The organism is Halosubterraneus shenae, from assembly GCF_050510935.1.
Classification (GTDB): Archaea; Halobacteriota; Halobacteria; order Halobacteriales; family Haloferacaceae; genus JBDGPU01.
The window spans coordinates 1-674,815 of record NZ_JBNLVO010000002.1 but is presented as its reverse complement, the minus strand read 5'-3'; the positions used below and the strand labels follow the sequence as shown (position 1 = coordinate 674,815).

General features: G+C 67.9%; 635 protein-coding genes, 14 tRNA genes and 2 pseudogenes. 291 read left to right on the top strand and 360 right to left on the bottom strand.

The genetic code is table 11. The features are described from left to right. From ACQE3M_RS06470 to ACQE3M_RS06445, 6 genes and pseudogenes are all read right to left on the bottom strand, one after another. A pseudogene (locus ACQE3M_RS06470) lies at positions 1-272 on the bottom strand (IS6 family transposase); the annotation flags it as partial. A gap of 804 nt (positions 273-1,076) precedes the next feature. Further along, on the bottom strand, positions 1,077-1,529 hold the full coding sequence (locus ACQE3M_RS06465; RefSeq protein WP_430504679.1) for a transcription elongation factor Spt5: 453 nt from the start codon (positions 1,527-1,529) through the stop codon (positions 1,077-1,079). Continuing rightward, positions 1,529-1,705, bottom strand: a complete 177-nt coding sequence (locus ACQE3M_RS06460; RefSeq protein WP_430504677.1) for a protein translocase SEC61 complex subunit gamma — start codon at positions 1,703-1,705, stop codon at positions 1,529-1,531. Before ACQE3M_RS06460 ends, ACQE3M_RS06465 begins: the two co-directional genes overlap by 1 nt. Before the next feature lie 135 nt (positions 1,706-1,840). Further along, complete coding sequence (gene ftsZ, locus ACQE3M_RS06455) at positions 1,841-2,998, bottom strand: cell division protein FtsZ (RefSeq protein WP_430504675.1); 1,158 nt, start codon at positions 2,996-2,998, stop codon at positions 1,841-1,843. A gap of 75 nt (positions 2,999-3,073) precedes the next feature. Continuing rightward, positions 3,074-4,504 carry a D-aminoacyl-tRNA deacylase gene (locus ACQE3M_RS06450; RefSeq protein ID WP_430504673.1) on the bottom strand — a complete coding sequence of 477 codons (1,431 nt, stop codon included), beginning with the start codon at positions 4,502-4,504 and terminating at the stop codon, positions 3,074-3,076. 85 nt (positions 4,505-4,589) lie between these two features. Next, entirely contained in the window at positions 4,590-5,477 is an 888-nt protein-coding gene (locus ACQE3M_RS06445) for an SDR family oxidoreductase (RefSeq protein ID WP_430504671.1), read from the bottom strand. Between the two features lie 99 nt (positions 5,478-5,576). On the opposite strand from ACQE3M_RS06445, the gene ACQE3M_RS06440 reads away from it, so the two are divergent. The 7 genes from ACQE3M_RS06440 to ACQE3M_RS06410 all read left to right on the top strand — a co-directional run bounded on the left by ACQE3M_RS06440 (position 5,577) and on the right by ACQE3M_RS06410 (position 12,022). Further along, positions 5,577-6,407 (top strand): hypothetical protein, encoded by an 831-nt coding sequence (locus ACQE3M_RS06440; RefSeq protein ID WP_430504669.1) that lies wholly within the window; start codon positions 5,577-5,579, stop codon positions 6,405-6,407. A gap of 137 nt (positions 6,408-6,544) precedes the next feature. Further along, a complete protein-coding gene (locus ACQE3M_RS06435) occupies positions 6,545-6,697 on the top strand; it encodes a hypothetical protein (protein ID WP_430504667.1) in 153 nt (50 codons plus the stop codon). Between the two features lie 422 nt (positions 6,698-7,119). Beyond that, on the top strand, positions 7,120-7,863 hold the full coding sequence (locus ACQE3M_RS06430) for a cob(I)yrinic acid a,c-diamide adenosyltransferase (protein WP_430504665.1): 744 nt from the start codon (positions 7,120-7,122) through the stop codon (positions 7,861-7,863). Positions 7,864-7,865: 2 nt separating this feature from the next. Beyond that, entirely contained in the window at positions 7,866-9,584 is a 1,719-nt protein-coding gene (locus tag ACQE3M_RS06425) for a cobyric acid synthase (RefSeq protein ID WP_430504663.1), read from the top strand. A gap of 67 nt (positions 9,585-9,651) precedes the next feature. After that, positions 9,652-10,524, top strand: a complete 873-nt coding sequence (locus ACQE3M_RS06420) for a DUF2270 domain-containing protein (protein WP_430504661.1) — start codon at positions 9,652-9,654, stop codon at positions 10,522-10,524. A gap of 71 nt (positions 10,525-10,595) precedes the next feature. Further along, the gene (locus ACQE3M_RS06415) at positions 10,596-11,363 is read left to right on the top strand and encodes a nucleotide-binding protein (protein WP_430504659.1); all 768 of its coding nucleotides are present in this window, start codon (positions 10,596-10,598) and stop codon (positions 11,361-11,363) included. Beyond that, positions 11,360-12,022 (top strand): DUF8054 family protein, encoded by a 663-nt coding sequence (locus tag ACQE3M_RS06410; RefSeq protein ID WP_430504657.1) that lies wholly within the window; start codon positions 11,360-11,362, stop codon positions 12,020-12,022. The genes ACQE3M_RS06415 and ACQE3M_RS06410 overlap by 4 nt, the downstream gene beginning before the upstream one ends. 18 nt (positions 12,023-12,040) lie before the next feature. Here the strand turns inward: ACQE3M_RS06410 and ACQE3M_RS06405 are convergent, their stop codons facing one another. The 5 genes from ACQE3M_RS06405 to ACQE3M_RS06385 form a co-directional block, all read right to left on the bottom strand. Next, positions 12,041-13,696: a hydantoinase B/oxoprolinase family protein gene (locus tag ACQE3M_RS06405; RefSeq protein ID WP_430504655.1), complete on the bottom strand. Its 1,656-nt coding sequence runs from the start codon at positions 13,694-13,696 to the stop codon at positions 12,041-12,043. Next, positions 13,693-15,750 (bottom strand): hydantoinase/oxoprolinase family protein, encoded by a 2,058-nt coding sequence (locus tag ACQE3M_RS06400; RefSeq protein ID WP_430504653.1) that lies wholly within the window; start codon positions 15,748-15,750, stop codon positions 13,693-13,695. Before ACQE3M_RS06400 ends, ACQE3M_RS06405 begins: the two co-directional genes overlap by 4 nt. Then, entirely contained in the window at positions 15,751-16,965 is a 1,215-nt protein-coding gene (locus ACQE3M_RS06395) for an Nramp family divalent metal transporter (RefSeq protein ID WP_430504651.1), read from the bottom strand. A 115-nt stretch (positions 16,966-17,080) separates the two neighbouring features. Further along, positions 17,081-17,623, bottom strand: coding sequence for a ribbon-helix-helix protein, CopG family (locus ACQE3M_RS06390; RefSeq protein WP_430504649.1), 543 nt, complete (start codon positions 17,621-17,623; stop codon positions 17,081-17,083). Between the two features lie 114 nt (positions 17,624-17,737). Further along, on the bottom strand, positions 17,738-18,499 hold the full coding sequence (locus ACQE3M_RS06385; protein ID WP_430504648.1) for a maleate cis-trans isomerase family protein: 762 nt from the start codon (positions 18,497-18,499) through the stop codon (positions 17,738-17,740). A gap of 197 nt (positions 18,500-18,696) precedes the next feature. On the opposite strand from ACQE3M_RS06385, the gene ACQE3M_RS06380 reads away from it, so the two are divergent. The 4 genes from ACQE3M_RS06380 to ACQE3M_RS06365 all read left to right on the top strand — a co-directional run bounded on the left by ACQE3M_RS06380 (position 18,697) and on the right by ACQE3M_RS06365 (position 25,050). Further along, positions 18,697-20,121, top strand: a complete 1,425-nt coding sequence (locus ACQE3M_RS06380) for a sulfatase (protein ID WP_430504647.1) — start codon at positions 18,697-18,699, stop codon at positions 20,119-20,121. Continuing rightward, complete coding sequence (locus ACQE3M_RS06375) at positions 20,122-20,544, top strand: GtrA family protein (RefSeq protein ID WP_430504645.1); 423 nt, start codon at positions 20,122-20,124, stop codon at positions 20,542-20,544. A gap of 1,133 nt (positions 20,545-21,677) precedes the next feature. Continuing rightward, positions 21,678-23,801: a hypothetical protein gene (locus ACQE3M_RS06370; protein ID WP_430504644.1), complete on the top strand. Its 2,124-nt coding sequence runs from the start codon at positions 21,678-21,680 to the stop codon at positions 23,799-23,801. Positions 23,802-23,913: 112 nt separating this feature from the next. Beyond that, positions 23,914-25,050 carry an aldo/keto reductase gene (locus tag ACQE3M_RS06365; RefSeq protein WP_430504643.1) on the top strand — a complete coding sequence of 379 codons (1,137 nt, stop codon included), beginning with the start codon at positions 23,914-23,916 and terminating at the stop codon, positions 25,048-25,050. 66 nt (positions 25,051-25,116) lie between these two features. Here ACQE3M_RS06365 and ACQE3M_RS06360 read toward each other — a convergent pair whose 3' ends face one another. Continuing rightward, positions 25,117-25,287, bottom strand: coding sequence for an HVO_0758 family zinc finger protein (locus ACQE3M_RS06360; protein WP_430504642.1), 171 nt, complete (start codon positions 25,285-25,287; stop codon positions 25,117-25,119). Positions 25,288-25,548: 261 nt separating this feature from the next. Between ACQE3M_RS06360 and ACQE3M_RS06355 the strand changes: the two genes are divergently transcribed. Then, on the top strand, positions 25,549-26,706 hold the full coding sequence (locus tag ACQE3M_RS06355) for an MFS transporter (protein WP_430504641.1): 1,158 nt from the start codon (positions 25,549-25,551) through the stop codon (positions 26,704-26,706). A 1,088-nt stretch (positions 26,707-27,794) separates the two neighbouring features. Here ACQE3M_RS06355 and ACQE3M_RS06350 read toward each other — a convergent pair. Beyond that, positions 27,795-28,937, bottom strand: a complete 1,143-nt coding sequence (locus tag ACQE3M_RS06350) for an ArsA family ATPase (RefSeq protein ID WP_430504640.1) — start codon at positions 28,935-28,937, stop codon at positions 27,795-27,797. 57 nt (positions 28,938-28,994) lie between these two features. Next, complete coding sequence (locus ACQE3M_RS06345) at positions 28,995-30,098, bottom strand: pyridoxal phosphate-dependent aminotransferase (protein WP_430504639.1); 1,104 nt, start codon at positions 30,096-30,098, stop codon at positions 28,995-28,997. A gap of 164 nt (positions 30,099-30,262) precedes the next feature. Between ACQE3M_RS06345 and ACQE3M_RS06340 the strand changes: the two genes are divergently transcribed. Then, positions 30,263-30,754, top strand: a complete 492-nt coding sequence (locus ACQE3M_RS06340; RefSeq protein ID WP_430504638.1) for a metal-dependent hydrolase — start codon at positions 30,263-30,265, stop codon at positions 30,752-30,754. Positions 30,755-31,132: 378 nt separating this feature from the next. On the opposite strand, the gene ACQE3M_RS06335 is transcribed toward ACQE3M_RS06340, so the two are convergent. Further along, positions 31,133-31,618 carry a hypothetical protein gene (locus tag ACQE3M_RS06335; RefSeq protein WP_430504637.1) on the bottom strand — a complete coding sequence of 162 codons (486 nt, stop codon included), beginning with the start codon at positions 31,616-31,618 and terminating at the stop codon, positions 31,133-31,135. Between the two features lie 249 nt (positions 31,619-31,867). Here ACQE3M_RS06335 and ACQE3M_RS06330 point away from each other — a divergent pair, with 249 nt between their 5' ends. Beyond that, positions 31,868-33,793, top strand: a complete 1,926-nt coding sequence (locus tag ACQE3M_RS06330) for a beta-CASP ribonuclease aCPSF1 (RefSeq protein ID WP_430504636.1) — start codon at positions 31,868-31,870, stop codon at positions 33,791-33,793. Positions 33,794-34,952: 1,159 nt separating this feature from the next. Here ACQE3M_RS06330 and ACQE3M_RS06325 read toward each other — a convergent pair. From ACQE3M_RS06325 to ACQE3M_RS06310, 4 genes are all read right to left on the bottom strand, one after another. Then, positions 34,953-35,780 (bottom strand): endonuclease III domain-containing protein, encoded by an 828-nt coding sequence (locus ACQE3M_RS06325; protein WP_430504634.1) that lies wholly within the window; start codon positions 35,778-35,780, stop codon positions 34,953-34,955. A 122-nt stretch (positions 35,781-35,902) separates the two neighbouring features. Then, a complete protein-coding gene (gene thiC, locus ACQE3M_RS06320) occupies positions 35,903-37,363 on the bottom strand; it encodes a phosphomethylpyrimidine synthase ThiC (RefSeq protein WP_430504632.1) in 1,461 nt (486 codons plus the stop codon). A 90-nt stretch (positions 37,364-37,453) separates the two neighbouring features. Then, entirely contained in the window at positions 37,454-37,915 is a 462-nt protein-coding gene (locus ACQE3M_RS06315; protein ID WP_430504631.1) for a DUF371 domain-containing protein, read from the bottom strand. Positions 37,916-38,023: 108 nt separating this feature from the next. Then, on the bottom strand, positions 38,024-39,079 hold the full coding sequence (locus ACQE3M_RS06310; protein ID WP_430504629.1) for a M42 family metallopeptidase: 1,056 nt from the start codon (positions 39,077-39,079) through the stop codon (positions 38,024-38,026). A gap of 470 nt (positions 39,080-39,549) precedes the next feature. Between ACQE3M_RS06310 and ACQE3M_RS06305 the strand changes: the two genes are divergently transcribed. Then, entirely contained in the window at positions 39,550-40,473 is a 924-nt protein-coding gene (locus ACQE3M_RS06305) for a coiled-coil protein (RefSeq protein ID WP_430504627.1), read from the top strand. A 982-nt stretch (positions 40,474-41,455) separates the two neighbouring features. Next, positions 41,456-42,466, top strand: a complete 1,011-nt coding sequence (gene sppA / locus ACQE3M_RS06300; RefSeq protein ID WP_430504626.1) for a signal peptide peptidase SppA — start codon at positions 41,456-41,458, stop codon at positions 42,464-42,466. A 33-nt stretch (positions 42,467-42,499) separates the two neighbouring features. Here the strand turns inward: sppA and rtcA are convergent, their stop codons facing one another. Continuing rightward, positions 42,500-43,567, bottom strand: coding sequence for an RNA 3'-terminal phosphate cyclase (rtcA, locus tag ACQE3M_RS06295; protein ID WP_430504624.1), 1,068 nt, complete (start codon positions 43,565-43,567; stop codon positions 42,500-42,502). Positions 43,568-43,682: 115 nt separating this feature from the next. On the opposite strand from rtcA, the gene ACQE3M_RS06290 reads away from it, so the two are divergent. Continuing rightward, the gene (locus tag ACQE3M_RS06290; protein ID WP_430504623.1) at positions 43,683-44,813 is read left to right on the top strand and encodes a DUF373 family protein; all 1,131 of its coding nucleotides are present in this window, start codon (positions 43,683-43,685) and stop codon (positions 44,811-44,813) included. Positions 44,814-44,828: 15 nt separating this feature from the next. Here ACQE3M_RS06290 and ACQE3M_RS06285 read toward each other — a convergent pair whose 3' ends face one another. Both ACQE3M_RS06285 and ACQE3M_RS06280 read right to left on the bottom strand, forming a co-directional pair. Then, complete coding sequence (locus ACQE3M_RS06285) at positions 44,829-45,020, bottom strand: DUF7333 family protein (RefSeq protein ID WP_430504621.1); 192 nt, start codon at positions 45,018-45,020, stop codon at positions 44,829-44,831. Between the two features lie 110 nt (positions 45,021-45,130). Beyond that, the gene (locus tag ACQE3M_RS06280) at positions 45,131-46,036 is read right to left on the bottom strand and encodes a PhzF family phenazine biosynthesis protein (protein ID WP_430504620.1); all 906 of its coding nucleotides are present in this window, start codon (positions 46,034-46,036) and stop codon (positions 45,131-45,133) included. 110 nt (positions 46,037-46,146) lie between these two features. Between ACQE3M_RS06280 and ACQE3M_RS06275 the strand changes: the two genes are divergently transcribed. Both ACQE3M_RS06275 and ACQE3M_RS06270 read left to right on the top strand, forming a co-directional pair. Continuing rightward, complete coding sequence (locus ACQE3M_RS06275; RefSeq protein WP_430504618.1) at positions 46,147-47,493, top strand: alkaline phosphatase family protein; 1,347 nt, start codon at positions 46,147-46,149, stop codon at positions 47,491-47,493. A 69-nt stretch (positions 47,494-47,562) separates the two neighbouring features. Next, positions 47,563-47,712 carry a hypothetical protein gene (locus ACQE3M_RS06270; protein ID WP_430504617.1) on the top strand — a complete coding sequence of 50 codons (150 nt, stop codon included), beginning with the start codon at positions 47,563-47,565 and terminating at the stop codon, positions 47,710-47,712. A gap of 145 nt (positions 47,713-47,857) precedes the next feature. On the opposite strand, the gene pan1 is transcribed toward ACQE3M_RS06270, so the two are convergent. Further along, positions 47,858-49,072, bottom strand: coding sequence for a proteasome-activating nucleotidase Pan1 (pan1, locus tag ACQE3M_RS06265; protein WP_430504616.1), 1,215 nt, complete (start codon positions 49,070-49,072; stop codon positions 47,858-47,860). 243 nt (positions 49,073-49,315) lie between these two features. Here pan1 and ACQE3M_RS06260 point away from each other — a divergent pair, with 243 nt between their 5' ends. The 4 genes from ACQE3M_RS06260 (at position 49,316) to rad50 (ending at position 54,271) form a co-directional block, all read left to right on the top strand. Then, positions 49,316-49,594 carry a MarR family transcriptional regulator gene (locus tag ACQE3M_RS06260; RefSeq protein WP_430504614.1) on the top strand — a complete coding sequence of 93 codons (279 nt, stop codon included), beginning with the start codon at positions 49,316-49,318 and terminating at the stop codon, positions 49,592-49,594. A 192-nt stretch (positions 49,595-49,786) separates the two neighbouring features. After that, complete coding sequence (locus tag ACQE3M_RS06255; RefSeq protein ID WP_430504612.1) at positions 49,787-50,119, top strand: hypothetical protein; 333 nt, start codon at positions 49,787-49,789, stop codon at positions 50,117-50,119. A 61-nt stretch (positions 50,120-50,180) separates the two neighbouring features. After that, positions 50,181-51,539, top strand: coding sequence for a DNA double-strand break repair protein Mre11 (gene mre11 / locus ACQE3M_RS06250; RefSeq protein WP_430504611.1), 1,359 nt, complete (start codon positions 50,181-50,183; stop codon positions 51,537-51,539). Continuing rightward, a complete protein-coding gene (gene rad50 / locus ACQE3M_RS06245) occupies positions 51,536-54,271 on the top strand; it encodes a DNA double-strand break repair ATPase Rad50 (protein WP_430504609.1) in 2,736 nt (911 codons plus the stop codon). Before mre11 ends, rad50 begins: the two co-directional genes overlap by 4 nt. 36 nt (positions 54,272-54,307) lie before the next feature. On the opposite strand, the gene ACQE3M_RS06240 is transcribed toward rad50, so the two are convergent. The 3 genes from ACQE3M_RS06240 to ACQE3M_RS06230 form a co-directional block, all read right to left on the bottom strand. Then, positions 54,308-54,748 (bottom strand): DUF7346 family protein, encoded by a 441-nt coding sequence (locus ACQE3M_RS06240; RefSeq protein WP_430504607.1) that lies wholly within the window; start codon positions 54,746-54,748, stop codon positions 54,308-54,310. A gap of 89 nt (positions 54,749-54,837) precedes the next feature. After that, positions 54,838-55,245 (bottom strand): DUF7322 domain-containing protein, encoded by a 408-nt coding sequence (locus ACQE3M_RS06235; protein WP_430504605.1) that lies wholly within the window; start codon positions 55,243-55,245, stop codon positions 54,838-54,840. Between the two features lie 89 nt (positions 55,246-55,334). Further along, the gene (locus ACQE3M_RS06230) at positions 55,335-55,505 is read right to left on the bottom strand and encodes a DUF7331 family protein (RefSeq protein WP_430504604.1); all 171 of its coding nucleotides are present in this window, start codon (positions 55,503-55,505) and stop codon (positions 55,335-55,337) included. Between the two features lie 842 nt (positions 55,506-56,347). Here ACQE3M_RS06230 and ACQE3M_RS06225 point away from each other — a divergent pair. From ACQE3M_RS06225 to ACQE3M_RS06155, 15 genes are all read left to right on the top strand, one after another. Beyond that, positions 56,348-59,104, top strand: a complete 2,757-nt coding sequence (locus ACQE3M_RS06225; protein WP_430504603.1) for a DNA-directed DNA polymerase — start codon at positions 56,348-56,350, stop codon at positions 59,102-59,104. Between the two features lie 146 nt (positions 59,105-59,250). Beyond that, complete coding sequence (locus ACQE3M_RS06220) at positions 59,251-60,174, top strand: ABC transporter ATP-binding protein (RefSeq protein ID WP_430504601.1); 924 nt, start codon at positions 59,251-59,253, stop codon at positions 60,172-60,174. Positions 60,175-60,227: 53 nt separating this feature from the next. Next, positions 60,228-61,652, top strand: coding sequence for a Fe-S cluster assembly protein SufB (gene sufB / locus ACQE3M_RS06215; RefSeq protein ID WP_430504600.1), 1,425 nt, complete (start codon positions 60,228-60,230; stop codon positions 61,650-61,652). Between the two features lies 1 nt (position 61,653). Beyond that, on the top strand, positions 61,654-62,862 hold the full coding sequence (sufD, locus tag ACQE3M_RS06210) for a Fe-S cluster assembly protein SufD (protein ID WP_430504599.1): 1,209 nt from the start codon (positions 61,654-61,656) through the stop codon (positions 62,860-62,862). A 1,036-nt stretch (positions 62,863-63,898) separates the two neighbouring features. Next, positions 63,899-64,384: a ferritin family protein gene (locus tag ACQE3M_RS06205; RefSeq protein WP_430504598.1), complete on the top strand. Its 486-nt coding sequence runs from the start codon at positions 63,899-63,901 to the stop codon at positions 64,382-64,384. Positions 64,385-64,436: 52 nt separating this feature from the next. Next, on the top strand, positions 64,437-64,868 hold the full coding sequence (locus tag ACQE3M_RS06200) for a metal-dependent transcriptional regulator (protein WP_430504597.1): 432 nt from the start codon (positions 64,437-64,439) through the stop codon (positions 64,866-64,868). 127 nt (positions 64,869-64,995) lie between these two features. After that, the gene (locus ACQE3M_RS06195) at positions 64,996-65,400 is read left to right on the top strand and encodes a group I intron-associated PD-(D/E)XK endonuclease (RefSeq protein WP_430504596.1); all 405 of its coding nucleotides are present in this window, start codon (positions 64,996-64,998) and stop codon (positions 65,398-65,400) included. Beyond that, positions 65,399-65,501: transfer RNA gene (locus tag ACQE3M_RS06190), tRNA-Gln, on the top strand. The genes ACQE3M_RS06195 and ACQE3M_RS06190 overlap by 2 nt, the downstream gene beginning before the upstream one ends. A gap of 385 nt (positions 65,502-65,886) precedes the next feature. After that, the gene (locus tag ACQE3M_RS06185; protein ID WP_430504595.1) at positions 65,887-67,269 is read left to right on the top strand and encodes a diaminobutyrate--2-oxoglutarate transaminase; all 1,383 of its coding nucleotides are present in this window, start codon (positions 65,887-65,889) and stop codon (positions 67,267-67,269) included. Further along, positions 67,266-68,753: a pyridoxal phosphate-dependent decarboxylase family protein gene (locus ACQE3M_RS06180; protein ID WP_430504594.1), complete on the top strand. Its 1,488-nt coding sequence runs from the start codon at positions 67,266-67,268 to the stop codon at positions 68,751-68,753. The genes ACQE3M_RS06185 and ACQE3M_RS06180 overlap by 4 nt, the downstream gene beginning before the upstream one ends. Continuing rightward, on the top strand, positions 68,750-70,612 hold the full coding sequence (locus ACQE3M_RS06175) for an IucA/IucC family protein (RefSeq protein WP_430504593.1): 1,863 nt from the start codon (positions 68,750-68,752) through the stop codon (positions 70,610-70,612). Before ACQE3M_RS06180 ends, ACQE3M_RS06175 begins: the two co-directional genes overlap by 4 nt. Further along, entirely contained in the window at positions 70,609-71,247 is a 639-nt protein-coding gene (locus ACQE3M_RS06170) for a GNAT family N-acetyltransferase (protein WP_430504592.1), read from the top strand. Before ACQE3M_RS06175 ends, ACQE3M_RS06170 begins: the two co-directional genes overlap by 4 nt. Then, positions 71,240-72,643: a lysine N(6)-hydroxylase/L-ornithine N(5)-oxygenase family protein gene (locus ACQE3M_RS06165; protein ID WP_430504591.1), complete on the top strand. Its 1,404-nt coding sequence runs from the start codon at positions 71,240-71,242 to the stop codon at positions 72,641-72,643. Before ACQE3M_RS06170 ends, ACQE3M_RS06165 begins: the two co-directional genes overlap by 8 nt. Further along, a complete protein-coding gene (locus ACQE3M_RS06160) occupies positions 72,640-74,466 on the top strand; it encodes an IucA/IucC family protein (RefSeq protein ID WP_430504590.1) in 1,827 nt (608 codons plus the stop codon). Before ACQE3M_RS06165 ends, ACQE3M_RS06160 begins: the two co-directional genes overlap by 4 nt. A gap of 3 nt (positions 74,467-74,469) precedes the next feature. After that, positions 74,470-75,792 (top strand): MFS transporter, encoded by a 1,323-nt coding sequence (locus ACQE3M_RS06155; protein WP_430504589.1) that lies wholly within the window; start codon positions 74,470-74,472, stop codon positions 75,790-75,792. Here the strand turns inward: ACQE3M_RS06155 and ACQE3M_RS06150 are convergent. The 3 genes from ACQE3M_RS06150 to ACQE3M_RS06140 form a co-directional block, all read right to left on the bottom strand. Next, positions 75,783-76,469: an RraA family protein gene (locus ACQE3M_RS06150; protein ID WP_430504588.1), complete on the bottom strand. Its 687-nt coding sequence runs from the start codon at positions 76,467-76,469 to the stop codon at positions 75,783-75,785. The two genes, ACQE3M_RS06155 and ACQE3M_RS06150, sit on opposite strands and share 10 nt — an antisense overlap. 3 nt (positions 76,470-76,472) lie before the next feature. Next, positions 76,473-77,813, bottom strand: a complete 1,341-nt coding sequence (gene glnA2, locus ACQE3M_RS06145) for a gamma-glutamylputrescine synthetase (RefSeq protein ID WP_430504587.1) — start codon at positions 77,811-77,813, stop codon at positions 76,473-76,475. Between the two features lie 405 nt (positions 77,814-78,218). After that, the gene (locus tag ACQE3M_RS06140; protein ID WP_430504586.1) at positions 78,219-78,998 is read right to left on the bottom strand and encodes an SDR family NAD(P)-dependent oxidoreductase; all 780 of its coding nucleotides are present in this window, start codon (positions 78,996-78,998) and stop codon (positions 78,219-78,221) included. A 141-nt stretch (positions 78,999-79,139) separates the two neighbouring features. On the opposite strand from ACQE3M_RS06140, the gene ACQE3M_RS06135 reads away from it, so the two are divergent. Both ACQE3M_RS06135 and ACQE3M_RS06130 read left to right on the top strand, forming a co-directional pair. Then, a complete protein-coding gene (locus ACQE3M_RS06135; protein WP_430504585.1) occupies positions 79,140-80,738 on the top strand; it encodes a class I adenylate-forming enzyme family protein in 1,599 nt (532 codons plus the stop codon). Next, complete coding sequence (locus tag ACQE3M_RS06130; RefSeq protein ID WP_430504713.1) at positions 80,738-81,517, top strand: HAD family hydrolase; 780 nt, start codon at positions 80,738-80,740, stop codon at positions 81,515-81,517. The genes ACQE3M_RS06135 and ACQE3M_RS06130 overlap by 1 nt, the downstream gene beginning before the upstream one ends. Positions 81,518-81,566: 49 nt before the next feature. Here ACQE3M_RS06130 and ACQE3M_RS06125 read toward each other — a convergent pair whose 3' ends face one another. After that, positions 81,567-82,784, bottom strand: a complete 1,218-nt coding sequence (locus ACQE3M_RS06125; protein ID WP_430504584.1) for an acyl-CoA dehydrogenase family protein — start codon at positions 82,782-82,784, stop codon at positions 81,567-81,569. Between the two features lie 171 nt (positions 82,785-82,955). Here ACQE3M_RS06125 and ACQE3M_RS06120 point away from each other — a divergent pair, with 171 nt between their 5' ends. The 4 genes from ACQE3M_RS06120 to ACQE3M_RS06105 all read left to right on the top strand — a co-directional run bounded on the left by ACQE3M_RS06120 (position 82,956) and on the right by ACQE3M_RS06105 (position 87,054). Beyond that, a complete protein-coding gene (locus ACQE3M_RS06120) occupies positions 82,956-84,023 on the top strand; it encodes a phosphotransferase family protein (protein WP_430504583.1) in 1,068 nt (355 codons plus the stop codon). Between the two features lie 148 nt (positions 84,024-84,171). Beyond that, positions 84,172-86,133, top strand: a complete 1,962-nt coding sequence (locus tag ACQE3M_RS06115) for a 3-hydroxyacyl-CoA dehydrogenase/enoyl-CoA hydratase family protein (RefSeq protein WP_430504582.1) — start codon at positions 84,172-84,174, stop codon at positions 86,131-86,133. Positions 86,134-86,137: 4 nt separating this feature from the next. Further along, on the top strand, positions 86,138-86,620 hold the full coding sequence (locus tag ACQE3M_RS06110; RefSeq protein ID WP_430504581.1) for a PaaI family thioesterase: 483 nt from the start codon (positions 86,138-86,140) through the stop codon (positions 86,618-86,620). Then, complete coding sequence (locus tag ACQE3M_RS06105; RefSeq protein ID WP_430504580.1) at positions 86,617-87,054, top strand: MaoC/PaaZ C-terminal domain-containing protein; 438 nt, start codon at positions 86,617-86,619, stop codon at positions 87,052-87,054. The genes ACQE3M_RS06110 and ACQE3M_RS06105 overlap by 4 nt, the downstream gene beginning before the upstream one ends. Before the next feature lie 12 nt (positions 87,055-87,066). Here the strand turns inward: ACQE3M_RS06105 and ACQE3M_RS06100 are convergent, their stop codons facing one another. From ACQE3M_RS06100 to ACQE3M_RS06055, 10 genes are all read right to left on the bottom strand, one after another. Then, positions 87,067-87,594, bottom strand: coding sequence for an Lrp/AsnC family transcriptional regulator (locus ACQE3M_RS06100; RefSeq protein ID WP_430504579.1), 528 nt, complete (start codon positions 87,592-87,594; stop codon positions 87,067-87,069). A 25-nt stretch (positions 87,595-87,619) separates the two neighbouring features. Further along, complete coding sequence (locus ACQE3M_RS06095) at positions 87,620-88,510, bottom strand: alpha/beta fold hydrolase (protein ID WP_430504578.1); 891 nt, start codon at positions 88,508-88,510, stop codon at positions 87,620-87,622. Next, a complete protein-coding gene (locus ACQE3M_RS06090; RefSeq protein ID WP_430504577.1) occupies positions 88,510-89,652 on the bottom strand; it encodes an acyl-CoA dehydrogenase family protein in 1,143 nt (380 codons plus the stop codon). The genes ACQE3M_RS06095 and ACQE3M_RS06090 overlap by 1 nt, the downstream gene beginning before the upstream one ends. Before the next feature lie 155 nt (positions 89,653-89,807). Next, positions 89,808-90,251 carry a thioesterase family protein gene (locus ACQE3M_RS06085; RefSeq protein WP_430504576.1) on the bottom strand — a complete coding sequence of 148 codons (444 nt, stop codon included), beginning with the start codon at positions 90,249-90,251 and terminating at the stop codon, positions 89,808-89,810. 3 nt (positions 90,252-90,254) lie between these two features. After that, positions 90,255-91,820: a long-chain-fatty-acid--CoA ligase gene (locus ACQE3M_RS06080; protein WP_430504575.1), complete on the bottom strand. Its 1,566-nt coding sequence runs from the start codon at positions 91,818-91,820 to the stop codon at positions 90,255-90,257. Between the two features lie 169 nt (positions 91,821-91,989). Continuing rightward, positions 91,990-92,769, bottom strand: a complete 780-nt coding sequence (locus ACQE3M_RS06075; protein WP_430504574.1) for an ABC transporter ATP-binding protein — start codon at positions 92,767-92,769, stop codon at positions 91,990-91,992. Continuing rightward, entirely contained in the window at positions 92,766-93,563 is a 798-nt protein-coding gene (locus ACQE3M_RS06070) for an ABC transporter ATP-binding protein (protein WP_430504573.1), read from the bottom strand. The genes ACQE3M_RS06075 and ACQE3M_RS06070 overlap by 4 nt, the downstream gene beginning before the upstream one ends. Continuing rightward, entirely contained in the window at positions 93,560-94,801 is a 1,242-nt protein-coding gene (locus ACQE3M_RS06065; protein WP_430504572.1) for a branched-chain amino acid ABC transporter permease, read from the bottom strand. Before ACQE3M_RS06065 ends, ACQE3M_RS06070 begins: the two co-directional genes overlap by 4 nt. 2 nt (positions 94,802-94,803) lie before the next feature. After that, complete coding sequence (locus ACQE3M_RS06060; protein WP_430504571.1) at positions 94,804-95,670, bottom strand: branched-chain amino acid ABC transporter permease; 867 nt, start codon at positions 95,668-95,670, stop codon at positions 94,804-94,806. A gap of 24 nt (positions 95,671-95,694) precedes the next feature. Beyond that, positions 95,695-97,002, bottom strand: coding sequence for an ABC transporter substrate-binding protein (locus ACQE3M_RS06055; protein WP_430504570.1), 1,308 nt, complete (start codon positions 97,000-97,002; stop codon positions 95,695-95,697). Positions 97,003-97,231: 229 nt separating this feature from the next. Here ACQE3M_RS06055 and ACQE3M_RS06050 point away from each other — a divergent pair, with 229 nt between their 5' ends. After that, positions 97,232-98,965, top strand: a complete 1,734-nt coding sequence (locus ACQE3M_RS06050; RefSeq protein WP_430504569.1) for a thiamine pyrophosphate-binding protein — start codon at positions 97,232-97,234, stop codon at positions 98,963-98,965. A 45-nt stretch (positions 98,966-99,010) separates the two neighbouring features. Here ACQE3M_RS06050 and ACQE3M_RS06045 read toward each other — a convergent pair whose 3' ends face one another. The 10 genes from ACQE3M_RS06045 to acs (ACQE3M_RS06000) form a co-directional block, all read right to left on the bottom strand. Beyond that, positions 99,011-100,054, bottom strand: a complete 1,044-nt coding sequence (locus ACQE3M_RS06045; protein WP_430504568.1) for a hypothetical protein — start codon at positions 100,052-100,054, stop codon at positions 99,011-99,013. Next, entirely contained in the window at positions 100,051-100,626 is a 576-nt protein-coding gene (locus tag ACQE3M_RS06040; protein WP_430504567.1) for a FlaD/FlaE family flagellar protein, read from the bottom strand. The genes ACQE3M_RS06045 and ACQE3M_RS06040 overlap by 4 nt, the downstream gene beginning before the upstream one ends. Before the next feature lie 414 nt (positions 100,627-101,040). Then, on the bottom strand, positions 101,041-102,654 hold the full coding sequence (locus tag ACQE3M_RS06035; protein ID WP_430504566.1) for a long-chain-fatty-acid--CoA ligase: 1,614 nt from the start codon (positions 102,652-102,654) through the stop codon (positions 101,041-101,043). A gap of 87 nt (positions 102,655-102,741) precedes the next feature. Then, positions 102,742-102,963 (bottom strand): hypothetical protein, encoded by a 222-nt coding sequence (locus ACQE3M_RS06030; RefSeq protein ID WP_430504565.1) that lies wholly within the window; start codon positions 102,961-102,963, stop codon positions 102,742-102,744. 51 nt (positions 102,964-103,014) lie between these two features. Further along, entirely contained in the window at positions 103,015-103,473 is a 459-nt protein-coding gene (locus tag ACQE3M_RS06025) for a universal stress protein (RefSeq protein WP_430504564.1), read from the bottom strand. Between the two features lie 3 nt (positions 103,474-103,476). Further along, positions 103,477-105,153 (bottom strand): sodium:solute symporter family transporter, encoded by a 1,677-nt coding sequence (locus ACQE3M_RS06020; protein ID WP_430504563.1) that lies wholly within the window; start codon positions 105,151-105,153, stop codon positions 103,477-103,479. After that, on the bottom strand, positions 105,150-105,596 hold the full coding sequence (locus ACQE3M_RS06015) for a DUF4212 domain-containing protein (RefSeq protein ID WP_430504562.1): 447 nt from the start codon (positions 105,594-105,596) through the stop codon (positions 105,150-105,152). Before ACQE3M_RS06015 ends, ACQE3M_RS06020 begins: the two co-directional genes overlap by 4 nt. Positions 105,597-105,669: 73 nt before the next feature. After that, positions 105,670-107,661 carry an acetate--CoA ligase gene (gene acs, locus ACQE3M_RS06010; RefSeq protein ID WP_430504561.1) on the bottom strand — a complete coding sequence of 664 codons (1,992 nt, stop codon included), beginning with the start codon at positions 107,659-107,661 and terminating at the stop codon, positions 105,670-105,672. An 86-nt stretch (positions 107,662-107,747) separates the two neighbouring features. Continuing rightward, positions 107,748-109,619 carry a bacterio-opsin activator domain-containing protein gene (locus tag ACQE3M_RS06005; RefSeq protein ID WP_430504560.1) on the bottom strand — a complete coding sequence of 624 codons (1,872 nt, stop codon included), beginning with the start codon at positions 109,617-109,619 and terminating at the stop codon, positions 107,748-107,750. A 122-nt stretch (positions 109,620-109,741) separates the two neighbouring features. Next, a complete protein-coding gene (acs, locus tag ACQE3M_RS06000) occupies positions 109,742-111,682 on the bottom strand; it encodes an acetate--CoA ligase (RefSeq protein WP_430504559.1) in 1,941 nt (646 codons plus the stop codon). A gap of 1,066 nt (positions 111,683-112,748) precedes the next feature. Here acs (ACQE3M_RS06000) and ACQE3M_RS05995 point away from each other — a divergent pair. After that, a complete protein-coding gene (locus tag ACQE3M_RS05995) occupies positions 112,749-113,156 on the top strand; it encodes a TRAM domain-containing protein (RefSeq protein WP_430504558.1) in 408 nt (135 codons plus the stop codon). Between the two features lie 87 nt (positions 113,157-113,243). Here ACQE3M_RS05995 and ACQE3M_RS05990 read toward each other — a convergent pair whose 3' ends face one another. Together ACQE3M_RS05990 and ACQE3M_RS05985 are read right to left on the bottom strand one after the other, a co-directional pair. Next, a complete protein-coding gene (locus ACQE3M_RS05990; protein ID WP_430504557.1) occupies positions 113,244-113,954 on the bottom strand; it encodes a class I SAM-dependent methyltransferase in 711 nt (236 codons plus the stop codon). Positions 113,955-114,054: 100 nt separating this feature from the next. Then, a complete protein-coding gene (locus ACQE3M_RS05985; protein ID WP_430504556.1) occupies positions 114,055-114,447 on the bottom strand; it encodes a PPOX class F420-dependent oxidoreductase in 393 nt (130 codons plus the stop codon). Positions 114,448-114,677: 230 nt separating this feature from the next. Here ACQE3M_RS05985 and ACQE3M_RS05980 point away from each other — a divergent pair, with 230 nt between their 5' ends. Both ACQE3M_RS05980 and ACQE3M_RS05975 read left to right on the top strand, forming a co-directional pair. Then, on the top strand, positions 114,678-114,950 hold the full coding sequence (locus tag ACQE3M_RS05980) for a helix-turn-helix domain-containing protein (RefSeq protein WP_430504555.1): 273 nt from the start codon (positions 114,678-114,680) through the stop codon (positions 114,948-114,950). Positions 114,951-115,096: 146 nt separating this feature from the next. After that, a complete protein-coding gene (locus ACQE3M_RS05975) occupies positions 115,097-116,044 on the top strand; it encodes a glycosyltransferase family 2 protein (protein WP_430504554.1) in 948 nt (315 codons plus the stop codon). Between the two features lie 17 nt (positions 116,045-116,061). Here the strand turns inward: ACQE3M_RS05975 and ACQE3M_RS05970 are convergent, their stop codons facing one another. The 3 genes from ACQE3M_RS05970 to ACQE3M_RS05960 form a co-directional block, all read right to left on the bottom strand. Further along, the gene (locus tag ACQE3M_RS05970) at positions 116,062-116,892 is read right to left on the bottom strand and encodes an amidohydrolase family protein (protein WP_430504553.1); all 831 of its coding nucleotides are present in this window, start codon (positions 116,890-116,892) and stop codon (positions 116,062-116,064) included. An 83-nt stretch (positions 116,893-116,975) separates the two neighbouring features. Continuing rightward, positions 116,976-117,779 (bottom strand): SAM hydrolase/SAM-dependent halogenase family protein, encoded by an 804-nt coding sequence (locus tag ACQE3M_RS05965; protein WP_430504552.1) that lies wholly within the window; start codon positions 117,777-117,779, stop codon positions 116,976-116,978. Between the two features lie 97 nt (positions 117,780-117,876). After that, complete coding sequence (locus ACQE3M_RS05960; protein WP_430504551.1) at positions 117,877-118,389, bottom strand: nicotinamide-nucleotide adenylyltransferase; 513 nt, start codon at positions 118,387-118,389, stop codon at positions 117,877-117,879. 171 nt (positions 118,390-118,560) lie between these two features. On the opposite strand from ACQE3M_RS05960, the gene lonB reads away from it, so the two are divergent. The 3 genes from lonB to ACQE3M_RS05945 all read left to right on the top strand — a co-directional run bounded on the left by lonB (position 118,561) and on the right by ACQE3M_RS05945 (position 122,464). Beyond that, a complete protein-coding gene (gene lonB / locus ACQE3M_RS05955; RefSeq protein ID WP_430504550.1) occupies positions 118,561-120,762 on the top strand; it encodes an ATP-dependent protease LonB in 2,202 nt (733 codons plus the stop codon). Between the two features lie 3 nt (positions 120,763-120,765). After that, on the top strand, positions 120,766-121,671 hold the full coding sequence (locus tag ACQE3M_RS05950) for a CPBP family intramembrane glutamic endopeptidase (RefSeq protein ID WP_430504549.1): 906 nt from the start codon (positions 120,766-120,768) through the stop codon (positions 121,669-121,671). A 64-nt stretch (positions 121,672-121,735) separates the two neighbouring features. Further along, positions 121,736-122,464: a YIP1 family protein gene (locus ACQE3M_RS05945; RefSeq protein ID WP_430504548.1), complete on the top strand. Its 729-nt coding sequence runs from the start codon at positions 121,736-121,738 to the stop codon at positions 122,462-122,464. 37 nt (positions 122,465-122,501) lie between these two features. Here the strand turns inward: ACQE3M_RS05945 and ACQE3M_RS05940 are convergent, their stop codons facing one another. Next, complete coding sequence (locus tag ACQE3M_RS05940) at positions 122,502-122,852, bottom strand: hypothetical protein (RefSeq protein WP_430504547.1); 351 nt, start codon at positions 122,850-122,852, stop codon at positions 122,502-122,504. 855 nt (positions 122,853-123,707) lie between these two features. On the opposite strand from ACQE3M_RS05940, the gene ACQE3M_RS05935 reads away from it, so the two are divergent. The 3 genes from ACQE3M_RS05935 to ACQE3M_RS05925 are packed head-to-tail and all read left to right on the top strand — an operon-like array spanning position 123,708 to position 128,724. Next, a complete protein-coding gene (locus tag ACQE3M_RS05935; protein WP_430504546.1) occupies positions 123,708-124,091 on the top strand; it encodes a DUF7518 family protein in 384 nt (127 codons plus the stop codon). A gap of 27 nt (positions 124,092-124,118) precedes the next feature. Beyond that, positions 124,119-127,700 (top strand): chromosome segregation protein SMC, encoded by a 3,582-nt coding sequence (gene smc / locus ACQE3M_RS05930; protein WP_430504545.1) that lies wholly within the window; start codon positions 124,119-124,121, stop codon positions 127,698-127,700. Continuing rightward, a complete protein-coding gene (locus ACQE3M_RS05925; protein ID WP_430504544.1) occupies positions 127,693-128,724 on the top strand; it encodes a segregation/condensation protein A in 1,032 nt (343 codons plus the stop codon). Before smc ends, ACQE3M_RS05925 begins: the two co-directional genes overlap by 8 nt. A gap of 489 nt (positions 128,725-129,213) precedes the next feature. Here the strand turns inward: ACQE3M_RS05925 and ACQE3M_RS05920 are convergent, their stop codons facing one another. The 6 genes from ACQE3M_RS05920 to ACQE3M_RS05895 all read right to left on the bottom strand — a co-directional run bounded on the left by ACQE3M_RS05920 (position 129,214) and on the right by ACQE3M_RS05895 (position 133,910). Next, a complete protein-coding gene (locus ACQE3M_RS05920) occupies positions 129,214-129,900 on the bottom strand; it encodes a vWA domain-containing protein (protein WP_430504543.1) in 687 nt (228 codons plus the stop codon). A 45-nt stretch (positions 129,901-129,945) separates the two neighbouring features. Beyond that, on the bottom strand, positions 129,946-130,368 hold the full coding sequence (locus tag ACQE3M_RS05915) for a hypothetical protein (protein ID WP_430504542.1): 423 nt from the start codon (positions 130,366-130,368) through the stop codon (positions 129,946-129,948). Positions 130,369-130,527: 159 nt separating this feature from the next. Continuing rightward, a complete protein-coding gene (gene mtnP / locus ACQE3M_RS05910; protein ID WP_430504541.1) occupies positions 130,528-131,388 on the bottom strand; it encodes an S-methyl-5'-thioadenosine phosphorylase in 861 nt (286 codons plus the stop codon). Between the two features lie 79 nt (positions 131,389-131,467). Further along, the gene (locus ACQE3M_RS05905; RefSeq protein ID WP_430504540.1) at positions 131,468-132,427 is read right to left on the bottom strand and encodes an AEC family transporter; all 960 of its coding nucleotides are present in this window, start codon (positions 132,425-132,427) and stop codon (positions 131,468-131,470) included. After that, complete coding sequence (locus ACQE3M_RS05900) at positions 132,428-133,117, bottom strand: HD domain-containing protein (RefSeq protein ID WP_430504712.1); 690 nt, start codon at positions 133,115-133,117, stop codon at positions 132,428-132,430. 97 nt (positions 133,118-133,214) lie between these two features. Next, positions 133,215-133,910 carry a phosphoribosyltransferase gene (locus tag ACQE3M_RS05895; protein WP_430504539.1) on the bottom strand — a complete coding sequence of 232 codons (696 nt, stop codon included), beginning with the start codon at positions 133,908-133,910 and terminating at the stop codon, positions 133,215-133,217. Positions 133,911-134,050: 140 nt separating this feature from the next. Between ACQE3M_RS05895 and ACQE3M_RS05890 the strand changes: the two genes are divergently transcribed. Beyond that, on the top strand, positions 134,051-134,557 hold the full coding sequence (locus ACQE3M_RS05890; RefSeq protein ID WP_430504538.1) for a nucleoside deaminase: 507 nt from the start codon (positions 134,051-134,053) through the stop codon (positions 134,555-134,557). A gap of 1,036 nt (positions 134,558-135,593) precedes the next feature. Here ACQE3M_RS05890 and eif1A read toward each other — a convergent pair. From eif1A to ACQE3M_RS05870, 4 genes are all read right to left on the bottom strand, one after another. Further along, positions 135,594-135,878, bottom strand: coding sequence for a translation initiation factor eIF-1A (gene eif1A, locus ACQE3M_RS05885; RefSeq protein WP_430504537.1), 285 nt, complete (start codon positions 135,876-135,878; stop codon positions 135,594-135,596). A 196-nt stretch (positions 135,879-136,074) separates the two neighbouring features. After that, positions 136,075-136,149 (bottom strand) — tRNA-Met (locus ACQE3M_RS05880). Positions 136,150-136,336: 187 nt separating this feature from the next. Continuing rightward, on the bottom strand, positions 136,337-136,786 hold the full coding sequence (locus tag ACQE3M_RS05875; RefSeq protein ID WP_430504536.1) for a GtrA family protein: 450 nt from the start codon (positions 136,784-136,786) through the stop codon (positions 136,337-136,339). Next, entirely contained in the window at positions 136,786-137,634 is an 849-nt protein-coding gene (locus ACQE3M_RS05870; protein ID WP_430504535.1) for a glycosyltransferase, read from the bottom strand. The genes ACQE3M_RS05875 and ACQE3M_RS05870 overlap by 1 nt, the downstream gene beginning before the upstream one ends. Positions 137,635-138,575: 941 nt before the next feature. Between ACQE3M_RS05870 and ACQE3M_RS05865 the strand changes: the two genes are divergently transcribed. Both ACQE3M_RS05865 and ACQE3M_RS05860 read left to right on the top strand, forming a co-directional pair. Then, positions 138,576-141,119, top strand: a complete 2,544-nt coding sequence (locus ACQE3M_RS05865) for a DUF2298 domain-containing protein (protein ID WP_430504534.1) — start codon at positions 138,576-138,578, stop codon at positions 141,117-141,119. A 98-nt stretch (positions 141,120-141,217) separates the two neighbouring features. Further along, a complete protein-coding gene (locus tag ACQE3M_RS05860; RefSeq protein ID WP_430504533.1) occupies positions 141,218-141,697 on the top strand; it encodes a DUF7321 family protein in 480 nt (159 codons plus the stop codon). A 32-nt stretch (positions 141,698-141,729) separates the two neighbouring features. Here ACQE3M_RS05860 and nth read toward each other — a convergent pair whose 3' ends face one another. Further along, positions 141,730-142,419: an endonuclease III gene (gene nth, locus ACQE3M_RS05855; RefSeq protein ID WP_430504532.1), complete on the bottom strand. Its 690-nt coding sequence runs from the start codon at positions 142,417-142,419 to the stop codon at positions 141,730-141,732. Positions 142,420-143,635: 1,216 nt separating this feature from the next. Between nth and ACQE3M_RS05850 the strand changes: the two genes are divergently transcribed. The 7 genes from ACQE3M_RS05850 (at position 143,636) to ACQE3M_RS05820 (ending at position 148,160) form a co-directional block, all read left to right on the top strand. Next, positions 143,636-144,535, top strand: coding sequence for a DUF7319 domain-containing protein (locus tag ACQE3M_RS05850; protein ID WP_430504531.1), 900 nt, complete (start codon positions 143,636-143,638; stop codon positions 144,533-144,535). 206 nt (positions 144,536-144,741) lie between these two features. Next, positions 144,742-145,395: a plastocyanin/azurin family copper-binding protein gene (locus ACQE3M_RS05845; protein WP_430504530.1), complete on the top strand. Its 654-nt coding sequence runs from the start codon at positions 144,742-144,744 to the stop codon at positions 145,393-145,395. Further along, positions 145,392-145,784, top strand: a complete 393-nt coding sequence (locus ACQE3M_RS05840) for a DUF7318 family protein (RefSeq protein WP_430504529.1) — start codon at positions 145,392-145,394, stop codon at positions 145,782-145,784. Before ACQE3M_RS05845 ends, ACQE3M_RS05840 begins: the two co-directional genes overlap by 4 nt. A 2-nt stretch (positions 145,785-145,786) precedes the next feature. Further along, positions 145,787-146,596, top strand: coding sequence for a cytochrome b (locus ACQE3M_RS05835; protein WP_430504528.1), 810 nt, complete (start codon positions 145,787-145,789; stop codon positions 146,594-146,596). 4 nt (positions 146,597-146,600) lie between these two features. Next, on the top strand, positions 146,601-147,389 hold the full coding sequence (locus tag ACQE3M_RS05830; RefSeq protein WP_430504527.1) for a cytochrome b family protein: 789 nt from the start codon (positions 146,601-146,603) through the stop codon (positions 147,387-147,389). A 26-nt stretch (positions 147,390-147,415) separates the two neighbouring features. Beyond that, the gene (locus tag ACQE3M_RS05825) at positions 147,416-147,895 is read left to right on the top strand and encodes a DUF7315 family membrane protein (RefSeq protein WP_430504526.1); all 480 of its coding nucleotides are present in this window, start codon (positions 147,416-147,418) and stop codon (positions 147,893-147,895) included. Further along, positions 147,888-148,160, top strand: coding sequence for a DUF7314 family protein (locus ACQE3M_RS05820; protein ID WP_430504525.1), 273 nt, complete (start codon positions 147,888-147,890; stop codon positions 148,158-148,160). The genes ACQE3M_RS05825 and ACQE3M_RS05820 overlap by 8 nt, the downstream gene beginning before the upstream one ends. 638 nt (positions 148,161-148,798) lie before the next feature. Here ACQE3M_RS05820 and ACQE3M_RS05815 read toward each other — a convergent pair. From ACQE3M_RS05815 to ACQE3M_RS05805, 3 genes are all read right to left on the bottom strand, one after another. Then, on the bottom strand, positions 148,799-149,239 hold the full coding sequence (locus tag ACQE3M_RS05815) for a DUF7313 family protein (protein WP_430504524.1): 441 nt from the start codon (positions 149,237-149,239) through the stop codon (positions 148,799-148,801). 61 nt (positions 149,240-149,300) lie between these two features. After that, a complete protein-coding gene (locus tag ACQE3M_RS05810) occupies positions 149,301-150,065 on the bottom strand; it encodes an NAD(+)/NADH kinase (RefSeq protein ID WP_430504523.1) in 765 nt (254 codons plus the stop codon). Positions 150,066-150,155: 90 nt separating this feature from the next. Then, positions 150,156-151,472: a M28 family peptidase gene (locus ACQE3M_RS05805; RefSeq protein ID WP_430504522.1), complete on the bottom strand. Its 1,317-nt coding sequence runs from the start codon at positions 151,470-151,472 to the stop codon at positions 150,156-150,158. 180 nt (positions 151,473-151,652) lie between these two features. Here ACQE3M_RS05805 and ACQE3M_RS05800 point away from each other — a divergent pair, with 180 nt between their 5' ends. Next, positions 151,653-152,846: a DUF4382 domain-containing protein gene (locus tag ACQE3M_RS05800; RefSeq protein WP_430504521.1), complete on the top strand. Its 1,194-nt coding sequence runs from the start codon at positions 151,653-151,655 to the stop codon at positions 152,844-152,846. A 108-nt stretch (positions 152,847-152,954) separates the two neighbouring features. Here ACQE3M_RS05800 and ACQE3M_RS05795 read toward each other — a convergent pair whose 3' ends face one another. From ACQE3M_RS05795 to ACQE3M_RS05770, 6 genes are all read right to left on the bottom strand, one after another. After that, entirely contained in the window at positions 152,955-153,542 is a 588-nt protein-coding gene (locus ACQE3M_RS05795) for a DUF420 domain-containing protein (protein ID WP_430504520.1), read from the bottom strand. Positions 153,543-153,625: 83 nt separating this feature from the next. Further along, positions 153,626-154,672, bottom strand: a complete 1,047-nt coding sequence (locus tag ACQE3M_RS05790) for an NAD(P)-dependent glycerol-1-phosphate dehydrogenase (RefSeq protein ID WP_430504519.1) — start codon at positions 154,670-154,672, stop codon at positions 153,626-153,628. A gap of 216 nt (positions 154,673-154,888) precedes the next feature. Continuing rightward, positions 154,889-155,521, bottom strand: a complete 633-nt coding sequence (locus ACQE3M_RS05785) for a hypothetical protein (protein WP_430504518.1) — start codon at positions 155,519-155,521, stop codon at positions 154,889-154,891. 325 nt (positions 155,522-155,846) lie between these two features. After that, positions 155,847-156,233, bottom strand: coding sequence for a RidA family protein (locus ACQE3M_RS05780; protein ID WP_430504517.1), 387 nt, complete (start codon positions 156,231-156,233; stop codon positions 155,847-155,849). 66 nt (positions 156,234-156,299) lie between these two features. Next, entirely contained in the window at positions 156,300-156,989 is a 690-nt protein-coding gene (locus ACQE3M_RS05775; protein ID WP_430504516.1) for a LysE family translocator, read from the bottom strand. Positions 156,990-157,055: 66 nt separating this feature from the next. Continuing rightward, entirely contained in the window at positions 157,056-157,748 is a 693-nt protein-coding gene (locus ACQE3M_RS05770; protein WP_430504515.1) for a metal-dependent transcriptional regulator, read from the bottom strand. A 126-nt stretch (positions 157,749-157,874) separates the two neighbouring features. Here ACQE3M_RS05770 and ACQE3M_RS05765 point away from each other — a divergent pair, with 126 nt between their 5' ends. Both ACQE3M_RS05765 and ACQE3M_RS05760 read left to right on the top strand, forming a co-directional pair. Then, entirely contained in the window at positions 157,875-159,863 is a 1,989-nt protein-coding gene (locus ACQE3M_RS05765) for a S9 family peptidase (protein ID WP_430504514.1), read from the top strand. Positions 159,864-160,018: 155 nt separating this feature from the next. Next, complete coding sequence (locus tag ACQE3M_RS05760; protein ID WP_430504513.1) at positions 160,019-160,561, top strand: universal stress protein; 543 nt, start codon at positions 160,019-160,021, stop codon at positions 160,559-160,561. 1,033 nt (positions 160,562-161,594) lie between these two features. On the opposite strand, the gene ACQE3M_RS05755 is transcribed toward ACQE3M_RS05760, so the two are convergent. The 5 genes from ACQE3M_RS05755 to ACQE3M_RS05735 all read right to left on the bottom strand — a co-directional run bounded on the left by ACQE3M_RS05755 (position 161,595) and on the right by ACQE3M_RS05735 (position 167,394). Further along, positions 161,595-162,752, bottom strand: a complete 1,158-nt coding sequence (locus ACQE3M_RS05755; protein WP_430504512.1) for a dipeptidase — start codon at positions 162,750-162,752, stop codon at positions 161,595-161,597. Next, positions 162,752-163,927 carry a M24 family metallopeptidase gene (locus ACQE3M_RS05750; protein ID WP_430504511.1) on the bottom strand — a complete coding sequence of 392 codons (1,176 nt, stop codon included), beginning with the start codon at positions 163,925-163,927 and terminating at the stop codon, positions 162,752-162,754. Before ACQE3M_RS05750 ends, ACQE3M_RS05755 begins: the two co-directional genes overlap by 1 nt. Positions 163,928-164,042: 115 nt before the next feature. Continuing rightward, positions 164,043-165,707 carry a hypothetical protein gene (locus tag ACQE3M_RS05745; protein ID WP_430504510.1) on the bottom strand — a complete coding sequence of 555 codons (1,665 nt, stop codon included), beginning with the start codon at positions 165,705-165,707 and terminating at the stop codon, positions 164,043-164,045. A gap of 202 nt (positions 165,708-165,909) precedes the next feature. Beyond that, positions 165,910-166,518 carry a translation initiation factor IF-2 subunit beta gene (locus ACQE3M_RS05740; protein ID WP_430504509.1) on the bottom strand — a complete coding sequence of 203 codons (609 nt, stop codon included), beginning with the start codon at positions 166,516-166,518 and terminating at the stop codon, positions 165,910-165,912. A gap of 78 nt (positions 166,519-166,596) precedes the next feature. Then, complete coding sequence (locus tag ACQE3M_RS05735) at positions 166,597-167,394, bottom strand: PAS domain S-box protein (RefSeq protein WP_430504508.1); 798 nt, start codon at positions 167,392-167,394, stop codon at positions 166,597-166,599. Between the two features lie 141 nt (positions 167,395-167,535). On the opposite strand from ACQE3M_RS05735, the gene ACQE3M_RS05730 reads away from it, so the two are divergent. The 3 genes from ACQE3M_RS05730 (at position 167,536) to ftsZ (ACQE3M_RS05720) (ending at position 169,720) form a co-directional block, all read left to right on the top strand. Continuing rightward, complete coding sequence (locus tag ACQE3M_RS05730) at positions 167,536-168,141, top strand: double zinc ribbon domain-containing protein (RefSeq protein ID WP_430504507.1); 606 nt, start codon at positions 167,536-167,538, stop codon at positions 168,139-168,141. A 215-nt stretch (positions 168,142-168,356) separates the two neighbouring features. Next, positions 168,357-168,539, top strand: a complete 183-nt coding sequence (locus tag ACQE3M_RS05725; RefSeq protein ID WP_430504506.1) for a ribbon-helix-helix domain-containing protein — start codon at positions 168,357-168,359, stop codon at positions 168,537-168,539. Positions 168,540-168,541: 2 nt separating this feature from the next. Then, positions 168,542-169,720, top strand: a complete 1,179-nt coding sequence (gene ftsZ, locus ACQE3M_RS05720; RefSeq protein ID WP_430504505.1) for a cell division protein FtsZ — start codon at positions 168,542-168,544, stop codon at positions 169,718-169,720. A 246-nt stretch (positions 169,721-169,966) separates the two neighbouring features. Here the strand turns inward: ftsZ (ACQE3M_RS05720) and ncsA are convergent, their stop codons facing one another. After that, complete coding sequence (gene ncsA / locus ACQE3M_RS05715) at positions 169,967-170,935, bottom strand: tRNA 2-thiolation protein NcsA (protein ID WP_430504504.1); 969 nt, start codon at positions 170,933-170,935, stop codon at positions 169,967-169,969. A gap of 162 nt (positions 170,936-171,097) precedes the next feature. Here ncsA and ACQE3M_RS05710 point away from each other — a divergent pair, with 162 nt between their 5' ends. Continuing rightward, positions 171,098-171,775, top strand: coding sequence for a DUF7095 family protein (locus tag ACQE3M_RS05710; RefSeq protein WP_430504503.1), 678 nt, complete (start codon positions 171,098-171,100; stop codon positions 171,773-171,775). A gap of 21 nt (positions 171,776-171,796) precedes the next feature. Here ACQE3M_RS05710 and ACQE3M_RS05705 read toward each other — a convergent pair whose 3' ends face one another. From ACQE3M_RS05705 to ACQE3M_RS05695, 3 genes are all read right to left on the bottom strand, one after another. Beyond that, positions 171,797-172,462: an MBL fold metallo-hydrolase gene (locus ACQE3M_RS05705; RefSeq protein ID WP_430504502.1), complete on the bottom strand. Its 666-nt coding sequence runs from the start codon at positions 172,460-172,462 to the stop codon at positions 171,797-171,799. A gap of 890 nt (positions 172,463-173,352) precedes the next feature. Continuing rightward, entirely contained in the window at positions 173,353-174,231 is an 879-nt protein-coding gene (locus tag ACQE3M_RS05700) for a class I SAM-dependent methyltransferase (protein ID WP_430504501.1), read from the bottom strand. 98 nt (positions 174,232-174,329) lie between these two features. Then, positions 174,330-175,175, bottom strand: a complete 846-nt coding sequence (locus ACQE3M_RS05695) for a deoxyribonuclease IV (protein WP_430504500.1) — start codon at positions 175,173-175,175, stop codon at positions 174,330-174,332. 135 nt (positions 175,176-175,310) lie between these two features. On the opposite strand from ACQE3M_RS05695, the gene ACQE3M_RS05690 reads away from it, so the two are divergent. Continuing rightward, entirely contained in the window at positions 175,311-175,844 is a 534-nt protein-coding gene (locus ACQE3M_RS05690) for a redoxin domain-containing protein (protein ID WP_430504499.1), read from the top strand. Positions 175,845-175,897: 53 nt separating this feature from the next. Here the strand turns inward: ACQE3M_RS05690 and ACQE3M_RS05685 are convergent, their stop codons facing one another. The 4 genes from ACQE3M_RS05685 to ACQE3M_RS05670 all read right to left on the bottom strand — a co-directional run bounded on the left by ACQE3M_RS05685 (position 175,898) and on the right by ACQE3M_RS05670 (position 180,193). After that, the gene (locus tag ACQE3M_RS05685; protein ID WP_430504498.1) at positions 175,898-176,704 is read right to left on the bottom strand and encodes a lipoate--protein ligase family protein; all 807 of its coding nucleotides are present in this window, start codon (positions 176,702-176,704) and stop codon (positions 175,898-175,900) included. 886 nt (positions 176,705-177,590) lie between these two features. Continuing rightward, complete coding sequence (locus tag ACQE3M_RS05680; RefSeq protein ID WP_430504497.1) at positions 177,591-178,523, bottom strand: alpha/beta fold hydrolase; 933 nt, start codon at positions 178,521-178,523, stop codon at positions 177,591-177,593. An 88-nt stretch (positions 178,524-178,611) separates the two neighbouring features. Beyond that, complete coding sequence (gene meaB / locus ACQE3M_RS05675; RefSeq protein WP_430504710.1) at positions 178,612-179,673, bottom strand: methylmalonyl Co-A mutase-associated GTPase MeaB; 1,062 nt, start codon at positions 179,671-179,673, stop codon at positions 178,612-178,614. A gap of 100 nt (positions 179,674-179,773) precedes the next feature. Then, positions 179,774-180,193, bottom strand: coding sequence for a cobalamin B12-binding domain-containing protein (locus ACQE3M_RS05670; RefSeq protein WP_430504496.1), 420 nt, complete (start codon positions 180,191-180,193; stop codon positions 179,774-179,776). A gap of 204 nt (positions 180,194-180,397) precedes the next feature. Here ACQE3M_RS05670 and ACQE3M_RS05665 point away from each other — a divergent pair, with 204 nt between their 5' ends. After that, positions 180,398-181,120, top strand: a complete 723-nt coding sequence (locus ACQE3M_RS05665) for a DUF4013 domain-containing protein (protein WP_430504495.1) — start codon at positions 180,398-180,400, stop codon at positions 181,118-181,120. Positions 181,121-181,179: 59 nt separating this feature from the next. On the opposite strand, the gene ACQE3M_RS05660 is transcribed toward ACQE3M_RS05665, so the two are convergent. Further along, on the bottom strand, positions 181,180-183,030 hold the full coding sequence (locus ACQE3M_RS05660; RefSeq protein ID WP_430504494.1) for a S9 family peptidase: 1,851 nt from the start codon (positions 183,028-183,030) through the stop codon (positions 181,180-181,182). A 171-nt stretch (positions 183,031-183,201) separates the two neighbouring features. Here ACQE3M_RS05660 and ACQE3M_RS05655 point away from each other — a divergent pair, with 171 nt between their 5' ends. Next, a complete protein-coding gene (locus tag ACQE3M_RS05655; protein WP_430504493.1) occupies positions 183,202-184,260 on the top strand; it encodes a glycosyltransferase in 1,059 nt (352 codons plus the stop codon). Positions 184,261-184,419: 159 nt separating this feature from the next. Here ACQE3M_RS05655 and ACQE3M_RS05650 read toward each other — a convergent pair whose 3' ends face one another. After that, positions 184,420-185,043: a halocyanin domain-containing protein gene (locus tag ACQE3M_RS05650; RefSeq protein WP_430504492.1), complete on the bottom strand. Its 624-nt coding sequence runs from the start codon at positions 185,041-185,043 to the stop codon at positions 184,420-184,422. A gap of 902 nt (positions 185,044-185,945) precedes the next feature. Then, positions 185,946-188,114 (bottom strand): methionine--tRNA ligase, encoded by a 2,169-nt coding sequence (gene metG / locus ACQE3M_RS05645; protein ID WP_430504491.1) that lies wholly within the window; start codon positions 188,112-188,114, stop codon positions 185,946-185,948. A 234-nt stretch (positions 188,115-188,348) separates the two neighbouring features. On the opposite strand from metG, the gene ACQE3M_RS05640 reads away from it, so the two are divergent. Then, positions 188,349-188,903, top strand: a complete 555-nt coding sequence (locus ACQE3M_RS05640; protein WP_430504490.1) for a GMP synthase subunit A — start codon at positions 188,349-188,351, stop codon at positions 188,901-188,903. A gap of 9 nt (positions 188,904-188,912) precedes the next feature. Here the strand turns inward: ACQE3M_RS05640 and ACQE3M_RS05635 are convergent, their stop codons facing one another. The 7 genes from ACQE3M_RS05635 to ACQE3M_RS05605 form a co-directional block, all read right to left on the bottom strand. Then, on the bottom strand, positions 188,913-189,356 hold the full coding sequence (locus ACQE3M_RS05635; RefSeq protein WP_430504489.1) for a universal stress protein: 444 nt from the start codon (positions 189,354-189,356) through the stop codon (positions 188,913-188,915). A gap of 147 nt (positions 189,357-189,503) precedes the next feature. After that, entirely contained in the window at positions 189,504-189,704 is a 201-nt protein-coding gene (locus ACQE3M_RS05630; protein ID WP_430504488.1) for an HVO_0649 family zinc finger protein, read from the bottom strand. Between the two features lie 171 nt (positions 189,705-189,875). Next, complete coding sequence (locus ACQE3M_RS05625) at positions 189,876-190,124, bottom strand: DUF3194 domain-containing protein (protein ID WP_430504487.1); 249 nt, start codon at positions 190,122-190,124, stop codon at positions 189,876-189,878. Next, on the bottom strand, positions 190,125-190,505 hold the full coding sequence (locus tag ACQE3M_RS05620) for a prefoldin subunit beta (protein ID WP_430504708.1): 381 nt from the start codon (positions 190,503-190,505) through the stop codon (positions 190,125-190,127). A 115-nt stretch (positions 190,506-190,620) separates the two neighbouring features. Beyond that, the gene (locus tag ACQE3M_RS05615) at positions 190,621-190,872 is read right to left on the bottom strand and encodes a KEOPS complex subunit Pcc1 (protein WP_430504486.1); all 252 of its coding nucleotides are present in this window, start codon (positions 190,870-190,872) and stop codon (positions 190,621-190,623) included. A gap of 9 nt (positions 190,873-190,881) precedes the next feature. Next, entirely contained in the window at positions 190,882-191,016 is a 135-nt protein-coding gene (locus ACQE3M_RS05610; protein WP_430504485.1) for a DNA-directed RNA polymerase subunit P, read from the bottom strand. Beyond that, on the bottom strand, positions 191,013-191,300 hold the full coding sequence (locus ACQE3M_RS05605) for an eL43 family ribosomal protein (protein ID WP_430504484.1): 288 nt from the start codon (positions 191,298-191,300) through the stop codon (positions 191,013-191,015). Before ACQE3M_RS05605 ends, ACQE3M_RS05610 begins: the two co-directional genes overlap by 4 nt. A gap of 200 nt (positions 191,301-191,500) precedes the next feature. Here ACQE3M_RS05605 and ACQE3M_RS05600 point away from each other — a divergent pair, with 200 nt between their 5' ends. From ACQE3M_RS05600 to ACQE3M_RS05585, 4 genes are all read left to right on the top strand, one after another. Next, entirely contained in the window at positions 191,501-192,226 is a 726-nt protein-coding gene (locus tag ACQE3M_RS05600) for a DUF2103 domain-containing protein (protein WP_430504483.1), read from the top strand. 766 nt (positions 192,227-192,992) lie between these two features. Beyond that, positions 192,993-194,555, top strand: coding sequence for a serine hydrolase (locus tag ACQE3M_RS05595; RefSeq protein WP_430504482.1), 1,563 nt, complete (start codon positions 192,993-192,995; stop codon positions 194,553-194,555). A 198-nt stretch (positions 194,556-194,753) separates the two neighbouring features. Next, a complete protein-coding gene (locus ACQE3M_RS05590; protein ID WP_430504481.1) occupies positions 194,754-197,402 on the top strand; it encodes a DNA topoisomerase I in 2,649 nt (882 codons plus the stop codon). A 96-nt stretch (positions 197,403-197,498) separates the two neighbouring features. Beyond that, positions 197,499-198,209, top strand: coding sequence for a phosphoglycerol geranylgeranyltransferase (locus ACQE3M_RS05585; RefSeq protein ID WP_430504480.1), 711 nt, complete (start codon positions 197,499-197,501; stop codon positions 198,207-198,209). A gap of 953 nt (positions 198,210-199,162) precedes the next feature. Here ACQE3M_RS05585 and ACQE3M_RS05580 read toward each other — a convergent pair. After that, entirely contained in the window at positions 199,163-200,125 is a 963-nt protein-coding gene (locus tag ACQE3M_RS05580) for an AAA family ATPase (RefSeq protein WP_430504479.1), read from the bottom strand. Positions 200,126-200,295: 170 nt separating this feature from the next. On the opposite strand from ACQE3M_RS05580, the gene ACQE3M_RS05575 reads away from it, so the two are divergent. Continuing rightward, a tRNA-Ser gene (locus ACQE3M_RS05575) sits at positions 200,296-200,381 on the top strand. An 80-nt stretch (positions 200,382-200,461) separates the two neighbouring features. Here the strand turns inward: ACQE3M_RS05575 and ACQE3M_RS05570 are convergent. From ACQE3M_RS05570 to ACQE3M_RS05525, 10 genes are all read right to left on the bottom strand, one after another. Further along, on the bottom strand, positions 200,462-200,773 hold the full coding sequence (locus ACQE3M_RS05570; RefSeq protein ID WP_430504478.1) for a DUF8081 domain-containing protein: 312 nt from the start codon (positions 200,771-200,773) through the stop codon (positions 200,462-200,464). Positions 200,774-200,818: 45 nt separating this feature from the next. Further along, on the bottom strand, positions 200,819-201,157 hold the full coding sequence (locus ACQE3M_RS05565; protein WP_430504477.1) for a hypothetical protein: 339 nt from the start codon (positions 201,155-201,157) through the stop codon (positions 200,819-200,821). 86 nt (positions 201,158-201,243) lie between these two features. Further along, entirely contained in the window at positions 201,244-201,606 is a 363-nt protein-coding gene (locus ACQE3M_RS05560; protein WP_430504476.1) for a DUF192 domain-containing protein, read from the bottom strand. 68 nt (positions 201,607-201,674) lie between these two features. After that, the gene (locus tag ACQE3M_RS05555; RefSeq protein ID WP_430504475.1) at positions 201,675-202,367 is read right to left on the bottom strand and encodes a type I 3-dehydroquinate dehydratase; all 693 of its coding nucleotides are present in this window, start codon (positions 202,365-202,367) and stop codon (positions 201,675-201,677) included. An 88-nt stretch (positions 202,368-202,455) separates the two neighbouring features. After that, positions 202,456-202,827 carry a hypothetical protein gene (locus tag ACQE3M_RS05550; RefSeq protein WP_430504474.1) on the bottom strand — a complete coding sequence of 124 codons (372 nt, stop codon included), beginning with the start codon at positions 202,825-202,827 and terminating at the stop codon, positions 202,456-202,458. 124 nt (positions 202,828-202,951) lie between these two features. Further along, a complete protein-coding gene (locus tag ACQE3M_RS05545; RefSeq protein WP_430504473.1) occupies positions 202,952-204,427 on the bottom strand; it encodes a DUF5305 family protein in 1,476 nt (491 codons plus the stop codon). Between the two features lie 19 nt (positions 204,428-204,446). Further along, the gene (locus tag ACQE3M_RS05540) at positions 204,447-204,956 is read right to left on the bottom strand and encodes a hypothetical protein (protein WP_430504472.1); all 510 of its coding nucleotides are present in this window, start codon (positions 204,954-204,956) and stop codon (positions 204,447-204,449) included. Further along, positions 204,953-205,936 (bottom strand): signal peptidase I, encoded by a 984-nt coding sequence (locus ACQE3M_RS05535; RefSeq protein WP_430504471.1) that lies wholly within the window; start codon positions 205,934-205,936, stop codon positions 204,953-204,955. Before ACQE3M_RS05535 ends, ACQE3M_RS05540 begins: the two co-directional genes overlap by 4 nt. A 24-nt stretch (positions 205,937-205,960) precedes the next feature. Then, positions 205,961-206,488, bottom strand: coding sequence for a hypothetical protein (locus ACQE3M_RS05530; RefSeq protein WP_430504470.1), 528 nt, complete (start codon positions 206,486-206,488; stop codon positions 205,961-205,963). A gap of 273 nt (positions 206,489-206,761) precedes the next feature. After that, positions 206,762-207,733 (bottom strand): transcription initiation factor IIB, encoded by a 972-nt coding sequence (locus ACQE3M_RS05525; protein WP_430504469.1) that lies wholly within the window; start codon positions 207,731-207,733, stop codon positions 206,762-206,764. 190 nt (positions 207,734-207,923) lie between these two features. On the opposite strand from ACQE3M_RS05525, the gene ACQE3M_RS05520 reads away from it, so the two are divergent. Together ACQE3M_RS05520 and yjjX are read left to right on the top strand one after the other, a co-directional pair. Continuing rightward, the gene (locus ACQE3M_RS05520) at positions 207,924-208,718 is read left to right on the top strand and encodes a helical backbone metal receptor (RefSeq protein WP_430504468.1); all 795 of its coding nucleotides are present in this window, start codon (positions 207,924-207,926) and stop codon (positions 208,716-208,718) included. A 90-nt stretch (positions 208,719-208,808) separates the two neighbouring features. After that, positions 208,809-209,339: an inosine/xanthosine triphosphatase gene (yjjX, locus tag ACQE3M_RS05515; protein ID WP_430504467.1), complete on the top strand. Its 531-nt coding sequence runs from the start codon at positions 208,809-208,811 to the stop codon at positions 209,337-209,339. A 139-nt stretch (positions 209,340-209,478) separates the two neighbouring features. Here yjjX and ACQE3M_RS05510 read toward each other — a convergent pair whose 3' ends face one another. Then, complete coding sequence (locus ACQE3M_RS05510) at positions 209,479-211,290, bottom strand: flippase-like domain-containing protein (protein WP_430504466.1); 1,812 nt, start codon at positions 211,288-211,290, stop codon at positions 209,479-209,481. 242 nt (positions 211,291-211,532) lie between these two features. Between ACQE3M_RS05510 and ACQE3M_RS05505 the strand changes: the two genes are divergently transcribed. Then, entirely contained in the window at positions 211,533-211,787 is a 255-nt protein-coding gene (locus tag ACQE3M_RS05505; RefSeq protein ID WP_430504465.1) for a DUF7123 family protein, read from the top strand. A gap of 72 nt (positions 211,788-211,859) precedes the next feature. Here ACQE3M_RS05505 and ACQE3M_RS05500 read toward each other — a convergent pair whose 3' ends face one another. Next, complete coding sequence (locus tag ACQE3M_RS05500; RefSeq protein ID WP_430504464.1) at positions 211,860-212,483, bottom strand: winged helix-turn-helix transcriptional regulator; 624 nt, start codon at positions 212,481-212,483, stop codon at positions 211,860-211,862. 106 nt (positions 212,484-212,589) lie between these two features. Beyond that, positions 212,590-213,594, bottom strand: coding sequence for a transcription initiation factor IIB (locus ACQE3M_RS05495; protein WP_430504463.1), 1,005 nt, complete (start codon positions 213,592-213,594; stop codon positions 212,590-212,592). Between the two features lie 118 nt (positions 213,595-213,712). Between ACQE3M_RS05495 and rnhA the strand changes: the two genes are divergently transcribed. After that, positions 213,713-214,303 (top strand): ribonuclease HI, encoded by a 591-nt coding sequence (rnhA, locus tag ACQE3M_RS05490; RefSeq protein WP_430504462.1) that lies wholly within the window; start codon positions 213,713-213,715, stop codon positions 214,301-214,303. Then, complete coding sequence (locus ACQE3M_RS05485) at positions 214,296-215,069, top strand: DUF7108 domain-containing protein (protein WP_430504461.1); 774 nt, start codon at positions 214,296-214,298, stop codon at positions 215,067-215,069. Before rnhA ends, ACQE3M_RS05485 begins: the two co-directional genes overlap by 8 nt. Positions 215,070-215,265: 196 nt before the next feature. Here ACQE3M_RS05485 and ACQE3M_RS05480 read toward each other — a convergent pair whose 3' ends face one another. Continuing rightward, positions 215,266-215,625, bottom strand: coding sequence for a PadR family transcriptional regulator (locus ACQE3M_RS05480; RefSeq protein WP_430504460.1), 360 nt, complete (start codon positions 215,623-215,625; stop codon positions 215,266-215,268). A gap of 454 nt (positions 215,626-216,079) precedes the next feature. On the opposite strand from ACQE3M_RS05480, the gene ACQE3M_RS05475 reads away from it, so the two are divergent. Then, positions 216,080-216,613, top strand: coding sequence for an inorganic diphosphatase (locus tag ACQE3M_RS05475; RefSeq protein ID WP_430504459.1), 534 nt, complete (start codon positions 216,080-216,082; stop codon positions 216,611-216,613). A 1,199-nt stretch (positions 216,614-217,812) separates the two neighbouring features. On the opposite strand, the gene ACQE3M_RS05470 is transcribed toward ACQE3M_RS05475, so the two are convergent. Then, positions 217,813-218,097: a hypothetical protein gene (locus ACQE3M_RS05470; protein ID WP_430504458.1), complete on the bottom strand. Its 285-nt coding sequence runs from the start codon at positions 218,095-218,097 to the stop codon at positions 217,813-217,815. Between the two features lie 191 nt (positions 218,098-218,288). Between ACQE3M_RS05470 and ppsA the strand changes: the two genes are divergently transcribed. The 15 genes from ppsA (at position 218,289) to ACQE3M_RS05395 (ending at position 234,130) form a co-directional block, all read left to right on the top strand. After that, complete coding sequence (ppsA, locus tag ACQE3M_RS05465; RefSeq protein ID WP_430504457.1) at positions 218,289-220,577, top strand: phosphoenolpyruvate synthase; 2,289 nt, start codon at positions 218,289-218,291, stop codon at positions 220,575-220,577. A gap of 47 nt (positions 220,578-220,624) precedes the next feature. Continuing rightward, positions 220,625-221,707 (top strand): tyrosine decarboxylase MfnA, encoded by a 1,083-nt coding sequence (gene mfnA, locus ACQE3M_RS05460; protein ID WP_430504456.1) that lies wholly within the window; start codon positions 220,625-220,627, stop codon positions 221,705-221,707. Positions 221,708-221,959: 252 nt separating this feature from the next. Beyond that, the gene (locus tag ACQE3M_RS05455) at positions 221,960-222,241 is read left to right on the top strand and encodes a 50S ribosomal protein L44e (protein ID WP_430504455.1); all 282 of its coding nucleotides are present in this window, start codon (positions 221,960-221,962) and stop codon (positions 222,239-222,241) included. Between the two features lie 2 nt (positions 222,242-222,243). After that, on the top strand, positions 222,244-222,417 hold the full coding sequence (locus ACQE3M_RS05450; protein WP_430504454.1) for a 30S ribosomal protein S27e: 174 nt from the start codon (positions 222,244-222,246) through the stop codon (positions 222,415-222,417). 17 nt (positions 222,418-222,434) lie between these two features. Further along, entirely contained in the window at positions 222,435-223,235 is an 801-nt protein-coding gene (locus tag ACQE3M_RS05445; protein WP_430504453.1) for a translation initiation factor IF-2 subunit alpha, read from the top strand. Between the two features lie 9 nt (positions 223,236-223,244). After that, complete coding sequence (locus tag ACQE3M_RS05440) at positions 223,245-223,427, top strand: RNA-protein complex protein Nop10 (protein ID WP_430504452.1); 183 nt, start codon at positions 223,245-223,247, stop codon at positions 223,425-223,427. Between the two features lie 133 nt (positions 223,428-223,560). After that, on the top strand, positions 223,561-224,313 hold the full coding sequence (locus ACQE3M_RS05435; RefSeq protein WP_430504451.1) for a proteasome assembly chaperone family protein: 753 nt from the start codon (positions 223,561-223,563) through the stop codon (positions 224,311-224,313). Between the two features lie 126 nt (positions 224,314-224,439). Beyond that, positions 224,440-225,606 (top strand): thiolase domain-containing protein, encoded by a 1,167-nt coding sequence (locus tag ACQE3M_RS05430; protein ID WP_430504450.1) that lies wholly within the window; start codon positions 224,440-224,442, stop codon positions 225,604-225,606. Further along, positions 225,603-226,034: a Zn-ribbon domain-containing OB-fold protein gene (locus tag ACQE3M_RS05425; protein ID WP_430504449.1), complete on the top strand. Its 432-nt coding sequence runs from the start codon at positions 225,603-225,605 to the stop codon at positions 226,032-226,034. The genes ACQE3M_RS05430 and ACQE3M_RS05425 overlap by 4 nt, the downstream gene beginning before the upstream one ends. Before the next feature lie 76 nt (positions 226,035-226,110). Continuing rightward, positions 226,111-226,437 (top strand): hypothetical protein, encoded by a 327-nt coding sequence (locus tag ACQE3M_RS05420; RefSeq protein ID WP_430504448.1) that lies wholly within the window; start codon positions 226,111-226,113, stop codon positions 226,435-226,437. Between the two features lie 813 nt (positions 226,438-227,250). Further along, positions 227,251-227,808 (top strand): DUF6149 family protein, encoded by a 558-nt coding sequence (locus ACQE3M_RS05415; RefSeq protein WP_430504447.1) that lies wholly within the window; start codon positions 227,251-227,253, stop codon positions 227,806-227,808. A 213-nt stretch (positions 227,809-228,021) separates the two neighbouring features. After that, complete coding sequence (locus tag ACQE3M_RS05410; protein WP_430504446.1) at positions 228,022-231,261, top strand: PGF-pre-PGF domain-containing protein; 3,240 nt, start codon at positions 228,022-228,024, stop codon at positions 231,259-231,261. Between the two features lie 22 nt (positions 231,262-231,283). Then, positions 231,284-232,996 (top strand): sensor histidine kinase, encoded by a 1,713-nt coding sequence (locus ACQE3M_RS05405; protein ID WP_430504445.1) that lies wholly within the window; start codon positions 231,284-231,286, stop codon positions 232,994-232,996. Further along, positions 232,989-233,588 (top strand): response regulator, encoded by a 600-nt coding sequence (locus tag ACQE3M_RS05400; RefSeq protein WP_430504444.1) that lies wholly within the window; start codon positions 232,989-232,991, stop codon positions 233,586-233,588. The genes ACQE3M_RS05405 and ACQE3M_RS05400 overlap by 8 nt, the downstream gene beginning before the upstream one ends. A gap of 2 nt (positions 233,589-233,590) precedes the next feature. Next, positions 233,591-234,130 (top strand): hypothetical protein, encoded by a 540-nt coding sequence (locus ACQE3M_RS05395; protein ID WP_430504443.1) that lies wholly within the window; start codon positions 233,591-233,593, stop codon positions 234,128-234,130. Here ACQE3M_RS05395 and ACQE3M_RS05390 read toward each other — a convergent pair. Further along, positions 234,074-235,936 carry a sensor histidine kinase gene (locus ACQE3M_RS05390; RefSeq protein ID WP_430504442.1) on the bottom strand — a complete coding sequence of 621 codons (1,863 nt, stop codon included), beginning with the start codon at positions 235,934-235,936 and terminating at the stop codon, positions 234,074-234,076. The genes ACQE3M_RS05395 and ACQE3M_RS05390 overlap by 57 nt on opposite strands. Positions 235,937-236,281: 345 nt before the next feature. On the opposite strand from ACQE3M_RS05390, the gene ACQE3M_RS05385 reads away from it, so the two are divergent. Beyond that, positions 236,282-237,196, top strand: a complete 915-nt coding sequence (locus ACQE3M_RS05385; RefSeq protein ID WP_430504441.1) for an RIO1 family regulatory kinase/ATPase domain-containing protein — start codon at positions 236,282-236,284, stop codon at positions 237,194-237,196. Between the two features lie 170 nt (positions 237,197-237,366). Here ACQE3M_RS05385 and ubaA read toward each other — a convergent pair whose 3' ends face one another. Next, complete coding sequence (ubaA, locus tag ACQE3M_RS05380; protein ID WP_430504440.1) at positions 237,367-238,179, bottom strand: SAMP-activating enzyme E1; 813 nt, start codon at positions 238,177-238,179, stop codon at positions 237,367-237,369. Between the two features lie 1,008 nt (positions 238,180-239,187). Then, positions 239,188-239,778 (bottom strand): 50S ribosomal protein L15e, encoded by a 591-nt coding sequence (locus tag ACQE3M_RS05375; protein ID WP_430504439.1) that lies wholly within the window; start codon positions 239,776-239,778, stop codon positions 239,188-239,190. 265 nt (positions 239,779-240,043) lie between these two features. On the opposite strand from ACQE3M_RS05375, the gene ACQE3M_RS05370 reads away from it, so the two are divergent. Beyond that, positions 240,044-240,220 carry a ribbon-helix-helix domain-containing protein gene (locus ACQE3M_RS05370; protein WP_430504438.1) on the top strand — a complete coding sequence of 59 codons (177 nt, stop codon included), beginning with the start codon at positions 240,044-240,046 and terminating at the stop codon, positions 240,218-240,220. Beyond that, the gene (locus tag ACQE3M_RS05365; protein ID WP_430504437.1) at positions 240,213-240,914 is read left to right on the top strand and encodes a queuosine precursor transporter; all 702 of its coding nucleotides are present in this window, start codon (positions 240,213-240,215) and stop codon (positions 240,912-240,914) included. The genes ACQE3M_RS05370 and ACQE3M_RS05365 overlap by 8 nt, the downstream gene beginning before the upstream one ends. 64 nt (positions 240,915-240,978) lie before the next feature. Here the strand turns inward: ACQE3M_RS05365 and ACQE3M_RS05360 are convergent, their stop codons facing one another. After that, a complete protein-coding gene (locus ACQE3M_RS05360; RefSeq protein ID WP_430504436.1) occupies positions 240,979-241,656 on the bottom strand; it encodes a bacterio-opsin activator domain-containing protein in 678 nt (225 codons plus the stop codon). Between the two features lie 110 nt (positions 241,657-241,766). Here ACQE3M_RS05360 and ACQE3M_RS05355 point away from each other — a divergent pair, with 110 nt between their 5' ends. Together ACQE3M_RS05355 and ACQE3M_RS05350 are read left to right on the top strand one after the other, a co-directional pair. Then, positions 241,767-242,192 (top strand): hypothetical protein, encoded by a 426-nt coding sequence (locus ACQE3M_RS05355; protein ID WP_430504435.1) that lies wholly within the window; start codon positions 241,767-241,769, stop codon positions 242,190-242,192. 53 nt (positions 242,193-242,245) lie between these two features. Then, positions 242,246-242,659, top strand: a complete 414-nt coding sequence (locus tag ACQE3M_RS05350; protein WP_430504434.1) for a hypothetical protein — start codon at positions 242,246-242,248, stop codon at positions 242,657-242,659. A 48-nt stretch (positions 242,660-242,707) separates the two neighbouring features. On the opposite strand, the gene ACQE3M_RS05345 is transcribed toward ACQE3M_RS05350, so the two are convergent. The 7 genes and pseudogenes from ACQE3M_RS05345 to ACQE3M_RS05315 form a co-directional block, all read right to left on the bottom strand. Further along, the gene (locus tag ACQE3M_RS05345) at positions 242,708-243,478 is read right to left on the bottom strand and encodes a 23S rRNA (uridine(2552)-2'-O)-methyltransferase (RefSeq protein WP_430504433.1); all 771 of its coding nucleotides are present in this window, start codon (positions 243,476-243,478) and stop codon (positions 242,708-242,710) included. 89 nt (positions 243,479-243,567) lie between these two features. Beyond that, on the bottom strand, positions 243,568-244,095 hold the full coding sequence (locus ACQE3M_RS05340) for a GNAT family N-acetyltransferase (RefSeq protein ID WP_430504432.1): 528 nt from the start codon (positions 244,093-244,095) through the stop codon (positions 243,568-243,570). Next, positions 244,095-244,625: a peroxiredoxin family protein gene (locus tag ACQE3M_RS05335; protein ID WP_430504707.1), complete on the bottom strand. Its 531-nt coding sequence runs from the start codon at positions 244,623-244,625 to the stop codon at positions 244,095-244,097. Before ACQE3M_RS05335 ends, ACQE3M_RS05340 begins: the two co-directional genes overlap by 1 nt. Further along, positions 244,611-244,811 (bottom strand): annotated as a pseudogene (gene samp2, locus ACQE3M_RS05330) (ubiquitin-like small modifier protein SAMP2); the annotation flags it as partial. The pseudogene samp2 and the gene ACQE3M_RS05335, both read right to left, overlap by 15 nt. Before the next feature lie 952 nt (positions 244,812-245,763). Next, positions 245,764-246,954: an inorganic phosphate transporter gene (locus tag ACQE3M_RS05325; RefSeq protein WP_430504431.1), complete on the bottom strand. Its 1,191-nt coding sequence runs from the start codon at positions 246,952-246,954 to the stop codon at positions 245,764-245,766. 1 nt (position 246,955) lies between these two features. After that, positions 246,956-247,084 carry a DUF7859 family protein gene (locus tag ACQE3M_RS05320; protein ID WP_430504430.1) on the bottom strand — a complete coding sequence of 43 codons (129 nt, stop codon included), beginning with the start codon at positions 247,082-247,084 and terminating at the stop codon, positions 246,956-246,958. Positions 247,085-247,495: 411 nt separating this feature from the next. Beyond that, positions 247,496-248,026 carry a metallophosphoesterase gene (locus ACQE3M_RS05315; protein ID WP_430504429.1) on the bottom strand — a complete coding sequence of 177 codons (531 nt, stop codon included), beginning with the start codon at positions 248,024-248,026 and terminating at the stop codon, positions 247,496-247,498. A 115-nt stretch (positions 248,027-248,141) separates the two neighbouring features. On the opposite strand from ACQE3M_RS05315, the gene ACQE3M_RS05310 reads away from it, so the two are divergent. Then, entirely contained in the window at positions 248,142-249,104 is a 963-nt protein-coding gene (locus ACQE3M_RS05310) for a cation diffusion facilitator family transporter (protein WP_430504428.1), read from the top strand. A 47-nt stretch (positions 249,105-249,151) separates the two neighbouring features. Here the strand turns inward: ACQE3M_RS05310 and ACQE3M_RS05305 are convergent, their stop codons facing one another. After that, entirely contained in the window at positions 249,152-250,150 is a 999-nt protein-coding gene (locus ACQE3M_RS05305; protein WP_430504427.1) for a replication factor C small subunit, read from the bottom strand. Between the two features lie 1,063 nt (positions 250,151-251,213). On the opposite strand from ACQE3M_RS05305, the gene ACQE3M_RS05300 reads away from it, so the two are divergent. Together ACQE3M_RS05300 and ACQE3M_RS05295 are read left to right on the top strand one after the other, a co-directional pair. Further along, entirely contained in the window at positions 251,214-251,822 is a 609-nt protein-coding gene (locus ACQE3M_RS05300) for a conditioned medium-induced protein 4 (protein ID WP_430504426.1), read from the top strand. 88 nt (positions 251,823-251,910) lie between these two features. After that, the gene (locus tag ACQE3M_RS05295) at positions 251,911-252,624 is read left to right on the top strand and encodes a CRISPR-associated protein Cas4 (protein ID WP_430504425.1); all 714 of its coding nucleotides are present in this window, start codon (positions 251,911-251,913) and stop codon (positions 252,622-252,624) included. A 25-nt stretch (positions 252,625-252,649) separates the two neighbouring features. Here ACQE3M_RS05295 and ACQE3M_RS05290 read toward each other — a convergent pair whose 3' ends face one another. The 3 genes from ACQE3M_RS05290 to ACQE3M_RS05280 all read right to left on the bottom strand — a co-directional run bounded on the left by ACQE3M_RS05290 (position 252,650) and on the right by ACQE3M_RS05280 (position 254,154). Next, positions 252,650-253,258 carry an L-threonylcarbamoyladenylate synthase gene (locus ACQE3M_RS05290; RefSeq protein WP_430504424.1) on the bottom strand — a complete coding sequence of 203 codons (609 nt, stop codon included), beginning with the start codon at positions 253,256-253,258 and terminating at the stop codon, positions 252,650-252,652. Positions 253,259-253,347: 89 nt separating this feature from the next. Beyond that, a complete protein-coding gene (locus ACQE3M_RS05285) occupies positions 253,348-253,860 on the bottom strand; it encodes a redoxin domain-containing protein (RefSeq protein ID WP_430504423.1) in 513 nt (170 codons plus the stop codon). Then, complete coding sequence (locus tag ACQE3M_RS05280; RefSeq protein ID WP_430504422.1) at positions 253,861-254,154, bottom strand: glutaredoxin family protein; 294 nt, start codon at positions 254,152-254,154, stop codon at positions 253,861-253,863. A gap of 202 nt (positions 254,155-254,356) precedes the next feature. On the opposite strand from ACQE3M_RS05280, the gene ACQE3M_RS05275 reads away from it, so the two are divergent. From ACQE3M_RS05275 to ACQE3M_RS05255, 5 genes are all read left to right on the top strand, one after another. Continuing rightward, a complete protein-coding gene (locus ACQE3M_RS05275; protein WP_430504705.1) occupies positions 254,357-255,739 on the top strand; it encodes a hemolysin family protein in 1,383 nt (460 codons plus the stop codon). 1,036 nt (positions 255,740-256,775) lie between these two features. Next, positions 256,776-257,357 (top strand): biotin transporter BioY, encoded by a 582-nt coding sequence (locus ACQE3M_RS05270; RefSeq protein WP_430504421.1) that lies wholly within the window; start codon positions 256,776-256,778, stop codon positions 257,355-257,357. Positions 257,358-257,384: 27 nt separating this feature from the next. Continuing rightward, entirely contained in the window at positions 257,385-258,095 is a 711-nt protein-coding gene (locus tag ACQE3M_RS05265; RefSeq protein WP_430504420.1) for an energy-coupling factor ABC transporter ATP-binding protein, read from the top strand. 22 nt (positions 258,096-258,117) lie between these two features. Continuing rightward, the gene (locus tag ACQE3M_RS05260) at positions 258,118-258,834 is read left to right on the top strand and encodes an energy-coupling factor transporter transmembrane component T family protein (RefSeq protein ID WP_430504419.1); all 717 of its coding nucleotides are present in this window, start codon (positions 258,118-258,120) and stop codon (positions 258,832-258,834) included. 110 nt (positions 258,835-258,944) lie between these two features. Beyond that, on the top strand, positions 258,945-261,125 hold the full coding sequence (locus tag ACQE3M_RS05255) for a heterodisulfide reductase-related iron-sulfur binding cluster (protein ID WP_430504418.1): 2,181 nt from the start codon (positions 258,945-258,947) through the stop codon (positions 261,123-261,125). A gap of 54 nt (positions 261,126-261,179) precedes the next feature. Here the strand turns inward: ACQE3M_RS05255 and ACQE3M_RS05250 are convergent, their stop codons facing one another. The 4 genes from ACQE3M_RS05250 to ACQE3M_RS05235 all read right to left on the bottom strand — a co-directional run bounded on the left by ACQE3M_RS05250 (position 261,180) and on the right by ACQE3M_RS05235 (position 263,740). Then, a complete protein-coding gene (locus ACQE3M_RS05250; RefSeq protein ID WP_430504417.1) occupies positions 261,180-261,728 on the bottom strand; it encodes a GNAT family N-acetyltransferase in 549 nt (182 codons plus the stop codon). A 764-nt stretch (positions 261,729-262,492) separates the two neighbouring features. Continuing rightward, the gene (gene hisE / locus ACQE3M_RS05245; protein WP_430504416.1) at positions 262,493-262,813 is read right to left on the bottom strand and encodes a phosphoribosyl-ATP diphosphatase; all 321 of its coding nucleotides are present in this window, start codon (positions 262,811-262,813) and stop codon (positions 262,493-262,495) included. Further along, positions 262,810-263,403 carry a pyridoxal 5'-phosphate synthase glutaminase subunit PdxT gene (gene pdxT / locus ACQE3M_RS05240; protein WP_430504415.1) on the bottom strand — a complete coding sequence of 198 codons (594 nt, stop codon included), beginning with the start codon at positions 263,401-263,403 and terminating at the stop codon, positions 262,810-262,812. The genes hisE and pdxT overlap by 4 nt, the downstream gene beginning before the upstream one ends. Positions 263,404-263,575: 172 nt before the next feature. Beyond that, the gene (locus ACQE3M_RS05235) at positions 263,576-263,740 is read right to left on the bottom strand and encodes a preprotein translocase subunit Sec61beta (RefSeq protein ID WP_430504414.1); all 165 of its coding nucleotides are present in this window, start codon (positions 263,738-263,740) and stop codon (positions 263,576-263,578) included. 204 nt (positions 263,741-263,944) lie between these two features. Between ACQE3M_RS05235 and trxA the strand changes: the two genes are divergently transcribed. Next, positions 263,945-264,214: a thioredoxin gene (trxA, locus tag ACQE3M_RS05230; protein WP_430504413.1), complete on the top strand. Its 270-nt coding sequence runs from the start codon at positions 263,945-263,947 to the stop codon at positions 264,212-264,214. 48 nt (positions 264,215-264,262) lie between these two features. Continuing rightward, complete coding sequence (locus ACQE3M_RS05225; RefSeq protein WP_430504412.1) at positions 264,263-264,412, top strand: 50S ribosomal protein L40e; 150 nt, start codon at positions 264,263-264,265, stop codon at positions 264,410-264,412. Between the two features lie 162 nt (positions 264,413-264,574). Here ACQE3M_RS05225 and ACQE3M_RS05220 read toward each other — a convergent pair whose 3' ends face one another. Next, the gene (locus ACQE3M_RS05220; protein WP_430504411.1) at positions 264,575-265,201 is read right to left on the bottom strand and encodes an MBL fold metallo-hydrolase; all 627 of its coding nucleotides are present in this window, start codon (positions 265,199-265,201) and stop codon (positions 264,575-264,577) included. Between the two features lie 221 nt (positions 265,202-265,422). On the opposite strand from ACQE3M_RS05220, the gene ACQE3M_RS05215 reads away from it, so the two are divergent. The 3 genes from ACQE3M_RS05215 (at position 265,423) to ACQE3M_RS05205 (ending at position 266,888) form a co-directional block, all read left to right on the top strand. Continuing rightward, positions 265,423-265,602, top strand: coding sequence for a DUF5786 family protein (locus tag ACQE3M_RS05215; RefSeq protein ID WP_430504410.1), 180 nt, complete (start codon positions 265,423-265,425; stop codon positions 265,600-265,602). Positions 265,603-265,605: 3 nt separating this feature from the next. Next, positions 265,606-266,166 carry an endonuclease dU gene (locus ACQE3M_RS05210; protein WP_430504409.1) on the top strand — a complete coding sequence of 187 codons (561 nt, stop codon included), beginning with the start codon at positions 265,606-265,608 and terminating at the stop codon, positions 266,164-266,166. An 89-nt stretch (positions 266,167-266,255) separates the two neighbouring features. After that, positions 266,256-266,888: a uracil-DNA glycosylase gene (locus ACQE3M_RS05205; RefSeq protein WP_430504408.1), complete on the top strand. Its 633-nt coding sequence runs from the start codon at positions 266,256-266,258 to the stop codon at positions 266,886-266,888. A gap of 140 nt (positions 266,889-267,028) precedes the next feature. On the opposite strand, the gene phnE is transcribed toward ACQE3M_RS05205, so the two are convergent. Genes phnE through ACQE3M_RS05190 form a run of 3 tightly spaced genes read right to left on the bottom strand, consistent with a single transcriptional unit; the run spans position 267,029 to position 269,820 of the window. Next, positions 267,029-268,045, bottom strand: a complete 1,017-nt coding sequence (gene phnE / locus ACQE3M_RS05200) for a phosphonate ABC transporter, permease protein PhnE (protein ID WP_430504704.1) — start codon at positions 268,043-268,045, stop codon at positions 267,029-267,031. Between the two features lie 35 nt (positions 268,046-268,080). After that, the gene (phnC, locus tag ACQE3M_RS05195; protein ID WP_430504407.1) at positions 268,081-268,833 is read right to left on the bottom strand and encodes a phosphonate ABC transporter ATP-binding protein; all 753 of its coding nucleotides are present in this window, start codon (positions 268,831-268,833) and stop codon (positions 268,081-268,083) included. A 51-nt stretch (positions 268,834-268,884) separates the two neighbouring features. Next, positions 268,885-269,820 carry a substrate-binding domain-containing protein gene (locus tag ACQE3M_RS05190; RefSeq protein ID WP_430504406.1) on the bottom strand — a complete coding sequence of 312 codons (936 nt, stop codon included), beginning with the start codon at positions 269,818-269,820 and terminating at the stop codon, positions 268,885-268,887. Between the two features lie 137 nt (positions 269,821-269,957). Between ACQE3M_RS05190 and hisH the strand changes: the two genes are divergently transcribed. Next, on the top strand, positions 269,958-270,617 hold the full coding sequence (gene hisH, locus ACQE3M_RS05185) for an imidazole glycerol phosphate synthase subunit HisH (RefSeq protein WP_430504405.1): 660 nt from the start codon (positions 269,958-269,960) through the stop codon (positions 270,615-270,617). A 38-nt stretch (positions 270,618-270,655) separates the two neighbouring features. On the opposite strand, the gene ACQE3M_RS05180 is transcribed toward hisH, so the two are convergent. After that, positions 270,656-270,961, bottom strand: a complete 306-nt coding sequence (locus ACQE3M_RS05180) for a MazG-like family protein (RefSeq protein WP_430504404.1) — start codon at positions 270,959-270,961, stop codon at positions 270,656-270,658. A 142-nt stretch (positions 270,962-271,103) separates the two neighbouring features. On the opposite strand from ACQE3M_RS05180, the gene ACQE3M_RS05175 reads away from it, so the two are divergent. Beyond that, positions 271,104-271,763, top strand: a complete 660-nt coding sequence (locus ACQE3M_RS05175; RefSeq protein WP_430504403.1) for an HAD family hydrolase — start codon at positions 271,104-271,106, stop codon at positions 271,761-271,763. 935 nt (positions 271,764-272,698) lie between these two features. Here ACQE3M_RS05175 and npdG read toward each other — a convergent pair. From npdG to ACQE3M_RS05160, 3 genes are all read right to left on the bottom strand, one after another. Then, positions 272,699-273,367, bottom strand: coding sequence for an NADPH-dependent F420 reductase (gene npdG, locus ACQE3M_RS05170; protein ID WP_430504402.1), 669 nt, complete (start codon positions 273,365-273,367; stop codon positions 272,699-272,701). A 98-nt stretch (positions 273,368-273,465) separates the two neighbouring features. Beyond that, positions 273,466-274,329, bottom strand: a complete 864-nt coding sequence (locus ACQE3M_RS05165) for a TIGR01548 family HAD-type hydrolase (protein WP_430504401.1) — start codon at positions 274,327-274,329, stop codon at positions 273,466-273,468. Positions 274,330-274,377: 48 nt separating this feature from the next. Then, a complete protein-coding gene (locus ACQE3M_RS05160; protein WP_430504400.1) occupies positions 274,378-274,908 on the bottom strand; it encodes a UPF0146 family protein in 531 nt (176 codons plus the stop codon). A gap of 30 nt (positions 274,909-274,938) precedes the next feature. Between ACQE3M_RS05160 and ACQE3M_RS05155 the strand changes: the two genes are divergently transcribed. The 3 genes from ACQE3M_RS05155 to ACQE3M_RS05145 all read left to right on the top strand — a co-directional run bounded on the left by ACQE3M_RS05155 (position 274,939) and on the right by ACQE3M_RS05145 (position 277,021). Next, a complete protein-coding gene (locus ACQE3M_RS05155) occupies positions 274,939-275,460 on the top strand; it encodes an archaemetzincin family Zn-dependent metalloprotease (RefSeq protein ID WP_430504399.1) in 522 nt (173 codons plus the stop codon). Between the two features lie 78 nt (positions 275,461-275,538). Continuing rightward, positions 275,539-276,444, top strand: coding sequence for a rhodanese-like domain-containing protein (locus ACQE3M_RS05150; RefSeq protein WP_430504398.1), 906 nt, complete (start codon positions 275,539-275,541; stop codon positions 276,442-276,444). Positions 276,445-276,571: 127 nt separating this feature from the next. Next, the gene (locus ACQE3M_RS05145; protein ID WP_430504397.1) at positions 276,572-277,021 is read left to right on the top strand and encodes a DUF7979 domain-containing protein; all 450 of its coding nucleotides are present in this window, start codon (positions 276,572-276,574) and stop codon (positions 277,019-277,021) included. Positions 277,022-277,087: 66 nt separating this feature from the next. Here the strand turns inward: ACQE3M_RS05145 and ACQE3M_RS05140 are convergent, their stop codons facing one another. Then, positions 277,088-278,908 (bottom strand): ribosome biogenesis/translation initiation ATPase RLI, encoded by a 1,821-nt coding sequence (locus ACQE3M_RS05140; protein ID WP_430504396.1) that lies wholly within the window; start codon positions 278,906-278,908, stop codon positions 277,088-277,090. A gap of 2 nt (positions 278,909-278,910) precedes the next feature. Then, positions 278,911-279,219 (bottom strand): EMC6-like membrane protein, encoded by a 309-nt coding sequence (locus ACQE3M_RS05135; RefSeq protein ID WP_430504395.1) that lies wholly within the window; start codon positions 279,217-279,219, stop codon positions 278,911-278,913. A gap of 623 nt (positions 279,220-279,842) precedes the next feature. Between ACQE3M_RS05135 and ACQE3M_RS05130 the strand changes: the two genes are divergently transcribed. Beyond that, positions 279,843-280,127 carry a winged helix-turn-helix transcriptional regulator gene (locus tag ACQE3M_RS05130; protein WP_430504394.1) on the top strand — a complete coding sequence of 95 codons (285 nt, stop codon included), beginning with the start codon at positions 279,843-279,845 and terminating at the stop codon, positions 280,125-280,127. Here the strand turns inward: ACQE3M_RS05130 and ACQE3M_RS05125 are convergent. Then, on the bottom strand, positions 280,124-280,420 hold the full coding sequence (locus ACQE3M_RS05125; RefSeq protein WP_430504393.1) for a DUF7536 family protein: 297 nt from the start codon (positions 280,418-280,420) through the stop codon (positions 280,124-280,126). The genes ACQE3M_RS05130 and ACQE3M_RS05125 overlap by 4 nt on opposite strands. 171 nt (positions 280,421-280,591) lie before the next feature. Between ACQE3M_RS05125 and ACQE3M_RS05120 the strand changes: the two genes are divergently transcribed. Further along, a complete protein-coding gene (locus ACQE3M_RS05120) occupies positions 280,592-281,722 on the top strand; it encodes a hypothetical protein (protein WP_430504392.1) in 1,131 nt (376 codons plus the stop codon). Positions 281,723-281,756: 34 nt separating this feature from the next. Here the strand turns inward: ACQE3M_RS05120 and ACQE3M_RS05115 are convergent, their stop codons facing one another. Further along, positions 281,757-282,551, bottom strand: a complete 795-nt coding sequence (locus tag ACQE3M_RS05115) for a DUF6663 family protein (protein WP_430504391.1) — start codon at positions 282,549-282,551, stop codon at positions 281,757-281,759. 137 nt (positions 282,552-282,688) lie between these two features. On the opposite strand from ACQE3M_RS05115, the gene ACQE3M_RS05110 reads away from it, so the two are divergent. Further along, a complete protein-coding gene (locus ACQE3M_RS05110; protein WP_430504390.1) occupies positions 282,689-283,312 on the top strand; it encodes a methyltransferase domain-containing protein in 624 nt (207 codons plus the stop codon). 26 nt (positions 283,313-283,338) lie between these two features. Here ACQE3M_RS05110 and ACQE3M_RS05105 read toward each other — a convergent pair whose 3' ends face one another. Beyond that, positions 283,339-284,028 (bottom strand): type IV pilin domain-containing protein, encoded by a 690-nt coding sequence (locus ACQE3M_RS05105; RefSeq protein WP_430504389.1) that lies wholly within the window; start codon positions 284,026-284,028, stop codon positions 283,339-283,341. A gap of 66 nt (positions 284,029-284,094) precedes the next feature. Next, entirely contained in the window at positions 284,095-285,453 is a 1,359-nt protein-coding gene (locus ACQE3M_RS05100; RefSeq protein WP_430504388.1) for a carboxypeptidase-like regulatory domain-containing protein, read from the bottom strand. 158 nt (positions 285,454-285,611) lie between these two features. Here ACQE3M_RS05100 and ACQE3M_RS05095 point away from each other — a divergent pair, with 158 nt between their 5' ends. The 3 genes from ACQE3M_RS05095 (at position 285,612) to ACQE3M_RS05085 (ending at position 288,919) form a co-directional block, all read left to right on the top strand. Continuing rightward, a complete protein-coding gene (locus ACQE3M_RS05095) occupies positions 285,612-286,982 on the top strand; it encodes a helix-turn-helix transcriptional regulator (RefSeq protein ID WP_430504387.1) in 1,371 nt (456 codons plus the stop codon). 195 nt (positions 286,983-287,177) lie between these two features. Continuing rightward, positions 287,178-287,960: an electron transfer flavoprotein subunit beta/FixA family protein gene (locus tag ACQE3M_RS05090; protein WP_430504386.1), complete on the top strand. Its 783-nt coding sequence runs from the start codon at positions 287,178-287,180 to the stop codon at positions 287,958-287,960. After that, positions 287,957-288,919 carry an electron transfer flavoprotein subunit alpha/FixB family protein gene (locus tag ACQE3M_RS05085; RefSeq protein ID WP_430504385.1) on the top strand — a complete coding sequence of 321 codons (963 nt, stop codon included), beginning with the start codon at positions 287,957-287,959 and terminating at the stop codon, positions 288,917-288,919. Before ACQE3M_RS05090 ends, ACQE3M_RS05085 begins: the two co-directional genes overlap by 4 nt. A gap of 89 nt (positions 288,920-289,008) precedes the next feature. Here the strand turns inward: ACQE3M_RS05085 and ACQE3M_RS05080 are convergent, their stop codons facing one another. Then, the gene (locus ACQE3M_RS05080) at positions 289,009-289,440 is read right to left on the bottom strand and encodes a hypothetical protein (RefSeq protein WP_430504384.1); all 432 of its coding nucleotides are present in this window, start codon (positions 289,438-289,440) and stop codon (positions 289,009-289,011) included. 1,124 nt (positions 289,441-290,564) lie between these two features. On the opposite strand from ACQE3M_RS05080, the gene ACQE3M_RS05075 reads away from it, so the two are divergent. The 4 genes from ACQE3M_RS05075 to ACQE3M_RS05060 all read left to right on the top strand — a co-directional run bounded on the left by ACQE3M_RS05075 (position 290,565) and on the right by ACQE3M_RS05060 (position 294,150). Beyond that, positions 290,565-291,407, top strand: coding sequence for a polyprenyl synthetase family protein (locus ACQE3M_RS05075; protein ID WP_430504383.1), 843 nt, complete (start codon positions 290,565-290,567; stop codon positions 291,405-291,407). A gap of 122 nt (positions 291,408-291,529) precedes the next feature. Beyond that, a complete protein-coding gene (locus ACQE3M_RS05070; protein ID WP_430504382.1) occupies positions 291,530-292,243 on the top strand; it encodes a phosphoribosyltransferase family protein in 714 nt (237 codons plus the stop codon). Positions 292,244-292,371: 128 nt separating this feature from the next. Then, positions 292,372-293,751, top strand: coding sequence for an NCS2 family permease (locus ACQE3M_RS05065; RefSeq protein WP_430504381.1), 1,380 nt, complete (start codon positions 292,372-292,374; stop codon positions 293,749-293,751). Positions 293,752-293,895: 144 nt separating this feature from the next. Next, on the top strand, positions 293,896-294,150 hold the full coding sequence (locus ACQE3M_RS05060; protein WP_430504380.1) for a glutaredoxin family protein: 255 nt from the start codon (positions 293,896-293,898) through the stop codon (positions 294,148-294,150). Positions 294,151-294,317: 167 nt separating this feature from the next. Here the strand turns inward: ACQE3M_RS05060 and ACQE3M_RS05055 are convergent, their stop codons facing one another. Continuing rightward, positions 294,318-295,295 carry a transcriptional regulator gene (locus tag ACQE3M_RS05055; RefSeq protein ID WP_430504379.1) on the bottom strand — a complete coding sequence of 326 codons (978 nt, stop codon included), beginning with the start codon at positions 295,293-295,295 and terminating at the stop codon, positions 294,318-294,320. A 921-nt stretch (positions 295,296-296,216) separates the two neighbouring features. Between ACQE3M_RS05055 and ACQE3M_RS05050 the strand changes: the two genes are divergently transcribed. Continuing rightward, a complete protein-coding gene (locus ACQE3M_RS05050; protein WP_430504378.1) occupies positions 296,217-297,581 on the top strand; it encodes a TiaS agmantine-binding domain-containing protein in 1,365 nt (454 codons plus the stop codon). A gap of 25 nt (positions 297,582-297,606) precedes the next feature. Here the strand turns inward: ACQE3M_RS05050 and ACQE3M_RS05045 are convergent, their stop codons facing one another. Both ACQE3M_RS05045 and ACQE3M_RS05040 read right to left on the bottom strand, forming a co-directional pair. Further along, entirely contained in the window at positions 297,607-298,788 is a 1,182-nt protein-coding gene (locus ACQE3M_RS05045) for a pyridoxal-phosphate dependent enzyme (RefSeq protein ID WP_430504377.1), read from the bottom strand. A gap of 1 nt (position 298,789) precedes the next feature. After that, positions 298,790-299,746, bottom strand: coding sequence for a succinylglutamate desuccinylase/aspartoacylase family protein (locus ACQE3M_RS05040; RefSeq protein WP_430504376.1), 957 nt, complete (start codon positions 299,744-299,746; stop codon positions 298,790-298,792). A gap of 239 nt (positions 299,747-299,985) precedes the next feature. Between ACQE3M_RS05040 and ACQE3M_RS05035 the strand changes: the two genes are divergently transcribed. Continuing rightward, positions 299,986-302,070, top strand: a complete 2,085-nt coding sequence (locus ACQE3M_RS05035) for a CHAT domain-containing protein (protein ID WP_430504375.1) — start codon at positions 299,986-299,988, stop codon at positions 302,068-302,070. Here ACQE3M_RS05035 and ACQE3M_RS05030 read toward each other — a convergent pair. The 3 genes from ACQE3M_RS05030 to mutL all read right to left on the bottom strand — a co-directional run bounded on the left by ACQE3M_RS05030 (position 302,067) and on the right by mutL (position 306,295). Then, entirely contained in the window at positions 302,067-302,198 is a 132-nt protein-coding gene (locus ACQE3M_RS05030; protein WP_430504374.1) for a DUF7503 family protein, read from the bottom strand. The genes ACQE3M_RS05035 and ACQE3M_RS05030 overlap by 4 nt on opposite strands. Positions 302,199-302,622: 424 nt before the next feature. Then, complete coding sequence (locus ACQE3M_RS05025) at positions 302,623-303,729, bottom strand: PGF-CTERM sorting domain-containing protein (protein WP_430504373.1); 1,107 nt, start codon at positions 303,727-303,729, stop codon at positions 302,623-302,625. 103 nt (positions 303,730-303,832) lie between these two features. Beyond that, positions 303,833-306,295: a DNA mismatch repair endonuclease MutL gene (gene mutL, locus ACQE3M_RS05020; RefSeq protein ID WP_430504372.1), complete on the bottom strand. Its 2,463-nt coding sequence runs from the start codon at positions 306,293-306,295 to the stop codon at positions 303,833-303,835. A 1,120-nt stretch (positions 306,296-307,415) separates the two neighbouring features. Here mutL and ACQE3M_RS05015 point away from each other — a divergent pair. The 4 genes from ACQE3M_RS05015 to ACQE3M_RS05000 all read left to right on the top strand — a co-directional run bounded on the left by ACQE3M_RS05015 (position 307,416) and on the right by ACQE3M_RS05000 (position 310,890). After that, positions 307,416-308,201 (top strand): alpha/beta fold hydrolase, encoded by a 786-nt coding sequence (locus ACQE3M_RS05015; protein ID WP_430504371.1) that lies wholly within the window; start codon positions 307,416-307,418, stop codon positions 308,199-308,201. A 129-nt stretch (positions 308,202-308,330) separates the two neighbouring features. Beyond that, positions 308,331-309,044 (top strand): type 1 glutamine amidotransferase, encoded by a 714-nt coding sequence (locus tag ACQE3M_RS05010; protein WP_430504370.1) that lies wholly within the window; start codon positions 308,331-308,333, stop codon positions 309,042-309,044. Positions 309,045-309,138: 94 nt separating this feature from the next. Further along, on the top strand, positions 309,139-310,299 hold the full coding sequence (locus tag ACQE3M_RS05005) for an acyl-CoA dehydrogenase family protein (protein ID WP_430504369.1): 1,161 nt from the start codon (positions 309,139-309,141) through the stop codon (positions 310,297-310,299). 285 nt (positions 310,300-310,584) lie between these two features. Next, positions 310,585-310,890, top strand: coding sequence for a DUF7853 family protein (locus ACQE3M_RS05000; protein ID WP_430504368.1), 306 nt, complete (start codon positions 310,585-310,587; stop codon positions 310,888-310,890). A gap of 72 nt (positions 310,891-310,962) precedes the next feature. Here the strand turns inward: ACQE3M_RS05000 and ACQE3M_RS04995 are convergent, their stop codons facing one another. Then, the gene (locus ACQE3M_RS04995; RefSeq protein WP_430504367.1) at positions 310,963-311,328 is read right to left on the bottom strand and encodes a thiol-disulfide oxidoreductase DCC family protein; all 366 of its coding nucleotides are present in this window, start codon (positions 311,326-311,328) and stop codon (positions 310,963-310,965) included. Positions 311,329-311,467: 139 nt separating this feature from the next. Here ACQE3M_RS04995 and ACQE3M_RS04990 point away from each other — a divergent pair, with 139 nt between their 5' ends. Beyond that, entirely contained in the window at positions 311,468-311,674 is a 207-nt protein-coding gene (locus tag ACQE3M_RS04990) for a hypothetical protein (RefSeq protein WP_430504366.1), read from the top strand. 57 nt (positions 311,675-311,731) lie between these two features. On the opposite strand, the gene alaS is transcribed toward ACQE3M_RS04990, so the two are convergent. Beyond that, the gene (alaS, locus tag ACQE3M_RS04985) at positions 311,732-314,506 is read right to left on the bottom strand and encodes an alanine--tRNA ligase (protein WP_430504365.1); all 2,775 of its coding nucleotides are present in this window, start codon (positions 314,504-314,506) and stop codon (positions 311,732-311,734) included. A gap of 104 nt (positions 314,507-314,610) precedes the next feature. Then, the gene (locus ACQE3M_RS04980) at positions 314,611-315,636 is read right to left on the bottom strand and encodes a threonine aldolase family protein (protein ID WP_430504364.1); all 1,026 of its coding nucleotides are present in this window, start codon (positions 315,634-315,636) and stop codon (positions 314,611-314,613) included. A gap of 1,258 nt (positions 315,637-316,894) precedes the next feature. Between ACQE3M_RS04980 and ACQE3M_RS04975 the strand changes: the two genes are divergently transcribed. From ACQE3M_RS04975 to ACQE3M_RS04940, 8 genes are all read left to right on the top strand, one after another. After that, complete coding sequence (locus ACQE3M_RS04975) at positions 316,895-317,047, top strand: 50S ribosomal protein L39e (RefSeq protein WP_430504363.1); 153 nt, start codon at positions 316,895-316,897, stop codon at positions 317,045-317,047. Continuing rightward, positions 317,048-317,326 (top strand): 50S ribosomal protein L31e, encoded by a 279-nt coding sequence (locus ACQE3M_RS04970; protein WP_430504362.1) that lies wholly within the window; start codon positions 317,048-317,050, stop codon positions 317,324-317,326. It abuts the gene before it with no gap. 1 nt (position 317,327) lies between these two features. After that, positions 317,328-317,993, top strand: coding sequence for a translation initiation factor IF-6 (locus ACQE3M_RS04965; protein ID WP_430504361.1), 666 nt, complete (start codon positions 317,328-317,330; stop codon positions 317,991-317,993). A gap of 158 nt (positions 317,994-318,151) precedes the next feature. Then, positions 318,152-318,337, top strand: coding sequence for a 50S ribosomal protein L18Ae (gene rpl18a / locus ACQE3M_RS04960; RefSeq protein ID WP_430504360.1), 186 nt, complete (start codon positions 318,152-318,154; stop codon positions 318,335-318,337). After that, on the top strand, positions 318,337-318,795 hold the full coding sequence (gene pfdA / locus ACQE3M_RS04955) for a prefoldin subunit alpha (protein WP_430504703.1): 459 nt from the start codon (positions 318,337-318,339) through the stop codon (positions 318,793-318,795). Before rpl18a ends, pfdA begins: the two co-directional genes overlap by 1 nt. Before the next feature lie 6 nt (positions 318,796-318,801). Next, positions 318,802-319,899: a signal recognition particle-docking protein FtsY gene (gene ftsY, locus ACQE3M_RS04950; RefSeq protein ID WP_430504359.1), complete on the top strand. Its 1,098-nt coding sequence runs from the start codon at positions 318,802-318,804 to the stop codon at positions 319,897-319,899. Positions 319,900-319,993: 94 nt separating this feature from the next. After that, positions 319,994-320,542: an Ntn hydrolase family protein gene (locus ACQE3M_RS04945; protein WP_430504358.1), complete on the top strand. Its 549-nt coding sequence runs from the start codon at positions 319,994-319,996 to the stop codon at positions 320,540-320,542. Between the two features lie 238 nt (positions 320,543-320,780). Beyond that, positions 320,781-321,761 carry a hypothetical protein gene (locus ACQE3M_RS04940; RefSeq protein WP_430504357.1) on the top strand — a complete coding sequence of 327 codons (981 nt, stop codon included), beginning with the start codon at positions 320,781-320,783 and terminating at the stop codon, positions 321,759-321,761. A gap of 99 nt (positions 321,762-321,860) precedes the next feature. On the opposite strand, the gene ACQE3M_RS04935 is transcribed toward ACQE3M_RS04940, so the two are convergent. Both ACQE3M_RS04935 and ACQE3M_RS04930 read right to left on the bottom strand, forming a co-directional pair. Next, positions 321,861-323,870, bottom strand: a complete 2,010-nt coding sequence (locus ACQE3M_RS04935; protein WP_430504356.1) for a S9 family peptidase — start codon at positions 323,868-323,870, stop codon at positions 321,861-321,863. A gap of 88 nt (positions 323,871-323,958) precedes the next feature. Then, entirely contained in the window at positions 323,959-324,615 is a 657-nt protein-coding gene (locus tag ACQE3M_RS04930) for a LysE family translocator (RefSeq protein WP_430504355.1), read from the bottom strand. A gap of 144 nt (positions 324,616-324,759) precedes the next feature. Between ACQE3M_RS04930 and ACQE3M_RS04925 the strand changes: the two genes are divergently transcribed. Together ACQE3M_RS04925 and ACQE3M_RS04920 are read left to right on the top strand one after the other, a co-directional pair. After that, positions 324,760-326,181: a signal recognition particle protein Srp54 gene (locus tag ACQE3M_RS04925; protein WP_430504354.1), complete on the top strand. Its 1,422-nt coding sequence runs from the start codon at positions 324,760-324,762 to the stop codon at positions 326,179-326,181. A 103-nt stretch (positions 326,182-326,284) separates the two neighbouring features. Next, positions 326,285-327,496: an MFS transporter gene (locus ACQE3M_RS04920; protein WP_430504353.1), complete on the top strand. Its 1,212-nt coding sequence runs from the start codon at positions 326,285-326,287 to the stop codon at positions 327,494-327,496. Positions 327,497-327,518: 22 nt separating this feature from the next. Here the strand turns inward: ACQE3M_RS04920 and ACQE3M_RS04915 are convergent, their stop codons facing one another. From ACQE3M_RS04915 to ACQE3M_RS04905, 3 genes are all read right to left on the bottom strand, one after another. Next, complete coding sequence (locus ACQE3M_RS04915; RefSeq protein ID WP_430504352.1) at positions 327,519-327,899, bottom strand: secondary thiamine-phosphate synthase enzyme YjbQ; 381 nt, start codon at positions 327,897-327,899, stop codon at positions 327,519-327,521. A 53-nt stretch (positions 327,900-327,952) separates the two neighbouring features. Beyond that, positions 327,953-328,396, bottom strand: coding sequence for a DUF2237 family protein (locus tag ACQE3M_RS04910; RefSeq protein ID WP_430504351.1), 444 nt, complete (start codon positions 328,394-328,396; stop codon positions 327,953-327,955). Between the two features lie 93 nt (positions 328,397-328,489). Next, the gene (locus ACQE3M_RS04905) at positions 328,490-329,488 is read right to left on the bottom strand and encodes a radical SAM protein (protein WP_430504350.1); all 999 of its coding nucleotides are present in this window, start codon (positions 329,486-329,488) and stop codon (positions 328,490-328,492) included. 210 nt (positions 329,489-329,698) lie between these two features. Between ACQE3M_RS04905 and ACQE3M_RS04900 the strand changes: the two genes are divergently transcribed. Beyond that, on the top strand, positions 329,699-330,814 hold the full coding sequence (locus ACQE3M_RS04900; RefSeq protein ID WP_430504349.1) for a DUF373 family protein: 1,116 nt from the start codon (positions 329,699-329,701) through the stop codon (positions 330,812-330,814). 19 nt (positions 330,815-330,833) lie between these two features. Here the strand turns inward: ACQE3M_RS04900 and ACQE3M_RS04895 are convergent, their stop codons facing one another. The 4 genes from ACQE3M_RS04895 to pyrE form a co-directional block, all read right to left on the bottom strand. Continuing rightward, positions 330,834-331,085 carry a hypothetical protein gene (locus tag ACQE3M_RS04895; RefSeq protein WP_430504348.1) on the bottom strand — a complete coding sequence of 84 codons (252 nt, stop codon included), beginning with the start codon at positions 331,083-331,085 and terminating at the stop codon, positions 330,834-330,836. A 136-nt stretch (positions 331,086-331,221) separates the two neighbouring features. Further along, on the bottom strand, positions 331,222-331,656 hold the full coding sequence (locus ACQE3M_RS04890) for a universal stress protein (RefSeq protein ID WP_430504347.1): 435 nt from the start codon (positions 331,654-331,656) through the stop codon (positions 331,222-331,224). 77 nt (positions 331,657-331,733) lie between these two features. Next, complete coding sequence (locus tag ACQE3M_RS04885; protein WP_430504346.1) at positions 331,734-333,113, bottom strand: MFS transporter; 1,380 nt, start codon at positions 333,111-333,113, stop codon at positions 331,734-331,736. Positions 333,114-333,210: 97 nt separating this feature from the next. Next, positions 333,211-333,750 carry an orotate phosphoribosyltransferase gene (pyrE, locus tag ACQE3M_RS04880; RefSeq protein ID WP_430504345.1) on the bottom strand — a complete coding sequence of 180 codons (540 nt, stop codon included), beginning with the start codon at positions 333,748-333,750 and terminating at the stop codon, positions 333,211-333,213. Between the two features lie 159 nt (positions 333,751-333,909). Here pyrE and ACQE3M_RS04875 point away from each other — a divergent pair, with 159 nt between their 5' ends. The 4 genes from ACQE3M_RS04875 to ACQE3M_RS04860 all read left to right on the top strand — a co-directional run bounded on the left by ACQE3M_RS04875 (position 333,910) and on the right by ACQE3M_RS04860 (position 337,660). Then, the gene (locus ACQE3M_RS04875; RefSeq protein WP_430504344.1) at positions 333,910-334,089 is read left to right on the top strand and encodes an HVO_0416 family zinc finger protein; all 180 of its coding nucleotides are present in this window, start codon (positions 333,910-333,912) and stop codon (positions 334,087-334,089) included. Between the two features lie 71 nt (positions 334,090-334,160). Further along, on the top strand, positions 334,161-334,319 hold the full coding sequence (locus ACQE3M_RS04870) for a DUF7563 family protein (RefSeq protein ID WP_430504343.1): 159 nt from the start codon (positions 334,161-334,163) through the stop codon (positions 334,317-334,319). A gap of 213 nt (positions 334,320-334,532) precedes the next feature. Next, the gene (locus ACQE3M_RS04865; protein ID WP_430504342.1) at positions 334,533-336,386 is read left to right on the top strand and encodes a UvrD-helicase domain-containing protein; all 1,854 of its coding nucleotides are present in this window, start codon (positions 334,533-334,535) and stop codon (positions 336,384-336,386) included. Beyond that, positions 336,383-337,660, top strand: a complete 1,278-nt coding sequence (locus tag ACQE3M_RS04860) for a M24 family metallopeptidase (protein WP_430504341.1) — start codon at positions 336,383-336,385, stop codon at positions 337,658-337,660. Before ACQE3M_RS04865 ends, ACQE3M_RS04860 begins: the two co-directional genes overlap by 4 nt. A 39-nt stretch (positions 337,661-337,699) precedes the next feature. On the opposite strand, the gene ACQE3M_RS04855 is transcribed toward ACQE3M_RS04860, so the two are convergent. Continuing rightward, positions 337,700-337,951 (bottom strand): DUF7533 family protein, encoded by a 252-nt coding sequence (locus tag ACQE3M_RS04855; protein ID WP_430504340.1) that lies wholly within the window; start codon positions 337,949-337,951, stop codon positions 337,700-337,702. 139 nt (positions 337,952-338,090) lie between these two features. Here ACQE3M_RS04855 and ACQE3M_RS04850 point away from each other — a divergent pair, with 139 nt between their 5' ends. Next, positions 338,091-338,699 carry a riboflavin synthase gene (locus ACQE3M_RS04850; RefSeq protein WP_430504339.1) on the top strand — a complete coding sequence of 203 codons (609 nt, stop codon included), beginning with the start codon at positions 338,091-338,093 and terminating at the stop codon, positions 338,697-338,699. A 743-nt stretch (positions 338,700-339,442) separates the two neighbouring features. Further along, a complete protein-coding gene (locus ACQE3M_RS04845; RefSeq protein WP_430504338.1) occupies positions 339,443-340,141 on the top strand; it encodes a hypothetical protein in 699 nt (232 codons plus the stop codon). A gap of 44 nt (positions 340,142-340,185) precedes the next feature. Here ACQE3M_RS04845 and ACQE3M_RS04840 read toward each other — a convergent pair whose 3' ends face one another. Together ACQE3M_RS04840 and ACQE3M_RS04835 are read right to left on the bottom strand one after the other, a co-directional pair. Further along, positions 340,186-341,706 carry a carboxypeptidase M32 gene (locus tag ACQE3M_RS04840; protein ID WP_430504337.1) on the bottom strand — a complete coding sequence of 507 codons (1,521 nt, stop codon included), beginning with the start codon at positions 341,704-341,706 and terminating at the stop codon, positions 340,186-340,188. A gap of 88 nt (positions 341,707-341,794) precedes the next feature. Beyond that, positions 341,795-342,922 (bottom strand): M20 family metallopeptidase, encoded by a 1,128-nt coding sequence (locus ACQE3M_RS04835; RefSeq protein ID WP_430504336.1) that lies wholly within the window; start codon positions 342,920-342,922, stop codon positions 341,795-341,797. A 206-nt stretch (positions 342,923-343,128) separates the two neighbouring features. On the opposite strand from ACQE3M_RS04835, the gene ACQE3M_RS04830 reads away from it, so the two are divergent. Together ACQE3M_RS04830 and citZ are read left to right on the top strand one after the other, a co-directional pair. Beyond that, positions 343,129-345,012 carry a PINc/VapC family ATPase gene (locus tag ACQE3M_RS04830; RefSeq protein WP_430504335.1) on the top strand — a complete coding sequence of 628 codons (1,884 nt, stop codon included), beginning with the start codon at positions 343,129-343,131 and terminating at the stop codon, positions 345,010-345,012. Positions 345,013-345,154: 142 nt separating this feature from the next. Next, positions 345,155-346,303, top strand: coding sequence for a citrate synthase (gene citZ, locus ACQE3M_RS04825; protein ID WP_430504334.1), 1,149 nt, complete (start codon positions 345,155-345,157; stop codon positions 346,301-346,303). Positions 346,304-347,304: 1,001 nt separating this feature from the next. Here citZ and ACQE3M_RS04820 read toward each other — a convergent pair. Next, entirely contained in the window at positions 347,305-348,846 is a 1,542-nt protein-coding gene (locus ACQE3M_RS04820; protein ID WP_430504333.1) for a stage II sporulation protein M, read from the bottom strand. Between the two features lie 63 nt (positions 348,847-348,909). Beyond that, entirely contained in the window at positions 348,910-350,301 is a 1,392-nt protein-coding gene (locus tag ACQE3M_RS04815; RefSeq protein ID WP_430504332.1) for an MATE family efflux transporter, read from the bottom strand. 163 nt (positions 350,302-350,464) lie between these two features. Between ACQE3M_RS04815 and ACQE3M_RS04810 the strand changes: the two genes are divergently transcribed. Next, positions 350,465-350,926 (top strand): gamma-glutamylcyclotransferase family protein, encoded by a 462-nt coding sequence (locus ACQE3M_RS04810; protein ID WP_430504331.1) that lies wholly within the window; start codon positions 350,465-350,467, stop codon positions 350,924-350,926. A gap of 255 nt (positions 350,927-351,181) precedes the next feature. Beyond that, complete coding sequence (gene ilvA, locus ACQE3M_RS04805; RefSeq protein WP_430504330.1) at positions 351,182-352,396, top strand: threonine ammonia-lyase; 1,215 nt, start codon at positions 351,182-351,184, stop codon at positions 352,394-352,396. Here the strand turns inward: ilvA and ACQE3M_RS04800 are convergent, their stop codons facing one another. Beyond that, positions 352,397-352,681, bottom strand: a complete 285-nt coding sequence (locus ACQE3M_RS04800) for a hypothetical protein (RefSeq protein ID WP_430504329.1) — start codon at positions 352,679-352,681, stop codon at positions 352,397-352,399. Between the two features lie 80 nt (positions 352,682-352,761). Beyond that, entirely contained in the window at positions 352,762-353,634 is an 873-nt protein-coding gene (locus ACQE3M_RS04795) for a hypothetical protein (protein WP_430504328.1), read from the bottom strand. A gap of 83 nt (positions 353,635-353,717) precedes the next feature. Here ACQE3M_RS04795 and ACQE3M_RS04790 point away from each other — a divergent pair, with 83 nt between their 5' ends. The 7 genes from ACQE3M_RS04790 to leuS all read left to right on the top strand — a co-directional run bounded on the left by ACQE3M_RS04790 (position 353,718) and on the right by leuS (position 361,846). Beyond that, positions 353,718-354,098 (top strand): Rid family detoxifying hydrolase, encoded by a 381-nt coding sequence (locus ACQE3M_RS04790; RefSeq protein ID WP_430504327.1) that lies wholly within the window; start codon positions 353,718-353,720, stop codon positions 354,096-354,098. A gap of 7 nt (positions 354,099-354,105) precedes the next feature. Then, a complete protein-coding gene (locus ACQE3M_RS04785; protein WP_430504326.1) occupies positions 354,106-354,381 on the top strand; it encodes a hypothetical protein in 276 nt (91 codons plus the stop codon). 27 nt (positions 354,382-354,408) lie between these two features. After that, a tRNA-Ser gene (locus ACQE3M_RS04780) sits at positions 354,409-354,490 on the top strand. A 259-nt stretch (positions 354,491-354,749) separates the two neighbouring features. Next, a complete protein-coding gene (locus tag ACQE3M_RS04775; protein WP_430504325.1) occupies positions 354,750-354,908 on the top strand; it encodes a hypothetical protein in 159 nt (52 codons plus the stop codon). A 419-nt stretch (positions 354,909-355,327) separates the two neighbouring features. Further along, a complete protein-coding gene (gene thsB, locus ACQE3M_RS04770) occupies positions 355,328-356,962 on the top strand; it encodes a thermosome subunit beta (RefSeq protein WP_430504701.1) in 1,635 nt (544 codons plus the stop codon). Positions 356,963-357,238: 276 nt separating this feature from the next. Further along, positions 357,239-358,234, top strand: a complete 996-nt coding sequence (locus tag ACQE3M_RS04765; RefSeq protein WP_430504324.1) for an ornithine cyclodeaminase family protein — start codon at positions 357,239-357,241, stop codon at positions 358,232-358,234. A 921-nt stretch (positions 358,235-359,155) separates the two neighbouring features. Beyond that, positions 359,156-361,846, top strand: coding sequence for a leucine--tRNA ligase (leuS, locus tag ACQE3M_RS04760; RefSeq protein WP_430504323.1), 2,691 nt, complete (start codon positions 359,156-359,158; stop codon positions 361,844-361,846). Between the two features lie 196 nt (positions 361,847-362,042). Here the strand turns inward: leuS and ACQE3M_RS04755 are convergent, their stop codons facing one another. After that, positions 362,043-362,501 carry an Hsp20/alpha crystallin family protein gene (locus tag ACQE3M_RS04755; protein WP_430504322.1) on the bottom strand — a complete coding sequence of 153 codons (459 nt, stop codon included), beginning with the start codon at positions 362,499-362,501 and terminating at the stop codon, positions 362,043-362,045. A 96-nt stretch (positions 362,502-362,597) separates the two neighbouring features. Continuing rightward, the gene (gene pheA / locus ACQE3M_RS04750; protein ID WP_430504321.1) at positions 362,598-363,419 is read right to left on the bottom strand and encodes a prephenate dehydratase; all 822 of its coding nucleotides are present in this window, start codon (positions 363,417-363,419) and stop codon (positions 362,598-362,600) included. 1,191 nt (positions 363,420-364,610) lie between these two features. Here pheA and ACQE3M_RS04745 point away from each other — a divergent pair. Further along, entirely contained in the window at positions 364,611-366,032 is a 1,422-nt protein-coding gene (locus tag ACQE3M_RS04745; RefSeq protein WP_430504320.1) for a dihydrolipoyl dehydrogenase family protein, read from the top strand. Between the two features lie 195 nt (positions 366,033-366,227). Here ACQE3M_RS04745 and ACQE3M_RS04740 read toward each other — a convergent pair whose 3' ends face one another. The 3 genes from ACQE3M_RS04740 to ACQE3M_RS04730 form a co-directional block, all read right to left on the bottom strand. Then, the gene (locus tag ACQE3M_RS04740) at positions 366,228-366,797 is read right to left on the bottom strand and encodes a hypothetical protein (RefSeq protein ID WP_430504319.1); all 570 of its coding nucleotides are present in this window, start codon (positions 366,795-366,797) and stop codon (positions 366,228-366,230) included. A gap of 88 nt (positions 366,798-366,885) precedes the next feature. Beyond that, positions 366,886-367,377 (bottom strand): hypothetical protein, encoded by a 492-nt coding sequence (locus ACQE3M_RS04735; protein ID WP_430504318.1) that lies wholly within the window; start codon positions 367,375-367,377, stop codon positions 366,886-366,888. A gap of 70 nt (positions 367,378-367,447) precedes the next feature. Further along, positions 367,448-368,533, bottom strand: a complete 1,086-nt coding sequence (locus ACQE3M_RS04730; RefSeq protein WP_430504317.1) for a hypothetical protein — start codon at positions 368,531-368,533, stop codon at positions 367,448-367,450. A 153-nt stretch (positions 368,534-368,686) separates the two neighbouring features. Between ACQE3M_RS04730 and prf1 the strand changes: the two genes are divergently transcribed. Next, a complete protein-coding gene (prf1, locus tag ACQE3M_RS04725) occupies positions 368,687-369,940 on the top strand; it encodes a peptide chain release factor aRF-1 (RefSeq protein ID WP_430504316.1) in 1,254 nt (417 codons plus the stop codon). 62 nt (positions 369,941-370,002) lie between these two features. Here the strand turns inward: prf1 and ACQE3M_RS04720 are convergent, their stop codons facing one another. Next, positions 370,003-370,410: a DUF6276 family protein gene (locus ACQE3M_RS04720; RefSeq protein WP_430504315.1), complete on the bottom strand. Its 408-nt coding sequence runs from the start codon at positions 370,408-370,410 to the stop codon at positions 370,003-370,005. Positions 370,411-370,538: 128 nt separating this feature from the next. Here ACQE3M_RS04720 and ACQE3M_RS04715 point away from each other — a divergent pair, with 128 nt between their 5' ends. Beyond that, entirely contained in the window at positions 370,539-371,567 is a 1,029-nt protein-coding gene (locus tag ACQE3M_RS04715; RefSeq protein ID WP_430504314.1) for an LLM class flavin-dependent oxidoreductase, read from the top strand. A 144-nt stretch (positions 371,568-371,711) separates the two neighbouring features. Here the strand turns inward: ACQE3M_RS04715 and ACQE3M_RS04710 are convergent, their stop codons facing one another. From ACQE3M_RS04710 to ahaH, 15 genes are all read right to left on the bottom strand, one after another. Further along, on the bottom strand, positions 371,712-372,401 hold the full coding sequence (locus ACQE3M_RS04710) for a V-type ATP synthase subunit D (RefSeq protein ID WP_430504313.1): 690 nt from the start codon (positions 372,399-372,401) through the stop codon (positions 371,712-371,714). A 139-nt stretch (positions 372,402-372,540) separates the two neighbouring features. Further along, entirely contained in the window at positions 372,541-373,038 is a 498-nt protein-coding gene (locus ACQE3M_RS04705) for a metal-dependent hydrolase (protein WP_430504312.1), read from the bottom strand. Positions 373,039-373,178: 140 nt separating this feature from the next. Further along, on the bottom strand, positions 373,179-374,246 hold the full coding sequence (locus ACQE3M_RS04700) for an outer membrane protein assembly factor BamB family protein (RefSeq protein WP_430504311.1): 1,068 nt from the start codon (positions 374,244-374,246) through the stop codon (positions 373,179-373,181). 8 nt (positions 374,247-374,254) lie between these two features. Then, positions 374,255-375,316, bottom strand: a complete 1,062-nt coding sequence (locus tag ACQE3M_RS04695; RefSeq protein WP_430504310.1) for a beta-alanine-activating enzyme beta-propeller domain-containing protein — start codon at positions 375,314-375,316, stop codon at positions 374,255-374,257. A 5-nt stretch (positions 375,317-375,321) separates the two neighbouring features. Next, complete coding sequence (locus ACQE3M_RS04690) at positions 375,322-376,401, bottom strand: outer membrane protein assembly factor BamB family protein (RefSeq protein ID WP_430504309.1); 1,080 nt, start codon at positions 376,399-376,401, stop codon at positions 375,322-375,324. Beyond that, the gene (locus tag ACQE3M_RS04685; protein ID WP_430504308.1) at positions 376,394-378,139 is read right to left on the bottom strand and encodes a hypothetical protein; all 1,746 of its coding nucleotides are present in this window, start codon (positions 378,137-378,139) and stop codon (positions 376,394-376,396) included. The genes ACQE3M_RS04690 and ACQE3M_RS04685 overlap by 8 nt, the downstream gene beginning before the upstream one ends. Next, positions 378,136-379,077, bottom strand: a complete 942-nt coding sequence (locus ACQE3M_RS04680) for a hypothetical protein (RefSeq protein ID WP_430504307.1) — start codon at positions 379,075-379,077, stop codon at positions 378,136-378,138. Before ACQE3M_RS04680 ends, ACQE3M_RS04685 begins: the two co-directional genes overlap by 4 nt. 170 nt (positions 379,078-379,247) lie before the next feature. After that, positions 379,248-380,672 (bottom strand): ATP synthase subunit B, encoded by a 1,425-nt coding sequence (locus tag ACQE3M_RS04675; protein WP_430504306.1) that lies wholly within the window; start codon positions 380,670-380,672, stop codon positions 379,248-379,250. 2 nt (positions 380,673-380,674) lie between these two features. Then, positions 380,675-382,435: an ATP synthase subunit A gene (locus tag ACQE3M_RS04670; protein ID WP_430504305.1), complete on the bottom strand. Its 1,761-nt coding sequence runs from the start codon at positions 382,433-382,435 to the stop codon at positions 380,675-380,677. A gap of 4 nt (positions 382,436-382,439) precedes the next feature. Beyond that, the gene (locus tag ACQE3M_RS04665; protein WP_430504304.1) at positions 382,440-382,766 is read right to left on the bottom strand and encodes a V-type ATP synthase subunit F; all 327 of its coding nucleotides are present in this window, start codon (positions 382,764-382,766) and stop codon (positions 382,440-382,442) included. Beyond that, entirely contained in the window at positions 382,763-383,809 is a 1,047-nt protein-coding gene (locus tag ACQE3M_RS04660; RefSeq protein WP_430504303.1) for a V-type ATP synthase subunit C, read from the bottom strand. Before ACQE3M_RS04660 ends, ACQE3M_RS04665 begins: the two co-directional genes overlap by 4 nt. Next, positions 383,806-384,393, bottom strand: coding sequence for a V-type ATP synthase subunit E (locus tag ACQE3M_RS04655; RefSeq protein ID WP_430504302.1), 588 nt, complete (start codon positions 384,391-384,393; stop codon positions 383,806-383,808). The genes ACQE3M_RS04660 and ACQE3M_RS04655 overlap by 4 nt, the downstream gene beginning before the upstream one ends. A 23-nt stretch (positions 384,394-384,416) precedes the next feature. Next, positions 384,417-384,668, bottom strand: a complete 252-nt coding sequence (locus ACQE3M_RS04650; RefSeq protein ID WP_430504301.1) for a hypothetical protein — start codon at positions 384,666-384,668, stop codon at positions 384,417-384,419. A gap of 424 nt (positions 384,669-385,092) precedes the next feature. Beyond that, positions 385,093-387,210 (bottom strand): V-type ATP synthase subunit I, encoded by a 2,118-nt coding sequence (locus ACQE3M_RS04645; RefSeq protein ID WP_430504300.1) that lies wholly within the window; start codon positions 387,208-387,210, stop codon positions 385,093-385,095. Next, the gene (ahaH, locus tag ACQE3M_RS04640; protein ID WP_430504299.1) at positions 387,197-387,529 is read right to left on the bottom strand and encodes an ATP synthase archaeal subunit H; all 333 of its coding nucleotides are present in this window, start codon (positions 387,527-387,529) and stop codon (positions 387,197-387,199) included. The genes ACQE3M_RS04645 and ahaH overlap by 14 nt, the downstream gene beginning before the upstream one ends. Before the next feature lie 181 nt (positions 387,530-387,710). Here ahaH and ACQE3M_RS04635 point away from each other — a divergent pair, with 181 nt between their 5' ends. From ACQE3M_RS04635 to ACQE3M_RS04615, 5 genes are all read left to right on the top strand, one after another. Further along, positions 387,711-389,072 (top strand): nucleotide-binding protein, encoded by a 1,362-nt coding sequence (locus tag ACQE3M_RS04635; RefSeq protein ID WP_430504298.1) that lies wholly within the window; start codon positions 387,711-387,713, stop codon positions 389,070-389,072. A 1,088-nt stretch (positions 389,073-390,160) separates the two neighbouring features. Further along, on the top strand, positions 390,161-390,844 hold the full coding sequence (locus ACQE3M_RS04630; RefSeq protein ID WP_430504297.1) for an energy-coupling factor ABC transporter permease: 684 nt from the start codon (positions 390,161-390,163) through the stop codon (positions 390,842-390,844). Continuing rightward, the gene (locus ACQE3M_RS04625) at positions 390,844-391,200 is read left to right on the top strand and encodes a cobalamin transport operon protein (RefSeq protein WP_430504296.1); all 357 of its coding nucleotides are present in this window, start codon (positions 390,844-390,846) and stop codon (positions 391,198-391,200) included. Before ACQE3M_RS04630 ends, ACQE3M_RS04625 begins: the two co-directional genes overlap by 1 nt. A gap of 3 nt (positions 391,201-391,203) precedes the next feature. After that, the gene (cbiQ, locus tag ACQE3M_RS04620; RefSeq protein WP_430504295.1) at positions 391,204-392,016 is read left to right on the top strand and encodes a cobalt ECF transporter T component CbiQ; all 813 of its coding nucleotides are present in this window, start codon (positions 391,204-391,206) and stop codon (positions 392,014-392,016) included. A 68-nt stretch (positions 392,017-392,084) separates the two neighbouring features. Further along, on the top strand, positions 392,085-392,891 hold the full coding sequence (locus ACQE3M_RS04615; RefSeq protein ID WP_430504699.1) for an energy-coupling factor ABC transporter ATP-binding protein: 807 nt from the start codon (positions 392,085-392,087) through the stop codon (positions 392,889-392,891). 47 nt (positions 392,892-392,938) lie between these two features. Here the strand turns inward: ACQE3M_RS04615 and argS are convergent, their stop codons facing one another. Further along, positions 392,939-394,702, bottom strand: a complete 1,764-nt coding sequence (argS, locus tag ACQE3M_RS04610; protein ID WP_430504294.1) for an arginine--tRNA ligase — start codon at positions 394,700-394,702, stop codon at positions 392,939-392,941. Positions 394,703-394,932: 230 nt separating this feature from the next. On the opposite strand from argS, the gene ACQE3M_RS04605 reads away from it, so the two are divergent. From ACQE3M_RS04605 to ACQE3M_RS04590, 4 genes are all read left to right on the top strand, one after another. Next, the gene (locus tag ACQE3M_RS04605; protein ID WP_430504293.1) at positions 394,933-395,976 is read left to right on the top strand and encodes a WD40/YVTN/BNR-like repeat-containing protein; all 1,044 of its coding nucleotides are present in this window, start codon (positions 394,933-394,935) and stop codon (positions 395,974-395,976) included. A gap of 234 nt (positions 395,977-396,210) precedes the next feature. Continuing rightward, complete coding sequence (locus ACQE3M_RS04600) at positions 396,211-396,945, top strand: DUF120 domain-containing protein (protein WP_430504292.1); 735 nt, start codon at positions 396,211-396,213, stop codon at positions 396,943-396,945. Beyond that, positions 396,945-397,721 (top strand): 3,4-dihydroxy-2-butanone-4-phosphate synthase, encoded by a 777-nt coding sequence (gene ribB / locus ACQE3M_RS04595; RefSeq protein WP_430504291.1) that lies wholly within the window; start codon positions 396,945-396,947, stop codon positions 397,719-397,721. Before ACQE3M_RS04600 ends, ribB begins: the two co-directional genes overlap by 1 nt. 980 nt (positions 397,722-398,701) lie before the next feature. After that, positions 398,702-399,631 (top strand): branched-chain amino acid transaminase, encoded by a 930-nt coding sequence (locus tag ACQE3M_RS04590; RefSeq protein WP_430504290.1) that lies wholly within the window; start codon positions 398,702-398,704, stop codon positions 399,629-399,631. Positions 399,632-399,724: 93 nt separating this feature from the next. Here ACQE3M_RS04590 and ACQE3M_RS04585 read toward each other — a convergent pair whose 3' ends face one another. Beyond that, the gene (locus tag ACQE3M_RS04585; RefSeq protein WP_430504289.1) at positions 399,725-400,369 is read right to left on the bottom strand and encodes a DUF502 domain-containing protein; all 645 of its coding nucleotides are present in this window, start codon (positions 400,367-400,369) and stop codon (positions 399,725-399,727) included. A gap of 110 nt (positions 400,370-400,479) precedes the next feature. Continuing rightward, positions 400,480-401,316 (bottom strand): proline dehydrogenase family protein, encoded by an 837-nt coding sequence (locus ACQE3M_RS04580; RefSeq protein ID WP_430504288.1) that lies wholly within the window; start codon positions 401,314-401,316, stop codon positions 400,480-400,482. 145 nt (positions 401,317-401,461) lie between these two features. Between ACQE3M_RS04580 and ACQE3M_RS04575 the strand changes: the two genes are divergently transcribed. Next, on the top strand, positions 401,462-402,007 hold the full coding sequence (locus tag ACQE3M_RS04575; protein ID WP_430504287.1) for a CDP-2,3-bis-(O-geranylgeranyl)-sn-glycerol synthase: 546 nt from the start codon (positions 401,462-401,464) through the stop codon (positions 402,005-402,007). Positions 402,008-402,655: 648 nt separating this feature from the next. Here the strand turns inward: ACQE3M_RS04575 and ACQE3M_RS04570 are convergent. The 7 genes from ACQE3M_RS04570 to ACQE3M_RS04540 form a co-directional block, all read right to left on the bottom strand. Further along, positions 402,656-403,960, bottom strand: coding sequence for a hypothetical protein (locus ACQE3M_RS04570; RefSeq protein WP_430504697.1), 1,305 nt, complete (start codon positions 403,958-403,960; stop codon positions 402,656-402,658). Between the two features lie 40 nt (positions 403,961-404,000). Beyond that, complete coding sequence (locus tag ACQE3M_RS04565) at positions 404,001-405,668, bottom strand: potassium channel family protein (protein WP_430504286.1); 1,668 nt, start codon at positions 405,666-405,668, stop codon at positions 404,001-404,003. Positions 405,669-405,802: 134 nt separating this feature from the next. Next, positions 405,803-406,600, bottom strand: a complete 798-nt coding sequence (locus tag ACQE3M_RS04560) for a ZIP family metal transporter (protein WP_430504285.1) — start codon at positions 406,598-406,600, stop codon at positions 405,803-405,805. A gap of 274 nt (positions 406,601-406,874) precedes the next feature. Beyond that, positions 406,875-407,774 carry a hypothetical protein gene (locus ACQE3M_RS04555; RefSeq protein ID WP_430504284.1) on the bottom strand — a complete coding sequence of 300 codons (900 nt, stop codon included), beginning with the start codon at positions 407,772-407,774 and terminating at the stop codon, positions 406,875-406,877. Then, the gene (locus tag ACQE3M_RS04550; RefSeq protein WP_430504283.1) at positions 407,771-408,919 is read right to left on the bottom strand and encodes a hypothetical protein; all 1,149 of its coding nucleotides are present in this window, start codon (positions 408,917-408,919) and stop codon (positions 407,771-407,773) included. The genes ACQE3M_RS04555 and ACQE3M_RS04550 overlap by 4 nt, the downstream gene beginning before the upstream one ends. A gap of 339 nt (positions 408,920-409,258) precedes the next feature. Then, positions 409,259-409,334, bottom strand: a tRNA-Ile gene (locus ACQE3M_RS04545). Between the two features lie 289 nt (positions 409,335-409,623). Then, positions 409,624-409,727 (bottom strand) — tRNA-Asn (locus tag ACQE3M_RS04540). Between the two features lie 132 nt (positions 409,728-409,859). Between ACQE3M_RS04540 and cca the strand changes: the two genes are divergently transcribed. After that, on the top strand, positions 409,860-411,251 hold the full coding sequence (cca, locus tag ACQE3M_RS04535; protein ID WP_430504282.1) for a CCA tRNA nucleotidyltransferase: 1,392 nt from the start codon (positions 409,860-409,862) through the stop codon (positions 411,249-411,251). Positions 411,252-411,290: 39 nt separating this feature from the next. On the opposite strand, the gene ACQE3M_RS04530 is transcribed toward cca, so the two are convergent. The 4 genes from ACQE3M_RS04530 to ACQE3M_RS04515 form a co-directional block, all read right to left on the bottom strand. Next, positions 411,291-412,292: a histone deacetylase family protein gene (locus tag ACQE3M_RS04530; RefSeq protein WP_430504281.1), complete on the bottom strand. Its 1,002-nt coding sequence runs from the start codon at positions 412,290-412,292 to the stop codon at positions 411,291-411,293. Continuing rightward, positions 412,293-412,724 carry a histone family protein gene (locus ACQE3M_RS04525; protein WP_430504280.1) on the bottom strand — a complete coding sequence of 144 codons (432 nt, stop codon included), beginning with the start codon at positions 412,722-412,724 and terminating at the stop codon, positions 412,293-412,295. 250 nt (positions 412,725-412,974) lie between these two features. After that, a complete protein-coding gene (locus ACQE3M_RS04520) occupies positions 412,975-414,525 on the bottom strand; it encodes a single-stranded DNA binding protein (RefSeq protein WP_430504279.1) in 1,551 nt (516 codons plus the stop codon). A gap of 206 nt (positions 414,526-414,731) precedes the next feature. Further along, positions 414,732-415,229, bottom strand: a complete 498-nt coding sequence (locus ACQE3M_RS04515; protein WP_430504278.1) for a hypothetical protein — start codon at positions 415,227-415,229, stop codon at positions 414,732-414,734. A 236-nt stretch (positions 415,230-415,465) separates the two neighbouring features. On the opposite strand from ACQE3M_RS04515, the gene ACQE3M_RS04510 reads away from it, so the two are divergent. Beyond that, positions 415,466-415,538: transfer RNA gene (locus ACQE3M_RS04510), tRNA-Arg, on the top strand. A 120-nt stretch (positions 415,539-415,658) separates the two neighbouring features. Here ACQE3M_RS04510 and ACQE3M_RS04505 read toward each other — a convergent pair. Then, positions 415,659-416,042, bottom strand: a complete 384-nt coding sequence (locus ACQE3M_RS04505; RefSeq protein WP_430504277.1) for a hypothetical protein — start codon at positions 416,040-416,042, stop codon at positions 415,659-415,661. Further along, positions 416,039-416,341, bottom strand: a complete 303-nt coding sequence (locus ACQE3M_RS04500) for a hypothetical protein (RefSeq protein ID WP_430504276.1) — start codon at positions 416,339-416,341, stop codon at positions 416,039-416,041. The genes ACQE3M_RS04505 and ACQE3M_RS04500 overlap by 4 nt, the downstream gene beginning before the upstream one ends. 64 nt (positions 416,342-416,405) lie before the next feature. On the opposite strand from ACQE3M_RS04500, the gene ACQE3M_RS04495 reads away from it, so the two are divergent. Continuing rightward, complete coding sequence (locus tag ACQE3M_RS04495; RefSeq protein ID WP_430504275.1) at positions 416,406-417,122, top strand: DUF309 domain-containing protein; 717 nt, start codon at positions 416,406-416,408, stop codon at positions 417,120-417,122. 54 nt (positions 417,123-417,176) lie between these two features. Here the strand turns inward: ACQE3M_RS04495 and ACQE3M_RS04490 are convergent, their stop codons facing one another. The 3 genes from ACQE3M_RS04490 to ACQE3M_RS04480 form a co-directional block, all read right to left on the bottom strand. Beyond that, positions 417,177-417,920 (bottom strand): hypothetical protein, encoded by a 744-nt coding sequence (locus tag ACQE3M_RS04490; protein ID WP_430504274.1) that lies wholly within the window; start codon positions 417,918-417,920, stop codon positions 417,177-417,179. A 46-nt stretch (positions 417,921-417,966) separates the two neighbouring features. Beyond that, the gene (gene azf, locus ACQE3M_RS04485; RefSeq protein ID WP_430504273.1) at positions 417,967-418,752 is read right to left on the bottom strand and encodes an NAD-dependent glucose-6-phosphate dehydrogenase Azf; all 786 of its coding nucleotides are present in this window, start codon (positions 418,750-418,752) and stop codon (positions 417,967-417,969) included. A 989-nt stretch (positions 418,753-419,741) separates the two neighbouring features. After that, complete coding sequence (locus tag ACQE3M_RS04480; RefSeq protein ID WP_430504272.1) at positions 419,742-420,095, bottom strand: cell division protein SepF; 354 nt, start codon at positions 420,093-420,095, stop codon at positions 419,742-419,744. A 141-nt stretch (positions 420,096-420,236) separates the two neighbouring features. Between ACQE3M_RS04480 and ACQE3M_RS04475 the strand changes: the two genes are divergently transcribed. Then, the gene (locus ACQE3M_RS04475) at positions 420,237-420,962 is read left to right on the top strand and encodes a DUF1028 domain-containing protein (protein WP_430504271.1); all 726 of its coding nucleotides are present in this window, start codon (positions 420,237-420,239) and stop codon (positions 420,960-420,962) included. A gap of 41 nt (positions 420,963-421,003) precedes the next feature. Here ACQE3M_RS04475 and ACQE3M_RS04470 read toward each other — a convergent pair whose 3' ends face one another. Then, on the bottom strand, positions 421,004-421,483 hold the full coding sequence (locus tag ACQE3M_RS04470) for an RNA-binding protein (RefSeq protein ID WP_430504270.1): 480 nt from the start codon (positions 421,481-421,483) through the stop codon (positions 421,004-421,006). Positions 421,484-421,620: 137 nt separating this feature from the next. On the opposite strand from ACQE3M_RS04470, the gene ACQE3M_RS04465 reads away from it, so the two are divergent. The 4 genes from ACQE3M_RS04465 (at position 421,621) to ACQE3M_RS04450 (ending at position 425,031) form a co-directional block, all read left to right on the top strand. Continuing rightward, entirely contained in the window at positions 421,621-422,211 is a 591-nt protein-coding gene (locus ACQE3M_RS04465; RefSeq protein WP_430504269.1) for an adenylyltransferase/cytidyltransferase family protein, read from the top strand. Between the two features lie 59 nt (positions 422,212-422,270). Next, on the top strand, positions 422,271-423,197 hold the full coding sequence (locus tag ACQE3M_RS04460; protein WP_430504268.1) for an NAD+ synthase: 927 nt from the start codon (positions 422,271-422,273) through the stop codon (positions 423,195-423,197). Positions 423,198-423,311: 114 nt separating this feature from the next. Further along, the gene (locus ACQE3M_RS04455) at positions 423,312-423,611 is read left to right on the top strand and encodes a DUF7562 family protein (RefSeq protein WP_430504267.1); all 300 of its coding nucleotides are present in this window, start codon (positions 423,312-423,314) and stop codon (positions 423,609-423,611) included. Between the two features lie 124 nt (positions 423,612-423,735). Continuing rightward, positions 423,736-425,031, top strand: coding sequence for a ribonuclease catalytic domain-containing protein (locus tag ACQE3M_RS04450; RefSeq protein WP_430504266.1), 1,296 nt, complete (start codon positions 423,736-423,738; stop codon positions 425,029-425,031). An 847-nt stretch (positions 425,032-425,878) separates the two neighbouring features. Here the strand turns inward: ACQE3M_RS04450 and ACQE3M_RS04445 are convergent. The 9 genes from ACQE3M_RS04445 to ACQE3M_RS04405 form a co-directional block, all read right to left on the bottom strand. Next, on the bottom strand, positions 425,879-426,253 hold the full coding sequence (locus tag ACQE3M_RS04445; protein WP_430504265.1) for a DUF2267 domain-containing protein: 375 nt from the start codon (positions 426,251-426,253) through the stop codon (positions 425,879-425,881). A gap of 90 nt (positions 426,254-426,343) precedes the next feature. Further along, positions 426,344-426,991: a TIR domain-containing protein gene (locus ACQE3M_RS04440; protein ID WP_430504264.1), complete on the bottom strand. Its 648-nt coding sequence runs from the start codon at positions 426,989-426,991 to the stop codon at positions 426,344-426,346. A gap of 180 nt (positions 426,992-427,171) precedes the next feature. Next, positions 427,172-427,918, bottom strand: coding sequence for a toll/interleukin-1 receptor domain-containing protein (locus tag ACQE3M_RS04435; RefSeq protein WP_430504263.1), 747 nt, complete (start codon positions 427,916-427,918; stop codon positions 427,172-427,174). Between the two features lie 234 nt (positions 427,919-428,152). Continuing rightward, positions 428,153-428,224 (bottom strand) — tRNA-Ala (locus ACQE3M_RS04430). A gap of 184 nt (positions 428,225-428,408) precedes the next feature. Then, positions 428,409-428,717, bottom strand: a complete 309-nt coding sequence (gene rpsJ / locus ACQE3M_RS04425) for a 30S ribosomal protein S10 (protein WP_058367404.1) — start codon at positions 428,715-428,717, stop codon at positions 428,409-428,411. Between the two features lie 3 nt (positions 428,718-428,720). Then, on the bottom strand, positions 428,721-429,986 hold the full coding sequence (gene tuf / locus ACQE3M_RS04420; protein ID WP_430504262.1) for a translation elongation factor EF-1 subunit alpha: 1,266 nt from the start codon (positions 429,984-429,986) through the stop codon (positions 428,721-428,723). 359 nt (positions 429,987-430,345) lie between these two features. Then, positions 430,346-431,314: a homoserine dehydrogenase gene (locus ACQE3M_RS04415; RefSeq protein ID WP_430504261.1), complete on the bottom strand. Its 969-nt coding sequence runs from the start codon at positions 431,312-431,314 to the stop codon at positions 430,346-430,348. After that, entirely contained in the window at positions 431,311-431,952 is a 642-nt protein-coding gene (locus ACQE3M_RS04410) for an amino acid-binding protein (protein WP_430504695.1), read from the bottom strand. Before ACQE3M_RS04410 ends, ACQE3M_RS04415 begins: the two co-directional genes overlap by 4 nt. A 395-nt stretch (positions 431,953-432,347) precedes the next feature. Beyond that, positions 432,348-434,537 carry an elongation factor EF-2 gene (locus ACQE3M_RS04405; RefSeq protein WP_430504260.1) on the bottom strand — a complete coding sequence of 730 codons (2,190 nt, stop codon included), beginning with the start codon at positions 434,535-434,537 and terminating at the stop codon, positions 432,348-432,350. A 625-nt stretch (positions 434,538-435,162) separates the two neighbouring features. Between ACQE3M_RS04405 and ACQE3M_RS04400 the strand changes: the two genes are divergently transcribed. After that, entirely contained in the window at positions 435,163-435,900 is a 738-nt protein-coding gene (locus ACQE3M_RS04400) for a DUF5781 family protein (protein ID WP_430504259.1), read from the top strand. Positions 435,901-436,017: 117 nt separating this feature from the next. Here ACQE3M_RS04400 and ACQE3M_RS04395 read toward each other — a convergent pair whose 3' ends face one another. From ACQE3M_RS04395 to ACQE3M_RS04350, 10 genes are all read right to left on the bottom strand, one after another. Beyond that, on the bottom strand, positions 436,018-437,373 hold the full coding sequence (locus tag ACQE3M_RS04395; protein ID WP_430504258.1) for a PQQ-dependent sugar dehydrogenase: 1,356 nt from the start codon (positions 437,371-437,373) through the stop codon (positions 436,018-436,020). A 1,007-nt stretch (positions 437,374-438,380) separates the two neighbouring features. Continuing rightward, on the bottom strand, positions 438,381-439,025 hold the full coding sequence (locus ACQE3M_RS04390; protein WP_430504257.1) for a 30S ribosomal protein S7: 645 nt from the start codon (positions 439,023-439,025) through the stop codon (positions 438,381-438,383). Beyond that, positions 439,022-439,450, bottom strand: coding sequence for a 30S ribosomal protein S12 (locus ACQE3M_RS04385; RefSeq protein WP_430504256.1), 429 nt, complete (start codon positions 439,448-439,450; stop codon positions 439,022-439,024). The genes ACQE3M_RS04390 and ACQE3M_RS04385 overlap by 4 nt, the downstream gene beginning before the upstream one ends. A gap of 207 nt (positions 439,451-439,657) precedes the next feature. Further along, positions 439,658-440,527, bottom strand: a complete 870-nt coding sequence (locus tag ACQE3M_RS04380) for a DUF7537 family lipoprotein (RefSeq protein WP_430504255.1) — start codon at positions 440,525-440,527, stop codon at positions 439,658-439,660. Between the two features lie 98 nt (positions 440,528-440,625). After that, positions 440,626-441,045, bottom strand: coding sequence for a NusA-like transcription termination signal-binding factor (locus ACQE3M_RS04375; RefSeq protein ID WP_430504254.1), 420 nt, complete (start codon positions 441,043-441,045; stop codon positions 440,626-440,628). After that, positions 441,045-442,274: a DNA-directed RNA polymerase subunit A'' gene (gene rpoA2 / locus ACQE3M_RS04370; protein WP_430504253.1), complete on the bottom strand. Its 1,230-nt coding sequence runs from the start codon at positions 442,272-442,274 to the stop codon at positions 441,045-441,047. The genes ACQE3M_RS04375 and rpoA2 overlap by 1 nt, the downstream gene beginning before the upstream one ends. Continuing rightward, positions 442,267-445,194: a DNA-directed RNA polymerase subunit A' gene (locus tag ACQE3M_RS04365; protein WP_430504693.1), complete on the bottom strand. Its 2,928-nt coding sequence runs from the start codon at positions 445,192-445,194 to the stop codon at positions 442,267-442,269. Before ACQE3M_RS04365 ends, rpoA2 begins: the two co-directional genes overlap by 8 nt. 5 nt (positions 445,195-445,199) lie before the next feature. Further along, a complete protein-coding gene (gene rpoB / locus ACQE3M_RS04360; protein WP_430504252.1) occupies positions 445,200-447,026 on the bottom strand; it encodes a DNA-directed RNA polymerase subunit B in 1,827 nt (608 codons plus the stop codon). Position 447,027: 1 nt separating this feature from the next. After that, positions 447,028-448,593 carry a DNA-directed RNA polymerase subunit B'' gene (locus ACQE3M_RS04355; RefSeq protein WP_430504251.1) on the bottom strand — a complete coding sequence of 522 codons (1,566 nt, stop codon included), beginning with the start codon at positions 448,591-448,593 and terminating at the stop codon, positions 447,028-447,030. Further along, positions 448,590-448,820 carry a DNA-directed RNA polymerase subunit H gene (locus ACQE3M_RS04350; RefSeq protein WP_430504250.1) on the bottom strand — a complete coding sequence of 77 codons (231 nt, stop codon included), beginning with the start codon at positions 448,818-448,820 and terminating at the stop codon, positions 448,590-448,592. The genes ACQE3M_RS04355 and ACQE3M_RS04350 overlap by 4 nt, the downstream gene beginning before the upstream one ends. A gap of 237 nt (positions 448,821-449,057) precedes the next feature. On the opposite strand from ACQE3M_RS04350, the gene ACQE3M_RS04345 reads away from it, so the two are divergent. Continuing rightward, positions 449,058-449,130 (top strand) — tRNA-Asp (locus tag ACQE3M_RS04345). Between the two features lie 29 nt (positions 449,131-449,159). Next, positions 449,160-449,232: transfer RNA gene (locus ACQE3M_RS04340), tRNA-Asp, on the top strand. A 1,047-nt stretch (positions 449,233-450,279) separates the two neighbouring features. On the opposite strand, the gene ACQE3M_RS04335 is transcribed toward ACQE3M_RS04340, so the two are convergent. From ACQE3M_RS04335 to ACQE3M_RS04315, 5 genes are read right to left on the bottom strand one after another with little or no spacing between them, the layout of a single operon-like run. After that, positions 450,280-451,077: a M48 family metallopeptidase gene (locus ACQE3M_RS04335; RefSeq protein WP_430504249.1), complete on the bottom strand. Its 798-nt coding sequence runs from the start codon at positions 451,075-451,077 to the stop codon at positions 450,280-450,282. A gap of 37 nt (positions 451,078-451,114) precedes the next feature. Next, complete coding sequence (locus tag ACQE3M_RS04330) at positions 451,115-451,519, bottom strand: hypothetical protein (RefSeq protein WP_430504248.1); 405 nt, start codon at positions 451,517-451,519, stop codon at positions 451,115-451,117. 53 nt (positions 451,520-451,572) lie between these two features. Then, the gene (locus ACQE3M_RS04325; protein ID WP_430504247.1) at positions 451,573-451,938 is read right to left on the bottom strand and encodes a fluoride efflux transporter FluC; all 366 of its coding nucleotides are present in this window, start codon (positions 451,936-451,938) and stop codon (positions 451,573-451,575) included. Then, positions 451,935-452,279, bottom strand: a complete 345-nt coding sequence (locus tag ACQE3M_RS04320; RefSeq protein WP_430504246.1) for a fluoride efflux transporter FluC — start codon at positions 452,277-452,279, stop codon at positions 451,935-451,937. The genes ACQE3M_RS04325 and ACQE3M_RS04320 overlap by 4 nt, the downstream gene beginning before the upstream one ends. A 51-nt stretch (positions 452,280-452,330) precedes the next feature. Beyond that, positions 452,331-453,479, bottom strand: coding sequence for an ATP-binding protein (locus ACQE3M_RS04315; RefSeq protein WP_430504245.1), 1,149 nt, complete (start codon positions 453,477-453,479; stop codon positions 452,331-452,333). Positions 453,480-453,554: 75 nt separating this feature from the next. On the opposite strand from ACQE3M_RS04315, the gene ACQE3M_RS04310 reads away from it, so the two are divergent. Further along, complete coding sequence (locus tag ACQE3M_RS04310; RefSeq protein WP_430504244.1) at positions 453,555-454,022, top strand: carboxypeptidase-like regulatory domain-containing protein; 468 nt, start codon at positions 453,555-453,557, stop codon at positions 454,020-454,022. Positions 454,023-454,085: 63 nt separating this feature from the next. Here ACQE3M_RS04310 and ACQE3M_RS04305 read toward each other — a convergent pair whose 3' ends face one another. The 4 genes from ACQE3M_RS04305 to ACQE3M_RS04290 all read right to left on the bottom strand — a co-directional run bounded on the left by ACQE3M_RS04305 (position 454,086) and on the right by ACQE3M_RS04290 (position 457,399). Then, the gene (locus tag ACQE3M_RS04305) at positions 454,086-454,850 is read right to left on the bottom strand and encodes a protein-L-isoaspartate O-methyltransferase family protein (RefSeq protein WP_430504243.1); all 765 of its coding nucleotides are present in this window, start codon (positions 454,848-454,850) and stop codon (positions 454,086-454,088) included. A 69-nt stretch (positions 454,851-454,919) separates the two neighbouring features. Then, positions 454,920-455,561 carry a protein-L-isoaspartate(D-aspartate) O-methyltransferase gene (locus ACQE3M_RS04300; RefSeq protein ID WP_430504242.1) on the bottom strand — a complete coding sequence of 214 codons (642 nt, stop codon included), beginning with the start codon at positions 455,559-455,561 and terminating at the stop codon, positions 454,920-454,922. A 101-nt stretch (positions 455,562-455,662) separates the two neighbouring features. Further along, positions 455,663-456,313, bottom strand: coding sequence for an HVO_0476 family zinc finger protein (locus tag ACQE3M_RS04295; protein WP_430504241.1), 651 nt, complete (start codon positions 456,311-456,313; stop codon positions 455,663-455,665). Positions 456,314-456,415: 102 nt separating this feature from the next. After that, positions 456,416-457,399: an aminopeptidase gene (locus ACQE3M_RS04290; RefSeq protein ID WP_430504240.1), complete on the bottom strand. Its 984-nt coding sequence runs from the start codon at positions 457,397-457,399 to the stop codon at positions 456,416-456,418. A gap of 189 nt (positions 457,400-457,588) precedes the next feature. On the opposite strand from ACQE3M_RS04290, the gene ACQE3M_RS04285 reads away from it, so the two are divergent. Next, positions 457,589-458,647, top strand: coding sequence for a type II glyceraldehyde-3-phosphate dehydrogenase (locus ACQE3M_RS04285; RefSeq protein ID WP_430504239.1), 1,059 nt, complete (start codon positions 457,589-457,591; stop codon positions 458,645-458,647). A gap of 98 nt (positions 458,648-458,745) precedes the next feature. Here the strand turns inward: ACQE3M_RS04285 and ACQE3M_RS04280 are convergent, their stop codons facing one another. Both ACQE3M_RS04280 and ACQE3M_RS04275 read right to left on the bottom strand, forming a co-directional pair. Next, positions 458,746-459,240 (bottom strand): metallophosphoesterase, encoded by a 495-nt coding sequence (locus tag ACQE3M_RS04280; RefSeq protein ID WP_430504238.1) that lies wholly within the window; start codon positions 459,238-459,240, stop codon positions 458,746-458,748. Between the two features lie 951 nt (positions 459,241-460,191). Then, positions 460,192-461,406 carry a phosphoglycerate kinase gene (locus ACQE3M_RS04275; RefSeq protein WP_430504237.1) on the bottom strand — a complete coding sequence of 405 codons (1,215 nt, stop codon included), beginning with the start codon at positions 461,404-461,406 and terminating at the stop codon, positions 460,192-460,194. Positions 461,407-461,559: 153 nt separating this feature from the next. On the opposite strand from ACQE3M_RS04275, the gene ACQE3M_RS04270 reads away from it, so the two are divergent. Continuing rightward, entirely contained in the window at positions 461,560-461,946 is a 387-nt protein-coding gene (locus ACQE3M_RS04270; RefSeq protein ID WP_430504236.1) for an Hsp20/alpha crystallin family protein, read from the top strand. A gap of 12 nt (positions 461,947-461,958) precedes the next feature. On the opposite strand, the gene ACQE3M_RS04265 is transcribed toward ACQE3M_RS04270, so the two are convergent. The 4 genes from ACQE3M_RS04265 to nucS form a co-directional block, all read right to left on the bottom strand. Then, positions 461,959-462,924: a DNA polymerase beta superfamily protein gene (locus tag ACQE3M_RS04265; RefSeq protein ID WP_430504235.1), complete on the bottom strand. Its 966-nt coding sequence runs from the start codon at positions 462,922-462,924 to the stop codon at positions 461,959-461,961. A gap of 3 nt (positions 462,925-462,927) precedes the next feature. Continuing rightward, positions 462,928-463,851 (bottom strand): ATP-grasp domain-containing protein, encoded by a 924-nt coding sequence (locus tag ACQE3M_RS04260; protein ID WP_430504234.1) that lies wholly within the window; start codon positions 463,849-463,851, stop codon positions 462,928-462,930. 885 nt (positions 463,852-464,736) lie between these two features. Then, the gene (locus tag ACQE3M_RS04255) at positions 464,737-465,267 is read right to left on the bottom strand and encodes a 50S ribosomal protein L16 (RefSeq protein ID WP_430504233.1); all 531 of its coding nucleotides are present in this window, start codon (positions 465,265-465,267) and stop codon (positions 464,737-464,739) included. Positions 465,268-465,356: 89 nt separating this feature from the next. Beyond that, positions 465,357-466,271: an endonuclease NucS gene (gene nucS / locus ACQE3M_RS04250; protein ID WP_430504232.1), complete on the bottom strand. Its 915-nt coding sequence runs from the start codon at positions 466,269-466,271 to the stop codon at positions 465,357-465,359. Between the two features lie 139 nt (positions 466,272-466,410). On the opposite strand from nucS, the gene ACQE3M_RS04245 reads away from it, so the two are divergent. Then, complete coding sequence (locus ACQE3M_RS04245; protein WP_430504231.1) at positions 466,411-466,929, top strand: phosphoribosyltransferase family protein; 519 nt, start codon at positions 466,411-466,413, stop codon at positions 466,927-466,929. A gap of 72 nt (positions 466,930-467,001) precedes the next feature. On the opposite strand, the gene ACQE3M_RS04240 is transcribed toward ACQE3M_RS04245, so the two are convergent. The 4 genes from ACQE3M_RS04240 to ACQE3M_RS04225 form a co-directional block, all read right to left on the bottom strand. Further along, complete coding sequence (locus ACQE3M_RS04240; protein ID WP_430504230.1) at positions 467,002-467,196, bottom strand: cold-shock protein; 195 nt, start codon at positions 467,194-467,196, stop codon at positions 467,002-467,004. 129 nt (positions 467,197-467,325) lie between these two features. Continuing rightward, positions 467,326-467,922, bottom strand: coding sequence for a zinc ribbon domain-containing protein (locus ACQE3M_RS04235; protein WP_430504229.1), 597 nt, complete (start codon positions 467,920-467,922; stop codon positions 467,326-467,328). Then, positions 467,922-468,467: an NINE protein gene (locus ACQE3M_RS04230; protein WP_430504228.1), complete on the bottom strand. Its 546-nt coding sequence runs from the start codon at positions 468,465-468,467 to the stop codon at positions 467,922-467,924. The genes ACQE3M_RS04235 and ACQE3M_RS04230 overlap by 1 nt, the downstream gene beginning before the upstream one ends. 73 nt (positions 468,468-468,540) lie before the next feature. Then, positions 468,541-469,008, bottom strand: coding sequence for a DUF2085 domain-containing protein (locus ACQE3M_RS04225; protein WP_430504227.1), 468 nt, complete (start codon positions 469,006-469,008; stop codon positions 468,541-468,543). A 101-nt stretch (positions 469,009-469,109) separates the two neighbouring features. Here ACQE3M_RS04225 and ACQE3M_RS04220 point away from each other — a divergent pair, with 101 nt between their 5' ends. Together ACQE3M_RS04220 and ACQE3M_RS04215 are read left to right on the top strand one after the other, a co-directional pair. Then, positions 469,110-469,388: a hypothetical protein gene (locus ACQE3M_RS04220; RefSeq protein WP_430504226.1), complete on the top strand. Its 279-nt coding sequence runs from the start codon at positions 469,110-469,112 to the stop codon at positions 469,386-469,388. Further along, positions 469,385-469,774, top strand: coding sequence for a hypothetical protein (locus ACQE3M_RS04215; RefSeq protein ID WP_430504225.1), 390 nt, complete (start codon positions 469,385-469,387; stop codon positions 469,772-469,774). Before ACQE3M_RS04220 ends, ACQE3M_RS04215 begins: the two co-directional genes overlap by 4 nt. A 1,084-nt stretch (positions 469,775-470,858) precedes the next feature. On the opposite strand, the gene ACQE3M_RS04210 is transcribed toward ACQE3M_RS04215, so the two are convergent. Then, on the bottom strand, positions 470,859-471,059 hold the full coding sequence (locus ACQE3M_RS04210) for a hypothetical protein (protein WP_430504224.1): 201 nt from the start codon (positions 471,057-471,059) through the stop codon (positions 470,859-470,861). Between the two features lie 105 nt (positions 471,060-471,164). Here ACQE3M_RS04210 and ACQE3M_RS04205 point away from each other — a divergent pair, with 105 nt between their 5' ends. From ACQE3M_RS04205 to katG, 3 genes are all read left to right on the top strand, one after another. Continuing rightward, on the top strand, positions 471,165-471,683 hold the full coding sequence (locus ACQE3M_RS04205; protein ID WP_430504223.1) for a hypothetical protein: 519 nt from the start codon (positions 471,165-471,167) through the stop codon (positions 471,681-471,683). Between the two features lie 106 nt (positions 471,684-471,789). After that, complete coding sequence (locus ACQE3M_RS04200; RefSeq protein WP_430504222.1) at positions 471,790-472,245, top strand: RDD family protein; 456 nt, start codon at positions 471,790-471,792, stop codon at positions 472,243-472,245. Positions 472,246-472,436: 191 nt separating this feature from the next. Further along, a complete protein-coding gene (katG, locus tag ACQE3M_RS04195; RefSeq protein ID WP_430504221.1) occupies positions 472,437-474,605 on the top strand; it encodes a catalase/peroxidase HPI in 2,169 nt (722 codons plus the stop codon). 959 nt (positions 474,606-475,564) lie between these two features. Here katG and ACQE3M_RS04190 read toward each other — a convergent pair. Then, positions 475,565-476,566 carry a restriction endonuclease gene (locus ACQE3M_RS04190; RefSeq protein ID WP_430504220.1) on the bottom strand — a complete coding sequence of 334 codons (1,002 nt, stop codon included), beginning with the start codon at positions 476,564-476,566 and terminating at the stop codon, positions 475,565-475,567. A 191-nt stretch (positions 476,567-476,757) separates the two neighbouring features. Here ACQE3M_RS04190 and ACQE3M_RS04185 point away from each other — a divergent pair, with 191 nt between their 5' ends. Then, a complete protein-coding gene (locus tag ACQE3M_RS04185; protein WP_430504219.1) occupies positions 476,758-477,789 on the top strand; it encodes an NADP-dependent oxidoreductase in 1,032 nt (343 codons plus the stop codon). Between the two features lie 43 nt (positions 477,790-477,832). On the opposite strand, the gene ACQE3M_RS04180 is transcribed toward ACQE3M_RS04185, so the two are convergent. The 8 genes from ACQE3M_RS04180 to ACQE3M_RS04145 form a co-directional block, all read right to left on the bottom strand. Continuing rightward, positions 477,833-480,154 carry a PKD domain-containing protein gene (locus ACQE3M_RS04180; protein WP_430504218.1) on the bottom strand — a complete coding sequence of 774 codons (2,322 nt, stop codon included), beginning with the start codon at positions 480,152-480,154 and terminating at the stop codon, positions 477,833-477,835. A 78-nt stretch (positions 480,155-480,232) separates the two neighbouring features. Continuing rightward, the gene (locus ACQE3M_RS04175; RefSeq protein ID WP_430504217.1) at positions 480,233-480,874 is read right to left on the bottom strand and encodes a hypothetical protein; all 642 of its coding nucleotides are present in this window, start codon (positions 480,872-480,874) and stop codon (positions 480,233-480,235) included. 151 nt (positions 480,875-481,025) lie between these two features. Further along, the gene (locus tag ACQE3M_RS04170; RefSeq protein ID WP_430504216.1) at positions 481,026-481,418 is read right to left on the bottom strand and encodes a cupin domain-containing protein; all 393 of its coding nucleotides are present in this window, start codon (positions 481,416-481,418) and stop codon (positions 481,026-481,028) included. 100 nt (positions 481,419-481,518) lie between these two features. Further along, entirely contained in the window at positions 481,519-481,947 is a 429-nt protein-coding gene (locus ACQE3M_RS04165; protein WP_430504215.1) for a DoxX family protein, read from the bottom strand. Between the two features lie 54 nt (positions 481,948-482,001). Then, positions 482,002-483,555: a carotenoid oxygenase family protein gene (locus ACQE3M_RS04160; RefSeq protein ID WP_430504214.1), complete on the bottom strand. Its 1,554-nt coding sequence runs from the start codon at positions 483,553-483,555 to the stop codon at positions 482,002-482,004. An 87-nt stretch (positions 483,556-483,642) separates the two neighbouring features. Then, positions 483,643-483,963, bottom strand: coding sequence for a hypothetical protein (locus ACQE3M_RS04155; protein ID WP_430504213.1), 321 nt, complete (start codon positions 483,961-483,963; stop codon positions 483,643-483,645). Positions 483,964-484,224: 261 nt separating this feature from the next. Continuing rightward, positions 484,225-484,298 (bottom strand) — tRNA-Phe (locus ACQE3M_RS04150). 60 nt (positions 484,299-484,358) lie between these two features. Then, positions 484,359-484,898, bottom strand: coding sequence for a COG1361 family protein (locus ACQE3M_RS04145; protein WP_430504212.1), 540 nt, complete (start codon positions 484,896-484,898; stop codon positions 484,359-484,361). 104 nt (positions 484,899-485,002) lie between these two features. On the opposite strand from ACQE3M_RS04145, the gene ACQE3M_RS04140 reads away from it, so the two are divergent. Further along, on the top strand, positions 485,003-485,137 hold the full coding sequence (locus ACQE3M_RS04140; RefSeq protein ID WP_430504211.1) for a hypothetical protein: 135 nt from the start codon (positions 485,003-485,005) through the stop codon (positions 485,135-485,137). A 112-nt stretch (positions 485,138-485,249) separates the two neighbouring features. Here the strand turns inward: ACQE3M_RS04140 and ACQE3M_RS04135 are convergent. Continuing rightward, positions 485,250-485,322: transfer RNA gene (locus tag ACQE3M_RS04135), tRNA-Pro, on the bottom strand. A gap of 195 nt (positions 485,323-485,517) precedes the next feature. Here ACQE3M_RS04135 and ACQE3M_RS04130 point away from each other — a divergent pair. Then, a complete protein-coding gene (locus ACQE3M_RS04130) occupies positions 485,518-487,341 on the top strand; it encodes an SLC13 family permease (RefSeq protein WP_430504691.1) in 1,824 nt (607 codons plus the stop codon). Between the two features lie 69 nt (positions 487,342-487,410). Here the strand turns inward: ACQE3M_RS04130 and ACQE3M_RS04125 are convergent, their stop codons facing one another. Continuing rightward, a complete protein-coding gene (locus tag ACQE3M_RS04125) occupies positions 487,411-489,468 on the bottom strand; it encodes a DEAD/DEAH box helicase (protein ID WP_430504210.1) in 2,058 nt (685 codons plus the stop codon). A 103-nt stretch (positions 489,469-489,571) separates the two neighbouring features. On the opposite strand from ACQE3M_RS04125, the gene ACQE3M_RS04120 reads away from it, so the two are divergent. After that, positions 489,572-489,979, top strand: coding sequence for a DUF5518 domain-containing protein (locus tag ACQE3M_RS04120; protein WP_430504209.1), 408 nt, complete (start codon positions 489,572-489,574; stop codon positions 489,977-489,979). Between the two features lie 34 nt (positions 489,980-490,013). Here ACQE3M_RS04120 and ACQE3M_RS04115 read toward each other — a convergent pair whose 3' ends face one another. Continuing rightward, the gene (locus ACQE3M_RS04115; protein WP_430504208.1) at positions 490,014-490,706 is read right to left on the bottom strand and encodes a M48 family metalloprotease; all 693 of its coding nucleotides are present in this window, start codon (positions 490,704-490,706) and stop codon (positions 490,014-490,016) included. Positions 490,707-490,739: 33 nt separating this feature from the next. Next, entirely contained in the window at positions 490,740-492,731 is a 1,992-nt protein-coding gene (locus ACQE3M_RS04110; protein WP_430504207.1) for a MutS-related protein, read from the bottom strand. Between the two features lie 112 nt (positions 492,732-492,843). On the opposite strand from ACQE3M_RS04110, the gene larE reads away from it, so the two are divergent. The 3 genes from larE (at position 492,844) to ACQE3M_RS04095 (ending at position 496,021) form a co-directional block, all read left to right on the top strand. Then, the gene (gene larE, locus ACQE3M_RS04105) at positions 492,844-493,725 is read left to right on the top strand and encodes an ATP-dependent sacrificial sulfur transferase LarE (RefSeq protein WP_430504206.1); all 882 of its coding nucleotides are present in this window, start codon (positions 492,844-492,846) and stop codon (positions 493,723-493,725) included. 203 nt (positions 493,726-493,928) lie between these two features. Next, positions 493,929-495,365 (top strand): aldehyde dehydrogenase family protein, encoded by a 1,437-nt coding sequence (locus tag ACQE3M_RS04100; protein ID WP_430504205.1) that lies wholly within the window; start codon positions 493,929-493,931, stop codon positions 495,363-495,365. A 176-nt stretch (positions 495,366-495,541) separates the two neighbouring features. Beyond that, complete coding sequence (locus ACQE3M_RS04095) at positions 495,542-496,021, top strand: hypothetical protein (RefSeq protein ID WP_430504689.1); 480 nt, start codon at positions 495,542-495,544, stop codon at positions 496,019-496,021. On the opposite strand, the gene ppc is transcribed toward ACQE3M_RS04095, so the two are convergent. Further along, entirely contained in the window at positions 495,978-498,707 is a 2,730-nt protein-coding gene (ppc, locus tag ACQE3M_RS04090; protein WP_430504204.1) for a phosphoenolpyruvate carboxylase, read from the bottom strand. The genes ACQE3M_RS04095 and ppc overlap by 44 nt on opposite strands. A 178-nt stretch (positions 498,708-498,885) precedes the next feature. Here ppc and ACQE3M_RS04085 point away from each other — a divergent pair, with 178 nt between their 5' ends. After that, positions 498,886-499,149, top strand: coding sequence for a DUF7973 family transport facilitator (locus tag ACQE3M_RS04085; RefSeq protein WP_430504203.1), 264 nt, complete (start codon positions 498,886-498,888; stop codon positions 499,147-499,149). On the opposite strand, the gene tatC (ACQE3M_RS04080) is transcribed toward ACQE3M_RS04085, so the two are convergent. Next, positions 499,146-500,648, bottom strand: coding sequence for a twin-arginine translocase subunit TatC (gene tatC, locus ACQE3M_RS04080; protein ID WP_430504202.1), 1,503 nt, complete (start codon positions 500,646-500,648; stop codon positions 499,146-499,148). The genes ACQE3M_RS04085 and tatC (ACQE3M_RS04080) overlap by 4 nt on opposite strands. 159 nt (positions 500,649-500,807) lie before the next feature. Here tatC (ACQE3M_RS04080) and tatC (ACQE3M_RS04075) point away from each other — a divergent pair, with 159 nt between their 5' ends. Beyond that, on the top strand, positions 500,808-503,114 hold the full coding sequence (gene tatC, locus ACQE3M_RS04075) for a twin-arginine translocase subunit TatC (protein ID WP_430504201.1): 2,307 nt from the start codon (positions 500,808-500,810) through the stop codon (positions 503,112-503,114). A gap of 10 nt (positions 503,115-503,124) precedes the next feature. On the opposite strand, the gene ACQE3M_RS04070 is transcribed toward tatC (ACQE3M_RS04075), so the two are convergent. From ACQE3M_RS04070 to uvrA, 3 genes are all read right to left on the bottom strand, one after another. Next, positions 503,125-503,631, bottom strand: a complete 507-nt coding sequence (locus tag ACQE3M_RS04070; RefSeq protein WP_430504200.1) for a PIN domain-containing protein — start codon at positions 503,629-503,631, stop codon at positions 503,125-503,127. Further along, positions 503,628-503,915 carry a UPF0175 family protein gene (locus ACQE3M_RS04065; protein WP_430504199.1) on the bottom strand — a complete coding sequence of 96 codons (288 nt, stop codon included), beginning with the start codon at positions 503,913-503,915 and terminating at the stop codon, positions 503,628-503,630. The genes ACQE3M_RS04070 and ACQE3M_RS04065 overlap by 4 nt, the downstream gene beginning before the upstream one ends. Positions 503,916-504,009: 94 nt before the next feature. Then, on the bottom strand, positions 504,010-506,955 hold the full coding sequence (gene uvrA, locus ACQE3M_RS04060) for an excinuclease ABC subunit UvrA (RefSeq protein ID WP_430504198.1): 2,946 nt from the start codon (positions 506,953-506,955) through the stop codon (positions 504,010-504,012). Positions 506,956-508,066: 1,111 nt separating this feature from the next. Between uvrA and ACQE3M_RS04055 the strand changes: the two genes are divergently transcribed. Together ACQE3M_RS04055 and ygfZ are read left to right on the top strand one after the other, a co-directional pair. Further along, the gene (locus ACQE3M_RS04055) at positions 508,067-508,366 is read left to right on the top strand and encodes a DUF6432 family protein (RefSeq protein ID WP_430504197.1); all 300 of its coding nucleotides are present in this window, start codon (positions 508,067-508,069) and stop codon (positions 508,364-508,366) included. A gap of 78 nt (positions 508,367-508,444) precedes the next feature. Continuing rightward, positions 508,445-509,563 (top strand): CAF17-like 4Fe-4S cluster assembly/insertion protein YgfZ, encoded by a 1,119-nt coding sequence (gene ygfZ, locus ACQE3M_RS04050; RefSeq protein WP_430504196.1) that lies wholly within the window; start codon positions 508,445-508,447, stop codon positions 509,561-509,563. Positions 509,564-509,737: 174 nt separating this feature from the next. On the opposite strand, the gene ACQE3M_RS04045 is transcribed toward ygfZ, so the two are convergent. Together ACQE3M_RS04045 and ACQE3M_RS04040 are read right to left on the bottom strand one after the other, a co-directional pair. Beyond that, positions 509,738-510,823, bottom strand: a complete 1,086-nt coding sequence (locus tag ACQE3M_RS04045) for a hypothetical protein (RefSeq protein ID WP_430504195.1) — start codon at positions 510,821-510,823, stop codon at positions 509,738-509,740. Positions 510,824-511,006: 183 nt separating this feature from the next. Then, positions 511,007-512,098, bottom strand: a complete 1,092-nt coding sequence (locus ACQE3M_RS04040) for a geranylgeranyl reductase family protein (protein WP_430504194.1) — start codon at positions 512,096-512,098, stop codon at positions 511,007-511,009. A gap of 594 nt (positions 512,099-512,692) precedes the next feature. Here ACQE3M_RS04040 and ACQE3M_RS04035 point away from each other — a divergent pair. Beyond that, complete coding sequence (locus ACQE3M_RS04035) at positions 512,693-513,115, top strand: HIT family protein (protein WP_430504193.1); 423 nt, start codon at positions 512,693-512,695, stop codon at positions 513,113-513,115. Positions 513,116-513,171: 56 nt separating this feature from the next. Next, positions 513,172-513,939: an AAA family ATPase gene (locus tag ACQE3M_RS04030; RefSeq protein ID WP_430504192.1), complete on the top strand. Its 768-nt coding sequence runs from the start codon at positions 513,172-513,174 to the stop codon at positions 513,937-513,939. A gap of 36 nt (positions 513,940-513,975) precedes the next feature. Here the strand turns inward: ACQE3M_RS04030 and ACQE3M_RS04025 are convergent, their stop codons facing one another. Beyond that, positions 513,976-514,482 carry a DUF7858 family protein gene (locus ACQE3M_RS04025; protein ID WP_430504191.1) on the bottom strand — a complete coding sequence of 169 codons (507 nt, stop codon included), beginning with the start codon at positions 514,480-514,482 and terminating at the stop codon, positions 513,976-513,978. Positions 514,483-514,652: 170 nt separating this feature from the next. On the opposite strand from ACQE3M_RS04025, the gene ACQE3M_RS04020 reads away from it, so the two are divergent. After that, positions 514,653-515,540: a transcription initiation factor IIB gene (locus tag ACQE3M_RS04020; protein WP_430504190.1), complete on the top strand. Its 888-nt coding sequence runs from the start codon at positions 514,653-514,655 to the stop codon at positions 515,538-515,540. Positions 515,541-515,631: 91 nt separating this feature from the next. On the opposite strand, the gene ACQE3M_RS04015 is transcribed toward ACQE3M_RS04020, so the two are convergent. The 6 genes from ACQE3M_RS04015 to ACQE3M_RS03990 all read right to left on the bottom strand — a co-directional run bounded on the left by ACQE3M_RS04015 (position 515,632) and on the right by ACQE3M_RS03990 (position 521,087). After that, on the bottom strand, positions 515,632-516,282 hold the full coding sequence (locus ACQE3M_RS04015) for a nucleotide-binding protein (RefSeq protein ID WP_430504189.1): 651 nt from the start codon (positions 516,280-516,282) through the stop codon (positions 515,632-515,634). Beyond that, positions 516,279-517,175, bottom strand: a complete 897-nt coding sequence (locus ACQE3M_RS04010; RefSeq protein ID WP_430504188.1) for a DUF7857 domain-containing protein — start codon at positions 517,173-517,175, stop codon at positions 516,279-516,281. The genes ACQE3M_RS04015 and ACQE3M_RS04010 overlap by 4 nt, the downstream gene beginning before the upstream one ends. 59 nt (positions 517,176-517,234) lie before the next feature. Further along, on the bottom strand, positions 517,235-518,260 hold the full coding sequence (locus ACQE3M_RS04005) for a DUF7856 family protein (RefSeq protein ID WP_430504187.1): 1,026 nt from the start codon (positions 518,258-518,260) through the stop codon (positions 517,235-517,237). After that, complete coding sequence (locus ACQE3M_RS04000; RefSeq protein ID WP_430504186.1) at positions 518,257-518,595, bottom strand: DUF7855 family protein; 339 nt, start codon at positions 518,593-518,595, stop codon at positions 518,257-518,259. The genes ACQE3M_RS04005 and ACQE3M_RS04000 overlap by 4 nt, the downstream gene beginning before the upstream one ends. Positions 518,596-518,697: 102 nt before the next feature. Then, positions 518,698-518,985 carry a DUF7854 family protein gene (locus ACQE3M_RS03995; RefSeq protein WP_430504185.1) on the bottom strand — a complete coding sequence of 96 codons (288 nt, stop codon included), beginning with the start codon at positions 518,983-518,985 and terminating at the stop codon, positions 518,698-518,700. Further along, entirely contained in the window at positions 518,985-521,087 is a 2,103-nt protein-coding gene (locus tag ACQE3M_RS03990) for a minichromosome maintenance protein MCM (RefSeq protein WP_430504184.1), read from the bottom strand. The genes ACQE3M_RS03995 and ACQE3M_RS03990 overlap by 1 nt, the downstream gene beginning before the upstream one ends. Before the next feature lie 282 nt (positions 521,088-521,369). Between ACQE3M_RS03990 and ACQE3M_RS03985 the strand changes: the two genes are divergently transcribed. After that, the gene (locus ACQE3M_RS03985; protein WP_430504183.1) at positions 521,370-522,506 is read left to right on the top strand and encodes a restriction endonuclease; all 1,137 of its coding nucleotides are present in this window, start codon (positions 521,370-521,372) and stop codon (positions 522,504-522,506) included. 360 nt (positions 522,507-522,866) lie between these two features. On the opposite strand, the gene ACQE3M_RS03980 is transcribed toward ACQE3M_RS03985, so the two are convergent. Then, a tRNA-Val gene (locus tag ACQE3M_RS03980) sits at positions 522,867-522,940 on the bottom strand. A gap of 82 nt (positions 522,941-523,022) precedes the next feature. Here ACQE3M_RS03980 and ACQE3M_RS03975 point away from each other — a divergent pair. From ACQE3M_RS03975 to ACQE3M_RS03960, 4 genes are all read left to right on the top strand, one after another. Next, positions 523,023-523,490: a DUF192 domain-containing protein gene (locus ACQE3M_RS03975; RefSeq protein ID WP_430504182.1), complete on the top strand. Its 468-nt coding sequence runs from the start codon at positions 523,023-523,025 to the stop codon at positions 523,488-523,490. A 1,067-nt stretch (positions 523,491-524,557) separates the two neighbouring features. Continuing rightward, the gene (locus tag ACQE3M_RS03970; RefSeq protein ID WP_430504181.1) at positions 524,558-524,827 is read left to right on the top strand and encodes a DUF7538 family protein; all 270 of its coding nucleotides are present in this window, start codon (positions 524,558-524,560) and stop codon (positions 524,825-524,827) included. Positions 524,828-524,905: 78 nt separating this feature from the next. Further along, the gene (locus ACQE3M_RS03965) at positions 524,906-526,873 is read left to right on the top strand and encodes an ABC transporter ATP-binding protein (RefSeq protein ID WP_430504180.1); all 1,968 of its coding nucleotides are present in this window, start codon (positions 524,906-524,908) and stop codon (positions 526,871-526,873) included. 88 nt (positions 526,874-526,961) lie between these two features. After that, entirely contained in the window at positions 526,962-527,786 is an 825-nt protein-coding gene (locus tag ACQE3M_RS03960; protein WP_430504179.1) for a creatininase family protein, read from the top strand. Between the two features lie 7 nt (positions 527,787-527,793). On the opposite strand, the gene ACQE3M_RS03955 is transcribed toward ACQE3M_RS03960, so the two are convergent. Together ACQE3M_RS03955 and ACQE3M_RS03950 are read right to left on the bottom strand one after the other, a co-directional pair. After that, positions 527,794-528,255: a DUF5790 family protein gene (locus tag ACQE3M_RS03955; RefSeq protein WP_430504178.1), complete on the bottom strand. Its 462-nt coding sequence runs from the start codon at positions 528,253-528,255 to the stop codon at positions 527,794-527,796. A 1,077-nt stretch (positions 528,256-529,332) separates the two neighbouring features. Beyond that, positions 529,333-529,674, bottom strand: a complete 342-nt coding sequence (locus ACQE3M_RS03950) for a dihydroneopterin aldolase family protein (protein WP_430504177.1) — start codon at positions 529,672-529,674, stop codon at positions 529,333-529,335. A 141-nt stretch (positions 529,675-529,815) separates the two neighbouring features. Between ACQE3M_RS03950 and ACQE3M_RS03945 the strand changes: the two genes are divergently transcribed. The 3 genes from ACQE3M_RS03945 to ACQE3M_RS03935 all read left to right on the top strand — a co-directional run bounded on the left by ACQE3M_RS03945 (position 529,816) and on the right by ACQE3M_RS03935 (position 532,012). After that, positions 529,816-531,042, top strand: coding sequence for a DUF7093 family protein (locus ACQE3M_RS03945; protein WP_430504176.1), 1,227 nt, complete (start codon positions 529,816-529,818; stop codon positions 531,040-531,042). Positions 531,043-531,189: 147 nt separating this feature from the next. Continuing rightward, positions 531,190-531,573: a DUF5611 family protein gene (locus ACQE3M_RS03940; RefSeq protein WP_430504175.1), complete on the top strand. Its 384-nt coding sequence runs from the start codon at positions 531,190-531,192 to the stop codon at positions 531,571-531,573. Positions 531,574-531,691: 118 nt separating this feature from the next. Continuing rightward, positions 531,692-532,012, top strand: coding sequence for a hypothetical protein (locus tag ACQE3M_RS03935; protein ID WP_430504174.1), 321 nt, complete (start codon positions 531,692-531,694; stop codon positions 532,010-532,012). Positions 532,013-532,063: 51 nt separating this feature from the next. Here the strand turns inward: ACQE3M_RS03935 and ACQE3M_RS03930 are convergent, their stop codons facing one another. From ACQE3M_RS03930 to ACQE3M_RS03910, 5 genes are all read right to left on the bottom strand, one after another. Continuing rightward, positions 532,064-533,296 (bottom strand): cation:proton antiporter, encoded by a 1,233-nt coding sequence (locus ACQE3M_RS03930; protein WP_430504173.1) that lies wholly within the window; start codon positions 533,294-533,296, stop codon positions 532,064-532,066. Between the two features lie 34 nt (positions 533,297-533,330). Continuing rightward, positions 533,331-533,819: a cation:proton antiporter regulatory subunit gene (locus ACQE3M_RS03925; protein ID WP_430504172.1), complete on the bottom strand. Its 489-nt coding sequence runs from the start codon at positions 533,817-533,819 to the stop codon at positions 533,331-533,333. A 130-nt stretch (positions 533,820-533,949) separates the two neighbouring features. Further along, positions 533,950-534,600, bottom strand: coding sequence for a dolichol kinase (locus ACQE3M_RS03920; RefSeq protein WP_430504171.1), 651 nt, complete (start codon positions 534,598-534,600; stop codon positions 533,950-533,952). Positions 534,601-534,603: 3 nt separating this feature from the next. Continuing rightward, entirely contained in the window at positions 534,604-536,421 is a 1,818-nt protein-coding gene (gene glyS / locus ACQE3M_RS03915) for a glycine--tRNA ligase (RefSeq protein ID WP_430504170.1), read from the bottom strand. Between the two features lie 3 nt (positions 536,422-536,424). Further along, a complete protein-coding gene (locus tag ACQE3M_RS03910) occupies positions 536,425-537,273 on the bottom strand; it encodes a CBS domain-containing protein (RefSeq protein WP_430504169.1) in 849 nt (282 codons plus the stop codon). A 1,178-nt stretch (positions 537,274-538,451) separates the two neighbouring features. Here ACQE3M_RS03910 and serA point away from each other — a divergent pair. Next, entirely contained in the window at positions 538,452-540,053 is a 1,602-nt protein-coding gene (gene serA, locus ACQE3M_RS03905) for a phosphoglycerate dehydrogenase (protein ID WP_430504168.1), read from the top strand. A 181-nt stretch (positions 540,054-540,234) separates the two neighbouring features. On the opposite strand, the gene ACQE3M_RS03900 is transcribed toward serA, so the two are convergent. From ACQE3M_RS03900 to ACQE3M_RS03860, 9 genes are all read right to left on the bottom strand, one after another. After that, positions 540,235-540,678: a hypothetical protein gene (locus tag ACQE3M_RS03900; protein ID WP_430504167.1), complete on the bottom strand. Its 444-nt coding sequence runs from the start codon at positions 540,676-540,678 to the stop codon at positions 540,235-540,237. 153 nt (positions 540,679-540,831) lie between these two features. Continuing rightward, the gene (locus ACQE3M_RS03895) at positions 540,832-541,764 is read right to left on the bottom strand and encodes an NAD(P)-binding protein (protein WP_430504166.1); all 933 of its coding nucleotides are present in this window, start codon (positions 541,762-541,764) and stop codon (positions 540,832-540,834) included. A 1-nt stretch (position 541,765) separates the two neighbouring features. Then, positions 541,766-542,974, bottom strand: coding sequence for an ABC transporter substrate-binding protein (locus ACQE3M_RS03890; protein WP_430504165.1), 1,209 nt, complete (start codon positions 542,972-542,974; stop codon positions 541,766-541,768). Between the two features lie 207 nt (positions 542,975-543,181). After that, positions 543,182-544,462, bottom strand: a complete 1,281-nt coding sequence (thrC, locus tag ACQE3M_RS03885; RefSeq protein WP_430504164.1) for a threonine synthase — start codon at positions 544,460-544,462, stop codon at positions 543,182-543,184. A 100-nt stretch (positions 544,463-544,562) separates the two neighbouring features. Further along, positions 544,563-544,952: a helix-turn-helix domain-containing protein gene (locus tag ACQE3M_RS03880; protein WP_430504163.1), complete on the bottom strand. Its 390-nt coding sequence runs from the start codon at positions 544,950-544,952 to the stop codon at positions 544,563-544,565. A gap of 32 nt (positions 544,953-544,984) precedes the next feature. Next, positions 544,985-545,230, bottom strand: a complete 246-nt coding sequence (locus ACQE3M_RS03875; protein WP_430504162.1) for a hypothetical protein — start codon at positions 545,228-545,230, stop codon at positions 544,985-544,987. Between the two features lie 100 nt (positions 545,231-545,330). Further along, positions 545,331-545,534 (bottom strand): heavy-metal-associated domain-containing protein, encoded by a 204-nt coding sequence (locus ACQE3M_RS03870; protein WP_430504161.1) that lies wholly within the window; start codon positions 545,532-545,534, stop codon positions 545,331-545,333. 113 nt (positions 545,535-545,647) lie between these two features. Further along, the gene (locus ACQE3M_RS03865; protein ID WP_430504160.1) at positions 545,648-546,355 is read right to left on the bottom strand and encodes a DUF5828 family protein; all 708 of its coding nucleotides are present in this window, start codon (positions 546,353-546,355) and stop codon (positions 545,648-545,650) included. 73 nt (positions 546,356-546,428) lie between these two features. Beyond that, positions 546,429-546,647: a hypothetical protein gene (locus ACQE3M_RS03860; RefSeq protein WP_430504159.1), complete on the bottom strand. Its 219-nt coding sequence runs from the start codon at positions 546,645-546,647 to the stop codon at positions 546,429-546,431. 230 nt (positions 546,648-546,877) lie between these two features. Between ACQE3M_RS03860 and ACQE3M_RS03855 the strand changes: the two genes are divergently transcribed. The 3 genes from ACQE3M_RS03855 to ACQE3M_RS03845 are packed head-to-tail and all read left to right on the top strand — an operon-like array spanning position 546,878 to position 548,631. Beyond that, positions 546,878-547,258 carry a cupin domain-containing protein gene (locus ACQE3M_RS03855; protein WP_430504158.1) on the top strand — a complete coding sequence of 127 codons (381 nt, stop codon included), beginning with the start codon at positions 546,878-546,880 and terminating at the stop codon, positions 547,256-547,258. Further along, on the top strand, positions 547,251-547,991 hold the full coding sequence (locus ACQE3M_RS03850) for a DUF8052 family protein (RefSeq protein WP_430504157.1): 741 nt from the start codon (positions 547,251-547,253) through the stop codon (positions 547,989-547,991). The genes ACQE3M_RS03855 and ACQE3M_RS03850 overlap by 8 nt, the downstream gene beginning before the upstream one ends. A 16-nt stretch (positions 547,992-548,007) precedes the next feature. Continuing rightward, entirely contained in the window at positions 548,008-548,631 is a 624-nt protein-coding gene (locus ACQE3M_RS03845; protein ID WP_430504156.1) for a DUF6517 family protein, read from the top strand. Between the two features lie 787 nt (positions 548,632-549,418). On the opposite strand, the gene ACQE3M_RS03840 is transcribed toward ACQE3M_RS03845, so the two are convergent. From ACQE3M_RS03840 to ACQE3M_RS03825, 4 genes are all read right to left on the bottom strand, one after another. Continuing rightward, positions 549,419-551,311, bottom strand: a complete 1,893-nt coding sequence (locus ACQE3M_RS03840; protein ID WP_430504155.1) for a carbon starvation CstA family protein — start codon at positions 551,309-551,311, stop codon at positions 549,419-549,421. Between the two features lie 146 nt (positions 551,312-551,457). Further along, entirely contained in the window at positions 551,458-552,435 is a 978-nt protein-coding gene (locus ACQE3M_RS03835) for an ArsA family ATPase (protein WP_430504154.1), read from the bottom strand. Beyond that, positions 552,435-552,731 carry a DUF7990 family protein gene (locus ACQE3M_RS03830; RefSeq protein ID WP_430504153.1) on the bottom strand — a complete coding sequence of 99 codons (297 nt, stop codon included), beginning with the start codon at positions 552,729-552,731 and terminating at the stop codon, positions 552,435-552,437. Before ACQE3M_RS03830 ends, ACQE3M_RS03835 begins: the two co-directional genes overlap by 1 nt. Before the next feature lie 116 nt (positions 552,732-552,847). After that, entirely contained in the window at positions 552,848-552,994 is a 147-nt protein-coding gene (locus ACQE3M_RS03825) for a hypothetical protein (protein WP_430504152.1), read from the bottom strand. Positions 552,995-553,121: 127 nt separating this feature from the next. Here ACQE3M_RS03825 and ACQE3M_RS03820 point away from each other — a divergent pair, with 127 nt between their 5' ends. Continuing rightward, complete coding sequence (locus ACQE3M_RS03820; protein ID WP_430504151.1) at positions 553,122-554,375, top strand: CobW family GTP-binding protein; 1,254 nt, start codon at positions 553,122-553,124, stop codon at positions 554,373-554,375. Positions 554,376-555,265: 890 nt separating this feature from the next. Here ACQE3M_RS03820 and ACQE3M_RS03815 read toward each other — a convergent pair. The 3 genes from ACQE3M_RS03815 to ACQE3M_RS03805 all read right to left on the bottom strand — a co-directional run bounded on the left by ACQE3M_RS03815 (position 555,266) and on the right by ACQE3M_RS03805 (position 556,429). Continuing rightward, positions 555,266-555,505 carry a hypothetical protein gene (locus tag ACQE3M_RS03815; protein ID WP_430504150.1) on the bottom strand — a complete coding sequence of 80 codons (240 nt, stop codon included), beginning with the start codon at positions 555,503-555,505 and terminating at the stop codon, positions 555,266-555,268. A gap of 98 nt (positions 555,506-555,603) precedes the next feature. Then, entirely contained in the window at positions 555,604-556,077 is a 474-nt protein-coding gene (locus tag ACQE3M_RS03810) for an SRPBCC family protein (protein ID WP_430504149.1), read from the bottom strand. 22 nt (positions 556,078-556,099) lie between these two features. Then, positions 556,100-556,429, bottom strand: a complete 330-nt coding sequence (locus ACQE3M_RS03805) for a hypothetical protein (RefSeq protein WP_430504148.1) — start codon at positions 556,427-556,429, stop codon at positions 556,100-556,102. 138 nt (positions 556,430-556,567) lie between these two features. On the opposite strand from ACQE3M_RS03805, the gene ACQE3M_RS03800 reads away from it, so the two are divergent. The 4 genes from ACQE3M_RS03800 to ACQE3M_RS03785 all read left to right on the top strand — a co-directional run bounded on the left by ACQE3M_RS03800 (position 556,568) and on the right by ACQE3M_RS03785 (position 558,290). Further along, on the top strand, positions 556,568-556,795 hold the full coding sequence (locus ACQE3M_RS03800; RefSeq protein ID WP_430504147.1) for a hypothetical protein: 228 nt from the start codon (positions 556,568-556,570) through the stop codon (positions 556,793-556,795). A gap of 85 nt (positions 556,796-556,880) precedes the next feature. Further along, complete coding sequence (gene upp, locus ACQE3M_RS03795; protein WP_430504146.1) at positions 556,881-557,558, top strand: uracil phosphoribosyltransferase; 678 nt, start codon at positions 556,881-556,883, stop codon at positions 557,556-557,558. Positions 557,559-557,677: 119 nt separating this feature from the next. After that, positions 557,678-558,037 carry a hypothetical protein gene (locus tag ACQE3M_RS03790; protein ID WP_430504145.1) on the top strand — a complete coding sequence of 120 codons (360 nt, stop codon included), beginning with the start codon at positions 557,678-557,680 and terminating at the stop codon, positions 558,035-558,037. 31 nt (positions 558,038-558,068) lie between these two features. Beyond that, positions 558,069-558,290 (top strand): DUF7569 family protein, encoded by a 222-nt coding sequence (locus ACQE3M_RS03785; protein WP_430504144.1) that lies wholly within the window; start codon positions 558,069-558,071, stop codon positions 558,288-558,290. Between the two features lie 73 nt (positions 558,291-558,363). Here the strand turns inward: ACQE3M_RS03785 and ACQE3M_RS03780 are convergent, their stop codons facing one another. Continuing rightward, positions 558,364-560,538, bottom strand: coding sequence for a prolyl oligopeptidase family serine peptidase (locus ACQE3M_RS03780; RefSeq protein ID WP_430504143.1), 2,175 nt, complete (start codon positions 560,536-560,538; stop codon positions 558,364-558,366). A 154-nt stretch (positions 560,539-560,692) separates the two neighbouring features. Between ACQE3M_RS03780 and pspAB the strand changes: the two genes are divergently transcribed. From pspAB to ACQE3M_RS03745, 7 genes are all read left to right on the top strand, one after another. Continuing rightward, positions 560,693-561,298 carry a PspA-associated protein PspAB gene (pspAB, locus tag ACQE3M_RS03775; protein ID WP_430504142.1) on the top strand — a complete coding sequence of 202 codons (606 nt, stop codon included), beginning with the start codon at positions 560,693-560,695 and terminating at the stop codon, positions 561,296-561,298. 28 nt (positions 561,299-561,326) lie between these two features. Then, complete coding sequence (locus tag ACQE3M_RS03770) at positions 561,327-561,782, top strand: hypothetical protein (RefSeq protein ID WP_430504141.1); 456 nt, start codon at positions 561,327-561,329, stop codon at positions 561,780-561,782. 46 nt (positions 561,783-561,828) lie between these two features. Beyond that, complete coding sequence (locus ACQE3M_RS03765) at positions 561,829-562,458, top strand: IMPACT family protein (protein ID WP_430504140.1); 630 nt, start codon at positions 561,829-561,831, stop codon at positions 562,456-562,458. 45 nt (positions 562,459-562,503) lie between these two features. Further along, positions 562,504-563,643 carry an NAD(P)/FAD-dependent oxidoreductase gene (locus ACQE3M_RS03760; RefSeq protein WP_430504139.1) on the top strand — a complete coding sequence of 380 codons (1,140 nt, stop codon included), beginning with the start codon at positions 562,504-562,506 and terminating at the stop codon, positions 563,641-563,643. 1,058 nt (positions 563,644-564,701) lie between these two features. Continuing rightward, entirely contained in the window at positions 564,702-565,349 is a 648-nt protein-coding gene (gene serB, locus ACQE3M_RS03755; RefSeq protein WP_430504138.1) for a phosphoserine phosphatase SerB, read from the top strand. Positions 565,350-565,474: 125 nt separating this feature from the next. After that, complete coding sequence (locus ACQE3M_RS03750; RefSeq protein ID WP_430504137.1) at positions 565,475-565,603, top strand: hypothetical protein; 129 nt, start codon at positions 565,475-565,477, stop codon at positions 565,601-565,603. A gap of 52 nt (positions 565,604-565,655) precedes the next feature. Next, positions 565,656-568,202: a DEAD/DEAH box helicase gene (locus tag ACQE3M_RS03745; RefSeq protein ID WP_430504136.1), complete on the top strand. Its 2,547-nt coding sequence runs from the start codon at positions 565,656-565,658 to the stop codon at positions 568,200-568,202. 32 nt (positions 568,203-568,234) lie between these two features. Here the strand turns inward: ACQE3M_RS03745 and ACQE3M_RS03740 are convergent, their stop codons facing one another. Beyond that, positions 568,235-568,645 (bottom strand): GNAT family N-acetyltransferase, encoded by a 411-nt coding sequence (locus ACQE3M_RS03740; protein ID WP_430504135.1) that lies wholly within the window; start codon positions 568,643-568,645, stop codon positions 568,235-568,237. A gap of 152 nt (positions 568,646-568,797) precedes the next feature. Here ACQE3M_RS03740 and ACQE3M_RS03735 point away from each other — a divergent pair, with 152 nt between their 5' ends. From ACQE3M_RS03735 to ACQE3M_RS03725, 3 genes are all read left to right on the top strand, one after another. Further along, the gene (locus ACQE3M_RS03735; protein WP_430504134.1) at positions 568,798-570,171 is read left to right on the top strand and encodes a phosphoglucomutase/phosphomannomutase family protein; all 1,374 of its coding nucleotides are present in this window, start codon (positions 568,798-568,800) and stop codon (positions 570,169-570,171) included. A 118-nt stretch (positions 570,172-570,289) separates the two neighbouring features. Next, on the top strand, positions 570,290-570,595 hold the full coding sequence (locus tag ACQE3M_RS03730) for a hypothetical protein (protein ID WP_430504133.1): 306 nt from the start codon (positions 570,290-570,292) through the stop codon (positions 570,593-570,595). Between the two features lie 264 nt (positions 570,596-570,859). Then, a complete protein-coding gene (locus ACQE3M_RS03725; protein WP_430504132.1) occupies positions 570,860-571,603 on the top strand; it encodes a DNA polymerase sliding clamp in 744 nt (247 codons plus the stop codon). A gap of 942 nt (positions 571,604-572,545) precedes the next feature. On the opposite strand, the gene ACQE3M_RS03720 is transcribed toward ACQE3M_RS03725, so the two are convergent. After that, the gene (locus ACQE3M_RS03720; RefSeq protein WP_430504131.1) at positions 572,546-573,727 is read right to left on the bottom strand and encodes a pyridoxal-phosphate-dependent aminotransferase family protein; all 1,182 of its coding nucleotides are present in this window, start codon (positions 573,725-573,727) and stop codon (positions 572,546-572,548) included. A 157-nt stretch (positions 573,728-573,884) separates the two neighbouring features. On the opposite strand from ACQE3M_RS03720, the gene ACQE3M_RS03715 reads away from it, so the two are divergent. The 5 genes from ACQE3M_RS03715 (at position 573,885) to ACQE3M_RS03695 (ending at position 580,498) form a co-directional block, all read left to right on the top strand. Continuing rightward, complete coding sequence (locus tag ACQE3M_RS03715; RefSeq protein WP_430504130.1) at positions 573,885-574,994, top strand: pyridoxal-phosphate-dependent aminotransferase family protein; 1,110 nt, start codon at positions 573,885-573,887, stop codon at positions 574,992-574,994. Between the two features lie 69 nt (positions 574,995-575,063). Next, the gene (locus tag ACQE3M_RS03710; RefSeq protein WP_430504129.1) at positions 575,064-576,299 is read left to right on the top strand and encodes a DUF2157 domain-containing protein; all 1,236 of its coding nucleotides are present in this window, start codon (positions 575,064-575,066) and stop codon (positions 576,297-576,299) included. Positions 576,300-576,379: 80 nt separating this feature from the next. Next, positions 576,380-578,521 carry an NAD-dependent DNA ligase LigA gene (gene ligA, locus ACQE3M_RS03705; RefSeq protein WP_430504128.1) on the top strand — a complete coding sequence of 714 codons (2,142 nt, stop codon included), beginning with the start codon at positions 576,380-576,382 and terminating at the stop codon, positions 578,519-578,521. Between the two features lie 109 nt (positions 578,522-578,630). After that, the gene (locus ACQE3M_RS03700; protein WP_430504127.1) at positions 578,631-579,605 is read left to right on the top strand and encodes an ABC transporter ATP-binding protein; all 975 of its coding nucleotides are present in this window, start codon (positions 578,631-578,633) and stop codon (positions 579,603-579,605) included. Beyond that, on the top strand, positions 579,602-580,498 hold the full coding sequence (locus tag ACQE3M_RS03695) for an ABC transporter permease subunit (protein ID WP_430504126.1): 897 nt from the start codon (positions 579,602-579,604) through the stop codon (positions 580,496-580,498). Before ACQE3M_RS03700 ends, ACQE3M_RS03695 begins: the two co-directional genes overlap by 4 nt. A 705-nt stretch (positions 580,499-581,203) precedes the next feature. Here the strand turns inward: ACQE3M_RS03695 and ACQE3M_RS03690 are convergent. Further along, on the bottom strand, positions 581,204-581,944 hold the full coding sequence (locus ACQE3M_RS03690; RefSeq protein WP_430504125.1) for an SDR family NAD(P)-dependent oxidoreductase: 741 nt from the start codon (positions 581,942-581,944) through the stop codon (positions 581,204-581,206). A 135-nt stretch (positions 581,945-582,079) separates the two neighbouring features. Between ACQE3M_RS03690 and ACQE3M_RS03685 the strand changes: the two genes are divergently transcribed. The 3 genes from ACQE3M_RS03685 (at position 582,080) to ACQE3M_RS03675 (ending at position 584,999) form a co-directional block, all read left to right on the top strand. Then, entirely contained in the window at positions 582,080-583,060 is a 981-nt protein-coding gene (locus tag ACQE3M_RS03685; protein ID WP_430504124.1) for an ROK family protein, read from the top strand. A gap of 60 nt (positions 583,061-583,120) precedes the next feature. Then, positions 583,121-584,605, top strand: coding sequence for an LVIVD repeat-containing protein (locus tag ACQE3M_RS03680; RefSeq protein ID WP_430504123.1), 1,485 nt, complete (start codon positions 583,121-583,123; stop codon positions 584,603-584,605). A gap of 67 nt (positions 584,606-584,672) precedes the next feature. Then, the gene (locus tag ACQE3M_RS03675) at positions 584,673-584,999 is read left to right on the top strand and encodes a NifU family protein (RefSeq protein WP_430504122.1); all 327 of its coding nucleotides are present in this window, start codon (positions 584,673-584,675) and stop codon (positions 584,997-584,999) included. Positions 585,000-585,050: 51 nt separating this feature from the next. Here ACQE3M_RS03675 and ACQE3M_RS03670 read toward each other — a convergent pair whose 3' ends face one another. Continuing rightward, entirely contained in the window at positions 585,051-585,494 is a 444-nt protein-coding gene (locus tag ACQE3M_RS03670; protein WP_430504121.1) for a response regulator, read from the bottom strand. A 66-nt stretch (positions 585,495-585,560) separates the two neighbouring features. Beyond that, positions 585,561-586,982, bottom strand: a complete 1,422-nt coding sequence (locus tag ACQE3M_RS03665; protein WP_430504120.1) for a ribonuclease FAU-1 family protein — start codon at positions 586,980-586,982, stop codon at positions 585,561-585,563. Between the two features lie 149 nt (positions 586,983-587,131). On the opposite strand from ACQE3M_RS03665, the gene ACQE3M_RS03660 reads away from it, so the two are divergent. From ACQE3M_RS03660 to argF, 10 genes are all read left to right on the top strand, one after another. After that, a complete protein-coding gene (locus ACQE3M_RS03660; protein WP_430504119.1) occupies positions 587,132-588,130 on the top strand; it encodes a PrsW family intramembrane metalloprotease in 999 nt (332 codons plus the stop codon). A 1,153-nt stretch (positions 588,131-589,283) separates the two neighbouring features. After that, the gene (locus tag ACQE3M_RS03655) at positions 589,284-590,528 is read left to right on the top strand and encodes an argininosuccinate synthase (protein WP_430504118.1); all 1,245 of its coding nucleotides are present in this window, start codon (positions 589,284-589,286) and stop codon (positions 590,526-590,528) included. Between the two features lie 3 nt (positions 590,529-590,531). Further along, positions 590,532-592,007, top strand: a complete 1,476-nt coding sequence (gene argH / locus ACQE3M_RS03650; RefSeq protein WP_430504117.1) for an argininosuccinate lyase — start codon at positions 590,532-590,534, stop codon at positions 592,005-592,007. A gap of 318 nt (positions 592,008-592,325) precedes the next feature. Beyond that, positions 592,326-592,496 (top strand): lysine biosynthesis protein LysW, encoded by a 171-nt coding sequence (gene lysW / locus ACQE3M_RS03645; protein ID WP_430504116.1) that lies wholly within the window; start codon positions 592,326-592,328, stop codon positions 592,494-592,496. Position 592,497: 1 nt separating this feature from the next. Beyond that, positions 592,498-593,472, top strand: coding sequence for a lysine biosynthesis protein LysX (gene lysX / locus ACQE3M_RS03640; protein WP_430504115.1), 975 nt, complete (start codon positions 592,498-592,500; stop codon positions 593,470-593,472). Further along, the gene (argC, locus tag ACQE3M_RS03635) at positions 593,469-594,563 is read left to right on the top strand and encodes an N-acetyl-gamma-glutamyl-phosphate reductase (RefSeq protein ID WP_430504114.1); all 1,095 of its coding nucleotides are present in this window, start codon (positions 593,469-593,471) and stop codon (positions 594,561-594,563) included. Before lysX ends, argC begins: the two co-directional genes overlap by 4 nt. Then, positions 594,560-595,534, top strand: a complete 975-nt coding sequence (locus tag ACQE3M_RS03630) for an acetylglutamate/acetylaminoadipate kinase (protein ID WP_430504113.1) — start codon at positions 594,560-594,562, stop codon at positions 595,532-595,534. Before argC ends, ACQE3M_RS03630 begins: the two co-directional genes overlap by 4 nt. Beyond that, positions 595,535-596,671, top strand: a complete 1,137-nt coding sequence (locus tag ACQE3M_RS03625) for an aspartate aminotransferase family protein (protein WP_430504112.1) — start codon at positions 595,535-595,537, stop codon at positions 596,669-596,671. Beyond that, on the top strand, positions 596,671-597,912 hold the full coding sequence (locus ACQE3M_RS03620) for a [LysW]-lysine hydrolase (protein ID WP_430504111.1): 1,242 nt from the start codon (positions 596,671-596,673) through the stop codon (positions 597,910-597,912). The genes ACQE3M_RS03625 and ACQE3M_RS03620 overlap by 1 nt, the downstream gene beginning before the upstream one ends. Positions 597,913-597,935: 23 nt before the next feature. Beyond that, positions 597,936-598,829: an ornithine carbamoyltransferase gene (gene argF, locus ACQE3M_RS03615; RefSeq protein ID WP_430504687.1), complete on the top strand. Its 894-nt coding sequence runs from the start codon at positions 597,936-597,938 to the stop codon at positions 598,827-598,829. Between the two features lie 30 nt (positions 598,830-598,859). Here the strand turns inward: argF and ACQE3M_RS03610 are convergent, their stop codons facing one another. Beyond that, a complete protein-coding gene (locus ACQE3M_RS03610; RefSeq protein WP_430504110.1) occupies positions 598,860-599,333 on the bottom strand; it encodes a DUF6789 family protein in 474 nt (157 codons plus the stop codon). Positions 599,334-599,503: 170 nt separating this feature from the next. On the opposite strand from ACQE3M_RS03610, the gene ACQE3M_RS03605 reads away from it, so the two are divergent. Next, a complete protein-coding gene (locus ACQE3M_RS03605) occupies positions 599,504-601,690 on the top strand; it encodes an ATP-dependent DNA helicase (RefSeq protein WP_430504109.1) in 2,187 nt (728 codons plus the stop codon). Between the two features lie 887 nt (positions 601,691-602,577). On the opposite strand, the gene ACQE3M_RS03600 is transcribed toward ACQE3M_RS03605, so the two are convergent. Next, positions 602,578-602,889 (bottom strand): hypothetical protein, encoded by a 312-nt coding sequence (locus tag ACQE3M_RS03600; RefSeq protein ID WP_430504108.1) that lies wholly within the window; start codon positions 602,887-602,889, stop codon positions 602,578-602,580. Positions 602,890-603,036: 147 nt separating this feature from the next. On the opposite strand from ACQE3M_RS03600, the gene rio1 reads away from it, so the two are divergent. Beyond that, the gene (gene rio1, locus ACQE3M_RS03595; RefSeq protein WP_430504107.1) at positions 603,037-603,912 is read left to right on the top strand and encodes a serine/threonine-protein kinase Rio1; all 876 of its coding nucleotides are present in this window, start codon (positions 603,037-603,039) and stop codon (positions 603,910-603,912) included. A 41-nt stretch (positions 603,913-603,953) separates the two neighbouring features. Here the strand turns inward: rio1 and ACQE3M_RS03590 are convergent, their stop codons facing one another. Continuing rightward, on the bottom strand, positions 603,954-606,272 hold the full coding sequence (locus ACQE3M_RS03590) for a histidine kinase N-terminal 7TM domain-containing protein (RefSeq protein WP_430504106.1): 2,319 nt from the start codon (positions 606,270-606,272) through the stop codon (positions 603,954-603,956). Between the two features lie 305 nt (positions 606,273-606,577). Between ACQE3M_RS03590 and ACQE3M_RS03585 the strand changes: the two genes are divergently transcribed. After that, positions 606,578-607,120: a KH domain-containing protein gene (locus ACQE3M_RS03585; protein ID WP_430504105.1), complete on the top strand. Its 543-nt coding sequence runs from the start codon at positions 606,578-606,580 to the stop codon at positions 607,118-607,120. A gap of 370 nt (positions 607,121-607,490) precedes the next feature. After that, positions 607,491-609,143 carry a thermosome subunit alpha gene (gene thsA / locus ACQE3M_RS03580; RefSeq protein ID WP_430504685.1) on the top strand — a complete coding sequence of 551 codons (1,653 nt, stop codon included), beginning with the start codon at positions 607,491-607,493 and terminating at the stop codon, positions 609,141-609,143. A gap of 1,016 nt (positions 609,144-610,159) precedes the next feature. On the opposite strand, the gene ACQE3M_RS03575 is transcribed toward thsA, so the two are convergent. The 3 genes from ACQE3M_RS03575 to thpR form a co-directional block, all read right to left on the bottom strand. Further along, positions 610,160-610,816 carry a protein sorting system archaetidylserine decarboxylase gene (locus tag ACQE3M_RS03575; protein WP_430504104.1) on the bottom strand — a complete coding sequence of 219 codons (657 nt, stop codon included), beginning with the start codon at positions 610,814-610,816 and terminating at the stop codon, positions 610,160-610,162. Next, a complete protein-coding gene (locus ACQE3M_RS03570) occupies positions 610,816-611,865 on the bottom strand; it encodes an AAA family ATPase (RefSeq protein ID WP_430504103.1) in 1,050 nt (349 codons plus the stop codon). The genes ACQE3M_RS03575 and ACQE3M_RS03570 overlap by 1 nt, the downstream gene beginning before the upstream one ends. 790 nt (positions 611,866-612,655) lie before the next feature. Then, positions 612,656-613,210 (bottom strand): RNA 2',3'-cyclic phosphodiesterase, encoded by a 555-nt coding sequence (gene thpR / locus ACQE3M_RS03565; protein ID WP_430504102.1) that lies wholly within the window; start codon positions 613,208-613,210, stop codon positions 612,656-612,658. 232 nt (positions 613,211-613,442) lie between these two features. Between thpR and ACQE3M_RS03560 the strand changes: the two genes are divergently transcribed. From ACQE3M_RS03560 to ACQE3M_RS03550, 3 genes are all read left to right on the top strand, one after another. Beyond that, positions 613,443-614,300: a tetratricopeptide repeat protein gene (locus ACQE3M_RS03560; protein ID WP_430504101.1), complete on the top strand. Its 858-nt coding sequence runs from the start codon at positions 613,443-613,445 to the stop codon at positions 614,298-614,300. Continuing rightward, entirely contained in the window at positions 614,301-614,600 is a 300-nt protein-coding gene (locus ACQE3M_RS03555) for a DUF424 domain-containing protein (RefSeq protein WP_430504100.1), read from the top strand. A gap of 133 nt (positions 614,601-614,733) precedes the next feature. Continuing rightward, positions 614,734-616,005, top strand: coding sequence for an aminotransferase class V-fold PLP-dependent enzyme (locus tag ACQE3M_RS03550; RefSeq protein ID WP_430504683.1), 1,272 nt, complete (start codon positions 614,734-614,736; stop codon positions 616,003-616,005). Between the two features lie 162 nt (positions 616,006-616,167). Here ACQE3M_RS03550 and ACQE3M_RS03545 read toward each other — a convergent pair whose 3' ends face one another. Next, on the bottom strand, positions 616,168-617,043 hold the full coding sequence (locus tag ACQE3M_RS03545) for a polymer-forming cytoskeletal protein (protein ID WP_430504099.1): 876 nt from the start codon (positions 617,041-617,043) through the stop codon (positions 616,168-616,170). 372 nt (positions 617,044-617,415) lie between these two features. Here ACQE3M_RS03545 and sufU point away from each other — a divergent pair, with 372 nt between their 5' ends. From sufU to ACQE3M_RS03530, 3 genes are all read left to right on the top strand, one after another. Beyond that, positions 617,416-617,835 (top strand): Fe-S cluster assembly sulfur transfer protein SufU, encoded by a 420-nt coding sequence (gene sufU, locus ACQE3M_RS03540; protein ID WP_430504098.1) that lies wholly within the window; start codon positions 617,416-617,418, stop codon positions 617,833-617,835. A 91-nt stretch (positions 617,836-617,926) separates the two neighbouring features. Beyond that, complete coding sequence (locus tag ACQE3M_RS03535; RefSeq protein ID WP_430504097.1) at positions 617,927-618,553, top strand: Sjogren's syndrome/scleroderma autoantigen 1 family protein; 627 nt, start codon at positions 617,927-617,929, stop codon at positions 618,551-618,553. A 1,018-nt stretch (positions 618,554-619,571) separates the two neighbouring features. Further along, positions 619,572-620,105, top strand: a complete 534-nt coding sequence (locus ACQE3M_RS03530) for an NADPH-dependent FMN reductase (RefSeq protein ID WP_430504096.1) — start codon at positions 619,572-619,574, stop codon at positions 620,103-620,105. Here ACQE3M_RS03530 and ACQE3M_RS03525 read toward each other — a convergent pair. The 3 genes from ACQE3M_RS03525 to larB form a co-directional block, all read right to left on the bottom strand. Continuing rightward, complete coding sequence (locus tag ACQE3M_RS03525; protein ID WP_430504095.1) at positions 620,102-620,365, bottom strand: GIY-YIG nuclease family protein; 264 nt, start codon at positions 620,363-620,365, stop codon at positions 620,102-620,104. The genes ACQE3M_RS03530 and ACQE3M_RS03525 overlap by 4 nt on opposite strands. A 101-nt stretch (positions 620,366-620,466) precedes the next feature. Continuing rightward, on the bottom strand, positions 620,467-620,619 hold the full coding sequence (locus ACQE3M_RS03520; protein WP_430504094.1) for a DUF7563 family protein: 153 nt from the start codon (positions 620,617-620,619) through the stop codon (positions 620,467-620,469). 207 nt (positions 620,620-620,826) lie between these two features. Next, on the bottom strand, positions 620,827-621,594 hold the full coding sequence (gene larB / locus ACQE3M_RS03515; RefSeq protein WP_430504093.1) for a nickel pincer cofactor biosynthesis protein LarB: 768 nt from the start codon (positions 621,592-621,594) through the stop codon (positions 620,827-620,829). A 319-nt stretch (positions 621,595-621,913) separates the two neighbouring features. On the opposite strand from larB, the gene ACQE3M_RS03510 reads away from it, so the two are divergent. Continuing rightward, complete coding sequence (locus ACQE3M_RS03510; protein WP_004267503.1) at positions 621,914-622,081, top strand: DUF1931 family protein; 168 nt, start codon at positions 621,914-621,916, stop codon at positions 622,079-622,081. A 66-nt stretch (positions 622,082-622,147) separates the two neighbouring features. Here the strand turns inward: ACQE3M_RS03510 and rpiA are convergent, their stop codons facing one another. Then, positions 622,148-622,849: a ribose-5-phosphate isomerase RpiA gene (gene rpiA, locus ACQE3M_RS03505; protein ID WP_430504092.1), complete on the bottom strand. Its 702-nt coding sequence runs from the start codon at positions 622,847-622,849 to the stop codon at positions 622,148-622,150. Positions 622,850-622,971: 122 nt separating this feature from the next. On the opposite strand from rpiA, the gene ACQE3M_RS03500 reads away from it, so the two are divergent. Further along, positions 622,972-623,682, top strand: a complete 711-nt coding sequence (locus tag ACQE3M_RS03500) for an SDR family NAD(P)-dependent oxidoreductase (protein ID WP_430504091.1) — start codon at positions 622,972-622,974, stop codon at positions 623,680-623,682. Between the two features lie 58 nt (positions 623,683-623,740). Here ACQE3M_RS03500 and ACQE3M_RS03495 read toward each other — a convergent pair whose 3' ends face one another. Continuing rightward, complete coding sequence (locus ACQE3M_RS03495; protein ID WP_430504090.1) at positions 623,741-624,868, bottom strand: ORC1-type DNA replication protein; 1,128 nt, start codon at positions 624,866-624,868, stop codon at positions 623,741-623,743. Positions 624,869-625,078: 210 nt separating this feature from the next. Further along, positions 625,079-626,122 (bottom strand): methyltransferase domain-containing protein, encoded by a 1,044-nt coding sequence (locus tag ACQE3M_RS03490; protein ID WP_430504089.1) that lies wholly within the window; start codon positions 626,120-626,122, stop codon positions 625,079-625,081. 205 nt (positions 626,123-626,327) lie between these two features. Here ACQE3M_RS03490 and ACQE3M_RS03485 point away from each other — a divergent pair, with 205 nt between their 5' ends. The 3 genes from ACQE3M_RS03485 to ACQE3M_RS03475 all read left to right on the top strand — a co-directional run bounded on the left by ACQE3M_RS03485 (position 626,328) and on the right by ACQE3M_RS03475 (position 628,420). Then, positions 626,328-626,888, top strand: coding sequence for a TATA-box-binding protein (locus ACQE3M_RS03485; protein WP_430504088.1), 561 nt, complete (start codon positions 626,328-626,330; stop codon positions 626,886-626,888). An 81-nt stretch (positions 626,889-626,969) separates the two neighbouring features. After that, a complete protein-coding gene (locus ACQE3M_RS03480; protein ID WP_430504087.1) occupies positions 626,970-627,332 on the top strand; it encodes a DUF7473 family protein in 363 nt (120 codons plus the stop codon). 71 nt (positions 627,333-627,403) lie between these two features. After that, a complete protein-coding gene (locus ACQE3M_RS03475; protein WP_430504086.1) occupies positions 627,404-628,420 on the top strand; it encodes a CPBP family intramembrane glutamic endopeptidase in 1,017 nt (338 codons plus the stop codon). On the opposite strand, the gene hisG is transcribed toward ACQE3M_RS03475, so the two are convergent. After that, complete coding sequence (gene hisG, locus ACQE3M_RS03470) at positions 628,421-629,311, bottom strand: ATP phosphoribosyltransferase (protein ID WP_430504085.1); 891 nt, start codon at positions 629,309-629,311, stop codon at positions 628,421-628,423. 885 nt (positions 629,312-630,196) lie between these two features. Next, positions 630,197-630,511 (bottom strand): nucleoside triphosphate pyrophosphohydrolase, encoded by a 315-nt coding sequence (locus ACQE3M_RS03465; RefSeq protein WP_430504084.1) that lies wholly within the window; start codon positions 630,509-630,511, stop codon positions 630,197-630,199. 105 nt (positions 630,512-630,616) lie between these two features. Between ACQE3M_RS03465 and ACQE3M_RS03460 the strand changes: the two genes are divergently transcribed. Together ACQE3M_RS03460 and ACQE3M_RS03455 are read left to right on the top strand one after the other, a co-directional pair. Next, a complete protein-coding gene (locus ACQE3M_RS03460) occupies positions 630,617-631,216 on the top strand; it encodes a DUF7474 family protein (protein ID WP_430504083.1) in 600 nt (199 codons plus the stop codon). Between the two features lie 99 nt (positions 631,217-631,315). Next, a complete protein-coding gene (locus ACQE3M_RS03455) occupies positions 631,316-633,127 on the top strand; it encodes a histidine kinase N-terminal 7TM domain-containing protein (RefSeq protein ID WP_430504082.1) in 1,812 nt (603 codons plus the stop codon). A gap of 16 nt (positions 633,128-633,143) precedes the next feature. Here the strand turns inward: ACQE3M_RS03455 and flaJ are convergent, their stop codons facing one another. The 14 genes from flaJ to ACQE3M_RS03385 all read right to left on the bottom strand — a co-directional run bounded on the left by flaJ (position 633,144) and on the right by ACQE3M_RS03385 (position 645,501). Next, positions 633,144-634,880, bottom strand: a complete 1,737-nt coding sequence (gene flaJ, locus ACQE3M_RS03450) for an archaellar assembly protein FlaJ (protein WP_430504081.1) — start codon at positions 634,878-634,880, stop codon at positions 633,144-633,146. A gap of 1 nt (position 634,881) precedes the next feature. Then, on the bottom strand, positions 634,882-636,552 hold the full coding sequence (locus ACQE3M_RS03445) for a type II/IV secretion system ATPase subunit (protein WP_430504080.1): 1,671 nt from the start codon (positions 636,550-636,552) through the stop codon (positions 634,882-634,884). Positions 636,553-636,678: 126 nt separating this feature from the next. Next, positions 636,679-637,428 (bottom strand): archaellum protein ArlH, encoded by a 750-nt coding sequence (gene arlH / locus ACQE3M_RS03440; RefSeq protein ID WP_430504079.1) that lies wholly within the window; start codon positions 637,426-637,428, stop codon positions 636,679-636,681. Then, positions 637,428-637,889 (bottom strand): archaellum stator protein ArlG, encoded by a 462-nt coding sequence (gene arlG, locus ACQE3M_RS03435; RefSeq protein WP_430504078.1) that lies wholly within the window; start codon positions 637,887-637,889, stop codon positions 637,428-637,430. Before arlG ends, arlH begins: the two co-directional genes overlap by 1 nt. After that, on the bottom strand, positions 637,890-638,324 hold the full coding sequence (gene arlF, locus ACQE3M_RS03430) for an archaellum stator protein ArlF (protein WP_430504077.1): 435 nt from the start codon (positions 638,322-638,324) through the stop codon (positions 637,890-637,892). It lies immediately after the preceding gene. Continuing rightward, positions 638,314-640,239 (bottom strand): FlaD/FlaE family flagellar protein, encoded by a 1,926-nt coding sequence (locus ACQE3M_RS03425; RefSeq protein ID WP_430504075.1) that lies wholly within the window; start codon positions 640,237-640,239, stop codon positions 638,314-638,316. The genes arlF and ACQE3M_RS03425 overlap by 11 nt, the downstream gene beginning before the upstream one ends. Positions 640,240-640,329: 90 nt before the next feature. After that, on the bottom strand, positions 640,330-640,848 hold the full coding sequence (locus tag ACQE3M_RS03420) for a chemotaxis protein CheD (RefSeq protein WP_430504074.1): 519 nt from the start codon (positions 640,846-640,848) through the stop codon (positions 640,330-640,332). Continuing rightward, entirely contained in the window at positions 640,845-642,101 is a 1,257-nt protein-coding gene (locus tag ACQE3M_RS03415; RefSeq protein ID WP_430504073.1) for a chemotaxis protein CheC, read from the bottom strand. The genes ACQE3M_RS03420 and ACQE3M_RS03415 overlap by 4 nt, the downstream gene beginning before the upstream one ends. Continuing rightward, positions 642,101-642,457, bottom strand: a complete 357-nt coding sequence (gene cheY, locus ACQE3M_RS03410) for a chemotaxis protein CheY (RefSeq protein ID WP_430504072.1) — start codon at positions 642,455-642,457, stop codon at positions 642,101-642,103. The genes ACQE3M_RS03415 and cheY overlap by 1 nt, the downstream gene beginning before the upstream one ends. A 47-nt stretch (positions 642,458-642,504) precedes the next feature. After that, the gene (locus ACQE3M_RS03405; protein ID WP_430504071.1) at positions 642,505-643,104 is read right to left on the bottom strand and encodes a DUF7500 family protein; all 600 of its coding nucleotides are present in this window, start codon (positions 643,102-643,104) and stop codon (positions 642,505-642,507) included. Positions 643,105-643,144: 40 nt separating this feature from the next. Beyond that, positions 643,145-643,738 carry an archaellin/type IV pilin N-terminal domain-containing protein gene (locus ACQE3M_RS03400; RefSeq protein ID WP_430504070.1) on the bottom strand — a complete coding sequence of 198 codons (594 nt, stop codon included), beginning with the start codon at positions 643,736-643,738 and terminating at the stop codon, positions 643,145-643,147. 2 nt (positions 643,739-643,740) lie between these two features. Next, a complete protein-coding gene (locus tag ACQE3M_RS03395) occupies positions 643,741-644,319 on the bottom strand; it encodes an archaellin/type IV pilin N-terminal domain-containing protein (RefSeq protein WP_430504069.1) in 579 nt (192 codons plus the stop codon). 2 nt (positions 644,320-644,321) lie between these two features. Beyond that, positions 644,322-644,894: an archaellin/type IV pilin N-terminal domain-containing protein gene (locus ACQE3M_RS03390; protein WP_430504068.1), complete on the bottom strand. Its 573-nt coding sequence runs from the start codon at positions 644,892-644,894 to the stop codon at positions 644,322-644,324. A 325-nt stretch (positions 644,895-645,219) separates the two neighbouring features. Beyond that, positions 645,220-645,501, bottom strand: coding sequence for a DUF7521 family protein (locus ACQE3M_RS03385; RefSeq protein WP_430504067.1), 282 nt, complete (start codon positions 645,499-645,501; stop codon positions 645,220-645,222). Between the two features lie 194 nt (positions 645,502-645,695). Between ACQE3M_RS03385 and ACQE3M_RS03380 the strand changes: the two genes are divergently transcribed. After that, complete coding sequence (locus ACQE3M_RS03380; protein ID WP_430504066.1) at positions 645,696-646,037, top strand: helix-turn-helix domain-containing protein; 342 nt, start codon at positions 645,696-645,698, stop codon at positions 646,035-646,037. Here ACQE3M_RS03380 and ACQE3M_RS03375 read toward each other — a convergent pair. Beyond that, positions 646,034-646,759, bottom strand: coding sequence for an RAD55 family ATPase (locus ACQE3M_RS03375; protein WP_430504065.1), 726 nt, complete (start codon positions 646,757-646,759; stop codon positions 646,034-646,036). The genes ACQE3M_RS03380 and ACQE3M_RS03375 overlap by 4 nt on opposite strands. Before the next feature lie 214 nt (positions 646,760-646,973). Between ACQE3M_RS03375 and ACQE3M_RS03370 the strand changes: the two genes are divergently transcribed. Next, positions 646,974-647,537: a HalX domain-containing protein gene (locus tag ACQE3M_RS03370; RefSeq protein ID WP_430504063.1), complete on the top strand. Its 564-nt coding sequence runs from the start codon at positions 646,974-646,976 to the stop codon at positions 647,535-647,537. A gap of 48 nt (positions 647,538-647,585) precedes the next feature. On the opposite strand, the gene ACQE3M_RS03365 is transcribed toward ACQE3M_RS03370, so the two are convergent. Then, positions 647,586-649,007, bottom strand: coding sequence for a DHH family phosphoesterase (locus tag ACQE3M_RS03365; RefSeq protein WP_430504061.1), 1,422 nt, complete (start codon positions 649,005-649,007; stop codon positions 647,586-647,588). 153 nt (positions 649,008-649,160) lie between these two features. On the opposite strand from ACQE3M_RS03365, the gene ACQE3M_RS03360 reads away from it, so the two are divergent. Both ACQE3M_RS03360 and metX read left to right on the top strand, forming a co-directional pair. Next, entirely contained in the window at positions 649,161-650,477 is a 1,317-nt protein-coding gene (locus ACQE3M_RS03360) for an O-acetylhomoserine aminocarboxypropyltransferase/cysteine synthase family protein (RefSeq protein ID WP_430504060.1), read from the top strand. A 5-nt stretch (positions 650,478-650,482) separates the two neighbouring features. Continuing rightward, positions 650,483-651,793, top strand: coding sequence for a homoserine O-acetyltransferase MetX (gene metX, locus ACQE3M_RS03355; RefSeq protein WP_430504059.1), 1,311 nt, complete (start codon positions 650,483-650,485; stop codon positions 651,791-651,793). Positions 651,794-651,829: 36 nt separating this feature from the next. On the opposite strand, the gene ACQE3M_RS03350 is transcribed toward metX, so the two are convergent. From ACQE3M_RS03350 to ACQE3M_RS03340, 3 genes are all read right to left on the bottom strand, one after another. After that, positions 651,830-652,315: a response regulator transcription factor gene (locus ACQE3M_RS03350; protein ID WP_430504058.1), complete on the bottom strand. Its 486-nt coding sequence runs from the start codon at positions 652,313-652,315 to the stop codon at positions 651,830-651,832. A gap of 440 nt (positions 652,316-652,755) precedes the next feature. Further along, positions 652,756-653,670 (bottom strand): malate dehydrogenase, encoded by a 915-nt coding sequence (gene mdh / locus ACQE3M_RS03345; protein ID WP_430504056.1) that lies wholly within the window; start codon positions 653,668-653,670, stop codon positions 652,756-652,758. 135 nt (positions 653,671-653,805) lie between these two features. Further along, a complete protein-coding gene (locus tag ACQE3M_RS03340; RefSeq protein ID WP_430504055.1) occupies positions 653,806-655,098 on the bottom strand; it encodes an O-acetylhomoserine aminocarboxypropyltransferase/cysteine synthase family protein in 1,293 nt (430 codons plus the stop codon). 180 nt (positions 655,099-655,278) lie between these two features. Between ACQE3M_RS03340 and ACQE3M_RS03335 the strand changes: the two genes are divergently transcribed. Then, positions 655,279-656,385 (top strand): 60S ribosomal export protein NMD3, encoded by a 1,107-nt coding sequence (locus ACQE3M_RS03335; RefSeq protein WP_430504054.1) that lies wholly within the window; start codon positions 655,279-655,281, stop codon positions 656,383-656,385. An 855-nt stretch (positions 656,386-657,240) separates the two neighbouring features. Further along, entirely contained in the window at positions 657,241-657,681 is a 441-nt protein-coding gene (locus ACQE3M_RS03330) for a DUF5807 family protein (RefSeq protein ID WP_430504053.1), read from the top strand. A 111-nt stretch (positions 657,682-657,792) separates the two neighbouring features. Here the strand turns inward: ACQE3M_RS03330 and ACQE3M_RS03325 are convergent, their stop codons facing one another. From ACQE3M_RS03325 to ACQE3M_RS03315, 3 genes are all read right to left on the bottom strand, one after another. After that, positions 657,793-657,978: a DUF7835 family putative zinc beta-ribbon protein gene (locus ACQE3M_RS03325; RefSeq protein ID WP_430504681.1), complete on the bottom strand. Its 186-nt coding sequence runs from the start codon at positions 657,976-657,978 to the stop codon at positions 657,793-657,795. A 224-nt stretch (positions 657,979-658,202) separates the two neighbouring features. Then, positions 658,203-659,561 carry a DHH family phosphoesterase gene (locus ACQE3M_RS03320; protein ID WP_430504052.1) on the bottom strand — a complete coding sequence of 453 codons (1,359 nt, stop codon included), beginning with the start codon at positions 659,559-659,561 and terminating at the stop codon, positions 658,203-658,205. Positions 659,562-659,637: 76 nt separating this feature from the next. After that, positions 659,638-660,087 carry a universal stress protein gene (locus ACQE3M_RS03315; protein ID WP_430504051.1) on the bottom strand — a complete coding sequence of 150 codons (450 nt, stop codon included), beginning with the start codon at positions 660,085-660,087 and terminating at the stop codon, positions 659,638-659,640. 209 nt (positions 660,088-660,296) lie between these two features. Here ACQE3M_RS03315 and ACQE3M_RS03310 point away from each other — a divergent pair, with 209 nt between their 5' ends. The 6 genes from ACQE3M_RS03310 (at position 660,297) to ACQE3M_RS03285 (ending at position 663,461) form a co-directional block, all read left to right on the top strand. Beyond that, on the top strand, positions 660,297-660,449 hold the full coding sequence (locus tag ACQE3M_RS03310) for a hypothetical protein (protein WP_430504050.1): 153 nt from the start codon (positions 660,297-660,299) through the stop codon (positions 660,447-660,449). Positions 660,450-660,534: 85 nt separating this feature from the next. Continuing rightward, a complete protein-coding gene (locus ACQE3M_RS03305) occupies positions 660,535-660,984 on the top strand; it encodes a universal stress protein (protein ID WP_430504049.1) in 450 nt (149 codons plus the stop codon). A 956-nt stretch (positions 660,985-661,940) separates the two neighbouring features. Then, positions 661,941-662,300 carry a hypothetical protein gene (locus ACQE3M_RS03300; protein ID WP_430504048.1) on the top strand — a complete coding sequence of 120 codons (360 nt, stop codon included), beginning with the start codon at positions 661,941-661,943 and terminating at the stop codon, positions 662,298-662,300. A 139-nt stretch (positions 662,301-662,439) separates the two neighbouring features. Then, a complete protein-coding gene (locus ACQE3M_RS03295) occupies positions 662,440-662,685 on the top strand; it encodes a hypothetical protein (protein WP_430504047.1) in 246 nt (81 codons plus the stop codon). After that, the gene (locus tag ACQE3M_RS03290) at positions 662,685-663,212 is read left to right on the top strand and encodes a hypothetical protein (RefSeq protein ID WP_430504046.1); all 528 of its coding nucleotides are present in this window, start codon (positions 662,685-662,687) and stop codon (positions 663,210-663,212) included. Before ACQE3M_RS03295 ends, ACQE3M_RS03290 begins: the two co-directional genes overlap by 1 nt. A 3-nt stretch (positions 663,213-663,215) precedes the next feature. Continuing rightward, positions 663,216-663,461: a hypothetical protein gene (locus tag ACQE3M_RS03285; protein ID WP_430504045.1), complete on the top strand. Its 246-nt coding sequence runs from the start codon at positions 663,216-663,218 to the stop codon at positions 663,459-663,461. Between the two features lie 141 nt (positions 663,462-663,602). Here the strand turns inward: ACQE3M_RS03285 and ACQE3M_RS03280 are convergent, their stop codons facing one another. The 11 genes from ACQE3M_RS03280 to ACQE3M_RS03230 form a co-directional block, all read right to left on the bottom strand. Beyond that, entirely contained in the window at positions 663,603-663,863 is a 261-nt protein-coding gene (locus ACQE3M_RS03280; protein WP_430504044.1) for a hypothetical protein, read from the bottom strand. A gap of 47 nt (positions 663,864-663,910) precedes the next feature. Continuing rightward, positions 663,911-664,369 (bottom strand): hypothetical protein, encoded by a 459-nt coding sequence (locus ACQE3M_RS03275; protein WP_430504043.1) that lies wholly within the window; start codon positions 664,367-664,369, stop codon positions 663,911-663,913. Further along, positions 664,362-664,841 carry an LEA type 2 family protein gene (locus ACQE3M_RS03270; RefSeq protein WP_430504042.1) on the bottom strand — a complete coding sequence of 160 codons (480 nt, stop codon included), beginning with the start codon at positions 664,839-664,841 and terminating at the stop codon, positions 664,362-664,364. Before ACQE3M_RS03270 ends, ACQE3M_RS03275 begins: the two co-directional genes overlap by 8 nt. Before the next feature lie 2 nt (positions 664,842-664,843). Next, complete coding sequence (locus ACQE3M_RS03265) at positions 664,844-666,238, bottom strand: ABC transporter ATP-binding protein (RefSeq protein WP_430504041.1); 1,395 nt, start codon at positions 666,236-666,238, stop codon at positions 664,844-664,846. Further along, entirely contained in the window at positions 666,214-667,353 is a 1,140-nt protein-coding gene (locus tag ACQE3M_RS03260; RefSeq protein WP_430504040.1) for an ABC transporter ATP-binding protein, read from the bottom strand. The genes ACQE3M_RS03265 and ACQE3M_RS03260 overlap by 25 nt, the downstream gene beginning before the upstream one ends. Positions 667,354-667,356: 3 nt before the next feature. After that, on the bottom strand, positions 667,357-668,307 hold the full coding sequence (locus ACQE3M_RS03255; RefSeq protein WP_430504039.1) for an ABC transporter permease: 951 nt from the start codon (positions 668,305-668,307) through the stop codon (positions 667,357-667,359). A gap of 3 nt (positions 668,308-668,310) precedes the next feature. After that, the gene (locus tag ACQE3M_RS03250; RefSeq protein WP_430504038.1) at positions 668,311-669,330 is read right to left on the bottom strand and encodes an ABC transporter permease; all 1,020 of its coding nucleotides are present in this window, start codon (positions 669,328-669,330) and stop codon (positions 668,311-668,313) included. 102 nt (positions 669,331-669,432) lie between these two features. Continuing rightward, complete coding sequence (locus ACQE3M_RS03245; protein WP_430504037.1) at positions 669,433-671,487, bottom strand: ABC transporter substrate-binding protein; 2,055 nt, start codon at positions 671,485-671,487, stop codon at positions 669,433-669,435. Positions 671,488-671,610: 123 nt separating this feature from the next. Then, the gene (locus ACQE3M_RS03240) at positions 671,611-671,898 is read right to left on the bottom strand and encodes a hypothetical protein (RefSeq protein WP_430504036.1); all 288 of its coding nucleotides are present in this window, start codon (positions 671,896-671,898) and stop codon (positions 671,611-671,613) included. 424 nt (positions 671,899-672,322) lie between these two features. Next, positions 672,323-672,532, bottom strand: a complete 210-nt coding sequence (locus ACQE3M_RS03235) for a hypothetical protein (protein ID WP_430504035.1) — start codon at positions 672,530-672,532, stop codon at positions 672,323-672,325. Between the two features lie 126 nt (positions 672,533-672,658). After that, positions 672,659-673,513 carry a hypothetical protein gene (locus tag ACQE3M_RS03230; protein ID WP_430504034.1) on the bottom strand — a complete coding sequence of 285 codons (855 nt, stop codon included), beginning with the start codon at positions 673,511-673,513 and terminating at the stop codon, positions 672,659-672,661. Between the two features lie 238 nt (positions 673,514-673,751). On the opposite strand from ACQE3M_RS03230, the gene ACQE3M_RS03225 reads away from it, so the two are divergent. After that, positions 673,752-674,000: a DUF8015 family protein gene (locus ACQE3M_RS03225; protein ID WP_430504033.1), complete on the top strand. Its 249-nt coding sequence runs from the start codon at positions 673,752-673,754 to the stop codon at positions 673,998-674,000. Between the two features lie 171 nt (positions 674,001-674,171). Here ACQE3M_RS03225 and ACQE3M_RS03220 read toward each other — a convergent pair. Further along, positions 674,172-674,245: transfer RNA gene (locus ACQE3M_RS03220), tRNA-Cys, on the bottom strand. Positions 674,246-674,815: the final 570 nt, after the last annotated feature.

Genomic DNA, 674,815 nt, shown 5'->3' with positions numbered 1-674,815 from the left:
TTGAGCTGGATCACAGTTTCATCGACGGCGACGTGATCCGGGTTTGCACCGTCAAGCGGCTGTAAATCGGCCTTCTGCACCCAGTTGTGAACGGTGGTGCGACAGCGGTCGACACCCAATTCACCGAGGATCGTGACGGTATCCGACAGCGAAAGCCCAGCCAGATGGAGTTGGATACCGAGCTTCATCGCCGACTCGGGTGTCGCCTCTCGCTCCATAAAATCTAACTCGAAGCCGTCGCTACCACCGGTGAGGCGGGCGGTTTCGAGCATAGACCACTCAAAGATCGTCCCGCCTCACCCTTCATCCTTATCTGAACACCGCCACCACCACAGCCAGAAATCCCTCGGCCGCTCTCGCTTATAAACAGGATGTATAGGTGCAGACGCTGCTGTGATTGACCGCACCGCAAACACCCAGAAAGCCCTCGGCCGCTCGCGGTCGCTGAGCGACATATCCGCGCCTCTCCGCACGGCCCGGCGCGGATAGGGGTCGACTCAGCGACTCCCCCTTCGGCGCGACCGGCCGTCGCCCTTTCAGTCCGCCAGGACCGCAACACCACCGCAACTGCGACCGCACAGCTGCCGCAAGCCTCAGGCCACCCCAGCCTCGACCGGGGCGCGCCGGTCCCGCACCGCCTCGGCGCGCCACCGGCCTCCCTCGCACGCGTTGCTCGCGCGCGCCGGCCGCCCCGCACCGCACGCCGGAAAGCCGCCGCGCGTCGGCAGCGATCCAGCCGCCGCGAACGACGCCCGGCCACCACTCCCGGGCGGGACTGAAAGGGGCAGCCGCTGAGCGGGACGCCCTGCGAAGCAAGCACCGCAATCAACGAGCGACCGAAGGGAGCGAGTTGGTGAGGAGCGCAGCGAGCAGCGCGACCGGTCAGCGGCTGGGGCTTTCAAGATGTGCTGAGTGGTGTCTCTGGACACGGTTCCTACCCTTATTTATAAGCACGAGCGCTCGTCACCCGTGTTTCCCGAGCGACGACGAGCACCGTCGCCGCCGTCGCGGGAGTATACAAAGCCCAACCTAATGACCACGAGAAAAACCGAAAAAGAACCGCTAGTAACCGAAAATCAGCGCTCTTCGGAGTCGAGCACGCGGATCTGGTCGCCGCGGACCGTCACCGGAATCGGGACCGTCGCCTCGTACAGCTCGACGGTCACCTGGTCTTTGCCCTCGTCGATGCGCTGGACGCGGGCCTTCTCGCCCTTGAACGGGCCGGCGATGAGCTCGACGATGTCGCCCTCCGCGATGCCCTCGACGTCGGGCGTCGGCGAGAGGAAGTGCTCGACTTCGGAGAACCCGCTCTCAGCGGGGCCATCGGAGCCCGAGATGACGCCGTTCGCGTGCGGGATCTCGTCGAGGATGCGGGCGAACACGTTGCCGTCCTCGGCCTCGACCATCACGTAGCTCGTGAGCTGGTCGGGCGCGAGGACGGCGTGGATCTCCGGCATCTCCTTCTCGGCGATCATGTCGGCGACCGTGCGCTCCTGGCTCGCGGTGGTCTTGACGGAGTAGATACCCATCAGACACCAACCCCGGGCAGGAAGCTCATGACGGTGAAGATCAGGAAGCCGAGGAAGCCGATCAGGAGGATCCCGGCACCGGCGATCTTCGACACCTGGAGGAACTCCTCGGTGCTGGGGGTGCTCGCCAGCTTCAGCACCCGAATGTAACTGTTGAGATCGTACGGAACGTCCATGTTAGCCGTAGCTAATCGGCGAGGCGTTTTTTATGTTATCATCTGGGCGTGACGTATGCCAACAGTCAGGATACACTCGGCACTGGTGCGTGAACCAACTCCGACCGGGAGGAAACGAAACGGAGGCGACGCCGATTACTCGACGTAGTCGATGTCCTCGAGCTTCTTCTCCGCTTTCGCCTGGGCCGCCTCGTTGCGGCCGTAGATCTGCGGCGACTCGACGCCGGTGACGACGATCATCGTGCGCATCTGGCCCTCGATCTCCTCGTCGACGGACGTACCCCAGATGATGCGCGCGTCGGGGTCGATCCGGTCGTAGATCTCCTCGACGACGCCCTCGGCCTCCTCGATGGACATGTCCGTCCCGCCGGTGACGTTCACCAGCGCGGAGTTCGCGCCGGAGATGTCGACGTCGAGCAGCGGCGAGCGGAGGGCGCTCTTGACGGAGTCTTGCGCCTTCGACTCGGAGTCGGACTCCCCGAGGCCGATCATCGCGACGCCGCCCTTCTCCATCACGGTGCGAACGTCCGCGAAGTCGAGGTTGACCAGCCCGGGCTTCGTGATCAGCTCGGTGATGCCCTTCACCGAGCGCATCAGCACCTCGTCGGAGACCTTGAACGCCTGGCGGACAGGGAGCTTCCCGACCGAGTCCAGCAGGCGGTCGTTCGGCACGACGATGACGGTGTCGGAGACGTCGCGGAGGCGCTCGAGGCCGGCTTCCGCGTTCGTCCGGCGGACCTCGCCCTCGGCCGTGAACGGCGTCGTGACGATGGCGATGGTGAGCGCGCCCGACTCGCGGGCGGCCTTGGCGACGACCGGCGCGGAGCCGGTGCCCGTGCCGCCGCCGAGGCCGGCGGTGACGAACACCATGTCCGAGCCCTCGATCGAGTCGTAGATCTCCTCCTGGCTCTCGAGGGCGGCCTCCTCGCCGACCTGCGGGAGCGACCCGGCACCGCGTCCCTGGGTCTTCTGCTGGCCCATCAGGATCTTGGTGTCGGCATCGATGTTCACGAGGTGCTGGACGTCGGTGTTGGCGGCGACGAGCTTCGCGCCGTGGATCCCCTCCTCCTTCATCCGGTTGACCGTGTTGCCGCCGGCGCCACCGCAGCCGACGACCGTGATATTGGTCTGGAGATCCTGCAGAACGTCCTGTAGTTCCTCGTCGGTCATCTTCCCGGTCTGCGGCGCGGCGTCGGCGGCCCCAGCGCCGGGTTCCCCACCGAGCTCCCCGGACCCCTCGTCGGACCCGGACTCCTCGGCCTCGTCGATAGCATCCTCCACGATAGAGTCCATTATGGCGTCGTTTTCCTGCCCGTGCCTATTTATCTTTCCCCCTGCGTCAGACGGGGGTATGACGCTTCTTGCGGCCTATTCTTGCGCTTCCGGCGACCGGGGCAGCGGGAATCGCTCCTCCTGTTCCCGTCGGACGTCCTCCGGATCGACCGTCTTGCGGTCCAGCTCGACGGATTCGCCGGACGCGAGCCGCCCGAACTTCGGCCCCTCCGGGACGCCCCATTTCGCCGCAAGCGCGGGGTCGAACGCCTCCTCGCGAGCGACGACGACCTCGTCCTGCACTGTCACCGCGTCGTACTTCCGGCGGAGGATCGACGCGAGTGCCTCGACGAGGGCCACCCACGCCGCGTCGTCCGGGAACGCCGCACGTCCCGTCGCACGCGACCCAGCTTGCTCGGTTTCGAAGGCCACGGTCGTAGCTTCGACGACCTCGCGGACCGCGTCCGGGTCGATCCCCTGCGCGTTCGCGAGGAGCTCGTCGGGTAGCTCGCGGAGGACGAACGTCTCGCTCGCGGTCGCGTCGTTCCCGACGTCCGGTACCACGGCCCCGAACCGAAGTCCGTCGGCGACGGTCGCGATCGCGTCCTCGACAGCTTCGACGAGCGCGAGCGGGCGCTCGCCGACCTCGTTCACCCACGTCTCGCCGACGACGCGGTAGCCGAGGTCCTCGACGGTCTCCGTCAGCTCCGGTTTCTCGCCCTCGACGACGGCGTACTCGGCCGCGCTGGCGTCGAACGCGCGTTCGAGGACGTCTCGGTTTGCCTCGGGCGCGCCCATCTCCGCGAGCTGCCAGTCCGCGCCGATGTGGCCGACGCCCCACGCCGTCTCCTCGACGATGCGCGTGAAGCGCGGGACGTAGTGGCCGCCGCCGAAGCCGACGACGTGCCGCCGCCGCCCGTCGTCACCGACGACGTCCGGCCCCTTGCCCTCCAGGTCGAGCACGGCCTCGGCGACGGCGCGAGCCCCCTCGACGTCGTCCCACTGCTGGTCGCCGGAGCCGAGCTCCGCGAACAGCGAGGGGACGGCCGTGTCGCTGGGCCCGTGGTGGGTACACTCGATGCCGACGTCGTACCGCTCCGGGGCGTGTGCCGCGAAGCGCTCGACGAGCTGCTTCTGGGCGTTCGGCGCCGCCCGGGCCATCTCGCCGTCGCTGCCGCCGTACTCCGCCGGGCCGAAGTTGCCCGTGAAGTGGGCGGTGAGCAGCGCGCCCGTTTCGCCCGAATGGCGGGAGACGAACACGAGCACGTCGATGGCGGGGTCCGCCTCGTCGCCGCCGTCGCTGCCGGCACCGCCGCTTCCGCCGAACGCGGGCGTCGGGTCACCGAGGTAAATGTGGAGGTCCTCGAACGTGCGCAGCTCGAACCCCTCGCGCCGGTAGAAGGTCCCGCCACCCTCGGCGTCCGGCCGCTCGGCGTCCTCGTGTTCCGCCCAGTCCGCGACCTGTAGCAGTTGCTGGCCGATGTGTTCCGAGGCTCGATCCGCACGACTGACGACGATCCCGATCACTGCCCGTCACTCCGCGCCCGCGAACCGAATAGGCGTCGGTTTCGACGGAAACCGGTTGAGGTCGAGTTCGCCGAGACGAACGCGGTTACGACGTGAACTTCCGGATCGTCGCGAATCCTTTGTCGCGCAGCCAGTCCGGGACGAACCGCCCGAGGACGCCGATGCGGGCGGCCAGGCCGGGCTGGTAGCGGGCGTTCGGCTTCGTCGAACTCGCCGCGTTCAGCACCTCCTCGGCGACGCGCTCCGGTTCGACCGCGCCGACGCCGCCGCCACCGATCGCCTCGGTGTCCTCGAAGATGTCGTAGAAGGCCTCGTAGGCGCCCGAGCGGTCGAGGCCGCCATCGTCGGTCGTCTCGCCGTCCTCGTCATCCGTGACGACCTCGTCGCGAGCCCGGGCCGAGAAGTCCGTCTTCACCGGGCCGGGTTCGACGAGCACGACGTCGATGCCGTACTCGTCGACCTCCGCGCGCAGCGCGTCCGACATCGCCTCCAGGGCGAACTTCGACCCGCAGTAGACGCCGCCGGTGGGGAAGGAGACGCGCCCGGCGACCGAGGACAGGTTGATTATCGTCCCGTCGCGCTCGCGGCGCATGTGCGGGAGCACGGCGCGCGTGAGCCGATGGGGGCCGTAGACGTTCACGTCGAACTGGTCGTGCACCTTCTCGACCGGCACGTCCTCGATGGGGCCGAACTGGCCGTAGCCAGCGTTGTTGACGAGGCAGTCGATCGCGCCCTCCTCGTCGAGGATGCGGTCGACGACGCGGTCGACGTCGTCCTGTTCGGTCACGTCGAGCGTCGCGAGTTCGCAGCCTTCCTCCCCGAGCGTCTGGATGTCCGCGGGGTTTCGCGCCGTCGCGTAGACGGTCCAGCCTTCGTCGTTGAAGGCTCGGGCCGTCGCGCGGCCAATTCCCGAGGAGCAGCCGGTGATGAGTACCGTCTTCTGCACGTCTCCCCCCACGACCGCGCCCGACATAACTCCCCGGCTTGTTCGTCCGCGACGGGGCCGGTAGGTGAACTCGGCCGGTCCGCTGGCCAAAATGATTTAACCAGGGAGTATGTACATACTGCCCATATGAAGGAGATAAATGTGAGAGTTTCGGACGAAGTATATTTTGACTTAGTAAAACAGGCAGCTGAGGACCGGAAAGAAGTAAACCAGTATGTAGCCTCTCTTGCGCGAGAGGCGGTTGGCTCCGACCACGATAATCAGCCATACGAAACCTTCACTGAGTTGGTTAGAGATGAATTTGATCTCTCCCCAGGTGGAAAAACCTCTGCGAACGTTCTGGGTGTGGCTAAACGAATGCGAAACGGTCTATCTTGGCAAGATGCTGTCCAAGACCGGGCAAAAGAGTATGCGAAAGGGAATCAAAATATCGAGAGTGCTGAGGTTTACGAGGATACTGTCCGCGACAGCTGCACTCGCAGAGTAGGTTTAAATACGGGCGAGTTTAAGCAGAATGTTCAAAAACTTATTTCAGAGTTTGAAGGGGAAGAACCCGATGAGGGAGATACTTCTACAATCGTTCAGGGCTGGCCCAAGTTATCTAATGGATACGTGAATGGATACGTCGTTCATATAAACAATCACGAAGGCAGAATCAAGACATTTGGCGAGGATGAGAATAAAGATCAGGCTGAGGTAATGGCCGATGTCGTGAACTTCCTAATCAGGGAATACAACTTGATCAATCGGATTTCAATTCCATACGTAGTTAAAAAGAAGGCACTCATCAATAACCAACCAACGTATCCGGACGGTAATGAGAGAATGCGTCACTACAAAGAGCTCTCACGCGGGTTCTATTTGGACACTCATTATAAAAAAGAGGATAAAGTCCGCCGATTAGAAGAACTTGCTTCGGAATGCAACCTCCAAGTGGAATTTGAAGGCGACTGGTAGCCCGGCCTCACGAGATAGAGGTCGGAGAGAATGCCGGAGTGCGAGCAGCACATTGACGTAATCAACCGCATCCTCCGTCACCACGTTCGCAACGATCACAACGTCGCGCTCGGTCGCCCGTAACACCTCGAGAAACCATGTCGGGGGAGGCCACTGGCCACGTAAAAATGGCCCAGGCCTCCCCCGACTATGTCCTTGGTCTCGCCGAGCAAGCCGGCGACATGGAGCGGACGCTCCAAGAAGCCGAGTCGGCGGTGGCGATGTCCATGACGGCCGCGTTGACCGCATAGCCGGCGCCGCCGAGGTAAGTATCCCAGTACGGATGTCACGGCCAAATACGCCGGAACGGAACGCTCCGCGAGGACGGCACCGGCGACCGCGACGTTCTCGTCGCAGTCATCGGGGAGGAACTCTTCGAGGTGGCTCTACGGTAACTCGTCGAGAACATCGTCGATCACAACGAACGGAAGCGGCTTCGGCCTCCGGCTCGTCCGCTGGAGGGTGATGCTCTCCTCTGGCAACCTATCCACTCGGATAGACGGATCACGGGGGAACGTCTTCACGCTCACGCCGCCGGACACGGAGTGAGACATCGTCGCCAGCGGACGCACGGCGGTGGATGGACGCGCTGCCGGCGACTCGCTCGTACCGTCGGCCACTGCGACTGCCGCCCGTCCGACCCATTCAAGGCCGTCGCCGTGAACCATGCCCCATGAGCGATAACGCGGAGCAGGACGTGGAGTCGGGGTCGGCCCCGGAAGGGCAGTCGACCGACGACCGCCGCGAGGCCGCGAAGCGACAGGGAACCCCCGGCAGCGGCGTCACGCCCGACGCAAAGCGCGTCGATCCCGGCGCCCCGGAGGAGTTCGGCCTGGTGCAGGTCTGGTGGGGTGACGGCAAGGGGAAGACGACCGCCGCCCTCGGGATGGGCGCTCGCGCCGCCGGCCACGGCTACCGCGTCCACATGGTCCAGTTCATGAAGGGCGGCGCCGACTCCGTCGAGGACGTGCGCGGCGAGTACAACGCCATCGCCGCGCTCCCCGGGTTCACCTACGAGAACACGGGCCACTACGGCTGGCATGGCATGCGCGACGGCTCCGCGGAGGACGACCACGCGGCGAAGGCGCAGGGCGGCCTCCAGCGGACTCGCGACCTCCTCGACACGGCCCACGAGGCCGACCTCACGAGCCCCTTCCCGCTCGAGGCCGACGCCGACGCCGGGATGCACCTCCTGATCCTCGACGAGATCCTCTACGCCGTCGACAAGGGGCTCGTCGACGAGGAGGCCGTCCTCGACCTGATCGCTGACAAGCCTGACGACCTCGAGCTCGTGCTCACCGGGAGTCACACGAAGCCCGAGTTCCTCTACGACCACGCGGACCTGGTCACCGAGGTTGGCAAGGAGAAGCACCCGATCGGCGAGGGCCAGCGCGCCCGGAAGGGCACCGAGTTCTGACGATGTCGAACGCGATCGGGGACGAGTCGGCCGCGGCGGAGGGCGAACGCGACGGCGATCCCGACGCCCGAACGATCCTCGTCGCGGGGACCGCGAGCCACGTCGGCAAATCCACCGTCGCGACCGGGCTCTGTCGCCTGCTCGCCGACCGCGGCGTCGACGTCGCGCCCTTTAAAGGACAGAACATGTCGAACAACGCTCGCGCGGTACCGAAGGTGACGGCGTCGAGGTCGACCGACCGAAGCCGCGACGAGGTCGCGTTCGGCGAGATCGGCGTCTCGCAGTACGTCCACGCGCAGGCGGCCCGCGTCCGCCCCTCGACCGACCACAACCCCGTCCTCCTCAAACCGCGCGGCGAGGGGGAGTCACAGCTCGTCCTCGATGGCGAAGCAGTCGCGCACTACGCGGCGGGTGACTACTACGAGGAGCACTGGGATCGGGCACGAGCGACGGCCGAGGCGGCCCACGCTCGACTTGCAACGGCTCACGACGTCGTCGTCGCCGAGGGGGCCGGCTCCATCGCCGAGATCAACCTCCAGCACCGCGACATCGCCAACGTCGAGACCGCGCGGTTCGCGGACGCGGACGTCGTCCTCGTCGCCGACATCGAGCGCGGCGGCGTGTTCGCGTCGCTGGTCGGGACCCTCGAACTCCTGCCCGACGACCTCCGCGAGCGCGTCGCCGGCACGGTCATCACGAAGTTCCGGGGCGACGTCGACCTCCTGCAGCCCGGAATCGAGGAGTTCGAGAACCGGACGGGCGTCCCCGTCCTCGGCGTCGTCCCCTACGACGACCCGGGGCTCCCGGCGGAGGACAGCGTTGACCTCCCGGCCGAAGACGAGCGCGCGGTCCGCGGCGCCGACGACGGCGTCGACGCAGAGCAGTCGGTCACCGTCGCCGTCCCACGGCTCCCGCGCGTCTCCAACTTCACCGACCTGGAGCCACTGGCCGCCGAACCGGGCGTGCGCGTCGCGTACGTGCCGCTCGACGCCGACCTCACCGGGGGGAAGGCCGACGCCGACGCTGACGCTGACGCCGTCGTCCTCCCGGGAACGAAGAACACCGTCGACGACCTGCACGCCGCCCGCGAGGCCGGCTTCGGCGAGGAACTCCGCGCGTTCGACGGGCCAGTCGTCGGCCTCTGTGGCGGCTACCAGCTCCTCGGCGAGCGCATCCGGCGGGCCGACGTCGAGAGCGCCAGCGACGACGTTGGCGAGGGGAGCGGAGACAGCACCGTCGCCGGCTTCGGCCTGCTCCCGGTCGAAACCACGTTCAGAGAGCGGAAGCGCGTCGTCGCGACCGAGCTGCGGTTGAACGGCGCCGGCCCGCTGGCGGGCGCTAATGGGGACGTAGCCGGCTACGAGATCCACATGGGCGAGACGCGGGTCGACGGCGACGCCCACGACCTGACGTTCCCCTTCGCGACGGCCGCGGAAAGCCGTGGGCTGGCCGGAGACGACGGCGGCGACGGCGCGGCCCTCGGCGCTGCAACGGACCGCGTCCTCGGAACGTACCTCCACGGACTGTTCGAGAACGAGGTCGCCCGCGACGCGTTCCTCGACCGCGTCTTCGCCCACGCCGGTCGCGATCGACCGACGGGCGAGGAGCGGACCGGAACCGGCTACGACCGCGCCGCCGACCTGCTGCGCGACCACGTCGACCTCGACCCACTCGACTTGCGCTCGTTCGACGCCGGCGACGACGGCGTCGACCGCGGCTGATCGTGTCGGAGCGGAGCGGCCCAAACGGTTTTCGCCGCACCAGTCGTTTCATCGACAGTTCGAAGCTATGAGCAGCGACGACGGGGGCGTCGACCGGGACACCGCTGGCAACGGCGCGAGCGACGCCGCCAGCGCGGGGAGCGGAAGCAGCGCGAGCGAGGCCGACGCCAGCGCCAGCGACGCCAGCGCCAGCGACGCCCGCGCGAGTGCCACGACCGGAAACGGCGAAGCCGGTATCTCACCCGACGCGTCCGGGTACGTCCCCACGGACCTCCCCCCATCCGAAGTCGGCAAGGGGCTGTTCGCCGACGACATGGCCCCGAGCTCGGCGTTCGCGCATCTCTACCGGGGGGAGGTCCACCGAATGAACCGCTGGCGAGTGCGACTCGACCGCACGACGAAGTGGGGCGTCATGATGAGCGCCGCGGTGGTCACCTACGCGTTCTCGAGCAGCACCCAGCCGCACTTCATCGTGCTCATCGGTATCGGGACGCTATTGACGTTTCTCGGGATGGAGGCGCACCGCTACCGCGCCTACGACGTCTGGCGCTCGCGCGTCCGGCTGCTCCAGGAGAACGCCATCGCGCCGGGACTGGACCCGAGCTACGACGTCGACGACGAGAACTGGCGTCGCCAGCTCGCCAGGGACTATCGGAAGCCGGAGGTGAAGATCACGTTCGAGGAGGCGCTCGCCCACCGGCTCCGGCGCGTCTATCTCCCGCTGCTGTTCCTCCTCGTGGCGACGTGGGCCGCACACGTCTCCACATTCGGGAACGGGGGCCTCCCGGAGAGCGCGGCGATCGGGGCCGTTCCGGGCGTCCTGGTGCTCGGAGCCATCGGGACGGTCGTCGGCGGCGCCGTCGTCGTCGCGTTCCGCCCGCGCGAGTGGCAGGCGAAAGGCGAACTGCGGGATCGCAACATCGCCGCCTGGGACGACTGACTCGGGACGAGCCACCCTGATTTCTCTGATCCTCGCGTAATTTTTAACCCGAAGGGGAAGACAACCCGCGTATGGTCGAAGCGTTCGCCGTCGCCAGCGGCAAGGGCGGCACGGGGAAGACGACGAGCACGCTCGCGCTCGGGATGGCGCTGTCCGAGACCCACGACGTGACCGTCGTCGACGCCGATACCGGGATGGCGAACCTCCTGTTCCACGCGGGCCTCGACGACGTCGACGTGACGCTCCACGACCTGCTGGTCGAGGAGACCGGGACGACCGTCGCGGAGGCCACGTACGACCGCTTCGGGCTCTCCGTCGTCCCCTGCGGGACATCGCTGGCGGCGTTCTCGGAGGCCGATCCCGCCCGCCTCCGCGACGTCGTCGCCGACCTCGCGGCGGACACGGACGTCATCCTGCTCGACTCCCCGGCCGCGCTCGGCTCGAAGTCGGCGATCCTCCCCATCGTCCTCGCCGACCGCGTCGTGGTCGTCGTCCAGCCGACGATCCCCGCGCTCTCGGACGGGCTGAAGGTCCAGGAGTACGCCCGGTCGTACGGCACGGACGTCGCTGGCGTGCTGTTCAACAAGGTCCGGGAGCGGGCCGACCGCGTCGCGGAGCAGGCCGAGCGCCGGTTCGGCGGGCAGACCCTCGCGCAGGTCCCCGCCGCGGAGGTCGCTCGCGAGGCACGCCGGGCGGGCAAGCCACTGCTCGCGCACGCGCCCGAGAGCGACGCCGCCGCGGCCTATCGCCGGGCGGCCGCCCGGATCGACGTCCACGACGGCGACGAGCACGGGGTCGCCGACCGGTTCCGGAGCGCCGTCGCCCCCGACACGCCATGAGCGGCGAGACGCCCGACGCGCTTCACATTCCCCGCGGAGAGCTCCTCCGGGCGCGGGTCGTCGAGAGCCCGCAAACCGTCCTCGCGAGCGCGCTCGACCGCGATCTGACGGGCTACGCGACGCTCGTCCCGCAGGACGCGCTGATGCTCGACGGGGACGCCCGCGGCGTCGTGACCTTCGAGGACGGCGTTCCGGTCCTCGCGTACAACACCGCCACCGACAACGGCGGCGCCGACGCGCTCGCGGACCTTGCTGTCCCCGGGCCGTACCGGATCGAGCTCTTCGCGGTCGACGCCGCAGCTCTGGCCGAAGCCCACGACACCCCCGAACTGACCGTCCCGCCGGGGATGCCCGCGGAGGAGCTCGCCGACGCGCCCGACCTCGCCGACGACACCAGGGCCGCGGCGCCGACGGAGCGGCTGGAGACCGACGAGGACGCGAGTGCCGTCGAGTCGTTCCTCGCGGATGGCGACCGCATCGACGCGATCCGCGAGCAGGCCCGCGAGGAGGCCGCCGAGCGGGCCGCGGAGTGGGGACTGGACGACCAGCTCGAGGAGACCGAAGATCCTCTCGAAGAAACAGCAACCGAACTCGCAAGCGCCGACAACTCCGACCAGAACGAGGTCGCGAGCGACGCGCTCGGGACGAGTTCCGAGTGATCGCTCCCTCGGGGCCTGCTACGCGTCCGCCGACTCGTCGTCGAGTTTGCCGTCGCGACGGTCGGCCTCGCGGGCCTCCTCGTCGCGCTCGGCGGGGTCGCCGTGCCCGCCGCCGCCCGGCGTCCGGACGGTGACGGTCGAACCGGCTTCGACGTCCTGGGTCGTCTTCGCCGGAACCGGCTCGCCGTCGACGAGGTTCTCGCCCGTCGCGCCGTCCTCGCCGCCGGCGACACCCCGGGGACGGGTGCGGCGTCGCTCCGTCAGCAGGGAGACGGTGGCGTCGCGCTCGACGGTCAGCGCCCGTTCGAGCCCGAGCCCGCCGCGGTGCTCGCCGTCGCCGCCGGTACCGGACCGGAGCGCGTACCGCTCGACGCGGAGCGGGTACTCGGCCTCCAGCACCTCGACGGGCGTGTTCAACGTGTTGGTCATCCCGACCTGCACGCCGTCCATGCCGTCGGCGTCGCTAGTCGCCCCGGCGCCGCCGCCGATGGTCTCGTAGTAGGCGAAGTCGCCCTCGCGCGAGCCGACGATGAGGTTGTTCATCGTCCCCTGGCCCTGCGCCGGGGCGCGCTCCGGGACGGCGCCCGCCAGCGCCGCGAAGACGACGTCGGTGACGCGCTGGCTCGTCTCCACGTTGCCGCCGACGACGGCCGCCGGCGAGGTCGGGTTGAGCAGCGATCCCTCGGGCGCCGAAACGGAGACGGGGTCGTAACAGCCCTGATTCGGCGGAATTTCGGGGTCGGTCAGACAGCGCACGACGAAGTAGACCGCGCTCTTCGCCACGGCCAGCGGCGCGTTGAGGTTGCCGGCGACCTGGTCGGCGGTGCCGGCGAAGTCGACGTCGAGCGTCGAGCCGTCGACCGTCACGGTCACCTCGATGGGGACGTCCTCGTCGGTCACGCCGTCGCCCTCGAGCACGTCGCTTGCGGCATAGGTCCCGTCGGGCAGCTCCGCGAGCTCGGCCGCGACGCGGTCGCGCGAGTAGTCGATGACCGCGTCGAAGGCGTCGAGGACCGTTTCCCCGTGTTCGGCCAGCAGGTCGCCCAGGCGCTCCTCGGCCCGATCGTGGGCGGCGAGCTGGGCGCGGATGTCGGCTCGGCGCTCGTCCGGGGTCCGAACGTTCGCGAGGAACAGCGACATGACGTCGTCGACGATCTCGCCGTCGCGAGCGAGGCGGACGCCCGGCAGGCGGATGCCCTCCTCGTAGATCTCGCGGGCGCCGGCCGGCATGCTGCCCGGCGTCGACCCGCCGACGTCGGCGTGGTGTGCGCGGGAGACGGCGTAGCCGACGACATCCGGATCCTCCGCGTTTTCGGCGCCCTCGGGCGAGAGCGGCGAGACGAGTGTCACGTCCGGCAGGTGCGTCCCGCCCTCGAAGGGGTCGTTGAGGATCCAGACGTCGCCAGGCTCGGGATCCTGCTCGCGGACGGCCGCGACGGCCTCCGGCATCGCACCGAGGTGGACCGGGATGTGCTCCGCCTGCGCGACCATGCGACCCTCGGCGTCGAACAGGGCGGTCGAGCAGTCCTGCCGCTCCTTGATGTTCGGCGAGTAGGCGCCGCGGATGAGCACCTGACCCATCTCCTCGGCGACGCCCTCGAGCTGGTTGCGCAGGATCTCGAGGGTCACTGGGTCGACGTCGCTGTCCGTCTCTCCGCTGGTGGTATCGGTCATTGGTCTTCCTCCGTAAGCACGAGCGTCGCGTCCGGTCTGACCTCGGCGTCCCACGCCGGCGGGACGACGACGGTGCTCTGTCCGCCCTCGACGACGGCCGGCCCGCCGATGGTGTGACCGACCGGCAGGGCCGATCGCTGGTAGATCGCCGTCTCGTAGACGTCGCCGTCGGCGCCGAATCGGGCCTCCCGGACGTCGGGCTCAGCCCCCTGCCCGGCCGTGTGTGCGGTCGCGGGCTCCGCCCGTTCGGTCGTCGCCGTCACGCGCAGGTTGACGAGGTCGACCTGGTCGTCCATCCGGTAGCCGTACGTCGCCTCGTGCGCGTCGTGGAAGCGCTCGGCGACGGCCTCGGGGTCGAATACGTCGTCGACCGCGACGGTCAGCTCGAAGCTCTGGCCGCCGTAACGGAGGTCCGCCTGGCGCTCGACCACGGCCGCGTCGGGGTCGCGGGCCTCGGCGAGCGCCTCGCGCTCGAGCTCGTCGTAGCGCTCGTCGACTGCCTCGGGGTCGGCCTCGGCGAGGGGCGTGCGGTAGGTCCGGACGGCGTCGTGCTTCTCGTCGGCCGCGAGCAGCCCGTACGCGGAGAGGACGCCGCAGGCCGGCGGGACGACGACCGTGCCGACGTCGAGGTCGCTCGCGAGCGCGGCGGCGTGCATCGGGCCGGCGCCGCCGAACGCGACGAGGCCGAACTGGCGCGGGTCGTGGCCACGCTCGACCGTTGCCAGCCGGATGGCGCGGGCCATGTTCGCGTTGGCGACGCGGTAGACGCCCCGCGCGGCCTCGACCGGCCCGGCCATCCCCGCCTCGTCGGCGAGGTCGGCGAGCGCGTCGTAGGCGGCGTCCGCGTCGAGGGAAAGCTCGCCGCCGAGGTCGGCGTCCTCGCCGACGTAGCCGAGCACGAGGTTCGCGTCGGTGACGGTCGGCTCGGTGCCGCCCTTACCGTAGCAGGCCGGGCCGGGCTCCGCGCCGGCCGAGCGCGGCCCGACGCGCAGCGCGCCGCCCTCGTCGACCCACGCGATGGAGCCGCCGCCGGCGCCGACGGTCGTCACGTCGACCATCGGCGTCCGGACGGGCCGGCCGTTGATCTCGGCGTCCGTGGTGCGCTCGGCTTCGCCGTCGCGCACGAGGCTCACGTCGCTCGAGGTGCCGCCCATGTCGAAGGTGACGAGCCCGCGGAGGTCGCGCTCGTCGGCGACGGCGCCGGCCGCGGCGTTCGCGCCGACGACGCCCGCGGCGGGGCCGGACATCGACGTCGTCACGGCGTGCTCGCGGACCGTGTCGGCGTCCGCAATGCCGCCGTTGGCCTGCATGACGAGCGGTTCGGGGAGGCCAAGGTCGACCGCCTCGGTCGTGAGCCGACCGAGGTAGCTGTCGATCTTCGGCGTCACGTACGCGTCGACGACGGTCGTGGAGGTGCGCTCGTACTCGCGGAACTCGGCGAGCACCTCGTGGGACGTCGAGACCGGAACGTCCAGCTCCTCTTCAAGGATGTCGGCGACGCGCTGCTCGTTCGTCGGGTCGGCGTAGGCGTGGAGCAGCGAGACGGCGACGCTCTCGGCGTCGCAGTCGCGGACGTCGGCCGCGACCTCGCGGACGGCGGCCTCGTCGACGGGGGAGCCACCAGCGGCGTCCGCAGTGCCGTCGTCGCTCTCGACGCCCTCCGGCGTCGTTCGCTCGGGGACCTCGAACCGTCGCCGGCGCGGGACCAGCGGGTCGGGCCGCTGGGCGGAGAGGTCGTACAGGTCGGGGCGGTCCTGCCGCCCGATCTCGAGCACGTCGCGGAAGCCCTCGGTCGTGACGAGCGCCGTCTTTGCGCCCGTCTCCTCGAGGAGCGCGTTGACGGAGACAGTCATCGCGTGCGTGAACTCGTCGACGTCGCCGGGGTCGATACCGGCTTCGGCGCAGGCCTTGCGGACGCCGTCGACCACGCCGACGCTCTGGTCGGCCGTCGTCGGGACTTTCGTCGTGACGAGGTCGTCGTCGGTAGCGAGCACGACGTCGGTGAAGGTGCCGCCGACGTCGGCGCCGAGCCGGATTCGATCGTCCTGACTCATTTATACCACTCCGGCGATAGAGAGGAGCGTTCGGATGCCGAGCCAGACGACGATGAGCGTGACGAGCGCCCCGAGGACGTTCGACCAGGTCCCGTTCGTGTACTCGCCGAGCGTCTCGTCGTCGTTCATCACGTAGATGAGGAAGATGGCGACGATGGGCAAGAGGATACCGTTGGCCACCTGCGCGAAGACGATGACCTGAACGGGGCTGTAGCCGAGTCCGGAGGAGACGATACCGACGCCGAGGATCGTTCCCCACACTGCGCGGAAGCGCGTCGACGAGAGGTCGTACTCCCAGCCGAGTGCGCCGGCAGTCGCATAGGCTCCGGCCAACGGCGCGGTCGTCGCGGAGGTGAAGCCGGCGGCGAAGATACCGATGCTGAACAGCCACTTCGCGTGTGCGCCGGCGAGGGGCTCGAGCTGCTCCGCCATCTGGCCGACGTTCTGGATCTCGGTGCCGCGCGGGAAGGCTGCAGCCGCGGTCACGAGAACGGCGATGGTGATGAGGCCACCGAGCGCGATGGAGAGGACGGTGTCAGTCCGGGACTCCTGGATGTCCTCGGGTCCGCTCCACCGGTCCGTGACGCTCGAGGCGTGCAGGAAGAGGTTGTATCCGACGACCGTCGTCCCGATGAGCCCCGTGACGAGGTACAGCGATCCGTCCGGGATTCCGGGCACGAAGCCCGCCGCAAGCGCGCCCCAGTTCGGCCCGACGATGATGGCGTCGAGGACGAACGCGACGACCATCACCCCGACGAGGCCGACGAGCGACTTCTCGATGAGTTCGTACTTCCCGCTCCAGAGAAGGACACCGGCGAACAGCCCCATTATCGGCCCCCAGACGTTGGCGCTGATGCCAGTTATCACCTCGAGTCCGGCGGCACCACCGAGGATGTTCCCGGCTTCGTAGGCCGCGGTCCCGACGCCGATCGCCGAGACGACGAGCGCGATACTGACCCACTGTGCGACGCTACTGTCGAACTGGTCGCGCAGCCCTTCCCCGAGCCCCTTTCCGGTGACGAGTCCGAGGCGGGCACTCATTTCCTGCAACACGATCGTCGCGCCGATGGAGAAGGCGATCGTCCAGATCAGCGAGTATCCGAACGCCGCACCGGTGACGCTCGCGGTCGTCACAGTCCCTGGACCGATGAACGCCGCGGCGACCATCGCGCCCGGACCGATCGACTTCAGCCGCTCGATGATAGCGTTTGGCATGGTTCCATCTATTGGAGTCCGCTTACGGTGGAAAAGGGTTCTTAAGAACCGTGTAGATTAGATCATACTCCTTCACACGTCGTATGAATGCGGCGTCGGTCCACTGAACGCAGCCTCAGTCCTGCTGAATGACGAGGGCTTTCGAGACGCTCTCCTCGATCCGCACCTCGAAGTCGACTTCCGTCGTACTCTTCCGGATGAACCGGGTCATGAACCAGCGGGCCGGCTCGGAGGGGAAGACGACGTGGTAGGTGTCCCCCTCCGCGTCGCGAACAGTGAGGAACCCGCAGAGAGCGAGCCAGTCGAGCAGCTCGCCAACGTCGTCGAAGCGTTCGGCGTACTCGTAGGCGTGGTACTGCGAGACGCGGTCGATCGCCTCGATGAACGCCTCGTCGGGGTCCTCGCGGTCGACGTTGTCGAGGAAGGCGTGCATGAAGTCCACGTCCATCAGGACGTGTTCGCCGCCCGACAGCATCCGGTGGTAGTCAGCGAGGTTCTCGTCGCTTCCACTCGGCGTCTCCGCCTCGAAGTTGGCCGCGTAGAAGGTCAAGGCTCGCCTGACGACCTCGCTCTGGGCCGCCCCCGTCCGATCGACGACGTCGTCGAGGGCCACCTTCGCATCGGCGTCGAGCGAGACGGTGACGCGCTCTTGTGGCATGTCCTTTCGAATGAGGTCCGTCTGCGTATATCTCACGGTTCTGAACGCCGATACCCGCGCATCTCGTGAGAACTGCTGTCGCTGAGAAGACACCTCCGGGGGTTCGGTATCTCCCTACGCTGACGGATGTGGCTGCTCGAAGAGCCGACCGAGGTCCCGCGTCGGTTCGTCGACGTCGCGCTCGCTCCCGCTGGCTGTTCGCCCGTCCCCGTCGAGTCGGTGCAGCGCGTCCCAGAGCGTCGCCTGGTTGCTCGTCACGACGGGCTTGTCGAGTTCCGCCTCGAGCTCGGGGATCGCCTCGAAGGTCCGGTAGTTCGTGCAGGAGATGAACACGGCGTCCGCGGCGGGGGCGTCCGCCTCCCGGGCCGCCTCGGCCGCCGTTTCGGGGAACTGCTCGCCGATCTCGACGTTCGAGTCCAGGCCGAGCCCCGTCATTGCGACCACGTCGTAACCGGCGTCGTCCAGGAACGTTTCCTCGCGGTCGTTCAGATCGTCGGTATACGGCGTCGTGACCGCGACGGACTCCACGCCGAGCGCCTCGAAGGCCCGCTTGACCGAGGCAGCGGTCGCGACCGCCGGGACGTCGACGCGGTCTGCGATGCGCTGCTCGATCTCCCGATCGTACCCCGGGCCGTGGACGAGACTCCCGGTCGTACAGCCGTAGGCGACGACGTCGACGTCGGCGGTCGCCAGGAGGTCCGCACACCGCTCCGTGTCGTCGGCCATCGCCGAGAGGTCGTCGGCAGCGACGTCGACGAGGCGCATTCTGGCGGTATGAAGCGACACGTCCGCGGGGAGTGCAGCCGCGAACTCCGGTTCGTTCGTCGTATTCGAGGAGGGAACGATGAGGCCGAGCCGTCCCCGTTTACCGTGCATGTCTCGTCATACCCTCGTCCACTGGGTTAATGCTTTTCCGCCACCGGTCTGTGAACCCGTTTCGTGCAAACCCTCGGGTGACCAAGGCGGTGATCACAACATTCACAGGGGGATCCACCCTAACCGGGCGTAACGAATTTCGATCCGAGCGCGGCCGGGGTCCGGCGTGCTACCCGGACGAAACGCCAACACCATCCATGTCTGACACCTCTCCGTCCAACGTTCTCCTCGTGACCGTTGATTCGCTCCGTGCGGACGCGATCGAGCCGTACGACAGCAGCCGGGTCACGCCGACGCTGTCGTCGCTCGCGGACGACGGCACCGTCTTCGAGAACGCGTTCGCGCACGGGAACTGGACGCCGATGTCGTTCCCGTCGATCCTCGCCTCGCGGCCGGTGTTCACCGATTCCGGGCGGATCGGCGTCACGGAGTCGACGACGGTTGCCGAACAGCTGTCCGCGGCCAGCGTCGCGACCGGCGGCTTCAACGCTGCAAACGGCTTCCTCACGGATATCTGGGGCTACGACGACGGCTTCGACGACTTCGAGGCGTTCGTCGGCAACACCGACGGCAGCCGGACCGGGGAGTTCGTCGCCGCGCACCCGACGTTCGGCGCGTGGATGCAGCTGGTCAGCTCGCCGTTCCGCCGCGCCGGGTCGTACCTCCGTGGCGGCTCCGACGACCGCCCGTTCACGGACGCCTCGCGCATGCTCGACGTCGAAGCGAAGGCGACGGAGTTCATCGAGAACGCCGAGGAGCCGTTCTTCCTGTGGGTCCACTACATGGACGCCCACACGCCGTACGTCCCGGCGCCGCGGTATCTCCGGGAGGTCTCCGACGACCGGATGGGGAAGCTCCGGATGCTGTCCGCGCACGTCCGGACGGGGCTCGGCTGGAAGGTCGGCGACAAGACGCTCGCGGACCTCCGGACGCTCTACCAGGGCGGCGTGCGACAGGTGGACGCGAGCGTCGACCGCCTTCTCGACACGCTGTCGGCGGAGGGCGTCGACGACGAGACGGCGGTGGTCGTCGCCGGCGACCACGGCGAGGAGTTCATGGAGCACGGCCACCTGGCCCACTACCCGAAGCTGTACGACGAACTCATTCACGTCCCACTGATCGTGAACGTGCCGGGCACCGAGGGGCGCCGCGTCACCGACCCGGTCGGGCTCGACGCGATCCCGCCGACGGTAACCGACCTGCTCGACGTCGACCCCGCAACAGACTGGGCCGGCGAGAGTCTCCTCGGAACGGTCGAACACGGCGACCGGCCCGAGGCGGACCCCGTCGTCTCGGTAACCGTCCGCGGCGACGACGTAACGGACCAGCCCATTCCCCGGTCCCTCGAGGACGGCGACCTCTGGGTGAGCGCGCGCGACGGCCGGTGGGTGTACATCGAGAACACGGACGGCGACGAGCGGGAGCTGTACGACCGGGCGGCGGACCCGACCCAGCAGCTGAACCTGCTACCGGACCCGGATACGGAGGCCGCGTCAGCCCGGGACCGCCTCGAACCGGCCGTCCGCGAGTACGAGCGCCAGCTGGCCGAGGCCGACGAGGCGGCGGAACCGGACGTCGAGGGGGACGTCGAGACACGGCTCGAGGCACTCGGTTATCGGTAGATGGTCCGACGCTATCTCCGCGCGCTCCTGTACGGGCCCGAGGCCGAACGGCTCCGTCGGTTCGCCCTCGTGGGTGCCGCCGCCGCCGGGATCCAGATGGTCCTCCTGGCCGCGTTCGTCGAGGTCGCCGGGTTGCAGTACCTGATCGCCGCGGCGGTCGCGATCGAGATCACGATCCTGTTGCAGTTCGTCGCGAACAACGCCTGGACGTTCAGCGAGAGCGGCCACGTCACGGTCCGCACGTACCTGACCGGCCTCGCAAAGACGAACCTGGTCCGCGGGACGGCGATCCCCATTCAGCTGGGCGTCCTCTACGGCCTCGTCAGCCAGACCGCCATCCCGTACCTGATCGCGAACGGCGTCGGGATCGTGATCAGCGGCTTCTACCGCTACTGGTTCGACTCGCGCTGGACCTGGGGCTAAGTGGGCGGGTTTTCTCCTGGACTTCTTCGAACATCGACGTCCGCGACGCCGTTTATAAATGCGTGCTATTCGGTGGAGTGTGTGGACGTCGCTGGCGAGATGTCTCAGTATGTCTTGAAAGCGGTTGTTGCTGAGTGCTCACACTTATAAATGAATTCGGCTGTCGATGCTTGCGACACCACTCAGCATGCCCAGAAAGCCCCAGCCGCTGGGCGGTCGCGCTGCTTGCTGCGCGCCTCGCCAGTTCACTCGCTCCCTTCGGTCTCTCGTTCGCTGGCTTAGTGCTAGCTTCGCAGGGCGTCCCGCGCAGCGGCTGCCCCTTTCAGTCCCGCCCACCGAGTGGTGGCCGGGCGTCGCGAGCGGCGGCTGGTTGGCGGTCGTCGCTCGCCGGCTGACCGGCGTGCGGTGCGGGTGCGGTGGCGCGCGCGAGCAACGCGTGCGAGGGAGGGCGGGGCGCGCCGAGCGGTGCCGTGCCGGCGCGCCCCGGCCGAGGCTGGGGAGGACTGAGGCTTGCGGTCGCTGTCCGGTGCTGTCGCTGTCGCGGTCGCGGTTGCTGTCGCTGTTGCGGTCCTGGCGGACTGAAAGGGCGACGGCCGGTCGCGCCGCAGGGGAGTCGCTCCGTCAGCCCCTATCCGCGGCGGGCGGTGCGGAGAGCCGCGGATATGTCGCGGAGCGACCGCGAGCGGCCGAGGGCTTTCTGGGTGTTTGCGGTGCTGTCGAGAGCAAGTCCGTATAACCTGTTTAGACCAACACATACGACCGGCCGAGGGCTTTCGAGGTGTCTGCGGGGCCGTAGAGCACAGCAGCATCTACGTTTTTAAGTATGCCTTATCAGCAAGACCGACTTGGGGCTTTCTGAGAGTTTGCGTTGCCGTAAAGAGCAAGCCCGTGTCATCTGTCCAAACCGACGCAGTGAGAGAGGCCAAGGCCATACTACACGCTTAGGTCCCTATCGAATGCCCCATCTCAAACACATCGTCGATTCAAAAAGATCAATCCCGTTCTCTCGTAGACCCCAGAAAGCCTATCCGTGGAGGCCGACTGCAACGTCCATGAGCAGTAGTCGCGACACGAGCCGGGCACGGTGGCGGCTCACGAGCCACGCCAGCCGTCTCGGAGGAGCGCTGTAGACGATGCCGTCGGAAGAGCGAGGTCTAAGCAGGCGTGCGGTTCTCGGCGCGATGGCGGGGACCGGCGCCGCGGGGCTCGCTGGCTGTTCCGCCCTCGAATCGGAGCCTGATAACTCGGCGACGACGCTGAGCGACGAGCGCGCGCGGGAGCTGGCGACCCGCTTCGCACCGACGCTGTACTTCGACGAAGCCGAGCAGTGGTTCCCGACCGACCCCCGGCCCTACGAGTCGGAGCAGGACGGGAGCACGGTCGTCGACGGCTTCGACGCGTTCGACGGGTACACGAAGCGGTACGAGGAATCGGAGTCGCCGCCGGACCCGACGGTGTTCTTCCAGGCGGTCGAGTACGAGGAGTCGCCGCTGGCCGTCGTCCAGTTCTGGCTGTACTCCGCGTTCGACCAGTTCACGACGAACTTCCACTGGCACGACTGGGAGGTGCTCCACGTCTTCGTCGACACCGACACGGGCGACCCGAAGCTGTACGTCGCCAGCTCGCACTCCCGAAAGATCCCGAACAACGAGTTCCTCGACCCGGACCCCGAGATGGTCCCGCGCATCCTCACGGAGCTGGGCTCGCACTCGAGCGCGCTCTCCGTCAACGACGAGGAAGACGCCTTCCAGCGCCTCCCGACCGGCGGGACGTTCGCGGACATCACGAACGACGCCATCGAGGGGATCGAGGACCTGGCGTCCATTCCGGCCGCGTACGGCCTCCCGCGCGACGAGGGGTCCCGGCTCCCGTACGTCGTCCCGGAGCTCGACGGCGGGCCGCTCGTCGACCACGAACGACTCCCGAACGTCGACCCGGAGAACCTGATCCCGAGCGAGCTGACGGTCCGCTCGTTCGACGCGCTCACCTCGCCGCCGGCGGACCTCCCGGAGCGGGCGACGGGGCTCGTCTTCGATCACGGCGAGCGCGAGGCCGAGCGGACGGACGTCGAGTACGAGCTCGTCCCGACGACCGAAATCGAGCACATCGACGACTTCGTCGGCCCGCAGCTGAGCTTCGAGTTCGAGGTCCCGCAGTTCGCGGAGGACGCCATCGCGGGTCACATCACCACGACGGGGACGCCCTGGAGCCAGCCGCGCTACGAGAACCCCGCGGCCGACATCTCCGACGGCACCCACCGGAGCGCGCTGGCGGAGCAGTACGCGGCCATCGGCGCGGCCGGCTCGGTCGAGAACGTCGTCGCCAGCGTGACGGAGGCGGTTACGACCGCGGACGCGCCGACGGACGAGGGCCTGAAGACCGTCGCATCCACGGTCGAGTCCGTGGCGCTCCTCGAAAGCGAGCCGACCGCGGCGCCGACGTTCCGGGGCGTCGTCATGCTGCAGGACGTCGCCGAGGGCGACCATCGGCTCACGGTCAACGGCGCGGGCGTGGCCCCGCACAGCGAGCCGATCACGGTCGATTCGGCCGCCGAGGGGCCGACCGTCGCCGGCGCGGACGGGGAGATCCCGACCGTTGCGCGCGAGCGGGCGACGAAGCTCGAGGTCGACGCCGCCGCCAGCGACCGGGAGCTCTCCGGCCTCGCGGTCGAGGACGACTTCGCCGGGCGGCTGTACGACGCGCCGCTCTCGGGCCCGGATGCGGTCTACGTCCACGACGGCGGCGCGTACACGAGCGAGGTCCGCGACGTCGACGACGAGGTCGGTGCCTACCGGGTTAACCCGTCCGACGAGGACGCGGTTCGCATCGAGAAGCCCTCGACGGGAAAGGCCCCGCTCGCGGGCTACCTCGCCGACGTCGCCGAGGAGACGCGGGCCGAGGTCGCTGCGGTCGCCGACAGCGATGACGACGGCGACGATGACGACGACACCTCAGGGAACGGCTCGGGGGGCGGCGGGACCGACTCCGGTGGATCGAGTAACGCAATCAAGGGACTTGCAACGGCGCTCGCAGCCGTCGCCGACGCCGCCGAACGCGCCCGGGAGGCGGCCGAGGCCGGCAACGCGAACAGCGCGGACAAGCGCCTCGAGGCCGTCGCGACCCGACTCGAGACCGTGAGCGACCGGCTGCAGGCGGCCACCGACGACCTCCCGGAGGGGCTGGCGAACGCCGCGGAGAAACGCCTGGGCCAGTCCCGCAAGCGGACCGAACAGGCGAAAGCGGCCGAGAAGCTGTAGCGACCGGGCTCCGAAACCGGTCCCCCTACCTGGTACCCCACCCGCGAGTTGCTGCCGTGTAACCACCCGCGAGTTGCTGCGATTTAAAAGTGAGAGCGTCCAAGTTCCGGTAATGGCGACACGCGAAGGCACCTGGCGGTACCGCGACCGCTTCGGCGACCGCTACGGGCGCACCTACTTCCGCCGGTTCGGGCCGGGCGTCGTCTCCAGCATCGGGCTGGGGACGTACCTCGGCGAGCCGACCGACGCCGTCGACGCCGACTACCGGGAGGCGATCGAGGTCGGCCTCGAGTCCGGCATCAACGTCGTCGACACCGCGGTCAACTACCGCTGCGGGCGGTCCGAGCGCGTCGTCGGCGACGCGCTCCGCGCGGCCGACGTCGACCGCGAGGAGGTCGTGGTCGCGACCAAGGGCGGCTTCGTCCCCTTCGACGGCGAGCGCCCCGACGACCCCGGCCGGTACGTCCGCGAGGAGTTCCTCGAGACCGGGCTCGTCGACCCCGACGACCTCGCCCACGGGAGCCACGCGATCGCGCCCGGCTTCCTCGACGCGATGCTCGACCGCTCGCTGAACCGCCTGCGGCTGGACGCGATCGACTGCTACTACGTACACAACCCGGAGACGCAGCTGGCGGTTCGGTCCGAGGAGGCGGTGTACGACGCGCTGGAGGACGCCTTCGAGCTCCTCGAGCGGCGACGGCTCGGCGGGGATATCGGGCGCTACGGCGTCGCGACCTGGGACGCGTTCCGGGTACCGGCCGACGACGAGGCGGCGCTCTCGCTGCCCGAGATCCTCTCGCGGGCGGCGGCCGCGGCCGAGACCGTCGGCGCCGACGACCACGGGCTGGAGGCGATCCAGCTCCCGTTCAACGTGACGATGGCGGACGCGTTCACGCGGGCGACGCAGCCGGCCGGCGACGCTGGCGATGGCGGCGACGGCGGCGACGCGGACGGAGCGGGGGAAGAGGAACGGCGCTCGGTCCTCGAAGTCGCCCACGACGAGGGACTCAGCGTGTTCACGGGCGCGAGCATCGGGCAGGGGGAGCTCGCGGCGGGCCTGCCGGAGCACGTCGCGCCGGAGCTCGCCGGCGACACCGCTGCGCAGCGAGCGATCAACTTCGCACGGAGCGCGCCCGGGGTCACGAGCGCGCTCGTCGGCGCGAGCGACGTGGACCACGTGCGCGAAAACGCGGCGGCGGGGACCTTCGATCCGCTCGGTGCGGGCGCCTTCGACGCCGTATTCGAGTAGGCGGATCAGGTTGTCGGCGTTCGGGCGGTCGAGGTTCGAGCGGTCGGCGTTCTGGCAGTCAGCGACCTAGCGAAGCTCCTTGTACTCGGCGCCGCAGTCCGGACACTTCCGTACCGAGAACACTTCGTCCGGATCGTTCTCCTTGTCCAACACCTGTTCGCATTCCGAACAGTTGAGCCGCTCGTAGGTGTCTTTAAACAGGTCCCCGTCGCGGAGTCCCTTTCGGGTCGACTTCATACCCCGACCTACAGCGCGGGCGTTGTTAAATACCCCGCCGTCCGGTCGGTCGAGCGACCCGACCTGGAATGGGCAAGCGGATTTCGAGTCGATCGCCGACGCCGCGGGGCAGCGACGCGCTCGGTGTGGCGCGTTCGGTGTGGCGCGTTCGGTGTGGACGTCCCCGCCGGCGTATCCCGAATGTGTTCGTCGCCCACGGCAGTCGGAGCCACACGCGTTCGCTTCCGGAATCTTTGAAGCGGCGCCGCTGCAACAGCCGATGTGTCACGCGAAAAGCTGTTCGGGTCGCTGTGCGGGCTCGTCTTCCTCGTCAACTTCGCGCGAGTGGTGTTCGCGCCGCTCGTCAGCGAGTTCATCGCGGAGTTCGCGATCCAGGAGGGGACGGCCGGGCTCATCGTCACGCTCGTCTGGATCGGGTCGGCCTCGCCGCGACTCCCGACGGGCTGGCTGCTGACGAAGGCGCCGCGCCACCACGTCGTCTTCGGCTCGGGCGCCATCCTGACGCTCGCGTCCGCCTCGATCGCGCTCGCGAACAGCGTCCCGACCGTGATGATCGGAGCGTTCAGCATGGGGCTCGCCTCCGGCATCTACTTCGTCGCCGCCAACCCCTTCATCTCCGAGCTCTTCCCCGACCGCGTCGGCCGCGTGATGGGGATCCACGGGACAGCGAGCCAGCTCGCGGCCGTCGTCGCGGCGCCGGTCGTCACGCTCGCCGTCGTCTACGACTGGCGCGTCGTGTTCATCGGACTCGGCACGGCCGCGGCACTGACGACCGCCATCATCTTCCTGCTCGCGCTGCGGACCGACCTCCCCGAGGCCGGCCGCGAGGACACCGCCTTCATCGCCGGCGCGCGCCGCGAGTGGAAGATCATCCTCACCGGCGTCCTCATCCTCGGACTGACCGGCTTCGCCTGGCAGGGGCTGTTCAACTTCTACGAGCTGTACATGCGCTCGAAGGGGATCGCGCCGAGCACGGCCCGGAACCTGCTGACGGTCATCTTCGGCGCCGGCGTCCCCGCCTTCTGGGTCTCCGGCCAGCTCGCTGACCGGTTCCCGCACGTCCCGTACATCATCACGCTGATGGGGACGTTCGCCGCGCTCGTCTTAGTCCTGACCGTCACGAACGGGCTCGCCGCCGTGGTGCTCGTCTCGACGCTCATCGGGTTCGTCATCCACGCGATGTTCCCCGCGCTCGACACCTTCCTGCTCGACTCGATCCCGGACGAGAGCCGCGGGAGCGCGTACGCGGTCTACTCCGGGATCATGATGCTGACCCAGTCGAGCGGCTCGTTCGCGGTCGGGAAGTTCGTCGAGCTCGGCGTCGCCTACGACACCGTGTTCACGTCGTTCGCGATCGGCGTGGCTGTGCTCACGGTCGGGTTCGCGGTTCTGGAGCGAGCGAACCGATTACCGGCCTGATTGGGAGAATTACCTGCAAGCGTCGCGTGGTGATTTGGTGCTTAAGTCGTAATCGTTGGCATGGTCGTTACTCTGGGTGATTCGGTCGGCTGAGATGTTTCGGACTGCGCTTTCTTTTAAACGGGCTTGATCAGGTGATACGGACTTGCAGTCGACAGCACCGCAAACGTCCAGAAAGCCCTCGACCGCTCTTTATAAGCAGGTTTGGACAGGTGGCACGGTCTTGTGCTCGACAGCACCGCAAACACCCGGAAAGCCCTCGACCGCTCTTTATAAGCAGGTTTGGACAGGTGGCACGGTCTTGTGCTCGACAGCACCGCAAACACCCGGAAAGCCCTCGGCCGCTCGCGGTCGCTGAGCGACATATCCGCGCCTCTCAGCACCGCCCGGCGCGGATAGGGGTCGACTCAGCGACTCCGTTACACCGCGACCGGCCGTCGCCCTTTCAGTCCGCCAGGACCGCTACCGCAACCGCGACAGCGACCGCAACCGCGACCGCGACCGCGACAGCACCGCCCAGCTACCGCAAGCCTCGGCCCTCTCCAGCCTCGGCCGGGGCGTGACGGCACCGCAACGCACCGCGCGGCGCGCCCCGGCCTCCCTCGCACGCGTTGCTCGCGCGCGCCACCGCCGCCGCGCCGCGACCGTCCGCCAGCCGCCGCGCCGCGACGGCCCGTCAGCCGCCGCGAGCGACGCCCGGCCACCACTCTCGGGTGGGACTGAAAGGGGCAGCCGCTGAGCGGGATGCCCTGCGAAGTAAGCACCGCAATCAGCGAGCGACCGGAGGGAGCGAGCTGTGAGGAGCGCAGCGAGCAGCGCGAGCGCTCAGCGGCTGGGGCTTTCTGGGCATGCTGAGTGGTGTCGCCAGCACCGATAGCCGATCTCGTTTTTAAGTGCGACCGGTCAGCGGCTGGGGCTTTAGAGACACGTCGAGTGATGGTGCTCGCGACGATAACTGAACAAACTACGCAGAGATCAACCACGCCCACGGCTCCGACTCATAAAACGCATCCAGCGAAGCCACCTGTGACGGCAACCGATCGAACGAACTGGAATCGCAAACTCCCCGATCGTGAAAACGAAGCTGTTCAGTCCAGACAGGCCGCCACGACGCGCAGCGCGGCGTCGCCGCGGACTTCGTCCGCCAGCAGCGGCACGCGCTTCACGTCGCGCTGCATGAACAGGTCCGTCGCCTTCGAGAGCGCGTTCTGCTGGACGTTCCAGCGGCGCTGGCAGAACTCGCAGTCCTCGAGGTTCGGCTCGACGACCCAGTCCGGGTCGACGTCGGCGACGTCCGCGAGGTTCTCCATCACGCGGTTGACCACGATGGTGTTCACCGGGATGTCGAACTCACCGAGACGGGTAACGAGTCGCTCCGACTCGACGACGCTCATCTCCTCCGGGATCATCACGACCCGGAAGTCCGTCTGGTTCGGGTCCTGGAGGACCGTTCGGAGGCGCTCGATGCGCTCTTGCAGCTCGTCGAGGTCCGCGCTCACGTCCGGCTCCTCCTCGCCGCCGCCGAACATGCCCTTGATGCCGTCCATCATGCCGGAGAACTGCTGGCGGAGCTTCATCACGCGCCCGACCATCGAGTCCATGATCTCGGGCAGCTCGAGGAGCCGGAGCGTGTGCCCGGTCGGCGCCGTGTCGACGATGACGCGGTCGAAGCGCGGGTCGTCGAGGTACTCGAGCAGCTGGCGCATCGCGGCCGCCTCGTCCGCGCCGGGCATGGTGCCGCCGAGGAGCCCGCCGGGCCCCTCGCCGTCCTCGCCGAACTCGTCGCCGGGGCCACCGTCCTCGCCTACGCCGCCCGCGCCGCCCATGCCACCCGCACCGCCCATCCCGCCGAGCATCTCACCCATGTCGCCGAGGCCGCCGAGGGGGTCGGCGTCCGCGCCGAACATCCCCTCCTCCATCGCGGCGTCGGGGTCGATCTCCGCGGCGAACAGCGGCACGTCCTCGCGGATGCGCGCGGGCTCCGCGGGGATGTCCGTCCCGTAGGTGTCCGACAGCGAGTGGGCCGGGTCGGTGGAGACGACGAGGGTCGCGACGCCGCCCGCGGCCGAGGAGAGCCCCGTCGCGGCCGCCATCGTCGTCTTGCCGACGCCGCCTTTCCCGCCGTACAGCACGTACTCCGGCGCGTCGACCCCTGCCGGGAGGTCGGCGTCGACATCGACCGCCATCTCCTCGTCGACCTCGTCGACCGGCTCGACGTCGATTTCGTCCATACCGGACGGACTCGCGGGCGACTTGTGAGGGCGTCGGTCTTGACGCGTGACCGAGGCCTACTCGGAGAAGTAGTCGACCAGTCGCTCGGCGGCCTCCGTCGCGCGCGGCGTCACGAGCGCGAACCGAAGCCAGTCGCTACGTGCGGTGCCGAACGTGTCGCCGGGCATCCCCGCCACGCCGGCCTCGTCGATGAGCTTCTTCACGTTCGTCATCGTGCCCGGGAACCCCTCGAAGCGGGCGAGGACGTAGAAGGAGCCGTCTGGGCGGGTGTACTCCGCACCCGCCTCGTCGAGCGCGGCGGTGAACTCGTCGATGCGGGTCCGGAGCAGTTCGCGCGACTCGGCGTAGTAGTCCGGGTCCGTCTCCTGGAGCGCGTGGTAAACGGCGTACTGGGACGGCCGCGCGCCGGCGACGTTGACGAGCATGTGCCGGGTTCGAGCGCTGTCCGCGTGCTGTGGCGGCATGATGGCGTAGCCGACGCGGAGGCCCGTGATCGCCATCGACTTCGAGAAGCCGCTGGTGACGATCCGGTGAGCGGAGTCGATGGTGACGGCGCTCTCGAACTCGCCGGTGTGGTCGAAGTGGTCGTACACCTCGTCGACGAGCACGAGCGCGTCGTGGTCCTCCGCGAGGGCGACGACCTCGGCGACGGCGTCGTGGTCGTACACCGCACCGGTGGGGTTGTTCGGCGTGTTTAAGGCGATCAGCGCGGTTTCGTCGGAGATGGCCTCGCGGATCGCCGCGAGGTCGATGCTCCCGTCGCGCTCGGTGCGGACGAGGGTCGGGGTACCGCCGAGCATCTGGACCTTGCCGGGGTAGTAGGGATAGACGGGATCCAGCAGGATCGCCTCGTCGCCCGCGTCGCGGTCGAGCGCGCGCGCCATCGCGAGGTAGTTCGCCTCGCCGGTGCCGTTGGTGACGATCACCTCGCCGACGCCGACGTTGCGCCGCTCGGCGATCGCCTCGCGCAGCTCGCGCAGGCCGTCGCTGGGCGGGTACTGGAACGCGTCCGGGTCGAGGTCGGCGTACTCGTGTAACGCGTCGCGCAGCGCCGCCGGCGGCTCCCAGTCGGGGTTCCCGCTCACCATGTCGATAACGTCGCCGTCGGCCGCACCGGCGTACTGCATGACGTGGAAGAACTGCGGCTCCTCGTACTCCATACGGGGCGGTTGGCCGGGGGCGTGGTGGGTCTTTCGTCGGCGGCACGGCGTACCGCCATCGGGTCACCGGCCGGACGGCCACGGTCGCCGAGGAGACGCAGCGGGTCGGATCGCGGCGCCGTCCATGGAAACCCTTGAGTTGTTCCCCCGTGGATCGCCAGTAGATGAACAAGCAAGGCCACGTGCTGAACGCGATCCTCCTCGCGATCGGGGTCGGGTTCGTGCTCGAACCGTCCGTCACGCTCGCAACTGCCGAGAAGATCGCGCAAGTGAGCGTGCCCCTCGTGCTCGGGGCGCTGTTCCCCGACGTCGACACCGCGTTCGGCCGCCATCGGAAGACGCTCCACAGTCTCCCGGTTCTCGGCGTCTTTCTGGCGTTCCCCATCCTCTTCGGGAACCTCTACTTCGTCTGGGCGGGCGTCCTCTCCCACTACGTCCTGGACATGGTCGGGAGCCGCCGGGGCATCGCCCTGTTCCACCCGCTCTCCGACCGCGAGTTCGGGGCCCCGTCCGGCGTGACGACGAGTAGCAAGTACGCGACCCTCGTCACGGTGATCGTCACCGCGCTCGAGATCGCGGCGTTCTGGGCGGTTCACGTCTACCTCCTGGACCTCGACGTCGACCCGAACGCCGTGACGCAGGCCATCGGCCTCTGACCCCGCGGGTCGACTTTCACTCGACGGCGCAACCGCACGCGCCGCCAGATACCCGGGCCTGGAAATTACCGGAAGGTGGCTGGGAAACGAAAACGCGAATCCGCCGCTACAGCGCCAGTAGCTGCAAAATGTCGTATGCTTGTCTGACGCAGGGGGAGGTTATTTGTGTGCGGCGTCCGTCCGCTCAGGTGGCCGCTGGGTAGCATCCGGCATCCCACAGGTACCTACGTGGCCACCGGCATTCCACCGGTCGGCGCCTTCACTGCGCCGACCTCGGTGAGCGCTTCCGCTCACCGTTTTCGACGACCACGACCCGCCCAGCGACGGCCGAGCCTAGCGCCCAGTGTCCGGCCGAGTCCGGCGACGCCAACGACGCTATTACCGGTCGACCGCGAAGGGGCTCTCCTCGGCCCGCCAGTCCCAGCCGGGGAGCCGCGTCTGGAACCCCGCGGCGAGCGCCGCGTCGAGGTCGTCGGCGCCGGCGACGTCGCCGTCCTCGCCGTGGATCCGCGCGTCCGCAAGGTGGAACGTCGCCTGCGCGAGCAGCGCGAGCGGTTGCCCGCCGGCGATCGTCGCCGCGAGCTCACGGCCCAGTACCTCGTCGACGACGAAGCCCGGGTAGTCGCCGTCGACGTCGAGGTCGCGCAGCAGGCCTGCGTAGCCCGCGACGTTGACCGCGACCTCGCCGTCCGCGAAGACGGCGTCGACCTCCCGGCGATACTCGGCCGGCGTCACGTGGTCGACGTCGGCGTCGAACAGCTCCCCCAGCGCGTCTCGCGTGTCGTTGACCAGCGGGACGACGACGGGCGCGCGGTCGCGGATGCGGTCGCGCTCCGTGACGACCGCCTCGGGTGTGACGTGCATACGCTGATGGAGCGCCCGCGGGACCTTGCAGTTTGCGAAGGCTTTTATAACGCGACGGGCATAGCATCGATTAAGCGGGTTTTCGTTCGCTGTTCCCGCACCCGAACTACGGACAGTAATCGTCATTATGCCTACGCCGTCCACGTCCGGATCCGCAGCCATCGGGTTGCAAGCGACAGCGCGAGCGTCCCCCCACCCGATCGCCGCCGGATCCGTGCGTTCGCCCGCAATGCGGGCACCAACTACATTATGAGTCACGTCGACAAGCAACTCGAAGATCTGAAAGCCGAAATCGAACAGGAGATTCCGAGCGACATCTCGGTTACTGACGTCAAATACGAGGGCCCCGAGCTGGTCGTCTACACCCGCGACCCGAAGCGGTTCGCCGGCGACGGCGACCTCATCCGCCGGCTCGCCTCCCAGCTCCGCAAGCGGATCACGGTCCGCCCGGACCCGAGCACCCTCTCGCCGCCCGCACAGGCCGAGGAAGAGGTCATGGCCGTCATCCCGGACGACGCCGGCGTCACCGACCTCGACTTCCACGAGGACACCGGCGAGGTCGTCATCGAGGCCGAAAAGCCCGGGATGGTCATCGGCCGCCGCGGCTCGACCCTCCGCGAGATCACGAAGGAGGTCGGCTGGACCCCCGAGGTCGTTCGCACCCCGCCGATCGAGTCCTCGACCGTCTCGAACGTGCGCAACTTCCTCAAGCAGGAGCGCCAGGAGCGCCGCGACATCCTCGAGCGCGTCGGCCGGCAGATCCACCGCGAGGAGCTCTCCGACGAGGAGTGGGTCCGGATCACGACGCTCGGCTGCTGCCGCGAGGTCGGCCGCGCCGCCTTCATCCTCAACACGCCGGAGACGCGCATCCTCATCGACTGCGGCGACAAGCCCGGCGCCGAGGGCGAAGTGCCGTATCTCCAGGTTCCCGAGGCGCTCGGGGCCGGCGCGTCCAACATCGACGCCGTCGTGCTCACGCACGCGCACCTCGACCACTCCGCGCTCATCCCCCTCCTCTTCAAGTACGGCTACGACGGCCCCATCTACACGACGGAGCCGACCCGCGACCTGATGGGCCTGCTCCAGCTCGACTACCTCGACGTGGCCGCCAAGGAGGGGCGGACGCCCCCGTACGAGTCCGAGCAGGTGCGCGAGGCGATCAAACACACCATCCCGCTGGAGTACGGCGACGTGACGGACGTCGCGCCCGACGTCAAGCTCACGTTCCACAACGCAGGCCACATCCTCGGCTCCGCGGTGACCCACTTCCACATCGGCGACGGGATGTACAACGTCGCCTTCTCCGGCGACATCCACTACGACGACACGCGCCTGTTCAACGGCGCCGTCAACGACTTCCCGCGCGTGGAGACGCTCGTGCTGGAGTCGACCTACGGCGGCCGCAACGACTACCAGACCGACCAGGCCGACTCCGAGGAGCGCCTGAAGGAGGTCATCAACGAGACGTACGAGCAGAACGGGAAGGTCCTCATCCCGGCGTTCGCCGTCGGGCGCTCCCAGGAGATCATGCTCGTCCTGGAGGAGGCGATGCGCGAGGGCGACATCCCGACGATGCCCGTCCACCTCGACGGGATGATCTGGGAGGCGACGGCGATCCACTCGACGTACCCCGAGTACCTCCGCGACGACCTGCGCGACCGCATCTTCCACGAGGACGAGAACCCGTTCCTCGCCGACCAGTTCAACCACATCGACGGCGGCGAGGACGAGCGGCAGGAGGTCGCCGACGGCGAGGAGTGCATCATCCTCTCGACCTCGGGGATGGTCGAGGGCGGCCCGATCATGTCCTGGCTGCGCCACCTCGGCTCGGACCCGGACTCGACGATGACCTTCGTCGGCTACCAGGCCCAGGGGACGCTCGGGCGCCGCATCCAGAACGGCTGGGACGAGATCCCGGTCTCCGACTGGGGCGAGGGGAGCCGCAGCGAGACGCTGACCCTCGAGATGGACACCGAGACGGTCGACGGCTTCTCCGGCCACGCCGACCGCCAGGGGCTCGAGAACTTCGTGAAGACGATGAACCCGCGCCCGGAGAAGGTGCTCTGCGTCCACGGCGACGAGGACTCCGTCCAGGACCTGTCGTCGGCGCTGTACCACGACTACAACATGCGCACGTTCGCGCCGAAGAACCTGGAGACGTTCCGGTTCAAGTAAGCCGCCCCGACTGGGCGCGAGCGGGCGTGGTCGTCGAAGGCCCGGTATTCACCGGCCGTCGCGCACGGTCTGAAGCGGCTCGAGGTCGACGCTGGTGCGCTCGATCAGGAAAGCCGGAACGACCTCTCTCGGGTTTGCTTATAAACGGGGTTGGACAGCTGAGACGGACTCGTCTCCGACACCACCGCCCCCACCCGGAACGCGCTCTGCCGCTCTTCCTTATAAACTGGATGATCAGGTGCGGACGCTGCTTTATTCAATAACGGCGCCGAGACGGACTTCGGTCGCTCATGCTCATAAACCGGATAGTCAGGTGCAGACGCTGCCTCACTTGACCACACCAGCCAGAAAGCCCTCGCCGCTCTTTATAAGCAGATTTGGACAGGTGATACGGGCCTGCACTCGACAGCACCGCAAACACCCAGAAAGCCCTCGGCCGCTCGCGGTCGCTCCGCGACATATCCGCGGCTCTCCGCACCGCCCGCCGCGGATAGGGGTCGTTGAAGCGACTCCCCTTCTGCGCGACCGGCCGCGCCCTTTCAGTCCGCCAGGGCCGCGACCGCACAGCCCCGCAACTGCGACCGCGCAGCAACCGCACTACCTCAGCCCTCCCCAGCCTCGGCCGGCGCCGGAACAGCACCGCCTCGGCGCCGGCCTCCCTCGCAAGCGTTGCTCGCGCGCGCCGACCGCTCCGCACCGCACGCCAGCCAGCCGGCGCGCGTCGTCGGCGACCCAGCCGCCGCGCGCGACGCCCCAGCCACCACTCCGGGGTGGGACTGAAAGGGGCAGCCGCTGCGCGGGACGCCCTGCGACGCAAGCGACGCGAGAGCGAAGCTCTCGCTAGTCTGAGTCTTCGACTCAGGCACCGCAACCCCGGCGAGCGAACGCAGTGAGCGAGCCGGGTGAGGAGCGCAGCGAGCAGCGCGACCGCTCAGCGGCTGGGGCTTTCGAGGTATGCTGAGTGGTGTCGCCAACGATGATAGCCTAGGCAGTTTATAAGCACAACCGGTCAGCGACTGGGGCTTTCGGGGTGTGCCGAGTGGTTTCGCTGACTACATTCGCCGGACTCATTTAAAAGCGCGAGCGCTCAGCGCCTGGAGCGTTGACGAAGTCCTGAGTGGGATCGCCGGCGACTGGAGACGCTGATGACCGCGATTGCCTACGAGTTGGCGGCTTCCGCAGGGTCGACGACCTCGCCGTCGAGCTCGTCGATGCCGACGCGGTCGCAGTGGTCGTACAGGGGACAGGCTTCGGGGCCTTCCAGGCAGGCCGGTTTGCGGGCCGAGCAGTACTCGCGACCGAACTGGATCATCGCGGTGTGGCCGAAGCCGCACTTCTCGGGCGGGAGCTCGGCCTCGATCGCCTCCCGGACGTCCTCGTGGTCGGCGTCCGGCGGCGCGATGCCCATGCGGCGGGCGATCCGGTGGACGTGCGTGTCGACGGGGAAGATCCCGTCGCGGCCGCCGGAGAAGAGGAGGACGCAATCGGCCGTCTTCGGGCCGACGCCGGAGACCGACAGGAGGGTGTCCCGGACCTCGTCCGGGTCGTCCGTCCGGACGAACTCGTCGAACGCCGCTTCCGACCCGAACTCGTCGAGGACCCACTCGGCGGCGGTCTGGATGACCTCCGACTTTTGATTGTACAGGCCGGCCGAGGCGATGGTCTCGGCCAGCTCGTCGCGGTCGGCGTCCGCGAGCGAGCGTGCGAGGTCGCCGTCGGGCGCCGCTTCCGGACCACCCGGGCCGTAGCGCTCCATCAGGGAGTCGTGGGCCGGCTGGCTCGCCACGTCCGAGGTGTTCTGCGAGAGGATCGTCCGGACGAGACACTCGAAGGCGTCCTGGCCGCCGTACGCCTTCTGCCAGTACATCTCCCCGAGCTCGTCGACGACGGCCTCGACCCGCGAGTCCGCCTCGCCGTGGGCGAACTCGTCCGGGACACCGCCGCCGGCCTCGCCGCCACTGATGTTCTGGGAGGGTTCGTCTGCCATTATCGTCGATTGGGCTGGACGGCTAAAAGGGGTAGCGACGTGGCGACAGGAGGCTTTCGCCCCTTCAACCACCCGCGGTCGCTCCGGCCATCGTCAGTCGTCCGCGGTCGCTCCAGCTATCGTCAGTCGTCCCCGGTCGCTTCCGCGTCCGACTCGTGAAGCGGGGGTAGCTCCGGGACGTTCGAGGTGTCGTGGTCGCCCGTCGGCGGGAGGTTCACCTCGGCCGCCGGCGACTCGGCGAGGTCGATGCCGGGCTCGGCGTCGCCGCCGGTCTCCTCGGCGATCGCTTCCATGTCGCCGTCGGCCTCGCGCGCGTCCTGGTCGATGCGCATCGAGCAGAACTCGACGCCGCACATCGAGCAGAAGCGCGCCTCCTTGTAGTTGTCCCCGGGCAGCGTCTGGTCGTGGGAGGAGCGCGCACGGTCGGGGTCCAGGGCGAGGTCGAACTGGCGCCGCCAGTCGAACTCGTAGCGCGCCTCGGAGAGCGCGTCGTCCCAGTCGCGCGCGCCGGGGAGCCCGTTGGCGACGTCGCCCGCGTGCGCGGCGATGCGGTAGGCAGCCAGTCCCTCGCGGACGTCCTCGGCGTCGGGGAGCCCGAGGTGCTCCTTCGGCGTGACGTAACAGAGCATCGCGGCGCCGGCGCGGGCGGCCTCCGTCGCACCGATCGAGCTGGTGATGTGGTCGTACCCCGGCGCGACGTCGGTGACGAGTGGGCCGAGGACGTAGAACGGCGCGCCGTCACAGACCGCTTGCTGCCGCTCGACGTTCTCGGCGATCTGGTCCATCGGGACGTGGCCCGGCCCCTCGACCATCACCTGGACGCCGTGGTCCCACGCCGTGCGGGTGAGCTCGCCGAGGGTGTCGAGCTCCGCGAACTGGGCCTCGTCGCCGGCGTCCGCGAGGGACCCCGGCCGGAGCCCGTCGCCGAGGCTGAAGGTGACGTCGTGCTCGGCGAAGATCTCGCAGATCTCCTCGAACTTGGCGTACAGGGGGTTCTCCATCCCGTTCTCCTCGATCCACTTCGCCAGGATCGAGCCGCCGCGCGAGACGATGCCCGTCGTGCGCCCGTCGGTCAGCGGGAGGTGCTCCATCAGCACGCCGGCGTGGATCGTCATGTAGTCGACGCCCTGCTCGGCCTGCTTCTCGATGACGTCGAGCAGGAGCTCGTGCGTGAGGGCCTCCGGGCCGTCGACGTGCTTGATCGCCTCGTAGATGGGGACCGTGCCGAGCGGGACCGGCGAGTGGCCGACGTTGGACTCGCGGATCTCGTCGATGTCCTGGCCGGTCGAGAGGTCCATCACCGTGTCGGCACCGTAGTGGACTGCGGCGTGGAGCTTCCGGAGCTCCTCGCGCTTGCCGCTCGTCGTCTCGCTGTTGCCGATGTTGGCGTTCACCTTCGTCGAGAACTCGCGCCCGATGATCATCGGGTCCAGCGCGTCGTGCGCGTGATTGTTCGGGATGACGGCCTGCCCGGTCGCCACCTGCTCCCGGACGAACTCGGGGTCGCGATTCTCCCGGTCGGCGACGCGCTCCATCGCCGCGGTAACCTCGCCGTCGCGGGCTCGCTGTAGCTGAGTCGGCATGTATTAGCCAGTGTTACCATCAGCTAATAAACTTGGCGAGCCTCGTCGGTCGTCCGTGTGGGGATCGAGAAACGGGAACCTCGGGTTCGATCAGTCGACCCGGAGCGTCAGTTCGAGGTCGGCGCCGGCCGCGAGGGCGTCGACGAGGTCGCGGTCCAGGTCGGCGGCAGCCGCGTCGGCCTTGACCATGATCGTCCGGTCGTCGACGTACTCGCTCGTGCGCCCGACGGCCGACCGGTCGTTGTTGAACGCGAGGTCGGGGTGGCCCGACCCGACGATCGTCGCCTCGTGGCGTTCGTCCTCGTCGGCGGCGTCACCGTCGTCGTCACCGTCGCCGACGACGAGTTCGGCGGTAATCGTCGCATCCGAGTCCCGACAGGCCTGCACGAACGCCGGGGCGAAATCGGCGGGCGTGCGGTCGGCCTCGACCGCGAGGATACAGTCGCCCGCGGGCGTGAGCCAGTCGTCGGTCGTCACCTCGAACGTGCTCCCGTGCTCCGCGCGGACGTTCTCGTGGCCCGTTGCGTGGATCGTTTCGGAGAGGTCGCTCATGGCCACCCCTCCGGCGTCGCCGGCGAAAGGGGTTATTATCCGACGCCCTTGGAACGGCGACTCCGACCGACAGCGTGGCGACGCGGACGCCCGGGCCGGGTCGCGCAGTCAGTTCGGCGAGTAGTCCGCGCCGTCCTCGGTGTCGAGGAAGGCGGTAAGGAGGTCGACGGCGGCCTCGACGTCACGCGCGTTGGCGGTCTCGACCGCGGAGTGATGGTAGCGGACGGGAATCGAGAGCGCACCGACGGGCCGTGCGCCCCCGGTGGTCTGGAGGCCGCCGGTGTCCGTCCCGATGTTCCAGGAGACCTCCCGCTGGAAGTCGATGTCGCGCGCTTCGGCGACGGACTCGAAGCGCTCCACGACGCCCGGCGTGGGAATGACGGTCGCGTCCTTCCGCTTCACGCCGACACCGTCACCGAGTTTCGAGATCGCGTTCGACGGGGCGATGCCGGGGTGGGACTGTTCGAGCGTCCCGTCGAGCGCGATGGCGAGATCAGGATCGACGTCCACGCCCAGGGCAGTCGCGCCCCGCAGGCCGACTTCCTCCTGGACTGTTGCGGCGTAGTGAACGGTCACGTCGGGGTCCGCGAGCCGTGCGGCCTCCAGCAGCACGTACACGCCCGCGCGGTCGTCCAGCGCGGAGCCGGAGACGCACTCGCCGAGCTCGCGGAGGTCGCTGTCGTACGTCACGACGTCGCCGACGGCGAACGTCTCGTTCGCTTCCTCGGGCTCGAGTCCAGTGAAGACGTGGGCGTCGTCGAGCGTCCACTCCTCCGGCGCTTCGTCCGCGGCCGTGTGCGCGGCGTTGATGCCGACGACCGCCTCGTAGTCGCCGTCCGCGGTGTGGACCGTGACCGGATGCCCGCGGAGCGCGTCCGGGTTCCAGCCGCCGAGCGACTCCACGGAGAGGAACCCGTCGTCGTCGACGTCGGTCACGATGAGCCCGATCTCGTCCATGTGTGCGGCGACGAGGACCTCGTAGTCGGGGTTCGCAGTCCCCTCGACGGTCGCCACGACGTTCCCCATCGCGTCCGTTCGCACGCGGTCGACGTCCGGGAGCTCGTCGCGGACGACCTCGCGCACGCGGTCCTCGTGGCCGACGGGGCCGGGGGCGTCGGTCAGTCGTGCCAGCAGATCGAAGTCGAACGTCGCATTCGCGGTCATGGTCGAGCTTTGCGGGTCGCACGGTAAAAATTGAGGAAAACGGAAAGCCGCACCGTCGCGCCGTCCGTCTTTCGGGCGCCGACCGTGCTTACACAGGCCCGGTTTCACCGGTGCCCTGGTGCGTCGATCCGACCGACGCTCAGCTAGCTCGCCGTGCAGTACCCGGAGGCATCCGACCACCGCCGTCGTCGCCACCGTCAGGACCCCGGTATCGGCGTTTTCACGGATTATTTATAAGTCCGTGTGAATAGGTCGCAAAGGTCGAATTCGGGACGTTTGAGGGTCATGCTATCTCTTTTCACACTCCATCTCACCGAAGTATTTATATGGTGCAATCGTCAATGTACAGTTACCAGAACGCCTCCGGCGCTGGTGGAATCGCACGAGGAATGATCGGGAAATCTTACTCACGGTCAGCTACTCTACGACGAGCCACTGCGTTCCCCGGAGCGGTGATGGAGTGATAAAAAATGGTAACGAAGCAGGAAGTCATCGAACAGTACGACATCGAACCGCTGCGAGAAGAAGACAACGTGGACCTTTCTGAGGACGAGCTCGAGAACGGCTCGAAGGGTCAGCTCATCAAGCGCGCAGGCCAGCTGCGCGACCGCCGTAACGAGCTGAACCAGATGGCCTCGGAGCGCGCCTCCAAGCGCGACGACCTGAACGCGAAGACGCGCGAGAAGGTCGACGAGGCCCAGGAGCACCGCGAGAAGCGCGACGAGCTCAACGAGCAGGTCCAGGAGCACAAGGAGAGCCGTAACGAGCTCAACGCGGAAGCCAACGAGCTCTTCGACAAGGTCGAGGAGATGAAGGAGGACCTCGAGCTTGGCGAGGGCAAGTCCATCGAGGAACTCGAAGAGGAAATCGAGGAACTCGAATTCCGCCAGCAGACGGAGGTTCTCTCCGCCGAGGACGAGCGCGAACTCATCGAGAAGATCGAGAACAAGCGCGAGGAGCTCGCGGAGAAGCGCGAGAAGATCGACGACACCGAGGAGCTCGACGAGCTCGTCGAGAAGGCCGAGGAGGTCCGCTCCGAAGCGTCCACCCATCACCAGAAGGTGACGGAGCTGGCCGACAAGGCCCAGGAGCACCACAACGAGATGATCGAGGCCTACCGCGAGGCCGACGACATCCGTGACGAGGCCGACGAGATGCACGAGCTCTTCGTGGAGGCCCAGGAGGCCGCCGACCAGCACCACGAGGACTTCGTCCGCGTCCAGAAGCGCCTGCGCGAGCTCGACAAGCAGGAGGAGGAAGAGCGCAAGGACGAGCGCGAGGCCGAGCGCGAAGAGGAGAAGGAAGAGGCCGAGGAGATCTACCAGAAGTTCAAGGAAGGCGAAACCCTCGACACCGAGGACCTGATGAAGCTGCAGAAGACCGGCCTTCTGTAAACCGGGGTTCCTTCGCTTTCCGTCTTTCATTTTCTGCTAACGCAGTGGTGACGCTATTTTTGGTTATTTAAAGGGATTTGACCGAGGTCCGTGGAACTACCCTGAAAAGGATCGCGTAGTGTGTGGTCCGTTTCGGCGTCTTCGCGAGCGACACCACTCGACATACCTCGAGAGGCCCAGCCGTTGAGCGGTCTCACTTATAAACAAGATCGGCTATCGTCGCCAGCGACACCACTCGGTACACCCAGAAAGCCCCAGCCGCTGAGCGGTCGCGCTGCTCCCTGCGCTCCTCACCCGGCTCGCTCCCTACGGTCGCTCGCCGGGATTGCGGTGCTTGCGTCGCAGGGCGTCCCGCTCAGCGGCTGCCCCTTTCAGTCCCGCCCCGGAGTGGTGGCCGGGCGTCGTTCGCGGCGGCTGGCGGGCGGTCGCGGCGCGGCCGCGGTTGGCGCGCGCGAGCAACGCGTGCGAGGGAGGCCGGTGGCGCGCCGCGCGGTGCGTTGCGGGGCCGGCGCGCCCCGGCCGAGGCTGGGGAGGGCCGAGGCTTGCGGTTGCTGTGCGGCCGCGGTGCCGTTGCTGTCGCGGTGCCGTTGCTGTCGCGGTGCCGTTGCTGTCGCGGTTGCCGTCCTGGCGGACTGAAAGGGCGACGGCCGGTCGCGCCGGAGGGGAGTCGCTCCGACGACCCCTATCTGGGCCGGGCTGTGCGGAGAGGCCCAGATATGTCGCGGAGCGACCGCGAGCGGCCGAGGGCTTTCTGGGTGTCTGCGGTGCTGTCGAGCACAGCAGCGTCTGCACCTGTAAATACAGCTTATAAACAAGAGCAGCCGAAAGTTTTCACGCAGTCTGTGCCGCTGTTAACTACAGCAGCCTCCACGCCTGATCAATCGACCTTAAAGCAAGATCGACCATGGACTTCCGAGAAACGCCCAACTCCATCAACGAATCGCGCGCTCACTTTTAACCCGTTTCCGGCCGAGTCGACGGTATGGGAATTCGTAGCGATCGACTCCGCAACGTCGTCACACTCGTCGGCGTGCTCGTCGCGCTCGTCGTTGCGACGGCGTTCGGCTGGGTGGCGTTCGTCCGGACGCCGGACTCGAGTATCGAACTCGCCGGGGTGCTGGTGACCGCGGTGTTCGCGCTCGTCGTCGGCAAGGTCGCGAGCAACGTCCTCCGGAGCGTCCTCGCCGACTACAACGTCGCCGAGGTCGGCGTCGAGGGACCGATCTCGCGGAACGGCGGTCGCCCCTCCCCGCTGACGGCGCCGATCGGGCCGAGCGCCGGCGAGCTGGTGGACGCGATGGAGCGCGCGGACGACGACCCGAACGTGGACGCGCTCGTCGTCCGGCTGAACACGCCCGGCGGGGAAGTGCTCCCGAGCGACGACATCCGGCGGGCCGCCGAGGAGTTCGACGGGCCGACCGTCGCGTACGCGACCGACGTCTGCGCCTCGGGCGGCTACTGGATCGCCACCGGCTGCGACGAGGTCTGGGCCCACGACGTGAGCCTCGTCGGCTCCATCGGCGTCATCGGCTCCCGACCGAACGCGGCCGACCTGGCTGACAAGCTCGGCATCAGCTACGAGCGGTTCGCCGCCGGCGACTACAAGGACGCCGGAGTCCCGCTGCGGGACATCGAGCCCGACGAGCGCGAGTATCTCCAGGGCATCGTCGACGACATCTACGAGCAGTTCGTCGACACCGTGAGCGAGGGCCGCGAGATGGACCCCGACGACGTCCGCGACACGGAGGCTCGCATGTACGTCGGCCCCGAGGCCGCGGAGGCCGGGCTCGTCGACGAGATCGGCACGTTCGACGACGTCGAAGCGCGCGTCGAGGACCGAATCGGCGAACCCGTGGAAGTGCGCGAATTCGGCCCCCAGCGCGGCATCACCGAGAAGATCGGTCTCGGCGCGCGCCGAGTCGCTTTCGCCGCCGGCGCCGGCATCGCGAGCGCGGTGACCGGCGACGACGACCTCTCCATCGAAGTGCGCTGACGCGGACGGCGACACGAGGCACCCGGTTCCCACCTACTTCTGGGCAGCCCAGTCCGTCCCCGCTGCGTGCAGGATCGCCCGCCCGTCTGCCTGCTCGCAGTCGACCGGGAGACCAAACTCCGCGACCAGGTCCAGACTCGACGCGACGTGGGCCGTCACTTCCGGGATCGCGACGCGCCCGCCGAGGACCGCGAGCGGCACGACGAGCTGGTCGGCGAGGTGGCGGTCGACGACCGCGCCGGTTCCCATCCAGTCGGCGAAGTCGTCGACGGCGTCGCCGGCGACGGCCTCCGCCGAGCGGTCCGGCCCCCCGAGCGCCGAGAAGCCGGCGATAGGGGCGTGACCGGCCGGCGACTCCCTACCAGCCTCGGCGTCCGCGCGCAGGACGATTCCCGCGCCGGTGCAGTCGGCGTCGGCGTACTCGACGACGCGCTCGGACAGCTCCACCTCGTGGTCGAGGGCTTCGACCATCTCCGTCACGGTCCGTGCCAGCCGCTCGGCGATGTCGGCGTCGGCGAGGTCGTCGGACGCGACGGCGTACGCGCGAGCGCCGGCGACCGTCGGAGGCTCGGTTGCCTCGATTCGCTCGGGCGCCGAGGGACCGAGCGTGAGCGTCGCCGCGCCGCCGCCGACCGGGTAAAAACCTCGCCGCTCGCTCGTTATCGCGGCGACGACCCCGTGCCGGCGCAGGAACGGGAGCTTGACGCGGCGGAGGTACTCCAGCGGCGGCGACCAGGCCACGTCGGTGCCACCCGTCGCGTGGAGCCGGATCGGTTCGTCGGTGACGAGCGCGAGCGGGAGGACCGCCTCGAAGACGAGCGTGAGGCTCCCGGCGGTCTCGATCGAGACCTCGTAGTCGCCGCCGCTCACGTCGCCTGGGTCGAACTCGACCGCGTCGCTCCCGAGTTCGACGCCGTCGGTCTCGGCGCCCGCGATCCGGGCGATGGCCCGCGCGGCCGCGACGTGCTGGGCCTTCAGGCCCGGGTTCGACCGGTCGCCGCGGACGTCGACGACGCGGACCGGCGTGTCCGTAAGCGTGGACAGCGCCAGTGACGAGCGGAGGAGCTGCCCGCCGCCGGCGCTCCCGTCGATCTCCAGCATGGTCGCACCTCGTCGGCCGCGGGTTTGGGTGTGTCGGGTGGAGACCGGCGAACAGTTCGGCGCGTTCGGCGAACGACCGGGAGGGTTTTTATCCACCGATGGCCTGTGCCCCTGTGTGACGACGCTGGTACTCTGTGTCGACCGCTCGGGAGACATCGGGCGGAAGACGAACGTCCCGATGCCCGTCGCCGGCTGGGAGGCCGTCCGCTCGCTCGTGACGGACGTCGGCCTCGCGGACCCGGAGGACGCCAGCGTCAACTGCATTCTCGAGGCCCTGAGCGTCGCGCGGAACCTGCGCGACGAGCGGGAGGAGGCGGTCGTCGCGGTCGTCTCCGGGAGCTCGGAGAACCGCGTCGGCGGCGACCAGTCGATCGCAAGCCAGCTCGACGACCTCGTGGAGCGCTACGACCCCTCCTCGGCCATCCTCGTCGTCGACTCGGCGGAGGACGAGCGCGTGGTCCCCATCGTCGAGTCGCGGCTCGCCATCGACTCCGTCGACCGCGTGGTCGTCCGGCAGGCCCGCGACATCGAGTCGACCTACTACCTGCTGAAGCAGTTCCTCGCCGACGAGGAGCTGCGCTCGACCGTGCTCGTCCCCCTCGGCATCGCGCTGCTCCTCCTCCCCGCGCTGCTGCTCCGGTTCTCCCCGGGCGTCGCGCTCGCGGGCCTCGCCGCGCTGCTCGGCGGCGCGCTGCTTTATAAGGGGCTCGCGATCGACGAGTGGCTCGCGGACGTCCCGGACCGGGTCAGAGAGGCGCTGTACGCCGGGAAGGTGTCCATCGTCACGTACGTCGTCGCGGCGGGGCTCTCGCTCGTCGGCGCGTTCTTCGGCGCCCTCTCGCTCTCGGGGCTCCCGGGGTCGACCCCGGTCCTCGTCGAGGCGATGCGATTCACCTACGCCGCGGTACCGTGGCTCGGCGGCGCCGCGTTGACCGCGTCGATGGGCCGGCTGCTCGACGAAGTGATCCGTGACGAGGGCGTGCGCAGTCACTTCCTCAACCTCCCGTTCGTCGCGGTCGCCGTCGGGCTCGTCGTCCGCGGCTTCGCGGGCTACTTCCTCGAGCAGGAGGGCATCCTGGGACCGCTCGTCGTCGCCGAGATCGCCTTCGCGCCGAACCAGCGACTCGCGGTGTTCATCGCGCTGGGGATCGCGGTCTCGCTCGTCGGCGTGAAGGTCGCGAGCGACGTCGGCGGTGACGCCCTCGAGGACGTCATCGAGGGCGCCGACGAGAGAGGCGAGTCCTGAGAAGAAGCCGCAGCGCTACTGTGACGCTCGATACTCGCCGTGTTTCACGCCGATCGCGAACGCGATCGCCGCGAACACGAGCATCGACGGGAGCACCATCATCAGGATCGTGCTCGTCCCCATCATCTGCGCACCGATGAGCGCGGCGACGCTTACTCCGACGAACGCGAGCAACAGGCCGGCGGCGCGAGGCAGGTCGAATTCCATGCGACCGACTCTTGTGCCGCTGGGATAGTAACTCTTGATACCGGCCGGCGTCGGTCGATACCGACGACGACCGCCCGGGAACGCCGGGCGGGGTACCGACCGCTCCGCAGTCAGGCTTCGATGAGGTCGTCCTCCTCGCGCTCCGGCACGACGACCTCGCCGTCGAGCGCGGTGACGGCCTCGCCACCGACCTGCACGTCGTCGCCGTCGATCCGGACCTCTACGTAGCCGGGCCGGTCGACGAAGTGGCCCTGTTCGAAGCGCATCTGCTCGGGGAACTCCCCGTCGAAGGCGGCCACGGCGTCGAGGTACGCCCCGCAGGCCCCGCTGGCGGTGCCCGTGACGGGGTCCTCCGGCACGCCGGCCGCGGGCGCCCACATCCGCCCGTGCAGCGTCGAGTCGCCCTCGATCGCATCGAAGGTGAACGCGTAGATGCCGGTCACGTCGTGCTCCTCCGAGAGCGCCTCGATGGCGGTCATGTCGGGGTCCGCGTTGCTCAGGTGCTCGAGGAAGTTGACAGGGACCACGAGGAACGGGAGGCCGGTCGTCGCGTACGCGACCGGCAGGTCCGCGCCGATGTCGGTCAGGGCGGCGGGGTCAATCCCGAGCGCGTCGCCGAGGCGGCCGTAGTCGACGTCGACGGGGTCGACCTCCGGCGGTTCCTGCGTCATCCAGACGGTGCCGTCGGCCTCGACGTCGACGTCGAGGACGCCGACGTTCGTCTCCAGCGAGTGCGTGCCGGCGTCGATAACGCCGTCCGCGTACAGGTGGGCGTGTGTCGCGATGGTCGCGTGCCCGCAGAGGTCAACCTCCTGGGACGGCGTGAAGTAGCGGATCCGGCGGTCCGCCTCCGCCGACTCGGTGAGGAAGGCCGTCTCGCTGGCCCCCAGCTCGTTGGCGATGGCCTGGCACTGGTCGTCCGTCAGCCCGCTCGCGTTCGGGACGACCCCAGCGGCGTTGCCGGCCAGCGGTTCGGTCGTGAACGCGTCGACGAGAAGCGCGCGTCGCGTCTGCATACCTGTCGCTTGCGGGCCGGGGGCAAAAGAGCAGCGGGCCGACGGGCGGAGTGGCCGGTCCCTGGGCCGTCGCCCTATAGCCTTTTACTGGCAACCGGAGTAGAGCACCCATGGGCTTGCTGGACCGAATTCGCGACCACGAAGCACCCCGGGTGGCGTTCCTCGGTATCGACGGGGTTCCGTTCAGCCTGATCGCCGACAACGCGGACCTCCTCCCGAACCTCGCGGCCATCGCCGAGGAGGGCTCCGCCGGCGCGATCGACAGCATCGTCCCGCCGGAGTCGAGCGCAGCCTGGCCGGCGCTCACGGCGGGTGTCAACCCCGGGAAAACGGGGGTGTACGGCTTCCAGGACCGCGAAACCGGGTCGTACGAGACGTACGTGCCGATGGGTCGCGACGTGCGTCACGAGCGCATCTGGGACCGGGTCAGCGCCGCCGGCCGCGACGCAACCGTGCTGAACGTCCCGATCACGTTCCCGCCGCAGCGCAACGTCCAGCGCATGGTCTCGGGCTTTCTCTCGCCCGAAGTCGAGGCCGCCGCCCACCCGGCCTCGTTCCGTCGCACACTCGAGGAGCTCGACTACCGGATCGACGTCGACGCGAAGCTCGGTCACCGCGAGGACAAGTCGGCGTTCCTCGAGGACGCCCAGGAGACGCTCGAGCGGCGACAGGCGGCGTTCGAGCACTGCATCGACGCGGACGACTGGGACCTCTTCTTCGGCGTCTACATGACGCCCGACCGGGTCAACCACTTCTGCTACGAGGCCTATGCGGAGAACGAGCTGGGGCGCCAGTCCTTCCTGGAGTTCTACGAACAGCTCGACGAGTACGTCGGCGCGATCCGCGAACGGCTCCCCGACGACGTCACGCTCGTCGTCGCCTCGGACCACGGCTTCACGACCCTCTCGTACGACGTCTACTGCAACGAGTGGCTCGCGGAGACGGGCTGGCTCGAGTACGACGCCGACGATCCGGACGAGCTGGCGGACATCGCCGACGAGACGCGCGCGTACTCGCTCGCTCCCGGGCGCTTCTACCTCAACCTCGAGGGCCGCGAACCGCGCGGCTCCGTCCCGGAAGCCGACTACGAGCGGGTCCGTGCGGAACTCCGCCGCGACCTCGAAGCGCTGGAGGGGCCCGACGGGACTGCTGTTCTGGACCGCGTCGTCGACGGCGAGGAGGCCTTTTCCGGCGACACCGACGAGCGCTCCCCCGACCTCGTCGCGATCCCGAACGACGGCTTCGACCTGAAGGCCGGCTTCGAGCGCAAGGAGCGCGTCTTCGACGACGACACCCCCCGAACCGGGATGCACACCTTCGGGGACGCGACGCTACTGATCGACGAACCCGGCGTCGACGTCGAGGGCGCCGACATCCTGGACGTCACCCCGACGATACTGGAGCTGCTGGGGATGGAGGTCGATCCCGAGGAGTTCGACGGCGAAAGCCTACTTTGAGGGGTCGATGGCAACAGAGTGGCCCCAGCGGCACGATATTTTTAAGCAATGCCGCGACAAGCGGGGCGTATGGCAAACGACGGGCTCGACGCACGCGAAGTACTCGACGTGGACTCCTACCGCGCGCTGGCCGGCGTCGGGGTCGGCTACGGGCTGATCCTCGCCGGCATCTTCCTGCTCCTGTTCGTGCTCCCGTATCTGCTGGTCGCCTCGCTGTAGCGGTCCTCAGCCGGAGGCGCTCGACACGGCGCCGTCGCTGGTGACGATGAAAATACGGAACCGCAGACGGAGAAGACCGGCCTGAACCGCGAACGGAGAAGACCGACCCGAGACCGGGTCGGAGACGGCTCGCCTGACGACCTCGTTACGCGAACGCGAGGGAGTCGCCGGCGGCCTCGTCGTCGCCCTTCTGGAGCTTCTCGTAGGCCTCCTCGAAGTCGGCCATGAAGATCTCCGTCCGGTCGTCGCGGATGGCGAACATGCCGGCTTCCGTGCAGATCGCCTTGATGTCCGCGCCGGACGCGTCCTCGGCCATCTCGGCCAGCTGGACGAAGTCGACGTCGTCGGCGACGTTCATCTTGCGCGTGTGGATCTGGAAGATGATCTCGCGACCGTCCGTGTTCGGCTTGGGCACCTCGATGAGGCGGTCGAACCGGCCCGGGCGCAGGATGGCGGGGTCGAGCATGTCGAAGCGGTTCGTCGCCGCGATGATGCGGACGTCGCCGCGCTCGTCGAAGCCGTCCATCTCCGAGAGCAGCTGCATCATCGTCCGCTGGACCTCGGCGTCGCCGGAGGTCTTCGAGTCCGTGCGCTTCGACGCGATGGCGTCGATCTCGTCGATGAACAGGACGGCGGGCTCGTTCTCGCGGGCGACCTCGAAGAGGTCACGGACGAGCTTCGCGCCCTCGCCGATGAACTTGTGGACGAGCTCGGAGCCGGCCATCTTGATGAAGGTCGCGTCGGTCTGGTTGGCGACGGCCTTCGCGAGCATCGTCTTCCCGGTGCCCGGCGGGCCGTACAGCAGGACGCCGCTCGGGGGCTGGATGCCGACCTCCTCGAACATGTCGGGGTTCTTGAGCGGCATCTCGACCGTCTCCCGGACCTCCTGCATCTGCTGCTCGAGGCCCCCGATGTCCTCGTAGGTGACGTCCGGCGAGTGCTCGACCTGCATGACGCGGGCGCGCACGTCCGTCTCCTTCTCCAGCTTCTGGACCACGGAGAGGGAGTTGTTGACGGCAACCCGGTCGTCCGGCTCGAGGTCGTCCTTCATCTCCTCGGTGACCTCGGTGAGGGCCTCCTGGTTGTTGCCGTGCTGTTTGATCACGACGCCATCGTCCGTGATCTCCTGGACGGTGGCGACGAACAGCGGCGACTGCTTGAGCTTCTTGTTCTCGTGGGTGAGCCGCTCGAGCTTCTGCTGGTACTTGTTGTTCTCGGCGTTCGCGTCGAGGAGCTTGTCCCGCATCTCCTCGTTCTGGGACTCGATCTCGTCGAGCCGCTCCTGGAGGGCGTCGATCTTCTCCTGTTGCGACGTCGATTCGTCGTAAGGATACTCGACGTCGTCCACACTATCACTCATCGTCGCGGATTAAGGCGGTCACTAATAAGAGGCTTCGGGTCAGGGGGCTTCCGGCCGATTCGCGACCATCTCGACGTGACCGGCCCCAGCCGCGACCCACTCCGACCGCTCGCGGACGGCTCGCGCACCCCCGAAATACAGAATCCCGACGCCGTCTGGTGAATACACCGGTAAGATAATGTCTCATAGTAATCAAAAGCGATAGTAAATATTATTAGATGGCATGACATTGGTGGTAATACAATGAGTGCACCAGAGGCCGTCCGAGCTGACGACGCAGACGAGACCGAAGACGTCGCCGACCGCTGGGAACCCGTTCGCGACCTGCCCCCGAGCGCGAAGCTCGTCGCGAAAGTGCTCGACTACAACGACACGCTGACCCAGAGCGAGCTGGCGGAGGAGACGCTCCTGCCACCCCGCACCGTCCGCTACGCGCTGTCGCGGCTTGAGGACGAGGAGGTCGTCGACTCCCGGTTCTCCTTCGCCGACGCGCGCAAGCGTCTCTACTCGCTTTCCCTGTAATCCGACTCGCTTCCGCCGCCTCTCGCTATCTCGTCCGTCCGTCGGTCCAGACACGCAATCGCACGCAATCACGCGCAGTCGCCCGCGGTCGACGATCGGTCCTCCCATCTCTCGTTCCTCGGCCCTCCCATCCCTCTCGTTCGGAGTTCTCTCAGACGGAGGTTTATCACCCAGGACGCGGCCACTGCCCCCGTGGCAACGACTACGACCGTCAAGCGCGCGCTCGCCGCGCTCGCCGCCCGCACGGACGTCGAGCGCGGCCCCCACGTCGCGGTGATCGACGAGGCGGACGCCGCGCTGGACGACCTCGACCGCGCGGCCGGCTTCGTCGACAGCGTCGGCCTCGCCCGCCTGGAAACCGCGATCGAGACCGCCGAGACCGCCGGCGACGCCGCGGCGGCCGAACGCGGGGCGGACGCGCTGGACGCGTATCGGGCGTTCCGGCGGGCTGCAGCGGGACAACTGGATCCCGAGTCGGTCGATGCTGAAGCGACCCCGGAAACCGATCGGAGGGCCGCCGAATGACGCTTCAGTTCCGCCCCGGCCCCGGAACCCATAAGAGGCGAACCGGCCAATCCACGGTACAATGACACGGGTGATCCACACCGGCGACACCCACGTTGGGTACCAGCAGTACCACTCGCCGGAGCGCCGGGCCGATTTCCTCGACGCCTTCCAGCAGGTCGTCACCGACGCCGCCGACGACGACGTCGATGCCGTCGTCCACGCCGGCGACCTGTTCCACGACCGCCGGCCCGAGCTCCAGGACCTGCTGGGCACCCTCTCCGTCCTCCGCGACCTCGACGACGCCGGGATCCCCTTCCTCGCGATCGTCGGCAACCACGAGTCGACCCGCGGCGGCCAGTGGCTCGACCTCTTCGAGTCCCTCGACCTCGCGACGCGGCTGGACGACACCCCCACCGTCGTCGGCGACACGGCCTTCTACGGGCTCGACCACGTGCCCGTCTCCCAGCGCGACGACCTCGCGTACGAGTTCGCCGACCACGACGCCGACCACGCCGCGCTCGTCGCGCACGGCCTGTTCGAACCCTTCGCGCACGCGAACTGGGACACCGAGGAAGTCCTGACCGAGAGCACCGTCGACTTCGACGCGATGCTGCTCGGCGACAACCACAAACCGGACCGCGCCGAGGTGGCCGGGGCCTGGGTCACCTACCCCGGCTCCACCGAGCGCGCGAGCGCGAGCGAGGAGCAGGGCCGCGGCTACAACCTCGTCACCTTCGACGCGGACGCCCCGGGCGACGACCCCGTCGAGATCCGGCGCCGCTCGCTCGAGACGCGCCCGTTCGAGTTCATCAGCGTCGACCTGCGCGAGGGCGAAGGCGTCGACCGCGTCACCGAGCAGGTCCGCCAGCACGACCTGGAGGACGCCGTCGCCATCGTCGAGATCACGGGCGACGGCGAGCCCATCGCGCCCGCGACGGTCGAGGACGTCGCCACGGAGCGCGGCGCCCTCATCGCGCGCGTCACGGACCGCCGCGAGATCGAGACGGAGGAGGACCTCGACGTGAGCTTCGCGGACCCGGAGGACGCCGTCCGCGAGCGCATCGACGAGATGGGCCTCTCGCCGGCAGCCTTCGACGTCGACGAGACGGTCCGCGCGAGCAAGGTCGCCGACAGCAACGTCCGCGACGCGGTGAAGAACTCCCTCGAGGAGCGACTCGACGAGGGCGACCTCGACGCATTCGAGGGCGCCGTCGACCTTGACGTCGAGGAGGACGGCGATGACAACGTGGACGACGACATAAAAGAATCCGAGGACGACGAGGCCGACGGCGGGGACGACGAGGAAGGCGAATCCGTCGCTGACGAGGAAGACACTGCGGACTCCCCGGAACCCGAACCGGAACCGGACGAACCGGCACCGGACGAACCGAGCGCGCCGACTGACGATGGGCAGGTCTCGATGGAGGACTACCTATGAAGTTCGACCACATCACCCTGCAGAACTTCAAGCCCTACGGCGACGCCGACCTCTCGCTGTCCGACGGCGTCACCGTCATCCACGGGCTCAACGGCAGCGGGAAGTCCTCGCTGCTGGAGGCCTGTTTCTTCGCGCTCTACGGTGCGGAGGCGCTCGAGGGCACGCTGGAGGACGTCATCACGAACGGCGAGGAGGAGACGGAGGTCGAGCTAACCTTCACCCACGACGGCGCCACGTACCGCATCGAGCGGCGGCTCCGGGATTACGACGGGCGCGTCGACCACGACTGCACGCTCGAGGGGGTCGACGCCGACCTCACGCGTGACGGCGCCCGCGCGGTCAAGTCGTTCGTCACGGAGCTCCTGCGGATGGACGCCGAGGCGTTCGTCAACTGCGCGTACGTCCGGCAGGGCGAGGTGAACAAGCTCATCAACGCCACGCCGAGCCAGCGACAGGACACCATCGACGACCTGCTCCAGCTCGGCAAGCTCGAAGAGTACCGCGAGCGCGCCGGCGACGCGCGGCTCGGGGTCGAGGACGTCCGCAACTCGAAGCAGGCCGTCCTCGAGGACCTCGAGGAGCGCATCGAACGCAAGGAGGCGAAGGAGCTCCACGAGACGCTCAACGAGCTCCAGAGCGACCTCGTCGAACTCGACGAGGAGGTCGAGAACTACGAGCAACAGCGCGAGAAGGCCGAGGAGACGAAGGCGGACGCCGAGGAGATCCTCGAGGCCTACGAGGAGAAGCGCGAACAGCTCGAATCGGTCGAAAGCGACATCGACGAGATCGAGGCCGCGGTCCGCGAGGCGGAAACCGAACGCGACGAGCTGCAGGACCGCCTCCGCGAGGCGCGCGAGCGGCGGTCGGAGCTCGAGGGCGAGATCGACGACCACCTCGCGGACGCCGAGATAGCGACCGCGACCGAGGAGGCCATCGAGCGGCGCCGCGACGAGCTCGACGAGCGCGAGGCCGAGCTGCAGGAGGCCCGCAACGAAGCGAACGCGAACGCCAAAGCCCTGCGCAATCAGGCGGACAACCTCGACGAGAAGGCCGAGGATCTCTCCGAGCGTGCGGCCGACGCCGAGGCGGAAGCCGAGGACCTCGCCGAGGAAGCCGAGGCGGCCGAATCGACGGCGACCGACCGCGAGGAATCGCTCGCGGAGCTCGAAACGGAGGCCGCGGAGCTCCGGGAGCGGTTCGCGGGGGACGAAGACGTCGATACGGACGACGCGGAAGTCGCCGCCGACGTCGAGGTCGCCGTCGAGCGCGGCGAGGCGGAGTCCAGACTCGCGGAGCTCCGCGAGCGACGGAGCGAGCAGCGCGAGCGGGCCGCCGAGATCGAGGCCGACCTCTCAAACGCTCGCGAGCGCGTCGCGGAGGCGGAGGAGCTACTCGAGGCGGGGAAATGCCCTGAATGCGGCCAGCCCGTCGAGGACTCGCCGCACACGAACCGTCTCGAGGAGGACCGCGAGCGGGTCGCTGAGCTCGAAGCGGACCTCGAGGAGACGAAGGAAGCGGTCGCAACCCTCGACGACCGGATCGAGACGGTGAAGTCGCTCGTCGACGCGGAGCAGCGACTCGCCGAGATCGAGAACACGCGCGAGATGCTCGAGGAGCGGATCGAGGAGAAACGCGAGGCAGCGGCGGACAAACGCGAGGCGGCCGAGGGAAAGCGCGAGGAGGCCAGCGACCTGCGCGAGCAGGCGGAGGAGACGGCCGAGGTCGCAGCCGAGAAGCGCGAGGAAGCCGATGAGGCCGCGGAGCGCGTCGAGGCGCTCGAGGCCGACCTCGACGACGTCGAGGCCGCGCTCGACCGGATCGACGCCATCGAGACGCGCGCGGACCGGGTCGCGGAGCTCGACGACGAGATCGAGCGACTCCGGGAGAAACGCGAGAGCCTCGCCGAGGTGAACGACGAGCGCCGCGAACGCCTTGCCGAGAAGCGGGACCGGCGTGACGAACTTGCCGAGGCCGTCGACGAGGACGCCGTCGAGGAGGCCCGCGAGAGCAAGCGGAAGGCCGCCGACTACATCGACCAGGTCGACGCCAGGCTCGAGGCGCTCGCCGACCGTCGCGACGCGCTCCAGAGCCGCATCGGCGGGGTAAAAGGCGAGATCGAGGAGCTCGAGGAGCTCCGCGAGGAGCGCGAGGCGCTCGCCGAGACCGTCGCGGCCCTCGACTCGCTGCACGAGGAAACCGAGGACCTGGAGGCGATGTACGGGAACCTGCGCGGCGAGCTTCGCCAGCGCAACGTCAACACGCTCGAGCGGATGCTCAACGAGACGTTCGAGCTCGTCTACGGCAACGACGCGTACTCGCACATCGAGCTCGGGGACGACTACGAGCTCACGGTGTACCAGAAGGACGGCCAGCCGCTCGACCCGGACCAGCTCTCCGGGGGCGAGCGCGCCCTGTTCAACCTCTCGCTCCGCTGTGCCATCTACCGGCTACTTGCGGAGGGGATCGAGGGCGCCGCACCGACGCCGCCGCTCATCCTCGACGAGCCGACGGTGTTCCTCGACTCCGGGCACGTCTCCCGGCTCGCGGACCTCGTCGCGGAGATGCGCAGCTTCGGCGTCCGACAGATCGTCATCGTGAGCCACGACGACGAGCTCGTCGGCGCCGCCGACGACCTCGTCACCGTCGAGAAGGATCCGCGGTCCAACCGGTCGACCGTCAGCCGGTCGGACGCCGAGCTCGCCAGCGCGGTGCTCTCGGAATCGGACGACTAGCGCTCGGGCCGCTCGGGCGGTCGCTTAAAAGGTCGCTCAGGCGTCGTCGGCCGTCTCGTCCCGCAGCAGCTCGACTGCCTGCTTCGTCGTGTCCGTCGCCTCGTATCCCCGGCGGCCGGCCACGTCGGCCTCGGCGATCAGTCCGGCCGCGCGGAACTCCGCGAGCAGGCCGTGGAGATCGGACTCACACAGCTCGTAGGCGTCGAGCAGCTCCACGACCGACAGCGGGCCGTCGTCGGCCAGTTCGACGAGCAGCCCCAGGCTTCGCTCGTCGTGGGCCGCGCTGACGACGTCGCGGACGGCCTCCGGAACGCCGAGCGCCGCCGTCGAGAGCGGCGCTTCCTCGTCGAGTTGGGTGAGCTGGTCGTTCTCGACGTATCGCTCCGCGCCCGTCTCCGGGTCGCGCACGCGACTCGATTCGTCGGACTGTTTGACGAGGAGGAGGCGGTTGCCGTCCTCGTCACGGACCGTTCGCATCAGTAGAACGAGGGGGTCGCGGCGGGATTAGCGTTGCGGGCCGGCGTCTCCGGTCGCGTCGTCGACGGCAGTTGCGTCGTCCGCGTCGGTCAGTCGCGCTGGTCGAGGTCGTCTCCCCCACCGTCGGCGTCGCCTTCGTCCGCTTCCGTCTCGTCACGGGAGCGCTTCCACTCGTAGTAGTACTGGTACGTGCGGATCAGGGCCAGGATCCCGACGACGACGAGGCCGACGCCGACCTGTTGCCTGCCGCGGAAGTACCAGAGCATGAGCCCGAGGCTGATCGCGAAGACGCCGGCGTTCGTGAAGACGACGCTGGCGACGAACGCGGAGAGGGTATCGTCGTCGACCTCGTCGATGTCGCCCGCGAGGTCGCCCTCGTCGGGTTCGTCGTACGTCTCCACGAGGTCCTCCTCGGGCGAATCCGGTGCGAGGTCCCGCTCGGCCTGAGTGGGTTCCTCAAAGTCGAAGTCGCCGTCGTCGTCGTCGAACGGGAGCACGTTCGTCCATACGGTCGGTCCATTCAAAAGGGATCAGGAATAGGAGTGTCACAGCCTATCGGGTGGGCGGTTCGACGCGGGGTTCCGAGTCAGGCCACGTCCCGGAGCTGCACCGCCATCGTGGCCTCCACCCACGCGAGGGGGTTACCCGCGTCGAACAGCACCACGTTCCCGTCGTCCTCGTACACCTCCACGTCCATCGGTTCCGACCGGACGCTCGCACTGTCCGCCTCGTCGTCGGCGCGGGGTTTCGAGGTCACGTCGCTTGGTATGTCGTACCAAGATATATGTCTTTCCACCAGCCCTCCTTCCCGTGATGACGGCTGATTCTGGACACTGACGACGGTGCGCAGCCTCGAAAGGCCGGTCGTCGAGGCTGTCGCTTTCCGTGTGGTTAGTTCGATCTTCGTTGCCGGAGACGTCACCCGACACACCCGGAAAGCTCCAGCCGTTTTAGCGCTTACATTTATAAACAAAATCCGGTTGCGTTGCTGCCGACACCACTCAGCACCCCCAGAAAGCCCCAGCCGCTGAGCGGTCGCGCTACTCGCTGCGCTCCTCACCCGGCTCGTTCACTGCGTTCGCTCGCCGGGATTGCGGTGCTAGCGTCGCAGGGCGTCCCGCTCAGCGGCTGCCCCTTTCAGTCCCACCCACCGAGTGGTGGCCGGAGCGTCGCTCGCGGCGGCTGGGTCGCGGACGACGCATGCTGGCTGTCCGGCATGCGGTGCTGAGCGTTCGGCGCGCGCGAGTAACGCGTGCGAGGGAGGCCGGTGGCGCGCCGCGCGGTGCGTTGCGGAGCCAGCGCGCCCCGGCCGAGGCTGGGGAGGGCCGGGGCTTGCGGTGGGGGTTGCGGTGCTATCGAGAGCAAGCCCATGTCATCTGTCTAAGTCTGCTTATAAAGAGCGGCCAAGGACTTTCAAGCAGTCTTCGTTGCTGTCGGGGTCAAGAACGGATCCGCCAGCCAGACCCGTCACACGACACTACTTATAAACAACCCTCCGAACAAAGACCCCTCGCGAACCCACCCAAACACCACAACGAACACCCGCCCGCACATACCCGAAAAGCCGACCTTTTTACCGGGATACGCACAAGACCGGTTATGAATCAGACGGGGCTGGGGGAGTTCGCTCCCGACGAAGCGGACGAGGACGCGTCCGCGCGGCCCGACGACGTCGTCGAGGAAGCGCGCGTCGTCGCGGGCAACGGCAACCACGCGAGCGACGTCGTCGACGTCGACGAGGCGAAGTTCCCCGAGTCGACGGGGACGGTCGAGCTGATGGTGACGCAGGTCGACTACGAGGTCGAGGGGTACGGCAGCGACGAGTACCCGGTCGTCCACGTGTTCGGCCGGCGGCCGACGCCCGAGGGCGAGGACGACGAGGTCGAACACGTCCGCGTGCTCGGCGTCGAACCGTACTTCTACGTCCCGACCGCGGACCTCGAGGAGGACCCGGTCGAGGCCTACGACGTCGTCATCGGGACGCGGGAGGAGGACCCGGACGGCGAGCCGTACGAGAGTATTCGGGGCGAACCGCTGACGCGGATCGTCACCCGGACGCCGCGCGACGTCGGGAACATCCGCGACGACTTCGCGGAGACGTACGAGGCCGACATCCTGTTCCCGAACCGGCTGCTCATCGACAACGGCATCGAGGGCGGCATTCGGGTACAGGAGCGCCGGCTCGACGACGGCCGCATTCAGGTCCACGAGGGGCACCTCGAACCCGCCGACGTCGACGCCGAGATGCGCGTCAACACCTTCGACATCGAGGTCGACGACCGTCGCGGCTTCCCCGAGGACGGCGAGGAGCCGATCATCTGTCTCACCAGCCACGACTCCTACGACGACGAGTACGTCATCTGGCTCTACGAGGCACCGGACGCCGAGGTCGACTCGCCGGAGACCCTGCCGGGCTACGACGGCATCGTCGACGACGTGGACTTCCGCGTCGAGACGTTCGCGGCGGAGGAGGCGATGCTCGACGCGTTCCTCGCGTATATCGAGGAGACCGACCCCGACCTGCTGACCGGGTGGAACTTCGAGGACTTCGACGCGCCGTACATGCTCGACCGGCTGGAGGCGCTGGACGACGACACCGACTACGACCTCTCGGTCGACCGCCTCTCCCGCATCGACGAGGTCTGGCGCTCCAGCTGGGGCGGCCCGGACGTGAAAGGGCGGGTCGTCTTCGACCTGCTGTACGCGTACAAGCGCACGATGTTCACGGAGCTGGAGTCGTACCGCCTCGACGCCGTCGGCGAGCGCGAGCTCGACGCCGGCAAGGAGCGCTACGCGGGCGACATCGGCGACCTCTGGGAGCAGGACCCCGAGCGTCTGCTGGAGTACAGCATCCGCGACGTGGAGCTGTGCGTCGAGATCGATCGCAAGCAGAAGGTGATCGAGTTCTGGGACGAGGTGCGGAAGTTCGTCGGCTGCAAGATCGAGGACGCGCCGACGCCGGGCGACACGGTCGACATGTACGTCCTCCACAAGGCGTACGGCAAGTTCGCGCTGCCGACGAAGGGGCAACAGGAGTCCGAGGACTTCGAGGGCGGCGCCGTCTTCGAGCCGATCACGGGCGTGAAGGAGATGGTGACGGTGCTGGACCTGAAGTCACTCTATCCGATGTGCATGGTGACGATCAACGCCGGCCCGGAGACGAAGGTCGACCCCGCCGAGTACGACGACGAGACGTACGTCGCGCCCAACGGGACCCACTTCCGGAAGGAGCCGGACGGCATCATGCGCGAAATGGTCGACGAGCTGCTCTCCGAGCGCGAGGACAAGAAGGCGCTCCGGAACGAACACGAGCCCGACAGCGAGGCGTACGAGCAGTACGACCGCCAGCAGGCGGCCGTCAAGGTCATCATGAACTCGCTGTACGGCGTAACGGGCTGGGACCGTTTCCGCCTGTACGACAAGGAGGGCGCCGCGGCCGTCACCGCGACTGGCCGCGAAGTCATCGACTTCACCGAGACCGCGGCCGCCGAACTTGACAAGGAGGTGACGTATGGCGACACGGATTCAGTCATGCTCGAACTCGGCGACGACGTCTCCAAGGAGGCCGCCATCGAGCAGTCCTTCGACATCGAGGATCACATCAACGGGCGTTACGACGACTTCGCCGCCGACGAGCTGAACGCCGACGACCACCGCTTCCAGATCGAGTTCGAGAAGCTCTACCGGCGCTTCTTCCAGGCCGGCAAGAAGAAGCGCTACGCCGGCAACATCGTCTGGAAGGAAGGGAACCACGTCGACGACGTCGACATCACGGGCTTCGAGTACAAGCGTTCGGACATCGCCCCGATCACGAAAACGGTCCAGAAGGACGTTATCGAGACGATCGTCAAAGGCGAGGACATCGACGACGACATGGCCGAAGTGAAGTCGTACCTCAGCGACGTCATCGACGACGTGCTCGCCGGCGAGGCGAGCCTCGACGACGTCGGCATCCCCGGCGGCATCGGGAAGCGCCTCGACGCCTACGAGACGGACACCGCGCAGGTCCGCGGGGCGAAGTACGCCAACCTCATGCTCGGGACGAACTTCGGCCGCGGCTCGAAGCCGAAGCGGCTGTACATCGAGAAGGTCCACCCCGACTTCTGGCAGCGGATGGAGTCCGAACACGGCCTCGATCCCCAGAGCGACCCGCTGTACGGCGAGTTCAAACGGGATCCGGACGTTATCTGCTTCGAGTACGCCGACCAGGTGCCCGACGAGTTCGAGGTCGACTGGGAGAAAATGCTCGATAAGACGCTGAAAGGGCCGATATCGCGGGTCATCGAGGCGCTCGACATGTCCTGGGACGAGGTCAAAACGGGCCAGGAGCAGGCCGGACTCGGCAGCTTCGTCTAACGAAATCGCCGGTGTGTTTTTGGGAACGAAAAGAATTTTTTTGATCGGTGGCTCTCTACTTCCGATTGCCCGCACTCTCAGGTGGAAATGCGTAACCATTAACCCCACCAGTCACCACCCTACAGACACGAGGCACGAATCTACACATGGCAACTCTCGAAATTTCAAACCTCCACGCCCAGGTGGCTGAAGAGGATGGCGAGACGATCCTCCGCGGCGTCGACCTCGAGGTCGATTCCGGGGAGATCCACGCACTGATGGGACCGAACGGGTCGGGGAAGTCGACGACGGCGAAGGTCATCGCCGGCCACCCCGCCTACGAGGTCACGGAAGGTGAGATCAACCTTCACCTCGACGAGGAGGACGTCGACGACGTCGACGTCGACCTCGACGACGAGGACTATCACTGGGACCTGCTCGACCTGGAGCCGAACGAGCGCGCCGCCCTCGGCGTGTTCCTCGGCTTCCAGTATCCCGCGGAGATCGAGGGCGTCACGATGACGAACTTCCTCCGCCAGGCGCTCAACGCCAAGCGCGACGAGCGCGAGGAGCTCTTCGAGGACGAAGACGAGGAGGAGGCCGAGGCCGAGGAGGAAGACGAGTCCGGCTACGAGAGCTCCCCGATGGAGGGCCCGACCGACGAGGGCGAGATCGGCGTCGCGGAGTTCCAGGAGATCCTCAAGGAGAAGATGGAGCTGCTCGACATGGACGAGCGCTTCATGCAGCGCTACCTCAACGCCGGCTTCTCCGGCGGCGAGAAGAAGCAGAACGAGGTGCTCCAGGCTGCCATGCTCGAGCCGGCCGTCGCCGTGCTCGACGAGATCGACTCGGGGCTGGACATCGACCGCCTGCAGGACGTCTCCGAGGGGATCAACGCCCTCCGCGACGAGCAGGGCACCGGGATCCTCCAGATCACCCACTACCAGCGCATCCTCGACTACGTCGAGCCGGACCACGTCCACGTCATGCTCGACGGCGAGATCGCCAAGAGCGGCGACGCGGAGCTCGCCCACGAGCTCGAAGAGAAGGGGTACGACTGGGTCCGCGAGGAAGTCTACGAGGCCGCGTAACGTCTCGTGATTACGCACCAGCACTATAACCCAAGCGACGTAAACACTACACAATGAGTTCAGAAGACCTGCAAGACACAGACACTGAGGCCCGCTTCGAGTTCAAGAAGGAGCAGAAGTCGGCCTTCGAGTCGGAGAAGGGGCTCGACGAGGAGACGATCCGCCTCATCTCCGAGGACAAGGACGAGCCGGAGTGGATGCTCGAGCGGCGCCTGCGCGCACTCGAACAGTTCCAGAACATGCCGATGCCGACCGACTGGCCCGGGCAGCCGGACCTGAGCGAGGTCGACATCGACGAGATCGTCCCGTACATCCGCCCGGACGTCGAGGCCCGCGGCGGCGCCGACGAGTGGGACGACCTCCCCGAGGAGATCCAGGACACCTTCGACAAGCTCGGCATCCCGGAAGCCGAGAAGAAGGCGCTGTCGGGCGTTGGCGCCCAGTACGAGTCGGAGGTCGTCTACCAGAACATGCAGGAGCAGTGGGAGGAGAAGGGCGTCATCTTCTGCGACATGGACAAGGCCGTCCAGGAGCACGAGGAGCTCGTCCGCGAGCACTTCATGACGAAGTGCGTTCCCCCGAGCGACAACAAGTTCGCGGCGCTCCACGGCGCCATCTGGTCCGGCGGCTCGTTCGTGTACGTCCCCGAGGACGTCACGGTCGAGATGCCGGTTCAGGCCTACTTCCGGATGAACTCGGAAGGGATGGGCCAGTTCGAACACACACTCATCATCGCCGAGGAGGGCGCGGAGATGCACTACATCGAGGGCTGCAGTGCGCCCAAGTACTCCGCGTTTAACCTCCACTCCGGTGGCGTCGAGGTCTTCGTCGACGAGGATGCCCACGTTCAGTACTCGACCGTGCAGAACTGGTCGAAGAACACGTACAACCTCAACACGAAGCGCGCCATCGTCGAGGAGAACGGTCGGATGGAGTGGATCTCGGGCTCGATGGGCTCGAAGGCCACCATGCTGTACCCGTCGACGATCCTCAAGGGTCGCGGCGCCTCCGACAACCACATCACCATCGCCTTCGCGGGCGAGGGGCAGGACATCGACACGGGCGCGAAGGTCTACCACAACGCGCCGGAGACGAAGTCCACCATCGAGTCGAAGTCCATCGCGAAGGACGGCGGCCGCACGAACTACCGTGGCCTCGTCCACATCGCCGACGGCGCCGAGAACTCCTCGACCGCCGTCGAGTGCGACGCGCTGATGTTCGACAACGAGTCGACGTCGGACACCATGCCGTACATGGAGATCAACGAGTCGAAGGTCGACGTCGCTCACGAGGCGACGGTCGGCAAGATCGGCGACGAGGACATCTTCTACCTCCAGTCGCGCGGTCTCGACGACGACGACGCCAAGCAGATGATCGTCTCCGGCTTCATCGAGCCGATCACGGAGGAGCTGCCCATCGAGTACGCCGTCGAGCTGAACCGGCTCGTCGAGCTCGAAATGGAGGGCTCGCTCGGATAATATGAGCACGCAACTACCACCCTCCCTCTCGGAGGAAACGGTCCGCCGTATTGCCGACGACCGCGACGAGCCCGAGTGGCTCCTCGAGACGCGTCTCGACGCGCTCGCGGCCCTCGACGGCCTCGACCTGCCGGACGTCATCAAGACGCCCGGCCGTCGCTGGACGGATCTGGAAGCCCTCGACTTCGAGGAGCTGGTCGACCCGCTCGACCAGGCCGACGTCACCGAGCGCGAGGGCGACGAAGGCGCCGTCGTGCTCCCGTTCACCGAGGCGTTCGAGGAGTACGGCGACGTCATCGAGGCCAACTTCGGCTCCGTGCTCGACCCGCAGGAGAACTACTTCACGGCCCTCTCCGTCGCGCTGTTCACCACGGGCACGTTCGTCTACGTGCCCGAGGGCGTCGACGCGGAGGACGTGACGATCCGCGCGGAGATGAACTCGCAGTCGCTGTTCAGCCAGACGCTCGTCGTCACCGAGGAGTCCTCGACGGTCACGATCCTCGAAGGGATCGAGTCAGGCGAGGAGGCTGACGGTGACCGCTACTTCAGCAACCTGGTCGAGATCGCGGCCGGCGAGAACTCGTACGTCCAGTACGGCTCGCTGCAGAATCTCGACGAGGACACCTACACGTACACGCTGAAGCGCGGCGACACCAGCGACTACTCCACGATCAACTGGATCGAGGGGAACCTCGGCTCCAAGCTCACGCGCTCGGACGTCGAGACCACGCTCAACGGCGAGGGCTCGGAGTCGCAGATCGTCGGGGCCTTCTTCGGCCACGACGACCAGCACTTCGACCTCAACGCTCGCGTCTGGCACCAGGCCGAGCACACGACGGCCGACCTCGTCACGCGCGGCGTCCTCGACGACGTCGCCCGCTCCGTCTACGAGGGCGTCCAGGACGTCGGCGAAGACGCCTGGAACACCTCCAGCTACCAGCGCGAGAACACGCTGATGCTGTCGGACGAGGCCGAGGCCGACGCGTCGCCGAAGCTGATCATCAAGAACCACGACACGGAGGCGTCTCACTCCGCCACCGTCGGGCAGGTCGACGCCGAGGACCTCTTCTACATGAAGAGCCGCTCCATCGACCCGACCACCGCCCGCAACATGCTCGTCGAGGGCTTCTTCGTGCCCGTCCTCGAGGAGATCGCCGTCGACGAGTTCCGCGACGACCTCGAGGACCTCGTCCGCGAACGGCTCGAATAACGGCGTTCACTCCGCTCGCGGGTTTTTTCTTTTCGACGTTGCGTTCAGTTGTCGTGTTGAGTCGGAATCGGTCGTTAGCTATGTCTCTAGGCGGACTGGTGTAGACGCTGATCCACTGGTGTACGACGGTGGGGAAGCCCTCGGCCGCTCTTGTTTATAAACAGGAAGTCCAGGTGCAGACGCTGCTACACTCACCCACAACAGCCGGAAAGCCCTCGGCCGCTCGCGGTCGCTGAGCGACATATCTGGACCTCTCCGCACCGCCCGGTCCAGATAGGGGTCGACTCAGCGACTCCCCTGCGGCGCGACCGGCCGCGCCCTTTCAGTCCGCCAGGACAGCTCCGCAACCGCGCCGCGACCGCACCGCGACCGCACCGCGACCGCACAGCAACCGCGCTGCTCGTGCATACCTCAGCCCTCCCCAGCCTCGGCCGGCGCCGGAACCGCACCGCCTCGGCGCCGGCCTCCCTCGCACGCGTTGCTCGCGCGCGCCGACCGCTCCGCAACGCACGCCGGACAACCGGCGTACGTCGCCAACGTCAAAACCGGCGCGCGCGACGCCTCGGCCACCACTCCCGGGCGGGACTGAAAGGGGCAGCCGCTGAGCGGGATGTCCTGCGACGGAAGCACCGCAATCAGCGAGCGACCGCAGGGAGCGAGCTGTGAGGAGCGCAGCGAGCAGCGCGACCGGTCAGCGGCTGGGGCTTTCAAGGTGTGCTGAGTGGTGTCTGTGGTGACGACGGCCGACTTTGTTTATAAGCGCGACCGATCAGCCGCTGGGGCTTTCTGGGCATGCCGAGTGGTGTTACAGGCATCGACACGCGACCTCATTTATAAGCGCGAGCGCGCAACTGCCTGAGACAGTCCGGGTGTGTTGAGGAGTGTCGCGAGCGCCGACCACAAAAACAGCACAGCGGAACAGGAGGATCGAGATCCCACAAACCCAGGAGTTCGACCCTTCGCGGAGGGATCCGCTTAAGTCGGCGTCGTGCCGAACAACGTGTATGCAATCGGTATCGCCGACCGGGGGTGTTCGATGAGCGTCGGTCATCGGATCACGTCCGACGACCAGCTCGCCCGCCTGCTCCAGATCGGGATCGTGCTGGAGGAGGTCGTCGAGGCCCGCGCGTATCACCATTATCAGAGCCTCGACGACGAGCTCGACGACGAGATCGAGGAACTGCTCGACCACGCCGCCGAGGAATCCGCCGAGCATCGCGAACGTCTCGAAGGGCTCATCGAGGACCTGAGCGTGGAGAGCGTCCCGTTCGAGGAGGTCGAGACGCTCGTCGAGGCCCGCTACGGTCGGACGCAGCCGACGGACTTCGACGGCGTCCTCTACGACGCGCTCTGTAACGAGGAGACCGCGTACAAGTTCTACGACGACCTCATCGAGGCCGTCGAGGACTCGGACGCCGAGTTCTCCATCGACCGCGCGGAGCTGCTCGACACCTTGAAGGAGATTCGCTCGGAGGAAGCGGATGGCGTCGAGGAAGTCGCACAGATTATGGAGGACATGTGACCATGCGGCGAACGGTTCGACCGACCACGGCGCATATCAAGGGAGGGCATTCGTGAACACCGCAGACCAGTATCTCAAGGCGATCTACCTCATTCAGGAGCAGGCGGACGGCCCGGCCTCGACCGGCGACATCGCGGACTCGCTGGACGTGAGCCCAGCGAGCGCGAACGAGATGATCGGCAAGCTCGAGGAACGCAACCTCGCGGAACACGAGAAGTACAAGGGCGTCGAGCTGACCGACGACGGGATCATCCGCGCCCGCGACGCACTGAGCACTTACTGTATCATCCAGCGCTTCCTCGTCAACGTCCTCGGCGTCGAGGACTTCCGCGAAGAGGCCGGCGACCTCGAGGCCGTCATCGACGACACGGTCGCCGACCGACTCGACACGATCATCGACCGCAAGGCGGAATGTCCGGACTGCTTCGACCCAGAAACGGACGCCTGCTCGTGTCTGGAAGCCGCCTTCGACGGCGCTGACTGAGAGCACCCGGATATACTGGCTCTTCTTTCGGATTCTGAGGCTATTCCGTCTCCTCGGGTATCGCTTACTCGGAGACGGACAGAGGGTTCGGACTGAAGATTAAACCGGATTGGGCGTCAATTGCAGTATGACCACCCCGGACACGGTTTCCGCGAACAGAGCAGGTCAAATCGCCGAACACATCGTTTCGATAACTCTTATTCGACAGGGATACAACGTCGCAGTTCCCGAAATACCCTGTCACTACGACCAGATCGTTGATATCGACGGCGAGTTGACGAGGGTTCAAGTCAAGAAGGGGTTCGACGACAGCAGGGAGAACACAATACGGGCTAATTTGATGGGCTCGATTCACAAGGGTGGAACCGAGTACGAATCGGTCAAATACAGCAAAGAGGACATTGACGCCTTCGCCATTTATGATCCGGCTATCGACGACGTCTATTGGTTCTGGTTCGACGAAGCGCCGTCGACCGAGTTGAGACGAAAGCGAAATACTCTCAAGAGCCACATTCTTACGAACAAACTGTAGTCCCGTGGTGTAGCTGGCCAATCATATGGGCCTTTGGACGCTTACTGTACAACAGGGGCGGAAGACAGCCCATGACGGCGGTTCGAATCCGCCCGGGACTACTCAACTTTCTCACATAAACTCGGTCGACTACCCACTCCTCCGTTACGATAGAATACGGGCAGCCTCGTCGCCGCGACCGCCGACCTTCGCTAGCGACGAGTTCTCCCCCACGGATCCGAATGACGGACTCGTGGTCAATCGTCAAAGCCGACCATGGGCGATGCCGACCATCGTCGAGTTACTCCACTGATATTTTCAATAGACGAATCCCGTAACTTAAGTTCGGTCAGTCAGTACCGAGAGAACCCCACCCGTTTTAGGACTCCCTAAAATCCGATGGCTTTACAATGGTTTAGGCCAGCCTAAAACCTGTATGCACACCAGTTGGACGCGATCCGATCGGTGCCGTACGGGCGAACTGGCGGAGTCCGGAGGTGAGGCCCGGTGAGCTATCTGAACCAGGGCAACGACGCGATCCTCGACCAGCAGGCGGCGCGCGAGTCGAACGCGCGGACGTACCCGCGGCATCTCCCGCTCGCGATCCGGGAAGCACAGGGCGTGACCGTCACCGACATGGACGGGAACGAGTACTACGACTGCCTGGCCGGGGCGGGCACCCTCGCGCTCGGGCACAACCACCCACGCGTCGTCGAGGCGATGGAGGACGCGCTGGCGGCGGACCGGCCGATCCACACCCTCGACATCAGTACCCCCGCCAAGGAGCGCTTCGTCGACTCGCTGTTCGAGAGCCTCCCCGACTCCTTCGCCGACTCCGCGAAGGTCCAGTTCTGTAGCCCCGCGGGGACCGACGCCGTCGAGGCGGCCCTGAAGCTCGTGAAAACCGCGACGGGCAACCGTAGCGTGCTAGGGTTCCAGGGCGCCTACCACGGGATGACGAACGGCGCGCTCTCGCTGATGGGGGACACCGACGCCAAGGAGCCGATCCCCGGGCTGATGAACGACGTCCACCACCTCCCGTACCCGGCCGGCTACCGGTCGCCGTTCGGCGGCGACGACGGCGAGGGCACCGATGGCCACGAGCTCGCCAGCGACTACGTCGAGAACGTCCTCGCGGACCCGGAGAGCGGAATCACCGAGCCCGCGGGGATGATCCTCGAACCGGTCCAGGGCGAGGCCGGCGCGGTACCGGCTCCCGACCAGTGGCTCCAGGAGATGCGGCGCATCACCGCGGAGCGCGACATTCCCCTGATCCTCGACGAGATCCAGGCGGGGCTCGGGCGGACGGGCGAGCTCTTCGCCTTCGAGCACGCCGACATCACGCCGGACGTCGTCACCCTCTCGAAGGCCGTCGGCGGCGGCCTCCCGCTCGCGGTCGTCGTCTACGACGAGTCGCTCGACGTCTGGGAGCCGGGCGCCCACGCGGGCACCTTCCGCGGGAACCAGCTCGCGATGGCCGCCGGCGAGGCGACCATCGACTACGTGCTCGAGAACGACCTCGACGACCACGCCGCAGAGGTCGGCGCGCGCCTGCGCGACCGACTCGACTCCCTCGCCGGGCGGTTCGACGCTGTCGGCGACGTGCGCGGCCGCGGGCTGATGCTCGGCGCCGAGTTCGTCGACCCCGATGCCGAATGGGCGGGGGCCGGTCAGCATCCGCCGGCGGGCGACCTCGCCGAGGCCGTGCAGGCCGAGTGCTTCGACCGCGGGCTCATTATCGAGCTCGGCGGCCGGGAGAGCGCGACCGCGCGGTTCCTCCCGCCGCTCGTCATCTCGAAGTCGCAGGTCGACGAGGTGGCGACCATCTTCGAGGAGGCGGTCGAAGCCGTCGTCGACGACCGGCGCCAGCCGACGGAGGTGACCGCATGAGCGCCGAGGAGCTGTTCTTAGGCTCCGAGCAGGGCAACCAGCTCTATCGCGAGGCGATGAATCACGCGGTCGACGCCGTCCTCGGCAGCGTCGCCGACCGCGAGTCGCCCTACTCCGGGGCGTCGCCGGACGCGCTGGCTGCCGAGTTCGACGACGCGGTCGTGCCCGAGCACGGGCAGAGCCTCCACGCGACGGTCGACGAGGCCGCTTCTCGGGTGCTCGACCACTCCGTCCACACGTCGAATCCGCGCTGTGCGGCGCATCTCCAGTGTCCGCCGATGATTCCGGGCCTCGTCGCCGAGACGCTGCTCACGGCGGCGAACCAGTCGCTCGATTCCTTCGACCAGGCGCCGGCCGCGACGGTCCTGGAGGAGCGGGTTGTCGACGCCCTTCGGGACCTCTTCGATCTGCCGAACGGCGCGGACGGCGTCTTCACGAGCGGCGGCACCCAGTCGAACTTCCAGGCCCTGCTACTGGCGCGGGACCGGTACTGCTCGCGCCGGTTCGATCGGGACGTACAGGCCGAGGGGCTCCCCGCGGAAGCCGAGTCGCTGCGGATCCTCTGTTCCGAGGCGGCGCACTTCACCGCGAAGCAGGCCGCCCACTACCTCGGACTCGGGGAGGAAGCAGTCGTCACCGTCCCGACCGACGACGAGCGGCGGCTGGACCCCGACGCACTCGACGCGACCCTCGCCGACCTGGACCGGCAGGGCGCCCACCCGTTCGCGCTCGTCGGCACCGCCGGAACGACCGACTTCGGGAGCGTCGACCCGCTCCCGGCCCTCGCCGAGCGCGCGAACGAGCACGACCTCTGGTTCCACGTCGACGCGGCCTACGGCGGCGCGCTCGCGACGAGCGAGCGACACGGCCACCTGCTCGAGGGGATCGAGCGGGCGGACTCCGTCGCCGTCGACTTCCACAAGCTGTTCTACCAGCCGATCAGCTGCGGCACGCTACTGCTCCGTGACGGCGACGACTTCGAGTGGATAGCCCGCAACGCGGCCTATCTCAATCCCGAGGACCACGACGACGCCGGCGTCCCGAACCTCGTCGCGAAGTCCGTCCAGACGACCCGCCGGTTCGACGCGCTGAAGCCGTACGTGGCCTTCCGGACGCTCGGCCGGACAGGGATGGCCTCGCTCGTCGACCGGACGCTCGACCTGGCCGACGACGCGGCGGCGCTGCTTGCCGACGCCGACGACTTCGAGCTGCTCCACGAGCCGACGCTGAACGCCGTCGTCTTCCGCTACCGACCCCGCGCCGGCATGACCGACGCGGCCGTCGACAAACTGAACGCCGCGGTCCGGCGCGAACTCCTGCAGGACGGGCGCGCGATCGTCGCCCGGACCGAGGTCGAGGGCGTCACCAGCCTGAAGTTCACTCTCCTGAACCCCACGGCGACCCTCGACGACGTCGCCGCGATGCTCGACGCGGTCAGGGAGTGCGGCACCGTTGTCGCCGACGAGCCGGAGGTGGCCGCATGAGCCTCGAAGGACAGCAGCAGGAGGCCGAGGCAACGGACCGCGGCGTCGACCCCGCAACGCGGGCCGACGAGGCCACTGTCCACGCGTTCCTCAACTGCTACCTGCGCGAGACGGGCGACTACGAGGTCCGCGAGGACGCCGTCGCCGGCGTCGATCCGGGGCCCGACGGCCTCCTGCGGGCGGTGCTGCCCGCACAGGACGTGGAGCTCCTGGCGCCGCTCGCGAACCGGTCGCCGACGGAGCGCCACCTCTTCGAGACGCCCGTCTACTACCGGCTCGCTGACGGCGACACACACCCGGCCGACGCGGTACACCCGGTCGACGCGGTACACCCGGCCGACACGGCTACGCTCGCCTCGCTCGTCGTGAAGGACCTGACGCTCACGAGCGACGGCGACGCCGTCCCGGACGCGCTCTTAGAGCGCGTGCTCCGGAGCAAGCGGAACGTCGAGTCGTTCGTCGAGGCCCGCACCGGCGACGCGGAACAGCTCTACGCCGAGGACGTCTCCTTCCGCGACGCCGAGCAGGCGCTCGTCTTCGGCCACCATCGGCACCCGACGCCGAAGAGCCGGCAGGGGATCGCGTCTCACCAGCAGTCCACGTACGCGCCGGAGCTGCGGGGATCGTTCCCGCTCCACTACTTCCGGGCGGCACCTGAGCTCGTCGCGAGCGAGTCCGCACTCGACGTGGACGCCGCGACGTGGGTGAAAGAGGAACTGCGGGACAACCCCGCAGTCTCAGCGGAGTTCGTCGCCGAGCACGTCGAGAGCGACGACGTCCTCCTGCCGGTCCACCCCTGGCAGGCGGACTACCTCCTCGACCAGGACCACGTCCAGCGGCACCTCGGCGACGGGCTCGAACACCTCGGCGCCGTCGGGCGCGAGTTCTACCCCACGACCTCGGTCCGCACGCTCTACAGCGAGGACGCCCCGTTTATGGTGAAGTCGTCGCTGAACGTCCAGATCACCAACTCGGTCCGGACGAACAAGCGGCCGGAGCTCGAGCGCGGCGTCGCCGTCGCCGAGCTGCTCGACACCGAGTTCGGTGACGAGCTCGCCGCGGAGTTCCCGAACTTCGACGTCGTGCGCGACCCCGCCTACCTCGCGCTCGACGTCGGCGAGGAGCGCGAGTCCGGGCTGGAGACGGTGCTGCGGGCTAACCCGTTCCGCGGCGACGCCGCGGAGCGCGCGACGCCGCTCGTGGCGCTCTGTCAGGACGCCATCGCGGGCCAGTCCCGGCTCGGCCGGATCGTCGAGTCGATCGCCGAGCGGGAGGGGCGGTCGACCGCGGCCGTGAGCGCGGACTGGTTCCGCCAGTACCTCGAAATCTCGGTGCGGCCCGTGCTCTGGCTCTACCTCGTGCAGGGCGTCGGCCTAGAGGCCCACCAGCAGAACTCCGTGCTGACGCTGGACGCGGAGGGCTACCCCGACGAGTTCCGCTACCGCGACAACCAGGGCTTCTACTTCCCCGAATCGGTGTACGGGGACGTCGAGGCGTACCTCCCCGGCGTCGGCGAGCGCGCGGACACGATCTGTGCGGACGCCATCGCCGACGAGCGGCTCCGGTACTACGTGATCCTCAACAACGCGCTCGACGTGATCAACGCCTTCGGAAGCGCCGACCTCGTCGGCGAGCGGCGGCTCCTGGGGCTGCTCCGGGAGGAGCTCGAACGCGCCCGCGAGCGCTACGACCGGCCCTCCTCGGAGTTCCTCGACCCCCTGCTCGAGTCGCCGACCATCCCCTGCAAGGCGAACCTGCTCACGCGCTTCCGGGGGCTGGACGAGCTGGAGAACGACCTCGAAAACCAGTCCGTCTACGCGGACGTGAAGAACCCCATCGTCACGGAGGTCGAGGAATGACCGGCCCGGACGCGACCGTCGCCGCCGACTACGACTACCAGACCTACGACCGGACCATCGAGCGAACCGTCTCGTTCCGCCAGGCGTCGCTGGAGCGCGACCTCGGTCGCCTCCACGCGTGGCTGGGGAACGAACACGTGAAACCGTACTGGCAGCTCGACCTGCCGCTCCCGGCCTTCCGCGACCGGCTTGCGGAGAAGCTCGCGGACGACCACCTCACGCCGTACGTCGGCTGTCTCGACCACGTCCCGATGAGCTACTGGGAGTGCTACTGGGCGGCCGAGGACGACCTCGCGAACCACTACGACGCCGACCCGGCCGACCAGGGCGTCCACCTGCTCATCGGGCCGGAGGAGTACCTCGGCCACGGCTACGCGGTCCCGCTGCTGCGGGCTGTCGTCGCCATGCAGTTCCGGCACCCCGAAACCGACCGGGTCGTCGCCGAGCCCGACGCCCGCAACGAGCGGGTCATCCACGTCTTCGAGGAGTGCGGGTTCGAGCGACGGAAGGAGTTCCACTTCGAGGAGGCCGAGAAGGACGCGACCCTGCTGGTCTGCGAGCGCGACCGGTTCGAGTCGGACGTGCTGGCTGACCGGACAGCGGCGCCGACGCAGGGGGTGACCGCGGATGACTGAGCCGCGGTACGACGTCGTCGGCATCGGGCTCGGTCCCTTCAACCTCGGGCTGGCCGCCCTCCTCGACGGGCTGGACGGCGAGGACGTCGACGCGTGCTTCTTCGAACAGGACGCCGAGATGTCCTGGCACGAGGGGATGCTCATCGAGGGCACGTCCCTCGAGGTCCCCTTCCTCGCCGACCTCGTCACGCTCGCGGACCCGACCAACCCCCATAGCTTCCTCAACTACCTGCGGGAGACGGGCCGCATCTACGAGTTCTACTTCTACGAGACGTTCCAGATCCCCCGCCGGGAGTACAACGACTACCTCCGGTGGGTGGCCGAGCGGCTCGACTCGACCCGGTTCAGCCGCCGGGTGACCGACGTCCACTGGGACGCAACGGAGGACGCGTTCCGGGTCGAGGCGATAGATCCCGAGACGGACGAGGAGATCGTCTGTCTCGCGGACGACGTTGCGCTGGGCGTCGGGAGTCGCCCGCACGTCCCGGAGCACCTCCAGGGTCATCCCGACCGCGACGTCTTCCACACGTCCCGGTATCTCCACCGGCGGGAGCGCTGCCTCGACGCCGACTCGATCACCGTCGTCGGCTCCGGGCAGAGCGCCGCCGAGGTGTTCCTCGACCTCCTGCAGCGCCAGCCGGACGGCGACTACCGCCTCGACTGGCTCACGCGCTCGGAGGGGTTCTTCCCGATGGAGTACTCGAAGCTGGGCCTCCAGCACTTCACGCCGGAGTACACCCAGTACTTCTACGACCTCCCACAGGAGCGGAAGGACGAGGTCCGCGAGGGGCAGGACCTCCTTTATAAGGGGATCGACCCGGACACGAGCGCGAACATCTACGACACGCTCTACCGGCGGTCGATCGGCGACCGGGACCCCGACGTCGGGCTGTTCGCGATGAGCGAGGTCGAGGACATCGAGGCCCGCGACGGGGCGTACCGCCTCGACTGTCGACAGTGGCAGACCGACGAGGCGTTCGTCCACGACTCCGAGGTGGTCGTTCTCGGCACCGGCTATCACCGCCCGATACCGTCGTTCCTCTCGCCGCTCGGCGACCGCATCGCGTTCGACGACCAGAGCCGCTTCCGCGTCACGGCGGACTACCGGCTCGAGACCGACCTGCCCGGGCGGCTGTTCGTCCAGAACGCCGACCTCCACACCCACGGCGTGGGCGCGCCGGACCTGGGGATGGGCTGTTACCGGAACGCCTGCATCGTGAACCAGCTCGTCGGCCGCGAGGTCTACCCCGAAGACACGGACACCGTCTTCCAGGACTTCGCCGTCGAGGAGTTCGTCGAGCGCACTCCCGGCACCGACCGTGAGACGACGGATCGGCAGGAACCGGACGCTCGGCACGGAACGCACGCCAGCACGCCCCCGGAGGACCGGTCGTGACGCTGGAACCCCCCTCGGACGTCGACGTCGGCCTCGCGGACGCCCTCGATCCGGACGTCTGGACCGCGGTCAACCGGCGACTGCTCGCGAAGATGCTCGCGGAGTTCGCCTACGAGGAGATCGTCGACCCGGACCCGGTCGACGGCGCCCCGGACCGCGGCGACCGCGGGACGTTCCGCGTCGAGGTCGGCGACTCGGCCTACCGGTTCGAGGCGATCCCCCGCATGATGGAGAGCTACCACGTCGACGCGGACACCCTCGAACACCGAAGCGACGACGGCTGGGCGCCCGCGACGGACGCGATACGGTTCCTCCGGGACCTCCACGCGGGCACGGAGATGGACGGGGTAACCACGGGCCACCTCGTCGAGGAACTCGACAACACGCTGCTCGCGGACGCTCACATCGAAGCCCGCAAGCGACAGCGAGCCGAGGGGCTCCCCGCCGACGCGGACTACACCCGCCTCGAGGGCGAGATGGAGGGGCACCCCTGGATCGCGTACAACAAGGGGCGCGTCGGGTTCGACTACGACGACTACCGGCAGTACGCGCCCGAGAGCCAGGAGTCGGTCTCGCTGCGCTGGGCCGCCGTCTCGCGCGAACGGGCGACGTTCGCGACCGTCGACGGACTCGACCACGAGTCGCTGTTGCGCGAGGAGCTCGGCGAGTATTACGGTCGCTTCCGCGACGAGCTGCGGGACCGCGGACTCGACCCGGACGAGTACTACCTCGCGCCCGTCCACGAGTGGCAGTGGACGGACAGCATCGTGCAGCTGTTCCCGCGGGACATCGCCGAAAACGACGTCGTCCCGCTCGGCACCGGCCCCGACGACTACCGGCCACAGCAGTCCATCCGGACGCTGACGAACGCCGACGACCCCGCGAAGCACCACGTGAAGGTGCCGCTGCACGTCCTCAACACGCTCGTCTATCGCGGGCTGCCGGGCAAGAAGATCAAGCGCACGCCCCGGATCACGGAGGCGCTCCGGGCCGTCCGCGACGGCGACCCGTTCCTCGCCGACGAGTGCGACGTCACGCTACTCGGCGAGGTCGCCGGGCTCCACTATCCCCACCGGGACTTCGACGCCATCGAGGGGGCTCCCTACCAGTACCGGGAGCTCTTCGGCAGCGTCTGGCGCGAGAGCGTCTACGACGAGACGACGGGCGACGAGCGCCCCGTGACGCTCGCAGCGTTGCTCCACGTCGACGGCGAGGGCGTCCCGTTCGTCTCCCGGCTCATCGAGGAGTCCGGCCTGGACGACGACGCGTGGGTCCGGGCGTTCTTCGACACGCTCTGGCCACCGATCCTCCACTTCCTCTACCAGTACGGGGCGGCCTTCTCCCCGCACGGGCAGGACGTCATCCTGCTGGTCGAGGACGGCGTGCCGACGCGGCTCGCCCTCAAGGATCTCATCGACGTGAACCTGAGCGAGGAGCGCGTGCCGGAACTCGCGGACGTGATCGACGCCGACGTCCACGAGGCGATGGACACGAAGGACGACGCGGGGCTCGCGCAGGTCATCTTCGCCAGCCTCGTCGTCTGCGTGCTCCGGTACCTCGCGGACGTGCTCGCGACGCACCGGGATTACCCCGAGGAGCAGTTCTGGGCGCAGGCACGGACGGCTATCGAGGGCTACCAGGACCAGTTCCCGGAGCTCGCGGAGCGCTTCGACCGGTTCGACCTCCTCGCCGGCGAGTTCCCGAAGCTGTGTCTGAACCGGAACCGCCTGTTCGCCTACGGCTACGCCGACGACGGCGAGCGGCCGGACATCGCCGCACACGGAACCGTCCGGAACCCGCTCGACGCCGTGGGTGGTCGCTGACGCATGGCGGCGCTCGGCCGCGTTCGCGCCGCCCTCCGACTGCCGAGAGGGGATCTGACCCCCGAACTCCTCGCGCTCACCCTCGCGCAGGGGATCGCCGCCCTCGGCGCCAGCGTCGCGCTCCCGGTGCTCGCGCCCCTCCTCCGCGCTGCCGGCAGCACGGGGACGTTCACGACGACGCTCGGCGTCGGCATCCTCTTTGCCGTCCTCGGGGTCGTCCGCACGGTCCTGCAGATCCCGTTCGGGCGCCTCTCCGACCGGCTCGGCAGGCGGAAACCGTTCATGGTGGGCGGGTTGCTCGTCAGCGCCGCGGCGCTTTCCGCCCACGCCGTCGTCGGGACCGTCCCGGGGCTACTCGCGGCCCGGGCGCTCCAGGGGGTCGCGCTCGCTTGCTCGACCCCAGCAGTGATGGCATCGCTCGGCGGGATCACCGACCGGGAGTCCCGCGGCGGGAGCGTCGGCATCTTCTCGACGATCCGGACGCTCGGGCTCGGGCTCGGCCCCATCGTCGGCGGCGTCCTCGACACCGCGTTCGGCGTCGACGCCGCCCTCGCGGGCGGCGCCGTCCTGCTCTGTGGCGCGACGCTGCTCGTGCACGTCGGCGTCCCCGAGACCGGAACCGGCGGGACGGACGACGCCGAGGCGGAGCGTGCCGATTCGCCGGAGGAAGAGACGGCCGGCGTCGCGGAGTCCCGCTGGCGACTCTTCTCCAGCCGGCGGCAGGGCGTCACGCTCGGCGGCCTCGCGGCCGGCGTCGTCGCCCTGATGGTCGGCGTCACGGCGATGATCCCGCTCGAAGCGGCGATGCTCGACCGGATGCAGGGGACGACCGCGGGATTCGGCCTCGTGTTCTCCAGTACGACGCTGACGCGGCTCGTCGCCCAGTATCCGGTCAGCACCGCGACCGACCGGTACGGACGGCGGGCATTCGTCGTCGGCGGGTTGCTCTGTGCCGCCCCGCTGGTCGCGCTGATGGGCGTCGCTCACTCGCTCGTGGAGTTCCTCCTGCTGCGGTCGGGACTCGGCGTCGCCCTCGCCGGCGTCGTCGCCCCGACCTACGCCCTCGCGGCGGACGTGGTCGACGACGGCGACGCCGGCGCGCAACTCGGCATCGTCACGACGGCGTTCAGCGGCGGCTACGCGATCGGGCCGATCGTGGCGGGTGCGCTCGCGCCGTTCGGCTTCGCGCTCCCGTTCGTCGTCGGCGGCGTCGCCCTCGTCTGTGGGGGCATCGGGGTCTACTGGGCCGTCGAGGAGCCCAAAAGGAAAGCTGCAAGCGAAGACAGCGTCGTCCGGACGACCGTCGACCGGTCGAATCAGTCGTGACGGCGCACTGTCGGCCCGAGGTCCTCGACCAGCGCGTTCGCGTCGGTGACGTCGGCGAGCGACGCGCCGTCCTGGAACCGCTCCAGCTCACTCGCCTCCGCGTCGACCTCCGCTTCGAGCTGGTCGACCGCCGTCTCCAGCTCCTCGCGCGGGACGAACACCAGCCCATCCTCGTTGCCGAAGACGACGTCGCCGGGCTCGACCGTCGCCCCGCCGACCTGCACGGGGACGTTGACGTCCCCGCCACGGCCGTGGAGCCGGGTCGTGCGAACGGCCGTCTCGCGGGCATAGACGGGGAAGTCCTGGTCTCGCATCTCCCGCGTGTCGGTGACGCTCCCGTCGACGACGGCGGCAACGGCGCCGTTCCGCTTGGCGGCACGCGTCGTCATCTCGCCCCACGGCGCGTGCCCGGTGTGTCCCTGCACGTCGACGACCACGACGTCGCCGGGGTCGACGAGCTCGGTCGCCTTGTGGACCATCGTCGAGTCCTCCGGCGGGATCCGGACCGTCAGGGCGCTGCCGACGACCGTCGTGCGGCCGCCCGTTTCCTGGTAGCGCACCGCGGGGTCGGGGAAACCGAAGTGGCGGCGATGGCCGAGGTCGCTCGGGGAGTGGTCCGCCAGCCGATCCAGCAGATCGGCGTCCGGGCGGGGGACGTCGGTGACGATCTCCGACACGGGTCAGAACACCTCCCGGAACCGGTCGAGCTGCCACTCGTCGGCGCTCTCGGTGAACGAGCGCCACTGCGTCCGCTTCACCTCGACGTACGACTCGTGGAGGTCGCCGCCGAGCGCGTCCGCGAGCACGTCGTCGCCCTCGAGGGCCCGAACGGCCTCGCCCAGCGTCTCGGGGAGCCGGCGGACGTCCCGCTCCTCGCGCTCCGCCGGCGGGAGGTTGCCCGGGTCGTACGCGACCGGTTCGCCCGGGTCGAGCTCGCGGTCGACGCCGTCCATGCCCGCCGCGAGGAGGCCCAGCAGCGCGAGGTAGGGGTTCGCGGCGTTGTCCGCCGGGCGGAACTCGAGCCGCGTCGTCTTCTCCGCGTCGCCCTTCGGCGAGGGGATGCGGACGGCCGCTTCACGGTTGTCGAGCCCCCAGCAGGCGAAGGCCGACGCCTCGGTCTGCGGGCGCAGTCGCGCGTAGGAGTTGACCGTCGGGGCGGTGAGCGCGACGAGGGCGTCGGCGTGCGCGAGGACGCCGCCGATGAAGTGGCGCGCGCGCTCGCTGAGCCCGTCGGCGTCGCTCCCGTCGTAGAACTCGTTGTCGTCGCCGTCCCACAGCGAGAGGTGGATGTGACAGCCGTTCGTGCTGTCCGGGAAGGGTCGCGGGAGGAACGTCGCCTGGAGGTCGTGGGTCGCGGCGACGCCCTTCACCGTCTCCTTCAGGAAGACGTGTTCGTCGGCCGCCGTGACGCCCGACGCGGGCGCGATAACTATCTCGTGCTTGCCGGGAGCGTGTTCGGGATAGTATTTCTCGAAGCCGATGTCCTGTGCTTTCAGGGCGTCGACGACGTCCGTCGTGACGGGGTGGGCCGCCCGCATGCTCTCGGTGGAGTAGACGCCGCGCTGGTCCAGCGGCGCGAGGCCGTCATCGGTCTCGCGGCAGAGGTGGTACTCGCTCTCGAAGGCCGTGCGGACGTCGGCGTCCATCCCGTCAAGGAAGCCCGTGAGCGACGAACGGGGGTCCGCGGCCCAGGGGCCGCCGTCGAGGTCGTGGATGTCACAGAGCATCGCTCCGCAATTGTCGGTGTGCGGCTGCTCGCGGAACGTGTCGGGGTCGGGCATGAGGCGGACCTCGCCGACCGCGTCGAAGCGGCCGTCGAGGATGCGCTGGTCGAAGGCGGTGAGCGACTGCACGGACTGTGGGAGCGTCGCACCGTCCGACACGGCGTTCTCGACGTCGGCAGCGTCGACCGTGTGCCCACGAACGACCCCGTCGTTCCCGACGTAGAGGAGACGAACGAGGTCGACCTCGGCGTCCTCCAGCCCGGCGGATCGGTCGGCAGAGTCAGTAGCTGATTGCATCTATTCCCACGATGTGTGCGGGGGCCTATGAATTTTAGGTTAGCCTAAAATTAGAGTTCCCTCGACGACATTATCACATCGAGTCGCAGACACCCAATTCGCCGAGAGGCAACCCGGGCGATCGATGCCTCCAGCAGCGGACTCCACGTCCGCTGCGCGTGGCAAACCCGAGCGACGGCGAGACGGTCACACAACGCGGCCGTTTAAAAGAAAGACGACGCAAACGCGGACACTCCCCCGAAATTCGGTCCGGGCTACCGGGGACGACGCCGGTCTCCGCTCTCGTCCGGGCGTCGAGCACGGACCGGCGAGGTCGAACGATTCTACTCAAAAAGGAAGCGTGAATCGACCGATCCTTCCTTAAAAAGGCACGTCGACGTTACTGCAACCGAACACCGTCACTCGCTACACCTCCGGCGATTCGTCGATCCGCGGGACGCCCGCCGCCGTCACCGTCTCGCCGACCACGTACGACGAGGCGGGGCTCGCGAGGAACTGCGCGAGGTCGGCGATCTCCTCGGTTTTGCCGATGCGGCGCTCGACGTCGTCGCGGTCGAGGTCGTCGGCGCTGACGCCCATCTGGCTCTCGACGCCGGGCGTGGCGACGAAGCCGGGCGCGATGCAGTTGACCCGGACGCCCTCGCTGGCCCACTCGTTCGCGAGCGTCGTCGAGAGGTTGATGACGCCGGCCTTCGCGGCGCCGTAGTGGCTCATCTGCGGCGAGCCGCGCTGGCCGGCGACGCTGGCGACGTTGATGACGGCGCCGCCGTCGCCCTCGCGCATGCGCTCGCCGGCGACCTGGGTGCAGTGGAAGGTGCCGTGGAGGTTGATGTCGACGATGGTCTCCCAGCCGTTCGCGCTGATCTCCTCGAACGGCGCCATGAAGCTCGCGCCGGCGTTGTTGACGAGGACGTCGACGCCGCCGAACTCCTCGACGGTGGCGTCGACGAGCGCCTCGACGGCCTCGCGGTCCGTCACGTCGCACTCGACGGCGAGCGCGCGGCCGTCGCGGTCGCTCGCCTCGATCCCCTCGGCGACGGTGTCGACGTTCCCCTGCTCGCGCGAGCAGACGACGACGGCGGCGCCGTCGGCCGCGAACTGCTCCGCGATGGTCCGCCCGATCCCGCTCGACGCACCGGTGACGATCGCCGTCTTGCCGTCGACGCTGAATCGGTCGCCGCTCATGGCCGCTCCTCCGCCGTGGCCGCGTAGCCGCCTGTGATTATCATTGTTAACCTCTTTCGCGGAATTTTGCTCCCACATTAATAAATGTGGGCGTACCCTCACGATCGTTATCTTCATTTGTGGTGACAGCTATCACGGATCATGAAGAAGTCAGGCTTCAGCGAGGCCGCGCGCACCGGGAACGTCGCGCGCCTCCACGACGAGACCGCGGCGGCGCACGCGGACGACGTGGCCCTCGAGATGCACGGCCGGGAGATGACCCACGGGGAGCTCAGCGACCGCTCGGCCCGGTTCGCCGGCGGGCTCCGCGAGCTCGGCGTCGGGGAGGACGACCGAGTCCTGATCTACCTCCCCAACTGCCCGGAGTACGTCGTCGCGTCGCTGGGAATCCTGAAGGCCGGCGCCGTCGGCTCGCCGATGAATCCCCAGTACAAGGCCCGGGAGATCGACCACCAGCTCGCCGACACCGACGCCGCGGCGGTCGTCACCCACGCCGCGCTCCGCCCGGCGCTCGTCGAGGCGATCCGGGAAGGCGACCACGAACCGGCGGTGATCACGGTCGGGTCGGCGGAAGGAGGCGACGGGGCCGACGAAGCCGACTCCAGCTCCACCCTCCCCGGCCCCGATGTCGACTTCGCCGCCGTTGACGGCGAACCGACATTCGTCGAGCGTGACGCCGACGACATCGCGCTCCAGCCGTACACGAGCGGGACCACCGGCGACCCGAAGGGCGTCCTCCTCTCCCACGAGAACCTCCGAGCGCACGCTTACTCGGGCTTCGAGCTCGTCGACCTCGACCCCGCCGAAGACCGGAGCCTCGCCATGCTGCCGCTGTACCACATCACCGGCTTCGTCCACTCGACCTGGCAAACGCTGATCCGGGGCGGCACGGTCTACGTCCGCGACCCGGGCCAGTGGGACGCCGAGGACGCGATGGCGACGATCGAGGCCGAGTCGATCTCGGGGTTCATCGGCGTCGCGACGATGTACGTCGACATGGTGAACCACGAGGCGTTCGGCGAGTACGACCTCTCGACCCTCAGCGAGGCCGGGCAGGGCGGGACGAAGATGCCCGTCGCCGTGCAGGAGGAGTTCGAGGCCGTCGCCGGCGTCGACACCTGGGAGGGCTACGGGCTCACCGAGACCGCGGCGGCGACCCACACCGGCGCGGCGACGACGTACGGCCACAAGCTCGGCACCATCGGCCAGCCGCTCCGAATGACCGACTGCAAGATCGTCGACGAGGAAGGCGAGGAGGTCCCGCCCGGCGAGGAGGGCGAGCTCCTCGTCCGCGGGCCGCAAGTGATGCAGGGGTACCACGACCTTCCGAAGGCGAACGAGCAGGCGTTCACCGACGACGGCTACTTCCGGACCGGCGACGTCGCGCGCCGCGATTCGGGCAACTACTACGAGATCGTCGACCGGAAGAAGCACATGATCAACACGGCCGGGTACAACGTCTACCCGAGCGAGGTGGAGGAGCTGCTCCACGAGCACCCGGCCGTCGCGGACGTCGCGGTCGTCGGCGTGCCGGACGAGCGCCGCGGCGAGACGGTGAAGGCCGTCGTCGTTCCCGCCGCGGACGCCGACCCGTCGGCCGACGAGCTCCGGCAGTTCTGCCTCGACAGCCTCGCCGAGTACAAACACCCGCGGCAGGTCGAGTTCGTCGCGGAACTCCCCCGCACGGCCAGCGGGAAGGTCCAGAAGTTCAAGCTCACGCCGGACGACTCGGGGGCGTAATCGTGTCAGAGGACGCACCGGGACAGCCGGAAACCGGCGACTACGACGCCGTCTTCTGGGACATCGGCGGCGTCATCCTCGACCTCAAGTCGGTCCAGCGAGCCCACGAGCGCTTCGTCGACGAGCTCGTCGCGCGATACGGGACTGCCGGCGTCGACGACCAGGTCGCCGACGGCGACGACCCGGTCGCCGAACCCATCGAGACCTGGCGTGGCGTCGTCGGTGACCACTTCCGCGAACGCGACGGCAACGAGTTCCGCGCCGCGCGGGCCGCCTACGACCGGGCGAACGCCGCGGTCGTCGGTCGGGAAGTCCCCCGCGAGGAGTGGCGGGAGCTGTTCGATCCGATCCTGACCGAGACCATCCGCCCCAATCCGACTGCGGTCGCGACCATCGAGCGCCTCGCGGACTCGGACCTCCACGTCGGCGTCGTCAGCGACGTCGACACCGACGAGGGCCACCGGATTCTGGAGACGTTCGGCGTGCGGGACCACTTCGACGCCATCACGACCTCCGAGGCGGTGGGGCGCACGAAACCGGACCCCGCGATGTTCGAGACCGCGCTCTCGGCGGCCGACGTCGACCCCGACCGCGCGCTGATGATCGGTGACCGCTACGACCACGACGTGGCCGGGGCGAAGGAACTGGGGCTGGACACCGTCGCCTACGGCGCCGACGACGGACCCGCCGTCGACTACACGGTCGAGGAGCTGCGGGCAGTGCTGGAGATCGTTGGGGTCGGTGACGGCAGCGCCGGCGGCGCCGGCGGGGTAAAATAGAGCGGCGGACGTCGCTGGCGACGCTCTTTTTAAATGTCGATCCCGAGGCCTACCGTCCTTCGTACGTCGTGAGGTGCTCGACCTCGCTCGGGTCGAGGTCGCGGAAGGCGTCGCGGGCGATGACGCGCTTGTGGACCTCGTCGGCGCCGTCGATGATGCGGAACGCGCGGACGTCCTCGTAGAAGTCCGCCAGCGGGAGGTCCTTCCCGATGCCGTTGCCGCCGCAGATCTGGACCGCCGAGTCGATGGCGTCCTGCACGACGTTGGCGGTGAACACCTTGCTCATCGCGACGCCGATGCGCGCCTCGTTGCCGGCGGCGATCTGCCGGGCGGCGTGCCGGACCATCGTGCGTGCGGCGTGCAGCTCCATCTCCGTCTCGGCGACGTCGAACCGGATCGCCTGCTTCTCCGAGAGCTTGCTGTCGAACGCCTGGCGCTCGTCGGCGTACGCCTTCGCAATGTCGAGCGCGCGCTCGGCCATCCCGGAGTAGCGCATGCAGTGGGTGAGCCGGGCCGGCCCGAGCCGCTCCTGCGCGATGGCGAACCCGTCGTTCTCCGCGCCGACGAGGTTCTCCGCGGGCACGCGCACGTCGTTGTACCGGATCTCGGCGTGACCCATCCCGGTCACCTCGCCGCCGACGTGGGGGATGTCGCGCACGATCTCGACGCCCTCCGTGTCGGCCGGGACGAGGATGATCGAGCAGCCCTCGTAGGGGTGTGCGTCCTCGTCGGTCCGGGCCATCACGAGCAGCACGTCGGCCTCGGACCCCTGCGTCGTCCACCACTTGTGGCCATTGATCACCCACTCGTCGCCGTCCTTCTCGGCGGTCGTCCGGATCATCTTCGGGTCCGAGCCGGCACCCGGGTTCGGCTCCGTCATCGAGAACGCCGAGCGCGCCTCGCCGTTCGCCAGCGGGCGGAGCCACTCCTCCTGCTGGGCCTCGGTGCCGGCCAGCTCGAGGGTGTGCATGTTCCCCTCGTCGGGCGCGGCGACGTTGATGGCAACCGGCCCGAGGAGGCTCCGGCCCGCGGCCTCGAACACCGGGAGCATCTCCCGGAAGTCCATCCCCAGTCCGCCGTACTCCTCGGGGATCTGGGGCGCGAAGACGTCGCGTTCCCGCGCCTGTTCTTGCAGGTCTGAGACCACGGCTTCGGGGACGGATTCGTTGCCCAGGTACTCGCGCTCGGCCGGGATCACTTCCTCGTCGACGAACGTTCGGACGCGCTCGGCGACCGCTCGGCCCCGCTCTGGGTCGTCGTACTCCATGCCTCAAAATGCCTATAACAGTGTAAAAGTATTGCGCCGGATTTGTTACCCTCGTAAGTTCTAAACCATAGTTGCTCGTACAGTCGAACCAAGATCGATGTCGAGTCAGTATACGGGATCCCAACCGGGCCCGCGAGGGCCCGCGGGGACGACGCCGGGGGGCGAGCGACCATGAGCGACGGCGTGGACTACTTCGAGCGCCTCGTCGACGAGGACGCGCTCCGCCGCTACCTCGCGGCCGAACTCGGCGAGGCCGACGCGTACGAGGTCAGCCACCACGCGGAGGGTCACTCCAACGAGACGCTGTTCGTCACCTGGGGCGACCGGGAGCTCGTCGTCCGTCGACCGCCGCCGGGCGAGACCGCTGACACCGCCCACGACGTGCTCCGCGAGTACCGCGTGCTGGACGCGCTGCAGGGGACCGACGTCCCCATCCCGGAGCCGGTGCTCGCCTGCGAGGACCACGCCGTCCTCGGCAGCGACTTCTACGTGATGGAGAAGGTCGCCGGCGACGTCCTCCGCGACGCGGAGCCCGAGCGGTTCGGGACTCCCGAGGCTCGCCGGCGGGTCGGGGAGGAGCTCGTCGACACGCTCGCGGAGATCCACACGCTCGAGTACGCGGCCGTCGGCCTCGACGAGTTCGGCCATCCACCGGGCTACACCGAGCGCCAGGTCGACCGCTGGCAGCAGCAGATCGCGTGGGCCACCGAGCGAACCGCCGCGGAGCGCACCGTCCCGGCGCTGGCCGAGGTCGGCGAGTGGCTCGCCGAGCACTGCCCCGAGGCGCACGAGCACACCCTCGTCCACGGCGACTACAAGCTCGACAACGTGCTGTTCGCCCCGGGGACGCCGCCGGAACTCGCCGCGGTGATGGACTGGGAGATGGCGACGCTCGGCGACCCACTCGCGGACCTCGGCTGGATGCTCTCCTACTGGCGCGACCCCGGCGACCCCGAGCCCGCGACGCCGGAGCTGACGGCGACGTTCATGGAGGCCGACGGCTACCCGACCCGCCGCGAGCTCGTCGAGCGGTACGAGGCTGCCACCGGGATCGAGTACGAGCAGGACCGCTTCTATCGCGCGCTCGCCGTTTATAAGCTCGCGGCCCTCGGCGAGATGTTCTACCGGCGCTACCTCGAGGGCAACAGCGACGACCCCATGTACCCCAAGATGGAACAGCGCGTGCCCGCGCTCGCCGAGCGCGCGCAACGGATCATCGACGGCGACGAACCGCTCTGAGCCGGGCGGGTCTTCCTCCCTCATCCCCTAACAACAGTTACTCCAAGTCGGTTTATATCCACTACTGTTCTGTTTATCCCGGTTTTATTTTACAGCGATAAGGATCCTCCGGTGGAGTTAAGTTCCGAGCTACCGATCAGCGGTCCGTATGACAATTTCTGACGTGCAACGCGTGACGGTGCTCGGTGCCGGCAACATGGGCCACGGCATCACGGAAGTGGCCGCGATGGCCGGCTACGACGTGACCATGCGCGACGTCGAGGAAGAGCTCGTCGCGGACGGCTACGAGGACGTCCAGTGGAGCCTGGAGAAGCTCGAGGAGAAAGGCCGCCTCGACGAGCCGGCCGCGGAGATCCTCTCGCGGATCGACACGGAGGTCGACCTCGAGACCGCCGTCGCCGACGCCGACCTCGTCGTCGAGGCGGCGCCGGAGCGGATGGACTTAAAAAAGGAGATATTCAGCGACCTCGACGCGTACGCGCCCGACGACGCCCTCCTCGCGTCGAACACCTCCAGCCTGAGCATCACGGAGATGGCGTCGGCGACCGACCGCCCCGAACAGGTGCTCGGCCTCCACTTCTTCAACCCGCCCGTGAAGATGGACCTCGTCGAGGTCATCTACGGCGACGAGACCAGCGACGAGACGGCGGAAACGGGCTACGCGTTCGTCGAGTCGCTCGGCAAGACGCCCATCTACGTCCGGAAGGACGTTCGCGGCTTCGTCGTCAACACCGTCCTCGGTCCCTTCTCGGCCGAACCCGCGTGGATGGTCTCGAACGACGAGGCGACGATCCGGCAGGCCGACGCGGCGATGGTCCACCGGCGCGGCTATCCGATGGGCCCCTTCGAGCTCGCGGACCTCACCGGCATCGACGTCGGCTACCACGTCCGGAAGGAGGCGGGCACACCCATCCCGCCGATCATGGAGGCGAAGGTCGAGGCCGAGGAGCTCGGTCGCAAGACCGGCAAGGGCTACTACGACTACGAGGACGGCGACGGCGCGGACTACGAGCCCGGCGACGGCGAGGGCTTCGACACCCTCCGCGTCGAGGCGCGGATGATCAACGAGGCCGCCTACCTCGTCGGCGACGACGTCGCGACGCCGGAGGAGATCGACACGGGCGTCAAGCTTGGCCTCGGCTTCCCGGAGGGGATCTGCCGGCGCGCGGACAAGATCGGCCTCGACGCAGTCCTCGAGAAGCTCGAGACCCTTTACGAGGAGACCGGCGACGACCGCTTCGCACCCGACGACTACCTCGTCGAACTCGTCGAAGCGGGCCGCACCGGCGAGGACGCCGGTGCCGGGTTCCACGAGTACGACACCGGCGGCGACGGCCCCGGCGACTACCGCCTGCTGAACTACGAGCTCGACGACGACGGCCTGCTGGAGATCGAGCTCGACCGCCCGGAGCGCATGAACGCGCTCTCCGGCGACCTGCTCGGCGAGATCGACGACCTGCTCTCCGCGGTCGACGTCGACGACGTGCGCTGTGTGACCTTCGAGGGCGCGGGCGACCGCGCGTTCAGCGCCGGCGCGGACATCGGCGGCTTCGCGGAGCTCGACGCAACCGACGCGATGGACGTGACGCCCGCCTTCGAGACGGTCAACGACTTCGACCGCCCGACGATCGCGAAGGTCGACGGCTACTGTCTCGGCGCGGGCCTGGAGCTCGCCTTGGCCTGCGACCTCCGGATCGCGACCGAGGGGTCCGAGTTCGGCGCGCCGGAGATCGGCCTCGGGCTCATTCCGGGCGGCGGCGGCACGCAGCGGCTCCTCCGCCTGCTCGGGGAGACCCGCGCGAAGGAGCTGGTGTTCCGCGGCAACCGCATCGACGCCGAGCGCGCCGCGGAGTGGGGCCTCGCCAACCGCGCCGTCCCGGCCGAGGAGTTCGACGAGGTCGTCGGCGAGTTCGTCGACGACGTCGTGGAGGGCCCGCCGATCGGCCTCAAGGTGGCGAAGACGGTGATGAACGAGGGCGCGGACGCCAGCCTCGACGCCGCCCTCGCCATGGAGAGCCAGGGCTTCGGCCTCCTGATGAGCACGGAGGACGTCCGCGAGGGCACCGCCGCGTTCCGCGAGGACCGCGAGCCCGAGTTCCGGGGCGAGTGAGCCGATGAGCGAGAACGGCTCCGCGGCGCGCGCCGGCGACCTGTCGGCCTCGAAGGTCGCCGACCTCCAGGCGTTCGTCGATTCCCACGAGTTCCTCTCGTGGCTCGGCGTCACCGTCGAGGCGGTCGAGCACGGCCGGATCGTCATGGCGATCCCGCACGACGAGAAGCTGCTGAACCCCGCGCCGGGCAGCGAGAGCGTCGTCCACGGCGGCGTGACGGCGTCGCTCGTCGACACGGCGAGCGGCTTCGTCCTCCGGACCACCTTCGAGGACCCCGGCGCCGCGCGGCTGACGACGACGGACCTCGACGTCTCGTACCTCCGACCCGCGACCGGCGACCTCCGGGTCGAGGCCGAGGTCGTCCGCGCGGGCGGGTCGATGGGCGTCACGCGGGCGACGGTGACGAGCGAGGGGTCAGACGGCGAGCGCCGTGAGGTCGCCGTCGGCTCCACGAGCTACCGGCTGTTCCGGGAGGAGTCGCCGTGAGCCGCGACTTCGCGGACCTGGAGGTCGGCCACACGGTGACGACGCCGACGCGGACGATCACCGAGGCCGACGTGACGAACTTCGCGGGCGTGAGCGGCGACTTCAACCCGTTGCACACGAGCAAGGCGGCGGGCCGGGACTCCGCGTTCGGCGAGCGGGTCGCCCATGGCGCGCTGATCTTCTCCCTGATGACCGGCCTCCTGCGTCGTGTGCGGGACGAGCGCGCGGCCGTGGTGGCCTTCTACGGCGTCGACGAGCTGCGATTCACGGGGCCGACGACGATCGGCGAGACGGTCCACGTCGAGTCCGAGCTGGTCGAGAAGGAGCCACGCGACCACCCGACAGCGAACGGTATGGTCCGGTACGAGACGGAGGTACTGAAGGAGAACGGCGAGGTCGTGCTCACCTGCGAGCTGCTCTCGCTGGTGAAGTAGCCGGGTTTCGGGCTACTCGTTCGTCTTCCCGTTCAGCCCCTCGAAGATCTCGGGGTCTGTCCGGAACTTCAGGACGTTGTGGATGACGGAGTTGCGGATGTTGGCGATGACGTCGCCGTGTTCGCGGTAGAACTCGTGGATCCAGCGGGACTCGTCCTCGCGGCTCGGGAACATCATCACCGTCTTCCACTGGTACTCCCCGTCCGAGAGGAAGTAGAACAGCGTGTGCGGGTCGTCGCGGATGTACTCCATCGCGTCCCGCCAGCCCTCCTCGAAGTTCGAGGGGTTGAACTTGAACTCGAAGAGGCCGAAGATGTAGTACTCCTCGTTGGGGATGATCGCCTCCCGGAACACGCCCTCGTTGCGCATCTCGCGGATCGACTCGCTGACGGTGACGTGGGAGACCTCGATGTCGTACTCCTCGGCGAGGATCGTCGTGAGCTCCCGCGAGGAGAGCTGCGGGTTCCGGGTGAGCTCCCGGAGGATCGCGATGTCTCGATCCTTGAAGTCCCAGTCGGGGGAATCGCTCTGGTCGCTCATAGTGGTGGTTCTCGGGACCGTTTAATCAGGGTTCCCCTTCCGCGAGGAACGACGTGAGTCGGTCGCGATACGCCTCGGTCCGGTCCTCGACGACCCAGTGGAACGCCTCGCTGAGCCGCGAGAGCTGTGCGTCCTGCAGGTCTTCGGCCAGCCGCTCCGCGTACGAGACCGGCTGGAGCACGTCGTCGTCGCCCCAGAGCAGCAGCGTCTCCGCCGTGATGGCCCCGTAGTCGATCTCCGTCGTGTGGCTGGTGTTCGTCGCGGCCGCGTTCCGCGAGAGCGACACGCGGCCCTCCTCGGAGTCCCAGGGCGCCTTCATGCCCTCGACGAACTCGGGGTTCGGATCGTCGCCGTAGAGGCCGTCACCGAACGCGTAGTCGAGCTTCGCCTCGACGCCCTCGGCGCCGAGTTCCTCGATAGTCGCGGGGAGCCCGAGGTCGTTGATGAACTCGACCGGCCAGGAGTCGTAACAGACCGCGTTCGACACGACAAGCTGGTCGACGGCATCGGGATTGTGTGCGGCGTACCGGAGCGCCACGCCGCCGCCGATGTCGTGAGCGACGAGCGTCACGGGGCCGTCGACGAGCTGGCCGAGCAGGTCGTCGAGCATCGCCTCCTGGGCGCGGATCGACCGGTCGAAGCCGTCGTGCATGGCCGAGTTGCCGTAGCCGACCAGGTCCGGCGCGATGACGCGGCGGTCCTCGGCGACGACCGGCGCGACGTCCCGCCAGAGGAACGACCACGTCGGGATGCCGTGGAGGAACACGACCGTGGGTTCGTCGCCGTCGCTGGCGCCGTCACCCGCGCTCGCCCCATCTTCGGGCCCCGACTCGTAGTACGCCACCTCGAGGTCGTGGCCGTCGACGGTGACCGCGGTGCGGTCCTGTCGGTCGCTCCAGGTGTCGTGGTCGACCATTACTGTAGGATGTTGTCGGCGATGATGTTCTTCTGGATCTCGCTGGTCCCCTCGTAGATCTTCGTGATGCGCGCATCGCGGTAGTAGCGCTCGACCGGGTGGTCGGTGACGAAGCCGGCGCCGCCGTGGACCTGGATCGCCTCGTCGGCGACGTCGACGGCGTGCTCGCTGGCGAACAGCTTCGCCATGCTCGCGAACTTCGTCGCGAGCTGGTCGTCGCCGCCCTGCACGTACGAGCCCGCCCGGTAGGTGAGCGAGCGCGCGGCCTCGATGTTCGTCGCCATCTCCGCGAGCTTGTGCTGGATAGCCTGGAAGTCGCTGATCTGCTGGTCGAACTGCTCGCGCTCGCCGGCGTAGTCGAGCGCGGCGTCGAGCGCGGCCTGTGCTGCACCCACGGCCTGGCTCGCGACGCTCACGCGGCCGCTCGCGAAGAAGTCCATCAGCTGGTAGAAGCCCTTGTTCTCCTCGCCGATGAGGTTCGCCTCGGGGATGCGGACGTCGTCGAACAGCAGCTCGGCGAGGTCGGAGGCGCGAATGCCGAGCTTGTTGTTGATCTTCTCGGCGGTGAGTCCCTCGGCGTCGGTCGGCACGAGGAACGCGCTGATCCCCTTGCGACCGGCGCCCGGGTCGGTCTTGGCCATCACGACGGCGACGTCGGCGACGGTGCCGTTCGTGATCCACATCTTGTTGCCGTTGATCACCCACTCGTCGCCATCCTTCTCGGCGCGCGTCTCCATCCCGGCAACGTTGGAGCCGTGGGCCGGTTCGCTGATCGCGCTCGCACACGCGGACTCGCCCGAGGCGATCCTCGTGAGCCACTCCTCTTTCATCCACTCGTCACCGTACTTGTTGATCATGTTGGAGCCGAACCCGCGGCTCCCGATGGCGCTCCCGATGCCGGGGTCCGCGCGCCAGAGTTCCTCCGTGATGATCGTCGAGGAGAGCGTGTCCATGCCCGCGCCGCCGTACTCGCGGGGGATGTTCGGGGCGATGAAGTCGAGGTCGGCCGCCTTCTGGACGAGGTCGGCGGGGTACTTGCGCTCCTCGTCGTGCTCGCGGGCGATCGGCCGGATCTCCTCCTCGCCGAACTCGCGAACGGCCTCCCGAATCGCCTGCTGCTCGTCTGACAGTCGAAATGCCATACGCCACAATAGGCTTCCAATAAAAAGTATTTTCGGAGAAGTGCGAACAGTGTTAAGATCGAAGAGATGGCGACGGCGTGGAAACGTCGCGAGCGACCGCCGCCGACGGCCAGCTACTCGGCGCCGCCGAGCCGCTACTCGGGGGCGCCGGCCCGCTACTCTGGGCCGGCGGCCGACAGTTCGGCGAAGCGGCGCTCGACGGACCCCCCGAAGGTCTCGCGGTCGACGGCCGCGTGTTGCATTCGGCCCGTCGCCACGATGCCGGCATCGTCCGTGACCGTCGCCGTGGCGACGACCTGGTCATTCTCCTCGTCGACCGCCTCGATCTCGACCGTCACCTCGACCTCGCCGCCGGCGGGCGTCGGTGCGCGATGGTCACACTCGACCTCGGAGCCGACGACGCGATAGCCGTCCGGGAGGTGTGGCGTCACCGCGTCCCGGACGGTGCCCTCCATACACCCAATGATCTCGGGCGTGGCGACGACGTCGACGCCGTCGACGATGGTCTGGGGCTCGAAGCGACCGACCGGCCAGGTTTCCGAGAACTCGAGCCCGGGGGAGATGTTCGACAGCGGCGACGGCGACTGCTCGTCCGCCATCGATCACGCGGACTGCTCGCGCTCGCGCAGCTCGAACTTCTGGACCTTGCCGGTCGTCGTCCGCGGGAGCTCCTCGACGAACTCCACCTCGCGCGGATGCTTGTACTCCGCCAGGTTGTCGAGACAGAACTGCTTGAGCTCCTCCCCGGTCACGTCGCTGTCTGGCGTCCGGACGACGAAGGCCTTCACCGTCTCGCCGCGGCGCTCGTCCGGGATCCCGACCACGGCGACGTCGGCGACGGCGTCGTGCTCGAAGAGCAGCTCCTCCACCTCGCGCGGGTAGACGTTGTAGCCCGCGGTGTTGATCATGTGTTTCTTCCGGTCGACGACGTAGAAGAAGTCGTCCTCGTCCCAGTAGCCGATGTCGCCGGTGTGGAACCAGCGCGTGTCCCCCTCCTGGGTGAACGCCCCCTCGTTGGCCTCCGGGAGCTTGTAGTACCCCTTCATCACGTTCGGGCCGGCGACGACGAGTTCGCCGGTGAGCTCGTCGAGGTCGTCTTCGTCCTCGACGGGCCCCCGCTCCACGCGCTCGACCTCGTTGAAGTCCTCGTCGACGATCTTCGACTGCACGCCGGGGAGCGGCTTCCCGATGCTGCCGACGCGCCGCCCCTGGCTCGGCGAGTTGAAGTGGGTGACGGGGCTCGTCTCCGTGAGCCCGTAGCCCTCGTACACCTTCACGTCGTAGAGGTCCTCGAACTGCCGGAGGACCTCGACGGGGATACCGGACCCGCCGACGCCCGCCATGCGGAGCGAGGAGAGGTCGAATTCCGCGGCGCCGGGCTGGTTGATGACGTCGTTGTACATTGCCGGGACGCCGTGCATCATCGTCAGCTCCTCGTTCTCGATGAGGGAGACGGCCTGCTGGGCCTCCCAGGAGGGAAGCGGGTAGTAGGCGCCGCCGTTGAACAGCGTCGCGTTCATCACGACGGTCATGCCGTAGATGTGGAACAGCGGGAGCACGCCGAGCTGCTTGTCGCTCGGCTGGATGCCGTTCGGCACCAGGTCCGCGGCGGTCTTCGCGTTCGACGTGAGGTTGTGGTGGGTGAGCTGGACCCCCTTCGGCTGGCCCGTCGTCCCGCTCGTGTACGGCTGGACGGCGACGTCGTCGTCGTCGCGCTCGACGACGTCGACCGTCTCGTCCGCGAGGAACGCCTCGAAGTCGACGCCGGCGTCGGCCTCCTCGCCGACCGTGACGACGTGTTCGACGTCAGTGTCGTCGCGAACCTCCTGGACGAACGGGACGAGGTCCGACAGCGTCACCACGACCTTCGCCTCGCTGTCGTCGAGCAGGTGGCCGATCTCGCGGGCCTTGTACTGCGGGTTCATCGGGACGACCGTCCCGCCGGCGCGCAGCGTGCCGTGGAAGGCCGTCACGAACTGGGGCACGTTCGGGAGGTAGATCGCGACGCGGTCGCCCTCGCCGACCCCGCAGTCGCGGAGCGCGGCCGCGAACTGGCCGGTCCGGTGCCAGAACTCCTCGTAGGTCGTCTCCCGCCCGTCCGCCGCGAGCGCGACCTGGTCCGGGTGGTCACTGGCGGCCGATCGTACGTTCGTGGCAAGGTTTACCATCGTGATTATTAATGTGAGTCACCCCCCTAAAACGTTCCCCACGTGAAAACCGATTTTACCGATTCTGTCCCGAACTGCTAACAACTGAAGCGAAGTTTCTGAGTAAATTAACGCTGAAAGAGGTCGTCGCCGCGGATGCCAACCCGACTGCGTGGCTGGCGTCCTGCGATCAGCCGCCGAGGTACGCTTCCCGGATGTAGTCGTCGCCGCGGAGCTCGTCCGGGTCGCCCTCGCGCTCGAAGCGACCGTTCTCGAGCAGGTAGACCCGTTCGGCGTGGTCCATCGCGAAGGTGACGTTCTGCTCACAGAGCACCACCGTGACGCCCGACTCGCGGATCTCCTCGATCCCCTCGCTGATGTCGTCCAGGATGACCGGCGCAAGCCCGAGCGTCGGCTCGTCGAGCAGCAGCAGGTCGGGGTCGCTCATCAGCGCGCGGCCGATGGCGAGCATCTGCTGTTCGCCCCCGCTCATGGTGCGAGCATCCTGTTGCTTCCGCTCCTCCAGCGTCGGGAACAGGTCGTAGACGAACTCGAGGCGCTCCTCGATGCCCTCGCGCTGGCGGTAGGCGCCCAGCGAGAGGTTGTCGGCGACGCTCATGTGGCCGAACAGGTCCCGCGTCTCCGTGCAGTGGATCAGTCCCGCCGAGACGAGGTCGCTCGCCGACGACTCGCTGACGTCCGCGCCCTGGTAGGTGATCGACCCCTCGAAGTCGACGTGGCCGGAGACGGCGTCCGCGAGCGTCGACTTCCCGGCCCCGTTCGGGCCGATGATAGCGACGATCTCGCCGTCGTCGACGTGGAAGTCGACGCCGCGGAGGGCGGCGACCTCACCGTAGGAGACGCTGAGGTCGTCGGCGCGCAGGACCGTCTCCGCGTCCCCCGTCGAGTCCCCGTCCGCTGCCCCCGACGCAGCCGCGTCGTCGTCGGCGACGTTGCGTCCGGTGCTCATAGCGAATCACCTCCCAGGTACGCCTCCTGCACGCGCTCGTTCGCCTTGATCGCCTCCGGTGGCCCCTCGGCGATCTTCGACCCGAACTGGATGACGACGCCACGGTCGATGAGCGAGAGCAGCCCGCGCATGTTGTGGTCGACGACGACGAGGGTGATCCCGTCGTCGCGGAGCGCCTCCAGCAGCTCTGAAACCTCCGCGACCTCCTGATTCGAGAGGCCCGCGAAGGGCTCGTCGACCAGCAGGAGGTCCGGGTCGGTCGCGAGGGCCCGAGCGATCTCCAGCCGGAGCAGCCCGGCGTGAGGGAGCTCGCCCGGATGCTGCTCCAGGCGATCGCCCAGCCCGACGCGCTCGCAGATCTGCCGGGCGCGCTCTCGGGTCTCCCCGCGGAGTCCCGATAGCGACGCGACACGATCCGGAATGAGCGCGAGCGCGACGTTGTCGACGATCGACCGGTCCTCCAGCGGGCGGAACGACTGGAACGTCCGCGCAAGCCCGCGCTTGACCATCTCGTAGGCGGGCTCGTCGGTGACGTCCTCCCCGCGGTACCACACCGTCCCGTCGGTCGGGGGGTAGGTGCCGGTGCCGCAGTTGAACGTCGTCGACTTCCCCGCCCCGTTCGGGCCGATGAAGCCGAGGATCTCCCCCTCCTTCACCGCGAAGGAGAGGTCGTCGACGGCGGTCAGCCCGCCGAACTCCTTGGTCAGCCCGTCGAGGACGAAGATCCCGTCGTCCGGGCCCAGGTCCTCGTCCGTCGGCATCGCCTCGTCCGTGGTGGAACTGTCAGTGCTCATTGTCGACCTCCGTCGTCGTTCGTCTCGTCGAGGCGCTCGTCGACGCCTTCGCGCTCGGTCGTCCGCCGGTTCCGGGTCGCGTCGTTCGTCCCGCCGCCGTCCCGGGACGCGAGCCGGTCCCGGTAGTCCGCGAGCGTCGCGACGACCGGGCCGCGGCCGCCGTCAGTGACGGCGGGCCCGCCCTCGTCGTCGCCGCCCTCGCGCTTTCGGCTGTCCAGTGCGCGCCGGCCGTTCCGGATCGCCCAGCGGAGCGCCCCGCCGGGGAGGACGAACAGCAGCGCGAGGGTGAAAAGCGAGAACAGCAACAGGTCCAGGTCCGAGACCGGGGCGCCGACCACCGGCACCGTCCAGCTCAGGCCGCTGAGGAAGTCCCGGAACAGGTAGAAGAACAGGCCGCCGACCGCCGGGCCGACGATGGTCCCCATCCCGCCGAGGATGCTGGCGATGATCACCTCGATGCTGACGGTGAGCACCAGCAGCTGGCTGGGCTGGGGGTTGCCGACCGGCGTGTGGACGAACATCGCGCCCGCGAGGCCGCCGACGGCGGCGCTGAGCACGAACGCGAAGATCTTGAACTTCGCCGGGTTGAGCCCGGCGGCAGCGACCGCCTGCTCGTCCTCGCGGATCGCCGTCAACACGTCGCCGGCGTCCGACCGGGTCACCGCGAGCAGGGCGGCCAGCACGCCGACGAACAGCCCGAAGGCGATGTAGTAGTGCGCCAGGATGGTCGTCGGGAAGCTCTCGAAGGCGACGAGGCTCTCCGGGCTGGAGAGGCCGAGCTCGCCACCGAACGTGTCGCTGAACACGATGAACACCTGGAGCAGGATGAGCGGCGCCACCAGCGTGATCAGCGAGAGGTACGGCCCCTCGAGTCGGAGCGCGGGCACGCCGATGACGACGCCGGCGACGGCTGCCAGCACCATGCCGACGAGCACGGCGAGCCACGGCGAGAGCCCGAGCTCCAGGTTCAGCAGCGCGGAGGTGTACCCCCCGACGCCGAAGAACAGGCCGTGCCCGAAGCTGATCTGGCCCGTGTAGCCGGAGACGACGTCCCAGCTCATCGCGAACACGGCAAAGTAGAGCGCGCCGATCAGCTTCAGCGTGAACAGCGGGTCGGCGCCGAACGGCAGCAGGGCGATACCGACCAGGCCGACGAGCCCGAGCTGCTGGCGCAGCGGGAGCGCCCGCGGGTCGAGCACGTCGCGGTACGACAGTCCGTGGGGTTGTGTGTCCGACATTGTCAGGCCTCCGTGAGTTCGCGGCCGAACAGGCCCTCGGGGCGCACGAGCAGGACGACGACCAGGACGACCAGCGACGCCAGCCCGCTCATGCTCGAATCGACGTACGATACGGTGAACACCTCGAGGAAGCCGATGAGGTACGCGCCGACGACGCTGCCCCGGATCGAGCCGATGCCGCCGAGCACGACGATGGAGAAGGACAGCACGAGCGGCTGGCGCCCCATCGCCCAGCTCGCGGTGGTGAAGGAGCCGAGGAACACGCCGGCGACGCCGGCCAGCGCGCCCGCGAGCACCCACGTGTACAGGTACATGCGGTTGCTCTCGATGCCGACGAGCGCGGCCCCCTTCGTGCTCATGCTCGTCGCGAGGATCGCCTTCCCCGTCTGGGTGTAGTTCGTCGCGACGATGAGCCCGCCGATGAGCACCCACGAGAGGAGGAACGCGAGGAACTGGTTCGCCTGGACGCTGATCCCGGCGAACGCGAGCTGGCCCGGGATCAGCGAGGGGATCGCCTTCGGCTGGGTCCCCTCGACGACGATGAAGAACTGCTCTATCGAGATCGCCGTGACGAGCGAGAGGATCATCACCATGATCGGCTCGTCTTGCACCCAGCGGATCAGTCCCAGGTAGAGGACGGCGCTGAACAGGCCGGCGACGACGAGTGCCGCCACCGTTCCGATCCAGATGTTCAGCCCGAGGGCAGTCGTCGTGTAGTACGCCGCGAAGGCGCCGACGGTGAGCGTCGCCCCGTGGGCGAGGTTCAGGACGCCGCCGACGCCGAAGATGAGCGTGAACCCCGTCGCGACCAGCGCGTACAGGGCGCTGATCATGACGGCGTTGATTATCGTGGTAAGTAGATCAACCATAGTTGGAGAGCGTGGGCCGGGTGGCTACACCCAGGGCGGCTTCTCGTACTCCGTCGTCGCGACGTCGTCCGGCCAGATGGCCTCCTGGACGCCCTCGTCGTCGGACGCCTGCCACTGGAGCCAGACGGGCCAGGCCTTCTCGGGGCCGTACTTCACGTCGTGGGGGTACTCGTGGTCCTTCCCGTAGTACTCCAGCGAGTCGGTCGTCGTCCCCGTGAACGAGCTGTCCTCCAGCCCCGAGACGACCTCGTCCGCGTTCGTCGTCCCCACGTCCTCGACCACGGCGGCGTACTGCTTGACGGCGTCGTACGTGGCGTAGCCCGTGTAGATCGGGTACTGGCCGTTCGCCTCCTTGTACGCCTCGGCGTACGGCTTCGTCTTCTCGGTGAGCTCGCTGGTCGGCGTCGCCGTGGTCTGGGTGACCGTGTAGCCCGCGGCGCCCTTGGTGGCCTCGTAGTAGGTCGGGAACTGCAGCGGGACGTGGATCCCGCCGAACTCGAATGGGCGCTGTTCCTTCGCCCACTGGACGACCGCGGCCGTCCCGGTGTGGGCCATCACGACGTAGACGGCGTCGACGTCGGCGTTCTCGACCTCGTCGTAGATGGGCGAGAAGTTCTCCGTGCCACTGGCGTACCGCTTGTTGATCGGCACGTCGACGCCGACCTCCGAGAGCGCGCCGTCGAGGGCCTCCGAGATGGGTTCCGTCCACTTGTAATCCTCCGCGAGGACCGCGACGGAGTCCCAGCCCATGTCGCCGAACTGCGCCTCCGCGAAGTCGACCATGTTCTCCCCGAGGTAGTGGGAGTTGACCGGGCCGGTCCGGAAGTAGTACTTGAACTGCTCGTAGTCCTCCGCGACTTGCTTCGTCGTCTCCGGCGTCGCCGAGCCGGCGTTGAGGTGCACCGTCTGCTGCTGGGCGATGCTGCCCATCAGGTTGAGCATGACCTCGCTCGTGAACACGCCCGTCGTCAGGTCGACCTCCTCGCCGACGGTGAGCTCCTGGTACTTCGTCTTCCCTGTCGACGGGTCCTCCTTCGTGTCCTTGACGATCACTTCGACGTCCGCGCCGGCGATGCCGTCGTCGGCGTTGAGCTCCTCCGCAGCCAGCTCCGCCGAGTTCGCGATGGAGGCACCGATCGGGTTGTTCTCCGGCTCCGGCGCGAGCACGCCGATCTTCACCGTGTCGCCGACGCCGCCGTCCCCGCCGCCGTCCCCGCCGTCCCCGCTGCCGCCGTCTCCGCCGTCCCCGCCCGTGCAGCCGGCCAGTGACGTGGCCGCGACGCCGGCACCGGTTGCCTGGAGAAACCGCCGCCGGTCGACACCGTCAGCCACCGACGTTATCTTATCAATGTTTTCTACTTGGGAAGTTTTCTTACCATCTCCCCCTACATTCTCCGAACTCTTATCATCGTTAACCATGGATGTGGGTACCCGTTTCCACAACGACCCACATAAATGTGTGGGACAATAGCACACAACGAGGTCGGTTGCCGTCGCGAACCTCCCGCTCCGGATTGTGAGGAGCGGAATTGTTAACGGGTTTCATGCCCGTGCCCGTTCCATGGCTGGCGACTCGTCCACTGGCGCGGACCTGTTCCTCGAAACGCTCGAGCAGTACGGCGTGACCCACGTCTTCGGCAACCCGGGGACGACGGAGCTGCCCGTGATGGCCGCGATGGACGACGCGGACCTCGAGTACGTCCTGGGGCTCCACGAAGACGTGGCCGTGGGGATGGCCGCCGGCTACGCGAGTACGCGACGGTACCACGCCCATCACGACGAGTCGGTCCTCCCCGTCGGCGTCGTGAACCTCCACATCGCGCCCGGGCTCGCGCACGGGCTCGGTAACCTCTACGGCGCGAGCGTCGCCGGCGCGCCGCTGGTCGTGACGGCGGGCAACCACAGCACGGACTTCCGGCACGAGGAGCCGATCCTCCACGGCGAGCTCGTCGAGATGGCCGACCAGTTCACCAAGTGGAGCGCGGAGGTGCAGGACGTGGAGACGCTCCCGACGATGCTCCGCCGGGCGTTCCGCGTCGCGCTCACGCCGCCAACCGGCCCCGTCTTCCTCTCGCTGCCGCTCGACGTGATGACCGCGGAGACGGACGCCGAGCCCGAACGCCTCGGCGAGATCCCGGACGGCGGCCGCGGGGATCCGGCGCAGGTGCAGCGCGCGGCGGAGCTCCTCACTGCGAGCGACAGCGGGGGAGGGTCCGAACCCGATGGCGACTCCGGGCCCGAGGACGTCGCCCTTGTCGTCGGCGACGGCGTCGCGCGCTCGGGCGTCGACGCCGTCGAGGCCGCCGTCGACTTCGCCGAGGCCGCCGGCGCGCGCGTGCACGGGGAGATCCTCGCCTGCGAGGTCGACTTCCCGACGGCCCACGACCAGTGGGTGTCGTACCTCCCGCCGGACGAGACGCTCGCGGCGCGGCTCATGGACGCGGACACCATCGTCTTCGCGGGCTGCTCGACGAACACGACGCTGACGCGCCACGAGGACGAACTCGTCTCGGCCGACACCACCTGCATCCACGTCAGCGACGACGCCTGGGAGGTGGGGAAGAACCAGCCGGCCGACGCGGCGGTCGTCGGCGACCCCGGCCACGTGCTCGGGGAACTCGCCGAGGAGCTCCGCGCGGCGCTACCAAACGCGGCGCGCGACGCCCGGCTCCAGCAGGTCGGCGCTGTCAAGGACCAAGTGCAGGCACAGCTGAGCAGTGACGACGACAGTGAGAGCGACGATCCGCGAGCCTCGAAGCCGGAGCTCGTCGACGCGATGTACGAGGCCGCGCCGGACGCGTACGTCGTCGACGAGAGCATCACGGCGAAGTACGCGATGTTGACCCGGTGGCCGTTCGAGCCCGAGCAGTACGTCTCGAACAAGGGCGGGGGGCTCGGCTACGGGCTCCCGGCCTCGGTCGGCGCCGCCATCGCCGAAGGCCAGCGGGCGGAGCCGCGCGACGTCATCGGGTTCGTCGGCGACGGCTCCTACCTCTACTACCCGCAGACGCTCTACTCGGCGGCGCGCCGGGACGTCGACCTCACGGTCGTCGTCCCGGACAACCGCAACTACCGGATCTTAAAGGACAACACGCTCGACCTGTTCGGAGGCGAGGAGGACGACTACGGGTTCGTCGGCATGGACTTCGAGCCGCCGGTCGACGTCCCGAAGAACGCCGAGAGCCACGGCGCTCGCGGGCAGCAGGTCGAGGACCCGGCCGCGATCGCCGACGCCATCGCGGCCGCCGTCGACCGCGACGGCCCCGACGTGCTGGACGTGCTGGTCCACGACTGACTCCGCGGGCAGAAACGGTTCGGGAGCGGAGAGTGGCCCGGCGGGTTACTCGGCGAGCCGCTCGGCGATGCGGCCGGCACCCTCCGCCGCGGCCGTGGCCGGGTTCTCGGGGGCGACGACGTCGACGTCGCGGTCGAGCTCCTCGCGGAGCCGTGCCTCGAACTCGTCGACGAGGCCGGGGACGCAGGCCATCCCGCCAGTGACCGCGATCGGCTTCCCGAGCGCGAGCTGGTAGGGCTTCATGTGGTCGCCGGCGAGCTCGGGGAGGAACTCGTTGGCGACGGCGTCGACGGCGTCGTCGACGTAGCGGTCGAGCGGCTCCGTCACGCCGCGCTCGACGGTGAACTCGTGGCTGCCGCCGCCGGGCTGCTGGACGACGTCCGTGAACGGCTCGAACTCAGCGAGGTCTCCGTGGACCTCCTTGTACTCGCGGGCGGTCGTCCGGTCGACGTGGACGCGGCCCTGCGTCTCCTCCTCGATGGCGGAGACGATCCAGCGGTCGACCTCGTTGCCGGTGACGGCGCCGGTCGAGTACGGCGAGAGCTGCTCGCCGCGCCGGTACGCGCAGGCCTCCAGCGTCGTCGAGCCCATGTTGACCGAGATGAACACCTCCTCGATCGCCTCGAGGCCGTCGCCGTACGCCGGAATGGCGCCACAGAGCGATTCCGGGAAGCTCCGGCTCTCGACGCGGCCGATGTCGCTGTCCTCGATGACGCTCGTGAGGTTCCGGACGCCCTGCTCGTTGTCGATGGTCGGCACGGCGTAGACGACGGCGCTGTGTTCGGGGATACTCTCGGTCTCGACGAGGGTCTCGAAGAAGCGGCTCGTCGCCCGCGCGCCCGCCTCGTCCTCCGGGAGCCCGGAGCGGAGCATGTAGTTCACGCGGTCGGGGTACTCGACCGCGGCCTCGTCGCCGTAGAGGACCTTCTCCTCGCCGGTGATCGGGTCCTCGTACGTCGCGAGGCAGGTGAGCGTGGAGACGAGGTCGCTCCCCTCGCCGTTCGGGTAGTCGAGAACGGTGCGCGTGCTGCCGAGTTTGACGCCGACCGGGGTCGGGGCGCCGTCGTCGTGGGATTCACTTGCTGTCATTGGTGTCTGGGTGGGGATCGCGTGCGCTCGCGTCGGGGGTCGCTGCGAGTGGCGTCGCCGCGAGCGCCGTCGGAGTGGTTCGTACACGAGACGAGTCGCTGGATGGCCACGAGCGCGACGCGGTGGTCCGCGACGGTGAGCGCCCGGGCGTGCTGTGGGTCGTGAAACCCGGCCAGCCGGTCACGGAGCGCGGACTCGACCGGCGGGGCGATCCAGCCGATCTGCCGGTAGTATGCGAGGGCGTCGGCCGCCCGACGTCGCCCGCCGCCGTCGACGAGGTAACCGAGCCAGTCCGTCACGGTCGTCTCCGCGACCGGCCCGTCCGGGAGCGTTTCGAGAAAGGGTCGTCCGCGGGTTTCGGGCGACGCTGGCATCCCTCGCTGCCGGGTCAACGCTTTCTTGAACTGAGCGCCGCGCGCGACGGCGTCGCTTCGGTGGCGGGCCGGGGGGCGTCGCGTCCGGGTGTCGCCCGGTTCGGCGGGGTCCGACCGCGGGGTCGGCGGTCGCGACCGCGAGCGCCCCGCCAGCGCCCGCAGCTCCTCTACGTCGTACGTTCGTGGGTCGAGGCTCATCTGGTGTGATCGTCCGTACCGTTGGTTCGAGCATCGACGTTTGAAGCTTCGGCCGTAGTTATCACCGACGAAAATGGGGATTCCGTCGCCGGAACACGTCGACGGCGACCCGGGCGTCCCTCGAAGCCGGGCGTCCCTCGAAGCACCAGTCGCCTACCGGTTTCAGTTATAAATGGAATCGAATATCGCCGCCGGAAGGCTGCCGTACCACACCCTCGAAATCCCGCTGCTGACCGCGCACACTTATAAATGAAGTCGGCCGTCGACCTCGTCGACGCTCGCCGGCGTTCAACTGTACAGCGCCGTGGCGAACGGGCTATGAACGACGGCGGCGACCGTCGCCACACCGACGGCCGTTATTTAAAAGTAAACTCGTTCGAACGCTGTCCAGCTGCGGTCGGAAACCGGGGCGGCTTACCCCTCTCCAACCATCCGGTCTTCATCCGCCCACTCGCGCTCTCGAAGCTCGAACTTCTGGACCTTCCCGGTCGCCGTCGTCGGCAGCTCTGCGACGAACTCGATCTCGCCGGGCGTCTTGTAGGAGGCGACGCGCTCGCTGACAAACGAGCGGAGCTCCTCGGTCGACACCGGTGGGTCGTCGACGTCGCCGTCGGGGACGACGAACGCCTTCGGCGTCTCGCCCCACTGCTCGCTCGGGGCGGGAATGACGGCGACGTCGGCGACGGCCTCGTGCTCGAACAGCGTGTCCTCCAGCTCGATGGAGGAGATGTTCTCGCCGCCCGAGACGATGATGTCCTTCTTCCGGTCCTGGATCGCGATCATACCGTTCTCGCCGACGACGGCGAGGTCGCCGGTGTGGTAATACCCCTCGACGCGGTCGTTGAACGCCTCCTCCGTCGCCTCCGGCTTGTTCCAGTAGCGGTCCATCACCTGGTTGCCGCGGACGACGATCTCGCCGATCGACTCGCCGTCCTCGGGAACGTCGGTACCGTCCTCGTCGACGACGCGGATCTCCGTGCCGAGGTACCCGAATCCCTGCCGCTTTTTGACGGCAAAACGGTCCTCGGAGTCGTCAGCGAAGTAGCGGCGGGCGTCGGAGGTCGTGATAAGCGGGCCGGTCTCCGTCGCGCCGTAGACGTGCTGGAGGTACCAGCCGAACTCCTCCTCGACGGCCCGGATCGTCGCCTCCGGCGGCGCGGCCCCGGCGGTGGCGACCCGGACGTCGTTCTCGCCGGTCGTCGCACCGCCGTGTTCGTCGTGGTGCTCGGAGAGCATGTTGAGCACCGTCGGCGCCGCACAGAAGTACGAGACGTCCTCCGTGCGGATCTGCTCGAACACCTCGCCGGCGTCGACGCCGCGGGTGCAGACGTGACGGGCCCCCATGCCGGTGATCGCGTAGATATGCCCCCAGCCGTTGACGTGGAACATCGGTAGCGTCCACAGGTAGACGTCGTCGTCGCTGATCTCCTGGTGCTTGCTGATCAGGTACGCGTGGATCGTCTCCCCGCGGTGGGTCCGGCAGACGCCCTTCGGGTCGCCGGTGGTCCCCGAGGTGTAGTTGATCGTGATCGTCTCGTCCTCCTGCATCGCCGGGCGCTCGTACGCGTCCGGGTCGGCGTCGGCGACGAGCTCGTCGAACGACTCCCAGTCGCCCGCGACGGCGTCGGCGTCGTTCGTGATGAACGTCTCCGTCGGCACGTCGTCGCGGACGGCCTCGATCTTCTCCGCGTACTCGTAGTCGGCGTAGACGACGTCGACGCCGGCGTCCGAGAGGATGTACTCGAAGTCGTCCGGGACGAGCCGGTAGTTCAGCGGCGTGTGGACCGCGCCGACCTGGATCGAGCCGTAGGCCGCCTCCAGGTGGTAGTGCGTGTTCGGGTCGAGGATGGCGACGCGGTCGCCCTTCTCGACGCCCTTCGCTTGCAGGACCGCGGAGAACCGGTCGGCCCGGTCCCCCAGTTCGTCGTAGGTGTACCTGGTCCCGTCGGTGGCGAGGACGGCTTCCTGGTCCCCGTAATTCCGTCGGGCGCGGTCGAGGAACTCCGTTGCGAGCAGTGGTTTGTGCATGATCGGTAGTCGTAGTTGTGGTGTGTTATCGTTTCGATGCGGGTACTCCGCCGTGGCTGACCGCCGTCGAACCTCCGACCGGCCCCCCTACTGCTGCTCGCGGGCGACCGCGAGCGAGAGGAGGAACCCGAAGTACGCCGGGATGGCGGCGAGCATGCACAGGTAGTACGCCCACCGGGGTGCGCTCGTGAACACGTGGTCGAACAGCGCCGACACCAGCGTCACCCAGACGAGCGCGAACAGGAGGTCGTACAGCATACCGGTTCTGTGCTCGCGAACGTGCTCGCCGAGTCGGGTCTTGAGGCTCATGCTGTCGGGGGTTTGCGGTGAGTGGTCCATGGGGTGGCCGGTTGGTGTTCATTAGTCGCTCCTGCGGCCGACGACCTGCACGGGCACGTCGGTCGACCGCAGCACGCGCTCGGTGACGCTTCCGAGGATCGCCCGGGAGACGCCGCTGCGCCCGTGACTTCCCATCACGATCAGGTCGACGTCGTTGTCGTCCGCGTAGTCGGCGATGACCGCGTGCGGCCGGCCGCCGGCAACGTGCTCGACGACCTCGATACCGCGTTCGGCCGCCCGGTCCGCGACGGCGCCGGTCGCCGCCTCGGCGCGGGCCTTCACCTCCTCCATCTCGTCGAACCGCCCCTGGCGGAGCCGGTCGACCTGCTCGGTGCCGAGACCGAGGTTCACCGAGTCGATGTCGACGACGTACAGGGCGTGAACCTCGGCGTCGAAGGCTTCCGCGAGCCCCAGCGCCTGGTCCACGGCAGTTTCGGCAACGTCGCTTCCGTCGGTCGGGATGAGGATTCGCTCGTACATGGTTCAGTCGTCCCCCGGCGTTTCGCCGCCGTCGGCGATGACGTCCTCCGCGGATTCCTGCTGTCCCATGGGTTCGGGACTGTGACACTGCCGGACCATCTGCTTCGTCTCGAGGGGTGGCTCGGGCGTCGCCAGCGACACCGCAATGGTGACGAGGAACACGACCGGCGTTCCCACCAGCGCCGCCCCGATCGGGGGCACGTACTGCGCGTAGAGGGGGACGATCGCCGTCGTCGAGCCGGAGGCTTCCGCCAGGAAGTCGACGTACTTCGGCAGGACGCTGTTGATGATCGACGTGATCCAGATGAGGAGCCCGACCGACATCCCGGCCAGGGCCCCCTTCTGGTTCGTGTTCTCCCACCAGAGCCCGAGGAAGAACATCGGGAACAGTACGATGCCGGCCAGCGAGAACGCGTACGCGACCAGCTCGCCGATGAGCGCCGGCGGGTTGAACGCGGTCACGGTGACGAGCGCGCCCATGGCGACGATCGTCAGCCGCCCGATGAGCACCTGCTGCCGCTGGGTCGCGTCGGGGTTGATCAGCTCGGTGTAGATGTCGTGTGCAACCGCCGAGGAGGCGGTGATGAACAGCCCCGCGGTCGTCGCGATCGCGGCGGCCATCGCGCCGGCGGCGACGAGCCCGACGAACCACTCCGGCAGGTTCGCGAACTGCGCCGCCAGCACGACGATGACGTCGGCTTCCGAACCGGACATCGCCTGTTCGCCGGTGAACACCGCGCTGGGCGCGATCTCGTTCACCTTCGCGAAGAGGTCGACGCCGAAGGCCGCCATCGCGGGCGCGGCCCAGTACAGCAGGAGGATGAAGAACAGTCCCCAGACCGTCGACCAGCGGGCGGTCCGCTCGTTCTCGACCGTGTAGAACCGGACCAGCACGTGCGGGAGTCCGCAGGTGCCGAAGATGAGCGAGAACGCCGTCGCCACCCAGAGGTAGTAGGTGCTCCCACCCTGGAAGGGGGCCGAGAAGTGGTGGCTCAGGTCGTCGATCAGCAGGCCGTACTCGATCTGCGGCAGGACCGTGGAGTACCCCTGCGTGAAGCCGACGACGTAGACGCCGGCCAGGAACGCGATGATGAGGATGACGTACTGGACGGCCATGTTCTTCGTCGCGCCGAGCATCCCGGAGAGCGCGAGGTAGCCGACCGTGATCGTCATCATCACCACGATCATCGGGATGATGTCGAGCCCGAACACGTACTGGCCGACCAGCCCCATACCGCGAGCCTGACCGACGGAGTAGACGTACGCGATGAGCAGCGTCGTGACCGCGGCGAGCGCACGGGCCAGCGGCGAGTTGAACCGGTCCCCGACGAAGTCCGGGGCCGTGTACTTCCCGAACCGGCGCATCTGCGCCGCCAGGAAGATGAGCAGCACGAAGTAGCCGGTCGTCCAGCCGACGATGAACGCCAGGCCGTAGAAGCCGGCGAGCGCGACGAGGCCGGCCAGGCCGAGGTACGACGCCGCGGACATCCAGTTGGCGCCGATCGCCATGCCGTTCTCGATGTTCCCGATACCGCGGCCCGCGACCCACATGCCCTCGGCGTCGGCCACCTTGAACACGTAGCCGATGACGAGGAACGAGGCCATCATCAGGAAGACCATGATGGCGGGCACGAGCTTGAACGAGATGTTGAGCGCGTCGGCCTGGAGCGGAACCGTCATTGCTCGGCACCTCCGTCGGCCGCGGCGGCGTCGGCGTCAGCCCCCGCCTCCGCTACCTGCTCGTTCGGTTCGTGGTCGATACCGTACTTCTCGTCGAGCTGGTCCCGCCGGCGGGCGTACCACGCCGCGAGCAGCAGCGACCCGGTCGGCGCGCCGAAGGCGACGAGGAAGTAGTGGAGCGGGAACCCGATCACGGGCAGCTGCGTCGTCATCGCGCCCGGCGCGAGGAGCGTCAGCGTGACTGGGCCGAAGACGATCAGCGCCCAGACGACGAAGCCCGTCCAGACGACCCGGAGATGGTCACGCATGAACGGCGTGCTCGGGCTCAGGAGGTTCACCTCCGCGTCGAGGTAGTCCGTCTGTCGATGTTGCTGTGCCGCGCTGCTCGCGACGCCGCCGTCCGTTTCGGCGGCCGAATCGTGTGCTGTGTTGGAATTTGGCATAGTGGATGTGGTCTCCTGGGTTGTCGCGTTCGTTGGCGAAAGAAGGCCTCTCGTCGAGGCTGGCTGGTAGTCGTTAGTCCTGTGCTTTCTGCTGGATCTCCTCGACGATCTCGGGGTTCCGGAGCGTGCTGGTGTTACCCAGCTCCTTCCCGTCCGCGATGTTCTCGAGGAGGCGGCGCATGATCTTCCCGGACCGCGTCTTCGGCAGGTCCGGCGTGAAGACGATCTCCTCGGGGCGGGCGATCGGGCCGATAGCGTCCTCGACGCCCTCCGTAATACGGGCCCGGAGGTCGTCGGACGGCTCGTAGCCGTCCTCCGTGGTCACGTAGGTGTAGACGGCCTCGCCCTTGATGTCGTGGTCGCCGCCGACGACGGCGGCCTCGGCGACGCCCTCGACGCCGACGATGGCGGACTCGATCTCCATCGTCCCGAGCCGGTGGCCGGAGACGTTGATCACGTCGTCGACGCGGCCGAGAACGGTGATGTAGCCGTCCTCGTCGATCTTCGCCCCGTCCTCGGGGAAGTACACCCAGTCGTCGGGGTCGTCGCTGTCGACGTCGGAGTACTCCGCCCAGTACTCCTCGATGTAGCGCTCGTCGTTGTTGTACAGCGTCCGGAGCATCCCGGGCCAGGGCTTCTGGACCGTCAGGTAGCCGGCCTCGCCGGGGCTCACCTCCTCGCCCTCGGTGTCGACGATGTCGACGTCGAGCCCCGGGAGCGGCGGGCCGGCGGAGCCCGGCTTCATGTCCTTGACGCCGGGCAGCGTCGTGATCATCATGCCGCCCGTCTCCGTCTGCCACCAGGTGTCGACGACCGGGCAGGACTCGTCGCCGATGTGCTTGTAGTACCACTTCCACGCGCGCGGGTTGATCGGTTCGCCGACCGTCCCGAGGAGCCGCAGGCTCGAGAGGTCGTGCTGCTCGGGGTACTCCGATCCCCACTTCATGAACGCGCGGATCGCAGTGGGAGCGGTGTACAGCTGCGTCGCGTCGTAGTCGTCGATGATCTGCCAGAGCCGGTCCCGGTCCGGGTGATCCGGGGTGCCCTCGTACATCATCGTCGTCGTCCCGAGCGCGAGCGGGCCGTAGACGATGTAGGAGTGACCGGTGATCCAGCCGATGTCGGCCGAGCAGAAGTAGGTGTCCTCGGGCTTGATGTCGAGGACCGCCTGCGAGGTCCAGGCCGCCCACGAGAGGTAGCCGCCCGTCGTGTGCTTGACGCCCTTCGGCTTGCCCGTGGTGCCCGAGGTGTACATCAGGAACAGCATGTCCTCGGCGTCGCGGGTGACGGGCTCGACCGTCGCGCCCTCGTGTGCCGCGACGAGGTCGTCGTAGTCGATCTGGTCGGGGCCGAGCTCGTGGCCGAAGTCGTCGCCGTTCGGGCCGAGGCGGTCGACGACGACGGTCGTCGTCTCCTGCTCGACGTCGTCGAGGCCCTCGTTCGCCTTCTCGAGGTGGTCGAGCGGGGAGCCGCGGCGGTAGTAGCCGTTCGTCGTGACGAGGTACTCGGAGTCCGCGGAGTTCATCCGGGTCGCCAGCGCGTCCGCGGAGAAGCCCGCGAAGACGACGCTGTGGGGCGCGCCGATGCGCGCGCACGCCAGCATGGCGACGGGGAGCTCCGGGATCATCGGCATGTACAGCGTGACCACGTCGTCCTCCTCGACGCCCTGGTCGCGTAGCGCGGCCGCGAACTCGTTGACCTCGCGATGCAGCTCCGCGTAGGTGTACGTCCGGTTCTCCTCGTCGACGGGCTCGCCGACCCACTCGATGGCGGCCTCGTCGCCGCGCTCCGCGAGGTGGCGGTCGAGACAGTTCGCGGACGCGTTCAGGTCGCCGTTCGTGAACCACTCGTAGAACGGCGGGTTGCTGTCGTCGAGCACCTGGTCGTAATCCGATTCCCAGTCGAGCAGGTCGGCCGCGTTCTCCCAGCACTCCGGCCAGTTCTCCTCGAACTCCTCGTAGATCTCCGGATCCGAGACGTTCGCCTGTTCGACGAACTCCGCCGGAGGTTCGAATACCTCCTGCTCGGCGAGTCGCGCCTCGAGCTCGGCATCACCATCTGTCATAGTCTATGGGTAGATTTCGATACAGGGTTATAAACGGGGTCTCTAATTATGGAAAACGGCCCGTCACGGCGGCGGAGCGTCCCGCCTCAGACGCGGTCGTCGTCGCCGTCGAACAGCCCGTCGAGGAGCGCCCGCTGCCCCTTCCGGAGGTGGTTGTGCAGCGTCGGCGAGGAGACGCCCATCGCGTCGGCCACCTCTTCGGCCGTGATCCCGCGCGGCCAGTCGAAGTAGCCGCCGTGATACGCCGCCTTGAGGGTGGCTCGCTGCCGGTCCGTGAGCCGGTCCTCGACGTCGTCGCGGAACGCCGTCTCGGAGCCCGGGTCACGGTCGATCTCGCGCTTCGCGACGAGGCTGGCGTCCGGGAACGAGCGACGGAGCCCCTCAGCGATCGGGCGCACGTCCGTGCCCGTCGGCACGTCGGCGACGATCCGGAGCTCGCCGTCACTCGCCGAGGCCGCCCGGACCGTCGCGCCGTGGTCGGTCAAGGTCGCCGCCGGCGAGCTCCCGGTCACGACGAACCCCAGCGTGCAGCCGTCCTCGCGGGTTTCAACGACGCGCGTGTCCTCGATCCCCGCGACGTCGCCGGTGACGTCGGCGACGTCGTGGGGCGTGGCGCCGTCGACGTCGACGTAGATCAGCAGCGCGTCGTCGGTGGCGACCGTCGAGTCCAGCTCGACGCGGCAGTCGAGCGCGTCGGTGAGCCGAACGGGAAACGCCGCCGCGGCCGACGTTTCGAACGTTAGCTCCAGCACGGTGTCCGAGTGAAGCAGCTCGTGCCACCGGAACGACGCCAGCGACCGCCCGACGACGCCGCCGAGCCGGACGAGCGCCCGGCGATAGTGGTCCGTCCGGACCGGCGAGTGTTCCGCCCCGCCGGCGTCCTCGCCCGCGTCGCTCAGCAGACACAGCACGCCGTAGGACGTGCCCCGGTAGGCGAGCGGCACGGCGACGACGGCCTCATCTGACGGGATGGCGAGGTCCTCCGTCAACCCGGTGACCACATCGAGCGTACCGTCCCGGTCGTCGTTCTCGTCGGCAGTGGTGTCGACGCCGTCGCTTCCGTCCCCGCCGGGCTCCGGTTCGGCGACCGCGACCGCGCGCATCCAGGGGGCGTCCTCGTCGGTCGTTCGGAGCCCGCGGTCGGAGAGCTCGGTGGCGTCGATACCGGCCGCGGCGGCCACGCCGACCTCGTCCTCCGTGCGCTCGCGGGTCGCGATCCAGGCGGCCGCCCAGTCGGGAGCCGCGGCCAGCCGCTCGGGGATCCCCGCCAGGAGTTCGGCCCGGGTTCCGGCCGTCGCCACCACGTCGAACGCGTCGATGACGGCCTCCGTTGCCGGCGGCGTCGCCCGCGCCGGGTCCTCAGGTGGCCGGTCGTCGAAGGCGGCCACGATCTCGGGGTCGTCCGGCTGGTCGAGGTACGGGTCGAGGGCGCCGAGGGTTTCCCAGCCGCCGATCGCCCGGACGACGCGCGGGTCGATCTCCCGCTCGGTGAGGAGTCGGCGGGCGAAGAACTGGCGGAGCGCCCGAGGAGCGATCCGATCCGGGTCCACCGCGTCGGTCCGGTCGGCCGCGCGTTCGGCGGTCTCGTCGACGATCATCTGGACGCGGCGCTCCGAGACGTCGACGAACCGCTCGGCCGCCGCGAGCCCCATGCTGTCGGCGTACCGGCGGAGCTCGGCCGCGAGCGACGGCGGCACGTAGGCCGTCCGGGTCGCGTCGCCCTCCTCGTCGTAGACGGTCAGTAGTCCGTGGTCGTCGGTGCCGACCTCACGCAGGTCCGACGGGCGAACGCGGGTGATCTCCCCCGTGCGAAGCCCCGCCTCGCCCGCGAGTCGCACGACCAGCGCGGCACGATACGTTTCCGCGGCGTCGACGAGCGCGTCGTAAGCAGCCTGCGAGAGCCCCGGTGTCTCGTCGCCCGCTGGCTCGGTCGTGTTCGCCATCGTTTCGTATTTCACGAGCAACCAGAAGGAAATAACTACCGAATAGGCTTCTCCTCGCGCTTCTGCCAGGACATATTATAAATAGTGGCGGCGCCAGCCGGATGCAGGGGTTCGTATCTCGTTCGAAAGGCGAAACACTACTCGACGGCCGAACTGATCTCGCCGACGACCTCGGGGTTCCGGAGCGCGCTGACGTCGCCGAACTCGTTGCCGCGCGTGATGTCCTCCAGCAGGCGGCGCATGATCTTCCCGGAGCGGGTCTTCGGGAGCTCGGTGGTGAAGACGATCTCGTCGGGGCGGGCGATGGGGCCGACCTCGTACTCGAGCCGGTCGGCGACGGTCTCCCGGAGCGTGTCGTCCGTCTCGACGCCGCTTTTCGTCGTGACGTAGGCGTAGATGTCCCCCTGCTCGTCGCCGACGACGGCGGCCTCGGTCACACCCTCGGCCTCGACGATGGCCGATTCCAGCTTCGCCGTGCTGAGACGCTGGCTCCTGACCGTGATGACGTCGTCAAGGCGACCGAGGACCGTGACGTAGCCGTCTTCGTCGACGGTGGCGCCGTCGCCGGTGTGGTAGACCCAGCCGTCGTCGGTCTCCTCCCAGTACTCGCGGCGGTAGCGCTCGTCGCCGCCGCGGAGCCCGCGGAGCATGCCGGGCCACGGGCGGTCGATCGCGAGGTAGCCCGTCTCGCCCGGGTCGACGGGGTCGCCGCGCTCGTCGACCACCTGCGCGCTGATCCCCGGGAGCGGCGGGCCGACCTTGCCCGGCTTCATCGCGTCGACGCCGGGCAGCGTCGCGAGCAGGATGGCACCGGTCTCCGTCTGCCACCAGGTGTCGACGACGGGGCAGTCGCCGCCGCCGACGTGCTCGTGGTACCACTCCCAGGCCCGCGGCGAGATGGCCTCGCCGACGGTCCCGAGCAGGCGCAGGCTCGAGAGGTCGTGGTTCGCGGGGTACTCCTCGCCCCACTTCATGAACGACCGGATGGCCGTGGGAGCAGTGTAGAAGACGGTGACGGCGTTGCGGTCGATCAGCTCCCAGACGCGGTCGCGGTCGGGGTAGTCCGGCGTCCCCTCGAACAGGAGCGTGCTGGTCCCGACCGAGAGCGGCCCGTAGACGCCGTAGGAGTGACCCGTGATCCAGCCGATGTCCGCGGCACACCAGTAGGTGTCGTCGGGTTTCACGTCGAGGACCGCTTCGGTGGTCCAGGTGACGTGCGAGAGGTAGCCGCCGGTCGCGTGCTCGACGCCCTTCGGCTCGCCCGTCGTGCCCGAGGTGTACATGACGAACAGCAGGTCGCCGGCGTCGCGGGCGACCGGATCGACCGTCTCGCCGTCGTGGGCGTCGATCAGCGTGCCGTAGTCGTACTCGTCGTCGCCCAGTGGCGTCCGGAGCTCGTCGCCGAGCCGGTCCACCACGACCGTCGCTTCGAGATCGCCGTCGAGCCGGAGGCGGGCGTTGTCGGCCTTGCTCTTCTGGTTGAAGGCGTCCTCGCGTCGGTAGTAACCGTCACAGGTGACGAGGTACTCGGACTCCGCGGCGTCGATGCGGGTGCTGAGCGCCTCCGCCGAGAGGCCCGCGAAGACGACGTTGTGGGGCGCGCCGATGCGCGCGCACGCCAGCATCGTGATCGGTAGCTCGGGCGTCATCGGGAGGTACAGCGTCACGACGTCGTCCTCCTCGACGCCGAGATCCCGCAGCGCCGCGGCCGCGGCGTTCACCTCCCGGTGCAGGTCGAGATAGGTGTAGGTGCGGCGCTCGCCGCGCTTCCCGATCCACTTGATCGCGACCTGGTTCTTCCGCTCCGCCAGGTGGCGGTCGACGCAGTTGACCGAGGCGTTCAGCTCGCCGCCGGGGAACCACTCGTAAAAGGGCGGGTCGGCGTCGTCGAGCACGTCGTCGTAGTCGCGTTCCCAGTCGAGGAGGTCGGCAGCCCGTCGCCAGCAGTCCGGCCACGTCGCGTCGAACGCGGCGTCGACGTCGGCGTCGGTCACGTTCGCGTTCGCGACGAAGTCGCTCGGCGGCTGCCGGGTCCGCTCGTCGCCCCCGGCGTCCGTCCCCTGCGCGCCGTCGTCCATATCGCATGACTCGCGGGGCCGGCTACCTATATTTTGCCCGGACGGCGAAGGCTGTCGCTTCCTGGAAGTTCTCGACCGCTCTCGTTTATCGACTGGGCTTAAAAATGGAGGCGCTGCTGCGCTTGCCGGCAACGCAGACTCCTCGAAAGCCCTCGACCGCTCTTACTTATAAACCGGATGGACAGGTGCAGACGCTGCTGTGCTTGACAGTACCGCAGACAACTTGAAAGCCCTCGGCCGCTATTGCTTATAAATGGGGAGCTCAGGTGCAGACGCTGCTATGCTTGACAGCACCGCAAACACCCAGAAAGCCCTCGGCCGCTCGCGGTCGCTGAACGACATATCCACGCCTCTCAGCACCGCCCGGCGTGGATAAGGGTCGGTTCAGCGACTCCCCTCCGGCGCGACCGGCCATCGCCCTTTCAGTCCGCCAGGACCGCGACAGCACCGCAGCCGCCGCAGCACCGCGACCGCCCAGCACCCGCAATTCCTCAGTCCTCCCCAGCCTCGGCCGGGGCGCGCCGGCACTGCACCGCACCGCGCGGCGCGCCCCGCCCTCCCTCGCACGCGTTGCTCGCGCGCGCCACCGCACGCCACGCCGCGACCACCCGGCAGCCGCCGCGATCGACGCGCCGGCCAGCACTCCGGGGCGGGATTGAAAGGGGCAGCCGCTGAGCGGGACGCCCTGCGACGTAGCGACGCGAGAGCATAGCTCTCGCTAGTCTGAGTCTTCGACTCAGGCACCGCAACGGCGAACGAGCGACCGAGGGGAGCGAGTGAGCCGTGAGGAGCGCAGCGAGCAGCGCGACCGCCTCAGCGGCTGGGGCTTTCTGGGCATGCTGAGTGGTATCTCTGGCGGTGATAGCCACTTCCACTCATAAATGCGACCGCCTCGACGGCCGACTATCCACGGGTATACCGAGTGGTGTCTCTCCCGACGATAACCAGTCCTATTTATAAGCGAATTCACTCGCCAGTCGTACAGCGCACGTGAGCGGTTGCCAACGAGGACTGGTCGGCGGTACAACTATTACAGTCGATGGCGACGGACCCAATGAGGTCTACTATGGAAATCTCCGATAAGCTCCTCTGTCTGTTCAGTGCGGACGTGCGTGAAGAGGACGACAGCTACGTGGTCGAGGTCCCGCGCCGCGAGGTCGAAACCGGCTCCATCGAGCCCGGCGACACCTATCGCGTGGCGCTCATCTCCCAGTCCGACGGCGAGCCCGCCGCGGTCGAGGAGACGGAAACGACGTCGGAGTCGACCGAGGGGCCGCAGCCGCCCGTCGAGCCCGGCGAGATGCGGTACGTCGAGATCGAGGACATCGGCAAGCAGGGCGACGGTATCGCGCGCGTCGAGCGCGGCTACGTGATCATCGTGCCCGGCGGCGAGGTCGGCGAACGCGTCAAGATCGAGGTGACGGAAGTGAAGTCGAACTTCGCGGTCGGCGAGATCGTCGAAGAGGACTTCTAGGCGCCGGCGACGGTCGCCCCCGCGGCTTTTTGCTCCCCCGAGAGCGACTGCCAACCGAAGGTCCGCAGGCTGCTCGGTGCCGACCCGTCAGTCTTCGACCTGCGCGTCCCAGTAGGACACGGAGGCGATCGCCTGGCCGACCGGCGTCTTGTTGATCGTCGTATCGACCGCGCGGAACGCGTCCGCGACGCTGCCGGGGAGGTTCCGGTAGAAGCCGTACGGTAGCGTGAACGCGTGCTCCTCGTTCGCGAGGCTGAGGTTCGCGGCGTCGAGTAACGACTCGACCTCGTCGCGGGAGTAGAGCCGGGAGCCCATCGGGAGCGCCCAGGTGTACAGCACGCGGAAGCTCCGGCGGTTGAACGTGTCGAAGAACACCTGGTCCTTGCTGACGCGCTGGAGCTCCTGCATGAACAGCTCGGGCTCGTCCATCAGGTGGAAAAACCGCATCGCGACGACGCTATCGAAGTGGTCGTCGGGGAACGGAAGCCGTGAGGCGTCGCCACGCATGAACTGCACGCGGTCCGAGAGGCCGGCGTCCTTCGCCTTCTGCCGGCCCTGCTCCATCATCTCGCGAGAGATGTCGAGACCGACGATGTCCGCCCCCTGGTCCGCCAGCATCGTCGTAAACCGGCCGGTCCCGCACGCGACTTCCAGCACGCGCTTGCCGTCGACGGGCCCGACTGCGGACAGCACGGCCTCCTTCTCCCGGCGGTCGATGACGCGGCCGCCGTCCGAGAAGCGGAGGCTATCGTACTCCTGGGCCACCTCGTCGGCCTGATACCAATCCTGTCCTTTCACACTATCCGCTCATCCTCACCGGATGATTAAAACCGTACTGGATGCGATCCGGTCTGCACCCGACGGCGCCGTCACCCACGATCCGGTGCGCTCGCGTCACCTACCCGCTCGTGACGACCGTGTCCGTCGGAATTTCGACGATCACGCGCGAACCCGACTCCTCGCCGTGGTGCGGGTACTCGTCGACGTCCATGTACCGCTGCGCCAGCGAGTCGATGTGGTCGACGGCGCCCTCCTCGACGAGCGTCGCCTCGCCGCGAACGGAGACGTAGCGATACGGGTCGTCGGGGGCGGTCACCGAGAGCCCGACCTTCGGGTTTCGGCGGATGTTCCGCTCCTTCTGCCGGCCGCGAGCGGTGTTGACGAGCACGACCTCGCGGTCGCGATGGTCGACCCACACCGGCGTCGTGTGGGGCGTCCCGTCCGGCATCACGGTCGAGAGGTGGGCGAACGCTTCCGACTCGAAGATGTCGACGTGGGATTCGGGGATCATACCTGACCCTTCACCCGAGGTCCCAAAACTCTCGGGGTGCCCGACCCGGCAACAAGGATGGCCGACCCGGCAACGGGGATGGCCGACCCGGCAACGGCAGCGCGAGCCGGTCACGGATCCCGCCGTTGTTGCCAGCCCAATAATATCTGATATTATGACCTTATATTGTCCCTATGGGTTACCCCTGTATGTAGATAACCTTTACCACGAACGATCGGTTTTGCCTGGGTATGAGCACCAGTCACGCAGAGGCTGCTGACAACGAAACGCTCACGGACGACGAATTCCGCGACCGCCTGCGCGAGCTCCCCCCGAGCGCGAAGCTCGTCGCGAAGGTCCTCGAGAGCGACGCCCCCCTCTCGCAGGGCCAGCTGGCCGAGGAATCGCTGCTCCCCGACCGGACCGTCCGCTATGCGCTGAACCGCCTGGAGGAGTCCGATCTCGTCGACTCGCGGTACAGCTTCAAGGACGCCCGCAAACAGGTGTACTTCCTGACGAACTAACGCGGCACTGGGCATCGCGGGCGGCCATCCCTGGCTCTTTTTGGGCGGATCTGAATGAGCGGTGACAGGACGTAACGCGCTCGATTCCGCCGACTGGCGGGGCAGTTTACGTTGCCTTTTAAGTTCTGGACTCCCCAGGGTCCTGTATGAACCTCTCCGTCGTCGTCCCGACCCTGAACGGGCGGGATCGGTTGGCCGCCGGCCTCGACGCGCTGGCCGCCCACGCACCCGACGCGGAGATCATCGTCGTCAACGGCCCCTCGGCCGACGGCACCACCGGCATGGTCCGGGAGCGCGACGACGTGAACGCGCTCGTCGAGATCGCGGACCGGACGGTGACCGTCGCCCGCAACGCCGGCATCCAGGTGGCCTCCGGCGACGTCGTCGCCCTCGTCGACTTCCACAATCGGATCGAAGCGACCTGGCTCGACGGGCTTCGAGCCGGACTCGACCGCGCCGACGTCGTCACCGGCCCCGTCCAGCACGACCTCCCCGGCGGGCACACGACCGACGGGATCGAGGAGAGCCGCGTTGCCGGCCGCGACGTCACCTTCTTCTCCAGCGGCAACGTCGCCTTCCGGCGCGAGGTACTCGAGGACCTGGACGGCTTCGACGAGTACCTCCGGACCGGCGGCGCACGCGACGCCGCGCATCGCCTGGCCGCGATGGAGTACGAGGTCGCCTGGGAACCCGACTTCGCCGTCGGCACGGAGCTCCCGTCCGGCGACGAGGACGAACGAGGAGCGGACCGTGACTGGGGCTGGAAGTATCGGGCACTGGCCTACCGCCTGACCAAGAACTACGGCATCAGGCCCACTGCGCTGCTCCGGACCGTCACCCACGCCGGCAGCGACGCCTACTCCGTCGCGCGCGACGTGCTCAGCGGCGAGGCGACGCCCTCAGGCTGGGTTGGCAACGGTCGCGACGTCCTCAAGGGGATCGCCACGGGCACCTCGGACGGGCTCGTGGCCCGCGCCAGGGACCGGACCCCGGCACGGAACCCCCACGGCATGTCGAAGCGCGCGGACCGCGCCGTCGCGAAGTACGACTGGCGCGAGGACCGGGTGAGCGGCGAGCCGGCGACGGTCGACTGATTCGCTCCTTTCCGCGCTTATAACTCCGCGCCGGCAGCGAGTCCCGGGATCACGCGCGAGGGGTTCTTCGTGAAGACACGCCGCATGAGGTCCTCCGAGACGTCCAGCGTCAGCACCTCCATCACGGCGACGTTCGGGTGGACGTCGGGAACGCCGCTCCCGAAGAGAATGCGGTCGGGATGCTCCAGCACGCCGCGTTCGAGGACGTCACGGTACCGGACCGCGCTCGTGTCGAGGTGGAGCCGGTCGTACTCCCCCAGGAGGTCGAGCGCGTCCTCCATCAGCGACTCCGCCAGCGGGTACCCGCCGAAGCTCGCCAGCACGATCGGCACGTCGTACTCGAGCAGCTGCTCCTCGACGGCGCCCGGCGGGAACCGCTCGCCGGCGTTGACGAGAACCGGCAGGTCGGCCTCCTCCAGCTCGTCGAGGACGTCCGCCTCCGGGAGCCCGTCGTACGCGGGCTCCATCGTGAACCCGTGGAAGCGGTCGTCGTGGGCGTACTGCTCGACGTCGTCCGGGCGCGTGTGGTGGTCCGCGCGCTCCGTATAGAGATTCCGGAGCCGGGAGATCGGATCGGTGCCCGGCTCGCGGGGGCCGTTCAGGCGTGCGAAGGCGGCGAAGGGGCGTTCGTGGCTCAGCCGGGCGACGGCGTTGTTCACCCGGAGATAGCTCTCGCCCGGCGGGCGGCGGCCCGGCGAGACGATGGCTCGCACTACGCCCGCCTGGCCCATCTCGCGTTCGAGGCTGTCGGGCCGGATCTCGCGTCCGTGGGTCGCAACCGCCTCCTCGTCAGGGTCGAGCTGCGCGTGGACGTCGACGATCCGGAACCCGTGTTCGAGCCCCAGCATGGTTCCCACCTTTCGGCCATCCTACATGGGCCTATCGGTCCGGCCAGATCTGCTCGGCCCGGAACGGCGTCGCCTCGCTGCGGCTACTCGAACGCCAGCTGCACGCGCTGACGCGGGGAGAGCCGGAAGCGCTCGTCGCCGCGACCGTCGTTGACGTCGCACTCGACGTAGCCGTGGCTGCCGACGGTGACGAGCTTCTCGCCGCGGTCGACCTCGCCGAACGTGTCCCGGACCTTCACGCGCTCGCCGTTCACCTCGACCGTGTCCCGGTCGCGAAGCACCTCGCCGGGGATGTTCGTGACGACGTTGCCGAAGGTGTCGACGACGAGCACCTCGCCCTCGACGGCGATGGGCTCCTCGGCGGCGTTGCGGTCGATGGAGGGCTGGGGGAACGCGATGTCGACGAACTCCTGCGTGTGCGAGAGCCGGTCCATCGTGTGCAGCTCGTCGACCCCCGCCTCGTGGACCTCGGCGGCCATCGGCGCGAACACGTCGCGCCCGTGGAACGTCGCCGACGCCGGACTTTCGACCTCGATCTCGAACACCTCGATGGGGTTGTGCTCGACCTCGGCCTCGGGGGCGGTCCCCGCGGCGAGCTCGCGCGCGGCAGGGATCGCGAGGCCGTTGTCGGGGGCGACGATGGCGTGCTCGCCCGCGCGGACGACCAGCGCCGCGCGGTCGGTGCCGACGCCGGGGTCGACGACGGCGCAGTGAACGGCCGGCGGGAACTCCGGGAGCACGAACCGGAGCCAGAAGGCGCCCGCACGCGGATCCCCGCGCGGCAGGTCGTGGGCGACGTCGAGCATCCTGGCGTCCGTGCGGCGCGAGATGACCCCCTTCATCGCGGCGGGGTACGGGGATCCGAAGTCGGAAGCGAGCGTGATCATGGCGGAGAGTTGGGCCGGGCGTACAAAAGTCGGTTGGCGTCCGCAGAACTGGTCGGCGCAACTGAACGGGTGTCACTGAAAACGGGCGACGCCGTCCTCAGCTGTTCGCGTCCGTTTCCGCGACGCGCTGGATCCGGTCGACGCCGTTGACCTCCTCGACGACGTCGACGACGGCGTCGGGGACGAGGCTCTCCCAGTCGCGGTCGCGGATCATGCGCTCGCGGAGCTCGGTGCCCTCGAGGACGTCGCGGCGGAACATGGGGGACTGCCGCACCTCGACGCCGGCCTCCGTGAACAGCCGGATGACGAGCGGGTTGTTCGAGTAGGCGACGTCGAAGCCGGGCGACATGCTCTGGACGTGGCTGACCCAGACGGAGTTGCGGTCGAGGTCCTCGATGGGGACGACGTACGTCGTCAGGTCGACGTCCTCGACGGATTTGGTCACCATCAACACCCGCTCGCCCGCCGTGAACGGGTTGCGCGTGGAGTGGGAATCGCCGGCCGACCCGATGCCGAGGACGAGCTCGTCGACCTCGTCGGCGATCTCCTCCACCATGTGCAGGTGACCGTTGTGGAACGGCTGGAACCGGCCGATGTAGAACCCCCGCATACGTCTCGGTAGCCGACGCCCGAGTTTATAAACCCGACGGGTCGCCCGCGAGTTCGAGATCCGGCGACTGGGCGCTTCTTTGCGGTGTTTCGGTCGTGCGCGGTGGACGGCCCGCGGGGAGAAAGTATATCAATCGCGGAACCTTCCCTTCAAACAGCGACAACCGATTCTATGAGTAACGAGAAGGACACGAGCGAGAGTCCCCGGGAGCAGGACGCTTCGTCTCCCGACGGGGACGCCAACTCCGACCGGGAACCGGCAGCCGACGTCGACGGCGACGAGTCCGTCGATAGCGACGGCGCGTCGGAGCCGGCCGGCCGCGACGGCACGACGCCGTCGCCGGAAGACGCCCCACTGGAGCCCGAGGACCTCGTCGACGACGAACAGGAACCGTCCGACGAACCCGCCGAGGGGCCCGACATCGACGAACTCGGTAGCGACGTCGAGATCCACGGCGCCGAGGTCGAGGAGGACCCCGACGAGGACGACCTCCTCGGCGGCCTCAAGATCGACTCCACGGCGGACATCGAGGTCCCCGACCGCCTGGTCGATCAGGTCATCGGGCAGGAGCACGCCCGCGACGTGATCATCAAGGCGGCCAAGCAGCGCCGCCACGTGATGATGATCGGCTCGCCCGGAACCGGCAAGTCGATGCTGGCGAAGGCGATGGCCGAACTCCTCCCCAAGGAGGAGCTGCAGGACGTACTCGTCTACCACAACCCGGACGACGGCAACAACCCGAAGGTCCGGACGGTCCCCGCGGGCAAGGGCGAACAGATCGTCGACGCCCACAAGGAGGAGGCGCGCAAGCGCAATCAGATGCGCTCGTTCCTGATGTGGATCATCATCGCGGTGGTCTTAGGCTACGCGCTCATCATCGCCGGGCAGATCCTGCTGGGCATTCTCGCCGCCGGGATCGTCTACCTCGCGTTCCGCTACATGAACCGCGGCTCGGACGCGATGGTGCCGAACCTGCTGGTGAACCACGCGGACACGAAGACGGCGCCGTTCAAGGACGCCACGGGCGCGCACGCCGGTGCGCTGCTGGGCGACGTCCGGCACGACCCGTTCCAGTCCGGCGGCATGGAGACCCCGAGCCACGACCGCGTGGAGTCCGGGGCCATCCACGAGGCCAACAAGGGCGTGCTGTTCATCGACGAGATCAACACGCTCGACATCCGCAGCCAGCAGAACCTCATGACGGCGATCCAGGAGGGCGAGTTCTCCATCACGGGCCAGTCCGAGCGCTCCTCGGGCGCGATGGTCCAGACGGAGCCCGTCCCGACCGACTTCGTCATGATCGCGGCCGGCAACCTCGACGCGATGGAGAACATGCACCCCGCGCTCCGCTCCCGCATCAAGGGGTACGGGTACGAGGTGTACATGGAGGACACCATCGAGGACACGCCGGAGATGCGCCGGAAGTACGCGCGCTTCGTCGCCCAGGAGGTCGCCAACGACGGGCGCCTCCCCGAGTTCACGGACGACGCCATCGAGGAGATCATCCTCGAGGCCAAGCGCCGGTCCGGCCGCAAGGACCACCTGACGCTGCTGTTCCGTGACCTGGGTGGGCTCGTCCGCGTCGCCGGCGACATCGCCCGCGGCGAGGACGCCGAGTTCACGACCCGCGACCACGTGCTGCAGGCGAAGGGCCGCTCCCGGTCCATCGAGCAGCAGCTCGCGGACGACTTCATCGAGCGCCGGAAGGACTACGAGCTCCAGGTCTCCGAGGGCTACGTGGCCGGCCGCGTCAACGGGCTCGCCGTGATGGGCGAGGACTCCGGGATCATGCTCCCGGTGATGGCCGAGGTCACGCCCTCGCAGGGCCCCGGCGAAGTGATCGCCACGGGCCAGCTGAAGGAGATGGCCGAGGAGTCGGTGATGAACGTCTCCGCCATCATCAAGAAGTTCTCCGACCAGGACATCACGGAGAAGGACATCCACATCCAGTTCATCCAGACTGGCCAGCAGGGCGTCGACGGCGACTCCGCGTCCATCACGGTCGCGACCGCCGTCATCTCCGCGCTGGAGGACGTCGGCGTCGACCAGTCGCTCGCGATGACCGGCTCGCTGTCGGTCCGCGGCGACGTGCTCCCCGTCGGCGGGGTGACCCACAAGATCGAGGCGGCCGCGAAGGCCGGCTGCGACCGGGTCATCATCCCGAAGGCGAACGAGCAGGACGTGATGATCGAGGACGAGTACGAGGACATGATCGAGATCATCCCCGTCTCCCACATCAGCGAGGTGCTGGACGTCGCGCTCGAGGGCGAGCCCGAGAAGGACTCGCTCGTCGCGCGGCTCAAGTCGATCACCGGCTCGGCGATCCCGGAGCAGCCGGACGTCGCCGGCCCGTCGAACCCCAGCCCGCAGTAATCGATGGCTGACTGGACGGCGTTCGCGGTCGCGACCGTCGTCCTGACGCTGCTCCTTCTCTTTTTAACATACCGCTCCCAGCAGCTGCTGGAAGAGGTGACCGTCGTCGACGACCGCGAGACGCTGACCCAACGGACCGAGGTCGGCGGCGCGGAGCCGACGCACTTCGACGAACCCGGGGCTGTCGAACGGGAGTTCGAAGCTGAAGAGTCCGGATGCGTCGCTGACGAGCACGAAGCCGTCGCTGACGAGCACGAAGCCGTCGCTGACGAGCACGAAGCCATCGCCGGCGAACCCGAGGACCAGCCCGCTGGCGCCCCGCCGGGCGAGTTCCTGACGACGCGGCTCCTGCTGGTGAACGTGCTGTTCTCGCAGGGGGCCTTCCTCGCCGCGCTCGCGGGGCTCGCCTGGTGGACCGACGTCCCGGCGTCGGCGTTCGGGCTCACGCTGGCGACGCTCGACGCGGGCACCGTCGCCGTCGGCCTCGCCGCCGGCGTCGTTCTCTACGCCGGTAACGAGACCGCAGCGCGGCTCGGCGAGCAGTTCGGCTTCTCCGCACCGGAGGCGTTGCGCTCGGCGATGGCCCCGACGGACCGCGCGGAGTGGGCGCTGCTCCTGCTGGCCGTGCTGCCGACCATCGCCATCTTCGAGGAGCTCCTCTTCCGGGGCGCGCTGGTCGGCGTCCTCGCCGTCGGCTTCGGGATCGACCCCTGGCTACTCGTCGTCGCGTCCTCGGCCGTGTTCGGGCTCGGACACGGCGCGCAGGGGCGGCTCGGCATCCTGGTGACGGCCGGGATCGGCGTCGTGCTCGGGGCGGTGTTCGTGCTGACGGGCAACCTGTTCGTCGTAATCCTCGCCCACTACGTCATCAACGCGCTGGAGTTCGTGATCCAGGAAGGGATCCGGTAGTCGGTGCCCGCCGGCCAGCAGTTGGGGAAAGGTTTTGTCGGTGGTCGAACAGCTACCGGTCGTGATGCCCTCCACCCGCGAAACCCTTCGGCAGTTGCTGTTGCACCCGACCGACTTCTTCGAGCGCCGCCGCCCGGCCGACACGCTCCCGTACGCGGTCGCGCTCGTCGTAGTGCTGGCGATCGCGACGGTCGTCGGGACGTTCGTGGTCGGCTCGATGCTCGCCGGCGCGATCGACGCGACGGTCACGATGGACAACCCCGAGCGCCCGCCGGACTGGATGTGCGAGGACGCGGACAGCCAGGGGTCGACCCCGACGGGCTGTGACGAGCCGGAGACGGTCGAGCGCGACGCCGGCGCGCTGGTGTACGACGCGGTAACGGGCTACGCGCCGCTGCTGTTGTTCGCCCCGTTCGTGATGTGGGTACTCGGCGCGATAGTGCTCAACGTTGCCGGACGATTGGTGGAGGGATCGCCGACCTGGAGCGGCACGTTCGCGCTCTCCGGCTGGGCCGCGCTCCCGGAGCTGGGCCGGCTCGTCGTCGGGGTGGCCGCTCTCCGGTACGCGCTGTGGGACACGACGATCACGAGCGTGCAGCAGGCCCCGGCCGCGCTCGAGGCAGCGATGGCCCCTGTGGCTCCGATCGTGACGGTCGCGACGATCCTGACGGTCGGCTGGCAGTGGCACCTCCTGTCGGGCGGGCTGGCCGTCGACGCTGACGTCCATCCCCGCGCGGCCCACGTCGCCGTTGGCGTGCCGCTCGGGGTCTGGCTGCTGCTGGCGCTCGCGTAGGCTCGACCCGCTTCGTTGTTCTCGTTCGTGAGGACTGCTAGAAAGCGCTCGGCAGCTCTTTATAAGCAGGTTTGAACATATGAGACGGTCCTGCGCTCGACAGCACCGCAAACACCGGGAAAGCCCTCGGCCGCTCTTTATAAGCAGGTTTGAACAGGTGAGACGGGCTTGCTCTTGACAGCACCGCAAACACCGGGAAAGCCCTCGGCCGCTCTTTATAAGCAGGTTTGAACAGGTGAGACGGGCTTGCTCTTGACAGCACCGCAAACACCGGGAAAGCCCTCGGCCGCTCTTTATAAGCAGGTTTGAACAGGTGAGACGGGCTTGCTCTTGACAGCACCGCAAACACCGGGAAAGCCCTCGGCCGCTCGCGGTCGCTGAGCGACATATCCGCGCTCTCCGCACCGTCCGCGCGGATAGGGGTCGACGCAGCGACTCCCCTCCGGCGCGACCGGCCGTCGCCCTTTCAGTCCGCCAGGACAGCGACCGCAACCGCTCAGCACCGCGACCGCACAGCGACCGCAACCGCCCAGCAACCCCGACAGCACCGCCCAGCAACCGCAAGCCTCGGCCCTCCCCAGCCTCGGTTGGGGCGCGCCGGGACCGCACAACCTCGGCGCGCCCCGCCCTCCCTCGCACGCGTTGCTCGCGCGCGCCGACCGCCCCGCTCCGCACGCCGGCCAGCTGGCGCGAGGTCGCTGGCGACAAAACCGCCGCGAGCGACGCCAGACCACCACTCCCGGGCGGGACTGAAAGGGGCAGCCGCTGCGCGGGACGTCCTGCGACGTAAGCGACGCGAGAGCGAAGCTCTCGCTAGTCTGAGTCTTCGACTCAGGCACCGCAACGGCGAACGAGCGAATCGAGTGAACCGTGAGGAGCGCAGCGAGCAGCGCGAGCGCTCAGCGGCTGGGGCTTTCTGGGGGTCCCGAGTGGTGTCGCTCGCGACGACGACCGATCATCCATATAAACGCGACCGCACAGCGGCTGGAGCTTTCCAGGTATGCTGAGTGGGGTCGCCGACGACGATGCCCGATTATCCACATAAGCGCGACCGCTCAGCGGCTGGGGCTTTCTGTGTGTACCGAGTGGTGTCGCAAGCGGCGATAGCCGAACTTGTTTATAAACAGACCGCCTCAGCGGCTGGGGCTTTCAAAGCTTCAGCGCGTCCCGACACCGGATCGTGCTATCTGGTCACACGGATGTCTGACACAGATTTATACCCCTTCGCCGACGGGTTTCTGGCATGAGTAATCGGGTGGAGGAGCTCGAACGGCAGGTCGCCGAGCTGCAGGCTGCCGTCAACGGGCTCACTGAGGAACTCGTCGAGATGAAGGAACGCGTCCGGCAGGTCGAGGACGCGAACGACACCGACGTCCGCACGGAGGGCTCCCGCCCCGTCGGTGGGGCCGCGGACGAACCGGATACCGAATCCGCGTCGGCAACGCCGGGCACGGAGGCCGACGAGGACGCCGCGGCCGACACGACCGACTCGCGCACCGACGACATCCGCGTGCCGGAACAGGAGGCCACGACGCCGGATGCCGAAGCGACTAAAGCCGAGGAGGGCAAGGAGTCAGCAGACGCAGACGACGGGGAGTCGGACGAGAGCGACATCATCGTCGCCTAGGCTCGCGACCCCCACCGCGAGCGCACCATGCACATCAAAGAAGTAGTCCTCGACCAGTTCAAGAGCTTCGGGCGGAAGACACGGATACCCTTCTACGAGGACTTCACGGTCGTCACCGGGCCGAACGGCTCCGGGAAGTCCAACATCATCGACGGGATCCTCTTCGCGCTCGGCCTCGCGCGCACCCGCGGGATCCGGGCCGAGAAGCTGACGGACCTGATCTACAACCCCGGCCACGAGGACGGCCAGGAGAGCTCCGGGCCGAAGGAGGCCTCGGTGACGGTGATCCTCAACAACGAGGACGGCGCACTCGACCGATCGCAGGTCGTCTCCGCGGCCGGCTCCGAAAACGTCGGCGACGTCGACGAGATCACCATCAAGCGCCGCGTGAAGGAGACCGAGGACAACTACTACTCCTACTACTACCTCAACGGGCGCTCGGTGAACCTCTCGGACATCCAGGACCTGCTCGCGCAGGCTGGCGTGACCCCGGAGGGGTACAACGTCGTCATGCAGGGCGACGTCACCGAGATCATCAACATGACCCCGTACCAGCGGCGCGGGATCATCGACGAGATCGCTGGCGTCGCCGAGTTCGACGCGAAGAAGGAGGACGCTTTCGAGGAGCTGGAGACGGTCCAGGAGCGCATCGACGAGGCCGACCTCCGCATCGGCGAGAAGGAGGACCGCCTCGACCAGCTCGCCGACGAGCGCGAGACGGCCCTCCAGTACCAGGAGTACCGCGACGAGAAGGAGGAGTACGAGGGCTACCTGAAGGCCGCCGAGCTCGAGGAGAAGCGCGAGACGCTCGCCGACCTCGAGGCACAGATCGACGACCAGGAGGACGAGCTCGCCGAGCTACAGACCGAGCTCGACAGCCGGCAGGGGAAGGTCACGCGCCTCCAGGAGGACCTCGAGGACCTCAATCACGAGATCGAGCGGAAGGGCGAGGACGAGCAGCTCGAGATCAAATCGGAGATCGAGGAGGTCAAGGGCGACATCTCCCGGCTCGAGGGGAAGATCGAGAACACGGAGGAACGCGTCGAGGAGGCCGAGACCGAGCGGCGCAACGCGTTCGTCCAGATCGACCGCAAGCAGGAGGAGATCGACGAGCTCGAGGCCGACTGCAAGGAGATCAAAGTCGAGAAGGCCTCTGTCAAAGGCGACATCGCCGACAAGAAGGCCGAGCTCGCGGAGATCGAAGCGGAGATCGAGGGGATCGACACCCAGTACGACGAGCTGAAGGCCGACCTCTCAGAGAAGAAATCCGAGCTCGAGGAGGTCAAGTCGGCGATGAGCGAGAAGCAGCGCGAGAAGGACCGCCTGCTCGACGAGGCTCGCCGCCGCTCGAACGCGGTGAGCGAGGCGGAAACGGAGCTGCAGGAGGCCCGCGAGGAGATCCCGGACCTGAAGGCCCGCATCTCCGAGCTCAAGAGCGAGCTCGACAAGGCCGAGAAGAACCAGGAGACCATCGAGGACACCGTCGCGGACCTCTTCGCGGAGAAGAGCGAGCTCCAGGAAAAGCTCGACGAGGTCGACGACGACCTCCGGGCGAAGCAGAACGAGTACGCCCAGCTGGAGGCCGAGGCGAAGGACCGCGGCGACACCTCCTGGCCGCGCGCCGTCACGACCGTCAAGAACGGCGGCATCGACGGCGTCCACGGCGCCGTCGGCGAGCTCGGCTCTGTGGAGACGGAGTACGCCGAGGCGTGTGAGACGGCCGCGGGCGGCCGGCTGGCGAACGTCGTCGTCGACGACGACGGCGTCGGCGACACCTGTATCGACTACCTCAAGAGCCGGAACGCGGGCCGCGCGACGTTCCTCCCGATGACGGAGATGGACAACCGCGGGCTCCCGAACAAGCCGCGGGATCCCGGCGTCGTCGACTTCGCGCGCAACCTCGTCGACTACGACGCCGAGTACGAGGGGATCTTCTCGTACGTCCTCGGGTCGACGCTCGTCGTGAAGGACATGGAGACCGCGCGCCACTACATGGGCGACTACCGGATGGTCACCCTCGACGGCGACCTCGTCGAGAAGTCCGGCGCGATGACCGGCGGCTCCGGCGGCGGCTCCCGCTACTCCTTTACGAAGTCCGGCGGCGGGAAGCTCGAACGCCTCGCGAAGGAGATCGAGGAACTCGAGGACGAGCGACAGTCGCTCGAAGCCGAAGTTCGCGAGCTGGAGTCCGACATCGACGACGCCCGCGAGCGGAAGTCGGACGCGGCCGACCGCGTCCGCTCCGTCGAGGCCGACGTCGAGCGCGCCGAGGAGGACCTCGCGGAGCGCAAAGAGCGCATCGAGGAGCTGGAGGCCGAACTCGAGGAGCTCCGCGAGGAGCGCGAGACGGTCGACGAGCAGATGGCCGACATCGACGCCGACATCGAGGAGCTCGGCGCCGAGCGCGACGAGCTCGAGGCCGAGATCGACGAGATCGAGGCCGAGCTCGAGGACTCCCGCATCCCCGAACTCACCAGCGAGGCCGACGATGTCCGCGAGGAGATCGACGAGCTCGAGGACCGCATGGACGAGCTCGACGGCCGGCTCAACGAGCTCCAGCTCGAGAAGGAGTACGCCGAGGACGCGGTCGACGAGCTCCACGAGACGGTCGAGGAGGCCCAGAACCGCAAGGCGGAGGCCGAAGAGCAGATCACGGAGTACGAGGAAGCGATCGAGGAGAAGGAGGCGGTCCTCGAGGAGAAACGCGAGCAGATCGCGGAGCTCGAGGCGGAGCTCGCGGACCTCAAGGAGGACCGGACCGAACTGCGCGAGGAGCTCCGCGAGGCGAAGGACGCCCGCGACGAGCAGCAGGGCAAGGTGAGCGAAGTCGAGTCCGTGCTCGAGGACCTCCGCGACCGCGTCGACCGCCTGGAGTGGGAGGTCGACGAGCTCGCCTCCCAGGTTGGCGAGTACGACCCCGATGAGGTGCCGGACCACGACGAGGTCGAGGAGCGCATCGCCGAGCTCGAGGCCGAGATGGAGGCCCTCGAACCGGTCAACATGCTCGCCATCGAGGAGTACGACGAGGTGCAGGCGGACCTCGAGGAGCTCCAGGAGCGCCGCGACGTGCTCGTCGAGGAGCGCGACGCCATCGAGGAGCGCATCGAGAGCTACGAGGCCCAGAAGAAGGAGACGTTCATGACGGCGTTCGACGCCATCAACGAGCACTTCCAGAACATCTTCGAGCGCCTCTCGGCCGGAACCGGGGAGCTCGTTCTCGAAAACCCCGAGGACCCCTTCGAGGACGGCCTGACGATGAAGGCCCAGCCCGCGGACAAGCCCGTCCAGCGGCTCGACGCGATGAGCGGCGGCGAGAAGTCGCTGACCGCGCTGGCGTTCATCTTCGCCATCCAGCGGCACAACCCCGCGCCGTTCTACGCGCTCGACGAGATCGACGCCTTCCTCGACGCGGTCAACGCCGAGCGCGTCGGCGAGATGGTCGACGACCTCGCGGGCGACGCGCAGTTCGTCGTCGTCTCGCACCGCTCGGCCCTGCTCGAGCGCTCCGAGCGCGCCATCGGCGTGACGATGCAGGAGGACAACGTCAGCGCCGTCACCGGGATCCAGTTCGACGGCGACGGCGAGGAGGAGGTGCCGGCGGATGACTGAGGACGACTTCGTTCCCGACGTCGACCTGACCAGCGACCGCGACGGGGCCGCCCCCTTCGGCGACGACGGAGACGAGACGGAGTCGCCAGCGACGGCGGCGGACGAGAACGCGACCACCGACGCTGGCGACGCTAGCGACGAGAGCAACGACGTTAGCGACGACGACGTCGACGACGCCAGCGACGACAGCGTCGTCGAGGAGCTCGACATCACGCATCCCGACGAGACGGACGAGGACGAGGTCGAGCCCGTGGAGCTCCTCGTCCAGCTCGCGGAGGAGGGCGAGATCGAGCCGTGGGACATCGACATCGTCCAGGTGACGGACGCCTTCCTCGAGAAGCTCGACGAGACGGACCTCCGGACCTCCGGGCGGGCGCTGTTTTACGCCTCCGTGCTGCTCCGGATGAAGAGCGACGGGATGCTCGCGGACGACGACGAGGACGACGAGCCCGAACAGGAGCCCTGGGAGGTCGCGATGGAGGGCGGCGAGCCCGACGTCGAGGCCGGCTTCGACCCGGTCGACCAGCTCGAGGCGGAGATGGACCGCCGGCTCGAGCGGAAGAGCACGCGCGGCTCCCCCGAGACGCTCGACGAGCTCGTCCGCGAACTGCGGGAGGCCGAGCGGAGCTCCTGGTGGAAGGAGTCCCGCGAGTACGACACCTCCGAGTCGCCGTCGGCGTACGACCGCGGGACGCAAACGGTCGACTACCGCTCCGGCGACGAGTTCCGGCAGGACGCCGAGCCGACCGCGGGCGACGTGACGGGCGGCACCCACGACGAGGACATCGAGGCCGTCATCGAGGACGTCGAGGCCGCGCTCCGGACCCAGTACGACAAGGGACGCAACGAGGTGCTGTTCTCGGAGGTCGAGTCCGCCGGCGGCCGCGAGTTCATGACGTTCCTCGCGCTGCTGTTCCTGGCTCACCGCGGCGCCGTCCGGCTCCAGCAGGACGAGCTGTTCGGCGACCTCTGGATCAAGGACCCGTCGGCGCCGAGCGTCGACGCGGAAGCGATCGCGGACTGATTTTTAAATAGTGGTTGGAACCACGGTTTTTCCATTTGAAATAGCCTGAAACAGTCGTTACAGCAAGCCAGCTTACCTATTGACCGGGATTCGTTTCCTGTATCCGAATTGTCGAGGAAAACAAGCCACGGACGATAACTAATATATAGTGTAGTTTAGAATATTGAACTAATGCCCGTCACCAACACCGCCTATCCACACTGTGGCATGAGACCTTGGTGAATGTCCCTGATAGGGGCACGACTATTCAAAAAGTCGTACGGTATTCTAGATTCAATATCGGTTGGGACACGGAGGCAGCCTGTAGAGAGTGTGACGAAAACTTCCAGGTCTATTACGAGTGACGCCTGTCTCCCAGATGTATTCTTTTGTATAGACCAGTAATCAATCTGGACAGGTACAGGTGATACTCTCGCCTCTTCGGATAACTAATCTGAAATACTGAGCAACTCAGTAATGACTGACTTTTTGCCAGACAGAGACACTCTCTTAGGAGGTTTTCGACATTGACTGTGACGTATCTATATTAAACATGTACTCCATTGGGAGTATATCGATCTTTTCAAATTTTCTGACTAACACTTTGAGCGACTTCGATTCTGCTTTCTTCTTCACTTCCGCGTATGATTCGCGCCCTTTCACCACTGCGAGGGTCGCGGCGATAAAGAGCTTGAACGCTTCCTCAATATCGTCGTCAGTGTGAGTATAGACTCCTAAACCGCCCTTACAAATATCTCGCAACTCCTGCTGAGAGGCGTCTCCCACGCCTGCAATTGCGAAATAACAACGATTCCGGGGAAGGAACCCTGCTTTGCGGATTGCCTCGCGGACATCTTCTAATTGTGCATCGCTTTCATTCTCAATGCCGTCTGTGAACGTCAGAAGTAGGGCTGGCATTCCCGTCCGACCACCCTCCACCTGTGCCTTCTGTAAAGTGAGAACCGACTTGATAATCGAGTCATAGAGTGCTGTCCGGCCCCCGGTTGAAAGTGAGCCAATATCGCTCTTCACTTCTCTCGGAGTTTTCCGGGGCTTGCCGACTGAGTAGGAGTTATCGAAGTGAGATACCGCACCGAAATGCCGCCCCTCCTTGTGGAGATCGTCGACGAAATCCTTCGAGTTGTCCTTCACTCGTTTCATCTTGCTCGGGCCGGAGGAACTAAACAAGCCACACATTGTTTCAGCGAGTTTCGAGTTGATGAATTGGCGATGCTGGTGCCGCTAAAGCCGTTTCAGAGCTTTTCTTTTGCGAATGTCATTTTTAACACTCTTCATGACTGCCCGGTGATCCCGACGCTGTCGCGAGAGTGCGTTCTTAAACACGAGTCGCAGATGCGAAGGTGAATACATCTTGAGAGCCGCTCGAATAGTGTCTACCGCATATCGGACAGAGTACCGCTTGGACGCTCGCGGATGATCGTAATAATGGGTATCCGCGAGGTGCATCACCGAGTAGTCGAGAACTTTCTTCTCTTTCTTCGAGAGTCCGGAAGACTTGCTCTCCACCGCGGACTTTTCACTTTCTGAGGGACTGTCCGTTAGCTTCCCCAGGAACGTAGTGGCTGCCGTGACTGTTCCGGGCGGCAGTCCGGTGATCGTTCCAAGCACCTCCTCGGACACACCCTCTATGGCACTCTCCCGCATGCAGTTAGAAATGCTATATGAAAGATTAAAATACTATTCTAAGATAATCGACAATCCCACCCCCTGTACTGACCAATTCTTGCGCTCTAGTTCCGACGCCCGAACTGAATAACGAAATTGAGTTCCAACTCCGTAAAAGCGTAAAGCCTGGGTCGGCCGCTACAGGTACTCGCCCAGCAGCGGCTCGACGCGGTCGCGGGTTTCCTCGGGGATCGCTTCCGTCGGCGTGTTGATCGTGCCTTCGAGCGACGAGTGCGCCTCGCACTCGTGGTCCTCGGGGAGCGTGCGGACCGCCTCCTCGACGGCGGCCTTGATCGCAGCCTGGTTCTGCTCGGCGTTCTCCAGCACCTCCTCGAGCGTGACCTCGCTGTCCTCCTTCCAGACGTCGTAGTCGGTGACGCCGGCGATGGTGGCGTAGGCCATCTCCGCCTCGCGGGCGAGCTTCGCCTCGGGGATCGCGGTCATCCCGACGACGTCCCAGCCCTGCGACTTGTAGAACTCCGACTCGGCGCGCGTGGAGTACTGCGGCCCCTCGATGCAGACGTACGTGCCGCCCTTCACGACCTTTGTGTCGTCGTCAGTCGTCGCTTCCGCGGCCTCGGTGAGGTGGTCGACGAGCTCCGGGCTGTACGGGTCCGCGAACGGCTGGTGGACGACCACGCCGTCGCCGTAGAAGGAGAGGTCGCGGTGTTTCGTCCGGTCGTAGATCTGGTCCGGAACGACGAGCGTGCCGGGCTCGAGCTCCTCCTTCAGACTCCCGACCGCGTTCGACGCGAAGATGTGCGTCACGCCGGCCTGCTTCAGCGCGTACATGTTGGCGCGGTAGGGGAGGTCCGTCGGCGACACGCCGTGCTGGCTCCCGTGCCGGGGCAGGAACGCGACTTCGCGGCCGGTGTCGCCGAACGTGCCGATGGTGACGGCGTCGGACGGTTTGCCGTACGGCGTAGTGTACTCCTCCTCGCGGACGTCGTTCAGGGGGAGGGCCTCGTAGATGCCGCTCCCGCCGATGAAGCCGATCATGCCCGACAGTCCGGTCGGGCGATATTTATAAGGAGTGAGTCGGCGTGGCCGGCGACCGGTTCGGGGCCACGACGGGCGCTCAGATCACCAGCCCCGACTGCAGGACCGCGATCACGGCCGTGAGGACCGGGATCGACAGCAGCGTCGTGACGAGGACGCAGGTCGAGACGTACTCTGGCACCGAGATGCCGCCCGCCTCGCGGTCCGCGGCGAACTCGACGACGAGAATGACCGGCGTCACCGCCGCCGGCATCGCTGTCTCGAGGACGAACACGCGGGCGACGGTCGGGTTCTCGAAGCCGAGCAGGAGCGCGACGCCGAGCCCGACCACGGGGGCGACGCCGAACTTCAACGCCGTCCCCTTCCAGGCCTGTGAGACCGCGGCTCCCGTATCCGTTCGCGCGAGCTGGATCCCGAGGATGAGCAGCATCACCGGGATCGAGGAGTCGCCGACGAGCTGGAGCACCTGCATCCCGGCGGTGTCGCTCGCGGGGACGACGTTCAGCGCGCGCGCCAGTAACGCCCCGAGGACCGCGTACAGCAGCGGGAGCCGGAACACGCGCTTCACGCCGGCGAGGCCGGACGACCCGCCGCTCCGCGACGCGATGTAGACGCCGACGGTGTACATCAGCATGGCCTGCACGGAGAGGAAGAGGACGGCCGTCTGCCGGCCCACGTCGCCGAAGGCGAAGTCGGAGACGGGAATGCCGAGGTTCCCCGAGTTACAGAAGACCGCGACGAGCAACAGCGCGCTGAGTACCGGCTCCTCCTCGCCGGTCGCGCGGCCGACGAACTCGGAGATACCGAGCATGACGCCGGTGAAGACGAGGATACCGACGGCGACGCGGGCGAGCGTCCCCGCCGCCAGCTCCGTCACCGCGAGACTGTGGAACACCAGGGCCGGCGCGAAGACGTAGACGACGGCGGTGTTGAGCGGCTCGGGGTCGACGTCCTTCAGCGTCGCGAGCGCGTAGCCGACGCCCGCGATGGCGACGATAGGACCGACCGCAGAGGCAAAGATACCGAAGAGATCGACCATTTACCCGTCCGTATCCCTCGCAGCCTCGTAACGGTCGCGGATCCGGGCGACGAGCGCCTTCCCGGTCGGAGTCCGGAGGCGCGGCTCCGCCGTCGCGAAGAACTCGTCGAGCGCCTCGTACTCCTGAAACGCCGCCGGCTCGCCCTCGCTCGGCTCGTAGCGGTCGCGACGCTCGTAGAACAGCGCCTGCAGGCACATCTCCACGAGGTCGAGCTCCTTGACGAGGATCGCTTCCGGCGTCTCGCGGGCCTCGTACTCCTCCCACGCGTCCCGCAGGTGGTCCGGCAGCGGACCGGCGAGATCCGCCATCGCCTCGCGCTCGAGGGCTTCCTTCTCCTCGGCGTCCGGCACGTCGGCCGTGTCGACCGTCGAATCGGCCCGCGTCGCCACGTCACCGGTTTCGGCTTCGGCGACGTCGTGAACGACGGCGAGCCGGAGCGCGCGGTCGAGATCGAGGTCGGGGAGGTCCGCCCGGAATCGGTCGGCGAGAGCGAGGCAGAGATAGGCGACGCCCCACGAGTGGCCCGCGACGGACTCCGGGTCGTCGACGCCGCGGAGCTGCCAGCCGGTGCGGCGCTCGTCCTTGAGCTGGAGGGCGTCGAGAAGCGCGTCGAGTTCGGCGTCAGCGTCGAGGTCGGCGTCGGTGTCAGGGTCGGCGTCGGTGTCAGGGTCGGGTTCGGACTCCTCCATGGCAGTCGAGTCGGTGACGCCGCCGCCGTCGATCGGGTCGCCGTCGATCGGGTCGCCGTCGTCGCCGTCGCCACCGTCGGACGAGTCCCCGGGCACGTCAGTCGGCGAGTCGCCAGCTATCCGGCCCGGCCGGGGCGATCACGTCGCGGCGCTCCATCTCCGTGAGCACCTCGGTCAGCCGGTCGGGCTGGGCGATCTCCATCTCGATGCGGTCGACGCTGTGGAACTCCGAGAGGTAGTGGCGGATGTCCTCCTCGTCGAACTCGGTCCGGTCGGCCTGCTCCATGACCCCGGAGACGAGGTCGATCATGTCCTCGATGAAGTTCCACGGGTAGACGATCCAGGCCCACTCCTCGAGCTGCTCGCCGACGTAGTCCGGCTCGAACTCGGAGGTCTGGAGCAGCTGGAGCGTCGCCGTCCGGACCTCGTTCGGGTTCCGGTCCTCGACGTACTCCTCGGCGCGCCGGATCGACCCGCCGGTGTCGGCGATGTCGTCGATGATGAGCACGTCCTTGTCCTCGACGCTACCCTCCGGCATCGGGTACCGGACCTGCGGCTCGTCGGCCTTCTCGGCGGTCCCGACGTAATGCTCCATCTTCAGGCTCGTCAGGTCGTTGAGCCCGAGGAAGTCGCAGAGACAGCGGCCCGCGAACCAGCCGCCGCGGGCGAGCGCGACGACGACGTCCGGCTCGAACTCGGCCCGCTTGACCTGGTTGGAGACGTTCCGGCAGAGCCCGTAGATGTACTCCCAGTTGGTGATAGTACATGTGAAGTCGTCCGGGAGGTCACTCATGACGGGTCGAACTGGCGCCCGAGCCGGCATAAGGGTTTATAGGCTGGCCGGCTGCGGCGGACCGCCGGCCCACGGCCTGCGGACGGCCTCGGACCGACGGGTCCCCAACGGCCATAACCCTTCCCTGCGTCGGCTCGCATATGGTCGACGAGGACCCCGACGCAGTCGATGCCGGAGACAGCCCGCTCGACGACTTCGACCACGAGGCGCACCTCCGACGCGCCTGCGACCTCGCTCGCGAGGCGGCCGCCCGCGGCGACGAACCGTTCGGCTCCGTGCTCGTCCGCGACGACGAGGTGGTCGCCGAGGCGTCGAACCGCGTCAACACCGAGGACGACCTGCGACGCCACCCCGAGCTCGACCTGGCGGAGCGGGCCGCCCGGGAGTTCTCGCCGGCCGAACGCGCGCGCACGGTCATGTACACGAGCACGGAGCCGTGCCCGATGTGTGCCGGCGGACTCCGGTACGCCGCGCTCGGGCGTGTCGTCTACAGCGTCGGCAGCGACGAGGTCGCCGCGTTCACGGGCCGACCAGAGCCGGAGGTTCGGTCGAGCGACGTGCTCGCCGGCGTTACCGAAGTGGTCGGGCCCGTGCTGAACGAGGAGGGGCGTCGCGTGCACGAGGCCTACGACTGGTCGTCAGTGTAGACTGTCGCTTGATCTGGATTTCGTGAGTTGGTGTTAGGATAACCGACTGTCGCGAGCGACGTCTCAGGAGTAAGCCAGAGTTGGGCGAACACGGGGACGCCTTTCTCCTGCGGTTGTTTGATCGTCGTCGCGGGCGACACCAATTAGCATGCACAGATAACCCCAGCCATTGAGCTGTCGCACTTATAAATAAGATCAGGCTTCGTCGTGATCGACACCACTCAGCATGCCCGGAAAGCCCCAGCCGCTGAGGCGGTCGCACTGCTCGCTGCGCTCCTCACCCGGCTCGCTCCCTCACTCCGTTCGGTCGCTCGCCGGGATTGCGGTGCCTGAGTCGAAGACTCAGACTAGCGAGAGCTTCGCTCTCGCGTCGCTTGCGTCGCAGGGTGTCCCGCTCAGCGGCTGCCCCTTTCAGTCCCGCCCAGGAGTGGTGGCCTGGGCGTCGCTCGCGGCGGTTGGTTGGCCGTCGCGGCGCTGGTGCGGTGGCGCGCGCGAGAAACGCGTGCGAGGGAGGCCGGGGCGCGCCGACGCGGTGCTGGGCCGGCGCGCCCCGGCCGAGGCTGGGGAGGACTGAGGATTGCGGTTGCTGGGCGGTCGCGTCGCCGTCGCGGTGCTGTCGCGGTTGCTGTGCGGTCGCGGTCCTGGCGGACTGAAAGGGCGACGGCCGGTCGCGCCGCAGGGGAGTCGCTGAGTCAGGCCCTATCTGCGCGGGTGGTGCGGAGAGCGCAGATATCCTGCTCAGCGACCGCGAGCGGCCGAGGGCTTTCGAGAAGTTTGCGGTGCTGTCTAAAGCAAGACCGAATCACCAGTTCAAACCTGCTTATAAAGAGCGGCCGAGGGCTTTCCCGGTGTTTGCGGTGCTGTCAAGAGCAAGACCGTATCACCCCTCTAAACCGGCTTATAAAGTGCGACCCAGGAAACTCCCCGAATGTTCGCGTTGCTATCGGGTCACAAGCGATATCTGCGGAAATCCAATCCACCGACAAACCGATACAGCGCGTCCGCTACGCGTCGAAAACGCTGAAAAGATACTGCGTTACTGAATGTGGCCTTCGCGGCGCAGCTGGTCCGCGGCCGAGTCGTCGTAGCGGTACTCGACGTTCGCCTTCTCGTCCTGGAACGACCACGGCTCGGCCAGCACGACGTCGCCCTGATTGATCCAGTTGCGGTACTTCATGCGGCCGGGGATCCGACCCATTCGCTCCTCACCGTCGGCACAGCGCAGCGTTACGCGGCTATGACCCAGCATCTCGGTGACAACTGCAAAAACCTGCTCGTCATTGGGCATCCGAAGATCTCGGCGCCCCGAATTCTCACTCACAACATAAATAGACGGCCCAGCGGTTTAAGGGGTTGGATCGTGTGAGGGCGGGGCGTACCACGCGGCGAGCGCCTGCCGAATATCGAAGCGCTCGACCGCGCGAGACCAGCTGCTACCGGCTCGAATCCGGCATCGAAGAAACGGGAATTGCGGTCGCCCACGCCGAGCTATCGAGCGTGAAACGAGTGCAGGAGAGTAGCGGGAAGTGGATTTGAACCACCGATCTCCGGGTTATGAGCCCGGCGGAATCTCCTGGCTATCCCATCCCGCTATGTCATCAAATGCGGGTGGAACGGTTAAGGGTTCTGATTCGGATGCCGTATCCCGATTCCGCCGTCGATCATTTATAAGTAGAAACGCCGCTCTGAGCGGCCGACGACGGGAGGAACACGACGTTCGAGTCCGGCAGCGGTGGTGGACGGCGCGCCACTCCGAGAGCGACGGTCGGAAACGCCCGCTCAGCTGGCGGTCACGCGCCACGTGATCAGGCTCTCGGCGACGTAGTTGATGACGAAGGAGAACGCGATGGCGATGGGGAGCGTCACGACGTCCCAGATATCCGTGTCGAGGACGACGACCTGCACGTCGAGGCCCGTCAGGAACGCCACGACCGCGAACTGGACCGCGAGGCCGGCCGTGCGCACGAGGTTCGACTTGAGCAGGCGGCGGAGCTTCGGCACCAGCCCGAGCGCGCCCTCCTCGGGGAACGTCCAGTGGTCGTTGACGAGGAACATCAGCACGATGGCGATCTCCGCGCCGACGAGCTTCGCCCACTGCGGCGGGAGGATCGCGGCCAGCGTCAGCACCGAGCTCACGGAGACGTCGACGACGGCCCCGGCGGCGCCGACGGAGAGGAACTTCCCGAACCGGGTGCCGGCCGCGAGCTCCTCGACGGAGTCGTGAGCCATCAGTCGGACCCCCCGGATCCGGGCTCCGTGTCCGACGTGACGCTGTCCGACGAGACGCTGTTCGACGCCGCACTATCCGACGCGACGCGGTCGGACACCGACGCGACGTCCTCTTCGACCGCCTCCCGGAGCGCGCGGTGGATCGTGCTCCCCTGGACGGCGCGCGCTCGGTGCCGGGCGACCGCGAGCCCACGGAACATTCGGAGCGTGTCCGCGACGGGGTCGACCGTGGATCCGGGCTGGTCCTCCCACGAGATCGGCACCTCGCGCACGCGCCCGCCGTGGGCGGCGACCAGCGCGACGAGCTCGATGTCCCAGGCGAAGCCGGGCTCGTAGATCTCCCCGCGGACTGCCTCCCAGAACTCCGCGGAGAGCGCTTTGGCGCCGCACTGGTAGTCGTACAGCTGCGCGTCGAGCATCCGCCGAGCGAGCCAGGCGAAGCCGTCCCCGAGGAACCGCCGGACGACGCCCTGGTGGCCGCCGACGTCGGACTCGGGATGGCGCCGCGATCCGACCGACAGATCCGCATCGTCGTCCAGGACCGGCGTCACGACCGCCGAAAGCGACTCGGCCGGGGTGGCGCCGTCCGCGTCGGCGAACGCGAGGACGTCCGTCGAGAGCGCGTCGAAGCCCGCGGTGATGGCCGCCCCCTTGCCGCGCCGGCGGGCGACGGCGTTGACCGTCGCCGGGAGGTCCGCCAGCGCGTCGACGACCGCCTGGTCGGGGTCGTCGAGCTCGATCCGGAGCGTCTCCGGGGCGAGCCGATCGTCGATAGCCCGGACGTACCGGCCCAGTCGCTCGACGTCGGGCCGGAACGCGGGGACGACGATCCCGAGGCTCCGTGTCATAGCTACCGCTATTCTGTTGGTCGTGAAAAGGGGTTTGACTTGCGGGGCATTCTGTGGCTCCCGTCTTTATAACTGGGCAATGGTCGCGAAAGCTGTACTTTCAGTTGCGGTCGGCTGGAACGTCCTCAACCGCGATTTTGTTTAAAAGGGAGGTACAGACGCTGCTACACTTGACAGCACCGCAGACACCCAGAAAGCCCTCGGCCGCTCGCGGTCGCTCCGCGACATATCCGCGCTCTCCGCACAGCTCGCGCGGATAGGGGTCGGCGGAGCGACTCCCCTGCGGCGCGACCGGCCCTCGCCCTTTCAGTCCGCCAGGACCGCGACGGCAACCGCACCGCAACCGCCACCGCACCGCAACCGCCATCCTCAGTCCTCCCCAGCCTCGGCCGGGGCGCGCCGGCCCAGCACCGCGCGGCGCGCCACCGGCCTCCCTCGCACGCGTTGCTCGCGCGCGCCGACCGCCCCGCACCGCACGCCGGACAGCCGGCGCATGTCGTCGGCAACCCAACCGCCGCGAGCGACGCCCGGCCACCACTCAGTGGGCGGGACTGAAAGGGGCAGCCGCTGAGCGGGACGCACTGCGAAGCTAGCACCGCAATCCCGGCGAACGAGCGACCGAAGGGAGCGAGAGAGCCGGGTGAGGAGCGCAGCGAGCAGCGCGAGCGCTCAGCGGCTGGGGCTTTCTGGGCATGCTGAGTGGTGTCGTAAGCGAGGTGAACCGACTTTGTTTATAAGTGCGACCGCTCAAAGGCTGGGGCTTTCTACGTGTACCGAGTGGTGTCGCAAGTGAGATGAACCGGCCCCATCTATAAGCGCGATCGGTCAGAGAACCGTTCATTCTGGATGTGTCCAGTAGCGTCGCCAGCAACGGCAGCAGAACGACCCACGGATCGCCAAAAATCCGAAAACGTATGGGGGATGGCGCATCTCTCCCCGGCATGGAATACCTTCTCGTCGGCTGGTGGCTCCTCGCGTTGGCCGCCCTCTCCGCGCTGGCGTTCCCGCTCTGTGCGCGGGTCTTCGAGCGCGTCCCCGGTCACGGCGTCGGGTTCGCGCCCATCGTGGCCGTGTTCACGCTCACGGTCGTCGGCTACTGGACCGGCCAGGTGAGCTTCGGCCGACACACGCTATGGCTCGGGCTGCTCGCGCTCGCCGGGCTCTCCGCGGCGGCCGGCCTGGACCGGGAGGCGCTACGCAGCGGGCGGGTACAGCTCGCTCCCGACCTGGACCGCGTCGACCCGCGGGCCGCCGCGCCGGCCGCGCTCGTCTTCCTCGCGGCCTACCTCCTGCTCGTCCTCGTGCGCGGCGCGGACCCGGCGGTGAGCGCGCTCGGCGGCGAGAAGTTCCTCGACTACGGCCTGCTGCGGACGCTGCTCCGCGCGGAGACGCTCCCGCCGTACGACATGTGGTTCGCCGGCGAGCCGGTGAACTACTACTACGGCGGCCACCTCGCCGCGTCGCTGCTGACGCGACTAACGTCGACCCCGCCCGCGTACGCGTACAACCTTGCCCTTGCCGGGTTCTACGCCACCCTCGTGACCGCCGCCTTCGAGCTTGCTCGCGGTATCGCGGCGGGCCGGGCCGTCGACCGCGGGGACTCGGGTGAAGGAACGGACCCTTCCGCTCACGGCATCCGCGCTGGGCTCGCGGCGGCGTTCTTCGTCGGCCTCGCGAGCAACCTCGTCACTGCCGGCCGACTGGCCCTGAGCCTGCTCCCCGACGGGCTGGCGACGGCGCTGGCCGGATTCGTCGCCGCGCGCAGCCGCGTCAGCGCCGAGGAGCTGCTGGCCGGGACCGGCGACTTCTACTACTGGACCGCGAGCCGGGTCATCCCCGGCACGATCAACGAGTTCCCGTTCTTCGGCTTCCTGAACGGCGACCTCCACGCGCACATGATGGTCGCCCCCTTCCTCCTGCTCGGCGCCGGGATCGCCCACGCGTACTGGCGCACGCCCGCCGCGGACCTGCGTCGTCGCCGCGCGCTCGTGTTCGGCGCGGTCCCGCTGCTCGGCGGGACGATCATCGTCGTCCACACCTGGGACTTCCCGACGCTCGTCGGCGTCGTCTGGCTGGCCCTCGCCTTCGCGCCCGCGACGCCCCTCACGCTGCTGCCCCGCGGCGACGAGACCGTTGCTGCCCTCCGGGAACGACTCGGGACGGGCGTCCTCGCCACGGAACTCGAGCGAACGGGCGGCGCGCTCGTCGTCGCCGGCGTCGCCGGCGTGGTCGGGTTCCTCCTCGGCGCCCCCTTCTTCTTCGGGGCCGCGACCGGCCAGGAGCCGACCCTGCTCGACCCGGCCGACCGCGCGAACGTCGGCTCGCTGCTGATCGTCCACGGTGCGTTCGTGGCCGCGTTCCTCGCGTACCTGTTCGGGCGCCTGCTCCAGGGCGGCGACGTTGCGGCGTCGGGTGCTGAGACGGCGACGGCACCGGCAACGGGTACGGCGACGGCAACCGCGACGCCCCCGGCCCGCTCGAACGGCTGGCTTCCCCTGCTCGTCGGCGCCCTCGCGCTCGTCGTCGCCGGGCTGCTCGCCGGCTTCCCCGCGCTCGCGGTCGTCGGCCCGGTGCTCGTGTTCGGCTGGGCGGCGCTCCGGCTGGACCGCGACGTCGGCTTCGAGACGGCCCTGTTGGTCGGCGGCGCCGGCCTCGTCGGCCTCGTGGAGATCGTCTACGTCGCGGAGCAGGCCGGACCGGGACGGATGAACACGGTGTTCAAGGTGTACTTCCAGGTCTGGGTGCTCTGGGCGGCCGCCATCGGCGTGACCCTCGCGGAGCTGTGGGCGAACGGGTTCGCCGGCGTTCGCGACGCGGTCGCCGACGCGGCGGCCCGCGCCGGCAACGCTACCGACCGGACCTCCGAAACCGGCCTGCTCGGTCGGGTGCGACGGCGACTCCCCGCCAGCGGGACGCTGGCGAAAGTGTTCGTCGGGCTGCTCGTGCTCTCGACCGTCCCGTACGCGGCGCTCGCGCTCGACAACCACTTCGCGGCGCACGACGTCGAGACGCTGGACGCGACGGCCTTTGCCGACCGCGAGCATCCGGCTGAGATGCGGGCGATCCGCTGGCTGGACTCGCGAGCGACCCACGAGGACACGCTGCTGGAGGCACCCGGGACGAGTCGGTCGCCGGGGGGGCTCGCGAAGGACCCGGGCACGCCGGGCATCTACACCTGGCGGGCGAACCCCGCGTCGAGCCTGACCGGCATCCCGACCGTCGCCGGCTGGGTCCACGAGGTCGGCTACCGGGGCGCCGAGCCGTACTTCGACCGCGTCGCGGACGTCGACCGCGCGTACGCCGGCACCAACGCGGAGCAGGCGGCGGTCCTCGACGAGTACGACGTGACGTACGTGTGGGTCGGGCCGACGGAGCGCCAGCGCTACGGCACCGTCGAGTTCGCGGACCTCCAGGGTGTCGAGGTCGCGTACGAGACGGACGCCGTCACGATCTATCGCGTCGACCAGGACGAGTTGGACAGCTGACCGAATTCGGGGCACTCCGCCGGCCTGAGCCTGTCGCCGGCTCTCACGTAACAAAATCCGATCGGGGGACTTTACGCGGTTCCGCTCCTAGCGCTCGTATGGTCGATGCCTCGGTCGTGGCCACCCTCGTCGCGCTGTCGGTGACCGCGAGCCTCCCCTTCTTCCTCTACGGGGCGTGGATTATGATCGACGCCGAGACCGTCACCTGGGACACGCTCGTCTACCACCTCAAGTTCATCGTCGTCGGCCTGGTCCTGACGACCGGGCCGCTCGTCGGGTGGATGATCCCCCGGCTGTTCAACCAGCTGTCCGGGCTCGCGATGATCCACGCGTTCCTCGGCCTCCAGGCGTACGCCCTGCTGGGGTTCGCGCTGACGGGGATCGTCCGCATTTTCCAGGCGAAGCGGAACGCGAACCTGTACAGCGACCCCGACCGAGACGTCGACCTCGACGACCTCCACGAGAACATGGGCCACTGGCGGACGCGCCTCCGCGTCGGCGTGTTCGGCTACACGCTCCTCTGGATCGGCGCGTGGCTAACGGGGCTGTATCGGTTCTACGCGCTGCATCTGGCCTGAAGGCAGAAAAGCCGGAAGTAACTCGAGCGGCCTCAGTTCTCCCAATTCTCGCCGTCCGCGAGGTCAACGCCGTTGTCCACCTTCGAGGAGGGGCAGATGTCCTCGAGCACGCAGTCCTCGCAGTCGGGATTGCGTGCGGTGCACGTCGCGCGGCCGTGGTCGATCATCAGGTGGGTCAGCTGCTGCCAGTCCTCCTCGGGGACGATCTCCCTGAGCTCGTCTTCGATCTTCTCAGGACGTTCTTCCTCGACGATCCCCAGGCGCTGTGAGAGGCGCTGGACGTGGGTGTCGACGACGATCCCCTCGACGACGTCGTGGCCGTGCTGAAGCACGACGTTGGCGGTCTTCCGGCCAACGCCGGGGAGGTCGGTGAGCTCGGACATCGTGTCCGGCACCTCGCCGTCGTGCTCGTCGACGATGGTCTCGCAGGCCGACGTGATGTACCCGGCCTTGTTGTTGAAGTAGGTGATCGAGTTGATATCCTCCGCGAGCTCGTCCTGGTCGACCGCGGCGTAGTCCTCGGGGCCGTCGTACTTCTCGAACAGCTCGTCGGTGACCTTGTTGACGCGCTCGTCCGTGCACTGCGCCGAGAGGATGACCGCGATGAGCAGTTCGAGTCGGTTGGAGAACTCCAGCGAGATCGTCGAATCCGGATACTCCTCGTAGAGCCGGTCGAGGACCTCCTCGACCTGCTCCTCGGGCGTATCAAGTGCCGTTCCCATGGGTATTGGTTGGCGGCAATCGTGTTGAACGGTTCGGAGTCTTATTAACCGGTATGGCGGGGTTCGTGCCGATTGGATTCGGCCGCTCTTTATAAGCTAATTTAGAGAGGTGATACGGACTTGCTCTCGACAGCACCGCAAACACCCAGAAAGCCCTCGACCGCTCTTGCTTATAAACTGGATCCACAGGTGCAGACGCTGCTGCGCTTGCCAGCACCGCGAACACCCAGAAAGCCCTCGGCCGCTCGCGGTCGCTGAGCAGGATATCTGCGCTCTCCGCACCGCCCGCGCAGATAGTGCCTGTCTCAGCGACTCCCCTCCGGCGCGAGCGGCCGTCGCCCTTTCAGTCCGCCAGGACCGCAACCGCGACGGCAAAGGCGACCGCAACGCGACCGCAATACCTCAGCCCTCCCCAGCCTCGGCCGGGGCGCGCCGGCCCAGCCTCGGAAGACGTTCCGGGCTGCCTGCGGTAGCGGGCTGCCGGGCTGCGACTTCCGGCCCCTCGTTCGCTTCGTCGCCGGCGCGCCATCGGCGCGCCGGCTGCCCGAGAGACCTCCGGTCTCTCGCTGCTCACGAGGACACCGCTCCGGCGCGCCCCGGCCTCCCTCGCACGCGTTGCTCGCGCGCGCCGACCGCCCCACGTCGCACGCCGAACAGCCGGCGAGCGACGACCGCCAAAGAACCGCCGCGCGCGACGCCCCAGCCACCACTCCCGGGTGGGACTGAAAGGGGCAGCCGCTGAGCGGGACGCCCTGCGAAGCAAGCACCGCAACCCGGCGAGCGAGCGACCGAAGGGAGCGAGTGAGCCGGGTGAGGAGCGCAGCGAGCAGCGCGACCGCTCAGCGGCTGGGGCTTTCTACGTGTGCCGAGTGGTGTTGCAAGCAACGCCGACCGTCTTCATTTAAAAGTGCGACCGCTCAGCGGCTGGGGCTTTCTACGTGTGCCCAGTGGTGTCGCTAGCAACGCTAACCAGGTTTATTTATAAGCACTACCGGTCAACGGCAGGGGCTTTCCGGGCATGCTGAGTGGTCTCGTCAGCGACGTCAGCTATTTTATTTATAAGCGCAACTGGTCCTCGACTGGCGATTTCGAGCCATCCTGAGTGACGTCACCAACAACGCCGGACGCGGGGTCGCCGGATCCAGCTCCCGGTCAGACTTCCTCACGTGAGCGTGGACCGTCACCCTAAGGAGTCCTGACCCCGTAGTGAGCCATAATGAACGATTCCGCGGACGACTCGGTGGGCGACGCCGACGAGGCAGCCAGCGATGGCCCGGGAGTTGCCACCGAGGACTCCGACCAGGCCAGGGGTGCCGAGGCGACCGCGGACGCCGACGCCACCGAGGACGCACCCACGGAGCCCGTCAGCGACGACCCCGCAGAGACGCCCGAGGAGCCGGACGACCTCGAAGCCCTCCGGGAGAAGGTCGAGGAGACGTACGACTTCGACGAGTTCGGGCCGTCGGACATGGCGCAGATGTCCGCCCAGGAGTGGGACGCCGCGTTCGACCCGGACACCTGGATCACCGGCGAGGAGCTGCTCGACCGCGTCGCCGACGAGCTGAAGAGCCGGATCGCGACGCGGGACGTGTTCGGGGTCCTCGAGCGCGTCGAGGAGGACGGCGAGCCGCGGGTCGTCGTCTACTCCGACGAGGGGTACGCCATCGTCCACCCGACCGGACAGGTCCGCGGGCAGGGGACCGTGCTGCGGGACGTCGAGCCCATCGTCGCGCTCTGTTCGATGGACAGCTACGACGTCCCGGAGCCCCCGGACGACTGGTCGCTGCCGGACCCCGAAAGCGTCCCGCAGGGAACGGGCGAGTTCGGGAACCTGATGCTCCAGGTCGTCGCCGGCGCCCAGCTGGTCGGCGGGGTCGCGCTCATCGGTGCCTGGATCCTGCTGGGCGTCGAGACCATCGTCGCTCCGGTGATGGGGCTGCTGTTCCTCGTCGCCGGCCTGTTCCTCTTCTCGACGGTCGCGAACGCGCGCCTGTCGGACCGGTTCCGCTCGGAGGAGTACCGGGAGCGCCTGCGCGCGCTCCGGGCGGCCGAGGAGCGACCGGAGTTCGTCCCGATCGAGGAGGAGGCCGAGTCCGTCGAGCGCGACGGTCGGTAGCGACGATCGGTTGGCACGGGCGAGAGCGACGGGCGATAGCGACGGGCGATAGCGACGACCGATAGCTGTCCAGTTTCGGAGCACGAACGAGCCGGAACCGCCGAACCGAAACTGCCGAGAACGCCGGACAGAGGCGTGAAAGCGACGGTGAACTGGCCGTCGTTAGTCGGTGGGTTTAAGCGCGCTCCGTCCTGACCTCGGACTGTATGAAACGGCGGGACTTTATGCGTACGGCCGGCGGTGCCACCGCCGCTGTCGCGTCCTCCGCTGCGGCGACCGGGACGGTCGCAGCGCAGGAAGGCGGGGGTGGTGGAGCCTCGGTCCGCCCCGAGTGGCCCTCCGGGGTCGAGAACGCGAACCTCGGGAGCTATACGGACGCCCGAGGGCAGGACGAAGTGACCATCGAGGTCGGCGCCGGCGACGGGCTGGCCTTCGGCCCGACGAAGGTCTGGGTCGATCCGGGCACGACGATCACCTGGGAATGGACCGGTAACGGCGGGAAACACAACGTCGAGACCGTCGAGGGGCCTGCGGAGTTCCAGAGTGAGGTCGTCGGCGAGGGGGGACACACGTTCTCCGTCGATCTGACCGAGGAGAACAAAGGCATCATCCACTACCAGTGTCAGCCGCACGCGACGGTCGGCATGCACGGCGGTATCGCCGTCGGCGAGGACGTTCCGACGGTCGAGACCGGCGGTGCCCCGACCGGCTGGCCGGACCTGCACAACATCGGCGTCCCGCTGCACCCGCACTGGGTGGGCAGCGCCGCCGGCGTCGGGATCGGCCTGACGCTCGTGTTCACGTTCTACGTGCTGAAATACGGTGAAACCCCGCACTCGGGTCACGGAGGGAACGAATGAGCTCGAACGAGTCCTCCTACGGAGACATCCACCGGTACGAACCCGCACGGGAGAGCACGGCTGCGGCCATCGCTATCGTCCTCCTGACGGTCATCGAGGTCCTGTTCGTGTTCATGTTCGTCTTCGGACTGATGAGCGGCTGGGCCTCGACCGAGGGCGGCAACATGTTCCTGGCCGGGGTGCTCTCGTTCGTGTTCATCGACCTCGCGTTCATCCTGGTGCTGTACCGGAAGGAGTTCCTCCCGGACGTGATGGTCGTCAAGAAGCGTCGTCGGAAGTGGGAGGACCTCTACATCCGCGAGGAGCAGATGGAGGGTGAAACGCTGGCCGAGCCCGAGGACGCCTGGGACACGCTCAAACGCGCGGTGTACCCCTACTACAAGCGATAACAATGAGTCTCGAAAAGAAAGACGACTTCGACCATCACGCCTGGCTCGAGGAGAAGGACCTCACGCCGGTTGAGACCACCTTCCTCACCGTCCTGATCTGGATGGACAAGCGGCTCCGCATCGTCGACTATCTGGAGCTGCTGGAGACCCTCTACTACCGGGTCAACCTCCAGATGCCGAAGAGCCACACGGAGCAGTACGACCTCGACAACAAGTTCTGGTACTGGTACCCCCTCTACTCGCTCGGCTCCCTGTCGATCATCGCCTATCTGGTGGCCGCAGTGTCGGGCGCGTTGCTCGGCTTCTACTACTCGCCGTCGACGGCGGGCGCCGCCGCGGCCGGCGACCCGACCGCCGCGTACATCTCCGTGAAGGAGATCATGAAGACGGTCCAGTTCGGCTACATGCTGCGGTCGATCCACCGGTGGGCGGCCCAGATCATGGTCGCGGCCGTGTTCCTCCACATGCTGCGCGTCTACTTCACGGGCGCGTACAAGGAGCCCCGCGAGGTCAACTGGGTGCTCGGTATCGTTCTCATCGCACTGACGCTGCTGTTCGGGTACTCCGGCTACCTGCTGCCGTGGTACCAGCTGTCCTTCTGGGCGGCACAGATCGGCGTCCAGATGGCGCTGTCGACGCCCATCGTCGGCGAGTGGGCCGCCCAGCTGATGTTCGGCGGCTTCACGCTCGGCCAGGCGACGCTGGTGCGAATGTACATCATGCACGTGTTCCTGCTCCCGTTCATCGTGACCGGCCTCATCGCCGTCCACGTCGGCATCGTCTGGGTGCAGGGCATCGCGGAACCGCACTAAGACAATGAGCGACGACCCTACCGCCGCAACGGATGGCGGCACGGACGAGGAAGCGCGCGCGGACGGCGGCCCACCGGCGACGGTGCCCCCGGACGACGAGACGCCCACCTGGAGCGAGCGCAAGGAGCGCTCGCAGGGGCTCTCCCGGCTCACCTACGAGTACTTCGAGCGCTCGCGACGTGAGGACCAGAACCTGCGGCAGGAGTCGACGTACGTCGAGCGCGACGTCCTCGGCTTCCCGACGTGGCCCCACGAGATGATCCGCAACCTGGCGATCACGAGCTTCTTCGTCGGGATGATCATCCTCATCTCCGCCGCACTGCCCCCGGAGTTCATGGCCCCCGCGAACCCGTCGAAGACGCCGGCGATCATCCTGCCTGACTGGTACCTCTACTGGTCGTTCGGCCTGCTGAAGCTGAACCCGGCGAATCCCGCGCTCGAGGTGCTGGGCGGCGAGCTGCTCCTCTCCGACCAGCTGTACGGCATCGTCACGCACGGCATCATCTTCGGCGCCATCACGGTCGTCCCGTTCCTCAACAAGGGGAGCGCTCGGCGCCCGGTCGAGCAGCCGTTCTGGGCGGCCGTCGGCGTGATGGGGACCATCCTCTCGATCACCCTGGCGCTGCTGGCCATCCAGAACTTCTTCAGCATCGAGCTGGAGCTGCTGTTCAGTCTGACGTTCATGCTGCCCCTCCTGGGCGGCGTGCTGACGTACGCCGCGCTGAAGACGATGCGGGAAGGGTACATGTACGACCTCAACAAGCGGTACTACCGCCTCCGCCCGCCGAAGTAACCGGGCCACTCCGCGGCGTTTTCCTCATGGACGACGATCCCTCCGAACACGACGATGCACCGTCGGATAGCGACGTCTCGACCACGACGGACGCCGCGTCGCAGGCGGACGCCGCGTCCCCGACGGATACCGCGTCGTCAGCCGGCCCCATCGAGCCGGAGGGGCCCCGCGAGGGCCCCGGTGGCCGCGAGGTCGTCGTCCCGCTGCGCCTGTACAAGACGATCACGGTGTTCTCGACGCTCATCGCCGTCGTCGGGTTCATTCTCGGGTTCATCCTCATCGACGCCGCGACGCTACAGGTGAGCCTTCTCCGATCGGTCGTCGTTGCCATCCTGTCGACGGTCGGGCTCGTGCCGAGTCAGGACGTGCTGACGGCGTTGCTGGCGCTGGGCGGGCTCTCGTTGATCGCCGGCGGCGCCGTGGTGTACGTCGTCGGGACGCGGTTCCGCGCCCAGGGAATGGGAAAGTCTCAAGAGGACTCCCGCGAAGGATCCGATAATGGCTGACGAGTTCATGAAGGGGTTCGCCCTCTGGATGCTCGGTGCGCTCGGGTGGATCATCTTCGGGGGCTGGTACCGCACGCCGTCGTTCGAACGGATCCAACAGCTCACCGTGGCACCGCCCGAACCGGAGACGATGTACGACGCCGTGGGCATCTTCGCCAGCGACCTGTCCTTCTACCTGATGCTGCTGGGCCCGATCACGTTCTGGGTCCTCATCCCGGCGGCTCGGGAGATTCGTCGTGCAAGCGCCGGCGAAGCCGCCGAATAAGCTGCGGGTAGTTCGTTTTCTCCTCGCCGTTCCTTCGTCGCTGCGTTTCAATTAGTCGCGGGCGACCTCCGTGACTGAATGGGCACGTCCGAGCGCCCCGCTCCCTTCGATTAGCTTGGCGTCGCCGCCAGCGCCGACGCTCGATATGCCTCGAAAGCTCAGCCGCCGCGCGGTCGTGCTTATAAATAAAGTCGGCTATCGTCGCGATCGACACCACTGGGCACACGTAGAAAGCCCCAGCCGCTGACCGGTCGCGCTGCTCGCTGCGCGCCTCGCCAGCTCACTCGCTTCGCTCGTTCGCTGGCTGTGGTGCTGGCGTCGCAGGGCGTCCCGCGCAGCGGCTGCCCCTTTCAGTCCCGCCCCGGAGTGGTGGCCGGGCGTCGCGACCGGCGGCCGGCAGACGTTCGCGGCGCGGGTGCAATGGGGCGCGAGCAACGCGTGCGGGCGAAGGGGTTCCCAGTGTTGCGATGCTGTCGAGCGCAGCAGCGGCTGGACTGGTAACAACGACTTATAAACGAGAGCGACGGAGGACGTGCGAGAATCCTTCGAACGACGAACCTCTCACTGGCCGAGTCCTGTCCAAAAGCATCGCTGCGGACGAGTTGAGTATGAATCAAACAAAAAGGAAAGCGGCCTCGTCAGGCGAAGATCGCCTCCCAGAACGGGAGGTTGGCGGCGACGAGGGCGTAGTACGCGGTCCAGACGAGCACGAGGCCGGAGGTGAAGATGGAGCTTTTCGGCTTCTCGACCTCGAGGTCGTTGCGCGCTTCCACGTTGCGGGCCTCGAACTCGAAGAGGTCGGCGATGACCATCGTGAGCACGATGATCGAGAGGATGGCGCCGCCGGTGACGTGATGTATCGTGAAGAGCAGACACACGATCAACAGCCCGAAGTTCGTGAACGCGTGCGGGAAGTACTGGTCGATCTCGTCGCGCTCCTTGGCCTGCTCGACGTGCTGGTTGTGAGCGAGATGCCGCGTGACCACGTTCGCGACCGCCATGACGAGTATCGCGAACGGCAGCATCGGCCCGACCACCTCGATCCAGCCGAGGGGCACGAGGAACTGCAGTGGATCCATACTGGGGTATCGGGGCAGCACTCATTAGAGTTTTTCCAATCCCGCTCCGGAACAGGGGGGCTCAGTCCCGGGAGACCGTCGCCGGCGTCCGGACGAACTCGACGTGCCGGTCGATCGCGACGTCGATCGGCTCCTGCACCGGCACCGTCCCCCACGAATCGCCGTCGAGAACGAGCTCGACGGGCTCCTCCTCGCGCTCGACGGTCACCGTGAGGTCGTCCGCGAGGACCCACGAGTCCGTCTGCGTCGTGAAGGGGGCGACGGGGACGACGACGAGCCCCGTCCCCGGCGTGAGCACGGAGCCACCAGCGGCTCTCGTGTACCCCGTGCTGCCGGCCGGCGTGGCCACGACGGCGGCGTCCGCGCGGAACGCCGACACGTGCTCGTCGTCGTGCGCGACGGCGTACTCCGAGATGCGCGCGGGCTCGGTCGTCACGAGGGAGACGTCGAGGACGGCCTCACCGGCGTTCTCGCCAGCGACCGCGACGGAGACGACCGGATGCTCGACGGTCCAGTGCTCGCCGTCGAGCAGCTCCCGAACGGCCTGCCTGGCGTGCTGTTTCGGCGCGGCGAAGTAGGCCTCGCCGAGGCCCACCGGTAAAATAGCGGCGCCCGAATCAGCGCGCGCGACGTCCACGAGCGCGTCCTCGCCGACCGCGACGACGACGTCCGCGGCGTCCGCGTCGGCGACATCCGCGTCGGCGACGTCCGCGGCGGCGACGTCCGCGGCGTCCGCGTCAACAACGTGGACGCCCGACTCGTGGAGGATCGAGCGTACACCTACTTCCGGTCCGACGACGGCGACGTCCAGCCCCGGCTGCTCCATGCGCGAGCCTCCGTGGGGCACCCGGAAAAAGCCCCCGGGAGCGGTAGCGTCGGGCGGTTACCGAGAGGGGTACGCCCGGGCGGGTCGGGCCTAGAACGGCCAGTCGCCGGTGATCTTCATGCCTTCGGCCTTGTCCTCGGCCTCGAGCTGAGCCGCGATGGCGTCGGGATCGCGAGGCTCGGTCGTCACGTCCCCGCCGGCGAGGTCGACGACGAGCGACGTCAGGAGGATGGCCTGCTCGCGCAGGTTGCGGGGTTCCAGCTTGTCGAGGGTGTCGGCATGGGTGTGGCCCCAGCCGCGCCCCTCCTCGTCCGTCTCGCCGGAGACCATGTACCCCGGCACGCCGTCCTGGACGAAGGGCCAGTGGTCGCTGTGGGGGACGAGCTCGTGGTCGCCCGCGACCGGGTGGTCGAACCGCTCCGACAGGCGGTCGGCGGCGGCTTTCAGCTCGTCGAAGTCGTGGTAGTCGAGCTTGAGGGTCCGGCCGTAAACGTTGCTGTCGACGTTGACGATCGCCTTGATCGCGTCGTGGTCCGCGCGGTCGGCCTCGACCGACGAGCCGATCAGGCCGACCTCCTCGGCGCCGTAGGCGATTAGCTTGACGCGCGTGTCGAGGTCGTCCTCGCGGGCGGCGAGCGCGTTGGCGACCTCGACGATCGTGGCCGTCCCGGCGCCGTTGTCCATCGCGCCCTCGGCGATGTCGTGGGCGTCGACGTGGCTCGAGAGGATCACGTACTCCTCGGTGTCGGGCCCGAGCTCCGCGACGGCGTTCCCGCTCTCCGCGTCCGGGGCCTCGCAGTCGACGGCGACGGTCGCTTCCTCGCCCTCGTACTCGCGGAGGAGGCGCGCGCCGGTCTCGGCGGAGACGCCGACCGCGGGAATCCCGCCGATTGGCGAGGCCTCGCTGCCGACGCTACCGGTCGGGGGCAGCTGCCCCTCGACGTGGTTCTTGAACACGAACGCGGCCGCGCCGTTCTCGACGGCGTAGAAGTACTTCTCGCGGCGGTGGATGAAGCGATCGGCGTGGTCCGGGACCGTCGAGGAGACCATCACGACCTTCCCCTCGACGTCCTGCTCGAAGTCCTCGGGCAGCCCGTAGCCGAGGTCGACGAGCTCGCCGCTCGCGGTTCCGTCCGGGCTGCGCGGCAGCGCGATGCACTCGTGGGCCGCGTCGGCGACGCGGTCGCCGTCGACGGCGACGTGGCTGTCGCCGCGGGTCCAGCCCTGGACGTCGAAGGACTCGATGCGCGCGTCGCGCGCGCCGGCGTCGGCGAGCGCGTCACGCGTCAGCTCCAGGGCCTCCCCTTCGCCCGGGGAGCCGGCCATTCGGTTGTCGATACTGACGAGGTCCTCGAGGAGGTCCCAGCCAGCGGTGCTCGTGAACGTCTCGCCGATCCAGTCTGCCATGGCCGAGGGTGGTCCGGGCTCGTCGCTAAGGGTTTCGGTGGCGGAGAGCTGGCACGGGGAGTCGCGGGAGCGAACCGCCCGACATTCCGGGGATGGAAGCGCAAAAACCGGGTTAAACGGCGAAAATCCGGATCGACGATCGCGGCTTTATAACTGTCCCTGGTTCGTTGCACGGCGTGTATGAACTCGAAACCCATCCAGACGCTGCTCGTGGTCGGCATGCTGCTTATCGCCGGCTGCGCCGGCGGCGTCCCGGGCACGGGCACCGACGGCGGTTCCGCGGACACGACCGCGACCGATGCGGGCACGGGCACGACCGCGACCGACGCGGGCACGGTCAACTTCTACATCAGCGACGAGGAGAACGCGATCGACGACTTCCAGCATCTCAACGTCACCATCACCAAGGTCGGCTTCGAGAAAGCCAGCAGCGACGGCGGTGGCTGGGAGGAGTACGACGTCGACAACCGCACCGCCGACCTGACGGAGCTGAAGGGCGCGAACGCGACACTGATGCAGTCGTTCAACCTCTCGAACGGGAACTACACGAAGGTCTTCGTCCACGTCGGCGAGGTGAACGCCACCCTCCAGAACGGCGAGCAGGTCAACGTGAAGCTCCCGAGCGAGAAGCTCCAGATCACCAAGGGGTTCACGGTCGAGAACGGCTCCGAGACGAACTTCGTCTTCGACATCGCCGTCCACAAGGCCGGCAACAGCGGGAAGTACATCCTCAAGCCGGTGATCAGCCAGTCCGGCACTGACGTGCCGATCCGCGACGTCGACGAGGATGACGAGGAGGACGAACTCACCATCGAGTTCGACGAGGAGCCGGTCCGGGGCGAGAACGCGACGCTCACGGTGACGCGGAACGGGAGCGCCGTCGCCAACGCGACCGTCGAGATGAACGACGAGACCGTCGGGACCACCGACGCCAGCGGCCAGCTGACCGTCACCATCCCCGACGCCGAGGAGGTCGAGTTCGAGGTCGAGCACGAGGGCGCCGAGGGCGAACTCGAACTCGAGTTCGGCGAGGACGAGGCGGACGAAGGAGACGACGAGACGGCCGACGAGGAAGGCGATGACGCTGACGATGCCGAAGAGGACGAGCAGGGAACTGACGAGGAGGATGCGACCGACCTGAACGCCTCCTTCGTCGGCAACGTCACGCAGGGCGAGAACGCCACCGTCCGCGTCACTCGTAACGACTCCGCGGTCGAGAACGCGACCGTCGAAGTGAACGGCGAGGGCGTCGGCACGACCGACGCGAACGGGGAACTGACGTTCGAGGTCCCCGAGACGGAGAAACTCGAGGTCGAGATCGAGGCCGACGGCGCGGAGGCCAAGCTCGAAGTCGAGTTCGACGAGGAGAGCTAGGGCGGCTCGTTCGCGGGTGAAGGGCAGGCCGCACCCGAACCGGGCGGGCGGACCGAGCGGGTCGATTTTTGCGGACGTTTTTAAATAGCCACCGTCGCCAGCGACGCCTCAGTACGTGTACCCGTAGACGTGGTTCAGCAGGACGTACGTGACGACGCCGAGGACGAGCGAGAGGAGCCACGCGCCCGCGGCGATGCGGCCGACGCGAGCGTGGGGGGTCTCGGTCCGGAGCTCGTGGGGCGTGTGTGTGAGCCCGAGGACGATGGCGTAGATAACGACGGGCACCGCGAGGATGGACAGGAGGATGTGGATCGCCAGCATCACCGCGTACGCGTAGTAGACGAGCTGCGGGCCCTCGAAGTACTTCGTGCCGCCGCCGGCGACGCGCGGGACGTAGATGCCGAGGAACAGGATAATGAGCCCGAACGACGTCGCCATCGCGGCGCGGTGCTTGCGGACCTCGCCCTGCCGGATCCAGTACCAGCCGAGACTCAGCGTGACGACCGTCGTGGTGTTGACGACTGCGATGGCGTGCGTCAGGAAATTAATCGTCTCGCGGCTCAGGTCGGGGAACAGCGCCGCGAACTCGGGCACGAGGAACACGCCGAGAACGATGCTGTACCCGACGACTGTCAGGAGCGCCGTCACCGCTTTCGGCCGCGCCTTCGCGAACGCGCGGACGCCGGAGTCTGCCATACCGACAGGAGTGGCTGGCGGGGTAATTCGTCTTCGGTTCGTTGCAGGGACTGGGAATCCGGCTGCCGGATCCTGCGTCCCGCTTATATCACGCCCGTCGTCGTCGCGACCTCGATGGCGGCCTCCTCGTTGACGCCGCCCGAGAGGATCGTGTACCGGTCGCGGATCTCGTGGGCCGAGGTGAGCGCCTCGATGACGTCCTCGTCGCTGACGCCGAGTTCGTCGGCCGTCGTCGGCGCGTCGATGGCGGCGAGCGCGTCGCGGATGGCCGTCCACTGGCCGTCCTCGCCGCTGTGGAGGTACTCGGTCATGATCGAGCCAACGCCCGCCTGGTGGCCGTGCAGCGCCTCGCCGGGCGCGATGCGGTCCAGCTGGTGGGAGAAGAGGTGCTCCGCGCCGGAGGCGGGCCGCGAGGAGCCGGCGATGGACATCGCGACGCCGGAGGAGACGAGCGCTTTCCCGACGATCCACGCCGACTCCTCGAGGCCGGGCTTGATCGAGTCGGCGCTGGCGACGAGCAGCTCCGCGGTCATCTCCGAGAGCGCGCCGGCGTACTCGCTGTACTCCGCGTTCCGGAGTCGCCGCGCGAGCCGCCAGTCCTTCACGGCGGTGTAGTTGGAGATGATGTCCGCACAGCCCGCGGTCGTCAGCTCCCAGGGTGCGTCGACGAGGATGTCCGTATCGGCGATGACCGCGAGCGGTGGGTCGGCGGCGACTGAGTGGCGCGTGTCGCCCTCGGGGATCGAGGAGCGCCCGGAGACGATCCCGTCGTGGGAGGCCGCCGTCGGCACCGAGACGAAGCCGACGTTCAGGTGGTCGGCGGCCATCTTCGCCGTGTCGATGGGTTTTCCGCCGCCGAGCGCGACGAGGTAGCCCGGGTCGACGGCCTCGGCCGTGTCGATGAGCTCCTCGACGGCGTCGAAGGAGGCCTCGTCGACGACGGCGGTCGCCGGGTCGTCGAACTGCGCGCGCACGCGATCGCCGGCGACCTCGTTCGGCGTCGGGCTCGTCACGATCAGCGGCCGCCCGGAGAGATAGAGGTCCTCGACCGCCGCGCCGAGCTCGTCGATCATCCCGTGGCCAAGCAGCACGCTCCGCGGCAGCTTGATCCACGTCGACTTCTCGAACATACCGGAGGGTCGTGACGACCCTTAAAAGGCGTTGTCCATGCGGGTGAGTCGCTGATAATTGTGAGAGCCTTTATCGCGCCTCGAATTAATTTGGCGGCGGAAGACTACGTTACGGTTTGACGAGGTAGGTGGAGTGCCACGATCGGTTTTTTAGGTTCCTGTGCCTGGGTTACAAGCTAGTACCTTTGTTTCTCGGTCTAGGGTTTGTTGTGGATGTCAACTATCAACGTATGTATTGAATAGATAGGTAACATGATGGCTCTGAAGATACTCGTCACGCTGTAAGTCCAATAAGTACTCCTCTGCCTCATCTGAATCGTCTGGTATTTGCTGGCCGACATGCTGAAGATAATCCATCAAGTTGTAGGCGTCTCCTGTTCCCCAGTCGAGCGTAGAGTCAACCTCTCGGAACATATTGTAGTTCTCCAGTGTATGCCGCCGGACGGCTTTGTCGACACCCTCCTCTATAGTCCACTGAACAAAACTCTCTGCCTCGGGAATTCCCGTGATGATCTGAGCGTATACAAAAAGTGCTATCAGATCTCTCCAGCACCGGCCCAAAAGAGGTATCTCAGGATATGGCGGCGCATCTCCTCGCTGTCGTTGCGCCTGTGAACGGTATATCCAGTCGTCTGTTCCATCCCATAGCATGGAGATGTCACGACGTGGCAAAGCACGATACATGATATGGAAGTCAAACATAGCGTTTCGAATCCGCTGTCTGATTTGGTAGCGTTTCTGGTATCGCTGATTATCGTTCAGTTCATCGTCGAGGTCACCTCTAAGAAACTGTCTGTCCCGTTTGGTGAGGATTCCTCGATCACGGTCAACCCAGTCGAAATCGCTCATTGTCTTATCTCTAGAACTAAGTACATTAGTTCTAAGGCTAATAGTCAAATTGTTTATCTATCTTAGACCATTATTTGCTTCTATGTCAGGAATTGCCCTGATTGGCGCGGTTTTGGTCATCATGATACTGAATATACTGCCCAGCACCCTTCCAGTGCAGCTCGCTGGGCAATTACATCTGTTATACGTGCTGACAACACTGTTCTGCGGGGTTGTCACGTACAAATCCCTCAATCAGTAATTTTAAACGACGATAAACTAGGAACCCAACCATTTCTCAAAACAAAATAGACGTTCGGCTCAGCTATCGGTCGACGGGGCCAGCTTATGCTTCAGCAATTACTTCGATCTCGACGGCGAGCGACGCCGCCAGGTCGCCGACCTCGAACGCGCTCCGGGCCGGGTACGGTTCCGGCAGGAACTCCCCGTACACCTGATTGACCGTCTCGAAGTCGTCCACGTCGTTCAGGAACACGGTCGCCTTGACGACGTCGTCCAGCGAGGAGCCCGCGGCGTCGAGGATCGCCTCGGCGTTCTCCAGCGCCTGCCGCGCCTCCGCCTCGACACCCCCGTCGACCATCTCGCCCGTCTCCGGATCGATACCGACCTGACCCGAGACGTAGACCGTGTCGTCGTGGACCGTCGCCTGCGAGAGCGGGACCTCGTCCGCATCGAACGTCGGTGCGTCGTCGGTGTGGATGTACTCCGGCATGAGCGATCCGTCGGCAGACGGTCGCAAAAGCGTGGAAGGGCCGCCAGATCCGTCGGTGGCGAGCGCTCACACGAGCAGCGTCGTCGCCGCGTCATAGAGGAAGCCCACGCCGAACGCTGCCAGCACCAGCGCCGAACCGGCGGCGACGAGCGGCGCGAGCCGCTCCATCCGGCGCTCGGCCGCGACGAGCGCCGCGGGGAAGCCCGTGATCCACAGCCCGATGCCGGCGAAGAACCCGCCGATGAGCGCCGGTGAGCCGGTCGCAACGACGAACGTCCCGGCGAGGTCGCTGCCGACGACCGGTAGCGTCGCGAGCACGTCGAGCTCGCCCGGCTCCAGCAGGCCGACGCCGACCGTGAGCCAGAAGAGGATCTGGTAGGGGTTCGTCAGCGCGAGCGCGAACGCCTTGCGGAACCCCTTACTCTCCTCGAGGATAGGGGCCTCGCCGGACGTCGGCCGGAACGTCGAGCGTGCGCCGCGGGCCGCGCCGTACGCGAAGTAGAGCATGAGGCAGCCGCCGACGCCGACCATGGCGCCGCGGAGCGTCGGCAGCGACTCGACGAACGCGACGACGCCCAGCAGCGCGAGGACGAAGAAGACGGCGTCGGCGGTCGCGGCGCCGAGGCCGGCCCGGAAGCCAGCCGACCAGCTCCGCAGGACCGACTCCTCGGCGATGATGGCGTTCATCGGGCCCGGCGGCGCTGCCAGCGCGAGGCCGAAGGCCACGCCGGCGACGACGGTCGTGAGCAGTGACACGTTGCTGGGGAGGACAGGTGGCGAGAAAAAGTCGACGATGGCGGTATCGAGAAGGGTCGGAAACAGTCAGGCGTCGGCTTCGGCGGGTTCCTCGTCGCTCTCCTCGGTCGGCCGCACCCGGATCGAGCGGGCGACGGTCTCGGGGAGGCTCTGCTCGCCCTCGGGCGTTTCGACGGTAACCATCCCGAAGGGCGCGACGTCGACGACCTCGATCTCCGTGCCCGGCGTGACGCCCGCGTCGGCGAGGTAGTCCAGTTCCTCGTCGTCGCGGTCGGAGACGCGGGCGACGACGACGCGGTCGCCCTCCTCGGCGGCGTGGAGCCGCTCCGCGCCGGCCTCCTCGATGGGCTCGAGGTCCGCACCCGGGATCGGGTCGCCGTGAGGATCGACGTCCGGCTGGCCGAGCGCCTCGGCGACGCGGCGCTCGAACTCCTCGGAGATGTGGTGTTCCAGCCGGTCCGCCTCGTCGTGGACCTCGCTCCAGTCGTAATCGAGGTGCTCCGCGAGGTAGGCTTCGAGGAGTCGGTGATGCCGGACGATCTCGAGCGCGACGGCCTCGCCCTCCGGAGTCAGCTCGACGCCCTTGTACGGCTCGCGATCCAGGAGGCCGCGGTCCTCGAGTTTGCCCAGCATGTCCGTGACGGTCGGCGGCGTCTTCTCGAGGTAGTCCGCGACCGACGACGTGGAGACTGGTGGGCCCTCCTCGCTCTGGAGGACGTACACCGCCTTGAGGTAGTCCTCCATGACGTCACTGAGCATTCGTTCGGGTTAGCGGTTTCCGCGGCAAATAGCTACCGGGTCGATACCTCTCGGTGGGGGGGTCGGAGTGCCGGCAATCACGACGCGCTGGCGAGGGTTTAGGTGGGAGCCCGGTCGCCCTCCTGTATGCCGAGTGATTCCGACTCCAGTCTCGCCAACTACCCCGTTGCACGCTATCTGGGCATCGACGCCGCGGACCACCCCTCCATCACGGTCGACGGCACGCTCTGTTACCTCGCCGATACGACCGGGTCGCCGGACGTCTGGCGACGCGAGGACGCCGACGCCGCCCCCGAGCGCCTGACCGGCCACGACGAGCGCGTCTCCTTCGTCTCGGCCTCGCCAACCCGCCGAGAGGCCATCTTCGGGATGGACCAGGGGAGCAACGAGCGCGACCAGCTGTTCCTGTACGACCTCGAAACCGGCGAGGAGACCGACCTCACCCGCGACCCGGACTCGATCCACTCGTGGGGGTGCTGGGCCCCCGACGGCGACCGCTTCGCCTACGCCGCGAACCGGCGCGCGGACGACACGTTCGACGTCCACGTCCAGCGCCGGGACGAGACGGCCGCCCAGAGCGACGTCGTCCACGAGGGCGAGGGCGGCTTCCTCTCGGTCGCCGCGTGGGGCCCCGACGGTGACCGGCTCGCCCTCGTCGACGCCCGCGCGAGCTTCGCGCAGGACCTCTACGTCCTCGATCTCGATTCCGGCGAGACCACTCAGGTAAACGTCGACGAGGACGCCCGCTACGAGGACCCGACCTTTGGCCCGGACGGCGGGCTCTACGTCCGCACGAACCAGCCCGGCGACCACACCGTCCTCGGGCGGTTCGACCTCGACGCCGTCGCGGACGACGACGACGACCGCGAGCCCGGCGCGGCCGACGACGCCCTCGACGTCGTCGCGGACCGCGACAGCTGGAACGTCGACGGCTACGCGCTCGACCGCGACACGGGCCGCGTGGCGTACACGACGAACGTCGACGGGTACTCCGAGCTCGTCGTCGGCGAGCTGACCGCGCCGACGACGGTGTCGGTTACGGCTCGCCCGCCGGTCGGCGCGACCGCCGCGGACCCCGGCGTCGTCTCCGAGCTGGAGTGGGCCCCGGCGGCCGAGCGCCTCGCAGTTACCCACGCCGCGAGCGACCGCCCGTACCGTATCGTCGCCGTCGACGGCGAGACGGCCGTGGACCACGACGGCTCGGTCGACGGCGAGGCCGACGACGAGGTGTTCGACGAGCAGCGCACCCCGGTTCGGCCCTGGGCCGACCACGGGACGCTCGGCCTCCCGCAGAGCACGTTCGCCGCGCCGGCGGTCGTTCGCTACGAGACGTTCGACGGCCGGGAGATCCCGGCCTACTGGACGCTGCCGCCGGGCGTCGCGGGCGCCAGCGACGCAGCCGGTGCCGACGATCCCGCCGAGGCCGACGTCCCGGTCATCGTCGACATTCATGGCGGGCCCGAACACCAGCGGCGGCCGTGGTTCAACCCCACGAAGCAGTTCTTCCTCCGACAGGGGTACGCCGTCCTGGAGCCGAACGTCCGCGGGTCGTCCGGCTACGGCAAGGCGTACACGCACCTCGACGACCGCGGGAACCGGATGGACTCCGTGCGCGACGTCAAGGCCGCCGTCGACTGGCTCGGCGACCAGCCCGCGGTCGACACGGACCGCGTCGTCGCCTACGGGCGCTCCTACGGCGGGTTCATGGTGCTCGCGGCGATCACGGAGTACCCGGAGCTATGGGCCGCGGCCGTCGACTTCGTCGGCATCGCGAACTTCGAGACGTTCCTCGAGAACACGGGCGAGTGGCGGCGCTCCCACCGCGAGCAGGAGTACGGCGCGCTCGAGAACAAAGAGCTCCTCGAGCGGATCAGCCCGATCCACCGCACGGACCGGATCGAGTGCCCCCTCTTCGTCCAGCACGGCGCGAACGACCCGCGCGTCCCCGTCGGCGAGGCCGAACAGATCGTCGCGGAGCTGGAGGAGCGCGGCATCCCCGTCGAGTCCTGCATCTTCGACGACGAGGGGCACCACACGACCAGCCGCGAGAACCGGATCGAGCAGTTCGAGCGCATCGCCGACTTCCTCGGCGAGCACGTCGGGACGAACCCGTAGCGTTCCGGCGATTCGATAAACGAACGACCACTCTTTGCCCGTCGGCGTGCCGATCCGTCCGACTATCGCTAGAGACAATAATGATAATAGTCGTACGTGTCAAATAGTTTCATAAGGATAGAGGCGTAATTAACGAACAGGAGCGTCGTAGTCCAATGGCAAACGTCGAACGCAAACCGGACGGTCAGCAGGGAGCGAGTAGTCACCAGGGAACCGAGAACCACGGGACAGCGGAGCCGACGATCGACTCGAACGAGGCGGAGCTGGCGGCCGCGGCCGGCCTGTTCGACCGCGTCGCCGTCGTCACGGACGAGACGGCGGCCGGCCGCGCGGCCGCGGAAACCGGTCTCGCGGTCGCACAGGCGCACGGCGCCGACGTCGACGCGCTATACGTCGTCGACACCACTCGCGAGTGGGACATCCTCGTCGAGCGGCAGGAGGATTCGGGCGAGGCCGCGGTCGACGAGGTCGCCGCGCACGGCGCGGAGCTCGGCGTCGACGTCGAGAAGTGGTTCCGCTACGGCCGCGACCACGATGAGGTACTCGACTTCGCGAACGCGCACGACGCGGACCTGATCGTCGTCGGCTCCGCGAAGCCGACCGGGATGGAGCGCGTCCTGAACCCGGACACGCTGCCCGCCCGCGTCCAGCGCCGCGCCGACGTCCCCGTGCTGATCGTCGGGCCCGACGAGGTCTGACTGTCTCGCGGTTTCTCCCCCAGCTGCGTCGTCGCTTTTTGTCGTAGTTTCGTTTTCTGCGTGGGTTGCCGGACGTCTGGTCAGTGGCGCATGAACCGTCGTCCGTGGCCGTGAATCTCCCCAGGAGCGGGTCTCGGTATCGCGCGAAATCTCCGATCGGTGTGCGCTATCCGGTTGTTCGGTACTCGTCGCTGGCAACTCCACTCGATACTTCTCGAAAGCTCCAGCCGCTGAGTAGTCTCGCTTATAAATGGGCTTGGCTGGCTTCGTTGCTGAAACCGCTCAGCAGGCTCGGAAACCCCAGTTGCGGAGCAGTCGCATTTATAAACAAGATTCGCTATCGGCGCTTGCGACACCACTCGGCACACCCAGAAAGCCCCAGCCGCCGAGCGGTCGCATTTATAAACAAGATTCTCGATCGGCGCTTGCGACACCGCTCAGCATGCTTCGAAAGCCCCAGCCGCTGAGCGGTCGCGCTGCTCGCTGCGCTCCTCACCCGGCTCGCTCACTCCGTTCGCTCGCCGAGTTCCGGTGCTTGCATCGCAGGGCGTCCCGCTCAGCGGCTGCCCCTTTCAGTCCCGCCCGGGAGTGGTGGCCGGGCGTCGTGAGCGGCGGTTGCCGAGCGGTCGCGGTGCGGTTGGCGCGCGCGAGCAACGCGTGCGAGGGAGGCCGGTGGCGCGCCGCGGCGGTGTCCTCGTGAGCGGAGCAAACGAGGGGCCGGAAGTCGCAGCCCGGACCCGTCCGTCGTAGACGCAACGGAAGCCCGGACCGTCTTCCGAGGCGGAGAGCGCGGATATGTCGCGGAGCGACCGCGAGCGGCCGAGGGCTTTCTGGGTGTTTGCGGTGCTGTCAAGTGCAGCAGCGTCTGCACCTTTAAATACAGTTTATAAGTAAGAGCGGCCGAGGGCCTTCGAGGAATCGGCGGTACCGTATGGAGCACAGCCTCTGCCTCTGTACACCAGTCCTCAAGACGAGAGCCACCAAATACTCCTTAGCCAAGAAAACGAGGAACAGCCCCTCTAAAATCGGCTATTCAGCTCCAGACGTTCGCGAAGACGCGGCGCCAGTTTCGATAGGCGATCGCCTCGATCTCCTCCTCGGAGTAGCCACGGTCGCGAAGCGCGTCCAGCAAGACGTTTAGGCCGCGAACGTCGCCGATGGCCTCGGGGATGCCCGCGCCGTCGAAGTCCGAGCCCAGCCCAACGCAGTCGATCCCGGCCTGCTCGACGAAGTGGTCGATGTGGTCGACCATGATCTCGACCGGCATGTCGTCGTCCGAGTCGCCCTCGGGATGCAGGAAGCCGGTCCCGAACGTCAGGCCGACGAGGCCGTTCTCATCGCCGATGGCCGCCAGCTGCTCGTCGGTGAGGTTGCGCGTCGCGGGACAGACCGCGTGCGCGCCGGTGTGACTCACGACCGGCGGGTTCGCGGACGCCTCGACGACGTCCCAGAAGCCGGCCTCGTTCAGGTGCGCGCAGTCGACGAGGATGCCGCGCTCGTCGCAGGCGCGGACGAGATCGTGGCCGGCGTCGGTGAGCCCGTCGCCGGTGTCGGGGCTGGCGTCGTGGACGAAGGGGACGCCGTTGCCGAACTGGTTCGGGCGCGACCAGGTGATCCCGACCGAGCGCAGGCCGGCCGCGTACAGCAGGTCGAGGTTCGAGAGGTCCGGAGCGATGGCCGCGGCGCCCTCGACGTGCGCGATGGCGCCGAGCGACTCCCCGTCCAGGCAGTCGTCCAGGTCGTCGATGTCCTCGACGATCCGGAACGCGTCGCTCGCGCGGGCCCAGCGGTTCAGCGCACTCAGCTGGTCGAGGACGACCCGTTCCGCGACCTCGGGGTCGATGGCCGCCGGGAGCTCGCCGTCGTGGACGTCGACCGGCTCGGTGTTCGGGTCCGCGCTCGACGGGACGAACGACGCGAAGATCCCCACCGCGAGCGGCGATTCGAGGGCCCGCGGCAGGTCGAGGTGGCCGCCGTCGCGCTCGAGGAACGCCTCGTCGACGCCGGGGACTTCCTCACTGACCGCTGCCGACTTCTCCGCGCGGCGCTCGTCGTCCGTACACCGCAGCAGGGTGTCGTTGTGGCCGTCGATTACCGGCACGGCGTCGACCACGTCGGCCGCAGCTTCGGCGGCCTCGACGGTCTCGGCGACCTCGGCGTTGGTGGCGGCGGAGTCCTCGGTGTCGACCATCAGACCGTGTTCGAGTCGATGTCGCGCGGGAAGTGCGTGAGCCACTCGACGCCGTCCTCGGTGATGGCGATGGTGTCGGAGTGGCGGTAGCCGAACTCCTCGGTGTAGAGACCGGGCTCGATGGTGTACACCTGGCCGGGCGCCATCGTCGCGTCCTCGCCGTCGTAGCGCTCGTCCCAGCCGCGGTCGATGTACGGCGGCTCGTGGCCGTCCATCCCGATATTGTGGCCGACGTGGTGCTGCGCGAGGTCGGTGATGCCCTGCTCCTCGAAGTAGTCCCAGACGGCCTGGTCGACGTCGCTGACGGGGACGCCCGGGCCGAGCGCGTCGATGGCGATGTCCTGGGCCTCGAGCATGAGCTCGAAGTAGTGCTCCTGCTCGTCGGTGTAGTCGCCGACGAACATCGTCCGCTCCAGCTCGGAGTTGTAGCCGTCGACGTTCGCGGACGCGCCCGTGATGAGCACGTCGCCCTCCGAGAGGCGCTCGTTCGGCGTGTGGCCGTGCGGGAGCGCGGTCTCCTCGCCGGAGATGTAGCCGGCGTGGACCGGGCCGCTGCCGCGCACGCGCACGGAGTAGGTGTCACCGAGCGTGTCGAGCATCGCGCGGGAGGCGTCGGTCGATGCGCGCTGTGAGACCGTCGAGGGATGTGCGCCGACCTCGGTGTAGTCGGCGAGGTAGCGGTGACCCAGGTTGGCCCACTTCGCGGACTCGCGGATGAGGTCGACCTCCGCGTCCGTCTTCTCCCAGCGCAGGCGGTCGACCCACGACTGGTCCTCGACGTCGACGAACTCGGAGAGGCTCGGCCCCTCGTACCCCATCACGCCGGGCGCGCCGTCGGAGTCGGCGGCGACGGCGTCGACGCCGAGCCCGTCGAGCATCTCCGCGACGACCTCGATTGGCTTGCCGCCGGGGTAGTCGAAGTAGTTGTGAACGGCGTCGATGCGGGGGTTCGGCTCGACGCGCTCGACCTCGAGCCGGGGCACCGTGATCTCGAGGCGGTCCTGCGTGACCGCCAGCGCGACGGGCCGCTCCGTCTGGATGTGGTGGAACCCGGAGAGGTACTCGATGCTGGTCGCGCCGAACCAGACGCCGGCGTCGGCGTCGCTGTCGGCGATCTTCGTGCGTATCTCGGCGAGGCGGTCGTCGAACTCGCGGTCGGGAAGCTCCGTTGCCATACCCATGGGTGGGCGAGTCGCCCTGTAAAAACGTCGGGAAGCGGTCGTTCACGGGGGTCATTGACAGCTCCGCGCCCGCCCCGGAGAAACGGCGATGCCGCGAGGCGTCCCGCGACTACGTTCGGACCCACGCGGCGGTTCCCGCGAGCCCGGCCAGCAGCAGCGCGCCGACCAGGAGCATGACCGGCGACGGCAGCGGGGAGCCACCCTGGGCAGCCGGCGTCTCTCCGGAGCCGTCGGGCGTCGCCTCGACGTTCTGCTGCTCTCCCTCGACCTCGCCGGTCTGGACGGACTCGGACGCCTGCACCGTGATGGAGCCGGCGTCCGTTCCCGAGACGGCGTAGCTGTAGTTGCCCGGGGCGGGCGAATCGGTGAACGTCACCGTTCGGCTCTCGTTCGGCGCGAGGGTGACCGTCGTGGCGGCGACGATCGACCCGTTGCGGCGGAGCGTCACCATCGTCTGCTCCGCGAGCAGCCCGTCGTTCCGCACGGTGCCAGCGACGGTGACCGGCTCGTCGGCCTTGACCGCGGAGTCGTCGACCGTCGCGTTGGGGACGTCGTAGACGGCGGTTTTCGCCCCGACGACGTAGGTGGTCGGGTGGTCCGTCGTCACCGCGAACACGTAGCTCTCGTTCGTCTCGTTGACCAGCGTGGCGTTCGCGTCGCCCCAGCCGTCGCCGACGCCCGATTCGTTGCCGGCGGCCGAGTCGTTGCCGGCGACCGAGTCGTTGCCGATGCGCTCGAAGATGGCGACGTGGCTCGCGTTGTCGACGTCGAAGGCCTCACGGTCGACCGCGACGCGGAGGGTCACGGTCCCGAGACCGTACCCGTCGGGTTCCCGGATAGAGAGGTACGCCGGGTCCTCGACGCCCGTGGGCGGTTCCGGTCCGGTCGGCGAGATCGAGACCACGAGCGAGAAGTTCCGGCTGGTGTCCGGCGTGACGGTGGCCTCGAGCGCCGTCAGCCCGGTCTCGTTCTCGACGGCGGTTCGCGGCATGTCGACCGTGAAGTTCGTCCCGTTCTCGGGGTGCGTGACGTTGATCCAATGGTCGCCGTCGCCGCCCGCCTCGACCGTCCACGTCGTGTTGGTCGAGTTGGTCGAGTTCGTGTCGTCCGTCGATCCATCGCTAGTCGAGTCGTCGGTCGATCCGCCGTCGGAGGTATCGTCGGTCGACCCGTCACCGGAGCTGCCGTCGGACGTGCTGTCCGACGTGGCCTCTTCGATGGTCAACGTCGCCTCCGCGGGGCGCTCGACGCTCTGCGGGTTCAGGTCGCCCTCGACGGTGTAGTTACCGGCGCTGTCGGGGTTTTGCACGTCCTCGTACTCGATGAGAACGGAGTCGCCCGACTCCAGGTTGTAACTGCCGCCGAAGCTGAACTTCACCGTCTCCCCGTTGTTGGACGCTTTGACGCCGCTGAGATCGTCGAGCACGCTCGTCGAGGTGCCGTCGTCGTGCAGGATGACGGCACGCACCACGTCCGACTGGTCGACGTTGCTCACGTCGGCCGGGTTCGAGGACACGCTGTAGTCCATTTTGATCCCGTTCAGCGACGAGCCGCTCTCGTCCGAATCCGGGGTGAGCGTCGCGGTGTGGGTCGACGTGTTACCCGGGGTGTTCGGGTCCGCGGAGACGGTGGCGTCCTGGGTCGCCGCGACCGGGAGCACCGCCGGTCCGGCGACCGTGGCGACCAGCAGGACGACGGCGAACGCGAGGGCGAAACTGGTCCGTGGCTCGATGCTCCTTGGCTGACGCTCGATGTCCGATTGTGTACGAGTCATTCGAGGGACTGGGCACGTGCCCGGTGTGTGCTAGCCGACGCCCGACGCCGGAATAAGGTTTGAGGCCCAGGAAACGACAGAATCCGCCATACGCTCCCCTCAGGCCCGCTATCAGATTTCTACTGCCAAAATAGGTGGAGAAAAATGCCGCAGATAAACGGCGAGGTGGTGAGTGGACCGGGTCGGAGTCCCGGAGTCGCCGTTAGACCTGGCGCGCGAACGCGAGGTCGCCGGAGACGTTCTTGATGTACGCCTTCACGGTCTGGCCTTCCTCCGCGCCCGGGACGAAGATGGTGTAGTCGCCGCGCTCCGCGACGCCGTCACCCTTGCGGCCGGTACCGACGATCTCGACCTCGTAGGTGTTGCCCGACTCGACGGTGTCCTCCACCGTCGTCGTCGACGTCGTCGTCTGCTTGGCGACCGGGCGGAACGCACCGCAGGCCTCACAGCGGAGCATCGACGTCCGGTCCTCGGTCACGAGCTTCGTGTCCGGCAGGCCGCACTCCGAGCAGGTGACGTACGTCGCCACGTAGCCGTCGAGGGCCTCCTGGAAGTCGCCCGCGCGGAAGTTGCCGTTGTAGCGGGCCACGCCGTTCTCGAACTGGCCGGCCGTCCCCAGCTCGCGCTGGATGTTCGAGTGGACGTGCTCGGCCGCGCGTCCGAGCGCGTCGGCGATCGCGGAGATGTTCGTCAGTCGGGTGAACGCGCCGTCCTTCTGTGCCGTCGGGTCCGGAACCTGGAGCCGCTCGTCGGAGCCGCCGAGGTCCGGCAGCGCGTCGATCGCGCGGTCGAGACTCGCCTCGTATTCCATACGATCGGGAGGCGACGACTACTGAAAGCGCTTCCGGGTTGCCACGTCGCCCGCTGCTCACCGCGACCACTGGCCGGCTCAGAACGTAACCGCAATCGACGTTGGGTCCCGGTCGAGCGTGGCGTCCATCGCTCGGGCGAGCGCGGGAGCGGCGCCGAGGTCAGTCGCAACTGCGCTCCCGGAAATCCGCACGTCCGTCTCGGCTCGCTCTCCGTCGTCGACGCTAACCGCGCCGTCCAGCGGCGCGGTCGCGGCGAGCAGTGCCGTGAACAGTGCTCGTGCGCGGTCGCCGTCGACCTCGACGGTCCGATCGACGTCGAGCGCGAGGGCTTCCTCGCCCGTTTCGACTCGCTCCCACGCGTCGGTGACGAGGTCCCCGAGCGCGTGTGCGGCGTGGTCCGGCGCCGTTGCGAGCGCGTCGAGCGCCGTCGCGAGTCGGTCGCGCTCGCGCGTCAACTCGGCGTCGCGGTCGATCCGCTCGGTGATCTCGCGACCCACCAGCGTCACCCGTGGCTCCCCGCCCTGCTCGTGCTCCACGAGCGTCACCGAGAGAGGAACCTCGTACCCCTCGGCGTGGCGGGCGAACACCTCGAGGTTCCGCGTCCCGACCGGCGACCGGCCGGTTTCGAGGTACTCGCTCGCGACCTCGGCGGCGGTCTCGAAGAAGCGGTCCGGAAGCAGCTGGGTCACCGGTTCGCCGACGAGCGTACCGGGTGCGTGGCCGAGGACAGTCTCGACTGCCGGGTTCGCCGTTCGCACTGTCCCGTCGCGGGCGACGGTTATCGTCGGGTCCGGACTGGCTCGGAGGAACTCACCGGCAGAAACCACGTCGAGGTCCGCAGATCGGGCGTCGTCAGCTTCGGATTCGACTCGCATTACCATCGATGGACCGTGGGACCATCAAAGACCTTATGGCCGGGGTCACCGCCAGCGTGAGGTCATTCCTACCAGCATACGTAAGTTTGTCAGACGCTGAGCAAGATTCTTATATCCCTCCGTGTAAACGTAACACGATTGATGAGCAAGATCACGTTCCGCGCGGACGACGATCTCGTGGCTCGGCTCGAAGGCCGTCAAGAGTCGAAAAGCGAGATTATGCGCGAGGCACTCAGGTCGTACCTCGACGAGAGTGCCGCGGCGGAGTCGTCCGACGTCGACGACGTGATCGACGACCGGGTCGGTGAGGTGGTCGACGACCGCCTCGATTCGGCGCTCGAATCCCGGATCGACTCGATGATCGACGACCGGCTCGACGCGGCGCTGGGCGATCGATTCGGTCGGTACCCCCAGAAAACGCCGGAGAGTGGGCGTGACGTGAACGTAAACGTCTCACTCGATGGAGTCGGCGGCGAGGTCGAGGGGTCGACCGCGACTGCGTCGGAGGAGTCCGACCGCGTCGAAACCTCGGCTGGAGAAGCCGTCGACGAGTCCGCGGATGGGGTCGCGTCGTGTGACAGCTGTGGTGAATCGATGCCGGACGACCACGTATACTGTCCGAACTGCGGCGAGAAACGGTCCCATCGCGTGTTCTGTGAGTGCGGCGACGAGCTCCGGTCGGACTGGTCGTTCTGCCCGGGCTGCGGCCGTCGGACGCCGGCAGCGGACGTCCTCGACACACGATAACACACAAAAACGGGCGTATACGCACTGTATACGCTATTCCCGCCGGATGTCTTACAACCGGCGGTAATTTTAAGTATCTTCCTTCTGTGCATCCATTCGTGTAAGACGGTCGTCTTACAACCGGACGCCGCGGAGCGGGTCCCCGCTCTTTCCGGCGATTACGGGGCGTGAGACACCAAAGCCACGTGCTTCCGTCTTACCGGGGGAATGACAATATGGAGCGTGTGACACTACGAATCCCGAAACAGCAGATAGAGGAGGTCGAACAGATGGTCGAAACGGGCAAGTTCCCGAACCGGAGCGAAGCGATCCGGTCGGCGGTCCGTGAGATGCTAAGCGAGCACGACGGCGAGACCGAGGGTCGTCGGACGAACGAACGCAGCTGGGCCAAGGTGTAAGTATGCAGGATATCGTTCAGGACGCCCTTGACAACGCCGAGCAGGAGAAACGCGACATGGACGAGGCGCTGGACGGCGCCGACGACGACGAGTTCGGGGACCCCCGGATCGTCATCGTCGGGGCTGGCGGGGCCGGCAACAACACGGTCAACCGCCTGTACAACATCGGTGTCGACGGCGCGGACACGATCGCGATCAACACCGACAAGCAGCACCTCAAGATGATCGAGGCCGATACGAAGATCCTCGTGGGCAAGTCCCTCACCGAGGGGCTTGGCGCCGGCGGCGACCCCAAGATGGGCGAGCGCGCCACCGAGATGGCCCAGGGGACGATCAAGGAGGTCCTCGGCGACGCGGACCTCGTCTTCGTCACCGCCGGGATGGGCGGCGGGACGGGTACCGGTGCGGCCCCGGTCGTCTCGAAGATCGCGAAAGAGCAGGGCGCCATCGTCGTCGGGATGGTCTCGACGCCGTTCAACGTCGAGCGCGCCCGCACGGTGAAAGCGGAGGAAGGGCTCGAAGAGCTCCGGAACGAGGCCGACTCGATCATCGTCCTCGACAACAACCGCCTCCTCGACTACGTGCCGAACCTGCCGATCGGCAAGGCGTTCTCGGTGATGGACCAGATCATCGCCGAGACGGTGAAGGGGATCTCCGAGACCATCACTCAGCCGTCCCTCATCAACCTGGACTACGCGGACATGTCCACGATCATGAACCAGGGCGGCGTCGCAGTGATGCTCGTCGGCGAGACCCAGGACAAGAACAAGACGCAGGAAGTGGTCAACGACGCGATGAACCACCCGCTGCTGGACGTCGACTACCGCGGCGCATCCGGCGGGCTCGTCCACATCACGGGCGGGCCGGACCTCACGCTGAAAGAGGCGGAGGGCATCGCGAACAACATCACCGAACGCCTCGAGGCGAGCGCCAACGTCATCTGGGGCGCCCGCATCCAGGAGGAGTACAAGGGGAAGGTTCGCGTGATGGCGATCATGACCGGCGTCCAGAGCGCGCAGGTGCTCGGCCCGTCCACGCAGAAGCAGGCCGACAAGTCCCGCGAGAAGCTCCAGGATCCCGAACCCGGCACCGTTTCCGAGAGTGCCGACGCCGCAGCCTGGGAGTCCGACGGCGGTCGCGAGGAGGTCGAGCAGAACAACGGCCTCGACGTCATCCGCTAACGGCCCGTCGACGAACTCCCACGGGACGACGACGCGACAACTTCTTTTTGAGCGAACGTCGATGCACGGGGAGGCGTGCCACCATGCCTACCCCCCTCTTTCGCCTGCGACGACTCACACCAGCACTGCTACAGTGGGCCAGCTTCCGAATGCGCTAGCAACGTGGACAGCGAGATCGGGAGAATCGCCGTCGCCGACGGAGACTGATTCGGCTTCAGTGGACTTCGGGGGCAGACCGTTCAGGCGTCACACCGCTTCGATCGCCTCGACCAGCCGGCACTTCCGGCAGACCTCGCGGCTCGTCTTCGACCCGCACTCCGCGCACTCCTGCAGGTCGGCGCCCTCGCCGTCCTCGCGATAGCGGTCGGCCGCCAGCGCTGACAGTTCCTCGTAGCCGGCCATGATCGAGTGGCGCGTGCCGGGGTGGTTCTCCTCCAGCTCGTGGAGCAGCTCCTTGATCTCCCCGCGGTAGGACTCCTCGGCGTGGGGGCACTCGGCCATGTGCGCGGGGATGTCCCGGAGGTGGCAGTAGAGCGCGACCTCCTTCTCGGGCACGTCGCGGAGGGGCTTTGCTCGTGGGACGAACGCCCCCAGGTCCTCGCGGTCGTCGAACGAGCCGATGGAGGCGTCGAAGTGCTTCGCGACCTGCTGGACGTCGCCCTCGAGGAAGTTCATCAGCGCCGTCTGGGCCTCGTCGTCGAGGTTGTGGCCCGTGAGCAGCTTGTCCGCGCCGAACTCGTCGGCATAGGTCTCCAGTAAGTCCCGGCGGAAGACGCCGCAGTACGCGCAGGCGGCCATGTTCTCGGGGTCCTTCTCGACCACGTCGTCCATCTCCACGCCGATCTCGTCCGCGTAGGTGACGACCTCGTGGCGCATGTCGAGGTCGGCCGCGAGCTCCTCGCAGGCGTCGAGGCTCTCGTCGCGGTAGCCCTCGATCCCCTCGTGGATCGTCAGCGCGATCATCTCGACGCGCCGGTCCACCCCGAAGGTGTCGTCGAGGATGGACGCGAGCACGACGCTGTCCTTCCCGCCGGAGAGCCCGATGACCCACGTCTCGGGATCCTCGGGCGTCGCGTCGTCCGGGATGAGGTCGTCCTCGCGGACGCGACGCCGAACCCGCTTCTCCACCGACTCGCAGAAGTGCGTCTCACAGAGGTGGGCGCCGGAGTAGGCGGCGTGGGTCACCGCGTCGGCGCCGCACTTGTCACAGTTCATTACCGGGGCGTAGCGCGCCGCCGCGGAAACCCGTTTCGGGCCCGCGTGACGCCGGGAACTGCCGGGCTCGACAGCCATGGCATACGAGCGTCGCCACCCCGGAGCGAATACCGTCGCGCCGGGACGCAACCGGTTTCAACGCCGACGCCCAATCCGGGCGTAATGGACCGCAGCGCTGCCGTCGACCGGGTCGAGGAGATCGTCGAGACGGTCGAGTCCGAGACGATGCCGGTTCCCGTCCGCGAGGTCTGGGTGTACGGCGACGTCGCGCTCGGGCTCGACCCCGTCGAGCGACTGGACGTCTACGTGACGAAGGACATTCTCCTCGGCGGTGGGGGTGGCGGCGGCGCAGGCGGCGCAGGCACCGGTGACGGCGACGACGTCGACTACGAGAGCAAATACGGCGTCAAGGGTATCGGTGGCACGGTCCGCGCGGACTGGGCCGAACAGCACACTGACCTGATCCGCGCGAACGACGGCGGGTACGCCGCGCCGGAGCAGTGCCTCGCCGCGCACCTGCTCCTGGACGACGAGCCGATCCACCTCGAGGTGTGCAACGCGAGCTTCGACGACAACGTCACCCAGCGGCTGGAGGGCGCGCTCGCCCGCGACACCTACGAGGAGATCCTCGACCCGCGGGGCGTCTGCCTCTGGGTCGACGGCGAGCGCGACCCCGAGGCGTTCGAGAAGCTCCGCGAGGGCTCGTTCGCGATGCCGACCCTCGACGGCGCCCTCGAGATGCTCGGCGCGGACGCGGAGACGGCCGCAACGGCCGCAAAAACCATCGAACAGCAGCGCGCGGAGACGGAGGGCGCCACGGTCCGCGGCGACGTAGTCTGAGCGGTTGGCGGAACCCTCCGCTTAAAAGAGCTCGACGCGCGCGCCGAGGCCCTCGACGACGTCGGCGAACGCCCGGGCGTCCGTCTCGATCGGCTCGAAGGTGTCGTAGTGAACCGGCAGCACCAGGTCCGGGTCCGTCTCCTCGACGAGCTCGGCCGCCTCGTGGCGGTCCATCGTGTAGTGGCCGCCGATGGGCGGGATCAGGACGTCCGGCGAGAGCGCGTCGTGGTGCGGGAGGTGGTCGGAGTCACCGACGACGAAGACGCTGTTGCCCGCGAGCCCGAGCACGATGCCGATGCCGTCGCCCTGCGCGTGGAACGGCTCTCCGTCCTCGTCGACGTGGCCGCCGGTGGGCTCGTTGTACGCGGGCTCCGTAACCACGTCGATGCCGTCGACGACGGTCTCGCCCCGCTCCGCGAGGGCGACCACGTCCCGGTCGAGGTCGCTCGTGTCCACGCCCTCGAAGACGGCTACCGTCGCGTCCGGGCCCGCGACGGCCTCGATGCCGTCAGGGTCGTAGTGGTCGAAGTCGGCGTGGGTGACGAAGACCACGTCGCCGTCGCTCGGGTCGCCCTCGACGACGTCGCTCCACGGGTCGACGTAGACGACCGTCCCGTCGCTCGTTTCGACGCGCACGCTGGCGTGCCCGAGCCGCTCGAACCGGAGATCGTCGTAACTGACGGACATGTCATGTGTGGCTTCGGTGAGATGGGACTTAAAAGACCTCGCCGTATTTGCTGTTGGACTTCGTTCGCCGATCTCGAACGGTCGGGCCTGTGGACTTTCGCAGTTATCCGGCAGATCGGGTTCCGTCCCCGGCGACACCACTCAGCAGGGTTCGAAAGCCCCAGCCGCCGAGCGCTCGCGCTGCTCGCTGCGCTCCTCACGGCTCACTCGCTTCGCTCGTTCGCCGTTGCGGTGCTAGCGTCGCAGGGCTTCGCGCTCGGCGGCTGCCCCTTTCAGTCCCGCCCGGGAGTGGTGGCGAGGCGTCACTCGCGGCGGCTGGATCGCCGCCGACGCGCGCCGGCTGGCCGGCGTGCGGTGCGGGGCGGTCGGCGCGCGCGAGCAACGCGTGCGAGGGAGGGCGGTGGCGCGCCGCGGCGGTGCGGGCCGGCGCGCCCCGGCCGAGGCTGGGGAGGACTGAGGAAGTGCGGTTGTTGGGCGGTGTTGTTGCGGTCGCAGTTGCGGAGCGCTGCTGTCCTGGCGGACTGAAAGGGCGACGGCCGGTCGCGCCGGAGGGGAGTCGCTGAATCGACCCCTATCCACGCCGGGCGGTGTCTTCGCGAGCGCAGCGAGCGAAGGCCAGAAAGTCGCAGCCCGGACCCGTCCGTCGAAGACGCAACGGAAGCCCGGACCGTCTTTCGTGGCTGAGAGGCGTGGATATGTCGTTCAGCGACCGCGAGCGGCCGAGGGCTTTCCGGGCGTTTGTGGTGCTGTCGAGCGCAAGTCCGTATCACCTGTTCAAATTCGCTTATAAAAGCGGCCGAAGGCTTTCTGGCTGCTATCGTCCAATGTAGCAGCCTCTGCACCTGAACTTCCAGTTTACAGACAAAAATCCACCAACGACCTCCCGACTTTCAAACCCGACCAACAGTAACGTCGAAGGGAACGATCTCGATCCGCTCGTACTCGCCCGACTGCATCTGCTCGACCACGGCTCGACCCATCTCGCGCCAGCGACGGCGCAGTTCGTCGTACTCCGTCTCCGAGAGCGCCGACTCCAGTTCGGCGCGATGCGACGCGATGCCGGCGCCGCTCGCCTTTCGGGCTGCGTCCTCCATCGCGGCCTCGGTGTAGGGCGCCTCGACGCGCTTCCGGTGGTGGTACCGGTCCGTCGAGACGTCGCCGAGGCCGACCTCGTCGAACAGCTCCTGCACGCGCCGGCCGAGCGCAACGTCGGTGCCGACGCCGGCGAGGAACGCCTCCCGGGCCTCGCGCTCGAGCCCCTCCTCGGCCTCGACGGTCGAGGAGACAGCGACCTCGGCGTTGTTCGGCTCGATCGCGGCGACGCGGTCCGCGGCGACGCGGGCGAACTCCGCGACCGCGACCCGGGGCTCGGGGAGGTTGATGAGCAGGGCCTGACAGACGACCAGGTCGAACGCGTCGTCGGGGAAGGGCAGTCGCGTCGCGTCGCCGGCGAGGAACGAGCGCTCGGCTGGCCCCTCGTCCGGCGTCCCTTCCTCGCCCGGTGACGCTCCCTCGCCCGGTGCCGCTCCCTCGTCCACCGTCGCTTCCTCGCGGGCGACTGCCAGGAGCTCGGGGTCCGCGTCGACGCCGACGACCGTCGCGTCCGGGTGGGCCTCCTCGGCGAGGACCCGCGTCAGCTCGCCCGTCCCGCAGCCGACGTCGAGGATGCGGTCGTGGGCCGCGAGGTCGAGGTCCGCGAGGGCTGCGCGGCTGTCGGCCCACATCCCGCGGCGCGTGCGTTCGAGGTACTCGGCGGAGAAGCGGCGCACAGCCGGGGTTCTCTCCCCGGAGAAATAAGGCTCATCCCTCGGCGTCGGCAGTCGTCGGGGCGAAGCAAGGACGCCCCGCTATCGACGACTGCGGGAGTTTACTCCTCGTGGTCGTGGCGCAGCTCGCGGACGCGATTGATGTTCCACTCGAAGCTCTTGCCGTCCTCCGTCGGCGTCTCCAGCGCCATCGGGACGTCGGCAAGGTCCGGGTGGTTGATGAAGCGCTCCATCCCCTCCTCGCCGATGAGGCCCTCGCCGATGTGAGCGTGCTCGTCCTTGTTCGTCCCGCACTCGTGTTTGGAGTCGTTGAGGTGGATGTACTCCAGGTGCTCTAAGCCGACGACGTCGTTGAACTCCGCGATGGTCTCGTTGACCGCGGGCGCCGACGAGAGGTCGTAGCCGGCCGCGAACATGTGGGCCGTGTCGAGGCAGACGTCGACGTCCTGCTCCGTGCGGTCGATGACCTCGGCGAGGTGTTCGAACTCGCCGCCGAGCTTCGTCCCCGAGCCCGCGTCGGACTCGACGAGGATGGTGACGCCCTCGGGCACGTCGACCTCGTCGAGGACGGAGGCGGCGTTGTCGAGGCCGCCGTCGACGCCCGCGCCGGTGTGGGCGCCGAGGTGAACGTTCACGTACGGAATGTCGAGCTGGGCGGCGGCGTCGACCTCCTTCTGCATCGAGTCGAGCGACTTCTCGCGCAGGTCGTCTTTCGGCGTACAGAGGTTGACGAGGTAGGAGGTGTGGATCACCCACGGGCCCTTCAGGTTCTTCTTCGTGCCCGTCCGGAACTTCTCGGCCTCCTCGTCGCCGATGTTCGGGTCCTGCCATACCTGCGGCGAGTGGGTGAAGATCTGCCCGCAGTTGCCGCCGACGTCCAGCTGGTTCCCCACGGCGTTGTCCACGCCGCCCGCGATCGACACGTGCGCACCGACTCGGAGAGTCATACGGACACGTGGCGAGCGACCGTCAAAGCCGCTTCGGAAGCGGTCAACGGTGGCGCCGCGTCACGCCGCGGCGGCGGGCCAGCGCCGGCGCACCACGGGTCACGATTTATACGCCTTGGCCGCCACGCATAGACCATGCCTGGAAGCACCGGACTCCCCGTCGGCGCCGAGGCGCCCGCCGTGACGGCGACGCTCGTCACGCCGGACGGAGACGAACGGGACGTGCCGCTCGCGGAGCTGTACGCGGACAGGCCGCTCCTGCTGAGTTTCTATACGGCCGACTTCAGCCCGGACTGCATCAAGGAGTGGTGCTCGTTCCGCGACCTCGACTGGTTCGCCTCCGGCGACCACGTCCGCGTCGTCGGCGCAAGCAAGTCCGGGCCGTCGCTCCACCGGAAATTCATCGACACCCTGGATCTGACCTTCCCGATGTACGCGGATACGAACCTCGAGCTCGCAGCGGCGTTCGAGGTCAAGTACCGGACGCTGGGCCTGTTCCAGCGCTCCAGGCGGTCCTGCTTCCTGATCGACACCGACGGCACCGTGCGCTACCGCTGGGTCGGCGACCACTGGCTGGACCCGACACGGGCGACGCCGCCGGTCGGGGAGATCCACGACGACGTGATGGAGATCCTGGGCGAATCCGAACCCGAGACGTTCGGCTTCTGAAACCGCGACCACCGAGCCGGAGGGGGGATTTGAACCCGCCCCGGTCCGACCCCTCAGCGCGATCCGGGCTGCTGGTGCACCCAGTCGTCGCTCCGGTACTTCTCGTCGACGATCTCGCGCGCACGCTCCAGCTCGGCGTCCGTCCAGTCGCCCTCGCTCGCGTCGGCCCAGTCCGCGAGCGCGTCGCGGACCGCACCAACGGCCGCCTCGCGGTCGACGTCGACCAGCTCGTCCATCCCCACGACGCGCTCGCGGAACTCCGCGGGCGAGGTCGGCGGGTCCGCGAAGACGCCGAGGTGGCGCTCCGCGTCGACGGAGTAGGTCAGCGAGCCATGCTGGATGACGGCGTCGTCGCGGCGGTACTGCGCGTTGCCGGCGATCTTCCGCCCTTCGGCGACGACGTCGTGCGCGGGGTGGAGCTCCCTGAGGTAGCAGGCCGGGTGGTACAGCTCCGGCATCGACTCGTCGACGTAGTCGGCGTCGATCCCGAGCCGGTCGAAGGCGTCGAGGATCGGCTCGCAGAGCAGGTGGTAACAGTCGAGCAGCTCGCCGGGCACCTCGTCAGCGGGCACCGCGATCGAGTAGGCGATGTCGCCGTAGTTGTCGTGATAGATGCCGCCGCCGCCGGTCTGGCGGCGGGTGACGTCGATCCCCTCGCGCTCGCAGAAGTCCCAGTCGACGGTGTCGGGCGCTTGCCGGTAGCCCATCGTCAGGCAGCTCGGGTCCCAGCGGTAGACGCGGACGGTCCACGGACCGCCGTCGGCGGCGGTCTCCGCGGCGACCTCGTCGAGCGCCATCTGCATCGGCCCCGGTCGCACGTCCTCGCGGATCAGCCGCCAGTCGCCCTCGGGCGCATTCATACGCGTGTTCGGGATTCGTGCGTTGATAGTGATTGCGTTCGTATTCGATGAATCACGGTTGGGTCCTGTGGACGTGCGTGTATCCGGTTGTTCGGTCGTTGTCGCCAGCGACACCACTCGGTACATCCAGAAAGTCCAAGCCGATGAACAGTCGCGCTTATAAACAAGATCGATTGTCGTTGCTTGCGACACCACTCAGCACACCCAGAAAGCCCCAGCCGCTGCGCGGTCGCGCTGCTCGCTGCGCTCCTCACGGCTCACTCCCTCCGGTCGTTCGCCGTTGCGGTGCTTACTTCGCAGGGCTTCCCGCGCAGCGGCTGCCCCTTTCAGTCCCGCCCACCGAGTGGTGGCCAGGCGTCGCGCGCGGCGGCTGCGTCGCCGGTATCGCCCGCCAGCTGTCCGGCGTCCGGTGCGGGGCGGCCGGCGCGCGCGAGCAACGCGTGCGAGGGAGGGCGGTGGCGCGCCGCGGCGGTGTCCTCGTGAGCGGAGCGAACGAGGGGCCGGAAGTCGCAGCCCGGCAGCCCGCTACTGCAGGCAGCCCGGACCGTCTTCCGAGGCGGTGCCGGCGCGCCCCGGCCGAGGCTGGGGAGGGCCGAGGCTTGCGGTTGCGGTGCGGTCGCGGTGGCGGTTGCTGTGCGGTGCTGTCCTGGCGGACTGAAAGGGCGACGGCCGGTCGCGCCGGAGGGGAGTCGCTGAGCCGACCCCTATCTGAACCGGACGGTGCTGAGAGGTTCAGATATGTCGCGCAGCGACCGCGAGCGGCCAAGGGCTTTCTGGGTGTTTGCGGTGCTGTCAAGCGTAGCAGTGTCTGCGCCTGAGCTCCTCGTTTATAAACAAGAGCGGCCGAGGACTTTCGATCCTCCCCACCCAACCCAAAAACGCCGGTTCAGTCCGCAGTTTCGGAGTTCCGGAGCGCGTCGAGGAACTTGTTCGGGTGTTCGACGTGGGGCAGCAGCTTCGCGCGGTCGAAGACGACGAGCTCCGCGCCGGCGTCGTCCGCCAGTTCTTTGCCGTCCGCGAGGGGGGAGACCTCCGCCTCGCGGCCCCAGACGATCGTCGTCGGGACGTCCAGGGCCGCGAGCGTCTCGCCGAGGTCGATGTCCGAGTTGAGGAAGCCGGCGACGAAGGAGGCGAACGCGAAGCGAGCGCCCTCGACGTGTGTCGTCTTCCACTCGTAATCCGTCCACTCCGCGGTGATGTTGTTGGCGTCGTAGTAGCCGTGGTCGGCGTTGAAGTACCGGATCGCGGGCTTCGAGGTGAGCAGCCGGAACAGCCCCTCGCCGACGACCGGCGCGCGGAGCAGCTCCCGGGCGGGGCCCTTCGGCGGCTCGGGCCCGGCCTTCGTCGTCGGGCAGATCAGGACGAATCGCGAGACGTCGACGTTGCCGTGCTCCGCGGCGCGGGCGGCGTACGCGGCCGACAGCGACGAGGCCACGACCGTCGGATCGTCGAACGACTGGAGGAAGTCGTGGACGAAGTCCTCGTACAGCGCGGCGGAGTACCGCAGCGGCGGGCGGTCGGAGCGCCCGAATCCGGGGAGATCCGGCGCGACGACGTGGTAGTCGGCGGTGAGGTCGCCAAACACCTCGCGCCACTCGCCGGAGGACCCGGCGGCGTTGACGCCGTGGAGGAGGACGAGGTCCGGGTCGTCGGGGTCGCCACCCTCTGTGTAGGCGACGTCCATCCCGCGCCAGCGGTAGGTGTCCTGCTCGCCGACCAGGGCCGGCTCCAGCTCCTCGTCGTATCGGAGGCCCCGCGCCGCGGCCGCGGCAGTCCCGACGCCGAGGGCGACGCTGCCGAGTGCCTGCTTGAGGTTCATGGGATCCGTTGGTTCGGCGACGACTTATAACCCGCCCCGGATTCCCGAGCGGCGACCGCGAGGAACGCGGTTCCGCCGGTCCTCGTCGCTATCGCTGGTCCGAAACGCACTCCTCGATCGGCTCGACCAGTTCGGCGGCGACGGAGTAGGGGTCGGTCTCGCGGTCGACGACGCGCTGGGCGAGCGCCGAGATGCCGCCATGGGCCTCGATCTCGGACTCGACGAGCGCCCCGACGTCGCTGCGGGCGAGCGTCCGGATCTCCTTGGCGTAGCGCTGGCGCGCCTTCTCCTCGAGTGCCCCCGTGGACTCCAGGAACTCGTAGTGGTCGTCGAAGGCGCCGATCAACTCGTCGACGCCCTCGCCGGTCGTCGCGACGGTCTGGACGATCTCGGGGTCCCACTCGGGCTCGGCTTCGCCGTCGCCCTTCCCATTCTCGTCGTCCGGGTGGTCCGGCACGTCGAAGCTATGATGGCCCGTGTTCAGCCCCTTCGTCGGGCTCTCGCGCATGTGGAGCATCTCTTCGAGCTCGGAGACGGTCCGCGTCGCCCCCTCCATGTCGGCCTTGTTGACGACGAAGACGTCGCCGATCTCCAGGATGCCGGCCTTCAGCATCTGGACGTCGTCGCCGGAGCCGGGCTGGACGAGGACGGCGACCGTGTCCGCGGTCGAGACGACGTCGACCTCGTTCTGGCCGGCGCCAACCGTCTCGATGATGACCTTGTCCTTGCCGAACGCGTCGAGGGCCTTGACCGCGTCCGCCGTCGCCGTCGAGAGCCCGCCGAGCTGGCCGCGGGCGCTCATCGAGCGGAAGAAGACGTCCATGTCGCCGACGTTCGAGGCCATCCGGATGCGGTCGCCGAGCACGGCGCCGCCGGTGTACGGCGAGGAGGGGTCGACCGCGATGACGCCGACGGTCTGGCCGCGCTCGCGGTACTCGGCGGCGAGCTTGTCGACCAGCGTCGACTTGCCCGCGCCGGGCGAGCCGGTGATCCCGATGACGTCGGCGTGGCCCGTGTGGGCGTGCAGCTCCGAGACGAGGTCGCGGTAGCCCGGCGAGCGGTCCTCGATCTTGGAGATGACCCTGGCGAGCGCGCGGTGCTTGCCGTTCAACAGCTCGGTGACGAGGGTGGGTTCGTCGGTGTCGCTCACGGGCGTGCCTCCGTCGGTGGCGACGTTGCGGTCGGCGTCACGGTGCAGGTCGCGACCGTCGCGACGCCGCTCGTCGCTGTCGTCGGTGTCCGCATCCAACTCAGTCACGCTCCGGGACGTTGTTCCGCACGAACTCGATGGTCTCCTCCATCGGCGTGCCGGGCCCGAACACCTCCGCGACGCCGAGCTCCTTCATGTCGTCCTCGTCGTCGTCGGGGATGATCCCGCCGACGAGGATGAGGGTGTCCTCGAAGGCGTCGTACTCCTTCAGCCCCTCGATAACCTTCGGGACGAGCGTGTTGTGCGCGCCCGAGAGGATCGAGATGCCGAGTACGTCGACGTCCTCCTGGACGGCCGCCTGCACGATCTCCTCGGGCGCCCGGTGGAGCCCGGAGTAGACGACCTCGAAGCCGGCGTCGCGAAACGCGCGGGCGATGACGTGTGCTCCGCGGTCGTGGCCGTCGAGCCCGACCTTCGCGACGAGACAGCGGATCGTCCGCCCTTCCTGTTCGGCGCTCATGGCGCGTGCTACGCTGTCATGTGGTTTGACTCTAACGGAAGTTCGTGGGAGAAATGGTAGTGCCGTCGGTTGATTTTAAGTACTGGCCGGGCGTCGTCTGCCCACACTGTCGACGAGGGTCGCCCGTCCCTGGCCGCATCGTCCGCGTTCGCCAGGCACCCGACGACCCGTGGCAAGGGCCTCCCCGTCGATGTCGAGACCTCCATGTTCGAAGACGCACTCACCTACCCGACACGATCCGACGACTGGACCGGTAAACTACTCCTCGGCGGGCTCCTCGGCATGTTCGCCTGGCTGATCGTGCCCCTGTTCGCGCTGACGGGCTACTACGTCCGGACACTCCGCGCGACGATCGCCGGCGACGACGAACTCCCGACGTTCGACGACTGGGGCGACCTCGTCGTCGAGGGGATCAAGGCGGCCGCCATCGTGCTCGCCTTCTTACTCGTCCCGTTCCTCCTCATGGCCATCATCGTCGGCGTCGGCGGCGAACCCGGTCCCGGAGGTGGGTTCGTCCTCCTCCTCGTCACCCTGGCGTTCTACTACGCGGTCCCTGCGGGTCTCGCTGCTTTCGCCGAACGCGGGCGCCTCGCCGACGGCTTCGACCTCGACCGGCTCACGACTCTCCTGACGTCTAGCACCTACGCCTTCGGCTGGCTCATGGCGCTGGCCGTTTCCCTCGTCATCGGCGTGATCACGCTCGTCGGAGCCACGATGGCGACGCTCGCGGCGTCGATCATCGGGATCATTCCAATACTCGGCTGGATCGTCGCCTTCTTCATCGGTGTCGCCGTCGCCCTCGGCGTCCAGTGTGCGAACTTCTACGCGGCGCTCGCAGTCATGCGGATCTACGGGCGCGTGTACGTGAAAGTGCTCGACGTGGCGCCTGCCGAGTCGTCGCCGGCGAGGTCGACGGGGCCGTCATAACGCCGGTTCCGCCAGCATGGTGGCGCGGCCCCGCGCCATCAACCCGATACCCACCCGGCTCAGACGTGCTCCTCGAGGAAGTCGACGACCTCGCTGTACGCCTCGATGCGGTTCTCGAGCTTCGTGAAGCCGTGGCCCTCGTCCTCGAAGATGAGCTTCCGGACCGGGACGCCCTCCTCGCGGGCGCTCGCGACGATCTGCTCGGCCTCCCCGACGGGGACGCGCGGGTCGTTCTCGCCGTGGAGGACGAACAGCGGCGCATTGATCCTGTCGATGTTGTTGATGGGGGAGACCGACTCGAGGAACTCGCGGTCCTCGGCAAGGGAGCCGTACTCCGCCTCCCGGAGGGACTGGCGCCAGTCGCCCGTGTTCTCGAGGAACGTGACGAAGTTCGCGATGCCGACGACGTCGACGCCGGCGGCCCACAGCTCGGGGTACTCCGTCAGCGACGCGAGCACCATGAACCCGCCGTAGGAGCCGCCCATTGCGACGACGCGGTCCGGGTCGACCTCGGGGTGGTCGTCGAGCCACTCGACGCCCGCGCGGACGTCCTTCACGGAGTCCATCCGGTTCTCGACGTCGTCGAGCGCGGCGTACGCCTTCCCGTAGCCCGAGGAGCCCCGGACGTTCGGCTCCAGCACCGCGTAGCCGTGGTTCAGCAGGTACTGCTTCACGCCGCGGAAGGAGGGCCGGCGCTGGGCCTCCGGCCCGCCGTGGATGTCGACGATGACCGGGTAGCCGTCGTCGGGGGTCGGCGTTTCGGGGACGGAGAAGAACGCCGGGATGTCGCGCCCGTCGAACGTCGGGTAGTGAACGAGCTCCGGCTCGACGAAGGTGTCCTCGGGGATCCCCGCCGTCGACGCGTGCGTCCAGCGCGTCGTCTCGCCGGTCGTCGCGTCGACGACGTAGACGTTCCCGTTCGCCGAGCTACCCGCGGCCGACACCGCGTAGCGCTGGCCGTCCGGCCCCCAGTCGATCGCACCGGCGACGCCCTCGGGAAGGTCGGGCTCGGGGAACGCGTCGATGCGGTCCGGTTCGACGAACTCGCCCGCCGTCAGGTCGGTGTAGCCGTCGACGTTGCGCGCGTAAACGACCCGATCGGTGTCCTCGTCGATAGTGACGGCGTTGACGTTCCACTCGCCGTCGCCGGGCCCTGCCCGGCTGCCAGAGGAGCTTCGCTCCTCGCTGCCGTCCTCGACGACGGCGAACTCGCCGGACGGGAGGTCGATGCGCTCCAGGCGGAGCGTGTCGGACTCGCGGTCGGTGACGCAGTAGACCGAGTCGCCCTCGGGCCCCCACTCGGCGCTCCCGTAGCGCACGTCGCCCTCGTGAGGCGTGAGGTGGGTCAGCTCGCCGGACGCCAGGTCGAGCGTGTAGAGGTCCTGGTCGAAGGAGGCGTGGGCCTCGACGACGAGGAGGCGGTCGTCGCTCGGCGACCAGCCGGCCAGCGAGAGCCAGCCGTCGCCCTCGTACACCAGCTCGGCGTCGTCGCCCGTCTCCTCGCGCCCCTGGACGTACACGTCGAAGACGGCCTCGTCGCGGCGGTTCGAGGTGAACGCAAAGCGGTCGCCGTCGTGGCTCCAGCCGCCCCAGCGGTGTTTCGCGTCCGGGCACTGCGTGAGGTTCCGGATGCGGCCCGTCGAGGGGTTCAGCCGGAAGAGCTGGGCGCGCTCGTTGCCGCCCTCGTCCTTGCCGAAGATCAGCTCCGGGCGCTCCGGCGAGTAGTCCGCGAAGGTGACGCGGTCGTCGTAGAAGGTGTGCTGGGTGGGCCAGTTCCCGGGCTCCCCGAGCGACCAGACCTGCGGGGTGCCGGTGGTGTCGATCCGGAAGGCGAGGCGACCGCTCGGACCGAAGGAGGGCCCGCCAGCGCTCCGAACGTTGAGGTACCGCTCGACGTCGTACTGTTGCATGGCAGGCGGTTCCACGGTGCGCGTGAAACCTCTTTGGGTCGCGGTGGTGTGGGTCGGTGCCGGCGACGGCCGTCACTGACGACCTGCGTCGCAGGCGACGTACCCGCGCCCCGAGGACCGCCCGCTCCTGAAGCCGTGTTTTTATATCGGGGCCGTCGAATCCCTTCTCACATGCGCGTCGCGTTCGTCTCGCTGTTCACGACGCACCACGGGGAGACCTCCGCCCGCGTCCGGACGCGACGAACCGCCCGACAGCTCGTCGACCGTGGCCACGACGTCACCTGGCTCTGCGCGGCGTGGTGGGACGGCGACCACGACACCTTCTCCGCGGACGGGATTACCTACCGCGGCGTCGTCGCGGAGCCGTCGCCGACGCGGTTCGCGGCGAAGCTCCCGCTCGCGCTCCGGCAAGCAGACCCCGAGGTCGTCCACGCCGTTAACAGCCCGCCGGGGGCCGCCATCTCGGCGTCGGCAGCGGGGACGCTCCTGCGTCGGCCCGTGGTCGTCGACTGGTGGGCCGACCGCGACGAGGACTCGCCGGCCAGCTACCGGCGCGTCGCCGGCGGCGCCGATACCGTCATCACGCCCTCGCGCACGGTGAAAACCGGGGTCCGCGAGTACGGCGCGGCCGGCGACGCGGTCCGCGTCGTCCCGGAGAGCATCGACTTCGACCTCGTCGAGTCGGCCCCGGTCGACGACCGGTTCGACGTCGTCTACTCGCGCCGGCTCGACCGCCACGCCAACGTCGAGACGTTCCTGCTCGGGCTCGCCGAGCTCCGCGACCGCGACTGGGAAGCGGCGATCATCGGCGACGGCCCGGAGCGGGCGGCCGTCGAGCGGGCCGCGAGCGACCTCCGGATCGACGACCGCGTGACGTTCCTCGGCGAGACGCCCATCGAGGACCGCGTGTCCGTTTTTAAAGGCGCCCACGCCATCGCGCGGACGGCGACCCGGGAAGCGTTCGCGACGGACCTCCTCTGGGCGCTCGCGTGCGGCTGCGTCGGCCTCGTCGAGTACCAGGCCGGCTCCAGCGCCCACGAGCTCGTCGAGGGGCGCGAGCGCGGCCGGCTCGTCACCAGTCCGCAGGAGTTCGCGACGGCGTTCGTCGAGGCCAGCGAGCGCCCACACCGAACGGTCGACGACGCGTTCGCGGAGTACGACCACGACGCCGTGCTCGACTCGTACCTCGACTGTTACCGCGAGGCAACCGCCGAACAGGGCTTGCTCTGAGCAGGTCCGGTTCGGAGACGCTCCCGTCGGGACTCGTGCTGGGCCACCTATGCCGACCAGCCAGTCGTGGCTACCGACGATCCGGTGTCGCTAGCTGGGGCCGAAAAGTGCCGCGGTCGAAAAGTGCCGCGGTCGAAAGAGCCGCAGTCGTCCGGGGCGCTACTCGGACGGCGAGACGGTGCCGTACTTCAGGAAGGCGAACGCGAACGCGAGGGTCGCGACCATGGCGAAGAACGTCGCGACGCCGAGGGCCTTCGCCGCGTCCGGGACGAAGACGACGCCGGCCGCCTCGCCGCCGCCGCCCTCGCCGCCGGACGTCTCCACGTCGCTGCCAACGGCGATGCCGCCGTGCATGCCGATCTGGGCGTGGGGCTGACACTGGTAGTGGGTGATGCCCGCGTGGTCCTCGGTGAACTCGACGGAGAAGGTGTGGCCCTCCTCGCCGACGATCTCGCTTTCGAACTCCGCGGGGCCCTCGACGGTTTCGACGTTGTGGTTGCCGCCCTGGCCGGTCCACTCCCAGGTGACCGTCGTGCCGGGTTCGATCCAGACCTTCGTCGGATCGAAGGCGAGGCCGTCGCCGGCGCCGACATTGATCGTCACTTCGTCCTGGCCGCGAGCGTCCTGGTAACTGCCGACGTTGGCGTCCTCCACGGCGCTGGGCCATGCCGGTTGTTCCTGAGCCGCCGCCGACCCAGTCGCGCTGGCACCGACGCCGGCTGCCGCCACGGTGCCGCCGGCCGTCCGCATGAACGCCCGCCGAGAGACGTCGTCCGTACTCATACCAGCGGCTTGGAGATGCCCGGTAGTGAATACTTTGGTTCGTCCGCGCTATCTCGGGGACTTCCCTGAGTGTTGGGTGGACGGCGATCTGGTCGATACGCGAGGATGGCTGGTCAGTCAGGCTTCATCTAATCGGGGCTGGGCTTTTGAACAGGTGATACGGCCTTGCGCTCAACAGCACCGCAAACACCCAGAAAGCCCTCGGCCGCTCGCGGTCGCTGAGCAGGATATCTGAACCTCTCCGCACCGGTCGGTTCAGATAGTGCCTGTCTCAGCGACTCCGCTACGCCGCGACCGGCCATCGCCCTTTCAGTCCGCCAGGACCACGACAGCAACCGCGACAGCACCGCGACCGCACAGCTTCAGCAATACCTCAGACCTCCCCAGCCTCGTCCGGGGCGCGCCGGCACCGCACCGCGCGGCGCGCCCCGCCCTCCCTCGCACGCGTTGCTCGCGCGCGCCACCGCAGCCGCGCCGCGAACCCCGGCAACCGCCGCGAGCGACGACCGGCAACCACTCGGTGGGTGGGACTGAAAGGGGCAGCCGCTGAGCGGGACGCCCTGCGAAGCTAGTACCGCAATCCCGGCGAGCGACCGGAGGGAGCGAGCCGGGTGAGGAGCGCAGCGAGCAGCGCGACCGCTAAAGCGGCTGGGGCTTTCTGGGCATGCTGAAATGTTTCGCCAGCGACGACGGCCGAACTTGTTTATAAGTACGACCGCCTCAGCGGCTGGGGCTTTCTGGACGTGCTGAGTGGTGTCACTCGCGATGACGGCCGACCCCTTTTATAAGCGCGATCGCCTCAACAACCGGCGTTTTTAAGAAGCTCTGAGGGGCGTCGCAAGCAACGATAATCAGACAATCAACGCAGGAAAAACCGCCCAAACCGCAGGTCTACGAGCTACTTACTGGACTTTGGTCCCGGGTTCGGCGTCGCCGTGCGTCGTCAGCAGGTCGGCCTGGTCGCCCGCGGCGAGCACCATACCGTTCGATTCGACGCCGAACAGCTCGGCTTTCTCCAGGTTCGCCAGGACGACGACCTTCTGCCCCTCGAGGTCGTCGATGTCGTGGAGCTGCTTGAGGCCGGCGACGATCTGGCGGGTTTCGGCGCCGATGTCGACCTCGAGGCGCACGAGCTTGTCGGCGCCCTCGATGCCCTCGGCGCTCTCGATGCGCCCGACGCGGATGTCGAGGTCCTCGAAGTCGTCGAAACTGATGCGCTCGTCGGCCAGGGGTTCGAAGTCCGTCATCGTGGGTTCGGATTCCTCGTCGGCTGCTTCTGCTTCCTCACTTTCCTCTGTTTCCTCGTCCGCTTCGCCTTCGGTCGCCTCCGCGACGCGTGCGTCGAGCTTCTCGTTGAGCTCCTCGACGCGCTCCTCGGGGATCTTCTCGAACAGCTCCGTCGGCTCCGCGAGGCCGCCGTCGGGGGCTTCCAGCGCGTCCGCGACGGTGGTGTTGTGGACGGAGCCCGACTCGCCGAGCTGGGCCCAGATGCGCTCGCACTTCTCGGGCGCGACCGGCTCGAAGAGGACGGCGATGGCCTTCGCGAGCTGGACGCAGTCGTAGATGACCTGCCTGGCTTCCTCGGGGTCGTCGTCGACGAGCTGCCACGGCTCGTTGCGCTGGATGTACTCGTTGCCGAACGCGGCGAGGTGCGTGACGGCGTCGCCGACGTCGCGGATGGAGTAGTCGTTGACGGCCGCGGTGAAGTCGTCGATGGCCCCGTTGATCCGGGACTCGACCTCGTCGCTCGCGCCGTCGACGTCCGCGGGGGCGCCGTCGTAGTTCCGGTACGCAAAGAGGAGTGACCGGTAGAGGAAGTTGCCGACGGTGCCGACCAGCTCGTTGTTCGTGCGCTCGCGGAACTTGTCCCACGAGAAGTCGACGTCGCGCTGGAAGGAGCCGTTGGTAGCGAGGTAGTAGCGCAGCAGGTCGGGGTGGAACCCTTCGTCTATGTACTCGTCGGCCCAGACCGCGCGGTTGCGGCTCGTGGAGAAGCCCTTGCCGCCGAGCGTCACGAAGCCGGAGGCCATGACGGCGCGCGGTTCGACGTGGCCCGACCCGCGCAACATCGCTGGCCAGAAGATGGTGTGGTGCTGGATGATGTCCCGGCCGATGACGTGGACGATCTCGCCGCCGGCGTCGGGACCGGCCGGCTCGGCGTCCTCGCCCGCGTTCCAGGCCTGCTCCCAGTCGAACGTCTCCGCGCCGACCCGCTCGGAGTACTGCTTCGTCGAGGCGATGTACTCGACCGGCGCGTCGACCCAGACGTAGAGGACGAGGTCCTCCTCGTCGGCCCCCGCCTTCTCACCGCTTTCCGCGTCCTCGTCGCTCGGGTAGTCGATCCCCCAGTCCATGTTCCGGGTGATACACCAGTCCTGGAGCCCCTGCTCGATCCACTCGCGGGGCTGGTTCTGGGCGTTCGAGGTCCCCTCGAGGCGGTCGAGGAACTCCGTGAGGTAGTCCGCGAACTCCGAGACCTCGAAGAACTTGTGGGTGCGCTCGTGGTACTCGGCCGGGTTGCCGGAGATGGTCGAGACGGGATCCTCGATCTCGCCGGGCTCGAGGTGGCGCTGGCACCCCTCGTCGCACTCGTCGCCGCGCGCGTGCTCGCCGCAGTACGGGCAGGTGCCCTCGACGTAGCGGTCCGGGAGGTACTGGTCGTCCTCGGGGTCGTACGCGACCATGATCTCCTTCTCGTACACGTAGCCGCGCTCGTCGAGCTCGCGGACGAGCGCCTGGGTCAGCTCCGTGTTCGTCTCGTCGTGGGTGTGGCCGTAGTTGTCGAAGTCGACGTTGAACTTCGGGAACGTCGCCTCGTACTCCTCGTGGTAGCCGAGGGCGAACTCCTCGGGGGAGACGCCCTCCTGCTCCGCATTGACGGCGACGGGCGTGCCGTGCATGTCCGAGCCGGAGACGAAGGCCGTCTGCTGGCCGAGCGTTTCCAGCGAGCGCGCGTACACGTCGCCGCCGACGTACGTCCGGAGGTGACCGACGTGCAGGTCGCCGTTGGCGTACGGCAACCCACAGGTCACCACCGCCTGGTTATCGGTGGGGAAATCCTCGTGGCTCATCTATTGTGTTTCTATCTTGTAGATACGGGCCTAAAGCCCGCTGGTTCCGGATCGGCGCTGACGGGCGCATCCTCGCGGTCGGCGCGCACCACTGACGCAGCAGTCGGCTCCCGGACGGAGAAACGCGCGATCGATCCAAGGTTGTGTCTATATGTCGACTGCACAGCACCGAGACCAGCACGTCCCTGCGTTTCGTTCCGAGGCGCTTTTGTGGCGCCGTGGCCAATCGATCGTATGACTCGCATCGTCGTCATCGACAATCACGGGCAGTTCACGCACCTGGAGCAGCGGGCCCTCCGCGACGTCGGCGTGGACACCGAGATCGTCGACAACGACACCCCGCCCGAGGAGCTCGACGCTGACGGCCTCGTCCTCTCCGGCGGCCCGAGCATGGACCGCATCGGCAACTGCCCCGACTACCTCGACCTCGACGTGCCCGTGCTGGGCATCTGTCTCGGCATGCAGCTCATCGCCGCCGAGCTCGACGGCCGCGTCGGCGGCGGCGACTACGGCGGCTACGCCGACGTCGACGTCGAGATCGTCGACGAGGAAGACCCCCTCATCGGGTCGCTCGCGCCAGAAACGCGCGTCTGGGCGTCCCACGCGGACGAGGTGAAGGAGCTCCCATCGGGGTTCACCCACACCGCGACCTCCGACGTCTGCGACGTCGAGGCGATGTCCAACGTCGAGGACGGGCTGTACGGCGTCCAGTGGCACCCCGAGGTCGCCCACACCGAGGAGGGCCAGGAAGTGTTCGAGAACTTCGTCGACATCTGCGAGCAGGCGTAGGTCGGCTACCTACTCCGTTTTCTCACCAGTAGGTTCACCCAGCCGCGCGGTCATCACCGGCATCGGCGCGTGCCGGACGACGCGTTCGGCCACGCTACCGGCGTTGACGAACCGGTCGATACCGGTCCGGCCGTGGGTCCCCATCACAATGAGGTCGACGTCGTAGGCGTCGGCGGCGTCGAGGATCTCCTCGTGGGGGGTCCCGCGGCGGAGGTGCCGCTCGACCGCAACGTCCCGCTCGTTGCCCGCGGTGGCGACCGCGTCGACGGCCGCCTCGCCGTGCTCTTCCTCGCGCTCGACGACCACGTCCCACTCGCCGGCCGCACCGCGCTCGTCCACGACGAACAGCGCGTGGACCGTCGCGTCCGCGAGGTCGGCGACGTAGAGCGCGTGGTCGATCGCGGCCTGGACGCCCTCGCTCCCGTCGGTCGGCAGCAGTATCTCGTCGTACATACCACGAGCGCGTCGGCAACCGACTTGTAGCTTTCCCGGAACGACGGCGTTGCTGCCGCTGACGCTGGCACTTGCGCTTGCGCTCGGAACGAAGAACGCGCCAGCGTCCGGAAGTAGCGCGACTCTCCCCGCGAGTGAGAGGCGTCGCTAGTCCAGCCGGAACGCGCGAACCGTCCGGTTGCCACAGCTCGGACAGTCGTGCCGGTAGACGACGCGGGCCCCGGAGGTGACGGCATCCCAGCTGCCGTCGTCGTCCTCGTAGCCGCACGCGTCGCAGACGTGGGGCTCGCTCTCGTACCGGTCGCGTAACCGATCGAGCGCCGTCGTACCGCGACCACTGAATGACATGTGCAAACGATTAGCACGGAGCGAACTAATACTTGCCGGTGGTTTCGGTCCCTCACCAGAACCGGCGGAAGCTGGATTACTTCGGTGGTGTCCCTATCGAGGAAGCTGTGGCTAGCCGGAGTGTACGGAGAGGAAAGAGAGATCGCGACGCCGACGGTCGCCGCCGCGGGCTTACTCCTCGAACAGTTCGTCGACGGCCTCGATGGCGGTGTCGACGGCTTCGTCGGCAACCTCGTCCGGGTCGGCATCGTCTTCCGGGGCGTTGAGATAGACGTCGACGTCGAGCGTCCCGTCCTCGAAAGAAACCGTCACGTCGAGGTCGTCGACCTCGGACTGACGGTAGTGTTTGAAGACGATACCCTCAGCTGCTTCCGCAGCCGTGCGGACGATCTCCTCGTCGGAAGGGTCCGCCTCGGACATTTACGCGCCGCCTGCGCCGGGACCGCCGGGGCCCATCGGGCCGCCGCCGCCACCCTGCAGCATCTGCTGAAGCTCTTCCTGCAGCTCGTCGAACTGGTCCTGCACGCGCTCCTCCTGCTTCTTCAGCTGCTCGACGCGGACTTCGAGGTTGTCGACCTCCTCCTCGAGGTCGTCGTAGGCGCTCTCGTAGTCGGCTTCGACGAGCACGTTGCCAACCTCGCGGAACATGTTGGCGTCCTCGTCGACGTCCTCGAGCGCTTCGAGGGCCGTCTTCGACTCGTTGAGCTGGGCCTGCGCCTGCTCCTTCTGCTCCGCAGCGTTCTGTGCGGTCTCCTGTAGTTCCTGCAGCTCCTCGATCTTCTCCTGTGCTTCCGGCGGCATATTGCCCTGCATACTCCGAACGACGGTGCCCGGACTGAAAAACCCCCGACTTTGCGACTCGTCGGCGTTCCGGATCGTATCGGGGTGTAGAAGCGTTCTACTGGCCGTCCATCGGTTACTGGAGTCCGACCGTCTCCGCGACCTCGACGAGGCGCGTCCAGCTGTTGACGCCCGCGCGGAGCGCGACCAGGTCCGCCGCCGTAATCTGCACCTCGAGCGTGTTGCCGTCGCGGTCGACGGTCGCGGCGGAGCGGGGGTCCTCGATCTGGTCGATCTCGGGGGCGAGCGCCTCGGTGACGATCCGAGCGCGTCGCTCGGTGTCGTAGGAAAAGCGGAGAGAAGCGTCGTGCTCGTGCGCCGTCGTCACGGGCGTCGACTACTCGACGTTGACTTCCTTCACGTCGCCGCCACGCTCCTTCAGGAGGACGCGGTGGCCACAGTACGGACAGCGAACGCCCCCGTACTCGTCGAGGGTGACGTCACGCTTGCAGCGGGAGCACCGGTAGCTCATTCTTCGACGTCTTCGACGTCGCCTTCCTCGGCGAGCGCTGCGCGAATGGAGCGCGTGACCGTTCGGCCGCCCGGCGTCTCGGGCTTGTAGGCGCCGCCGGTGAACTTCTCGCCGGTTTCCTCGTTGACCCAGATGCCGGTCCCGACGCGCTTGACGGAGTCGCCGTCGACGGTGGCCTCCTCCATCCCCTTCTCGATCTCGGACACGCGCTTGCGGGCGACGCGGCCGTATCGCGCGCCGAAGCGCCCCGAACTGCCGGTCTGTCGAGCCTGCTGCTCACTCATAGTACACCATTTTACCGCAAGCGCGGGTAAAAAGGCTACGAGTCGGTCGCGGCGCGGGACTCGGGGACACGCGGTCGACGGCGGCGGATCGTGGCGCTCCGGGGGACGCTGACGGCGGGGGCTCGAGGCGCTCGGGACCCCCGAGCCGGACCGACCCCGCGGTACAACGCGCTTTTATTCGCGCCGACGAACGCATACGTATGACCTGTCGGCGGTGTGGAACCCCGCTCTCGAAGCCGGGGGACTACTGTCTCACCTGTAACACCGCCAACTCCGACGCCGTCGTCGTCGAGTTCGAGGCCGACCGTGCCACGCTCACCCTCCTCGACGAGGACGAGGTCGTCGGCGAGACGACCGTCACCACCATCCCGGAATCCGGCGGCGAGCTCGGCGTCGTCCAGCAGCGCAACTTCGCGGGCCGCGTCGCCGACGAGATCCGACGCAAGCGCCCGGACACCGTCTACGCCGCGGGCGAGCGCGAGCCGCTCCGGGAGACCCGCGCACAGCTCCACCACGAGTTCTATCGCGTCCCCAACGACGAGGACGTCGTCGACTGGGTCCTCGACCGGCGCGGCGACCGCGCGCTGGAGGTCGTCGAGACGGCACCGCGGGAGAAGATCGGCGGCTCGCACTCGACCCTCATCGGCGGGCGCACCGGCCGGAACGCGGTGTTAACGGTCGCCCAGCACCCGCACGTGAAGAAGGTGATTCCCGGCCCGATCGATGCCAGTGGGACGGGCTCGCGGACGGGGCTTCGCGCGAAGGCGACCCGTGCCGGGGGCAACGGCAACGTCCGGCTCCTCCTGCGCGACGGCTCGAGCGTGCAGGAGAACCGCGTCGTGACGACCGCGATGGACGCCGAGACCGGCGAGCGCGTGCGCGAAGACCTGAACGAGGCGCTCGCGGACGCCGAACTGCAGGACTGAATCTGCTTATCGGTGGGGCGCGTTTTGAGAGGGTGAGTAACGGTCCGTGCAGGTGCAGACGTTGCAACGCTCGACAGCATCGCAAACGTCCAGAGAGCCCTCGGCCGCTCGCGGTCACTGAGCGACATATCCGCGCCTCTCAGCACCGCCCGGCGCGGATAGGGGTCGGCTCAGCGACTCCCCTGCGGCGCGACCGACCGTCGCCCTTTCAGTCCACCAGGACAGCACCGCAACAGCACCGCGACAGCACAGCAACCGCAATACCTCAGCCCTCCCCAGCCTCGGCCGGGGCGCGCCGGCCCAGCACCGCATCGGCGCGCCACCGACCTCCCTCGCACGCGTTGCTCGCGCGCGCCGGCCGCCCCGCACAGCACGCCGGCAGCCGGCGTTGACGACGGCCGAATAACCGCCGCGAGCGACGTCCAGCTACCACTCCAGGGTGGGACTGAAAGGGGCAGCCGCTGCGCGGGACGCCCTGCGACGCTAGCACCGCAATCCGGCGAGCGACCGAACGAAGTGTGGGAGCGAGCCGGGTGAGGAGCGCAGCGAGCAGCGCGACCGCTCAGCGGCTGGGGCTTTCTGGACATGCCGAGTGGTGTCGCTCGCGACGACAGCTAATACCATTTATAAGAGGGACCGGTCAGCGCCTGGTGCTTCCAGAGTCCGGAGAATGGTGTCGCCATCGACGACCGAGCCGAGAAGCGACACGGAACACATCACTCCGCCTATCCGGACTTATAAGGAGACACCGGCCACACCCAATCGCATGCAGATCGACGCGGACACCGAACGCGCGGTCGCCGACTTCTGTCGCCGGATACTCACGGCGGACCCGATCCCGGGCCTGAGCGTCGCGGTCGTCACGAGCGACGGGGAGGCGTACGCGGACGGGTTCGGCGCCCGTGACCTCACCGGCAACCGGCCGACCTCGCCGGACACGCTCTACGGGATCGGCTCGGTGACGAAGTCGGTCACGGCGACCGCGGTGCTCCAGCTCGCGGACGCCGGGATGTGCCAGCTCTCGGACCGCGTGAGCGAGCACCTCGACGTCGACCTCGGCGACGACCCGAATGACCCCATCACGCTCCATCACCTGCTCTCGCATACCTCCGGGCTGCCGAGCCTGGGCGTCAGCGAGGCGCTCATCGCGCGGCGCGTCCGACGCGGCGAGGCCGGCGTCCCCCTGTCGAGCCACGACGACTTCTACGCGCACGTCGAGGACGCCGCGGCGACCGAGCGCGCTGCGGACCCGGGCGAGCGGTTCGCGTACTGCAACACGGGCTACTGTCTCCTCGGCGACGTCGTCGAGGAGCTCACCGGGAAACCGTTCCCCGCGTACGTCGAGGACCACGTCTTCGCCCCGCTCGGGATGGAGCGGTCGACGTTCGACGACACCGAATTCTCGATGGACGACGACCACATGACCCAGTACCTGATCGAGGACGGCGACCTCGTCGCCGCCAGTCTCCCGACTCGCGAGGTGAGCCAGCCCGCCGGCGGCATCCTGACCTCCGTCCGCGAACTCGGGCGCTACCTGCAGTGTCACTTAAATGATGGCCGGATCCGCGGCTCCGGACCCGGCACCGACGGCGAGAGCGACGCCAGCGGCGACGGCGACGCCACCGGCGCAGGCGACGGCCCCGACGACGCGACCAGCGATCACAGCACCCGACTGCTCCCCGAGTCCCGCATGGAGGCCCTCTACGGCGAGTACGCGGCGACGCCGGCCGGCCCCTACGGCTACGGCTGGCGCACGCGCTCGGTCTGCGGCCGCGACCTGATCGGCCACGCCGGCTCCATCGCGGTCTCGTCGGCGTACGTCGGCTTCAGTCCGGAGGCCGACGTCGGCATCGCCCTGGCGGCCAACTCCTCGCCCGACTACTCGCTGGCGGCGCTCGGCGAGGGCGTCTTCGCGACCCTGCTCGGCGAGGAGCCGGCCGAGACGGTCCCGTTCTTCCGCCGACGCGACCGCTTCGACCGGCTCACGGGGGAGTACGCCTCCCACCGCGGGATCATGCGCGCAGCGGTCGTCGAGGACGGCGGCACGCTGCGGCTCGAACTCGCGAGCCCGATGAGCGACTCGTCGTTCCCGCTGCATCCGGAGGACCTCGAACACACAGCTGAAGCGGACGGGTCCGAACCGCCCGCCGGCGAAGTGTTCCGCTTCTCCGCGCCGCCGAAAACCGGCGACCGGCGGCCGGTCGAGTTCCGCTTCACGGACGAGGGCGACGTTCGCCTGCTCGTCGACCGCTGGAACCTCCAGAAGGTCAGCGAGGAACCGCCGGCTATCGGGAACGACGCGAACACCGGGAACAGTCGGCGTCGCTGACGTCCGGGCGACAGTCGGCGTCGCTGACGTCCGGACGACGGACGACACATGGCCGCGTCCGCACGTGCGGGCGGGCGTCCCATGAGCGCCCGCGCCACCCGCCCGCGACGCCCGCGTAACGGGCGCGTTGCCCCCGTCACGTCCCTCGATTTCGGCATCACGAAAGGTTTAGGCGGAGGAGTGATGTAAAAGAGGGTAATGAGTCGCGGCCCCGAACTGATAATTACTGAAAAGGACAACGCCGCCCGTCGGATCGCGGACATTCTGAGCGGGGAGTCCGCCGAATCCGAGCGGGTCAACGGCGTCAACGTGTACAAGTGGGGCGGCAAGCGCTGCATCGGGCTCTCCGGCCACGTCGTCGGCGTCGACTTCCCCGCGGAGTACAACGACTGGCGCGACGTCGAGCCGGTCGAGCTCATCGACGCGCCGACCACGACGAAGCCGACCCAGGACAACATCGTCTCCGCGCTGCGCCGACTCGCCCGGAAGGCCTCCCGCGTCGTCATCGCGACGGACTACGACCGCGAGGGCGAGCTCATCGGGAAGGAGGCCCACGACCTCGTCCGCGAGGTGAACGAGGACGTCGAGATCGACCGCGTCCGCTTCTCCTCCATTACGGAGAACGAGGTGACCGAGGCGTTCGCGGACCCCGACGACCTCGACTTCGACCTGGCTGCCGCTGGGGAGGCCCGGCAGGTGATCGACCTCGTCTGGGGCGCGTCGCTGACGCGGTTCCTCTCGCTGTCGGCCCAGCAGCGCGGCGACGACTTCATCTCCGTCGGCCGCGTGCAGGGGCCGACCCTGAAGGTGCTCGTCGACCGCGAGCGCGAGATCCAGGCGTTCGACCCCGAGAGCTACTGGGAGCTGTTCGGCGAGCTGACGAAGGACGCCGACGCCGACGACGGCGGCGACCCCTTCGAGGCCCAGTACTTCTTCCACAACACCGAGGGCAACGAGGAGGAGCGCGTCTGGGACGAGGCCACTGCGGAGACGATCGCCGAGGCGCTCGAGGCCGCCGACGGCGCCGAGGTCGACGACGTCAACCGCAACACGCGGACGGACGACCCGCCGGCCCCCTTCAACACCACGCAGTTCATCCGCGCCGCGGGCTCGCTCGGCTACTCCGCCCAGCGCGCGATGTCCATCGCCGAGGACCTCTATACCGCCGGCTACATCACGTACCCGCGGACGGACAACACGGTCTACCCGGACGACCTCGACCCCGAGGAGCTGCTCTCGGCGTTCCTGGAGTCAGGCTTCTCGACCGACGCCAAGCAGCTGCTCGAGCAGGACGAGATCGAGCCGACCGAGGGCGACGAGGAGACGACCGACCACCCGCCGATCCACCCGACTGACGAGCTCCCCTCGCGCGGCGAGCTCTCGGACGACGAGTGGGAGGTGTACGAGCTGGTCGTCCGGCGCTTCTTCGCCACCTGCGCCCCGGAGGCGACGTGGGAGCACCTCCGCGTCGTCGCGCTCGCGAACGGCGCGGCCTCGGAGATCGCGGCCGAGGCCGACCCCCGCGCCGCGCTCCGGAACCCCGACGAGGTCGAGGGGACGCCCTCGCTCGTCGCCGACGGCGGCCTCCGGCTGAAGGCGAACGGCAAGCGCCTGCTCGAACCGGGCTACCACGACGTCTACCCGTACTTCTCCTCCAGCGAGACGATCGTCCCCGACGTCGAGGTCGGCGAGACGCTCGCGCTGGGCGGCCGGCACCTCGACGGGAAGGAGACGCAGCCGCCCCGCCGCTACGGGCAGTCCCGGCTCATCGAGAAGATGGAGGAGCTCGGTATCGGGACGAAGAGTACCCGCCACAACACCATCGAGAAACTGTACGACCGCGGCTACGTCGAGAGCGACCCGCCGCGCCCGACCAAGCTCGCGGAGGCGGTCGTCGAGGCCGCCGAGGAGTTCGCCGACCACGTCGTCAGCGAGGGGATGACCGCCCAGCTCGAGCAGGACATGCAGGCCATCGCTGCCGGCGAGAAGTCCTACGAGGAGGTCACCCAGGAGTCCCGCGACCTGCTGGGGACCGTCTTCGACGAGCTGACCGAGTCCCGCGAGGAGGTCGGCAACCACCTCCAGCAGTCCCTGAAGGCGGACAAGCAGCTCGGGCCCTGTCCGGAGTGCGGCTCCCAGCTGCTCGTCCGGCAGTCCCGGCACGGCTCCTACTTCGTCGGCTGTGACGGCTACCCGGACTGCGAGCACACGCTCCCGCTCCCCTCGACCGGCAAGCCGCTCATCCTCGACGAGGAGTGCGAGGAGCACGGCCTCAACCACGTGAAGATGCTCGCCGGCCGGAAGACGTTCGTCCACGGCTGCCCGCAGTGTAAAGCCGACGAGGCCGACGAACAGGCGGACGAGGTCATCGGCGCCTGTCCGGACTGCGGGGAGGAGCACGGCGGCGAGCTCGCCATCAAGCAGCTTCGGTCCGGCTCTCGGCTCGTCGGCTGTACGCGCTACCCCGACTGCGACTACTCGCTCCCGCTGCCGCGCCGCGGCGAGATCGAGGTCACCGACGAGGAGTGCGACGAGCACGGGCTCCCACACCTGCTCGTCCACGACGAAGGCGACGACGGCGGCGACGGCGGCGACGGCGGCAACGGCGACGACGAACCCTGGGAGCTCGGCTGCCCCATCTGCAACTACCGCGAGTACCAGGCCCGCGAGAACGGGTCGGAGCTCCAGAGCGTCGAGGGCATCGGCGAGAAGACCGCGGAGAAGCTCGAGGGCGCCGGCGTCGAGTCCGTGACGGACCTGAAGGACGTCGACCCCGACGAGCTCGCGGCTGAAGTCGACGGTGTCGGCGTCGACACCGTGCGCGACTGGCAGGCGAAGGCGGACTGACCCGCGACCGGCGCCGACGGCGGGCGACTGTGGCGGCTTCACGCGGCGTACGCCCTATCGCACCCTTTTTAGCCTCCCACCGTGGAATTTCGGCCAATGACGAAGCAGTGGGAAGACTGGGATCACATCCTGAAGATCGACCCCGACAAGGATCTCGTCGAGGGGGAGACGTTCGAGGACGTCGCCCGGACCGGCACCGACGCCATCGAGATCGGCGGCACGCTGGACATGACGACCGAGAAGATGGAGCGCGTCGTCGACGCCTGCGCGGAACACGACGTCCCGCTCTACCAGGAGCCGTCGAACCCCGGCGTCGTCATCGACTCGCCCGCGCTGGACGGCTACCTCATCCCGACCGTGCTCAACGCGGGCGACCCCTTCTGGGTCACCGGCGCGCACAAGGAGTGGGTCCGCATCGACGAGGACCTCGACTGGGACCGGACGCACACGGAGGCGTACATCGTGATGAACCCCGAGGCCTCCGTCGCACAGCTCACCGACGCTGACTGCGACCAGCAGCCCGACGACGTCGGCGCGTACGCCCGCGTCGCCGAGCGCATGTTCGGCCAGGAGATCGTCTACGTCGAGTACTCCGGCACCTACGGCGACCCCGAGGTCGTGCAGGCCGCCCACGACGCGCTCGACGACGCGACGCTGTTCTACGGCGGCGGCGTGCGCGACTACGACGCGGCCTACGAGATGGGCCAGCGGAGTGACGTCGTCGTCGTCGGCGACCTGCTGCACGACGAGGGCTGTGACGCCGTTCGGAAGACCGTCGAAGGCGTGAAGGACGCCCACTCGGACTGAGTAGGGTTCGTTACTGGTCGTCGGTTTGGTGGATTTCTGTTTGTCCGTGTTTGCGAGTGGAACTGTGCTGATATCGATGACGTGGTGTTCCTCGTGAAGGCCCTCGGCCGCTCTTTATAAACTGGATGCAGAGGTGCAGACGCTGCTGCACTGGACAGCACCGCAAACACACAGAAAGCCCTCGGCCGCTCTTTATAAGCAGATTCGAACAGGTGATACGGGCTTGCTCTCGACAGCACCGCAAACGTCCAGAAAGCCCTCGGCCGCTCGCGGTCGCTGCGCGACATATCCGCGGCTCTCCGCACCGCCCGCCGCGGATAGGGGTCGGCGCAGCGACTCCCCTTCGGCGCGACCGGCCGTCGCCCTTTCAGTCCGCCAGGACAGCACCGCAACCGCGACCGCGACAGCGACCGCCCAGCAACCGCATTCCTCAGTCCTCCCCAGCCTCGGCCGGGGCGCGCCGGTCCCGCACCGCCGCGGCGCGCCCCGCCCTCCCTCGCACACGTTGCTCGCGCGCGCCACCGCCCCGCACCGCGCGCCGGAAAGCCGGCGAACGTCGACGGCGACCCAGCCGCCGCGAGCGACGCTCCGCTACCACTCCTGGGTGGGACTGAAAGGGGCAGCCGCTGAGCGGGACGCCCTGCGACGCTAGCACCGCAATCCCGGCGAGCGAACGCAGTGAGCGAGCCGGGTGAGGAGCGCAGCGAGCAGCGCGACCGCTCAGCGGCTGGGGCTTTCTGGGTGTGCCGAGTGGTGTCGCGAGCGTCGATAGCCGATCTTATTTATAAAGCGACCGCCGTAGCGTCCGGGAGTTTCCAGACGTGGTCAGTGGTGTCGCCAGCGATAGGGACCACTCAACCGAAGGAGAGCGATTGCTCGGAGTTAGCATTTATAAAGAATCCAGAGGAGGCACCGAAAATGAGCGCCCAACCGAACCGTGATACGCGACAGGATCAACTTTCGACTTCGGCCACGGTCGGGACTGGCACGTCGTCGAGGACGTCCTCGACGATCGCCGCCTGCGAGACGTCGTTGACCGTCGCGTCCGGCGTGAGGATCAGTCGATGCGCGAGGACGGGGTCGGCGACGCGCTTGACGTCGTCGGGCGTGACGAACTCCCGGCCCTCGATGACGGCCTGGGCGCGGGCGGTCTCGAAGAGGCGCTGGGTGCCGCGCGGGGAGACACCGACCTCGACGCGGCGGTCCTCGCGGGTCGCCCGGGCGACCTCCGCCATGTACTCGAGGAGGTCGTCGTCGACGCGGACGGTCTCCGGCACCCGCCGCAGCTCCTGTACGTCCTCCGGATCGAGGACGGTCTCGACGGTCGGGCTCTGGTCGGACCGCCCGGCACGGCGCCGGAGGAGCTCAACCTCGCCCGCGTCGTCGGGGTACCCCAGCGCGGTCTTGACCGTGAAGCGGTCGAGCTGGGCCTCCGGGAGCTGGAACGCGCCCTCCGACTCGACCGGGTTCTGCGTGGCGATGACGTAGAACGGCTGCGGGAGGACGTGCGTCTCGCCGTCGACGGTGACCTGCCCCTCCTCCATCGCCTCGAGAAGCGCGGCCTGCGTCTTTGGCGGTGCTCGGTTGATCTCGTCGGCAAGGACGACGTTCGCGAAGATGGGTCCGGGCGAGAACTCGAAGGAGCCGTCCTTCTCGTTGAAGACGTTCGTGCCGGTGACGTCCGTCGGGAGGAGATCCGGGGTGAACTGGATCCGCGAGAACTCGAGGCCGAGCGCCGTCGCGAACGAGCGCGCCGTCAGCGTCTTGCCGGTGCCGGGCACGTCCTCAAGCAGGACGTGCCCCCGAGCGAGGACGCCGAGCGTGACCCGTTCGAGGAACGCCCGGTCGGCGACGACGGCGCTGCCGACTTCCTCCATCACGCGGTCGCACACCTCAGCGGCGTCGGGGACCTTCATGGCCGCGAATTCGGTGGGCCGTACTAAGGTCTGTCGCCGGGGCAGGGTGGAGCGCCCGTCAGCGACCCTCCCGCAATCCGCCGACGATCCGCCGACGACCCGCCGATCGCAAGCAGGCGACCCCGGAAGATCGAAACCCATAACAGCAGCAGTCGAGTACGATGAAACGAGCCGAGGTAGCCTAGCCTGGCCAAGGCGGCAGATTCGAGATCTGCTGTCCCTTACGGACACAGGAGTTCAAATCTCCTCCTCGGCGCTCATTGCTTCCGAACCCAACGCTTCGAGCGCTTGCTCCGCGCAGCTCGACCGTTCGGACAGGTCCTTATAAATAGCGCCTCACTTCGCGCCGTCGATCGACTGCTGCTCGGTGCCGTCGTCCCCGCGCAGCCGACGGCGGCGCTTGTCGTAGGCCGCCTCCAGCTTGGCGTTCGTCGCTCGCGACAGCAGGTAACAGTCGACGTCGCTGTCGTCCTCGGGATGGGCGGTCGCGACCCAGACGTGGCCGTCGCCGGTCGAGAGCTCCTCGGCCCACCGCTCGGCTGCCGCCCGGCTCTCGAACGCGTGGCGTGGCCCCTCCTCGAACACGAGGGTCCCGACCTTCGCGTTGCGCTTGCGCGCGGACGGTTTGACGGCGACGACGACGCTCACACCGGCTCCTTACGCGCCATCACATAAAAACTCCGTCAGACGCGCTCACAGGACCAGCCAGAAGGCCCGGACCCCGATCACCCCGAACCAGACCGCGCCGCCGAGGTACACCGCGGTCCGGAGCCGGTCGGGATACCACTCCGGGACCTGGTCCGGATACAGCCGGTAGAGAACGCCGCCGGCCTCGGCGACGAGCGCCACCGAGACGACGGCGAGGACCCACAGGATGATCATCCCGAGCTCGATCCCGAACCGACCCATCAGCCAGATCGCGAGCGGCACCGTCTCCCTGACGTTGGTGCCGATCCGCAAGGCGACGATGGTCCCGACCGTATCGAGCCCCTTCCCGACGACGAGCAGCGCCGCGAGCGTCGGGCGGTTCATACGGAAGACGACGCGCGGTTCGCCAATAGGCGTTCCGGCGACCGGGCCGTCGCTGGACGGGCCCGTTCCGACTCACTCCGCGACGGTCACTCCTCGACGAGCACGACCTCGTCGCCGGCCTCGACGTTCTCGGCCGCACCCGCCGGCAGCTCGACGATCCGGTCGGCGACGCCGCGGCCGAGGCTGACGAACGGCCGCAGTCGCTTCGTGTGGGTGACCTCGGTCCCCGACAGCCACACGGCGTCGATGGGGAACGGCACGAACAGCATGTGGAGGGTCCGGGACTCCGCCCGGTCGAACTCGAAGACGAGCGCGTACTCGTCGGGGATCGACCGGCGGAACATCAGCCCCCGCGCCTGTTCGAGCGTCGAGTCCGCGACGTCGACGTCGCTCGCGAGGACGTCCTCGGTTCGATCGCCCGGCGGCCCGCTGCGATGGACGAGTTGCACACCGGTCGGAGAGGGAGCGGCGATATAAACGTCCGTGGTCGGCCGCGGCGCCAGCGACTGAAAAGTCCCTACTCGCCGGAGAGCCGGTCGACGAGCTCACGGAGCGTCTCCAGCGAGTACTGGCCCGGCGCCGTCGCCTTCCCGGGGTCGACCGGGGCGTAGCCGATCCGCGAGCCGTACACCGGTGCGACGGCGCGCGTGTGTCGCCCCGGTTCCCCCATCGCCATCGTCGCCACCCGACGCCCGTCGGTCGTCGCTTCCTCCGTCGCCTGCAACAGCGCCAGCGCGTCGGCCTTCGTCTCCGCGGTCGTCGCGAGCTTCGCCACGTCGCCCTCGCTCGCGGCGTCCGCGAGCAGGTCGACCATCGTCTCGACCGGGGGCGTCGACTCGAAGTCGTGGACCGAGGCGATAACGGCGACGCCTTCCTCCCGGGCCGTCTCGCGGAGGGCGGTCGCGTGCGACTGCTCGCCCTCTGGCGCGGTCCCGCGCAGCGCGGAGAGCTCGACGTCGACGGCGGCAACGTGGTCGTGGCCGACCGCCGTCGTCAGCTCCTCGAAGCGTCCGAACCCCTCCGCCTCGCCGCCCTCCCACGACGCGCGGTTCGTGACGATAATCGGGAGCGACCCGTCGTACGCCGCGAGCTGGTCGACCGGGTCGCTCGCCAGGTCCATCCGGAACTCCACGGCGTCGGCCGCGTCGCGGGCCAGCGGCTCCTCGGAGAGGTCGGCAGTGCTCGCTGCCAGCACGAACTCGTCGAACATACCTGCCAGTGGTCCCGCCGGCGACTTAGGTGTGTTCGCCTCGACACTGGCGGATGAGTCCGGGACGTGGGCCTACGGTGACCGGACGCTACCGGCGTTGCTTCCGGAGCAGTCGCCAGCGGGCGGCGTTCATCCCGAGCACGATCACGCCGACGGCGGTGATCAGTCCCGCCGTGATCGTCCGTGCTTGCAGCAGCGAGTCGAGGCCGATGGTCAGGATGGCGACCCCGAGCAGCGCTCGCGTGAGGACCTGGACGACCGGCACCGACGGCCTGACGCCGGCCGGCTGTCGGTCGAACTGGCGGGCCAGCCCGCCGCCGAGGTACACCAGCCCGGCTACCAGGCAGCAACCGACCGCCAGCAGCAAGGGCGGCTGCTCGCGGACCGGCGGCACGCCAACGAGGAGCCAGCCGGCGCCGGTCGTGAGCAACAGCCCGAGCCCGAGGTCGCGACTTCGCATCCGAGGACGACGGCGTAGTGGGACGAAAAGCTTCCGTGACCAGCAGTTGGCATCCGGTGCGGAGCAGCACGTCAGATGACGTGGGACACGTCGGGGGCGGTAGCCTACCTGGTCCAGAACCGACTCAATCGCCGTTTCCAGGGAACACGAACGAATCGTCGTCGGCACCGCCGGTGGATTTTTCGTCGTCAGCGACGGTCGGGTCGTCGTCGAACTCCGTCTGCAGGAATTGCTCGACCGGGTCGACCGCCTTGCCGGCCGTCGAGTCAGCTGATCCCGAGTCGGTTCGTTCGCCGGTCCCGGCGTCAGTGGGTTCCGCGTCCTCCCGGACGTCCTCGGCGTCGACGGCGGGTTCGGCATCAACGCCATCGACGGCGTCGGCTTCCACACCATCGACGGCGTCGACTTCCACGCCATCGACGGCGTCGGTTTCTACGTCGGCAGTGTCTCCGGTGCTGGAGGTTTCGTCCGTGCCCTCGCTGGCCACGCTACCCTCGCCCCAGCCCCCGTCGATGCCGGTGGTGCTGGAGGCTGCTCCAGTAGGGCTCTCGATTTCGTCGCCGCCACGGGAGAACGTGTAGACGCTGTCGTCGACGGCGACGACGTACCGCCCCGCCTTTCGGTCGTGGACGACCCGACGGTTCGAGTCGATAGCGACGTCGACGAGGTCGCCGAGCGTGTCGACGACAGCATAGGTCTCGGCGTCGCCGACGTCGACGCGACCGGTCGAGATCCACTCCGAGAACTGGATCCGCTCGAGTTCCCGGTCGATCGCCTGCGGGTCCGGATTCCGGCGGCGCTCACGCTCGGCGAGGACGCTGCCGAGGAGGGCCAGAAGGCCGATGCCGAGGAGCCACACTCCCCCGGTCGTGACGACTACTTCATTGCCGGCGACGGTGAGAACGTCGGTCGCCCCGGGGGCGGGTCGCGAGGTCGGGATCGTCTCGGTCACCTGCACCGGACCACCCAGCCCGCCGGACAGGGAGTAGGAATCCTGCGTGATCTTCAGCGCCGCCGTGCTGGTCCGTTCACCGTTGTGGGCGTCAGTCTCGTAGGTCAGGTCGTGTCGGAGGTAGACGCGGACGACCGCCGCACCACCGACTTCGCTCGTGATGGCCTGCAGGCGTCGTTCCACGTCCCGGACGTCGATCGTGGTCTGAGCTCTCGTTCCCCCATCGGCATTCGTGCGCTCTACGGCGAGCGGAACCGTCTCCGACCAGACGACGTCGTCGCCGCGCTCGGCCTGATACACCAGCGAGAGCCGCTGGTCGACCGTCGCCGCGCCGGTCGGCGTCGCTGTCGTGCTAACGGTGAGGTTCGGCGACGCGGTCCGGAGGTACGTCGCCCGGTCCTCGAGACGTGTCCCCTCCTCGTAGAGCGTCGTCTCCTCGGTGACGACGGCGCTCGTGTGCGTGTCGACCTCGACGACGGTCGTCGCTCGCTCCTCCGTCGAGTCGATCGTCGGCGGCGTAGCGAGCAGCAGTCCCGCCCCGGCGACCGCGAGGACCGCAACGACGAGCAGGCCGAGGACGAGGTGGCTTCCGTACCGACCCACGAGTCGGCGTCCGCGGAGTCGAGCGACCCGTTCCCACCCGCTCATGGTGTGTCCTCCACGAGCATCAGGCGGAACACTCCGTCCCGGTCCGGCTACTGTTGACGGTGCTGTACCGGTCAGTCCCCGCGAATTCGACGGGGGCGCTCGTCGCGTTCACGTGGAAGAACACCCTGGTCCCGTCGTCCAGGTTGGTCGCGAGCTGGATATCGACCCGCTGCGTGGCGCCCACGCCGACCGAGAAGGTGACCTCGTCCCCCTCGTCGCCGTTGCCGATCGTCAGGTTCCCGTAGCCCGTCGAGTCGCTCCGCAGGGATACAGTTACGCTGAGGTCCGTGCCGAGGGAGTTGGTCACGTCGACGAGCTTGCACTGTTCGCCGCTCTGCATGCCGTGGTACGGGTCGAGGGTGGCGCCGCCGGATCCGTCGCCGACGGTGGTCAGCGAGCCCTGGCGGTCGACCCCGCCGGTCGAGAACGCCTCGACCGCGACTGGCCCGGGGCCCACCAGCAAGCCGGCGGCTAGCACGACCGCGATCAGGGAGAGTGTGCTACCGCCGCCGCGATCCCGTCGGGTCACGGCGACTCACCCCTGCTGGTCGCCCGGCTACGACTCCGCACCGGCGTCCCCGGGAGGGACGCGACCCGGTAGTACAGGACGATGGGTGCGTACATGACGGCCGTCGTGCCGACTCCCGCGACAGCCGGGTGCAGCGCCTGCAGCCAGGCGAGCAGGCCGGCGGGAAGCAGCGGCGGGTACTGGTACACGTGGAGCGTCGCGTCCGACACCCCTGAGCGCGAGTCCGGCCGCGACAGGCTGATCTGAAGCGACCCGTCGACCCACTCGGTCCGGTGTACCGTTGCTCCCTCGGCCGTCACGACGGTCGTGAGCAACCGGTGGGACGGCGTGTCGAGGCCGATAGTCGTCGGCTCGTCGGCTACTGTGATCGTGTTCGAGCCGGTCGGGTCCGCCGCGTCAGTAAGTGTGAGTCCGATAGCGCTCCCGCCGACGAGCATCGGGACGACGGCTGCGATAGTGCCGGCGACGAGCGCGAGTCGGAAGAGCCGCCCCTCCGAGAACGGTGTCCGCCGGGGTCGGGACCCCCGGAACGCGGTAGCGACGAAGCCAACCACGAGCAACGCAATCAGTTCGCCCCGATGGCGCTGGATTCCGATCGCTGCCGTCCCGATCCCCGGGATCGCCACCGGCGCGTCGGCGACTGTCAGCACCTGGCCGACGACGGCGTCCGCCGGGACCGGTGGATGGCCCGCGGCCTGGTCCGTCACGTCGTTGTTGTCGCCCTGAGTAACGTAGCCCGCCTCCGTTTCCCCGACTACGCGATGCGTGACGAACTCGTCACGGTGGTCGGAGCGGAACGTCACTATGTCACCAGGTTCGACGGTACCAGCGGGAACCAGCACGACGCCGTCGCCAACGTTCACTGTCGGCTCCATGCTGTCCGATTCGAGAAAGCTCACCCCAACCGGTGCGGTTGGTGGGGCAAGGAAGGCTCCCACGACGACTGCGAACAACACGATTCCGGCCGTTCGTGGGGTCATTGTGTGTCTATGCGTGTGAAGTCGTTAGTTGATCGTGACTTTCAGCGTGCCGGAGAGGTCCGCGTCAACGGCATCGAGTTCGACCACGACGTAGCCGACTTCGCCGGACGTCAGGGTGATCGACCCGCCACTGTTGGGCGAGGCGGTATCGACCTTGGCGCCCGTATTGTCGTACAGGATGAACGAGACGTTCCCGCCGTTCGTGTTCTGGTCGAACGCGTAGTCGAACGTGTACTTGTACTGCGTGTTGTAGTTGTTCGTTACGTTGAACGCGTACGTCTCGTTAGCTGCCGACTTATCGCCCAGCGTGTACGTGGAGTTGGCGTTGACACCAGACGCGGTAACCTGGCTAAAGTCGATCTGGAGCTCGTTGCTGGCATCGTGGTAGACGAGGTCGGTCGCTCCCGGGGCGAGCCCGGTGAGGGCCGCATCGTCCCCGGCGACCTGAACGGTCGCTTGCCGGTCAACTTGACCGCTCGTGAATGCTGCTGTGCCCGCGACGCTCGAAACGCTGATTACCGCAATCAGCAGGAATGCAATTTTCTTGTTCATGGATTGAACGAGCCGATGTCGATCCGTGCCCGGAGTCCGCCGACGCCACTGCACTTCGAACTTCACCTGTCGGTACAGGAGCAGAGTGTGCGACGTACAACTGCCCAGACCTCTGGCTCTACAAACCGAACAGGTAGACCACCTATAAGGCTTTGGAAAAGATCGCCATTCTGTCAACGATGTCTAGATTAAATAGACGTTTACAATATATTCATAGCGCAAAGTAGAATTAATAATGATGAATGCCACTCCGCCGTTGACAGGTCTCGCCGATCAGGCGACGAGACCGTCCTCGGCTTCCAGCAGCTCGTGGTAGCGGTTCCGGATCGTCACTTCGGAGATGTCGGCGACCTCGGAGACGGCGGCCTGCGTCGTCTTCTCGTTCGTCAGCAGCGCAGCGGCGTAGACGGCGGCCGCGGCGAGGCCGACCGGCGACTTGCCGGAGTGGACCCCCTTCTCCTTGGCGTTCTGGAGGAGCTGCTTCGCGCGGAGCTCCGACTCGTCCGAGAGGTCGAGGTCGGAGGCGAACCGCGGGACGTACTGCTCGGGGTCGGCCGGCTTCACTTCCAGCTTCAGCTCGCGGACGACGTAGCGGTACGTCCGGGCGATCTCCGACTTCTCGACGCGGGAGACGTCGGCGATCTCGTCGAGCGAGCGCGGGACGCCGGCCATCCGGGCGGCGGCGTAGACGCAGGCCGTCGAGACGCCCTCGATGGAGCGGCCCGGCAGGAGGTCCTCGTCGAGCGCGCGGCGGTAAATGACGGAGGCCGTCTCGCGGACGTTGTCCGGGAGCCCCTGGGCGGAGGCCATCCGGTCGATCTCGCCGAGCGCCTGCTTCAGGTTGCGCTCCTTGCTGTCGCGGGTGCGGAACCGCTCGTTCCACTTGCGGAGCCGCTGCATCTTCTGGCGCTGGCGACCCGACAGGGAGCGACCGTAGGCGTCCTGGTCGCGCCAGTCGATGTTCGTCGAGAGCCCCTTGTCGTGCATCGTGTTCGTCGTCGGGGCGCCGACGCGGGACTTCTCGTCCTTCTCGCGCGAGTCGAACGCGCGCCACTCGGGGCCGCGGTCGACGGAGTCGGCATCGACGACGAGGCCGCAGTCCGCACAGACGCTCTCGCCGTGCTCCTCGTCGTTAATGACGTTGCCGTCACATTCGGGGCACGTCAGTCGCTCCTCGCTCGATTCCTCTTCGTCCGTTCGTTCGCGCTGGGAGCGGCTCTCCCGTGTGTGTGCTCGTTCGCTCATGGGTTCTAACCCCCCGGAGACCGCATAAAAACCCGAGGCAGTTCTTACGAAATCACTGGGAGGGTAACACTTAAACAGTGCGAAAATCGTCGGCGCTCCGTCGGCGGAGTGTCACGATTCTACACGCCGAAGCTGCCCGCTGGCGAACGGCACCGAAGCGACCTTGAGCCGGGCCGTCGTTTATCCGGCCATGACTGAGCCACGGGTCGTTTCGCTCGCCCCGAGCGCAACGGCGACGCTGTCGGCCCTCGGCGCCGCCGACTGCCTCGTCGGCGTCACCGAACACTGCGAGGTCGCGACCGACTCGGCCGGCTCGACAGACCCGACCGATCCGGAACCCCCCACCGTGGTCGGCGGCTGGCTCACGCCCGACCCCGACGTCGTCGAGCGGCTCGACCCGGACCTGATCCTCACGAGTGACGGCCTGCAGGCCGAGCTCGCCGACGACTTTCGTGACCGAGGCTACGAGGTCCATCATCGCGAGCCCGCCACACTCGACGACGCCGTCGACGGTTTCGCCGACCTCGGCGCCGCCGTCGGCCGCGCCGAGGAGGGCGAACGACTCGCGGCCGCCGCTCGCGACCGGCTCGATGCCGTCGCCGCTGCCGTCGGCGACGCACTCGTCGACGAGACGCCCCCGGTCGTCTACTGCGAGGAGTGGTCCGACCCGCCGATGGCCGCCGGGAACTGGGTGCCGGACGCGGTCCGGGCGGCCGGTGGCCGCTATCCCTTCGTCGAGCCCGGCGACCGGTCCCGCGAGGTCGACGGCGCGGAACTCGCCGCGGCCGACCCCGACCACGTCGTGCTCCACGTCTGCGGCCATGGCGACCGGGTCGATCCCGACGTCGTCCGCGACCGCGGCTGGGACCTCGACGCCCCGATTCACGTTCTCGACGACGCACTCTTAAACCAGCCGAGCCCGCGGCTCGTCGACGGGATCGAGCGCCTGGCGCGGATCCTCCACCCCGACGCATTCGGGGATTGATCCCGAGCCGGAGACACCGGACCGGCGTCCGCCCGAGAACGCGTCGCCGCCTTCGACAGGTCCTTGCCAGCGGCCGACGGACGAGTGGCCATGCGAGTTGGCGTCGGCAGTGGAAACCCGGTGAAACGCGACGCAGTTGCACAGGTGCTCGGCGAGGGCGACGGCGAGTTCGGCGCGGACGCAGCCATCGAAGCCGTCTCCGTCGCCTCCGGCGTAAGCGAGCAGCCGACCGGTCACGCGGAGACCATCGACGGCGCGGAGAACCGCGCGGCGAACGTCCTCGAGACGGACGACTACGACCTCGGCGTCGGGGTCGAGGGCGGCGTCGCCGAGTTCGAGGGCAGCGAGGGACTCTACCTCGTGATGTGGGCCGCCGTCGACGACGGCGAGACGGTCGGTCGCGGGAGCGGGCCGAGCATGCGCCTCCCCCGAGAGATCGAGCGCCGGGTCCGCGACGGCGAGGAGCTCGGCCCGGTGATGGACGGCGTGCTCGACGAGAACGAAGTCGCACAGAAGCAGGGTGCCGCCGGCGCCTTCACGAACGGGCGCGTCGACCGGACGGACGCGCTCGCGACCGCCGTCGCCGGCGCGCTCGGCCCGTTCGCGACGGATCTCTACTGACGCGGAGGTTTTTCACCGATCGGGCGCCAGACGCCCCGTGCTCGCTTCCCCGGTCCGGGGCGGCACGCGGGTGCGCGACACGGACGTCCCGGATGCGACGAGTCCGTGTCGCCTGTACGCCCGGAAAAACCGCCAGCGACTACTCCTGCACCTGGCCGGCGTCCTGCATCTCCTCGCTCTCTTCGACGGCCGTCGTGAGCGAGACGTTGAGCGCCAGCATCGACGTCACGCCGCCGGCGACGGTGACGAGGTTCTTCAGCCCGTGGTCGAGGACCGCCGCGCCGAGCGCAGCCGCGGGACCGATCGGGGTTAGCCCGACGACGATCGCCGTGAACGCGCCCTCGTAGAGGCCGATCCCGCCGGGCGACAGCGGGAGTACCTTCGCGAGGTTGCCGACGCTGACGGCGAAGAAGCACACCGCCAGCAGGGTGACGGTGTCGAGCCCGACGCCGAACGCGGCCAGCACCAGCGCCGCCACGAGCACGTCGAGCGTCCAGATGACGACGCTGGAGAGCGCGACCCGGGAGAACGCGGCCGGGTCGCCCCCGACGCGCTGGACGTCGCCGACGAACCGTTCCATCACGCTCGCGACGTACTCACCGTAGGAGTCGCTGCTGATCCGCGTGACGAGGGTCCGAACCCGGTTCGTGTCCGACCGCGCCGACAGCACGATCCCGACGACCGCGGCGATCGCGGCGAGGCCAACGCCGGCCGCGACGAGGACCGCGACCCGGCCCGCCTCGGTTCCGCCGCCGATCGCCGTGACGACCTCGCCAAGCCGGCCTGTCGCGGTGTAGCCGACGAGGACGAATCCAGCCAGCCCGGCGAGCGTCAGGAGATCGAAGACGCGCTCCGCGGCTAGCGAGGCAAACCCGGAGGCGTACGGTATCCCGCGGCGCATCTTCACGACGTACGCGCGGACGGCGTCGCCGGCCCGCGCCGGGAACACGAGGTTCCCGGTCTGGGAGATGAACACCGCGCCCGTGAGGAAGCCGACGTGTTCGTGAAAACCGAGCTCACGGAGGATATCCCGGTAGCGGTAGCCGCGCAGCGGCCAGGAGAGCGCGTACAGCACCGCGGCCACGCCGACGAGTCGGGTGTCCGCCCGCCGCATCTCGGCGATCACCTCCGCCGGGTCGAGGTACACCGTCATCAGCGCCAGCGCGGCCAGCACGAGCAGCAAGCCCGCGACGACGCTCGTCGTCCGGGTGATCCGCGGCTGCACCGACAGCTGCCACCAGAGGCGGACGACCTGCGAGCCCATCCCGAAGATGTCGCGGACGAGGTCGACCTTCGTGTCGCCCTTCGGCTCCCACTCGACGGGGAACTCCTTCACCCGAAGCCCCGACCGCTGTGCGCGGACGAGCAGTTCCGTGTCCCAGAACCAGTGGTCGTCCTCCACCTGGTCGTCGAGCTGCTCGAAGGCGTCCCGCGAGAGCGCCTTGAACCCGCACTGGTGGTCGCGCAGGTCCGACCGCAGCACGGTTCGCACGAGGAGGTTGAACCCGCGGGAGGGGATCCCGCGCTTCGGCGGGCGGTCCGCTTCCTTGCCGGGCATCCATCGTGACCCGGTCGCGACGTCGTATTCGCCAGAGCGGATCGACTCGACCAGCTCCTCCAGGTGTTGCATGTCCGTCGCGAGGTCCGTGTCGAAGTAGACGAGCACGTCGCCACCGGCGGCCTCGAACGCCCGCTCCAGCGCGCCGCCGCGACCGAGCCGCTCGTCGCTGTGGAAGTGGCGAACCCGGTCGTCTTCGCTTGCCATCCGGGTGGCGATCTCCGGCGTCCGGTCGTCACAGCCGTCCTCGGCGACGATCACCTCGTACGCGTCGCTGGGGAGGAACGAGTCGAGCGTCGATAGCGTGGTCTCGACGGTCCCCTCGATGGTGGCTTCCTCGTTGTACGCGGGAAGGACCACGCTGACGGTCCGCTCCCCGCCCGATCCGGTCATTGCCAGTAGGTGGCGGAGGCGGAGGTAAGTACCTTCTGAAGGGATAACAGCACGTCCGGCGAAACAGCTGACCGAACGGAGAGTTCGACGCAACACCGGGCCGAACGTGCGTTCGACGTTCGTACCGCGGGGACCAGCTGCGTGGACTCGCCGGCCCTATCTTGGCCGGTAAATCGCCCGACAGCGGTGGATTAACCGATCCTACCAAACGCCCTTTTGGTGGGTATCGTCTATCCCGACGTATGAGCACGACCGCGTCCACGACCGACACGATGCTGCCGGAGTCGCTGACGGAGAAACAGGCCCGGATCCTGTCGTTCCTCCGGGACCGGGCGGACACACAGACGTACTTCAAGTCGCGGCTCGTCGCCGACGAGCTCGACATGTCCGCGAAGGAGGTCGGCGCGAACATGGGTGCCGTGCAGGAGGCGGCGACCGACGTCGACATCGAGAAATGGGGCTACTCCTCGGGAACGACCTGGATGGTCACGGCCTAGTACGCGCAGGCAACGGCTCGAAGACGGAGCAAACCAGCAGGAGCGGCGAGTTCCAGCGTTTCGTACCGCCGGTCAGGGGTCGTAGCGAACGAGGTCGCTCGCGTCGTCCGCGAACGCGACGGTGTCGTCGTCGAACGACTCCGCGTGGCGGACCACGAGCGCGATGAGCCGTTCGGGGTCCTGGAGGCGATATCCGTTCGACCGGTCGAGGAGGCCGGCCTCCGCGAGATCGCTCGCGGCGGCACTGATCGTCGGGCGGGAGACGCCGAGGCGGTCGGCGAGCTGGCCGCCGCTCGCGTCCGGATCGCGCAACAGCGCCAGGATCATGCCGCGGGGCGTGTCACGGCGGAGATAGCCGAGGGCCCGCTTCTCGAAGGCGTCGAACCGGCCAGCCGGGAAGAAACGACGGTAGTCGCCGTCCTTGACGGATTCGACGTCGCCAGCGTCCTCCAGCGTTCGGAGGTGATGCTGGGTTTCACCGGTGCCGAGCCGGAGGTCGTCGCGGAGCTTCGAGAAGTGCGCACCCGGGGTCGTCGCCACGTAGCCGCGGATCGCCTCACGCGTCTCGTTGTCGTCGGTCGACGCGTCGGCGTCGTCGGACTCCCCCGAGGCGTTCCCGACGAACGGGGCCGTTGCTCCGATGGCGGCGAACCGCCGGAGCGTCGCCCGTTTCCGCTCGTCGACGCCGTCAGTCACTAGCTACACCTGACAGGGCTGCGAGTAAAAGCGCTTCGTTGCGACGGGTGGGACTCACGTGGTGGTTACGGGGCGGTGACGGTCGAAACCGCGGCCGAAAGCGACGCTAGCTGTGGATACCCATCGCTTCGATCTGCTCCTGGTAGCGGTTCCGGATGGTAACCTCCGTCACCTGCGCGACCTCGGCGACCTCCCGCTGGGTCTTCTTCTCGTTGCAGAGCAGCGACGCAGCGTAGATGGCGGCGGCCGCGTAGCCGGTCGGGGATTTGCCCGAGAGGAGCCCCTTCTCGGCCGTCGTCTCGATGATCTCGTTGGCCTTCGACTGGACCTCCTCGGAGAGGGTGAGCTCCGAGCAGAACCGGGGCACGTACTTCTTCGGGTCGACCGGCTTCATCTCCAGGCCGAGCTCCTGGGAGATGTAGCGGTAGGTCCGGCCGATCTCCTTCCGCTCGACGCGGGAGACGTCGGAGATCTCCTCGAGGGATCGAGGGATCCCCTCCTTGCGGCAGGCGGCGTACAGGGCGGCCGTGGCGACGCCCTCGATGGAGCGCCCGCGGATGAGGTCCTCCTTCAGCGCGCGGCGGTAGATGACGGAGGCGACCTCGCGAACCGAGCGCGGGACGCCGAGCGCCGAGGCCATGCGGTCGATCTCCGAGAGCGCGAACTGGAGGTTGCGCTCGCCGGCGTCCTTCGTCCGGATGCGCTCCTGCCACTTGCGCAGCCGGTGCATTTGGGAACGCTTCTTCGAGGAGATGGAGCGGCCGTACGCGTCCTTGTCCTTCCAGTCGATCGTCGTCGTGAGCCCCTTGTCGTGCATCGTCTGGGTCGTCGGGGCACCGACGCGGGACTTCTCCTGCCGCTCGGAGTGATTGAACGCCCGCCACTCGGGACCGGGGTCGATCTGCTCCTCCTCGATGATCAGGCCGGTTTCCTCGTGTATCAGCTCCCCGTCGGCCGTCCGGGTGAGGTCTTCGGGGTCGAGGTCGTCGACGTCGACGTCGTCGGCGTCGACGTCGACCTCCTCCCCATCCACCTCGGCGACGTCCCCGGATTCGTCGCCCTGCCGCGTGCGCTGCCGGTCGTGCTCCCGCTGGCGGGTAGGCCGTGTCATCGCATTTATATAGTATTTCATCGGACTGACTTAAATTTTGGTCTGGGGGTGAGCGGAGCGGCGGGATCCGGTCCCCCGATCGAGGAGCCTTAGTTGCGTCGCGACGGATGGTGTGTAAATGCCGACTATCGACTGCGACCCCGCCGTCGCTCGCGACCGGCTCACCGACGCCGGCGTGGAGATCGAGCCGGGAAACACGGAACACGAACGGTGGCGGGCCTCGCGGGACGGCGCCGTCGCCGTCGCGTACGAGGACAAGGTTGTCGTGCAGGGGGAGGACCCGGCCGCGCTCACCCTATTTTTAAAAGAGGGCGGCGGTCGCGCGCACGTCTACTTCGACGGGGCGTCCCGCGGCAACCCGGGGCCGGCCGCCGTCGGCTGGTGTCTCGTCACCAGTGACGGCATCGCCGCGGAGGGCGGCGAGACGATCGGGCGGGCGACGAACAACCAGGCGGAGTACGCCGCGCTGATCCGCGCGCTCGAGGCCGCCCGCGATTACGGCTTCGACGAGGTCGACGTACGCGGCGATTCCGAGCTGATCGTCAAGCAGATCCGGGGCGAATGGGACGCGAACGACCCGGAGCTGCGCGAGAAGCGCGTCGAGGCACTCGGCCTGCTCGAGGCGTTCGACCGCTGGTCCATCGCGCACGTTCCGCGGGAGGTAAACGAGCGCGCCGACAAGATGGCGAACGAGGCGCTCGATGACTGACGCGGATCCCAACCAGACCGACGGACGGATCGACCGACGGAACGACGACGAAATCCCGGAGTGGGCCGAGGAGATGGCCGACCGCATCGCCGACGCGGAGGCGGCGGCCAGCATCGACAGTCCGATTCCGGGCGTAGGGGCGGGCGCGGGCGTGCCGAAGACGGATGCGGACGAGGCGGCCGTCGAGGAGGGCGAGAGCGACGGAGACGAGGACGACGGCGAGCGCGTGCCGGACGTCCCGGTCGAGGTCGTCGACGAGGCCGAGCGACTGACGCGCCACGCCCGCGACGCCGTCGACGAGGCTGCGGCCGAGGCGTACCGGGAGCAGCGGGACGACCTCGTGTCGGAGCACGAGTACACCCCCCGGATCCGCGACGAGGACGACACCCTCGTTCTCTATCCTGACGAATGGGTCGAAGACGGCACGGTCCAGTTCGACCGGATCGAGGAGACGGAGCGCGCCGTCGAGGTGTCGCTCTCCGGTCCGGGCGAGTCCGACCGGTTCGAGGCGGTCGCCGACCACAACGAGGCCGTCGTCGACCGCGTCGCCGAGGAGCACGGCCCGGACCACGCGGCCAACGCTCGCGCGTTCGCGGCCTTCATGAACAACTACTACGTCCGCGAGGTGGAGTCGGCCTCGCCGGACGAGCGCGAGGAGTTCCTCGAGGAGTACTACCCGCGGAACGCCTGGCCCACCGAGACCCAGCAGGGGATCGTCGAGGAGACCCTGGACCTGATCGACGACTGCGCCGCCGACCTGTCGTAGTCGAGGACGCCGTTTCCCGTGGATGGCTGCTTCTCGTGGGTGGACGCCCCGCTTTTCGTGATTGGACGCGCCGCTTTTCCTGGGGGGACGCGCCGTTCCGGGTTGTAGATGAGCGGTGGATGCTTCGTGACGAACCCGGCGTCGTGACTACCGAGTTGTGTTCCGAAAAAGCGAAGTTCGGGTGTCGAGGCCCGGCTTACAGCTGGTCGTCGACGACGTCGCGGACCTCGTCCGCGCGGTCGTCACCGGTGACGAACTTCGAGAGCATCCACTCGAGGCGCCCGAGCACCGCGTCGTGGCCCTCCTCGGTGAGCTCGTACTGGTTCGTCCGCTTGTCGAGTTCGCTCTTCTCGACGAGCCCGAGTTCGACGAGGTCGTCGAGGTTCGGGTAGAGCCGGCCGTGGTTCACTTCGGTCCCGTAGTACGACTCGAGCTCTCGCTTGACCGCGAGCCCGTACATCGGCTCCTCGGAGAGGATGACCAGGATGTTCTGCTGGAATGCTGTAAGATCGCGCGCGACTTCTGCACCTCCGCTGACTGCTTGTGCCTCTGACATACACCAAAAGATGTCATCACGCTATTTAACGCTTCCCAACGAAAAACAAGAACTCATATCATCATTTGTAAGAAGATCCGGTTACAGGGCCTCAAATCCCGGTACGCGGAGAAGACTACCAGACAGTACCACCGGATGGCAGCACTAACGAAACTTGCCGGTTATCGCCGTTATCAGAAAAATTCGTTGCTGAATTCGGGATCTCCCTGTAAACTTTCGTTTCGGCGCCGGGTCCAGTCACGCGGACCTCTCGAGGTCGGCGATCGGGGCTGGTGCGGGGTGTGGGCGTCGCGAACAGCACTGAGGGCGTTGCCAACGTTCACAACCCCCGCTGCGACAGCCACGATAGAGCCGTACATCCATGACGGAGTTGCCGGCGTCCGCGACGCCCGCCTCGTCGTCGGCCGGCTCGTCCCGAAAGGTCTTTGCCGGCGTTGGAGGTACTGGCGGACGCATGACGAACCTCTGGGAAGACCTCGAAACCGGCCCCGACCCGCCGGACGAGATCTACGCAGTCGTCGAGTGTCTGAAAGGCGAGCGCAACAAGTACGAGTACGACAAGGACGTCCCCGGCGTCGTCCTCGACCGCGTGCTCCACTCGAACGTCCACTACCCCTCCGACTACGGGTTCATCCCGCAGTCGTACTACGACGACGAGGACCCCTTCGACGTCCTCGTCCTCGTCGAGGACGCGACGTTCCCCGGCTGCGTCATCGAGGCCCGTCCCATCGCCATGATGAAGATGGACGACGACGGCGAGCAGGACGACAAGGTCATCGCGGTGCCGACGGAGGATCCGCGCTTCGACCACCTCGAGGACCTCGACGACATCCCGCAGCAGACGCTCGACGAGATTGACGAGTTCTTCTCGACGTACAAGAACCTCGAGGAGGGCAAGGAAGTCGAGACCCTCGGCTGGGAGGACAAGGCGGCCGCGAAGGACGCCATCGAACACGCCCAGGACCTCTACGACGAGAAGTTCGCCTAACTCGGCGGTTTCGACCTCGAAGTGCTGCTTTTTGACGGGTGAAGCGTGTTTGTGTCTCGGTGTTCGAGAATGAGGAATACCGTTGCTGGTCTGCTGAAAGCCCTCTACCACTCATGAAGCGATTTTATAAATGCAGACACTGCTCCGCTCGACGGCAAAGCAGACTCCTCGAAAGCCCTCGGCCGCTCTTTATAAACAGGCTTGAACAGGAGATACGGTCTTGCGCTGGACAGCACCGCAAACACCCAGAAAGCCCTCGGCCGCTCGCGGTCGCTCCGCGACATATCCGCGCCTCTCCGCACTACCCGGCGCGGATAGGGGTCGTCGCAGCGACTCCGTTTCACCGCGACCACTGGAAGACGGTCCGGGCTGCCTGCAGTAGCGGGCTGCCGGGCTGCGACTTCCATGGTCTCGTTCGCTTCGCTCACGAGAGCGGCCGTCGCCCTTTCAGTCCGCCAGGACCGCACCGCCCAGCAACCGCGACAGCACCGCACAGCAACCGCAGTCCCTCAGTCCTCCCCAGCCTCGGCCGGGGCGCGCCGGCTCCGCAACGCACCGCCGCGGCGCGCCACCGGCCTCCCTCGCACGCGTTGCTCGCGCGCGCCGACCGCCCAGCACCGCACGCCGGCCAGCCGGTGTACGACGACGGCGACCCAGCCGCCGCGAGCGATGCCCAGCCACCACTCCGGGGCGGGACTGAAAGGGGCAGCCGCTGAGCGGGACGCCCTGCGACGCAAGCACCGAGCCGACGAACGAGCGAAGCGAGTGAGTCGGCGAGGCGCGCAGCGAGCAGCGCGACCGCTCAGCGGCTGGGGCTTTCTGGGCATCCTGAGTGGTGTCGCTAGCGACGATATCCGATTTTATTTATAAGTGAGACCGTCGATCGGCTCCGTCTCGTCGGGCGGACAGAGCGATGTCGCAAGCGACGACGGAGACAGCAGTATATACTTATAAACAATCGCTCGCTGTCGACACCGCGATCTCAAATCCACATAACCAATAGGAATAACTGACCTTCGAGAGGATGCGTTATGCCCATGGGTAATCTTTAGAGGGTCGACCCCATATGCACTATCGAGATGGCTGCACGCTCACCGGACTTCGGGATGGATCATCCGACGGTCGTTCCCGCGAACTTCGACCCCGAGGACGTGGACGCACTCGCGACCGACGACCTCGATTCGGACGCGGACCAGTAGCTACTCGGGCGCGATCCAGGACTCCTCCGGGACCCCCTCACCGACCTCTCGACAGGCGGCGATAGCGTAGTTGGTGACGATCGCGATCGACGGTCGCGACTCGTGGTAGCGGATGTGCTCGTCGACGTGTCTGAGCAACTCCTCGACGCCCTCCCCGTCGGCGATGCGGTCGACCTCCTCGAAGACGCGCTCGTACTCCTCGCGGATCGCTTCGTACGCCTCGCCAGCGCCGACGTGCTTCGCGTTCGCCTCGTCGATCTCCCGTAGCGCGGTCTCGACGTCCATGCCCCGATCCGCGTCGGGCGCCGGTAAAAGCCGGATGGCCGTCCACCGGTAGTGGCCGTTCACGTTCCTGCTGTGGTTCTACGACCCGCGATTCACCCGACGCTAGCCAGATAGAAGGGGGTGAGTTTTGCGAGCCGTCCCTCGGTTCGGAAGCTTCATGAGGTGGCTCGCGGTGTTTCCCCTTACAGGCAATGGCTGTACTCTGGCTGGACGACGTTGACGCCGACGACCTCAACCGGGTCGGGGGGAAGGCGGCCTCGCTGGGTGAACTTACGGGTGCGGGGCTCCCAGTGCCGCCGGGATTCGCCGTCACGGCCGGCACATACCGTACGTTCATCGAGGAGGCAGGCATCGACGACGAGCTATTCTCGGCGGTCGACGTCGACCCCGAGGACTCCGCGGCGCTCCGGGCGGCGGAGCAGCGTGCCGAGGAGCTCATTCTCGGTACCGAGATGCCGGAGTCGGTCCGTGAGGGCATCCTCGAGGCGTACCGCGAGCTCGGCACCGACGGCGAGGAGGCGTTCGTCGCCGTGCGCTCGTCCGCGACGGCCGAAGACCTGCCCGAGGCCTCGTTCGCCGGCCAGCAGGAGACGTTCCTCAACGTCCAGGAGGACGACCTCATCCAGCGCGTGAAGGAGTGCTGGGCCTCACTGTTCACGCAGCGAGCGATCTACTACCGCCAGCAGCAGGGCTTCCCCCACCGGGAGGTCGACATCTCCGTCGTCGTCCAGCGGATGGTCGACGCCGACAAATCCGGCGTGATGTTCACGAGCCATCCGTCGACCGGCGAACCCCGGATGGTCATCGAGGCCGCCTGGGGGCTCGGCGAGGCCGTGGTCTCCGGCTCCGTCTCCCCCGACAACTACGTGTTCGACCGGAATACCGACACCGTCGACGAGGTCACCATCGCCGACAAGAAGGTCATGATGGAGAAGGACCCCGAGACCGGCGAGACCGTCGAGAAGGACGTGCCGGCGGACCGCCGCGAGGAGCGCGTCCTCTCCGACGAGGAGATCGAGTCCCTCGTCGAGCTCGGCGAGCGGGTCGAGGAACACTACGGCGAGCCCCAGGACGTCGAGTGGGCGATCGTCGACGGCGAGGTCTTCATGCTCCAGTCGCGCCCGATCACCACCATCTCGGCGGGTGAAGAAGGCGAGGCCGGCACCACCTCGGGTGGCGGTGCCGGCGGCGAAAGCGAGGCCGACACGATCCTCCAGGGGCTCGGCGCGAGCCCGGGGGTCGTCTCCGGCTCCGTCCGCGTCGTGACGAAGCTCGACCACCTCGACCAGGTACAGGACGGCGACATCCTCGTCACCGAGATGACGATGCCGGACATGGTTCCGGCGATGAAGCGCGCAGCCGGTATCGTCACCGACGAGGGCGGCATGACCAGCCACGCGGCGATCATCTCCCGCGAGCTCGGCGTGCCGGCCGTGGTCGGCTCCGGCTCGGCGACTCGCGAACTCGACGACGGCCAGGAGATCACGATCGACGGCGACAAGGGAACGATCCGAGCTGGTGCGGAAGAAGGGGCCGAATCCGCCGAGGAGTTCGAGCCCGTCGAGGAAGCGCGCCCACAGACCCCCGTCAAACCCATGACCGCAACGGAAGTCAAGGTGAACGTCTCGATCCCGGAAGCCGCCGAACGCGCCGCCGCGACCGGCGCCGACGGCGTCGGACTCCTCCGGATCGAGCACATGGTGCTCTCGCTCGGGAAGACGCCGGCGCGATACATCGAGGAACACGGCGAGCGGGCGTACCAGGACGAGCTCGTCGACGGGATCCGCGGTGTGGCCGAGGAGTTCTACCCCCGGCCCGTCCGCGTCCGCACCATCGACGCGCCGACCGACGAGTTCAGCGACCTCGAGGGCGGCGAGGACGAACCCGACGAGCACAACCCGATGCTCGGCTGGCGCGGCATCCGTCGCAGCCTCGACAAGCCCGACATCTTCCAGCAGGAGCTGGCCGCGTTCAGCCGGCTCTACGACATGGGCTACGACAACGTCGAGCTCATGCTCCCGCTAGTCAACGACGCCGAGGACGTCGAGGCCGCGAAGGCGCAGATGCAGCAGGCCGGCATCGACACGGAGAAGCGCCGCTGGGGCGTCATGGTCGAGACCCCCGCAAGCGCGCTCCGGATCGAGGAGATGGCCGAGGTCGGCATCGACTTCGCCTCCTTCGGCACGAACGATCTGACGCAGTACGTGCTCGCCGTCGACCGAAACAACGAGCACGTGGCGGACCGATTCGACGAGCTGCACCCGGCCGTGCTCGAACTGATGGCCGAGACGATCGAGACCTGCCGCGAGCTCGGTGTCGACACCAGCATCTGCGGCCAGGCGGGCTCGAAGCCCGAGATGGTCGACTTCCTCGTCGAGGAGGGCGTCTCCTCGATCTCCGCGAACATCGACGCCGTGCGCGACGTGCAGCACGAGGTCAAGCGCAAGGAGCAGCGGATCCTGCTCGACTCCGTCCGCTAACGACCGCGAACGGAAACGGCTAACACGGTCGTTGGCAACGTTGGGGTATGCCGCAGCAGGCGACCCCGCAGTCGTTCGACCACGTGCTCTCCTCGATGTGCACCGAGCCGCATCCGGCGGCGCGGGACGCAGCCGAACGCTTTCTCGCCTCCAATCCCGGCGATCCAGCCACGTACGAGACGGTCTCGGAGCTCGAATCGCGAGCGGTCGAGCTGCTCGCGACGGTCGCCGAGCATCCCGACCCGGGCGACGCGGCGGGGTACGTCACCTCCGGCGGGACGGAGGCGAACGTGCAGGCTGTCCGTGCTGCTCGAAACCGGACGGAGTCGTCGGACCCGAACGTCGTGGTCCCCGAGAGCGGCCACTTCTCGTTCACGAAGGCGGCGGAGCTGCTCGACGTCGAACTGCGGACGGTCCCGCTCGACGGCGACTTTCGAGCTAACCTCGACGCGACGGCTGCCGCTATCGACGAGGACACGGCACTCGTCGTCGGCGTCGCCGGGACGACCGAATACGGACGCGTCGACCCGATCCCGGAGCTCTGCGAACTCGCCCACCAGGCCGACGCGTACTGCCACGTCGACGCTGCCTGGGGCGGGTTTCTGCTGCCCTTCACTGACCACGCGTGGTCCTTCGGCGACGCGCCGATCGACTCGTTGACGGTCGACCCACACAAGTTCGGGCAGGCGCCGGCGCCTGCTGGTGGGCTCTTAGCGCGCGAGCAGGCGACGCTCGATGCGCTGGCTATCGAGACGCCCTACCTGGAGACGCGGTCGCAGGCGACGCTCACCGGCACGCGGAGCGGGGCTGGCGTCGCCGGCGCGGTCGCCGCGATGGAGGCGCTGTGGCCGGAGGGCTATCGCAAGGCCGCGGACCGGGCCATGGCGAACGCCGAGTGGCTGGCAGCGGCGCTGTCGGACCGCGGCTACGCGGTGGTCGACCCGGATCTACCGCTGGTCGCGGCACAGCTTCCCGAGGAGACGTTCACCGCACTCCGGGAGACGGGCTGGAAGATCTCCCGAACCGCGAGCGACGAGCTCCGGGTTGTTTGCATGCCCCACGTGACGCGGGAGATGCTCCAGGCGTTCGTTCGCGACCTCGATCGCGTCGGCGGCAGCGAGGACGCGTGAGGCGGCAGCGAACTGGCGAACAGGCGGCGCGAGCTGCAGTCACCTGGTGAGCAGGCGACGGTTCCCCCGACGGTGCGCCGCGCTCCCGTCTTGGCCGGTCGAGGGCAAAGGGTGGCGGTGGTGCGCCGGGTTGGTCCCGGCATCGCTGAAAAGGGTTCGCCCGTGTGACCGGCTCACGTGTCCGGATCCGGTCGGGACAGACCAAACAGGTTTTAAGACATCGTGTCCAAGTCGCCAGCAAGGTAGATATCTATGGAGATGCCACGCCGCTTCAACACGTACTGTCCGCACTGTGACTCCCACCAGGAGCACGAAGTGGAGAAGGTTCGATCGGGTCGTGCGACCGGTCTGAAACGAGACGCTCGCCAGCAGCGCCGTGCACAGGCGACCATCGGCAACGCCGGTGGATACTCGAAGGTGCCGGGTGGCGACAAGCCGACGAAGAAGACCCACCTGAAGTACCGCTGTGCCGACTGCGGCAAGGCCCACATGCGCGAAGGATGGCGCGCAGGCCGCCTCACCTTCCAGGAGTAACGATGGCAGGGAACTTCTTCCGCGTCGCCTGCGGCGACTGCGACAACGAACAGGTCGTCTTCGAGAAAGCCTCCACGCCGGTCTCGTGTGCGGTCTGCGGCACCACGCTCGCGACCCCCACGGGCGGTGAGGCCGAGATCGAGGGCGAAATCGTCGAAACCGTCGAGGCACGGTAATCGCCTCCCCTCTCACTATGAAGTACAGCGGCTGGCCCGAACAGGGTGAACTCGTCGTCGGCGACGTCGACGAGATCACCGACTTCGGCGTGTTCGTGGACCTCGACGAGTACGAGGACAAACGGGGCCTCGCCCACATCAGCGAGGTCGCGTCCGGCTGGATCAAGAACGTTCGCGACCACGTCCGCGAGGGACAGACGGTCGTCGCGAAGGTGCTCGACGTCGACAAGGAGTCCCAGCAGGTGGACCTCTCGATCAAGGACGTCAACGAGCACCAGCGGAAAGAGAAGATCCAGGAGTGGAAGAACTCACAGAAGGCCGACAACTGGATGCAGATCGCGTTCGGCGAGGACGTCGCCGACGAGCGCTACTCGGAGGTCGCGAACGCGCTCCTCGCCGAGTTCGAGTCGCTCTACGACGCCTTCGAATCGGCCGCGATTCACGGCGACGAGGCGCTCGAGGACGTCGACCTCGACGAGGAGGCCATCGACGCCATCGTCGAGACGGCCCGGGACAACGTCTCGGTCCCCTACGTCAACGTCACGGGCTACGTCGACCTCGAATGCCCGACCGGCGACGGCGTCGACGACATCAAGGCGGCCCTCCAGGCCGCCGAGGGCAACGGTGAAGTGCCCGAGGAAGTCGATCTCGAGGTCGGCTACGTCGGCTCCCCGGAGTACCGGATCAAGGTACGCGCCCCGGACTACAAGACGGCCGAGCGACACCTCGAGCAGGCCGCCGAGCGCGCGGCCGACTCCATCGAGGCGGCCGGCGGTGCCGGGCAGTATCACCGCGAGCGCCACGAAGAAGAGGAGTAGCGCTCGCCCGTGAAGTCCGACATTCGCGTTTGTGCCGACTGGGAGCACGCTCACGAGCAGCCGGTGTACACGCTCGCGAACGTGTGTCCGGAGTGCGGCGCCACGACCGCGAACAGCGCCCCGGCGCCGTTCAGTCCGGAGGATCCGAACGGCGAGTTCCGGCGTCGCGCACGCCGGAACGCCTCGGAGTAAGGCGGGCCGTTCTGCTCGGAGTAAGGCGGGCCGTTCTGCTCGGAGTTCCGCTTCTCTCGCCGAGTGCGTCGTCGTTCTGGTCGAACCGGATCGGACCACTGTCTTTTAACGTCGCGCAGGGGAAGTAGGCGGTATGAAGGAGATCGAGATCGACGAAGTCGCAACGCCGGAGCTCGACGACCCGGTGCTCATCGAGGGGTTGCCGGGCGTCGGCCACGTCGGGAAGCTCGCGGCCGAACACCTCGTCGAGGAGGGCGACAGCACGCTCGTTCGTCGCCTGTACACCACGGAGTTCCCGCCGCAGGTGACCGTCGACGACGAGGGCGTCGCCGAGCTCACCTGCGCGGAGTTCCACGCCGTCGAAACCGAGGGCGAGGACCTGCTGGTGCTGACCGGCGACCATCAGGCCGCCAGCAACGACGGCCACTACAAGCTCACCTCGGCGTTCCTCGACGTCGCCGAGGCGTTCGGCGCGGACCGCGCGTTCGCGCTGGGCGGCGTCCCGACGGGCGAGCTCGTCGAGGAGTATACGGTCCTCGGCGCTATCAACGACGCAGACATGAAGGCAGACCTCGAGGACGTCGGCGTCGAGTTCCGCGCTGACGAACCTGCCGGGGGCATCGTCGGCGTCTCCGGGCTCGTGCTCGGGCTCGGCGACCGGCGCGGATTCGACGCCGCCTGTCTGATGGGCGAGACCAGCGGCTACCTCGTCGACCCGAAGAGCGCCCGCGCGGTCCTCGAAGTGCTCGAGGATCTGCTCGACTTCGAGGTCGACTTCGGCACGCTCGAGGAGCGCGCCGAGGAGATGGAGGAGGTCGCCGGCAAGATCCAGGAGATGCAGGAGGGGCCGTCCGTCAGCGAGGACGAGCTGCGCTACATCGGCTGACGGTCGGTTCCACGTTCGTCGAACTTGTCGGTCGTCTTCTGCCGTACGGATTTCCGTGTTCGCCGGACGTGAGCGACTACTGTGGGTTCCGGCAGACATTAAGTGGTCGACAATCAACGATGATGTATGACCGATGCACGCGTCGCCGGAGTCGGCCTCACCCACTTCGGCAGTCACCCGGAGCGGACCGGCCGGGACCTGTTTGGCCAGGCCGCACTCCGCGCGTTCGAGGACGCCGGCGTGCCGCGCGAGGACGTCGACGCGCTCAACGTCGGCAACTTCATGGGCTCGATCACGGAGAACCAGGGCCATCAGGCCCCGCTGCTGGCGGAGGCCGCCGGCCTGACCTGTCCCGCGACGCGGTACGAGGAGGCCTGCGCCTCCGCGGGCGTCGCCGTCCGCGAGGCCGTCAAGACCGTCCGGAGCGGCGAGGCCGACGTCGTCGTCGCCGGCGGGATGGAGCGCATGAGCCACCTGCCGACCGAGGACGTCACGGCCGGGCTCTCGACGGCCGCCGACGAGCTGTTCGAGGTCCGGTCGGGGATGACCTTCCCCGGCGCGTACGCGCTGATGGCCCGCGCGTACTTCGACGAGTTCGGCGGCACCCGCACGGACCTGGCCCACGTCGCCTCGAAGAACCACGAGCACGCGCTCCCGAACGAGTACGCCCAGTACCAGCGCGAGGTCAGCGTCGAGGAGGCGCTCGACGCGCCGCCCGTCGCCTCCCCGCTGCACCTGTTCGACGCCTGCCCCATCACGGACGGCGCGAGCGCGGTCGTCCTCGTTTCCGAGGCGTACGCCGCCGAGCACGACGTCGACGCGCCGGTTGCCATTACGGGCACCGGCCAGGGAACGGACAACATCGCGCTGCAGGACCGCGACCACATGGCCCGCACGCCCGCCGCGGACCAGGCCGCGGAGATGGCCTACGACGACGCCGGCGTCGGCCCGGACGACGTCGACGTCGCCGAGGTCCACGACTGCTTCACCATCGCGGAGGTGCTCGCGACGGAGTCGCTCGGCTTCTTCGAGCCCGGCGAGGGGATCGAGGCCGCCCGCGAGGGTGTGACGACGAAGGACGGCGACCTCCCGATCAACCTCTCCGGCGGGCTCAAGGCCAAGGGGCACCCGGTCGGCGCGACCGGCGGCTCCCAGATCGCCGAGGTGACGCGGCTGCTCCGCGGCGACCATCCGAACAGCGAGCACGTCGCCGACGCGGAAGTCGGCGTCGCGCACAACGCGGGCGGGACGGTTGCCAGCGCCGTCGTGCACGTGCTGGAGGTGGACGCATGAGCGACGAGGGCGACCGCGGTGGCGAGACCGGCGACCGCGAGCACCGCATCGCCAACACGGGCTTCGACGAGTGGCTCGACGCGCTCGCGGCGGGCGAGGGCTTCTACCTCGAAGGACCCGAGGGCGACGGCTCGCTCCCGCCGCGCCGCGTCGACCCGCACACGGGTTCGACCGACCTCGAGGAGCAACCGCTTCCGGACGTGGGCGCCGTCGAGACGTTCACCGTCGTCCACGTCGCGCCGCCGGAGTTCGTCGACGACGCGCCGTACGTCACCGCCGTCGCCGACTTCGGTCCAGTGCAGCTCACGGGCGTCCTCCGCGGCGTCGAGCCCGAGGACGACGCCATCGGGCTCGGGATGGAGGTCGAGCCGACCGTCGAGCGGCGCGAGACGGACGACGCGCGCATCGTCGTCTTCCGGCCGGTTTGAGGGACCACCACTGCACACTACTGAACCACCTTCTGGACGCGATAGAACTTAGAGCGTGGACGCGTTTCTCGCGACTATGAACGCTGGGATCCCCCGGCACACGTGGCTCGCGGTCGGCCTGTTCGTCGTCGGTGGGGCCGCCGACGTGTTGACGACGTACGTCGCCATCTCCTCCGGGAACTTCGTCGAGAGGTCACCCGTCGGCGGCCCGCTCATCTCCCGGTTCGGCCTACTCTGGGGGACCGTCCTGACGAAGACGCTCGCGCTCCCCCTCTTCGGCGCCCTCGTCGTGACCGTCCGCCGGAAACGGGCGCTTCTCGCGACCTATCTCCTCGCCGGCGCGGGCGTACTGTCGTTAGTCGCCGCCTCGTACAACGTGCTGTTATACGTGGGATTGCTGTGAGTGACCTTTTCGGGCGGGGCAGTCGCCGCGAGCGACACCACTGGGCATGCTTGGTAAGGCTCAGCCGCTGACCGGTCGCACTTATAAATCAGTACGGTTATCGTCGCTGCCGATACCACTCGGTACACGTAGAAAGCCCCAGCCGCTGAGCGGTCGCGCTGCTCGCTGCGCTCCTCACGGCTCACTCGCTTCGCTCGTTCGCCGTTGCGGTGCTTACGTCGCGGTGCTTCCCGCTCAGCGGCTGCCCCTTTCAGTCCCGCCCGGGAGTGGTGGCCGGGCGTCGCTCGCGGCGGTTCTTCGGCGGTCGCGGCGGCAGCGTGGGTGGCGCGCGCGCAACGCGTGCGAGGGAGGCCGGTGGCGCGCCGCGCGGTGTGGTGCTGTACCGGCGCGCCCCGGCCGAGGCTGGGGAGGTTCGAGGCTTGCGGTAGCTGCGCGGTCGCGGTGCCGTTGCTGTCGCTGTCGCTGTCGCGGTCCTGGCGGACTGAAAGGGCGACGGCCGGTCGCGCCGGAGGGGAGTCGCTGAGCCGACCCCTATCTGGACCGGGCAGTGCTGAGAGGTCCAGATATGTCGCGCAGCGACCGCGAGCGGCCGAGGGCTTTCTGGGTGTCTGCGGTGCTGTCGAGAGCAAGTCCGCATCATCTGTTCAAATCAGCTTATAAAGAGCGGCCGGGGGCTTCAGGTGTCCGCGTTACCGGCAGGAGCAAGACCGCATCACCTGGACGAATCAACACAGTATGAGCAGCCGGGATCGCAGACTCACTGTAACAAAATCGGCCATCGATCCTTCAAGGCCAGCCGCCGATCCCACGACCATGCGACTTTTTCAGACCTGGAAGAACTACGTCGCGCAGATACTCCTCGAACGGGATATCCCGCTCGTCACGAGACAGGTCCGCGAGTGGATCGTCGACGTCCACACGGACTTCTTCGTCGAGCACTCGGAGACGGACGCGGAGCGGCGCCGCGAGCGATTCGACGCGATCTTCGACGCCAGCATCGACGTCTATCTCCGGGCGCTCGCGGAGGGGTACCCGGAGGCGAAAGCGCGGGAGATCACCCACATCCAGGGCTCCTTCGAGTTCCAGAACCTCGGCTGGGGCGAGCTGATCGAGTTCCCGCCGGACGAGCGCGAGGCCTACCACGAGCGCTACGAGGAGTTCTTCGACCGCTACGGCTGCTCGCCGGACCGACCGTTCGGCGAGTTCACCCCGCCCGGCGGCTTCCCGGACGCGCCCTCGACGCCGGAGCGAATGAACGGCGACTACCCGTTCGCGGACCCGGGCCTCACGGACGACGTGTACGTCCTCACGGAGGAGGTGGACGTCCGGTTCGAACGCGACGACGTCGCCGAGCCGCTGCGCGGGGAGTAACGCGAGAACCCAACAGACCGTGCAGTTACTCCAGGCGGCAATCACTGCCCAGTATCGGCGGAGGGGACCGGGAAAGCCGAGGGAGCCTAAACTACTTGGGGATCATTTTTATCCCCAATTCTACTGTGAGCTAAATCGGGCACGCAGCCGCGGCGCACAACCGGGCAGCCCACTGATCGAACTGCACGCCGACAGGGACGGGTAACAACATCGATGCAAGCCAAGACACCGGGCAGTAAGCGGGAATATCACCGGTTGTTAGCGGCGGCGACGCTCGCGTGCAGCCTCCTTCTCGTCGCGCTTGCAGCCACCTCGGCACCGGTTGCGGCCGCGGAGTCGAACGCGACCATCACCGCGTCGCCAAACGACCCCGGCGCGACGGCGACCCACCGCGCCACGGCGGTCGTCCAGTCCGAGTCGGCCGGGGACTCGCTGAACAAGTTCCGGCTCGACTACACCGCCGGGACGCACCCGGCGGACGTCAGCAACGTCGGGCAGAACGACGTTGTCAAAGTCGGGCTCGACACCGACGGCGACGGCCAGATCGACACGGACGTCTCCGACGATCTCGGCTCGGTCAGCGTCTCGAACAACGGCCACACGCTCTCGTTCGGCTTCGGTGGCAGCTACAACCTCCACGAAGGGGACCGCTTCATCGTCGTCTTCGAGGATGCCGTCAACCCCAACGCGGAGGGGACCTTCGACGTCAACGCGACGCTCAACTACCAGAGCAATCCCGTCCACACGTACACGTCGGGGCTCACCATCGACGGCACCGACGGCTCGGCCGCGATCAGCGCGGATCCGAACACGGACGGGTCGACGGCGAACCACAGCGTCGACCGCACGGTCGGCAGCGCGAACAACGGAACCGACCTCACGACCCTCGAGGTGAACTACTCGACCGCGTCGACCCCGGCGGACGTCTCGAACGTGACCGCCGACGACGTGACGCAGGCCGGGCTCGACACCGACAGTGACGGGATCCTGGAGGTCGACCTGCTACCGAAGCTGACGGGCGTCACGGTCGACGACGGCGGGGAAACGGTCACCATCGAGTTCGACGGCTCGGAGACGCTCGCCACGAACGACACCGTCCACGTCGCGTTCGGCAACGTGACGAACCCGGCGGAGGCCGGCGACTACACCGTCGAAGTCCGGCTCGACAGCAGCCGCACCGCGCCGCCGACCGCGACGCTCTCGATCACCGCCCAGTCGGAGACGGCGAACGCCTCCGTCACGGCGTCGCCGACGGACCCGAACACGACAGCAACCCACACCGCGACCGGCACGGTCGGGTCGAACTCCGACGGCGACTCGCTCAACGGGTTCACCGTCGACTATACGGCCGGGTCACAGCCGACCGACGTGAGCAACGTCGGCCAGGACGACGTGAAGCGGGTCGGCCTCGACACCGACGGCGATGGTGAGATCGAGACGAACGTCTCCGACGACCTGAGCGAGGTGAGCGTGTCGAACGACGGTCACACGGTCACGTTCGGCTTCGGTGGCAGCTACTCGCTCGCGAAGGGTGACCGCATCGTCGTCGAGTACGCGGACGCCGCGAACCCGGACGCGGAGGGGACCTTCGACGTCGACGTCGTCATCAACCCCCAGAGCACGGGCGACGCCTACACGACGGGGCTCACGGTCGAGAATACGTCCGACGACTCCGACGGGACGACCGACGGCTCCGGCGACGGACCGACCACGGTCGACCCCAGTGCCGACGTCGAGCCGGAGCCGGCGACCGCGAACGCGACGGCCACGCACCGGATCGAGGCCGTCGTCGGGAGCGTCGACGCCGGCGCGAGCCTCGACGCGTTCACCGTCGACTACCCGGTCGAGCGAGGCACGACCGAGTTGACCGACGTCGGGCTCGGCGACGTTCGCGTCGGCGTCGACACCGACGGCGACGGCAGGGTCGAGACCTCGCTGACGGACGCACTCACGGCCGTTCGCATCACGACCGACGGACGGATCCACCTCTCGTTCGACGGGAGCTACACGCTTACGGAAGCCGAGACGGTGGTCGTCACCGTCGCCAACGTACACAATCCCGACGCCGGTGACCACGAGGTCGCAGTCGAGATCAATCCGACGGCGACGGACTCCGCGGTGACGACGACGCTCTCGACGGTGCCGCCGGACCCGACCCGAGACGACGCCGTCGAGAACGCGCTTCTCGTCGCCGACCCGCCGGCTGCGGGGGCGAACGCGACGCACACGGCGCGCATCACCGCGGCCGAGGACCTCACGCTCGACCGGGTGACCGTCGGCTATCCGAACGCCGTCGGTCTCGGCGACGTCGACGAGTCGGCGCTGGTTCGGTTCGGCGTCGACGCCGACGGGGACGGGGAGATCGACCGGCGGCTCCGGGCGTACGTCGGTTCGGTGTCGACGCTCGACGGGGCGGTGCGGATCACCCTGCGCGAGGACCGGCAACTCGCAGCGGGCGAGACGCTCGTCGTCGCCCTGAGCGAGGTCCGGAACCCCGACCTGGGCACGCACGAGGCGACGGTCAGGCTGAACGACCGGTCGGCCGCGACGACGCCGCTGCTGATCGGCTCCGAGGACGCCCGGACCTCGCGGTTCCAGACCGACGGCGGGAACCGGACGATCGTCCAGTACCCCGACGACGAGACGGTCGTCGTCGACCTGAGCGAGCTCCAGCGCAACGGCGTCACGCTCCAGCGAGTGCGGATCCAGCCGGCGAACGACGCCAGCCAGATCGTCGTCGGTACCGGCGGGGAGACGTACGAGCGCGTCGACGCGCGCGGTCGCCGGCTCGCGCAGCTCCCCGTGGACCACAACGACGTGGCGGTCGCGAACGCGACCGTGACGTTCACCGTCGCGAAGTCCCGGCTGGCGGGGACGACGTACGGCCCCGAGAACGTCTCGCTGTACCACCGCGAGAACGGGGGGTGGACGCGCGCGGACACCGAACTGGTCGGTGAGACGGGCGAGCGCTATCGGTTCCGGGCCACCGCGGAGTCGCTCTCGACGTACGTCGTTCGGACGGAGCCGCCGAACCCCCGGCAGCGACCCGCCATCGGCGTCGCGGAGCTGTCGCTGTCCGACCCGGACGTGGTTGCGGGCGAGCGCTCGACGGTGCACGCTATCGTACGCAACGCCGGCAACGCGTCCGGCAGCCGGACCGTCTCGCTGACGGCCAACGGCGTCGTCGTCGATACGAGGACCGTCTCGCTCGCGCCGGACGAGTCCGCAGCGGTGACCTTCGAACACGCGTTCAGCCGCCCGGGAACCTACGACGTCACCGTCGGCGACAGGTCGTTCAGCGTCCAGGTCGGAGCGGCCGACGAGTCGACCTCGTCGACGGCCACGCCGACGACGTCCGGGTCGGACACCGTCCCGGGCTTCGGCGCGTCGTCGACGCTGGTCGCGCTTACTGTCGCGCTCGGCGCGCTCCTCGCCAGGAGGCGCCACAACTGACCCAAGTTATTTATTCATACTCATGACACGAAGACAGACGAAATCGACGTCTCGGCAACCGCCCGCGATGATGGTCGTCGACGACGACGCGGTCGTCGCCTCGGCGACGGAGCCAGTCGAACAGGTGTTCGGATACGCCCCGGCAGAGTTAGTCGATTCGCCGGTCGAGACCGTCGTCGCGGACGGGACCACCGTCCCGGTCGCCGGTGAGAGCCCGCCAACCGGGGCGACCCGGGCCCGCTGTCTGCACGCGTCCGGCGCGGAGTTCACCGCCCGGCTCGCCTGGGCCCCGCTGGCGAGCGCGCCCCGCGTCGCCGTCACCGTCGAGGACGCGTTCGTCGCCCGCCGGGAACGGTACGACGCCGCACTGCGGGCCGCGGCCCGCTCACTGGTCCGGGCGACGACGTGGGACGAAGCGGCCGGGGCGCTCGTCCGGACCGCCGGGAGCGTGTCCGGCGTCGACGATGTCGCGGTCTACGAGACCGACGAAACCGCGGAGACCCTTCGACCCGTCGCAGCCCTCGGGAGCGATCCGCACGGTCTGAAGCCGCCGGCAACGGCCTCGGCGCGACGAGCGCTCGAGAGCGACTCGCTGACGCGTCGGGACGGAGACGAGGAGACGGCGCTGTCCGTGCCGCTCGACGACCGCGCGCTACTTCGGCTGGTCGTGCAGCGCGGCCCGGCGGTCGACCAGGCCGCGTCCTTCGCCCGCAAGCTCGCCAGCTACGGGAGCGCCGCGCGCTCGCGGCTGGCAGGACCCGAGACGGGCGCGGGCGCACGCGACGCCCCGGTCGGGAACCCGACGAAGCCCGTCGCTCCCGAGTCCGAAACGTCCCGCCGGGACCGACCGCCTCGCGGTGACACCGACTCGCGGGACGACGGATCCATCCACGACGAGTGCATCCGCAACGACGAGGCCGCCGACGAGTACACCCGCGACAGCGACGCCGCCGACGACGAAGCCGACCAAAACGCCCGACCACTGGCCCAGCGCAACGCCGAGCTCCGGGAGCGCGTCGAGCGACTCGAACAGCGCAACGCCGAGCTCCAGGAGTTCACTGACGTGGTCGCGCACGACCTCCGGAACCCGCTCAACGTCGCGCAGGCCTGCGTCGAGCTGGCCGAAAGCGAGCCCGACGCGTCCGAGCACCTCACCGACCTCAAGGACGCGCACGAGCGAATGCGGAACCTCATCGACGAGCTACTGACGCTGACCCGGAACGGCGACGTCGTCGGCGAGACGCGGTCCGTCCCGCTGGCCGACGTTGCCGACGACGCCTGGGCGACCGTCCGGACCGACCAAACGGGCGGCGACCCGGCGCTCGAGGTCGAGGACGCAGCCCCGCCGATCAGGGCCGACGACGAGCGCCTGCGGACGCTCCTCGAGAACCTCTTCGGCAACGCCGTCGATCACGCCGGTCCGGACGTGACCGTACGCGTGGGTGGGCTCGCGGACGGGTTCTACGTCGCCGACGACGGCCCGGGCATCCCGCCCGAGGAGCGCGATCGCGTGTTCGAGCACGGCTACTCGACGCACAGTAACGGCACCGGCTACGGACTCGCCATCGTCGACCGGATCGCGTCGGGACACGGCTGGGAGACGACCCTCACCGGAAGCGCCGACGGCGGTGCCAGGTTCGAGTTCCACGGCGTCGAGCTGTCACGAACGCCCGGAATGGGGGATACCTCGGGAGATACCTCGGGGGAGACCCCGGGAGGTGAGATCGATGAGTGACGCGACGCCGGCGTCAGTCGACACGCCGACGGTCCAGATCGTCGAGGACGAGTCGAAGATCGCCGAGCTGTACCGGATGCACCTTCCGGACAGCTACGACGTACGCGTCGAGGCGACCGGGAAGGCGGCGCTGGAGCGACTTGACGACGCCGTCGACGTGCTGCTCGTCGACCGCCGCATGCCGGGGCTCTCCGGCGACGAGTTCGTCAGGACGGTCCGGGAACGCGGCCACGACTGCGCCATCGCGATGGTGTCAGCGATCGATCCGGACCTCGACGTGGTCAGCACCGCCTTCGAGGCGTACCTCGTGAAACCGCTCAGCGGCGAGCGACTGCGCCGGATGGTCGAGGAGCTCACGACGATCCGCGAGCACGACGAGGCGGTCCGAAACCAGTACGCGCTGCTCCAGCAGCTCGCGACGCTGAAGCGCAGCGGCTCGCGGCGGGATCTGCGGACGAACGAGGCGTACACGGAGCTGCTGGACGATCTCCGTCGCCGTCGGGCTGCCGCCTCGACGAGGGTCGAGCCGCTAGTGGGATCGACGTTCGAATTGGTGCTGGAGGATCTCCCGAACGAGCAACCGTCTTCGTGACCATGTCCGGATCCACCCGACCGCTCGCATCGAGCACTCGCTCCGCCGGGACAACCGCTCGCTCGCTCGGGGCGCTCGGCGCGCTCGTCCTGTGCTGCCTGCTGGTCAGCCTGGGGGCGTCGCCGGCAGTTGGCGCCGGAGCCGGTACCGCGGACTCGCCGGAGTCCGCCCAGGCGAACGTCAGCGTCACCACCGAGACGGCCGATGGCACAGTGAGCGTCGCCGTACGCATCGTGAATACCGGCGAGGCCACGGGCCGGTACGCGATCGAACTCGTCGCGGAAGACGACGGGCTGGTCGTGGAGCGCGACCTCCGCGTGCCGCCGAACGGAACGCGGCAGGCGGCGTTCGACGCCGAGATCACGGAGAAGACGACTTACGCCGTGTACGTCAACGACGTGGAGGTCGAGCGGTTCACGGTAACCGTGCCGACGGAGTCGACCGCGTCGAGCGAGCGGGAGGTACCCGGACCGGTCCTCGTCAGCTTACTCGGCGGTACCTTGCTGCTCGTCGTCGGCGCCGGCCTCTTCCGACTCGGCTGACTCGGTGGATAACGCCGGGATCAGCAGGTCGATGGTCGTCCCGTCCTTCCCGGTCGACACCTCGACGGACCCGCTGACCTGCTGGACCGTCCAGTAAACGAAGCGCAGCCCGATTCCGCTCCCGTGTTCCAGCGACGTCTCCTCCGCGCCCGTGAGCACGCGACGGTCCTGGGCGGGGATGCCGGGCCCGTTGTCGCTCAGCCGGAAGCGGACGATCTCCTCATCGTCCACGTGACTCGGGTCCACGTCGCCGGCGACGGGACCGTCGGTGGCCGAATCGACAGCCGGTTCGGTCGCCGAGTCGGTTGCCGACTCCCCGGTCGACCGAGCGGGCGGATCCGCGGGTGACTCCCCGGTCGACTCGGCATCCGAACCGGTCGTCGGAGCGGCAACCTGCTCGACTGAGGCGTCGATGACGACCGGATCGCTCTGATTGTGTTCGACGGCGTTCTCCAGCAGCTCCTCCACTGCGTACGGAAGCAGCGGCGATGCGAGCACCTTCGCCTCGTCCGGGAGCTCCGTGGACACCTGCACGTTGTCGTAGCTGTCGGTGACGGCGCTCGTCTTCTCCTCGACGATGTCGACCAGGTCGACGACCTCGGCTTCGGCCGCCTCCGCCATCAGCTGCTCGAGCTTGCGGGCCTTGTCCGCCTGCTCGATGAGACCCCGGCTCGTGTCACGGATGCTCCGGGCGATCCGGCGGACGTCCTCGTCGCCGGAGTGCTCCGGAACGAGTTCGGCCTGCCCGAGAATGACGTTGATGTCGTTTCGGAGGTTGTGCCGGAGCAGGCGATGGAGCATCCCACGCCGTCGCTTCTGCTCCTCGACGGCCGCCTCCCGCTCGGCCAGCGTCGTCGCCAGCCGGTCAAACTGGCGGTCGATCTCGCGCCACTCCTCGGCCGCCGAGAGGTCGAGCGAGTGGTCGTAGTCCCCGCGTCGCAGCGCCGAGAACCCGTCGAGCAGCCGCTCGATCTGCCCGAGGTTCGTCCGGTACTCCCACGCGCCGAACGTCGCTATCGAGAGGAGGACGATCAGGAGACTCAGCACCTGCGCGTAGAACGCCCGCCTGAGCGTTCGGTCGAGCGCGGCCCGGTTCCGCTCGACCCGCACCACCCAGCCGGTCGACGCGACGGGGGCCGACCCCGTGACCGACGAGTCGAACGAGCCCCGCGACTCGCCGAACGTGAACGAGTCGGCGCCGCCGTCCGTCGGAGCAACCACGTAGACGGCCGTCGTCTCCCGCGTCAAGGCGGTCGGGCTGAAGAACGCGCCGGACCCGACAGGGATGGTCGCCGCGAGGACCGACGTGACCTCGCCGGGGTCGTCGCCGGCGGCGAAGACGGGCGCGCTGATGCGGACGCGACAGCTCCCGCCGTCGAGGCACGTGACCGGCGACATGTACGTCCCGCCGGCGAGCGACCGCTGCACGTACGTCCGGTTCGCGTGGTTCGCGCCAACGGCCGGCGTTCCCGGCACGCCCGACTCCGCGTACGCCGTCGTGACCGTCCCGTTCGCGGCGACGACGTGGGCGCTCGTGAACTCGGAGTTTCTGACGAACGATCGCAAGTACGACCGCACCTCGTCGCCGCGGGCCGGCGGCCGCGCGGCGAGGTACGCTACCCGCTCCTTCTGCTCGCGGATCCGTCCGGCGACGACGTCGGCGCTGAGCCCCGCGGTCTCCTCGACGTTCGCCTCCATCTGGGACACCGTCCGGTCCTCGAACAGCTCGAACCCGGCGAACGTCGTCGCGCCCAGGACGAGTCCGACGAGACAGAGCGCAATGACGAGGCGGTGGCGGATCTTCATCGATATGCCCGGACCATCGAGTCAGCGGATAGTATCCGTGCGCTTCAATAAAATTGGGGGCCGGCGTCGAGTTCGCCGGGAGCTTCAGCACCATGCCTGCCGGATCGAACTCATGCTCTCCTGGCTCGTCACCAGCGAGTCCCAGCCTGCTACCAGTGAACCGCCGGAGCGCGAGCGGGTCGACCGACTCCAGCGGATCGGGAGAGTTCTCCAGATAACCGGGCCGGGTGAAGGGAACGTCGAGGATCGGCCGCCACCGCCATATTTGATATAGCGTAATGAGATTTATTCATCCAACACCCCCGATCTCGCGGCCCTTTTAGGAATCGCCGGTCTATGGCAGGTATGGTGGAAAATATCGCGGGGCTCATGCAGGATCTCGAGCCCGAGGACTTCTATCTGCTCTCCGGGGTCGAGCAGGGGATGCGGTTCTCGGAGTGGGTCCGGCAGGACAAGCTGCCGGACTACGCGGACCTCTCCCCCGAGGAGGTCGAGTACCGGATGGACCGGTGTCTCGACCTGGAGCTCGTGGAGCGAAAGACGATCCAGTACGAGGGCTACCAGCTCACGTTCGAGGGGTACGACGCGCTCGCGCTCCGGGCGTTCGCCGAGCGCGAGACCATCCGTGGCGTCGGCGCACCCCTGGGGGTCGGGAAGGAAGGAGACGTCTACGAGGTGGAGTCGTTCACTCCGCTGGCGCTGAAGTTCCATCGCGAGGGGTACACCAACTTCCGCGAGGTGATGAAAGAACGGGAGTACACGGCCGATCGCGACCACGTCTCCTGGCTCTACACGGCTCGAAAGGCCGCGGAACGGGAGTACCAGGCTCTCGAGGAGCTGTATCCGGACGTCGCCGTTCCGCGGCCGGTCGACCACAACCGGCACGCGCTGATCATGGACAAGTTCGACGGCGTCGAGCTGGCGCGCGCGAAACTCGAATCTGAGCAGGTCGTGGCCGTCCTCGACCTGATCCTCCGCGAGATGACGACCGCTTACGACCACGACTGGATCCACGGGGACATGTCCGAACACAACATCGCGGTCGCCGAGAGCGGGCTCACGATCTTCGACTGGCCCCAGGCGATCGGCACGGACCACGACAACGCGCGCGAGTACCTCACGCGCGACGTGGACAACGTCGTCGGCTACTTCGCGCGGAAGTACCCCAACGAGACCCCCGATTCCCCGGATTCGGACGCCATTGCGGACGCGATCGAGGCCGGCGAGTTCGAGTCGGTCCGGGAGTTCGCCGACGCGTAAACCGCATGTCGCGATAGCAAATCCGGAGTCGCGACGATCCGGCCGCTCTTTCTCGATACTTGCCAAAGCAGCGTCGCTATCCGGCGAGAGAGACAGGTACGACAGGAGAGAATCGGGCTGGGAGAACGGTCCGCGGTCGCCTCACGGGGTTGCGCCGCCAGCCGACGCCGTCAGTCGGCGTTGATCCGACAGGTGCCGCCGTAGTCGATCCCTTCGATCGTCTGGATCTCGTTGTCGCCACAGACGGGACAGTCGGGGTTCTTGGCGTACTCAACCGTCTCGAAGGTCATGTCCATCGCGTCGTAGAAGAGGAGCCGGCCCTCCAACGTCTCGCCGACGCCGAGGACGAGCTTGACGGCCTCGGTCGCCTGGATGCAGCCGACGGTGCCGGGGAGGACGCCGAGGACGCCGGTCGCGGCACAGTCCGGGACGGTGCCGGGTTCGGGGGCCTCCGGGAAGAGGCAGCGGTAGCAGGGACCCTCCGGGGTCAGCGTCGTCGCCTGGCCCTCGAACTTGTAGATCGCGCCGTGAACGACCGGGATCTCCTCCAGCTGCGCCACGTCGTTGACGATGTAGCGCGCGCGGAAGTTGTCGGCGCAGTCGACGACGACGTCGTACTGGCTCAGGATGTCGCGCGCGTTGTCGGTGTCGAGGCGCGTCTCGTAGGGCTCCACGTCGACGTCGGGGTTGAGGTCCTCGACGTAGTTGCGCGCGGAGTCGACCTTCGGGACGCCGACGTCGGCGTCGGCGTGGATGATCTGTCGCTGGAGGTTCGACCTCTCGACGACGTCGTCGTCGACGATCCCGAGCGTGCCGACGCCCGCGGCCGCGAGGTACTGGATCACCGGCGCGCCGAGGCCGCCGGCGCCGAGGACGACGACCTCCGCGTCGAGCAGCTTCTTCTGTCCCTCCGGGCCCACCTCGTCCATGATGATGTGTCTCGAATACCGGTCGAGCTGCGTCGCGTCGAGGGAGAGTGCCATACTCGGGCTTCGTGGCGAAACGACATAAACCCAGCCCGCGCCCGCGGGGAGGATTCGAACGAGGAGGCACAGTTGTAGCCGCCAGCGGCGCTACTCGGCCTCCGGAGAACTCGATCTGAACGGTCGCTTTTATAAACAAACTTGGCTACCTTCGCTGGCGAGACCACTCGGCATATCCAGAAAGCCCCAGCCGCTTTAGCGCTCGCGCTGCTCGCTGCGCTCCTCACCCGGCTCGCTCACTGCGTTCGCTCGCCGGGATTGCGGTGCTAGCGTCGCAGGGCGTCCCGCGCAGCGGCTGCCCCTTTCAGTCCCACCCGGGAGTGGTGGCCGGGGCGTCGCCCGCGGCGGCTGGATCGCGATCGTCGTCAACCGGCTGTCCGGCGGGCGGCGTGGGAGCGGCCGGCGCGCGAGCAACGCGTGCGAGGGAGGCCGGGCGCGCCGGAGCGGTGCGGTCCCGGCGCGTCCCGGCCGAGGGCGGGGAGGGCTGAGGAATGCGGTTGCTGAGCGGTGCTGTTGCTGTGGTAGTTGCTGAGCGGTGCTGTTGCCGTCGCGGTGCTGTTGCCGTCGCGGTCGCGTTCCTGGCGGACTGAAAGGGCGCGGCCGGTCGCGCCGGAGGGGAGTCGCTCCGACGACCCCTATCCGGGCCGGGCGGTGCTGAGAGGTCCGGATATGTCGCGGAGCGACCGCGAGCGGCCGAGGGCTTTCTGGGTGTCTGCGTTGCTGTCGAGAGCAAGACCGTGTCACCTATTCAAATCCACCTATAAAGAGCGGCCGAGGGCTTTCTGGGTGGTTGCAGTGCTGTCGAGAGCAGCTGCGTCTGCACCTAAACTTCCGATTTATAAGCAAGAGCGGTCCAAGTCTTTCCGGGTGGTTGCGGTGCCGTCCAGAACAAGACTGCAACACCAGTTCAGACTACTACCAAGTATCAGCGGAGCCCAACTGCCGGAATACAGCCAGAGCTCTCGCTCCTGAATAAAGTAAAAATACGAAGAAACCGCCGAAGAAGCGTTACTTGCCGCGGCGACTGTCGCTACCGATGGACGGTCGCGTGTGCTCCGTGCCCTTGCCGCGCGTGCGCTGGCCACGGCCCTTCGTTCCGGCCGAGGTGAGGCCACGGAAGGCCCGACCGCGGTGCTGGTCTTCACAGATCCAGCTGAGGTCGCCGTCGTTCTCGATCGCCGGGTGGTCCGGGTCCACGAGGATGATCTCGTGCCACTTCTGGCGGCCGTCTTCACCGACCCAGTAGGAGTTCAGCACGCGCAGGTTGCGGTACTTGCGCGAGGCGCGCTCCTCGGCGATGCGCTGGATCGACTTGCGTCGCGAGAGGCGGTTCACACCCTGTCGCTTCGAACGGCGACCGGCGGTGAACCGCTCCTTGCGGGAGCCGCCCTTCCGGACGCTCACGCGGGCGACGATGACGCCCTGCTTCGCCTTGTAGCCCAGCTCGCGGGCCTTGTCGAGGCGGGTCGGGCGCTCGATGCGCTCGATGGCGCCCTGTTCGCGCCACTCCTGCTTTCGCTGCCACTGCAGCTCTGCGAGTTTCCCCTCCTTGGGGGACTTCCATGCGTCCTTGATGTGCGAGTAGAAGCTTCGTGCCATGGGTTTGTCCACGGACGTTTGCGATTCAGTCCGGACGGCAACGCCGACCGGACCACATTTCGTCCCGTCCTTGCGCCGGCAACGGCACCGACGCGAGCGGCGGGTGCCCGCTGGACGTCCTACCAGCGAGTTATCGGGTTTACTCCGCGACTGACTTTAAGGACTTCGGGTTGGGACGAGCGGGACGACACCCCCAGTTATCGGCGGTCGGTCGCGGAAGCGGGCCATCCAGCCCGTTTATATAATATCGGGAGAATATTGGGGTATGGCCAAGATAAGCGTCGAGATCCCCGAGGAGCTGCTCGATGACCTCGACGACCACGTCGGCGAGGATGGCAAGTTCGTCAATCGGAGCGACGCGATCCGGTCGTCGATCCGGAAGAACCTGGACGTGCTCGACGAGATCGACAAGCGGCACGGCCGGCTCGACGAGGATGAGTGAGGCGGCCCATCCGGCCGAGGAACCGGTCAACCGGCACGCGTTCGGCCAGGTGACGCTGCTCGCGCTGTTCGTCACGGCGCTGATCACCGCCCAGCTGATCGCGGCGAAGCTGCTCGCGGTGCCGCTGCCCGCGGACCTGCCGGTGGTCGGCGCGGCGATTCTCCTGCCCGGCGGCGCCGTCGCGTACGCGATCACGTTCTTCGCGTCGGACTGCTACGCCGAGCTGTACGGCCGCCGCGCGGCGCAGGTGATGGTGAATCTCGCGTTCGCGATGAACTTCGTGATGCTCGGGCTGCTCGCGACAGCACTGTGGGCGCCGGGCGCGGACCCCGAGTTTTCGGCGACGTTCGCGGAAGCCCTCTCGCCCGCGGGCAACATCGTCGCCGGGAGCCTCGTCGCGTACCTCGTGAGCCAGAACTGGGACGTGATCGTCTTCCACCGGATCCGCGAGTACACCGACGGCGACCTGCTCTGGCTCCGCAACGTGGCGTCTACGGCGACGAGTCAGGCGCTCGATACGGTGATCTTCGTTACCGTCGCCTTCGCGATCGCGCCGAACCTCCTCGGCATCGGCTTCGCGCTCCCGACCGGCCAGATCGTCGCGCTGATCGTCGGGCAGTACCTGCTGAAGCTGCTCATCGCGCTGGTCGACACGCCGTTCGTCTACCTGGTGGTTGGTGCGGTCCGAGACTGATCGGGAGTCGACCCATCCCCGGCGAGCCTCGTCGCGTCCGCCGCCGCCGCCGCGGTTACGGTCCTTACCGACGTGAGGGGTCCTCGAACAACGAGTCCAGTAGCTTCCGCTCCGCGACCCGGAGGTGCTGGGAGAAGGTCGACGAGGCGATGTCCAGCTCGTCGGCGATCGCGTCCGTCGTCGCTTCGCGGGGCCAGTCGAAGTACCCCGAGGCGTAGGCCGTTCGGAGCGCCTGCAACTGGCGGTCGGTGAGATCCGAGAGGACGTCGTCGCGGAACCGATTCGCCGTCAACGTCGGCGCCTCGCGGTCGGTCTTCCGGCGCGCGACCAGTTCGGCGTCGGGATACTGCTCGAGGAACGATTCGATGACGGTCGAGGCGTCCACGTGCGAGGGCACCTCCGCCACGAGCCGCCCCTCGCCCGCCTTGGCGGTGATGTTCGTGAACCGCGTCTCGTTGTCGGCGAGCGCCGTCGGGACCGCGGACTCCGAGACGACCTCGAACAGCGCGGTGTCGCCGTCGCGGTCGAGGATCCGCCCGTCGCGGAGCTCGTCGGCCTCCTCGACGAGTTCCAGAACGCGGTCCGGGTCGGCACCGCGAACGGTGACGAACTCGAGAACGCTGCCGTCGGAGCGCTGTCGGAGTTCCTCCAGCCGGAGCTCACAGGAAGCTTCCTCGGAGGCACGAACGAGGAGGAAGTCCGTCCCCCGCATCTCGAACTCGAGTTCGACGACACTGTCCATATGCCACGAAGACGGCGAGCCGACAAAACCGTTTGCGATAGAACTGACCGGGCGGATACCTATTATGGGAGGCACAATCGGTATGCGAAGGACCTGAATAGCAGGTAGTAATGTCGCTGATGAACGCTTCCGTGCCTGGGTACCTCGTTCTGGGGGTCGTGCTGCTCTCCGTGGTCGGAACCGCAGCCGCGACGTCGGTCGTGGTGACGAACGATGGCCCCGACCCGATCACCGGCGTCGAGGGCGACCTCCAGGCGTCCGGGAACCTGACCGTGGAGACCCAGACGCTCCAGTACGAGGGGACGAACGTGTCGGCCGTGAACATCACCGTGAACAACACCGCCTCCACCAGCGTGAGCGGGAACATCTACGTCGCGATATACGACGATACGGACAGCCTCCTCGTGAGCAAAACCCGGACCGGCGTGTCCTTCCCCGGGGGCAAGACGTCGACCCACAACGTCACGCTCTCGTCGAACCCATACATCGGGGACGTCGTCAGGGTAGAGGCGACGATCGAGGAGACGAGCAGCTAACGAGGGATCGCTCGTGAGCCATCACAGATGATTCAACTTGGGACCACGGACTGATGACATCCCGCCCCAGGCGGATTCGGCGTCTCGTCGGCACTTTGCTGGTCATCTCGCTCTGTTCGATGGTCGTCGTGGCGGCTCCTGCCGTAGTGACGACCGTGGATCTGGCGATCGACAGGACCAGCTCGGAGTCCGACAGTCCGGGAAAACTCGTCCCGGAGGGGCACACGCTGAACTACGACGGCAACGAGGTGACCTCGGTGACGCTCTACGTGAACAACACGGGGGGCCTCGACACCGGGGACTTCATCGTCGAACTACTGGCGAAAAACGGGACCACCGTCGCAAGTGGATCCAAGAACGCGGTGACGCTCTCGAGTGGCGGCCAGGAAGTGACGGTGACGTTCGACGGGACCCACTCCCCGACGAACTTCGCCCGCATCAAGATCTGGATGGGGTCGTCACTGTAAGCAGCGTGGAACGTCCTCGCCGACGGGACGTTCCGATCGGCTAGCGCCTCAGTCGAGCCGGTTCGCGAAGCCGAACTTCGGCTTCAGGTCGTCGATGACGACCTCGACAGTCTCGCCTTCTTCGGCGCCGGGAACGAATAGCGTGTAGCCGTCGAGGTAGGCGATGCCGTCACCCTCCTCGCCGACCTCCTCGATCTCGACTGCGACCTGGTCGCCCTCCTCGACGGGCGCCGTGAACCGGCTCTTGCCGACGAGGTACACCTCGGAGGAGGAGTCCCGGGAGGCGTCGGGGTTGACGGTGCGGACGTAGTCGAACTCCTCGTCGACGTCCTCCTTGAGGGCGTCGAGGTCCTGGCCCTGGAACACCTTCACGACGAAGTCGCCGCCGGGGGCGAGCAGCTCCATGGCGGTGTCGAGCGCCTGGCGCGCGAGGTGGACCGAGCGCGCGTGGTCGAGCTCGTACTCGCCGGTCATGTTCGGGGCCATGTCCGAGATGACGACGTCCGCGCCGTGCTCGCCGACCTCGTCGCGGAGGCGGTCGCGGGTCTTCTCCTCGGTCATGTCGCCTTTCAGCGTCGTGACCGTGTCGTACTCGAGCTCGTCGATGCGCTGGAAGTCGACGCCGACGACCTTCCCGTGGTCGTTCACGCGCTCGGCGGCGACCTGCAGCCAGCCGCCCGGCGCGGCGCCGAGGTCGACGACGGTCTCGCCGCCGTCGAACAGGTGGGCCGTCTCGTCGAGCTGCTGGAGCTTGTAGGAGGCTCGCGTGCGATAGCCCTCCTGCTTGGATTTGTTGTAGTACTTGTCCTTGCCACTCATTTCCCGGAAATAGCGGCCGAGACCGTTTATGTGCGTCGCTCGCCGGAACGGTGTGAGCCGCGTTCACGCGGAAAGGAAGGAACGGAGAGTTACAGCGGCAGCGTTCCGCGGAGACGCTCCGGGCTGACCCCGCCCTCGACCGAAACCGGCTCGACCGCGAACCCCAGACCGGCGTAGAACTCCCGGAGGTCGGCGTCGAACTCGGCGGTCACCCGGGAGACGCCCACCAGCACCCGCGCATCGCGAACTGCCCGAACGACGAGCGCGGAGCCGATGCCCCGGTCGCGGCGCGCCCGGCGCACGGCGACCGCGTCGAGGTGGCGGTCCTCGCCGCGCGTCTCCAGTACAGCGGCGCCGACGACCGTTTCCGCTCCCCGTTCGGCATCGTCCCCGGTGCCGCGCTCCGCGACCGCGACGAGCACGTCGTCGGCCTCGATGCGCTCTGGGATCTCGTTCGTCTGCAACATCGCACCGTCGAGGACGCGAACGACGTCGAGCCGGTCGTCGGGGCCGGCCGTTCGGATTCGGATGCCTTCCGGAAGGAAAGCCTGCTCGTCGGGCAAATCGTCCGCGTCACCCGAGAGGCCCTCCGGGTCGCCGGCCGCGCCCTCGGTCATTACGAGAACTTCTCCAGCTCGCGGAGGATCGTGTCGAGCGCGGGGCGGTCCACCGGGTTCGAGCCGGTATGCGACCAGAGCAGCTCCGGCTCGCGGCGGACGTCGACGATGGCGACCGCCGGCATCCGGCCGATCAGGTCGACGCGTCGACCGATCGGGCCGAACTTGATCGCCTGGCCGTAGCGGTCGCCCAGCGTCGCGTCGGGGTCCGCGAGCATCGGGTACGGCATGTCGTGGTGGTCGACCCAGTCGGCCGCGCGCTCCTCGGGTTCGGGGAGGACGCCGATGACCTCCGCGTCGTGCTCGACGAACTCGGCGTAGCGCTCACAGAAGTCGTCGACCTGCTTCCGGCAGTTGCCACAGAGGTGGTCGCGGTGGAAGACGAGGACGGCGAGGTCGGCGTCGAGTTTCGACAGCGAGAGGGGGTCCGGGCCGGGGCCGGGGTTCGGGAGCGAGAAGTCCAGGTCGTTCGGGTCCGCGTCGTCGGCGCGGGCGTCCTGCCCGGTCGACTCGCCCGAGCCGCCCTTCACCAGTCGGAGGAGCTTCACGCGATCGGCCTCGACCGGCTGGTCGCCCGGGACCGGCGAGCCGTCGACGAGCACCGAGGCCTCCTGGGGGCTGTAGCCACTCTCCCGGATCACGTCGGCGTAGGTCGCGTCCGCGGGCAGCGACAGGTCGCGCTCGTCGTCGCCGACGACCTCGACGGTGACGTTCATACGTACGCGTAGGGCGCTACGCCGGTTTAAGCGGTCGGTCTGGATGCGGCGCGGTGAATGGTTACGGCGTGGTTGGTCGGCGTGTTCTGAAGTGTATGGGTGGATGACTGATCGTATTTATAAATGAAGTCGGTTGTCGTCGCTTGCAACATCACTCTGTAAACAGTGAAAGACCCAGTCGCGGAGCGCTCCCACTCATAAATGAAATCGGATCACGTTTCCAGTGCGACCACTCAGCAGGCCCAGAAAGCCCCAGCCGCTGAGCGCTCGCGCTGCTCGCTGCGCTCCTCACACGGCTCGCTCCCTTCGGTCGCTCGCCGGGTTCCGGTGCTAGCTTCGCAGGGCGTCCCGCTCAGCGGCTGCCCCTTTCAGTCCCACCCAGGAGTGGTGGCCAGGGCGTCTCTCACAGCGGCTCTTCGGCGGTCGTCGCTCGTCGGCTTTCCGGCGTGCGGAGCTGGGCGGTTGGCGCGCGCGAGCAACGCGTGCGAGGGAGGGCGGGGCGCGCCGAGGCTGTGCGGTCCCGGCGCGCCCCGGCCGAGGCTGGGGAGGACTGAGGGACTGCGGTTGCTGTGCGGTGCCGTCGCGGTGCGGTTGCTAGGCGGTGCTGTCCTGGCGGACTGAAAGGGCGACGGCCGGTCGCGCCGAAGGGGAGTCGCTCCGTCGACCCCTATCCACGGCGGGCGGTGCGGAGAGCCGCGGATATGTCGCGGAGCGACCGCGAGCGGCCGAGGGCTTTCTGGGTGTTTGCGGTGCTGTCGAGCGCAGCAGCGTCTGCACCTGAGCAACCATCTTCGAAGCAAGAGCGGCCGAGGACTTTGGAGGAGTTTGCGGTGCTGTCAAGCACAACAACGTCTGCACCCTTGTATCCGACTTATAAACAAAAGCGGCCGAAGGCGTTCGCGGCGTCCACGTCCCCGTCAGAAGCGAGTCCGTACCAACAGCCCAGACCAGCCTATAAGAGCAGCCAGTCGCCGATCGAGTAGATCCCGTAGCCGAGGACGAACGCCAGCGTCAACGAGGCGACCCAGGCGAGGACCGTGTACAGCATCTTCTTGCGGCTCACGCCGGCCTCGCCGGCCGCGTAGCCGGCGCCGACGATGGCGGAGACGATGATCTCGTTGAACGAGACGGGGATGCCGAACGCGACGGCGGTCTGGGCGATCGCGAACGACGGGATCAGCGCGGCGATGGAGCGCCGCGGGCCCATCGAGGCGTAGTCCTGCGCGAGCGCCTTGATCATCCGCGGGGCGCCCGTCCAGGAGCCGACCAGGAGGCCGAAGCCACCGCCGGCGAGGACCGCCGTGAGGGGGACGTCGTCGCCGAGCAGGGGCACGAGCGGGCCGATAGCGAGCCCGACCTGCGAGCCGCCGGCCGAGAAGGCAACGAGCGCGCCCATCACCAGCAGGAACCGTCGCTGACCGCCCTCCCGGTCGCGACCGAGGTCGAGATAGACGACGAGGCCGACGAGCGCCGCGACGCCGAGGGTGACCAGCGTACTGCCGAGGGCGACGCCGGTGACTTGCTCGAGGCCGAGCTTCGGGCCGAGCACGCCGGCGACCGAACCGCTCTCGCCGTCCGGCCCGAGGAGCGCGAAGCCGATGTTCGCGAGGACGACGCCGACGACGGCCGCCATCCCGGCCGTGAGCGGGCGCTCCGGGAGGCGATCGGTAATGAGTAGTCGAGCCGCACCGAAGGCGATGCCGCCGCCGACGAAGGGGGTGAGGACCCACAGCGTGACGATCTCCGCGTACTTCGCCCAGGCCGGATCGCCGCCCATCGCGAGACCGACGCCGACGACGGAGCCCGTGACGGTGAAGGCGGTTGCGATCGGGTAGCCGGCGAAGACGCCGACCGCGACGAGCGCGGCCGCCGTGAGCAGCGCGACGATGGCCGCGCCGGCGGTGAGCGTCACGCCGCCGACGAGCTGGGTGCCGACCGCCTCCGTGACGTTTGCGCCCTGAAGGACCGCGCCGAGGAAGCCGAGGACGCCGACGATCAGGCCGGCCCGCATGACGGCGATCGCGTTCGCGCCGACCGCGGGCGCGAAGGGGGTCGAGCCCGACGACCCGGCGCCGATGGCCCAGGCCATAAACAGGCTCGCGGCGCCGGCGACGAGGAACGTGGCGACGGTGACGAGTTCCATCTTACTGCTTGCCTTCGCTGAATCCCTCGCGCAGGCTCACCAGCGTGCGCCGAACCAGCAGGAAGAGGAAGAAGAAGAGGCCTAGCAACGCCACGAGCAGGCCGATAAACACCGGATCTTTCGGAATCATGTGCCGCGGTATTCTCGGCTGCCGGTTAGGCGTTTCGGCGTGGCGGTCCGAGCCCGCTGAACGGCGGAAACGACGGACTCGCCCACGACGGGGGTTGCTAAAACGGGCGTTTGTGCTTAGCTTACTTATATACTCTCGCCCGAACTACGTCGAATCGCCTCACCCGCTTCGGCCCTCCGAGGCTCGCCGGCCCCGACGCAGCGGTCCCACTCGGTACCAACCCTATCCAGATTCACCCCAGTTGCCCGCGACCGCGCGTCGGCGGCTCCGGCGGTCGTCTTCTGTCTACCGTCACCTCCGTCCACTGTCGTGTCCCGTCCAGAGCGTCCCTTATCACCGTTCATCCCGCCGATCACGTCGAGATCGGTCGGCAGTGCCTACGGCGACGCCGTCGAGATCGGTCGGCAGTGCCTACGGCGACGCCGTCGGGATCCTGAACCGCTCGAAGACCTCGCCGTCGGGCGTGACCAGTCTGCCAGCCAGCACGGGGCTCTCGGTGTCCTCGACTCGCTCCAGCTCCGCGTGCGCGGGCCGGTTCCCCCGCGGCTGGGCGTGGCTCCCCGGGTTCAGGAGCGGGATCGCCCCGGAGTCGTCGAAGGTCGGCCGGTGGCTGTGGCCGAAGATCACCGCGTCGGCGTCGCGCTCGCGACCGAACAGCGCCAGGGCGGTCGCGCCGCCGCGTCGCCGGTGTGTCACCGCGAAGCGGATCCCGGCGTACTCGACGACGCGCTCCTCGGGCAGTCGCTCGCGCGTCGCGCTATCGTCGTTATTGCCGTAGACCGCGCGGAGCGTGTCCGCCTCCTCGTAGAACGCGTCGAGGACGGTCTCCGTATAAAAGTCGCCCGCGTGGACGACGAGGTTGGCCTCGCGGACGGCCTCGAGCGTTCGTCCCTCGAGCCGATGGTCCTCCGTGGCGTGCGTGTCGGAGACGACGGTGAGCATGTCTCGGGCTTTAACGGCGGACGGCAAAACGTCGGCGCTCCATCGACCGGGCGCGAGGAACGCACTGCGGCCCTCGGGGACAACGGTTTTCCACCGTCGCGTGCAGGGTTTCTGCATGGCAGGAAGCACCGGCGTCGTTATTGCCGCGATGATCGCGAACGGGGGAATTGCGGTGCTGAAGTTCTTCGGCTTCCTGCTGACGGGAAGCCCGTCGATGCTCGCGGAGACGTACCACTCCATCTCCGACACCGGCAACCAGGTGCTGCTCCTCGTCGGGATCAAGTACAGCGAGCAGGAAGCGAGCGAGAAACACCCGTTCGGGTACGGAAAGGCGCAGTTCTTCTACGCGTTCCTCGTCTCCGTGCTCCTGTTCGGGATCGCCGGCTGGGAGAGCCTGAAACACGGCCTCGAGAAGGTCAGCCACGGCGGCCACGCGACCGAGGCCGGTGCCGCGGAGTTCCTCGGCTACACGGTCGACGTCGCGCTGCCGGTCGAGGCGTTCTGGGTGAACGTCGCCGTCCTGCTCGGAGGCATCACGTTCGAGCTGTACGCGTTCGTCAAGGCGCGGAAGGAGCTGATCCGGCAGATGGGCACGTACGGGTGGTCCGGCTACCGCGAGGCCTTCTCGCGCACTAGCGACCTGACGACGCTGACCGCGTTCACGGAGGACAGCGTCGCCCTCGTCGGGCTCGTGGTCGCCCTCGTCGGGATCGTCGCCTCCCGCGTGACGGGGAACCCCATCTACGACGCAGCCGGCGCGGTGGTCATCGGCGTCCTCCTGATGGTGTTCGCGGTCGCGCTCGCGGTCGAGAACAAGCGGCTCATCGTCGGGGAGAGCGTCGCGGAGGAGGTCGAGGACGAGCTCCGGGCCGTCGTGGAGAACCACGAGAGCGTCACGCACGTCGACGACCTCCGGACGATGTTCGTCGGGTCCCAGACGCTCCTCGTGACGGCGAACGTGAGCTTCGACCCCGAGCTGGTCACGGGCGACGTCGACGAGGACCTCGCGGAGATCGAGCGGAAGCTGAAGGCGGCGGACGAGCGCGTGACGATCGTCTACATCCAGCCGGAGCTGTAGGAGAGCGCGGTTCCTTTTAAAAGAGACGCCGTTCGCGTTCCGCGGCCTCAGTCGTCGATCGCCAGCGACGCGAGCAGCGACTCCAGCTGCACCTGCTCGTTGGCGCCTTCCGTGATCCGGTAGTCGGCCTCGCCGACGCGCTCCATCAGGCGGACCGCCTCGCGCTCGGCGAGGTCGAAGTCCCAGACGGAGCGGTGGAGCTGGTCGATGATGTCGCCGCCGGCCATCCCGGTGTCGGTCAGGAGGGTGTCAAGCGTCGCGCGCGCCTTCGAGAAGTCGCCGTCGAGCGCGTCCCGGACCATTCCCTCGATCTCCTCCGGGCGCGCGGTCGCGGTGATCGCGTAGACGGCCTCGGCGTCGACGACGTCGCCGGTCGTCGCCGCGGCCTGCAGCGAGTTGATCGCGCGGCGCATGTCGCCGTTGGCGGCGTACACGAGCGCGTCGAGGCCCTCCTCGGTGATCTCGATGTCCTCAGCCTTCGCGATCTCGCGGACCTGGCCGGCGACGGCCTCGTCCGAGAGCGGCGAGAAGCGGAAGACGGCACACCGCGACTGGATCGGGTCGATGATCTTCGACGAGTAGTTACACGAGAGGATGAAGCGCGTGTTGTCGGAGAACTGCTCCATCGTCCGGCGCAGCGCGGACTGGGCGTCGTCCGTGAGGGAGTCGGCCTCGTCGAGGAAGATGAGCCGGTGGTCGTAGCCGCCGAACGACGAGCGCGCGAAGTTCTTGATCCGGTCGCGCACGACGTCGATCCCGCGCTGGTCGGAGGCGTTGAGCTCGAGGAAGTTCCCGCGCCAGTCGTCGCCGTAGATCTCCCGCGCGATGGCGGTCGCGGCCGTCGTCTTGCCGATCCCGGCCGGGCCCGCGAACAGCAGGTGGGGGATGTCGTCCTCGTCGATGTAGCTCTGCAGGCGTTCGACGATCTCCTCCTGGCCGTGGATGTCGTCGAGCGTCTGCGGTCGGTATTTCTCGATCCAGATCTCCCGACCGGTGTCGGTGGCGGCAGCCGTCTCCTCGGCCGCCGGCTCGTCGGCCTCGCTCATGGAACATCAAAGGGGACGGTGGGGTGATAAACTCCGCGAGTAGGGGGCGATTCCGAGAATCGGATAGTTCTTTCTCTTTATAAGTAGAGTTGACCAGGTGAGACGGTCTTGCGCTCGACAGCACCGCAGACACCCGGGAAGCCCTCGGCTGCTCGCTTTGTGTCGGTTCGGACAGGTGATACGGTCTCGTGCTCGACAGCACCGCAGACACCCAGAAAGCCCTCGGCCGCTCGCGGTCGCTCCGCGACATATCCGCGCTCTCCGCCGCGAAAGACGGTCCGGGCTGCCTGCAGTAGCGGGCTGCCGGGCTGCGACTTTCTGGCCTTCGTTCACTGCGTTCACGAAGACACAGCCCGCCGCGGATAGGGGTCGGCGGAGCGACTCCGTTACACCGCGACCGGCCGCGCCCTTTCAGTCCGCCAGGACCGCGACAGCTACAGCGACTGCGACAGCAACCGCAACCGCGACCGCGACAGCGACAGCACCGCACAGCAACCGCAATACCTCAGTCCTCCCCAGCCTCGGCCGGGGCGCGCCGGCTCATCACCGCATCGGCGCGCCCCGTCCTCCCTCGCACGCGTTGCTCGCGCGCGCCACCGCACCCGCGCCGCGAACGCTTGCCAACCGCCGTGAGCGACGCTCGGCCACCACTCCGGGGTGGGACTGAAAGGGGCAGCCGCTGAGCGGGACGCCCTGCGAAGCTAGCACCGCAATCCCGGCAAGCGACCGAAGGGAGCGAGCCGGGTGAGGAGCGCTGCGAGCAGCGCGAGCGCTCAGCGGCTGGGGCTTTCAAGACATGCTCAGTGGTGTCACGAGCGAAGATACCAGAATTTGTTTATAAATCGACCGCCTCAACGGCTGGGACTTTCTACGTGTGCCGAGTGGTGTCGCCAGCGATGATGGCCATTCCAATTTAAAAGCGCGAACGAACGCCGCCCGAATTCTCGGCCGTCGTCGACCACTCACGACCAGTGCAAAACCGGGCGTATATTCGGTGTAACACTCCTGAGCGTCGGCCGTTGGCAGTAGGGTTTTTCCCTGTTGACGGCCTCACATCTAATCTATGGACGAGAAGACGGAGGAGCTCCGGGACATCTTCATCGACACCACGGGGGCCGATACCGTCACCGAGAGCCAGGAGGAGGAACCCGGCTCCATCACGGAGTCGGACGAGGACGGCACGGCCGACCGCCTCGCGGAGCTGATCGACGCGATGCGCGCGGAGTACGAGTTCACCACCGACCTCGACGACGCCGACTACGAGCGCGTCGTCCGCGGGTTCTTCGACGGCGAGAGCGACGAGACCGTCGCAGCCGACCTCGACGTCCACGCCGACACCGTGTTCGCGGCGCGGATGGACCTGCACCTCGTCGACGAGGCCGACCGCGACGCCCCCTTCGACCTGGACGAGCTCAAGCGCCTCGCAGTCGACGACGTCCCGGTCGACGAGCGGCCCGCGCACCTCGACGCGGACGTCGACCCAGACACTGTGCGCCACTACTCGGCGGTCGTCGACGCCGACGTCGAATCGACGCGCGCGAACCACCGGTTCCGCGACGAGTTCGAGCAGCTCCTCACCGACGCCGACCTCGAAACGTCCCACGCGTCCGACGTCCACGACGACGGCCTGGAGGAGGCCGCCGAGGACATCGAGACGAACGTCTCGTTCTGACGCGCCCGAACCGCCCCGTCCGACGTCTTCTCGTTTCGCCACTTCCGGCCTCGCGGAGGTTTATACCCGATAGCGCGCCATCCGACGTGTGCCGACCTTCAGCGACCTCGCCCGCGCGGCCTACTGCCCGCGACAGCTCTACTACGCGCGCCGGGAGGACGACGGGGGCCTCCCGCCGGACGCCGCAGAGCGGATCGACCTCGCGTTCGCCTACGACGAGCACGTCGACGCCCCCGACCGTCGCCTGCGACGGCTCCCTATCGATCGCTCGCCGGCCGCGTACCGCCGGAACCTCGACCGTCTCCGGAAGCGTGACGACTGGGACCGCCTCGTCGACCCCGCAGCGACCCGGACGCTGCTCGACGGGAAGGACTGCCGCGGGATCGCTCACAAGATCCTCGAACCGGCAGCGGAGGCTGACGGAACCCTACCAGAGTCCATCCGAACCCGGACGGAACCCGACCGAATACCCCCGCCGGTTCCGACCATCGTCTCGCCCGGTTCCCCGCCGGAGAACGGCGTGTACGAACCCCAGACCGTCCGCGCAGTCGCGGCGGCCAAGGCGCTCGCCTGGGAGCGGGAGCGCGAGGTCCCGCGGGCGCTCGTCGAGTATCCCGCCGTCGGCACCGTCCGGTCAGTCGATCTCACCGTCCGGAAGACGGCCGCCTATCGCCGCGCGCTGCGCACGGTTCGCGCGCTCGACGGTCCGCCGCCCCGGCGCAACGATGCCCACTGTGAGAGCTGTGACTACCGGACGCAATGTGGGGTGAAAACGCGGTCGCTCCGCTCGCTACTGGAGTGACGGCCGCCCGGCAGCCCTGGGGCCGTCAGTGCTCCGCCAGCCAGGCCTCGATCTCGTCGGCGCCAGCGCCGCGGCGGTGGATATCGCCGCTCACGGGGTCGACGACGGTGCTCTCGGTACCGGGCGTCTCCCCGCCGTCGACGACGACGGCGACGCCCTCGCGGATGGGTTCGTCGAGCGCGTCGACGCGCCGGACCGAGCCCGCGCCCGAGCGGTTCGCGCTCGTTGCGGTGATCGGACCCGCCTGGTCGGCCAGCGCCAGCGCAATCGGGTGGTCGGGCACGCGGACGCCGACCCTGTCGCTGCCGGCAGTGAGTACGTCCGGAACGACCTCGTCGCGCTCGACGACGACGGTCACCGGCCCGGGGAGGAACTCGCGCATGAACGCTTCCGCACGCTCCGTCGGTTGCGTGTACGCGAGCGCGTCGTCGACGCTCGCCACCCCGAGGGAGAGCGGGTTCTCGCGACTGCGTCCCTTCAGGTCGAAGACCGCCTCGACCGCGTCGGGGTCGAGCGCGTCGGCACCGAGCCCGTACACCGTCTCGGTCGGGTAGACGACGAGCTCGCCGTCGGCAACGGCGTCGGCTGCGCGCTCGACCGCCTCACGTTCGGTTGAACTCAGGTTCCGCGTCACGACCGATGGTTCGCCGGCAGTCTGAAAAAGGATATCGGGTCGACCTGGCCGGACGTCGGAACCGGTGCGGGAGCGGAAGCGGTGCGGGGTTACCGGACGTGGCGGTCGAGGGCGTCCTCGACCTCGTCGTACTCGGGGAAGGACGGATGCTCGTCGCCGACCCAGGCGTACTGAACCGTGCGGTCCTCGTCGATCAGGAAGACGGCCGGTCGCGCGTCGGTGACGCCCGCCATCCCGTCGAGGTCCTGAGCGATGCCGTACTCCTCGAGGACCTCGGCGCTCGGGTCGGTGAACAGCCGCGCGTCGACCCCGCGCTCCTCGAGGAGCGTCTTGTGTTCGTACGGCGTCGAGATGCCGATACCGATGAGTTCGACGTCGTCGGACCAGTTGCGGTCCCGGATCTCGTTCCAGATGTATGTCGACTGGAACGCGCCGTCCATCGGGTGAGCGACGAGCAGCACGGGGCCGTCGTCGGTGAGGTCGGCGAGCGTGCGGTTCCGCCAGAGCTCCGTGTCGACTAGCGGTCGCTCGAAGTCCGGGGCCGTCTCACCCTCCTCGACGTGGTCCGCTTCCGGGAGGTCAACGACGTCGAATTCTACCATCTAGGCACCCCCCGCTTCGGCTTCCGCGGCCGTCTCCTCCGCGGCGTCGCCGTAGGTCCCCTCGAGGTACTCGACGATGTTCGCGCTCTCGGACATCGTCACGCCAGTCGTCTCGTCGACGATGGCCGGGACCGTTCGGGAACCGGAGACGCGCTTGACGACGTTCCGCTCGGAGTGCATCGGTTCAACGAACCGGGAATCGTACTCCAGCCCCAGCTCGTTCAGCTTGTTGACGACGCGCTCACAGTACGGGCACGCCTGCAGCCGATACAGGGTGATATCTGCACCTGTCATACCCGCCTGTAGGAACTCCGCCCGGGTAATCGTATCGGCGTCGGCAGCGCCCACAGGTCGAGGGCGCGCGCTGCCGGGGCCGGACGACTGTCGGAGGGAGGTGGATACCTGTCGGAGCTTCGACCGTATGCCGGAGAATTTGTCCGGTAACCGCGCTTCGAGGATAACCCTTTAACCATCGCCCGACCCAGGACACATGAGAATGGGCTTGTCGCTGTCGCTCCTGATCGGTCCGCTACTGCAGCTCCCGGCGCTGGATAAGTTCACCGTGACCGTCCTCGGAGTCGCGACGATACTCCTCCTCATCGTCCTCTCCGCCTTCTTCTCGTCGTCGGAGATCGCGATGTTCTCGCTGCAGCAACATCGCATCGAGTCGATGGTCGAGGACGGGATCCCGAGCGCCGAGGTGATCTCCTCGCTCAAGAGCGACCCCCACCGGCTGCTCGTGACGATCCTCGTCGGGAACAACGTCGTCAACGTGGCGATGTCTTCAGTCGCGACCGCGCTGTTCGCCCTCTACCTCTCGCAGGGGAAGGCCGTCTTCGCGGCCACCTTCGGGATCACGACCGTGGTGCTCCTCTTCGGCGAGAGCGCGCCGAAGTCGTACGCCGTCGAGAACACGGAGTCGTGGGCCCTGCGCGTCGCGCGGCCGCTGAAGTACGCCGAGCTGACACTGCTCCCACTCGTCCTGCTGTTCGACTACCTCACCAGGCTGGTGAACCGGGTGACCGGCGGCCAGGCGGCGATCGAGTCCACCTACGTCACGCGCGAGGAGATCCAGAACATCATCCAGACCGGCGAGCGCGAGGGCGTCATCGAGGAGGACGAACGGGAGATGCTCGACCGGATCTTCCGGTTCAACAACACCATCGCCAAGGAGGTCATGACGCCGCGCCTCGACGTCACCGCGGTCCCGAAGAGCGCGACCGTCGAGGAGGCGATCCAGACCTGCGTCCAGTCGGACCACGAGCGCGTGCCCGTCTACGAGGGGAACCTCGACAACATCGTCGGCGTCGTCACCGTCCGGGACCTCGTGCGCGAGCTCAACTACACGGAGGGCGAGCCGGAGCTCGACCACGTCGTCAAGCCGACGCTGCACGTCCCCGAGTCGAAGAACGCGGACGAGCTCCTCCAGGAGATGCAAGAGAACCGGCTCCAGATGGCCGTCGCCATCGACGAATTCGGGACGACCGAGGGGATCATCACGCTGGAGGACATGGTCGAGGAGATCGTCGGCGAGATCCTCGAGGGCGACGAGCCCGAGCCGGTCGAGTTCGTCGACGACGACGTCGCGATGGTGAAAGGCGAGGTGAACATCGACGAGGTCAACGAGATGCTCGGCATCGACCTCCCCGAGGGCGAGGAGTTCGAGACGCTCGCCGGCTTCCTGTTCAACCGGTCCGGCCGCCTGGTCGAAGAGGGTGAGGAGGTCGAGTACGACAACGTGAAGATCCGCATCGAGCGCGTCGACAACACCCGGATCATGAAAGCCCGCGTGACGATCCTCGACGAAGACGAGGAGACAGCTGAAGAGGTCGCCGAGGAAGCCGAAACCGAATCCGAAACCGTGCAGAGCGAGGAATAAGCGGTCGAGTCCGGAGGAGTTCGATCTTTTCGTTACGTCGTCGCGGGCGACATACTTCGGTACTCTCGAAGCGTTCCAGCCACTGAGCGCTCGCATTTATAAACAAATTCGGCTATCGTCGCCGGCGACACCACTCGGCACACCGGAAAGCCCCAGCCGCTGACCGGTCGCGCTGCTCGCTGCGCTCCTCGCCCGCCTCGTTCACTTCGTTCACTCGGCGGAACTGCGGTGCTTTCGTCGCAGAGCGTCCCGCTCAGCGGCTGCCCCTTTCAGTCCCACCCGAGAGCGGTAGCCGGGGCGTCGCTCGCGGCGGCTCTTCGGCGGTTGTCGCTCGCCGGCTGGGAGCTCTCGCGGTGCGGGCTTGCGGTGGCGCGCGCGAGCAACGCGTGCGAGGGAGGGCGGGGCGCGCCGCGGCGGTGTCTTCGTGAGCGCAGCGAACGAAGGGCCGGAAGTCGCAGCCCGGACCCGTCCGTCGCAGACGCAACGGAAGCCCGGACCGTCTTCCGAGGCGGGCCGGCGCGCCCCGGCCGAGGCTGGGGAGGGCTGAGGAGTGCGGTTGCTGGGCGGTCGCGTTGCGGTCGCGTTGCGGTCGCGTTGCGGTCGCGGTTCGGTCGCCGTCGGGGTTGCGGTCGCGTTCCTGGCGGACTGAAAGGGCGACGGCCGCTCTCGTGAGCGAAGCGAACGAGACCATGGAAGTCGCAGCCCGGCAGCCCGCTACTGCAGGCAGCCCGGAACGTCTTCCAGTGGTCGCGCCAACGGGGAGTCGCTGCGCCGGGCTCTATCTGCGCGGACTGTGCGGAGAGCGCAGATATCCCGCGCAGCGACCGCGAGCGGCCGAGGGATTTCTGAGCGTTTTCGTCACCGTGAATGGCTGAAACGACTGGCTATTTATATGCGATTTATAAGCAAGCCCGATCGAGTCCCTCCGAGCCGTCTGCGCTCGTCTTGAATATCTCGGCATTAAATCCAGCAAATCCCGCAAATACGAATCGTCGTCAACCGACGCCCTCAAGTAGGTTTACGGGAATCGTCGACTATGTCGACTACGACAGAGTCCGTCGACCTCGTCGGCGACGAGGCGGCGGCCAACTTCGCTCGCGCGGCGCTGTTCGCGGCGCTCGTGGGCGCGTTCGGCTTCGTATCGTTCCCGATTCCCGTCACGTCGGTGCCGGTGACGCTGCAGGTGCTCGGCGTCTTCCTCGCCGGGATCATGCTCGGTCCCGTCTGGGGCGGCGCCTCGCTGGTGCTGTACCTCGCGGCCGGCGCCGTCGGCGCGCCGGTGTTCTCCGGGGGATCGGCCGGCGTCGGCGTCCTGCTCGGCGCGACCGGCGGATACCTCTGGTCGTACCCCATCGCCGCGGCGCTCGTCGGCGGCGTCGTCCACCGCGGGGCGGAACTCCGCGACCTCGGCGACGTCGGCATCCCGACGTTCGTCGGCGCGATGACGCTCGGCACGCTCGTCATCTACGCGCTCGGCATAGTCGGCCTCATGGTCGTCCTCGACTACGGCGTCGCCAAGGCGTTCCTCCAGGGCGCCGCGCCGTTCATCCCGGCCGAGGCGATCAAGATGGCCGCCGCGATCGGGATCGTCCGCTCCGACTCGGTCACGGCGGCCTGAGATGCGCCGCGACGCCTCAGGAACCGCATGACGATCACGGCTCGCTCGCTCACCTGTCGCTACGGCGATGTCGCGGCAGTCGACGGCGTCGACCTCCGGATCGACGACGGCGAGTGCGTCGTGCTCGCGGGGCCGAACGGCTCCGGGAAGACGACCCTCGTCCGGACGTTCAACGGCCTCGTCGAGCCGGACGCGGGCGAAGTGGCGATCGACGGGACGCCCGTCCAGGACGACCTCGTCGCCGCCCGGGCGGCCGTCGGCATGGTGTTCCAGGACCCCCGCGACCAGCTGGTCGCGGCGACGGTCGGCGCCGACGTGGCCTTCGGCCCCGAGAACCTCGGGCTCGACCACGCCGAGATCGACCGCCGCGTGGCGGACGCGCTTGACGCCGTCGACATGGCGGGACGACGCGAGGAGCGCGTCGACGAGCTCTCGGGGGGCGAGCGCGAGCGCGTCGCCATCGCCGGCGCGCTCGCGATGGAACCCGCCCATCTCGTGCTCGACGAGCCGTTCACGGGCCTCGACGAACCCGCACGGCAGTCGGTCCTGCGTCGCCTTCGCGCGCTCAGCGAGGCGGGCACGAGCCTGATCGTCGTTACCCACGACCTCCGCGACGTGCTCGCCCTCGCGGATCGAGTGGTCGCGCTCGACGATGGCACGGTAGCCGTCGACTCGACGCCAGACGCTGCCGTCGACGAACTGGCGCCCCTCGGCGTGCGAGTGCCGGAGGGCTGGTGATGACTCTCCTGTGGAGACAGCGATGACCTTCTCGTACGTCCCCGGCGACTCGCTCGCCCACCGACTTGACCCGCGGACGAAGCTGCTCGTGCAGGTCGCCTTCGCCGCCGCCGCGTACGCGTACACGACGGCGACGGGGCTAGCGCTGTTGACGCCGCTGGCGGCTGGCTGCGTGTGGGCTGCTGGGGGGTCGATCCGCGAGACAGCGTGGGGGTATCGCTGGGCCGCGCCGATCCTCCTGATCGCGCCACTGCTCGCGGGGGTGACCCTCGGCGCGCCCTGGTTCCGGATCGATGCGGCAGCGACGACGGCCCTGGCGAGCTACCGGGTCGGCCTCATCCTCCTCGTCGCGGGCGCGTTCGTCCGCTCGACGCCGGCCAGGGCGTCGCGCGCGGCGATCCAGCGCACGGTCCCCGGCAAGGCCGGCCAGTTCCTCGGTATCGGCGTCGGGCTGGTCTTCCGGTTCCTGCCGCTCCTGCGGCGGGACCTCGTAACTGCGCGCGACGCGATGCGGGCGCGCGGCGGCGAGCAGTTGCCGGTGCGGGAGCGGATGCGGATCGTAGCGACGACCGGGATCAACCGGGCGTTCACCCGCGCGGACCGGCTGGCGCTCGCGCTCAACGCGCGCTGTCTCGCGTGGAACCCGACGCTCCCCCGACTGCGGTTCCGGCGACTCGACGCGGTCGGGTTCGCGGTGGCGGGCGGGTTGCTCGCGGCGACGCTGCTCGCGCTGGGCTGAGCGGTCGGTCACCGACCGGGCGTTGAGGCCGCCACGGGCCCGCGAAAACGTCGCGGGCGTGGGCGTGAGTTGTGCCAACTTTTAACCCCACGCTACGCACGAATTTCCGTATGACAGTGCTGCAAGCAACGCGGGAGACGTTCTGGACGATCGGGCCGACCGGGAAGGCGGTGTTCTACTACCTCGCCGCCGTAACGGTGGCCGTCTTCGCCTACGGCGTCTACGCCCGCTTCCGGCGGTACACGGAGGGCGAGGCCGACCCGCAGGCCCGCCTCGAGGACCTGCCGCGTCGCGTGCTGGCGGCGACGAAGATCGTCGCCACCAACGAGAAGCAGTTCGACAGGGACCTCTACGCGGGCGTGATGCACGCGTTCATCCTCTGGGGCTTCCTCACGCTGCTGGTCGCGACGACCATCCTCGGCATCGACATCGACTTCTACCGGCCGCTGACGGGCGAGTCCTTCTGGGTCGGCGACTTCTACATCGCGTACCAGTTCGTCGTCGACGCGTTCGGCCTGCTGTTCGTCGTCGGCGTCGGGATGGCGATCTGGCGCCGCTACCGCGAGCGCGACGGGCGGCTGTGGGGCAAACACACCTCCCTCGAGGACGACGCCTTCGTCTGGGTGCTGTTCGGCCTCGGCGTCGGCGGCTTCCTCGCGGAGGCCGTCTCCATCGTCGGCCAGCCGGGCCGGGCGGACGAGACGGTCAGCTTCGTCGGGATGGCGATGGCGACCTGGCTGGAGGGGCTCGGGCTCACCGAGGCCGGCGCCGCCGCCGTCTACGGCCCGCTCTGGTGGAGCCACGCGCTGCTCGCCTTCCTCTTCATCGCGTGGATCCCCTACGCGAAGCCGTTCCACATGATCTCCTCGTACGCGAACGTCGTCACCCGCGACGAGAAGGCGGGCGCCCGGCTCCCGAACGTGCCCGCCGACCTCGATCACACCAACGCCGAGAGCCTCGACGACTTCACCTGGAAGGAGATCCTCGACCAGGACGCCTGCACGAAGTGCGGTCGCTGCTCTTCGGTCTGTCCCGCGAACGCGGCCGGGCGCAACCTCGACCCCCGCGACGTGATCCTCGACCTGAAGTCGTACCGCGAGGAGCAGGACGCGAACGAGGGCGAGGAGATCCCCATCGTCGCCGCCGACGGGGGCGTCATCGACGCCGAGTCCATGGAGAGCTGCATGTCCTGTATGGCCTGCATGGACGCCTGCCCCGTCGAGATCGAGCACCTCACCTCCTTCACGAAGCTGAACCGCCAGCTCACGGACGAGGGGAACATCGACGCGAACCTGCAGGACGTCTTCCAGGACGTGATGCAGAAGGGGAACACCTTCGGCGAGTCCCCGGACGCCCGCGCGGACTGGGCCGACGACCTCGCGTTCGAGCTCGAGGACGCCCGCGAGCAGGAGGTCGAGTACCTCTGGTACGTCGGCGACTACCCGAGCTACGACGACCGGAACAAGAAGGTCGCCCGCGCGCTCGCGCAGCTGTTCGAGGAGGCCGGCGTCGAGTTCGGCATCCTCTTCGACGACGAAAAGTACGACGGCAACGACGTCCGGCGGATAGGCGAGGAGTTCCTCTACCTCGAGCTCGCCGGCCACCACGTCGAGACGTTCGAGGACTGTGACTTCGAGAAGATCGTCTGCACGGATCCGCACTCGTACAACACCATCAAGAACGAGTACCCGGAGGTCGACTTCGCGGAGTTCGCCGACGACCCGATGATGCCGTTCGACTACGACGAACAGTGGAACGCCGACGGCGAGGTCGTCGTCCAGCACTGGACGCAGGTCGTCGAGGAGCTCGTCGCGGAGAACCGCCTTGGGCTCACCGGCGAGGAGCTCGACTACACCGTCACCTACCACGACCCCTGTCACCTCGGGCGGTACAACGACGAGTACGAGGCGCCCCGCGAGCTCGTGCGCGCGACCGGCGCCGACCTCTACGAGATGCCGCGCTCCCGCGCCGACTCGTTCTGCTGTGGCGGCGGCGGGGGTGGCCTCTGGACCGAACACGACGAGGAGGTCAAGCCGAGCGAGGAGCGCCTCCGGGAGGCCCTGGAGGACACCAACGCTGGCGCCGAGATCGAGAAGTTCGTCGTCGCCTGCCCGATGTGCACGACGATGTTCGAGGACGGTCGCAAGACCGGGAACTTCGAGGACGACATCGAGATCGTCGACGTCGCGGAGCTGCTCCTCGAAGCGATCGAGACGCACGCCGCCGTCGCGAGCGACGTCGACGCCGCGGAGGACGTGAGCGACACGGGCGAGCCGAGCGCCGCTGACTGACCGCGGTTCGAGCCGACCTTCACCGCGGCAGGCTGTTCACGACGAACCCGAGAGCTACGCCGTCGCCTGTATCTCGTCCCATTCCTCCTTCAGCAGGCCGTAGAACACGCGGTCGACGCGCTCGCCGGCGACGTAGTAGTGGTCGCGCTGGCGACCCTCCTCCACGAACCCCAGCGTCTCGACGAGTGCCCGCGACGCGTCGTTGTCGGCGCGGGCGCCGCCGTAGAGCCGATGGAGCCGCCGCTCGTCGAAGGCGTAGTCGACGACCATGGAGACGGCCTCCGTCCCGTACCCCTCGCCCTGCTCCGCCGGGAGGAACCACGCCGCGAGCTCGCCGCGACCCGCGTCGGGCGCGACGTCGAACAGCGAGACGAATCCGACCGGCTCGCCGTCGGCACAGACGACGAACGCCGCGTCGCGCCCGCCAGTACTTAAAAACCGCGCCAGCGATTCCCGGTCGGTCGCTGGTGACTGGGGCTCCGTCCGGGACATCCAGTGGCGGATCGCGGGGTCGTTGCGCCCGCGGGCGAGGAAGTCGAGGTCGTCCTCAGTGACGGCGTGCAGGTCCACGGTCTCGCCGCGGAGAAAGACTGGCCCGGGCATGACTGGGTGGTCGTGGGGTTCGCGGTTGGCGTTTGTGGCTGTTCAGAGGTGCCGGTGTGAGGGGAAGTGGGTCTCGACCACAGCAGGAAAGCCCTCGGCCGCTTTTTATAAGCAGATTTAGACAGGTGATACGGGATTGCTCTCGACAGCACCGCAAACATCCAGAAAGCCCTCGGCCGCTCGCGGTCGCTCCGCGACATATCCGCGGCTCTCCGCACCGCCCGCCGCGGATAGGGGTCGTCGGAGCGACTCCCCTCCGGCGCGACCGGCCATCGCCCTTTCAGTCCACCAGGACCGCTACCGCAACCGCGACAGCAACAGCGACCGCAACCGCGACAGCGACAGCACCGCAACCGCGACAGCAACAGCACCGCAACCGCAACTGCACCGCGCGCCGGCTCCCCGGCGGACGATGTTGGCCCGGTGACCGCCGCGCGCGACGCCCCGGCTACCACTCCCGGGCGGGACTGAAAGGGGCAGCCGCTGAGCGGGACGCCCTGCGACGCTAGCACCGCAATCCCGGCGAACGACCGAACGGAGTGAGGGAGTGAGCCGGGTGAGGAGCGCAGCGAGCAGCGCGAGCGCTCAGCGGCTGGGGCTTTCTACGTGTACCGAGTGGTGTCTGTCACAGCGATGGCCGATCCGGTTTATAAATGGGTGCGCTCAACGGCCGGGGATTTCCCGGCATGCGGAGTGGTCTCCCGAGCGTCGCTGGCCGGTTTCATTTATAAGCTCGACCACGCCAAATAGGCACCAACTGACCCTCAGAATCGCGCTTCGAGCTCGTCTCGGAGGTCGTCGACGTCCATGTCCTCCATGGCGAGCAGGACGAGCAGGTGGTAGACGAAGTCGGCGCCTTCGGCGGCGACCTCCTCGGTATCGTCGTCCTTCGCGGCGAGGATGAGTTCGGTCGACTCCTCGCCGAGCTTCTCGAGGACGGCGTTTTTGCCCTTCTCGTGGGTGAACAGCGAGGCCGTGTAGGAGTCCTCCGGGAGCTCGCGCTTGCGGTCCTCGATGGTGGCGAACAGCTCGTCGAGGACGTCGTCCGCGTCGTCCGACTCGCCTCCGGCGTCAGCGTCGCTCACGCCTCCACCTCCGGCTCCGCGAAGAAGGCGAGGTCGTGGATCCGCGAGTCGTCAGTCAGCTCGGGGTGGAAGGAGCTCCCCAGGACGGGCCCCTGCTCGACGAGGACGGGCCGGTCCTCGACCGTCGCCAGCACGTCGACGTCGTCGCCGACCTCGTCGATGAGAGGCGCGCGGATGAAGACGGCGTGGAACGGCTCGTCGAGGCCTTCGACGTCGAGGGGCGCCTCGAAGGACTCCTTCTGGCGGCCGAACGCGTTGCGGTCGACGGTCACGTCGATCAGGCCGAGGGTGTCGACGCGGTCGTCCTTGGCGTCCGTCGAGAGGACGATGAGCCCGGCACACGTCGCGAGGACGGGCTTGCCCGCCTCGACGTGGTCGCGGATCTCAGGGGCGATACCCTCCCGATGGATGAGCCGGGAGATCGTCGTCGACTCCCCGCCGGGCATGAGGAGGACGTCACACTCCGGGACGATGCCCGAATCCCGGATCTCGACGACCTCCGCCTCCTCGTCGTGGGCGGCGGCCGCGCGGCGGATCGCGTCGGCGTGCTCGCTGACGTCGCCCTGAACGGCGATGACGCCTGCTTTCATACCCGACACTCGGGAGGGAGTCGCTAAAAAGGGCGCGGGATGGGGGCGGGGCGAGCGCGGGACGGGCGGGGGTCGGGCAGGAAGCGGTGGTGGACCCCGTCGCGGGCGTCGCGGGCCGCGAGCGACAGCCTGACGGCTAGCGAGCGTGGCGGTTCGGAAAACGACTCGGCAGCTATCCGACGATCAGCGAGATGATCTGGACGGAGACGCCGAAGAGGAGACAGAACGCCACGACGGTTTTCGGATTGATCTTGATGGCGTTTCGGTCTTCGTTCTCGAAGTAACGGACGAGGCCCGCGCTGGACATCAGCCCGCCGGAGTTCTGGCCGCTGCTCATACCAAGCGATGCGCGGCGGACGCGTGTAAACATTTCGCTCTCGCGGACGCCGGGTTCGCCCGCTCGCACGCCGGTTTTCGCTGGCCTGCCCCCGGTTGTTCCGTCGGCAACTGACCCGACGCCTCCGGGCGTCTCCGTCCGGTTCTGACGGCTCGCACACAGGTGGGAAACCCTTATGCGCGTACCCTTGCTAGGGTGGCTTGTATGACCGTTCGACTCCTGGACTTCCATGCTGACTGGTGCGGCCCGTGCAAGACGCAGGACCCGATCCTCGAGGAGCTCGAGGAGGAGCAGGGCGACTCCTTCGAGCTGCAGAAGGTCGACGTCGACGAGGAGCAGGACGTCGCCAACCAGTATCAGGTTCGCTCGCTGCCGACGCTGATCGTCGAGAACGACGAGGGCGTCGTCGACCGCTTCGTCGGCGTCACGCAGAAGGACGACCTCGAATCGGCGCTCGCGGAAGCCGGCGCCTGAGCGCGACGTCTCGCAAGCTTTTACAGCCGCGGCCTGTTCTGACACTGTATGGCAAAATTCGAGGAAGCGGAACGACGGAACCTGAACAAGCAGATCTGCATGCGCTGTAACGCCCGGAACTCGGAGCGAGCCGACAGCTGCCGCAAGTGCGGCTACGGCAACCTCCGTCCGAAGGCGAAGGAACCGCGCGCAGCCTAACGCTCCGAGCGCTTTCTTTCAGCAACCCGTCCAGTCGCCAGCGGCAGCGCCGTCGTGAGCAGCGCATAGCCTCCGCCGCCAACGACGAGAGGGCATCCGTCGCCAGCGATAGCTCGAGATTCGTCGCCAGCAACCGCGTCGGTCGAACCCGACGGCGACGCGCTACTCGTCGGGGTACTTCGGCTCGCGACGCTTCGCTCGCTCGAGCGCGCGCTCGATGACCTCGCGGATCGTGTCGTCGCCCTCCTCCTCGCGGTAGACGTCGCCGTGACCGGCGTACATCCGGGAGACCGAGTCCGGCAGGCGGTCGAGGATCGTCTCGATGCTGTCGATGAGCTCCTCGCGGGACTGGCCGGGCTTGTCCGTGCGACCGAACGAGCCGTCGTCGAAGGCGCCGTCGTTGTAGACGACGACGTCGCCGGAGTAGAGTCGCTCGTCGCCGATGAAGGAGACGTGGTCGTCGGCGTGGCCCGGGGTGTAGACGACCTCGCAGTCCTCGTCGCCGATGGTCACGGTGTCGCCGTCCTCGAGCTCGACGTCGCGCCGCGCGTGGTCGCCGTAGGCGAGGAGGTCCGCGTCGAACGTGTCCAGCACCGCGTCGAGCTGCTGGACGTGGTCGAAGTCCTGGTGGGTCACGACGACCTGGTCGAGCTCGTCGACGTGCTCGTCGACGACCTGCTCCACGCCGGGCATCGTGCCGGCGTCGACGAGCGTCGGCGTTTCACCCGGGACGAGGTAGACGTTACAGGTGAACTGCTCCGCACGCTCCGTGACGGTGATCGGTTCCATGCTCGTGGATCCGGCGACCAGCCGTAAAAATCCGCCCGGACCGGGTCGGGGACGAGGCGGAACGGATCGGCACCGACCCGGGACGAATCGGCGCCGAGCCGGTACCGGGAGAGCAGTAAGCCGGGGATGCGGATCTCCGGTTTCGAACCACGTCCTCTCTCAGCCGACGGATTTCAGGGAGGCAGGGGATTTTTCTGTACCGATTGTTAATGTTACAGTGTATGGGCTTCGGAAGCTACGATGAATCCGAGCAGGAGAATCAGGACCTCGACGCTGATTTCGAAGACGACGACGGTGTACAGACGGGGGAGAAAACCCACGAAGGCAGCGTCGAGTACGAGATCGGGGCCTCGAACGACGAACTCCTGAATCGGCTTCAAGACATCAAAAGCGAGGAGTAGGCGGTGAAGCCCGGGAGTCGGACCCTCGGCGTCGCCGTGTCGGCCGGCGACGAGGTCGCTCGACTCGCCGGCGCCATCGTCCGCGCCGACGGGACCCTCGACGGGCTCGGCTACGTTACCTGTCGCGTCGGCGGTACGGACGCAACGACCGCGATCGCTGCGCTTTTCGACCGACTGGACCGCGAGGACGTCCAGCGACTGCTTCTCGCGGGCGTCGCGCCCGCCTGGTTCAACCTCGTCGACGTGAACGGGCTGGCGGAGGCTGTCGACCGGCCGGTCATCGCGGTGTCCTTCGAGTCGAGTCCCGGCCTCGAGCCGGCGCTACGCGAGCACTTCGCGGGCGACGCCCTCGCGGAACGGCTCGCGGTCTACCGCTCGCTCCCACCGCGCCGGCGCGTCGCGGTCGACGGCCACGACCTGTTCGTGCGATCCGTCGGCGTCGACGCCGACCGCGCGGCCGAGATCGTCCGCCAGCACACGGCGATCGGCGGCCGGCCGGAGCCGGTCCGCGTCGCCGGTATCGCCGCCAGCGCGCATCGCGAGGCGGTCGAACGCGACGAGTGAGGCAGTCGAACGCAACGAATGAGGTCGGCGGCCAACCGAAAGCCAGCGGAAACGGGCGAATTTATGGCCGCCGGCGTCGGTGTTTGGGTATGAGCGGAAACGCGGCGAACGACGGCTCGGGCGCCGACGCGCTGGACGAGGAACTCTGCGTCCAGGCGTGCGAGCGCTGCCCGGCGCTGGTCGACTCGCGCAGTCGGATCGTCAACGGCGTCGGCCCCGCCGACGCGGACCTCGTCTTCGTCGGCGAGGGACCGGGCGAGCAGGAGGACCAGCAGGGCGAGCCGTTCGTCGGCCGCTCCGGCGACGTGCTCGACGAGGCGCTCCGGGACGCCGGGCTCGCCCGGGCCGACGTCCGGATCACGAACTGCGTCCGCTGTCGCCCGCCGGAGAACCGCGACCCACACCAGGAGGAGCTGGCGAACTGCCGCGGCTACCTCGAGACGGAGCTGGACCGCATCGACCCGGACGTGATCGTCACGCTGGGGAAGGTGCCGAGTCAGCACCTCCTCGACCGCGACGTCGCCATCACGAAGGAGGCCGGCGACGTCGACGAGGCCCGGATCGCGGGCGAGTCGCGGCGCGTCCTGCTGTCGGTGCATCCGGCGGCGACGCTGTACGACCGGAGCCAGCGCGAGGGCTTCTTCGAGACCATCGCCGAGGCTGCAGACCTGGCGGGTGCCGCCGAAAGCGACGGCGGCCAGTCGCGGCTCGGCGAGTACTGACTGGCGGAGGAAACGACCACACAACCGGCGGGCGAAACGCACACACAACCGGCGGGCGAAACGCACACAGAAATACGGCGAACCGTCGGAAACGACGCTACCTGCGAAAAACCGGTTCCGCTCGGGGTAGGTAACTGCGGTTACTGCTTGTTCGACCCCATGCCGAGCCACTTCTCGCCGTCCGCGAGGTCCTGTGCGGCCTCGACCCAGCTTTTACTCTCGTGTTCGCTGGGGCGCAGGCGGGCGCGCAGCCGGGAGGAGATCATCTCCACCGAGAGCACGATGAAGATGACCATGATGATCGCGGCCATCCCCTTGCCGAACTCGAGGAAGCCGAAGAAGCGGTCGGAGAGGTAGCGCCCGATGCCGCCGGCCCCGACGACGCCGAGGGAGACGGCGATGCGGACGTTGATCTCGAAGATGTACAGTGTCCACGCGATGAAGGAGGTGAACACCTGGCTCAGCATGCCGAAGACGACACGCTGGGGACCGGAGGCGCCGGTCGAGCCGATCGCCTCGATCGGCCCGTCGTCGATCTCCTCCAGCTCGTCGGTGAAGAGGCGACCGAGGTTGCCGACCGTGTCGGTCGCGACCGCCATCAGCGCGCCGACCGGGCCGAGCCCGGCCAGCGGGATGTAGATGAGCACCCAGACCAGCGCCGGGATGGCGCGGATGGTCGACATGGTGCCGCGGAAGAGGAAGTTGAAGGGGAACGGCGTGACGCGCTCGCTCCCGAGGACGCCGAACAGCAGGGCGAGCGGGAAGCCGAGCACCGTCCCACAGAAGCCGATCGCGATCGTGATCACGGAGAGGCCGACGAGCCCGTCCTGGGCCATCAGGCTCTCGTAGAGCGTCCACGGGCGAATGAGGCTCTCGTAGATCGCGCGGGGGCCTTCGATGTTGTTCCGGCTGGAGTACGTCGTGAAGTCGACGAAGTTCGGCGGCAGGAAGTCGACGAGCGAACGGATGAAGCCGGGGAAGGTGCGGACGACGTCCGCGAGCTTGAAGCCGATGAACGTGAGGCCGGCAGCCGTCACGAGTCCGAGCAGGACCACGCCGAGCGCCGTCAGGATGCGGCGGATCCGCTGGTTGCGCTCGATCTGGCCGAGCACCTCGTCGATGCTGGTGTCGGGTTCGGCATCGGCGCCGGCGGCCATGTCGGCGCCGGCGTCGGCGGAGTTCGACTCGCCGCTCATGCTTCGAGCACCTCGGCGGGGTCGTCGCCACCCTCACCGTAGTAGATGTCGTCGACGGCCTCCATCGTCAGGTCGTCGCCGTCGCCGTCGAAGACGACCTCACCGTTGCGGATCCCGATGAAGCGGTCGCCGAACTCGCGGGCAATGTTCACCTGGTGCAGGCTCGCGATCGTGGTGAGGTTGCGGTCCTTCGCGGCCGACCGCATGTACCCCATCACCTCGGTCGCCGCCTTCGGGTCGAGGCTGGCGACCGGCTCGTCGGCGAGCAGGAGCGTCGGGTGCTGGACGAGCGCGCGGGCGATGCCGACGCGCTGCTGCTGGCCGCCGGACATCGAGCCGGCGCGTTGCTCGGCCTCCTCGAGCAGGCCGACGGTTTCGAGGGCGTCCAGCGCGGCTCGCTTGTCCTCCTCGTCGTACCAGGTCATGAGACTCTGGAGCAGTCCCGCACGGGAGAGCGCGCCCGTCAGCGCGTTGCGGTAGGCGCTCATGCTCTCGATGACGTAGTGAAGCTGGAACACCATGGCCACGTCGTCACGGCGACCACGCACTTCCTCGCCGTTGACCTCGACGGTGCCCTCGGTCGGTTCGGTGAGTCCGTTGAGAATTCGGAGCAGTGTCGATTTGCCGGCTCCGGACGGGCCGAGGACGACGACGAACTCCCCCTCCTCGATGTCGAAGGAGACGCCGTCGAGGGCGACCTCGTCTTCGCCGTAGACCTTCCGCAGGTCCTGCACGGAAATAGCAGGCATTGACAGTGAAAAATCAGCTTAAAGGTTTGAGGGTTCCGGAGTTTCTTCGCCTCAGGCCTCGTCGAGGAGCTCCGCCTCGATGCCGAGGTCGTTGGCCACGTCGATGACCGGCTGGTAGGTCTCCAGGTTCGCCTCGCGGACGCCGTCGAACCAGAGGTCGTCGTCCGTGCCTTCCTCGCCGTCGGCGCCGTAGTACATGCTGTCGGGCGCTTCCTCGAAGGCCGAGACGAGCATGTCCTGTTTCTCGTCGTCCAGCTCCGGGCTGGCGACGATCGGTGCCCGCGGGATGCCGCTGACCCTGTCGACCTCGGCGACGCCCTCCTTGTAGTCGCCCTTCTCGTAGTTCCAGGTGATGAAGCGACCGACGCCGGCGGCATCGACCTGCCCCTCCATCAGGGACTCGAACGCCTGCGCGTGGCCGGACCAGGTCGCGTTGAAGTCGGCGCCCTCGTCGGAGAGCGGCCCTTCGCCGATGTCGAGGCCCGCCTGCTGGAGCATGTACAGCGGATACAGGGACCCACTGGCGCTCGTCGTGTCCGCAAAGGCGATGTCCTTGCCTTTCAGGTCGGCCGGCTCGCTGATGTCGGAGTCCTCCTGGGTGACGATGACCGAGTAGTAATCCCAGGAGCCGTAGGCGTGTCGCTGCAGCGCGATCTCACACTGCTCGCCCTTCACGCCGAGCGCGGCCGCGAACGGCCCCGTCTCGGCCAGCTCGGCGTTGCCCTCGCCGAGCGCGCGCAGCACCGCCGAGTAATTCTTCGCGTACTGGAGCTCGACGGTCACGTCGTCGGCGACCTGCTCGCCGAGGTACTCCTTGACCGGCTGGTACTGTGATTCCATGTACTCCTGCGGTTCCGTCGGCGACATCACGAACGTCAGCGTCCCGTCACCGTACGGTTTGGAACCGAACTCGCCGATACACCCACTGGTGAGAGCGACCCCGCCGATCGCCCCCGCCCCCTTGATGAAGCTCCGTCTGTCCGTCATGGGACTACCGGAGTATCCCCGAGTTCCCCTGATAAGTTTTGCTATCACCGGTGGGTTGATATCTATTGACATGCCGGAGCGGCGGCGAGAGCCCCGTGAGACGCAAAACGCTTGTCGGTGGGGGGTCTCGTGTGCGTATGAGCATTCCCGAGCCACCCGAGGAGTCGCTGGCGGACGTCGCGGTGGTCGACTACGGACTCGGTAATCTCCGGTCGGCCACGCGCGGCCTCGAGCGCGCCGGCGCGACGGTCACCATCACCGACGACCCGGCCGACTTTGCGGACGCCGACGGCGTCGTCCTCCCCGGCGTCGGCGCGTTTCGCGAGGGGATGGAGAACGCCGGCCCCTACCGCGACGCGCTCGTCGACGTCGCCGAGTCCGGCCAGCCGCTGTTCGGCATCTGTCTCGGCATGCAGATGCTGCTCACGTCGAGCCAGGAAGCCGAGCACGCGGGCCAGGGCGACGTTCGCGGGCTGGACCTGATTCCGGGGAGAAACGTCCGCTTCGAGGTCGACGAGAAGGTCCCGCACATGGGCTGGAACGAGCTCTCGGTCGAGCGCGACCACCCCATCGTCGACGGCGTCGATGGCGAGTACGCCTACTTCGTCCACTCCTACTACGCGGCACCGGACGACCCGGAGGCGGTCGTCGCGAGCACCGACTACGGCGTCGAGTTCCCCGCCGTCGTCGCCAACGACGCCGGCAACGTCTTCGGGACGCAGTTCCACCCCGAGAAGAGCGGCGAGACGGGGCTGCGGATTCTGCGGAACTTCGTCGAGTACTGCGCCGAGCAGTAGGTCGTCCATCACCGCGCGTCACGGCTCGTTTTCGCTCCTTATTCCCCCGACCCGGCCTCTCCAGTCTCCTCGATCCGGCGCTCGTACTTCGCGAGCGACTGCTGGAGCGCGTCGTCCGCGTCGACGTCGGCCGCCTCCGCGACCGACAGCAGCGCGAAGAGGGCGTCGCCGATCTCGTCGTCGGCGATCTGGATCGCCCCGGGGTCGGCGCCGTAGTCGGTACTCGTGGTCGCCTCCTTCGCCAGCTCGCCGACCTCGCTGGCGAGGTCGAGCAGTCGGTAGGGGAGGGGTGCCTCCATCTCGTGGTCGGCCAGGAAGGCCGCGACCTGATCCTGTTGGTCCATGGCGCTGACTCGGAACGTCAGGCCGACTAAGTGTTACGGAAGCGGGATCGGCCGTATATCGAGTCCTGAGGCGCCCTCAGGGAGGATTGTGCGCGAATACCCTGACTGAAACGTTTATCAGTGCCAGTGCGCTATGTCAGGTATGACGTACGATACCGTCGTCTTCGATAACGACGGTGTCCTGTTCGGTCGGACGAGCTTTGACGTCCTTCGGGATGCGACCCAGGAGACATTCGAGAAGTTCGGTGTGACTGATCCGGACCCAGACCACGTAGAAGACATGACGATCGGCGCGACCCCTGAGCGGGTCAGTGCCGTCTGCAGCACGTACGGCCTCGACGCCGACACGTTCTGGCGCGACCGCGACCGCACGCTCTCCCTCGCACAGCAGGAGGAGGCCCGTGCCGGCCGGAAGACGCCGTACGACGACATTCACACGCTGGACGACCTCGACACGTCGATGGGGGTCGTCAGTTCGAACCAACAGGAGACCGTCGACTTCGTGCTCGAACACTTCGACGTCGCGGACAAGTTCGGCACGGCCTACGGCCGCGCGCCGACCATCGAAAGCCTCGACCTGCGAAAGCCCCACTCCCACTACATCGACCGGGCCCTGGCCGACCTCGACGCCGACAACGCGCTGTTCGTCGGCGACAACGAGTCCGACGTGAAGGCCGCCGAGAACGCCGGGATCGACTCCGCGTTCATCCGCCGGCCCCACCGCGAGGACTGGGACCTCAACGTCTGGCCCACCTGGATCATCGACGATCTGGAAGACCTGCACGACATCTGCGAACCGTAACGCGGGTCGTCGTGTAGGGAGGTGTAGGCTTTTCGCGGTTGCTGGTGGCAACGCTGTCAATCGGGGATTCTTTATAAACGGTTTTTAGATAGTGAAGCTATTTCACGACCGATTGCATCACGGGCGAGTCGAAAGCCCACTGCCGCCCTTTATAAACAGGTTTGAACAGGTGAGACGGTCTTACTTTTGACGGCACCGCAAACACCCAGAAAGCCCTCGGCCGCTCTTGCTTATAAACTGGATCCACAGGTGCAGACGCTGCTGCTCTTGCCAGCACCGCGAACACCCAGAAAGCCCTCGGCCGCTCGCGGTCGCTGAGCAGGATATCTGCGCTCTCCGCACCGCCCGCGCAGATAGTGCCTGTCTCAGCGACTCCCCTCCGGCGCGAGCGGCCGTCGCCCTTTCAGTCCGCCAGGACCGCAACCGCGACGGCAACGGCGACCGCAACGCGACCGCCCAGCTACCGCAAGCCTCGACCCTCCCCAACCTCGGCCGGGGCGCGCCGGCTCCGCACCGCTCGGCGCGCCCCGCCCTCCCTCGCACGCGTTGCTCGCGCGCGCCGACCGCGCCGCCGCCGCGACAGCTCGCCAGCCGCCGCGCACAACGCCCGGCCACCACTCCGGGGCGGGACTGAAAGGGGCAGCCGCTGCGCGGGACGCCCTGCGAAGCTAGCACCGCAACGGCGAACGAGCGCAGCGAGTGAGCCGAGAGGAGCGCAGCGAGCAGCGCGACCGGTCAGCGGCTGGGGCTTTCTGGGCATGCTGAGTGGTATCGACGGTGACGATGGCCGAGTTTGTTTATAAATGCGAGCACTCAGCGTCCGGGGTTCAAAACACGCTGAATAGTGTCGCTGGCAACGATAACCGACTACAATTATAAAGAAAACATCCAGAAACCAGCACAACAGCCCAAACCCGCGGTTCGGGCTCCGTTCCCTATTTAAACTCGACGCCGAGGTCGTTCATGTTCTCGTTGTTCTGCGCGACGTTGATAAGCAGGGGCGTGAGCGCCTCGATCTCGGGCGCGTTGGCGATGCCGCCGGCATCCAGCGCGCGGAGCCCCTCGATCTCCTCGGCGAGCATGGTGACGATCTCCTTGGCGTCCGCGTCGTCGCCGACGACGAGCGTGTCGATCCCGAGGTCGCGGTCCAGGTTCGCGAGGCGGTCGGCCGCGAGGTTGTGGAACGCGCCGACGACGGGGACCTCGTCGGGCGCTGCGTCGGCGGCGATGCGCGTGACGCTGCCGGCGTTCGGGCGGTGGTAGTGGAACCCCTCGTCGTCGCGCTTGATGCCCGTCGCGGGCGTCACGAGGACGTCGTCATCGTCGAGCTTGCCGGCGATCTCCTCGACCGTGTCGCCGACGTGATACGGCGGGATCGACAGGACGATGACGTCCGCACGGTCCGCAGCCATCTCGTTCGCGAAGCCCTTCACCGTCGCCTCGACGCCGCGGCTGTCGAGCTCCGTCTCGTACTCGTCGGCCTTGGTCCGCGCCCGCTCCGGGTCGCGGGAGCCGATGATGACCTCGTGGGTGCCGTCGTACGCCCAGCGGAGCGCGAGCCCCTCGCCGATGTCGCCGGTGCCGCCGAGTAACGCGATTCGCATGTCCCGTACTCCGACCGGGCGGCAGGTAAGCGTTGCGCGACCGGCCGTCCTCGCCACTGTCGCCGCGGCAGCGGCACACGGCAACCGACCGAAAAGAGCTACTCCAGCAGCTCGGGCAGCTCGTTCACGTCCTCGACGACCGCGTCCGCGCCGACCTCGGTGTACTTCCGCCGGCCCTCCTCGCCGGTCAACCCGCCCGTGAGCACGCCGATGCCGTAGTACACGCGCCCGGCGTCGTCCTCGTCCGCGTTGCGCGCGGTCCGGACGTCGTCGAGGGTGTCGCCCGCGAACGCCGTCCGGTCCGCGTCGAACCGCTCCGCAAGGGTCGTGAGCGCGTGCGGGTGCGGCTTCCCCTCCTCCCAGTCGTCCATCGTGAAGCGGTGCTCGTCGGCGACGTCGAGGCCGACGCGATCGAGTGCGATGTCGGCCTCCGCCGCGGGGCGGCCGGTCAGGACGCCGACGGCGTAGCGGTCCTGGAGCGCCTCGAGCGTCTCGGCGTCGACGAGGACCGGCTCGTCGTGGATGTAGCCCTCGGTCTCGACGGGGGGCTCGCCGCCCTCCAGTTCGCGGTAGAGCTCCGACCCGAGGTACAGCGCCTGGAACACGTCGTGGAGTCGGTCGGTGTCCCACTGGTCGCGGATGCGGGCCTGCGAGACGCTCGGGAGGTCGCTGACGACCTGCTTCGCGGCCTCGAGCCCGCCGCCGGCCTCGGCGACCCGGTCGGTGAACTCCTCGACCTCCTGGTGGAGCCCCTCGCGGGTCGCCAGCACGTAGAGCGCGGCCGCGTAGGTGAGCTCCCAGTCGTTGTTGAACCCGCCGGCGTCCTTGAACGGCTGGACGGCCTCACGGTCGATCGTCTCCCCGTAGACGTGGTCGATCGACTCGACGATGGCGCGGCGATACGACTCGCTGACCTCGACGAGCACGCCGTCGATGTCCAGCACGACTGCGTCGACCTGCATGACTGCAGGGGGGAGGGCCGGAGAAAAAACCGTTCCGGGTGCGCGGCGTCAGCGACCCCCCGAATCGAGCGCGTCGAGAGCCCCGGCGCCCGACCCCCGGCCAGCGGCGACGTACAGCGTGTCGCTGCCGACAGTCCGCCGCTCGACGTCGACGACGGGTTCCTCGAACCCGAGCGTCGTGAACGCGCAGCCGGCGCCGAGCCGCTCAGCGAGCGCGACGGTCGGCCGCTGGAGCTCCGCGGGGAGGTTCAGGGCGTACACGAGGTCGAACGCGGGAGGGACCGTAGTCAGGCTCGAGGGGTCCGAATCGCTTCCGCCCTCGACCACCCGCTCGCGGAGCTCGGCGACCGGATCCGGGGCGTCCGCGAGGTCGCGGACGTCGGCCTCGGCGAACGCGACGCCCTCGGGAACGTCGCTGGCGGCGTCGCTGTCGACGTCGATGGCGACGACACTCGTTCCCCGGTCGGCAAGCTGGCTCGCGGCGGTCGTGCGGCGCCCGATTCCGACCTCGAGCGCGGCGTCGAACCCGGAGAGGGCGGCGACGAGTTCGGCGGGAACTGATGGGCTCACGGCGGACATTTTATCACCGCCCGATTCATAACGATGGCTATGCTCGTTGACATCGTGCCTGTCGGGGAGGTTCCCGCGCGGGTGAAGCGGGAAGCCTCGGGCGCGCTCCGGTCTGTCTACGACTGCGACGTGACTCTCCACGACGAGCAGGAGGTCCCCGCAGGCGCGTACGACGACGGTCGGGGCCAGTACCGGGCCGAGGACCTCATCGAGGTCGTCGACCAGGTCGGAACCGGCGAGAAGAACATCGGCATCACTGACCGGGACCTGTTCTACCGGCGCCGCAACTACGTCTTCGGCCTGGCGTACCTCAACGGCAACGGCTCCGTCATCTCCACCTACCGGCTCCAGACCTCCTCCGACGGCGGGATCACGTCGAAGCCCGCCAGCGAGGTGTTCGCCGACCGCGTCCGGAAGGAGGTCGTCCACGAGATCGGTCACACCCTCGGGCTCGAACACTGCGACAACAACAAGTGCGTCATGTCCTTCTCCCCGACGGTCCGCGAGGTCGACGTGAAAGAGGAGAACCTCTGTGGCACCTGCTCGCGGCTGGTTCACTGACGCTTCCGCGCAACCGATCCGAAAGCCGCCGGAGCCCAACGTCAGGGTTTTACTCACACGTCGACTAGCGCGGGCAACGTGAAGCGTCGTCCATTCCTCGCCGCGGCCGCAACCGGCCTCGCCGGCGCCGTCGCCGGCTGTTCCGGCTCCTCCAGCACCGACTCCGGCGATACGACACCGACCGCGACCGACGCGTCCGGGTCGTCGACGAGCACCGAATCGAGCGGCAACGAGGCCCCCTTCGAGCACACGGGTACCCTCGACGCGTCCTTCGTCGCCAACGGCGACTACCCGGCCGACGAGAACCCGGCCGACGGCTTCCCGCCCGAGTTCCCCGACCCGCCGGCCGCACCCGACGTCGACGAGTCGGAGTTCGACACGGTCGGCGCAAACGGCGAGGCGATCACGCTCGTCCCCATCGACGTCGCCGAGAAGTGGTTCTACCGGTCGGAAGCCCGCTTCGTCGACGCCCGCGGGGTACCCCAGTACGAGCACGCCCACGTCTACGGGAGCGTCCTCTCGACGGCCCAGCGCGAGTCCGACGGCGGCGGCATCGACGGCTGGGACAAAAGCGACCGCGTGGTCACCTACTGCGGGTGCCCCCACCACCTCTCCTCGCTCCGTGCGGCGGGGCTCAAGAAGGCCGGCTTCGAGAACGTCTACGCCATCGACGAGGGGTTCGGCGAGTGGTCCGCTCGCGGGAACCCGATGAGCGGCACGTCGTTCGGCGACGGCGACCAGGAGAGCATCTCCGAGTGGGTCCTCGAAGGGTCGGTCGGCGCGAGCTACGCCGGCGAGTACGTCTGGGCCGAGGCCGCCCGGCAGTACGAGGCCGCGCCGATTCGGGCGGACGGCTCCTTCGAGGTCACGCTGAAGTTCTCCGGTGTGACCGAGGAGACCCCGGTGTCGGTGTCGACGCCGGCGTTCGCGACGACGGCGCCGCTCGGTGAGCTGGCGGACGGGGCGATCACCGGGTCGGACTGAAACCCCGCGAATCCGCTACTGGCTTTTTAAACCGGCGTTCGACTACTTCGGTCGCTTTCCAGCGGAGTCGTTGATTCCGCGTCGTCTTTGGAGAAAGCATTTACGATCGCGGGGCAGTTTCCACCCAGTGACACGGACTCCGATCTACGCTCTCGGGCTCGTTTTTCTCGGAATTGGGTTCATCATCGGCGGAGTCGCAGTGTTTCCACACGCCGGAGAGAACGCGTACGAACACAGCGTTGAACGCGTGAACGAGTCAACCGTTCCAGCCGAGAGCGAGGTACTTGCTTACGAAAACCTCTCCACGGCAGGACGGACTGTCTTCCGAAAGGCCGTGAACTCCCCTGCGGGACGGTACACGGCCTACGGCGAGGAGAACGCCGCCCCCGAGTTCCGATACAGTGACGAGGAGACCACCTACTACGTCGAATACGAGTCCGAGTACTACCTGCTTCGCACGCTGAGCGGCAGCTCCCTCGGCGTCGACCGCGTGGTACAGTCGCTGCTCGTGCTGTTCGGGATCCTCGCCGTGGGTGCCGGTTCCTATCGATACTGGACGACCGACTTCGCGGAGTGAATCTCTCCTGTTAAATGCAGCTGATGGGCAAGGTTGCAGGTAAAGGGAGCCGCCGCCGAACGCGGACTAGACCGAGTAGTAGTACTCGCCGGACTTCTTCTGCTCGCGGTCCTTCTGGGACTCCGGCTTGTTGATGCGCGGGCGCCCCGTCCGCTCGTCGCGGCGGAAGGTGATACCGAGGTCCGCGAGGAAGTCGTTCATCCCCTCGCGCATCTCCTGGGGCGGCTTCGCACGCCCGTGCCGGGCCGGCTCGCCGTCGAACACCATCAGGCGGTCGGCCAGCAGGTCGATCATGTAGATGTCGTGGTCGATGACCATCACCGTCGCGTCGTGGTTCTCGGCGTAGCGCCGGATGGCGCTGGTCGCCTGGACGCGCTGCTCGACGTCGAGGTGCGCCGAGGGCTCGTCGATGACGTAGAGGTCGGCGTCCTTCGAGAGACACGCCGCGATGGCGACGCGCTGGCGCTCGCCGCCCGAGAGGTCCGAGAGGTTCTGCTCCATGATCGCGTTGAGCTGGAGCGGGTCGGCGATCTCCGTGTTCCAGAAGGAGGTGCCGAACTTGTCCGTGATCGACCGCAGGAACGCGTCGACGCGCATGTGCTGGTCGATCTCGATGTACTGCGGCTTGTAGGCGATCTCCATGTCGAAGTCGACGGAGCCCTCGTCGGGCTCGATCGAACCCGCGAACATCTTCGCGAGCGTCGACTTCCCGATCCCGTTCGGCCCGACGACGCCGAGCACTTCGGACTCGTAGATGGTGCCGGCCTCGACCTCGAGGTCGAACTGGCCCTCGCCGTAGGACTTGGAGAGGGCGGGGTAGTCGACGAGGGGGTCGCCCTTCGTGGAGACGCGCGGGGCGTGCTCCTCGAAGGTGATCTCCTCGGCACGGATGCGCATGTTCTCGTTGTCGAGGTAGCCCGTGAGGTACTCGTTGATCCCGTTGCGGACGGACTTCGGGTCCGTGATGACGCCGTACGCGCCGGGTTCACCGTATGCGACGTGGAGCGTGTCCGCGAGCAGGTCGAGGATCGCCAGGTCGTGCTCCACGACGAGCATCGAGCGCTCGGTCTCCTCGTCGTCGGCGAGGTCGCGGATGAGGCGCGCGGCGGTCATCCGCTGGCCGATGTCGAGGTACGGCGTGATCTCGTCGAGGAAGTAGAAGTCGGCGTCGCGGGCGAGACACGCCGCGATGGCGACGCGCTGGAGCTCGCCGCCGGAGATGGAGTCGATCGGCTGGTCCATCACCGGGCCGATGTTGAGCCGCTCGATGAGCTCGTCGAGGGCCCCGCGCTCGTCCGTGCGCTCGAGCAGGTCACGGGTGTTGCCCTCGAACTGCTTGGGGATCTGGTCGATGTACTGCGGCTTGCGGGAAACGGTGACCTCGCCTTCCCGCAGCCCCTCGAGGTAGTTCTGGATCTCCGTCCCGCGGAAGCGGTCCAGGACGGCGTCCCAGTCGGGCTCGTCGGCGTGCTGGCCGAGATTCGGCTTCATCTCGCCGGCCAGTGCGTGAACGGCGGTGGACTTCCCGATGCCGTTCGGCCCGAGGATGCCGGTGACGCCGCCGGGCTGGGGCGCCGGCAGGCCGTACAGCGCGAAGGCGTTCTCGCCGTAGCGGTGGACGGGGTCGTCCTCGAGCTCCGAGGGGAGGTTGATGATCTCGATCGCGTCGAAGGGGCACTTCTCGACACAGATACCGCAGGTCTCGCCGAGGCAGATCTCCTCGGAGATGTGGATCTGGTCGGGGTCGCCCTCCTCGGCCTCCTCGCCGCGCATGGTGATACACTCCTTGCCCGTGCGGTTCGGCGGGCAGTAGTTGGCGCACTCGTAGTTACACCGGTCGGGCTGACAGCGGTCGAGGTCGACCACTGCGATGCTGTCGTCGGCCATAGTTACAGTTGGACGCTCGAGGAGAGGAGCACGGCGTAGCTGATGAACCACAGCGTGAACGTCATGAACGCCACGTAGAGGTTGTCCTTTGCCCCGAATTCGGTGATGTCCACGCCGGCCATGTACATCACCGGTATCTCGACGAGGATGAACGCTGTCAGCACGGCCAGCGAGGTCATCGAGGACGCCGCCTCGGGCGTCGTCCCGACGAAGGCAGCCGAGACGATCGCCGCCGCGATCCCGCCGAGGCAGGCGATCGTCGTGACGACCACGCCGCGTGCATGTTCAGAGATCCCCGGTTCGTCGCTCATACGGATCCCTCCGCTGGCGCCCGTAAAAAGGCGTTCGTTCCGTCGACGCGTAGAAATCGGGGAGCGCGTCCGTCCACCGGGAACTGCGGTGCGTTGGCGAGGGATTCCACGAGGTGGTGGAGGGGAGCGGCCGGCGCGGCCGTCGCCGACGCCGCCGTCCCCGGCGACGTCGCTCGACGTTGCCGGCGAGCCCGGTCGCTACCCGCTCGTACTTATAAATAAACCCGGGTAGCGCGGGGTCCGTCGCGGTCGCGGTTGTATCGAAGTCGCGGTTGTACCGCAGTCGCGGTTGTATCGCAGTCGCGGTGGTTCGCGACCGTGCGGCAGTCACCTCCCGGTCGCGACCGCCGAGGTGTGGACCGGAGGGGAACCGGGGCGTCGCTGGCGGGTCGATCGGCTTCGACGTGGGTCATGTTGCTGTCGGAACCTATCCAGGATATGGTAAAAGCGCGCGCGAGCTGAACCACCCCCGATCTCCTGACTGACTGGTCAGTTTGGAGGATGAACTCCCGGCCAATTTCACCGCAACAGGCCGGAAATCGTGTAATAAACCCCGATTTCCGGGGGTCATGGGGACGAATTCCATGAACATTTATGGCCATGTGCGGTTTCGAATCGTAGTGATGGCTGCCACGGAACAGGAAGAGAGTCTGGACGACCTGCCGCCCAGTGCCAAACTCGTCTTTAAAGTACTGGAGTACAACGGCCCGCTGACACAGAAGGGCATCGCGGAGGAGACGATGCTCTCCGCTCGCACCGTGCGCTACGCGCTGGAGCGACTGGAGGGCATCTCGCTGGTGACCGAAGACGTGTACTTCGCGGACGCCCGCCAGAACCTGTACCAGCTGACCGAGCCGGCCGAGGAGTTCACCGCCAGCGACGGTGAGGAAGCCACCTGCGCCGACTAGCGACGCAACTGCTTTGTCTCTTTTACTGCCGTTCGGACGGTTAGCGCAGCGGTAACCAGCATTCCGAACGTCACCGCGAGCACGAACGCCAGCAGCAGGAACCAGGCGTCCGGCCCGACGATCGGGTACTGCCGTGCCCCCGCGAGCGGGCCGAACAGCTCCAGGGCGCGAACGAGGTAGGCCGCGACCGCGACCGCGACACCGACCGCGAGGCCGACCTTCGCGTTCCGCCACAGGCCGCACCGCTCTAACAGCGCGAGCATCGGCGGTTTCTCGGGGGTATCCTCCGTCACGGCCGCGTCTTGCCGCCGATCCGACATAGGTGCGTCGCCTCGCGTGCGCGAACGAAGGAAATCCCCCACAGCGGTCGACGCGCCCAGAAGTCCCCGACCGGCGACAGCCCTCAAGTGGCTCCCCACCGAACGGTCCGTGGACCGCGAGCCGGCGACGACCGACCACCATTGATGACGATGAACGCTGACGCCACCGAGAACGTCGCTGAGCCGGACGTCGTGTACGATACGCTCGTCGAGCAACTGCGCGAGGCACCCCCATCGCCCAGTATCACGGCGCTGCCCGACGGCTCCGTCGATTATCAGTGTCGCGTCGAAACCGGTGCCGCAGGGCCCATCGGCGAGGGCCGCTCGCCACCCTCCCGCAAGCAGCTCGGCGAGTCCATCGCCCGCGGCGAGCACAAGTCGCTCCGGATCGTCCCGGAGGTCGGCGAACCCGGCGGCCAGGCGGTGAACCTCGCGTTCGGCGCCCACGGCTTCGGCGCCGACGTGACGCTGTTCGGCCACCTCGACGCGCCCGCGATGCCCGAGTTCCCGTTCCCGACGCGCTCGATGGGCGCGCCGGCGACGGTCCGCATCCTCGATTTCGTCGACGGCGCGCTCATGCTCGCGGAGGAGTCCGGCGACATCCTCTCGTGGACCTTCGACGACGTGCGGGCGGCCGCGACCGACCTCGGCGCGCGACTCGACGCCGACGTGTGCTGCTGTTGCAACTGGGTCTCGTTCCCGAACATGCCGACCGCGCTCCGCGACCTCGCCGACGCCGCGCTCGACCACGACGCCGACGGGATCTTCGTCCTCGACCCGGGCGACGTGGTCGGGAGCGACCCGGCCGCGCTCCGCGACCTGCTCGACGTGCTCGCCCGGCTCGGCGACGCCTACGACGTCGTCCTCAACGCGAACCGGCGGGAGCTCCGGGAGCTGGCGAGCGTGGTCGCCGACGGCGAGCCAGCCGGGACCGACCAGCGGGGCGTCGTCGACGACGACGGCATGCTCGCGCTCCGGGAGGCCGGCGAACTCCGCGCAGTCGTCATGCACGCGCGCCCGAAGGCCGCGGCGGCGACGGACGACGGCGTCGTCGAGATCCCGAACCTCACCATCGAGGGACCGGAGCGGTGGACCGGCGGCGGCGACCGCTTCGGCGCGGGGCTGGCGACGGCGCTCGGGGCGGGCTGGCCCATCGAGGCGGGGCTGGCGCTGGGCAACGCCGCGGCCTCATACTACGTCACGCAGGCCCGCGATCCCGACCCCGAAGCGCTCGCGGACTTTATCGCCGCCCCCGAGCATCGACCGGGTCGATGAAACAGAGAACGGGACGGAGAAAGAGACGCCGCGCTCAGAGGTTACGCAGACTGTCGTCGAGGTCGAACGCCTCGTTCGCGCCGACCTGTCCGCCGGCGTCGGCGCCGCCTCCGCTGCCTTCGTCGCCTTCGCCGCCTTCGCCCACCGGCCCCGCACTTTCGAGTTCGTCGGCAAGGCCGCCACCGATTCCGTAGGTGTCCATGACCGTTCGCGCGAGGACGCCGTCGCGGTCGAAGACGACGTATACGGCGACGAAGTCGTGCGCGGCGGGGCGGAGCAGGAACACGGCACGCGGTTGGTCGTCGTCGCGGCGGGCGTTCACGCGCCCGACGAGCGGTTCGATGGGGATGGCACCGCGCTCCATACCCGCGAGGGTGTCCTGGTTCGGGCCGTCAGCGAAGAGATAAAGCGCGCCGTTGGGGTCGCCGTCGGAGCTCCGGGTCGTCCGCGACACCAGCGCCTCGCCCGCCGCGCGGGCCTCCTGCCACGCGTCCGTCGCGGCCTCGAACATCCCTTCCACGTCGTCCGCGACGTACAGGCGCGTCTCGCGCACGACGTCGACCGACTCGAACCGGGCCGTGCTGTCGGTCCAGTCGAGGGCTGCCTCGACGACGTAGCCGGGATCCAGCGCGGCCACGTCGTCGGCCAGTTCGCCCTCGTAGCCGTCGCCGGCGACGTAGATCGGCTCGTAGGCGTCGGCCGCGCCGGGGTCGTCCGGGGCTATCGGCTCGTCAGGGACCTCGATCAGGACCAGCTCGTCGCCCGCGGCACCGGGCTCGTCGTCCGGGCGCTCGCCGTGGACGCGGTATCGGTCGGTCGTCGACTGCATGGACGCTCGTAGCGCGCGCGACGGGATAAGCGGCCGGAGTCGCGGCGGCGGGCACGGGCACCGTGGTCGCCCCCGGCGGCGGTCCTGTCGTCCGATCCGCACCGTTATGACCCACGGGGCCCAAGTCGCGTTCACGCATGGGACTCCTCGAGGACAAGGGTCGCGCCCGACTGTTCTACAAGTATCTCTCGAAGGTGTACGACGAGATCAACCCCTTCGTGTGGAACGAGGAAATGCGCGACGAGGCGCTGGAGTGGCTCGGCGTGGAGGCGGGCGACCGCGTCCTCGACGTGGGCTGTGGCACCGGCTTCGGCACCGAGGGCCTGCGCCAGTACACCGACGACGTCCACGGACTCGACCAGAGCGTCCACCAGATGGAGCGCGCGTTCGAGCGCTTCGGCAAGCACGGCGAGGTCAACTTCTACCGCGGCGACGCGGAGCGGCTGCCGTTCGCCGACGACTCCTTCGACGCCGTCTGGTCGTCCGGCTCCATCGAGTACTGGCCCAACCCCGTCGACGGGCTCGCGGAGATCCGGCGCGTCGCGAAACCGGGATCGACCGTCCTCGTGGTGGGCCCCGACTACCCGAACTCGAAGCTGATGCAGAAGGTCGCGGATGCCATCATGCTGTTCTACGACGAGGAGGAGGCCGACCGCATGTTCGAGGAAGCCGGCTTCGCCTCGTACGAGCACCACATTCAGCAGGCGAAACCCGGCAGCCCGAAGGCGATCACGACGGTCGCGACCGTCCCCGAGGAGTAAGCCGCCGCGCCGCTTTTGCCGGGCAGTCATCGCATGCGTGCCGTGAGCTGCGCTAGCCGATAGCCGTCGCTGTACACCGTCACCGCGACGCGATCGCCGGCCGACGGGAGCGGTGAGTTCGTGCCGGCGATCCGGAACGACGCCGTCTCGCCGGGCGACAGCGTCGTGTCGCCGGCGACGTTGAACGCGCCGGTCGGCCCGGGCCGGAATCCCGTCGCGGAGAAGAACGGGACCGGCGGCTGGTGGGCGAGCGGGTCGCCATCGACGGTCACCTCGAGTCGGAGCTCGTCGGCGTCGAGCGCGTCGCCCCCGAGGTGGCGGACCGTGAGCTCGTCGCCGTCGGCCGATAGCGACAGCGACGCGGTCGGCGCGGGCTCCTGGAGCGGCGCGCCGCCGAACGTCGCCGTCCCGACGCCCGCGGCGAGGATCACGGCGATAGCGACGAGGAGGATCGTCCCGATCGGGGCGATCGCGCGGTCGGCGTCGCCCTGTTCGTGGGTCGCAATCGTGCTGTGGGCGTTGCTGTCGCTGGTGCTGTCGCCGGCGCTGTCGCTAGTGCTGTCGCCGACGCTGTCGCTGGTGCTGATGTCGGCGCTGTCGCTTTCCACGTCGCTGCGAGCGTCGCGTGCGACGGCCACGTCCGGCGGCCAGGTCACCGTGATCCCCGCCGCCGTGATACCCGCCGTGATCCCCGCCACCGTCGACTTCAGCGTCACACGCCGTCTGGCGCGGGATAGGATAAAAGGATACGCCCAGCAGCGCGCCGGCCGCGGGCGCCGCCGTTACTCCTCGACTCGCGGCGGCGTCATGGGCTCGATGCCGGTCAGGCGCGCGACGCGCGGGTCGTCGATGACGGTCACGCGGTAGGAGTCGCCGGGCGAGAGGATCCAGAGCTGGCCCTCCTCGTTCGTCGTCCCGACCTCCGTGCTCTCGCCCTGGTCGGCGGCGACGGTGACGGTCGCGCCCTGGATCGGATCGCCGGTCTCCGTGTCGACGACGGTAACGCGAACTGGGCCGCCGGCGTAGGTCCGTTCGATGGTGAGGTTCAGCCCGTCCTGGGTCGTGTTCAGAGTCTCGCCTTCGGTGAACTTCTCCAGATCACGGGTCTGGTGCTCGACGAACACGCCCCCGTCGCCGGCGCTGACGAACGTCCGGAGCTGGCCGGGGTCGTGGTTGAGGGTGACGCGCACCGGCGTCCCGGAGCCCAGCGTGCTAGTATCGGAGTCGGCGATGTTCGGGTACGCCGACGTGGTCACGTTGCGTGCGTCGGAGACGTCCTCGAAGCCGCTCGCGCCGCGGTCCCACTTGTCGTCGCGGAACACCTCCCGGACGTACGTGCCGTCGACGATGGTCGCAAGCACCAGCCCGTCGGTCGTGGATTCGACGAACACGCGGTTCGGGGCGGCCTCGCCGCGCGCGACGTCGACCGCGTGCGACCGGATCGGCCCCTGGTAGACGGCGAGCCGGAGCTGGAGGTTCTCCGTCGCCAGGTTGAAGCCCTCCGTCTCGTCCGCGAGGTTCTTTACAACGTCCAGGCGGTCAGCGAGGATCTCGGCGCGGAGCGCGATCCGGCCGAGCTCGACGAGCAGCTCCTCGTCGCTGATCTCGCCGGCGGCGTGCGCCTCGATGGCGCGTCGCTGGCGCTGGTGGAGGCTGACCTCCGCCTGCCGGATGCTGCTCTCGGCGGCGACGATCCGCCGCTGGCGTTCCTCCAGCGACGACGCGCGCTCGACGTTCGCGCGGATCTCCTCGGTCTGCATCCGACCGGTCGTGCGCATCACCTCGAGCTCGCTGGCGGGCCCCAGGTTCGCGCTATGGCCGGTGATGCTCCAGGCGGTGTCCGCGTCCGGCGGCAGCGACAGCACGTTGTAACCGGGCGGAGTCTCGTTCTGTATGCTCGTCCCGTTGGTGGTCCCCTGTGCGGCGACGTCGCCGACTACTGTCCCGTCGTCGCCGGCGGCCGTCACGTCGTCGCCGGCGGCCGTCACGTCGTTGGTCGTCGCGTCCGCTGACGACGCTGCCGCGGTGTCGGCGGGGGCGACACCGGCGACCTCGCCGGCGTGGCCGTCGATCGGTCCGACCGCGGCGACGACCGGCGCTGCGAGCAACAGCAGCGACAGCAGCACGGGGAGGGGTTTCATCGTCGTATTGTGAACAGGCGGGGCGCAAAAATCCACCTACTCGCTGGATCCGCCGTGCCCCGCCGTCCGTGAGCTCCGGAACCCACGGCCCACCGTCGCTTTCGTTGGATCACAGGCGATGGAAAGCGTTTTGCCGGATGGCTGATACTCCCCGATGTATGCGGCGACACGCCCTCCCTGTCGTTCTCGCCCTGCTCCTCGTCGTCGCCGGTGTAACGGCTGGCGTTGCGGCCGCCGACGACACCGGGGGGACCGGCAGCCCTGTGGCGGAGATCGCGGGGCCCAGCGACGCCGTCGACGCCGTCGGAACCGAAGGCGTCGTACTGCAGGCCGACGGGTTCGACGTGACGCCGTCGACGACGTTCCACGTCCGACTGCAGCCGAACGCGAACGCCGAGTGGACGGTGTCGGTCGAGTATCGGCTCAGCGACGGGAACGAGACGGCAGCGTTCGAGGCCGTCGCCGAGGACTTCGAGAGCGGCATGGCCGGGCCCTCCGCGGACCTCTACCGCAACCTCGCAGCTGGGGCCGCCGACCGCACGGGTCGCGAGATGGCGATACAGGGCGTCGAACGCGAGGCGACGATCGACGAGACGCCGGACGTCGAGGACGAGTCGGTCGTCGCCGTCGGGACGCTCGAACTGCGGTTCGTCTGGACGAACTTCCTCGAGCGGGACGGCGAAAAGCTCCGGCTCGGCGACGTGTTCCGGACGGAGAACAACGGCACCTGGCTCCGGACGCTCGGCGCCAACCAGCGCCTGGTCATCGAGACACCCGACCGCTACCAGGTGTCCTCGACGCCCGGCGTCTCCGTGTCCCTGCAGGAGAACGCCGTCGTCATCGAGGGCCCGCGGACGTTCGGCCCGAACCAGTACGTCCAGGTCGTCTACTCGCAGACGGCGGTCGGCAGCCAGCCCCCCTGGCTGCTCCTCGCGGGCGCCGTCGTGCTCGCGGGGCTCATCGTCGTCGTCGGGCTGTTCGCGTACCGCCGCGTGGCAGGGCCGAACGGATGGACGCCCGGCGGGGAGCCCGGTGACGGAGCCGGCGGCGCTGGAGTCGCAGTCGAACCCGGAAACGGCGCCGGTGAAGCTGTCGAAGCCGATGGGACCGCCGAGGGGGGCGGAGCAGCAGCTGGCAACGGTGCGGCCGCGAGCAACGGCGCCGGCAACGGCGGCGGCGCGAGCAACGGCGGAACGGCCGGATCCGGTGCGGGCCCGCCGGCCGGCGGCGAGGCCGAATCCGCCGAAGGCCCCGCCGGCGGGCAGGCCGGGTCCGAGCCCGGCGAGGACGACGCGGAGGAGGACCTCTCGCTGCTCTCGGACGCCGAGCGCGTCGAGCGGTTGCTCGATCGCAACGGCGGCCGGATGCGCCAGGCCGACATCGTCGAGGAGACGGACTGGTCGGACGCGAAGGTGTCCCAGCTGCTCTCCTCGATGGCCGATGAGGGGCGCGTGGAGAAGCTCCGACTCGGCCGCGAGAACCTTATCTCGCTGCCGGAGTACGGCGAGGACGAGGAGTCGACGACGTAGAGCGTCCACGTAGATCGTCGACGGCGTGGAGTGTCGTCGGCGTGGCGGAGCGTCGGCGGCGTGGCGGAGCGTCGACAGCAGAGCGCGACGTCCGCACAGAGCGTCGCCACGATGTGTCCGAACCCCCGGATCAACTTCCCCTCCGATGTCGCCCGTTCCGAAAGGTCTTACACTGGTTCCCGGGAAGAATCGTCCATGAAGGTTCTCGTGACCGTCAAGGAGGTCGCCGAGGTCGACGACGACTTCGAGATCGAAGGGACCGAAGTCGCCGAGAGCAGCCTCGAGTACGACCTGAACGAGTGGGACGACTACGCCGTCGAGGCCGGCGTCCAGCTGTCCGAAGACGGCCCCGCCGACGAGGTCGTCTCGGTGACCATCGGCCCGGAGCGGTCCGAGGAGACCATCCGGATGGCGCTCGCGAAGGGCGTCGACCGCGCGGTTCGCGTCTGGGACGACGCCATCGAGGAGGAGTTCCTCGACGTCGCCGGCAAGGCGAGCCTGCTCGAGGCGGTCGTCGAGGAGGAGGAGCCCGACCTCGTGCTCTCGGGCGTCCAGGCGGCCGACGACAGCTTCGGCGCGACGGGCGTCGCGCTCGCGGACCGCATCGGCTTCGAGCACGCTGCCGTCGTCAACGATCTCGAACTCGAGGGCGACGTGGCAAGCGTCCGGCGCGAGCTGGAGGGTGGCGTCGAGGAGCTGACCGACGTCGACCTGCCCGCGGTCCTCACGGTCCAGACCGGGATCAACGAGCCGCGGTACGCCAGCCTGCGCGGCATCCGGCAGGCCCAGCGGAAGGAGATCGCCCAGCGCGACCTGGGCGACCTCGGGCTCGACGCGGCCGACGTGGACAGCACGCTGACGCTGACAGAGATGTACGAGCCGGAGAGCGAATCCGACGCGGAGTTCTTCGAGGGCGACGCCAGCGAGACGGCCGGGAAGCTTGCTGCGGTCCTTCGCGAGAAGGGGGTGGCGGAATGAGCGACGCTGCCGTCCTCGCCGTCGCGGAGCACCGCCGCGGCGAGCTTCGCGACGTGTCCCACGAACTGATCACCGCCGGCCGCGAGCTCGCAGACGACTTCGGCGGCGAGCTGCACGTCGCCGTCATCTCGGGCGACGTCGACGGCTTCGCGGAGGAGCTGAACCGCGAGGGCGTCGACGCCATCCACACGGTCGACCACGGCGAGGAGTTCGACCACGGCGTCTACCAGCAGGCGGTCGAGGCCCTCGACGCCGACCTCGCGCCGACGGCCCTGCTGTTCCCGAACTCCGTCAACGGCCTCGACTACGCGCCCGCGGTCGCGGAGGGCCTCGACGTGCCGTACGTGTCGGACGCGATCGCGTTCGACGCGGGCGACGAGCTGACGGTCACCCGCGAGATGTACGGCTCGAAGGTCGAGACGACCGTCGACGTCGACGCCGACCGCTACGCGCTCTCCATCCGCGGCGGCGAGTGGCCCGCGGCGGAGGGCACCGGCGACGCCGAGATCGTCGCCGCGGACGTCGACGTCGACGAGACCCGGCTCGGCGCCGAGGTGAAGGGCTTCGAGGAGGTCGGCGGCGGCGACGTCGACATCTCGGAGGCCGAGTTCCTCGTCTCCATCGGCCGCGGCATCGAGGAGGAGGAGAACCTCGAGCTGATCGAGGAGCTCGCGGACGCGCTCGACGCGACGCTCTCCTCGTCCCGGCCCATCGTCGACAACGGCTGGCTGCCGAAGAACCGGCAGGTCGGCCAGTCCGGCAAGGTCGTCACGCCGGACGTCTACCTCGCGATCGGGATCTCCGGCGCCGTCCAGCACGTCGCCGGCATGAAGGGCTCGGACACGATCATCGCGATCAACACCGACCCGAACGCGCCCATCTTCGACATCGCCGACTACGGCATCGTCGGCGACCTGTTCGAGGTCGTCCCCGAGCTCATCGACGAGTTTAGCGACTGAAGCGGCGACTTTCGCGGAGCCGTTTTATGAGCCCGAGTCGAGTAGAGCTTCACCGATTTGGCCGGGAAAGATGAATTTATACCGTAAATCTACTCGTCTTCCGGACAGGACTGTCCAGCCCAGAGCCGAAGTCCCCGGTAGTCGATAGTCGCAACCACGGGAGAGCACTCCGCACCAGTGGCTTCGCTTAGGTCCAGCGTCTGCCACGAGTCCTTCCCATCAATCCGGGCGTGGACCGTAAACTGGCCCGGCTCGTCCGGCCAGGTGTTTTCCACCGGCCCACCTCCTGCTTCTCCGGAGTCCTCATCCATCGGACCTGCATCCACCGACGTCCAGGTCTGTAACTCGTCTTCGTAAAACACGAGCACGTTCACTCGATACCGCTGGTCCGTTCTGTTTGCTACTTCGACGCTCTGTAAGCGCGTATTCTCCGTCTGAGACTCCGCATCGTCGAAGGCGGCACAGCCCGACAAGCCGAGCATAGCGAGGGAGAAGCTAGTTACGAGGGTCCGCCGTTTCATGGTATTATTCTCTCCCGCCATTGTGTATATTTACTGGTTGTTTTAAAAGGAAACTAACAGGAACATCTGTGTTCCGGAGCCTGTGATATCGTCGTAGTTTCGGCAAGGACTGTGAGAAAGTGATCCGGCCGCTCGCATTGTGACGGATGGAACGAGTGGTACGGACTTGCACCCATCAGCACCGCAAACACCGGGAAAGCCGTCCGACGCTATTTATAAGCAAATGTGAATAGCTGATACGGTCTTGCGCTCGACAGCACCGCAAACACCCAGAAAGCCCTCGGCCGCTCGCGGTCGCTGCGACTCCCCTACGGCGCGACCACTGGAAGACGTTCCGGGCTGCCTGCAGTAGCGGGCTGCCGGGCTGCGACTTCCATGGTCTCGTTCGCTTCGCTCACGAGAGCGGCCGTCGCCCTTTCAGTCCGCCAGGACAGCACCGCCCAGCAACAGCCTCCCCACCGCGACCGCCCAGCGACCGCAATACCTCAGTCCTCCCCAGCCTCGGCCGGGGCGCGCCGGCACAGCAACGCACCGCTCGGCGCGCCACCGGCCTCCCTCGCATGCGTTGCTCGCGCGCGCCGACCGCCCCGCTCCGCACGCCGGCCAGCCGGCGGGCGACGACGGCAAACCAACCGCCGCGAGCGACGCCCGGCAACCACTCCCGGGCGGGACTGAAAGGGGCAGCCGCTGAGCGGGACGCCCTGCGACGAAAGCACCGCAGCTAGCGAACGAGCGCAGCGAGTGAGCTGGCGAGGCGCGCAGCGAGCAGCGCGACCGGTCAGCGGCTGGGGCTTTCTGGGGATGCTGAGTGGTGTTGCCAGCGACGATATCCGACCTTGTTTATAAGCGCGACTGCTCAGCAGCTGAGGTTTTCAAGCTATACCGAGTGGTGTCGCTCGCTGCGTTGACCGAATTTCTTTATAAGTTCGATCGGACTACGTCTCTCCCTTTCGAGCCATGTGGAGTGGTGTCGCGAGCGATTGCAGCCGATCTCATTTTTAAGCACAACCGCCCGGCTGTCGAACCGACCACACCAACCTAAATCACACATCCACCGACCCATTCACCAACTTCGAATCGCCGTTCCGTCACACCTTTGCTCGGGGGCGCCCATTAGTTCAGTAATGGAGTACCTGGAGCGCCGGGTTGGGCTCGTCGACGACCGCCTGCAGGCGGTTATCGACGACGTCGAGCCGGACGAACTCAGCGCCGAGCTGGAGCACGTCGTGCTCGCAGGTGGGAAGCGCGTCCGGCCGGCGGTGACGATCCTCGCGTGCGAGGCGCTCGGCGGCGACCCCGACGCCGCTGCCGACTTCGCGGCCGGCATCGAGTTCGTGCACAACGCCTCGCTGGTCGTCGACGACATCATCGACCGCTCGGAGGTCCGGCGAGGCACGCCCTCGGCCTGGGCCGAGTACGGCTACGGCCCCGCGATCGTCGCCTCCGACGGGCTGCTCGGCGAGGCGTTCGCGCTCTTCTCGGCGAACGAGCAGGCGATGCAGATCGTCGCGGAGGCGATGGTCGAACTCGGTGAGGGCGAAGCGACGGAGCTCGCGGACCGCCCGACCTCGGACGAGGAGTACATGGAACTCGCGCGGCGGAAGACGGGGGCCCTCTTCCGGGCCGCCGCGGAGCTCGGGGCCGTCGCCGGCGGCGCCGACCCCTTCGTCGTCGAATCGTTCGGCGAGTACGCCGAGCGCGTCGGCGTCGCGTTCCAGATCCGCGACGACGTGCTCGACGCGACCGCGGAGGCGGAGGAGCTCGGCAAGCCGACCGGGCAGGACGTCCAGATGGACCGCCCATCGGTCGTCCAGGTGACGGACCTGACGCCCGAGGAGGCGAACGCCCGCGCCCGCGAGCAGTCCGACAAGGCGCTCTCGGCGCTGGATGCAGCCGATCTCCCCGACACCGAGGCCGTGGAGTACCTGCGGGACCTCGCCGAGTTCGTCGTCGTCCGCGAGCGCTAACCCGCGACCCGTCGCCGAGCGCGTTCCTGACAGCCTGCCCACGAGAGAGACCCACATACGTGCGTAGAACGACGTGGGTTCGCATCGAAGTGTTCATATTTGTGCAAACTCGTATTCCGGATATGAATCGCGCAGAGAAGGCCGCGCTGCAGCTGCAGGCGGTCGACGTCCTCCGGATGTTGAAGCAGACGCGGACGTACGACGAGCTGTCCGAGGTGACCGGCCTCCCCGCCGGCGACCTGAACCGATACGTGAACGGCCACGTCCTCCCCGGGACCGAGCGCGCCCGGGAGGTCGTGGAAGGCATCGGGCTCGACGCGCTCGCCGACGAGCTATCGGCGCGCGTCGAGCTCGACGAGGAGGGCTACGTCGACAACTCCGCCGTCGTCTTCGACCAGTCGTTCCTCGACCTCGTCGCGCCGGTCGCGGCCGAGTCGTTCGACTTCGAGTCGCCGGACGTCGTCCTCACCGCCGCCACGGACGGGATCACGCTCGGCGCCGCGATGGCCTCCTTCTTCGACGCCCGCCTCGCGTACGCGAAGAAGTCGAAGGAGACCGCGGTCGAGGAGTTCATCGAGTCACGGCAGCGGCTCGCCTCCGGCATCGAGCTCACATACTACCTGCCGGCCCGCGCCATCGACGAAGGCGACACCGTGCTCGTCGTCGACGACCTCATCCGGTCGGGCGAGACGCAGGAGCTCCTCCTCGACATCGCGCTCCAGGCCGACGCCGACGTCACGGGCGTCTTCACCCTCATCGCCGTGGGCGACGAAGGGCTCGACCGCGCGCGCGAGATCACGGACGCGCCGGTCGGCGCACTCGAAACGTTCGAGTAAGCACATTCACGTACTAATCGCCGGATGACGGCGGCCAGATGTGCTGTTTCTAACCACGTGCGTGCATAACTCGCCGCTCAGGAGGGGAACGCTTTTATACAGTCTACGGAATATTTGCAGCTATCCACATGGGGCTCGCAAACTCCCTGGGCGAATACTTCGACGTCGAATCGCACGGATCTGACGTCCGCACGGAAATCGTCGCGGGCATCACGACCTTCCTCGCGATGAGCTACATCATCGTGGTCAACCCGTTCATCCTCGCGGAGGCGATCACGATCCCGGGCTACGAGTTCATCGAGGTCGTCCAGATGATCGCGATCGCGACGATCCTCGCCTCGGCGCTGGCGACGGCCGTGATGGCGCTGTACGCGAATCGACCATTCGGGCTCGCACCCGGGATGGGGCTCAACGCATTCTTCGCCTTCTCGGTCGTGCTCGGCCTCGGCATCCCGTGGCAGACCGCGCTCGCGGCCGTGTTCGTCGAGGGCGTCCTCTTCATGGCGCTGACCGCCGTCGGCGCGCGCGAGTACGTCATCAACCTCTTCCCGGAACCCGTGAAGTTCGCGGTCGGCGCCGGTATCGGCGTCTTCCTCCTGTTCATCGGCTTCCAGGAGATCGGCATCATCGTTGCCGACGAGGCGACGCTCGTCTCCCTCGGCAACGTGGCCTCCTCGCCCGCGTCCATCCTCGGCACGCTCGGGATCGTCCTCACGCTGCTGCTGTGGGCCCGCGGCGTGACGGGGTCGATCATCATCGGCGTCGTCTCGACGGCGGTGGCCGGCTGGACGCTCACCCTCGGCGGCGTCTTCGACCGCGGCGTCATCACCCCGGAGACGCTCCCGAGCGCGCAGTACGACATCACGCCGCTCGTCGGCGCGTTCGTCGACGGACTCTCCGGCGTCGACCCCCTCACCTTCACCTTCGTCCTGTTCACGTTCTTCTTCGTCGACTTCTTCGACACCGCCGGGACGCTCATCGGCGTCTCGCAGTTCGGTGACTTCCTCGACGAGGAGGGCGAACTCCCCGATATGGACAAGCCGCTGATGGCCGACGCCATCGGGACCACGTTCGGCGCCATCGTCGGCACCTCGACCGTGACGACGTTCATCGAGTCCTCGACCGGCGTCGAGGAGGGCGGGCGCACGGGCCTGACCGCGCTCGTCATCGCGGCCTGCTTCCTCGCCTCGCTCGTCCTGATCCCCGTCGTCGCGGCCGTCCCGAACTACGCGTCGTTCCTGGCGCTCGTCGTCGTCGGGATCATGATGTTCCAGGGCGTCGCCGACGTCGACTGGTCGAACCCGGCCTGGGCCGTCTCCGGCGCGCTCACCATCGTCGTCATGCCGCTCGCGTACTCCATCGCCGACGGCCTGGCGGCGGGCATCGTCTCCTACCCGGTGATGAAGGCCGCGATGGGCGAGTACGACGACGTCCAGCTCGGTCAGTGGGTGCTCGCGGCCGTCATCCTGGGGTACTACGTGCTCCAGACGGGCGGCTACATCCTCTAGCACGGCGCTCCCGCCGCCTGCGGCGCTACGGCTCCCGCGGCGTGATGTCGCGCCTATGCGGCTCTGCGGCGCAATTTCGCGGCTATGCGGAACCACTGCATACGACCAACGGGTTCTTTTAAACGACGCCCCTAATCATGGGTGATGGCAAACATAACCCTCTACGAACTCGAAGGCTGTCCGTACTGCGCGAAGGTCAAGAGCAAGCTCGACGAGCTCGGGCTCGAATACGACCAGGTATTCGTCCCGAGTTCCCACGCGGAGCGCGACGAAGTGAAGGAAGTGAGCGGCCAGACCGGCGTCCCGGTCCTCGTCGACGAGGAGCACGACGTCGACGGCATGCCGGAAAGCGACGACATCGTCGAGTTCCTCGACGAGACGTACGGCGCCGCTGCCTAACTCGGCCACTACCCCCTTCTGTCGAGGTTCTTTTTATAAACGTCCACGTCCGATAGCGACGGCGCCGTCGCTGCCGGCGTTCTGACCCCGGTGCCGTCGCTAGCGACATCTCGGTCACGGCGCCGTCGCTGGCGACGCGTGAGAGTCGAAGGAACAGCGGACGTCGACTACGCCTCGTTCGGCGCGGTCGAGCGGTCGCGGATGAGGTCCCGGATCGCCTCCGGATCGTTCATCTCCGCGAGCTCCTCACAGGAGACGAGCGCGGTGTCGTCGACGGAGGTGCGCTTCTGGGAGTCCTCCGTGAAGTAGACGGAGCGGGTCTCGGCGACGGTCCCGATGGAGGACATGATCCGCGCGCGCTTCTCCGCGGCCTCCGTGAACGTCGAGTGGCCCGTGAGCAGCCGCATCGACGTGCTGCTCGACCCCTCGTCCTCCGAGACGGTCTTGAACGGGGCCCGGACCGTCGGGTGGACGTCGAAGCCGGCGCGCGTGAGCACCGTGACGACGTGCTCGTCGTCGGGGTCGGCGTCCGGCTCCGAGGGCGTCGGGTCCGCGTCGCGGACCTCCTCGGCACCCTCCAGCACGTTCACCGGGCTGGAGAACTGCTCGCCGAAGATCTCCTCGATCTGGATGGCCACCTCGATGGAGGCGTTCATCCCGTCCTCGTACTTCGAGACCGTGCGCCGGGAGACGCCGAGCTCGTTGGCGAGCCGGCCGAGCGACCAGCCACGCTCCTCGCGCTCGTCGGAGAGCAGGTCGCCGTCGATGCTGACGTAGAGGCCGCCCGGAGCGGCGTAGATCAGCGGCGGCACTTCCTCGATGAACAGGTCGTAGGCGGTGTCGGGGTTGATGACGGGGACGCCGTGCCGGAAGTAGACGACTTCCGGCTTGAGGTCCTCGTCGCGGGTCCGCATCCCGACCACGATGGGGGTCGCCTCGAGATACTCCCCGAGCCGGCGCAGTTCGGCGCCGGTTGCCGCGTCCAGCGCGTCGACGTTTCGCAGGATCTTCAGCAGCACCAGGTCGTCACCGCGGCGGGCTACGAGGTCGAAGCTCTTGGGGCGGACCGCACACCGGTCGCTGACGAGGAACTCCGCGTCCTCGAGCATCGCGGTGATGTTGCCAACCAGTGCAGCCCGTGACATACACGTGAATAGCCGTTTCGGATATATAGGCGTTGTGCCGTCGGTGTTTCGGCAGTATGGTCGCTTGCTTGCGATTTCGATAGTTCAGGGGCGATAGGTTTATATATTGAGTGCAGGTGGAAATTCGGCCGTTGAGTAGGTAAAACGGGGCGGATTGGTTCGTGACGAATGTGTCGACAGCATTGTTGCGTGCTCGACAGCCATCGGCCGCTCTTTATAAGCAAATTTAAACAGGTGATACGGTCTTGCTCTCGACAGCACCGCAAACGCCCTGAAAGCACTCGGCCGCTCGCGGTCGCTGAGCGACATATCCACGCCTCTCAGCACCGCCCGGCGTGGATAGAGGTCGACTCAGCGACTCCGTTACACCGCGACCGGCCGTCGCCCTTTCAGTCCGCCAGGGCCGCGACAGCACCGCAAGCCGACAGCAACAGCACCGCCCAGCTACCGCAAGCCTCGGCCCTCCCCAGCCTCGGCCGGGGCGCGCCGGCACCGCAACGCACCGCGCGGCGCGCCACCGGCCTCCCTCGCACGCGTTGCTCGCGCGCGCCAACCGCCCCGCACCGCACGCCGGGTGCCCGGCGCACGACGACCGCCAACCAGCCGCCGCGAGCGACACCCCGGCCACCACTCCGGGGCGGGACTGAAAGGGGCAGCCGCCGAGCGCGAAGCCCCGCGACGCAAGCACTGAGCCAGCGAACGAGCGACCGTAGGGAGCGGCTGAGCTGGCGAGGCGCGCAGCGAGCGGCGCGAGCGATCGGCGGCTGGGGCTTTCTGGGTATGCCGAGTGGTGGCGCAGATAACGACGGTCGTGCTTATTTAAAAGCGCATCCAACCAGCGGCTTCCGACAAATATCGAACGACCACCTCAACGAAGCATAACACGAAAGCGGCTTTTCCACGCATCCCGTCCAGGCAGACGTGACAGTCGTCGCTCTCGACGATACCGACTCCCGGGAACACGGGATGTGCACGACCTATCTCGCCACGCGACTCGCGGAGCGGGTCGAGGCGGCCGGCGGGACCGTCCAGCGACGACTCCTCGTTCGACTCAATCCCGCCGTCGAGCACAAGACGCGCGGGAACGCGGCGCTCGCGCTCCACACGGACCTCCCCGCGACCGAGGCGTTCGCGCTCGCCCGCGAGGAGCTGTCGGACCTCGCGATCGACGCGGACCCGAGGACGTCGCCCGGCGTCGTCGTCGCGGATCTGGACGATCCGTACCCGCGGGCCGACGACGGCCCGGGGAGCGCCGACAGCGACGCGATCCCCGACGGCGTCGCCGACTTCGCGGCCAGAGCGATGCGCGAGCGGCTCGACCTCGAGGAAGCCCTCGGCCTGATCGAGGCCAACGACTGGGCGCACGCGGGCTACGCCGCGGACGGCTGCGAGGTCGCCGGTCGCGGACGCATCGGCGCGCTCGCCGCCGTCGGCGCGCCGGCGGCCTTCGACGACTGGACCTACGAGCACATCTCCTACCGCGAGTTCGACCGGTGCGGCACGCCGCGCGAGGTCGACCGCGACAGCGTCTTCGACGCCGCCGACTGGGTCTACCCCGCCGTCTGGGACACGGTCGACCGCGAGGAGGGCGAAGCGGTCTGCGTGCCCAACGCCCCCGGGCCGATCCTCCACGGGATCCGGGGCGACGACCCCGACGCCTGCCGCGCGGTCGCCGCCCGGATCGAGAGCGAGCGCGTCGCGCGCAGCGCGACCTTCCTGACGAACCAGGGCACGGACGCCCACGTCGAGCCGGGAGCGATCGGCGAGCTCCGCGACGGCGCGGGCTACCGCGTCGACGGCACCGTCGCGAGCGACCCCGAGACGAAACGCGGCGGGCACGTGTTCTTCGCGCTCCAGGGACCGGAGGGCGACGCGGCGACCGGGGAGGAAACGGTCGACTGCGCCGCCTTCGAACCGACGAAGCGCTTCCGCGAGCGTGTGCGCGCGCTCCGCGTCGGCGACGAGGTCACGGTCTGCGGCGAGTTCGACGACGGCACGATCAAGCTGGAGAAGCTCGCGATCCGGGATCTCGTCGAGACGGAGCCCGCCACGCCGACGTGCCCGGACTGCGGGCGCTCGATGAGCTCCGCGGGCCGTAACCAGGGCTACCGCTGTCGCGACTGCGGCACCTCGGCGCCCGGAAAAGTCCAGCGGGAACTCGACCGCGACCTCGAGCGCGGCTGGTACGAGGTGCCGCCCTGCGCACGCCGGCACGTCGCGAAACCGCTGGTGCGGGACGAGGTCAGCGAAGGAAGTCCGGACGCCCCGGTTCACACTGAAAAGTAGCCGCCGCCGACGACGTCGGGTTTCTCTAGCTTTTCAATCCGCTCCCGGTGAGCGGGACGACTACGTCCGCGTCGTCGTCGAGGACCCCCTGCTCGCGGAACTCGCGAAGCGCCGCGGGCGCGACGGCGCAGGTCGGCTCGGTATAAAAGCCCGCACCGTGGAGCCGGTCGAGCTCGCGCTCCGCGGCCGCCTCGGTGACCGCGACGGCGTCGCCGCCGGTCTCGTCGATGGCGGTCAGGATCCGGTCCAGCTGGACCGGCTCGGCGATCTGGATGCCGTCAGCGGCGTCGTTGACGGTCCCGGTCGGGTCGGCTGCCTCGGGGCCGTGCAGTTCGCGCACTATTGGCGCAACCCCGGCGGCCTGCGCCCCGAGCAGGCGGGGGGCCTCGTCGATCCAGCCGGCGGCTTCGAGCGCCCGGAACCCCTGGTAGGCGCCGAGGAAGAGCGTGCCATGGCCGAGCGGCGTCACGACCGCGTCGGGCGCCGTCCAGTCGCGCTGGTAGGCGACCTCGTAGGCGAACGTGGCCGTGCCGGCGAAGAAGGCCGGGTTCCAGGCGTGGCTGGCGTACCAGGCGTCACCGGCCTTGACCTCGGCGACGCAGGCGTCCGTCACGGCCTGGCGACTCCCCTCGATCCGGACCGGCTCGGCGCCCGCGCGACGGATCGCCGCGAGCTTCGACTCCTTCACGTCGGCCGGGACGTAGATCTCGGCGTCGACGCCGGCCCGGGCCGCGTAGGTCGCGATGGCGGCGCCGGCGTTGCCGGAGGAGTCCTCGACGACGCGCTCGACGCCGAGCTCGCGGGCCCGGGTGAGCGTCGTCGTCGCCCCGCGGTCCTTGAACGACCCGGTGGGGAAGACGTACTCGAGCTTGAACTCGGCGTTCCACTCGGGGGCGGCCGCTGCGGCGCCGTCACCGCCCGCGTCGGCGTCGACGAGCGGCGTGAGCCCCTCACCGAGCGTCACGCGGTCGGCGGGGTCGGCGCCGATGGGCAGGAACGCGTCGAAGCTCCAGAGGCCGCCGCGGGGGTCGAACTCGGTCGGCTCCGGCGCTGGGCCATCCGGGAGCGGCGCGTCGGCGAACCGGAGCGGCGACCCACACGTGCAGCGCCAGCGGTCGGCGTGCGTCGCGCCGCAGTCCGGGCATTCGAGCCGGGCGGGGGCCCGGGAGTCCGCGTCGGCACCGGCGTCAGCGCGGTCCCGGGCCATCTCAGTAGGTGTCGACGTTCGTCCCGACCGAGCAGACGTACTCGCCGGCCGCGACCTGCGGGAGCCGGCGCCGGCGCCAGAAGACCCCGTTGCTGTCGGCGGTGACGCTGGCCTTCAGCTCGCCGAAGGCGTCCGTCACCTCGAAGAGGAGGTCGCCCCGCGTCACCTTCTCGCCGAGGTCCGTCTCGAAGCGGACCAGTCCGCCGGCCGGGGAGCCGTACTGGTCGAAGCCGCGAGCACGGGTCTGCTGCTCGACCGTCGCCTCCTCGTCGAGGAAGTCGTAGTAGCGCAGGACGTTGAAGACGCCCTCGACGCCCTTCCGGATGCTCTCCTCGTCCCAGCCGACGCTCCCGCCGAGTTCGGGGTCGACCGTCGGGATGCCGTTCTCGGGGCCGACGCGAGCGAGCTGCCCGTTCGGGCCCTTCTGGTCGAGGACGTGGCCGCAGCCGAACGCCTTCGCGAGCTCGAGACAGTCGTTGTGGAGTCGATGCCGCGGGCCGCAGCGGACGCGGACCTCGTTTATCATCTGGCTCGTCGACCCCTGGTGGAGGTCGAGGATGAGGTCGGCGTCGCTGGCCGCCTGGAACGTCGCGTCGGTGATGCGGTCGGAGGTCGTCCCGTTCGGGTCCCCGGGGTACGCCCGGTTCACCTTCGTGTCGTCGATCGGGTTCCGATGCTCGGCTACCTGAAAGCCGTAGTAGTTGACGATGCCGGTGACGAGGATCGTGCCCGACAGCTCCGCCGGATCGATCTGCGGAACGACTCGTCGAACGACGCCGAGCCCGTTGAGCTCGTCGCCGTCGCTGACGGCCTGGACGTACAGCGTCTTCCCGTCGCTTGCGCCGTTGATGACGGCGACGGGAAGCCGAACGGGGCTCCCGTCGCGCGTCTCCCCAGCCTCGAGGCGCCCCGTATCGGTCTCCCCTGGAGCGGCACTCGCGGTGCCGAACGTTTTCATTACCGAAGAGAGGGCGGGGGCACCCTTTATCCGTTCGGTCCGCGGCGAACCCCGCGCCGTCTGACACAAGGTTTATAAAGATTTGTCGAAAGGTTACGGGACGAACTACCCGCCTTGACTCCGGCCCTGCTCGTCGCCAGTCGCCTGTCGTCCGTCGGTATTGGCTGTCGACCGACCAGCACTATCGGTCCCCGAATTTGGTCCGGACGGAACGTCTTCGCCGAAAGCCTCTCTGATAAATGAGCATCGACACCGACGTCATCGAGAACGAAGAAGGACTTCGCGTGAAGGATCCGGTCGAGAACGCGCAGTTCGAACTCTACACAGCCGATCCCGTCTCGGCACGGATCGTCGACGACGACCGACTCTACTTTCCCGTTGACACAGCTGTCGCAGTCGAAACGTCAGGCGTGACGATTCCGCGCATCGCAACGGTAACGGTGCGCGATACGAACGGCGGGCTCCTCGGACGTGACACCGACCTCTGGTTCCCCTGGGGCGAGTACCACCTCGAGATCGACCCGGCCCCGTCGAAGATGTACCTGCATTTCGAAGGCGAGCTGAGCGTTACCTCGAAGGAGGGGGAGACGCGACTCGAGTTCGGTGATCAGGTCGAGGTCGACCTCGGGTTCCGCTCGTTCAACGAGTCGCCCGCGGGCACGATTACGACCCCGACCGACCCGGAGTCGCTGATGGACGCAGTCTCGCTTTTAGGCTCGTCGCTGTCGACGACGAGCCCCGAGCGGTCGTTCCCGACGCTCCGGGGACACCCGCCACTGCTCGAAGCCGGATCCGAGTTCTCTATCCCGGAGCGCGTCGATCCCATCGACACCGGTGTAACCATCGTCGTCCCCCCGACGTATCGCTACCTCTACCCGGTCGTCTCCCTTGCTTTCTACCTCGGGGCGACGGTCGTCCCGGGCGACACACCTCGGATCGAGGGCGACGGCTGGACCTTCCCGCTGGAACCGGAGTTCGAGCGCACCGTCTCCCAGGTGTTGCGGCAGACGTTCCACTTCGACTGTATCGTTCGGACGGAGGGGTTCTACCCCGTCGACCTCTACGAGCGGGAGCAGCTCTCGGTTGACCTCAACTGCGACCGGCTGTACGACGCCCCCCTCGCCGAACGGCTCGGGGAGTACCTCGAGGTCCCGTTCGAGACCATCGCTGACGACCTGCCGCAGTGGACCCTGACGACGGACATCCGCCCCGATCCGGCGAACCTCGAGACGCTTCCGTTCGTTGCAGCCGAGCTATCGCTCATCCGCTGTCCGGGGGGCGAGTCCTCCGAGGTCGCGTCCGAGACGGGCGGCTTTTCCGGGCTGCTCCGCTCCAGCGACGAGGAGTCGGCCGGGGAACGGCACACCAGTGTCCGAACGCTCTCACGACGGGAGCGGGGGTTCACCGACGAGGACACCGAGTTCATCCGGCCGGAGTCGGTCGACACGATCGAACACGCCTGGATCGGTGATGGCGTCCCGCTCGGCGCGAACAAGGCGACGCTGGAGGCCTACCGCCGTCGCATCGACCGCGAGTCGACCGACGAATCCCACATCTCGGTCGTGGTCGTTTGCAACGACGAGCAGATGCGCGAGGAGGGCGAGGTCGGCGAGCTGTATGGCCTACGAGAGATGCTGCAGTTCGACATCGAGGTGAAATACGAGCTCTCCAAATCGGAGATGCGTGGCGTGCTGGAATCCGACGTCGACTTCCTTCACTACATCGGCCACGTCGACGAGCGGGGGATGCAGTGCCGCGACGGCTTCCTCGACCTCACCGGGCGGGACCTGTCGGTCGAGGTCGACGCGTTTCTGCTCAACGCCTGCCAGTCATACAAACAGGGGCAAGCGCTGGTCGAACGCGGGAGCCGCGGCGGCATCGTGACCGTGTCCACCATCGCGAACTCCTCGGCGACCCGGCTGGGACGGATCGTCGCGCGCCTGATGAACGGCGGGTTCAGCCTCCGGACGGCCCTTCACGTCGCACAGAAGGCGATGCTCACCGGGAGCCAGTACATCACCCTCGGCGACGGCGGGACCACGCTGTGTCAGAGCCGGAGCGGGGTCGTCGTCGCGATGGACATCGAATCGACGGACGAGGACACCTGGAACGTCGAGAAACAGACGTTCCCGAACGGCGGGTACGGGGTTGGGACGCTGGTAAATCCCAATATCCCCCGGTTCGAGCAGAACCATCTGGTCCCCGCGGAGATCACTGTCCGTGGCCTGAAAAAGGCGGAACTCAGCGAGTTCCTGAATCTCGAGACTGCACCAGTATTTACCGACGGAGAACTGTTCTGGAGTGACGAGCTGTTGCCGCTTTAGGGACCGGCGGTCGCTCCTTCCATGTTCGCCGCCGCGGGCGCCGCCTGGCTGAGCAGGAGCATCGCCATGAACAGGACGCCGGTCATCTTCGGGTGGTTCGCCAGGTAATCTGCAACTTTCTGTCGCATATTTCGAACATCGAGGACTGAAAGTAAATTTTGATGTAAGCGAAGCTATCACAAACACCTGTTCTAAACGGTATAGCGACTGAAAGAAACTCCACTTCCCAGTGAGCGCCTTCTAGGCGAACGATTCGCCAGCTACCACATAAGTTCTTCCGGCCGATTTTCAGCGCCGATAACGGCGGCGCGAGCGGTGCGGTTGAAGCACCGATGAGTCGAGGGGCACGGATACCGGATGGCAGGGTCGATCTCCTCGATCGCCAGGCAGTTCCGCCCGCCGGAGGGGGCGGGTCGGTGCCGGCGCTAGCGACGGTCGCGGTCAGTCCGGGACGCCGGATCGTCGCTGGACTCGTTGACCACGTTGGGCGATCGCGGCAGCAACGGTGGCCGGTTCTCCCGAAAAACGCCCATCGAAATAGGGGTCAGCGGATCACTGCGCGTAGCGTCGAGCAGCCAGCATCGCGGTCAGTATCGCCAGCAGCGCGACGGAGACGCCGAAGCCGGGCGCCGACTCCTCGACCTCGGTGGACCCGTGGCGCTCCTCGACGATGACCGTCTGCTCGGAGAAGCTGTCGATGGCGACGAGGATCGCGGCGTTCGCCTGGCTCGTCGTGGCCTGACTCACGGTGTACGTGTGCTCGCCGTTGCCGAGCGACTGCCGGAGCTCCGCGTGGCTGTCGACGCGGGTCGCTTGCTCGCCGCTCACGCGAACGTCAGCGTCGCCGGGGTCCTCGATCAGGTCCTCGGTGATCTCCATGACGACGATGGTCCCGTTCTCGGTGGTCCGCTGGACGCTCAGCTCCAGGAAGCCCTGCTGGTACTGGGCGACCTCGACGTCGATGTCGGTGTCGTACTCGACCGTGTCGGCGACGACCTCGCCGTCGCGTTCGGAGACGTACGCCTCGCCGGCGGCGGTGCCGCGCTCGATCAGGCGCTCGGTGGCCTGGTCCTCGTCGTCCCGGTTCTGCCCGTTCGACCGGAACACGAGCCCGGAGCCCTTCGGCAGGTCGGCGACGATGTTGCCCTCGTCGTTGACGGTTACGCTCCCCTCGCCGACGACGAAGACGGACCCGACCTGCGTGGCGCCGCCGACGACGATGACGGTCCCCTTCGGCGTCGTGCCCACCGGGTCGGACATGTTGATCTCGACGAGCGTCCGCTCCTCCGTCGCGTGGACCGTCAGGTGCCCGCGCTCGGTGTCGTGAGCGGCGACGCGGGCGCCGTTCTCGCTCTCGAAGCGCGCCGCGGCGGTCGTCGTCGACGTCGACCGGAGAGCGGCCCCCTCCAGCCCGGCGAACGCGCTGGTCTCGAGGTCCGCGCCGACGCGCACATCGGCCTCGGACGCCGCCTGAACGTCGACGGAGCTGAACAGCGTTTCGTTGTTGACACTGTACTCGGCGATGCCGTCCGACTCGACGTCGAAGGCAACGTGCTCCCCGTCGTACTCGTGTTCGTCGGCGGCCGCCGGCGCGACCGTCGCCGGCGCGGCTAGCGAGACGACGAGCAGGGTCGCAACGAGGACTGTGAGCCGTCGCATACGGCGGCGCTACTCCGGGTGCCCCAAAGGGGTTTCCGGCCAGGGCGGGGCCGGCGACGGCCTCCGCGACGACCGCGAGGAGAGCAGCAACCGGAGACCGTGCTTACTCCGCACGTCGGCCCGAATGGCCCGGGTAGTCGCGCTCGAAGCGGTCCTCGATGTTCTCGCGGTCGAACTCGATGACGACGGGCCGGCCGTGCGGGCAGGCGTAGGGGTTCTCACAGGCGTCGAGCGCGTCGAGCAGGTCGACGACCGACCCCTCCGTCAGCGAGGTGTTCCCCGTCACGGAGGGGTAACACGCCAGGTCCGCGAGCAGCTCGTCGACGACGTCCGTCACCGGCGCCGCGCCGTCGCCCGCCTCGTCGACGAAGGAGGTGAGCACGTCCTGCAGGAGCTCGGGGTCGAGCGTGGCGTCGAACACCGCCGGCACCCCACTGACGACGACCTCGCGGTCGCCGGCGCGCTCCGCACGGAAGCCGATCTCGGCCAGCTCGTCGGTGTACTCGGCGAACAGGGCTGCTTCCCGGGCCGTGAGCTCGACCCGCACCGGCTCCGCGAGCGCCTGCGTCGCGGCGCCGTCGGCGAACTCCGCCTGGAGCCGCTCGTAGTTCACGCGCTCGTCGGCGGCGTGCTGGTCGATGAGGACCAGCCCGTCCGGCGCCTCCGCCACGACGTAGGTGTCGTGAAGCTGGCCGAGCACGCGAAGTCGCGGGAGGCCCTCGTACTCGCGCTCCGCTGTCGTCTCCGTCCCGTCGAGCGTGCGCTGGCTCGCGGCGTCGACGACGTGGCGCGTCGGGGATTGAGTCGGGTCGTCGCTCTCGGCGTCCGCCGCGGTGGCTCGGCCACCCAGGTCGCCCGCGCGCGTTCGGGACGTGTCGGCCATCGGGTCACCGCTCGGCGCGTCGGTGGCGGTGTCCGTGGCTGCCGGTTCGGGCTCCTCGGTCGCAGCCGAACCGGTGTCCTCCTCGTCGACGTCGGTCTGCCAGTTTCGGGGCGAGGGGGTGTCCGAGTCGGTCCTGGCGGCGTTGTGCCCCGGCGGCGTTCCCGAGGTCGACGCGTCGCCGAGCGAATCGCCGTCGCTCGAGTCGGCGGGCTCGGTCGCGCCCGACGTCGACTCCGTACCCATCCCCTCGACCGTCCAGGCGTCCTCGTCGTCGGGGCCGAGTTCGGTGGCGACGGTTGGGTCGTCGGTGTCGGCGGCGTTGGTGGTGGCGGCGGCGGTGTCGTCCTTGAAACCATCGTCGGCAGCGTCGGCGGCGGTGTCGTCCCTGAAACCATCGTCGGCAGCGTCGGCGGTGGTGCCGTCCCCGAAACCAGCGTCGGCGGCAGCGTCCTCGAAGCCGCCGGCGTCACCGTCGTTCGCCGCGGTACCGCCGTCCGAGCCGCCGTCGCCGAGGTCGGCCGCGCGCTCGTGGGCGGTGCCAGCGCCGCCCTCGACCTCGCCGTCGTCGGCTTCGGGGTCGATCCGGGCCTCGTCCGGCGCGGAGCGCCCGCGCGGCGCGGTCGACCGGATCAGCCCGTGGTCCAGGAGCGCGCTCTCGACGGCGTCCTCGACCTGCTCGGTGACGGTCGCCTCGTCGTCGAACCGGACCTCCATCTTCCGCGGGTGGACGTTGACGTCGACGCTGCCCGAGGGGACCTCCACGAAGAGGACCGCGAAGGGGTACCGGTCCGGCGCGATCTGGCCGCCGTAGGCGTCGACGACGGCGTTGCGCAGGACGTTCGCGGTCACGTACCGGTCGTTGACGAACGTCGCGAGGTAGTCGCGGCCGGCGCGGGTCGTTTCGGGGTGCGAGACCAGGCCGTGGATGCGCTGGACGGGCGAGTCCGAGGCCGCACCGTCCGGCCCCCAGTCGACCTCGACCATCGCCTCGGCGACCTCGCGGCCGTAGACCGCGAGGACGGTCGAGCGCAGGTCGCCGTTGCCCTCCGTGGCGAACACCTCGCGGTCGTTGTGCTCCAGCGACACCGCGACGTCCGGGTTCGCGAGGGCGTACTGGGTGACGACGGTGTTGACGTGGTCGAACTCCGTCGCATCCGTCTTCAGGAACTTCTGGCGCGCCGGGGTGTTGAAGAAGAGGTCCTCGACCTCGACGGTCGTCCCCGCCGGGCACCCCGCGGGCTGGACCTCGCCCACGTCGCCGCCCTCGACGACGAGCTCCGCGCCGGCCCCGTCCTCGTCCCGGGGGCGCGAGCGGACGGTCATCCGCGAGACGGCGCCGATGGTGTACAGCGCCTCGCCGCGGAAGCCGAGCGTGCCGACGCCCGCCTCGAGGTCGTCGATGTCGCCGATCTTCGAGGTCGCGTGTTCGGAGACGGCGTTCCGGAGCTGGGCCGCGGGGATGCCGACCCCGTCGTCGCGGACGCGGACCCCCTCCTTGCCGCCCTGCTCGACGGCGACGGAGATGCGCGTGGCGCCGGCGTCGAGGCTGTTCTCCACGAGCTCCTTCACCACCGAGGCCGGGCGCTCGACGACCTCCCCGGCCGCGATGCGCTGGACCGTCTGCTCGTCCAGCTCCTGAATGTCGGGGGTTGGATCGTCCGATTCGGCGTCCGCGTCAGTCATAGGTCCCTGTGGGGGAGTGGTGTACTTGAAGGCGTTGTACGTCCTATGGGAGTTCACTCTGGACGTCGAGGTGGTTGAGTGGTGAGGTGGGGAATGGCTCTATCGCTTGCGCTTTTAAATCGGAAGTGCAGGTGCAGCCGCTACAACACTTGACCACAACAGCGAGACGGCCCTCGGTTGCTTTTTAGAGGTGGTTTATACAGGTGGCACGGTCTCGCTCTCGACAGCACCGCAAACGCCCAGAAAACCCTCGCCGCTTTGCTTATAAACTGGTTGTGCAGGTGCAGACGCTGCTTCGCTTGACAGCACCGCAAACACCCTGAAAGCCTTCGGCCGCTCTTGCTTATAAACTGGTTGTGCAGGTACAGACGCTGCTTCGCTTGACAGCACCGCAAACACCCAGAAAGCCCTCGGCCGCTCGCGGTCGCTGTCCCGAAAATCGGAGATTTTCGGGCTCCGAGAAATCTTCGATTTCTCGCGAAGCAGGATATCTGGGCCTCTCCGCCTCGGAAGACGGTCCGGGCTTCCGTTGCGTCTCTCCGCACCGCCCGACGGACGGGTCCGGGCTGCGACTTCCGGCCCTTCGCTCGCTACGCTCGCGAAGACACCGCCCGCCGCTGATAGGGGTCGGCGGAGCGACTCCCCTCCGGCTCGACCGGCCGTCGCCCTTTCAGTCCGCCAGGACAGCACCGCAACCGCGACAGCACGCCGGCTGTCCGGCGAACGACGCCTGCCCGGTGACCGCCGTTCGCGACGCCCGGCCACCACTCCCGGGCGGGACTGAAAGGGGCAGCCGCTGCGCGGGACGCTCTACGACGTAAGCACCGAGCCAGCGAACGAGCGACCAAAGGGAGCGAGTGAGCTGGCGAGGCGCGCAGCGAGCAGCGCGACCGCTCAGCGGCTGGGGCTTTCTGGGTGTGCCGAGTGGTGTCGCTCGAGACGACAGCCGATTTTATTTATAAGTTCGACCGCGCAGCGGCTGGGGATTTCTGGGTGTGCCGAATGGTGTCGCTCGCGACGGTAGCCGAATTTGTTTATAAGCACGAGCGCTAAAGCGGCTGAGGCTTTCGCCTCGAATTTTCCGTAACCTCATTACGCGTGCCGGGCGAGGATCCACGTAATGCCGCACGCGAACGCCGATGGCGTCTCGATCCACTACGAAGTCGACGGCGACGGGCCCCCGGTCGTCTTCTGTGGCGACGCGGGCCTCGGGGCCTGGCAGTTCGGCTGGCAACACGGCGCCGTCGCCGGCCCGTTCACGGCGATCACGCCCGAGTGGCGCGGGATCGGGGAGTCCGACCGACCGACTGGCCCCTACTCGCCGAGCGAGTTCGTCGACGACCTCGAGGCCGTCCTCTCGGCCGAGGAGGTGCGGAACCCGCACCTCGTCGGCTACGGGTTCGGCGGGATGGTCGCGCTCCAGTACGCCCTCGGGCGGTCGCGCCCCGAGAGCCTGACCCTGCTCGGGACGCCGCCGTCGGGCGCCGACCTGAACGCCGAGGGGCTCTGGGGCGACCCGAACGACCCCGGGGAACTGCGCTCCGCGCTCGACGCGGGCCTGTCGGCCGAGTTCCGGGAGGAACGGCCGGACGTCCTCGACCAGATCGAGGACTGGCGCACGGTGGAGGACGCCGACCGGCAGGCGTTCGAGTGGCAGCGGGCCGCCATGTCGGAGTTCGACGTCGGCGACGAGCTGTTCGAGATCACGACGCCGACGCTCGTACTCCACGGGAGCGACGACCGGATCTGCCCCGTCGAGTACGGCGAGACGCTCGCCGAGGGGCTCCCCCGGGGCGAGTTCGTCGAGGTCGACGGCGCGGGTCACCTCGTCGGCGTGGAAGCCTCCCGCCACGTCAACGACGAGCTCCGGAGCTGGCTCGACGAGCACGCCGACGTCGAGCGATAGCCCGGCCTCCGGCTCGGAGCACGTGGCCGCCGAACCGCGGCCCGGATCACGCTCTCCGCCGAACCGCGTCAGCGGCAGTCGTTCGTGGCGACACAACCGTTTTGAGGCCGTGGGGCGTTCGGTTTCACAATGGCACGTCTCCGATTCGCCCTCCTCAACGCGGCCCACGAGGGCGAGAACACGCGGCGCAACTTCCGGCGGGAGATCGACGCCGACCTCGTCGAGTTCAACGCCAACGAGCAGCAGCTGCCGGACCACTACGACTTCGACGCCGTCGTCATCACCGGCTCGCGCTCCTCCGTCTACTGGGACGAGGAGTGGATCCCCCCGCTCGTCGACTACGTGCGGGAGGCGACCGACCGCGGCGTCCCCGCGCTCGGCGTCTGTTACGGCCACCAGGTGCTCGCGGAGGCGCTCGGCGGCCGCGTCGCCGGCATGGACGACTTCGAGCTCGGCTACTCCGAGATCACCCACCACGGCGACGAGATCTTCGCGGGTATCGACGAGGAGTTCACCGTCTTCACCTCCCACGGCGACGCCGTCGTCGAGCTCCCGCCCGGCGCGGAGCTCATCGCCGAGAACGAGTACGGGATCCACGCCTTCCGGAAGGGAAACAACTGGGGACTGCAGTTCCACCCGGAGTACGACGTCGAAACAGCCGAGCGCGTGGCCGACGGCAAGCGCGACCAGATCGGCGACGCACGCGTCGACGACGTGCTCCGCTCGATCACCCCCGAGAAGTACGACGCCGCCTGCGAGGCGAAGCAAGTGTTCCAGAACTTCACGGACCACGTGCGCAGTCTCCAGACCGAGGAGACGGCCTCGGCCGCGGCCGACGACTGACTGAGGCCCCGAACTCGCCGCCGACGCCCGGGCAACGATTGCCGAGACGGCAGATGCCGAACCCCTTTTGTGCCGATACTCCTCACGTACGAGTATGCTCGATTACGTCGGCCTCGAAGCCGATCTTGACGAGGAAGAACGGCTCATTCGCGACACGGCCCGGAAGTTCGTCGAGGACGAGATCGCGGACGACATCGGCGACCACTTCGAGGCGGGCACGTTCCCGACCGACCTCATTCCGAAGATGGGCGAGCTCGGCTTCTTCGCGCCGAACCTCGAAGGCTACGGCTCCCCGAACGTCTCCGAGACCGCCTACGGCCTCCTGATGCAGGAGCTCGAAGCCTGCGACTCCGGCCTGCGCTCGATGGCGAGCGTCCAGGGCGCGCTGGTCATGTACCCGATCCACCAGTTCGGCAGCGAGGCGCAGAAGGAGGAGTGGCTCCCGGCGCTGGGCCAGGGCGAGGCGGTCGGCTGCTTCGGGCTGACGGAGCCCGAACACGGCTCGAACCCCTCGGCGATGGAGACCCGCGCCGAGAAGGACGGCGACGAGTACGTCCTCAACGGCTCGAAGACGTGGATCACGAACTCCCCCATCGCGGACGTCGCCGTCGTGTGGGCGAAGGACCGTTCGGACGACGACACGGTGCGCGGCTTCCTCGTCGAGACCGACCGCGACGGCGTCACGACGAACAAGATCGACGACAAGCTCTCGCTGCGCGCGTCGATCACCGGCGAGATCTCCTTGCAGGACGTGCGCGTGCCCGAGGAGAACGTGCTCCCGGGCGTCGAGGGGATGAAGGGTCCGCTCTCCTGTCTCACCCAGGCGCGCTACGGGATCGCCTGGGGGGCGATCGGCGCCGCTCGCGACTGCTTCGAGGAGGCGCGCGCGTACGCAACCGACCGCGAGCAGTTCGGCGGCCCCATCGCGCAGTTCCAGCTCCAGCAGCAGAAGCTCGCCGAGATGGCGACCCAGATCACGACCTCGCAGCTGCTCGCCTACCGCCTCGCCGAGCTGAAGGAGCGCGGCGACCTCCGCCCGCAGCACGTCTCGATGGCGAAGCGGAACAACGTGCGCATGGCCCGCGACCAGTCGCGCGTCGCCCGCGAGATGCTCGGCGGCAACGGGATCACGACGGACTACTCGCCGATGCGGCACATGGCCAACATGGAGACGGTGTACACCTACGAGGGCACCCACGACATCCACACCCTCATCCTCGGCGAGGATCTCACCGGGATCCAGGCGTACCAGTAGGCTGGTCCCGCGGTCGGCGCGGTCGGCGTCGTCGGTGCCGGCGTCGCAGTCGACGTCGTCGCAATCGGCGTCGCTCCCGCCGCCAATTCGTTTCAGCTCTCCTGCAATTCTCCTTGCTACGATCATCGGAAACGGTACGGCAGTTTCACAACGGCCGTTTCACCCCGTAGTTGAGTGCTGCCGCCGTTCGTGGGGCTCCAGCCACAAAGCATTTGTGCGCTGATGATTGCAGTATGCCAACACGGCACACAGCTTTAAACCGTAGCCCCCGTAGGTACAATCGGGATGAGCCCACCAGCGCACGAACGTTCGACCGCTCTCGACCTCTCCCGGGAGGAGGCGTGGATCGCGCACGTCGCCCTGCTGCGAGCGGCCGAGAAAGCGGTCGAAGACGGGGCGGAATCGCCCGCCGAACTCGGACTCGTCCACCGTATCGAGGACGGGACGCCCTTCGACGAGGAGGGGCTCACGCTCCTTCGCGCGGCGCTGGTATCGTATCTCGCCGACGCCCCCCTGCGCGACCGGGCCCCCGGCCGTGATGCGCTACGAAGCGTCGACGCGGCGCTCGACGCACAGCCGCGGAGTGCCTGAAACGCGCTCGGCTGTCCCCCGTTCCGCCTTTTTGCCTCGTCCACAGCCCGGAAGCGACGGCACCACTCGGCGCTACTCCGCTCCCCGGACGACTTCCCGGGAGCGATAGCGACCCCAGATCGACCGCCGGTCCGCGGCCCAGCGGTAGAGCCATTCGCGGAACGCCGGGTAGCCGGGGATCTCCCGCGCCAGCGCGACGAGCCACCAGGTCGGCGTCGAGAGCCGGGCGATGGACTGCTCGACGGCCTCGCCGCAGGAGTAGACGTCCGTGTCCGTCAGCAGGTGCATGCAGTTCTCGTACTCGTCCGGAAGCCGGGCCTTCTGGTCGGCCGAGAGCTCGGAGAAGCCGACCGGCTCGAAGTCGCCGAACCGGAGGAGGTTGCTGACGAACCACTTGCAGAACCCGCAGTCGTCGTCGTAGACGAGCCGTGGCGCCATACCGAGCCATCGACGGGTGGGGCCTTGTGGTTTGTTGCCGCTAAGCGTCCGGTTGGCTCCATCGACGAGCTGCGGGCGACTCGTTTGGACGCGTTCCGCGGAGAGAACGATTAATAGCCCCCGGCTGACATGTGGCTGTATGCCACGGTGCCACCGTTGCGACAAGGAGCTGGAACAGGGGGGTGGGCTCCTCGTCTCGGTCGGTCTCAGTAGCCTCGACGGCTACGAGTGCAAACAGTGTGGCACGCTGCTGTGTTCCGACTGTTACAACGAACGGACTGTCGAACTCGCCGGCTCGGCGCACGATACGTGTCCGACGTGTAACGGAACGCTGCAGAAGCGGTAGCGGGACCGCTCCGGCGGCACTACCGTTGCTGACGGCGGCGGCGACAGCCGACTGCGACTACGCTTCTTTCGCCTGTCGCAGCGTCTCGACCGCCGCGTCGAGGGCGTCGTCGAGGGCCTCGACCTCCGGGCCGCCCCCCTGCGCGAAGTCCGGCGGCCCGCCGCCGCCGCCACCGACCATGCCGGCGAGTTCGCCGACGACCTGGCCGGCGTTGATGGCGACGTCGTCCGGGACGCCGACGACGAACTGCGCGGAGCCGCCGGCGCCTGAGCCGACGACGGCGACGTTGCCCTCGTCGACGAGGGCGTTCGCGGTCGCGCGGAGCTCCTCGGTGTCGGCGTCGATCCGCTGGACGACGGCCGTGACGCCGTCGAGGTCGACCTCCTCGGCCTCGCTCCCGCCGCCGGCCCGCGCCTCGGCGAGCTGTTCTTTCAGGTCCTCGATCTCCTTGCCGCGCGCCTTCCACTCGTCGAAGAAGCGCTCGGCCGTCTCGGGGACGTCCTGCGGGTCGACGTCCAGCGCGGCTGCCGCGTCGTAGAGGGCGTCCTCCGTCTCCTGGGTCGCCTCGATGGCGGCGTCGCCGGCCGCGAAGACGATGCGCTCGACGCCGTCCTGAACGGGCTCGGTCTTCAGCACCTTGACCGTCCCGATGTCGCCGGTGCGGTCGACGTGGGTCCCGGCGCAGGCCTGGACGTCCTCGTCGCCGACGTGGATGAGGCGGATGTTGGTGCCCGGCGGGACGCCGCCCTGGTAGAGGTCGAAGCCGTACTCCTCCTCGGCCTCGTGGCGGTGGGGCCACTCCTGGCGGACGGCGACGTTGTCCGTCACCAGGTCGTTGGCGACGCGCTCGATCTCCTTGACGTCCTCGCGGGTGATCCGCTCGTAGTGCCGGACGTCGAGTCGCGAGGAGTCGAGCCCCTTCTGGGCGCCGGCCTGGCGCACGTGTTCGCCGAGCACCTCGCGGGCCGCGTGGCCGATGAGGTGGGTGGCGGTGTGGTGCTGCATCAGCTGCTCGCGACGGTCGGCGTCGACCTGGCCGCGGACGAAGTCGCCCTTCCCCGGGTCGCCGTCGGTGTGGTGGAGGACGACGCCGTCGACCTCCTGGACGTCGTCGACCTCGACGGTCGTCTCGCCCGCGGTGAGCGTCCCGTGGTCGGCGGGCTGGCCGCCGCCCTCGGGGTAGAACATCGTCTGGTCTAAGACGACGTCGTAGCCGTCGTCGCGCTCGAAGACGTCGAGGACGACCGCCTCGAACTCCATGCGCTCCTGGTTCTCGTAGAAGAGCTTCTCCGTCTCCGGCAGGTCCTCGAGGCGCTCGTCGCGCTCCGTCTCGCCCTCCGCCGTCTCGCCGCCGTGTCGCCCCGCGACCAGCGAGTAGAAGTCGTCGGGGACGTCGACGTCGGCGCCGTGTTCCGCGGCGATGTCCCGGACCATCTCCGGCTGGATGCCGTGGGAGTCGTACAGCTCGACGAGCGTGTCGGTCGGGATGGGCTCGCCCGTCTCGGCGTACTCCTCGGCGATCTGTTCGACCTTCCGGGAGCCGCGCTCGAGCGTCTCGCGGTACTTCGCGACCTCGGTCCGGACGATGTCGCGGATGGTGTCGCGGTTCTCGTAGCCGAGGCGCTCGGCCTGCATGTCGACGAGCTCGTCGAGGGGGGCGTCGACGCCGACGCCGTCGGCCAGGCGCTTCGTGCGGCGGAGTACCATCCGCGCGAGGTAGCCGGTGCCGACGTTCGACGGGACGATGCCGTCGCCGAGCATGTACGCGAGCGTCCGGGAGTGGTCGGCGATGGCGTAGATGTCCTCGAGCGGTTCGACCAGGTCACGGAGTCGGTCGACGTCGACGCCGATCTCCGCCGCGATGTCGCCGCGGGCGGCCTCGACGTCGTCGACGTCGTCGATGTCGAGTCGGCCGGCCTGGGTCGCGGCGCTGTTGACGATCTCCAGCTCCTCGTCCGTGTAGTCGATGCCGGCGTTGTCCTTCAGGAACTCGATGGCGTCGGGGTAGATGGCCTCGTAGACGGTGGGCGTCCCCTGGCTCATCCAGGTCCAGCGCTCAAGCCCGTAGCCGGTGTCGACGACGTACGTGTCCATGAAGGAGTACGTGTTGCCGTCCTTCATCTCGTAGTCGCCCTCGGGGTCCTGCTCCATGCACATGAAGACGAGCGTTGCCAGCTCGGCGCCCTTGTAGATGACCTCGATGGCGGGCCCGGCGTTGCCGCCGCCGACCCACGGGTCCTCGATGTAGGTAATCTCGTTCAGGTCGGCGCCGAGGCTCTCGAACAGCTCGTCGCAGTAGCGGACCGTCTCGTCCTTCCAGTACACCTCGCCCTCGTAGGCGTACTCCTGCTCGGCGTCCTCGCGGACGTTGAACGCGTGGTGGGCCATCATCTCGAAGGCCATCGTGTGCCGGCCCGTCTTCCCGACGTTGTCGATGTCCTGCATCCGGATGCAGGGCTGGGAGATGGTCAGTGGGTTCGCGGGCGGCGGCGTCTCGCCGGAGGTGACCAGCGGCTGGAAGTCGTAGATGGACGCCTGCGTCAGCAGGACGTCGTCCCGCCAGCGATTCGCGGCGACCGGGTAGGGGTCGATCCGCTCGTGGTCGTGGTCCTCGAAGAAGGAGAGGAACTCCTCGCGCATCTCCTCGAGGGTGTACTCCTCGTCGAATCCGGGGTCGCCGATGAAGCTGTAGTCGGCGCAGGGCGGCTCCCCGCACGTCGTCCGCTCGGCGTCCCGCGTCCAGAAGTGGACCCCGCAGGAGGCACACTCCTTTCGGTGGAATCCCTCCTCCTCGAAGTACTCGAGGCGGTATTCCTCTTCGAGCTCACTCATTACCGTTGTGTGGCCCGTGTTCGTCTAAAAGGGTTCCGGGCCGCCGCTCGCGTCGCCCGCGGGCTTCCGAAAGCCGCTGTCAACGGATCTCCGCGCTGGGCGTCTCAGACGATCGCCGCGATGCGCTCGACGGCCTCGTCCACGTCGTCGGCGTCGATCCCGAGGTGCGTCGTGAACCGCGTCGTGTACTCGCCGAACGCGACGGCGCCGACGCCCGCCTCCTTGCACTCCGGCACGAGGTCGTCGGCCGCGATGCCGGCGGCCTCGCTGTCGACGACGACGATGTTCGTGTCCGGCTCCGCCGCGCTCAGCCCGTCGACGTCGTCGAGGCCGGCCGCCAGCCGTTCGGCGTTCTCGTGGTCCTCCGCGAGCCGGCCGACGTTGTCGAGCGCGACGATGCCCGGCGCCGCGATCATCCCGGCCTGGCGCATGCCGCCGCCGAGGAGCTTCCGCACGCGACGCGCGCGCTCGATGAACTCCTCGGGGCCGGCAAGGATGGAGCCGACGGGCGCGCCGAGCCCCTTCGAGAGACAGAAGTTGACGGTGTCGACGTTCTCGACGAGCTCCGGCGTCGGCGTGTCGAGCGCGACGGCGGCGTTGAACACCCGCGCGCCGTCGAGGTGGACCGGCACGTCGTGGGCGTGCGCGACCTCCGCCGCGGCGTCGACGTGCTCCTTCGGCACCGCGGTGCCGCCGCGGTAGTTGTGCGTGTTCTCCAGCGCGAGCAGCCCCGTCCCCGGCCGGTGGAGGTCCTCGTCGACGAGCCCCTCGCGCACCTGCTCGGGCGTCGGGACGCAGCGCTCCCCGGAGTCGACGATCCGCGTCTGGACCTCCGCGATCTGGGCCGCGCCGGCCAGTTCCCACCGATAGATGTGCGCCTCCGAGTCGAGGAGCAGCTCGTTCCCGCGCTCCGTGTGCGTGCGCACGGCGATCTGGTTGCCCATCGTCCCCGTCGGGACGTAGAGGGCCGCTTCCTTGCCGACGGCCTCGGCGGCCCGGCGTTCGAGTTCGTTGACCGAGGGGTCGTCGCGGTAGACGTCGTCGCCGACCTCCGCGGTGGCGGCGGCGTCGCGCATTTCCTGTGACGGCTTCGTGACGGTGTCCGACCGCAGGTCGATGTCGAGCTCCATTCGTTACCTGTTGGGTGGATACGCGCGTGTTTATATGGTCTGATAGCGGTTCCGCTTCGGTGTTTCTGGCGTGACGTGCGTCTAGGATGCCGTTGACCGATTTCGTTTTTAAATTGAATTCCGAGGATCTGACCCTGCTACACCGGACAAAGACCGTGGGAAAGCCCTCGACCGTTCTCATTTATATACTGTATTTAAAGATGCAGACGCTGCTACGCTTGACAGCACCGCAAACACCCAGAAAGCCCTCGGTCGCTCTTACTTATAAACTGGATGAACAGGTGCAGACGCTGCTATGCTTGCCAGCACCGCAAACGTCCAGAAAGCCCTCGGCCGCTCGCGGTCGCTCCGCGACATATCTGAACCTCTCAGCACCGCCCGGTTCAGATAGGGGTCGTCGGAGCGACTCCGTTACACCGCGACCGGCCGTCGCCCTTTCAGTCCCCCAGGACCGCGACAGCGACAGCCACCGCGACCGCGACAGCACCGCACAGCAACTGCAATTCCTCAGTCCTCCCCAGCCTCGGGCGGGCGCGCCGGTACAGCACCGCCGCGGCGCGCCCGCCCTCCCTCGCACGCGTTGCTCTCGCGCGCCGACCGCTCCGCATCGCACGCCGGGAAGCCGGCAAGCGTCGGCAGCGCAACAGCCGCCGCGAGCGACGCTCAGCCACCACTCCGGGACGGGACTGAAAGGGGCAGCCGCTGAGCGGGACGCCCTGCGAAGTAAGCACCGCAACCAACGAGCGACCGGAGGGAGCGAGTTGGTGAGGAGCGCAGCGAGCAGCGCGACCGGTCAGCGGCTGGGGCTTTCTGGGCATGCTGAGTGGTGTCGCCAGTGACGATGGCGGAACTTGTTTATAAGCGCGACCGGTCAGCGGCTGGGGCTTTCTGGGCATGCTGAGTGGTGTCGCCAGTGACGATGGCGGAACTTGTTTATAAGCGCGACCGGTCAGCGGCTGGGGCTTTCTGGGCATGCTGAGTGGTGTCGCCAGTGACGATGGCGGAACTTGTTTATAAGCGCGACCGGTCAGCGGCTGGGGCTTTCTGGGTGTGCCGAGTGGTTTCAAGAGCGCAATCACCTGCATATCCGTACCCAACGCGTCAGCAGCTGGGATTTCAAAGCATGCCGAGTGGTGTCATCAGCAAATACGAGTCAACCTCGGAATCGTGCGAGTACTCCCCGAAGCACCGGCTTCTCACAGGTGTCCAGTCCCGTATGGAAGGGGTTTTATGCGCCCCGAGTGAAAGTCCGGCTACTATGAGTGACAAGACGAAGGCGCAGAAGAAGCGCCTGGCCCGAAAGGAAAATCAGAACCAGCGCGTGCCGGCCTGGGTCATGATGAAGACTGACATGAACGTCACCCGCAACCCGAAGCGGCGTAACTGGCGGCGGAACGACCTCGACGAGTAAATGAGTACGAGTGACTTCGAGGAGCGGGTCGTCACGGTCCCGCTTCGCGAGACGAAGAAGAAGCCGGTTCAGGAGCAGGCGGACCACGCGATGCAGCTCATCCGCGAGCACCTCGCACAGCACTTCTCCGTCGACAAGGACGCCGTCCGCCTCGACCCCGCGGTCAACGAGACTGTCTGGGCCCAGGGCCGACAGAACATCCCGAGCAAGATCCGTATCCGCGCGGCCCGGTTCGTCGAGGACGACGAGCCGATCGTCGAAGCGGAACCCGCGGAGTAGCGTGATACGGGCGTCCTTCGCCGGGTCGGCGTACGTCGGTGTGTTCGCTCGCGTCGCGGACGACACCCTGTTAGTGCGTCCCGACATCGACGAGGACCTCCAGTCGGACCTCGGCGACGAACTGGACGCCGACGTGATTCCCACAAACATCGGCGGCTCGAACACCGTCGGTGCGCTGGCGACCGGCAACGAGAACGGCATCCTCGTCTCCGCACGCGCGACCGAGCGCGAGCAGGAGCGGATCGAGGCGGCCACGGACAAGTCCGTCCACGAGCTGCCGGGCAAGATCAACGCCGCCGGCAACGTCGTCCTCGCGAACGACTACGGCGCGTACGTGCACCCGGACCTCCCCCGCGAGTCGGTGCAGGTGATCCGCGACGCGCTCGAGGTCCCCGTCGAACGCGGCGACCTCGGTGACGTCCGGACGGTCGGCACGGCCGCCGCCGCCAACAACACCGGCGCACTGTGCCACCCGAAGTCCCGCGAGGAGGAGCTCGAGGCCGTCGAGGAGGCGCTCGACGTCTACGCCGACCTCGGCACGATCAACTACGGCGGGCCGCTCGTCGGCTCGGGCATCGTCGTCAACGACGACGGCTTCGTCGTCGGCCAGGACACGACCGGACCGGAGCTCGGGCGTATCGAGGACACGCTCGGCTTCATCGACTAGCGGACCGCCGCCGTCGCGAATCACGAGCTGGTTCCGCCCCGGAATTTCGGGGTCTTGCCTTTTACTGCCGTTCAGTGGGGCTATGCGTTCGATCTGTCGATCGTCCTCGAACGGCTTCTTTAGGAAGACCTTTCCCTGTCCCTGTCCGATTTACGGCTATGAGTGAATTCACAGTAAGCGGGAAGTTCCAGTCTCGCGACGGCTTCCAGCCGTTCGAGAAAGAGGTCGAGGCCCCGAACGAGGACGTCGCTCGCGAGCGCATCTACACGCTCGTCGGCAGCCAGCACAACCGCAAGCGCCCCCAGATCGAGCTCGACGAGGTCAACGAGGTGACCGCCGCATGATGGGAGGCGGTGGGCAGCAGCAACTCCAGCAGCTCTCGCAGGAACTCCAGGCCCTCGACGAGGAGATCGAGGCGCTCGAGGAGGAGGTCAGCAGTTACCAGCAGGAGCAGCACGAGATCGACGAGGCCATCGAGGCCATCGAGACGCTCGACACCGACGACACGATCCAGGTCCCGCTCGGCGGCGGCGCGTACGTCCGCGCAACCGTGCAGGACATCGACGAGATCGTCGTCTCGCTCGGCGGCGGCTACGCCGCGGAGCAGGAGCAGGACTCCGCCATCGACGCCCTCGAGAGCAAGCGCGACGCGCTCGACGACCGCATCGAGGAGACCCAGGAGGAGATCGACGAGCTCGAACAGGAGAGCAGCGAGCTCGAGCAGCAGGCCCAGCAGATGCAACAGCAGATGCAGCAGCAGCAGATGCAGCAGATGCAGGAACAGCAGCCCGACGAAGAGTAAGTAGCCGTGTTCGACGGACTCAAGGACAAGCTGAACGATTTCCGCGAGGATGTCGAGGAGTCCGCAGAAGCGGCGGCCGAGGAGGCCGATTCCGAGTCCGCGGACGTTGATACCGAATCCTCGACACCCGAGAGCGGCGCTGCTGCCGAGGGGCGTGCGGCGGAGGCGGAGGCCGCGGGCGCGTCGGAAGCCGACGAGGCCGACGACTCGGGCGAGGAGCCCAGCACGTTCAAGCGGGCGAAGGCGTTCGCCACCGGGCGGATCATCATCGAGGAGGAGGACCTCGAGGAGCCGCTCTGGGAGCTCGAGATGGCCCTCCTCGAGAGCGACGTGGAGATGTCCGTCGCCGAGGAGATCCTCGACACCGTCGAGGAGAAAATGCTCGGCGAGACGCGCAAGCAGGTCGAGACGACCGGCGAGCTCGTCGAGGAGGCGCTCCACGACGCGCTGCTGGACGTCATCTCGGTCGGCCAGTTCGACTTCGAGCAGCGCATCGCCGAGGCCGACAAGCCCGTCACCCTCGTGTTCACCGGCGTCAACGGCGTCGGGAAGACGACCTCCATCGCCAAGCTCTCCGAGTGGCTCGCCGACCGCGGCTACTCGTCGGTCATGGCGAACGGCGACACCTACCGCGCCGGCGCGAACGAGCAGATCCAGGAGCACGCCGACGTCTTAGACCGCAAGCTCATCACGCACGAGCAGGGCGGCGACCCGGCCGCCGTCATCTACGACGGCGTCGAGTACGCCGAGGCCAACGACCTCGACGTCGTCCTCGGCGACACGGCCGGGCGGCTTCACACGAGCAACGACCTGATGGCCCAGCTCGAGAAGATCGACCGCGTCGTCGACCCCGACATGACGCTGTTTGTCGACGAGGCGGTCGCCGGGCAGGACGCCGTCAACCGTGCCCAGGAGTTCAACGACGCCGCGGAGATCGACGGCACCGTCCTCACGAAGGCGGACGCCGACTCCTCCGGCGGCGCAGCCATCTCCATCGCGTACGTGACCGGCAAGCCGATCCTCTTCCTCGGCACCGGGCAGGGGTACGAGGACATCGAGCGGTTCGACCCCGAGGACCTCGTCGAGCAGCTGCTCGGCGAGTAGGGCGTCGCGTCCGTCGGCGGCAACGGTGCAGTCCGCCGGCGGCCCGCCGTGTTCGGCCATCGATTTCTTCCGGAGTGCCATCGAATCGGGAGATATGCCTACCGCCATCGGGTTTCGCTGTGAGGACGGCGTCGTGATCGCTGCGGACCGGACCCAGGTGCGCAACGGAATGGTCGAGTCCCGCGACCACCAGCGCACCTTCGGCTACGACGACGAGGAGTGGGGCGTCGCCGTCGCGGGCGACGACGCCGACGCGGTCCACGAGGAACTTCGATCGAAGATCCGAAGTTACGAGTCCCACAGCGACTGGGAGCAAGCGCCGTCACTGGAAGCGCTCGGTCGGTTGGCCGGCGAGGCCGCCGACGAGCACGGCGCACCGCTGGTCGTCGCCGGGGTCGAAGAGGACGGCGACGCGGGGATCCGCGTCGCTTACGCCGACGGGAGCACGCTCGACGAGACGCAGGCGGCCGTCGGCAGCGGCACCGAGTCGGCACTCGGCCAGCTGGAGGCACTCGACACGGACAAGCCGCTCCCCGCGGCCGCCGAGGTCGCCCGCGACGTGATCGCGACGGTCGCCGAGCGCGACCCGGCCACCGGCGAGGCGGCCGACGTCTGGACGCTGGAAGACACGACGAATATCTGAACGGCGGACGATCGCCCGGCCTCGACGTGTCCGGGATCGGCGCCGGATCCCGACGTGTCCAGCAGGGGCGCCGTCCTCTTCGGTCCTGTCGGTTGACGGAGGTGCTGTGTCTGCAGAAAGAGCCGTCGCGTGGTGACCGTCGGGGTCGTCGAAACTCCCCTCGAGGCATCGTACCCCGCGCTGACAGGAGACTATAGACGACCGACATTTTTTGTACCGGTACAAGAAGGAAGCTGGTATGGTGATGATCCTCCACGTAGTGGGGAGTATCGTCCTCCTCGCAGCGGGCCTGATCGGTGTCATCAAGGTGAGATCGACCGATCTCATCTCCGGCGGGGTCAAACCGATCGTCGGGGCCCTCAAGCTACCAGTGGCCCTGTATTTCGTCGGGATCGCCGTGACGGTTGCCGATATCGTGGATATGGGGACCGCGAACTCGCCGGCCGAACAGATCCTCCCCGCATTCTTCCTCGTGTTCCTGTTTATCGCGTCTAGCGGCATGTTCTTCTCGGCGTTCTTGGTCACCGTGAAAGGACAACTCCACGACGAAGCGGCCGGCAGCGTTATCGACGCGCTACGAAAGAGTCAGAACGAGACGGCCAACGTGGTCGGCCAAAAGGCGGCTGAAAACCTGAACACGCGGGCGACGGACGCCGACGAGCTCGAGCCGGAGCGCTCCGCCACGGACGAGGAGCCGTCGGAACCGGCGTCCGCGACTGCGGACCAACCAGCGGCAGCCTCGCATGACTCGGCTACTGCCGCGAGTGCGAAACCAGAATCCTCGACACCTGCGACGACCGGTTCCCAAGCGGAGACCTCGACCGACGAACCGGGCGCGGACGTCGACGCAGGCCCGAGTGAGGCTGGGACACCACCCGGGAGGCTCCGCCGGTTCGAGCTATCGATGTACCTGCTAGCGACGCCGCCCGTGCTGCTGCTCGGGTACGGACTCGTCCAGACCGGGCTTCTGGAAACGGCGACAGCCGGAACGACGATCGCCGTGCTTCTCGGGATCTCCCTCCTGACTCTCCTCGTCGGCGTCGGCGTTAGAAAACGCTGGAGTGTCGCGTATTACGTCGGGATCTGGATGTGTGGGATCTACGGTGCCCTCGGCGTGTACGGCCTCGTGAACGCCGAGGCGACGGGGGCCCTCGGTGCCCTGCTCCTCGTCGCTCTCCCCGGGATATTCTGGGGTGCAAACAGCAAACAGTACTTCTGACGGAAGCGCAACGCGGCCGAGTCGAACCGGGCCGGGAGAGCTGTGGACAGCGTCCCGGACCAAGCACGAGCCGCAGCCGTAATCCAGCGGAGCAGCGTCTCAGCCCAGGTGCTCGTCGAACGCGGTTTCGATCTTCTCGAGCGCGCGCTCCCAGGTGATCCGCTTCGAGAACACGTGGTTCTCGTCGGGGTAGTACTCCCACTCGTGGTCCTTCCCGAGCTCCAGCAGCTCCTCGACGACGACATCTAACTGCTCGAAGTTGACGTAGCGGTCGCCGGTACCGTGGAAGCTGTACAGCGGGTTCTCGTAGTGCTCGAAGTGGGTGCGCGGGCTGGCCTGCTCCCAGTGCTCCGTGGCTTCCCAGGGTTCGCCGTCGAACCGCCGGACCTGCGCGGAGGCGACGGTCGGGTACTTGGTCTCCTCGGCCCAGTCGCGGTACAGTTCGAGGTCCGCGAGGCCGGCGAGGTTGACCGCGACGTCGTACGCCTCGGGGTGGGTCCCGAGCAGCTGGAGCGCGGCGTACCCGCCGTAGGAGAGCCCCCACATCCCCACGTCGTCGCCGACGTAGGGGAGCTCGCGGAGGAAGTCGGCGCCGCGCGCGACGTCGTCCATCTCGTGGTCGCCGCGGTTGCCGAACAGGGCCTCGCGGAACGCGCGCCCGTAGCCGATGCCGCCGCGGTAGTTGACGAACAGGCCGACGTAGCCCTGGTGGGCGAGATACTGCTGGACGGCGTACGCGAGCCCGTACGAGCGCGAGGGGTGCCAGCCGTCCCGCATCTGGCGCATCGGCCCGCCGTGGACCCAGACGACGGCGGGCAGGTCCGTCGCGTCGTCGGCGACGTGCGGCGACTCCCGCGGGTCGAGCAGGTATCCGTTGATCGTGAACCCGCCGACGCCCTCCCACGAGACGTGCTCGGGCTCGATGGGGTCGACCGGCCAGTCCTCGACGACGGATTCGGTGAGTCGGGTGGGCTCGGCGGGCCCTGTCTCGTCGAGCGACGCGACCCGAATCTCGGGCGACCGCTCGCCCGACGCATGAACGTACGCGAGCGCGTCGCCGTCGGGCGCGGGTCGCGGGTGGACGTTGGTGCCGCCGGTGACGAGCTCGCGCACGCCCGGCTCGGCGTCCGGACCGACGCCATCGACGGCGTACAGTCCGCGAACGCCGTGGTCCTCCCGGTTCGAGGCGAAGACGAGGGTGTCGGCGTCGAGCCACTGCGGGACGGAGCTGGCCAGCCCCTTGTCTTCGAACGCGCCGTCCGTCAGCTGCCGGCGGTCGCCGGTGGCGACGTCGACGACGTGGACGTGCTCCCAGCCGTCCAGCGGGAGCGCCATCGCGACGCGCTCCCCGTCCGGCGAGACACTGAAGCCGCCGAGGGAGGCGACGCCGTGCTCCTCCTCCTCCTCGCGGTGGAGCACGCGCGACGCGCCGTCCGCGACGTCGACGGCGACGACCTCGCGGACGCGCCCGTGGTCGCTCGCCCGGTCGAACAGCAGGGTCCCCTCGTCGGCCCAGGCGGGCGAGTGGGTGGAGGCGGGCGTGCGACTGCGCCAGACGAGGTCCCCGGAGTCGGTGTCGACGACGCCGACCTGCTTGGCCTCGTGGTCGACGAACCGGAAGGCGAGCAGACGGTCGGCAGGCCCGAACGCCAGCATGCGCTCCTCGCCGAGGTAGGTGCCGCGCTCGGGGACGTCGAAGCGGAGGTCGTCGCCGTTCTCCAGGTCGAAGACGCAGGGCTGGCCGTCGCGGTACGCCGCGATCCAGCGCCCGTCGCTCGTCCACGCGATGTCGTCGGCGTCGACGTCGCCCGAGATGCGCTCGACCGTCCGCAGGCGGGCGTTCAACAGGAATAGCTCGCCCTCGTCCGAGAGCACGGCGAGGCGCGCCGGCATCGGGTCGGGTCCCCAGGCGAAGTCGGCGACGTAGCCCTCCTCGGGCGCGAAGGGCCAGGGCACCTCGCTGACGTCGTCGTCGATCAGCGCGATCCGGAGCGACTGGCCGTCGTCCTCGTACACCGGCGCGGCGACGTAGGCGCCGTCGGCCGACCACGCCGGTGTTCCCGGGTAGTCGACGTCGAGCACGTCAGCGATCGAGAGCGAGTCGGGCATGGTGTGGGGATCGCCCCCACGGGGTTTGGCTGTCGTCCAAGCGGCAAGCCCCGCCGTTTCGGCGCCGTCGCCGGCGACGGGACGGGCTTTATCCGCCGACCGCGACCCACGCGCCGAGCGCGACGAGGATCGCCCCCGCGACGCGGTCGATCCGGCGTCCCGTCGCTGGCGAGCGCACGAGCGCCGCGGCCGCGTCGGCCGCGACGGCGACGGCGACGAGGTAGCCGGCGGTGATCGCCGCGTAGGTCGCGCCGAGCAGCCCCATCTGCGCGGTCGCGGCCGGCCCCGAGGCGAAGCCCGGGAGGAACGCAAGGAAGAACAGCGCCACCTGCGGGTTCAGGGCGTTGACGAGGAAGCCCTCGCGGAAACCGTCGGTGGCGGCGGCTCCGCCGTCGCTTGCGGCGTCGCTCGCACCGTCGCTCGATTCGGCGTCCGCGACGTCGGCCGCGGCGCCGCGAACCGTCCGCACGCCCAGATACACCAGGTACGCGCCGCCGACGTACCGGACGACCTGCGCGGCACCGGGGACCGTCCGGTAGACGACCGCGAGGCCCACCGTCGCGGCGAGGGTGTGAAAGAGCACGCCGACGGCGACCCCGAGGGCCGCGCGGACGCCGACGCCCCGGTCCTCGACGCTCCGGGAGAGGATGAACAGCGTGTCCGGGCCGGGCGTGAGGATCAGGGCGACGGCGGCCCCGAGGAAGAGCGCGTACGTGGCGGGGTCGGGGACGATGGCGCCGAGCACGCCCCGGGCTTTCGCGCCGCGGCTTAAAAAGACGGCCGTCGCGGCGACCCGCTGCCGTCGGGCGGAACCGTCGTGTGGTAGGTCGGCACACGCGACCCCCCGACGAACAAAGGCTTTACCCGCTGGGTCGCCTATTCACGGCAAATGGTACTCGACGACCTCGGAAGCTCCCTGCGTGGCACCCTCGACACGCTACAGGGGAAATCCCGGCTCGACGAGGAAGACGTCGAGAAGATCGTCAAGGAGATCCAGCGCTCCTTGCTCTCGGCCGACGTCGACGTCTCCCTCGTGATGGATCTGTCCGACAGCATCGAAGAACGCGCGCTGGAGGAGGAGCCGCCCGGCGGCACGACCGCGAAGGACCACGTCCTCAAGATCGTCTACGAGGAGATGGTCGACCTCGTCGGCGACTCCACGGAGCTCCCGCTGGAGTCGCAGACGATCATGCTCGCCGGCCTCCAGGGGTCGGGGAAGACGACGTCCGCGGCGAAGATGGCCTGGTGGTTCTCGAAGAAGGGGCTCCGCCCCGCCATCGTCCAGACGGACACGTTCCGGCCCGGCGCCTACGACCAGGCCAAGGAGATGGCCGAGCGCGCCGAGGTCGACTTCTACGGCGACCCGGACAGCGACGACCCGGTCCAGATCGCCCGCGACGGCCTCGAGGCGACCCAGGACGCCGACGTGCAGATCGTCGACACGGCCGGTCGCCACGCGCTGGAGGACGACCTCATCGACGAGATCGAGCAGATCGAGACGGTCGTCGACCCCGACCGCTCGCTGCTCGTGCTCGACGCCGCCATCGGCCAGGGCGCGAAGGAGCAGGCCCAGCAGTTCGAGGAATCCATCGGCATCGAGGGCGTGATGATCACGAAGCTCGATGGTACCGCGAAGGGTGGTGGCGCCCTCACCGCCGTCAACGAGACGGACTCGTCCATCGCCTTCCTCGGGACCGGCGAGACGGTCCAGGACATCGAGCGCTTCGAGCCGTCCGGCTTCATCTCCCGGCTGCTCGGGATGGGCGACCTCAAGCAGCTCTCCGAGCGTGTCGAGCGCGCGATGGAGGAGGCCGGCGACGAGGACGACGACTGGGACCCCGAGGACATGCTGGAGGGGAGCTTCACCCTGAAGGACATGAAAAAGCAGATGGACGCGATGAACAAGATGGGGCCGCTCGACCAGGTGATGGACATGATCCCCGGCATGGGCGGCGGGATGATGGACCAGCTCCCGGACGACGCGATGGACGTCACCCAGGACCGGATGCGCCGGTTCGAGGTCATCATGAGCGCGATGACCGAGGAGGAGCTGGAGAACCCCCGGAAGGTCGGCCAGTCCCGCGTCGAGCGCATCGCGCGCGGCTCGGGCACCGACGAAGAGACCGTCAGCCAGCTGCTGGAGCAGCACAAGATGATGGAACAGACCATCAAGCAGTTCCAGGGAATGGGCGACGGCGACATGCAGCGCATGATGAAGAAGATGCAGGGCGGCGGCGGTGGCGGTGGCGGCGGCCTCGGCGGCATGCTGGGCGGTGGCGGCGGCGGTGGCGGCAAGGGGCCGTTCGGCTAACGTCGACCGCGACCGACCTCACTTTACTCCGCGACGCGCTCGGCTCCCAGCCACGCTGCCGCATTCCCGCCTTTTAAGCGACCCACCCCGCTACCGGTAGCCGATGGACATCCGGCGGCTCGCCGACTACGACGCGCTCCTCCTCACGGCCGCCATCTGGTTCCTGGCGAAGTTCCTCCGCTACGCCTTTCCGCCGCTGTTCGAACCGCTCCAGGCGACCTACGGCATCTCGAACGCGGCCGTCGGGACGGCCTTTACGGGACTCATGCTCACGTACGCGGCGATGCAGTTCCCCTCCGGCGTCCTGGCCGACCGCGTCGGCTCCGTGCGCGTCATCACCGCCGGCGTCCTGCTCGCCTCGCTCGGCGCGTTCGCGGTCGTCCTCGGCGGCCCCTTCGTCCTGCTCGCGGCGACGATGGTCGTCATCGGCGCGGGGACGGGCGCGCACAAGACGGTCGCCGTTCGGCTGCTCTCGGGCGTCTACCCCGCCCGGACCGGTCGTGCGCTCGGGATCCTCGACACCATCGGCGCGTTCGGCGGGATCGCCGCCCCCGCTGTGGTCGCCGCGCTGCTCGCGACGGCGACGCTCGGCTGGCGGGTCCTCTTCGTCGTCGGGGGCGGCGTCGGCGTCGCGCTCGCCGCGCTCTTTTATATACGCCTCCGCCATCGCGTCGGCGACGACGTCTCGCCGGACGCGGAGCGGGAGAGCGCGGGCGCCCGCGCGTACCTCGCCCCGTTCCGCGAACTCCGATTCTCCGTGTTCGTGCTCGTAACGGTCTGCTACTCGTTCGCGTACAACGGGGCCGTCGCCTTCCTCCCGCTGTACCTCACGCGCGAGGCGGGCGTCGAGCCGGCGGTCGCGAGCCTGCTGTACGTCGTCCTGTTCGCCGCGAGCCTCGTTCAGCTCGCGACCGGGACCGCAGCCGACCGCCTCGGTCCGCTCCCGATCATCACCGGCTGCCTCGCGCTCGCAGGTGTTGCGCTCGGCGGCGTGCTTGCGTTGCCCGCAGCCGCCGGCGTCACCTCGACCCTCGGGGTCGGCACTATCGGCGCCGCGGTCCTCGGCGTTGGCCTCGGCTCGCACGGGTTCCGTCCGGTACGGGACACCTATCTCGTGACGATAATCCCCGAGGCCCACACGGGCGGTATCCTCGGCGTCGTCCGGACGATCCTGATGGCCGCCGGCGCGGTGTCACCCGCGATCGTGGGCTACCTCGCTGACACGGTCGGCTTCCGCCCGGCGTTCGTGATGCTCGCGGCGGCGTACGGTCTCGGGTCGGTGGTCGCCGGCGGACTCTGGGCGACGGGGGAGTGACGCTTCCCCCGAGAGCGACGCCTCAGTGTACGACGACGTCCACCTTCCGCGAGCGGGGGCCGTCACACTCGACGAGCAGGACCGACTGCCAGGTGCCGAGGTCGAGCTCGCCGTCCGTGACGGGGACCGTCACGCTCTCGCCGAGCAGCAGCGCGCGCAGGTGCGAGTCCGCATTGTCGTCGATCCCGTCGTGCTCCCACCCCTCGTCGGGCACGTAGTCGTCGACGAACGTCTCGACGTCCGAGAGCAGCCGCTCCTCGGCTTCGTTGACGACGATGCCCGCGGTCGTGTGCCGGACGAAGACGGTCGCGACGCCGTCCGCGTCGGGCGGGAGCACGGCAGTGACGCGGTTGGTGAGGTCCTGCACGGCCGTCCGGCCGTCGGTCTCGACGGTGAAGCGCATGGCGGCGCTTCGGCCGCGGCGGCCTTATAAATAGGCGGCGGCCTGTCCGCGGATTACGCCGGCTCGTACTCGTGCTCGCGGAGCGTGTCGGGCTCGACGGTCGTCAGCACGGACTCGCTGGTCGCTTCGAGGATCACCGGCGGCGCGACGTCGGGGTCCGCCGGGTTGGTGTCGCTCTCGGCGGCCTCGACGGCCGAGAGCCAGCGGTCGACGCAGACGCACCAGCGGTCGCCCGGTTCCAGCCCCGGAAAGTCGAACTCGGGACGGGGGGTGATCAGGTCGTTGCCCTGCTCGCGACTGTACTCGAGGAACGCCTCCGTCATCACCGCGCAGAGCTGGTGCCGGCCGGCGTCGCCGTCGACGTCCCGGCAGTGGCCGTCGCGGAGGTAGCCCGTCTCCGGGTCGTGGCTACACGGCGCGAGTTCGCCGCCGTAGACGTTGCGGTCGTCGAACTCGTCCGCGTCGTCGGCCCCGGGCGCGTCAGGATCGGTTGCCATACCGCGAGGAAGGCGTGGCTATCGGTTAAAAGGCGGGACGACGCCTCGACGTCGGCGTCTGCAAAGACGGGAGCGGGGAGCGGGCCGCGTGGCTTACGCGACCGGCGTGCGCTCGACGACGGTGCCGTCGACGGTCGGGTACTGCTCGACGATCTCGCCGTCTGCGAGGTCGCCGTCCTCGACCATCTCCTCGAGGAGCCACCACGCGACCTCGACGTGGTTCGATTTCACGGTGTAGAACTCCTCGGGGACGCCGAGCGCCTCGAAGCGCTCGGGGTCGGCGGTCGTCTTGCCGTAGACGAGCGTGCCGTCGTCGGTCACCTCGTCGAACTCGCGGCGGATGTTGTTCGCGATGCGCTTCAGGCGGTTGCGGTGCTGGGCGGCGTCCTTGAAGACGCTCGTACAGAAGTACACCTTCTCGTGGGAGGCCATCTCCTCGAGGATGGCGTCGTCCTTCGAGCCCTCGACGGCGGACATGTGGTCCTCCTGGAGCTCGAAGCCCTCCTCCTGCATGCGACGGTAGTTCCCGTCGCTCATCTCGAACTCGTTGATGTTACAGAACTCGGCGGCGCCCTCGTCGAGGAACTCGAGGAACTCCGGCTCCGCGCGGATGCCGGGGATCTCGAAGGCGGGCGTCAGCCCCTCCTCGCGGGCGATGTGGAGGATCTCCTCCCACTCGGTGCCGTGCATGTCGCCCCACAGCTCCAGCGGCGGGTGGAAGCGGATCTCGTCGAGCCCCGCCTCGGAGAGGCGGCGCATGTTCTCGCGGCCGCCGGTGATCCCGGTGTAGAGGTGGGTGTGGTGGTCCTCGCCGAACTCGTCTTTCAGCAGTTCGAGGTAGTGACACGTCTTCTCGAGGGCTTCCTGCGGCTCCCCGCCCGTGATGGAGGTGCCGAGCGCGTCCATGCGCTTCGCCTCGGTGAGCACGTCCTCGTCGGACTCGACCTTCCGCTCGTTGGCGTACACGTCGGTGACGTTCTTCCGGTTCTCGCCGAGGGGGCAGTAGAAGCAGTCCCGCTGGTCACAGTACCCGTAGACGAACAGGACCATCTTCCCGCCCTTCGCGCACTGTTCACAGCCCTTCGATATCATCTACGCCGTACTACCACCTCGTGCCTGAAAAAGCGTCCGGACCCTCCCTCCGGCCGTGAGACGCTCTCACAGCCCGGCTGCCGCGGGGATTCTTGGGACGGAACATCCTGTCACCCGGGACTCCGAGCCGTCGCCCGCGCCGGTCCACGTTCGTTCTGACCTGCCCGAACAGCCGAAAGCATATGCCGGGGGATGGCGTAGCGTGAGTAGATGCTGCTGGTCCTCTGTGTCGACCTCGACGACGACCTCGGCCGCAAAACCGGGCACACAACCCCGGTTATCGGCCGCGACGCGGTCAGCGAGGCGGCCGTCGACCTGGCGACCGCAGATCCGGAGGACTCCGACGTCAACGTCCTGTTCCAGGGCGTCCACGTCCACGACGACCTCGCCCCGAAGGAGGACGAGGCCGTCGAGGTCGCCGCCGTCACCGGCGTCGACGGCTCTGACGTGAAGGCGAACCGCGCGGTCGGCGACGAGATCGACCGCGTCCTCGCGGAGCTCTCCACCGGCGAGGAGATCCGGGCGATCGTCATCACCGACGGCGCGCAGGACGAGTCCGTCCTGCCGGTGATCCGCTCGCGGATGCCCATCGACGGCGTCCGCCGCGTCGTCGTCCGGCAGGCCCAGAACCTCGAGTCGATGTACTACACCATCAAGCAGGTGCTCGCGGACTCGGAGACGCGCGGGACCATCCTCGTTCCGCTGGGGATCCTCCTGCTCATCTACCCCCTGTTCGTCGCCGCCAGCCTGTTCGACGTCGCCGGCGCCTCCGTGCTCGGGCTCATCTCCGCACTCCTGGGCTTCTACTCGCTGTTCCGGGGCCTGGGCCTCGAGACGACTATCGACGAGTCGGCCGACTGGATCCGCAACGTGCTGTACGCCGGTCGGGTGACGCTCATTACCTACGTCGTCGCGCTCGCGCTGCTGGTCATCGGCGGCGTGCAGGGCCTCGAGACCCTCGACGTCGTCCAGGCGACCCGCGAGGGACCGATCCCGGTCGGGACGGCGCTGGCCGCGTTCGCCCACGGCTTCGTCGTCTGGGCCGCGGCCGCCGGGATCACCTCCAGCCTCGGGCAGATCACCGACGAGTACCTCGCCGGCCGGTTCCGCTGGCGCTACCTCAACGCGCCGTTCTACGTCGTCGCCATCGCCGTCGTCCTCTACGGGCTCTCGGGCTTTTTCCTGCCCGAGACCGAGGGCGTGACGGCGCTCGCGCTGACGGACCTCGCGCTCGCGCTCACCGCCGGGACGCTCATCGGCGTGTTGAGCACGCTCACGTTCGCCGTCGTCGAGTCGTGGCTGCCCTCGAACGTCGAACCGACTTAAAAAAGAACTCGACCGCGGCTTATTCGGACTGCTCCGCGTCGGCGGTCTCGTCGTCGGGCGTCCTCGTCGACTCCTCGTCCTCTTCTCGCTCCCTGGTGACCTGCCGGAACTCCCGGAACCCGGCGGCCATCTTGACCGTGAACCAGAACAGGGCGATCGCGCCCGCCGTCGCCAGCAGCAGCGCGGCGGTCGTCTCCGGGCCGATGGCGACGGGCGGGGCCGAGACCTGCACGAGTGGCGACGAAGCCACGGCGGGGGCGACTGCGTTCATACGTGCCCCAACGAGCCCACTGATAAAGGAACTTCCCTCCTGGCCGGCACGAACTTCGGGCAGCCTCCTAACTGCGGGCCGCCGCGAACTGCGGGCAGCCGCCTGGCTGCGGGCCGCCTTGCTGTGGGCGGCCGCCCTAGCGAACGATGGTGACCGGCACCGGCGAGCGCCGGGTCACCGTCTCCGCCACGCTACCGAACAGCACGCGGCCGATGCCCGACCGACCGCGGCTCCCCATCACGACCTGGTCGACGTCGAGCTCCGCCACCGCGTCGAGGATCTCCCGGGCCGGCTGGCCCGTCCGAAGGCTCGTTTCGACGTCGACGTCGCGGTCGGCGGCCCGTTCCCGGAACCGTTCGAGCAGCTGTTCGCCCCGCTCCATCGACTGGTCCGTCTGCTCCCGATACGCCTCGAAGTCGAAGTGCTCGTCGTCGCTGTAGCCGAACGAGCTGACCGGGTTGACGACGTGGATCAGCGTGAGCCGCTCCGCGGCCAGCGTCTCCAGTGCGTGCTCGAGCGCCTGCTCGGACTCCTCGGAGCCGTCGACCGGAACGAGAACGTGTCGCTGCATACCGACTGGTCGTCGCTTGCCCTCAAAAGTGTACGCGTCTCCACGTGCGGTGGCCGCGTGGCGACCGTGCCGGCCGGTCAGGAATCCGCCCGTTCCGCCGGTGGCGACTCCGCAGTGCTGCTCTCCGATTCCGATCCGGTCGTGTCGGCCGGCTCACGGGGCGCTCGCTCCGGCCCGGAGATCGACCGGAGCGCCACCACGAGGCCCGCGCCGGCGACGACGAAGCCGCCGGCGACCGCGAACGCGACGCGGTAGCCGAACGAGGCGAGCCAGCCGCCGAGCACCCCGCCGACGCCGCCCGCGACAGCCGTCAGGGCCGTGTAGGCGCCGAGGACCTCCCCGCGCGCGGCGGGCGACGCGATCCGGGTGACGACGACGGTGCCGACGACGGCGACGACGGCCCACGTCGCGCCGATGACCGCGAGGCCGACGCCGACGGCGACGAACCCCAGCGCGACGGAGCCGAGGCCCGCGAGCAGCGGGACGAGCGGGAAGCAGACCCCGCGCACCGCGAGCGTGCCCGCGAGCAGTCGCCGAACGTCGTACCGCGAGGCCAGCGCGCCGACGGGCTCGTACAGCACCGCGGAGGCGAGGCTGGCCCCCAGGTACAGCGCGAACACCGACCCGGAGGCGAAGCCGATCTCCGTGAGCAGGAGCGGGAGCGGCGCCCAGAACGCCGCGAAGCCGGTGAAAAAGAGCCCGGCCGCGAGCAGGAACGTCGCCAGCGTCGGGTCCAGGCGGTCGCGGAGGCGCGCGAGGTCGAACTGCTGGGTCGTCCAGTAGAGCCGGTTCGGGAAGAAGACGAACGTCGCGCCGGTGACGCCGCGGCTCGTCCGCGACAGCAGTCGGCCGACCCGGGCCACCTGTCGCTCGCTCGTGACGTGGTCGCCGGGCGCGGGTCGCGGCAGCGAGCGGGCTGCACCGAGGACGCTCAGTGCGGCACAGCCCGCGAGCAGCCAGAAGAGGACGCGGACGACCGGCACCGGCCCGAGGAACGCGCTCCCCACGAGCGGCCAGACGGTGCCGAGCACGAGCCCGCCGGCCCAGCCGTAGCCCTGGTACTCGTTGAAGCGGCCGATCCGGTCGGGCCACTCCTCGGGCGCGGCGTCGTCGACGACGAGCATGGTCGTCACGGGCGCGACCGAGGCCACGAACAGCCAGAGCACCGTGTTGGCGACGACGATCGCGAGGATACTGGTGAGAAAGGGGATGGCCGCGAGCGTCGCCGCGACCGTCGCGAGCGTCAGGAGGACGAGCGTGCGACGGTGACCGACCTGGTCGGCGAGCCGGCCGAAGGCGATTGCGCCCGGCGCGCCGATGAGCGCCGAGGCCCCCGCGAGCAGGCCGAGCTGCACGGGCGTCGCGCCGAGGAGGACGATATATAACGGAACCAGCAGGGACGCCCCGCCGAACGCGACGGAGCCGAGCGCCCACGCGGGGAGCCACCGTTCTCGCATGGCCAATGCGACCCACGCCACCGTGTTAAGCGATGCTGGTTCGGGCGGTATCCGCAGGCGAAAGACGCGAAACGCGGTCGACCGCCCGCGACCCCGCTTACTCCTGGTCCGCGAGTAGCTCGGAGGCGGTCACGAGCGATTCGAGCTCGACGTCGTGGGCGGCGAGCAGCTCCTCGGCACCCTCCTCGCGGTCGACGACGACCAGCACGCGGTTGACGGTCGCGCCGGCGTCGCGAAGCGCCTCGACGGCGTCGACGGCGGACTGGCCAGTCGTCGCGATGTCCTCTAACACGACGACCTCCTCGCCGTCCTTGAGGCGGCCCTCGATCCGGTTGCCGGTGCCGTACTCCTTCGCCTGCTTGCGCGCGATGACGTACGGCCGGTCGAGCTCGGCGGCCGTCACCGCGACGAGCGGGACCGCGCCGAGCGCGACGCCGGCGAGCTTCGCGTCGGTGTCGGCCAGCCGCTCGGCGAAGGCGTCGCCGATGAGCTGGAGACAGTGCGGGTCGGTCTCGAAGAGGTACTTGTCGACGTAGTAGTCGCTCGTCCCGCCGTGGGACAGCTCGAACTCGCCGTATTTGACGGCGTCGGCCTCGCGCAGTGCCGCGATAAGCTCCTGGGGCGTACCTTCGGACATGGCTATGTGGGGGAGGCGCGGTCAAATAAACGGGTCGGAACCGGGCGCTGGGTGATCGAAGTCGCCGCGGGCAGGTGGGTACTATCGAGAATCGGCAGCTTGCGTCGGGGTCGCGTTCCCGGAAAGAACTAAGTAGTGGCACGCGTTACCATGCCTTGTATGGCCTCAGCACCCAGCAGTGACGACCTGTTCGACGAGTTCCTCGAGGACAACGGGCACGAGACGGAGATCGAACGCTGGGAGCGATCGTATAACAAAAAGCAGTGTCCGGACTGCGGCGGGCTCCACGACGAGTCGGCGACGGAGTGCGGCGTCTGCGGTTGGCACCCGGCGGCGTAAGGCACCGATTCGGTGAAGTGTCTTTTTGTTTAACCGTTACGACTATTGTACCGTACAATAAAGACGCGTCTATGCCGAGCTGTCAGAACTGCGGGGCCTTCGTCACGGCGGACTACGTTCGCGTCTTCACCCCCGACGACGTGGATGCTCCCCGTGTCTGCCCCGCCTGCGAGGACAAGGTACGCGATGGCGCGGAAGTACGCGACGCGCGCGCAACGCGAGGGAACTGACCGGGGCACCCGAACTGACCGACGGAGGAGCCGTTTGAATCGATGGAAGTGCCGTGCGAGCAACTCGGGCACACCGTGCGAGCAACTCGGGCACACCGTGCGAGCAACTCGGGCACGCTGTTGCATCCGGCCGGGCAGCCGGTTCGTACGGGAGCTCACGAGGCCGACCGCAACCCACGCCGCTTATCACGCGCCGGGCCCACTAAGTGTACAATGACTGACGCCGAACCGACAGTAACCCGCCTGTTCGGGGGCCCCGGCAGCGGGAAGACGACGGCGCTCCTCGACCGCGTCGAGGCGCTGATCGAGGAGGACGGTATCGACGTACGCGACGTGCTCGTCGTCTCGTACACCCGCGCGGCCGCCGCCGAGATCCGCGAGCGACTCGCCGAGCGGCTCGACATCTCCCCGCGCACCCTCCAGGGGAACGTCTGCACGATGCACGCGAAGGCGTACGAGCTGCTCGACCTCTCGCGCGGCGACGTCGTCGACGAGGACGCCAAAGAGGAGTTCTGTGAGGACTTCGGCATCGAGTTCGAGGACGAGTACGGCGGCGCCGGCCGCCGCACCGCGCGGTCGACGACGCTCGGGAACAAGATCATCGCGACGTCACAGTGGCTCCAGCGAACGAACCGCGACGTCGCCGACTGGTACGACGTGCCCTTCCAGTGGGACGTCGAGGAAGTGCGGCTTCCGCCCGAGGAGGACCCCAACGCGCAGGAGGGGAACAAGTACACGCCGACGTGGCCCTCCGACGACGACCGCATCGACATCCCCGAGGCGATCCGCGGCTGGCGCGCGTACAAGGGCGAGGAGGGCGTCGTCGGCTTCGCCGACATGCTCGAACGCGTGAAGCAGCGCTCGCTCATCCCCAACGTCGAGTACCTCGTCATCGACGAGTTCCAGGACATCACGACGCTACAGTACGAGGTGTACGAGGAGTGGCGCCCGCACGTCGAGCGCGCGCTCATCGCGGGCGACGACGACCAGGTCGTCTACGCCTGGCAGGGCGCCGACCCGGACCTCCTGCTCGACACGCCGGTCAGCGAGGACGTCGTGCTGCCGAACTCCTACCGGCTTCCCTCGGAGATCCTCAACGTCGTCAACGCGGAGATCCGCCACATCGACAAGCGCCAGGAGAAGGACCTCCGCCCGCGGAAGGAGGGTGGCGTCGTCGAGGGGATCGAGAGCCCCTCGATGATCGAGCTCGTCCGAAACGTCCGGTACACGGTCGAGGACGACGAGGGTAGTGTGATGATCCTCTTCCGCGCGCGCTACCAGATGTTCGACTTCATCGACGAGTTCATCGACTACGGCATCCCCTTCACGCTGCTCACGGACGGGCGGATGTGGACGGACCGCCTGCAGGACTACGTCCACGCCATCGAGAAGCTCGCCGCGGACGACCCGGTCAACGGGCTCGAGGCCCGACGGCTGGCCGACATGCTCCAGGAGTCCGCCTTCGGCACCAACGAGCGCGACGAGTTCTACGACTTCCTCGACGACAAGGAGGACGCCGCCGACGTCGAGGACGTCGCCGAGATCGAGATCCCGGCCGACCAGATCGGGAACTTCGTCCCCTTCATGCCGGACAAGGCCAGCGCGGGCGACATGGTCCGGAAGGTCACGAGCTTCCAGCGCAACACGGTCAAGGCCTACTTCGACGGCGATTACCAGGACGTCGAGCCGACCCGCGTCCGCGTCGGCACGATCCACTCGGCGAAGGGCCGCGAGGCCGACCACGTCTTCGTCTCGACGGACCTCACGGAGAAGGTCGTCGAGCAGATGGTCGCCACCGTCGACGACCCGACCGACGTCGACGGCGCCGACGAGGAGTTCACCAGCACGACGAGCCCGGTCCCGGTCCTCACCGACAACGAGCGCCGCGTCTTCTACGTCGGCATCTCGCGGGCCCGCGAGCGCCTCGTCATCCTCGAGAACCTCATCAACGGCGCGCCGACGCTGCCGATCAGCGTGCTGCTGCACAACGAGGTCCGCCATGACCCCGTCGACGAGCTGATCGCGGACGTGCAGGAGGAGCTGGCGGCGCCGGAACCCGAGGCGTGACGGGGGACGACGACGAACCCTCGGCGGCGCCAACGGGAAAGCCGCCGGAGCCCAGCGATAGCCGCCCCCGGCCCGACCTGCCGCGGACGGACCTCTCGTTCGTCGCCGACGCGCTCGACGCGAGCAGCGCAGCCGAGGAGGCCGACGCGCTCGTCGCCGTCGGCGACCGCTTCGACGACGACCTCCGGTACCTCACTCGCTTTTCCGGCCCGGATCGGGACTTCACGGTCGTCGTCACCGCGGACCGCGCGGTCCTCTGTGCGCCGGCGCTTTTTAAGGAGCAGGCGACGCGCGAGTTCGTCGCGCACCACACCGGCAGCGACGGCACGCCCGTCGACGGCGTCGCTCGCGAGGTCCGGACCGAGAACCTCGGCGACCCGGCGGGCGAGCGCGCCGCGGCCGTCGTCGCCGACCTCGTCGGGCCGGACGCGACCCTGCTCGCCCCGCAGTCGATCCCCCACGACGCCGCCGTCTACCTCGAATCGGCCGACCACGAGCTTTCGTCGACGAGCGCCGTCGCCGACGCGCGCCTCGTAAAGACCGACGACGAGCTCGACTGCCTCCGTCGCGTGCAGCGCGCGACCGCGCGGGGGATGGCCCGTGCGGAGACGGTGCTCGCCGAGAGCGTCGTCGAGGGCGACGAGCTCGTCTGGAACGGCGGCCCGCTCTCGACGGAGCGGCTTCGCCGCCAGGTGAACGAGACGCTCGCGGCCTACGGCGTGCGCAACGCCGGCAACACGGTCATCGGTGCGGGGCCGACCGCGGCGGACCTCCACTACACCGGCGTCGACGCCATCAGGCCCGGCGAGACGGTGTTGCTGGACGTCTCGCCGCGCGGCCCGCACGGCTACTACGGCGACATGACCAGGACGTTCGTCGTCGAGTCCGAGGGCGGCTGGGAGCGCCGCGCGTACGTCGCCTGCGAGGCCGCCCGCGAGGCCGCGCTCGCGGAGGTCGAAGCCGGCGCGGCCGCCGGGGTCGTCCACACCGAGGCCGCCGCCGAGCTGACGGCGTACGGCTTCGACCCGAACGCGGGCGAGGGTGAGGCCGGCTTCACGCACGGTACGGGTCACGGCGTCGGCGTCTCGCTGCACGAAGGGCCGTCGCTTTCGAGCGACACCGAGCTCGAAGCCGGCCACGTCGTCACGGTCGAGCCGGGCGTCTACGACCCCGAGCAGGGCGGCGTGCGGCTCGAGGACCTCGTGGCCGTGACCGAGGACGGGTACGAGATCCTCCACGAGTACCCGTTCGGGATCACGCCGGAGCGGCGCTGAGGCTAGCGGGCTGCAGAGCAGGTGAGAAGAACGATCGCGCTACTTATCGGGCGACGAAGTGTCACTCGACCGGAGCCGACTCGGTAGCAGCCCGCTGAGCAATTTCCGGAGCAGGCGCTTCGGGTCGAGGAAGTACTCCTGGATGACGACCATCGCGATGGCGATGCCGACGAGGGTGACCCCGAACAGGGTCTCGCCGTCGAGGATCCGGAGGACGCCGTAGTTCGCGACGGGGAACGCGAACGCGAAGGTGATCGCGAGCCCGACCATGTCGAGGATCCCGAATCGCATTATCGATGGTAGCCCGTGAGCGTTGATAAGCCTCGCGGAGCGGGTGACGCGGCGCCGCGGCGACCGAGGGCCAGCACAGCCGCACCGTCTCAGATCTGCACACGACAACCGATTTGTGTCGCCCACGGGTAGCCAGGGTATGTTCACGGGGATCGTGGAGACGGCCGGCGAGGTCATCGAGCGGACGGCGACGGAGGACGGCCTGCGGCTCCGCATCGCGGCCGCCGACCTGGACGACCTGTATCACGGCCAGTCGATCAACGTCAGCGGCGTCTGTCTGACGGTCGAGGCGTTCGGCGAGGTGGAGACGTCCGACCGCCACTGGTTCGAGGTGTTCCTCGCGGCCGAGACCGTCGCGAAGACGTACCTCGACGAGGTCCGCGAGGGCGACCGCGTCAACGTCGAGCGCGCGATGCCCGCCGACGGCCGCTTCGACGGCCACGTCGTCCAGGGCCACGTCGACACCGTCGCCGAGGTCGAGGCCATCGAGCAAGTGGGCGAGGACTGGCGCTTCACCTTCTCCGTGCCCGAGGGCGTCGAGCAGTACGTTGTCCAGAAGGGCTCCGTCTCGCTGGACGGCATCTCGCTGACCGTCGCCGAGAAGCGTGAGGGCGCCATCGAGGTCGCGATCATCCCGACGACCTACGAGCTGACGACGCTCTCGGAGAAAGCGGTCGGTGACCCCGTCCACATCGAGGTCGACGTCATCGCGAAGTACGTCGAGAGCATGGTCGACGGCTACTTTTAAATAGTATATAAAGAAGAGTTGTCCGTCGCTGTTCGCGGGTTTCTATCCAATCAGTTCCACTTACGGGAGCCTCAGGGACCAGCTATGGGCCGTCAAACGGGGTTCGCTAGGATGTCAACGCGACTGACACCACTCGGCATACCCAGAAAGCCCCAGCCGCTGAGCGGTCGTGCTGCTCGCTGCGCTCCTCACCCGGCTCACTCCCTCACTGCGTTCGGTCGCTCGCCGGGTTGCGGTGCTAGCGTCGCAGGGTGCCCCGCTCAGCGGCTGCCCCTTTCAGTCCCACCCGGGAGTGGTGGCCGGGCGTCGCTCGCGGCGGCTCTTCGGCGGTCGCGGCGCGGCCGCGGTGGCGCGCGCGAGCAACGCGTGCGAGGGAGGCCGGGGCGCCCCGGCCGAGGCTGAGGAGGCCTGAGGGTTGCGGTTGCTGGGCGGTCGCGGTCGTCGTCGCGGTTGCTGTCGCGGTCCTGGCGGACTGAAAGGGCGCGGCCGGCCGAGGGCTTCTGGACGTTTGCGGTGCTGTCAAGCGCGGAACCGTATCATCCATTCAAATATGCTTATAAAGTGCCGCCGAAGGCTTCCGGACGATCCCGTAACTCCGGAGCCGCGTCGCCGTACTCGGCCGAACTCTTCCAGAGAGGTCCGGTAAACGTCCTCCAACTAATCCATCGAAAGGTCACGTAAACAACTCCCAATCAGCAGCACTGGGAAAAAGTATATCACGAAAACCCAACACATCCGGCCCAATGGCCGGAGCAACTATCGAGTTCCACTTCGACGCGCCCGCGGACGAGCGCCGGTTCCTTCGAGAGTACCTCCCCGACGCGTGGGACCGCTTCGAGGCGAGCGACCACTGGGAAACGGGGTGGTTCTGGGCCTACGGGCAGTTCGCCGAGTTCGGCGCCGGGCCCGACGGCGGCTTTCTCCGGCTCGTCTTCGACGGCGCCCCGGACGACCTCGTGGCGCGCGAGACGGACCGCTGGGCGGCGTTCGACGGCCTGAACGATTGGCGCCTCCGTCGATACGAAGAGGAGGAGGAGGGGTACGACAGCCTGCTCGCACAGCAGCGGGACGCGAAAGGCGAGATCGGCGGCGAGCTGGAGTACCGGCTCAAACCGATCGTCGCGCGGTTCGCGCTCGACTACTACCGCGAGTTCGACGAGCCCGTGCCGATGGTCGGCGAGGAGGGGCCGGAGAACCCGAAGGGCATCGGCTTCTGGGCGGCCGTCCACGACCTTCTGGTCCAGTGCGGCTTCCACTGGTACGACGAGACGAGGATGTGCGAGCAGGCGCTCCGGAACCGACTCAAGTCGATCGCCGCCTACCGCGGGGCCGACGCCGCTCGCGAGGAGTACGAGCGCATCCGGGCGGCATGGGACGCGCACGAGGACGAACTCGAAGCGTGGCTCGACGCGAACCCGACGGGGCACGCGTCGGAGCCGTGAGCGGGCCGTGGTCGACGCCTACACGGCGCCCCGGCTGCGGCCGTTTATAAGTCGTACAGCTCGCCGTACTTCTCGTCGACGTAGTCGACGAAGGCGTCGGCGGAGAAGTCCTCGCCGGTGGCGCCCTTGACCAGCTCGTTCGTCTCGTAGCGGGAGCCGTGCTGGTGGACGTTGTCCGCGAGCCACTCGTGGAGGTCGTCGAAGTCGCCCGCGGCGATCTTCCCCTCGAGGTCGTCGATGTCCTCCTCGGCGGCCTCGTACAGCTGGGCGGCCATCACGGAGCCGAGCGAGTAGGTCGGGAAGTAGCCGAAGTTGCCGTGGGCCCAGTGGATGTCCTGCAGGCAGCCCTCGGCGTCGTTCTCGGGGCGGATGCCGAGGTACTCCTCGTACTTGTCGTTCCAGGCCTCCGGAACGTCCTCGACGTCGAGCTCGCCGGCGATGAGCTCGCGCTCGATCTCGAACCGGACGACGATGTGGAGGTGGTAGGTGAGCTCGTCGGCCTCGACGCGGATGAGGTTGTCCTCGTACACCTGATTGACGGCCTCGTAGGCGTCCTCGACGGTGGCGTCCTCGGTCGAGGGGAAGTACTCCTGGAACGTCGGCAGGAGCAGCTCCCAGAAGGCCCGCGAGCGCCCGACGTGGTTCTCCCAGAGGCGCGACTGCGACTCGTGGACCGAGAGGTCGCGCGACTCGCCAAGCGGCGTGCCGTACTCCTCCGCGGGGAGCCCGAGGTTGTACTGCGCGTGCCCGAACTCGTGGACCGTCGAGAGGAACGCGCCGAGCGGGTCGGACTCGTCGAAGCGCGTCGTGACGCGGCAGTCGAACTGGTTGCCGGAGGTGAACGGGTGCGAGGAGACGTCGAGGCGGCCGCGATCGAAGTCGTAGCCGATCACGTCGAGGACCTCGCGGGAGAGCTCCTCCTGCGTCTCCTCGTCGAAGTGGCCCTCGAAGGTGTCGACGGCGAGGTCGGCGTCCGACTCGCGGATGTCCGCGATCATCGGGACGAGGGTCTCGCGGAGTTCCTCGAGGATCGATTCAGCCTGGTCGAGGGGGAGACACGGCTCGTAGTCCTCGAAGAGGACCTCGTAGGGGTCACGGTCAGGGTCGATCGCCTCGGCGTACTCCCGTTTCAGCTCGACGTGCTTCTGGAGGTGCGGGGCGAAGGTGTCGAAGTCGTCCTCGGCCTTGGCCTCCTCCCACGCCTGGAGGGCCTCGGTGGAGGCCTCGGAGATCTCCTCGACGAGCTCCTGCGGGACCGCGTTCGCGCGCTCGTACTCGCGACTGATCTCGCGGACGACGGCTGCCTGTTCGTCGGTCAGGTCGACGTCTTCGAGCTCGTCGAGCAGTTCGCCGGTCTCGTCGGCGGTGACGAGCTCGTGTTCCAGCGAGGAGAGCGTGGAGAGCTGGCGGGACCGGGCGGGGGTGCCACCCTCGGGCATCATCACCTGCTGGTCCCAGGAGAGCACGCCCGCGGCGCTGGAGACGGAGTTCCAGCGTCGGGCTCGGTCGAGTAGCGCCTCGTAGGCGTCGGGGACGTCGTCGGCGTTCGTGGCGTTCGTTGCCATACGCGCCATTTTCCGACTCGCGCTTAAGAAACGTGCGTCTCCGGCCGGGACGGCCGGTTGCGCGGGGAGTACGCCCCGATCGGGTCGCCTACGCGCTGCCGTCGGCACCGAGGTCGCGCTCCGCCAGGGTCCGGTAGATCCGCCGACAGCGAGCCAGCACGTCCAGGGAGACGCTCTCCGTCTCCGTGTGGGCCTCGCCGGGTTCCGAGGGCCCGCAGACGACGCAGGTCGTCCCGGCCTCGGCGAGCCAGCCCGCGTCCGTCGCGTGCGGTTTCGTGACGTGCTGGGGGGTTGCCTCGGCGTCTCCATCCTGAACGGAGCGCGCCGCCGCCAGCGCCGCGTCGGCGAACGCCTCGTCGTCGCAGGCCATCGGCGGGAGGTCCTGGTCGACGGTCCACTCGACGCCCTCGATCTCCTCGACGCGCTCCAGGGCCGCGCGTTCGCCGGGGACGGTACGCTCGTCGACCGTCAGCGTGCACTCGTCAGGGATGACGTTCATCGCCGTGCCGCCCTCGATCTCGGTGACCGCGACGGAGCCGGCCAACTCCTCGCCGACGACCTCGACTGTCGGGAACGCGAGGTCGCGCACGACGTCGACGGCGTCGCTCGCGCGGTAGATAGCGTTAGTGCCCGCCTCGACCTCCGAGGCGTGCGCGGACGCGCCGGACGCCGTGATCGTCGACCCGCGCCGGCCCTTGTGCGCGACGACGACGTCCGTGACGCCCGCCGCGGAGTAGTTTGTCGAGCCCTCGGCGACCAGCGCGTAGTCCGGCGCGAAGCCGCGCTCGATGGCGCCCCGGGCACCGACGCCGCCGACCTCCTCGCCGACGAAGGAGGCGAAGACGAGGTCCTGGTTCGCCGGCACGTCGGCGTCGCGGAACGCGAGCAGGCAGGCGGCGACGGCGCCCTTCATGTCGGCCGTGCCGCGCCCGTAGAGGCGGCCGTCGCGCTCCTCGACGAGGTACTTTTCAGGGGACTCCGGGTCCCCGACGACCTGCTCGGCCGCCGGCGGGACCACGTCGTGGTGGCCGATCAGCGCCAGGGAGGTACCTGCACCGGGATTCCGTCGCGCGATCACGTTGCCGTCGCCGTCGCGTTCGACGGCAGCGTTGGTCTCCGCGCGCAGCCAGTCCTCGATGGCGTCGCCCGCGGCCGTCTCGTCCTCGTGGCTCGGGATCTCGACCAGTTTCCGCGTGAGGTCGACGAGTTCGCTCATGTCCGGGTCGTCGACCGCCGGACGATTAAAAACGCGGCCCTCGGCAGCCGGCGACTCGCCGCCGCGCTGAAACGACGCGGCGCGGCCGGCTGTCGGCGACGGCGGCGGGAGTCGCCGGGCACCTGGACGCTCGTGTCAGCGGTTATAAGCCCGCCGGCGACCCCGCAGTCGAACACTCTTATACCCCTCCCGTCCCGAAATACGGTATGAACGTAGTACCGGACACCAGCGCCATCATCGACGGGCGCGTGTCCGACCGCATCGAGGACGGGACGTACGAGGGGGCGACGATCGTCGTGCCCGAGGCCGTCACCGGCGAGCTGGAAGCACAGGCGAACGACGGCGTCGACGCCGGCTGGGACGGGCTCGAGGAGCTACAGCGCCTCGCCGGCCTCGCCGACGAGGGCACCATCGAGCTGAAGTACGTCGGCACGCGGCCGGAGGGTAGCCAGAAGGGCGCGGCCGAGGAGGGCGAGATCGACGCGCTGATCCGCGACGTCGCCGGCGAGTACGACGCGACGCTGCTGACGAGCGACGTCGTCCAGGCCGAGGTCGCGAAGGCGAAGGGGATCGAGGTCGACTACGTCGAGCCGGTCACCCGGGGCGTCGTCGAGGAGCTGCCCATCGTCGACATGTTCACCGAGGACACGATGTCCGTCCACCTGAAGACGGACACGGTGCCGAAGGCCAAGCGCGGCGCCCTCGGCGAGATGCGCTACGAGGAGATCGCCGACGAGCCCACCAGCGAGGCCCAGATGGACGAGTGGGCGACCAACATCGTCAACCTCGCCCGGCAGTCCTCGGACGGCTTCGTGGAGCTCTCGAACGACGGGATGACGATCGTCCAGTACCAGGACTACCGGATCGCGGTCGCCCGCCCGCCCGCGGCCGACGGCATCGAGATCACCGCCGTCCGCCCGATCGCGAAGACGACGCTGGACGACTACGAGTTCGCGGACGAGCTCCGCGAGCGCTTCCTCGAGTCCCAGCGCGGCGTCCTCATCTCCGGGTCGCCCGGGGCCGGGAAGTCCACCTTCGCGCAGGCGGTCGCGGAGTTCCTCAACGACAACGACTACGCCGTGAAGACGATGGAGAAGCCGCGGGACCTCCAGGTCGGGCCGGAGATCACCCAGTACGGCGCGCTCGGCGGCGACATGGCCAACACGGCCGACTCGCTGCTGCTCGTGCGCCCGGACTACACCATCTACGACGAGGTCCGGAAGACGGAGGACTTCGAGGTGTTCTCGGACATGCGGATGGCCGGCGTCGGCATGGTCGGCGTCGTCCACGCCTCCCGCGCCATCGACGCGCTCCAGCGGCTCGTCGGCCGCGTCGAGCTCGGGATGATCCCGCAGATCGTCGACACCGTCGTCTACATCGAGGCCGGCGAGGTCGACACCGTCTACGACGTGACGACCGAGGTGAAGGTGCCCGAGGGGCTCACGGCCGAGGACCTCGCGCGCCCGGTCATCCAGGTCGTCGACTTCGAGACGGGCAAACCCGCCTACGAGATCTACACGTTCAACAAGCAGGTCGTCACCGTCCCGATCGGCGCGGAGGACGGCGAGAGCAGCGAAACCGGCGTCTCCCGCATCGCGAAAAAGGAGATCGAACGCGAGATCCGGTCGGTCGCCCGCGGCCACGTCGACGTCGAGCTCCAGGGCCAGGAGGAGGCCATCGTCTACGTCGACGAGGACGACATCTCCTACGTCATCGGCAAGGGTGGCGGTCGCATCACCGACATCGAGGACCGCCTCGGCATCGACATCGACGTCCGGACCCACGAGGAGCGTCCCTCGGGCGCCGGCGGCGCCGGTGGGTCCGGTGGGGGTGGGTCGGGCGAGGGCCAGGTCGGTGAGGGCCGCGGCAAGGTCGTCGAGCCCGAGGTGACCTCCCAGCACGTCGTGATTCCGATGGACGAACACGTCGGCGAAACGGTCGAGGTCCGCGCCGACGGCGAGTACCTCTTCACGGCCACGGTCGGGCGCGGCGGCGAGGTGCAGGTGTCCCGCGGCTCGGCCATCGCGGAGGAACTGGAGGACGCCATCGACCGCAAGGCGCAGATCACGGTCGTGCCGGCGCGCGGATAGCGCCGCTCGATCCGGGGCGAGCCCGATTTTGATCGACAATTGCCGCAAAACAGGCGGTTCGTCGTCCGGAAGTTCGACGCCCGTCGAAAACAATTCCTCCTAAACGATAACCCTTTTTTGAGGTGACCCGAATTCTCCGACTATGTCCGACGAGCTGCAACGGGGTCTGGAGGGTGTTCTCGTCGCGGAGTCCGATCTGAGCTACATCGACGGCGAAGTCGGTGAGCTGCAGTATCGCGGCTACCCGATCGAAGACCTCGCTCGCAACGCGACGTTTGAGGAAGTGCTGTATCTCCTCTGGCACGGTGAGCTGCCGGACCGCGACGCGCTCGCGGCGTTCTCCGAGAGCCTCGCGGCGGAGCACGCCGTCGACGACGCCGTCATCGAGACGCTCGAGCGGCTCGTCGAGGCCGACGAGCGGCCGATGGCCGCACTGCGGACGGCCGTCTCGCAGCTCTCGGCGTCCGACCCCGAACCCGACGCCGACCCCGAGGACTTCGAGGCCTCGCTCCGGAAGGGTCGCCGCATCACGGCGAAGATCCCGACGATCCTCGCCGCCTTCGACCGTCTCCGGCAGGGCAAGGAGCCGCTCGAACCGCGCGAGGACCTCTCGTACGCCGGGAACTTCCTCTACATGCTCACCGGCGCGGAGCCGGACGACGTCTCCGAGGAGACGTTCGACATGGCGCTGACGCTCCACGCCGACCACGGCTTCAACGCCTCCACGTTCACCTCCATCGTCATCGGGTCGACGATGGCGGACCTCTACTCCAGCGTCACCGGCGGCATCGGCGCGCTCTCCGGCCCGCTGCACGGCGGCGCGAACCAGGACGTGATGGAGATGCTCTTCGAGATCGACGAGAGCGACAAGGATCCCGTCCAGTGGGCCAAGGACGCCCGCAACGACGGCGTGCGCATCCCCGGCTGGGGCCACCGCGTCTACAAGACGAAGGACCCGCGCGCGAAGATCCTGCAGGGCAAACTGGAGGACCTCGCGGCGGCCAGCGGCGGGTCGAAGTGGCTCGACTACACCACGGAGATCGAGGCGTACCTCACGGACGAGGGCCTCGTCGAGAAGGGGATCGCCCCGAACGTCGACTTCTACTCCGGCTCCGTCTACGACCACCTCGGCATCCCGATGGACCTGTACACCCCCATCTTCGCGATGTCCCGCGCGGGCGGCTGGATCGCGCACGTCGTCGAGTACCAGGAGGATAATCGCCTGATTCGCCCGCTGAGCCGGTACACGGGGCCGAGAGACCAGGAAGTCACCCCGATCGACGAACGGTAAATCGCTTCGTTCCTTTTTATTGGGTAGTTTCGACGAAAGACGCTGAGAGGTGTTGGTACACTTCGAGAGCCTCCGTTACTCGCTTTTCGAGAAGGTGGATAGGTGACACTAACTGTGGCTCGATATCACCGCGAACACTCGGAAGCCCTCGACGGCTCTTATTTATAAATCATATTTAAATAGACAGGCGGCTCTCCGCCCGACGACAACGAAAACATCTCCAAAGCCCTCATTCCAGTTTTATAAGCAGATTTGAACAGGTGAGACGGTCTTGCTCTCGACAGCACCGCAAACACCCAGAAAGCCCTCGGCCGCTCGCGGTCGCTCCGCGACATATCTGGGCCTCTCCGCACCGCCCGGCCCAGATAGGGGTCGCCGGAGCGACTCCCCTCCGGCGCGACCGGCCATCGCCCTTTCAGTCCGCCAGGACAGCGACCGCGACAGCACCGCGCAGCGACCGCAATCCCTCAGTCCTCCCCAGCCTCGGCCGGGGCGCGCCGGCCCCGCACAGCATCGGCGCGCCCAGGCCTCCCTCGCACGCGTTGCTCGCGCGCGCCGGCCGCCCCCGCACCGCACGCAGGACGACCAGCGTACGACATTAGCCAACCCACCGCCGATCGCGACGCCCGGCGACCACTCGGTGGGCGGGACTGAAAGGGGCAGCCGGTGAGCGGGACGCCCTGCGACGTAAGCACAGAGCCAGCGAACGAGCGAAGCGAGTGAGCCGGCGAGGCGCGCAGCGAGCAGCGCGACCGCTCACCGGCTGGGGCTTTCTGGGTATGCTGAGTGGTGTCGCAGGCATCAATAACGGACTTTACTTATAAGCGCGACCGGTCAGCAGTTGGAAATTTCTGGGTAAGCCAAGTGGTGTCGCTTGCGACAGTAGCCGGATTTGTTTATAAAGTGAACCCCTCAGGGGCCGGGGCTTTCTGGGCATGCCGAGTGGTGTCGCCAGCAACGACTACCGACTGAATTCACCAAACAAAACCGCTCGTTCAGATTCACAGTCCGAGTTTCGCGACGCCGGAGAGGAAGGCCCGGTAGTAGTACGGACTGACGAACCCCTCGACCAGCCCGGCCAGCACCAGCAACAGCCCCACACCGACCAGCACCCAGAAGGCCTCTTCGAGGGCGTCCGCGAGGGCCGAGGCCGACGACGCACCGCGCCAGGTCCGCCAGGTGACGACGCCGAGCCGGAGGCCGACCGCGCCGGCGACGAGGATCGCCGGGATCTCGACGACGCCGTGCGGGAGGACGAACGCGACGAGCTCCACGAGGTGCGCCTCGAGGCGAAAGTAGATCCCGAAGAAGAGCCCGTTGTACCAGAGCGCAGCGGCAGCCGGGACCCCCACAGCGGAGCCCGCGAGCGCCGTCCCGACGGCGACGGTCAGGTTGTTTGCCATGAACTCGACGGCGGCGACCGGCGGGATCGAGTCCGCCAACCGGGCCGTGATCGACGCCTGGATCTGCCCGACGAACGGGGAGGCGGCGACCCAGCCGGCGGCGAAGCCGACCACGAATAGCCCGGCGGCGGCGACGATGTACCCGGGGTTCTCGCGAGTAAACCGCCTGAGCACGCGCCAGCCGCGCCAGAGTCCCTTCCGGGCCTGGTCGCGGAGGCGCGCGTCCGGCGGGGCCGGCGGGGCCGTAACGCCGCGCCAGCCCCCGAAGAGCCGCACTTTGAGCAGGTCGAGGGCCGGGGCGACCGTCAGGAGCGTCACGAGGCCGACGACGCTTCCCGCGCCGACGGCGCCGAAGGCCGCCCCGAGGAACGTCGTGACGAGGCCGATCGCGACGACGAGAGCGAGATAGCCGAGCGCAGTCATCGGGTTCGTGTACAGATAGCCGATCCCGCCCTCGACCGCGTCGACGACCCCGGCCTCGTCGACGACGGCGGCCGCCGGCGCGAACGCGAAGACCACTCGCGTCGCGGCCAGGACGACGCTCCACGCGATGAACGCGAACAGCGTCACGAGCGCGGCCAGCACGGTGACCCCCGTCGCGACGGCGACGGCGACGACGATCGTCGCGAGCAGCGAGACCGCCAGCCAGATCCCGACCTCGAGCAGGTACAGCGCGAGGATGGTCGGCCAGTACTCGCGGACGCCGGCGACCCCCGCGGTGAGCCCGCGCTCCTCGCGCAGGCGAGCCAGGCAAGTCGCGTACTGGCCCGCGGAGACGCCGGCGTGAGTGACCAGCGCCACCAGCGCGGCCAGGAGCGCCGCCAGCAGGAGGGTGCCCGCGACGACCGGGTCGATCAGGGACTCGACGAGGGGACCCGCTCGCTCCGCCCACTGCGAGAAGGCGTCGGGCTTCGTGTTCGGGTTCGGCGGATTGCCGAGCCCCGCCGCCGCGTATCGGGCCTGAAACTCCGAGAGGGCACCGGTCACGGCGAGGTAGCCGTACGCGGCAGCGCCGCCGGCGAGGACCGGGACGCGAGCGACGACGGGCACGGCCGCACCGAGCAGGTAGAAGGGCAGGAGGTCCGCGGGACGCCGGCGGAACGTCGCCACCGCGTCGGTGATCGGGGTCGCTAGATCCATACCACCCGGTACACCGGAATCCGCCTTAAAAGTCGCCGGGAGTCAGCGTCGGCTGCGGGCGGATCAGTCGTCGACTGCGTCCGCCTGTTCGTCCGCTGCCGTCCCGCGCTCGGCCATCATCGACGCGGCCCGGTCGGCCCAGCCTGTCGCGCGGAAGCCGTAGACGACGGAGCCCGCCATCCAGGCGTACGCGAGGAAGACGCCGACGTAGGCACCGACGGGGCCGTAGCCCAGCGTCCGGCCGACGAGCCAGGAGAAGCCGAGGAAGAAGCCGAACATCCCGGTCACGCGGGCGACGAAGGGGATCCGCGTCTCGCTGGCCCCCTGCAGCGAGCCCGAGAGCGCCGAGAAGCAGACGAGGACGGCGCCCGCGAAGCCGTAGACCCGCGCGAAGGCGACGGCGTAACCGACGGTGGCCGGGTCGTCGGTGAACAGCGCGACGAGCGGCTCCGCGAAGACGACGAGGAGGAGGCCGATGGTGCCGACCGTCACGACGCCGAGCCCGGCGACCGCCCAGCCGTTGTACCGGGCCTCGCCGGGCGCGCCCTCGCCGAGCGACTGGCCGACGAGGACGGAGGCGGCGACGTTGTAGCCGCGGGAGAGCGGGCCCGTCACCTGCTGGTAGACGCGGCGCCCGATCTGGAAGCCGGCGTTGACGACCTCCCCGAAGCCGAGCAGCAGCGCGTTGAACGGGAACTCCGCGAGCTCGGAGGCGAATCCCTCGGCCATCCGCGGAGCCGACACCTGGAGGAGCTGCTTCACGAGCGTCCGGCTCCGCGGGCGCGTGAAGTTCGCGTCGGTCCAGGAGCCCCAGATGGCGACGACGAGCAGCGTGGCCGTGATAACGTTCGCCGTCGCCGTCGCGAGCCCGACGCCGACGATCTCCAGCCGCGGCGCGCCGAACAGCCCGAGGCCAAGGACCGCGGAGCCGGCGATGTTGACCGAGTTGGCGAAGACGTTGACGTACATCGGCGTCCGCGTATCGCCGGTCCCCTGAAGGGCGCGAGCACCCACGAGCGCGACGTGACGCGCGGGCGCGGTCGCGAAGACGATCCCCAGATACAGCGAGCCGAGGCGGACGACGTCCGCGGAGGCCCCGAAGACGGCGATCGCGTACTCGCCGAGGAACGCCCCGAACGCGATGAAGGGGATCCCGGCGAGGAAGCCGAGGAGAATCGCCTGCGTCACGGCCTCGTCGCGCGTCGCGACCGCGCCCGCGCCCGTGTCCTGCGAGGAGAGCGCGATGGCCCCGCCGCCGAGACCGAGCCCGATCCGGAGGGGAAACCGGGCGTACAGGTCCGCGAGGCCGATGGCGACGACCGCGGCCGGCGAGAACAGCGCGGTGATGACGATGTCCGTCGTCCGCATCGCCGTCCGGAACGTCTGCTCGGCCATGACGGGCCACGCGAGCGCGAACACTCGCGACCAGACGCCACGGAGCCGGGACCAGTCCATCTATCCGGTCGACGGCCCGACGGGGCTTCAGAATGTCGAACCCGGCGGTCGCCGCCGGTGCGGTCGGGTGCGCTCCGGCGGTGCGAGTGGCTACCGCCGGACGAAGCCACCGGACGAAGCCACCGGGCGAAGGTTCAAGCGCGAACGCGCCCCAGTTGTAGCCATGGACGTCTTCGTGTACGGCACCCTGACGGACCCGGAGCAGGTCGGGCAAGTGCTCGATTCGTTCGTCTTCGTCGGCCCCGCGACGCTCTCCGGGCTCCACGCCGTCGACGGCGCGTACCCGACGCTGGCGCCGGGCGGGCGGACCGCTGGGCGACTGCTTCGGACGGACGAGATCGAGGCACTGGACGCCTACGAGCGCGTCGACGACGGCCTGTACACGCGCGTCACGGTGCCACTCGACGGCGGCGAGGACCATCCCGACGAGGCCGCGGTGTACGTCGGCGACCCGGACCGGCTGGACGTCGACGGCGACGTCGACTGGGGCGAGGCCGTCGCCGACGTTGCTGACGGCGGGGTCGAGGCCACCAGCGCCGACGGAACCGACGGCGGTTTCGCGGACCGCGTCCGCGACTTCGTGGCCCGCGAGGACGTGTCGGTCGTCGTCGCGCGGGAGTCCTGAGCGAGTGAGTCGGGCCGAAATTCACCCGCGACTGACGACGGCGTGCCATCCGTCTGACGCGCGTTCTGTCGTACTCCCGTACTGCGGTTATACTTCCACCTCGGGGGGCGCACTTTTTTATATTCCCATCCCCAGATATGAGTTGCACGTCACACGCGTGCATTCCCCCTTCCACTTTCCGTACTCCACCGCCAAGCGGCAGCGTCGTTGTGGCGACCGAAACCCTTAGCTGGGTCCCGCGGGGAGTCCCGCACTATGCTCTCGCTCTCCGACCTCGAGGACGCTCGCGACCGGGTCGCGGACGTGGCCCGCCACACACCGATGGAGTACTCGCACACGTTCTCCGACCGAACTGGGGCCGAAGTCCACCTGAAGCTCGAGAACTTCCAGCGGACGGGCTCGTTCAAGATCCGCGGCGCGACGAACCGCATCGCCACGCTCTCCGAGGAGGAGAAAGAGGCCGGCGTCGTCACGGCCAGCGCCGGCAATCACGCCCAGGGCGTCGCCCTCGCGGCCACACGCGTCGGCGTCGACTCGACGATCGTGATGCCGAAGCACGCCCCCGTCTCGAAGGTGAAGGCGACCCGGAACTACGGCGGCAACGTCGTCCTCCACGGCGTCGACTACAACGAGGCGCAGGCCCACGCCCACGACATCGAGGAGCGCGAGAACCGGACCTACGTCCACGCCTTCGACGACGAGAAGGTGATGGCGGGCCAGGGGACGATCGGGCTGGAGATCGCGGACGACTGCCCGGACGTCGACACCGTCGTCGTCCCCATCGGCGGCGGCGGGCTCATCGCCGGAATCTCGACGGCGATGAAGGGCACGTTCGGCGACGACGTGCGCGTGGTCGGGGTCCAGGCCGAGGGCGCCTCCTCCGCCGCGGAGTCGCTGGAGAAGGGTGAGCGCCACGAGCGCGAGAGCGTCGACACGATCGCCGACGGGATCGCGACGCGGTCGATCGGCGAGCAAACGTTCGAGGTGATCCAGGAGCGCGTTGACGAGGTCGTCACCGTCTCCGACGAGGAGATCGCGCTCGCGCTCACGCTCCTGCTCGAACGCTCGAAGACGCTCGTCGAGGGCGCCGGCGCGGTGCCGATGGCGGCCGTCCTCACGGAGGCGTTCGACTACGACGACGGCGACGTGATCGTCCCCGCGCTCTGTGGCGGGAACATCGACCTGAACCGGATGACGACCATCGTCATGCGCGGGCTGGTCCAGATGGGGCGCTACCTGAAGATCAAGACCGTGCTGAAGGACCGACCGGGCGAGCTGGAGACGATCGCGACGATCGTCTCGAACCACGGCGCCAACGTCTACGCCGTCCATCACGACCGGACGGCCCGCGACGTCGCCGTCAACGCCGCCGAGCTGGAGGTGGAGATGGAGACGAACGACGAGGAGCACGCCGCCGAGATCGTCGCGACGCTCCGCGACCGCGGCTACGAGGTCGAGGTGCTGGTCTGATCACTCGATAAAGCCGAAGGCCTCCTGGTCGACCGCCGTCTCGACGTAGTCCCGCCCGTGCCCGGTGAGCACGTAGTACTCGCCGGTGGCGTCGAGGCGTCGTACGTGGCCCTCGTCCTCGAGTCCCTCGAGCGCCGCCCGGATCGTCTCTGGGGCCGGCGGCGAGTTCATCCGGACGTCGAGGTTCGCGACGATGCTGCCTGGCGAGACGCCGATGCCGGCCTGGTAGAGCAGGCGTAAGACCGGTTCCGTCGCCTCGTTTCGCCACTCGGGTGTCTCGGTCATATGCGATCCACCTCGGACAGCGTGAAAACGAGTACGGCCGTTCCTCACTCGGCCGTCGTCTGCTTCTCGGCCGCCGCCCGCTACTCGGCCGCCGCGCGCTCCATGCGATACTCGACGGTGAGGAATCGCAGGCCGAACACCGCCATCTCGTGGCGAGCGCGGAGGTCCGGCTCCGCGGCCGAGGACGAGTTCCACACGACGAACCGCTGGCTCATCGGGAGTCGGAAGGGGCCGAGCGGCGTCACGAGGTACAGTCCGGGGTCGCCGCCGCCCTCGGTCGTCCACTCGATGCCGTCGTCCACGTTGCGAGCGCGGAGCACCGTGGAGAGGTTGCCGCCGGGCAGCGGGACGGCGATGTTGACGAGGCGTTCCTCGTCGGCCTCGTAGGCGCCGTAGAGCGCGACGAAGACGGCCTCGCGGTCCGCGTCGTCGGGTCCGTCGCCGGCTCCGGCGGCGTCGCCTCGCTCGGTCGTCGTCCGGACCCAGCCGCGAACCTCCTTCCGGGGGTCACCCGGCACGTCGACGGCGACGAACCGGCTGTCGAGGGGGCGCCAGCCGCTCCCCCAGTTCGGCAGGTTGAGCTGCTCGATGCGGCTCGTGAACCGCCCGGCCAACGCCGCGCCGAACCGGAAGCCGAACGACCAGGTGACGCGGTAGTCCATCGCGTAGGCGGCCGTTTCCTCGTAGAAGCGGCGGACCGACGGCCGGACCGCCTCGGGGTCGAACGTGTCGGAGCCGAACTCGTCGAGGTCGTCGAGCTCGCCGTTCGGCGCCGGGGCCTCGCGGTCGACGAGCCCGCGTCGCCGAAGGAAGTCGGCGCCGACGTACCGTCCGGCGCGGACCGGGGAGAGCGGCACGTCCTTCGCGGCGGCGCGACTGCGACGGGCGAGTCCGGCCAGCCACGCGAGGGCGATCAACCCCAGGTTGCGTTTCCGGAGTCGGCTACCGGCCACTGCGCGAATCCACCCGCGGAGCCTGCCCATGTGGCAAACCGGGTCCGCACATACTTAAGTAATCCCGCAGGAAGAACCCGGATATGAAGGAAGTCATCGAGACGGACGACGCGGCCGCGGCGGTCGGGGCGTACAACCAGGCGACGACGAACGGCGAGCTCGTGTTCACGGCTGGCCAGATCCCGCTGACGCCGGACGGCGAGCTGCTCGCCGACGAGGACGTCGAGACGCAGACGGAAGCTGCGCTCGACAACCTCGTGGCCGTCCTCGACGAGGCCGGTGCCGGCCCGGAGGACGTCCTCAAGACGACGGTGTTTATGGCGGACATCGACGACTTCGACCGGATGAACGAGACGTACGCGAGCTACTTCGACGAGGAGCCGCCGGCCCGCTCGGCGGTGGAGGCCGGCGCGCTGCCGAAGGACGTCGCCGTCGAGATCGAGGCCGTCGCCACCATCGAGTAGCGCGCGCATGAGCGATACCGGCGCGTCGGACGACGACGGTAGCGACGCGAGATCGCCCGCCGAGACCGGGTTCTCCCGGCGCGCTCGGCTCCGCTCCGCAGCGCTCTGGGGGGCTGCCGCCGCCCTGACGTTCCTGGTACTCGCGCAGGGCTACCTGCTCGTCGGCGGCAGTCTGCCGATCCGGCTCACCGGGCTGTTCGGCCTGGGGCTGCTCGTCGGACTCCTCGCGGCCGGGGTGACGTACGCGACGGAGCATCGCCTGACGGCGAAAAGAAGGGTTTAACAGTTGCACCGGATTATCTTGGAGTGAGCCGGGATGGCCGAGTGGTAAGGCGCACGCCTGGAAAGCGTGTTCCTTCACGGGATCAGGGGTTCAAATCCCCTTCCCGGCGCTTCTTCACCGAACTCTTCTCGCGAGCGGTTGCTCTGCGTCCCTGGACGAACCCTCCGCGGCCGGGGACGAGCCGGCTTTGTCCTCGTCGACGACCGGGGCGGCGTCGCCGGAGCCCCGTCAGTGGCCACGGCTGACCGCCTGTTCGCCCGGGATGTCAGGGTTCGAAGGCAAACCCGCCCGCGATTTCGGTATTTTGCTGACGGATATCACCCGCTCGGAAAGATTCATAAGTATGTGGCTTGTTCACACAAGTGACGATGCCAGACACGAAATCGGGCCGTGAGGAAAACGGCAAAAACAAGCGGAGGCAACTCGACTACCGTCTCGCGAAACAGGAGCTGACGGCTCGCGACGAACCGCCGGAGCCCGACAACGTGGACGGAGAGTATCTCGCGGACCCGAGTGAACTCACATAGGGCACTTCCCTCCTCGTTTTTTCGCCGATCGTCCCACCCGTACACGAACCGACACGGAGCGACTGATCTAGCTCGGTAGTTTCGTCGATCAAGGTCCAGCCTGGTCGTCGCGAACGCCCAGCGACGGCGACGCCGACGCAAACAGCGACGGCGACGCCGACGGCGGCAGCGACGGTGACGGTGACGCCCCAGCCCGTCACACCGTTTACTTAAATGTCGGTTCGATCCGGAGTGGCCGCGCGGTAGGTCTCGTGGTAACGACCCACACAGTTTTGGTGATAACCCTCTGCTTTCCCCGGGTTTTCCGTTCGGCGACGGCCGAACTCGCGAGTCCGTCCGTCGACGAGCGACGAAGGGTTTTTATAGAATCACAAACAATCCCACGTTGTACTATGAGTCAGCGAATGCAGGGACAGCCGATGGTAATCATGGGCGAAGACTCCCAGCGCGTGAAGGACAAGGACGCGCAGGAGTTCAACATGTCGGCCGCGCGAGCGGTCTCGGACGCGGTGCGCTCGACGCTCGGCCCGAAGGGGATGGACAAGATGCTCGTCAACTCGATGGGCGACGTCACGATCACGAACGACGGCGTCACCATCCTCCAGGAGATGGACATCGACAACCCGACGGCCGAGATGATCATCGAGGTCGCCGAGACCCAGGAGGACGAGGTCGGCGACGGCACCACGACCGCCGTCTCGATCGCCGGCGAGCTCCTCGACAATGCCGAGGACCTCCTCGACCAGGACATCCACGCGACCGCGGTGATGAAGGGCTTCCAGCTCGCGAGCGAGTTCGCCCGCGACGAGATCGACGACGTCGCCGAGGAGATCGACCCCACCGACGCTGACCTCCTCCAGAACGTCGCCGAGACGTCCATGACGGGCAAGGGCGCCGAGCTCGAGAAGGAGGTCCTCGCTGACCTCGTCGTGCGCGCGATCCAGCAGGTCACCGTCGAGGCCAACGACGGCTCCCACGTCGTCGACCTGGCGAACCTGAACATCGAGACGCAGACGGGCCGCGCGGCCGCCGAGTCCGAGCTGCTCTCGGGCGCCGTCATCGACAAGGACCCGGTCCAGGACGAGATGCCGACGACGCTCGACGACGCCGACGTCCTCCTGCTCGACGAGCCGATCGAGGTCGAGGAGGCCGACGCCGACGCCTCCGTCTCGATCGACTCGCCGGACCAGCTCCAGAACTTCCTCGACCGCGAGGAGCAGGAGCTGCGCGAGAAGGTCGACCAGATCAAGGCGACCGGCGCGGACGCCGTCTTCTGCCAGAAGGGCATCGACGACCTCGCCCAGCACTACCTCGCGAAGGAGGGCATCCTCGCCGTCCGCCGCGTGAAGAAGTCCGACCTCCGCTTCCTGAAGAACGTCCTCGACACCACTATTGCGACGGACGTCGACGACCTCTCCGAAGCGGACACGGCGAAGGGCGACATCTCCCGCGACGAGGAGGACGAGCTGTTCTACGTCGAGGGCCCCGAGGCCCACGGCGCGACGATCCTCATCCGTGGCTCCACCGACCACGTCGTCGACGAGCTCGAGCGCGGCATCAACGACGCGCTCGACGTCGTCGCGACGACGGTGTCCGACGGCCGCGTCCTCGCCGGCGGCGGTGCCATCGAGGTCGAGCTCGCGAGCCGGCTCCGCAACTACGCGGACTCCGTCTCCGGCCGCGAGCAGCTCGCCGTCGAGGCGTACGCCGACGCCCTCGAGCTCGTCCCCCGCGTCCTCTCCGAGAACGCCGGGCTCGACGCCATCGACCTGCTCGTGGACCTGCGCTCGGCCCACGAAGCCGGCGACACGCGTGCCGGCCTGAACGTCTTCACGGGCGAGATCGAGGACACCTTCGAGCAGGGCGTCGTCGAGACGGCCCACGCGAAGGAGCAGGCGCTCGCCTCCGCCACCGAAGCCGCGAACCTCGTCCTGAAAATCGACGACATCATCTCCGCCGGCGACCTCTCGACCGAGGGCGAGGAGCCCGAGGGCGGCGCCGGCGGCGGTATGGGCGGCATGGGCGGTATGGGTGGCATGGGCGGCGCGATGTAAGCTCGGCCCGAAAGCCACATCACCGCCTCACCCGACGGCCCATCGCCAACCCACGCATCGTTCGCGAGGAGACCACGCGCTCCTGCTTCGAACTGACCTGTTATTTTTGACACTGACCCGGTAGCCGTCGCTGTCGACGTTGCCAACGTGGTCGCTATCGAGGAGCGGACGGCTCCGAATTTCCCGACCGCGCAGCTGCCAACCCAGGTAAAACCGAGTGGTAATGGGCGATGCTGGTTAGCCGGAGTTAAATATTGGACCGTCAAAATTTGCGATATGCAGACGTTACTTCTCAACAGCGCCGACGTCAGCGAGAACGCGCAGATGCCGGACGTCATCGACGCCATCGAGGACGCCTTCCGCGCGTACGAGCGCGGCGACGCCCAGATGCCCGCGAAGTCGTACATCGACCTGCCGGAGTACGCGGGCGACTTCCGCTCGATGCCCGCCTACCTCGACGCCGGCGACTGGGACGCCGCCGGGATCAAGTGGGTCAACGTCCACACCGAGAACCCCGAGAAGCACGACCTGCCGACCGTGATGGGGACGATGATCTACTCCGACCCCAAGAACGCGTTCCCGCTGGCGATCATGGACGGCACGGAGCTGACGATGAAGCGCACGGGCGCGGCCGCCGCCGTCGCCACCGACCACCTCGCCGTCGCGGACGCAACCTCGCTCGGGATCGTCGGCGCCGGCGTCCAGGCGTACACCCAGCTCGAGGCCATCGCGAAGGTGCGGGACATCCAGGAGGTCGTCATCTCCGACCTCGACGAGGAGCGCGTCGCCCGCTTCATCGAGGCCTTCGAGGACCAGTTCGACGTCCGCGCCGGCACGCCCGGCGAGGCCGCCGCCTGTGACGTCCTCTCGACCGTGACGCCGGTCGAGGACCCGATCATCAACCGCGAGGACGTCGGCGAGCACACCCACATCAACGCGATGGGCGCCGACGCCGAGGGCAAACACGAGATCGCCGACGAGGTCCTGCTCGACGCGACGCTGGTCATCGACGACCACGAGCAGTGTACCCACTCCGGCGAGATCAACGTCCCGTACCACGCCGGCACGCTCACCGACGAGGACATCTACGGCGAAATCGGCCAGATCGTGACGGGCAAGAAGGCGGGCCGCACCGAGGAAACCGGCTTCTCCGTCTTCGACTCGACTGGGCTCGCGATCCAGGACGTCGCCGCCGCGCGCGTCGTCTACGAGCACGCTGACGAGAACGACAACGGCTACCCCTTCGACCTGCTCGGCCTCTCCGAAGAGTAAGTTCGTCGAGGCGGTTTCGCTGTAAGAGAGGACTTTTTGGCTGGTGTTCGGATATCCGGGAGTCTGGTCGGTCGTTCTTTATAAGTCGACGTGAGCAGGTGATACGGTCTTACTCCCGACAGCACCGCGAACGTCCAGAAATCCCTCGGCCGCTCTTTATAAGCGGGTTTAAACAGGTGATACGGTCTTACTCTCGCCAGCACCGCAAACACCCAGAAAGCCCTCGGCCGCTCGCGGTCGCTGCACGACATATCCCCGCTCTCCGCACAACCCGCGCGGATAGGGGTCGTCGCAGCGACTCCCCTCCGGCGCGACCGGCCATCGCCCTTTCAGTCCGCCAGGACAGCCCGGTACAGCAACGGCACCGCGACAGCACCGCACAGCTGCCGCATGCCTCAGCCCTCCCCAGCCTCGGCCGGGCCGCGCCGGCACAGCACCGCATCGGCGCGCCACCGCCCTCCCTCGCACGCGTTGCTCGCGCGCGCCGACCGCCCAGCACCGCACGCCGGACAGCCGGCGCAAGTCGTCGGCCAGAAAACCGCCGCTCGCGACGCCCCGGCCACCACTCCCGGGTGGGACTGAAAGGGGCAGCCGCTGAGCGGGACGCTCTGCGACGTAAGCACCGCAATCCTGGCGAATGAGCGACCGGAGGGAGCGAGTGAGCCGGGTGAGGAGCGCAGCGAGCAGCGCGACCGCTCAGCGGCTGGGGCTTTCTGGGTGTGCCGAGTGGTATCGCTACCGGCGTTAGCCGAACTTGTTTATAAGCGCGAGCGGTCAGGAACTCGCGTTTACCGGGCCGGCCGTGAAGCCGCCAGCGACGATAACCGTTCGACGAACCAGGACCTCGAAGATCCGCCTCAGACGGCTTACCAATGGATGGAAAGGTATAGGACGCGCACCCGTTGAACCATATATAAGCAGATGAGCGAAGAGGGATACGACCACGCAGCGGTCGAACGACGCTGGCAGGAGGCGTGGGACGACGCCGACGCGTACCGGACATCCGACGACGTCGAGGACCCGACGTACGTCCTCGGGATGTACCCGTACCCGTCCGGCAAGCTCCACATGGGACACGTCCGGAACTACACGATCACGGACGCGTACGCGCGCTTCCGCCGGATGCAGGGCGACGACGTCCTCCACCCGATGGGATGGGACGCCTTCGGCCTCCCGGCGGAGAACGCCGCCAAGGAGCGGGACACGAACCCCCGCGACTGGACCCTCGACTGCATCGACACGATGAAAGGCCAGATGGAGTCGATGGGCTTCGGCTACGACTGGGACCGCGAGGTCACCACCTGCGAGCCGGAGTACTATCAGTGGAACCAGTGGCTCTTCCGCCGCTTCCACGAGGAGGGCCTCGCGGAGCGCCGCGACGCCGACGTCAACTGGTGCCCGTCCTGCGAGACGGTCCTCGCCGACGAGCAGGTCGAGGGCGACGCCGAGCTCTGCTGGCGGTGTGACACCCCCGTCGAGCAGCGCGAGCTCGACCAGTGGTTCCTCTCCATCACCGACTACGCCGACGAGCTCGTCGACTACATCGACGAGCTGGAGGGCTGGCCGGACTCGGTCCGCCAGATGCAGCGGAACTGGATCGGTCGCCAGCACGGCACCCGGCTCACCTTCGCGGTCGACGGCCACGGCGACGTCGAGGCGTTCACCACGCGCGCGGATACCGTCTACGGCGCGACGTTCTTCGCGCTGGCCCCGGACCACCCCATCTCCGAGGAGCTGATCCAGAGCGACGAGGCCGTCCACGAGTTCGTCCACGAGGAGGCCGACCCCGAGGGCGACGAGCCGAACGGCGTCCGCACGGACCTCACCGCCACCAACCCCGTCACAGGCGAGGAGCTTCCCGTCTTCGTCGCCGACTTCGTCCTCTCGGACGTCGGCACGGGCGCCCTGATGGGCGTCCCGGCCCACGACCAGCGCGACCACGACTTCGCCAGCAAGATGGGCCTGCCCATCGAGCCGGTCGTCGCCCCCGAACCCGAGGCGGACGACGCGGACGCCTCCGATGCCGAGCCCGAACCGCCGGACGTCTCGGACGCGGCCTGGCCCGAGGACGGCGTGCTCGTCAACTCCGGCGAGTACTCCGGTCTCGACAGCGAGACGGCTCGCGAGCGGATCACGGCCGACGTCGACGGCGCCGAGGAGGCGACCCAGTACCGCCTGCGCGACTGGGGCATCTCCCGCCAGCGCTACTGGGGCACGCCGATCCCGATCATCCACTGCGACGACTGCGGCCCCGTCCTCGTCCCCGAGGAGGACCTGCCCGTCGAGCTGCCGGAGTTCATCAACACCACCGGCAATCCGCTGGACGCCGCCGAGGAGTGGAAGCAGACGACCTGTCCGGAGTGCGGCGCCGACGCGACCCGGGAGACGGACACGATGGACACGTTCGTCGACTCCTCGTGGTACTTCCTGCGCTACGTCTCGCCCGGCCGCGACGACGTGCCGTTCGACCTCGACCGTGCGAACGACTGGATGCCGGTCGACCAGTACGTCGGCGGCATCGAGCACGCCGTGATGCACCTGCTGTACAGCCGGTTCGTCACGAAGACGCTCGCGGACTTCGAGGGGCTCGCGGAGCGCGAGCCGTTCACGAACCTGCTGGCCCAGGGAATGGTCCAGCTGGAAGGTCAGAAGATGTCGAAGTCGAAGGGGAACGTCGTCTCCCCGCAGCGCATCGTCGAGGAGTACGGCGCCGACACGGCGCGGCTGTTCATGATGCAGGCCGCCCAGCCCGAGCGCGACTTCGACTGGAGCGAGGAGGGCGTCCGCTCGACGTACCACTTCCTGACGCGACTGAAGAACCTGGTCGAGGAGTTCGACGCCGACGCCGACACCGATGCTTCGTCGGGCGCCTCGGGTGACGACGCCGTCGCCGGCTACGTCGCCGACGAGATCGACGCCACCGTCGCCATCGCCCGCGAGGAGTACGACGACCTGACGTTCAACGTCGCCCTCCGCGAGGCGCAGGACCTGGTCGGTACGCTGCGGCAGTACCGCGAGTTCACCGACGGCGAACCGGATCCCGACACCTTCCAGCGCGGGCTCGAGGCCGCCGTGCGCCTGTTGGCGCCGGTGACGCCGCACCTGGCCGAGGAGCTCCACGGTGAGCTGGGTAACGAGGGTCTCGTCGTCGACGCCGACTGGCCGTCCGTCGACGTCGACCGCGAAACCGCCGAGAAGCGCCGTCAGCTCGTCGAGAACACCCGCGAGGACGTCCGGCAGATCATCGACGTCGCCGGCATCGAGGAGCCCGAGCGGATCGACGTCGTCGTCACGCCCGAGTGGAAGTACGACGCCCTGGAGCTCGCCATCGAGAGCGAGGCCGACAACCTGATCTCGGAGCTGATGCAGGAGTCGCACATCCGCGAGCAGGGCGACGCCGCCGCCGCGTACGGCCAGGACCTGCAGGCCGAACGCGAGGCGCTCTCGCACACGCTCGAGCCGGACGCCGAGTACGACGCGCTACAGTCGGCCGCGTGGCTGATCGAGCGCGAGTTCGACGCGCCGGTGCGAGTCGTCCGTGCCGACGAGGTCGAGGAGTCGGTCGCCAACAAGGCCGAACCCGGTCGCCCCGCGATCGAGATCGAGGAGTAGGCCGCGCCAGCATCCGATTTTGCGCTGGTCACTCGGCGCAGTTACTGACGAAGTTACCGGCAAAGACGTTTTTAAATAGAACGGCGGGAGTGGTGCCTGTGATCCGCACCGCAATCCTGCGCCGACGCGTGGGCTGGTGTCGCGACCGGCCGGGACCGCGGTCGCCGCTGGTCGTCGAGTCAACGGAGCGCCGCGCTCACTCGACGTCGATGCTGTGGCCCTCAGCGTCCTCGGGCCCGACTTTCGGGAGGGTGATCGTGAGGACGCCGTTCGCGTACTCCGCGGTCGCGTCCGCCTCCTCGACGGCCGCCGGGAGCCGGATCCGACGCGAGGCGGAGCGGCGGCGACGCTCGCGGCGGTGGTACGTCTCCTCCTCACCTTCCTCGCCTTCTTCCTCCGTCTCCTCCTCGTGTTCGGCGGCGATGGTGAGGACGTCGTCCTCGACGGTCACGTCGATGTCCTCGCGGTCGAAGCCGGGGAGGTCGGCGGTGACGGTGACCGCCTCGTCGTCCTCGGCGACGTCGACCTTGATCCCGCCGCCGACGCCGGTCTCGACGCCCAACCCGTCGCCGAGACCGCCGCTCAGGTCCTCGAACTCGCGGCTCATTCGGTCGAACAACTCCTCGATCTCGCGGAACGGATCTCGTCGAGGCATGCACCAACGACTGCAGCCGTCTGGCGCTTGAAAATTGCGGCCAGCCTGCCTCAGCGGCGCCTCGCTACAGTGCATCCACGCTACAGTGCGTCCCCGCTACAGTGCGTGTTCCGTGTCGTACGAGCCGAGCACGCGAACCCAGCCTTCCTCGGAGACGATCCCCTCGATCTCCTCGACGGCGCGTTTGGTCCGTTCCTCGTAGAGGCTGGCGTCGACGTCGAGGTGGAAGAGGTAGTCGCCCAGCCGCTCGCCGCTCGGGCGGGACTCGATGCGCGAGAGGTTGATGTCGCGCTCGGCGAACGCCTCCAGCAGCTCGAGAAGCAGGCCGGGGTAGTTCGCGTTCGGGTAGACGATGAGCGTCGACTTGCCGCCGGCCTCGCTCCGCTCGCTCTCGGGGGCGACGACGAGGAACCGCGTCGCGTTCGACGTGCGATCCTGCACGTCCTCGGCAATGATCTCGAGGTCCGTCCCGTCGGGGTCGGGCGACTCGGCGTTGTCGGGATGGCCGATGCCGGCGACGCGGGGGTCCTCGCGGGCGCGCTCGACGCCGCGGGCCGTGGAGGCGACGGCCTCCTGCTCGACGTCGGGGTACTCGCGCTCGAGGTAGTCGCGGCACTGCGCGAGCGCCTGCGAGTGGCTGGCGACGACCTCGAAGTTGCCGGACTGGGCCATCAGCGCGTGGCGGATCGGCGTGACGACCTCGCGGACGACCGAAACGTCCCGCTCCGCGAGCGCGTCGAGGCTCTCCGTGACGGATCCCTCGATGCTGTTCTCGATCGGGACGACGCCCCGCTCGAACTCGTCGCCGACGGCGGCCACGATCGCCGTGACGGATTCGCGGAATTCCACCTCGTCGGCGACGGTCTTCGCGGCCCGGTGCGAGTACGTCCCCGTGGGACCCAGGGTAACGGCCTTCATCACCGGTTCTTTCCGATCGGCGGGCAAAAGGATGCCGGGTCCGACAGAACTGGCGCCGATTAGCAGGGAGTGGTGGTTTTGGCCAATCTCTGGAAGCCGGCGAGCCGTCGTGCTTATAAATACGACCGGCTCTCGTCACCGACGAGACCGATCGGGATACCCGGAGAACCCGGTTTCTGACCGGTCGCATTTATAAACAAGATCGGATATTGTCGCCGGCGACACCACTCAGCACACCCAGAAAGCCCCAGCCGCTGACCGGTCGCGCTGCTCGCTGCGCTCCTCGCCCGCCTCGTTCACTACGTTCACTCGACGGGACTGCGGTGCTTGCTTCGCAGAGCGTCCCGCTCAGCGGCTGCCCCTTTCAGTCCCACCCGGGAGTGGTGGCCGGGCGTCGCAAGCGGCGGTTCTTCGGCGGTCGTCGCTCGCGGCGGTTGTCGGGTGGTCGTCGTTCGCGGCGGCTGGCGCGCGCGAGCAACGCGTGCGAGGGAGGCCGGTGGCGCGCCGCGGCGTTGCGGTGCCGGCGCGCCCCGGCCGAGGCTGGGGAGGGCTGAGGAATCGCGGTTGCGGTGCTGTGCGGTTGCGGGGCGGTGCTGTCCTGGCGGACTGAAAGGGCGATGGCCGCTCTCGTGAGCGCAGCGAACGAGACCATGGAAGTCGCAGCCCGGACCCGTCCGTCGGGCGGTGCAGAGAGACGCAACGGAAGCCCGGACCGTCTTCCAGTGGTCGCGCCGAAGGGGAGTCGCTGAGCAGGCCCTATCTGCGCGGGCGGTGCGGAGAGCGCAGATATCCTGCTCAGCGACCGCGAGCGGCCGAGGGCTTTCTGGGTGTTTGCGGTGCTGAAAAGAGCAAGACCGTGTCATTCGTCCTATCCGACTTATAAATGCAGTCGAAGGATTTCTGGCGTTTGCGGTGCCGTAATGAGTAGAAGCGTCTGCATCTGAGCTTCCGGTTTATGAGTGAGATTGGCCGAGACCTCCGGAAAGTTTGCACCGTTGACCAGCCCAGCAGCATCCGCTTCCACACATACAGTTTATAAACAAGAGTGACCACGGACACGCAGAATATTCACAAAATCAACAGAACGGAATCCACGACACGAACCCGCTCCAGCACCTATCACCCCATCGAAATGCGACATATTCGACCCGCAGGACAACCCTTAGGTGCGCCGCGAGCGCGACAGTAGGTATGCACGTAGTCGTTATCGGGGCCTACGGGAGCGCGGGTGCTGCGACCGCGCAGGAACTGGCGCCCCACGTTGGCAAGCGGATCTCCAAGCTGACACTCGTCGACGACGGCGACCCGGGCGGCGGCCTCTGTATCCTCGAGGGCTGCATGCCCTCGAAGGAGGTCCTCTCGGCGGCGGCCCACCGACACCACGGCCGCGCCGACGACCGACTCACGGGTGAGCCGCACGAGATCGACCTCGCGGAGACCGTCGAGCAGAAGAACGACCGCACGCGCGGCTGGGCCGGGCATCGCCGCGACAGCATCCACGAGCTGGCCGAGCAGGACGACGTCGAGTTCATCCACGAACCGGCGACGTTCGTCGGCGACCGCGTCGTCGAGGTCGACGACCGGACCATCGAGGCCGACTACGTCGTCGTCGCCACTGGCTCGAACCCGAACATCCCGGACCTCCCGGGGATGGACGAGGTCGACTTCTACACGAGCAAGGACACGCTTCACGCGACCGACTTCCCGGACTCCGCGGTCGTGATGGGCTTCGGCTACGTCGGCACGGAGATGGTCCCGTACCTCGCGGAGGCCGGCGTCGACGTGACCGTCATCGAGCACGACGAGCGCCCGCTCGACGAGGCCGACCCCGAGTTCGGCGACGAGCTGATGACGATCTACGAGGAGGAGTTCGGCGTCGACTTCGTCACGGAGGCCTACGAGGAGGGCGTCGAGCAAACGCGGAACGGCGGCGTGCGCGTCCACCTCACCGGGGGCGCGAACGTCGAGGACCCCGACCCGATCGAGGCCGACGAGCTGTTCTGCTTCACGGGCCGCACGCCGAACCTCGACCGCCTCGGGCTGGAGAACACCTCCCTGGAGCCCGAGGAGGGCTGGATCGACGCGACGATGCGCCCGCCGAACGCCGAGCGCACCTTCGTCGTGGGTGACGCCAACGGCCGCGAGCCGATCCTCCACGTCGCGAAGGAGCAGGGGTTCCGGACGGCGGAGAACATCCTCGCGCACGACCGCGGCGAGCCCGTCGAGCCGTACACGAACGTCCACCACCACGTCATCTTCACCGGCGCAGGCGTCTACCCGTTCGCCCGCCTCGGCCACACGCCGCGGTCCGCCATCGAGACGGGCCACTCGATCGTGACGGCGACCCGGAACGCCGACGACGACGGCGTCTTCAAGTCGAAGCAGGTCCCGCACGGCCTCGCGCGCCTCGTCGTCGACGCCGACGACGGCACCGTCCTCGGCTGGCAGGGCCTCCACTACCACGCCGACGTGATGGCGAAGACGCTCCAGCTCGCCGTCGAGATGGAGCTCGACGTGCGCGAGATCCCCGACCGCGCGTACCACCCGACGACGCCGGAGATCCTCGACGGCCTGATCCGGGAGTGTGCGGCCGACGTCGAGCGCGAGGAGTAGGGCGGCTTTCACCCAGTAGAGAACCGTTGCTGCCGCCGTCGGTTGCGCGAAAGCGCTCGATTGGGGTCGGTTGCGCTCGGACAGTTCCGAAGTGCCGACGCTTTCCGGCGAGGCTGGACGGACCTGAATCGGCGTTTCACACCGACAGTAGCAGAATACAGCAACAGCGTCCGCCAAGCGGCTCCCCTCTTCGAGCTATCGTGATGACGCTTGTACGAGTCCGAGTAGCAGAACCGGAAGCCCGGCGATAGCGTACACCAGCATGTAGACGAGAACCAGCCAGACGTCGAACGACCCTTCGAATGCAATACTGATTCCGGCCACTGCCAACGGAATACCGAGAAGCGTTGTTCCCCGTCGTAGGTCGTCGCCAGCGAGTGCCTCTCCTGCGGGGAACCAGAGCAAAAGCGCCAGTGGCGGAAGGAGCAATGCCCATGCGTCGACGTAGAACTCGCCGGTGGCTACTGTTGGTTCCCCAGCCCAACCGACTGCGACTATTGCGCCGAGAACTGCGACCGCGGAGACCACGAATACAACAGCCTGTGGACCTGTAGGTGGTTGCTCCGAATGATGCCGAAAATACTGCCACGAAGCTGCCGTGATGTAGACGATACCCGTCACGCCGACAAATGGGATCAGGAAGAGCAGGTAGGGTCCACGAGGAAGGACCTGCCCAGCGAGGGCCGGGAGACTCCAGGGGGCCGTCAGTAGAAGGAGCCCCAGGGCCGCGAGAACGATTTGGAGTCTGATAGGTCGATGATTCATTTATAAAGCGTATCGGCTTCGTGTGTGTTTCGACACATTCGGCGTTGAAATAATTTCCCCTGTCAAAACAGCTCAACCATGCCCTCGACTAACAGACCGATTGAATACGTTTCTCGACGTATTGGAGCGTCGTGTTCGCTTCGGTAACCTCGTACACGGTCTCGGTCTGGAGCCCGTCGATGGCACCTGACTGGCCATCGCAATTGTATTCGTAGGAATACGACATCGTCACGCTCACGACGTAGGCCGTTTCGGTAGTACCGATGATCTCAGCGGTGGTTTCCCCATATACACCGGTACTCACTCTCGGTACTCCGGAGACGTTAGCGAAGTACGCCTCAATCCGCTTCTTTTCGCTATCCTTCGCCAACTCCCGTGCTTCACTGCGGGAGACATTCGGCGATGGTGTCGAACTCTCCGAGATCGTCGTCGCTGCGGAGGTAGGAGAGGGCGACTCCACAGCGGTCGTGGTCTGTGTTCCATCGGCCGGATCCATCGACGCACCGTTGCTGCCGGCACAGCCTGCGAGCAGGACGAGACACACGAGCAGTGCGATGCTCAGATACTGCTGCTTCGTCATAGCGTATCGAGACGATGGTGGCAGAGGATGTTTTGTGGGTTCTCGGAGACGGCTCGTGAATATCCTGCGTTCAATCGGTGCTGGACGTCTCGAAGACGAGGTCCCGGAACCCGAATCGCGTCGCGCTATCGGGTGTCACGACGGACAGGTATGTCGCTGCCAGGTCCACGTCGGCGGCGTTGCCGACGTACCGGACCCGTTCGATACCTTCCGTCGCCGCGTACGGAAGCGTGTTCGAAAGCGCCGCGAGCTGGTGGGCGTGCTCTGAGAGCAGCCGGGCGTCGGGCTTGGCGTCCGTGAACGAGACCGCGAACTCGGCGCGGTCGTCCGCGGGCGGCTCCTCGCTGACGACCAGTTCTGCCCCCTCGCGCTCGACGCGGGAGACATTGTCGGTCGGCCGGACCGGCGATGCCTTCCCCGCGAACCCGAACACGGCTGCGACCGCGCGCTCGTCGTCTGGGGTGGACTCGAAGTAGCCGTCGTAGGAGAAGCCGTAGACGCCGGGACCGAGCCCACCGATGGTAACATCCGCCGTCGCCCAATACGCGTCCGGGTCCCGAGCGACGCGATCCGCAACCGTGCTGATTCGATGAGTATGCGAGTCGCCGGCTGCCAGTCTGTCCTGTCCCCCCGGAATTGCGAGTGGGGCGAGACGCCGCCACTTGGTTCCATCCCATTTCCGGAGTTTCCAGTTCCTGTAGTTCGTTGTGAAGTGTTCGTCCGTCGGGTTCTCGACGATGAATTCGATAGCATCGTCTCGCAACGAGCCAACCGTGGGCGAGACGGACACGCGGAGCCGGGCATCGTCGCCGGGGCAGGTCGTCGGCAGGTCGGTGAGTGTCGAGCAGTCCCGGGCAGCGAGTTGTTCCCGGACCTCCGCTGTCGTCACCGACGCTGGCTCTTCCGGGATGAGGTCGTACGGCTGTTCCGTTTCTGTTGACGTCGCGGATGGCGTTGGCGTCCGGCTTGACGTCGTAGCGGATGGCGTGCTGTCTCCCCCTCCGAGACAGCCGGCGAGGAGGGCGGGGACGGTTGTGAGGATCTGTCGGCGGCGCATTATTCGGAACTGACCGCCAGCGAACAAAATACTTGGTGTGGTCCCCGATGGGAGTGACGCCTCCCTGATCCAGTCGTTGGCCAGTGTCTCCCGACTCAATGGGAAACTCTACGGAGTTAAAGGTCCAAATTCGGCGAGATAAGGGGGCCATTTCTTCGAAACAAGCGCCCGATCAAACGTCTCTGGCTCCATGCGAGTCCACGGGTATGCAGGTCAAAGCATACTTACACGCAGCGGGGCGAATATAATACAATGAGTAGCGAAGTCGAAGAGGAGGCGAGCGAGGACCGGCGGAAGTACGAGTTCCGCAAGGTCATCGAGGAGCTCCAGGAGTACGAGGGCTCAGGAACGCAGCTCGTCACCATCTACATCCCCGAGGACAAGAAGATCTCCGACGTCGTCGCGCACGTCACGCAGGAACACAGCGAGGCGTCCAACATCAAGTCCAAGCAGACCCGGACGAACGTGCAGGACGCGCTGAAGTCGATCAAGGACCGTCTCCGGTACTACGACACGTTCCCGCCGGAGAACGGTCTCGTCATCTTCTCCGGTGCCGTCGACAGCGGCGGCGGCCGCACGGAGATGGTCACGCGGACGCTCGAGTCCCCGCCGGACCCGGTCACCTCCTTCCGGTACCACTGTGACGCCGCCTTCCTCACGGAGCCGCTCGAGCACATGCTCGAGGACAAGGGCCTGTTCGGCCTCATCGTCCTCGACCGCCGCGAGGCCAACGTCGGCTGGCTGAAGGGCAAGCGCGTCGAGCCCGTCAAGTCCGCCGAGTCGCTCGTCCCGGGCAAGCAGCGGAAAGGTGGCCAGTCAGCCCAGCGATTCGCCCGCCTGCGGCTCGAGGCCATCGACAACTTCTACCAGGAGATCGCGGAGATGGCGGACGACCTGTTCGTCCCCCGCCGCCACGAGCTCGACGGCATCCTCGTCGGCGGCCCGTCGCCGACGAAAGACGAGTTCCTCGACGGCGACTACCTCCACCACGAGCTCCAGGACAAGGTCATCTCGAAGGCCGACGTCTCCTACACCGACGAGTCCGGCCTCTACGACCTCGTCGACGCCTCACAGGAGGCCCTCTCCGACCAGGCCATCGTCGAGGACAAAAACCAGATGGAGGAGTTCTTCGAGAAGCTCAACACGGGCGAGGAAGCCACCTACGGCTTCGAACAGACGCGCCGGAACCTCATCATGGGCTCCGTCGACCGCCTGCTCATCTCGGAGGACCTCCGCTCGGACGTCGTCGTCTACGAGTGCGAGAACGGCCACGAGGAATACGAGCTCATCGACTCCCGCCACGACACGCCCGAGCACGAGTGCTCGGAGTGCCGCGAGCAGTCCGAGGTGCAGGAGCGCGAGGACGCCATCGAGCACCTGATGTCCATCGCGGAGCAGCGCGGCACGGAGACGAAGTTCATCTCCACGGACTTCGAGAAGGGCGAACAGCTCATGGACGCGTTCGGCGGCATCGCCGGCATCCTGCGCTACTCGACCGGCGTCTAGGCGGACGCCCCGACGCGGGGAACCCCCTCTTCGATCCTTCCTTCATCCTCCCGCCTCCCGATTTATAAGAGCTCCCGCAGCTGTGCCGCTCGGCGGTCGAGGTCGACGTCGGCGGCCGGGGCCTCCAGCCGATCGAGCGCGAGGAACACGTCGGCGCCGGCCGTCTCCGCGTACTCGAGCAGCTCCGTGATCGCCTCGCGATTGAGCGCTAGCGAGTCGAGCTTGCCGAGCGCGAGCGCGAACGCGACGCCGGCACGGCCGCCCGGACAGGCCGGATCCAGCGCCGAGAAGTCGGCGTCGGCCGGGATCGTCGCGTCCGCGGTCTCCTCGGTCGACACGTCGAGGTCGGTTACCGGATGCACGGCGAGGCAGTCGACGCAGATCGCCGCCTCGTCGGCGGGCGCGTGCTCGCGGATCGCAGGCGGGACGGCGAAGGCGACCACGTCGCCGCCGCAGTCGGGACAGTGCATACCGGGACGTCGTCGCGGAGGCTTGTAAGCGTGCGTCGCTGGCCACGGGCGAGAATTACACCACCAGGACCGTCGCCGGCGACGCCCCGGAGCCGAACGGTTTTCTCCCGCAGTCCCCCAACTCGGGTATGAACCTCTCCGTCGTCGATCTGTCGCCGGTCCCCGAGGGCGGGACCGCGACCGACGCGTTCGCCAACACCGTCGCGACCGCGAAGCAGGCCGAGCGGCTCGGCTTCGAGCGCTTCTGGGTCGCCGAGCACCACGGGATGGCCGACCGGCTCGCGGGGACGACGCCCGAGGTCCTGCTGGGCCACCTCGCCGCCGAGACCGAGTCGATCCGGATCGGCTCCGGGGCCGTCCTGCTCAACCACTACAACCCCTTTAAAGTCGCCGAGCAGTTCGGCGCCGTCGACGCGCTCGCGCCGGGGCGCGTCGACGCGGGACTGGGCCGGGCGAACGGCTCGCCCGCCGTCGACCGCGCGCTCGGGACGGACCGCCGCGTCGAGGACCCCGACGCGGACCACGCCGAGAAGATCGAGGCCGTGATCAACCACCTCTACGACGACTTTCCGCCGGGCCACCCCTACGCGGACGTCGAGATCCCACGGTCGGGCGCCGAACCGCCCCGACCGTGGGCGCTCGGGTCGAGCACGTCGAGCGCGACCATCGCCGGCGAGCTGGGGCTCCCCTTCTGCTTCGCCGCGTTCATCCGCCCGCAGTTCGCCGAGTACGCCTTCGAGGACTACCGCGAGGCGTTCGAGGCGTCGTCGCTCGCGGGCGGCGTCGACGAGCCGACCGGGATGGTCGCCGTCAACGCCGTCTGTGCGGAGACCGACGAGAAAGCCGCACGGCTGCGGGCGACGGCCGAGGCATCCTTCGATCGCATGCAGCGCGGCGAGGTCGGCACGGTCCCCTCGGTCGAGGAGGCGATCGACGAGCTGGGCGGCGTGCCGGAGCCGACGCCCGCGACGCTGGACGCCGACGAGTGGCCGCGGGCCATCTCCGGGAGCCCCGAAACGCTCGCGGGCCTCCTCGAACAGCTCGCCGACCGCGTCGGCGTCGACGAGGTGATGATCCAGCACACTGTCGCCGACCACGACGACGCGCTCCGGTCACACGAGCTGCTGGCCGATGGGGTCGGACTCGCCGCGCAGTAAGAGATCGGAGGGACACCGGAAAGCGGCCGAGCGATCGCTGGGTGGCGGGAGCGCTCGGCGGCGGGATCGCGTCGAGAAGGGCGAAGAAACCGGGGAGAAAGAACGGCGAGAACGGCGAGAACGGCGAACTCGTCGAGCGGGAGTTTAGTCGGCCGCTTCCGAGACGGTCTCGGCTTCGGCTTCGGCGGCGGCTTCCTCTTCTTCTTCCTCCTTCTCCTTCTTCTCCTTGATCTTCTTCAGGCGGAAGATCTCCTCGCGCTCCTGCTCCTGGAGCTTCTGCTCGATGTACTCCTTGTTCGTGTGGAGGTCGGGCAGGACGGTGAACTCGAGGGCGTTGACGCGCCGCTTCGTCGTCTCGATCTCCTCGAGCATCTTCTTCATCGCCGTCTCGACCTCGGCGGCGAGGATGATCGTCTCGAGCAGCTCCTCGTAGGCGTCGGCCGCCTCGTCGATGCGGGCCGAGGAGCCGAGCAGGCCGTAGCCGCGCTCGTCGAGGGACTTCTTCACCTTCGAGGACTCGATCTGCGGGACCACGACGCCCATGATGTTCTTCGACTGGGTCGTGATCTCCGGGTGCTCCTTCAGCGCGGAGGCGGCGCCGCGGACCGCGACGTCGCCCTCCATCGCGCGGGCCATGTCGATCTTCCGCTGGGCCGTCTCGTAGTTCTCGCCCATGTCGGCGCGCACGTCCTGCGCCTGGTCGAGGATGTCCATGAACTCCATGATGAGGCCGTCACGCTTCTGCTCGAGCGTGTCGTGGCCCCGCTCGGAGAGCTCGATGCGATCCTCGATCGCCATCAGATTCTTGCGAGTCGGTTTGACGTCCTTGGCCATTACTGGACCCTTCCGGGCCGAGGCGGAAAACCTTTTACAGTTCTCCCGGCGGTCGCGGGGCGGTTCCGGGGGTGTACACCCCCGTTTCCGGGGTCGTCCGCGGTCGACGGCGCGGTGCGTGTCGCAGGGCGGGCGCTGTTCACGGCAGCACGCCGACGAGCACGTCCCACAGCGCGGGGGCTCGGAGCAGGTCGCCGTAGCCGAACCGGATCAGCCCGGCGACGGCGACCAGCTCGACACCGGTGACGAGGACCGTCACGAGCGTCGCCACGTTGCTGTCGACGTTGACGCCGACCGGCACGTCGAACATCCCGTCGTACGGGTACAACACGGCGATACCGGCCTGCGTCCCGAGCAGGTCGAGCACGAAGTGCGTCGCGATTCCGATCCAGACGTAGTAGAGGTTGCCGTAGAAGACGGGGAAGAGGACGAACCCCGCGAGCACGAGCGCGTTGTGGAGCGTCTGTCGGTGCGTGCCGAACGCGGTGTCGACGTCCGGGAACAGCGCGCCGACGACGACCGGGATCGTCACCATCCCGATCGTCGACAGTGTGTCGACCGACAGCGACGGATCCAGCAGGACGCCGATCCCGATCCCCAGCAGTAACGCGTTGAGCACGTGATCGCCCTTATTCATGGTCCGTTCTCGGACGCGGGGGTCCCATCTCTTGTGGTTCGGATCAACGAAAACACACGAACGCGATGCGGTCGGCTATGCCGAGCGTTCTCTTGCGAGAACACTATCGAGCTACTCGGCTAACCGTAGAAATCCGCGGGCTATCGCTCGATGGCGTAGACGTAGCCGTCGTTGCTGCCGAAATAGATGGTGTCGTCGGAAACGACGGGCTTCGAGTGGACAGCGACGGCAGTCTTGAACTTCCAGTAATGCTCGCCCGTGGCGGCATCAACCGCACGGAGATATCCGTGATTATCGCCGACGTAGACGGTGTTACCTGCGACTGTCGGAGACGAGTTGATCCCTCCTCCGAATGCTTCGCTCGTCCACTCGACCTCTCCCGTCGACGTATCCACTGCGTACAACGTTCCGATCCAATTTCCGAAATATACGGTCCCCTCAGAGACGGTTGGAGTAGAATTGATCCCGGCCTCCGTTTCTAGCGACCAGAGCAGCTCGCCATTATCTCGATCCAGCGCGTACAAATTCGCATCTGTCGAGCCAACAAAAACGCGGTTGCCTGCAACAGCGGCTTTGACATGGATCAAATCAGCAGTAGCGTATTCCCATTGGAGCTTACCTTCGGATTTATCGAACGCGTAGAGTAAACTGTCCCAACTACCAACATATACAGTTTCTTCGTGTACATTTGGCCCGGCCCCTACTGTTCCATCGGTCTGGACAGCCCATCGTTTACTCCCCGAGTCCGCATTGACAGCGTAGACGTATGAATCGGAACTTCCGAAGTACACTGAACCGTCTACCACTGTCGGAGTACTCCAGATGTCATTACCTGTTTCGAAACGCCATCGTTCGTTGCCACCGCTATCTACAGCATAGAGGGTGCTATCACGACTCCCGACGTAGACCGTCTCGTCGTCAACGGCGGGAGTCGCCCAAATTTCATCATTAGTATCGAACTTCCAGTTGAGTTCACCTGTCGTAGAATCCAGTGAGTGAAGATTCTCATCAAAACTCCCGACGTACAGTTGCCCTTCACTGAGTATCGGCGATGATGGAACTCGACCCTTAGTTTCGTATCGCCAGCGAAGGCGTTCCGGGTCCGGCGTCCACGGCTCCGATGGCTCGTTGCTGATCGTAATGCAGCCTGCAGTTCCAACGGCGGCAAGCGAGACGGACGAGAGAAACGCGCGACGGGAGTAGGACATGCTGGTGATTACCTCTCTATTGCGTACAGGTAACCGTCGTTGCTGCCGAAGTAGATGGTGTCGTCGGTGACGACGGGCGTCGAGTGAACCGCGTTGCCGGTCCTGTACTTCCAGCGGTGGTCGCCCGTTGCTGCGTCGAACGCGTGGAGATACCCACGAAGGTCGCCGACGTAGACGACGCCGTCCACGACCGTGGGATCGCAATTGATCGTCCCGATAGGTTCATCGCTCGTCCAGCGAATCTCGCCCGTTTCCGCATCCAGCGCGTAGAATGTCCCACCGAGGTCGCCGAAATAAGCAATTCCCCCCGAAACGGCTGGAGCGGAATTGAGTCTGGTAGTAACCTCTTGGGACCAGATCCGATTTCCATTCTGATCTAACTTATAGAATTTTTTATCATCTGAGCCGAAGAAGAGATGATCACCCTTCACTACCGGGTCTACCGAGATCGCCCCGCCGGTCGTGTATTTCCAGAGGAGCCTTCCGTCGTTTATATCGAGAGCATGGAGGGATCCCTCGTCGTTGCCGACATACATCGTCTCGTCCTGGATCGCTGGTCCGGATCTGACTCCTGATTGAGTCTGGTAGGCCCAAGACTTCGTTCCTGAACTGGTTTCGATAGCATAAATCCGGCCATCGTTGCTGCCGAAATAGACGAAGTCGCCCTCGATAGCTGGGTTACTGAAGATACCATCCGCAGTTTCGAACCGCCATCGTTCGCTACCCTCGGTACTGATCGAGTAGAGGTTGCGATCTCGAGAACCGAAATAAATTGCATCGGCCTCACCTATCGGATCTGTCCATATTTCACCGTCAGTTCCGAACTCCCAGTTGAGAGTACCGGTGGATGCGTCGAAAGATCGGAAATACCCGTCGTGGCTTCCGACGTAGAGACTCCCATCATCGAGAGTTGGCGACGCTGAAACTCGTCCATCGGTTTCGTATCTCCATCGGAGTCGTTCCCGGTCTAATTCCCATTCATTAGGGGACTCGCTCGTGATACTCACGCAGCCAGCGCTCCCGACAGCGAGCGAGACGGACGAGAGAAACGCACGACGTGAGTGGGACACGCTGGCTACCTCTCTATAGCGTATAGATACCCGTCGTTGCTGCCGAAGTAAATGGTGTCGTCCGTGACGATGGGCGTCGAGTGGACCGCGTTGCCGGTTTCGTATTTCCAGCGGTGGTCGCCAGTCTGTGCGTCCAGTGCGTGAAGGTGCCCGCCGAGATCGCCGACGTAGACCACGCCGTCAACGACCGTCGGGTCGCAGTTGATCGTTCCATACACTTCCTGGCTAGTCCACCGAACATCTCCGGTGTCCGCATCGAGTGCATAGAACACACCGGCCATGTTTCCGAAGTAGACGGTGTCAGCGACGACCGTCGGCGACGAATTGATTCTGGTATCGATATCGAACGACCAGACGTGGCTTCCGTCGTGCCGATTCAGGGCGTAAACCGCGTCGTCGTCGGAACCAAACAGCACCCGATCACCATCAAGAGCCGGATCCACGGAGACGTCTCCCTCGGTCGAGTATGACCAGATAACGTCACCAGTTTCGGTATCGAGCGCGTATACGGAATCGTCCCGACTACCGACGTAGAGTGTCTCCCCCATCACAGCTGGTCCGGAAACAACAGTGTCGTCGGTTGCGCATCGCCACTTCTCCACACCCTTGTCGGCACTAACCGCATGGACATTACCGTTGCTGTTTCCGAAATAGACCGTGTCATCCGCTATTGCAGGGTTACTGAAGATGTTATCCTTGGCTGGGAATCGCCACTCTTGATTACCGGAGATGCTGATCGAATAGAGATAATTATCGAGGCTCCCGAAGAATAGCCGATCCTCGTGAATCAGGCAGTCAGTCCAAATTTCGCCGCCCGTTTTGAATCGCCAGTTGACGTCGCCACTTTCCGGGTCGATAGCTCGGAAATGACCGTCGTGGCTCCCGACGTAGATCGTTCCGTCGTGTAACACCGGGGAGGCTGATACTCTCCCGCCCATCCATTGTCGCCAGCGAAGGCGTTCCAGATCGGGTGTCCACGGTTCCGAAGGTTCGTTGCTGATCTCAATACACCCCGCTGTTCCCGTAACAGCGACTGAAAGTGCCGAGATTATTTTTCTCCGACTCGTAAATGAGCCATTATTCATTTGGCTGTATCTGGTTTTCCCAGGGCAGTTCTTGGACTGACGAAATGTCAAATACCTCACTGGGTTTGTCTATCGGATTTCCGTCAGCATCATAACCGAGTGTTTCCCTCGGAACTTGGAAGAGCGTCTCAGACACCTCCCAATCTTCTGGGAGAGTTTTTAATATCTCTTCTATTCCTTCAGATAGCCGTTCCTGTCTCGATTCTGTGTTTTCGAGTAGCCATCCGTAGAACCCTAATGGTGCGTGATAGGGTGTTAGGCCGGCGGATGCCTGAGCTAAAAAGGCAATGACATGAGGATTTTTATACTTCTGACGGGGGTCGTATGGCATCTTTTCCAGTGATTTACGTTCTCCGTCTATATAGGTTGCCAGCGAAGGATACTGGCTCGCATCCCAAACCCTGGCGTATCGTCGTCCATCGGCAAGAACTATGAATTCAGTAAAAGTATATGTATTTGGAACAACTGTTAGCTGGGCGATAAGAGGTTGAATCTGGATCGGGGCAGCCAACATAGCCAGTTCAGCAACAGTCTGGTCAACTCCCCAATCCCAAACCGTATTAAAGAAGGCCGCTGCATTTTCACTGACTCTTTTTGCCCAGTTCGCAACGAAGCCCGCATAGCCGCCTGAGATCGTCAGAACACGCACTCCTTTTACGCCATCGAATTCGAAATCAGTATCATATTTATAATGTCTTGGTTTTCGATTTGATCGATCGCTAAATCCACCGTGCCATTTTTGAGCAGGAATTCCACTAACATCAGCCTTAGGTGTGACTGTGATGGGGTTTTCTCTTTGTTTGAGTGAGATTCTTTCGTCACCTGGTTCGATTCCTGACTCGTTGAATTTTATTTCTACTGATTCATCATCAATATCGCCACTTTTTGTCTCGAAAGATACCTCAATTTCGTTCTCAAATCTAAATATACCAAATGCCTCTGAACCAAATTCGTCCGAATATTTACGTTGAACCTTATTCCTGGCCTCCTCAAGATCGACCGGTAGCTCATCGTTTCCAGGCCTCACATCGTCCTCCACATACGTCTGATCGCCTTTGAGCCAGCTGTCGAGGACGGGGTCAACCGGAAGCTCCTGCTCGAACCAGTCACCTGCTTCGATAGTCGTGTCTTCGTCGAAGAACTCCAGTAAGCTACCTTCGAGTGGGCTCCCCCCTTCGGAGATGTTCTCGTTTCGACCCGGAATGAACTGAAGCGTCGTCACAGAAGCAGAAACCCTCGATTCATCGGTTATGGTTATCGTCTCGTTTAGATCCAGCTGAATCGGCTGCTGATCAGCAGCACGGAGAATCCAGGTATTGATTCCGGAATCAAAACTCGGATCGATCGTAATCTCGAATCCATCTTTCAAACCGCCTCGGAATACACCACCATCCGTACAGCAAGGGTACCACCGCCAACTCGCCTGCTGATGGCTGTATGAGTCGCCGGAGTCATCTGTAACTACCCAGCTTCCGGTTTCAGGCAAGCCAGTAAATGACAGAGTAACGTTCCCTCCAGAATTGGTGTTTGGCTCGTCGTGGATTATGAAGAGGCTGAGGCCGTTTGGACCGTCGTAGAGGAACAACTGTGACGTGTCCTCGCGCTCCAAGTCCAGCGGCGTATTCGCCGATGCATTATCGGGATAATCATAGCTGTAGAACTCTTCTGCAGTGTTGTTGTTATTCGACAGCGGTTCGATTTCGTACGTGGAATCGCCCTGAGTTAGTTTATAAGTCATTCCCATCCACCTCCAATTTCGAAAGTATCACCATCGATCGTATACTCGAAGCGTGCCGGACCGACCACTTCGAACCTGTACGAAACTTCGTGACCGTCGCTAAACACAAGTCGACCACGCTCGAATCCCTCGCTACGTTCCTCAAAAACTCGATCGACGATCATCCCGTGGTTGCGGTGAAGAGCGGTCTTTTTTCGCTGCTTCTGGGCCTCATCGATACGCGGGGCTGACTCCAAAAGGCGAATGTCGTCAAACACGGCCAACCCTTCGTAGTCGAAGCCGCCTTCGTTGTGACCCCTGGGACCGCCGTCAGGTTCGTGATCTTCGAGATACCAGACAATTTCCAGCCGTTTGGCTGTCTGCAACACCGAATCCGATAGCTCACTCATGTCCCACTGAAGCTGAGTTGGAGTGAGCTGGGGGACCGTCTTTAATTCGGAATCGACGACGTTCTCGTTCTTATTCCGCGACGAGCCGTTACCAGTGGAACCCCCGCCTTGATCCCCTGAATGATGAAGTCGAAATCTAAATGAGAGGTCCGAATCAGTCTTTTCGGCGGTAGCGATGACATGCATTCGAAGGAACGGGTGGCCCAGGAAATCAGCATCCTTGACTTGTCTTCGATTCTCGATTAGGGGGAACGTGTCGCCGTCAATTTCTACAGCGAGCCCACGTTGCCCACTCACAACGCCTGCAGGAAAGTCATCCTCAGCAATGCGATTGAGCTCGGTCCTCCCTGGCGTAGTCCATCCGTCGAGTCCGGTTTCGAAATCACCGAGAACAACGGTCTCCGAGTTCGGATTACTGTTGGACTGACCATTCGAACTGGTGTTGCCGGAAACTCCGGATGGAAGCATGCCAATCCCTCCGACAACTGGCACCGACTTGAGTAGACTACGGCGTTTTGTCAACTTACGCTTCGAGTTAGTTTGCTTCATGGTTCTTTCGTTGATTCAATAATAAATAAAATTTGCCACAAGAATATCAGAATTGATTCTTATGTGCAAAATAGTGGTGCTACTAATCTCTGAAAATTATTTGCGCCACAGAGATGTCTCTATCCCCCTAATGAGGTGCTTATACTGCTAAAAATAAGCAGGTAGGTGAATTAGTCCGCGGCTTCGACGACTTCGCGCTCGGAGTCCTCCTCGCGGTAGTACTCCTCGATGAACTCCTCGTCGACGCGGTTGAGTTCCTCCTTCGGCAGCATCGAGAGGAGGTCCCAGCCGATCTCCAGCGTCGTCTCGAGCTCGCGGTTCGTCTTGAAGCCCTGGTCGACGAACTCGGACTCGAACGCGTCCGCGAAGTCGAGGTACTTGTTGTCACGCTCCGAGAGCGCCTCGCGACCGACGATGTTGACGAGGTCGCGCAGGTCCTCACCCTCGGCGTAGGCGGCGTACATCTGGTCGGAGACGTCGGCGTGGTCCTCGCGGGTGAGGCCCTCGCCGATACCGTCGTCCATCAGCCGGGAGAGGCTCGGCAGCACGTCGACCGGGGGCTGGACGCCCTGCGACTCGAGGTCGCGGTCGACGTAGATCTGGCCCTCGGTGATGTACCCGGTCAGGTCCGGGATCGGGTGCGTGTCGTCGTCGCCCGGCATCGTGAGGATCGGGATCTGGGTGACAGAACCCTCGCGACCCTCGATCCGGCCGGCGCGCTCGTACAGCTGCGCCAAGTCGGTGTACATGTATCCGGGGTAGCCACGGCGACCCGGCACCTCCTCGCGGGCTGCACCGATCTCGCGCAGCGCCTCACAGTAGTTGGTCATGTCCGTGAGGATGACGAGGACGTGGTAGTCCTTCTCGAACGCGAGGTACTCGGCGGTGGTGAGGGCCATCCGCGGGGTGACCGTCCGCTCGACGGCGGGGTCGTCCGCGAGGTTCATGAAGACGACGGAGCGCTCGAGTGCACCGGTGCGCTCGAAGTCCTCCATGAACTCGTTGGCCTCCTCCTGGGTGATCCCCATGGCGCCGAAGATGACGGCGAACTCGGAGCCCTCGCCGTCCTCGCTCTCCTCGTCCTCTTCAGGCACGCTGGCCTGACGGGCGATCTGGAGCGCGAGGTCGCTGTGCGGCAGGCCGGAGCCCGAGAAGATCGGGAGCTTCTGGCCGCGCACGAGCGTGTTCATCCCGTCGATGGCGGAGACGCCAGTCTGGATGAACTCCTCGGGGTAGTCACGCGAGTACGGGTTGATCGCCTCGCCGACGATGTCGATGCGGTCGTCCGGGACGATCTCCGGACCGCCGTCGATCGGGCGGCCGGACCCGTCCAGCACCCGCCCGAGGAGGTCCTCGGTGACGGGCATCTTCATCGTCTCGCCCAGGAACCGGACGGACGCGTTCTGGTCGATGCCGGAGGTGCCCTCGAACACCTGGATGGCCACGAGGCCTTCCGAGGATTCGAGCACCTGGCCGCGCAGCGTGTCCCCCTGCGGCGTCTCGATCTCGACGATCTCGTTGTAGCCGATGTCCTCGTCGACCTCGGCGTACACCAGCGGGCCGCTGATCTCGGTGATTGTTTGGTACTCTTTCATGGTTAGTAGAGTGCGCGGAGCTGCTCTTTGATGTCCGCCTTGAGCTCCTCGACGTACTCCTCGTAGTCGTCCTGGACGTTGATGCGGTTGATCCGCGGGGCGGCGTCGATGGCGATGATCTCGTCGACCGGGACGCCGGCCTCCAGTGCGGAGAACGCCTCGTCGTTGAACGTCTTGATCGTCGTCAGCATGGAGAACGTCTTCTCCGGCGGACAGAACGTGTCCACCGGGTGGAAGGCGTTCTGCTGGAGGTACGCCTCACGCAGGTAGCGGGCGATCTCCAGCGTCAGCTGCTGGTCCTCCGGCAGCGCGTCCTTCCCGACGAGCTGGACGATCTCCTGCAGCTCGGCCTCCTCGTCGAGCACGTCGATGGCCCACTGCCGCTTCTCGGGCCACTCCTCGTCGACGTTGTCCTCGAACCAGGGGTCGAGCTGCTCTCGATACAGCGAGTACGACTCGTTCCAGTTGATCGACGGGAAGTGGCGGCGCTCCGCCAGGTCCGCGTCGAGCGCCCAGAACGTCTTCACGATACGCAGCGTGTTCTGGGTGACCGGCTCCGAGAAGTCGCCGCCGGGCGGGGAGACCGCGCCGATGGCCGACACCGAGCCCTCGGTGCCGTTGATGTTCTCGAAGTAGCCGGCTCGCTCGTAGAACTGCGCCAGGCGGGCGGCGAGGTACGCGGGGTACCCCTCCTCGCCGGGCATCTCCTCCAGTCGGGAGGAGATCTCGCGCATGGCCTCGGCCCACCGCGAGGTGGAGTCGGCCATCAGCGCGACGTCGTAGCCCATGTCGCGGTAGAACTCGGCGATGGTGATCCCCGTGTAGATACAGGACTCACGCGCCGCCACCGGCATGTTCGACGTGTTGGCGATGAGCGAGGTACGGGCCATCAGCGGGTTGCCCGTCTTCGGGTCCTCCAGCTCGGGGAAGTCCTCGATGACCTCGGTCATCTCGTTGCCACGCTCGCCACAGCCAACGTAGATGACGATGTCCGCGTCGGCCCACTTGGCGAGCTGGTGCTGGGTGACCGTCTTCCCGGAGCCGAACGGTCCCGGAATGGCGGCCGTGCCACCCTTCGCCAGCGGGAACAGGCCGTCGAGGACGCGCTGGCCCGACACCAGCGGCGTCCGCGGCGTCTGCTTCTCCTCGGAGGGCCGCGCCTCGCGGACGGGCCACTCCTGGCGCATCGTGATCTCCTCGCCGTTGTCGAGCTCGACGACCGTGTCGGTGACGGTGAACTCGCCGGCCTCGACGGCGACGACCTCGCCGCCCTCGTAGTCCGGCGGCACCATGACCTTGTGGTCGATGGTGACCGTCTCCTCGACGATGCCGACCACGTCGCCGGCCTCGACGACGTCGCCTTCCTCGACCTCGGGCTCGAACTCCCACAGCTCCTCGAGGTCGATACCGGGCGCGTCGACGCCACGGTCGAGGAACGCACTGTCCATTTTGTCCTCGAGCACGTCCAGGGGACGCTGGACGCCGTCGTAGATGGCGTCCAGCACACCCGGACCGAGGTCGACCGACAGCGGCTCGCCCGTACTCTCGACGGGTTCGCCGGGGGCGACGCCCGAGGTTTCCTCGTACACCTGAACGGTCGTAATGTTGCCCTCGATCTCGATGACCTCACCCATGAGGCCCTCCTCGCCGACGTACACGACGTCGTTCATGCGAGCGTCGAGATCGCGGGCGGTCACGACCGGACCGCTCACGCTCTGGATAACACCGGTGTCGGTGATCTCCGTCGCTGTTGCTTGACTCATTGTATTAGTCTTCCTCCATCAGGTCGATTCCGATCGCGCGTTTGATCTGCTCGCGCAGCCCGCCACTGCCGGCGCCGTCGGCGCCGAGCGTGACGAGCACGGGCTCGATGCTGCCCTGTACGTCCTCGCGCACGCCGCGCGAGAGGTACGACAGGTCGTCGTCGTGCATCACGATGATGCCGACGTCCTCGTCAGCGAGGGTTTCCTCGACGGCCTCGTCGAGGTCCGCCTCCTTCCGGTCGTCCGGCACGTTCTGACACTTGCGGACGCCGGCCAGCCGGAAGCCCGTCGTGAAGTCGGGGCTCCCGATTACGGCGATTTCCTGGCTCATTGTATCACCAGCTCCTCTTCGATCTGTTCGTCCGAGAGCCCGGCTTCCTTCCCGCGGGCGATGGCCCGGATGTTCTCGACCTCGCGCTCCTTGGCGAGGATGTACGAGATGACGGGCGTCACGGACGTGGGGTGAATCGTCCCCAGTTTGTCAGCGTACTCTAGCAGCGCCGTCTCCGTCGCGTGCTCGAACGCGATGAGGCTCTCCGCATCGCGAAGCTCGGCCAGCGCGTCGCCGATCTCGCCGCCGTACTTGCTCTCCTCGAGGTACGTGACGAGCTCGTCGACGTTGTTAGCGAGCCGCGAGAGGTCCGAGCGCGAGAACAGCTCCCCGCCTTCGATGTAGTACTCCGCGGGGTCGATCTCGGCGCCGGACCGGGCCAGCCGTAGCGCGTTCCTGGCGTTCCGGAAGTCGATCTCCGCCTGCAGGAACTCCCGGTACTGCCGGATCGGCTCGCCGCCGGGCAGGTTATCGAGCAGGCGCTCGTAGAACGCGCGGTCGACGGCGTTCTCCAGCGGCACGAGCACGCCGCTCTCCTCGTACTCCGGGAGGGCGGCGTCGAGGGCGTCACCGTAGATGGTGTCCTCGAGGATCTCGACGACGGCCTCGACGGAGTCCGCCTCGAGCAGCCGCCGGATGCGGCGGTCGTCGAACTCGCCGGCCCGGATGAGGTCCACCTCGACCTCCTCCTGGGAGGCGTCGGTGTAGATGCCGCGGATGATCGTCTTCACGTTCCAGGCGTCGAACTTGCGCAGGTACCGAACGACCAGATCGTAGATCCGGCCCTCGCTCCAGTCGAGGATGGCCTCGAACTGCTCGGCGAGGTCCTTGTTCAGCGCGTACTCGATCAGGTCGACGCCGGAGTGACGGCTCCCGAGCGCGTTGATCGCCGCCTCGTAGGTCGACTCCTCCATGAAGCGAGCGATCTCCGACGGGGTCATCCGCGTCAGCTTGCGGTACTCTTCCCCGCCGTACAGCTTGCCGCGACGGGCGCGAACCCGCGCGACGACGTACTCCGGGTTCGAGCTCCCTGCGGCGCTCATTGTTCGAACAGGCGCTCCGAGAGTGCTTTGAGTTCGTCGTCCCAGACCGATTCCAGGACGGAGTCGAACGTGTTATTCACGCGAACGCGGGAGACGTCGCTTTCCGCGACGACGCCGCCGAGGCAGTCGACCTCGCCGGCGACGTACGCGTCGACCTCGTCGAGCTCGTCGACGAGGTCCTCGAGCAGCTCCTGGTCGTCCGCACGACCGTACACCGCGACCTCACCGTCGGCGTCGAACGATTCGACGGCACCCTCGAGGAGGGTGCGGGTGAGCTCACGGCGGCGCTCGCCTTCGAGGTCTGCCAGCTCCGACTCGACCTGCTCGCGGACGTCCTCGAGGACGTCGCGGCGGGCCGACAGTCGCTCCTGCTTGGCTTCGAGCTTGGCGGACGAGAGCGTCTGCTCCCGCTCCTGCTCGATCTCCTCTTCGACCTCTGCGAGTCGCTGCTCGCGGATCTCCTCCGCGTCAGCCTCCGCCTCGGCGATAATCTCCTCCGCCTCGGCCTCGGCGTCTTCGCGGATATCCTCCGCACGCGCGCGGGCTTCTTCTCGTATGTCCTCAACGACAGTTTCCAAACTCATTGATTGAAAGGGGGGGGTGGCCGTTAGACCAGGAAGACGACGACGAGCGCCAGGATGACGAGCGTCTCGGGGAGGACAGTCAGAATGAGACCGTTGACGAAGAGGTCCTCGTCCTCGGCCATCGCGCCGACGGCTGCGGATCCGATGCCTCGCTCCGCGTAGCCTGCGCCAGCGGCCGCGAGGCCGACTGCGAGCGCGGCTGCTGCAGAGGGTTCCAGTGCGGGACCGCTTTCCTGAAGTACGACCTGACTGAGTGCGAGTGCGTTTTCGAACATGGGTAGTAGTTAGGGTGCTCGTCTCCGAACAGTCGTTAGTGTCTCCACGACGGTCATAAAGCTTCTCAAAACGTTCGAAGAATCCGTCGTCAGTGGCGCTCTTCGGAGGGTCTGTGGGAGTGGCTGCCACTCGTTCGACGCCGAACTGGCCGGGAGAACCCGGGTGGCTCGACGGAGCTGCGGGGCCCTGTCGGCCGATGGGCGAAGCTCCACAGCCGACAACGGTCGTGCAGCTTCGGGGACGCGATACCGCTGTGGACAAAAGCGATCTATCGCTCAGTCGAGGAAGCAACATCCCGCAGTCGAGGAAGCAACATCCCGCAGTCAGGAAAGCGACCTATCCCGCAGTCAGGAAAGCGAATCCCCGGGCGCGGTCAATGACGTCGGAGTCGACGGCGAAACGAGAGGTTGGTCGGGACGACGGCTACTCCTCGGCAGTGTACTGCCGGTCGTAGCCGAACGGCACGTAGCGCCGACCGCCGCCCTCGTAGAACTTGTTGAAGAACTCCACGTACTCGAGGCGGACGCCCTGAATGCCGGCGGCCGTGATGCCGAGCGCCAGGACGACGATGTGGCCGATGAGCGCGACGACGAGCCCGGCGGCGATACCGACCGGTCCCTGCGTCGTCATGCCGGCGAAGACGACCTCGTAGCCGGCTTCCTGGGCGTGCGCCAGGTTCTCGGCCGTGAAGATGAACTTGAAGTGGCCGTGGTCCATGTACGCGCCGAACGCGAGCAGGTTGACGGCGATCGCCATCCCGGCCTTCGCGAGCAGCACGGCCGTGATCCGGGTGTACGAGATGGTGTTCACCAGCGGCGAGAGCACCTCCGGCAGCTCGGCGGGCTCGCCGATCGCCAGCAGCACGATGCCGGCGACGACGGCGGCGAGACCCAGGAACCCGACGGTCTCGGGGAGACCGGTGAAGCTGATGCCGAGGGCCGTGTTGAACGCCTCGAACAGCAGGTCCGGCTTCGCCTCGTACAGGTGGGCGCTGAAGACCCACGCCCACAGCCCGTTGATCAGGAGCAGCCAGGAGCCGCTCTCGTACATCGTCTCGAGGAAGCTGTGGTGCTTGAGGTTGCTAATGAACGACAGCACGTAGCCGACGTTCAGGTGCAGGACGCCGAACAGCACCGTGATCACCAGCCAGGCCTGCGCCCAGCTGGTCTCGGCGGGCGAGACGCCCTTCGAGGCGTCCCAGTGTTCGAACCCGAGCAGGCTGTAGGAGTGGTAGCCGAACACGTCGAATCCGAACATGATCCCGAACAGGACGGTGAACGCACCGGCCCACATGCCGATGGCGCCCACGTTCTTCAGTCCGGGCGTGTCGAACTTCGAGTAGAAGTAGTAGCCGATGGCGAGGTAGCCGACGCCGTACCCGATGTCCCCGATCATGAACCCGAACATCGCCGGGAACGTGAGGAACACGAGCAGCGTCGGGTCGAACTCGGTGTACTTCGGCCGCGAGACCGCCTGTACCAGGGTCTCGAACGGCGTGGCGATCTTCGGGTTGTCCTGGACGACGGGCGGCTCCTCGGTCGGCTGCTCGTGGCCGCCGTCGGTCGCGGCTTCGCCGACGGACTCCGAGTGATGGTCACCGTCCGGCGTGAACTCGGCCCGCTCGATCTCCTCGATTTCCGCGTGGTCGCCGACGGCCTCCTTGACCGTCGCGGCGAAGCCGTCGTAGGAGTCCGTCGGGATCCAGCCCTCGGCGACGAAGGCGTTCTCCGTCGTCGCGAAGGAGAGCGGGGCCTCCTTCTTCTGGGCCTCGATGGTGAGCTGCTCCTCGGCCCGGAGCAGGAAGCCGGCGGCCTCCGTCTTGGCCGCTTCCAGCTCCTGGTCGACCGCCTCAAGCTCCTCCTCGAGCTTGGCCTTCTCCGTCTCGAGCTCGGCGAGGTAGGATTCGGGGCTGCCCTCCCCCTCCGGAACGGAGAGGAACGTGATGTCGACGCCGACGAGCGCGTCCTGGAGGACGCCCGGGTCGGCGACGTCGGCCGGTTTCGCGAAGGCGGCGACGGCGTCGTCGCCCGCGAAGACGTCGAAGGCGTCGATGCCGCCGGCGTCGGCGAGCTGCGCTTCGACGGCGTCGGGGTCCGCCTGGCCGACGACGACCTCCAGCGTATCGTAGTCACGCAGCAGGTCGAGGTCGATGCCGAGGTCGGCGAACGGAGAGAGTCGGTCGATCTCCTCGTCCAGCTCCCGGATCTCGTCGTCGATCTCGTTGCGACGGTCGTCGAGCTCGTTGACGCGCGTCCGCACGTCTTCGAGTTCCGCTTCGAGCTCCTCGTCCTCGAGGACCCCCCGCGGGCCGGCGTCGGCGTCCTCGACGTCGAGGATGCTCTCCAGCGAGCGCACCGTGACGAGCTTCTCGTTGACCTCCTCCGCGCCCTCGAGCGACGAGCCGGGGGTGAAGCCCTCGTACTCGTTCCCGTAGTCGGAAACGTGGAGGCTGTTGTGGTCGTACGCCGCGTCGATGACGTCGTCGATGACGCGCTTCGAGCCCGTCACCGACACGCGGCTCATCTGCTCAGGCCTGAGCATTCACCGCCTCCTCGAACTGGTCGATCGCGTAGTCGACCACCTCGTCGATCCGTTCGCGGGCCTTGCGTTCGAGCTCCTCGCGGTCCTTCTCGCCCTCGGCGAGGATCTCCTCCTCGCGAGCCTCGATCTCCGAGCGCGCCTCCTCGTGGCGCTGCTCGGCCTCGGCCGCGGCTTCCTCCTCGGCCTCCGAGCGGATCTCCTCGGCCTCGCGCCGGGCCTCGGAAAGGCGCTCGTCCGCGTCGGATTCCGCCTCCGCGATAATCTCGTCGGCCTCATCCTCGGCTTCCTTGATCTCTTCGAGAACCTCTGGTCTCGCCATACTCAGTAATCGTTCGAACGTGCAACAGCGGCGTATAAGGTGTTTGCGAAAGCTATCGGCGATCGACCGCGCGTTCGGGGGCGTTCTGCCCCCCGAGCGCCCGACCGTCGCCGCCCCGAGCGCCCGACCGTCGCCGACACACGCGAGTACCTTTAAGTAGTCGCTGCCGATGAGTTGCGGTATGGCTACGGTTTACGCGGTCGCCTCGGCAAAAGGGGGTGTCGGGAAGACCACCACGGCTGCGAACCTCGCCGTCGCGCTGGCGAGTGCGGGCACGGACGTGGTGGCCGTCGACGCCGACATCGGCATGGCAAACCTCGCGGGCAATCTGGGCGTCGACGTCGACGACCCGACGCTCCACGACGCCCTCGCCGGGGAGGTCGAACCGGAGGCAACGATCCAGGAGGGACCGGCGGGGCTGCGCGTCATCCCGGGCGAAACGGAACTCGACGCGTACGCGGACGCGGATCCAGCCGGCCTCGCGGACGTCGTCGCCGCCGTTGACGACGCCGACTACGTCATCCTCGACTGCGGCGCCGGGCTCTCCCACGACTCCGCGCTCCCCATCGGGCTCGCCGACGAGACGCTGCTCGTCTCGACGGCCGAACGCGACGCTCTCATCGACACCGAGAAGACCCGACAGCTGACCGATCGACTCGGCGGCGACGTCGCCGGCGCCGCGATCACCCGCGTCGGGCCGGACGACGACGTCGACGCGCTCGTCGACGAGCTGCTCGACGCCCCGGTCCTCGGCCGCATCCCCGAGGACGACGCCGTCGCGGGCGCCGTCGCCGCGGGCGAGCCGGTCTGCACGTTCGCGCCGCACTCGAACGCTGCCGCCGCGTACCGGGCGCTCGCGGCGACGCTCACCGGCGTCGACGTGCCCGAACCGGACCTCGCGGACGCAGCCGTCGAGGAACCGGAAGCGGCGGCCGGCGAAGAGGCCGATGAAGCCGATGAGGCAGAAGCCGCGGACGCCGGCGAAGCCGAGGTTGGCGTGGCTGAGGCAGTCGGATCGGTGGGTTCCGAGAACGGTGCGGTCGAAGCGGAGGCCGCCGAAACCGAGGCTGGCGAGCAGGAGTCCGTCGAAGCAGAAGCTGCCGAGGCCGCCGAGGCCGCCGAGGCCGCCGATGCTGACGTCGGCGAGGCCGAAGCGGCGACGGCCGAACCTGTAACGGAGGCGGAGGCTCCTGACCAGGGAACGGAGACCGAAGCGGAAGCCGGCGCCGACGCGGCGGCCGAAGCGAGCGACGAGGCCGACGAGGAGCCCGAGGCAGGCGCGGACGCGGACGCCGCCGAGACCGGGGCGGAACGAACGATCCCGGAGGCGGAGCCCGACCGAGACGAGGACGTGGACGACGAGCTGGCCGGCAGCGTCCCGTTCCAGGACTCCGACCGTGAGGTGCCGGGGAGCGAGAGCCCCGTCGCCGACGACGACAACCCGATCGCGGAAGCCGAGCAGGCAATCGAAGCCGAGGCGGAGGAGGAAGAGGCCGAGGGCGACGAGAACGGCGGCTTCTTCAGTCGGCTGTTCGGCCGATAGCGTCCGGATAGGTCGCGTTTTGGCGTCGCCTGGTCGTCGTGGATGGTTGCTCTCGCGGTGCTCGGAACCCTGGTTGCTGGGAGTTACCACTTATAAACAGAACTGCGAGGCACCGCTTGCAACGCCACTCGGCGCCGGGAGAATTCCCAGTCGCAGGCCGGTCGTGCTTATAAATAGGGCCGTCTACCATCGCCAGCGACACCACTCGGCACACCCAGAAAGCCCCAGCCGCTGACTGGTTGTGCTTATAAACAAGATCGGCTGTCGTCGCGAACGACACCACTCGGCACACCCAGAAAGCCCCAGCCGCTGAGCGGTCGCGCTGCTCGCTGCGCTCCTCACCCGGCTCACTCGCTCCCTCCGGTCGCTCGTTCACCGGGGTTGCGGTGCTTACTTCGCAGAGCGTCCCGCTCAGCGGCTGCCCCTTTCAGTCCCGCCCGGGAGTGGTGGCCGGGGTGTCGCTCGCGGCGGATGCTGAGCCGTCGCGGCGGGGTTGCTGTGGCGCGCGCGAGCAACGCGTGCGAGGGAGGGCGGGGCGCGCCGAGCGTTGCGGTGCCGGCGCGCCCCGGCCGAGGCTGGGGAGGACAGAGGAATGCGGTTGCTGTGCGGTCGCGGTGCCGTCGCTGTCGGGGTGCGGTCGGCGTCGCGGTCCTGGCGGACTGAAAGGGCGCGGCCGGTCGCGGTGTAACGGAGTCGCTCCGACGACCTCTATCTGAACCGGGCGGTGCTGAGAGGTTCAGATATGTCGCGGAGCGACCGCGAGCGGCCGAGGGCTTTCTGGGCGTTTGCGGTGCTGTCAAGCGCAAGCCCGTCTCACCTGTTCAACCCTGCTTATAAAGAGCGGCCGAGGGCTTTCTGGGTGTCTGCGGTGCTGGCGAGCGCAAAATCGTATCACCTGTTCAAACCTGCTTATAAAGAGCGGCCGAGGGCTTTCTTGGTGTTTGCGGTGCTGGCGAGAGCAAGACCGTCTCACCTGCTCTAATCAGTGTATAAGCAAGAGGGGTCGAGGACGGCTGACTGTATTAACAAAATGCAAATTTTGAATAGCCAGCCTTATTAGAACTGTAGTAGATTCTATTAACAGACCAATGGCACACATTCACCTCGGCGACGGCGCGTTTCCGCTGTGGGCGGTCGCGCTCTGGACCGGTCTGGGCGCGCTCCTGCTCGGCGTCGTCGTCCGTCGTCTCCGCAAGGGCGGCGTCGAGCCGAACCAGGTCGCCCTCGCGGGCATCACGGCGGCGGCGAGCTTCGCGATCTTCCAGCTGAACATCCCCGTGTGGGGCGGGATCCACATGAACCTCACCGGCCTCGTCGGGATCCTCGCCGGGCCGCTGCTCGGGACGGTCATCGCGCTCGTGGTCAACGTCTTCTCCGCGGCGCTCGGGCACGGCGCCGTCGGCCTGCTCGGCGCGAACACGCTCGTCAACGCGAGCGAGGCCATCGTCGCCTACTACGCCTTCCGGACGCTGATCCGCATGGACTGGGACCTCTTCCCGGCGGGCGCGACCGCGACAACGCTCGGGCTCGGCGTCGGCGCCCTGCTGATGGGCGGCATCATCGTCGTCAGCGGCGTCAACGGCAGCGCGCTCCCCCGCGCGGACCTCACCGTCGCCGTCGCGGGCATGGTCGGGATCAACCTCGGCGTCGCCGTGATCGAGGGGATCCTCACTGGCTTCGTCGTCCAGTTCCTCGCGACGATCCGCCCGGACCTGCTCGGCCTCGATAGCGGGGCCGCGGACGCCGCGGACGCAACCGAGGTGGCCGCCTGATGGACCGCTGGAAACAGTACGGCGTCCTCACCGGCCTCCTCGCGACCTGCTTCGCGCTCGGCCTGTGGGGCTTCCGGGCGACCGGCGGCGCGCTCCCCTACGCGAAGCGCTTCTCGCTGGCGCTCCAGCGCGGCGCGGACGCGGGGAGCGGCTCCCTCGTCGACCTCGCGCGCGGTATCGTCATCGCCGGCCCGATCCGGAAGGGCGGGCTCGTCGGCGAGTACGCCGTCGTCGTCCTCCTGTTCGCGCTCGTCGGCGTCGGGCTGTACGTCTACGTCGAACGGAACGCGGACCACGAATCCGACCACGAAGACGACGGGACCGGCCCCGAGCAGGACCGGGAGCGGGCCGCCTGACCCATGCCGGCGCTCTCGGACCACGTCCCCGACCCGCGGCTCATCACGGCCCACGCCGAGCACGGCGCTGGCCCGCTCCACCGCGTGAATCCATGGACGAAGCTCGGGATCATCGGCGCGCTCGTGCTCGCGGTGACGGTCCTCGAAGAGCTCCCGCTGCTCGCGGGCCTGTACGCGCTCGTCCTGCTCGTCTACGGCGTCGCGGGCCTGCCGTACCGCCGGCTCGCTGGCTGGTACTCGCTGCCCGCGCTCTTTCTCGTCTCGGTCGGCCTTCCGCTGCTCGTGCTCGAGCCGGGCACGCCCATCGGCGGCTCGATCGCGACACCGCTCGGCACGCTCTCGGTCACCTGGGCCGGGCTCGCGCTGTTCGCGGAGCTCGGCCTCCGGTCGCTGACGGTCGTGACCTTCGTGCTCGCGGCGTCGATGACGACCCGGTACGCCGACGTCGCCGCGCTGCTCGGCCGGATACTCCCGCGGCCGGTCGACCAGGTGGCGCTGCTCACCTACCGGTTCACGTTCGTCCTGCTGGAGAGCCTGGAGGACCTCGTGAAGGCCGCGCGCTCGCGCGGCGCGACCCTCTCGGAGTTCTGGGCGAATCGTCGCGTCTACGCCCGGATCCTCGGGATGACGATGGTGACGGCCATCGAGCGCAGCGAGCGGCTCGTCAAGTCGATGGAGTCGCGCGGCTACGACGGCGACGTGACCGTCTACGGCGACGTGCCACGGCCGCCGCTCGCGGAGGTCGCCGTCGTCGCCGCCGCGTACCTGCTCGTCGGGGGCTACGCGGTCGCGGTCAAGTGGGGGGTCCGGCTGTGAGCGACGCCGACGACCCGCTCGTCGACCTTCGCTGTGCGGCCCACACCTACCCCGACGGCACGGTCGGGATGCACGACGTGGAGTTCAGCGTCGGCCGCGAGGAGGTCGTCGCGCTCGTCGGCGGCAACGGCGCCGGGAAGTCGACGCTGCTGGAGCACCTCAACGGCACGCTCGTCCCGGACGAGGGCGAGCTCGTTGTCGACGGCACGCCGGTGACCGACGGAGACCTCTCCGCGCTCCGGACCGAGGTGGGCTTCGTCTTCCAGGACGCGGACACGCAGCTCGTCGCGCCGACGGTACTCGACGACGTGATGTTCGGCCTGCAGAACGCGGGCGTCGACCCTGCCGAGGCGAAGTCGCGCGCCCGGGAGGCGCTGGCGACGGTCGAGGCGAGCCACCTCGAGGACCGGATCCCGCACTACCTCAGCGGCGGCGAGAAGCGCCTCGTCGGGCTGGCGGGCGTGCTCGTGCTGGACCCGAGCGTCGTCGTCCTCGACGAACCCTTCGCGGGCCTCGACCCCGAGCGCTCCCGGGTCGTCGCCGATCGCATCCGCGCAGTCCACGAGCGCGGCATCAGCGTCGTGCTCTCGACGCACGACCTCGACGTCGCCGCCGACCTCGCCGACCGCGTGACGGTGATGGCCGACGGCAACGTCGTCGGCGACGGGACGCCGGCCGAGGTGTTCTACGACGACGAGCTACTGGCGAGCGCGAACCTCCACCCGCCGACGCCGGTGCGGATCGCGCGGTCGACCGGGATCGTGTCGGCGGCGAAGCCCGTGACGGAGGCCGAGCTCGTGGCGTTGTTGGGGGAAGACTCGGCGGCGGTGTCCGCTGGTGACGACGCGAACAGTCGCGTCGCCGAGTCGGAGTAGCACTTAAAAATAGCGCGACGGCATCGGTGGGTCCTTTTAAACAGCGCTTACATCGAGTCCGGCGCTTCGACGCCCAGCACGTCGAGCGCGTTCGCCATCGTGTGCTTCGAGGCCTTCACGAGGCCGATGCGGGCGTTCCGGACCTCGGCGGAGTCGGCCGAGAGGACGGGGCACTCGCGGTAGAACGCGTTGTACGCGTCCGCGAGCTCGCGAGTGTAGGTGGCGACGACGTGGGGTGTCTTGTCCTCGGCAGCGGCCTCGATGACCGAGGGGAAACGAGCGATTTCGCGGAGGAGTTCCTCGGCCTCGGGTGCCTCGAGGTCGTCGGCGTCGACGCGCTCCGTAACGGAGATACCGGCCTCGTCGGCCTCGTCGAGGATGCCGCAACAGCGCGCGTGGACGTACTGGACGTACGGGGCCGACTGCGCCTCGAAGTCGAGCGCCTGGTCCCAGCGGAAGGTGATCGCCTTCGTCGGCTGCTTGGAGACGATGTCGTAGCGCACGGCGCCGATGCCGACCTGGCGCGCGATGCGGTCGATGTCTTCCTCCTCGAGCTCGTCGTTGCGGATACGGTCGCCGAGGCGGGACTCGACCTCCTCGCGGGCCCGCTGGATCGACTCGTCGAGCAGGTCGTCGAGCATGACGCCGGTGCCCTGCCGGGTCGACATCTTCCCCTCGGGGAGGTTGACGTACGAGTAGATGACGTGTCCGAGCTGGTCGGTGTCGTTGCCGAGCAGTTCGAGGGCGGCGTCGAGCTGGTCCGCCTGGAGCTTGTGGTCCTCGCCGAGGACGGTGACCGCACGGTCGTAGTTCTCGAACTTCCACTCGTGGTGCGCGAGGTCCCGCGTCGTGTACAGCGAGGTGCCGTCCGAGCGGAGGAAGACGAGGTTCTTGTCGATGCCCCACTCGTCGAGCTCGAGCTGCCAGGCGTCCTCCTCGTAGACGGCGTACTCGGTCTCCTTCAGGCGCTCGGCGACGTCGTCGGTGTCGCTGTTTCGCATGAAGCGCGTCTCCTTGACGAACTCGTCGAACTCCGCGGGCAGGCGCGCGAGACACGCCTTCATCCCGGAGAGCACCGCGTCGACGACCTCCTCGACGCGCTCGTAGGTCTCCTCGTCGCCCGCCTCGAGCCCCTGGAGGATCGACTGGATCTCGGCTTCCGCTTCCTCGACTGCCTCCTCGTCGGCCTCCTCGAGGAACGAGTTCCCCTTCCGGTAGTAGCGCACGAGGTCGTACTCGATACGGTCGCGGGCGGGCTCCTCCTCGAGGTCGTCCTCGTCGAAGCGTTCGTAGGCCCACGTGAAGACGGCCATCTGCCGCCCGGCGTCGTTGACGTAGTAGTGCCGGTCGACGTCGTAGCCGGCCATGTCGAGGACGTTGGCGACCGCGTCGCCGACGATGGGGTTGCGCGCGCGGCCGACGTGGACCGGCCCGGTCGGGTTCGCGCTCGTGTGCTCGACGACGACGGAGGTGTCGCGGTCGGGGAGCGCGCCGTAGTCCGCCTCGACGGCGGTCTCGAGCGTGTCCGTCAGGTACCGGTCCGTGGTGTAGAAGTTGACGTAGGGGCCGGCGGTGTCGACGGCGGCGAGGTAGTCGTAGCCGTCGACGGCGACGGCGTCGGCCACCTGCTGGGCGACCTGCGGCGGCGCCGCGCCGACCTCGCCCGCCAGTCGGAACGCGACGCTGGAGGCCAGCGTCGCGTCCATGTCCTCCGGCGGCTGCTCGATACCGAGGTCGTCGGTCGGGAGGTCCTCCCGCGCCAGCGCCGCCGCCAGCGCGTCGGCGACCTCCGACCGGAACTGCCTGAACATGCACGTTCGTTTTCCGGCCGGGCTAAAGGCCCTTCCGAAGCCACGGGAACGGCATCGCGGTCAGCGTGCCCCCTGCAGCTCGCCGTCGGACGTCGATCGAGGAGGAGATGTCAAAATCCACATCAATTATGTCGGCGCCCTCATTTCGAAAATGTTTAATTTATATCGGATTCCCTATCTGTTTAGCCCTCCTCACTAACCCGGTAACGAGTGCAGAGACCGAACGCAGGATGCCCACGATCGGTGACGCGATTTCACGACGGGCCGTTCTCAAGGCGGCAGGTGCATCGGCGGTCGCCGGCGCGGGGGCCGGCGCAGTAATCAACACGGGGCGAGCGACGTCGTCCGACTGGTCGGAGCAGTCGACGCCGATCGAGAAGTCCCTGTACGACGTCGTCTACACGACCGACGGGCCGTACGCCGTCGGCAACGGCGGCTACGTCCTCGGGCGCAACGGCGGCAGCTGGGAGATCGAGGTCTCGAACGGGCCGAACAACTCCGGCAACCCGCTCCATTCGGTCGACGTGACCGACGACGGGAAGCGGATCTACTTCGCCGGCGGCTCCGGCGCGCTCGGGGCCTACGACGTCGAGGAAGGGATCAAGTACGACTACACCGCGCCCGACGGCAAGACCTCCACCTGGGAGGGGATCGCCGTCTCGGGTGACGTCGAGCAGGAGCAGCTTATCGTCGCCAACGGCTCCGGCGAGACGATGGACGCGCAGCGCCAGGAGGACGAGGACGGGAACATGTGTCTCGTCTGGGGCGACGTGACGGAACCGGCCGGGGGATCGACGATCCCGGAGCTGGACTTCGCCGGCGACGACCCGAACCGCTGTCGGGGGATCTCCACCTCCCAGCAGGTGTTCGAGTCGACCGACCTCAACGACACCTGGGCCGACATCGGCGTCGACGACGCGCAGGAGACGTTCTACGACATCACCGGCTCGACCGACGTCGTCTACGTCGCCGCCGGCAGCGGGACGATCTACCGGCGCGACTGCGACTGTGGCGTGTGGACGCCGATCGACGCCGGGTCGAACGCGCTGCTCGGGATCGACCGCTTCTACGACGGCAGCGAGGAGGAGATCATGGCGTCGGCCGGCGGCGGCTACGTCTACGAACGCACGTCCGACGGCTGGGTCGAGATGGAGACGCCGGTCACGGCCGACCTGTACGGCGTCGCCCTTCCGACCGCCGACTTCCTCAGTAGCATCCCGGAGAAAGTCGACGTCGCCGTCGGCTCCAGCGGCAAGGTCGTCGAGCGGGCGTGATGTAGTACGGCGCGGTCGTCGAGCGGGCGCAGCGCAGTACGCCGGACCGCTTCCGCCCCGTCACGGACGACGGCGACCTTCGACGCGACCGGTGGCCTTAGGTAGGTCCCATCCCTCGTTCCGATACTGTTGTGCAGATCCGGGTACCGTCCCGAATCCGTGACGGTTCTTCACGTTTTTGAGATGCTTCCCACATTCGTTATCCTTTTACTACTCGACGGCTAATCGGGAGGTATGGCAGAATCGGCGACAGCAACCGACGTCAGTCCGGCGGAGCGGGCAGCGCTGAAGGAGGTCGCCCTCGAGGGCGGGCTCTCGGAGACGAAGGTGTCGTGTGCGGCCCTCGGCGACTGTCTGGACGCGTCGACGCAGACCGCCTCCCGGCGCCTCCAGCAGCTCGAAGCGGGCGACTTGATCGAGCGGGAGGTCGTCGGCGACGGGCAGTGGGTCTCGATCACCGACGCCGGCGAGGCGTACCTCCGCGGCGAGTACGCTGACTATCGGCGGCTCTTCGAGACGGACGCGGAGCTCACTCTCTCGGGCACCGTCACCAGCGGCATGGGCGAGGGGCGCCACTACATCACCCTCGACGGCTACATGGCCCAGTTCCGCGAACGCCTCGGCTACGAGCCGTTCCCGGGCACGCTCAACGTCGAGCTCGACGAGGAGAGCGTCCGCCGGCGCGGCGAGTTCGGCGGCGTCGACGCCGTCCCCATCGACGCCTGGGAGGACGACGAGCGCACCTTCGGCGCGGCGACCTGTTATGCCGTTACGCTCGTCGCCGACGGCGGGGATGGGGCGACCTACGACGACGCGCACGTCATCATCCCGGACCGGACCCACCACGACGAGTCCCAGCTCGAGGTGATCGCGCCCGACAAGCTCCGCGACGAGCTCGACCTCGAGGACGGGGAATCGATCGCGCTCCAGGTGACGCCCGACTCGCGGGCGGACGAGGAGTCGGCGTGATGCGAGCGGATTCCGACGCGCCGGCCGAGGGCGACGCCGCAGCGGACGTCGACGCGCCGACCGAGGGCGACGCCGCGACCGACCGCGACGCGACGAGCTCCCGCGACGGCCCGGAGGCGGCCCTCGACCGCGCACGCGCCGCGTTCCGCGCCGGCGACCCGGTCTGCGTCCACGACTTCGCCGACCGCGAGGGCGAGACGGACCTGATCTACCCCGCGGCCGCGGTGACGCCGGCCGACGTCGCCCGGATGCGCAACGACGCCGGCGGCCTGATCTGCGTCGCCGTCGACGACCAGGTCGCGAACGCGTTCGAGCTTCCATTCCTCGCCGACGCGCTCGACCACCCCGCCGTCGACGACAATCCCGAGTACGACGACCGCTCGTCGTTCTCCCTCCCGGTGAACCACCGCGACACCTTCACCGGCATCACCGACGAGGACCGCGCGCTGACGATCGCGGAGCTGGCGGCCGCCGCCGGCGCCGTCGCGAGCGACCCCGACGCGTACACGGCCGACGACTTCGCCGCGGAGTTCCGCGCGCCCGGCCACGTCCACGTCCTCCGCGGCGCCCCGGACCTGCTCGCCGACCGCGCGGGCCACACCGAGCTCGGCCTCGCGCTCGCGGCCGACGTCGGCGCCGCGCCCGCCGTCGTCGTCTGCGAGATGCTCGACGACGAAACCGGCGAGGCGCTCTCGCCCGCCGACGCCGAAGCCTACGCCGAGCGCCACGGCATTCCGTACGTCGAAGGCGCGACGCTGATCGAACAGTTGACGTAGTTACTGAAAAGCCGGTTTTGCGAGCGAGCGTTGATCGTTTTATAAGGGATTGGCTATTGTCGCTGGTGGCATCACTCGACACATCTCGTGATCCGTAATCGCTGAGCGACGGGGATGTTTCGGAGGGGTTGGGTACGTTGCCAGCGAGACCACTCAGCATGCCTCGAAAGCCCCAGCCGCTGAGCGGTCGCGCTGCTCGCTGCGCTCCTCACCCGGCTCACTCGCTCCCTCCGGTCGCTCGTTCGCCGGGATTGCGGTGCTAGCTACGCAGGGCGTCCCGCTCAGCGGCTGCCCCTTTCAGTCCCACCCCCCGAGTGGTCACTGAGGCGTCGCGCGCGGCGGCTCTTCGGCGGTCGTCGCTCGCCGGCTGTCCGGCGTACGGTGCGGAGCGGTCGGCGCGCGCGAGCAACGCGTGCGAGGGAGGGCGGGGCGCGCCGCGCGGTGCGGGACCGGCGCGCCCCGGCCGAGGCTGGGGAGGGCTGAGGAATTTCGGTTGCGGTGTTGTCGCTGTCGCGGTTGCCGGGCGGTGCGGTCCTGGCGGACTGAAAGGGCGACGGCCGGTCGCGCCAACGGGGAGTCGCTCCGACGGCCCCTATCCGCGGCGGGCGGTGCTGAGAGCCGCGGATATGTCGCGGAGCGACCGCGAGCGGCCGAGGGCTTTCTGGGTCTTTGCGGTGCTGGCAAGCGCAACAGCGTCTGCACCTGTACATCCAGTTTATAAGTAAAAGCGGCCGAGGGCTTTCTGGGTCTTTGCGGTGCTGGCAAGCGCAACAGCGTCTGCACCTGTACATCCAGTTTATAAGCAAGAGCGGCCGAGGACTGTCGAGTCGTCCGCCCGGCTGTCGAGCACAGCAACGCCCACACCCGCTCGTCCAATTCCGAACCAAGAAGAACCGATTCAGCCCGTTCAACATCGAACCACGCGACATCCAGTTCCACATCTCGTACATTTATACTGACCCCCAGACAAGCGCTCGTACATGAGCTTCGACGAAATGGACGTGGACACCATCTGGAAGAACGGGGAGTTCCTCGACTGGGAGGACGCCACGACGCACGTCCTGACCCACGCGCTGCACTACGGCTCCGGCGTGTTCGAAGGGGTCCGCTGTTACGACACCGAGAACGGCCCGGCCATCTTCCGCTGGGACGAGCACCTCGACCGGCTGTTCGAGTCCGCGAAGGTGTACGACCTCGAGATCGACCACTCCCGCGAGGAGCTCACCGAGGCAACCCTCGAACTGCTCCGCTCGCAGGACCTCGAGAGCTGCTACATCCGACCGATCGCCTACTACGGCTACGACACCCTCGGCGTCTCGCCGGGCAACTGCCCGACCGACGTCGCGATCGCCGCGTGGCCCTGGGGCGCGTACCTCGGCGAGGAAGCGCTCGAGGAGGGCGTCGACGTGATGGTCTCCTCCTGGCGCAAGCACGCCTCCTCGCAGGTGCCGACGAACGTGAAGACGACGGGCCTCTACGTCAACTCCATGCTCGCCGGCGAGGAGGCGCGCCGAAACGGGTACGTCGAGAGCATCGTCCTGAACAAGGAGGGCAACGTCGCGGAAGGCCCCGGCGAGAACATCTTCATGGTCAACGACGGCGAGATCTACACCCCCGGCCCGGCCCAGAGCATCCTCGAGGGGATCACCCGCGACACCCTCATCACGCTCGCCGAGGAGCGCGGCTACGAGGTCCACGACGAGGCCGTCGTCTCCCGCGGCCAGCTGTACACCGCCGACGAGCTGTTCTTCACCGGCTCCGCCGCGGAGGTCACGCCGATCCGCTCCGTCGACGACACGGAGATCGGCGACGGCAGCCGCGGGCCGGTCACCGAGGAACTCCAGAGCGCGTTCTTCGACCTCGTCGAACGCCGGACGGACGAGCACGACGACTGGTTCACGTACGTCTAGCGGGCGACGCGGACGCGCCGCTATCGCGACTTTCGACGTTTTCTCCCCACTATTGGCGCTATCGACGGCAGGCCGAGTGCGAACTCGCGTCGGTCAGGAGCGGTCCTCCCGCGACTGACTCCCCGTCGCTTCCTCGATGCTCTCCTCCTCGACGGGTACCTGGTGTGCGGACTCCGCGAAGCCCGCGGAGAGGATCCGAGTCATCGCCTCCTCGACGCTCTCGCCCGTGGTCTCGACGCGCTCGGGTTCGACCTCGATGACGTACCCGGACGTGATGTTCGGCGCGGTCGGCAGGAACAGGACGAGCCGACCGTCCGGCGTCTTCTTCCCGGTCTTGAACGCGGTCATGCGGACGTCGTTCCAGGTGGTGATCCGGACCGGCTTCTGGAGCTCATCGGTGCCCGAGACCGCCGTCTCGACGGCGAGCTTCGAGGCGTTGTAGACGACGCGGAGCGCGGGGATCCGGTTTATCAGGTCGTCGACCCATTCCTCGAGATACCGACCGAGGGCCGTGCGCATGAAGTAGCCGACCGAGAGGACGAGGGCCATGAAGACGACCAGCGCGATGAACACGCGATACAAGGGGAGGATCGGCCCGTAGAGCCAGGCGGGTTCCAGCGAGCGGATGAGCGGGAAATCCGCGATGTGGCTGTAGACCCACTGCAGCAGGACGAGCAGGACGATCAGCGGCAGGAGGACGATGAGTCCACTCGCGAAGTCGCGTTTCCACGTTGCCATCGGACGTCTGCTCTTGTGGCGGCATCCCTAATCAGCCCTTGGTACGGGACCGGTCGGCGGGGCGAAGCGGGGCGAGGTGAAGCAGGAAGGCGAAGCGTTGCTCGGGCCGATCAGCTCAGGATGGCCTTGACCGCGAACAGCGCGTTCTCCTTGCGCTCGCGGACGCGACGGTAGAAGTAGGAGAGCCACTTGTCGCCGTAGGGCGCGTACTGCCAGACCTCGACGCCCTGGGCGGCCAGGTCGCGCTGGGCGTCCTCGCGCACGCCCATCAGCATCTGGATCTCGTAGTCAGTGCCGTGCTCCTCGCCGAGCCGTCGCGCGAGCGCGATCATTTCGGGGTCGTGGCTCCCGACGGCGACGCCGCGGTCGCGGTTCGCGAACAGGAACTCGATGTCCTCCCTGTACGCCTCGTTGACGCGGTCCTTCTCCTTGTACGCGATCGCCGCCGGCTCGTCGTAGGCGCCCTTCACGATCCGGAGCTTGCCGGGCACGTCGACGAGGTCCGCGAGGTCGTCGTGCGTGCGCTTCAGGTTCGACTGGATGCACTGGCCGAGCGTCCAGGGGTGGTCCTCGGCGAGCTCGACGAACGTGTCCAGGGTGTCGTCCGTCGTCGAGGCGTCCTCCATGTCACACCAGACGAAGACGTCGCGCTCGTGGGCGTGTTCGACGATCGATCGCAGGTTCTCCGCGAACAGCTCCGCGGAGACGTCGAGGCCGAGCTGGGAGGGCTTCACGGAGACACAGGCGTCGAGCTCGGTCTCGGCGATCTCGTCGACGAGCTGGCGATAGGCCGCCGCGTCCTCGTCGGCCGGCTCGGGCTCGTCGTAGTGCTCCCCCAGGAGGTTGAGGATGACCCGGACGTCGTCCTCGTTCATCGCTCGCGCGTGCTCTAGCGCCGCGGCCGGGGACTCGCCGGCGACGAAGTTGCTCGCGATCGGTGGGATCATAAGTCGAGGTTGTAAGCGGCCCGTAATCAGGGTTGTCGTCGGCGATGGTGTGCGATCGGGACCCACGGCCCCCGCCGGGTTCCGGCCCGGTCGCCGGCGTCGGGTATTCCGCATCTTATAAAGCCCGCCCGCGTCTGACCTCGCTATGGTCGGTTCTCTCGTGGCGACGGCGATCTGGACGATGATCCCCGCCTACGTCCCGAACAACGCCGCGGTGCTCGCGGGCGGCGGCCGCCCCATCGACGGCGGACGGACGTGGGACGGCACGCGGATCCTCGGCGACGGGAAGACGTGGCGCGGCACGGCGGTCGGCACGATCACCGGGGTCGTGCTCGCGCTCCTGTTGAACCGGATCCGGGCCCCGGTCGTCGAGGCTACCGGCATCGAGCTGTTGCCCGAGTTCACGCTCCCGGCGGCCGTCGCGCTCGCGCTCGGCGCGATGCTCGGCGACATCGGCGCCTCGTTCGTCAAGCGCCGGTCCGGCCGCGAGCGCGGCGCCTCCTTCCCCGGCCTCGACCAGCTCGACTTCGTCGTCGGCGCGCTCGGGCTCACGCTCGTCGTGACGCCCGAGTGGTTCTTCGCGACGTTCACGCCCGGCGTGATCGCCGTGATCGTCGTCGTCACCCCGCTCCTCCACGTCGTGACCAACGTCGCGGCGTACAAGCTCGGCCTGAAGAACGAACCCTGGTAGCGTGTGAACGATTCTGGTTTATAAGTAGGCATTGCTTCTTCGACCTGATCGGGCATCGTCGCGAGCGCCACCACTCAGCACGCCCAGAAAGCCCCAGCCGCTGAGCGCTCGCGCTGCTCGCTGCGCTCCTCACCCGGTTCGCTCACTGCGTTCGCTCACCGGGTTGTGGTGCTTACGTCGCAGGGCGTCCCGCTCAGCGGCTGCCCCTTTCAGTCCCGCCCACGAGTGGTGGCCGGGGCGTCGCGCGCGGCGGCCACCGGGCCAGGGCCGTAGGCCGGACAGCCGGCGCGCGGTGCGGCAGCGGTTGCGGTGCCGTTGCGGTCCTGGCGGACTGAAAGGGCGACGGCCGGTCGCGCCGGAGGGGAGTCGCTGAGCAGACCTCTATCTGGACCGGGCGGTGCGGAGAGGTCCAGATATGTCGCTCAGCGACCGCGAGCGGCCGAGGGCTTTCCGGACGTTTGCGGTGCTGTCAAGAGCAAGACCGTATCACCTATTTAAACCAACACACAGTGAGCGGCCGAGGGCTTTCGAGATGTTTGCGGTGCTGTCGAGAGCAAGACCGCATCACCTGTACAAATATGCTTATAAATAGCAACAGGGTCCGACCGACGGACTACCGATACAAACCCGTCCCAAGTTCCCTACGCTTCAGAATGGATCCAGCGCTTCACGCAGTGCCCAGACGTCCGCGGTCGGGTCGATCCGGTGCGGCTCGGCGCCGCGCTCCGTCAGGAAGCCGGCGTGATAGAGGATCGCCTTCAACTGGAACACGGTCGGCGCGTGGTACACCGCCCCGTCGGTCAGGGCCTCGCGTCGAAGCTCGCCCTCGGTCGTCAGGACTTGTCGCCGGCTCTCGTCCGTGCCGCGGACGAACAGCTCCACGGCCAGGGAGGGCCGCGTCTCGTGGAGGTGCGTCACGAGGTCGACGAGCGTCGGCTCCGGGTGGCCGTCCTCGTGGAGCGCCTGCAACTCCTCGACGAGCAGCTCCGTCGCGGGATACGCCCAGACGACGCGCCGCGCCAGCTGACCCCACTTCGGCGCGAGCGCAGAGAATCGCCGCGGTGAGCCGGCCCAGTCCGCGAACGCCCCGAGCGCGGCGTCGACGTCGGCGTACTCCCGCAGGGCGAAGCGCACGACCTCGCGCCCGAGCGACGTCAGCTCGGTCCGGTTCGGGCGCTCCTCGATGAGGCCGAGGAAGGCCGCGCCGCGGCGGGCGTCGTCGACGGCGCCGACGACCCGGTTCTTGACGACGGTTTCGGTGTCCCCAGCGGCGTACAGGGCGAGCGGGTAGCCCAGGTAGTTCTTCGGGTGATTCAGCCCGAACGACTGGTCGGCGACGCCCTGCGCGCTGGCCTGGAACCGGACCGCGTTCGTCGGCTCGTGGGACGTGTGGCCGACGACACGCGGGACCTCGAGAATCTCGACGGCGTCGGCGGTGGCGGCCACGCCCCCGCTTCCGGCCGCCTCGACGCCGAGTACGCCGACGTTGAGGTCCCGGGCGAGCGCGCGGTTCGTGCCGGTGATGGCCGGTTTCGGGGCCGCGACGTAGGCCGCGTTCGCCTCGCCGAGCCGGTCGTGGGCCTGGACGATGCCGCGCTCGACGTCGACCGTGCCGCCGGCATGTCCCTTCGCCTCGACGGCGACCAGCGGCGGCTCGTCGCCCAGGCGCTCGACCGCGAGCAGCTCCGACTCCAGCGCGCGCACGCCGAGCAGGTCCGGGTAGCCGGACCCGACGGCGACGTGGTTGAACGGCGCGAGCGTTTCCTGGACGGCCTCGGGAATCGGTTCGTCGCGAAGCCACGTCCCCGTCGCGAACTGCGTGTCCGTCACGGCGTACGTGCCGGTTCGCTCGCGCCGAGCAGTTCGACCGTCGCCGTCTGTCGTTTCGGGGAACAGCCGTCGCTTCGTGTGGGCGAGCACCTGCGGTTCCGAGAGCGTCGCGCTCACGTTGATCGTGGATTCCGGGCCGGGGGCTTATAAGTAGGGTTCGGCGTCAGTCCAGCAGCTCCGTGAACCTCGTCGTGTCCGCGTCCGTGCCGGCGACGACCAGCGAGTCGTCGGCCTCGAACGCGAAGTCGGGGCCGAGCTCCGTGATCAGCTCGCCGTCGCGCTCGACGGCGAGGACCGTGCAGCCGGTTCGCGAGCGGACCCGGGCCTCGCCGAGCCGCTGGCCGGCCAGGCCCGCGGCCGGCGTGCGGACGACCTCGATCTGGGTGTCCAGCGAGAGCACCTCCTCGTCCTCGAGGATGGTGGTCGCCAGCATCCGGCCGCTGACCGTCGCCAGCGAGAGCACGTAGTCGGCGCCGGCGCGGTAGATCTTCCGGACGTTCTCGGTCTCCTCGGCCCGCGCGACGACCTCCACCGAGGCGTTGAGGTCGCGGATGACCAGCGTGACGACCTCCATCAGCGCGTCCGCCGGGAGCGCGAGGACGACGGTGTCCGCGTCCTCGATGCCGGCCTCGACCAGCGTCTCCGGCTCCGTCGCGTCCCCGACGACGTCGACGCCCGACGCGTCCTCGACGTCGACGACGGTGTGCGAGACGTTCCGCCGCGAGAGCACGTCGGTCACGGCGTGGCCGGTCTCCCCGTACCCGACGACGATGGTCTCGCCCGCGGTCGGCCGCCGGAGGACGGAGCGCGTCCGGTCGCGGAGCCGCTGGAGCTGGTCCTCGCTCCCGGCCGCCAGCAGCACTGTACTGGCGCCGATCTCCGTGTCGGGCTCGGGCGGGCTCACGAACCGCCCGTCGAGCCAGGCGCCGAGGACGTTCGCCCCCGTCCCCTCGCGGATCCGGCTCTCCGCGATGGTCCGGCCGACGAGGTCACTCTCGCGGTGGACCGGCAGCTCCGCGAGTTCGAAGTCCTCGCCGATCTCGACGGCGTCGCCCAGGTCGCTCGCGACGAACGTGGTCACCTTCGCCGCGAGGCTCTCGCCGAGCAGCTCCCGGGGCGTGAGGACGACGTCGGCCCCGGCGAGCTCGTGGTACTGCCGGCGGTCGGGGTGCTCGACGACGCTGACGACCTGGACGTCGCCGCCGACCTCCCGCGCCGTCAGGACGATGCTCGTGTTCGTCCGGTCGTCGACGTCAGCGACGAGCACGCGGGCGTCCGCGAGCCCGGCCGCCTCCAGTCCGGCGACGCGCTCCGGGTCGCCGTGGATGACCGAGTAGTCGTCCTCGTGGAGGTCCGCCGCCCGGTCCTCGTCGGCGACGACGAGCACGTAGTCGACGTCGCGCGAGTCGAGCTCCGTGACGAGCGCGTCGGTCCGGGGCGTGAGCGAGCAGATGACGACGTGGTCCGACAGCGACTCCGGGAGCTCGGTCGGCGCCGTCGTCGTGACCGCCTCCTCGAACAGCGGGAACAGCAGCAGGGGCGCCGCGAGGAAGATGAGCGCGACGCCGGTCAGGTCCATCACGATGACGAACGCGTTCATCCAGGGCGTCCGCCACGGCGAGTCGGAGCCGAAGCCCGTGGTCGTGAACGTCTCGACGACGACCTGCAGCGAGTGGAGGAAGGTCCGCGGGCGGTTCTCGACGTACGCCATCCCGAGGTGGTAGACGACCGCGTACGCCAGCATGATGGCGCCGAGGGCGAGCGCGTAGTGGAGCGTGCGACGCTGCCAGCTGGTCTCCGTCTCCGACGCGTCGAACTCGAACAGCTCCATGGACTCAGTGCGGAGTCGGGCGACAAAAGTGCCAGTGGTCGCTCGCGTGGGTCTGCTGGGAAAGCCTCGCTGCCCGGAGGCTCGCTGCCCGGAGCCTCACTCCCCGGAGCCTCACTCCCCGGACCCCGGCCGAACTAGATGAACGACAGCGGGAGCATGACGAGCACGCCGAGCGCGATCCCGCCGGCGAGCTCCGGTTTCCCGCCGGACGGGAGCGCTTTGCCGAGGTCGAGCGCCTCCGGGACGAACTCCGAGAGGACGAGGTAGATCATGGCCCCGGCGGCGAAGCCGAAGCCGTAGGGGAGCAGCTCCCGCGCGAGCCGGACGAAGGTGAAGGCGACGACGGCGCCGATCGGTTGCGGGAGGCTCGAGAACACCGCCCACCAGACCATCCGCCACTCCGGGACGTCCATCGCCCGGAGGGGGATCGAGATCGCCGTCCCCTCGGGGACGTTGTGGATCGAGATCGCGACCGTCATGAAGACCGCGAGCACGGGCACCGCGACGCCCCAGAGGCCGACCCCGCCCTCGAGCCCGAGGTCCGCGAACGACACGCCGACCGCGATCCCCTCGGGGAAGCTGTGGACGGTCAGGACGCCGAGGATCAGGACCAGCTTCTTGAAGTCGGCCTCCTCGTACTCCCGCGGGTCGATATCGGCATCCGTCAGGAGTCGGTTGGCGACGACGACGAGGACGACCCCGGCGGCCATGCCGGTCAGGATCTCCGCGGGCGTCCCTTCCGCAAGCCCCTCGTCGACGAGCCCGAAGCCCGACGCCGCGAGCATGACGCCCGAGGAGAAGCCCCAGAGCACGACGTTCCACCGGTCGTTGATCTCGTCGAAGAAGAAGAACGGCAGCGCGCCGATGCCCGTCGCCAGCGCCGTGACTAGCCCCGCGAGGAACACCAGCGTGAGGTTCTCGAGCAGTCCCATGAGGTTGTGAGGAGCGGTGGTACGTGATCGTCGCCTTGGTCAGTCTTCAAGCGGCGTCGCGGGACGGCGGTCGCGGTCGCCCGCTCTTCGTGTGGATGTGGACAGCGTCTGGACATAAGCGGTGTGGCGAACGGGGGAGGGGCTCGACAGAGAATTCTCGTGCATCCCCCTGCTGGGGATACTCAAACAGAAGCGGCTACCAATCTAATGAATAGATGGGCCAGTGGAGCCGTAATCGTTGAAAAAGAGAAGTCTGTTGAATAATTGGTCTCAATCAAAGGAACTCCCCAAGCCCTCCTTCTCTGCCACCATCACCGGCTCGCTGACTGACTAAGGTTTCGATATTCAGGATCTCCGGCATGTGCCCGGGCGTGAATACAAGCTCGCGCTTTTCAACGTGGTTGCCCGCACCTAATTCGTCGATTAGTTTGAACGCGCTCTCGACGCGTCCAGGCTCTAAGCTTCGATAATTGAAATGTGTCCGAAGCTGGCTAACATCAACTCGGATTGGTTCAGAAACTGCTCTCTGTCCCCAAATATTACAGATGCTGACTGCCACACTCTCAATCTCCAACCCATCAGTCATAGAGACAGTGACTCTTGGTGTCTCCGACATCTTGATGCCATACTGCAGCCATTCTGTGAGTTCGCGTGAATCGAACGAACCGGCAAGCAGCCGTAGTCGTCGATCGCCCTCACGGCCAAGCACTGGAGAATGATTTTTCAATTCGACTAGTTGCTCCCTGCAATTCTCCCATTCGTTCAGACAGCGGTCAATGTATTTGCTATCGATCCCATCGTAATAAATGAGCGACTCGACGGAGTATACGTCGCCAGAAAGACCAAATCTGTCAACGTTCACCTTGTCCATGTATTCTTCTGCAGCATCGATAGTCACACTATCTAGCTTCTGAGCCTGCTCAATATCTCGAGGCTCAATGTTATCTCCTTGTTTTATTTCGGCGAGAATCAGAGTTTCACCGTCGTATAATGAAAAATCGGGTTCGATTGCACCACTTGTATGACGGTTGTCTAGCTTCGGGAAGAAGTTAGTCAGTCTAAATCCTCGCATTGAGAAGCCGTGGTAACTACGTCGAGACTGGTACGCAGATAAGAACGCGTTATAGGCATCTATCTCGCCCTTCTGGCGGGACCACGACCTTTCAGTACTCACTGAGCTTTCACCCTCGTTTCCTTCATTCGGACAGAGTATGTCGAATCGAATCCGTCCAGAAGAATCCTGCAGAATGCTCGTAAACTGTGTCCTGTGGTCGTCTCCCTAGCGTGGAGTACCAACTCGTTGGACTCTACTCCGAGCTCAAAAACCTCTTCATGGTTTTTGTCGTATACGAAGAACGTATTCTCTCCCCACCTTCCGTATCGATAACGGTTCTTTGAGAATATCTCCTCCTCAAGCTCTTGGTCGAGGTTCTCGGCTTCGTCTCTCTCCGGATCATGCAGTTCAATGCTCGTGTACTCATCAACGATGAAGCCAGGTTCAAGCAATTTCCAACTGGTATCAGCATCGACCTCGAACTTCTCGCTGTCTCTGGCGACAAATTCGTTCGAAGTCGCCAGTAACGTGTCTGCTGCTTTCCCTTCTGAGTCTTTTCGGACGCTTTCTAATTTAAAGAAGCCATCATTTGATCCCGACCCCTGAATCGCTGTCGCTGGACTATTCCGCTGATTGAACTCAATCCGCGTGGGAGTGGCAGAAAAGGTGTTTTCTGCTTTTCTAATGTCACCTGTCTCAGCGCCATGGAATTGGAGCGTCGCGTCCCTGTCTCTATGCTGAGAGTGATATTCAGCAGTGAATCCCGCAATCTCCGAATCGACGATATTTCGCATTGAATCCTCTAAATCATCTGGTGAAAGGTAGACGCGCTCCAACTGCGGGAGATATTTAATTACCTTCTCCACAGTATCCTCCAACCAATCTTTTAATTCTGTGGATAGGAACCAGAGTGCGTCCCCTCGATCGATGACAATTACTTCGTCGGTTCGATCATAACGAGGGTAAGAAACGCCGAGAAAAGTGATGTTTTCACTTACTCTCTCTTCCTCGATTACAATCTCTCTGAAGAAATCTCGGGCCGCTTGTTTCGTACTTTCGTCCTCAGCCACATCTAACCCAGCTTCGGCAAACTGACCCTGTATATCTTCCTTGGAATCGATGATATAGAGCTTCAAATCAGTTGTTTTCGCCCCGCGTGTATCTTTTTCGTCCATTTCCTCACCGCTTTTCGTGACTTCTGCGATGAGTTCCAGAATTACCTCCCTTGTGTTGAGGCCCTGGAGGTCAGATGGGTTGATGTTCATAATGGTCGAATGTTGTCGGCCAAGACTGATTAGTCTGACCGCTTTTTCACGTGCATATTCCTCCCTCAGCCGGTCTTATATCTTTGCCTGAACATTCAACTGAGAAATAATCTAGCATCACGCCTTAGAGTGCCAAGAACAGTTGCAGGACCGTTCGTCAAGTTCGCTGTTGGAACGTCATGAGGCAATGTGAGGTTAGGGTTTGGGAAGCACCCAGTAACTGGTTTAAAACGTATGGGCCCTGCCGGATTTGAACCCCAGTCGCTCCGCGATGCTCCGCTCCCTGGTTCAAATCCGACCTCCATACCTGCGGCTCGCGACGTTGCTCGCCACAGGAAGTGGGCCCTGCCGGATTTGAACCAGCGATCACTCCGTTATGAGCGGAGGGCTTTAAACCAGACTAAGCTAAGGGCCCGTATGCGACGGTTGCTCCGGGGTTCCCTTTAGCCTACCGGGTTCCGCGTCGTCGAGCGCGACGAAACCCGGCGACGCGGCGCCGTCGCTCGCGAGTGCGGAACCGAAAGGAAGGCGCCGTCGCTCGCGAGTGCGGAACCGAAAGGAAGGCGCCGTCGCTCGCGAGTGCGGAACCGAAAGGAAGGCGCCGTCGCTCGCGAGTGCGGAACCGAAAGGAAGGCGCCGTCGCTCGCGAGTGCGGAACCGAAAGGAAGGCGCCGTCGCTCGCGAGTGCGGAACCGAAAGGAAGGCGCCGAAGCCAGGACTCGAACCTGGGACCGCCTCGTGGCTGCGACGAACGGGGGAAGCCGCACGTCCTAACAGCGAGGCGCTCTACCAGCTGAGCTACTTCGGCGCTCACTCCATCGTAATCGGGTTGATTTGATAGGGCTTTCGTTTCCGCCCGACGGCAGCGACATGGCCTCACACACCGCGGGCGGTCCGTTCGACCGACACGCTTTCACGCCGACCGCGAGAAGCGGGGGCCATGAGTGAACTGGAGTCGGTGCTCGCGACCGTGCGCGAGCGCGTCGAGCCCGACGCGGCGGAGCGGGAGCGACTCCGGACGGTCGCCGAGCGACTGGCCGACCGCGCACGCGACGCCATCGACGACCTCCCGACCGACGCGGACGTCGTCCAGGTCGGGTCGACGGCCCGCGGCACGTGGCTCTCGGGCGACCGCGACATCGACCTCTTCGTGCGCTTCCCCCCGGACCTCCCCCGCGAGGAGCTGGAGTCGTACGGCCTCGAGGTCGGCCACGCCGTCCTCCCGGACGGCCACGAGGAGTACGCCGAACACCCCTACGTCAAGGGCAGCGTCGAGGGGTTCGATATCGACCTCGTCCCCTGCTACGACGTCGCCGCGGCCACCGAGATCCAGTCCGCCGTCGACCGCACCCCCTTCCACACGCAGTACCTCGAGGCGCGACTCGACGCGGACCTCGCGGGCGACGTGCTGCTCGCGAAGCGCTTCCTCAAGGCCATCGGCGCCTACGGCAGCGACCTGAAGACCCGCGGCTTCTCGGGCTACCTCACGGAGCTGCTCGTCGTCGAGTACGGCGGGTTCGTCCCCCTCGTCGAGGCCGCCGCGACCTGGCACCCGCCCGTCGAGCTCGACCCGGAGGAGCACGGCACGCGGCGCTTCGAGGACCCCCTCGTCGTCATCGACCCGACGGACCCCGAGCGCAACGTCGCCGCGGTCCTCTCCGCGGAGAACGTCGCCCGGTTCCAGCACTACGCCCGCGAGCTGCTCGCGGAGCCCCGCGAGGAACTGTTCTTCCCCCCGGATCGCGAGCCGATCGGCGCCGACGAGCTCCGGGAGCACCTCGCTCGCCGGGAAACGGAGCCCGTCGCCGTCGTCTTCGACGCCCCCGACCTCGTGGACGACCAGCTGTGGCCCCAGCTCCGCAAGTCGCTGTCGGGCGTCGTGCAGGGGCTGGAGGACCGGGGCTTCCGGGTGCTCCGCTCGCGCGCGATGGTCGAGGAGGACGTCGACTCGCCGCGCGAGGCCGGCACCGACCGCCGCGCCGCCCTCCTCGTCGAACTCGAGGTCGCGGAGCTGCCGGCCGTCGAGCGCCACGAGGGCCCGCCGGTCCACGTTCGCGGCCATGCCGAGGGGTTCTACGAGGGGTACGCCGACGCGGACGACCCGCGCACCTATGGGCCGTTCCTGGAGGGCGACCGCTACGTCGTCGAGCGCGAGCGCGAGGTGACCGATGCTGCCGCGTTCCTCGCGAGCGACGACCTGTTCGACGTCGGGCTCGGGGCCCACGTGTCGAACGCCCTCGAGGACCGGACGATCCGCCGCAACGAGGACGTCGCGACGCTCGCGGACGGCTTCGGCGACGCGCTCCGCGAGTACTTCGAGCCGGAGCCGTAGCTGGTCGTCGTGCGATCCGGGAAACTCGCCCCCAGTTAGCTACAGGAACGTCGACCGCAGCGTCTCGACCAGCTCGACGGTTGCGTCGTCCGGCTCCTCCTCGCAGTCGACCGGCTGCCGGCCGTCGAAGGTCTCGTGGACCATGCCGATCCCCTCCGAGAGCGTGTCCAGCCCGTAGCCGCCCTCGAGCACGAAGCCGAGCCCGGCGTCGAGGCCGCCCGCGATGTCGCGAACGCGGTCGGTCAGGAGCGCGTACCCCTCCGATGAGACCCGCATCCGCGAGATGGGGTCGTGGCGGTGGGCGTCGAAGCCCGCGGAGATCAGGAGGAGGTCGGGGTCGAACGCGTCGAGCGCAGGCGCGATGGCCTCGTCGACGACGTGGAGGAAGTCCGCGTCGCCGGCGCCGGCGCCGAGCGGCGCGTTCAGCGTCGTCCCCTCGCCGGCGCCCTCGCCCGTCTCGTCAAGGTCGCCAGTGCCGGGGAAGAGGCCGTCCTCGTGGATCGAGGCGTAGAACACGTCCTCGCGGTCGTAGAAGATGTCCTGGGTCCCGTTGCCGTGGTGGACGTCCCAGTCGAAGATGGCCACGCTGTCCGCGAGCCCGTCCGCGAGGGCGGTCTGGGCCGCGACGGCGACGTTGTTGAAGAAGCAAAAGCCCATGGCGTCGTTCGCGACGGCGTGGTGGCCCGGCGGTCGCCCGAGGGCGAACGGCGTCGACCGGCTCTCGGCCCCGTTCAGCGCCTCGACGGCCGCCCACTGGGCGAGCCCCGCGCTCGTGAGCGCGGCGTTCCAGGTGGCCTCGCAGGCGACGGTGTCGGCGTCCCAGTTGCCGCCGCCGTCCGCGCAGAACGCCTCCAGCTCGTCGACGTAGTCGTCGCCGTGGACCGCGGTCACGGCGCTTCGGCTCGCCGGGGTCGCCTCGACGTACTCGACGCCGTGGCGCTTCTGGAGGCCGCGCCTGATGGCCCGCAGCCGGTCGGGCGACTCCGGATGCCGGTCACCCGTATCGTGGTCGAGACAGGTGTCGCTGTAGCCGAACTGCATCTATTCGAAGAGGGCGAAGTACGTCTCGATGTCGTCGGCCTGTATCGTGCGTCTGTCGGCGTGGCGGGCGAGCGTCGCGGCCGCGCTCGCCACGTTGTCCGCGTAGTCCTCCAGGATGTCGGCGAGGGCGATCCGTGCATCCATCCCGACGCGGTAGCGGGAGTCGATGCGGAGCCGCGCGATGCGGTCCACCGGGGCGACGGGGAGGGTGAGGTCCTCGCGCTCGACGACCTGCCCGACACCGAAGTCGGCGGCCATCAGCGTCTTCCGCCCGTCGGCGTCCGCCTGCGCGGCGGCCCCCTCCGCCAGGTCCGCGCCGTGCTCCTGGACACGGCGCGCCAGCGCCTCCGCCGCCTCGGCGCTCACCCGCAGGTCGCCCGCGTTCCGCCGGATGATCTCGTCGACCGGGGCGAACGGCAACTCGACACTCATACACACACACGGGAGCGAGCGCTGTTTAACCCTTTCCGTCGCGGCGTCTCCGCTGGCGACACGCGCCCTCAACGGATCTCAGCCGATAGTTGCGACTCGTCGCCGGGCTCAGCGACCAACGCGTGGAATTAGCTACCGTGGGAACACCACCCGCAAGGGGAGTGAACCGGCGCCGGGTGGGAATAATGTGGCCGACAAAGAGGAGTGCGCCGCCGGCCGGACGACAGTGCGTCAGCGCCGCCCGCCGAAATCAGAACACGTCCTCGGCGTCGATCGTGCCGCCGCGCTCGACGCCGCGAACCGTTACTTCCTCCCCGAGCCGCAGGCTCTCGTCCGTCTCGACGCTCCGGGTCTGCTGGCCGTCGTCGAGGACGACGGGGCTTCCCGCCTGCACGACCGTGCCGGTGAACTCGACGGTGTCGCCGCCGGCCGACCCCGTCGCGTCCGCGTCGCGCTCGGCGGTCGCCGCGGCCGCGCCGCCGGAGCCGGCCGAGCCACCGGATCCACCTGCTGCCGCGGTCGACGCTGAGCCACCGCCGCTCGCGCCCGCCTCGCTGCCGCTGTCGGCGCCGGCGTCACCGTCGTCGCCGCCGAACGCGCCGAGGCCCTCGTTCGAGCCCGTGCTCGAATCGCTACCGCCGCTCGCGCCGCCGGTCGATCCAGCGGCGGCGTCGGCGTCGCCGGCGTCGCTGTCGAGGACGCTCACGGTCGAGCGCCAGTTCGCGGAGGCCTCGAGGTCGTCCTGCCAGCCGTCCTCGATGTCGACGTCAGTGAAGACGACCTGGTCCGCGAGGTCGATGTCGGCGTCGGCCTTGTCGCCCCACAGCGCGACGCGGATCTCGCCGGTGTCGTCCTTGATCCGGACGTTCCGGACCTGGCCCTCGCTGCCGTCGTCGCGGTCGAACGTGCGCTTGGAGTCGGCCTCGATGACGCCGCCCGCGATGTCGACCGTATCGCCCATCTCGGCGTCGGCGATGTCCGTCGTCTCGGGGACGTACTCGACGTCCTCGTCGACTTCCTCGACGGCGCCGCGGCCGCCGACGTGGAGCTCGAGGTCGCCCTCGCGCTCGCGGACGTAGCCGTCGGTGATCTCGACGATCTGGCCGGCCTCGAGCTCGGTCGCGAGGTCGGCCTTCTCGTCCCAGAGCGTCACCCGGATGCGGCCCGTCTCGTCCCCGACGGTGAGGTTCGAGACCTTGCCCTCGCTGCCGTCGTCGCGGTCGAACGTCCGGACCGTATCCGTCTCGAGGATCTTGCCGACGAGATCGACGCCGGAGGCGCCGAGCGTGACGTCCTCGACCTGGTAGGTGTCGAGGATCTGGACGTCGACCTCGGCGTCCTCGTCCTGCTCGACCTTGTTCGCGCTCACTTCGAGGCCGTTGTACCCCTCCTGCGGACGCCCGGCCACGCGCAGGACGTCGCCGACCTCGAGCTGGTCCTGGGCCGCGGTGGCCATGTCGTCCCAGAGCGCGACGCTGATCGCCGCGGAGGCGTCCGCGACCTCGACGTTGCAGACGCGGCCCTCGCTCTCCTCCTCGTCCTCGGCGTCGTCGCGGTCGAACGTCCGGACCTCGCCGATCGACGTGACCTTGCCGAGGAACTTCACGTCGTCCATGCCCGGCTCAATGTCCGCAATGGTTTCCACCTCCTCGTCGTTCAGTTCGTGCGCGATGAGCATCGCCGCCGTCTCTTCGTCCGCGAGGCCCCCCATCTGCTCCACCTTGTCCTCGACGGCCGCTTCGAACTCCTCGAAGTCGACGTCGGTGTCGAGGTCCTCGTAGACGTCCTCGATCACTCCCATATTCGTACCTCGAAGGTGGGTAAGCCCGCGCATAAGCGTTGTCCTTGGGCCTGTAGGGCGCCGCTGGCCGGCGATTTCGGGGGAGCTCGCGTAGGGTCAGCTCTGGACATCGTCATTACGAGCTATTCGGTCCGGCTTCCGGGATAAAGCTCCGGACGGCACACGGTGGCGGGTCGTGCGGCGGTGACGGCGAGGCGTCTCCCGCGCTAGTCGTGCGCTTTCGCGACCGTCTCGCGACCCTGGGCCGTCACGTGGACGACCTCGACCGTCTCGGGGGTGCCGCTATCGAAGGTGGCCTCGACCTCGTAGGCGCGGTACTCGATGGCTTCAGTGCACATCTCGTCCGGGTCGGACTCGTCGACCTCCTCGACGACGACGCGGAAGACGTCGCCCTCGTAGCTCGCGTCGGCGAGCGCCGGATAGTGGCAGCCGTCGCGGGCGGTGAGGCAGCCCTCGACGTCGACGAACGCGTCGCCGAAGGCGACCTGGGCGCTCCCGGCAGCGCTCTCGTCGCAGTCGCCTTCCCGCGTGAACGTCGCCTCCCGGTGAGCGGGCCTCGTGGTCGGCGTGTCGGTCGGCGTGTCAGTTGGGGCGTCGGTCGGCGTCGAGCCCGAGCCGTCCGACCCGTCGGTGCCGCCGGTACAGCCGGCGACCGCGCCCGTACTCACCGTGCCCAGCGTCGCGAGCAACGTGCGTCGCTTCATACCTCGTCGCACGCGAGGGAGCGACATAGCCTTTCGTTTAGCACAAACAGTCGTTTGTACAATCAGGCGTCGGTCGTCTCAGCCGGCGTTGCCGCCGGACTCGCGGGACCGTAGTCGACGAGCAGGTCGTTTCCCCCGGACCGCGTACCGGCGCCGGCGGGTGAATAGTGGGGACTCTCCCCACGGCGCCCCCGGACCGTAACCGTCTTATGTAACTCGGCAGTACGTGTAATTGAGTCCTGGTAGGGTAGTGGACTATCCTCTTGGCTTGCGGAGCCAGGGACCGGAGTTCAAATCTCCGTCAGGACGTTTCTCCGACGCGTTACTCGAGAAGCGGCGCATCGATCCTCGTCGCAGGCACCCGAATATTCGAGCGACGGCACCGGTGGTTCGAGCGACGCCACCGTCGCGTCGCCGTCCCGCCTCCCCTTACTGTTCGGCTTCCTCGGCGTCGAGCTCGGCGCCGAACGCCTCCTCGAAGTCGTCCACGCTCGCGTCCTCCCCGAAGTCGCTGAAGGCCGCCTCCACCGGCGCCGACTGCTGCTCGCCGACGAGCAGGTCGTAAAGCCCGACGGCCATGACGAACGCGGAGACGGCGTGGACCCCGTGGATCCCGCGCGGGAGGAACAGGCCGATGAGCAGGCCGCTGAAAGCGAAGATGAACATCCCGACGACGATGATCCGGAAGAAGCGGGGGTAGCCGACGACGAAGACGTCCTTGTACAGCAGGTAGCCGAGCGCGGCGCCCGCGGTGATGCCCGTCAGGAGCGCGACGCCCTGCAGCAGGAACGTCAGGGAGAACGGGCCGATCATGCGTTCGCCTCCCCGGGCGCCCGGCTCAGCTGATAGTGAATGCGCAGCATTTCGACGGCGAACACGACCAGGAGCAGGAACACCGACACCTCGACGTACACTGCCTCCTCAAACGAGGGCACGGCGATCAGGAGCCCATGGTAGACCGTGAACCCCAGGAAGAAGGGCGGCAGCACGGCGAGCGCCCGGCCGAACGGCGACCCCCAGAATCGATACACCGCGAGCAGGGAAAGGGCAGTTCCCGCGGCCCCCGTCGCGACCGCGAACACGACGGTGACGTTGAACAGTAATGACGGCATACTTCCACCCTACAAAATCGAATCACAAAGGATTGTAGGCCGGCGGCCCTACGTGCAGGTACGAATGGTCCCCGATGAGGAGGCAAACGGCGGTGACGATCCATCCCCTGACGCACGCGCCGTCGACGACGCAGCCGCTGCCGACGACGCGCACGCCGCCACCGACGCACCCACCGTCGACGACGCGCTCCGCGCGGGGATCGTCCTCTACGAACGGGGCTACTACCACGCCGCCCACGACCCGTGGGAAGCGGCCTGGCTCCCGCGCGACGGGGCCGACGCGAACCTCCTCCAGGGGCTCATCCAGCTGACCGCGGCGGTCCACCACGCGCGCGACCACAACTGGAGCGGCGCGACGGGGGTCGCAACGTCCGGCTACGAGTACCTCGCCGCCGTTCCCGACGACCACGCACCCGTCGACCTCGGCCCGGCGAGGCGGTACCTGGCCCGCCTCGCGGTCGACCCCGAGCACGCCGAGCGACGCGACCCGCCACCGCTTCCGTACGAGGGCGGCGCGGTCGGCGTCGACGGCCTCGGGTTCGACGCGCTCGCGCTTGCGGTCGGTGCCGTCGCCGAGGAGACGAACCTGGACGAAAGCGTCGTCGCCGACGCGATCCGGTACGCCCGCGAGGAGCAGGGGTCGGGACAGGCCCGGTTCAGGGGCTTGCTCGCCGACCTCGTCGCGGAGGACCCGGAGCGACGCGCGGTCGCCTACGCGCGGCTGGAGAGTCACGTCGAACGCGAGCGATCGAAGGAGCGGGACGTGGATGGGCTGTTCTGAGAGTTAGATTCCTACCGACACCGCTTAGTGAAATATTATACTATATTTAAGCGATCAATTCGCACAAATCTCCGGACTTTGCTCACCGATACAATTGTCAAATCTATAGGGAGAGGCTCTTTTGCTAGCGTTTATGTGGGTAAAACCTTCATTCTCAGTATAAATACTGCCTTTGAAATTCCATCTAAATTGACCAGAAACCATCACAGTGCCTTTAGACGCGTTATAATTTTGTAATCCAGATGTTTCCCAGTAACCTGGTAAGACTCGTTCTTCCGGACTTCTATCTATGAGAAAGGTTGCCGTAACTACTTTTCCAGGAGGTAAGTGGCTTATACGAATCGCATTTGTAATGTGTGTAGTGTTTTCAACATGATTTTGAACAGCTAATCGGGCATTAGCCGAATAGCTGGAAGCGTCCGTAACTTGATAATGGCCCACCTCCTGAGCTTCAATCCCTCCTAGAAACGCTAAACCAATCGTTACTGTGGTGAGTCTTCTTGATGATGGGTTGCGTATTATTACTCTATACCTGTCATACGATTCTTGATCTGATACATTGAACGTGCTTGACTCAACGTCTTCAGCATATTCGACCTCTACACCCAAAGTCGGATTTTGCACTCCGAAATGGTTCACTTGGGCATCATGGATTACTGGGACAACGATCGGACTGATAGCTGTGAATATCAAGCCACCAAGTATACTCCCTAATATTATCAGAGTCAACTCCTTCGGCCAGTTTGTCTCCTCATATATGTTATATAGAACTTCTAAGAAGCGATTGTCAGATGGCATAATACATTACCATCTGTCTTTTTATATAAACATCCTTATTGTATGTCTACTCTGGATCTTTCGGCTCGCCTTCGAACGTGAAGTCGGCGGAGTTGTCCTGCGGGTCGTAGCCGAGTACCTCCTTCGCGCGGTCGAGCGAGTAGTACTTCCGGTCGTTGTCGGAGATCCCGTAGACGATCTCGTAGTCGAAGTCGGCGGTGAGACAGCAGTCGAAGAGGTGCGCGCAGTCGCGGTGGGAGAGCCACATCGCCTGTCCGCGCTCGTACTCGCGCGGCGGGTGGTCCTTCGTCAGGTTGCCGATGCGGACGCAGACGACGTCGCGGTCGTACTCGTCGTGGTAGTACCGCCCGAGCGTCTCGCCCGCGGCCTTCGAGACGCCGTAGAGGTTCGAGGGGCGCGGGAGTTCCTCGCCCGTGAGCCGGAAGTCGTCGTCCGTGCGGTAGAGGTCGGGCGCGCGCTCCGTCTCGTAGTGGCCGACGGCGTGGTTCGAGGAGGCGAAGACGACCGTCTCGACGCCGGCGTCGACGGCGGCCTCGAAGACCGTCCGGGTCCCGTCGATGTTGTTCCGGAGGAGGCTGTCCCACGGCGCGTCCGGTCGGGGGTCCCCGGCGAGGTGGATGACCGCGCCGACGCCCTCCATCGCCTCGCGGACGGCGGCCTCGTCCGTGATGTCCGCCACGACGGTCTCGGCGTCGTCGACGGCGGCCGGCACGTCCTGGCCCGTCAGCGGTTCACGGTCCAGCAAGCGCCAGTCGTACTCGTCGCCGATCCCACGGAGGATGGCGCGACCCACCCGCCCGCCTGCACCCGTGAGGAGGACTGGCTCGTCCATTCACGTGCGTATCGTCGTACCGAGGGGATATATCGTCCGGTTCGATTCCCGTTCGATCGTTGTCAATGGTATCAGAATCGGGCGCTGGATTTGCTTTCGGCATCGCCGGCAACACCACTCGGCGTGCCGAAAAAGATCCAGCTGCTGACCGGTCGCACTTATAAGTGGAGTCGGACATCGTCGCCGGCGATACCACTCAGCACACGTAGAAAGCCCCAGCCGCTGAGCGCTCGCGCTTATAAGTGGAGTCGGAGATCGTCGCCGGCGACACCACTCGGCACACCCAGAAAGCCCCAGCCGCTGAGCGGTCGCGCTGCTCGCTGCGCTCCTCACGGCTCACTCGCTTCGCTCGTTCGCCGTTGCGGTGCTTGCGTCGCAGGGCATCCCGCTCAGCGGCTGCCCCTTTCAGTCCCGCCCGGGAGTGGCGGCCGGGGCGTCGCTCGCGGCGGCTCGCGGGCTATCGCGGCGCGGTTGCGGTGGCGCGCGCGAGCAACGCGTGCGAGGGAGGCCGGGGCGCGCCGAGCGTTGCGGAGCCGGCGCGCCCCGGCCGAGGCTGGGGAGGACTGAGGTATTGCGGTAGCTGTGCGGTGCTGTTGCGGTGTGGTTGCTGAGCGGCGCTGTCCTGGCGGAATGAAAGGGCGATGGCCGGTCGCGGTGTAACGAAGTCGCTGAGTCGACCTCTATCCGCGCCGGGCGGTGCTGAGAGGCGCGGATATGTCGCTCAGCGACCGCGAGCGGCCGAGGGCTTTCCTGGTGTTTGCGGTGCTGTTAAGCATGGCAGCGTCTGCGCCTTAGCTTTCAGTTTATTAGCAAGATCGGCCGAGGGCTTTCTGGGTGTTTGCGGTGCCGACAAGAGCAAGCCCGTATCACCTGTCCAAACCTGCTTATAAAGAGCGACCGAGCACCATCGAGAAGCCGACCGAGCTCCCGACCGTCGCAATCACTACGGAACGTCGTAATTGGAGAGAAACTGCCCTCGAGAAAACGCCCTATTCGAGCTTCTCGCGGGAGATCTTCATCCCGGTCGGCGTGAGGATCAGCTGGTCGTCGCCCTTCTGGACGATGTCGCCGTCGACCTCGTCGGCGACCTGGCGCAGTTCGTCGATGATGTGCTCGACGGTCCGGTCGGACGTGGAGTGGCGCGTAATGTCCGCGATGACGAAGTCACCGTCGTAGACGGCGTCCTTGATCGGAATGACGTCGCCCTTGTCCGCGATCTCCGCGATGTGAACCTGCACGCCGGCCTCGCCGGTCGCCTCGGCGAAGTCGTCGAGGTCGAGTTCGACGTAGTCGTCGACCGACCGATTCCCCTGACCGCCGAGGATCTTGCTCATGATGCCCATACACCCTACTGGCCGGGTTTCCGCATTAGTTCTTACGTCAGACGCGGGCCGCCATCTGGGAGATTACCCGGATCGCCGCCGATCCAGGCCGGGCTCTCCGCGAACACGTGGTTTTTGCGCCGCCGTCGCTCACTGGCGACCATGACGTTCAGCATCTGCGTCCGCGAGGAGTACACCGACGAGGAGGGCGACCGCCAGACGCGCTTCGGCGTCGCCGTCACCACGCGACTGCCGGGCGTCGGCACGCTCTGCCCGTTCGCCTCCGAGAACGGGGCCGTGGCGACACAGTCGCTCGTCAACGTCGAGCTCGGCCGGAAGGGCATCGAGTACGTCGACGACGGGCTCGCCGTCGACGACGCGCTCCAGGCCCTCCTGAACGCCGACGAGGGCAGCGCGCAGCGCCAGCTCCACGGCGTCGACGCCGACGGGACCTTCACCTTCTCCGGCGACGAGTGCAAGGACTGGTACGGCCACACGTCCGGCGAGAACTACACCGTCGCCGGCAACCTCCTGACCGGCGAGAACGTCGTCGCCGACACCGCCGCAGCCTACGAGTCCGACGCCCACGGCGACGACCCGCTCGCGGAGCGGCTCATCGACGCGCTCGAAGCCGGCCACGAGGCCGGCGGCGACAAGCGCGAGGAGCTGCCGGTCCAGTCCGCGGCGCTCATCGTCGAGACGACCGAGGAGCGTGAGACCGGGGACCCGTACTACAACGACCTCCGCGTCGACGCGACGGAGACGCCCATCGACGACCTGCGGGAGACGTACGAGACCGCCAGGCGCGGCTGGAAGGACGCGATGGAGCTGTACGCTGAGGAGATGGAGGAGGACGACCTCGACGCCGACGGCGACGAGGCCGAATAAGCGGCTGTCAGGCCGAATAGGGCGGCTATCGCGTCGGGGCCTTACGCCGAGAACTCGTAGAGGTCGTCGCCGACGTGATGGACCGACTTCACGACCTTGCCGCTCTCGCCGACCATGTCGTCGCCGTCGGTCAGCGCGCGCCCGATGGCGAGCACCTTGCCGTGCGTCTCCTCCGCGATGGCGACGAGGTCCCCCTCCTCGATCCCCTCGTCGGCGCTCTCAATACCGGGGCGCATCACGTCGGCGCCGTCGGAGACGAACGAGATGGCGCCGGCGTCGACCGTGACGACGCCCTTCTCCGGGTCGTAGGCGTTGGCGCCGTGGACCGTGACGAACGGCTCCTCGTCGACGTAGAAGACCTCCGGCTCGCCGTCGACGAGGACGACGTCGACGTCGCTGTCCTCGAACTCGACCAGCTCGAAGGTGTCGCCCTCGATCTCGATGCCGAGCCCGTCCCGGAGCGCCTCCTTGATCTCGTCGATGTCGTCGCTGCGAAGGTGGTGGCGGGATTTCACCTGCATACGAGGCCGTGCGACCGGCGCGCGGATAAATCGCCCCCTTCTCCGCAGTCGCCGCCGGACAAGGATCCCTTGCACGCCCACGGCACGATCCCCAGCACGGCCGGGGGACACTTCCCGCTGGCCGGCGAAGAGCTGCCGTGACCCGCGACGCCAGCGCGACGCGCGCGACCTTCATCGGCCGGTTTCAGCCCTACCACGAGGGACACCACCGCGTCGTCGAGTGGGCGCGCGAGGAGTACGACTTCGTGCTCGCGCTCGGCAGCCCCCAGCAGGACCGGACGCCGGAGAACCCCCTGACTGCGACCGAACGCGAGACGCTCATCCGGGCGTGCGAGCCCGACCTCGAGATCGTGCGCGTGCCCGACGAGAACCGCGGCGAGGCGGGGTACCCCGTCTGGGCCGAGCGCCTCGTCGACCGGACCGACGCCGACGTGGTCCTCTCCCGGAACGACCTCGTGCAGCGACTCGTCCGGGAGCACACGACCGCCCGCATCGAGGAGCAGCCGGAGTTCGACCCGGAGCGGTTCTCGGGCACGGAGGTCCGCCGCCGGATCCGGGCGGGCGAGCCCTGGCGCGAGCTCGTCCCCGACTGCTGTGCCGACGAGCTCGCGGAGCTGACCGACGTGATCCGGCGATGTGGGGCGGACGCAGGCGACGGTGGCGATGGGGGCGACGGTGGCGGTGGCGGTGGTGGCGGTGGGGGCGACGGCGGCGGTGGCGGTGGCTGAGGACGCCACAGTACCCGACGGCCCGCAGCCTTAGGGGAGAGCCGACCGCACCTTCTCCCATGAACGACCGACCGGCGGACGCGCCGACGGAACCGGACGACGGGGACAGTGCGGACTCGGGCGGCGAGGACGGTGCGGACCTGGGAGCGAACGCTGACGAGCGCGAGGTCACCCCCGAGGTGCCGACGTCGACGGAGCAGGCGCCGGAGGGAACCGTCATCGAAGCGGGCGTCGCCCGCGACGCCATCGTGGAGTTTCTGCGGACCTACCTCTCCAAGTCGGACGCCGACGGCTACGTGCTGGGCATCTCCGGCGGCCTCGACTCCGCCGTCGCAGCGACCCTCGCGGTCGAGGCCGTCGGGCCGAGCCGCGTGACGGGCATCGTGATGCCGGGCGAGCCGAGCGACCCCGAGAACATGGCCGACGCGCGGAAGCTCTGTGCGGCCCTCGACATCGACCACTACGAGGTCGACATCGCGCCGCTGGTCGAGGGCTTCTCGGACGCGATCCCCTACGACCTCGAGAAGGTCGGACTCGGGAACGTGCGAGCGCGTACGCGGATGGTCCTCTGGTACGCCGACGCCAACGCGAACGACCGGCTCGTCCTCGGCGCCGACAACCGCGCGGAAGTCCTGCTCGGCTACTTCACGAAGCACGGTGACAACGGCGTCGACGTGAGCGCGCTCGGCGACCTCTACAAGACCGAGGTCGCGGCCCTCGCCCGCTACGTCGACCTCTCGGACCGGTTCATCGAGAAGACGCCGACCGCGGGGCTCTGGGAGGGCCAGACCGACGAGGGGGAGATCGGCGTGCGCTACGCCGTCGTCGACGACGTCCTGCGCCACGTCGTCGACCGCGGGCACTCGATCAGCGAGACGGTGGCGAAAACGGGCTACGACCGCGAGGCCGTCGAGCGCGTGGTCGAGCTCCACCGCGCCTCCGAGCACAAGCGGTCGCCGCCGGAGAGTCCCGGACTGCGACACTGAGGCGAATTCGCTGGCTGCGTCGGACGCCGCGGTCGACGCCGCGTCCAACGCTCCGTCCGACGCCCGTCAGCCGCGGAGTAAAACGCTAAGTGGGCCCCCTCCCTGACTCCGGGTATGTGGCGTTCCGGTCGAAACCGGGACCGGCGAATGGTCGTCTGCATCGCGTGCGGGGAGTCGCTGCTCCGCGAGGAGGCCCGGGAGTACGACAAGGAGGGTGACCGGTGGAACCGCGCGGACAAGGAGTTCGAGTACCTCTGTCCGGACTGCGACGACGAGCGCTGTCACCAGCCGCGAAACGGACTGGAGTCGCTGATCACCGCGATCGAGGGCGACGGGCTCTCGCAGGAGGAGTTCCTCGAGCGCTACGCCGACGCCGTGGCCGAGGACCGCGCCGACGCCGGCGACCGGTCCTGAGGCCAGGTGATCGATCCTGACCCAGTAACGCGGCGCGTCACGGGGCGACCCCGGCGTCGTCGCCGTCGGAAGTGACGGGGCCCAGCCCGACACGTCTTTCTATCCCACACCCCTTACTCCACGTATGACTGACGAGCCGGACCCCGGCAGCGCGGAAGCGCAGGGGCCTGTGACGATCACCGAGGAGTTGGCCGAGGCGCTGGCCGACAAGCGCGAGGAGCTGTTCGAGGAGTTCGGGATCAACGACGGATTCCCTCCCGAGGTCATCCGCGAAGCTGAGACGCGAACGGAAGGCGTCACCCAGGAGATCCAGGACGAGCTCGACGAGCGGCAGGACCTCCGGGACCTGACGACCTGGACGACCGACCCCGCGGACGCGCAGGACTTCGACGACGCGATCTCGATCAAACGCGAAGACGGCGCCTACCGCCTGTGGGTCCACATCGCCGACGTGACCCACTACGTGAACCCCGAGACGTCGATGTGGGAGGAGGCGATCCAGCGCTCGAACACGGTGTACCTGCCGGGCTACACCATCCACATGCTGCCGCCGATCCTGGCCGAGACGGTCTGCTCGCTCGTGCCGCAGGAGGACCGGCTCGCCCACACCGTCGAGATGGAGATCGACGACGAGACGCTCTCGTTCGAGGACGTCGAGATCTACAAGTCGGTCATCAACTCCGACGAGCGGCTCACCTACAACGAGTGCGAGGAACGGCTGGAGAACGAGGACCTCCCGCTCCACGCGGAGAACACCCTCGCCTTCGAGCTCGCGGACCGGATGCACGAGCAGCGGAAGGAGGACGGCTCGCTCGTCTTGAACCCCCGGCGGGACCGCGCGCACACCATCATCGAGGAGTCGATGCTGAAGGCGAACAAGGCCGTCACGCACACGCTGATGTGGGACCGCGGCGTCGAGGCGATGTACCGCGTCCACCCGCAGCCGACGCCGGACCAGTGGAACGACGCGCTCAAAGAGATCCAGGAGCTCAACGGCGTCTCCATCCCCGGGCAGGCCTGGGGTGACGACCCGCGGCTCGCGGTCAACGCCGCCCTCGAGGAGGCCCCGGACCGGCAGCTCAACAAGATCCAGCGCGCCGTGCTGAAGGTGATGCCCCGCGCGAAGTACATGAACGACCCCTTCGGCGGCCACCACGCGCTCAACTTCGACATCTACGGCCACTTCACCTCGCCCATCCGCCGGCTCTCGGACCTGATCAACCACTGGATCGTTCACGAGAACGACGTCCCCGAGAACCTCGTCGAACTCTGTGACCGCGCCAGCGACAAGCAGAAGGACGGCGAGACGGTCGAGCGGCTCTACAAGCAGTTCATGGAGGAGAACGGGATCGACCCCCACGCCGTGAACAACCGCGGGATGGAGGTCGTTGACGCGGAGGAAGCGAAGCACACGGTCTGATCGGGCGCTTTCTTTTTATTAGCTGTCGGCGCGAACGTCGCCTGCGATACCGCATAGCACATTTTAAACCCTTCAGCTGGCGAGCGGTCGCTCTTATAAATGAAGACGGTCGTCGTTATCTGAGACACCACTCAGCATGCCCAGAAAGCCCCAGCCGGCGAGTGGTCGCACTTATAAACGAGATTGGCTGTCGCTACCGGAGACACCGCTCAGCATGCCCAGAAAGCCCCAGCCGGCGAGCGGTCGCGCTGCTCGCTGCGCTCCTCACGGCTCACTCGCTTCGCTCGTTCGCCGTTGCGGTGCTTACTTCGCAGGGCGTCCCGCTCGCCGGCTGCCCCTTTCAGTCCCACCCACCGAGTGGTGGTCGGGGCGTCGCGGGCGGCGGTTCTTCGGCGGTCGTCGCTCGCCGGGTCCCCGACGTGCGGTGCGGAGCAGTCGGCGCGCGCGAGCAACGCGTGCGAGGGAGGCCGGTGGCGCGCCGCGGCGGTGCTGTGCCGGCGCGCCCCGGCCGAGGCTGGGGAGGGCCGAGGCTTGCGGTAGCTGTGCGGTGCTGTCGCGGTCGCGGTCGCGGTCGCGGTCGCGGTTGCTGTCGCTGTCGCGGTCCTGGCGGACTGAAAGGGCGACGGCCGGTCGCGCCGAAGGGGAGTCGCTGAGACAGGCCCTATCCGCGGCGGGCGGTGCGGAGAGCCGCGGATATCCTGCTCAGCGACCGCGAGCGGCCGAGGGCTTTCTGGGTGTTTGCGGTGCTGTCGAGTACAGCAACGTCTGCACCTACGAATCCCGTTTATAAGCAAGACCGCCCGTGGACAAGACCGTAAGAAGCCCCAACCAACAATCAAGCGCCAACTCAGAATAGCGTGTCGTACTCCGTGGGCAGCTGATTCCGCAGTTTCGACTCCTCGCCGCCGGTTAGTTCCTTCGCGAGCGTATGCACGACGACCTGCGAGCGGTGATGGGCCTCCTGCTTCGAGACGTCGAGCTCGTCGGCGACGCGCTCGATGAACTCGTCGACGCCGAACGCCTTCTCGGAATGGGACTCCCAGTCGATGATCGATGTCTCGAACTCCGCCGGAAGGAACGCGGCGAGCTTCCGGCCCTCCTCCTGGGAGATGCGCTGGCCGAGCGTCGACAGTACCGCCTCGATCGTCTCCCGAACCTCCTCCTCGGAGTCGGCGTCCGTATCGCTGCTCACTCGATGGTGGAACGTGTCCATGGTCGACATGTGCGAGGAGTCGAAGGGGTGGTAACTGTATCTGGTGGCCGGAGTCAGAGTGTATACTAAAACACGATCTCAGCTCCAGTGAGCTCAGACCTAGTCTTCCCCCAATGAGTGGGAGTTCGAATCCATTGGTGTGTGACAATGAGGACAATTGAATTCATTTGTTTCCCCCCAATATGTGAAAGCCCATTCGCAGGCAGGACATTGTACTTGCGGTGCCCTATCACCCCCAGAAGATAGCGCAGCTCCAAGAAGAGCTCCAACCAAGGCGGCTCCACCGGTTCCAACTGTGGCTGCACCGAGTATACCGCCACCTATGGCACCCGCTGCCTCATCTCCCTGTGATTCCATCAGTTCCTCCATCCTCTCCTGAAGTTGTAGCGGTAGATCGGCGCTATCGTAGACAACTAACACATCAAAATAGGGGAAGTTAATCTCATAGCTATCTCCTTCTTCTTTAAATATAGCCGTCGGGATATTCTGATCTCCGGCAATAGAAGATTCTGCGATCAACCATGCAGGTGTGACCTTCTGGTCCCGAACTGTTGATGTTGGGAAGACGAAACAAGCATCGCATTCACTCATCTTCTGTTTTATCACTTCCCTGTCCGGTTCTTCGTCTGGGATGTCCTCCCACTCATAAATGAGGGTATCATATCCCACAAGGTCCAGCGCACGATCTATGCGGTCAACTAACTGCTCATCACGGCGTGAATGAGAAATGAATACCTTCCTCGACATTGTACACTGTTTTTCACCAGTAATAAGAAAAGTTTGGGATAGCAGAGTGAACCTGATTTTTGGAAAATTTAACACTCTTTTTAAGTTCTAAACCGCTAATTGAATAATACTATTTATCGATCCAAAAGTAATTCAACGAGAACCATCAAGCTCTGAGAAGAATCTACTCAGATACCGTTGCTAATCAAAACGGTCACTCTGCGCCCGAATGCTCGACTTTATAGCACTAGACAGAGTGGCTGCGACCTGCTCAATATTCTCTCCGTCAGTTTGGACAGCCTTCTTATCAGCGAGAGATGGGCTGTATTCCATTACTTCCTCCTTTCCAATTTGATACCATATTGGAAGAATCACTGGTGCTTCAGAACTGACATCGCGCGATGTGAGTCCATTCAGCTCGTATTCTGTCCAGCCCTTATCAAAGAAAGAGTCTGAAAGTACTACGATCCCACAATGTGCACGCGAGAGGCCTTCATCAATAGACTCACGAATACTATCACCTATCTCTAACTCATCATCGTCATACCAAACGAGATGCCCCTTTCTGTTTAGTTCCCTAACTAGCGGCTCGACAAATTTACTCTTATCATCGCTTGAATGGGAAATAAATACATCGTATTTTTCGCCCTCCGGAGGTTCATCCATGTCTTTTAATTGTCGTTCACCCATCCGAGACATCAGACCTGTATGGAAGGAAAAGACGTAATCGGGATTCTCAAACTGGGATTTAGGATAAAGATTAGTCGGGGTTTCTCCCGCAACTACCCACCATTCTGATTGCTCATCATCCGTCGTTTCCGTCGTGAATACATACGAAGCGTCTCCAAAATGAGAGAAAGAGTCAGCCAAGTCAATTGATTCCACCTCGGTATCAGCTTCTAACTCGACATATTCTACTGCGGATTGTTTCACTTCCTCTATATCCATACTATGAACGGTCTTAGTAGGAATAATATTTCAAATTACTCCTGCAATTAGCAAAGATGGAGAAGTGAATTCGAATTGTCAAAATTCAGTAACAAACACAACACATATGACAAGAAGTCAGGTAAGAGAATAATATCTTTTTGAAGAGAACAATCTCAACGAGAATCTGCAAAATCCACAAGTGTCGAAACAGACGCTAAATCATATTATAAAGGCTGAACGGAATATTACGAGTGGACTCTCGGGGATTTGAACCCCGGGCCTCTTCCTTGCGAAGGAAGCGATCTACCGCTGATCTAAGAGCCCTCGCTACATTCATACGAAGTCGGTGGCCGTATTTGTACCTTACCTTTCGGACCGTCGCGTGGGACGGCGACCCGCACGAGACACCGACCTCGACCGCTTCGCACAGCCACGCTCGCACTCGGACGCCGTCGCTCACCGGGTGGAAATATAGAAAGGGTGAGACGACGTGACTGCGCCCTAGCGCTTAGTCTTCGAGAACGATCTCGATGCTGACGTCGTTCGGAACCTGAATGCGCATGAGCTGGCGAAGCGCCCGCTCGTCCGCGTCGATGTCGATCAGACGCTTGTGGACGCGCATCTCCCAGTGTTCCCACGTCGCCGTGCCCTCACCGTCGGGCGACTTGCGGGACGGGATCTCCAGCGTCTTCGTCGGCAGCGGGATCGGGCCCGACAGGGAGACCCCCGTCGAGTCCGCGATCTCGCGGACGTCGTCGCAGATGTCGTCGAGGTCTTCCGGCGATGTGCCGGCGAGACGGACGCGTGCCTGCTGCATCGATTATCGCTCGTTAACTTCGAGCACCTTGCCCGCCGCGATGGTCTGACCCATGTCACGGATGGCGAAGGAGCCGAGTTCCGGAATCTCGCCGGACGGCTCGATGCTGAGGGGCTTCTGCGGGCGCACGGTCACGACGGCGGCGTCGCCGGACTTGATGAAGTCCGGGTTCTCCTCGGCGACTTCGCCGGAGGACGGGTCGATCTTCTGGTCGATCGACTCGATGGTACACGCGACCTGTGCCGTGTGGGCGTGGAAGACCGGCGTGTAGCCGGCCGTGATGACGCTCGGGTGCTGCATGACGACGACCTGCGCCTGGAAAGTCTCGGCGACCGATGGCGGGTCGTCGGCCGGGCCACAGACGTCGCCACGACGGATGTCGTCCTTGCCGATGCCGCGGACGTTGAACCCGACGTTGTCACCGGGCTCGGCCTTGGGGACTTCCTCGTGGTGCATTTCGACCGTCTTCACCTCGCCGCCCACGTCGGACGGCTGGAAGGAGACGTTGTCCCCAGTGTTGAGGATGCCCGTCTCGACGCGGCCAACCGGCACCGTACCGATGCCGGAGATGGTGTAGACGTCCTGGATCGGCAGGCGGAGCGGCGCGTCCGTCGGCGGCTCGGCCTCCGGCAGGTCGTTCAGGGCCTCGAGCAGGGTCGGGCCGTCGAACCAGTCCGTGTTCTCGGACTCCTCGGCGACGTTGTCGCCCTCGAAGGCCGAGATCGGCACGAACGTGGTGTCGTCGGTCGCGAAGCGGACCTGGTTGAGGAGGTCCTCGACTTCGGAGACGACCTGCTTGTAGTCGTCCTCGCTGTAGTCGACGAGGTCCATCTTGTTGACGCCGATGACGAGCTCGTCGATACCCAGCGTACGGGCCAGGAAGACGTGCTCGCGGGTCTGGGGCGCCACACCGTCGTCAGCGGCGACGACGAGGACGGCGTTGTCTGCCTGGGACGCGCCCGTGATCATGTTCTTCACGAAGTCGCGGTGGCCCGGACAGTCGACGATGGTGAAGTAGTACTCCTCCGTGTCGAACTCCTGGTGGGCGATGTCGATGGTGACACCACGCTCTCGCTCCTCGGCGAGGTTGTCCATGACGTAGGCGAACTCGAAGCCGCCCTTGCCCTTCTCTTCGGCTTCTTCGCGGTGCTGCTCGATGACGTGCTCGGGGACGCTCCCTGTCTCGTACAGGAGTCGGCCCACGAGCGTACTCTTGCCGTGGTCGACGTGGCCGATGATGGCCAGATTCTGGTGTGGTTTGTCGCTCATGATATTCACGCGCTAAGGCGCTCTGTGAGGATTGTTTCGGTTGATTCAACTAAAACGGTTTCGATACTGATTCCAGTTGATCATGACGCCTTCTGGCGTTTTGTGTCACGTCCCCACACGAGACGTGTACCCACGGTAAGGGTAGCCGATCAGGTGATCAACTGCCGATAGCTATCGACCGATCCGAGAACGAAGACCACGGCAGTGCGACGGTAGAGCCCTACAGCCGGAGACGACGGCGTCGACCAACCGCGACAGCAACGTGCCGAATGACAACGTGCCGAGACGGCAACGTATGGCGAACAGCAACGTGCCGCGATGGCAGCGCCTCCGTCGGCGACCGTCAGCCGGGCTTCCGGCTATTCGAGCCGGCCGACGTCCGCGAGGACCGCGCTCGCGGTTTCGGGGCCGCCCGCGCCGCGCCCGGAGAGGTTCAGCCGGCCGGCGTGGCTCGTCTCGATCTGGACGAGGTTCTGCGTCCCGGTGACCGAGAGCGTCCCGTTGTCGGGGACGAGGCGGGGGCCGACGCGGACGCCGTCCCGACTGGCCTCGCCGATGAGCCGGACCGTCCGGCCACTCTCCGCGGCCAGCTCCAGCGCGCTACCGGGGACGTTGCGGATCCCCTCGACCTCGGCGTCCGACAGCGAGAACTCGCGGGCCTCGGTCGGGTCGTCGGCCGCGCCGTGGCTCAGGACGTTCGCGAGGATGACGCACTTCAGCGCGACGTCCGTCCCGTCGACGTCGAACGTGGGGTCCGCCTCGGCGACGCCGAGGTCCTGCGCCTCCGCGAGCACGTGCTCGTAGTCGAGCCCCTCGGCGGCCATCCGGGTGAGGATGAAGTTCGACGTCCCGTTGAGGACGCCGCGCGCGCGGGTGACCTTGCTCGGGCCGACGTCCTCGACCGTCGAGACGGCCGGAATGGCGCCGCCGACCGTCGCCTCGAAGCGGACCGTGCCCTCGCTGTCGCGTTCGAGCGCCGTGAGGTCGCCGAACCGCTCCGCGACCGGCCCCTTGTTCGCGAGGACGACGTGCCGGTCGCGCTCTAAGGCCGTCCGCGCGTGCGAGAAGCCGGGCTCCGCGTCGCCGAGGGTCGTCGGCGTCGCCTCCACGAGCGCGTCGTAGTCGGCCGCGAGCGCGTCGGCCGGGTCCGCGTCGCCGACGACGCCCGTCTCCGCCTTCGTGGCCAGCGCGGCGTCGACGTCGACGCCGGACTCGTCGACGACTGCCCCCTCGGAGTCGACGAGCGCGGCGACGTCGTGGCCGTAATCGGCGGCCAGCTCCGCGACCGAACGGCCGACGGCGCCGCAGCCGAGGACCGCGAGCTTCACGCGTCCACCTCCGTGAGCGGCTCGATCACGTCGATCCCCTTCTCCTCGGCGACGGAACGGACGGCCGCGACCGCCGCGGCCGACTCGCCCTCCCGGATCGCGAGTCGGAGCCGGGCGCTGGAGACGTCCTCGGTCCCTTGCGGCGAGGTCAGGGAGACGTCGTCGACGGACGCGGACGCACACTCCTCGATGCGCTGGAGCGTGTCCGAGAGGTCCGTGTCGATGATGTGGCCGACGAGCAGCAGCGTGAGCTCCTCGACGTATCGCTCCGTGCCCGCCTGCATCACGTTGATCCCCTCCTCCCGGAGCGCCTCGACGATCGTGTCGAACCGCTCCTCGGTGGCCTCGACGTCGACCTCGACGGGGATGTGCCCACGGGGCGTCAGGTTCCCGCGCTCGTGATAGATGGACAGCAGGTTGCCGCCGTTGTCCGCGATGGGCTGGAGCGCGGCGAGCAGCTGCCCGGGCTCGTCGACGAGTTCGAGCCGGATCGTGTGCGTCGACGGCATCGTCGCACGACCGCCGTCGGTTGCGGGGTCGCCGCCAGCCGCGTCGCCGGAGGTCGCCGGTTTCCCGTCAAGCGGGGAGTGCTCGTCGGTCGGTACACCGTCGCTCTCATCGGCCTCGACGTCGCTCACGCGGCCACCTCCGGCGTCCGCGCGGCGGTGGACGACCCGGGCGAGCGCGTCGGGCACGCAGTTTCGTCGACGCTAATTGTCGGTGCGGAGCGACCGCTTGCTGGCTCCGAACCGATGCGCCGAACGGGAGTCGTGCCCGTGTGCATACTCGAATCGAGCGCCGGCAGCCGGTATAAGCCTTCGGCGGGGGCAGGGCTTGCCGTTCCCTGACTGTGAGAACGACGGGCATGCCGCGAAGACCTCGACGATTTTTCGGCGAGAGCCGCCATTGATCGGTGAATCGAGAAGTAAGGAGAACGAACCGCAAACCGTGTTTCGGCCCCGTAAACTGCGACCGCGAACTGCAAATCGCAAACCGGGACCTGTAATCGCGAACCGCGAACCGCGCGACCGACCTAGATGTAGTCGATCGACTGCGGCAGCTCGAGCTTCATTCCTTTACGCTCGCGGATGTCCATGATCTGCTCGCGCTGGAGGTTGTCCGCCATGACGCGGAAGCCGGCGTTCTCCGTGTTCCAGGAAGCACGCCCCTCGGTCGCGGAGCGGATGTCGCTCGAGAAGCCGATCATCTCCTCGACCGGCGCGATGCCTTCGACGACCATCAGGTCGCCCTCCTGGTACATGTCGTCGACGCGGCCACGGCGACCCTGAATCTCGCCGGAGGCGGCGCCCATGTGCTCCGAGGGCACGTCGATGCGGACGTCCTGAATCGGCTCGAGGAGGCGGACCTCCGCGTCGATGAGGGCGCGGTGGACCGCGTCACGGGTAGCCGGGATGACCTGGGACGGACCACGGTGGATGGTGTCCTCGTGGAGCCGGGCGTCGTGCAGGCGGAACAGCGCGCCCTGGACCGGCTCGGCGGCGAGGGGGCCGTCGTCGAGGGCGTCCTGAAGCCCCTCGAGGACGAGCTCCATCGTCTCGTTCAGGTGCTGGATACCCTTCGTGTCGTCGATGAGGATGTTCGTCCGGTGGATGTCCTCGACGTTCTGGGACGTGTCCTTGTCCATGCCGGCCTCCTGCAGCGCCTCGCGGCGCTCCAGTTCGGGCATGTCCATCGAGACCTCGCCGAGCTGGATGGCCTCGACGATCTCGTCCGAGAGCGGGTGGACGGTGATGTAGAACTTGTTGTGGTTGTTCGGGGAGACGCCCTCGACTTCGCGGGACTCCTGCTGGGGCGCCTCGCGGAAGACGACGATCGGTTCGCCGGTGATGACCGGGATGCCCTGGTTGTCGCGGATGCGCTGGGTGATGACCTCCAGGTGGAGTTCACCCTGCCCGCTGATCAGGTGCTCGCCCGTGTCCTCGTTGATCTCGATCTGGATCGTCGGGTCCTCCTTGGCCACCTGCTGAAGCGTCTCGATGAGCTTCGGCAGGTCGTCCATGTTCTTCGCCTCGACGGACTTCGTGATGACCGGCTCGGAGATGTGCTCGATGGACTCGAACGGCGTCATCTCCACGGAGGAGACCGTCGAGCCGGCGATGGCGTCACGCAGGCCGGTGACGGCCGCGATGTTGCCCGCCGGGACGCGGTCGACCTCCTCGCGCTCGCCGCCCATGAAGAGCCCGACGCTCTGGAGGCGGTTCTTCCCGGCCGTGCCGGAGACGTACAGCTCCTGGCCCTTCTCCAGCGTACCGGAGAAGACGCGACCCGTCGCGATCTCGCCCGCGTGCGGGTCCATGGAGATGTCCGTGACCATGAAGACGACCTCGCCGTCCTCGTTGACGAGGCGCATGTCCTCGGCCAGCTCGGACTCGGCGTCGCCGCGCCAGATGCGCGGGACACGGCGGGGCTGGGCGGCCTCGGGGTTCGGGAAGTGCTCACAGACCATGTCGAGCACGACGTCCGAGAGCGGCGTCCGGTCGTGGAGCTCCTGGCGCTCGTCGGCCTGCTCGAGGTCGATGATGTCGCCGAAGTCCATCCCGGTGCGCTGCATCGAGGGCATCGAGACGCCCCACTTGTAGAGCGCGGAGCCGAAGCCGACCGTGCCGTCCTCGACGGAAACGGTCCAATCCTCGGGGATGTCGTCCATGTTCTCCGCCATGCCGCGGATGAGCTCGTTGACGTCCTGGATGACCGCCGTCAGGCGCTTCTGCATCTCCTCGGGCCCCTCCTGGAGCTCGGAGATGAGGCGGTCGACCTTGTTGATGAAGAGTGCCGGCTTGACGCCCTCGCGGAGCGCCTGCCGCAGCACCGTTTCCGTCTGGGGCATGGCGCCCTCGACGGCGTCGACGACGACGAGTGCGCCGTCGACCGCGCGCATCGCGCGGGTGACGTCGCCACCGAAGTCGACGTGGCCCGGCGTGTCGATGAGGTTGACGAGGTGGTTCGTGTCCTCGTACTCGTGGGTCATCGAAACGTTCGCCGCGTCGATGGTGATACCGCGTTCCTGTTCGTCCTCCTTCGTGTCCATCGCGAGCTGCTCGCCCGCGGTGTCCTCGGAGATCATGCCGGCACCGGCCAGCAGGTTGTCCGAGAGCGTCGTTTTGCCGTGGTCAACGTGGGCGGCGATGGCGATGTTCCGGATGTTCTCCGGTTCGTCCATCAGCCGCTGACATTCGTCGACGATCTTCTTGCGTCGGCCCATTATACGACTCATTACCGCGAGCGGGGTCAAAAGGGTAGTGTTTCACGTTCGCGAAACCGGCGGGAAACGCCGGTCTGCGCCCACGTCTCGTGTTGGTCGCCCGCATGGTCGAGTTGCTGAAACATACGTCGCGAGATCGGCCACACGTTTTGCGAACCACTCACGCGAGCCATTGCACGTCGAACGCGCGCGTCAACCACCCACGGAGCGCGCGAGCAACGCTCGAAGGCGTCGACGTCGCCGTCGCGGCTGCTGCTGGGTCGCCGTCGCGGCTGCTGTTGGGTCGCCGTCGCGGTTGCTGCTGGGTCGCCGTCGCGGCTGCTGTTGGGTCGCCGTCGCGGCTGCTGTTGGGTCGCCGTCGAGTTGCTTCGCGAACCCGACGGACCGGAAGAGCGGTGACCGGTCGCGCCGGGGGGAGTCCGCGGTGCTGGGAGTCCGACAGCGGCTGCCCGTTATAAATAATCATAAGCAAAAGCGGCCGCGAACCCTCGAGGCGATCGCGAAGTGCCGACGAGGCCGTCCGGATCGATGTGGGAAAAAGACCGACGCCGACCGAATGGCCACCCCACACAGCCGGTAGAGGGACGCAAGACCCTTATTTGCCGAACCCGTGTGAACAGTACGCATGGATATACGAGTGCAGGGGGACGTCGCCCCCGACCCGTTCCTCGGTGCTGCGTCCCGGTTCGAGACCGAGTTCTCGCTGGAAGCTCCCGTCCACGTCCGCGTCCGGAAGAACCCCGACGAGCGCACGTGGGCCGCCCACTATCCGGACCACCACGTCCTGAACATCTCCGAGCGCGCGGCCACGAGCGCGATGGCCCGCGAGCTCGCCGTCCACGAACTCGCGCACATGGCCCGCCACGAGGAGGCCCACCCCTCGCACACGCTCTCGACGGACGAGGCGCTGTACCTCGGCCTCTCCGGCGAGTCCGTCGAGCGCCGCAAGCTGGCACACTGCTACCAGATCGCGAACCACATGAAGGACATCTACGCCGACGACATCACGCTCGCCGTCTCCGACCCGGCCAAGCTCGTCGGCTTCCTGGAGTCGAAGCTCGCGAGCGCCGTCGTCGACAGCCCGAACCCGCCGCGGGCGGACTCGAAGCTGCAGGGCGGCGGTCCGGACCCCGAGATCACCGCCGTCAACGCCGCCTTCGCGCTCGCGCTGGTCGAGCGGCACGACCTCGTCGACCGCGACCACCGGATCTACGACCTCGCACGCGCCGCCGGTCAGGACGCCCCCGGCGTCGACGTCGAGGACTTCAAGCGCCGCTTCCGCGCGCTCGGCCCGGACCCGACCGAGTCCGACTACCGGAAGGCGCTCGTCGACGCCACGCGCGCGTACGCGATCCCGAGCTAATTCGGCCCTGCAGACAGAGACACTCTCAGCCCTGCACTGAGACCTCCAGACAGAGACACTCCAGACTGAGACCTGGAGACGGGAGAAACAGCAAACCAGGGGTTCCCGCGCTGATCGCTATTCGGACGGGACGATCCGCACCAGCCGGTCGTCGTTCGCGGCCGGGAACTGGTCGCCCTGCGCCCGGCCGTCGCGGTTCGAGGTGACCGCGTACAGCGTCCCCTCGGGCCCCTGCTCGACGTGGCGGATGCGCCCGAGTTCGTCCTCCAGCGCGGTGTGGTGGACGGCGCTGTACTCCGAGTCCATCCAGTCGGCGTCGAACCGCTGGCCGCCCTCCGCCGAGGCGGACTCGCCGTCGGTCGGATAGATCGTCACGACGTTGAGTCGCTGGGAGATGAGCCCGCCGATTATCATTCGATTCTGCCACGAGGGGACCGCGTCCCCGGTGTAGAAGACCGAGCCCGGCGGTGCCCACGTCGAGCTGCCGCCGGTGTTGACGACCGGGCGCTGGTAGTCCGTGTCGGGGTAGGTCTCGGCACCGCGAGCGCGCTCGTCCTCCGGCGCCCAGCCGTAGTTCCCGCCGGGGCGCAACACGTTCACCTCGTCGCGGCCCGCGGGGCCGTGCTCGTTGATGACCGGGGTCGCGTCGGGCATGAACGTGATCCCCTGCGGGTTCCGGTGGCCGTAGGTGTACACGCGCGGGTCGCCGCCGAGGTCGGGGTTGTCCTCGGGCGCCGTCGCGTCCGGCTTCATCCGGAGGACCTTCCCCGCGAGCGACGAGGGGTCCTGCGCGAGGGTCGGGTCCCCGGCGTCGCCGGTCGTCACCCAGAGGTAGTCGGCCGGGCCGAAGGTGATCCGGGAGCCGTTGTGGTACGACTCGCCCGGGATGCCGTCGATGAGCGTCGTCGCCTGCGGCTCCTCGAGGCTCACGTCGTAGTGGACGAGCTTGTTCAGCTTGGTGTCGTCCTCGAGGTACGTGTAGAAGGCGTACACCAGCGGCACGTCCGGGTAGTTCGGGTGGGCGGCGATACCCATCAACCCGCCCTCGCCCCCGGCGGCCCACCAGCCGCCCTCCTCGTCGGTGTCGATGGCGCTCGCGTCGACGATGTCGTCCGGCGACGCGACGGACTGGACGGTCCCCGCGTCGTACCGGAGGATCGTCCCCGGACGCTGGGAGATGAACAGCTCGCCGTTCGCCGCGAACGAGAGGTCCCAGGGGATCTTCAGCCCCTCGACGACCGTCTCGACCTCGACGTCGGTGTCCGGCGGGTCCGTCGGGTGCGTCCAGTCGGGGTCGTACTCGGCCCACGACTCGACGTCGTGGGCGACGCTGACGTCGTAGGAGGGGCCCGGCGTGGGCGTGGGCGTCCCGGAGGACGTGCTCGTCTCGGTCGACACGTCGGAGGGCGACGTGCAGCCCGCCATGCTCGTGAGGCCGGCCGCAGCGAGGAATCGACGGCGATTGAGGCGCATAGCGTGGGTAGCGACCACCGATACGTAAAACGTACCGCTCCACGTCAACGGTGCGCGGGATTTTCGGGCGTTGGTGGGGTTGTTCCACTTATAAATAAAATCGGCTGGCATCGGCGGCGACACCACTCAGCAATCGGGGAGAAACCAGCCGTGGAGTGGTCGTATTTATAAATAAAACCGGCTGACGCCGCCGGCGACACCACTCAGCATGCCCAGAAAGCCCCAGCCGCTGAGCGGTCGCGCTGCTCGCTGTGCTCCTCACCCGGCTCGCTCCCTTCGGTCGCTCGCCGGGATTGCGGTGCTTCCTTCGCAGGGCGTCCCGCTCAGCGGCTGCCCCTTTCAGTCCCGCCCGGGAGTGGTAGCTGGGCGTCGCTGGCGGCGGCTGCCGGGTGGTCGCGGTGCGGTCGCGGTTGCGGTCGCGGTTGCGGTTGCTGTGGGGTGCGGTCCTGGCGGACTGAAAGGGCGACAGCCGGTCGCGGTGTAACGGAGTCGCTGAGCCGACCCCTATCCGCGCCGGGCGGTGTCTTCGTGAACGCAGTGAACGAAGGCCAGAAAGTCGCAGCCCGGCAGCCCGCCACTGCAGGCAGCCCGGACCGTCTTTCGCGGCGGAGAGCGCAGATATGTCGCTCAGCGACCGCGAGCGGCCGAGGGCTTTCAGGGTGTTTGCGTTGCTGTCGAGAGCAAGACCGTATCACCTGAGCAATCCTGCTTATAAAGAACAGCCGAGGGCTTTCTGGATGGTTGCGGTGCTGTCAAGAGCAAGACTGTATCACCTGAGCAATCCTGCTTATAAAGAGCGGCCGAGGGCTTTCTGGGCGTTTGCGGTGCTGTCGAGAGCAAGCTCGTACCATCTGTTCATATATGCTTAAAAAGAGCAGATAGGGGCTTTCGAGGAGCTGATAGCGCTGTCAAGCGCAGGATCGTCTACACTCGAAACACTGCAGAACTCGAAGCCACGGCTATCCACTAATAAAAAGAAAACCGCAAAATGCGAAGACGGGACCCGCTTAGCGGGCCGCGGCCGCAACGCGTTCGCGCTCTTCCTTCTGCGAGATCGGGTACGACTCGACGTCGTAGTCGGCGGCGCCGATCAGGATGCGTGTGAGGGCGTCGGACGCGGAGGTCTTCGACTTGTACGTCGCGGACTCGACGCCGTCCGCGATGAACTTGAGGGCCTGGTCGACGCGGCGCTGGGGCGCGACGTCGACGGCCTTCGGGACCGAGATGCCACCGTACTTGAGGCGAACGGTCTCCTCACGCGGGGCGGCGTTCTCGACGGCGGTGACGAGCACCTGCGCCGGGTTCTCCTCGGTCTCCTCGTGGATCTGGTCGAAGGCGTCGCGCACGATGCGCGTCGCCATCTGCTTTTTGCCCGTGTTCTCCTCGGTCTGCATCAGGCGGTTGATGAGCCGCTCGACCAGCGAGATCTCGGACTTCTGGAACTGCTTCTGCGCGTGACGACCCATCGAGTGGGCGACGGGGGTCACGTTCATGTACCGTGCCGTCGAGGGGTCCTCGTAGCTCATCTCCGAGACGTCCCACTCGCCGAACAGCAGGGCGTTCTCCGTGGCCTGCTCGGAGTCGGCGGGGGCGTCGGGCTCGGGGGTGTGGGCTTCGGCTTCCGCCTCGGCCTCCTCGTCGCTCTCGCTCATCTGACTGGCTTCTCCGCGTTCCCGCGAACCAGTTCGATCAGGGACACGCCGTTGACCTTCTCGACCTTGTAGTTGACACCCGAAAGGTCGCCCATCGCGCGACCCTTCGCGCCACCGATCCCGGCGATGGTGACCTCGTCGTGCTCGTCGATGAACGAGATAGCGCCGTCACCGGGACAGAACGCGGTGACCTGCTTCCCGTTCTTGATGAGCTGCACGCGGACACACTTTCGGATCGCCGAGTTCGGCTGCTTTGCCTCGATACCGACCTTCTCGAGGACGATGCCGCGACCCTGCGGCGCACCCTCGAGGGGGTCCGTCTTCTCCTTGAGCCCGCGCTCGCGCCGAGCGTACTCGGAGTCGGACCAGCGTCGCTGCTGCCGGTCCTTCTTGAGCTTACGGGCGGCATATTTGCCGTTCGCCATCGTACCCGTACTTCCAGATTCAGGCACTTAAGCGTCGTCATTCAGTCCGACGAAACCGCCTCAGATCCGCGGAGCGGTACCTCTCGCCCGATCTGAGGTCGTTTCGCCACACAGCAACGAGCGATCCTCCGCGCCGATGAGCCCATAAGCGGTGCGCAGAAGCCGTCAACCGGGGCACAGTACCGCCGAGCGACAGCCGCCGAGTGTTTATAAACCCCCGCGGAGCTTCCCGCTCGTGTTCGATCCGTCGCTCTCGGTCGCCGTCCCGCCGGACGACCGGGCCTCGTCGGCCCACTCCGGCTCCGCAACGGTCGTCTCGCCGACTCCCTGGAACTCGATGTCGACGCCGACGGTGACCGACTGCTCCTCGTGTGTCCCCTCCCAGGTCTGGCTAATCGACCGGACCACGCCGTCGCTATCGATCAGCACCTCGGCCGACGCGGACTCGATCTCGCTTGGGATCCCGCGCTCGCCCGTGAACTCGTCCGCGACGAAGCGGGTCAGCTCACGCCCGTCGCGGGCGACGGCGCCGTCGACGGACAGCGCCCACTGGTCGAGTCCGCGCACGCCGGCGCCCGCCTCCTGCTCCATCGCCTTCTTGAACTCCGCCGTCGTGCGCTCGACGGGCTCGGAGCTGTACTGGACTTCGCCGTCCTTCTCGATCCGGTACAGCGCCGTCCCGTCGGCGACGTAGGCGGTCTGGGTCTCCTCGAGTTCGGTCAGGTCCTGCTCGAGAAACTGCCGCTCCCGCTCGAGTTCGAACCGCGACTCGTAGGTCTGGGAGAACAGCCAGTCCTTCGGGCGCTCGTCGCCGTCGTGGCTCGTGTCCGCCGTCGAGACGACCCGGAAGCTGCCGGCCTCGACCAGCGCCGTCGTGTGCGACTCGAGGAGCACCTCCACGTTCAGCCCGTCGCCCTCGCGCCACTCGACGTCGCTCGCGGGCACCGGCGTCGGGGTCCCATCGCCGTCGCCGCCGTTGCCGCCACCGTACCCGCCGTCGCCGCCGAGCCCGGAACAGCCGGCCAGCCCGGCCGTCGCAAGGGTCGCGGCGCTGGCGAGCAGTGTCCGTCGTTGCATGGCTGGTGGGAGGAGGGTGCGCGGTAAAAGGAATCGGGTCCGGTGCGCGGTGCAGCGGTGCGGCGACGGCCGAACGGGGCGGCCGAACGCGACGGGGACTACGTCAGCTGAATGTCGTCGACGTCGTAGTGCCGCTTCGCCAGTTTGCGGGCCGTCTCGATGTTCTGGCCCTCGGCGCCGATGGCGACGCCCCGGTCCGCCTCGGCGACCTCGACGTACGCGACGCGCCCGTCCTGCTCGGAGATGGTGACGCCGCGCACCGCCGCGGGCGCCAGCGCGCTCTCGACGAACGCCGCCGGCGTGTCCGCGTCCTCGACGAGTTCGACGGTCTTGCCGAGCCGGTCCTCGGCTTCCTTGACCGTCTCGCCCGCCTGCCCGATCGCTTCGGCCATCTGGCCGGCCGGGATCAGGAAGACCAGTCGGTCGCCCTCCACGAGGCAGTCCTTCGGCGTGACGTCCGTCAGCTCGTCGAACTGGGCGATGTACCGCCGGGCCTCGTCGGAGAGCTCGACGCGCATCAGTCGTCGACCTGGCCGCCGTCGCTGACGGCGCGCGAGCCCATGCGGAGGTCCACGTCGCCGGTGCCGATCGAGACCGGCTTGCCGGCGATGACGTTCTCGATGACCCCGTCGAGCTCGTCGCGCTCGCCGTGGATCGCGGCGTCGAGCAGGTGGTTCACCGTCACCTCGAACGCCGCGCGGGCGAGCACGCTGTCCTTGTTGCCGGAGATGCCGTGCCGGCCGATGGACTCGATCTCGCCGTTGTTCGTCATGATGTCCGCGACCAGCATCAGGTGGCGGACGTTCACGTCGTCGAGACCCTGCTCCTCGAGGGTGTCCATCGTCTCGTTGATGATGGCCTCGCGGGCGGCCTCGATGCCGAGGTTCTTGTGGATCTCGTGGATGTTGTTACACGTCGACCGGGAGGCGTCGACGCCCTCCAGGGAGAGCACGTCGCCGAAGGCCGAGCCCTCGGTGTAGAGGACGAACTCCTCGCCCGCCTCGAGCTCCTCTTTCCGGATGACGACGCGGTCGACCTCCTCGATCCCCTTGAAGACGACCTCGCGCAGCTGCTCGACGAGCTGGAGCAGCTCGCGGTAGCTGGGCTGGCTCGGCCCGAACTCGATGTCCGTGCCGGCCTGCCGGGTCTCGACGCCGAGCGCGTCCTCGATGGTGTCGGCGATCTCCTCGGCGACGACGGTGGCGTCGTCGTACGTCGGCCACCGCTCGAGTAGCGTCTCGTCGTTGAGGTCGATGTTGACGAGCATGTCCGCGACGTTCGTGGACACGTCGCCGAGCGCGAGGATCTGCGTCGACTCGATGGCCCAGACGACCTCGTGGGCCTTCTCGCGCTCCCTGGCGTACTCGTCCTCGAGGTAGACGGTCATCATCGGCGTGTCCGGCGTCTTCCGGGCGTCCACCAGCTCGATGAGCCGGGGCAGCCCCTGCGTGACGTCGATCTCCGCGACGCCCGCGTAGTGGAACGTGTTCATCGTCATCTGCGTTCCGGGCTCGCCGATCGACTGCGCCGACACCGTCCCGACCGGTTCGAGCGGGTCGACGCGGCTGTCGAGGTAGCGGTTCTCGACGCCGGTGGCGATGTCCGTCACCTGTTCGAGGGTGACGCCGCCGTACTCCTCGGCCTTCTCCTCGACCGTCTCGTACACCTGCTCGCGGAGCCGCTTCGGGAGCTCGGTGTCCTCGACGATCGCTTCCATGTCGTCAGTGACGTGTTCGTACTCAGTCATCGGATTCCACCCCCAGCCCTTTGGCCTTGTTCAGGCCCGGACCGGCGTGTTCCGAGAGGTTCGTCGGCGGTTCCTCGAGCCCGAGGAACTGCTCTTTCTCCTCGTCGCTTTCGAACTCGGCTTTCAGGACGCGGTCGGCGATCTGGTCGACGTCGATACCCGACTCCTCGCTGGAGGAGACCTTGATCGGCGACTGCCCGTCCTCACCGAACTCGTACTGGACGATGGTGTCGGAGGTGTCCCGCACCGTGCCGTCGTACTGCGCCTCCAGCTCGGAGAGCGCGTTGATGAGGCGGCGCTGCAGGTACCCGGACTTCGACGTCCGGACGGCCGTGTCGACCAGGCCCTCGCGACCGCCCATCGCGTGGAAGAAGAACTCCCGCGGCGTCAGCCCGCCACGGTAGGAGTTCTCCACGAAGCCGTGGGCTTCCGCGGAGAGGTCGTCCGGCTTGTAGTGGGCGAGCGTGCGGTCCTCGTAGCCACGATTAATGCGCTCGCCGCGGACTGCCTGCTGGCCGACGCAGCCGGCCATCTGCGTGAGGTTCAGCAGCGACCCACGCGCGCCGGACTCGGCCATGACGACGGCCGGGTTGTCGTCGGCGAAGTGCTGCTCGGCGATCTCGCCGGCCGAGTCTCGGGCCTTCCCGAGCGTCTGCATGATCTTCATCTCGAGGGTCTCGTCGACCGTGCGGCCGGGGAGACTCTCGAGCTCGCCCGCCTCGTAGGAGTCGATGAGCTCCTCGACGCGGTCGTAGGCGTTGTCGATGGCCTCGTTGACCTGTTCCTCGGCGGCCGGCGGGATGGACTCGTCGTCGATCCCGATCGAGAAGCCGAAGTGCATGATCGCGCGCATCGCAAGCGCGGCGACCTCGTTGACGAGGACGCGGGCACGTGTCTCGCCGTACGCCTTGGTGATCGTGTCGACGACGTCGCCACCGAAGGCACCGACGGCGTCCTCGTCGATCGTCCCCTCGACGAGCTCGCCGTCCTCGATGATCACGTCGTCGCCGGTGGAGGAGGTGAACTCTAAGGAGAGGTCGTCCGGCAGCAGCTCCGAGAAGAGCGTGCGACCGGTCCAGTACTCGCGACCCTCGTCGTCGACGCCGTCAGGTTCGGGCAGCTCGTCGACCCGCGTCGCGCGCAGCAGGTCGAGCGCCTGCGTCTCCGTGAACTCGGGGTTCGTGTTCGTCAGCAGGTACGTCCCCGAGATGTGGTCCTGGATGGCGCCGATGATGTTCTCGCCGAAGCGGGGCGAGAGCATCTGCTCCTGCACGCGCATGAGGACGCGGGCCTCGGCCCGGGCCTCCTCGTTCTGGAGCGCGTGCATGTTCATCTCGTCGCCGTCGAAGTCGGCGTTGTACGGCGGGCAGACCGTGGTGTTCAGCCGGAACGTCTTGTACGGCATCACCACGACCTCGTGGGCCATGATCGACATCCGGTGCAGCGACGGCTGCCGGTTGAAGATCACGATGTCACCGTCGATGAGGTGGCGGTTAACCTCCCACTCCTCCTCGACCTTCTCGGCGAGCTCCTCGCAGTTCTTCTCCGTGACCTTCAGGCGGCGCCCGTCGGGGCGGCGCACGTAGTTCGCGCCGGGGTGCGCCTCCGGGCCGTTCCGGACGTACTGGCGCGCTTCCTCGACGTTGCGCTCGGTCACGTTCATCGTCTGGGTCATCTCGGTGGCGACCCGGTCCGGAACGCCGACCTCGTTCAGCGAGAGGGTCGGGTCCGGCGAGATGACGGTTCGCGCCGAGAAGTTCACGCGCTTGCCGGACAGCGAGCCACGGAAGCGCCCCTCCTTCCCCTTCAGGCGCTGCGAGAGCGTCTTGAGGGGACGGCCGGAGCGGTGTCGGGCCGGCGGCGTGCCGGAGATCTCGTTGTCGACGAACGTCGTGACGTGGTACTGGAGCAGCTCCCAGAGGTCCTCGATGATCAGCTGGGGGGCGCCGGCCTCGCGGTTCTCCATGAAGCGCTGGTTGATCCGGATGATGTCGACCAGCTTGTGCGTGAGGTCGTCCTCGGAGCGCTGGCCGTTGTCCAGCGTGATCGACGGGCGCGTGGTGACCGGCGGGACCGGCAGCACCGTCAGGATCATCCACTCGGGTCGGGACTTCTCGGGGTCGATACCGAGCACTTCCAGGTCCCCGCCGGGGATGTCCTCGAACCAGTCGCGGATGTCGGAGGGCATCAGCTTGTTCATGTCCTCCTCGGTCAGGTCCACGTCGAGCGCGGACTCGATGGCGCGACGGTCCTCCTTCCGCGGGCGGAACTCGCCCGCGAGGATGTCGTTGACGCGGTCGAGGGCGATGTCGGTCTCGTCGGCGAGCTCCTGCGGGGAGGTGCCGGGTTCGCCCTCCTCCTCGTCGGGCTGCATCGCCTCCGCGATGAGCTCGGAGTACTCGCCCGAGAGCACGTCCTGGACCTCGTAGTAGGTCGTCGGCTTCTCGTGTTTGATGTCGGCCTGCGGCTCGCCGCAGAACGGACAGGTCGACGCCTTCCGGGCCTGCCGCACGGCGGCCTTCAGCACGTCGTGTTCGTCCTCGCCGAGCTCCTCGGCGCGCTGCATGCGGTCGCCGAACTCGTCGCGCTCGTGTTCGTCGAGCGCGAGCCGGCCGCAGTTGCGGCAGGTCGACCGCAGCAGGCGACGGATGAGCTTCGTGAAGCCGACGTGGATGACCGGCGCCGCCAGCTCGATGTGGCCGAAGTGGCCGTTACACGAGCCGGAGTGGCGACCGCACGTCCGGCATTCCAGACCGGGGTCGATGACGCCGAGTCGGGGGTCCATCAGCCCCATGTCGATGGGGTAGCCGTCGTCGTCGTAGGTGTCGGCCGTGATCACCTTCGTGGCCGACATGTCGCGATACGTCTCCGGGTCCATCAGCCCGAAGTTGATTCCGCCGAGTTGTTTGGGTGTTTGCATTGACATTAGACTGCGTCCTCCAGTTCGAGTCGGGGGCGAATCCCTAAGGCGATCATCTCGTCGAGCAGGAGCTTGAACGCGTAGCTGATCTCCAGCTCGTGGATGTTGTCCTCGTCGCCGGTGACCGGGTCGTAGACGCGGCGCTGCTCGCGGTCCTCGACGGCGACCAGGCCGGTGTCCGCCGAGACGTGGACCGTCTCCGCGTCCGAGGATTCGAGCAGGCGCTCGTTGAGCACCATCGCCGCACCGTGCCCGATGACGGTGTCACGCTCCATCTCGCCCACGCGGAGGCCACCCTCACGGGCACGCCCCTCGGTGGGCTGGCGGGTCAGCACCTGCACCGGCCCGCGCGAGCGGGCGTGCAGCTTGTTCGACACCATGTGGTACAGCTTGTGGTAGAAGATGGTGCCGACGAAGATCTCCGCCTCGATCTTCTCGCCGGTGACGCCGGAGTACATGACCTCCTTCCCGGAGGACTTGAAGCCGTGCTCCTCCAGCTGGTCGCGGAGCTCCTCCTCGTCCTCGCCCTGGAACGGCGTCCCGTCGACGCGGCTCCCGCGGAGCGAGCCGACCTTGCCGCCCAGCATCTCCAGCACGTGGCCCACCGTCATCCGCGACGGGAGCGCGTGCGGGTTGAGCACGAGGTCCGGCACGACGCCCTCCTCGGTGAACGGCATGTCCTCCTGGGGTGCCAGGTGGCCGACGACGCCCTTCTGGCCGTGGCGGGACGCGAACTTGTCGCCCAGCTCCGGCACGCGCTGGTCGCGCACCTTCACCTTCGACAGCTTCGAGCCGTCCTCGCCCTCCATCAGCGTGACCGTGTCGACGACGCCCTCCTCGCCGGAGCGCATCGTCACGGACGTCTCGCGCCGCTTCTGCGGCGAGAGCCCGCCCATGTCGTCCGGCTCCTCGAGGAAGCGCGGCGGCGACGTCTTCCCGAGCAGGACCGACGACTCGTCGACCTTCGCCTCGGGGTTGACGAGGCCGTCCTCGTCGAGGTGGGTGTACGCGTCCTCGCCGCGGGCGCCGCGGACGTCCTGGGAGGGGATCTCGAAGCGGTCCTCCTGGCCGCCGGGGTAGCGCCGTTCCTCGCCCTCGTACGTCCGGAAGAAGTGCGAGCGGGCGAGCGCGCGGTCGACGGAGCCCTGGTTCATCACCAGCGCGTCCTCGATGTTGAAGCCCTCGTAGGACATCACGGCGACCGTGAAGTTCTGGGCGGCCGGGCGCTCGTCGAAGTTGATCTGGTCGGACGTCTGCGTCTTCACCATCGCGAGCTGCGGGTAGTGCAGCAGGTGCTGGCGCGTGTCCGGCCGGATCCGGTAGTTGGCGGAGGGGAGCCCGAGCGACTGCTTCATCATCCCGGCACCCATCGTAATCCGCGGGGACGCGTTGTGTTCCGGGTACGGGATCATCCCGGCACCGATGCCGAAGATGAGCTGCGGGTCGATCTCGAGGTGCGTGTGGTCCTCGGTCACGTCGTCCTCGTCGACGGCGACGAGGATGTCCTCCTCCTCCTCGGCGTCGATGAACTCGACGTAGCCGCGGTCGACGAGGTCCTCGAACTCGAGTTCGCCCGCCTCGAGCGCCTCGATGTCCTCGTCGGACAGCAGCGGTTCGCCGTCCTCGACGACGATGAGCGGACGCCGGGCGCGGCCGGCGTCGGCGTTGATGATGACCTCGCGCGTGCGGTCACGGACCGAGACGTTGACCATCTCGGAGACGTCGCCGCGTCGTCGCGATTCCCGAATCTGTTCTGCGAGCTGGTTCGGGTCCGGATGGGTCCCGACCAGGCTCCCGTTGACGTAGACTTTCGCCTCTCGTTCGCTTGCCATGTTAGTCGTCAGCCGTCGTTCGCTCGACGCCCTCGATGCCGGGGATCCCCTCGACACCCATCGACGCCAGTTCTCGTTTCAGCCCCTGTTCGTCCTCGACGTCCTGTGACAGCTCCATCGCCTGCGCGAAGTTCTTCACCAGGCCACAGTTCGGCCCCTCCGGCGTTTCGGAGGGACAGATGCGACCCCACTGGGTCGCGTGCAGGTCGCGTGCCTCGAAGTGCGGTTGCGACCGGGACAGCGGCGAGCGGAGCCGACGCAGGTGCGAAAGTACGCCCATGTAGTCCGTGCGGTCGACCAGCTGGGAGACGCCCGAGCGGCCGCCCACCCAGTTCCCCGTCGCGATGGGGTGTTCGAGCCGCTCGGTCAGCACGTCCGAGCGGACGACCGTACTGACGGTGAGCTGCCGGTTACGCATGTTCGCGCGCTCGAGCTGGTACTTCACGTCGCGGGCCAGCTTGTTCAGCGCCGTCCGGAACAGGTCCTTCATCAGGTCGCCGGACACCTTGAGGCGCTTGTTGGCGTAGTGGTCCTTGTCGTCCGACTCGCGGCGCCCGAGCGCCAGCTCGAAGCACGCCTCGGCCATCCGACAGAGGTAGTACGCCTTGTTGATCCGCACGTCCTCCTCGTCGACGCCCTCCTCGTGGAGGTGCGGCAGGAGGTAGCGGTCGATGACGTAGTTCGCGCGCTTCAGCTGGTAGTTCTTGCCCTGGCCGGAGGCGACGCGCTTGCCGAGGGTCTCGATGGCCTCCTCCTCGGTCTGGACGTCGGCCTCCTCCAGGTTCTCCAGCATGTACTTCACGATCTCCGGGTCGTCGGAGACGCGATGGACGATCTCCTCGTCGGACTCGAGCCCGAGCGCACGGACCAGCGTCACGAAGTCGATCGAACCGGAGACGGAGGGGAACGACACCTCGAGGATCCCCTCGCGGTTCCGCTCACAGAGCACGAGGGCGCGGTACCCGCGGCGCTGGGAGAACGTCTTCGCGACCTGGATCTCGTCGCCGTACTTCTCGTCGTACTCGGCGAGGATCTTGTTCGGCGCCAGGTCCTCCGAGGTCATCAGCACGCGCTCGGAGCCGTTGACAATGAAGTAGCCACCGGGGTCGACGGGGTCCTCGCCGATGTCGATGAGCTCCTCGTCGGAGAAGCCGGCCATGTTACACTTGTCGGAGCCGACCATGATCGGCATCCGGCCGACCTTCGTCTCGGTGGAGTCGACGACCGTTTCCGGTTCGTCCTCGCCGCCGCGGATGACGGACATCTCCATGAAGACCGGTGCGGAGTAGGTGATGTTGCGCAGGCGGGCCTCCTGCGGGTACAGCAGCTCCTCCGAGCCGTCGGCCTCGCGGACGCGGGGGGTCGCCATCCGCACGTCGCCGAGCTCGACGTAGACGGGCTCTTGCCCCTCCTTGTCGCCGATGTCGGTTTCGATGGTTTCCTTCTCGTCGACGACGTCCTGCATGCCGCGGTCGAGGAAGTTGTTGAACGAGCGGAAGTGATGCTCTGCCAGCCGTTCGTCCGAGAAGAACTCCCGGGAGACGGTGCGTCGTTTCTGTCTGTTCATGAGATCACGAGTCGGTACACAACGGCTCGGTCAGTCGTACGCGATTCACGGACGATCTTCACGACGTCGCCGACGTCAGCTTCATCCGGAAGCGCCGGGTCGGTACGCTTGATCTTCGGCAAGTTCGTCTTTTTCACGTTGTACTCCGCCAGGACCTCCTCGACTTCTTCCGGGTCGTCGAGCAGGATGTGGTCCGGGACGAGTTCGTGTTGGCTTACGTCTACCATGGGTGCTGGTGGTGGGGAGAAGCTATCACGAGATACTACAGGGCAATATTAAGCCCACGGTCATAAGCGTTGCCAAGCAGGCTCGGGACGCGCGGCTGCCCGGGCCCGCGGCGAGTGACACCTGAGTGCATGGGACTCCGAAATAAAAGCGTAACGACGGTTGGTGGGACCGCATCGCATGCAGGGAGCGGATAACAAGTCTTATTTACAACACACGGATACCAATGAGTGCAGGCAGCCCGGATGGTGTAGTGGCCCATCATTTGTCCCTGTCACGGACAAGACGCGGGTTCAAATCCCGCTCCGGGCGTTCCCGTTTTCGGGAAACTGCACGTGCTTGCCCGGATGGTGTAGTGGCCCATCATTTGTCCCTGTCACGGACAAGACGCGGGTTCAAATCCCGCTCCGGGCGCTTTCAGTTATTCTCGAGTAGTTGTGGATTTGTGGTAGGTTGATCTCGATAACGAGGATTTGCAACCGGGAGCTGGTCGCTCTTGCTTATAAATTGTATTTAAAATCTCAAACGCTGTCGCAGTCGATAATTCCGCAAACACCCAGAAAGCCCTCGACCGCTCGCTTTGCTTCGGTTTAAACAGGTGATACGTGCTTGCTCTCGACAGCACCGCAAACACCCAGAAAGCCCTCGGCCGCTCGCTTTGCTTCGGTTTAAACAGGTGATACGTGCTTGCTCTCGACAGCAACGCCAACACCCAGAAAGCCCTCGGCCGCTCGCGGTCGCTGCACGACATATCTGGACCTCTCCGCAACGCCCGGTCCAGATAGGGGTCGTTGCAGCGACTCCCCTGCGGCGCGACCGGCCGCGCCCTTTCAGTCCGCCAGGACCGCACGGCAACCGCACCGCAACCGCGACCGCACAGCAACCGCACTTCCTCAGTCCTCCCCAGCCTCGGCCGGGGCGCGCCGGCCCGCACAGCATCGGCGCGCCACCGGCCTCCCTCGCACGCGTTGCTCGCGCGCGCCGACCGCCCCGCACCGCACGCCGGCCAGCCGGCGAACGTCGCCAGCCATCCAGCCGGCGCGAACGACGCCCGGCCACCACTCCCGGGCGGGACTGAAAGGGGCAGCCGTTGAGCGGGACGCCCTGCGACGTAAGCACTGAGCCAGCGAACGAGCGAAGCGAGTGAGTTGGCGAGGCGCGCAGCGAGCAGCGCGACCGCTCAACGGCTGGGGCTTTCTGGGTGTGCCGAGTGGTGTCGCCGGTGACGCCAGCCGAATTTGTTTTTGAGTGCGACCGCTCAGCGGCTGGGGCTTTCTGGGTGTGCCGAGTGGCGTCGCCGGTGACGCCAGCCGAATTTGTTTTTAAGTGAGGCCGATCAGCGGCTGGAGCTTTCCGGGCATGCCGAGTGGTGTCGCAATCGTTGCCGACCTTACGCCATTATAAACGAAATCAACAGGAAACCGATCAGTCACCGCCGACAGTCCCGACTCGAAATCCCGTTCAAAGGTCGTCTTCGGTGAAGATCAGCTCCACCGCGTTCTCGCGCAACCAGTTACGATGCGACTCCCAGTCGGGATCGTACTCCCCGACGATCCGCCAGAAGGCGTCGGAGTGGTTGTGCTCGCGAAGGTGCGCCAGCTCGTGGACGAGCACGTAGTCGACGATCTCGGGCGGCGCGAACAGGAGCCGCCAGTTCAGGCTGAGTGTGCCGTTCGTCGAGCAGCTGCCCCACCGGGTTTGCTGATTCCGGATCTCGACGTCCCCGACCTCCGCGGCGACGCCCATCGCGGGGGCGAGCGCGCTCACGCGCGATTCGAAGTGCTCCCGCGCCGTTTCGCGGAAGCAGTACTCCAGCGCGCGCTCGAACGAGGTCCGGTCGACGTGGCTCCGCGCGAGCCGGACCAGGGTGGCGTCGCGGTCGACCGTCGAGGACCGGCGGCGTTCGACGACGACCTCGTGGCCCACACCGAGGACGGGCCAGGTCGCGCCGGGCTCGAACTCCCGGTCGGGCGCTCGCTCGCGGTAGTCGGCCATCGCCGCCTGCTTCTCGCGGAGCCACTCCGCGTTCTCCGCCAGGAGCGCGTCGGGGTCGACCCGGGCGTCCGTCGGGACCACCACCACCACGCCGGTCGGGTCGACGTCGATCCGGGCGCGACTGGCCCGGTCGCTCTCCCGGACCGAGTACGCGACGCGCTCGCCGGCGACGACGCTGGTTCGGTCGGGTGCGTCGGCGTCACCGGAACGGTCGGTCACGTCGGCGTCACCGGAACGGTCGGACGTCGGGCGGTCTCCGGACACGGCCGAGTCGACGGGAGACGCCAAAATAAACGGTTCGCTACTTCAGCAGCATCAGCACGGCCGCGATGACGCCCCCGACGACGACCGCGGCCGCCGACAGCAGGGCCGCGACGCGGGGGAACGAAAACCAGAACGCGACGTAGAAGCCGAAGCCGAACAGCAGCAGCAGGCCGACGAGCGCGCCTCGGGCGGGGCTCTGGACGGCCGCGACGAAGATCCGCTGGGGAAGCGTCAGGTTCTCGAAGTCGACAGCTTCCTCCTCGAGATCGACGGACGGCTCGCCCTCCAGGTCGGCAGCCGGCTCGTCCTCGAGCTCGACGGATGACTCCCGCTCGTGCTCGACCGGCCCGGCGTCGCGATCGTCGCGGGCGTCGAGCTCACCGCGGGCGTCGCGCTCGTCATGCTCGTCGCGTTCGTCACGTCCCTCGCTGGCGTCGGTCACGTCCCGACAAAGCGACCGCCGGTAAGTGTAGCTGTCGCTCTCGCGAGGGAGGTTCACACCAGCGTGCCGACTGCGCCCCCGATCGCGGACCCGAGAACGACCCCCGCGACTGCACCGACGAGGGTGAGCACGGCGAACAGCACCGCGTCGCGCCGGTCGCCCTGCTCCGCGGCCACGACGGTCTCGACGGCGAACGAGGAGAACGTCGTGAACGCGCCACAGAAGCCGGTGCCGATCGTCAGCGCCGCCCGGCTGCCGACCGGCGCCGCGAGCGTCGCCCCGAGCAGGAGGCTGCCGAGGACGTTGACCGCGAGGAGCGACCGCCGGCCGTCGACGGCGAACCCGACCGCGTGGCGAGCCATCGCGCCGGCCGCACCGCCGAGGGCGACGAGCATGAGAGCGCCGAACTCAACGGTCATCGGAGCCACCTCCCGAGCGCGATGCCGGCCGCGGCCGCCGCCAGGCCCCCGGCGTACGTCGCCGCGACGTAGCCCGTGCCGGCGAGCGTCCCGAGGGCGACCGTCTCCGCCGCGAACGTGCTGTAGGTCGTGAACGACGAGAGCGCGCCCGTCCCGACCAGCAGCTGCGTACGACCGTCCGTCGCCCGGGTGACGAGCAGTCCGAGCGCGAACGCGCCAACGACGTTGACCGCGAGCGTGCCAACGGTCGCGCCGAGCGCGACGGCGACGGCGTAGCGAGCGACGGCGCCGACGACGCCGCCGACCGCGACGAGCCCGAACCCTGCGGCCCTCCGTTCCATGGGGATCAGTTCACTCCGACCGACTTTGTTCCGTGGGTATCGTGGCGTCGGCTATCCCGGACCATCGCCGTCGCCCTCGTTGCCCTCGTCGCCTCTCTCCGACGTCCGGCCCGACAGCGCCGACGCGCTCGGCCCGCCGCCCTCGTGGGTGGTCCGGCGCTCGCGAATCCGGACCGTGTGGGCCGCCTCCGTGACGTCGTCGACGACGAGCGCTTCGCCGACGCCCGTCGGCAGCGACGCACCCAGGTCGGTGCCGAGATAGGTCGGCTGTGCGGCCCGGAGCGCGTCCACGTCGCGCTCGGCGGTGAGCCGGTGCGCGACGATCAGGTCGGCCTGCGAGACAGCCACGTCCGGGAGCGCGCTCGGTCGCTGCGTCGCGCAGACGAGGCTGACGCCCGGGGCGCGACCCCGAGTGAGTAGCGTCCGGAGTGCGGGCGCGGCGACGCCGTCGAAGAACGCGTGCGCCTCGTCGACGAGCAACCACGGAAGCCGATCGAGGTCGTCCGCGATCCGTGCGTCGTAGAGGCCGCTAGCGATGGCGCGGCCGACGGCATTCATCGCGGCAGGGGGGAGCCCCGCGCAGTCGACGACGGTCGGACCGCCGGTCGCCAGCCCGGCCGCGGTCGGCGCCTCGGTGTCGAACACGTCCCAGGCGTCCGCGAGCGCGAGGTGGTTGTCGGCGGCGCGGCGGGCGGCAGTCGACTCGGCGGCGATACTGGCGGATTCGTTTCCGGACGCGCGGTCGCCACCGGACGCGCGGGCCTCCGTGAGCGCGTCGCGCATCCGGGCGATCGAGACCGGCCCGTCGGCCTCCCGGACGTCGCTCGCGACGCGCCAGACGAGGCTCCCGGCCGGCGATCCGGCGTCGAGCCCGAGCAACTCCGGCCACGCGTCGGGCGGGAGGCTGTCCGGGGCGACCCGCGGCTCCACGACCGAACCATCGGGGCAGTCGGCCAGCCCGCCGAACGCAGCCATCGGGTCGAGGACGACCGGCGCGACGCCCGGAGCCTCGCCCAGCTCCTCCGCGAGCACGCCGAGCGTGTACGACTTGCCGGTGCCGCGCTTGCCGACCACGACGCCGGCGTGCGGGCCGTCGACGTCGAGGCTGACTCCCGTGCCCGTGCTGCCGTCTCGTGCGAGAAACGAGCCGATCCGGGCGGTCGGGCCCTCGACGTCCGGCTCGCGTCCGGGAACGTGCATGGGGCGAACTCGCGCGCTATCGGTCAAGAACCTCCGTCCGTAGGTTCAAGTACGAACCCGCGGCCAACCCGGGCCATGACCGACTCCCCAGCCCGGAGCCCCCTCAATCGCTTCCGCGACGACGAGCGCGCGATCGAGGGGCTCCCAATCCGGCTCGTGATCGCGCTCGTCGTCGGCGTCGCCAGCCTCAGCGTGATGATGTCGATGATCGGGGGTATTCAGGGCCTCGCCGTCACCGAACTCGACGCCGAACCGGCGCCGGAGGTGACGACGCCCGGGGAGCAGACCATCGAGGTCGCCGTCGTCGACCCCGACGGCGGGCCCGTCGCGGACGCGACCGTCATCGTCCGCGCGGGCAGCGCGCGCCTCGACGGCGTCGCCACCGCGACGACCAACGAGACGGGCATTGCGACGATCGACGTCGCGCCCGAACTCGGGCCGAACCAGGCGGACGGCACGCTCACCATCGACATAAAGCCGCCCGCCGGCAGCGACTACGCTGACGAGCGGAAGAACACGGAGATACTGGTGGTCAGGGAGTGAGTGGAAGTCGAAAAGCGGTCCGTCGCCGGCAACGGCCCAGAGTCGTCCGTCGCCCGCGACGCTTCAGAGCCGGTCGTCCCAGTCGACCCACTCCTGCTCCCAGCCCTGGCTGGCGAAGTGGCCCTGCTGGGCCATCTCGGCGTCCTCGCGGCGGGTCCGGTTGCGCTCGACGCCCGGCTGCTCGCCGTCGACGAGCATCGCGCGGAGCTGGGCGGGGCCAGCCTCCTCGACGACGCGATAGTCGTCGCCGGAGCGCCGCCCTTCGACGCCGCCGTCGGGCTCGACGGCGACGATCGACTGCACGCCGGCGCCGCGGGGGAACACGAGCCGCCCGTCGTCCGCGAGCTGCGAGAGGAGCGCGCGCGGCGGCTCGGCGACGGCCGCCTCCAGCAGGATCCGGTCGTACGGGGCGTACTGCGGGAGCCCGTCGGCGCCGTCCTGGCAGTCGACGAGCACCGCGTCGTAGCCGGCGTCCGCCAGGTTCGACCGCGCGGCGTACACCATCTCGCGGTCGATGTCGACGGCGTGAACGTGCCGCCCGCCGACGATCGCCGCCAGCGCCGCCGCCGTGTAGCCGACGCCGACGCCGACGACGAGCGTCTCCTGGCCCGCCGCCGGGTCGAGCGCGTCGAGCAGCCGCGCGACAGTCGCCGGCGCCAGCGCCTCGGTCCCGTTCTCCTCGCTCGCGCTGTTCGCGTACGGCGAGTCGGAGACGAACGCCTCGCGCGGGACCGCGTGGAAGGCGTCGACCACCGGCTCCGGGAGCGGCTCGCCCAGCTGGTGCTGGAGGCTCTCGATCATCTCCGCCCGCAGCGCCGCGTCGTCCATACGCGAACTCGGGGCTACGTCCTCTTGAACGGTGCGTTTAGCCGAGGTGATCCGCCGACTCGAACCGCGTCACTCGCCGGCCTCCTCGCCCTGCATCGGCACGAACTGGACCCGGCCGTGCTGCTCGCGCTCGACCCCCTCTTCGGTGACGGTCAACCTGAGCAGGTCCTGCCCCAGGTGGCCGTCGACGGGCGCGACGATGGTCCCGCCGGCTCGCGTCTGCTCGATTATCGGGTCGGGGACGCCCTCCGGCGCGCCGCAGGTGAGATAGGCCGCGTCGTACGGGGCGCCGGCCGCCCAGCCCTCGCGGCCGTCGCCGACGCGAACGTGGACGTCGTAGCCGAGGCGGTCGAATCGCTCGCGAGCGTCCTCCGCGAGGGGCTCGACGTACTCGACGGAGTAGACGTTCTCGCCGCCGACGATCTCGGCGACGACGGCGGCGTGGTAGCCGCTCCCGGTGCCGACCTCGTAGACGTGGTCACCCTCGTCGACGGCCAGCAGGTCGACCATGATCGCGACCATGTGCGGCGCGCTCACGGTCTGGCCGTGGCCAATGGGGACCGGATGGTCCCCGTACGCCCGGTCCCGCTGGTCCTCGGGGACGAACTCGTGTCTGGGCACCGCGCGGATCGCGTCGAGCGTCCGCTCGCTCACGTCCTCGCGGCGCTCGATCCGTCGGACGAGCTCGTCGCGGGCCTCCTCGTACGCCATGCCGGCGTTTCCGGGGGCTGATAGGAGAACGCTACGGCCGAAAATCGGCGGCGCGGTCGCTCTCCGGTTGGGAACGAGAAAAGCGGGGGACGAGGGCCGGCTTACCAGGCCGACCAGGCGGACGAGGTCTCGTCGCGGCCGTAGAGCCGCTTGAGGTCCTTCGCGTAGGCGACGTCGCCCTCGTGGTCGAGCTTCTCGTGGCGGTACTCCGGCGCGTCGTCGCGGATCTGGAGCCCCTCGACCGAGAACTCCTCCTCGCCGAACGACTCCGTCTCGCCGACGGTGAACTCGTAGTCGCCGGGAACGTTCACGGTGAGCGACTCGGAGTGCTCCTCCTCGCCGTCCTTCGGGTGGAGCGTGACGTCGACGCTCACGTTGTCGACGGCGCGGGTCCACAGCGTGTCGATCTCGTCGATGGTCGCCTCCTCGGCGCGCTCCTCGGGCCCAACCTCGATGCCGGTAATTCGCGCCTGAAGGAGCGCCTCCGGGGAGTCGACGACGAACTCGTCGCCGACCTCGACGCGGTCGTCCGGCGATTCCTCGACGAGCGTGCTGAAGGACTCGTCGTCCTGGGAGACGACGACCTGCAGGTCGGTCGTCTCGGGCTCGGTGATCTCGGCCTTGTGCGTGTGGTCGCACTCGGTGCAGCGAACGGTGGCCTGCCCACCGGGTTTGAGTACTTCGTGAACCGTCGGCTCGCCCGGCGAACAGGATGGACAGGCGAGTCCGACGCGGTCTCCAGTCTCCGTCATTACCGGACGTAGCCCGTCACGCCGTAAAAAGGCCGCCGTGTGGCGGGTCGTGTGGGTCGGTGTGGCGTGGGGGCGCGAGGTGACGCCGTCGTCGACGCCGCTTCAGGCCGACGGGAGCTCGACCTCGTCGCCGTCGGCGACCACCGTCGGGTTGCGGAGGATGCCGTCGAGGTGGATCGGCGCTTCCGTCTCGCCACCGATGCCGGCGTCGTCGCCGATGGCGATGTGAACCGTCCCGGCCGCCTTCTCGTCGAGGAGGACGGAGCCGACGAGGTCGGTGACGCCGACGTTGGTGCCGATGCCCAGCTCCGCGAGGTTGTAGGCGGCGTCGCCGACGTCCTCGGCGGCGGCCTCGACCTGCTCGCGGACGTCGTCGTCGGAGATGTCGGTCACGTAGCCGTCCTCGACCTCGAAGCGGAGCTCCTGGCCCTCGTCGAGCAGGCCGTGGGGCATCATCGTGCCGTCGACGACGTACGTGCCCGTGGCGGACTCGGGCGAGACGAAGACCTCGCCGGCGGGGAGGTTCGAGAAGTCGCCGGGCTCGTGGACCATCCCGGTGTCGCTCAGCCACTCGCGGTCGCCCGGCTCGAAGCGGACGTCGGTCCCGCGCGGCGTCGTGACGCGGATCTCCTCGGCACCCGCGACCTGCTCGCGCACCTGCGCGCACGCCTCAGCGATCCGCTCGTAGTCGGCGTCGAGGCCCGTGACGAACACGTCCTCGGTGATACCGGGGAGCGTGGACCCGCGGGCACCGGCCGTACAGGCCGCGCCGCGAGCGCGGGTGTGGCTCAGGCTCTTCGTCGTCGGCGCGAGGAAGACGTCGGCGTTCTTCATCGCGGCGGCGACGGGTTCGGGCGGTTCGGCGCCGTGCTGATCGCCCGGCGGGTAGCGCGCGACGGTCGCGTCGGCGGTGACTTCCTTCGCGGCGTCGTACAGTGCTTCGCCGATCCGCTGGCGCTCGTCGTCGGTAACGATGACGGCCGACTCGTCCGCCTCGAGCGCGAGACACTGGGTGATAGCAGTGTGTGCAGCTGCTGCGATGGCGTCGTCGGTCGCGGCGTCGTCCGTCGTGGTGTCGTCGGTCATGAGCGGCGATTCAGCCCGCCGGCTGTTAGCCCTTGCCCATCGCTCCAGTGTGGGCCGTCGTCCGAGGCGCTGCCCGAACCCCGTCGCCGGCAACGTGGCCCGCGAGGTCGTAGTCAGTACTCGATCTGTAGTTAATTTCTCGTACCCATACTCGTAACGATTAAACCGGTCGCCGGGCGAGGTTCAGGCATGATTCAGGTGGGCGTCAACGGGTACGGCACCATCGGCAAGCGGGTCGCTGACGCGGTCGCGGCCCAGCCCGACATGGAAGTCGTCGGGGTCGCCAAGACCAGCCCGAACTACGAGGCGGAAACGGCAGTCCGGCGCGGCTACGACCTCTACGCCGCGATCCCGGAGCGGGCATCCGCGTTCGCGGACGCCGGCATCGACGTCGCCGGCGAGCTCGCGGACCTGGTCGACGCCGTCGACGTCGTCGTCGACTGCACCCCCTCCGGCATCGGCGCCGAGAACCGCGAACTCTACGAGGCCCACGACACCCCGGCCGTGTTCCAGGGCGGCGAGGACGCCGACGTCGGCGTCTCCTTCAACGCACGGTCGAACTTCGAGGAGGTCAAAGACGCCGACTACGTCCGCGTCGTCTCGTGTAACACCACGGGCCTCTCGCGGATCATCGCCCCGCTCGAGGAGGAGTACGGCGTCGAGAAGGTCCGCGCGACGCTTATCCGGCGCGGCGGCGACCCCGGCGAGACGAGCCGCGGCCCGATCAACGACGTCATCCCGGACCCGGTGGAGATCCCCTCCCACCACGGCCCCGACGTCACGGAGATCTTCCCGGACGTCGACATCGACACGCAGGCGCTGAAGGCGCCGACGACGCTGATGCACACCCACAGCCTCAACGTCACCCTCGAGGCCGAGCCGGAGACGGAGACCGTCCGCGACCTCATCGCCGGCCAGGACCGCGTGTTCACCATTCCGGAGACGGCCGACATCGACGGCGCGGGCGCGCTGAAGCAGTACGCGCTCGACCTGGGCCGCTCGCGCGGTGACCTCTGGGAGAACTGCGTCTGGGCGGAGTCGATCAGCATGGAGGGTGCGGATCTGTACCTCTTCCAAAACATCCACCAGGAGTCCGACGTGGTCCCCGAGAACGTCGACGCCATCCGCGCGATCCTCACCGACGAGTCCGCGGCGGAGTCGACCGCGAAGACGGACGAGGCGATGGGCGTCGGCCTCGAGAGCCTCTTCGCCGACGGCGGCCGCGAGCAGCTGACGGCGGACGACTGAGGACTGCCGACCGAAACCGCGGCCGCGACTGCGACGCCGTTCCTTTTCGACTACGATCCCGGACCTTTCGTGAGCGGCGACCGTCCAGCATTCCCCAGCTACGGGGTCAACTCGTGGTGCTCGATCCTCAGCGTCTCCGTGTCGAGCGTGGCGACCCGGAACGCGTCGTCGCGGCCGGGGATCGGGAGCCCGCCGGGGTTGACGCGCACGGTGCCGCCGCGGCCCTCAAGGTCGTGCCGGTGCGTATGGCCGTGGCAGACGACGTCGTAGTCGCCGCTCTCGACGAGCGCGTCGGTCAGCGTCTCGCTGGTGCCGTGGTAGACCGCGAGGTCGACGCCGTCGAGCGTGAGCGACCCGGCCTCCCCGAGGTACGTTCCGAAGTCGGCGACGGTGTCCTGGAGCGCCCACTCGCCGTCGTTGTTCCCGCGGACGGCATAGAAGTCCCAGTCGCCGTCGAACGGAGTCGCCGAGAAGGGGGAGACCACGTCGCCGCAGTGGACGACGACGTCGACGTCCTCGTACTCGAACCGGCCGACCGCCGCCTGTACCAGATCCAGATTGTCGTGCGTGTCCGACACGATGCCGACGAGCATGGGCGGTGGTTCTCGGGGGTCGTACAAAAGGTTCGCTGGCCGATAGTCCGCGTCCGTGGGGTTTCGCGAGGGGGTTTATAAGTCGGAGTTGGTGGCAGAGACGCTGCCGTAGTTGTCCGCGACGGCGGGAAAGATCTCGGCCGCTCTTTATAAGCAGGTTTGGACAGGTGATACGGGCTTGCTCTCGACAGCACCGCAAACATCCAGAAAGCCCTCGGCCGCTCGCGGTCGCTCCGCGACATATCCGCGGCTCTCCGCACCGCCCGCCGCGGATAGGGGTCGTCGGAGCGACTCCCCTGCGGCGCGACCGGCCATCGCCCTTTCAGTCCGCCAGGGCAGCACCGCTCCGCAACCGCGACCGCGACAGCACCGCCCAGCTGCCGCAATTCCTCAGCCCTCCCCAGCCTCGGCCGGGGCGCGCCGGCCCAGCACCGCGCGGCGCGTCACCGGCCTCTCTCGCACGCGTTGCTCGCGCGCGCCGACCGCCGCCGGACCGCACGCCAGCCAGCCGGCGAGTGACGGCGGCGAACCAGCCGCCGCGAGCGATGCCCGGCCACCACTCGGTGGGCGGGACTGAAAGGGGCAGCCGCTGCGCGGGACGCCCTGCGAAGTAAGCACCGCAACCCGGCGAACGAGCGACCGGAGGGAGCGAGTGAGCCGGGTGAGGAGCGCAGCGAGCAGCGCGACCGCGCAGCGGCTGGGGCTTTCTGGGCATGCTGAGTGGTGTCGCCAGCGTCGATACTCGAGTCCATTTATAAAACCGACCGGCCGGCGACTGGGGCTTTCGAGACATGCTGAGTGGTGTCGTTGGCGTCGACTGCCGGATTTATTTATAAACGCAACCGCCCATTGGCCGTGAGTTCTTATATATACCAGGTGGTGGCAGGAGCAGCAATAGCCGAAGAAACGTAGTCCGTCGAGAGCGCAGCCCACTCTCGAAACTCCACCTAACTACGGACCCTTCTGGAGCGCTTCGACGCCGGGCAGTGGCTCGCCGGTCAGCGCCCGGATGTAGGCTCCTCCTGCGATAGAGACGTGCGAGTAGTCGTCCTCGGAGAGCCCGTAGAGCGTGATGGCGCGGGAGGTGTCGCCGCCGCCAATGACCGAGAAGCAGTCGCTCTCGCCGATGGTTTCGAGCACGCCGACGGTCCCGATGGCGAAGCGCTCGTCCTCGAACATGCCGAGGGCGCCCTTCACGAAGACGGCCTCGGAATCGCGGATCTTCGGGGCGTACGCCTCGACGGTCGCGGAGCCGACGTCAAAGAACGCCGTCGTCTTCTCGTCGATGTCCTCGACCATGACCTCGGCGCGCTCGCCCTCGTCGTCCTCGTACGCGAGGTCGGTCGGGAGGTGGATCTCCTCGCGGCGCTCTTCGAGGACGCGCTCGATGGTCTCGTGGTTCCGCTCCCACTGGTCGTCGTACAGCTCCGACCCCTCCACGTCGGTGCCGACCGGATGCCCGGCCGCGCGGAGGAAGAGCTCGCCGGCGACGCCGCCGAGGAGGAACCGGTCGACCAGGTCACCGACCTCGGCCATCACCTCGATGACGTCGGTCGCCTTCGTCCCGCCGATGACCATCGTCACGGGGCCGTCGAAGTCGCGGGTCGTGATCGCGGTGTTCGCCTCGTACTCGGCGACCATCACCCGGCCCGCGTAGGAGGGGAGCACGAGCGGGAAGCCGACGAGGGAGGCGTGCTCGCGGTGGGCCGCGGAGTAGGCATCGTTGACGTAGGCGTCGAAGACGGCCGAGAGCGTCTGGACGAACGCCGTCTCGGCCTTGGCCTCGGGAGGCTCCTCGGGAAGCTCGTCCGCGCACATGCGCGTGTTCTCGAGGAGGAGCACCTCGCCGGCGTCGACGGCCTCGATGGCACCGAGCGCCTCGTCGCCGAACACGTCGCCGACGAACGCGACGTCGCGGTCGAGATACGAGGAGAGAAGCTTGGCGTGACCTTCCAGCGACGTGAAGTCCTCGCGCCCGGGGCGGCCCTGGTGGGCCATGAGGACGACGCGGTGCCCGGCATTTGCGAGATCCTGCACCGTGCGCGCGTGCCGCGAAAACCGGCGGTTGTCCTGCGGTTCCCCGTCCTCGATGGGGGAGTTGAGATCGAGACGAACGAGCACCCGGGAGTTCGGAGGAATATCGTCGATAGTCTCGAACGAGGGCATACCCGGCCGAAGAGGGTCCGGGTACTTAGCGGTAGGCGATACGGACCGACGAGCCTCGGCAACTCTCGCCGGCGCGAGCAAAAGTTGCCCAGGCTGACGGCCGAAATCGAGCTAGGCAGAACCCTTAATTGGCACAGGGACCTGCCTTCGGGCATGGACCGAGACGACCGCGACGATCCCTTCGAAGACATCTTCGACGAGATCGAGCGGATGATGAACCAGATGACGGACGCCGGCGCGGGGCCGCCGCGGTCGGACGACACCGGATTCGGCTCGGAAACCCACGTCGACGCCTACGTCGAGGACGACACCGTCCGCCTGATCGCCGACCTCCCGGGCGTGTCCAAAGACGAGATCTCGCTGCAGTGTGACGGCGAAACGCTCACGATCTCCGCCGCCTCCGACCGCCGCGAGTACGACGAGCGCGTCAGCCTCCCGGCCCGCGTCGACGAGCACTCGGCCTCCGCGACGTTCAACAACGGCGTCCTCCACGTCGAGTTCGACCGCGCCGACGACTCCGCGTCGATCGACGTCGAGTAGCCGACCTCGTTTTTACTCGGCGCGCCGAGTCGAAACACCCGACCAGCCGCGCGTCTCGCACTGCCACTCGTCGAGGGCATCCCTGAACGCATCCCGTTCCGCTGCCGTCGGTTCCGCGTAGTCCGCAGCGTCGAGGCGGCGCTCCAGCGCGTCCACCGTTCGGTCGTAAAGCGACGATACTCCCGCTTCCGGCGACTCCGGCCAGCCGCCGGCTCGTCGCGCGTCGATCAGCGCCGTCACGAGGGCCGGGTCGCCGTCGACTGCACGAGCGAGGTCGCGCACGTCGGCGACGACGTTCCCGTGTTCGTCGACGTACTCCGCGGCGTAGACCGCCCGGAGCGCGTACAGCGCCTTCTTCAGGTCGCCCGCACGCAGTTCGTTTCGGTCGCCTTCGCCCTCGTCGGAGGCAGCTTCGAGTTCCGAGTACAGGCTCCGTGCCATTCCGACGTATCTGCAGGGGAGGTCCAGGGGAAGGTGGTCCCGCAGCAGTTCGCGGAGCGAGTCGACCGCGGCGGGAACGTCTTCGCGGACGACCGGCGCCGCGAGGACGGCCTCCACGAGCGCGAAGTCGCCGCCAGCAAGCGCGTCGGCGAACGCGCGGAGCTCCAGGCTCTCGAACTCGACCGGCGCGAGCGCGACGTCGACCTCGTGATCCCCGACTGCGGGAACTTGCACGCGTTCCGCCGGGCGGTCGAGCAACGCGTAGCGGCGGCCGTCGGCGAGGTGGAAGCCGCGGATGTCGACGTCGCTGTCGGCCGTCGCGAAGCCGTACGCGTGGCTGCCGACGAGCGCGTAGTAGCCCGGGGCTCCGTCGCCGGCGACTGCGTCGGCGTCGGCGACTGCGTCGGCGTCGGCGACTGCGTCGGCCCCAGCGTCGGCCCCGGCGTCGGCGAGGGCAACGTCCGGGAGCCGGGCGAGTTCGTCCGGCGCCCAGCCGCCGACCGCTTCGGCGAGCCGGCGGTGGCTGCGTTCATCCATGAGTCAGGCGTCCGGGGCGTCGTTGCCTGCGGTGGCTTCCGCGGCAGTCTCCCGGATCAGGCCGGCGAGGCGGTCGTAGAAGCCCGGTTCGTATTTCGTCGCGGCGTCGACCGTCGGGCGCGCGTTCGTCTCGTTGACGACGAGCCGGTCGTCCGTCTCCAGCAGGTCGACGCCGAGGTAGTCGACGTCGAGCACCGCGGCCGCGCGTTCCGCGAGTCGGCGGTGGCGCTCCGGGAGGTCGACGCCCGTCGCGTCCGCGCCGCGGTGGACGTTGTGCTTCCAACGCCCGGCCGCGAGCGCGTCGTCCGGGAGCCGGCGCTCCACGGCGCCGGCGAACTCGCCGTCGACGACCATCGCGCGGTAGTCGCGGGCGTCGGGCAGGAACTCCTGGATCAGGTAAGACTTGTCGCCCGTCGCGCGGAAGTCGTGGACGAGGTCGAGGTAGTCGACGACGCCGAGCAGCGAGTCGAGGTCCGTCGCCGTCGCGACGCCGACCCCGCGCGTCGCGGAGTTCGGCTTCACGACGACGGGGTACGAGAAGTCGCTCGCGGCGTCGACGACGGCGGACTCGTCGGCCGGATTGGAGATCTGGGTCGTTTTCGGCACGGGGACGCCGGCTGCGTCGAGCCGGGAGATGACCCCCGCCTTGTTCCGCGACGTGAGGACCGCGTCCCGGTCGTTGACCCAGGGGATCGACAGGCGCGCGTCGAGCGCGGCGCCCTCCATCAGTCGTGAGGGGTAGACGAAGCCGACGTCGTAGTCGTCGGCGTCCGGGGGGTCGGCTCGGCGGTCAGTATCCGGGTCGTCGGTGAGGCGGATATCCCGCTCCTTCGGTTGCAGGTGGGCGACCTCGATCCCTCGCTCCGCGAGGGGGTCCCGGACCCGCTCGAACGTCTCGGCGTGCGAGCTCATCGCGAGCCGAAGCATTTGCTCGTGGTTGGGTTGGGGCTGGTATAAAGGTGCGAGCGACGTATTTGTGAGCTGGTCGGTTGGGGCCGTTGGCGGGGTCACTCGACCCGCTCGGAAATCCCGAGTCGCTGAGGCGGTCTCATTTATAAATAAAGTCGGCTAACGTCGCCGGCGATACCACTCAGCGGTCTTCGAAAGCCCCAGCCGCTGAGCGGTCGCGCTGCTCGCTGCGCGCCTCGTCGACTCACTCGCTCCGCTCGTTCGTCGACTCGGTGCTTACATCGCAGGGCATCCCGCTCAGCGGCTGCCCCTTTCAGTCCCACCCACCGAGTGGTTGTCTGGCGTCGCGACCGGCGGCTGGATGGCCGTCGACACTCGCCGACTTTCCGGCGTGCGGAGCGGGGCAGTCGGAGCGCGCGAGCAACGCGTGCGAGGGAGGCCGGTGGCGCGCCGCGCGGTGCAGTGCCGGCGCGCCCCGGCCGAGGCTGGGGAGGGCTGAGGTATGGCGGTGGCTGTGCCGTGCTGTCGCGGTGCGGTTGCGGTGCTATCCTGGCGGACTGAAAGGGCGAGTGCCGGTCGCGCCGCAGGGGAGTCGCTGCACCGACCTCTATCCACGGCGGGCGGTGCTGAGAGCCGTGGATATGTCGTGCAGCGACCGCGAGCGGCCGAGGGCTTTCCCGGCGTTTGCGGTGCTGTCGAGAGCAAGACCGTATCACCTGTTCAAACCAGCTTATAAAGAGCGGCCGAGAGCTTTCAAGGTGCCCGCGGTTCCGTCAAGCGCAGTATCGCTGCACCTGCACACGCAACTCTGAATCGAGAGCGACCGATAAAATAAGAACCGGCCTCCAGAACAGCGAGGCGACTGTTCAACCGAAATGAGAAATCGGAGAAGTTCGGAGCTGCTTACGAGATGAGCAGCTCTTTGCCGCGTTCGACCGTGATGCGGCACGGCGGCGAGACCTTGTTGTAGGCGCGGCGGAAGGCCTCCTTCACGGCCTCGGCCTGCTCGGGCTGACAGTAGGCCGAGAAGACGACCTCGTCGGCGTCGATGCGGGCGGCGGTGCCGACCGGCTTGCCGAACGCCTGGCGCATGCCGTCGGAGACACGGTCCGCACCCGCGCCGGTCGCCTGCTTGTTCTCCCTGATGACCTGGTGGGGGAACTTGCGCAGGATCATCTTGTAGTTACCCTCGCCGAGCTCCTTCAGGAGGTGGCGGTTGGCCGACAGGCGCGCGCTCTCGAGCGAGCCGTGACGGATCTGGAGCTCCTCCTCGACGCGGAGGCTGATCTCGACGGGGTAGTCGTCGGGCTCGGCTTCGAGGTTGCCCATGTTGTGCTGTGCGATCTTCGAACCCGGAATGCCCGTGATGTACTCGCGCCGCGTGTACGAGGGCTTGCTAATGTTCCGGTACATGGAGGCCGGTTTCTCACTCATGGTTAGTTGTTGCCGAAAACGCCCAGCGTGTGAATAAAGCCTTCGAAAGGATCGCCAGACACCGGGCTGTGAGCCGCTCCCACGCCGGTTCAGGCGTCCGACCCGCCGCTCTCGACCGCGCCGACCGCCGCCGATTCCCGGGCCTCGTCGACCGAATCGGTCCGGTCGACCTCCTCGTCGGCATCAGGGTCGTCACTCGCGGCGTCGCCATCGTCGCCCGCGGCGTCGGTCTCGTCGCCCGCAACATCGTCTTCGTCCTCCTCGGAAGTTTCCTCGTCCGACTCCGCGGCCACGGGATCGAGCGCGACGTGGTCGAAGCCCTCCTCGGCGAGCAGCTCCGCCGCCCGGTCGGTCACCGACGGCGCGACGAGGACGCCCCGGACCGCGACGTCCTCGCCGAGCTCCCGCTGGAGGGCGGCGACGTACCGGGAGAGCTGGTTCGCCGCGCTCGGGCCCACGCGCCGGCGCTTCAGCTCGACGACGGTCGGGTGCCCCTCGCCGTCGACGCCGAAGACGTCCATCGGGCCCGCGCTGCTCTCGCGCTCGGTCTCGCGTGGCTCGAAGCCGGGCTCGACCAGCTCGGGACGGTCCAGCACGCGCCGCTTCAGGTCGGCCTCGCTCCCGTGGAGCTCGAGGTCGCGCCCGCCGGTGACGGCCATCGCGGACAGCTCGTCGACGGCGGAGAACTGCACGGTCAACGACTCGCTCGGGTTCGTACGCTCCGAGCGGATCCGGAGCTGCCCGTCCCGGACCGCGGCGTGGTGTTCCGACCCGGGCGGCTGCCAGTTGACGGGCGTCCGGCCCTCGTCGGTGTGGACGAGGGCGGCGCCGTCCGGTTTCAGGATGACCAGCCGGGCGCCCGGCCCGAGCTCCGACGACGCTCGCCCGTCGTAGTCGACGGTGCAGCGCCCGAAGACGGTGATGAGGTCCCCGCGATCGAAGGCGGATTCGAGCTCCCAGAGGGCCTCCCGATGGCTCGGGTCGTGGAGGGTCGTGACGGTCACTGGCCGAACCTACGCCGAGCGAACGGAAAAGGGGAGCGGGCGGCGAGGTGAAACCGGTCTTCCGGGAGGGACGCCGACGCGGCGCCGACTCGCCGCTGGGCCCCGAAAGTACAACCCGACACGGCCGTACACACGGCACATGGAGTGGGAGACGTATCGCGAGCTGATCGCGAGCGCCGAGTACCGGTCGAACGTCCCCAACGTCTTCGCCGACCCGGACCACTTCGCGGCCGCCGTCGACGACATGCGCGAGGCGACCGGGGTCGACCCGGAATACGTCGCCGGCATCGACGCGCTCGGGTTCATCCCGGGTGCTGCTCTCGCGCGCGACTTCGACGCAGGGTTCATCTCGATCCGGAAAGGCGGCAAGCTCCCCATCGCCGAGCGGTACCGGCTCGCCGACGACTGCGTCGACTGGACGGGCCGGGAGAAGACGCTCGAACTCGACCGCCGGATGGTCCCGGACGGCGAACGCGTGCTCGTCGTCGACGACTACGTCGAGACGGCCTCACAGGTGCGCGTCGCCGTCGACCTGCTCGAGGAAGCCGGCGCCGAAGTCTGCGGGCTCACCTTCCTCTGTGCGCTCCAGACCGAGGAGACGCGGTCGCTGGACGCCGAGTACGGCGTCTACTCGGTGAATCCGTGGGACGAAGCCTAGCGACGCTGCCGCTAGTCGGTGTGAGAAAACGCAAAATTTAGCAGCATGCCGATACGTCAGACTGGGACCAGCTTACAGGCGCTCGAGGTTAGTCGCGCGCGGGCCCTTGTCAGCCTCTTCGATGTCGAACTCGACTTCCTGACCCTCTTCGAGATCGGGACCGCCGATATCTTCCATGTGGAAGAAGACGTCGTCGTCCGCATCCTCAGTCTCGATGAAACCGTAGCCGCCAGTGTCGTTGAAGAAGTCAACCGTTCCGGTAGACATTGCAATCAAACAGATGCGACGCCCACTGATAAGGGTTCCGTGACGGGACGCCGCGAGAGAACCGTACACACGGTTGTTACCAGTTCACGTGTCCGATACCGGCCGATCCGAAATCACCATATCTGCGAGTCACGGCGTTTCCAGCACCTCGTGGCGACGAATCAGGTAGACGGCCGCCACGACGACGTTGAACACCGGCACCAGCGCCGCGAACACCCAGGGGCCGCCGGCGGGCTCCCAGGCGCTGTTCTCGCGGACGTACGCGGCGTCCTGCGAGAGCGACGCCGGCAGGCCGACCCACGCCAGCAGCGCCAGGGCGCCGAGTGCGCCGTGCTGGACGCCAGTCGCCCACGCGCCGAGGACGACGACCCACGCGGCGCCGAACGCGGCGACGCCGTACCACCAGTTGGCCGAGGAGGGCTCCGCGCGGTTGCCGGCGGCCGGAGCGCCCGTCGAATCCACCGTCCTCGAAGCCGCATCAGTCGAAGCCGGGTTGGCGTCCCGCGTCGCCTGCACCTCGCTCGGACTCCGTTGGTCGGGGACCGCGGGGTCCCCCTCACCGGTCGTTCCCTCGCCGCCGATCGGGTCGCGAGGCTGCTCCGTCGCCGCCGACGGATCGTGCCACTCGTTGGCGACGCCGCAGTCCGGACAGTAGACCGCGGCGCGTTTGATCCGGGCGCCACAGGCCGTACAGAACACCTCGTCCAGGTCCTTCGCCCGCCCCATCAGTTGACGTACTTTCGTTCGAACTCGGCGTCAGTCTTCGTGAGGTAGAGGATCCCCTCGATGAGGCCGACCAGCGCGGGAATGAACGTCCAGGAGAAACAGAGATAGAGGATCCCCATCCCCGCCTCGCCGAGGTAGAACTTGTGCGCGCCGATCCCGCCGAGCAGCAGCGCGAGAATGCCCGCCGTCACCCGGTCTTTCTCGGTCGACGTCGGCGGTTGCTGGCGAACACCGCACTCCGGACAGATCTCGGCGGCCTTCTTGATGGGCTCGCCACAGCTGGGGCAGTACTGCTCGTCGGGCGCGAGCGAACGGCCCCCCGGCCCCGATTCGGCGGGGGTCGAGCTGTCCGCCCGCGGGGACGCCCCGGGGGTCTCCGTCCGCGACGACGCCTCCGAACCGTCACTGTCGGCGTCCGTATCTTGACCGCTCGCAGTCGGCGTCGGTTCGGTAAACGGGTCCGACGAGGCGTCCTCACCGGCCGTCCCGTCGGCCGTCTCCTCCGCAGGAGACGCGTCGTCGGAATCGTCTGGCGACTCTGGCATACTTCGAACTGTCGTTGCCAGCACAAATAAGTACGGAAGGCCAGCGGATTGCTATCAGGCGACAGGAAACCACTCAGCGCTCCGGGTCGCTGGGCGAGCGAAACGAACGAAGCAGGAGCATGCCGGCCACGACGGCGTAGCCGAGCCCGATGCCCACGACGCGCGCGTCGCCGACGAACAGGAGCCGCCCGAGGCCCATCCCGTAGCCGACGCCGAGCGCGACGCCCGTCCACGTGCGGACCGGGTTCGTCCCGTCGCGGTCGCCGAGGGCGGTCAGCGCCCAGTCGCCGAGCGCGAGCGCCGGTAACGTCGCCACCGCGAGGAGCTGCAGGTCCGGAAGCCAGCCGAGGTGGACCGCGAGCAGACCGACGACGATCGCCGGATAAACCCCGAGACACCGGGCACAGAGGTGTTCCTCGCGGCCGCGCACCCGGACGCGGTAGCACCGGTCGTACTCCGCCGGTTCGTGATGCGCCAGGAGGTACTGGCGCGTCTCGGCGAGCCCGGCTCGCAGTTCCCTGGCAACGACGTCGACGTCCACGTGATGGCGTCGGTCGGCGGGCTGAAAAATCCCGGAGTCCAGGATCGCTCACCGTTCCCCCGGCCGTCCACGTTTTCCCGTCGGCCCTCGAAGCGCCGTCAATGACCGGGCCGCATCCGTCGAAGCACGAGCTCGAAGGCGCGAGGGTGTACGTTCACGAGCAGGACCCCGAATCCGGCGCGCAGGTGACCCACATCGACGTCGAGCACCCCGACATCAACGAGATCGTCGAGTCGGGGGAGAACACGTACGTCGGCGGGAAGGAGGGCGGCGTGTTCATCGGGCTCGACGACGAGATGCTCGACCGCGCCGAGGCGTTCCTCGACGCGCGACGCGAGGAGGGCCAGGGCGAGGGCGAACGCGAGGAGAGAACCGAATGACCGACGCGATGGACCGCCGGGACGCCCTCGCGGACGCGCTCGCGGACCGCGACTGGGAGGTGCTCGACACCTTCGGCGGCCTCCGCGAATCGCCCGCCATCGCGGTCCGGGTCGACGACGTGGACATCGCGGGTGAAACCTTCGAGCAGGGGGACCTCACGATCACCGTCGTCGACGGCGACGTCACCGCGGACCGCGTCTCGATCTCGGACGACGACCTCGACCTGACCGAGGCCCAGCGGGAACTGCTCGACGACGTCTGCGACGAGAAGCTCTCCGGCCCGGAGATGACCGTCTGGGACTACGTGCCCGGGAGCGAGGAGGACAACATCGACGAGGTGCTCGAAGAGCTTCGGCGCGTCTACGACGAGGTTACGCCGATTTGAGCGATGGTTCTGGATAGGTGCGGACGTCGTTATGCTCGGCGGCAACGTAGACTCCTCGACAGTCATTGGGCGCCCTGACTTATATACCATATTTAAGGAAGTAGGCAGTGCCGCGCTTGACAGCACCGCAAACAGCCTGAAAGCCCCCAACCGCTCTTTATAAGTAGGTTTGAACAGGTGATACGGGATTCCTCTTGACAGCACCGCAAACGCCCAGAAAGCCCTCGGCCGCTCGCGGTCGCTGAGCAGGATATCTGCGCCTCTCAGCACCGCCCGGCGCAGATAGTGCCTGTCTCAGCGACTCCGCTTCGCCGCGACCACTGGAAGACGGTCCGGGCTGCCTGCAGTAGCGGGCTGCCGGGCTGCGACTTCCAAGCTCTCGTTCACTTCGTTCACGAGACCGGCCGTCGCACTTTCAGTCCGCCAGGACCGCGACAGCGACAGCAACCGCGACCGCGACCGCGACTGCCACCCCCCCGACAGCACCGCCCGGCTACCGCAAGCCTCGGCCCTCCCCAGCCTCGGCCGGTAGCGCGCCGGGACCGCACAGCTCGGCGCGCCACCGGCCTCCCTCGCACGCGTTGCTCGCGCGCGCCGACCGCCCCGCACCGCACGCCGACTGACCGGTGAACGTCGCCGGCGAACCAGCCGCCGCGAGCGACGGCCCGGCCACCACTCCCGGGCGGGACTGAAAGGGGCAGCCGCTGAGCGGGATGCCCTGCGACGTAAGCACCGCAACGGCGAACGAGCGAAGCGAGTGAGCCGTGAGGAGCGCAGCGAGCAGCGCGAGCGCTCAGCGGCTGGGGCTTTCTGGGCATGCTGAGTGGTGTCACCCGCGGCGGCGCCCAACCCTGTTTATAAACGCGAGCGCTCAGCGGCTGGGGCTTTCTGGGCATGCTGAGTGGTGTCGCCCGCGACGGCGCCCAACCCTGTTTATAAACGCGAGCGCTCAGCGGCTGGGGCTTTCCGGGCATGCTGAGTGGTGTCACCGACAATCGTCGGCACGACAAATCACCTGACTAAGCACAAGGAACCGAAAAAGCGTACCCGCGGAAACCCATCAAATCGCCCCGACAGGATCCGATTAGCTCTCGTACCGTTGCGAATGCCCGTAATGGCACTGCTCACAGCGGATCGTCACCGAGTTTTCGTCCACCTCCCACTCGTACTCCGCCGCGTCGCAGTCCGGGCAGGTCAGGGCGTCCGTGTCGCCGGTCGACTGCCACTTGTCGCGTAGTACCTCCTTCGCAGCCGTCACGCTCCGGGATGCATCCTCGACTGACATGTATACTCGCCTCGTTCGTCGGCCACACGCGGCCCCGCCTAATGTCTGCGGGCCGAACGGCACGGCGGCCCCAAGGTAGTTGCCGGCGTCGGCAGGAGTTCCGACATGGAGCTACTGGTAGTGCTGGCGCTCGTCGCAGCCCTCGGGCTCACACTGATCGGGGTGGCCCTCCTCCTGCTCCGCCTGCCCGCGATTCCGGTCCTCGCGGCCGGCGGGCGCGTCGAGCGGCTCGGCCGCCGGTTGCTACGAGCGCCAGGCCGTGCGGCTCGCGGGATAGCGACCTTCGCGCGGCAGTCCGCCGGTCGAGCTCGGGCGGCGACGTCGCACGGCCTCGAGGTCGCCGAGACCGCACTCGGCCTCGAGACGGGGGAGCTTCGGCGGCGACTCCGGGTCGACGCCGGCCTGCGAACCGTTGGGAGGGTCGGCGGGAGGATAAAGCGAGTCGGGGTCGACGCGCCGGTCGCGTTCGTTCGACGGCTCGGTCCGCGAGAGCGACGCGACCCGTTTCAGCGGTGGGCACTCCGGTTGCTCGTGGTCGGCGTCGTGCTGCTCGTGATCGCGGTCGGGGGACTCGTCGCCGCGGTCGTTCTCCCCGGTCCGCTACCGCTCGGAGCGACGGGGTGACGACGGCGGGGCAGCAGCGGAACGCCAGCAGGAGTTGTCTCCCGATTATTAGTTCTGGTAAACAGGGTGGAAATTTTAAGTTAGGTCTGTCGCCTGAGACGGAGGTATGGATCGGAATCCAACGCCGGACATGTCCGAATACGCAGGCGTGCTGGATCGACGACTGGAAGCGCTGCTGGTCGACGGGCTACTCGTCGTCCTGACGCTGGGTGTGCTCGGGTACCTCGGCGGAGCGCTCCTCGTCGGCGGGGCCGTCGGCGGGTTCGGCGGCGCCATCGTCGCGATCCAGTTCGTCGCTCCGTTCGCGCTCATCGGCTATCAGACTGCGATGGAAGGCTACTACGGGCAGACCGTCGGGAAGTCGCTTCGCAATATCGTCGTGGTCGACGAGGACGGCTCCCCCGTCGGCTGGGGCGGCGCCGTTATCCGGAACCTCCTGCGGATCGTCGACGCGCTCCCGGCGTTCTACGTCGTCGGGGTCGTAGTCGCGTCCCTCACGGACGACCACCAGCGGCTCGGCGACCTGGCCGGCAGTACCGTCGTGGTTCACACGGCCGACTGACGGGGGTTTTCGACGGCACGATCGCGGAAGGAATTGCAGGAAGTGAGCGGGAAAGCGAGTCAAAACCAACTACCTTTTTTGATATCCAACGAGATGTTTGGTTGAGGAAAAGCACGTATGTTCGAACACGACACCAAATGCGGTGAGGGGAAACCCGCGGACGAGCACGAGGCGATTTCGGGGGGTGCGGAATGAGCGACGAACACTGGGAACCGAAAGGCGTCGACGACTGGTGGCCGAACCTCCTGAACGTCGACGTCCTCGACGACAACGCCGCGAACGTCGGGCCGCTCGACGAGGACTTCGACTACGCGGAAGCGTTCGAGGAGCTCGACTACGAGGCCGTCAAGGCGGACATCAAGGACGTGATGACCGACTCCCAGGACTGGTGGCCTGCGGACTACGGCACCTACGGCCCGCTGTTCATCCGGATGGCGTGGCACAGCGCCGGCACGTACCGGACCATCGACGGACGCGCCGGCGCGTCCGGTGGCCTCCAGCGGCTCCCGCCGGAGAGCAGCTTCCCGGACAACGTGAACCTCGACAAGGCCCGGCGCCTGCTCCAGCCAGTCAAGCAGAAGTACGGCCGGAAGCTCTCGTGGGGCGACCTCATCGTCCTCGCCGGCAACGTCGCCCTGGAGTCGATGGGCTTCGAGACGTACGGCTTCGCGGGCGGCCGCGAGGACGAGTTCAAGCCCAACCACGCCGTCGACTGGGGGCCCGAGACCGAGTGGGAGGAGACGTCCCCCGAGCGCTTCGAGGACGGTGAGGTGGGCAACCTCAAGGACCCCCTCGCGAACACCGTGATGGGCCTCATCTACGTGAATCCGGAGGGCCCCTACGGTGAGCCCGACGTCGAGGGATCCGCGGCGAACATCCGCGAGGAGTTCTCGCGGATGGCGATGGACGACGAGGAGACCGTCGCGCTCATCGCCGGCGGTCACACCTTCGGAAAGGTCCACGGCGCCGGCGACCCCGACGAGCACGTCGACGTCGACCCCGAGGATGCGCCGATCGACCTGCAGGGGCTCGGCTGGGAGAACGACCTCGGCGAGGGGAAGGGTCCCGACACGATCACCAGCGGGATCGAGGGTCCCTGGAACAACGCGCCGACCCAGTGGGACATGGGCTACATCGACAACCTGCTGGACCACGACTGGACCTCGGTGAAGGGTCCCGGCGGTGCGTGGCAGTGGCGCCCGGTTGGCGGCGAGATCGAGGAGGCGCCGGCGCCCCACGAGCCCGGCGAGACCGAGGAGCCGATGATGCTGACGACGGACGTCGCGCTGAAGCACGACGACGACTTCCGCGCGGTCCTCGAGCACTTCCAGGAGAACCCCGACGAGTTCCAGCAGGCGTTCGCGCGAGCCTGGTACAAGCTGCTCCACCGTGACATGGGCCCGGCGGAGCGACTCGTCGGTCCGGAGGTCCCGGACGAGACGTTCGTCTGGATGGACCCGATCCCGGACGCCGACTACGAGTTCATCGGCGACGAGGAGGTCGCCGAGCTCAAAGACGAGCTCCTGGACACGGACCTCACGGTCCAGCAGCTCGCGAAGACCGCGTGGGCGTCCGCAGTGACGTACCGCGATAGCGACAAGCGCGGCGGCCCCAACGGCGGCCGCCTCCGCCTCGAGCCCCAGCGCAGCTGGGAGGTCAACGAGCCCGACGAGCTGGAGACGGTCCTGGAGACGCTCGAGGAGGTTCAGGAGAGCTTCAACAGCTCGCGCTCGGACGACGTCCGCGTCTCGCTCGCCGACCTCATCGTGCTGGGCGGCAACGCCGCCGTCGAGCAGGCGGCCGCCGAGGCAGGCTACGACGTCGAGGTGCCGTTCGAGCCGGGCCGGACTGACGCCAGCCAGGAGCAGACCGACGTCGACTCCTTCGAGGTGCTCGAGCCGAAGGCCGACGCCTTCCGGAACTACCTCGGCGGCGGCTACGACGACCGGCCCGAGGACCGGATGATCGACAAGGCGGAGCTGCTGAACCTGTCGGCCTCGGAGATGACCGTGCTGGTCGGCGGCATGCGCGCGCTCGGCGCGACGTACGGCGACACCGACCGCGGCGTCTTCACCGATCAACCCGGCGCGCTCACCAACGACTTCTTCGCGAACCTCCTCGACATGGACTACGAGTGGGAGGCCGTCGACGAGGACGAGGAGGTCTTCGAGGGCCGCGACCGCGAGTCCGGCGACGTCGAGTGGGAGGCCACCCGCTTTGACCTCATCTTCGGGTCGAACGCCCGCCTCCGCGCCATCGCGGACGTCTACGCTGCGGACGACGCCGAGGAGAAGTTCGTCGAGGACTTCGTGGACGCGTGGTCGAAGGTCATGACGCTCGACCGCTTCGACCTCGAATAGCGTCGCGCGATAGCTTTCGGTTCGGTCGTCGGTTTCTGCGGTTTTCTTTTGATAAGTGGTCTGGGTTGCTCGAGAGGTGGAGTGGCATTGCTTGGGTGGTTACCCGTTGCTCTCGGGTTCCCTGTCGCTGAACGACCTCGCTTATAAATGAGTTCAGCTACCGTCGCGGACGACACCACTCAGCACGCCCAGAAAGCTCCAGCCGCTGACCGGTCGCATTTATAAATAGGGATAGTTATCGTCGCGAACGACACCACTCAGTACACCCAGAAAGCCCCAGCCGCTGACCGGTCGCGCTGCTCGCTGCGCTCCTCTCGGCTCACTCGCTCCCTCCGGTCGCTCGTTCGCCGCTCCGGTGCTTACTTCGCAGGGCGTCCCGCTCAGCGGCTGCCCCTTTCAGTCCCGCCCGGGAGTGGTGGCCCGAGCGTCGCGCGCGTCGGCCACCGGGCCGGCGCCGTACGCCGGACAGCCGGCGTGCGGCGCGGTTGCGGTTGCGGTGCTGTCGCCGTCGCGGTTGCGGAGCGGTGCTGTCCTGGAGGACTGAAAGGGCGACGGCCGGTCGCGCCGCAGGGGAGTCGCTGAGCCGACCTCTATCCGCGCCGGGCCGTGCGGAGAGGCGCGGATATGTCGCTCAGCGACCGCGAGCGGCCGAGGGCTTTCGAGGTGACTGCGGTGCTGTCAAGAGCAAGTCCGTATCACCTGTTTAAATCAACACATAGCGAGCGGCTGAGGGCTTTCTGGACGTTTGCGGTGCTGGCGAGAGCAGTAGCGCTAGGATGCTTAAATACAGTTTATAAACAAGGCAAATCGAACCTTTTCAGGCAGTCCGCGTTCCAGTCGAGTGCAGCAGCGTCTACACCTGACCAGCCACCTCCGAGACGGGAAGAACGGGCGGTTTCAGGATCGCCGCATCCCGGTCGAGCTTCCCAGCGTTTCCAACGAACCGGACCCGCCGATCGTCACTTAACCCGGAACCACGCACGCGACCGCCCGCTCGGGGTCCGTTGCCGGCGACGGTGCCAGTAGAGACCGCCGACGACGAACAGCACCGGCGCGAGCAGGAAGGACGCGAGGTGCCACCAGGTCGGCGTCCACGGCCCGGGCTCGAACCGACGGACGAGGTAGACGTCGACCGCGAACAGCGGCAGCAACACCCCGTACGTGCCCAGCAGGAAGGCCCCCATCAGGAGCCAGAACGCCGCGGACCCACCCGGCGCCGCGACCGTCAGGAGGAACGTCGCGAGGACGACCGAAAGCGACACCCGGAAGCCGGTGAACGTCAGGCCCGCGACGTCCTCCGTGGTGGGGTTCGGCGGCAGGCGTCGGGTCAGCAGCGTTTCGGCCCGGTCGACCACGTCGTACCGGCGGAGCACCCGGGCGACCGGGGCCGGGGCTCGCGCGACGATCGGGTCCGCCTCCACGACGAGCGGCCGGTCCACGTGCGCCGCCAGGAGGTCGTGCGCCTCGCGTCGGTGGATCAACCGCGCCAGGTCGTCGACGTCGACGACCCTGACGCCGAACTCCGCGGCCCGCCGCCGGACGCTGCGGGAGGTCTCCCGCGGTAACACGAGGGTGCTCCAGTCGACCTCCGCGCGCTGGACCGTCCCGACGAAGTGCCGGACCTCGGTCCCGCCGACGCGCGACTCCGTCTCCGGGCGCTCGATCCGCAGGAGTCCCTGCTGGGCCACGGGCCAGTCGCGATGCACGGCGAGGTCCACGTACCGCGATTCCCGTTCGCGGACCTCCTCGACGACCCACTCCCGCCGCTCCCAGAGCTTCGTGACCAGCTCGACGAACGCCCGGTCGCCCAGGCCGCGGAGCGCGTCGCCAGTGGCGATCGGGTCCGGTTCCGCCTCCGGCGACGCCGCTCCAGACGCCGACGACGCCGCTTCCGACGCCGGCGACGTCGACCGCGCTCCCGAACCCTCAGGGCCGGGGGACCCGGAATCAGCGGGGGCCATCGGCCGACCCCGTGATTCCGGTGCCCGTGGCCGCGCGCGCTGCGGTCGGGTGGCTCATGGCGTGTACACGCAGGTAGCGGGATAAAGTGCTACGGCCGTCGGCGTATCCACGGTCCGAGCCCGGAGCGAGCGAACCGGTCGGACTCGCCACAACCACAGTTACCTTCACAGTCGGTGGGAAACCCAGTGCCATGGCAGACACTGACGCGGATCGGAACCGCGTGTTCAGGCTGGCGGAGCGCCCGACCGGAACGCCCGACGAGGACGTCTTCGACCTCTCGGAGGAGCCCGTGCCGGAGCCCGGCCCGGGCGAGGCGCTCGTCCGGACGCTGTACCTCTCGGTCGACCCCTACATGCGCGGCCGGATGCGTGCCGGGGAGTCGTACGCGGAGGCCTGGGACGTCGGCGACCCCCTCCGGGCCCGCGTCGTCGGCGAGGTCGTCGAGAGCAACGGCGCCGGCTTTGCGGAGGGCGACCTCGTCACGGGGAACCTCCAGTGGGCCGACTACGCAACCGCTCCCGGCCCGGAGCTCTCCGCGATCGACCCCGACCTCGCGCCGATCTCGACGTACCTCGGCGTCCTCGGGATGCCCGGCAACACCGCCTACTTCGGCGTGCAGGAGGTCACCCGGCCGAAGGCGGGCGAGACGTTCGTCGTCACCGGCGCGGCCGGCGCGGTCGGCTCCACCGCGGGCCAGATCGCGAAGCTCAACGGCGCCCGCGTGGTCGGCTTCACCGGCTCCGACGAGAAAGTCGAGTTCATCGAGGAGGAGCTCGGCTTCGACGCCGGCATCAACTACAGGACGACCGACGACTACCGGGCCGCCCTCGACGAGGCCGCGCCGGACGGCGTCGACGCCTACTTCGACAACGTCGGCGGCGAGATCACCGACGCCGTCTTCACGCGACTCAACGTCGACGCCCGCGTCGGGGTCTGCGGCCAGATCTCGCTGTACAACGCGACGGAGGTGCCGACGGGCCCGCGGAAGCTGATGGGGCTCATCGAGACGCGCGCGACCGTCGAGGGCTTCCTGATCAGCGACTTCAGTGAGCGCTTCGACCAGTCGGTCCCGCAGCTCGGCGAGTGGGTGGCGACGGGCGAACTCCAGTACCGCGAGACGGTGACGGAGGGGCTCGAGAACGCCCCCGACGCGTTCCTCGGCCTCTTCGAGGGCGAGAACATCGGCAAGCAGCTCGTGAAGGTCGCGGACTACGAGGCGTAGTCGGAAAGTCGCCGACTACGAGGCGGAGTCGACGGCGGCACCGTCACGCCTGGATCTGGTCGACCGCGTCCCGCGCTCGCTCGACGACCTCGTCGAGGTGCCCCTCGCGATACCCCCAGTAGCCGACCAGACAGATCCCCACCAGCAGGAGCGGAAGCAGGAGCAGCCAGAGTGGAGTGCGCCGGCTCGTCTCCGCGGTATCCCCGGCGACGGTCCCGGTCGGGACGTCGGTGGCCGTCGAGTCCGTCGCGGTCGAGTCGGCCGTCCCGGCGGACGTGACGGCGACGGCGAAGTAGGAGAAGCCGTCCGTCCGCGCCGCCAGGGTCACGCTGCTGGCGTTGCGCTCGACGACGGTAGTCTCGAGCCGCTGCCAGCTCCCGTTCGTGTACCGCAGCATGGTGACGTCGGCAGGGTCCGCGTCGTCGATCTCGCTCCGGTCGACGGTGAAGACGAGCCTCGCGGACACGTCCGAGTCGTTCGAGAGGGTGATCGCGAGCGGGTGCACCACGCGACCCGGCGGCTCCGAGACGTTCGCCGGCAGCGACGTGAGGAGTTCGGCGCGGAGGGTCCCGGCCGCCGGCTCCGCCGCGAACGCGATCGCGTCGATGGGCACCGCGTCGAGCTCGACGACGTGTTCGACCCCGTCGTCGGTGCTGTTGGTCGTGGAGTTCGCCGTGACGTTCGTCGCATCAGCGGTGCTCGCATCGTCGTCCGCCCCGTCGACGATGCGCACCGTCTCGAGCACCTCGACGGTCACGTTGTCGGTGGTCGTCGAGCCGGTTGAACCGGTCGACTCGTCGGCCGTGTCCCCGACGACGATGGTCCGGGTCGCCGAGTCGCAGTTGCCGGCGAGGTCGACGACGGTGAGCCGGACCGTGTACGTCCCCGGCTCGTCGAACGTGCGGACGACCGACTCGCCCTCGACCTGGTCGCCGTCCGGGAGCTCCCAGACGTATCGAGAGATGCCGACGTTGTCCCGGGAGCCCGAGGCGTCGAGGACGACCTTGGTCCCCTCGTCGACGGTGATGTTCGGCCCGGTCTCCACAACCGGGTCGGCCGTGTCGACGACGAGCGAGTCGGTGCCCGCGCTGTCGGCGTTGTCGTACGTGTTGCGCGCGGTGACGGTGAAGACGTACGCCCCGGACACCGAGGCGTCCTCGGCGTCGACGTCCACGGCGACCGTGGCCGCGTAGTTGTCGCCGCCGGTGTGCTCGAGGGTGACCGTGCCGGCGCCGACCGCCGAGAGGTCCGCCTCGACCGCCGTGACGTTCTCGCCCTCGACCGTGGCCGCCACCCGGATCCGGTCGCCTGGCCCGACGACGCCGTCGCGGTCCCGGGTGTCGACCACCGCGGCATCGACGACCGTCGGCGCCGGCGTCTCGATGGCGACGGAGCCGGTCTCGCCGTCGGCGCCGTCGTAGCCCGCGTCGTCGACCGCGCTCGTCAGCGTGGCGTCGTAGCTCCCGTCCGCGTCGACGCTGGTGGTCGCGCGGTAGCGGTAGCCGTCCGTCGTCGCCGTCTCGGTGAAGTCGGCCTCCGTGAGCGTCAGGGTCTCCGGACCGGCCACGTCGACGGAGATGTCCGTCAGCTGCTCCGAGGACGTGAACGCGACCGCGATCTGCCGTGCCTCCGGGTTCGAGACGGTGTAGTCGTCGATCGCGGGCCGCCAGTCGACCGCGACGGAGTCCGAAGGGGTCGACTCGGCTGTCTTGCCGGTGCTGTCCGCGGCGTAGTCGAGCGTCGCCGCGTAGGTCCCGTCCCGCTCAGCGACGTAGGTGGCTTCGTAGGTGTAGCCCGACCCGTCCGACGACGCTGCGAAGTCGGCCTCGGTGAGGGTCGCCACGGTCTCGCCGTCGCGCGTGACGGTGACCTGGATCTCCGCGAGCTCCCGCGTGGAGTCGAAGGAGATGGAAACGTTGCGCTGCTCGGGGTTCGTGACCGCGTAGTTCGAGACCTTCGGCGGCGGGGCTTCCGAGGCGCCGACCACGCCGACCTTCTTCGTCGCGGCGATGGTGTTTCCGTCCGCGTCCGCGACGGTGTCCGTGGAGTCGTCGAGCGTCGTGTACGCGACGTTGCCGTCCTTGTTCACGTAGACGAGGTCGAGGGCGCCGTCGCCGGTGACGTCGACGCCCGCGATGGGCGCCTTCGCCGCGGAGCCGGACTTGTACGCCGTCTTCGTGCCGTCGGCGTCGACCAGCGCGGGGTTGTTGCTGCCGTCGACGATGGGGACCCTGGCGACGCCGTCGCCGTCGAAGTCGGCGGGCGCGCCCGCGCCGTAGCCGTTGTTCGAGCCGATGGAGGAGTAGCCGGTCGAGTGGACGTCGCCGTCGTAGTACTTGATCGTGCTCGACCCGCCGGCGAACACGAGGTCCGCGTCCCCCTCGCCGTCGAAGTCGGCGACGCCGAGGACGGCCTTCGCCGCGGTCGCGGTGACGCGCTCCGGCTAGCCGCCGGGTTCGACCTTATAAACGTAGTTGTTGTCGTCGGTGTTGACGTAGTACACCGCGGGGGTGCCGTCGCCGTTGCGGTCCCCGACCGCGAGCATCGTTTTCGACGTCGGCGCGCTGTCGGCCGCGAGCGAGCCGGTTTCGCCCTGGCGGTCGACGTGGTTGATCCCGCCGTTGCTGTCGACGTAGATCGCCTCGAGGAGGCCGTCGCCGTCGACGTCGTACAGCGGCCCGACGACCGCCGACGAGACCCCGAGGTCGGTGACCGTGCCGTCCCGCGAGTACATCGCGACGTTGCCCGTGTCGGCGGTCCGGAAGGCCGCGATCGGCGGGCTGTCGGTCGTCGCCGTCGACGCCGCTATCGACGTGCCCGTCGCGTCGATCGCGCCGGTGCCCGAGAGCGTGCCGGTGCCCGAGAGCGTGCCGGTGCCCGAGAGCGTGCCGGTGCCAGGGAACGCCGCGATCGGCGAACTGTCCACGGCGCCCGCGGCGTCCGGGGCGCCTGGAGTACCCCCGGCAGCCGCGGCACCCCCCGCGCCGGTTAGCAGGATCGGCGTCCCGACCACGATCGCCGCGAGTAGCAGCACCAGGACCGCGTGCACCCGGGAGCCGTCGACCCGGACGCTATCGAAGCTCATGCTGTCTCAATTACCAATGAGACGGACAAGAGGTCTGGGGCCGGCGATCGACGGAAGCGGCCAAATACGGTTATTACAGGCGCTGAAGCGTTGAAACCGGATCGAGCAACGACGGAAACTGGCTAGCCGGCGTCGGCGGCGCGCCGACCGGCTATAGTTCGGGAAACTCCTCCTGGTACGCGGTCCCCTCGACCCGGTCCTCGCGCAGCGGCCAGAACGCGAGCAGCGTCGCCGTCTCGCCCTCGACCGCCCGGGACGTGTGCGGGATCTCCGGCGGGATCGCTAGCGTGTCGTACGGTTCGAGCTCGAGGCGCTCGCCGTCGACGAGGAAGTCGAGGCGCCCCTCGACGAGCATGTTCATTTGCTCGAAGGGGTGGGTGTGCGGTTCCGAATCGGGTCGCTCCGGCGTAATCTGCGAGAACCCGACCATCTGGTCGACGCCGCGGAAGACGACCTGCTCGAAGCCCTGCTCCTGGCGGTACGGCGTCACCTCCGCGAGGTTGTACACGGACGGGATCGCGTCCTCGTCGTAGTCGCGTGCCATGCTGGGTCCTCTCGCCGAGCGCCCGGATAAGTGTGCGTGCTGGCGTGGGAATTGCGGGCGTCCGGGGAGGGACTCGCCAGACGGGGTCGCCGTGCTCGACTCAGTTCGTCGCGTCCGGCAGCGGCCGCGTGTACCACCACGCCCAGAGGACGAAGACGGCCTGGAACGGGAGCCGCGCCCACCGCGCGGTCGTCGACGGGTCGTCGACGAACGCCGGGCCGCCGGTGATCGCGACCCCGGACGTCGCCATGTAGACGTTCGCCGGGAAGATGGCGATCAGCAGCGCGACCAGCCCCCAGGCCGCGAGGCGCCGCGTTCGCGGGACCATGACCCCGATGCCGAGGGCGATCTCGGCGATTCCGGAGAGGTAGACCAGGGCGAGCGGCCGGGGGAAGACCGGTGGAACGACCTGTGCGTAGAGGTCGGGCACGACGAAGTGCAGCACGCCCGCGACGACGTAGAGGACACCCATCACGTACAGGAGGGGACGCTTGCACCTCGCGAGGCGGTCGGTGAGGTCGTCGGCCATACGTTTGCTCGTTGGAACACCGGACCAAGAGAGTTGCCACTGGGCGAGCGACGGTCACTCCGCGGCCTTCGCCCGGAGTTCGGGGAAGTACCGCCCGTGGAAGTCGAACGGGAGGGCATGGGGCAGGTCGACCCGCGCCCGTTCCTCGAAGCGCTCGCCGTCGAGGACGAGCAACCGTGACCGGTCGGCGTCGACGTCGAGCGCGAGCGTGCACACGACGCCCGCGTCCTCGGGGTCGCCCGCGCTCCCGGCATCGCCCGGTGCCGGCACGAAGATCAGCTCGCCGAAGTAGTCGCCGCCGCGGTCGAATTCGGCGACGTCGCCCGTCTCCGCATCGTACTTCAGCACGCCGGTGGCCCACTCCGTCGCCGGCTGGTCCAGGCTCATCGCGTAGACGTAGCGATGGGGGCGACACCACCGCGCCGGCGAGACAGTCGGGAGCGCGGTCCCGTCGTCGTACAGCATCTCCCGGTCGACGGTCGCGGGACCGGCGTCGTACCGGTCCGTGCCCGTCACCCCGCCAAGGTCGACGGTGAACCGCTCGAGGCGGCCGGCGATGGCGTCCAGGTTCCCCTCGCGGAGGCTCTCCAGCGTGAGCTCGCCGATCGTCGTCGCGTCCGGCACGGTCTCGAGGTCGAAGACCAGCTCCGTCCCGCTGTCGCGCTCGAAGGCGTTGACGTGGTGGAAGCCGAACACGGGGTCGGTCACCGGCTCGGCGACCAGCTCGCCGGTCGCGCGGTCGACCACGACGATCCGGGTCCCGCGCTCGGGCTGCCACTCGAACTGCTCGATGAAGGCCGCCTGCCGGCCCGGTTTGAAGAAGGTCAGCGGGTCGACCCGGAGCGGGAACTCCGTGAGCACGACGTAGTGCGGGGTCAGCGCGAAGCTGTGCATGTAGGCGGGCTCGTCCGTGCCGACGCTGGCGACGTGGCGGCGCTCGCCGTCGGCCGTGAGGGCGTGGACGTGGTAGGTGCTGGTGCGACCGAACGCCGTCTCGACGTTGAACAGCGTTCCCGTCGCTGGGTCGCGTTTTAAGTGGGCACACGCGAGCTGGCCAGTCGGTGCCGGGCCGTCGTACTGGTAATGCCCCTCGACCGCGAGGGTGTTCGGGTCGATCTCGACCGCCCGCGGCGACTCTGTCAGCGCGAGGTAGCGGTCGCCCACCCGTTCGACGATGATGTTGGTGTTGTCGTACGGTTCGCTGAGGAACCCCCGGAGCCGGTCCCGGAGCGTCGTCTCGCCGGTGGCGAAGCCGCCGGTGAACTCCCCGGCCTGCGCCTCCGCGTACGCGTCCGTCTCGAGGAACCGGTTCCGGTAGTGGAGGGCGTCGGCTGCACCGTTGCCGTCCCCCGCAGCCTCGCGGTCGCCAGCCCGGTCGCTAACGCCCACGAGGTCGGCGCCCGCGCGATTTCCGGGGTCGAACGTGAACCGGGTGCACATCGCCAGCCCGTCGAACCAGTGGTCGACGTCGTCGCCGCCGCCGAGCGAGAAGGAGCCGGGGCCGTTGCGGACGAGGCTCCCGGTGAGCCACTCTGGCAGGGTTCCCTCGACCGCGATCGACGCCGTCGCCTCCGCTTCGAGCGAGTGGAACCCGGGATGTGCGTCCATGGGCCCATGCACGGGCGGCGGCGAGTAAACGATGCTGGTGGCGTGTCCCGGTCGCGCTCAGTCGCGTCGGCGTCGAGCGACGGGGAGCTACCGGGTCGCGTCCGCGGAACCGTCGGACGTCGCGCGGTTCGGCGGCGGGTTCCCCTCCGCCCGCGCTTTCGACTCCCGGACCTCCACCGGCTCGTCGGCCAGCCGGATCCGCCCCGCGTCCGCGTCGCCGAGCGCGAAGAGTCGCCGGGCGTCGTACCGGTACTGGTAGTACTCGGCGACGTCGAGGAACAGCGCGCCCGGCGTCGTACAGTGCCCGCAGACGACGGCGTCGTTCGACGTCCCCGCGGGGTCGACCTTCGCGACGTAGTCGTCCCCGCGCCCGTCCGGCCACTCGTGCTGGTCACAGCGACAGCGCATAGTTCGCCGGTCGGTCCACGGGGCCAAATAAACAGTGCCCGAAGCGGGTCGGTGAGATGGCGGATTCGGTGGTGGTCAGTTCAGCGTATCTGGGGGAGCGGCCTTTCTCGATACAGATGGAGCAAACCAGGCACTCAACCCGGATTTGAACCGGAGGAAGACGTTCCTGCTCGCTTCGCTGCGCGGGCTGCGTCTTCCAGGGTTCAAATCCTGTCGGCGACAGTTTTCGCGACGCTCGCTGCGCTCGCAGTCTTGAAAACATGCCGCCTCCCGGATTTGAACCGGGGACAGCTCGATCTTCAGTCGAGTGCTCTCCCAATCTGAGCTAAGGCGGCTCGCATGTTCACCTAAGCCGATTCGAGACAAAAGGATTTCGAAAGCCTGCGGCGGGGTCGTTAGCTCACCTGGCGTTCCTCGGTGATGACCTCCTGGCCGCCGTCGAAGCGGACGATGGTCTCGATCGTGATCCAGCCGTTGTTGTCCTCGACTTTCGCGGCCTCGCCGTAGCTGAGTTCGACGCGCTGGGTGGAGGTGTACTCGGCGCCGGCCTCGAGCGTCCCGATCTCCTCGCCGCCCTCCCAGATGAGGTCGCCGTCGGTGTAGATGTTCGTCTCGACGGTGACGTTCGTCGCCGTCTCGTTACCGTCGTTCGTGATCGTCGCCGTCACGTCACGACAGGTCTGGCCGCACTCCTCGATCTGATCGACGGTGTACGCGAACGACGCCGAGGTGTTCTCCATCTGCGGCGTCGCGGTCAACTCGTCGCCGCTCGTATCGCCGCCGGTGTCGCCCGATTCGGTGCCCGTCGGCTCGGTGTCGCCGCCCTCCGTGACCGTGTCGCCGCCACCGCCGAGGAAGACGAACGCGCCGGCGACACCGCCCACCAGCACGACGGCCGCCACGGCGATCGCGATCTTGCCCGTTTTGCTAACCATAGCGGAACCAGAGAGCGATGCCGCAAGTGTCTGGTGGTAGCGCGGCGGTCGACGAAGGTCGGTTCGGCCACAAGCCCTGATAGCCGGGGCGCTGAATCACGACTATGCCGGACTGTCCAGATTGTGGCAGCGAACTCGTCGCGTCGGCCGAACACGAACCGTCCGAGGGGACCCACAAGGTGTTCGAGTGCAACAGCTGCGGAACGGTGTACGAACCCGACGAGGTCGGCGCGAGCTGACGCCGATATCGACCGTATTCGGCGTCAGCACGGACGGAGCCGACCGCGGACGTCGTAGCCGAGTTACGGCGCCGTCGCCAGCGACTGTTCAACTATCGGTTTAAAAGCACGATGGGACCGCCGAGATTTGAACTCGGGTTACGGCGTCCCAAACGCCGAAGGATACCAAGCTACCCTACGGTCCCCGTACACTGCTATACCGCCATCGAGCGGTAAAGCGTTTCGCTCGCCGTCGCCGCCGAGGGCAACAGGGCGCTGCGTGGGGACGACCGCCCGGAAATGGCTGCGCGGAGACCCCTGCAGGGATGGAAAGCCCTTTGCGTATCCCGGGAATCGTTCGAGTAACTGTGTTCGCGACCCTCGCACAGGCCGGTGGGTCCATCCCACCGCTGACGCCGGCGATCCTCCTCGTGTTCGCGATCATCGCGGTCGCGCTCGTCCTGTTCGTCACCGAACCGCTGCCGATCGACGTCGTCGCCGTCGCGGTGCTGTTCGCGCTGGTCGTGCTCGAACCGTGGACGGGGGTGGACCCGGCGACGGGCGTCTCGGGCTTCTCGAGCTCCGCGACGCTGACCGTCCTCGCGATGTTCATCCTCAGCGAGGGGATCCGCCAGTCCGGGCTCGTGAACATCGTCGGCGCCGAGATCGCCGACCGCTACGGCCACAGCCCGTTCAAGCAGCTCCTTTCCGTCCTCGGGCTCGCGGGCGGGACGGCGGGCTTCATCAACAACACGCCGGTCGTCGCCATCATGATCCCGATGGTGAGCACTATCTCCGAGAAGACGGGGATCTCCCCGTCGAAGCTGCTGATGCCCGTTTCGTTCGTCTCGATGCTCGGGGGGATGCTCACGCTGATCGGGACCTCGACGAACATCCTCGCCTCGGACATCTCCGGCCGGCTGCTCGGCCACCCCTTCTCCATGTTCGAGTTCACCCAGCTCGGCGTCGTCGTCCTCGTGACCGGCGGCGTCTACCTGGCGACCGTCGGCCGCTATCTCGTCCCCGAACGGATCAAGGTCGACGAGGAGCTGATCGAGGAGTTCGAGATGACCGGCTACCTCACGGAGGTCGTCGTTCCCGAGGACTCCCCGATCGTCGGCCAGACGGTCCAGCAGAGCCTCTCCGAGCTCGACGTCGACGCGGACATCGTCCAGCTCGTCCGCGACGACCAGGTGTTCACGGAGCCGCTCGCGCGCAAGGAGATCCGGACCGGCGACGTGCTGGTACTCCGGACCGACCGGGAGAGCCTCCTCACGCTCGTCGACGCCGAGGGGCTCGACCTCGCGCCCGACGCGGAGGTCCACGACGAGGACCTGGACGTAACGGCCGCGGAGATCGAACCCGAGGCGGAGCAGAGCCTCGTCGAGGTCGTGATCGCGCCGGGGTCGACCCCGATCGGGAAGACGCTGGAAACGCTGAACTTCCGGAGCCGGTACGACGCGACGGTGCTCGCGATCCGGCGCGGCGAGGAGGTCATCCACGCCCGGATGGACGAGCGAACGCTCCGCGCCGGCGACACCCTCCTCATACAGGCGACGGCGGACACGATCCAGCGGTTCAGCAACGACCGCAACTTCATCCTCGCCCGGGAGATTACGCGGCCCGACTTTCGGACGAGCCGGATCCCGGTCGCCCTCGCCATCCTCGGCGCCGTTATCGCGCTCGCGGCGCTGAACGTGCTGCCCATCCTCATCAGCGCGCTCGGCGGCGTCGTCGCGATGGTCGCAACCGGCTGCGTGAAGCCGACGGAGATGTACGAGGCCGTCGACTGGAGCGTCATCTTCCTGCTGGCGGGGCTCATCCCCCTCGGTGTCGCCATGGAGCGGACCGGCGCCGCGGCGTGGCTCGCGAGCGTCATCGTCGTCGGCACCGAGGGGCTCGCGCCGATCGTCGTCCTCGGCGTGTTCTACCTGTTCACGGCCCTGATCACGAACGTCGTCAGCAACAACGCCAGCGTGGTCCTCATGATCCCGGTCGCCGTGCAGGTGGCCCAGGGGATCGGTGCGAACCCCTTCGCGTTCGTCCTGGCCGTGACCTTCGCCGCGTCGTCGGCGATGCTCACGCCCATCGGCTACCAGACGAACCTGATGGTGTACGGCCCGGGCGGCTACAAGTTCACGGACTTCTTCCGGGTCGGCGCGCCGCTGCAGCTGGTCCTCACCGTGGTGACGACGCTCGGGATCGCGTTCTTCTGGGGCGTCTGAGCGCGCGTCTTTAAAAGGAACCGCCCTCCGCGACGCGTTCGCCCGCTTGCGCGTCCGCGACGGCGTCGCCTACAGCTCCTCGTCGTATAGCTCGAGCTGCGCGACGAGCTGGTACGGCGGCGTCCCCTTCCGGACGCCGTCGAGGATGCGGAACGCCTCGTCGGGGTCGAGGAAGTGCCGGGTGACGGCGCGCCCGAGCGGGGTCGGCTCGAAGCCGTCGATGAAGTTCCACTGGAGCAGCTTCCCGACCGCGTGCTTCGTCGGGATCTCGCCGATCATCCGGTCGTTGAGCCGCTTGGCCTGCTTGCCGGCGACGGTGATGTTCGCGAGCGTCTCCTCGACCGCGGCGGTCTCGTCGTAGACGGTGTTGACGTCCTCCATCTCGCCTTTCAGGAGCTTGAAGGCGACCTCCTCCTCCGTCATGTCCATCGAGTTGTGGTAGACGGCGTCGGGCTCGACGAGCAGGTAGACGCGCCCGCGGTCGTGGTAGTCGGGGCGGCCCGCCCGCCCGAGCATCTGGGAGAACTCCTGGACGGAGAGCCACTCGATGCCCATCGCCAGCGAGTCGAAGATGACCTGCGAGGCGGGGAAGTCGACGCCGGCCGCCAGCGCCGCAGTGGTGACGACCGCCGAGAGGTCCTGGTCGAGGAACTGGCGCTCGACCTGCTTCCGGCGCCCGTGGTCGAGCCCGGCGTGATACGGCGCCGACGAGTAGTTCAGCTTCCGGCTGATCTCGTGACAGCGCCGCCGCGAGTTCGTGAAGACGATCGTCTGCCCGCGGTACCCCTTCGAGGACTCCTGGTCGAACTCCCGCTGGACGAGCTTGTCCTCGATGCGGGTCTTCTCGCGCTCGTCCGCGAAGGTGACGTGGCGCTCGATGGGCACCGGGCGCTCCTCGAACTCGATCAGGGTCGCCTGGAGCTGTGTCGCGAGCCACTCGGGGTTGCCGACGGTCGCGGAGAGGTACACCCACTGGGCGCCGTCGTAGCCGTGGCTCGTGCGCGCCTGGCGCTCCTCCGCGTAGTACTTCAGCCGGGAGATGAGCCCGTCGAGGCGGTGGCCCCGCTCACCCTCCTTCAGGGTGTGCACCTCGTCGATGACGACGGTCCCGACGTCGCCGAGGTCCTTCCCGGTCCGGAGCGCGTGGTCGATCCCCTCGTAGGTGCCGACGATGACGTCGGCGCCGGGGTCGAACCGCGTCCCCTCGTCGGTGATCCGCGAGGAGCCGACGCGCAGGGAGACGTCCAGCACGTCGCCGTAGCGGTCCTGGAAGTCCTCGTGCTTCTGGTTCGCGAGCGCGACGAGCGGGACGAGAAACAGGAGCGTCCCCTCGCCTCTCAGCGCGCGGTCGATGCCGGTGAGCTCGCCGACGAGGGTCTTCCCCGTCGCCGTCGCGCTCACGACGAGCTGGTCGTCGCCGTCGAGGAGCCCGTTCCGGACCGAGAGGCTCTGGACCGGGAGCAGCTCCTCGAACCGGTCCTGCGTCCGCTTCGCGAGTTCGGGATGGAGGTCCAGCTCGTCGGTGCGGACCGGCGAGATGTCGTCGACGGTGGCCGACACCTCGTCGTACTTCGTCAGGTCGGGGTCGAGCCCGCCCTGCAGCAGGTTGACGATGCGGTCGAGGTCGCCGACCTCGAGCAGGAGGTCCTCGAGGCGGTCCTCGGCCGCGCCCGTGAAGCCGCCTTTAAAGGAGAGCTCGCGGTCGAGCTCCCGGCGGGCGCAGTCCGGGCAGATGTGCTCGTCGTTGTGGGCGATGGCCGTGTCCTCGGTGATGGGCGAGTAGTCGCCGTTGGCCGCACAGCGGCGACAGGTCCGGACGACGAGCGCGTCGAGCTGGTACCCCTCGAGCATCGACTGCAGGCGCTTCCGGCCCTCCTTCGAGGTCTGCTGGGAGATGCGGATGCGGTTCGCTGCGCGGGCGAGTTCGACGAACTCCTCGGGTCGGCGGGGCTCCTCCTCGTCGCCGCGGACGGCGTGGAACTTGCCCGGGCGGGGGCCCGCGCTCGTCTCCTTCAGCTTCAGCCGTCCGTGGAGGACCCGGTCGCCGTCGCGAAGTGCCGCGACGGTGTAGTCGTTCCGGCCCTCGTGGAGGAACAGCGTCTCGACCTCGGCCAGCTGCTGTGACACTATGGGGACTATAAGAGGACCCGGTATTTCAGGGGTTCGCCTCCCGGCCTCCTTATAAAGAAGCCGGCGGCAGAATCAAGGGCGCCGCCGCAAGACGTCGACCATGGTCCCGGACGTCGACGCGGACGCCGCACAGCCCTCCACCGAACCGACCTCCCCACCGCCCTGGGAACGCGACTACGGGACGCCCATCAACGCCCTCATCGGCGGCCTCGCCGGCGTCGTCCTCAGCTTCCTCCCGGGCGCACCGATCCTCGGCGGCGCCATCGCGGCGTACCTCGAACGCGGCGAGTCGCGGGACGGCCTCGTCGTCGGCGCCATCGCCGGCGCCGTGATGCTGGTCCCGTACTCGCTGTTCGTCCTCTTCGTCCTCCTCGTGATGGGCGTCGGCGGCGCACCGATCTGGTTCGTCCTGGTGGCGTTCGGGCTCCTGTTCGCCAGCGCGCTGTACACCGTCGGACTCAGCGCCCTCGGCGGCTACCTCGGCTGGTACCTGCGAACGGAGTTTTGAGCCGCCGTCCGGAGTTTTTTCACCGAAACCGCGGTCAACGACCCTCGCGGAGCGCCGCGATGCGGTCGCCCAGCGGGGGCTGCACCTCGAACCAGGTCCGCCAGGTGCCGGTTTCGGGGGTGACCCCCTGTAGCTCGGCGACCCGCTGGAACGCGTCGGCGAGGGCCTCGGCGCCGACGCGCTCGGCGGCCCTGGCGTCCGCGGCGTACTGCACCCGGCGGCCGACCCAGAAGGAGACGAAGCCGACGACCGCGAGCGCCGAGAACCCGGCCTCGAAGGGGACGATCGTCGTCACGACCGTGGCGAGGATCGCGACGACGACGGCGACGGCGACGGCCCGGAACTCGTTGTAGTACGTCTCCAGGCGGCCGGCCTCCGCGGCCAGCAGCGCCGCCGCCACGTCCTCGTCGAGGTCCGTGAGGACGTCCTCGGTGACGAAGAGCACGCGTCGCCCCGGCGGTCCCCTGACGCCGACGTCGATGGACGGCGTCCGGGTAGCGGCGGCGCCGTCGTCGCCCGCGGTAGCGTCAGCGCTACTGTTGGTCTCGACGATCGCCACTCGATCGACGTTCAGGCCGGCCCACTCCCGAAGCTCCGCGAGCGTCGCCCGCTCCGCGTCGGTTGGCCGGCGGGTGTCGCGGAACCGGTCGGCGACGTACAGCGGCCCGACGGTCACCGCGAGGAAGGCGACGACGGCGACGACGACGGGGAACGCGACGGTGAGCATGTCCGACCGTGCGCTCCCCGGGCGGGAAAAGGTTCAGAACTTCTCTAACAGCGCGTCGTAGAACTCGCCGCCGCGGTCGTCGGCCAGCTTCTCGACGATGAGCTCCGGCGTCGACCGCGCGAGGTGGTTCTTCTGCGGCGAGCGATTGACCCGAAGCTCGCCGTCGACGAGCCCGGTCGCCTCGATGCCGTCGACCGCGACGTCGAAGTCGGCGGCCTCGCGGATCTCCCGCGCGAGGTGGGAGACGAAGACGGCGGTCGCCTGCTGGTCGTCGAGCGCCTCGAGGATGCCCGCGATGATCTTCGCGGACGCGCCGGGCTCCGTGATCGACTCGAGCTCGTCGACGAGCACGAGCCGGCCGTCGGCGCCGTCGACGAGGTCACCGAAGTCGCGGAGGGTGGCCTCGAACGCGCCCGCGTCGAGGGTCCCCTGCGACTTCGCGTAGTAGTGGATCTCCCCGAACTGCTCGAGCTCGACGCGCTCGGCCGGGACTGGCAGGCCCATCTGCGCGAGGATCGTCACCAGCGCGACGAGGTCCAGCGTCGACGTCTTGCCGCCGGAGTTGACGCCGGAGAGCAGCGTCGCACCCTCGACCGCGTAGTCGACCGGTTCGACTGCCTCGAAATCGACGTCGAGGAGGGGCGAGCGGCCGCCCTCGATGCGGAAGCCGGTTCCAGTTTCTCCCGGCTCGCCGTCGACGAACTCCGGCATGACGCAGTCGAAGTCGCGGGCGAACTGCGAGATGGCGAGCTCGACGTCGAGTTCGAGGGCGTCGCGGACGAGCTCCTCGACCGGATCGCGAAGGTCACCGAGGTCCGCGGCGAGGTCGGCCTTCAGCTTCGCGGCGCGGCGGTCGCGGGCAGCGGTCAACTCGGTGCGGAGGCGGGCGACGGCCTCCTCCTCGTGCTCGACGGGGAACGTCGGCTCGCCGCCGAAGATCCGGCTCGCGAGTTCGGCCTCGTCGTCCTCGAGGAACAGGCTGTCGGCGACGTGCTCGCGGGCCTTCGCCAGCGCCTCGTCGTACTCGTCGGCGAGCTCGCGGGAGAGCAGCGAGTCGACGCGGGCGCCCTGCTCGACCAGCGAGAGGAAGTCCTGGCCCTCGATGGTGACGTCCTTCTCGCGGATCGCGTCGCGGAGGTGGTCGTTGGCGACGGACTCCGCGGTGCCGACGGCGGCGTCGAGGTCGTCGACGGCGACGGCGAGCCGGTCGAACTCGTCGTCGCCGACGACGGTCCCATCCTCGTCGACTCGCGAGAGCGCGTCGCGCAGGCGCTCGACGTCGACGGGCGGCTCCTCGTCGGCGACCTCGTGGACCTCGGCGGCGGCTAGCAGTCGGTCGCGGTTCTCGGCGAAGAAAGCGAGCAAGCGCTCGGGAACGGTCTCCGACGGGGTCTCCAGCGCGTCGGGGCGGACGCGCACGTCGCCCTCGACGTCGAGGCCGGCGAACTCCTCGTCGACGACGATGACCGTCGAGTACGAGCGCGCGAGCTCGGCGATATCACGGGTGTCCTCGACGATCTCGGCGGAGAGTTCCGGGACGCGCTCCTCGGCCTCGGCGTAGCGCTCTGCGTCCGCGGTGGCGAGACAGCGCTCGCGCACGCGGACGGTGCCGGGCTCCGCGAGTGGTTCCACGCCTGCGAGGGCGTCGAGGACGTCGGGGTCGGGCTCGCGCTCGGCCGCGCGCTCGGCGAACGCCTGTGCCTCGCGGATGCGCTCGTGGGACGCGCTCGGGTAGAACGTCTCCAGTCGCTTCTCGGCGTAGTCGGTCACCGTGCGCTCCTTGAGGAGCCCCACGGCGTCGCGGTACACCTCGTGCGCCCGGTCGGTCGCGAGGACGCCCCCCTCGTCGTCGTGCCGTTGCCGGATCGCGCCGCGGGCGATCTGGGCGGCGCGGCCCTCGGTGACGCCCGGCGCGCGGGCGAGGGCGGCGACGTCGCCTGACGACAGCGCCGACTCGGGGTCGTCGAGTTCCTGTAGGGCCCGGGCCGTCTTCGCGCCCACGCCCGGGATCGCCTCCAGCTCCATCGGAAGCAGGTATCGCGGCAACCCTCAAAAGGGTGCGGGTCGGGGGCGGCCGTGCGCGGCGCCGGTGACCCTCGGACAGTGCCCTTTTCTCTCGGCGCGACGAATCCCCGCCATGGATCAGGACGTGCTCGCCCCGGAGACGGCGGCGAAGGCCGACGCGGTTCGGGACGACCTCGCCGACCGGGACGGAGTCGTGATCGCGTTTTCGGGGGGCGTCGACTCGTCGGTCGTGGCGGCGCTCGCGCGGGACGCGCTCGGCGACGACGCCGTCGCCTGCACGGCGAAAAGCGAGACGCTGCCGGACGCGGAGCTGGAGGACTCCTCGCGCGTCGCCGACGAGATCGGGATTCGCCACGACGTCGTGGAGTTCTCCGAGCTCGACGACCCGAACTTCGTCGCGAACGACGACGACCGCTGTTATCACTGCCGCACGATGCGGCTCGGGAAGATGTACGAGCGGGCCCGCGAGCTCGGCATCGAGACGGTCTGTGACGGGACGAACGCCTCCGACGAGGGCGAGGGCCACCGCCCCGGCCTCCGCGCCGTCGACGAGCTCGAGGTGTTCTCCCCCCTGCTGGCGCACGACGTGACCAAGGAGGAGGTCCGCGCCATCGCCGACGCCTACGACCTCTCCGTCGCCGACAAACCCTCGATGGCCTGCCTCTCCTCGCGCATCCCGACCGGCATCGAAGTGACCGAACAGCGGCTCTCGCGCATCGAGAAGGCCGAGAAGCTGCTCCGCGAGTGGGGCTTCTCGCAGTTCCGCGTGCGCGACCACGACGGACTCGCCCGCATCGAGGTCGCCCGCGACGAGCTGGAGCACGCGCTCGACCCCGACTTCGCGACGGCCGCGGAGGAACACCTCACCGACCTCGGCTTCGACCACGTGACGCTGGACCTGGAGGGCTATCGAACCGGCAGCGTGAGTCCCGAGAGCGACGACGCGTCCGCCGAGACCACGGGCCCGGACCTCTCCCAGCAGTACCCGCGATAGGAAAGGGCCCGTCGCACGCGTCTGGTTTTCCGTAGATACGGTACATTTTGCTCGTCCGTCGGTGAACAATCCCCCCGAGCTGCTGCTCTCCGGACCGCCCTCGCCACCGTTTCGGGTCGAACCGACCAGGTTGCCGGGGATCTAAGAACTTTACTTTGCTCTGAGTAAATACTTTGTACTAGCCCGGCGTAGCCTCAGCCAAGATGGCTGCAAACCCTGCATCGAACGCGGAAGACCTGTACATCGAGGGGCGATGGACGCCGACGACGGACCACATCGAGGTGACGGACCTCGTGGAGGGGACGGCGTTCGCGCGCGTCGCCGCCGCGACCCCCGCGGACGCCGAGGAGGCGCTCTCGGCCGCGGCCGAGGCCGAGTCCGCGATGCGCGACACGACGGTCGTCCAGCGCGCGAACTGGATGACCGCGATCGCCGACGGCATCGAGGAACGGAAGGCGGAGCTCGCCGAGGTCATCGTCCGCGAGGCCGGCAAGCCGATCAGCAGCGCGCGCGGCGAGGTCGATTCCGCCGCCGAGCGCTTCCGCCGCGCGGCCGAGGAGGCCCGCCAGCTCGACGGCGACTACGTCGAGGGGACGACCGACGGCCACGAGGGCTGGCGCGCCATCGTGAAGAAGGAGCCGATCGGGACGATCCTCTGTATCACGCCGTACAACTACCCCCTCTCGACGACGGCGCTCCAGGTCGCACCCGCGCTCGCCGCCGGCAACTCGGTCATCCTGAAACCGGCCTCGAAGACGCCGGTTAGCGGGGCGATCCTCGCGGAGATCATCGTCGAGGCCGCGCCGGACCTCCCGGACGGCGCCTTCGGGTTCGTGCCGGGCCGCGCCAGCGAGATCGGCGACGTGCTCTCGGGCGACGACCGCCTCGCGGGCATCGCGCTGACCGGCTCGACGGGCGCCGGCAAGCACGTCGCCTCCGTCAGCGGCATGGTCGAACTCCACATGGAGCTCGGCGGCAACGCGCCCGCCATCGTCTTCCCGGACGCCGACCTCGACGAGGCGGCCGGGGCCGCGACCGCCGGGTCGCTGAAGTACGCCGGCCAGCGCTGCTCGGCCGTCTCGCGCGTGCTGGCCCACGAGGCCGTCCACGACGACCTCGTCGCCCGCATCGACGCGAACATGGACGACTGGCACGTCGGCGACCTCTTCGACGAGGAGACGAAGCTCGGCCCGCTCATCTCCGAGTCGCAGGCCGACTGGGTCGAGGAGCTCATCGACGACGCCGTCGAACAGGGCGCGACCCTCGTCCGCGGCGGCGACCGCGACGGCCGCACCATCGAGCCGACGCTGCTCGCGGACGTTCCACAGGACGCCCGCATCGTCGACGAGGAGCAGTTCGGCCCGGTCGTCGCGGTCACGACCGTCGCCGACGAGGAAGAGGCGCTGTCGGTCGCCAACGGCGGCGACCTCGGGCTCGACGCCTCCGTGTTCACGAGCGACTACGACCGCGCGATGCGCGTGGCCGACCGGCTGGAGGCCGGCGGGGTACGCATCAACGGCGCGCCGAGTCACGGCCTCGGCGACATCCCCTTCGGCGGCGTGAAGGACTCCGGCATCGGCCGCGAGGGGATCGGCTACACTATCGAGTCGTTCGTCGAGACGAAGAGCATCGTCCTGTAGATACGACGAGCGAAAGTCGTCTGTACGCTCGGACCGGCCTCGGATAGCCGCGAGGAGATCCGGGCGCTCGTCGACGCCGGCATGTCGGTCGCCCGGCTCAACGCCAGCCACGGCTCGATCGAGCACCGGGAGACGGTCCTGTACCGCGTTCGCGAGGTCAGGAGACCGTCGAGCCGATCGCGACGCTGCTGAATGTTCCCGGCCCGGAGATCCAGACCGCGCTGCTCGACGAGCCGGTCGAACTCCCGACCGGCGAGCAGCACCGCCTCGTCGTCGGCGACACCGTCGACGACGAGGTTATCGGGCTCTCCACGTCGCCGTCGGCAGTCAGTCCCGGCGACGAAGTGCTGCTCGACGACGGTCGCATCGAGCTGACCGTCGACCGCGTCGAGGGCGACGAGGTCGTCGCCACCATCGACTCCGGCGGGCAGCTGGGCGGTCAGCGGGTCGCGGAAGAAGATCACGGCGTCGCAGGCGCCGGCGACAACGGTCGCGCCGATCTCCAGGTCGCCGCCGAGCGGGCCCGCGGTGAGTGGTTCGACGAGAGTTCGGTCCCCTCGTTCAGCCGGCTGCCAGTAGAAAAATCGACCCACGGCCCGTGCTACTCGCCCGCTATCCGGTCGACTTCATTCCGGCAGCGATCCCCTTCACCGTGAGCCGGAGCGCCCTGTCCTCAGCGTCGGTGAGGTGGTCCTGACCGAGCAGACGCACCTGCAGGAGGTTCAGGGGGTCGACGTAGGGATTCCGCCGGTCGAGGTTCTCGCGGACCCAGGGCTGCGGCGGCAGCGCGTCCCGGCCGGTGATGGACAGCACCAGATCGACGCAGCGATCGTACTCGTCCTCGATGCGGCCGAAGAACGTCTCGCGGTGCTCGGCGTCGGCGAGGTCGGCGTACTCGGCGGCGATCTCGAGATCCGTCCGGGCCAGCGCCAGCGCGGCGTTGTCGAGCGTCGTGCGGAAGAACGGCCACTCCGCGTATAGCTCCTGGAGCGTCTCGAGATCGCCGCCGTCGTCGAGGTACGCCTGAAGGCCGGTGCCGAGCCCGTACCAGCCGGGGAGGATACACCGGGCCTGCGTCCACGAGAACACCCACGGGATGGCGCGGAGGTCCTCGACGGAGCGGTCGCCGGAGCGGGAGGCCGGCCGCGAGCCGAGGTTGAGGTCCTCGATGACGCGGATGGGCGTCGCCTCCTCGAAGTAGGCGACGAAGCCGTCCGTCTCCAGCAGGTCGCGGTACTCGTCGCGGGCGGCGTCGGCGGCGGTCGTCATCGCCTCGTCCCAGGCCTCGGGCGTCGCGTCCGCCTCGTCGGCGGTGATCGCCCGGTAGCGCGCGCGGATCTGGGCGTTCAGCATCTGTTCGAGGTTGCGCTCGGCGATGCGCGGGTTGGCGTACTTCTCGGCGATCGCCTCACCCTGCTCCGTGAACTTCACCTGGCCGGTGACGGTCTCGGTGGGGAGCGCGAGCAGCGCCTCGTTCATCGAGCCGCCGCCGCGGGAGATGGAGCCGCCGCGGCCGTGGAACAGCCGGAGATCGACGTCGAAGTCGTCGGTGATCGCCGCGAGGCGCTTCTGGTTGCGGTGGAGCGACCAGTTCGCGGCGAGGAAGCCGTTCTCCTTGTTCGAGTCGGAGTAGCCGAGCATGATCTCCTGGACGCCATCGCGCGCGTCCAACGCGGCCGCGTACGCCTCGTTCTCGAAGAGGGTCCCCATGATGCGCCGCGCGCCGGAGAGCGCCGACTCGGTCTCCAGCAGGGGGACGACGTCGATGCCGCAGTAGCCCGGGAGGTCGACGACGCCGGCCTGGTCCGCGAGGAAGAGGACCTCGAGGACGTGGCTTGGCTCCTCGGTCATGCTGATGCAGTAGGTGTCGATGGCGTCGACGCCGAACTCGCGCTGCCAGTCGGCTAGCGCGGCGAACCGTCGGAGGACGCGGGCGGGCGTGTCGTCAAACCCGCCGTCGCCGTCACCCACGTCGCTGGGGGCGTCGCTCCCGCCCGCGAGGTCGATGACCGGCTGTGACTGCTGGATGGCGTCCGTGAGCACCTCGACGCGCTCGTCCTCGTCCATCCCGGGGTAGTCGACGCCCTCGCGCTCGAACACGGCGGCGACCGTCTCGGTGTGGTTCTCCCGGTGGTCACGCAGGTCGAGGCTCGCGAGGTTGAAGCCGAAGGTGTCGACCTGCCGGACGAGCGGTGCGACCGACGCGTCCACGATGGCGTCGGCGCCGTCGGCCCGGAGGCTCTCGACGATGGTCTCAAGGTCGGCGAGGAGTTCGTCGGCGTCGTCGTAGCCGCCCTGGCGCACGTCGCCGACGCGGTCGACGCGCTCGCGCATCAGCGCCAGCTTCTGTCGGTAGAGCTCGCCGGGATACCGCTCCTCGACCGCCTCGGCGACACCGGGCAGGCGCTCCTTGTCGGCGGCGAGTCGCTCGCGGAACGCCTCGGGGGCCTCGAACTCGCGGGCGTCCTGGCTCAGGACGCCGGAGAGGTCGCCGAGCTTCGTCCGGTACTTCTCGAGGACGACGCGGCGCTGGCGCTCCAGCGTCTCCGTCGTCACCTCGGGCGTGACGTAGGGGTTGCCGTCGCGGTCGCTGCCGGCCCACGAGCGGAATTCGAACAGCTTCGTGGCGTCGACGCCGGGGTAGTGCTCCGCGAGCGCCGCCTCCAGCTCGTCGTACACCTCGCCGACGACGTCGAAGAGGACGTTCTCGAGGTACCACTGTACGTTGCGCGCCTCGTCGGTGACGGCCGGCCGGCGGTCGCGGATCTGCGGCGTCTGCCAGAGGCTCGTCACCTCCGCCTCCAGCCCGCGCTCGAGTCGGTCGACCTCGCGGTTCGTGAGCCGACGCTCGTCGAGCGTCTCGATGAGGGTCGCGACCGACCGGAGCTTCCCCTTCACCGTCTTCCGGCGCGCCTCGGTCGGGTGGGCGGTGAACGTCGGCTCCACGAGCACGTCCGCGAGCACCTGCTGGACGACTTCGGGGTCGGCGTCGTCGGCGGCGAGGCGCTCGACGGCCGCGGACAGACTCTCCGCCAGCGTGCCGGCGTCGCGCTCCTCGCGGATCCGCCGGACGCGCTCCCGCTCCTCGGCGAGGTTGGTCAGCTCGAAGTAGGTCGTGAACGCGCGTGCGACGACCTCGCGGTTGGCCGCGTCGAGGTCGACGAGCTCCTCGCGCAGGGACGCCCGCGAGTCGACCTCGTCGCGCCGGTACGCGATCGCGCCCGTTCGGACGCGCTCGACGGTGTCTAACGCCGCGGGCGAGGCCTGGTCGGACAGCACCTCACCGAGCAGCGTGCTCAGCTCGCGGACGTCCTGCTCGACGCCCCGGGTATGCAATGACATACCATTCGCTGAGGCTCGGATGATGTAAAGACTGCCGCATGTCGAAATTTTTGACTCAATGTAGAGTTATGGTTTCTATGTCACAATCGATGCGGTGAGTGCCCGAAAACGACGCGGCCGGCGGCTCGATCGGGGGGTCCCATGGCCTTCCGGGGTTCGAGACCGGGAGCACCTTCCTGTGGTACGCCATCTCCGCGACGAGCCGGCTGTTCTCGCAGCCGGGCTTCGAGAGAAGATCCCGGTTATTCACTACACGACGCTGATGGGCGCCGTGGGCGCAGTCGTCGCGGTGCCGCTCGTCGGCAGCGAGCCGGTCGACCTGCTCGTCGCCGCCGCGTTCGCCGCGGTCAGCGGGATTGTCGAAAAACTGACCCAGCACAGCTGCTACTCGCACTCAGACACCAACGTCGACCCGCCGGCGACGGCGACGCCGCGGGTCTAGTTCCCGGTCCACCGCAGCAGCGCGAGCGTGCCCTCGTAGAGGCCGATCATCGTGAGCGTGACGATGATGGGGGCCATCCCGGTCGGGTCCGGGCTGAAGATGAACGCGATGCCGAAGAACGTCCCCCAGAACACCAGCCGCTTGTCCTCGAGCCACTCGCGGGTGACGAGGCCCATCATGATCGCGAGCATGATGAAAAGCGGGATCTGGAAGACGATGGCCATGAACGAGATCAGCATCACGATCAGGTTGAACGTCTCCGCGAGCCCGTACGCGACGATGGCGACGCCCGTCGTGTAGGAGGTGAAGTACGCGAAGATGGCCGGCAGCACGAGGAAGTGGGCGAACACCATCCCGATCGCTCCGAGCACGAGGCTGGTCGGGACGGCCGCGAGGTAGTAGCGGCGCTCCGTCCGGTAGAGGCCGGGGCGCATGAAGAGGTACGACTCGTAGACGAAGACGGGGAGGCCGACGATCACGCCGAGGATGCCCGCGACCTTCAGTCGCGTGAGAACGAGCTCGAGCGGGCCGTACAGCCGCGGCCGGTTCTCCATCGGCGCCGGGATGTGGTAGCTCCAGAGGTAGTTGATCAGCTCGCTGGCGGAGGGGAACGCGATGGCCGTCGCGATGCCGGCGAACAGGAACACGACGCCCAGCCGCTTCATCATCTCCTCGATGTGGACGGCCAGCGGCATCTCCTCGTCGGTCTCCGGGCCCTCGAGGAACTCGTCCTCGTCGTCCCCGTCGAACCCGTCGTCGGCAGTGCTTGCACCGTCGTCGCCGTCGGCGTCAGCGTCGCCGTCGTCGTTCATCCCGTACGGGTCCGACTCCGGCACCATGCTCGGGTTCTCCTCGGCCTCGTCGCGGTCGAGCGGCGGATTGTTCTCCCGAGCCTGCTCGAGCTGCTCCTCGAAGGACTCGCCATCGTCGGCGTCAGCGTCGACATCGTCTTCCTCCGCGTCAGGACCGGGGTCGGCGTCGGCTGCCTCCACGTCAGCACCGGGGTCGCCGGCCGCGGCGGCAGCGTCGTCCGGTTCCTCGTCCCAGAGGGACTCCCCGTCGTCGTCACCGCCGTAAACGTCCTCCTTGACCGTTTCCGCATCCGGGAACTCGTCGGACTCCTCGTCGCCGTCGGCGACGTCATCGGCATAGGCAGCGGCCCCGCTTCGCTCGTCAGCGTCGTCCTCGGAACCGTCGTCCTCGTCGGCGTCTTCGGCTACGTCCTCTTCGGCTACGTCCTCTTCGGCTACGTCCTCTTCGGCAACGCCCTCTTCGGCAACGCCCTCTTCGGCAGCATCTTCGGCAACGTCGTCCTCGGCGGCACCGTTCGCTCCATCGTCGGGGACGTCGCTGTCGCTCTCGCCCTCTCCGTCGTTAGCGACGGACTCGTCGCTATCCGAGGGTGCCGAATCGGGGTCCGCGGACGGCGGGGCCGCCGTCGACGGCTGTGTCTCGTCGTCCGACGACTCGTCGTTCGACGGATCCGGGTCGTCGCCCATTCACCGGGAGTTCAACGCCCGGCTATTATAGGCCTTTTCCGATAGGGTCGATGGCGAGCGGACGAACGGCCGCGACCCGGGTGAGAGGCGGCGGTCGCACGCGCGAGACCACGGACGTGTTCGAAAAGGTTGATAACTGGGACGGACCTCGCGTTCGGTATGTCGAGTGCCCTCGACGAGGATACCCAGCAGACGCTGGCGGAAGGGCAGGAAACTGCCAGGACGTTTCTGCGATCCGTCCAGAAGGATCTCCAGAAGGTCTTCGTCGTCTTCCTCGTCGGCTTTATCGGCACGTTCTACGCACTGCGGCTCTACATCTGGGACGCCCTGAAGGGCGTCACGCGGGCCAACATGCCGCCCGAGATCGCCAAGGAGCTCGAGATCATCGCCCAGACGCCGTTCGAGGTGATCCTCCTCCAGGCGAAGATCGGGATGATCATCGGCGGCCTCTTCGCCGTCCCGCCGCTGATCTACTTCGGTCGCGACGGCCTGAAGGAACGGGACATGTGGCCGACCTCGCCCGTCTCCCCCTGGAAGATCGCCATCATCGCGGTGATGGCGGTGGTGCTTTTCACCGTCGGCGCCGCGTACGGCTACCTCGTGTTCTTCCCGGTGATGTTCAACTTCCTGGCGAGCTTCGGCCTCGACGCCGGCTTCAACCCGAGCTACTCCATCGTGATGTGGACGGAGTTCATCGTCTTCCTCTCGCTGTCCTTCGGGCTCGCCGGGCAGATGCCGCTGCTCATCACGGGGCTCTCCTACGCCGAGATCGTTCCCTACGAGACGTTCCGTGACAAGTGGCGGCACGCGGTCGTCGCCATCTTCGTCTTCGGCGCGATGTTCTCGCCGCCGGATCCGTTCACGCAGATCATGTGGGCCGTCCCGCTCATCGGGCTCTACGGCTTCAGCCTCTACCTCGCGAAGGTCGTCGTGACGGCCAGGCGCTCCTCCGACCAGATCGACGTGCTGGCCTCGATCCGCGAGTACTGGAACGTCGTCGCCGGCGCGCTCCTGCTCGGCGGCGCCGCCGTCTACGCCTTCTACCGATACGGCGGCCGAACCGCCGCCAACGACGCGCTCCGCGCGCTCGGAACGACCCGCCGCTTCCTCCCGGCCGGCGAAGGGATCGGCGTCGCGCCGACCGTCGCGGTCGGCCTCTACGCGACCATGGCCGCGCTGTTTTGCGCACTCCTGGCCGTCCTCTACGTCGTCTACCGCGACCTGGAGATGCGGGCGCCGCCCGGCCAGCAGGAGCTGGGCGACCCGACCGCCATCGACGTCGGGAACCTCGACGCGGCCGGCGTCCGCGCCGCACCGCCCCAGGCGTTCGTCGACATGAGCGAGGAGGAGTCACTCAAGCTGGCCGAGGCGGCGATGGACGCCGACGACCCCGAGAAGGCACAGGCGATCCTGGACCGCTTCGACGAGGTGCAGGAAGCCGTCGAGGCGGGCGAACTCGGCGACGAGGGTGAAGCCGCGGAGGGTGAAGGTGCCGCGGGCGAAAGCGCCGAAGCCGTACCCGAATCCGCGACGGGCGCCGGCGACGCCGCGAGCGAGGGCGGCGGCGTCACTGAGGACGTCGGCGACCGCGCTTCCCGCGCGAGCGAGACGTTCCTCGACGGCATCATGGACGAGGACGAGGAGGCCGACATCGGCGGCTACTACACGGACCTGCGGTTCATCGCCGACTCGCTGCGCTCCGGCGCGTTCCGCATCGTGGCGGTGTTCATGGCCGTGATGGCGTCGACGTTCACCTGGATGTACCTCGGCGGGCTCGGCGACGTGCGACGGGACTTCATCAGCCGGGTGCCGTCGGAGCTCGACACCAGCTCGTTCACGGTCATCACGCTGCACCCCGTCGAGGCGCTCATCTTCATGGTGAAGTTCTCGGTCCTCGCCGGGATCCTCGCCGCCCTCCCGGTGATCGCGTACCACGCGTGGCCCGCGTTGCGGGAGCGCGGGTTCGTCCGTGGCCACCAGCGGCAGGTGTACGTGTGGACCGGCTCGCTGGCCGCCGCGCTCGTCGGTGGGTTCGTGCTCGGCTACCTCTACATCGCGCCGGGGCTCATCTCCTACCTCGTCACCGACGCGCTCAACGCCGACATGCTGATCACCTACCGGATCAACGACTTCTTCTGGCTGATCATCTTCACCACCATCGGCATCGGCCTGCTCGCGGACATCCCGGTCCTGATGGTGCTGCTCAACTCGGCGGGGGTCCCCTACGACGCGCTCCGCAACCGCTGGCGGGAGGTGACCATCGCGATGCTGACGTTCGCCGCGATCTTCACCCCCGCGGACATCCTCACGATGTTCCTCGTGACGGTGCCGCTGATGGCCGCCTACGGCGTCGGGATCGGCGTCCTGTTCCTCGTCACGCTCGGCGGGCGCCGCGACCTCGCGCCGCCGGCGGACTTCATCACCGACGAGGACGGGATCCGGTCGAAGGTCGAGGACAGAGTCTAACGTCCGCGCGCTACGACTGCGCGTCCAGCGCCCGGATGAACGTCGCGTACAGATCCGACCGCCCGTGCCAGCCCGCAGCGAGCAGGTCGTCGAAGGCGTCGAGCGCCCGCGGTGGTCGCAGGTCGCCGTCGGCCGTCGCGGCCAGCAGGAGTCGCGGTAGCGTCGTCGTCGCCACCGACTCCGCCGTGGCCAGGGTCTCCAGGTACTGCTCGTCGACGACGGCCACGCCGTCGACGAGGTCGGCGAGGGCGACGGCGGCCGCGTCGGGATCGGAGAGCCGGTCGTTGCGGCGCAGGCGCTCGAAGGTGTCGTCGTTCGTCACCGGCACAACGCGGAATCCCTCGTCCTCGCCGACGCGCACGACGGCGGTGGCCGGGGGCCGGTCGGGGGCGCTCGCCACCAGCCGCTCGTACGTCGGCTCGGCGAGCAGGACCTCCTCGGGCACCGCCGGGAGCACGTCGAACTCGTCCGCGCGGGCGAGCATCGCCGCCGCGGCGGTGCCGAGGACGAAGGTCATCCGTCGAGTTCGGCGACCACCCGTTCGGAGTCGACCCAGGTCACCTCGCGTTCGCGGAGGAGGTCAGCGAACGCCCACGGGTCCAGCTCGGCCAGCTCGGCCGCCCGGTCGAAGGTCAGGTCGCCGTCGGCGAACCGCTCGACGGCGCGGTCGCGACGCCACTCCGCGAGCGCTTCCGAGAGCAACTGCTCGGCGGCGGCGTCCTCCGCGAGGTGCTGATCCCGCGCGTACGAGGCGAGCTCGCCCGCGAGATCGTCGTCCAGGGGGACCTCGACCCGTTCCATACGGGGCCTCTCACCGGGCGAGGATATGAAGGTTTGTCCCAAAAGGGCGCACCGGTCGCTGAACCAACGACGACTAGCGGCGCGTGGAGCCGGCTCAGTCGTCCGCGGCCTGCGCGGGCTTGCGCCGGTCGCTGCGCGGACCCTCACGGTCGACGGCGGGCAGCAGGTCCCGGAGGTACCGGCCCGTGTGGGACTCGTCCGTCCGGGCGACGGACTCGGGCGTCCCGGACGCGACGAGGTTGCCGCCGCCCTCGCCCCCTTCCGGGCCGAGGTCGACGACGTGGTCGGCGTTCTTCACGAGGTCGAGCTCGTGTTCGATGACGACGACGCTGTTGCCGTTGTCGACGAGACGGTGGAGCACGTCCACGAGCTTGCGCTCGTCCGCCTTGTGGAGGCCCGTCGTCGGCTCGTCGAGCAGGTAGAGGGTGTTGCCGGAGTCCTGCTTGCCGAGCTCCTCGGCGAGCTTGACGCGCTGGGCCTCGCCGCCCGACAGCGTCGTCGAGGGCTGGCCGAGCTCCATGTACTCGAGGCCGACGTCCTTCAGCAGCTTCAGGCGACGACGGAGCCCGTTGTGGCTCTCGAAGAAGTCGTACGCCTCGGCGACGGACATGTTGAGCACGTCCGCGATGGTCTTGCCCTTATACGTCACGTCGAGCGTCTCGTCGTTGTAGCGCGCGCCGCCACAGGACTCACAGGGGACGGTGACGTCCGAGAGGAAGTTCATCTCGATGGTGACGGTGCCCTGCCCGCCACACTCCTCACAGCGGCCGCCCTTCACGTTGAACGAGAAGCGCCCCTTCTTGTAGCCGCGCTGTTTGGCGAGCTTCGTCTCCGCGAACAGCTTGCGGATCTCGTCGAAGACGTTCGTGTACGTCGCCGGGTTCGAGCGCGGCGTCCGCCCGATGGGCGACTGGTCGATGAGCCGGACAGTCTCGACGTCGTCGATCCCCTCGATGGCGTCGTGCTCGCCGGGGTCGACGGACGTGTTGTTGTTCATCTCCCGGACCAGTCCTTTATAAAGGATGTCGTGCATCAGCGTCGACTTCCCGGAGCCGGAGACGCCCGTGATGGCGGTGAAGACGCCGAGCGGAATGGGGACATCGAGGTCCGCGAGGTTGTGCTGGCGGGCGCCCTCGATCAGGAGTTCGCCCTCGGGGTCGCGGCGCTGCTCGGGAACCGGGATCTCCTCGCGCCCCGCGAGGTAGTCGCCCGTGACGGACTCCTCGGCCGCGACGATGTCGTCGAAGTCGCCCTGCGCGACGACCTCCCCGCCGTTCTTCCCCGGCCCGGGCCCCATGTCGACGATGTTGTCGGCGCGCCGCATCGTCTCCTCGTCGTGCTCGACGACGATGAGCGTGTTCCCGAGGTCGCGGAGGCCCTCCAGGGTGTTCAGCAGGCGGTCGTTGTCGCGCTGGTGGAGCCCGATGGAGGGCTCGTCCAGCACGTAGAGGACGCCGACGAGGCCGGAGCCGACCTGCGTCGCCAGCCGGATGCGCTGGGACTCGCCGCCGGAGAGGGTGGCGGCCTCGCGGTCGAGCGTGAGGTACTCTAGCCCGACCTCCTCCATGAAGCCGAGGCGCGCGCGGATCTCCTTGAGGATCTCCTCGGCGATCTTGCGGTCGCGCGCGGAGAGGTTCGCCTCCATCCCCTCGAAGTGCTCGCGCGCGTCGCCGATCGACATCTCGTTCACCTCGGTGATCGAGGTCCCGTCGACGAGGACGTGCCGCGACTGCTCCTTCAGGCGCGTCCCGTTACAGGACGGGCAGGTGGTGACCGCCATGTAGTCCTCGATGTGCTCCCGGGTCGACTCCGACTCCGTCTCGACGTGGCGGCGCTCGAGGTTCGGGATGACGCCCTCGAAGCGCTTCTGCTTCCGGCGCGTGCCGTTCTTCGTCGACCGGCTGAAGACGACCTGCTCGTCGGTGCCGTAGAGGAACTGCTCCTGGACGTCGTCGTCGAGCTCCTCGAAGGGGGTGTCGACGCTGACGCCGAAGTGCTCGGCGACGGAGTCGATCCGCGTGCGGTAGTACGACCGGTTGTAGCTCCACGCCTCGAAGACGTCCTTGATCGGCTTCGAGGGGTCCTGGACGACCAGATCCTCGTCGACCTCCTTCGTGTTGCCGATCCCCTCACAGTCCGGACAGGCGCCGTACGGGCTGTTGAAGGAGAACGAGCGCGTCTCGATCTCGGAGAACTGGAAGTCGGAGGCCGGGTTGCCGAGTTCCTCGGAGAACTCCACGACGAGCCGGTCGTCGCCGTCGCCCGCGAGCGATCCCGTCGAGCGCGCGTTCGACGCGAACGGCGAGTCCTCGGGTGGGTCCGGAACTATCAGCTTCAGCGCGCCGTCGGCCTCCTCGAGCGCGGTCTCGACGGAGTCGGTGATCCGCGAGCGCTCGGCCTCGTCGATCTTCACGCGGTCGACGACGACGTCGATGGTGTGGTCGTAGTTCTTGTCGAGGTCCGGCTCGTCCAGCGTCAGGTCGACCTGCTCGCCGTCGACCTCGACGCGGCTGTACCCCTCGCTGACGAGCTCCTCGAAGAGGTCCTCGAACTCGCCCTTCTGGTCGCGAACGACGGGCGCGGCGATCTTCGCCTTCGTCCCCTCGGGGAGCTCGAAGATCTGGCGGACCATGTCCTGGGCGGACTGCTCGCCGACCTCCTCGCCGGTGACGGGGTCGTACTGGGTGCCGATGCGGGCGTACAGCAGGCGGAGATAGTCGTGCAGCTCCGTGACGGTGCCGACCGTCGAGCGCGGGTTGTTGGCGGCGTTCTTCTGGTCGATGGAGATCGCCGGCGAGAGCCCCTCCACGCTCTCGACCTGCGGCTTGTCCATCTGGCCCAGGAAGTTGCGGGCGTACGCGGACAGCGACTCGATGTAGCGGCGCTGCCCTTCGGCGTAGATCGTCTCGAACGCGAGGGAGGATTTCCCGGAGCCGGACAGGCCGGTGACGACGGTGAACTCCTCCCGCGGAATCTGGACGTCGAGGTCCTTGAGGTTGTGCTCCTCGGCCCCGCGGACCTCGATGTTGTCCTTGCTCATCTTGAAGAAATTGTAGTGTACCCGCCCGGGAATACTCGTCGGTTCCGGGTGATATTCTGCTTATAAAGGAGGTACGTCTCTGTTGACGAGGCGATTTGAGAAGGGTGTGGATCCGTTGTACATGACTGCGAGAACGACGTCGGCTGTTCTCGGTTATAAATTGGATCCGCAGGTGCGGACGTTGATATACTGGCTACCAACAGCGGGAACGCCCTCGGCCGCTTTTGCTTATGAATAGGATGGACAGGTGTAGACGCTGCTACACTGGGCCGGAACAGCATGAAAGCCCTCGGCCGCTCTTGCTTATAAATCGGATGTACAGGTGCAGACGTTGCTGCACTTGACCACAACAGCGGGAAAGCCCTCGGCCGCTCGCGGTCGCTGCGCGACATATCCGCGCCTCTCAGCACCGCCCGGCGCGGATAGGGGTCGTCGCAGCGACTCCCCTCCGGCGCGACCGGCACTCGCCCTTTCAGTCCGCCAGGACCGCGACAGCAACCGCAACCGCGACCGCAACCGCACCGCACCGCCTCAGCACCGCACTTGCTCCCGCACACCTCTCCCCTCCCCAGCCTCGGCCGGCGCCGGAACCGCACCGCCTCGGCGCCGGCCTCCCTCGCACGCGTTGCTCGCGCGCGCCACCCGCACCGCACGCCGGACAACCGTTGGAAGTCGTCGGCGACCCAGCCGCCGCGAGCGGTGCCCCGGCGACCACTCCAGGGCGGGACTGAAAGGGGCAGCCGCTGAGCGGGACGCCCTGCGACGCTAGCACCGCAGCCGACGAATGAGCGACCGAAGGGAGCGAGTGAGTCGGCGAGGCGCGCAGCGAGCAGCGCGAGCGGTCAGCGGCTGGGGCTTTCTGGGTGTGCTGAGTGGTGTCGCCGGCGACGCCGACCGTGTTTATTTATAAGTGCGACCGCTCAGCGGCTGGACCTATTCCGACATGCTGAGTAGTAACCAAAGCGACGACGTTCGATCAACCGAACACGCTCAACTAACCGCCATCTGTGCCACGACCATCCCCACTCGAGGAGCGCCGAAGACCAACGGAAAATGAGAATTCACACGAGTCGCCGGTAGACGTAAACCCCGCCGTTCCAATGTGGTGGATATGGCAGCGAAGCCGGAGTATCGCGACCGGCCGGAGCCCCAGGTCGCGGTGCTCGACGCGCTCGTCGACCGCGGGGAGGAGGGGATGACCGTGTTCGAACTGCGAGCGGCCGTCGACGCCGACATCGACAGCATCGAGGCCGCCCTCTCCTCGCTCAAGGACGACGGCCTGATCCGCGTCGAACAGTCCGACAGCGACCTCCGCGTCTACCCCCACGACCGCGTCGTCCCCGAACCGGAGCCAAACGACGGCGTCGACAACGGCTGGCTCGACGAGATCCGGCGCCGTCTCGGGCTCTGACCAGGCTTCCGAATCGCCGAATTCCCCCGCGCCGCCGGTTTCACGGTCCTTTTGTCCCCGCCTCGCCTGTATGTCCCTATGACGCTGGTTACTGACGCCCACGAGGCCCACGGCGCCACCTTCCGTGACCGCGGCGGGCGCGAGGTCGTCGACTCCTACGGGCGCGCGGAGCGCGTCGGCAACGCCGTCCGCAAGGTCGTCGGCACGATCGAGATGGGGTACGGCATCCTCGCGGTGACGGGCGAGGACCGGGTCGACTTCGTCGACAACGCCGTCTCCAACGCCGTCCCCGAAACCGACGGCCAGGGCGTGTACACGCTCCTGCTCGACGCCCAGGGCGGGATCGTGACGGACATGTACGTCTACAACGCCGGCGAGCGCCTGCTCGTCTTCACGCCCCCGGAGCGCGTCCAGCCGCTCCTCGAAGACTGGGAGGAGAAGGTGTTCATCCAGGACGTCGAGCTGCGCGACGCCTCCGCGGAGTTCGGCGTCTTCGGCGTCCACGGCCCGAACTCCACGGAGAAGATCGCCTCCGTGCTCAACGGCGCGGCCGCGCCCGAGGGCGACCTCTCGTTCGTCCGCGGCTCGATGGTCGACGCCGGCGTGACGGTGATCGCGACCGACAACCCGCTCGGGGAGGAGGGGTACGAGGTCGTCTGCGCGGCCGACGTCGCCGGGGACGTCTTCGACACGCTGGTCAACCGCGGGCTCAACGCCGCGCCGTTCGGCTACCGGACGTGGGACGCGCTCACCGCCGAGGCCGGGACGCCGACCTTCGAGTACGAACTCAAGGGCCAGATCCCGAACGTACTCGGCCTCCGGAACGCGCTCGACTTCGACAAGGGCTGTTACGTCGGCCAGGAGGTCGTCTCCCGCGTCGAGAACCAGGGGCGTCCGAGCCGGCGACTCGTCGGCATCGACCTCGCGGAACTCGGCGACGAAGAGGAAGGAGAAGCTGGATTGCCGGAAATTGGCGCCGCCGTCTTCGACGGCGACGAGTCCGTTGGCGAACTGACCCGCGTCGTCAACGCGCCGACGATGGACCACCACGTCGCGCTCGCGCTGGTCGACTACGACCTCGAGACCGAGAACCTCCAGGTGCGCGTCGACGGCGACGACGAGCCCGCGACGCTCGTCGACCTCCCGTTCGTCGAGGGGAGCGCGCGGTCGGCGCGGTTGCCGACGTACGAGTCGTAGTCAGTGAGCCGTCGAGGTTTTGTAGTTTAATCGAACGCCGTCGTCATTAGGGATTCCCGAAGTTCGTCTTCGATAGTTAGAACTTCCCTGCGCAGCATCGCTATAAACCCTATTCCAGTTATAAGTAAATTATCAGACATTTAATCCAATTCCTGGCACATCATCTCCGCTTGCTTAAGGGCTCTTGTCAGGAATATAACTTAGATCACCAAGATAGCCCACTATATCGCACTTGGTTCCTGATAATTCGCTTGAAAAGTCTGAATAAAAGGCTTTCAATGCGGCACCTGTGTTTTCATGAGCGATTTTAGCTTTGGTTCTGGAAATGCTAGTTCCTTCATGAATAATTTCATTACGATACTCATTAGTCGTTGAGTCCCAGGTTTCAAATTCTGTCTTAGCTGAAAAGTCGTATTCCACATCAGGATCGTCTTTAAGTATATTCTTAATTATATTCATCAGGCTAGCATACTCCCCGTTGGAATCTTTCAACTTATCATCAATCTCATTTTGGGACTTCCCCATCGCGATCATTATTTCCTCTGTGGCATTTTTAACCCACAACTCAAAAATCCTATAAGAATTGATGGCCGCTATATCGTGCTGCCCAATATCTATCTCGTTCCGGACATTGAACTCCAGTTCGAGAAAAATATTAGTATCCTGATCGGATGAAATTTTCTTCCTGAATTTCTGGTCTTCGTCGTTCGAAATTGTAGAACCAAATCCAGTCATGGGAGAGGGCGTCATTGTACGACTAGAGCGATATACTCGATCACTCGAATCCACGCCCCAGACTACGAAATGGAGCAACTCTTCCACAAACAGATCTCTTAACCAATATTCTTCCGTGATTTCTCGATAAGACCGCAGACATTTATTGATCGCACGAACCGTATCTGTGGCTAACTTCTTTGGTTGATGGTCGGTTGAAAATTTCCCAGATCCAGCAGCAAGTACTGGATCGGAAGCTATCGGAGATCCCTGAACATCATCTAAAACACCGGAGATGTACTCGGAATCGAATTCAGCTCTGCACGAGGTTGACGAAACCCGGCCCAACCGATCAGAATGTGATTGGACAGCCATATTTACTGAATTTGTTCCCTTTGCAACTTTATTGAAATTCATCTCCACATTGTATCCATCAATTTTGACCGTATACGGAGATGTTTCACCGTCCTCTGTGTCCTCAAGACGGAGTAGAAAAGGGATCTCAACGACAACGTAGATTTTCTGAATATCTTGGCCTTCGAACATTCTGACTTTGGGTATATCCGGAAGGGCTTTAGTTCTATTCACACATTTGATGCGGAATAGTGCTAATCAATCAGCAGATAAATCATGTGTATATTCATCTTCCCTTTATTTTGAATAAGATCGCGAAGTATCAGGCCCTGTGACAGATGTTTGGTATGGAAACTGCTGCCACATTTGGGAGCCTTACGAGAACAGCCGCCGCAGGTGTTCCCGCGAGAAGAAGCTGGTCGGCCGGTCCATGTGGACTCCGATCTCGCCCGAGAGCGCCCGGAGCCCGACGCGCTGGACCGGTTCCGGGAGCGAGTAGCACTTCCTGATGAGCTTGCCGAGCCGGATCTCCGTCGACAGCTCGTCGCGCCAGCCGGCCTCGTAGTCGGCCAGCGTCGACGGGTCCGCGGGGTCGATCACGTCGGCGGCAATGTCGGCCGCGGTCATGCTGTAGAGGATGCCGCCGCCGGTGAACGGTTTCGTCTGCGCAGCGGCGTCGCCGATGAGGAAGACGCGGTCCGAGGTGACCGAGTCCGCGGGCCCGATCGGGATCGCGCCCGAGCAGAAGCGGTCGGTCTCCACGTCGTAGGCCTCGGTGAGCGCGTCGAACAGCTCGTTCACCTCGATGCCGGGCGGCGCGGCGAGCCCGTACTCGACGCCCGCGTCGCCGCGGGGGATCCGCCAGGCGAAGAACGTCGGCGCCGTGAGGTGGACGTCGACGAAGTCGCCCGCGTCGGCCTCCTCGTCGAACGCGAGGACGCCGTGGAGCGTCTCCTCGGGTTCGGGGAGCCCGGCCTCGCGCCGAACGCGGGAGACGGGACCGTCGCAGCCGGCGACCATCTTCGCCGCGAACGTCTCCGTCCCGCCGCCGATGCGGTTCGCGAGGCTGGCCTCGACGACGACGCGGTCGTCCTTCTCGGTGACGGCCGTGACGGTGTGGCCCTCGCGGACGTCGGCGCCGGCCTCGCGGGCGCAGTCGGCGAGCGTCCGGTCGAGTTCGACGCGATCGATGACGTTCGACACCTCCTCGTCGCGGTAGAAGGGGTACGAGCGCGAGCCGGGGCCACCGACGTGGAAGTTCGCGCCGTAGACGCGGTTCTGGAACAGCTCGGCCTTCGCCTCGTCCGGGACGTACTCCCAGACGTCCGTCGAGACGTGCCCGGAGCAGGCGAGCGGCGTGCCGACCTCCCCCTTCTCCAGCGCGAGGACGTCATAGCCGGCCTCGGCGGCGCGCCGCGCGAACCGCGCGCCCGGCGGGCCGACGCCAACCACGACGAAATCGTACATGTTCGCACGGAGACGCCCGCACCTGATATGGCTTTCTCGTCGTAACTGGCTTTCCTGCCACTCAGGAAGCCGCACAGCCGACCGGGGCCGCGTGCCCGACGATTTTCTGCGGCGCGCGAGCAACGCGCGAGTGGCAGTTGCGGTTGCTGTCGCGGTGCGGTTGCTGTCGCGGTGCGGTTGCTGTCGCGGTGCGGTTGCTGTCGCGGTCCTGGCGGACCGAAAGGGCGAGTGCCGGTCGCGCCGCGGGGGAGTCGCTGAACCGACCCCTATCCACGCCGGGCGGTGTCTTCGCGAGCGCAGCGAGCGAAGGCCAGAAAGTCGCAGCCCGGCAGCCCGCTACTGCCGGCAGCCCGGACCGTCTTTCGCGGCTGAGAGGCGTGGATAGGGGTCGGTTCAGCGACCGCGAGCGGCCGAGGGCTTTCGAGGTGTCTGCGTTGCTGACAAGAACAACAGCGTCTGCACCTGCGAATCCGGTTTATAAGTAAGAGCAGTCAGGAGGCGGTCATCCGCCCATGCCAGGATCCACCCATCAAACACGTTATCCAATCCAGAATAGCGGAAACCTTCATACTCCGAGCCATCCCACGACCACGTATGCCCGAAGACTGTGTGTTCTGCGCGATCGTCGACGGCGACATCCCCTCGCGAACCGTCCACGAAACCGACGACGTGCTCGCGTTCCTCGACGCGAACCCGCTCGCGCCGGGCCACACGCTCGTCATCCCGAAGGAGCACCACCAGCACGTCGGCGACCTCCCGGCGGACCTCTCGCGGGCCGTGTTCGACGTCGTCTCCGAGCTCACGCCGCGCGTGCAGGCGGCGGTCGAGTGCGACGCCGCCAACGTCGGGATCAACGACGGCGAAGCCGCCGGCCAGGAGGTGCCACACATGCACGCGCACATCATCCCGCGCTCCGCGGACGACGGCGGGAAGCCGATCCACGCCGTCGCCGGCTTCCGCCCGGATCTCACTGACGAGGAGCTCGACGAGATCGCCGAGGACGTGCGGAACGCCTGATTCGAATCCTTCTTTCACGCAAAGAATTAAATCAAATAGCAGCTGAAACGATCCGTATGGCAGCAACCTCGCTAGCGCTCGTCGGCGCGACCGGCGGCGCCGGCACGACGCGGACCGCGGTCGAACTGGCGGCGATGGGCGCTCGCGACGGGCGGTCCGTGGCGGTCGTCGACGCCGCCTACGCGACGCAGGGGCTCTCCGAGTACGTGAGCGACCGAATCACGACGGATGTCACCGGACTCGTCACCGACGAGCGGGACGAGTCGCTCGCGAGCGCGACCCACGAGGTCGGCGACGCGCTTCCGGGGACCGTCGCGCTCGTGCCGGCCCGGACCCCGTTCGAGCGCCTCGCGCGAGCCAAGACCGCGGAAGCGGCCCGCGCACTCGGCGAGCGGATCGAGGAGGCGGCGACGGCGTACGACCACGTCGTCGTCGACGCGCCGCCCGTCGCCTCGAACCAGGCCGTCGCTGCCGTGATGGAAACCGACCGCGTCGCGGCGGTGCTCCCCGCGAATCGACACGGGCGGGACGCACTTCAGCGGCTCCGCGGCCGGATCGACGACGTCGGCGGCGACCTGCACCTGTCGCTCGCGACAGGTGGGGACGTTCCGCCCGCGGACGCGGCACTGCCCGAACCCGCCGGCGACGTCGCGAGCGCGCCCGAGGTCGGGGCCGACGACGGGCCCTACGCCGAAGCCGTCGCCCGCGCGTTCGAAGTTGCATTCAGGGCCGATCTCGACGTGGAGTTCGGTGAGGACGGCGTGCTGGGCCAGGTAAAAACCGCCACCGAGCAGGCGACCGAGCGGATCGGCGGAAGGGACTGAGGGCTCACCACCACCGAAGCTCCGACCGACCGCGACTCACCGCAGGTCGTCAGGCGTCTCCAGCGACCCGCCGAGCCCGTCGTCGAGGGTCGCGTGCGACGCAGACCCGCCGGGAGCGACGGCGTCGGCGACCTCCGGGATCGGGTCGTGTGTCTCGACGTACGTCGCGAGCGCGAAGTCGGCCTCGTCGCCGCCGGCGAGGGCGACCGCCTCGCTGCGCGCGAGCCGGCCGTCCAGCCAGTCGCGGACCACTTCCCGTCGGGACGGCGCCAGCGGGCAGACACCGTCGACGCCGCAGCGATGGAGGGCCTTCGCGGCCGTGATCGGCGCGACGTTCGTCTCGCGCGCGGCGTCGCCGACGCTGGTGCCGGCCCGGTAGGCGTCGACCAGCGTCGCGGTCGCGGCCGGCGTGCAGGGGAGCTCCTCGGCGTGCTCGGCGAGCCGGTCCCGGAGGTCGACGTCGGTGTCGTCGACGACGGCCGCGCCGCGGTCGCGCTGCTCCGTCGTCACCTCCAGCCCGGCGGCGATGTCCGAGAGCGTCACACCCGTTCTCGTGCGCCTTTCTACTTAAGTTATTTGCACGAAACAAGGAGTCAAAACTGCTCGCAAGGAGAACCTACCGGTCATCGGTAGGTTCCCGCGCGCGGATCCGCCGAGCGACCCCCGATTCGACCCGTCTTTAAGTATGGTATCGGGCCGAAGCTTCGCATGTGATGAGCCAGGCACGCACGACCTGCACTGACGCGACGAGTTGCCCCGAATGCGACGGCCGCCTCCACACGAGCGACGCCGAGACCGTCTGTACCGACTGCGGCCTCGTCGTCGACGCCGACCGGATCGACCACGGTCCCGAATGGCGGTCCTTCGCGGACGACGACGCCAATCCCGAGCGCACTGGCGCGCCGCGGACCCGCGCCCGCCACGACCGTGGCCTCTCGACCGAGATCGGGCAGGCGACGCGCGCGACCGGCCGCAAGCGCCGGCGGCTCGCCCGGATGCGCACCCACCACAACCGCGCGCAGGTCTCCTCGAAGCGCGAGCGGAACCAGGTGTACGCCTACACTGAGATCCGTCGCCTCGCCGGCACGCTCGGGCTGCCCGAGAACGTCCGCGATCGGGCCTGCTCGCTCTTCGACTCGGCGCAGGAGGCCGATCTGCTGCGTGGCCGGTCGCTCGAGGGGTTCGCCGCGGCCACCGTGTACGCCGCAGCCCGCGTCAGCAACGTCGCGCGCACGACCACGGAGGTCTCGAACGCCGCGAAGGCCAGTGCCGCGGAGCAGCGCGCCGCCTTCGACGCGATGAACAGAGAGCTGGGTCTCCCCGTCGGCCCGGTCGACCCGACGGAGTACCTCCCGCGCTTCGCGTCGGCGCTCGACTGCCCGCCCGCCGTCGAGCGTCGCGCCAGCGAGCTCGCCGACCGCGCCCGCGAGGAGGGGATCGCCGGCGGCCGCGATCCCAGCGGCGTCGCCGCCGCGTGCCTCTACACTGCGGTCCGGGAGCTCGACGAGCCAGATTGTGACTGCACGCAACGGGAGGCCGCCGACGTGGCCGACGTGACACCGGTGACGCTCCGGAACACCTACCTCGACCTCAGGGACTGACCAGCGAAGCTAAGCTAAGCTGAACGGAGCGAAGCTGCACGCCGGAAGACCTCCAACCGACGACACCGAGCGGAGCAGATCCGAGCCTTCCTTACTTCGGCATCCGGTTCGCGAGCGACGCGACCGCCCTCGCAGCCGTGCTATCAGGGGCGGCGTCGACGACTGGCGCCTCGGCCGCAACCGACCGGCCGACCCGGGGATCCGCCGGAACGACTTCCACCGGCGCGCCGAGTGCGTCGGCGACGGCGTCGGCAGGTGGTTCGTCGACAGTCCGGTTGAGCGTGGCCGCAACGAGCCCGGCGTCCAGCTCGCGTGCCAGCTCCCGGGTGCGGATCGCGTCGGCGAGGGCGAACGACCGCGGCGAGGCGACGAGCAGGCACGCGTCGGCGACGGCGAGGGGGACCCCGGCGTCCGCGCGCCGCCCGGCCGGGCAGTCGACGACCACGGTTCCGAACTCGCGCTCCGCCGGACGTAGTGCGGCATCGAGTTCCGTGAGGTCGCTCGCGCGAGCCCCGGCCAGCGACCGGCCGCACGGGAGGACGTCGACGGGGCCACCGCGAATACACTCCCGCGTGCTCGCTCGCCCGGCGAGCACGTCGTGGAGGTCCGGCCCGGCCGCCTTCGGCAGGTCGGCCATGCCGAGGTCGGCGTCGACGACGACCGCGTCGAGCGCCGCGGCGACGTTGTACGCGAGCGTCGTCTTGCCGACCCCACCCTTCCCGCCGGCGATGGCGAGGATCACGCCAGCCGGCCGAGCGGTTCCGTCGGAACCTCGGCCTCAGCCGCCCTGTCGGCCAGCGCCGCCGCCCGGTCCGCAACGACGCGCAGGCGGTCGGCGTCGTCGGCGACCTTCCCGTCCAGCTCGCGGATCGCGTCGAGTCCGCCGGCGACCGCGACCGCCTCCGTTGCCGTCGGCACGTCCGCGCCATCGAGTCGTTCGGCGCGTGCGATCCGCCGCTCGACCGCGTCCAGCCACGCGTCGACCGCGGCGGGGTCCGCCGGCGACGCCGTCGGCCGGTCGGGTGACCCGGGGTCGACCTCCGCGCATGTCGAGGGTACCGATACCGGTCCACGATCCGGTCGGTCGGCATCCTCGCTGTCCTCGCCGTTCTCGCCGGCGTCAGCGCTCTCGGTCGCGTCGGCGTTAGCGCTCTCGGTCGCGTCGTCGGCGCCGCCCTCGTCGCAACCGCCGACCCCCTCGTCGACACCGCCGTCGCGAGGCTCGACAGCGGTGGCGACGGCCGCTCGCGGCGGCCGATACGCACCGAGCTCGCGGACTGCATCGGTCGCAGTCGGTTCGGACGTCCCCGTCAAATCCGAAGTTCGCGCAGTAGCGCCGTCCGATTCCGAGACCTCCTCCCGAGCTGGCTCGTCGGAGGTGATAGCTGCGGGAGGCTCCGCGTCGGGAGCCGGAACCGCGTACCCGAGAGCAACGGTTTCGTCGGGCTCGATCCGGAGCGTGACGCCGTCGGCGTCCCAGCCGGGAAGCGGTTCCCCGTGGCTCCGCGGCGGGAGCACGGGACCGTCGAGTTCGTTCGCCACCCGAACGCGTCGCGCGATCCGGCCCGAGTTGCGGAGTCGACAGGCGACGAGCGTCACGCCGTCTCGATGGTCGGTCGTCCACGAGAGCTCCATACGCCGTCTTGGTCGCGGTTTCGGCCGTAAACCTCCGGACTGGCGAGGGAGGCAGCCGGTCACACCCGGATGACGGGACAGTCGAGGACGTCGTGGGCCGCCGCTGCAGTGCTGAACCGGTCGACGGAGGGCCCCAGCACGACCGGCGCGTCGATAGCGGCGACGCGGACGGCCGCGAGCGCGACGGTGGCGACGTCGCACGCGAACGAGTCGGGATCATCTCCCGGGAGTGATCCGGAAGCGTCGCCCGCGGAAGCCGGGTCCCCGCCGGGGATCGCGCCGAGCGCGTCCCGCACCGTCGGCTGGATCTCGGCGGCGAGCTCGCGGCGGGCCTCGCGCTCCAGGTTCGCCACCTCGTCCTCCAGCTCGAGCCGGCGTTCGCGCGCGTCCCGCGCCTCGCGAGCGCGGTCGACGGCGCGGTCGAGCGCCTGCTCGGCCGCGATCCGCTCCGTTTCGGCGGCCGAGAGCTCCGTGGTCGCCGCCTGCAGCTGCTCTCGAACCGCTTCCACGTCGGCGTCGAGGTCGCGATGGGCCCGCAGCTCCCCACGGAGCGCCGCCACCCGCTCCCGCAGGCGCTCCTCCTCGCCGGTGGCCGCCGCGAGGCGCTTTCGAGCCGCGTCGAGGTCCACCTCGGGGACCTCCTGCTCGCGGAGGGCCTCCCGACGGTCGGCGATCGCGTCGGCGACGCTTGCGGAGAGACCCCGGGATCGCGCCGCGGCGGCAAGCACCGACCGGAGCGGCCCGTCGACCGGATGTCGCCGAAGCGGCTCGTGGCTCGAGGGCGGCTGGTCGCAGTCGACCGCGACCGACGGCCCCGCCGCAGGGCGGTCGGTTCGCAATGGTACCTCGTCGGGAGCCTCGACCGCACTGGCGATCCGGGCCGCCAGCGCGGACGGCCGTATCGTCCCGAGCGATGGCGTCGTCGGTGCCGAGACGGTCGAGGTCGACGCGGCGGTACCGGGGTGGTCATTGAAGGGGCCGGGCGTTGCGGATTCGCGGTCGTCCGCTCGGTGGTCGTCAGCAACCAGTTGGCGGAGGTCGATGGATGGACCCTCGGCCGCCCACCCGCCGATCCGGAGCCTCATAGCTCGCGGGACCGGAGCGCGTCCGGGTTCGGATGGTCGGTCCCGGCGGCGTACTTCGCGTACGGCGTCGCTGCCACGTCTCGGTCGGCGTACGCCTCGGCCGCCTCGCGAACGTCGGCGTCGATCGCCTCGAACGGGTTGAAGGGGGCCGTCCGCTCGATCTGCACGTCGCCGCCGTGCGTCGCCCGGAGGCGGAGCGCGAGAAAGGCGCCATACCCCGTCTCCTCGAGCAGCGCGGCGCGCCCGAACCGGCGGACGACGTCGTCCTCGTGCCCCCGACAGGCGTTCCGGAGCGCCGTCCGCGCCGCCGTGGAGTAGGTCACGACCAGCAACATAGGTTCCACTGCTTCGGTATGAAAATTAAACCTGTTGGAATGGGAAACTAGCTGTGGATCATGGCACGAATCCCGTGCGCGACGGTACGGTGAGAGTGAGAGTCAGAGTCGTTCGATTTCGAACGTCGCCTCCGACGTTCCGTCCGCTGCCGCGTCGGCCCGCTCGGCGATCCGCTCGCGTGCGGCGGGTTCGGAGGGCGCGACGACGACGGTGCCGTCGAACGGACCATCGCCGACGGCGCGGAAAACGTCGTCCTCGCCGTCGAACTCGGTCGCGTAGGTCCGGAGGACGGCAGCCACCTGTCGTTCCGTCTCCGCGAGGTCGGCCTGGCCGTCCTCGAACTCGCGGATCGCGTCCTCGATGTTGCGGATGGCGGAGATGCGGTCCATCAGGTCGTACGAAGGTGGTTCTGCTGGGGTTCGTACACTTCGCCCTTCCGGCGGAGGTTCTCGATCTCCTCCTCGGCCTTCGAGGCGTCCATACCGATCTCGTCGGCGCGGTCGAGGACCTCCTCGACCGGCGCGCCCTCCTCGTACTCCTCCTCGATCTCGCCGATCAGCTGCTTGATGTCCTTGATGCGGTCGCGCTGGCTCTTCGAGGTGCCCGTCTCGACGACGTCGGCGTCGAACTGCCCTGTCTCGGGGTCGACGCCGATGTCGCGGAGGCAGGACTCGACGATGTCGGTGACGCGCTCCGCGTCCTCGCGGTCGACGGTGTCCGAGAGGCGAACGCGCGCGCTCGCCTCCGCGAGCCGAACGAGGGCCTCGAGCTTCCGGGCGGTGACCGGGACCGGGGCGTCTTCATCGGCACCCTTCGAACGGAGGTCGACGTAGAACTCCTGGATGACCTCCTTCGCCTCGTCGGTCATCGTCGGGTAGCAGTTGCGCTTGGCGTAGGCGATGTACTTCCGGAGGAGGTCCTGGTCGATGGCGGGCGCGACCTCGTCGGTGACGTTCTCGACTTCCGCCTGCGTGAACTCGGAGTTGGCCAGCTCCTCCCGCTGGGTGTTCAGCTCGCCGGCGTAGTTCGTCTTCAGGATGTGCTCGGCGAGGCGCGCGTCGTGGTCGGGGTCCGGCTGGTCCGTGACGGTGAAGATGAGGTCGAATCGCGAGATGAGCGCGGGCTCGAGGTCGATCTGCTCGCCGATGGGCTCGTACTGGTCGAAGCGGCCGTACTTCGGGTTCGCGGCGCCCAGCAGCGAACACCGGGACTTCAGCGTCGCGTTGATCCCGGCCTTCGAGACGGAGATCTTCTGCTGCTCGAGCCCCTCGTGCATCGCGGAGCGGTCCGAGGCGTCCATCTTGTCCAGCTCGTCGATCGCGGCGATCCCCTTGTCGGCGAGGACGAGCGCGCCGGCCTCGAGCGTCCACTGCTGGCCGTCGCCGAAGTCGTCGCGGACGGCCGCGGCGGTGAGCCCGGCCGCGGAGGAGCCCTTGCCGGAGGTGTAGACGGAACGGGGGGCGATGTTTTCGACATATGATATCATCTGCGATTTGCCAGTTCCAGGGTCCCCTATCAGGAGCATGTGGAGGTCTCCACGTATCCGCGATCCGTCAGGAAGGTGCTTCGTCACGCCGGAGAAGAGCTGGAGGGTCATCGCGAGCTTCTCCTCCTCGTAGCCGTAGATGGCCGGCGCGATCGAGTCGACCATCATGTCGTAGATCTCGGGGTCGTTCGAGAGCTCGACGATGCGCTCGACGTCCTCCTGGCGGATGTCCATGTCCTCGAACTGCTCGTCCTCGATGGAGATGGAGACGCCGTCCATGTACAGGTCGAAGACGGAGGACTTCTCGTTGCCCTGCTGGACCTGCTCGATGTGGAGGACGCCGACGACGGTGACGTGGTCGCCGGGGGTGACCTCGCCGGTGATGTCGTCGACGATGTCGACGTCGAGGGCCTGCGGCGTCTCGCCGCCGCGGAGGCCCTCGGGCGACTCCTGCACGCGGAGCTTCTGGGAGTCGACGAACTCGGACTGGTCGAAGTTGACCCGGAAGGGGCCCTGTCGCTCACAGCCCTGGCACTCGTGGGGCTCCTGGAAGCTGCCGTCGCTCTGGGGGATGTACGTCATCGTCCCGCAGCGCTGGCACTCGAAGGCCGCCTCGGTGATCTTCGGGCGGACGTCGGTCGCCTTGCGGACGATGCCGCGCACGGAGACGAGCTTCCCGATGTGGTTGTCGTGGACGCGGATGCCGCGGATGTCGACACTGTTCGGCAGGTTCTCGATGCGGACGTGGGCCTGCCCGAGGCTCACGTCGGCCGGGAGGTCGTACAGCCGGAGCGCCTCCTCGGCGTACTCGCGCATCTGGTCCGGCTGGCTGCGGAAGTCTTCGGCGAGGTCGCGGTCGAACTGGTAGAGGTCGTCGTAGTCGACGAACAGCGACCGCTGCTCGTTGGGGTAGTTCTGCGCGAGCACCCCGATCTCGTCGCTGTAGTAGTTCCGGTAGAACTGGATGAACCGCTCCGTCAGATCCTGATTCCCGGCCTGAGCCATTACGACCGGCATTAGGCGGCATCACTGAAGAACCTCATGTTCGCGCGGCGGAAGTGGTCGCCGACGGATGACCCGAACGCTACTGCAGCGGCTCCCGATATACCCGTTGTATCTTTCCCGATTTTACTCCCATCAATTATTTTAATTTCTATAGAGTCGCTGATCAGCGAATAACCGCTAGACACACATTAGAGATACCGGACGAGCTATATACCGGGTCTAACCGACCTTACTGTTAGATCATACCCATGATTTGTATATCTCCGACAATTTATAATAGATATGGCTGATACTGCAGAAATACTGCAGGAAAAATTCTCGAATATTTCTCAGGGGAATCCACCATACGATACATCTATCGGTAGAAAATTGGAGGATCTTTCGGTAGATATTCTCAATATTGTCGGTCATGAACGAGATCATATATTTGTTGACATTGACTTAGAAATCCCACCTCATACAAGAGAAGAATTAAACGAAAAATTCGTCAGATTCTCCGCTATTGCTGCTGAACATCCTGCTTCCCCACCGCAGGTAGCTATTACTGTTGTTACCCAACGTATGATTCCTAAGGAGATATCAGAACCAACGGAGCTGGATGGGCTTGCTGCGAAATATCTCCTAAACTGTGATGTTACGTCCAGAGCGGAGTATACGGTACTGTTAACAGAAAATGCAATAGCAATCTTAGGAAACGAATATCCGCCGAAAGTCTATCCTCTATCGGATATTACTAAAGAGCATGCTAAGAATATTCATGACGAATTAAAACCTCCTGAAGAATACCCAAAAGGGAGAAGCGGCAAATTCCCTGCTGGATATCATCCTAATCAAGCTAGACTTACTCGTTGGTTATTTTCGGATTCGGATGTTACACCTGAATATCAGGCTGAGATAGACACGAAATTCTTCGATCTGGATATTGATGAGTACAGTCGGATGCTGTACGAAGCTTATTCAGCTGACTCAAACCAGAGCAAAGGCAATCTTTTAGAGGAAGTTACGGGTTATTTGTTTGAAGGTCTTAACTTAGTATCGGTCCGAGATCGGAATCTCAGAACAAAAAGTGGTGAAATAGATTTGGTATTAGAGTATATTGGCGGAGAAAGCCCGAATCTTTTTGATTACCAATCTCGGTTTGTTTTGATTGAGTGCAAAAACGTCGGAAGTAGTGTTTCTTCTAAAGAGGTGGGTCATTTCGAGAAGAAAATTAATAAAACAGAAAATAGTCTCGGAATTCTTATAGCGTGGAATGGTATTTCAGGACAGGACTCCGGAGAAGATGCACAAAGGTATGTTGACACTTCTGAGTGTGATATTGTAGTACTGACTTCTGACGATCTATACAGAATACTCGATGGGGAATCACTATATACTATCATTGATGAGAAAATCTATTCATTACGCTTCGACCTATGAAATGGAGTGTGCATCTCTAACCGTTCTATTTGATCGATGCAAATACAATTCGAGCCCTATTTGGAGGGGATGAAACATCTGACTTTTGTAGCACACATGTAGCCAAGAGTAGGGTATACCGATGGAACTCCTGCCAGAATTACTAGAATTGACCCTTCTCTAGAAACACTATTTCTAAAAGTAGGGGTTAGAATACGATTTTCAATAATGTCTGCGAGGCGGTTCGAACCGGAGAAAGACGGTCCGGGCGTTCCGTTGCGTCTCTCCACACAGCCCGACGGACGGGTCCGGACTGCGACTTTCAGGGTTCGACCCCGCCTCGCACACACCTGCGGCTCACCGTTCGGTTCGCCGCAGGAGTGGGCTCGGGCGGGTTCGAACCGCCGACCTCAGCCTTGTAAAGGCCGCGTCATAACCAGCTAGACCACAAGCCCGTGTTGGAACGAACCCGCCGGGTACTCAAAACGGTTACTGTCTCGTCGCAACCCCTTTGCCCGCAGGCGACGACGTGGGGACGTGAACCGCAAGGTCGCCATCGCGCTCGCCGTCGGCGCGCTCCTCGTCGCCGGCGCCGTCGCCGTCGACGCCGGCCTCGTCGGCCCCGAGTACGAGCGGACGACCGTCGCGATCGAGGACGACGAGACGAACGAGACCCTGGCGACCGCCGACGCGCGCGTCGCCGACTCCGCGTACAAGCGCTACGTCGGGCTCTCGCACACCGACTCGCTCGGGCCGAACGAGGGGATGCTCTTCGTCCACGAGGAGCCCGGCGAGTACGCCTACGTGATGCGGGACATGGCGTTCGCGATCGACATCGTCTTCGTCGCGCCGAACGGGACGATCACGGAGATACACACGGCTGAGCCCGAGGAACGGCCCTTCACGAAGTACGAGGGCACCGGGCTGTACGTGTTGGAGGTGCGTGCCGGCTTCGCGGACGACCGTGGGATCGAACCCGGCGACCGCGTCGAATTCGAGCTGTGAGATTCGGGCGTCGTCGCTCGGCAGATTACAGTGCACCTTTTTAATCAGTCAGCCGCTGGGCAGTTGCACTTATAAACGGAGTTGGCTATCGTCGCCGGCGACACCACTCAGCATGCCTGGAACACCCCAGCCGCTGAGCGGCCGCCTTTATAAATAAATTCGGCTGTCGCTGCTAGCGACACCACTCAGCATGCCCAGAAAGCCCCAGCCGCTGAGCGGTCGCGCTGCTCGCTGCGCTCCTCACGGCTCACTCGCTTCGCTCGTTCGCCGTTGCGGTGCTTACGTCGCAGGGCGTCCCGCTCAGCGGCTGCCCCTTTCAGTCCCGCCCCGGAGTGGTGGCCGAGCGTCGCGCGCGGCGGTTGGCACGCCCGCGATGTACGCCGGCTGTCCGGCATGCGGGGCTGGGCGGTCGGCGCGCGCGACCAACGCGTGCGAGGGAGGCCGGTGGCGCGCCGCGCGGTGCGGTGCGGGGCCGGCGCGCCCCGGCCGAGGCTGGGGAGGGCCGAGGCTTGCGGTTGCTGTGCGGTGCTGTCCTGGCGGACTGAAAGGGCGACGGCCGGTCGCGCCGAAGGGGAGTCGCTGAGGCAGGCTCTATCTGCGCCGGGCGGTGCGGAGAGGCGCAGATATCCTGCTCAGCGACCGCGAGCGGCCGAGGGCTTTCTGGACGTTTGCGGTGCTGTCGAGAGCAAGACCGTATCATCTGTTTAAACGTGATTATAAAGAGCGGCCGAGGGCTTTCTGGGTGTTTGCGGTGCTGTCGAGAGCAAGACCGTATCATCTGTTTAAACGTGATTATAAAGAGCGGCCGAGGGCTTTCTGGGTGTTTGCGGTGCTGTCGAGAGCAAGACCGTATCATCTGTTTAAACGTGATTATAAAGAGCGGCCGAGGGCTTTCTGGGTGTTTGCGGTGCTGTCAAGTGCAGCAACGTCTGCACCTGCGCAGCCTGTTTATAAGAGAGTATGATCGGGTACTTCCCTACCAAGTACAACTCCTCCAAGAACCGAAGTATCGCTTAAAAATAATCAGCAGACCCATAGCTCATTACCACGGCAACCAACCAAAACCCATGGACGACGAGATAGCCGAGCTGACCAAACAGGAGGGCTGGCACGCCGAGGGGCGGGCGGCGCGCGTGCACTACGAGGGCGCCGAGCGGCGGTTCGCCATCGAGTACTACGCCCGGACGGAACACGTCCTGTACTGGCGCGTGCCCGAGGACGGCGCGACCGCGGCGCCGGTGGCGCGCGCGAGCGTGCCGACCCCCCTTCGGAAGCGAGTACGACGAGATCTCGAGACGGCCGGCGTCGATCCTGAACTCGAGCGGACCGAAATCTGAGAATTTGCCGGCAAGGCGTGCCGCTGTGTGTCGATTCGACGGAAACCTTCTTTGAACGGTACGTGAAACCGTGGCGTAATGAGTGCCCCCGACTGGGAAGAAGACGACCCCTTCGAGGAACAACGGGACAAGATCGAGAACCCGATGAAACGGCTGTTCCTCGAGTACGGCTGGAAGTACAAGTTCCAGGTGGTCGTCGGTATTCTCGCCAGCGTCTTCGCCCGCGTGCTCGACCTCCTCCCGCCGCTGATGCTCGGGATCGCCGTCGACGCCATCTTCGTCTCCGAGGCGCAGCGACAGGCGGGCGAGGTCCCCGCGTTCAGCGAGCAGATCCCGCTCGTGCTCCTCCCCGACTCGTGGCTCCCGACCGCGCAGGTCGAGCAGTTCTGGTTCACGATCGCCGTCATCGCCGCCGCGTTCGGGCTCGGTGCGGGGTTCCACTGGGTCCGCAACTGGGGGTTCAACGCGTTCGCGCAGAACATCCAGCACGACGTCCGGACGGACACGTACGACGAGATGCAGCGGTTGAACATGGACTTCTTCGCCGACAAGCAGACCGGCGAGATGATGTCCATCCTCTCGAACGACGTGAACCGGCTTGAGCGGTTCCTCAACGACGGCATGAACTCGACGTTCCGGCTGTCGGTGATGGTCGTCGGCATCGGCGTCATCCTCTTCTGGATCAACTGGCAGCTCGCCCTCGTCGCGCTGCTGCCCGTCCCGGTCATCGCCGGGTTCACCTACATGTTCATCCGGATCATCCAGCCGAAGTACGCCGAGGTGCGCTCGACGGTCGGGAAGATGAACTCGCGGCTGGAGAACAACCTCGGCGGCATCCAGGTGATCAAGTCCGCCAACACCGAGGACTACGAGTCCGAGCGCGTCGACGACGTCTCGTTTGACTACTTCGACGCCAACTGGGATGCTATCGAGACGCGCATCAAGTTCTTCCCGGGCCTCCGCGCGCTCGCGGGCGTCGGCTTCGTGCTCACCTTCATCGTCGGCGGGCTGTGGGTGTTCCAGGGCCCGCCCGGGCCGTTCTCGGGCGAGCTCTCGGTCGGGATGTTCGTCGTCTTCATCCTCTACACGCAGCGCTTTATCTGGCCCATGGCGCAGTTCGGGCAGATCATCAACATGTACCAGCGCGCCCGGGCCTCCTCCGCGCGCATCTTCGGGCTGATGGACGAGCCCTCGCGGCTGAAGCAGGACCCGAACGCGCAGCCGCTCGTCGTGCAGGAGGGCGACGTCGAGTACGACGGCGTCACCTTCGGCTACGACGAGGAGGACATCGTCACCGACATCGACTTCGAGGTGCCCGGCGGCGACACGCTCGCGCTCGTCGGCCCGACCGGCGCCGGCAAGTCGACGGTGCTCAAGCTCCTGCTCCGGATGTACGACGTCGACGAGGGCGCTATCCGTATCGACGGCCAGGACGTCCGCGAGGTGACGCTCCCGTCGCTCCGGCGCTCCATCGGCTACGTCGGGCAGTCCTCGTACCTGTTCTACGGCACCGTCCGCGAGAACATCACCTACGGGACGTTCAAGGCGGACCACGACTCCGTCGTCGAGGCCGCCAAGGCCGCGGAGGCCCACGAGTTCATCCAGAATCTCCCCGAGGGCTACGACACGGAGATCGGCGAGCGCGGCGTGAAGCTCTCCGGGGGCCAGCGCCAGCGCATCACCATCGCCCGCGCGGTCCTGAAGGACCCGGACATCCTCATCCTCGACGAAGCGACCTCCGACGTCGACACGGAGACGGAGATGCTGATCCAGCGCTCGCTGGACAAGCTCACCGCCGACCGGACGACCTTCGCCATCGCCCACCGGCTCTCGACGATCAAGGACGCGGACACGATCCTCGTCTTAGAGGACGGCGAGATCGTCGAGCGTGGTACCCACGAGGAGCTCATCGGCAACGACGGCCTCTACGCGCACCTCTGGGGCGTCCAGGCCGGCGAGATCGACGAGCTGCCCGAGGAGTTCATCCAGCGCGCGGCGAAGCGCACCTCGGAGGTCGACGTGGACGTCGACGCCGACGACGACTGACCGCGGAACTCCATTTAAAGCCGGCCACCGACCTCGACCGCCGCCCCCAACCGGTGCGTATACGGAGCCGGCCGCCACAGCCTACCGCATGCAACTCTCCGACGCCACGTGGACCGACGTGCGCGACGCCGACGTCGACGTCGCGTTCCTGCCCGTCGGCAGCGTCGAACAGCACGGTCCCCACGCGCCGCTGGGCACGGACGCACTTAACGCCGAAACCGTCGCTAACGCGGGCGCCGAGGCGTACGCCGACCGCGATAGCGACCGGGACGCTGATGGCGACCGGGACGAGGACGGGAACGCCGTCCCCGATCGCGGCGAGGTCCTCGTCACTCCGCCGGTCTCGGTCGGCATCGCGGAGGAGCATCGAGCGTTCGACGGCACCCTCTGGGTGAGCCCGGACACGTTCCGCGCGTACGTCCGCGAGACGGCGGAGTCGCTCGCGCACCACGGCGTCGACCGCGTCGTCTTCGTCAACGGCCACGGCGGTAACGTCGACGCGCTCGACGAGGTCGCCCGCCGCTTCTCGCGGGACGAGGCCCACGACGCCTACGGCGTCGCGTTCACGTGGTTCAACGCGGTCGGCGACCACGCGAGCGACATGGGCCACGCCGGCCCGCTGGAGACGGCGCTGTTGCGCGCGACGCACCCGGACCTCGTTCGCGAGGGGCGCATCGAGGCTGCGAGCGAGGGCGCCGCCGACCGCTGGGGCGACTGGGTCGCGGGCGTCAACCTCGCGCACGACAGCGACGAGTTCTCCGAGAACGGGGTCGTCGGCGACCCCAGCGAGGGCGACGCGGGCCGCGGCGAGCGCCTGCTGTCACTGGCGACGGACGCGCTCGTGGAGCTGGCCGACGCCGTCGTCGCGCGGGACGTCGGGGCGGTTCGCGGTGCCGACGCCGAGAGGGACTAACGAGTAGCTACTCCTCGTCGGCGTCGTCCTCGGCGTCGTTCTCGGCGTCGTCGGGGGCGTCCCTACCGCCGTCTGCCGTGGCCTCGACCTCCTGTAATGCGCCGCGGATCTGCGGGACGGTTCCCGTGAGGTCTCCCACGTTCTCGGCCGCGTCTTCCAGGTCCTCGACGAGCGCGGCGACCTCGTCGATCTCGGCGCCGAGGTCGTCGTCCCCGTCGAAGGCGTCCGCGCGCTCGCCGACGACGTAGGACTTCTTCGCCTGCCGTAGCTCCTCGGCAGCGTCGCCCACGTCGAGCGCGGACTTCAGCCCGTTGAGCACGCCGAGCACGTTGTCGGCGTCCGTCTCCCAGACCTCGTCGGGCTCGGGGAGCTGGGCGCGCGCGGCGTCGAGATGCTCCTCGACCTCCTCGCGCATCTCGTCGGCGGCCTCGCCGAACAGGTCGTCGTCGTCGAAGGTGGCTTGACTCATGGGAGGGAATTCAGCCCGATACGGTTTAAACCCGCGCCCGAAAGCGGAAGTGGAACCCCGCCGCTCGATGGCGGAAGCGGCCGGTTCGGTTCGGTCCGGGCGTTCAGTTTCACTCGGATCGGGTCGATGACTGCGAGAAACTCGGCGTCGCCGTTATCGACGTGTTTGATCGGGCGTCGCGTGACTCGGACTTGTTGGGCCAGTTCACGTTGTCGACTTGGTCAGCCGCTGAGCGCCCGCGCTTGTAAACTGGATGCGCAGGTGCAGACACTGCTACACTCACCAAGAACAGCATGAAATCCCTCGGGCGCTCGCTATGCGGTGCTTTGAATGGGTGATACGGGCTTGCTCTCGACAGCACCGCAAACACCTAGAAAGCCCTCGGCCGCTCGCGGTCGCTCCGCGACATATCCGCGCTCTCCGCACCACCCGCGCGGATAGGGGTCGACGGAGCGACTCCCCTGCGGCGCGACCGGCCGCGCCCTTTCAGTCCACCAGGACAGCACCCTTCCGCAACCGCACCGCGACCGCACGCAACCGCAATACCTCAGTCCTCCCCAACCTCGGCCGGGGCGCGCCGGCCCGCACAGCATCGGCGCGCCACCGGCCTCCCTCGCACGCGTTGCTCGCGCGCGCCGGCCGCACCGCGCCGCACGCCGAACAGCCGGCGAACGACGACCGCCGAAGAACCGCCGCGAGCGACGCCCTGGCCACCACTCCGGGGCGGGACTGAAAGGGGCAGCCGCTGAGCGGAACGCTCTGCGAAGTAAGCACCGCAACCCGGCGAGCGACCGAAGGGAGCGAGCCGGGTGAGGCGCGCAGCGAGCAGCGCGACCGCTCAGCGGCTGGGGCTTTCTGGGCACGCTGAGTGGTGTAGCTACCGACGTTAGCCGAAGTTATTTATAAACGCGACCGGTCGGCGGTCTGGGGATTCCGCGTATGCCGACTGGTGACGCCGGCGACGACAGCCAACTCAGTTTATAAGCGCGATCAGTCGATGGCCGAGAATGTCGAGGCGCACCGAGCGCCTACGTAACCACCTACGGCATACCCAAAACCCGAACCGACCACCAAGAACTACTCGACGACCTCGACGAGCTTCATCAGGGGGTAGCCGTCCTCCATCTCCATGCGCGTGCGGGCGACGACGCCCTCGTACGCGATCCGCATCTCGACGGTCATCAGCGAGCCCGTCAACTCCGTGTAGCCGTTCTCGTGGTCGATCGCGTCGGCGACGCGGTCGTCGTGGATGGCGACGTCGACGTCCTCGCAGTACGGCTGGTTCTCGATCGACTCCGCGATGGCGACCTCCAGACTCCGCGTGCTCGCCGGGCTGACCGGCGTGCCCGCGAACTGGTGGTACAGCGAGCCGAACTTGATCCCGGCCTCGAAGCAGGCCTGCTGGGCGTCGGTTGGCATTGTCGAGGAGTCGGGCCGCCCGGCGCTTATAAGCGCGGGATGTGGAGGTGTGCGTCCCGGTCCGAGCGCCGCCGCGGTCGTGTGCCGACCGTCAGACGCTGACGGGGACGTTTTTACGTCCGGACCTCGCAGTTGGGGCCAATGGGACTCAGGTGTCTACTCGGGCACAACTTCGGGGAACCCGAAGTGGAGCGCGACCGCGAGGAGGACGGAAACGAGGTCGTGATCACCGTCAGGGAAGTGAAGGAATGCACGCGCTGCGGCGACCAGCAGGTCGTCAGCGAGAACAAGGAGATCACGTCGCTCGATCAGCTCACCGACGAGGCCGCGGTAGCCGAGGAGGAAGCCGAGGCAGGGCGGACCGGAGCGGAGCGGACCGATCCGGGCCCGGACGCCGAGACGGGCCCCGGTTCGGCTCCCGGCACCGCGGACGCCGCGGAACCGAGAGGGGAGGCGTTCGTCGAGGACGCCGAGGGCGACGCGACCGCCGACGCGGGCGTCACTGTCGACCCGAGCGACGACCTCGACGCGAGCGACCCGCCGGCGGAGGGCGCGGGCGCCGAGATCATCGACGACGGCCCGGCCGACGGCGCGCCGAGCGAGCCGGAGCCGACCGTCGACCTGAGCGAAGCGGCCGAGGGCGGCGACCCGACGGAGCCGTCACCCGCCGCCGGTTCCGGCCAGAAGGAGGGTCGAGCGCCCACCGATGGCGAGGACGAGGCCGAGATCATCGACGAAACGACGACCGCGGAGACGGGCGTCGACGACACCGCGGACCCCGAGACCGTCGCCGACGAGGTGCCCGGCGGCTCGGAGGCGGCCCCCGAGACGGACCCCGACGCGGACGACGGCGTGATCCTCGACGAGGAGCCCGAGGAGCCGGCCGACCGCGACCCGGGCGAGTGGCCCGACGTCGAGGCGGACCAGCCCGGCAGCGGCGAGCACTCGCCGTGGCCGGAGCAGCGCGGCGAGGACGAAGGGTTCGACGCGACCGTCGACGACGACACGGACGCCGACGTCTCCTTCGGCGGCGGGCTCAAGCCCGAGGCCGCGGAGACGGACGACGTCGACGAGGACGCCGAGTTCATCGAAACGCCGGAGGAGGCCGAAGGCGGCTTCATCGCGACCGCGGAGGAATCGGCCGCCGTCGAGGGGCCGGCGAGCTCGGGCACGAACGCCTCGAACGCGGCCGGCGACGCCACCTCCGCCCGGCGGGGCGACCTCGGGGGGACCACGGCCGACGAGCTCTCCGAGTACTACTGCCCCGAGTGCGGGCTGGCGGAGATCGCGGGCGACAGCTCGATGCGCGCCGGCGACATCTGCCCGGAGTGCAAGCGCGGCTACGTCGCCGAACGCCCGGCGGAGTAGGGGAGCAACGACAGCGGCCCCGTTCCCTCCCCGCCCGCGTCGCGAGCGTGATGCCCTGATTTTCCGGTTGCGTGTGAAGCGCCCACATGCATCGTAGCGGGGGAAGTGACGAAACTGGTTTACCGTCCGCCGCTGAATCACTGTTCCATGAAGGAGTACAAGATGCGGCGTGGTGAGCACTTAGACGACCGAATGCCCGACCTGAAAGGCGAGATCGAGGACTACTTCGGTGAGGTGACCGGCACCGAGGAGGTCAACGGGCACGAGCTGTACGTCGTCGAGGACCCCGACAACCCGGTCTTCGAGAAGGTCGTCGCGGGCGCGGCCGAGTACGGCAGCAAGAAGGACAAGCTCGCGATCCACTTCGAGGAGCGCGACGCGGAGGACGTCATCGCCGAGGGCAACGCCGACGCCGCCGCCGAGGCCGTCGACGTGAAAAACGAGTTCCTCCTCGAGGCGACCGGGCGCGACGCGAAGTCCCGCCGTGACTCCCTGAAGCGCCAGGTCGAGGACGAGGCGCCCGATTACTGAAGCCGCCCTTTTACCCGAACACTCCGCCACGGGACGCCGTCGACCGCACCGAAGAGCCACGACCGCTACCGAGGCGACCACCCGGAGTTAAGTCGCTGCCGCGTGCCGATCCACGCTGATGAGCCACGAGGACGGACCCCCCGAGTCGGTCGACAGCCCCGAGGAGCTGCTGGAGCGGATGGAACCCTTCGAACCGTACACCGACGAGGAGTTCGCTCGCGACCTCGACGTCCAGAAGCGCAAGGCGCGGCAGTTCCTCGAACGGCTCGAGGAGCGCGAGGAGGTTCGCCGGACACAGCCCGCCGGCGCACCCGCCATCTGGATCCGGGAGCCGAACCAGCGCACTTGCCCCGGCTGCGACCGGGCGTTCACCGTCAAGTACGCACACGCGATTTTCGGCGGGGCACAGTTCTGCCCCAACTGTGGCGAGCGGCTGTAGGGACCGGGAGAGTGGGAAGGTGGAGGGGCGAGTAGCCGCCGCGCCAGTCGACTACTCCGTCCCGAAGCGGTCCGTCGCGAACCGCTCGAACGGCGCGGAGTACTCCATCAGCAGGGTTCCGACGATACTCATCACCAGCACGTAGCCGACCGCGAAGGCGTAGATGTCGTCGGCGACGCCGGCTCCGAGCCGGCCGCCCCGGGCCGTCAGCGCGACCGTGGCGATGATCAGCGAGAACTCGCCGCGGGTGACCATCCCGAGCCCGACGCGGGCCGACCGACGCGGGGAGAGGCCGTACGTCCGCCCGCCGAGGTAGCCCGAGACGAGCTTCGTCGGCGTCGTCAGGGCCGCGGCGACGAGGACGAACAGCGCGACGCCGCCGAACGTCGCCGGGTCCGTCTCCAGCCCGATCCAGAAGAAGAACACGCCGGCAAACACGTCGCGGACCGGTTCCAGCAGGTTCTCCAGCTCGTGGACCTTCGAGGTCGCGGAGAAGCCCATCCCGACGAAGAACGCCGCGACCGCCTCACTGACGCCGAGCGCGAGCGCGACGCCGGCGACGAAGACGGTGATCCCCACCGCACGCAACACGAGGAACTCGTTGGTCGTCGTCCGGAGCGCGCGCTCGAGGACCGGGGTACCGTAGTGGACCGCCAGCAGGAGGACGGCGATGAAGCCGAGGGCGACGGCGACGGAGCTCGCGGCACCCGCGACGTCGCCGCTCCCGCCGAGGAGCGCGACCGCGACGGCGAGGTAGACGGCGATGAACAGGTCCTCGAACACTAACGTGCCGAGCATCGGGTTCGCCTCGTCGTTCGCGATCCAGCCGAGGTCGATCAGCGACTTCGTGATGATCGCCGACGACGAGATGTAGACGATGCCCGCGACGAGCAGCGCGGCCAGCGGCTCGCGGAACAGGGCCCAGCCGAGCAGCAGCCCGACGCCGAAGTTGAGGACGAGGTCGACGACGCCCGCCCGGGTGATCCGGTCGCGGTCCTCGATCAGCCGGTCGAGGTTGAACTCGAGCCCGAGGAAGAACAGGAGGAAGACGATCCCCAGCTCCGCGCCGACGTCGACGAACTCCGTCGGCTCGACGATGAACGCACTCCCCCAGTCGCCGACGGCGGGCGGCGCTCCCTCGAGGAGGCGGCCCGCGACCGACCCGGAGAGGGCCATCCCGACGAGGATGTAGAAGGGGATCACGGACTTGTCGAGCCGTGCGGCGCCCGCACCCACGAGGGCGAGTGCGCCGAACAGGACGCCGACCTCGAGCAGGTCAGCCACCGCTTCTCACCCCCGGGTTGCGACCGACGTCCATCTACGCGTTCCCCGCCAGCAGCGCTTCGAACTCCTCGCAGCTCTCGCGGTCGCCGATGACGACGAGGGTGTCGCCCGCCTCGATCGTCTCCGACGGACTGGGCCCGGAGATGACGTCTCCGTCCCGCTGGATGGCGACGACGGTTACACCGGTCCGTCGCCCGACGTGTGCCTCCTCGAGCGACTGTCCGGCCAGCGGCGACTCCGCGTCGACGGCGTACCACTCCAGCAGCGTGTCGTCCGAGAGCAGTGTCTCCACCTGCTCGGACTCGACGGGCTGGAAGTACGCCCCTTCGAGGATCGTCCCGACCATGCGCGCCTGTCGGTCGGTCAGCTCGAGGAGCCGCTCCGAGTCCGCGTCCTCGCCCACTTTCGTGTACACCTCGCGCTTGCCGGTGTTGTGCGTAATGATGACGAGATACGTCCCGTCCCCCATCGGGATCTGATGTTTCTTGCCGACGCCGGGGAGGTCGCTTTCGGTGACGTCCATGGTGGGCGTTGCCAGTCCCGACGTATATATTCCGGCAGGTCACGGGTGACGGCCGCCTGCGAGCGGCCCCAGGCCACGGGCGGCTACTTCCGGCGTCGACGACGGCCGGTCCGCCACGGCGCTGCCGACCTCAAAGCGCCTGCAACACCAGTCCGATCCCCACGGCCGCAGCGGGCGGAATGGTGATGTTGTCGTCGACCGGGACCCCGCGGATCAGCGGCGGAAGCCCGTCGGCGACGGTGGCGCCGGCGGCGCCGACGACGGCGGCCGCGACGCCGACGCCCACCTGTGAGCCCGCAGCCGGTACGGTGAACGGGAGCGCGATGGCGACGCAGACAAGGAACGTCACGACCCAGACGGTCGGCCGCTTCGGCTCGTCGGCGTCGTTGCGGCCGAGCGCTCCGCTTATCGGGTCCGCCAGCGTCAGCATGAGGATCGCCGGGATCGCGACGCTGGGGGCGAAGATCGCGGCGACGCCCGCGATGCTGATCATGTACAGCACGTAGCCGCCGACGCTGTGCTCCTCGTACGGGCGCGTCAGGGCCTCGAAGAGCGGGTGCTCGACGCCGACGCCGAGCCGGAGGAACTCCATTGCCCCGACGACGAGGGCGAAGCCGACGAGGAAGACGACTGTCTCGGTCCAGGAGACCCAGCCGAGCAGGTACGGGACGGGAAAGACGGTCCCGCCGGCGTGGACGAGCCGGCGCTTCAGCTCGATGCGCTCCTGCCACGGTTCGGTGTCGACCTGCCCGGATTCTGTCCGCCCGTCGGAGCTGGCCACGGGCTACTGCGTCTCCAGATCAGTCTCGACGGTCTCGTACTGGTCGGCGAACGCGGCGAAGTCGCCGCCCGCGAGCAGCGCTGTCAGCTCGTCGGCGAGCTCGTCGACCGGGACGCGCACCTGCGCGGCCGAGTCGCGCTCGCGGACGGTGACCGTGTCCGGACCGTCACCCTCGAGACCGGTCTTGTCGACTGTGAGGCAGAACGGCGTGCCGACCTCGTCCTGGCGCCGGTAGCGCCGGCCGATGGAGCCGGAGTCGTCGTACGCGACCGTCAGGCCGCGGCTCCGGAGGTCGTCGGCGATGTCCTCAGCGAGCGCGACGAGGTCGTCGTCGTTCGTTACGAGCGGGAAGACGGCAGCGTCCGTCGGCGCGACTTCGGGGTCGAGGTCGAGGTACGTGCGCGCCTCTCCGGAGACCACGTCCTCCGTGTAGCCGTGCGCGAGCAGCGTCTGGACCGTCCGCCCGACGCCGAAGGAGGGCTCGACGACGTGGGGCGTGATGTGCTCGCCGTTCTCGGTCACTTCCTCGACGCTGAAGTTGGCGACGTCGGTGTCGACGGTGACCGTCTCGCCGTCAACCTCGACGCTGACGGCGTCGGCCTCGAAGGCGTCCGGGTCGCGCTCGGCGAGCGTCTCGAGCGCGTCCGCGACGGCCGCGGCGTCGCCGCCGAACTTCGGACCGAGGGTGGCCATGTCGGGGTCGACGGTGGCGCGCTCGACCGTCTTCGGCTCGTCGTACTCCTTGAAGACGGTGAAGCGGTCGTCGCTGTACTCCGCGTGCTTGCTCAGGTCGTAGTCGCTGCGGTACGAGAAGCCGGCAATCTCGATCCAGTCGCCCTCGCCCGGAGTTGCGGTATCCGGATTATCGCCGCTGACCTCGCTCTCCGCGTCCCAACAGTCCGCGGAGTAGTGGGCGAGCTCGCCCGGAAGGTGCTGGCGGAAGCGGAAGCGGTCCACGTCGACGCCGATGCGCTCGTACCATTCCTGGGCGAGCCCGAGGTAGTAGCCGATCCACGCGGAGCCGACGATCCCCTCCTCGACGGCCTCGCCGATGGTCGTCTCGACGTAGCTACCGTTCTCGGCCTCCTGCTCTTCCGCGGGGTACAGCAGGACCTCGACGTCTTCGACGGCCGCGAGGTCCGGCTCGTCCTCCTCGGGGTCGATGAACTGTTCGAGCTCCGCCTGCGTGAACTCGCGGAGGCGACGGAGGCCGCCGCGCGGCGCGATCTCGTTGCGGTAGGCCGGGCCGATCTGGGTGACGCCGAAGGGGAGCTGCCCGCGGGCGTACTCCTTCAGCCGCGGGAACTCGACGAAGATGCCCTGGGCCGTCTCCGGGCGCAGGTACCCCGTCTGGCCGCTGCCCGGACCGATGTTCGTCTTGAACATCAGGTTGAACTCCTCGACGTCCTCGCCCGCGAGCGGCGAGCCGCAGGCCGGGCAGACGATGTCGTGGTCGCGGATCAGCATCTCGACCTCGCTGATCGGGAGCGCCTCCGCGTCCTCGATGGAGCTGGCGTCCTCGACGAGGTGGTCCGCGCGGTGGGACTCGCCGCACTCGCCGCACTCGACGAGCATGTCGGCGAAGGTGTCGAGGTGGCCGGAGGCCTCGAAGACCGGCTCCGGCATCACGGCCGGGGCCTGGATCTCCTGGTTGCCCTCGCGGACAGTGAACCGGTCGCGCCAGGCGTCCTCGACGTTGCGCTTGAGCGCGGAGCCCTGCGGGCCGAAGGTGTAGAAGCCGGCCGTGCCGCCGTAGGCGCCGTTCGAGCCGAAGTAGAACCCGCGCCGCTTCGCGAGTTCGATGACCTCCTCGCTCGCCATCGATCAGATACCCTCCAACAGGTCCACGTCGCGCACGATGCCCGCGAGGTCGCCGCCGGTGATGAGGGGGATCTGCTCGACGTCGTGGCTGATCATCTCCTGGGCGACCTCCTTCGCGGTCCGCGTCCCGGCGACCGTGACCACGTCCGCGGTCATGAACTCGCCGACGGGACCGGCCGGGATCTCGACGTTCCGGGTCGGGAGGTAGCGGTTCCCCGTGCCCTTGATCCCCTCCCAGGCCCACTCGTCGTCCTGCCCGGCGAAGCTGTCGCCGGTCCCCTCCTCGCCTTCGACGACGCGGGCGACGTCGAGGACGTCGACCTCCGTCAGCACGCCCGCCATCTCGGCGTCCTCGTCGAGGACGACCGAGTACGGGACGTTCGCGAGGGCGATCTCGCGCTCGGCGACCGGCAGCGGCGTGTCGACGTACGTCGCGTTGACGTCGCGCGTCGCGAGCTTGCCCACCGCCGTCTCCCCGTCGACGTTGCCGCGGGCGATTGCCCGGATCACGTCGGTGACGGTGAGGATGCCCTCGAGCGCGTCGCCGTCGAGGACCGGGAGCCGGCGGGCGTTCTCCGCGACCATCCGCGCGGCGGCCTCGCGGATGTCGGTGTCGGCCGCGATGGTCGGGACCTCCCGCATCAGGATCGCGAGCTGGTCCTGGTCCGGCTGCTCGATGAGGTCGTCGCGGGAGACGAGCCCGCGGTACACCTCGCCCTCGTCCGTCTGCTTGACGACCGGAACGGAGGAGAACCGCTGGTCCTGGATGTACTCGAGCGCGTCGTCGCGGGTCCCCGGAATCTCGACGACCACGAGATCCTCGCGGGGCGTCATCGCGTCAGCTACGTTCATGGGCACTCGTTCTCCGTCAGCCCCCTTGTAAACTGCGAAGGTGTGGCGAGCAGTCTCGCGGTGATTCCGTGTCGTTTTGGTTGCATTGGGTCGTGTTGCACGCGAGCGACGCTTGACGCTTTGGGCAATCGCGGGCTGTTTGCGGGACGTGGAGGGTCGACTTATAAATCGGGTGCTGGTGCGGACACCGTCGCTCACGAACAGAACAGCTGGGATGCCCTCGACTGCAAGCGCTTATAAATCGGATGACCAGGTGCAGACGCTGCCACACTTGACAGCACCGCAGACACCTCGAAAGCCCTCGGCCGCTCGCGGTCGCTGAGCGACATATCTGAACCTCTCAGCACCGCCCGGTTCAGATAGGGGTCGGCTCAGCGACTCCGTTACACCGCGACCGGCACTCGCCCTTTCAGTCCACCAGAACCGAACCGCCCCGCAACCGCGACAGCACCACAACCACGCCGCTACCGCAAGCCTCGACCCTCCCCAGCCTCGGCCGGCGCCGGGACCGCACCGCCGCGGCGCGCCACCGGCCTCCCTCGCACGCGTTGCTCGCGCGCGCCGGCCGCTCAGCACCGCACGCTCGACAGCCGGCGAGCGACGACCGCCGAAGAGCCGCCGCGAGCGACGTCCGGCCACCACTCCCGGGCGGGACTGAAAGGGGCAGCCGCTGAGCGGGATGCCCTGCGAAGCCAGCACCGCAACGGCGAACGAGCGAAGCGAGTGAGCCGTGAGGAGCGCAGCGAGCAGCGCGACCGCCTCCGCGGCTGGGGCTTTCTGGGTGTGCCGAGTGGTGGCGCTCGCGGCGACGGCCGAACTTGTTTATAAGCGCTACTGCTCAGCGGCTGGGGCTTTCTGGGCATGCTGAGTGGCGTCGATCGCGACGATAACCGACTTTGTTTATAAGCCCGAGCACTCACCGACCGGGACTCGCAGGACGAGCTATACGGTCTCGCAAGCGACAGCCGACTCGATTTATAAGAACTACCGTTAAGCGATCGGAGCGTTCGGACTGCACCGAGTAGCTGACCAGCGACGACCAAATCCGGACCGATAACCACGGATGCGGATACACCACCACCCACAACCCCACAGAAATACACGATTACGGATCGAATTGGGTGGCAAAACGGCGCGAGGAGGAAAGGATTAACAGCGAGCCGCCGGTCCGTGTGAGTATGAAGGTACTCGTGACGGATCCCATCGCGGACGCCGGGCTCGACCGGCTCCGCGAAGCGGGCTATGACGTGGAGACCAACTACGAAGCTGAAGGCGACGACCTGCTCGACGCGGTCGCCGACGCCAACGCGCTGATCGTCCGGTCCGGGACGCAGGTCGACGAGGCCGTCTTCGAGGCCGCGGAGGACCTGGTCATCGTCGGCCGCGCCGGCATCGGCGTCGACAACATCGACATCGAGGCAGCGACGAGCCACGGCGTCATCGTCGCCAACGCGCCCGAGGGCAACGTTCGCGCCGCCGCCGAACACACCGTCGCGATGACGTTCGCGACCGCGCGCTCGATCCCGCAGGCCCACGCCCGCCTGAAGGGCGGCGAGTGGGCCAAGAGCGACTACCTCGGCACCGAAGTGAACAACAAGACGCTCGGCATCGTCGGCCTCGGGCGCGTCGGCCAGGAGGTCGCAAAGCGCCTCGACTCGCTCGGGATGAACCTCGTCGTCTTCGACCCCTACATCTCCGAGGAGCGCGCGGCCCAGCTCGGCGCGGAGCTCGTCGAGGACCTCCACGAGATGCTCGGGCAGGCCGACTTCGCGACGATCCACACCCCGCTGCTCCCCGAAACCGAGGGGATGATCGGCGAGGAGGAGCTCGCCCAGCTCGAGGGCGGCTACCTCATCAACTGCGCCCGCGGCGGCATCGTCGACGAAGCCGCGCTCGCCGAGGCCGTCGCCGACGGCGTCCTCGAGGGCGCCGCGCTCGACTCCTTCGAGACGGAGCCGCTCCCGGAGGACTCGCCACTGCTCGACGTCGACGACGTCGTCGTCACGCCGCACCTCGGTGCCTCGACGGAGGCCGCCCAGGAGAACGTCGCGACCGACACCGCCGACGCCGTCATCGCCGCGTTCCGTGACGAGCCGGTGCTGAACGCGCTGAACGCGCCCTCCGTCGACGAGACGGCCTTCCCGCGCATCGAGCCGTACATCGACCTGGCGGAGACCGCCGGCAAGATCGGCGCGCAGCTGCTCGACGACCGCATCAGCGAGATCGAGGTCACCTACGAGGGCGACATCGCCAGCGAGGACGTCGAGCTCGTCACCGCGAGCGCGCTGAAGGGCGTCTTCCAGCCGCTCGAGTGGCAGGTCAACGCCGTCAACGCCCCACAGCTCGCGGAGGACCGCGGCATCGAGGTCGTCGAATCGAAAACGCATCAGACCGAGGACTTCCAGAGCCTCGTCCGCGTCACCGTCCGCGACGGCGACGCGGAGCTCGCGGTCGAGGGAACCTTATTCGCCGGCGACGACCCCCGCATCGTCCGCATCGACGGCTTCCGCGTCGACGCCGTCCCGTACGGCCACATGCTCGTCGTGCGCAATCGCGACGAGCCGGGCATCATCGGGCTCATCGGGACCGTCCTCGGCAACCACGACGTCAACATCGCCGGGATGTTCAACGCCCGCGAGGTCCACGGCGGCGAGGCGCTCACCGTCTACAACCTCGACGACGACGTGCCGGAGGCCGTCATCGAGGAGCTCGTCGCCGACGACCGGATCCTCGAGGCCCGCGGGATCACGCTCGACGAGCCGAACGGTCGAGAGGCGTAATCGCGGTCGACCGCACCCCGGAGTCGGTGATCGACACTTCGTGAACCGGCAGGGGCTTTCCGGACGGCTGGGCGCGTCGCGGTCCGGCGATTCTGACGCGCCCGCGCTTCGATGGGCGGCGGGAACCGCTAGCCTCGGTGCCGTCCCACGTCGCGACAGCGCGACACCGCGGAGTCGGTCTTCAGCACTTGTACCACGGCTCGATCGTCCCGTCTTGGTGTAACGTCAGTCCGACGTCCTCCCGCTCACACTCGAAGTCCGCCGGTAGGTCGGGGTCGTACCGCCACGTCCTGGCGACGCCGTTCGGCGTAAACGCGTGGACGTTCGCAGGGGGCGTTTCGATCGCGCCGCGCGAGATCAGCGTTTCCGGTTCGAGGGCGAACACGCGGCTGAACAGCGTCGTGGCCTCGCTGTCGACGACGCGGACGGCGATCTCCGCCGTCGAAGTCGTCCTGTTTTCGACGGTCACTTCGATGGGTTCGGCGGCGCTGCTGGGGTCGTTTCCCGGGAGGACGCCGCTACAGCCGGCAGTCGAGACGGTCGCGACGGCACCGAGACTCGCGAGAACTCGGCGTCGATCGGGGCGGCTGCTTCGGCCTGAAGCCGGTTGGCGATCGGAGGGCATTGCCATCCGGATGTATTCTCACGGGAATAATACTACTGGAGCGTGGTCGTCACGAGGTACCGTGGGGGGATCCCCCATGGCGGAGCCGGCCGTTCCCAGGCTCGACGTCCCGGTTCGGTCAGTGCGGTGGATCCCCGGGCGTCGCCGGACCGTTCACTCCTGCTCCCGCGAGCTCGATCCGTGCAGATGGTCGCGAATCGCCTCGTCGTCGACGGCCCCGAGGATGCGGTCCGTCCCGATGGTCTCGACCAGCTGTCGGAGCCCCCGTTCGGACCGGTTCTCGGCTTCTTCCGGGGTAACCTGCGTCTCGAACGCCTGGTCGATGTACGTCTCGCGCAGCTCCTCGAAGCGGTCGGGGTCGAGGTCGTGGTCGTCCGCGAACTCGTTCTCGAACCACTCGCGCCACCGGTCCCGGTTCTCCCACTCCCCGGAGAACTCGCTGGCGGACCTGAGCCAGTCGTAGTGCGGGGCGGTACCCCCCGAGTAGCCCCGCTCGCGCCGGCGGTCCTCGATCAGCGATCGGGCGACGTGCGCGCCGTTGCCCGCGGCGACGATGGCCTGGGCGCTGCGCCCGCCGGCGGGCGAGGCGACGTAGAGGCCGTCGACCGGCGTCCGCCCGTCCTCGTCGGGGTACTCCGGGTCGAACCGTTCCTCCAGCTCCCCGTGGTGCTCGTGGGTCTCGAACATCGCGTCCTCGTCGAGCGGTCGGAGATAGGACCCGTCGTACCACGCGGCGGCCAGGACGTGCTCCGTCAGCACGCGGCGGCCGTCCCCCGTCTCGACGGCGAACCGGCCTTCGTCCGCGCGCTCGACGGACACGACCATCTCCGGAACGATCTCACAGCCCGCCGTCTCCGCGTGCGTCCGCATGAGGTCCCGAAAGACCTCGACGTCTATCCCGCCGGGAAACCCGAGGTAGTTCTCGAGGGACGCGCACCGAGGGAGCGCCGCATTGCCCCGGTCGAAGACGAGCGTGTCGAGTCCATACCGAGCGGTGAACACCCCGGCAGAGCAGCCTGCCGGCCCGCCACCGACGACGACGACCTCACAGTCGACCGCCGCGTCGGCAACTGACGACGACGGCATCTCAGAACCCCCCGTTGACGATGTCGGCCACGCGGTCGCGGTCGAACAGCTGTTCGTCGCCGAACTCGTCCGGATACAGTCCCCGGGCGGCCGTCTCCAGCAGGAAGAGGTTGAGAATGGGCCCCTGGTAGGTCATCCCGCCGTAGATCACGCGGTCGTTCTGGACCGCCGTGAGCTCGCTCGCGATCGAGTGATCCCGCATGTGCGCCGTGATGTTCTCGTCGACCCAGTCCTGAGTGATCTCGCCGGAGAGCCGGATCGCGATGACGTCGGGGTCGATCTCCAGCAGGGTTTCGTAGTCGATCTTCCCGCCGCCCGCCTGCGCGTCAGTAACCCCGTTCTTCGCCAGTGCGTCGCCGGCGTTCAGGTCGTTCCAGTGTTTCGACTGGGTGCCGGCGCCGATGCGGTACGGCCAGAACGACTCGGGCGGAACGTCCGCCGGGACGAGCACAGCAACGTCGGGCGTCTCCGCGGGCAGTCGGTTCGTGACGTTCGAGATGACCTCGTCGTGGTACTGCCTGAACGCCTCGTAGCGGTCGAGTTCCTGGAAGACCGCCGCGAGTTTCTCGAACGCCTCGTACATCGAGTAGTGGGTGTAGTCGTGCCAGCCGTAGACCCGGGTGAAGGACGTGTTCCCGAAGAACGGGGCGACGTTCTCGCCGATCTCGTCGACGTCCTTCTGATCCCACTGGAGCCGGTTGATCATGAAGTTGGGATCGATGACGTGAACGTCCGCGTCCAGTTCGTAGAACACCTCCTTGTCGGTCCCTTCGTGCCAGAGCTCCGTGAGCTCGCTCTTGTCGACGGACACGCCGGGGAGCTCCTCGTAGAAGTGTGACCCGAAGCGTCGGCGGATCCCGATCGCCGCCAGCCCGTCGGCCTGGCCGAGCGCAACGCCCATGTCGGCGTAGTCCGCGGTAAAGGGGAACCACTTCTCGGGGACCTCGTCGAACTCGACGGTCCCGACGGGCTCCATCGACACCGAGTAGCTCGGGTCCTCGGTCCCCGTTTCCTCGGTCGCGGGCTCCTCGGTCGCGGGCTCCTCGGTCCGCGTGGCGGTTTCGGTCGGCGTCGCCGCACCCGTTTCGGTCGCGTCCGTCCCGCCGTCGCCGGTACACCCCGCCAGCAGTCCCGCCCCCACGACTGCACCGCCGTAGTTCAAAATATCTCGTCGCGTTGGCGCCTCAGACGTTGGATCGTCCCGTGACATATGGTTTAGGCCACCCTAAATAGCTAAAACGCTTTCGAATTTTAGGCCAACCTAAATACATCGAGGGATCTAGCGTGTCACGTCGCGGACGCGTCGCTGCGGAGCGTGCTTCGTCGACCGCAATCGGTCGGATGAACACTGCAGTGTTGCGTCCGGGAAACGCGCTGCGGCCCGGGCCGCCTTATAAAGAGTCCGGACCCTTCTCCCTCACTCAGCCAGGTGCGCCAGCACGTCGTCCGTGTCGTTCGGGACGGGTTCGGGCTCGCTACCGGCCTCGTAGGCCGCGTCGGGGTCCTTCAGCAGGTGGCCCGTCGTCAGGCAGACGACCTGCTCGTCGTCGTCGACGACGCCCTCGCGCCGGAGCTTCTTCAGGCCCGCAATGGAGGCGGCGGACGCGGGCTCGACGCCGACGCCCTCGTGGGCGAGGTCGCGCTGGGCGTCCGTGATCTCCTCGTCGCTGACGGCGACGGCGGTGCCGCCCGTGTTCCGGATCCCGGGTAGCGCCTTCGGCGCGTTGACGGGGTTGCCGATGCGGATCGCGGTCGCGCGCGTCTCGACCTCCTCCCAGCGCCGGACCTCGTCGTTGCCCTCCTCGATGGCCTCGACCATCGGGGCGGCTCCCTCGGCCTGCACGCCCGTCAGCTTGGGGACGTCAGCCTCGTCGATGGCGCCGGACTGGACCAGCTCGCGGAACGCTTTATAAAGCGCGGCGGTGTTGCCCGCGTTGCCGACGGGGAGGACGATGCGGTCCGGGTAGGTGTCGTAGTCGGCGTGGAACTCCTCCAAGATCTCGAAGCCGATCGTCTTCTGGCCCTCCAGCCGGAAGGGGTTCAGCGAGTTGAGGAGGTACGCCTCACCGCGGGCCGCCAGATCCTGCACGATGTCGAGGCAGCTGTCGAAGTTGCCGTCGACCTCGAGGATGCGCGCGCCGTGGAGGCTCGCCTGTGCGATCTTGCCGGCGGCGACCTTGCCGGACGGGAGCAGGACGAGCGTCTGGAGGTCCGCGCGGCCGCCGTACGCCGCGAGCGCGGCGGAGGTGTTCCCGGTCGACGCGCAGGCGAGGCGGCCGACGCCGAGCTCCTCGGCGACGCGCACGCCGACGGTCATCCCGCGGTCCTTGAACGAGCCGGTCGGGTTCATCCCCTCGTGTTTCACGCGGAGCGCGTCGACGCCGACGTCGGCCTCCAGGCGGTCCACGCGGTGGAGCGGCGTGTCGCCCTCGGGGAGCGTGACGCCGACGTCGAACGGGAGCGCCTCGCGGTAGCGCCAGACGCCGCGGTCCGGGCCGTCGCTGTCGGCGCCCGCGCCGAACTCCGCGAACGTCGGGAGGTCGGCGTAGCGGACCTCCAGCAGGCCGTCGCAGTCGTCACAGGTGTAGCGGACGTCGGTGAACGGGGCGAACGTTTCGCCGCAGGCGATACACGTCAGCCAGACGCCGTCGTCGGCACACGCGGGCGCCTCGGCGGACGCGGCGAGGTCGAGACTCATGGGTGGTCCTCACCGCGGAGCACTGAAAAGGGGGACGGTCGTGGCGGTTCGTGCCGCCCGTGACCCAAGCGACGATCTGCACTCGGCCGCTCGAACCAGGTCAGGCTGCGTCGAGTTCGAACTCCTCGGGGTCGAACTCGTCGATGGCGCCGTGGACGTCCTCGACCCACTCGTCGAGGGCCGTGTGGAGGCGCTCCTTCGTCTCCGGGACCGAAATCGCGGTGTACTGGAAGACGTACCCCCCGGAGTCGAGGAGCCGCCGCTGGCGTTCGACGAGGCCCTTCTCCAGCAGCGTCGACAGCGACCGGTTCACGTTCGAGCGGTCGCGGTCCAGCACGTCGGCGAGCTCCGCGACGGTGCTGCCCGGGTGGTCCAGCAGCGCGAGGTACGTCCGGCTCTCGTGCTCCTGGATGCCGAAGACGCAGGAGAGCGCGTGCTCGAAGCTCGGGGAGCTGTCGCCGACGAGGTCCTCGATGTCGGGGTCGCTCATACCACTACCAGCACCCCCGGGCAGGTAAAAGATCAGTTCTCGGCCGCGCCGTAGCCCATCTCCTCGATGCAGGACCGCATCCCCTCCTCGTCGGAGTGTTTGTGCAGTCGGGTCGGCGTGTCGCAGTAGTAGGTGTCGCCGTCGTGACGGAGCGCGACCTCCTCCTCGTCGCCGAACAGCTCGACGGAGACGAGGACGCGCCGCCCGGACCGCATCTCCTCGATGATCTCGTCGGCCGTGAGCTCGCCGGCACCGATGTGGAGCGTATCGTCGGACATACTCTGCTTTCTCGCCGGCGCGGCTTAAATAGGGCGCAGCGAGGGGCGGGTCGGATCGGTGCCGGAACGCGGGCGACCGTAGCCGTCCGGCGTCCGGTCCTTACGCCTCGACGTCGTAGCCGGCCTCGTGAATCGCGCCCTCGACCGCGTCGGCCACGTCGCCTTCCGCGGTGACCTCGACCGAGTCCGCCTCGTGGTCGGCCTCGACGCGGTGCACTTCGTCGACGTCCTCGGTGGCGTTCACGACGCGCTCCTCACAGCCGGAGCAGGACATGCCTTCGACGGAGAGTTCGAATTCCTCCATGGGTGAGAGCGGGTTGGACGTCGGTCTCCTTAGCGTTTCCGTCGGCGCTCGCGGTGGGCGGAAAAGGGTCGGCGAGCGGGTCGTCACCGGGTCCGGCGTGGACTCGCCGGCAGTCAGTTGCTGGTCGACCCGTGCGTGAACGGCTCCTCCTCCTCCTGCTGTTTCTCCTCGGGCAGGTCGACGCCCTCGGCGGCCTGCACCGTGTCGGTCTCCTTGACCGTATCGACGTGCCAGCGGTCGATCTCGGACTCGTACTCCTGTAAGATGTCGCTCACCTCGGTTTTCAGCTCGTCGTCGTTGACGTTGACCTCGAAGACGAACTCCTCCTCGGCCTCGCCGCGGCCGACCTGCTGGATGTTGGCGCTGATCAGCTCGTTGTCGAAGTAGTAGGGCGCGAGCTGGGTCATCACCTTCTGGTACACCGTGTCCTCGACCGTGCGGAGCGCCTTCCGGCCCGCGGAGTCGGCGGCGCGGGCGACGTGGTTCAGCGAGTCGCCCCAGCGTTCGAGCGCGCCCTCGCTGTCGCCCTCCTCGACCTTCTCGTAGGACTCGCTGAGCTTCGCGCCGGCCTCCTGGAGGTCCTCGCCGGCCGTCTTGCCGGCCTCCTCGCCCTCGCCCTCGGCGACGGAGGCCTGCTCGGCCGTCTTCTCCGAGATGTCCTCGTCGATCCGCTCGTGGGACTTCGGTCGCCACTCCTCCCACTCGTGGAACGCGTCCGTGTTGATGCCGGCCTCGCGGAGCGCCTGGGTGATCCGCTCGCCGTGCTCGACGACGTCGCCCCAGTCGCCGCGGACTTTGAACCCGGAGATACTCTCTTCCATCAGTTGGTCCGGCCGTACGTTGCGAACGCGTATAAACTTCCCCCGCTCGATACCTGGAGCGCAGCGACCGCGCTCAGCGCCCGTACGTGAACGACTGCACGATCTCGTTCAGGCGGGCCCCGACCTTCGAGAACCAGACCTCGGGGGACACCCGGGCGAACTCCGACTCGTCGACCTCGATCCGGTCGCCGGCGAACGGGTCGCGCTCGCCCTCCTCCTCGTCGACCGCCGCGTCGACCACGGTCGACATCGAGCACCGCCCGCAGGCTTCCGTTCCTTTGTCACCTGGCATGGGAAGGTCTTACACGCTACTGGGGGCCGTCGCCTCTTAAATCCTGCTGGCGCGGCGCGTGCGTCGCGCACGACAGCGGTTCCGGGTCGTATCCGGCCGTCGTCGGAGCCGCAATTCGGCCGTCGTCTAAACCGTAATCCGGCCGTCGCCGACACCGCAATCCCGCAGGCCGGCAAGGCCGCGCGTGCCGCTCCCGACGGGCTTTTACCGGCCGTGTGGTATCTACAGGCATGGGATACCGCATCGTCGACGCCGACGACGTCGAACCGGAGCCCGACCGGCCGAGCGAGTGCCGCAAGCTCTCGGGGCCCGCTGGCCTCGACAAGATGGCTATCAACCGGTTCCGTCCGGAGCCGGGCGAGGAGATCCCGCTCGCGTATCATTACCACGACGACCAGGAGGAGGCGTTCTACGTCCTCGACGGCACGCTCTCGGTCGAGACGCCGGAGGGGACCTACGAGGTCGAGGCGGACGAGCTGTTCGCCGTCGACCCCGGGAGCCCCCAGCGCGCGCACGTCGCCGACGACGCCGACGGCCCCGCGACCGTCCTGGCCATCGGGGCGCCGCCGGCCGACGGCGACGTGCACCCGTACGAGCCCGGCGATGAGTGATAGCGCCGACGGCGACGTTTCGGCGGAGTCCTCGGCGGACGCCCTGAACGACGGTGGGGGCCGCGAGGACGACGGGACTGCCGCACCGACCGCCTACGGCGACGAGGACTGGGAGGACCCGGAATCGGGCGCGGTGCCGAAGTCGGAACTTCCCGACGAGATCGTCGAGAACGTCCCGAACTGGGACGAGGATCCCTACCTCGACCGCGTCAGCGACCGGCTGATGTACAACTACGACCTGAAGAAGGATCACCGGGACGCGGGCGAGCAGTGGGACATGCACGGCCAGCTGCGGGTGCTCAACCAGAAGCAGTTCTTCCATCCCGCGCTCTCCTACGGCGACCACGAGTCCGAGGAGTACCTGTTCGTCCGCCGGGTCACGAGCCCGACCGTGGGCGAACTGGAGCGGCTCGTCGACCTGGGCCACGACCTCGCCGACGAGCGCGTCACCGCGAACGAGGAGCACTACCGCACCGACTTCACCTTCGTCCTCGTCGCCGACGACATTTCCGACTCGGTCCACGAGTTCGTCGACGGCTTCCGCGACCGGGAGCTGCTCAAGTACGGCTACTACGGCCATTACGAGGTAAACCTCGTCGTGGTCGACCCCGCAGCACAGGAGGCTGTGGCCAGCGAAGCCGCCGACGTCGCCGAGGCCTTCCGGCTCTGGGAGGACGTCAGCGAGTCCGAAGAGGGCTTCTTCTCGCGGTTCGCCAAACGCTTTTGGAAGTGATCCCCAAGGGGATCCTATGACCGGCGTTTCGCTCACCCGCCGATGGCTGATCGCAACGTCGATGGCCGGGCTGTCCGGCTGCGGATTCCTCCCCGAGGAGCAGGAGTCGGTCGAGGCGAGCGCGAGTCAGCCCGCCTACCTGCCCGCATCGGCCGCGAGCGAGGCCGGATACACGGCCGCGGTCGAGTCGAAGACGACGGTCGAGACCACCGTCCGGATCGACCTCTTGGGCGACGTGGAGATGACGAACTCCCGGAAGGCGATCGCGACCGTCTTCCGTCGGGCGTACGCCGCGGACGACGGCCGGCGGTTCGGCCTCGTCACCGCGCCGGCCGTGGAGGTATACAAGCAGCCGGAGATAATCCGGGACCCGGTCACCGCGCTCGAACCCGCGCGGGTCGTCGAGCTCGCGACCGACGCCAGCGTCGAGGGCGTCTCCGAGTGGTCGAAGGACGGCACGGCGACGATGCTCGACACTGAGGTCACGCTGCGAACGGCGACGGCGACGGGCGAGTCCGGTGAGGTGGTACTGGACCGGCTCCGGGTGCGTGTGGGCGAGGACTCCGTCACGGCGATGGTGCTGACGCCCGAGGGCACCGACCGCTCCGCGCCGTTCGAGGCTGTGAAGCGAGATGGATAACGACGATTCGGTGGATGGAAGATTTTGTTGGCTGCTCCGGATTCTGAGACAGACCCTTAAACGGCGGTTTGTTCGGGTGTCGTTGCCTGCGACACCACTCAGCATGCCCAGAAAGCCCCAGCCGCTTTCAGTCCCACCCCGGAGTGGTAGCCAGGGCGGCGCTCGCGGGCGGCTGCTGGGCGATCACGGCGCGGAGCGGTTGGCGCGCGCGAGCAACGCGTGCGAGGGAGGCCGGCGCCGAGGCGGTGCGGTTCCGGCGCCGGCCGAGGCTGGGGAGGACTGAGGCTTGCGGTAGCTGAGCAGTTGCTGTCGTGGTAGCGGTTGCGGTGCTGTCCTGGCGGACTGAAAGGGCGACGGCCGCTCGCGCCGGAGGGGAGTCGCTGAGTCGACCTCTATCCGCGCCGGGCGGTGCGGAGAGGCGCGGATATGTCGCTCAGCGACCGCGAGCGGCCGAGGGCTTTCTGGGCGTTTGCGGTGCTGTCAAGTGTAGCAGCGTCTGCACCCGAGCTTCCGGTTTATAAGCAAAAGCCGCCGAGGGCTTTCTGGGTGTTTGCGGTGCTGTCGAGAGGAAGACCGTATCATCTGTTTAAATATGCTTATAAAGAGCGGCCGAGGGCTTTCCGGGAGTTCGCGGTACTGTCCAGAGCAGCAGCGGTTGCACCTGATCAAACAATTTCGAAGCAAGATCGGTCGAGGTATTTCAACCGTTCTACCACAGTACGCATCGCTGTCGCCTGAAACCTCCATAAAAACGGAGAACGCGAAAAACCGCAGAAAGGTGGTGTAGTTAGTCGTCGCTCGGTTCCGCGCGGTCGACGGTGTGGCCTTCGCGCGCTTCGGAGATGTTGTCGTAGCCCTTGCGGACCAGCGACAGCGCGAGGCCGATGAGGATCAGCGCGAGAACCATCTGGACGACCGACGAGATCAGCGCAGCGGTGTCGCTGGCGCCGCCCAAAATGATGTTCTGGTAGAGGTTGCTGTAGAACGCGAGCCAGGCCAGCCCGATGACGGTGATGGTCGTCATGATGGCCATCGGGACGCCCGTCGAGATGAGCTGCTTGGAGTCGTCCCAGTTGGCCAGCCAGATGGTCGCGGTCAGCAGCGCGAGCGCGGCGAGCAGCTGGTTGGCGCCGCCGAACAGCGCCCACAGCGTGAGCCATTCGCCGGAAATGACCATCAGGTACGCCGGGATCGCCTGCAAGACCGGGTTCGTGTAGCGACCACGGGCGAGGCCGGAAATGGCCTCGCGCGGCGAGCCGCCGAGGTTCTCGAAGCCGGAACGGGTCTCGCCGGTCGGGACGCCGACGATCTCCTCCATCATGTAGCGGCCCAGACGTGCGGCCGTGTCAGTGGAGGTCAGCAGGAAGCTCACGAGCACCAGCGCCATGAACGGCGCGCCGTAACTCGTCGGGATGTAGAAGCTCGTCAGGATGATGCCGCCACCGGTCGCGAAGTTCGGCAGCGCCGCCCCGATACCACCGGCTGGGTCAGCGAAGCCGGCGACCGCGAGCGTCGACAGTGCGACCGCGGCCAGGAGGCCCTCACCGAGCATGCCGCCGTAGCCGATCAGGCGCGCGTCGGTCTCCTTGTCGAGCTGCTTGGCGGTCGTCCCGGAGGAAACCAGCGAGTGGAACCCGCTGATCGTTCCGCAGGCGATGGTGATGAACAGCAGCGGGAACAGTGGTGCAAGGCCCGCCGCCTCGACGCCCCAGAAGCCGTTGAACGCACCGAGCGAGTCGGCGACGACCAGCGGCTGGGACGCCGTCCCGAAGATCGTGCCGACGATGACGGCGAGCAGCACGCCGCCGACGCCGGAGTACAGCAGGAACGACGACAGGTAGTCACGCGGCTGGAGCAGCACCCACACCGGGAGCGCGCTCGCGATGCCGGCGTAAACCAGGATGATGGGTACCCAGGCTGCACGGTTCGGGTTCATCGCGACTGCCGAGGAGCCGGGGACCCAGGTCCCGGCTCCGAGACCGACGATCTCCGAGAGGACGATGGTTCCTGCCGGGTAACTGGCGTCACCGACCGCCGGGTAGATGGCGAACGGGAACTCCACGCCCACCCAGATCCCGGCGAAGACGCCGGCGACGAACAGCACGGTGCCGGGGATGAACGGTCCGTTGAGCTGGTACAGGTAGACGCCGAACGCCAGCGCCAGTGCGATGTACAGGAAGCTGGCGGTCGTCACCTGCGGGAACGCGTCGAAGACGATGGCCACCACGAGGGCGAACACCGCCACCACCAGCACGATGGTGAGGAACGCGAACCACAGCAGCATGTTCTTCCCTTCCTCACCGACGTACTCGCCGATGATGTAGCCGATCGACTTCCCCTCGTGCCGGAGCGAGCCCGACAGCGAGACGAAGTCGTGGACGGATCCCATCAGCGGGTTCCCGATAGCGATCCACAGCAGCGCGGGGACCCAGCCCCACACCGCGCCGGCCGTGATCGGACCAACGATCGGCGCGCCGCCCGCAATACTCGAGAAGTGATGCCCCAGTAGCACCGGCTTCTTTGCCGGTACGTACTCCTGACCGTCTTCGTATTTGTGTGCCGGCGTGTCACGCTCCTCGTCGAGTTCGACGAACCGGGAGAGGTACCGGGAGTACCCCATATACCCCAGCGTGAACGTTGCCAGCACGGCAAATACGATCCAGATTACTTGTGTTGCCATTGGTACCCTACCTCAAGCTACCTATGAGGACAAGGGTAACTTAAACATTGTTCATGGACGATTCCACGCATGACCGCTCTCCGCCCCGAAAATAGCCGCTTCAGCCAGCTACTTTCTTTATAAATTTTGGTGTCGAAACAACGGATTTACGAGACGTACGTCGGCGTTTCGACATTCGTGTCGACGTCGAGCTCGTCCGCGACGTCGCCGAGCAGGTCGCCTTTTACCTCGCTCGTTCGAGACTTGATTTCGGCCGCGAGCGGCGGTTCGAACTCCGTTCGCACCTGTTCGAGGCGCTCACGCTCGGTCGCGACACGGTCCCGGAGGTAGCGAGCCCCCCGACCGTTCTCGTCGTCGTCCGGCGAGGGCGTTAGCTTGTTCGCGACGAGCCCCCGAACGGCCAGGTCGCGCTCGTGCATCTGCTCGATCGCACGGGCCGTCTCGTTGACCGAGAGCTGGTCCGGGTTCAACACGAGGAAGAACGCGGCGTCGTTCTGGAGCGCGCCCCCGGCGAACTCGAAGAACTCCTTGCGCTCCTGGAGCCGGTTTAAGACCGGGTCACCCTCCATCAGGCGCCGGGGCTCGTTGTTGCCGACGGCCGCCTTCTCGTAGAGGTCGATGCTCTGCCGGCGCTTGGCCATCAGGCGCTCGATCCAGCCCTCGAGGAACTCGGGAAGCCCGAGCAGCCGGAGCGTCGCGCCGGTCGGTGCGGTGTCGAAGACGACGCGGTCGTACGGCTCCGCGTTGCGCATGACCTCGACGAACCGGTCGAACAGCGCGGACTCGTAGGCGCCGGGCGTCTGGTGGGCCATCTCCAGCTGCTTGTTGATCTCGTTGACCATCGCCGCCGACACCTGGTCGGAGAGCCGGTTGCGGATGTCGTCGAGGTGGTTCTGCACCTCGTCGTCGGGGTCGACCTCGAGCGCGTGGAGGTGGTCGACGCCGTCGACGGACTCGGGCTCGTCGCCGAACTCCTGGTCGAACACGTCCGAGACGGAGTGGGCCGGGTCGGTGGAGACGACGAGCGTTTCCTGGCCCGCCTCCGCGCACTTACGGCCGTAGGCACAGGAGACGGTGGTCTTGCCGACCCCGCCCTTGCCGCCGAAGAAGACGAACGGCTCCATCAGAAGTGGTACTGCTGGCCCTTGCGTTCGATGTAGCTGTCACGGTCCCAGAGCCGGCGCTCCCACGCCTCGAACTCGTCCTCGAGGTACGGCAGCAGCTCCGCCGTGTAAAACGAGACCGGCGAGGGGATGCCGAACGCGTCCGGGAAGCAGGCGAGCATGAACGCGTCCTCGGTGTCCTCCGCCTCCTTCTCGATCTTCTCGTAGGCGGGGTGAGTGAACATCCCGTGATAGAGGCCACGGAGCCACTCCTCGGCGATAACTCGGAACCGCTCGATCTGTTCGGCCAGGGTCATACTCTCCCGAAACGGAGGGACCCGCTAAAACCTGTCGTGCGTGGGAACAGGTGACGGCCAACCGTGGAATCACGCCGGTGCGGGCGTACTCGGTCGATCTCCCGGCCGTCCGCCGATCAGGCCGCGTCGTCCGTCCCCTCGTCGAGGCTGGGCTGGTGGGTCTCGTTGCCCATCGAGTTCCGGACGAACCACAGCATTACAAGCACCATCAGCGTGACGGCGATCGTCGCGACGACGCCAATGAGGGATACGATGTCGACCATATCGCACCTCGGCGATCACGCCAAATCAACGTATCGTCTTGTGCCGACGTCGCGGGAACCGAAATCCGCCGAAACCGGCTTCGCCGGGGAGCGTGGATTCAAACGTATCCACGCCGTTGGATCGGCTATGAGCGACGCTATCCCGGTGACGATCCTCTCGGGGAACCTCGGCGCCGGCAAGACGACCCTGTTGAACCACCTGCTGCGCGAGGCGGGCGACCGGGACGTCGCGGTCCTCGTCAACGACATGGGCGACGTCAACGTCGACGCCGACCTCGTCGCCGACGGCTCCGAACTCGACGTCGACGACGGCGTCACCGAGCTGTCGAACGGCTGTATCTGCTGTGAGCTGCAGGACGACCTCGAGACCGCCGTGGTGCGGCTCGCCCGGGACCGCAGTTTCGACCACCTGATCGTCGAGTCCTCGGGCATCTCGGAGCCGGCGCCCGTCGCGCGCCTCTTCACCGCCGAATCGCGCGCGGCCGCGCTCTACGACGTCAGCTCCCTCGTGACCGTCCTCGACACGCGCCTCTTCCTCGACGCCTTCGCGGGCGACGGGACCCCGGAACGCCGCGGAACGGACGCGGACGGCCGCCCGCTCTCGGACCTCCTCGTGGACCAGATCGAGGTGTCGAACGTCGTTCTCCTGAACAAGGCCGACCTCTGCAGCGAAGCCGAGCTCGCGGAAGCCGAGGAGCTCGTCCTCGCCCTCCGGCCGGACGCCGAGACCATTCGAACGGAGTTCTCCGCGGTCGACCCCGCGACCCTCCTCGACGTCGACCGCTTCGACCCGGGCGCCGTCAACGAGATGCCGGGCTGGAAGCAGGCGCTCGAGGGCGACGACCACGGAGGCGACGGAGCCGGAGCGCACGGCGACCACCACCACGGCCACCGCCACCCCGACGAGGTGTACGGCGTCACGTCGTTCACCTACCGTCGCCGGCGACCGTTCCACCCCGAGCGCCTCGCGGCGTTCCTCCGCGACCTCCCGGACGGCGTCGTGCGCTCGAAGGGCACGCTGTGGGTCGCCGGCAACGACCACCGGCAGGTCGTCGGGCAGGCCGGTCCCTCGGTCCGCGTCGAGGCCCCGAGCCCGTGGATCGCCAGTCTCCCGGAGGTCGAGCGCGACATGTACCGCTCGAACCGCCCGGACCTCGACTGGCACGACGAGCACGGCGACCGCCTGACGGAGTACGTCGTCATCGGCACCGACGTCGACCGCGACGCCATCGAGGCCGCGCTCGACGACTGCCTGGTGACAGACGCGGAATTCGAGGCCCTCGACGACGGATCATTCGACGCCGACGGCCCATTCCCGAACGAACCGGGCGCGGAAGCGGTTATTCGCGAACCCACGCCCGCCCCGAACCCGGGCGAATAGATCTGGGTCGTCGCTTTCGGGTGTGTAGCCGGCAGTTCTTCCTGTTATTTATAAACGGGAACGGATGCCGTCGCTCGCGACACCACTCAACTCGTCGGTGAAGTCCCAATCGCTGACCGATCGGACTTATAAATGAGGTCGGTTCACGTCGCCAGCGACACCACTCAGCACACCCAGAAAGCCCCAGCCGCTGACCGGTCGCGCTGCTCGCTGCGCTCCTCACGGCTCACTCGCTCCGCTCGTTCGCCGTTGCGGTGCTAGCGTCGCAGGGCGTCCCGCTCAACGGCTGCCCCTTTCAGTCCCGCCCACCGAGTGGTTGCCGGGCGTCGCTTGCGGCGGCTGGTTGGCTGACGTCGTGCGCCGGCTGGCCGGCGTGCGGGGCGGGCGGCGCGCGCGAGCAACGCGTGCGAGGGAGGGTGGGGCGCGCCGCGCGGTGCTGGGCCGGCGCGCCCCGGCCGAGGCTGGGGAGGACTGAGGCTTGCGGTTGCTGTACGATGCTGTCGCGGTTGCGGTTGCGGTTGCGGAGCGGTGCTGTCCTGGCGGACTGAAAGGGCGATGGCCGCTCGCGCCGGAGGGGAGTCGCTCCGACGACCCCTATCCGCGCCGGGCGGTGCGGAGAGGCGCGGATATGTCGCGGAGCGACCGCGAGCGGCCGAGGGCTTTCTGGGTGTTTGCGGTGCTGTCGAGAACAAAACCATATCACCTGTCCAAACCTGCGCATAGCGAGCGGCCGAGGGCTTTCGAGGTGTTTGCGGTGCTGTCGAGAGCAGCAGCGTCTGCATCCGCGCATCCGGTTTATAAGTGAGAGCCGCAGAGGGCTTTCAGACCACGACCACTCGAGAAGAGCCGCTCCCCGACGTCGTCTACTTATAAAAAGAACGCAACGCGAGCTAACACGCACACGACGACCCGGTCGCCCGCTCGAAGCGCATCTCGTCGCCGCAGTCCGGGCAGAATGGCGTTCCCTCGCCGTCGGTTTCTAACCCCTCGCGCTCCACCTCGACGTCGCGGACGCGGTTCCCGCAGTCGTCACACCAGAACGACCCCTTGCTTCCGTCGTCGCCGCCCTCGTCCGGCGCGCGGTTCGTCGACGCCTCGAACGCGCTCGTGATCGTGTCTACGATTCCCATGACGGATAGTCACAGTCGTTCCGTATAAGCCCCGAGGCTGTCGTGCGCAGGCGGTACACGGCCGAGTGAGGAAGGGACGAGGATTCGGTCGGGAACTCTCAGCTCACGTCCGCCGCGAGCGCGTCGAGCGCGCGCTGCAGCTCGCCGCGGCGCTTCCAGCCCGCGATCCGGTCGATGAAGGGAACCGAGAGCCCGACGGCGACGGCCGAGCGCATTGTCACGCGCGAGCCCTCGTCCTCCGGTTCGACCGTGAGCCACGTTTCGAGGTGGTCGATGGGCGCCGCCTCGCCGATCTTCGTGTAGTACCAGCCGTGCTCCAGCTCCGTGAACCGGAGCGTGAACTCGATCCCCGGGCCCCCGACGACCACGTCGGTCGCGTCGCCGTCGGTCGCGTCGGGCGCTTCGGGTGCCTCCCCGCGTTCCTCGCCCCCGTCGCCGCCTTCGTCGACGTGCTCGCGGACGTCCCGGACGGTGAAGCTCCCCTCCGCGGCGATCACGGTTTCCGGGGTGAGCCGCCGGTGCAGCTGGTCCGGTGTCGCTGCGACGAACCGCGACGCCTCGACCTCGCGCATACCTCCCCTGTGTGGCCACCCGTCAAAAACCTTCGAGGAGCGGCAGCGTGATCCCGACGAAGATGATCACGAGCGCGGCGGCGACGTACAGCAGCCGGCGGAACGCCCCCTCGGCGCCGACCTCCGCGCGGTGGGCGGGCCGCGCGAGGCGGATCATGCGCTGGTAGGCGAACCCAGCGGTCGCGACGAACACGCCGCTCGGGATCGCCAGCGCGGCCGGGAAGTCGATCCCGTAGGCCTGACAGTAGAGCGGCCCGAGCGAGAGCGTCAGCATGAACGCTAGCCCGGCGACGACGAGGAACGGGACCGGGTCGACCGGCGTTCCTTCGTTGTTCCGCGGCCTGCGAGGCATAGCACGGATTCGGACGCAGCGAGAATGAGACTGTCGGCTAGGCTGATCGGGCTGGGAACGCTCGACCGGCTTTTCGCCGCGACCGAATCACCTCGGTCGCGTCGAAGGCTTCACGTACTGACGCGGCGACGTTCGCCCATGACCGACCCCAACGCCGAGGAGCCGGACGGATTCAGCGAGGGGATCGAGGAGTCAAAAGGAGACCCGCGCGTGCTGCTCGCCCTGAACGCGCTGCTGTCGCTCCTGTTCGGCTATACTGTCGTGTTCGGCCTCAGCTTCGCCGACCTCTGGACGTTTTCCGCCGTGAACGTACTCACTACCGCGATCATGCTGTTCGCGCTGACGTACGTGGTCGTGCTTCGGTGACTCCGCGGGCGGCCTCGAGGGTGTCGATCCCGCTCCCGCGTCGCAAACGTTGCAAATTAAGTGGCCGCCGGCCCCCTCACCGATAATGACCATCGAAGACCGCGACCAGGCGAAGCTCATCACGCACGCGCTCGCGAAGGACACGCTCTCACGGCTCCGGGACGTCGAAACCGAGCAGGTCGCGTTCCGGAAAGGCCTCGTCAAGCTCGGCCGCATCTGCGGCTACGAGGTCATCGACGGCGCGATGGAGACGGAGTACGTCCCCGTCGAGACGCCGCTGGAGGAGACGACCGGCGAGCGCGTGAAGGGACTCGACGACGTCGTCATCATCAACGTGCTCCGCGCGGCGACACCGTTCGTCGAGGGGCTGCTGAAGGCGTTCCCCCGCGCGAAACAGGGCGTCATCTCCGCCGGCCGCGACGAGGAGGCCGGGATGGACGAGTCGGGCGAGTTCCCGATCACCATCGACTACGTGAAGCTCCCCGAGATCACCGAGAAGGACACTGTCATCGTCGCGGACCCGATGCTCGCCACGGGGTCGACGATCTCGGCCGTCCTCGACCACGTCATCGACGAGGCCGACGGCTACGAGAACCTCTTCGTCCTCTCGGCGGTCTCCGCTCCGGACGGGCTGATCCGCGTCGGCGAGCAGTTCCCCGAGGCCGACCTGCTCACCGTCTCCATCGACGACGAGCTCAACGAGGAGGGATTCATCCTGCCGGGCCTCGGCGACGCGGGCGACCGCGCGTTCCGCACGACCTGAGCCGACGAACCCGATCGAACGTCCAGTGCGCTGTTTTCACAGCTGATAGCCGTGGTCGCCGGGGGAGAACGAAGTGAACGGTCGGTTGTTTTAAACCCATGGTAACTGTTGACACATTCATGCACTCCGAGGCAACCGACCGGGAGTCGCGGACCGTGGCCATCGAAGGGCTCGCACGGGACGTGGTCGGGTATCCGGTCGCCGTCCTCGCGTTCGCGTTGCTGGTCGGGCAGGCGGCCGGCGTTCCCATCGCGGCGGTGCTGGCGATGGCGACGTTCGCGCTCGGCGGTCTGAGTGCCGCGGTCGTCACCAGGGACGACCTCGCCGGCGACGTGGTGCAGGCGTACGTCGGGACCGACGCGACTCCACAACCACGCGTCTCGCGAGCCGGCGTGGCGCTGCGGGCACGTGTCACGGCGGTGTTGCTCTCGACCGTCGGCTGGGCCGGGGCAGTCGTCGTCGCCCTCGCACTCGCGTAACGCCTATGACGGGCCAGTGTGAGTGGCAACCATGAGCGACCCGGCGCCCGACGAGCCCTGTGACGCCTGCGGCGACGCGACCACCGACGCGCTAGCGCGGACGGTCCGCCTGAGCGTCGACCGGGCGAACATCGACACCCAGCGGCTCTGTCCGGACTGCTTCGCCGAGTGGATCGAGCGCTACGAACAGGACATGCAGCGGGACCAGTCGTCGTCGGACGGCGACTCCGATTCGGAGATCATCGTCGACTGAGCGCCTTTTAAATAAAAAGCAGCGGCGACACCGAGACGGCGTCGGCGATCGCCGTCGAACGCGCCGTCTCTCCCTATTCCTCGTCGGCGTCGTCGCCGTCCTCGTCGCCGTCGTCGCCGTCCTCGTCACCGTCCTCGTCGCCCGCGCTCAGGCCCTCGTTCTCGGGGCGTTCGAGTGCAACCGGCGCGTCGTGGTGCTCCGAGTAGCCGTCGAACCAGCGCGCGATGCGCTCCATGCGGTCGACGATGTGGCCCGGCTCGCCCGAACGGGAGAGCTCGTGGCCCTCGCGCGGGTATCGGACGAAGCGCGTGTCGACGTCGTGTTTGCGGAGGATACGGTGATACAGCTCCGCCGTGCAGGCGGGCGTCCGGTAGTCGTCGTCGCTGTGGATGAGCAGCGTCGGCGTGTCGACGTGCTCGGCGTGGGCCGTCGGCGACTGCTCCCAGAGCCACTCCGGCTCCTCCCACGGCGTCGTGTCGAAGTCGCCCTCGACGAGCTTGTACGCCCCGTCGGTCGAGCCGTAAAAGCCGGTGAGGTCGTAGACGCCGCGCTGGGAGACCGCGCCGTCGAAGTAGTCCGTCTGGCCGACCGTCCAGGCGGTCATGTAGCCGCCGAAGGAGCCGCCCGTGACGAACGTGTTGCCCTCGTCGACGTAGTCGCGGTCGGCGACCAGCTCGACGCCCGCCATCACGTCCGTGAGGGTCACCTCCCCCCAGTCGCGCTCGATGGCCTGCATGTACTCCTCGCCGTAGCCGGTCGAGCCGCGGGGGTTCGACCAGAAGACGACGTAGCCGCGCGCCGCGAGCGTCTGGAACTCGTGCCACATCGTTCCGGCCGTCGTCCACATCGCGTGCGGACCGCCGTGGATCTCGACCGCGAGCGGGAACTGGTCGTCGCCGTCGCCGTCGCCGTCGCTGTCGCCGGCGCCGTTGCCGTCGCCGTCGAACGCCGGCGGCGTCAGCACCCAGCCGTGAACCTCGCCCTGCTCGGATTCGAAGTGGAGCTCCTCGGGCTCGCCGACCGCCCGCTCCGCGAGGTAGTCCGCGTTGAGCTCCGTCAGCCGCGTGAACTCGTCGCCGTCGAAGTGGAAGACGTCGCCGGGGTGGTCCCACTCCGAGAGCGCGAGTGCGACGGAGACCTCCTCGGGGCCTGCTCCGTCCTCGCCAGCGACGTCTCCACCCGAAACGGCGCCCCGCCGGAGGACGCGGGCCGGGTCGTCGCTGCCGTCACCTGGCGCGTGCCAGAGCGCGGTCTGGCCCTCGTCGGGCGTGGTGAAGAACACCGTCTCCTCGGCAGGACCCCACTGTGGCGCCGCCTCGTGGCCGAGCGTCCGGTCGAGGTCGGCCGTGATCTCCGCAACCGTGTCGTCCTCGCGGTGGAGCACGTGCAGGTCGGTCTGCTGGATCGAGGGCTGGTCCGGCTCGGTGTGGGTGAACGCCACCTTCCCGTCGGCCGTCGCCGCCAGCGACGAGCCCCAGCCGTACGTCGTATGCACGCGCTCAGCGTCGTCGGCCGCGAGGTCGTGGGCGCAGATTGCGATCTCGTAGCTGTCGTCCGGGTCGTCGCCGACCTCCTCGGTGTAGTAGAGGGTGTCCGCGTCGCCCCAGGCCGGCGCGCCGAAGTCGGCGTCGCCGTCGGTCCAGCGCGTCACGTCGGCGGCCGCGGGCTCGTCGGCGTCGGGGTCGGCGACGGCACTGTCCTCGTCGACGGCGACGGTGTACACGTGCGACCGCGCGCCGTCGAAGTACTGCTCGCCGGAGCGGTAGACCGTCCGGTCGATGACGCGCGGGTCGGGGTCCTCCGGCTCGTAGTCCTCGGGGACGGAGCGGTCGCGCTCCTCCTCGCGGTCCTCGGCCGTGACGGACTGGACGAAGGCGATCCGCTCGCCGTCGGGTGCCCAGGCGATCCCCGAGACGCCGCCGACGAGGTCGGTCACCTGTCGAGCCTCGCCGCCACCGTCGACGGGGAGCACCCAGAGCTGCTGCCGGTCGTCGTCGGCACCGCGCGTGGAGGTGAACGCGAGCCGGTCGCCGGACGGGCTCCAGCGCGGCTCCGCGTCGACGCCCTCCTCGACCGTGAAGCGGCGCCGGTCGCCGCTCTCGACGTCGACGATGTGGATCGTCGCCGCGTAGGACTCGTCGTCCTCGGGCTGCTTGCGGACGAACGCGACGCGCCCGCCATCGGGCGAGAGTCGCGGGTCCGCGGGTTTCGCGATGTCGTGGAAATCGGACGCCTCGATAGGCTGCATGTCTGTTTGGTGGCTAGCCGACTTCAAAAGGCGTTGGAAGCCGGAAGGCAACGTATGTCGGACGCTCGGTTCGAGGGCATGCCCGCCGGATCACTCGCACGAGTTCCCCACACGTAGAAACGCCCTAATCCCTTCAGCACGTATCGGGGAGCGAATGGCGCTTTTCGACACCATCCGGTCGATCCTGGGTACGAACGCGACCGCGGACGCGACCCGCGACGCCGACCCGGAGGACCTCTTCGGCATGTCGACCGCCTACGTGACGATGGAGGCGGACCTGGGGTACGACCACTGCGGGGAGGCGGCGCTCTGTTTCTCCGACGTCGACTCCACCGCGTTTCAGGACGCCGTCGACGAGGTGGAAGCGATCCTCGACGCCGGCGAGCTCGAAACCGGCACCGGGTACCACCAGTACGCGGACGACCACGGCTACCGCTGGTTCGTCCTGGAGGACGACGACCCGGAGGACCTCGTCACGAGCGTCCACTTCGCCGCGGACACGTTCGTCGAGAACGGGTTCGGCTCACGGCTCCTCGCCGCCGTGTTCGGATTCGAGAAGCCCGAGCAGAGCGCCTACTGGATCTACTCCTTCCGCCGTGGCGCCTACTACCCGTTCGTCCCCGCCGGCGACCACGAGCGCGACCAGCAGGCGGAGTTTAAACTCCAGTCCGTCCTCGACGGCGAGCTCGAGGTCGAAAGCGACGAATCCTACTGGTACCCACTCTGGCCCGACGCTCGCGGGCGACATCCCTGGGAGTAACCCGGCTGCCCCGGATGGATACCGACTTATGCCGACCGACGCAAACGAACCCGTGACCGACACGGACACCGAGCCCGCCGGCGGCACGCTCCGAACGGCCCTCCAAATCGTTGCCGTCCAGGGGGCGTTGCTCTCCGCGGCGGTCCACCTGTTGTGGGCCGTTCCGCGACTCGCGAATCCGGCTGACGCACGGCCGTACCTATTCGTCGCCGCCGCGGTGTTCACGCTCGCCATCGCGGTCGGCGTGTATCGGGCGGGCGAGTACCGCCGGCTCTACGCGCTGGGTGCAGGGACGCTCGCGACGTTCCTCGTCGGCTTCCTGATCCACCACCGCGGCGACGTCGCCGGCGCGCTGGCCGCCGAACCGATCGCCGTCGTCGGCAAGGTCGCCGAGGTCGTCGGCGTCGGCGCTTTTCTCGCCCTCTACCGGCTCGCGCCGCCGACCCACGTCGTTCTCGCCCGAGAGGATGCCGACGAATCCTAACCGTCCGACCGACATCCCTTAGCCGCGGCCGCACTGAGTCACAGTCGTGACGGACACGTATCGGACGGTCGCCGACCGCGCCAGCGCCTCCTTCGAGGTGCAAGGCTCGGAGTTCATCGGCCACGTCGCCCCCGCTGACACCGTCGAAGCGGCGGAAGCGTTCGTCGACGCGGTCCGTGAGGAGTACGCGGATGCGACCCACGCGGTCCCGGCGTACCGCGTCCCCGCGGGCGAAGCGTCGAGCCAGCGCCCGGGCGACGGCGTGCTGCTCCGCGAGTACTCCAGCGACGACGGCGAGCCGACCGGCTCCGCGGGGAAGCCGGCGCTGAACGTCCTCGAGCAGCGTGACGTCCGGAACGTCGTCGCCGTCGTCGTCCGGTACTACGGCGGGACGAACCTCGGCGTCGGCGGGCTCGCGAGCGCGTACTCGCAGGCAGTGAAAGACGGCGTGGACGCCGCCGGCATCGTCGAGGAGGTGCCGCACGAACACCTCGCGATCACCGTCGAGTACGACGATTCGGGCACGGTCCGCGGGATCATCGAGTCGGCCGGCGTGGAGTTCGACGCCGAGTACGACGCGGACGTCTCCTTTTCCGTGCGCGTGCCAGTCGACGAGGTCGACGAGCTCCGCGAGCGACTCCGGAGCGCGACGAGCGGACGGGTCGAGATCGAGTGACCGCATCGGCCAACGCTTAACTCGAACCCGGCGCCACCTGTTGCCATGACCGACAGCGCCATCGTCGTTGGCGGCGGCATCGTCGGCTCCTCGGTCGGCTACCACCTGGCCCGTGCGGGCCTCGACGTCCGCCTGCTCGACCGCGAGGACGAGGGGCGGGCGACGACCGCCGGCGCCGGGATCATCTCGCCGGCGACGTCGAGCCGAACCGGGTCGACCGCCTGGTTCGAGTTCGGACTCGAGGCCGCGGAGTACTACCCGGAACTCGCGGACGCGCTCGACGACTACGCCCACAGCTACACGCAAACCGGACTGCTCAGCGTCGCGGCCGACGCCGACGAGGTCGATGACTTCGAACGCGCGAAATCGCGGGTCGAACGCCGTATCGAGGAGTACGGCAGACCTGCCGAAGACAGCGTCAGGGAGCTCTCGCCGGCGGAAGCCCGCGAAAAGTACCCGCCGCTGGCCGACGTAGAGCGCGCGCTCTTCTTCGCGGACGCCGCACGGGTCGACGGGCAGGCGTTCGCGAGCGCGCTTCGCGAGGGCGGTCGCGACGCGGGACTGACGGTCGAAAACGCCGACGTGACCGGGGTCGACGTGGAGAACGGCTCCGTCGCCGGCGTCTCGACCGCCTCCGGCGCGACGCACGAGGCGGACGCCGTCGTCGTCGCCGGCGGCGCGTGGTCGCCAGCCTTCGAGTCGGACCTCGGCGTCGAGGTGCCGGTCGAACCCCAGCGCGGCCAGATCCTGCACCTCGACGTCGACGACCTCGGCTACGACCGGCCGGCCGGCGAGTGGCCGATCGTCTCGGCGTTCAGACACCAGTACCAGGTGCCGTGGCCCGACGGCCGCGTCGCCTGCGGCGCGACTCGCGAGTCCGGGACGGGCTTCGAGCCGAGCGTGACGCTGGACGGGCTCAGGTCGGTGTCGAGCGAGGCGCTCCGCGTCGCCCCCGGGCTGGCGGACGCGACGCACCTCGAAACACGGGTTGGGCTGCGGCCTGTGTCGGCCGACGGGCTGCCGTTCCTGGGTGGCGTGCCGGACGTCGACGGCACGTACCTCGCGACCGGCCACGGGCCGACCGGGCTCACGCTAGGCCCGTACAGCGGCAAGGTCGTGGCCGACCTCGTCCGCGGCGTCGACCCCGACGTGGATCTGACGCCGTTCCGAGTCGGGCGGTTGTGAACTGACAGGCGGCGCGTTGCTGTGTGAACGTGGATTCGCCGTTCGCGTCGTGGCACGGGACGGTGCGCCGCGCTCCCGCCGAGTTCGCCCCGTGGCGCTGACTACGTCACGGGGCGTCTGGCGCGGAATCGTATTTAAAGTCTCGCGTCGGTGGATCTGTTGATTGGCCATCGTCGCCGGCAACACCACTCGGCCCATATAAAAGACCAAATCGGGAGGCAGCCTCACTTATAAAGGAGTCCGGTCATCGCTGCTTGAACACCACTCAGCATACCCAGAAAGCCCCAGCCGCTGACCGCTCGCGCTGCTCGCTGCGCTCCTCACAGCTCGCTCCCTTCGGTCGCTCGCTGATTGCGGTGCTTACGTCGCAGGGCGTCCCGCTCAGCGGCTGCCCCTTTCAGTCCCGCCCGGGAGTGGTCGTCCGGGGCGTCGCTCGCTGCGGCTGGGTCGCCGTCGACGCGCGCCGGCTGGCCGGCCTGCGGTGCTGGGTGGTTGGCGCACGCGAGCAACGCGTGCGAGGGAGGCCGGCGCCGAGGCGGTGCGGTCCCGGCGCCGGCCGAGGCTGGGGAGGGTGAGGCATGCAGGAGCAAGTGCGGTCGCGGTGCTGTCGCGGTTGCGGAGTTGTGCGGTCCTGGCGGACTGAAAGGGCGACGGCCGGTCGCGGTGTAACGGAGTCGCTGCGACGACCCCTATCCGCGGCGGGCGGTGCGGAGAGCCGCGGATATGTCGCGCAGCGACCGCGAGCGGCCGAGGGCTTTCCGGCTGTTGTGGCTAAGTGTAACAGTGTCTGCACCTGGGCATCCGGTTTATAAGCAAGAGCGGCCGAGGGCTTTCTGGCTGTTGGCGACTAGTGTAGCAACGTCTGCACCTGTTTATTCAGTTCATAAGCAAGAGCGACCGAGAGTTTTCTCGGCGTCGGCGACAGCGGTTCTGTCGAGAGCAGACAGTCCCATCAAACTAGACCGATCCAACAGTCCGACAGCCAAACGGCGAAAAACTCAGGAGCAGAAGCCGCCCGAACCGCCGTCGTTTAACCGACCACTCGCTAACACGCAGCCATGAGACTCATCGCGTTCGACTTCGACGGGACGCTCTCCGACTCGGAGATGACGGTCCTGCTCGCGGAGCGAGCCGGCGTCGCCGACGAGGTCGCCGAGATCACCGAGCGGGCGATGAACGACGAGCTCAGCTACGCGGAGAGCCTCTACCAGCGGGCCGCGCTGCTGGAGGGCCTCCCGGAGTCGGACGTGGCGGACGCGTTCGACGAGGTCCGGATCCGCCCCGGCGCCGCACGGCTCATCGAGCGCCTCCGCGACGAGGGGCACCACGTCGCCATCCTCACCGGGGGGTTCGAACGCGGCGTCGAGGCCGCGCTGGCTCGCGAGGGCGTCGAGGTCGACACGATCGTCGCGAACCGGCTCCCGATGGCCGGGGGGCGACTCACGGGCGACGCAGAGGGGCCGCTCATCGAGGGGACGAAGGACCACGCCCTGGAGGACCTCTCTGACGACGTTGGGGTTCCGCTGTCCCGGACCGTCGCCGTTGGCGACGGCGCCAACGACCTCCCGATGCTGGAAGTCGCCGGGCTCTCCGTCGGCTTCGTCCCGAAACCGGCCGTTCGGAGCACCTGCGACGCCGTCGTCGCGTCGATGTCCCGGCTCGGGAAGGTCCTCGAGGGGTACCGCGTGCTGCCGAACTCCTCGTAAGTCGCTGCTGGGAGTCAAGAGTGTTTCTCCCCGGTTTTTACAGCCCGAATACGTCCGGTAGAGACTCCATACCAGTGGAAATCGGAGTAAGGATTAAGACGGTCGACGTGGATCACCCGCCGTGTATGAGCGGAAACCGGAACCACAGCCGCTCGCGCGTCGCCGCGTGGGCCGAGCTGACGGGCGACGACGTGCCGGAGGCAGTCCGCGAGGACCGCGAGGCCCGCGACGGCGACCGCGGACGCGACGGATAACTTTCACCGCGCTTCGCGAACCCTTTTCCGCGATGCCGGCCAAGGTCGCATGATGGCGACCGAGGCCGACACGGCGAGCATCGAGCATCCCTTACTGACCGACGGGTTCCTCCAGCGCCGGAACTACCAGCTCCAGCTGGCGGAATCGGCGACGGGAACCCACACGCTCGTCTGTCTCCCGACCGGCCTCGGCAAGACAACGGTGAGCCTGCTGGTGACCGCCGACCGGCTCAACGACGCGGGCGGGAAGGCGCTGTTCCTCGCACCGACGAAGCCGCTCGTCCAGCAGCACGCCGACTTCTACCGCGAGGCGCTCGAGATGGACGACGACGAGATCGTCGTGTTCACGGGCGACACGCCGCCGGAGGACCGCGCGGCGCTGTGGGGCGACGCGCGCATCGTGATCGCGACCCCCCAGGTCGTCGAGAACGACCTCGTCGGTAACCGGATCTCCCTCGCCGACGTCACCCACCTCACGTTCGACGAGTGCCACCGCGCGACCGGCGACTACGCGTACGTCTACATCGCGGAGCGCTACCACGCGGACGCGGCGGATCCGCTCGTCACCGGGATGTCGGCCTCGCCCGGCGGCGACCTCGAGGAGATCGAGATCGTCTGTGAGAACCTCGGGATCGAGAACGTCGAGGTGATGACCGAGGAGGACGCCGACGTCGCGGAGTACACCCACGACACCGACGTTCGCTGGGAGGAGGTGACCCTCCCCGAGGAGATCATCGAGATGCGCGACGCGCTCAACGAGGTGATCAAAGACCGGCTCCAGAAGCTGAAGTCGCTCGGCGTCACTAACTCCACGAACCCCGACCTCTCCCAGAAGGAGCTGAACAAGATGCGGGGGAAGCTGAAGAAGATGATGGACAACGACCAGTCGGACGGCTACAAGGGGATGTCCACCCACGCCGAGGTGATGAAGCTCCGGCGCGCCGTCGAGCTGGTCGAGACGCAGTCCGTCGAGTCCGTCCGGCGCTACTTCGAGCGCCAGCGCGAGGCCGCCCGCTCCTCCGGCGCGTCGAAGGCGAGCCAGCGCCTCGTCGCGGACCCGAAGGTCCGCGAGGCGATGCGGATCGCGGACTCGTACGACGGCCTCCACCCGAAGTTCTCCCAGACCCGGATCCTGCTTGCGGAGACCCTCGGCATCAACGAGGGCGAGCGCGCGATCGTCTTCACCGAATCCCGCGACACCGCGGAGGCCCTCGTCGACTTCCTCTCCGCCAGCTTCGACGTGAACAAGTTCGTCGGCCAGGGCGACAAGGAGGGCTCCGACGGCATGACTCAGACCCAGCAGCAGGACACCCTCGACGCCTTCCGCGCCGGCGAGTTCGAGGTGCTCGTCTCCACCTCCGTCGCGGAGGAGGGCCTCGACGTCCCCGAGGTCGACCTCGTGCTCTTCTACGAACCGGTCCCGACCGCGATCCGGTCGATCCAGCGCAAAGGCCGAACGGGGCGCCAGGCCGAGGGCCAGGTCGTCGTCCTCATGGCCGAGGACACCCGCGACGAGGCGTTCTTCTGGATCGCCCGCCGGCGCGAGAAGCAGATGCACCAGGAGCTCGCCGACCTGAAGGCGTCGACCGACGACATCGAGGACGAGATCACGGACGACGACCAGACCGGCCTCGACGCGTTCGACGACGGGAACGGCAGCGACGGGGGCGCTGGCGAGAGCGCCGGCGACGACGAACCCGCCGGCGCCAGCGAACCCGCCGCGAGCGACGAGGCGACGGAGTCGGTTGGCGCCGACGGCGGAAGCGAGACGCAGCCGGGACTGACTGACTTCGAGGCGGAAGCGAAGTCGAGCGGTGACGACGAGAACGGCGAGAGCGACGGCTCCGAGATTGATGATGCCGACGGCGACGAAGACGCCGCTGACGAAGACGCCGCTGACGAAGACGACGCTGACGACGACGGCATCGTCGCCACCGCCGGCGTCGACGAGGGCGTCGAGGTCGTCGTCGACCAGCGCGAGCTCGACTCCAACATCGCGCGGGACCTCTCGAAGCGCGACGAGCTCACGACCAGGCTGGAGACCCTCGCCGTCGGCGACTACGTGCTCTCGGACCGCGTCGCCGTCGAGCGCAAGGCTGCGGCCGACTTCGTCGATTCGCTGCTCGACGGCGACCGCTCGATGTTCGAGCAGGTCGGCGAGCTCTCGCGCGGGTACTCCCGCCCGGTCGTCGTCGTCGAGGGCGCGGACCTCTACAACCAGCGCAACGTCAACCCGAACGCGATCCGCGGCGCGCTCGCGTCGCTGGCGGTCGACTTCGGGATGAGCGTCCTCCGGACCGAGGACGAGGAGGACACCGCCGAGCTGCTGGAGACCATCGCCCGCCGCGAGCAGGAGACCCGCGACCGCGAGGTGAGCGTTCACGGCGAGAAGACGACGAAGACGCTCGGCGAGCAGCAGGAGTACGTGGTCTCGTCCATCGCCGACATCGGCCCGGTGACGGCTCGCTCGCTGCTGGAGCACTTCGGAACGGTTGAGGAGGTCATGACGGCAACCGAGGACGAACTCGAAGACGTCGACGGCGTCGGCCAGGTGACCGCGGAGCGGATCCGGAACGTCGTCGGCAGCGACTACGAGTAGCTCAGGTCATTTTTTAAGCGGTCGGCGGGAGCTCAGAGCGACTTCTCGACGACGTACCCCCACTTCTCGTATCCCCGTCGCTCGTAAAACTGGTGAACCCCATCCTTGGCCGCGGGTGAGGCCAGTGCCACGTGCGCACAGTCCCGTTCCGCGGCCCAGCCCTCGACGAACTCGACGAGGGCGGACCCGACCCCCTCGCCCCGCCACGGCTCGTCCACGACGAGGTCGTAGAGCCACGCGTGGCGTTCGTGATGGAGGAGGGAGGTGACGAGCACGCCGGCGACCCCGACCAGCTCGTCGTCGACGACGGCGCCGAACAGGTGGTACTCCTCCTGCGCCGTCCACTCCAGCACGTCTTCCGGGTCGCTGTCACTCCATAACTGTCGCAGGATCGGCACGGCCTCGCGGCGTTCGGCCGCGGTCGTCAGCTCGCGGATCTCCATAGAGCGGGATACTGGAACAGCCGGAAATAGCTTGCCGACCCGCCGAGGAGTCGCTCGCGCCGTTCGGAAGCGGGGTTGGTCACAAATCGGGTTGGTTCGGTGCCGGCGTCGCAACCAGCCCTTATAAGCCCTACCTCGCCCACACGTCGACCATGGACGCCATCTCATTCGGCACCGACGGCTGGCGGGCGACGCTCGACGAGTTCACGGACGAGCGCGTGCGGATCGTCGGGCAGGCGGTCGCGGACCACCTCGACGCGGCGGGCCACGACGCGCCCGTTGCCGTCGGCTACGACGCCCGGGAGACCTCCGAGGGCTTCGCGGAGAGCCTCGCGGAGGTGCTCGCCGGCAACGGCTTCGACGTGCTCCTCCCCGAACGCGACACGCCGACGCCGGTGATCGCCTACGGCATCGTCGAGCACGACCTCGCCGGCGCCTGCATGATCACGGCCTCGCACAACCCGCCCGAGTACAACGGCGTGAAGTTCATCCCCGAGGACGGCGCGCCGGCACTCCCCGAGGTCACCGAGGACATCGAATCCCGGCTCGCCGAACCCAGCGTCCTCCCCGAGGCCGAGTGGGGCGACGTGCGCCGCCACGAGTTCGTCCACGAGCACGCGCGGGCCGCCCGTGACCTCGTCGACACCGACCTCGACGGCCTCTCCGTCGTCTACGACGCGATGCACGGCAGCGGCCGCGGCGTCACCGACCGCCTGCTGGAGCAGGCCGGCGCCGACGTCGAGCGCATCCGCTGTGAGACGGACCCGGACTTCGGCGGGAGCGCCCCCGAACCGAGCGCCGAGAACCTCCACGCGCTGGCCGAGCGTGTGCGGGCCACCGGCGCCGACCTCGGCGTCGCCAACGACGGGGACGCGGACCGGCTCGCGGTCTGCACGCCCGACCGCGGCCACCTCGACGAGAACCTCTTCTTCGCGGCCGTCTACGACTACCTGCTCGAATCGGACGCGGGCCCAGCGATCCGCACGGTCTCGACGACGTTCCTCATCGACCGCATCGCGGAGGCGCACGGGCAGGCGGTCCACGAGGTCCCAGTCGGGTTCAAGTGGGTTGCCGAGGCGATGGCCGACCACGACGCGCTGATGGGCGGCGAGGAGTCGGGCGGCTTCACCGTCCGCGGCCACATCCGCGAGAAGGACGGCGTCCTGATGGCGCTGCTCGCCGCAGCTGCAGCCAGCGAGGAACCGTTCGACGAGCGCGTCGACCGCCTGCTCGACGAGCACGGCCGGATCGCCGCCGGCAAGGTGAGCATCGACTGTCCCGACGACCGGAAGGACGGCGTCCTCGCGGAGCTTGAAGACCACATCCCCGAGGACGTGCTCGGCATCGGCGTCGCCGACGTGGTGACGAAGGACGGGTTCAAGCTCCTCCTGGAGGACGGCTCCTGGCTGCTCGTCCGCCCGTCCGGCACCGAGCCGAAACTGCGCGTCTACGCCGAGGCCGACGAGGAGCAGCGCGTCGACCAGCTGCTCCGGGCCGGTCGCGACCTGGTCGAACCGCTGGTGTAGGTCGCACTCGCCGAGGGCTCCAGTTTCACTTCCGTCGCGTGCGTCCGGCTCGCCCTTTTGTTCCGTGGGCCGGTAGCTGAAACGCGGTCGAGCCAGCAGTGGCGACCGCGGTGACACCATGATGAATGACAGGGCCGACGAGGCCGACGCCGACGCGAACGCCGGGCACGGACGCGAGCAACCGCCACCTGACGACGGCGAGCACCGGCGCGATAGCGGCACCGGGTCGGGAGACCAGCCGGGCGACGGGGCAGGCACCTGCCAGTGCGCCGATGGAGGGTCGAGAAGTGACGGCGACGCGGATCGCGGCGAGGATGGTGACCCCGAGCCGACGTCGACCGAGCGCTACCTGGGCTGGCTCAAGCTCTGGCGCGTGGTCCTCCTCGTGATCCTCGCGCTGGTGCGGCTGATCCGGGCGCTGTGACGAGCCGTGCCGGTGCAGTGAGCGGCCGTCGGCAACGTGGGCGGCAAGGTGGTCGTCGTCGGGCTGGACGGTCGATCGTGGGATCGTCGCCTCCTCCGGGTGCGCTGCTCGCCGGGCGGGCCACAAACGACTTGAACCGCGCCGGAGCGGCCGCGTCGGCGACTCGTTGCGGTCGGCTGAGCGCCGGCTGGCGATCCGCTCGCGTCGGCTGCGACAGTTGCGATCGGGTGCCTTTTTAGGGGAAAGCGACGTAGCCGTTCGTATATGTTCAAGGCCATCGTGAGTGCGTCAACGCTGCAGGACGCGCTCGATTCGGTGAGCGTGCTGGTCGACGAATGCAAGGTCCGCCTCAACGAGGAGGAGCTCGCCATCCGGGCCGTCGACCCCGCCAACGTCGGCATGGTCGACCTGTCGCTCGAAGCCGCAGCCTTCGAGTCCTACGAGGCCGACGGCGGCGTCATCGGCGTCAACCTCGCGCGACTCCAGGACATCGCCGGCATGGCCAGCTCCGGCGACCTGATCCACCTGGAGCTCGACGAGGAGACCCGCAAGCTCCACATCGCCATCGATGGCCTCTCGTACACGCTCGCGCTGATCGACCCTGACTCCATCCGCCAGGAACCCGACATCCCGGACCTGGACCTCGCCTCGGAGATCGTCGTCGAGGGCACCCAGCTCGACCGCGGTATCACCGCCGCCGACATGGTCTCCGACCACATCCGCCTCCGCGTCGACGAGGACGAGGAGGCCTTCTACATCGAGGCCGAGGGCGACACTGACGACGTCGACCTGAAGCTCGAGCGCGAGGACCTCATCGACCTCACCGCCGGCCCCGCCGACTCCCTGTTCAGCCTCGACTACCTGAAGGACATGAACAAGGCCATTCCCTCCGACGCCGAGGTCGTCGTCGAGCTCGGCGAGGAGTTCCCGGTCAAGCTCCACTACAGCTTCGCCGAGGGCCTGGGCAACGTCACGTACATGCTCGCGCCGCGGATCCAGAGCGAGTAACGCTTCCTCGTCTGGGGTTCTTCTACTCTCTCCTTCGTCGGACAGCGGTAGTTTTGCAACGAGAGACGGACTTGCCCGGCGGGCAGCGCGAACTCTATAGCGGACCTCGGCCGCTCTTTATAAGCAGGTTTGCTCAGGTGGTACGGTCTCGTGCTCGACAGCACCGCAGACTCCTCGAAAGCCCTCAGCCGCTCTTGCTTATAAACCGGATGCGCAGGTGCAGACGCTGCTACACTGTACAGCACCGCAAACACCCAGAAAGCCCTCGGCCGCTCGCGGTCGCTGCGCGGGATATCTGCGCCTCTCAGCACCGCCCGGCGCAGATAGAGCCCGTCGCAGCGACTCCCCGTTGGCGCGACCGGCCGTCGCCCTTTCAGTCCGCCAGGACAGCACCCGCGACAGCGACGGCAACGGCACCGCGACCGCACAGCTACCGCATACCTCAGTCCTCCCCAGCCTCGGCCGGCGCCGGAACCGCACCGCCTCGGCGCCGGCCTCCCTCGCACGCGTCGCTCGCGCGCGCCGCCGCCCCGCACCGCACGCCGACCAGCCGGCGAACGTCGACCGCGGACCAACCGCTGCGCGCGACGCCCGGCGACCACTCCTGGGCGGGACTGAAAGGGGCAGCCGCTGAGCGGGACGCCCTGCGACGTAGCGACGCGAGAGCTTCGCTCTCGCTAGTCTGAGGCTTCGCCTCAGGCACCGCAACCCGGCGAGCGACCGAAGGGAGCGAGCCGGGTGAGGAGCGCAGCGAGCAGCGCGACCGCTCAGCGGCTGGGGCTTTCTGGGCGTACTGAGTGGTGTCACTTTCGACGATGGCCGAATTCATTTATAAACGGGACCACAAAACAGCTGTAGCTTTCACGACGTGCTGAGTGGTGTCAGTGACGATGACCCCCGATCTACTTATAAACGGAACGCCGAAACAGCCGTGACGACGACCTACCCCTGGTCAAGCCGCTCTTTCGCAGCTAGCATGCCGGCCTCGGGGTCGACGTCGGCGCCGACCGCCTCCAGTGCCTCGCCGACGGTCTCGATGCCGCGAACGACCTCGTCGGCCTTGAAGTGCCCCAGGTTGGAGACGCGGAAGACCTCGCCGTCGAGGTGCCCCTGGCCGCCGCCGATGGCGACGTTTCGGTTCCTCAGCTCGGCTTCGAACTCGTCGGCACCGTCGCCCCGGACTGAGTCGGGGAGCGCGACCGTCGTCGTGGTGTTTGAGTAGTCCGTCGGTCCCGTGGGGTTGCCGAACAGCTCCAGTCCCATCGCCTCGAACCCCTCCCGGACGGCGGCCGCCTGCGTGCGGTGCCGGGCGATCCGGTCGACCATCCCCTCGGCCTCGATGGCCTCGACGGCGACGGCGAGCGCGTGGAACAGGGGCTCGGCGGCCGCGAAGGGGGTCTGGTGCCGCTCGGCCGCCCGGAGATGCGCGTCCAGGTCCTCGTAGAACGGCGCGCCGTCGCCGTCGATGGCGCCTCGCGCGCGGTCGGTGACGTACACCGCGGAGAGCCCCGGGGGCGCGGCCAGCGCCTCGTGGGCGTCGGTGATCGCGAGGTCGACGCCCCAGTCGTCGATGCGGAACTCGTCGCCACCGATCGAGGTGCTGCCGTCGACGACGAACGTCGCGTCGGCCTCGTTCGCCAGCTCGCCGACCGGCTCGACGGGATTGAGCAGGCCCGTCGAGGTCTCGTTGTGGACCATCGTCACGAGGTCGGTGTCCGGGCTGACCGCGTCGGCGACCTTCCCGACCGGGATCGACTCGCCCCACGACGCCTCGACGCGGATCACGTCGTCGGTGTAGCGGTCGGCAATGCGGGCGAAGCGACGCCCGTACTTCCCGTTGACGAGCGCGACGACCTCGTCGCCCTCGCTCACGACGTTCGCGACGGCGGCCTCCATCGCCATCGTCGCGGTGCCGTCGAGTATGAGCGGCGTCCCGCCCTCGCTCGTGACGGTGTCGTCCAGCGTCGACGCCGTGAAGACGTACTCGAGGCCGTCCTGGGCGCGTTCGTACACCGATTCGAAGTCGGGCGAGCGATAGGGCACCAGCTGTTCGTCCATCGCCGCGCGCACCTCGTCCGTGAGGGGGGCGAGCCCGGGATCGAGGAGCAGGAAATCCTCCGGCATATCCGAGACACCGTCGCCCCGGCGGTAAAGCGTCGTGGCCGATTCGACGCGGTCCCCCGACGTCGACGGTTCCAGTCGACCCACCCGGTCGCGACTTTGGTAGCTACCGCAAGCACCATGGCTCCGGAGTACCGGGTATCCATCAACAGGAGTTCTCATGACCGAAAAGAGCGAGTACACCGGCGACTATCCCGAGAAGACGCTGTACATCCCCGGCCCGACCGAGGTCCGCGACGACGTGATCGAGGAGATGGCCCAGCCGATGTTCGGCCACCGGATGGACCGCATGACCGACCTCTACACGACCATCGTCGAGGACACGAAGGAGTTCCTCGGCACGGACAACGAGTTGATGATCCTCACCGCGTCCGGGACGGAGTTCTGGGAGGCCACGACCCTCAACCTCGTCGACGAGAACATCCTCGTCCCGACCTGCGGGAGCTTCAGCGAGCGCCACGCGAACGTGGCCGAACGGCTCGGGAAGAACGTCGACCGGCTGGAGTACGACTGGGGCGAGGCGGTCAAACCCGAGGACATTCGCGAGACGCTCGAGTCGAGCGACAAGCACTACGACGTCGTCGCGTGCGTGATGAACGAGTCCTCGACCGGCGTCCGCAACCCGATCGAGGAAGTCGGCGACGTCGTCGCCGAGTACCCCGACACCTACTTCGTCGTCGACGCGGTGTCGGCGCTGGGCGGCGACTACGTCGACATCGACGCGCACGGCATCGACGCCATCTTCGCGTCCACGCAGAAGGCGTTCGCGATGCCGCCGGGGCTCGCGGTCTGTGTCGTCAGCGACGACGCATACGAGCGCGAGCTCGAGAAGGACGAGGCCTCGTGGTACGGCGGGTTCCAGCGCGCGCTCGACTACTACGACCGGAAGGGCCAGACCCACTCGACGCCGGCGATCCCGGTCATGCTCGCGTACCGCAAGCAGATGAAGCACATGCTCGATGAGGGCCACGACGCCCGCGACGAGCGCCACCGCGAGATGCAGGAGTACGTCCACGAGTGGGCCGAGGAACACTTCGACCTGTACGCCGAAGCGGGCTACGAGTCCCAGACGGTGACCTGCATCGAGAACACGCGCGGCATCGACGTCGCGGCCACCATCGAGGAGGTCTCGGAGGAGTACGACATGGTGTTCTCGAACGGCTACGGCGACATCGGCGAGGAGACGTTCCGGATCGGGCACATGGGCGAGCACACCGTCGAGAGCATCCGCGAGCTTACCGACGCCATCGAGGACGTCGCCGGGCTCTGAGCCGGCGAGCGGCGCTGGCCGACGCGGGTCGGAGCAAAGCACTTGTTGTTGTGGTGATCTTTCTGGGCCATGGACCCCGAGGCCCTCCGCGACGCGACCGAGCGCTGGGTTGACGCCGAGATCATCGACGAGGCGACCGCCGGCGAGATCCGCGCGTACGAGACCGACCGAGAGTACGAACCCGAACAGGAGCACCCTAGCGACGGCGACGAGTCGCCCACGACGGTCCTCGACCAGGACCGGCTCGTCGTCGCGCTCTCGGTGATGGGCGCGGTGCTGGTCGGGGCCGGCATCCTCCTCTACCTCGCCGCCAACTGGGACCGACTGTCGACGGCAGCCCGAACGGCCGTGCTCGCCGGGACGCCGCTTTCCACCGCAATCGTCGGCCTCGCGCTCGCCCGTGACCGCGTCCCGCGGGTCGGTCACGCGCCGCGAGTCGGCCACGGCTGCTGGTTCCTCGCGGCCGCGTTCCTCGGGCCGGCGCTGTTCCTGCTCGCGGACCTCCACGCGCTGGACGTCGACGCGTCGTGGCTGCTGCTCGCGTGGGGGATCGGCGCCCTCCCGGCGGGCCACGCCTTCGAGTCGCGGCCGACGGCGGCGCTGGGACTGGTCGTTCTCGTCGGCGCCGTCGTCGACGTCGCCACGGTCGCGACGCGACCCTTCGCCGTCGCCTTCGTCGGCGCCGTGGTCGTGGCGGCCGCCCTCCTCGTTCGCGACCGGAGCGAGCGCCTGGCGGGCGTCTACCGGCTCGTCGGCCTCGCCGTAGCGGTCCTCGCGCTACTGCTCGTTGCCGCCCAGGACGGCCGGTACGGCTGGATCGAGGTGACCGCGGAGCCGACACTCGTCGCGTCCGGCCTCGTCGCGGTCGCCGTCGCCGTCGCTGTCTCCGTGGCTGCCAGCGACGTCGTCGACGTCCCAGGACAAGCCACGGACGGCGATCAGCGCGCGGCGGCGATGCGACTCGACGCGCTCGCCGTCGCCGCACCCGTGGCCGTCACCACGGCGGTCGTTGCGGTGGTCCGGGCCACGCCGCCGTTCCCGGAGCTGGCGGCGTTCCTGCTCGTGCACGCGCTCGTCCTCGGCCTGTTCGTCGCGGTCGTGGTCGTCGCGGCCGGCTCCGGGTCGCGTGCGCTGGTGAACCTCGTCGCCGTTGGCTTCCTCGTCCAGGTGCTGTTGATCCTGCACTCGACCGTCGCCGAGGTGCTCTCCGGGGCGGTGGCGCTGATCGCCGCCGGCCTGCTGCTGCTCGGCGTCGGGCTCGCGCTGGAGCGCGGGCGACGGCGGTTGCTGGCGCGGATCCAGTAACGCTCGGCGGTCGGCGTCGCCATCGGCGCTCGGTACCGACGCCCATCCATTTTTAGGCGGTTGCGCGCACAGGTCCACGCATGTCCGACGCCGAGCCGGAGGTTGGCGAAACTCGCTACGCCGACCCCGAGGAGAACCCCTACGTCGTCAACCCTCCGACCGACTTCGAGCCGGTCGAGGAGCTCTCGGAGGCGGACGCCGAGGAGCAGGTCGAGCTGCTCCGCGCGGCCGTCCGCGAGCACGACTACCGCTACTACGTCGAGGCGGACCCGATCATCGCCGACGCGAAGTACGACCAGCTGTTCGAGCGACTCCAGGAGCTGGAGGACGCCTTCGACCTCCAGACCGCGGACTCGCCGACCCAGCGCGTCGGCGGCGAGCCGGTCGAGCACCTCGAGACGGTCGAGCACACCGCGCCGATGCTCTCCATCGACGCGACGACCGACCCCGAGGACGTCCGCGACTTCGACGACCGGGTCCGGCGCGAGCTGCGGGACGCCGGCTTCGACGCCGACGAGATCGGCTACGCCTGCGAGCCCAAGTTCGACGGGCTCTCCATCGAGGTCATCTACGAGGACGGCAACTACGTCCGCGCCGCGACGCGCGGGGACGGCCAGGAGGGCGACGACGTCACCGAGCAGGTCCGGACGATCCGCGCGCTCCCCCAGCAGCTCCGCGGCGACGTGCCCGAGTACCTCGCCGTGCGCGGCGAGGTGTACATGCCGCTGGACGCCTTCAGCGAGTACAACGAGGAGATCCAGGAGCGCGGCGAGGAGCCGTTCGCGAACCCGCGCAACGCGGCCGCCGGGACCCTCCGCCAGCTCGATCCGGACGTCGTCGCCGAGCGCCCGCTCAACGTCTTCTTCTTCGACGTGCTGGAGTGGGAGGCGGGCGAGGACGGCCCGGAACGCCCCGAAACGCACTGGGAGGACTTCGAGACGTTCGAGGACCTCGGGCTCCGGCACAACGACCGCGTCGAGCACGTCGACGACGTCGACGGCGCGATCGACTACCGCGACCGGATGCAGCGCGTCCGCGACGACCTCAACTACGAGATCGACGGCACCGTGATCAAGGTGAACGACCACGACGCCTGCGCGGAGCTCGGGTCGACCTCGCGCTCGTACCGGTGGGCGTACGCCTACAAGTTCCCGCCGCGCACGGAGACGACGACGGTCGAGGACGTCGTCGTCCAGGTCGGGCGTACGGGGCGGCTCACCCCCGTCGCGATGCTCGACCCCGTCGAGGTCAGCGGCGTCACGGTGTCGCGCGCGACGCTGCACAACCCCCAGGAGATCGAACAGCTCGGCGTCGACGTCGGGGACGAAGTGCGGGTCTACCGGGCGGGCGACGTCATCCCGTACATCCCCGAGGTCGTCGAGAAGCACAGCGAGGGGTCCTTCGACTTCCCCGACGAGTGCCCAGTCTGTGGCTCCGAGGTCCGGCGCGACGGGCCGATGGCGTTCTGTACCGGCGGGCTCGGCTGTGAGGCCCAGCTGGAGCGCGCCGTCGAGCACTGGGCCCGCCGGGACGCGCTCGACGTCGAGGGACTGGGCCCGGAGACGGTCGAGCAGCTGCGCGAGGCCGGGCTCGTCCAGTCGCTGCCGGACCTCTATCGCCTCGAGAAAGACGAGCTGGCCGAGCTGGAGGGATGGGGCGAGACCAGCGCCGAGAACCTGATCGCGGAACTGGAGGCCAGCAAGCACCCGCCGCTCGACGAGTTCCTCGCGGCGCTTGGCATCCCGGAGGTCGGCCCCGCGACCGCCCGCAACCTCGCGACCCACTTCGGCGACCTCGACAGCCTGCTCGACGCGGACGTCGACGAGTTCGAGACCGTCGAGGACATCGGCACAACCGTCGCCGAGGAGATCCACGACTTCCTCAGCCACGAACGCAACCGCGAGACCATCGAGGAACTCCGGGAACTCGGCGTCGATCCGCAGTCGGTCGAGGCCGAGACCGGCGAGGAGCTCGAGGGGCTCACCTTCGTCTTCACGGGTGCGCTGTCGGTCCCGCGGAGCGAGGCCCAGGAGCTCGTCGAGCGCCACGGCGCGAACGCGACGAGCAGCGTCTCGAGCAACACGGACTACCTCGTCGTCGGCGAGGACCCGGGCACGAGCAAGCGCGAGGACGCCCGTTCCAACGACGTCCCGCAGATCGAGGAGGCCGAGTTCGCCGAGATCCTGGCGGACCACGGGATCGAGTGGCCGCCCGAGGAGTGAGTCACCGGCGGAGTGAGCCGCCGCGGGCGTCGCGCGCTCACGGGGGTGCCGCTCGCAGGCCCGGGAAATCCCACAACCCTTTATCAGAGGCCGCGGGAAAGGGGCGCACATGTCCGCCATCGAACTAGCCGGCGTCACGAAGCGGTACGAGGACGTGACCGCCGTCGAGGAACTCGACCTCACCGTCGAGGAGGGGGAGATCTACGGCTTCCTCGGGCCGAACGGGGCCGGGAAGTCGACGACGATCAACGTCCTGCTCGACTTCGTCCGCCCGACGAGCGGCGACGTCCACGTGCTCGGTCGCGACGCGCAGGCGGAAAGCGTCGCCATCCGCCGCCGCACGGGCGTGCTCCCCGAGGGCTTCTCCGTCTACGACCGCCTCACGGGCCGCGAGCACGTCGAGTTCGCGATCGAGTCGAAGGAGCTCGACGTCGAACCCGATCCCATCCTCGAGCGCGTCGGGCTCACCGACGACGCCGACCGCAAGGCGGGCGGCTACTCGAAGGGGATGGAGCAGCGCCTCGCGCTCGCGATGGCGCTCGTCGGCCAGCCCCAGCTCCTCATCCTCGACGAGCCCTCCTCCGGACTCGACCCCGCCGGCGCAAAGGAGATGCGCGAGATCGTTCGCGAGGAGGCCGAGCGCGGCGCGACCGTCTTCTTCTCCTCGCACGTCCTCGGCCAGGTCGAGGCCGTCTGTGACCGCGTCGGCATCCTTCGGGACGGCCATCTCGTCGCGGAGGACTCCATCGAGGGGCTCCGCGAGGCCGTCGGTGGCGAGGAGTCGCTCCGGATCACCGTCGACGCCGCCAGCGACGACCAGCTGGAGGCCGTCCGTGGGCTCGAGGGCGTCAGCGCGGCCGCGACGGACGGCGGCACGGTGTCCGTGACCTGCGAGAGCGGCGCGAAGACGGACGTCATCTCGACGCTCGAGGAGCAGGGCGTGACGGTGAAGGACTTCCAGACGGAGGAGACGTCGCTGGAGGACCTCTTCTTAGCCTACACCGAAGGCGCAGCCCCCGAAGACGACACCGGGGCCGAATCGGGTGAGGCTGCGGCCGCGGGATCCACGGAGGTGGCCGAATGAGCCTCGTCGCCGTCGCGCGGAAGGACTTCCGCGACGCGATCCGCTCGCAGTGGCTGCTGGCGCTGTCGGCGCTGTTCGTCGTCGCCTTCGCGCTCCCGGCCCTGATCCGGTTCTCGCTCGGCGTCGGGCTCGGCGAGCGGCAGGGCGCGACCCAGATCATGGTGCTGTTCATCCGCTTCATGAAGTCCGGGACCGCGGTGCTGGTTCCGATCATCGCCATCGTCGTGACGTACGCGTCGATCACGCGTGAGCAGGAGAGCGGCACCCTCAAGCTGCTGCTCGCGCTGCCGCACTCGCGGGCGGACGTCGTCGTCGGGAAGCTCCTCGGCCGGAGCGCGGTCGTGGCGCTGCCCATCGCGTTCGGCTTCCTCATCGCCGGCATCGTCCTCCTGCCGGCGACGCCCATCGCCGCCATCTGGCGGTTCGGGGCCTTCGCGCTGCTGACCGTCATCCTCGGGGTCGTCTTCGTCGGCCTCTCGCTCGGCATCTCCGCCGCGGCCGACTCCGACCGGCAGGCCATGGTCGGCTCCGTCGGCGTGTTTATGGCCGGCTCCGTCTTCTGGGGGCCGGCGACCGGCCGGATCGCCTCCTCGCTGGAGACGTACGCCGGCGTCTCGACGCAGGGCCGCTACCTCGTCGAGCTCTTCCTGAAGCTGCTCAACCCCATCGCCGCGTACAAGACGCTCGTCGACTCGCTGATCGCGCCGTCGCAGCTGGCCGCCCGCCAGCAGCTGTTCGGCTTCTTCCTCTTCCCGGACCCGGCCGCCCAGAAGGCGCTCGGCGAACAGCTCCCCTTCTACTTCACCGACCCGTTCGTCGTCGTCCTGCTGCTGCTGTGGTTCATCGTCCCGGTGTACGTCGGGATGGAGGTCTTCGAACGCGCCGATCTGTAGCTGGAGCAAGGCGTTTTCCGGTGGTTGCTTTTTAAATATGGCTGGCTTCGTGATGCGGACTCTTGAGAGATAGCAATTGCTGGAAAGCCCTCGGACGCTCTTTTTAAGCAGGTTTGGACAGGTGATACGGTCTTGCTCTTGACAGCACCGCAAACACCCAGAAAGCCCTCGGCCGCTCGCGGTCGCTCCGCGACATATCCGGACCTCTCAGCACCGCCCGGTCCGGATAGGGGTCGTCGGAGCGACTCCGCTTCGCCGCGACCGGCCGCGCCCTTTCAGTCCGCCAGGACCACGACCGCGACCGCACAGCTACCGCAAGCCTCGGCCCTCCCTCGCACGCGTTGCTCGCGCGCGCCACCGCACCCGCACCGCGCGCCGGAAAGCCGGCGAACGATGCCAGCCAACAAACCGCCGCGAGCGACGCTTGGCCGCCACTCCCGGGCGGGACTGAAAGGGGCAGCCGCTGAGCGGGATGCCCTGCGACGTAAGCACCACAGCCCGGCGAGCGAACGCAGTGAGCGAGCCGGGTGCGGAGCGCAGCGAGCAGCGCGAGCGCTCAGCGGCTGGGGCTTTCTGGGTGTGCCGAGTGGCGTCGCCAACGACGGTGACCAACTTCGCTTATAAATGCGATCGCTCAGAAAGGGCTTTCGCGGCGTTCTGCGTGGTAACACCAGCGCCGACGAGCTAACCCACCAATAATCACGCCTATAATCGCTCGGGGAGCCAGCCGCCGTCGATCTCGAGGTTCTCGCCGGAGACGTAGCCGGCCTCGTCGGTCAGGAAGAACGTCATCGCGTTGCGGACGTCGTCGAACTTGGCCCACCGCCCGCGCGGGGCCTCGTCCGGGAACTCGTCGCTGGACTCGACGACGTACGGCGAGACGGCGTTGACGGTGACCCCGTCGTCGGTCGTGTCGGCGGCGACCGCGCGCGTGAACATGATGACGCCGGTCTTGGCGATGAAGTAGGGGAGGTTCTTCGGGTGCGTGAGCGCCTTCTCGCTGCCGGCGTAGCCGACGTTGACGACGCGACCCCATTCCGCCTCGCGCATCGCGGGGAGCGCGCGCTTCGTGCAGAGGTAGGTCCCGTTCAGGTTCGTCTCGAGGACCCGGGTCCAGGTGCCGAAGTCGATCGCCTCCCAGTGCTGCGGGGCGAAGTCGCCGACGTTGTTGACGAGGACGTCGACCGCGCCGAGCTCGGCCTCGATCTCGTCGAAGAGCGCGTCGACCGCGTCCGGGTCGGTGACGTCACCCTGGACGGCGATCGCGTCGGGTGCGCCGCGCTCGCGCGCCTCCTGGGCGGTCGCGGCAGCCTCGGCGTCGCTGGAGTAGTAGTGGACGGCGACCCTGGCGCCCGCCTCCGCGCAGGCTAACGCGAGCGACGCGCCGAGTCCCTTCGCGCTCCCCGTCACGAGCGCGACCCGTCCCGAGAGGTCCAGATCCGTCATATCCACCGAATGCGCCGCCGCCGTCTAAGTTCTCCCGGTCGTCGTGGCACGACCGTTGCGGCCCCGGCAGCGGGTCGACGCGACGCGCCGTTCGAAAGGGGTATATTAAGTAGAACGACTACCCGGATCCGAGTAATGATGTACGTCGGTGTCGACGTCGGCGCAACCAACATCCGCGCCGTCGTCGGCGACGAGACGGCGACGATCCACGGGTCCGCGAAGGTGGCGACGCCGAAGGGACCGAGCGGCGTCGCCGTCACGGAGGCGCTCCTGGACGCCGTCCGCGAGGCGTGCGCCGCGGCCGGGGTCGACCCGACGACCGTCGAGGCCGCGGGGGTCGCCTCGATCGGCCCGCTGGACCTCGCCGCCGGCGCCGTCGACAATCCGGCGAACTTCCCGGACGCCATCGGGCGGATCCCGCTGACCGGGCCGCTCGGGGAGCTGCTCGACACCGACGAGGTGTACCTCCACAACGACGCCGACGCGGGCGTCATCGGCGAGCGGTTCCACGCCGAGCGCAACCCCGACGACATGGTGTACCTCACGATCTCCTCGGGCATCGGCGCCGGCATCGCCGTCGACGGGCACGTCCTCGCTGGCTGGGACGGCAACGCCGGCGAGGTCGGCCACGTCCCCCTCGACCCGGCCGGCGAGATGACCTGCGGGTGCGGCCGCGACGGCCACTGGGAGGCGTACTGCTCCGGGGACAACATCCCGCGCTACGCCCGGGCCCTGTACGAACGCAATCGGGACGACGAGGGGACTGAATGGGCCGACACCGCGGTCCCGGTCGAGGCCGATTCCTTCAGCGCCGCGGACGTGTTCGCGCACGCGGGCGAGGACGCCTTCGCCGACCACGTCGTCGACCGACTCGCGCGCTGGAACGCCCAGGGCGTCGCGACGCTGGTCCAGGCGTACGCCCCGCTCGTCATCACCATCGGCGGCGCGGTCGCGCTGAAGAACCCGGAACTCGTCGTCGACCCGATCCGCGAGCGGGTCGAGGCGCTGTCGTTCGGGAACGTTCCGGAGGTCCGGACCACGGACCTCGGCGACGAGGTCGTCGTCGAGGGCGCGCTGGCCAGCGCCATCTCCGGCGGCACCGGCGAGCGCGCATAACGCCTTTATAAGTGGTCGACGCGGGGCAACCCTGATACGTCCGTGGCGGTAGGATTCGGTATGCGACGACGGCGCGTGCTCCGGGCGGCCGCGCTCGGGGCCGGCGCGCTGGGCGCGGGCGCGCTCGGCGCTGACGACGGATTCGGGACTGTTTCCGGCACCGCAAGCGACGCGTCCACGGCGGACCCGTACGAACCGCTGGGCTCGCTCGACCTCGAGGCCGCCTACGAGGCGGTGACGGACGGCCGGACGGTCTTCATCGCCGCGGGTGACGGCTTCGCGACGGTCGACGTCACCGACCCCGCGGATCCGACGCTGCTGACGCGGGAGACCGACCTGCTCGCGGATCGGGAGAGCGGTCCGCTGGAGAAGGTGTACGACGTCGCGCTCGACGGCACGGACTTGCTCGTCGCCGGCCCCGCCCACGGCTCGAGCAGTGTCAACGCCGCGGTCCGGTTCGACGTGAGCGACCCGGCGGCGCCCAAACGAACGGGCGTCGCGGAGACGCCGTTCCCGATCCACAACGGCGACCTCGCCGACGGGATCGCGTACCTCACCGGCAACGACGGCGACCGCAATCCGCTGGTCATGGTCGACTTCGCGGCCGGGGAGGTCGTCGGCCGCTGGTCCGTCGTCGACCACGACGCGGCCTGGCGCGACGTCCACTCGATACTCCGCGTCGTCCACGACGTCACCGTCGTCGACGGCGTCGCGTACCTCGCCTACTGGGACGCCGGGACGCACCTGGTGGACGTCTCCGATCCCGCCAACCCGACGCACCTCGGGGCGATCGAGCCCTACGAGCCGGCGGACCTCGCCGGCCTCTCCAGCGACGAGACCCGCAGCGAACAGACGACGCCGCCGGGCAACCACCACTACGCCGCGCCGAACGACGACGGCACCCTGCTGGCGGTCAACAAGGAGTCCTGGGCGGTCGAGGCCGACGGCGACCTGCAGGGCGGCCCCGGCGGCATCGAGCTGTACGACGTCTCCGACCCCGCGGCGCCGGAATTACTGGCGACGATCGCGCCGACCGAGTCGCCCGCGCCGACCATCTCGGGCGTGTGGACGACCTCGCACAACTTCGAGTTCCACGGGGACCGGCTGTACACGTCGTGGTACGAGGCGGGCGTGAAGCTCTACGACGTGTCGGACCCGACGGCGCCCACGGAGCTCGCCGCGTGGCGCGACCCCGCGACCCGGAGCTTCTGGACCGCCCAGGTCGGCGTCCCGGGCGAGTTCTTCGTCGCGTCGAGCACCAGCGCCCGCGCGGAGCCCGGGCTGTTCGTCTTCCCTGACCGCGCGGGCGAGCAGCCGGACAGGCCCCCGATGGCGGCCGCCGTGGATGGGACGTCGACGCCGTCCGGCACGGAGACGGCGACGCCGACAGCGACGCCGACCGAGACTCCCTCGCCGCCGTCGACACCGACGGACACCGCCACCGTTGAGGATTCGGCGCCCGGCTTCGGCGTCGGCGCCGGGGTGCTGGGGATCGCCGGCTGGGCGTGGCGGCGGCGCCTCCACAGCGGTGACGACGAAACGTAGCCACGACCGGTTACGCGAGGGTCGCTGAACCGCAAGGTTCCCATGGGTGCGGCCCGAAGACCCGCCAATGAGCGAGGAGAGTCTGGCGGAGCGGATCGAGACGTGGATGGTCGGACAGATGCCGATCATCCAGATGCACGGCGGAACCAGCGTCGTGCGCGAGGCCGATCCCGAGACGGGCGAGGTCGTCGTCGAGCTCGGCGGCACCTGCTCCGGCTGCGGGATCTCGGACGTGACTGCGAGCAACATCCAGCGCGACCTGATCATGGACTTCGACGAGGTCGAGGACGTTCACGTCAAGGTACCGTCGACGGGCGACCAGGGCTCCTCGACCGTCGAGGGCGGCCGCGGCGGCGACCTCCAGCACGAGACCGAATCCGCGAATCACTTTTAAATATCGCCGTCGCGCAGGCACGTCGGCGGTCCGAGAAATCGAAGCCGGCGCTTACGCCGGCGGCAGGACGGCGTGCCGGAACCAGAACTGCTCGATACTGCTGGCCATGGCGGCGAACTCGTCGGGGTCGCTCGGCTTGGTCAGGTACGTGTTCGCGGCCAGCTCGTAGCTTTTGCGGATGTCCTCCCGTGCTCTCGACCCCGTGAGGATGATGCAGGGGATCCTGGCGAGCTCGGGGTCGGTCTCGATCTCCTCGAGCACGGAAAAGCCGTCCACGCGCGGGAGGTTCAGATCCAGGAGCACGAGATCCGGCAAGTCCACCTCGGCCGACTGCCGGTCCCGGAGGGTGTCGAGCGCGTCCGCGCCGTCGGTCACGGCCCGGATACTCGTCTCCGCGGACACCTGGTCGAACGACTCCCGAACGAGTCGGACGTCCCCGGGGTTGTCCTCGACGAGCAGAATGCGGATCGGTTCCTCGAAACCATGGTCATCCACGGTGTACAATGGGGGCTTACCGGCGAAGCCCCTTATCCACCCATCCCAAACAGTTAGGGAAGCGCCTCAGATCGCGTTCTCGAGGGCGCTTGCGACGCTGCGAGCCTTGTCGGCGAGCGCCTCGGAGACGTCGCCGGCGGCGACCGCCTCGTCGAGGAGGTCGTCGTCGACGCGCTCGACGGTGCCGTCCGCGTGCTTGACCACGTCGACGTGGAGGTCGACGTAGCGGACCGCGTCCGGGAACACCTCGACCGGCGTGCAGATGTTGACGTAAGTCCCCTTCACCGTCTCCTCCGCGTCGCGGTAGGTCGTCGGGTACCACCAGCGCCCCTCCAGGAACTTCGTGTGCGCCGTGTCGCCGGCCTCGCGCCGGGCCTCGAGCTCGTCGTACGTGCCGCCGGGGGTCATCTCCCTGACGACCTCCAGCGAGCCGTCGGCGTCGAGATCGTGGACGGAGCCCTCCCCGAGCACGATGACGCGCCCGTCCGGCTTCCCGTGGACGATGCGGACCCCGTCGCCCTCGTGCGGCCCGAACTGGTCCGTCACGACACCGAAGGGGAACTCGGCCTCCGGCTCGGGATCACACAGCGCCTCGGCGAGGTCGACGCCGGCGCTGGCTGCCCCCGAGCCGGCCTTGATCCGGTGATGGCCCGGGATGGTCGTCGCCGCCTGCCGCCGCCGATCGTCGAGCGCGAACCGGGACTCGCGACCGAACCAGAGCCAGGCGCCCGCGAGCGGCGCGACCCGCTCCCGCGGGGCGTCGACCGGGTCGTCCAGCACCGATTCGATCCGCTCCGCCCGGGCGACCAGCTCGGAGAGCGCGTCGTCGAGGGTGTCCATGTCGGCGTCGACAGCGGTCTCGTGCCAGACGATCCCCCAGCCCTCGGGTGGTTCGAGCCCGAGCAGCTCGGCCATGCCCGCGAGCTCGCGGCCCGCGGCCTGGTCGCGCGCCTCGACGCGGGTCCCCTCGCCGGGGACGAGCGTCGCGACCGTGCCCGTCGCGTGGATCTCCGTGTCGAGTTCGGGTCGGTGTGACCCCCACGTCGCCGCCGGCTCGCGGACCTGCACGCGCAGCTCGTCGCCCACGTGGACGTCGCCGTCGGCGTTGCCGTAGGGGAGGTAGCCCTCGACGGCCCCGTCGGCCGATTCGGCCAGCCGGACGACGGCGCCGCCCCCGAGCGTCTCGGTGACCTCGCCGTCGAAGACGGCCCCCGCCGGGGCCGGATCGTCCCAGGCGAACGTGTCGATACCGACGTCCGCGAGGCGGTCGCGTGCGTCGGCGACGGCCTCGGGGTCGCCCCGCAGGCCGATGCCCTGCCTGTCCTCGGTCGTCTCGATGGCGACCTCGTGGGCGCCGCCGGCGCGGACGCCGTCGTCGTCCGGGAAGCGGTCCCGGATCGGCGGCGTCGCGTCGACGACCGTCTCGCCGGCGTCACGGAACAGCGCCGTCAGCGCCGTCGCGTAGATGCCACGTACCCGGACGTTCATGCCTGCACCTGTCCCTGCATACGGAACGTCCTACGCGGGGCGGCCATTTGAAGGTCCGCGGTCCGGGGCGGCCCGCACGCCACGGCGGTCACTCGCCGCCGGCCTGAACCGCCCCAACTATGATGGGGGCAGCCGACCGTTCGAAGCACATGACCTCACGGAGCGATCCGATCGAGACCGCTTCGGACGGCGACCGGGACCTCTACGACGTCGCCACCTGGGACCCCCGGACGCTCCTGGACAAGGTCTCGGTCTGGATCTACTGGCTGCTCACGCGCGGGGCGAAGGTGTTCGTCGTCGCGCTCGCGTTCCTCATCCTGCTTTCGCTCGGTCTCCTCAGCACGATCTCGGACCCCGCGATCGGCACGCTGACCGTCCTCTCGGCGATCCCGGCGCTGGCGCTTACCGGCTACGTCTGGCACTCGGACGTCGAGACGTCGGAGCCGCTGCCGCTGCTGGTCGCGACGTTCCTGCTGTCGATCCTGACCGCGACGTTCGCGGCCATCATCAACTCGGTCCTGCGCGGGGCGTTCCCCGCGTCGACGCTCGGCACGCTGGCCTTCTTCTTCCTCATCGTCGGCCCCGTCGAGGAGTCGGTAAAGCTGCTCGCCGTCAGGCTGTACGCGTACACGGACCGGCGCTTCAACGCCGTCATCGACGGCGCGGTGTACGGCGCGGTCGCCGGCCTCGGGTTCGCGACCATCGAGAACGCGCTGTACATCTCCCAGCAGGTCGACGCCGCGGAGCTCGGCCTCGGCTTCGCGCTCATCGCCGCCGGCGAGGGGATCACGGCACTGCGCGCGCTCGCGGGCCCGGGCCACGTCATCTACTCGGCGTTCGCGGGGTACTACCTCGGCCTCGCGAAGTTCAACCCCGGCGAGCGCGGGCCCATCGTCATCAAGGGGATCCTCATCGCCGCGCTAATCCACGCGACGTACAACTCGACGGTCGGCATCGGGTCCGGCCTGATAGGGGTCGTCACGGGGTTGGGATCGCTAACGTCGTTCCTCGTCTACGTGCTCCTGTTCGACGGGCTGTTCGGGCTCATCCTCCTCCGGAAGATCTGGCGCTACCGGGACACCTACCGGGAGGTTCACGCCGAGGTCGACGAGGACGTCAGGCCCGAGCTGACCGAATTCGAGCAATAACAAGTCGGCGGCGTTTTTGAAGAGGGGGTATGAGTATGGGGAATTGACGGACTGAGTCGGAGAGGCCTCGGCTGTTCCTGCTTATAAGCGATATTTAAACTTGCAGACGCTACCGCGCTTGATAGCATCGTAAACGGCCGGAGAGCCCTCGACCGCTCTTTATTAATTGGTTTAAATAGGTGATATGGTCTTGCTCTTGACAGCACCGCAAACGCCCAGAAAGCCCTCGACCGCTCGCGGTCGCTGAGCGACATATCTGAACCTCTCAGCACCGCCCGGTTCAGATAGGGGTCGGCTCAGCGACTCCCCGCCGGCGCGAGCGGCCGTCGCCCTTTCAGTCCACCAGGACCGCACCCCACAGCAACCCCGACCGCGACAGCACCGCCCAGCTACCGCAAGCCTCAGTCCTCCCCAGCCTCGGCCGGCGCCGGAACCGCACCGCCTCGGCGCCGGCCTCCCTCGCACGCGTTGCTCGCGCGCGCCACCGCAATACGCGCCGCGACAGCTCGCCAGCCGCCGCGCACGACGCCCGGCCACCACTCCCGGGCGGGACTGAAAGGGGCAGCCGCTGAGCGGGACGCCCTGCGAAGTAAGCACCGCAACCCGGCGAGCGAACGCAGTGAGCGAGCCGGGTGCGGAGCGCAGCGAGCAGCGCGAGCGCTCAGCGGCTGGGGCTTTCCGGGTATGCCGAGTGGTGTCGCCATCGACGATCGCTAATCAGCCGGAGGGATAGAAACGAAGGACAACGACCAGTTCCGGGCCAACTAGGGTGACCTCGCCAGCAACGATAGACACCGCGACTATCGACAACGATCACCACGCAAAAGCAGGACTTGCCATCGCACAAGTCTTTAATATCCGACCCTCGCTACGTATTCGTAATGAGCGCGGACGCTCGTCACGACCTCACGCTCTTCCGAGGCCGACGAGCGCCGCGACCGCGACGAGCGTCGCGACCGGCGGGCCGACGACCGGCCCCCGGCGCGACGCGACGACCGGCCCCTTGTGGCCAATAATCTTCACTTCCCTCGTCGCGTTCGCGCTGTTGTACCCGATAGCTACTAGTTTTGCGTTCGGTTAGCCGTGCGCCCGCACTTTTCTTGCAATCCTTATACCGCTGAATTTAAGGGGTAGAGGTCCCCAGCACTCAGTAATGACACGCGTGGCACTCGCGTTTAGCGGTGGACTGGATACGACGGTTTGCGTCCCGCTCCTCAAGGAGGAGTACGGGCACGACGAGGTCGTCGGCGTCACGGTCGACGTCGGCCAGCCGGAATCGGAGTTCGAGGAGGCCGAGGAGACCGCGGAGGCGCTCGGGCTCGAGCACTACGTCGTCGACGCGAAAGAGGAGTTCGCGGACCTCTGTTTCGACGCGGTGAAAGCGAACGCGACCTACCAGGGCTATCCCCTCGGGACGGCGCTCGCGCGCCCCGTCATCGCGGAGGCGATCCTCGAAGTCGCGAAGGAACAGGACTGTGACGCCGTCGCGCACGGCTGCACCGGCAAGGGCAACGACCAGCTCCGGTTCGAGACGGTCTGGCGCGACTCCGACCTCGAGGTCATCGCACCCGTCCGCGAGCTCGGCCTCACGCGCGAGTGGGAGATCGAGTACGCCGACGAGCGCGACCTGCCCGTCGAGGCCGGCGACGGGGGCGTCTGGTCGATCGACACCAACATCTGGTCGCGCGCGGTCGAGGGCGGCGAGCTGGAGGACCCGAGCTACGTGCCGCCGGAGGACATCTACGAGTGGACCGCCGAGCCCGAGGGCGAGACGACCATCCAGGTCGAGTTCGAGGCGGGCGTCCCCGTCGCCGTCGACGGCGAGGCGATGGCCCCCGTCGAGCTCATCCAGTACCTCAACGAGTACGCCGGCAAGTACGGCGTCGGGCGCACGGACGTGATGGAGGACCGCATGCTCGGGCTGAAGGTGCGCGAGAACTACGAGCACCCGGCCGCGACGGTGCTGCTCACGGCCCACAAGGCGCTCGAGGACCTCGTACTCACGAAGGGCGAGCGCTCCTCGAAGGAGGGCATCGAGCAGGAGTGGTCGGAGATGGCCTACAAGGGCCTCGTCTTCGCGCCCGTCGTCGACGCGCTCGAAGCCTACGTCGACGAGACGCAGGACGTCGTCACCGGCACCGCGACCGTGAAGGTCCAGGCCGGGAGCTGCCGCGCGGTCGCCCGCGACTCCGAGTACGCAGTGTACTCCGAGGAGATGGCCTCGTTCAACACGGAGGACGTCGCCGGCATCTCCCAGGAGGACGCCACGGGCGTCGCGAAGTACCACGGCCTCCAGGAGCGCCTCGCGAACAACGTGAAGGAGGGTGTCACGAAGCCCGAGCTCGCCACCGACGGCGGTAACGGCAGCAACGACGGCAACGACGAAACCAACGAGTAACGAATGAGCGACGACTCCCCCAGCGAGACGGCCGTCCGCCGCGACCGCTTCAGCGGCGGCCCCGCCCGCGAGTTCCTCTCGAGCCTCGCGGCCGACGCGGCCATCTTCGCGGCCGACCTCGACGTCGACCGCGCGCACGTGGTCATGCTCGCGGAACAGGGGATCGTCGACGACGACACGGCCGGCGAGATCCTCGCGGCGCTCGACGACGTCGAGGCCGCCGGCCACGACGCGCTGCCCGACGGCGAGGACGTTCACGAGGCGATCGAGACGGCCGTCATCGACCGCGTCGGCGCCGACGGCGGGAAGATGCACACCGCGCGCTCGCGCAACGACGAGGTGGCGACCTGCATCCGCTACCGCGTGCGCGAGGACCTGCTGGACGTCGCCGAGGCGACCGTCGCGCTCCGCGAGGCGCTCGTGGCGACCGCGAGCGACCACACGGAGACGGTGATGCCCGGCTACACGCACCTCCAGCCCGCCCAGCCCACGACGCTGGCGCACTACCTGCTCTCCTACGAGGCCGCCGTCGCCCGCGACACCGGTCGGCTGCTCGACGCGTTCGAGCGGACGAACCGGTCGCCGCTCGGCGGCGCAGCTTTCGCGGGCACGCCGTTCGACGTCGACCGCGAGCGCACCGCGGAGCTGCTCGGGTTCGACGACACGGTCCGGAACTCGATGGACGCGGCCTCCGCGCGGGACTTCCTCGCCGAGGCCGCGGCGGCGTACGCGGCGCTGTCGACGACGCTGTCCGGGCTCGCGGAGGACCTGGTCATCTTCGCGAACAAGGGCTTCCTCGAGCTCGACGACGACTACGCGTCGACCTCCTCGATCATGCCCCAGAAGAAGAACCCGGACACACTGGAGCTGACTCGCGGCGTCGCCGGCGACGCGGTCGGCGAGCTGACGAGCGTGCTGACGGCCCTGAAGGGGCTCCCGCGCGCGTACAACCGCGACCTCCAGCGCGTCCACCCCGGCGTCTTCGACATCGCGGGCGTCGTCGCCGACGCGACGGACGTCGCCGGCGGCGCGGTCTCGACCGCCGACTGGGACGAGCCCGCGCTGGCGACGGCCGCGGGCGAGGGCTTCTCGACGGCGACGGGCGTCGCCGACCTGCTCGCGATGGCGGGCCTGCCGTTCCGGACGGCCCACGAGATCGTCGCCGCCGGTGCCGAAAACATCGAGGACGGCGACGACCCGGACAGTGCTGCCGCAAAACTTGACGAGGCCGCACAGGACGTGCTGGGGGAGTCCCTGTTCACGCACGTGAGCCGCGCCGACGTCGAGGCCGCGCTCGATCCCGCTGCCAGCGTGGCGAGTCGCGACTCCGCCGGCGGCCCCGCCCCCGAGGCGGTCGTCGCGGAGCTCGCGGACGCGGAAACCGACGTGGCGGCGGACGCCGACACGATCGAAGCGCGCCGCGACGCGCTCTCGGAGGCCTTCGAAACGCTCGACGAGGAGGTGGCCAGCTATGTCTGAGGGGAGTACCGTTGCCGGCGACGACGCCGCCCGCCGAGTGCGACGGCAGCGAGGACAGCGAGGTGGCCGACCTCCGCGACGACCGCGAGTCCCGGGGGTCCCACGACGGCCGGCGCGGGCGCGACCCGGGCGACCGAGCCCGGCGCCGCTCGCGCCGCCGCCGTCCCCGTAAGGGGACACACATTCTCGGAATCGGACCGATTTCGCGTGACCCGTTTTCGCCAGCCTCGCACCGTTAGCGTGGACTGTAGTTATTGTAAACTATTTGGTAAGTTCGTAACCCTTATGTGTTTATCCCTGGTATCGTGAGGTACGACAATGACCGAAGCAGAATGCGTGGAGTGCGGGGGCGACGTCTCCCTGCACGACGACCTCGAAGTCGGAGAGATCATCGACTGTGGCACCTGTGGCGCCGAACTGGAAGTCGTCGACGTCTCCCCGCCGGTCCTCGATCGAGCTCCGGAGCTCGAAGAGGACTGGGGGGAGTAAGATGAAAGTCGGCCTCCTCTACTCCCGGATCCGGAAGGACGAGAAGCTGCTCCTCGCCGAGCTGCGCGACCGCGGCCACGAGGTCGAGAAGATCGACGTCCGGAAGGAGCAGTTCTCGCTCGACTCCACGAGCGCGGACGTCGAGGACGTCGACCTCGTCGTCGACCGCTGTCTCGCGACGAGCCGCTCGCTGTACGCGACGCGGTTCTTCGAGAGCTACGGCGTTCCCGTCGTCAACGATCCCGACGTCGCCGACGTCTGCGCGGACAAGGCGAAGAACTCGCTCGCGCTCGCGGAGGCCGGCGTCCCGACGCCCGACACGAAGGTCGCGTTCACGACCGACTCCGCGCTCGAAGCGATCGAGGAGTTCGGCTACCCCTGCGTGCTCAAGCCGGTCGTCGGCTCCTGGGGCCGCCTGATGGCGAAGGTCGAAGGCCGCGCGGCCGCCGAGGCCATCCTCGAGCACAAGGCGACGCTGGGCCACTACGAGCACAAGGTGTTCTACGTCCAGGAGTTCGTCGACAAGCCGGGCCGCGACATCCGCGTCGTCGCCATCGACGGCGAGCCCATCGCCGCGATGACGCGCTCGTCCGAACACTGGCTGACGAACGCGGCGAAGGGCGCCGAGGCGAAGGGCTTCGAGCTCGACGAGACGGCGCTCGACCTCGTCGAACGCGCGTCCGCCGCCGTCGGCGGCGGGCTCCTCGGCATCGACCTGATGGAGCTCGGCGGCGCCAAGTCGGGCGAGTACACCGTCCACGAAGTGAACCACACGGTCGAGTTCAAGGCCCTGAACGATGCCGTCGACGTCGACGTCCCGGCAGCCGTGGTCGACTGGCTGGAGACGAAAGTCGAGACGGCGGCCGGCGACACGGCCGACGCCGACGAGGGGACCACCGACGCCGACGAGGATGCCGACGACGCGACGGAGAGTGGTACGGGAAACGACACCGCTGAAGCGACCCCGTCGACATGAGCACGGGCACCGACGCGGACGCCGCGTCCGCAGACGGCGACGCCGGCGAAACGCTCACCGCGGGCGTCGTCGGCGGCACCGGCTTCACCGGCGGCGAGCTACTCCGCCTGCTGGCCGGGCACCCCAACTTCGAGGTCGCGCAAGCAACCTCGCGCTCGGCCGCGAACAAGACGGTCGGCTCCGTCCACCCGAACCTGCGCGACCTGGACCTGCGCTTCTCCTCGCCCGAGGAGCTCGAGTCCGTCGACGTCCTGTTCGCCGCGACGCCCCACGGCGTCTCGATGGGCCAGATCGATCGGTTCAAAGAGGCCGCGGACACGGTCGTCGACCTCTCGGCCGACTTCCGGCTGAACACGGCCGAGCAGTACGAGGAATGGTACGACGGCCACGACGCGCCCGAGTACCTCGACGAAGCGGTCTACGCGCTCCCCGAACTCACGCGCGAGCAGCTGCCCGGCGCCGACCTCATCGCCTCCGGCGGCTGTAACGCCACGGCGTCGATCCTGGGACTCAAACCCCTCGTCGACGCCGGCATCCTCTCGGGTACCCCCGCCGACGACGTCGTCGTCGACGTGAAAGTTGGGTCCTCGGAGGGGGGCGCCGGCGGCGGCGAGGCCTCCTCCCACCCCGAGCGCTCGGGCGTCGTGCGCCCGTACGCGCCGACCGGGCACCGCCACGAGGCCGAGATCGAACAGTTCCTCGGCCTCGACGTGTCGTTCACGGCGCACGCGGTCGACATGGTCCGTGGCGCCTCGGCGACGAGCCACGTCTTCCCGGACGAGCCCGTCTCGACCGGCGACCTCTGGTCGGCCTACCGCGAGGCGTACGAGGACGAGCCGTTCGTCGAGCTCGTCGCGGGCGGGGGCGGCGTCTACCGCTACCCCGAACCGAAGGCGGTCGCGGGGACCAACGGCGCCGAGGTCGGCTTCGAGCTCGACGCGAGCAACAAGCGCATCGTCACGTTCTCGGCCATCGACAACATGATGAAGGGCTCGGCCGGGCAGGCCGTCCACGGCGCGAACGTCGCGCTGGGGCTCCCCGAGACCGCCGGGCTCGACTTTCAGGGCCTCCACCCCGTGGGGTCGCCATGACGGGCCACGACAAACTCGTCGGCAACGACGACGCTTCCGGCGACGCGAACCACGTCTTCGTCACCGCCGACGACGAGGTCGTCGCGCTCGACGGCGGGAGCCAGGACGAAGAGGAGCCTCCGGTCGTCGTGAAGGTCGGCGGCGCGATGGCCGTCGACCCGGCGGGCGCCATCGACGACGTCGCGCACCTCGTCGCGAACGGGCGCGAGGTCGTCGTCGTCCACGGCGGGTCGACCGCCGTCGACGAGACGCTCGAGGCGCTGGGCAAGGAGCCGCAGTACGTCGAGACGCCGTCGGGCGTCACCGGCCGCTACACCGACGCGGAGACGATGGAGGTCTTCGAGATGGTGATGGCCGGGAAGCTCAACACCGAACTCGTCGCGGACCTCCAGGCGGTCGGCGTCGACGCGGTCGGCCTTTCCGGCGTCGACGGCGGCCTCATCTCGGGGCCGCGCAAGTCCGCCATCCGCGTCCGCGAGGACGGGAAGAAGAAGATCAAGCGCGGCGAGCACTCCGGCTCGATCGAGTCGGTCAACGCCGACCTGCTGGCAACGCTCCTGTCGGCCGGCCACGTCCCCGTCGTCTCCCCGCCGATGCTGGGCGAGGAGGAGGAGGGTGACGTGACGCCGGTCAACACGGACGCGGACCGCGCTGCGGCCGCGATCGCCGGTGCGATCGACGCCGAACTCGTCCTGCTGACGGACGTGACCGGCGTCTACGCCGACCCCGACGACCCCGAGACGCTCATCGAATCCGTGACGACGCCCGACGACCTCGACGCGCTCGAAGACGCCGCGGAGGGGTTCATGGGCAAGAAGGTCATGGCAGCCGAGGAGGCGCTTGCCGAGGGCTCCCCGAGGGTTGTCGTCAGCGACGCCAACGTCCGCGACCCGGTCGTGAACGCGCTCGGCGACGCGGGCACTCACGTCGAAGCGAGTGCAGTGACTGCCGAATCAGCGGAGGATATCTGAATGTCCGGCTTCGTCTTTTCCGAGAAACCGATCACGATCGAATCGGGCGAGGGCGCGACCCTCACCAGCGACGACGGGACCGAGTATCTCGATTTCGGCGCCAGCTACGCCTGCACGCCGCTGGGGCACGACCATCCGGACGTGACCGAGGCGATCCAGGCGCAGGCGGCCGAGCTCACCTACGTCCAGGCCTCCTATCCGACCGACGTGCGGACGGAGACCTACGAGAAGCTCGCGCACCTCGCACCCGGCGACGTCGACAACGTCTGGCTCTGTAACTCCGGCACCGAGGCCAACGAGGCCGCGATGAAGTTCGCGCGCTCCGCGACGGACTCCACGAAGATCGTCGCGACCAAGCGCGCGTTCCACGGCCGGACGATGGGCGCGCTCGCGCTCACCTGGAAGCAGAAGTACAAGGCACCCTTCGAACCGCTGGCCAGCGGCGTCGAGTTCGTCGAGTACGGCGACAGCGAGGAGCTCGCCGAGGTCGTCGACGACGACACCGCCGCCGTGTTCCTCGAACCGGTGCAGGGCGAGGGCGGGATCCACCCCGCCGACGTCGCCTACCTCGAGGACGCCCGCGAGATCACCGACGAGGAGGACGCCGCGCTCGTCTTCGACGAGATCCAGACCGGCCTCGGCCGCACGGGCACGCTCTGGGCCTGCGAGCAGGCCGGCGTCACGCCCGACATCCTCACGACGGCGAAGGGGGTCGCCAACGGCCTCCCGATGGGCGCGACGCTGTGTGCCGACTGGATCGCGGCCGACCCCGGCGACCACGGCTCGACGTTCTCCGGCGGCCCCGTCGTCTGTGCCGCCGCGAACGCGACGCTCGACGCCGTCGTCGAGGAGGACCTCCCGGCCCACGCCGCGGAGGTCGGCGAGTATCTGCAGGACTCGCTCACCGAGGCCGTCGAGGATCACGACCTCCCCGTGCGCGAGGTGCGCGGCGAGGGGCTGATGATCGGCGTCGAGGTGAAACGCGGGGCGAACCGCGTGCTCCGGGACCTCGCGGTTTCCGAGCAGGTGCTCGCGCTGCCCGCGGGGCGGACCGTCGTGCGCCTGCTCCCGCCGCTGATCATCGAGCAGGAGCACGCCGACGCGTTCGTCGACGCCTTTGTCGAGGTGCTGTCGTGATGGCGGACGGTGACGGCGCGGCCGACGGCGACGACAACGTCGCCGGCGACGCAGCCAGCGACGACGCGGTTGCAGGCGACGGCGAGAACGACGTCGCCAGCGACGTCACCGTCGAATCCGCCCGGCCCGCGGCCTGCGACACGCCAGCGCGCAAGCTGCTCTTCGACCTCGTCTCGATCCCCTCGCCCTCCGGCGAGGAGGCGAAGGCCGCCGAGCGCCTCCGCGACTTCTTCCGCGCGAACGGTCGGGAGGCCTGGATCGACGAGGTCGGCAACGTGCGGGCGCCCGCGGACGACACCGTCCTGCTCACCTCGCACGTCGACACCGTCCCCGGCGACATCCCGGTCGAAGTGACCGACGGCGACGACGAGCAGTATCCCGAATCGGGGCCGGTCCTCTGGGGCCGCGGCTCCGTCGACGCCACCGGGCCGCTCGTCGCGATGGCGGTCGCCGCCGTCGAGACCGGCGTCTCCTTCGTCGGCGTCGTCGGCGAGGAAACCGACTCCCGCGGCGCGCGCCACCTGATCGAGGACCGCGAGGCACCCGAGTTCGTCGTCAACGGCGAGCCCTCGGGCTGGAGCGGCATCACGCTGGGCTACCGCGGGTTCCTCGCGGGCACGTACGTCAACACCAGCGAGTCGGGCCACTCCTCGCGGCCGGAGCCGAACGCGATCCAGCACGCTATCGACTGGTGGGCCGGCGTCGAGGAGACGTTCACGCCGGCCGAGGAGACGCCCGTCTTCGAGCAGGTGACGACCAAGCCCGTCGACTTCGACGGCGGGCTCTCCGAGGACGGCCTCGCCGTCGAGGCGACCGTCGACGTCCAGCTCCGCGTCCCGCCGACGCGCACCGTCGGCGAGGTCCACGAGCTGGCTGAGGCGGAGCTGGCGACGGGCAGCGTCCACTGGGACGAGCCCATCCCGCCGGTGATGGAGAGCCCCCGGACGGAGCTGGCGCGCGCGTTCCGCGTCGCCATCCGCGGCGCCGGCGGCGACGTCCGGCTCCTGCGGAAGACGGGCACCAGCGACATGAACCTCTACGCCGAAGTCTGGGACTGCCCGATGGTCACCTACGGCCCGGGCGACTCCGACCTCGATCACGCGCCCGACGAGCGCCTCCCGCTCGCCGACCTCGACCGCGCGGTCGAGGTACTGACGGCGGTCTGTGCGGACCTGACCGAGACGAACGACGCCGAATCATCCAACGCGGACGACGCCACCGACGCATCAACTGCCGAATGAGCCACACTACCCATCCCGAACCAATGTTGCAGACGGACGACTTCCTCGAGATCGACGACCTGACCCCGGCCGAACTCGACCACGTGCTCGACCGCGCGGTCGCCATCCGAAGCGGGGACGAGGAGGCCCGACTGCCCGACCAGACGCTCGGGATGATCTTCGAGAAGCCGTCCACCCGGACCCGCGCCTCCTTCGAGACGGGCATGACCGACCTCGGCGGCCACGCGATGTTCCTCGGCCCGGACGACCTCCAGCTGGGCCACGGCGAACCGCTTCGGGACACCGCACGCGTGCTCGGGAACTACGTCGACGGGCTCATGGCCCGCCTCTTCGACCACGAAGACCTCGAAGTCATCGCGGAGTACGCCGACTGTCCCGTTATCAACGGGCTCACCGACGACGCGCACCCCTGTCAGACGCTCGCGGACCTGCTGACGATCCACGAGCGCTTCGACTGCGACGACGTCGAAGTCGCCTGGGTCGGCGACGGCAACAACGTCGGCCAGTCGTTCGTCGTCGGCGCCGCGATGGCCGGCATCGACGTGACCGTGGCGACGCCGCCCGAGTACGCGATGGACGAGTCCGTCTTCGAGCGCGCCGCCGACTTCGGCGCCGACCCCGACGTGACGACCGACCCCGAGGCTGCCGTCGCCGGCGCCGACGTGGTGTACACCGACGTCTGGATCTCGATGGGCCAGGAGGAGCAACGCGAGGAGAAGCTCGCCGCCTTCGAGGGGTTCCAGCTCAACGAGGACCTGCTGGGCGGCACCGACGCGAAGGTGATGCACTGTCTCCCCGCCCACCGCGGCGAGGAGATCACGAACGACGTGCTGGAATCGGACCGCGCGATCGCGTGGCAGCAGGCCGAGAACCGGCTCCACGCCCAGAAGGCGCTGCTCGTCGAGCTGATGGAGTAAGGAGTCGCGGCTGCGCGTTTTATACGTCCATTACAGGTCGGCGACCAGCGGGAATACCGCCCCGAGGACGACGCCGTAGACCACGTGGGCGACCAGGCTCATGGGGTTGAAGTTCGGCACGGATGGTGCGCCGCCGAAGCCGACCGTGCCCAGCCAGACCGGCATCACGATGGCGGCGAGCACGACCCAGATGCCGACGCCGTACGCGGCGCCGGCGCCGGCGCTCTTGCCGATCGAGCCCCCGACCCCCGGTTTCGTCTGCAGGATCGCCGCGAAGGCGACCCCGAGCACCGCGCCGTGGCTGACGTGGATGACCCACCCCACGGCGCCGGCCGGCCCCGCGATCCCGTACAGCGACGGGATGGCCATCTCCAGGACCGGCGCCATCATCACGGACAGCATCGCGCCCATCACGACGCCGCCGGCGATCCCGGCGAGGACGCCGCCCTTCCACGCGCCCTCCGCCGTCGATACCTCGGTCGAACTGGCTGCTTCAGTTGCCATAACGTCCCGAACGTCAGGCGATTTGCGGTAATACCTGCCGGAGTGGTGTGTGAGTCACACACAGATACCCTTCCTTCTTAAGTAGCGTTTACAAGAGCCGGCCCACCTCGGAGTTTCAGTTTCACCTGGCTACCCGAGGCCTTTAGCCCGATGGGGCACAACTGGTTCCCGTGTCAGAGACGGCGCATCTCCGGTTCTTCCCGTACGAGGAGCCGTACCCGAACCAGCGCGACGCGATGGACCGCGTCGCCAACGCGCTCTCGCGGGGCCAAGACGTGCTGTTCGAGGGCGCACCGGGGACCGGCAAGACCCTGTCGGCGCTCGTGCCCGCCTTAGAGCACGCCCGCGAGCACGACCGGACGGTCGTCATCACGACGAACGTCCACCAGCAGATGCGCCAGTTCGTCGAGGACGCCCGCGCCATCAACGAGACGGAGCCGATCCGTGCGGTCGTATTTAAAGGGAAGTCGTCGATGTGCCACATCGACGTCGACTACCAGGAGTGTCAGACGTTGCGCGACACGACGCGCTCGATGGTCGAGAAGGAGACCGACAAGGCCGAGCTCGAGGAGCGCCAGCGCGAACTGCTCGCCGAGAGCCGCCAGGGCGACGCCAACGCCGCGGAGGCCCGGGAGGCCGTCATGGACGAGCTCGACGACATCGAGGCGGAGCTCGACGAGTTCGAGGCGACGAACGTCTGTGAGCACTACCACAACAACCTCGTCCGGAACACCGACGAGTTCTACGAGTGGCTCTTCGACGACGTGCGCACGCCCGACGAGATCTACGGCTACGCCGACGACCGCGACCTCTGCGGCTACGAGCTGCTGAAGGAGGGCATCGAGGGCGTCGACCTCGTCGTCTGCAACTACCACCACCTGCTCGACCCCCAGATCCGCGAGCAGTTCTTCCGGTGGCTCGGGAAGGACCCCTCGGAGATCATCACCGTGTTCGACGAGGCGCACAACGTCGAGGACGCGGCCCGCGAGCACGCGACGCGGACGCTGACGGAGAACACCCTCGACTCCGCGCTCGACGAGCTCGAAGGGACCGACGACTCCCGCGCGGAGGCCGCCGAGAACGTCGTCCGCGCGTTCCGGGACGCCCTCGTGGAGACGTACGACGAGAACCTCGGCTTCGGCGCCCGCGAGGGGATCGGCGAGGTCTGGGAGGACGTCGCCATCGCGAACGACGACCGCCGCGACGACCTCACGCTCGCGTTCCTCCAGCGCTACGAGGGCCGCGGCATCGACACCGAGACGGAGCTCGCGGTCCAGCTCGGCCGCGCGCTGGACGAGGAGTACGAGCAGCAGTACCGCGACGGCGAGACGCAGACGCGCAAGGAGTGCCAGACGCTCCAGGTCGCGCAGTTCATCTCGACGTGGATGGACGAGGGCACCGAGCTCGGCCAGTACCCGGTCGTCTCCGTCCGGCGCGACGGCGGCACCGACGAGGTGTACGGCCGCGCGGAGCTGTACACCTGCATCCCGCAGGCGGTCACCAGGGAGCTCTTCGACGAGGTGGGCGCGTCCGTGCTGATGAGCGCGACGCTGCGCCCCTTCGACGTCACCAAGGAGGTGCTCGGGATGGAGGACGTCGCCACCCTCGCGTACGAGATGGCCTACCCCGAGGCGAACCGCGTGACGTACGCCGTCGACACCCCGCCGCTGTTCGCCTCCGAGCGCTCGGATCCGGAGACGCAGGAGACCGTCGGCACGCTCCTCCGGGACGCGATCAACGTGACGCCGGGGAACACCCTCGTCTTCTTCCCCTCCTACAGCGAGGCGGAGCGCTACTACGAGCGCCTCGGCGGGAGCGGGCTGACGGGCGCCGACCTCGGCGACCTCATCCTCGACGAGTCCGGGAAGGACACGGAGGACCTCCGCCAGGAGTTCGTCGAGAGCGACGACGCGACGCTGTTCACCTCGCTGTGGGGCACGCTCGCGGAGGGCGTCAGCTTCGACGGCGAGCAGGCCCGGACGGTCATCGTCGTCGGCGTCCCGTATCCGCACCTCTCGGATCGGATGGAGGCGGTCCAGGACGCGTACGACCGGTCCTTCTCCGACAACAGCCGGGCCCGCGACCCCGGCTGGGCGTACGCCGTCGAGATCCCGACGGTCCGGAAGACCCGGCAGGCCCTCGGCCGGGTCATTCGCGGCCCGGACGACTACGGCGTCCGCATCCTCGCGGACCGGCGGTACACGACCGCCGACATGGGGAAGTACTCCGTCCGCAGCGCCTTCCCACAGGAGGAGCGCGAGGAGCTGATCGACATGGCGCCCGAGAAGGTGAAGTTCGGGATGCTGAACTTCTACGCCGACCACGACGCGTACGACGGCGACCCGCCCGAGCCGTAGTTCGAGTCGGACCACGTGGTCGCCCTGGGGTTTGACGGTTCGCGTTTATAAGTGAAGTCCGCTAGTTTCGCGGCGACACCACTCGATCCGTGTAGCAAGCCCCGGCAGTTGAGCGGTCGCACTTATAAATAAGGGCGTGTAACGACGCCAGCGCCACCACTCAGCATGCCCAGAAAGCCCCAGCCGCTGAGCGGTCGCGCTGCTCGCTGCGCGCCTCACGGCTCACTCGCTTCGCTCGTTCGCCGTTGCGGTGCTTGCGTCGCAGGGCGTCCCGCTCAGCGGCTGCCCCTTTCAGTCCCGCCCGGGAGTGGCCGCGGCGCGTCGCGGACGGCGGTTCTTCGGCGGTCGTCGCTCGCCGGCAGACTGGTGTGCGGTCCGGGGCAGATGGCGCGCGCGAGCAACGCGTGCGAGGGAGGGCGGGGCGCGCCGGAGCGGTGTCTCCGTGAGCGAAGCGAACGGAGGGCCGGAAGTCGCAGCCCGGCAGCCCGCTACTGCAGGCAGCCCGGACCGTCTTCCGAGGCGGCGCCGGCGCGCCCCGGCCGAGGCTGGGGAGGACCGAGGCTTGCGGTAGCTGGGCGGTGCTGTCGCGGTCGCGGTTGCGGTCCTGGCGGACTGAAAGGGCGATGGCCGGTCGCGCCGTAGGGGAGTCGCTGAGCCGACCCCTATCTGAACCGGGCGGTGCTGAGAGGTTCAGATATGTCGCTCAGCGACCGCGAGCGGCCGAGGGCTTTCCCGTTGTTTGCGGTGCTGTCGAGAGGAATCCCGTCTCACCTGTCCAAACCTGCGCAAAGCGAGCGACAGAGGGCTTTCTGGATGTTCGTGGTGCTGTCGATCCCGTCAGCGTCTGCACCAGTTCGTGCAAAAACCACGACGCAAAAGCCCGAGAATCAGTCTTCGTCCTCGACAGAGTCCACACGCTGACTCGGTAACGTCGTCGGGTCGCTGGGCGCGTCACCGTGCTGCGAGTCGTCGCGCTCGAGCACGTACAGCGTCGGGCCGAAGACGACCATCACGAGCAGCCCCGGCAGGGGGACGTCCGGGACGACGGTCGGAAGCACCGCCCCCGACGCCACCGACGCGAACACGAGGGCGGCCCACGCGAGCGGGCGCCCGACCCCGACCCGGTTCGCGTCCCGGACGACCGCGGCGGCGCCGCCGACCGCCACCAGCACCCCGACGACCGTGAAGGCCGAAACCATACCGGAGGTGGGGGCGAGCGACCGAAAAGCGTTCCGTCACGGGCGACGCGCGACCGCCGCCGTCCCGCGCGGCCGACCACGACAACCCCTCGCATCCCACCCGGCTACCCCCGCGCCTTTTCCGTGCCGGTCACCTATTTCGAGTGAATGACAGAGGACTTCGGGCTGCTGGAGCCGGACGAGAACCCCGGTGACGAGTGGGAGTCGATCGACGTCACCGACACGGAGGCCGACGAGATCGTCCGCCGCAAGGACCGGGAGTTCGACGAGTTCCGCAAGCGCCTGAAGAACACGGAGCAGTTCAAGGTCGAGGCGTCGGTGTTCGACGACGCGACCTATGCGGCCATTTATAAGCTGGTCCAGGACGGCTACGTCTCCGCGTTCGGCGGGCCGATCTCGACCGGCAAGGAGGCCAACGTCTACGAGGCGCTCGGCGGCGAGGACGACGAGCGCGAGATCGCGGTGAAGATCTACCGGATCACCGCCTCGAACTTCCAGCAGATGCGCGAGTACCTCGAGGGCGACCCGCGCTTCGAGGGGATCGGCGGCGACAAGAAGGCGACCGTCATCGCGTGGACGCGCAAGGAGTTCGCCAACCTCGAACGCGCCCGCAAGGCCGGGGTTCGCGTCCCCGAACCGATCGCCGTCCAGCGGAACACGCTCGTGATGGAGCTGGTCGGCCACGCGCAGGACCGCGCCCGCCGACTCTCGGAGGTCAACGTCGAGAACCCCGAGACCGCCTACGAGGTCGTCCGCGAGTACATGCGCCGGCTCTACCGGGCTGGGCTCATCCACGGCGACCTCTCCGAGTACAACATGATCATCCACGAGGGCGAACTGGTGATCATCGACCTCGGGCAGGCGGCGACGATCCACCACCCGAACTCCGAGCGGTTCCTCGACCGCGACTGCGAGAACGTCGCGAACTTCTTCTCCCGGCAGGGGATCGAGACCGACGCCGACGAGCTCCGCGAGTTCGTCACCGCGCCCGAACCGGATCCGAGCGCGGACCTCGACGAGTAGAGACAAGCGTCGGCGCCGACGGTCCCGGCGTTCACGACGGCTCACTCGACGTCGAGGATGTCGAACTGTGCGCCGCCGCTCTCGCTTTCGTCGACCTCGACCGTCCAGCCGTGCGCCTCGGCGACCTCGTCGACGATGGCGAGGCCGAAGCCGGTCCCGCCCTCGCTCGTCGAGACGCCGCGTTCGAGCACCTCGTTTCGGACGTCGACCGGGATACCGGGACCGTCGTCGCTGACGCTGATACGGTCGCCCTCGCGCGTCACCCGGACCGTCACCTTGCCGCCGTCCGAACCGTGCTCGATACTGTTGCTGAAGAGGTTCGCGAACAGCTCCACGACCCGGGCCCTGTCGACCTCGGCCGTGCCGAGGTCGCCGTCGAGGCGCAGCGTCGCATCGCCCGTTTCGACCATCCCCCACGCGTCGCGAACGACGGTCTGGAGGTCGACCGGCTCCGTCTCGCCGATGGACTCGCCGTGGCGCGCGAGCTGGAGGAGGTCGTCGAGGAGGTCGTCCATCTGGTCGAGCGCGCGACCGATCCGGTCGAAGTGGTCCTCCGTCGGCTCCTCCCGCGCCAGTTCGAGGTAGCCGGTCGCCACCGAGAGCGGGTTGCGCAGGTCGTGTGAGACGACGCTGGCGAACTCCTCGAGCCGGTCGCGCTCCTCGCGCAGCTCGGCCTCGGTGTCGACCTGCTCGCTCGCCGTCGTCACGTGTGCCGACAGCAACCGAAGCGTCTCCACGTCGGTTTCCTCGAAAGCGTCGACGTCGCGGTCGAACACCTGCAGCACGCCAACGCCCTCGACCGGGACCGACGCCAGCGAACCGAACGTCTCCTCGATGATCGGATCCGGCCCGTCGTCGGCACCGACGTCGGCGTCCGTCCCGATTCCCGTCGCCGAACCGAGGGTGTCCGGCCCGTCCGGCGTCTCCGATTCTCCGTCGGTATCGCCGACCGCGTCGACGGTCGCGCCCCGGATCGTGAGGTCGCTGACGACGTGGGCGCTCCCGGCGTCGGCGACGCGCTCGGCGATGGTCGCGCTGAGAGCGTCGTCGAACGCGCCCGTCTTCCCGGTCGACGCGAGGGTCGTCCAGTCCTCCCCGTCGAGAAGCCGACAGTGGTCGGCATCGATCAGGTCGCGGGCCGCGTGGACGGTGCGTTCGTGGACCGTCTTCGCCTCCGTCGCCGCCGAGAGGTCGCAGCCGACCTGGACCAGCTCCTTCATCGTGGCGCGGCCGGCCGCGAGGTCGGACTGGGCCGCGGCTCGTTCGGTCACGTCGTGAAGCAGGAGGACGGCGCCGGCGCCGTCGGCTGTGCCGGGTCCGTCGAGTCGGCCAGTGCCCCCGTCGGACGCCCCCACGGGGCCACCGTCGCCGTTCCACCCGCGACCCCGTGTGCGGGTGATCGTCACCTCGAAGCGTTTGCGGCCCTCCGCCGTCGCGAGGGTCGTCTCGGTGTTCCCCCCCGTCGAGCGCGTCGAGAGGATCGCCCCGATCTCCGGGGCGATCTCGTCGATGCGCCGGCCGACGAAGTCGCCGTCCGCGTCGCCGGTGAACAGCGCCGCGGCCCGGGGGTTGTGGTCGATCACGTCGCCGTCGCCGTCGACGACGAGGGTCGGCTCCGCCATTACCGAGAGGACGTGGTCGCGCGTGATCGGCTGGAGCTCCAGCCAGCGGAACCGGAAGAGGCTCACCGCCCCCGCAAGCGCCGTGACGACCGTCGCCAGCGCGGCGAGGTCGAGTCCCGGGGCGATCGCGTAGCCCGCCGCGTCGGCGACGCCGGCCAGTGCCGGGGCCAGCGAGAAGGCCAATAGCGAGGCGGACTGCGCGCGCAACACGCCGCGCGTGCCGAGGGCGGTCGCGGCGAGGAGGAGGGTCGCGGCCGTGAGCAGGCTGTAGACGTAGGCGACGTGGGCGACGAACAGCGGTCCGTGGTCGGCCTCGAAGGAGTTCACCGGGGAGTCGGGCAGCCAGACGCGCTCCCAGAACAGCAGGTGGGCCTCGTTGGTGGCGACGCCCAGCACGATCACCAGCCCGAGCCCGACGATCGGGCCGAAGACCCGCGGCGTGAGCCACGACTGGTAGCCCGTGTACCAGAACACGTAGGCCAGCCAGATCGGCGGGAGGGCCGTGAGCGCGGCGATCTCCAGCTTCCCGATGAAGACGGACGCCGCCGGCGCCGTCTGGCTCACCTGGAGCGTGTACAGGAACACCCACAGTGCCGTCCCGGCGATGAGCGCGACGACGAGATACGCGCCAGTGTCGGTCTCGCGGCGGGCGGCGCGCGCAAGCGCCACGGCGAGGGCGAGAAGCGCGGCGCTCACCAACCCGAAGGGGGCGGTGAACGCCGTCACTTCCCAGCTCATTATGTTTGTGTCATCAGCAGTTAATAAAATGCTTTTGTTCGATGGCGGAGCCGCGAGCATATCGTCTGACACAAGTCAGTCCTCCGTCAAACCTGGGGCAGACGGCCGTCAGACACACCGCACCGATTGCGGCAGGACACATCCGGCGGCGACGCCCTCGAGCACGGCGGTGCCGGGATCGACCCCTCGACCCGGACACCGCGGCAGCGCCACGGGACACTCCACTGTTCCGGGACTACGGCAGGCGGCCGCACGGGACCCCTCGACGGAACATGTTTAAAGGGACTCGTCGGCTACAACTGGGTATGCAACACGTGAAGGTTCCGCAGGACCGTATCGGCGTCCTCATCGGCGAGGGCGGCGAGACGATGCGTGAAGTGGAGGAGCGGGCGGAGGTCCGGCTGGACATCGACTCCGAATCGGGGTCGGTCGCGATCGAGGAGGCCGGTGACCCGGTGACCGCGCTCGTCGCCCCGGACATCGTCAGGGCGATCGGCCGCGGGTTCACGCCGGAGGCCGCGCTCTCGCTGCTCGACCACGACCTGCGCACGTTCGACCTGATCGACCTGAGCGATCACACGCGCAACGACAACGACCTGGAGCGGAAGAAGGGCCGCATCATCGGCGAGAACGGCCGTACCCGCGAGCTGATGGAGGAGCTCTCCGGCGCCGACGTCGTCATCTACGGCACGACCGTCGGGATCATCGGGAGCCCCGAGGAGGTCGAGGCCGTCCGACGAGCCGTCGGGATGCTGGTCGACGGTGCCCCCCACGGCGCCGTCTACTCGTACCTCGAGGAGAAGCACAACGAGCTGAAAAACGACGTCGCGTTCGAGCCCGAACCGTAGTCCAGGCTCGGTCCGGTCCGACCGACTTCTCCTGCGGAGCGCTCGAATCGAACTGCGTTCGCTTCCAGTCAGCAGCGACTGCGTGTCGTCAGCAACGTCGACGCGCGTCGCCAGCGACGGCATCGCGCGTCGCAAGCAACGTCACTCTCCGTCGCCAGCGACGGCGCTGTCACCGAGAGCCCGAAAGCCAGAACGGCCGCCGGCGCCCCGTGTTCGGCTTATAAATAGAGGCTTGTGAACCAGTAGCACATATTCGGCCACCCACTCCCCTGCCGCGATTAGTGAAATCACCGAGCAAAACATATTTATAGAACCACAGACAATCATTGGGTGTAATATGTCTCAGCGACAGCGAATGGGCAACCAGCCCATGATTGTACTTTCCGAGGAGTCGCAGCGCACCTCCGGAAAGGACGCCCAGACGATGAACATCACGGCCGGGAAGGCGGTCGCGGAGTCGGTCCGCACGACCCTCGGCCCGAAGGGGATGGACAAGATGCTCGTCGACTCGACGGGCTCCGTCGTCGTGACGAACGACGGCGTTACCATCCTCAAGGAGATGGACATCGATCACCCGGCGGCCAACATGATCGTCGAGGTCTCCGAGACGCAGGAGGACGAGGTCGGCGACGGGACGACCTCCGCGGTCGTCGAAGCCGGTGAACTCCTCGACCAGGCCGAGGAGCTCATCGACCAGGACATTCACGCGACGACGCTCGCGCAGGGGTACCGCCAGGCCTCCCAGAAGGCCCAGGAGATCCTCGAGGAGGAGGCGATCGACGTCTCCGAGGACGACCGCGAAACGCTCATCCAGATCGCCGCGACGGCGATGACGGGCAAGGGCGCGGAGTCCGCGAAGGACGAGCTCGCCGAGCTCGTCGTCGATGCGGTCGTCGCCGTCGCTGAGGACGACTCCATCGACACCGACAACGTCTCCGTCGAGAAGGTCGTCGGCGGCTCCATCGAGGAGTCCGAGCTCGTCGAGGGCGTCATCGTCGACAAGGAGCGCGTCGACGAGAACATGCCCTTCGCCGTCGAGGACGCCGACGTCGCGCTGTTCGACGGCGCCATCGAGGTGAAGGAGACGGAGATCGACGCCGAGGTCAACGTCACCGACCCGGACCAGCTCCAGAACTTCCTCGACCAGGAGGAGGAGCAGCTCCGCGAGATGGTCGACCAGCTCGAGGCCGTCGGCGCCGACGTCGTCTTCGTTGACGGCGGCATCGACGACATGGCCCAGCACTACCTCGCACAGGAGGGCATCCTGGCGGTCCGCCGGACCTCGTCCGGTGACCTCGACCAGCTCGCCCGCGCCACGGGCGGCCGCGTCGTCGGTAACCTCGACGACATCGAGGCCGACGACCTCGGCTTCGCCGGCTCCGTCGCCCAGAAGGACATCGGCGGCGACGAGCGCATCTTCGTCGAGGACGTCGAGGACGCGAAGTCCGTCACCCTCATCGTCCGCGGCGGCACCGAGCACGTCGTCGACGAGGTCGAGCGCGCCATCGACGACTCCCTCGGCGTCGTGCGCACGACCCTCCTCGACGGGAAGGTCCTGCCTGGCGGCGGTGCCCCCGAGACCGAGCTGGCGATCCAGCTCCGCGAGTTCGCCGACTCCGTCGGCGGCCGCGAGCAGCTCGCCGTCGAGGCGTTCGCCGACGCGCTGGAGGTCATCCCGCGCACGCTGGCCGAGAACGCCGGTCTCGACCCCATCGACTCGCTCGTCGACCTCCGCTCCCGCCACGCTGGCGGCGAGTTCGGCGCCGGTCTCGACGCCTACACCGGCGAAGTGATCGACATGGAGGAGGAGGGCGTCGTCGAGCCCCTCCGCGTCAAGACGCAGGCCATCGAGTCCGCGACGGAGGCCGCGACGATGATCCTCCGCATCGACGACGTCATCGCTGCCGGCGAGCTCAAGGGCGGCGGCTCCGACTCCGGCGGCGACGAAGGCGGCCCCGGCGGCGCGCCCGGCGGCATGGGCGGCGGCATGGGCGGCATGGGTGGCATGGGCGGCGCGATGTAAGCGTCTCTCCGTAACGCCACACCATCACCCAGTCGTTCCACGTACCGCCCGCCAACCGAACGCTGACTTTCTTTCGACGCTGATTCGAGTAGCCGGGGGTCTGTCTTTCGAGATTTTGCTTATGAATCGGCTGTGTAGGTGTAGACGCTACAGTACTTCTCCGTGACTTTCGGAAAGCCCTCGGCCGCTCTCGCTTATGAATGGGAAGAACAGGTGCAGACGCTGCTACACTGAACCATAACAGCGGGAAAGCCCTCGGCCGCTCGCGCTTATAAATGGGAAGAACAGGTGCAGACGCTGCTGCGGTTTCCCACAACAGCCAGAAAGCCCTCGGCCGCTCGCGGTCGCTGTCCCGAAAATCGGAGATTTTCGGGCTCCGAGAAATCTTCGATTTCTCGCGAAGCAGGATATCCGCGCCTCTCCGCACCGCCCGGCGTGGATAGGGCCTGTCTCAGCGACTCCCCTGCGGCGCGACCGGCCGCGCCCTTTCAGTCCGCCAGGACAGCACCACCCCGCAATCGCACCGCAACTGCACCGCGACCGCACCGCGACCGCACCGCACAGCAACCGCCATCCTCACCCCTCCCCAGCCTCGGCCGGCGCCGGGACCGCACCGCCTCGGCGCCGGCCTCCCTCGCACGCGTTGCTCGCGCGCGCCGGCCGCTCCGCTCCGCACGCCCGAAAGCCGGCGTACGTCGTCGGCGGCGCAGCCGCCGCCGGCGTCGCCCCGGCCACCACTCCGGGGCGGGACTGAAAGGGGCAGCCGCTGAGCGGGATGCTCTGCGACGTAAGCACTGAGCCGACGAACGAGCGAAGCGAGTGAGTCGGCGAGGCGCGCAGCGAGCAGCGCGACCGCTCAGTGGCTGGGGCTTTCTGGGTGTGCTGAGTGGTGTCGCCGGTGACGACGACCAAATTTGTTTAAAAGCGCGAGCGCTCAGCGGCTGGGGCTTTCTGGGTATACTGAGTGGTCTCTCAGAGAGTCCCGCCTTATAAACAAACCAGCCAAAAACGGAGCCTCACTCGACCGATTCAACCAGCACGGACTCCCCTGCATGAACGGTTTCGCCCTCCGAAACCTCGAGGTCGTCCCGCTCCACGCTAGCCGGGAACAACACGTCCGCGCGAGACCCGAACGAGATGTGGCCGATTCGCTCCCCGCGCTCGACTTCGTCGCCTTCCGCAACTGCCGGATGAATCCGACGCGCGAACCAGCCGGCGATGAGGAACAGCTCGTACTCCCCGCAGTCGACGACGACCTGCTCGTTGCGGTCGGAGTCCTTCGAGAAGGCCGGTTTATAAGCGCCGGGCCGATGCCGGACCTCGCGCACCTCGCCGGCCATCGGCGCGCGGTTGACGTGGACGTCGTCGACGTTCATGAACACGCCGACGCGCAGGCGGTCGCCCTCCTCGCGGATCACGCTCACCGTGCCGTCGGCGGGCGAGACGACGCCCGAGTCCGGCACCGACCGGTCCGGGTCGCGGTGGAACAGCAGCGTCGCCAGCGACAGCGCGAGCATCGCGACACCGACCGGCGGCGCGAGGAACAGGAGCGGCACGCCGAGCAAGGCGGGGATCCGCGCGAGTCGCCAGCCGTTGTCGACGACGTCGAAGGGGAGCAGTTTCGCGAGAGGTGGTTCCCCATCGTCCGCCGACTCGGACAGGTGGTCGGTCATCAGGCTGGCGGCGCTTCGCGCAGGTCGGTCGACAGCTCCGTGCGGCCGGCGGCCCACGACGCGAGCAGGTGCGTCAGGTGGAGCCGGTCGTCGAGCCCGTCAGCGAGGTCGAGGTCCGCCTCGCCCGCAAGCTTGTGGAGGCGCGCGACCTCGGCGCTGTCGTACGTCGATCCCGCGCGGGCGACACGGAGGATCTCGCGGAGCAGGTCCGGACCGTCGTACCCCTCGTCGTCGAGGAGGTCGTCCAGCTCGCCGCGGGCGTCCTTCAGGTCGCCGTCCTGCACGGCGGCGAGCGCGTCGCGGATGGCCTCGTCCGGGCCGACCTCGCCGAGCGTCTCGTAGGCGGTCGACATCGTGATCTCGTCGTGCTCGGCCGCGGTCGTCTGCGCGGAGAGGATGGCCCGGCGGAGGTCCCCGCCAGCCGCGGAGGCGACAAACTCGAGGCCGTCGTCGTCGTAGGCGACGTCCTCGGCGTCGGCGATGTCCGCGAGTACGTCGATGGTCTCGTCCGTCGACGGCGCGCGCATCTGCACCGGGAAGCAGCGCGAGCGGATCGGCGGGATGAGCTTCGTCGGCTGCCGCGTCGTGAGGATGAACTGCGTCGTGCGGTGGTGCTGCTCCATCACGCGGCGGAGCGCCTGCTGGAAGTCCTCGCGGATCGCCTCCGCGTTGTCGAGGACGAGTGTCTTGTAGTCGCCGCTCATCGGCGCGTAGGCGGCCGACTCCTTCAGCACGCGGTTGATCATGTCGCGTTTCGCCATCCGGCTGCGTCCCTGCAGGAACTGCTCGAAGCGGGGGTCCGTCCGGATCTCCTTTTTCGTCCGGTCGAAGAAGTCCGCGACGTTGATCTCGATGAGGTCGTTCTCGACGTCGTCGTGGGCCTCCGCGGCGAGCGCGCGCACGGCGGCGGTCTTGCCGACGCCCGGCGGCCCCTGCACGACGAGGTTCATCGGCTCGTCGAGCGCCCGCCAGAGCCGGTCGCGGGCGTCGTCCTGCCGGATCTCCGAGAGCGACGGGGCGTGTCGCTCCGTCCACAGCGGTCCGTCCATTGCGTGTGTCTCGGGGACGCGCGCTCAAGAATCGGTCGATCAGGGGTGGGCTGATTATGTGTGGTTGTTGTAGTCCTCATCGCTGGTGACGGTACTCAGGATACCCAGGAAGCCTCAGCTACTGACCGGTCGCATTTATAAGCAAATCCGGTTATCGTCGCCAGCGACACCACTCGGCACGCCCAGAAAGCCCCAGCCGCTGAGCGCTCGCGCTGCTCGCTGCGCGCCTCGCCAGCTCACTCACTTCGCTCGTTCGCTGGCTGCGGTGCTTACGTCGCAGGGCGTCCCGCTCAGCGGCTGCCCCTTTCAGTCCCACCCAGGAGTGGTGGCTGGGCGTCGGTCGGGGCGGTTGGCTCGCCAGCGAGGCGCGCCGGGTGTCCGGCGTGCGGTGCTGGACGGTTGGCGCGCGCGAGCAACGCGTGCGAGGGAGGCCGGTGGCGCGCCGATGCTGTGCGGGCCGGCGCGCCCCGGCCGAGGCTGGGGAGGACTGAGGAAATGCGGTTGCGGTGCAGTCGCGGTGCTGTCGCGGTTGCTGTGGTGGTCCTGGCGGACTGAAAGGGCGAGTGCCGGTCGCGCCGCAGGGGAGTCGCTGAGCCGACCCCTATCCGCGCCGGGCGGTGCGGAGAGGCGCGGATATGTCGCTCAGCGACCGCGAGCGGCCGAGGGCTTTCATGCTGTTCTGGGCAAGTGTAGCAGCGTCTGCACCTATAAACCCAATTTTCAGAGCAAAACGACCCAGGCGCGCTACGTCACTCTCGAGACTGGCAAAAGCAAATCACCCGAATTCAGCTCACAACTCGAACGATTCGACCGTCTCGTATTCGGGCCCATCCTCGGTCAGGTGCGACTCCTTCAGCCGGACCTCGTCGACGGTGAACGTCCCGACAGTGGGGTTGTGGTCCCGGACGACCTCCTGCACGATCTCCTTCCCGCGGGCATCGTTCATCCGGGCGAGGGTGAAGTGGGGCGTGAACTCGTGCTCCTCGGGGGCGTAGCCGAGGTCCGTCGTCGCGTCCTCCAGCGCCTCGTGGAGCGCCGACAGCTCGACAGCGCCGCCGTCGACGCCGACCCAGACGACGCTGATGTAGTCCAGCGAGGGGAAGACGCCGAGGCCGCCGACGTTCGTCTCGAAGGGCTCGACGTCGGCCGCGTCGACGGCGGTCGCCGCGGCGTCGATCACGTCGTCGACCTCGTCGTCCGGCACCTTGCCGAGGAACTTCAGGGTGACGTGGGCCTGGTCCGGGTCGGTGAAGTTCAACCCCTCGGCCCCCTGCAGCTCCTCCTGCACCTTCGAGAAGGGCGTTGCGAGCTCGTCCGGCAGGTCCACGGAGAGGAACGCGCGCATAGGCCTCGCTACCCCGGCTCGGAACCTAAAAGGGACGGCCGGGTGGGAGTCGGGGGGAGCCAGGAGGTGGGCGCCGGGCAAGGAGCGAGCCGCCTCGATCGAGGGCGGTCGGTTCGCCACGAACCGCCGCGCCGGCGAGAGCCAGCCTCCCGTCGGATCGTGTGGGTGTTCCACTCGAAGCGGAGGGGCGATGACGTAACGCTTACCCCCGCCGGTCGCCAATTCGTTGCATATGACTGACGAGCGGGACACGAGCGACCACGAGTTCTCCTCGGGGCAGGGCTTCGACGAGGACTACGAGGAGTTCGACCTCGAGCCGCCGGAGCTGAAGGTCGACACGTCGAAGGTCGACCCCGTCGACACGCGGGTCGTCTCCGACGAACTCGACCAGCGTAACATCGCCAGCGACGAGGTCGATATCGACCAGCTGATCGACGTCGGGCTCTCCTACATGGGGATCAACCGGTTCGAGGACGCGACCGAATCCTTCGACCGCGCGGCCCAGTTCGCCGAGGACGACTCCCTCGAGAAGCAGGAGGCGTTCGTGAACAAGGGCGCCGCCCACGCCGAGCTCGAGGAGTGGGACGAGGCCATCGGCGCGTACCAGGAGGCCATCCGCGTCGACGACGACTCGGAGCACGCCGCCACCGCGGAGACGAACCTCGCGTACGCGCTCTGGGAGTTCGGCCGCCACGAGCAGGCGCTCGAACACGCCGAGCGCGCCGTCGAGATCGACCCGCGCTTCGCGGAAGCCTGGTACAACCGCGGCTTCTTCCTCCTCGAGCGCGGCCTCGCGGAGGACGCCGTCAACGCCTTCGACAACGCCATCCGCCTTGGCAACCGCAACGCGGCGGTGCTCGAGGAGAAGGCCCGCGCCCTCGAGGAGGCGGGCCAGATGGAGGAAGCACAGGAGGTCGCCGAGGAGGCCGAGGAGCTCCGCGACGACAAGGAAGAGCAGATCGTCAACGAGCACGGCCAGGGCGGCGTCGGCGGCGGCCAGGGTGGCGTCGGCGGCGGTCAGGGAGGCGTCGGCGGCGGCCAGGGCGGCATGGGAGGCGGCCTCGACGGCGAAGGCCCCGAGGGGTTCTAGATGCTGCTCCGCGAACGCACCACGGAGGAGGGGCTGCTCGTCTCCGTCTGTGACCCCGACTGCCTCGGGGAGACCTACGAGAACGGCGCCGCCTCGCTCACGGTCGACGAGGAGTTCTACGGCGGCCCCGACGCACGTGAAGCGACCCGCGAGGAGGTCGTCAACGGCCTCCAGCGCGCGCAGGTCGCGAACATCGTCGGCGCGGAGGCCGTCGACGTCGCGGTCGACGCCGGCCTCGTCGACGAGGAGACGGTCCTCGACTTCGGCGAAACGCGGCACGCGCAGTTGCTCTGGCTCTGACCGGCGCAACGGTCGGCTGTTTTTGCGAAACCGGGACGATTTCGCGCTCGACGACGTAACCGCCAGTCGTTACCCTGCGACCGTCGGACCGAAGGTGTGTTGACCCTGCGGACCGTGATAGTAGTCAATGGGAGTGCAGGAACAGTATCCGTTCGACGTCGACGCGATCCGTGCCGACTTCCCGATCCTCGATCGAAAGGTCGGCGGTGACGTGACGACGCCCGGAGAAGGACCGAACGACACGCAGGACCTGGTGTACCTCGACAACGCGGCGACGAGCCAGACGCCGGACCAGGTCGTCGACACCATCGCCGACTACTACCGGAGCTACAACTCCAACGTCCACCGCGGGATCCACCAGGTGAGCCAGGAGGCCTCCGTCGCCTACGAGGAGGCGCACGACCGCGTCGCCGAGTTCATCGGCGCCGAGGGGCGCGAGGAGATCGTCTTCACGAAGAACACGACGGAGGCGGAGAACCTCGTCGCCTACGCGTGGGGACTCAACGAGCTCGGCCCGGAGGACAGCGTCGTCCTCACCGAGATGGAGCACCACTCCTCGCTGGTCACCTGGCAGCAGATCGGCAAGCGCACCGGCGCCGACGTGCGCTACATCGAGGTCCAGGAGGACGGCACCCTCGACATGGACCACGCCGCGGAGGTCATCGACGAGACCACCGAGATGGTCTCCGTCGTCCACGTCTCGAACGCGCTCGGGACGATCAACCCGGTCCGCGAACTGGCGGACATGGCCCACGAGCAGGACGCGTACGTCTTCGTCGACGGCGCCCAGTCCGTCCCGACCCGGCCCGTCGACGTCGACGACCTCGGCGCCGACTTCCTCGCCTTCTCGGGCCACAAGATGTGCGGGCCGACCGGCATCGGCGCGCTGTACGGCCGCGAGGAGATCCTCGACGCGATGGAGCCGTACCTCTACGGCGGCGAGATGATCCGCCGGGTCACCTACGAGGACTCCACCTGGGAGGACCTTCCGTGGAAGTTCGAGGCCGGCACGCCGTCCATCGCGCAGGGCGTCGCCTTCGCGGAAGCCATCGACTACCTCGACGACATCGGCATGGAGAACGTCCGCGCCCACGAGGACCTGCTGGCGGAGTACGCCTACGAGCAGCTCAGCGACCTCGGCGGCATCGAGATCTACGGCCCGCCGGGCGACGAACGCGGCGGCCTCGTCGCGTTCAACGTCGAGGGCGTCCACGCCCACGACCTCTCGAGCATCCTCAACGACTACGGGATCGCCATCCGCGCCGGCGACCACTGCACCCAGCCGCTCCACGACAAGCTCGGCGCCGCGGCCTCGGCCCGCGCGTCCTTCTACATCTACAACACGGTGGAGGAGGTCGACGCCCTCGTCGACGCCGTCGCGGAAGCGAAGGAGCTGTTCGCGTAACCGGGTCCGCACTCCCCTTTTTAAACGACTACAGCCGACAGCGCTCAGGTTGTGCCGTCGCTAGCGAGCGAGCCGCAACAGTCGCTAGCGCCGTCGCTGGCGACGGTATTTAAAAGAAATCGGCGGTCGTCGAAGCGTGTGCGCGGGGAGTCGTCCGCGAGTCTACTGGCTGCCGGACTCGGAGACCTCGCCCTCGACCGTCACGTCGCTGCCGAGCTCGACCGTCTCGCCGCTGACGTCGCCGGTGACCAGCGAGTTCGCGCCGATGACGACCGCGCCCTTCGAGGAGACGTCGCCCTGGACTTCGTTGCCCGAGCCGAGTTCGACGCCGCCGTTGCCCGTCACGTTGCTGCCGAAGACCACGTCGGCCTTCGAGGTGAGCTGCTCCGTGATGAGCGCCCCGCCCTCGAGCGTCGCGCCGCTCGCGACGGTCGCGGAGTCGGCCGAGAGCGTCTGCGCGACGGTGACGCCCTCGCCGATCTGAGCCTCGAGACCCGCACCGACGAAGTCGTTGAAGACGGCGTCCGTCTTCGCGACCAGGTTCTTGCTGGACGACGCGGTGCCGTCGACGCGGGCCGCCTTCCCGACCGTCAGCTTCCCGTTGGCGGTGATGCCGCCCTCGACGTGGGCCTCGTCGCCGACCGTCACGTTCTGGGCCTCGACGGTGCCGCCCACCGTCGAGCCGGCCGCGAACGTCGCGTCGCCGAACGTCTGGACGCGGCCCGTGACGACGGCGTCCTCCTCGACGGCGACGCCCTCGCCGGAGTCGATAGCGCCGTCGAACTCGACGCCGGACGCGACCGTCACGACGCCGCTCGCGGAGGCGACCTCGCCCGTGAAGTCGCCGTCGACCGTCAGGTCGCCGTCGACGTCGTAGGGGCTCTCCTCCGTTTCGGTCGGCGTTGCCGTCGGGGTGGCTGTTTCCGTCTGCGCTTCCTCGTCGCTGCCGCCGGTACAGCCGGCCAGGCCGGCCGCGCCGAGACCGGCGATTCCTGCGAGAACCTTCCGTCGAGACTGCGAGTGATCGCTGGGGACCATACTCGGGCGTATGCCGGAGCCCTATTTACGAGTGACGTTTGCGGTGCGGGTTTTCTTCCGAGAAATAAGATAATATTGCAGGTATTCGGAAGATCGGTCGGATTTGCCCGTGGTATTTACCCACATGGAGGGTTTTGGTAACACCCGTCACGGACGGAGGCCCACGTGCCGATGCTCCACGGATAGGAGCGATCGCGCCACGCGTGTGCTGGAACGAACAATGCGTCCGGAAACGTGCCTCGCGTTCGGACGTGCCCCGCGTCCGGGAACGTGCCCCGCGTTCGGGACGTGCCCAGCATTTGGGGACCGAACGGCCGCGAACCCCGCGCTGCGGAACCCTTTTGGCCGCGAGTCGTCAATCTGTCGGTAACTATGGGAATGGGCTCGGACATGTACCGACAGCAGATCCTGGATCACTACAAGAACCCGCGCAACTACGGGGAGATGGAGGATCCGGACTTCACGCACGTCGGCGAGAACCCCTCCTGCGGGGACACGATCCAGATGGACGTCCGGCTGGAGGACGACGGCGAGACGATCGACTACGTCTCGTTCACCGGCGACGGCTGTGCGATCTCGATGGCCTCGGCGAGCATGCTCTCCGAGCGGCTCGCCGGGATGACGATCGACGAGCTGCACGACCTCGAAACGGACGACATCACGGAGATGCTCGGCGTCGACATTTCCCCGATGCGCGTGAAGTGTGCCGTCCTCGGCCGGCAGGTCGCCCAGGACGGCGCGAAGATCCACGAGGGCGAGATGGACCTCGACCGGACGAAGACCGAGGAGTAGATGCCGATCCGGGCCCACACGAGACGAAGCGACGCCTGAGCCGACGAACCAGCCCGCCGGGCTTTTGCAGGCGAACGACGTTACCCCACGTATGAGCGAGTTCGACAAGGAAGCGGAACGCGAGAAACTCCGGGAGAAGTACGAGGCGGACAAGGAGAAGCGCCAGCACACCCAGCGCATGTCCGACCTCCTCCTGAAGGGCGCGACGATGACGAACCAGCACTGCAACCAGTGTGGCGACCCCATCTTCCGCCACGAGGGCCAGGAGTTCTGCCCGAGCTGCGGCACCGGGCAGGCCGCGGCGGAGGGCGGTCCCGAGAGCGAAGCGTCCGAGGCGGACGCCGGTGCCGTCGACGCCGAGTCCGCCGAGGCGACCGGCGCGTCCGGACGGCAGCCGAACGCAACGCGGAGCCAGCAGCCAGCCACTGAGCAGCAGTCCCAGCAGTCCACCCCCGCGCAGCAGTCGACGCCGACACAGCAGTCCCAGCAGTCGCAGCAGTCGACTCCGACCCAGCAGTCGACTCCGACCCAGCAGTCGACCCCCACGACCGAGCCCGCCGCCGACGCGCCCGCGGACCTGCAGGCCGCCCGCGAGTCGCTGGCCCGGACCGTCACCAAGTTCGCGCGTGCGGCCGAGGCGACTGACGACCCGCGTCGCGCTCGCGAGCACCTCGAAGCCGCGCGCGAAGCCGCCGAAGCTCTCGCGGCGCTGGAATAGGGAGTCCGCTTCCGGGTTTTCTCGGCCAGAGTCGGAGCGGTAGGGTTTGATTTCGAGTACTTCGGAGTTTCCAGTGCATGGGCGCTCGCTCTCGCTTATAAACTGGATCGAACGGGTGATACGGTCTCGCTCTCGACAGTACCGCAGACTCCTCGAAAACCCTCGGCCGCTCTTACTTATAAACCGGATGCGCGGGTGCAGACGCTGCTGCGCTTGACAGCACCGCAAACGTCCAGAAAGCCCTCGGCCGCTCGCGGTCGCTGCGCGACATATCCGCGCCTCTCAGCACCGCCCGGCGCGGATAGAGGTCGACTCAGCGACTACCCTCCGGCGCGACCGGCCGCGCCCTTTCAGTCCGCCAGGACCGCGACAGCACCGCAACCGCCACCGCGACAGCACCGCAACCGCCACCGCGACAGCACCGCAACCGCAATCCTCAGCCCTCCCCAGCCTCAGCCGGGGCGCGCCGGTCCCGCACAGCATCGGCGCGCCGCCGGCCTCCCTCGCACGCGTTGCTCGCGCGCGCCGCCGCCCCGCACCGCACGCCGACCAGCCGGCGAACGTCGACCGCAGACCAACCGCCGCGCGCGACGCCCGGCGACCACTCCCGGGCGGGACTGAAAGGGGCAGCCGCTGAGCGGGACGCCCTGCGACGCTAGCACCGCAACGGCGAACGAGCGAAGCGAGTGAGCCGTGAGGCGCGCAGCGAGCAGCGCGACCGCTCAGCGGCTGGGGCTTTCTGGGCATGCCGAGTGGTGTCGCTGGCGACGTTAGACGCCCTCGTTTATAAGCGCGACCGCTCAGCTGCTGGGGCTTTCCGGGCATGCCGAGTGGTGTCTCAAGCGACGACGGCCAATCTCATTTATAAGCATAACTGCTCAGCGGCGGGAGCTCCCGAGAAACTCCGATAAGTCTCGCAGGCGACGATCAGCCTAACAACCACACGCGAAACCCCACAATCCGCAATCTCGCGAGAGCGTCTCGGACCGTTTTTAGCCAGCCATCACGCAGCACACCCATGACCACGGTCGTCGCCGTCTGCGGGAGCCTCCGCGATGGGAGCTACACGCGAATCGCCCTCGAGCACGCGCTCCGCGGGGCCGCCGCGGCGGGCGCGGAGACGGAGCTGCTCGACCTGAAGGAGTACGACCTCCCCCTGTACGACCCGGACGCGGACGGCCAGGGCGACAGCGAGGAGGTCAAGCGGATCGCGCGGGAAGCCGACGGGCTCCTCCTCGGGTCGCCGGTGTATCACGGCTCCTACTCGTCGGCGTTCCGCAATTTCCACGACTACTGCTCGTTCGACGAGTTCGAGGACACCGCCGTCGGCCTCCTGGCGACAGCCGGGGGCGGGACCTACGGGGTCACGCTCGACCACATGCGCTCGACCGTCCGCGGCGTCCACGGCTGGGTCGTCCCGCACCAGGTCGGCATCCGGAACGCCTCCGGCGCGTTCGACGACGACGGCGCGTTCCGCGACGAGGACCTCCGGAAGCGCACGGAGAAGCTCGGCCGCGTCGTCACCGACCACGCGGAACGACTGCGGGACTAGGAACGGTCCGAATCGCCAGAGTCCGCCGCGACGAGCCGCTCCTTCTTCGAACGCTGAAGCTGCTTGATCTCGTACTCGCGGGACATCGCGGTCGACTTGTCGGCGAACTCCTCGACGTGGACCAGCTCGACCGGCGTCCGCCCGCGGGTGTACTTCGCGCCCTCGCCGGCGTCGTGCTCCGCGACGCGGCGCTCGACGTCCGTGGTGTACCCCGTGTAGAGGGTGTCGTCGGCACAGCGCAGGACGTAGACGTAATGCACAGCTGGCGGTGAGGGACTGGGCCTAAAGAAGGCGGGGACTGGCAGCTCCGGGACGACCGCGGCAGGGACCTGCGGGGACGTCCCGCCGCAGCTGGCGGGGATCAGTCCTGCTGGCGGGTCCGTTCCTGGGCCACTTCCGCGATCCCGGCGTTCGCCGAGCACGACGGACAGGCGTTGAGCCGCCCGTGCTCGTCGGCGAATACGCGCGCGAAGCGATCCGACACGTGTGACCCGCAGTGGTCGCAGCTTGTCATGGTGGGCCGGCATCCACAGCTGCCGGCATCCAATGTATGGGACGAATACCCAAATACCCTTCCTCTATGCCTATTTATGGCAACCTCGACCCACTCTACCGCCGATTTTCTGTTTTATACTTTTGGGTGTTTCCCGCCCGGATACACGACCGTGCAGCCGCTCGTGAGCGGGCGAGATCGACGAGTGGATCCGGGCCAGTTCGATAGCTATGAGTCCCGGGCCGCGTCGACCGCTCGCGCGATCAGGCCGGCCTGCGCGCCCGCGACGAAGCCGGCGTCGACGTTGACGGTCGAGAGGACGGTACAGGACTGGAGCGCCCCGTAGAGCGCGGCTTCGCCGTCGCCACCGACGCCGTACCCCGACGCGACCGGCAGCGCGATGACGGGGGCGTCGACGAGCCCGGCGACGACGGTCGGCAGCGCCCCCTCGCGGCCGGCGGCGACGACGACGACGTCGGCCCCGCGCAGGCGGTCGAGCTGGTCGACCAGACGGAGGAGGCTCGCGACGCCGACGTCGTCGACGCGGTCGACGTCGGCACCGATCTCCCGGACGATCGTGGCCGCCTCGCCCGCGACGGCGCGGTCGGCGGTGCCCGCGGTGACGACGGCGACGGTCGCGTCGAGGGACGGCGGCTCGAACTCGTCCCCGTGGACGACGACCGTCCGCGCGCGTTCGTCGTGCTCGACCGTCGCGTCCGGTTCGGCGTCGGCGATCGCCTCCCGGATCCCGGCGGCCGTCTCGTCGTCGGCGCGGGTGACGACCGCGCGGCCGGTCGTTTCCACGGCGGTCGTCGCCATCGCCGCGGCCTCCGCGGGGGTCTTCCCCTCGGCCAGGATCGCCTCCGGGATCCCGCGGCGTCGCTCGCGGGCGGCGTCGAACCGCCCGGCCTCCGTCGTCGCGTACCCCTTGAGCCGGGACTCCGCCTCGGCAGGGGTGATCTCCCCCGCCGCGAGCGCGTCGAGCGTCTCTCGCATACCCGACCCCTCGGCCGCCGGGCGTTCGTAGTTGTCGGTCTCGACGGCCGGCGCGGGGAGGGCAGCGCCGACCGCGACCGCCGACCGCGACGTCGAGGCCGCCGCGCACGACGCCGGCGAACCGCAGGACGGGGCCAAAGTTTCCGGTATTTACTCGTGAAATATCGTTCACCCCCGGCCGATCGGCGTTCGGGGGCGCGGTAACCCCAGAAGACTTATAAGGAATGACCCGTCGGACCCCCTGTGAACGGCCCGCAGCCGGGCCCTACCCGTCGAATTCAGGAACTCTTATTAAGGGCGGATTGAAATGGCCGGTTGCATGGCAGACCTCATTGTCAAGGCAGCCGTCAAGGAAGCGCTGGACGACAAGAACGTCGCTTCGGACTTCTACGACGCGCTCGACGAGGAAGTTGATGAGCTGCTCGAGGACGCCGCCCGCCGCGCGGAAGCAAACGACCGCAAGACGGTCCAGCCGCGCGACCTCTAAACCGGGTAGCGTCTTCCAATATCTTCTTACCGGGCACCGACCGCCGAGCGACAGCCACAGGGGCAGTTACAGCTCCGTCCGCCGCACGCCGTCGTCGGTACCGACGTACACCGCGTCCGCGAGGTCGACGAACAGCCCGTGCTCCACGACGCCCGCCGTCCTCGAGAGCGTCGTCGCCAGCGACGCCGGCTCCGCGATGTCGCCGAAGTCGCAGTCGAGCACGAGGTTCCCGTTGTCGGTGACGACGGGGCCGTCCTTCGCGGACGCCTCGCGGAGAGCCGGCTCGCCGCCCGCGGCGCGGACCGCCTCGCTCACGACGGTCCAGGCGTCCGGGTGGACCGCAACCGGGACCGGGTGTTCGAGCGTCGGAACCTCCTTCGAGGGATCGGCGACGACGACGAACCGGTCGGCCGCGCTGTCGACGATCTTCTCGCGGCAGTGGGCCGCGCCGCCCCCCTTTATCAGCTGGCCGTCCGCGACCTGGTCCGCGCCGTCGATGGCGAGGTCGATGCCGGGCGCGTCGGGCCCGACGACCTCGTCGAGGGCCGCGAGGGGGATCCCCGCCTCGCGGGCGCGCCGCCGGGTATCGAAGGAGGTCGGAACCCCGCGCACGTCGAGGCCGTCGGCGACGCGCTCGCCGATGGCGCGGATGGCGTGGGCCGCGGTCGACCCGGTCCCGAGACCGACGACCATCCTGTCCTCGACCAGCGCCGCGGCCGCCTCGCCCGCGCGGCGCTTCTGTGCCGTCGTGCCGCCGCTCGTCTTCATGTCCGGGGCGTCGCGCGGGGGCGACAAAGCCCTTACCGTCGCTGGCGGCGGGGGTGGTGAGGTCCGCCTTCGAGGTGAGCGCCGTGGACACACCTTTGTCGCCGGCGCCCGACCCTCCGTCCATGCCACAGACCGCACTCATCGCCGGGGTCGGCCCCGGGCTCGGCGAGTCGCTCGCGCGGAAGTTCGCGGCCGAGGGCTGCCAGGTCGGCCTGCTCGCGCGCACGGAATCGTACGTCGCGGAGCTCGCGGCCGACCTCCCGACCGCGGCGGTCGGGGTCGACTGCGACCTCACGGACCCGGACGACGTCGTGACCGCGGTCGAGACGGTCCGCGACGAGCTCGGGCCGGTCGAAATTCTCGTCAACCACGCCAGCGGCGGCGCCTGGAAGGGGATCGACGACCTGACCGTCGACGAACTCGACCACGCCCACGCGGTCGGCGTCCGCGGCGGGTTCTGCTGTACGCGCGCGGTCGTCGACGACATGCGCGAGGCTGGTGGCGGGACCGTCATCTTCACCGGCGCGACGTCCGCGCTACGCGGGCGCGAGGGGGCGCTCGCCTTCTCCGCGGCGAAGTTCGGCGTCCGCGGCATGGCCGAGTCGCTCGCGCGGGAGCTCGGCCCGGAGGGGATCCACGTCGCCCACGTCGTCATCGACGGGCAGATCCTCCCGCCGGAGCTGCGCGAGGAGGGGGCCGAGGGCGGGGCGCCCGAGACCGAGGAGTACCTCGACCCCGACGCGATCGCGGAGAGCTACTGGCACCTCGTCGAGCAGGAGCGGTCGGCCTGGACGCTGGAGCTGGACCTGCGGCCGCACGTCGAGGAGTTCTGAGAAGCGCGTCGCGGGCGCGTCAGCGGCGGCCGCAACGGCGTCGGCGACGCCGGCGACGTTACTGCAGCCGGTCGAGCACGGCCTCGGAGTCGTACGCGAGCGAGAGCTCGCGGGAGCGCCCGCGCCCCTCCACCTCGGCGTACTCGGCCTCGATGATGCCGAGCTGGTCGAGCTTGTTGATGATCTCGGAGTAGCGCGTGTAGCCGAGGTCGGTCGTCTCGTGGAACGCCTCGTAGACGGTCCCGGCCTGCTCGCCGTCGTGTTCGGCCAGCACCTCGACGAGCGCGCGCTCGGAGTCGGAGAGCCCGCGGAGCGAGCGCGAGAGGTGGACGAACTTCGACTTCTCGTAGGCGGACTCGACGTCCTCCTCGGCGATCGACCGGGAGGCGCGCATCTCGGCGTTGAGCCCCGCACGGCGCAGGAGGTCGATGCCGACGCGGAGGTCGCCGCTCTCGGCGGTCAGGTCGGCGACGCGTTCCAGCTCCGCGTCGTCGATGACGCCGTCGTGGAACCCGCGCTTGGCGCGCTCCCGGAGGATGTCGTAGATCTCGTCGACGTCGTAGACGGGGAAGTACACCTCCTCGGGGCGGAACACCGACTGCACCCGGGAGTCGAGCTCGTCGATGACGTCCAGCGAGAGGTCCGAGGAGACGACGATGACGCCGATCTTCGCGCCGCCCTGCGCCTCGTGGGCGCGCAGCAGCGAGTAGAGCGTGTCGGAGGCCTCGTTCTCGTAGAACAGGTAGTTGACGTCGTCGAGCGCGACGACGAGCACCTCCTCCTCCTCGACGAGCCGGTCGGTGATCTGGCCGAACAGCTTCTTGAAGGAGATGCCGGAGGAGGGGGGCTCGTAGTCGAACAGCCCCTCGAACAGCCGCGAGAAGACGGCGTAGCGCGTCGAGTCGACCTGGCAGTTGACGCGGACCGTGCGCACGTCGGTCTGTGCGCGCAGCTCGGTGAACAGCTTCTGCGCGGCGGTCGTCTTCCCGGTCCCCGGCGGCCCGCGGACCATCGTGTTCAGGGGGCGGGACCCGCGGACGGCCGGCCGGAGCGCGTACTTCAGGCTCTCGAGCTGGCTCTCGCGGTGTTTGAACGTCTCCGGGACGTGGTCGATCTCGAAGACGTGCTCGTCGCGGAAGACGGACTCGTCCCACGAGAGCATGTCGCCGTCGGGGTCCCCGCTCATCACGTCGATAACCACACGCCGGCCACTTAACCATTCCCCGGATCCCGGGTGAAAGTGAAACTTGTCCGAAGGGGGACCGAGACCCCGGGAAAGCCCACGAGCGTTTTCACTATCACGTCGCTCCTGTGTGGCGAAAAACGCCGACAGCACCGCGGCCGCGTCCGGCCCGATGCCGTCGCCGACGCGAGTTTCAGTTCCGGTCGTCGAGCGCTACTCCCGACGCAGCGCGAGCACGTGCCGCGTCAGCGACCGATGCACGCGGCGCTCGAACCGGGCGTCGACCCGCCAGCCGGCGGCTCGCGCTGGCCCGCGCCAGTCGCGGTCGGCGACGATGACCGCGCGCGGCGCGACGCGAGCGGCCTCCGAAAGCGCGCCCTCGACGAGGTCGGCGAGCTCGTGCCGGGCGACCTTCGACTGGCGGCCGTACGGTGCGTCGAAAGCGACGGCGTCGACCGCGTCGTCGCGGAGGGGGAGCGCGGTGGCGTCGCCGCGGGCGACCTCGAAGGCGGGGGAATCTCCGTTCTCACCGTCGTCCGCGTACCCGTGCGCCCGCAGGTTCTCCCGGGTCCCGCGGACCATCTTCCGCTGGGCGTCCGTGCCGAGCAGGTCGGCGCCGACGCGCCCGCCCTCGACGAGCAGCCCGCCCGTCCCGCACATCGGGTCGAGCAGGGTTCGATCGGGTGCGGCGCCGGCGACGTTGACGTACGCGCGGGCGTCGATGGGCGCCATACTGCCCGGCTGGAAGAAGGAGCGCTCGGTCGGCTTCGGCGAGAAGTCGCGGGCGGCTTCCGTGTCGACCCAGCCGAGCGCGCAGACGCTTCCCGCCTCGCCGTCGGCGCCGGCGACGGCGTCGTGGGCGGGGCGGTCGCCGGCCGCGAACAGCGCGCGGAGGACGTGGTCGGGGTCGTCGAGGTCGACCTCGAAGCCGCGGTCGACGAGGACGCCGCCCAGTTCGCGCTCCGCGGCGCTCGTGGAGACCTCCGTGGTGGCCCGGACGTTGCGGGCGCGGACCGCGACGGAGCCCTCGCGGTCGATGCCGGCGGCCTCGAGGAGCGCGACCGCGGCGTCGAGGTCGGCGTCAGTTCGCCCGACCGCCTCGTGGGCCGCGCGGGTGTACGCGAGCCGCCGGACGCCGTCGCCGGCGTGGCCCGCGCGGGCGATCCCCGGCGCGATCAGTTCGACGCCGGCCGCGGCGGTCGCCGCCTCGTAGGCCGCGAAGGCGTCCTCCTCGCCGGCGAGTTCGAGCCAGTACACGCCCGGCATTCCGCCCGGCGTCGGCAAGAGGATAGCGGTTCCGCGACCGTCGGCGTGGGTGGCGTCGGCGGCGTCGGCGGCGTCGGCGGTGGCGTAGCGGTGTCGGTGTCGATGTCGGCGCCTGAGCTGGGCCCAGAAACCGGGCCCAGTTGGAGCCTCGACTAACTAACCTTTTTAATCCTTAAATCCATCACTTAAAACGAGAATGCCCGATCCGACAGAGACCATCAACATCGAGAACGTCGTCGCCTCGACGGGGATCGGCCAGGAGCTGGACCTCCAGAGCGTGGCGATGGACCTGGAAGGCGCGGATTACGACCCGGAGCAGTTCCCCGGCCTCGTCTACCGGACCGAGGAGCCGAAGTCGGCGGCCCTGATCTTCCGGTCGGGGAAGATCGTCTGTACCGGCGCGAAGTCGACCGACGCCGTCCACGAGAGCCTCCACATCGTCTTCGAGAAGCTCCGGGAGCTCCAGATCCCGATCGAGGACGACCCCGAGATCGAGGTCCAGAACATCGTCACCTCCGCGGACCTCGGGGAGAGCCTCAACCTCAACGCCATCGCCATCGGGCTCGGGCTCGAGCACATCGAGTACGAGCCGGAGCAGTTCCCCGGGCTCGTCTATCGCCTGGACGACCCCGACGTCGTCGCCCTCCTCTTCGGATCCGGGAAGGTCGTCATCACGGGCGGGAAGGATCCCTCCGACGCGAAGGAGGCCGTCGCCGAGATCGTCGAGCGACTCGAGGAGCTCGGGCTGCACGCCTGACCGCCTGCGCCGGAGCCGATCTCCGGAGTCGGCCGGGTCCCGAACGCGGTTTCTTTTATTCACCCCACCGTAGAGTAGTCCATGTTCCTGCAAACGGGTACGACCCCGCTGGCGCTTCTGGGGACGTTGCTGCTCTTCGCGGTGTTTCTCTCCGTGACGGCCCACCTCGCCGCGCGCAACGTCCTCGGCGACGTGGACCCGTCGGTCGCAGTCGCGGTCGGCCCGCTCCCCGCGGCCGTCACCGTCTTCGGCGTTCGCGCTGGGCTCTCCGCAGCGCTCCTGTTACCGCTCGCGCTCCTCGTCGACTGGCTCGGCATCCGCTGGGCCTACGATCAGGAGGCCCGGCAGGCAGCGTACATCACGCTCATCCACTTCGTCGTCTCCGTGCTGCTCGGGATCGTCATCAGCGGCGTCATGATCCTGCTCGCGAGTCGACCCGGATAGTCGGCGGATCACGACGACTACTCCCGGGACGGCGCGCTGGTTTTTAAATATACCACGGGCGCAGTGCCGGTATGGATCCGCTCGGAGCGTTTCGCCGCACCGTCTGGGCCAGCGACGAACGCCGCCCCCGGATGCCGGTTCGGCTCCTCCTGACCGGCGTCGTCTTCGTGTTCGTGAGCGTCGCGCTCGCGACGGCCGTCCGGGTCGTCGGGATCGGTGGCAGCGAGGCCGGGGCGTACGCGGCGATCGTCCGGATCGGGCTGTCCGGGCTCGTGGTCACTGCCATCGTGCTCGTCCCGTGCGGGCGGTTCCTCGACCGGCGCCGGCTCCGGGACTTCGGCCTGCGGCTGGACCGCGACTGGTGGGTCGACTGCGCGTTCGGGCTCGCCCTGGGCGCCGGCCTCCAGGCGGCGGTCTTCGGCGTCGGCTGGCTCGCGGGCTGGTTCCGGGTGACGGCCGCGTTCGTGAGCGACGGCTCGTTCGCGGTCGGCTTCGCGAGCGTGCTCGTGCTCTTCCTCTCGGTCGGGATCTACGAGGAGCTCGTCGCCCGGGGCTGGCTGCTCACGAACCTCGCCGAGGGGCTCCGGTTCGCCGGCGAGACGATCGCGGTCGCCGTCGCCGTCGCTGTCTCGGCCGGCGTGTTCGGCGTCGCCCACGCCGTGAACCCCGGCGCGACGACGCTGTCGACGGGGATCATCTCGCTCGCGGGGGTGTTCCTCGCGCTCGGCTACGTGCTCACGGGCGAGCTGGCGATCCCGATCGGCGTCCACGTCACCTGGAACCTCTTTCAGGGCGCCGTCTTCGGGTTCGGCGTCAGCGGGCTCTCGCTGCCCGCGACGGTCCTCGAGACGGAGCCGACGGGCCCGAAACTGCTGACCGGCGGCTCGTTCGGCCCGGAGGCCGGGGTCCTCGGGCTGGCCGCCATCGTCGTCGGCTGCGGCGCGACCGTCGGCTGGGTGTGGTGGCGCACGGGCTCGGTCGGGATCCACCCGCGCGTGACGGCGCCGGAGCTGGTGACGGACGTGGATCCGGAGCAAGCGGCCGCGGGCGACGCGGGAGCGGAAACGGCGACCGTCGACGACGCGTAGCTACTCGACGAGCCGCTCGATCTCGGTGACGAGGATGCCGCTCGCGCCGACGTCTTTTAAGTCCGTGATCGTCGAGAAGACCTCCGCCTCGTCGACGACGACGTGGACGGCGACGGTCTCCTCGCCTTCTTCGGTCTCCTCGACGTCCATCACGGTCGGGCCGCCGAGCCCGGGGATGACGTCTTTGACCTCGTCAAGGCGATCCTTCGGCGCGTTCAGCATCAGGTAGCGTTTGCCCTCGGCGTCGATGACGGACTGGAAGGCGGTCCGGACCTCCTGGACCTTCGCGTCCGCGGCGACGTCCGGGCGCGCGAACAGGCGTACGGAGGAGGCGAGCACCTCGTCGATGACGGCCAGCCGGTTGACCTGCAGCGTCGTCCCGGTCGAGGTGATGTCGACGATGGCGTCGGCCATGTCGACGTGCGGGGTCAGCTCCGTCGCGCCGGTGACCGTGACGATCTCGGGGTCGACGCCGACCGAGTCGAAGTAGTTCCGCGTCACGTTCGGGAACTCGGTCGCGACGGTCTTGCCCGCGAGGTCCGCGACGTCGGTGATGTCGCCCGCCTCGGGCGCCGCGAGGACGAGTCGGCAGTTGCCGTAGCCGAGGTTCAGCAGGTCGACGAGGTCGCCGTCGTCGGCCAGGTCCGCGCTCTCGACGACGCCGCCGGATTCGGACGCCTGGTCGAGGCCCGTTACTCCCAGGTCCGCGGCGCCGTCGCGGACGTACTCCGGGATGTCCGCCGCGCGCGCGTACAGGATCGAGACGTCCGGGTCGACGGTGTCGGCGTACAGCTGGCGTTCGGCCGTCTCCTCGACGTGGAGGCCGGCCCGTTCGAGCAGGTCGAGCGTCGGTTCGTGCAGGCGGCCCTTGTTGGGCACGGCGATGCGCATGGAGTGTCCCACGGCGGGCGACGGGAAACCGTTTTCGTACTGATCGGGGTGATCGTTCGAGGGACCGGGCGTCGACGCGGCTGCTGGCAGTTGGTTCGTTTATAAGCAACCAGCAGTCGAGCGTTCGTGCTTATAAACAGGAACGGTCGTCGTCGCTTGCGACACCACTCAGCATACCCGGAAAGCCCCAGTCGCTGACCGGTATCGCTTATAAACGAGGTCGGCTGGCGTCGTCTGCGACACCACTCAGCATGCCCAGAAAGCCCCAGCCGCTGACCGGTCGCGCTGCTCGCTGTGCGCCTCGCCAGCTCACTCGCTCCGCTCGTTCGCTGGCTCGGTGCTTACTTCGCAGGGCTTCCCGCTCAGCGGCTGCCCCTTTCAGTCCCGCCCACGAGTGGTGGCCGGGGTGTCGCCGGCGGCGGTTGGGTCGCCGACGACGCGCGCCGGCTGGCTGGCGGGCGGTGCGGGGCGGTCGGCGCGCGCGAGCAACGCGTGCGAGGGAGGGCGGGGCGCGCCGCGGCGGTGCGGTGCCGGCGCGCCCCGGCCGAGGCTGGGGAGGACTGAGGAATTGCGGTTGCTGTGCTGTCGCGGATGCGGTGGGGTGCTGTCCTGGCGGACTGAAAGGGCGATGGCCGGTCGCGCCGAAGGAGAGTCGCTGAGGCAGGCACTATCTGGACCGGGCGGTGCGGAGAGGTCCAGATATCCTGCTCAGCGACCGCGAGCGGCCGAGGGCTTTCTGGGTGTTTGCGGTGCTGTCGAGGGCAAGGCCGTATCACCTGGCCAAAAAACCCTCTTTAACGGAGAACGGCCGAGGGATTTCCCGCTGTCCGGGTTCAGTGTAGCAACGCATGCAACGTTTAATTACTTAAAAAGAAAACCAGACCCTTACTCCAGCACCCGCTCCAGAACGACGCCGTCGTCGAATCGACCGCGGTCGTCGGCTTTCCGCTCACGGATCTCCTGTAACTCCTCACCTGAGACGCCGTGCTGTTCGCGGAGCGCGTGGACGACCTCCAGCACGTCCGCCAGCTCCTCGACGTCCCCGGACTCGCGGTACTCCGCGACTTCCTCGGCCAGTTTCTCCCCGAGGCGCCGTTCGTACTCGTCGCCGCTCGCGGTGTGAACCACCGGCGTCTCTCCGTCGGCCTCGATGATGCCGGGGATCCCGTCCCGGACCAGCTTGTCGTACTCGCGTGTCACGTCCCCGGATCCCAGCAGCGGTACGTAAGCCTGATGGAGGGGTCGAACTCGCCGGCGTCGCACAGGACGAAAACCCTAACAGCGCCCGTATCTCACACAGTACCAGTGCCGACGTTCCACTACCCCTGTCCGGGCTGCCACACCACGAACAGCCTGCACGAGGCCGATTGCGACTTCGAGGGGGTCGACTGGCCGACGATCGAGAAGGCGTACACGGACCTCCTCTCCGTGCTCACGGCCGAGCCGGACGGGATGACCGAGGCCCTCCTGCGCGACGCCATCCCGGCCGACTGGTCGGGCCTCCACAAGGCCGCGCTGGGGACCCTGGAACGCGAACAGCGGGTCGTCCGCGACGACGGCGACGACACGCTCCGGCTGCTGACGGCCGCGGAGTTCAAGGAGCTCGTCTCCGAGCCGACTCGCGACCCGATGCGGACCATCTACGAGCACGGCTCCGTGCCGGGCTGTCACGACAACGCCGTCTTCGCGATGATCGCCTGGTACGAGATGGTCGGGCTCTCGTGGGCGGAGACGAAGGAGAACGTCGTCGACTGGCTGTACACCTCCGGCGCGTGGGACCGCGGCGGCTTCGAGGAGCCCTCCCCGGAGGCGCTCGTCGAGCAGAAGCGCCACGTCTACGACTCCGGCTACGGCTGGAAGGAGAAGGCGCAGGCCGCCAAGCGCGTGATCGACCGCCATCGATGAGCCGCGGGGGCGCGGCGAACCCCTCAGCCAGCGCTGCTGTCCACCCGCGACGGACGCGAGGGGGCGTTTTATCGCCGTGGGCCTGCAGGTGATAGTGTAATGCTCCCGACGGGGTGGCCGCTCGTGTTCGGCTCGCTGCTCGCGGGCGGAACCTCGATCGCGCTCGCGGCGGCCGCCTACCGGAAGCGCTCCGAACCCGGCGCCGTCCCGTTCGCGTGGATGATGATCGGGAACGCGATCTGGGGGCTCTCCTACGCAGCCGCACTGGTCACGTTCGACCCGGGGCTCCGGCTGCTCTTCGAGATCCCCATCGAGATCGCCCAGGCGATCGTCGCGCCAGCGTGGCTCCTGTTCGCGCTGGCGTATACGGGCCGTGGGGAGTACGTCTCACGAAAGCTCGTCGCCGCGCTCCTGGTCGTCCCGGCCATTACGCTCGGGCTCGTCGCGACGTCGACGGCGCACTCGCTGCTGTGGGCGAACTACCGGATCGTCGAGACGTTCGGGGCCGCGACGGTCCGCTTCGACCCACAGCCCTGGTTCTACGTCCACTCGCTGTACGGCTACCTGCTTATCGGGACCGGCATCGTCCTCATCGCGGCCATGTTCATCGAGCACGGCACGCTCTACCGCGACCAGGCCGTCGCGCTCGCCGTCGGGTCGATCCTCCCGACCATCACCCACGTCGCGTACACGTTCCAGGCCGGCCCCTATCCCGCGGTCAACGCGACGCCGCTCGCGCTCGCGGTGACGGGGGTCACCTTCGGCTACGCGCTGTTCCGCTTCGACCTGCTCGGGCTGGTGCCGGCCACGCGGACCCTCGGGCGGCAGGCCGCCATCGACGACGTCGGCGTCGTCGTCGCCATCGTCGACGACGACGAGCGCGTCCTAGAGCTCAACCGGACGGCGGAGGAGACGTTCGACACGACTGCGGGCGAGGCCCAGGGGCAGCAGCTCACCGCGGTCGCGGGCGACGTCGACCTCGGCACGGAGCCGACGCTGCACGAGCTGGCCACCGCGAGCGGCCGGCGCACGTTCGAGGTGTCCACGCAACCGGTCACGGACCAGCACGACCGCCCGATCGGTCGAACGGTCGTCTTCCACGACGTGACCGAGCGCGAACGGCGTCGCCAGCAGCTGGAGGTGCTCAACCGCGTGCTCCGGCACAACCTCCGCAACGACATGGGCGTCGTCCACGGCTACGCGGAGATCCTCGTCGACACCCTCGAGGGCGAGCCGCAGCGCATGGCCGACGCCATCGAGCGCCGCTCCGCCGCGCTCGCGGACCTCGGCGAGAAGGCCCGGACGGTCGAGACGCTGCTGGAGGGCGAGCCGCTCCGCACCCTCTCGACCGCGGCGCTCACCCGCCGGATCGTCGACGACCTCCGCGAGGCGTATCCGGACGGCGAGGTCGTCGTCGACGTCGAGCGGGACGTCACGGGCGAGTTCCCCGAGGGCACGCTGGCAGCTGCCATCGAGAACCTCGTCGAGAACGCGCTCGAACACCACGACGGCGAGGGGACGGAGCGCCCGGACGGCGCGCCCTGGGTCCACGTGACCGTCGACTGCGAGGGTGCCGGTGCCGACGAGACGGATGCCGCACGCGAGCGCGACGCCGGCGGCGACCGTGAGGAGGGCGCCATCGAACCCAGCGAGGTCGTCGTCACCGTCGCGGACGACGGTCCTGGCGTCCCGGAACACGAGATCGAGGCCATCGAAGCCGGGCGGGAGACGGCCCTAGAGCACGGCTCCGGGCTCGGGCTGTGGATCGTCCACTGGGCGGCGGCGTCCGTCGGCGGCGACGTGTCGTTCGCGGACCGCGAGCCGCGCGGCACCGTGGCGACGCTCCGGTTCCCGGTCGACGTCGCCTGGGAGTCGGACGACACGCGTGCCGGCAGCGGGCAGGGGTCCTGAGCCGCGGCCCCGGCGACTACACCGCGAGGAGGTTGGTGACGAGGTAGCTCGTCGCGATGGCCGTCAGACAGCCCAGCCACGTCAGCGAGACGAAGTGGATGAAGCCGTTCGCCGGGTTCCCGCCGTCGATGGCGCGGATCATCATCGACGACAGCAGCGCGTTGTAGACGATGACGAGCAGCAGCAGGTACTTGATCAGCGGGATGTCGTAGACGCCGGCGTAGATGATCTGGCCGAAGTCCATGTTCTCGACCGACAGGTCCGCCGAGATGTCCGCGAGGACGTTGACGACCTGCAGCCCGATGAAGAAGGCGAACGACGACGCCGCGGTGATCCCGTACAGCAGGCCGATCAGCGTCACCGCGGACTGCCGGCGCTGCTCGCGGAGCTGGTTGACGGCGTTCATGTTCTTCGAGATGAGCTCGCCGAGCTGCTTCGGGTCGCCGCCCATCCGCCGGCCGACCAGGTACATCTCGGAGAACTTCTGGATCAGGTACGAGCGCGTGTCGACGGAGAAGGACCGCCACGCGCCCTCGGGGGACAGGCGCATGTTGAGCCGGCGGTAGAGCCGCTGGACCGACGGCGTCAACGCGCCGAAGTCCTTCTTGCGGAGCGTTTCGAGCACCTTCGACGTGGTCGACTGCTTCGCGCTCTCGGTCGCCCCGAGCGCCCGGATAAACGGGGGGAACGACTCGTCGCGGGCGGTGATCCGCTTCTCCTCGCTCCGGAGCACGACGCCGGTGAAAAAGAGCGGCGTGAGCGGGACACAGAGGTACAGCGGGAGCTTGAAGCTGTCGAGGAACGGGAACAGCGCCGGCAACCCCGGGCCGATCCCGAACATCCCCGCCCCGGTGAAGACGGTGAGCAGCAGCGTCCCGGCGCCACCCAGGCCGAGCGCCGTGTAGAGCTTCCGGTCGCCGGGGGCCCCGTCCTCCGGGTGATACCAGACCGGGTCGTGGGGCGCCATCGACCGGATGACGAAGTAAAAGCCCGTCTGGACGATCGCGAACAGGACGATGACGCCCGCGACGGTGTGGGTCGGGTTCGTCCCCGTCAGGATCGGGAGGACGATGGCGAACACCAGCGCGAACGTCATCGAGAGGATCATCGACATGTACAGGTCCTTCATCACCTCGATGTTCTCGAGGGAGGACTCGTACAGCGTCTCGTAGTTGGTCAGCATCACGTCCAGCTCCGACAGGAGGAACACCTCCAGCTCCTGGCCGGCGGCGATGGTGTAGCCGAGCCGGTCGAAGAAGTCGGCCATCGCGTCGGAGGGGACCTCCTTCGCCTGCCGGCGACACGCGTCGTCGAGGCTCCGGTTCCAGGTGTCGACGAGGTGGACGATCTGGGCGATCTCCTCGGCGGCGGCGCCGTACTCCTCCTCGCGCGCGAGCGTCCGGAACACCTCCATCCGGTCGATGTTCGTCGTCGACAGCACCGTCATGTGGGTCATCACGAGGTGCAGCTGGTTCTCGATCGCCGTCCGCCGGCTGTTGACGTACAGCTTCGGGTATAAAAGCGCCGCGAGGAACACGAGCCCCCCGAAGAAGGGCATCGGGATCCGCACCGAGAGCGGCAAGGACAGGAAGAGCGCGCCGGCGAAGGTGATCGCGAGCACGAGCAGGGAGGGGGCCAGCACGTAGCCGACGTACTGCCGCTTGCTGATGTCGAGCTGCTCGTACGACTCCAGCAAGTCCGTCGTGAACTGTAACGCGTTCGCGATCCCCGAACTGGCGCCCTTGACCGACATGTTACACGTTCCGGTGCATGTCGAAGGGGAGCCCCTCGACGCCGTCGCGCTGGAAGGCGTCGATCGCCTCGTTGACCTCGTGGTAGCCGAGGATCCCCTCCTGGATCATCCGTTCGATGAGCTGGGCGCGGAAGTCGAGGTCGTCGTAGATGTCGCGGGTGTCGTCGTAGCCGAGCAGCGTCGCGATCTGCTCTTCGAGGACGTAGGAGTTGTTCATCCCCTGGAAGACGATCTCGTCCTCGACGGGGTCCCACGAGAACACCTCGCGGGTGATCACCCCGTCCATCTCCTTGGAGTAGCCCTCGATCTCCTGGACGCTCGTGACGCGGCGTAACACCTCGTCGCCCTGCTTGACCCGGTTCTGGAACAGCGCGACGTCGGCGTTGTCCATGAACGTCTCGGGGACGTTAATCGGGTCCGAGGTGAACCGCTGGATCATCGAGACGATGTCGGAAGCGTGGAAGGTGAGCATGACGGGGTGACCCGTCTGGGCGGCCTGGAACGCCATCCGGCCCTCCGCGCCACGCACCTCGCCGACGATGATGTAGTCCGGGCGGGAGCGGAGCGCGGCGGCGACGAGGTCGAACATGTCGACGTCGGAGGAGCCCTCGCCGCCGCCCTCGCGGGTGAGGAGCTGCTGCCAGGTGTTGTGCGGCGGGATGACCTCCGCGGTGTCCTCCGCGGTGTAGATCTTCGAGTCGCGCGGGATGTACGAGAGGATCGCGTTCAGCGTCGTCGTCTTCCCCGAGGCCGTCTCGCCGACGACGAACACCGTCTGCTCGTTCTCCAGGCAGAGCCAGAGGTACGCCGCCAGCTGCGGGGAGAGCGTCCCCCAGTTGGTGATCTGGTTGATCGACAGCGGCGTCTCGTCGCCCTGTCGGATCGTCAGCGACGACCCCTTGACGGAGACGTCGTCGGAGTAGATGATGTTGACACGCGAGCCGTCCGGCAGCGTCGAGTCGACGATGGGGTCCGAGTCGGAGACCGGGTCGCCCATGCGCTCGCCCATGTTGCGCAGCCAGCTGTCGAACTCCTCGGGGTTGCCGAAGTCCACCGTCGTCTCCATCATCCCGAAGACGCCGTGGTCGACGTGACACTCGTGGGGGCCGATGACGTGGATGTCCTCGTTGGCGGGGTCGCGCATCACCGGCTCCAGCGGCCCGAACCCGACGATGTCGCGGTTCAGCCGGTACCGGATGTTCTCGTACGTCTCCTCCGTCACCGAGATCTTCCCCCAGTTGAGCGCCTTCCGCACCGAGCCGAACCGCCCGGAGCCGCGTTCCTCGACGTGGGTGACCTCCTCCAAGAGCTCCTCGATGAGGTCGTCGTACTCGGATTCGGAGTCCGGGGCGGCGTGGTGGCCGCTGACGGTCAACAGCTTGTCCTTCACCGTCTCCAGCGCGGCGACCTCCGAACCGGAAAGGGTCGGCTCGATGGCGTAGTACTTCATCTCCTGGCCGAGGTCGCCGTACACGTGACAGTAGATGGGGCCGCCGACCGGATAGAGCACGTTCGGGCGGTCCGACTCGTACTCCTCTTTGGCCTCCTCGATGAACTGCGGATACTCGCCGGTGATCTGCTTGAACTTTCGCAGGTGCTCACGGAGGTGCGGACGCCGCATCGCAGCCCGGCGGAGCTCGTCGGACGGCTGGGCAGTTCCGTGTTCGGTCATCGGCAGTCGTTATTAGATCCCGAGAGGTCGTTCGGTAGTCAACGTGTGGCCATTCATTAAACCCACTGTCAGATAGGTTTCAAGATGACGGGCGGAGGCGAGAACGGAGAGGCCCTCGTCGACACGTCAGGCCACGCTCCGGCTCTCGATGACGATCCCGGTTCCCGACCGGACCGAGAACCCGATGCTGTCCCCGACCTGTTCGCCCATCCCCGCGAACCGCTTGACGCTGATCTGGCGGCGCACCTCGTTGCCGACCTCGATCATCTCCAGCTGGAGGAACACGTCCGCGATGGCCCGGAAGGGGCCGATGGCCTCCTCGGCGACGGTGGAGGGGTCGATGGTGAGCACGATGACCTTCCCCTGCGAGATGATGTCCCGGAAGAAGGAGATGATCTCCAGGGCGGCCTGTCGCTCCTCGTTCTGCCGGATGAGCGACTCGAAGGTGGGGTCGTTCCGGAGGATCGAGTCGAAGGTGTCGAGGAAGACGACGTCCGGCTCCCACATCACCTCCGCGTCCATCAGCCGCCGGAGCAGCTCCTTGCGGTCGCCACCCTCCTCGGAGAACGCCCCGCCGGAGTCGAAGTTGGCGTGGAGGAACAGCAGCTCCTCGTTGAGGATCGGCTTGACCACGTCGTACGACAGCGAGTGCATCTGGTCGATGAACCCGCGGACCGTCAGCTCCGTCGAGAGGACGGTGCAGGTGGCGCCCTCGTCGACGAGCCCGTAGCTGAACCGCTGGGTCATCGCCGACTTCCCGGCGCCGTAGTCGCCCTCGATCAGCACGATGCTGCCGCGCGGGATCCCGCCGCCGAGCTCCTTGTTCAGTCGGTCGTGACCGCCCAGGCCGAGCGACAGTAGATTGTCTCGTGGCATTAGCTGATTCTGAACCGGAAGACCGCCTCCTTGCTGTTGATCGTGAGCTTCGCCCGATGGTCCCCGGTGCCGAGGGAGTCGACCTCGATCTCGAGTTTCATCACGTCGCCGCCGGCCCAGGAGTCGCCGGTGCCGGTGAGCAGGGTCGTGTGCACGCTGGCCGGCTGGATGAACTGGCCGTCCACCAGAACTTCGAGGTTCGTTCCGTCGGGTGGTAACCGTTCAGTCCCGGTGTTTTTCACCAGCAGCGTCAGGTTCCCCTCGGTGCTGTTGTACACGGGGCTCCCGGCGTCGGAGATGACCGTGACGTCCGTGCGGATCTGGTCCGACGCGTCGATGCTGCCGGCCTCGACGGCGGCGTTCACGCGCTCGACCCCCGACGTCATCGTGCCGACGACGCCGGCGGCGATGGTGAGGCTGGCGATGAAGAGGATGAGGTGCGAGATGGAGACGCTCGCCATCTACACCACCACCACGTCGTCGCTTACCGTCACGCCGTACTCCGTCGTGAGCGTGACCCGGTTCGGCTGGTCGACGTCGACCGTGATCCGCACGGTCTCGCCGGGCAGCCACAGCTCCGTCGCGCCGTTGCCGTCGACGGCGGTGTCGTTGCTCGCGAGCGGTACGAACTCGTTGTCCGCGAGCAACACCGTCTCGGGCACGGACAGCGACGTCGACCCGGTGTTGTTTGCCTCGACCGTGAGCGTGCCGTCGCTGTAGGTGGCGTTCGCGAGGTCGACGCCCGTGTTCTGCCGGTCGAGCGCGCGGTCGTGGACCGCGTCGCCGGCCGAAGAGACGCGGTCGAAGCCGTTCGAGACCACGGGCGTGAGCGCGCCGAACGCGATGAAGGCGCCGGCGAGGATGATCGCGGTCGACGCCGACACGCTAATTCCCATCGATCCACCCCCCGCCGGCGCCGTTGCTGCCGGCGCCGTTGCCACCGGCACCACTGGTCCCGGCACCGTTGCCGCCAGCATCGTTGGTCCCGGTCTCGTTGCCTCGCGGCGCGCCGCGCGACGGGTTACCGCCCTGGCGAGAGCCATCCGCCCGCGACGCGTCGCTGGCGGGGGCGCCGTCGCCAGGGGGGACGCCGCCGCCGGGGACGCCGTCGCCCGGTCCCGCCGCGCCGAGCATCGACCCCTCCGCCAGCTCGTCCCAGCGGTCGAGCAGGATGGAGTGGGCCGTCGTCCCGTTCAGCTGCGTGATGTAGCGCAGACTCGTCGTGTGGTGCTCCCGGCCCAGCGTCGACGTGCCGGGCTTGTCGACGAGGTTGCGGTCGACGGTGCCGAACCCCGAGAGGAACGCGCGAAGCCGCTCGGCGACCTCCGGCGACACCCACTCGATCCGCTCGTAGTAGTTGACCGCGCGGGCCGCGTCCGTGACGTCGGCGTTCGAGACGAGGTACTCGAGCCACTCCATCACGACGAGGTCGCCGACGTAATCGCCGGGCAGCGTCGAGAGGTACGGCTGCTGGTGCTGGGTGGCCAGGTCGCCGGCCCCGACGAACTCGAAGCCACCCTGCTCGCGCTCGTCGCGGCGGTCCAGCTCCCGCCCGGTCCGGCGGTCCTGGCCGCGTGCGTCCCGCCGCTCCCGCGAGTCCCCGCGGTCGGGTTCCCGGGCCGGTTCCGACTCGGGGACGGGATCGGCCTGTCGGCCGCGAGCGGGGTCGGGCTCCGGTTCCCGCTGGCCGCGGGCGTCCTCGGGTGCGCCGTGCTGGGCGGGGTCGCCGCCGACGGGCTCGTCGGCGAGGTCGTCCTCGGACACCGACTCGGTCCCGTTGCCGAACGGGTCGTCGTCGAGCGGGGCCGTCCCGCGAGCGTCGTCGGACGCGGCCTCGGCCGACGCGTCGCCGGCCGCGGCATCGCCGTCGTCCGCCGAGGCATCCTCGTCCGCCCAGTCGGCGTCCCCCGACTCGTACTCTGCTTTCAGTTCGTCGAAGCTCTTGCCCTCGTCGTTCATGTCGGTCTCCGTAGTTGCCGCGTCGGTCGCTGTCGATCCGTCCGTGGCGGTCGCGTCGCCCGCGTTCACACCGATCTCGCCGTCGAGCCCGCCGTCCCCGAAGTCGTCGTCGTCGAGGTCGGCGAACGCGCCGTCACCGCCGGCGTCGCCGAGGTCGTCACCGCCGACGTCCTCGTCCATCACGTCGTCGACGCCGCCGAGGTCCTCGTCCAGCGCGCTGTCGGCCTCGTCCACGACGTCCTCGTCGAAGAAGCCGTCCGCGTCGGCGCCGGCGACGTCCTCGGCGAGTTCCTCGTCCGCCTCGCCGCCGTCGTCGTCCGTATCGAACAGGCCGAGGTCGCCGCCGTCGCCGTCGAAGTCGCTGGTCTCGTCGACGAACGGGTTGATCCCGCGGGTGACCATCTCGTAGATGTCCAGGAGGTTCCGGACGTCCTCCTCGACGTCCTCCACGGTGGCGGAGATCTCCTCGTTCTCGGAGCGGACCGTGGAGACCGTCGAGGACAGCGTCGCAACCTCGTTCTCGAGTTCGCTCAGCCGGTTCTCGAGCTCGTCCGTGCCGGCGCCGCCGCCAGCGCCGCCGTCGCCCCCGAGGCCGTCCATCTCGTCCATTTCCCCGAGGTCGCCGAAGTCGTCATCGCTGTCGAGGCCGTCGAGGTCGTCGCCACCGAGCGGGTCGCCGCCGTCGAGGTCCCCGCCGCCGAGGCCGCCGCCGTCGTCCAGCAGCTCGTCGTCGGCCGCCTCGGCCTCCTCGTCGTCAAGGAACCGATCGAGGATGCTTGCGCCAACGACCCCGACCGAGGCGGCGAGCCACTCGACGGTCGGAGCCGCCCACACCGGCGTTTCGATACCCATTGAGCGTTGTGACCCACTTCCGTTACTTAAGAACACCCCCGAGAATATCAGGACTGATAGCAACCGGCCGGTCCCTTAAAAATGACCGCGCTACAGGACGCGCTCGAAGCCGTCGGCGGCCCGCACCCGGAGCCGCCCCTCGGCCTCGAAGCGAACCGTTCGTCCCGTCTCGCCTCCGACGTCGCTGGCGACGACGGGGATGGAGTGGTTCCGGAGGACGGCCTGTGCCGCCTCGACGTTTCGGCGCCCGACCGAGCCGCCGGCCACGTCGATGAGCTTCGCGCCGCCGACCAGCCGGGCGTCGAGACGGGCGGGGGTCACGCCGGCCGCCGAGAGCGCGTCGAGCAGGTCGGCGATCCCGGTGTCGACGTACTTGGCGACCGGTGCCCGCCCGGGCGAGCCGTCCGCCTGCGCGGGCAACATCGCGTGGAGGAGTCCCCGCACGCCAGCCCGCTCGTCGTGGAGCGCGACCGCGACGCAGGAGCCGAGCCCGCTCGTCGTGAGCGTCTCGCCCGCCGTCGCCACCGCGAGTTCGGCGACGCCGACCTTGATGCGGTCCGGACCGCCGTGGACGCCCGGGGCCGACGGCCCGTTCGAATGGGAGGTCACTGCCCGTCGAGGCTGGCGAGGACCGCGGCGAGTTCCTGCTCGTCGGGCAGCGCGTACACGTCGCAGGTCACCTCGGTCTCGGCCGTTTCGATCACCGCGTCGATGACGAAGCCGTACTCCTGTCGCTTGCCGAGCGCGGCGACGAGCGGGCTGATCGCCGCCGAGCCGATGTCGTGGACGTACTCCGGCGGCGAGTGCTCGATGCTCGTGCCGAGCACGTTCGCCCAGCCGTCGATGAGCCCGCTCGTCATGACGTTGCCGAGCTCCTTTAACGCCTGTTCGCCCATGTCGCCGAGGGGGTCGTCGGGCGCCATCGGCAGCATCGCCTCCGCAACGGCGACGGCGGAGGCCTCGTCGAAGAGGATCGCGAGGTAGCCGCTCGGCTGGCCCGTCAGCTCGAAGACCGTGCCGGCGCGGCGCTCCTCGCCGACCTCGGCCGGGAGGTCCGCCAGCGGCACGAACCGGAGCCGGCTGACGTCGACGCTCGTCTCCAGCCCGGTCATCGTCGCGATGTTGTCGGCGGCGTTCGCGGAGCCGCGCTCGGCGAGCGCGGCGAACGTCGACAGCGAGTCGTAGGGGATCGCCGTCGTGGGGGCCGTGCCGTCGCTTCCGCCACGGCTACCGTCGTCCTCCCGACCGTCGTCGACCCGACCGTCGTCGACCCGACCGTCGTCGACCCGGCCGTCACCGGTCCGACCGGCGCCGCGACCGACCAGGAGGTCCCGCATCGGGCCGGAGTTCGGCAGCAGGTAGATAGCGAAATCGAGGTCGACCGTGGTCGCCTCCATCCGGCTCTCGAAGAGGAAGACCCCCTCGGTCGACTGCGCGCCGTCCGGCAGGACGGCGGCCTCGTCCGCCTCCACGTACGTCGGCGGCGTCATGTCGATGGCGGCGTCGAGGTGGTTCGCCCAGCCGTCGAGGAACCCGCCGAGCGCGATGTTGCCGAGCTCGGTGACTGCGCTCCGGTCGGCGGACCCGTCACCCGGGAGCAGCGAGCGGACGGTGTCGATGGCGGCGGCGTCGAACGCGAGGACGGCCTCGCCGTCGAGCCCGTTTCGGAGGCCGACCTGGACGCCGATCAGCTCCGTGCCGCCGAACGAGTCCGCGAGCTCCTCGCTCGTGGCGAGGTTCGCTCCGGTCACCTCGACGCGGAGGTCCGTCCCCGTCATCGCGGCGAGCGCGCTCGCGGCCTGTCCGGCTCCCCGCTCCGCGAGGCGGCTGCAGGCGCCGAGGGCTCCGACGTCGACGCGCATCAGACCGCCGCGCTGATCGCTTCGAGGACGTTCGGCTTCTGGAACGGCTTCGTGATGTACCCCTCCGCACCGGCCTTGATCGCGGACTTCATCTTCGCCTCCTGGCCGACGCTCGTACACATGATAACCGTCGCGCTGGGGTCGGCGTCGGTGATCTCCGCGGTCGCCTCGATCCCGTCACGGATCGGCATCACGATGTCCATCATCACCAGGTCGGGGCTGTACTCGCCGTACATGTCCACGGCTTCCACGCCGTTCTCCGCCTCCCCGACGATCTCGAACTCGCCCTCGAGGATCTCCCGGAGCAGGTTCCGCATGAACTCCGAGTCGTCCGCGATGAGCACGCGTGTCGTCATACGGTACACTCGGCGGCAAGCCACACTTAATCGCTCGCCCGCGGTTCTCAGCGCTGAGAATCGTCGTCGGTCGCGCTCCCGTCGTCGATCCGGAGCCCGCCGTGCGCCTCCGCGACCTCCAGCAGGTCCGCGATCGAGTCGTCCGGCGAGAGGCCGTGGTCCGCCACGTAGCGTTCGAGCGTGCCGGGCGGATACTGGACCGGCGTGTTCGACGCCGCGAACAGGATCCCGAGCACCTCCGCGGGCGGCGTCGTCTCCCCCACGTTCCGCGAGAACCAGGTCAACAGCGTGTCGAAGGTCGTGGTCACGTCGTTCGAGACCATCCGGTGCCGGACGACGTCGTCGCCGACCGATAGCGTCGCGTCGAACCCGTACGTGAACCCGTCGTCGCGGAACGACGCGGTGAGCCAGCGGCTCACGTCCTCCGCCCGGACGCCGTTGCCCGCCGGTCCCGCGGACTCGTCCGCGGTCGCCGTCGCGTCGGCGTCGTCTCCCGAGTCGGCGTCGGTCGTCCCGTCGCTCGACGGCGGATTCGGGGCGCCGTCCCCCGCGGAGACGACGTATCGGCTCTCGTCGATCTCGCGGACGCGCTCGTCGTCGCTGAAGTCGAGGTCGTCCGGGTCGAACGCCGAGCCGTCGTCACTCATCGGCGGCGATTCACGCTAAAGAAGGAAAGGTGTATCGGCGCTACAGTTCGACCGCGCTCTCGCCGCTGACGGAGTCAGGGACGCGGAGCTCGATCGACGTCGTCGCGCCCGAGGCCGTCGTGATGCGCAGGCTGGCGGTCTGGCCAGTCTGGAGGTTCGCCGGGTTGTCACCGGCAGCAGCCCCGAGGTCGATGACGAGGACGAACCGATCGCTGCTGTTCTCGGCGACCGGCTCAGTCCCGCGGACCGCGTCGATCTGGAAGTACGAACTCGAGTTCGCGAGGTCCGTCTCGTCGTAGGTCAGCGTATCAGCCCCATTCGGGCCGATGTACTCGATCGTGAGTTTCGAGAGGTCGATGTCGGCCGCGCCCGACCCCTTCATCACGCTCACGTTGATCTGATTGACACCGTCTTCACTGGGTGTGACGTTCCCGATGGTGTTGATCTCCTGCACGCGGTCGGTTACCTGACTGGTCGACTCCTCGCCGGTCTGTTCGGACTGGCTCTGCAGGAAGCCGGCCGTGTTGATCAGCACGCCCGCGGCGATCGCCGCCACGAGCACCATCGCGATGAACACGATGAGCGTGCCGATACCGACCTGGCCACGGTCGTCCTCAGTGATGAACTCGAACATCGTTACAGTTCCACCGCCTCCTCACCGCTCACGGAATCGGGCACACGGAGCTCGATCGAGGTCGACGCACCGGACGCAGTCGTGATACGGAGGCTCGCCTCCTCACCCTCGAGAAGCGGACCGGGGTTGCTCCCACCATCGAGCTGGATAACGATCTTGAAGCGGTCGCTGGAGTTCTCCAGGACGGTGACGCTCCCCTTGACCGCGTTCAGCTGGAAGGTGTTCGTATCGAGCGACTCGTTGTACGTGAGCGTCTCGGCGCCGTCCGGGCCGATGAACTCGAGTGTCGCCTTCGACACGTCGATGTCGGCCGCGCCCGACCCCTTCATCACGCTTACGTTGACGTAGTTAACGCCGGTTCCGTCGCCGTTGACGTTGCCGATGGTGTTGATCTCCTGCACGCGGTCGCTCACCTGGCTGGTCGATTCCTGCCCGGTCTGCTCGGACTGACTCTGCAGGAAGCCGGCCGTGTTGATCAGCACGCCCGCGGCGATCGCCGCCACGAGCACCATCGCGATGAACACGATGAGCGTACCGATACCGACCTGTCCGCGGTCGTCCTCGGTGATGAACTCGAACATCGTTACAGTTCCACCGCCTCCTCACCGCTCACGGAGTCGGGCACCCGGATCTCGATGGACGTCGAGGCGCCGGACGCGGTGGTGATGCGGAGGCTCGCCTCCTCACCCGGCTGGAGCGCCGCGGGGTTGTTCGACCCGTCGAGCTGGATGACGAGCTTGAACCGGTCACTGGAGTTCTCCAGGACGGTCACGCTTCCCTTGATCGCGTTCAACTGGAAGGAGTTCGAGCTGAACGTAGAGTCGTAGGCGAGTGTTTCGGCGCCGTCAGGCCCGATAAACTCCAGCGTCGCCTTCGACACGTCGATGTCGGCTGCGCCCGACCCCTTCATCACGCTGATGTTGACGTAGTTGATCTCGGACCCGTTGACGTTGCCGATGGTGTTGATCTCCTGCACGCGGTCGCTCACCTGGCTGGTCGACTCCTGCCCGGTCTGCTCGGACTGACTCTGCAGGAAGCCGGCCGTGTTGATCAGCACGCCCGCGGCGATCGCCGCCACGAGGACCATCGCGATGAACACGATGAGGGTGCCGATTCCGACCTGCCCCCTGTCGTCGTCGTTGATGAATTCGAACATGGATTTGCTGTTGGTCCACGGCGCCGCCGCGGACGTACCCGGTACGAGGCCGAAGCCCCTGTTAAAAACACCGTCCAAAATATTCGATGTGATAACACCGTTGCGTCGTGCGATTATGACCGTCGAAGCGGGGGTAAAATACGGTGTAATTTGCACGGCTGGGACCACTCGGGATATCATTCGTGAAAACCAGGTTGAGGTGAACGGGGTTCCGTCGTGGGTCAGCGGAGTCCGCGAGTGACAGCAGCGATGAGCGACGGCGCGGGCCGGCAGTTCCGACGGCGGACGCGGGTCGGCGGTTCCGACGGCGGACGCGGGTCGATAACTACTCGTACGAGACGAGGCTGTAGACGACGAAAGTGAACCCGGAGGCGGTGAAGCCGGTGTTGACGAGCAGCAGCGACCGGACGCCCTCGAAGCTGGTGAGGAACGCGCTCACGGACGTCGCGACGGCGGCACCGACGACGAGCGTGAACCCGATCGACAGGTGGATCATCGCCCGGCGGCTGGTGTCCAGGTACGACTGGAGCGCGAGCCCGACCATCGTCAACCCCGTGACGACCAGCGCCGCGGTGGCGAGCAGGTAGAGGATCTCGACGAAGTTCATGCGGGCGAATGGCCCGACGGAGGCGATAAAGCTACCCCCGCACCTATCACAGGCGATAATCGCCGGGCATCCGAACGGTTGCCCACCAATATTTTCGGCGTTCGACGTCGATACCGTCGGATATGGCAAGCTCCCGTCGGCCCCCGGCTGCTCCGCCAATTATTTGGAACTGAAAATCAGAGACTCTACTGACGATGGTGGGGGACGATCTGATCTCGGTGTTGGGGAACAAGTACAACACGGACATCCTGACCGCGGCCGACGAGCCGATGTCGGCCCAAGAGCTGTCCGACGAGCTCGACGTGCCGATCGCGACCTGCTATCGGCGGATCAGCGAACTGGAGGAGGCCGACCTTCTCGAGCTCCACGACCGACCGCTCTCGGAGGAACACCGCCGGGTGAAGGTGTATCGCCGACAGGTCGACGGCATCGAGGTCGACTTCCGCGACGGGATCACCATCGAGGTGGAAGAGCGATCGGCAGTGAAAAACCGCCTCGACGACGTCTGGCGCAACCTCTCGTCGGGGGAGAACTAGAAGGCCGACCCCTCACGGCCCATCATCGAGAACCCGCCGGCGCGGTCGTGGACGGTGATACCGCCCTCACCGATCTCCATGGGGAAGATGTCGGTGTCGATGTCCTGTTTGCGCATCTTGGCGACCCAGACGTACCGGCTCACGCCCGATTCCGTCGGCGTCTGGATGAAGTAGATGTTCCCGTCCGTGAGGAAGTTCTCCAGGCCGACCTCCGTGTCCGGGAACACGGCCCCCTGCTCGTTGATGAGCAGCGAGGTCAGTCCGTTCCCCTTCAGGATGTCCGAGAACTTCAGCAGGTACGTCCGCTTCTCCTGCTCGTCGTCGAAGAACAGCTGAAACATCGACAGCGAGTCGAGGACGAGCCGGTCGAAGGAGCCGTCGTCGATGGTCTCTAAGAGCCGGTCGACCGCGTTCGAGAAGTCGCCGTCGCGGAGCATCTCCCGCTTGTCGTGGACGACGATCTCGCCCTCGTCGACGAGGTCGCCGAAGTCGTCGAACCCCACGGATTCGGCCGCCTGCCGGATGTCCTCCTCGTCCTCCTCGAAGGAGACGTAGACGCCGCGTTCGTCGAACTCGGTGACGCCGGTGTGGAGGTACTGGATCCCGAAAATGCTCTTGCCCGTCCCCGGGTTCCCCGAGACGAGAACCGTCGATCGGTCGGTGATGCCCCCATTGAGTATCGAGTCGAGTCCGTCGACTCCCGTCGAAACCAGATCGCTCATTCGTCAGTACCTGTGTCGGCTTGGTATAAAAGACCAGCCCGTCGGCAACCACGTGCCGTGGGGCCGACAGTTGCGGAACCCGCCGCCGCGGCACAGCCGATCCCCGAAATATTATATTTTTCATAAATATAGACGATGGCTTTATTAGATATCGATTACCGCTATTGGACCATGTGTGGGAACATGGTCGTGGGCGGTCGTGGGTGGTCGATCCGTGAGTGACACCGAAGTGCTCGTCGTCGAGGACGAGACCGAGCTCGCCGACCTCTACGTCGGATATCTGGAACCGAAGTACGACGTTCGAACAGCGGGAACGGTCGACGCTGCGCTGTCCGAGATAGACGGCTCGCTGGACGCAGTCCTCCTCGACCGGCGGCTGCCGGACGGGAGCGGCGACGAGGTGCTCGAAACGATCCGGAGCGAGGACGTCGATTGCCGCGTCGCGATGGTGACGGCGGTCGAGCCCGGGTTCGACATCATCGAGATGGGGTTCGACCTCTACCTGACGAAACCGGCGAACCGCGACCGCGTCAGGGAGGCGGTCGAGACGCTGAAGACCCGGAGCGAGTACGACGAGATGCTCCAGCAAGCGGCCGCCCTGGCGACCAAGCGAGCGGTTCTCGAATCCTGGAAATCGGCGACGGAGCTGGCGGAGAGCGACGAGTACGAACGACTGCTGGATCGCCTCGACGACGTCGACGCGAACCTCACGCAAGTCACCAACGACTTCTCGCCGGACGACTACCGCGCGATGTTCCGCGACCTGGGCCGGTCGTGAGCGACGAACGATAGTCGACCGCTCGGTAGGCCGCCACGTGACGACGCGCTACCCGACCTGTTCAGCGACGAGCTCGTCCGCCGCCGCGAGGAACGCCTCGCGCTGGTCGGCCGGGATCGTCGCCCCCGCGGCGACGTCGTGCCCTCCGCCGTCGCCGCCGACGGCGCGGCTCGCCTCGCCCATGACGACGGAAAGGTCGAGCCCCTGCCGGACGAGGTGGTGGGGCCCGCGGGCGGACACCTTCAGCTCGTCCTCGTTCTTCTCGGCGAACGCGACGATCGGTTTCTCGCGGTCGACGGCGGGGGAGCCGACGGCCATCCCGGCGACGATGCCGACGATGGTCTCGCGGATGCGGGAGCCGGCGTCGAACCACTGGAGGTTCTCCTCGGTCGTGACGCCCTCGGTTTTGACCCACTGGAGCCCCTCCGAGAGGTTCCGGCGGTGGTTCCGCAGGAGGTTTCGCGCCTCCTCGAGCGGCTCGCCCCGGGCGCCGAGACAGACCGCGAGGCCGACGTCCGCGCGCTCGTAGCGGGCGGTCGCGTTCAGGAGGGTGGAGAACTCGCTGACGTCGCGCAGTTCGGTGCCGACCTCCTCGGCCTGGAGCGTGTAGGAGGTCCCGATCAGCTCGTTGATCCGGTCCGCGGGGACGCCCGAGGAGACCGCCCGCTGGACGAGCGCGCTGACGAGGGTCTGCCGCTCCGCGTCGTCGAGGTCGACCCAGCGGCGCCAGTCGCCCCCCGATTTCAGGTCGAGATCCAGCTCGGAGAGGAAGGAGATGGCGCCGGCCTCGTCGTTGGAGATCCCGGGGATCTTCACGTCCGTCGCGTACTCCAGCAGTTTGGGTAGGGGGCGGGTCTGGCGGCCGTACAGCGCGAGGTCGGTTGCCTGCTCGAGGACGCCGGCGGCCTCGCCCTCGGCGACGATGCCCTCGTTGGCCCCGCGGAGCCCGCCGTCGCCGTCCTGCATGTCGCCGACGGCGCCGACGACGGCGAGGGCGGCGAGGTCGCGGTTGTCGACGTCCGGCCCCTCCAGCGCGCGGGCGAGGACGTAGCTGGCGCCGGCCCCGGAGAGCTCGGCGGCGCCGTCGATGCCGAACAGGAGCGGGTTGAGGTGGTACTCCGTATCGGCCTCCGCGGGCTGGTGGTGGTCGGCGATGACGGGCGTGAAGTCGCCGGCGGCCTCGTGGTCGGCGATGATATCGAGCTGGCCGGAGCCGAAGTCGGTGAAGAGGACGGTGTCGAACTCGCGGTCGGCGATCCCGGCGATGGACGCCTCGTCGAGCTGTTTCTCGAAGACGACCTCGTGGTCGACGTCGGCGCGCGCGAGCGCGGCGGAGGCGACGGCGGCGCTGGTGAGCCCGTCCGCGTCGATGTGGGACGCGAGCAGGACGCCGTCGGCGGCGCGGAGGCGCTCGGCGCACGCGGCGGCGCGGTCGGCGAGGGCTGGGACTGGTGGCCCGGCTGCGGACATACACCCGGTTAGGCGCGCCATCGGGCTTAAACCCACGTCTCGCGGGACGGTGACGGGGAGTGAACGTCGTTCGCACGTGATCCCCCGCGCCGGACCGGCATGCCTTGCCGTAACTGAGGGTTATAGACCTGTGGAGATATATGCACTACACACATGACTAGAGGGTTCAGGACCCGGAGCGTCCACGCCGGGACGGAGCCGGATCCAGCGACGGGGTCGCGGGCGACCCCGATCTATCAGACCACGTCCTTCGAGTTCGAGGACGCGGACAAGACGGCGGAGATGTACGCGCTGCGGGAGAACGAGGGCCACATCTACACGCGACTCTCGAACCCGACGCTGAACGCCTTAGAGGACCGGATGGCCGACCTGGAGGGCGGCACCGACGCCGTCGCCACCTCCTCGGGGATGGCCGCGCTCGACGCGGCGACGACCGTCCTCGCGAGCGCCGGCGACAACATCGTCGCCAGCGCTGAGATGTACGGCGGCACGTCGGCGTACATGACCACCGTCGCCAACCGGCGCGGGATCGAGGCGCGGCTCGTCGACACGCTGGATTACGAGGCCTACGAGGAGGCGATCGACGAGAACACGGCCTACGTCCACGTCGAGACCATCGCGAACCCCTCGCTGGTCACGCCGGACCTGGAGCGACTCGCGGAGATCGCCCACGACCACGCGACGCCGCTGGTGGTCGACAACACGTTCGCGTCGCCGTCCCTCTGCCGGCCCTTCGAGCACGGCGCCGACGTCGTCTGGGAGTCGACGACGAAGTGGCTCACGGGCAACGGGACGACGGTGGGCGGCATCCTCGTCGACGGCGGGACGTTCCCGTGGGACCACCCGGACGCCGACTACGAGGAGCTGTCGGGCCAGAACCCGGCGTTCCCCGTCGACTTCGTCGAGCAGTTCGGCGACGCCGCCTTCGCCAACGTCGCGCGCCAGCGCGGCGTCCGCCCGACCGGCGGCCAGCAGTCCCCCTTCGACGCCTGGCAGACGATCCAGGGGCTCAACACGCTCCCGCTCCGGATGGAGCGGCACTGCGAGAACGCGAAGCAGGTAGCCGAGTACCTCGACGACGACGAGCGCGTCGGGTGGGTGAGCTACCCCGGTCTGGAGAGCCACGAGACCCACGACAACGCCTCGAAGTACCTCGAGGGCGGCTACGGCGGGATGGTTACCTTCGGCGTCGAGGCCGGCTACGAGGGCGCCAAGACGTTCTGCGAGGCGGTCGACCTGACGAGCTTCCTCGCGAACGTCGGCGACGCGAAGACGCTGGTCATTCACCCGGCGTCGACGACCCACGCCCAGATGAGCGAGGAGGAGCAGATCGACGCCGGCGTCTATCCCGACATGCTCCGCCTCTCCGTCGGCATCGAGGACCCCGAGGACATCATCGCCGACGTCGACGCCGGCCTCGCGGCGGGCGAGCGCGCGGCGGCAGGGACTTCCGGCTCGGGAGCCAACTGACACCGATGAGCGGCACACCAGTCGACCGCGACGTCGCCTCGCTCGGGGAGTTCACCTTCGAGTGCGGTCAGACGATCCCCGACCTCGAGGTCGCCTACGAGGCCTACGGCGAGTTCGACGGCGACAACGCGGTGCTCGTCTGTCACGCCCTCACCGGCAGCCAGAACGTCGCGCGCACGCCCGAGGAGGACGGCGAGCAGGCCGGGCAGGCCCGCGCCTGGTGGGACGACGTCGTCGGGCCGGGCAAGGCCATCGACACCACGGAGTACTACGTCGTCTGCGCGAACGTCCCCGGCTCCTGTTACGGCTCCTCGGGGCCGGCGAGCGAGCGGCCGGACGAGCTTCCCGGAGCGGAGGACGGCGCCGACGGCGCCGACGGCGACGCCCCCGACCACGACCGCTGGGGCACCGACTTCCCGCCCGTGCAGGTCGAGGACTGGGCGCGCGCCCAGCGGCAGCTGCTGGACGCGCTCGGCGTCGGCCGGCTCCACGCGGTCGTCGGCGGCAGCGTCGGCGGGATGAACGCCCTCGAGTGGGCGAAGCGCTACCCCGACGACGCGCGCTACGTCGTCCCCGTCGCCACCGCGGCTCGGCTGGACCCCCAGTGTCTCGCGCTGGACGCGATCGCCCGGCGTGCGATCCGGATGGACGCCGACTGGAACGAGGGCGACTACTACGGCGAGGACCGACCGGACCCGGACGACGGGCTCGCGCTCGCCCGGCAGATCGGCCACGTGATGTACCTCTCGAAGGCGTCGATGGAGCGGAAGTTCGGCCGGCGCTCGGCCGGGCGTAACTCGATGGCGCGCGGCGAGGACGGCCTCGGGCTCGCCGACGACCCCGCGGGCGCCTTCTTCCCCTACCGCGACGTTGAGTCGTACCTCGATTACAACGCCTCCGGCTTCGTCGACCGCTTCGACGCGAACAGCTACCTCTACCTGACGCGGGCGATGGACGAGTACGACCTCTGTGCGGGCTACGCCGCCGACGCCGACGCGCTGGCCGCCTTCGAGGGCGAGGCGCTCGTCCTCTCCTTCACTGGGGACTGGCACTTCACCGTCGGGCAGGCCGCGGAGCTCTCGGACGCGTTCCGGGAGAGCGACGTCCCCGTCGCCCACCACGTCGTCGACTCCGACCACGGCCACGACGCGTTCCTCGTCGAGCCGGAGTCCGTCGGCCCGCCGATCGCCGACTTCCTCGCGGCCGGCACCGACGGGAGCGCCGTCGTCGACGCCGACGAGGAGGAGGTCGCCGAGGCCGTCGAGGAGAACCCGCACGCGCCGGTTCACGCCGGGCTCTTCTCGAAACCCGAGTAGGAGAACCTCCGCGCTCGGCCCGGCGCCCGTCGTCGCTTACGAGGAAGCGAGCCACCGGAGCGCGTCGACGTAGGCCTGCCGGCTTACTGGTTTCGTCACGTAGCCGTCGACGTCGCGCTCGCTGAGGTCGTCGTCGGCCTCGTAGGCGCTGACGACGAGGACGTCGCCGTCGAACGACGTGTCCTCGAGCTGCTGGACCAGTTCGGCCCCGGAGAGTCCGGGCATCCGCCGGTCGATGACGAGGAGGTCCACCGCCTCGTCGACCGCCTCCAGCGCCGAGCGCCCGTTCGGGACCGTCCGAACGTCCCAGTCGTCCCGGACGGCGGACCACCGACCGATCGTCTCGCGGAACGCCTCGTCGTCCTCGGCGACGAGCACCGTGACGTCGGTTGGCTCGGTCGCGTCGGCCGTCGAGTCGGCGGCGGACGTGTCGTTCGAGTCGCCGGGCGACGCGGCAGCAGAGTCGCCGGCCGGACCGCCGACCGGGTCGCTGACCGACTCGTCCGAATCCCCGTCAGCCACTGGCGACAGGGACTCCGCACTCGCACCGCAGGCTCGGCAAGGAGTCGTCCCCTCGAAAATTGAATACTCCTGAACAGTCCCGCAGTTCTCGCAGGTGACGAGTGCCATTCCTCGTGTCACCTACGTGTGAGTGAATTAAAATAAGTACGGGTAGGTTCCAGCTTCTGCCCCATTATTTTGGCATCCAGTGTGACTCATTTATAAGATACGCCCGCTAAAGAACCTCGGCAACAGCGTGGGTCCCGCTCCTGAGGCAGTGCACACGCGTCGCCGCGGAGGCGACGAGCCCGCCCGGTTGCCGGACAGCCCGCGTGAGTCGGGTCGGTCGTCGCGACGACGTGGCTCGCCGGCACGGTCACCGGTTCGAACGGGAACGGCTCGACAGGCCGCGTGACTCCAGGAGGTCGGGGGACCCCGTAAAGGGTGCTGAAGCCCCGCAGCTACGCGATCTTGTCGTACTGGTCGGAGAGCTTCTCGGCGGCCTCGGCCATCAGGTCCTGCTCGTAGTCGTCGAGCTCCCACTCGATAACCCCCTCGACGCCGTTGGAGCCGAGCTTGGCCGGGACGCCGAAGGCGGTGTCCTCGTGCCCGAACTCGCCGTCGAGCGGGATCGAGCAGGGGAGTACCTCGCCGGTGTCCTCGAGGATCGCCTCGACCGTGTGGGCGACGCCCGTCGCCGGCCCCCACTGGGTCGCGCCCTTGCGCTCGATGACGTCCATCGCGGACTCCTGCAGGTCGCCGAGGATCGCCTCGCGCTCGGCCTCGGTGAACTCGGGGTCACGGCCGTCGACGCGGACCTTCGAGAAGGCGGGCACCTGCGCGTCGCCGTGCTCACCGAGGATCGTCGCGTCGACGTTCTGGACCGGTGTGTCGAAGCGCTCGGAGAGGACGTAGCGGAAGCGCGCGGAGTCGAGGCGCCCGCCGAAACCGACGACCTGGTGGCGGTCGCGGTCGCCCGCCTCGTACAGGTGGCGGTTGAGCAGATCGACCGGGTTCGACGTCGTCACCGTGACGAAGTCGTCGTTGTGCTCGGCGAGCGACGAGCCGATGTCCTCCATGATCGGCGCGTTGTCGCCGGCCAGGTCGATGCGGGTCTGGCCGGGCTGGCGCGGGATGCCGGCCGTGATCACCACGACGTCCGAGCCGGCGGTGTCCTCGTAGCCGCCCTGACGGACCGTCGTGTTCGAGTCGTACGCGATCCCGTGGTTCGTGTCGGCTGCCTGGCCCACGGTCTCGTCCTCCTTGTCCGGGATGTCGACGAACACGAGCTCGTCCGCGATGTCCCGCAGCGCGATGTTGTAGCCAGCGGCGGCCCCGACGGTGCCGGCCGCGCCGACCACGCTAACTTTCGTCATATCACGTAAACCCGTACCACGCCCACCCTGTAATCATTTCGAAAGTGGCGACAGCAGCCCGCAACCGTCGTGTTCGATATTCGTCGTGCGTCGAACACGGGGGAGCCGCACCGAACGAAGCGGCGCCGCCCGGGCCTACGCCGTCGCGCTCGCGATGGCCGCCTCCAGGTCCGCGAGGATGTCCGTCGGGTCCTCGATGCCGACGGAGAGCCGCACCATGTCGCCGGTGACGCCCGCGTCCGCCTGCTCCGCTTCCGTGAGCTGCTGGTGGGTGGTCGACGCCGGGTGAATGATCAGCGTCTTCGCGTCGCCGACGTTCGCCAGAAGCGAGGCCAGGTCCGCATTCTCGACGGTGGCCTTCGCCGCGTCGTAGCCGTCCTCGAGACCGAACGTGATCATCCCGCCGTAGCCGCCCTCGAGGTACTCGCTGGCCGTCTCGTGGGTTTCGTGGCCCTCGAGACCCGGGTAGTTCACCCACGAAACCGCGTCGTGGTCGGCGAGGAACTCGGCGACGATCTCGGCGTTCTCGCAGTGGCGGTCCATCCGGAGGGGGAGCGTGTTGAGCCCCTGGATCGTCTGCCACGCGTCGAAGGGGGATTGCTGGTTTCCGAGGTCGCGCAGGCCGCGGGCGATGGCGGCGTAGGTGAAGGCGGCGTCGCCGAACCGCTCGGCGAAGTTGACGCCGTGGTACGCGGGATTATCGGCCGCGATCTCCGGGTACTTCTCGGCGTGATCGGCCCACGGGAAGGAGCCGCCGTCGACGAGGACGCCGCCGACGGTCGTCCCCGCGCCGTGGAGCCACTTCGTCGTCGACTCCCAGACGAGGTCCGCGCCGTGTTCGAGGGGCCGACAGAGGGCCGGGGTCGCGAACGTGTTGTCGACGACCAGCGGGACGCCGTGCTCGTGGGCGACCTCGGCGATCGCCGCGATGTCCGGCGTGACGAGGGCCGGGTTCCCGATCGTTTCGAGGTGGACGAACGCGGTGTCCGCGTCGATGGCGTCGGCGTACGCGTCGACGTCGAGCGTGTCCACGAAGCGCGTCGTGACGCCGCGGCGCTCGACGGAGTGCGTGAGGTAGGTGTACGTCCCGCCGTACAGCGACGAGGCCGAGACGACGTTGTCGCCCGCGGACGCGAGCAGGAACGTTGCGACGTTGAGCGCGGCCATCCCCGACGAGGTGGCGACGGCACCGACGCCGCCCTCGAGAGAGGCGATGCGTTCCTCGAGGACGCTGTTCGTCGGGTTCATGATCCGGGAGTAGATGTTTCCGGGTTCCTCGAGGGCGAACAGCCGCGCCGCGTGGTCGGCGTCCTCGAACGCGTAGGAGGTGGTCTGATAGATGGGCGTCGCCCGCGACCCCGTCGCCGGATCGGACGCCGCGCCAGCGTGCAGGCTTCGCGTCGCGAACTTATTGTTGTCGTCTGTCATGGTTGACGGTCAGAGTGGCAGCGGGTAAACGCACGTACAGCGCCATATTCTGCCGCTCTCTCCGAATCCCCGAACGGACTCGGTCGATGACCGAAGGGAGCGGCCACGGCTCGAGGGGCGGGGCAAGTGACGCCACCTGTTCGTTTTACTTAAACGGCTCACCCACCTACGATCGGTATCATGAGTGAGTCCCGCGGATTCTGTCCACGGTGCGGTGACGCGGTCCCGGAGCGCGAGGAGCCGCTCCCCGGCGAGCCGCGCGAGCGGGACGCGAAGCTGTGCGACGACTGCTACTTCGAGGACTTCGACCTGGTCGACGCGCCGGAGCGCATCGAGGTACTGGTCTGCTCGCGCTGCGGCGCGGTCCATCGCGGCAGCTCCTGGCAGGACGTCGGCGCGCGCGACTACACCGACGTCGCCGTCGAGGAGGTCGCCGAGGCGCTGGGCGTCCACGTGAAGGCGACCGAGGTCGACTGGGGCGTCGAGCCCGAGCAGGTCGACGAGAACAACATCCGGATGCACTGTGACTTCTCGGGGATCGTCCGCGGCCAGCTCCGCGAGGAGGAGGTAACGGTCCCGGTGAAGGTCTCCCGTGGCACCTGCGACCGCTGCGGGCGCATCGCCGGCGGCTACTACGCCAGCATCGTCCAGATCCGCGCGGAGGACCGCGAGCTGACGCCGGCCGAGTGGTCCGAGGCCGTCGAGATCGCGGAGGCCCACGTCGCCGCCCAGGAGGGCAAGGGCGACCGCGAGGCGTTCATCACAGAGATCGACGAGACCGACGAGGGCCCGAACGTGAAGATCTCGACGAACCAGCTCGGCCAGAACGTCGCCGGCCGGATCACGGACGAGCTCGGCGGCTCCTTCGAGTCGTACCCGACCCTCGCGACGGAGGACGAGGACGGCAACGAGGTGTACCGCGTCACGTTCGCGGTCCACCTCCCGCGCTACGCCCCCGGCGAGATCGTCGACCCCGAGGACGGCGACGGCCCCGTCCTCGTCGAGGGCGTCTCCGGCCGCGTCCGCGGCACGCGACTCGCCACTGGCGGCGAGTACGAGTCCTCCTACGACGCCGGCGAGTCGCCCGACGTCGAGCGCCTCGGCCGCCGCGAAGACGCCCAGGAGACGACCGTCGTGACCGTCGAGGACGAGAACGCCGTGCAGGTGCTCGACCCCGAGACGTACGAGGCCGTTACGGTGCCGAACCCCGACTTCTTCGACGACGACGCGGACACCGTGCTCGCGTTCAAGGACGGTGGCGACGTCCACCTCGTTCCCGAGGAGTAGCGATTTTCGGAGTCGAGATCGGTTGTTGCAGAGCCGCTTCCGGTGTGGTCGGTCGTTCGGACGGTGTGGTTCCAGTCGCTGAGCGACGGCGTTTTTAAATGAAGCCGGTCGTCGCCGGCAACACCACTCAGCATGCCCAGAAAGCCCCAGCCGCTGAGGCGGTCGCGCTGCTCGCTGCGCTCCTCACCCGGCTCGCTCCCTTCGGTCGCTCACCGGGTTGTGGTGCTAGCTTCGCAGAGCGTCCCGCTCAGCGGCTGCCCCTTTCAGTCCCGCCCGGGAGTGGTGGCCGGCGCGTCGCTCGCGGCGGCTGGCTTGCCGACGACGCGCGCCGGCTGTCCGGCGTGCGGTGCGGTCGCGGCGGCGCGCGCGAGTAACGCGTGCGAGGGAGGGCGGGGCGCGCCGAGCGGTGTTGTCCCGGCGCGCCCCGGCCGAGGCTGGGGAGGGCCGAGGCCTGCGGTTGCGGTGCGGTCGCGGTTGCGGTCCTGGCGGACTGAAAGGGCGATGGCCGCTCGCGCCGGAGGGGAGTCGCTGAATCGACCTCTATCCGCGCCGGGCGGTGCGGAGAGGCGCGGATATGTCGCTCAGCGACCGCGAGCGGCCGAGGGCTTTCCCGGTGTTTGCGGTGCTGTTGAGAGCAAGACCGTATCACCTGTTCAAATCAGCATATAAGCAAGAGCGGCCGAGGGATTTCTGGACGTTTGCGGTGCTCTCAACCGCATCAGCGTCCAGACTCGTAAATACGGCATATAAAGAAAACCACCGAGAAATACGAGCCAATGTTCCACCATCCCCGCTTAAAATGTCATTACCCCCAGTACGACCGTCTTTTAAGTCAGCAACACCCACGAACCCATAATGAGCGAACTCGACGAGTTCCTGGCTGGCGAGCGGCTCGACGACGTCGTCCTGTTCATCAGTGACGTCTTCCTCGACGACGACTCTCGCCTCCGGAACGTTGGTACCGAAACGGACGACGGCGTGCGCGTCGTCGTCGACGGCGAGAGCGGCCGGTCCGCCTTCGAGGCGGGCACCGGCATGGACGCGATGGGCTTCGCGCAGAAGGCGATGAGCACCGAGGGCGACATCGACCGCACGCTCGACGGCGGGGAGTGCCCGCGGGCTGACGAGCATCCCGACGAGGAGCACGCGGTCGAGTTCGTCTTCGCCTTCGCGGAGGCCGAGAACCAGGAGGTCGGCGGCCTCTACGCCGAGGGCGACGTGGTTCACTCCTACGCCCACTGCGCGTGCGGCGAGAACTACTCGCACAAGTGGGTCGTCGGCACGCGCGCGGACTGACGACGCGGCACGGCAGCTCGCGCGCGGCCGTCGCTCACTCGTTTGAAAAATAGCCCACTGCCCGGAGAGTGCCTCGAACGGCCGGCGGTCCGCGGACGACCGAAGCGCCGATCAGACGTTGTTCATCCGGGTCGCCGTCGTCGTCCCGCAGACCTCGCACTCGGCGACGCGGTACGGCTCGCGGGAGAACTCCGTGTTCTCCTCCTTCGTGCTCTCCGTCCGGATCTCGATCGACACCTCGTGCGGCTGCCGGTCGCCGCACTCGGCGCAGTCCTCGTACAGTGCGTCGTCGTCCATCTCGGCCGTCTGCTGAGTGCTGCCCAGGGATGCCATATCTAATTACATGCAGGGTTACAGGTTATGTTATTGCCCAAAACAGTTAGGCTCCCGAGCAGAACGGTAGCCGATATCCGCCGCCAGTCAGCTTGAGACCCGGAATATCCCGGGATTTGCCACTCTGAGCAGCGGCCAATTTGGCCGGTTCCCCGTCTCGGACGCTTTCGCCGCCGCTACTCCACTCTCTACTCCGTGTCCTCCGCCTCAGCTTCCGCCGCCTCAGCTTCCGCCGCCTCAGCTTCCTCCGCCTCCGCTTCGGCTGCAGCCTCCTCGGCGACCTCCTCGAACGCCGAGAGGATGACCTTCCGTGTCGCCTGGCCTTCGGTCGTCCAGTGCTGGGCGTAGTCGAGCATGTCGTCGTAGATGTCGGGCTTGCAGCCCGCGGCCTGCGGGTGGCCGCCGCCGTTCACCTTGCCGGCGACCTCGTGGGCGCGCTGGAAGTCCTCGGAGCCGCGGATGGAGGCGGAGCCGGCGGGCTTGACGATGACCGCGGCGTCGGCGCCCTGCTTGCGGAGGCGCTCGGCGACCTCGTTCTGCGAGCAGCGGCCGTAGGTGACGGCGACGGACCAGTCGCCGACGGCCTGGAACGTCGCGCGGCCGACGGCGGCCTCGATGCGGTTCTCCTTCTCCACGCGGCGATGTGCGAGGAAGTCGCCGACGGAGTCCGGAAGATCCGCGCCGTAGGCGCCGACGACGGTGACGTACTCCTCGGCACCCGACCAGTGCGCATAGTCGGCCAGGTCGTCCGACCGGGGGTCCTCCTTCAGCCAGAGGTCGTGGTCGCGCGTGACCGCGGCCAGTTCCGCCCACTGCTCGTCGAAGTCGTACTCCAGCGAGCGCAGGGTGACGTCGGCGGTACACTCCTCGTCGGACTCGCCGACGACGAGGTCGACACCGGCCTCGCGCACGGCCGCAGCCGCGGCGTCGTCCCACTGATGGTGGTCGAACCAGCGGATGGCGGCCGCCTGCTCCGCGAGCGCCTCCAGCTCGTCGCCGATCCACGCGTACTCGTCCGGACAGAGGTCACAGACGTACAGGTCGAGGTCGGGCTCGCCGTACGCGAGCACGCGCTCGAAGGCGTCGTCGAGCGAGTACGGGCCGGCCGAGACCAGCGCCACCGACGAGCGCGTGTGGGCGTCCTCGGTCGGGTCCTCGGCGTCGTCGCCGTCGTCGCCGTCCTCCGCTTCGTCGCCCTCGCTCTCCAGCGCCTCGGCCGCCTCGGCCGCCTCCGCGGCGACCTCCTCGACCGTCTCCGCCTCGGGGACGTCGCCCGGGCCGGTCTCGGGAACCCGGTCCTCGATGGCGGCCTCGAACGCCGCGACGTCGAGTTCGGCGCCGTAGTACTCGCGGATCATCGCGGCGCAGGCGAGCCCGTCGGCGTCGCCGTCGGCGATGACCACTGTCTCGGCGCCCTCGATCGTCTCCTTCGCTCGCTGCTCGGCGCGCTCCTCGTCGAGCGAGTCCGGGTAGAAGAACCCCTTGCCCGGGAGCTTGCTGCGCCGGGAGAGGGGGATCAGGTCGTCGTCGATGAGGTCGTCGTCCATGGCGGCCGTCCGCCCGCGAGCGTGAAAACTCCGCCGCTCTCAACGCGTGCGACTCCCGCCAGCGATCGCGCCGGCCTCAGATCGTCGTGCGCCGCGGGTCCTCGCCGTTGAGCTGCCGGACGGTGAGCACCGGGACCGGGCAGGTCCGGACGACGCGCTCGGCGACGGAGCCGATGAGGAACCGGTTCTCGCCGTGGCGGCCGCGGGTGCCGGTCGCGACGACGTCGGCGTCGATCTCGCGGGCGTACGCCGAGATCTCCGCCGCCGGGCGCCCCTCGCGGACGGCGGTTTCGACGCCCTTGTCGGTCTGTGCGTCGACCTCGGCCAGCGCCTCCTCGCCGCGCTCGTCCAGCGCCTTGCGGAGGTCCTCGCGGACGCCCTCCGGCGACGATTCCACCTCGCCGCGGTCGATGACGTACAGCGCGTGTACCTCAGCGTCGAAGCGCTCGGCGAGGTCCAGGGCGACGTCTATCGCGCGGCTCACGCTCTCGGAGCCGTCGGTCGCGATGACGATCGTGTCGAACATGGGTCACCGTTGACCCGGCGCGGGCTTAAAGCCGGGCGGTGTCGCGCGGGGTGTCCACCGCCGGTGGCTCGTTCGAGGGCTGCTGGTGTCGGCGAGGACGCTGCCACCGGTGGAGAGAACCCAGCTGGGCCGTCACCACCGCGGCACTCGCACGAAAAGGAGTTCCGAGACGGGGGAACTATTAGTTGCCCCCCACATCATACAGAGCTATGACAGCCATGTTGTCGGTGAAACAGAAACTGGTGGTGCTTGCGACGTGCTTCGTCATGGTGATTGGCCTGCTCGTCTTCTTCCCGTGGTGGCTGGCTATTCTCGGGATCCTCGCGATGGCCCCGTTCGTCTTCGCGACCGTCGTGAAGTAGCCCGTGAGTTACGGCCCGCACCGGGGTCGCTCAGCCGCCCGGCCAACGAGTGGCTTTTTCAGGGGCGCCGTGGATCTGATTACGTATGGCCGACCTCGACATCGATCTCGTGCTGGCGCCGGTCGACGGCAGCGAAGAGTCACAGGAGGCCGTCGAGTACGCGATCGCGGTCGCGAGCGAGTACGACGCGACGGTACACGCGGTGTACATCCTCGGCGAGGACGTCGCGCGCGCGATCGATACCGGTGCCGTCGACGAGGGCGAGGTCGCGGAGGACACCGCCTCGTTCACCGACGCGGTCGCGGAGCAGGCGGCCGAGAAGGGCGTCGAGACGAACACCTCCATCGCCTACGGCTTCTCGACGAACGTGAAGACGACCCACCCCGGGAGCGTGGTGCTGGACACGGCGGAGGACCTCGAGGCCGACTTCCTCGTCGTCCCCCGTGAGCCCGTGTCGGGCACGCCGGGCGAAGTGCTGGAGAAAGCCGCCGAGTACGTCCTCCTCTACGCCAGCCAGCCCGTGTTATCGGTGTGAGCTAATCGGGTTGTTTTCGGTTGAAGTCGTTGTGTGCGCTCTTTCTGAACTGGAGCTAAACGTTGCGTGCGACACCGCTCATTATATTTAAAGGCCCACGCCGCTGACCAGTTTCGTTTATAAATGGGTTTGACTAGCGTCGCTTACGACACCACTCAGCATGCTTCGAAAGCCCCAGCCGCTGAGCGGTCGCGCTGCTCGCTGTGCTCCTCACCCCGCTCGCTCACTGCGTTCGCTCGCTGGGATTGCGGTGCTTGCTTCGCAGGGCGTCCCGCTCAGCGGCTGCCCCTTTCAGTCCCACCCCGGAGTGGTGGCCGGGCGGCGCCGCGGCGGCTGGGTCGCCGACGACGTGCGCCGGCTGGCCGGCGTGCGGTGCTGGGCGGTGGCGCGCGCGAGCAACGCGTGCGAGGGAGGGCGAGGCGCGCCGAAGCGGTGCGGGGCCGGCGCGCCCCGGCCGAGGCTGGGGAGGACTGAGGAATTGCGGTTGCTGGGCGGTCGCGGTGCGGTCGCGGTGCGGTCGCCGTCGCGGTTGCTGTCCTGGCGGACTGAAAGGGCGACGGCCGGTCGCGGTGTAACGGAGTCGCTCCGGGGACCTCTATCCGCGGCGGGCGGTGTCTTCGTGAACGCAGTGAACGAAGGCCAGAAAGTCGCAGCCCGGCAGCCCGCCACTGCAGGCAGCCCGGACCGTCTTTCGCGGCGGAGAGCCGCGGATATGTCGCGGAGCGACCGCGAGCGGCCGAGGGCTTTCGAGGAGTTTGCGGTGCTGTCAAGCATAGCAGTGTCTGCACCTGAGCTCCCCGTTTATAAGCAAGAGCGGCCGAGGGCTTTCGAGGTGTTACCAGTGATATCGAATACAACAGCGTCTGCACCTTCTCAACGAACTACAACCCAGAACGGACGTGAACTCACACCCATCGACGCGGACGATTCAAGTACCCGGCCACCCCAGCACGACCATGATCCCCAAACGGCTCGCCTCCACGATCGCGACGGGGCTGTGGGTCGCCGGCGCGCTGCTCATCGGCAACGCGCTCCACGTCTCGGTCGTGACCGGACAGGTCCCGTTGACCGCGCCGGCGCCGGTGTTCTACACGATCGGCGGCATCGCGCTGATCCTGATCTCGCAGAACCTCGACGTCCACCCCTCGGAATACCTCGACTACCTCGAATCCGGGGACGAGGAGGAGGAAGCGGCCGAGCAGGAGCAGTCCGGGGCCGAGTTCGACGAGGCCGCGTCGCCGCTGGACGAGGAGGCCATGGCGAACCTCGAAGCGCGCGAGCGCGAGCGCGAGCGGCGCGAGAGCAAGGACGGCTGACCGCCGCCGGCCGAGCGCGACGGGGCGAGTGCGACGGGGCGAGTGCGACGGGAGAAGGAAAGCGACGAGGGGCGGAACCCCCGCTTGCTGTGGGTGATCGTTACTGATTTATCATGGGAACAAATACCAACGGCAAGTCATGAGCGCGATCAAAACGAAGATTCCGAAATCAGCTCGCGGACCCGTCGGGATCGGTTCGCTGTGTCTCGGTCTGCTCGGGTTCACCGTGGGGTACATCCTCACCCTCCTCGGGATCACGTTCTTCTACGGTCTCGCACCGCATCAGATCCCCACGCTCGATAGCGTGATCATCTTCCTCCTCGGCATCGGCTTCCTCGGACTCGGCTACGCGGGGCTGAAAGGGTTCATGCACTTCTCGTACTGATGTTCGACATCAGAGAGCACCCTGACGCCCCCGAGTTCGACGAGCTCGGCGAGTACACGATCGAACCGGTATCCCCGGCGGAGATCCGGCGCCGGCGCGACGACGGCGACGAGCTGCGCGAGGTGAACCTCCTGGAGCACGACGACGTCGACGCCTACGTCGAGCTGGAGCCGAACCCGAATCAGCCGGGGATGGACACCGACATCGGCACGGCCTACTACCGGTTCACCCAGCTGTTCGGCACCCCCCAGTTCGAGGAGTACGTCGCCGGCAACGACGTCTCCTGGCGCGACGACGAGACGTTCAAGTACCTCTTCGAGGTCTCGGCGGAGGACGGCGCGGGCGAGTGGCTGATCACGGTTCACGACTGGCGCGTTCGCCTCGGCGTCTCGCTGGCCGGCTGGTCGTCGGAACTCGACGGCGACGCGCCCGCGGTCGACCCCGGCGAGGCCGTCGCGCTGCTGGCGCTCGTGACGAACGTCGCCAGCGAGCCTGTGCTGTGTGAACACGAGGAAATCCCCTTCTGAACGATGCGCCGACGCGCCCGCGTCCGGGCCGCCGTCCGCGGCGGCTGGCAGCGGGTCGTCGCCTTCGCGAAGAGCCGCTCGCCGAAGATCTGGCTGCTGTTCGGCCTCCCGTACGTCGCGACCGTCGCCAGCCTCGGGAGCTACCTCCGGCACGGCGGGACGGGCGCGCCGACGCAGCTGGAGTTCGGCCTGCTCGTCGTGGCGCTGGGGCTGCTCATACTGAACGCCTTCAGCGGCGGGACGGTCTGAGAGCTCGCGGTCGCCCGACGGTCGTCGCTACCGTCGTCTCTTTTTCTTTTTAAATACGTCAGTCGCCGGGCCGGGCGCACTTATAAGGGAGAGCCGACGTCGTCGCGGACGACACGCCTCGGCACGTCCAGAAAGCCCGATTTAGCGGCCGGTCAGCACGTGCATCAGTCCGAAGGTCACGACGAGCAGCGCCACGAGCAGCCCGCCGAACACCGGGATTACGGCGTCGTAGGAGTAGAGGCCGCGCCAGTAGCCGACGAACGCGAGCAGAATGAGCGTCGGCACGCTGAGCACGTACAGCAGCGAGGAGAGGTAGCTCTTGAACGTCGGGTCCTCGTTCCGACTGGCGAACATCCCGCGCTTCTTCTGGTCTTTCTCCTCCGTGGGGATGTCGTTCGGCATTCGTCGGAACTGAGGCGGACGGAAGGAAAACGCTTCCGCCCGGGCCGCTACTCCTGGGTCGCCGCCAGCGACAGCGTCGTCAGGTAGCTCGCGCCGAACACCATCAGGTAGATCGTGATCACGTTGACGACGCCGTTGCGGAGCCGGGGCGCACCCACGAGCTCCGCGAGGACGCCAGTGTAGCCGAGCGCGTACACCGGCCAGACCCAGGCGCCGATACAGACGACCGCGCCGACCAGGAACGCGATCCCCGCCGCGGTGAAGCTCTCGCGGAGGTCGGCCGCGAACAGGTGGGTGTACACGCCGCTGGCCACGATGAGGAGCAGCGCCAGCTTGGGGTCGCCCGCGATGGGCGAGACGTCCGTGTTGCTGAACACGAAGGTGCCGAGACCGCCGACGATGCCCGTCAGCACGCCGATGATCGTCGCCCGGATCCACCGCATCACGGCCGGACGCACGTAGACGTCGCCGACGAGTCGCCGCCGACCGCGGGTGTCGTTACGCATCGGCACCACCCTCGATCGAGAGCTGGAGACTCCGTTCGACGACCCGTGCCTCGAAGCGGCCCTTCGCGACGAGGTCGCCGTCCCGGGCGGCCTCGCGGACGCGCTCCGGATCCTCGGCCTCGATAGTGGCCGACAGCCGCACCGTCCGACTCTCGCCGGGCGGGACGGTGAACTCGTCGAAGCCGGCGCCGGCGTCGCTGGCGACGGCGCTCCCGTTACGGTACACCTGGATCCACGCGCTACTGACCGTCAGCGGTGCGTCGGTCGGGTTGTCGACCCGGACGGCGACGGCGAGCTCCGACTGCTCCTCGGCCGGCGAGATGCTCTCGGCCTGCGCGGAGAGCGTCGCCGACGCCTCGACGTGCGCCACCACCGCCGTCACCGTGGAGACGCTGACGGCGACCGTCACGAGAAACACGACCGCGAAGCTGCCCGCAACGAGGAGAGTGCGGAGGGACGGGGACCGGTCCATCGTCAGTCGTCCGCGGTTGCGGCCGTGGAGGACCCACCGACCTGCGGCTCGTCGCCCTCCCCGTAGAGGTGGCAGGCGGTCTGGACCGACTCGCTGGCCGCGCGGTTCGCCGGGCGGTCGGTTTCACAGATGGAGACGAACTCGGAGCGGACGGCGTCGGCGGCAGCGTCGGTGTCGCCGTCGACAATGTGTGACGCCGCCTCCTCGATCGTCTCCTGGGCGGCGGGCGGGACCTCGAACTCGGAGACGTCGACGCCGCGGCCCTCCGCCATCTCCCGTTCGGACTCCAGCGCGTACTCCTCGGGGAGGCCGGTCAGCGCGAGCCCGCGGCTGAGGACCTGGTCCTTCAGCCGGTCGTCCGGCGTCGCCTCGGGATCGGCGTCGAGGTCGTCGACGGACAACCCGTCCAGTACGCGCCGCTTGAACATGTGGACCCGGCGGAACGCGTCCTGGGTCCCGTCCCACGACTCCGGCGGGATGATGTTCGCACACCGCGTGTGGAACTTACAGCCCTCCGGCGGATACCGGGGACTCGGGATGTCGCCGGTGACGTTCGCGCGCTTGCGTTCCCGCGTCGGGTCCGCGACCGGGACCGCGTCGAACAGCGCCTCGCTGTACGGGTGTTTCGGGTCGTCGACCACCTCGTCGGTCGGGCCGTACTCGACCATGTCGCCGAGGTACATGATCGCCGTTTTGTTGCACATGTACCGGATGAGCGAGAGGTCGTGACTGATAAACAGGTACGTCAGCCCGTACTCGTCGCGCAGCTCCTTCATCAGGTTGAGCACGCCCGCGCGGATGGAGACGTCCAGCATCGACACCGGCTCGTCGCAGACGACGAACTCGGGGTCGACGACCATCGCGCGCGCAATGGCGACGCGCTGGCGCTCGCCGCCGGAGAGCTCCTGCGGGAACGAGTCGAGGTAGGCGTCGCCGGGGGCGAGCCCCACGTCGTTGAGTGTCTCGACCACCTTCTCGCGTCGCTCCTGGTAGGAGTCGAGCATGTCGTTGATCCGGAGCGGCTCCGAGACGGCGTCGTACACCGTCATCCGGGGGTTGAGCGATTCGAAGGGGTCCTGGAAGATCATCTGGACGCGCTGACGGAACTCCGACTCCTCCTCCCGGGTCAGCTCCGTGACGTCCTCGCCGTCGAAGCGGATCGTCCCCTCCGTCGGCTCGTACAGCTGCACGAGGACCTTCCCCAGCGTGGTCTTCCCACAGCCGGACTCGCCGGCGATCCCCATGACGTCGCCCTTCTCGATGGAGAAGGAGACGTCGTCGACGGCGCGGACCGGCGGCGTCGCGGTCCCGAAGAGCCGCTCGAAGACGCCACTGCTGACGTCGAAGTACTTCTTCAGCCCCTCTACTTCCACTAGTGCGTCGTCTGCTGTAGCCATGTTTCCTCCTTTGCGGCGTCTTCCTGCATCTGTGCGAGCGAGTCGAGCCGGTAGCACGCCGATTCGTGTGGCGTGTCACCGGGCTCCCCGCCGGTCGCGCGGTCGACGTCGTACATCGGCGGATGCGCGTCGCGACACTCCTCGACGGCGAACGGACAGCGGTCGGCGAAGCGACAGCCGGTGTCCGGATCACGCAGCGTCGGCGGCGTGCCGGGGATCGAGACGAGCCGTTCCTGGCTCTCCTCGATCGACGGGAAGGAGTTGCGCAGCCCGAGCGTGTACGGGTTCGCGGTCTCCTCGAAGATGTCCGTCGCGGTGCCGGCCTCCATCATCTTCCCGCCGTACATGACGCCCATGCGGTCACACGTCTCCGCCATGACCGAGATGTCGTGGCTCACGATGAGCATCGCCACGCCGAACTCCTCCTGGAGGCTGCTGATCTCGTCGAGAACGCGGTCCTGGATGATCACGTCCAGCGCCGTCGTCGGCTCGTCGGCGATGAGCAGGTCCGGGTTACACGCCATCGACATCGCGATGACGGCCCGCTGTTTCATCCCGCCGGAGAACTCGTGGGCGTAGTCGTACGCGCGCTCGGCCTCGATACCGACGCGCTCTAAGAGCTCCTCGGCGCGGTCGTACGCCTCGTCCTCCGAGGTCTCGGGTTCGTGACGCAGGATGGCCTCGACGATCTGGTCGCCGACCTTGTACACCGGGTTCAACGCGTTGAGCGCACTCTGGGGGATGATCGCGATGTCCCGCCAGCGGACGTCGCGGATCTGTTCCGTGGAGAGCTCCGCGAGGTTCGTCATCCCGTCGTCGCGGACGGGGTACTGCGGGTCGTCGACGATCTCCCGGCGGGCGTCGCCGTCGTCGTCGCTCCATTCCGGCGGAACGCCGTCGAACCAGATCTCCCCGCTGACGACCTCCCCGTTGTCGTCGAGGAGCTCGATGATCGCCTTCGCGAGCGTGGTCTTGCCGCAGCCAGACTCGCCGACGAGCCCGAACGTCTCACCGTGGTCGACGTCGAGCGAGACGCCGTCGACCGGGCGGACGTCCGGCCCGTCCATGCGGTACCGTACGTCGAGGTCGTTGATTTCGAGTAGTTTCTCGGCCATAGATTATCGCTGTGGGTTCGCAACGTCCTCCATCGAGAAGCCGATGAAGTAGAACGCGGCCGCGATGGCGGTGATGGCAAGCCCGGGCGGCAGCAGCCACCACCAGGCGTCGAACACGTAGCCGCGGCCCTGGATCTCTTGCAGCATGATACCCCAGGAGTACGCCGTGAAGTCTGAGAGTCCGAGGTACGCGAGCGACGCCTCCGCGAGGATGGCGCCTGCGGCGTCCTGTGCGAGGTACACGAAGGTGAGCGGTAGCACGTTCGGCAGGATGTGCCGGAAGATCACGCGCGTGTCCGACGCACCCGCGACCTTCGCCGACTCGACGTAGGAGCGTTCCTTCAGCGTGAGCGTCTCGCCGCGAATGATGATGCAGTTGTTCACCCACGACTTCACGACGATGCCGAGGATGATGTTCGTCGTGCTGACGCCGCGGATCGCCACGAGGACGATGAGCAGCGGCAGGAACGGCAGCCCGTAGGTGATGTCGGCGAGCCGCTGGATCGACTCGTCGATCCAGGTGTCGCCGTAGTAGCCGGAGATGAGTCCGAGCGGGACGCCGACGAGGCTCGACAGCATCCCGGCGGCGATCGCGATGTACATCGCGTTCTTCGCGGAGTAAACGAGCTGGGTCATCACGCCGTAGCCCTGGTCGTTCGTGCCGAGCGGCGCGAAGAACGGGTCCCCGAACGCCGGCGGATGCGGCAGTGACTCGCGCTGGTCGATCGTCATCCGCCCCGGTTCGGTGCCGAGGTAGGCGACCCACTCCGGCGCGTGTGGCGCGAACCAGCTGGGGAAGATCGCCCAGAGGATGTACATCAGCAGGATGAACAGGCCGATGACGCCGAGGCGGTGCTGGGCGAATCGGCTCCAGACGCGCTTGTACCGGTCGACCTTCGGCCCGTACTTCTCCTTGTAGCTCTCGATGCGAGTTTGCGGTTGTTCAGTTGCCATCAGTCATTCACCCCCCTCGAAGCTGATTCGGGGGTCGAGATAGGTGTACGCGATGTCCGTCAGGAGGCGCATGACCACGATGAGCACGCCCAGGACGAAGAACACGGCCTGTGCTGTCGGGTAGTCCCGCCCAACGACGGACTGCAGGATTAGTTCGCCCATGCCGGGGTACGAGAAGACGACCTCGATGATCACGGCCCCGTCGATGATGAACGCGACCCCGACGATCGCCTGCGTGGCGACGGGGATCAGCGCGTTGCGGGCAGCGTGTTTGATCATCACGGTGCGCTCCGAGAGCCCCTTCGCCTTCGCGAGGTAGACGTAATCGGAGTCGACGACCGTGTTCATCTGTGTCCGCATCACGAGCATGGCGCCGACCCAGCCGACGGAGATGATACTCAAGAGCGGCAGCGTGATCCGGTGGAGCACGTCGAGGGAGGCCCGCCACCAGTTCCACTGTTCCGAAGAGAACGGTTCGAGGAACGGGTGGTCGGACGGATACTGGGTCATCATGTACGAGCTCTCGAACCAGCCGAGCTGATAGTTGAGCAGCCAGATAAGCAGCCACGCGATCCAGAACGCGGGCATGGAGTACGCGACGAGGCCGCCAGCGAAGATCGACTTGTCACGCTTGGTGCCGCGCCACCAGCCGAGGTACATCCCGACCAGCGGGCCGACGATGTAACCGAAGATGAACGCCGCGCCGAACAGCACCAACGTCCGCGGGAGCCGCCGCTCGATGAGCGACCAGACCTCGGTGTTGTTGGTCGGCGACCAGCCGAACTGCCCCGTCTGGTAGTTCACCATGAACGAGAGGTACTGTCGCCAGAGCGGCTCGTCGAGATTGTATTGGTCGCGGATACGTTCCCTGGCCTCCTTCGGCATCTCCGGGCTGATCATCGCGTCGGCGAACGAGCCTGGCATCAGCCGCAACAGGAGGAACGCGAGCGTCATGATCCCGAGGATCACGAAGTACGAAACGATTAAGCGATACGCGAGGTATCGTAAACTAATTCTGGTCATGTGGGCCTGTGTATGTGTGAGAGATTGTCAGTCCAACTCTTAAGGGTTGGTTTCGCGGAACCGAAAACGGCGTGAGAGGGTGAAAACCGCGGGCTCGAGCCGTTACTCCTTCAGGTGAACGTTCTGGAACTGCCAGGCGACGTAGGAGTCACCCGGGCTCGGGATCCCCTCGACGTAGCCCTTCCACTTCGCCTCGTTGACGGGCCACTGCGGGATGGCGTGGCTGTTGACCTGCGTCGGGTAGTCGAGGTAGATCTTCTCGACGGCCTGCCGGGCCTTCGAGTTCCGTTCCTCCGTGTCCATCGTCGACAGCGCGTCCTTGATCAGGTCGTCGGCACCCGGGACGCCCTCGAGGCCGTAGCCCATCGGGTTGTTGAGCAGGCTCTCGTGTTCCGAGTCCGGACCGTGGGCGTTGTCGCTGGTGAAAAGCGAGTCGAGCGTCGACACCGCGAACGGCGAGAGGCTCGTCCAGCCCATCGGGAAGATGTCGAAGTTGACGTCGCGGTACACTTCGTTCAGCATCGTGTTGAACGTCAACACGTTTCGCTCAACCGGGATGCCGAGCGACCGCAGCTGGCCGACGAAGTTCTCGACCATCTGTGCCGAGAGCGGCGAGTCCTGCGGCGGGTACATCATCATTTCGAGCGGCCGACCGAGAATCTCCGTGATCGTCTTGCCGTTCACACGGATCTCCTCCTCGACGCCCGGCTGGTCCTGGAGGACGTCGGATTCGACGGAGCCCCACGTGTACTCGTGCCGGGCTTCCGTCTCGTCGGCCGAGGCACCCGTGAGCGAACCGGGGTACTCGCGCTCGCCGTCCGCGTAGGAGCCTTCCTCGCCATGGATGGGCTCGCCGTTCTTCAGGTACGCCTTGATGGCGGAGAAGTTCGGCACGCCCGGCTGGTCCTGGAGGAAGTCGAACGCTTTCGTCGCCGGGTGCTCGTTGATCTCCGCGCCGTCGACGGCGGTTTCCGGGCGGACGGCCTCGTAGCCCGGCGGCATGACGAACGCACCACGGAGCTCCGTCTCGCGGTTCAGCTGGTCGGTCCATCGGATGTGGTCGAACAGGAAGCCCATCGTCTGACGGAAGATGGTGTCGTCGAGCGGCGTCCGACGCATGTTGAAGGAGTAGTGACTGTACCCCGTGTCGGAGCCGGTAACGATCCGGGCGCCCTCCTTGTCCTCGACCTTCGGGATGTTCGACGGCTGGATCGAGCCGTACATCGCGTCGATGGCGTCCTCCTGGAGGAACGCCTGCTGGAGCGCCTCGGAGCTCCCGTAGACGTTGACGCGCAGGGTGTCGATGAAGGGACCGCCGGCGCGCAGGTTGTCGTGGTCCTCGAGCCACTGGAGGTCGTTCAGCGTGTAGTCGTCACGGTACGTGACCTCGACGGAGGTGTCCGGTTCGTACCGGGTGATACGACCGGCACCGAGGCCGACCGGGCCGCTGTACTCCGTGCCGTCGACCTCGTAGGTCGTTTCGGTCGGCTTGTACTGCGAGAACTCGGCGGGGTCGACGTCGCTCCACACGTGCTTCGGGAGCATCGGGAGTCCGAGCTGGGTGGTGTCGTAGGTCCCCACCGGCTTCGAGAGCTTCATGTGGACGTCCCAGTCGTTGGAGGCCTCCTCGACGGTCTCGACCGGGGAGATGTTGTTGGCGTACCGCCCCGGCTGGGCCTCCTTCAGGAAGTTGTACGTGAAGATCACGTCGTCGATGCCGAAGTCCTCGCCGTCGTTGAACGTCAGTCCGTCGCGGACGTTGAAGTAGACGTCCGGTTCGCCGCTGTCGACGTTCTCGACGGTCCAGTCCGTGAACAGGTTCGGGTGGACCTCGAACGTGACCGGGTCGATCGACGTCCCGTACGCGTGGATCTGGTCGAGGATCACCCACGAGTACGAGGAAGACGTCGAGAGGGCGTTGAGGCCGGCCGGCGCGTTGCTCATACCGTAACGGAAGTCACCGCCTTCCGTGATCTCCTCTCCCTCGTCGACCGTGTCCGGCGTGGAGTCGGTTGCCGGTTCCACGGTCCCCTCGGTCGGCGTTCCTTCGCTATCGTCCCCAGTACAGCCGGCGAGGGAAACGGCTACCGCACCCGCACCCGCTTTGAGGAATGGTCGGCGCTTGCTGCTGTGGGCAGTGGTGTCATCTTCTGACATGCCTTGCCATCAGCTACAATTGACATACCTTATACCTTGTGATGATATCGCATATTAGCGTTAATACGTTCCCGGTTGGAGAGAAAAATACCCTGAATAACAATGAGGAATAGAGTTTCCCCCTCACCAACTGCCCGAGAGACCGGCATCCTCCTTCGCGCGCAGGCCGAAGTAGACGGTGAACGCCACCGCCATGGCGAGCAGCGAGAGATAGATCTGCGCGCTCAACACCCCTTCCGCTCCCTGGCGTCGAGTGAGAACGACGCCCATCCCAGCCCACGCCGATGCCACCGCGAATCCGGCCGCCATCAGCCACGTTGCGAGCGCGTCCTCCCCTCGACGACCGGCCACGAGCGCCACGATCATCAACCCGATTACCAGCAGCGCCAACACGCCACGCGTGTCCAGCATATCCCGCCCTCCGCGGGCCGCCGATAAAAACCGTCGGGTCGGCATACAGCCCGAGCGAGCGGTCGGATCCGCCGTTTCGGCGCTACGCTACTTATAAAAAGCGCCGGCGCGCCGACCCAGTTCTCCGCCGGGCTTCCACAGTGCGAGCCATCCAGTGACCGCTCCGGAAGGTCACATTATTTATATGTGGCCGAGACAGCGAGAGCCCCGTTCGACCTCCGGCGACGCAGCGGCCGCGTTCGCCGTCGCGAGCGCGTCGCTATCCGGCAGGACTCGCGAGCAACGGCGCGATTACCGGATAGATAGATCGCGAGCAACGGCGAATCGCGGGCAACGCCGAATCAGAAACGTCGTTGCACACGGCCCACATTGCGATGAACCGGTCGACGATCAGTCGCCGACGTCGGCCAGTGCGGAACGCCGTTCACTCCGCCGTCCATATCTCGGGCGCGACGCCGAGGTACCGCACGACCGACGGGTAACCGAACGCCACGACCACGACGAGCAGCACGGACTGCCAGAAGGAGAGTTCACCGTACGTCGCCTCGACGACGAACAGGATGAGAAACATCACCAGAAACATCACCGCCCAGTGGGGAGCGAGCTGCTTGATCTTCTCCGCTGTCGTTGGCATACGCGTTCGTGAACGGGCGGGCGTATGTGTGTGTCGGTGAGGCAAGCGCGAGGCTGTCGGGGAGAATCACGCGACTGCCCCGGCGACGACGCCGGGCGACTGCCAAACGTGCGATCAGCGGTGTCGTCAGTACCGGCTCGGGACGAACGCCAGACCGATCAGGGTCAGGGCACCCATCGTGAGGATGGCCGCGATGCGCCGGAGCCCCGTCGCGTACTCCTGGAACGTGTCGATCTGGTCCAGCTGGGCCTGATACGCCTCCTGATCGCTCGACAGGACGAGAGTCTCCTTGTCCGGGAAGTGGGCCACGTAGGTTGTTTCGCCGAAGGTCACGGTATCGCCCTGCTTCAGTTCGACCTCCCTGTTCTCGGTCGTCTCCCAGACGAGAACTGCCTCGCTCGTCGTCACGTCGTCGATGGTGGCGTCGTTCCCGTCGTACTCGAGGGAGTCACCCTCCGCGAACGTTTGCTCCTCGGGCGCGGGGAAGTACTCGTCGGACGGAACGAGCGTCTTGTCGCCGTTCTCGTCACGGACGACGACGTACTCCTCCCCGTCGCTCGTGACCGTCTCGTTGTCCGCGCTGGAGTCGTTCTGCAGGATCGCGGTCTTGTCGATCTGCTCCCGCAGCGTCACCTCGCTCGGGTCCTCGCCCTCGATGACGACGGTCCACTCCTCGCCATCGTAGGTGACCGTGCTCCCGTTCGACCAGGACGCCGACGCCTCGGCGGTTACGTTCCACTTGATCGTCCCCAGCATGAAGTGCGAGGCTCCGCCACCGTGGCCACCGCTTTCGGTCTTCTCAGTGACTTCGGTGACAGAGTACGTCTGCCCGGCGTGTTCGAACGTCTCCCCCGCGGAGCGCTCGAAGTCTGGGTCCTCGAACGAGACCTCCGGCGTGTCGGCAGTCGCGACCAGCGTGCCCGCCGCACCCCCGACGACGAGGAAGACTGCGACGTACACGGCGACAGCGCGTCGTTGCATACTTCGAGAATAGGACACCCGGCGTTTAACGGTTACTTTCCCTATCCGTACTGTCGCCCCGGTTCGAATCCCTGCAGCTCGAAGTCCGAGAGCCCGCTCCGGCGCCGTCGACGACGGTAACCTGACACGGCAGCCACCCACAGCCAGCAAGCTAAAGGCCGCTACCGTCGATAGCGACGACAACGGCCAGCGCGGGCAGAACGCCGTCACAGCTCGACGCACGTCGCCGTCCATACGCATGGTCTCGTACTACGACAAGATCCTGTTCGCCATCCCGGTGGTGTTGCTGCTGGGAGCCTCGACGAGCATCCACCCGTCAGTCGGGACCTTCCAGGGGCTCGGCGCCGGTGGGGTCCTCGCCACGATCATCTTCCTCGAGGCGACAGTCCGAAACCCACCGATCGAGCCCGCGGAGGTGACCGCCGGTATCGCCGTCGGCATCGCCTGGATCCTCGGCGGCGCGCTCTACGTCTGCGGGGGCGCCTGAAGCGGCAAGCGCCGATCCGCGTCGACGAGTCGTACGAGTAGTACACCGCACGTGCACGTGACGGGCGGGTTCCCGATTCGAGAGCCGGCCGGGACTGGCCCCGACAGGGGCAACCAATCCGGAGACCGGCCGTCCACGGTGATGCCTCTCGCCGGTGACGTCCGCAAAAAGAGCCAAGGGCCGGATTTGAACCGGCGTGGGGCGGCTCTGCAGGCCGCTGCGTAACCAGACTCTGCCACCTTGGCGCGCATGCTGTAGTATTCCAGTCTCGCGTTTAAGCCTAGCGGTCCGCCGTGTCGGTATCGACGGACGCCGTCGCGACAGCCCACCGAGCGTCCCGAGCGATGCCGCCCGAGATCGACGAGCCGGGGAGGTCGGAGCCTCGCCCGCAACCTCGGCGCCGCTCGGACATCGGCGAGCGCGCGTCCCCGGTGGGCCCGTAACCAGCGCCGGCGACCCCGGGGAGATCTCTGCCGGGCCGCCGCCGCCAGCGGTCGCGCACACAAGTCGCCTGCGCGGTCGGCGGCACGCGCGCGACGCGACTCGCGCTCGCCTCGCGTGACCGAGTGGACTCCGCTTACGCTGTCGCTGCCGGTCGGGCTACTCCAGCTCTCCCAAACGCTGTCGCTAGCGACGAACTACCCTCCGTGCGACGTGCGACCAGCTGACCGAGCTGCCGCTCGTCGGAATAAAAACGCACTGCGAGACGCGGCAATCGCCACGTCTTCGACTATCGAGTATGAATGTAAGTATGAATGGTAGGCGGCGAACCGGCACTCCCAGAGGCTCGCGCACTCCAGTACTGCCCGGAACGC

Excerpts from the sequence above, each read along its gene's own strand:
- ACQE3M_RS05825 (WP_430504526.1), top strand. The coding sequence starts at position 147,416 with ATGGACGACGATCCCTCCGAACACGACGATGCACCGTCGGATAGCGAC.
- ACQE3M_RS05235 (WP_430504414.1), bottom strand. The coding sequence starts at position 263,740 with ATGAGCAGCGGCCAGAACTCCGGCGGGCTGATGTCCAGCGCGGGCCTC.
- ACQE3M_RS04830 (WP_430504335.1), top strand. The coding sequence starts at position 343,129 with ATGAACGTAGTACCGGACACCAGCGCCATCATCGACGGGCGCGTGTCC.
- ACQE3M_RS04470 (WP_430504270.1), bottom strand. The coding sequence starts at position 421,483 with ATGCAGGTGAAATCCCGCCACCACCTTCGCAGCGACGACATCGACGAG.
- ACQE3M_RS04775 (WP_430504325.1), top strand. The coding sequence starts at position 354,750 with ATGCCAGACACGAAATCGGGCCGTGAGGAAAACGGCAAAAACAAGCGG.
- ACQE3M_RS05475 (WP_430504459.1), top strand. The coding sequence starts at position 216,080 with ATGACGAACCTCTGGGAAGACCTCGAAACCGGCCCCGACCCGCCGGAC.
- smc (WP_430504545.1), top strand. The coding sequence starts at position 124,119 with ATGCACATCAAAGAAGTAGTCCTCGACCAGTTCAAGAGCTTCGGGCGG.
- ACQE3M_RS05370 (WP_430504438.1), top strand. The coding sequence starts at position 240,044 with ATGGCCAAGATAAGCGTCGAGATCCCCGAGGAGCTGCTCGATGACCTC.
- ACQE3M_RS06065 (WP_430504572.1), bottom strand. The coding sequence starts at position 94,801 with ATGTCGGACACACAACCCCACGGACTGTCGTACCGCGACGTGCTCGAC.
- ACQE3M_RS04660 (WP_430504303.1), bottom strand. The coding sequence starts at position 383,809 with ATGAGCGCCGCAGGGAGCTCGAACCCGGAGTACGTCGTCGCGCGGGTT.
- ACQE3M_RS03910 (WP_430504169.1), bottom strand. The coding sequence starts at position 537,273 with ATGAACGTAGCTGACGCGATGACGCCCCGCGAGGATCTCGTGGTCGTC.
- cca (WP_430504282.1), top strand. The coding sequence starts at position 409,860 with ATGAGTGAACTGGAGTCGGTGCTCGCGACCGTGCGCGAGCGCGTCGAG.
- ahaH (WP_430504299.1), bottom strand. The coding sequence starts at position 387,529 with ATGGCGAGACCAGAGGTTCTCGAAGAGATCAAGGAAGCCGAGGATGAG.
- ACQE3M_RS05360 (WP_430504436.1), bottom strand. The coding sequence starts at position 241,656 with ATGGACAGTGTCGTCGAACTCGAGTTCGAGATGCGGGGGACGGACTTC.
- ACQE3M_RS06390 (WP_430504649.1), bottom strand. The coding sequence starts at position 17,623 with ATGCCACAAGAGCGCGTCACCGTCTCGCTCGACGCCGATGCGAAGGTG.
- mtnP (WP_430504541.1), bottom strand. The coding sequence starts at position 131,388 with ATGATCGGCTTCATCGGCGGGAGCGGCATCTACGAGGCCCTCCCCCTG.
- ACQE3M_RS03245 (WP_430504037.1), bottom strand. The coding sequence starts at position 671,487 with ATGTCAGAAGATGACACCACTGCCCACAGCAGCAAGCGCCGACCATTC.
- ACQE3M_RS03715 (WP_430504130.1), top strand. The coding sequence starts at position 573,885 with ATGACCGAAAAGAGCGAGTACACCGGCGACTATCCCGAGAAGACGCTG.
- ACQE3M_RS04605 (WP_430504293.1), top strand. The coding sequence starts at position 394,933 with ATGCCCACGATCGGTGACGCGATTTCACGACGGGCCGTTCTCAAGGCG.
- ACQE3M_RS05415 (WP_430504447.1), top strand. The coding sequence starts at position 227,251 with ATGCGACTTTTTCAGACCTGGAAGAACTACGTCGCGCAGATACTCCTC.
- ACQE3M_RS05800 (WP_430504521.1), top strand. The coding sequence starts at position 151,653 with ATGAACTCGAAACCCATCCAGACGCTGCTCGTGGTCGGCATGCTGCTT.
- ACQE3M_RS05580 (WP_430504479.1), bottom strand. The coding sequence starts at position 200,125 with ATGAAGGTCCCCGACGCCGCTGAGGTGTGCGACCGCGTGATGGAGGAA.
- yjjX (WP_430504467.1), top strand. The coding sequence starts at position 208,809 with ATGCGAGTTGGCGTCGGCAGTGGAAACCCGGTGAAACGCGACGCAGTT.
- ACQE3M_RS04145 (WP_430504212.1), bottom strand. The coding sequence starts at position 484,898 with ATGGTTAGCAAAACGGGCAAGATCGCGATCGCCGTGGCGGCCGTCGTG.
- ACQE3M_RS03335 (WP_430504054.1), top strand. The coding sequence starts at position 655,279 with ATGAGTGAGTCCCGCGGATTCTGTCCACGGTGCGGTGACGCGGTCCCG.
- ACQE3M_RS04845 (WP_430504338.1), top strand. The coding sequence starts at position 339,443 with ATGGCCGGAGCAACTATCGAGTTCCACTTCGACGCGCCCGCGGACGAG.
- ACQE3M_RS05040 (WP_430504376.1), bottom strand. The coding sequence starts at position 299,746 with ATGAAAACGTTCGGCACCGCGAGTGCCGCTCCAGGGGAGACCGATACG.
- ACQE3M_RS05130 (WP_430504394.1), top strand. The coding sequence starts at position 279,843 with ATGGCTGCCACGGAACAGGAAGAGAGTCTGGACGACCTGCCGCCCAGT.
- ACQE3M_RS03675 (WP_430504122.1), top strand. The coding sequence starts at position 584,673 with ATGAGCGAGGAGAGTCTGGCGGAGCGGATCGAGACGTGGATGGTCGGA.
- ACQE3M_RS05160 (WP_430504400.1), bottom strand. The coding sequence starts at position 274,908 with ATGTCCGCCGTGAGCCCATCAGTTCCCGCCGAACTCGTCGCCGCCCTC.
- ACQE3M_RS03690 (WP_430504125.1), bottom strand. The coding sequence starts at position 581,944 with ATGACGGATCTGGACCTCTCGGGACGGGTCGCGCTCGTGACGGGGAGC.
- ACQE3M_RS03485 (WP_430504088.1), top strand. The coding sequence starts at position 626,328 with ATGCCCGATCCGACAGAGACCATCAACATCGAGAACGTCGTCGCCTCG.
- ACQE3M_RS04875 (WP_430504344.1), top strand. The coding sequence starts at position 333,910 with ATGGCCTCAGCACCCAGCAGTGACGACCTGTTCGACGAGTTCCTCGAG.
- ACQE3M_RS05945 (WP_430504548.1), top strand. The coding sequence starts at position 121,736 with ATGCCCTCCACCCGCGAAACCCTTCGGCAGTTGCTGTTGCACCCGACC.
- ACQE3M_RS03830 (WP_430504153.1), bottom strand. The coding sequence starts at position 552,731 with ATGACCCTGGCCGAACAGATCGAGCGGTTCCGAGTTATCGCCGAGGAG.
- pyrE (WP_430504345.1), bottom strand. The coding sequence starts at position 333,750 with ATGTCCGAAGGTACGCCCCAGGAGCTTATCGCGGCACTGCGCGAGGCC.
- ACQE3M_RS06140 (WP_430504586.1), bottom strand. The coding sequence starts at position 78,998 with ATGAGCGGCGACCGATTCAGCGTCGACGGCAAGACGGCGATCGTCACC.
- ACQE3M_RS05395 (WP_430504443.1), top strand. The coding sequence starts at position 233,591 with ATGTCCGGATCCACCCGACCGCTCGCATCGAGCACTCGCTCCGCCGGG.
- ACQE3M_RS05545 (WP_430504473.1), bottom strand. The coding sequence starts at position 204,427 with ATGAGCGGGTGGGAACGGGTCGCTCGACTCCGCGGACGCCGACTCGTG.
- ACQE3M_RS05325 (WP_430504431.1), bottom strand. The coding sequence starts at position 246,954 with ATGGAACTCGTCACCGTCGCCACGTTCCTCGTCGCCGGCGCCGCGAGC.
- ACQE3M_RS03700 (WP_430504127.1), top strand. The coding sequence starts at position 578,631 with ATGTCCGCCATCGAACTAGCCGGCGTCACGAAGCGGTACGAGGACGTG.
- ACQE3M_RS06045 (WP_430504568.1), bottom strand. The coding sequence starts at position 100,054 with ATGACAGCAAGTGAATCCCACGACGACGGCGCCCCGACCCCGGTCGGC.
- ACQE3M_RS04650 (WP_430504301.1), bottom strand. The coding sequence starts at position 384,668 with ATGTTCGAAAACGCACTCGCACTCAGTCAGGTCGTACTTCAGGAAAGC.
- ACQE3M_RS03495 (WP_430504090.1), bottom strand. The coding sequence starts at position 624,868 with ATGAGCGGGGACCCCGACGGCGACATGCTCTCGTGGGACGAGTCCGTC.
- ACQE3M_RS05735 (WP_430504508.1), bottom strand. The coding sequence starts at position 167,394 with ATGCGAGTCGAATCCGAAGCTGACGACGCCCGATCTGCGGACCTCGAC.
- ACQE3M_RS05650 (WP_430504492.1), bottom strand. The coding sequence starts at position 185,043 with ATGAGTACGGACGACGTCTCTCGGCGGGCGTTCATGCGGACGGCCGGC.
- ACQE3M_RS06025 (WP_430504564.1), bottom strand. The coding sequence starts at position 103,473 with ATGTACGAGCGAATCCTCATCCCGACCGACGGAAGCGACGTTGCCGAA.
- ACQE3M_RS03385 (WP_430504067.1), bottom strand. The coding sequence starts at position 645,501 with ATGAACTTCGTCGAGATCCTCTACCTGCTCGCCACCGCGGCGCTGGTC.
- ACQE3M_RS06175 (WP_430504593.1), top strand. The coding sequence starts at position 68,750 with ATGAGCCTCGAAGGACAGCAGCAGGAGGCCGAGGCAACGGACCGCGGC.
- ACQE3M_RS06350 (WP_430504640.1), bottom strand. The coding sequence starts at position 28,937 with ATGGACGAAATCGACGTCGAGCCGGTCGACGAGGTCGACGAGGAGATG.
- ACQE3M_RS04905 (WP_430504350.1), bottom strand. The coding sequence starts at position 329,488 with ATGATATCGAAGGGCTGTGAACAGTGCGCGAAGGGCGGGAAGATGGTC.
- ACQE3M_RS04675 (WP_430504306.1), bottom strand. The coding sequence starts at position 380,672 with ATGAAAGAGTACCAAACAATCACCGAGATCAGCGGCCCGCTGGTGTAC.
- ACQE3M_RS03900 (WP_430504167.1), bottom strand. The coding sequence starts at position 540,678 with ATGCCCTCCGATCGCCAACCGGCTTCAGGCCGAAGCAGCCGCCCCGAT.
- ACQE3M_RS03825 (WP_430504152.1), bottom strand. The coding sequence starts at position 552,994 with ATGGTCGACATCGTATCCCTCATTGGCGTCGTCGCGACGATCGCCGTC.
- ACQE3M_RS05860 (WP_430504533.1), top strand. The coding sequence starts at position 141,218 with ATGGTCGATGCCTCGGTCGTGGCCACCCTCGTCGCGCTGTCGGTGACC.
- ACQE3M_RS05890 (WP_430504538.1), top strand. The coding sequence starts at position 134,051 with ATGGTCGACGAGGACCCCGACGCAGTCGATGCCGGAGACAGCCCGCTC.
- ACQE3M_RS06115 (WP_430504582.1), top strand. The coding sequence starts at position 84,172 with ATGACAATTTCTGACGTGCAACGCGTGACGGTGCTCGGTGCCGGCAAC.
- rpoA2 (WP_430504253.1), bottom strand. The coding sequence starts at position 442,274 with ATGACTGAGTACGAACACGTCACTGACGACATGGAAGCGATCGTCGAG.
- ACQE3M_RS06310 (WP_430504629.1), bottom strand. The coding sequence starts at position 39,079 with ATGACCGCGAATGCGACGTTCGACTTCGATCTGCTGGCACGACTGACC.
- ACQE3M_RS06335 (WP_430504637.1), bottom strand. The coding sequence starts at position 31,618 with ATGCACGTCACACCCGAGGCGGTCGTCACGGAGCGCGACCGCATCCGC.
- ACQE3M_RS04375 (WP_430504254.1), bottom strand. The coding sequence starts at position 441,045 with ATGCGCGTCGAGCTCTCCGACGAGGCCCGGCGGTACATCGCCCAGTTC.
- ACQE3M_RS03800 (WP_430504147.1), top strand. The coding sequence starts at position 556,568 with ATGACCGACCCCAACGCCGAGGAGCCGGACGGATTCAGCGAGGGGATC.
- ACQE3M_RS05090 (WP_430504386.1), top strand. The coding sequence starts at position 287,178 with ATGAAGGTTCTCGTGACCGTCAAGGAGGTCGCCGAGGTCGACGACGAC.
- ygfZ (WP_430504196.1), top strand. The coding sequence starts at position 508,445 with ATGACGCTGGTTACTGACGCCCACGAGGCCCACGGCGCCACCTTCCGT.
- ACQE3M_RS03955 (WP_430504178.1), bottom strand. The coding sequence starts at position 528,255 with ATGAGTCAAGCCACCTTCGACGACGACGACCTGTTCGGCGAGGCCGCC.
- ACQE3M_RS06095 (WP_430504578.1), bottom strand. The coding sequence starts at position 88,510 with ATGGTCGACCACGACACCTGGAGCGACCGACAGGACCGCACCGCGGTC.
- ACQE3M_RS05065 (WP_430504381.1), top strand. The coding sequence starts at position 292,372 with ATGGGGCTCGCAAACTCCCTGGGCGAATACTTCGACGTCGAATCGCAC.
- ACQE3M_RS03400 (WP_430504070.1), bottom strand. The coding sequence starts at position 643,738 with ATGTTCGAGTTCATCACTGAGGACGACCGTGGCCAGGTCGGTATCGGC.
- ACQE3M_RS03950 (WP_430504177.1), bottom strand. The coding sequence starts at position 529,674 with ATGCCAACCGACGCCCAGCAGGCCTGCTTCGAGGCCGGGATCAAGTTC.
- arlF (WP_430504077.1), bottom strand. The coding sequence starts at position 638,324 with ATGGGAATTAGCGTGTCGGCGTCGACCGCGATCATCCTCGCCGGCGCC.
- ACQE3M_RS06360 (WP_430504642.1), bottom strand. The coding sequence starts at position 25,287 with ATGAAGTCGACCCGAAAGGGACTCCGCGACGGGGACCTGTTTAAAGAC.
- ACQE3M_RS03560 (WP_430504101.1), top strand. The coding sequence starts at position 613,443 with ATGACTGACGAGCGGGACACGAGCGACCACGAGTTCTCCTCGGGGCAG.
- ACQE3M_RS05975 (WP_430504554.1), top strand. The coding sequence starts at position 115,097 with ATGAACCTCTCCGTCGTCGTCCCGACCCTGAACGGGCGGGATCGGTTG.
- ACQE3M_RS05840 (WP_430504529.1), top strand. The coding sequence starts at position 145,392 with ATGAGCTCGAACGAGTCCTCCTACGGAGACATCCACCGGTACGAACCC.
- ACQE3M_RS04065 (WP_430504199.1), bottom strand. The coding sequence starts at position 503,915 with ATGGAACGGGTCGAGGTCCCCCTGGACGACGATCTCGCGGGCGAGCTC.
- ftsZ (WP_430504675.1), bottom strand. The coding sequence starts at position 2,998 with ATGGACTCTATCGTGGAGGATGCTATCGACGAGGCCGAGGAGTCCGGG.
- citZ (WP_430504334.1), top strand. The coding sequence starts at position 345,155 with ATGTCCGACGAGCTGCAACGGGGTCTGGAGGGTGTTCTCGTCGCGGAG.
- ACQE3M_RS05425 (WP_430504449.1), top strand. The coding sequence starts at position 225,603 with ATGAGCGACGAGGGCGACCGCGGTGGCGAGACCGGCGACCGCGAGCAC.
- ACQE3M_RS03850 (WP_430504157.1), top strand. The coding sequence starts at position 547,251 with ATGAGTGATAGCGCCGACGGCGACGTTTCGGCGGAGTCCTCGGCGGAC.
- ACQE3M_RS06275 (WP_430504618.1), top strand. The coding sequence starts at position 46,147 with ATGGGCTTGCTGGACCGAATTCGCGACCACGAAGCACCCCGGGTGGCG.
- ACQE3M_RS05630 (WP_430504488.1), bottom strand. The coding sequence starts at position 189,704 with ATGTCATTCAGTGGTCGCGGTACGACGGCGCTCGATCGGTTACGCGAC.
- ACQE3M_RS04165 (WP_430504215.1), bottom strand. The coding sequence starts at position 481,947 with ATGGCCGACGACCTCACCGACCGCCTCGCGAGGTGCAAGCGTCCCCTC.
- ACQE3M_RS06315 (WP_430504631.1), bottom strand. The coding sequence starts at position 37,915 with ATGAGCGACCTCTCCGAAACGATCCACGCAACGGGCCACGAGAACGTC.
- ACQE3M_RS04175 (WP_430504217.1), bottom strand. The coding sequence starts at position 480,874 with ATGAGCTTCGATAGCGTCCGGGTCGACGGCTCCCGGGTGCACGCGGTC.
- ACQE3M_RS04910 (WP_430504351.1), bottom strand. The coding sequence starts at position 328,396 with ATGGCAACCGATCCTGACGCGCCCGGGGCCGACGACGCGGACGAGTTC.
- ACQE3M_RS04895 (WP_430504348.1), bottom strand. The coding sequence starts at position 331,085 with ATGAACGCAGTCGCCCCCGCCGTGGCTTCGTCGCCACTCGTGCAGGTC.
- ACQE3M_RS04255 (WP_430504233.1), bottom strand. The coding sequence starts at position 465,267 with ATGAGTGAGAAACCGGCCTCCATGTACCGGAACATTAGCAAGCCCTCG.
- ACQE3M_RS05820 (WP_430504525.1), top strand. The coding sequence starts at position 147,888 with ATGGCTGACGAGTTCATGAAGGGGTTCGCCCTCTGGATGCTCGGTGCG.
- ACQE3M_RS05920 (WP_430504543.1), bottom strand. The coding sequence starts at position 129,900 with ATGTGTGGCTTGTTTAGTTCCTCCGGCCCGAGCAAGATGAAACGAGTG.
- ACQE3M_RS04445 (WP_430504265.1), bottom strand. The coding sequence starts at position 426,253 with ATGTCGACCATGGACACGTTCCACCATCGAGTGAGCAGCGATACGGAC.
- ACQE3M_RS03295 (WP_430504047.1), top strand. The coding sequence starts at position 662,440 with ATGAGCGCGATCAAAACGAAGATTCCGAAATCAGCTCGCGGACCCGTC.
- ACQE3M_RS04355 (WP_430504251.1), bottom strand. The coding sequence starts at position 448,593 with ATGAACAGACAGAAACGACGCACCGTCTCCCGGGAGTTCTTCTCGGAC.
- ACQE3M_RS05925 (WP_430504544.1), top strand. The coding sequence starts at position 127,693 with ATGACTGAGGACGACTTCGTTCCCGACGTCGACCTGACCAGCGACCGC.
- ACQE3M_RS04290 (WP_430504240.1), bottom strand. The coding sequence starts at position 457,399 with ATGACCGACGACACCACGACGGACGACGCCGCGACCGACGACGCCATC.
- ACQE3M_RS03985 (WP_430504183.1), top strand. The coding sequence starts at position 521,370 with ATGGCTGATACTGCAGAAATACTGCAGGAAAAATTCTCGAATATTTCT.
- ACQE3M_RS04285 (WP_430504239.1), top strand. The coding sequence starts at position 457,589 with ATGATTCAGGTGGGCGTCAACGGGTACGGCACCATCGGCAAGCGGGTC.
- ACQE3M_RS04005 (WP_430504187.1), bottom strand. The coding sequence starts at position 518,260 with ATGAGGCTCCGGATCGGCGGGTGGGCGGCCGAGGGTCCATCCATCGAC.
- ACQE3M_RS05590 (WP_430504481.1), top strand. The coding sequence starts at position 194,754 with ATGAGTCGCGGCCCCGAACTGATAATTACTGAAAAGGACAACGCCGCC.
- tuf (WP_430504262.1), bottom strand. The coding sequence starts at position 429,986 with ATGAGCGACAAACCACACCAGAATCTGGCCATCATCGGCCACGTCGAC.
- ACQE3M_RS05345 (WP_430504433.1), bottom strand. The coding sequence starts at position 243,478 with ATGAGTGGCAAGGACAAGTACTACAACAAATCCAAGCAGGAGGGCTAT.
- ACQE3M_RS05085 (WP_430504385.1), top strand. The coding sequence starts at position 287,957 with ATGAGCGACGCTGCCGTCCTCGCCGTCGCGGAGCACCGCCGCGGCGAG.
- ACQE3M_RS05005 (WP_430504369.1), top strand. The coding sequence starts at position 309,139 with ATGCTCGATTACGTCGGCCTCGAAGCCGATCTTGACGAGGAAGAACGG.
- ACQE3M_RS04305 (WP_430504243.1), bottom strand. The coding sequence starts at position 454,850 with ATGGACGACGCGGCGCTGCGGGCGGAGATGATCGAGAGCCTCCAGCAC.
- ACQE3M_RS03590 (WP_430504106.1), bottom strand. The coding sequence starts at position 606,272 with ATGAGCTGGGAAGTGACGGCGTTCACCGCCCCCTTCGGGTTGGTGAGC.
- ACQE3M_RS03365 (WP_430504061.1), bottom strand. The coding sequence starts at position 649,007 with ATGTCCGCAGCCGGGCCACCAGTCCCAGCCCTCGCCGACCGCGCCGCC.
- ACQE3M_RS04240 (WP_430504230.1), bottom strand. The coding sequence starts at position 467,196 with ATGTCTACCGGAACGGTTGACTTCTTCAACGACACTGGCGGCTACGGT.
- ACQE3M_RS06395 (WP_430504651.1), bottom strand. The coding sequence starts at position 16,965 with ATGCCAAACGCTATCATCGAGCGGCTGAAGTCGATCGGTCCGGGCGCG.
- ACQE3M_RS04245 (WP_430504231.1), top strand. The coding sequence starts at position 466,411 with ATGGAGTGGGAGACGTATCGCGAGCTGATCGCGAGCGCCGAGTACCGG.
- ACQE3M_RS06340 (WP_430504638.1), top strand. The coding sequence starts at position 30,263 with ATGAACAAGCAAGGCCACGTGCTGAACGCGATCCTCCTCGCGATCGGG.
- ACQE3M_RS06435 (WP_430504667.1), top strand. The coding sequence starts at position 6,545 with ATGTCGGGGGAGGCCACTGGCCACGTAAAAATGGCCCAGGCCTCCCCC.
- ACQE3M_RS05520 (WP_430504468.1), top strand. The coding sequence starts at position 207,924 with ATGACTGAGCCACGGGTCGTTTCGCTCGCCCCGAGCGCAACGGCGACG.
- ACQE3M_RS03425 (WP_430504075.1), bottom strand. The coding sequence starts at position 640,239 with ATGGGTATCGAAACGCCGGTGTGGGCGGCTCCGACCGTCGAGTGGCTC.
- ACQE3M_RS05060 (WP_430504380.1), top strand. The coding sequence starts at position 293,896 with ATGGCAAACATAACCCTCTACGAACTCGAAGGCTGTCCGTACTGCGCG.
- ACQE3M_RS03380 (WP_430504066.1), top strand. The coding sequence starts at position 645,696 with ATGGTGGGGGACGATCTGATCTCGGTGTTGGGGAACAAGTACAACACG.
- ACQE3M_RS04615 (WP_430504699.1), top strand. The coding sequence starts at position 392,085 with ATGCACGACGTGGAGTTCAGCGTCGGCCGCGAGGAGGTCGTCGCGCTC.
- ACQE3M_RS05970 (WP_430504553.1), bottom strand. The coding sequence starts at position 116,892 with ATGCTGGGGCTCGAACACGGGTTCCGGATCGTCGACGTCCACGCGCAG.
- ACQE3M_RS06385 (WP_430504648.1), bottom strand. The coding sequence starts at position 18,499 with ATGCACGGTAAACGGGGACGGCTCGGCCTCATCGTTCCCTCCTCGAAT.
- ACQE3M_RS05505 (WP_430504465.1), top strand. The coding sequence starts at position 211,533 with ATGAGCACGACCGCGTCCACGACCGACACGATGCTGCCGGAGTCGCTG.
- ACQE3M_RS03290 (WP_430504046.1), top strand. The coding sequence starts at position 662,685 with ATGTTCGACATCAGAGAGCACCCTGACGCCCCCGAGTTCGACGAGCTC.
- ACQE3M_RS05730 (WP_430504507.1), top strand. The coding sequence starts at position 167,536 with ATGAGCAAGATCACGTTCCGCGCGGACGACGATCTCGTGGCTCGGCTC.
- phnC (WP_430504407.1), bottom strand. The coding sequence starts at position 268,833 with ATGCCTGCTATTTCCGTGCAGGACCTGCGGAAGGTCTACGGCGAAGAC.
- ACQE3M_RS03340 (WP_430504055.1), bottom strand. The coding sequence starts at position 655,098 with ATGACAGACGACAACAATAAGTTCGCGACGCGAAGCCTGCACGCTGGC.
- ACQE3M_RS04455 (WP_430504267.1), top strand. The coding sequence starts at position 423,312 with ATGTGGCGTTCCGGTCGAAACCGGGACCGGCGAATGGTCGTCTGCATC.
- ACQE3M_RS05365 (WP_430504437.1), top strand. The coding sequence starts at position 240,213 with ATGAGTGAGGCGGCCCATCCGGCCGAGGAACCGGTCAACCGGCACGCG.
- thpR (WP_430504102.1), bottom strand. The coding sequence starts at position 613,210 with ATGCGCGCGTTCCTCTCCGTGGACCTGCCGGACGAGCTCGCAACGCCC.
- ACQE3M_RS05985 (WP_430504556.1), bottom strand. The coding sequence starts at position 114,447 with ATGATCCCCGAATCCCACGTCGACATCTTCGAGTCGGAAGCGTTCGCC.
- argS (WP_430504294.1), bottom strand. The coding sequence starts at position 394,702 with ATGTTCAGGCAGTTCCGGTCGGAGGTCGCCGACGCGCTGGCGGCGGCG.
- ACQE3M_RS05725 (WP_430504506.1), top strand. The coding sequence starts at position 168,357 with ATGGAGCGTGTGACACTACGAATCCCGAAACAGCAGATAGAGGAGGTC.
- ACQE3M_RS05140 (WP_430504396.1), bottom strand. The coding sequence starts at position 278,908 with ATGGCCGACGACAGCATCGCAGTGGTCGACCTCGACCGCTGTCAGCCC.
- ACQE3M_RS06410 (WP_430504657.1), top strand. The coding sequence starts at position 11,360 with ATGAGCGGCGAGACGCCCGACGCGCTTCACATTCCCCGCGGAGAGCTC.
- ACQE3M_RS04380 (WP_430504255.1), bottom strand. The coding sequence starts at position 440,527 with ATGCAACGACGGACACTGCTCGCCAGCGCCGCGACCCTTGCGACGGCC.
- ACQE3M_RS05120 (WP_430504392.1), top strand. The coding sequence starts at position 280,592 with ATGACGATGAACGCTGACGCCACCGAGAACGTCGCTGAGCCGGACGTC.
- ACQE3M_RS03285 (WP_430504045.1), top strand. The coding sequence starts at position 663,216 with ATGCGCCGACGCGCCCGCGTCCGGGCCGCCGTCCGCGGCGGCTGGCAG.
- argC (WP_430504114.1), top strand. The coding sequence starts at position 593,469 with ATGAGCACGGGCACCGACGCGGACGCCGCGTCCGCAGACGGCGACGCC.
- ACQE3M_RS05835 (WP_430504528.1), top strand. The coding sequence starts at position 145,787 with ATGAGTCTCGAAAAGAAAGACGACTTCGACCATCACGCCTGGCTCGAG.
- lysX (WP_430504115.1), top strand. The coding sequence starts at position 592,498 with ATGAAAGTCGGCCTCCTCTACTCCCGGATCCGGAAGGACGAGAAGCTG.
- ACQE3M_RS05175 (WP_430504403.1), top strand. The coding sequence starts at position 271,104 with ATGACGTACGATACCGTCGTCTTCGATAACGACGGTGTCCTGTTCGGT.
- mutL (WP_430504372.1), bottom strand. The coding sequence starts at position 306,295 with ATGACTGACGCGGACGCCGAATCGGACGATCCAACCCCCGACATTCAG.
- ACQE3M_RS03720 (WP_430504131.1), bottom strand. The coding sequence starts at position 573,727 with ATGCCGGAGGATTTCCTGCTCCTCGATCCCGGGCTCGCCCCCCTCACG.
- ACQE3M_RS04055 (WP_430504197.1), top strand. The coding sequence starts at position 508,067 with ATGGCAGCGAAGCCGGAGTATCGCGACCGGCCGGAGCCCCAGGTCGCG.
- ppsA (WP_430504457.1), top strand. The coding sequence starts at position 218,289 with ATGGCTGTACTCTGGCTGGACGACGTTGACGCCGACGACCTCAACCGG.
- ACQE3M_RS04155 (WP_430504213.1), bottom strand. The coding sequence starts at position 483,963 with ATGCGCTGTCGCTGTGACCAGCACGAGTGGCCGGACGGGCGCGGGGAC.
- cheY (WP_430504072.1), bottom strand. The coding sequence starts at position 642,457 with ATGACGACACGCGTGCTCATCGCGGACGACTCGGAGTTCATGCGGAAC.
- ACQE3M_RS04755 (WP_430504322.1), bottom strand. The coding sequence starts at position 362,501 with ATGCCTCGACGAGATCCGTTCCGCGAGATCGAGGAGTTGTTCGACCGA.
- uvrA (WP_430504198.1), bottom strand. The coding sequence starts at position 506,955 with ATGAGCAAGGACAACATCGAGGTCCGCGGGGCCGAGGAGCACAACCTC.
- ACQE3M_RS04280 (WP_430504238.1), bottom strand. The coding sequence starts at position 459,240 with ATGCTCGTCGGCATCGTGTCGGACACGCACGACAATCTGGATCTGGTA.
- ACQE3M_RS04940 (WP_430504357.1), top strand. The coding sequence starts at position 320,781 with ATGGTGATGATCCTCCACGTAGTGGGGAGTATCGTCCTCCTCGCAGCG.
- ACQE3M_RS05965 (WP_430504552.1), bottom strand. The coding sequence starts at position 117,779 with ATGATCACGCTCGCTTCCGACTTCGGATCCCCGTACCCCGCCGCGATG.
- thsA (WP_430504685.1), top strand. The coding sequence starts at position 607,491 with ATGATTGTACTTTCCGAGGAGTCGCAGCGCACCTCCGGAAAGGACGCC.
- ACQE3M_RS03530 (WP_430504096.1), top strand. The coding sequence starts at position 619,572 with ATGACCACGGTCGTCGCCGTCTGCGGGAGCCTCCGCGATGGGAGCTAC.
- ACQE3M_RS03990 (WP_430504184.1), bottom strand. The coding sequence starts at position 521,087 with ATGGCTCAGGCCGGGAATCAGGATCTGACGGAGCGGTTCATCCAGTTC.
- ACQE3M_RS05600 (WP_430504483.1), top strand. The coding sequence starts at position 191,501 with ATGACCTGTCGGCGGTGTGGAACCCCGCTCTCGAAGCCGGGGGACTAC.
- ACQE3M_RS05780 (WP_430504517.1), bottom strand. The coding sequence starts at position 156,233 with ATGCCGGAGTACATCCACACCGACGACGCACCGACGTTCGATGCGGAC.
- ACQE3M_RS04440 (WP_430504264.1), bottom strand. The coding sequence starts at position 426,991 with ATGTCGAGGAAGGTATTCATTTCTCATTCACGCCGTGATGAGCAGTTA.
- pdxT (WP_430504415.1), bottom strand. The coding sequence starts at position 263,403 with ATGAAAGCAGGCGTCATCGCCGTTCAGGGCGACGTCAGCGAGCACGCC.
- ACQE3M_RS05665 (WP_430504495.1), top strand. The coding sequence starts at position 180,398 with ATGTTCGAAGACGCACTCACCTACCCGACACGATCCGACGACTGGACC.
- ACQE3M_RS04140 (WP_430504211.1), top strand. The coding sequence starts at position 485,003 with ATGCCGGACTGTCCAGATTGTGGCAGCGAACTCGTCGCGTCGGCCGAA.
- ACQE3M_RS05685 (WP_430504498.1), bottom strand. The coding sequence starts at position 176,704 with ATGAATGCGCCCGAGGGCGACTGGCGGCTGATCCGCGAGGACGTGCGA.
- ACQE3M_RS05620 (WP_430504708.1), bottom strand. The coding sequence starts at position 190,505 with ATGCCGCCGGAAGCACAGGAGAAGATCGAGGAGCTGCAGGAACTACAG.
- ACQE3M_RS05215 (WP_430504410.1), top strand. The coding sequence starts at position 265,423 with ATGGGCTTCGGAAGCTACGATGAATCCGAGCAGGAGAATCAGGACCTC.
- ACQE3M_RS05135 (WP_430504395.1), bottom strand. The coding sequence starts at position 279,219 with ATGAGCGACGAACCGGGGATCTCTGAACATGCACGCGGCGTGGTCGTC.
- ACQE3M_RS03665 (WP_430504120.1), bottom strand. The coding sequence starts at position 586,982 with ATGAACGTCCGGGTACGTGGCATCTACGCGACGGCGCTGACGGCGCTG.
- ACQE3M_RS04010 (WP_430504188.1), bottom strand. The coding sequence starts at position 517,175 with ATGGAGCTCTCGTGGACGACCGACCATCGAGACGGCGTGACGCTCGTC.
- ACQE3M_RS04885 (WP_430504346.1), bottom strand. The coding sequence starts at position 333,113 with ATGCGAGAACGGTGGCTCCCCGCGTGGGCGCTCGGCTCCGTCGCGTTC.
- ACQE3M_RS05655 (WP_430504493.1), top strand. The coding sequence starts at position 183,202 with ATGCGCGTCGCGTTCGTCTCGCTGTTCACGACGCACCACGGGGAGACC.
- ACQE3M_RS03555 (WP_430504100.1), top strand. The coding sequence starts at position 614,301 with ATGCTGCTCCGCGAACGCACCACGGAGGAGGGGCTGCTCGTCTCCGTC.
- mfnA (WP_430504456.1), top strand. The coding sequence starts at position 220,625 with ATGCCGCAGCAGGCGACCCCGCAGTCGTTCGACCACGTGCTCTCCTCG.
- ACQE3M_RS03740 (WP_430504135.1), bottom strand. The coding sequence starts at position 568,645 with ATGGAGATCCGCGAGCTGACGACCGCGGCCGAACGCCGCGAGGCCGTG.
- ACQE3M_RS06240 (WP_430504607.1), bottom strand. The coding sequence starts at position 54,748 with ATGCGAACGGTCCGTGACGAGGACGGCAACCGCCTCCTCCTCGTCAAA.
- ACQE3M_RS06225 (WP_430504603.1), top strand. The coding sequence starts at position 56,348 with ATGAATCAGACGGGGCTGGGGGAGTTCGCTCCCGACGAAGCGGACGAG.
- ACQE3M_RS05995 (WP_430504558.1), top strand. The coding sequence starts at position 112,749 with ATGGAAATCTCCGATAAGCTCCTCTGTCTGTTCAGTGCGGACGTGCGT.
- ACQE3M_RS04450 (WP_430504266.1), top strand. The coding sequence starts at position 423,736 with ATGACTGACGAGCCGGACCCCGGCAGCGCGGAAGCGCAGGGGCCTGTG.
- ACQE3M_RS04810 (WP_430504331.1), top strand. The coding sequence starts at position 350,465 with ATGGACGTCTTCGTGTACGGCACCCTGACGGACCCGGAGCAGGTCGGG.
- ACQE3M_RS06135 (WP_430504585.1), top strand. The coding sequence starts at position 79,140 with ATGAAGAAGTCAGGCTTCAGCGAGGCCGCGCGCACCGGGAACGTCGCG.
- ACQE3M_RS04820 (WP_430504333.1), bottom strand. The coding sequence starts at position 348,846 with ATGGATCTAGCGACCCCGATCACCGACGCGGTGGCGACGTTCCGCCGG.
- acs (WP_430504559.1), bottom strand. The coding sequence starts at position 111,682 with ATGGACGACGGCGCGCAGGGGACGGACGCCGGGGGCGACGAGCGGACC.
- ACQE3M_RS03620 (WP_430504111.1), top strand. The coding sequence starts at position 596,671 with ATGGCGGACGGTGACGGCGCGGCCGACGGCGACGACAACGTCGCCGGC.
- ACQE3M_RS05270 (WP_430504421.1), top strand. The coding sequence starts at position 256,776 with ATGTCGACTACGACAGAGTCCGTCGACCTCGTCGGCGACGAGGCGGCG.
- ACQE3M_RS05055 (WP_430504379.1), bottom strand. The coding sequence starts at position 295,295 with ATGTCACGGGCTGCACTGGTTGGCAACATCACCGCGATGCTCGAGGAC.
- ACQE3M_RS04110 (WP_430504207.1), bottom strand. The coding sequence starts at position 492,731 with ATGGAGCTGGAGGCGATCCCGGGCGTGGGCGCGAAGACGGCCCGGGCC.
- ACQE3M_RS03865 (WP_430504160.1), bottom strand. The coding sequence starts at position 546,355 with ATGGAAGAGAGTATCTCCGGGTTCAAAGTCCGCGGCGACTGGGGCGAC.
- ACQE3M_RS03270 (WP_430504042.1), bottom strand. The coding sequence starts at position 664,841 with ATGGACCGGTCCCCGTCCCTCCGCACTCTCCTCGTTGCGGGCAGCTTC.
- serB (WP_430504138.1), top strand. The coding sequence starts at position 564,702 with ATGAGACTCATCGCGTTCGACTTCGACGGGACGCTCTCCGACTCGGAG.
- ACQE3M_RS05015 (WP_430504371.1), top strand. The coding sequence starts at position 307,416 with ATGCCGCACGCGAACGCCGATGGCGTCTCGATCCACTACGAAGTCGAC.
- ACQE3M_RS05785 (WP_430504518.1), bottom strand. The coding sequence starts at position 155,521 with ATGAGCGATTTCGACTGGGTTGACCGTGATCGAGGAATCCTCACCAAA.
- ACQE3M_RS05250 (WP_430504417.1), bottom strand. The coding sequence starts at position 261,728 with ATGCCCGGGCCAGTCTTTCTCCGCGGCGAGACCGTGGACCTGCACGCC.
- rpoB (WP_430504252.1), bottom strand. The coding sequence starts at position 447,026 with ATGGCAAGCGAACGAGAGGCGAAAGTCTACGTCAACGGGAGCCTGGTC.
- ACQE3M_RS06090 (WP_430504577.1), bottom strand. The coding sequence starts at position 89,652 with ATGGCATTTCGACTGTCAGACGAGCAGCAGGCGATTCGGGAGGCCGTT.
- rpl18a (WP_430504360.1), top strand. The coding sequence starts at position 318,152 with ATGAGTGAATTCACAGTAAGCGGGAAGTTCCAGTCTCGCGACGGCTTC.
- ACQE3M_RS05795 (WP_430504520.1), bottom strand. The coding sequence starts at position 153,542 with ATGGCAGACTCCGGCGTCCGCGCGTTCGCGAAGGCGCGGCCGAAAGCG.
- ACQE3M_RS04520 (WP_430504279.1), bottom strand. The coding sequence starts at position 414,525 with ATGGGAGTGATCGAGGACGTCTACGAGGACCTCGACACCGACGTCGAC.
- ACQE3M_RS03260 (WP_430504040.1), bottom strand. The coding sequence starts at position 667,353 with ATGGCCGAGAAACTACTCGAAATCAACGACCTCGACGTACGGTACCGC.
- ACQE3M_RS04190 (WP_430504220.1), bottom strand. The coding sequence starts at position 476,566 with ATGGCCCCCGCTGATTCCGGGTCCCCCGGCCCTGAGGGTTCGGGAGCG.
- ACQE3M_RS03275 (WP_430504043.1), bottom strand. The coding sequence starts at position 664,369 with ATGCGTAACGACACCCGCGGTCGGCGGCGACTCGTCGGCGACGTCTAC.
- ACQE3M_RS04215 (WP_430504225.1), top strand. The coding sequence starts at position 469,385 with ATGACCGACGCGATGGACCGCCGGGACGCCCTCGCGGACGCGCTCGCG.
- ACQE3M_RS05495 (WP_430504463.1), bottom strand. The coding sequence starts at position 213,594 with ATGACACGGCCTACCCGCCAGCGGGAGCACGACCGGCAGCGCACGCGG.
- ACQE3M_RS06400 (WP_430504653.1), bottom strand. The coding sequence starts at position 15,750 with ATGAGTCAGGACGATCGAATCCGGCTCGGCGCCGACGTCGGCGGCACC.
- ACQE3M_RS05605 (WP_430504484.1), bottom strand. The coding sequence starts at position 191,300 with ATGAGTGAGCAGCAGGCTCGACAGACCGGCAGTTCGGGGCGCTTCGGC.
- ACQE3M_RS05595 (WP_430504482.1), top strand. The coding sequence starts at position 192,993 with ATGCAGATCGACGCGGACACCGAACGCGCGGTCGCCGACTTCTGTCGC.
- ACQE3M_RS03250 (WP_430504038.1), bottom strand. The coding sequence starts at position 669,330 with ATGACCAGAATTAGTTTACGATACCTCGCGTATCGCTTAATCGTTTCG.
- sppA (WP_430504626.1), top strand. The coding sequence starts at position 41,456 with ATGGGAATTCGTAGCGATCGACTCCGCAACGTCGTCACACTCGTCGGC.
- ACQE3M_RS06120 (WP_430504583.1), top strand. The coding sequence starts at position 82,956 with ATGAGCGACGGCGTGGACTACTTCGAGCGCCTCGTCGACGAGGACGCG.
- ACQE3M_RS03835 (WP_430504154.1), bottom strand. The coding sequence starts at position 552,435 with ATGGAGCCGTTCGTCTTCTTCGGCGGCAAGGGCGGGGTCGGCAAGACC.
- ACQE3M_RS06270 (WP_430504617.1), top strand. The coding sequence starts at position 47,563 with ATGGCAAACGACGGGCTCGACGCACGCGAAGTACTCGACGTGGACTCC.
- ACQE3M_RS05430 (WP_430504450.1), top strand. The coding sequence starts at position 224,440 with ATGACCGATGCACGCGTCGCCGGAGTCGGCCTCACCCACTTCGGCAGT.
- ACQE3M_RS04705 (WP_430504312.1), bottom strand. The coding sequence starts at position 373,038 with ATGAATAAGGGCGATCACGTGCTCAACGCGTTACTGCTGGGGATCGGG.
- ACQE3M_RS06465 (WP_430504679.1), bottom strand. The coding sequence starts at position 1,529 with ATGGGTATCTACTCCGTCAAGACCACCGCGAGCCAGGAGCGCACGGTC.
- mre11 (WP_430504611.1), top strand. The coding sequence starts at position 50,181 with ATGACACGGGTGATCCACACCGGCGACACCCACGTTGGGTACCAGCAG.
- ACQE3M_RS03870 (WP_430504161.1), bottom strand. The coding sequence starts at position 545,534 with ATGGAGGAATTCGAACTCTCCGTCGAAGGCATGTCCTGCTCCGGCTGT.
- ACQE3M_RS03305 (WP_430504049.1), top strand. The coding sequence starts at position 660,535 with ATGGCCGACCTCGACATCGATCTCGTGCTGGCGCCGGTCGACGGCAGC.
- ACQE3M_RS03960 (WP_430504179.1), top strand. The coding sequence starts at position 526,962 with ATGCAACTCTCCGACGCCACGTGGACCGACGTGCGCGACGCCGACGTC.
- ACQE3M_RS03235 (WP_430504035.1), bottom strand. The coding sequence starts at position 672,532 with ATGCCAACGACAGCGGAGAAGATCAAGCAGCTCGCTCCCCACTGGGCG.
- ACQE3M_RS04700 (WP_430504311.1), bottom strand. The coding sequence starts at position 374,246 with ATGTCCTACTCCCGTCGCGCGTTTCTCTCGTCCGTCTCGCTTGCCGCC.
- ACQE3M_RS06030 (WP_430504565.1), bottom strand. The coding sequence starts at position 102,963 with ATGAGCCTCAAGACCCGACTCGGCGAGCACGTTCGCGAGCACAGAACC.
- ACQE3M_RS05405 (WP_430504445.1), top strand. The coding sequence starts at position 231,284 with ATGACACGAAGACAGACGAAATCGACGTCTCGGCAACCGCCCGCGATG.
- ACQE3M_RS04865 (WP_430504342.1), top strand. The coding sequence starts at position 334,533 with ATGACTGACGCCGAACCGACAGTAACCCGCCTGTTCGGGGGCCCCGGC.
- ACQE3M_RS04670 (WP_430504305.1), bottom strand. The coding sequence starts at position 382,435 with ATGAGTCAAGCAACAGCGACGGAGATCACCGACACCGGTGTTATCCAG.
- ACQE3M_RS03600 (WP_430504108.1), bottom strand. The coding sequence starts at position 602,889 with ATGGTTTCGGCCTTCACGGTCGTCGGGGTGCTGGTGGCGGTCGGCGGC.
- ACQE3M_RS03860 (WP_430504159.1), bottom strand. The coding sequence starts at position 546,647 with ATGCCAGGTGACAAAGGAACGGAAGCCTGCGGGCGGTGCTCGATGTCG.
- ACQE3M_RS04400 (WP_430504259.1), top strand. The coding sequence starts at position 435,163 with ATGGATATACGAGTGCAGGGGGACGTCGCCCCCGACCCGTTCCTCGGT.
- ACQE3M_RS04230 (WP_430504228.1), bottom strand. The coding sequence starts at position 468,467 with ATGCCAGAGTCGCCAGACGATTCCGACGACGCGTCTCCTGCGGAGGAG.
- ACQE3M_RS03820 (WP_430504151.1), top strand. The coding sequence starts at position 553,122 with ATGAGCGACGCTATCCCGGTGACGATCCTCTCGGGGAACCTCGGCGCC.
- ACQE3M_RS04385 (WP_430504256.1), bottom strand. The coding sequence starts at position 439,450 with ATGGCGAACGGCAAATATGCCGCCCGTAAGCTCAAGAAGGACCGGCAG.
- ACQE3M_RS05470 (WP_430504458.1), bottom strand. The coding sequence starts at position 218,097 with ATGGACGTCGAGACCGCGCTACGGGAGATCGACGAGGCGAACGCGAAG.
- ACQE3M_RS03790 (WP_430504145.1), top strand. The coding sequence starts at position 557,678 with ATGCACTCCGAGGCAACCGACCGGGAGTCGCGGACCGTGGCCATCGAA.
- ACQE3M_RS03680 (WP_430504123.1), top strand. The coding sequence starts at position 583,121 with ATGCGACGACGGCGCGTGCTCCGGGCGGCCGCGCTCGGGGCCGGCGCG.
- ACQE3M_RS04310 (WP_430504244.1), top strand. The coding sequence starts at position 453,555 with ATGACCGACTCCCCAGCCCGGAGCCCCCTCAATCGCTTCCGCGACGAC.
- ACQE3M_RS05190 (WP_430504406.1), bottom strand. The coding sequence starts at position 269,820 with ATGACGGACAGACGGAGCTTCATCAAGGGGGCGGGGGCGATCGGCGGG.
- ACQE3M_RS03725 (WP_430504132.1), top strand. The coding sequence starts at position 570,860 with ATGTTCAAGGCCATCGTGAGTGCGTCAACGCTGCAGGACGCGCTCGAT.
- pspAB (WP_430504142.1), top strand. The coding sequence starts at position 560,693 with ATGGCGCTTTTCGACACCATCCGGTCGATCCTGGGTACGAACGCGACC.
- ACQE3M_RS03545 (WP_430504099.1), bottom strand. The coding sequence starts at position 617,043 with ATGGTCCCCAGCGATCACTCGCAGTCTCGACGGAAGGTTCTCGCAGGA.
- ACQE3M_RS05310 (WP_430504428.1), top strand. The coding sequence starts at position 248,142 with ATGGCAGGAAGCACCGGCGTCGTTATTGCCGCGATGATCGCGAACGGG.
- ACQE3M_RS05900 (WP_430504712.1), bottom strand. The coding sequence starts at position 133,117 with ATGGAGGAGTCCGAACCCGACCCTGACACCGACGCCGACCCTGACACC.
- ACQE3M_RS03255 (WP_430504039.1), bottom strand. The coding sequence starts at position 668,307 with ATGGCAACTGAACAACCGCAAACTCGCATCGAGAGCTACAAGGAGAAG.
- ACQE3M_RS05315 (WP_430504429.1), bottom strand. The coding sequence starts at position 248,026 with ATGCTCACCGTCGTCTCCGACACGCACGCCACGGAGGACCATCGGCTC.
- ribB (WP_430504291.1), top strand. The coding sequence starts at position 396,945 with ATGCGAGCGGATTCCGACGCGCCGGCCGAGGGCGACGCCGCAGCGGAC.
- ACQE3M_RS03925 (WP_430504172.1), bottom strand. The coding sequence starts at position 533,819 with ATGGACGTCACCGAAAGCGACCTCCCCGGCGTCGGCAAGAAACATCAG.
- ACQE3M_RS04790 (WP_430504327.1), top strand. The coding sequence starts at position 353,718 with ATGAAGGAAGTCATCGAGACGGACGACGCGGCCGCGGCGGTCGGGGCG.
- ACQE3M_RS03785 (WP_430504144.1), top strand. The coding sequence starts at position 558,069 with ATGAGCGACCCGGCGCCCGACGAGCCCTGTGACGCCTGCGGCGACGCG.
- ACQE3M_RS05525 (WP_430504469.1), bottom strand. The coding sequence starts at position 207,733 with ATGAGCGAACGAGCACACACACGGGAGAGCCGCTCCCAGCGCGAACGA.
- ACQE3M_RS04515 (WP_430504278.1), bottom strand. The coding sequence starts at position 415,229 with ATGAAGCGACGCACGTTGCTCGCGACGCTGGGCACGGTGAGTACGGGC.
- ACQE3M_RS05410 (WP_430504446.1), top strand. The coding sequence starts at position 228,022 with ATGCAAGCCAAGACACCGGGCAGTAAGCGGGAATATCACCGGTTGTTA.
- ACQE3M_RS05030 (WP_430504374.1), bottom strand. The coding sequence starts at position 302,198 with ATGCGACAGAAAGTTGCAGATTACCTGGCGAACCACCCGAAGATGACC.
- ACQE3M_RS03415 (WP_430504073.1), bottom strand. The coding sequence starts at position 642,101 with ATGCGCGTCGACGTCGGAGCCCTCGGCGCCTGCAGCCGCCTCGCGGAG.
- ACQE3M_RS06100 (WP_430504579.1), bottom strand. The coding sequence starts at position 87,594 with ATGAGCGACCAGAGCGATTCCCCCGACTGGGACTTCAAGGATCGAGAC.
- ftsZ (WP_430504505.1), top strand. The coding sequence starts at position 168,542 with ATGCAGGATATCGTTCAGGACGCCCTTGACAACGCCGAGCAGGAGAAA.
- ACQE3M_RS03895 (WP_430504166.1), bottom strand. The coding sequence starts at position 541,764 with ATGCCGTCGTCGTCAGTTGCCGACGCGGCGGTCGACTGTGAGGTCGTC.
- ACQE3M_RS05095 (WP_430504387.1), top strand. The coding sequence starts at position 285,612 with ATGCGGCGACACGCCCTCCCTGTCGTTCTCGCCCTGCTCCTCGTCGTC.
- ACQE3M_RS04525 (WP_430504280.1), bottom strand. The coding sequence starts at position 412,724 with ATGAGTGTCGAGTTGCCGTTCGCCCCGGTCGACGAGATCATCCGGCGG.
- ACQE3M_RS06325 (WP_430504634.1), bottom strand. The coding sequence starts at position 35,780 with ATGGCAGACGAACCCTCCCAGAACATCAGTGGCGGCGAGGCCGGCGGC.
- ACQE3M_RS03225 (WP_430504033.1), top strand. The coding sequence starts at position 673,752 with ATGGTCTCGTACTACGACAAGATCCTGTTCGCCATCCCGGTGGTGTTG.
- ACQE3M_RS05320 (WP_430504430.1), bottom strand. The coding sequence starts at position 247,084 with ATGATTCCGAAAGATCCGGTGTTTATCGGCCTGCTCGTGGCGTTGCTA.
- ACQE3M_RS04655 (WP_430504302.1), bottom strand. The coding sequence starts at position 384,393 with ATGAGTTTGGAAACTGTCGTTGAGGACATACGAGAAGAAGCCCGCGCG.
- ACQE3M_RS06050 (WP_430504569.1), top strand. The coding sequence starts at position 97,232 with ATGGCTGGCGACTCGTCCACTGGCGCGGACCTGTTCCTCGAAACGCTC.
- ACQE3M_RS06280 (WP_430504620.1), bottom strand. The coding sequence starts at position 46,036 with ATGCAGACGCGACGCGCGCTTCTCGTCGACGCGTTCACGACCGAACCG.
- ACQE3M_RS04000 (WP_430504186.1), bottom strand. The coding sequence starts at position 518,595 with ATGTTGCTGGTCGTGACCTACTCCACGGCGGCGCGGACGGCGCTCCGG.
- ACQE3M_RS04715 (WP_430504314.1), top strand. The coding sequence starts at position 370,539 with ATGAACCTCTCCGTCGTCGATCTGTCGCCGGTCCCCGAGGGCGGGACC.
- ACQE3M_RS05115 (WP_430504391.1), bottom strand. The coding sequence starts at position 282,551 with ATGCAGTCGACGACCGACCGATACCGCGTCCACGGCGAGCGCCCGGAC.
- ACQE3M_RS04395 (WP_430504258.1), bottom strand. The coding sequence starts at position 437,373 with ATGCGCCTCAATCGCCGTCGATTCCTCGCTGCGGCCGGCCTCACGAGC.
- ACQE3M_RS05100 (WP_430504388.1), bottom strand. The coding sequence starts at position 285,453 with ATGAAACCCCTCCCCGTGCTGCTGTCGCTGCTGTTGCTCGCAGCGCCG.
- ACQE3M_RS04040 (WP_430504194.1), bottom strand. The coding sequence starts at position 512,098 with ATGTACGATTTCGTCGTGGTTGGCGTCGGCCCGCCGGGCGCGCGGTTC.
- ncsA (WP_430504504.1), bottom strand. The coding sequence starts at position 170,935 with ATGAACTGTGACAAGTGCGGCGCCGACGCGGTGACCCACGCCGCCTAC.
- ACQE3M_RS06440 (WP_430504669.1), top strand. The coding sequence starts at position 5,577 with ATGAAGGAGATAAATGTGAGAGTTTCGGACGAAGTATATTTTGACTTA.
- ACQE3M_RS05850 (WP_430504531.1), top strand. The coding sequence starts at position 143,636 with ATGAACGATTCCGCGGACGACTCGGTGGGCGACGCCGACGAGGCAGCC.
- ACQE3M_RS03815 (WP_430504150.1), bottom strand. The coding sequence starts at position 555,505 with ATGGGAATCGTAGACACGATCACGAGCGCGTTCGAGGCGTCGACGAAC.
- ACQE3M_RS05750 (WP_430504511.1), bottom strand. The coding sequence starts at position 163,927 with ATGGCAACGGAGCTTCCCGACCGCGAGTTCGACGACCGCCTCGCCGAG.
- ACQE3M_RS04765 (WP_430504324.1), top strand. The coding sequence starts at position 357,239 with ATGCAGACGTTACTTCTCAACAGCGCCGACGTCAGCGAGAACGCGCAG.
- ACQE3M_RS04495 (WP_430504275.1), top strand. The coding sequence starts at position 416,406 with ATGGTCCCCGATGAGGAGGCAAACGGCGGTGACGATCCATCCCCTGAC.
- ACQE3M_RS03360 (WP_430504060.1), top strand. The coding sequence starts at position 649,161 with ATGACTAGAGGGTTCAGGACCCGGAGCGTCCACGCCGGGACGGAGCCG.
- ACQE3M_RS03995 (WP_430504185.1), bottom strand. The coding sequence starts at position 518,985 with ATGGACCGCATCTCCGCCATCCGCAACATCGAGGACGCGATCCGCGAG.
- ACQE3M_RS04500 (WP_430504276.1), bottom strand. The coding sequence starts at position 416,341 with ATGCCGTCATTACTGTTCAACGTCACCGTCGTGTTCGCGGTCGCGACG.
- ACQE3M_RS04850 (WP_430504339.1), top strand. The coding sequence starts at position 338,091 with ATGTTCACGGGGATCGTGGAGACGGCCGGCGAGGTCATCGAGCGGACG.
- ACQE3M_RS04160 (WP_430504214.1), bottom strand. The coding sequence starts at position 483,555 with ATGGACGCACATCCCGGGTTCCACTCGCTCGAAGCGGAGGCGACGGCG.
- ACQE3M_RS04100 (WP_430504205.1), top strand. The coding sequence starts at position 493,929 with ATGGCTGCAAACCCTGCATCGAACGCGGAAGACCTGTACATCGAGGGG.
- ACQE3M_RS04275 (WP_430504237.1), bottom strand. The coding sequence starts at position 461,406 with ATGCCCTCGTTCGAGACTATCGACGATATTCCTCCGAACTCCCGGGTG.
- leuS (WP_430504323.1), top strand. The coding sequence starts at position 359,156 with ATGAGCGAAGAGGGATACGACCACGCAGCGGTCGAACGACGCTGGCAG.
- ACQE3M_RS03520 (WP_430504094.1), bottom strand. The coding sequence starts at position 620,619 with ATGACAAGCTGCGACCACTGCGGGTCACACGTGTCGGATCGCTTCGCG.
- ACQE3M_RS04220 (WP_430504226.1), top strand. The coding sequence starts at position 469,110 with ATGACCGGGCCGCATCCGTCGAAGCACGAGCTCGAAGGCGCGAGGGTG.
- upp (WP_430504146.1), top strand. The coding sequence starts at position 556,881 with ATGACCATCGAAGACCGCGACCAGGCGAAGCTCATCACGCACGCGCTC.
- larB (WP_430504093.1), bottom strand. The coding sequence starts at position 621,594 with ATGCGAGAGACGCTCGACGCGCTCGCGGCGGGGGAGATCACCCCTGCC.
- ACQE3M_RS06110 (WP_430504581.1), top strand. The coding sequence starts at position 86,138 with ATGAGCGAGAACGGCTCCGCGGCGCGCGCCGGCGACCTGTCGGCCTCG.
- ACQE3M_RS04030 (WP_430504192.1), top strand. The coding sequence starts at position 513,172 with ATGGCAGCAACCTCGCTAGCGCTCGTCGGCGCGACCGGCGGCGCCGGC.
- metX (WP_430504059.1), top strand. The coding sequence starts at position 650,483 with ATGAGCGGCACACCAGTCGACCGCGACGTCGCCTCGCTCGGGGAGTTC.
- ACQE3M_RS03475 (WP_430504086.1), top strand. The coding sequence starts at position 627,404 with ATGGATCCGCTCGGAGCGTTTCGCCGCACCGTCTGGGCCAGCGACGAA.
- tatC (WP_430504201.1), top strand. The coding sequence starts at position 500,808 with ATGTCGAGTGCCCTCGACGAGGATACCCAGCAGACGCTGGCGGAAGGG.
- ACQE3M_RS06375 (WP_430504645.1), top strand. The coding sequence starts at position 20,122 with ATGGTCCGACGCTATCTCCGCGCGCTCCTGTACGGGCCCGAGGCCGAA.
- ACQE3M_RS04995 (WP_430504367.1), bottom strand. The coding sequence starts at position 311,328 with ATGGCGCCACGGCTCGTCTACGACGACGACTGCGGGTTCTGCAAGTGG.
- ACQE3M_RS04550 (WP_430504283.1), bottom strand. The coding sequence starts at position 408,919 with ATGAACATCAACCCATCTGACCTCCAGGGCCTCAACACAAGGGAGGTA.
- ACQE3M_RS04115 (WP_430504208.1), bottom strand. The coding sequence starts at position 490,706 with ATGCTCACCGTCGCGTTCCCCGTCGTCGTCGCCGTCGTCGCCTTCCTC.
- ACQE3M_RS03730 (WP_430504133.1), top strand. The coding sequence starts at position 570,290 with ATGATGAATGACAGGGCCGACGAGGCCGACGCCGACGCGAACGCCGGG.
- ACQE3M_RS05710 (WP_430504503.1), top strand. The coding sequence starts at position 171,098 with ATGGACCGCAGCGCTGCCGTCGACCGGGTCGAGGAGATCGTCGAGACG.
- ACQE3M_RS06020 (WP_430504563.1), bottom strand. The coding sequence starts at position 105,153 with ATGACGGTTCCGCTCCAGGCCGACGCGCTCAACATCTCGTTCAAGCTC.
- thiC (WP_430504632.1), bottom strand. The coding sequence starts at position 37,363 with ATGCCGACTCAGCTACAGCGAGCCCGCGACGGCGAGGTTACCGCGGCG.
- larE (WP_430504206.1), top strand. The coding sequence starts at position 492,844 with ATGGATCAGGACGTGCTCGCCCCGGAGACGGCGGCGAAGGCCGACGCG.
- ACQE3M_RS05155 (WP_430504399.1), top strand. The coding sequence starts at position 274,939 with ATGCTCGTTGACATCGTGCCTGTCGGGGAGGTTCCCGCGCGGGTGAAG.
- ACQE3M_RS05205 (WP_430504408.1), top strand. The coding sequence starts at position 266,256 with ATGAGCGGAAACGCGGCGAACGACGGCTCGGGCGCCGACGCGCTGGAC.
- ACQE3M_RS03570 (WP_430504103.1), bottom strand. The coding sequence starts at position 611,865 with ATGGACGGACCGCTGTGGACGGAGCGACACGCCCCGTCGCTCTCGGAG.
- ACQE3M_RS03375 (WP_430504065.1), bottom strand. The coding sequence starts at position 646,759 with ATGAGCGATCTGGTTTCGACGGGAGTCGACGGACTCGACTCGATACTC.
- ACQE3M_RS04680 (WP_430504307.1), bottom strand. The coding sequence starts at position 379,077 with ATGAAGCAAACTAACTCGAAGCGTAAGTTGACAAAACGCCGTAGTCTA.
- ACQE3M_RS05375 (WP_430504439.1), bottom strand. The coding sequence starts at position 239,778 with ATGGCACGAAGCTTCTACTCGCACATCAAGGACGCATGGAAGTCCCCC.
- ACQE3M_RS03735 (WP_430504134.1), top strand. The coding sequence starts at position 568,798 with ATGGACGCCATCTCATTCGGCACCGACGGCTGGCGGGCGACGCTCGAC.
- ACQE3M_RS06125 (WP_430504584.1), bottom strand. The coding sequence starts at position 82,784 with ATGGAGTACGACGACCCAGAGCGGGGCCGAGCGGTCGCCGAGCGCGTC.
- ACQE3M_RS05745 (WP_430504510.1), bottom strand. The coding sequence starts at position 165,707 with ATGACTCGTACACAATCGGACATCGAGCGTCAGCCAAGGAGCATCGAG.
- ACQE3M_RS05610 (WP_430504485.1), bottom strand. The coding sequence starts at position 191,016 with ATGAGCTACCGGTGCTCCCGCTGCAAGCGTGACGTCACCCTCGACGAG.
- ACQE3M_RS05815 (WP_430504524.1), bottom strand. The coding sequence starts at position 149,239 with ATGGATCCACTGCAGTTCCTCGTGCCCCTCGGCTGGATCGAGGTGGTC.
- ACQE3M_RS04900 (WP_430504349.1), top strand. The coding sequence starts at position 329,699 with ATGCTGCTGGTCCTCTGTGTCGACCTCGACGACGACCTCGGCCGCAAA.
- rio1 (WP_430504107.1), top strand. The coding sequence starts at position 603,037 with ATGACAGAGGACTTCGGGCTGCTGGAGCCGGACGAGAACCCCGGTGAC.
- ACQE3M_RS04800 (WP_430504329.1), bottom strand. The coding sequence starts at position 352,681 with ATGACCGAGACACCCGAGTGGCGAAACGAGGCGACGGAACCGGTCTTA.
- ACQE3M_RS05680 (WP_430504497.1), bottom strand. The coding sequence starts at position 178,523 with ATGAACCTCAAGCAGGCACTCGGCAGCGTCGCCCTCGGCGTCGGGACT.
- ACQE3M_RS03660 (WP_430504119.1), top strand. The coding sequence starts at position 587,132 with ATGACCTCACGGAGCGATCCGATCGAGACCGCTTCGGACGGCGACCGG.
- ACQE3M_RS05830 (WP_430504527.1), top strand. The coding sequence starts at position 146,601 with ATGAGCGACGACCCTACCGCCGCAACGGATGGCGGCACGGACGAGGAA.
- ACQE3M_RS06040 (WP_430504567.1), bottom strand. The coding sequence starts at position 100,626 with ATGAGCCTCGACCCACGAACGTACGACGTAGAGGAGCTGCGGGCGCTG.
- ACQE3M_RS03890 (WP_430504165.1), bottom strand. The coding sequence starts at position 542,974 with ATGTCACGGGACGATCCAACGTCTGAGGCGCCAACGCGACGAGATATT.
- ACQE3M_RS03685 (WP_430504124.1), top strand. The coding sequence starts at position 582,080 with ATGATGTACGTCGGTGTCGACGTCGGCGCAACCAACATCCGCGCCGTC.
- ACQE3M_RS03455 (WP_430504082.1), top strand. The coding sequence starts at position 631,316 with ATGCTCCCGACGGGGTGGCCGCTCGTGTTCGGCTCGCTGCTCGCGGGC.
- ACQE3M_RS05070 (WP_430504382.1), top strand. The coding sequence starts at position 291,530 with ATGAATCGCGCAGAGAAGGCCGCGCTGCAGCTGCAGGCGGTCGACGTC.
- ACQE3M_RS04935 (WP_430504356.1), bottom strand. The coding sequence starts at position 323,870 with ATGCCCGACTCGCTCTCGATCGCTGACGTGCTCGACGTCGACTACCCG.
- ACQE3M_RS06415 (WP_430504659.1), top strand. The coding sequence starts at position 10,596 with ATGGTCGAAGCGTTCGCCGTCGCCAGCGGCAAGGGCGGCACGGGGAAG.
- ACQE3M_RS05385 (WP_430504441.1), top strand. The coding sequence starts at position 236,282 with ATGGTGGAAAATATCGCGGGGCTCATGCAGGATCTCGAGCCCGAGGAC.
- ACQE3M_RS04020 (WP_430504190.1), top strand. The coding sequence starts at position 514,653 with ATGAGCCAGGCACGCACGACCTGCACTGACGCGACGAGTTGCCCCGAA.
- ACQE3M_RS04585 (WP_430504289.1), bottom strand. The coding sequence starts at position 400,369 with ATGGCAACGTGGAAACGCGACTTCGCGAGTGGACTCATCGTCCTCCTG.
- ACQE3M_RS05895 (WP_430504539.1), bottom strand. The coding sequence starts at position 133,910 with ATGAGTGACCTCCCGGACGACTTCACATGTACTATCACCAACTGGGAG.
- ACQE3M_RS06085 (WP_430504576.1), bottom strand. The coding sequence starts at position 90,251 with ATGGCGGACGAGCAGTCGCCGTCGCCGCTGTCGAACATCTCCCCCGGG.
- flaJ (WP_430504081.1), bottom strand. The coding sequence starts at position 634,880 with ATGTCGGTCAAGGGCGCCAGTTCGGGGATCGCGAACGCGTTACAGTTC.
- ACQE3M_RS05960 (WP_430504551.1), bottom strand. The coding sequence starts at position 118,389 with ATGCGGGGGTTCTACATCGGCCGGTTCCAGCCGTTCCACAACGGTCAC.
- ACQE3M_RS04300 (WP_430504242.1), bottom strand. The coding sequence starts at position 455,561 with ATGGCGTACGAGGAGGCCCGCGACGAGCTCGTCCGACGGATCGAGCGC.
- ACQE3M_RS05000 (WP_430504368.1), top strand. The coding sequence starts at position 310,585 with ATGAGCCCACCAGCGCACGAACGTTCGACCGCTCTCGACCTCTCCCGG.
- ACQE3M_RS06405 (WP_430504655.1), bottom strand. The coding sequence starts at position 13,696 with ATGACCGATACCACCAGCGGAGAGACGGACAGCGACGTCGACCCAGTG.
- ACQE3M_RS04405 (WP_430504260.1), bottom strand. The coding sequence starts at position 434,537 with ATGGGCCGACGCAAGAAGATCGTCGACGAATGTCAGCGGCTGATGGAC.
- ACQE3M_RS05445 (WP_430504453.1), top strand. The coding sequence starts at position 222,435 with ATGAAGTACAGCGGCTGGCCCGAACAGGGTGAACTCGTCGTCGGCGAC.
- ACQE3M_RS04590 (WP_430504290.1), top strand. The coding sequence starts at position 398,702 with ATGAGCTTCGACGAAATGGACGTGGACACCATCTGGAAGAACGGGGAG.
- ACQE3M_RS04480 (WP_430504272.1), bottom strand. The coding sequence starts at position 420,095 with ATGGGCATCATGAGCAAGATCCTCGGCGGTCAGGGGAATCGGTCGGTC.
- ACQE3M_RS05760 (WP_430504513.1), top strand. The coding sequence starts at position 160,019 with ATGGCAAACGTCGAACGCAAACCGGACGGTCAGCAGGGAGCGAGTAGT.
- ACQE3M_RS03240 (WP_430504036.1), bottom strand. The coding sequence starts at position 671,898 with ATGCTGGACACGCGTGGCGTGTTGGCGCTGCTGGTAATCGGGTTGATG.
- ACQE3M_RS04365 (WP_430504693.1), bottom strand. The coding sequence starts at position 445,194 with ATGCAAACACCCAAACAACTCGGCGGAATCAACTTCGGGCTGATGGAC.
- ACQE3M_RS03750 (WP_430504137.1), top strand. The coding sequence starts at position 565,475 with ATGAGCGGAAACCGGAACCACAGCCGCTCGCGCGTCGCCGCGTGGGCC.
- ACQE3M_RS05695 (WP_430504500.1), bottom strand. The coding sequence starts at position 175,175 with ATGACTCTCCGAGTCGGTGCGCACGTGTCGATCGCGGGCGGCGTGGAC.
- ACQE3M_RS04390 (WP_430504257.1), bottom strand. The coding sequence starts at position 439,025 with ATGAGCGAGAGCGACGAGGAGGCCGAGGCGGAAGCCGAAGCCCACACC.
- ACQE3M_RS03625 (WP_430504112.1), top strand. The coding sequence starts at position 595,535 with ATGTCCGGCTTCGTCTTTTCCGAGAAACCGATCACGATCGAATCGGGC.
- ACQE3M_RS04490 (WP_430504274.1), bottom strand. The coding sequence starts at position 417,920 with ATGCCATCTGACAATCGCTTCTTAGAAGTTCTATATAACATATATGAG.
- ACQE3M_RS03805 (WP_430504148.1), bottom strand. The coding sequence starts at position 556,429 with ATGCCTCGCAGGCCGCGGAACAACGAAGGAACGCCGGTCGACCCGGTC.
- ACQE3M_RS03315 (WP_430504051.1), bottom strand. The coding sequence starts at position 660,087 with ATGTTCGACACGATCGTCATCGCGACCGACGGCTCCGAGAGCGTGAGC.
- acs (WP_430504561.1), bottom strand. The coding sequence starts at position 107,661 with ATGACAGATGGTGATGCCGAGCTCGAGGCGCGACTCGCCGAGCAGGAG.
- ACQE3M_RS03280 (WP_430504044.1), bottom strand. The coding sequence starts at position 663,863 with ATGCCGAACGACATCCCCACGGAGGAGAAAGACCAGAAGAAGCGCGGG.
- ACQE3M_RS04560 (WP_430504285.1), bottom strand. The coding sequence starts at position 406,600 with ATGGGACTGCTCGAGAACCTCACGCTGGTGTTCCTCGCGGGGCTAGTC.
- ACQE3M_RS06460 (WP_430504677.1), bottom strand. The coding sequence starts at position 1,705 with ATGGACGTTCCGTACGATCTCAACAGTTACATTCGGGTGCTGAAGCTG.
- ACQE3M_RS04890 (WP_430504347.1), bottom strand. The coding sequence starts at position 331,656 with ATGCAGCGACACGTTCTCGTTCCGGTCGACGGCTCCGAGGAGTCCGAG.
- ACQE3M_RS03300 (WP_430504048.1), top strand. The coding sequence starts at position 661,941 with ATGATCCCCAAACGGCTCGCCTCCACGATCGCGACGGGGCTGTGGGTC.
- ACQE3M_RS04325 (WP_430504247.1), bottom strand. The coding sequence starts at position 451,938 with ATGACCGTTGAGTTCGGCGCTCTCATGCTCGTCGCCCTCGGCGGTGCG.
- ACQE3M_RS05075 (WP_430504383.1), top strand. The coding sequence starts at position 290,565 with ATGGAGTACCTGGAGCGCCGGGTTGGGCTCGTCGACGACCGCCTGCAG.
- ACQE3M_RS04745 (WP_430504320.1), top strand. The coding sequence starts at position 364,611 with ATGCACGTAGTCGTTATCGGGGCCTACGGGAGCGCGGGTGCTGCGACC.
- ACQE3M_RS03935 (WP_430504174.1), top strand. The coding sequence starts at position 531,692 with ATGAGCCACGAGGACGGACCCCCCGAGTCGGTCGACAGCCCCGAGGAG.
- ACQE3M_RS04235 (WP_430504229.1), bottom strand. The coding sequence starts at position 467,922 with ATGGGGCGGGCGAAGGACCTGGACGAGGTGTTCTGTACGGCCTGTGGC.
- ACQE3M_RS04505 (WP_430504277.1), bottom strand. The coding sequence starts at position 416,042 with ATGATCGGCCCGTTCTCCCTGACGTTCCTGCTGCAGGGCGTCGCGCTC.
- ACQE3M_RS06330 (WP_430504636.1), top strand. The coding sequence starts at position 31,868 with ATGAGTCACGTCGACAAGCAACTCGAAGATCTGAAAGCCGAAATCGAA.
- ACQE3M_RS05510 (WP_430504466.1), bottom strand. The coding sequence starts at position 211,290 with ATGACCGGATCGGGCGGGGAGCGGACCGTCAGCGTGGTCCTTCCCGCG.
- ACQE3M_RS04575 (WP_430504287.1), top strand. The coding sequence starts at position 401,462 with ATGGTCGGTTCTCTCGTGGCGACGGCGATCTGGACGATGATCCCCGCC.
- ACQE3M_RS04990 (WP_430504366.1), top strand. The coding sequence starts at position 311,468 with ATGCCACGGTGCCACCGTTGCGACAAGGAGCTGGAACAGGGGGGTGGG.
- ACQE3M_RS05450 (WP_430504454.1), top strand. The coding sequence starts at position 222,244 with ATGGCAGGGAACTTCTTCCGCGTCGCCTGCGGCGACTGCGACAACGAA.
- ACQE3M_RS04580 (WP_430504288.1), bottom strand. The coding sequence starts at position 401,316 with ATGATCCCACCGATCGCGAGCAACTTCGTCGCCGGCGAGTCCCCGGCC.
- ACQE3M_RS03320 (WP_430504052.1), bottom strand. The coding sequence starts at position 659,561 with ATGGACGACGACCTCATCGACGACGACCTGATCCCCCTCTCCCGGCGC.
- ACQE3M_RS04635 (WP_430504298.1), top strand. The coding sequence starts at position 387,711 with ATGGCTACGGTTTACGCGGTCGCCTCGGCAAAAGGGGGTGTCGGGAAG.
- ACQE3M_RS04315 (WP_430504245.1), bottom strand. The coding sequence starts at position 453,479 with ATGCACGTTCCCGGACGCGAGCCGGACGTCGAGGGCCCGACCGCCCGG.
- ACQE3M_RS05080 (WP_430504384.1), bottom strand. The coding sequence starts at position 289,440 with ATGAAACGGCGGACCCTCGTAACTAGCTTCTCCCTCGCTATGCTCGGC.
- ACQE3M_RS05660 (WP_430504494.1), bottom strand. The coding sequence starts at position 183,030 with ATGCAACAGTACGACGTCGAGCGGTACCTCAACGTTCGGAGCGCTGGC.
- ACQE3M_RS05480 (WP_430504460.1), bottom strand. The coding sequence starts at position 215,625 with ATGTCAGAGGCACAAGCAGTCAGCGGAGGTGCAGAAGTCGCGCGCGAT.
- glyS (WP_430504170.1), bottom strand. The coding sequence starts at position 536,421 with ATGGCGAGCGAGGAGGTCATCGAACTCGCGAAGCGGCGCGGGTTCTAC.
- ACQE3M_RS05455 (WP_430504455.1), top strand. The coding sequence starts at position 221,960 with ATGGAGATGCCACGCCGCTTCAACACGTACTGTCCGCACTGTGACTCC.
- ACQE3M_RS05585 (WP_430504480.1), top strand. The coding sequence starts at position 197,499 with ATGACGAAGCAGTGGGAAGACTGGGATCACATCCTGAAGATCGACCCC.
- ACQE3M_RS06165 (WP_430504591.1), top strand. The coding sequence starts at position 71,240 with ATGACTGAGCCGCGGTACGACGTCGTCGGCATCGGGCTCGGTCCCTTC.
- ACQE3M_RS03875 (WP_430504162.1), bottom strand. The coding sequence starts at position 545,230 with ATGTCCGACGATACGCTCCACATCGGTGCCGGCGAGCTCACGGCCGAC.
- ACQE3M_RS04435 (WP_430504263.1), bottom strand. The coding sequence starts at position 427,918 with ATGGATATAGAGGAAGTGAAACAATCCGCAGTAGAATATGTCGAGTTA.
- ACQE3M_RS04295 (WP_430504241.1), bottom strand. The coding sequence starts at position 456,313 with ATGACGGAGACTGGAGACCGCGTCGGACTCGCCTGTCCATCCTGTTCG.
- ACQE3M_RS04720 (WP_430504315.1), bottom strand. The coding sequence starts at position 370,410 with ATGCACTGTCCCGACTGCGGCGGCGACGTGGTCGCCTTCGCCGTCCCG.
- ACQE3M_RS04530 (WP_430504281.1), bottom strand. The coding sequence starts at position 412,292 with ATGCAGTTCGGCTACAGCGACACCTGTCTCGACCACGATACGGGTGAC.
- ACQE3M_RS06345 (WP_430504639.1), bottom strand. The coding sequence starts at position 30,098 with ATGGAGTACGAGGAGCCGCAGTTCTTCCACGTCATGCAGTACGCCGGT.
- ACQE3M_RS05790 (WP_430504519.1), bottom strand. The coding sequence starts at position 154,672 with ATGTTCGAGAAGTCGACGTGGATCAAGCTGCCGCGGAGCGTGCTGCTT.
- ACQE3M_RS06305 (WP_430504627.1), top strand. The coding sequence starts at position 39,550 with ATGGTAACGAAGCAGGAAGTCATCGAACAGTACGACATCGAACCGCTG.
- ACQE3M_RS05025 (WP_430504373.1), bottom strand. The coding sequence starts at position 303,729 with ATGCGACGGCTCACAGTCCTCGTTGCGACCCTGCTCGTCGTCTCGCTA.
- ACQE3M_RS05350 (WP_430504434.1), top strand. The coding sequence starts at position 242,246 with ATGACATCCCGCCCCAGGCGGATTCGGCGTCTCGTCGGCACTTTGCTG.
- ACQE3M_RS06070 (WP_430504573.1), bottom strand. The coding sequence starts at position 93,563 with ATGAGCACTGACAGTTCCACCACGGACGAGGCGATGCCGACGGACGAG.
- ACQE3M_RS03840 (WP_430504155.1), bottom strand. The coding sequence starts at position 551,311 with ATGGCAACACAAGTAATCTGGATCGTATTTGCCGTGCTGGCAACGTTC.
- alaS (WP_430504365.1), bottom strand. The coding sequence starts at position 314,506 with ATGAGTGAGCTCGAAGAGGAATACCGCCTCGAGTACTTCGAGGAGGAG.
- ACQE3M_RS03760 (WP_430504139.1), top strand. The coding sequence starts at position 562,504 with ATGACCGACAGCGCCATCGTCGTTGGCGGCGGCATCGTCGGCTCCTCG.
- ACQE3M_RS03965 (WP_430504180.1), top strand. The coding sequence starts at position 524,906 with ATGAGTGCCCCCGACTGGGAAGAAGACGACCCCTTCGAGGAACAACGG.
- ACQE3M_RS05940 (WP_430504547.1), bottom strand. The coding sequence starts at position 122,852 with ATGTCGCTCAGCGACCGCGAGCGGCCGAGGGCTTTCCCGGTGTTTGCG.
- azf (WP_430504273.1), bottom strand. The coding sequence starts at position 418,752 with ATGGACGAGCCAGTCCTCCTCACGGGTGCAGGCGGGCGGGTGGGTCGC.
- ACQE3M_RS05765 (WP_430504514.1), top strand. The coding sequence starts at position 157,875 with ATGCCGAGTGATTCCGACTCCAGTCTCGCCAACTACCCCGTTGCACGC.
- ACQE3M_RS03330 (WP_430504053.1), top strand. The coding sequence starts at position 657,241 with ATGAGCGAACTCGACGAGTTCCTGGCTGGCGAGCGGCTCGACGACGTC.
- ACQE3M_RS05555 (WP_430504475.1), bottom strand. The coding sequence starts at position 202,367 with ATGTTCGACGAGTTCGTGCTGGCAGCGAGCACTGCCGACCTCTCCGAG.
- ACQE3M_RS04460 (WP_430504268.1), top strand. The coding sequence starts at position 422,271 with ATGAACGACCGACCGGCGGACGCGCCGACGGAACCGGACGACGGGGAC.
- ACQE3M_RS04600 (WP_430504292.1), top strand. The coding sequence starts at position 396,211 with ATGGCAGAATCGGCGACAGCAACCGACGTCAGTCCGGCGGAGCGGGCA.
- katG (WP_430504221.1), top strand. The coding sequence starts at position 472,437 with ATGAGCGACGAACACTGGGAACCGAAAGGCGTCGACGACTGGTGGCCG.
- ACQE3M_RS05400 (WP_430504444.1), top strand. The coding sequence starts at position 232,989 with ATGAGTGACGCGACGCCGGCGTCAGTCGACACGCCGACGGTCCAGATC.
- rpsJ (WP_058367404.1), bottom strand. The coding sequence starts at position 428,717 with ATGCAGCAGGCACGCGTCCGTCTCGCCGGCACATCGCCGGAAGACCTC.
- ACQE3M_RS06445 (WP_430504671.1), bottom strand. The coding sequence starts at position 5,477 with ATGTCGGGCGCGGTCGTGGGGGGAGACGTGCAGAAGACGGTACTCATC.
- ACQE3M_RS03710 (WP_430504129.1), top strand. The coding sequence starts at position 575,064 with ATGGACCCCGAGGCCCTCCGCGACGCGACCGAGCGCTGGGTTGACGCC.
- ACQE3M_RS06260 (WP_430504614.1), top strand. The coding sequence starts at position 49,316 with ATGAGTGCACCAGAGGCCGTCCGAGCTGACGACGCAGACGAGACCGAA.
- ACQE3M_RS05035 (WP_430504375.1), top strand. The coding sequence starts at position 299,986 with ATGAGCATCGACACCGACGTCATCGAGAACGAAGAAGGACTTCGCGTG.
- ACQE3M_RS06380 (WP_430504647.1), top strand. The coding sequence starts at position 18,697 with ATGTCTGACACCTCTCCGTCCAACGTTCTCCTCGTGACCGTTGATTCG.
- ACQE3M_RS03810 (WP_430504149.1), bottom strand. The coding sequence starts at position 556,077 with ATGCGCGAGGTCGAGGCGTCGCGGTTCGTCGCAGCGACACCGGACCAG.
- ACQE3M_RS05485 (WP_430504461.1), top strand. The coding sequence starts at position 214,296 with ATGACTGACGCGGATCCCAACCAGACCGACGGACGGATCGACCGACGG.
- ACQE3M_RS06015 (WP_430504562.1), bottom strand. The coding sequence starts at position 105,596 with ATGCCAAATTCCAACACAGCACACGATTCGGCCGCCGAAACGGACGGC.
- ACQE3M_RS04980 (WP_430504364.1), bottom strand. The coding sequence starts at position 315,636 with ATGGAGCTCGACATCGACCTGCGGTCGGACACCGTCACGAAGCCGTCA.
- ACQE3M_RS04665 (WP_430504304.1), bottom strand. The coding sequence starts at position 382,766 with ATGAGCCAGGAAATCGCCGTAATCGGGAGCCCCGACTTCACGACGGGC.
- ACQE3M_RS03405 (WP_430504071.1), bottom strand. The coding sequence starts at position 643,104 with ATGAGTGACGACGGCTCGGCGTTCGACCCGGACGACCTCGACTTCAGC.
- ACQE3M_RS06155 (WP_430504589.1), top strand. The coding sequence starts at position 74,470 with ATGGCGGCGCTCGGCCGCGTTCGCGCCGCCCTCCGACTGCCGAGAGGG.
- ACQE3M_RS05305 (WP_430504427.1), bottom strand. The coding sequence starts at position 250,150 with ATGAGCGAGGCCGACGAGCCGGCGGCCGAGGAGACGGCTGCCGCCACC.
- ACQE3M_RS05640 (WP_430504490.1), top strand. The coding sequence starts at position 188,349 with ATGACTCGCATCGTCGTCATCGACAATCACGGGCAGTTCACGCACCTG.
- ACQE3M_RS03780 (WP_430504143.1), bottom strand. The coding sequence starts at position 560,538 with ATGCAGCCTATCGAGGCGTCCGATTTCCACGACATCGCGAAACCCGCG.
- ACQE3M_RS05280 (WP_430504422.1), bottom strand. The coding sequence starts at position 254,154 with ATGACAGGTGCAGATATCACCCTGTATCGGCTGCAGGCGTGCCCGTAC.
- ACQE3M_RS05980 (WP_430504555.1), top strand. The coding sequence starts at position 114,678 with ATGAGCACCAGTCACGCAGAGGCTGCTGACAACGAAACGCTCACGGAC.
- ACQE3M_RS04740 (WP_430504319.1), bottom strand. The coding sequence starts at position 366,797 with ATGAATCATCGACCTATCAGACTCCAAATCGTTCTCGCGGCCCTGGGG.
- ACQE3M_RS06425 (WP_430504663.1), top strand. The coding sequence starts at position 7,866 with ATGTCGAACGCGATCGGGGACGAGTCGGCCGCGGCGGAGGGCGAACGC.
- ACQE3M_RS05535 (WP_430504471.1), bottom strand. The coding sequence starts at position 205,936 with ATGACCCCACGAACGGCCGGAATCGTGTTGTTCGCAGTCGTCGTGGGA.
- ACQE3M_RS05180 (WP_430504404.1), bottom strand. The coding sequence starts at position 270,961 with ATGGACCAACAGGATCAGGTCGCGGCCTTCCTGGCCGACCACGAGATG.
- ACQE3M_RS04350 (WP_430504250.1), bottom strand. The coding sequence starts at position 448,820 with ATGGTAGACGTAAGCCAACACGAACTCGTCCCGGACCACATCCTGCTC.
- ACQE3M_RS03695 (WP_430504126.1), top strand. The coding sequence starts at position 579,602 with ATGAGCCTCGTCGCCGTCGCGCGGAAGGACTTCCGCGACGCGATCCGC.
- ACQE3M_RS03610 (WP_430504110.1), bottom strand. The coding sequence starts at position 599,333 with ATGGCAACTGAAGCAGCCAGTTCGACCGAGGTATCGACGGCGGAGGGC.
- ACQE3M_RS05265 (WP_430504420.1), top strand. The coding sequence starts at position 257,385 with ATGACGATCACGGCTCGCTCGCTCACCTGTCGCTACGGCGATGTCGCG.
- prf1 (WP_430504316.1), top strand. The coding sequence starts at position 368,687 with ATGAGTAGCGAAGTCGAAGAGGAGGCGAGCGAGGACCGGCGGAAGTAC.
- ACQE3M_RS05220 (WP_430504411.1), bottom strand. The coding sequence starts at position 265,201 with ATGGAACCGATCACCGTCACGGAGCGTGCGGAGCAGTTCACCTGTAAC.
- ACQE3M_RS05915 (WP_430504542.1), bottom strand. The coding sequence starts at position 130,368 with ATGCGGGAGAGTGCCATAGAGGGTGTGTCCGAGGAGGTGCTTGGAACG.
- ACQE3M_RS04870 (WP_430504343.1), top strand. The coding sequence starts at position 334,161 with ATGCCGAGCTGTCAGAACTGCGGGGCCTTCGTCACGGCGGACTACGTT.
- ACQE3M_RS04475 (WP_430504271.1), top strand. The coding sequence starts at position 420,237 with ATGACGTTCAGCATCTGCGTCCGCGAGGAGTACACCGACGAGGAGGGC.
- npdG (WP_430504402.1), bottom strand. The coding sequence starts at position 273,367 with ATGCGAATCGCGTTACTCGGCGGCACCGGCGACATCGGCGAGGGGCTC.
- ACQE3M_RS03265 (WP_430504041.1), bottom strand. The coding sequence starts at position 666,238 with ATGGCTACAGCAGACGACGCACTAGTGGAAGTAGAGGGGCTGAAGAAG.
- ACQE3M_RS05810 (WP_430504523.1), bottom strand. The coding sequence starts at position 150,065 with ATGGAGCAGCCGGGGCTGGACGTCGCCGTCGTCGGACCGGAAGTAGGT.
- ACQE3M_RS05530 (WP_430504470.1), bottom strand. The coding sequence starts at position 206,488 with ATGAACAAGAAAATTGCATTCCTGCTGATTGCGGTAATCAGCGTTTCG.
- ACQE3M_RS04210 (WP_430504224.1), bottom strand. The coding sequence starts at position 471,059 with ATGTCAGTCGAGGATGCATCCCGGAGCGTGACGGCTGCGAAGGAGGTA.
- ubaA (WP_430504440.1), bottom strand. The coding sequence starts at position 238,179 with ATGGCACTCTCCCTCGACGCGACGCAGCTCGACCGGTATTCGAGACAC.
- ACQE3M_RS05420 (WP_430504448.1), top strand. The coding sequence starts at position 226,111 with ATGAACGCTGGGATCCCCCGGCACACGTGGCTCGCGGTCGGCCTGTTC.
- ACQE3M_RS05275 (WP_430504705.1), top strand. The coding sequence starts at position 254,357 with ATGGGCTTGTCGCTGTCGCTCCTGATCGGTCCGCTACTGCAGCTCCCG.
- ppc (WP_430504204.1), bottom strand. The coding sequence starts at position 498,707 with ATGTCATTGCATACCCGGGGCGTCGAGCAGGACGTCCGCGAGCTGAGC.
- sufB (WP_430504600.1), top strand. The coding sequence starts at position 60,228 with ATGAGTTCAGAAGACCTGCAAGACACAGACACTGAGGCCCGCTTCGAG.
- ACQE3M_RS05635 (WP_430504489.1), bottom strand. The coding sequence starts at position 189,356 with ATGTACGACGAGATACTGCTGCCGACCGACGGGAGCGAGGGCGTCCAG.
- ACQE3M_RS05690 (WP_430504499.1), top strand. The coding sequence starts at position 175,311 with ATGCCTGGAAGCACCGGACTCCCCGTCGGCGCCGAGGCGCCCGCCGTG.
- ACQE3M_RS06035 (WP_430504566.1), bottom strand. The coding sequence starts at position 102,654 with ATGCACAAACCACTGCTCGCAACGGAGTTCCTCGACCGCGCCCGACGG.
- ACQE3M_RS03480 (WP_430504087.1), top strand. The coding sequence starts at position 626,970 with ATGTTCCTGCAAACGGGTACGACCCCGCTGGCGCTTCTGGGGACGTTG.
- ACQE3M_RS04045 (WP_430504195.1), bottom strand. The coding sequence starts at position 510,823 with ATGTTCGAAGGCCAAGATATTCAGAAAATCTACGTTGTCGTTGAGATC.
- argH (WP_430504117.1), top strand. The coding sequence starts at position 590,532 with ATGAGCGACGACTCCCCCAGCGAGACGGCCGTCCGCCGCGACCGCTTC.
- pfdA (WP_430504703.1), top strand. The coding sequence starts at position 318,337 with ATGGGAGGCGGTGGGCAGCAGCAACTCCAGCAGCTCTCGCAGGAACTC.
- ACQE3M_RS03970 (WP_430504181.1), top strand. The coding sequence starts at position 524,558 with ATGGACGACGAGATAGCCGAGCTGACCAAACAGGAGGGCTGGCACGCC.
- ACQE3M_RS06285 (WP_430504621.1), bottom strand. The coding sequence starts at position 45,020 with ATGGAATTCGACCTGCCTCGCGCCGCCGGCCTGTTGCTCGCGTTCGTC.
- ACQE3M_RS06205 (WP_430504598.1), top strand. The coding sequence starts at position 63,899 with ATGAGCGTCGGTCATCGGATCACGTCCGACGACCAGCTCGCCCGCCTG.
- ACQE3M_RS03325 (WP_430504681.1), bottom strand. The coding sequence starts at position 657,978 with ATGGACGACGACGCACTGTACGAGGACTGCGCCGAGTGCGGCGACCGG.
- ACQE3M_RS04915 (WP_430504352.1), bottom strand. The coding sequence starts at position 327,899 with ATGCGCTTCACCGTCGAGACCGACGGCCGGACGGCCGTGCAGGACCTC.
- ACQE3M_RS05225 (WP_430504412.1), top strand. The coding sequence starts at position 264,263 with ATGGCAAAATTCGAGGAAGCGGAACGACGGAACCTGAACAAGCAGATC.
- ACQE3M_RS05625 (WP_430504487.1), bottom strand. The coding sequence starts at position 190,124 with ATGTCCGAGGCGGACCCTTCCGACGAGGAGATCGTCCGCACGGCTGCG.
- ACQE3M_RS04565 (WP_430504286.1), bottom strand. The coding sequence starts at position 405,668 with ATGGAGCTGTTCGAGTTCGACGCGTCGGAGACGGAGACCAGCTGGCAG.
- rpiA (WP_430504092.1), bottom strand. The coding sequence starts at position 622,849 with ATGAAGACGAGCGGCGGCACGACGGCACAGAAGCGCCGCGCGGGCGAG.
- sufD (WP_430504599.1), top strand. The coding sequence starts at position 61,654 with ATGAGCACGCAACTACCACCCTCCCTCTCGGAGGAAACGGTCCGCCGT.
- ACQE3M_RS04200 (WP_430504222.1), top strand. The coding sequence starts at position 471,790 with ATGGATCGGAATCCAACGCCGGACATGTCCGAATACGCAGGCGTGCTG.
- ACQE3M_RS04070 (WP_430504200.1), bottom strand. The coding sequence starts at position 503,631 with ATGACCTTCGTCCTCGGCACCGCCGCGGCGGCGATGCTCGCCCGCGCG.
- ACQE3M_RS04835 (WP_430504336.1), bottom strand. The coding sequence starts at position 342,922 with ATGAGCGAACTCGTCGACCTCACGCGGAAACTGGTCGAGATCCCGAGC.
- ACQE3M_RS05390 (WP_430504442.1), bottom strand. The coding sequence starts at position 235,936 with ATGAAGATCCGCCACCGCCTCGTCATTGCGCTCTGTCTCGTCGGACTC.
- arlG (WP_430504078.1), bottom strand. The coding sequence starts at position 637,889 with ATGGCGAGCGTCTCCATCTCGCACCTCATCCTCTTCATCGCCAGCCTC.
- ACQE3M_RS05865 (WP_430504534.1), top strand. The coding sequence starts at position 138,576 with ATGGAATACCTTCTCGTCGGCTGGTGGCTCCTCGCGTTGGCCGCCCTC.
- ACQE3M_RS03745 (WP_430504136.1), top strand. The coding sequence starts at position 565,656 with ATGGCGACCGAGGCCGACACGGCGAGCATCGAGCATCCCTTACTGACC.
- ACQE3M_RS04625 (WP_430504296.1), top strand. The coding sequence starts at position 390,844 with ATGGACCGCTGGAAACAGTACGGCGTCCTCACCGGCCTCCTCGCGACC.
- ACQE3M_RS05340 (WP_430504432.1), bottom strand. The coding sequence starts at position 244,095 with ATGACCGAGGGCGCGGCCGGCGACCCGGAGGGCCTCTCGGGTGACGCG.
- ACQE3M_RS04735 (WP_430504318.1), bottom strand. The coding sequence starts at position 367,377 with ATGACGAAGCAGCAGTATCTGAGCATCGCACTGCTCGTGTGTCTCGTC.
- argF (WP_430504687.1), top strand. The coding sequence starts at position 597,936 with ATGTTGCAGACGGACGACTTCCTCGAGATCGACGACCTGACCCCGGCC.
- ACQE3M_RS04205 (WP_430504223.1), top strand. The coding sequence starts at position 471,165 with ATGGAGCTACTGGTAGTGCTGGCGCTCGTCGCAGCCCTCGGGCTCACA.
- ACQE3M_RS05705 (WP_430504502.1), bottom strand. The coding sequence starts at position 172,462 with ATGTCCGTCAGTTACGACGATCTCCGGTTCGAGCGGCTCGGGCACGCC.
- cbiQ (WP_430504295.1), top strand. The coding sequence starts at position 391,204 with ATGCCGGCGCTCTCGGACCACGTCCCCGACCCGCGGCTCATCACGGCC.
- ACQE3M_RS03445 (WP_430504080.1), bottom strand. The coding sequence starts at position 636,552 with ATGACCGAACACGGAACTGCCCAGCCGTCCGACGAGCTCCGCCGGGCT.
- rad50 (WP_430504609.1), top strand. The coding sequence starts at position 51,536 with ATGAAGTTCGACCACATCACCCTGCAGAACTTCAAGCCCTACGGCGAC.
- ACQE3M_RS05805 (WP_430504522.1), bottom strand. The coding sequence starts at position 151,472 with ATGGCAGACTGGATCGGCGAGACGTTCACGAGCACCGCTGGCTGGGAC.
- lysW (WP_430504116.1), top strand. The coding sequence starts at position 592,326 with ATGACCGAAGCAGAATGCGTGGAGTGCGGGGGCGACGTCTCCCTGCAC.
- thrC (WP_430504164.1), bottom strand. The coding sequence starts at position 544,462 with ATGAGTCTCGACCTCGCCGCGTCCGCCGAGGCGCCCGCGTGTGCCGAC.
- ACQE3M_RS04920 (WP_430504353.1), top strand. The coding sequence starts at position 326,285 with ATGGACATCCGGCGGCTCGCCGACTACGACGCGCTCCTCCTCACGGCC.
- serA (WP_430504168.1), top strand. The coding sequence starts at position 538,452 with ATGAAGGTACTCGTGACGGATCCCATCGCGGACGCCGGGCTCGACCGG.
- mdh (WP_430504056.1), bottom strand. The coding sequence starts at position 653,670 with ATGACGAAAGTTAGCGTGGTCGGCGCGGCCGGCACCGTCGGGGCCGCC.
- ACQE3M_RS04260 (WP_430504234.1), bottom strand. The coding sequence starts at position 463,851 with ATGCTTCGGCTCGCGATGAGCTCGCACGCCGAGACGTTCGAGCGGGTC.
- ACQE3M_RS04185 (WP_430504219.1), top strand. The coding sequence starts at position 476,758 with ATGGCAGACACTGACGCGGATCGGAACCGCGTGTTCAGGCTGGCGGAG.
- ACQE3M_RS04710 (WP_430504313.1), bottom strand. The coding sequence starts at position 372,401 with ATGGCCAAGGACGTCAAACCGACTCGCAAGAATCTGATGGCGATCGAG.
- metG (WP_430504491.1), bottom strand. The coding sequence starts at position 188,114 with ATGAGCCACGAGGATTTCCCCACCGATAACCAGGCGGTGGTGACCTGT.
- ACQE3M_RS03500 (WP_430504091.1), top strand. The coding sequence starts at position 622,972 with ATGCCACAGACCGCACTCATCGCCGGGGTCGGCCCCGGGCTCGGCGAG.
- rnhA (WP_430504462.1), top strand. The coding sequence starts at position 213,713 with ATGCCGACTATCGACTGCGACCCCGCCGTCGCTCGCGACCGGCTCACC.
- ACQE3M_RS06060 (WP_430504571.1), bottom strand. The coding sequence starts at position 95,670 with ATGGTTGATCTACTTACCACGATAATCAACGCCGTCATGATCAGCGCC.
- ACQE3M_RS04685 (WP_430504308.1), bottom strand. The coding sequence starts at position 378,139 with ATGACTTATAAACTAACTCAGGGCGATTCCACGTACGAAATCGAACCG.
- ACQE3M_RS03845 (WP_430504156.1), top strand. The coding sequence starts at position 548,008 with ATGACCGGCGTTTCGCTCACCCGCCGATGGCTGATCGCAACGTCGATG.
- ACQE3M_RS04035 (WP_430504193.1), top strand. The coding sequence starts at position 512,693 with ATGCCCGAAGACTGTGTGTTCTGCGCGATCGTCGACGGCGACATCCCC.
- ACQE3M_RS04925 (WP_430504354.1), top strand. The coding sequence starts at position 324,760 with ATGGTACTCGACGACCTCGGAAGCTCCCTGCGTGGCACCCTCGACACG.
- ACQE3M_RS06195 (WP_430504596.1), top strand. The coding sequence starts at position 64,996 with ATGACCACCCCGGACACGGTTTCCGCGAACAGAGCAGGTCAAATCGCC.
- arlH (WP_430504079.1), bottom strand. The coding sequence starts at position 637,428 with ATGCCACGAGACAATCTACTGTCGCTCGGCCTGGGCGGTCACGACCGA.
- ACQE3M_RS05905 (WP_430504540.1), bottom strand. The coding sequence starts at position 132,427 with ATGGTCGATCTCTTCGGTATCTTTGCCTCTGCGGTCGGTCCTATCGTC.
- sufU (WP_430504098.1), top strand. The coding sequence starts at position 617,416 with ATGGGAATGGGCTCGGACATGTACCGACAGCAGATCCTGGATCACTAC.
- ACQE3M_RS03855 (WP_430504158.1), top strand. The coding sequence starts at position 546,878 with ATGGGATACCGCATCGTCGACGCCGACGACGTCGAACCGGAGCCCGAC.
- ACQE3M_RS05165 (WP_430504401.1), bottom strand. The coding sequence starts at position 274,329 with ATGCAGGTCGACGCAGTCGTGCTGGACATCGACGGCGTGCTCGTCGAG.
- ACQE3M_RS04690 (WP_430504309.1), bottom strand. The coding sequence starts at position 376,401 with ATGAATAATGGCTCATTTACGAGTCGGAGAAAAATAATCTCGGCACTT.
- ACQE3M_RS06220 (WP_430504601.1), top strand. The coding sequence starts at position 59,251 with ATGGCAACTCTCGAAATTTCAAACCTCCACGCCCAGGTGGCTGAAGAG.
- ACQE3M_RS05010 (WP_430504370.1), top strand. The coding sequence starts at position 308,331 with ATGGCACGTCTCCGATTCGCCCTCCTCAACGCGGCCCACGAGGGCGAG.
- hisG (WP_430504085.1), bottom strand. The coding sequence starts at position 629,311 with ATGCGCATCGCCGTGCCCAACAAGGGCCGCCTGCACGAACCGACGCTC.
- tatC (WP_430504202.1), bottom strand. The coding sequence starts at position 500,648 with ATGGGCGACGACCCGGATCCGTCGAACGACGAGTCGTCGGACGACGAG.
- nth (WP_430504532.1), bottom strand. The coding sequence starts at position 142,419 with ATGGGAACGGCACTTGATACGCCCGAGGAGCAGGTCGAGGAGGTCCTC.
- ACQE3M_RS04265 (WP_430504235.1), bottom strand. The coding sequence starts at position 462,924 with ATGGATGAACGCAGCCACCGCCGGCTCGCCGAAGCGGTCGGCGGCTGG.
- ACQE3M_RS03945 (WP_430504176.1), top strand. The coding sequence starts at position 529,816 with ATGGGACTCAGGTGTCTACTCGGGCACAACTTCGGGGAACCCGAAGTG.
- ACQE3M_RS06365 (WP_430504643.1), top strand. The coding sequence starts at position 23,914 with ATGGCGACACGCGAAGGCACCTGGCGGTACCGCGACCGCTTCGGCGAC.
- ACQE3M_RS05770 (WP_430504515.1), bottom strand. The coding sequence starts at position 157,748 with ATGCTCAGTGACGTCATGGAGGACTACCTCAAGGCGGTGTACGTCCTC.
- ACQE3M_RS06075 (WP_430504574.1), bottom strand. The coding sequence starts at position 92,769 with ATGAGCACCGGACGCAACGTCGCCGACGACGACGCGGCTGCGTCGGGG.
- ligA (WP_430504128.1), top strand. The coding sequence starts at position 576,380 with ATGTCCGACGCCGAGCCGGAGGTTGGCGAAACTCGCTACGCCGACCCC.
- pheA (WP_430504321.1), bottom strand. The coding sequence starts at position 363,419 with ATGAAGGCCGTTACCCTGGGTCCCACGGGGACGTACTCGCACCGGGCC.
- ilvA (WP_430504330.1), top strand. The coding sequence starts at position 351,182 with ATGCTCTCGCTCTCCGACCTCGAGGACGCTCGCGACCGGGTCGCGGAC.
- ACQE3M_RS04945 (WP_430504358.1), top strand. The coding sequence starts at position 319,994 with ATGCCTACCGCCATCGGGTTTCGCTGTGAGGACGGCGTCGTGATCGCT.
- ACQE3M_RS04970 (WP_430504362.1), top strand. The coding sequence starts at position 317,048 with ATGAGTACGAGTGACTTCGAGGAGCGGGTCGTCACGGTCCCGCTTCGC.
- ACQE3M_RS04630 (WP_430504297.1), top strand. The coding sequence starts at position 390,161 with ATGGCACACATTCACCTCGGCGACGGCGCGTTTCCGCTGTGGGCGGTC.
- ACQE3M_RS05435 (WP_430504451.1), top strand. The coding sequence starts at position 223,561 with ATGAAGGAGATCGAGATCGACGAAGTCGCAACGCCGGAGCTCGACGAC.
- ACQE3M_RS03390 (WP_430504068.1), bottom strand. The coding sequence starts at position 644,894 with ATGTTCGAATTCATCAACGACGACGACAGGGGGCAGGTCGGAATCGGC.
- ACQE3M_RS03395 (WP_430504069.1), bottom strand. The coding sequence starts at position 644,319 with ATGTTCGAGTTCATCACCGAGGACGACCGCGGACAGGTCGGTATCGGT.
- ACQE3M_RS04815 (WP_430504332.1), bottom strand. The coding sequence starts at position 350,301 with ATGGACTGGTCCCGGCTCCGTGGCGTCTGGTCGCGAGTGTTCGCGCTC.
- pan1 (WP_430504616.1), bottom strand. The coding sequence starts at position 49,072 with ATGAGTGATAGTGTGGACGACGTCGAGTATCCTTACGACGAATCGACG.
- phnE (WP_430504704.1), bottom strand. The coding sequence starts at position 268,045 with ATGGCCGCCGGCGCCGATGCCGAACCCGACACCAGCATCGACGAGGTG.
- ACQE3M_RS04645 (WP_430504300.1), bottom strand. The coding sequence starts at position 387,210 with ATGCTCAGGCCTGAGCAGATGAGCCGCGTGTCGGTGACGGGCTCGAAG.
- ACQE3M_RS03630 (WP_430504113.1), top strand. The coding sequence starts at position 594,560 with ATGACGGGCCACGACAAACTCGTCGGCAACGACGACGCTTCCGGCGAC.
- thsB (WP_430504701.1), top strand. The coding sequence starts at position 355,328 with ATGGTAATCATGGGCGAAGACTCCCAGCGCGTGAAGGACAAGGACGCG.
- rtcA (WP_430504624.1), bottom strand. The coding sequence starts at position 43,567 with ATGCTGGAGATCGACGGGAGCGCCGGCGGCGGGCAGCTCCTCCGCTCG.
- ACQE3M_RS04270 (WP_430504236.1), top strand. The coding sequence starts at position 461,560 with ATGGACCGAGACGACCGCGACGATCCCTTCGAAGACATCTTCGACGAG.
- ACQE3M_RS04975 (WP_430504363.1), top strand. The coding sequence starts at position 316,895 with ATGAGTGACAAGACGAAGGCGCAGAAGAAGCGCCTGGCCCGAAAGGAA.
- lonB (WP_430504550.1), top strand. The coding sequence starts at position 118,561 with ATGAGTAACGAGAAGGACACGAGCGAGAGTCCCCGGGAGCAGGACGCT.
- ACQE3M_RS03940 (WP_430504175.1), top strand. The coding sequence starts at position 531,190 with ATGAAGGAGTACAAGATGCGGCGTGGTGAGCACTTAGACGACCGAATG.
- ACQE3M_RS03585 (WP_430504105.1), top strand. The coding sequence starts at position 606,578 with ATGCAACACGTGAAGGTTCCGCAGGACCGTATCGGCGTCCTCATCGGC.
- hisH (WP_430504405.1), top strand. The coding sequence starts at position 269,958 with ATGAGCATTCCCGAGCCACCCGAGGAGTCGCTGGCGGACGTCGCGGTG.
- ACQE3M_RS05110 (WP_430504390.1), top strand. The coding sequence starts at position 282,689 with ATGGGACTCCTCGAGGACAAGGGTCGCGCCCGACTGTTCTACAAGTAT.
- ACQE3M_RS04320 (WP_430504246.1), bottom strand. The coding sequence starts at position 452,279 with ATGGAACGGAGGGCCGCAGGGTTCGGGCTCGTCGCGGTCGGCGGCGTC.
- ACQE3M_RS05550 (WP_430504474.1), bottom strand. The coding sequence starts at position 202,827 with ATGCGAAGTCGCGACCTCGGGCTCGGGCTGTTGCTCACGACCGGCGCC.
- ACQE3M_RS06180 (WP_430504594.1), top strand. The coding sequence starts at position 67,266 with ATGAGCGCCGAGGAGCTGTTCTTAGGCTCCGAGCAGGGCAACCAGCTC.
- ACQE3M_RS05045 (WP_430504377.1), bottom strand. The coding sequence starts at position 298,788 with ATGGCCCGGGACCGCGCTGACGCCGGTGCCGACGCGGACTCCCGGGCC.
- ACQE3M_RS06170 (WP_430504592.1), top strand. The coding sequence starts at position 70,609 with ATGACCGGCCCGGACGCGACCGTCGCCGCCGACTACGACTACCAGACC.
- ACQE3M_RS05935 (WP_430504546.1), top strand. The coding sequence starts at position 123,708 with ATGAGTAATCGGGTGGAGGAGCTCGAACGGCAGGTCGCCGAGCTGCAG.
- ACQE3M_RS05950 (WP_430504549.1), top strand. The coding sequence starts at position 120,766 with ATGGCTGACTGGACGGCGTTCGCGGTCGCGACCGTCGTCCTGACGCTG.
- ACQE3M_RS05260 (WP_430504419.1), top strand. The coding sequence starts at position 258,118 with ATGACCTTCTCGTACGTCCCCGGCGACTCGCTCGCCCACCGACTTGAC.
- ACQE3M_RS03535 (WP_430504097.1), top strand. The coding sequence starts at position 617,927 with ATGAGCGAGTTCGACAAGGAAGCGGAACGCGAGAAACTCCGGGAGAAG.
- ACQE3M_RS03770 (WP_430504141.1), top strand. The coding sequence starts at position 561,327 with ATGCCGACCGACGCAAACGAACCCGTGACCGACACGGACACCGAGCCC.
- glnA2 (WP_430504587.1), bottom strand. The coding sequence starts at position 77,813 with ATGCAATCAGCTACTGACTCTGCCGACCGATCCGCCGGGCTGGAGGAC.
- ACQE3M_RS05565 (WP_430504477.1), bottom strand. The coding sequence starts at position 201,157 with ATGAACCGCCCGACGCTCGCGGCGCTGCTCGTCGTCGGGAAGGGGCTC.
- ACQE3M_RS06430 (WP_430504665.1), top strand. The coding sequence starts at position 7,120 with ATGAGCGATAACGCGGAGCAGGACGTGGAGTCGGGGTCGGCCCCGGAA.
- ACQE3M_RS05875 (WP_430504536.1), bottom strand. The coding sequence starts at position 136,786 with ATGGCTCACGACTCCGTCGAGGAGCTCGCGGCCGGCACCCGGTTCGGG.
- ACQE3M_RS05285 (WP_430504423.1), bottom strand. The coding sequence starts at position 253,860 with ATGGTAGAATTCGACGTCGTTGACCTCCCGGAAGCGGACCACGTCGAG.
- ACQE3M_RS05255 (WP_430504418.1), top strand. The coding sequence starts at position 258,945 with ATGACAGTGCTGCAAGCAACGCGGGAGACGTTCTGGACGATCGGGCCG.
- ACQE3M_RS03310 (WP_430504050.1), top strand. The coding sequence starts at position 660,297 with ATGACAGCCATGTTGTCGGTGAAACAGAAACTGGTGGTGCTTGCGACG.
- ACQE3M_RS06080 (WP_430504575.1), bottom strand. The coding sequence starts at position 91,820 with ATGGTAAACCTTGCCACGAACGTACGATCGGCCGCCAGTGACCACCCG.
- ACQE3M_RS05300 (WP_430504426.1), top strand. The coding sequence starts at position 251,214 with ATGGACGAGAAGACGGAGGAGCTCCGGGACATCTTCATCGACACCACG.
- ACQE3M_RS05845 (WP_430504530.1), top strand. The coding sequence starts at position 144,742 with ATGAAACGGCGGGACTTTATGCGTACGGCCGGCGGTGCCACCGCCGCT.
- ACQE3M_RS05755 (WP_430504512.1), bottom strand. The coding sequence starts at position 162,752 with ATGGTCGACACCGAGGACTCCGCCGCCACCAACGCCGAGGTCGCCGAG.
- ACQE3M_RS05870 (WP_430504535.1), bottom strand. The coding sequence starts at position 137,634 with ATGACACGGAGCCTCGGGATCGTCGTCCCCGCGTTCCGGCCCGACGTC.
- trxA (WP_430504413.1), top strand. The coding sequence starts at position 263,945 with ATGACCGTTCGACTCCTGGACTTCCATGCTGACTGGTGCGGCCCGTGC.
- ACQE3M_RS06370 (WP_430504644.1), top strand. The coding sequence starts at position 21,678 with ATGCCGTCGGAAGAGCGAGGTCTAAGCAGGCGTGCGGTTCTCGGCGCG.
- ACQE3M_RS05740 (WP_430504509.1), bottom strand. The coding sequence starts at position 166,518 with ATGGAATACGAGGCGAGTCTCGACCGCGCGATCGACGCGCTGCCGGAC.
- ACQE3M_RS03230 (WP_430504034.1), bottom strand. The coding sequence starts at position 673,513 with ATGCAACGACGCGCTGTCGCCGTGTACGTCGCAGTCTTCCTCGTCGTC.
- ACQE3M_RS04855 (WP_430504340.1), bottom strand. The coding sequence starts at position 337,951 with ATGCGATTCGGGATCCTCGACATGGTCGGGCTCGCGATCACCTTCGCG.
- ACQE3M_RS03880 (WP_430504163.1), bottom strand. The coding sequence starts at position 544,952 with ATGAGCGACCCCGACATCGAGGACCTCGTCGGCGACAGCTCCCCGAGC.
- ACQE3M_RS03510 (WP_004267503.1), top strand. The coding sequence starts at position 621,914 with ATGGCAGACCTCATTGTCAAGGCAGCCGTCAAGGAAGCGCTGGACGAC.
- ACQE3M_RS05355 (WP_430504435.1), top strand. The coding sequence starts at position 241,767 with ATGTCGCTGATGAACGCTTCCGTGCCTGGGTACCTCGTTCTGGGGGTC.
- ACQE3M_RS03655 (WP_430504118.1), top strand. The coding sequence starts at position 589,284 with ATGACACGCGTGGCACTCGCGTTTAGCGGTGGACTGGATACGACGGTT.
- ACQE3M_RS03575 (WP_430504104.1), bottom strand. The coding sequence starts at position 610,816 with ATGACCGACCACCTGTCCGAGTCGGCGGACGATGGGGAACCACCTCTC.
- ACQE3M_RS04840 (WP_430504337.1), bottom strand. The coding sequence starts at position 341,706 with ATGGCAACGAACGCCACGAACGCCGACGACGTCCCCGACGCCTACGAG.
- ACQE3M_RS04120 (WP_430504209.1), top strand. The coding sequence starts at position 489,572 with ATGGTCCCGGACGTCGACGCGGACGCCGCACAGCCCTCCACCGAACCG.
- ACQE3M_RS05670 (WP_430504496.1), bottom strand. The coding sequence starts at position 180,193 with ATGAGCGCCGAACAGGAAGGGCGGACGATCCGCTGTCTCGTCGCGAAG.
- ACQE3M_RS06420 (WP_430504661.1), top strand. The coding sequence starts at position 9,652 with ATGAGCAGCGACGACGGGGGCGTCGACCGGGACACCGCTGGCAACGGC.
- ACQE3M_RS04170 (WP_430504216.1), bottom strand. The coding sequence starts at position 481,418 with ATGGCACGCGACTACGACGAGGACGCGATCCCGTCCGTGTACAACCTC.
- ACQE3M_RS04785 (WP_430504326.1), top strand. The coding sequence starts at position 354,106 with ATGAGCGATACCGGCGCGTCGGACGACGACGGTAGCGACGCGAGATCG.